The 922,746-nt window shown below is 38.1% G+C and carries 967 protein-coding genes, 23 tRNA genes, 3 rRNA genes, 3 other RNA genes, 13 pseudogenes, 7 riboswitches and 9 other annotated features (2 of these 1025 only partly in view); of the genes and pseudogenes, 167 read left to right on the top strand and 842 right to left on the bottom strand.

Annotated features, from left to right (window positions below; genetic code table 11):
* The 6 genes in view from ABC255_RS10005 to ABC255_RS09980 are tightly spaced (at most 10 nt apart) and all read right to left on the bottom strand, a layout consistent with a single transcriptional unit that may run on beyond the window.
* Window positions 1-98: the beginning of a CCA tRNA nucleotidyltransferase gene (locus ABC255_RS10005; RefSeq protein WP_412993172.1), read on the bottom strand. It extends 1,102 nt beyond the left edge of the window; the window shows 98 of its 1,200 coding nt (coding positions 1-98); the start codon lies at window positions 96-98; the stop codon falls past the left edge of the window.
* 1 nt (window position 99) lies between these two features.
* Window positions 100-1,236, bottom strand: a complete 1,137-nt coding sequence (gene bshA / locus ABC255_RS10000) for an N-acetyl-alpha-D-glucosaminyl L-malate synthase BshA (protein ID WP_412993170.1) — start codon at window positions 1,234-1,236, stop codon at window positions 100-102.
* A gap of 2 nt (window positions 1,237-1,238) precedes the next feature.
* Window positions 1,239-1,949: a bacillithiol biosynthesis deacetylase BshB1 gene (gene bshB1, locus ABC255_RS09995; protein ID WP_412993169.1), complete on the bottom strand. Its 711-nt coding sequence runs from the start codon at window positions 1,947-1,949 to the stop codon at window positions 1,239-1,241.
* Complete coding sequence (mgsA, locus tag ABC255_RS09990) at window positions 1,939-2,355, bottom strand: methylglyoxal synthase (protein WP_412993167.1); 417 nt, start codon at window positions 2,353-2,355, stop codon at window positions 1,939-1,941. Before mgsA ends, bshB1 begins: the two co-directional genes overlap by 11 nt.
* Before the next feature lie 10 nt (window positions 2,356-2,365).
* Window positions 2,366-3,169 (bottom strand): 4-hydroxy-tetrahydrodipicolinate reductase, encoded by an 804-nt coding sequence (dapB, locus tag ABC255_RS09985; protein ID WP_412993165.1) that lies wholly within the window; start codon window positions 3,167-3,169, stop codon window positions 2,366-2,368.
* Entirely contained in the window at window positions 3,170-3,526 is a 357-nt protein-coding gene (locus ABC255_RS09980; protein WP_412993164.1) for a nucleotide pyrophosphohydrolase, read from the bottom strand.
* A 175-nt stretch (window positions 3,527-3,701) separates the two neighbouring features.
* Between ABC255_RS09980 and ABC255_RS09975 the strand changes: the two genes are divergently transcribed.
* The gene (locus ABC255_RS09975; protein WP_412993162.1) at window positions 3,702-4,574 is read left to right on the top strand and encodes a YitT family protein; all 873 of its coding nucleotides are present in this window, start codon (window positions 3,702-3,704) and stop codon (window positions 4,572-4,574) included.
* A gap of 30 nt (window positions 4,575-4,604) precedes the next feature.
* On the opposite strand, the gene ABC255_RS09970 is transcribed toward ABC255_RS09975, so the two are convergent.
* The 29 genes from ABC255_RS09970 to ABC255_RS09830 form a co-directional block, all read right to left on the bottom strand.
* Entirely contained in the window at window positions 4,605-5,285 is a 681-nt protein-coding gene (locus ABC255_RS09970) for a zinc metallopeptidase (RefSeq protein ID WP_335528705.1), read from the bottom strand.
* 51 nt (window positions 5,286-5,336) lie between these two features.
* Window positions 5,337-6,131, bottom strand: a complete 795-nt coding sequence (gene ypjB / locus ABC255_RS09965) for a sporulation protein YpjB (RefSeq protein ID WP_412993160.1) — start codon at window positions 6,129-6,131, stop codon at window positions 5,337-5,339.
* A gap of 97 nt (window positions 6,132-6,228) precedes the next feature.
* Window positions 6,229-6,819, bottom strand: a complete 591-nt coding sequence (gene lhaT, locus ABC255_RS09960; RefSeq protein WP_412993159.1) for a lipoprotein heptaprenylglyceryl N-acetyltransferase LhaT — start codon at window positions 6,817-6,819, stop codon at window positions 6,229-6,231.
* Between the two features lie 70 nt (window positions 6,820-6,889).
* Window positions 6,890-7,663, bottom strand: a complete 774-nt coding sequence (locus ABC255_RS09955) for a menaquinol-cytochrome c reductase cytochrome b/c subunit (protein ID WP_412993157.1) — start codon at window positions 7,661-7,663, stop codon at window positions 6,890-6,892.
* Between the two features lie 64 nt (window positions 7,664-7,727).
* Entirely contained in the window at window positions 7,728-8,402 is a 675-nt protein-coding gene (qcrB, locus tag ABC255_RS09950) for a menaquinol-cytochrome c reductase cytochrome b subunit (protein WP_412993155.1), read from the bottom strand.
* A 3-nt stretch (window positions 8,403-8,405) separates the two neighbouring features.
* Window positions 8,406-8,921 carry a QcrA and Rieske domain-containing protein gene (locus tag ABC255_RS09945; protein ID WP_412998523.1) on the bottom strand — a complete coding sequence of 172 codons (516 nt, stop codon included), beginning with the start codon at window positions 8,919-8,921 and terminating at the stop codon, window positions 8,406-8,408.
* Between the two features lie 134 nt (window positions 8,922-9,055).
* Window positions 9,056-9,520 carry a YpiF family protein gene (locus ABC255_RS09940; protein ID WP_412993154.1) on the bottom strand — a complete coding sequence of 155 codons (465 nt, stop codon included), beginning with the start codon at window positions 9,518-9,520 and terminating at the stop codon, window positions 9,056-9,058.
* Between the two features lie 110 nt (window positions 9,521-9,630).
* Window positions 9,631-10,197, bottom strand: coding sequence for a ReoY family proteolytic degradation factor (locus ABC255_RS09935; RefSeq protein ID WP_412993152.1), 567 nt, complete (start codon window positions 10,195-10,197; stop codon window positions 9,631-9,633).
* A gap of 35 nt (window positions 10,198-10,232) precedes the next feature.
* Window positions 10,233-11,498, bottom strand: a complete 1,266-nt coding sequence (locus tag ABC255_RS09930; RefSeq protein ID WP_412993150.1) for a tetratricopeptide repeat protein — start codon at window positions 11,496-11,498, stop codon at window positions 10,233-10,235.
* A 31-nt stretch (window positions 11,499-11,529) separates the two neighbouring features.
* The gene (locus ABC255_RS09925) at window positions 11,530-12,429 is read right to left on the bottom strand and encodes a hypothetical protein (RefSeq protein WP_412993149.1); all 900 of its coding nucleotides are present in this window, start codon (window positions 12,427-12,429) and stop codon (window positions 11,530-11,532) included.
* A gap of 105 nt (window positions 12,430-12,534) precedes the next feature.
* A complete protein-coding gene (gene aroA / locus ABC255_RS09920; protein WP_412993147.1) occupies window positions 12,535-13,824 on the bottom strand; it encodes a 3-phosphoshikimate 1-carboxyvinyltransferase in 1,290 nt (429 codons plus the stop codon).
* Between the two features lie 24 nt (window positions 13,825-13,848).
* Window positions 13,849-14,958: a prephenate dehydrogenase gene (locus ABC255_RS09915; protein ID WP_412993145.1), complete on the bottom strand. Its 1,110-nt coding sequence runs from the start codon at window positions 14,956-14,958 to the stop codon at window positions 13,849-13,851.
* A gap of 11 nt (window positions 14,959-14,969) precedes the next feature.
* Window positions 14,970-16,082, bottom strand: a complete 1,113-nt coding sequence (gene hisC / locus ABC255_RS09910) for a histidinol-phosphate transaminase (RefSeq protein ID WP_412993143.1) — start codon at window positions 16,080-16,082, stop codon at window positions 14,970-14,972.
* A 41-nt stretch (window positions 16,083-16,123) separates the two neighbouring features.
* Complete coding sequence (gene aroH, locus ABC255_RS09905; protein ID WP_412993142.1) at window positions 16,124-16,498, bottom strand: chorismate mutase; 375 nt, start codon at window positions 16,496-16,498, stop codon at window positions 16,124-16,126.
* 19 nt (window positions 16,499-16,517) lie between these two features.
* A complete protein-coding gene (aroB, locus tag ABC255_RS09900) occupies window positions 16,518-17,588 on the bottom strand; it encodes a 3-dehydroquinate synthase (protein ID WP_412993141.1) in 1,071 nt (356 codons plus the stop codon).
* Window positions 17,588-18,760 carry a chorismate synthase gene (gene aroC, locus ABC255_RS09895; RefSeq protein ID WP_412998522.1) on the bottom strand — a complete coding sequence of 391 codons (1,173 nt, stop codon included), beginning with the start codon at window positions 18,758-18,760 and terminating at the stop codon, window positions 17,588-17,590. The genes aroB and aroC overlap by 1 nt, the downstream gene beginning before the upstream one ends.
* 242 nt (window positions 18,761-19,002) lie before the next feature.
* Complete coding sequence (ndk, locus tag ABC255_RS09890; RefSeq protein ID WP_412993139.1) at window positions 19,003-19,449, bottom strand: nucleoside-diphosphate kinase; 447 nt, start codon at window positions 19,447-19,449, stop codon at window positions 19,003-19,005.
* A gap of 157 nt (window positions 19,450-19,606) precedes the next feature.
* Window positions 19,607-20,569, bottom strand: a complete 963-nt coding sequence (hepT, locus tag ABC255_RS09885; protein ID WP_412993137.1) for a heptaprenyl diphosphate synthase component II — start codon at window positions 20,567-20,569, stop codon at window positions 19,607-19,609.
* A gap of 45 nt (window positions 20,570-20,614) precedes the next feature.
* Window positions 20,615-21,319, bottom strand: a complete 705-nt coding sequence (locus ABC255_RS09880) for a demethylmenaquinone methyltransferase (RefSeq protein ID WP_412993135.1) — start codon at window positions 21,317-21,319, stop codon at window positions 20,615-20,617.
* A 4-nt stretch (window positions 21,320-21,323) separates the two neighbouring features.
* The gene (locus ABC255_RS09875) at window positions 21,324-22,145 is read right to left on the bottom strand and encodes a heptaprenyl diphosphate synthase component 1 (protein WP_412993133.1); all 822 of its coding nucleotides are present in this window, start codon (window positions 22,143-22,145) and stop codon (window positions 21,324-21,326) included.
* Window positions 22,146-22,298: 153 nt separating this feature from the next.
* Entirely contained in the window at window positions 22,299-22,535 is a 237-nt protein-coding gene (mtrB, locus tag ABC255_RS09870; protein WP_335528653.1) for a trp RNA-binding attenuation protein MtrB, read from the bottom strand.
* A gap of 12 nt (window positions 22,536-22,547) precedes the next feature.
* Window positions 22,548-23,114: a GTP cyclohydrolase I FolE gene (gene folE / locus ABC255_RS09865; RefSeq protein WP_412993132.1), complete on the bottom strand. Its 567-nt coding sequence runs from the start codon at window positions 23,112-23,114 to the stop codon at window positions 22,548-22,550.
* Window positions 23,115-23,255: 141 nt separating this feature from the next.
* Window positions 23,256-23,528 (bottom strand): non-specific DNA-binding protein Hbs, encoded by a 273-nt coding sequence (hbs, locus tag ABC255_RS09860; RefSeq protein WP_034676225.1) that lies wholly within the window; start codon window positions 23,526-23,528, stop codon window positions 23,256-23,258.
* A gap of 363 nt (window positions 23,529-23,891) precedes the next feature.
* Window positions 23,892-25,370 (bottom strand): stage IV sporulation protein A, encoded by a 1,479-nt coding sequence (spoIVA, locus tag ABC255_RS09855; protein ID WP_179596418.1) that lies wholly within the window; start codon window positions 25,368-25,370, stop codon window positions 23,892-23,894.
* A 326-nt stretch (window positions 25,371-25,696) separates the two neighbouring features.
* Window positions 25,697-26,407 (bottom strand): hypothetical protein, encoded by a 711-nt coding sequence (locus ABC255_RS09850; RefSeq protein WP_412993130.1) that lies wholly within the window; start codon window positions 26,405-26,407, stop codon window positions 25,697-25,699.
* 34 nt (window positions 26,408-26,441) lie between these two features.
* On the bottom strand, window positions 26,442-26,627 hold the full coding sequence (locus tag ABC255_RS09845) for a DUF2768 domain-containing protein (RefSeq protein ID WP_307194636.1): 186 nt from the start codon (window positions 26,625-26,627) through the stop codon (window positions 26,442-26,444).
* A 539-nt stretch (window positions 26,628-27,166) separates the two neighbouring features.
* Window positions 27,167-28,222 (bottom strand): NAD(P)H-dependent glycerol-3-phosphate dehydrogenase, encoded by a 1,056-nt coding sequence (locus tag ABC255_RS09840; RefSeq protein ID WP_412993128.1) that lies wholly within the window; start codon window positions 28,220-28,222, stop codon window positions 27,167-27,169.
* Window positions 28,223-28,245: 23 nt separating this feature from the next.
* The gene (gene der, locus ABC255_RS09835) at window positions 28,246-29,556 is read right to left on the bottom strand and encodes a ribosome biogenesis GTPase Der (RefSeq protein WP_335528633.1); all 1,311 of its coding nucleotides are present in this window, start codon (window positions 29,554-29,556) and stop codon (window positions 28,246-28,248) included.
* A gap of 195 nt (window positions 29,557-29,751) precedes the next feature.
* Window positions 29,752-30,360, bottom strand: coding sequence for a YphA family membrane protein (locus ABC255_RS09830; protein WP_412993126.1), 609 nt, complete (start codon window positions 30,358-30,360; stop codon window positions 29,752-29,754).
* Between the two features lie 110 nt (window positions 30,361-30,470).
* Between ABC255_RS09830 and ABC255_RS09825 the strand changes: the two genes are divergently transcribed.
* Window positions 30,471-30,614 (top strand): YpzI family protein, encoded by a 144-nt coding sequence (locus ABC255_RS09825; protein ID WP_095247280.1) that lies wholly within the window; start codon window positions 30,471-30,473, stop codon window positions 30,612-30,614.
* A gap of 30 nt (window positions 30,615-30,644) precedes the next feature.
* Here the strand turns inward: ABC255_RS09825 and fni are convergent, their stop codons facing one another.
* From fni to ABC255_RS09755, 14 genes are all read right to left on the bottom strand, one after another.
* Window positions 30,645-31,703, bottom strand: coding sequence for a type 2 isopentenyl-diphosphate Delta-isomerase (fni, locus tag ABC255_RS09820; protein ID WP_412993125.1), 1,059 nt, complete (start codon window positions 31,701-31,703; stop codon window positions 30,645-30,647).
* A gap of 12 nt (window positions 31,704-31,715) precedes the next feature.
* Complete coding sequence (gene rpsA / locus ABC255_RS09815) at window positions 31,716-32,855, bottom strand: 30S ribosomal protein S1 (protein WP_412993123.1); 1,140 nt, start codon at window positions 32,853-32,855, stop codon at window positions 31,716-31,718.
* Window positions 32,856-32,983: 128 nt separating this feature from the next.
* Window positions 32,984-33,565: a lysophospholipid acyltransferase family protein gene (locus tag ABC255_RS09810; RefSeq protein WP_412993121.1), complete on the bottom strand. Its 582-nt coding sequence runs from the start codon at window positions 33,563-33,565 to the stop codon at window positions 32,984-32,986.
* Window positions 33,566-33,567: 2 nt separating this feature from the next.
* Window positions 33,568-34,242 (bottom strand): (d)CMP kinase, encoded by a 675-nt coding sequence (gene cmk / locus ABC255_RS09805; protein ID WP_412993119.1) that lies wholly within the window; start codon window positions 34,240-34,242, stop codon window positions 33,568-33,570.
* 154 nt (window positions 34,243-34,396) lie between these two features.
* Entirely contained in the window at window positions 34,397-34,573 is a 177-nt protein-coding gene (locus ABC255_RS09800; RefSeq protein ID WP_179596437.1) for a YpfB family protein, read from the bottom strand.
* Between the two features lie 69 nt (window positions 34,574-34,642).
* Window positions 34,643-35,995, bottom strand: a complete 1,353-nt coding sequence (gene ypeB, locus ABC255_RS09795) for a germination protein YpeB (protein WP_412993118.1) — start codon at window positions 35,993-35,995, stop codon at window positions 34,643-34,645.
* A gap of 12 nt (window positions 35,996-36,007) precedes the next feature.
* Window positions 36,008-36,901, bottom strand: a complete 894-nt coding sequence (sleB, locus tag ABC255_RS09790) for a spore cortex-lytic enzyme (protein ID WP_412993116.1) — start codon at window positions 36,899-36,901, stop codon at window positions 36,008-36,010.
* Window positions 36,902-37,012: 111 nt separating this feature from the next.
* The gene (gene prsW / locus ABC255_RS09785) at window positions 37,013-37,702 is read right to left on the bottom strand and encodes a glutamic-type intramembrane protease PrsW (protein ID WP_412993114.1); all 690 of its coding nucleotides are present in this window, start codon (window positions 37,700-37,702) and stop codon (window positions 37,013-37,015) included.
* Between the two features lie 95 nt (window positions 37,703-37,797).
* Window positions 37,798-38,754, bottom strand: coding sequence for an asparaginase (locus ABC255_RS09780; protein ID WP_335536494.1), 957 nt, complete (start codon window positions 38,752-38,754; stop codon window positions 37,798-37,800).
* 5 nt (window positions 38,755-38,759) lie between these two features.
* Entirely contained in the window at window positions 38,760-39,728 is a 969-nt protein-coding gene (locus ABC255_RS09775; RefSeq protein ID WP_412993112.1) for a YpdA family putative bacillithiol disulfide reductase, read from the bottom strand.
* Between the two features lie 460 nt (window positions 39,729-40,188).
* The gene (locus tag ABC255_RS09770) at window positions 40,189-42,345 is read right to left on the bottom strand and encodes a type IV secretory system conjugative DNA transfer family protein (RefSeq protein WP_412993110.1); all 2,157 of its coding nucleotides are present in this window, start codon (window positions 42,343-42,345) and stop codon (window positions 40,189-40,191) included.
* 236 nt (window positions 42,346-42,581) lie between these two features.
* Window positions 42,582-43,250 carry a M23 family metallopeptidase gene (locus ABC255_RS09765; protein WP_412993108.1) on the bottom strand — a complete coding sequence of 223 codons (669 nt, stop codon included), beginning with the start codon at window positions 43,248-43,250 and terminating at the stop codon, window positions 42,582-42,584.
* A 5-nt stretch (window positions 43,251-43,255) separates the two neighbouring features.
* On the bottom strand, window positions 43,256-43,657 hold the full coding sequence (locus ABC255_RS09760) for a hypothetical protein (RefSeq protein WP_412993107.1): 402 nt from the start codon (window positions 43,655-43,657) through the stop codon (window positions 43,256-43,258).
* 109 nt (window positions 43,658-43,766) lie between these two features.
* Window positions 43,767-44,003 carry a hypothetical protein gene (locus ABC255_RS09755; protein WP_412993105.1) on the bottom strand — a complete coding sequence of 79 codons (237 nt, stop codon included), beginning with the start codon at window positions 44,001-44,003 and terminating at the stop codon, window positions 43,767-43,769.
* Window positions 44,004-44,205: 202 nt separating this feature from the next.
* Here ABC255_RS09755 and ABC255_RS09750 point away from each other — a divergent pair, with 202 nt between their 5' ends.
* The gene (locus ABC255_RS09750; protein ID WP_412993103.1) at window positions 44,206-44,418 is read left to right on the top strand and encodes a helix-turn-helix transcriptional regulator; all 213 of its coding nucleotides are present in this window, start codon (window positions 44,206-44,208) and stop codon (window positions 44,416-44,418) included.
* On the top strand, window positions 44,384-44,605 hold the full coding sequence (locus ABC255_RS09745; RefSeq protein WP_412993101.1) for a hypothetical protein: 222 nt from the start codon (window positions 44,384-44,386) through the stop codon (window positions 44,603-44,605). The genes ABC255_RS09750 and ABC255_RS09745 overlap by 35 nt, the downstream gene beginning before the upstream one ends.
* 32 nt (window positions 44,606-44,637) lie before the next feature.
* Here the strand turns inward: ABC255_RS09745 and ABC255_RS09740 are convergent, their stop codons facing one another.
* From ABC255_RS09740 to ABC255_RS09465, 56 genes and pseudogenes are all read right to left on the bottom strand, one after another.
* Entirely contained in the window at window positions 44,638-45,057 is a 420-nt protein-coding gene (locus ABC255_RS09740) for a hypothetical protein (protein WP_412993099.1), read from the bottom strand.
* Between the two features lie 115 nt (window positions 45,058-45,172).
* Window positions 45,173-45,991, bottom strand: a complete 819-nt coding sequence (locus tag ABC255_RS09735) for an N-acetylmuramoyl-L-alanine amidase family protein (RefSeq protein WP_412993098.1) — start codon at window positions 45,989-45,991, stop codon at window positions 45,173-45,175.
* A complete protein-coding gene (locus tag ABC255_RS09730) occupies window positions 45,991-46,473 on the bottom strand; it encodes a phage holin family protein (protein WP_412993096.1) in 483 nt (160 codons plus the stop codon). Before ABC255_RS09730 ends, ABC255_RS09735 begins: the two co-directional genes overlap by 1 nt.
* 28 nt (window positions 46,474-46,501) lie before the next feature.
* Complete coding sequence (locus ABC255_RS09725; RefSeq protein WP_412993094.1) at window positions 46,502-46,636, bottom strand: XkdX family protein; 135 nt, start codon at window positions 46,634-46,636, stop codon at window positions 46,502-46,504.
* Window positions 46,636-46,926 (bottom strand): hypothetical protein, encoded by a 291-nt coding sequence (locus ABC255_RS09720; RefSeq protein ID WP_412993092.1) that lies wholly within the window; start codon window positions 46,924-46,926, stop codon window positions 46,636-46,638. Before ABC255_RS09720 ends, ABC255_RS09725 begins: the two co-directional genes overlap by 1 nt.
* An 8-nt stretch (window positions 46,927-46,934) precedes the next feature.
* Window positions 46,935-49,880 (bottom strand): phage tail spike protein, encoded by a 2,946-nt coding sequence (locus tag ABC255_RS09715; protein ID WP_412993091.1) that lies wholly within the window; start codon window positions 49,878-49,880, stop codon window positions 46,935-46,937.
* A 17-nt stretch (window positions 49,881-49,897) separates the two neighbouring features.
* The gene (locus ABC255_RS09710; protein WP_412993089.1) at window positions 49,898-50,623 is read right to left on the bottom strand and encodes a distal tail protein Dit; all 726 of its coding nucleotides are present in this window, start codon (window positions 50,621-50,623) and stop codon (window positions 49,898-49,900) included.
* A gap of 1 nt (window position 50,624) precedes the next feature.
* The gene (locus ABC255_RS09705; protein ID WP_412993087.1) at window positions 50,625-52,454 is read right to left on the bottom strand and encodes a phage tail protein; all 1,830 of its coding nucleotides are present in this window, start codon (window positions 52,452-52,454) and stop codon (window positions 50,625-50,627) included.
* Window positions 52,447-53,076, bottom strand: coding sequence for a Gp15 family bacteriophage protein (locus tag ABC255_RS09700; RefSeq protein ID WP_412993085.1), 630 nt, complete (start codon window positions 53,074-53,076; stop codon window positions 52,447-52,449). Before ABC255_RS09700 ends, ABC255_RS09705 begins: the two co-directional genes overlap by 8 nt.
* Window position 53,077: 1 nt before the next feature.
* Window positions 53,078-53,455, bottom strand: coding sequence for a hypothetical protein (locus tag ABC255_RS09695; protein WP_412993083.1), 378 nt, complete (start codon window positions 53,453-53,455; stop codon window positions 53,078-53,080).
* Window positions 53,456-53,533: 78 nt separating this feature from the next.
* A complete protein-coding gene (locus tag ABC255_RS09690; protein WP_412993082.1) occupies window positions 53,534-53,974 on the bottom strand; it encodes a hypothetical protein in 441 nt (146 codons plus the stop codon).
* Entirely contained in the window at window positions 53,974-54,648 is a 675-nt protein-coding gene (locus tag ABC255_RS09685) for a hypothetical protein (RefSeq protein WP_412993081.1), read from the bottom strand. The genes ABC255_RS09690 and ABC255_RS09685 overlap by 1 nt, the downstream gene beginning before the upstream one ends.
* Before the next feature lie 373 nt (window positions 54,649-55,021).
* Window positions 55,022-55,864, bottom strand: coding sequence for an SGNH/GDSL hydrolase family protein (locus ABC255_RS09680; protein ID WP_412993079.1), 843 nt, complete (start codon window positions 55,862-55,864; stop codon window positions 55,022-55,024).
* An 84-nt stretch (window positions 55,865-55,948) separates the two neighbouring features.
* Window positions 55,949-58,396: an SGNH/GDSL hydrolase family protein gene (locus ABC255_RS09675; protein WP_412993078.1), complete on the bottom strand. Its 2,448-nt coding sequence runs from the start codon at window positions 58,394-58,396 to the stop codon at window positions 55,949-55,951.
* An 83-nt stretch (window positions 58,397-58,479) separates the two neighbouring features.
* Window positions 58,480-58,911: a phage tail tube protein gene (locus tag ABC255_RS09670; protein WP_412993076.1), complete on the bottom strand. Its 432-nt coding sequence runs from the start codon at window positions 58,909-58,911 to the stop codon at window positions 58,480-58,482.
* Window positions 58,912-59,310 (bottom strand): minor capsid protein, encoded by a 399-nt coding sequence (locus tag ABC255_RS09665; RefSeq protein ID WP_412993075.1) that lies wholly within the window; start codon window positions 59,308-59,310, stop codon window positions 58,912-58,914.
* Between the two features lie 5 nt (window positions 59,311-59,315).
* Window positions 59,316-59,684 carry a minor capsid protein gene (locus ABC255_RS09660; RefSeq protein WP_412993074.1) on the bottom strand — a complete coding sequence of 123 codons (369 nt, stop codon included), beginning with the start codon at window positions 59,682-59,684 and terminating at the stop codon, window positions 59,316-59,318.
* A 1-nt stretch (window position 59,685) separates the two neighbouring features.
* Window positions 59,686-60,027 carry a putative minor capsid protein gene (locus ABC255_RS09655; protein WP_412993072.1) on the bottom strand — a complete coding sequence of 114 codons (342 nt, stop codon included), beginning with the start codon at window positions 60,025-60,027 and terminating at the stop codon, window positions 59,686-59,688.
* Entirely contained in the window at window positions 60,017-60,397 is a 381-nt protein-coding gene (locus tag ABC255_RS09650) for a head-tail connector protein (RefSeq protein WP_412993070.1), read from the bottom strand. The genes ABC255_RS09655 and ABC255_RS09650 overlap by 11 nt, the downstream gene beginning before the upstream one ends.
* Before the next feature lie 168 nt (window positions 60,398-60,565).
* A complete protein-coding gene (locus tag ABC255_RS09645) occupies window positions 60,566-61,348 on the bottom strand; it encodes a N4-gp56 family major capsid protein (protein ID WP_412993069.1) in 783 nt (260 codons plus the stop codon).
* 19 nt (window positions 61,349-61,367) lie between these two features.
* Entirely contained in the window at window positions 61,368-61,979 is a 612-nt protein-coding gene (locus ABC255_RS09640) for a phage scaffolding protein (protein WP_412993067.1), read from the bottom strand.
* 102 nt (window positions 61,980-62,081) lie between these two features.
* Window positions 62,082-62,231: a hypothetical protein gene (locus tag ABC255_RS09635; protein WP_412993066.1), complete on the bottom strand. Its 150-nt coding sequence runs from the start codon at window positions 62,229-62,231 to the stop codon at window positions 62,082-62,084.
* A complete protein-coding gene (locus ABC255_RS09630) occupies window positions 62,231-63,334 on the bottom strand; it encodes a phage minor capsid protein (protein WP_412993064.1) in 1,104 nt (367 codons plus the stop codon). The genes ABC255_RS09635 and ABC255_RS09630 overlap by 1 nt, the downstream gene beginning before the upstream one ends.
* A 214-nt stretch (window positions 63,335-63,548) precedes the next feature.
* Window positions 63,549-65,060 carry a phage portal protein gene (locus ABC255_RS09625; RefSeq protein ID WP_412993063.1) on the bottom strand — a complete coding sequence of 504 codons (1,512 nt, stop codon included), beginning with the start codon at window positions 65,058-65,060 and terminating at the stop codon, window positions 63,549-63,551.
* Window positions 65,061-65,072: 12 nt separating this feature from the next.
* Window positions 65,073-65,336 carry a hypothetical protein gene (locus ABC255_RS09620; RefSeq protein ID WP_412993062.1) on the bottom strand — a complete coding sequence of 88 codons (264 nt, stop codon included), beginning with the start codon at window positions 65,334-65,336 and terminating at the stop codon, window positions 65,073-65,075.
* An 11-nt stretch (window positions 65,337-65,347) separates the two neighbouring features.
* Window positions 65,348-66,619 carry a PBSX family phage terminase large subunit gene (locus tag ABC255_RS09615; RefSeq protein WP_412993060.1) on the bottom strand — a complete coding sequence of 424 codons (1,272 nt, stop codon included), beginning with the start codon at window positions 66,617-66,619 and terminating at the stop codon, window positions 65,348-65,350.
* The gene (locus ABC255_RS09610; protein ID WP_412993059.1) at window positions 66,616-67,410 is read right to left on the bottom strand and encodes a terminase small subunit; all 795 of its coding nucleotides are present in this window, start codon (window positions 67,408-67,410) and stop codon (window positions 66,616-66,618) included. The genes ABC255_RS09615 and ABC255_RS09610 overlap by 4 nt, the downstream gene beginning before the upstream one ends.
* Window positions 67,411-67,447: 37 nt before the next feature.
* Window positions 67,448-67,576 carry a hypothetical protein gene (locus ABC255_RS09605; protein WP_412993058.1) on the bottom strand — a complete coding sequence of 43 codons (129 nt, stop codon included), beginning with the start codon at window positions 67,574-67,576 and terminating at the stop codon, window positions 67,448-67,450.
* A 63-nt stretch (window positions 67,577-67,639) separates the two neighbouring features.
* Window positions 67,640-67,774: a hypothetical protein gene (locus tag ABC255_RS09600; RefSeq protein ID WP_412993056.1), complete on the bottom strand. Its 135-nt coding sequence runs from the start codon at window positions 67,772-67,774 to the stop codon at window positions 67,640-67,642.
* Between the two features lie 227 nt (window positions 67,775-68,001).
* Complete coding sequence (locus ABC255_RS09595; RefSeq protein WP_412993055.1) at window positions 68,002-68,409, bottom strand: hypothetical protein; 408 nt, start codon at window positions 68,407-68,409, stop codon at window positions 68,002-68,004.
* Window positions 68,394-68,573 carry a hypothetical protein gene (locus ABC255_RS09590; protein WP_412993053.1) on the bottom strand — a complete coding sequence of 60 codons (180 nt, stop codon included), beginning with the start codon at window positions 68,571-68,573 and terminating at the stop codon, window positions 68,394-68,396. The genes ABC255_RS09595 and ABC255_RS09590 overlap by 16 nt, the downstream gene beginning before the upstream one ends.
* A gap of 46 nt (window positions 68,574-68,619) precedes the next feature.
* Window positions 68,620-68,985 (bottom strand): hypothetical protein, encoded by a 366-nt coding sequence (locus tag ABC255_RS09585; protein ID WP_412993052.1) that lies wholly within the window; start codon window positions 68,983-68,985, stop codon window positions 68,620-68,622.
* 74 nt (window positions 68,986-69,059) lie between these two features.
* Complete coding sequence (locus tag ABC255_RS09580; protein WP_412993051.1) at window positions 69,060-69,305, bottom strand: hypothetical protein; 246 nt, start codon at window positions 69,303-69,305, stop codon at window positions 69,060-69,062.
* On the bottom strand, window positions 69,302-69,439 hold the full coding sequence (locus ABC255_RS09575) for a hypothetical protein (RefSeq protein ID WP_412993050.1): 138 nt from the start codon (window positions 69,437-69,439) through the stop codon (window positions 69,302-69,304). Before ABC255_RS09575 ends, ABC255_RS09580 begins: the two co-directional genes overlap by 4 nt.
* A gap of 96 nt (window positions 69,440-69,535) precedes the next feature.
* Window positions 69,536-69,775: a hypothetical protein gene (locus ABC255_RS09570; protein ID WP_412993048.1), complete on the bottom strand. Its 240-nt coding sequence runs from the start codon at window positions 69,773-69,775 to the stop codon at window positions 69,536-69,538.
* 25 nt (window positions 69,776-69,800) lie between these two features.
* Window positions 69,801-70,163: pseudogene (locus ABC255_RS09565) on the bottom strand (DUF1064 domain-containing protein); the annotation flags it as partial.
* On the bottom strand, window positions 70,160-70,306 hold the full coding sequence (locus ABC255_RS09560) for a DUF6011 domain-containing protein (RefSeq protein ID WP_412993046.1): 147 nt from the start codon (window positions 70,304-70,306) through the stop codon (window positions 70,160-70,162). The gene ABC255_RS09560 and the pseudogene ABC255_RS09565, both read right to left, overlap by 4 nt.
* Entirely contained in the window at window positions 70,303-70,707 is a 405-nt protein-coding gene (locus ABC255_RS09555) for a YopX family protein (RefSeq protein WP_412993044.1), read from the bottom strand. Before ABC255_RS09555 ends, ABC255_RS09560 begins: the two co-directional genes overlap by 4 nt.
* A gap of 60 nt (window positions 70,708-70,767) precedes the next feature.
* Window positions 70,768-70,983 (bottom strand): nucleoside triphosphate pyrophosphohydrolase family protein, encoded by a 216-nt coding sequence (locus tag ABC255_RS09550; RefSeq protein WP_412993042.1) that lies wholly within the window; start codon window positions 70,981-70,983, stop codon window positions 70,768-70,770.
* 13 nt (window positions 70,984-70,996) lie between these two features.
* On the bottom strand, window positions 70,997-71,212 hold the full coding sequence (locus ABC255_RS09545; protein WP_412993041.1) for a hypothetical protein: 216 nt from the start codon (window positions 71,210-71,212) through the stop codon (window positions 70,997-70,999).
* 134 nt (window positions 71,213-71,346) lie between these two features.
* Window positions 71,347-71,589 carry a hypothetical protein gene (locus ABC255_RS09540; protein ID WP_412993039.1) on the bottom strand — a complete coding sequence of 81 codons (243 nt, stop codon included), beginning with the start codon at window positions 71,587-71,589 and terminating at the stop codon, window positions 71,347-71,349.
* Between the two features lie 57 nt (window positions 71,590-71,646).
* Window positions 71,647-72,003: a RyR domain-containing protein gene (locus ABC255_RS09535; protein ID WP_412993037.1), complete on the bottom strand. Its 357-nt coding sequence runs from the start codon at window positions 72,001-72,003 to the stop codon at window positions 71,647-71,649.
* A gap of 253 nt (window positions 72,004-72,256) precedes the next feature.
* A complete protein-coding gene (locus ABC255_RS09530) occupies window positions 72,257-72,583 on the bottom strand; it encodes a hypothetical protein (RefSeq protein WP_412993036.1) in 327 nt (108 codons plus the stop codon).
* Window positions 72,584-72,958 carry a hypothetical protein gene (locus tag ABC255_RS09525; protein ID WP_412993034.1) on the bottom strand — a complete coding sequence of 125 codons (375 nt, stop codon included), beginning with the start codon at window positions 72,956-72,958 and terminating at the stop codon, window positions 72,584-72,586. It lies immediately after the preceding gene.
* Window positions 72,959-72,963: 5 nt separating this feature from the next.
* On the bottom strand, window positions 72,964-73,857 hold the full coding sequence (locus tag ABC255_RS09520; protein WP_412993033.1) for a replication protein: 894 nt from the start codon (window positions 73,855-73,857) through the stop codon (window positions 72,964-72,966).
* A gap of 97 nt (window positions 73,858-73,954) precedes the next feature.
* Window positions 73,955-74,224 (bottom strand): hypothetical protein, encoded by a 270-nt coding sequence (locus ABC255_RS09515; RefSeq protein WP_412993031.1) that lies wholly within the window; start codon window positions 74,222-74,224, stop codon window positions 73,955-73,957.
* 84 nt (window positions 74,225-74,308) lie between these two features.
* Window positions 74,309-74,983: a Rha family transcriptional regulator gene (locus tag ABC255_RS09510; RefSeq protein ID WP_412993029.1), complete on the bottom strand. Its 675-nt coding sequence runs from the start codon at window positions 74,981-74,983 to the stop codon at window positions 74,309-74,311.
* Window positions 74,984-75,014: 31 nt separating this feature from the next.
* Entirely contained in the window at window positions 75,015-75,179 is a 165-nt protein-coding gene (locus ABC255_RS09505) for a hypothetical protein (protein WP_412993027.1), read from the bottom strand.
* A 13-nt stretch (window positions 75,180-75,192) separates the two neighbouring features.
* The gene (locus tag ABC255_RS09500) at window positions 75,193-75,894 is read right to left on the bottom strand and encodes an MBL fold metallo-hydrolase (protein WP_412993025.1); all 702 of its coding nucleotides are present in this window, start codon (window positions 75,892-75,894) and stop codon (window positions 75,193-75,195) included.
* A complete protein-coding gene (locus ABC255_RS09495; RefSeq protein ID WP_412993023.1) occupies window positions 75,891-76,760 on the bottom strand; it encodes a recombinase RecT in 870 nt (289 codons plus the stop codon). Before ABC255_RS09495 ends, ABC255_RS09500 begins: the two co-directional genes overlap by 4 nt.
* On the bottom strand, window positions 76,760-78,742 hold the full coding sequence (locus ABC255_RS09490) for an AAA family ATPase (RefSeq protein WP_412993021.1): 1,983 nt from the start codon (window positions 78,740-78,742) through the stop codon (window positions 76,760-76,762). The genes ABC255_RS09495 and ABC255_RS09490 overlap by 1 nt, the downstream gene beginning before the upstream one ends.
* Window positions 78,739-79,074, bottom strand: a complete 336-nt coding sequence (locus ABC255_RS09485; protein ID WP_412993020.1) for a hypothetical protein — start codon at window positions 79,072-79,074, stop codon at window positions 78,739-78,741. Before ABC255_RS09485 ends, ABC255_RS09490 begins: the two co-directional genes overlap by 4 nt.
* 118 nt (window positions 79,075-79,192) lie before the next feature.
* Window positions 79,193-79,414: a hypothetical protein gene (locus ABC255_RS09480; RefSeq protein ID WP_412993018.1), complete on the bottom strand. Its 222-nt coding sequence runs from the start codon at window positions 79,412-79,414 to the stop codon at window positions 79,193-79,195.
* Entirely contained in the window at window positions 79,414-79,737 is a 324-nt protein-coding gene (locus ABC255_RS09475; protein ID WP_412993016.1) for a hypothetical protein, read from the bottom strand. Before ABC255_RS09475 ends, ABC255_RS09480 begins: the two co-directional genes overlap by 1 nt.
* A 13-nt stretch (window positions 79,738-79,750) precedes the next feature.
* Window positions 79,751-79,927: a helix-turn-helix domain-containing protein gene (locus ABC255_RS09470; protein ID WP_412993014.1), complete on the bottom strand. Its 177-nt coding sequence runs from the start codon at window positions 79,925-79,927 to the stop codon at window positions 79,751-79,753.
* On the bottom strand, window positions 79,902-80,150 hold the full coding sequence (locus ABC255_RS09465; protein ID WP_412993012.1) for a helix-turn-helix domain-containing protein: 249 nt from the start codon (window positions 80,148-80,150) through the stop codon (window positions 79,902-79,904). Before ABC255_RS09465 ends, ABC255_RS09470 begins: the two co-directional genes overlap by 26 nt.
* A 131-nt stretch (window positions 80,151-80,281) precedes the next feature.
* Here ABC255_RS09465 and ABC255_RS09460 point away from each other — a divergent pair, with 131 nt between their 5' ends.
* Together ABC255_RS09460 and ABC255_RS09455 are read left to right on the top strand one after the other, a co-directional pair.
* Entirely contained in the window at window positions 80,282-80,911 is a 630-nt protein-coding gene (locus ABC255_RS09460) for a LexA family protein (RefSeq protein ID WP_412993011.1), read from the top strand.
* Complete coding sequence (locus ABC255_RS09455; protein WP_412993010.1) at window positions 80,911-82,020, top strand: site-specific integrase; 1,110 nt, start codon at window positions 80,911-80,913, stop codon at window positions 82,018-82,020. The genes ABC255_RS09460 and ABC255_RS09455 overlap by 1 nt, the downstream gene beginning before the upstream one ends.
* A gap of 85 nt (window positions 82,021-82,105) precedes the next feature.
* Here the strand turns inward: ABC255_RS09455 and ABC255_RS09450 are convergent, their stop codons facing one another.
* The 6 genes from ABC255_RS09450 to ABC255_RS09425 all read right to left on the bottom strand — a co-directional run bounded on the left by ABC255_RS09450 (window position 82,106) and on the right by ABC255_RS09425 (window position 86,976).
* Window positions 82,106-83,383 carry a Glu/Leu/Phe/Val family dehydrogenase gene (locus ABC255_RS09450; RefSeq protein ID WP_335536492.1) on the bottom strand — a complete coding sequence of 426 codons (1,278 nt, stop codon included), beginning with the start codon at window positions 83,381-83,383 and terminating at the stop codon, window positions 82,106-82,108.
* 209 nt (window positions 83,384-83,592) lie between these two features.
* Window positions 83,593-84,174 (bottom strand): genetic competence negative regulator, encoded by a 582-nt coding sequence (locus ABC255_RS09445; protein WP_412993008.1) that lies wholly within the window; start codon window positions 84,172-84,174, stop codon window positions 83,593-83,595.
* A gap of 71 nt (window positions 84,175-84,245) precedes the next feature.
* Entirely contained in the window at window positions 84,246-85,157 is a 912-nt protein-coding gene (locus ABC255_RS09440) for a MerR family transcriptional regulator (protein WP_412993007.1), read from the bottom strand.
* A gap of 42 nt (window positions 85,158-85,199) precedes the next feature.
* Entirely contained in the window at window positions 85,200-85,970 is a 771-nt protein-coding gene (locus ABC255_RS09435; RefSeq protein ID WP_412993005.1) for a metallophosphoesterase, read from the bottom strand.
* Between the two features lie 73 nt (window positions 85,971-86,043).
* A complete protein-coding gene (locus tag ABC255_RS09430; protein WP_412993003.1) occupies window positions 86,044-86,286 on the bottom strand; it encodes a hypothetical protein in 243 nt (80 codons plus the stop codon).
* 54 nt (window positions 86,287-86,340) lie between these two features.
* Window positions 86,341-86,976, bottom strand: coding sequence for a CBS domain-containing protein (locus tag ABC255_RS09425; protein ID WP_412993001.1), 636 nt, complete (start codon window positions 86,974-86,976; stop codon window positions 86,341-86,343).
* Window positions 86,977-87,116: 140 nt separating this feature from the next.
* Here ABC255_RS09425 and ABC255_RS09420 point away from each other — a divergent pair, with 140 nt between their 5' ends.
* Genes ABC255_RS09420 through ABC255_RS09410 form a run of 3 tightly spaced genes read left to right on the top strand, consistent with a single transcriptional unit; the run spans window position 87,117 to window position 88,210 of the window.
* Complete coding sequence (locus ABC255_RS09420) at window positions 87,117-87,347, top strand: spore coat associated protein CotJA (RefSeq protein WP_412992999.1); 231 nt, start codon at window positions 87,117-87,119, stop codon at window positions 87,345-87,347.
* Window positions 87,344-87,604, top strand: a complete 261-nt coding sequence (locus ABC255_RS09415; RefSeq protein ID WP_412992997.1) for a spore coat protein CotJB — start codon at window positions 87,344-87,346, stop codon at window positions 87,602-87,604. The genes ABC255_RS09420 and ABC255_RS09415 overlap by 4 nt, the downstream gene beginning before the upstream one ends.
* A 36-nt stretch (window positions 87,605-87,640) precedes the next feature.
* On the top strand, window positions 87,641-88,210 hold the full coding sequence (locus tag ABC255_RS09410) for a manganese catalase family protein (protein WP_412992995.1): 570 nt from the start codon (window positions 87,641-87,643) through the stop codon (window positions 88,208-88,210).
* 29 nt (window positions 88,211-88,239) lie between these two features.
* Here ABC255_RS09410 and ABC255_RS09405 read toward each other — a convergent pair whose 3' ends face one another.
* From ABC255_RS09405 to ABC255_RS09385, 5 genes are all read right to left on the bottom strand, one after another.
* Window positions 88,240-88,695 carry a DUF2663 family protein gene (locus tag ABC255_RS09405; RefSeq protein WP_412992994.1) on the bottom strand — a complete coding sequence of 152 codons (456 nt, stop codon included), beginning with the start codon at window positions 88,693-88,695 and terminating at the stop codon, window positions 88,240-88,242.
* 88 nt (window positions 88,696-88,783) lie between these two features.
* A complete protein-coding gene (locus ABC255_RS29685) occupies window positions 88,784-89,431 on the bottom strand; it encodes a LysM peptidoglycan-binding domain-containing protein (protein WP_459564443.1) in 648 nt (215 codons plus the stop codon).
* The gene (locus tag ABC255_RS09395) at window positions 89,424-90,032 is read right to left on the bottom strand and encodes a CPBP family intramembrane glutamic endopeptidase (protein WP_412992992.1); all 609 of its coding nucleotides are present in this window, start codon (window positions 90,030-90,032) and stop codon (window positions 89,424-89,426) included. Before ABC255_RS09395 ends, ABC255_RS29685 begins: the two co-directional genes overlap by 8 nt.
* Window positions 90,029-91,537: a RecQ family ATP-dependent DNA helicase gene (locus tag ABC255_RS09390; RefSeq protein ID WP_412992991.1), complete on the bottom strand. Its 1,509-nt coding sequence runs from the start codon at window positions 91,535-91,537 to the stop codon at window positions 90,029-90,031. The genes ABC255_RS09395 and ABC255_RS09390 overlap by 4 nt, the downstream gene beginning before the upstream one ends.
* Window positions 91,528-92,574: a YpbB family protein gene (locus ABC255_RS09385; protein WP_412992989.1), complete on the bottom strand. Its 1,047-nt coding sequence runs from the start codon at window positions 92,572-92,574 to the stop codon at window positions 91,528-91,530. The genes ABC255_RS09390 and ABC255_RS09385 overlap by 10 nt, the downstream gene beginning before the upstream one ends.
* A 234-nt stretch (window positions 92,575-92,808) precedes the next feature.
* Here ABC255_RS09385 and ABC255_RS09380 point away from each other — a divergent pair, with 234 nt between their 5' ends.
* A complete protein-coding gene (locus ABC255_RS09380) occupies window positions 92,809-93,057 on the top strand; it encodes a ferredoxin (protein ID WP_066060880.1) in 249 nt (82 codons plus the stop codon).
* A 108-nt stretch (window positions 93,058-93,165) separates the two neighbouring features.
* On the opposite strand, the gene ABC255_RS09375 is transcribed toward ABC255_RS09380, so the two are convergent.
* The 18 genes from ABC255_RS09375 to ABC255_RS09290 form a co-directional block, all read right to left on the bottom strand.
* Window positions 93,166-93,735, bottom strand: a complete 570-nt coding sequence (locus tag ABC255_RS09375) for an ECF transporter S component (protein WP_335462641.1) — start codon at window positions 93,733-93,735, stop codon at window positions 93,166-93,168.
* A 168-nt stretch (window positions 93,736-93,903) separates the two neighbouring features.
* A riboswitch (FMN riboswitch) is annotated at window positions 93,904-94,038 on the bottom strand.
* A 93-nt stretch (window positions 94,039-94,131) separates the two neighbouring features.
* Complete coding sequence (locus ABC255_RS09370; RefSeq protein ID WP_412992987.1) at window positions 94,132-94,854, bottom strand: peptidoglycan DD-metalloendopeptidase family protein; 723 nt, start codon at window positions 94,852-94,854, stop codon at window positions 94,132-94,134.
* Window positions 94,855-95,034: 180 nt separating this feature from the next.
* A complete protein-coding gene (locus ABC255_RS09365; RefSeq protein WP_412992985.1) occupies window positions 95,035-96,204 on the bottom strand; it encodes a hypothetical protein in 1,170 nt (389 codons plus the stop codon).
* Window positions 96,179-96,730, bottom strand: a complete 552-nt coding sequence (sigX, locus tag ABC255_RS09360) for an RNA polymerase sigma factor SigX (RefSeq protein WP_412992983.1) — start codon at window positions 96,728-96,730, stop codon at window positions 96,179-96,181. The genes ABC255_RS09365 and sigX overlap by 26 nt, the downstream gene beginning before the upstream one ends.
* Before the next feature lie 204 nt (window positions 96,731-96,934).
* The gene (locus tag ABC255_RS09355; protein WP_412992981.1) at window positions 96,935-98,716 is read right to left on the bottom strand and encodes an ATP-binding protein; all 1,782 of its coding nucleotides are present in this window, start codon (window positions 98,714-98,716) and stop codon (window positions 96,935-96,937) included.
* Complete coding sequence (locus ABC255_RS09350; RefSeq protein ID WP_045517393.1) at window positions 98,713-99,429, bottom strand: response regulator transcription factor; 717 nt, start codon at window positions 99,427-99,429, stop codon at window positions 98,713-98,715. The genes ABC255_RS09355 and ABC255_RS09350 overlap by 4 nt, the downstream gene beginning before the upstream one ends.
* 175 nt (window positions 99,430-99,604) lie before the next feature.
* Complete coding sequence (gene ccsB / locus ABC255_RS09345; RefSeq protein ID WP_412992979.1) at window positions 99,605-100,789, bottom strand: c-type cytochrome biogenesis protein CcsB; 1,185 nt, start codon at window positions 100,787-100,789, stop codon at window positions 99,605-99,607.
* Window positions 100,790-102,421, bottom strand: a complete 1,632-nt coding sequence (gene resB / locus ABC255_RS09340) for a cytochrome c biogenesis protein ResB (RefSeq protein ID WP_412992977.1) — start codon at window positions 102,419-102,421, stop codon at window positions 100,790-100,792.
* A 23-nt stretch (window positions 102,422-102,444) separates the two neighbouring features.
* Window positions 102,445-102,969, bottom strand: a complete 525-nt coding sequence (gene resA, locus ABC255_RS09335) for a thiol-disulfide oxidoreductase ResA (protein ID WP_412992975.1) — start codon at window positions 102,967-102,969, stop codon at window positions 102,445-102,447.
* Between the two features lie 103 nt (window positions 102,970-103,072).
* Entirely contained in the window at window positions 103,073-103,810 is a 738-nt protein-coding gene (gene rluB / locus ABC255_RS09330; protein ID WP_335536751.1) for a 23S rRNA pseudouridine(2605) synthase RluB, read from the bottom strand.
* A gap of 210 nt (window positions 103,811-104,020) precedes the next feature.
* The gene (locus tag ABC255_RS09325; protein WP_335536750.1) at window positions 104,021-104,557 is read right to left on the bottom strand and encodes a spore maturation protein; all 537 of its coding nucleotides are present in this window, start codon (window positions 104,555-104,557) and stop codon (window positions 104,021-104,023) included.
* Window positions 104,558-104,562: 5 nt separating this feature from the next.
* Entirely contained in the window at window positions 104,563-105,150 is a 588-nt protein-coding gene (locus ABC255_RS09320) for a nucleoside recognition domain-containing protein (protein ID WP_335536749.1), read from the bottom strand.
* Window positions 105,143-106,288, bottom strand: a complete 1,146-nt coding sequence (locus ABC255_RS09315) for a D-alanyl-D-alanine carboxypeptidase family protein (protein ID WP_412992972.1) — start codon at window positions 106,286-106,288, stop codon at window positions 105,143-105,145. Before ABC255_RS09315 ends, ABC255_RS09320 begins: the two co-directional genes overlap by 8 nt.
* 146 nt (window positions 106,289-106,434) lie before the next feature.
* On the bottom strand, window positions 106,435-107,325 hold the full coding sequence (locus tag ABC255_RS09310) for a superoxide dismutase (protein WP_412992970.1): 891 nt from the start codon (window positions 107,323-107,325) through the stop codon (window positions 106,435-106,437).
* A 106-nt stretch (window positions 107,326-107,431) separates the two neighbouring features.
* Window positions 107,432-107,920, bottom strand: coding sequence for a YpuI family protein (locus ABC255_RS09305; protein ID WP_412992968.1), 489 nt, complete (start codon window positions 107,918-107,920; stop codon window positions 107,432-107,434).
* 32 nt (window positions 107,921-107,952) lie between these two features.
* Window positions 107,953-108,372 carry a hypothetical protein gene (locus tag ABC255_RS09300; RefSeq protein ID WP_412992967.1) on the bottom strand — a complete coding sequence of 140 codons (420 nt, stop codon included), beginning with the start codon at window positions 108,370-108,372 and terminating at the stop codon, window positions 107,953-107,955.
* Window positions 108,373-108,474: 102 nt separating this feature from the next.
* Window positions 108,475-109,062: an SMC-Scp complex subunit ScpB gene (scpB, locus tag ABC255_RS09295; RefSeq protein WP_412992966.1), complete on the bottom strand. Its 588-nt coding sequence runs from the start codon at window positions 109,060-109,062 to the stop codon at window positions 108,475-108,477.
* Window positions 109,049-109,822, bottom strand: coding sequence for a segregation/condensation protein A (locus tag ABC255_RS09290; RefSeq protein WP_412992964.1), 774 nt, complete (start codon window positions 109,820-109,822; stop codon window positions 109,049-109,051). Before ABC255_RS09290 ends, scpB begins: the two co-directional genes overlap by 14 nt.
* Before the next feature lie 197 nt (window positions 109,823-110,019).
* On the opposite strand from ABC255_RS09290, the gene ABC255_RS09285 reads away from it, so the two are divergent.
* Window positions 110,020-110,109 carry a YjcZ family sporulation protein gene (locus ABC255_RS09285; RefSeq protein WP_179596512.1) on the top strand — a complete coding sequence of 30 codons (90 nt, stop codon included), beginning with the start codon at window positions 110,020-110,022 and terminating at the stop codon, window positions 110,107-110,109.
* A 71-nt stretch (window positions 110,110-110,180) separates the two neighbouring features.
* Window positions 110,181-110,909, top strand: a complete 729-nt coding sequence (locus ABC255_RS09280) for a DUF309 domain-containing protein (RefSeq protein ID WP_412992961.1) — start codon at window positions 110,181-110,183, stop codon at window positions 110,907-110,909.
* Between the two features lie 30 nt (window positions 110,910-110,939).
* Here ABC255_RS09280 and ABC255_RS09275 read toward each other — a convergent pair whose 3' ends face one another.
* The 19 genes from ABC255_RS09275 to ABC255_RS09185 all read right to left on the bottom strand — a co-directional run bounded on the left by ABC255_RS09275 (window position 110,940) and on the right by ABC255_RS09185 (window position 127,199).
* Entirely contained in the window at window positions 110,940-111,290 is a 351-nt protein-coding gene (locus ABC255_RS09275) for a GNAT family N-acetyltransferase (protein ID WP_412992959.1), read from the bottom strand.
* Between the two features lie 366 nt (window positions 111,291-111,656).
* Window positions 111,657-112,961, bottom strand: a complete 1,305-nt coding sequence (gene lysA, locus ABC255_RS09270; RefSeq protein ID WP_412992958.1) for a diaminopimelate decarboxylase — start codon at window positions 112,959-112,961, stop codon at window positions 111,657-111,659.
* 165 nt (window positions 112,962-113,126) lie between these two features.
* The gene (locus tag ABC255_RS09265; protein WP_412992956.1) at window positions 113,127-114,611 is read right to left on the bottom strand and encodes a spore germination protein; all 1,485 of its coding nucleotides are present in this window, start codon (window positions 114,609-114,611) and stop codon (window positions 113,127-113,129) included.
* A complete protein-coding gene (gene spoVAEA / locus ABC255_RS09260; protein WP_412992955.1) occupies window positions 114,574-115,173 on the bottom strand; it encodes a stage V sporulation protein SpoVABEA in 600 nt (199 codons plus the stop codon). The genes ABC255_RS09265 and spoVAEA overlap by 38 nt, the downstream gene beginning before the upstream one ends.
* A gap of 23 nt (window positions 115,174-115,196) precedes the next feature.
* Window positions 115,197-115,619, bottom strand: a complete 423-nt coding sequence (locus ABC255_RS09255) for a stage V sporulation protein AB (RefSeq protein ID WP_412992953.1) — start codon at window positions 115,617-115,619, stop codon at window positions 115,197-115,199.
* The gene (locus ABC255_RS09250) at window positions 115,609-116,229 is read right to left on the bottom strand and encodes a stage V sporulation protein AA (protein ID WP_412992952.1); all 621 of its coding nucleotides are present in this window, start codon (window positions 116,227-116,229) and stop codon (window positions 115,609-115,611) included. Before ABC255_RS09250 ends, ABC255_RS09255 begins: the two co-directional genes overlap by 11 nt.
* Before the next feature lie 85 nt (window positions 116,230-116,314).
* Window positions 116,315-117,073 carry an RNA polymerase sporulation sigma factor SigF gene (sigF, locus tag ABC255_RS09245; protein ID WP_034677308.1) on the bottom strand — a complete coding sequence of 253 codons (759 nt, stop codon included), beginning with the start codon at window positions 117,071-117,073 and terminating at the stop codon, window positions 116,315-116,317.
* A 12-nt stretch (window positions 117,074-117,085) separates the two neighbouring features.
* Window positions 117,086-117,526, bottom strand: coding sequence for an anti-sigma F factor (gene spoIIAB / locus ABC255_RS09240; RefSeq protein ID WP_412992951.1), 441 nt, complete (start codon window positions 117,524-117,526; stop codon window positions 117,086-117,088).
* Between the two features lies 1 nt (window position 117,527).
* Window positions 117,528-117,878 carry an anti-sigma F factor antagonist gene (gene spoIIAA, locus ABC255_RS09235; RefSeq protein ID WP_412992949.1) on the bottom strand — a complete coding sequence of 117 codons (351 nt, stop codon included), beginning with the start codon at window positions 117,876-117,878 and terminating at the stop codon, window positions 117,528-117,530.
* A 124-nt stretch (window positions 117,879-118,002) separates the two neighbouring features.
* A complete protein-coding gene (locus ABC255_RS09230) occupies window positions 118,003-119,172 on the bottom strand; it encodes a D-alanyl-D-alanine carboxypeptidase family protein (RefSeq protein ID WP_412992947.1) in 1,170 nt (389 codons plus the stop codon).
* 124 nt (window positions 119,173-119,296) lie between these two features.
* On the bottom strand, window positions 119,297-120,601 hold the full coding sequence (locus ABC255_RS09225) for a pyrimidine-nucleoside phosphorylase (protein ID WP_335535566.1): 1,305 nt from the start codon (window positions 120,599-120,601) through the stop codon (window positions 119,297-119,299).
* A 22-nt stretch (window positions 120,602-120,623) separates the two neighbouring features.
* Window positions 120,624-121,445 (bottom strand): purine-nucleoside phosphorylase, encoded by an 822-nt coding sequence (locus ABC255_RS09220; protein ID WP_412992945.1) that lies wholly within the window; start codon window positions 121,443-121,445, stop codon window positions 120,624-120,626.
* 13 nt (window positions 121,446-121,458) lie between these two features.
* Entirely contained in the window at window positions 121,459-122,643 is a 1,185-nt protein-coding gene (gene deoB, locus ABC255_RS09215) for a phosphopentomutase (RefSeq protein ID WP_412992943.1), read from the bottom strand.
* Between the two features lie 218 nt (window positions 122,644-122,861).
* A complete protein-coding gene (gene xerD, locus ABC255_RS09210; protein WP_412992942.1) occupies window positions 122,862-123,755 on the bottom strand; it encodes a site-specific tyrosine recombinase XerD in 894 nt (297 codons plus the stop codon).
* A 5-nt stretch (window positions 123,756-123,760) separates the two neighbouring features.
* A complete protein-coding gene (locus tag ABC255_RS09205) occupies window positions 123,761-123,988 on the bottom strand; it encodes a YqzK family protein (protein WP_335535570.1) in 228 nt (75 codons plus the stop codon).
* 149 nt (window positions 123,989-124,137) lie between these two features.
* Entirely contained in the window at window positions 124,138-124,602 is a 465-nt protein-coding gene (gene fur / locus ABC255_RS09200; RefSeq protein ID WP_412992940.1) for a ferric iron uptake transcriptional regulator, read from the bottom strand.
* 110 nt (window positions 124,603-124,712) lie between these two features.
* Window positions 124,713-125,357 (bottom strand): stage II sporulation protein M, encoded by a 645-nt coding sequence (spoIIM, locus tag ABC255_RS09195; RefSeq protein ID WP_412992938.1) that lies wholly within the window; start codon window positions 125,355-125,357, stop codon window positions 124,713-124,715.
* 127 nt (window positions 125,358-125,484) lie between these two features.
* Window positions 125,485-126,648 carry an endonuclease Q family protein gene (locus ABC255_RS09190; RefSeq protein ID WP_412992936.1) on the bottom strand — a complete coding sequence of 388 codons (1,164 nt, stop codon included), beginning with the start codon at window positions 126,646-126,648 and terminating at the stop codon, window positions 125,485-125,487.
* On the bottom strand, window positions 126,645-127,199 hold the full coding sequence (locus ABC255_RS09185; RefSeq protein ID WP_412992934.1) for an NUDIX hydrolase: 555 nt from the start codon (window positions 127,197-127,199) through the stop codon (window positions 126,645-126,647). Before ABC255_RS09185 ends, ABC255_RS09190 begins: the two co-directional genes overlap by 4 nt.
* Before the next feature lie 72 nt (window positions 127,200-127,271).
* Between ABC255_RS09185 and mciZ the strand changes: the two genes are divergently transcribed.
* Complete coding sequence (gene mciZ / locus ABC255_RS09180; RefSeq protein ID WP_335530806.1) at window positions 127,272-127,403, top strand: Z-ring formation inhibitor MciZ; 132 nt, start codon at window positions 127,272-127,274, stop codon at window positions 127,401-127,403.
* Between the two features lie 191 nt (window positions 127,404-127,594).
* Window positions 127,595-128,506: an aldo/keto reductase gene (locus ABC255_RS09175; protein ID WP_412992932.1), complete on the top strand. Its 912-nt coding sequence runs from the start codon at window positions 127,595-127,597 to the stop codon at window positions 128,504-128,506.
* Window positions 128,507-128,528: 22 nt separating this feature from the next.
* On the opposite strand, the gene ABC255_RS09170 is transcribed toward ABC255_RS09175, so the two are convergent.
* The 4 genes from ABC255_RS09170 to ABC255_RS09155 form a co-directional block, all read right to left on the bottom strand.
* Window positions 128,529-128,780, bottom strand: a complete 252-nt coding sequence (locus tag ABC255_RS09170; RefSeq protein WP_412992930.1) for a YqkE family protein — start codon at window positions 128,778-128,780, stop codon at window positions 128,529-128,531.
* A gap of 349 nt (window positions 128,781-129,129) precedes the next feature.
* Complete coding sequence (locus tag ABC255_RS09165; protein ID WP_412992928.1) at window positions 129,130-129,786, bottom strand: 3-oxoacid CoA-transferase subunit B; 657 nt, start codon at window positions 129,784-129,786, stop codon at window positions 129,130-129,132.
* Window positions 129,787-129,809: 23 nt separating this feature from the next.
* On the bottom strand, window positions 129,810-130,499 hold the full coding sequence (locus tag ABC255_RS09160) for a CoA transferase subunit A (RefSeq protein ID WP_335530798.1): 690 nt from the start codon (window positions 130,497-130,499) through the stop codon (window positions 129,810-129,812).
* 27 nt (window positions 130,500-130,526) lie between these two features.
* The gene (locus tag ABC255_RS09155; RefSeq protein WP_335530796.1) at window positions 130,527-131,714 is read right to left on the bottom strand and encodes an acetyl-CoA C-acetyltransferase; all 1,188 of its coding nucleotides are present in this window, start codon (window positions 131,712-131,714) and stop codon (window positions 130,527-130,529) included.
* A 189-nt stretch (window positions 131,715-131,903) separates the two neighbouring features.
* Between ABC255_RS09155 and ABC255_RS09150 the strand changes: the two genes are divergently transcribed.
* The 3 genes from ABC255_RS09150 to ABC255_RS09140 all read left to right on the top strand — a co-directional run bounded on the left by ABC255_RS09150 (window position 131,904) and on the right by ABC255_RS09140 (window position 133,734).
* Complete coding sequence (locus tag ABC255_RS09150) at window positions 131,904-132,044, top strand: hypothetical protein (protein WP_335530795.1); 141 nt, start codon at window positions 131,904-131,906, stop codon at window positions 132,042-132,044.
* Window positions 132,045-132,194: 150 nt separating this feature from the next.
* A complete protein-coding gene (locus tag ABC255_RS09145; protein ID WP_412992925.1) occupies window positions 132,195-133,106 on the top strand; it encodes an alpha/beta hydrolase in 912 nt (303 codons plus the stop codon).
* 421 nt (window positions 133,107-133,527) lie between these two features.
* Window positions 133,528-133,734 carry a CDGSH iron-sulfur domain-containing protein gene (locus ABC255_RS09140; protein ID WP_412992923.1) on the top strand — a complete coding sequence of 69 codons (207 nt, stop codon included), beginning with the start codon at window positions 133,528-133,530 and terminating at the stop codon, window positions 133,732-133,734.
* Between the two features lie 62 nt (window positions 133,735-133,796).
* Here the strand turns inward: ABC255_RS09140 and ABC255_RS09135 are convergent, their stop codons facing one another.
* Window positions 133,797-134,291, bottom strand: coding sequence for a DinB family protein (locus tag ABC255_RS09135; RefSeq protein ID WP_412992921.1), 495 nt, complete (start codon window positions 134,289-134,291; stop codon window positions 133,797-133,799).
* A gap of 75 nt (window positions 134,292-134,366) precedes the next feature.
* The gene (locus ABC255_RS09130; RefSeq protein WP_412992919.1) at window positions 134,367-135,560 is read right to left on the bottom strand and encodes an FAD-dependent monooxygenase; all 1,194 of its coding nucleotides are present in this window, start codon (window positions 135,558-135,560) and stop codon (window positions 134,367-134,369) included.
* A 207-nt stretch (window positions 135,561-135,767) separates the two neighbouring features.
* On the opposite strand from ABC255_RS09130, the gene ABC255_RS09125 reads away from it, so the two are divergent.
* Together ABC255_RS09125 and ABC255_RS09120 are read left to right on the top strand one after the other, a co-directional pair.
* Window positions 135,768-136,718 (top strand): fumarylacetoacetate hydrolase family protein, encoded by a 951-nt coding sequence (locus ABC255_RS09125; RefSeq protein ID WP_412992917.1) that lies wholly within the window; start codon window positions 135,768-135,770, stop codon window positions 136,716-136,718.
* A gap of 80 nt (window positions 136,719-136,798) precedes the next feature.
* Complete coding sequence (locus tag ABC255_RS09120) at window positions 136,799-137,923, top strand: cupin domain-containing protein (protein WP_412992915.1); 1,125 nt, start codon at window positions 136,799-136,801, stop codon at window positions 137,921-137,923.
* An 81-nt stretch (window positions 137,924-138,004) separates the two neighbouring features.
* Here the strand turns inward: ABC255_RS09120 and ABC255_RS09115 are convergent, their stop codons facing one another.
* Complete coding sequence (locus ABC255_RS09115) at window positions 138,005-138,334, bottom strand: YolD-like family protein (RefSeq protein WP_335530788.1); 330 nt, start codon at window positions 138,332-138,334, stop codon at window positions 138,005-138,007.
* Between the two features lie 65 nt (window positions 138,335-138,399).
* Entirely contained in the window at window positions 138,400-139,659 is a 1,260-nt protein-coding gene (locus ABC255_RS09110) for a Y-family DNA polymerase (protein ID WP_412992912.1), read from the bottom strand.
* A gap of 292 nt (window positions 139,660-139,951) precedes the next feature.
* On the opposite strand from ABC255_RS09110, the gene ABC255_RS09105 reads away from it, so the two are divergent.
* Window positions 139,952-140,146 carry a YqzH family protein gene (locus ABC255_RS09105; RefSeq protein ID WP_412992910.1) on the top strand — a complete coding sequence of 65 codons (195 nt, stop codon included), beginning with the start codon at window positions 139,952-139,954 and terminating at the stop codon, window positions 140,144-140,146.
* A 25-nt stretch (window positions 140,147-140,171) separates the two neighbouring features.
* Here the strand turns inward: ABC255_RS09105 and ABC255_RS09100 are convergent, their stop codons facing one another.
* Entirely contained in the window at window positions 140,172-140,969 is a 798-nt protein-coding gene (locus ABC255_RS09100; RefSeq protein WP_412992908.1) for an SDR family NAD(P)-dependent oxidoreductase, read from the bottom strand.
* A 9-nt stretch (window positions 140,970-140,978) separates the two neighbouring features.
* Complete coding sequence (locus ABC255_RS09095) at window positions 140,979-141,941, bottom strand: MBL fold metallo-hydrolase (RefSeq protein WP_412992906.1); 963 nt, start codon at window positions 141,939-141,941, stop codon at window positions 140,979-140,981.
* A gap of 303 nt (window positions 141,942-142,244) precedes the next feature.
* On the opposite strand from ABC255_RS09095, the gene proC reads away from it, so the two are divergent.
* The 3 genes from proC to namA all read left to right on the top strand — a co-directional run bounded on the left by proC (window position 142,245) and on the right by namA (window position 145,408).
* Entirely contained in the window at window positions 142,245-143,090 is an 846-nt protein-coding gene (proC, locus tag ABC255_RS09090; protein WP_412992904.1) for a pyrroline-5-carboxylate reductase, read from the top strand.
* 51 nt (window positions 143,091-143,141) lie between these two features.
* The gene (locus ABC255_RS09085) at window positions 143,142-144,281 is read left to right on the top strand and encodes a glycosyltransferase (protein ID WP_335530780.1); all 1,140 of its coding nucleotides are present in this window, start codon (window positions 143,142-143,144) and stop codon (window positions 144,279-144,281) included.
* Between the two features lie 104 nt (window positions 144,282-144,385).
* The gene (gene namA / locus ABC255_RS09080) at window positions 144,386-145,408 is read left to right on the top strand and encodes an NADPH dehydrogenase NamA (RefSeq protein ID WP_412992902.1); all 1,023 of its coding nucleotides are present in this window, start codon (window positions 144,386-144,388) and stop codon (window positions 145,406-145,408) included.
* 30 nt (window positions 145,409-145,438) lie between these two features.
* Here the strand turns inward: namA and rnz are convergent, their stop codons facing one another.
* A complete protein-coding gene (gene rnz, locus ABC255_RS09075; protein ID WP_412992900.1) occupies window positions 145,439-146,362 on the bottom strand; it encodes a ribonuclease Z in 924 nt (307 codons plus the stop codon).
* A 195-nt stretch (window positions 146,363-146,557) separates the two neighbouring features.
* Here rnz and zwf point away from each other — a divergent pair, with 195 nt between their 5' ends.
* Window positions 146,558-148,027, top strand: a complete 1,470-nt coding sequence (gene zwf / locus ABC255_RS09070) for a glucose-6-phosphate dehydrogenase (RefSeq protein ID WP_412998520.1) — start codon at window positions 146,558-146,560, stop codon at window positions 148,025-148,027.
* Between the two features lie 45 nt (window positions 148,028-148,072).
* Here the strand turns inward: zwf and ABC255_RS09065 are convergent, their stop codons facing one another.
* The 14 genes from ABC255_RS09065 to mce all read right to left on the bottom strand — a co-directional run bounded on the left by ABC255_RS09065 (window position 148,073) and on the right by mce (window position 170,197).
* Window positions 148,073-149,350: a DNA polymerase IV gene (locus ABC255_RS09065; protein WP_412998519.1), complete on the bottom strand. Its 1,278-nt coding sequence runs from the start codon at window positions 149,348-149,350 to the stop codon at window positions 148,073-148,075.
* Window positions 149,351-149,511: 161 nt separating this feature from the next.
* A complete protein-coding gene (locus tag ABC255_RS09060; RefSeq protein WP_412992898.1) occupies window positions 149,512-150,855 on the bottom strand; it encodes a NosD domain-containing protein in 1,344 nt (447 codons plus the stop codon).
* A 151-nt stretch (window positions 150,856-151,006) separates the two neighbouring features.
* Window positions 151,007-156,412: a GH32 C-terminal domain-containing protein gene (locus ABC255_RS09055; RefSeq protein WP_412992897.1), complete on the bottom strand. Its 5,406-nt coding sequence runs from the start codon at window positions 156,410-156,412 to the stop codon at window positions 151,007-151,009.
* 60 nt (window positions 156,413-156,472) lie between these two features.
* Window positions 156,473-157,090 (bottom strand): YesL family protein, encoded by a 618-nt coding sequence (locus tag ABC255_RS09050; RefSeq protein WP_412992895.1) that lies wholly within the window; start codon window positions 157,088-157,090, stop codon window positions 156,473-156,475.
* Between the two features lie 31 nt (window positions 157,091-157,121).
* Window positions 157,122-158,609, bottom strand: coding sequence for a glycoside hydrolase family 32 protein (locus ABC255_RS09045; RefSeq protein WP_412992893.1), 1,488 nt, complete (start codon window positions 158,607-158,609; stop codon window positions 157,122-157,124).
* An 18-nt stretch (window positions 158,610-158,627) separates the two neighbouring features.
* The gene (locus ABC255_RS09040) at window positions 158,628-159,614 is read right to left on the bottom strand and encodes a PfkB family carbohydrate kinase (RefSeq protein WP_412992891.1); all 987 of its coding nucleotides are present in this window, start codon (window positions 159,612-159,614) and stop codon (window positions 158,628-158,630) included.
* Window positions 159,615-159,931: 317 nt separating this feature from the next.
* Window positions 159,932-161,569 carry an ABC transporter substrate-binding protein gene (locus ABC255_RS09035; protein ID WP_412992889.1) on the bottom strand — a complete coding sequence of 546 codons (1,638 nt, stop codon included), beginning with the start codon at window positions 161,567-161,569 and terminating at the stop codon, window positions 159,932-159,934.
* A gap of 33 nt (window positions 161,570-161,602) precedes the next feature.
* Window positions 161,603-162,517: a carbohydrate ABC transporter permease gene (locus tag ABC255_RS09030; RefSeq protein ID WP_412992887.1), complete on the bottom strand. Its 915-nt coding sequence runs from the start codon at window positions 162,515-162,517 to the stop codon at window positions 161,603-161,605.
* A 16-nt stretch (window positions 162,518-162,533) separates the two neighbouring features.
* Window positions 162,534-163,484, bottom strand: coding sequence for an ABC transporter permease (locus tag ABC255_RS09025; RefSeq protein WP_412998518.1), 951 nt, complete (start codon window positions 163,482-163,484; stop codon window positions 162,534-162,536).
* A 190-nt stretch (window positions 163,485-163,674) separates the two neighbouring features.
* A complete protein-coding gene (locus ABC255_RS09020) occupies window positions 163,675-164,649 on the bottom strand; it encodes a LacI family DNA-binding transcriptional regulator (RefSeq protein WP_412992885.1) in 975 nt (324 codons plus the stop codon).
* A 205-nt stretch (window positions 164,650-164,854) separates the two neighbouring features.
* Window positions 164,855-165,946, bottom strand: a complete 1,092-nt coding sequence (locus ABC255_RS09015) for a NosD domain-containing protein (protein WP_412992883.1) — start codon at window positions 165,944-165,946, stop codon at window positions 164,855-164,857.
* 1,093 nt (window positions 165,947-167,039) lie between these two features.
* Window positions 167,040-168,161, bottom strand: a complete 1,122-nt coding sequence (locus tag ABC255_RS09010) for a tripeptidase T (protein WP_412992881.1) — start codon at window positions 168,159-168,161, stop codon at window positions 167,040-167,042.
* A 72-nt stretch (window positions 168,162-168,233) separates the two neighbouring features.
* Entirely contained in the window at window positions 168,234-169,784 is a 1,551-nt protein-coding gene (locus ABC255_RS09005; protein ID WP_335530772.1) for an acyl-CoA carboxylase subunit beta, read from the bottom strand.
* A gap of 8 nt (window positions 169,785-169,792) precedes the next feature.
* Complete coding sequence (mce, locus tag ABC255_RS09000) at window positions 169,793-170,197, bottom strand: methylmalonyl-CoA epimerase (RefSeq protein ID WP_335530770.1); 405 nt, start codon at window positions 170,195-170,197, stop codon at window positions 169,793-169,795.
* Between the two features lie 162 nt (window positions 170,198-170,359).
* Here mce and prli42 point away from each other — a divergent pair, with 162 nt between their 5' ends.
* A complete protein-coding gene (gene prli42, locus ABC255_RS08995; RefSeq protein ID WP_179157034.1) occupies window positions 170,360-170,455 on the top strand; it encodes a stressosome-associated protein Prli42 in 96 nt (31 codons plus the stop codon).
* A 48-nt stretch (window positions 170,456-170,503) separates the two neighbouring features.
* Here the strand turns inward: prli42 and ABC255_RS08990 are convergent, their stop codons facing one another.
* The 17 genes from ABC255_RS08990 to ABC255_RS08910 form a co-directional block, all read right to left on the bottom strand.
* Window positions 170,504-171,016, bottom strand: a complete 513-nt coding sequence (locus ABC255_RS08990) for a L,D-transpeptidase (protein WP_412992879.1) — start codon at window positions 171,014-171,016, stop codon at window positions 170,504-170,506.
* Window positions 171,017-171,039: 23 nt separating this feature from the next.
* Complete coding sequence (locus ABC255_RS08985; RefSeq protein WP_412992877.1) at window positions 171,040-172,023, bottom strand: aromatic acid exporter family protein; 984 nt, start codon at window positions 172,021-172,023, stop codon at window positions 171,040-171,042.
* 65 nt (window positions 172,024-172,088) lie between these two features.
* Window positions 172,089-172,811 carry an amino acid ABC transporter ATP-binding protein gene (locus ABC255_RS08980; RefSeq protein WP_412992875.1) on the bottom strand — a complete coding sequence of 241 codons (723 nt, stop codon included), beginning with the start codon at window positions 172,809-172,811 and terminating at the stop codon, window positions 172,089-172,091.
* The gene (locus ABC255_RS08975) at window positions 172,804-173,463 is read right to left on the bottom strand and encodes an amino acid ABC transporter permease (RefSeq protein ID WP_335530765.1); all 660 of its coding nucleotides are present in this window, start codon (window positions 173,461-173,463) and stop codon (window positions 172,804-172,806) included. Before ABC255_RS08975 ends, ABC255_RS08980 begins: the two co-directional genes overlap by 8 nt.
* Before the next feature lie 72 nt (window positions 173,464-173,535).
* Window positions 173,536-174,315, bottom strand: coding sequence for a transporter substrate-binding domain-containing protein (locus ABC255_RS08970; RefSeq protein ID WP_412992873.1), 780 nt, complete (start codon window positions 174,313-174,315; stop codon window positions 173,536-173,538).
* 219 nt (window positions 174,316-174,534) lie between these two features.
* Entirely contained in the window at window positions 174,535-174,972 is a 438-nt protein-coding gene (locus ABC255_RS08965) for a BrxA/BrxB family bacilliredoxin (protein ID WP_335530763.1), read from the bottom strand.
* Window positions 174,973-175,094: 122 nt separating this feature from the next.
* Window positions 175,095-176,213: a methylmalonyl Co-A mutase-associated GTPase MeaB gene (gene meaB / locus ABC255_RS08960; protein ID WP_412992872.1), complete on the bottom strand. Its 1,119-nt coding sequence runs from the start codon at window positions 176,211-176,213 to the stop codon at window positions 175,095-175,097.
* A complete protein-coding gene (gene scpA, locus ABC255_RS08955; RefSeq protein WP_412992870.1) occupies window positions 176,214-178,412 on the bottom strand; it encodes a methylmalonyl-CoA mutase in 2,199 nt (732 codons plus the stop codon).
* Window positions 178,393-180,279: a methylmalonyl-CoA mutase subunit beta gene (locus ABC255_RS08950; protein WP_412992868.1), complete on the bottom strand. Its 1,887-nt coding sequence runs from the start codon at window positions 180,277-180,279 to the stop codon at window positions 178,393-178,395. The genes scpA and ABC255_RS08950 overlap by 20 nt, the downstream gene beginning before the upstream one ends.
* A gap of 120 nt (window positions 180,280-180,399) precedes the next feature.
* The gene (locus ABC255_RS08945) at window positions 180,400-181,713 is read right to left on the bottom strand and encodes a dihydrolipoamide acetyltransferase family protein (RefSeq protein WP_412992866.1); all 1,314 of its coding nucleotides are present in this window, start codon (window positions 181,711-181,713) and stop codon (window positions 180,400-180,402) included.
* A gap of 15 nt (window positions 181,714-181,728) precedes the next feature.
* Entirely contained in the window at window positions 181,729-182,712 is a 984-nt protein-coding gene (locus tag ABC255_RS08940; protein WP_412992864.1) for an alpha-ketoacid dehydrogenase subunit beta, read from the bottom strand.
* Window positions 182,713-182,724: 12 nt separating this feature from the next.
* Window positions 182,725-183,720 (bottom strand): thiamine pyrophosphate-dependent dehydrogenase E1 component subunit alpha, encoded by a 996-nt coding sequence (locus ABC255_RS08935; RefSeq protein WP_412992863.1) that lies wholly within the window; start codon window positions 183,718-183,720, stop codon window positions 182,725-182,727.
* 37 nt (window positions 183,721-183,757) lie between these two features.
* The gene (lpdA, locus tag ABC255_RS08930) at window positions 183,758-185,179 is read right to left on the bottom strand and encodes a dihydrolipoyl dehydrogenase (RefSeq protein ID WP_412992862.1); all 1,422 of its coding nucleotides are present in this window, start codon (window positions 185,177-185,179) and stop codon (window positions 183,758-183,760) included.
* A 20-nt stretch (window positions 185,180-185,199) separates the two neighbouring features.
* Window positions 185,200-186,318, bottom strand: coding sequence for a butyrate kinase (buk, locus tag ABC255_RS08925; protein WP_412992860.1), 1,119 nt, complete (start codon window positions 186,316-186,318; stop codon window positions 185,200-185,202).
* Window positions 186,319-186,389: 71 nt separating this feature from the next.
* Window positions 186,390-187,484, bottom strand: coding sequence for a branched-chain amino acid dehydrogenase (gene bcd / locus ABC255_RS08920; RefSeq protein WP_335530742.1), 1,095 nt, complete (start codon window positions 187,482-187,484; stop codon window positions 186,390-186,392).
* Between the two features lie 30 nt (window positions 187,485-187,514).
* Window positions 187,515-188,423 (bottom strand): phosphate butyryltransferase, encoded by a 909-nt coding sequence (yqiS, locus tag ABC255_RS08915; RefSeq protein ID WP_412998517.1) that lies wholly within the window; start codon window positions 188,421-188,423, stop codon window positions 187,515-187,517.
* A 132-nt stretch (window positions 188,424-188,555) separates the two neighbouring features.
* Entirely contained in the window at window positions 188,556-190,631 is a 2,076-nt protein-coding gene (locus tag ABC255_RS08910; protein ID WP_412992857.1) for a sigma 54-interacting transcriptional regulator, read from the bottom strand.
* A 187-nt stretch (window positions 190,632-190,818) separates the two neighbouring features.
* Here ABC255_RS08910 and ABC255_RS08905 point away from each other — a divergent pair, with 187 nt between their 5' ends.
* The gene (locus ABC255_RS08905; protein WP_179596660.1) at window positions 190,819-191,061 is read left to right on the top strand and encodes a DUF2627 domain-containing protein; all 243 of its coding nucleotides are present in this window, start codon (window positions 190,819-190,821) and stop codon (window positions 191,059-191,061) included.
* 11 nt (window positions 191,062-191,072) lie between these two features.
* Here ABC255_RS08905 and ABC255_RS08900 read toward each other — a convergent pair whose 3' ends face one another.
* Window positions 191,073-191,801: a glycerophosphodiester phosphodiesterase gene (locus ABC255_RS08900; protein WP_412992855.1), complete on the bottom strand. Its 729-nt coding sequence runs from the start codon at window positions 191,799-191,801 to the stop codon at window positions 191,073-191,075.
* Window positions 191,802-191,838: 37 nt separating this feature from the next.
* Here ABC255_RS08900 and ABC255_RS08895 point away from each other — a divergent pair, with 37 nt between their 5' ends.
* Window positions 191,839-191,976 (top strand): YycC family protein, encoded by a 138-nt coding sequence (locus ABC255_RS08895; protein WP_335530299.1) that lies wholly within the window; start codon window positions 191,839-191,841, stop codon window positions 191,974-191,976.
* 65 nt (window positions 191,977-192,041) lie between these two features.
* Here the strand turns inward: ABC255_RS08895 and ABC255_RS08890 are convergent.
* Window positions 192,042-192,134, bottom strand: a pseudogene (locus tag ABC255_RS08890) (sporulation transcription factor Spo0A); the annotation flags it as partial.
* A 197-nt stretch (window positions 192,135-192,331) separates the two neighbouring features.
* On the opposite strand from ABC255_RS08890, the gene ABC255_RS08885 reads away from it, so the two are divergent.
* On the top strand, window positions 192,332-193,273 hold the full coding sequence (locus tag ABC255_RS08885; protein ID WP_412992853.1) for a hypothetical protein: 942 nt from the start codon (window positions 192,332-192,334) through the stop codon (window positions 193,271-193,273).
* 58 nt (window positions 193,274-193,331) lie between these two features.
* Here the strand turns inward: ABC255_RS08885 and ABC255_RS08880 are convergent, their stop codons facing one another.
* The 9 genes from ABC255_RS08880 to ABC255_RS08840 form a co-directional block, all read right to left on the bottom strand.
* On the bottom strand, window positions 193,332-193,460 hold the full coding sequence (locus tag ABC255_RS08880) for a hypothetical protein (protein ID WP_412992851.1): 129 nt from the start codon (window positions 193,458-193,460) through the stop codon (window positions 193,332-193,334).
* Complete coding sequence (locus ABC255_RS08875) at window positions 193,457-193,606, bottom strand: hypothetical protein (RefSeq protein WP_412992849.1); 150 nt, start codon at window positions 193,604-193,606, stop codon at window positions 193,457-193,459. Before ABC255_RS08875 ends, ABC255_RS08880 begins: the two co-directional genes overlap by 4 nt.
* 131 nt (window positions 193,607-193,737) lie before the next feature.
* Window positions 193,738-193,917 (bottom strand): hypothetical protein, encoded by a 180-nt coding sequence (locus ABC255_RS08870; protein WP_412992847.1) that lies wholly within the window; start codon window positions 193,915-193,917, stop codon window positions 193,738-193,740.
* 5 nt (window positions 193,918-193,922) lie between these two features.
* Window positions 193,923-194,096, bottom strand: coding sequence for a helix-turn-helix domain-containing protein (locus ABC255_RS08865; protein ID WP_412992845.1), 174 nt, complete (start codon window positions 194,094-194,096; stop codon window positions 193,923-193,925).
* A gap of 165 nt (window positions 194,097-194,261) precedes the next feature.
* Window positions 194,262-194,543: a hypothetical protein gene (locus ABC255_RS08860; protein WP_412992844.1), complete on the bottom strand. Its 282-nt coding sequence runs from the start codon at window positions 194,541-194,543 to the stop codon at window positions 194,262-194,264.
* A gap of 95 nt (window positions 194,544-194,638) precedes the next feature.
* Window positions 194,639-195,454 (bottom strand): hypothetical protein, encoded by an 816-nt coding sequence (locus ABC255_RS08855; RefSeq protein WP_412992842.1) that lies wholly within the window; start codon window positions 195,452-195,454, stop codon window positions 194,639-194,641.
* Between the two features lie 120 nt (window positions 195,455-195,574).
* Window positions 195,575-196,138, bottom strand: coding sequence for a hypothetical protein (locus tag ABC255_RS08850; RefSeq protein ID WP_412992841.1), 564 nt, complete (start codon window positions 196,136-196,138; stop codon window positions 195,575-195,577).
* A gap of 4 nt (window positions 196,139-196,142) precedes the next feature.
* Entirely contained in the window at window positions 196,143-196,535 is a 393-nt protein-coding gene (locus tag ABC255_RS08845) for a hypothetical protein (RefSeq protein ID WP_412992840.1), read from the bottom strand.
* A gap of 71 nt (window positions 196,536-196,606) precedes the next feature.
* Window positions 196,607-196,831, bottom strand: a complete 225-nt coding sequence (locus tag ABC255_RS08840; protein WP_412992838.1) for a hypothetical protein — start codon at window positions 196,829-196,831, stop codon at window positions 196,607-196,609.
* Between the two features lie 172 nt (window positions 196,832-197,003).
* Here ABC255_RS08840 and ABC255_RS08835 point away from each other — a divergent pair, with 172 nt between their 5' ends.
* The 4 genes from ABC255_RS08835 to ABC255_RS08820 all read left to right on the top strand — a co-directional run bounded on the left by ABC255_RS08835 (window position 197,004) and on the right by ABC255_RS08820 (window position 198,976).
* Window positions 197,004-197,219: a helix-turn-helix domain-containing protein gene (locus ABC255_RS08835; protein WP_412992836.1), complete on the top strand. Its 216-nt coding sequence runs from the start codon at window positions 197,004-197,006 to the stop codon at window positions 197,217-197,219.
* Window positions 197,220-197,397: 178 nt separating this feature from the next.
* A complete protein-coding gene (locus tag ABC255_RS08830) occupies window positions 197,398-198,396 on the top strand; it encodes a Shedu anti-phage system protein SduA domain-containing protein (RefSeq protein WP_412992834.1) in 999 nt (332 codons plus the stop codon).
* Between the two features lie 27 nt (window positions 198,397-198,423).
* Complete coding sequence (locus tag ABC255_RS08825; RefSeq protein WP_412992833.1) at window positions 198,424-198,669, top strand: hypothetical protein; 246 nt, start codon at window positions 198,424-198,426, stop codon at window positions 198,667-198,669.
* A 106-nt stretch (window positions 198,670-198,775) separates the two neighbouring features.
* Window positions 198,776-198,976, top strand: a complete 201-nt coding sequence (locus ABC255_RS08820) for a hypothetical protein (protein ID WP_412992831.1) — start codon at window positions 198,776-198,778, stop codon at window positions 198,974-198,976.
* Between the two features lie 114 nt (window positions 198,977-199,090).
* On the opposite strand, the gene ABC255_RS08815 is transcribed toward ABC255_RS08820, so the two are convergent.
* Entirely contained in the window at window positions 199,091-199,246 is a 156-nt protein-coding gene (locus ABC255_RS08815) for a hypothetical protein (RefSeq protein ID WP_412992829.1), read from the bottom strand.
* Window positions 199,247-199,443: 197 nt separating this feature from the next.
* Here ABC255_RS08815 and ABC255_RS08810 point away from each other — a divergent pair, with 197 nt between their 5' ends.
* On the top strand, window positions 199,444-199,575 hold the full coding sequence (locus ABC255_RS08810) for an aspartyl-phosphate phosphatase Spo0E family protein (protein ID WP_412998516.1): 132 nt from the start codon (window positions 199,444-199,446) through the stop codon (window positions 199,573-199,575).
* Between the two features lie 33 nt (window positions 199,576-199,608).
* Here ABC255_RS08810 and ABC255_RS08805 read toward each other — a convergent pair whose 3' ends face one another.
* The 38 genes from ABC255_RS08805 to ABC255_RS08620 form a co-directional block, all read right to left on the bottom strand.
* Window positions 199,609-201,579, bottom strand: a complete 1,971-nt coding sequence (locus ABC255_RS08805; protein ID WP_412992827.1) for a phage tail tape measure protein — start codon at window positions 201,577-201,579, stop codon at window positions 199,609-199,611.
* Window positions 201,576-201,833 (bottom strand): hypothetical protein, encoded by a 258-nt coding sequence (locus ABC255_RS08800; protein WP_412992825.1) that lies wholly within the window; start codon window positions 201,831-201,833, stop codon window positions 201,576-201,578. Before ABC255_RS08800 ends, ABC255_RS08805 begins: the two co-directional genes overlap by 4 nt.
* 17 nt (window positions 201,834-201,850) lie before the next feature.
* Window positions 201,851-202,201: a hypothetical protein gene (locus tag ABC255_RS08795; RefSeq protein WP_412992823.1), complete on the bottom strand. Its 351-nt coding sequence runs from the start codon at window positions 202,199-202,201 to the stop codon at window positions 201,851-201,853.
* Window positions 202,202-202,263: 62 nt separating this feature from the next.
* Entirely contained in the window at window positions 202,264-203,067 is an 804-nt protein-coding gene (locus ABC255_RS08790) for an IPT/TIG domain-containing protein (protein ID WP_412992821.1), read from the bottom strand.
* Window positions 203,068-203,085: 18 nt separating this feature from the next.
* On the bottom strand, window positions 203,086-203,472 hold the full coding sequence (locus ABC255_RS08785) for a hypothetical protein (RefSeq protein WP_412992819.1): 387 nt from the start codon (window positions 203,470-203,472) through the stop codon (window positions 203,086-203,088).
* Window positions 203,465-203,872, bottom strand: a complete 408-nt coding sequence (locus ABC255_RS08780; RefSeq protein WP_412992818.1) for an HK97-gp10 family putative phage morphogenesis protein — start codon at window positions 203,870-203,872, stop codon at window positions 203,465-203,467. The genes ABC255_RS08785 and ABC255_RS08780 overlap by 8 nt, the downstream gene beginning before the upstream one ends.
* On the bottom strand, window positions 203,872-204,189 hold the full coding sequence (locus ABC255_RS08775) for a hypothetical protein (protein ID WP_412992816.1): 318 nt from the start codon (window positions 204,187-204,189) through the stop codon (window positions 203,872-203,874). The genes ABC255_RS08780 and ABC255_RS08775 overlap by 1 nt, the downstream gene beginning before the upstream one ends.
* The gene (locus ABC255_RS08770) at window positions 204,186-204,494 is read right to left on the bottom strand and encodes a phage head-tail connector protein (protein ID WP_412992815.1); all 309 of its coding nucleotides are present in this window, start codon (window positions 204,492-204,494) and stop codon (window positions 204,186-204,188) included. Before ABC255_RS08770 ends, ABC255_RS08775 begins: the two co-directional genes overlap by 4 nt.
* Window positions 204,495-204,496: 2 nt before the next feature.
* Window positions 204,497-204,661, bottom strand: coding sequence for a hypothetical protein (locus ABC255_RS08765; RefSeq protein WP_412992814.1), 165 nt, complete (start codon window positions 204,659-204,661; stop codon window positions 204,497-204,499).
* A gap of 71 nt (window positions 204,662-204,732) precedes the next feature.
* Entirely contained in the window at window positions 204,733-205,545 is an 813-nt protein-coding gene (locus ABC255_RS08760; protein WP_412992813.1) for a phage major capsid protein, read from the bottom strand.
* 77 nt (window positions 205,546-205,622) lie between these two features.
* Window positions 205,623-206,216, bottom strand: a complete 594-nt coding sequence (locus ABC255_RS08755; RefSeq protein ID WP_412992812.1) for a DUF4355 domain-containing protein — start codon at window positions 206,214-206,216, stop codon at window positions 205,623-205,625.
* 138 nt (window positions 206,217-206,354) lie between these two features.
* Window positions 206,355-207,185, bottom strand: a complete 831-nt coding sequence (locus ABC255_RS08750) for a minor capsid protein (RefSeq protein ID WP_412992810.1) — start codon at window positions 207,183-207,185, stop codon at window positions 206,355-206,357.
* A gap of 34 nt (window positions 207,186-207,219) precedes the next feature.
* The gene (locus ABC255_RS08745; RefSeq protein WP_412992809.1) at window positions 207,220-208,497 is read right to left on the bottom strand and encodes a phage portal protein; all 1,278 of its coding nucleotides are present in this window, start codon (window positions 208,495-208,497) and stop codon (window positions 207,220-207,222) included.
* A gap of 18 nt (window positions 208,498-208,515) precedes the next feature.
* On the bottom strand, window positions 208,516-210,243 hold the full coding sequence (locus tag ABC255_RS08740) for a hypothetical protein (RefSeq protein ID WP_412992807.1): 1,728 nt from the start codon (window positions 210,241-210,243) through the stop codon (window positions 208,516-208,518).
* A 36-nt stretch (window positions 210,244-210,279) separates the two neighbouring features.
* Window positions 210,280-210,729, bottom strand: coding sequence for a hypothetical protein (locus ABC255_RS08735; protein ID WP_412992806.1), 450 nt, complete (start codon window positions 210,727-210,729; stop codon window positions 210,280-210,282).
* Window positions 210,730-211,216: 487 nt separating this feature from the next.
* Window positions 211,217-211,633, bottom strand: a complete 417-nt coding sequence (locus ABC255_RS08730; RefSeq protein ID WP_412992804.1) for a phBC6A51 family helix-turn-helix protein — start codon at window positions 211,631-211,633, stop codon at window positions 211,217-211,219.
* A gap of 47 nt (window positions 211,634-211,680) precedes the next feature.
* Window positions 211,681-211,947, bottom strand: a complete 267-nt coding sequence (locus tag ABC255_RS08725; RefSeq protein WP_412992802.1) for a hypothetical protein — start codon at window positions 211,945-211,947, stop codon at window positions 211,681-211,683.
* 33 nt (window positions 211,948-211,980) lie between these two features.
* The gene (locus ABC255_RS08720; RefSeq protein ID WP_412992800.1) at window positions 211,981-212,247 is read right to left on the bottom strand and encodes a hypothetical protein; all 267 of its coding nucleotides are present in this window, start codon (window positions 212,245-212,247) and stop codon (window positions 211,981-211,983) included.
* A complete protein-coding gene (locus ABC255_RS08715; RefSeq protein ID WP_412992799.1) occupies window positions 212,237-212,602 on the bottom strand; it encodes a hypothetical protein in 366 nt (121 codons plus the stop codon). The genes ABC255_RS08720 and ABC255_RS08715 overlap by 11 nt, the downstream gene beginning before the upstream one ends.
* Window positions 212,603-212,607: 5 nt before the next feature.
* Window positions 212,608-212,754 carry a hypothetical protein gene (locus ABC255_RS08710; RefSeq protein ID WP_412992797.1) on the bottom strand — a complete coding sequence of 49 codons (147 nt, stop codon included), beginning with the start codon at window positions 212,752-212,754 and terminating at the stop codon, window positions 212,608-212,610.
* Between the two features lie 103 nt (window positions 212,755-212,857).
* The gene (locus ABC255_RS08705; protein ID WP_412992795.1) at window positions 212,858-213,085 is read right to left on the bottom strand and encodes a hypothetical protein; all 228 of its coding nucleotides are present in this window, start codon (window positions 213,083-213,085) and stop codon (window positions 212,858-212,860) included.
* Between the two features lie 142 nt (window positions 213,086-213,227).
* Window positions 213,228-213,614 carry a hypothetical protein gene (locus tag ABC255_RS08700; protein WP_412992794.1) on the bottom strand — a complete coding sequence of 129 codons (387 nt, stop codon included), beginning with the start codon at window positions 213,612-213,614 and terminating at the stop codon, window positions 213,228-213,230.
* Between the two features lie 6 nt (window positions 213,615-213,620).
* On the bottom strand, window positions 213,621-213,791 hold the full coding sequence (locus tag ABC255_RS08695; protein ID WP_412992792.1) for a hypothetical protein: 171 nt from the start codon (window positions 213,789-213,791) through the stop codon (window positions 213,621-213,623).
* 418 nt (window positions 213,792-214,209) lie between these two features.
* Entirely contained in the window at window positions 214,210-214,686 is a 477-nt protein-coding gene (locus ABC255_RS08690; RefSeq protein WP_412992791.1) for an HNH endonuclease family protein, read from the bottom strand.
* A complete protein-coding gene (locus tag ABC255_RS08685) occupies window positions 214,676-214,843 on the bottom strand; it encodes a hypothetical protein (protein WP_412992789.1) in 168 nt (55 codons plus the stop codon). Before ABC255_RS08685 ends, ABC255_RS08690 begins: the two co-directional genes overlap by 11 nt.
* 15 nt (window positions 214,844-214,858) lie before the next feature.
* Window positions 214,859-215,212 (bottom strand): DUF2493 domain-containing protein, encoded by a 354-nt coding sequence (locus ABC255_RS08680; RefSeq protein WP_412992787.1) that lies wholly within the window; start codon window positions 215,210-215,212, stop codon window positions 214,859-214,861.
* Complete coding sequence (locus tag ABC255_RS08675; protein WP_412992785.1) at window positions 215,205-215,486, bottom strand: hypothetical protein; 282 nt, start codon at window positions 215,484-215,486, stop codon at window positions 215,205-215,207. The genes ABC255_RS08680 and ABC255_RS08675 overlap by 8 nt, the downstream gene beginning before the upstream one ends.
* A gap of 128 nt (window positions 215,487-215,614) precedes the next feature.
* Window positions 215,615-215,827, bottom strand: a complete 213-nt coding sequence (locus ABC255_RS08670) for a hypothetical protein (protein WP_412992783.1) — start codon at window positions 215,825-215,827, stop codon at window positions 215,615-215,617.
* Between the two features lie 289 nt (window positions 215,828-216,116).
* Complete coding sequence (locus tag ABC255_RS08665) at window positions 216,117-216,296, bottom strand: helix-turn-helix transcriptional regulator (RefSeq protein WP_412992781.1); 180 nt, start codon at window positions 216,294-216,296, stop codon at window positions 216,117-216,119.
* A gap of 441 nt (window positions 216,297-216,737) precedes the next feature.
* Window positions 216,738-219,518 (bottom strand): RNA dependent RNA polymerase, encoded by a 2,781-nt coding sequence (locus ABC255_RS08660; protein WP_412992779.1) that lies wholly within the window; start codon window positions 219,516-219,518, stop codon window positions 216,738-216,740.
* Between the two features lie 358 nt (window positions 219,519-219,876).
* Window positions 219,877-220,929 (bottom strand): hypothetical protein, encoded by a 1,053-nt coding sequence (locus ABC255_RS08655; protein ID WP_412992778.1) that lies wholly within the window; start codon window positions 220,927-220,929, stop codon window positions 219,877-219,879.
* Between the two features lie 14 nt (window positions 220,930-220,943).
* Window positions 220,944-221,171, bottom strand: coding sequence for a hypothetical protein (locus ABC255_RS08650; RefSeq protein ID WP_412992776.1), 228 nt, complete (start codon window positions 221,169-221,171; stop codon window positions 220,944-220,946).
* A gap of 12 nt (window positions 221,172-221,183) precedes the next feature.
* Window positions 221,184-221,363 (bottom strand): helix-turn-helix domain-containing protein, encoded by a 180-nt coding sequence (locus ABC255_RS08645; RefSeq protein ID WP_412992774.1) that lies wholly within the window; start codon window positions 221,361-221,363, stop codon window positions 221,184-221,186.
* A 624-nt stretch (window positions 221,364-221,987) separates the two neighbouring features.
* The gene (locus ABC255_RS08640; protein WP_412992772.1) at window positions 221,988-222,185 is read right to left on the bottom strand and encodes a hypothetical protein; all 198 of its coding nucleotides are present in this window, start codon (window positions 222,183-222,185) and stop codon (window positions 221,988-221,990) included.
* Window position 222,186: 1 nt separating this feature from the next.
* On the bottom strand, window positions 222,187-222,447 hold the full coding sequence (locus ABC255_RS08635) for a hypothetical protein (RefSeq protein WP_412992770.1): 261 nt from the start codon (window positions 222,445-222,447) through the stop codon (window positions 222,187-222,189).
* 103 nt (window positions 222,448-222,550) lie between these two features.
* A complete protein-coding gene (locus ABC255_RS08630; RefSeq protein ID WP_412992768.1) occupies window positions 222,551-222,871 on the bottom strand; it encodes a hypothetical protein in 321 nt (106 codons plus the stop codon).
* 13 nt (window positions 222,872-222,884) lie between these two features.
* Window positions 222,885-223,154 (bottom strand): hypothetical protein, encoded by a 270-nt coding sequence (locus ABC255_RS08625; RefSeq protein ID WP_412992766.1) that lies wholly within the window; start codon window positions 223,152-223,154, stop codon window positions 222,885-222,887.
* 61 nt (window positions 223,155-223,215) lie between these two features.
* Entirely contained in the window at window positions 223,216-223,455 is a 240-nt protein-coding gene (locus ABC255_RS08620) for a hypothetical protein (RefSeq protein ID WP_412992765.1), read from the bottom strand.
* A gap of 156 nt (window positions 223,456-223,611) precedes the next feature.
* On the opposite strand from ABC255_RS08620, the gene ABC255_RS08615 reads away from it, so the two are divergent.
* A complete protein-coding gene (locus ABC255_RS08615) occupies window positions 223,612-223,902 on the top strand; it encodes a helix-turn-helix domain-containing protein (protein ID WP_412992763.1) in 291 nt (96 codons plus the stop codon).
* A gap of 13 nt (window positions 223,903-223,915) precedes the next feature.
* Here the strand turns inward: ABC255_RS08615 and ABC255_RS08610 are convergent, their stop codons facing one another.
* The 25 genes from ABC255_RS08610 to spoIIIAA all read right to left on the bottom strand — a co-directional run bounded on the left by ABC255_RS08610 (window position 223,916) and on the right by spoIIIAA (window position 245,959).
* Entirely contained in the window at window positions 223,916-224,677 is a 762-nt protein-coding gene (locus ABC255_RS08610; RefSeq protein WP_412992761.1) for a helix-turn-helix domain-containing protein, read from the bottom strand.
* Between the two features lie 209 nt (window positions 224,678-224,886).
* Entirely contained in the window at window positions 224,887-225,195 is a 309-nt protein-coding gene (locus tag ABC255_RS08605) for a hypothetical protein (RefSeq protein WP_412992760.1), read from the bottom strand.
* 20 nt (window positions 225,196-225,215) lie between these two features.
* On the bottom strand, window positions 225,216-226,205 hold the full coding sequence (locus ABC255_RS08600) for a tyrosine-type recombinase/integrase (protein ID WP_412992759.1): 990 nt from the start codon (window positions 226,203-226,205) through the stop codon (window positions 225,216-225,218).
* A 183-nt stretch (window positions 226,206-226,388) separates the two neighbouring features.
* Window positions 226,389-227,180: a sporulation transcription factor Spo0A gene (spo0A, locus tag ABC255_RS08595; protein WP_335530301.1), complete on the bottom strand. Its 792-nt coding sequence runs from the start codon at window positions 227,178-227,180 to the stop codon at window positions 226,389-226,391.
* Between the two features lie 433 nt (window positions 227,181-227,613).
* On the bottom strand, window positions 227,614-228,912 hold the full coding sequence (gene spoIVB, locus ABC255_RS08590) for a SpoIVB peptidase (RefSeq protein ID WP_412992757.1): 1,299 nt from the start codon (window positions 228,910-228,912) through the stop codon (window positions 227,614-227,616).
* A 100-nt stretch (window positions 228,913-229,012) separates the two neighbouring features.
* On the bottom strand, window positions 229,013-230,713 hold the full coding sequence (gene recN / locus ABC255_RS08585) for a DNA repair protein RecN (RefSeq protein ID WP_412992755.1): 1,701 nt from the start codon (window positions 230,711-230,713) through the stop codon (window positions 229,013-229,015).
* A 15-nt stretch (window positions 230,714-230,728) separates the two neighbouring features.
* Window positions 230,729-231,178 carry a transcriptional regulator AhrC/ArgR gene (gene ahrC, locus ABC255_RS08580; protein WP_335530307.1) on the bottom strand — a complete coding sequence of 150 codons (450 nt, stop codon included), beginning with the start codon at window positions 231,176-231,178 and terminating at the stop codon, window positions 230,729-230,731.
* A gap of 337 nt (window positions 231,179-231,515) precedes the next feature.
* Window positions 231,516-232,355, bottom strand: a complete 840-nt coding sequence (locus tag ABC255_RS08575; RefSeq protein ID WP_412992752.1) for a TlyA family RNA methyltransferase — start codon at window positions 232,353-232,355, stop codon at window positions 231,516-231,518.
* A gap of 2 nt (window positions 232,356-232,357) precedes the next feature.
* Window positions 232,358-234,250, bottom strand: a complete 1,893-nt coding sequence (dxs, locus tag ABC255_RS08570) for a 1-deoxy-D-xylulose-5-phosphate synthase (protein WP_412998515.1) — start codon at window positions 234,248-234,250, stop codon at window positions 232,358-232,360.
* Window positions 234,251-234,398: 148 nt separating this feature from the next.
* Complete coding sequence (locus ABC255_RS08565; protein WP_335530313.1) at window positions 234,399-235,292, bottom strand: polyprenyl synthetase family protein; 894 nt, start codon at window positions 235,290-235,292, stop codon at window positions 234,399-234,401.
* Between the two features lie 3 nt (window positions 235,293-235,295).
* Window positions 235,296-235,514 carry an exodeoxyribonuclease VII small subunit gene (locus tag ABC255_RS08560; RefSeq protein WP_412998514.1) on the bottom strand — a complete coding sequence of 73 codons (219 nt, stop codon included), beginning with the start codon at window positions 235,512-235,514 and terminating at the stop codon, window positions 235,296-235,298.
* A 4-nt stretch (window positions 235,515-235,518) separates the two neighbouring features.
* On the bottom strand, window positions 235,519-236,877 hold the full coding sequence (xseA, locus tag ABC255_RS08555) for an exodeoxyribonuclease VII large subunit (RefSeq protein ID WP_412992750.1): 1,359 nt from the start codon (window positions 236,875-236,877) through the stop codon (window positions 235,519-235,521).
* A 13-nt stretch (window positions 236,878-236,890) separates the two neighbouring features.
* Complete coding sequence (folD, locus tag ABC255_RS08550) at window positions 236,891-237,745, bottom strand: bifunctional methylenetetrahydrofolate dehydrogenase/methenyltetrahydrofolate cyclohydrolase FolD (RefSeq protein WP_412992748.1); 855 nt, start codon at window positions 237,743-237,745, stop codon at window positions 236,891-236,893.
* 35 nt (window positions 237,746-237,780) lie between these two features.
* Window positions 237,781-238,170 carry a transcription antitermination factor NusB gene (gene nusB, locus ABC255_RS08545; protein ID WP_335530321.1) on the bottom strand — a complete coding sequence of 130 codons (390 nt, stop codon included), beginning with the start codon at window positions 238,168-238,170 and terminating at the stop codon, window positions 237,781-237,783.
* 202 nt (window positions 238,171-238,372) lie between these two features.
* Window positions 238,373-238,780, bottom strand: a complete 408-nt coding sequence (locus ABC255_RS08540) for an Asp23/Gls24 family envelope stress response protein (protein WP_335530323.1) — start codon at window positions 238,778-238,780, stop codon at window positions 238,373-238,375.
* Between the two features lie 17 nt (window positions 238,781-238,797).
* A complete protein-coding gene (gene accC / locus ABC255_RS08535; protein ID WP_335530325.1) occupies window positions 238,798-240,153 on the bottom strand; it encodes an acetyl-CoA carboxylase biotin carboxylase subunit in 1,356 nt (451 codons plus the stop codon).
* 14 nt (window positions 240,154-240,167) lie between these two features.
* On the bottom strand, window positions 240,168-240,677 hold the full coding sequence (gene accB, locus ABC255_RS08530; RefSeq protein WP_335530327.1) for an acetyl-CoA carboxylase biotin carboxyl carrier protein: 510 nt from the start codon (window positions 240,675-240,677) through the stop codon (window positions 240,168-240,170).
* Window positions 240,678-240,810: 133 nt separating this feature from the next.
* Window positions 240,811-241,371, bottom strand: a complete 561-nt coding sequence (locus tag ABC255_RS08525) for a SpoIIIAH-like family protein (RefSeq protein WP_412992745.1) — start codon at window positions 241,369-241,371, stop codon at window positions 240,811-240,813.
* 16 nt (window positions 241,372-241,387) lie between these two features.
* Window positions 241,388-242,038: a stage III sporulation protein AG gene (gene spoIIIAG, locus ABC255_RS08520; RefSeq protein ID WP_412992743.1), complete on the bottom strand. Its 651-nt coding sequence runs from the start codon at window positions 242,036-242,038 to the stop codon at window positions 241,388-241,390.
* A gap of 1 nt (window position 242,039) precedes the next feature.
* A complete protein-coding gene (gene spoIIIAF, locus ABC255_RS08515; RefSeq protein ID WP_335530332.1) occupies window positions 242,040-242,660 on the bottom strand; it encodes a stage III sporulation protein AF in 621 nt (206 codons plus the stop codon).
* An 11-nt stretch (window positions 242,661-242,671) separates the two neighbouring features.
* Window positions 242,672-243,871: a stage III sporulation protein AE gene (spoIIIAE, locus tag ABC255_RS08510; RefSeq protein ID WP_412998513.1), complete on the bottom strand. Its 1,200-nt coding sequence runs from the start codon at window positions 243,869-243,871 to the stop codon at window positions 242,672-242,674.
* A gap of 27 nt (window positions 243,872-243,898) precedes the next feature.
* The gene (gene spoIIIAD / locus ABC255_RS08505; RefSeq protein WP_412998512.1) at window positions 243,899-244,288 is read right to left on the bottom strand and encodes a stage III sporulation protein AD; all 390 of its coding nucleotides are present in this window, start codon (window positions 244,286-244,288) and stop codon (window positions 243,899-243,901) included.
* 16 nt (window positions 244,289-244,304) lie between these two features.
* Window positions 244,305-244,508, bottom strand: coding sequence for a stage III sporulation protein AC (gene spoIIIAC, locus ABC255_RS08500; protein ID WP_007084610.1), 204 nt, complete (start codon window positions 244,506-244,508; stop codon window positions 244,305-244,307).
* Between the two features lie 11 nt (window positions 244,509-244,519).
* A complete protein-coding gene (gene spoIIIAB, locus ABC255_RS08495; protein WP_335530334.1) occupies window positions 244,520-245,035 on the bottom strand; it encodes a stage III sporulation protein SpoIIIAB in 516 nt (171 codons plus the stop codon).
* Complete coding sequence (gene spoIIIAA, locus ABC255_RS08490; RefSeq protein ID WP_412992741.1) at window positions 245,036-245,959, bottom strand: stage III sporulation protein AA; 924 nt, start codon at window positions 245,957-245,959, stop codon at window positions 245,036-245,038. It abuts the gene before it with no gap.
* 195 nt (window positions 245,960-246,154) lie between these two features.
* Between spoIIIAA and ABC255_RS08485 the strand changes: the two genes are divergently transcribed.
* Window positions 246,155-246,829 (top strand): SIMPL domain-containing protein, encoded by a 675-nt coding sequence (locus ABC255_RS08485; RefSeq protein WP_412992739.1) that lies wholly within the window; start codon window positions 246,155-246,157, stop codon window positions 246,827-246,829.
* Window positions 246,830-246,872: 43 nt separating this feature from the next.
* Here the strand turns inward: ABC255_RS08485 and ABC255_RS08480 are convergent, their stop codons facing one another.
* From ABC255_RS08480 to ABC255_RS08405, 16 genes are all read right to left on the bottom strand, one after another.
* A complete protein-coding gene (locus ABC255_RS08480) occupies window positions 246,873-247,379 on the bottom strand; it encodes a TlpA family protein disulfide reductase (RefSeq protein WP_412992737.1) in 507 nt (168 codons plus the stop codon).
* A 76-nt stretch (window positions 247,380-247,455) separates the two neighbouring features.
* On the bottom strand, window positions 247,456-247,581 hold the full coding sequence (locus ABC255_RS08475; RefSeq protein ID WP_082799345.1) for a CcmD family protein: 126 nt from the start codon (window positions 247,579-247,581) through the stop codon (window positions 247,456-247,458).
* Window positions 247,582-247,593: 12 nt separating this feature from the next.
* Window positions 247,594-248,355 (bottom strand): cytochrome c biogenesis protein, encoded by a 762-nt coding sequence (locus ABC255_RS08470; RefSeq protein WP_412992735.1) that lies wholly within the window; start codon window positions 248,353-248,355, stop codon window positions 247,594-247,596.
* Between the two features lie 3 nt (window positions 248,356-248,358).
* Window positions 248,359-249,033: a heme exporter protein CcmB gene (locus ABC255_RS08465; protein WP_412992733.1), complete on the bottom strand. Its 675-nt coding sequence runs from the start codon at window positions 249,031-249,033 to the stop codon at window positions 248,359-248,361.
* Window positions 249,033-249,737 (bottom strand): ABC transporter ATP-binding protein, encoded by a 705-nt coding sequence (locus tag ABC255_RS08460; RefSeq protein WP_412992731.1) that lies wholly within the window; start codon window positions 249,735-249,737, stop codon window positions 249,033-249,035. The genes ABC255_RS08465 and ABC255_RS08460 overlap by 1 nt, the downstream gene beginning before the upstream one ends.
* 24 nt (window positions 249,738-249,761) lie before the next feature.
* On the bottom strand, window positions 249,762-250,757 hold the full coding sequence (locus ABC255_RS08455; protein WP_412992729.1) for a hypothetical protein: 996 nt from the start codon (window positions 250,755-250,757) through the stop codon (window positions 249,762-249,764).
* Window positions 250,754-251,134, bottom strand: coding sequence for a hypothetical protein (locus tag ABC255_RS08450; protein WP_412992727.1), 381 nt, complete (start codon window positions 251,132-251,134; stop codon window positions 250,754-250,756). Before ABC255_RS08450 ends, ABC255_RS08455 begins: the two co-directional genes overlap by 4 nt.
* Window positions 251,135-251,143: 9 nt before the next feature.
* A complete protein-coding gene (locus ABC255_RS08445) occupies window positions 251,144-251,647 on the bottom strand; it encodes a cytochrome c-type biogenesis protein (protein ID WP_412992725.1) in 504 nt (167 codons plus the stop codon).
* A gap of 1 nt (window position 251,648) precedes the next feature.
* Window positions 251,649-253,631 carry a heme lyase CcmF/NrfE family subunit gene (locus tag ABC255_RS08440; RefSeq protein WP_412992723.1) on the bottom strand — a complete coding sequence of 661 codons (1,983 nt, stop codon included), beginning with the start codon at window positions 253,629-253,631 and terminating at the stop codon, window positions 251,649-251,651.
* A 15-nt stretch (window positions 253,632-253,646) separates the two neighbouring features.
* Complete coding sequence (locus tag ABC255_RS08435) at window positions 253,647-254,111, bottom strand: cytochrome c maturation protein CcmE (protein WP_412992721.1); 465 nt, start codon at window positions 254,109-254,111, stop codon at window positions 253,647-253,649.
* A gap of 13 nt (window positions 254,112-254,124) precedes the next feature.
* Window positions 254,125-255,180, bottom strand: a complete 1,056-nt coding sequence (locus ABC255_RS08430; protein WP_412992719.1) for a hypothetical protein — start codon at window positions 255,178-255,180, stop codon at window positions 254,125-254,127.
* 559 nt (window positions 255,181-255,739) lie between these two features.
* Window positions 255,740-256,423 carry a cytochrome c gene (locus tag ABC255_RS08425; protein ID WP_412992717.1) on the bottom strand — a complete coding sequence of 228 codons (684 nt, stop codon included), beginning with the start codon at window positions 256,421-256,423 and terminating at the stop codon, window positions 255,740-255,742.
* Window positions 256,424-256,433: 10 nt separating this feature from the next.
* On the bottom strand, window positions 256,434-256,883 hold the full coding sequence (locus tag ABC255_RS08420) for a PCYCGC motif-containing (lipo)protein (RefSeq protein WP_412992715.1): 450 nt from the start codon (window positions 256,881-256,883) through the stop codon (window positions 256,434-256,436).
* A gap of 186 nt (window positions 256,884-257,069) precedes the next feature.
* Window positions 257,070-257,630 (bottom strand): elongation factor P, encoded by a 561-nt coding sequence (efp, locus tag ABC255_RS08415; RefSeq protein WP_335536339.1) that lies wholly within the window; start codon window positions 257,628-257,630, stop codon window positions 257,070-257,072.
* 20 nt (window positions 257,631-257,650) lie between these two features.
* Complete coding sequence (locus tag ABC255_RS08410) at window positions 257,651-258,712, bottom strand: M24 family metallopeptidase (protein ID WP_412992713.1); 1,062 nt, start codon at window positions 258,710-258,712, stop codon at window positions 257,651-257,653.
* Window positions 258,713-258,815: 103 nt separating this feature from the next.
* Window positions 258,816-259,313: a YqhR family membrane protein gene (locus ABC255_RS08405; protein WP_412992711.1), complete on the bottom strand. Its 498-nt coding sequence runs from the start codon at window positions 259,311-259,313 to the stop codon at window positions 258,816-258,818.
* A 339-nt stretch (window positions 259,314-259,652) separates the two neighbouring features.
* Between ABC255_RS08405 and ABC255_RS08400 the strand changes: the two genes are divergently transcribed.
* On the top strand, window positions 259,653-260,042 hold the full coding sequence (locus ABC255_RS08400) for an SA1362 family protein (RefSeq protein ID WP_412992709.1): 390 nt from the start codon (window positions 259,653-259,655) through the stop codon (window positions 260,040-260,042).
* A 27-nt stretch (window positions 260,043-260,069) separates the two neighbouring features.
* On the opposite strand, the gene ABC255_RS08395 is transcribed toward ABC255_RS08400, so the two are convergent.
* Window positions 260,070-260,954 (bottom strand): patatin-like phospholipase family protein, encoded by an 885-nt coding sequence (locus ABC255_RS08395; protein WP_335535333.1) that lies wholly within the window; start codon window positions 260,952-260,954, stop codon window positions 260,070-260,072.
* Between the two features lie 86 nt (window positions 260,955-261,040).
* A complete protein-coding gene (gene splB, locus ABC255_RS08390; protein ID WP_412992707.1) occupies window positions 261,041-262,066 on the bottom strand; it encodes a spore photoproduct lyase in 1,026 nt (341 codons plus the stop codon).
* A 196-nt stretch (window positions 262,067-262,262) separates the two neighbouring features.
* On the opposite strand from splB, the gene ABC255_RS08385 reads away from it, so the two are divergent.
* Window positions 262,263-264,053 (top strand): urease accessory protein UreH domain-containing protein, encoded by a 1,791-nt coding sequence (locus ABC255_RS08385; protein ID WP_412992705.1) that lies wholly within the window; start codon window positions 262,263-262,265, stop codon window positions 264,051-264,053.
* 56 nt (window positions 264,054-264,109) lie between these two features.
* Here the strand turns inward: ABC255_RS08385 and ABC255_RS08380 are convergent, their stop codons facing one another.
* The 6 genes from ABC255_RS08380 to ABC255_RS08355 all read right to left on the bottom strand — a co-directional run bounded on the left by ABC255_RS08380 (window position 264,110) and on the right by ABC255_RS08355 (window position 270,876).
* Complete coding sequence (locus tag ABC255_RS08380) at window positions 264,110-265,480, bottom strand: HAMP domain-containing sensor histidine kinase (RefSeq protein ID WP_412992703.1); 1,371 nt, start codon at window positions 265,478-265,480, stop codon at window positions 264,110-264,112.
* Window positions 265,481-266,167, bottom strand: coding sequence for a response regulator transcription factor (locus tag ABC255_RS08375; RefSeq protein ID WP_412992701.1), 687 nt, complete (start codon window positions 266,165-266,167; stop codon window positions 265,481-265,483).
* 114 nt (window positions 266,168-266,281) lie between these two features.
* Window positions 266,282-268,690 carry a heavy metal translocating P-type ATPase gene (locus tag ABC255_RS08370; protein WP_412992699.1) on the bottom strand — a complete coding sequence of 803 codons (2,409 nt, stop codon included), beginning with the start codon at window positions 268,688-268,690 and terminating at the stop codon, window positions 266,282-266,284.
* Window positions 268,691-268,776: 86 nt separating this feature from the next.
* The gene (gene copZ, locus ABC255_RS08365) at window positions 268,777-268,983 is read right to left on the bottom strand and encodes a copper chaperone CopZ (protein WP_412992697.1); all 207 of its coding nucleotides are present in this window, start codon (window positions 268,981-268,983) and stop codon (window positions 268,777-268,779) included.
* 176 nt (window positions 268,984-269,159) lie between these two features.
* Window positions 269,160-269,894, bottom strand: coding sequence for an urease accessory protein UreH domain-containing protein (locus ABC255_RS08360; RefSeq protein ID WP_412992695.1), 735 nt, complete (start codon window positions 269,892-269,894; stop codon window positions 269,160-269,162).
* A gap of 163 nt (window positions 269,895-270,057) precedes the next feature.
* A complete protein-coding gene (locus ABC255_RS08355; protein WP_412992693.1) occupies window positions 270,058-270,876 on the bottom strand; it encodes a hypothetical protein in 819 nt (272 codons plus the stop codon).
* 280 nt (window positions 270,877-271,156) lie between these two features.
* Between ABC255_RS08355 and ABC255_RS08350 the strand changes: the two genes are divergently transcribed.
* Window positions 271,157-272,332, top strand: coding sequence for a chromate transporter (locus ABC255_RS08350; protein ID WP_412992692.1), 1,176 nt, complete (start codon window positions 271,157-271,159; stop codon window positions 272,330-272,332).
* Window positions 272,333-272,380: 48 nt separating this feature from the next.
* On the opposite strand, the pseudogene ABC255_RS08345 reads toward ABC255_RS08350, so the two are convergent.
* Both ABC255_RS08345 and ABC255_RS08340 read right to left on the bottom strand, forming a co-directional pair.
* A pseudogene (locus tag ABC255_RS08345) lies at window positions 272,381-272,974 on the bottom strand (hypothetical protein); the annotation flags it as partial.
* Window positions 272,975-273,267: 293 nt separating this feature from the next.
* Window positions 273,268-275,229: pseudogene (locus ABC255_RS08340) on the bottom strand (vitamin B12-dependent ribonucleotide reductase); the annotation flags it as partial.
* A gap of 381 nt (window positions 275,230-275,610) precedes the next feature.
* On the opposite strand from ABC255_RS08340, the gene ABC255_RS08335 reads away from it, so the two are divergent.
* Window positions 275,611-276,090 carry an SRPBCC family protein gene (locus ABC255_RS08335; RefSeq protein ID WP_412992690.1) on the top strand — a complete coding sequence of 160 codons (480 nt, stop codon included), beginning with the start codon at window positions 275,611-275,613 and terminating at the stop codon, window positions 276,088-276,090.
* Between the two features lie 41 nt (window positions 276,091-276,131).
* On the opposite strand, the gene ABC255_RS08330 is transcribed toward ABC255_RS08335, so the two are convergent.
* Window positions 276,132-276,968 carry a lipoate--protein ligase family protein gene (locus ABC255_RS08330; RefSeq protein WP_412992688.1) on the bottom strand — a complete coding sequence of 279 codons (837 nt, stop codon included), beginning with the start codon at window positions 276,966-276,968 and terminating at the stop codon, window positions 276,132-276,134.
* Window positions 276,969-277,149: 181 nt separating this feature from the next.
* On the opposite strand from ABC255_RS08330, the gene ABC255_RS08325 reads away from it, so the two are divergent.
* Entirely contained in the window at window positions 277,150-277,533 is a 384-nt protein-coding gene (locus ABC255_RS08325; RefSeq protein WP_412992686.1) for a rhodanese-like domain-containing protein, read from the top strand.
* A gap of 157 nt (window positions 277,534-277,690) precedes the next feature.
* On the opposite strand, the gene ABC255_RS08320 is transcribed toward ABC255_RS08325, so the two are convergent.
* The 4 genes from ABC255_RS08320 to gcvT are packed head-to-tail and all read right to left on the bottom strand — an operon-like array spanning window position 277,691 to window position 281,821.
* Window positions 277,691-277,855: a hypothetical protein gene (locus tag ABC255_RS08320; RefSeq protein ID WP_412992684.1), complete on the bottom strand. Its 165-nt coding sequence runs from the start codon at window positions 277,853-277,855 to the stop codon at window positions 277,691-277,693.
* 41 nt (window positions 277,856-277,896) lie between these two features.
* Complete coding sequence (gene gcvPB / locus ABC255_RS08315; RefSeq protein ID WP_412992682.1) at window positions 277,897-279,357, bottom strand: aminomethyl-transferring glycine dehydrogenase subunit GcvPB; 1,461 nt, start codon at window positions 279,355-279,357, stop codon at window positions 277,897-277,899.
* Window positions 279,350-280,696 (bottom strand): aminomethyl-transferring glycine dehydrogenase subunit GcvPA, encoded by a 1,347-nt coding sequence (gene gcvPA / locus ABC255_RS08310; RefSeq protein ID WP_335535681.1) that lies wholly within the window; start codon window positions 280,694-280,696, stop codon window positions 279,350-279,352. Before gcvPA ends, gcvPB begins: the two co-directional genes overlap by 8 nt.
* A 21-nt stretch (window positions 280,697-280,717) precedes the next feature.
* Window positions 280,718-281,821 (bottom strand): glycine cleavage system aminomethyltransferase GcvT, encoded by a 1,104-nt coding sequence (gene gcvT, locus ABC255_RS08305; RefSeq protein WP_412992680.1) that lies wholly within the window; start codon window positions 281,819-281,821, stop codon window positions 280,718-280,720.
* Window positions 281,822-282,011: 190 nt separating this feature from the next.
* Window positions 282,012-282,100, bottom strand: a riboswitch (glycine riboswitch).
* A 152-nt stretch (window positions 282,101-282,252) separates the two neighbouring features.
* Between gcvT and ABC255_RS08300 the strand changes: the two genes are divergently transcribed.
* Both ABC255_RS08300 and ABC255_RS08295 read left to right on the top strand, forming a co-directional pair.
* Window positions 282,253-283,941: a DEAD/DEAH box helicase gene (locus ABC255_RS08300; RefSeq protein ID WP_335535679.1), complete on the top strand. Its 1,689-nt coding sequence runs from the start codon at window positions 282,253-282,255 to the stop codon at window positions 283,939-283,941.
* The gene (locus ABC255_RS08295; protein WP_412992678.1) at window positions 283,919-284,710 is read left to right on the top strand and encodes a YqhG family protein; all 792 of its coding nucleotides are present in this window, start codon (window positions 283,919-283,921) and stop codon (window positions 284,708-284,710) included. The genes ABC255_RS08300 and ABC255_RS08295 overlap by 23 nt, the downstream gene beginning before the upstream one ends.
* A 33-nt stretch (window positions 284,711-284,743) precedes the next feature.
* On the opposite strand, the gene ABC255_RS08290 is transcribed toward ABC255_RS08295, so the two are convergent.
* From ABC255_RS08290 to comGA, 8 genes are all read right to left on the bottom strand, one after another.
* Window positions 284,744-284,932 carry a YqzE family protein gene (locus tag ABC255_RS08290; protein WP_063251304.1) on the bottom strand — a complete coding sequence of 63 codons (189 nt, stop codon included), beginning with the start codon at window positions 284,930-284,932 and terminating at the stop codon, window positions 284,744-284,746.
* A gap of 68 nt (window positions 284,933-285,000) precedes the next feature.
* Window positions 285,001-285,399: a competence type IV pilus minor pilin ComGG gene (gene comGG, locus ABC255_RS08285; RefSeq protein WP_412992676.1), complete on the bottom strand. Its 399-nt coding sequence runs from the start codon at window positions 285,397-285,399 to the stop codon at window positions 285,001-285,003.
* Window positions 285,381-285,854, bottom strand: a complete 474-nt coding sequence (gene comGF / locus ABC255_RS08280; protein ID WP_412998511.1) for a competence type IV pilus minor pilin ComGF — start codon at window positions 285,852-285,854, stop codon at window positions 285,381-285,383. Before comGF ends, comGG begins: the two co-directional genes overlap by 19 nt.
* Window positions 285,805-286,143 carry a competence type IV pilus minor pilin ComGE gene (comGE, locus tag ABC255_RS08275; protein WP_412992674.1) on the bottom strand — a complete coding sequence of 113 codons (339 nt, stop codon included), beginning with the start codon at window positions 286,141-286,143 and terminating at the stop codon, window positions 285,805-285,807. Before comGE ends, comGF begins: the two co-directional genes overlap by 50 nt.
* Window positions 286,127-286,561, bottom strand: a complete 435-nt coding sequence (gene comGD, locus ABC255_RS08270) for a competence type IV pilus minor pilin ComGD (protein ID WP_412992673.1) — start codon at window positions 286,559-286,561, stop codon at window positions 286,127-286,129. The genes comGE and comGD overlap by 17 nt, the downstream gene beginning before the upstream one ends.
* Complete coding sequence (gene comGC, locus ABC255_RS08265) at window positions 286,561-286,869, bottom strand: competence type IV pilus major pilin ComGC (protein ID WP_412998510.1); 309 nt, start codon at window positions 286,867-286,869, stop codon at window positions 286,561-286,563. The genes comGD and comGC overlap by 1 nt, the downstream gene beginning before the upstream one ends.
* Before the next feature lie 53 nt (window positions 286,870-286,922).
* Window positions 286,923-287,954 (bottom strand): competence type IV pilus assembly protein ComGB, encoded by a 1,032-nt coding sequence (comGB, locus tag ABC255_RS08260; protein WP_412992671.1) that lies wholly within the window; start codon window positions 287,952-287,954, stop codon window positions 286,923-286,925.
* Window positions 287,941-289,023, bottom strand: a complete 1,083-nt coding sequence (gene comGA, locus ABC255_RS08255) for a competence type IV pilus ATPase ComGA (RefSeq protein ID WP_412992669.1) — start codon at window positions 289,021-289,023, stop codon at window positions 287,941-287,943. The genes comGB and comGA overlap by 14 nt, the downstream gene beginning before the upstream one ends.
* A 293-nt stretch (window positions 289,024-289,316) precedes the next feature.
* On the opposite strand from comGA, the gene ABC255_RS08250 reads away from it, so the two are divergent.
* Entirely contained in the window at window positions 289,317-290,012 is a 696-nt protein-coding gene (locus ABC255_RS08250; protein WP_412992668.1) for a helix-turn-helix transcriptional regulator, read from the top strand.
* A gap of 80 nt (window positions 290,013-290,092) precedes the next feature.
* Entirely contained in the window at window positions 290,093-290,341 is a 249-nt protein-coding gene (locus ABC255_RS08245) for a DUF2626 domain-containing protein (protein WP_179596782.1), read from the top strand.
* Between the two features lie 47 nt (window positions 290,342-290,388).
* Here ABC255_RS08245 and ABC255_RS08240 read toward each other — a convergent pair whose 3' ends face one another.
* From ABC255_RS08240 to ABC255_RS08230, 3 genes are read right to left on the bottom strand one after another with little or no spacing between them, the layout of a single operon-like run.
* Window positions 290,389-290,604, bottom strand: a complete 216-nt coding sequence (locus tag ABC255_RS08240; protein ID WP_412992666.1) for a hypothetical protein — start codon at window positions 290,602-290,604, stop codon at window positions 290,389-290,391.
* Window positions 290,583-291,473, bottom strand: coding sequence for an SAM-dependent methyltransferase (locus ABC255_RS08235; RefSeq protein WP_412992665.1), 891 nt, complete (start codon window positions 291,471-291,473; stop codon window positions 290,583-290,585). Before ABC255_RS08235 ends, ABC255_RS08240 begins: the two co-directional genes overlap by 22 nt.
* A 44-nt stretch (window positions 291,474-291,517) precedes the next feature.
* Window positions 291,518-292,153, bottom strand: coding sequence for an MBL fold metallo-hydrolase (locus ABC255_RS08230; protein ID WP_412992664.1), 636 nt, complete (start codon window positions 292,151-292,153; stop codon window positions 291,518-291,520).
* A gap of 194 nt (window positions 292,154-292,347) precedes the next feature.
* On the opposite strand from ABC255_RS08230, the gene ABC255_RS08225 reads away from it, so the two are divergent.
* Window positions 292,348-292,524, top strand: a complete 177-nt coding sequence (locus ABC255_RS08225) for a DUF2759 domain-containing protein (RefSeq protein WP_374931374.1) — start codon at window positions 292,348-292,350, stop codon at window positions 292,522-292,524.
* A 38-nt stretch (window positions 292,525-292,562) separates the two neighbouring features.
* Here ABC255_RS08225 and ABC255_RS08220 read toward each other — a convergent pair whose 3' ends face one another.
* From ABC255_RS08220 to ABC255_RS08210, 3 genes are all read right to left on the bottom strand, one after another.
* Window positions 292,563-293,705, bottom strand: a complete 1,143-nt coding sequence (locus ABC255_RS08220) for a YqgU-like beta propeller domain-containing protein (protein ID WP_412992662.1) — start codon at window positions 293,703-293,705, stop codon at window positions 292,563-292,565.
* A 193-nt stretch (window positions 293,706-293,898) separates the two neighbouring features.
* A complete protein-coding gene (locus ABC255_RS08215) occupies window positions 293,899-295,086 on the bottom strand; it encodes a M14 family metallopeptidase (RefSeq protein ID WP_412992660.1) in 1,188 nt (395 codons plus the stop codon).
* 87 nt (window positions 295,087-295,173) lie between these two features.
* Entirely contained in the window at window positions 295,174-295,383 is a 210-nt protein-coding gene (locus ABC255_RS08210; protein WP_412998509.1) for a YqgQ family protein, read from the bottom strand.
* A gap of 445 nt (window positions 295,384-295,828) precedes the next feature.
* Here ABC255_RS08210 and ABC255_RS08205 point away from each other — a divergent pair, with 445 nt between their 5' ends.
* Window positions 295,829-296,659 carry a hypothetical protein gene (locus ABC255_RS08205; protein ID WP_412992658.1) on the top strand — a complete coding sequence of 277 codons (831 nt, stop codon included), beginning with the start codon at window positions 295,829-295,831 and terminating at the stop codon, window positions 296,657-296,659.
* On the opposite strand, the gene ABC255_RS08200 is transcribed toward ABC255_RS08205, so the two are convergent.
* The 16 genes from ABC255_RS08200 to ABC255_RS08125 all read right to left on the bottom strand — a co-directional run bounded on the left by ABC255_RS08200 (window position 296,622) and on the right by ABC255_RS08125 (window position 312,319).
* Window positions 296,622-298,190 carry a rhomboid family intramembrane serine protease gene (locus ABC255_RS08200; RefSeq protein ID WP_412992656.1) on the bottom strand — a complete coding sequence of 523 codons (1,569 nt, stop codon included), beginning with the start codon at window positions 298,188-298,190 and terminating at the stop codon, window positions 296,622-296,624. The two genes, ABC255_RS08205 and ABC255_RS08200, sit on opposite strands and share 38 nt — an antisense overlap.
* 132 nt (window positions 298,191-298,322) lie before the next feature.
* Window positions 298,323-298,529 (bottom strand): hypothetical protein, encoded by a 207-nt coding sequence (locus tag ABC255_RS08195; protein ID WP_412992654.1) that lies wholly within the window; start codon window positions 298,527-298,529, stop codon window positions 298,323-298,325.
* Between the two features lie 57 nt (window positions 298,530-298,586).
* Window positions 298,587-299,534, bottom strand: coding sequence for an L-lactate dehydrogenase (locus ABC255_RS08190; RefSeq protein ID WP_335532504.1), 948 nt, complete (start codon window positions 299,532-299,534; stop codon window positions 298,587-298,589).
* A 121-nt stretch (window positions 299,535-299,655) separates the two neighbouring features.
* Entirely contained in the window at window positions 299,656-300,447 is a 792-nt protein-coding gene (locus ABC255_RS08185) for a DUF92 domain-containing protein (RefSeq protein WP_412992652.1), read from the bottom strand.
* Window positions 300,444-301,010, bottom strand: a complete 567-nt coding sequence (locus ABC255_RS08180; protein ID WP_412992650.1) for a 5-formyltetrahydrofolate cyclo-ligase — start codon at window positions 301,008-301,010, stop codon at window positions 300,444-300,446. Before ABC255_RS08180 ends, ABC255_RS08185 begins: the two co-directional genes overlap by 4 nt.
* Before the next feature lie 58 nt (window positions 301,011-301,068).
* Window positions 301,069-301,218 carry a 50S ribosomal protein L33 gene (rpmG, locus tag ABC255_RS08175; protein WP_015594975.1) on the bottom strand — a complete coding sequence of 50 codons (150 nt, stop codon included), beginning with the start codon at window positions 301,216-301,218 and terminating at the stop codon, window positions 301,069-301,071.
* Window positions 301,219-301,361: 143 nt separating this feature from the next.
* The gene (locus tag ABC255_RS08170) at window positions 301,362-302,600 is read right to left on the bottom strand and encodes a glycosyltransferase family 4 protein (protein ID WP_412992647.1); all 1,239 of its coding nucleotides are present in this window, start codon (window positions 302,598-302,600) and stop codon (window positions 301,362-301,364) included.
* Complete coding sequence (locus ABC255_RS08165; RefSeq protein WP_412992645.1) at window positions 302,590-303,276, bottom strand: DUF4912 domain-containing protein; 687 nt, start codon at window positions 303,274-303,276, stop codon at window positions 302,590-302,592. The genes ABC255_RS08170 and ABC255_RS08165 overlap by 11 nt, the downstream gene beginning before the upstream one ends.
* 204 nt (window positions 303,277-303,480) lie before the next feature.
* Complete coding sequence (gene phoU, locus ABC255_RS08160) at window positions 303,481-304,140, bottom strand: phosphate signaling complex protein PhoU (protein ID WP_412992643.1); 660 nt, start codon at window positions 304,138-304,140, stop codon at window positions 303,481-303,483.
* A gap of 12 nt (window positions 304,141-304,152) precedes the next feature.
* Window positions 304,153-304,953, bottom strand: coding sequence for a phosphate ABC transporter ATP-binding protein PstB (pstB, locus tag ABC255_RS08155; protein ID WP_335532518.1), 801 nt, complete (start codon window positions 304,951-304,953; stop codon window positions 304,153-304,155).
* 26 nt (window positions 304,954-304,979) lie between these two features.
* On the bottom strand, window positions 304,980-305,858 hold the full coding sequence (gene pstA, locus ABC255_RS08150) for a phosphate ABC transporter permease PstA (RefSeq protein WP_412992641.1): 879 nt from the start codon (window positions 305,856-305,858) through the stop codon (window positions 304,980-304,982).
* Complete coding sequence (pstC, locus tag ABC255_RS08145; protein WP_412998508.1) at window positions 305,858-306,766, bottom strand: phosphate ABC transporter permease subunit PstC; 909 nt, start codon at window positions 306,764-306,766, stop codon at window positions 305,858-305,860. The genes pstA and pstC overlap by 1 nt, the downstream gene beginning before the upstream one ends.
* Window positions 306,767-306,884: 118 nt before the next feature.
* Window positions 306,885-307,847, bottom strand: coding sequence for a PstS family phosphate ABC transporter substrate-binding protein (locus tag ABC255_RS08140; RefSeq protein ID WP_412992639.1), 963 nt, complete (start codon window positions 307,845-307,847; stop codon window positions 306,885-306,887).
* A 227-nt stretch (window positions 307,848-308,074) separates the two neighbouring features.
* A complete protein-coding gene (locus ABC255_RS08135) occupies window positions 308,075-310,177 on the bottom strand; it encodes a peptidoglycan D,D-transpeptidase FtsI family protein (RefSeq protein ID WP_412998507.1) in 2,103 nt (700 codons plus the stop codon).
* A gap of 207 nt (window positions 310,178-310,384) precedes the next feature.
* Window positions 310,385-311,602: an MFS transporter gene (locus ABC255_RS08130; protein WP_412992638.1), complete on the bottom strand. Its 1,218-nt coding sequence runs from the start codon at window positions 311,600-311,602 to the stop codon at window positions 310,385-310,387.
* A 108-nt stretch (window positions 311,603-311,710) separates the two neighbouring features.
* On the bottom strand, window positions 311,711-312,319 hold the full coding sequence (locus ABC255_RS08125; RefSeq protein ID WP_335532528.1) for a superoxide dismutase: 609 nt from the start codon (window positions 312,317-312,319) through the stop codon (window positions 311,711-311,713).
* Between the two features lie 280 nt (window positions 312,320-312,599).
* Between ABC255_RS08125 and ABC255_RS08120 the strand changes: the two genes are divergently transcribed.
* Window positions 312,600-313,295 carry a Crp/Fnr family transcriptional regulator gene (locus ABC255_RS08120; RefSeq protein WP_412992636.1) on the top strand — a complete coding sequence of 232 codons (696 nt, stop codon included), beginning with the start codon at window positions 312,600-312,602 and terminating at the stop codon, window positions 313,293-313,295.
* A 39-nt stretch (window positions 313,296-313,334) separates the two neighbouring features.
* Here the strand turns inward: ABC255_RS08120 and ABC255_RS08115 are convergent, their stop codons facing one another.
* On the bottom strand, window positions 313,335-313,817 hold the full coding sequence (locus tag ABC255_RS08115) for a DUF456 domain-containing protein (RefSeq protein WP_412992634.1): 483 nt from the start codon (window positions 313,815-313,817) through the stop codon (window positions 313,335-313,337).
* A gap of 137 nt (window positions 313,818-313,954) precedes the next feature.
* Between ABC255_RS08115 and ABC255_RS08110 the strand changes: the two genes are divergently transcribed.
* The 3 genes and pseudogenes from ABC255_RS08110 (at window position 313,955) to ispG (ending at window position 316,561) form a co-directional block, all read left to right on the top strand.
* Window positions 313,955-314,746, top strand: coding sequence for a DUF1189 domain-containing protein (locus ABC255_RS08110; RefSeq protein WP_412992633.1), 792 nt, complete (start codon window positions 313,955-313,957; stop codon window positions 314,744-314,746).
* 266 nt (window positions 314,747-315,012) lie between these two features.
* Window positions 315,013-315,342: a hypothetical protein gene (locus ABC255_RS08105; RefSeq protein ID WP_412992631.1), complete on the top strand. Its 330-nt coding sequence runs from the start codon at window positions 315,013-315,015 to the stop codon at window positions 315,340-315,342.
* Window positions 315,343-315,458: 116 nt separating this feature from the next.
* Window positions 315,459-316,561, top strand: a pseudogene (gene ispG, locus ABC255_RS08100) (flavodoxin-dependent (E)-4-hydroxy-3-methylbut-2-enyl-diphosphate synthase).
* A 101-nt stretch (window positions 316,562-316,662) separates the two neighbouring features.
* Here the strand turns inward: ispG and ABC255_RS08095 are convergent.
* Window positions 316,663-317,046, bottom strand: coding sequence for a hypothetical protein (locus ABC255_RS08095; RefSeq protein ID WP_412992629.1), 384 nt, complete (start codon window positions 317,044-317,046; stop codon window positions 316,663-316,665).
* Window positions 317,047-317,155: 109 nt separating this feature from the next.
* Here ABC255_RS08095 and ABC255_RS08090 point away from each other — a divergent pair, with 109 nt between their 5' ends.
* Window positions 317,156-317,746: a hypothetical protein gene (locus ABC255_RS08090; protein ID WP_412992627.1), complete on the top strand. Its 591-nt coding sequence runs from the start codon at window positions 317,156-317,158 to the stop codon at window positions 317,744-317,746.
* 86 nt (window positions 317,747-317,832) lie between these two features.
* On the opposite strand, the gene zur is transcribed toward ABC255_RS08090, so the two are convergent.
* From zur to ABC255_RS08075, 3 genes are read right to left on the bottom strand one after another with little or no spacing between them, the layout of a single operon-like run.
* Window positions 317,833-318,243 (bottom strand): zinc uptake transcriptional repressor Zur, encoded by a 411-nt coding sequence (zur, locus tag ABC255_RS08085; RefSeq protein WP_335532540.1) that lies wholly within the window; start codon window positions 318,241-318,243, stop codon window positions 317,833-317,835.
* Complete coding sequence (locus ABC255_RS08080) at window positions 318,240-319,103, bottom strand: metal ABC transporter permease (RefSeq protein ID WP_335532541.1); 864 nt, start codon at window positions 319,101-319,103, stop codon at window positions 318,240-318,242. The genes zur and ABC255_RS08080 overlap by 4 nt, the downstream gene beginning before the upstream one ends.
* Window positions 319,100-319,879, bottom strand: coding sequence for a metal ABC transporter ATP-binding protein (locus ABC255_RS08075; protein ID WP_412992625.1), 780 nt, complete (start codon window positions 319,877-319,879; stop codon window positions 319,100-319,102). The genes ABC255_RS08080 and ABC255_RS08075 overlap by 4 nt, the downstream gene beginning before the upstream one ends.
* A 171-nt stretch (window positions 319,880-320,050) precedes the next feature.
* Here ABC255_RS08075 and ABC255_RS08070 point away from each other — a divergent pair, with 171 nt between their 5' ends.
* Entirely contained in the window at window positions 320,051-320,305 is a 255-nt protein-coding gene (locus ABC255_RS08070; RefSeq protein WP_335532544.1) for a DUF2624 domain-containing protein, read from the top strand.
* A 279-nt stretch (window positions 320,306-320,584) separates the two neighbouring features.
* Here the strand turns inward: ABC255_RS08070 and ABC255_RS08065 are convergent, their stop codons facing one another.
* Together ABC255_RS08065 and ABC255_RS08060 are read right to left on the bottom strand one after the other, a co-directional pair.
* Window positions 320,585-321,478 (bottom strand): deoxyribonuclease IV, encoded by an 894-nt coding sequence (locus tag ABC255_RS08065; RefSeq protein ID WP_335532547.1) that lies wholly within the window; start codon window positions 321,476-321,478, stop codon window positions 320,585-320,587.
* Window positions 321,479-321,501: 23 nt separating this feature from the next.
* The gene (locus ABC255_RS08060; RefSeq protein ID WP_412992623.1) at window positions 321,502-322,812 is read right to left on the bottom strand and encodes a DEAD/DEAH box helicase; all 1,311 of its coding nucleotides are present in this window, start codon (window positions 322,810-322,812) and stop codon (window positions 321,502-321,504) included.
* A 253-nt stretch (window positions 322,813-323,065) separates the two neighbouring features.
* On the opposite strand from ABC255_RS08060, the gene vrrA reads away from it, so the two are divergent.
* Both vrrA and ABC255_RS08050 read left to right on the top strand, forming a co-directional pair.
* On the top strand, window positions 323,066-323,719 hold the full coding sequence (vrrA, locus tag ABC255_RS08055; protein WP_412992622.1) for a VrrA/YqfQ family protein: 654 nt from the start codon (window positions 323,066-323,068) through the stop codon (window positions 323,717-323,719).
* Window positions 323,720-323,880: 161 nt separating this feature from the next.
* On the top strand, window positions 323,881-324,819 hold the full coding sequence (locus tag ABC255_RS08050; protein WP_412992620.1) for a 4-hydroxy-3-methylbut-2-enyl diphosphate reductase: 939 nt from the start codon (window positions 323,881-323,883) through the stop codon (window positions 324,817-324,819).
* Between the two features lie 23 nt (window positions 324,820-324,842).
* Here the strand turns inward: ABC255_RS08050 and ABC255_RS08045 are convergent, their stop codons facing one another.
* The 24 genes and pseudogenes from ABC255_RS08045 to rpsU form a co-directional block, all read right to left on the bottom strand.
* The gene (locus ABC255_RS08045; RefSeq protein WP_412992618.1) at window positions 324,843-325,958 is read right to left on the bottom strand and encodes a Nif3-like dinuclear metal center hexameric protein; all 1,116 of its coding nucleotides are present in this window, start codon (window positions 325,956-325,958) and stop codon (window positions 324,843-324,845) included.
* A complete protein-coding gene (locus ABC255_RS08040) occupies window positions 325,936-326,667 on the bottom strand; it encodes a tRNA (adenine(22)-N(1))-methyltransferase (RefSeq protein WP_412992617.1) in 732 nt (243 codons plus the stop codon). The genes ABC255_RS08045 and ABC255_RS08040 overlap by 23 nt, the downstream gene beginning before the upstream one ends.
* Window positions 326,668-326,747: 80 nt before the next feature.
* Window positions 326,748-327,107, bottom strand: a complete 360-nt coding sequence (cccA, locus tag ABC255_RS08035) for a cytochrome c550 (RefSeq protein WP_412992615.1) — start codon at window positions 327,105-327,107, stop codon at window positions 326,748-326,750.
* Window positions 327,108-327,563: 456 nt separating this feature from the next.
* On the bottom strand, window positions 327,564-328,691 hold the full coding sequence (gene rpoD / locus ABC255_RS08030; RefSeq protein ID WP_034675043.1) for an RNA polymerase sigma factor RpoD: 1,128 nt from the start codon (window positions 328,689-328,691) through the stop codon (window positions 327,564-327,566).
* A 43-nt stretch (window positions 328,692-328,734) separates the two neighbouring features.
* Window positions 328,735-330,546, bottom strand: a complete 1,812-nt coding sequence (gene dnaG, locus ABC255_RS08025; protein ID WP_412992613.1) for a DNA primase — start codon at window positions 330,544-330,546, stop codon at window positions 328,735-328,737.
* Between the two features lie 95 nt (window positions 330,547-330,641).
* Window positions 330,642-330,798: pseudogene (locus ABC255_RS08020) on the bottom strand (DUF188 domain-containing protein); the annotation flags it as partial.
* A gap of 340 nt (window positions 330,799-331,138) precedes the next feature.
* Entirely contained in the window at window positions 331,139-331,948 is an 810-nt protein-coding gene (locus ABC255_RS08015) for a pyruvate, water dikinase regulatory protein (RefSeq protein WP_335535674.1), read from the bottom strand.
* A gap of 69 nt (window positions 331,949-332,017) precedes the next feature.
* A complete protein-coding gene (gene ccpN / locus ABC255_RS08010; RefSeq protein ID WP_335535673.1) occupies window positions 332,018-332,653 on the bottom strand; it encodes a transcriptional regulator CcpN in 636 nt (211 codons plus the stop codon).
* Window positions 332,654-332,706: 53 nt separating this feature from the next.
* Window positions 332,707-334,089, bottom strand: coding sequence for a glycine--tRNA ligase (locus ABC255_RS08005; RefSeq protein WP_412992608.1), 1,383 nt, complete (start codon window positions 334,087-334,089; stop codon window positions 332,707-332,709).
* A gap of 56 nt (window positions 334,090-334,145) precedes the next feature.
* Window positions 334,146-334,332: a binding site (T-box leader), on the bottom strand.
* A gap of 52 nt (window positions 334,333-334,384) precedes the next feature.
* Window positions 334,385-335,137, bottom strand: coding sequence for a DNA repair protein RecO (gene recO, locus ABC255_RS08000; RefSeq protein WP_412992606.1), 753 nt, complete (start codon window positions 335,135-335,137; stop codon window positions 334,385-334,387).
* Between the two features lie 30 nt (window positions 335,138-335,167).
* Window positions 335,168-335,311, bottom strand: a complete 144-nt coding sequence (locus ABC255_RS07995) for a YqzL family protein (RefSeq protein WP_335535146.1) — start codon at window positions 335,309-335,311, stop codon at window positions 335,168-335,170.
* 159 nt (window positions 335,312-335,470) lie between these two features.
* The gene (era, locus tag ABC255_RS07990; protein WP_133367363.1) at window positions 335,471-336,391 is read right to left on the bottom strand and encodes a GTPase Era; all 921 of its coding nucleotides are present in this window, start codon (window positions 336,389-336,391) and stop codon (window positions 335,471-335,473) included.
* Window positions 336,381-336,782 carry a cytidine deaminase gene (locus ABC255_RS07985; protein ID WP_412992603.1) on the bottom strand — a complete coding sequence of 134 codons (402 nt, stop codon included), beginning with the start codon at window positions 336,780-336,782 and terminating at the stop codon, window positions 336,381-336,383. Before ABC255_RS07985 ends, era begins: the two co-directional genes overlap by 11 nt.
* 179 nt (window positions 336,783-336,961) lie before the next feature.
* Complete coding sequence (locus ABC255_RS07980) at window positions 336,962-337,339, bottom strand: diacylglycerol kinase family protein (RefSeq protein ID WP_412992601.1); 378 nt, start codon at window positions 337,337-337,339, stop codon at window positions 336,962-336,964.
* Entirely contained in the window at window positions 337,323-337,796 is a 474-nt protein-coding gene (gene ybeY, locus ABC255_RS07975; protein WP_412992599.1) for an rRNA maturation RNase YbeY, read from the bottom strand. Before ybeY ends, ABC255_RS07980 begins: the two co-directional genes overlap by 17 nt.
* Window positions 337,793-339,961 (bottom strand): HD family phosphohydrolase, encoded by a 2,169-nt coding sequence (locus ABC255_RS07970; RefSeq protein WP_412992597.1) that lies wholly within the window; start codon window positions 339,959-339,961, stop codon window positions 337,793-337,795. The genes ybeY and ABC255_RS07970 overlap by 4 nt, the downstream gene beginning before the upstream one ends.
* Window positions 339,962-340,148: 187 nt before the next feature.
* Window positions 340,149-341,117, bottom strand: a complete 969-nt coding sequence (locus ABC255_RS07965) for a PhoH family protein (protein WP_412992595.1) — start codon at window positions 341,115-341,117, stop codon at window positions 340,149-340,151.
* Complete coding sequence (gene yqfD / locus ABC255_RS07960; protein WP_412992593.1) at window positions 341,114-342,307, bottom strand: sporulation protein YqfD; 1,194 nt, start codon at window positions 342,305-342,307, stop codon at window positions 341,114-341,116. Before yqfD ends, ABC255_RS07965 begins: the two co-directional genes overlap by 4 nt.
* Window positions 342,304-342,606, bottom strand: a complete 303-nt coding sequence (gene yqfC, locus ABC255_RS07955) for a sporulation protein YqfC (protein WP_179596877.1) — start codon at window positions 342,604-342,606, stop codon at window positions 342,304-342,306. Before yqfC ends, yqfD begins: the two co-directional genes overlap by 4 nt.
* Before the next feature lie 96 nt (window positions 342,607-342,702).
* The gene (locus ABC255_RS07950; protein WP_412992591.1) at window positions 342,703-343,128 is read right to left on the bottom strand and encodes a hypothetical protein; all 426 of its coding nucleotides are present in this window, start codon (window positions 343,126-343,128) and stop codon (window positions 342,703-342,705) included.
* 36 nt (window positions 343,129-343,164) lie between these two features.
* Complete coding sequence (gene floA / locus ABC255_RS07945; RefSeq protein WP_412998506.1) at window positions 343,165-344,130, bottom strand: flotillin-like protein FloA; 966 nt, start codon at window positions 344,128-344,130, stop codon at window positions 343,165-343,167.
* Window positions 344,131-344,178: 48 nt separating this feature from the next.
* Window positions 344,179-344,814, bottom strand: a complete 636-nt coding sequence (locus ABC255_RS07940) for an NfeD family protein (protein ID WP_412992589.1) — start codon at window positions 344,812-344,814, stop codon at window positions 344,179-344,181.
* A gap of 118 nt (window positions 344,815-344,932) precedes the next feature.
* A complete protein-coding gene (locus ABC255_RS07935) occupies window positions 344,933-345,379 on the bottom strand; it encodes a GatB/YqeY domain-containing protein (RefSeq protein ID WP_335535125.1) in 447 nt (148 codons plus the stop codon).
* 15 nt (window positions 345,380-345,394) lie between these two features.
* Window positions 345,395-345,568 (bottom strand): 30S ribosomal protein S21, encoded by a 174-nt coding sequence (gene rpsU / locus ABC255_RS07930; RefSeq protein ID WP_075686208.1) that lies wholly within the window; start codon window positions 345,566-345,568, stop codon window positions 345,395-345,397.
* A 212-nt stretch (window positions 345,569-345,780) separates the two neighbouring features.
* On the opposite strand from rpsU, the gene ABC255_RS07925 reads away from it, so the two are divergent.
* Window positions 345,781-346,713: a Na/Pi symporter gene (locus ABC255_RS07925; RefSeq protein ID WP_335535124.1), complete on the top strand. Its 933-nt coding sequence runs from the start codon at window positions 345,781-345,783 to the stop codon at window positions 346,711-346,713.
* A gap of 26 nt (window positions 346,714-346,739) precedes the next feature.
* Here the strand turns inward: ABC255_RS07925 and deoC are convergent, their stop codons facing one another.
* The 13 genes from deoC to gpr form a co-directional block, all read right to left on the bottom strand.
* Window positions 346,740-347,414, bottom strand: a complete 675-nt coding sequence (gene deoC / locus ABC255_RS07920) for a deoxyribose-phosphate aldolase (protein ID WP_412992586.1) — start codon at window positions 347,412-347,414, stop codon at window positions 346,740-346,742.
* A 96-nt stretch (window positions 347,415-347,510) separates the two neighbouring features.
* On the bottom strand, window positions 347,511-348,866 hold the full coding sequence (gene mtaB, locus ABC255_RS07915) for a tRNA (N(6)-L-threonylcarbamoyladenosine(37)-C(2))-methylthiotransferase MtaB (protein ID WP_412992584.1): 1,356 nt from the start codon (window positions 348,864-348,866) through the stop codon (window positions 347,511-347,513).
* A 5-nt stretch (window positions 348,867-348,871) separates the two neighbouring features.
* Complete coding sequence (locus ABC255_RS07910; protein ID WP_412992582.1) at window positions 348,872-349,624, bottom strand: 16S rRNA (uracil(1498)-N(3))-methyltransferase; 753 nt, start codon at window positions 349,622-349,624, stop codon at window positions 348,872-348,874.
* A 104-nt stretch (window positions 349,625-349,728) separates the two neighbouring features.
* Window positions 349,729-350,670, bottom strand: coding sequence for a 50S ribosomal protein L11 methyltransferase (gene prmA, locus ABC255_RS07905; RefSeq protein WP_412992580.1), 942 nt, complete (start codon window positions 350,668-350,670; stop codon window positions 349,729-349,731).
* A gap of 17 nt (window positions 350,671-350,687) precedes the next feature.
* A complete protein-coding gene (gene dnaJ, locus ABC255_RS07900) occupies window positions 350,688-351,818 on the bottom strand; it encodes a molecular chaperone DnaJ (RefSeq protein WP_335535116.1) in 1,131 nt (376 codons plus the stop codon).
* 118 nt (window positions 351,819-351,936) lie between these two features.
* Entirely contained in the window at window positions 351,937-353,769 is a 1,833-nt protein-coding gene (gene dnaK, locus ABC255_RS07895) for a molecular chaperone DnaK (protein ID WP_412992577.1), read from the bottom strand.
* 33 nt (window positions 353,770-353,802) lie between these two features.
* Window positions 353,803-354,393: a nucleotide exchange factor GrpE gene (gene grpE, locus ABC255_RS07890; RefSeq protein ID WP_412992575.1), complete on the bottom strand. Its 591-nt coding sequence runs from the start codon at window positions 354,391-354,393 to the stop codon at window positions 353,803-353,805.
* 130 nt (window positions 354,394-354,523) lie between these two features.
* Window positions 354,524-355,555, bottom strand: a complete 1,032-nt coding sequence (gene hrcA / locus ABC255_RS07885; RefSeq protein WP_412992574.1) for a heat-inducible transcriptional repressor HrcA — start codon at window positions 355,553-355,555, stop codon at window positions 354,524-354,526.
* A 124-nt stretch (window positions 355,556-355,679) separates the two neighbouring features.
* A complete protein-coding gene (gene hemW, locus ABC255_RS07880) occupies window positions 355,680-356,822 on the bottom strand; it encodes a radical SAM family heme chaperone HemW (protein ID WP_412998505.1) in 1,143 nt (380 codons plus the stop codon).
* 209 nt (window positions 356,823-357,031) lie between these two features.
* Window positions 357,032-358,861, bottom strand: a complete 1,830-nt coding sequence (gene lepA / locus ABC255_RS07875) for a translation elongation factor 4 (RefSeq protein WP_412992572.1) — start codon at window positions 358,859-358,861, stop codon at window positions 357,032-357,034.
* Window positions 358,862-359,001: 140 nt separating this feature from the next.
* On the bottom strand, window positions 359,002-359,328 hold the full coding sequence (locus ABC255_RS07870) for a DUF3679 domain-containing protein (RefSeq protein WP_412992570.1): 327 nt from the start codon (window positions 359,326-359,328) through the stop codon (window positions 359,002-359,004).
* A gap of 19 nt (window positions 359,329-359,347) precedes the next feature.
* Window positions 359,348-360,538, bottom strand: a complete 1,191-nt coding sequence (spoIIP, locus tag ABC255_RS07865; RefSeq protein WP_412992568.1) for a stage II sporulation protein P — start codon at window positions 360,536-360,538, stop codon at window positions 359,348-359,350.
* Between the two features lie 94 nt (window positions 360,539-360,632).
* On the bottom strand, window positions 360,633-361,757 hold the full coding sequence (gene gpr, locus ABC255_RS07860; RefSeq protein ID WP_412998504.1) for a GPR endopeptidase: 1,125 nt from the start codon (window positions 361,755-361,757) through the stop codon (window positions 360,633-360,635).
* Between the two features lie 468 nt (window positions 361,758-362,225).
* Here gpr and rpsT point away from each other — a divergent pair, with 468 nt between their 5' ends.
* Window positions 362,226-362,486 (top strand): 30S ribosomal protein S20, encoded by a 261-nt coding sequence (rpsT, locus tag ABC255_RS07855; RefSeq protein ID WP_412992566.1) that lies wholly within the window; start codon window positions 362,226-362,228, stop codon window positions 362,484-362,486.
* Between the two features lie 47 nt (window positions 362,487-362,533).
* Here the strand turns inward: rpsT and holA are convergent, their stop codons facing one another.
* Window positions 362,534-363,550 carry a DNA polymerase III subunit delta gene (gene holA, locus ABC255_RS07850; RefSeq protein WP_412992565.1) on the bottom strand — a complete coding sequence of 339 codons (1,017 nt, stop codon included), beginning with the start codon at window positions 363,548-363,550 and terminating at the stop codon, window positions 362,534-362,536.
* A gap of 308 nt (window positions 363,551-363,858) precedes the next feature.
* Here holA and ABC255_RS07845 point away from each other — a divergent pair, with 308 nt between their 5' ends.
* Window positions 363,859-363,993, top strand: coding sequence for a YqzM family protein (locus tag ABC255_RS07845; protein ID WP_045517769.1), 135 nt, complete (start codon window positions 363,859-363,861; stop codon window positions 363,991-363,993).
* A 66-nt stretch (window positions 363,994-364,059) separates the two neighbouring features.
* Here the strand turns inward: ABC255_RS07845 and ABC255_RS07840 are convergent, their stop codons facing one another.
* The 3 genes and pseudogenes from ABC255_RS07840 to ABC255_RS07830 all read right to left on the bottom strand — a co-directional run bounded on the left by ABC255_RS07840 (window position 364,060) and on the right by ABC255_RS07830 (window position 367,628).
* Window positions 364,060-366,393, bottom strand: a complete 2,334-nt coding sequence (locus ABC255_RS07840) for a DNA internalization-related competence protein ComEC/Rec2 (protein ID WP_412992563.1) — start codon at window positions 366,391-366,393, stop codon at window positions 364,060-364,062.
* A gap of 76 nt (window positions 366,394-366,469) precedes the next feature.
* A pseudogene (locus ABC255_RS07835) lies at window positions 366,470-366,916 on the bottom strand (ComE operon protein 2); the annotation flags it as partial.
* Between the two features lie 79 nt (window positions 366,917-366,995).
* Window positions 366,996-367,628, bottom strand: a complete 633-nt coding sequence (locus ABC255_RS07830) for a helix-hairpin-helix domain-containing protein (protein WP_412992561.1) — start codon at window positions 367,626-367,628, stop codon at window positions 366,996-366,998.
* 87 nt (window positions 367,629-367,715) lie between these two features.
* Between ABC255_RS07830 and comER the strand changes: the two genes are divergently transcribed.
* Entirely contained in the window at window positions 367,716-368,540 is an 825-nt protein-coding gene (gene comER, locus ABC255_RS07825; protein WP_412992557.1) for a late competence protein ComER, read from the top strand.
* A 54-nt stretch (window positions 368,541-368,594) separates the two neighbouring features.
* Here the strand turns inward: comER and ABC255_RS07820 are convergent, their stop codons facing one another.
* Genes ABC255_RS07820 through ABC255_RS07785 form a run of 8 tightly spaced genes read right to left on the bottom strand, consistent with a single transcriptional unit; the run spans window position 368,595 to window position 373,627 of the window.
* Window positions 368,595-369,350 carry a class I SAM-dependent DNA methyltransferase gene (locus ABC255_RS07820; protein ID WP_412992555.1) on the bottom strand — a complete coding sequence of 252 codons (756 nt, stop codon included), beginning with the start codon at window positions 369,348-369,350 and terminating at the stop codon, window positions 368,595-368,597.
* Window positions 369,347-369,703, bottom strand: coding sequence for a ribosome silencing factor (gene rsfS / locus ABC255_RS07815; RefSeq protein WP_335535344.1), 357 nt, complete (start codon window positions 369,701-369,703; stop codon window positions 369,347-369,349). Before rsfS ends, ABC255_RS07820 begins: the two co-directional genes overlap by 4 nt.
* Window positions 369,704-369,706: 3 nt before the next feature.
* Window positions 369,707-370,273 carry a bis(5'-nucleosyl)-tetraphosphatase (symmetrical) YqeK gene (gene yqeK, locus ABC255_RS07810; RefSeq protein WP_412992553.1) on the bottom strand — a complete coding sequence of 189 codons (567 nt, stop codon included), beginning with the start codon at window positions 370,271-370,273 and terminating at the stop codon, window positions 369,707-369,709.
* The gene (locus tag ABC255_RS07805; protein ID WP_412992551.1) at window positions 370,263-370,832 is read right to left on the bottom strand and encodes a nicotinate-nucleotide adenylyltransferase; all 570 of its coding nucleotides are present in this window, start codon (window positions 370,830-370,832) and stop codon (window positions 370,263-370,265) included. The genes yqeK and ABC255_RS07805 overlap by 11 nt, the downstream gene beginning before the upstream one ends.
* Window positions 370,833-370,848: 16 nt before the next feature.
* Complete coding sequence (gene yhbY, locus ABC255_RS07800; protein WP_179596935.1) at window positions 370,849-371,139, bottom strand: ribosome assembly RNA-binding protein YhbY; 291 nt, start codon at window positions 371,137-371,139, stop codon at window positions 370,849-370,851.
* 1 nt (window position 371,140) lies between these two features.
* Window positions 371,141-371,971, bottom strand: a complete 831-nt coding sequence (gene aroE / locus ABC255_RS07795; RefSeq protein WP_412992548.1) for a shikimate dehydrogenase — start codon at window positions 371,969-371,971, stop codon at window positions 371,141-371,143.
* 27 nt (window positions 371,972-371,998) lie between these two features.
* Entirely contained in the window at window positions 371,999-373,081 is a 1,083-nt protein-coding gene (gene yqeH, locus ABC255_RS07790; RefSeq protein ID WP_412998503.1) for a ribosome biogenesis GTPase YqeH, read from the bottom strand.
* A gap of 30 nt (window positions 373,082-373,111) precedes the next feature.
* On the bottom strand, window positions 373,112-373,627 hold the full coding sequence (locus tag ABC255_RS07785; RefSeq protein WP_335535353.1) for a YqeG family HAD IIIA-type phosphatase: 516 nt from the start codon (window positions 373,625-373,627) through the stop codon (window positions 373,112-373,114).
* Window positions 373,628-374,051: 424 nt separating this feature from the next.
* Here ABC255_RS07785 and ABC255_RS07780 point away from each other — a divergent pair, with 424 nt between their 5' ends.
* The gene (locus ABC255_RS07780; protein WP_045517793.1) at window positions 374,052-374,192 is read left to right on the top strand and encodes a sporulation histidine kinase inhibitor Sda; all 141 of its coding nucleotides are present in this window, start codon (window positions 374,052-374,054) and stop codon (window positions 374,190-374,192) included.
* Window positions 374,193-374,248: 56 nt separating this feature from the next.
* On the opposite strand, the gene ABC255_RS07775 is transcribed toward ABC255_RS07780, so the two are convergent.
* Window positions 374,249-375,046: a phosphatidylserine decarboxylase gene (locus tag ABC255_RS07775; protein WP_412992545.1), complete on the bottom strand. Its 798-nt coding sequence runs from the start codon at window positions 375,044-375,046 to the stop codon at window positions 374,249-374,251.
* Window positions 375,047-375,175: 129 nt separating this feature from the next.
* On the opposite strand from ABC255_RS07775, the gene pssA reads away from it, so the two are divergent.
* Window positions 375,176-375,715, top strand: a complete 540-nt coding sequence (pssA, locus tag ABC255_RS07770; protein ID WP_412992543.1) for a CDP-diacylglycerol--serine O-phosphatidyltransferase — start codon at window positions 375,176-375,178, stop codon at window positions 375,713-375,715.
* Between the two features lie 39 nt (window positions 375,716-375,754).
* Here the strand turns inward: pssA and ABC255_RS07765 are convergent, their stop codons facing one another.
* The 11 genes from ABC255_RS07765 to ABC255_RS07715 form a co-directional block, all read right to left on the bottom strand.
* The gene (locus ABC255_RS07765; protein WP_412992541.1) at window positions 375,755-377,554 is read right to left on the bottom strand and encodes a M3 family oligoendopeptidase; all 1,800 of its coding nucleotides are present in this window, start codon (window positions 377,552-377,554) and stop codon (window positions 375,755-375,757) included.
* A gap of 116 nt (window positions 377,555-377,670) precedes the next feature.
* Window positions 377,671-377,832, bottom strand: coding sequence for a hypothetical protein (locus tag ABC255_RS07760; RefSeq protein WP_412992539.1), 162 nt, complete (start codon window positions 377,830-377,832; stop codon window positions 377,671-377,673).
* 112 nt (window positions 377,833-377,944) lie between these two features.
* The gene (sigK, locus tag ABC255_RS07755) at window positions 377,945-378,661 is read right to left on the bottom strand and encodes an RNA polymerase sporulation sigma factor SigK (protein ID WP_090758825.1); all 717 of its coding nucleotides are present in this window, start codon (window positions 378,659-378,661) and stop codon (window positions 377,945-377,947) included.
* Window positions 378,662-379,218: 557 nt separating this feature from the next.
* On the bottom strand, window positions 379,219-379,362 hold the full coding sequence (locus ABC255_RS07750; protein WP_412992536.1) for a YrzI family small protein: 144 nt from the start codon (window positions 379,360-379,362) through the stop codon (window positions 379,219-379,221).
* A gap of 26 nt (window positions 379,363-379,388) precedes the next feature.
* Entirely contained in the window at window positions 379,389-379,529 is a 141-nt protein-coding gene (locus ABC255_RS07745; RefSeq protein ID WP_335536921.1) for a YrzI family small protein, read from the bottom strand.
* Between the two features lie 30 nt (window positions 379,530-379,559).
* A complete protein-coding gene (locus ABC255_RS07740) occupies window positions 379,560-379,700 on the bottom strand; it encodes a YrzI family small protein (RefSeq protein WP_412992534.1) in 141 nt (46 codons plus the stop codon).
* Window positions 379,701-380,107: 407 nt separating this feature from the next.
* Window positions 380,108-380,356, bottom strand: coding sequence for a YrhC family protein (locus ABC255_RS07735; RefSeq protein ID WP_412992532.1), 249 nt, complete (start codon window positions 380,354-380,356; stop codon window positions 380,108-380,110).
* A gap of 127 nt (window positions 380,357-380,483) precedes the next feature.
* Window positions 380,484-381,617 carry a bifunctional cystathionine gamma-lyase/homocysteine desulfhydrase gene (locus ABC255_RS07730; protein WP_412992530.1) on the bottom strand — a complete coding sequence of 378 codons (1,134 nt, stop codon included), beginning with the start codon at window positions 381,615-381,617 and terminating at the stop codon, window positions 380,484-380,486.
* Window positions 381,618-382,541: a PLP-dependent cysteine synthase family protein gene (locus ABC255_RS07725; RefSeq protein WP_412992529.1), complete on the bottom strand. Its 924-nt coding sequence runs from the start codon at window positions 382,539-382,541 to the stop codon at window positions 381,618-381,620.
* A gap of 25 nt (window positions 382,542-382,566) precedes the next feature.
* Entirely contained in the window at window positions 382,567-383,262 is a 696-nt protein-coding gene (gene mtnN / locus ABC255_RS07720; protein ID WP_412992527.1) for a 5'-methylthioadenosine/S-adenosylhomocysteine nucleosidase, read from the bottom strand.
* 14 nt (window positions 383,263-383,276) lie between these two features.
* A complete protein-coding gene (locus ABC255_RS07715) occupies window positions 383,277-383,915 on the bottom strand; it encodes a class I SAM-dependent methyltransferase (protein WP_412992525.1) in 639 nt (212 codons plus the stop codon).
* A gap of 148 nt (window positions 383,916-384,063) precedes the next feature.
* Between ABC255_RS07715 and ABC255_RS07710 the strand changes: the two genes are divergently transcribed.
* Window positions 384,064-384,273 carry a DUF2536 family protein gene (locus tag ABC255_RS07710; RefSeq protein WP_412992523.1) on the top strand — a complete coding sequence of 70 codons (210 nt, stop codon included), beginning with the start codon at window positions 384,064-384,066 and terminating at the stop codon, window positions 384,271-384,273.
* 32 nt (window positions 384,274-384,305) lie between these two features.
* Here ABC255_RS07710 and ABC255_RS07705 read toward each other — a convergent pair whose 3' ends face one another.
* The 21 genes from ABC255_RS07705 to cymR all read right to left on the bottom strand — a co-directional run bounded on the left by ABC255_RS07705 (window position 384,306) and on the right by cymR (window position 404,739).
* Window positions 384,306-384,965, bottom strand: a complete 660-nt coding sequence (locus ABC255_RS07705) for a YrrS family protein (RefSeq protein WP_412992521.1) — start codon at window positions 384,963-384,965, stop codon at window positions 384,306-384,308.
* 106 nt (window positions 384,966-385,071) lie between these two features.
* A complete protein-coding gene (locus tag ABC255_RS07700) occupies window positions 385,072-386,838 on the bottom strand; it encodes a peptidoglycan D,D-transpeptidase FtsI family protein (protein WP_412992519.1) in 1,767 nt (588 codons plus the stop codon).
* Window positions 386,839-386,904: 66 nt separating this feature from the next.
* Window positions 386,905-387,381, bottom strand: coding sequence for a transcription elongation factor GreA (gene greA, locus ABC255_RS07695; protein ID WP_335527995.1), 477 nt, complete (start codon window positions 387,379-387,381; stop codon window positions 386,905-386,907).
* A gap of 161 nt (window positions 387,382-387,542) precedes the next feature.
* Complete coding sequence (gene udk, locus ABC255_RS07690) at window positions 387,543-388,178, bottom strand: uridine kinase (RefSeq protein ID WP_412992518.1); 636 nt, start codon at window positions 388,176-388,178, stop codon at window positions 387,543-387,545.
* 1 nt (window position 388,179) lies between these two features.
* Complete coding sequence (locus tag ABC255_RS07685; protein ID WP_412992517.1) at window positions 388,180-389,451, bottom strand: peptidase U32 family protein; 1,272 nt, start codon at window positions 389,449-389,451, stop codon at window positions 388,180-388,182.
* A 16-nt stretch (window positions 389,452-389,467) separates the two neighbouring features.
* Window positions 389,468-390,397 (bottom strand): peptidase U32 family protein, encoded by a 930-nt coding sequence (locus ABC255_RS07680; RefSeq protein WP_412992516.1) that lies wholly within the window; start codon window positions 390,395-390,397, stop codon window positions 389,468-389,470.
* Window positions 390,398-390,403: 6 nt separating this feature from the next.
* The gene (locus ABC255_RS07675) at window positions 390,404-391,099 is read right to left on the bottom strand and encodes an O-methyltransferase (RefSeq protein WP_412992514.1); all 696 of its coding nucleotides are present in this window, start codon (window positions 391,097-391,099) and stop codon (window positions 390,404-390,406) included.
* Between the two features lie 108 nt (window positions 391,100-391,207).
* Window positions 391,208-392,341, bottom strand: a complete 1,134-nt coding sequence (gene mltG / locus ABC255_RS07670) for an endolytic transglycosylase MltG (RefSeq protein ID WP_412992512.1) — start codon at window positions 392,339-392,341, stop codon at window positions 391,208-391,210.
* Window positions 392,342-392,522: 181 nt separating this feature from the next.
* A complete protein-coding gene (locus ABC255_RS07665; protein WP_045517819.1) occupies window positions 392,523-392,813 on the bottom strand; it encodes a DUF1292 domain-containing protein in 291 nt (96 codons plus the stop codon).
* A gap of 12 nt (window positions 392,814-392,825) precedes the next feature.
* Window positions 392,826-393,242, bottom strand: coding sequence for a Holliday junction resolvase RuvX (gene ruvX / locus ABC255_RS07660; protein ID WP_412992510.1), 417 nt, complete (start codon window positions 393,240-393,242; stop codon window positions 392,826-392,828).
* A 3-nt stretch (window positions 393,243-393,245) separates the two neighbouring features.
* Entirely contained in the window at window positions 393,246-393,512 is a 267-nt protein-coding gene (locus tag ABC255_RS07655) for an IreB family regulatory phosphoprotein (RefSeq protein ID WP_335528017.1), read from the bottom strand.
* Between the two features lie 88 nt (window positions 393,513-393,600).
* Entirely contained in the window at window positions 393,601-396,234 is a 2,634-nt protein-coding gene (gene alaS, locus ABC255_RS07650) for an alanine--tRNA ligase (protein WP_412992507.1), read from the bottom strand.
* A gap of 87 nt (window positions 396,235-396,321) precedes the next feature.
* Window positions 396,322-396,538: a binding site (T-box leader), on the bottom strand.
* A gap of 62 nt (window positions 396,539-396,600) precedes the next feature.
* On the bottom strand, window positions 396,601-397,680 hold the full coding sequence (locus tag ABC255_RS07645; RefSeq protein WP_412992505.1) for an AI-2E family transporter: 1,080 nt from the start codon (window positions 397,678-397,680) through the stop codon (window positions 396,601-396,603).
* A 94-nt stretch (window positions 397,681-397,774) separates the two neighbouring features.
* Window positions 397,775-397,909 (bottom strand): YrzQ family protein, encoded by a 135-nt coding sequence (locus ABC255_RS07640; RefSeq protein WP_082799354.1) that lies wholly within the window; start codon window positions 397,907-397,909, stop codon window positions 397,775-397,777.
* Window positions 397,910-397,986: 77 nt separating this feature from the next.
* Window positions 397,987-398,178 carry a hypothetical protein gene (locus ABC255_RS07635; RefSeq protein WP_412992502.1) on the bottom strand — a complete coding sequence of 64 codons (192 nt, stop codon included), beginning with the start codon at window positions 398,176-398,178 and terminating at the stop codon, window positions 397,987-397,989.
* Window positions 398,179-398,190: 12 nt separating this feature from the next.
* A complete protein-coding gene (locus tag ABC255_RS07630; RefSeq protein ID WP_412992500.1) occupies window positions 398,191-398,676 on the bottom strand; it encodes a PRC-barrel domain-containing protein in 486 nt (161 codons plus the stop codon).
* A gap of 21 nt (window positions 398,677-398,697) precedes the next feature.
* Window positions 398,698-401,106: an SF1B family DNA helicase RecD2 gene (recD2, locus tag ABC255_RS07625; protein ID WP_412992498.1), complete on the bottom strand. Its 2,409-nt coding sequence runs from the start codon at window positions 401,104-401,106 to the stop codon at window positions 398,698-398,700.
* A gap of 34 nt (window positions 401,107-401,140) precedes the next feature.
* Window positions 401,141-401,794 carry a tetratricopeptide repeat protein gene (locus ABC255_RS07620; RefSeq protein ID WP_412992496.1) on the bottom strand — a complete coding sequence of 218 codons (654 nt, stop codon included), beginning with the start codon at window positions 401,792-401,794 and terminating at the stop codon, window positions 401,141-401,143.
* 117 nt (window positions 401,795-401,911) lie between these two features.
* Window positions 401,912-403,030 (bottom strand): tRNA 2-thiouridine(34) synthase MnmA, encoded by a 1,119-nt coding sequence (gene mnmA / locus ABC255_RS07615; protein WP_412992495.1) that lies wholly within the window; start codon window positions 403,028-403,030, stop codon window positions 401,912-401,914.
* 38 nt (window positions 403,031-403,068) lie between these two features.
* Window positions 403,069-404,211 (bottom strand): cysteine desulfurase family protein, encoded by a 1,143-nt coding sequence (locus ABC255_RS07610; protein WP_412992494.1) that lies wholly within the window; start codon window positions 404,209-404,211, stop codon window positions 403,069-403,071.
* A 108-nt stretch (window positions 404,212-404,319) separates the two neighbouring features.
* A complete protein-coding gene (cymR, locus tag ABC255_RS07605; protein ID WP_412992493.1) occupies window positions 404,320-404,739 on the bottom strand; it encodes a cysteine metabolism transcriptional regulator CymR in 420 nt (139 codons plus the stop codon).
* A 148-nt stretch (window positions 404,740-404,887) separates the two neighbouring features.
* Between cymR and ABC255_RS07600 the strand changes: the two genes are divergently transcribed.
* Window positions 404,888-406,159: a replication-associated recombination protein A gene (locus tag ABC255_RS07600; RefSeq protein ID WP_412992491.1), complete on the top strand. Its 1,272-nt coding sequence runs from the start codon at window positions 404,888-404,890 to the stop codon at window positions 406,157-406,159.
* Window positions 406,160-406,189: 30 nt separating this feature from the next.
* Here the strand turns inward: ABC255_RS07600 and ABC255_RS07595 are convergent, their stop codons facing one another.
* From ABC255_RS07595 to ABC255_RS07565, 7 genes are all read right to left on the bottom strand, one after another.
* On the bottom strand, window positions 406,190-407,140 hold the full coding sequence (locus ABC255_RS07595) for an ABC transporter permease (RefSeq protein WP_412992489.1): 951 nt from the start codon (window positions 407,138-407,140) through the stop codon (window positions 406,190-406,192).
* Window positions 407,133-408,059, bottom strand: a complete 927-nt coding sequence (locus ABC255_RS07590; RefSeq protein ID WP_412992487.1) for an ABC transporter ATP-binding protein — start codon at window positions 408,057-408,059, stop codon at window positions 407,133-407,135. The genes ABC255_RS07595 and ABC255_RS07590 overlap by 8 nt, the downstream gene beginning before the upstream one ends.
* 100 nt (window positions 408,060-408,159) lie before the next feature.
* Window positions 408,160-408,927, bottom strand: coding sequence for a tRNA threonylcarbamoyladenosine dehydratase (locus ABC255_RS07585; RefSeq protein ID WP_412992485.1), 768 nt, complete (start codon window positions 408,925-408,927; stop codon window positions 408,160-408,162).
* Window positions 408,928-409,356: 429 nt separating this feature from the next.
* Window positions 409,357-409,551: non-coding RNA, 6S RNA (gene ssrS / locus ABC255_RS07580), on the bottom strand.
* A 61-nt stretch (window positions 409,552-409,612) separates the two neighbouring features.
* Window positions 409,613-411,391 carry an aspartate--tRNA ligase gene (gene aspS / locus ABC255_RS07575; RefSeq protein ID WP_412992483.1) on the bottom strand — a complete coding sequence of 593 codons (1,779 nt, stop codon included), beginning with the start codon at window positions 411,389-411,391 and terminating at the stop codon, window positions 409,613-409,615.
* Between the two features lie 15 nt (window positions 411,392-411,406).
* A complete protein-coding gene (hisS, locus tag ABC255_RS07570; protein ID WP_412992481.1) occupies window positions 411,407-412,678 on the bottom strand; it encodes a histidine--tRNA ligase in 1,272 nt (423 codons plus the stop codon).
* 80 nt (window positions 412,679-412,758) lie between these two features.
* Window positions 412,759-413,015: a binding site (T-box leader), on the bottom strand.
* A gap of 56 nt (window positions 413,016-413,071) precedes the next feature.
* On the bottom strand, window positions 413,072-413,248 hold the full coding sequence (locus ABC255_RS07565; RefSeq protein WP_165903056.1) for a hypothetical protein: 177 nt from the start codon (window positions 413,246-413,248) through the stop codon (window positions 413,072-413,074).
* Between the two features lie 163 nt (window positions 413,249-413,411).
* Between ABC255_RS07565 and ABC255_RS07560 the strand changes: the two genes are divergently transcribed.
* Window positions 413,412-415,154 carry an N-acetylmuramoyl-L-alanine amidase family protein gene (locus ABC255_RS07560; protein ID WP_412992479.1) on the top strand — a complete coding sequence of 581 codons (1,743 nt, stop codon included), beginning with the start codon at window positions 413,412-413,414 and terminating at the stop codon, window positions 415,152-415,154.
* A gap of 67 nt (window positions 415,155-415,221) precedes the next feature.
* Here ABC255_RS07560 and dtd read toward each other — a convergent pair whose 3' ends face one another.
* The 6 genes from dtd to ABC255_RS07530 all read right to left on the bottom strand — a co-directional run bounded on the left by dtd (window position 415,222) and on the right by ABC255_RS07530 (window position 424,003).
* Window positions 415,222-415,665 carry a D-aminoacyl-tRNA deacylase gene (gene dtd / locus ABC255_RS07555; protein ID WP_412992477.1) on the bottom strand — a complete coding sequence of 148 codons (444 nt, stop codon included), beginning with the start codon at window positions 415,663-415,665 and terminating at the stop codon, window positions 415,222-415,224.
* Window positions 415,666-415,679: 14 nt separating this feature from the next.
* Complete coding sequence (locus ABC255_RS07550) at window positions 415,680-417,875, bottom strand: RelA/SpoT family protein (protein ID WP_412992475.1); 2,196 nt, start codon at window positions 417,873-417,875, stop codon at window positions 415,680-415,682.
* Window positions 417,876-418,347: 472 nt separating this feature from the next.
* Complete coding sequence (locus ABC255_RS07545) at window positions 418,348-418,860, bottom strand: adenine phosphoribosyltransferase (RefSeq protein ID WP_335527917.1); 513 nt, start codon at window positions 418,858-418,860, stop codon at window positions 418,348-418,350.
* Window positions 418,860-421,214 carry a single-stranded-DNA-specific exonuclease RecJ gene (gene recJ / locus ABC255_RS07540; protein WP_412992473.1) on the bottom strand — a complete coding sequence of 785 codons (2,355 nt, stop codon included), beginning with the start codon at window positions 421,212-421,214 and terminating at the stop codon, window positions 418,860-418,862. The genes ABC255_RS07545 and recJ overlap by 1 nt, the downstream gene beginning before the upstream one ends.
* A 103-nt stretch (window positions 421,215-421,317) precedes the next feature.
* Entirely contained in the window at window positions 421,318-423,582 is a 2,265-nt protein-coding gene (gene secDF / locus ABC255_RS07535) for a protein translocase subunit SecDF (protein ID WP_412992472.1), read from the bottom strand.
* A gap of 124 nt (window positions 423,583-423,706) precedes the next feature.
* Window positions 423,707-424,003 carry a post-transcriptional regulator gene (locus ABC255_RS07530; RefSeq protein WP_412992470.1) on the bottom strand — a complete coding sequence of 99 codons (297 nt, stop codon included), beginning with the start codon at window positions 424,001-424,003 and terminating at the stop codon, window positions 423,707-423,709.
* Between the two features lie 128 nt (window positions 424,004-424,131).
* Here ABC255_RS07530 and spoVB point away from each other — a divergent pair, with 128 nt between their 5' ends.
* Window positions 424,132-425,682, top strand: coding sequence for a stage V sporulation protein B (gene spoVB, locus ABC255_RS07525; protein ID WP_412992468.1), 1,551 nt, complete (start codon window positions 424,132-424,134; stop codon window positions 425,680-425,682).
* Between the two features lie 40 nt (window positions 425,683-425,722).
* Here the strand turns inward: spoVB and ABC255_RS07520 are convergent, their stop codons facing one another.
* Window positions 425,723-426,385 carry a DUF421 domain-containing protein gene (locus tag ABC255_RS07520; RefSeq protein ID WP_412992466.1) on the bottom strand — a complete coding sequence of 221 codons (663 nt, stop codon included), beginning with the start codon at window positions 426,383-426,385 and terminating at the stop codon, window positions 425,723-425,725.
* A gap of 164 nt (window positions 426,386-426,549) precedes the next feature.
* On the opposite strand from ABC255_RS07520, the gene ABC255_RS07515 reads away from it, so the two are divergent.
* Window positions 426,550-426,963: a TIGR04086 family membrane protein gene (locus ABC255_RS07515; protein WP_412992464.1), complete on the top strand. Its 414-nt coding sequence runs from the start codon at window positions 426,550-426,552 to the stop codon at window positions 426,961-426,963.
* A gap of 36 nt (window positions 426,964-426,999) precedes the next feature.
* Here the strand turns inward: ABC255_RS07515 and yajC are convergent, their stop codons facing one another.
* The 13 genes from yajC to ABC255_RS07450 form a co-directional block, all read right to left on the bottom strand.
* The gene (gene yajC, locus ABC255_RS07510; RefSeq protein ID WP_412992462.1) at window positions 427,000-427,299 is read right to left on the bottom strand and encodes a preprotein translocase subunit YajC; all 300 of its coding nucleotides are present in this window, start codon (window positions 427,297-427,299) and stop codon (window positions 427,000-427,002) included.
* Window positions 427,300-427,327: 28 nt separating this feature from the next.
* Entirely contained in the window at window positions 427,328-428,467 is a 1,140-nt protein-coding gene (tgt, locus tag ABC255_RS07505) for a tRNA guanosine(34) transglycosylase Tgt (RefSeq protein WP_412992460.1), read from the bottom strand.
* Window positions 428,468-428,518: 51 nt separating this feature from the next.
* Window positions 428,519-429,547: a tRNA preQ1(34) S-adenosylmethionine ribosyltransferase-isomerase QueA gene (gene queA / locus ABC255_RS07500; RefSeq protein WP_412992459.1), complete on the bottom strand. Its 1,029-nt coding sequence runs from the start codon at window positions 429,545-429,547 to the stop codon at window positions 428,519-428,521.
* A 26-nt stretch (window positions 429,548-429,573) separates the two neighbouring features.
* A complete protein-coding gene (gene ruvB / locus ABC255_RS07495; RefSeq protein WP_412992457.1) occupies window positions 429,574-430,575 on the bottom strand; it encodes a Holliday junction branch migration DNA helicase RuvB in 1,002 nt (333 codons plus the stop codon).
* A gap of 11 nt (window positions 430,576-430,586) precedes the next feature.
* Entirely contained in the window at window positions 430,587-431,198 is a 612-nt protein-coding gene (ruvA, locus tag ABC255_RS07490) for a Holliday junction branch migration protein RuvA (RefSeq protein ID WP_412992456.1), read from the bottom strand.
* Between the two features lie 134 nt (window positions 431,199-431,332).
* Window positions 431,333-431,974 carry a response regulator gene (locus ABC255_RS07485; RefSeq protein WP_412992455.1) on the bottom strand — a complete coding sequence of 214 codons (642 nt, stop codon included), beginning with the start codon at window positions 431,972-431,974 and terminating at the stop codon, window positions 431,333-431,335.
* A 10-nt stretch (window positions 431,975-431,984) separates the two neighbouring features.
* Window positions 431,985-433,094 carry a GAF domain-containing sensor histidine kinase gene (locus ABC255_RS07480; RefSeq protein ID WP_412992454.1) on the bottom strand — a complete coding sequence of 370 codons (1,110 nt, stop codon included), beginning with the start codon at window positions 433,092-433,094 and terminating at the stop codon, window positions 431,985-431,987.
* 89 nt (window positions 433,095-433,183) lie between these two features.
* A complete protein-coding gene (locus ABC255_RS07475) occupies window positions 433,184-433,555 on the bottom strand; it encodes a VOC family protein (protein WP_412992453.1) in 372 nt (123 codons plus the stop codon).
* 12 nt (window positions 433,556-433,567) lie between these two features.
* Window positions 433,568-434,596: an S-adenosylmethionine:tRNA ribosyltransferase-isomerase gene (locus tag ABC255_RS07470; RefSeq protein WP_412992451.1), complete on the bottom strand. Its 1,029-nt coding sequence runs from the start codon at window positions 434,594-434,596 to the stop codon at window positions 433,568-433,570.
* Entirely contained in the window at window positions 434,596-435,315 is a 720-nt protein-coding gene (locus tag ABC255_RS07465) for an SDR family NAD(P)-dependent oxidoreductase (RefSeq protein WP_412992449.1), read from the bottom strand. The genes ABC255_RS07470 and ABC255_RS07465 overlap by 1 nt, the downstream gene beginning before the upstream one ends.
* A 156-nt stretch (window positions 435,316-435,471) precedes the next feature.
* Complete coding sequence (locus tag ABC255_RS07460) at window positions 435,472-436,023, bottom strand: BofC C-terminal domain-containing protein (protein WP_412992448.1); 552 nt, start codon at window positions 436,021-436,023, stop codon at window positions 435,472-435,474.
* 132 nt (window positions 436,024-436,155) lie between these two features.
* Window positions 436,156-436,863, bottom strand: a complete 708-nt coding sequence (locus ABC255_RS07455; RefSeq protein WP_412992446.1) for a YhcN/YlaJ family sporulation lipoprotein — start codon at window positions 436,861-436,863, stop codon at window positions 436,156-436,158.
* Between the two features lie 101 nt (window positions 436,864-436,964).
* Complete coding sequence (locus tag ABC255_RS07450) at window positions 436,965-437,939, bottom strand: phosphotransferase (protein ID WP_412992444.1); 975 nt, start codon at window positions 437,937-437,939, stop codon at window positions 436,965-436,967.
* A gap of 1,814 nt (window positions 437,940-439,753) precedes the next feature.
* On the opposite strand from ABC255_RS07450, the pseudogene ABC255_RS07445 reads away from it, so the two are divergent.
* A pseudogene (locus tag ABC255_RS07445) lies at window positions 439,754-439,948 on the top strand (pentapeptide repeat-containing protein); the annotation flags it as partial.
* Window positions 439,949-440,136: 188 nt separating this feature from the next.
* Here the strand turns inward: ABC255_RS07445 and safA are convergent.
* From safA to nadB, 4 genes and pseudogenes are all read right to left on the bottom strand, one after another.
* Window positions 440,137-440,292, bottom strand: a pseudogene (gene safA, locus ABC255_RS07440) (SafA/ExsA family spore coat assembly protein); the annotation flags it as partial.
* A 139-nt stretch (window positions 440,293-440,431) separates the two neighbouring features.
* Window positions 440,432-441,529 carry a quinolinate synthase NadA gene (gene nadA, locus ABC255_RS07435; RefSeq protein WP_412992442.1) on the bottom strand — a complete coding sequence of 366 codons (1,098 nt, stop codon included), beginning with the start codon at window positions 441,527-441,529 and terminating at the stop codon, window positions 440,432-440,434.
* A gap of 2 nt (window positions 441,530-441,531) precedes the next feature.
* Window positions 441,532-442,380: a carboxylating nicotinate-nucleotide diphosphorylase gene (nadC, locus tag ABC255_RS07430; protein WP_412992440.1), complete on the bottom strand. Its 849-nt coding sequence runs from the start codon at window positions 442,378-442,380 to the stop codon at window positions 441,532-441,534.
* Complete coding sequence (gene nadB, locus ABC255_RS07425; protein WP_412992438.1) at window positions 442,349-443,926, bottom strand: L-aspartate oxidase; 1,578 nt, start codon at window positions 443,924-443,926, stop codon at window positions 442,349-442,351. The genes nadC and nadB overlap by 32 nt, the downstream gene beginning before the upstream one ends.
* A gap of 109 nt (window positions 443,927-444,035) precedes the next feature.
* Here nadB and ABC255_RS07420 point away from each other — a divergent pair, with 109 nt between their 5' ends.
* Window positions 444,036-445,166, top strand: a complete 1,131-nt coding sequence (locus ABC255_RS07420; RefSeq protein ID WP_412992436.1) for an IscS subfamily cysteine desulfurase — start codon at window positions 444,036-444,038, stop codon at window positions 445,164-445,166.
* A 39-nt stretch (window positions 445,167-445,205) separates the two neighbouring features.
* Entirely contained in the window at window positions 445,206-445,745 is a 540-nt protein-coding gene (locus tag ABC255_RS07415; protein WP_412992435.1) for a transcription repressor NadR, read from the top strand.
* A 459-nt stretch (window positions 445,746-446,204) separates the two neighbouring features.
* Here ABC255_RS07415 and pheA read toward each other — a convergent pair whose 3' ends face one another.
* The 10 genes and pseudogenes from pheA to ABC255_RS07365 form a co-directional block, all read right to left on the bottom strand.
* Complete coding sequence (pheA, locus tag ABC255_RS07410) at window positions 446,205-447,053, bottom strand: prephenate dehydratase (protein WP_412992433.1); 849 nt, start codon at window positions 447,051-447,053, stop codon at window positions 446,205-446,207.
* A 48-nt stretch (window positions 447,054-447,101) separates the two neighbouring features.
* Window positions 447,102-447,557: an ACT domain-containing protein gene (locus ABC255_RS07405; protein WP_179602023.1), complete on the bottom strand. Its 456-nt coding sequence runs from the start codon at window positions 447,555-447,557 to the stop codon at window positions 447,102-447,104.
* Window positions 447,558-447,647: 90 nt separating this feature from the next.
* Entirely contained in the window at window positions 447,648-448,937 is a 1,290-nt protein-coding gene (gene obgE / locus ABC255_RS07400; RefSeq protein ID WP_335533711.1) for a GTPase ObgE, read from the bottom strand.
* Between the two features lie 43 nt (window positions 448,938-448,980).
* Window positions 448,981-449,511: a Spo0B C-terminal domain-containing protein gene (locus tag ABC255_RS07395; protein WP_412992431.1), complete on the bottom strand. Its 531-nt coding sequence runs from the start codon at window positions 449,509-449,511 to the stop codon at window positions 448,981-448,983.
* 215 nt (window positions 449,512-449,726) lie between these two features.
* Window positions 449,727-450,020 (bottom strand): 50S ribosomal protein L27, encoded by a 294-nt coding sequence (rpmA, locus tag ABC255_RS07390; protein WP_335533716.1) that lies wholly within the window; start codon window positions 450,018-450,020, stop codon window positions 449,727-449,729.
* Window positions 450,021-450,032: 12 nt separating this feature from the next.
* Window positions 450,033-450,362, bottom strand: a complete 330-nt coding sequence (locus ABC255_RS07385) for a ribosomal-processing cysteine protease Prp (RefSeq protein ID WP_412992429.1) — start codon at window positions 450,360-450,362, stop codon at window positions 450,033-450,035.
* A 15-nt stretch (window positions 450,363-450,377) separates the two neighbouring features.
* Window positions 450,378-450,686 carry a 50S ribosomal protein L21 gene (gene rplU, locus ABC255_RS07380; protein ID WP_412992428.1) on the bottom strand — a complete coding sequence of 103 codons (309 nt, stop codon included), beginning with the start codon at window positions 450,684-450,686 and terminating at the stop codon, window positions 450,378-450,380.
* Between the two features lie 12 nt (window positions 450,687-450,698).
* Window positions 450,699-450,780, bottom strand: a sequence feature (ribosomal protein L21 leader region).
* A 48-nt stretch (window positions 450,781-450,828) separates the two neighbouring features.
* Entirely contained in the window at window positions 450,829-452,289 is a 1,461-nt protein-coding gene (locus tag ABC255_RS07375; protein ID WP_412992426.1) for an Rne/Rng family ribonuclease, read from the bottom strand.
* Between the two features lie 44 nt (window positions 452,290-452,333).
* A pseudogene (locus ABC255_RS07370) lies at window positions 452,334-453,199 on the bottom strand (M50 family metallopeptidase).
* Entirely contained in the window at window positions 453,192-453,977 is a 786-nt protein-coding gene (locus ABC255_RS07365) for a peptidoglycan DD-metalloendopeptidase family protein (RefSeq protein ID WP_412992425.1), read from the bottom strand. The pseudogene ABC255_RS07370 and the gene ABC255_RS07365 overlap by 8 nt, the downstream one beginning before the upstream one ends.
* 315 nt (window positions 453,978-454,292) lie before the next feature.
* On the opposite strand from ABC255_RS07365, the gene ABC255_RS07360 reads away from it, so the two are divergent.
* The 3 genes from ABC255_RS07360 to ABC255_RS07350 all read left to right on the top strand — a co-directional run bounded on the left by ABC255_RS07360 (window position 454,293) and on the right by ABC255_RS07350 (window position 457,084).
* Complete coding sequence (locus ABC255_RS07360) at window positions 454,293-456,074, top strand: spermine/spermidine synthase domain-containing protein (RefSeq protein WP_412992423.1); 1,782 nt, start codon at window positions 454,293-454,295, stop codon at window positions 456,072-456,074.
* Between the two features lie 151 nt (window positions 456,075-456,225).
* A complete protein-coding gene (speD, locus tag ABC255_RS07355) occupies window positions 456,226-456,606 on the top strand; it encodes an adenosylmethionine decarboxylase (RefSeq protein WP_412992421.1) in 381 nt (126 codons plus the stop codon).
* Between the two features lie 31 nt (window positions 456,607-456,637).
* Window positions 456,638-457,084 carry a hypothetical protein gene (locus ABC255_RS07350; RefSeq protein ID WP_412992420.1) on the top strand — a complete coding sequence of 149 codons (447 nt, stop codon included), beginning with the start codon at window positions 456,638-456,640 and terminating at the stop codon, window positions 457,082-457,084.
* 55 nt (window positions 457,085-457,139) lie between these two features.
* On the opposite strand, the gene minD is transcribed toward ABC255_RS07350, so the two are convergent.
* The 24 genes from minD to ABC255_RS07230 all read right to left on the bottom strand — a co-directional run bounded on the left by minD (window position 457,140) and on the right by ABC255_RS07230 (window position 482,610).
* Window positions 457,140-457,943, bottom strand: a complete 804-nt coding sequence (minD, locus tag ABC255_RS07345; protein WP_335533734.1) for a septum site-determining protein MinD — start codon at window positions 457,941-457,943, stop codon at window positions 457,140-457,142.
* A gap of 1 nt (window position 457,944) precedes the next feature.
* A complete protein-coding gene (minC, locus tag ABC255_RS07340; RefSeq protein WP_335533737.1) occupies window positions 457,945-458,625 on the bottom strand; it encodes a septum site-determining protein MinC in 681 nt (226 codons plus the stop codon).
* Between the two features lie 126 nt (window positions 458,626-458,751).
* Window positions 458,752-459,270 (bottom strand): rod shape-determining protein MreD, encoded by a 519-nt coding sequence (gene mreD, locus ABC255_RS07335; protein ID WP_412992417.1) that lies wholly within the window; start codon window positions 459,268-459,270, stop codon window positions 458,752-458,754.
* Complete coding sequence (mreC, locus tag ABC255_RS07330) at window positions 459,267-460,154, bottom strand: rod shape-determining protein MreC (RefSeq protein ID WP_412992415.1); 888 nt, start codon at window positions 460,152-460,154, stop codon at window positions 459,267-459,269. The genes mreD and mreC overlap by 4 nt, the downstream gene beginning before the upstream one ends.
* A gap of 35 nt (window positions 460,155-460,189) precedes the next feature.
* On the bottom strand, window positions 460,190-461,212 hold the full coding sequence (locus tag ABC255_RS07325) for a rod shape-determining protein (protein WP_412992413.1): 1,023 nt from the start codon (window positions 461,210-461,212) through the stop codon (window positions 460,190-460,192).
* Window positions 461,213-461,368: 156 nt separating this feature from the next.
* A complete protein-coding gene (gene radC / locus ABC255_RS07320) occupies window positions 461,369-462,058 on the bottom strand; it encodes a RadC family protein (protein ID WP_412992411.1) in 690 nt (229 codons plus the stop codon).
* Between the two features lie 44 nt (window positions 462,059-462,102).
* On the bottom strand, window positions 462,103-462,672 hold the full coding sequence (locus tag ABC255_RS07315) for a Maf family protein (protein ID WP_412992409.1): 570 nt from the start codon (window positions 462,670-462,672) through the stop codon (window positions 462,103-462,105).
* 230 nt (window positions 462,673-462,902) lie between these two features.
* Window positions 462,903-463,985: a hypothetical protein gene (locus ABC255_RS07310; protein ID WP_412992407.1), complete on the bottom strand. Its 1,083-nt coding sequence runs from the start codon at window positions 463,983-463,985 to the stop codon at window positions 462,903-462,905.
* A 130-nt stretch (window positions 463,986-464,115) separates the two neighbouring features.
* Entirely contained in the window at window positions 464,116-464,868 is a 753-nt protein-coding gene (locus ABC255_RS07305) for a pilus assembly protein PilO (RefSeq protein WP_412992406.1), read from the bottom strand.
* Complete coding sequence (locus ABC255_RS07300; RefSeq protein ID WP_412992404.1) at window positions 464,865-465,635, bottom strand: PilN domain-containing protein; 771 nt, start codon at window positions 465,633-465,635, stop codon at window positions 464,865-464,867. The genes ABC255_RS07305 and ABC255_RS07300 overlap by 4 nt, the downstream gene beginning before the upstream one ends.
* A complete protein-coding gene (gene pilM, locus ABC255_RS07295) occupies window positions 465,635-466,624 on the bottom strand; it encodes a type IV pilus biogenesis protein PilM (protein ID WP_412992402.1) in 990 nt (329 codons plus the stop codon). The genes ABC255_RS07300 and pilM overlap by 1 nt, the downstream gene beginning before the upstream one ends.
* A gap of 17 nt (window positions 466,625-466,641) precedes the next feature.
* The gene (locus ABC255_RS07290) at window positions 466,642-467,397 is read right to left on the bottom strand and encodes a prepilin peptidase (RefSeq protein ID WP_412992400.1); all 756 of its coding nucleotides are present in this window, start codon (window positions 467,395-467,397) and stop codon (window positions 466,642-466,644) included.
* A gap of 1 nt (window position 467,398) precedes the next feature.
* Window positions 467,399-467,845, bottom strand: a complete 447-nt coding sequence (locus ABC255_RS07285; RefSeq protein ID WP_412992398.1) for a type II secretion system protein — start codon at window positions 467,843-467,845, stop codon at window positions 467,399-467,401.
* Window positions 467,846-467,987: 142 nt separating this feature from the next.
* Window positions 467,988-469,190, bottom strand: coding sequence for a type II secretion system F family protein (locus ABC255_RS07280; RefSeq protein ID WP_412992396.1), 1,203 nt, complete (start codon window positions 469,188-469,190; stop codon window positions 467,988-467,990).
* Window positions 469,183-470,232 (bottom strand): type IV pilus twitching motility protein PilT, encoded by a 1,050-nt coding sequence (locus ABC255_RS07275; protein ID WP_412992395.1) that lies wholly within the window; start codon window positions 470,230-470,232, stop codon window positions 469,183-469,185. Before ABC255_RS07275 ends, ABC255_RS07280 begins: the two co-directional genes overlap by 8 nt.
* Before the next feature lie 10 nt (window positions 470,233-470,242).
* The gene (locus ABC255_RS07270; protein WP_412992393.1) at window positions 470,243-471,904 is read right to left on the bottom strand and encodes a GspE/PulE family protein; all 1,662 of its coding nucleotides are present in this window, start codon (window positions 471,902-471,904) and stop codon (window positions 470,243-470,245) included.
* Between the two features lie 24 nt (window positions 471,905-471,928).
* On the bottom strand, window positions 471,929-473,236 hold the full coding sequence (locus ABC255_RS07265) for a G5 domain-containing protein (RefSeq protein ID WP_412992391.1): 1,308 nt from the start codon (window positions 473,234-473,236) through the stop codon (window positions 471,929-471,931).
* Between the two features lie 23 nt (window positions 473,237-473,259).
* A complete protein-coding gene (locus ABC255_RS07260; protein WP_412992389.1) occupies window positions 473,260-474,048 on the bottom strand; it encodes a hypothetical protein in 789 nt (262 codons plus the stop codon).
* Window positions 474,049-474,316: 268 nt separating this feature from the next.
* On the bottom strand, window positions 474,317-475,708 hold the full coding sequence (locus tag ABC255_RS07255; RefSeq protein ID WP_412992387.1) for a PilX N-terminal domain-containing pilus assembly protein: 1,392 nt from the start codon (window positions 475,706-475,708) through the stop codon (window positions 474,317-474,319).
* Between the two features lie 8 nt (window positions 475,709-475,716).
* On the bottom strand, window positions 475,717-476,211 hold the full coding sequence (locus tag ABC255_RS07250) for a PilW family protein (RefSeq protein ID WP_412992385.1): 495 nt from the start codon (window positions 476,209-476,211) through the stop codon (window positions 475,717-475,719).
* A complete protein-coding gene (locus ABC255_RS07245; RefSeq protein WP_412992383.1) occupies window positions 476,196-476,603 on the bottom strand; it encodes a prepilin-type N-terminal cleavage/methylation domain-containing protein in 408 nt (135 codons plus the stop codon). Before ABC255_RS07245 ends, ABC255_RS07250 begins: the two co-directional genes overlap by 16 nt.
* A gap of 180 nt (window positions 476,604-476,783) precedes the next feature.
* A complete protein-coding gene (locus ABC255_RS07240; RefSeq protein WP_412992381.1) occupies window positions 476,784-478,496 on the bottom strand; it encodes a sensor domain-containing diguanylate cyclase in 1,713 nt (570 codons plus the stop codon).
* 72 nt (window positions 478,497-478,568) lie between these two features.
* Window positions 478,569-479,891, bottom strand: coding sequence for a bifunctional folylpolyglutamate synthase/dihydrofolate synthase (locus ABC255_RS07235; protein WP_412992379.1), 1,323 nt, complete (start codon window positions 479,889-479,891; stop codon window positions 478,569-478,571).
* Window positions 479,892-479,964: 73 nt separating this feature from the next.
* Window positions 479,965-482,610: a valine--tRNA ligase gene (locus tag ABC255_RS07230; RefSeq protein ID WP_412992377.1), complete on the bottom strand. Its 2,646-nt coding sequence runs from the start codon at window positions 482,608-482,610 to the stop codon at window positions 479,965-479,967.
* A gap of 65 nt (window positions 482,611-482,675) precedes the next feature.
* Window positions 482,676-482,914 (bottom strand) — a binding site (T-box leader).
* Window positions 482,915-483,085: 171 nt separating this feature from the next.
* On the opposite strand from ABC255_RS07230, the gene ABC255_RS07225 reads away from it, so the two are divergent.
* Window positions 483,086-483,283: a hypothetical protein gene (locus ABC255_RS07225; protein ID WP_192650043.1), complete on the top strand. Its 198-nt coding sequence runs from the start codon at window positions 483,086-483,088 to the stop codon at window positions 483,281-483,283.
* Window positions 483,284-483,299: 16 nt separating this feature from the next.
* Here ABC255_RS07225 and ysxE read toward each other — a convergent pair whose 3' ends face one another.
* The 8 genes from ysxE to hemA form a co-directional block, all read right to left on the bottom strand.
* Complete coding sequence (gene ysxE, locus ABC255_RS07220) at window positions 483,300-484,337, bottom strand: spore coat protein YsxE (RefSeq protein ID WP_412992374.1); 1,038 nt, start codon at window positions 484,335-484,337, stop codon at window positions 483,300-483,302.
* A gap of 84 nt (window positions 484,338-484,421) precedes the next feature.
* Complete coding sequence (gene spoVID / locus ABC255_RS07215; protein WP_412992373.1) at window positions 484,422-485,507, bottom strand: stage VI sporulation protein D; 1,086 nt, start codon at window positions 485,505-485,507, stop codon at window positions 484,422-484,424.
* 463 nt (window positions 485,508-485,970) lie between these two features.
* The gene (gene hemL, locus ABC255_RS07210) at window positions 485,971-487,257 is read right to left on the bottom strand and encodes a glutamate-1-semialdehyde 2,1-aminomutase (protein ID WP_412992372.1); all 1,287 of its coding nucleotides are present in this window, start codon (window positions 487,255-487,257) and stop codon (window positions 485,971-485,973) included.
* Window positions 487,258-487,284: 27 nt separating this feature from the next.
* Window positions 487,285-488,265, bottom strand: a complete 981-nt coding sequence (gene hemB / locus ABC255_RS07205; RefSeq protein WP_412992370.1) for a porphobilinogen synthase — start codon at window positions 488,263-488,265, stop codon at window positions 487,285-487,287.
* Between the two features lie 228 nt (window positions 488,266-488,493).
* Window positions 488,494-489,270: a uroporphyrinogen-III synthase gene (locus ABC255_RS07200; RefSeq protein ID WP_412992368.1), complete on the bottom strand. Its 777-nt coding sequence runs from the start codon at window positions 489,268-489,270 to the stop codon at window positions 488,494-488,496.
* On the bottom strand, window positions 489,264-490,202 hold the full coding sequence (hemC, locus tag ABC255_RS07195; RefSeq protein ID WP_412992366.1) for a hydroxymethylbilane synthase: 939 nt from the start codon (window positions 490,200-490,202) through the stop codon (window positions 489,264-489,266). Before hemC ends, ABC255_RS07200 begins: the two co-directional genes overlap by 7 nt.
* A 9-nt stretch (window positions 490,203-490,211) precedes the next feature.
* Window positions 490,212-491,045: a cytochrome C assembly family protein gene (locus tag ABC255_RS07190; protein WP_335536245.1), complete on the bottom strand. Its 834-nt coding sequence runs from the start codon at window positions 491,043-491,045 to the stop codon at window positions 490,212-490,214.
* Between the two features lie 13 nt (window positions 491,046-491,058).
* Complete coding sequence (gene hemA, locus ABC255_RS07185) at window positions 491,059-492,399, bottom strand: glutamyl-tRNA reductase (protein WP_412992365.1); 1,341 nt, start codon at window positions 492,397-492,399, stop codon at window positions 491,059-491,061.
* Between the two features lie 297 nt (window positions 492,400-492,696).
* Between hemA and ABC255_RS07180 the strand changes: the two genes are divergently transcribed.
* Window positions 492,697-493,185, top strand: a complete 489-nt coding sequence (locus tag ABC255_RS07180; protein ID WP_335536243.1) for a LiaI-LiaF-like domain-containing protein — start codon at window positions 492,697-492,699, stop codon at window positions 493,183-493,185.
* A gap of 147 nt (window positions 493,186-493,332) precedes the next feature.
* On the opposite strand, the gene yihA is transcribed toward ABC255_RS07180, so the two are convergent.
* The 18 genes from yihA to ABC255_RS07090 all read right to left on the bottom strand — a co-directional run bounded on the left by yihA (window position 493,333) and on the right by ABC255_RS07090 (window position 511,881).
* Complete coding sequence (gene yihA, locus ABC255_RS07175) at window positions 493,333-493,914, bottom strand: ribosome biogenesis GTP-binding protein YihA/YsxC (protein ID WP_412992363.1); 582 nt, start codon at window positions 493,912-493,914, stop codon at window positions 493,333-493,335.
* On the bottom strand, window positions 493,914-496,238 hold the full coding sequence (lon, locus tag ABC255_RS07170) for an endopeptidase La (RefSeq protein WP_412992362.1): 2,325 nt from the start codon (window positions 496,236-496,238) through the stop codon (window positions 493,914-493,916). Before lon ends, yihA begins: the two co-directional genes overlap by 1 nt.
* 206 nt (window positions 496,239-496,444) lie before the next feature.
* Window positions 496,445-498,112 (bottom strand): ATP-dependent protease LonB, encoded by a 1,668-nt coding sequence (gene lonB / locus ABC255_RS07165; RefSeq protein ID WP_412992360.1) that lies wholly within the window; start codon window positions 498,110-498,112, stop codon window positions 496,445-496,447.
* Between the two features lie 162 nt (window positions 498,113-498,274).
* Window positions 498,275-499,534 (bottom strand): ATP-dependent protease ATP-binding subunit ClpX, encoded by a 1,260-nt coding sequence (gene clpX / locus ABC255_RS07160; RefSeq protein ID WP_335529332.1) that lies wholly within the window; start codon window positions 499,532-499,534, stop codon window positions 498,275-498,277.
* Window positions 499,535-499,926: 392 nt separating this feature from the next.
* The gene (tig, locus tag ABC255_RS07155; RefSeq protein ID WP_412992358.1) at window positions 499,927-501,204 is read right to left on the bottom strand and encodes a trigger factor; all 1,278 of its coding nucleotides are present in this window, start codon (window positions 501,202-501,204) and stop codon (window positions 499,927-499,929) included.
* Window positions 501,205-501,353: 149 nt separating this feature from the next.
* Window positions 501,354-502,379: a tetratricopeptide repeat protein gene (locus ABC255_RS07150; protein WP_412992356.1), complete on the bottom strand. Its 1,026-nt coding sequence runs from the start codon at window positions 502,377-502,379 to the stop codon at window positions 501,354-501,356.
* 336 nt (window positions 502,380-502,715) lie between these two features.
* A tRNA-Arg gene (locus ABC255_RS07145) sits at window positions 502,716-502,792 on the bottom strand.
* Between the two features lie 112 nt (window positions 502,793-502,904).
* Window positions 502,905-503,423 carry a metallophosphoesterase family protein gene (locus tag ABC255_RS07140; protein WP_412992354.1) on the bottom strand — a complete coding sequence of 173 codons (519 nt, stop codon included), beginning with the start codon at window positions 503,421-503,423 and terminating at the stop codon, window positions 502,905-502,907.
* A gap of 2 nt (window positions 503,424-503,425) precedes the next feature.
* On the bottom strand, window positions 503,426-504,034 hold the full coding sequence (locus ABC255_RS07135; RefSeq protein WP_412992352.1) for an XTP/dITP diphosphatase: 609 nt from the start codon (window positions 504,032-504,034) through the stop codon (window positions 503,426-503,428).
* A gap of 14 nt (window positions 504,035-504,048) precedes the next feature.
* Complete coding sequence (gene rph, locus ABC255_RS07130; protein WP_412992350.1) at window positions 504,049-504,801, bottom strand: ribonuclease PH; 753 nt, start codon at window positions 504,799-504,801, stop codon at window positions 504,049-504,051.
* Between the two features lie 132 nt (window positions 504,802-504,933).
* Window positions 504,934-505,980 (bottom strand): GerMN domain-containing protein, encoded by a 1,047-nt coding sequence (locus ABC255_RS07125; protein WP_412992348.1) that lies wholly within the window; start codon window positions 505,978-505,980, stop codon window positions 504,934-504,936.
* 134 nt (window positions 505,981-506,114) lie between these two features.
* Window positions 506,115-506,909: a glutamate racemase gene (gene racE / locus ABC255_RS07120; protein ID WP_412992346.1), complete on the bottom strand. Its 795-nt coding sequence runs from the start codon at window positions 506,907-506,909 to the stop codon at window positions 506,115-506,117.
* 17 nt (window positions 506,910-506,926) lie between these two features.
* Window positions 506,927-507,376 carry a MarR family winged helix-turn-helix transcriptional regulator gene (locus ABC255_RS07115; RefSeq protein WP_412992344.1) on the bottom strand — a complete coding sequence of 150 codons (450 nt, stop codon included), beginning with the start codon at window positions 507,374-507,376 and terminating at the stop codon, window positions 506,927-506,929.
* Window positions 507,377-507,571: 195 nt separating this feature from the next.
* A complete protein-coding gene (gene gerE, locus ABC255_RS07110; RefSeq protein WP_009796032.1) occupies window positions 507,572-507,796 on the bottom strand; it encodes a spore germination transcription factor GerE in 225 nt (74 codons plus the stop codon).
* Window positions 507,797-507,961: 165 nt separating this feature from the next.
* The gene (locus ABC255_RS07105) at window positions 507,962-508,552 is read right to left on the bottom strand and encodes a class D sortase (RefSeq protein WP_412992342.1); all 591 of its coding nucleotides are present in this window, start codon (window positions 508,550-508,552) and stop codon (window positions 507,962-507,964) included.
* 132 nt (window positions 508,553-508,684) lie between these two features.
* A complete protein-coding gene (sdhB, locus tag ABC255_RS07100) occupies window positions 508,685-509,446 on the bottom strand; it encodes a succinate dehydrogenase iron-sulfur subunit (protein WP_335529309.1) in 762 nt (253 codons plus the stop codon).
* A gap of 6 nt (window positions 509,447-509,452) precedes the next feature.
* Entirely contained in the window at window positions 509,453-511,210 is a 1,758-nt protein-coding gene (sdhA, locus tag ABC255_RS07095; RefSeq protein WP_412992339.1) for a succinate dehydrogenase flavoprotein subunit, read from the bottom strand.
* A gap of 62 nt (window positions 511,211-511,272) precedes the next feature.
* A complete protein-coding gene (locus ABC255_RS07090) occupies window positions 511,273-511,881 on the bottom strand; it encodes a succinate dehydrogenase cytochrome b558 subunit (protein ID WP_335529304.1) in 609 nt (202 codons plus the stop codon).
* A 449-nt stretch (window positions 511,882-512,330) separates the two neighbouring features.
* Here ABC255_RS07090 and ABC255_RS07085 point away from each other — a divergent pair, with 449 nt between their 5' ends.
* A complete protein-coding gene (locus ABC255_RS07085; RefSeq protein ID WP_412992337.1) occupies window positions 512,331-512,783 on the top strand; it encodes a YslB family protein in 453 nt (150 codons plus the stop codon).
* A gap of 48 nt (window positions 512,784-512,831) precedes the next feature.
* Here the strand turns inward: ABC255_RS07085 and ABC255_RS07080 are convergent, their stop codons facing one another.
* The 13 genes from ABC255_RS07080 to zapA all read right to left on the bottom strand — a co-directional run bounded on the left by ABC255_RS07080 (window position 512,832) and on the right by zapA (window position 527,928).
* Window positions 512,832-514,055 carry an aspartate kinase gene (locus ABC255_RS07080; RefSeq protein ID WP_412992335.1) on the bottom strand — a complete coding sequence of 408 codons (1,224 nt, stop codon included), beginning with the start codon at window positions 514,053-514,055 and terminating at the stop codon, window positions 512,832-512,834.
* A gap of 119 nt (window positions 514,056-514,174) precedes the next feature.
* Window positions 514,175-514,353, bottom strand: a riboswitch (Lysine riboswitch).
* 69 nt (window positions 514,354-514,422) lie between these two features.
* Window positions 514,423-516,195, bottom strand: coding sequence for an excinuclease ABC subunit UvrC (gene uvrC / locus ABC255_RS07075; RefSeq protein WP_412992333.1), 1,773 nt, complete (start codon window positions 516,193-516,195; stop codon window positions 514,423-514,425).
* Between the two features lie 128 nt (window positions 516,196-516,323).
* Window positions 516,324-516,638, bottom strand: a complete 315-nt coding sequence (trxA, locus tag ABC255_RS07070) for a thioredoxin (protein ID WP_179159982.1) — start codon at window positions 516,636-516,638, stop codon at window positions 516,324-516,326.
* Window positions 516,639-516,803: 165 nt separating this feature from the next.
* On the bottom strand, window positions 516,804-517,781 hold the full coding sequence (locus ABC255_RS07065) for an electron transfer flavoprotein subunit alpha/FixB family protein (RefSeq protein ID WP_412992331.1): 978 nt from the start codon (window positions 517,779-517,781) through the stop codon (window positions 516,804-516,806).
* A gap of 58 nt (window positions 517,782-517,839) precedes the next feature.
* The gene (locus ABC255_RS07060; RefSeq protein WP_412992329.1) at window positions 517,840-518,613 is read right to left on the bottom strand and encodes an electron transfer flavoprotein subunit beta/FixA family protein; all 774 of its coding nucleotides are present in this window, start codon (window positions 518,611-518,613) and stop codon (window positions 517,840-517,842) included.
* Between the two features lie 90 nt (window positions 518,614-518,703).
* Window positions 518,704-519,477 carry an enoyl-CoA hydratase gene (locus ABC255_RS07055; RefSeq protein ID WP_412992327.1) on the bottom strand — a complete coding sequence of 258 codons (774 nt, stop codon included), beginning with the start codon at window positions 519,475-519,477 and terminating at the stop codon, window positions 518,704-518,706.
* A gap of 30 nt (window positions 519,478-519,507) precedes the next feature.
* Window positions 519,508-520,092, bottom strand: coding sequence for a fatty acid metabolism transcriptional regulator FadR (fadR, locus tag ABC255_RS07050; protein WP_335529284.1), 585 nt, complete (start codon window positions 520,090-520,092; stop codon window positions 519,508-519,510).
* A 435-nt stretch (window positions 520,093-520,527) separates the two neighbouring features.
* The gene (locus ABC255_RS07045) at window positions 520,528-522,231 is read right to left on the bottom strand and encodes a long-chain-fatty-acid--CoA ligase (RefSeq protein ID WP_412992324.1); all 1,704 of its coding nucleotides are present in this window, start codon (window positions 522,229-522,231) and stop codon (window positions 520,528-520,530) included.
* A gap of 248 nt (window positions 522,232-522,479) precedes the next feature.
* On the bottom strand, window positions 522,480-522,887 hold the full coding sequence (locus ABC255_RS07040; protein ID WP_412992323.1) for a DUF350 domain-containing protein: 408 nt from the start codon (window positions 522,885-522,887) through the stop codon (window positions 522,480-522,482).
* A gap of 48 nt (window positions 522,888-522,935) precedes the next feature.
* Window positions 522,936-525,293 carry an endonuclease MutS2 gene (locus tag ABC255_RS07035; RefSeq protein WP_412992321.1) on the bottom strand — a complete coding sequence of 786 codons (2,358 nt, stop codon included), beginning with the start codon at window positions 525,291-525,293 and terminating at the stop codon, window positions 522,936-522,938.
* A gap of 11 nt (window positions 525,294-525,304) precedes the next feature.
* Window positions 525,305-527,026 (bottom strand): DNA polymerase/3'-5' exonuclease PolX, encoded by a 1,722-nt coding sequence (gene polX / locus ABC255_RS07030; protein ID WP_412992319.1) that lies wholly within the window; start codon window positions 527,024-527,026, stop codon window positions 525,305-525,307.
* Window positions 527,027-527,105: 79 nt separating this feature from the next.
* A complete protein-coding gene (locus ABC255_RS07025; RefSeq protein WP_412992318.1) occupies window positions 527,106-527,660 on the bottom strand; it encodes a CvpA family protein in 555 nt (184 codons plus the stop codon).
* Between the two features lie 7 nt (window positions 527,661-527,667).
* Window positions 527,668-527,928, bottom strand: coding sequence for a cell division protein ZapA (zapA, locus tag ABC255_RS07020; RefSeq protein WP_412992316.1), 261 nt, complete (start codon window positions 527,926-527,928; stop codon window positions 527,668-527,670).
* A 257-nt stretch (window positions 527,929-528,185) separates the two neighbouring features.
* Between zapA and rnhC the strand changes: the two genes are divergently transcribed.
* Window positions 528,186-529,118 (top strand): ribonuclease HIII, encoded by a 933-nt coding sequence (gene rnhC / locus ABC255_RS07015; RefSeq protein WP_412992314.1) that lies wholly within the window; start codon window positions 528,186-528,188, stop codon window positions 529,116-529,118.
* A 55-nt stretch (window positions 529,119-529,173) separates the two neighbouring features.
* Here the strand turns inward: rnhC and pheT are convergent, their stop codons facing one another.
* The 3 genes from pheT to ABC255_RS07000 all read right to left on the bottom strand — a co-directional run bounded on the left by pheT (window position 529,174) and on the right by ABC255_RS07000 (window position 533,955).
* Window positions 529,174-531,588, bottom strand: coding sequence for a phenylalanine--tRNA ligase subunit beta (gene pheT, locus ABC255_RS07010; RefSeq protein WP_412992312.1), 2,415 nt, complete (start codon window positions 531,586-531,588; stop codon window positions 529,174-529,176).
* A gap of 58 nt (window positions 531,589-531,646) precedes the next feature.
* Window positions 531,647-532,684: a phenylalanine--tRNA ligase subunit alpha gene (pheS, locus tag ABC255_RS07005; RefSeq protein ID WP_412992310.1), complete on the bottom strand. Its 1,038-nt coding sequence runs from the start codon at window positions 532,682-532,684 to the stop codon at window positions 531,647-531,649.
* Window positions 532,685-533,205: 521 nt separating this feature from the next.
* Window positions 533,206-533,955 (bottom strand): TrmH family RNA methyltransferase, encoded by a 750-nt coding sequence (locus ABC255_RS07000; protein ID WP_412992308.1) that lies wholly within the window; start codon window positions 533,953-533,955, stop codon window positions 533,206-533,208.
* A 111-nt stretch (window positions 533,956-534,066) separates the two neighbouring features.
* On the opposite strand from ABC255_RS07000, the gene sspI reads away from it, so the two are divergent.
* Entirely contained in the window at window positions 534,067-534,273 is a 207-nt protein-coding gene (sspI, locus tag ABC255_RS06995) for a small acid-soluble spore protein SspI (RefSeq protein WP_045523537.1), read from the top strand.
* A 186-nt stretch (window positions 534,274-534,459) separates the two neighbouring features.
* Here the strand turns inward: sspI and ABC255_RS06990 are convergent, their stop codons facing one another.
* Window positions 534,460-535,545, bottom strand: a complete 1,086-nt coding sequence (locus ABC255_RS06990; RefSeq protein ID WP_412992306.1) for a M42 family metallopeptidase — start codon at window positions 535,543-535,545, stop codon at window positions 534,460-534,462.
* A 63-nt stretch (window positions 535,546-535,608) separates the two neighbouring features.
* Window positions 535,609-536,100: a dUTP diphosphatase gene (locus ABC255_RS06985; protein WP_412992304.1), complete on the bottom strand. Its 492-nt coding sequence runs from the start codon at window positions 536,098-536,100 to the stop codon at window positions 535,609-535,611.
* A gap of 98 nt (window positions 536,101-536,198) precedes the next feature.
* Between ABC255_RS06985 and ABC255_RS06980 the strand changes: the two genes are divergently transcribed.
* A complete protein-coding gene (locus tag ABC255_RS06980) occupies window positions 536,199-536,579 on the top strand; it encodes a sigma-w pathway protein ysdB (protein ID WP_335529524.1) in 381 nt (126 codons plus the stop codon).
* Window positions 536,580-536,583: 4 nt separating this feature from the next.
* On the opposite strand, the gene ABC255_RS06975 is transcribed toward ABC255_RS06980, so the two are convergent.
* From ABC255_RS06975 to ABC255_RS06915, 13 genes are all read right to left on the bottom strand, one after another.
* Window positions 536,584-537,171: a TVP38/TMEM64 family protein gene (locus ABC255_RS06975; protein WP_412992301.1), complete on the bottom strand. Its 588-nt coding sequence runs from the start codon at window positions 537,169-537,171 to the stop codon at window positions 536,584-536,586.
* Window positions 537,172-537,238: 67 nt separating this feature from the next.
* A complete protein-coding gene (locus tag ABC255_RS06970; protein ID WP_412992299.1) occupies window positions 537,239-537,496 on the bottom strand; it encodes a DUF1294 domain-containing protein in 258 nt (85 codons plus the stop codon).
* Window positions 537,497-537,556: 60 nt separating this feature from the next.
* On the bottom strand, window positions 537,557-537,916 hold the full coding sequence (gene rplT / locus ABC255_RS06965) for a 50S ribosomal protein L20 (RefSeq protein ID WP_221825197.1): 360 nt from the start codon (window positions 537,914-537,916) through the stop codon (window positions 537,557-537,559).
* Between the two features lie 31 nt (window positions 537,917-537,947).
* Window positions 537,948-538,148 (bottom strand): 50S ribosomal protein L35, encoded by a 201-nt coding sequence (rpmI, locus tag ABC255_RS06960; protein WP_034676880.1) that lies wholly within the window; start codon window positions 538,146-538,148, stop codon window positions 537,948-537,950.
* Between the two features lie 17 nt (window positions 538,149-538,165).
* Window positions 538,166-538,669 (bottom strand): translation initiation factor IF-3, encoded by a 504-nt coding sequence (gene infC, locus ABC255_RS06955; protein WP_034676878.1) that lies wholly within the window; start codon window positions 538,667-538,669, stop codon window positions 538,166-538,168.
* A 115-nt stretch (window positions 538,670-538,784) separates the two neighbouring features.
* Window positions 538,785-538,917, bottom strand: a sequence feature (ribosomal protein L20 leader region).
* Window positions 538,918-539,242: 325 nt separating this feature from the next.
* Entirely contained in the window at window positions 539,243-541,180 is a 1,938-nt protein-coding gene (gene thrS, locus ABC255_RS06950; protein ID WP_412992295.1) for a threonine--tRNA ligase, read from the bottom strand.
* Window positions 541,181-541,590: 410 nt separating this feature from the next.
* On the bottom strand, window positions 541,591-542,463 hold the full coding sequence (gene ytxC / locus ABC255_RS06945) for a putative sporulation protein YtxC (protein ID WP_412992293.1): 873 nt from the start codon (window positions 542,461-542,463) through the stop codon (window positions 541,591-541,593).
* A 150-nt stretch (window positions 542,464-542,613) separates the two neighbouring features.
* Window positions 542,614-543,543 (bottom strand): primosomal protein DnaI, encoded by a 930-nt coding sequence (gene dnaI, locus ABC255_RS06940; protein ID WP_412992291.1) that lies wholly within the window; start codon window positions 543,541-543,543, stop codon window positions 542,614-542,616.
* A 13-nt stretch (window positions 543,544-543,556) separates the two neighbouring features.
* Window positions 543,557-544,945: a replication initiation and membrane attachment family protein gene (locus ABC255_RS06935; RefSeq protein WP_412992289.1), complete on the bottom strand. Its 1,389-nt coding sequence runs from the start codon at window positions 544,943-544,945 to the stop codon at window positions 543,557-543,559.
* Between the two features lie 52 nt (window positions 544,946-544,997).
* Window positions 544,998-545,459, bottom strand: a complete 462-nt coding sequence (gene nrdR, locus ABC255_RS06930; RefSeq protein ID WP_045523558.1) for a transcriptional regulator NrdR — start codon at window positions 545,457-545,459, stop codon at window positions 544,998-545,000.
* Window positions 545,460-545,544: 85 nt separating this feature from the next.
* Window positions 545,545-545,943: a hypothetical protein gene (locus ABC255_RS06925; RefSeq protein WP_412992287.1), complete on the bottom strand. Its 399-nt coding sequence runs from the start codon at window positions 545,941-545,943 to the stop codon at window positions 545,545-545,547.
* A 105-nt stretch (window positions 545,944-546,048) separates the two neighbouring features.
* Complete coding sequence (gene speD / locus ABC255_RS06920; RefSeq protein WP_412998502.1) at window positions 546,049-546,423, bottom strand: adenosylmethionine decarboxylase; 375 nt, start codon at window positions 546,421-546,423, stop codon at window positions 546,049-546,051.
* 321 nt (window positions 546,424-546,744) lie between these two features.
* On the bottom strand, window positions 546,745-547,776 hold the full coding sequence (locus tag ABC255_RS06915; RefSeq protein WP_412992285.1) for a glyceraldehyde-3-phosphate dehydrogenase: 1,032 nt from the start codon (window positions 547,774-547,776) through the stop codon (window positions 546,745-546,747).
* Window positions 547,777-547,982: 206 nt separating this feature from the next.
* On the opposite strand from ABC255_RS06915, the gene ABC255_RS06910 reads away from it, so the two are divergent.
* Window positions 547,983-548,879, top strand: coding sequence for a nuclease-related domain-containing protein (locus ABC255_RS06910; protein WP_412992283.1), 897 nt, complete (start codon window positions 547,983-547,985; stop codon window positions 548,877-548,879).
* A 526-nt stretch (window positions 548,880-549,405) separates the two neighbouring features.
* Here ABC255_RS06910 and coaE read toward each other — a convergent pair.
* The 11 genes from coaE to ABC255_RS06855 form a co-directional block, all read right to left on the bottom strand.
* On the bottom strand, window positions 549,406-550,014 hold the full coding sequence (gene coaE, locus ABC255_RS06905; protein WP_412998501.1) for a dephospho-CoA kinase: 609 nt from the start codon (window positions 550,012-550,014) through the stop codon (window positions 549,406-549,408).
* A gap of 24 nt (window positions 550,015-550,038) precedes the next feature.
* Window positions 550,039-550,677, bottom strand: coding sequence for a sporulation membrane protein YtaF (gene ytaF, locus ABC255_RS06900; RefSeq protein ID WP_412992281.1), 639 nt, complete (start codon window positions 550,675-550,677; stop codon window positions 550,039-550,041).
* A gap of 89 nt (window positions 550,678-550,766) precedes the next feature.
* A complete protein-coding gene (gene mutM / locus ABC255_RS06895) occupies window positions 550,767-551,594 on the bottom strand; it encodes a DNA-formamidopyrimidine glycosylase (RefSeq protein ID WP_412992279.1) in 828 nt (275 codons plus the stop codon).
* Between the two features lie 51 nt (window positions 551,595-551,645).
* Complete coding sequence (gene polA / locus ABC255_RS06890) at window positions 551,646-554,279, bottom strand: DNA polymerase I (protein ID WP_412992277.1); 2,634 nt, start codon at window positions 554,277-554,279, stop codon at window positions 551,646-551,648.
* Between the two features lie 19 nt (window positions 554,280-554,298).
* Window positions 554,299-556,062 carry a two-component system histidine kinase PnpS gene (gene pnpS, locus ABC255_RS06885; RefSeq protein WP_412992275.1) on the bottom strand — a complete coding sequence of 588 codons (1,764 nt, stop codon included), beginning with the start codon at window positions 556,060-556,062 and terminating at the stop codon, window positions 554,299-554,301.
* Window positions 556,059-556,775 (bottom strand): winged helix-turn-helix domain-containing protein, encoded by a 717-nt coding sequence (locus ABC255_RS06880; protein ID WP_412992273.1) that lies wholly within the window; start codon window positions 556,773-556,775, stop codon window positions 556,059-556,061. Before ABC255_RS06880 ends, pnpS begins: the two co-directional genes overlap by 4 nt.
* 122 nt (window positions 556,776-556,897) lie before the next feature.
* Window positions 556,898-557,374: a MaoC/PaaZ C-terminal domain-containing protein gene (locus ABC255_RS06875; RefSeq protein WP_412998500.1), complete on the bottom strand. Its 477-nt coding sequence runs from the start codon at window positions 557,372-557,374 to the stop codon at window positions 556,898-556,900.
* 80 nt (window positions 557,375-557,454) lie between these two features.
* Window positions 557,455-558,393, bottom strand: coding sequence for a malate dehydrogenase (mdh, locus tag ABC255_RS06870; RefSeq protein WP_335529472.1), 939 nt, complete (start codon window positions 558,391-558,393; stop codon window positions 557,455-557,457).
* A 112-nt stretch (window positions 558,394-558,505) separates the two neighbouring features.
* On the bottom strand, window positions 558,506-559,774 hold the full coding sequence (icd, locus tag ABC255_RS06865) for an NADP-dependent isocitrate dehydrogenase (protein WP_412992271.1): 1,269 nt from the start codon (window positions 559,772-559,774) through the stop codon (window positions 558,506-558,508).
* A 141-nt stretch (window positions 559,775-559,915) separates the two neighbouring features.
* Window positions 559,916-561,034 (bottom strand): citrate synthase, encoded by a 1,119-nt coding sequence (gene citZ, locus ABC255_RS06860; protein WP_412992269.1) that lies wholly within the window; start codon window positions 561,032-561,034, stop codon window positions 559,916-559,918.
* A 356-nt stretch (window positions 561,035-561,390) separates the two neighbouring features.
* Window positions 561,391-561,852 carry a DUF441 domain-containing protein gene (locus ABC255_RS06855; protein WP_335529458.1) on the bottom strand — a complete coding sequence of 154 codons (462 nt, stop codon included), beginning with the start codon at window positions 561,850-561,852 and terminating at the stop codon, window positions 561,391-561,393.
* A gap of 106 nt (window positions 561,853-561,958) precedes the next feature.
* Between ABC255_RS06855 and ytvI the strand changes: the two genes are divergently transcribed.
* Window positions 561,959-563,074, top strand: coding sequence for a sporulation integral membrane protein YtvI (gene ytvI / locus ABC255_RS06850; protein ID WP_412992268.1), 1,116 nt, complete (start codon window positions 561,959-561,961; stop codon window positions 563,072-563,074).
* 159 nt (window positions 563,075-563,233) lie between these two features.
* Here the strand turns inward: ytvI and ABC255_RS06845 are convergent, their stop codons facing one another.
* From ABC255_RS06845 to dnaE, 8 genes are all read right to left on the bottom strand, one after another.
* Window positions 563,234-563,620, bottom strand: a complete 387-nt coding sequence (locus tag ABC255_RS06845; protein WP_412992266.1) for an FxsA family protein — start codon at window positions 563,618-563,620, stop codon at window positions 563,234-563,236.
* Window positions 563,621-563,701: 81 nt separating this feature from the next.
* On the bottom strand, window positions 563,702-565,465 hold the full coding sequence (gene pyk, locus ABC255_RS06840; RefSeq protein ID WP_412992264.1) for a pyruvate kinase: 1,764 nt from the start codon (window positions 565,463-565,465) through the stop codon (window positions 563,702-563,704).
* 158 nt (window positions 565,466-565,623) lie between these two features.
* Window positions 565,624-566,583 (bottom strand): 6-phosphofructokinase, encoded by a 960-nt coding sequence (gene pfkA, locus ABC255_RS06835; RefSeq protein ID WP_335529447.1) that lies wholly within the window; start codon window positions 566,581-566,583, stop codon window positions 565,624-565,626.
* Window positions 566,584-566,880: 297 nt separating this feature from the next.
* Window positions 566,881-567,855, bottom strand: a complete 975-nt coding sequence (gene accA / locus ABC255_RS06830) for an acetyl-CoA carboxylase carboxyl transferase subunit alpha (RefSeq protein WP_412992261.1) — start codon at window positions 567,853-567,855, stop codon at window positions 566,881-566,883.
* The gene (accD, locus tag ABC255_RS06825; RefSeq protein WP_412992260.1) at window positions 567,849-568,724 is read right to left on the bottom strand and encodes an acetyl-CoA carboxylase, carboxyltransferase subunit beta; all 876 of its coding nucleotides are present in this window, start codon (window positions 568,722-568,724) and stop codon (window positions 567,849-567,851) included. Before accD ends, accA begins: the two co-directional genes overlap by 7 nt.
* Before the next feature lie 200 nt (window positions 568,725-568,924).
* Window positions 568,925-569,548 (bottom strand): FadR/GntR family transcriptional regulator, encoded by a 624-nt coding sequence (locus tag ABC255_RS06820; RefSeq protein WP_412992258.1) that lies wholly within the window; start codon window positions 569,546-569,548, stop codon window positions 568,925-568,927.
* 7 nt (window positions 569,549-569,555) lie between these two features.
* Window positions 569,556-570,794, bottom strand: coding sequence for an NADP-dependent malic enzyme (ystJ, locus tag ABC255_RS06815; RefSeq protein WP_335529677.1), 1,239 nt, complete (start codon window positions 570,792-570,794; stop codon window positions 569,556-569,558).
* 128 nt (window positions 570,795-570,922) lie between these two features.
* Window positions 570,923-574,285: a DNA polymerase III subunit alpha gene (dnaE, locus tag ABC255_RS06810; RefSeq protein ID WP_412992256.1), complete on the bottom strand. Its 3,363-nt coding sequence runs from the start codon at window positions 574,283-574,285 to the stop codon at window positions 570,923-570,925.
* 153 nt (window positions 574,286-574,438) lie between these two features.
* Between dnaE and ytrH the strand changes: the two genes are divergently transcribed.
* The gene (ytrH, locus tag ABC255_RS06805; protein ID WP_045524254.1) at window positions 574,439-574,774 is read left to right on the top strand and encodes a sporulation membrane protein YtrH; all 336 of its coding nucleotides are present in this window, start codon (window positions 574,439-574,441) and stop codon (window positions 574,772-574,774) included.
* Complete coding sequence (gene ytrI / locus ABC255_RS06800) at window positions 574,771-575,274, top strand: sporulation membrane protein YtrI (RefSeq protein WP_412992254.1); 504 nt, start codon at window positions 574,771-574,773, stop codon at window positions 575,272-575,274. The genes ytrH and ytrI overlap by 4 nt, the downstream gene beginning before the upstream one ends.
* Window positions 575,275-575,352: 78 nt before the next feature.
* On the opposite strand, the gene tnpB is transcribed toward ytrI, so the two are convergent.
* Both tnpB and ABC255_RS06790 read right to left on the bottom strand, forming a co-directional pair.
* A complete protein-coding gene (gene tnpB, locus ABC255_RS06795; protein ID WP_412992252.1) occupies window positions 575,353-576,528 on the bottom strand; it encodes an IS200/IS605 family element RNA-guided endonuclease TnpB in 1,176 nt (391 codons plus the stop codon).
* 169 nt (window positions 576,529-576,697) lie between these two features.
* A complete protein-coding gene (locus ABC255_RS06790) occupies window positions 576,698-577,636 on the bottom strand; it encodes a DHH family phosphoesterase (protein ID WP_412992251.1) in 939 nt (312 codons plus the stop codon).
* Window positions 577,637-577,731: 95 nt separating this feature from the next.
* On the opposite strand from ABC255_RS06790, the gene ABC255_RS06785 reads away from it, so the two are divergent.
* Window positions 577,732-578,031: a YtpI family protein gene (locus ABC255_RS06785; RefSeq protein WP_335529688.1), complete on the top strand. Its 300-nt coding sequence runs from the start codon at window positions 577,732-577,734 to the stop codon at window positions 578,029-578,031.
* Window positions 578,032-578,077: 46 nt separating this feature from the next.
* Here ABC255_RS06785 and ABC255_RS06780 read toward each other — a convergent pair whose 3' ends face one another.
* From ABC255_RS06780 to ABC255_RS06770, 3 genes are all read right to left on the bottom strand, one after another.
* Window positions 578,078-579,397, bottom strand: a complete 1,320-nt coding sequence (locus ABC255_RS06780; protein ID WP_335529689.1) for a DRTGG domain-containing protein — start codon at window positions 579,395-579,397, stop codon at window positions 578,078-578,080.
* Window positions 579,398-579,522: 125 nt separating this feature from the next.
* The gene (locus ABC255_RS06775; protein ID WP_412992248.1) at window positions 579,523-579,759 is read right to left on the bottom strand and encodes a hypothetical protein; all 237 of its coding nucleotides are present in this window, start codon (window positions 579,757-579,759) and stop codon (window positions 579,523-579,525) included.
* A 66-nt stretch (window positions 579,760-579,825) separates the two neighbouring features.
* Complete coding sequence (locus tag ABC255_RS06770; protein ID WP_412992247.1) at window positions 579,826-580,506, bottom strand: metal-dependent hydrolase; 681 nt, start codon at window positions 580,504-580,506, stop codon at window positions 579,826-579,828.
* A gap of 174 nt (window positions 580,507-580,680) precedes the next feature.
* On the opposite strand from ABC255_RS06770, the gene ABC255_RS06765 reads away from it, so the two are divergent.
* Entirely contained in the window at window positions 580,681-581,778 is a 1,098-nt protein-coding gene (locus ABC255_RS06765) for a M24 family metallopeptidase (protein ID WP_412992245.1), read from the top strand.
* Window positions 581,779-581,833: 55 nt separating this feature from the next.
* A non-coding RNA gene (gene ssrS, locus ABC255_RS06760) (6S RNA) lies at window positions 581,834-582,031 on the top strand.
* 379 nt (window positions 582,032-582,410) lie between these two features.
* Here the strand turns inward: ssrS (ABC255_RS06760) and ald are convergent.
* The 3 genes from ald to ABC255_RS06745 all read right to left on the bottom strand — a co-directional run bounded on the left by ald (window position 582,411) and on the right by ABC255_RS06745 (window position 584,320).
* On the bottom strand, window positions 582,411-583,532 hold the full coding sequence (gene ald / locus ABC255_RS06755) for an alanine dehydrogenase (protein WP_412992243.1): 1,122 nt from the start codon (window positions 583,530-583,532) through the stop codon (window positions 582,411-582,413).
* Window positions 583,533-583,742: 210 nt separating this feature from the next.
* Window positions 583,743-584,015, bottom strand: a complete 273-nt coding sequence (locus ABC255_RS06750) for a hypothetical protein (RefSeq protein ID WP_412992242.1) — start codon at window positions 584,013-584,015, stop codon at window positions 583,743-583,745.
* A gap of 143 nt (window positions 584,016-584,158) precedes the next feature.
* Window positions 584,159-584,320 carry a hypothetical protein gene (locus ABC255_RS06745; RefSeq protein ID WP_412992240.1) on the bottom strand — a complete coding sequence of 54 codons (162 nt, stop codon included), beginning with the start codon at window positions 584,318-584,320 and terminating at the stop codon, window positions 584,159-584,161.
* A gap of 103 nt (window positions 584,321-584,423) precedes the next feature.
* Between ABC255_RS06745 and ABC255_RS06740 the strand changes: the two genes are divergently transcribed.
* Both ABC255_RS06740 and ABC255_RS06735 read left to right on the top strand, forming a co-directional pair.
* Window positions 584,424-584,867, top strand: a complete 444-nt coding sequence (locus ABC255_RS06740; protein WP_335535993.1) for a universal stress protein — start codon at window positions 584,424-584,426, stop codon at window positions 584,865-584,867.
* A gap of 63 nt (window positions 584,868-584,930) precedes the next feature.
* Window positions 584,931-585,245: a hypothetical protein gene (locus ABC255_RS06735; RefSeq protein ID WP_412992238.1), complete on the top strand. Its 315-nt coding sequence runs from the start codon at window positions 584,931-584,933 to the stop codon at window positions 585,243-585,245.
* Window positions 585,246-585,279: 34 nt separating this feature from the next.
* Here ABC255_RS06735 and ABC255_RS06730 read toward each other — a convergent pair whose 3' ends face one another.
* The 9 genes from ABC255_RS06730 to sppA all read right to left on the bottom strand — a co-directional run bounded on the left by ABC255_RS06730 (window position 585,280) and on the right by sppA (window position 592,795).
* Window positions 585,280-585,792: a MogA/MoaB family molybdenum cofactor biosynthesis protein gene (locus ABC255_RS06730; RefSeq protein WP_412992236.1), complete on the bottom strand. Its 513-nt coding sequence runs from the start codon at window positions 585,790-585,792 to the stop codon at window positions 585,280-585,282.
* Window position 585,793: 1 nt separating this feature from the next.
* Window positions 585,794-586,630 carry an EcsC family protein gene (locus tag ABC255_RS06725; RefSeq protein ID WP_412992234.1) on the bottom strand — a complete coding sequence of 279 codons (837 nt, stop codon included), beginning with the start codon at window positions 586,628-586,630 and terminating at the stop codon, window positions 585,794-585,796.
* A gap of 237 nt (window positions 586,631-586,867) precedes the next feature.
* Window positions 586,868-588,055, bottom strand: a complete 1,188-nt coding sequence (locus ABC255_RS06720) for an acetate kinase (protein WP_412992232.1) — start codon at window positions 588,053-588,055, stop codon at window positions 586,868-586,870.
* A gap of 242 nt (window positions 588,056-588,297) precedes the next feature.
* Window positions 588,298-589,281, bottom strand: coding sequence for a class I SAM-dependent methyltransferase (locus ABC255_RS06715; protein ID WP_412992230.1), 984 nt, complete (start codon window positions 589,279-589,281; stop codon window positions 588,298-588,300).
* 64 nt (window positions 589,282-589,345) lie between these two features.
* The gene (tpx, locus tag ABC255_RS06710; RefSeq protein WP_412992228.1) at window positions 589,346-589,846 is read right to left on the bottom strand and encodes a thiol peroxidase; all 501 of its coding nucleotides are present in this window, start codon (window positions 589,844-589,846) and stop codon (window positions 589,346-589,348) included.
* Window positions 589,847-590,015: 169 nt separating this feature from the next.
* Window positions 590,016-590,501, bottom strand: a complete 486-nt coding sequence (gene ytfJ, locus ABC255_RS06705) for a GerW family sporulation protein (protein ID WP_412992227.1) — start codon at window positions 590,499-590,501, stop codon at window positions 590,016-590,018.
* A gap of 27 nt (window positions 590,502-590,528) precedes the next feature.
* The gene (locus ABC255_RS06700; protein WP_412992225.1) at window positions 590,529-591,212 is read right to left on the bottom strand and encodes a DUF2953 domain-containing protein; all 684 of its coding nucleotides are present in this window, start codon (window positions 591,210-591,212) and stop codon (window positions 590,529-590,531) included.
* 81 nt (window positions 591,213-591,293) lie between these two features.
* A complete protein-coding gene (locus tag ABC255_RS06695; RefSeq protein ID WP_412992224.1) occupies window positions 591,294-591,773 on the bottom strand; it encodes an RDD family protein in 480 nt (159 codons plus the stop codon).
* Between the two features lie 11 nt (window positions 591,774-591,784).
* Window positions 591,785-592,795, bottom strand: a complete 1,011-nt coding sequence (sppA, locus tag ABC255_RS06690) for a signal peptide peptidase SppA (protein WP_412992223.1) — start codon at window positions 592,793-592,795, stop codon at window positions 591,785-591,787.
* Window positions 592,796-592,955: 160 nt separating this feature from the next.
* Between sppA and ABC255_RS06685 the strand changes: the two genes are divergently transcribed.
* A complete protein-coding gene (locus tag ABC255_RS06685; protein ID WP_412992222.1) occupies window positions 592,956-593,774 on the top strand; it encodes an NAD kinase in 819 nt (272 codons plus the stop codon).
* A gap of 92 nt (window positions 593,775-593,866) precedes the next feature.
* Here ABC255_RS06685 and mbcS read toward each other — a convergent pair whose 3' ends face one another.
* The 6 genes from mbcS to refZ all read right to left on the bottom strand — a co-directional run bounded on the left by mbcS (window position 593,867) and on the right by refZ (window position 601,152).
* Entirely contained in the window at window positions 593,867-595,450 is a 1,584-nt protein-coding gene (gene mbcS, locus ABC255_RS06680) for an acyl-CoA synthetase MbcS (protein WP_412992220.1), read from the bottom strand.
* A 144-nt stretch (window positions 595,451-595,594) separates the two neighbouring features.
* The gene (locus tag ABC255_RS06675; protein WP_133367568.1) at window positions 595,595-595,801 is read right to left on the bottom strand and encodes an alpha/beta-type small acid-soluble spore protein; all 207 of its coding nucleotides are present in this window, start codon (window positions 595,799-595,801) and stop codon (window positions 595,595-595,597) included.
* A 263-nt stretch (window positions 595,802-596,064) separates the two neighbouring features.
* Complete coding sequence (gene thiI / locus ABC255_RS06670; protein WP_412992218.1) at window positions 596,065-597,273, bottom strand: tRNA uracil 4-sulfurtransferase ThiI; 1,209 nt, start codon at window positions 597,271-597,273, stop codon at window positions 596,065-596,067.
* A gap of 1 nt (window position 597,274) precedes the next feature.
* Window positions 597,275-598,417: a cysteine desulfurase family protein gene (locus ABC255_RS06665; protein ID WP_412992217.1), complete on the bottom strand. Its 1,143-nt coding sequence runs from the start codon at window positions 598,415-598,417 to the stop codon at window positions 597,275-597,277.
* Window positions 598,418-598,542: 125 nt separating this feature from the next.
* Window positions 598,543-600,231, bottom strand: a complete 1,689-nt coding sequence (gene ezrA / locus ABC255_RS06660) for a septation ring formation regulator EzrA (RefSeq protein ID WP_412992215.1) — start codon at window positions 600,229-600,231, stop codon at window positions 598,543-598,545.
* Between the two features lie 291 nt (window positions 600,232-600,522).
* Window positions 600,523-601,152, bottom strand: a complete 630-nt coding sequence (gene refZ, locus ABC255_RS06655) for a forespore capture DNA-binding protein RefZ (RefSeq protein WP_412992213.1) — start codon at window positions 601,150-601,152, stop codon at window positions 600,523-600,525.
* A gap of 153 nt (window positions 601,153-601,305) precedes the next feature.
* Here refZ and ABC255_RS06650 point away from each other — a divergent pair, with 153 nt between their 5' ends.
* Entirely contained in the window at window positions 601,306-601,788 is a 483-nt protein-coding gene (locus tag ABC255_RS06650) for a GAF domain-containing protein (protein WP_412992211.1), read from the top strand.
* A gap of 25 nt (window positions 601,789-601,813) precedes the next feature.
* On the opposite strand, the gene megL is transcribed toward ABC255_RS06650, so the two are convergent.
* Complete coding sequence (gene megL, locus ABC255_RS06645; protein ID WP_412992209.1) at window positions 601,814-603,001, bottom strand: methionine gamma-lyase; 1,188 nt, start codon at window positions 602,999-603,001, stop codon at window positions 601,814-601,816.
* 307 nt (window positions 603,002-603,308) lie between these two features.
* Between megL and rpsD the strand changes: the two genes are divergently transcribed.
* A complete protein-coding gene (gene rpsD, locus ABC255_RS06640) occupies window positions 603,309-603,911 on the top strand; it encodes a 30S ribosomal protein S4 (protein WP_179601776.1) in 603 nt (200 codons plus the stop codon).
* A 37-nt stretch (window positions 603,912-603,948) separates the two neighbouring features.
* Here rpsD and ABC255_RS06635 read toward each other — a convergent pair whose 3' ends face one another.
* Both ABC255_RS06635 and tyrS read right to left on the bottom strand, forming a co-directional pair.
* The gene (locus ABC255_RS06635) at window positions 603,949-604,137 is read right to left on the bottom strand and encodes a DUF6954 family protein (protein WP_412992207.1); all 189 of its coding nucleotides are present in this window, start codon (window positions 604,135-604,137) and stop codon (window positions 603,949-603,951) included.
* A gap of 113 nt (window positions 604,138-604,250) precedes the next feature.
* Window positions 604,251-605,507, bottom strand: coding sequence for a tyrosine--tRNA ligase (gene tyrS / locus ABC255_RS06630; protein ID WP_412992205.1), 1,257 nt, complete (start codon window positions 605,505-605,507; stop codon window positions 604,251-604,253).
* 53 nt (window positions 605,508-605,560) lie between these two features.
* Window positions 605,561-605,776, bottom strand: a binding site (T-box leader).
* 145 nt (window positions 605,777-605,921) lie between these two features.
* Between tyrS and ABC255_RS06625 the strand changes: the two genes are divergently transcribed.
* Window positions 605,922-608,672: a transglycosylase domain-containing protein gene (locus ABC255_RS06625; protein WP_412992203.1), complete on the top strand. Its 2,751-nt coding sequence runs from the start codon at window positions 605,922-605,924 to the stop codon at window positions 608,670-608,672.
* 38 nt (window positions 608,673-608,710) lie between these two features.
* Here the strand turns inward: ABC255_RS06625 and ABC255_RS06620 are convergent, their stop codons facing one another.
* Genes ABC255_RS06620 through ABC255_RS06610 form a run of 3 tightly spaced genes read right to left on the bottom strand, consistent with a single transcriptional unit; the run spans window position 608,711 to window position 611,193 of the window.
* Entirely contained in the window at window positions 608,711-609,886 is a 1,176-nt protein-coding gene (locus tag ABC255_RS06620; protein ID WP_412992202.1) for an acetoin utilization protein AcuC, read from the bottom strand.
* On the bottom strand, window positions 609,883-610,530 hold the full coding sequence (locus ABC255_RS06615; protein WP_412992200.1) for an acetoin utilization AcuB family protein: 648 nt from the start codon (window positions 610,528-610,530) through the stop codon (window positions 609,883-609,885). The genes ABC255_RS06620 and ABC255_RS06615 overlap by 4 nt, the downstream gene beginning before the upstream one ends.
* A gap of 30 nt (window positions 610,531-610,560) precedes the next feature.
* Complete coding sequence (locus ABC255_RS06610) at window positions 610,561-611,193, bottom strand: GNAT family N-acetyltransferase (protein ID WP_335534338.1); 633 nt, start codon at window positions 611,191-611,193, stop codon at window positions 610,561-610,563.
* 200 nt (window positions 611,194-611,393) lie between these two features.
* Between ABC255_RS06610 and acsA the strand changes: the two genes are divergently transcribed.
* Entirely contained in the window at window positions 611,394-613,112 is a 1,719-nt protein-coding gene (acsA, locus tag ABC255_RS06605; RefSeq protein ID WP_412992197.1) for an acetate--CoA ligase, read from the top strand.
* Between the two features lie 88 nt (window positions 613,113-613,200).
* On the opposite strand, the gene ccpA is transcribed toward acsA, so the two are convergent.
* From ccpA to ABC255_RS06580, 5 genes are all read right to left on the bottom strand, one after another.
* A complete protein-coding gene (gene ccpA / locus ABC255_RS06600; protein ID WP_412992195.1) occupies window positions 613,201-614,199 on the bottom strand; it encodes a catabolite control protein A in 999 nt (332 codons plus the stop codon).
* 219 nt (window positions 614,200-614,418) lie between these two features.
* Window positions 614,419-615,495, bottom strand: a complete 1,077-nt coding sequence (locus ABC255_RS06595; protein WP_335531573.1) for a bifunctional 3-deoxy-7-phosphoheptulonate synthase/chorismate mutase — start codon at window positions 615,493-615,495, stop codon at window positions 614,419-614,421.
* Window positions 615,496-615,727: 232 nt separating this feature from the next.
* The gene (gene ytxJ / locus ABC255_RS06590) at window positions 615,728-616,057 is read right to left on the bottom strand and encodes a bacillithiol system redox-active protein YtxJ (protein ID WP_412992193.1); all 330 of its coding nucleotides are present in this window, start codon (window positions 616,055-616,057) and stop codon (window positions 615,728-615,730) included.
* 279 nt (window positions 616,058-616,336) lie between these two features.
* The gene (locus ABC255_RS06585; RefSeq protein ID WP_412992191.1) at window positions 616,337-616,705 is read right to left on the bottom strand and encodes a YtxH domain-containing protein; all 369 of its coding nucleotides are present in this window, start codon (window positions 616,703-616,705) and stop codon (window positions 616,337-616,339) included.
* A 26-nt stretch (window positions 616,706-616,731) separates the two neighbouring features.
* Window positions 616,732-617,193 (bottom strand): DUF948 domain-containing protein, encoded by a 462-nt coding sequence (locus tag ABC255_RS06580; RefSeq protein WP_412992189.1) that lies wholly within the window; start codon window positions 617,191-617,193, stop codon window positions 616,732-616,734.
* A 213-nt stretch (window positions 617,194-617,406) separates the two neighbouring features.
* Between ABC255_RS06580 and ABC255_RS06575 the strand changes: the two genes are divergently transcribed.
* The gene (locus tag ABC255_RS06575) at window positions 617,407-618,522 is read left to right on the top strand and encodes an aminopeptidase (protein ID WP_412992187.1); all 1,116 of its coding nucleotides are present in this window, start codon (window positions 617,407-617,409) and stop codon (window positions 618,520-618,522) included.
* A 39-nt stretch (window positions 618,523-618,561) separates the two neighbouring features.
* Here the strand turns inward: ABC255_RS06575 and murC are convergent, their stop codons facing one another.
* The 7 genes from murC to ABC255_RS06540 all read right to left on the bottom strand — a co-directional run bounded on the left by murC (window position 618,562) and on the right by ABC255_RS06540 (window position 626,023).
* Window positions 618,562-619,863 (bottom strand): UDP-N-acetylmuramate--L-alanine ligase, encoded by a 1,302-nt coding sequence (gene murC, locus ABC255_RS06570; RefSeq protein WP_412992185.1) that lies wholly within the window; start codon window positions 619,861-619,863, stop codon window positions 618,562-618,564.
* A 175-nt stretch (window positions 619,864-620,038) separates the two neighbouring features.
* Entirely contained in the window at window positions 620,039-622,309 is a 2,271-nt protein-coding gene (locus ABC255_RS06565; protein WP_412998499.1) for a DNA translocase FtsK, read from the bottom strand.
* Between the two features lie 201 nt (window positions 622,310-622,510).
* Complete coding sequence (locus tag ABC255_RS06560) at window positions 622,511-623,329, bottom strand: DUF1444 domain-containing protein (protein ID WP_412992183.1); 819 nt, start codon at window positions 623,327-623,329, stop codon at window positions 622,511-622,513.
* A 79-nt stretch (window positions 623,330-623,408) separates the two neighbouring features.
* Complete coding sequence (locus ABC255_RS06555; protein WP_412998498.1) at window positions 623,409-623,723, bottom strand: thioredoxin family protein; 315 nt, start codon at window positions 623,721-623,723, stop codon at window positions 623,409-623,411.
* A 16-nt stretch (window positions 623,724-623,739) separates the two neighbouring features.
* Window positions 623,740-624,255, bottom strand: coding sequence for a hypothetical protein (locus ABC255_RS06550; protein ID WP_412992181.1), 516 nt, complete (start codon window positions 624,253-624,255; stop codon window positions 623,740-623,742).
* Between the two features lie 124 nt (window positions 624,256-624,379).
* Window positions 624,380-624,898, bottom strand: coding sequence for a DUF84 family protein (locus ABC255_RS06545; protein ID WP_412992179.1), 519 nt, complete (start codon window positions 624,896-624,898; stop codon window positions 624,380-624,382).
* Window positions 624,899-624,949: 51 nt separating this feature from the next.
* Window positions 624,950-626,023: a M42 family metallopeptidase gene (locus tag ABC255_RS06540; protein WP_412992177.1), complete on the bottom strand. Its 1,074-nt coding sequence runs from the start codon at window positions 626,021-626,023 to the stop codon at window positions 624,950-624,952.
* A 146-nt stretch (window positions 626,024-626,169) separates the two neighbouring features.
* On the opposite strand from ABC255_RS06540, the gene ABC255_RS06535 reads away from it, so the two are divergent.
* Complete coding sequence (locus ABC255_RS06535) at window positions 626,170-626,496, top strand: PepSY domain-containing protein (RefSeq protein ID WP_335531549.1); 327 nt, start codon at window positions 626,170-626,172, stop codon at window positions 626,494-626,496.
* 47 nt (window positions 626,497-626,543) lie between these two features.
* Here the strand turns inward: ABC255_RS06535 and ABC255_RS06530 are convergent, their stop codons facing one another.
* Both ABC255_RS06530 and trmB read right to left on the bottom strand, forming a co-directional pair.
* Window positions 626,544-627,383 carry a YtnP family quorum-quenching lactonase gene (locus tag ABC255_RS06530; RefSeq protein ID WP_412992175.1) on the bottom strand — a complete coding sequence of 280 codons (840 nt, stop codon included), beginning with the start codon at window positions 627,381-627,383 and terminating at the stop codon, window positions 626,544-626,546.
* A gap of 76 nt (window positions 627,384-627,459) precedes the next feature.
* Window positions 627,460-628,101: a tRNA (guanosine(46)-N7)-methyltransferase TrmB gene (gene trmB, locus ABC255_RS06525; RefSeq protein WP_412992173.1), complete on the bottom strand. Its 642-nt coding sequence runs from the start codon at window positions 628,099-628,101 to the stop codon at window positions 627,460-627,462.
* Between the two features lie 134 nt (window positions 628,102-628,235).
* On the opposite strand from trmB, the gene ABC255_RS06520 reads away from it, so the two are divergent.
* Complete coding sequence (locus tag ABC255_RS06520; RefSeq protein WP_335531543.1) at window positions 628,236-628,514, top strand: YtzH-like family protein; 279 nt, start codon at window positions 628,236-628,238, stop codon at window positions 628,512-628,514.
* On the opposite strand, the gene ABC255_RS06515 is transcribed toward ABC255_RS06520, so the two are convergent.
* The 5 genes from ABC255_RS06515 to dat all read right to left on the bottom strand — a co-directional run bounded on the left by ABC255_RS06515 (window position 628,515) and on the right by dat (window position 634,354).
* Entirely contained in the window at window positions 628,515-629,288 is a 774-nt protein-coding gene (locus ABC255_RS06515) for a phosphotransferase (RefSeq protein ID WP_412992171.1), read from the bottom strand.
* 178 nt (window positions 629,289-629,466) lie between these two features.
* Window positions 629,467-631,614 carry a type I pullulanase gene (pulA, locus tag ABC255_RS06510; RefSeq protein ID WP_412992169.1) on the bottom strand — a complete coding sequence of 716 codons (2,148 nt, stop codon included), beginning with the start codon at window positions 631,612-631,614 and terminating at the stop codon, window positions 629,467-629,469.
* Entirely contained in the window at window positions 631,601-632,584 is a 984-nt protein-coding gene (locus ABC255_RS06505) for a diacylglycerol/lipid kinase family protein (protein ID WP_412992167.1), read from the bottom strand. The genes pulA and ABC255_RS06505 overlap by 14 nt, the downstream gene beginning before the upstream one ends.
* A 30-nt stretch (window positions 632,585-632,614) precedes the next feature.
* On the bottom strand, window positions 632,615-633,181 hold the full coding sequence (thpR, locus tag ABC255_RS06500) for an RNA 2',3'-cyclic phosphodiesterase (RefSeq protein ID WP_412992166.1): 567 nt from the start codon (window positions 633,179-633,181) through the stop codon (window positions 632,615-632,617).
* Window positions 633,182-633,487: 306 nt separating this feature from the next.
* Window positions 633,488-634,354 carry a D-amino-acid transaminase gene (dat, locus tag ABC255_RS06495; protein ID WP_412992164.1) on the bottom strand — a complete coding sequence of 289 codons (867 nt, stop codon included), beginning with the start codon at window positions 634,352-634,354 and terminating at the stop codon, window positions 633,488-633,490.
* 424 nt (window positions 634,355-634,778) lie between these two features.
* Here dat and ABC255_RS06490 point away from each other — a divergent pair, with 424 nt between their 5' ends.
* On the top strand, window positions 634,779-635,000 hold the full coding sequence (locus ABC255_RS06490; protein WP_063252171.1) for a DeoR family transcriptional regulator: 222 nt from the start codon (window positions 634,779-634,781) through the stop codon (window positions 634,998-635,000).
* Window positions 635,001-635,175: 175 nt separating this feature from the next.
* Entirely contained in the window at window positions 635,176-636,510 is a 1,335-nt protein-coding gene (locus ABC255_RS06485) for an amino acid permease (RefSeq protein ID WP_412992162.1), read from the top strand.
* Window positions 636,511-636,647: 137 nt separating this feature from the next.
* On the opposite strand, the gene speD (ABC255_RS06480) is transcribed toward ABC255_RS06485, so the two are convergent.
* Window positions 636,648-637,457 (bottom strand): adenosylmethionine decarboxylase, encoded by an 810-nt coding sequence (gene speD, locus ABC255_RS06480; protein ID WP_412992160.1) that lies wholly within the window; start codon window positions 637,455-637,457, stop codon window positions 636,648-636,650.
* Between the two features lie 198 nt (window positions 637,458-637,655).
* On the opposite strand from speD (ABC255_RS06480), the gene ABC255_RS06475 reads away from it, so the two are divergent.
* A complete protein-coding gene (locus tag ABC255_RS06475; RefSeq protein WP_412992158.1) occupies window positions 637,656-638,102 on the top strand; it encodes a Dps family protein in 447 nt (148 codons plus the stop codon).
* Window positions 638,103-638,145: 43 nt separating this feature from the next.
* On the opposite strand, the gene ABC255_RS06470 is transcribed toward ABC255_RS06475, so the two are convergent.
* Window positions 638,146-638,865: a 16S rRNA pseudouridine(516) synthase gene (locus tag ABC255_RS06470; protein ID WP_412992156.1), complete on the bottom strand. Its 720-nt coding sequence runs from the start codon at window positions 638,863-638,865 to the stop codon at window positions 638,146-638,148.
* Between the two features lie 28 nt (window positions 638,866-638,893).
* Window positions 638,894-640,516: a putative polysaccharide biosynthesis protein gene (locus ABC255_RS06465; protein WP_412992155.1), complete on the bottom strand. Its 1,623-nt coding sequence runs from the start codon at window positions 640,514-640,516 to the stop codon at window positions 638,894-638,896.
* A gap of 197 nt (window positions 640,517-640,713) precedes the next feature.
* On the opposite strand from ABC255_RS06465, the gene ABC255_RS06460 reads away from it, so the two are divergent.
* On the top strand, window positions 640,714-641,994 hold the full coding sequence (locus ABC255_RS06460; RefSeq protein WP_412998497.1) for a BaiN/RdsA family NAD(P)/FAD-dependent oxidoreductase: 1,281 nt from the start codon (window positions 640,714-640,716) through the stop codon (window positions 641,992-641,994).
* A gap of 17 nt (window positions 641,995-642,011) precedes the next feature.
* Here the strand turns inward: ABC255_RS06460 and ABC255_RS06455 are convergent, their stop codons facing one another.
* From ABC255_RS06455 to ABC255_RS06445, 3 genes are read right to left on the bottom strand one after another with little or no spacing between them, the layout of a single operon-like run.
* The gene (locus tag ABC255_RS06455; RefSeq protein ID WP_412992153.1) at window positions 642,012-643,118 is read right to left on the bottom strand and encodes a GerAB/ArcD/ProY family transporter; all 1,107 of its coding nucleotides are present in this window, start codon (window positions 643,116-643,118) and stop codon (window positions 642,012-642,014) included.
* Window positions 643,119-644,330: a Ger(x)C family spore germination protein gene (locus tag ABC255_RS06450; RefSeq protein WP_412992151.1), complete on the bottom strand. Its 1,212-nt coding sequence runs from the start codon at window positions 644,328-644,330 to the stop codon at window positions 643,119-643,121.
* Window positions 644,331-644,359: 29 nt separating this feature from the next.
* Window positions 644,360-645,910 carry a spore germination protein gene (locus tag ABC255_RS06445; RefSeq protein WP_412992150.1) on the bottom strand — a complete coding sequence of 517 codons (1,551 nt, stop codon included), beginning with the start codon at window positions 645,908-645,910 and terminating at the stop codon, window positions 644,360-644,362.
* 144 nt (window positions 645,911-646,054) lie between these two features.
* On the opposite strand from ABC255_RS06445, the gene ABC255_RS06440 reads away from it, so the two are divergent.
* The gene (locus ABC255_RS06440; protein ID WP_412992148.1) at window positions 646,055-646,234 is read left to right on the top strand and encodes a hypothetical protein; all 180 of its coding nucleotides are present in this window, start codon (window positions 646,055-646,057) and stop codon (window positions 646,232-646,234) included.
* A gap of 18 nt (window positions 646,235-646,252) precedes the next feature.
* Here ABC255_RS06440 and ABC255_RS06435 read toward each other — a convergent pair whose 3' ends face one another.
* The 10 genes from ABC255_RS06435 to ABC255_RS06390 form a co-directional block, all read right to left on the bottom strand.
* Entirely contained in the window at window positions 646,253-646,438 is a 186-nt protein-coding gene (locus ABC255_RS06435; RefSeq protein WP_335531655.1) for a sporulation protein Cse60, read from the bottom strand.
* Window positions 646,439-646,536: 98 nt separating this feature from the next.
* Window positions 646,537-646,842, bottom strand: a complete 306-nt coding sequence (locus tag ABC255_RS06430; RefSeq protein ID WP_412992146.1) for a rhodanese-like domain-containing protein — start codon at window positions 646,840-646,842, stop codon at window positions 646,537-646,539.
* Window positions 646,843-646,893: 51 nt separating this feature from the next.
* Window positions 646,894-649,311: a leucine--tRNA ligase gene (gene leuS, locus ABC255_RS06425; RefSeq protein ID WP_412992144.1), complete on the bottom strand. Its 2,418-nt coding sequence runs from the start codon at window positions 649,309-649,311 to the stop codon at window positions 646,894-646,896.
* Between the two features lie 301 nt (window positions 649,312-649,612).
* Window positions 649,613-649,839 (bottom strand) — a binding site (T-box leader).
* Between the two features lie 136 nt (window positions 649,840-649,975).
* The gene (locus tag ABC255_RS06420) at window positions 649,976-651,163 is read right to left on the bottom strand and encodes an MDR family MFS transporter (protein WP_412992143.1); all 1,188 of its coding nucleotides are present in this window, start codon (window positions 651,161-651,163) and stop codon (window positions 649,976-649,978) included.
* 205 nt (window positions 651,164-651,368) lie between these two features.
* Window positions 651,369-651,593: a hypothetical protein gene (locus tag ABC255_RS06415; RefSeq protein WP_335531646.1), complete on the bottom strand. Its 225-nt coding sequence runs from the start codon at window positions 651,591-651,593 to the stop codon at window positions 651,369-651,371.
* A 135-nt stretch (window positions 651,594-651,728) separates the two neighbouring features.
* Entirely contained in the window at window positions 651,729-653,189 is a 1,461-nt protein-coding gene (locus ABC255_RS06410; RefSeq protein WP_412992141.1) for an ammonia-forming cytochrome c nitrite reductase subunit c552, read from the bottom strand.
* Between the two features lie 2 nt (window positions 653,190-653,191).
* Window positions 653,192-653,716: a NapC/NirT family cytochrome c gene (locus ABC255_RS06405; RefSeq protein ID WP_412992139.1), complete on the bottom strand. Its 525-nt coding sequence runs from the start codon at window positions 653,714-653,716 to the stop codon at window positions 653,192-653,194.
* A 96-nt stretch (window positions 653,717-653,812) separates the two neighbouring features.
* Complete coding sequence (locus tag ABC255_RS06400) at window positions 653,813-654,643, bottom strand: hypothetical protein (RefSeq protein ID WP_412992137.1); 831 nt, start codon at window positions 654,641-654,643, stop codon at window positions 653,813-653,815.
* Between the two features lie 252 nt (window positions 654,644-654,895).
* Complete coding sequence (locus tag ABC255_RS06395) at window positions 654,896-655,075, bottom strand: glycogen biosynthesis protein GlgD (protein WP_335531638.1); 180 nt, start codon at window positions 655,073-655,075, stop codon at window positions 654,896-654,898.
* Complete coding sequence (locus ABC255_RS06390) at window positions 655,072-655,359, bottom strand: YtzC family protein (protein WP_179601683.1); 288 nt, start codon at window positions 655,357-655,359, stop codon at window positions 655,072-655,074. The genes ABC255_RS06395 and ABC255_RS06390 overlap by 4 nt, the downstream gene beginning before the upstream one ends.
* A gap of 269 nt (window positions 655,360-655,628) precedes the next feature.
* Between ABC255_RS06390 and mnmL the strand changes: the two genes are divergently transcribed.
* Together mnmL and mnmM are read left to right on the top strand one after the other, a co-directional pair.
* Window positions 655,629-656,591 (top strand): tRNA modification radical SAM protein MnmL/YtqA, encoded by a 963-nt coding sequence (gene mnmL / locus ABC255_RS06385; protein WP_412992134.1) that lies wholly within the window; start codon window positions 655,629-655,631, stop codon window positions 656,589-656,591.
* 2 nt (window positions 656,592-656,593) lie between these two features.
* Complete coding sequence (gene mnmM, locus ABC255_RS06380) at window positions 656,594-657,166, top strand: tRNA 5-(aminomethyl)-2-thiouridylate-methyltransferase MnmM (protein WP_412992132.1); 573 nt, start codon at window positions 656,594-656,596, stop codon at window positions 657,164-657,166.
* 28 nt (window positions 657,167-657,194) lie between these two features.
* Here mnmM and ABC255_RS06375 read toward each other — a convergent pair whose 3' ends face one another.
* On the bottom strand, window positions 657,195-658,253 hold the full coding sequence (locus ABC255_RS06375) for a tetraprenyl-beta-curcumene synthase family protein (protein WP_412992130.1): 1,059 nt from the start codon (window positions 658,251-658,253) through the stop codon (window positions 657,195-657,197).
* Between the two features lie 37 nt (window positions 658,254-658,290).
* Window positions 658,291-659,094, bottom strand: a complete 804-nt coding sequence (locus ABC255_RS06370; protein ID WP_412992128.1) for an alpha/beta hydrolase — start codon at window positions 659,092-659,094, stop codon at window positions 658,291-658,293.
* A gap of 80 nt (window positions 659,095-659,174) precedes the next feature.
* Between ABC255_RS06370 and ABC255_RS06365 the strand changes: the two genes are divergently transcribed.
* Window positions 659,175-659,687 (top strand): gamma carbonic anhydrase, encoded by a 513-nt coding sequence (locus ABC255_RS06365; protein ID WP_412992126.1) that lies wholly within the window; start codon window positions 659,175-659,177, stop codon window positions 659,685-659,687.
* A 42-nt stretch (window positions 659,688-659,729) separates the two neighbouring features.
* On the opposite strand, the gene asnB is transcribed toward ABC255_RS06365, so the two are convergent.
* Window positions 659,730-661,622 (bottom strand): asparagine synthase (glutamine-hydrolyzing), encoded by a 1,893-nt coding sequence (gene asnB / locus ABC255_RS06360; protein WP_412998496.1) that lies wholly within the window; start codon window positions 661,620-661,622, stop codon window positions 659,730-659,732.
* A gap of 198 nt (window positions 661,623-661,820) precedes the next feature.
* Window positions 661,821-663,026: a methionine adenosyltransferase gene (gene metK, locus ABC255_RS06355; RefSeq protein ID WP_412992124.1), complete on the bottom strand. Its 1,206-nt coding sequence runs from the start codon at window positions 663,024-663,026 to the stop codon at window positions 661,821-661,823.
* A gap of 202 nt (window positions 663,027-663,228) precedes the next feature.
* Window positions 663,229-663,369: riboswitch (SAM riboswitch) on the bottom strand.
* A 217-nt stretch (window positions 663,370-663,586) separates the two neighbouring features.
* Here metK and pckA point away from each other — a divergent pair.
* Window positions 663,587-665,170: a phosphoenolpyruvate carboxykinase (ATP) gene (pckA, locus tag ABC255_RS06350; protein ID WP_412992122.1), complete on the top strand. Its 1,584-nt coding sequence runs from the start codon at window positions 663,587-663,589 to the stop codon at window positions 665,168-665,170.
* 171 nt (window positions 665,171-665,341) lie between these two features.
* On the opposite strand, the gene ABC255_RS06345 is transcribed toward pckA, so the two are convergent.
* Window positions 665,342-665,584: a DUF2584 domain-containing protein gene (locus ABC255_RS06345; protein ID WP_335531621.1), complete on the bottom strand. Its 243-nt coding sequence runs from the start codon at window positions 665,582-665,584 to the stop codon at window positions 665,342-665,344.
* Window positions 665,585-665,624: 40 nt separating this feature from the next.
* Entirely contained in the window at window positions 665,625-666,416 is a 792-nt protein-coding gene (locus ABC255_RS06340) for an alpha/beta hydrolase family protein (protein WP_412992120.1), read from the bottom strand.
* Between the two features lie 125 nt (window positions 666,417-666,541).
* On the opposite strand from ABC255_RS06340, the gene ABC255_RS06335 reads away from it, so the two are divergent.
* Genes ABC255_RS06335 through ABC255_RS06325 form a run of 3 tightly spaced genes read left to right on the top strand, consistent with a single transcriptional unit; the run spans window position 666,542 to window position 669,143 of the window.
* Window positions 666,542-667,558, top strand: coding sequence for an ABC transporter substrate-binding protein (locus tag ABC255_RS06335; RefSeq protein WP_335531617.1), 1,017 nt, complete (start codon window positions 666,542-666,544; stop codon window positions 667,556-667,558).
* A gap of 21 nt (window positions 667,559-667,579) precedes the next feature.
* A complete protein-coding gene (locus tag ABC255_RS06330) occupies window positions 667,580-668,356 on the top strand; it encodes an ABC transporter ATP-binding protein (RefSeq protein ID WP_412992118.1) in 777 nt (258 codons plus the stop codon).
* Entirely contained in the window at window positions 668,337-669,143 is an 807-nt protein-coding gene (locus ABC255_RS06325; RefSeq protein WP_412992117.1) for an ABC transporter permease, read from the top strand. The genes ABC255_RS06330 and ABC255_RS06325 overlap by 20 nt, the downstream gene beginning before the upstream one ends.
* 20 nt (window positions 669,144-669,163) lie before the next feature.
* On the opposite strand, the gene ytkD is transcribed toward ABC255_RS06325, so the two are convergent.
* Both ytkD and ABC255_RS06315 read right to left on the bottom strand, forming a co-directional pair.
* Window positions 669,164-669,643, bottom strand: a complete 480-nt coding sequence (gene ytkD / locus ABC255_RS06320; protein WP_412992115.1) for an RNA deprotection pyrophosphohydrolase — start codon at window positions 669,641-669,643, stop codon at window positions 669,164-669,166.
* A gap of 85 nt (window positions 669,644-669,728) precedes the next feature.
* The gene (locus ABC255_RS06315; protein ID WP_412992113.1) at window positions 669,729-670,052 is read right to left on the bottom strand and encodes a hydrolase; all 324 of its coding nucleotides are present in this window, start codon (window positions 670,050-670,052) and stop codon (window positions 669,729-669,731) included.
* A gap of 238 nt (window positions 670,053-670,290) precedes the next feature.
* On the opposite strand from ABC255_RS06315, the gene ABC255_RS06310 reads away from it, so the two are divergent.
* On the top strand, window positions 670,291-670,548 hold the full coding sequence (locus ABC255_RS06310) for a DUF6154 family protein (RefSeq protein WP_179160128.1): 258 nt from the start codon (window positions 670,291-670,293) through the stop codon (window positions 670,546-670,548).
* A gap of 109 nt (window positions 670,549-670,657) precedes the next feature.
* Window positions 670,658-670,813, top strand: a complete 156-nt coding sequence (gene ytzI / locus ABC255_RS06305; protein ID WP_412992110.1) for a YtzI protein — start codon at window positions 670,658-670,660, stop codon at window positions 670,811-670,813.
* Window positions 670,814-670,851: 38 nt separating this feature from the next.
* Here the strand turns inward: ytzI and ABC255_RS06300 are convergent, their stop codons facing one another.
* Window positions 670,852-671,325 (bottom strand): S-ribosylhomocysteine lyase, encoded by a 474-nt coding sequence (locus tag ABC255_RS06300; RefSeq protein WP_335531603.1) that lies wholly within the window; start codon window positions 671,323-671,325, stop codon window positions 670,852-670,854.
* A gap of 144 nt (window positions 671,326-671,469) precedes the next feature.
* On the opposite strand from ABC255_RS06300, the gene yidD reads away from it, so the two are divergent.
* Entirely contained in the window at window positions 671,470-671,697 is a 228-nt protein-coding gene (gene yidD, locus ABC255_RS06295) for a membrane protein insertion efficiency factor YidD (protein WP_412992108.1), read from the top strand.
* Here the strand turns inward: yidD and ABC255_RS06290 are convergent.
* Window positions 671,694-672,266, bottom strand: a complete 573-nt coding sequence (locus tag ABC255_RS06290) for a beta-class carbonic anhydrase (RefSeq protein ID WP_412992106.1) — start codon at window positions 672,264-672,266, stop codon at window positions 671,694-671,696. The genes yidD and ABC255_RS06290 overlap by 4 nt on opposite strands.
* A 212-nt stretch (window positions 672,267-672,478) precedes the next feature.
* Between ABC255_RS06290 and ABC255_RS06285 the strand changes: the two genes are divergently transcribed.
* Window positions 672,479-673,417, top strand: coding sequence for a metal ABC transporter solute-binding protein, Zn/Mn family (locus tag ABC255_RS06285; RefSeq protein WP_412992105.1), 939 nt, complete (start codon window positions 672,479-672,481; stop codon window positions 673,415-673,417).
* Between the two features lie 91 nt (window positions 673,418-673,508).
* Window positions 673,509-673,667: a DUF1540 domain-containing protein gene (locus ABC255_RS06280; RefSeq protein ID WP_412992104.1), complete on the top strand. Its 159-nt coding sequence runs from the start codon at window positions 673,509-673,511 to the stop codon at window positions 673,665-673,667.
* Window positions 673,668-673,695: 28 nt separating this feature from the next.
* Here ABC255_RS06280 and menC read toward each other — a convergent pair whose 3' ends face one another.
* The 6 genes from menC to ABC255_RS06250 form a co-directional block, all read right to left on the bottom strand.
* Complete coding sequence (gene menC, locus ABC255_RS06275; protein WP_412992103.1) at window positions 673,696-674,811, bottom strand: o-succinylbenzoate synthase; 1,116 nt, start codon at window positions 674,809-674,811, stop codon at window positions 673,696-673,698.
* On the bottom strand, window positions 674,808-676,292 hold the full coding sequence (locus tag ABC255_RS06270; protein ID WP_412992101.1) for an o-succinylbenzoate--CoA ligase: 1,485 nt from the start codon (window positions 676,290-676,292) through the stop codon (window positions 674,808-674,810). Before ABC255_RS06270 ends, menC begins: the two co-directional genes overlap by 4 nt.
* Before the next feature lie 116 nt (window positions 676,293-676,408).
* Window positions 676,409-677,227, bottom strand: a complete 819-nt coding sequence (menB, locus tag ABC255_RS06265; protein WP_335531592.1) for a 1,4-dihydroxy-2-naphthoyl-CoA synthase — start codon at window positions 677,225-677,227, stop codon at window positions 676,409-676,411.
* Window positions 677,228-677,247: 20 nt separating this feature from the next.
* Window positions 677,248-678,054, bottom strand: a complete 807-nt coding sequence (gene menH / locus ABC255_RS06260) for a 2-succinyl-6-hydroxy-2,4-cyclohexadiene-1-carboxylate synthase (protein ID WP_412992099.1) — start codon at window positions 678,052-678,054, stop codon at window positions 677,248-677,250.
* Complete coding sequence (gene menD, locus ABC255_RS06255; RefSeq protein ID WP_412992097.1) at window positions 678,055-679,803, bottom strand: 2-succinyl-5-enolpyruvyl-6-hydroxy-3-cyclohexene-1-carboxylic-acid synthase; 1,749 nt, start codon at window positions 679,801-679,803, stop codon at window positions 678,055-678,057. It lies immediately after the preceding gene.
* Window position 679,804: 1 nt separating this feature from the next.
* Entirely contained in the window at window positions 679,805-681,211 is a 1,407-nt protein-coding gene (locus ABC255_RS06250) for an isochorismate synthase (protein ID WP_412992095.1), read from the bottom strand.
* A gap of 364 nt (window positions 681,212-681,575) precedes the next feature.
* Between ABC255_RS06250 and ABC255_RS06245 the strand changes: the two genes are divergently transcribed.
* Window positions 681,576-682,514, top strand: coding sequence for a 1,4-dihydroxy-2-naphthoate polyprenyltransferase (locus ABC255_RS06245; RefSeq protein WP_412992093.1), 939 nt, complete (start codon window positions 681,576-681,578; stop codon window positions 682,512-682,514).
* Window positions 682,515-682,558: 44 nt separating this feature from the next.
* Here ABC255_RS06245 and ABC255_RS06240 read toward each other — a convergent pair whose 3' ends face one another.
* The 29 genes from ABC255_RS06240 to ABC255_RS06100 form a co-directional block, all read right to left on the bottom strand.
* Window positions 682,559-684,952, bottom strand: a complete 2,394-nt coding sequence (locus ABC255_RS06240; RefSeq protein ID WP_412992091.1) for a glycogen/starch/alpha-glucan phosphorylase — start codon at window positions 684,950-684,952, stop codon at window positions 682,559-682,561.
* Window positions 684,942-686,390 (bottom strand): glycogen synthase GlgA, encoded by a 1,449-nt coding sequence (glgA, locus tag ABC255_RS06235; RefSeq protein ID WP_412992089.1) that lies wholly within the window; start codon window positions 686,388-686,390, stop codon window positions 684,942-684,944. The genes ABC255_RS06240 and glgA overlap by 11 nt, the downstream gene beginning before the upstream one ends.
* Entirely contained in the window at window positions 686,387-687,418 is a 1,032-nt protein-coding gene (locus ABC255_RS06230) for a GlgC family sugar phosphate nucleotidyltransferase (RefSeq protein ID WP_412992087.1), read from the bottom strand. Before ABC255_RS06230 ends, glgA begins: the two co-directional genes overlap by 4 nt.
* Before the next feature lie 93 nt (window positions 687,419-687,511).
* A complete protein-coding gene (locus tag ABC255_RS06225) occupies window positions 687,512-688,657 on the bottom strand; it encodes a glucose-1-phosphate adenylyltransferase (protein WP_335531577.1) in 1,146 nt (381 codons plus the stop codon).
* Window positions 688,599-690,545: a 1,4-alpha-glucan branching protein GlgB gene (gene glgB, locus ABC255_RS06220; protein ID WP_412992085.1), complete on the bottom strand. Its 1,947-nt coding sequence runs from the start codon at window positions 690,543-690,545 to the stop codon at window positions 688,599-688,601. Before glgB ends, ABC255_RS06225 begins: the two co-directional genes overlap by 59 nt.
* 857 nt (window positions 690,546-691,402) lie before the next feature.
* A tRNA-Glu gene (locus tag ABC255_RS06215) sits at window positions 691,403-691,474 on the bottom strand.
* 10 nt (window positions 691,475-691,484) lie between these two features.
* A tRNA-Ser gene (locus tag ABC255_RS06210) sits at window positions 691,485-691,575 on the bottom strand.
* Between the two features lie 8 nt (window positions 691,576-691,583).
* A tRNA-Asn gene (locus ABC255_RS06205) sits at window positions 691,584-691,658 on the bottom strand.
* Between the two features lie 62 nt (window positions 691,659-691,720).
* Window positions 691,721-691,797, bottom strand: a tRNA-Ile gene (locus tag ABC255_RS06200).
* Window positions 691,798-691,803: 6 nt separating this feature from the next.
* Window positions 691,804-691,877 (bottom strand) — tRNA-Gly (locus ABC255_RS06195).
* An 18-nt stretch (window positions 691,878-691,895) separates the two neighbouring features.
* Window positions 691,896-691,971, bottom strand: a tRNA-His gene (locus ABC255_RS06190).
* 29 nt (window positions 691,972-692,000) lie between these two features.
* Window positions 692,001-692,076 (bottom strand) — tRNA-Phe (locus tag ABC255_RS06185).
* A gap of 28 nt (window positions 692,077-692,104) precedes the next feature.
* A tRNA-Asp gene (locus tag ABC255_RS06180) sits at window positions 692,105-692,181 on the bottom strand.
* A 3-nt stretch (window positions 692,182-692,184) separates the two neighbouring features.
* Window positions 692,185-692,258: transfer RNA gene (locus ABC255_RS06175), tRNA-Met, on the bottom strand.
* Window positions 692,259-692,294: 36 nt separating this feature from the next.
* Window positions 692,295-692,387 (bottom strand) — tRNA-Ser (locus tag ABC255_RS06170).
* A gap of 18 nt (window positions 692,388-692,405) precedes the next feature.
* Window positions 692,406-692,482, bottom strand: a tRNA-Ile gene (locus tag ABC255_RS06165).
* A 15-nt stretch (window positions 692,483-692,497) separates the two neighbouring features.
* Window positions 692,498-692,574 (bottom strand) — tRNA-Met (locus ABC255_RS06160).
* A 74-nt stretch (window positions 692,575-692,648) separates the two neighbouring features.
* Window positions 692,649-692,724, bottom strand: a tRNA-Ala gene (locus ABC255_RS06155).
* A gap of 18 nt (window positions 692,725-692,742) precedes the next feature.
* Window positions 692,743-692,819 (bottom strand) — tRNA-Pro (locus ABC255_RS06150).
* A 7-nt stretch (window positions 692,820-692,826) separates the two neighbouring features.
* Window positions 692,827-692,903 (bottom strand) — tRNA-Arg (locus ABC255_RS06145).
* A 65-nt stretch (window positions 692,904-692,968) separates the two neighbouring features.
* A tRNA-Leu gene (locus ABC255_RS06140) sits at window positions 692,969-693,057 on the bottom strand.
* Between the two features lie 5 nt (window positions 693,058-693,062).
* Window positions 693,063-693,137 (bottom strand) — tRNA-Gly (locus ABC255_RS06135).
* A 13-nt stretch (window positions 693,138-693,150) separates the two neighbouring features.
* Window positions 693,151-693,235, bottom strand: a tRNA-Leu gene (locus ABC255_RS06130).
* 13 nt (window positions 693,236-693,248) lie between these two features.
* Window positions 693,249-693,324 (bottom strand) — tRNA-Lys (locus ABC255_RS06125).
* Between the two features lie 67 nt (window positions 693,325-693,391).
* Window positions 693,392-693,467, bottom strand: a tRNA-Thr gene (locus tag ABC255_RS06120).
* A gap of 39 nt (window positions 693,468-693,506) precedes the next feature.
* Window positions 693,507-693,582 (bottom strand) — tRNA-Val (locus ABC255_RS06115).
* Between the two features lie 8 nt (window positions 693,583-693,590).
* A 5S ribosomal RNA gene (gene rrf, locus ABC255_RS06110) occupies window positions 693,591-693,706 on the bottom strand.
* Between the two features lie 131 nt (window positions 693,707-693,837).
* Window positions 693,838-696,774, bottom strand: a 23S ribosomal RNA gene (locus ABC255_RS06105).
* A 191-nt stretch (window positions 696,775-696,965) separates the two neighbouring features.
* Window positions 696,966-698,515, bottom strand: a 16S ribosomal RNA gene (locus tag ABC255_RS06100).
* The 16S, 23S and 5S rRNA genes sit together here with 21 tRNA genes alongside, the layout of an rRNA operon.
* A gap of 581 nt (window positions 698,516-699,096) precedes the next feature.
* Between ABC255_RS06100 and ABC255_RS06095 the strand changes: the two genes are divergently transcribed.
* From ABC255_RS06095 to ABC255_RS06080, 4 genes are all read left to right on the top strand, one after another.
* Window positions 699,097-699,795 (top strand): MgtC/SapB family protein, encoded by a 699-nt coding sequence (locus ABC255_RS06095; RefSeq protein WP_412992083.1) that lies wholly within the window; start codon window positions 699,097-699,099, stop codon window positions 699,793-699,795.
* Window positions 699,796-699,870: 75 nt separating this feature from the next.
* Window positions 699,871-699,943 (top strand) — tRNA-Ala (locus tag ABC255_RS06090).
* A 302-nt stretch (window positions 699,944-700,245) separates the two neighbouring features.
* Complete coding sequence (locus tag ABC255_RS06085) at window positions 700,246-700,575, top strand: DUF485 domain-containing protein (protein WP_335531858.1); 330 nt, start codon at window positions 700,246-700,248, stop codon at window positions 700,573-700,575.
* Window positions 700,572-702,104 carry a solute symporter family protein gene (locus ABC255_RS06080; RefSeq protein WP_412992081.1) on the top strand — a complete coding sequence of 511 codons (1,533 nt, stop codon included), beginning with the start codon at window positions 700,572-700,574 and terminating at the stop codon, window positions 702,102-702,104. The genes ABC255_RS06085 and ABC255_RS06080 overlap by 4 nt, the downstream gene beginning before the upstream one ends.
* 39 nt (window positions 702,105-702,143) lie before the next feature.
* Here the strand turns inward: ABC255_RS06080 and ABC255_RS06075 are convergent, their stop codons facing one another.
* Together ABC255_RS06075 and ABC255_RS06070 are read right to left on the bottom strand one after the other, a co-directional pair.
* Entirely contained in the window at window positions 702,144-703,499 is a 1,356-nt protein-coding gene (locus tag ABC255_RS06075; RefSeq protein ID WP_412992079.1) for a DEAD/DEAH box helicase, read from the bottom strand.
* Between the two features lie 120 nt (window positions 703,500-703,619).
* Complete coding sequence (locus ABC255_RS06070; RefSeq protein ID WP_412992077.1) at window positions 703,620-703,775, bottom strand: sulfurtransferase TusA family protein; 156 nt, start codon at window positions 703,773-703,775, stop codon at window positions 703,620-703,622.
* A 207-nt stretch (window positions 703,776-703,982) separates the two neighbouring features.
* Between ABC255_RS06070 and ABC255_RS06065 the strand changes: the two genes are divergently transcribed.
* Window positions 703,983-704,870, top strand: coding sequence for a selenium metabolism-associated LysR family transcriptional regulator (locus ABC255_RS06065; RefSeq protein WP_412992075.1), 888 nt, complete (start codon window positions 703,983-703,985; stop codon window positions 704,868-704,870).
* Between the two features lie 31 nt (window positions 704,871-704,901).
* Here the strand turns inward: ABC255_RS06065 and ABC255_RS06060 are convergent, their stop codons facing one another.
* Genes ABC255_RS06060 through ABC255_RS06050 form a run of 3 tightly spaced genes read right to left on the bottom strand, consistent with a single transcriptional unit; the run spans window position 704,902 to window position 706,605 of the window.
* The gene (locus ABC255_RS06060; RefSeq protein ID WP_412992073.1) at window positions 704,902-706,038 is read right to left on the bottom strand and encodes a zinc-dependent alcohol dehydrogenase; all 1,137 of its coding nucleotides are present in this window, start codon (window positions 706,036-706,038) and stop codon (window positions 704,902-704,904) included.
* 16 nt (window positions 706,039-706,054) lie between these two features.
* A complete protein-coding gene (locus ABC255_RS06055; protein ID WP_307194102.1) occupies window positions 706,055-706,414 on the bottom strand; it encodes a spore coat protein in 360 nt (119 codons plus the stop codon).
* 14 nt (window positions 706,415-706,428) lie between these two features.
* Complete coding sequence (locus tag ABC255_RS06050) at window positions 706,429-706,605, bottom strand: spore coat protein (RefSeq protein WP_412998495.1); 177 nt, start codon at window positions 706,603-706,605, stop codon at window positions 706,429-706,431.
* Window positions 706,606-706,765: 160 nt separating this feature from the next.
* On the opposite strand from ABC255_RS06050, the gene ABC255_RS06045 reads away from it, so the two are divergent.
* Both ABC255_RS06045 and ABC255_RS06040 read left to right on the top strand, forming a co-directional pair.
* On the top strand, window positions 706,766-706,972 hold the full coding sequence (locus tag ABC255_RS06045; RefSeq protein ID WP_412992070.1) for a hypothetical protein: 207 nt from the start codon (window positions 706,766-706,768) through the stop codon (window positions 706,970-706,972).
* Entirely contained in the window at window positions 706,969-707,268 is a 300-nt protein-coding gene (locus ABC255_RS06040) for a spore coat protein (protein WP_412992068.1), read from the top strand. The genes ABC255_RS06045 and ABC255_RS06040 overlap by 4 nt, the downstream gene beginning before the upstream one ends.
* Window positions 707,269-707,297: 29 nt before the next feature.
* Here the strand turns inward: ABC255_RS06040 and ABC255_RS06035 are convergent, their stop codons facing one another.
* The 12 genes from ABC255_RS06035 to ABC255_RS05980 form a co-directional block, all read right to left on the bottom strand.
* Complete coding sequence (locus ABC255_RS06035; RefSeq protein WP_412992066.1) at window positions 707,298-708,797, bottom strand: acyl-CoA synthetase; 1,500 nt, start codon at window positions 708,795-708,797, stop codon at window positions 707,298-707,300.
* A gap of 263 nt (window positions 708,798-709,060) precedes the next feature.
* Entirely contained in the window at window positions 709,061-709,801 is a 741-nt protein-coding gene (gene fabG, locus ABC255_RS06030) for a 3-oxoacyl-ACP reductase FabG (RefSeq protein WP_412992065.1), read from the bottom strand.
* Entirely contained in the window at window positions 709,801-710,700 is a 900-nt protein-coding gene (gene phaZ, locus ABC255_RS06025) for an intracellular short-chain-length polyhydroxyalkanoate depolymerase (protein ID WP_412992063.1), read from the bottom strand. Before phaZ ends, fabG begins: the two co-directional genes overlap by 1 nt.
* Window positions 710,701-711,714 (bottom strand): 3-oxoacyl-ACP synthase, encoded by a 1,014-nt coding sequence (locus tag ABC255_RS06020; protein WP_412992061.1) that lies wholly within the window; start codon window positions 711,712-711,714, stop codon window positions 710,701-710,703.
* A 17-nt stretch (window positions 711,715-711,731) separates the two neighbouring features.
* Entirely contained in the window at window positions 711,732-711,911 is a 180-nt protein-coding gene (locus ABC255_RS06015) for a hypothetical protein (RefSeq protein WP_412992059.1), read from the bottom strand.
* Between the two features lie 10 nt (window positions 711,912-711,921).
* Window positions 711,922-712,920, bottom strand: a complete 999-nt coding sequence (locus ABC255_RS06010; protein ID WP_412992058.1) for a branched-chain amino acid ABC transporter permease — start codon at window positions 712,918-712,920, stop codon at window positions 711,922-711,924.
* 4 nt (window positions 712,921-712,924) lie between these two features.
* On the bottom strand, window positions 712,925-713,785 hold the full coding sequence (locus ABC255_RS06005) for a branched-chain amino acid ABC transporter permease (protein WP_412992057.1): 861 nt from the start codon (window positions 713,783-713,785) through the stop codon (window positions 712,925-712,927).
* Between the two features lie 19 nt (window positions 713,786-713,804).
* Window positions 713,805-714,512, bottom strand: coding sequence for an ABC transporter ATP-binding protein (locus ABC255_RS06000; RefSeq protein WP_412992056.1), 708 nt, complete (start codon window positions 714,510-714,512; stop codon window positions 713,805-713,807).
* Window positions 714,509-715,264: an ABC transporter ATP-binding protein gene (locus ABC255_RS05995; protein WP_335531892.1), complete on the bottom strand. Its 756-nt coding sequence runs from the start codon at window positions 715,262-715,264 to the stop codon at window positions 714,509-714,511. The genes ABC255_RS06000 and ABC255_RS05995 overlap by 4 nt, the downstream gene beginning before the upstream one ends.
* Before the next feature lie 281 nt (window positions 715,265-715,545).
* Window positions 715,546-716,727, bottom strand: a complete 1,182-nt coding sequence (locus ABC255_RS05990; RefSeq protein WP_412998494.1) for a substrate-binding domain-containing protein — start codon at window positions 716,725-716,727, stop codon at window positions 715,546-715,548.
* Between the two features lie 187 nt (window positions 716,728-716,914).
* Window positions 716,915-720,163 carry a winged helix-turn-helix domain-containing protein gene (locus ABC255_RS05985; protein ID WP_412992054.1) on the bottom strand — a complete coding sequence of 1,083 codons (3,249 nt, stop codon included), beginning with the start codon at window positions 720,161-720,163 and terminating at the stop codon, window positions 716,915-716,917.
* A 95-nt stretch (window positions 720,164-720,258) separates the two neighbouring features.
* Window positions 720,259-721,008 carry a glucose 1-dehydrogenase gene (locus tag ABC255_RS05980; protein WP_412992052.1) on the bottom strand — a complete coding sequence of 250 codons (750 nt, stop codon included), beginning with the start codon at window positions 721,006-721,008 and terminating at the stop codon, window positions 720,259-720,261.
* 143 nt (window positions 721,009-721,151) lie between these two features.
* Between ABC255_RS05980 and ABC255_RS05975 the strand changes: the two genes are divergently transcribed.
* Complete coding sequence (locus tag ABC255_RS05975; RefSeq protein WP_412992051.1) at window positions 721,152-721,295, top strand: hypothetical protein; 144 nt, start codon at window positions 721,152-721,154, stop codon at window positions 721,293-721,295.
* Between the two features lie 43 nt (window positions 721,296-721,338).
* On the opposite strand, the gene thrB is transcribed toward ABC255_RS05975, so the two are convergent.
* Genes thrB through ABC255_RS05960 form a run of 3 tightly spaced genes read right to left on the bottom strand, consistent with a single transcriptional unit; the run spans window position 721,339 to window position 723,688 of the window.
* Window positions 721,339-722,262 (bottom strand): homoserine kinase, encoded by a 924-nt coding sequence (thrB, locus tag ABC255_RS05970; RefSeq protein WP_412992049.1) that lies wholly within the window; start codon window positions 722,260-722,262, stop codon window positions 721,339-721,341.
* On the bottom strand, window positions 722,262-722,396 hold the full coding sequence (locus ABC255_RS05965) for a hypothetical protein (RefSeq protein ID WP_412992048.1): 135 nt from the start codon (window positions 722,394-722,396) through the stop codon (window positions 722,262-722,264). Before ABC255_RS05965 ends, thrB begins: the two co-directional genes overlap by 1 nt.
* Window positions 722,393-723,688, bottom strand: a complete 1,296-nt coding sequence (locus ABC255_RS05960) for a homoserine dehydrogenase (RefSeq protein ID WP_412992046.1) — start codon at window positions 723,686-723,688, stop codon at window positions 722,393-722,395. The genes ABC255_RS05965 and ABC255_RS05960 overlap by 4 nt, the downstream gene beginning before the upstream one ends.
* Window positions 723,689-723,947: 259 nt before the next feature.
* Window positions 723,948-724,156: a binding site (T-box leader), on the top strand.
* Window positions 724,157-724,230: 74 nt separating this feature from the next.
* Between ABC255_RS05960 and serA the strand changes: the two genes are divergently transcribed.
* Window positions 724,231-725,865 carry a phosphoglycerate dehydrogenase gene (gene serA, locus ABC255_RS05955; RefSeq protein WP_412992045.1) on the top strand — a complete coding sequence of 545 codons (1,635 nt, stop codon included), beginning with the start codon at window positions 724,231-724,233 and terminating at the stop codon, window positions 725,863-725,865.
* Window positions 725,866-725,896: 31 nt separating this feature from the next.
* Here serA and ABC255_RS05950 read toward each other — a convergent pair whose 3' ends face one another.
* Window positions 725,897-727,036 carry an HAD family hydrolase gene (locus ABC255_RS05950; protein WP_412992043.1) on the bottom strand — a complete coding sequence of 380 codons (1,140 nt, stop codon included), beginning with the start codon at window positions 727,034-727,036 and terminating at the stop codon, window positions 725,897-725,899.
* A gap of 305 nt (window positions 727,037-727,341) precedes the next feature.
* Here ABC255_RS05950 and ABC255_RS05945 point away from each other — a divergent pair.
* Window positions 727,342-727,773, top strand: a pseudogene (locus ABC255_RS05945) (peroxiredoxin-like family protein); the annotation flags it as partial.
* 91 nt (window positions 727,774-727,864) lie between these two features.
* Here ABC255_RS05945 and ABC255_RS05940 read toward each other — a convergent pair.
* The 12 genes and pseudogenes from ABC255_RS05940 to ABC255_RS05885 form a co-directional block, all read right to left on the bottom strand.
* The gene (locus ABC255_RS05940; protein WP_412992042.1) at window positions 727,865-728,722 is read right to left on the bottom strand and encodes an MBL fold metallo-hydrolase; all 858 of its coding nucleotides are present in this window, start codon (window positions 728,720-728,722) and stop codon (window positions 727,865-727,867) included.
* A gap of 214 nt (window positions 728,723-728,936) precedes the next feature.
* Complete coding sequence (locus tag ABC255_RS05935; protein ID WP_412992040.1) at window positions 728,937-729,245, bottom strand: DUF3870 domain-containing protein; 309 nt, start codon at window positions 729,243-729,245, stop codon at window positions 728,937-728,939.
* 8 nt (window positions 729,246-729,253) lie between these two features.
* Window positions 729,254-729,436 (bottom strand): annotated as a pseudogene (locus tag ABC255_RS05930) (acyl-CoA dehydrogenase family protein); the annotation flags it as partial.
* A 6-nt stretch (window positions 729,437-729,442) separates the two neighbouring features.
* A complete protein-coding gene (locus ABC255_RS05925) occupies window positions 729,443-730,864 on the bottom strand; it encodes an NAD-dependent succinate-semialdehyde dehydrogenase (RefSeq protein WP_412998493.1) in 1,422 nt (473 codons plus the stop codon).
* 40 nt (window positions 730,865-730,904) lie between these two features.
* Window positions 730,905-732,272 (bottom strand): 4-aminobutyrate--2-oxoglutarate transaminase, encoded by a 1,368-nt coding sequence (gene gabT, locus ABC255_RS05920; RefSeq protein ID WP_412992038.1) that lies wholly within the window; start codon window positions 732,270-732,272, stop codon window positions 730,905-730,907.
* Window positions 732,273-732,304: 32 nt separating this feature from the next.
* Complete coding sequence (locus ABC255_RS05915; protein WP_412992037.1) at window positions 732,305-733,678, bottom strand: putrescine aminotransferase; 1,374 nt, start codon at window positions 733,676-733,678, stop codon at window positions 732,305-732,307.
* 21 nt (window positions 733,679-733,699) lie between these two features.
* On the bottom strand, window positions 733,700-735,172 hold the full coding sequence (locus ABC255_RS05910) for an aldehyde dehydrogenase family protein (protein WP_412998492.1): 1,473 nt from the start codon (window positions 735,170-735,172) through the stop codon (window positions 733,700-733,702).
* Window positions 735,173-735,376: 204 nt separating this feature from the next.
* Entirely contained in the window at window positions 735,377-737,512 is a 2,136-nt protein-coding gene (locus ABC255_RS05905; protein WP_412992035.1) for a sigma 54-interacting transcriptional regulator, read from the bottom strand.
* 103 nt (window positions 737,513-737,615) lie between these two features.
* On the bottom strand, window positions 737,616-737,864 hold the full coding sequence (locus tag ABC255_RS05900) for a biotin/lipoyl attachment domain-containing protein (RefSeq protein WP_412992033.1): 249 nt from the start codon (window positions 737,862-737,864) through the stop codon (window positions 737,616-737,618).
* Between the two features lie 20 nt (window positions 737,865-737,884).
* Window positions 737,885-738,175, bottom strand: coding sequence for an SAV0927 family protein (locus ABC255_RS05895; protein ID WP_412992031.1), 291 nt, complete (start codon window positions 738,173-738,175; stop codon window positions 737,885-737,887).
* Window positions 738,176-738,202: 27 nt separating this feature from the next.
* Window positions 738,203-739,492: a Glu/Leu/Phe/Val family dehydrogenase gene (locus tag ABC255_RS05890; protein ID WP_412992029.1), complete on the bottom strand. Its 1,290-nt coding sequence runs from the start codon at window positions 739,490-739,492 to the stop codon at window positions 738,203-738,205.
* Between the two features lie 205 nt (window positions 739,493-739,697).
* Window positions 739,698-741,044 carry an APC family permease gene (locus tag ABC255_RS05885; protein WP_412992027.1) on the bottom strand — a complete coding sequence of 449 codons (1,347 nt, stop codon included), beginning with the start codon at window positions 741,042-741,044 and terminating at the stop codon, window positions 739,698-739,700.
* Between the two features lie 341 nt (window positions 741,045-741,385).
* On the opposite strand from ABC255_RS05885, the gene speB reads away from it, so the two are divergent.
* A complete protein-coding gene (gene speB, locus ABC255_RS05880; RefSeq protein ID WP_412992025.1) occupies window positions 741,386-742,315 on the top strand; it encodes an agmatinase in 930 nt (309 codons plus the stop codon).
* 326 nt (window positions 742,316-742,641) lie between these two features.
* On the opposite strand, the gene ABC255_RS05875 is transcribed toward speB, so the two are convergent.
* Window positions 742,642-743,235, bottom strand: coding sequence for a cell wall hydrolase (locus tag ABC255_RS05875; protein WP_412992024.1), 594 nt, complete (start codon window positions 743,233-743,235; stop codon window positions 742,642-742,644).
* A 357-nt stretch (window positions 743,236-743,592) separates the two neighbouring features.
* Here ABC255_RS05875 and ABC255_RS05870 point away from each other — a divergent pair, with 357 nt between their 5' ends.
* Window positions 743,593-744,039 carry a Dps family protein gene (locus ABC255_RS05870; protein WP_412992023.1) on the top strand — a complete coding sequence of 149 codons (447 nt, stop codon included), beginning with the start codon at window positions 743,593-743,595 and terminating at the stop codon, window positions 744,037-744,039.
* A 41-nt stretch (window positions 744,040-744,080) separates the two neighbouring features.
* Here the strand turns inward: ABC255_RS05870 and ABC255_RS05865 are convergent, their stop codons facing one another.
* From ABC255_RS05865 to ABC255_RS05855, 3 genes are all read right to left on the bottom strand, one after another.
* Window positions 744,081-744,488: a disulfide oxidoreductase gene (locus ABC255_RS05865; protein WP_412992022.1), complete on the bottom strand. Its 408-nt coding sequence runs from the start codon at window positions 744,486-744,488 to the stop codon at window positions 744,081-744,083.
* Window positions 744,481-745,203 carry a DsbA family protein gene (locus ABC255_RS05860; RefSeq protein ID WP_412992020.1) on the bottom strand — a complete coding sequence of 241 codons (723 nt, stop codon included), beginning with the start codon at window positions 745,201-745,203 and terminating at the stop codon, window positions 744,481-744,483. Before ABC255_RS05860 ends, ABC255_RS05865 begins: the two co-directional genes overlap by 8 nt.
* A 253-nt stretch (window positions 745,204-745,456) precedes the next feature.
* A complete protein-coding gene (locus ABC255_RS05855; RefSeq protein ID WP_412992018.1) occupies window positions 745,457-745,585 on the bottom strand; it encodes an anti-repressor SinI family protein in 129 nt (42 codons plus the stop codon).
* Window positions 745,586-745,613: 28 nt separating this feature from the next.
* A riboswitch (cyclic di-GMP riboswitch) is annotated at window positions 745,614-745,697 on the bottom strand.
* 288 nt (window positions 745,698-745,985) lie between these two features.
* Here ABC255_RS05855 and ABC255_RS05850 point away from each other — a divergent pair.
* Window positions 745,986-747,044 (top strand): lactonase family protein, encoded by a 1,059-nt coding sequence (locus ABC255_RS05850; protein ID WP_412992016.1) that lies wholly within the window; start codon window positions 745,986-745,988, stop codon window positions 747,042-747,044.
* Between the two features lie 26 nt (window positions 747,045-747,070).
* Window positions 747,071-747,775 (top strand): DUF421 domain-containing protein, encoded by a 705-nt coding sequence (locus ABC255_RS05845; protein WP_412998491.1) that lies wholly within the window; start codon window positions 747,071-747,073, stop codon window positions 747,773-747,775.
* Window positions 747,776-747,791: 16 nt separating this feature from the next.
* Here the strand turns inward: ABC255_RS05845 and ABC255_RS05840 are convergent, their stop codons facing one another.
* From ABC255_RS05840 to ABC255_RS05770, 15 genes are all read right to left on the bottom strand, one after another.
* Window positions 747,792-748,892 (bottom strand): lipid II:glycine glycyltransferase FemX, encoded by a 1,101-nt coding sequence (locus tag ABC255_RS05840; RefSeq protein WP_412992014.1) that lies wholly within the window; start codon window positions 748,890-748,892, stop codon window positions 747,792-747,794.
* A 24-nt stretch (window positions 748,893-748,916) separates the two neighbouring features.
* Window positions 748,917-749,879, bottom strand: coding sequence for an ATP-grasp domain-containing protein (locus ABC255_RS05835; protein WP_412992012.1), 963 nt, complete (start codon window positions 749,877-749,879; stop codon window positions 748,917-748,919).
* Between the two features lie 21 nt (window positions 749,880-749,900).
* On the bottom strand, window positions 749,901-751,157 hold the full coding sequence (locus ABC255_RS05830) for a type III PLP-dependent enzyme domain-containing protein (RefSeq protein ID WP_412992010.1): 1,257 nt from the start codon (window positions 751,155-751,157) through the stop codon (window positions 749,901-749,903).
* Window positions 751,150-752,088 carry a beta-1,6-N-acetylglucosaminyltransferase gene (locus ABC255_RS05825; RefSeq protein ID WP_412992008.1) on the bottom strand — a complete coding sequence of 313 codons (939 nt, stop codon included), beginning with the start codon at window positions 752,086-752,088 and terminating at the stop codon, window positions 751,150-751,152. The genes ABC255_RS05830 and ABC255_RS05825 overlap by 8 nt, the downstream gene beginning before the upstream one ends.
* Window positions 752,089-752,179: 91 nt before the next feature.
* A complete protein-coding gene (locus ABC255_RS05820) occupies window positions 752,180-754,114 on the bottom strand; it encodes a right-handed parallel beta-helix repeat-containing protein (protein ID WP_412992006.1) in 1,935 nt (644 codons plus the stop codon).
* 20 nt (window positions 754,115-754,134) lie between these two features.
* Window positions 754,135-755,316 (bottom strand): glycosyltransferase family 4 protein, encoded by a 1,182-nt coding sequence (locus tag ABC255_RS05815; protein ID WP_412992005.1) that lies wholly within the window; start codon window positions 755,314-755,316, stop codon window positions 754,135-754,137.
* Window positions 755,316-756,854 carry a murein biosynthesis integral membrane protein MurJ gene (murJ, locus tag ABC255_RS05810; protein WP_412992004.1) on the bottom strand — a complete coding sequence of 513 codons (1,539 nt, stop codon included), beginning with the start codon at window positions 756,852-756,854 and terminating at the stop codon, window positions 755,316-755,318. The genes ABC255_RS05815 and murJ overlap by 1 nt, the downstream gene beginning before the upstream one ends.
* A 34-nt stretch (window positions 756,855-756,888) precedes the next feature.
* Window positions 756,889-757,968: a hypothetical protein gene (locus ABC255_RS05805; RefSeq protein ID WP_412992002.1), complete on the bottom strand. Its 1,080-nt coding sequence runs from the start codon at window positions 757,966-757,968 to the stop codon at window positions 756,889-756,891.
* Complete coding sequence (locus ABC255_RS05800; protein ID WP_412992001.1) at window positions 757,916-759,232, bottom strand: O-antigen ligase family protein; 1,317 nt, start codon at window positions 759,230-759,232, stop codon at window positions 757,916-757,918. The genes ABC255_RS05805 and ABC255_RS05800 overlap by 53 nt, the downstream gene beginning before the upstream one ends.
* A gap of 53 nt (window positions 759,233-759,285) precedes the next feature.
* Window positions 759,286-759,984, bottom strand: a complete 699-nt coding sequence (locus tag ABC255_RS05795; RefSeq protein WP_412991999.1) for a CpsD/CapB family tyrosine-protein kinase — start codon at window positions 759,982-759,984, stop codon at window positions 759,286-759,288.
* A complete protein-coding gene (locus ABC255_RS05790) occupies window positions 759,965-760,705 on the bottom strand; it encodes a YveK family protein (protein WP_412991997.1) in 741 nt (246 codons plus the stop codon). The genes ABC255_RS05795 and ABC255_RS05790 overlap by 20 nt, the downstream gene beginning before the upstream one ends.
* 17 nt (window positions 760,706-760,722) lie before the next feature.
* Window positions 760,723-761,064, bottom strand: a complete 342-nt coding sequence (locus tag ABC255_RS05785) for a helix-turn-helix domain-containing protein (protein WP_412991996.1) — start codon at window positions 761,062-761,064, stop codon at window positions 760,723-760,725.
* Between the two features lie 25 nt (window positions 761,065-761,089).
* Window positions 761,090-762,280, bottom strand: coding sequence for a DegT/DnrJ/EryC1/StrS family aminotransferase (locus ABC255_RS05780; protein WP_412991995.1), 1,191 nt, complete (start codon window positions 762,278-762,280; stop codon window positions 761,090-761,092).
* A 19-nt stretch (window positions 762,281-762,299) separates the two neighbouring features.
* Window positions 762,300-762,920 carry a sugar transferase gene (locus ABC255_RS05775; RefSeq protein ID WP_412991993.1) on the bottom strand — a complete coding sequence of 207 codons (621 nt, stop codon included), beginning with the start codon at window positions 762,918-762,920 and terminating at the stop codon, window positions 762,300-762,302.
* Window positions 762,921-762,947: 27 nt separating this feature from the next.
* Window positions 762,948-764,771, bottom strand: coding sequence for a polysaccharide biosynthesis protein (locus ABC255_RS05770; protein WP_412991992.1), 1,824 nt, complete (start codon window positions 764,769-764,771; stop codon window positions 762,948-762,950).
* A 437-nt stretch (window positions 764,772-765,208) separates the two neighbouring features.
* Window positions 765,209-765,323, top strand: a riboswitch (SAM riboswitch).
* A gap of 78 nt (window positions 765,324-765,401) precedes the next feature.
* Here ABC255_RS05770 and ABC255_RS05765 point away from each other — a divergent pair.
* From ABC255_RS05765 to ABC255_RS05735, 7 genes are all read left to right on the top strand, one after another.
* The gene (locus ABC255_RS05765) at window positions 765,402-766,514 is read left to right on the top strand and encodes a methionine biosynthesis PLP-dependent protein (protein ID WP_412991990.1); all 1,113 of its coding nucleotides are present in this window, start codon (window positions 765,402-765,404) and stop codon (window positions 766,512-766,514) included.
* Window positions 766,514-767,701 (top strand): cystathionine beta-lyase, encoded by a 1,188-nt coding sequence (gene metC, locus ABC255_RS05760; protein ID WP_412991988.1) that lies wholly within the window; start codon window positions 766,514-766,516, stop codon window positions 767,699-767,701. Before ABC255_RS05765 ends, metC begins: the two co-directional genes overlap by 1 nt.
* Before the next feature lie 2 nt (window positions 767,702-767,703).
* Entirely contained in the window at window positions 767,704-769,563 is a 1,860-nt protein-coding gene (locus tag ABC255_RS05755; RefSeq protein ID WP_412991986.1) for a bifunctional homocysteine S-methyltransferase/methylenetetrahydrofolate reductase, read from the top strand.
* On the top strand, window positions 769,544-772,993 hold the full coding sequence (metH, locus tag ABC255_RS05750) for a methionine synthase (RefSeq protein WP_412991985.1): 3,450 nt from the start codon (window positions 769,544-769,546) through the stop codon (window positions 772,991-772,993). The genes ABC255_RS05755 and metH overlap by 20 nt, the downstream gene beginning before the upstream one ends.
* Window positions 772,994-773,144: 151 nt before the next feature.
* Complete coding sequence (locus ABC255_RS05745; protein ID WP_412991983.1) at window positions 773,145-773,558, top strand: MarR family winged helix-turn-helix transcriptional regulator; 414 nt, start codon at window positions 773,145-773,147, stop codon at window positions 773,556-773,558.
* A gap of 13 nt (window positions 773,559-773,571) precedes the next feature.
* Window positions 773,572-774,774 carry an MFS transporter gene (locus ABC255_RS05740; RefSeq protein ID WP_335529031.1) on the top strand — a complete coding sequence of 401 codons (1,203 nt, stop codon included), beginning with the start codon at window positions 773,572-773,574 and terminating at the stop codon, window positions 774,772-774,774.
* 120 nt (window positions 774,775-774,894) lie between these two features.
* Window positions 774,895-775,458 (top strand): FAD-dependent oxidoreductase, encoded by a 564-nt coding sequence (locus ABC255_RS05735; protein ID WP_335529029.1) that lies wholly within the window; start codon window positions 774,895-774,897, stop codon window positions 775,456-775,458.
* Between the two features lie 40 nt (window positions 775,459-775,498).
* On the opposite strand, the gene ABC255_RS05730 is transcribed toward ABC255_RS05735, so the two are convergent.
* From ABC255_RS05730 to ABC255_RS05700, 7 genes are all read right to left on the bottom strand, one after another.
* Complete coding sequence (locus tag ABC255_RS05730; protein WP_412991980.1) at window positions 775,499-775,909, bottom strand: cytosolic protein; 411 nt, start codon at window positions 775,907-775,909, stop codon at window positions 775,499-775,501.
* Between the two features lie 121 nt (window positions 775,910-776,030).
* Complete coding sequence (locus ABC255_RS05725; RefSeq protein WP_412991978.1) at window positions 776,031-776,180, bottom strand: hypothetical protein; 150 nt, start codon at window positions 776,178-776,180, stop codon at window positions 776,031-776,033.
* Between the two features lie 11 nt (window positions 776,181-776,191).
* Window positions 776,192-777,412, bottom strand: coding sequence for a helix-turn-helix domain-containing protein (locus ABC255_RS05720; RefSeq protein ID WP_412991976.1), 1,221 nt, complete (start codon window positions 777,410-777,412; stop codon window positions 776,192-776,194).
* 147 nt (window positions 777,413-777,559) lie between these two features.
* A complete protein-coding gene (locus ABC255_RS05715; RefSeq protein WP_412991974.1) occupies window positions 777,560-778,825 on the bottom strand; it encodes a S8 family serine peptidase in 1,266 nt (421 codons plus the stop codon).
* A gap of 175 nt (window positions 778,826-779,000) precedes the next feature.
* Window positions 779,001-779,939: a magnesium transporter CorA family protein gene (locus ABC255_RS05710; RefSeq protein WP_412991972.1), complete on the bottom strand. Its 939-nt coding sequence runs from the start codon at window positions 779,937-779,939 to the stop codon at window positions 779,001-779,003.
* 207 nt (window positions 779,940-780,146) lie between these two features.
* On the bottom strand, window positions 780,147-781,031 hold the full coding sequence (locus tag ABC255_RS05705; RefSeq protein WP_412991970.1) for a cation diffusion facilitator family transporter: 885 nt from the start codon (window positions 781,029-781,031) through the stop codon (window positions 780,147-780,149).
* A gap of 25 nt (window positions 781,032-781,056) precedes the next feature.
* The gene (locus tag ABC255_RS05700; protein ID WP_179595354.1) at window positions 781,057-781,200 is read right to left on the bottom strand and encodes a hypothetical protein; all 144 of its coding nucleotides are present in this window, start codon (window positions 781,198-781,200) and stop codon (window positions 781,057-781,059) included.
* 89 nt (window positions 781,201-781,289) lie between these two features.
* Here ABC255_RS05700 and ABC255_RS05695 point away from each other — a divergent pair, with 89 nt between their 5' ends.
* The gene (locus ABC255_RS05695; protein WP_412991968.1) at window positions 781,290-781,508 is read left to right on the top strand and encodes a YozQ family protein; all 219 of its coding nucleotides are present in this window, start codon (window positions 781,290-781,292) and stop codon (window positions 781,506-781,508) included.
* Between the two features lie 41 nt (window positions 781,509-781,549).
* On the opposite strand, the gene ABC255_RS05690 is transcribed toward ABC255_RS05695, so the two are convergent.
* Window positions 781,550-782,305 (bottom strand): TraR/DksA C4-type zinc finger protein, encoded by a 756-nt coding sequence (locus tag ABC255_RS05690; protein WP_335528999.1) that lies wholly within the window; start codon window positions 782,303-782,305, stop codon window positions 781,550-781,552.
* Between the two features lie 227 nt (window positions 782,306-782,532).
* Here ABC255_RS05690 and ABC255_RS05685 point away from each other — a divergent pair, with 227 nt between their 5' ends.
* Window positions 782,533-782,706, top strand: coding sequence for a hypothetical protein (locus ABC255_RS05685; RefSeq protein ID WP_412991966.1), 174 nt, complete (start codon window positions 782,533-782,535; stop codon window positions 782,704-782,706).
* Window positions 782,690-784,051 (top strand): amino acid permease, encoded by a 1,362-nt coding sequence (locus ABC255_RS05680; RefSeq protein ID WP_412991964.1) that lies wholly within the window; start codon window positions 782,690-782,692, stop codon window positions 784,049-784,051. Before ABC255_RS05685 ends, ABC255_RS05680 begins: the two co-directional genes overlap by 17 nt.
* A 35-nt stretch (window positions 784,052-784,086) precedes the next feature.
* Here ABC255_RS05680 and ABC255_RS05675 read toward each other — a convergent pair whose 3' ends face one another.
* The 7 genes and pseudogenes from ABC255_RS05675 to ABC255_RS05645 all read right to left on the bottom strand — a co-directional run bounded on the left by ABC255_RS05675 (window position 784,087) and on the right by ABC255_RS05645 (window position 791,462).
* Complete coding sequence (locus ABC255_RS05675; RefSeq protein WP_412991962.1) at window positions 784,087-784,713, bottom strand: LysE family transporter; 627 nt, start codon at window positions 784,711-784,713, stop codon at window positions 784,087-784,089.
* A 137-nt stretch (window positions 784,714-784,850) separates the two neighbouring features.
* Window positions 784,851-785,887: pseudogene (locus ABC255_RS05670) on the bottom strand (glycosyltransferase family 2 protein).
* A 19-nt stretch (window positions 785,888-785,906) separates the two neighbouring features.
* Window positions 785,907-787,580 (bottom strand): DUF6044 family protein, encoded by a 1,674-nt coding sequence (locus ABC255_RS05665; protein WP_412991960.1) that lies wholly within the window; start codon window positions 787,578-787,580, stop codon window positions 785,907-785,909.
* A 148-nt stretch (window positions 787,581-787,728) separates the two neighbouring features.
* A complete protein-coding gene (locus tag ABC255_RS05660; RefSeq protein ID WP_412991958.1) occupies window positions 787,729-787,881 on the bottom strand; it encodes a Spo0E family sporulation regulatory protein-aspartic acid phosphatase in 153 nt (50 codons plus the stop codon).
* 151 nt (window positions 787,882-788,032) lie between these two features.
* Window positions 788,033-788,437 (bottom strand): YugN-like family protein, encoded by a 405-nt coding sequence (locus ABC255_RS05655; protein ID WP_412991956.1) that lies wholly within the window; start codon window positions 788,435-788,437, stop codon window positions 788,033-788,035.
* A gap of 90 nt (window positions 788,438-788,527) precedes the next feature.
* Window positions 788,528-789,874: a glucose-6-phosphate isomerase gene (locus ABC255_RS05650; protein ID WP_412991954.1), complete on the bottom strand. Its 1,347-nt coding sequence runs from the start codon at window positions 789,872-789,874 to the stop codon at window positions 788,528-788,530.
* A gap of 424 nt (window positions 789,875-790,298) precedes the next feature.
* The gene (locus tag ABC255_RS05645) at window positions 790,299-791,462 is read right to left on the bottom strand and encodes an iron-containing alcohol dehydrogenase (RefSeq protein WP_412991952.1); all 1,164 of its coding nucleotides are present in this window, start codon (window positions 791,460-791,462) and stop codon (window positions 790,299-790,301) included.
* Window positions 791,463-791,591: 129 nt separating this feature from the next.
* Here ABC255_RS05645 and ABC255_RS05640 point away from each other — a divergent pair, with 129 nt between their 5' ends.
* A complete protein-coding gene (locus tag ABC255_RS05640) occupies window positions 791,592-791,822 on the top strand; it encodes a DUF378 domain-containing protein (RefSeq protein WP_412991950.1) in 231 nt (76 codons plus the stop codon).
* 36 nt (window positions 791,823-791,858) lie between these two features.
* On the opposite strand, the gene ABC255_RS05635 is transcribed toward ABC255_RS05640, so the two are convergent.
* The 3 genes from ABC255_RS05635 to yugI form a co-directional block, all read right to left on the bottom strand.
* Complete coding sequence (locus ABC255_RS05635) at window positions 791,859-793,142, bottom strand: Glu/Leu/Phe/Val family dehydrogenase (protein WP_412991948.1); 1,284 nt, start codon at window positions 793,140-793,142, stop codon at window positions 791,859-791,861.
* Window positions 793,143-793,165: 23 nt separating this feature from the next.
* Window positions 793,166-794,365, bottom strand: a complete 1,200-nt coding sequence (locus ABC255_RS05630; RefSeq protein ID WP_412991946.1) for an ornithine--oxo-acid transaminase — start codon at window positions 794,363-794,365, stop codon at window positions 793,166-793,168.
* Between the two features lie 153 nt (window positions 794,366-794,518).
* Window positions 794,519-794,923 carry a S1 domain-containing post-transcriptional regulator GSP13 gene (gene yugI / locus ABC255_RS05625; protein WP_335528962.1) on the bottom strand — a complete coding sequence of 135 codons (405 nt, stop codon included), beginning with the start codon at window positions 794,921-794,923 and terminating at the stop codon, window positions 794,519-794,521.
* Between the two features lie 205 nt (window positions 794,924-795,128).
* Here yugI and ABC255_RS05620 point away from each other — a divergent pair, with 205 nt between their 5' ends.
* Together ABC255_RS05620 and ABC255_RS05615 are read left to right on the top strand one after the other, a co-directional pair.
* Window positions 795,129-795,344 (top strand): helix-turn-helix domain-containing protein, encoded by a 216-nt coding sequence (locus tag ABC255_RS05620; RefSeq protein WP_335528959.1) that lies wholly within the window; start codon window positions 795,129-795,131, stop codon window positions 795,342-795,344.
* A 203-nt stretch (window positions 795,345-795,547) separates the two neighbouring features.
* Window positions 795,548-796,372 carry an alpha/beta fold hydrolase gene (locus ABC255_RS05615; protein ID WP_412998490.1) on the top strand — a complete coding sequence of 275 codons (825 nt, stop codon included), beginning with the start codon at window positions 795,548-795,550 and terminating at the stop codon, window positions 796,370-796,372.
* Window positions 796,373-796,419: 47 nt separating this feature from the next.
* On the opposite strand, the gene ABC255_RS05610 is transcribed toward ABC255_RS05615, so the two are convergent.
* The 6 genes from ABC255_RS05610 to ABC255_RS05585 form a co-directional block, all read right to left on the bottom strand.
* Window positions 796,420-796,683: a DUF1871 family protein gene (locus ABC255_RS05610; protein ID WP_412991943.1), complete on the bottom strand. Its 264-nt coding sequence runs from the start codon at window positions 796,681-796,683 to the stop codon at window positions 796,420-796,422.
* Window positions 796,684-796,898: 215 nt separating this feature from the next.
* The gene (locus tag ABC255_RS05605) at window positions 796,899-797,276 is read right to left on the bottom strand and encodes a PH domain-containing protein (protein WP_335528951.1); all 378 of its coding nucleotides are present in this window, start codon (window positions 797,274-797,276) and stop codon (window positions 796,899-796,901) included.
* Window positions 797,277-797,379: 103 nt separating this feature from the next.
* On the bottom strand, window positions 797,380-798,567 hold the full coding sequence (locus ABC255_RS05600) for an alanyl-tRNA editing protein (RefSeq protein WP_412991941.1): 1,188 nt from the start codon (window positions 798,565-798,567) through the stop codon (window positions 797,380-797,382).
* A gap of 110 nt (window positions 798,568-798,677) precedes the next feature.
* Window positions 798,678-799,193: a superoxide dismutase family protein gene (locus tag ABC255_RS05595; protein WP_412991939.1), complete on the bottom strand. Its 516-nt coding sequence runs from the start codon at window positions 799,191-799,193 to the stop codon at window positions 798,678-798,680.
* Window positions 799,194-799,272: 79 nt separating this feature from the next.
* Complete coding sequence (locus ABC255_RS05590) at window positions 799,273-799,488, bottom strand: hypothetical protein (RefSeq protein WP_402619239.1); 216 nt, start codon at window positions 799,486-799,488, stop codon at window positions 799,273-799,275.
* Between the two features lie 88 nt (window positions 799,489-799,576).
* A complete protein-coding gene (locus ABC255_RS05585) occupies window positions 799,577-800,314 on the bottom strand; it encodes a peptidylprolyl isomerase (protein WP_412998489.1) in 738 nt (245 codons plus the stop codon).
* 105 nt (window positions 800,315-800,419) lie between these two features.
* Here ABC255_RS05585 and kapB point away from each other — a divergent pair, with 105 nt between their 5' ends.
* A complete protein-coding gene (kapB, locus tag ABC255_RS05580) occupies window positions 800,420-800,800 on the top strand; it encodes a kinase-associated lipoprotein KapB (RefSeq protein ID WP_335528945.1) in 381 nt (126 codons plus the stop codon).
* A gap of 38 nt (window positions 800,801-800,838) precedes the next feature.
* On the opposite strand, the gene kapD is transcribed toward kapB, so the two are convergent.
* The 9 genes from kapD to ABC255_RS05535 all read right to left on the bottom strand — a co-directional run bounded on the left by kapD (window position 800,839) and on the right by ABC255_RS05535 (window position 807,376).
* Window positions 800,839-801,459 carry a 3'-5' exonuclease KapD gene (kapD, locus tag ABC255_RS05575; RefSeq protein WP_412991937.1) on the bottom strand — a complete coding sequence of 207 codons (621 nt, stop codon included), beginning with the start codon at window positions 801,457-801,459 and terminating at the stop codon, window positions 800,839-800,841.
* Between the two features lie 176 nt (window positions 801,460-801,635).
* Window positions 801,636-802,019, bottom strand: coding sequence for a hotdog fold thioesterase (locus ABC255_RS05570; protein WP_412991935.1), 384 nt, complete (start codon window positions 802,017-802,019; stop codon window positions 801,636-801,638).
* Window positions 802,020-802,130: 111 nt separating this feature from the next.
* On the bottom strand, window positions 802,131-802,358 hold the full coding sequence (locus ABC255_RS05565) for a hypothetical protein (protein WP_335528942.1): 228 nt from the start codon (window positions 802,356-802,358) through the stop codon (window positions 802,131-802,133).
* 78 nt (window positions 802,359-802,436) lie between these two features.
* Window positions 802,437-803,945 carry a leucyl aminopeptidase gene (locus ABC255_RS05560; protein ID WP_412991932.1) on the bottom strand — a complete coding sequence of 503 codons (1,509 nt, stop codon included), beginning with the start codon at window positions 803,943-803,945 and terminating at the stop codon, window positions 802,437-802,439.
* Window positions 803,946-804,063: 118 nt separating this feature from the next.
* The gene (locus ABC255_RS05555) at window positions 804,064-804,681 is read right to left on the bottom strand and encodes a 3D domain-containing protein (protein WP_412991930.1); all 618 of its coding nucleotides are present in this window, start codon (window positions 804,679-804,681) and stop codon (window positions 804,064-804,066) included.
* A 132-nt stretch (window positions 804,682-804,813) separates the two neighbouring features.
* Window positions 804,814-805,137, bottom strand: coding sequence for a YuiB family protein (locus ABC255_RS05550; protein ID WP_412991928.1), 324 nt, complete (start codon window positions 805,135-805,137; stop codon window positions 804,814-804,816).
* A 168-nt stretch (window positions 805,138-805,305) separates the two neighbouring features.
* On the bottom strand, window positions 805,306-805,434 hold the full coding sequence (locus tag ABC255_RS05545; protein ID WP_412991926.1) for a YuiA family protein: 129 nt from the start codon (window positions 805,432-805,434) through the stop codon (window positions 805,306-805,308).
* A gap of 156 nt (window positions 805,435-805,590) precedes the next feature.
* Window positions 805,591-806,079 carry an NUDIX hydrolase gene (locus ABC255_RS05540; RefSeq protein WP_412991924.1) on the bottom strand — a complete coding sequence of 163 codons (489 nt, stop codon included), beginning with the start codon at window positions 806,077-806,079 and terminating at the stop codon, window positions 805,591-805,593.
* A 79-nt stretch (window positions 806,080-806,158) separates the two neighbouring features.
* Window positions 806,159-807,376: an NAD(P)/FAD-dependent oxidoreductase gene (locus ABC255_RS05535; protein WP_412991922.1), complete on the bottom strand. Its 1,218-nt coding sequence runs from the start codon at window positions 807,374-807,376 to the stop codon at window positions 806,159-806,161.
* A 346-nt stretch (window positions 807,377-807,722) separates the two neighbouring features.
* Between ABC255_RS05535 and ABC255_RS05530 the strand changes: the two genes are divergently transcribed.
* A complete protein-coding gene (locus ABC255_RS05530) occupies window positions 807,723-808,721 on the top strand; it encodes an NAD(P)/FAD-dependent oxidoreductase (protein ID WP_335528932.1) in 999 nt (332 codons plus the stop codon).
* Window positions 808,722-808,763: 42 nt separating this feature from the next.
* On the opposite strand, the gene ABC255_RS05525 is transcribed toward ABC255_RS05530, so the two are convergent.
* Together ABC255_RS05525 and ABC255_RS05520 are read right to left on the bottom strand one after the other, a co-directional pair.
* The gene (locus tag ABC255_RS05525) at window positions 808,764-809,129 is read right to left on the bottom strand and encodes a HesB/IscA family protein (RefSeq protein ID WP_412991920.1); all 366 of its coding nucleotides are present in this window, start codon (window positions 809,127-809,129) and stop codon (window positions 808,764-808,766) included.
* A 143-nt stretch (window positions 809,130-809,272) separates the two neighbouring features.
* Window positions 809,273-809,512, bottom strand: coding sequence for a YuzB family protein (locus ABC255_RS05520; protein WP_335528927.1), 240 nt, complete (start codon window positions 809,510-809,512; stop codon window positions 809,273-809,275).
* Window positions 809,513-809,757: 245 nt separating this feature from the next.
* Between ABC255_RS05520 and ABC255_RS05515 the strand changes: the two genes are divergently transcribed.
* Window positions 809,758-810,825 carry an NAD(P)/FAD-dependent oxidoreductase gene (locus ABC255_RS05515; protein ID WP_412991918.1) on the top strand — a complete coding sequence of 356 codons (1,068 nt, stop codon included), beginning with the start codon at window positions 809,758-809,760 and terminating at the stop codon, window positions 810,823-810,825.
* Window positions 810,826-810,864: 39 nt separating this feature from the next.
* Here ABC255_RS05515 and ABC255_RS05510 read toward each other — a convergent pair whose 3' ends face one another.
* Window positions 810,865-811,191, bottom strand: a complete 327-nt coding sequence (locus ABC255_RS05510; RefSeq protein WP_412991916.1) for a YuzD family protein — start codon at window positions 811,189-811,191, stop codon at window positions 810,865-810,867.
* Window positions 811,192-811,340: 149 nt separating this feature from the next.
* On the opposite strand from ABC255_RS05510, the gene ABC255_RS05505 reads away from it, so the two are divergent.
* Window positions 811,341-811,583 carry a NifU family protein gene (locus ABC255_RS05505; RefSeq protein ID WP_034674824.1) on the top strand — a complete coding sequence of 81 codons (243 nt, stop codon included), beginning with the start codon at window positions 811,341-811,343 and terminating at the stop codon, window positions 811,581-811,583.
* A gap of 237 nt (window positions 811,584-811,820) precedes the next feature.
* Here the strand turns inward: ABC255_RS05505 and yutH are convergent, their stop codons facing one another.
* Window positions 811,821-812,831: a spore coat putative kinase YutH gene (gene yutH / locus ABC255_RS05500; protein WP_412991913.1), complete on the bottom strand. Its 1,011-nt coding sequence runs from the start codon at window positions 812,829-812,831 to the stop codon at window positions 811,821-811,823.
* Window positions 812,832-813,039: 208 nt separating this feature from the next.
* On the opposite strand from yutH, the gene ABC255_RS05495 reads away from it, so the two are divergent.
* The gene (locus ABC255_RS05495; RefSeq protein WP_412991912.1) at window positions 813,040-813,540 is read left to right on the top strand and encodes a phosphatidylglycerophosphatase A family protein; all 501 of its coding nucleotides are present in this window, start codon (window positions 813,040-813,042) and stop codon (window positions 813,538-813,540) included.
* Between the two features lie 37 nt (window positions 813,541-813,577).
* Here the strand turns inward: ABC255_RS05495 and ABC255_RS05490 are convergent, their stop codons facing one another.
* From ABC255_RS05490 to ABC255_RS05480, 3 genes are all read right to left on the bottom strand, one after another.
* Window positions 813,578-814,342 (bottom strand): TIGR01457 family HAD-type hydrolase, encoded by a 765-nt coding sequence (locus tag ABC255_RS05490; RefSeq protein WP_412991911.1) that lies wholly within the window; start codon window positions 814,340-814,342, stop codon window positions 813,578-813,580.
* A 66-nt stretch (window positions 814,343-814,408) separates the two neighbouring features.
* Entirely contained in the window at window positions 814,409-814,843 is a 435-nt protein-coding gene (locus ABC255_RS05485) for a DUF86 domain-containing protein (protein ID WP_412998488.1), read from the bottom strand.
* A gap of 26 nt (window positions 814,844-814,869) precedes the next feature.
* Window positions 814,870-816,156, bottom strand: coding sequence for an EAL domain-containing protein (locus ABC255_RS05480; RefSeq protein ID WP_412991909.1), 1,287 nt, complete (start codon window positions 816,154-816,156; stop codon window positions 814,870-814,872).
* Between the two features lie 200 nt (window positions 816,157-816,356).
* On the opposite strand from ABC255_RS05480, the gene ABC255_RS05475 reads away from it, so the two are divergent.
* On the top strand, window positions 816,357-816,623 hold the full coding sequence (locus ABC255_RS05475) for a DUF3055 domain-containing protein (RefSeq protein WP_412991907.1): 267 nt from the start codon (window positions 816,357-816,359) through the stop codon (window positions 816,621-816,623).
* Window positions 816,624-816,669: 46 nt separating this feature from the next.
* Window positions 816,670-816,954, top strand: coding sequence for a cytosolic protein (locus tag ABC255_RS05470; protein WP_412991905.1), 285 nt, complete (start codon window positions 816,670-816,672; stop codon window positions 816,952-816,954).
* Window positions 816,955-816,981: 27 nt separating this feature from the next.
* Here the strand turns inward: ABC255_RS05470 and ABC255_RS05465 are convergent, their stop codons facing one another.
* Window positions 816,982-817,257, bottom strand: a complete 276-nt coding sequence (locus ABC255_RS05465; protein ID WP_283862024.1) for a YutD family protein — start codon at window positions 817,255-817,257, stop codon at window positions 816,982-816,984.
* A gap of 113 nt (window positions 817,258-817,370) precedes the next feature.
* On the opposite strand from ABC255_RS05465, the gene ABC255_RS05460 reads away from it, so the two are divergent.
* Entirely contained in the window at window positions 817,371-818,006 is a 636-nt protein-coding gene (locus tag ABC255_RS05460; RefSeq protein WP_412991903.1) for a YhcN/YlaJ family sporulation lipoprotein, read from the top strand.
* A gap of 46 nt (window positions 818,007-818,052) precedes the next feature.
* Here ABC255_RS05460 and lipA read toward each other — a convergent pair whose 3' ends face one another.
* A complete protein-coding gene (gene lipA, locus ABC255_RS05455; protein ID WP_412991901.1) occupies window positions 818,053-818,970 on the bottom strand; it encodes a lipoyl synthase in 918 nt (305 codons plus the stop codon).
* 204 nt (window positions 818,971-819,174) lie between these two features.
* Here lipA and ABC255_RS05450 point away from each other — a divergent pair, with 204 nt between their 5' ends.
* Window positions 819,175-820,125 carry a M23 family metallopeptidase gene (locus ABC255_RS05450; protein WP_412998487.1) on the top strand — a complete coding sequence of 317 codons (951 nt, stop codon included), beginning with the start codon at window positions 819,175-819,177 and terminating at the stop codon, window positions 820,123-820,125.
* A 21-nt stretch (window positions 820,126-820,146) separates the two neighbouring features.
* Here the strand turns inward: ABC255_RS05450 and yunB are convergent, their stop codons facing one another.
* The 24 genes from yunB to ABC255_RS05330 all read right to left on the bottom strand — a co-directional run bounded on the left by yunB (window position 820,147) and on the right by ABC255_RS05330 (window position 843,696).
* Window positions 820,147-820,902, bottom strand: coding sequence for a sporulation protein YunB (yunB, locus tag ABC255_RS05445; RefSeq protein ID WP_412991899.1), 756 nt, complete (start codon window positions 820,900-820,902; stop codon window positions 820,147-820,149).
* A 93-nt stretch (window positions 820,903-820,995) separates the two neighbouring features.
* The gene (locus tag ABC255_RS05440) at window positions 820,996-821,298 is read right to left on the bottom strand and encodes a YunC family protein (protein WP_034677214.1); all 303 of its coding nucleotides are present in this window, start codon (window positions 821,296-821,298) and stop codon (window positions 820,996-820,998) included.
* Window positions 821,299-821,365: 67 nt separating this feature from the next.
* Window positions 821,366-822,712 (bottom strand): bifunctional metallophosphatase/5'-nucleotidase, encoded by a 1,347-nt coding sequence (locus tag ABC255_RS05435; protein ID WP_412991897.1) that lies wholly within the window; start codon window positions 822,710-822,712, stop codon window positions 821,366-821,368.
* Window positions 822,713-822,728: 16 nt separating this feature from the next.
* The gene (locus tag ABC255_RS05430) at window positions 822,729-823,550 is read right to left on the bottom strand and encodes a sulfite exporter TauE/SafE family protein (RefSeq protein WP_412991895.1); all 822 of its coding nucleotides are present in this window, start codon (window positions 823,548-823,550) and stop codon (window positions 822,729-822,731) included.
* 16 nt (window positions 823,551-823,566) lie between these two features.
* Complete coding sequence (locus tag ABC255_RS05425; RefSeq protein WP_412991893.1) at window positions 823,567-824,412, bottom strand: DUF72 domain-containing protein; 846 nt, start codon at window positions 824,410-824,412, stop codon at window positions 823,567-823,569.
* A 208-nt stretch (window positions 824,413-824,620) separates the two neighbouring features.
* Window positions 824,621-825,613, bottom strand: a complete 993-nt coding sequence (locus ABC255_RS05420; RefSeq protein WP_412991891.1) for an N-acetylmuramoyl-L-alanine amidase — start codon at window positions 825,611-825,613, stop codon at window positions 824,621-824,623.
* A 122-nt stretch (window positions 825,614-825,735) separates the two neighbouring features.
* Window positions 825,736-827,133, bottom strand: a complete 1,398-nt coding sequence (sufB, locus tag ABC255_RS05415; protein ID WP_412991890.1) for a Fe-S cluster assembly protein SufB — start codon at window positions 827,131-827,133, stop codon at window positions 825,736-825,738.
* 50 nt (window positions 827,134-827,183) lie between these two features.
* Entirely contained in the window at window positions 827,184-827,621 is a 438-nt protein-coding gene (gene sufU, locus ABC255_RS05410; protein WP_412991888.1) for a Fe-S cluster assembly sulfur transfer protein SufU, read from the bottom strand.
* Window positions 827,611-828,840, bottom strand: coding sequence for a cysteine desulfurase (locus tag ABC255_RS05405; protein ID WP_412991886.1), 1,230 nt, complete (start codon window positions 828,838-828,840; stop codon window positions 827,611-827,613). Before ABC255_RS05405 ends, sufU begins: the two co-directional genes overlap by 11 nt.
* On the bottom strand, window positions 828,840-830,150 hold the full coding sequence (gene sufD / locus ABC255_RS05400; RefSeq protein WP_412991884.1) for a Fe-S cluster assembly protein SufD: 1,311 nt from the start codon (window positions 830,148-830,150) through the stop codon (window positions 828,840-828,842). Before sufD ends, ABC255_RS05405 begins: the two co-directional genes overlap by 1 nt.
* A 23-nt stretch (window positions 830,151-830,173) precedes the next feature.
* Window positions 830,174-830,959: a Fe-S cluster assembly ATPase SufC gene (gene sufC, locus ABC255_RS05395; protein ID WP_412991882.1), complete on the bottom strand. Its 786-nt coding sequence runs from the start codon at window positions 830,957-830,959 to the stop codon at window positions 830,174-830,176.
* A gap of 452 nt (window positions 830,960-831,411) precedes the next feature.
* Window positions 831,412-832,248 (bottom strand): MetQ/NlpA family ABC transporter substrate-binding protein, encoded by an 837-nt coding sequence (locus tag ABC255_RS05390; protein WP_412991880.1) that lies wholly within the window; start codon window positions 832,246-832,248, stop codon window positions 831,412-831,414.
* Window positions 832,249-832,264: 16 nt separating this feature from the next.
* A complete protein-coding gene (locus tag ABC255_RS05385; protein ID WP_412991878.1) occupies window positions 832,265-832,927 on the bottom strand; it encodes a methionine ABC transporter permease in 663 nt (220 codons plus the stop codon).
* Window positions 832,920-833,945, bottom strand: coding sequence for a methionine ABC transporter ATP-binding protein (locus ABC255_RS05380; RefSeq protein WP_412991877.1), 1,026 nt, complete (start codon window positions 833,943-833,945; stop codon window positions 832,920-832,922). Before ABC255_RS05380 ends, ABC255_RS05385 begins: the two co-directional genes overlap by 8 nt.
* 150 nt (window positions 833,946-834,095) lie before the next feature.
* Window positions 834,096-834,204: riboswitch (SAM riboswitch) on the bottom strand.
* A 124-nt stretch (window positions 834,205-834,328) separates the two neighbouring features.
* Window positions 834,329-835,645, bottom strand: coding sequence for an O-acetylhomoserine aminocarboxypropyltransferase/cysteine synthase family protein (locus ABC255_RS05375; protein ID WP_412991875.1), 1,317 nt, complete (start codon window positions 835,643-835,645; stop codon window positions 834,329-834,331).
* A gap of 18 nt (window positions 835,646-835,663) precedes the next feature.
* On the bottom strand, window positions 835,664-836,023 hold the full coding sequence (locus ABC255_RS05370; protein ID WP_412991873.1) for an SCP2 sterol-binding domain-containing protein: 360 nt from the start codon (window positions 836,021-836,023) through the stop codon (window positions 835,664-835,666).
* Window positions 836,024-836,148: 125 nt separating this feature from the next.
* The gene (locus ABC255_RS05365; RefSeq protein ID WP_412991871.1) at window positions 836,149-836,457 is read right to left on the bottom strand and encodes a thioredoxin family protein; all 309 of its coding nucleotides are present in this window, start codon (window positions 836,455-836,457) and stop codon (window positions 836,149-836,151) included.
* Between the two features lie 2 nt (window positions 836,458-836,459).
* On the bottom strand, window positions 836,460-836,816 hold the full coding sequence (locus tag ABC255_RS05360) for a toprim domain-containing protein (RefSeq protein ID WP_306076093.1): 357 nt from the start codon (window positions 836,814-836,816) through the stop codon (window positions 836,460-836,462).
* Between the two features lie 128 nt (window positions 836,817-836,944).
* On the bottom strand, window positions 836,945-837,184 hold the full coding sequence (locus ABC255_RS05355; RefSeq protein ID WP_335536164.1) for a YusG family protein: 240 nt from the start codon (window positions 837,182-837,184) through the stop codon (window positions 836,945-836,947).
* Between the two features lie 114 nt (window positions 837,185-837,298).
* Complete coding sequence (gene gcvH / locus ABC255_RS05350) at window positions 837,299-837,682, bottom strand: glycine cleavage system protein GcvH (RefSeq protein ID WP_412991869.1); 384 nt, start codon at window positions 837,680-837,682, stop codon at window positions 837,299-837,301.
* Window positions 837,683-837,755: 73 nt separating this feature from the next.
* Window positions 837,756-838,112 carry an arsenate reductase family protein gene (locus tag ABC255_RS05345; RefSeq protein ID WP_412991868.1) on the bottom strand — a complete coding sequence of 119 codons (357 nt, stop codon included), beginning with the start codon at window positions 838,110-838,112 and terminating at the stop codon, window positions 837,756-837,758.
* A gap of 176 nt (window positions 838,113-838,288) precedes the next feature.
* Entirely contained in the window at window positions 838,289-840,073 is a 1,785-nt protein-coding gene (locus ABC255_RS05340; RefSeq protein ID WP_412991867.1) for an acyl-CoA dehydrogenase family protein, read from the bottom strand.
* Window positions 840,074-840,096: 23 nt separating this feature from the next.
* Entirely contained in the window at window positions 840,097-841,272 is a 1,176-nt protein-coding gene (locus ABC255_RS05335; protein ID WP_412991865.1) for an acetyl-CoA C-acetyltransferase, read from the bottom strand.
* Window positions 841,273-841,308: 36 nt separating this feature from the next.
* Window positions 841,309-843,696 (bottom strand): 3-hydroxyacyl-CoA dehydrogenase/enoyl-CoA hydratase family protein, encoded by a 2,388-nt coding sequence (locus ABC255_RS05330; RefSeq protein WP_412991863.1) that lies wholly within the window; start codon window positions 843,694-843,696, stop codon window positions 841,309-841,311.
* Window positions 843,697-843,914: 218 nt separating this feature from the next.
* Here ABC255_RS05330 and ABC255_RS05325 point away from each other — a divergent pair, with 218 nt between their 5' ends.
* Entirely contained in the window at window positions 843,915-844,046 is a 132-nt protein-coding gene (locus tag ABC255_RS05325) for a YuzL family protein (RefSeq protein WP_335536174.1), read from the top strand.
* Between the two features lie 46 nt (window positions 844,047-844,092).
* Here the strand turns inward: ABC255_RS05325 and glnA are convergent, their stop codons facing one another.
* The 5 genes from glnA to ABC255_RS05300 all read right to left on the bottom strand — a co-directional run bounded on the left by glnA (window position 844,093) and on the right by ABC255_RS05300 (window position 849,574).
* A complete protein-coding gene (gene glnA / locus ABC255_RS05320; RefSeq protein WP_412991862.1) occupies window positions 844,093-845,457 on the bottom strand; it encodes a type I glutamate--ammonia ligase in 1,365 nt (454 codons plus the stop codon).
* A gap of 183 nt (window positions 845,458-845,640) precedes the next feature.
* Window positions 845,641-846,450 (bottom strand): IucA/IucC family C-terminal-domain containing protein, encoded by an 810-nt coding sequence (locus ABC255_RS05315; protein WP_412991860.1) that lies wholly within the window; start codon window positions 846,448-846,450, stop codon window positions 845,641-845,643.
* The gene (locus ABC255_RS05310; protein WP_412998486.1) at window positions 846,443-847,261 is read right to left on the bottom strand and encodes an ABC transporter ATP-binding protein; all 819 of its coding nucleotides are present in this window, start codon (window positions 847,259-847,261) and stop codon (window positions 846,443-846,445) included. The genes ABC255_RS05315 and ABC255_RS05310 overlap by 8 nt, the downstream gene beginning before the upstream one ends.
* A gap of 256 nt (window positions 847,262-847,517) precedes the next feature.
* Window positions 847,518-848,573: a FecCD family ABC transporter permease gene (locus tag ABC255_RS05305; protein ID WP_412991858.1), complete on the bottom strand. Its 1,056-nt coding sequence runs from the start codon at window positions 848,571-848,573 to the stop codon at window positions 847,518-847,520.
* Window positions 848,570-849,574, bottom strand: a complete 1,005-nt coding sequence (locus ABC255_RS05300; protein WP_412991856.1) for a FecCD family ABC transporter permease — start codon at window positions 849,572-849,574, stop codon at window positions 848,570-848,572. The genes ABC255_RS05305 and ABC255_RS05300 overlap by 4 nt, the downstream gene beginning before the upstream one ends.
* Before the next feature lie 209 nt (window positions 849,575-849,783).
* On the opposite strand from ABC255_RS05300, the gene ABC255_RS05295 reads away from it, so the two are divergent.
* Window positions 849,784-850,776, top strand: a complete 993-nt coding sequence (locus ABC255_RS05295; RefSeq protein ID WP_412991854.1) for an ABC transporter substrate-binding protein — start codon at window positions 849,784-849,786, stop codon at window positions 850,774-850,776.
* A 207-nt stretch (window positions 850,777-850,983) separates the two neighbouring features.
* Here ABC255_RS05295 and ABC255_RS05290 read toward each other — a convergent pair whose 3' ends face one another.
* The gene (locus ABC255_RS05290) at window positions 850,984-852,153 is read right to left on the bottom strand and encodes an FtsW/RodA/SpoVE family cell cycle protein (protein WP_412991853.1); all 1,170 of its coding nucleotides are present in this window, start codon (window positions 852,151-852,153) and stop codon (window positions 850,984-850,986) included.
* Window positions 852,154-852,289: 136 nt separating this feature from the next.
* Window positions 852,290-853,063 (bottom strand): DUF4931 domain-containing protein, encoded by a 774-nt coding sequence (locus tag ABC255_RS05285; protein ID WP_412991851.1) that lies wholly within the window; start codon window positions 853,061-853,063, stop codon window positions 852,290-852,292.
* 166 nt (window positions 853,064-853,229) lie between these two features.
* Here ABC255_RS05285 and ABC255_RS05280 point away from each other — a divergent pair, with 166 nt between their 5' ends.
* Window positions 853,230-854,012 carry an undecaprenyl-diphosphate phosphatase gene (locus ABC255_RS05280; protein ID WP_412991850.1) on the top strand — a complete coding sequence of 261 codons (783 nt, stop codon included), beginning with the start codon at window positions 853,230-853,232 and terminating at the stop codon, window positions 854,010-854,012.
* Window positions 854,013-854,334: 322 nt separating this feature from the next.
* Here ABC255_RS05280 and ABC255_RS05275 read toward each other — a convergent pair whose 3' ends face one another.
* On the bottom strand, window positions 854,335-854,997 hold the full coding sequence (locus tag ABC255_RS05275) for an FMN-dependent NADH-azoreductase (RefSeq protein WP_412991848.1): 663 nt from the start codon (window positions 854,995-854,997) through the stop codon (window positions 854,335-854,337).
* Window positions 854,998-855,239: 242 nt separating this feature from the next.
* On the opposite strand from ABC255_RS05275, the gene ABC255_RS05270 reads away from it, so the two are divergent.
* From ABC255_RS05270 to ABC255_RS05255, 4 genes are read left to right on the top strand one after another with little or no spacing between them, the layout of a single operon-like run.
* Window positions 855,240-856,178 carry a helix-turn-helix transcriptional regulator gene (locus ABC255_RS05270; RefSeq protein WP_412991846.1) on the top strand — a complete coding sequence of 313 codons (939 nt, stop codon included), beginning with the start codon at window positions 855,240-855,242 and terminating at the stop codon, window positions 856,176-856,178.
* Window positions 856,172-857,038, top strand: coding sequence for an ABC transporter substrate-binding protein (locus ABC255_RS05265; protein ID WP_412991844.1), 867 nt, complete (start codon window positions 856,172-856,174; stop codon window positions 857,036-857,038). Before ABC255_RS05270 ends, ABC255_RS05265 begins: the two co-directional genes overlap by 7 nt.
* A gap of 23 nt (window positions 857,039-857,061) precedes the next feature.
* A complete protein-coding gene (locus tag ABC255_RS05260) occupies window positions 857,062-857,760 on the top strand; it encodes an ABC transporter permease (protein WP_412991842.1) in 699 nt (232 codons plus the stop codon).
* The gene (locus ABC255_RS05255; protein ID WP_412991840.1) at window positions 857,757-858,530 is read left to right on the top strand and encodes an ABC transporter ATP-binding protein; all 774 of its coding nucleotides are present in this window, start codon (window positions 857,757-857,759) and stop codon (window positions 858,528-858,530) included. Before ABC255_RS05260 ends, ABC255_RS05255 begins: the two co-directional genes overlap by 4 nt.
* 45 nt (window positions 858,531-858,575) lie before the next feature.
* Here ABC255_RS05255 and ABC255_RS05250 read toward each other — a convergent pair whose 3' ends face one another.
* From ABC255_RS05250 to nadE, 10 genes are all read right to left on the bottom strand, one after another.
* Window positions 858,576-859,952, bottom strand: coding sequence for an ATP-binding protein (locus tag ABC255_RS05250; RefSeq protein ID WP_412991839.1), 1,377 nt, complete (start codon window positions 859,950-859,952; stop codon window positions 858,576-858,578).
* Window positions 859,930-860,640, bottom strand: a complete 711-nt coding sequence (locus tag ABC255_RS05245; protein ID WP_335533344.1) for a response regulator transcription factor — start codon at window positions 860,638-860,640, stop codon at window positions 859,930-859,932. The genes ABC255_RS05250 and ABC255_RS05245 overlap by 23 nt, the downstream gene beginning before the upstream one ends.
* Window positions 860,641-860,917: 277 nt before the next feature.
* A complete protein-coding gene (gene floT / locus ABC255_RS05240; protein WP_412991836.1) occupies window positions 860,918-862,429 on the bottom strand; it encodes a flotillin lipid rafts scaffold protein FloT in 1,512 nt (503 codons plus the stop codon).
* 13 nt (window positions 862,430-862,442) lie between these two features.
* Window positions 862,443-862,973, bottom strand: coding sequence for an NfeD family membrane protein (locus ABC255_RS05235; protein WP_412991835.1), 531 nt, complete (start codon window positions 862,971-862,973; stop codon window positions 862,443-862,445).
* Window positions 862,974-863,094: 121 nt separating this feature from the next.
* A complete protein-coding gene (locus tag ABC255_RS05230) occupies window positions 863,095-863,829 on the bottom strand; it encodes an amino acid ABC transporter ATP-binding protein (protein WP_412991833.1) in 735 nt (244 codons plus the stop codon).
* Between the two features lie 21 nt (window positions 863,830-863,850).
* Window positions 863,851-864,546 (bottom strand): amino acid ABC transporter permease, encoded by a 696-nt coding sequence (locus ABC255_RS05225; protein ID WP_335533337.1) that lies wholly within the window; start codon window positions 864,544-864,546, stop codon window positions 863,851-863,853.
* The gene (locus tag ABC255_RS05220) at window positions 864,533-865,366 is read right to left on the bottom strand and encodes an amino acid ABC transporter substrate-binding protein (RefSeq protein ID WP_412991831.1); all 834 of its coding nucleotides are present in this window, start codon (window positions 865,364-865,366) and stop codon (window positions 864,533-864,535) included. Before ABC255_RS05220 ends, ABC255_RS05225 begins: the two co-directional genes overlap by 14 nt.
* Before the next feature lie 174 nt (window positions 865,367-865,540).
* A complete protein-coding gene (locus ABC255_RS05215; RefSeq protein WP_412991829.1) occupies window positions 865,541-866,968 on the bottom strand; it encodes an amino acid permease in 1,428 nt (475 codons plus the stop codon).
* Between the two features lie 136 nt (window positions 866,969-867,104).
* Window positions 867,105-868,307, bottom strand: coding sequence for a membrane-associated sensor domain-containing protein (locus ABC255_RS05210; RefSeq protein ID WP_412991828.1), 1,203 nt, complete (start codon window positions 868,305-868,307; stop codon window positions 867,105-867,107).
* Window positions 868,308-868,917: 610 nt separating this feature from the next.
* A complete protein-coding gene (gene nadE / locus ABC255_RS05205; RefSeq protein WP_412991826.1) occupies window positions 868,918-869,733 on the bottom strand; it encodes an NAD(+) synthase in 816 nt (271 codons plus the stop codon).
* Window positions 869,734-869,885: 152 nt separating this feature from the next.
* Between nadE and ABC255_RS05200 the strand changes: the two genes are divergently transcribed.
* Window positions 869,886-870,398, top strand: a complete 513-nt coding sequence (locus ABC255_RS05200; RefSeq protein WP_412991824.1) for an acyl-CoA thioesterase — start codon at window positions 869,886-869,888, stop codon at window positions 870,396-870,398.
* Window positions 870,399-870,428: 30 nt separating this feature from the next.
* On the opposite strand, the gene ABC255_RS05195 is transcribed toward ABC255_RS05200, so the two are convergent.
* The 3 genes from ABC255_RS05195 to ABC255_RS05185 all read right to left on the bottom strand — a co-directional run bounded on the left by ABC255_RS05195 (window position 870,429) and on the right by ABC255_RS05185 (window position 872,781).
* On the bottom strand, window positions 870,429-871,400 hold the full coding sequence (locus ABC255_RS05195) for a cation diffusion facilitator family transporter (RefSeq protein ID WP_412991822.1): 972 nt from the start codon (window positions 871,398-871,400) through the stop codon (window positions 870,429-870,431).
* A 134-nt stretch (window positions 871,401-871,534) separates the two neighbouring features.
* Window positions 871,535-871,768: a hypothetical protein gene (locus ABC255_RS05190; RefSeq protein WP_412991820.1), complete on the bottom strand. Its 234-nt coding sequence runs from the start codon at window positions 871,766-871,768 to the stop codon at window positions 871,535-871,537.
* Between the two features lie 11 nt (window positions 871,769-871,779).
* Window positions 871,780-872,781, bottom strand: coding sequence for an AI-2E family transporter (locus ABC255_RS05185; protein WP_179595259.1), 1,002 nt, complete (start codon window positions 872,779-872,781; stop codon window positions 871,780-871,782).
* 245 nt (window positions 872,782-873,026) lie between these two features.
* On the opposite strand from ABC255_RS05185, the gene ABC255_RS05180 reads away from it, so the two are divergent.
* Together ABC255_RS05180 and ABC255_RS05175 are read left to right on the top strand one after the other, a co-directional pair.
* Window positions 873,027-873,245, top strand: coding sequence for a hypothetical protein (locus ABC255_RS05180; protein ID WP_412991818.1), 219 nt, complete (start codon window positions 873,027-873,029; stop codon window positions 873,243-873,245).
* Between the two features lie 59 nt (window positions 873,246-873,304).
* Window positions 873,305-873,946 (top strand): DUF2085 domain-containing protein, encoded by a 642-nt coding sequence (locus tag ABC255_RS05175; RefSeq protein ID WP_412991816.1) that lies wholly within the window; start codon window positions 873,305-873,307, stop codon window positions 873,944-873,946.
* Between the two features lie 35 nt (window positions 873,947-873,981).
* On the opposite strand, the gene ABC255_RS05170 is transcribed toward ABC255_RS05175, so the two are convergent.
* From ABC255_RS05170 to ABC255_RS05125, 10 genes are all read right to left on the bottom strand, one after another.
* Window positions 873,982-874,320 (bottom strand): helix-turn-helix domain-containing protein, encoded by a 339-nt coding sequence (locus ABC255_RS05170; protein WP_412991814.1) that lies wholly within the window; start codon window positions 874,318-874,320, stop codon window positions 873,982-873,984.
* Window positions 874,321-874,348: 28 nt separating this feature from the next.
* Window positions 874,349-875,281 carry a type II secretion system F family protein gene (locus tag ABC255_RS05165; RefSeq protein WP_412991812.1) on the bottom strand — a complete coding sequence of 311 codons (933 nt, stop codon included), beginning with the start codon at window positions 875,279-875,281 and terminating at the stop codon, window positions 874,349-874,351.
* Between the two features lies 1 nt (window position 875,282).
* Window positions 875,283-876,245: a type II secretion system F family protein gene (locus ABC255_RS05160; protein WP_412991810.1), complete on the bottom strand. Its 963-nt coding sequence runs from the start codon at window positions 876,243-876,245 to the stop codon at window positions 875,283-875,285.
* Window positions 876,246-876,247: 2 nt separating this feature from the next.
* Entirely contained in the window at window positions 876,248-877,591 is a 1,344-nt protein-coding gene (locus ABC255_RS05155) for a TadA family conjugal transfer-associated ATPase (protein ID WP_412991809.1), read from the bottom strand.
* A 10-nt stretch (window positions 877,592-877,601) separates the two neighbouring features.
* Window positions 877,602-878,786, bottom strand: coding sequence for a CpaE/TadZ family protein (locus ABC255_RS05150; protein ID WP_412991807.1), 1,185 nt, complete (start codon window positions 878,784-878,786; stop codon window positions 877,602-877,604).
* A complete protein-coding gene (gene cpaB / locus ABC255_RS05145; RefSeq protein ID WP_412991806.1) occupies window positions 878,786-879,406 on the bottom strand; it encodes a Flp pilus assembly protein CpaB in 621 nt (206 codons plus the stop codon). The genes ABC255_RS05150 and cpaB overlap by 1 nt, the downstream gene beginning before the upstream one ends.
* A gap of 29 nt (window positions 879,407-879,435) precedes the next feature.
* On the bottom strand, window positions 879,436-880,365 hold the full coding sequence (locus ABC255_RS05140; RefSeq protein ID WP_412991805.1) for a TadE/TadG family type IV pilus assembly protein: 930 nt from the start codon (window positions 880,363-880,365) through the stop codon (window positions 879,436-879,438).
* Window position 880,366: 1 nt separating this feature from the next.
* Window positions 880,367-880,732, bottom strand: coding sequence for a TadE/TadG family type IV pilus assembly protein (locus tag ABC255_RS05135; protein ID WP_412991804.1), 366 nt, complete (start codon window positions 880,730-880,732; stop codon window positions 880,367-880,369).
* A complete protein-coding gene (locus ABC255_RS05130; protein ID WP_412991803.1) occupies window positions 880,729-881,241 on the bottom strand; it encodes an A24 family peptidase in 513 nt (170 codons plus the stop codon). The genes ABC255_RS05135 and ABC255_RS05130 overlap by 4 nt, the downstream gene beginning before the upstream one ends.
* Window positions 881,242-881,316: 75 nt before the next feature.
* Window positions 881,317-881,490: a Flp family type IVb pilin gene (locus tag ABC255_RS05125; protein ID WP_412991801.1), complete on the bottom strand. Its 174-nt coding sequence runs from the start codon at window positions 881,488-881,490 to the stop codon at window positions 881,317-881,319.
* Window positions 881,491-881,730: 240 nt separating this feature from the next.
* Here ABC255_RS05125 and ABC255_RS05120 point away from each other — a divergent pair, with 240 nt between their 5' ends.
* The 6 genes from ABC255_RS05120 (at window position 881,731) to ABC255_RS05095 (ending at window position 886,155) form a co-directional block, all read left to right on the top strand.
* On the top strand, window positions 881,731-882,060 hold the full coding sequence (locus ABC255_RS05120) for a DUF192 domain-containing protein (RefSeq protein WP_412991799.1): 330 nt from the start codon (window positions 881,731-881,733) through the stop codon (window positions 882,058-882,060).
* A gap of 261 nt (window positions 882,061-882,321) precedes the next feature.
* The gene (locus ABC255_RS05115) at window positions 882,322-882,786 is read left to right on the top strand and encodes a hypothetical protein (RefSeq protein ID WP_412991797.1); all 465 of its coding nucleotides are present in this window, start codon (window positions 882,322-882,324) and stop codon (window positions 882,784-882,786) included.
* Window positions 882,770-882,919 carry a hypothetical protein gene (locus ABC255_RS05110; RefSeq protein ID WP_412991795.1) on the top strand — a complete coding sequence of 50 codons (150 nt, stop codon included), beginning with the start codon at window positions 882,770-882,772 and terminating at the stop codon, window positions 882,917-882,919. The genes ABC255_RS05115 and ABC255_RS05110 overlap by 17 nt, the downstream gene beginning before the upstream one ends.
* Window positions 882,906-883,031, top strand: coding sequence for a hypothetical protein (locus tag ABC255_RS05105; protein WP_412991793.1), 126 nt, complete (start codon window positions 882,906-882,908; stop codon window positions 883,029-883,031). Before ABC255_RS05110 ends, ABC255_RS05105 begins: the two co-directional genes overlap by 14 nt.
* Before the next feature lie 147 nt (window positions 883,032-883,178).
* Window positions 883,179-885,032: a vWA domain-containing protein gene (locus tag ABC255_RS05100; RefSeq protein WP_412991791.1), complete on the top strand. Its 1,854-nt coding sequence runs from the start codon at window positions 883,179-883,181 to the stop codon at window positions 885,030-885,032.
* 658 nt (window positions 885,033-885,690) lie between these two features.
* Window positions 885,691-886,155 (top strand): hypothetical protein, encoded by a 465-nt coding sequence (locus tag ABC255_RS05095; RefSeq protein WP_412991789.1) that lies wholly within the window; start codon window positions 885,691-885,693, stop codon window positions 886,153-886,155.
* A gap of 68 nt (window positions 886,156-886,223) precedes the next feature.
* Here ABC255_RS05095 and ABC255_RS05090 read toward each other — a convergent pair whose 3' ends face one another.
* Genes ABC255_RS05090 through ABC255_RS05080 form a run of 3 tightly spaced genes read right to left on the bottom strand, consistent with a single transcriptional unit; the run spans window position 886,224 to window position 888,020 of the window.
* Entirely contained in the window at window positions 886,224-886,583 is a 360-nt protein-coding gene (locus ABC255_RS05090) for a 2Fe-2S iron-sulfur cluster-binding protein (protein WP_412991787.1), read from the bottom strand.
* A complete protein-coding gene (locus ABC255_RS05085) occupies window positions 886,576-887,430 on the bottom strand; it encodes a family 1 encapsulin nanocompartment shell protein (RefSeq protein ID WP_412991785.1) in 855 nt (284 codons plus the stop codon). The genes ABC255_RS05090 and ABC255_RS05085 overlap by 8 nt, the downstream gene beginning before the upstream one ends.
* A gap of 20 nt (window positions 887,431-887,450) precedes the next feature.
* Window positions 887,451-888,020 (bottom strand): IMEF encapsulin system ferritin-like cargo protein, encoded by a 570-nt coding sequence (locus ABC255_RS05080; protein WP_412991783.1) that lies wholly within the window; start codon window positions 888,018-888,020, stop codon window positions 887,451-887,453.
* Between the two features lie 167 nt (window positions 888,021-888,187).
* Here ABC255_RS05080 and ABC255_RS05075 point away from each other — a divergent pair, with 167 nt between their 5' ends.
* On the top strand, window positions 888,188-888,871 hold the full coding sequence (locus ABC255_RS05075) for a spore coat protein (protein ID WP_412998485.1): 684 nt from the start codon (window positions 888,188-888,190) through the stop codon (window positions 888,869-888,871).
* A 76-nt stretch (window positions 888,872-888,947) separates the two neighbouring features.
* Here the strand turns inward: ABC255_RS05075 and yicI are convergent, their stop codons facing one another.
* The 9 genes from yicI to ABC255_RS05030 form a co-directional block, all read right to left on the bottom strand.
* On the bottom strand, window positions 888,948-891,272 hold the full coding sequence (yicI, locus tag ABC255_RS05070; protein ID WP_412991781.1) for an alpha-xylosidase: 2,325 nt from the start codon (window positions 891,270-891,272) through the stop codon (window positions 888,948-888,950).
* A gap of 121 nt (window positions 891,273-891,393) precedes the next feature.
* Window positions 891,394-893,055 carry an ABC transporter substrate-binding protein gene (locus ABC255_RS05065; RefSeq protein ID WP_412991779.1) on the bottom strand — a complete coding sequence of 554 codons (1,662 nt, stop codon included), beginning with the start codon at window positions 893,053-893,055 and terminating at the stop codon, window positions 891,394-891,396.
* A gap of 131 nt (window positions 893,056-893,186) precedes the next feature.
* Window positions 893,187-894,068: a carbohydrate ABC transporter permease gene (locus tag ABC255_RS05060; RefSeq protein ID WP_412998484.1), complete on the bottom strand. Its 882-nt coding sequence runs from the start codon at window positions 894,066-894,068 to the stop codon at window positions 893,187-893,189.
* 45 nt (window positions 894,069-894,113) lie between these two features.
* Window positions 894,114-895,079, bottom strand: a complete 966-nt coding sequence (locus ABC255_RS05055; protein ID WP_412991777.1) for an ABC transporter permease — start codon at window positions 895,077-895,079, stop codon at window positions 894,114-894,116.
* A gap of 153 nt (window positions 895,080-895,232) precedes the next feature.
* Window positions 895,233-896,780 (bottom strand): response regulator transcription factor, encoded by a 1,548-nt coding sequence (locus ABC255_RS05050; RefSeq protein ID WP_412991775.1) that lies wholly within the window; start codon window positions 896,778-896,780, stop codon window positions 895,233-895,235.
* The gene (locus tag ABC255_RS05045) at window positions 896,773-898,560 is read right to left on the bottom strand and encodes a cache domain-containing sensor histidine kinase (protein WP_412991773.1); all 1,788 of its coding nucleotides are present in this window, start codon (window positions 898,558-898,560) and stop codon (window positions 896,773-896,775) included. The genes ABC255_RS05050 and ABC255_RS05045 overlap by 8 nt, the downstream gene beginning before the upstream one ends.
* A gap of 174 nt (window positions 898,561-898,734) precedes the next feature.
* Window positions 898,735-900,765, bottom strand: a complete 2,031-nt coding sequence (locus ABC255_RS05040; protein WP_412991771.1) for a beta-galactosidase — start codon at window positions 900,763-900,765, stop codon at window positions 898,735-898,737.
* Window positions 900,766-900,805: 40 nt separating this feature from the next.
* Window positions 900,806-903,142, bottom strand: coding sequence for a glycoside hydrolase family 95 protein (locus ABC255_RS05035; RefSeq protein WP_412991769.1), 2,337 nt, complete (start codon window positions 903,140-903,142; stop codon window positions 900,806-900,808).
* Between the two features lie 80 nt (window positions 903,143-903,222).
* On the bottom strand, window positions 903,223-906,066 hold the full coding sequence (locus ABC255_RS05030; protein WP_412991767.1) for a glycoside hydrolase family 3 protein: 2,844 nt from the start codon (window positions 906,064-906,066) through the stop codon (window positions 903,223-903,225).
* Window positions 906,067-906,334: 268 nt separating this feature from the next.
* Between ABC255_RS05030 and ABC255_RS05025 the strand changes: the two genes are divergently transcribed.
* Window positions 906,335-907,012, top strand: coding sequence for a YesL family protein (locus tag ABC255_RS05025; protein WP_412991766.1), 678 nt, complete (start codon window positions 906,335-906,337; stop codon window positions 907,010-907,012).
* Window positions 907,013-907,312: 300 nt separating this feature from the next.
* A complete protein-coding gene (locus ABC255_RS05020; RefSeq protein WP_412991764.1) occupies window positions 907,313-910,846 on the top strand; it encodes a bifunctional 2',3'-cyclic-nucleotide 2'-phosphodiesterase/3'-nucleotidase in 3,534 nt (1,177 codons plus the stop codon).
* Window positions 910,847-911,271: 425 nt separating this feature from the next.
* Here ABC255_RS05020 and ssrA read toward each other — a convergent pair.
* From ssrA to ABC255_RS04965, 11 genes are all read right to left on the bottom strand, one after another.
* Window positions 911,272-911,608: a transfer-messenger RNA gene (gene ssrA / locus ABC255_RS05015) on the bottom strand.
* 154 nt (window positions 911,609-911,762) lie between these two features.
* Entirely contained in the window at window positions 911,763-912,230 is a 468-nt protein-coding gene (smpB, locus tag ABC255_RS05010; protein WP_335531990.1) for an SsrA-binding protein SmpB, read from the bottom strand.
* Between the two features lie 204 nt (window positions 912,231-912,434).
* Window positions 912,435-914,777, bottom strand: a complete 2,343-nt coding sequence (gene rnr, locus ABC255_RS05005; RefSeq protein ID WP_412991762.1) for a ribonuclease R — start codon at window positions 914,775-914,777, stop codon at window positions 912,435-912,437.
* A gap of 21 nt (window positions 914,778-914,798) precedes the next feature.
* Entirely contained in the window at window positions 914,799-915,545 is a 747-nt protein-coding gene (locus ABC255_RS05000) for an alpha/beta hydrolase (RefSeq protein WP_412991760.1), read from the bottom strand.
* Between the two features lie 137 nt (window positions 915,546-915,682).
* Window positions 915,683-915,916, bottom strand: a complete 234-nt coding sequence (gene secG, locus ABC255_RS04995) for a preprotein translocase subunit SecG (RefSeq protein ID WP_179595247.1) — start codon at window positions 915,914-915,916, stop codon at window positions 915,683-915,685.
* A gap of 167 nt (window positions 915,917-916,083) precedes the next feature.
* Entirely contained in the window at window positions 916,084-917,382 is a 1,299-nt protein-coding gene (gene eno, locus ABC255_RS04990; protein WP_412991759.1) for a phosphopyruvate hydratase, read from the bottom strand.
* Between the two features lie 27 nt (window positions 917,383-917,409).
* Window positions 917,410-918,942: a 2,3-bisphosphoglycerate-independent phosphoglycerate mutase gene (gene gpmI / locus ABC255_RS04985; protein ID WP_412991757.1), complete on the bottom strand. Its 1,533-nt coding sequence runs from the start codon at window positions 918,940-918,942 to the stop codon at window positions 917,410-917,412.
* Window positions 918,935-919,696, bottom strand: coding sequence for a triose-phosphate isomerase (gene tpiA, locus ABC255_RS04980; RefSeq protein WP_335532006.1), 762 nt, complete (start codon window positions 919,694-919,696; stop codon window positions 918,935-918,937). Before tpiA ends, gpmI begins: the two co-directional genes overlap by 8 nt.
* 17 nt (window positions 919,697-919,713) lie before the next feature.
* The gene (locus ABC255_RS04975; protein WP_412991756.1) at window positions 919,714-920,898 is read right to left on the bottom strand and encodes a phosphoglycerate kinase; all 1,185 of its coding nucleotides are present in this window, start codon (window positions 920,896-920,898) and stop codon (window positions 919,714-919,716) included.
* Between the two features lie 145 nt (window positions 920,899-921,043).
* Window positions 921,044-922,051, bottom strand: a complete 1,008-nt coding sequence (gene gap / locus ABC255_RS04970) for a type I glyceraldehyde-3-phosphate dehydrogenase (protein WP_335532009.1) — start codon at window positions 922,049-922,051, stop codon at window positions 921,044-921,046.
* A 48-nt stretch (window positions 922,052-922,099) separates the two neighbouring features.
* Window positions 922,100-922,746 carry the 3' portion of a sugar-binding transcriptional regulator gene (locus ABC255_RS04965; protein ID WP_412991754.1) on the bottom strand. The gene runs 376 nt beyond the window's last position, so the window shows 647 of its 1,023 coding nt (coding positions 377-1,023); the start codon falls outside the window, past its right edge; the stop codon is at window positions 922,100-922,102.

The raw sequence follows: 922,746 nt of genomic DNA, 5'->3' as shown, positions 1-922,746 counted from the left end.
AGGAAATCTCTAACAGACCCCCCGACAAAATAAGCTTCAAAGCCGGCAGATTCTAGCTTTTTTAAAACTGGTACAGCTGCTAAAAAAGGCTCTTTCATTCTAATCACCCTTGTTTAAGAGCTTTAAATATAATTGCTCATATTGTCCGACAATTTGTTCGGCTCTAAATTTGGTGTTCACAACATTAACTCCGTTAACAGCAAATTGCTGATGTAAATGTTGGTCACTTAATACCTTAATCGCCTTCGTAGAGATATCTTCAATATCTCCTAATTGACAGATGTATCCTGTTTCTCCATGCTGAATGACTTCAGGCATTCCGCCAACATTCGTTCCAATACAAGGTACACCGCAGGCCATTGCCTCAAGAGCCACCAGCCCAAAGCTTTCTTTCTCTGATAATAATAACTTTAGGTCACTGATTGAATACAATTCATCAAGGTTTTCCTGTTTTCCGAGCAAGTGGACTTTATCAGTCAACCCTAATTTCTTTACTAGTCTGCACACAGGTGTCATTTCGGGTCCATCTCCTACTAGCAATAATTTTGCTGGCATAGCTGATGAGATTCTTGCGAACGTTTTAACTACATCCTGTACTCGTTTAACAGGGCGAAAATTAGATACATGGATGACAACCTTCTCGTTATCCTTAATCCCGAATTCTTTCTTTAAATGGTTTGCGTCTCTTTTTTGATATATTCTCTCGTCAATAAAGTTATAGACTGTTTCAATTTGTTTGTCTGGCTGAATTAGTTCATGAGTTTGCTCAATTAATGAACGTGAAACAGCTGTTACAACATCTGATTTTTCAATTCCAAATTTGATTGCTTCAGTTAGTGACGGATCATAACCTAAAACGGTTATATCTGTACCGTGCAAAGTGGTGACAATTTTCACATCCACCTTGGACATTTGTTTAGCTAATATTGCACAAACAGCATGGGGAATCGCATAATGAACATGGAGAATATCGAGATTCTCACGATTAGCAACTTCTGCCATTTTACTAGCTAATGCAATATCATAGGGGGCATATTGAAAAACAGAGTATTGATTCACTTCGACCTGATGATAAAAAATATTATGATAAATTCTATTAAGTCTAAATGGCATACTGGAAGAGATAAAGTGAATTTCATGTCCCTTCTCTGCTAGCATCTTGCCTAATTCTGTCGCTACGACTCCTGAGCCACCCACTGTGGGATAACAGGTAATTCCAATTTTAAGTTTCTTCATGATTATTCTCCCATTAAGTCACGTTCCAAGAGGATTGGCACTTTAGTTTTAAAACCTTCAGCAAAATTAACTCCAACTTGTTGACCAAATAATCTTTCCCTTGCTTCAACGGATTCGATATAGCCATTAACAAGTGGTGTTTGTACACTATTTTCTGTTTGTTCAAATTGGCTTTTATAAGCATTCAAGGCTGCAATTTTATGCTCCATTGTATTTGAGATATCAATGGTGAAATCTGGCTTATGGAAGCCATTTATCATATAGAAATATACCCTTGATACCTTATGTGCCTCTTGGTAATTCTCTGTTTGATATTTTCTAATTCCCGCAGAAAAGACCGCCTCTTCTACAAGGCGGGCGCAGTTCCCATGATCAGGATGGCGGTCTTCAAAGTAGGGAGCAAAAACAATTTGCGGTTTGAATCTTCTTATGACCGAAGCAATCTCTCTTATAAATTCCTCCCTAAGAAGGAGTCCCCTGTCTGGTAATCCAAGAGACATTCTTTCAGTCACACCCAGTATTTCAGCCGCTTTCTTTGCTTCCTGTTTCCTTAATTCAATGGTACCGTTTGAAGATAAATCGGCGTCGGTTAAATCACAAATTCCTATCCTTTTTCCATTTGCTGCAAATTTCGCAATACTGCCTCCCATGCCAATTTCAACATCATCTGCATGGGCACCAAACGCAAGTATATGTAAGGGCTTATCGCTCATCACTTTCACCTTTATGAAGAATATTTCTCCACTCTAGGAACCCTTCATCTAAACCTCTTATTAAGAGTTCAGCAGTCCCCATATTTGTTGCGAGGGGAATAGAGTACACGTCGCATAGACGAACAAGCGCTGTTACATCGGGTTCATGTGGTTGAGCAGTTAGCGGATCACGAAAAAAGAAAATTGCATCCATTTTATTTTTTGCAATCATCGCACCTATTTCTTGATCTCCACCAAGTGGACCAGACTGGAATCTTGTAATGGGCAACCCTGTTGCTTCTTGGATTCTCATCCCAGTGGTTCCAGTCGCAAAAAGGGAATGCTTTGAAAAAATTGTTTGATATGCCGTTGCAAATTGTACAAGGTCATTCTTCTTATTATCGTGTGCTATTAAAGCTATATTCATGGTAATGCTCCTATTCTAGAATATTTTCAAGTCCATAAACAAAAACATCTTGCTTCATTACTGTCTCTACTGCTATCTTCACACCAGACATAAAGGATGCACGATTATAGGAATCATGACGAATCGATAATGTTTGACCATCTGAACCAAATAAAACCTGTTGATGAGCAACTAGTCCTGGGAGTCTCACAGAGTGAATATGCATTCCGTTAAACTCAGCACCCCTAGCGCCGCTTATTGTTTCTTTCTCATCTGGATGACCCTGCTCTTTAAATTGCCTTACAGACGCCATCATTTCAGCCGTTTTAACAGCAGTGCCGGATGGTGCATCCAATTTTTGGTCATGATGTAATTCAATTATTTCAATATCATTAAAATACTTTGCAGCCATTTGTGAGAACTTCATCATTAACACAGCGCCAAGCGCAAAATTTGGGGCAATAATACAACCAAGATTCTTTTCCTTACAAATATGTTCTAACTCTTCTAAATCAGCGCTTGTAAACCCAGTGGTACCTACAACCGGTCTTACATTATGCTGAAGTGCAGTCCTAGCATGGTGCATACCAAACTCAGGTGTTGTTAGGTCAATCAATACATCACATTCAACATTTTGCAGGCAGGATTCAATATTTGAATAAATTGGGACATTATGGATAGATTGAAATCCCTCTAAGTCACTCAACATATGCCCATCGTTCTTATGGTCAACTGCTGCGACTAATTCAAAATGTTCGGTATTGTTTACCATTTTGACGGCTTCACTCCCCATCCGTCCACGTGGTCCTGCAATAATTATTTTTACACTATTCATTCACTTACTCTCCTCATCCTTGTTTTCTATCCTCGTCCAACGGTCCTTGTCTCTCGTATTAAATTTATTCATGACATAATTGTGTGCCTCTTCCAAATCAATATTTAATGAATTTGCCAGACAAATAATGACAAAAAGAAGGTCTCCCAACTCCTCATCGATTGCTTTTTCGGATTCGCTGGATTTTTTAGGCTTCTCACCATAATAATGATTAACTTCTCTTGCAAGCTCACCTAGCTCTTCAGTCAGGCGAGCCACCATAGCCAGGGGACTAAAATACCCTTCTTTAAATTGACTTATGTATGTATCTACTTCCATCTGCAGATCTTTGATAGATTTCCCAGCGGGCACTCCCATTCACCTCTTTTAATAATTACAAAACATATATTAAATACATTAGCTAAAATAGGTGCATTTTACAAATATTTTTATATTAAGTATAAACTTTCCTGCACAAAATTGCTCTTCTATTATTAATTCGCTATAATAAAAGCCGCTGATTAGGGAATATTTTGGTAGAGGAGGAAAAATCGTGATATTTGGACTTAAACTTAAAAATGTTTTATTTATATTAATTGGAACAGCGATTATGTCCTTTGGACTGGTCAATTTTAATATGCAAAATAAACTCGCTGAAGGCGGTTTTACAGGTATAACCCTTCTTTTATATTTCATGTTTAAATGGGATCCATCTTATACAAACTTAATTTTAAATATCCCGCTCTTTTTCATTGGCTGGAAAATGCTAGGAAGAAACGCTTTTATCTATACCATTCTTGGGACAGTAGGACTTTCCGTCTTTTTATGGATTTTTCAACGATATTCTATCGACATGCCGCTAAAGGATGACCTATTACTGGCTGCACTATTTGCAGGTGTTTTTCTTGGAATTGGATTAGGCATTATCTTTCGCTATGGTGGTACTACAGGTGGAGTCGATATCATTGCACGACTTGTCCAGAAATATGCTGGCTGGAGCATGGGAAGGACTATGTTTATCTTTGATATTTGTGTGATTGGGGCGTCTGTTCTTACCTATCTGAATTATAAAGAAGCAATGTATACACTAGTCGCAGTATTTATCGGAGCGAGGGTTATTGATTTTATTCAAGAAGGAGCCTACACGGCCAGAGGTGCAATGATTGTCTCTGAAAGAAATGATGAAATTGCAAGCAAAATTATGGATGAAATGGATCGAGGTGTTACCGTACTTAAGGGCTATGGTTCTTTTACAAAAATAGAACGTGAAGTTTTATACTGTGTCGTTGCTAAAAATGAGATTGTACGTTTGAAAAATTTAATCACCTCCGTTGACCCGCATGCTTTTGTTTCAGTCACCGTTGTCCATGATGTACATGGAGAAGGTTTTACATTAGATGAAAATAAAAAACCGATTGAAATTTAGAAAAAGCAATGTCCGGCTTGGACATTGCTTTTATTCATTACTTCTATTCATTCCTGTGAAAATAAGGACCAGCCTTAATAACTCTAAAACAGCTACCGCAGCAGCTGCTACATATGTTAATGCCGCAGCATTTAAAACCTTTCTAGCATTCCGCTCTTCTTCATTGCGAATTAATCCTAAAGAAACCACTTGGTCCATTGCTCGATTGGAGGCATTAAATTCAACCGGTAACGTAATCACTTGAAAAAGTACGGCAGCAGCCATAAATACAATACCAGCTAACAACAGCCCGCTCATTTGAAATAAAATCCCAATTAGAACAAGAACCCAAGAAAAGTTAGATCCAATGTTAGCTACAGGAACTAAAGCATGACGGAATCGTAAAAATGCATAACGCTGTGCGTCCTGTATGGCATGTCCGCACTCATGGGCTGCAATTGCAGTAGAAGCTATCGAATGACCACGAAAATTTTCTGGGGACAACCTTACTGTTTTTGTTCTTGGATCATAGTGATCACTTAAAAATCCTCTTCCCTCTTCAACCCCAACATTAAAAAGACCGTTTGCATTCAGTACTTCCCTCGCCACCTCAGCACCTGTCCGATAGCTTGAATTAGTCACACGAGAATATTTGACAAAAGTACCCTTCACTCTAAATTGAGCCCATAGGGGTACCAACATAACGATAAGAAAATAAATTAAAAATCCCATTTTGAACCTCCAGTACTTCTAAAGGTGTAATCATCATTACGAAGTCCAAACTTAATCCTTATGAACTCTAGAACGGTTTTTCCGGCTATCCTTCTCACCCTGATATTTTCTCCAGCCTACATAAGAAAGAGTTAAAATGATTATGCTTCCTGTTGAAATAATTACCCACCAAAGTGATGGGTCTGCTTCATCCTCGTCCATATTTTCAAAAAGATTCTTTAAATCCATTTCTAGGCCTTCAAATTCCTGTTGGCTTTTGACGTTATTTACAACCTCAGAGCGATATTCATCAATAAACTTGATACGAGCGTCTATTCTTTGAATATTTTCTGCTGAAACATCAATTTTCATACTTGGATAAATAACGTTGTATAAGGCCATAAAATTATTGAAATTAGAGTGAAAATGTGCGGAATCGCCTGTACTTGCGGCTTCTTTCGCGTCCTGGAATGCCGTCAAAATTTGATTCTTCATTTCAGTCCATAATGGCTGATGACTAGTAGCTATAGCATCAACGACTAACCGAAACTTCGTAAGTCTTTGGACTCTTTCCTCGTAGTCCATACTTGGGCTTGCCGCCGCCTCCATTGCCTCGTCATGAGAAACGGTAATGATTCTTAATTCATCCATTGTAAATGGATGTTCTTTGTTGGAAATATCGGTAAATTGCTCTGAAAAATAACTCAAAAGTTTTTTGCCATCTTCGTACCTCTGGAATTTTATCATTTGAAGTGCTTCATCAGAGATATTATCTAGCTTGTCTATCGGCGTGTGCTCATGCGCACTAACCGTCATGGGAGTCAGCATAATGACAATTAAGAATATTAGTACCCATTTATACTTCAAACCTTGTCCCCCCTATCATTACTATTAAAATGTATGAGAGGGTGGACAAGGTTAGACCATCTTTTATCCTATCAAAAAACTATTTTAATTCTAATTTTTAAATAGTAAGTTTAAAGCGATTCGGGCGTATTACAAAATAGTAACCAATCCCTATCGATAAGATAGAAAGCCAAAAGGTAAAATAACCAATTTGAGGTGTGAATTCATTTAACATATGGTATCTCGGGAGCATGAAAAAAACATAGTCTATCACATCGTTATGAAGTGTCCAAATCGATGTCACTATGAGGTGCCACCATTTAAAACGATAAAAGGGAGAATACAATAATGCTTGAACTGCCATGGCAAAATGAGAAAAAATCAACATAACTCCTACCCAATCCAGCTCGCCTTGAACATTGAATACTAGGAGATTCATGACTACAGCCCAGATGCCATACTTAAATAAGGTAACAATCGCAAGTGCTTCAATTAACGGCAAGTTCTTTTTTAACAGGAATGCCACGATTACAAAAACAAAAAACAAACTAGCAGTAGGGCTGTCCGGAACAAAAATAAGGAAAATAGATGGAGTTTCTTTTAATTGCCACCCATACCACACATACCCATATACTGTTCCTGCAATATTAACGATAAGTAAAAGCCATAGAAATGACCTGTTAGCCAACAGAGGATATAACCATTTCACTACGATTCCTCTTTTCTCTTATGAATAATAAAAGCTGACGAAAATCCGTCAGCTTTTTACTAATCATTTATTATTTCCCTAAGTTAGCGATGTATTCAGAAAGCTTTTTAAGCTGATCGTCATCACCTTTAAAGACTCCTGCAGGCATCGCTCCTTTACCTTCTTTGGCAATTGTCGCAATTTCCTCAGCAGTAAGTCCTGTTTCAATTAATGTTGGGGCACCAGCTCCACCTTGGAAGCTGTCACCATGACAAGTGATACAGGTATTATCTGAAGCAATTTTGTATTCTTCTGATGTTTTATCAATTTCAACGTCAGCAACGATTTTACCATATTCCTTTGCTGCTTCCCAGTCATGGGTAGAAGCACTCTGCCATGTTAAAAATGTAATTGCAGCCAACGCTAACAACATAAAGCCTGTTGCTAATGGACGTTTGCTTGGACGACGTTCAGGTCCACGATCGATGAACGGTGCTAATAACAATGCTCCGAAGGCTAGTCCTGGGATAACCATTGCTCCAATTACTGTATAAGGTCCTGCTGCAAATTCATACTTTAGTAATTGGTATAAGAATAAGAAATACCAGTCTGGCATTGGTACATAACCTGTATCTGATGGATCCGCAATCCTTTCAAGTGGACTCGGATGTGCAACTGTTAAACATAAAAAGCCGACAAGAAATACTGCCCCTACCAACCATTCTTTCAAAAGGAAGTTAGGCCAAAACGCCTCTGTTTTACCAGGGTATTCTGAGTAATCTTTTGGAATATTTGTACTCGTACGGGCCTCAGGTGCCAATACACGTGAGTCACCTACGAATTTCATTCCTTTACCGCGATGCATCGAACAATCCCCCTCCTTTATTCGTAAATTAACATAGTAAATATTTCGGAATTAAATAAGAGTATTATAGTGGTCCAGAAATACCCTGTTTACGAATCATCATGAAATGAGCTGCCATTAATCCAAATAATGCAGCAGGTAAGAAGAACACGTGAATCGCAAAGAAACGAGATAAGGTTTGAGCTCCGACAATCGTTTCATGGCCCGAAAGCAATGTTTTTAAGTATACACCAATAAACGGTACTGCTTCGATAATTTGAAGCGTAACCTTCGTTGCGAACAACGCTTTCATATCCCAAGGTAATAAATAACCTGTTAATCCTAATGCCAGCATGACGAAGAAAATGAGTACTCCGACAACCCAGTTAAGTTCACGTGGTTTTTTGTATGCGCCTTGGAAGAAAACGCGTAATGTATGTAAGAACATCATTACAATAACTAAACTCGCACCCCAGTGGTGCATACCGCGTACGATTTGTCCGAAAGCTACTTCGTTTTGAAGGTAGAAAACAGATTCCCACGCGTTTTTGATATCTGGTACATAATACATGGTTAGGAACATACCAGAAAGAATTTGAATAACAGTAACAAAAAACGTTAGACCGCCAAAGCAATAAACGAACGCAGAAAAATGATGCGCTGGGTTAACATGCTCTGGAACTTCATGGTCAGCAATATCGCGCCACAAAGGCGTAATATCTAAACGTTCATCTACCCAATCGTAAATTTTGTTTAACAATGATTACGCCTCCTTCGTCCGTGGTTCAGCTTTTCCTAAGTAAAGTAAACCGTCTTTTTCTTGAATTGGATATACATCTAGTGGTGCAAGTGGTGGTGTACCCTTGACATTCGTTCCGTCCTTGGTATATCGGCCAAAATGACATGGACAGAAGAATTGATCTGGATGTGCTTCGTCTGACGCCCATCCTACAGTACAACCTAAGTGTTTACAGACAGGAGATAGGGCAACAATGTTATCCTGTTCATCCTTATAAACCCAGGCAGTATTTGTAACGTCTGAAGTATACCAAGCATCCTTTTGTTCAAACGTAAAATCGACTCGTTGTGGTTCTGCAGTGATGTCTTTGATTTTCAATGGAGTTGCAATAAAATCTCCACCTGCTTCGGCCTTTAATACAGGATCAATGGCAAAACGAACCATTGGCATTAACATACCTGCTGCCATAAATCCCCCTACACCAGTCAAAGTATAGCTTAAAAATTGTCTCCTTGATACGCGATGCTTACTCATGCTTATCCCCCCTCTATTCACAAGTTAAGTCCATCGGACATAAATTAAACACATATAAAACTAGGACATAACCATGATATATCAATCTTTATCCTAGGTCAATATCATACTATTTTAAAAACATGTTAATCAGCAAAGAATTACAAATTTTCATGCCATTTTTGCGTAAAAAGGGTCTGGAGCTGCTTTACCTGACTTTCAATCATTGAAATCTTTTGTGACTCATTTAAATGCTCGAGCGGCAGGGATGGAAGCCAAATTAATGAACCTTTAAGCTCGTCCTCATAGTTCTTCCAATCAATCTCAGAGGTTATGTAAAATATATGTTTAAACTCGTTTTTTTCGATATTGTCTTCCCATTTCTTCAATCCGTTTATTATATCCTCATACTGATCACTTTTTAAGTATGTATACGGAGGAACCAACATCAGTCTTCCAGTAAATTGTCTCTCTAAGTAATTGGTTAGTAACGTAATAAATTCTGCGTTCGATGCTGATTGTTTCATTTCATTCCCAAATGAGACAGAATACATTGGAATTACTGCCGTATCCACATATTCTTTTGCGGTTAAATAAGTTTCTATATCCTTTGATACCCACTTCATTTATACACCCCCCTTTTCTTCACCATTAGTTCTATCATATCATTTTTTTTTATAAAACATAAAAGGAAAAGAGAGAAAAAATTCAGTAAACATACAAAATGGAAGCTTGCTTATCGCAAGCTTCCATTCTGCTCTGCTTCTTTGAGTTGATTTAGCTTTTCTGTTAAGGCACGAAAGGCTGTCTTATCCTGCTTATCAAGGGCTTCATCAATTAATTGAAGCAGCTTCTCGCGATGAAACCGTTCAATGCTGTTTTGCAGAAATTGTTCTGCTATGATTCCGTCTTTTTCATTTACTTGAAGGTGTTTCGGAACAAATGGGTTTTCCTCTAATACAGCAGCGTATTGGTGTGCTTGATTGGATGCATGAAAGTTTAATTGAATAAAAATATCTTCGTCACGATTTAACCGAATATCATGGAAGGATTTTTCAGCATCAGTAGTCATAACATTCTCTTTATAAAAACGAAATGGTACTTTATCAACGCAGTGAGTTGACATAATCAAACCACGCGGACAATACTGTGCTTGCTCTACAAAATGAACCTTCTCCATTAATTGGTCGTGACTCATTAAATAATTAAGAATCCAAACACACTCTCTTCTTTTTAATTGATAATGATTTAAAAACCAACGAATAAAGTCCTTTTTCTCGTTGACAGAAACAGGGGTTGCCATATATAGTTTCCCTCCTCTGTATATTCAGCTTTTTATTAATTCTTTCTACTTAATAGACGATCAAGCAAATCAGCATACTCTCCATTTGTTGGATCACCTTTTTGTAACTGTTTAAAAATTTCGGCAGCAAGGTCGTTTTTTCCTTCTTCAATTAAAAAATAACCATAATCGTTCAAAAATGCTTCATTATTCTTAAAAAAAGTATATGCACTTTCATATTTGTCTAATGCATCGGAATATTCCTCTAACTTATTGTATGCTAGTGCCGCGTCCCATAAGAGCTGGGGTTCCTCATCTTCTATGAAGTCCAGCTGTGAAATCAAATCAATTACGGCTTCATACCTCTCTTGCTGAAAGAAGAGCTTATTTAAGGTTAGTGCAGCTTCAGTAAAGCCTGGATCTAATGCAAGTGCCTCACGGAAGTGTTGTTCTGCAAGCTCCGGTTGTGTGAGCTTAATGGCAATTTTACCGCCAAAGAAAAATAAATCCTTATTAAATTCATCCAGTTTAATACCTTCTTGTATTACGTTTAAGCTATTTTCAAGTTCTTCTTCCCGTTCATAGGCCTTTGCTAGATGTAGGTACAGGGAATGGTATTCTGGGTCCAGCCCTTTTAATTCCTCGAACTTTTCGATTGCAGTCCGGTTATAACCTGCTTGAAGTGCTGTAAATGCATAACCAAATAGTGTATTAATCTCTAATTTCTCTTCAATTGCTTTGTCATAATAGAATAAAGCTTCTTCAAATTCTCCAGAGGCACTTAAAAGCTCCGCCATTCGTTGGTGAATACTTACACCTGCAATCTCTTGGTGCTCTTTTAAAACAGCCTCATAAGATTTCAGTGCCTTCTTTACTTCACCTTGTTCACTATAGAGTTCACCAAGTGCAAAATCAATGATAACCTCATCTGGTAATATATCCTTTGCTTGCTGAAGTTTTCTTTCACATACCTCATATAAACCTTGAACTTGATATAAGTCCGCTAACAGCAAGAGAGATTGTCCAAAGCTGGGGTCATGTTCAGTGATTTTTTCTAATTCAAGAATTGCTTGTTCCTCATCGCCGGCATCCACTAATATTTCACCTAGTAAGACGAGCAGTTCACCTTCTTTAGGGTAAATGACTAATAGATTTTCAACCAATGCCTTTGATTCAGCCAAAAATCCAAATTGGAACATTTCTTCAGCAAGAAGGAATTTTTCATCGGGCTGACCTTTGGTTAATACAACATTATATTCATTTATGGCTTCATTATGTTGACCGTTTTCCAACATTGTAATAATTTTATTCACTCTGTCCATTATCTCTTTCCTCTCGGTTCCCTTTAATTAACTATAAAGCAAAATATGATGGGGTTCGCACCCTAACATATTCTCCATATCCAGGTTTAAATAAAACCTCTTCCCCTGCACGAACTACCTTTCCCTTATTAACAGTAACTAGAAGTCTATCACTATGATAATGAAATAATTCCACTTCATCAACATTGATGATTTCTCTAGCTTTAAGGTATAGATTATAGCTTACTTCTGCTCCATGCAATAAACTTGCCTTTTGTGGATATAAACCGATTTTATTTAAAACTGTAACGGGCAATGGCTGATCCGCTTTCATTTCCTCAAGGATGGCAGGAATCTTTTCATTTTCCATTATATCCTTCCATTTCGACAAAGCCCTCTTTACATCCTTCTTAAGATGGTTAGAAATTATTGGAACAAGCGGACAATTATACGGAAAAAGTGCCTCTCTAATCCATCCCCAAGGAATGCTAGTTAGTTCATCAAGGTCCTCTACATTGATAAAAATAGCCGGAATCCTTTCTTTCTTACATTTCCTGATAAATGTGGGAGTTAAAAGACGCAGTGAAATTTTCACACCAACGAGAAAATCGATAGGACTGCTAATGAGTGCGGTTTTTGTTTCTTTTATCTTTTCAGTTAATTCACTTTCGTATGTTATCGAACTGTAGGTAAGTAATGTGGTACATCCTTTCAAAAGAAAGTTCTCAACCATGTATTTTCGAAATTCCTGAAAGGAGGCATTAAGAGGTATTCTTGTGTCTAAAAGTACAAAAGACGGGGTCATGATATATGATTCTGCATTCATTTTTATATATTTATTATGATGTATACGCTCTTTCTTTGCAGCAATGTGGTCTCCCTCAATCAATAGTGATAATTTTGTAAGTTTTGTCTCCTTTAGAATATTTGCATTTTCAATTATATAACCCATTCTACCACCCTTTTCACTGCTTTCCTTCTTAAGACAAGCTATGAGTTAAGCTAATAAACTATGACAGAAAAATAATGACAGAAAAAAGCTGCGCAAAAGGCAGCTTTAGTTTTTCAGGCAATTAAGATGTTTGAAAAAGTTTGGGTAAGAGACTGAGATTGCTTCTGGGTCTTCAAGTTCAACTTGGTCCTCACATAGCAATGAGGCGATTGCAAGCATCATTCCAATTCTATGGTCACCATGACTGGATACTTTTCCACCTTTAAGGGTAGTTCCCCCATGAATAATCATTCCATCATCAGTTGCTTCTATCGAAGCACCCAGTTTTGTCAATTCTTGAACGACTGTATCAATTCGGTTTGTTTCTTTAACTTTTAACTCAGAAGCATCTTTAATAATGGTTTTTCCTTCAGCTTGTGTCGCAAGTAAGGCAATGATTGGGATCTCATCAATTAATCTTGGGATAACATCCCCCTCAACAACAGTACCTGTTAGCCTTGAAGTTTTAATTGTAATATCACCAGCTGGTTCAAAGGAATTTTCATCATTATTATGAATCTCTAAATTAGCTCCCATTTGATTCATAATCTCAATGATACCCGTTCTAGTCGGATTTAGACCCACATTCTTTAAGAGGATTTCACTACCCTCCACAATCGCACCTGCAACAAGGAAAAACGCAGCAGAGGAAATATCCCCAGGTACATGGATATCAGAAGCAATAAGCTTTTGACCTCCCTTTACCGTTATTTTACGATTATCCTTCCCAACTTCTCCGCCAAATTTACGAATCATTCTTTCTGTATGATCACGTGATTCAGCTTTTTCGATAATTGTCGTTTCTCCCTCAGCCTGAAGCCCAGCAAGAATTAAAGCTGATTTTACCTGAGCACTTGCTACTGACATGTTGTAGTTAATAGGATTTAAATGGCCACCGCGAATACTAAGTGGCGTAAATTCTCCATTTTTTCTGCCGTCAATCTTCGCCCCCATAGACCTTAATGGTTCCGTTACCCTAGTCATCGGTCTTTTTCCAATCGACTGGTCACCTATTAGTGATGAGAAGAATTGCCTACCCGCTAAAATACCTAATAATAGTCGAATGGTTGTACCAGAATTCCCAACATCCAATAACTCATTAGGTTCTTTTAAACCATCAAATCCATTCCCATAAATCGTTAGACCATCTTCATTTTCTTCAATGACGACTCCTAACTTTCGGAAACAAGAAATAGTACTTAAACAATCATCCCCTGGCAGGAAATTCGTTACCCTTGTTACACCTTGGGCAATTGAGCCAAACATAACAGAACGATGAGAAATCGATTTATCTCCAGGTATTTCAATACTGCCCTTTAAACCATTCCGAGTTGGCTGTAAAGCTATTAATTCCATTTCATCACCTATATCCAAATCAAATTATGTTCCAATCGAGGTAGCATAGCTTGAGCAGGCATGAATACACTTTTGCGCCCGCCCGCGGTCCTCTTCTGTTTGAAAACTAATAACTAATACTCCATAAATTTCGTCTTCTCTAGTTTCTAGGATGCGGATGTTCGTAATACTAATATTTTCTTTTGCTAAGTATCCTGTAACCTCAGAAATAACACCAGGATAATCTGGAACATCGACAAATAAATCGTAAAATGCAGGAATTGCTCCCTTTTCTCTTACAGGGAGACCATCACGGTATTGTTTTGCCTGCAGAAAATAGCGATATATACCCTCACTATCTTCTTGGTCCAGTAACACCTTAACCCAATCCATTTCTTCCTTCCATTTATCGATTAGCTCTATTAAAACCTCACGATTATGCAGTAATATATCCTTCCACATTCCTGGGCTGGAGGAAGCAATTCTAGTAATATCTCTAAACCCTCCAGCTGCTAAACGTGGAATCAGACTCTCACCTTCCGCTAACCTTTCTGTTTGGCGGACAATCGACGCAGCAATGATATGAGGGAAATGACTAACAATTCCCGTTAAATAATCATGGTTATCAGGACTAACAGTTAAAAATTTTGCATTTGTCCCTTTGAGCCATTCCTTTAATCTTTCCACCTTTGAGTTTTCAATATGGTCCTCTGGCGTAAATAGATAAAAAGCATTTTCAAATAGAATTTCTTTTGCAGCAGATACACCACTTTTATGGGAACCAGCCATCGGATGGCCCCCAATAAAGGTGTAACCTTTTTTCTTTAGGCATGCCGCATTAGCAACAATTTTACTTTTTGTACTACCAGTGTCCGTAATGATTACCTCTGGGTTTAACGATTGCTCTGATAATAATTGGATGATTGTTTCCGTCTCGATTACTGGTGCGGAAATAATAATTAAATCTGCGGTTTTAGCACCTTCTACGATATCATCAGCTACTTCATCAATAACACCTAGCATTTTTCCAAGTCTAGCTTGTTCTGGATGAATATCATAGCCCGTTATGATAGCATCTTTATGTTCTTTCTTAATACATAAAGCTAAAGAACCGCCAATTAACCCAAGCCCAATAACAAAAACTCGGCCTTTCATTGGTAGTCCCCCTAGTTTTTACTGAGCTTCTCTGTATTTTGTTTAGTCAAGAATTCTCCTAATGCATTTAGTACACCTTCATTTTGGTCAGAAGAGCCAACTGTGATCCTTAAAGAAGTAGGGAATCCTAAAGCTTTACCGGATCTAACGATATAGCCTTTTTCTAATAAATATTGAAATCCTTGATTGGCATCAGCATTGATATCTATTAAAACGAAATTTGTTTGAGAAGGATAAAACTCAAGATTGTGTCGTTCGCAGAAATCATAAAATTGAGTCAAACCTTGTCTGTTTTTCTCTTTACAAGCTTGGACAAACTCTTGGTCAGAAAGTGCAGCTTGTGCAGCCACCTGGCCAAATGAATTAACATTAAAAGGTTCTCTTGCAGGTTCCAAAGCTTGAATAATAGAACGATTTGCAACACCATAGCCAACCCTTAGAGAAGCAAGACCGTATATTTTCGAGAAAGTTCGTAACACAATTAAATTTGTATAAGTTCTTGTTAATTCAATTGAATCATAATAATCATCTGCAAAAACGTATTCATAATAAGCTTCATCCAACACTACTAAAACATGTGCTGGAACTTTATCTAAAAATGTAATTAGTTTATTTTTTGAGACATATGTACCTGTCGGATTATTAGGACTGCAAACCCAGACGACATTGGTATTATCATCAATCGCAGCATACATTTTTTCTAAATCATGTTGACCATCAAGTAATGGGATTTCCCTAATCTCTGCTCCCTCTATCACTGCATTATGTTTGTATTGAGAGAAGGATGGTGTTGCCATCACCGTATTTGCACCTGGGTGCAGCAGTGACCTTGATATGATTTGAATAATATTATCTGACCCATTACCAAATATCAGCTCATCTAGGTTTACTTTTAAAAAAGAAGCTACCGATTCCCTTAAGCTGGTCATATACCCATCTGGATAAATAGCAAAACCTGGCTGCAGACTTTGCAAGGCAGAAAGCACTTTAGTAGAACACCCAAATGGATTTTCATTTGATGCAAGTTTAACAATCTGATCTAATTTATATTGTTTTTTAACTGACTCGATTGATTTTCCTGGCTGATAAGGAGTCAGTGTTAATAACTGCTTTTTCCATCTCATTTATCTCCACTCCATCCTGATAATGATTTATTAATTTCTGTCTATTTAGCCAGGGTATTGCCTAAATCAGGTCGTAATACCTTTGCCCCTCCTAAATAAACATGAACAATTTCTTCCTGTGGTACTGCCGTATTTACATGCAGCATAACTCTTACGCACAATGGCAGAGAATTTGGCACAGCCAATTCTTTCATACACATAACTGGTACGTATGTCCAGCCAGGAAATTTCCGCAGTGCTCTTGCTGGGAAAGCAGCGTTTAGGTCATCAGTAGTTGAAATAAAAACAGAAGCAACCTGCTCTGGAAGAATGTTGTTTCCTTCGATCACCTGTTTTAAAAGCTCTTCTGTTGCTGACATGATTACTTCTTCGGAATTGCAATCAACGGTGATTGCCCCCCTCACCCCTCTAATCATGAAAAGCTCCCCCTTGTTTTTAGAAATTCTTGATCTTTTCTAATAAAAATTCATCCGAAATCTCTTGAAGTTTTGGTTTCCCAATTTGCTCTAATAAAACAAAATTTACGGTTCCACCGGCTGATTTCTTATCTTGCTTCATTTTTAGCAACAGCCGCTCAAGCGAAAGTTGCCCTGGTATCTCTGTTTGATACCCAAGTCCTTTAACCCATGAAATAAATTCATCTGTTTCAAAGGATAACCCTGAAACCTCATTACTAAGCTTTAAAGCGAAAATCATTCCAATCATTACTGCTTCACCGTGTGTGAAATTACCATATCCCATTTCTGATTCAATCGCATGTCCTAGTGTATGACCAAAATTTAAGAAAGCACGGATTCCCGTCTCTTTTTCATCCTTTGACACAAATTCATTTTTAATTTTAATCCCTTTTGTTAGTGATTCAAATAATTGTTCAGAGGTTAAGGCATTAAGATGATGAATTTCTGTCTTTAACCATTGATAAAAGTCACCATCATAAATAAGGGCATGTTTAATTACCTCTGCAAAACCAGAACGAATCTCTTGCTCAGGAAGCGTATTGAGTAGTTCAAGGTCATAAAAGACCGCCTCAGGCTGATGGAAAGCTCCAATCATATTTTTTCCTAAAGGATGATTAATGGCCACTTTTCCGCCAACTGCACTATCATGCGCGAGAATGGTTGTAGGAACTTGAAAAAATGGTATTCCCCTCATAAAAGACGCTGCAACAAAACCTGCTAAGTCCCCTACTGCACCACCGCCAAATGCAAGAATAACAGATTTTCGGTCCAGGCGGTTTTCTAATGCTACGGATAATGCTTCATAGTAAACCTCAAACGTTTTAGCTTTTTCACCACTAGGAGCAGTAAAAATAACTGGTTCCCATTCTGACAAGAGTGGTACTAGTTTATCAAGATGTAATTTCGCAACCGTTTCATCTGTAATAATTAATATTCTAGTCAGATTTGCAAAATGTTTATTTAAAAATTTACTGATTTCACTTCTTATTCCTTCGCCAACAAATACCTTATAGCTTTTGGAGCTCGTTTGAACTTGAATGGTCTCCATTAAAATTCCCTCGCGTATTCACGCTGGCGTTTAATTTCGGCTGCGAATGTTTCAAAGCGATCACTATTAAATTGTTCTATGAGCGAATTAGCAAGTTCCCATGCGACAACATTTTCTGCCACCACTGCTGCTGCAGGAACAGCACAGCTGTCTGAACGTTCAACACTTGCCGAAAACGGCTCCTTAGAATCGATATCAACGCTCATGAGAGGCTTATAGAGGGTTGGAATTGGCTTCATTACTCCGCGAACGACAATTGGCATCCCCGTAGTCATACCACCTTCAAAACCGCCTAGACGATTTGTCTTTCGAGTATAACCATTTTCTTGATCCCAAACGATCTCATCATGTACTTCGCTTCCTGGCTTTCTTGCTGCCTCAAAGCCGATGCCAAACTCTACTCCTTTAAATGCATTGATGCTCACAATCGCTGCTGCCAGCTTTGCATCTAATTTTCTATCATACTGAACATAGCTGCCCACACCAGCAGGCATACCCGCTGCAATTACTTCGACAACTCCGCCGATAGAATCACCATTCTTTTTAGCATTGTCTATCGCATTCATCATGTCCTGTTCTATTTCTGGGTCAGCACAGCGTACAGGTGAAAGCTCTGTCCTTTGCTTTAATTCTTCAATTGATAAATGAAAATCAGTATTTGCCTTTATACCGCCAATCTCAACCACATGAGAAACGAGTGTAACGCCAACTAAAGATAATAGCTGCTTTGCAACTGCACCTGCTGCTACTCTTACTGTTGTTTCCCGGGCAGATGAACGTTCTAGGACATTTCTCATATCCCGATGACCGTATTTTATCGCTCCATTTAAATCTGCATGTCCAGGTCTTGGCCGGGTTATTTTTCGTTTGACCTCATCCTCTTGTCCCTCTTCTAATGGGTCAGCTCCCATAATTTTTGTCCAATGCTTCCAATCATTGTTCTTTACTACTAAAGCAATCGGAGAGCCAAGTGTTTGTCCATGTCGAACTCCTGATAAAATTTCGACAGTATCTTTTTCTATCTGCATTCTTCTACCGCGTCCATACCCCTGCTGACGTCTTGCAAGTTCAGTATTTATATCTTCAGCTACTAATGGCATCCCTGCTGGAAGTCCCTCTAGTATTGTCGTTAATTGTGGACCGTGTGATTCTCCAGCTGTTAAATATCTCATTCCCATTACACTTTCCCCCTTCAACTCATTAAAGGATTTTTATAAATATACCATAAACAGACTAATAAACCTAGTATAATTATCTGAAAATAGCATAAATTGCTTTGATGATTATTTATCTAATGATAATAACAGATACTCTATTTGTACACTATTGTTTCTAAAATATTTTTATTTTTTCAATTGTATACGCATACAAAAAGGCACCTGTATATGCTATACAAGTGCCTCTTATATCTAACTTAGTAAATCCATTCGTTAACTAGTTTAGAGTATTCTACAACGCCGCCATCTTTAAAAAACAATCCAATTTCACGCTCTGCACTTGCGGGTGAATCCGAACCGTGAATAACATTCTTACCAACAGTTAAGCCAAAATCGCCGCGGATTGTTCCTGGGGCTGCATCTTTAGGATTAGTTGAGCCCATCATTTGACGTGCATTAGCAATAACATTTTCACCTTGCCAAACCATAGCAAAAACAGGACCAGATGTAATGAAATCTACTAATTCACCAAAGAATGGACGTTCTTTATGCTCACCATAGTGCTCCTCGGCAAGTTCAGTCGGGATGCTCATTAATTTAGCGCCAACTAATTGGAAGCCTTTTTTTTCAAAACGAGCAACGATTTCTCCGATTAGATTACGCTGAACACCATCAGGCTTCACCATTAAAAATGTTTTTTCCATAAATTCCACTCCTAATATAGTATGTATAATAATTGCCATTGCAGGACAATCCATCAAGATGTTAACATTTTTTTGAATATTTCGCAAGTCGAAAGCGCCTTCATACTGCCAAAAGGCAAAAAAAAAGAGAGAAAACGATTGTTTTACTCTCTTTCCTCTAATATTTACGACGCCCTATAAATTTTGCGATATCTCGCAGTGTCTTTTTGGCCTTATTAGCCGGAAGCCCTTCTAGCACCGCCAGCGCCTTATCCAAGTACATATCACTTAATGCGATTGACTTTTCAATTGCGTCGGACTCTTTAATAAGCCTGATAATCTTTTGAATTTGAGCTGGTTCCATATCCTGGTGGACCTTTTCAATCTCCAAGCGAATTGTTTCATTTTCCATTGCATAGAGAGCAGGAGCTGTAATATTCCCCTGAAGTAAATCACTGCCTGCAGGCTTTCCCAGTTCCTCCTCTGATGAGGTAAAATCCAAAATATCATCTATGATTTGAAAAGACATTCCAACATAATAACCAAATAGGTATAGTTTTTGATGTATAGACTCTTCTACATCAGCAGCAATAGCACCTAATTGGCAGCTTGCAGAAATTAGCAAAGCCGTCTTTCGTTTGATTCTTCTTAAATAATCCCGAAGATTTTGATTAAAACGATACTTGTCCTTTATCTGTTGAATTTCCCCAATGCTAACCTCAACAATAGTATTAGCTAATATTTTATGAGCTAAAGGCTTATTAATGTCAGTCATGAGTTCCAGTGATAGCGCAAAGATAAAATCACCCGTATACATGGCTGTTTTATTGTCCCATTTTGCCTTAACAGTTGGCTGACCTCTTCGCAAATCCGCATCGTCAATAACATCATCATGTACTAAGGAAGCCATGTGGATCAGCTCAAGAGCAACAGCAACATTCTTCATGACATTGATATCATATTGACCAAACTTTCCAGCCAATAAAACAAAAACAGGCCGAATTCTTTTACCCCCTGCCTGCAGGGTATGTAAAGAAGCCCGTTTCAAAAGAAGAGAATCCGCCTGAATGGTCTCCTCTAACGTTTTTTCGATTGTATTTATATCTGAATTCAAAAATGAATACATCATCTTTAATTTCATTTGTATTCACCAGCTTTTCGTCCTGTTTACATGTCTATTTACAACTTACTTTTTATAACCAATATGAACTGCAGCTGCTCCACCACTGTAAGGTTTATAATAAACATCTTTAAAGCCAGCAGTTTCAAACATTCTCGCTAATTCTTTCATACCAGGGAAATCTCGGGCAGATTCCTGAAGCCAGGAATATTCTTGATAACTTTTTGCAAATAATTTGCCGAACAAAGGCATGATAAATTTAAAATAAAAATAAAATAACTGTTTATACCCAATTAAGGTAGGCTGGGATGTTTCCAGGCATACTGCAATACCTCCTGGTTTTACAACCCGGTGCATTTCTTTTAATACTTGAAGGTAATCAGGTACATTCCTCAAACCAAACCCTATAGTCACATAGTCAAAGCTGTTATCAGGGAAAGGAAGCTCCATGGCATTACCATGTATTAACTTAACCTGTTTTAGTCCCAGATTCTTTACTTTTTCTATCCCTACATTTAGCATATTTTGACTAAAATCTAATCCATTAACCTCACCAGAAGGGCCAACAGCCTCAGCTAGGGCAATCGTCCAGTCACCTGTTCCACAACATACATCAAGCGTTTTCGAACCTGGCTTAACATCCATTCTTTTCATCGTATCTTTACGCCATTTGATGTGCTGCTGAAAACTAATTACTGAGTTCATTTTATCGTAGTTATCAGAAATTTTTTCAAAGACCTTATGAACTCGTTGTTCCTTAGATTGCTGCATACGCTTACCCTTCTTCCACTAAAGTATTCGCCAATGGTTGATGTTCATTTATGATCGAAATAATTCTTGCTTCAAGCATCTCATTTAAATATGGCAGCTGACTTAGTCCTTTTAATAGGAATTGTTTTGAAGAATCAAGGTATCGATCACAAATCACAAGCAAATCTCTCTGCTGCTTATCTGATAGATTTTTTATTGATAAATTTTTATTTGGAATTGTAAATTCTTTTAGGATTTCAAACACTAAGCTGTTTCCCGCCTGGATAAATAATTCCTTTTCTTGGAGCAAGCGCTTGAAAAAAAATAAGTTTCCAATAAACTCATTCCATAGGTCCACTTTAAAGCATTCAGAGAATTTCACAAGCAGTGAGCTTTCGATCCGCTTAATACTTGTCATTAAGCTATCAATACCATTAAGTTCTTTCTGATATACGGAAACTTTATGTTCATTAACCTGTTTTACCCCTTTGGATAGTTCCTTTATCATGTTAATATCTTCTGAATCTGCCAATAGTTTATAATACAATCCGCTATAATAATCACCAGCTAGGACCGTTAATTGTCTATTTATTTCATCCACATGAGCATTAGATATATGCTCATGGGTATCAAGGGCAATCTGAATAAGCATCGTTGTCATCGCATAATTTTTTATCTCATTGTAAGACAATTCGAGTCGATCCATAATGGATACAAGAATAAGCAGTTTATCTTCATCAATTACAGGCGTCTCAATATATTTTAGCAAGTACGGATGAAATACTTTTTGCTCAACTTGCTCCTTTATGTCTGTAAACTTTTGTCGAATGTCTGGCAATTTAATCACCCTTGCTTCCCCGAATTAATATATTTATTACATCCTTTTATGTTAACAAGGCAGTGACAATTATATCATAAAAGCGTATGTATGGGCAGAATTTCACAAAATAAATACATTTCTACCGTAAGGAAAGAAGAATGACTGAAAGAACATTTATCCCTATTTCTTCATTTCACTTTCCATTTCACCGAAATGCGTCATTATTTTTGCATTTCCCCTGATCTTAATGGCCGAGGTATGTTCGGTGAACTGGGCAATTAATACTTCCCCTTTATCAAGCTTTTCAGAATGATGAAATTTTGTATCTGTTCCTCTTGTCAATCCTATTACATTAACGCCATCATCAATTGCTTTTATTACAACAAATTCACTATTTTGTGGTTGTCTTTTTTCCATAGTATCACCCCATTAATTCTTAATTAACGATAGTATTTCAGATCGAGCAATGGGATCATTTGCAAGATTACCCCGAACTGCTGTTGTTACTGTCTTAGAACCAGGTTTTTTTACCCCGCGCATCGTCATACACATATGCTCTGCCTCAACAACCACCATTACTCCATGAGGGTCTAATTTTTCCATCATACTATCAGCAATGGTAGATGTAATTCTCTCTTGCAGCTGAGGTCTCTTAGCGACAGCTTCCACTGCCCTTGCTAATTTACTCAATCCTGTTACGCGCCCATTTTTAGGAATATATGCTACATGTGCTTTTCCAAAGAAAGGTACAAGATGATGCTCACACATGGAATAGAATGGGATATCCTTTACCAGAACTAATTCTTCATGGTCTTCACTGAATATGGTTTCGAAATGTTTTTTCGGATCTTCATTCAATCCACTAAAGACCTCTTCATACATTTTTGCTACTCGTTTCGGCGTATCAAGTAGACCTTCTCTGCTCGGGTCTTCACCTATCGCCATTAATATTAAACGCACCGCTTCCTCAATCTGGGTGCGATTTACTTCAGTCATGCCTATTCCCCCTACTATGTATCAAACAAGTATATATGACAAATACATATTAGCACAACCGTAGATATGTTCAAAGTTACATAGAAAAAAGGTCATGGAGTTTTACCATGACCTTTTTGCCGAAGCAATAAATTTATGTAATTATTTTACTGCATCTTTAAGCGCTTTACCTGGTTTGAAAGCAGGAACTTTGCTTGCACCAATTTCGATTTCCTCACCAGTTTGAGGATTACGACCTTTACGTGCTGCACGTTCGCGTACTTCAAAGTTACCAAAACCGATTAATTGGACCTTATCACCATTTTTTAAAGCATCTAGAATTGAATCAAAAACAGCATCAACTGCTTTTGTAGCGTCTTTTTTAGAAAGCTCGCTTGCTTCTGCAACTGCGTTAATTAGTTCTGTCTTGTTCATGCTATTCACCTCCTCCCAATAATGTAAGTTAAGAATCGTAAATAAGATTACTTATCTACATTTCTAAACAATTTTTCTTATTTCTATACGTCATAGCGCGGTTTTATTGGCAAAGTAATCAAAAATTACTGTTTTTGATATTTTAAACTACTTTTTTAATAAAAAACCTTATGATATAAAGGTTTTAAGCACTAGACGTGAGTCTGTTAAAAGATTATCACAATCATTTACGCTTATCAAGAATAATTCATGAAATAATGGTAATCTTTTCTTCATTTCTACAAATTTCTCCTTTTTTTGACTAACGGGGTTGTTGTTTTTTGTAAAAACAGAAAAAAGACTCCTAATTGGAGTCTCCGCAGACTAAAGAATTATTGCAATTAAACCGCCTGATCCTTCATTTATGATTCTCTCTAATGTTTCTTTTAGTTTATATCTCGCATTCTCTGGCATTAAGGATAGTTTTGCTTGAATACCTTCCCGAACGATGGAGCTTAAACTACGTCCAAAAATATCTGAATTCCAGATGGACAGTGGATCATCCTCGAAATCCTGCATTAAGTACCGAACTAGCTCTTCACTTTGCTTTTCTGTTCCGATAATTGGAGCAAACTCAGATTCAACATCAACCTTAATCATGTGAATCGACGGAGCTACTGCTCGCAGCCTTACTCCAAACCTCGCACCTTGACGGATAATTTCAGGCTCTTCAAGGCTCATATCTGAAAGTGATGGTGATGCAATACCGTAACCAGTCTGCTTCACCATTCTTAACGCATCAGAAATATGGTCATATTCCGCTTTGGCATGTGCAAAATCCTGCATAAGCTCAAGGAGATGGTCTTTACCCCTAATTTCTACTCCGACGATTTCTTTTAAGATATCATCGTAAAGTTCGTCTGGAGCAAATAAGTCGATTTCCGCAACTCCTTGACCCATTTCAATTCCGGCTAAACCCGCCCTCTCAATGTAGTCAAAGTCGCTAAATTGTTGCACGACGCGGTCAACATCTCTTAATCTCTTGATATCTTTGACCGTTTCTTTCACTGCTTCCTGGTAGCTTTCACGCAGCCAGTGATTCTCTCTCAGGACCATTACCCAGCTAGGGAGATTAACATTAACCTCAAGCACTGGAAATTCGTAAAGGGCCTCTCTGAGAACGTTAAGTACATCACTGTCACGCATGCTTTCAACACTCATTGCCAGCACAGGAATGTCATACTTTTCCGCCAGGCTGGATCTAAGTGTTTCTGTGCTTGGGTGATATGGCTGAGCGCTATTAACGACCATTATAAACGGTTTGCCAACTTCCTTAAGCTCGTTTATCACTCTTTCCTCAGCTTCGATATAATTACTTCTTGGTATTTCACCAATTGTGCCGTCAGTAGTCACCACTACACCAATCGTAGAATGCTCCTGAATGACTTTTCTAGTTCCAATTTCAGCAGCTTCATGGAATGGAATCGGCTCTTCATACCAAGGAGTCGTAATCATCCTTGGACCATTTTCATCCTCATACCCTTTAGCACCTGGAACCGTGTAACCGACACAATCAACCAGTCTAATATTAACATTAAGTCCTTCGTCAACATGGACACTAGCAGCTTGATTCGGAACGAACTTGGGCTCAGTTGTCATGATTGTTTTTCCTGCAGCACTTTGAGGAAGCTCATCCACGGTTCTAGATCTCTCTGCTTCGTTGTCTATATTGGGTAAAACCACAAGCTCCATAAATTTCTTAATAAATGTGGATTTTCCTGTTCTTACAGCACCTACTACTCCTAAATAAATATCACCGCCGGTTCTTTCGGCAATATCTTTGAAAATATCAACCTTTTCCAAGTGATCCCCTCCCGATCATAGAGTAAAGTGGGATAATATTATCCATCAAGATATTTTTGGACAATATATATTTATGACGTTGTCCTACATTCTTATGACAGTTTTTAAAAATATTTTTACCCCCTTAACTATTTATTCCTTGAATATGCTAGTATCTGTTGTGTCTGAACAGTTGATTGAATGAGGGTTTATGGTAAAGTAACACGGGAGAGACTCCTAAACCGTATGTCTTTAACCTGATTGGAATATGGCAATTGTTTGCCCAAAAAAAACCCTTCTCCTACAATATATTTCGAAGGAGAAGGGTTATGACTATTTGATATTACTTATTGCTTTAAAAAAACTGGTTCGTTAGTCTCAGGGTCCACTGTATACGGTAAAGAATACGCGGGAACAAACATTGAATCTTCCAAAAGAATATTGCGAATGTCCTCACCTGGTATTACCTTCTTATCCGTTTTTTTCAGTTCTTGAAATAAATCTTGTCGGTAATCGACGTAGACCTCTGCATCTGTCGTTACTACAAACGGGAGATTCTGATTAGAGTATGGACTAATGGCGTATGGCTCCTGCTTATACCCCAATTCGTTAAAATCAATTGTATATAGATTTTCAGCAAGTTTTTCTTTATATGGCGGGAAACCATTGGATTTTATTCTAATATTAATATCACGAATGGTATCAGCCATTCTCAAGTCTAATAGTTTTACCGTTGGGTTGGTTTCTACATCTACAAGAACATATTGAAATATCCCACCACTTTCAAAAGCGTTTCCTGGAGGCTCAGAGATATATTTGGGAGCAATTTTTTTAAATTCAATTGGATATTTTTGATAGATTGGAGTCACTGCATCTCTTGTTTTTATCGGCAAGATTCCGCCATTATCCTCCTTAAAAGAATTTACCGCTTGCTGAACGGCAGCGATTTGGTCTGTATATGGGATTTGATTCTCCGCTAACTTCTCAGAAGGATACATACATCCGGATAAAAACAAAGAAGTTAGAACGATCAATGTGAAAACAGCCTTCCAATTCATACAATCACCTATTTTTTCTTTTTTTCTGTCTGTATTATGTAAAAAGGACAATAACTAACGTGATTCCCGAAATGATTAGAAAAATGTAAGCAAGGACTGCAGTAAAAAACTTTAGGATTCCTGTTAACTTATAACGGCTCAAATAAATTGTAATAATAGCAAGGAACATAATTCCCATTCCAGCAATCGATATCCACATTTTCAACATACCTGGTGACATCAGGACACCCCCTTATTCCGAAAGCTATTATAACATAAGGATGGTTCTTTCATAAAAACTTTTGTTTTTTAAATAAAAGAAAGAAGGAATTCTTGTTTAGATAACGTGTTGATTTGTGCGGAAGGCACGAAGACTCCTGCAGGAGTACGGAGCAGGAGAGACCCCACAGGCGCTAGCGCCGAGGAGAAGGAAAAGCGGAAGCGCCTTGTCCAGCCCCGACTAGCGCTGGAGGGCCTGGCGTTGAAGTCGCTCTTTGACTTCATCGTCAGGACCGAAGCGACTCGAGGGGCTAGGCGCTGTAGCTAGACATGCTCACCGCAACGCCTGCGGAAAGCGAAGTGCTTGGAGCACAAATCAACACAGCCTACAACATAAAAAAACTGAGGTAAAGAGGGGCGAGTTCCTTACTTCAGTCTTAGTGACTAAATAACCCAAACATTTAGGTTCATACTACACGTGTGCTTCGCTTGCATTGTATGCAACTATGGGGGGAAACGCACTCAGGTGAATGCCTATTTTTATAGAAAAATGCACAATATTTAATCTTCGAGGTTTCTTTCTTCGAGAATATTTACTAAATCTTCCATTTCATGGGTTTTCCCACGTGCCATTAATACATCAACTGCATCTTTTGCATTTTTCCCATTAAATAAAACATCATATAGAGCAAAAGTAATCGGCATGCTGACATTATACTTTTTGGCAAGCTGATAAGCTGCTTTCGTTGTCCTTACTCCTTCAACAACCATTCCCATATTCTCGAGAACCTCATCAAGGTTTTTCCCTTTACCAAGTAGATTTCCCGCCCTCCAGTTCCTTGAATGGACGCTTGTACAAGTTACAATTAAATCCCCTATTCCCGCTAACCCGGAAAACGTCAAAGGGTTAGCTCCCATTTTTGTTCCAAGTCGCGCTATTTCAGCTAATCCTCGAGTTATTAAAGCAGCTTTCGCATTATCACCATATCCTAGCCCGTCCGTTATTCCGGCAGCCAAAGCAATGATATTCTTTAATGCTCCACCAATTTCAACCCCTATAACATCAGGATTGGTATAGACTCGAAAATTATGGTTAATAAACAAATCCTGTATTTCTTCAGCAGCATCCATATTTCCTGACGAAACCGTTACAGTTGTCGGGTGTCTCAAGCTAACTTCCTCGGCATGGCTTGGACCTGAGAGGACAACCACTGCTTTTAAAAGCTCACTTGGCATTTCTTCTTCTATCAGTTCCGATATTCTCAAAAGGGAATCAGGCTCAATCCCTTTACTAACATGTGCAATGGTCAATGGTGAGTTTTGAACTGTACGTATTTTCCCAAGTACTTCACGAATCGCTTTCGTTGGTACCGCTAATATCACCGTTTTGATTCCGGCTAATGCGTCACTTAATGATGCATAACCAACAATTAATTCAGGTAGACTGATTTCTGGCAAGTATTTCTTATTTGTATGGAACTGATTGATTTCATGAACTTGGGTTTCATTATGGCTCCACAACCTGACTTCATGTTCATTGTCTGCAAGGACCATCGCAAGTGCAGTTCCCCAGCTGCCGGCACCAATAACGGCTACAGCTTCTTTTTTTTCCTGCATTTTAAATCACTCCCACCGTAAAATTATTTTCTTTCTCTCGCATAAATTTTTATCGGGGTTCCCTCGAATCCAAATGCTTCCCGGATTCGATTTTCTAAGAAGCGCTCATAAGAGAAATGCATTAATTCTGGTTCGTTAACAAAAACAACAAAGGTTGGCGGTTTAACAGCTACTTGTGTGGTGTAATAAATTTTTAATCGACGACCTTTATCCGTTGGTGTTGGATTCATGGCTACCGCATCCATAATTATATCATTTAACACACTTGTTTCGACACGCATTGCATGGTTTTCACTAGCTGTATTAATCATTGGCAGTAGAGTATGAATACGTTTTTTCGTCTTTGCAGACAAGAAAACAATCGGAGCATAACTTAAGTAGAGAAAATGCTCTCTAATTTTTTGTTCAAGTTCCTTCATTGTTTTTTCATCTTTTTCAACAGCATCCCATTTGTTGACTACAATAACAATTGCCCTGCCAGCTTCATGAGCATATCCTGCAATTTTCTTATCCTGTTCAATGATTCCTTCTTCTGCATTAATGACAACTAAAACAACATCGGACCGTTCTATTGCCCTTAAGGCACGGAGTACACTATATTTTTCGGTACTCTCATAGACTTTTCCTTTTTTCCGCATTCCAGCCGTATCAATAATGACATACTTATCGCCATTATATGTATAAGGAGAATCGACAGCATCTCTTGTTGTACCTGCAATATCGCTTACAATGACACGATCTTCACCCAAAATTGCATTCACCAATGACGACTTCCCAACATTAGGTCGGCCTATTAAAGAAAATTTAATGACATCTGCACCATAGTCCTGTCCCTTATTCTTAGGGAAATGTTTAGCTGCTTCATCAAGAAGATCACCCAATCCAAGACCATGAGAGCCGGATACTGGTATAGGTTCACCGAATCCTAAAGCATAAAAATCATAGATTTGTTCGCGCATTTCAGGATTATCAATTTTATTAACAGCTAATACGATTGGTTTTTTTGACTTGTATAAAATCTTTGCTACTTCTTCGTCTGCAGCCGTTACCCCTTCTCTGCCATTTGTTAAAAAAATGATAACATCTGCCTCATCAATAGCTACTTCGGCCTGCTGACGGATTTGCTCGAGAAACGGTTCATCACCAATATCAATTCCACCCGTATCAATTACATTAAAATCATGAGTTAACCATTCTCCAGAGCTATAAATTCGATCACGCGTCACTCCTGGAATATCCTCAACGATGGAAATTCTCTCTCCAACAATTCTGTTGAAAATAGTTGATTTCCCTACATTTGGTCTTCCTACAATGGCTATAACAGGTTTTACCATTATAATCGCCATCCTTTCATTCATATGATTATCAATATTTTGTTATTATTATCGTTAAAGCAGAGAAACTCAATTTATATAATTAAGCAATTGCGTACTAATGATAAAGAAACCCTTCTTTGAAGAGAAGGGTCTAACCATATTATTTTAGCAATGTTAGTCCTTTACCGCAATCTAAAACATGGAAGAATTATTTTAGGAAGATTTTTGCTTGCCCTTCTCCAAAAAATGAAAATGGTTTTGAAAGAATGTTCCTGCATTTTCTAGTATGCTCCAACTTACCAATAATATTGTAATTAACGAAAAAGCATCAAGGTATGCCATGGTACCAATCGGATTAGAAAAATCAAATTTACGCAGATAAAAGGCATAAAGGATTTCTCCTTGCATTGTACCAATTACAATCATTAACAATCTGTCTTTTAGAGAAGTTTGTAAAAAGATTGCTAGGCAGCTAAAGCATATTCCCATCATCCATTCCTTTTGAAAAACAACCCAGACGGGATCAAAAATAACAAATAAGTTAAAAGTAACGAAGGCAATCGTTACAATGAATGAACAAATAAAGGCATACAGCAATGAACCCAGCTTTTTCTTACTAAGAATAATATAAGATAATAGCAGCATAAATAATCCACTAGCATGAAACTCGAAGCCCATAAACATAAAATCTAAATTTGAAAGGATAATCAAAACTAAAATGACGGTTGCTAATTTTGTACGATAAGGATTTTGCTTGGTCATAAAAAAGGTTATATATACCCAAAATAACCAAAATATCCAATAAAACATTGAACCTTCCATCAACGCACACCTCCTACTATCTCCATTATCGGTATTCTTTATGTAGTTTCATACTTCCTTGAATAATCTTTCCTCAAGAAAATCATGTTAATAGTAGGAGGTGTGGAGAAATGGGAAAGGATCGACAAGAAAAAAAGTTAAAAGCCAGTGGAAAGGTTGAATCAGATCGCGACCAGGCGTTACACTATCCTGGAGCAACGAAGCTTCAAAGCCCAGAAGAGGCACGTGGATTAAACGATAATAAGTATAGCTGACAAAAATAAGCTCCCGCTGGCTGCGGGAGCTTATTTTATAGTTCGCTGGCTGTATGTTTTTGTATCAATTCCCCTTTGAGTTAACCAATGGTGCATTTGACCAGATATCATCAATGGCGCTCTTTGCAGTTCTGGAATAGATTTTGCTCCTAAAGCTGTCATAATGATTGTTAACTCATCATGAAGTGCCGAGATTTCTTCATATAGAGCCTCTATGCCCTGTTCAACGAGGATTCTTAAGAAAGAGCCTGCAAAGCCAATCGCACTAGCTCCTAAAGCTATTCCTTTAGCAAGTTCATCACTAGAGGTAACACCGCCAGAACCAATGATTGAAATCGATTTAGAGGCATTTGAGGCTTCAGAAATAGAGATGGCTGTGGGAATTCCCCATTGATTAAAGAAAGCTTGAGATTTTTCATTGCGTTTGTTTTCTATTTCAGCGAAATTTGTTCCACCAAAACCGCCGATGTCCACAATTGAAACCCCTATAGATAAAAGAGACTCAACCGTTTCTTTACTCATACCAAAGCCTACTTCTTTCACTATAACAGGAACGTTTACCTCTTTTACAATTGCTTCTATTCTCTTTAGAGCGCCAAAAAATTCCCGGTCCCCTTCCGGCATCGTCAGTTCCTGGATTACATTTAAATGCACCTGCAGGGCATTGGCCTCAATCATATCTATAGCCTTTTTTGCTTGATCAGGAATTGCTTCACTCCCTAAATTAGCAATTAAAACTCCAGATGGGTTTTCTTTTCGTACTACTTCATAGGTATAAATCTCAGAATTATCTTTCAGTGCCGACATTTGTGACCCCACTGCCATAGCAAGCCCCGCTTCCTTTGCCACAATAGCCAGCTGCTTGTTAAGGTTATAGGTTTTCTCACCACCGCCACCTGTCATAGCATTGATAAAAATTGGCGAACTTAAAGAAAGTTCGCCAATTTTTTGCTGAAAGGTGACATCTGAAACATTCACGTTTGGTAAACTTTGATGAATAAATTGAACATCATCAAATGCTGTTGATCGCTTTTGCCCAGTTTCTAGAGCATAGCGAATATGATCCCATTTTCGTTCAGATCTAGACACTTCATATCACCATTATTTTCCCAGATTCTTTAATTTGTCGCCAATCATTTCACCAAGCTGGAATCCTTTTGATTCCTCTGGAAGTTCGTAATCAAAATTTTCTTCCACATCTTTTTCAAGAAGATCTTTGATACTTAGTGAAAGTCTCTGCTCCTGTTCGTTCGAGTCTAATACTTTCACCTGCACCTCTTGCCCTTCTTTCAATACCTCATGTGGTGTACCAATATGCTTATGAGCTATTTGTGAGATATGAACAAGGCCTTCAACGCCAGGGAAAACTTCTACAAACGCACCATAAGAAACCAATCTTTTGACTGTTCCTGTTACAGTGCTGCCCTTAGGTGCTTTGTCAGCTATATCAGACCATGGTCCTGGCTGTGTTTCTTTAATAGATAAAGAAATTCTTTCATTATCACGATCTACATTTAGAACCTTAACTTTTACTTTCTGACCTTCTTGCACTACATCTGATGGTTTTTCAATATGTTGATATGATAATTGAGAAATATGAACAAGGCCATCGATACCGCCAATATCAACGAATGCTCCAAAATCTGTAATTCTTTGAACTGTTCCATCAATTATTGATCCAGGAGTTATCGAGTTAAGGAGGTTTTTCTTATGTTTCCCCTTTTCTTCTTCCACCACTGCACGGTGTGAAAGGATAAGACGACTTTTCTCTTTATCAAGCTCAACAATCTTAAAAGTTAGATTTTTACCTTTATAATCTGAAAAATCTTCGACAAAATGAGATTCTACTAAAGATGCAGGTACAAAGCCTCGTACGCCAAGATCAACGACAAGACCTCCCTTTACTACATCCTTTACTTCCGTTTCAAAAACTTCTCCACTATTAAAAAGATTTTCTAGATTCACCCAGGCCTTTTCGGCGTCTACTTTTCTTTTTGATAATACAAGAGCATCTTCTTCAACCTTTAATACCTCAAGTTCTAATTCATCGCCTTCAGAAACAACGTCAGAGGCTTTTTCAACATGAATGCTAGAAAGCTCACTGATTGGGATAATACCATCATGTTTACTATCCTGAATATTTACAATAACCTGTTTTTCTTCTACCTTGGTAACTTGTCCAGTGACTTTATCACCAATGGTATAATTTTTCACTTCTACTTGGTTCATTTCTTCCGACATATGTATTCCTCCTTAATCCAATTACTGCTAAATAAATTATATAATATCAAAATGATAAACGAGTGAATATTCTAATAAAATCTCTTTTTATTAACTTCTTACAATTAGCGGATTTTGTCAAGCAGAACCTATCGGTGCTCTTTAATAAGTTTATGGATTTCTGACATTATTAATTCAGTCACCTGTTCCGCAGAGGCCCTGGTCGCCCTCATTTCCTCCATTGCAATCGGCTTTCCATAAACAACCTTTAATGTTCTCAAAGTTTTGTAGGGACCAATTATGGCGCATGGGACTACATCTGCTTCTGTTCTAAGGGCAAAAAAACCCGCTCCCGATAGACCTTTGCCGATTTCACCTGTTTTACTTCTTGTCCCTTCAGGAAAAAGCCCGAACACATTTCCGTCCTTCAATACCTTTAAACCAGCTCTCAGTGATTCCCTGTCCCCTTTCCCCCTTTTTACTGGGAAAGCATTGCACTTTCTAACGATATTACCCAATATAGGAACGTTGAATAGTTCCTCTTTTGCCATAAAATGGACAGGTCTAGGTGCCGTAATACCAACGACCAGGGGATCAAAATTATGAATATGATTCGTACAAAGCAGAACCCCGCGATCTTTAGGGAAATGCTCTAATCCAATAACTTCAATTCGATACCACGGTTTAAAAACACCAGCAACAACTGATCTTGCAAACGAATAAAACGTCACACTTACCCAACCCTTTCATGCACAAGAGACATTATTTTTTCTACTACTTCGGGGATCGACAAGGATGTGGTATCAATTACAATTGCGTCGTCAGCTTTCTTTAATGGTGCAAATTCACGTTCTGAATCTATTTTATCACGACGCGCAATTTCTTCCTTTAATTGTTCTAAATTGGAAGGATAGCCTTTTTGTAGATTTTCCGTATGTCGTCTTACCGCTCTTTCTTCCACACTTGCAAGTAGGAAAACCTTTACTTCCGCATTTGGAAGCACATGTGTCCCAATGTCCCTGCCATCCATCACAACCCCTCCGTTTACCGCAAAGGATTGCTGCATTCTCACCATTTCTTCACGAACCTTTTGATGCTTGGCTACAATTGAAACAGAATTTGTAACTGTTGCTGAACGAATTTCTTCTGTTACTTCTTGATTATCAAGAAACACCAATTGACCCTTTGGTGAAGGGAATAACTCTAATTTTGTTGCTAATAGAGTGTCTAATAGTGAATTTTCATCTTCTAAGTTAAGGTTGTTTACCAGTGCTTTATATGTTAGGGCACGATACATTGCACCGGTATCAATATATATGTAGGATAACTTTTCTGCCACAACTTTTGCTACTGTACTCTTTCCCGCTGCGGCAGGTCCGTCAATTGCAATTGATAGTTTTTTTTCCATAAATCCTCCTAGGTAACTCATGTTCGTCTGATACACTCTTATTTATTTTACCATAAGAAAGCTGAATGCCTCTTTTTTTTAGCATTATTATATTTGATTTTCTTTTTATACTGTTCCCATTTTGAGAATAAAAAAAAAGCAGGAATCCTGCTTTTTAATCACTAAAGGTTTGTAGAATCTCGGTAAATGTATTTTCATTTACACCCTCGTATTTTGTTAACTGTTCTAATTGCGGAAAAATATCTAGTTGATGTAAGAATAGCTGAGCGAAAAAAAGAAAGATAAATTGGATAATAATTACCTTTATTAAGATTCGTTCTACAATTTTCATACCATCACTCCAATTCCAATTACTTCTATTATTGGAGTGATGGCATAATTTTATTCCAACACCTTAACCTTAGATAACCTCATCGTAGACTTCTTCAGCATTTTTCATTTTTTCAACTTCTTCTTCGACACCGTCTACAGCATTGATAAAGATTCTATAGGTATCGTCTCCAATAGTTCCTAGGAATTCATAACAAAGTACTTCTTTGTTTAGATCGTTCACAATGACAGCTTGTCTCTCTTCCATTACTTTAAAGTTTGGGTTTACCTTTGCTCGAGCTTGTTCACTGGTTAGCACTGGTTTTTCAATTTCTCTAGAATCATTTAATGTTTTTAAATACTCTTCCGCTGAGAAACCGATTACGCTGCCATTATCGAGCGCCACTTCTACTTTGATTGCCTCAGGATAAATTCTAATATTATTTTCAGTGGTAACAAAATTAAATACACCTGTATTATCATATTGAGTACTCTCAAATAACTCTAGGTTTTTATAACCATTTTCCTTTAGAAACGCTGCAGCCTTAAGATTTGCATCATTTAAGCTAATCTTCTGCTGGTTTACTTCTCTGTGATTTATAAACCATATAGGATACCCGGCTTTCTTTGTAATATCCATGTTACCTTCTTCACCGGTTTTTTCATTTCTTATTGAAATACTATAAAAACCGTAATCTGACCCTTTACCATTCTCAGTTACTTTAACCTCAGCATTCCCATCAAATTTCATGTATTTTTTTGCGATGCTGATCGCTTCTTTTTCACTAATGGTTTTCCCTTTAATTTTCTTGAAATTATCATCTTTCTTTTGCAAGTTAGCGAAAGTTGGACCAAAATCACTTTCGTCATAGCCAGATACAGTTTTTTCAACGGTTTTAAATCCATCGATGATCGTATTGTCGGTTTGTTCTTTTCCTGATGCTAATGCAAGTTCAACGTCCATCCAGCGCAGGTTATTTACCAATACCATGTGCTGGACTTTACGCAACTCACTCTGAATATCACCAGATTGCTTGTATAAAACCTTTAAGGTTTCATACTCCTCTTCTGACAATGGTTCCTTTTCTAAATCTCTTACTGCAGTTTGATAGCTAAACTTCCCAATTTTAGCTAAAAATTCTTCCGTTTTATTGAATGGAAGCAATGTCAGCGGCAGCTGTCCTACATCACTATGTGCTTCAGAAGTTAGTCTCCAAACTTCAACGAGTGATGGGGATAAAGAATGCCTAGAATTCATTGCAAGAGTCGCTCCAATTTTATCGTGAAGTAAATCCATTCCATAGGTAAGATCATGAAAAGCACGTTGATAATTATTTTCAGCATTTATTAAAATCGCATTTTTCTCTCGATGTTCTTGATATCCCCAATAGGCTGTACCCGCCACGCCCACTGCTAGAACACCAATAATTATTCCTCTTATCATCCAATCACCCCTCTATTCACAAAAAATATGTTTCCCAATTCGTTTAATTTGTGGTCTTGACCAAATCCACTTGCTCGTAGCTGTTACAGGATTAAAATAATAAAGGGCATTCCCAGTAGGATCAATACCATTAATCGCATCTAAAACTGCTTTTTTAGCTGTTTCATTCGGAGTAAGCCAAATTTGTCCATCAGCAACGGCAGTAAAAGCACCGGGTTCGAAAATAACTCCTGATACTGTGTTAGGAAAGGATGCGCTATTTACCCTATTTAGGATAACGGCAGCTACTGCCACTTGACCTGTATATGGTTCACCCCTCGATTCTCCATAAACAGCATTAGCCATCAATTGTATATCATTACTTGAGAATCCACCTGGAGTATTAGCCGCAGTTGGTTTTGATGGTGCTGCTTTTGGATCAGGTGCAGCCGGTTTTGGACTAGCCGTTTTAGCTGGTGCTTTAACAGCAGGTGTTTTGACAGGAGTTTTAGCCGGTGCATTTGGCTGTGGTGCACTCTGCTTTTTCTGGTCTACTCCACCGTAATGTGTAAATTTATTGCCTTTATTGATTTGTTCCTTTACAAATTGTTTGTTATATTTACTTGCCTTGACCAATTTTGCCTTTGTTTCTGTACCTGCTAAACCATCGATTGGTAATCCAAACTCATACTGGAAATTCCTTAATGCCCAGTAGGTGCTCCAACCGAACACTCCATCAATTTTCTTATTGTAAAATCCCAAATACTGAAGTCTAGATTGAAGCTCGATAACATCATCTCCAACCGAACCTTGTTGGATAACCTGGTTAGAGAATGCAAATGCCCTGTTGTTCTCTAGAAATGTAAATGGCATTATACAAAGGGAGAATAGGAGTGGAATAATCAATTTCAAGATTTTTTTCTTCATGGTAAAGTAACCCCCAGTTGTAAATCTTTTTAGATGTAAGCCTATTTTTTGTCTTAATGGCAAATTTATTCAAAAAAAATCCCCTTCATTTAAAATGAAGAGAAATCTTCATTAAGAATGAAAGGAATTTTGAGTTGAATATTGTTTTTTCTTATGGTTAGTCGTTAATATTCTCGCAATCTTAACCTTCCTTAAACCAAACCACCAAAGGAAGATCATAAACGGTAAAATAATATATAGCCAGTTTTCTTGGGAAATTAAAATGTAATCATATAATCCATGAAGAATGAATGGCAAAAACAAGGAGATTATTACCCATTTTGCCTTTTTTCCTTCGGTAAATTTTGCTTTACCTATATAAAATCCCATAATGACGCCGAATAGAGCATGGCTGGATACAGGTAAAAGTGCTCTTGCCATGGCATGTTCGATTCCATTGGCAATCAAATAAAAAATATTTTCTACAGTTGCAAAACCAAGTGATACTGCCACCCCATATACAATACCATCGAATGGCTCATCTAACTCAACATGCTGGTAAATAGCATAGAAAAGGATAAACCATTTAAAAAATTCTTCGAGAAGGCTTGAGGAAAGGAATGCTTCAATGAATCCAGATTTAATTATATTCTCCGTATGAAGTACATGCTGAATAAACATTATGGGAAACACTAGCAGAGCACCAAACATAAATGTTCTCAAAACTATTGATATAGGCTCTGACTCATATTCATCTTTTAAATAAAAATAACTTAATAAGGCCAGTCCAGGGGCAATACCGGCTGATAATATTCCCAGCATGGTTAATCCTCATTTCAAATCAATTCGTTACTTTAATCCTAACACGATATTGTGTTTAATTAAATGAAAGATTATATCCATTTAGTAATTGCCGTTTAAAAATTTATTTTCTCAAGTCCGCTGGCTAGTGCTACTGCTAATTTTATTCTAGCTTTTTTAGAATCATTATCACTGCCAAGGATTACACCCTTATTATGAAGGTCATAGGCACTGCCTTTATAGTCATAAGTCGTATACACAGAACCTTCTTCTGCGCTTGTTGTGATTACTAAGACGATTCCTTCTGAAAGTGATTTTTCTATTTCCTCCATCATTTGAGGTGCTACTTGACCACGTCCAACACCTTCAAGAATGATTCCTCTTACCCCTGATTCTCTCGCTGCCTTAATAAATTTACCATCAGCACCTATATAACATTTAATAATATCTACTGGTGGAACCGGCGATTGAATAGCAAAATACTCCCGCTTGATTGGCTTTTGAAAAATATGAACCACATCATTATCGATAATTCCAAGATAGCCAAATCCAAATACGTTAAACCCCTGGATATTGGAGGCATGTTCTTTCTTTACATACCTTGCCGCAAATATTCGTTCATTGAATACAACAACAGCTCCCGCATGTAGTAAATCCTCTGAACAAGCCGAATAGATAGCATGTCTCAGGTTTATATAGACATCGCTTCCTAAGTCTTCTGGAGACCGTTGGGATCCTGTTATTACCACTGGACGGGGATCTTTGATGGTTAAATCAAGAAAATAGGCCGTTTCCTCAAGTGTATCTGTGCCATGCGTAACCACCACCCCAGAAACCTTATCATCCTCAAAATATTTTTCGATTTTATTTTTTAATACAACTAAATCTTCAAATGTAATATGTATGCTTGCCTTTTGAAATACTGATTCTATGATAACTTCAATATCATTAGGAAGATTACACATCGCAGCAAGCTCTTCCCCGGTAAGTTCTCCTGACGCTAATTTCCCAGAATCCTTATTAGTTTTACTGGCAATGGTTCCTCCAGTTGTTAACAAAACTACCTTTTTCATAAAAATTATTCACCCTTTTTTTCTTGGATTGATTGTGCAATAAGACCTCCATGGAACCTGCCATTTTCAATAAATATTTCGTTTGCATTATTACCGGCTGCGATTACACCAGCGATATATGCCCCCGCCACATTCGTTTCCATTGTCTCAGGGTTAAAAAATGGTCTACCGGTATCTTCATCAATTTGGATTCCCAATGTTCTTAGGAATGAGTGGTCTGGTCTATAACCTGTCATCGCAAAAACGAATTCGTTATAAATAGACTTTTCTTCTCCATCCTTTTTATACCGTACTTGATCTTCTGTTATCTCAATAACATGAGCATCGAATTCCATTTTTATTATATCATTTCGTACTAATGCCTCAAATTCTGGGAGAATCCACGGCTTTATACTCTGTGAATATTCTTTTCCACGGTATAAAACGGTCACTCTGGCACCCGCTTTTATCAGTTCAAGGGCTGCATCCACACTAGAGTTTTTTCCACCTATGACACATACATCCTTATCAAAATAGGGGTGCGCCTCTTTAAAATAATGAGACACCTTCGGCAAATCTTCCCCTGGGACATTCATGTAATTTGGATGGTCATAGTAACCTGTAGCAATTACAACATATGGCGCCTGATAGGTTTGTTTGTCTGTAATGATGTTAAAAACTTCTTCTTCCTTTAGAACTTTTATTACTCGTTCAAACGAGTTGATGCGCAGTTGTTTCCTCTTTACTACATCCCGATAGTAGACAAGTGCCTGATTTCTTTTTGGCTTATAACTTTCAGTAATGAATGGTACATCACCGATTTCTAGCTTTTCGCTAGTACTAAAAAATGTTTGATGGGTTGGGTAATGGTAGATAGCATTTACAATATTCCCTTTTTCAATAATAAGTGGGTTAAGCCCCATTTCTTTGAAGGCTATGGCTGCTGCTAAGCCGCATGGTCCACCACCGACAATAATAATATCTTCTAATTGCAAATTGATCACCTCAATTTATTATTCCATAAAAAAACTCCTATCGTCATATTATGGGATACTTTATTCAAATGGTCAAAAACATTGCAATTAATCCATTTAATTCTCACCCTCACCCAAATAATTTAATAGAAAAAAATAAAAAATATAATTATGTGGTAAATCACGTGGTAAAAATATAACCCCTCTATATGAGGGGTTTCATTGTTTTATCCACGTTTATTTTTAAGGATTGATTAATAACTTACGATTCTTCCATAGATACTCATATACATCGCAAATAATAATTTCTTTTGGTCGCAAAAAGCAAAATTCATTCTATGGTAGGTTATCGTTCCATCCAAATATTTCATCAGCGTGACGGTACCTCCATCTTTTTTGAAAGATGAAGTAATATTTCTCCCCGTCCCATTCCGAATATAGATTGAATTTATTGAGAAACACTTCAATGTTTGACTTTTTCTTAATCACCAACTGTAACGTCCTCCTTTTGTTTATCGTTGCAATTTCGTTCCCTTACCCTTTTTTCGACTTTTCCAGGCAATTTAGTTATGAACGTTGCATACCCATCTTTTGTCTTAATTCTGTTCAGTGAGTGATAAGAAGGCATGGTTTTTAATGAAGTTTCATACGTGAAGGGAGCTAAGTCGTTTTTAAGTTCTTTAAAGTTATCTTCATCACACCCAGCTATAAGCATATAAGAAGTATTGGCGCTTCTTAGTGCGCTTCTCAAATAAGTTAATTGATTAATATAGTGACAACTCACGATAGGTTTGCAGAGAAACTTAGCAATTTGGGAAAGTTTATCTTTTAGGATTTTCTCTGTATTTTCTACTTGATAGATTTCATCAATGACCAAATTCACTTTAAGTCTGTCATCTTCTGGAACAATCTCCTCTCTTACTTCAAGAGCCAACATAATCTTGGTAAGCCAATAAGTGGTGAGTACATCCTTTTCCATATTGGTCGGAAAGTGAGAACCTTTCATCCTGATACAGATCACTTGGTTTTTTTGGATTTCCTCGGCTAGGTTAATGTTTTTAGATGTGTCCTTTTTTAACATCAACTCAATATAAGGATTCAACTTCAATTCGTTCATCCTATCCAGTATCCCATCTACCCTATCCAGTTTAGTATCAATTAAATTTCCATCCCTATCGTATTTATCTAACTCACGTAACACTTTTATATAACCTTCCATATAATCGGATAAATCATGAGGCACTTTTTTAATCCATTCGTGCCTCTCCCACTCATCTTGCAGGCAATTAATTACATCTTTGAAAGCTCCATTATTTAAAAATACTACAAGAGCTGCAGCCTCTAGATACCTTTTCATTTTTGAAGATAAAGGAGCTAGCCCTTCAGCCTTCACAGCATTAATCAAAAGGACTAGATTAGTATTTTGAAGTTTGGCTGCCGCATATCTTTTGAACGGGTCCGTTGATAATGATTGGGCTTCATTGTACCCCATGCCTTGGATGGTTTCTAAATCTGTTGTTTCAATAACCAATACTTGATGGTCAGGAAAGCATTTTGCCACATCGGTGCTAAATTCATTCTTCTTGATAAAGTCGAATAAGATTACACACTCACCGTTATCTATGGCATCTATGGATAAGTGACTCAAAAAGTTTGTTTTCCCAGACCTAGTTGGCCCAATTAGGAGCAGGAGAAGGTTCTTAAATTCATGATGTTCAGTGAGGTAAGCATTTTGCTTGTGCCCTCTGAACGTATTAGTTCCAATACAGAAAACTCCTTTTTGTAAATCCTCTGGTATCTGAACCTCGTGAGTAGACACTTTTTCGATAAAGTTGTGTCTCTCCAATAACTCGCGACCTGGTATTGAGATAAAATTTTGGCATTCCCCGTCACTCATTTTATTAATTTCGGCGCCTATGTTATATTTCAGCAGGTCAAGTTTTCCGTTGAGCCTTTTGGGAATTAACTTATTATCGTCACTGATCACATCAAAACTGTTCGCCAAACTTCGACCGTTATTTATTTCCCTTAATTTGTCTTGACTTTCACTTAAAACGATTATTTGAGTAGGGATTATTTGATTTCTAATTTTTTCTTCAGTGCTTTCTCTCGGTTTTCTCCCAGCTCCTCCTTGTAAATAATCCACTAAGTTTGCTAACAAAGTATCGTTTTGCCTCTCTTTTTTGCCTGCCAGTACTTCGCTCACGTCATTAACCAGCCCGTCAATCAAACCGATTGCTAACTTAAAAACATAGGCAGCCCCCATCTTATTTCTTTCAATCGGCAATCCCTTTTTCACTTTCTCAAGCGTTGCTTTGTAACTGAATTTAAAACTCTCCTGGGAAGAAGGAAGGAAGTTATAAAGTATGCCCACCCTATCCTTTTCTTCTAATACATCTACAATATTTAGATTCGACTGCAATAAATAATTGTCTCTTTTATCGACCTTTAAGCTCATAGCATCTTCTTTTTCGTAGACCATTTGATACTTCGTCGCTTTGTCAGCAAAGCTTGGTAATTGCCCTACTTCATCAACGGTTATGTTATTCCATACATCGCTGATTTTCTCTTTTAAAATACTTAGATATTGCTTTGGAACAATGAAGTAAAATTCTATTTTTTTCTTTTCGATATACACAAAGTACCCGACTTTCCCCTGGACTTGGAAGCTAAATTTAGAACCTAACAGTAACTCTTTGCCTAACAACTTAATAAGCTTTTTCTCTTCAGCTTTTATCGATTGAAATACAGATTTATACATACTGGAAATGGTCCGTGCTACTAAATGAGTGGAAATATTGCGGATAGAATTGTTTGGTTTAAGTTTGAGGAAAACATATTGGGGTTTAACGATTTGAATCACATTACTAATTTTCATCCGATGTAACCTCCCAATAAAACTTTAATCAAGATCCGTGAAACAAAGATGATACTCACCCACCTATTTGCATTTTTTAATTTCCACGCACCCAGTATGATGAATATCCCTCCACCGAGCAGTGCAATGATATCTGCTAGTTCAATAACTACATCCCGAACAGCTCTTAAGAAATCATAAATCATCTCCTTAAATTCTTCTTTCATGTTTTCTTTTGCGCTTTCCATTGCTAGGTCCACTCTGCCCTCAATATCGTACCAGGGGACAGACTTATCAATGCCAATATCCCCAGTAATGCTATCTAATTTTGGAGCCAACACGCTAGGATCAACAAACTCCCCATCTTCTTTTACCCCGAAATGTAAATGGGGAGCTGTTGAATTACCTGTGTTCCCACTTTCGCCAAGGACATCACCGAAATGCACTTTATCCCCTACTTTCACATCTACATCGCTCATATGACCATAAATGTATTCTCTTTTGTCTTCACCTAGTATCTTTACACCTTCCCCAATATTTCCAGAGCCATCAAACACATTGGTTACTACTCCATCTATAATACTTCTTAGAGTTGTTCCTTCTGGTACTGCTAAATCGACACCGGTATGAGGACCGTTTCGAACTTCCTCCATTACACCATAGGAGCTGCTTAATCGAAATTTCATTTATTTCACGCTCCAAATCTATCAAATAAATCATCAATTTTATCGAATAGGTGTGGTAAAGCTAATAAAAAAGCGTAGGCAATCGAATAACCTATCACATTCTTTTTAGCGCCCTCAAAATCTTGTTTTAGAACAGCAGATATGATTTCCCATGCCCCTCTCCCTAGAATCAACCACCTTCCCATTCCAATAATCAATTCCTTATAAAGCGTTCTTCCCTCTTTATCGATTAATCCATCAGCCGCAAAAGCGATATCAAAACCTCCACTAACAGCAAAGACAAAAATTGATGTTCCAACTACCCTGTAAACAAATCCATACTTTTTAAAATGCCGTTCGACTTTAATTTGGAAAGGCTCTTTTTCCTGGTGCAAAAATGCCTTAATGGACATGGTCTCTTTCTTCATTTTGTCAACCTCCGTCAAACTTTATTTTGGTTCCTGACCTCGTGTACGTGCATTTTTCCTTTTTGGATTGCATAAGCTGACGTGTAAAGGCGCGCGTCGGCTTCCTAGCCTACTTCTGCCCTAAAACGAATCCAGTAAAGGCGTTTGTCCCTCCATGTATTACATGGGAGTGTGCAGGCGCTTTTTTTGTTGTTTTGACGGCATTTCCTCCTTCCATGTCTCTTTGGATAAGCCTCTTGATATAGCCACTGAAATTTGGGAATTGCTCCGCATGTTCTTTCATCTTTACCTGGTATGGATCAAGCACATTAAAACTCACAGTTTTATTTGTAATATTCTTCGCCATCCCTGACCACCTCTTAACTAGTTAGTGTTTAGGTAAGTTTTCCTAACAGGTTAATTGCTAGTTAGTAACCTACCTTTGTTTTAACATATGGGCAAATACCAGAAAAAATATCTTGTCCTTGAAATATTTTTTAAGAAAAAACCAAAAATATAGTTAGAGGAACTTGTAAAACAATGTAGAATTTATGTATAGAGGTGTATTTATGAAGTGCAGAATCGGAGAACTCATCGAGATAAAAGGAATGAAAAAGAAATATGTAGCAAAAGAAATTGGGATTACTCCAAATCAATTATCTAATTGGTTAGCGATGAAGAGCTTTCCTCCATTAGATAAGGCATACAAATTAGCAGATTTATTGAATTGTAAGGTGGATGATCTGTATGACCGTACTGATTCAGATTCATTACATAACTAGTGATAATAAAATATTAAGACGTGGTTCATTTCAACTGAAAGGAAGATCAAAAGAGGAAACCGCTCTAGATTTTTGGCGGTGGATTAAGAAGGAACATCCCTATGAATGTGAAATAGAAAAAATAATTTGTGAAGGCGAAGATATTACGGATAAAGTAAAGGAACTAGAAAAAGCCCATCTCGATTAGGAGAAGGGCTTTTATCATTATAGTTTGATGTTTTATTTACGAAAAAGCGTATCTATTTGCCGATAAGTAGCTTCATCACATCTAATGTGTAATGTAACTTCTTCACCGGTCTCCAAATCTTCTAAATAAACATATGCTTTTGAGTTGTCACGTTTTCGACCTCCTACAGCAGCTCCAGCGATACCACCAACTGTACCACCGACCATTTTACCTGCTAGGGCACCCATTGCTGCACTGCCTGCACTTCGAGTAGAAGACTCCTCCCATTCAATTCCGATTGGGCGATATACAGTTTTATGTTTGGCGCTTAATTCTAGAAATACTTCACCTGGTTTATTCCCACTAGCAATATTACAATAACGCGCATTTGTTGGGTGCCCCGCTATTATTTCTACGTTAATGCGTGTACGCAACATGTTTTCTTTAGAAAAGAACTCTTTAAAAAATCCCATTATCTTTCTCCCCCTCTTTACCTTATATATTTCTAATTCTATTCCCTTTTACGAATTACCTTCTAAAAAGTTCCAAAAAAATAAGCCCCTACTCAAATCGAGTAGGGGCTTATTTTTATCTCCATTTGCTCGCTTGCTCTTGGGTTAGCAGCTGCATGTGACCGTCAATCCTAGATACAGATACTCTACATTCTTGGAAGTTTGGTTTAGTATTGTCAAATGGGCCAATTAAGAAAACAATGGAACCATCTCCTCCTCGTTTTACATCGAATCCATGACCTGTTTCGAAAAGATAATCATGAATGGTTTGAAGCGCCGGTCCTGCGTAGCCTCCAGTTTGGATATAAAGTATTTCACTCTGTGTCACTGTCACTGTAGATTTTTGTATATCTTTTGTTCTATACGGATGTCCTATATGGGAACAAAAGGCTTTAACTGTAGCCTCGGCATAAGCTTCCCAATTATTTTTAAAGTGAGTGAAATCTGCTTCGTTATCAATAAAGCAATACTCAACAATATTGGTTTTTGTCTTACCAGTTCTACGGTGCATGTAGTAATAATCGCCACTTTTTCCTTGTTTGCAATATACCTTTACGTTCGTTTGTCCAGCAGATTCTAATTGATATTTAATAGCATTTGCTAACTTACCATCATCATAGATACTGTGGATGACCTCTGCCCGATCACCGCCGCCAGCATTAAGATGATTGCTGATACAATATTCCCCTTCCTGAGCTAATGCTACACGTTGGTCTTCTGTTAATGTCTCATCACTATCTCTAGTTAAACTCACACTGACACCCAGCTCTTTGAATCGATTGTACTGGTATAGAGAAATTTTTAATGTCCAATCTTCTTCATTTCCAAAACTTGAAATAGCTCCTGGATCTTTACCGCCATGACCTGGGTCAATCTTGAGTTTATACTTAGCCATTACTTATCCTCTCCTTTTCTTGTTTGAGCTCTTTTAACTTTGGCTTCAAGCTCACTAGCGATTAAATCTAGAGCCCATGTAGGAATCCATCTTTCCCATCCTGCACGTTTAAAGTTGGCTGTCATTGACACGAGGGTATGATATAAAAGCCCGATTGAAAGCATATAGAATATGAATCCTTGAGTGCTTAGGGCTGAATCGAGTAGTTTTCCGAACACAGGAAGAGCCAAAATAACCGCTGTCCTAATCACTCCAATAATTCCGTATTGAGATGAATAGCTTTTATCTTTTGTTGCAGCCGCAATCGCACCTAACCAATCTAGCACGATTCCAAGTGTGAGCGCGCCAATGATGTACAATCCAACTTCACCTCCATACAGTTTAGTTAAAAATGCACCAACACTAGCTCCAACGACCGAAATGAATCCTGTTTTGTAATTAATGAGATTATTAAAATTAAATATTTCTAGATATGCTTTCATCCCTTTACCTCCTCAATAATAAAGAGCCTTACAATGTGTAAGACTCTCCTGTGATTTCTTGATATTGTTCTTCTGTAATTTTTCCAAACTGAACATATTTTTGAATCCGAGAAGTATCGTGATAGATATCCCAATCATCGCTTGCTGTCTTGTACCAGTCCATTACAAATACCCCCTCAACATTAGTTCAAACGAAAGGTCAATGTGCTGTTTTTTTAAATCTGCTATTTCATCTGTTTTTATGAAGGTGTGTGCTGCCTTTTTGTCCAACACTTTTGCTTCCTCTAATGTTTCTGGAACAGCATCATCACTCTCCAATAAGATATGGTAATCATCTACCCCAGATATGTTGCCATTGTCGAATGATAGTTCACTTCCTATAAGTTTAGGATTAATCACATCTTCAAGAACGGTTGCTAGCATTCCACTTTTTTGATAAATTGCTATTCTCATTCATTCACCTACTTGTACCGGATTGTGATGGTTGGTTGTGTGCCAAGTGACATGTAATCGGTTTGACCCGTTGTATGCACCCCGATTGCTGTATCCGCTCCATTTGCAATATTGTTTTGAACCATAGAAGTAATATCAAAAGTTAATGTCTCACTAATCGCAATGGATCCTGTTGCAGCTACTGCCGACATGGCAGGAGCTCCTGTCCCTCTGTTTCCTTTAGTTGTTCTATGGGTACGGAAATGTATTGTTCTTGCTGCATTGTTTCCACTACCTGCAATACGATTCACTGTGATGGTAGCTGAAACAATGGTCTTCCCTTTTATAGCCGATAAATCCATATACCATAGGCCGTATCGATCTCCATGTCCCCAATTACCCTGTTTCACTTCGTTGTCAGTCCAGTAACCATTAGTACTGTAGTTATCACCCGTTGATGGAGTAACTGACAGTGTTTGCTCTGATTGCACTGGTGCTGGCGGTGTTGATGGTGGAGGTGTTGATGTTCCGGTGTCGATAATCCACGAAGAAGCCGGCCACACTTCACCAGCATTTACCGCAGTCAATGACCCGTCCCATCTTGAACCATAACCGGATACAACAGAACCATTTTCAGCTAATACTGCCACAGGCGCGCTACCTTTTCCATTCAATAAGACTCCGTGAGAATTCTTGTTAGCGTATAACCCTCGGTCTGTTACCTCGTAGACATGGCAACTGTTAAGAAAAAAGGTTGTTCCTTCCATCAAAAACGCGAAGGGTTTCACTGATTCTCCATAAGCCTTACAACCAACAATTTCAACTTGTTTACAATGATAACCATAAATCATCGCGTCGCCGGTTGCGCTTGTTCCCCAGGTTGTGACGTTTTGTAACATGACATAATCGCAAAAATCTACCCAAATTTGGTTCGTATTTAAGCTGTTGGATTCGTCCCATTCGATAATACGGAAGTATCCGTTTCTAAACCCGGTAACGAAGATTATCCCACCAAATGAGCCTTTGGCTCTGATTGAAATATTTGCCGCGTTTAAGTCTTTCGGGTAACTATTAATTAATGCCTGGATGTTTCTTTTTGGTGTTAAAGATGTTAACCCATCGTTGGCATCATTTCCATTGTCGCAGTCCACATAATAGGTGACATTGCCGGCACCGAGCCATTTGTTAACAACATTTCCTATAAAATTGTTAGACCTTATAGTCGGAGAATATATCCCACTTGGGTCAATACGACCTGTTATGTTCCCAGTACTGTCATAAACATGGATTTGCCCATCACCGTATAATTCGCCCAGTTTGATATATCCACCTTCAAGCTTGTCCATAGATAGATTACTAATCATAGCGTTTATGATTTCAACGTTAGCGATTTTAGCAAAATCAATGGCTGCATTTTCAGCTATTAGCTCATTTGTGATGACATAAGGGAGAATGTCCTCTGCCTTGATTTGGACCGTTGCAGCCGAAATTTGAGCCGATAAAGCTGATTGAGTACCGTGTGTATTTACTGCCCGAATCCTAAAATACCATGTCTCATTGATGTTTCCTTGATGGACATAACCTCCGGCTTTCCCTGACCATACTCGGTTGCTAATATCTGCCGTAAAATTATTGACCTTTGAGGCGTAAATTTCATAACTGGCAATATAAGAACTCGGGTTAAAATCCCATGAAAGCATGACTGTTTTAAACGCGCCCGAAGCCTTGAAGTTCGTCGGCACCGGTGGCACAGTATCTGGGAAATCCGTATCTGTTACTGGACCGCCGCCTTGCTCCCATATGCCTGAATTATCGTTAATCTTTGTTTCAATTTGCTCAAGCTTCTTGTTGTAATCGAAAATATCATCGATGAAATTCCCTAGTTTGATTTCTGTGCGTTCCGGTTCATTCAAATACCGCTTGATTTCGATAATTCGAGCCTCGATGAGGAGAGCAGGAGAAAAGAAACGGTCAATACTAAATACGGTATCACCTAAACGAGATTTTTCATGTTCAAAGCCTGGAATCTTTTCTAGGTCAATGACTTTCATTTCATAACGCATGATCGGCTTTGTTCTATTCTGTAGATCATTCCAGGTCTGATTTAGTAAATTTGCGGGGTCCTCTTCATCCGAGAAATCAACAAAATCAAAGCGATGACGTTTACTTCCATCTGGATTCTCTCGCCCGAATTGACTCAATGCAACTGGATCTCCTACCCACTCTTGTCCAGCAGGTTTGTCTGCAGGATTTCCATTCGCAGTGGACCATACAATATCGGCAAAAGTAATCTTCCGAGAATAACCTCCAGCTTCCGTTTCTAACCCTTTCCCTCGACCGTATAAAGCCGTTTTAGGATAGGATAGGATGGTTCTTTTTAGGCTCTGGATATCTTTCGTAATCTCGAACCGCTTCCCAGTATCCGCGCCTCTACGGGCTAAAATATCGATATAACGACCTGTGATTTTTCCATTAGAAACGGTGATTCTGTCTTTTACTTCACCGCCCCAGATTGTAAGTATTTTCGTTATTGCTGAAGTGACTTTCTCGTAATAAAAATTGGTGCTGTTTGTTCCCAAAGAAGCAACATTGCCGACCTTCCAGCGAGTATTTTGTAAGGCACTGGTTAATGCCTCAGCTGCGGTTTTATTTTGTGGACGAATATCTTGAAGTGGCTCTTCACCTAATTCATCTTTCCACGCTGCTTGGCAAAAAGCTTCTTTGTATAGGACATCATCATGGACTTCATCCAGCTCTTTAATGACAAATAACCGAATATCCCCATCTAAATCCTTAAAAGCAACCAAGTTTTCCTCTTTAACATACTGACTATCTGCATGATCAGCTGGTATCCAAAATGAAAATGTATTTTCTTTATTCAATTGCTCGATATGTGCAGCTTCTTTATACGGGCATGGTCCATCGGGTTTAAGGATGGTTAATAATTGCTCGTTTTTATCGAAAATATAGATCATTTCATTTTCACCCCATCCTACATCCACCTAGGTTTCCATAATACTTTTGTATTGGCAATACTGGTAGGAGTCACAGATAAAGAATTGGCACCTGGCTTTAATGGGAAGAACTCACTGTTTGACCAATCTAAAATCGACATTGCCACCGTACCATTTAAGGTGATTTTTCCTGTAGCGAAGTCTATTCCTAGTACTTCCCCGGCAACAAAAGTATCTATGACTCTAACGTATTTACCAGTCGCCACATGAGTTATCTTGTACTCCGTCGCACTAGCTGTGAACGTTACTTCGAGTTTAGGGAATGTTTTATTATTTCCAGATACATTCGGACTTCCTGTATTCACGAATGTAGTAGATGTCTCAGCCCCATACTTACACGGATCACAGCATAAAATATTGAATGAGCCTCTTCCTTTGTACCTCATTTCTTCCCAGTTTGGCTGTCCATCAAGTTGACCGTAATAGGTCTTGCCTGCTTCATCAGAAAACAGAATCGGTACATCGCTTTCCGTATTTAGAATAGCGTTTAATGAATCCACCTTTTGATGGATATCAGTTAGTGAAGCACCTGTTATATCAAAAGTAACCGGTATAGGTCTTTCGGGAATCTTTTTTCGCTGTGCATATGCTCCGTCTTTTCCCGGTACAGTTGTCCGAACCACACTTTGGGAAAGGGGACCTCTGCCGCCGATGGATTTCACCTTGATGAGATTGCTTAAATCTACTCCATTAAACGTAATCAAGTTAATCCCCCTTCCTCACACGCATTCTTTCAAGTTCTTCCGCAGTAAAACGGATGGTCCTCTTGACTAAATCTCGACCATCAAGTGGTATCGAAAGATGGAACTCATACACACCACCTGAACCATTACCTTCACCAGCTGGCATGGTATCGGCAATCTTTTGACCAATCATTCCGAGCACGCTTGGCGATAAAGGTAACGCCGCTTCCTGGTACCGCGTATTGTCACCCATACCGACTAATTGGGGCGTGTTGGCATTGAATAATCCACCTTGTGCATACCAATCCACATTCAATTTTGGAACCGATGGAGGGGCGAGGCTGAATTTACCTGACAAACTAAAGTGAGGCAGTTTGATATTCGGTAAGCTGATTTTCATACCGCTGAAAAACCCTTTTATTTTTTCAACTTGCTCTTTAATAAAATCTACAGCAGCTTTTATAGGTTTCATAATGGCTTCTTTTACTTTTCCAAAAGCCTCTGAAGTCGCACTTGCTATTCCGTTCCATTTTTCCTTTAACCAGCTCCACAATTCTCCTGCTTTTGCTTTGACAGTATCCCAATTTCGATAAAGCAGGACACCTATAGCAATAAGAGCTGCAATTAAAGCGACTATCCACGTTATTGGATTCAGTAATAAAGCTGTATTAAACCCATATGTTGCTAAAGTCGCAGCCAATGTTCCTGTTCTGTAAGCGACAAATAAGGCATTAATCATTCCATATATTTGTAAACCTTTTGAGATAGCAACAAATGATCCAACAGCGGTTGCTAAACCAATCACTGTTTCTCGGACTGCTGGCCAATTGTCTTGGATAGCAGCTACAAAATCTAACGCTTTATCTACGACATCATCAAAATATGGTGAGATTTCAGTAAGCTTTTCTGTTAACCATTGCAAAGCTTGTAATACCTCTGCACCTAATGGAGCCAGGGCAGTAACAAGATCCTTACCCACTTGGACGATATTCCCGATCACTTCCATCAAGACTGGACCATTTTCTTTTACATAGGTAATGAAGTTTTGAAAGGCAGGGTTTTCACTTAATGTAGTTGCCCAATTCTTGAATTTTTCGGTTAACTTTACTAAACCTTCTTCCATACTAGCGCCTAAAGGTGAGAAGGCTTGTAATAAACTAAAGAATCCACTCAATACATTTCCTGATATAGTCATGAAATTCCTTAATGATTCAGCACCATTTGTTTCCAACCAGTCAAAGAATCCCTGAAATCCTCCAGAATCAATTTTTTTGTTGAATTGTGTCATTAATTCCTCAACTACTTGTGCTGTAGCTCCTATTGTTGGACCTAAACCGATAAGTATTTTTTGGAGTGCCTCTAATCCTAGATTAAAAATTGCGAATGTTGTTGGTTCAAATATATTGACGAAGTCGCTCCAGAAGCTCTTAAATTCATTTAATTGCTTAATCGTTTCCTTTTGGTGTTCCGTCATGCCGGCAAGAGCTGCATTTAATTCTTTTTGTGCCGCTATTCTTTCTTTTGTTGAACTTGCTTCCGCAACCTTCTTTTCCAATTCAGCGACTTCAGTAGATTTATCAAAAAGCTCTGTTAAAGCTGATACTGCTACAACACCAAATGCACCCGCTGCTATACCCGCTGCCGCTAATGAGGCTGCTAATCCCATTACTGCTCCCGTGGCTACAGCTGCCGCCGGAATTAATGCAGAGCCGAGCGTAATTGCCGCACCTAATGCCGCTGTTGTGAGTAATGCTGTGTTTAATCCTTTTAACTTCGCTTTTATTTTGGTTATTCCTCTGGAAATTCCATCATCATCAATTTCAGAGTTTATTACTACTCGTCCATCAGCCATTATCCCTCACTCCTTTCGTTTGGGACTTAAAGGTGCTTGCTAAATCGTTAAACACGTTTGTTACATCCTTGGGTCCGTCATCCAATGAATAAATTCGCTTCATTTCACGAACATGCTTGATATAATCCTTTGAAGCCTCCTTCTCAGAAGGGACCTTCATGGTACGATAACCAATGACTTGTTTAAATGGCGAATTGTCATCTAAATGATTGAGCAATGCCTGAAACTTCTTCCAGTGCAATTTACCTTTCAACTCAAATAAATCCACTTTGTAGACTGCAAAAAAAGACGCGTAAATGAGCTCCGCATCTTTCTTAAAGTCATATATTTTCACATTGGTATTTCCATCATTATTTTTGTTGTCCAAATCAATGCCTAAGAACTCCAGCAGCACATATTCGAACAATTCATAGGCTTCTTTATACGATGATAAATGTAGGGTTTCATACTCATTAATGAGGAGATTAAGCGCAAAATGAACCTTTTCGTAACCTTCAAGCTCCTCATCATCGAACATCTCATAGAGTAGCAATATGTTATCAAAAGACATGTCTACCTGCAGCACTCTGTCTTTAAACTCAAAATAATCCTCGTCAAAGGCACTGGTTAAAGAAAAACCCATATTACTTCCCTTTTTTCTTGGTATATTTGCTGATTTTTTCTTGTCTTCGCTCCTGGACAATTTCTGCCACTTCAAAAACAATCGGAATCAATTCTTCTGTTTGTTCGTCAGCTGCTTTATAAAGTTCATCACCAGAACCTTCCCCAAACAGGACATCCAATGTTTCAAGTAATGTATCCTTGAAGTCTTCCTCAAGCTTTATGGCTGCTTCTACATTCAAACTGGTTTCATCTGTCACATTTACTTTCGTGACGATGTCATTAAATTTCAATATCTGTTTGCTGCATCGTTTGCGATCATTATCTTTCAAACTGACCTTGTAAACCTTGCCTGCAATTTCAATTTCTTCATAGGATTTCTTAAATTCAAATTTACGCATTCAAAATTCCCTCCTCAAAATAAAAAGAGCCCAGTGAGGACTCTATTGTACGTGATATCGTTTATGCGCTTGTTAGTTTTATTCCTGAGTCGATCCTTTTCTCTCTCCTGTTAAGAATCCAATAGTACCTGATGTACACCCTATTATTATTGGACCTATAACCACCCAAACGTCTTTTGAAATTTGAGGATTTTTAACAAAAATATAACACCCAAAAATTGTTAGTATTATGGCAATTATACCAATCATGCATATTACAATCGTTTTATTCCTGGAATCTCCTTTTACCCTACTTACTTCTGCCTCAACACGTTTCACCTCAGCTTCTGCTTTAATTTGACCTGCAGTAGGAGGCTTTTGCATTGACGCAATATATTTCATAATCGCTTCATATTCAGCAGAATGCAAGGTTGTTGATGTTAAAGATGATGTAGAAGATGATCCGATTGATGGTGCTACAGAACTAGAATCAACACTTGAGCTTGGATTAACCGTTGAACTGGATGACTCAAAACTCATTAGATCAACTCCGAAATACCAGAAATAGTAAAGCTATTCTGGTGTGAAGTAATAACTTTAAGAATTTCTTCAGTAGCTAAAGAAGTTGATACTGGTACATTATTCATATCTCTTTGGATAAAAACTCCTTGTTGAGAGGTTCTGCCGACTTCATTAATTGTCCCCTTGCTTATTTCAACTACATCATTAAGTGTAAGTTCATTGCTTTCAAATCGTTTGTTAAATCTAAAATTAAGTTCCTCTAAATCCCCTAGATCTTTTTTAAAGTACTTATTTTGTATCTTTCTTGATGGGTTGTTGTCTTTTAAAAAATATTTGCCTACGAATCCAAATCGCGTAAATTTTTTATATTTACTTACTGAATTTGAAAAAATTCGAATTTGTTTGATAAAATCATCTACATTTACAGAAACTGATTGACCTGAATTTCCGTAATTAACAATAAAATCAATTCTTGTTCTAGCAATATTACAAGTATATACACCATTTGAGCTTTGCATTATTACACTAGGAACCTCTGGGGGCGCATCTTGCGGTATAGGAAGTATTGTTGGCATTTGATCAAACACGCCATCTAAAGCATCATCAACCCTGGGAATCAATTTATCTGGTCTGTTTTCAATGGAATCAAAAAATAAAGCATACTGTAATTGAACAAGACTAATTTCTGACATATGTATACTCCTCTAAAAATTTTCTATTTTATAGAAGCAGTATACCTTAATTTGTAATTTATTTAAACGCCAACACCATTAGATAATAAAATAATATTAATACTATTGGAGGGATAAAGACTGAACACAAGAAATAAAATACTTGTTTTTTATTCAATACGAATCACTCCTTCTGGTCATTTTTATATTTATATTCATTAAAGCAAAAGAGCAACCAGAAAAAATCCGGCTGCTCTTTTTATTTCCTCTGTAAGTATAAAATTACACTAACTTTTCAAAATCAATTATGTTCATCTTTTTTTCCAAATGTGTCGTTAATTTCTAATTTACCTCATTAATAAAAGCACCGTGAAAAAGTCACAGTGCCTTAGCATTAGTTAGCTGATGTCTTGCTAACGTCATTCTTCAAGTTATTAAACCAAATTTCATATCCTTGGTCATTAGGATGAATTCCATCAGATAGTATGTCTTTATAATTTAAATTTTTCTCAGTGACAACACCCTTGAACTCTTCGTATGTGCTAATGAAATTCCAACCTTTACTTTGAACATAACTTTTAACACTCTCATTATAGTCATCATATGTTAGGCGAAGTCCATAATTCGGTTTATCATTTTCTATGGAATTTGCAGTTTGTAAAACAATTAATGAGTCAGGTAGACTTTCTTTCAACTTGGAAATAATTGTATCAATATCTTGATAAGTCTGATCTAGTGAAACACTTTGACTGTGATTATTTATTAGACACAGTTCAAATATAACAATATCAGGCTTACTCTTGATTACCTCATCAAGCTTATTATCCTTTAATAATCTACTTGTACTATATCCTGAATATCCATTGTTCACCAGTGAAACTCGATTAATTCCATCAATGCTCGATAAATAATTTGAAAGCATTTTAGCCCAACTATGACTCCGATCTTTCGTGCTTGAACCATCACCTGCTGTTACGCTGCTACCTAAAACAGACAGAGTAAGTGTTTCTTTTTGTGTAGATTCATATTTTAACCAATCCACCACACTCTTTGATTTACTAGCTTTTAACAATTGTATTACTTTTTCCTTCTGCTCATTTTCTAGTTTCTGGCTACGTAAAAAACTCTCTCTTGCTGCTTGTCCTTGGGCTTTTATCTTGTTTTTATAATGCAAATCCCCTAAAATCATCACAGCAAGACTTACACATATGAGAGCAGAAATAAAGACTTTTTTCATGTTGCAACTCCCTTATTTAGTAATATTTTCCTAGCAATTATAACAGAATTTAGGAGTTGTAAACAGTAATTTTAAACTACTTTATTAAGCTACAGGTTCAATTTCCTTTAGCTTTGAGATAACTAACCTGGCTATCTTTTTTCCACCTTCAGTATTCGGATGAAGAAATGCACCATCATCGGTTACAAACGTTGCGATATTAATATCACTCCATCCAGCATTACCGAAAACATCAACACAAGGAATCCCGTGTAACCTCGCTACCTCCATTATGACTTTTCCATAATCACCAGTTGTAAGTCCTAGATTGTTTTTTAATCCGTAAGGATCAGACCAACCAGCTCTATTCGGATATTTACCATATGGTGTAGTCATAAAAACGATTGATTTAGATGGGAATTTTGTAATTAACTTTTGTGCAACTGTCTTTACTGCACCATAAAACGTGCTAACATCTGTACTGCTTATATCACCTAATGGCACATTGTTTGCCCAGTCGTTTGTTCCTCCCATAAAACTTATGACATCAGAAATGATATCAATGGCATTAATCCGTTCATCTCTGCACATTGCTTGCGTATCTGATCCTGTAGAATCCGCCACCCTAGTTCCTGACACACCATAGTTTTTTGAGACTAGACTTAACGCAGAAATTACGTAAGGCTGCCATTTCCCTTGTGCAGTAATAGAGTCACCTAATTGTGACCAAACCTTATTTTTCCAATTAACCCCCGAAGTAGATGAAATAATCACTGGAACTCCATTTACTAAATTTGCAGGTATTAATCCATAACTTTCATAACCAGTTGGTGTTGTTCCCAGTTCAAATTGAAACTGGTCTACAGGACAATTTGCTCGCTGTGGAGATATCCTTACAAAGTAAGTGTTAGCACCTGTGGTAAAGGTGTTTGTATAATCACTTGGTGTTTTCCCAAGGATAAACGCTTTTCCACTTCCATATTCAGCCATGTAGCATGGTAAAGGTACTGCGTATGCGGTGTTTGATGTTACGGGTATATAATCACTTAAGTAATAACCAGTATTACTTAACGGATTTCCTGTAACATTATTCATCATATAATTATCCGTAATTGTAGCTTTATTGAATAAGTTCTTTGTATAGGTGTACCTTGATACTAAATCTTCTAATAAACCAAGAGTTATTCCTTTTGATGGTATGTTCTTAAGAATATCCGTATAGGAATTTAAAACATATTTGTAGTTTTCATATGATGTGATTGTACTCCCTACTTCAAGTTGAAAAGCCGCTTTTGCTGACAACGGTTGAACTGAAGTGCGAAGGTAATAACAATTTGCTGGTGTGGTAAACGATCCTGTAACAGTGTTGGCTTGCCCACTGATAAAGGTTTTATTCGCATCATAGAAAGCCATGTAACTATCTCTTGAGCGAATATAGATTGTGTTTGGTTTAACGGGTATAAAATCACTTGCGGAATAGCTTGCATTAGCACTTAAATTACCATTTGTATGGTTTACAAAGAAACCGTCCGTAGAAGTGTTTATGTTATATAAATTTTTACCTACTGCTATAAAGTTTGTTTTTCCAATTGCAATTGATTCATCTGCAATGCCTGCGCTTTGGTACGTTCCACCTGCAGCCCATGCTGTACCATTCCAGTAATACCATTTACCATCAGCAGTTACTAAATAAATCCCTGTTGTTCCGGTTGGATACGCAGTTTGTAAGGCAGTTAAGGTTGCATATGTTCCTTTTGGCGATCCACTTGCCACTGCTTGAACTTCTTCTTTGGTCGCCTTTTGTGCCACAGACGTCGATAATGTATTCAATCGATCGTTAAATTGCACAGCATTTACACCGTTTAATTCGGTCAATCTGGTCTCAGCATTGGTCGCCGCTTCATTCGCTGATTGAGCAGCAGTAGTTGCTTGTTCTGTAGCCGTAATAGCGTTGGTAGTTGCCGTATTCGCTGCTTGGGTTGCCTGTTCTGTTGCTGTTTTCGCTGTGTTTGCATTGTCAGCTGCAGTATTGGCATTTGTTGCCGCTGTATCGGCGCTTTCCTTTGCAGTATTCGCTCCTTCAATAGCACTAGTAGCTGTATTTAATGCTTCATTCGCACTGGTGACAGCGTTCTCTGAGTCTGTTATGAGTGCTTGTAAAGCGCTATACTCGTTAGAACTTTCCACCATTCCCGATGGAAACAAAGCAGAATCTACATGATACTTAAATCGTGGGGTAACTGCCGTTTGTTGCCCTTCGTTTACATATAGTTCACATAGAGCGATACCAGGAGAAGCCAATGAATTAGCAGATAACACAACTTCAATAATCCCTTTTTCCCCATCCGTAACTTCACAGTCCTGAAAGACCACGGTTTTATCGGATTTTTTTATGGCCATTCTTACCTTTGACTGAGTAAGGGATAGGATCGCACCTTTTTCTTTCAGCGAAATGACAAGCTTCGCCGTTGCAAAATCGTCGATATGAAAATATACCAGTGGTGGGGATTCATTTTTACGTATATCAATGGTTAACGCATATGATTTAAACATGTAATCCCTTCTTCCTTTTCAAGCATTAATCAAAAAAAATAGTCATCGATTTAGGCAGATAAATCCCTAAATCGATGACTTCACTATGTCCCAGGTGTGTAGGTCGGTTCCCCATTAAAATGGATTTCAAAAGAGATTTCCCCTTTTGATCCTGCTGCTCCACTAGGACCACTGATATTAGCAATGGTACATGCTCCTGTGAATTTGCCTCCATCCGGCTCCGTCCATTCAAAATTAGTTCGACGTTCTTCGCCAAGTTTAAGCATTAATCCCATGATAAAATCTTGTGCAGGATCTCCGTAATAACGATGTCCTGTAAAAGCTAACACAGTTTGGGCTCCGATGACATCTGTCTCCCCAAAGCCTCCACCATCCAGATATTTATCCTGTGACAATTCTTCGTTATTGCTTGGTTCTACATTCGTAATACCTTTTCCGATAACAGCCAATGTACCTGGGGTTGTTCCGGGCGCTGTGTTAATGCTAAAGGCATGTGCATTCATCAATTCAAACATCTAATTCCCTCCCAGTTCTATCTCTGCTGAAAAAATAGCAGTATAGATATGTTCATTTTGTTCAGTCGTTTCCACCCAGCTCGGCAAGGTGGTACATTCGCATTTGGTCATAACAAAACTGTCATTACTACTCGAGACCGAGTCAGCAGACAGCCCGTCTAGTTTTTGAAATATCGTATTGATGGTATCCCTCGCTTTGATAATGCTCGGGTCCTTGACGAGTAATTGAAATTGGAAATTCATCGTTTTATCGGTATTTATATATCGATTCGCAATGGAGGAAGGTGTCTCACGAATCGCCACTGATTGAGGAGCTTTACTTAACACCGGGGAAACGATAGGTGCATTCAGTGAAACGTTATTCGTAAGATAATCAGATATTTGTTTGATAATGTCCATAATAATCACCCTCTCCCATTGAAAATCTGGCTATACGGTACGCCTGCAACTTCTGCCCATTCCCTGGCATGAGCCGCCTTGGCAGCTTCAAACCATAAGCCTTGAGCATTTGGATTAACGTCTTTAGAAAAATTGTATTGTGGATTGTAATAAAGCCTACGTGCATACGGTGTTTTCCACTCGATATGACCATGCCCTATTCGACTGTGTAAAACCCCTGAGGCTTCCAAGTATGCCTCTTGTTTCGGAATAAAGAAATTACTGTCTTTTAAGACTTGTGTATCGAGTGCAAACTGGGCTTGTTCCCTAGCTGATGTTTGCCTTCGTCTTAGACTTTGCTCATCTATTTCTACCCTGGTCCGAAATCGAAACATCTTAGATCAACCCGATTTCGTAATGATGAAGTTGTATCGCTTCAACAGGATTCACCTTTTCCACGACCATAGTCTTATTATCGTGTGTGATTCTAGACTTTTCGGTAAAAGTAAAAACATCACTAGATGAAGAATTAACAACATCATAAAAGAGCGTAGCCTCATAGAGTAAATGCTCAGAATTGGCATTCTTGCGAATATTGGATAGAAATTGTACCCGCACATTCGAAAGTGTTACGGGTGCATTAAATCCGCTTTCTGTATTAATACCGTCGCCTTCCAGCCATTCTTCATAGATGACGGTATGTGTTAATACATGTTTAGGTATAGGTTTAACGACCATACGCGCTCACACCCCTGTATAGTAATCCAGTGGGTTTTAGATAGTTCATTGCTGCAGGAGATACAATCGGTTGCTCCTGATTGCTTGCTTGGTAACTGAAATTGCCGATATTAACAGAAGTAGGAGAACCGCCATGTATGGATAACTCTCCACCTTGTATGGCCATGTATTCCACTTGTGCAGCTGTCGCTTTTTTGACATTCGATTGAATCAGAGGTGCCAGTTCAGAAAAATCAGCTCCATGTAAACCATAGGATGTGACTTGATCTATTACATCAGAAGCCCGTTCAGATAACACAATAAATTGATCATGTGTAATGGCTGTTCCTTTGTAGTTATCGGAATAATAGGTATAATCAATGTAAGCCATGATTACTCATCCTTTTTAGGTGTCCGTTTTGGTTTTGGTTTAGTCTTAACCTCTTCTTTTTTCTCTTCTTTGGGTTCTGCTTTCTTATCATAATACCTACGTAACATCATATTTAAACGCTCCCTTACAAAACAAAAGAGGGCAAAAACGCCCCCCTTTTATTCGTCATTAGATAGAATCAACAATCTTAACAACACCATTAGCGTTGTAAAGGTTAGTTGTGTAGTAGTTGTTTCCAGCTAACACAAATGTACGTGCTAGAATATCGTGATCTTTTTCAATGTTAGGGCGTTTCTTGTAAACAATTTCGACTGCGCCTGCTTTTTGCACATAAGCAGTACCTTGAACAAGACGGTTTGTTTTCACGATCTCTTTAACTCCCACCAATTCAGCAATCTGTGCTTGGCTTAGGAAAGTATTACCGTCAATTAGAGACTTGGATAATCCTGTGTAATCTTTAGGGTTGATGAATAAAATATATGTTTCTTCATCTTCATCCCCGAATAAATTAATAGCATCAATAATCGCTGTTGCTGTTACAGGTGCAGCATCATGAGACAGTAAAGTTGCAGCCATTGATGCTAGGTAGTCAATGTCTAATTTGTCAGCCATCGCTTTTGTAATTTGATTAGCCGCTTCGTCCATTGTTCCTGCGACATTTGTGATGATTGCTTTTTCAGTCACTTCGATTGCTTTACCAGCTTCTTTAACGGTTACTTGAGTTGTAGTCATGCTTAATTTAGCAGGGTCCATAGGTACGCCTTCAGTTAAGTCTTCGGCAGCACCAACATATCCGTATACAGGACGTGTGATTGTGTCCCCAGCTACACCTTCCAAAGTAGTATCTACCTTCGCATAAGGCGCAAAGCGAATTGCTTTTGGAAGTTTTCCTGCTACGATGTCTGCTAATACCTCTGGATTCAGTAAATCTGCCGCTTTAGTTTGAGTCATTCTACATCATTCTCCTTTTTTATTGAGTTAATTGTTCGTATAACGCTTTATTTGTGTTGTAAAGCTCAATACGCTCGGTATAATTCATTGAGTTAAATTGTTCCTGTGTGATGCCGCCAGCCGTTTTTTGATGTTGACCTGTTGTGAATTTCGGCGATTGTTGCTGTTCGGAATCAAATAAATAAGCATCACTTTCTTTTAGGTTTTTCAGTTGCTCTTCAAGTCCCAGCAACTTGTCACCGTCCAGCTTGATTGCTTCTTTATTCAACAATGCTTCAACCGCCTTGGCATTTTTGGCTTTGGCACCTGTCAAAGCTTCTCTTAGAGCAAAGTCAAACGCCTGTTTATCCAATTTGTCTTGATATTCTTTGGCTGTCTGCTTATTTAGCTCCGTAAGGTCATTGATCTGTTTGGTAAGATCCTCATTGCCAGCTGCTTTTGTTTTTAAATCGGTCAATTGCTCATCACGATCTTTTAACTGCTTCTTGAGCTCTTTGTTGTCACCATTAACCTGATCAAACTTGTCTTTCGGAAACCAATTGCCATCGGAAACAATCGCAATTTTTGTGTCTCCCATTTTTTCTGCGACTTGCTTGTATAACTCTTCGCCTAACAACTGCATTAAATCCATCTATTTCAATCTCCTTTTTAATGTTTTTTAGCGTGTTACACCTCACGCGAAAGGGTACGCCTCTTTATGGTCTAGCCTTTAAAAAGACCAAAATAAAAAGCCTTAACTGAAATAGTTCGGCTCTTTCGGTTTCTTCAATTCATTGATTTCCTGCTGCAGTTGAACAAGATGATAGGACATATTGTTAATGATGTTGTCCTGCTCTTTGACCTTATTTTCAAGCTTTTCGAATTCCTTTTTAGAGATAAACATTAATAGATCTGCTCCCTCTGACGGTTTCTGGTCCGTCCAGTATCGTCGATAAATGCCCTCATATCCGCTTGTCTATCTCGAATTTTCTTCTTAGCTGCATTTATGCCTTCAGTGTCCCCTATCTCTTCCATCATGAGAAGCTCTCTTTTGGCTTTTCGAATTTGTCTCTCAAGCAATCTTTGTTGCTGAGACTCTTCATATACCGCACGGTTCTTTTTTTCGTCATACGGTTTATATGTCTTTCTAGAGACCCCTTCGATGTAGGGATAAAACAAATGACGGCAGTTAACGCCTTTTAAGCCAGCTGGTTCACCATATGAGGTGGTGGCCAGTGCCGGATACTTCGAATGTGTACCACTTCTCGAAAAGATTCTGCCCTGGAAAGGAGCACATCGAGGTCTTGCTCCTAAATGGCTGGACACTTCGACTAAATCTACCCCAAATTCATCCATCCGAGTATCTTGCATTTCATTGGCTACATTGTTCACCGTAGAACGCATAACTTGATTGAGATAAGCTTCTGTACTCCACTTTCGCCCTCTTCTATCTATTAGAGCAGGAACACCGGTATCAGCCCAACTCTCAACACTTTCTCTTAAGGCTTCCTGAGGTGTCATTGTGCCAGCTAATACTTTCCCTACCGTTTGATTGACGATGTCTAAATAGACCTGCTGAGACTGCTGTAACATTGTGGTATTAACCATATTAAAGGTTTCTATTGCTTGTTGTTGGAAGGTCGCTAATACATCCTGCAATGCTAAGCTTGCTTCGATATTTGGTGGAGCAATCAGATACCCCAAGGAGACCGCTTCCTGCAATTCCCCTTCATACTCTTGTAATGTGCTATAACCTGCTTGCTCTAGTGCTTTCGTGACCTCATTTACGGCCATTCCGGAATGCTTAGCAATGGCAATAATGTTCTGCTGGGTAAGGTTTCCGAGCATGGATAATTGCTCTGTTTGCCAAGAAACAATATTCTCCTCAGTAAGCAAAGATTTGTGTTTCTTTAACTGTTTAGCGATATTGATTAGGAGCTGCTCCTCGATGGAAAGAAAGACTTCTACTGTCGGCATGGCTAATTGTTGCTGTTTGAGTGGATCCATTAACAATGGCTCCTAGCAAACACCATTCTCGGTTTTCTAATATTAACCTGATTCCTTGCTATAATCTTTTGGGGAACGGACCATTTTGGTTTAGTCACCGAAATGGTCCGGTGCTCATTTATAATTTCATTAAATTCTTTGATTTTGTTCCACATATTTTTAACTGATTCAAAGAGTGCTTTAAATGCCGATGTGAGTCGTTCAAAAAACTCAATCACTTTTGTTCACCCTCTTTCTTTTTGACAGGTGTCTTACCACCCATACCAAACATATCAATGCTTTCAGTTAAAACGGTCGCTTGCTCTTCTTTGATTTTGACCAGCAGCTCCTCAGCTTCTTGTTCCGTCAGTCCATGAATTTTCATAATAGCTCTAACTTTGCTGTTCAATCCATTCGTGACTAACTGAATCTGTTTGGTAATCTCCGCGCTCTGATCCTCTGCAATCGAATCATCAAAAGCGACTGACACTTCATAGTCAGCCGGACGAGGAAACACGTTGAACGTATCTGCAATTTCTACAATTGCCTCGACTAATTCCTGTATAGCAGCTTCTACATTTGTTTCATGATCCTGTTTAGTTCGGAATGTTTCACTATTCTCAGAAACAACCTCCGTCGCTGTTTTTACTCCTACACCGTCAAACGTGAAAGTCCCAGCATTGAAGCCGACCTGCATAGCAAAAATATTTAAAAGAGCATTAATAGCCGCTACATGATCCGTAACGCGTAATTCCACTGAAATATCATGGATTTTTTCGGCATCCATGTCTCCAATGTTCATAGCTTCATACACTTCATCGTCTGAATCAAAGTATCGCTGCATGGTTCCTGATTGTGGGTCTACAACGGTTTTAATCGCTGATGTAGGAACGATGATTCTCTTTTTCCCTAGTGCGAATTCCCTTTGGAAACTGTCAAACGCAATATCAAGCGATTTAAGAGTATCCAGTGCATTTGCGAATATGGAAATACCCATCGGGCTGTTTGTGTCGAAATTATTGGCAATATTGGGCTTAAAATAAACGAATATCGTCTTCTCAATCTCATGAAATGTGATTTCTTCTGACAATTCTTTGAAATGAGTATCAAGAGAAACTTTCACACCCAACTCGTGGTCATGGGAGCTCTCATACAGCTCATTTCTAACGATGTAATTGCCTTCTTCCCATATATGCCATTCCAAGTGTGTATAACGCTTCTCGCCTTTTCTGAACGTGCTGACGAATACACCCTCTGTTATCCGGAAATTATCCCATGCTAAGGGAATAAAACAATCGGCAGTCGTGTACGACACTTTAATTTGGTTATTCTCAAAGTAAGCCTTCATCACCATGCCACCAAGAGCAAAACCATACTCTAGATACCTACGAAACTCGCGATTAAATTTATTAGTTTTTAAGATATCTTTTATCGTTTCTTCTAGTTTCGTATCGGAAATATTAATTTCACATTTCTCGTTAAAAATCAGCGTGGCCATCTTTTGTGCTGCTACTTTTCCCATCTTCATAGAAGCCCGTTTTCGCTGTTTCTTACCATTCACAGTCATGTAAGAGGTATCGTGCCAATCTTTGTAATAACCCGCATATACAGCTTTCCAGACATCGATGAGATTGTACATTTCATCATTCACTGGAATCTCCCGTTTATCGGTTAACTTTTGAATTCCCTTTACTATGCCCATTTTGTACATCACCTGCCTTATCTTGGCGAGTAAGCTTTTAAACATGTTGTCACCGCCTTAAATAAACTCAATTAGCCTATCGATGTTAGCCTCAACAATGGCCATGGTCACATCTGCTTGGAAATGACCTATCATATATTGCTTTTCTTGAACATCTAAGTTGCAGTATCCAGTCAAAATATCGTTGTCAATGTGTTCAGCTGCAACCATAATGTTTTTTAATTCCCCGTTTTTGGCCATTTCGAGAAAGTCCTCGATATGCTTAACAAGAGCTTCCCTATCCTGTTCTTGTTTATTAAAGAGTTTAATAACCTTTGCCAAATCGTCACCGCCTAAATTACATATCGTTTATAGAAATAGTTGTTGCTGTAACGGAATTCATCCATCGCATGGTTAAAGTCATCGATCGGCTTGCCGCTGTCATCTCGGGCATACATACCAACTTCTTTGATGAAATGGTAATGTCCGAACTTATCATTCTCCACCAAGAAAAATTGTTCATTGGTTATGGAGTTTTGGGCACGCTCAATACCTACTTCAATTCCTTTAGCTGTGCCTTTTACATCTTTCGCATTGTTATCAGCGCCTGTTGTGGGGATTCCTAGCAAATGCAATTCTTCTCTCAAGGATTTACATGCCGGATCCACAAATACCTCTGAGTACCGCATTTGAAAGGTATCTGTACACCAATTAAAAAACTCTTGAAGCTCTTTCGCATAGACAGACATTGCTTTTGCTTGCCCTGTTTCTTTACCGCTATGATAATAATGAGCCACACGGTAAAGACGAAACTTCCCATCAAGTCTGGTGATAATGTTACAGCTGCATGATGTTGCGTCGCTTTGCCCGCCATCGCCAGCAAAAAACATTTCAAAGGGTTTTCCTTCGATAGCAGGTTTAATATTCATATCCATATTGAACATGCCATAAATAACACCCTCTGGCATGACTCGCTTTCCTTCCCAGTCTCGAGCAAATAAGTAAGGGTTTTTTATTAAGGTGTCGTATATTTCCTTCTTACGTTCTTCTGTTAGGATAGGATTGTCATGGATAGTCCAATGTTTCCATTTGGTCTTTTGAACATCGAATACTTTTTCGATGACTGGATGATTGGGAGCTGGTGGGTTTAGATCCGCCAAGTGAAACCTCATTCGTGCAGCAAAAGTACGACGAAAACATTCCTGAATCATATCCATGTGCAATAAGTTGATTTCACAAAATACTACAGAGCCAAGCGACATACCGGTAATGGCTTTCACACTATCGACTTTACCGCCGCCTTTGTAATAAACCTTCTTAACGCCGCTCGGAGTATGGACCTCCAAATGATCACCGAGTTCATCATGCTTAATCTTGCATAAATCACCAAAGATGTGCAGCAAACCCGTGCCATCACCATCAATAAAAAGCCGATAAGCTTGCTCTTGGTTATAAGCCACAATCAAATGGTTTTGGTCAGGTGTTAACGTCAAATAAAGGGCATATCGTGAGTGTCCAGCAGTAGTTTTCCCACTTCTTGGTGTACCCTCATTGGCTTCCAATGTATACTCGAATGGAGCCGTAATGACCTCAAGCTGCTTTTCCGAAAAAGTTATTTGTTTCATGTGCCATTCCTCGCCTTAAACGCGCTAATGAGAGACTCAAGCAACCCAGTATCTTTCTGAGCACCTTTGAGAAGCTTCGTTCGTTCTTGTACAAATTCAGTATCAGCTTTAAGCTTTTCATCCTGTAATCTCTTTCTGTCGTTGTCAGAGAGTAAATCAGTATATTTGGATAAGAACTCTAGTGCTTTCATCTTATCAGCGAGTTTCACTGATACACCGTCTTTGCCCTGTTTGACCTCAGTAACAATCGTTCCATCAACATCCACCGATTCTTTAAACCTCACTCTATTTACTTCATAAGGATTTCCTAAATCATCAGTCACTTCTTCGCGACCAAACTCAACAAAGTCAGTTATGTCCGCAAAAGCAATATCAATGTATTTTTGTAGAATTGCTTTTGTATCCAAAAACAATCCTTGCTGCCTCTCAGCTCTTAGCCGTTCAATTTCTTGTTTTACCCGAGCATTTCCGAGCAACCGAGGACCATTAGTGTCTGCTGTTTGAAGAGTACACTGATATGCCTTTTTATAAGCCTTAGTAGCATTAAAATACTTGATATAATAAAGACAAAACATCTTCTGTTTATCATTCAAATCATCGTTTTCAATAACAGGTTCGAAGGTTGCAACCTTTTTGTTTTTTGATGCAACTTTTTTCGGTGAACCTCTCGACCATCCTTCACGGCTTTTTCTGCTTTTTAAGGTACCGATTTTAATATCATATTTTTCAGCAAGTGCTGCTAAAGTGACCTTTGATGTCTCGTATTCTTTTCTGACTTCATCCCAGTTCACTACAACTTCACCGCCTCCAAATAAAAAAAGGCAACCGCTAAGGCTGCTCTTCTTCTGATTCTTCTTTATTCACCGTAATCAATCGGCCATCGTTCCCTAATCGAATCCAAAGGACTTCCTCATCCTCAGTCGAACAGATATGTGTAATATTGGTTTTTATAATCAATACTTCCACTCCTTCCACTTATTAGCTTTTGCAAAAGGAGGAAATCTTTGCATAGTTTATTTCTTATTTATTTCTTATCGCACCATTACGCCTGGTGTAGGTTTGTTTGTCCATTCCCATTAAGTGCTTAATATCTCTTGTGCTAAGTTGTTCTTTCTTCTTAGGTGATTTCTCTTGCTGCTGTTTATCTTTTTTCATAAACATCACCCTTTGCCGTTATTTGCTCCAAACTGCCCCCTCTGCATTAGATTAAGAGCGTCCTCCAAACCTCTAACGACTTACACTGGGACAGTTTGCAACAAATAAAAAAGGCGAACACCGTAAAAGGGTGCCGCCTAGTGCAGGTTGGATGTTTGAACCAACGCCAGTATCATAAATTAAGCTTTGCATAATTTGACAACAATTGCAATATTAATCAATTGTTTTCACTCACACAGTTTATCCACAATATCATTACGAAGTTTATCCAACCATTGTGGGCTAACACCTATAATCTTGCTTACCTTCAACATACTTGTGCCGTCCAATAGATAATCTAATATTTCGATATCTCTTTTATCTGTCAGTTTATTACGATTTTTGTTAATCCATTTCACTTTATTTAGGTAATCAAACAATCTTTTATTCCGGTCATTACGTCTGATGACTTCCATTTCCAGCGCCTTCCCTACAACTCCTTGAGCCTTCGGCAGGGTGGCTTCAACACCATATTGCGCTGTGCCTCTAAACTCAACTTCGGTTTCTCCTACCTCACGAATAATCTTAAGCATTAACGGATAATCGGAAATAATCTTATATACATCGTGCTTATTGTAGGTTATGGTCTTTTCCATACCATCATACACCCCACTCCCCGCTCACAGGGTTTAATTTCACTCGCCCGCGTCCACCCTCTGACTTCGTGCTTAATGATAAGAGCCATTAACCGTTCTTCTGTTAGTGCATACACTTTCATTTTCAGTTCCTTCGTCCGGCCATACTTCCAATCTTCCCCCATGGTTTTCCTCCTTTTTTATCGTCTATTCTTCGTAAGATGAACATAATTAAATGTTAAAAGACACCGAATACTCACACTCAATTTCTTTGGGTTTTCTTATCAAAGGAACTTTCGACTTAATCAAAGACCTTTTTGCACTACGATATGAATGTGGATATTTCTCTTTATTTTCTGCCAACGAATACTCCCAAATCTTATATTCCTTTGCTTCATTTTCTGGCTCACTATCACAACCACTATCACACCAACGTTGATGTATCGCTTTCGAAACATCGTAATTATCATCTGCTACAATGTAATTTTCGTAATACTCGTTATAAACAAAATAAATTTTTTCGAAAGTGCGTTCTAGGTTATTTGACAATCTTTTAACTTCTCTTAAAGCGTCAAATACATTATCGAATATTTCCATTTTCTCAACTCCCTTATGTTCATCTTTTGGTTCAAGAATGCCTATCTAATTTATTAGAGATTCGACAAATTAATCTAATTCCCAAACCTACTTGCCACCAAAATTCGAATTTTATTAGCTGTTACCTCTCCAATACCAGGTAAACTTTCAAGGTCATTTAACAAATTTACGGCACTTTCAATATCTAGCTTCCGCTGATCTGCAGCTCCTTGGTTGTAACCATCAGCTTGTCCTTCGTTATATCCCAGTTCATAGGTGTATTTTAGATTTGGAGCTGGTTGAGCAGGAGAAGGACTTGCCTTCCCCTTGCTCTTCTTCAATTGTCGTAGGGACCCCACGAGTTTTCACCATCCTCATAGCCATCTGCATAGCCTCTACAATAGGCCTCATTTTCTTGATTTCTCATGCCGATAGCGCCTACGATACACCCTACGATAAACAATACGATACCCATGATCTCACCCTTTCAAAAAATCCTTTTATTCCCTGATATTTAAACTGCTTCCGGTCACTTTCTTTTTCATTCAATTGTTTTTGGGGTTGTTGCTTTCTATTTTTGATTTCCTTTCGACGCTTCTTTAACGCCTTTTTTAGCCTGCGTTTTCGCTTTACCTTGTTTACCATGACCCACACCTACTTTCGGTATCATATCGCCGCCCAGTCGCTTACAATCGACCCCAAAACGACTCGAGCATTTTTTATAAAGGGAACATCTTGTGAAGCAAATCATCTTGGTGTCTTCCTCCCTCATCCATGTAGGACGATCATCAGCAATAATGACTTTTTGCAAGACATTCCCTCACTTTCGTTTACTTAACTTCAATAAACCCTTTAGATTTGTCATATTTTAATATTGTTAAAGTATCTAAGTATTTCCGTTCAAATAGCTTTCTCTTTAAAGCGAATTCCTTGGTGATAGCACCCTTTATGTCAATGATCTGAGTTGTGCCATCCAAGTTATGAACCTCAAAATCTGCTACATATTCCGTTTTACGAAAAGTCTTGCCGTTTTTCTTAAATCCTTCTAGCAAAAGAAACCTTGGCTGTAATTTAAAATCCTTAATCTGCTTCGCCTGCTTCAACCATTTCAACTGACCGTAATACTTTGCCTCGGCTGCAGAATCGAAAGTAATATTGTCCACTACTGTTTTTTTGTTGCCGTACTTATTACGTGTCATTCCTTCACCTTCAGCTCCATTTTTAGCTGGTCTTCATCGGCTGTATCTTTCAATTTTTCCAGCTTCTTTTCGCAAACGGGACCAATACCCTTCGCCACACTTTTCTTGCTCTTTAACGGACGATTACAGACCGGACAAATCATTGTTTATCCTCCAAGAGTTCTGGATTTTCGTAGATGTTGCCAATGACTTCATTTACATTCAGCTCACTCCATAAAAGTTCAGCGTGATTAACGTTATTATCAATCCACCAGCAACCTTCATCCTGTTTTACTACTCCTATGAAACCACCTTCATCCAATGATCTAGTATCATAAAACTCCTGATAGACAATATCCCCTTCATAAATCTCCTTGCCGTTCTTGTCTTTTAATCCGGTGTATTGCAATAGAGTGAATTTACCTGGACGATACGGAGAGCGAACTGAAAACTGACCGACATTCAAATCTATTTCTAAATCTTGATTACACATCATTTCATCCATCATGCAGCCATCCAACATTTCTACTCCATCCCAAGCCCGAAACTTAATTTCCCTGCTCATTACGTTCCCTCTCTTCCTTCAACTGTTCAGCCATCGCAGAAGCGACAGCTGCCACATGAATTAACTCCTTATACAGATCGTCCGCGTCAGTAGGTTGGCACCGTCAGGAAAATGGATTCGGTTAATGGCTTGTCCTACCTCTCCAAATTCCTCCGTTAAGATTCCCAGCCATTTGCCCCAGTCATGACGTTGCAATCCCCATTTATCGTTCTGCCTGAGCCGTTCATAGAAAACGGCAATGTTTACTTCTGTCATTAATACCTCAATTTTGCTCATGCTGTTCCCCTTTCTATCTGAACCACCGATGTTCTGGATGCTCGATATCCACCTGGCGCATTTCTGCCAAAATACATTCCTGCCTCATTTCCTCATAATCCAGATCGTGTACAGATTTCCCATACGATGTTTCCGTAACGCCTAATTCAATTAATCTATCCAAGAAAAATTGACGATTCAATTCTTTTAAGTTTTTCCTAGTTTGTTTTTTAAGTTTCGTAGCATTCAAGAGTAAACCCAATATACCCACCTCAGCCTTTCATATTTGCCTGCTGTGATGTTTTTCTAGGTGATGGATACTTAACTATTAAAATAATTTGACTTGCTTTATTTCCACCGCTAAATGGTCGAATTATGACGTTGTTATGGTCTAGGTAAAACATCCACCTTGTAACAAGCCACCAATCTAACGCTGTTTAATTCATACTGCATAACATCAGGATTACTGCTTTTTAATACTCTCACCGAATAGACATAATCACCGACTGTTGTAGGGTCGAAATATCTATTGATGACCTCGACTATATCCCCTTTTTGTAAAGGAATAGCTGTTTGATTTATTACCCCAGCTAGTGACTTTTCATTATGAATATTGATAGTTATCATTAAATCCACCCTTTCTTTTTACGTCGTAATTTTCTTCACTTCTTCGAAGTGCGACGATTATTTAAATGAATCAACCACCGATTTAAACAGTGAATCTTTTGTTCTTTGGTATTTCGGTAATTCTTCATATCGCATAATGCAAGGGTGTGTTTTAGCTTCTGCATCCTTCACTTTTCCGTAAACCCAACCTTCTTCTAACTTCTGTTTTAACCAGTTTTCATGTGACATTTCAGGTGTTACATCGTTTTCTAAATGAAACCTAACCCCGTTAATTGCGCTTGATTTCTGCCATTCTGGTGCTTCTTCCCATGTTGGTTGTGAAAAATCATTTTGACTTTCACAATATGCTTTATTAACGTTGTGACAAATTTCTGCTACCTTTTCCAGTGTTACTCTGCTCATTACGATTTCCATACTAAATTCCACCTTTTCAATTTAATTTGTTTTAGTCATCCTTTGTTTCACAGATACCGCAAATTCCCTGAATAACATGTACTGCACTTACCCTCCACTGCAAATCCATTCGGCTGCTTACATTGGGGACAGATTTTCGAATCCGCCATCCACTTTTTATTGCAGTCTGGACATTCGATAAAGACGATTCCCCCTTTATGCTGAACGACATCCCCGTTGGTACCGCACCGAGGGCAGGTATGAATGGGATTGGTCATACCGGTAATACCCCTTTCAGCCGTGCCAATTCTGCAGCTAATTTAAGATTCTCCTCATACACTGTGTAAGTGGATTTTCTCTTACAATTCAGGAGTTTCTCTTGAAGGAGTTTGTTTTCTGCGTTCGCCTGGCTTAACATTCCCTCCATTTGCTCAATGTCATCGATGTAGCTTAATTCCCTGCATTGCGCTTCTTTTAATTCCTTTTGCTGGTGTTCGATAACTTGTATTAAATCAGCAATAGTTAGTAAGTAACTGCAATGGGTGTAATCTTTGCCTGTAACTTGATTAACCTTTGCTAATAACTCCTCTTTATTGAACATTTAATGAACCTCCTCGATTTTCTCCGAATCCTCAGGTCGTACATAATAAAGACCATTCAAATTGCAAGCGACCAGATAAACAGTTTCGAATGTAGTTTCAATGGAATGAAATTTACCATCAGGAGCCCATTCACCTAAATAAAAATCACCTTCCTGCCAATCTAGTAAGTTGGCAACGCTAATCCTTCTTTTGCCGACAACAATACCTTCTTTTAGATTTTCAAACTTCTTTATCACTCTTTTATGCACCCAAATGGGGTCGCCTTCTTCGAATTTCTGCCTTTGTTCTGGGGACATTAAATCAGGGTTATCAGGCAAATATTCATGTGACTTAACAAGAATTTTTGAAACTGCTACTTTGTCACCTAATTTCAAAGGAATCACCCTCCCCTAAATTGATTAAGCTTGTCCTTAATGGATTGCTTTTTGGCTTCTGTTTGGGCTGAATCAGCCTCTTTAGGAACATACTCCTGATTCATGTATTCAGGGATGACCTCTTGCCTAATTGGCGCCTTCCCGTAACCCTTGCGAGGAGTTCTTTTAGGAGTTGCTGCTTCCTCATCTTGGAGTTTCTCTAAATCTGAAACACTCTTAATCCCTTGTTTCTTCCAAGCTACTAATTTTTTATAGACATATTTCCAGGTCTTGCCGTTACCTCTGGCAGAATCTTTAATCGCTTCAACAATCATTTTCTCTGGATCCTCAAACCCAAACGTATCGATGATGTCCGATATATCATCCCGAAGGAATTCCGTAATGCCTTTTTCCCCGAGGATTTCACTTTTTTCTAAAATGTCTAAAATCCGTTTCAAGAGTGTCTCCTCCTCTGTATCTTTTTTCTTTATATTTTTCTTTAAATAATTTCTTTTTTGGTTGTCAGTTTCGCCCATGGTGGTGTTGTTGATTTCGCCCATGGTAGCATTGTCGGTTTCGCCCATGGTCAGTTTCGCCCCCGGTTCTATTTCACCCACCCATTCATCGTAATTTTTGTTGAATGACAATTTCCTGTAACTGCCATTTTTGATATTTTGATAAATGATTTTCTTATCCTCAAGTGACTTTAATTCTCTTCGGATATTCCTTTTGTCCAATCCTGTTGCCTCGCTGATATAAGACAATGACATATCGTGTTCTTTCTTCTGGAAACCATAGGTACATCGCCAAACAAGGAAAAGAATTCTATATTGAGTGGGGCTTAGCTTAATCCTTGCCATATGCTCCAAGATGTCATTTGCAATCCTGGTATATCCATGCTCTAGTTGAACATCTGCCAAGCCCATCACCCCCTAATATTTTTGGTATAAAACTTGTACATCGTGATATATTAGTAATGTAGTATTTCTTTTGAGCCTGACGTTGGCGCGTCAGGCTTTATTTTTTTGATAAAGCAAATCCCCAAATTTCATTCAATTTAGCTGTTTCCAGAAGGTATTCCGTTGCATTTTCTAACTTTTTAATGGACAAAACCGCTGACCCTTCACTAGTCCATGTACTCTTACTGATATTGCTGAATTTAACGTTATCAATGGTTGCTTTTGATTTAATCAAACCGTCATGTTCTTTGATTAAGACAAAGGCCACTTTACATGGGAATTTATAATGAGTGTTTAGTGTATTGATCATTTTTTCATCTTCACTCACCCTTCCCACTCCCTTCATTCATACCTTCGTACACCACAAAGATAATCAAAGCCGCCACCATCAACAAATACCATCCGGTAAAATTCATGACACCCTCCTTGGTACCCACGCTTCTATGTAGTCGAGCGCCGCTTGCATATCTTTTCGTTTAATATCTTTGTAACTGGTAACTCCAAAGCGATTTCGAATTTCACGATATAATTCCGCAAATAACGGTGGTCTAGATTCTTTATTCTTTTCTAATTCATAAATTCTTGAAGCAATTCCAATCTGGACCCTACGCTGTTCTCCGTGATCTAAGGTGATTTGATTTTCTACCATACTACGAACCTCTTTAACTTCACTTTTTACTTCAACGACTTCCGTTTTTACTTGAGTTAATTCCTCAGCAGATTCTAGGCTTAATTTCATAGCTGCCACCAGCTGCTCACGTTCGGATAATGGACGAGGTTTTTTCAATTCATCTTCCATTCGTTCAAACTCATCGATATATGCTTCTTTAAATTTCATTGCTTCCTTGCCGGTGTAACCCATGGCTAAGAGAGTGAATCCCTTTTTACTCATGAAGTACATTGGCATTTCTTTATTTTGAGAATTTACATAAGTGGACTCGGCGAAATTGCCGACTCGAAATTCCTCACTACAACCTAATTCACGAATGTCACGCATTACTCTTGCATGTTCTTTTCCAAATACCTCTGCAACTGTTAAAGAATCTGTTACTGCTTGCCCGTTTTCTACAAAAACCAACTTGTTCATTTCGACCTCTCCTTCAAACTTTTCTATATTTTCACAGCATTTTTAGATACAAAATTTTATAGTTTTCACTATTCTGATATTGAAAATCTGCAAACAACGTCAACACAGTGCCTTCGACGGTATTTTTCGCATGAACCGTCAAAAAAAATATCGTGATTTCACTTGTATCTACAGCATTTTTCGCACCTAACTCCAAAAAGTGGGAGCTTCTAGGGAACAAAGACCACCTTCCCAGTAAGCTCCTGGACCTCTCGTTTGAATAGATCCGCATTAGAATTTGTATCCGATAAATGAAGTAACCAGATTTCCTGAACTTTGGTTAAGTCGTTAGCATTTAAAAAGTCTTTCACGTTCTCTAGACTGAAATGAGACCGCATGAGCCGTTTTTTTCTGCCTTTATCGATATATCCATCAGCAACATTTTGATTAAGAATATCCATGCTGTAATTGCACTCAACCATGATGTGAGTAAGACCTTTGAACTTGTAACGAATGTAGTAGGTATCAGTAGCAAAGAGCAACTTCTCACCTTGATGATTAGCCAATAAAAAGCCAATTGGTTCTGATACATCATGTTCAACTTCGAAAGGAAGGATGGTCCATGTACCTATTTGAAATTGCTCACGGGCTTTTACGGGCTTCATTCGATGGTTGGTAATACTAAGAGTCTCAAAGGTACCTTTTGAAGCGTATACGTCGATTCCAGCCTTCATAACTTCTCGTATTGCTTTCACATGATCGTTATGTTCATGTGTAACTAAACATCCCGCGATTGATGACATTTGAAAGTTCAGTCCTCTCTGGATGTACTTATAACTGATACCACACTCCAAAAGGAGGGGAGTGCTGCCATCCGTAATGTGATAACAGTTCCCCTTGCTACTGGATGCTAGAGCTTTTATCTCAATCAAAATCCTGGTCCGCCTACTTCAACTTCTATTGGTGGTTCTTGTGGTAATTCTTGTTGGTCTGGCTTAATTTCAAAATCAACATCGATAATGTCACCATTAGCGTTATTTCTGATTTCCTCTTCAAGTTGCGCTTCTTCTGCCGCGTCTTCAGCTCGATTGATATGCTGCATAACCAAACTGCTATCATCAGAAGCATTCATAAATTTCTTACAAGCTCGGTTAATGACCGTTTTCTTTGCCATTTCTCCCTTAAATTCATCATGAGTAGATCCTGCCTTTTCAACCGTTTGGTCTTTCCCCCAAAATTGCGCTTTACTCCAAGCTTTACGAAGTTCCGCAATCGTCATTAATTCGTGGTAGACAGTACCATCAGGCATGACGATGGTTGCATAGGCACCAATGACTTTATCTTTGTCGATGTTTCCAAACTTCTGTTTATGGGTAAGATTAGTGATACGGCCGTTTACCATTTCGTAGTCAACCTCGTCACCTTCATAAATGACAGCTGCATCGATACTTTGTGCACCGGTAACACGTTTGGTAACGGCCATAGTTCCGAAGTAAGAACGTTGGAAAGTAAGTTGATTACCATAAACGATGAAATATCCTTGTTTCTTCGAAGGATTTAATCCTTGGACCACCATATCTAAAAGCGCATTGGCAACGCTGTCCTTTGTGCAACCTTCTAAAGCTGGCTTGCCATTTCTATCTTTCACCGTTTGAAGAATCAACCAAGCTGATTTCATTGCGTTTTCAGGACTATAACTAGCAGGGAAATGAAGCTCGTTTTTCTCTTGAAATTCTTTTACCTTTGCCGCGACTACATCCACCGTGTCTTTTTTTATTAGTGCTAATTGATTACTCATTAAACTGCCTCCCCTATAACGTTTTCTATTTGTTCAACCCGTAAAGCCTTATCCATTTCCGAAACTACCAGGCTGACTACCTGCGCTTTGGTATCAATCAATTTTGTGACCGCTTCGGCATTATCCACGAAAATTGGAGCAGAGAAACCATAGTGCTCTGAAAGAGTGTTGATAATATCCAAGCCTGAATTAATACGAGCTGCATTATTCAACCCTTTGTCATAAGGGACCCCATTATATAAAGTCTGACAAGTTTCGGTTAGTCCACCGTTAATCTGCTGGTCAAACAATTGGAATGTCACATATTTAAACTTACTGTTAATTCTCTCTTCCAGAAGATTTACTTTGGTTCGGATAAACTCTTCTGTCAGGTATAGCTCCCCTTCTAACTTTTCAAACTCAGCTGCTAGTTCCCTTTCTTGTGCCTTTAGTTCACCAATTCGTTTCTGTGATTGGTCCGCCACAACAAACTTTCCGAGCTCCCCTTGAAGCTGATCGCGTTTTGTTTTCAATTCGGAAACTTCGAATTGTATGGACTGGATGGATTGGTCTGCTGCTTCTCTTAATTCACGAATTTCAGTCTCTATCTTTTGTTTTTCAACTAACTTACCTGTATAAGAAGGATTTTCCATTATATCCACAATGGCGCTTTCTGCTGTGGATAACTGCCCTTTAAGGCTAGTTAGAAACTCTTTCTTGTCTTTTAACTGACTTTCAATTTTTTCGATTTCTTTATCAAATTCATCATTAGATTTCTTCAATTCTTCTAGTTTCCCAGCAACTTGTTTACCACTTTTCTGAATGGATTCTAATCGCTCTGATTTCGTTTTATTGAATTCCGCTAAGGCTTTATCTTTCGCCGATTGAACTTGCTCCTCTGGAAGTGATTGACCGCAAGTAGGACAACTGCAGTCCGATTCATGAGTAAAGACCCGATCGTTAACCTCATGCCATTCCTTAAGTAAGCACTCCCTGTTATCATTCAAATCTTTCAAGTTGTAAGAGTTCATCTGCTTTCGCTGATTAACAGAATCTATCTTCGATTGAAGGATGGTTGCATTCGAATTTTCTTCTTGAATACGTGCTTTCAATGAGTAAACCTTATCGTTTGAATTAGCCTGGTGCTCTTGCTTGATTTGAAGCATAGCCAATTCGATTTCTTGAATAGTTTTTTGTTTAGCTGAGATAGCACTGCCATTTCGAATGTTATTTATCAATGTCATTTTTTCATCGATATCACTGTTTAACTGCAATATTTCTGCTTCAAAAGATTGCTTTTCGATTCCATCCAGATGAGGCAAGGTGCGCTGAATTTCATCAATCCGAACCGGTATCTTTTCTAGTTCCTTGTTAATTTCTGTACAACGAGCTGCAATCACTTTTCGATGGTCCTCAATACTTCGACCGTTAAGTATTTCTTGAAGACGATGAAGTTCACTATTTGAGGAAATGACTTCATCCGTTGTTATGTCACCGCAGATATCTAGAAGCGTTTTTCGACGATCCTGCCATTTCACTTGTTCATTAAAGTAGGATGGGCTTGTAAGGAGTTTGAAAATATCCTCTTTGATGATGGAGTCTACCTTAGCCGCGTATTCGTTTTTCTTGGAAGGCACACCATCTATAAAATAATCGGTCGTATGTCCGCTAAACTCTGCAGTTGCAGATCCGCGCTTCTTGGTCCACTTTTCCGCATATACTTTTCGAAGAGTAAGGGGCTTCCCGTTAAAATCGAAAGTCGCCTCAACTTCGTGCTCTAAACCATGAAGCTCTTTGCCATCAACCAATGTTTTAATAGCGAAATCCTTTTTGTTTTGGCTATCTTTATCAAATAGCAACCAAATAAATGAATCGAACAAAGTGGTCTTTCCAGTAGCGTTATCACCGAATATCTGGACGTTTTGACCATTCATTTCAATTACGAAAGAACGAACACCCTTAAAGTTTGTAAGAGAAAGACGAGTGAGGGTTAAACGGTTCATGCTGTTACCTCCTCATCGTTTTCTAATTCCGCAAGTTGTTTCATCAACATTTCTTTCAATTGTTCTTTATGGGTAACTTTCAATTGTGGGAATTTACCTAAATCTTTTGTTTTTGCTAAGGCATATAGTTTAAGCCCTTCAATAACTATAGAAAGTTCAAATGGATATTCACTATCGCTACGATTAGATATCTGGATGTTATCTGCGTTCCCTATTTTTTCTAAAAGTCCAAGTCGAACGTGAGCGCTACCGATACCAATACTCAAAACATCTCTTTCTGCTCTAAATGCTTCGCTTACTTCAGCAAAAGTTTTTAATAATTCAACATTCATTTTCTATTCCTCCTAATTTTTGAATTTGCTAATATTGGAGGGCCTGATATACTATAAGTGATTGATTTTTTCTTAGGCCCTTTTTATGAAGACTTGCGCCGCTAACGCAGGTCTTTTTCTATTCACCTTTGCAGACTGCTCTATCAGCAATAAATTGGTAAGTGCAATCTACATCTTGGTGAATCATGATTTCTTCACCATCCACCATTAATTCCAGCCAGGCATCCAAATTAACGATATCTTCCTGACACCCTACACACTCCCCAATAACTTTCGGTTCCGGCTGTTCTAGGTGCGGCCAGTGACTATCCAAAACCATCGGATTTTCGATATTACCCATTAGTAGTTCACTCCTTTTATTTTTTTACCCAGTAATTCCAAGGTTTGAATAATCCCTTTACGAATTCCTGCATTATAGGAAAAAGCCGCTCCATTATAGGTTTCGAAAAGTTCCCGTACCTTTTCCTCTAGAGACTTTTCAAGCTCATACCCCACATATAAAGCACGAATGAGAATATCTAAAGACATTCCGTTAAGTGCCTCTCTTTTGCCATCCCATAAATTCTTAGCGTGCCATTCAACTACATCCGCCTTGCTACATCCTTGTAGATCCAACGCACTTTCCAATGCTTCCGCTTGCTCCTTTGTTAATACAGCTTTCAATTGGTTCACCCCCTTAAATTGCCGCTTTTTGATTATCCAACCATTTCATTAAATCATCATATTTAACTAACTTTCTTCTTCCTACGTGGATCACAGGAAAGTCTGTTTGATTCATAATGTTATAAACATGTGTTGTGGAAACTTGAAGCATTTCTGCGATATCTTTAACAGTCAATATTGGTTTCTGCATTTAACACATCACCCTTCATCTCACGTATCGTGTACTTAGTCGCAAAAAAAAGATGATTTGGAGATACTTTTAATATCTTCACAATTTTATCAACGACTTCACTGGAGGCTGTTTGTTCTCCTTGTTCGATCATTTGATACTTACTCGTTGATATACCAGCTTTTTCGGCAAGTTCTTTCATGCTATAACCTTTCTGTAATCGGTAGAACTTTAAGTAATTCATCTTTATTATCACCTCACGTTTCGTGCTTTCTTGTATTCATAATATTACACAAATAGTGCGATGTCAATACGTTTTGTGGAAATTAAATTCAAAATATATAAATTGTTGTACAATATGTGTGAGGTGAGAATATGGATAAGAAGGGAATTGGGAAAAAAATAAGAGAATTAAGGGAAAACAGAAATATGTTTGCAGAAGATCTAGCTGGGATATTAAAGGTGTCAAAATCCACTATTTACATGTGGGAAGGTGGAAATCGAACACCTGATATTTTTCAATTAATGGCCATAGCAGATTTCTTTAATGTAGATCTGGACACTCTCACAGGACGTGAAATGAAGAGTGATTTACAATACATGTTTCCTGATAGTGAGACAATGAGAGTCCCAATAATCGGAGAGGTGAAAGCAGGATATGACTTGTTAGCAGATCAGAACATCATCGGGTATGAGTTTGTTCCTAAATCCATGTTAAAGGGTGGAGAATATTTCTACCTAAAAGTGACCGGGGATTCAATGAAGGACGCTAATATAAGTGAAGGAGATTTAGTTCTCGTTCGAAGGCAACCAGCAGTAGATGAGGGTCAGGTGGCAGTCGTATTATTAGACAATAATGAGATAACCATCAAACGGGTCCATTACGAAAAGAATGAGCAGGTTATTCTTCATTCTGATAATACGAATTACCCGCCTAGATTGTTTAAATTTAACGAAATTAAGATTCAGGGGTTAGTGAAACAAATAATCAAGAAGGTGGTATAATGGCCTATTTTCGCAAGCTAAAGAACGGCAAATGGTCCTTTACTATGGACATAGGCAAAGACCCACTAACGGGGAAACGAAAGCAAATCACTAGAGGTGGATTTTCTTTAAAAAAGCATGCTCAAGAAGAAGTGGATAAAATAAAATTAGACATAAAAAAAGGACGGGTTAATACGACTGTTCTTCTCTTCAAGGATATGATCCCTATTTGGAAAGAAGAGAGAGAGTCGCAAATCCGCCCATCCACACTTAGTATGCATGAAGAATACCTAAATGCGCAAGTATTACCTATTTTCGGGAATAAAAAACTAAAAGATATTAAACCAGCTCACATCCACATGTTTGTTCAGAAGCTTCAAAAAGAAGGAAAGGCAGCTTCAACTATTGTTACGGTTAAAAGTATATTAAATTCTATTTTTGATACTGCAGCACGTTTGGAATATATTTCATCAAACCCAGTAGAAAATGTAAAAGCTCCTAAAATAAAGTCTACAGAAAAGAAATCCTGGACTGTAGAAGAAGCAACATATTTTCTAACTAAGGTGAAAGAACGGTATCATAATTGGATCATTTTTTACTTAGCATTATTTACCGGAATGAGGATTGGAGAAATTGCCGCTTTACGTTGGGAAGACATAGATCAGAACAACATACATGTAAAACGAACAGCCATAAAGGCAGATAACAAAGTGGAAGCTGGAGAGGAAACAAAGACAATAAACTCAATCCGCCTTATTCCTTTAAATGAGACATTAAAACAGGCTCTAATAGAATGCAAAGAGTTGAGTACAAGTGAATGGGTTGTTCCAGGACAAAAAACATTTTTACACCCTGACTCCATCAGACAAATATATCGTAAGCTTATCAAAGAATTTGATTTACCTTATATTCGTTTCCATGACATGAGAAGGACTCATGTCACCATGCTTATAGACGCAGGAGTTCCCGCTACAGTCGTTGCAAAGAGAGTTGGGCATAAAAATATAGCCGTTACTCTAAATACGTACACAGACGTCTATAAAGAGCGTTTGGTGGAATCAAGTGAAACAATTGAAAAAGTAATAAATGTGGTAAATGAACGTGGTAAAAATGAAATAAACACCCCATAAAGATAGAAAAATCAATGGTTAAGTCAGAAAAACTCCTATCGTCATATGATAGGAGTTTTTTCAATATGTTTCAATAGTAATGCTTTTAAATCCAACCTCTAAAGCGACTTGCTTCGGCCATTTTACGAACACCGACCATGTATGCAGCCAAGCGCATATCTACACGTCGAGTTTGTGCTGTTTCATAGATATTGTTAAATGATTTGACCATTACTTTTTCAAGTTTTTCTTCTACTTCTTCTTCAGACCAGTAATAACCTTGATTATTCTGAACCCATTCGAAGTAGGAAACCGTAACGCCGCCTGCAGATGCAAGTACATCCGGAACCAATAAAACACCGCGCTCTGTTAATATCTCTGTTGCCTCCAGTGTTGTTGGTCCATTAGCAGCCTCGACAACGATTCCCGCACGAATATTGTGTGCATTATCTGCTGTAATTTGATTTTCTATGGCAGCAGGTACAAGAATATCGCACTCGAGTTCCAGTAGTTCCTTATTTGAGATTGTGTTATTAAATAATTTTGTAACTGTACCAAAACTATCACGACGATCTAGAAGATAGTCAATATCAAGTCCATCCGGATCATATAAAGCACCATACGCATCGGAAATACCTACGACCTTCGCGCCTGCATCATGCATGAATTTTGATAAATAGCTTCCTGCATTACCAAAGCCTTGAATAACGACCCTTGCACCCTCAATTTGGATTCCTTTTCTTTTAGCTGCCTCACGGATACAAATGGTTACACCCTTAGCGGTAGCAGATTCACGCCCGTGAGAGCCTCCTAAAACAAGCGGCTTCCCAGTAATAAAACCAGGAGAGTTAAATTCATCTATGCGACTGTATTCATCCATCATCCAAGCCATAATTTGAGAATTTGTAAAAACATCCGGTGCTGGAATATCTTTTGTTGGACCCACGATTTGACTAATAGCTCGTACATACCCACGACTTAATCTTTCAAGTTCTCTAAATGACATATCACGTGGGTCACAAATAATACCACCTTTTCCACCGCCATATGGAAGGTCAACAATTCCACATTTTAAGCTCATCCAAATGGAAAGGGCCTTTACTTCTGTCTCAGATACATTGGGATGAAACCTAATCCCACCCTTTGTTGGACCGACTGCGTCATTGTGCTGTGCACGATAGCCCGTAAATATTTTTATTGATCCGTCATCCATTCTTATTGGAATTTTAACTGTCATCATACGTAACGGCTCTTTTAAGAGCTCATATACTTCTTCAGGATAACCTAACTTTTCAAGAGCTTTATGTATAACAGTCTGTGTTGAAGTTAATACATTATTTTCTTCCTCTTGATTAGTTTTTTCATTACCTTTTTCGGCTACCATCTGTAAACCTCCTAAAAATCACTTTAACAAATGTTGTCGCTTTCAGACACAAGTATACACGTTTAAATGATTTATGCAAGATGAAAAATTCATAATTCACTATTATTAAGTCATTTCTTGTAAACGCTATCATGCCTGTTGAACTGGGATTTTTACCAAAACAAATAGGAGCGGTGGACTCCTATTTAAGTTCCTCAAAGTATCAAAATCTATTTAAAATATTTTCGAATGGTTTCCACCGCACTATCTTCAATAATTTGTTTTCCATATTCTTTTAGAACATGTGTACTAAGAATGGATGGATTACCGTACTCGGATAAAAATGCTGCAATTTTTTCTACAACAGAAGTATCAATGTTATTCATATTTAAGTAATATCGATTGTTATAAGAATATAAACTTCCGCCTGTTACGTTTAAGACAAACAATCTGTGAGAGAGTGCAATAATATCTTCTATACTCTCGAATTGATACAGTAGGTTTTCACAGCCTTCAACTCTTACTTGCATCTCCACAAAGCCATCAAATAATATTTCTTCATCTTCAATATTTTCGTCGACTGTTATAATCATAATCATTCCTTGAGCCTGCAAGGAGAAAATTTCAACTCCAACAGAACCCTGTATCTCAACATCAAATTCTTCACTTGCCTCCTCCAGCATGTCATGGAAAAGTTGATGCCATTTTATAGAATCCTTCCATATATCATCCTTGGAAAGTCCCCTTTCCATTAAATCATCAGAGGTTAAAAAAATTTTTATCTTATTGACTGTTAAGCGTTCTAAGCGCATGCTCTTTTGCCCCCTGCCGTGACATAACTCTTAACCCTAGTGTATGTCAATGGCTTTGGTTGGTGCTTTGTCTAAAAGACCATCCTCTCCAATAGCCACATTTCCCATTCATTAATGGTTTGTCCAAAAATGAAGGATGAGTATTGATCTTTATTAGATTTTTTCATTGCATTTACAGCCTTACCTCCAAGCCCAATCGTAAGATCCCTATGTTTCTTTGTTAGGTGATTTACCACTAAAAGTGCATCTTTTAACTCTTCCTGAACTTCACAACTAATAATGACGAGATCTGGATGAATCATATCCAATATTTGGTCACTCTCATCTTCTGAACTAAATTTACCTATATTTATTACTTGTATACCACGTTTTCTTAAATAAAAAGTAAACATTAAGAGCTCAATGCTATCCCCATTAGTCGACCAGTTTATACATAAGGCTTTGTTCTGATGAACATTAATAGGGAAACTATGAATAATGGTCTCAACTCTGGCTTTTATAAGAGATAAGGAAAAATACCTCTGTGCAGATACAATTTTTCCAGCACTAAAAGAATCCTCTATCTTCTTTTGCATCTGACTAAAAATTTCAATAATAACTTTTTCCATCGTAAAGATACTAAACAATTTATTGATAATTTCGTTTATCCTATCATGCTCGAAGTGGATTAAGGCTTCGTACAGTGAGTCTGACAAACTGATTAGAGGATTATCCTGCTTCAGGTTTAAGGTTTCTGGATCCATTTGAGATTGATTGTGCCCCATTAAGGAGACGGCCTGACTGATGGTAAATCCCTGGTTAACCTTTTTTATTAACCACTTTAGTATTTTGATGTGCTCGTCTGTATATAATCGATGTCCTGCTTCATTTCTAACAGGAGCAACCATTTGATATCGTCTTTCCCATGCCCGCAGCGTTCCTGGCTGAATCCCCAGCATTAACGCAGCCGCTTTAATATTATATTTACCTTCCTGGGCCGCCATCCTAATTCCTCCGATAAGTAACAAACCATTTTCTAAAGAAAACTAACTGCCTTTCTTTATGGTAATGAAATGACACTGTGCTGGCGCCCCCAGCCTTAATGGGACCCCTGTTGTGCCGTAGCCATTACTAATTAGAATAGTCGTGTTATCTAATTTTTCCACTTTCCCTTTTTTAAATGGACTGTAACCTAGAATATGTATTTGTCCTCCGTGTGTATGACCACTTAATACAAGGCGAATTTTGTGTTCAGGCAATATTTTATCTATGATATCTGGGTAATGACTTGCCAATATTTTAAAGCTATTAGTCTGTGCATCTAACAATGCCAAGTCCAATCTGTCTCGCCCTTGACCTACTTCATCCACTCCAAGTAAGGATAATTTCTCTCCATTTTTAGATTCAAAGATAGCTGCAGTATTATCTAAGACTTTTATTCCATAATCCAAAAGTATGGCATCCAATTTACGAAAGTCAGTTTCATAATCATTATTGCCCCAAACAAAATATACTGGACCTGCCTGTTTTAATTTCTCAAGGTTTTTCTTAACCCTTTCAAAAGGAACCTTCTTCTCCGTTAAATCCCCTCCAATTATTACAATATCAGTTTTCCCTTTAACTTCATTGATAATGTTATCGGAAATAATGCGCTTATGTATATCAGAGATAAAAAATATTGATACAGATCCGAATGACTCTGGAAAATCTTCGAAGTTCATTTCATGAGGTACAACCTGATTTAGGAACGCTTCTTTTATCATATATAAGATTAAGGCTATTCCAAGGATTAAAAGTAAAACAAGAATAATAATCATCCATTTCCCCTTTTCCATTCTAAAATGTTCTAAAGAAAATCATACCATAAAGCAAACTAAAACTAAAAAAGGACTAAAGCTTACTCCGTTTTTTCTTTACGTCCTTCATTATGAATTTAAATATCTCTTGAAAAAGTTGTACAATGACGACTAATCCGAATAATAATGCTAATGAAGCAGCAAAAAATTCCAAAGGATAAATAATCGGTCCAACCAAAATATCAGAGAAATGAACTGGATAAGTAATGGGAAACCATTCAATAAATAAATATCCACACAGAATAATAAAAAATAACCGCCAGATTATTCTCAACACAAAAATCCCTCCCATACATTGTATGAGAGGGATTTCATAACTTTCCGTTTTGATTTACTTATCTTCCTGAATACTTAAAATGCGGAAACCTTGCTCTTCCAGCTTCTTTGTAAACCGGTCTATATTATCTTTCTTTTCAACTTTCATAACAATTCTTCGAACTAATTTATCAGTCTCATCAAACGTTACAAGCGAAATAATATGTTCATGGAAGTGATGGGCAATTTCAGAAAGACGAGCAATTCGACCTTCTGTTTCTACCGATGTAAAGGCAATCCTTACTCCTGGGCGGTTTACTCCGAAAGCGCTTTGAAAAGTGGAGAGGACATCAGAACGTGTTACAACTCCTAGGAATTTACGATTTTGATCAACGACAGCTAACAACGGAAAGTCTTTTAAATCAAGGAGTGTCTTTTCAAAAACTTCTTCACCCAATAGAAACTTGTCTTGATGGGTTGCAATATCTTTAACTGTGACGCTAGTTAAATAGTCATCCTTCTGTTTTCCGGACAAAAAGTAGTTCTCATAAATTTTGTAGCGTGTAACGACCCCTAAATACTCTTCCCCTTGTAAGACAGGCACACCATCAATCTGATTCTTCTCTAATTGTTCTAATGCAACACTCAATGTGGTATCTTCCTGTACCGTCACACAGGCATGATTTGGAATCATCATATTTTTCACAAACACTATCCATCACCTCTATGTAATTATCCTACCTAATTATACTTCAACAAAACAGAGGGAATATCCTTTTTATTTCCAATATAATGTAATGAATCTTGAGATTTTACATATTTATTAATGATATTAATTAAGGGAGGGCGACTATGTTTACACTATATAAAACTTGGCACCCTATTGCTAGTCCATTTGACCCCTGCAAACCAATTCTAGAAAAAACTTTTTCTACTCCACCGAATCTATATATCGGCTTTCAGCCGCCAAATCTTCCACAATTCACACCACTTGAAGCATTAAAAGCAGGGACTTTATGGAAACCATTTTATGACCCCTACTTTAACCCTTTTGAGAAAGCGAAAGGGGGTATACCCTGTTGAAACAAATTCCAGCCGAATATTATCAGATGTTAGAGCAGCTTCAAGCCGTAGACTTTGTATTAGTTGAATTACAATTATATTTGGATACACATCCGGATGACCTCGAAGCCATTAAACAATTCAATCATTATGCAAGAGAAAGGAAAACGTTAAAAAAGGCGTTTGAAAGTCAATTCGGTCCTCTTCAGCAGTTTGGTAACAGCTATTCTGGACACCCATGGAATTGGAACGATCCACCTTGGCCTTGGCAAGTTTAAATCTCATTTTAGAATCAGAGGGAGGGAATTGTTTATATGTGGATATATGAGAAAAAGCTTCAATATCCCGTTCGTGTTAGTACTTGTAACCCGACATTAGCCAAATATTTAGTTGAGCAATATGGCGGTGCAGATGGCGAGCTTTCAGCTGCTTTACGGTATTTAAACCAAAGATACTCCATTCCTGATAAAGTAATTGGATTATTAACAGATATAGGTACTGAGGAATTCGCACATCTGGAAATGATTGCCACTATGATCTATAAACTCACGAAAGATGCCACACCAGAAATGATGAAGGCAGCCGGATTAGGTGACCACTACGCCATACATGATAATGCTCTATATTACGAAAATTCATCTGGGGTGCCTTGGACTGCTGCTTATATACAAGCTAAAGGTGACCCAATTGCTGACCTTTACGAAGATATAGCAGCAGAAGAAAAAGCAAGGGCTACCTATCAATGGATAATTAATCTAAGCGACGACCCGGATTTAAATGATGGTCTAAGGTTCCTTCGCGAAAGAGAAATCATTCATTCACAACGGTTCCGTGAAGCGGTAGAAATATTGAAGGAGGAGCAAGGAAAGAAAATATTTTTTTAAAGTCCAAAGAAGCAGACCGAGGCTGCTTCTTATTTTTTTTCGTGATAAAGATTAATGTCATAGGTTTTTTTCATTACCTCAAAATCAAGATGGCGATTTTTCCAATGTTCTTCTTTTTTCCAAAGATCCTTACTGCGATTTACGATTTCGCACCTCAATTCCTGATATTCTTTTTCCTTCTTATCTTTTTGCTGCCTTAAGACATTCATCGCTCCATACAGAATTACTGTAATGGCAAATAAACTGATATTTATGGCGTCACTAACAGAGGCAGAAAACATGGCAAAGAAAGAATAAGAGTATTGCTTAGCAATTATAAAATAGAAATAAATAAAAAATACAAATGCAAAAATGAGCATCGAATAGATTGTTAAATAATGCCACCTTTTAGCTGTATCAAACTTAATTTTCCTTTTTCGTACGTTTTCCAGCATTTGCTTCGTTGCCTCATCAGTATGCTCAAGTGAATGGATTGGTTTATCCATAGTATCAACCACCTCAGTAACATACATATGAACTTGTCCGATAAATTATGAAAAAATATAAAAAAAAAACCGATCAATAATTGATCGGCTACTTACTTAATGGAATTTTTAAAACTTGACCTAAATAAATTTCATTACCTTTCAAGTTATTAGCTTTTCGAATGGTATCCTCTCCAGCTTTTGAATGATAATATTTCAAAGAAATTCGATAAAGATTTTCTCCCGATTTAACTGTATGATAAATAACTGATGGCGCGGGTTCAACATTTTTATCGGTGCCTTGCCCGCTAATAGGAATCGGTTCAGAAGCTGGACTCTCAATTGGAGTATCCTGGCTGATAGATTGTTGAACTTCGACAGCCTCTTGATCATCCTCCACAGGAGCATTTTCTTTTTCGTCTGCTTCGGTTTCAACGGTACTTTCAGTTTCAGATTTTTCAAAGTTAATGACTTCATATCCGGAAGAGTCACCGGTGACTTTCTCAGTCTTACTGCCTTTTCCCTCCTCAAGATACGAGTAAGCACTAAATATAACAATAGGTAGAAGAATAAAAAATAATACCAAAATACGAATTATTGGATACTTTATTTTCCATTTCGTTTTCTTTCTTTTTTCCCTATGAATTTGTTCTCTAGGAGGTAATTGGTCACGAACCTCCGTTGTTTCTTCATTAATTTTTTCAATTCGCCGTTTTAGCCGTTCCGCCTGGCTTCTAAAAGGTTCTTCTTTATTCATGAAGCATCCCCTCCTGTTCATCGACATCTATGGTGTGTTGATATTTAATATAAAGCCCTAATAAAAAATCAATTGTAAAATGCATGATCATCGTTACAGCTAAGTTGTTACTCCATGCATAAACGGAGCCAATAAAAAAACTAAGAATGACAATATTAGCAAATAAAAACCAATTAAAAAGGTATCGATAATGTATGATTGCAAAAATAAGGCTTGCAAGAATTAATCCAACCTTTGTTTGGATGACACCACGGAAAAGCAGCTCTTCACTGAATGCAACAAATGCAGCAATCCAAGCTATGTGAATTACACTTCTATTCTTAAAAATTCTTTCGTTCAACCCCCCATCGTCGTAAAAAGACTTTGGGAGTAATTTCATTAATATAATATCTACTATGACAATAGCTACACCTGCTGGAATGCCAATCAACAAAATCTTTCCATCAGAAAAGTCAATGGTATGCAAATATGAAAAATGATCAAACAAAAAAACTCCTAAAATAAAAGTTATGCCAAGCAGTAGGAATTGGGTCATATATAGATGAGAGAGTAGTTCTCTATCGGTTAAACCTTTGATTAGTTCATAATATTTATTTTTCATTTCCTCAACTCACCATTTAGTAGAATCTTTGCTAGATAATCCTTCCACTTTTCGTCCTTAACAGGATAGGTTTGTATACTACCAAGTGCGTGGTATTGATCAAACTGAATTCCACAAACATCGCAGCAATTCTGTTTTCTTCCCATAACTGGCTCTTCGTCAAAATAATCTAGAATTAATTCTCTTCTACACGATTTCGATTTAATCCACTTCTTTAAATAATGTATACTGCCCTTCTTAACCTTTAATCTATCATTAACAAATTCCTTTAATCTTTGTTTTAAATGTTCGAGAGTGTAAATTTCTTGAGGCTTTTTGATAAAATCCTGAATTATCCGCCACTGAACCTCTGAGAAACCCCCATCCTCTCTCAAATGTTGATTCATTTCAAGAAAATGGTCATTCAGTTTTTCTTCCTTTGGAAAATATGAAAATAGCCAGTCAATTTGCAGCTCCGACGGTAATTCACCTTCCGCCAGCTGTACAGGAAGCTGTTCATCTCCTGGAGAATATAGTAAAATCGCAATACTATCCTCACCGTCACGTCCAGCTCGACCAATCTCCTGCAGGTAGGATTCCATTTGCATTGGCATATGGTAATGAATAATAAATCGAATATTTTCCTTATTAACTCCCATCCCAAAAGCACTTGTTGCACAAATTACATCGAGTTGTCCATGAATAAATTGTTGTTGTATTAAAATTCTTTGTTCCTGGTCTAAGCCTCCATGGTAAGCCATGGCTCTTGATATACCCTTCTCCGCTAATAGAGAAGCCATTTGTTCAGCAATTTTCTTACTCGAAAAATAAATGATACCTGGTTTCTGAAGTTGACCCACTAATTCTAACAAACGTGATTGTTTATCATAAAAGTTAGGTACTTCTTCAATATAAAAAGCGATATTAGGTCTGTCGATCGTTGATTCAATCTTGGTAAAATTCTGTATCTCGAGAGATTGAATAATATCTTCTCTTACTTTTTTGGTCGCCGTTGCTGTTAGAGCGAGGGTTAGGGGATTCCCCAATTGTTTCCGGTATTCTCCTAACTTTGAATATTCTGGGCGAAAGTCGTAGCCCCACTGTGAAATACAATGTGCCTCATCTACTACAAATAAAGACACAGAAAGCTCCTGCAGCTTGGTCATAATAATAGGTAAGCTTAACATCTCTGGCGAGACGAAAATATATTTGTATTTTTTTAAATTACGTAATACGTAGCCTCTCTTCTTTGCTTCAAGAAAAGAGTTCAATGCAATGACCCTTTTCTCGCCAAATTTCATTAATTGTTCCACCTGATCCTGCATAAGAGATAACAGAGGAGAAATGATTATGATTTGACCATCCAGACAATACCCAGGGAGTTGGTAGCATAAGGACTTACCAGTGCCTGTTGGGAGCATTGCGATCGTGTGGTTTCCTCCGAGAAGAGAAGAAATCACTTCCTTTTGCCCCGTTTTAAAGGTTTTATATCCAAAATACTTCCACAGAAGTTTTTCTAATTCCAATGTCTATCACCATACTTTGCAAGAGCGAGTCTGATTTGAAAGTAGGAAGCTGTTTTTAATGTGTTCCTAATTACCTTTAGTTGCCTTGTAGATTCTCGCCTTGAAATTTCTAAAATTTTAAGCTGCATTTCTTCATCTACATACGAGTTAATGAAAAAATCTTCAACATTTAAAGCAAACTCTACTAGATGGTCTTCAATCGTACTTATTTTTAAATTCCGAATGCTTGCGATTTCCTCCGCGGTAAAGCCTTGATTTAGAAGTACCAGGGTTTTACGAGCCGAAAGTGTTAAAGAATCGTTTTGGTCTAAATTAGCAAGCAGTGATGATAATACTTTAAAGCGAGAAGGATCACTTTCAACAAAGTGAAGTAAACAATGAATTGTATTAATAAATTCAAGATGATAATGTATTGAATCTATATTTAATTTTTTGGCAATTTGAGACGAGGTCAATCCAATTTGCTTGTATCCCGTTAATCGAAATATCAAGATCTGTGCATTGACATCCTTGGCATGTTCAAGAATTTCAACTAATTCCGAAAAAATGAATTTTCCCAGCTCTTGCTTTGATACAGAAGTAAACCTTAGAAATTCCTTTAACCAGTTATGAACTTCCACATTTTTTTGAATTGGGATATATTTCGTTTCTTGGAATGTAAAATTTGAAGACACTTGTACTAACAGCGAGAGTCTTTCCCAAACTAATAAAGTAAATGCTTGATATCGCCATCCATTTATATAATATGGCTGTGCATTAGTTAATAAATAATCATCACCAGCGGAGGTGAGTAGAAATCTTTGTTCCCCGCATGGTTCAACCAGTTTATTTATAAGTAACTTGTTGAAAATCTCGTCAAAGGATTCACGCGTTAACGGTTCAAGAATCCCGAAGTACCTTTTAAGTGAAAATAAATGTGCGTCCTGAAGTGTTTGTGATGATTTTTTTCCATTTAACAGATGATAGATGGAATAGATTGTTCGTTCACCATTTAATTGTTTTAAACAAAATAACAAAATGTTTTCAATTTTAAACATTTATTTCCACCACTTTTTGCTCATAATCGACAAAATTACCTATTTTTCTATCCCTTATTCTATCATGAAACTGAGTATCGTGTTGCTAAAAATTGTGGAAGATTAGGGGAAACCATTTCCTATATAGCATTTTTCTATTGAAAAGTTACACACAGAGTTTTACAATAGGAATGAGTAATGCGTTTCCATTTAATATGGAATGAGTAAGTTATTTTATTGGGAGGTTTTTTTTTCATGGCAAAGTACACGATTGTTGACAAAGAAACTTGCATTGCATGCGGAGCATGTGGAGCAGCAGCACCAGACATTTACGATTATGATGATGAGGGCATTGCATTTGTAACTCTTGATGATAACGAGGGTATTGTTGAAATCCCTGATGTATTAATTGATGACATGATGGATGCTTTTGAAGGCTGTCCAACTGATTCAATTAAAGTTGCTGACGAGTCATTTGACGGCAATCCAACTAAATTCGAATAATATTTTGTCATTAAAATATTGTTAAGCTGCTACCCTCGTCACCTTTGACGGGGGTTATTTTTTCTTAGCAAAAAAAAGAAACCAAGCATGCACTTGGTTTCTTTGCTTTTAAGCACTTTTTACAATTGTTAATTTATTAATCCATGACTGCATTCTGATGAATAGCAGCATAAATATAGAAGACATGATTATGCCTTTAATGATATTAAATGGTAAAATCGCCGGTACCACTAAATTTCGCATGTCAGGAAACTTCAACAGCGAGGTATATGCCGGTAAAATAAATAAGTAGTTTAAAATGCTCATCATTACCGCCATAATAAGGGTCCCTGCAATCAGTGCGATTGTCATTCCTTTTCGGGTTCTCATCTTGTTGTATACATAGTAGGTTGGTAATACAAATAGAATACCCGCAAGGAAATTAGCAATATGGCCAACTGGAATTCCAGTTGCACTTCCAGTTGCAATATAATTCAGTGCGTTCTTGAAAAACTCAACTAATATTCCTGCCACAGGTCCAAAAATTAAAGCTGCGATTAATGCTGGGATATCGCTGAAATCAATAAATAAGAAATTTGGAAATGGCGGAAGCGGGAAGTTTATCAGCATTAAAAGATATGCGATACTGCTCAGCATTCCAATTGAAACAATTGCTTTGACACTCATTTTTTTCTTCATTCTTTTCCTCTCTCCTTTTTGATCCATCAAGTTAGGAAGAGAGGTTCGTGCTGCTTTTAAGGTGTCCCAGTAAAATAAAAAACCTCAAGAAAATAATCTTGAGGGAGTTTACAAAGGCACTCTTAATAAACGTTCAGTATAACAGCATTTTTTGAACGTCGCAAGAACCTCCATCTTCTCCCATCCAGACTATACTGTCGGCTTTGGAATCACACCAAATCCTGCCATAAAGGCTCGCGGGCTCAAGAGAGTTAATACTCTAATACCGCCGATCGGGAATTTCACCCTGCCCCGAAGATAGATCGATATTTAATTACTTTTTAATTATACTAATATTAATCAATTTTGAAAAGAAAAAAGCACTAACCAATTGTGACGGTTAGCGCAATTTATTTATTAGTTCTGGATTACTAAAACCTGTTCAGGCAAGATGAGGTCAGATTTTAACTGGTTGACTTCTTTAAGTTTTGCAACTGATAAATTGCTTTTCAAAGCAATGGATGATAAGGTGTCCCCTGCTTGTACAATATAATGTGCATTGTCACCTCTCACATTTGTACTGGCTGCTAGACTCTCAGCAGTACCTTCCATTCCACCTTTAACTGCCACACCTACCTCAGCCTTCCCAAGCAATCTTTCAGGGTCAATAGCATTTTTCTTATCATACGTCCATTCAATTTGATGACTCTCAAAATGGAGATGAACACCTGTAGATTCACCCGTTCTTCCCATGGTTCCAATTCTATGGCCCTGTTTAATCTCTTGTCCCTCATTTACAAGTCGATTATTTAAGTGAGCATATACGGTAACAAAATTATTTGGGTGTTTAATAAAGATAACATTCCCATACGTTTCTGAATAATAGGATTTACCTACTACGCCATCCTCTACAGCAACTATTGGTGAATTAAGGCTCCCAGCTATATCTATTCCTTTATGTGTTCCATGCCTTGTCCCATATGTATCAGATACGACACCATCCGTTGGCCATATCCATCCAGCTTTTATTTCTTGTGAATCCTGCATACTCGCTTCAGTCTGTTTACCTCCTAAAAATAATAAACTGACACAAAGCGCCATAATTGCGGCAATTAAAAGCCGCCTTATGTAGTCTCGCATTTAATTATTTTCCTCCTTAATCTTATCCTCTCCTCCACAAACCATATGTTAACCAATTCAAGTTTAGAACATATAGTTTGATGAGAGCGGTTGAACATACTTGTTATAATTTGGAGACAAATGGTTTTTTATACACAAAAAAAGATTAACCTTGTTATGGTCAATCTTTTTAACTCATTATTAATGGATTTGACGAAGATTCGGCGCTAGTGGGACTTTCATTTCTTGCGTTAAATCAAAGGGTCCTAAAAGCTGAATCGGAGCATTCAATATGGTTATCGTATCAATCCCAAAATCCTTAGCAGTTAATAAAATAGCTTCATAGGAGTACACGGTTTCCAGGTTATTCTCCATTGCTGCGTTTTCTTCCAAGGTGATGATTAATTTATTTTCTTTGGTTGTAACCTCCTTAATAGGGAAGGAAGGTACTAATGAGGCTGTTAGACCTAGCTCTTGATGATCGGTCTTCATTGCTTCGAAAGCAGCGTTTATGTCTTGATACGTATCAATCGAAGGGACTAGGTAGGTGGTGTCCATTCCGTCAGGTTTATAAAAGAAATAGGCGTGTTTTCCTTCTGGTTTTACTTCTATTTCTTCCAGTACCCCATAATTACCAAGTTCTATACCCGGCTGACCATCTGTTTTTAGCATGATTTTATTTACATTACTGTTTGAAGCTATATTATTCTTAAGCGTAGTTATAAAATTAATTTCTGCTGTAGAACCTTGCCCATATTGATGATTTTTAGGTACGTCAACAATGACAGCATTCTTAGTGTTGTCCAATTCGAACTTGGCATTTACAGGATAATAATCAGATAGTCCCCATTCCTCTTCATTTAATAATTCCATTGATTCTGTAAAATTAGTTAACCAATTCTTATTATCATCTGGAGTAATAACAATTGATATGGGTACCAGATTTTGTGCCTGAGAATCAGGAATCCAATAGGTGATTACAGTTCCATCCCCCACTTCATCATCAAGTAATGAAGTTTTATTCATTTCGGTTATCCGCATTTCAGGTTCAGAACCTGATATACTATCCTCTTTTTTCATTAAAAGCGATGAGTGATCATCAGATTTGCTTATCTTTGCTTCACTTGACGAATCTTCCTGTTTTGCACTATCAAAAGAATTTTGTGTTCCATTTAACATTTTAGGAACTAATAAGAAAAATAGGAGTAAGGCGGCCGCAGCTGCAAAACCCGGAATGAGCCATGATGGTCTTTTTCTCTTTTTTATAGGAAGATTTTGGTATATGTCACGAGGATTGCGATCGTCATGTATTTGGGGCATTTGCCTTAGTAATTCTTCGAGCTGCTTATCGCTCCACTCTGACTTTTTCACTTTCAGATCCCTCCTTTTCATTAAACATTTCCATATACTTCTTTAAAACCTTTAAAGCGCGGTGCTGTGTTGTTTTCACTTTACTCTCTGTCCACCCCAAGGTTGCGGCAGTTTCGGTAATAGATAAATCGTTTAAGAAACGTAAAATGACAACAGAACGTTGATCCACAGTACAATGCTCTAAACATTGATAAATCCATTTGACTTCCTCTTTATGAACCATAATTTCTTCTGGAATTGGATATTCATCTTTTACTTGGCTGGAAGACCAATCTAACTTTTCAAGCAGCCTCCCCTTCCATCCCTTTTGCTTTCGAAATGAATCAATTGCAACATTCCGTGCAATAGAAAAAAGCCACGTTTTTTCACTGCTCTTTCCTTCAAAACGATGATAGGATTTAAACACCCTTATATATACTTCTTGTACTAAATCCTCTGCCTGCTCTTTGTTTCTTACCATATAAAATAAAAATTGAAAAACGTCATGATGATATTTTTGATATAGTTCATCGAAAACGGAGTCCATCCATTCCCCTCCCCGTTCATAGAATTAGTCGATACTTATGTACAAAAAGTTACATATTTTAAATATAGACTTTTTAAGCCAAAAAGTGAAGGTTTGTTCAAAAAGTAAAAAAACAAAAAACTCACCAGTAAATCGATAAGTTTTTTGTTTCTTAATCCGCATTTAATTGTTTCCCGTGAATCAAGAGAAATCGCCATTTTTTTCTTATTTTCGTGGAAGTAAGAAGGTAAATGTCGTTCCTTGTCCAATTTTACTTTGGACGGAAATATGCCCTCGGTGAGCATCAATTATATTTTTTGCAATAGCTAGTCCCAATCCAGTACCAGCTCTTCCTCTAGTTCGTGCTTTATCTGCTTTATAAAAACGTTCAAAAACAAATGGTAAATCTTCTTCGGGTATACCTGAACCAGAATCCGACACTTCGACTTTTATGCCGAAATCATCAGTTTTTACAAGTAATCTAACTGATCCCCCTTGTGGAGTATGTCTAATAGCATTATCAATTAAATTGGTCAGCACTTGTTCAATCCGATCAGGGTCAAATAATATATTCGGTATATCATTTTCCAGGTCAGCACTTAGGTGAATTTCATTGTCTCTTGCCAGCCCTTGAAATTTATGGACGATTCTATTCATAAACGAATGGAGGTTTACCTCATCGAGTGTTAATTGAATATGCCCTGCTTCCATTCTAGCGAGGTCAAGAAGCTCATTAACAAGTCTCCCCATCCTTAATGATTCATCATAGATGACTTTAGCCATCTCTTTTTTCTCTTCCTGTGATTCAGCAATATCATCTACAATTGCTTCACTATAGCCCTGTAACATGGAAATCGGTGTTCGAAGCTCGTGAGAAACATTTGCAATAAAATCTTTTCTCATTTTTTCTAATACCCTTTCCTCTGTCATATCTCTAAGTACAGCCACTGCTCCCCGAATAAATCGGTTACTATATAGCGGGCTGACCAGAATGACCCAATGGCGGCCTTGAAGAGAAATTTCCCCTACCTGCTCTTTCTCCGTATCAACAGCTCGTTGAAAAAGTTCCATAGCTTCTGTTGGTATTTCCCCAGAAGTGTTACCAGGTCCCCCCTTTTCGTAGTACCAATATTGCAAGAAGCGATCTGCTGGAGGATTAGTTATTAAGATCGTTCCATCACGGTTAAATGTTATTACACCATCTGCCATACTACTTAGGATACTAGCAAGCTGCTCTTTTTCTTGGCTAAGGGCATTCATATTAAACTTTAATTGCCGGCCCATTTGGTTAAAAGCTGTAGCAAGTTCCCCAATTTCATCATGTGTTAGGATGGGTACTTTCGTATCAAATTTCCCTCTTGCTACTTCGAATGCTGCTTCTCTCATTTTCCTTAATGGAGCAGTAATCCTGGTAGACAAAAAGAAAGCAAAAATAGTTGTAAGGATAATTGCAACACCCGCAACAAGTAATATAAAATTAGTTGTTGAATGAGTAGTCTCTTCAACTACCTCCAATGATTGATAAATAAAAACAGCACCATTTTGTCCATCATTCATGTGCAGCGGAACACCGATGATTGAATGCTTTGCACTGTCTTGTTTTAATTCATTAGAAGAAAGCCTTGAGACTTTTTCAACTGTTCTGTTTTCCTCAAATACTTTCGACAATTCTACATCATTTCGGATGTCCGGAACCGATAACTTTACTGATTTCTCCGTGTTTGGAGAGATATAGACTTCCTGGTCATTTTTAATAATAACAACATTTGTAACTTCATCAATAATTTCCCAAGAGATTTCTAACCCTAAAGGAAATTGCTCATCTGGATGACTTTCTAATACTTTAGCTATTTTCTCAGCCTGATGAGTTAAATCATTTTTGGTTTCCATAATGGTGTTATTCTCAAAAAACTCAAGAAGCATTACAGTTAAGATGAAAAGGATAAAGGCCACCAAAAATATTATGGTAAACCAGAGTTTACCAACTACACTTCGTAAAAAGGTCATTCATTAACTACCTCAAATTTGTAACCAACTCCCCAAACTGTAACAATCATTCTTGCTGCCTGCTCAGAGACTTTATTTAACTTTTCGCGAAGACGTTTAACGTGTGTGTCAACGGTACGCAAATCTCCAAAAAATTCATAATGCCATACTTCTTTCAGTAATTGCTCACGATCAAACACCTTGTCCGGTGCTTTAGCAAGGAAATAAAGTAATTCATATTCTTTTGGAGTTAAACTTACTTCTTTACCATCAGCCAAAACTCTATGTGCGTCATTGTCGATTGTTAAATGCGGGAACACAATAACATCCTTCGTTGTTGTATCTGTCTGGAGATAACTAGTTTGAGATGACCTTCTTAATAGGGCCTTTACTCGCAGTACTACTTCTCTTGGGCTGAATGGTTTAACAATATAGTCGTCTGTTCCCACTTCAAAGCCCTGGACACGATTGACCTCTTCACCTTTTGCAGTTAACATGATAACAGGTGTGGCCTTCTTTTCCCTTAATTCCCGGCACACTTCTAAACCATCTTTTCCGGGCATCATTAAGTCTAAAAGGATTACATCATAATCATTTGCAATCGCTTTCGTTAAGGCTTCATTCCCATCCTCTGCTTCATCAATTGAATATTCCTCACGCTCTAAATACATTTTTAATAAACGGCGAATTCTTTCCTCGTCATCTACTACTAAAATTTTAACGTCTTTATCCATTAATAATCCCCCCATGCAGTTATTTTACAAAATGTGACTATTTTAATCTATAATTAATCGTAATTGTCTCTACAAAAAGTGTCGAATTTTTGACAAATGGACTAATTTTTATCTTTTTATTTGAAAAATAGCCTTTACTTGGAAAAAGTAAAGGCTATAGAATTTAATATTATTATTATCCAGCATAACTATGGAGACCTGCGATAACTAGGTTTACTGCCACCAAGTTAAACATGATAATGATAAAACCGATCACGGCAAGCCATGCTGATTTTTCCCCATGCCATCCTTTTGAAAGTCGGAGGTGTAAAAAAGCTGCGTAGAATAACCATGTGATTAACGCCCATACCTCTTTAGGATCCCAGCCCCAGAATCTGGTCCAGGCAATTTGCGCCCAGATCATAGCGAAAATTAATGCCCCTAAAGTAAATACAGGGAAACCAATTAGTACTGAACGATAGCTAATTTCATCAACAAAATCCAGGTTAATATTTTTTACTAAAGGTTGAAGTGCAGCAGAAATACGTTTTCTTAGTATTAATCTTATTAACCCATAGAGAATAAATCCTCCAATAAATGACCAAATAACAGAATTCATTTTTTTCGCATTTATTAATGCAGGCATTTCAACGAGTGGTTCAAATTTCCCTTTTGTTAGGAGTTCTCCTTCATGAGGACCCGTAATGGCTGGCATGGTAAATTCCATTGTCACCGCTTGGTCATTCTTATCAACCCAATTAAATTCTGCTTTGTAATCCAAACTAGAGAATAATGTGGAAACAAGAACAAACCCTAGTGTAGTTACTAACGCAAACATCACCGTTTCAAGCCAAAAAGTTCTCTTACTCGCTTTAGATTGATCGATTACCTTTACTAAATAAATCAATCCGGCCGCAAAGCTAATTGCTAAAATCGCTTCACCTAAGGCTGCGGTTGTAACATGGATATGAAGCCAGTCACTTTGCAATGCTGGTATTAATGGCGAAATATCTCTGGGAAACATGCTTGCATAAGCAATAACAAGAATCGCAACAGGCATAGTAAACAACCCAAGAAGCGGTGTCCGATAAATATAATAAATGACTATGAATGCACCAACGAGACACATTCCGAAAAAGGTTGTAAACTCAAATAGATTACTTACAGGTGCATGTCCAGCAGCAATCCATCTGGTAATAAAATATCCCACCTGAGAAATAAAGCCTATAATTGTTAAAAAAACAGCAATTTTTCCCCAGCGATTTGTACCTTTTTTTTCTTCTATATCTTTTTTAGCCTTGATGGCTCCACCAAAGAAGAGGGTCGCAACTAAATAAAGCACAAATGCAATATAAAGTAAATTACTACTTATTGTTACCAACTAGACTCCCTCCTTATCCAATTTCTCACTTTGAATCTGATCATTAGGTATATTAATTTTCGTTTCTGATAGTACACTATCTATTTCTCTTTTGAGACCATACCAATTTTTATTGGTATGAGCAGCAATCCAGATTTCGCCATTTTTGTTTTGTACCCAAATTCTGCGATGGTTCCAATAAGCGCCTTGGATGACACCAATCATAAAGAGAATACCGCCTAAAATAATAATCCAGATCGTTAAGTCTTTTCGAACTGTTAAGGCAGTGACATTTTTCGTTTCGATTCCTTTGAACGCCATTTTGTATTTATTATCACCTAAGGGTTCAATGGTTTGTTGAATCGCAACAAAGCTCGTTTCCCCATTTGGTACTTCCGGTGATGTCATTTTGAACACAAAGGCAGGATTATTAGGTATCCTTGATTTTGTTGTCGGCTCCCCGTTTTTTGCAAATTCAAAGTCTGGGAAAAAACTCAATACTTCAACATGATATCCATTTCCCAGATCGTATTTCGGCTTTGGATCGTAAAGATTTATTTTTATATCACCAAAGGTTTCCCCGCTAGTTTTGTTCGTTAAAGAGAAAGACATTGTATTAAGTTCATCGAGCTTGTAGTCTACTTGATATAAAGCAAATTTTTCAAATTTCAATGGCTGATTGACTCTGATTTTGTGTTCTTTAACTTTTTCTAACTCTGGCTTTTCCCCAGGAATAGCAGGTCCTACTCTTTTATAAAGGACTGCGTTTGTCTGATAATTTTTCACTACCATACCAGCTCGATCAATGGCTGCTTCAAAGGTTTTGTCCTTATCTTTATCATAATTTTCCAGAATAAACTTTTCATTCGCTACATAGTATTGTCCATCAGTTTCAGGAACAACCTTGGTCTCACCTTCACGAAGCCATAAGACTTTATCAATGTACATTCCAGGAACAAATCGCAGCATGCCACCGATTAAGAAAATAATTAATCCCACATGGTTCACATATGGACCCCAACGAGAAAAACGACCCTTTTCGGCTAGCAAGTCCCCATTTTCTTCTCTTACATAATAGCGTTTTGCCTTTAATCGTTGTTTAACAGCAGCGATGTCTTGTTCATCAACATTCTCACTTGTTCCAAATATACGCTGGCGCTTTAAAAAGCCCTCATGCCTTGTTACTCTTTGAGCTTTAAGTGCCTTATATAATGGCACCACCCTGTCTAAACTACAAATAACCAGAGAAATGCCTATCATTGCGATTAATACTAAATACCACCATGAGCTATACAAATTATTAAAGCCTAACTCATAGTATAATTTCCCAAACCAACCATACTGATCTTCATAATATTCTTCTGCAGGCATAGTAGGAGGTATGTACATTTCCTGTGGAAGAATCGTCCCTGCTGCAGAAGCAACTAAGGTGATGACAATAAGCCAGACACCTACCTTAACGGAAGAAAAAAAGTTCCATATTTTATCAACAATGGATTTATTATATGTTTGTGAACGGCGAGCACTGCCTTCATAACGCATATCCAGAAGCGATTTATCTTTTGATTCTTCATCAAAAACCTTTCCGCATGCCTCACACAATACGGTTCCATGTGGATTTACATGTCCGCATTCACATTTAACATCTTTCATTGCAAAAAACTCCCTACAAACCCTTAAGGTTTAATTTTCTCCATAAACTCCCTTACTGTTGACTCAGTTAATGTTCCTGTATGATATTTAACCACTTTCCCATCTTTGTCAATTAAAAACGTTGCAGGAAGAGGGTCAATTCCATATGCAGCCTGAACCTGAGAGTCTTTATCGATTACTATAGGAAAGTCTAGCTCCTTTCGTTCTGCAAATCGATTTACGGCTAATTCAGACTCACTGACATTAACTGCCAGCACTTGAACACCTTTGTCTTTATAATGATTATATTGATTATTAATATAAGGCATTTCCGCTTCACACGGCTTACACCATGTTCCCCAAAAATTCAAAAATACTCCCTGTCCTTTATAATCGGAAAGTTTATGTTTTTCACCTTCCATATCAACCAATACAAAATCAGGAGCTTGTTTACCAACTTCCACTTTCATTCTATTTTCCTTAGTTAAGTTGGCATACAGCGTGTAGGCAACGGCCGCAGCAAGAACAAAGAGGATTGTTGTCCTCATTATTAATCGCCGTTTTTTCATCTTTCTCCCCCCTGAAAGTTTCAATTTCTAAACACAATTGCCTAAATTATATCACTTTTCACTATATCTATAGTAAAAACATTCAAATGCAATTGTGACAGCTTTATGAATTTTTTTTAGTAGACTCCAATGATAGTCCTCTTAATAGCTTCACTTCATGATGTGTCAATTCTCTAGCATCCCCTGCAGATAATCCATGCAATGTTAAAAAACCATATTTTTCTCGTTTCAGTTTCAGAACTTCATGTCCAATAGCTTCAAACATTCTCCGAACCTGACGATTTCGCCCTTCATGTATGATGATTTCTATGATTGCTGTTTGTTTTTGTTTATCAACGGAAAGTATTTTGACCTTAGCAGGTGCAGTTTTACCATCCTCGAGTCGAATTCCTCTTTCCAATTTTCTTAGATTCTCTTTCGAAGGAATTCCCTTCGTCTTAGCCACATAAGTTTTTTCTATTTCATTACGAGGGTGCATAAGTAAATTTGCAAACTCCCCATCATTTGTTAGCAGCAATAATCCGGAAGTATCATAATCTAACCGTCCCACCGGGAAAATTCTCTCTTGTTGATAGGGAAAGAAATCAGTTACTACCTTTCTTCCTTTATCATCACTTACACTCGAAATGACACCGCGCGGTTTATATAGTAGAAAATAAACAGGCTCCTCCTTCTCAATTTGGATTCCATTCACTTCAACCCTGTCAGATGATGTAACTTTCACGCCTAGCTCAGTAACTATTTTTCCGTTGACTTTTACCTTACCTTCTTTAATTAACTCTTCTGATTTTCTTCTTGAAGCTACTCCAGCTCGTGCTATTACCTTTTGCAATCTTTCCATTATGATCCACCTCAGCTGTTTACCTTTTATTTTGAATACCATGTGCTGCAACACAGGTTTATTAGGAAAACAATTAGTTATTCTTTCCTAATGAATTATGACACAAAATTGCCTTTTTTCAAAGCACGGTTATCTTATTGTAGAAAAATAAAAAGCAGACCCCATTTGGTATATCTCTCCTAGGAATCTGCTTTTTCTTATCAGCTTATTTTATTGTGCTCCGAATACTAATAATACTACAACAATAGCTGCTATAATCCCCACTACATCCGCAAGTAATCCAACCTTTAAGGCGTCCCCCATTTTTTTGATTCCGACTGCCCCGAAATACACAGTCAACACGTAAAAGGTGGTATCTGTACTGCCCTGCAAAACAGATGCGAGCCTGCCAATAAAAGAATCAGGACCATAGACAGCAATTAAATCGCTTGTCATGCCAAGTGCCGCTGTCCCAGAAATGGGTCTAATTAAAATTAGTGGGACAATTTCCGCTGGGACACCGATTGCTTCCATCATGGGCCTTATCCAATTCATTAGCGCTTCTAAAGCACCTGAGGCCCGGAAGACAGTAATCGCTACTAACATGCCTACAAGAAATGGAATGATGGAAAAAGCAATTTTAATTCCTTCTTTTCCACCTTCAACAAAACTCTCATAGGTCGGAACTTGTTTAATCGTTCCATAAAGGAGGATAATTCCTATTAAAACTGGGATAAAACCTAGGGATATGAGAGAAAGAAATTCCATTCCAATCATCCTTTACGACTTCGTCGATTATAAAAATAACGATCTATCATAACTGCTCCGAGCATTGAAATGATGGTCGCAATTAACGTTGGTACAACTATTTCAGTTGGGGATGCAGAATTATAGTTCATTCGAATTGCAATGACTGTTGTAGGTATGATGGTAATGCTAGCTGTATTTATTGCCAAGAACGTAACCATTGAACGGCTGGCCGAATTCTTGCCGCCATTCAATAATTTCAATTCCTCCATTGCTTTAATTCCAAGCGGCGTGGCTGCATTACCCAGGCCAAACATATTGGCAATCATATTAGATAATATATATCCCATTGCTGGGTGATTCGTTGGTACATCAGGAAATAATCTCTTAACCAGCGGGCGAAACAACTTAGATAATAATTCAAGTAAGCCTGATTCCTGGGCAATTCGCATCATTCCCAGCCAAAAAACAAGAATGCTGATCAATCCAATACAGAGAGTCACTGCCTCCTTTGCCCCATCAAATATTGCTTTATTTACTTCTTCCATTGTTCCGTTAAACATTGCAAAAATGAAACCAACAATTGTCATGAAAACCCAAATATAATTAACCATATAATTTCACGCCTATAACAGAAAGAAATATATTTTTTAGTGAATCAAATAGTCCCTTTTTCTTCTCAGGACCTCCTTGATAATAAATAGGTGTTTCTCTAACCACTTTTCCATCCAGGAAAACCTGTGCTTTACCAACGGCTTCCCCATTATGATCTGAGTCCTCCCAATCTTCTCCGGGCTTATTCAGTTTATATTTTATAGAGAACAATTCCATTTCCTCATTAGTGGCAGGGTAAACAATAGTGTTATTTATATATAGATGTTTTTGATAAACCTTATTTGTTTTAATATCTACCTTTCCTTTTGACAACACTTCCGCCATATCAAAGGTTTTAAAACCATTTTCATACATGGCAATGTGATCATTCCAGTCATCCGAAGCATTCAATGTAACCGCAATTAAACTCATGTCCCCTTTGGTTGCTGTTGAAACAAGGGTTCTTTTTGCACGTTTTGTATACCCTGTTTTACCGCCAGTCGTATATTTGTATTTGGTAAGTAAGCGGTTTTTATTTTTCCACTCTCGATCCCAATTTTCAGTAGGATTTGGTGCTTTATAATTCTTGGTTCCAGCAATTTTTTGGTATGTCTCATTTTGCATAGCATACCGAGTTAATAGAGCCATATCATAAGCCGTTGAATAGTGGTCTTCATGGTCGTCTAAACCATGTGGATTAGAAAAATGAGTATTCAACATACCAATCTCTCTAGCCTTTTGGTTCATTAAATAGACGAACCCATCCAAACTTCCCCCAACATGTTCAGCAATTGCCACGGCCGTGTCATTGCCAGACCTAAGCATTAAACCATATACTAAATGCTCCAGCTTAATTTTTTCCCCAGGCTTTAAATACACAGACGACCCTTCCGCACGGGTAGCTTGTTCACTTACTTTCACTAATTCATTCATTTTTCCCGATTCGATCGCAAGAATTGCCGTCATGATCTTCGTAATACTAGCGATCCTTCGTTTTGTGTGGGCATCTTTCTCAAATAGGACACGCCCTGATTCTTGCTCCATTAGAACTGCACCACGTGCACTTACGGAAACGGAAGCATCCACCTTTTGAGGAATGTTTGCAATGAATAGTGAGACCATGAGGGCAAAAATGACTAGCTTCCAAATCATTCTCATAAGTTTACCTCGTCCCCTTCGTTAACATTTCTAGCAGCAATACTTACTGCCCTTGCTTTCTAAAATATTATGCAGGACAAGGCTTGATATGACTATTTGTCCTAAAAATTGAAAAGGCAATCGACTTTAGCCGATTGCCTAACCATTTAAAATGCTGGCCACTTAACCTCAGAGGCTTTATCAAACCTCATTTCGACATCATTCCAGTTTACGAGATTCCACCAATTGTCAACATAGCCAGCTCTATTATTCTTATACTGTAGATAATATGCGTGTTCCCAAACATCTAAAACTAATAGAGGTATAGTGTCCCATTGCGTTAACAGCATATGTCTTTCTGATTGTAATATTTCAAGGTGCCTGGCACGCGGAGACCACACGAGGATCGCCCACCCTACACCTTCGACCTGTTTTGCTGCTTCAGAGAATTGTTTTTTAAATTTATCAAAACTGCCAAAATAATTTTCTATTTCTTTTTTTAGAAGTCCTTGCGGGCTTCCCCCTCCTTTTGGGATCATATTTTTCCAAAAAATTGTATGCAAGTAATGCCCTGAACCATGAAAGGCTAACTCTCTTGACCAATGTTTTATGAGGGAGAAATCACCGTTATCTCTAGCCTTCTTTAAATTTACCTCCGCTTTGTTTAACCCCTCTACATAGGAGCGATGGTGCTTATCATGATGCAGCCTCATGATTTCCTCCGAGATATAGGGCTCTAAGGCATTATAGGCATATGGGAGCTCTGGGAGTGTGTGACCGCCAGGCGGGACAGTCTTTTTTTCACCCCAAATATTCCCCACTCCTTGTTTACGAGAAAAATAACTCTCCAGATTTTCATGAATTTCTTCTGCTTTTGATTGAAGACTTAACATGTCATGATCAGATAATGATTCACTGGTATTCTCGATCAATTCAGTGAAATGTTCGAGCTCCTCCCATAACTCTAAGTTATCTTTGACATCATCGGTATCAAGAAACTGCTTCATTTGCTCATTCCATTCAAATAACTCGTGGACATACTGACTAAATCGATTCATACTATCCCACCCTTTTATTTCGAATCTACCCCTAAAAGGTATGAAAAATATTATGGTTTATGAACAAAAAAACTGCCCTTAGTAAAGGACAGTTGATTTTAATTATTTATTTAGATTGAATCATTTTGGTCCGGTAATCTGTTTCATAGTATTCCAGTTCTTCTCTAACCCTTTGAAATTCTCCTTCAAGACCTTTCACTAAATTTTGGACACTTTCAGGTACAGTATTATAAAACTTTATTGAGTTTCGTCCTGTGTATGCAGAACGACTATCCTCAAACCAAGCGTCATTTTTAGGAGAGAAAAATTCCTCAATACACTGATGAAAAATACGATAAAGAGTTTTCTCAGCAGTGGGCTTTTGAAAAGGTTCACTTTGCAAGATTACTGAACAAGCATCAAGGCTTTCTTCACAATAAACAAGCAATTTTCTCAAATTGGATAGAACTAATTTATAATAACTTGAATCTCCTGTTAATTCTTGTTCCATCTGTGAAATGGTTGTTTCATTTAAATAATTTTCTAATGTTCCAATTGTTGAGGTCAAAAACCCTCCAACATCTTTTAGCTGCGTCTTAACTAGTGAATTTCCCATCCAAACACTCCTTTGTATTCTTTTATACCCAACTACCTCGGTTGTTTAATGTAGTCCAGTGGAGAACGGAGTTCAAATTTATGATTTTGCTTAACAGCAAGTACTATTTCAGGTAATTTTTCAAAATCAATATCTTGAAAATATGAAGCAAATTCCTGTTTAGAATTAATGTATAACCGTTTGCGATTACGCAAACCCGGATTCTTGATTAAACATACTAATGCCACAATATCCTTGAAGGTTACTTCAATATTGTCTTTTGTTAGAATTGGGTTTTGCTGAAAAGGAGTGAATTCTTGAAACAACTCATCAAAGTATCTAACATACAATACGTGCAATGTTTTTTCTTCAGAACCATCAATAAAAGTTACTTCACTTCTATTAAAGAAATCCTCTGAAGTGTTTGATTTTTCCTTTTCCAATTCATATCCGGTGCATTCTTTAATAAACAATTAAATCAATCCCCTTTAGCCATTAACGAATAAGTAGAAGTTTCGGAAATGCTTTGAAATCATACTTCTATTTTATCACAACTTAATGAAATTGTTTTACTTTTAAGAATTTATGCTTTCCTGAAACTTTTCAAAGAAGAGGTCGGCTTCTTCTTGTTCAAATTCTTCTTCGACTCTTTCTGGAAGCTTGGGCAATTCTTGAATGTTTTTTAAACCGAAGTAGTCAAGAAATTCTTTTGTGGTCCCATATAGGTATGCTCTTCCTGTACCTTCCGCCCGTCCAACTTCCTTTATAAGCGCCTTCGTCGTAAGAGTATGAAGTGGTCTTTCTGTTTTTACTCCACGGATCTCTTCTATTTCGGCACGTGTGATTGGCTGTTTATAAGCAATTATAGCCAATGTTTCTAAAGCGGCCTGAGACAAAGCAGAAGTATTTGGTGAGTCGACAAGTCTCTTAAGGTACGCAGCATTTTCCTTTTTTGTTGCAAGCTGATAGGTACCAGCGAGCTGAACAATCATGATTCCTCGATTTTTATCTTTTTCATATACTTGTCTTAATTCTTCTACAATCTCACTGGCCTTCAGTTCCTCTACCTCCAGGACCTCAGCCACATGTTTTAATGTAAGTCCCTCATCACCAGCTGCGAATAAAAGACTTTCTAAAATACTTTGCCAATTAACTATTTCCAAGCCCTTCTGCTCCTTCCTTTACTGCAAGAACAAAAATATCCCCAAAGTTTTCATGTTGTTCTACGTCTATTTCTTTTCTCTTGATTAGCTCCAAAACCGCCAAAAATGTCACGACGATATGTTCCTTTGCAGCAACAGGAAATAAATCGTTAAAGTTTCTCCTGCCTTTTTTGAGCTTTAATTCATTCATAATTTCTGTCATTCTTGCTTCAATTGATATTTCTTGTCTAGCAATCTTTGTTGCCATTGGCCGTTGCAGCTTTTTCCTGCGTAATAGCTTTTGAAAAGCGGCCAACATGTCGTATAGAGTTACATTTATTTCTGTTTTTTCCGGCTGCTTGTCTTTTGCAAAATCCGAAAGGTCACTCGGTGGTTTCGTATACATGAGTCCTCGTTCTTCCTCAAGTGACTTTAAATCATGCGCAGCCTCTTTGTATTTCCGATATTCAATCAGCCTTTCGACTAACTCGTCCCTTGGGTCTTCTTCGTAACTTATTTCGGAATCTAAATCATCCAATTCCTCTTCATGCTTTGGTAATAACATTTTACTTTTGATTGCTAATAAGGTTGCAGCCATCACGAGAAATTCGCTGGCTATATCCAATTTAAGTTCTGACATTGTTTTTATATAGATTAAATATTGTTCAGTAATTTGAGCAACAGGAATATCATATATATCAATTTCAAGTCGATTTATTAAATGGAGCAATAAATCCAATGGACCTTCAAATGCATCAATTTTTACATTATAGTGTATCATCTTTCACCAGAATCCTCGAAGTAATTTTCATATTTATGACTATTATTAGTATAGAGGAATCAAATACGTTATCCAATAGAAATTTATTGGCTTTCGTATTTATTGAAAAAGTGATGTTTGCCCATAACACTGGACAAGGACTGTACATATGATGAGAGGGAAAAGGATAACAAAACAACTATAGGAGGTTTTTACACATGGCTGATGGTTACGGTTTTGGTGGCGGTTTTGCATTAATCGTGGTTCTATTCATTCTGTTAATTATCGTTGGTGCTTCTTGGTTCTAAACTAGAAAAGCGGAAGCGCCTTGCCCAAGGAAGAAAGCAGTTCATTTTTTCCCTGGGGCGACAGGCATAAGATGAGCCGGCTAGAAGGTGGTCTTTACCTTCTTGACGGATTGGCTTATGACCCCGAGCCCCTAGGCGCTGGAGCTAGACAGCAATCTAAGTTCAAACAAGAGCAAGCGAGCCCGCCTTTCTTAGGCGGGCTTTTTCTCTATGTAAATTCTGAAGAAACATTCATTATATGCTACACTGTACATATCTTATCAATGAGGGGTGATTTTTTGTACCCAGAACAGTATATTGAATTTTTAGCCCATTTTAATGGAGACAGGGATTATTTTGAATGCCACGAGATCCTTGAAGAGTATTGGAAAAAATCTAGCGACAGAAGTAAAGATTCAATTTGGGTAGGCTTCATTCTTTTAGCGGTTTCGAGGTATCATCATCGTCGGAGGAACTATAATGGTGCTAAACGAACATTGGAAAAAGCGATAAAAATCTTTACCTTACATGATCATGAGCCAATCCTCATGGGTTTGAATGTGGATATTTTTTTTCCTATGCTTTCCAATCTTTTGATGCAGGCCGAGACAGAAGAAAGATACCAAAGCATTACCTTGCCGATATCTGATCCCACACTTTACGAAGCATGTATAAAGGAATGTCAACATAAGGGCTTTAACTGGGGAGAGGATAGTAATTTAAAGAATGAATCTATCATCCATAGACATAAGTTACGAGACCGTACAATCGTTATTGAAGAACGAATGGAAGCGTTAAAAAATAAAAAAGGCAACGAGTAATGATCACCTCGTCGCCTTTCTATTATAGGGTTAGCAAAAATCACATTTCTCAACAAACGGTGCAGTATTTTCATTCGCTGTTATATTCTTATCCGGATACATATCCTTCAAAGCTTTAACCATTCGTTTCCCCACCCCTTGATAACGGTGTGAAGGATTGACAGAAATATGTTGAATCATTAATGAAGAATCATTATCGTCCATTTGAACCCCAATAAGTCCGATAATATCTTCTTCTTTCCAAAGAAAAAGCTGTAAGTTTTCTTCAGTTTCATACTCCTTAATGGTAAATTGGAGTTTCTTCAAGTCCTTTTCGGTAGGCATAAAGGACAATAAGCCCATGGCTATTTTTTCAAATGTTTTCTTATAACGAATTAACATAATAGCTCCCTCATTATATTAAATAAACCCAGTTTAGCGGATAGTGTATTTTTTCAACGTTTTCTCTATAATATGTAGTCCGAATTGGTAAAGTGTTTCATTATTGTCAATCATACATAATAATTGTTTATCTATCAATCCCAATTATAATTATTATCTCGGTACAATAAAAACCCAATAAATAATTCCCCATATAAGTGCCAGTCCTACAAGGATACTAAAAACCATCCAATTACTTTTATTCATTTATTCAAAATCCTCCAAATACAATTTGAAGATAGCGTACATGTTGTCATTCTACACTATATCTAAAAAATAATCCATTTTCGATACAAACAAATAAACTGCCGCATGGCGGCAGCTTATTTATTTTAAGGGAAGGTCTAACCGAAGCAGATCTTCATACGTTTCTCTTTTAACAACAAGAGCCGCCTTGCCATTCTCTACAAATACCACTGCTGGGCGTGGTATACGATTGTAATTGTTCGCCATCGAATATCCATAGGCACCCGTACAGAATACTGCCAGAAGGTCATCCTCTTTAGTCTCTGGAAGTGGTAAATCCCAAATCAGCATATCACCGGATTCACAGCATTTACCAGCAATAGAAACTTTTTCCAAGGCTTCTGCTAAAGGTTTATTTGCTAAAACAGCTTCATACTTAGCCTGATAGAGTGCAGGTCTTATATTGTCACTCATTCCACCGTCAACAGCTAAATATTTTCTAACACCTGGAACTTCTTTTGAAGAACCAATTTGGTAAAGGGTTGTACCTGCATCACCTACAAGTGAGCGTCCAGGCTCTATCCAAATCTCTGGCATTTCCATGGAGTACTTCTGTATTAAAATCTTCACTTCATTAATAATTTCACTAACATATTGTGATGGTAACAGTGGTTCGTCTTCACTTGTATAGCGAATTCCAAAACCGCCGCCTAAATTTAATACCTTTGCTTCAAAATTTAAATTATTTTTCCATTGGTTCATTTTGCCAACAATTTTTTCAGCGGCAAGCAAGAAACCAGTTGTTTCAAAAATTTGTGAACCAATGTGACAATGCAGACCTAAAACATCAAATTGCTTAAACCGAAGCGCAGTCATTAACGCCTCTTCCGCTTGTCCATTTTGCAAATCAAATCCAAACTTAGAATCTTCCTGCCCTGTTAAGATGTAATCATGTGTATGTGCTTCAATTCCAGGAGTAACCCTAAGTAGAATGCTTATCGTTTCATTTTTTTCAAGACAAATGGCTTTTAATAGTTCTAATTCGTAAAAATTATCCACCACGATACAGCCAATTTTGTGTTCTAGTGCCATTTCTAGTTCTTCTCTACTTTTATTGTTTCCATGAAAGTGAATTCTCTGTGTTGGGAACCCAGCAGCAATGGCCGTATATAACTCTCCACCAGATACAACATCAAGAGATAAACCTTCTTCTTCCGCCAGTTGGAGCATAGCAATCGTTGAAAATGCCTTACTTGCGTAAGCAACCTGGGCCTTGACGTTTTGTTCTTCAAAAGTCTTTTTGAAGCCTCTAGCTCTTTCCCTCATTAATGAAACGTCATAAACATAGAGAGGAGTACCAAATTGCTCGGCCAACTCTACTGCATCTACTCCGCCTATTTCCAAATTACCCTTGCCGTTTACGCCTGTTGTCCCGTAAAAATACATTTCCTTCCCTCTCTTTCGTAAAGACTCTTTATTAGTGTATGGTACGTGCTTTAAAAAAGTAATAATAAATAGACAGAATCCTCAAAGGATACTGCCTATTTTAGCTTCTTATCCTTTTATACAATTAAAAATACTTTAGCATAACCGAATCTATTCCGCAATAAGTTATTGTTCCCCCGGCGGCTGACGGTATCGATTCCTAGGATGTACGATGCTAGGACGGAATATCGCCCCTGGTACGGCACGGCGAAAAATAATTTGCAAGAATCCCTTAGGTTCGAAAGGGAGAAATGGCCAGAAATAGGGCGTGTTAAGTGCTCGTGTTGTTACTAAATGAATAAACAGCAGGGTAGAACCAATCACAAAGCCCGGAGTATGGAAGATTGCTACAAGAATTACCAGAATCATTCTGGCTATTTTATTGGCTACACTTAATTCATAGCTTGGTGTCGTAAATGAACCAATACCAGCAACTGCAACATAAAGAATCACTTCTGGAACAAATAATCCAACATCAATGGCAATCTGACCGATTAACACTGCAGCAATTAACCCCATTGCTGTTGAAAGAGGTGTAGGAGTATGTATTGCTGCGATTTTTAAAAATTCCAGTCCGAAATCGGCTAATAAAATCTGTAATACGATTGGAATATTAGTATGCTCATTTGGCCCAATAAATGAAAGCCTTTCTGGCAGCAAGGATGGTTCTAACACAAATAACATCCATAGCGGAAGTAGAAATATTGATGTTAAAATACCTAGAAATCGAGACCAACGGACAAACGTCCCCATAACAGGTGCTTCACGGAACTCTTCAGCATGTTGGACATGATGAAAATAAGTGGTCGGTGCAATAATGACACTCGGAGAGGTATCAACATATATAACGACATGCCCTTCTAAAAGATGTGCCGCGGCGACATCAGCACGTTCTGTATACCTAACTAATGGATAAGGATTTAATCCTTGTTTTAAAAGAAACTCTTCAATGGTTTTATCTGCCATAGGGATTCCATCAATTTTTATGGCTTTAAGCTCTTTTCGAATAATATTTACCAGGTTCGGATCGGCAATGTCATTTATGTAGCCAATCGCTATATCTGTTTTTGAACGTTCACCAACCTTAAGAATTTCAAAGCGCAGCCGTTCATCACGTATTCGTCTTCTTGTTAATGCCGTATTCAGCACTATATTTTCAACAAAACCATCGCGGGAACCTCTAACTACTTTTTCTGTGTCCGGCTCTTGTGGGCTACGACCTGGATAACTTCTGACGTCAACAGCTAGTGCAGTATTAGCACCTTCGACAACAACAACGATTAAACCAGACAATACCTGGGTAACCATTTCATCCAGTGTTTTAATTTGCTGTACAGACTGATTCACTAACCTGTTTTCAACTATTTTAAAAAGGTCAGATGATAATTTTTCATGATCATTAATTTGAACCAGTTCTTCAACGGTTTCTATAATAAAACCAGTATCACATAAACCAGTTATCCAATAGAAGTGTACATCCTTTTTAAGAATTTTTAACTTCCGGACCCCAAAGTCAAAACTCACACCTAAACCGACACGCTGTTTCATATAATGTTCTATTTCTAGCAGTGACTCAGGAATCGGCCATGTTTGTTCGTTCTCTCTCGTCACGAAATCCACTCCTTTCGAGTATTAACTCTACCGCTTTTTTCGTAATAGGTGCCCCTCGTTCATAGTGGTCACGCCGTGCCATCTTCCCCACATCTCCGATTCCCACGATAATGGGAACATCTAGTTCATCAAGGCAGTAAACCGTATCGCCATTTAATCTTCCAATCTCTAGCTCTGGAATTCCGTGTTTATCAACACCATAAGGGGTTAATTCACCATCTCGATCGATACTTACATCGATTCTTGTCCACTCTGCTTGATGTGTTTTGGCAGCTACGGCAATAATCCCCAAAACTTCAATATCCTTATGGGTGGCGACAAATTTTAATGCCCGTTCGCCTGCACCTTCTCCAACAAGTCCACTATCATCAAACATTACTAATACTGGGTCATTAGCTGCTTTTTTTATTAACTTCACAAGTTCTTCCCCTGTTAAAACGGAGGGATTTCCATGTGACATAGTGATACATCGCCCGCCCACTTCGCGGGCGACATGCTCTACTGCCCTTTTTGCATACTCATCACCATCAGTAATTAATATAACCCGCCTTCGATCACTCATACTTCCGTCCTTTCCGGTCGAGATTAATGATGAACAAAATAGACCCATTGAAAAATTGAGCCCGCAATTTTCCCTAGAACAATCGCCATTATTAGAATGATAATTTTTCCATCTATCCCCATCCTTTTGGCAAGGACAGGGAATACATTTAATGCTTCTGTTAGCCCTGCAGCTAACATCCCAACAAAGACCCCTCCAGTCAATCCAAGAGGCACCATAAAATATGGAGAGATTCCTAAGACTGGGTCTCTTAAACTCCCTGCTATCCCTGTTAGTGCCCCCATAATAACAGCCCATTCGTAATGCCGAATCATTTTCATTGTCTTTGTTAACTGTGTAAGTCTTGGGATAACACCAAGTACTGTTAGAAAAGCTACAAAACCTGAACCCACTGCTAATCCACCTGCAAGCCCGATAAACATAACCGCAATTACTTTAATCGTCATTTGTTCGTTTCATACTTTCTTTATTTTCATGAATAATGACATAATTATCTAAGTCCATTTGATAATTAAACATCTCGACTTCCAGGGGACTTGGTTCTTCATTGATCCTTTTTTTAAATACATGGTTGAAGAATAAAATCATACCTAGACCTAACCCAATTGAATAGGGAATTTGAAATATCCATGGCTTGGAATCTTCCACACCTGTAATGATCTTGTATAACTTTTCCTGAACACTTCGCATACTGACATCATCATGAAAGTTCATAATTGCCATTGCTGAACCAAAAAATAATAAAAACCAAATCAATATAAAGAAAGGTAATGACATTTGCTTTTTCTTCAATATGACTTCTACAATTGTTTGCGCTGGACCAATGGTTTGGACATCTGCATTTTCGATTAAGCCTGAAATCAAGCTAATAACTTTCATCACATCAATGATGACAATGTTTTTGTCCTTAATGGATATTTGGTGGACTTTTAGTTTTTTCAATTTAGAGATTACTGTCTCCGGAGCAATGATCTGTGCTATATCCTCTAAATAGATACTTTCTTCCGGTTTAGCCAGAACACGATTCCGCATGCGGATGTAGATTGTTTTTTCCAAAACATTCACTCCCCACACAATGATTTCCTTGTATAACTAGTATGAGCAAAATTTCGTACTTTACTAAAAAAAAAGACCGTATGGATTAGAGATCCATTCGGTCTTTCATTTGCTGCAATATCTTTTTTTCAAGTCTTGAAACCTGCACCTGGGAAATACCCAGTCTCACTGCGACTTCTGATTGCGTTTGGTCTTTATAATACCGTAAATAAACGATCAGCCGCTCACGTTCATCCAATTCCCTTATTGCTTCTTTTAAGGCAATTTTATCAAACCATTTGCCTTCATTTCCATCATCGATCTGATCTAATAAAGTAATAGGGTCTCCATCGTTTTCATAAACGGTTTCATGAATAGACGATGGCGTCCGACTTGCCTCCTGGGCGAGAATAACATCCTCCGGGGACAGCTGAAGATGTTCTGAAATTTCGTTAACAGTTGGAATTCTTCCATACGTCTTCGATAATTCATCTTTCGCCTTTCGGATTCGATTTCCCATTTCCTTTAATGAACGGCTAACCTTTACCGTTCCATCATCACGTATAAACCTTTGGATTTCACCAATAATCATTGGAACCGCATAGGTAGAAAATTTCACATCATAGGAAAGATCAAACTTATCCACTGATTTCAGCAATCCGATACACCCAATTTGGAAAAGATCATCCGGATCATATCCCCTATTAAGAAACCGCTGGACAACGGACCAAACAAGACGCATATTTTTTTCAGCAATAAGGTCTCTTGCTGCTTGGTCTCCGTCTTGGCTTTTTTTAATCAATTCCTTCACTTCATGGTCCTTTAAATACGTTTGTGCTTTATCTTTTTTGACCTCCACATCCATTGGCAAGTCTCCTTAATTGCATAGCATTTTGCTTATGTGTAAATGCTTTTTTAGTCTTACTTCGGTTCCTTTACCTGGCTGTGTGAGAACCTCAACCTCATCCATGAAATTTTCCATGATAGTGAATCCCATACCAGACCGTTCTAAATCTGGCTTCGTTGTAAATAATGGCTGTCGAGCTTCTTCCACATCTACAATTCCTAATCCCACGTCTTTAATCGAAATATCCACTAAATTATCCTCAATCGTTACCTGGATATAAACAATTCCATCCGGGTCATTTTCGTAACCATGAATGATGGAGTTGGTTACTGCTTCAGATACAACTGTTTTGATTTCAGTGAGTTCATCCATCGTAGGGTCAAGCTGAGCAATAAAGGCTGCAACCGTGACACGTGCAAATGATTCATTTTGACTTAAAGCACTGAATTGAAGATTCATCTGATTCTTCATCTCAGGCCACCCCCAATCTTTGCAATGCAAACTCTTCTGACGGTTCTAGCTTAATGATCTTAAACATCCCCGACATATCGAATAAACGTTGTATTGCAGGGGAAATCGTACAAACCACCATCTCACCATGCACCTGCTTTATTTGCTTGTACCGCCCTAAAATGACTCCTAATCCAGAGCTATCCATAAAAGAAAGCTGTTCGAGATTTAAAACTATATGACGAATTTCATTCTTTTCTATTGCATGAGCTGCCTGTTCTCGTAATTCGTCGGCTGTATGATGATCTAGTTCACCACTTAAACGCAGCAATAAAACATCATGTTTTATTTCCATTTCAATGTTAAGACTCACTATTCCTAGCCTCCTTCATCTGGTATAGTGAGTCAATTCGTTACTTGTAACGCAATCTCCTTCTCTGAAGACAAAACTAGTTGATATTTGCTAAAAAAAGTAGTATTTCGACACTCTGCGAATGTTATTTTCCTGCTTTTGTGAACATACCGAATGAACGTTTATATAGTGTCCACCAGGTGGCTTCTTTTACGTCGTTTTTTGCCACTAATTCACTTTCGAGGACTACTTTTCCTTCCTTTACAAGCTGGATGGTTCCAACCTTATCTCCTTTTTTAATAGGGGCGTTAAGGTTTTTATCAAGTTTCACTTTACGTGTTACATCCTCAGTCTTTTCGCCTTTTTTAGTAAGTAAAGAAAGTGGTTCGCTTGTTACTGCTTGAACTTTTTTGTCTTTCCCTTTATTAACATGAGCATCACCAATCACTTGGTTTCTCTTAAACATCGGGTGTGTTTGATACTGGGCAAACGCATAATTTAGCATTTTTGTAACTTGAGCATTTCTCTCCTTCGAAGTCGGTGCCCCAAAGACTACAGCAATTACACGCATACCATCCTTTTGTGCCGTTGCAGTTAAGCAATACTTTGCTTCACCAGTAAAACCTGTTTTTAGACCGTCTACACCTGGATAAAAACGAACAAGTTTATTGGTATTAACAAGCCAAAACTTTTTATCTGTATTTTCACGAAGATAAGCTTCGTACATTCCAGTAAACTTTGTGATGTCCTCATATTTTAATAGTTCTTTGGCCATAATCGCCATATCATGCGCGGAACTATAATGACCACTACCTGGAAGACCTGTAGTATTTTTAAAAATTGTATTCTTTAAACCCAGTTCTTTTACTTTGTTATTCATCATGTCAACAAAAGCTTCTTCCGATCCGGCAATTTTTTCTGCCATTGCAACAGAAGCATCATTTCCCGAACCAATTGCAATGCCTTGAAGCATTTGTTTTACGGTCATTTCTTCACCTGGTTCAAGGAAAATTTGTGAGCCACCCATAGACGCAGCATATTCACTTGTTCGAACACTTTCATCCCATTTGAGTTTTCCTTCGTCAATTGCTTCCATAATAAGCAGCATGGTCATAATTTTCGTCATACTCGCAGGTGGAAGCTCCTCATTACTATTTTTTTCATAAAGAATCTGACCTGTATCACGCTCAATTAAAATCGCAGATCGAACATTTTCTGTGATATCAGTACTCGCTTTTTCTTCTGCAGATACGGATGGTATCCATAAACTTGTAAGTAACAAGAGTATTACCAGTAAAGAGATATATCGTTTCATTCGCATAACCCTCCATTCTTTATATAGATTCCATTTTTTCCAATTCCAACAACTTTATACAGTATTTTCCTGTTAATAAAATAAAAAAGTCCAGGATTTTTTCCTGAACTTTTACCTATATGTTTTATTCTGTTATTTCTTCATGAATAAGGATTGGTGCCTCTACTTTTTCTGAAGAAACGATGATATTTTCATAAAGCATTGCTTTTACTTCATTTACATCTTCAAAATTACTATAAATTGTTACTAACGATTCACCTTTTTTGACTTGATCACCGATTTTTTTTCTTAATACAAGTCCGACGGCTAAATCAATTACGGACTCTTTTGTCGCTCTTCCTGCTCCTAATTTCATTGCAGCCGTACCTACTTCATCTGCAACAATTTCAGAAACATAACCGTCTTCTTTCGCTTCTAGCTCAAATGTAAATTGAGCTTGCGGCATTTTTGAAGGATCATCCACAACCTGAGCATCTCCACCTTGTGAGCTCAAGAAAACCTTAAACTTTTCAAGTGCAGAGCCATCTTTAATGACATTTTCAAGCATAGTGCGTGCTTCGGCCAATGAACTTGCCTTTTCTGCTAAGTAAACCATGTGACTGCCAAGAGTTAAACAAAGTTCGGTCAAGTCCTCTGGACCTTCACCCTTTAAGGTATCAATGGCCTCCTTCACTTCAAGTGCATTTCCAATCGCAAACCCCAGCGGCTGACTCATGTCAGAAATAACTGCCATCGTTCTTCTTCCAACATTGTTTCCGATACTCACCATTGCCTTAGCAAGTTCTCTTGAGTCATCAATTGTCTTCATGAATGCGCCTGCACCCGTTTTTACATCTAAAACTATGGCATCAGCACCAGCAGCAATTTTTTTGCTCATGATTGAACCTGCAATTAGCGGGATACTATTAACAGTTGCTGTTACATCTCTTAACGCATATAACTTTTTATCAGCAGGTGTTAAGTTGCCACTTTGTCCAATGACAGCAATCTTGTTTTTGTTAACCAGTTCAATAAATTCCTCGTTTTCAATTTCAACATGGAATCCTTTAACAGCCTCTAATTTGTCAATGGTTCCGCCGGTATGACCTAACCCGCGCCCTGACATTTTTGCAACAGGAACACCCAATGCGGCAACAAGTGGTCCAAGCACTAACGTTGTTGTATCCCCAACCCCGCCGGTTGAATGCTTATCTACTTTAATTCCTTCAATTTGTGATAGATCAATTTGATCGCCTGATTCAACCATGGCCATGGTTAAATCCGCTCTTTCTTTTTCTGTCATCCCTTGAAAAAAGATTGCCATGGTTAATGCACTAACCTGATAATCTGGTATGGAACCATCTGTGTATCCATTTATAATAAACTTTATTTCTTCAGTAGTTAGTTCTTCTCCGTCTCTTTTTTTCTCAATTAAGTCAACCATTCTCATACTAATCACCACTTTTACAAGATTATTTAGCTATGCTTTTAACAATTTCTTTTATATATAATAGGAAATTAGCTTTTACTCTTTCTGTTGTCTCAATAACTTCCTCATGTGATAATGGCTGGTCGAGGATTCCTGCAGCCATATTCGTAATACAAGAAATACCAAGGACCTTCATTCCGCCATGGCGTGCCACGATGACTTCAGGTACTGTTGACATCCCAACAGCATCGCCTCCAAGTGTTCTAACCATTCTAATTTCTGCTGGGGTTTCATAGACTGGTCCCGAAAATCCGAAGTATACGCCTTCTTTTACATTCATATTTAAGCGGGCTGCAATCTCTTTTGCTGCATTCCGCAATTCTTTTGTATAAGCTTCTGACATATCTGGGAAACGTGGACCAAATTTCGAATCATTTGGACCTATTAAAGGATTCGTGCCTGTAAAATTAATATGGTCGCTAATAATCATTAAATCTCCTGCTTCAAAGCTTTCATTAACCCCGCCTGCTGCATTCGTTACGATTAACATGTCCACACCTAATTCCTTCATCACACGTACAGGAAAGGTTACTTTGTCCATACCGTACCCTTCATAAAAATGGAAACGACCTTGCATCGCAACCACTTCTACACCCTCTAAAATTCCAAAAACAAGCTGTCCAGCATGACCTTCCACAGTTGAAATCGGGAAATCCGGGATTTCATTGTATGGTATCTTAACAGGATTCTCGATCTCATCAGCGAGAACACCTAGACCAGAGCCTAAGATAAGTCCGATTTTTGGTGTATTTGCATATTTATCTTTTAAAAAGCCTGCTGCATTTTGAATTTTTTCGATATTCATATTCATACTCCCTTTATTTTAGTTCAGATAAAAAGCTTTTCCCAAAGTTAGGCATTTTCACTTTAAAGTTATCTGCAACAGTGGCACCAATGTCAGCAAATGTTTCTCTTATTGGAAGTTCTTTGCCTTCTGGCATCATTTTAGAGTAGACGATTAATGGAACATATTCACGTGTATGATCCGTTCCTGGTGCTGTTGGATCATTACCGTGGTCAGCTGTAATAACTAACAAATCATCCTCTTTTAATTTCGCAAACACTTCAGGCAAGCGTGCATCATATTCTTCTAGTGCTTTCCCGTAACCTTCTGGATCACGGCGATGTCCATATAGTGCATCAAAATCCACCAAATTCAAGAAGCTCATCCCTGTAAAATCCATATCCAATGTCTGTACAAGCTTATCCATACCATCCATATTGGAGATTGTCCTTAAAGACTGGGTAACTCCCTCTCCATCATAAATATCAGAGATTTTACCAATAGCAATGACATCTAACCCAGCATCTTTCATCTCACTCATTACGGTTCTATCAAACGGTTTTAATGCATAGTCATGACGATTAGCTGTCCGCTTAAAATTACCTGGTTCACCCAAGAATGGACGAGCAATCACACGGCCGACCATGTATTTTTCATCAAGCGTTAACTCACGAGCAATTTTACAAATCTTATATTGCTCTTCAATTGGAATGATTTCTTCATGTGCAGCAATTTGAAGTACTGAGTCTGCGGAAGTGTAAACAATCAACGCTCCTGTTTTCATATGTTCTTCCCCAAGCTCATCGAGAATTTCTGTTCCACTAGCAGGTTTATTGCCGATTATTTTTCTGCCCGTACGTTCTACTAATTCGGAAAGAAGTTCATCTGGGAATCCATCAGGGAAGACACGGAAAGGTGTCTGGATATTCAACCCCATAATTTCCCAATGTCCAGTCATGGTGTCTTTTCCATTCGAGGATTCCATCATTTTGGTATAATATGCTAATGGTTTTTCAGCTTTATCAATCCCTTTAATTTCACGGATATTACTTAAGCCTAACTTGCCCATGTTAGGCATGTTTAGACCGTTCATTCTTTCAGCAATATGCCCAAGGGTATCTGCCCCTTTATCTCCAAACTTCTCTGCGTCAGGTGATTCACCAATTCCAACAGAGTCCATTACGATTAAAAAAATACGCTTATATGTATTTCGAGTCATTCTAGTCTTCCTCCTTTTTCTAAACAAATGAAAACGCTTCTAATTAATAAAAATAGATTACCCTTATTAAAATAGGATTATTAACCAATTTTAAAAATATAACGTCAGAAGTCTGACCTCTATATTTTACTAAACAATAAAAAAATTACAAGAAAAAGCTGCCAATAATTTTGGGCAGCTTTTCGACACTTTTAAATATTTATGTATCTAGTATCCTATTAAGCTCTAGGATGGAATTTGCTATATACATCCATTAACCTTGTCTTCGTTACTTGAGTATAAATCTGGGTCGTAGAGATATCTGCGTGTCCTAGCATTTCCTGAACAGCTTTTAGGTCGGCACCATTTTCCAATAGATGCGTCGCAAACGAATGCCGCAATGTATTAGGTGTTAACTCACTCTCAATACCAGCCTCTTGAGCTAGCTTTTTTAGGATTTTCCAAAATCCTTGACGAGTTAATCTTTTTCCTTGATGGTTTAAAAATAATGCAGAGTCAGAGTGATTTGGATTTTTTGAAACAAAATTTCTTCTTCCTTTATCAATGTAACCCTTCAGTGCCTCAGCTGCTGCTTTCCCAATTGGTATGATTCGTTCTCTATTATTGCCGCTGACGGTGACAAACCCCATCGCTATATTCACATGATCTACGTCAATTTGAATAAGTTCACTGACACGAATACCGGTGGCATAAAGGAGCTCTAACATCGCCTTGTCCCTTAAACCAAAATGTCCTTGTCCGTTGGGGAAATCTAAGAGCTTTTCAACTTCTTTTAAGCTTAAAATCTTGGGAATTGACCGCTCAGACTTAGGAGGTTCAATAAGCACAGAAGGATCCTGATTCGATACCTGTTCCCGTAACAGGAATTGATGAAAAGCGCGGATTGAAGCAACATGTCTAGCCAATGTTTTCGTGGATTTTCCCTGTTCCTTTAAAAAGGAAAGGAAATGTAAAATATGAGCCCGCTGGACTCGATTTATTTCAATTGCTTCTACATTTTTTAAATAATGAAGATACGTTTTTAAATCTCGTTCATATGATAGCAGCGTATTTTTAGCCACTCTCTTTTCGACGAGTAAAAACTGCATAAAATCTTTTAGATGATCATCCATTGATACTACTCCCCATTTAAGTAAAACAAAATCAGCCGATCCAGCCAGATAGGATTCTCATCTTTATTTAATGTTGAAACCTTTAAAGCAGATCCTTCCGGTGAATCATAACGATGATAATTTTGGTACTCCTCATTTACCCACATAATACCATAGTAAAAGAGTATCGTACATCCAGTGAATATGATAAAAACCTTTAAGGTTTGTAGTACTACTTTAATAAAAGAAAGCATTTACCTTCCCCCCAAACAGTTTAGCCTAGTAAAAGATATGCCAATTTGTCCAACTTTTATACCTAGAGTTACTGTTTTGGAGGAAATAATTATATTATAGTTTGTTGGACAGAAAAAAAAGCCCTTTATTCTAAAAGGACTTTTGGCTATTATTCTGCAGTTTCTTCAGATTTAACCTTATCTTGACAGCGATAGCAGATGCCATGAAACGTAAGTCGATGGTCTTTTATTTTAAAATTCCATCTACGCTCAACTACTGCTTCGACATCTTCAAGAAGATCTTCTTGGATCTCATCCACCGCTCCGCATTCAATACATACAAGGTGATGATGAAAATGTGCGGCACCTTCTTGGCGAAGGTCATAACGCGAAACTCCATCACCAAAGTTAATTTTATCAACAATTTTTAATTCAGTTAGTAATTCAAGTGTACGATATACAGTTGCCAATCCGATTTCAGGCGACTTTTCCTTAACGAGGAGGTATACATCTTCTGCACTTAAATGATCCTCTTCATGCTCTAACAATACCCGAACGGTTGCTTCACGTTGAGGTGTTAGCTTATAGCTTGATGAATGCAAATGCTTTTTAATTCTATCAATCCTAGTTTCCATCCCGAAGTCCCTCCCTCGCCGCTGCTATTCTCATTATACCAGATGAGAAAGAGGTGTCAAAATAAAATTATTATAAACAAGAGATTATACTTAATATTATATGATAATAATTATAAATTTAATGATCCCATCATTGACTTCATCAGCCATGGTGAAACGTAAGCCTCTACACCAGAAGCCGCAGAAATAAGAATGACAGCTACAACAAAGGTTATGATGTAGTTTTTAAAAAATGGCAATATCGGCTGCCCATAGGTCTTAAAGAATTGTTTTTTTATCATTCTCAATGAGAATATAACGGATAAAGCAGCCATCAAAATGAAAACGGGAATGATAATCAAATTTTGTGGCAGAATGGACACAAATGCAAGTAAAAATCCTTTAAAGCCCAATTGACTAACTAAGAAACCAACCGTAAAGCCTACCACTAAACCTTTTATAAATAATAGAATAAGGATTACCGGAAGTCCGATGATTGAGATTCCTAAGATCCAAATTAACCCAATGAACTTGCTGTTATGAAGGAAGCTTTGTGCAAATAAATCATTATTTTCCGCTACTTTTCCATTTAGTATTTGACCAAAGAATTGTGATAAATAGTAAAATAAATCTTCTTTTTGGGTGATACTCATGCTATTCACGACTATCGCTCCAAAGATGACTCCCATTAAAAATAAAATGACAATAAATAAAAAAATTGAGGAATGCTCACGGAAATAACTGGCGGCATCGTTCTGGTACAATCGTTTCTTCATCTGCAGTCCCTCCTACTTCTCCTAATCAGTTATTACATTTTATGCCTCTCTAGTATTTCTATGACCATAATTTAATAGAATTACTATAAAAAGAAAAACCCGACTTTATAATTGTCGGGTTTGATCATTACTCTGAAATTTTTCCGTATTTTCCGCCGCCCCCGGCTGCCAAAGACACTTTTCCTTCTCTTGCTTTCATTATCAGATCAGCAATTTTTGGCGGAACGACTTCGTTCAATGCCTGAAAGGGAACTTCATGCAGAATTGCCATTTCTGAACCAAAATGATTGACGAGCTTTTCTAGTAGCCTTGGTCCCAATCCCGGTATATATTCTAGTGGAATTTGATGTACATAAGGAGGACGGCCAACAGGACTCTGATTTGCTGTCTTCAACTCAAGAATTCGGTCTGCTACGCCTTTTATAATCTTATTTTTTCCACAAAGAGTACAGATTTGATCATCCTCACCTGCTGGATGAGAACATTCCGCACAGACGGTTTTGTGATACTTACCTAGGAGCGGGTCTAATCCATAGTTGGCTATGATACTTCTTCCGTCAACATTCCGCAATGCCTTTCCCAATTCTTTAAAAGAGGGTTCCTTCATCGATACAACCTGATACTCACGGGCAATTTTTGCTAAGGAGTGTGCATCTGAATTGGTCACAAAAGTATAGTTATGTAATTCCTTAATCTGGTCCGCCATCATTGTATCAGAACTTAAACCAAGCTCAATTCCATCAATCAAAGCTGGGTCGAATACTTCAGTTAACGATTTATTGACCCCTTTACCATATAGACTTTTAAAGGGTGTAAATACATGGGCTGGAATAAATAAGCCGCCTAGTTCTTTTACTTTTCTTTGTAATTCAAGGCCTGATACATATATCCGCTGCGAACTCAACTGGACATTTTTCAAATGCCTGGACAGCCAATTAGAGAATTCCCTCATGATCGCGATTGTAGGAAAAAACACAAGCACATGTATCGGACCATTACATTGTTCATCATAGATTTCTAACTCCGAACCGGGAATTACCGTTAAATCACCGAATGCTAAGCCGCCATCACGATGTTCAATCATATCTCCACTTGAAACAAGGCTTTCCATTTCAAGGATTACTTCTGGTGAGTGGCTGTCTATAATACCAATCATATTCAGCCCTTTCTCATGCCGGGCATGCTCAATGATATTGGTAAACGTTAAAGATTTAGCACCTGTAATTTTTACAGGCTTGCCAGTCCAGGTTCTTCCGATATGAATATGTAAATCTACATAATAGCGTTTCATTTATTACCTAATGCCTCTTGAAGCTGCAGGTATTGAACGGCATAGGCGGTTTTAGCATCATAAATTTTTTGTTCCTTGATATACTGAATCGCTTCATCAAGTGTTATTTCCTCAATGTTCACAAACTCATCTTCATCAAGTGCTGCGGCATTTTCTTTCTTTGTTAAACCTTTGGCAACATATAGATGAACGATTTCATCAGCAAATCCAGGAGATGTATAGAATGAGATGAGGAGCTCCAAACTTTCACATTCATACCCTGTCTCTTCCTCTAACTCCCGTCGAGCACAGAGAGCTGGCTCTTCGTCCTTTTCTAACTTTCCTGCTGGTATCTCAACAATTGTCCGCTCAAGAGCTTTACGATATTGTTCAACCATAACAATTTTTTTATCATCGGTAATGGCCAAAATAGCGACTGCACCTGGGTGTTTAATAATTTCTCTTTTTGACTGGTTTCCATTCGGAAGCTCTACATCCTGAAGATGAAGGCTAATTATTTTTCCTGAAAATATTTCTTCGCTATGTATAGTTTTTTCATAAAGATTAGTCAATCAAATCACTCCTGTTCTAATTCGCTATATGCTGCTCATACATTTTACCATACATTATTTGGAGGGGTATGGATGAAGGTATACGTGCATGAGAAAGGAATTATTCTTGTAGGTAAGGGATGGGAGATTATCCAAAAACTTAAAGAATACAATAAGGATTATTCCACCGTTGCCGAATGGGTAGAAAAAATCGCTCCAAAATAACCTTTCCGTTTGTAGTCTTCCCCGGACTTTCGTAAAATTATAAGAAAAGCGTAAGGCGCCCGTCTATCGGCGACAAGCAGAAGACGAGCCGGCTGGAAGGTTGTTCTTTAACCTTTCGGACGGATTGGCTTCTGACCTCGAGCCGATGGCGCCTGGAGCTGGACAATATGAAAAGGACGGGGTGATATGTGTTGAAAAAAAGAAAACTGGGAAACTCTAGCTTATGGGTTACAGAATTAGGCTTAGGCTGTATGTCGATTGGCACAGAGGAAAAAAAAGGTCGGGAGATTATTGAGACCGCCTTGGATGAGGGAATCAATTATTTTGATACTGCAGATCTATATGATTTTGGTGAAAATGAAAAAATTGTCGGGGCTGCTTTAAAGGATGTACGCGAAAAAGTCATAATTGCTTCTAAGGTTGGAAACAGGTGGAATCCTGATAAAACAGGGTGGTCTTGGGATCCGTCCAAATTATACATAAAGGAAGCAGTCAAACAAAGTTTGAAACGACTTGGGACAGACTATATCGATTTATACCAGCTGCATGGCGGCACAATCGAAGATAATATTGATGAAACGATAGAAGCTTTTGAGGAATTAAAGTCAGAGGGCTATATCCGCTATTATGGAATTTCATCAATTCGCCCCAATGTTATCCGTGAGTATGTAAAGAACTCCGATATTGTTTCTGTGATGATGCAATATAGTATTTTAGACCGGCGCCCGGAAGAAGAAGCATTGCCGTATCTGCATGAGCATGGAATTAGTGTAGTAACCCGCGGTCCTTTAGCAAAAGGGCTGTTAAGTGATAAAATGCTAGAAAAGATATCTCCAAAAGGATATCCCGACTATCGTCAAGAAGAGCTGCTTGAAGTGTTACCTGCATTGAAGGACAAGTTGGCTGCACAACGCTCGTTTACAAAAATTGCTCTTCAATATAATTTGGCACACCCTGCCGTGGCCACGGTCGTTGCTGGAGCCAGCAGTGCGGAACAAGTAAGAAGCAATGCTATGGCGGTGAGAAGCCAACAGCTGACCGAAGAAGAAGTTACATTGATTAAAAAGATTTCAAAGGCTGGAAAATATAACGAACATCGTTAAGTAAGGAGAGCCGTTGGCTCTCCTATTTAAATTCCTTCCAGTTCATGCCGCTTTCGTTTAGCAGTTCCTCAAATGATTTATTTTTTTCCTTCAGGCGGCGTTCTTCGCGTTTCCGTTGCTCTTCTGCTTCTTTCTTACGCTCTTCTGCTGCCTTGAGCTGGTCCTGCTGTTCTTTTAACTGCTTGATTAATTCCGGATTAATCATATCTTTAAGCGTAACCGCTGCTTCTTCTTTTGGTTTAGATTGATTTTTTTGTTTCGCTTTCTTTTTCATCCTAAACACCCCCAAAAATCATTATTTCATATGTATTATAGCATCATTTTTGACAGAATGGCTGTGTTAAACTAGGCTGTTGATTTGCGCTCCGGGCGCTATGCTTTCCGCGGGCTCGCCCGTGAGCCTCCTTATAGCTTCGCTCCTGCGGGGTCTCACTCAGCTCGTTCATCCCGCAGGACTTTGAATTACTTCCTCGAATCTACCCACGCACGAAGAAAATGCGATAGCATTTTTGAGGAGTCAAGCGCCCTCCGCTCCAATCAACAGGTTCTAAAATCAACAGTATCCTTTAACACACAGCCAATAGAAAAAGCAGGCTGTTATGCTAATCAGCCTGCGATGTTCTTTAATAAGCATCTATAAGCACGTTTTCGTCGACTGCCAATGCAGCCTCTGTCGAGTTAACTACATCTTCGACAGTAAACCCTTTTGCTACTTCAACTAATTTTAAACCGGTGACGGTTACATCCATTACTGCACGTTCTGTAATAATTCGGTTAACGACACCTTTTCCGGTTAATGGAAGAGTGCATTCTTTTAAGATTTTTGATTCGCCACGCTTGTTCACATGCTCCATGATGACAATGATTTTTTGCGCTCCATGGACAAGATCCATGGCACCGCCCATTCCTTTTATCATTTTACCTGGTATCATCCAGTTCGCGAGGTCTCCTGATTCAGAAACCTCCATCCCGCCAAGGATGGCTATGTCGATATGACCGCCGCGAATCATGGCAAAGGATTCGGCACTATCAAAATAAGAAGCGCCACTAATTGCTGTAACCGTTTCTTTTCCTGCATTGATTAAATCTGGGTCTACTTCTTCCTCCGTTGGATATGGACCAATACCCAGCAACCCATTTTCCGATTGCAGAACAACCTGCTTATTACCTGATATATAATTCGCAACCAGCGTCGGCATCCCGATTCCTAAGTTCACATAAAAACCGTTTTCGATTTCTTTCTCTGCCCTTATTGCAATTCTCTCTCTAACAGAGACCATCGGCACTCTCCCCCTCCATCATTCTATTTTCTAACTGTTAATCTCTCAATTCTTTTTTCCTGCTTACCTTCTATAATCATTTGAACGTAAACACTCGGAGTATGGATAAAATTAGGATCGAGTTCTCCGATTTCACAGAGTGTCTCCACTTCGGCAATCGTTACTTTTCCTGCTGCTGCTATCATTGGGTTAAAGTTTCGAGCTGTTTTGTGGTAAACAAGATTTCCCATCTTGTCTCCCTTCCATGCCCTAACAAAACTAAAATCAGCAATCAGTGCTTCCTCTAACAGATACTCTCTGCCATTAAAGACTTTTGTTTCCTTGCCATCAGCAATCGGTGTTCCTACCCCTGCAGGAGTGTAAAAGGCCGGTATACCTGCTCCGCCTGCTCTTATCTTTTCAGCTAATGTACCTTGTGGTGTCAGCTCTACTTCAAGTTCCCCTGCTAAGACCTGTCTTTCAAACTCTTTATTCTCCCCCACATAGGAGCCTATCATTTTTTTAATTTGTTTATTTTTTAAAAGAGGGCCTAAGCCCCAATCATCGATTCCACAGTTATTAGAGATAACCGTTAAATCCTTTACGCCCTTATCAACCAGCGCTTGGATTAGATTTTCAGGTATTCCGCACAAACCGAAACCACCGACCATTAACGTCGCTCCATCTTGTATATCTGCGACTGCTTCCTGGAAGGATGTACTAATCTTCTTCATCGTGCTCATTCTCCCCTCATTGTAGGCTTAAGCTAGTTCAACGACTGTTGCTACCCCTTGGCCGCCGCCAATACAAAGTGTGGCAAGTCCCTTCTTTGCATTCCGTCTTTTCATTTCATGAATCAGTGTAACGAGAATTCTTGCACCGCTTGCACCGATTGGGTGACCGAGTGCAATGGCCCCGCCATTTACATTTAAAATTTCTTTATTAAAATGAAGCTCACGGTCAACTGCAAGGGACTGTGCCGCAAATGCCTCATTCGCTTCTATTAACTCTAGCTCTTCCATCGAAATAGACGTTTTTTCCAGAACCTTTCTTACTGCTGGAACCGGTCCGATTCCCATAATGCTAGGATCAACACCTGCACTGGCATTCCCTTTAATTGTTACTAAAGGCTTAATTCCCAATTCGTCTGCTTTTTTCCTGCTCATTACGACTACCGCTGCTGCACCATCATTAATACCTGATGCATTTCCAGCTGTTACACTGCCGTCTTTTTTAAATGCTGGACGTAATCCTCCAAGCTTTTCAGCTGTTGTTCCTTTTTTCGGGTATTCATCCGTATCAAAAACAATTGGATCCCCTTTACGCTGCTTCATTACGACAGGAACAATTTCATCTTTAAATTGACCTGTTTCTATTGCCTTTACCGCCTTTTCCTGACTCCAGGCTGAAAACTGGTCCTGTTCTTCTCTTGTAATGGAATATTTATCAGCTAAGTTTTCAGCTGTAACTCCCATGTGATATTGGTTAAAAACGCATGTCAGTCCGTCACTTGTCAAAGTATCTATTAATTTTTGGTCACCCATTTTAAATCCTTCACGGGCATTTTTTAATAGATATGGTGCTTGGCTCATATTCTCCATCCCACCAGCCACAACAATCTCAGCATCCCCCGCTAGAATTGCCTGTGTTGCCAGGTGAACCGCCTTTAAACCAGAACCGCAAACTTTATTGATCGTCATTGAGGAAACGCTTTCCGGAATGCCCGCACTAATTGCAGCCTGTCGAGCTGGATTCTGACCAAGTCCTGCTTGCAGAACGTTTCCTAAAATAACTTCGTCTACTTGCTCCGGCTTTACGCCAGCTTGTTCGAGCGCTCCTTTGATGACAGTTGCCCCTAATTCTGGTGCCGATACATTTTTTAAGCTTCCATTAAAATTACCTAGTGCTGTGCGAACTGCGCTTACAATTACTACTTCAGTTGAACTCATTTTTTTCCTCTCCTTTTAGCAATTTTCCTTTACTATTTCGAGTGTAAGCACAGAAAACCCTCTTATTTTGTCAAAATTTCTATTATTCTTGAATTACAATTTAGCACCTCTACAATAAAGGTATGAATAAACAGACTCCTATATAAGCACTTTATTAAATGAATCCACTTCGAAGGGAGTCTGACAATTATGAGCCAAAAACGTGATAAGGGATACAGTCAAAAGGGCAAGGATTATGCAGAATCTGCCGGCACTGGTAAACGAATGATTGCTGCTGAGGAAATAGAAAAAGCAGTTCATCCTACCAAGAGACAAAATGCCGAGCAATAAGAAATGCGGAAGCGCCTCTAGGCTGCTTGCGCTAGACATAAATAAATTTACTAAGCCGCTAAATGGAGTTAGCGGCTTTTCCTATGTTAGAATAAAAGCCAACATTAATTACCAAATAATGACTACTATTGAACCTTTGGAGGTGTACTTGTGAGAAAGGCGTTGCGAGCTCTTCTAATTTCATTCTTATTTACATTTTCTTTAGGTTTTTATTTTACAAATCGGCTTATATATATGAAAAAGAAGGATGAACAATTTATCGTACAGAGGGAAAAGGAAGCAGGCAGATTCATTCCCGAGCATTTCGAATCACTGCCTAAGCGCGAGGTAATTATTGATTCTCCTTTTGGCTATCCTATTAAAGCGCTGCTAGTAGAACCACACGAGACCAATCAATATGTCATTATTTCCCATGGAGTAACGGAAACAAAAATTAATTCGATAAAATATATGAATCTTTTCTTAGAGCGTGGATTTAATGCGATAATTTATGACCATCGCAGACACGGTGAATCAGGTGGAAAGACAACCAGCTTCGGTCATTATGAAAAATTCGATCTTAAGGCAATTATTGATTGGTTAAAAAAAGAGAAGGGACCGACACTTACGCTCGGTATACATGGGGAATCGATGGGGGCGGCTACAATGCTTCTATACGCAGGAATGCTTGAGGATGGTGCTGATTTTTATATAGCTGACTGTCCGTTCTCAGATCTGAAAGAGCAAGTATCGTATCAACTAAAAAAAGAATTAAAGAATGTCTCAACCATATTAATACCCATTGCTGATTTAATTTTGCGCCTTCGTGAAAAATATTCGATTCGTCACGTCTCGCCCGTATCGGTTATTGAAAATATCAAACATCCCATTTTATTTATTCACAGCGAAAACGATGATTTTATTCTTCCTGCCATGACAAAGGAGTTATATGAAAAAAAACAAGGTCCGAAAATGCTTTATCTTGCTGCAAATGGGCGTCATGCTCAGTCTTTCAATGAGAATCCTGAAGAATATCGCGGAGTCATAGACAAATTTTTGAATAAATACGTTGAGAAAGCTTAACCTCGGTGATTTATGGACTATATCTGCTTGCCTAAAAAACAGAACGCCCAAGTGATTCACGCATCTAGGTTCAATAGGGTCCGCACTTATCGGTAGGGGGATCAAGTTAAGTAGCCGAGCTGATAAATAGACGGAGAAATTCCGCTTAATAAGTAAATATTATCAAGAAAGGCTTAAATAGACGGAGAGCTTCCGCCTATTTACTCGAAAAATTCGAAAATGGGAGATTGTCCTTTGATTAAGCGGAAAACCTCCGCTTATTTACCCCGAAACGAGTTCCATTCTACATCTAACCGGAAAATCTTCGCTTATTTTAATAACGATGCCCATACTTTGCAACTGCTGAATCTCAGCTTACTTGCGTTTCCCTTCTATTCGATATACTCTGAAAATAATATATATTTTAAAAGGAGTGTTAAGAATGGCAAAAGTACAAATTAAAGTAAATGATAATGGTTCACTGCGGATTACTGGCGAGGTAGAATTGCTAGATGGTGCAGGAAATATAATGGAAACAAAGCCGGCCTTTTCTCTTTGCCGCTGCGGCCTTTCCAATAACAAACCTTTTTGTGATGGTTCTCATAAAGGGAAATTTGACTCTCAAGTGCGCGCTGCAAAAGAAGAGTAAGGGCTGCAGAAAAAGGACTCCGGTAGTGGAGTCCTTTTTCTGTCAATCAATCTACTTTTCAATTATTCGATTTTTTCTAAATGACGTACAAGTTGCCCATAATGCCCCGTTACGTGCTTAACGATTAAATGGTCGACTAAGAATGATAATGGTTTTCCGTCAAAGTTTTGATTATAGCTTGGTGCTGTTTTTGCTAAGTCTTCTTCTGTCACTTTTACAAGTGCTGCTTCAACTTTCGGGACTAAGTTTTGTAATGCTGTTAAAGCCTCCTCTTTTTTAATCCGAGAAACAACGTTTTCATCTACTGCGGCTAAACGACGCACGTGTTCATGATTACGTCCCCATTTTGCACCAGGAACCACTAGCAGCGCTTCCAAATCTTCAACCCAAAAATTCACAGCTTCTATAATATGAGAAATGATTTGCATTGCGGACCATTCTGTTTCAGACGGTTTAACATAAAGTGAACCCTCTTCCGTATTTTTCAATACCGCTGCAATATCATCTATACTCTTTTTAAATAATTCCAACTTTTCATTCAGTACTGCCGTTGCCATCGTTTACATCCTCCTTCAAATCTAATAAATATATTTTAAAAAATGCGTTAGAGCCAGCTCTAACGCGTTTTTAAATTAGCAATTTACACGTTCATAATTTTTCTTGAAATAGCCATATAGGAAATCAACAACATTGTAATCAGTTGGTTTATGATGTTCGAAAATAAAATTGCGAAGTGCAAGTGCAGTTGGATCCTCCGCATGAATAATTTCGCCCCATCTGCGTGCTGACCCTTGCACCATTGCAGAACGTGGGATTCGAATTTCTTGGTATGCTTTAAATGCTTCCTCGTAGGATGTATGTTCTTTTAATTTTTCACCTAATACAAACGCATCTTCGAGCGCTTGAACGCCGCCTTGTGCTAAATATTGAAGCATTGCATGACCAGAATCTCCTAATAGCGTAATGTTGCCATTTGTCCAATTGTCGATTGGTTCACGATCATACATTTGCCAACGGAATTGACGGTTAATGTAAGTTAAAGCGTTTTCAACTTTTGGGTGACAATTTTCAAAACGACGTGCCATTTCTTCTGGAGTTCCCCAGTCTTCTACAGTAGCATCATAAGATTTAAATACTACTACTTGGTTGTAAAGCTCTCCACGACGAACTGGATATTGTACCATGTGCAGATTTGGTCCAATCCACATGATTACATCATCTAAGTCTAAGTTTGTATTACTTGACACTTCTTCAATTGGTATTGTTCCACGGTAAGCTACATACGCAGAGTTTACCGGATTATCATCAACCAACTGCCTCCGCATGTTTGATTTTACCCCATCCGCACCAACAACAGCTCCTGCACTAAACGTTTCACCATTTTGGTTAACAATTGTAACAGTATCACCATTTTGTTCAGCAGTTTGAATACATTGGTTGGTAAAGAATTTAATATTACTGCTTTTTTGACATGCTTCATAAAGAACTCTGTGTAAATCAGATCGATGTAATACGATATATGGCTGGCCGAATTCTTTTTGGAACCCTTCCCCTAAATCAAGAGTGGCTAACTCTTTCGCTGTATAAACGTCTTTTAGAACCAGACGTTTTGGTACTACTGCATGCTTTAAAATTTCTTCCTTTACGCCTAAACGGTCTAAAACCTCTAACGCATTGGGTGCTAACTGAATTCCTGCACCTACTTCTCCAAATTCAGGTGCTTGCTCAAAAACTGCTACTGATTTACCTGTTTCTTGGATGGATAGTGCTGCTGCTAAACCACCAATTCCTCCGCCTACTATAATGATGTCGCTTACATTAGTCATTTACAATTCCCCTCCAACTAAGTTATCATCTTCCATAAATAGAGAACTTTGTTATCTCATAAGAAAACTTTAAATCATTTTTCATCCTTTAGTCAACAATTAATTTTTATTTTTCTGAAAACAAATAATATTGACAATCCTTTTGAAATCTTTTAATTTATAAATAGTGAACTAAATTCACAATTAGTGAAATCAAGGAGGCAAACTATGAAACTTATTAATTATACTGTCGCTGGACATACACGTGCAGGGGCAATCGTTGATAACAAAGTAATCGACTTAAACTATGCTTACCAGGCACAATTAAAAGCAGAAGGAAAATATCGATATGAAGCAATCGCAAAAGCATATGTACCCGATAATACTGACGAGTTATATCAAGGCGGGAAAGAATCTTTACAGAAGGCCCAAAATGCAATCGATTTCATTCTAGCTAATCCTGAAAGCTTTGATAAAAAGGTGATTTACAATCTTGAGGATGTTAAAGTTGAAGCACCTGTCGGGCGTCCAGGCAAAATTATTTGTGTAGGTCATAATTACCGCGAGCACATTTTAGAAATGGGTCGTGAACTCCCATCAAACCCAGTTATTTTTGCAAAATTTGCTAATACGATCTTAGGACCAGAGGACGACATTCCACATTATCCAATTTCTGATCAACTTGACTATGAAGCAGAGTTTACTTTTGTTGTAGGTAAACAGGCCCGCAATGTTTCTGAAGAAGAAGCATTAGACTATGTAGCCGGTTATACCATTACAAATGACGTAACCTATCGTGATATCCAACGACGCACGCTTCAATGGCTACAAGGAAAAACAGTTGATGGAAGTGCGCCAATGGGACCATATTTAGTAACCTCCGATGAATTACAAGATCCATCTGGTTTAGGTGTTGTCCTGAAAGTAAATGGTGAAGTACGTCAAAAAACGAATACTGCTAATCTAGTATTCTCTGTTCAAAAATTAGTAGCCTTCCTTTCCAATTTAATGACCTTAGAGCCTGGAGATGTTGTATTAACAGGTACTCCTGGAGGCGTTGGAGTTGCGATGAATCCTCCGCAATTCTTAAAAGATGGAGACGTAGTTCGAATTGAAATTGACCAAATCGGTGCACTCGAAAACAAAGTAAAGGCAACACAAGCGGTAGTCACTGTTTAATTAGAAATACAAGGGGTCAAGCAGTAATTACGCTGCTCCCCTTTTCTCTATAAAATTTGAAGGTTAAAGGAGAATGTGAAATGGCTGAAGTAAATCCAGAAGTTCAAGAGTTTATGAAAAGTCCGATTGTAACCGATTACACAAGAGATATTCAACAATACAACTTGGGACCTCTTTGGGAAGCAATTCCTACAATTATGCACAAAACACCAAAGCCTCAAGCTCAAGCTTATCTTTGGAGTGATGAATTAATCAAAAAGAAAATGGCGGAAGCGGCACAAATCTTCACACCAGAACGAGGTGGAGAACGTCGTGCGATTTATTTTCAAAATCCAGGCTTAACTTATCGGGAACCTTGGGGATGGGGATCTACTACTCAAACGATTTATGCAGCTGTACAAATGTTATTGCCTGGTGAAAAAGCACCATCTCACCGTCACTCACAAAGTGCATTGCGCTTTATTTCTGAAGGTTCAGGTGCATATACAATCGTTCAGGGTGAGCGTATTTTCATGGAAGAAGGCGACTTTTTAATTACTCCAAAGAATTTATGGCATGGGCATGCACATTTAGGGACAGAGCCTATGTATTGGATGGATGCCCTAGATATTCCTACTATTTACGCAATCGGCGGTACATTCTTTGAACCTTATGAGGATGGTTTACAGCAGCCAGATATTCCTGATAACTTTTCAGAAAGACGTTATCGCGGCGGCATGGTTCGTCCTGTTGGTGATGATAAATTCACCGTTGCCCCACTTGCTAATTATAAATGGGACCGCACAGTAGAAGGAATTAAAGGCTTGATGGAATTCGATCCTGATCCACATCATGGATATGCTGTCGAGTACATTAACCCATCAACAGGTAAATCCGCTAACCCGACGCTCGGCACTAGAATGCAGCATTTACCACATGGTTTCAAAACAAAAGCATTACGCCATACACACTCAACTGTTTACCAGGTTCACAAAGGTTCAGGTCACACAGTCATTAATGGCATTCGCTTCGATTGGAAAAAAGGTGACTACTTCGTTGTTCCAAACTGGGCTTGGTATGAACACTCTGCCTCAGAAGACTCTTACCTATTCTCGGTAAACGATTTACCAATTATGAACCGTTTCGATTTAGAACAAGAGCAATCGTTCGAAGAAAATAATGGTCACCAAAAAGTTACTGGTGAATTTAAAGCGGACTTCCGTTAAGGAAAATTCAAATGACAGACGCAGTTTTCAACAGAAGATTATCATATAAAAAAGCAGCCTCTGATTTTCGAGGCCGCTTTTCTATGTCAATCGGATATCTGCAATGGCTGTAATCGGGATGCGGTGTACTTCTTCAAAGTGATCAATAATATGAAGCCGCCCAGTCATTACATCCCAATGATGAATTTTTCCAACGACAATTTCATAATTTCGATTTCGATAATGCGTAATAGTAACGAATTGGTCGAATTCGATTGCTTCTGATAAAGTCATATTCATAAGTTCAAGCTGCTGCTCATCGATTTCTTTCCGCTCTTCATACTGATCTTCCTTCACCCAGTCTCTGAGCATTTTTATATGCTCAGGAAGCATCATTGAAACCCATTTGATTCTTCCGCGGTCGCGAATCATTCACATTCTCCTCCTTACTTCGTCGTTGTCCAGCGCAAGCAGCCAAGGCGCTTACGCTTTTCTGTTTATCTCTTATGTCCTCCAACTAGTGTAGCCCGGTGCTTTGCCGTTCCGGCAGCTGTATAGGAAACAGCCCGCAGCAGGGAACCTGAACCAAAGCGTCTGCGGATAGAATCCACTACGTAGCCAAGCTCCCGCCGCTTTACCGCACCCATGTCAAACAAGTCGAGCTGAAACTCATAATCATCGACGATATTTCCGACACTAATGGCAATCTGCCTTACCGTCTTTCCTGTATAATGTTCGTGGAATAATTCGAGACAGACTCGGTAAAGGTCCATCGTTACATTCGTTGGCTGCTTAATAGTTCTTGAGCGATGAAAGCCGCCTCCGAGTTCATCTTGGCTATAGCCAATGCTAAGGCTGATTGTCCTCCCAGCCTTACGGCGAGATCTCGCTCTTCGGGCTACTTCCTCACACATTTCTAAAATTACATGCTTTATCTCTTCTTCTTCTTTATAATCTCTTAAAAGAATTTGGCTTTTTCCAAAGCTGATTTGCCCCTCAACAAGGGGTGCTCCCAAATCTGAAAGGTCTACTCCCCAGGCATGATGATAAAGCTGATTGCCCATAATTCCAAATTTCTTTTCCAGTGCTTCTAAATCATAGCGAGCCAGCTGACCAACGGTAAATATGCCCATTCCATTTAGCGTTTTTTCAACACGCCTGCCGATTCCCCACATTTCTCTTAGCGGTGAAACCTTCCAAAGCTTGTTCTGGACGTCCTCATACTTCCATTCAGCAATGCCATGTTTCTTTGCTTCAAGATCGAGACAAAGCTTTGACAGTAACATATTAGGACCAATTCCGACTGCACAGGGAAGCTGAAATTCACGTTCAATATCATCCTTTATTTTTGCTGCAATCGTAAAGGCGTCCCCCCATAAATGAAGGGCCCCATCCACCTTGATAAAACTTTCATCAACGCTATACGTGTGTATTGCTTCCTTTGGTACATAACGATTAAACACACGGGTAATCTCAGTAGAAATACGCAAGTAAGTTGCCATTTTCGGCTCGACCACTTGAATGCGCGGGTCATCGGGAATTTCAAATAGCCTGGAACCTGTTTTAATTCCAAATTCTTTCTTTAAAAGCGGTGATGCGGCAAGCACAACACTTCCATTCCGTTCTTTGTTACCGGCCACAGCTAGATAGCAAGTCAAGGGATCAAGACCATGCATGACAGCGGAACAGCTTGCATAAAAGCTCTTCATGTCGACGCATAAAATATGATTGTGCGGTAACGTGCTGTAATCGACCATGACTTTTCCCTCCATATTCGAAAAGCGTAGGGCGCCCGCCTATCGGCGACAAGCATAAGACGAGCCGGCATGAAGGTTGCTCTTTAACCTTCTTGACGGATTGGCTTATGACCTCGAGCCGATGGTGCCCGGAGCTAGACATAATTAAATATCGAACGTTTGTTCCTTATATTATATACATATATTACGCGAATATACGTTCGCATTCAATGGAAATTTTTTGACATGTTTCATGGTTTTGGTTATTTTTCTGATGAAAAAAACGGTATAATTGTGAATGGGGTGCACATATATGGAGAAAAAGCTCATCATTAAGATGATAAAAAATTGTTTTAAACAATATTATTCCGAAGTGGATTCACTGCCAATGAGCAGTAATGATTTAGAAGCGCTTGCGGAGCGGATTATTCAAATAAAAGTAGAACAGCCTTCGGTAGATTTATACGAGGCTGTGAATGATACTGTATACGAATTTTTAACAGGATGAAAGCAAAAAAACCGCTGTCGCGGTTTTATTTTTTGTTAAATGCTTTTTTTCCAATACGTTCAAATAGTCTTGGAAAGAGAACATAGACAACGCTGCCCATGTTCATCCAGCGCGGCAGATTGATTTCTCTCGTTTTCGTGAGCATACTGTCAACGACTTTCCGAGCCACATATTCAGGCTGAAGCATAAACTTTTTAACATTTTTAACATATGTGCCTTTTTCATCGGCTATGTTAAAAAAGTTCGTTGCAATCGGTCCTGGATTCACAGATGTCACCAGAACATTATAATCACTAAGCTCCATCCTTAGTGAATTGGTATAGCCAAGAACAGCATGTTTGGTAGCCGAATAAACACTTGATTTTGGCGTAGCGATTTTGCCCGCCTGAGAGGCAATATTAATAATATGACCAAAACGGCGTTCGCGCATTTTCGGAAGTACCATACTTGTACAGGCCATCAGTCCGACAACATTAACTTCGAACATCCCCTTGATTTCATCCATTGTTGCTTCATGGGCTTCACGGAAAACACCGAAACCGGCATTATTAACCAGAATATCTACTTCGCCATTCTCCGCGAAAATAGTTGTAAAAACTTCCTTCACTTTTTCCGTATCAGAGACATCTAATTGATAGACCTCTACCTTTACTCGATGCTTTTGCTGCAATTCCATTTGCAGCTGCTTCAACTTTTCTATACTTCTTGCAATCAGAACAAGGTTGGCACCACTTGCCGCACAAAGTTTGGCGATTTCAGCACCAATCCCCCCAGATGCACCGGTAATGACAATATTTTTACCCTTAAGTTGTTCCCTAACCATACTCACACCTCATCTAGCTTGATAAAGGACTGGTTGATGATCCTCACTACTACTAATCTCGCCGATTGAGGCTAAATAGTCAAGCTGGCCCACGGTTTCAGATAATGTCAATATCAATTCACGCTTATACGCTGTAGGAAAAAGCCGTTTGCAAAGTTCAAATACAGTATGCTTCTCCTCTTTTAGCCAATTATTAACCTTCATGGCACGTTCATGTTGATGAATCAGTCTTTTTTCAATTAGCTCTTTTAATTGGAAAACTTCCTCGCCATGACCTGTGTAAACACATTGAATTGGATAAGATAACAGCTTTTTCATCGAATGATTATGCTGCAGCTGCGCCTTCGGTCTTTCTACTTCACCTGGTGCCGGCATCTCTAGGAATGGATTCGGAGAGATATGTGCAAGAATCAGATCCCCTCCTATAAGAATGCCATCACTTTCTCGAAATAGAGCGATTTGACTCTGGGCATGGCCAGGTGTCTCAATGACTTTCCATTCGCTTAACCCCGGCGGAATCATCCCTTCAACCAGTTCTCCCGTCAATGAGCGGTTACAGGAGTACCTGAATGTTTGTCTTAAATGTAGGAGAGACGAAAAATATTCTGAGGGAATTCCAAAGTCAACAAATTGTCTTCGAAAAAAATCCTCTTGTTCTTGAAAAAACGCATCTGTTGGTTTAATCCATCGTTCATTGAGCGGATGTCCGTAAACCTCTACCTCATCTGATAGGAAATCAAGCATTCCAACATGATCGGCATGATGATGAGTAATAATCACCTGTTCAATATCATCCGGGCTTAAATGTAATTGCGACAACTGTGTCTTGAAAGCAATCCATGAATCCTTGGTTTTCACACCACAATCGACAAGTGTCAGCACCTCTCCTTTAATTAAGTAAACATTAACGTCCCCGACTGCATAAGGAGTCGGCAAAATTATTTTCGCGATACCGTCTTTCCATTCTGCCATTCAAAAAACTCCTATCGTTATTTATAAATAAAATGTGAACATTTTTTGACAATTATTTATATAGCAAGTGTAACGAATTTACCTTTCGATTGTCATTATTTTTGCATAATAAATTTAAAATAAATAAAAAATTCAGATTTTATCACTTGACAGAAAGACCGATATCTTGCATAATCACTAATAAAATTTGATTCGTACATTCGCGACGATTAAGACCAGTAAATGAACGGAAGCTAGACCTTTCGTCCTTTTCGGATGAGGGGTCTTTTTGTTTTTTATAAAGATTATGAGGGGGCAAAATTAATGAAAAAAATAGCATTTATTGGTGCCGGTTCGATGGCTGAAGCATTTATTTCAGGCATTCTAGAAAATAGTTTGATTGAGAGAAAGAATGTATGGGTTACAAATAATTCAAATGCAGAGCGGTTGAAGAAGCTAAGTGATACGTATGGCGTCCGTACCACCTATGATTTAAACGAATTGTTTGCAGGAGCTGACATCGTCATTTTATCAATGAAGCCAAAGGATGCCGCAACGGCTATCCAATATATTCGTGAATATTTAACCGAAAGAATGCTAGTAGTTTCTGTATTAGCTGGTGTGTCCATGAGTACAATCGAAACATTGGCGAGATTACCGATAGCGGTTGTTAGAGCAATGCCTAATACATCAGCAGCCGTTGGAAAATCTGCCACTGCTGTTGCTGTAAATGAACGAGTTAGCCCTCAGCAAATTGAATTAATGAAAGATCTGTTTGGAACAGTCGGCTTGACTACTTTTGTAGAAGAAGAGCAGCTTGACGCTGTTACAGGACTCTCCGGCAGCGGCCCGGCGTATATTTATTACCTTATTGAAGCAATGGAAAGAAGTGCTGTTGAGGTTGGACTCGATAAGGATATGGCGAGTGAATTAATCGTGCAAACATTAATTGGAGCCGCTGAGATGGTGAAAAACTCCACAAAATCATCTGAACAGTTACGAAGAGATGTAACAAGCCCAGGTGGTACAACAGAGGCTGGGATTAAAGTGCTCGAAGAACACCAAGTCCAGCAAGCGTTCATTTCTTGTATTAAGGCTGCAACGGCCCAATCGAAAAAAATGGGAGCGGCATTACGTGAACAGCTGGAAGTTACCGAACAAACTTCCTAATTTATTTCTATTGATTTAAACTAGGGTAAAAAGGACTAGGAAGTGTACAAGATGCTAACGGTATTATTTTCATTGGGTATCCTGGTCTGGACTGTTTTTCTCATAGACGGGCTAATCGGTTTACAGAAAATCGATGCGTTAGATACTGAGGATTGCTTAGAAAACGGGCCTTTGTTATCCGTCATTGTAGCCGCACGCAATGAAGAATATCAAATAAGAGACAGTATCCTCAGTCAGTTGGCGCAAACTTATCGAAACGTTGAATGGATACTCGTTAATGATCGGTCGACGGATGCCACAGGGCTTTTGATGGACGATTTGCAAAAGGAAGATCAGCGAATCAAGGTTATTCATATAGAAGTATTGCCTGAAGGCTGGCTTGGAAAAAATAACGCCTTATACCAAGGCTTCCTTAAAGCGTCTGGAAAATGGCTTTTGTTCACCGATGCGGATGTAAAGTTTGAAAAAGAGGCTTTTGCAAAGGCACTTCATTATTTTGAGAAGCATAAGCTTGACCATTTAACAGCTGCACCAAACCTTAGCGCGAAAAAGTTTTGGTTAAAATCATTTATAGCCTTTTTTCTATTCGGGTTCTCTTATTTTAAAAGACCATGGGCGGCAAATAACCCCAAATCAAAAATTGGGACTGGAATTGGCGCGTTTAACATGGTTTTGAAAGAAGCATATAGCAACTTTGGAACACATGAAATGGTGAAAATGCGGCCCGATGATGACTTGCAACTTGGAATGCGAATGAAACAAGCAGGCTATGCTCAAAGGATTGCCACGGGGCTTACGCTGATTGAGGTTGAATGGTACGGAAGTTTGCAGGAAGCATTTATCGGACTCGAAAAAAATACATTTGCCGGATTACATTATCGGGTTAGTATGGTGTTTTTTGCAATATTGGGCGTTTTTATTACGAATGTCCTGCCCTTTATAACCATATTTTCTTCTGATAAAATAGTCGCCCTATTAAGCTTAGGAATTATTTTGTTAAGCGGGATTCATTACATGTTGGTAATAAAAAAAATGACTATATTCTCCCCCGCTATGTTTCTAGTATTGCCTGTGACAGCTCTGCTGTTTATCTATTCAATCATCCGTGCCAGCTATTTAACCTATAAACGCGGAGGTATTATGTGGAGAGGCACCTTATACAAATTAAGAGAATTAAGAGACAAAGAGTAAAGTTTTTTTTTAAAAGAGAGCCTTTTGCTATACTAGAATGGACTTTGGTGGTATAGTGACCGAAAAATTAATGATGTACATAAAACATCATCAGGAGGTTCATAATGTCTGCAAAATTATTTTCTCCTTATACGATTAAGGATGTTACACTAAAAAATCGAATTGTAATGGCGCCGATGTGCATGTATTCCAGTCATAACGAAGATGGTCATATACAGAACTGGCACCGCACTCATTATACAAGCCGGGCGGTTGGTCAAGTTGGTTTGATTATTGTTGAAGCAACTGCAGTCTCTCCACAGGGCAGGATTTCGCCTAGGGATTTAGGAATTTGGAGTGATGACCACATTGAAGGGTTCACAGAACTTGTCAACTTGATGAAGGAGCATGGGTCTAAAACGGGTATCCAGCTTGCTCATGCGGGTAGAAAGGCAGTCCTAGAAGGTGAAATCATCGCCCCTACGGCCATTTCTTTTAATGAGCAAATGAAGACTCCTAAAGAAATGACCAAAGAAGATATTGCCGAGACGGTTGAGGCGTTTAAAAAAGGTGCTGAGCGTGCAGCAAAAGCTGGATTTGATGTCATAGAAATACATGGTGCCCACGGCTATCTAATTAATGAGTTCCTCTCCCCATTATCGAATAAAAGAACAGATGAATACGGAGGGTCGGCTGAAAATCGTTACCGCTTCCTTCGTGAAGTCATTGAAGCCATTAAAACAGTATGGGATGGTGTCCTGTTTGTGCGTGTTTCAGCTCACGACTATCATGAAGAGGGGTTAACACCGCTGGATTATGTATTTTTCAGTCAATGGATGAAGGAACAAGGTGTTGATTTAATTGATGTCAGCTCAGGTGCAGTGGTACCAGCAAAGATTGCAGTTCATCCCGGCTATCAAGTTCCATTCTCAGAAACGATTAGAGATGGTGCCGAAATTGCTACAGGAGCAGTGGGTTTAATTACAACTGGTATCCAAGCGGAGGAAATCCTTCAAAACGACCGTGCAGATTTAGTATTTTTGGCTCGAGAATTATTACGTGATCCTTACTGGCCAAGAACAGCTGCCAAAGAATTAGGAATAAGTATTGAGAGCCCGAAACAATACGAACGTGGATGGATTTTTTAATAAAAATGAAAGACGGCATTAAACCGTCTATCATTTTGAAGCAATGTTTATTTCTTTAAAGTCTTCGGCAATTTGTGTATTCAGAAAGACTTCTTGGGCTTCGGCAACTAGTTCACTCCAAGCTTGTCGATCGTAGCGTGAGCTGATGTGGGTCAAACAGAGCTGCTTACTTCCGGATTGTTTCGCCACTTCTGCAGCTTGATGGGTGGTCGAGTGGAAATAATCAAAGGCAAGCTTCTCTTCCCCTTTTGAAAAGGTTGCTTCATGTATTAATAAATCTGCGTTCTGGGCTAGAAGAATGGCGTTGTCACAGTATCTTGTATCTCCAAGAATTGTAACAATCCGACCCTTTATATCCGGACCAAGAAAATCAGCTGGTACGATAATCGTGCCATCATCAAGTGTAACAGTTTCACCTTCTTTAATTTTCCGGAAAATCGGTCCAGGCTGAACTCCCGCCTCGACGAGTTTATCCGCTAAAAGAGTCCCTGGTTTATCCTTCTCGATAATCCGATACCCATATGAAGGAATACCGTGATCTAAAAGTCGAGTTTCAACAGTAAACTGTTCATCTTCAAAAATAACCCCTTCGTCGATTTCGACGATTTTTAGTGGGTATTTTAAATAGGTTTGGCTGACGGAAAGGCTTATTGTGATATAATCTTTCAGTCCTTTAGGTCCATAGACAATGACTTCTGATTCTCCGCCTTGAAAAGAACGGCTGGCTAATAAGCCAGGAAGACCATAGATGTGATCACCATGAAGGTGGGTAATGAAGATTTTCTCGATCCTGCGCGGCCTGATCGAAGTATGTAAAATTTGATGCTGGGTCGCTTCACCTGCGTCGAACAACCAGATGGCTCCACGTTCTTCGAGTAATTTTAATGCAATCGAAGTAACATTCCGAAGCTTTGCTGGAATTCCGGCGCCAGTGCCTAGAAATAAAATGTCCAATATAAAACCGCCTTTACCAATAATAATATAAATAATATAGCATATCGCTTGCACAATTACCCTTTGTGCGTATATTCTCTTTTAAAGGAATAGATTTGAATACATGGTTCAGTCAATTTTTGTGAAATCTAAATTGAATACATATAAAGAGAGGTATTTATCGTGGAACAATCTAAGAATATGACTTCATTAATTATGATATTTGGTGCAACGGGAGATTTAGCAGTTCGGAAGCTCTTTCCGTCCCTTTACCGATTGTTTCAGAAAGGAAAGTTAGACAAATTTGCAGTTATAGGCGTAGCAAGAAGACCCTTAACTACGGAAGAGTTTCAGAATTCTGTAAAGGATTCGGTAATAACTGCTCTCGGCAAAAAGGAAAAAATCGATGAGTTTATCTCTCATTTCTATTATCAGTCACATGATGTAGCCGATTCCAGCTCATACCAAACCCTTAAAAATCTAGCACAGCAAATTGATGATAAATATGAATTAGAAGGTAATCGTATTTTTTATCTTGCCATGGCTCCTGAGTTTTTTGGTCCCATCGCCCTCCATTTAAAATCGGATGGATTGACAGATGTAACAGGTTACAAACGACTTGTAATTGAAAAACCATTTGGACATGATTTAGAATCCGCAAAAGTGTTAAACCAACAAATTCGTCAGGCCTTTTCAGAAAGCGAAGTTTACAGGATTGATCACTACTTAGGTAAAGAAATGGTTCGAAATATTGAAGTTATTCGTTTTGCCAATGCCCTTTTTGAGCCATTATGGAATAATCGCTATATCTCCAATATACAAATTACCTCAAGTGAGACACTTGGTGTTGAAGAACGCGGTCGTTATTATGAAACAAGCGGAGCCCTAAGGGACATGGTGCAAAACCATATGATGCAAATGGTGGCACTTCTTGCGATGGAACCACCGATTAAATTAACGACAGACGAGGTTCGTTCTGAGAAAGTTAGAGTGTTTCGTTCATTAAGAATGATTAAAGGTGAAAAAATAAATAAATATTTTGTTCGAGGGCAATATGGGTCCGGTTTGGTTGAAGATCAACAGGTTCCTGAATACCGCTCAGAAACAATGGTGAACAAGGAGTCCAACACAGAAACTTTCGTAGCTGGAAAGATTTTGATTGATAATTTCCGTTGGGCAGGCGTTCCTTTTTATATCCGAACTGGAAAAAGAATGACGACAAAATCAACTAAAATTGTTGTGCAATTTAAAGACATCCCGATGAATCTTTATTATCAGCCAGAGAAACTGTTGAATCCAAATCTGCTTGTCATTCATATTCAGCCAGAGGAAGGAATAACACTTCATCTAAACGCTAAAAAAGCTGGTGGACATCTCAATGCCCAAGAGGTCAAACTAAGTTTTGCTAATACAGGAATTCATGCTATGAACACTCCTGAAGGGTATGAAAAGCTCCTATATGATTGCATGCGCGGTGATGCAACCAACTTTACTCACTGGGATGAAGTAGCCTATTCTTGGGCCTTTGTCGATAATATATCCGAAGTATGGGAAAAAACGAAAGCCGAAGACTATCCTAATTATGAATCTGGTTCAATGGGACCAAAAGCTGCTGATGAACTGTTAGAAAAAGACGGATTTTTCTGGTGGCCTGTAAATGCTCTAGACGTGGATATCTGTAAATAATACAAAAAAGCTCCGAATTTGTTAATAAAACAAAGACGGAGCTTTTTAATCGTCTTCCTGCTTTTTTTGCGAAAAAGTACGAAGAAAATCTTTATTAAAACTTGTTCCCGTTCCTACATTATGAGCTTTGTCTAATTTTCGGGCTCCGGCATTTTCAATGATATTCTTACCATATTTATCTCGTAGTGTTGAAAGAGTTTTAAGTAACGGCTCTTTTTTTGCATCTTTTTCAAATGAAAATATATCCAGCTGCTTAAAGGCAAGATCATGTTCCACTAAATCATGGCCTGTTATGCCTAACAAACGGACAGGGTTCCCGTTCCACTCCTTGATAAAAATCTGCTTCGCCATCGAAGCGATATCTTCTTTTTGCTGTATAGGATTGGAAAGTTTTTTACTGCGAGTAATGGTTTTTCTATCTTTAAAACGGATCGTAATGCCCAGTGTTGTTGCAAGAACATTTTTTCGTTTTAACCTTACTGAAACCGTTTCTGCCAATGATTCCAATACCCGGTACAATTCTTGTTGATTAGTTGTATCCTTTGGCAGAGTTGTTGAATTTCCAATACTTTTAAAATCAGACACCGCTTGGGGATCGACCTGTCGATTATCGATTCCATTTGCCCTTTCCTTTATGCGAATTCCATTAATGCCGAGCAGTGATTTAAGCTGTATCTCATTGCCAGCTGCTAAATCTCCAATGGTATTAATGCCAATTGTCGTTAACTTTTCAGCCGTCTTCTTACCCACACCATGCATCTCACTGGTGTTTAACGGCCACAAAACGGCAGGGATGTCACGTTTTCGCAGTATCGTAATTCCCATTGGTTTTTTCATATCAGAGGCTGTTTTTGCCAAAAACTTATTTGGAGCAATACCAATACTGCACGGCAAATCGAGCTGTTCGAGAACTCTTTTTTGGATACTTTGAGCAATTTCGACTGGGCTTCCAAGTTCAAAGGAATCGGTAATATCCATATACCCTTCATCAATCGATACAGGTTCCACAAGTTCTGTATAATTCCTAAGTATCTCAAACATGGCGATAGACGCAGTCCGGTAACGATCAAAAGTAGGTTTCCTAATAATTAACTGGGGGCAGAGCTTCTTTGCTTCCCACAGCGGCATGGTAGTCTTGACACCAAACTTTCTAGCTTCATAGCTGCAGGTAATAATAATCCCCCTGCGCTCCTCCACGTTTCCGGCAATTGCTACGGGCTTCCCCTTCAATTCTGGGTCATACGCCATCTCCACTGAGGCATAAAAGCTATTCATATCAACGTGCAGAATGACTCTTCCCTTTTTCGGATACATTTCCTTCAGCATGACACATCTCCTATAACAATAGTATATCTAGTATAACAAAAAGGAGAACCAGTTGGCTCCCCAACAAATAACACTCGTCCAACACTTACTTAAGTATGTGCTGTGAACGATAGAGACCTGGGGTTGTTCCGATATTTTTCTTGAATACTTGATTACTATCACTGGTCTGGCGTTGGAGTGGCTCTGAATGCATTTACAGTCTTGTTCATAACAACCTGTGCATCACCTCCCGAGTCCAGAATCGTATTTTGAAGCGATTCTTTTTCTACCAATACTGTTGTTACGGTAAGCGGCTCTGATGCTTCGGTAGTCAACAAAGCTTCTACTTGCGCAGAGAAACAAGAATCACTTATCTTGGCATGAACCACCGTGGCAACAACATGATTATTAGAAATATAATTTCCATTCCCCGAAACAATACGTATGATTACAGGTGTGGCACCTACCGGCTTGATGTTCTGAGTATTAATTACTTCAGAAAAGTGATTAGCAATTACAGAATTATTATTGCCACTGATATAGAGGAGACCATACAAATCATCTAAACCATTGTCTATTCCCAGAAAAGGAGTCCAAGGTTCATGGTCACGTAAAAAGTGATTTGAAGAAACCAAGTTTTCCGAACAATTTTCCCTGAATACAACCATTCCTGGATAAAATGAATGAAGTCTATTATTTGTGATACTAGAACGTGTCACACCATCAAAATAGATACTGCTCGCACCTCGTGGAAAAACATTATTCGCTGTAATCAAAAGTCCACCAAAATTTTGAGCGTAAATTGAATATCCTTTAAAGCCGGCTCCTATCAAGTTATCGGTTATTTTTGAAGCCTGCCCCCAACCTCGAAGTTCTATACAGTTACCACATTCAGCTATGAAATTATCATGTATAGTCAGTGCATCTGCATGATAAATAGTAATTCCATGCTCTAAATACACAAACCCCATGCCTGTAATCCGAAATGAGTCACAAGCACTTGCAACATAAATACCCGTTTTCCGGTTCGTGTATGTGTTTTCTGGAATTGTTTCTCCTAAACCATCTTCAATAAAATGCAAACCATCAATACAAAAGTCAGAAAACTCTACCGAACTTATTCGGGGATTTCCACTTCGTTCAACATAAAAAGCAGCTCCTTTATATTCCTCGTCATTTACTTCTAGGGGAATATCTACGAGTATGCGACTTCCTCCCGGCCACAATTCATGCAAATCCGCCCATTCATTCTCAGAAGTATTAAAACGAATACTCGAAGATGTAAACCCGTGTCCAGAACCCATAATTTTAAGATAACTAATGTCTATAACTACTTGACTGCCAAGATGATAATCTCCCGGTGGAATATAGATAACCGCACCCGGCTTTCCGCCTTTATTCACATCAGTGTCCGTTTGCCTACTTTTAATATCTGATATAATGCTATTGATTACCTGACCAATATCCTCATACGGATTACCGACAGGCCACTCTGTTACGTCGTAATAATTTTTACTAGCCATAAATAAATTCTCCTATCAATATGGTGTGTTTGTTCATAAACTACTTTTTCCTTGATATAGCTTTCCTGATGTTCACAATCGTTAAAAAGTTATCAAAAAGCCTCCAAATATAATTATTTGAAGGCTTTAATAAATATTAGGTCTTTCTTACTTAAGGCTTTTCTTCAATTTGAACTGGAACATTTACATCATCTAAATTAATGTGGCCCCAGCCGCCAGTATGCTTATCAACTACTTGAATATAAAGGTTTTTACCTTTATATTCTGATGCATCCCAAATGACACGCCGATAGGATTCACCATTATGGCCAGTGGCTTTCATTAGAACTTCATTTGTATCTGCATCAACAAGTGCAACATAGAGAAGCTGCTCATCTGCCCCTCCGGAGGTTAAGAAATCAATTTGACCATCCCCTCCAAGAGTAAAGTTTTCAGATTTCAATACACCAGTAGCAGAATCTCCACCATGATCAGGGTTAAAGCCCCATAGATGGTACCTATTTGGGTCTACCGATGTTGTTGCCTGCCCGAACGGACCACCCCAGCCCCAATCAATTTTATTTGTAACATGGTCATCAGTGAACGTATTTCCTTCCACAATGGTCCAGCCTGACAAATCACCAGTTTGAAAATCATGATTTGTTAATTCAGCATGAGGAATTTCTTCCTGTTCGGATTCATCCCCATAATATGCTGGGACGACGTTGTCACTATAAGCAGAGCCCATCTCATTTACTTTCATCGATATAATTTTAGCTGTTCCATTTTGACTCCACAGCTCGATTCCTAAAGCGTCCGCTCTCGTTGGATATGCTCTTGTGGTGATGCTTTTTTCGCCATTTGCATAGGCTTCAATCATGGATCTGTCCAGGAAGATATGAAGCTTTAAATTTTCCCCATCTAAAGAAAGGGTTCCGGCGCTGCTTGTTTTAGAGATGTCAGGATCTAAACTCATTTTAGAAGCATCTACACCAAATTGTTCGGATGATTCATCAAAATATAAGTTTACTTCTTCCGATGAATCGGAAGATTGACGTACTTTAATCCCATACTTTTCATCCGAATTTGCTTTAATCTCAAGTGTGATTTCTAACATATCACCTTTGATTTTCGCTAAATGCTTATTCGCTTTTGAAATCGTTGAGTTTCTAATATTTATTAGTTTTTTACCACGAAGTGTCTCTAGTTCCTTAATTGGTTCAACTCCAAGCTCACCATTATCTAATAAAGACAATTCTAACGGTAAACCCGCGTTATGGGCCCATCCAGCATCATAATGCTGCGCATCCGTTCTTCTGTCTTGCGCAATGCTATAAAGAATAGAACGTCCTTGTTCATCAATCATCCCGCTCGGTCCTGTAAAATGTTCACCGTAATCAAATAATTTGGGCTCTTCGTGATCCGGGATAAATTTATTGTTTACTTTGTCCCATGAACCAACCCAATGGAATACATATTTTACGTTATGTTCACTATAGCTTTTAAACCAAGGATTGATAAAGAAGGCATACTTTTGTTCACCATTTTCATCTTTTCCAATTGGAAGGAAGACCGGCAATTCCCACACATCACCTGTTTTCGGATATGCCTTGGAATCTCCAGTAAAGAATGGACCAACATACTCCCAATTTTCCAAATCCTTTGATTTATAAAGTAATGCTGACCCACCAACATTCTCGATACCGGAACCAACAATTTGATACCAGGTATCTCCGTCCTGCCAGACGAATGGATCACGGAATTGACCATACATCACTTTTCCTTCCTCTGCTGGTAAATCAGGCTGTTGGATTGTGACAGGTTTTTCGAGCATTTCCCATTTCTTGAGCATTGGATCAGTCACATCCACAGGCTTTGCTAAGCCTGTCATTTGATTCGGAGTCTTGCTATCATCTCCTGCCGTAAAAAATAATGCCGGGTCGCCATTTTTATCAAACGTTGCCGAACCTGACCATACACCGTCTGGTGAAACTCCTGAAGGTGCTAAAGCAACAGGTGCATCTTCCCAATGAACCATGTCATCACTTACGGCGTGACCCCAATGAATTTGGTGCCAATATGGACCCTGTGGATTGTGCTGATAAAAAATATGATATTTTCCATTGTAATAAAATGGAGCATGTGGCTCATTCATCCAGTGACCTGGTGAAAGAAAATGATACTGTGGTCGATAACGATCTCCATCATACACACTTCGATCAAACGATAAATCCGGACTAGGCAATTGACGATTTTCAAAGCTGTCAATTACTTGAGTATAATTCGTTTTAATTTCTTCATCAGATAATGCTTTATTATAGATTTTTAATTCATCGATTATGCCGTTAAACATATTAGTCGTGAACGCGCTTATTACGGCAGCTGTATTGTGTTTACCTATTAAAAGATCGTTTTCAGAAGCGGTGATCGTTGCATTTCGCGGAGTATCCACTTCTCCTGCTAGTTCACCATTTAAAAACAACTTCATCTTTTTCGTGTCTTGATCAAAAGTGGCAACAATATAAGACCATTGATCTTTTTCAAGCACTTTATCTTCTTTTGCCCACACTTCTTTCCATTCTCCGTTTAGACCTGCTTGAAAGGACCATTTACCATGTCGGCCCATTCCTAAAATAAAGCCTTCCCCGCGTGCTTTGTTATGCTGATTAACGATAGCAGAAAGCTGACCTAAATCTCCCCATTCATAGGAACGCGGTGCTACCCAAGCTTCGATTGTAATGGCATCACTAGGCTGGGCAGATTTTTTTACAGCCTGCTTCATATAGGTAGAATACCCATCAAATAAAAGCGCATTATTGACCACCCCTTTCCTCCAAAGAGGATCGGTAGAAGGCTTAAACTCTGCATCATTAAAGACATATTCAACCTTTAAATTCTCATTTTTGACTGTATCAAGAGCGGTATTCCCTTCATTTTCGTCAAATTTCAAATGACTTAGAATTCCACGGCTTTTCACTTGAAAATCATCAAGGTTTAAATGGCCAAATCCTCCAGGATGCTGGTCAACTACTTTAATAAAGACCTGTTCCCCTAAATAGTCTGCCGCATTCCAAGTAACACGATTGTAAGCCTCAGATTCCGGTCCTGTCGCCTTAAATAACTCCTTACCATCCGAAGCACGGACGAGCGCAACATACAAGTCGTATTTTGTTCCTGCATCCATTTCATCTCCTCCTCCTAAAAGGAACGAGATTTCTCCATTGCCCGATAAAGTAAAGGTGTTTGATGCCAGGCTTCCCGTTCTTCTATCCGCTTGTTCTGGGATGTCACCATGAAAGCCCCATAGATGATAATTTCCTTTATGCCCAAACGGAATTTGTGTGTCCCAATAGGTTGATTGATCAGTGACAGTTCCATCAAATGCATTTCCTTCCGCTGACCATCCTGTTAGATCTCCAGTTTCAAATCCTGGGTTTATTAGGTCATCTGGAATTCTCTCATCTACATTGTAGACATGAAAATCATCGACATTAATATGGCCAAATCCTCCGGAGTGATAGTCGACAACTTTGATATAAAGAGCTTCACCAATATACTCTGAGGCATCCCATGTTATTCTGCGATATTTTTCGGTATTTGCCCCCGTTGCCTTCATTAGTTCTTCGCCGGTGGCTGCATTGACGAGTGAAACATATAATGTATTAAGATTCTGTCCTCCACCAACTAAGAAGTCAATAACTCCATTCCCCTCAAGGACAAAGGTAGATGACTTCATCATTCCTGTTCGTAAATCAGACTTGTCATCAATTGTCGCTCCTCGGAACCCCCACGCATGATAGGTACCATGGTGCTCAAACGGACCACCCCAAAATTCAGTAATATTAGAGACTGGTGCTCTAAACGCGGAGCCTGTAACGGTCCATCCGGATAAATCACCCGTTTCGAAATCAGGATTTTCGATTGTATTAGATAGGTTACCGACATCTACATCTTCTACATACCTAGTAAAATTTGCTTCTTTCAACGGATAATAGGAGAGCGAATTTATCGTTACTTCTCCGTCTTTTGCATATAACTCTATATTTTTACTGGATTCGCTTGGGAAGATTTGATTGGTAAATACGGTTGTACCCTCTTCAGCAAATACCTCGACAGATGAGCGGTCAACGAGAAGTTTCATATTCAAGATCCCATCTTTTACGGACAAGTTCGTCTGCTGGATAGAAGGGAATCCTGGATGAAAATCTGTCTTACCTGACTGTGTTCTGTCTACAGATAATTTGCCTTCTGCGATATTATAGGAAATCGTCGTAGCCTCTGTTTCACCTTTACGCACATGAAATCCCAATTCGTTTGCTGTCGTTTCATTAAGATTGAATTCTGCTTCAATCTCAAACATATCAGCATGAATATCCTTTAATAGATTTTCAGTAGTAAATTTCTTGTTCACAATTTTTACTTCATCCGCTGTATCTCGTAAGCTCGTTAATTCTTCGATTGGCTGTTGTTTTAAAAAGATCCCTTCCTCTTTCTGGACTAACGATAACGCGCGGGGTATGGTGGCAGAACCACGCCAGGTTGAAGTTGGAATTTGTCCAGCATATTGAGCAGGATTATTCATCCACCCAAGCCATATCCGGCGACCATCTTCTGGTTGGTTAACGGTATTGTTCCATGTTACAGCCGCGTAAAAATCAGCTCCGAAGTCTGCCCACTTTAATTCTTCCGTGGTTTCACCAGGAGTAAATGTAGTTCCATCGAAATCTCCAACATAGTAATGCATACCGGTTCCACCAGTTGGTGTGGGATTGATACTTACCGTTAGAACCCATTTCGAGCCGGTTTGGTTCCCGTTAGCATCATATACTGGCAGCTCGAATAAATCCGGACATTCCCAAAGACCTTGTTCCGCTGTTTTTAGATCGGAAAATTCACTTACTTTTTTCCAATCTAATAGATTACTAGATGAATAGAAATCAATTCGTTTCCCGCTCGTTATGACAAAGATCCATTGGTTGCTTTGCTCGTGCCAAAAAACCTTTGGATCACGGAAAACACCTGAACCCCCACTGCTTGCCTTAAGATCATTAGGCATTGTTAGAACTGGATTTTGAGAAAGTGTTGTCCAATTTCTGCCATTATCCACACTATAGGTAGCGCTTACATGTTGGTTATCACCGCCAAGTTCACTTGTATAAAGTGCTACCATTGGTGGATTTTCTTTTGTCCCCAAACCAGATGTATTTTGATAATCCACTACAGCACTGCCTGACCAAGCAAAACCATTTTCATCTGGATAAATAGCAATTGGGTAATGCTCCCAGTTTACTAAATCTTTACTAATGGCATGGCCCCAATACATCGGTCCCCAAACTTTATCAGTGGGATTATGCTGATAAAATAAATGATATTCTCCGTTATAATATACCATTCCATTTGGATCATTCATCCAGTTTTTTATTGGTGAAAAATGATATCCTGGTCGATAGTTTTCGTTATTTTCCACCGGAAGTGCAGCAGCTTTAACACTTGTAAAATAAGGTATAAACGATTGAATCGTCAATATAACAATAATAAACACATGGAGAAGTTTGTTCCCCTTTATGATTTGATACATGCCATCACCTTTTTTAGGAAAATTTTCATTACGATTTTCTCTTTCCTGCTGTGCTGAGTATCACAAATCGCGGTTAGATTTCTTAAGGTCAAGGATCTGATTAAACCATATTTGGCATAGGTAATAAACCGCGTAGGCTGTGAAACTACCGATGAATAAAATCGTAACTGGATAAAAATAGATTAGCGTGAAACACACTCCCACAATGACCAATAAAAGAATCGTTAAGACTGGATTCATAAGTGAGAAGAAAAAGGCATTCCGAATAATGAGTTTCCAGTTTAGTTCAAAATGTACCATAATCGGAAAAAGATATATGGATAACGAACAGAACAACAAAATGCCAGTAACTAAGATGATATAAAGAATAAGTTGAATAATCGAGGATTCTGGCTGAATGAGACGATAATCAAATAACAAGAAAATGCCGATCACAATCCAAAGTACCGAAAGGATTGAACTTTGTTTAAAATTTTCCTTTAACATTGCAAAGAAATTTTTAAACATACCGTCCGTCTCGTTTTGTAATATTCGTTTTCGAACAACACCAAACAATGCTGCAGTAGCTGGGAAAAAGGTAATTAAGGGAAGCGAAGTAATGAACCATAAGAAATTTAATAGAAATAAATCTACTACTGTATTCAATATCTGAAATAATCTACTATTAAAAATTTTCATTCTAGTATCCCCCAATTACCATTTCTCTTTATTACCGCCAAATTGATTTTAAAATATATAACTCTAACGAATGTAACTTAACTTCACCATTTTTCACAAAGAGTTCCATTTGTTTATTTTCTTCGTTTGGAAAGATGAGGTCGGTGATTACGGACTCTCCGTCATTTCCAAATAATTCTATCGAAGACCGATCAACAAAAATATGAAATTTTATCATTTTTTGTGATATAAGATTGCTATCATGTTTTCCGGCGAAGGAATCGTGGAAAGATGCCTCACCTGATTTTGTTCGATCTACAAAGAAACTTTTATTTTTAACATCATACCCAATGATCGTTTCTTCCTTGCTGTTCTTACAAACCTTGAACCCAAATTCCGTTGCAGAGCCTATTTCAAACTCCGCAATGATTTCGAATGTATTACTATTAACGTTGGATAAAAGATTTCCACCAGGTTTTACTGCTTCGTTTCGTAATGATACATTTTCAACCCGAAGACCTTGTAATTCACGAATCGGGCTTTGTACAAGACGAATACCTTCTTCAGTGGTCTTTAGTTCAAGGACTCTAGGAATAGTCATTGCACTTCGCCATTCTTTTGTGGGGGTTACATTTGCATAGCGCCAGTTACTCATCCAGCCAATATAAATCCTTCTCCCGTCTTCGGCTGGAACATCAGACCAACTAACTCCCGCATAATTATCACGCCCATGGTCAATCCATAAAATCGTTTCCCGAGAGGAATCATTTACAAACGAATTACCATCAAAATTACCAATAAAATATTGCGTTCTAGAGCCTTCCTGTAAGCTAGGATCATCACCTATACTGACAAATAGCACCCACTTTTTCTGATTATCATCACCATCAACAGGTAGTTGAAATAGGTCGGGACACTCCCATACACCATCATGTGATCCATGTCCTTCACCAAACTCACTGGCAAACTCCCATGAAGTTAAATTTTTTGAAGTATAAATTCTAATGGTTTGGCCAGCTGCTAATACCATTACCCAACGATTGGTGTCACGGTGCCAGAACACCTTTGGATCACGAAAGTCTATTATACTTTCCTCTTGAAGAACAGGGTTTCCCACATATTTCGTCCATGTACGTCCATTATCTTTGCTAAATGCAATACTCTGACGTTGTCTTGGATGATTAGAATCTGGATAAGTATCTGCATGTGTGAAAATGGCTACTAAACCTAATTTCCCATCAAAAAAGCCACTAGAGTCGTTCCAATCCACGACGGCACTACCTGAAAAAATCATTCCATTCTCATCTGGTGCCAAACCGATTGGAAGGTGTTCCCAATGAACAAGATCTTTACTTACAGCATGTCCCCAATGCATTGGACCCCATGTAGTTCCATTTGGATGATATTGATAAAAAAGATGATATTCTCCATTATAGAACACCATCCCATTTGGATCATTCATCCAATTACTCGCTGGTGAGAAGTGATATTGTGGACGGTATTTTTCGAGATAATTCTGTTTTTCTATGACATTATTCATATAATTTCGTTCTTCCTTTCATTCATAGTCATTCCATGAATAACTATTATTCTCTTTCAAAAAATTAACCAGTTGTTCCCTTGATGGGATACTCGGGATTCCACCTTTCCCTTCTGTTGTAAGTGCTCCCATTGCATTTGCAAACGTAACTATTTCTTCAAAATCAGCATGATTTAATAAATCTAAAGATTTTTTCATAGTAAGTAGTTTATATAAGGCACCCCCAACGAAGGCATCGCCTGCTCCAGTTGTATCCACTACATTTGCTTTAAATCCCTCTTTGTTGCCATAAACATGCTTGTTTCTATAAAAGCAGCCATTCTGTCCTAAGGTAACAAAGATAACAGATGTACCATACAGTTCCTGTAAAATTTCTGTCCCTTTTATCACATCACGATAACCTGTCAAAAATTCGAGTTCTTCCTCAGACAGTTTCACGATGTCTGCATACTCAAATCCCTTTTTTATTTGCTGCTTAGCCTCATCAAGCGAGCGCCATAGAGGTATACGCAAATTAGGGTCATACGAAATCAATACTTTATGTTTTTTTGCAAATTCTAACGCAGTAATAGTTGCTGTCGCTGAAGGCTCATTTGTTAATGATAATGATCCAAAATGAAAAATCTGAGATTGTTTTATCGTCTCCTCATTGATTTCATTTTTATCCAGCAAAATATCCGCTCCAGGATTTCGGTAAAAACTAAAAGATCGGTCACCTTTCTCGTCTAAATGAACAAAGGCTAAGGTTGTATTTACCGTTTCAGAGAATAAGAGATTACTAGTATCAATGTTTAGGTCTTGCAGAACACCCTTCAAAATGTGACCAAATTGGTCATTGCCCACTTTCCCAATAAACGCCGTTTTCATATTTAATCGGGATAGTGCAACCAATACATTGCATGGTGCTCCTCCAGGATTTGTTTCAAATAAGATATTTCCATGATTAGAATGGCCTGTAGGTGTGAAATCAATTAATAACTCCCCTAAAGCGGTAACATCATACATATCTATCATCCTTTTTCTGCTTATTGAAAGGCTGTGTTAAATTTGTCTGTTGATTTGCGCTCCACTAAGGAAAGCTTCTTAGAATAATCATCGCAGTGACGGGCGTTCTTTGCCTGTCACGAGGCACTTCGCTTTCCGCAGGCGTTGCGGTGAGCCTCCTCGGCGCTAGCGCCTGCGGGGTCTCACCAGCTCCGTACTCCTGCAGGAGTCTTCGTGCCTTCCGCGCAAATCAACAGAGTGCAAATATCAACATTTAGCTTTTACACAGCCTATTGAAAAGAAAAGCCAGACGGGTAGGATGTCTGGCTTTATAAGAATTATTGTTTGTTATAACGATCCAAGCCTTTTTGGTAAACATCCATTAATTTTTCAAGTCCCATATCGTTTAATTGCTTAACATACGCACCCCATTCTTTCTCAATTCCACCCTCTACCAACCATTGAGCTTCTTTTTGCTTCACAAAAGTTTTGATTTCTGGCTCAATCGTGTTAATAATTTCTAGTTCTTCTGGGCTAAAGAAGATAGATGGATAGTTTTCTTGGACCATATGTGGCTTGTAATACTCATCAAGAATGGCTAATCTCTCTTTTGCTCTTGGCTCCATGTCTACCACACTGCCAAAGTGATCTTTCAAGACAACAAATGGACCACCTGGGGCAACCTTTTGACGTAATTCACCCATTGCAACACCGGCAGGAAGCTCTTTATTTACTAACATACCATTTGCATCTTCCTCATATATTTCACCGATTGGACCCCAGTTAACTTGGGCAGACATTTTTGGTTCATACAATTCATCCACCCAACGCATTGTTAACTCAGGGTTTTTGTTCGCTGACGTAACAACAAATGCATCTCTGCCATACTCAGAATAATTTGAACGGCCAATGACAATCTTGCCATCTTTACCCTTTAAAGGCGGTAAAACAACGTAATCCTTCACTCGATCGGTTCCGACAACTTCAGTATTTTCCCACCAGATGAAAGAGCCTAACGTCGGATCTTCTGTCTTCCCTTTTGCAAAAATTTGTTCCGTTTTTTGCGTTGCTACTTCAGGGTCAATTAAACCTTCTTTCACCCAGCCATTATAATAATTGATCGCTTCTTTAAATTCTGGCTGTACTGCTGCATAGATTACTTTTCCATCTCTCACGACGCGATGATCTGCTTCAAATGATGAATCTGGCAAGCCAAATAATCCAATTAGGTCTCCCTCGTTACCGCACCAGCCGTTATACCAGAAAGTTAAACCGATTTCGTCTTGCTTTCCGTTACCGTTCGGATCCTTTTCTTTAAATGCTTTTAACACATCATGGTATTCTTCCAATGTTGTTGGCATTGCAAGACCAAGTTTATCTAACCAAACTTTATTAATAAACATAATGTTAGGCATTCCAACTAAATCCATTTCTTCCGCACGTGGTAAGGAATAAATATGGCCATCTGGTGCGGTTACAACTTTTTTCAAATCCGGTCTTTGCTCAAATAGTTTCTTTAAATTAGGTGCATATTTGTCGATTAAATCTTCTAGTGGTATAATAGTACCATTCTGACCATACTGTATGAGGTCATGATCACTAAATCCTGACGCATAGAACGCATCTGGCAGGTCGCCACTTGCCAGCATTAAATTTTTCTTTTCTTGGTATCCATCACCAGGGATATTATTCCATTTAATCTTAACGTTCGTTGCTTCTTGAAGTCGGTCAAATATGACCATTTCTGAATAATCAGGTGCTAAGGCTGCCTTTGGTGAAACAATGTTTAACGTAACTTGTTTATCAACAATCGGTAAACCTGTTTCATTAAAGGCTACCTTTTCTGCTTTATCTGATCCTGCGGACTCATTGTTGGTACATCCAGTCAAAGCGAGCGATGCAGTTAATCCTAAAACCAAAGCCATTGATACTTTCTTCTTGTTCTTCACCATTCTTTTTTTCATTGATTTAAGCATTTTGTTTCCCCCTCAATTTTATAAGTTTTTTTATTAACCTTTAATTCCGCCAATCATAACACCTTTAACAAAATACTTTTGGACAAAAGGATATACGATTAATAGCGGAACAGAAGCAACAATAATTACACCATATTTAATCAATTCAGAAACTCTTTGTTTCGCTGCTAACGAATCTAGATCACTAATCATCATGGTTGATGCCTGATTTTGAATTAAGATATTTCGTAATATTAACTGCAGCGGATATAAGTTTTCATTATTCAAGTAGATTAGTGCATCAAAATAGGAATTCCAGTGGCCAACTGCATAGAATAACACCATTACGGCAACAATCGGTTTGGATAGTGGCAGGACAATCTTCGCAAAAAATTTCGCATCGGAACATCCATCCATTTTAGCCGCTTCTAAAAGTTCATTTGGAATACTAGTTTCAAAATAGGTTTTGGCTACAATCACATTCCAAACGGCTACTGCCTTTGGTAAGATTAGCGCCCACATTGTGTTAAGTAAGCCTAGATTTTTCACTACTAAATAAGTAGGAATTAACCCTCCTGAGAAAAACATCGTCATTAGAAATAAGAACATGAACACGTTTCTTCCATATAAATCTTTTCGGGATAAGGCGTAAGCTGCCATTAAAGTAAATCCTACATTTACGAACGTACCAACAACCGTATAGATGATAGAGTTCTTATAACCGAGCCAAATCTTACTGTCTCTGAATATCCGTTCGTATCCTTCGAAAGTGATTTCTTTCGGCAGCAACCATACCTTCCCTTCGTAAATCATATTTGGATCACTAAAGGAAGCAATGACGATAAAGTACAATGGATACACTACCAAAATTAGAATCATCGCAGTCAGAAAAACATTTATGATATCAAAGACACGATCTTCCTTAGATCTTCTTGTAATCTTCTTATTCTTCAATGCTAGTAAACTCATGATTGTTGCACCCCCCTTACCATAATCCTGTCCCTGATAATTTTTTCGAAAACTTATTAACAGCTATTAATAAAATTAAGTTAATCACTGCATTAAATAATCCTACTGCAGCAGCGAAACTATATTGTGCTTGTTGTAACCCCATTTTGTATACATAAGTTGGTATAATTTCTGCTGACGGCTGATTCATAGGCGTTTGTAAAAGGTAAGCCTTTTCAAAGCCGATATTCATAATGCCGCCTACGGACAGGATTAATAAGATAACGGCCGTTGGCATAATGGCTGGTATATCAACATGAAAGATACGCTGCCATTTATTTGCTCCATCCATTACTGCTGCTTCATGTAGTTCAGGGCTGACCCCTGCAAGTGCAGCCAGGTAAATAATCGCGGCCCATCCTGTTTCCTGCCAGACTCCGGATGCTATGTATAATGGTTTAAACCATTCTGGTTTTGCCATAAACGATATCGGATCTCCGCCAAATAACAGAATAATATTATTAATCAAACCGTTATTCGAAAAGAAAACAAAGATCATTCCTGCTAACACTACTACCGAGATAAAATGCGGCGCATATACTACGGTTTGAACAAAACGTTTGTATTTCTCGCTTCTAATTTGATTTAACATAAGTGCTAGGAATATCGGAAGAGGAAAACCAACGATTAATTGGACCACACTAAGTCCGAGTGTATTTTTAATCAGTGTCCAAAATTGAAAGGATTCAAAAAACCTTTCAAAATGTTTAAATCCTACCCACGGACTTCCCAAAATCCCTTTTGTGGCTACAAAATCTTTAAATGCAATTAGAATGCCATACATTGGGAGGTAATGAAAAACAATAAAATAAATTAATGCGGGTAATAGAAATAAGTAGAGCTGGTAATTACTAAAGATCTTTTTAAACTTTAATCCTCTTTTTACTTTGGCAGGTGAATCGATAACAGAATTTGCCTTCCTTGCCATTTCCATATCCTTGCCTCACTTTCACGTTTATTTTGTTATTTCTGCGCCTCTTATCATTTTTGAAACGTTTCCAAAGTGAAATAAAAAAATTTGGTCTATAATGTTATTCTCACATTTTATAAAAAGTACTCGCTCAATCTACAATACTGGCAAATTGAAACGTTTCCATTAAAGACCAAAAAATAAAACCCTACGTCGTTTCTCCTCTTCTAAACATGACAGGTATTCGATAAATCTCTTGCTCTAACAATTCTCCCTCAATCTTTCTTAAGAGTAGTTTTACAGACATCCTTGCCATTTCTTCGACTGGCTGTCGAATCGTAGATAAAATAGGACGAAACAGCTTATTATCTTGGATACCATCATATCCGATTACTTTAACATCCTCTGGAGTTCGTAACCCATATAGCTTAGCTTTATCAATATATTTAGCAGCAAGTATATCAGTATTAGCAAATATTCCATTTACGTTCTGGTGGTGAGGCAGATTAAAGAAATTTTCAAAGAATGAATTGTCTTCATATACTTCATCATGTTCCTCATAGGTACTGAATTCGATCCCTTGTATCTTTGCCTCATCAATAAAACCTGACTTCCTTAGTAAAACTTCACTATAAGCTGAACTTGTTACCCCTAAGTAAGCCACTTTTGTAGCCCCGGACTTCACTAGCTCCTGTAAAGCAATCCGACCGCCTGTATAGTTATCAGAAGTGACGCAAGTGATTTTTTTTCCCAAATGCCGGTCCAAACTAATAATCGGAATATCTGTACTGACACTATCTTCTATATCATTATAGGTAATGCCTATAATACCGGCTACTTTATTTTGATTGAGCATATCTAAATAATAAAGCTCCTTGTCAGGCCTGCCACCACTATTGCAAAGCATCAATTTATAGCCTTCCCGATCCAGCTCATCTTCAATATAATAGGCAAGTTCCGAGAAAAATGGATGCCATATACTCGGAAGCAATAATGCAACCATTGTTGATTTTTGCATTTTAAAGTTTCTTGCTACTTCGTTTGGAACATAATTTAATTGTTTGATGGCTGCATTTACTTTCTCACGTGTTTTGGACTTTACGGCTGGATGATTGTTTATGACTCGTGAAACAGTGCCAACTCCAACCCCCGCTAGTTCCGCAACATCTTTAATACTTGGCACTACCATACCTCCAGTAATAAAGTGATTTATTATTTTTGTTTTGGAAACGTTTCACTATTTCCATAAACCTATAATATCACCATATTGGAAGCGTTTCAACGTTTTTTTCAGAAAAATAAAATAAATTCCATTTTATGATAGGATTTATTCTTTTAACGCCTAAGCAACACCGTCCTTATTATTAGAAAGTTAGCAGAGCAGCAAGTTACCAAACGATTGATGTATTCGAATTAGCTTTATCTACATCAAGCGATGACGCAGAATGAACAATACGCGTATCCACGCATGAACCATTAACTACAACTTTTCGATTCGAAGCCCTACCATAAATCTTGGTATTAGTCACCCAGTTTCCATTACCACCCAGAATTAAGATACGAGTGTCATTTTCTGGTTGGTCAGAATTGATAGATGACGCAGTGATATGATTATCATTTCCATCAACATGAATCAGTCCATAAAGACCATCACGACCAATAGGGTCCGGTAACCAGTTACCCGAAGATCTGCGCGCCTGGACTTTTCCAGAAAACAAATTTCCATCTCCTTTAATAATAACAGCACCAGTATAGTAGCTTTGGATATTATTTCCTGTAAACGTACAATTTTTGGCTCCTTTAGCTTCTAAACATACATGTCCATCAGGATAGATGTTGTTACCTACTATATTTGCCCATTCAGGATTTTCTAAATATACACTTCTTCCTCCCGGTTGTGATCCAAAGTAGTTATTGGCTACTAATAATTGCTGAGAAGAACCGAGTGAATGAAGTCCATCATGAACTTCTGAAATCCAACAGCCTCTTACTGTGCATGCGTCAGCTCCTAATAATCGTAAACCCATACCCACGGCGATTATTGAAACACCAATAATACGAACTGCATCATTATCATGTTCGATATTAACAGCAATTTGACCTTTATCTGTGGCACGACCTTGAATCAAAAAGTTTTCCAGTTGAATCGAAGATACTCGTGGTGCTCCATCACGTTTTTCAGAAATGATACCTATTGTACATCCATCACCTAATACAAGTTTACTTCCCCCACCTGGATGATCTAGACCTGGTTGTTCTTCGACATCGACATGCGAACGTGTACCCGCATTAACGCCTCTGATTGTCACATAAGAGCGATTAATTTTAATTTTGTCATAAATCCACATTTCTCCTGCTGGTAATTCAATGACTCCTCCTGATGGAGGCATAGCATTAATAAGATCATTAATAATATCTGCGTTGCGACGAAAAGTGGGGTCATTTAACTTTGCTCCATAATCTACTGGGTTTAGTGTCATAGTTTGAGGAGTGAGAGCACTTACTTTTTTTACCTTAAAAGGAAAACCGCTTAAAAATGTTAATAACCAAATAAATAATCCTAATATAAAGTTCCGTCGTTCTATTAAATTTGATTTTTTAATAGACTTATTTGTTTCCATATTACCCCTCCTACGGAATTTACGTATTGTCAAAACTTTAATAAGAAATAGGCAATAAAATACCCGCTTGAGGGCTTTTCAAGCAAAAAAAATTGCCATCCCCTGAAATCTAAGGGTAATTTAGGTTACAGCGATTGCGTGGAATTACCCTCCTAAATAGTGGATAAATTCTTGATACTTATTTAGTTTTCATAGACTTTTGACCCTACCGAAATTTAATTGATAAAAACGATACTCCATAGCAAGACAAATATTGAGGGACGCAAGTGTTAACGCTTACAATTCCGTTACTGTATCACCTCCCTTAAGAAGTTCTATTGTGAGTCATTTTCCTAAGATGTGCGTGAATCATTTTGTTTAATCCTCTTGATAGGAACTTCATTTTGTTAGCGGTTTCAAATATGTGGTAAGTGTTTTTCGTGGTTTAATACTCTGTTAAATCTGATTAAATTTGCTTGAATTTGAATGTTCTTGATTGAATTTGATTATATTATGCTTCTCGATAACTGTCAATTTATTTAATGAATTGAGAAAATTATATTAATAATGTTAAAGGTTAACTTTTCTCCCTATTTACACCTAATTACCTTTTTAATTCCCTTTGCGTTTTTAAAATTTTTAAACTTTAATTCTGTCATTTTCAAAAAACATTTTATAAAAAACTTATTTTTGTGAAACTCGATGTAGAGGTAAAAATTTCCAAAAGATTGTTTTATAAGAATTCCAATGATAAGAGTCTTAAGTTTTATAATTAATAGATTCCATTTCATTAGCGAAATTGAAAAAACACCTCTGTTATTACAGAGATGCGAAATTTAATGTTTTTTGGACTAAAAGAAATTTCTTTAACTACATTAGTTCCATCTAAGAACCGTTTGGTGTCTATTTCCGACTTCTTTGTTCAATTTCCAACTTTTTTATCTAATTTCGACTTTTTTGTAAGTGAACATCCTTATTGATTTGTAACTTCTTCAATAATGGCAATTGTCATTTCTGCAAGCTTGTTTAATTCTTCAATCGGCATCCGTTCATTGGTAGTATGAATATCTTCATAACCGACAGCCAAGTTAACAGTTGGAATATTAAAGCCTGCAATAACGTTGGCGTCACTTCCGCCGCCGCTATGCTGTAATTCACAACTGCGACCAATTTTTGCTGCTGCCTTACGTGCAATCTCAACTACTTGATCGCCTTCGCCAAATTTAAACCCAGGATACATTACCACAACTTCAACTTCAGCTCTTCCGCCCATTTCAGCGGCTACTGTTTCAAAGGCTTCTTTCATTTTTGCCGCTTGAGCCTCCATTTTTTCAGCAATAAGGGAACGTGCTTCGGCAAGAATATCTACACGGTCACAAACGATATTCGTTTGTGTACCGCCTTCGAAGCGGCCGATATTTGCAGTTGTTTCTGAGTCAATTCTGCCTAATGGCATTCTCGCAATCGATTTTGCTGCAATCGTGATCGCTGAAACTCCTTTTTCAGGTGCAACACCAGCATGAGCAGTTTTTCCGTAAATGACCGCTTTAATCTTAGCTTGGGTAGGAGCGGCAACCACAATATTACCTACTAAACCATCACTGTCTAAGGCATAGCCATACTTGGCTTTCACCAAGGAAGGGTCAAGTGCTTTTGCCCCTACAAGGCCAGATTCTTCACCCACCGTGATAATAAATTGGATTTGTCCATGAGGAATATTTTGTTCTTTTAAGACACGGATGGTTTCAAGCATTACTGATAAACCAGTTTTATCATCAGCACCTAAGATAGTTGTTCCATCTGTGACGACATAGCCGTCTTTTATAGTTGGCTTAACACCTCTTGCTGGAACGACTGTATCCATATGGGAAGTGAAGTATATAGGATCAACACCATCTTTAGTGGCAGCAAGTGTACAAACTAAGTTACCTGCTCCATGTCCTGTTATAGCGGTTGTATCATCTTCGAAAACATCAAGACCTAAATCTATAAACTTTTGTTTTAACACTTTTGCAATTTCAGTTTCATATTTAGTTTCAGAATCGATTTGTACAAGCTCTAAAAATTCATTTAAAAGACGTTCATGATTAATCATCTGAATAACCCTCCGTTTTATGTACTCACTGTACAAGTATACTCCTTCGGATACTTGTCTTCAAATGATTGATTAAAGTGGTATATTCCCGTGTTTCTTGAACGGTCTAGATTCTTTTTTGTTTCGAAGCATTTCTAATGCTTGGATTATTTTTATCCTCGTTTCACGCGGGTCAATGACATCATCGACCATCCCTCTGCTAGCCGCCACATATGGATTGGCAAACTTTTCACGATATTCTTCAATTTTCTGTTGTCTAACCATTTCAGGATTATCACTATTTTGGATCTCTTTCGCAAAAATGATATTAGCAGCACCCTGTGGGCCCATTACGGCAATCTCAGCATTTGGCCAAGCAAAGACTAAGTCAGCTCCAATAGACTTGCTATTAAGGGCTACATATGCTCCTCCATACGCTTTTCTTAAAATAACAGTCAGCTTCGGAACAGTTGCTTCCGAATAAGCATACAGGATCTTTGCACCGTGGCGGATAATACCTCCATGCTCCTGTTTAACTCCTGGGAAAAATCCAGTTACATCTTCAAAGGTAATAATCGGGATATTAAACGAATCACACGTACGAATAAATCTTGCTGCTTTATCTGAGGAATTGATATCAAGCCCCCCCGCCATAACCTTAGGCTGGTTGCACACAAGACCGACACTTTCACCTTTAATCCGTGCAAAACCAACAACAATATTTTTCGCAAAGTTTTGTTGAATTTCCATAAATGAGTCCGCATCCGCAACTTGTTCAATTACTTTTCGAACGTCATAAGGACGAATAGCATCAAAGGGGATAACATCCGTCAAGTCTGGACGGTAATCATTTTCTTCGTGTACCGGAAGACGTGGAGGCTTTTCTTCATTATTTTGCGGAAGATAGCTGAGAAGCTTGCGAACATCTTCTAATACTTCCTGCTCGGAAGCAGCTTCAAAATGCGCATTTCCACTAATACTATTATGAACATGAGCACCCCCAAGGTCCTCAGCAGATATCTTCTCACCCGTTACGGTTTCAATTACTTTTGGACCTGTAATAAACATTTGGCTTGTTTTTTCAACCATAAATACAAAATCAGTAATGGCAGGTGAATAAACAGCACCACCGGCACAAGGTCCCATGATGACAGAAATTTGCGGAATTACCCCAGAATAAATGGCATTCCGATAAAAGATATGACCGTAGCCGTCTAGTGAAACAACACCTTCTTGAATTCGTGCTCCTCCAGAATCATTTAGGCCAACAAACGGTGTTCCGTTTTTAGCAGCTAAATCCATTACATTGGAGATTTTTTTTGCATGCATTTCCCCTAGTGCCCCGCCGAACACGGTAAAATCTTGCGAAAATAAGTAGATTGGCCGGCCATTTACTTTTCCATATCCGGTTACAACACCATCTCCAGGACCTTTCTGTTCATCTAGACCAAAATCATTCGTTCTGTGCTCAATGAATGGACTTAACTCAACGAATGATCCTTTATCTACTAATAGCTCAATTCGTTCTCTTGCTGTTAATTTCCCCTTCTCATGCTGTTTTTCAATTCTTTCGTCACCGCCTCCAAGCTCCACTTCCCGGCGTTTATCATATAATTCATTTATTTTCTCGTAGATGTCTATCATTTACCCCTTCACTCCTTCTTTTCGCATAGCTCGACCAATACTCCCGATGCTGACTTGGGATGCATGAAGGCAATATGTGCCCCTCCAGCACCAATCCTTGGCTCTTCATCAATCATGCGAATCCCGTTTTCTTTCATCTCTAGTATTCTTTCTTCTATAGAGTTAACACCCAAAGCAATATGGTGCATCCCCTCACCACGTTTTTTAATAAATTGGGCTATTGTACTTTCCTCTGATGTTGGTTCTAAAAGCTCCAGTTTCATTTCCCCTGCTTTCAGAAAGGCAACTCTAACCTTTTGACTTTCTACTTCTTCTATCCCCAATAAAGGAAGCTTGAGGACCTCTGTATAAAAAGGAAGTGTGGTCTCAATCGAACGTACAGCAATTCCAATATGGTCAACTTTTTTAATCATTAATACCCCTCTTTTTTTAATAATTTAAATAGTTTTGACATCTACCATATTCGCTAAAAAATTCATAATTCCTTCCCAAAATGAGAGCTTGTTCCATTGTTCAATTCTGCTTTTCCCTGTAAAATATAAGAAAAGCTAAATAATATAAAGGGGGAACCCACTTTGAATAAGAAGAGAACCAGAAAAATAGTTGTATATTTAATGCTAATCGCTATGTTAGCCTCAACTCTCTTAATTGGGATTGCTCAATTTATTTAATAAAAACATAGACAAGGGACTGTTCCAAAGAACAGTCCCTTTTACTATTTATTGTATAGCTCCATTTTCTTTCGCAAGCTGCTCAAATGATTTTTTCGTGGAAGTGACTAATATTTTTGTCCCTAATGGAATTAAGGGGTATAGGGAAGAAATCACTTCATTCTGTGTACGAATGCATCCCTGTGAAACATATCTTCCTATAGAGGCAGGCTGATTAGTACCATGAATTCCGTATATTCTTCCATCTGTCCCTTGCGCATCAAAACCTATCCATCTCGATCCAAGTGGGTTTTTGGGGTCACCTCCTGGAATATCCTTCCTGCGATAGTATGGGTCTTCTGCTTTTACCGTTATCGTAAATAGCCCTTCTGGAGTTAACTCCTTCGTTTTACCAGTACCAACACTCACAACGGTTTGAACCTTGTTTTCGTCAATCAATGCCATTTCATTTGTTGCTTTATTAACAATTACAAAAGGGTCACCAGGGAGAGGATTCGGTCCTAGCGGCCACAGAGGTGAAATAAAAAAAGCAAACAGGATTGGCGATAGTATCTTTATCATAAAATCCACCTGCCATTTTTTCCTTAGTTTGCTTCTATTTTTCTCAATTTATTCCATTTTGTTGTATTAAAGGTACTTTTAATGATCAGATACTCATTCATCTCTTTTACTAATTGAAGTAGTGCAGCACGCACCTCAAATTCTTCCCTTGTTTTAGGCAGCTCCATTTCTTCAAATTCTTTTTTCATCTCTTTCAATTTATCAAGATAAATATGCGCCGTATTTCCAGGTTGAATATTTTCGGATAATTCTTGAAGAAATTCAGCAATCATTTTTCCTTGTGGTAACGTCACAGTAAGCGAAGTTACAATCGGTAAAACACGTTCTAGTATTTCAAATTGCTTTTCTCTCATTCTAAAGTAATAATAATAGTCATTTTCTTCCCTTAATACATGATTTTCTATCTCTAGAAATGCCATTGATTTCGCTTCATCCAGTACCTGTGCTGTTTCGGTAATTTCCATACCAGACCAGTCACTGTCACCGGTTCTCAGATAGTTAACCATCTCACAAAATATCACTTTAAAATTGCCTTCAATTCTACTTTGAAAATGCCTTAATTTTTGATCTACGCTTGGCATATAGACATTTATCAACAGTGCAACACCAATACCAGTGATAATAACACCAAGTTCATTAATAAAAAGATCTATGGAAATCTTGTTTGCTAAATATATATGTAAGATAATAACACTACTGGTAACGACTCCATCCGTAGCTTTAAGCATAACCACTGTCGGAATAAAAAATAATAGCATGACTCCAATAACGATTGGATGATAAGCAATTCCTTCAAAAAAGAGTGCAGAAAATGGCATAACCAAAACACAGGCTAAAAAACGGTCCCAAGCTGTTCGTAATGATCTCCTTTTCGTTACTTGAATACAAAGAATCGTTAATATACCTGCAGATGCAAAGTTGTCTAGACCGAGCTGTTGGGCAATTAGAATGGAAATGGCCGTGCCTGCGGCTGTTTTTAATGTTCTGTAACCAATTCGAAATTTCATAGAATACTCCCTTATAATAATAAAAAAAAAGATGATCCAAATAGACCATCTTTAGCTTATCCTTTTTAGAGCATTTTTTGCAAGAAATCTTGTGCCCGCTTGCTCTTGGGGTTTGTGAAAAACTCTTGCGGCGCTGCATCTTCTACCAGCACTCCTCCATCAAGAAAAAGAACTCGGTCCGCTACCTCACGGGCAAAGCCCATTTCGTGCGTCACAATCGCCATTGTCATCCCTGTATGCGCGAGGGATTTCATAACCTCTAATACTTCCTTCACCATTTCTGGATCAAGCGCTGATGTTGGTTCATCAAAAAGCATAACGTCAGGCTCCATTGCTAATGCCCTTGCAATTGCAACCCGCTGCTTTTGTCCGCCAGATAATCTCGTGGGGTATTCATTTGCTTTTTCCGATAATCCAACTCGTTCTAACAAATCAAATGCAGTCTTTTCTGCTTCTGCTTTAGATAATCCTTTAACCTTTATTGGAGCATAGGTAAGGTTCTCTAATACCGTTTTATGCGGGAATAAATGAAAATGTTGAAAAACCATACCAACATTCTGCCGTACCTTCATGATATTAGTCTTTTTATCTGTGACATCTTGGTCCCCTACCAGAATTCTTCCACTTGTTGGGTTTTCAAGAAGGTTCATGCAGCGCAGGAAGGTTGACTTTCCTGAACCAGATGGTCCAATAATTGCCACAACTTCTCCTGCTTCGATGGTTGTGGAAATTCCCTTTAATACTTCAAGCTTACCGTAATTTTTATGCAAATTTTCTACCTTAATCACTGCGTCTCATTCTCCTTTCAACGGCTTTTCCTAGGAAGGTCAAAGTCACGACCATTAAGTAATAGATTAGACCAGCAATCAATAATGGTTCGAAGAATGAATAGTTTTCTGCTCCAACCTGATAAGAACGACGCATAATATCCATTACTCCGATTGTAGTAACAATCGCAGATTCTTTGGTTAATGAAATAAATTCATTCATTAATGCTGGAAGGATGTTTTTAAGAGCTTGCGGCAGAATGATATCCCACATCATTTTTCTGTAAGGCACACCTAGAGCCATTGCGGCTTCTTGCTGCCCCTTATCGATCGCCAGAATCCCGGCTCTGATAATTTCAGATATGTAAGCACCAGAATTAAGCGCAAACGAAAGAATCGCAGCTGTATATGGTTCAATTTGATAGCCAATTAACTGCGGCGAACCATAATAAATGAGCATTAATTGTAGTACTAATGGTGTACCTCGGAAAATTGAAGTATATGCATCCGCAAACCAGCCAAGATACTTAAACTTACTAATTTTAAATAACGAAAGAATAATCCCTAAAATAAATCCTAATATCCCTGCTAGAATGACAATTCTAAGTGTAACTAGTATTCCCTCTAAAATATATGGCATCGAAGGAATGAATTGCGTGAAATCTAAGTTCATTCAACAGCCGTCCTCTCTAAATAATAAAATGAGTAAGACGTTCAGAAGACTTCTGAACGTCTTGGATATAACTTAGTTTTCCCCACCGAACCATTTAACAATCAATTCTTGTAATTCACCGTTTTCTTTCATTTTTTGAAGCTCTTGGTTAAATTGCTCTGTTAGCTCGCTATCCTTTGGAAAAGCAATCGCAGATCCTGCTTCTTCTGGGTCATCGCTAAGGGTGAAGTTAGTTAAATCCGCTTCTTTATCAAGATATCCTTTAGCCACTGTGTCTTCAATAATGATAGCGTCAAAACGACCGGCTTTCAGTTCCTGAATAAGCTCTGGGATACGGTTACGATTTTCTACTTTAATAGCTACAGTTTCATTAATTTCTTCTGCTTTACCTTCTTGAATAGAACCTAACTGAACGCCAACTGTTTTATCTTTTAAATCTTCTACTGTTGCAATTCCACTTTCTTTTTTAGAAATAACCATGTGCTGTGCTGAATAGTAGATATCACTGAAATCTACATTTTTCTTTCTTTTTTCCGTTGGCGTCATTCCCGACAATACAAAGTCTGCTTGTCCAGATTTAAGTGCCTGAATCAAACCGCCAAAATCCATATCTTTTACTTCAACTTCATAGCCAAGCTTTCCAGCAATCGCATTACCTAAATCAACATCAAAGCCAATAATTTCGTCACTTTTATCTGATTCAATATATTCAAACGGCGCATAATCCGCTGACGTCGCCATCACTAGCGTCTTTTTATCACCTGAATTATCATCATCTTTCGTTTCACCACATGCTGCCAGTACGCCCACAGCTAAAATTAATGTTAAGAATAAACCTAATACTTTTTTCATATGTTTTCCTCCTATAATTTTCTGAAAATTAAAATTTAAAAATCAAAACAACCTTTACTAGCTTTATAGAGTTGAAAGTTTAATATTTATGCAACGTAATGAATTTTAACACGAGGCAGAATAATTATGCAAGTATATTTATTAAAATTTATAATTACTTTTTTAATATAAAAAAAGAGCTAACTCCCTATTATGGAAATCAGCCCTTTTAACTAATGATTATAGTTCTTCACAATTGTCTTCGAATTCTTTTTGCAGTCTAGCTACAACAGTTGCTGGATCGTAGCCTTCAATTTGGTGTCTTTCTACCATGGATACGATCTTTCCGTCTTTTAATAAAGCAAAAGATGGAGAGGATGGTGGATAACCTGTAAAATAACTGCGTGCTTTTTCTGTTGCTTCTTTATCCTGTCCTGCAAATACTGTAACTAGGTGGTCAGGACGCTTATCATAATGAAGGGCATGAGCTGCTGCTGGACGTGCAATGCCGCCTGCACAACCACATACAGAGTTAATCATCACTAAGGTTGTACCTTTTTGTTCAAGCGCTTCTTCAACCTCTTCAGGGGTTTTTAGTTCTTTATAGCCAGCTGCTGAGATCTCATTTCGTGCTTGAATCACAACATCATTCATGAAAAAATTGAAATCCATGCTCATACTTTTCACTCCTAAATTTGTGTCGATATAACTACATGATAACAGTAAAAATGGTTTTTTTTCAAATGAATAAGACTATTTTTCTAAAAAAGATGGCTGTCAACTACTCAACAGTCGATACATTATTTTGATAGGAATGCTTTAAATAGTATCTCCACTGCAGTGGCAGCAGTTATTTCCCCTGCCATTACTTCGTTTTCTAATTGAGGCAGTTTGAGCTTCACTTCTTGATGGTGGAAGAAGCTGTAATGAAGTTGATCAGAGATTAACGAATAAATCCAATCACGCTGCTGGCTTTTTCGTCTTTCCGTAAACACTCCAGAGGAGTTTCCTTTCGCTTCAAATTCCCTAATGACGTCCCAAATCTCTTTAATACCCTCCCCAGTTAGGGAGGAACAGGTATAAGCCTTTGATGACCACCCCTTTGTAGCAGGGTGTAGAAAGTGCAGGATACGGCTATATTCTTTTCTTGTCTGCTCCGCTTTCTCTTTATTCGACCCATCTGCTTTATGTACAAGTACAGCGTCGGCTAGCTCCATAATTCCTTTCTTCATCCCCTGTAACTCATCACCAGCACCAGTTAGGACGAGAAGCATAAAAAAGTCCACCATGTCTCTAACAATCACTTCGCTTTGGCCCACTCCGACAGTTTCAATCAAAATCACATCAAAGCCTGCGGCTTCGCAAATTAACATCGCTTCTCTAGTTTTTCGATGTACTCCACCCAGCTTTCCCGCCGTTGGTGATGGTCGGATAAAAGCCCTTGGATTTCGCGACAATTGCTCCATCCTCGTTTTATCACCAAGAATACTACCACCCGAGAGACTTGAACTCGGATCGATAGCTAGTACTGCCACTCGTAAACCCAGGTCACAAAGGTAGGTGCCGAACGCTTCGATAAATGTACTTTTTCCAGCACCAGGCACACCCGTTATCCCAATTCTAATCGCTTTTCCACTGTGAACCAAGAGCTTTTGGAGAAGCTCCTGTGCCTTATGAAAATGTTGTTCAGCATTACTTTCAACCAGTGTGATGGCGCGAGCGAGCTGGCCTCTGTTTCCTGAGAGAACTCCATCTACTAATGCTTCAATACTTGGTTCCATAGACTTGCGTTTCTGAAAGACGGTATTTCTTTCAATGGTGACTGGCTGACCTTCCTGCTCCTGTCCCCGTTTAATTACGCTGGAGAATTTATCCGGGTTATTCGGGTCGCTCCACTCCGGTTTCAGATCCTCAGACATCTATTTTTCCACTTCCTCATAGCCAAGCTGCTTATAAATTTCTTTTATCACCTTTTGGGCGGCAACTGGGATAATTGTTCCTGGTCCGAATATAGCTGATGCTCCATTGTCATATAAAAATTGATAGTCCTGTGCTGGGATAACACCGCCAATGACGATCAATATGTCTTCACGACCGAGCTTTCTTAACTCAAGAGCAAGCTGCGGCAATAAGGTCTTGTGACCTGCGGCCAATGAGCTCATTCCGATAACATGAACATCGTTTTCTACTGCCTGCATGGCCGTTTCTTCCGGAGTTTGGAATAATGGACCGATATCAACATCAAACCCCAGGTCAGCGAAGGCGGTAGCAATGACCTTGGCACCACGGTCATGTCCGTCCTGACCCATTTTTGCAATTAGAATTCTTGGTCTTCTGCCTTCGTTCTCAAGAAATTCATCGGTCATCTTTTTCACTTCGCTTATTTCCTCTTCATTTGAAAATGCTTTACTGTAGACCCCGCTAATAGAGCGAATCACAGCTTTATGTCTGCTGGAAACCTTCTCAATCGCATCAGAAATCTCACCTAAGGTGGCGCGAACTCTTGCAGCTTGAACCGCAAGTTCTAACAAGTTTCCTTCGCCAGTTTCAGCACCTTTTGTTAAAGCTGCCAACGCTTCTACTACCTTTACATCATCACGACCAGCCTTCAAGCTGGTTAATTTCTCAATTTGTTTTAATCGAACTGCTGTATTATCAATATCCAAAATATCAATGGCCTCTTCCTTTTCGAGACGAAACTTGTTAACGCCGATAATGGTTTCTTTTCCAGAATCGATTTGTGCTTGTCTCCTTGCTGCAGCCTCTTCGATTCTCATTTTTGGAAGGCCGGTCTCGATTGCCTTGGCCATACCGCCTAGATTTTCAATTTCCTCAATATGTGTCCAAGCTCTTTCTACCAATTCATGTGTTAGCTTTTCAACATAATAAGATCCAGCCCAAGGATCAATGACATTGGTGATACCCGTTTCTTCTTGTAAAAATAATTGTGTATTTCGGGCAATTCGCGCTGAGAAATCCGTTGGCAGGGCAATCGCTTCGTCCAAAGCATTGGTATGGAGGGATTGTGTATGTCCCATAGCCGCAGCATGTGCTTCAAGTAAGGTACGTATTACATTATTAAATGGGTCTTGCTCCGTTAAACTCCACCCTGATGTTTGAGAATGAGTTCTGAGGGCAAATGATTTCTCATTTTTCGGCTCGAATGATTTCAACATTTTTGCCCAGATTAAACGAGCAGCCCGCATTTTAGCAACTTCCATAAAATAATTCATACCGATTGCCCAGAAAAAGGACAATCGCGGTGCAAATTTATCAATGTCAATTCCAGCCTTCAGCCCTGTCCTTACATATTCCAATCCATCTGCAAGGGTGTATGCTAATTCTAGGTCAGCAGGCGCTCCAGCCTCCTGCATATGATAGCCAGAAATACTGATACTATTAAACTTTGGCATATATTTAGAGGTATACTCGAAAATATCTGCGATGATTTTCATCGACATCTCAGGTGGATAGATGTACGTATTACGAACCATATACTCTTTTAAAATATCATTTTGAATCGTTCCAGACAGCTTATCTTGTGTGACTCCCTGTTCCTCAGCTGTAACGATGAAAAAAGCAAGGATCGGTAAAACCGCACCATTCATCGTCATGGATACTGACATTTGATCCAAGGGAATCCCATCAAAAAGTGTTTTCATATCAAGTACAGAATCAATTGCCACCCCTGCCTTGCCGACATCCCCAACAACGCGCGGGTGGTCAGAATCATAGCCGCGATGTGTCGCTAAATCAAATGCCACCGACAAGCCTTTTTGACCCATCGCTAAATTACGGCGATAAAAGGCATTGCTCTCCTCAGCTGTCGAAAATCCAGCATATTGTCTAACAGTCCAAGGACGGTTTACATACATTGTTGGGTAAGGTCCGCGTGTATATGGTGGGATTCCAGGCAAATCATCCAAATGCTTTATTCCTTCTCGATCTTTAGATGTATAAAGCGGTTTTAGCTGAATTTGTTCATTGGTTTCAAACAGTAAATCATCAATGGAGGTTTCTATCTCATTGTTAACCTGTTCCTGCCATTGTTCTTTCGTTATAAAGTCTTGCTCATCAAACAAGGAAATATTTTGGAAGTCAGGCTTGTGTGCGGCCATCTAGTTCCACCTCCATTGCTGAAAGTATGGTTGAAAGAATTTCATGACAGTTACTTTTTAAATGAATAAACTGCGTTATCCCTTCATTTTTCCATTTTGAATGCACGTCTTTTTCTGGCAAACCAGCTAAGTAAAAAGTCTGTTCCGGAAATTCTCTATTTAATGTTGATAGAATTCCGTGCCCTAATGACTCATATTGTTCATTGCTCCCACACAAGCAAAAATAATTTGTATCTTGTTTTAAAATAAATTGTTTGGCAGATTCTAGCGAGGTAATAGAGCCACTATCGACCGCTTCAATTCCCCCAGCAGCTGCAAATCCTCTCATGAAATCTAACCTAGGTTTATAGGATTTTAACTCGCCTAGACAAATCATGCCGATTTTGGGTTTAGAACTAGATTTCCTTTCAATCTCTTCACTTATTTTACGCAGTTTTTCAAATGGTTCTGATAATCTTACATTATTAATTTTCCTAATGTTAATCGTATTAGTAAAATCAACACTTTTTGGATTATTAAATGTTTGTACTTTAGCGTAACCAGCGACTTCTGCAATATTAGCATACACGTTTGTTCCGACAATACTTTGTTTTCTATTAAAGACATCCTGCTCCCGTTTTGTATAAACGGTAGATATTTCGTCTTGTAACCAGCCCGATTTTAATACTTCCAGCATTCCGCCTTTTGCTTCTATCTGCTGAAAATATTGCCATGCTTTTTCTGCAAGCTCTGTTGTTAATGCTTCAACGTACCAAGAGCCTCCTGCAGGATCAACTATTGTTCGAAGGTAAGCTTCATCCTTCAGTATGTTTTGTGTGTTTCTAGCTATTCGTTCAGAAAGTGAAGAACTGCCTGTTATATCATCAAACGGAGTTATATGCAGGTACTGAACTCCTCCAACTACTGCTGCAAATCCTTCATTTCCAGAACGAAGAAGGTTAACATATGGGTCAAAAACTGTTTTTGTAAACAAAGAAGTTTCCGCTGCAATGTGCATTCCCCGGTCCTTAGAGTCAGCCCCATAAACTTGAGTAATTTTATTCCATAGAATACGTGCAGCACGTATTTTGGCTAACTCCATAAAGAAATTACTTCCAATCGAGAATTGAAAAATCATTTTCCCAGGAACATCCTCTATTTTCATACCGCTATCTAATAGCTTCTGAAGATAGACTGCACCCGTTGCTGCTGCAATTCCCAGCTCTTGTACAGCATTGGCACCGCCTTGATGGTAGGTTGAGGTATTTATTAATACTGTCCGTAATTTTGGAAGTTTTTCATTTGCAAGCTTAATATCATCTAACCAACACTTGAAATAGTCTTCTCCAATGAATCCTTCCTCGGCAAACAAAGAAATTGGGTCGCTTCCGACATATCCACTAGCTTGTTCAGAACTTCCCCATCGTTCTGCTACTGCTTCTAGCAATGCTGATTGCATGCCTCTCCCATTAACTGCAAACGGGAACTTAGCAGGTAAATCTCCCAGTATGTCATCTATAATACCTTTTGATTTAAATAGAACCTCCGAAACTTCAAATGAAATAGCCGTTTGTCCTTTTTCAACGCTCGCATGGAGCTTTTCCTTTAATTCATCTACAGAAAGATATGAAATTCGCTGCGCAACCTTCCAATCATTTGTTACGTAGCCTAAGGGATGAATACCTCTACGAAAATCTGAACCTCCTGGATAGTCCGGCGCTTTCTGATCATCTCGCCGTGAATAAAGCGGTTTCAAAATTATATTTTCATATGTACTACTCTTTAATGTTTCAATACTTTTACCCTTTAAGGATTCTTCAGCTTTTGTTTTCCAGTCATCTGTTGTCTTTAAAGGAAAAGATTGATTCCGCAGGTTTTCTAAACTCATAAACTCCCCCCTCAAAATACTTAATATTCTTTAAATTCCTCGTTACTATTTATTTTAGGACACTATTGCCTATCTAGCAATGAAAATAACCGCCGACCATTCTGGCAGCGGTTATTTTTATTAATAAATTGATGTTGTTGATTTTGATGTATTTTCCAGGATTTCCTTTACCCGTTGCATGAACCGACCGCAAACTAGTCCATCTAATACTCTGTGGTCGAGTGACATACATAGATTCACCATATCGCGAACGGCTATCATTCCATTGTTCATCACGACAGGGCGCTTGACAATTGATTCTACCTGAAGAATCGCTGCCTGCGGATAGTTGATAATCCCCGCAGATTGAACGGAGCCAAATGAGCCAGTATTATTTACAGTAAAGGTTCCACCCTGCATATCTTCAGAGCGAAGTTTACCATTTCTTACTTTACTAGCGAGCTCTGAAATTTCGCGTGCAATTCCCTTAATGGTTTTCTCATCCGCATGTTTAATAACCGGTACATACAAGGCGTCATCCGTTGCTACAGCAATCGATATATTGATGTCTTTCTTTTGGATAATTTTATCGCCAGCCCACATTGAATTAATTTGAGGATATTCCTTCAATGCTTGCGCCACAGCTTTAACAAAGAATGCAAAGAAAGTTAAATTAAAGCCTTCTTTTTTCTTAAACTCATCCTTCAAGGAATTGCGGTATTCTACCAGATTGGTTGCATCCACTTCTATCATCGTCCAGGCATGTGGTGCTTCATGCTTACTGCGCAGCATATTCGCAGCAATCGCTTTACGGATCCCAGTCACCGGTATTTCTATATCACCTGCTGCAACAGGGATACTCGGAACAGGTACTGGCTGCTTCGGAGCTGCAGCTGGATGAGTTAAAACAGATGGTACCCTTTCTTGTACTGTTGCAGGTTGAGCCTCCTCTGCCTGCTTAGGTGCTCCTGCCTTTACACCTGCAGTTGGGATATTACCAGATTCAATTAATTTCAATAAATCCTTTCGTGTAATACGGCCGCCTGCACCGGTGCCTGTCACCTGTGTTAAATCAATTCCATTTTCTTGAGAAATCTTTAGAACAGCAGGTGAATAACGGGCTTTGTTGCCTTGATCTTTTTGTTGGGTAACTGCAACGGTCTCAGACACAACCGCTTTTTGCTCAATTACGCTTACTTCTTCTGCATTGCTGCCCTCGATTTCAATCGTACAAATGATTTCACCGACAGCAAGTGTATCTCCATCTTCCGCGACTAGCTCTTTAATGGTACCTGTAAAGGAAGAAGGTACTTCCGCATTTACCTTATCTGTCATTACTTCAGCTAATGGATCGTATTTGTTTACTTTATCTCCGACAGAAACAAGCCACTTTGAGATCGTCCCTTCGGTTACGCTTTCCCCTAACTGAGGCATTTTAATTTGTTCAATAACCAAGTTTCCAACCTCCTATTAATACTCTGCAAGCTTACGCATTGCTTTTTCGACTTTTTCAGGGTTTACCATAAAGAACTTTTCCATTGTTGGTGCATACGGCATGGCTGGGACATCTGGTCCTGCAAGACGCATAATTGGTGCGTCTAACTCAAACAAACAATTTTCAGCAATGATGGCAGATACTTCACTAATAATACTGCCTTCTTTATTAGCCTCTGTAACGAGTAAGACTTTACCAGTCTTGGAAGCAGCTTCGATAATCGCTTCTTTATCTAAAGGATAGACCGTTCTTAAATCAAGGATATGTGCTGAGATACCATCCTTGGCTAATTTTTCAGCTGCCTGGAGGGCAAAATGAACACAAAGCCCATAAGTAATAACGGTAATGTCTTCACCTTCACGCTTCACATCTGCTTTTCCAATCGGCAAAGTATAATCATCCGCCGGTACTTCTCCTTTGATTAAACGGTATGCTCGCTTATGCTCAAAGAATAATACTGGATCATTGTCTCGAATAGCTGCTTTTAATAGCCCCTTTACATCATAAGGAGTGGACGGCATAACAATTTTCAAACCTGGTGTATTCGCAAATAATGCCTCAACAGATTGAGAATGATAAAGTGCACCGTGTACACCCCCGCCATATGGTGCACGAATAACCATCGGACAACTCCAGTCGTTATTTGAACGATAACGAATTTTTGCCGCTTCTGAAATAATTTGATTCACAGCAGGCATAATAAAATCAGCGAATTGCATTTCAGCGATGGGCCTCATTCCATACATCGCTGCTCCGATTCCTACCCCGGCAATCGCAGATTCAGCAAGCGGTGTATCAATCACACGCTCTTCACCAAATTGTTCATATAAGCCCTGAGTAGCTTTAAAAACCCCGCCTTTTACCCCTACGTCTTCACCAAGCACAAATACCTTTGGATCACGTTCCATTTCTTCACGAATGGCCATTGTGACCGCATCTATATAAGAAATTACTGCCATGTTACATCCCCCTTACTTATCACCATAAACGTATTTCAACGCGTGTTCAGGTGCTGCATACGGTGCATTCTCAGCATAATCAGTGGCTTCGTTCACTTGCTTCATCACACGATCGTTAATTTCTTTTTCCAACTCATCATTCATTATACCTGTTTCTTTTAGATAGGCACCAAAGGTGATAATTGGATCCTTCGTTTTCGCTTTTGCCACTTCATCAGGAGCGCGGTACGAACGGTCATCATCATCAGAAGAGTGCGGTGTCAGCCTATAAGAGACGGTTTCTATTAGTGAGGGACCCTCACCGCGGCGGCCGCGATCTGCTGCTTCCTTCACCACTTTATATACTTCTAAAGGGTCGTTTCCATCGACAGTAAATCCTGGCATACCGTAACCAATTGCACGATCAGATACCTTTTCACATCCCAATTGTTTCTCAATCGGAACAGATATCGCATATTTATTGTTTTCACACATGAAAATGACAGGCAGTTTATGAACTCCAGCGAAGTTAGCTCCTTCATGGAAATCTCCTTGGTTTGAAGACCCTTCACCAAAGGTTACGAAGGTCACGAGATCCTTCCTTTCCATTTTCCCTGCTAAGGCTACACCGACAGCATGCGGAACCTGAGTTGTTACAGGAGAAGATCCCGTAACGATGCGATTTCTCTTTTGCCCAAAGTGCCCAGGCATTTGCCGGCCGCCTGAATTTGGGTCCTCCGCTTTAGCAAAACCAGACAGCATTAGTTCTGTTGGTGTCATTCCAAATGTTAAGACTACCCCCATGTCGCGGTAATATGGCAGTACATAATCTTTTTTTGTATCAAGTGCAAATGCTGCACCTACTTGTGCTGCTTCTTGTCCTTGACATGAAATAACAAATGGTATTTTACCAGCACGATTTAGCAGCCACATCCGTTCATCAATCCGGCGGGCTAGTAGCATTGTTTCATACATTTCCAAAACCTTTTCATCACTTAAACCTAATGTATGATGACGATTTTCAGCCATTTATTTTTTACCTCCCGTTTGTCGCATTCAAAACTTCTTAAGAATGGATTGCTCTTCCATCAACTGCTAAAGCAGCCTCCCCAATGGCTTCTGAAAGCGTTGGATGAGGATGAATGGTATGAGCTATTTCCCATGGTGTTGCATCCAATACCATCGCCAATCCTGCCTCTGTAATCATGTCAGTTACATGAGGACCAATCATATGCACTCCTAGGATATCATTGGTCTCTTCATCAGCGACAATCTTGACAAAACCATCGGATTCTCCAAATACAAGAGCCTTCCCAATTGCACGGAATGAAAATTTGCCCACTTTTACTTTATGACCTTTTTCTTTTGCCTGTTCCTCGGTAATACCGACACTAGAAACCTCAGGATTGCTATATATACATCTAGAAACTAGATTGTAATTAAGCTCTGAAGGATCTTTTCTTGCAATATGTTCAACTGCAATAATACCCTCATGGGAGGCAACATGTGCCAGCTGCAGGCCGCCAATCACATCACCAATTGCGTAAATATGAGATTCCTTTGTTTGGTAGAATTCATTGGTAACGATAAAACCTTTTTCAACCTGAATTTCTGTATTTTCTAATCCAATTCCTTCAACATTTGCTTGTCGCCCTACAGATAAGAGAAGTTTTTCTGCCTTAAATTCTTTTATGCCAGCCTTCACTTCAGCAGAAATGGTTACACCCTCACCTTTTACGAGTGTTTCAGGAAGGACCTTTGCTCCTGTTACAAGTTTAATTCCCTTTTTCTTCATGAGGCGCTGCATTTCTTTTGAAATCTCATTATCCTCTGTTGGAATAATCCGATCTGCATACTCAATTACAGTTACCTCAACACCAAAATCTGAAAGCATTGAAGCCCACTCAATACCGATGACACCTCCACCGACAATAATGATGGAAGCAGGTAATGCCTCTAACTCCAGTGCTTCGTCAGAGGTAATGACTAATTCTCCATCAATTTCTAGTCCAGGAAGTGATCTAGGTCTCGAACCTGTTGCAATTACAACATTTTTCGGAATGAGCATTTCATTTTCTTCGCCATTATTCATTTCAACCGAAATCGTTCCAGGCATCGGAGAAAAAATCGATGGACCTAATATCCTGCCCAGCCCTTCATACACATCAATTTTCCCTTGCTTCATAAGGTGTTGAACACCTTTATGAAGCTGTTCAATGATTTTATTTTTTCTTTCCTGTACTTTTCCAAAATTATAGGAGACTTCACTTGTAATGACACCGAAATCTCGCGCTTTCTTAGCTGTTGCATAAACCTCAGCACTTCTTAGAAGAGCTTTACTTGGGATACAACCTTTGTGAAGGCATGTTCCTCCAAGATTTCCTTTTTCAACTATTGCTGTTTTTAAGCCAAGCTGAGAGGCACGAATGGCAGCCACATAACCGCCGGTTCCACCGCCAAGAATGACTAAATCGTATTCTTGTGACACTGTATTTCCTCCCCAAATCGTTAAATTTTTGCTGTTTTAAATGTACCAGGATACTCTTTTACTTTTTCCTCTCCACGCAAAACTCTTAGTGCACCTTCAGCTAATGCTTGAAGTTCATTTTCGCCTGGATGGACAATGGTATCAGCGATCCAATTAATCCTATCGGTGATGGCTTTCACAAATCCTTTACTATAAGCGAGACCACCAGTTAACACGATGGCATCCACTTTTCCTGCCAACACTGCGCTTGCCGCTCCTATTTCCTTTGCTACTTGGTAAGCCATTGCTTCATATATCAGAGACGCCCGTTCATCGCCGGCTTCAATTCGTTTTTCAACTTCAACCGCATCGTTGGTTCCAAGATAACCAACAAGCCCGCCTTGGCCGACAAGTTTCTTCATAATTTCATCACGGTAGTACTGACCCGAATAGCAAAGAGCTACTAAATCTCCTACCGGAACAGTTCCAGCTCGTTCTGGACTAAAAGGACCATCACCATGGAGTCCATTGTTTACATCAATAACTTTGCCTTCTTTATGTACACCAACGGTAATCCCGCCCCCCATATGGGTAACAATAAGGTTTAATTCGGTATATTTTTTTCCTAATTCTTTTGCGACTCTTCGTGCAACAGCTTTTTGATTAAGAGCATGAAAGATACTTACTCGCTCAATTAAGGAAAAACCAGAAATTCTAGCAATGGGTTCTAGTTCATCCACAACAACGGGATCGACAATAAAGGAAGGAATATTTAAACCAGACGCAATTTCGAAGGCAATAATACCACCTAGATTTGAAGCATGCTGCCCAGCAAAACCAGTCCGCAAATCCTCAAGCATAGTGTTATTAACTGCATAGGTACCACCCTCGATTGGACGAAGCAAACCGCCCCGGCCACATACAGCACTCATCTTTGATATATTAATCCCGGCATTGTCCAGTGTTTCCAGGATTGTATTTTTCCTAAATTCATATTGATCAATAATATGATCAAATGAATTTATCACTTCTGAATCATGACGGATTGTTTTCTCAAAAAAGGAAATTTCATTATCGAAGACCCCGATCTTAGTGGAAGTGGAACCTGGATTGATGACGAGTATTCGATATTTAGTATCAGGCAACGTATTGACCTCCATTTTTTTACATTTGACATCATTAAAGGGGAAAAGACGCTGAATTACTCTTCAGCGCTCTCGCTTTCTAGTTTTTAACGACGGCTTAAAATGTGATGACCATTTTGGAGGAATTGACTGCGGGAATTACGCATTCTTTCGATTCTTTCCTCTGCCATACGATCTGCTGCTAAATAGGTAGGAATACCATCACGTTTAGAAATTTCAATAACTTTTTCAATATTTGCATAGATTGTCTCGACTTTCTTCAAGGCACGATCACGGTTATAGCCATAAAGCTCATCAGCTACATTGATAACACCGCCGGCATTTATTACATAGTCAGGTGCATAAACAATGCCCAATTCATGAATTAAATCACCATGGCGAGTGTCCTTTAACTGGTTATTAGCTGCTCCAGCAATTACTTTTGCTTTTAACTGTGGAATGGTATCGTCATTTACTGTTGCACCAAGAGCGCACGGAGCATAAATATCACATTCCACACCATAGATTTCATTAGGGTCTACAGCACGTGCTCCAAATTCTTCAACTGCACGCTGGACAGCTTCTTTATTAATATCCGTTACGATTAATTGTGCACCTTCTTCGTGAAGATGACGGCAAAGATTATAAGCTACGTTTCCAACACCTTGAATGGCTATCACTTTTCCTTCAAGTGAATCAGAACCAAAGGCTGCTTTAGCAGCGGCTTTCATCCCACGATAAACCCCATAAGCAGTAACAGGTGAAGGATTGCCAGAAGAACCGAATGCTGGTGAAATACCAGTTACATAATCTGTTTCTTCATGAATTAAATCCATATCTGCAACCGTTGTTCCAACATCTTCGGCAGTAATATATCTTCCATTTAACCCTTGAACATAGCGGCCAAAAGCACGGAACAACTCTTCATTCTTATCCTTACGCGGGTCACCAATAATAACGGTTTTACCACCACCAAGATTTAACCCTGCTGCAGCATTTTTATACGTCATTCCTTTTGCTAAACGTAATGCATCAATGATGGCTGCTTCTTCTGATTCATATGTCCACATACGGGTACCGCCTAGAGCCGGACCTAATGTTGTATCATGTATAGCAATAATCGCTTTTAATCCAGATTGTTTATCCTGGCAAAATACTACTTGCTCGTAATCGTATTGTTCTAAGTACTTGAAAATTTCCATGTTAAAATTCCTCCCTTAAGTTTAAAAAATCTATTTGGTAACAGAGCAGATAGCGAGTGCCAGTGAATATAGCTTACTTTCCGCAGAATCAGCTCTAGAGGTTAATACAATGGGAGCCTTCGCTCCGGCAATGACAGCCCCTACTTTTGCTTTTGCAAAATAAATTAATGACTTATATAAGACGTTGCCAACCTCAATGGCAGGGACTAATAAAATATCAGCTCTTCCAGCTACTTCACTATGAATCCCTTTGTGTTCGGCAGCTAAAATAGAAACGGCATTATCTAATGCTAATGGACCATCAACAATACAGCCGGTAATTTGCCCTCTTTTATTCATAATGGTTAATGCAGCCGCATCAATAGTCGCTTGCATAGCTGGATTTACCACTTCAACGGCGGCTATAGGAGCAACTTTAGGATATTCTATTCCAACAGCCCTTGCAATGGCTGTAGCATTTCTTATCATTTGTGCTTTTTGCTCTAAATCGGGGGCAATATTCATCCCTGCATCCGTAACAATGGTGAACCGCTCATAATCTGGAATCTCAAAGACCGCCACGTGTGATAGAATATTTCCCGTTCTTAAACCGTATTCTTTATTTAAGACTGCTTTTAAAAGATTGCCCGTAGGGATATTCCCTTTCATTAAAACGTTTGCTTCCTTATTGGATACAGCCCTAACTGCCAGTTCTGCCGCCATTGTATTTGAATTTGCGTGGACAACAGTAAATTTTTTGTTACTTTTTTGAAGTTCTTTGTGCTTCAAATTTAATATCGTGGAAATTTTTTCATTATCACCAAATAATATAAAATTGGCAAGATTTCGATTTAGAGCCTCAATAACTGCTCCCATTACCTCTTCATCTTCTGCCACTGCAACAGCTACCGTGATGTCATCCAATTGGGTTGCTTTGTTTATCAGTGATTCAAGCAACAAGTTGTCATCAACCCTTTCTCTCTTCAACTCCAGCTCCATAAATGTAATATGCAAAATCCGTGCCAAGTTGAATCTTATGAAAACGCTTTTTAACCCGGAACAGATAGTGCAATTATTTTCATACTATGAAATTTATTGCATGCTATTATTTTCAAGTTTGTATTTTTCTAACTTATAATAAAGATTTCTAACGGACAAACCGAGGGCTTTAGCAGCGGCTGTCTTATTACCATTAAAACGTTGGAGCGTTTGTTTGATGATTTCTGATTCATAATCTTCAACCATTGCAGTTAAGGAACGATCCTGCAGGATTGATTCGCTATTGTCGGATACGCGTGGTTCAGTTCCCGGTTTTTTAGGCCTTAACTCGGGAAGGTGATGTATATTAATGAATGTTTCATTGTAATTCATAAAAATCATTGCCCGGCCAAGAATATTCTCTAGTTCCCGTACATTCCCCGGCCAATCATAATTCATTAATTTCAGGAGTGCCCTCTGGGCAACACCCTCCACATTTCTACCATAATCACGATTTATTTTTTGAATAAGCCTTTCACACAATACAGGAATCTCTTCTCTTCGATTCCGAAGCGGCGGAATATGTATTGGCATACGATTTAAACGATAGTATAAGTCTTCCCTAAAAGAACCTTTTGCAATTCCCTTTTCAAGATTGACATGGGTTGCTGCAATAATTCTAACATTTATCGGAACGGGTTTTGTGCCGCCTACTCGGATGATTTCATTTTCTTGTAATACTCTGAGTAATTTCGCCTGAGTATTAGCTGATAGTTCACCTATTTCATCAAGGAAAATACTTCCGTTATTTGCCTCTTCGAAGAAGCCCTTTTTTCCCCCTCTTTTTGCCCCAGAAAAGGCGCCCTCTTCATAACCAAACAATTCACTCTCTAGAAGGGATTCTGATATTGCCGCACAATTCACCCGGATAAATTTGTTGTACTTTCGGTCACTTGCATTATGTATGGCATGGGCAAACAATTCTTTCCCTGTACCGGATTCACCTCTTAAAAGGACGGTTGCAGGCGTTTTAGCCCCAAGCTTAGCCTGCTCAATCGCTAAGGTCATTTCCTCAGAACTGCCGATAATATCCTCAAAGGTATACTTCGCCTCGAGTGTGCGTATAATTTGTCTTGCCCGGTTCAATTCCCGGTTTAGAGACTTAATTTCTGACATATCATGTATAACTCCAACACTGCCTTTTAACTTCCCTTTAACAATAATCGGCGCTACATTCACAATGACTTCTCGTTTATTTCTACCTACTCGCATTGGGACGCCACGGACTGCTCTTCTTGTTTGAAGAACCTTCATATGCATACTTTCGCCCTCAGATATATCAGCTGTTGCAGGGTGTCCAATCACCTGTTCTTGTGTAAGCCCAGTTAGCCGAGTATACGCAGGATTAATAAGAAGACCTTTTCCGTTTTCATCCACTACGGAAATGGCATCATCACTAGAGTGGATGATAGCATGAAGCATTGTTTGAATTTCTTTTAAATCGGTAATTTCCTCAGCAAGATTCACTACTTCTGTGATATCTTTAAAAACGGCAAATGCACCAATTAAAGTTCCATTTTCTTCAATAATGGGAATACGGGTTGTGATAATTTTGCGCCCGTTCCCCAAAGTCATCTCTTGATTCTTCTCTATTCTTCTGGTTCCAAGAATTATTGGAAGTCTACTTTGAGGAATCACTTCAACAACGTTCTTCGCAACCGCTTGGTCACGTTTTACTCCGGTCATTTCTTCGGCGCGACGATTAAATAAAATCACAGTCCCCTTAGAATCTATTACCAACATCCCATCGTTGGTTGCATTAAAGATTAGTTCTTGTTGATAGGATGCATTCTGGTGCTTTACAATTAATTCTTCCTTTTCTTCAAGAAGCTTAGCTAGTAGAAATGCTACACTCCCCGGAATTAAAACGGTTTTCTTATCTTTTGTGCTCCTTAAATCTTGAAAAACACGTTCATTCCCTGTTACCTCAATGATAATATCAATTTGGTCACTTAAATATGGCTTCCAATCCGTCCCGGTTTTTATACCCTCGTTTTGTGCCAATGCAATTCCAGGTGCGTCAAAGTTTCTATCAATGACAACCTGAACATTCAGAACTTCTGTTTCGTTAAGTAATTTAAGGATCGCTGTACCACCTTTACCGGCACCAACAATCATAACATTTTGCATCCTTTTGCCCCTTTATTATATTTGAAAAAAAGAAAACTTTTTCACACCAACATAATCGAGAACATGCAATATTTTTCATTATCTATTTTATATTTTTTTACTTACCTTGACAAATTATATCCTTGTACTAATATTTCTTTTGAAGGTATAATTCTTATGACTTATCAAACATTGGAAGGGTTTAATTATGAGGCGGATTATTGCTCTACTTATATTAGTTATTCCAGGCTTCTTAGCTGGCTATGGCATTAAATTAATGCGTGATATGACATTTGGGATTCTGCAAAGCCCAATCCCTTTCTTATGGCTCCAATTTTTATTAGGTCTGATTCTATTCATTGGGGGATTAGGGTTTGTCGCAGGCTTCATTTTTCATCGTGACAGGAAGAGAAATAAAGTTCAAACAAGGTTTTCAAACACAAAAAAATAAAAGAGACTAGGTTACGGTCTCTTTTCATACTGTTTCTTCATTTCCAACGCCTTTACTGGATCGTCTGTGATAAGTGCTGTACAGTTAATGCTTAATAGCCTGTTGATGTCTGTTTCTTTATTAACAGTGTATGGTCTTACTGCTATGCCATTTTCCATTGCACCTTTGATAATTTCATCTGATACCGACACTAACTTCGGGTGAATTCCTTTTGCGCGGATGGACTCTGCATAAACCCATGGCATAAAAATTCGCTCATTAAATAGCGGTGCTGTTTCGATTTCAGGTGCTGTCCGATAACACAGGACGATACTGTAATGATTAAAAGAAGAAATAATAACACGATTACTCAAGTTATATTTCCGAACAAGCTGTAAGACCTTTTCTTCCATGCCTTCATATGGCAATAAATTATTCTTCAGCTCTATGTTACAAACTAATTGATTGAATTGCATCCATTCAAGAACCTCCGTTAGTGACGGGATTGGTTCTTTTTTCACACCTTTTTTATTAGCATTAAACTTGCGTATCTCATTAAAAGTAAAATTTTTAACAAAGCCAGAACCACTTGTTGTCCGATCAACTTTTTCATCATGAATGACCACTATTTCGCCGTCTTTTGTTAATTGGACATCCAGTTCTAAGCCATCTGCACCTGCTTTCTCTGCTGCAATAAATGCACTCATGGTATTTTCAGCAAAGACAGCAGAATAGCCTCGATGTGCAAAAATCTGTGTCATTTTTTCACTTCCCAACTATAAAAATGGAGGAAAAACAATGAAACCTTTACAATTATCGCCTGAAACAGCTGTTAAGCTTGCCGAAAAATTAAATGTTCCGTTAGAACAGCTTATGCACATGCCTCAGCATATACTTATTCAAAAATTAATGGAACTAGAAAAAGAAGATAAATAATAATTAATCTATGGAAAAAGCCTTCATTCTGAAAATGAAGGCTTTTCTTTCTATTATTGATCTCTTCAAGAGGCCTTATGCTCTAAACGTAATTTATCCGCAACCATAGCGATAAACTCTGAATTTGTCGGTTTAGCCTTGGACATGCTTACGGTGTATAACGTTGATATGATAAGGTTTTTGTTATGTACTGTAATATTTAAAATTCTTCAGTTTATTGGTTTGATATTGTACTATTTATTGGTCAATTGCGTAAGATGTTATGCTTATTGTAACCTCAATATACTAAATTTTTCAAGTGTTTTATTATATAATAGAAGAAACTTTCATTTGGTTAAAAAAGGAGATAAGAACTTTGAATATTACCTTTAACACAAAAAATCTAGTTCCTCAACAACAGGATTCCATCATTTCATTCTTAGAAGCCCAGCTACCAGCACTAAATCTTGAATTGTCTTCATTAAATGAAATTATAATTACTGAAAATTTCTTCGATGATATTCTCACATTCCAAATTAAACATAATAAACGCGAAAGAGGAGCAACAAAAAATTCAAACGGTGAGGCTATTGCAAAAGTCATTGATTATATAGATAAAAAAGGGGAATTCAGGCAGGTAGTTTTTTTATCTGACTGGATTGCAAATGGTCTATTTTTGGAAGAACCTGAACAAGTAAATTACTGTTTCCATTTTATTCACCATGAATTAGTACATGTTCACGATGAATTTCAAAAAAAGAGAATTTATTCTGAGCGACTAAGAAAGGGAACAAATGAGCATGTTTTGGATCATATGTTAAGAGTTCATGCAGATGTTACATGGAGTGAATACATTGCTGAAAGACTTTCATTTACATCAATAACTACTGATCATATAAGTACTCTTATCGATTATGTGGAACAATTAATGAACACAGTTCAAAAGAATATTAATGAAGAAATCTCACAATACAGGTTTCATGGAAATATTGATTCATTATACAAAATCTTACAAGAAGAAACTTCCCTTTTATTGAAAGTCTCCGCTAATTTAATTGGAGTTATTCAAGGTATAACATCAGTTACAAAGGGTTCACCAAATATAAAAAATAAAATTGATGAAATTTTTACTGATTCTTATTTTTTTCAGACATGGAATCTTTTGAACGAAGCGTTATATAATCTAATGAAATCTTATCCAAATTGGAATGATATTTACGGATTAGACCCTCTGGGTAAAGTAATATTAGAATGTTGGAACTCTCTCGGTATATTCCCAACAAAGTCAGGACACCAAATGTATATAGATGTTCCATGATTTAAAAGTCCTTGTTAGGGCTTTTTATATAGAAAAAGAGTGACTAATTAGCCACCCTTTAAATCTTCTTTTGCTTTAAACTTTCGTACAAATTTGCAATCGCTTTTGCCATTAACTCAAAGTTTGGTTCATTTAAACTAGTGACGGTACATGGTGGTCTTTCTTGCTGCTTGTTTATCCTATTCACCTCAATTCAATTACTATTTTTCCGTACTTGTTATTTACATATTCCACAAATAATTCACAAAGTAACTGTTGGGCAACAACTTTAAAAACATCCTCATCAATGTTGATTATTGTCTCTTCAGTAATGAAACTTTTCCTTTCCTTCATGTTGACCACCTTATTCTTATTTTGAATTTAATAATATTTGATATACTATTCTCATTATTTGTGCAGAATCTTCACCAGAGTTTTTATTTATAACATTTATTTTTACATTGGCGTATCTGTTTTCATTATTATTAATTTTCATGATTTATTCCTTCTAACGGATAAGCAGTTTTATCTAATGTTTTTAACATTAATTCATCGATAATTAAATTTACAGCTTTATTTATTAATTTTTTCACTTCTTCTTCTGAATATTGTTGTTTTGGTGGTTCAGTTGATAGTGAGATTTTATATTTTTTCCTCTTATTCATGTTAATCACCATCTTTTCTTGTTAGTTTTCTCCCCTTTTAACCAATTTTGAAAAATCTCTTCGTGAACCAATATTTTTCTTCCAATCATCTTAACAGGGAATTCCCCACTTCTCATCAACACATATGCCTTGTCCCTACCTATACCTGTCAATTTCATTATGTCTTTTACATCTAACATAACTTTTTGAAACTTAGTCACACCTGCTTGCACCTCCAAGTCCGAAATGATTATAACTTTTTAATATGTAAGTGTCAAAATATTCTGTTAAAGATAATTAACTTGATAATGAGCCAAATAAAAAGAACGACATTTTTTTGCCGTTCTCCAAATAAACAAGTTTAATTAGTACCTATAACTTCTCATGTGTTTTGTCTTCTGCATATACCCTTTTCTAACAATTTTATGGAGTTCATCTTTACCTAAAGTGGTAATGACATCAACAACTTTTTCATGACTTACTGGTAACTTTTTACACACCTCTACAATACTACTTGTTATTGCATATTCCTTTACAATTTCCTGTTCAATTGATTGAGGTTGATACGATTCAACTAGTCGGACGTAATATTGCAGATTCTCAATTTCCTTTTTTGCTCTGTCCAAAGTCATAATAGTAAAAGCCACATAGCACCTCCAAATGATAGATACAAAGTAAGCATAATCCATATTGAAAGTGTTTTATTGGTATATTTATGTAGAATGAGTGACAATAAATTCTTTTATTCCCAATATGCTGCATTTACAACAGCCATATTTCCTTGACTACTCTTATAAACCTTAGAAGGAATTTGAGCTGCAATCAATATATTTGAAACTTGTCCATTTAATAATCCGTCATATAATTTAGAATATGATGTTCGATTAAAATATAAATACCAAGAATCGGAATATCCACCATCTAAAGGAGTCACCTGACCACAAAAAAACTTACTTTCATTTGTAAATCCATAATTATAATAATCACATAATTCAATTGTGCCTTCTAGAAAAAATTTTTCATCTAAATTATTGGACATATTAAATTGAACTTCTTTTGCAGTTAAAGATACCCCAGCTTCCTTCATAAATTTATACTTTTTATCTTCCATAGCCACTACTTTTTTGGTTTCATTTTCTTTAACTACGGAATTGATAAAACTCACATCTAATTTATCTTCATTGAGATTCGATTTTCCAAATGTTTCTTCTAACTTTTTATAGTATTTATCATATTCCTTTCTAGCCTCTTTTTCATCTGCACCAGTTAATTGATATAGTTTGACTTCTAAAAAAGACATATTCAAATGTCTAATATTATTTGTAATTTCTTTTTCTTCTTTAGATAATTCCTTTTCATCTTGAGATAGAAATCCTAGAACAGCATCATTAAATCCTTCTGATGTTGTATCAATTCCATTAATAGTTTCATTGAGATAAATAGTATATTGAATCCCTTCATCCCATATTTCCTGACTTACGGTACTTGGTTTTTGATTACAACCTGAAATAAAACTAATAACTAATAATAAACCTAAAATACAAAATCTCCTTATCATTCTAAACATCCCTTCCATACCTTTATAGGTAAATTTTACTACAAATTATAATGGGATAATTTAGAAATTTTCGACAAATTCTTACAATTTAAAAAAGAGTAGCAATTTTAGCCACTCAAACTAACCTTCCAAATATTCAACAATATCTTTAATCACATTTTTTCGTCTACCCTTTGAATATTCTAATAGGAAATCTAAATATACTATCTCAATCAATTTCTCGACATCTATTCCATGCTTAGGAACAAAATAAGATAAATCTTGCAATAATACTTCAGCCCTTAATACATCATCCCTATCAATTTTTGTTAGAAGAGTAGCATTACTTTTTGATGGTATTAGAGGATTATCATTGACCATTGGTAATTGCTGCTTACGAACATTCAGCCTAGTGTAAATTGAGCCAACATTGCCATCATTGTTTCGTACTTCCTCAATAAAATCTAAGAAAACATGTTCAACTAATTCACTTTGCTTGTATGCTTTTTCCTCACTTCTTTTCTGGAAAATATCATCACATAAAATTTCGGCTCTTTGATACAGGTCATTTGGAACACTAATCTGAAAAGCAAGTCTTCTATCTTTCAACAAAAAATTTATGACTCGGTTCATGAATCCTTTATCCTCTAAAGCTAATATTTCCTTGTTGATTAAGTCATACCTACTATATTTAACTCCTTCCAATTGATCACCCCATTAACTCATTAATTAATATACGGTGTGCTGCTTGCCTAATACTCCTCAAACCCCATTCTACTTTTAAACTAGCAATCTTTTCATAAACATCCTTCTTTACCTTAGTAGATACATAATTTCTATTATCCTTATAATCTATTGGTCTAGAATATTGAATATACGGTCTTTCTAATGCATGAGAAAAAATATTTTCTAAATAGGAGTGAATTTCACCTTTGAAGCCGTTCTCTAAACTTAATCTGCCAATCTGTAATTTTTGTTCAGCATTGACCGGAATTTTTATTTGAAACTTTTTATTAGTTCTTATTTTCCGTTCAGATGATTTATTATGATCATCAAGTGTAAACAATTTTGTCTTTTTAAACATAGGTGATAGTGTTCCCATCTTATCCCCCCACTTCTTTTTTCCTGAAAAATAGTTGTTATCCTAGTGACAGAATTCCATAATTCCATTTTTTAACGGTGGAGAGGGGTGGTATTACCGACTACGATTTTTATACCTCCACCGTTATTCTTTTGAATAATCCTCAGTCCATCTTTTCTACGTCGCATAGCATCATAAAGTAGGTCTTTTACAAAAGGAGCAAAACTAATACCTTCTTCTTCAATCCAATCCATGATTTCCTTTTCACGCTCGTTTTTATCGTTGAATGATACTGATTTAGGTTTTTTACCACTCAATTTCTATCACTCCTTTTTGGTAGTTACTAAAATATATTACCGTCACTACCACTTTATACATTAAAAAGGTATGTCCACCTGAAATTTTGATGTATCCCTTTATTGATTTAATTTTGTTTAGATATGGTAAAATCAAAAAAAGGAATTTTAGATTAAAATGGAGAATTGATTTATGGGTGATAAAATGAATTATGTGTGTCATATAGAGGAATTAATAAAAAAAAGTGGACTGAGAAAGGATTTTATCTGTAAGAAGATAGGTACTACCACTAGACAACTGAGAAATTATGAAAAAATGGAACTATTCATACCAATGGAAAAGGGTTTATTATTGGCAGAGTTATTAAACTGTAAAGTGGATGATTTTTATGAACGAAAAGTGGATTAGGTTAATTCAAAATTTCTAGGAAAATGGATATGAACCTGAGGATATACAAATGATTGTACATTTCTATGATGTGATGATAGAAACGCATGAACAAATGAAAAATCTTTATTTGACTGAAGAGGATTAATCTTTATTTATTGGGGGATTTATGAACTACTTAGATACGAAAATAAAAGAAATGAATTACTATATTGATAATCCAACAGAAGAAAATATACAAAGGCTAAAAATTTTTTTAATGGAAAAAGAAGAAGATACATACTTAAAACAGGCAATTCCTCGTTACTGTGCTAGACTTTTTTTATCATTAGGAAAAGAAGGGATTCATATCCTTAAGGAACTGGTAAAGCAAACTCCAGGAAGGATTTATCCAGCAGCAATAATTGAGACACTTTTTGTTACATCACTAAGACAACAAAATGACTTACGATTTATTAATCCTGAACTTCCTTTAATAAAACAACCAGAAATAACTGATGTAATGGTAGAATCAGCAATAAAAGCTGTACACGAATTAGTAAACGAAAGCTTGGTTGATCCAGATTTATTTTATGATATAATACATGTCATTTATGTTCAAGAACAAATGAGTTATAGATCACCTAATGATCCATCTTCTTTTGCTAAATTTGTCTTTAACATTTTTGGAGAAAGCTCAATAAAAATAAATAAAAAAATTATTGAAAGATTTAATGAAATAATAATAAACCCAAATATTAAGGAAGAGGATTGTCAAGTTTTTTTAAAAGAAAATCCTGCTCTAATAGATCCCTTAGCCAAAGAAATTATTCCTAAACAAAAACTTGGTTTGGAATTTATTACAGATTTTGTTGTTAGAAAACTAAATGATGAGTATATTATGGTTGAAATTGAAAAACCATCAACTCCCATTTTTACTAAAACTAATGATTTTTCCTCCCACTTTACACACGCTTTAGGACAAGTTCTTGATTTTCAAGAGTGGGTTGAATCTAATATTGCATATGCTGATAAAATAATGCCTAGTATTACCTCTCCAATTGGACTATTAGTTATTGGTCATAATAATCAACTTAACGAATTTCAAAAGAAAAAATTACGTAGATTTAATATAAATAATCATGGAAAAGTAAAAGTAATTACATTTGATGAATTACTGGATAATTCTTATAAGCTATACAGTAATATGTTGAGTTAATGACTTTTTCCGAGGGACAAAATGAACGTGAACATTCAGATACACTACATAACATCAAGTAAAGCGTATCAAAAGGGAGATTTTCAACTAAGAGGACGTAAACCTGAGCAGGTAGCGCTGGATTTTTGGAAGCAAATTCAGAAGCATATGTCTTATAGAGCTGAATTGGAAAAAGTGATATGTAATGGTGAGGATATTACCGATAAAGTGAAGGAGTTAGAGGAATTTGAAATAAGAAAGATTGATGATAGTATGGATTATTTACCTTTTTAAGCCCCTCTCCAATATCAATTAAAAATATTTCTTATATTTTTTGAAACTTCTAGATATTTACTTTCGTACAAGATACTAGAAAAAATATATTGAAAGAGGTAATATCATGTCGATTGATTTAAGTTCTGCACTAACAGAGGTTTTTTTACAATCTATACCGTTAATGGGTAAAATATTTACTGCACCGTTTATTCTTTGCATTTCGTTACCTGCAATAATTGGAGGAAAATTATTTGGTAAAGAAGGTTCTGCTCTAGGAGGATTTTTAGGCTTAGTTTTAGCTAGTTCATTTGGTTTTATAGGATAGAATAAGCCCTCTCGATTGAGAAGGGCTTTTGTTGTGGGGTAATCGTAATACATGGTTTAAATATTATCACCTACGCTACAAAATTTATTCCTTGTTATTAAAAAATCCCTAGTATTATTTTGATGTTATCGTCATTGTCAATTCAGAATAATGTACAAGAATTATTTCCTCATTTAGTTTTCCCTCTTCCTTTATTTCACAGTATCCAGATTCATATTGATGAATAATAATATATTCTTTCCCTTCAAAGATAACGTATGTTTTCTCCATGCTAACACACCTCAAATTATTATTTTAATATTAAAAACTACTAATAATATCTATTCCAAAGAATAAAAAATATGAGGGAATTTTAAAATTGTTCATAATTTTGTCAAATTTACACTTATATGTATGCGTTTTCAGTTGATAAAATAATTCCATCTTTTGTAAAATAGGAGCGAAATAGAGTGAGTAATGAGGAGTTAATGAGGAAAATTGAAAATATAAGAAATAAAATGATTTCTGTAGGAATGTCCGAGGGGTTAACTTCACCAAATACAATTAAACTTAGCGAAATACTTGATAAACTAATCAACTTAAAATTGAGTAGCTATTAGAAAAGCCCTCCAATTAAGGAAGGCTTCTTGTTTTTATATAGATCTTATAGCGTTATCAAGTCCTTGGAATAATTCCATAGGGTTATTAGCACGTATTGTGACGTTGCTTAGGTTGTAATGTTTGCTATTATCAGTGGTACTGGATTGATTTTGAGTTGCATTGAATCTCATTTTTTCCTCAATCCGTCTATACACTGCATCTGCAAAAGGATCCATTCTTTTACCAACCAAAGGAACTGCCGCTTCTTGTCCAGCATCACCTAAAACAGCTAATTCAGGCTTATCAAAGAATCCACCATTTGCATACCATTTCACATCAAAGTCAGGATATGGGATTCCCCACTTATTCTCTTTCATGTCAACAGAAACATGAGGAAGTTTTAAATCAGGTAATTTCCACTTGAAATCAAAAGCACCTTTTATCCTATCGACTAACCCCATCACAGTATCTTTAGCATCTTCGATAGGATTGGTAATAGCTTTTTTAATCTTAGCAAATTTATCTTGTAAGATTAACCACAAATCAGAAGCCTTCTCTGTAATAGTGTCCCAGTTTTTCCAGAGTAAAACACCTACCCCAATTAATGCTCCAATCGCCAAAGCAATTAATCCAAGTGGGTTAGCGTTCAAAGCCACATTTAATAGCCATTGTGCAGTGGTTTGGGCTGTTGTAGCCACTCTCCAAGCATTATAAAATCCTGTTAAAGTATTAATAATCATTTGTGCACCAATTGCACCTGTAATACCTACAATGACAGGTAATAATATATTCATATTATCTTTGACAAATTTAACTGAATCTGTTAAACCATCATATGCCTTAGAAGCAGTGTCAATTGCATCTTGGATTCCCTCTTTTATTTCAGGCATATGATCGGTAATCCAATCAGAAAACTCAACCATTTTCGGTAAAACTTTATCCCCAATTGGAACAAGCAATTCTGTAGTAATATTTCGTCCAATTCCTGATAACGCTTCTCCAAATGAATCATATTTAACTTCATTAATTTGACCTAAGGCATCTTTTGATAATGAAGCGTTAGTTCCAATATTACCTAATGCTGCTATACCTTGTGCTTCTAGGTCTTCAAATTGAGTTCCAAATAGTTCAACACCAATTCGATTCTTTTCCACTGGATCAGTAATACTATTAAGTCCTGTCATAACTTGATTAAAAGCCTGTTGAGCAGTGTCCCCACCAGCAGCAAAACTTTGTGACATTTGTTCAGCATTTAGTCCTAGAGATTGAAACGCATCAACAGAAGTAGTAGACATGTCCTTTGAACGAATATTAAATTCCTTCATGGCATCCCCGACTTTATCAATTGAAAAAGCACCATTTTGAGCACCATCAATTAATACATTTGTAAATTCTTCTGCCGAAAATCCCATTGCTTGGAATTGAGGAGCATACTCATTAAGAGTATCAATCAAATCACCGTTTTTATTAGCACCATTTTGAGCACCTTGAGCGATTAAATTGAATGCTTCATCAGATGTTATCCCAAATTGTTTCATTAATGAATTAGCTGCATTAGTTGTCTCAGCAACATCCATTTCAAAAGTATCACGTAACATTAAGGCATTTTTAGTTGTCTTTTCTAATTCCTCACCTGTTAAACCAGTATTTTGTTTAACAAGAGCCATAGACTGAGCAATATCATCAAATGACTCTCCAAGATTAGCATTATAAATATTTTTAAGGGATTCTTCCATCCCTTTCATTTCTTCTTGAGTCGCACCAGTTGAAGCTTGTAGTCCATTTAATGACTTATCCAAATCATCAGCCATTTTAAATCCTGCAATTCCAACACCAGCCAATGCTATGCCTAACCCTGCTACCGCCCCGGCTGCTATTGTTCCTATGTTACTAGCCCAACCTTTAGTTTGGTTTTCAGCGTTATTCATTTGTGTTTCAGCATTTTCCATGCCTTGTTCAAATTGACTAGTATTTAAAACGATCTCAGCGCCATATGAACCTAAATCAAATGCACCTGTACTCATTTATTATCACCTGCCTTTTGATATCCACCTAATTTACTTAACTTGCCAATGTCAGGAGTAGTTACTTTTAACCGTTCAATCTGTCTCAAGTACTCTCGTCCTTCTTCTGTCTCTTTTAAGTCCATTATTTGATTTTCCCTTAACAATGATAGAAAAATAGGATAGTTCAATTTCATTATTTCTTTATATCCCATATGAGTTTTCCTAATTAAATAAGCAATGTTAGGCAATATCCTTAATTCTTCTTGACTCACATTCCCCTTCCCCTGACCTATTGCTGTTGGGAGGGAAGGGAATTGGAGTTTGGGTTTGAATTAATTTCAATCATTCGGTTTTGGTAATAATTCAAAAGTGCTGTTTTTTGTGTTACGTGTAATTTTCTAACAAATAACTCATCAATATCATTTAATTCTGAAAGTAACAGATAAACCATTTTATCCTGCAATTCAAAACCATTTTCTACATTATTTGTTTTCTTTACTTTTTCTGCCTCTTGTTGCAAATGATACATTTTTAGTACTGTTTCTGTATTATAAGAAGTAGGTACTTTGTAAATTTCTCCACCAATCTTAAAAGAAATGTCTTCAGAAACTAATATATCTAAATCGATAATTTCAGCCATATTTTCACCTCGTTTATTTTTTGCTTAAATAAAAAAAGGAAGGAGCAACCCTTCCCTATTAATTATGAAATTGTTAAATTTTGACCAACAGTTGTAACCTGTGATCCATTTTTAGCTTTGATCTGGTATGTAGCTGCAGTTAGACCTTTTACTTCAGCATATAGAACTGTTGGACTTGAATAGAAAGTATTTAATTCATGTTCACCGTCAAATTGCTCAGCAAATACAACACTACTTTCATTGAAGTTTGTACCAGTTACTTTAACCATTAGTGGTAATGAAGCTGTTGTCATAGTAGTAGGACTAATTGTAGATACAGTTGGTGAAGGTTGTGTGCCAACTTCTTCGATAATCTCAACTAAGTTACCATCGTATTTACCAGTTACTGCTAATGCTTTAAATTCAGCATCAATTACAGTTTCTTTTTCCTTATCAAAGGTAAGTTCAAACCCTGATTGAGCCTGTGCTTTAAACACATTAACCGTTAATTTCAATCCATCAGGCTTTGTATGTACAAATCGAAGATAGTTAACAGGAATGTTTTTCATTCCACCTACTCCAACTCGTCTAGTTCCAGTACCTTCTGAATAATAAGCCGCACTTAATTTTTCAATATTTTTTAAATCCCAAGTTAGAATACCTGATTTAAAAGTAACTGTTTCCTCAGTTTTAAAACTCGCAATTGTCCCACGGTTACCGGATTTCACCTCATAAAAACTTGGAGAATATGTTAATGCTGCACCTCCACTAATTGCACCTACATTCTCAAGTGCCGCATTAATTTCTTCCTCTGTAGCTGTTGGGGAAACTACACCAATATACAAATCCCCACTACCTAACAAAAACGTATCTTCTGCTACTGTCATTTATATACACCCTTTCTTTTAATTAGCTTTAATATTAAAAGTTAACGTTTGTTCGAAAACTTTGTAATCAGGATAAAAAACAATTCCACTACCACCTGCATGTCTAGATGTATAGATAGTTGTTTCATTGATTGTTACACCTGTTTTTTTCTTGTGAAATAAAAATAGAAGCCTATTCGAAATAGACTCCAACAATAAAACATTTTTTGTTGTTACTCGAATATCACACCGATATTGAGTAGTCCCTTCACTTGCAAGAAATGGAGATACCTCATAAACAATGTTAGGATAATCTTCATTATTGAAAGGTTCATAAGGGTTAATTCGTTTATTTTGATCAGTGTAACCAATCAAATCTAATATCTCTTGGTCTGATAGCAGATATTTAAGTATTGCTTTAATCACTTACACCAATCCCCCTTCTGATTCTTTCTTGAATTTCTCCTATATTTTCTTCAATTGCCGGACGAATAAATGGTTGTGGTTTTGTACCAGGATGATTCACTTCATCAACTGTTACCCATTTCCCATCAATTTTTAACTTTAATGGTTTACCATCATTCCGTATAATCGAATGAGGTTTACTTCCCTCTTCCACCGAAGGAGCGTATTCTAAATTAGTTCCTACCTTCGCTCGACTAATATCATCTGAATGCTGAGTAACATGTGTAATCCTTCTACGAAGATCACCAGTATCAACAGGAGCACGTTGTTTCGCTTCTGCCTCTACAAAAGTAGCAATCTCTTCTAATGTTTGTTTTCTTTTCCGTTTCATATCCTCAATGGCTTCATCAAAGCGACTCATTACTTCACCTTCTTTATCAAGACTTCATAATGATTGTCATATGCTGTGAATTCAGTTACTTCAAACTCTAAACCACTGTATTCAATGATTGATTTAATCCTAATTTTTTCATTAGGAAGACAAAAAACACGATTTGAAACATCTACAGTTACACCATATCTTTGTTCAGCTAACCTAGTGGAAAATGGTTCAACTTCCCCAAGGAATTGTGTTTTTGTTGGAATATCATCATAAATTGGTCTGTCAAACTCGTCTGTACCTGAAGGAGTATTACTTTGTACTTTTTCAACAATGTAAAGTGTTTTTGTTAATCTCATAGGAATTTCACCCTTGCATTAGACTGTAACCGATTCATAATGTTAAGTGGATATTCCTTGATAAATGATTGACTCAAACTACCCTTACCTTCAGACTGAGTATTTTCTACACCTCTTTGACGAAATTGAAACACAACCATTTCTTCAATGACAGAATTTAAACCTGTAGGAATTTCATCAATTTTACAGTAATCCCTTGTATAATCTTGTGCCCTAGCAATGAATAAATTTAATAATCCATTTTTGGAATCGTCAAATTCATCAATATCAAGCAAAATTTTTACATTTTCTAAAGAAGTCGACATTCTTATTCACCCTCTTTTTTAGGTGACTGTTTACCCTTTTTAGGTTGTTCCTTTTTAGGCTGTTCTTGTTTTACTTCTTCATAATTTTTATCATTCTGGCATCGTTTCACATGATCAGGATCAGTTACTTCCCATTCAACACCAGTTTGTAAATTTTTAAAAAACATAGTTTGTCACCTCACTAATAAAAAACGAGCAGAGAAATAAATCCCTACTCGCTTGATAATTATGTATTTAATTAAGCAATTGTAGCTGTTAATACTGCTACTGCTTCAGGACGAAGAACTTCAGCACCATAAACCATAAGTCCACGGATACCATCAGCAAAGTCACCTTCTAAACGGAGAGCTTCAGTTTCTTCAATCTGCTTTCCATGTCCGATTCCAGACTTATGAAGAGCCATGATTTTGTATTTTCCAGTAACATTTGCTACTTCTTCAGAAACTACAACTTGCATACCATTGATTACTTGACCTTCAACTACACCATTTTCAAGTACTACAGGATTACGAGTAAAACGGTCATCTTTAGAAAGTAAACCTAAGAATGCAGAGTTAATTACTACAAATCGATCAGCTTTAGGAACTTTCTTTTGACTTAATTTTGTACCTAAATCCACAACATAATCATATGCATTCAATTTATCGATTGCTTTAGGAGCCGCATCTGTACCGATAACGTTATCTGCATGAGCACCAGTATATAAACCTAATACATACTTATCTACATTTTCTTGAAGAGTTGCAGAAGCTTCAGCAGTGTGGGAATCAACTAATTCACCAGCCGCTTGTACCTTATCAACATCTTTCACTTTGAATGCGAAATATTTCTTTTGATCCATATCTAGTTCTGCTGCTGAAGTCGTTAACTCATCAAAAGAAACTGAACCAGCATAATCTTTTACTGCAACTGAACCAACACGATTGAAAATAATTTTGTTTCCTTTAATTTCTTCTGGAGGAGTTGTAATTACATTTGCGATTGACGCCTTATGAAAATTAGTTAATAGTTTTGCTTCCCATACCTGTGGAATAAATGTTGTTACTGCCATGTTTTATCACCTTTACCTTTTCGATTTTTAGTTTTAGTGCTTCTTTATACCGTCTAGCCCGAAAGACAAATATTTTTTTAGTTCTTTAACGCTTCATTTACAACTTTAGGGTCTAGTTTCATAATGTCCTCTGAAGACATCCCCTTTAATTGTTCTTTTGTAATTGTTACTGGTGGAGTATTACCACTTGGAGGATTAATCCCACCTGCTTTTAATTGATCTTGCACTCTCTCATTGATGTGAGTATCAAAAACTTCTTGCAAGGTTTTTAAGTTTGCAAGTGTTTGTTCTTCATCCTCACCTACGAAATAATCAACAAGTTTCACAGGTAACTTTTGTTCAGTTGCAACATTAAGTGCCTGTGCTTTTAAATCTTTTAGAAGTAATTGTCTTTCAAGTTCTTGAAGTTTTTGTTCCAAAGGATTAGATGGAGGATTCTGTTTCTTAACTTCCTCATCCACTAACTTTTTAAGATTATTACTCTTCCAAGTTTCTAGCCCTTTTGTAAAATATGAGTCTAGTCTAGGTTGAAGTATCTTCTTACCTTCTTCTGATTCAAGGAATGATGTAACTCCATCAGGTGTTACTTGTGAGAACCCCTGTAAGTAGTTTTTTACATCCTCATTATCTTTTTGTTCCTCAAAAAACTTTTTGATATCTTCTAAATTCATTTTCCTAACCTCCGATAACCCTTTATGTACGAGCCATAAAGTGTATAATTTTGTTCTAGTTGTTCTTTTACGTCTGCAAGCAGGAAAAAAGACAATATAAAAAGCCACTAACGATTGCTAATACCTTAATAACAAATATTAAATTCCTTTAGCCTTTGACCATTCTTCATAATTCTTATATTCAATAATTTTCTTAGATTCATTGTCTTTGCGTTGCTTAGGTTGATAGTTTGAAACTGCCGGAATCCAACAACTTCTACAATTAGGATGAGCAGGAATCTTTGGACGTTTAGGATCATCAATTTTCCACCGCTTACTATCACGACTTCGACAGATTTCAGAAGTTTTGTTATCAAGTGTAGCTGTATAGATTAATTCTTGAACAACTCCACTTCCCTCATATAGTTTTTCTTGTGCTGAAGAAATAACCCTAGCTGATTCTGTTCTCATTAGTCTTTGTGAATTATAGACGGATGTATTAAATGATTTCCTCATTCTACGTGCCATTCTATCAATACTTTCACCTTGAATTATTCCTTGTGTTAACTCAGTCCTTAATGCTTTCACTAAAGCATCATTATTACCCCAAATACGCTCTGAAAATGGAACTCCTGACCAATTAAAAACAATTGCTTCTTTCACAAATTCAGGTTTCAACAAAGCAAAATCAATGACTGCTTGAGTACCAGTTTCCAAAGTAAAAGCAGTTTGATAATAGGATTGTTTATAAATATCGGTAAGAATGGTATTAAAATGTTTAGTTTCAATGCCACCTAGATTCTTAATTTCTTCCCTAATTTGCTGTTCAATTGCTACTAATCGATTGTATTTATTTAGATTGGCCAACCTTAATTTTCCATCTACCGCATATTGCATATACAATTTCGCAATAATGGATTGAATACTTTCCAATGAACCTTTATAAGCCCTAATAATCTCTTTATGCTGCTCATCAGTTAAATTAAACATACTCTCAACTAGGTTAAGAAAATCGTCTTCAAATTTAGACATTTAAACCACTCATTAAGTCTGCATTTAAACCCATTGATTCTTGTTCTTCACCTAACTTCTTCATTGAAGCAGATGGATTAGTGATTCTCGGCAACCATGATAATAATTCCTCTTGTGGAACAATACCTTGTAAGTCACGTACCATTGCAACAATACTTGCTTCATCAACAGGAACGTTACGAGTAAAGGAAATATTAATATCCCTTGCATCGAATTCTTTACTTTTTGCTATTTTTAACCATTCACAAAAGAACTCTAAGCGATCCTTTAGCACTCTTTCAAAAATGGATTCTGCGATAGCGGATTGGTTTTCTAATTCCTGCAACTTTAAACGAATAGCAACACCAGAAGTATTACTTTGGAATGACTCATTTAGATTTACTTGAGAACTTTGAATATAGATTTCATTTTTAAGGTTATCTAATAAATCCTTGAAAAATTGACTATTCGGATTCTTCGTTAACCATTCCGCTTTCGCTTTCTCATTAGGGAGAATGATAATTCCATTTTCCTTCATCTTTTGAGCATCTTCTTGTGTAAGAGTACAGTTAGTTAGAACAAGATAAGCGTTTCTGAAGTCCATCATTTCTTGTACAGAAACACTATGAAGGGAATTATACATGTCTATAATTTTCATGATATCTGCAAATGTGGATTTCTCATTATCATTGTTCTTTAATTTACGAACCGGACAACGTGAGAATCTATGTGGTTTTTGTTCGAGTAATGTTAGATTACTTCCACTCTTTGAGTATCTGGAATAATTAACACTGTCCCAAACTTCCACATATTCCAATTCATCGAATTCTAATTTGTATTTCCTTACTGCAAGGGATACTTTTGAATCCACCGTTCCATCATGAAGGACTACCATTTCCAAAGGGGTAAAATAGGTACTCTGAAATTCCCCTTTTGTATTAATAAAAGACACTTCATAAGCAGCACCATGAATTGAACTCTTTAATTTGAGATTAATATTATGTTCCTTTTCCCAACCTGAAAAATAGTAATCAATTAAATCAATGAATTCTTTATTTCCACTTTTAGAAGAATAATTAACTGGCTTACCAAGAATATATCCAACGCTATTCTGTACCATCTTTCTACAATAGTTAAAATAAGCTCTCATATCTGATTTAGTGGGATCGGATTTCCCTTTTTCATGGAGAATATCATGATCACCATTGTAGTATCTTTCTAACTTAGAATAGGTTACCTTTCCTAAGTCGATTTTCTCAATCAGTTTTAAAATAATATCTTGTTGATTCACACTTTCACCTTCCTTGCATTAAAAAAGCCATTCTTTTGGAATGGATTTAATGTCTCTTGGTATATTTAATTCATCAATTAAACGGTCAAATTCTGCTGTAATATCAGGAGCATCATCATGTAAGGTAAACTTTTCACCTTCATATGATAAAATCTGATCAGTAAAATCTTTATCTTCTTCAGCAAATACAATAAAGCCGGAATCAATCTTTCCTGATATTGCACGAATTTTAGCTTCTTTGTTCTTGTTTTGACGTTCATTAACAATGGAAATCCTACGCATAGTTAAATTAATATCCTTATCTATTCGTTTCTGAATTTCACGAGCATCCGCACCATTGAATGTATTCTTTTCAATCCATATCGTTTTAATATCTTCATATTCCTTTAGTAATTCAATTACCTTATCCATGTAATCATCAAAGGTTAACCGCTTAATTAAACCCTTACGAACCCATCTAAAGTTATTAGTACTCTTAGAGCCTACTAATAAGGCTGTATAGTCATTATTTGATTTAACTTCTACCGCAGGATCACAACATAGAATTGTATTTGTGAATGTTTCCTTTTCAATTTCCTCCCTAGGAAGAGAAGTAATTTGATGAAAGGCTTTTTCACCAATTTTAGAAGCATCATTCTGCATTTCCTGTTTGAAGGCTTGAGGATTAGAATAGTAATCTAATGCTAAATCCAAGCAATCATATTTATCTTCCCATAGGACAGGATATTTCATTTCATCTTCATGCTGAAAATAAAACTCTCTTCCATGTTCCTGGGCTAATTCATCTTTAGGATTGAAATAGATTTTTTTAAACTCTTCCCATAAACCAGTATTAAATAATTGGTCTACATCATCCACTAAGATAGCCTTTTCCAAAATATGTACATACGAATGATCCTTTAACAATCGAGAAATGAAACAATCTCTATGTAAGATCGTACCTAACACAATAAATTTAGTTCCCATTTTTACTTTTTTACCTTTACGATAAACCGCTTTATCACCAGCATATACACTATCCTGTTGCCATGTATCGTACTTCTTATCCCTTGCTTCTTGAGTGATAACATCTGATTTAGATTGATAATCATCTGCAATAATCAAGGAAGGACGATTTCCATTAAACTTTTTACCACGCATGGAAGATGAAGAGGAAATAGCTTGAATTTTAGTTGTATTAGTTAACTCAAGTTCAAGTTTATTAACTGTATGTTTACGTGAATCAATCAATTGTCCAAAGGTATGTATTATGTATGGATTCTCTTCGAATGCTCGTCTAGTTTCACGGATGAATTCAATTGAATCCTGTTCTGTTTTACCAGCTACCAAAGTATAGATTGAAAACTTGTAACAATGAGCCCATACCGATAAAGCAAAGTCACATACTGTTGTTTTCGCTGCTCCCCTTGGCATGACAAGTTCTAATTTATCAAAGGAATCTGATACAAACATTTTCTCTAGATTGTTCCATATGTCATAATGGATAGAAGCGAGTTTCCTTGCTTGGTTATCCGGTTTAGGTACAAATGTATCCTGAAGGAAATAGACACAAAAAAACTCAATGGAACGTTTACCTAATGAGTAGGCTAATCCATTGAATTCGAATAGATTGTCTTTATGTTTAATCATTAATTCCTTTGCTTTGTTAGAACCGTAAAACTTGGATAAGTATTTATAAAGGATTTGTCTATTTTCTTTCGTATTGATTAGTTCAATTTGTTTGGTTGAAATAGTTTCCACCTCCAATCCATAGAAAAAAGAGTCTTTTGAAAGACTCTTTAACTAAACACTTTTGGATATAAATTTATAACCTTTTATTTCACCAGTTTCCTTATCATATATCCCACTTACTCGTCCTTCCATTAATAGTTCGCCCATAATTGATTCAAAAAAGTACTCATCATATTTCAATCCCTTTTTTATACCTTTAAGAGGAACCTCATTTTGTTGAACCCAATGCATGATTGCTTTGGTTGTAGGATAAAACAAGTAGTTGGTACAATTTTCAATTTTATTATTTTCTACAAATACCTCTCTAGTCCAACTTGAAGTTGATAAATCAAACTTTAAATTAGCTAATTGCAGGTACTCTAGAACTAATTCTTTAATTGCTTTCCTATTGGTAAATCGATAATACATTACATTATATATTATGAAACCTAGTGGGACAGCTACCGCTGCTGTTACAATTGCTCTTAATATCCAAGTTAATAATTCAAGAATCATATCCAATTTTACTCACCCCATAATGAAATATATGGTAAGTATATCATCTGATTTCAAAAATGACTTCTATTAATAGATAATTTCACTTTAGTTCCAAACTTGAAAAAATTTTATTAAAAATTGTATAGGTTACCCTACCCATTTTCCCATTTACAAAATAGAAAGGTGGGGGGTCTAACCAAATAAAATTATTTTTTTATTCAATTCTTATACAACTTTTTCCTGAAAATTATTCTATTATTTATACATTTTAATAGGGAAATAATTCTGATTTATTATCAAACATTCCCAATAAACCTTGTTGTTTCAACGATGTATAAATCAATGCATAAATAGCTGCTTAGTATATTTTTTACGTAATAAAATAACGTTGATACAACAAGGTTTGTTTCATTACAAATAAAACTTAATTGCACATAATCTATATTTTACGCAATTATCTATGGTTAATTATACAACCAAATACAATCAAACCATACCGATTAACGCATGATTATTCATCCTCACTACCCTGTTCAAACTCTTCAAACTCAGCTTCTAGTACATCCTCAGTTACCCTATTCTGATCACCTATATCAGCCTTTATTTCATGCTTAGATACTGGCTTACCTAAACCTCTATCTATGATATACTGCAATACCTGAGCCTTTACACGAGCATTCTCAGTAGTATCAGCTAAATCAAATAGGGAATCAACAGCATTTTCTAATTTGCTATCAATTATCTTTTCAACAAAGACTTTTCGCTGTTGTAATCGCCTGTCAAGTTCTGCCTTAAAAGTAGTGTCATCTAACCACTCATATATACTCTGACGTGAGATCCCACAACGTTTTGCTATCTCGGTCTTTGGTAACTCTCCCTCAGCTAACAACTGAATACATAAAGTCTTCCTATCATCTAATATAAGCATATTCTCACCGCCTTACGTTTTACATAAAAAAGGTGTAATTTTACACCCTAATATCCACCGATCCAATTATATCCGATACCACTTTCTTCGATGACAACACTGGTTACTAAGGCATCAACATAATCAGTCTCAAACCCCTGACCAGCTTTCAAAAACAACCTAACGCCATTGACCTTAATATGACAATCAGCACCATTATTAAACGAAAATTTGTAGTATCTCTTATTTTTACCTGCTAAGATATCCGTATTTACTGCTGTAGTTGTTGTCCATTCGCCTGAACCGTCATAACCTGTACCTAAACGTGTATCCATCTTTCCAACCTCCAATATTATTAATCTAATAAATTATTCCTTAATTTCTCTCCAATAAGCCGGAGCAATATCTTTTACATCTTCATAAAAACCAATTCCATCAACTGTAATACCAATCGAAATTGTATTATCAGTATTTTTAGGATAAATCTTAATGTAGCCCTTTGCTTCCAAATACTGATATTCTAAATTGTTTGCAGTTAAATCACTTTGCTGTACCTTTTTAACTGCACGAATATCCTTTTCACTTACCATAGTTTCGAAAACTTCCCTTAATAAATCTAATCTCTTATCTGCCATTTTCCATACCTCCAATAAATTTATAGTTTTTACTTACTACCCTTTTCATTTCATTTGTAACCTTTTCCAATTCTAACTTTGCAATCTCATACTCACTTAAATACTTCTCATATTGATCAGCTTCTTTCCTATACATATGCATATTCCATTCAGCCATAAATACCTTATCAGACCACTTATTAACCGCAGGATTATCCCATTTGGTTACATGAATATGTTTGCATACCGGACATTCAAAGTAATGTAGAATGACACTGTTACCCTTAAAATAGCCTATCTTAATTTTACTAATTACCTTTACTCTAAACCGTGTGGTACACCCTTCACGTTCACAAGTAAGAAGATGAATAGGCATTCCATTTACTTACTCTCCAATAATTTAGATAACTTTTCATCAATAGCCCTAAGAGTTAATATAACATCATCTTTCCACTGTTTTTCCTCTTGCTGCGATTCACGTAATACATTAAGATTTCTTTCTAAATCTGTATTTATAAAATTCAACATATTAACCTCTCCCATCTAATTTTCATTAATTTTGAGCAGAAATTTCCTGTTTTAGAGCATATAAAAAGACACTCTCAACTTGAGAATGTCTTAAACCAATTACTTAATATACAATTGGATCACTTTCATCATAATTTAATTCTGTTTGTTCGATTACCTCTACCGAAGAAACATGCATCCCATTAATAAAAACTTTTTCATCCAAATCTACGGAAACATAGGAAATGGCAAATGCTTCTTTCGGTAAGGATTCGTCTAAAAATTGTTCTACACTAGTAAATTTTTCACTGGTATACTCTTTTCCACTATCCATTATGATTTTCAGTTTCATAATATCACTCTCCCTTAGTACAAGCATACTACAAACGCATGTTCCTTGGAAGAATTATGTAATGGTAATGTTTAAGACATGAAAAAAGCACCCTTGAAAGGATGCGCTCTAATCTTTTTATTTATGGTTTAAACAGTTTTTATTATTTTTGAGGACTTTTTGAACTGTATGTTCTTCCGGTCAAATTTGATTCTCTAATTAATCTTATTATTTTCTTTTTTGGTATGTTTTCCTGATCGGACTTAGAGTAAATATCTAATAAATACACAGTATTTTCAGAAGTAACTAAGTATTCAATAATTCTAAATCCTCCAGACAAACCTTTTTTAGCACTTGTATTTTTCATACGTTTTTTAAAAACTTTATTTCCATCTTTTATAACTTTTGGAATATCTTCACCTAAATCGCCATAAATCTCTACTTCGTCCAGAAATCGTTCAAAATCATCATCAATTTTCGGGTATCTTTTTTTAAGTTTTTCATACTGTGCCTCAAAGGCAGGTGTAGTTAAAACATCAAACTTAGTCATTTTGAATTATTTTTTTCGTGACTGTGTCAAGAAATCTCTGGCAGATTTTTTAGGTAGTGTTCCAGTTTGAATCATTTCAACTTCTCGTAACGCTTTAGAAATGTTATCTTGTCTAGTCCTAGGGATATTTCTAACAACTGTTTCTGTTGCCATTTCAACGTCCTCCTTCTCACGCATACAATTCCCCCTCTTTAAATATGTTCTTACTAACATATTAGACGAAAATAGTATGTGTTTCTTTAAACAAATTATACTACATTTCGTTACACAGTGGAATATTATAAAGTAAAATGTCATATACTAGATCTTCTCTATTTAAAATACAACAAAAAGTATGTTAATCCTTTAAAATTATATAAAATTCATACGAATAATCCCGTTATTTTTTTAGAAGTATATAAAAGAATGAGATACTTTCCAATTTAATGTTTACTTAATTTATATACCCATCCACATAAAATTAAAACATTAAAAAAGTGGAGCATCCTTTCAGACACTCCCAATTCACATATTAGTTTAAAAGAGACATTCATTCTCCCTCTTTGGTGGATGTACTTGGATTTGAACCAAATTACACCCAAAATAAAAAAGCCACCTACACAGTCGCTTTGAGTATATCTTTACAATATTTACTTGCCGGATGTATTTTCCCTGTTCTTATTAAATGCCGTTGTACATTTTCAGTTTGACTAGTCCAATCCAAATTATCACTAAGATTATTAAATTTATCTCCATCTAAATGATCAATTACTTTTTCTGCACTCCACCCATCCAACATCCATAAACCTACTAGACGATGCATATAAACGGTTAAAGTTATGTTGTCATTGGTGACTAAGCCATAACGAAAATATGGACTATTCTTATTCCCAATTCTAGGCTTTATGTATTGATTACTTTTTGTATTAAAAACAGCAATATAACCATCACTAAAACTATGTACCTCATAAATGTCTCTAACATCCTCTAATGTAGGTAATGTATTTGCTAGTACTATGCAAGTAATTTCAAATTGACTTCTCATCTCATCACAGTAAAACAATGGATTTTTATAATTAATTTCATTTTTCATTATGGAAATCAACTTCAATTCTGCTTACATCCAAGCCAGCATTCTTAGTACTCATAAACTCAATTCCTTTCACAACCGTGTTGGAATCTGCAAAATAATAATTAACGTAATCCTGAACCATTTTACGAATATCGTCCCTTGTTAATTGAATTTTCATTTCACATCTCCCTCATTAATATCGAATTATCTTATAAGGCAATCCTTTTTTCTTTGCCATTCCCACAACATATCCAGTATCTTTACTAATTCCATCCCAAAAAATGAGACAACTATCAATAAAATCACATAAAATGTTATTTCTGATAACTGCTGCTTGTTTTCCGTGTTTCTGCCAATCAATCGGAAAACTACAAATATCTAAATCTCTCTCAACAGCATATTTTTCAGCTAATAACTCGACTCCATCAGCTTCACCGGACACAATAACTACATTAGGTAACTTATCCTTTAGATGATAATCTAATTTTTGTTTGATTAGAGTATAGTTATCACAGTTTTTTGATCCTGTTACATAAATCTTATTCATTGTCTAAATCCTGTAACTGGCGAAGTAAATAATCTTTATCCGCTTCACCATAGCAAACAAATTCCATTTCCCTGTTTCTTCTATCCATCACAACAAGTAACTTGTCTTCATCCTCGATTTTTATGAAACGAGTTATTGCAAACTCATAAGCATCTGCTCGATAAGTAAACTTACCCAAAAATTCAAGGTCTTCATCTGAACCGTCATAATCTAAATTGGACACTTCCCATTGTCCATCATCATTGAACTCAATTAGCATGTCTTTATAATCCAAATCAACTACTCCTTTCCCTTTTGAATGTATATATCAATATCCTTTGTTTCTTCTTTACAGCAATTTTTTACATTCTCTTTTAAACTAGATAAAGATAAGCACTTGCCACAATAATAGAATTTCATTTTTCAATCCTCTTTCTTTTTCCGGTCAAACTTATATAATTCGCAATCTGATAATGCAAATGTTTTTAATTGAGTGGTTCGAATAAAATTCACTGGATCATACGAAAGAATTATTTCAAGTAAAACAGAACGGTCATATTGTTTAATTTTAATCACTTTGCCTTTAACTCTATGGGAACGCACATAGACTATATCCCCAACATTAATTGAATCCATTTGTCTTACTTCCTTTCATATGTATTTAATTTTGGAGGAGGGCGCTTTTCTTTCAGAACGGAGCAACCCATTGGCGATTAGCATGAAGCACTAACCGATACCGTTCATTTCCACAACTTCTCTGCACGATACAACTCTAACTCTCCTTGGAGTAAAACCTTGTTAGCGATCATGCACCTACCGAGGAAATAAAATAAATGAACTACTAGATACTTGTCGTATTCCCATATATTTATTACGTCCGTGAGAATACTGTCAGCAATTAGCAAAACTGACACGGACAAGATTATTAATCTATAAATTTAATTGAAAACCCGAAAACTTCTTCAATTTTCTTACTTATTTCTGGTGTTATCGGTCTCTTCCCTCGTTCGAGATAGCTAAGGTAGGATTGACTTATTCCTAATCTCGAAGCTAGCGAACCTTGAGAAAGTTCAGCGAAAAAACGTAATTTCTTGATAGGTGACAATCCTACCTCAACTCCTTCCTGTTTGTTTAAATTTATGACATAAAAATAAATACAAAAAAACTTGATAAATATAGATGTTTTGTGTTATTGTTAAATTGGATATTTATATTCATTTTTATGAAATAAAAAAAAGAAAAGACAGCACCCATGACAGTACTGCCTTAGATATTTACATTCAATTAGACAACACCATCTAGTGATATTGTTATTTTTTACCGAATAAAACGTTATATCACTTTAACCGCAATTAAACTCACATCACATAATCACACATTAGTGTTCGAATTAGCCACCAACATGAAATTACATTTAGTTTGTTACAATTTGATTTAAATGATAAAGGAAAGAAGATACTAACCCTTGATCGTGTCATTAGTTTTCTCTTCTTCCCTATATAGTACATTATCCGAAAACCCTTCAAACCTTGGTATATCTACATTTCTAGCAAGCTACTAGGTTCTCATTTTCCTTTTGTTTCTTATCCCATTCCCTTTTACTCTCATTTTTCATCGTTTCCTTACATTCATCAGAGCAATATTTCTCTTTATATGTATTAGCCACAAATTCATTACCACAACATTGACAATCCTTTAAATTATGTAAGTTAAACTTTAAATTTGTTACAAGAACATCCCCGAAACTATCCCACAATGTTTTCTTGTTAGCTGCCTTTTTAACCTTGTACAGATACTCCACTAGCACATTAACAACATATCCCTCTGTAACTTTAGAATCAATTTCATGAACAGTTTCCATGATTTCATCCTTAATCACTTTCGCAATATAAATATACTTGTCATCCTTGTATTCAACCGACTCTTTGTCAATCATCCACTTTTTATTTTTGTTAATTTTATCGTATGTCTTTTTGATTGCTTCATCGACACTATCACCTTTAGATTTAATCTTATTAACACTCATCAACATTTTGTAATCCATCTTATCTGCAACTGTTCTAAAGTGAATCCTTGTGTCATTGATAATATCTTCAAGCATATTTACAACTGGAGTATGTTCATGGACTACTTTCTCAAATATTTCGCCATCCTCATTAACATACTTTTCGATTTCCTTTACTACCTTATCAGCCACCTTTTCCTTATCCTTAGCAAATTGGAAAAAGTAAGGTGTATCTCCTTTGGTGTGTTTTCTTATTTCTGCTTTAATATTTGTTGGTGGTTTTGGTAGAAAATTAGTCTTACTATAGTCAATCATGAAATTATTGTACATAGTAAGTAACTTTATGACTTGAAGCTTATCATCGGTAAACTCACCAGCAGAATTCCATATTTTAGTTATCGAATTACTTATCGAACCTATTTGACCACCAAAAGCCTTAATCAAACTATCATAGATAGAATTCTCATCAATTGGTTGAATTGGTGCTGCAGACATCTCATAGTATAAAGGATAAATATTCTTCATTGCTTCTGTACTTACTTCGATAAGATTTTTTTCAGTACATACATTAACTTGATCCCCGTCAAAATCACACTGGATTAATCGAGGAAGAAAGGAATGATTTGAAATATACAAACCACCAGTAACAAACCATTTCTTTAACTCATCATTCTTAATATTCTTCGCTATCCCGTGTTCCCTCGATAAAGCCGGAGAACGCATAATATCGACCATACCATAGCGTAAATTCTTAGCAAATACTTTACCATCCCCTAATAATCCTTTAGGCTTCTTATCCCCTTTGAAAAGGAATTCGCAATATCCGAAAAGGTCAGGAATGATAAACATCCTTTTGCCTTCTACCCTCAATTTTCCTGCCTTTGCATCATTAACCATTGATGTTTTTTTACCTTTAATCATTTCTTTAACATGAGGATCATTGAGTAAATTGTTATACATAAACAAAGCTTGTTGGAGGTGATTCTTTTTATCATTTTCAACCGTTGCTCCCAACGAACGTAACATGACATCTTTGTCATTGCCGATGGATTCTATATCACAATTAGTCATTTCAGCAATTTTGACTAATGAATCCTTTGACATGTTGGTTAAACTTTGGATGTACTGGTAATTGAGGTGAATATCTCTTGTCTCTACTTCCTCATTACATTTTCCAGCTTCACAATTGTAATCCTTGAAAAATGTTCTGTATTCGTCCATACTGCTGTAGTATTTCCAAGTTTTTAATTGACTAGCTGACAGGATAATTTGAACATCATCTTTTATAATATCGTGAGTAGTTCCCCACACATCGACTATCTTCGTATTCTTTGCTTCATTTATACTGAAATCCTTGAAATCGAATGGTACGAGTAAACCTTTCCCAAAATTTACCCTAAATTGGAATGCTTTATCACTTAATCCTGGAAGGATCATTCCCACTCCATCACTAACATTCATCTGCAATGACATTGTTTCAGGTTTATTGATGGTATATGTATCTCGGTCAATAAATTCGACCATTCCAGTAACATCCATTTCTAAGTCAGGACATATCACAACTTTATCAATATTAAAGCCTTCCCATTTGGTAGTTGCTGAGTTTTGGAGGCTAAGATATGCGAGATACTTATTGATATTAACTCCTGATTCCTCTTTGTCACCTTTCTTAAAAACAGTATTATTAATTCTATCCCAACTCAATCCACACATTAATGTATCTTCAACTGTATATGTATCACCTTTTTCATTTACACTTTCCTTTTCTAATGCTGATTTCTTGATGAATACACATTTTTTGTTTTTCATCTGGCCACTGCTACTGGAGAAAAACTTATACTCCTCATTCATGTAGGTGAATCCATTATCAATCAAATCTTTGAGTACACGATAATGATAAACTTTCACAATAACAATCTCATCATTTACTTCATTGATTTTTAGATTTAATGCCCTAGTCAAACTACTCTCAAATAGAGCTACAACTTGACTAGATTTATGTACTTCTTTCGTGCTAATTATAGTCCCACTCTTATCCTTAATATTTTTGTTGGTGAATATAGATTCCTTGTTCAATTCACGGACGATATTATTATTTTCTCCACTTTCAAACAAAGTTTTCAATTCACTATTTAACTTTTGTTCCATTTCGTTTAGCTGCTTAATCATAATTTCATTATCGAATTTACTTGAATTTTTTAATTCACCTTTTTCAAGTCTAATATCCATCAACCTTTTAGCAATTACACCTTCATTTTCATTAAAGAATGCATCTGTACTAACTGATAAAACTAATACTCTGTTTTGTAATTGAGTTGTCATTTATTATTTCCTCCTAAGATATGTAATTTAAATTTTGATTAAGATTTAATTCGACTTCGTGTGGGGAAGTCAAAGGTCAAGGTGGTTTTACTTGACCCTCCCCACGGTTGTTCTTTCCAATTAATTAGTGGTAGAATATTGTTAAGGCAACCATCACAAATTCCAAAAACCGTTGAATTTGTTCGGTTATTCGTCACAATAAATTGTTCCTCAATATAAATTTATGTATTTACTTTTCTATTAAAATTTGATAAACTGTGTATAAGTAAAATAGGTTAAGTATGTACATAAGAAAAATCGCTCATTTTCAAATACATGAATATGGTTTATATAATAGGTATCTGAAAATGAGCGTTTTTTATCCAAACAAATCTTCAAATATAAGATCATCTTCTTCTTTGGTACTTCTTAATTCATTTAGTATGCTTTTAGCTGACCTATCAATGAGTAAGGTTGCTAACTCCTTCATGTTTTCTATGTACTTACTATTATTACGTAATTCAGATTTTGACTTGTTCCCAGCAGTAAACCATTGTTCTTTTCTTAATTGTGAATTATTTATAAAATGATCAATTATGGTTGAGTTTAACTGATTTAGAGTTTCATCTTTAACTACTTGTTCAAGTAGTAAATCAGCTAGTTTGTTTCTTTCTTGTTCTATGTATTTCTCGTTCACAGTTATTTCATAAGCAGGAAAGTAGTGGTGAATTTCAGTTCGTTTATTTAATTTGTTTTGGACTTCTTTTTTAAACTCCATCCACTTATTCGACACTCTTATTTTTGATTTTTCCTCAAATCCAAGTTCCTCAAGCGTTTCTCTTTCACACTCCAAAATTTGATACACTTCCCATTTGGTTGCTTTCCTTGTGTTAAACCTACCCTGTTCCCGAACCTTAATTATATTGTTATACATGATAATACTTTTATCTTGTAAATTTTCCAATGCAGACTGAATAATGTTTGAAAAGTTGCTGTTATTAATGTTGTAAAATTCATAAATAAAACTTTTGTCAATATCGACTAACTTTTCCAATTTCTTAACCTGTTGACTACATTCTCCATAATTTACATTTGTCATGCCGATGCTTACCATTAGTTTATTTTTACTTATGGTTATATAACCATTGCTTTGAGCCAATATATCAGTAATTAATAACTGTGCGGCATTGCCATATATACTCCTACGACATCCTTCACTTTTACCTCTGCCATCCACTTTTTCTTTTGGGGTTTCATACACTTCTTTTACAGTGATTTTGTGTCCATCTTTGACATAACTACAATATCTTTCTAATTCCTTATATTGAGAATTCTTACTATTTGTATTGCTTTTTATTTCCATCTCTAATTCTGCACATAAAGCCTTATAATTTTTAAAGACTTGTCCAGCGTATAAGTTTTCTATTTTCACATTTTCCCTCCTAATTAATTGTAGATACGAAATGTCTCGTCAATGTACTCTTTAATCTTTGACCAAAAGAAATTGTAAACTTCCTCAAAATCTTCAGATTTATATATGGATAAATAATCTAATGCCATTTTATTAAGTAAATGATCTATATCCTGTGTAAAATCCTCTTGCGAATATGGGAATGCTAAAATTTCTCCGAGTTCATCATTGTATTTGTTAAGTATGTTTAAAAATTCATCCATTCCGTTTTCCTCCTATTTTTCTAAGATATATTTTTTGTACTTTTCAACATAATGTGATGCCATTTCCTTTGTATTTGTTTCAAAATACGAAACCCACGCTTGAGAAACACCAATATAATCTGCGATTTCGTACTGCCTAATCTTTTTCTTTTTACGCATTAACAAAAAGAAATCCTTTTCTGTTTCATTCATCTGTATCAGCCCCTTTCAAGTTATTTTTATAATTAAAAAATTAAATGAATACAATAATTCTTACTTATGGGATTAGATTATTTTTATAACTAAAAAATATAAAACTACTAATCTTCCCTTTCCCTATATAGAGCGTTATCTATAAACACGTTCAGCCTTACAACCCGTTGGGATAGAGGCTGTTTAGTTAGGTAAATTGGTTCCTCATTTTCCTTCGAATAAAATCAGTCTTTTAATTGAAGATAATCACCCCTTTCAAGTAAGTTAATTTATTTTCGATTTTGTATAAAAAAGACTTGCAATATAAGAATAATCGTTTATAATTTGTTATAAGAGTTGTAGATATATAGATTGTCAAAGAGCAACTAAAACTGTATAGTGCGTGTAAAAAGTAGACAAAACCTATAAAAGGATTGTCTTATTTGTGTTTATAGATATAGTTCACTCTTAAATATATCAAACTATGAAACTATCGTCAATAGGTTTTGTTAAAATAGTTGAAATATTTTTATTTTTGTTGTCTATGCTATATTTTAGCGAGAAAAAGTCGATTAGCAAATGTCTAATTTGGGAAAACTGAAAATTATTTTATAAAAAGGAAAAACCGCCACAAAATAGTAGCAGTTAGCGATACTTTAATGAAGCCCTATGCAACCAGTTATTGGCATATTCCCTCTCATCACTACCTCCTGAATTCTCACTCCGAGTTAGATCAGCGATAAAACAACCGAGTAAGAAGGCAATAGTCACTCCCTCATTTTCTGCTTTTTCTTTAAGAAGGACATATTCCTCTTCAGTAATGTCAACATTTAACCTTTTCATCCTACTTCCCCCTTTTCCAATCAACATGAATATTTCTGGTTACCCAAATATGTCCCTCAATACAATCTTTCAATGAAACAGGTTCATAGGAATCCCCATAATAAAACTTTTGCATTACGTTAATTGCTTTCCGATAAGTAGAACATTCGGAATATGATGGGCAATCTGACAACTTTTGGTATTCACCAGTTATCCATTCGTCATAAAGATAATCTATAGAAATTTCAAAGAACACGTTTACCGAATCAATTGCATGATCCATAATTAACCCTCCCTTTTTAGTGATTACCGGAAATAAATGCAAGTCCGTAACCGAAGAAGAAAAATACAACGCATAATATTGCTAAAAATTCAACCATATCTACTTACCCCCTTATTGTTGCTTGAATATCTGTATCATTATAAAAAGCAGTTATCAATTTATCCTTGATTTTGAATAGTGATCCACCTTTGATAATATCCAGCAATTCCTTCTGTGTTTTTTGAGCAAACATTCCTGATAAAATCTCAAATGCAAAAGTTTCAATAATGAAATCCGGCTGATACTCTGTCAATCTTGAAATAGCCTTAATTACTTCTTCTTTATTTTCACGAACACACTCATTTAAAAAGTTTTCAATGCCTAGAGTAATTGGTTTACTTTTACTCACCTTATAAGCAAACTGCAAGTCTACTAACTGATTCATTAAACATTCCCCTTTAACAAAATGACATAGGTTTTACTTTGATTAGGCTAGATATATTGGCTTCAATTTCGTCTAGGGTAATTCCATATTCACAGATTGTTTCTTTAATTTCTTGTTGAAAATCAAACCATTCTTTTTTATCTAAAAGGTTTTGTAAGTACTGAGCATATTCGTCTTCTAAAGACATATCCAAGATGAACTCACTCATCAAAATTAATTTTTTTGTATTAGTTAGCCCATCGTTGTAGTTTTGATGGCTGCTATCTGTCTTAGAATTAAACATTTTGCTTATCCTCCTAGAATATTAAGATGGGTCAGGGGAACAAAGTCCCCTTTTCCAAAAATTAAAGGTTAAATTCTGTTTCTGATAGAATTTCAATTCCATCTTCATCCTGTAAACTGATGTTATCCACTGTAATTTCACCGAAAACATCAACCTTAACTTCTTCTCCTGTTGGCTTAGTGAATACCATTTGACATTTTACATTGTTGATAATCATTGAAAGAATTTCCTGCTTTGACATTTCCGTAAATCCAAACAGATCAGCCGATAATTGCAAATTCATCATTTTTTCAGTTTTCATTATGTAATCCCCTCTCAAACTTTTATTAACTTACTAAGTATTACTTGTTAAGTTAAATATAAACCCATCAAATACCAAAGTCAACATATTTAACCAAAAAAGTTTTACTTATTAAGATAAATTTTTTATAATGTAGATGAGAGGAGAGATTACCAAATGACTACAACTAAGAAAAGAGATATAAAACCACTTATTGAATGTACCTTTGTAATAAACTTAGATAAAACTTTAAATGAACTAGGGATCACAAGAAATGCACTTGCTGTAGAATCAAAAACAAGACCCGTAACAATAAATGAATTAGTAAATGGTAAGGTAAAACAAATTAATTTCAGTACTCTAGAATCAATACTTGAAGCTTTAAACCGTATTGCAGCTGAACAAGGGAAAAATAAGACATATATTGTTTCAGATGTTTTTGAATACACTACAAAGGACGGTCAATAGAAACTGTCCTTTTTTACTGCTCTCCTTCTAACAACTCCAAATACTCCTGATCCAACAGGTTTTTAATAATTCCAAAGTAATAACCGAAAACATTCTTAATCTTTTTGCCTAATTTGATATTCCTTATCATCTGTTTAAAAGCTTCTAATCCAAGCGATACACGGTCATACTCTGAATAGTGGTAAAAGTATCTAGTTTGGATTGAAACCACTCTAAACAACTTCTCGATAGCCTGAGCGTCATTGTAAAAGTATTGAACATATTGAGTGAATTCTTTTGGGACTTTATTTGATACAAAATCTGCAGATAACGGTTCATTACTACGTTCTTTATTAATCTTTTGTTTTAGAGAAATAGAATTTGTCTTTTTGGGTGGACACTCTTCCTTAATTTCAGGGTTATCTTGTTGGACATCCTCAACAATTGGCATGATTATAATTGCATTTGAAGTCTGTCGCATATCGCTTTTTCGCTTCATTTCAAGCTGCTTAATGATTCCCAAGTCTTCTAATACCTTACATGCTCTTTGTACCGTCTTACGGCTTATTTCAAGACTCTCAGCTATATGGTTCTTAGTACGGAATGATACTCCGATATATTTAGCAGAATATCTATGCAATTGATCTAAAATTTTCTTTGCATTAGTTGATAATTGGTTAGCAAAGTTTTCTTTATATTGGCGAACAGTTTTATTTAATTCTTCAATATCATTAAAAGTAGATAAATTTTTATATGTTTCTTCACATGCAATTATGGTTATTGGTGTTTTAGCCATAAAAAAAACCCTCACTTTTGTATTTTTAGTGAAGGAGCATGACCATTTTTCCATAGTTAAATAAACCTGCATAGTTGATATTTTTTTGCAGATTAGTTATACTATTTTTAGATGATTATGGTGCATGTCCTTAGTGATATGCAAAACGGATCAGTTAGTTCGCAGCTAACTGGTCTATTTTTATTTTTGTTTACAATTTTGTTTACATATTACTTCTCAGTTAATTCAAAATCATAATCTAAAAATGTAATGTTTTTATCTTTAGTAAAAAAATCAAATAATGTAGTTGTCTTCAATTTTGATTCCATCTCTTTTAGGAATTCCAGTGTATTATTTTTTGATTTACCGAGTATAATGTTTGCTTTGTCAGACCAATAATAGTTATCTTCTTTTTTTACATCCACTGCCAGTAAAACACTAATATTAAATAAAAATAAGATATGTCTTCCATCAACCAGAATTCCCTTTGCTTCATCGTACCCATTTGCATAATCCAAACGAATAATAACTTCTTTCATTACTTAACCCTTCCTTTCCATTACAAATCCAAATTACTTAATGGAGAATGTTTTTGGTATTTCCTTCCCACTTCTTGATCTGTGAAATCTAAGTACGCTTTCATAGTTACATCTACAGAACTGTGTCCAAGGATACGACTGAGAGTAGCAAAGTCTCCCCCTCCATATCCGTTATTATCACCAAGCAAATAATACTTTGCGAAGTTATTCCTTAGTAAATGAGGATGTATATTAACTCCTACTTTATTTCCTGCCTGTTTTAATGACCTCTCAAAGTTTCGAACGTCTAATTTAGTCCCTCTAATTGTTGGGAAGAGATATGGACTATCTGAATATCTATCCCTATACTGCATCCATCTTTTTAAATCATTAGACATTTTAAATCCAAAGTACACGTATCTTTGTTGATTATTTTTAGGATTTTCAATCAAGATTGACTTATTTTTAAAATCAATTACTTCTGGACGTAAATCACAGCATTCACCAGCTCTGATGCCTGTGTCTAATATCAGTCTTGTTTGTAGCCACGTACGATAGGAATGGAAAATAGTTAAATCAAAAGTATCTAAAACCTTTTTTAACTCCTCAGGACTTAATAGTGCTTTTTTCTTCCTATTCGGCTTTATATTCTCAATGTTTTCAACTGGATTAATTTTAATTTCCCTCTCTGAATGAAGAAAATTAAAAAACACTTTGATATTTCGTAAATAATTAGCAATAGTTGTATCGGATAATTGCTTATTGAAGTCGTGTCTATGATCAGGATGATTAATTTGTTTTGATTTTTCCTTTACAACAACAGTATACTTCCCTCTTTCACGTAAATATTTGATGTAATGACGGATATGAGCAGTTTTTACTTTTGTAGGATCAGTTATTTTAAATTCGTCTTTTAGGTACATTGCAAATAATTTTAAAGTCTGCTCATAACTAGATAATGTTTTCTTCGATAAGTGCTTCGAATCACAGTACAACATAAACGAGTCCATTTGTATTTCGATTTCCGTCAAACAAAAAACACCCCCAATTCATCAGATTTTTTACAAATCCAATAAACTGAAAGTGTTCATTATTAATTGGTTTAATTTTAAATATTAGTACGTTGCTAAAACCTATTTATTGGTCACTTGTGTCAGCATTCCAATAATTAGTAATTAGGTTAAAACTCAGTCATATCAACGGTTCTAACGCTCTCAGCTAGCCTTATGCTCTAAACGTAATTTATCCGCAACCATAGCGATAAACTCTGAATTTGTCGGTTTAGCCTTGGACATGCTTACGGTGTACCCGAATAAAGAGGAAATGGAATCAATATTCCCACGGCTCCATGCAACCTCGATAGCATGACGGATAGCTCGTTCCACACGGCTGGCCGTTGTATTATATTTCTTTGCAATATCAGGGTATAATACCTTCGTAATAGATCCCAGTAATTCAATGTCATTGTATACCATCGAAATGGCCTCACGTAAGTATAAATATCCCTTAATATGCGCAGGAACACCAATTTCGTGAATAATGCTTGTAATGCTGGCATCAAGATTCCTTGGTTTGTGTTCAGTATGTGACCGGTAATTTCCAGTAGGAACCTTGCGGCTTACCTGGCTGCTTTTACCACTCACCTGACGGATGTGATTTCCTAAGTTCTCCATATCAAATGGCTTTAAAATAAAATAGGACGCTCCAAGCTCTACAGCCTTCTTAGTAACGTCTTCTTGACCAAATGCTGTCAACATAATAACGTTTGGAATAGCACCTTTTTTCAGCTCTCTTAAGCGCTCTAGAACGGCTAATCCATCAAGATGAGGCATAATAATATCTAAAACGAGGACATCCGTATCCGTTGATTCAAGTAGATCTAAACAATCCTGACCATTATGGGCAATACCTACAATCTCCATATCATCTTGAGACGAAATATAGTCCTCTAATAACCCCACTAATTCCCTATTGTCGTCAACGACACAAACTTTAATCTTTTTCACCTTTATTTCCTCCTCAAATCCAAATGGTCATATCTCTATTTATCATTTATCTTTTTATAGTCTTAATTCTATTCTAAATTAGAAATTCGACAATGCAACTAAAATTCCTCTAGTTTTTTTAATATTTCTTAAAATGGTGATAAAATCTTATCTTTTCTTTGTTTTTCTTTAAATTTCGACTAATTTCGCATATATTCCTTATTATTCCATTCTTTTGTCGAATAATCTTTATGTAAAACAAAATAGGCTAAATCGCCTATTTTTGTTTTTACTCTTATTATTGTCTAGCTGTAGCGCCTAGGGGCTCGGGGTCATAAGTCAATCCGGCGAAAAGGTTAAAGAACAACCTTCTCGCCAGCTCGCCTTATGCCTGTCGCCCCTAGGAAAAGATGAACTGCTTTTTTCCCTGGACAAGGCGCTTTCGCTTTTCTTTTTAACTTGCTTTTTCCTGTGGTTTCTCATATATGTTAATTCCTGCTTCATTTAACATCCATTCAATGTGTACTCCGTAACCAGAGGTTGGATCATTGACAAAGACATGTGTTACAGCACCAATGAGCTTACCATCCTGGATAATAGGACTTCCGCTCATACCTTGAACGATCCCTCCAGTTTTTTCTAGTAGCCTTGGGTCGGTAACTTTTAATACCATGCCTTTCGTTGCTGGAAATTTCTGCGGGATAGTGCTGACAATTTCAATTTCAAATTCTTCAACCTTGTCATCATTTACAACCGTTAAGATTTTTGCCGGACCCTCTTTTACTTGGTGAGAAAGGCCAATAGGCAATGGCTTATCCATAATTCCGTTCTTTAAATCTTTATTTAACACCCCAAATATTCCAAAGGGACTATTTTTTGTGATGTTTCCGACAATTTCACGATCCGAAGAGAAACGTGCAAGTTTTTCACCAGGATCACCATTACTTCCTTTTTCAATGGAGGTAACAGTTGAACGTACAATTTGACCATCTTCAACAACAATTGGTTTTTTTGTATCCATATCAGATATTACATGCCCTAAAGCACCATATTTTTTAGTTTGCGGATGAACAAAAGTCATTGTTCCAATACCTGCTGCTGAATCACGAATATATAATCCAAGCTTATAGGAGTTTTCTCCCTTATCTTTAAGCGGAGTAAGTTTCGTTGTGAACTTACCACTTTCCCTGCTAATTACCATATCTAACGCTTGCCCGCTTTGTCCTGCATTTTGTACAAATGGAGCTACGTCTGTCATTTTTTCAATTTTGTTTCCATTGATTTCAGTAATGATATCACCAATTTTTATTCCTGCAATTTCACCAGGCGATTTTTTTCCATCCTCGGTATTAACTAAATGGTGACCTACGACCAATACGCCAACCGTGTTTAATTTAACACCAATGGACTGTCCTCCTGGCTGAACTCTGAAATCCTTTAAGACATTTACATCGACCTTTTTTACCGGAATTCCTGCAAATTCAAGTAACATTTCATCTTTGCCGTCTACACTGGCTGTTAGGGAAACATTGTTTTGATCTTGTTCAAGTGTGATATTTGGATTGTGAGATACTAATGAGGCTGATACCGGTACAGCCTTTTGGAAAGTATAATCTTGTCCTTCAAAGACTGTAATGGTCTTTGGTATATCAAGGTATTGCTGAAATGGCTGAAAAAATAGAACGCTGATTAATGAAACAAGGAGAATTCCACCAATGATCTTTCTAATTATTTCTAACTTCAAAATCTTCACTCTCCTCGCTTCTGCTTCACAACTATATCGAAATGGCTACATATATAATTTTGCCTGCATCAGCGCCATTTATAACCTGATACAACATAAAAAAGCTCCCCTAATTGGGAAGCTTTTCAATTTTTTTATTTTCTGAAGCTAAAAACAACAATTCTTCGGCATGCTTTTTAGTTAAATCAGTAATTTCAACACCTGAAATCATGCGGCCAATTTCCTTTATTTTCTCTTCGATACTAAGTGGACTAACAGAAGTTTTGGTCCTTCCACCTTCAGTAACCTTAGAAATAAATAGATGAGTATCTGCCATTGCTGCTACTTGTGGTAAGTGTGAAATACATAAAACTTGCGAATCAACAGCTACATTATATATTTTTTCAGCAATCGACTGAGCCACTCTGCCGCTGACTCCTGTATCCACCTCGTCAAAAATAATCGAGGTAACACCTTGGTGTTTTGAAAAAATACTTTTAAGTGCCAGCATGATTCTTGATAGCTCCCCGCCGGAGGCAATCTTTGATAATGGCTTTAATGGTTCACCAGGATTGGTGGAAATATAAAACTCCACGTGATCGACTCCGTTTTTTGAAAAATGAGGTAATATCGATTCAAACCGAATTTCGAACACGGTTTTTGCCATGTAAAGCTCTTTTAACTCATTATGTATTAAGTTAGTCAGCTTTTCAGCCCAGTGTTTCCGGAGTTCGGTTAACTGCTCAGCCTCAAGAATTAAGTCCTTTTTAATGGATGTTAATTGCTTCTCTAATTGACCTATATGTGTCTCTTTATTTTGCAATGTTTCGATTTCTTCTTCTATTTTAGCGGCATATTCTAAAATTTCTTCAATGGTCTTTCCATACTTCCGCTTCAATTGATTAATTTCATTTAATCTTTCTTCAATCTCATTTAAACGCTGCGGGTCATATTCTAATCCGTCAAGTTCATTTCTTAATGCGCGGGAAGCATCTTCTAATTGATAAAAGCTGTTCATGACGGATTCATATATTTCTTTATAAGAGGAATCCAATGAAGCAGCGTCTTCAAGCTGCCCCATTACCATACTAATCCAATCTAGCCCCTTTTGTTCTCCCGTAAGAGCATTATAACTGGATTGAATCGCTTCGAATACACGCTCAAAATTCGCAAGTTTTCTTTTTTCTTCAAAAAGTTGTTCATCTTCATTAAGCTTTAATTTTGCATTTTGAATCTCATCAAACTGAAATTGTATTAGATCAAGCCGATGTGCTGTTTTTTGCTCATTTTCACTTAATGATTTAAGCTTCTGGGACGTTTGTTCATAGCGGTGAAAAACTTCTTGGTATTCAGCCTGTGAAGGAGAAATTTCTTCAAACCCAAATTGGTCGAGCAATAGTAAGTGCCTGCTCTCATCCATTAAATCTTGGTGTTCGTGCTGACTATGTATATCCACTAGAGTTGATCCTACTTCACGAAGAGTCGATATGGTAACTAGCTTTCCATTGATTCTACAGACACTTTTGCCTGAACGTGAGATGTCTCTTCTTAAAACAACCATTCCTTCTTCAATTTCGATTCCAAACTCAAAAGCCTTTGAATGACATGGATGGTGTTCATCAATTTGGAAAAGACCTTCAATTTCTGCTTTTTCCTCTCCATGTCTGACAAACTCAGCGGAACCTCTGCCGCCTACGAGCAGATGGATAGCGTCAATAATAATGGATTTTCCTGCACCTGTTTCTCCAGTTAAAACGGTCAGCCCTTTGTCAAAAGAAATGGTAAGGGCCTCTATGATAGCAAAGTTCTTAATCGATAATTCTGATAACAAGGTATATTCCCCCTTTTAAAGCATGTCAAGAAACCGGTTAGTAATTGTCTCTGTCTCTTCTGGAGTACGACAAATGATTAAAATCGTATCGTCACCACAGATGGTTCCTAGTACCTCTTCCCAATCTAGGTTATCTAATAGAGCACCAATTGCCATAGCATTACCTGGCAGACATTTCATTACCAATAAATGACCTGCGGAATCTATGCGGACAAAGGCATCCATTAATGACCTTTTTAATTTTTGCAATGGATTAAATCGCTGATCGGCAGGAAGGCTATATTTGTATCTCCCATCTGACAACGGAACTTTAACCAGATGCAGTTCTTTAATGTCTCGAGAAACTGTTGCTTGTGTCACATTAAACCCTGCACTTTTTAATTCATCAACAAGTTCATCTTGTGTTTCAATATCATTTGCAGTAATAATTTCTCTAATTTTTATATGACGTTGACCCTTATTCAATCCATTCACCCCGTAATTATTAAAACATTTACGTATCTTGTACAAAAATGTCGCTTATACCCATATGTTAGCCCATTTTGCTAAGGATGTACAATTAATATTTTGAGAAAGGCTGTGTTAATATTACCTGTTGATTTCCACTCCAGGCACTTCGCTTTCCGCGGGCGTGCCGGGGAGCCTCCTCGGCGCTTATGCGCCTGCGGGGTCTCCCCAGCCCCGTACTCCCGCAGGAGTCTTCGTGCCTTCCGTTCCAATCAACAGGGTGCAAAATCAACAATTTGCTTTAACACAACCTATGGAAAAAGGTCCAAATCAAAAAGGAAGGAAAAGCATAGGCTTATCCTTCCACATCTTGTTTAGATTTAAATTCCTGATGAGCGTCTTTTACAATTTGCGCGGGCTGTGCAGGCAATTGATTTTGACCGGCTTCCTGTTCCCCCATCCATTTAAGGTGAAGGAGAAACTCAATATTTCCATCTCCACCGGTAATCGGAGAAAAGGATAAATTAACCGCATTATATCCTTGTTCTAGTGCAAAATCTACAATTTTATTAACAACCTGCAAATGAACTTTTTCATCACGTACAATACCTTTTTTTCCAACCTGCTCACGACCAGCTTCAAATTGCGGCTTAACAAGTGCCACAATATCACTGCCAGGTACAAGCAGGGTTTTTAATACAGGTAATATTAATTTTAATGAGATAAAAGAAACATCTATTGTTGCAAAATTAGGCATTTCACCTGCTAAATCTGCAGGTGTTACATATCGAAAGTTGGTTCTTTCCATTACCACTACTCGTTCATCCTGACGCAGCTTCCAAGCAAGTTGATTATAGCCGACATCTAAGGCATAGGACATTTTTGCTCCATTCTGTAGGGCACAGTCGGTAAATCCACCCGTTGAGGCACCAATATCGAGCATAATCTTATCTTTAACTGTGACATCAAATATCTTTAATGCCTTTTCCAGTTTAAGACCACCCCGACTGACGTAAGGAAGAACATTTCCCTTTATCATAAGAGGGATATCTACTTTTACTTTCTCGCCAGGCTTATCTAACCGTTCTTCGTTCGTATAAACAAGTCCCGCCATGATAGATCGTTTTGCTTTTTCTCTGGTTTCTGCTAATCCTCTTTCAACTAATAAAACATCTAATCGTTCTTTATTCTTCATGGTTATGCCCTTTGTTGTTTTTTTCGTGCGAGTATGGTCATTCTTTTTACAACCTCTGAAGTAGTCATTCCAATCTCTTCTAGAAGTGATTCTACATCACCATGTTCGATAAATTGGTCAGGTATCCCCATTCGGTCAATTGCTTGTTGGTAATATCCTTTTTCATGCGCATACTCAAGAACAAAGCTTCCAAAGCCGCCCTGCAGCACCGCTTCCTCAATGGTTAGGATTGGGATATTATTTGAGAGTAACTCATTAAGCATCTTTTCATCTAAAGGTTTGATGAAACGCGCGTTTACTACTTTTACCGAGATCCCTTGTTTCTCAAGCGTTTCTGCCGCTTCTAGAGCCATCGGTATTGTTGTACCGAAAGTTAAGATTGCCGCATCCTCGCCATCCTTCAGAACCTCCCAAGTACCAATTGGAATGCTCTTTAATGTTTCATCCATTGGTACACCCAAACCATTACCTCTTGGAAATCTCATCGCAATAGGACCATCATCGTAAGTCATCGCAGTATAAACCATGTGCTGGCCTTCGTTTTCATCCTTAGGCATCATTAAAACAATATTAGGGACATGTCTTAAAAAAGCAATATCAAATACACCTTGATGAGTTTCACCATCTGCACCTACTAATCCGGCTCGATCGATTCCAATAAAAACATTTAAATTTTGACGGCATATATCATGAACAACCTGGTCATAAGCTCGTTGCAGAAAGGTTGAATATATCGCTAAAAAGGGTTTCATATTTTGAGTTGCCAATCCAGCAGCAACTGTTGCTGCATGCTGTTCTGCAATTCCAACATCATACATTCTCTCCGGAAACTCACTTGCAAAGCCCTCAAGCTTTGACCCAACTGGCATGGCAGGCGTTATCGCCACAATACGATCATCTTCACGAGCCAGCTTGCGAACTGTTTCACTTACTAGGCTGCTCCAGGCTGGCGGTGCCTTATCCGGTTTGACAAATGCACCTGTATCCATTTTATAAGGTCCTGTACCATGCCAAGTACCTTTTGTATCACTTTCAGCAGGATGAAAACCTTTCCCTTTCTTCGTGATAACATGAAGAAGGACAGGTCCTTCCGTTTTTTTAGCATATCTAAAATTTTCAAATAAAGCTTCATAATCATGTCCATCAACTGGACCTAAGTAAGTGAAACCCAATTCTTCAAAAAACATGCCAGATACAAATAAATATTTTAGACTGTCTTTTACACGTTCCGCAGTTGCTGCCAGTTTCCCTCCAACAGCCGGTACTTTTTTCAAGAACAATTCTAATTCATCTTTGACCCACTGATATTTACCAGCAGTGCGTAATTGACCAAGAATATTATGAAGAGCACCAACATTTGGTGCAATGGACATTTCATTGTCATTCAAAATCACAATCATGTTCTTTTTTTCATGGCCGATATGGTTTAAAGCTTCTAATGCCATTCCCCCTGTTAATGCCCCATCACCAATGATAGGTACAACAAAGGAATTCTCTTTTTTTAGGTCTCTAGCTATTACCATCCCCATTGCTGCTGAAAGGGATGTTGAGCTATGCCCTGTTTCCCAAACATCATGCTCGCTTTCAATTCTTTTTGGGAAGCCGCACAGTCCTTTAAATTGACGCAATGTATCAAATTCACAAGCTCTGCCTGTAAGAATTTTATGAACATAGGACTGATGTCCTACATCCCAAATAAATTTATCATTGGGGCTGTCGAAACATTTATGTAAGGCAATCGTTAATTCAACAACACCTAAGTTCGGTCCAATATGGCCTCCAGTAACAGACAGCTTTTCAATCAAAAATTGGCGTATCTCTTGACTTAATACCTCCAATTCTTGATTTGACATTCCTTTTAAAAAGGAAGGGTCTTTTATTGATAACAGATCCATGTTTGGACCACTCACTTTCATACTTTTTCTTTCCGTTCATCTAGTAAAAAATAGCCGCTAACACAAAAAAGTGGTAACGGCATTGACAACGTTCTTTACATTGACAACAATTATAACACAATTACGCTGTTGTTCAAATACCTGTTATTTAGTGGTCTCTTGTTGCTATAAGATCAGCGATTTCTTTGAGTAAATGTATGTTAAGTCCTGTCTTTTCTAAGTGTTGTTTAGAAAGGTCCAATTGCTGCCTTAAAGCTTTCTTCGCACCCTCCATGGACAATAACTGTGGATAAGTGCTTTTCTCGTTAGTGGAATCACTTCCAACAGGTTTACCTAGTATCTCTTGATTTCCTTCTAAGTCGAGAATGTCGTCTTGTATTTGAAAAGCAAGTCCTAGATGATGGGCAAATGCAGATAGGTTTTCTATTTGAGTTTGATTTGCTCCACCTAACAAAGCTCCTGCTATAACGCTGAATTTTAATAGCTTCCCTGTTTTATGGATGTGGATATACTCAAGCTCTTCAATGGTAAGAGTTTTTCCCTCTCCTTCCATATCCGCCACCTGACCACCCACCATTCCTTCACTCCCAGCAGCTTGGGCCATTTCCAATACCAATTGAAGTTTGGTTTCACTAGACGCAAATTCGTTAGGAGTTTGCCCAATTACCTGAAAGCTGTAGGTCAATAATGCATCTCCGGCTAAAATGGCGATGGCATCTCCAAATACTTTATGATTCGTGGGCTTCCCTCTTCTTAGATCATCATTGTCCATACTCGGCAAATCATCATGGATTAAGGAATAAGTATGAATCATTTCAATTGCGGCGGCTGCCATTAGACCGATTTTTGGATCTTTTTCAAAAGCAGCAAGCGTAGCAAATACCAGTAAGGGACGGATTCTTTTTCCACCTGCTTCAAGAGAATAATGCATCGCTTCTTTAATAATAGGAGGTGCATTCAGCTTTTCCACCAAGGTTCGAAGCTCTGATTCAAGCAGTTGTTTATGTTCTTGTGTAAAAGCATCTAGAACTTTAGTAGTCAAAGCCTAATCCTCCTCTTCAATCGTAAAGTTTTGTTTACGTCCGTCCTCCGTAATAATCTGTGTTAATTGTTCTTCAACATTTTTCAGCTTATCATGACAAAGCTTTGACAGCTCCATACCCTCTTTATAAAAGGCAATGGCCGCTTCGAGTGGGACATCCCCTTCTTCAAGCTTATCCACAATTTGTTCCAGCTTATTCATTGCTTCCTCAAAGGAAATCATTTGTTCATTCGTCACGGTTTTCGCTCTCCTTTATGTTCTGTACATTACAGAGAAGGCTGCCATCTGTTAATTGAATTTGAAGTGGTTCGTTCTCTTTTACTTGTTTAACACTCTTTATTAATACATTGTCTTCAGAATAGACGAGACTGAATCCTCGCTCCATTATTTTTAACGGGCTTAAGGCTTGAAGTGTTGCGAGGATTCTTTCGAATTCTGTTTGTTTCTTCAAAAAGATTTGTCCCATTGCACGTTGAATGTCTTTTTTTGAACGCTCAAATCTAACCTCTGCATCTCGTAATGCTACTTTGGGATGGTTACGAATGAGTCGGTTATGTATTGTTTCGTGCTTAGACTTTTTTAAATCAGTCAATCTAGCTGCACCACGTACAAGAGATTCTGTTAATTTATCTACCTGTTCAAGCTTTTGTTCATAAAGGCGCTGTGGGTAACGAAATGCATAGGACTTTTGTGCACGCTCTAACCGTTGTTTTTCATATCGATATCTGCCGTTCATGGATTGAAGCATCCTGGTTTTCCGTTGAAGCAGTCTTTCCATCAATTCATCAATATGAGGAACAGCCAGTTCGGCTGCAGCAGTTGGGGTAGGAGCACGCATGTCCGCAACAAAATCAGCAATCGTAAAATCTGTTTCATGTCCGACCGCAGAAATAATAGGGATAGCTGATTTATTAATGGCTCTAGCGACTATTTCCTCATTAAATGCCCATAACTCTTCGATCGAGCCGCCTCCGCGTCCAATAATAAGTACATCTATCTCACTCATCTTGTTTGCTTTATCAATAGCCCGTGTTATCGAAGCTGCTGCATTCTCACCTTGTACAAGTGCTGGTAAAACAAGGATATTCGCAATTGGATAACGCCTTTTAATAGTGGTGATAATATCCCTTATTGCCGCTCCTGTTGGTGATGTTATGACCCCTACCGTTTTTGGATAACTCGGAATGGGCTTTTTTTGTTCTAAAGAAAATAGACCTTCTGCCTCAAGTCTTTTTCTTAACTGCTCGTACGCTAAAAATAATTCCCCAATTCCATCTGGCTGCATTTCTTTAATATAGATTTGGTATTGACCACTTGGTTCATAGACAGAGACATCCCCTTTTACAACCACCTTCATTCCGTTTTCAGGTAAAAACTTCATCGTACGTGATTGGCTTGAGAACATCACTGCAAGAATACGTGCTTTTTCATCCTTTAAGGTAAAATACATATGTCCGCTTGAATGCTGTTTGAAGTTTGAGATTTCACCTCGTACCTGTACATCCTGCAAGTGAGGGTCAGCATCAAATTTTCTTTTTATGTATTTTGTTAATGCGAGGACAGATAAATACTTTTTTTCCTGCATAAGGAACTCCTTTTTAGAACCGCAGCGTATTTTTAGCTGATTTTAGAGTATTATACATGAGCATAGTAATGGTCATGGGACCTACTCCTTTTGGTACAGGGGTAATATAACCAGCTTTCTCACTCACTTCATCAAAAGCAACGTCTCCGCAAAGCTTACCAGCTTCATTCCGGTTGATCCCAACATCAATAACGACAGCACCTTCTTTTACATGCTCAGCTTTGATAAAGTTGGCTATACCAACAGCGGCAACAATAATATCAGCCTGGGAAGTATGATATTGCAAATCCTTTGTTCGTGAATGACAATAAGTGACGGTTGCATGCTGATTCAGGAATAACTGCCCTACTGGCTTTCCAACAATATTACTTCTGCCTACTACCACTACATGTTTACCTGCTACAGATATACCCATTTCTTCTAAAAGGACCATGATTCCATAAGGGGTACACGGTAAGAATGCATCTTGCCCCGTCATCATTCTTCCAATATTTATCGGATGAAATCCGTCAACATCCTTTAAAGGAGATATGGATTCAATGACTCTTGTTTCATCGATATGCTTTGGAAGCGGAAGTTGTACCAAAATGCCATGGATAGCGGGATCTCCATTTAGTTCCTCTATTTTTGTCAGTAATTCTTCCTGGGTAGCATTTTCTGGTAATTCAATCAACACTGAGTGCATACCTAGCTCTCGACAAGTTTTTTCTTTATTCGTAACATATGTTCTCGATGCATGATTATTGCCAACAAGGATAACTGCAAGTCCAGGTGTAACCCCTGATTCCTTTAGCTTTTGGACCTCAGATGCAATTTCTACTTTTTTCTTTGCTGCTATTTCTTTTCCATCAATAATAATTGCTGCCATGAGTATCTCTCCCTATTCAAATTAAGTCGTCTTAATTATAGTTTTTCTTTTACTTTCGATAGGACTCCATTAATAAAACGGCTTGATTGTTCATCCCCGTAAATCTTTGCTATTTCTATCGCTTCATCTAAAATAACATTTTCAGGAACTTCATTGCGGAAATATAACAACTCGTATATCGCAATCCTTAATAAATTTCTATCAACAGTTGCTAAACGATCCATCGTCCATTTTTCAAGATTTTCCTTAATGAAAGGATCAATTTCATTTTTTTGTTCAACTACTCCTAGCACTAGCTTTGTTAAGTAGTCATCTCCAGCTTCACCTTCCAAAACATGTTCAATTGCAGAAGATGGATCTGTGTTACTTACATCGATTTGAAAAAGAGCTTGTAATGCCTTTTCCCTTGCTGTTCTTCTCTTCATTATACATTTAACTCCTTTAGAGATAGTAATTAATTTTTGTCAAATTTGATACAACCATTGCATGATGTTGTTTTGTACATAAAAAGATAATAGCATAACTAAAACTGATTCGCACTGTAAGAACTTATTTTTACCTAGAACCAGTATACTAATAACCTAATAAAGAAAAAAAACCAAAGGATATCCTCCTTTGGTCAATGATTTAAATTTCTTCTTCAACTTCTGGTTCTGGTTTTTGGGTTTCGAATGAGATGCCGACTACGTGTATGTTTACTGCCTCTGCTTCTAATGCAGTCATGTTAAGCAATGCTTGACGAATGTTATCTTGTATTTTTCCTGCTACTGTAGGAATGGATACACCAAATTTCATTAAGCAGTATACATCTACCGTAATGCCTTCTTCCGATAGTTCCACTTTTACACCTTTACCGTGGTTTTTCTTTCCTAGCCGTTCTACTACACCAGTAGCAAAATTCCCACGCATTTGTGCTACTCCTTCGACCTCGGACGCGGCAATACCCGCAATGACTTCAATGACTTCAGGTGCAATTTCTACTTTTCCATGCCCGTTGTTTCCTTGACTCATTTCCAGTACATTATACTCGCTCATAAGTACACCTCCAGATTTTAGCTAGACTTCATCACATCATGTAACTCAAGAAACTTCGTATTGAATTGTCCCTCTACGAAACTTTCATGCTCAAGCAATTTTAAGTGGAATGGAATGGTGGTATGAATACCCTCAATCACAAATTCGCTTAATGCACGTTTCATACGTGAGATTGCTTCTTCCCTGCTATTACCATATGTGATGACTTTCGCAATCATGGAATCATAATAAGGTGGAATTGTATACCCTGGGTATGCCGCTGAATCAATTCGAACGCCAAAGCCGCCAGGAGGCAAATACATATTAATTTTCCCCGCTGAAGGCATGAAGTTCTTTTCCGGGTTTTCTGCATTGATTCGGCACTCAATCGCCCAGCCCGTGAACGTAACATCCTTTTGAGTTATTGTTAATCTTTCTCCAGAAGCCACTCGGATTTGCTCCTTAATTAGATCAATACCTGTGACCATTTCGGTAACCGGGTGCTCCACCTGTATTCTTGTGTTCATTTCCATAAAATAAAATTTACGATTGCGGTAGTCATATATAAATTCTACCGTTCCTGCACCTGAATAATCAACTGCTTTTGCGGCTTTTACTGCTGCATTTCCCATTTCAGCACGAATTTCTCCATCTAAGGCTGGTGAAGGTGTTTCTTCTAAGAGCTTTTGAAGTCTACGTTGAATAGAACAGTCTCTTTCTCCTAGGTGGATGGTGTTTCCATAGGAATCTGCAAGTACTTGTATTTCAACATGACGGAAATCCTCAATATACTTTTCTATGTATACTCCTGGATTACCAAAAGCAGTTAGTGCCTCCTGCTGGGTAATATTAATTCCCTTAACTAGTTCCTGCTCATTTTTTGCTACACGGATTCCTTTACCGCCACCGCCTGCAGTTGCTTTAATAATTACAGGATATTGTATCCTTGCAACAAGCTCAAGCGCCTCATCAATATCATTAATGATTCCAGTGGATCCAGGTACAATGGGTACCCCAGCTTCTTTCATCGTTTCTCTTGCAATATCCTTTGTGCCCATTTTAGTAATCGCTTCAGGACTTGGTCCTACGAAGGTGATATTACATTCACGGCAAAGCTCAGCGAAATCTGCATTTTCGGCTAGAAAGCCATACCCAGGGTGCACGGCATCACAGCCTGTTAGTTTTGCTACACTAATTATATTGGTTACATTTAGGTAACTCTCTTTTGATAATTTCGGTCCAATGCAATAGGCTTCGTCTGCAAGTTGTACGTGCAGCGCTTCACGGTCAGCTTCTGAGAAAACAGCAACTGATTCAATTCCCATTTCTCTACAAGCACGAATAATTCTGACCGCAATTTCTCCTCTGTTTGCAATTAACAGTTTCTTTATCATCCTGTTATCGCTCCTTATTCTGGCTTAACTAAAAATAATGGCTGTCCGTATTCTACTAATTGACCATTCTTCACAAGAACTTCTACGATTTCACCATTAACTTCTGCTTCAATTTCATTAAATAATTTCATTGCTTCTACAATACACACGATTGAATCCTTCGAAACAACAGAACCAGCTTTAACATAAACGTCTGCCTCTGGTGTTGGTGAGGCATAAAAAGTTCCAACCATTGGCGAAGTAATTTTGTGTAAATTCGATTTATCAGCCTGATTTGCAGTTACTGCTTCTTCCTGCTTTAATTCTTGTACTGGTGTTGTACTTGAAACTGCTGCTGGTGCTGCTGGCTGTACGACAGGAACTGCCTGTGCAGCTGCTTGTGGTACCTGTACCGTTGTCACAGTTGATGTACCAGTATGCTTTTTCATTTTAATTTTTGAACCTTCGTTCTCATATACAAATTCATCAATACTAGATTGGTCAACTAATTTAATTAATTCCCGAATTTCTTGTACTTTTAACAAACTGAACACTCCTTGTCCTGCAAAATTAAGACTAACTACTAATACTATACGCTAATACCTTATTAAAGTTCAATAATCTTGTTAACGAACAATAAAAAAAGGAAAGCCTGCGCTCTCCTTCCTTTAGGATAATTTATTTAGTTGGCTGGAATTCAACAGCAACAAAGTTAGTTTCGCCAATTTCTTTCTTAACCATTTGAATAATCGCATTTGCTTCTGATTTAGAAGACTCTTTCTTAGACTTTACGATAATTTTTACCGTGGCACCATCTGCTCTTACAAGAGCGTCTTCATAATCCATTGCTTTAATTAACGTTTCAAGCATTTCTTCCTTTTGGGCAATTTCATTTAATTTTTTCATTTGGTCCACTGCTTCGCTTCTTTCAGCCGCAGGAAGATCAGTCGTGGCAACTACAGCGTTTAATTGTTCCTTTAATTCGCTGCGATCATCTTGAAGCTTTAATCGAAGTGCTTCAAATTCTTCATCACCAGCAACTTGTGAAATAACAGTATCGCCTTCCTTGGCTTCAGTATCGGTTTTTGTTTCTTTTTCCTTTTGATCCGCTTTCTCTTCTTGCTTCACTGCAGCAAGTTCATTACCTTTTTGTTCAGGAGAAGTGATGTAATAAACAGATAATACAACCACCAAGCTTAACATTGTTAATAACCAAACTGTTTGTTTTTTCAATAACATTTTCATAATCCCCCTTTTATTTTTTAGGCATAACTGCAACGCGATGACTTGGTACGTCAAGTGATCTTGTTACTGCCTCGATAATCCACTTTTTAACTTGAATATTTTCTGCACCTTTCGCGACCACTAACACTCCACGAATGGCTGGTTTTTGATATTCAACCACAATTGGTACCTCTTTCTCTCCTTCACGGATGATGACTAATTGCTCGTCTGTGGAGGTATCTTGTACCTTTCGTTCCCCACCCTCGTTGTCTTTTTCTTCCGTTGTTTGAGATTTTGTCACCGTATTTTTCTCAAGCACCTTCTTGTCAGTTGAATCAATGTTCACTACCACCGTTACATCGTCGACACCCAGCATTTCTTCTAGTGCCTTCTTAAGCTGTTTCTCATACTCTTCCTCGTATCCAGCAATGCTTTTATTATTTGAGTCCTTCTTAAGGCTAAATGCCTCAACATCTGTGGCCCCTGCTTGAGTACTGGTTACCGCCTTACTATCAGTTGGTGCTGATTTATCGGAAAATAGTACATTTCCGACAATCATGAAAGCAGCACCAATGCATAGCACTAGTATCATATATTGATATTTCCCGGACTTTTTATCGGAAGTCTCACCCTTAGCCAATATGTTCTTCAACCATGAAAATGGTCCTTTATTATTTTCCATTTTACTTATTCATCCCCCCTTCAACCGAGACTTCAATTGCTTTTTCGGTTACATTCCATTGCTGCGAAAGAAATGCGGCGATTTTTTCGGATTCTTCTGTTGGATCCTTAGATGGAAGAGGTGTTTCGGTAGTAATACTCACTGGTTGTATAGCTTCGACTGTCGTAACGGATGTTTCTGGCTGCTTTAATAGTACGGTAACCATTTCTAGGTTTTCAGGGAATGATTCTTGACTATCATTCTTGGTTGTTAGTTCTATTTTTGCAATTTCCAATCCAAACTGTTCCATCAACTCCTCCTCTACTCCCTTTTCAAGCTGGACAGCCATTGTTTCTAAAATATATGCATGATTGGAGGCTTGTATTTCTTTTTTCTGCAATTCTATTAAATTTTCCATATTTTTTTCTCCAGAATCCTGAAAAGTTGGGATCTGAGCCATCACTGTTTCAAAGTCCTTGGAGATTAACTTAAAAATCGGTGTAAGGATGATCGCAATAAGCAGGAGCCCTGTAACCATTTTTGTATATTTTTGTAAACTCGTATTAGGCAGCAGCATGTCAATAACGGTTGCTAAAAGAATAAATAGGATGATATTCGTAACCCATTCTATTAAAAACTCCATAACGTTCTCCCCTATCTCATCATCATTGTTAAATTCCCGGCTGCGACAATTACTGTAATACTTAAAAAGAACATGAGAGAGACAATACCCAGTGCAGCAAAAACATATATAACACTTTTACTGATTATATCTAAGCATTTAATAACCGGACCGCCGCCAAGGGGCTGTAATATCGCAGCTGCAAATTTATAGATAAACGCGATCATCAAGATTTTAAAAGCAGGGAAAGCAACGATAATGAGGAGAATAGCTACTCCCGCAATACCAACTGAATTTTTCAATAATCCAGAAGCACTTACTACTGTATCAGCTGCGTCAGTGAAGATTCTGCCAATGACAGGGATAAAGTTACCTGTAACAAATTTCGCCGTACGAATTGCCACACCATCCGTTATGGCGGTAGAAGCACCCTGAACTGAAATAACTCCCAGAAAAACCGTTAAGAAAAGTCCCATTAAGCCAATGCTCCAGTTTCTTAAAAGCTGTGCCAGTTGAGTCACCTTATACTGATCTGACATTGTACTGACAATACTTAAAAGAGTGGCCAGAAAAAGAAGCGGGAGTATCACAAATTGCATGAACATTCCGCTGATATTCATTAAAAACAAGATAACCGGATGAAAGAAAGCAGCTGAAATTATTCCTCCAGAAGAAGCTATTAAGGCTAACAAAAGCGGAATCAGTGCCAGCACGAATGAAATCATGCTGCCTATTGCCTCATTGGTATATTCTATGACGATATGAAAGCTATTAAGGGCAATAATGACTAAGACCATATAGATTATGGAATATGCCACTTTACTGATCGTACTGCTCTCAAATGCATTTTGCATCGACTGTAGAAACATACTGAATATCGTAAGAAGGATTAATGAACCAAGCAGTTTTCCATTTACGATGAATTCGTGAAACAAAAATTTAATGATTCCATTTGTCCATTCCTTGAAGGAGAATTGCTTGTCCCCCTTTACAAAATCGTACAGACTCCCTTTTTGGCTCTCAGGGAGGAAACCTCCATATTTATTTTGTATATCCTCCCAATATTGTTTAAGTTCTGTTAAATCCATTGTTTCAAGCTGTGCATCCACTAATTGCTGTGGCGATAGAGGTGTGCTCTCAACATTTGCTTCTTCGTTAGCTTGTACACTTGTTGAAGTAAAAAATAAAAATAATAGAATAATAATGGGAATAATCTGCAGCCTTTGCTTCATCATTTTTCACCTCATGTTTTCAAAAGACTAGCTTGGAATCAGCTTGATTATTGTTTCAATCATGACAGTTAATATTGGTATTGCCATGGCAAGAATTAACACCTTTCCAGCGAGTTCTATTTTCGAAGCCACTGCCCCCTGGCCAGCGTCCTTGGTAATTTGAGATGCAAACTCAGCAATATAAGCGATTCCAATGATTTTTAGGATGGTCTCAACGTAAATCAGATTTACATTTGCATTCACAGCAAGCTTTTCGAGCATATGAATAATTTCATAGATTTTATCGACTAGAAACAGGAATATGCTGCAGCCAACAAATACAATTAAGAGGAAGGCGAAATTAGGTTTTTGCTCTTTTAATATTAATGCCAGGAAGGTTGCGACAAGAGCTACGCCAACTATTTTAATAATTTCAATGGCAAAGCCCTCCTTTCTATTGAAACAAAAAGACAGATTTTATTTTCTGGAAGAGATCATCAACAATTGAAGCGACTTGAAACAAAATGTAAATAAAGCCAAATAGTGTTACCCACTGGGCATATTCCTTTTTCCCAACCTGATCAAGAACGGTATGCAAAAACGCAACCACTATGCCCACTCCTGCTATTTTAAAAATAATATCCACTTCTAAGCCCATTGCTTTTCCCCCTAAATTAATAAAATAATCAATAATAATCCTGAAAAGAACCCTAAACTCTTAACCATTTTTTCGTACTTTGCTTGGCTTTGAATGGCGTCCGCTTCTTCTCTTTCAAGATGGGAAAGAGTTAGCATAATATGTTTTTGCTGGGAAAAGCGATCATGCCTACCGAGGGTTTCCCCGAATTGTTTCATGATTTCAAATTCACCTTGTTTAAAAGCTGTTTGCTTCCAAACCTCCTTCAAGCTGTCTTCCCAGGCTTCTTTTACCGTTGTTTCAGTATCAGTCAATTTCTTTGCAAAGCTTTCAAAGAAGGAAGACAATGGCTTAGATAGTTGTGCAGCCAATCTCCTTGCAGCTTCATGCAAGGGTGTATGACCATACATAATTTCTGCTTCTAGTGATTGTAGTGCAGATTTTAACTGCCTGAGCTGTCTCGGTCGCTCGCTTAAATGTTTGGCAGCTTCAAACCCTGTCCATGTGGTAGCAAGTATAATAAAAATGGCGCCAATTAATTTGACCATTTACATCACTCTCACTTTTTGGCTCAAGTTTTTTCCAGCTCCATCCAAAATATGTGTAACAGTTCCAGGACCTTGAGACCTGCTTAGGACAATAAATCGTTGAAAAATGTTTTGATCGAGAATGGATCTTAATGACGGCCTGTTTTTTACTTCCTCCAAGCTGGACCCATGTGTGGTCATAATTAGTTTTATTCCTGCGTGGACAGCTTCTTGTATAGCCTCTGCATCCTCTTTACGACCAATTTCATCCACCACTAATACCTCTGGACTCATGGAACGAATCATCATCATCATCCCCTCTGCTTTCGGGCAGGCATCTAACACATCTAGACGATGACCAAATGACATTTGAGGAATTCCATTTACACATCCAGCAATTTCGGAACGTTCATCCACAATCCCTACCTTATATGCGTGCATACCTTTTTCATGGTTTCCGGTTGAGATAATTCTGGCAATATCCCGTAAAAGCGTTGTTTTTCCTGTTTGAGGAGGACCAACAATCATTGTATGCATCCAGGAATCTTTAAATATAAAGGGCATAATCTTCTCTGCTATCCCTAACTTCTCCTTGGCAATCCGGATGTTAAAAGAAGCAATATCCCTTATCGCTTTTACCTGTCCTTCTTCAAGGATCACTTTTCCTGCAAGTCCAATTCGATGACCTCCTGAAACTGTTATATACCCTCGCTTTAGCTCTTCCTCAAGCGTATAGATGGAGAATTGGCTGATTTTATTCATTAAATGGAAAGCATCTTCTTGCTGAATGATGTACGAGAGAAACCTTGGAGCCCCTTTCATCGTAATTTCTATAGGGCGTCCGATGCGAATTCTGATTTCTTCCAATTCTTCTTTCTGATTAGGAGGGATTTTACTGATTAGATCGGCAATGTTTTTTGGCAAGAATTTTAGGATCGTTTCCACATTTCTTCCTCCTTGTATTGCTTGTCTCATTATTTAAAATGTATGCCCTTCGATAAGCATTATGACTTTGAAAATTTCAATTCTTTTAAAATACACTTATATTCTATTTTTCTGAGAGAGTTACTAGAACTAGGAATACTCCATTTAGATGAACGTATTTTATTTAATAAGAAAAATTAATAAGGAGGAAAGACGATGTATATTCAGAGCCACGGACAGAGTAATATCCTAAAACAAAGGAGCTACTTGATAAAAGTAAGGGGAGAAGGAGAAATTGCGGTTCAGCCAGACACAGCTTCTGTTAATCTGGGTGTAGTTACTGAAAGTAAGGAATTAATTGAGGGACAGAAGCAGAACTCAATGGCTGCGAACAAGGTAATTGATTCTCTCATCAGGTTAGGGATTGATAGGAATCAAATACAAACCTTTGATTATCGAATAGAATCGGACTATGACTATGATCAAGGGAAACAAATTTTTCGAGGATATAAAATCACACATATTTTGCAGGTGAAAATAGAAGATTTAAACATTATTGGTAAAGTAGTCGATACTGCTGTTGAAAATGGCGCCAACTATGTGGCTAATGTTCAATTCACAACGAGATACAAAGAATCCTATTACCAACAAGCACTCACCATGGCTTTAAACAATGCCAGCAACAAAGCGAAAACCATCGCCAATACCTTAAGAGTGACACTAAACCCCACTCCTATACTTGTGATAGAAGGGAGCAACACGATTCAGCCCTATGAAAGCCAGCAATTTGCATTGGCTAAAGTAGCCAGCACAACACAAATCCAACCTGGTCAGCTCATTATCCAAGCAAGTGTTGCAGCAGAATATAAATATCATCCAATTGGTGGATAAAAAAAGGGATTGAATCACCGAATAGTGATTCAATCCCTTTTAATTATTCGTATTTTTTAACCATTGAGTATAACTGTGCAGAAGTAACTGGACCATTGTAATGCTCCCTTATGACTCCTTTTCTATCAATGACAAAAGTTTCCGGCTGTCCCGTCACATTATATTTTTTTGCAATTTTAGAATTGTAGTCAAATACGTAAACAGCAGGTGTGTTATATTTTTTTAGAAACTTTTTAACTCGTTCCTTTGTTTCACCCTTGTTAATCATGATTAATCTGTATTGATCACCGTAATCATTTGCAAATGCCTCAAGTTCTGGAGCTTCATCTACACATGGTTTACACCATGAAGCAAAATAATTCAGGATGATGACTTCACCTTTGTAATCAGAAAGCTTCGTATTTGTCCCATCTAAATTTGGCAGTTCAAAATTATAGGCTTGATCCCCAACATCTGTATTGTCACCTTTGCTAGCTAAACTATAGCCAAAAAAGCCAAACATTCCAATTAACAGAAACAACACGAGTAAGTTAATGACTCGTCTGCTCATTCTACTACCTCCTAACAGCAATAAGTAGTTTTATAGAAAAGGCCTGTTGGTGTGTAAACAGGCCTTTTCATTTTTGCTATCTATCTAATTGTTTTAAAAACTCGATATCTTTTTTAAGACTGTTATGACGTTTTCCGATTAAAAGCATATAGCCAAAAATAATTACCCAAACGACTGAATAAGCTGCATACATGAATCCCATGACTATTTCCTCCTAGTTTTCCAATTTTTCACGTAATTTTTCTTTGTAGTGACCTACTTTAATTTTCATATTTTCGAATGATACTCCCTTATGAAGGGTGTATGCATATAGGAAAGTAAATGCGGCAATCGTTACCAACAATGCAACAAGCATACTAGGAGAAATTCCTCCGCCTTCTTGTGAAGGACCGTCTCCAAAAACGATTGGATGGAATTTTGATTGCCACCAACGAATCGCGAAGAATACAATTGGAACATCTGCAAACCCGATAATTCCAAATACCGCAGCAAGTCTTGCTTTTTTATCCCAAACTCCATCCATCTGACGGACCATAAGATAAGCCATAAAAAGGAAGAAAAGAATTAATGTTGTAGTTAAGCGTGGTTCCCATGCCCACCATGTATTCCAAGAAGATTTCGCCCAGATCGGACCTGTTGTTAGTACGATAGCAGTAAATACTACCCCTATTTCTGCCGATACATAGGCATATGTGTCATAAATTCTTTTACGTTTTATTAAGAATAAAATACTAAAGACAAATGTCACGAAGAATGCTAAAAATGCTACCCATGCTGATGGAACATGCATATAGAATATCTTTTGTACAACACCCATTGTCTTTTCAACCTCAGCATACATGAATATAAAGTAGAATGCCGCTAACATTGAAACTACCATACCACCATATAATATTTTGGTAAGCATAGAACTTTTCACCGTGGCCAAATCCACAATTGGCAGAGGTGCCTTTTCTCTTTCAAGATTCATACTCATCTCTTAAACCTCCAGAACATACTCAATTAGTAAAAAACAAAGAACGAAAAAAATTACATCATAGGCTGCGACCAATTGCATCCAGGAGAGAGCAGTCGGTAATTTCTCCATATTCGTTAGAATAATTTTTGTAGCTTGCGTAACACCAATCAAGACAGGGCTTGTCATTGGGAAAAGCAAAAGCGGTAATAACATTTCACTACTCTTTGAATTGGAAGCAAGTGCAGCTAAAAAAGTCCCAATCGCAATGAATCCAAAACTACCGACAAATAAAACTAAGAAGAAATAGAGAATGCTGCCGGTGATTTTAAAATCAAATAAGAGAAAGAGAAAAGGAATAGATACAATTTCTACTATTAATATCATTGAAAAGTTTGCCATGAATTTACCTAAATAAATGCTTGAAGCATCCATAGGTGCAACGAGTAAACCATGCATCGTATCATTTCGTTGCTCTGATACCAACGATCGATTTAGTCCTAATATTCCTGAAAAGACGATGATAATCCAGACAGCACCGGGAATAACAGCTTTTGTGGTATTGTTTGCTGGGTCAAAAGCAAAGCTTAGTACGAGGATGACTAATCCAGCAAAAATGATCATGGTCCCCAAAACTTGTTTTGTTCTTAATTCTGAATAAATATCTTTTTTTGCTATAGTGAGGGCTGCTCTTAACATCATGAACCCCCCTCTACTAAAACCTGATATTTTTCAGAAACTAAACTTAGTGATTGACTATTTATTTTAAAATCATCAGCAATCTTACCGTTTTTTACAATAATAATCCGGTCACATATTTCAGCAGCTTGTTTGAAATCATGTGTCACCATTAAGGTGGTACACCCTTTCTGTTTCATTGAAAGGACAACATTATTTAAAATGCTAATAGCGCCTTGATCTAAACCAGTATGTGGTTCGTCTAGCAGCATGATTTTCGGTTCGTGAATGATGGCTCTAGCAATCGCAATCCTTTGAACCATCCCACGTGAAAAATTTTTTACTGGTTCATTGATAAAGAAAGACAAGCCTACCTCATTTACAAGTTTTCTTGCTCTATCCTCAACATCTTTGACACCGTATAAGTTACCAAAGAAAACTAAGTTTTCTAGTGGCGTGTAATGATCGTATAACAAGCTGGAATGCGGCAAGTAACCGAACATTTTTTTTACTTCAATATGATCCTTCTTTAAATCCAATCCGTTAATCTTCACAAAGCCAGATGTAGACTTGATTAAAGTAGCAAGAACTTTAAGCAGTGTGCTTTTTCCAGCACCATTTGGGCCAAGTATAGCAACTGTTTCACCTTGAGTAATTGATAGGTCAATACCTCTTAGTATTAACTTATTGTCGGCTTGCTTTGTAAGCTTTTTTATTTCAATCATTACGTATCCCTCGCATTCCGACTGCTACTCTACAAACTGGCGTAAATTCATTTTTACTTGTACTAAATGCTGTTTATACGCAGCCAGTTTAGCTTGATAATCCTCTTCTGACATATTTCCATCACCGAAGTTTTCTTCTAATTCAAGGATTTTATCCATAATCGCTTTTTGCTTTGCCATTAGGTTTTTAAATGCTGATTCTTCCTTATCCGCTCCAAGTCTCTTTTCTTCCGCCCTTGCCTTCATTCTAAAATAGGAAAAATAGGAAATTGCAGCGATAATAATCGCGCCCATTACAATTAAGAAAACATGTGGATCCCAGCTGCGCAATGGTGATTGTGACCACATGCGAAGATGACCAGGATTATGGAAAGCAGGTGCAGTTTTTGTTACGTTTCCACTTGATTCACTTTCACCTTGTTCTGTAGAACCTTGAGCTTCACTTGCTGATGGCTGTTTATCTTTGTCATAAATCATACTAAAGACCTGTTTAGCTTGGATACCTTCAACGCTGTATCCCTGATAATTTTGATCATCCATCTTAAATAGCCCTTGATTTGTGGCGGTAATGTTCTTAAACTCAATACTACCCATTCCCTCTGGGACAAGAATTTGCATCATTTGAACAGGGTAATCAAAGCTCAGGCTAATTTCCTCGCCCTTTGCTATTCTGTAGCTGTATGGCAAAACTACTGTCTGGTTGGCTGGAATAGGATCGGTTGTAATAAAACCTGTATCAACCTGTTTTTGAGCCATTTTGTTATCTAAAAAGGTAAATCCTATAGCTCCTGTCGGGATAGTGACATTCAGAACTGCTTCACTCGTGCCGTCACCTTTATATTCCTCTGCTGTCGTATTTGTATAGTTCACCATATTCATCATATTGGTTGAACCATCTTCTGCAGGGCTAACGACGAGATAATGCATATCAACAGATATCGCTGAATCCGCAGCCGCCACTCTATTGATTGGAATGAGCAGCAGCAGCCCGAGGAGGAAAACGGTGATTTTCTTAATCACTTTTCTTCCCCCTTTTTATTTTGATAACTCTTCATTGAAGCCTCAATTTCTCTTTCTATTTCAGCCATTAAATCTTTGTCGACTGACTGAGATGTCATTTGCTCTTCTTCATCCTTCATAATGCTGACAACTTGTGCTTCATATTGTTTCTTTAGATTTTTGTAATCCGCGTGAGAGATTTTATCCATTTTGTATTCAAACTCTAGTTCGTTAAGAGTGGATAATAGTACTTCTTTATTTGTTGCGGAATCTTGACCTTTGTTTGCGAAACTTAAATATGAATTCAAAGAAAAGAAGGGTGCTAGAACAAGAAATAAACAAATGAGCACAAGAGCTGCTGTAAATATCATTGAAACCATCGAGATTTCTTGCATCATGTTCACATCCTAAAGGTACTTTTTGCGTTCTTCTTCAATCATAGATGAGAGGATTTCCTCTTCCACTTCATCTTTTTCATTTTCGTTATCTGGGGTTACTTCATCCGTTCCTTTTTTCTTCACCCATTTACGAATGATGAAGAATATCGCCACCCCTGCAATTCCTAATACCGCGAAAGGCGTTACCCATGCAACTAAACTAAACCCGCTTTTTTCCGGTGCTGTTAAAATTTCTTCACCGTAAATATTGACGTAGTATTCACGAATTTTATCCTTATCCCAGCCCTTGTTCATCATCTCAACGATGTCTTCTTTAAAGCCTGTTGTTAGATTACAAGTTTTAGGGTCACATTCAAAATGGTCCTGCCCACATCCGCAAGTACACATAAATTGAGATGCTGCTGCTTCAAATTCCTTAGATTTGTAGTCAAACTCTTTCGCTTGTACTTGGAAGACAGAAGCTTGAAAAATAAAAGCTATCAGAAGGAGTCCAATATAAATTTTACTTTTCATATTAAGACACCTCTTTGCGTACTCCTGTATACCTCGGAGTAATATTTTGATATTTTCCATTCCAAACTGCAAACAGTGATCCAATAACAATCATGAATGAACCAATCCAAAGCCAAGTCATCATTGGGTTTATCTTTACAATAAAGGTTGCTTTTCCATCATCTTCCCAATCACTCAAAACAACGTATAAGTCTTCTTTTAATGAAGAGATTAAACCAACCTCTGATGAAGGCTGATCCCAGTTTCCATAAAATACTTTCTCAGGCTGTATAGTTCCGATTCGTTTTCCATTTCTAAAAACGGTCATTTCCGCATAAACGATATCATTAATACCTTCTCTTTTTTGGTCCAAACGTTCGTAATTAATACGATAATCATTCACTTCAATGGAATCCCCTAAGTTGACAGTTTTCATCGTTTGAACATCATAGTTTTGTGATCCGATAATTCCCATTGCGATAAATGCAATTCCTATATGGACGATATAACCGCCATAACGACGACGGTTTTTTGTCATTAATCGATAAAGTGAAAGATTTATTTTTTCTTTTGTCATTTTTCTACGTGCTTTGACACCACGGTAAAACTCTAGGAAGTGAGTGATAAATAATAGAACAATAACACCAAAGCCGATTACTGCCCATGCCTTTTGAATACCTAGTACAATCATTAATGCCATTGCCACAATCGCGAGGATTGCTGGGATTAAAAAGTTCTTCTTTAAATTCTTTAATGATGACCTTTGCCAGGCAAGCAATGGACAAACAGCCATTAAAAACATCATAGAAAGTAGAATGGGCGCTTGAACGGTATTAAAGAATGGCATACCTACTGTAACTTTCGTACCCCTAACTGCTTCAGAAACTAGTGGGAAAACTGTTCCCCAGAAAACACCAAATGCGGCTCCTACCAATAAAAGATTATTAATTAAAAAGCTGCTTTCTTTTGAAATATAGGAATTGAACTCTCCTGCACTTCGTTTGAGCAAATTGTAACGGCTCATTAACACATATAGTGCACCTATAACCGCAACTCCCATAAAAATTAAAAAGTATAATCCTAGATTTGAATTTGCAAATGCGTGAACGGATGTTAGAACACCACTTCGGACAAGAAAAGTACCAAATAATGTTAAGGCATAAGAAGTGATGATTAAACCTATGTTCCAAATTTTCAACATGTTCTTCCGCTCTTGAATCATGACTGAATGTAAGAACGCAGTTGCAGTTAACCAAGGCATAAAGGACGCATTCTCGACTGGATCCCACGCCCAGTAACCACCCCAGCCAAGTTCAGTGTAAGCCCACTGCCCGCCAAATATATTTCCAAGGCTCAAAAACAACCAAGCTATTATTGTCCAGCGTCTAGTCATCTTTATCCAAAAATCATCGACGTTTTTCAAGATTAGTGCTGCCATTGCAAACGCAAATGGAATAGCAAGTCCTACGTAACCTAGGTAAAGTGTAACAGGATGAATAATCATACCTGGATTTTGCAGCATTGGATTTAAACCATGACCTTCAATCGGAACTTGATCCAAGAGGACGAAAGGTTTTGCAACAAAACCAAGAACTAAAAAGAAGAAAACGATATTTCCTAAAAGAATGGCGGAAATATACGGAACCATTGGATTTCCTTTCATCTTTCTTGAGAAGGCAATCATTACGGTATAAAGAACTAAGAAGAAAGTCCATAACAGCAAAGATCCCGAATTCCCAGCCCAAAGTGCTGTAAGTTTGTAAATAATCGGCAGCTCACTGCTCGTATAGTCTGAAACATATTCATATTGAAATTGAGAGGTTGCTAGTAAGTAGAATAGAGAAAGCATAGCCATTGATGCACAAACTAAAATAGCTATTACTCCACCTTTACCACTGTTAATTAATCTTTGATTCTTCGTGCTAATCCCCAATGTGATTATGAGGAGTGAATAGATAGCAAGCGCTAAACCTACGTATATTGTTGTGTTAGCAAATAAGTACATATCGTCACCTTCTTATTATTTTGCCTCTTCGGTTTCTGTTGGTGGCTGATCTAATAATTTTTTATGTGCTTCTGGATCATAGTTTTCAACGTCTTCACCCTCGTACTTGGAAGGACATCTTGTTTTAACGGTCTCAGCAACAAACGTATCTTTCTTAGTAGGTGCGCCTTGGAGGATAACAATGACACCTTCAGAGAAGTTATCTGGTCTGGTTCCATTATGAATAACATGCATTAAGTTACCGTCGTTATCTTTCAAATCAAACTTCAACTCAATTTTATCTGGGTTCCATTTAATAGATTCTTCGATTAATAGACCTTCAACCGTTACAAAATCTTCTTTATGCTTTTCCTGGTTTGCCAAGAGCTCCTTCATGGTTAATTCAATGCCGCTTGATCCTGGTGTTGCTGCCATAAGTAAGAAAACAATAGCCCCGGCGATAATAAATCCGCCAATCATAACAATGGTGTTCTTTTTCATCCCATTCACCCCATTAAATTAATTTTTTCATTTCTTCATCATAAGTTTCTTGATCAATTTTTCCATTTAGAAGTTTCTTCCGTAATTCCTTTTTATCGTCATCACTTATCGATTTAATCTCTTTTTTTACTGGTTGCTTTTTTGGGTGATGGTTTGTTGCTTTAGAACTTGAAGCCTTAGGTGTTGACTGTGATTTTCCTTTTAATCCCAAGTAAACAAACACACCAGCAATGATAATAGCGATTCCTATTACAATAGCACCACCCATTCCAATTAGAGGACGGTCACTACCGGATCCACTGGACCCACCGGAAATTTGATCTGTTGCAGTACCATTAACACTAGAGTGGTTTTCATCATTAGGCGGTTGTTTCTCATTGATAGCGTCTAGAGTTGATTTAAAATCATCTTTTTTATAGGAGAAAGTATATTTATAGCTTTCACCAGCTTTTACATCTTTGTATTGATAGTAAAATAGCTCTTCACCATATTCACTTTGTGTATTATTGGGCGCCTTTGGCTCTAGTGTGATCTCACTAGCCTCCATCGGGGCATAAAAGATTACGTCCAGTGTTCCAATCTCTGTGGAGTTGCTATATTCATATGTAAAGCTTCTTTTGTCCTTTACTTCTACTGCGCTGGTATAGTACTCCACTACAAATCTATACGTCTCATTATTCTTAATTGCTTTTGAAGGCTTCCATGAAATAATTCCCTTTTCCGTATCAATATCAAATGGCCGTTGCACTTCTGGCTGATCGTCTTCAGGAAACTCTGCAACTAGATATGCTTGGAAGCCTTTTTCACTAGCGGGAACGGCTAATTCCACCTTACCATCAAAATCCTGTCCACTCTTGTTTGTAAAAGTTCCATACTGCCCAACTAGTAAAGACGGAGTATCCTTTTCCCAGCCTTCAGGGTAATCGAACTCTGGCATAACTTGAATTTGCATTTCAGTATAAGGAAACTTTTCTGGCTGAAAGGTGTTTTCCGCATATGCGTTCGGAATAATAAAACTAGAGAAAAATGACGTAATTACAAATAAAGCCAACAACTTTTTTTTAAGCATGTTAATCCTCCTTGAGCTCCTATACAAAGCTATTTTTCACTATAGCCCTCTTTGAAATAAATATAATATTAATCATCTATGTATAGTTGATTCACATTTGAACATTTTGTAAAAGGAGAAAAAACGTTAAGTTTTTGTCAATAATTACCCACAGAATGTTCACATTTACCTATCTCTGATAATTAGCGACCTATTTTTCATTTCCTAACTAGTACTATAAACCTTATCCTATATACCTAGTTCGTTTGAAAATGAACGTTTTGTTAATTATTTTTATGTAGGGCTGTGTAAAACTTGGCTGTTGATTTGCACTCCACTTAGAAAAGCTGCTTTGAATAATCTTCGCAGGGACAGGCGCTCTTTGCCTGTCACGAGGCGCTACGCTTTCCGCGGGCTCGCCCGTGAGCCTCCTCGATCGTTCCGATCTGCGGGGTCTCACTCAGCTCGTTCATCCCGCAGGAGTCGAGCGCCTTCCGCTCCAATCAACAGGTTCCTAAAATCAACAGTTTTCATTAACACAGCCTTATATAAAAAAAACCTTGATTCCTAATAATTGGAATCAAGGTTCAAGGTAATCATTTTGTGGTTTTTGTTTTACTTTTATCGACCGAATGTAACTAACAATATCTGAGATTTCCTGTTTTTTTAATTGACGAACCCCATCGAGTCCCTTTAAAGATGGTCCCATTCGGGTATCCTCACGCCCATAGGCAGCGCCAATCCAAATTTGCTTGTCAGTGGTGTATTTCAGGTATTGAGGATTAGAAAGAGCTGTCCCCATTTTTAGTTTACCGCTACCCGCATCTCCATGGCAGTTAATGCAAGATATATTATAAAGTTTCTCACCGTTCAAAGGATCTCCAGCAATTGATTTAGGTACATCAAACTCTATTTCTTCCGTTTGCCAATTCCTTATAAAAGCAACAACATTGTTTACTTCATCCTCTGACAGTCTTGGACCATAACTCGGCATAGCTGTACCTTCTCTGCCAAATTTAACACTATTATAAATGTCTTTGTTACTCACAGCATTTAAATACCGTTGATTATTGATAGCTGTGCCAGCATTTTTACCTTCACCTTTGCCATTCTCTCCATGACAAATCAGACATTGCTTTTGATAAACTTTTTCACCTGAAGCAATTGCACCGGATTTTTCACTGTTGAAAATACCACTGTTTATGATACAGATAATTATCCCAATTATAATGACACCGTAAAGGCTATATAATATTTTTTTCATTGGTTATCCCTTACTTTGGTTCCGGCGTTGGAGTTGGTTCTCCAAAATCTTGATATTTTTTAGTGATTAAGTCATAAATTTTACTAGGGCTTTTACCGTCTAAATTCATTTCTACCGCCTCCCGGGCGATATCGATACAAACGTCTCAGGCTATGCCCATTGAATCCCAACCGGTCACTGCATTATCTTCTCCAAACTGATCAATAAAACAATCCAGATTGCTCTTGTGTCCATCTGAAGCAAAACATCCGCAATAGCATGGAACACCTGCTACAACCTCTGGATAGTTTGATACCATAGCATAAGTTTCCTGAACTAATTCTGAAGAGTTCAAAACATAATCTGGAAATGGCTCATGCTTCTTATCTAGATTCACATTTATATCTTTAGAACTGCCGCAAGCTGCCAAAAATAGGGCTATCGCAGCAATAAGAAACAATAGAGATAGAACTTTTTTCATTTTCTGTGTCACCCCTTTGTTTATATGATGTAATTCTATTATTATTTTAGCAAAAACTAATCACTTGAATTGAAAGTAAATATTACTATTTAGTGAAGTTTTCACAATAGAGAAAGTAATAAACTTTTTCAGTAAAAAAAAAACTAAGACCAGAATATATCGGCCTTAGTTACTTGGGCTAGCTAATTATGCACGAGAAACATAGGATGCTTCTGTAGTGTTAATGATTAATTTATCACCTTGATTGATGAAGAAAGGAACTTGAACAGTAAGTCCTGTTTCAAGAGTAGCAGACTTGGTTCCACCTGAAGAGGTATCTCCTTTAATTCCTGGCTCCGTTTCAGCAACTTCTAGTACAACTGTGTTTGGCAGTTCTACACCAAGCGTTTCATAATTGAACATCATGATGTGGACTTCCATGTTCTCTTTTAAAAACTTTAATTCGTATTCGATATTGTTTGCTGGAAGCTCAACTTGCTCGTATGATTCCATATCCATAAAAATATGCTGATCGCCACTCGCATATAGATACTGCATTTTACGATTATCAATTTGCGCTTTTTCAACTTTCTCACCAGCACGGAATGTTTTTTCTTGGATTGCACCATTACGAAGGTTACGAAGCTTAGAACGAACAAACGCTGCGCCTTTACCTGGTTTTACATGTTGGAAATCAAGAACGCGCCACAGGCCGCCATCCACTTCAATGGTTAGCCCGGTTTTAAAATCATTAACAGAAATACTCATGTTTTATCCTCCTATGTCTATTACAAAATAATAAGTTCTTTTGTAGAATGAGTAAAAGCTTCATTATTGTCCTTAGTAATGAGAGTATCATCTTCAATCCGAACTCCGCCAAGTCCCGGTATATAGATACCTGGTTCAACCGTTACAATCATGCCTGGTTCCAGAACAAGATCGGATCGGAAAGAAAGAGTCGGACCTTCATGGACCTCAAGTCCAATACCGTGACCCGTAGAATGCCCAAAATAATCTCCATAACCTTTTTCTGTTATGTAATCTCTGGTTAGTGCATCTGCCTCTTTTCCTGTCATTCCAGGCTTTATACCAGCCATTCCCTTCAATTGTGCTTCTAGAACGATGTCATATATTTCCTTCAGTTTTGCTTCGGGTTCACCTACTGCCACTGTCCTAGTAATATCGGAAACATAGCCATCATAATAAGCACCGAAGTCCAAGGTTACAAAATCTCCTTTTTCAATCACCTTATCGCTTGCAACTCCATGTGGGAGAGCAGAGCGATGCCCAGAGGCAACAATGATATCAAAGGAAGACGATGTTGCGCCTGCCTTTCTCATAAAGAACTCTAATTCATTGGATACTTCAAGCTCCGTTTTTCCTGGTTGAATAAAATCCAATATATGCTTAAACGCAGCATCGGCAATATCTGCAGCTACCTTTAATATCTTAATCTCTGCTTCTGTCTTAATCAAGCGTAATTTTTCTATAACACCTGAAATAGGAACAAGTTCTGATTCGAGTTCTTTTTCATAAGCTTTATAAGTGGAAAATGTTAAATGATCTTCTTCAAAACCAAGCTTTTTAATACCAAGGTTTTTTGCCTGCTTCGCTACTTCTTCCACAAAACTTCCTGTCATTTTGACAACTTCATACCCAACACATTGGTTTGAAGCTTGTTCCACATAACGGAAATCGGTAATAAATTGCGCCTTAGAAGCACTAATGAGAACTACCCCAGCCGAACCAGTAAAGTTTGTCATATATCGACGGTTAAATTGACTTGTAATTAAAAAACCATCAATTCCATGTGAAGAAAAACTCGATCTTAATTTCTCTATCTTTTCCATCGTCCCACTCTCCCGTATGTAATCCAGTTATACATTAAATCCCTATCGAAATAATATCAAAAATTATTTTATCACATCTCAGTCTATAAAGACTAATAAAGCGTTAAGAGGCAGTCTCATTTTCTTCCATATGATTGATTTCATACTCATAGTTAATCGAATAGCCAATAAACAATCCATATACCAGATATAAGCAAATAGTGGTAATAACTGTATTACGGCTTAAATCTAAAAATGGCTTTATTCCTGGAAAGATTGGATTTAATACCAAGTACACCAGCAAAAAGAGTATAATCCCATATCCTAAGCCTAACCAAATTCCATTAAATCTTTTTAATGCCAAGGAATAAACAAAAGCTGCACCAACAGAAAGGATCCCGAGTAAAATGATTGAAATAACCGTCCCAAGCCATTCATTTTTCCAGTTTCCCAATGCCCAAGGACCTAATATTACATTTGGACGGATTTCAGTGAAATTAAAATAGTATGCTAAAAAACCGATTGTCCCCCAAAATAGACCCCCAAATAATCCCGTCCAGAAAACTACGGCAGTAAAAGACATTGGTTTTGGATAATTTGATTTTTTCGACCTATTAGCCATAATAATCTACCCCCTCAAAAATCTGTTTTTTACTTAATAAATCTTAATCAAGCAGAATTCCACCATATTATGCCCTTTAATTGCCAACCACTTGCATAGAAAAACTTTTTAATTGGAAATATTATGTCTTCCTAGAGGTTTTTTCATGATTGAAGTAGAATAAAATTAAGTACATATTAATTTTTCTAAGTAAGATTAGAATTCTATATATCTCCGGTCTTAATCCTAAAGAACTAACGGAGAGTGATTAAATACTTTCTAAAAATGGAACAAATGTCTAAAACATTATTATTTATGTGTTTAAAAAATTAAGAAAATGCTTATGATGCTCTTAGGGAGGTGGCTTTCTTGAAAAATCGGATTTCCGTTCCTTTGGTTGGTAGTGTTATTGTTTTAGGGATAATTGGCATAATTGGAGCTTTTGCAGGTGATCCTATCGGTTTTCTTAAGAATATCGTAGTATTCGCATTGGTCGGTTTAGCCATTTATTTTGTTTTTAGACTAATTCGTAGATCAAATCCTAGGAATAAAGAGCAGCAGGCCTTTATCAAGGCAGCTAAGAAGTCCAAAAAACGATTGCATACTAAAGGTGGAGAACAGTCTACAAAAAGTACATCCTTTGGTCCACTTACTTCTTTAAAGAAAAGCAGGTCAAAAAAGAAGTCCCCTGTTCACTTAACAGTAATCGATGGCAAAAAGGGCAAAAAGAAAAATCGAGCGTCATTATAAACGCTCGATTTTTCTTTTTGTCTTCCATTAATAGCACCAGGACTTAAAGAACCTTTTAGCAGCTTCTCTGCCTAATTCAAACAATTCCTGTTTCTTTTCATCCGTCAGATTGAACTCTATTGATAATGCCCCCTCAGAAGGAACAAAAATGATGTTTCTAGCATGTTTTCTAGATACATAACGTGAATCATGTGCATCCTTCATCGTTTCAAACAAAGCACCAAATAATTGAATTGCATTTTTGATTTTATGTTTTTCGTGCTCGTATTCATCTCCGCTTAATTTAATTCCAATTACTGGCCGTAACTTTTGTATATTTTCGTGGTCAAATAGCCACATTGGGAAATTGCTTAATACTCCTCCATCAACGATTACATTTACTCCATCCATTGATTTTAATTTAACAGGCTCAAAAAAATACGGAATACTGCAGCTCATTCTTACAGCTTTTGCGATTGAAAATGACTCAGGAGGAATACCATATCTGACCAAATCATCCGGAAGGACCATCAGCCTGCCATTGGAGAGGTCAGAAGCGATTATCCTAAGGTTTTGCGGCGGCAAATCCGAAAATGTTCTTACACCCTTTGCTGCTAATTTCTCTTCAATCCACTTTTCAAGCTCATTCCCTTTATATAAACCCAATTTCCAATAAACAAAAAGCCATTTAGCCAGTGGAAAAGGAATAATCATCTTTCGTGCATCGAGGAACTTTGATAAATCCAGCTCATCAAGAACTTGTTCAATCTCATGACTTCCATACCCAGCTGCAATTAAAGCCGCAACAATCGACCCAGCACTCGTTCCAGCAACCCGCTCGAATTGAAAACCTTTTTTTTCAATTTCTTGAATTGCCCCAATTAGAGCAAATCCTTTAATTCCTCCTCCAGAAAAAACACCGTCTATTTTCATGGCAGCCACTCCTAAAGGTGTACTCATTGTTACATCTTTAAGCGGTTGGTCACCAAAATAGTACGGTGTACAAGCAAAAAATTTTTTTAAGTGAAATATTCAACCTTTGCTTTTGGAAAATATTCGTCTATGTAACCGCGAATGGTCGTTTCTAACTCATTCGCCTCTTCTGTTGGATAGACATATTTGCCGATTCCATAGCGGCCCCATTTATATTTTCGCTTTTCCTCGTCCATTTCAAGCTTGGTTTTAGGATACCTTTTTGCTATCACGTTTTTTGCTGGCTTGGTAAAACGGTGTTGGATAAGTTCAAATGTCAGATCCGGTATTTCCAAGCCTTCCAGCTCATTACTTAAACGTTCAAAAAGCTCACGATAGCCTTCCTTCCAATCCTCATGTAAATAAATGGGCGCAACAATAAATCCTAAAGGATAATTTGCCATTGCGACCTTTCTTGCAGCTGCCAGACGATCTTCAAAAGAAGAAGTACCTGGCTCAAAGTTCTTAATAACATAACGAGAATTAACACTAAAACGGAATCTTGTCCTCCCATTGTGTTTGGCATCCAACAGATGATCGACATGATGGAATTTTGTTACAAACCTCAACAATCCAAACTCCGATTGGCCGATAAATTCGATTGTCTTCTTCAATGAATGTGTTAAATGATCTAATCCAACGATGTCCGAGGTACAAGCAGCTTCAAATCGAGTCATTTCTGGCTTACGCTCATCCATGTATTTCTGTGCTTGTTCAAAGATATCCTCGAGGTTAACATAGGTTCGGATATAAGGTTTGCTACCGAGTGTCGTTTGCAGGTAGCAATAATGGCAATGTCCCATACAGCCAGTAGCCAAAGGGATGGCATATTCTGCGGAGGGCTTAGAAGTATCAAATTTTAATGTCTTTCTAATTCCTACTACAAGGGTTGATTTTGCATTTCGGTATTTTTGATTTTCATTATCACCAGGCAAATCCCGTATCTGGTTATGTGAAGTTGTCTCTCGAATTTCAAGATTCAATTTTTCAAACTTTTCTTTTAGCTCTCTTCCAAGAGGGTATTCCAATGCTCTAGGTTCAAAGTATACTAATTGAGGCATAAAAGGTTCCAAGTTATTTTCCTCTTTTCAATCTGTTTTTTATAGTATGAGCAATTTATAAATATTAACATGGTTCATAATTTGTTTATATTTTGTCTACAAATTGTTCACTTTAATACTCTCTTTCTTCATATCATCAACACAAAAATTCTCTATACTTTACCTATTGTTTAGTGTGTTTTATTTACAAGTAAAGGTAGGGAACTTTATGAGCATAAAAAGAGAAAGCATAAAGGTTTATGAAATGACCTGTACATCCTGCGAGAAGCGGGTTGAAAGAACTGTGAAAAAATTAGATGGGGTCCTTGATGTAAAAGCTAGTTTTAGCGGTCAATTTGCAGAAATTGAATTTGATGATCATTTTTGCGATTTAAAAAAAATAAAAAATGCTATTCAAAGTGTAGGATATAGCACTGAAAGCCCTAAAGACTTTAAGATTATTGGAATTATTATTGCAGTGGCAGCCGTTGTGTTACTAGGGATCAACACTGGGAATTACGATATGGATTCACACCTAAATAATGCCTCATATGCTGTATTATTTGTAGTTGGAGTGATTACTTCAATCCATTGTGTAGGTATGTGCGGTGGAATCATGCTTTCGCAAAGTATTGGAAAAGAAAGCATGAACAGATTTGAAGCAATAAAGCCAGCACTTTTATATAACGCAGGAAGAGTAATAGCCTATACCATCCTAGGCGGAGTTATTGGTGCCATTGGTTCAGTTTTTGCTTTATCGCTTACTGCTAAAGCAGCATTACAGCTATTTGCCGGTGTTTTTATGATTATAATGGGTTTTAATATGGCTGGTTTTAAGGTTTTTAGGAAATTCCAAATAAAATTACCAAATGTATCATGCAGGGCCATGAGTAAGCCGAGAGCACCATTTTTTGTAGGACTTCTTAACGGATTAATGCCCTGTGGTCCATTACAAACGATGCAAATTTTCGCTTTAGGAACAGGCAGTGCGGCAGCAGGTGCATTATCTATGTTTATGTTTTCTATCGGAACCGTCCCTCTCATGCTGACATTTGGAGCTTTGTCAGGATTATTAAGTAAAGGTTATACAAAGAAAATTCTCAAGTTTAGCGGTGTCCTCATTATCATGCTGGGTCTCATCATGAGCAATAGAGGGCTTGCTCTTGCCGGAATGAATTTGAGCCCTATGGCAATCATGTCCAGTGTTGGCGCATTCGGTGACGCCGAAGCTTCATCAGACTCATCTAATGCGATTAAAGCAACCATTAAAGATGGTGTTCAGGTATTGAATATGACTGCTAATGTTTATGGCTACACACCAAAAACCCTGTATGTCCAAAAAGGAATGCCGGTTAAATGGGTTGTAGAAGGGGAAGAGATTACTGGCTGTAATAACACGATTGTAATCCCAGACATGAACATTCAACAGAAGCTGCAAAGCGGTAATAATTTGATTGAATTTACACCTGGGGATGAGGATCTAAATTTTAGCTGTTGGATGGGAATGAAACGCGGTGTCATTAAGGTGGTAGATGATCTTGATGCAATCACGGCTTCAAGCAGTGACGGCGAAGGGGTTGATTCAGCTGTAACTGCACCCTCTGCTGAACCTGTAAAGCCTAGTATCTACGGGAATGATTTTAGTAAGGTAGCAACAGATCGATTAGTTAAATCAGCGGAAGTTACTGCTGACGGGCAAACACTTACAATTAAAGGAAATGGATATGAGTTTGAGCCATTAATCATGGTAGTGAATAAAGGATTAAAAACAACACTGGCTTTAGATTTAACCGACTTTGATAATGCTGAAGGCTACTTTATGATATTAAATTCGTCAACTAAGCAAATCGTAACTGATTTTACTGGTACCAAAGGGGTTAATAACATTGAATTCTCCGTTGAAACTAGTGGATCATATGGTATCTTCCTAAATGAACAAGAATTGCTTGGAATCATTGAAGTCGTTGATGATATAAATACTGTGGACGTTGAAGAGGTTAGAGCGAAATATATTCAGTAACGAACAGAAAAGAGCTTTGGTGGATTGGTCACCAAAGCTCTTTTTTAGTCACCGTTTTACTTTGATAAATCAAAAAAAACCTTCACGGTGGTTCCTGCTCCTGCTTTACTAACTACTTCTATCATTGCATTATGAAGGTCTAAGATATTTTTAACAATTGTTAATCCAATCCCGGTTCCTTCAATTTGGTTTCTGCTCTTATCTCCTCTATATAACCTTTCAAAAATGAAAGGTAAATCTTCCTGATAAATCCCAATACCATTATCTATCACTTCTAGAATGATGTTTTTATTATCCTTATATAGTTTAATAAGTATCTTTCCATTCATTTCAGTGAATTTAAGAGCATTAGAGAATAGGTTAATAAATACTTGTTTCATTTTATCCTTATCTGCAATTATGAGATAATTTCCACCATCGAGGATATCATACTCTATGGTAATATTTTTATTTTCAGCGGCCATATAAAAATCCTTACAAATCTCTGAAATTAGTTGATCGAGGAAAATGGTTTCATAGTTAAGTTTGGTACTTTCTGATTCGAATTCTTTTAATAAATTCAAGTCATTTATTAGTTTTCCGAAACGGATGACCTCCTCATTTAAGTAATTTAATCCCTCTTTAGTAACTGGAGAAACCTCATCAATCATGGCTTCAAGATTATTTTGCAGAACATTTAAAGGCGTTCTAATTTCATGCGTAATATCCGAAACTAACCTTTTTCTAAGTGTGTCCTGATACTTTAACTTACCTGCAAGGATGTTCACACTCTTTCTTAAATCCTCTAATTCCTCAATATTACTTTTAACATTAGATTTTGTATCGAAGTTGCCTTGAGATAAGCTTACAGACATCTTTGCTACTTCCCGAATCGGTGTTGAGAATTGTTTTGAAAAATAAAGACCCAAGCTAATGATGATGATTAGCGTGAGAGCACCACTGACAATAATACTTTTGTTTATCGAAGACTTAAAGGTTAAGTCTTCTTCTGATAAAAGCACAGACGAATATTGTCCAATATCGACAAACCCAACTATTGTACCATCCACTTTAATTTCGAATGTTTTAGTTATATAAACACCACTATCGTGTCCTGACATTTCTCCAATATGAATTTGAGTTTTTAAGTCATCAGGATCCATTCCCCAGACCGCTTGTTTGCTGGTATCTAAAAGGGTCAAACAATAATTCCCCATATTAGCCTCATGCATCAATTCTGCTCCAGTATCTGAGGACCATGTCCCTTCCCTTTTATAAGCCTCCTCGAGATAAGAAACAATTCTCCCATACCTCTTGTTTTGACTATCAATCATGTATTCGTTAAATTTATTTGATACCGTCAGATTGACAAAAACAGTAACTAGCAGGATAGCGGCAACCGCAGACAGCACCAATAACATACTCAATCTTCTATTGATTGTTTGCATTTACTTCTCACCGCCAAATTTATAGCCAGCTTTCATTACCGTAACAATATATTTAGGGTTCTTCGTGTCTTTTTCTATTTTTTTACGGATATTTTTTATATGGACATCAATTGTCCGATCATACCCGCTAAAATCAACGCCAAAGATTTTATCAATCAACTGTTCTCTTGATAATACATTTCCTTTTGCCGTGACAAGGGCACAAATAATATCAAACTCATTAGGTGTGAACGGAATCGCTTGTTCTAGTATGCGAACTGCTCTTTTATCACAATCAATTAATAAATAACCATCATCAAAAATAACCTTTGATGAAGGGAATTTAGAACCTATTCTCCTGAATAAAGCATTCACTCTAGCAGTTAGTTCTCTTGGGCTGAACGGCTTTATCAAGTATTCATCTGCACCAATATTTAAACCTTCTATTTTGTCATTCAAAGATCCTTTAGCTGTGAGCATAAAGATATGGACATCCGATGTTTGACGAATGATTTTACAAACTTCTTCGCCGCTAATATCAGGTAGCATTAGATCTAATATGATTAATTTAAATTCTGCGGCTTTAAAAACATCTAGTCCTTTTAATCCGTTTTGAACGCTAGAAACTTTATAACCTTCTTTTTCCAAATATCCTTTAATAACTGTTGCTACACTTTGCTCATCTTCTATCAGTAAAATATGATTCATCTGATTTCACCCAGCTTATAAAATTAGAATCCTTGTAAGTTAAGTATAATAGTTACAGATAGTGATAAATGTGAAAAAGGCTGACAATTATGTGTCAGCCTTTGGGTTAGATATTTATAATTTAACTTTTTGTAATCGTAAAGCATTCAGGACAACGGATACTGAACTAAATGCCATCGCAGCGCCTGCAAGCCACGGCGCTAAGAAACCAAGAGCCGCTATTGGAATCCCAAGCGAATTATAGGCAAGTGCCCAGAAAAGATTTTGCTTTATGTTCGTTATCGTCTTCTTACTCATGAAGATTGCGTCAGCAATACTACCTAAATCGCCACGGATAAGGGTTATATCGGCTGCTTCCATCGCTACATCGGTTCCCGTTCCTATAGCCATACCAATATCAGCAACTGCAAGAGCTGGAGCATCATTGATTCCATCTCCGACCATTGCTACTTTCTTGCCTTGTGCCTGAAGTTTCTTAATTTCAGCTGCCTTTCCTTCCGGAAGTACCTCAGCAATTACTTGATCAATACCAGCTTGCTTAGCAATCGCTAATGCAGTTTGTTGATTATCTCCCGTAATCATAAGACACTCGAGTCCCATGTTTTTAAGGCGGCTAATCGCCATTTTTGATGTTTCCTTAATCGTGTCTGCAACAGCAACAGTACCTGCATATTGACCATTAATAGCAGCAAGCATTGCCGTTTTACCTACCTTTTCCAATTCATCCATTTGTGCAAGTGCACCATCAACCTTGACGTTATACTTGTTCATTAATTTTCTTGTACCAATTAATAATTCTTTACCATCGACCATTGCTTTAATGCCAAAGCCAGGAATCGCTTCAAATTCACTAACATTTAAGAAAGGAATTCCTTTCTCATTTATTCCTTGAACGATTGCCTGAGCAAGTGGGTGCTCTGATTGCCTTTCAGCAGATCCAATCAATGATAAAAATTCATCTTCCGCTAAATCTGTTATTACATCGGTTAAAACAGGTTTACCATTCGTTACTGTACCCGTTTTATCCAAGACAACAGTCGTAATTCGGTGGGTCATTTCCAAATGCTCCCCGCCTTTAAACAGGATACCAAATTCTGCTGCCCTGCCTGACCCAGCCATGATAGAGGTTGGTGTTGCCAATCCTAATGCACATGGGCAGGCTATCACGAGGATGGCAATCATTTTTTCTAAGCTTTGCGCAAAATCTCCCGGTGCAGCCCATACATACCAAATGATAAATGCAATAACAGCAATCCCCACAACGATAGGAACAAATATTCCAGATATTTTATCTGCCAGGCGCTGGATAGGTGCCTTAGAACCTTGTGCCTCTTCGACCACTTTAATGATTTGAGCCAGCGCAGTGTCCCTTCCAACCTTCTTTGCCTCAACCTTTAGGAATCCATTTTTGTTAAGTGTTGCACCGATCACTTCATCACCGATACTCTTATCAACTGGAACGCTTTCTCCTGTAAGCATTGATTCATCAATTGCTGAATTTCCCTCGATGATTTTCCCGTCGACGGGAATTTTTTCACCAGGTTTGATATATAGGATATCACCCACGATCACTTCTTCAAGCGGGATTTCCTGTTCTATCCCATTTCTTTCAACCGTTGCTGTCTTCGCTTGAAGCCCCATTAATTTTTTTATGGCTTCTGACGAACGTCCTTTTGCTTTTGCTTCAAAAAGCTTACCCAAGATAATTAATGTAATAAGGACTGCACTCGTTTCATAATAAAGCTCAAGTGAATGTGTACCCATCGAAAGAGACATAATCGACAAATATAAACTGTAAAAATAGGCTGCTGATGTACCTAGAGCAACAAGGACATCCATATTAGCGCTTTTATTTTTCAAGGCCTTATAGGCTCCAATATAGAACTGGGCACCAATAATAAATTGAACGGGTGTTGCCAATGCAAGCTGAACCCATGGATTCATAAAGGCTTCAGGAACCCAGATAAAGGATGTAAATGAAAAGTGTCCAACCATCGCCCATAATAATGGGAGAGATAAGATTGCCGAAAAAATAAACTTTTTTGTTTGTTTAGTAATTTCCTTTTGACGATGGTCGCTTGTTTCTTTTGCGCCCTCCTTTACATGAGCTCCATAACCAAGATTTTCTACCTTTTTAATGATGTCAGTTGGCGATAGAACAGAACCGTTGTATTCAACTGTTGCTTTTTCAAGGGCTAGATTCACATTCGCCTTTACGACACCTTCCAATTTATTTAAGCCTTTTTCTATTCTAGTTGAGCAGGCAGCACAGGTCATTCCGGTAATATCAAACTCTGCCTTTTCGGTAACCACTTCATATCCTAAATCTCTAATCTTTTTCTCAATATCTTCAACCTTTAATTTTTCTGGGTCGTATTTAATAGCAGATTTTTCTAGGGCTAAATTTACATTTGCTGTTACTACGCCTTCTAATTTATTCAATCCCTTTTCAATTCTTGTTGCACAAGCTGCACAGGTCATTCCAGAAATTTGTAAATTGGTTTCTTTTAAAGCTTGAGACATAAAAGCCACCCCTTTATACCCTGTGTGGGTATATTTTATTTTAAAAAGAACGTGCTATTTCATTAGCACGTGTCTTTTCCAATTTTTTATTCTACGTCGTAACCTTGATCATCAATTGTTTCTTTGATTTTATCAAGTGATACCTCTTGGTTGTTATATTCAACATCAACTGTATTTGCTTTTAAATTTACTTTAACAGTGCTAACTCCGTTTAGTTCACTAACACTGCCTTCAACTGCTTTAACACAATGATCGCAAGACATTCCTTGTACGTTTAAAGTCACTTTTTCCATTTTATTTGCACCCTTTCATAAGTAACACTTTATTAACCTTGTAATAAAGGTAAGGTTCTTATTTATATTTAACCATACCCCCCTACCCTATGTAAAGTGTTTTATAAAAATTTATCTTATTATTTTTCAACTTTCACAGCTTGTTCATAAAGCGTTATTTTTATCCAGGAATTCTGTTACAAGGACCAATAAGTTAGAGAGTCAAATATGCCTAACAGTATGATCAATACTCCAGAAACTCTTTGAATTGAAGCACCTAGCTTTTTTCCCTTTTTCATTAATAGACCACCACCACCTAAGTACCAAATAATGAAAATAAATAGGATTAATGGCAGTGCCGTACCAATAGCAAATATCGATGGCAGGATAAAGCCGTAGGAACTGGACAATACAATCGGCATTAAGGTAACAAAAAACAAAATGAACATCGTTGGACAAAAAGCAAGCGAAAAACTGAATCCAAGCATAAACGAACCAAATGGTGTTTCCTGTTTATATTCTTTAGTTCCTTTAAATAAATTTATTGTGCCTCGAAGTTGTATCAACCCTACCATATACAAACCAACAACGATCAACAGCGGTCCCATAATTTTACGGATCCAAGGAAAATAAGAAATTAGGTTTTCTTGAATTTCTCTTCCAAGTATCCAAACTAATGCACCTAATAATGAGAATGCCGCTATTTTCCCTAATGTGAAAAAGATAACGTCCTTCCAAACAATTTTCTGTTGAAAGGAGCGGTTACCATACAGGGTTAATGCACTGATGTTTCCGGTTAGCTGACATGGTGCCAAAGCTCCCACTATCCCTAAAAGAAGGGTAAAAATGATAGGCCAAGACTCCAGGTTATTGGCGATGATAAAAAACGGTTTGCTGACAAATGAACTAAATTGACTCATGAGATTGTACATTGCATCACCTTATTTTTCTTGGTTGATAAAAAGACAGTTTACTAAGTTTATACTATAACAATAGTAGTCACATTTTATGAAGAACGTATGAAGAGTTTTTGACAATTATGGGACATTTTCAATCAGGTAAAAAGCATCGGAAAATACCGATGCTTTGCTTTCATTACTTAATTTCTACAACGTATGGATATACGAATACTTGGCCGTTAAACTTAAACTCTGCCCATATCTTATAAATCCCTGGCTCTGAGAATTTTGTAGCAAACACAGGCTCGTTCCCTTTCAGTGGATGAACGTGAATATAATTTTCGCCTTTTTGATCAAGAATTACGACATGTCCTAATGCTCCAAGATACTGCTCTGGGGTATCTTCTCCTAAATCAAATGTAAGTTGGATGTCCTCATTTACTTTTAATGAACTTGGAAGCATTTTAACTGTATGGCCTCCAGCTGCCTTTATTAATTCGGCGTCAACGGTTAGTGAATCTTCATCAAGTTCATTATAATTTTCTCCAACTATGAATGAAATAGGTGCTACCTCATAGTTCTTGCTTGTTGGTTTAATATCAACAAACGCTTTATACTCCCCTGCTGGTAATGCATGAGCTACTTTGAAGACTCCAGGCTTGTTTGTTTGAGGATGTAAATGCTGATACTCTTTCAAATCTTTGCTGACAACAATTAAATGCAGCAGTTTTTCGTGATTCACTTCTAAATCTGATACAGGATTTCCTTCCAAATCTTTTAAGGTAATAATCAATTCTCCATTTTCAACTTGAAGAGTAGGTTTGACCTCACTTTCACCATTGTGATTTTCACCGTTTTCTTTATGCTCCTGACCATGCGAAGATTCTTCCTCTTGTTCGTGTGGTGCCGATGTATCATTATGAAGATCTGCTTCATCTGTAAAAGAAGCATAGGCATAATATCCTCCCACCACAACCAACAGGTATACTAGTGCAGAAATAGCCCATTTTTTCATTAAACCTCACTCCTTCATACCTATATAGGGTATATTTTTTTGAAAAATAGAGCGTGCTATTACATAGCACGTTTCTAGACAATCCGTTATTTATTTTTTGGCAAACTAACATGGAAATGTTGTTAACTATCTGATGAAATGATTATATTATACCCCGGTACAGTATGTAAAGAGGGGATTTACATTTTTTTAACATTTTATTGATGCCTTTTTGAATGATTATTTCGAAGTATACAGATAAACTTATCATTAATACACCTGTATATTAAAAGGGGGATTTATGAAACAAAGCAAAGTTTCTTTACTACTTGAAATCCTAATGATTTCAGCAAAACTTGGATTCACTTCATTTGGCGGTCCCATTGCTCATTTAGGATATTTTCATGATGAGTATGTACGCAGAAGAAAATGGCTGGATGAACCAGCATACGCCAATCTTGTAGCCCTGTGCCAGTTTTTACCTGGGCCAGCCAGCAGTCAGGTTGGAATTGGGATTGGCGTAATGCGTGGCGGTTTGTTAGGAGGGATTTCAGCATTTGTTGGTTTTACCACACCTTCAGTCGTTCTGCTGATCCTTTTTGCACTAATTCTTAAAGGAGTGGATATTGGAAATGCAGGATGGATTCACGGGTTAAAGATTGTAGCAGTGGCTGTTGTTGCTCATGCCATATGGGGAATGGCACAAAAATTAACTCCTGATTTGACTCGGAAAGCAATTGCTTTACTTGCTTTAATGTGTACCTTATTATGGCAAACAGCATATACACAGGTATTTGTAATCCTAATTGCTGCTGTCGCAGGTTTTATTATCTATAAGGGGCAAAAGGAAGATTCCCCTACTACTATTCAGGTCCCACTTTCTCGAAGATTTGCATACATTTGCTTAGGATTATTTTTCGGATTATTGATCGTCCTTCCTATTTTAAGAGAATTGACTGGATCTAGCTTGGTGGCGATGTTTGATAGCTTTTATCGTTCTGGTTCTTTGGTTTTTGGCGGAGGGCATGTGGTTTTACCATTGTTGGAACGTGAATTTGTTCCCAGTGGCTGGCTCAGTAAAGAGGCGTTCCTAGCTGGATATGGAGCTGCACAGGCGGTACCTGGACCGTTGTTTACCTTTGGTGCCTATTTAGGTGCTGTTATGAATGGATGGGCAGGCGGTTTGCTGGCAACCTTCGCTATCTTTCTCCCTGCGTTTTTATTGGTTTTAGGTACTTTGCCATTTTGGGTAAGCATAAACCGTAATCCAAAAATAAAAGGAGCATTAATGGGTGTCAATGCTGCGGTTGTAGGTATATTAATATCTGCATTTTATGATCCAATTTGGACTAGTACGATTATAGCCCCAATAGATTTTGCCTTTGCTGCCCTATTATTTAGCATGCTTGCCTATTGGAAGCTGCCGCCTTGGGTAATTGTGGTTACTGGAATTATTGGAGGCCTTTTCCTTATTTGATAAGATGAAACACGAGGACACCCTAAGGGCATCCTCGTTTTTATCTTTTTATAAACCACACTTAAGCTGCGTGCCACAGTTAGAACATGTATTACAGCCGCCAATTTCCTTTACTTTACCTTTACGGCAAACAGGACATGTGTTTCCAACTTCAGAACCAATCGTAACATCTGTTGAACGAAGGTCACTAATGGTATCAACAAGTACTACGTGCTGTTTTGTTTTTTCTTTGAATGTTGGAATCTCATTTTCTTCCGCTTTAAGAGTAAGAACTTGTGAATCACGTGATCCATCTACGTACACAGTACCACCCTTAGCTCCGCCCTTGTATAGACGCTCATATACTTTTTCTACCTGTTCAACACTATACCCTTGTGGGGCATTAACAGTTTTACTAATAGAACTGTCAATCCAGCGTTGAATGATACATTGAACATCTGCATGTGCTTCAGGTGCCAGTTCCATCGCTGCAACAAACCAGTTTGGAAGATTATCAGCATCTGCTTCTGGGTGACTATCTAGGTATTCTTGAACAATATCAGCTTTCACTTCGATAAATTTACCCAGACGTCCGCTTCGGAAATAAGAAAATGAGAAATAAGGTTCTAATCCAGTCGATACGCCAACCATTGTTCCAGTACTCACTTTTGTTACTCTCTATAAATCTTTATAGAGGGCGGGATTATTAGTACCCACTCCATATTTCGCAATATGGGTCAGACTCTATCACCAACCATAATATTATGGTTGCTCAGCGTATAGTCGTTGAGGGGTCAGCCACGACTTCCCTGCGGATTGTCTGGTAGGCAATTAAGCCAACACTCTTACATTTTTACCTGATTACTTGTTGGCAAGACAAAGGTAGTAAGAGATACGCCAGGGTTTCCCGCATATAGCTAAGTTTACGCAGCGCTCTTACGAACACTGGGGGCAATTATTTTACCCGTTGGAGCAACAGTTAGCAAATGTGAATTTCTTATTCCATTTTCCAGTATAGATTGACGGACATCTTTAGGCATTTTTTTCATATATCCTGTATCGATGAATGCTTGTCGTAAACGGTTTGTTTCTTCGCGTGTTTCACCATTTAAGAATGGGAAGCTTCCCTTTTCCTGGGCTAATTCTACTGATGTTTTGTAAGCTGTTGTTGCAATTACTTCAAAAACTTGATCAACAAGTTTATTTCCTTGTTCTGAACCGTACACTGTTTCACAGTAAATAAGCATATCGTGTAAGCCCATTACGCCAAGACCTACGCGGCGCTCACCAAGAGCTTGCTTCTTATTTTCCTCAAGGAAGTATGGTGTAGCATTAATGACGTTATCTTGCATTCTTACGCCAACAGCTACTGTTTTCTTTAACTTTCCAAAATCAACTGTTTTTGTTTCCTTATCAACCATTTCAGCCAGATTAACAGCTGCAAGGTTACAAACAGAAAATGGTGCGAGAGGTTGCTCTCCACAAGGATTTGTTGCAACGACTTGCTGCCCATACGCTTTAGCGTTTGTCATGTCGTTTGCATTATCGATGAAGAATATTCCCGGTTCAGCTGAGTAAGTTGCGCAGATGTTTACAAGGTTCCAAAGCTCTTTCGCTTTAATCTTTTTATAAACTCGTACTTTATGACCAAGCTTTTCCCATTCACGAACGTCTCCAACTTTATGCCATTCTTCATTGTAAATCTTCATTTCCTCTTTACTATAATGTTCTACATATGGGAAACGAAGCTCGTAATCACTATCATTTTCAACAGCTTCCATGAATTCTTTTGTCAAACAGATAGAAATATTTGCTCCTGTTAGGAATTCTGGATTATGAACCGTATAGTTACCACCAGTTTGAAGCTTCTCTTCAGCCTCAGCAATGATGTCTTCACCAAAGCCACCAAAGCCTGGAATGTGTTTGTAATTAACAATTCCCTGATACATGGCTCTTTCTTGCGAAGTTAACGGTGTTAATTTTAGTTTATCCTGAGCATGTTTCTTGATTGTTTCATCGTTTGTATTTTCAATTAAGAACCGTAGAATTCTTGGGTTTTGCATTTTTGAGATAATAAATTCAATAACGTCTGGATGCCAATCAGCTAGCATAATCATCTGGGCGCCCCTACGAGACCCACCTTGTTCTACTAGATGTGTCAATTTCGCAATATCATCTAACCAAGAAACCGAACCAGATGATTTACCATTCACGCCTCTTGCCAAGGTGTTTCGAGGTCGTAATGTAGATCCATTGGTTCCTACTCCGCCGCCGCGGCTCATGATTTCCATTACCTGCTTACGGTGATCGGAAATTCCTTCACGTGAATCTGGAACAAAAGGCATTACATAACAGTTAAAGAACGTTACGTCTGTTTCTGCTCCTGCACCGTAAAGGACTCGACCCGCTGGAATGAAGTTCATCGAAACTAGCTCATTGTAGAACTTTTCAAACCATTCGATTCGCTTCTCTTCAGTTTCCTCAACTGAAGCAAGACCCGTTGCGTTTCTCTTAGCAATCTGCTCATAAAACAATTCTAGAGGCTTCTCAATTACATCTAACGAGCGCCAAATCAATCCTGTTGCTGATTCCTCAGGGGCATCTAGGACACCTCTAAATTCCTCTTCTACTAAAACCTTTGCTTTTTTACTCTCCCAATCAATCTCCATGATGTATCCAAGACCGCGTGCTGGGAATTTTGGATCTTCTTTTATAGTGAGAACAACGAAGTCGCCATTCGTTAGGGTGATTTTTGCAGTGTCTTTGAAGGTGTACCGGTCCAGCATGACCAATCGTGAAACACCCTTATGAGTTATTTTCATATCTGGCGTTACCGGGTGCACTTGGGGGAATAAGTGGATATCCTCATTCAACCTTTCAAAATCAATATTCATTTTTTGTCTAAAAACAACAGACATGAGAACAACTCCTTCAAATAATTCTATATCTTGTGTGAGATTCTATTAAGTTTTGCTATATCTAGCTGACTCGATATAAATAAGTTAACATAGGTAGATATAACAAATCAATATATAGTACCGAAAATATTTTCGACACCACTACATATTGTGTCAGAGGCAAAAAATAAAAACTTTGTCAAACTCAAAATAAACTAGAAACAAGAGAATAGATAAGATATCTATTAAATTTCGGCAAAATACAGGAAAATTTAACAAATTTCGCAGGTTGCGATTTTTAAATTCAGGAAAATTTAAAGTTATAAAGGAGATAAATTGATTATCAAGAATATTAAAAAAGGTATACTTAATAAATAAATCAACAAAAGGAGCAAAGAATTGATGATAGCACATATTGAAAAAATTGAAAACAGCTATACTGCCACATATGAACGCCATCTTAACCATTCAATTCAAGAGGTATGGTCTTATTTAACTGATAACGAGAAACTGCTAAAATGGTTCTCAGAGTTACGTGTGGACGAACTTCGTAAAGGCGGGGTTATTAAATTTGATATGGGGGATGGAACATTTGATGAGCTTTCTATCCTAGACTTAAAAGTAAATTCTGTTTTGGAATTCTCCTGGTGGTTAGATACCGTTCGATTCGAATTAACTGAAGGATCAAATGGATGTATACTGCGCCTAATCGAAAAAATAAATACCATTACGGACCATACCCCAAGAGACCTTGCTGGCTGGCATGTATGTTTAGATGTCATCGAATCATTACTGGATGGCAGGACAATTGATCGTAAAGAGGAATGGAAAATCTGGTATGAGAAATATGGTAAGGAAATCGAAAAAGTAACTAACAAATAATAAAAACAGGCGTACCCTGCAAAATGGGTGCGCCTGTTTATTTATCTTTTGAAGTTCCACTCATCACTTTCATAACGCTCTTTTGCAATTTTATTTACGTAAGATAATTCTTCTTCTGTTAAATCATAGGATTCAAGCTCGATATTAAGTCCCTCTGCAAAGCCTTTATAAAAGGCTTCTTTTGCTTCCTCTAATGTAATTTTTCTAGGACTGATTTCATTAATTGCCACTGCCTTACTTTTAAAAGAAGATTTCATCCTATCCTTTACTCTCTCACTAGGATATTTAAATAAGCTGAACAGCTTATCCTCGTCTAAATCTAATAAAATTGAACCATGCTGGAGGATTACTCCCTTTTGCCGCGTCTGAGCACTTCCGGCAACCTTACGACCTTCGACAACGAGTTCATACCAACTTGGTGCATCGAAACATACTGCTGAACGGGGATTCTTTAGTGCACTTCGCTCTTCATCTGTTCTTGGGACGGCAAAGTACGCCTCTAATCCCAGCTGATGAAATCCTTTTAGGATTCCTTCAGAAATAACACGATAAGCCTCTGTTACTGTTTTAGGCATTTCGGGGTGATCTTCAGACACAATGACACTGTATGTAAGCTCATGCTCATGGAGAACGCCTCTGCCGCCTGTCGGTCTTCTAACGAACCCTAATCCATGAGCTTTTACTGCCTCTAAGTCAATTTCCTTATCAACTTTCTGGAAATATCCAATTGATAGTGTCGCAGGATCCCAGCCATAAAAGCGAATAACGGGCGGTATTTTCCCTTGGCTATGCCAATCAAGTAATGCCTCATCCAACGCCATATTAAATGATGGAGAACAATTACCAGAATCTATAAAACGCCAAACTTCTTTATTCATTTGAAAACCTCATCTTTATCAAGTTTACTCTTGTTTTAGTCTACCAAAATCTGATATGAATTCAAAACCAGATGTTTGAGGTTTAATGAATTTGAAGTTTTTTGTCGTTTATTCTTTATCTTTCCGTGATTGACTTATATAATAAAACATAGTGTACCATGCTTGAAAGGAGCAATAGAAATTGAATTCACTTTATGTCCTACTTATCATCATCGTGGCAGTTGCAGCTTACTCCGTTTTTACCTATTTTTATCAAAAAAGGATTGTTAAAACGGTAACGGAAGAGGAGTTTCGTGCCGGTTATCGTAAGGCACAATTAATCGATGTTCGTGAACCGAACGAATTCGAAGCAGGTCATATTTTAGGCGCCCGAAATATTCCAGTGTCACAAATGAGAATGCGAATGAAGGAGCTTCGTCCAGATTTACCTGTTTATTTATATGACCAAAACGGATTGCGCAGCGCCCGTGCCGCACAATTTTTACACCGTAAAGGATACAAAGATCTTACACAGCTTCAAGGCGGGTTCAAAAAATGGTCTGGTAAAGTAAAAACAAAAAAATAACGCAATGAGGACTTCCAATATACGGAAGTCTTTTTTATTACCAAATCACATTATCGGATTGTTCCCCTAATTCCATACCGCGTGATTTACAGGCACAATAACTCCTATATTGTTCCCCTAATTCCGTACCACGTGATTTGCGGGCACAATAACTCCTTTATTGTTCCCCTAATTCCGTACCACGAGATTTACGGGCACAATAACCACTTGATTGTTCCCCTAATTCCGTACCACGTGATTTACCGGCACAATAACCCCTTGATTGTTCCCCTAATTCCGTACCACGTGATTTACCGGCACAATTCCCCTCCCCAAAAACCAAAAGGTCAGATTCAGCAACCTGAATCTGACCCTTTTTCTTACTTATGCCTTTTGATATTTTAAGATTGGTTTACGAGCTGCTGTTGCTTCGTCCATACGGCCTACTACAGTGGTATGTGGCGCTTCTTGAACGATTTCTGGATTTTCCTCTGCCTCTTTGGCAATTTGAATCATAATGTCAACGAATGAATCTAGCGTTTCTTTAGACTCTGTTTCAGTTGGCTCAATCATAATACATTCTTCTACATTTAATGGGAAGTAGATGGTTGGCGGATGATAGCCAAAATCAAGCAGGCGTTTTGCTATATCTAAAGTACGAACACCTAATTTTTTCTGTCTTCTTCCACTTAAAACAAATTCATGTTTGCAATGCTTATCAAATGGAAGATCATAATACTCAGCAAGTCTTCTCATCATATAATTTGCATTTAACACAGCATATTCTGTTACCGCTTTTAAGCCATCTGGTCCCATAGAACGAATGTAAGTATATGCACGAACATTGATACCAAAATTACCATAGTAAGGTTTCACGCGCCCGATTGATTGCGGACGGTCATAATCAAATACAAACTCTTCACCGCGTTTTGTAATCACAGGCTTTGGTAAAAACGGAATAAGGTCTGCTTTTACACCAACTGGACCTGAACCCGGCCCTCCTCCGCCATGTGGACCCGTAAAGGTTTTATGAAGGTTTAAGTGAACCACATCAAATCCCATATCCCCCGGTCTAGCTTTTGATAGTACCGCATTTAAGTTTGCACCATCGTAATAAAGCTTACCGCCGGCAGCATGAACAATTTCAGCCATTTCTATAATATTTTCCTCAAAAAGTCCAAGGGTATTTGGGTTGGTTAACATTAATGCCGCTGTATCTTCCCCAACTACTCTTCTTAAATCTTCAAGGTCAACAAGGCCATTCTCATTTGATATTACAGTGATGGTTTCTAGTCCTGCAACCGTTGCAGAAGCAGGGTTTGTTCCATGTGCAGAATCCGGAACGATAACCTTTGTACGCTTCAAATCTCCGTTTGCTTCATGGTAAGCACGGATCATCATTAACCCCGTCCATTCCCCATGAGCACCAGCAGCTGGCTGTAATGTTACTTCATCCATACCTGTAATCTCAATCAAATGCTCCTGCAAATCATACAAAAGTTCTAGTGCACCTTGTACAGAGCTTTCATCCTGAAGTGGATGAACATGAGCAAATCCGTTAAAACGGGCCACATTTTCATTGATTTTTGGATTGTATTTCATTGTACATGAACCTAACGGGTAGAAACCTGAATCCACCCCATGGTTTCTCCTAGATAGCGCAGTGTAATGACGCATAATATCAAGCTCTGAAACCTCAGGAAGCTCTGGCTCCTCGCTGCGTAGATATCCTTCAGGAAGAAGGCTGCTAAGGTCTAATTCAGGAACATCCATTTCAGGGAGGCTGTATCCAATTCTTCCTGGTGTACTAGATTCAAAAATGAGTGCCTGATCTTGGTTATGCATGCAAATCCCCCACTTCTTTCACAAGAGTATCGATTTCTTCCTTCGATCTTTGCTCTGTTACAGCAATCAGCATATGGTTAGCAAGTTCTGGATAGTCACGCCCTAAATCGTAACCACCAATGATTCCTTTTTGTAACAAGGCTTGATTAACTTCTTTTACTGGTTTGTTTAATTTAACAACAAATTCATTGAAGGAGTGTCCTTCGTAAACAACTTCAACGCCTGCTTCTTTAAAAGCATTTCTTGCGTAGTGTGCCTTCTGTAAGTTTGCCGCTGCCATTTCACGTACGCCTTTTTTACCGAGGGCTGTCATAGCTACAGACGCAGCCAATGCATTTAACGCTTGGTTTGAACAAATATTTGATGTCGCTTTATCACGGCGGATATGCTGTTCACGAGCTTGAAGTGTTAATACAAATCCACGTCTGCCCTGGTCGTCAGTGGTCTGGCCAACTAGACGTCCTGGTACCTTTCTCATTAGCTTAGTAGTTACCGCAAAATAACCGCAGTGCGGTCCGCCAAACGCAGTCGGAATTCCAAACGGCTGCGCGTCACCAATGACAATATCTGCACCAAACTTCCCAGGTGGTGTTAATACTCCAAGTGAAAGAGGATTGCTTGAAACAACAAATAACGACTTATTTGCATGGACAATTTCTTCTAGTTCTTTTAATGGTTCAATTCTTCCGAAGAAATTTGGGTATTGCACGATAACTGCGGCAATTTCTTCATTTGCCAATCCTTTTAATGCTTCAATATCTGTAATCCCATCGTTAACTGGTACTTCAATCACTTCAAGATACTGACCTTTTGCATACGTTTTGAGGACTTCTCTTGACTCAGGATGAACAGCACCAGAAACAATAATCTTTTTGCGTTTTGTATGACCTGCGCTCAACATCGCTGCTTCTGCCAATGCGGTTCCGCCATCATACATGGAGGAGTTTGCTACATCCATACCAGTTAACTCACAGATCATCGTCTGGAACTCAAAAATGGCTTGGAGCTCACCTTGAGAAATTTCAGGTTGATATGGTGTATAGGCTGTATAAAATTCAGAGCGAGAAATAACATGGTCAACAATTACAGGCATATAGTGGTCATAAACTCCTGCACCCAGAAAGGATACATTTGTTTTTAAATCTGCATTACGAGAAGCCATATGGAATAGTTCTTTCATCAATGAAGTCTCAGATTTTGCAGCTTTGATGTTGTATTCACCTTTAAATCTAACCTTTTCTGGTATATCGCTGAATAATTCATCGACGGAGTTAACGCCAATAGTTTCGAGCATTTCCTTTTTATCTGCTTCAGTCATAGGTAAATATCGATGTTTCATAAACCTAATCTCCCCTCGTGTTTACTTTTCTCGTTTATAAAAAGGTGTTGGGACTACTTTCGCCTTCAAGCGTTTTCCGCGAATTTCAACCTCAATTTCTGATTCAAGACCTGCGTATTCGTTTTTAATTAGCACAAGTCCAATATTCTTTTTCAAAGATGGTGATTGCGTTCCAGTTGTCACTTCACCAATCAGTTCCTCACCTTTATAGACAGGGTAGCCATGACGCGGTATTCCACGGTCAATCATTTCAATTCCAACTAATTTTCTTGCTGCACCCTGTTCCCTTTGCTGTTTAAGTACTTCTTTACCGATAAAATCTGCTTCTTTATTTAACTTAACTGCAAAGCCGATACCTGCTTCCAGCGGAGTGATTTCAGGAGACAATTCTTGACCATAAAGAGCAAGAGTTGCTTCAAATCTGAGAGTATCCCTGGCACCTAAACCACAAGGAACAACTCCTTCCTCTTTCCCAGCAGATAAAATCGCCTTCCAAAGTTCAACCGCGTCTGACGCATCGCAATATATTTCAAAGCCATCCTCACCTGTATAGCCAGTTCGTGAGACCAATGCATTTTTCCCATTAATGGTTACTTCCTGTTGGAACTTAAAGAATCCAATAGTACCGAGATCAGTATCACCTGCGAGCTTTTGAAGTACTTTTTCAGCAAGCGGTCCTTGCAGCGCCAATTGAGCCATTTTTTCAGATAGATTATCGATCGAAACATCTCCCTCTAAATGGTCCTCAAGCCATTTATAGTCCTTATCGATATTTGAAGCATTAACAACTAGTAAATAATGATTGTCTTTTAGTTTATAAACAAGCAGATCATCAACAGTGCCACCATTTTCATAGCACATTGCATTATATTGTGCTCCGCCATTATTAATTTTTGAGATGTCGTTAGTTAACATTTTCTGCAAGTAGGACAAGCTGTCCGGTCCGGTGACGATTACTTCCCCCATATGAGAAACATCAAATAAACCAGCTTTTGTACGCACTGCCTCATGTTCTTCCTTGATACTTGAGAATTGAACAGGCAGCTCCCAGCCTCCAAAATCAATCGTTTTGCCACCATATTCCTTATACACTTCAAATAGCGGTGTCCGTTTTAATTGAGTCATCGTTAATCCCCCTTCAACAACTAAAGATGTTTTTCATTTGTTGTTCCATAAATCCAGCGCAAAAAAAACAAAAAAGGACAGAGACCTCCCTTTAACAAAAAGAAGGTCTCTGTCCTTGCACCTGAAAGTTTACCTAAGCTCGGCTTTCCCCTTTGGTGGCTGCCCTAATAGTCAGCGCTCTCCAGAGTTGCGTCAAACAAGAGTTCTTTTGCCTGAGAGATTCACACATTGTGCTTGCTCCTTCGGCGCTACATTTGTAGTCTCTCCCCTTGTCATCATCCGCATTATAATATTTTCACATTAGGGTCATACTAAAATATACATCTAAAAAAATTATTTTATTGCAATAGTTAAAACATTCAAACCTATCACCATCCTACCATTAAAGCATAAGGTGAGCAATAAATTTTTGTGCATAAGGAGCTGAAAACATGAGTGTTGAAATACAATTTGATTCCTCCTGGCAGGATGAATTTTTACATAGAATTGAGAACGATGGACCATGGGGAAATTGGGACCTTTTCAAACTGGCAGTTGGCGTTGAAAAACACCTGATTATTCCTGAATTTGAAGGCTTACAAGCACCCAATCATTTGCCTAATCTGACCCCGCTTCCACACCAGCTCGAAACGGCAAAACAAGTAATAGAGAATATGAATGGAAAGGCCATTCTCGCCGATGAAGTTGGGCTTGGAAAAACGATAGAAGCTGGTCTTATTTTAAAAGAATACATGATTCGCGGGCTCGTAAAAAAAGTTCTCATCCTTGTTCCAGCTTCATTAGTAACCCAATGGGCTTATGAATTGAATAGTAAGTTTTTTATCCCTGCGGTTTCTCAAAAGAAAAGCTATGTTTGGGAACAATGCGATGTCGTTGTATCGTCTATTGATACGGCAAAACGGGATCCACACCGTGATATTATCTATAAGCAGGACTACGATTTAATTATTATTGATGAGGCTCACAAACTTAAGAACAACAAGACAAAAAACTATGAGTTTGTTCAAAATCTGAAGAAGAAGTTTTGTCTGCTTCTCACTGCTACCCCCATTCAAAATCGGATTGGGGAAATTTTTAACCTCGTATCCCTATTAAAACCAGGGCATTTAGGCAGTGAAACAGCATTCTTTGATAAATACAAACGGGATGCACGCTCATTAAATGATAATGAGCATTTAAAAGAGCTGGTTAATAAGGTAATGATTCGTAACCGGCGTGCCGATACAGGTATTGAATGGACCAAAAGACATGTTGAAACTATACCGATTGAATTTACACCTCAGGAAAAAGAATTGTACAAAGCTATCACTGATTTAAAGAGCGAAGGCGATTGGGTCCAAACAAGCGCATTCTCGGTGATGACTCTACAGAGAGAAGCCTGCAGCAGTAGAGAAGCAGTTTTTTATACGCTTAAAAACATGCTCCAGAAAAAAGAAAACCCTACCAAGGAATTTGAAGACCAGATTCAACATTTAATTTCAAAAGTGGAAGCAGTTTCAAGCAACTCTAAAGCGGAAAAGGCTTTAGAATTGATTCAAAAGATAGATGATAAGGTAATTATTTTTACTGAATACAGAGCAACCCAAATGTACCTGCAATGGTATTTAAAACAAAACGGGATATCATCAGTTCCGTTCCGCGGAGGCTTTAAAAGAGGTAAAAAAGACTGGATGCGCGAACTCTTTCAGAAGCATGCACAGGTACTCATCGCGACTGAAGCGGGTGGTGAAGGAATTAACCTTCAATTCTGTAATCATATTATTAATTTCGATTTACCGTGGAATCCTATGAGACTGGAGCAAAGAATCGGAAGGATCCATCGTCTTGGGCAGGAAAAGGACGTTATGATCTATAATTTTGCAATCCAGAACACAGTGGAGGAACATATATTAAAGCTACTATATGAAAAAATTGAACTATTTGAAAAAGTTATAGGTGATTTGGACGATATTTTAACGAAGTTAGACTTTGGCAGTATTGAAGATCATCTAATTGATATTTTTGGACAATCCTGTTCTGAAGGAGAAATGAGGATTAAGATGGAAAATCTTACATCAATGATTGATCTGGCTAAAGATATGCAGAAGGAGGATTCACATGCAGCAGCTGGAAATTCATAACTTTCTGATACGCTATTTTCAGGCTAATGAATGTGAAATAACAGAAAATGGTCCAGGATACTTAACAGTTCAATTAACAATCGAACTCGATAAGGAATTAATGAACCGACCTTTTTATTGGCATTACCTAGAAAAAACGGGCGGGATACCAAATCCGATGAAGCTTACGTTTATTACCAACCCACAGATAACACCTGAACATATTAAGGGAGAAACCGTTCATTTTGGTTCTCCCCGCCTGCACCAAATTTTTCAATCAACAAAAAAGCTGGCTAGCTATATCAGGCTTTATGAGAATCACCGTAATAGTCAACAACAAACTCCATTAATGCCTTGGCTTTGTATGAATGTTAAGATCTCGTATCAATGCGACCGTAAGCGGGATATTTATAAATCAATCGGTTTGCAGCTCATTAACGGACAAATGATTGAGGATTTTCATGATCGACTACAGAATGTCCAACTTACACCGAAAATACCGGATTATTCGTTTACACTTTCACCTCTTGTTAAGCCAAAAAGCGGAATGTCAAGAATCGAAAACTATCTAAAAGCTGTCATTAATGAAGATGATCATACTTGGGCAGAGGATGCCCGGAAACGTTGGGAGCAAGATTTACGTCTTCTTGATCATTTTTACGAGGATGCGGAAGAAGAAAATGAAAGTTACGAAACAGAAAAAAAAGCCTTGCAAGACCAATATGAACCAAAAATAAACATTTCATTTATAAATGGAGGATTGTTTTATTTAACCGATAATGCTGTGTAAAAGATTAAAGAAGCAGATTTTGAATCTGCTTCTTTACTCTTTTCTTCTTCTGTTTTTCACTTCAATATAAAATATATAGGGAAGTATCCCAAACCAACGATACCAAAAAGACGCTCTTGTTTGTTTTCGTTCTTCCCGGAGCCGTTTTCTTTCATCCTTTGGCTGGTCCGCATATTTAACAAGAGTTTGAGTCATATATTTTACATAATCATTCGTTTTCATGGACACACCTGCCTTCATTCTTCACTAAAAGTATGTCCATGTTTTAATTTTTCAAACAACTATTAACCTTAATAAATTTCAATCCACTTTATCATTCTTTTCGAAGAAATATCGAAAAAACCGCGTCCTACCACTGTTTCACCTGTTTGCATTCTAAGAGTAAAGTTGATTTTCTGTACGGTTCCAATCGGAATGTCACTTTGAAATCCCATGCTTCCCTTTAAATAGGTAAAGGTACCTTTGTCTGGAATAACACTACCCGATTGCATGATTTCTTCTACTTTTTTAACAGAAGAATGAAAATAATATTCCTCCTGAAGGATTAGGTTGGTTTCATGAGCCAATTTCCTTTCGGTTAACAGTTGTTCTACACGAAAGGAGAAGAGTAAAAGAAAAAGGATAAGCACTGCTAAAGTTAATGGGTATGTAAATCCTTGTTCGTTATTCCTCATACGACCGGAACCCATTGAATATAGGAATGCACTACCACATTGTACTCTTTCCCCCAAACATCTTTTACAATAATTTTTACGGAGTTATTAATCCTGGTAAAAGTGACGGAGGATACATTTTGCAGTAATATCTCATGCCCCGAAGAATTAACACGCCTTCTTAAGTTACTTCCATATTTTTCGTAGTTAATACTTTCACTATTATTCGTTAGTACCAGTCTCCCTGACACCACCTCCACTTTAGAGCTAATACGAATTTCTTTTTTTACCTGACTGCAAAAAACATCCCATTCCATTTCCTGAAGCCTTCCATTTGAATCTTTATTTTCTAAAACAATTTGAAGAACAGGAACCATGAAAAATACTATGGTCATAAAAATTGAAAAGGCAAAAAGCACTTCAAGGAGAGTAAAGGCTTTATCATTCGGGTACTTTACAAATCTCTGTTCTTGGGTGGAAGGCAGTTTCATCAACTTTTACACACACCTCCTTTTGTCCAATATCTGACGATTGATTCCAATAAATCTTATATTCTGTTCCATTATGAAAAATGGAGTAATTTGAGCTTGTTCTATCTTCTGTTAAATTTGCTTGGAGTTCTTCAAATAAAAACTGAGCAGCCTTTTTATCCCTCACAAGCTGTTGAGATTGATGGGATAATTCCATTAATAACGGCATAAAAAACATGCCTATCATAAACCATGCAGATAATGATAATAGGAGCTCTAGTAAAAAGAATCCATCATTCTTCCATAACATAAAACCGTCCCTTTCCAATCAAAAGAGTTAATCGGTAGTTTTTTTGTTGTGTCCGAATATATAATGTACCGAATCTGTCTACATTGCCATTCGAATTAAATTTAAATACTAATTGAATCGTTCCTTGTGTCACAGTAATCGTTGGAGAATGATGTCTTTCAACTAGCTGTTTATTGCCTGTACTGATGAGATACATGTGCTCATGATCATAAAAGATAACTTTTACTTCCATTTGATGAGCAATAGCATATTGCTGACCATAATATAAGTCCGCTTTTAATTGGGAAATAAACGCCTTATCAGTTGCTGAATAGTATTGTGGCTTTATGCTAAAGGCAGTTATCGAGGAGATGATTAGAAAGATGGAGAGAACAATCAACGATTCTATTAGTGTAAATCCCTTTTGATTGCGGAGCATTATGTTGTTGGTACTGCCGTTACTTTACCTTCTGAATCAATCTGTACATTTTTTGTTCCATTTGGACAACCAGTATCATTAATTAGATATCCATCCGTAATTAAATTTGCCATTGTTGGCACCTTATTATTTTCCATAATATAAGACTGCACCTGGGCTTGAACCATTTTCACAAAAGCCTCACAGCCTTTGTTGTTTATATTTGTATTATGCTTTGCGACATTTGGAATTGTAATAATTAATAAAACCGAAATAACCAGCATGACTATCATCATTTCAACAAGAGTAAAACCTTTTTCATTTTTCATCATCTTTACATCCTCCATGTATAATATTTATTCCTAATGCGCTTTTCGCTTTTTTATATTCCATCTAATAGCTGAAACATTGGTAATAATATGGCTAAGTACATAGATACAACCAGAAATCCTATAAAAAGATAGAGAACAGGCTGTATCTTTTTTAAACTCTTTTCGATTCTTTCTTCCATATTCACCATACAGTGCTCGCTGAGGAAGAGTAATTCTTGTTCCAATTTCCCATTCTCTTGACCATGTTTAATGATCATTGGGAATTCTTTTTCAAAGAATGGGAATGTTGCCAAGATAGACTCTAGATTTTCACCCGTTAACAGCTTTTGTTTAATCACCATTCCCAACTGGCTATAAAATGGCTGTCTATGATTCTTCTCAAATAAGTTTAATGCTTCAAGTATGGATATACCTCCCGCTAAAAGGAAACTGAGTTGTATAGAAAAATAATGAGTAAACAACAATTTGAGGATTCTTCCAACAATCGGGATTCTTACCAGAAGTGATCTTTGCTGGAGGATGGAGACTTTTCGAAATACAAAAAAATAATATATTGAACCTGATGCCAGGAGGAGCACTAAACCCGTCATAAATATAGGAAAATATTTATCAAAGGAATAAAGTACTTTCATAAAGAAATTCGCTTCAAGACTCATAGATTGGAAGAGGCTTGTAAATTTGGGCAGCAATAATTTTTGGACAAACACAAAAAGAAAACCTGTAATAAAGGTAAGTAAAGCTGGATATTGTAATAGTTTCAAAAGCTTCTTCCTATCATTCTCCTTAACCAAGGCTAAACTGCTTCCTTCTAGTAGTGCCTCCACGAAGCTGCCATGCTGTTCCGCAAAATAGACATAACCAGTTAAATCCTTGTGAAACCCCATATTATTTAAAACATCATGAAATGAAATTCCATTTCTCAAATCAGCCAAACATTTGTACATCTCCTCCTTTCGATTCTTTGGTAAATGCAAGGACAGGGATTCAATGGCTTCGGCAATTGGGTAACCTCGTGCCAATAATTCTCCAATCCTTTTTAAAAAATTGGCCTGCTCATTAATTGTCCAATTATGGCTCTTCATGGTCATACACCAAGCGATCATATTCAGACTCTTTGATATATCCAAGGACAATCCCCTTTTTTATTACTTCCTTTACTGTCGTGTAATGCGAAATAATGTCTTCTCCCCTTGCCTCTTTCATAGCTGCATTAAGGTTTCTCCCTGATAGCAGTTCAAAAACACTCGCCCTTTTCCATCTTCCATATGAATAACAGAAGGGTGAACAGTCCCCTTCGCAATACGGACAGGTTAGCTCTACTAATCGCTGAGCTGTAACCGCAATAAGAGTTTGTTCCACCTCTAACCAATTGACACCAAACTCATGAAGACGATATACCGCTCCCTTTGCATCCCTTGTATGCATAGTGCTGAGAACTAAATGTCCCGTTAAAGCAGCCCGTACTGCTATCTTTGCAGTTTCAGCGTCACGAATTTCCCCAACCATAATAATGTCGGGATCATGACGTAGAATTGCTTTTAAACCAGCTGCGTATGTCACACCTGCTTTTTCATTCACTTGTATTTGTAAAACAGAATCATAGTTCTTTTCGATGGGATCTTCAAGTGTAATAACGTTACGATGAAATAGATGGGCGGTTTCATTTAAAAGGGAGTAAAGAGTTGTGGTTTTGCCTGAGCCAGTTGGTCCTGTAAAGATAATTAATCCATGTGCATGTTTTAGGAGAGCGAGTAGCTTTCTGGTCATCCCAGGGAAAAGTGAGAGCTGATGAAAGGGTATTTGTTCTTGTTGAGGCAGCAGTCTGATAACAAGACTTTCTCGATTGTTAGATGGGAGTGTTGAAAGTCTAAGACCCATTAATTTTCCGTCCACTTCACAAAAAATCGAACCGCTTTGAGGGCGTCGTCGTTCACCGATATCCATATTTGCAGTAAATTTAAAATGTGAGATTAACCTGTCGCATTCATCTTTTGGAAGTGATAACCGGGGAATGAGTTTGTTCGTTAAGCGGATTTGAATCTGTGTGTCTTTTTTCCTAGGAACAATGTGAATATCTGTTGCTTGATTTCGAGCAGCATCTGTGATAATCCTATTTGCTAGTATTTCGATTGCACTTTCAATGAGTAACACCACCTTTTATTTTGTCTCGGTAGGAATTCGACACCATTCAAGCTTATCCTTCAAAATTCTTCTTTTTTTAAAATATTTCTTTGTATTTTTCCTCCTAAATCTACCGAAAAACAACTCTTGACATACACATTGTATACCTTTCGTATATATTTTGTATAAAGCAAGTCATCCAAGCCTTTGGTAATTGTGAACATTTTCTAAACATATAGTGTTAACATTGTTAACCTCATTCCAATGTTTATATAGCTATATTATAATTGGGGTAAATTATGGGGGTTCGAGGTGAACGAAAGATGGAACAAACATTAAAGATCACAAATGTTTTATCAGATCCAACCAGGTACTACATCTATCAATACATCACAAAACGTCATCAAGAAGTGACAGTACAAGAGGTTGCAGAAAATTTTAATATCCATCCGAACGTTGCAAGATTACATTTATCTAAGCTTGAAGATGTTAACATGTTAGCATCTGAAACAAAAAAGACTGGTAAAGGCGGCAGACCAAGCAGGTTATATCGTTTATCAGATGATGTCATTCAATTACATTTCCCTTTCCGGGATTACATGCTGCTTTCTAAAGTAGCTATCTCTACCATGCTTACACTAGGAGAAGCAGGTAAACAAGCTCTTTACTTAACTGGAAAGCGCTTTGGCACTGAAGTAATTGAACAAGAAATGGCGAAAAAATCCTTTGGTGAAGAAATAGATTTTGAACAAAAGTTAACAATATTAAAAAGCGCAGCCACATTAGCCGGGTTTTATCCAGAATTTGAAGCAAATGGAGATCATACAAAAATTTACTTCCAGATCTACAATTGTCCTTTCAAAGAGGTTGCAGAGGAACATGAAAGTGTTTGTGCTATGCATCATGAATTCCTAAAAGGAATGTTTGAAGCTTTATTTGAATCGGTAGAGTTAATTGAGAAGGAAAATATTATTTCAGGTTGTGAAACTTGCTCTTACCAGGCACTTGTAACAAACTAATTTGAATCTTTATTTACTTTTGAACTCCTTTTCTTTATAATATTGCATGATGGTACCGTAGGGGAAAAGGAGGGATACATATGGATCGCATGTTCAGAGTTTTGGGTTTCTGGACGGGTATTTTTACCGTAATGTTCTATCTAGGAGATATGAATAAAACTGCATTGCTATTCCTAGCCCAAACTGGATTCTTTGTTTTGTTAAGCTATCTTAAACTTTCCGAACGTATGTATATGTATGTTTTCGGAGCATATTTGACCGTATTCTTCGCAGGCTTTACTTATTGGACAACATTTATGATGCCACTTGGTGGAGTCGGAGGACATTAAGAAGTAAATCAACACAAAAGAACACCGGAGCTCTTCTCCGGTGTTTTTTATTCGTCAAAAGGATTAAAATCAACGATGCCTTTCTGCTGAATAAGCAGATGAAAAAAAGAACTTATTCCAGATGGCATAATTAAACTCCTGATTGCACGGTTTCGTTTAGCAACCTCTGAAAAAGGATTAGGATCGTAATGATTTTCTAATTCCTTTAGGATGCCTGCTTTTAATAAAAACTCATCCTGTCTTAGCTTTGAATAGAAAACCAACTTGACTTGCTCACCCTTCTGAATAAGCCAATCAAAATGGATGTGTGTCGTAATATCCATTTCCCGGGATACTTCAAAACATCATCAATCATTTGATGTTGATAATATCCTCTTAAGCTTCCCTTCATTCGTGAAGGATGCATCCAATCTTCTTTGGTATAACCATAGTCTGCTGTCACTACAAGCCCCTTCGTTAAGACCTTGGATATATCTTGTACCATCCCTTCCATTAACAAAGGCACTTCTATACGCTGTTTATCTTTTAGTTCCAGCATACTTTCCTCTAAAAAGAAGTGGATAGCTGGATTCGTTAATAAAACCTTTTCCTCATATAAGGTTTCATTTTTTATTCCTACCATAACCTCGTATAATTGGCCGTTCTCCTTCTCGATGACATGAGCTGGCAAAGCATCGAATAATTCATTTGAAAAAACCATCCCTTTGAAAGGCTCTAGTTCATCCAGCTTGTTTACTTGGATTAAATTATGGTGAGGGGGAATTAATTCATTTTGTAATTTTTGATGATAGGGACTGCTTTCTACTATGATGTAATTTATTGGTGCTTTGATGGAATGCTCCCATTCCTGTAAGAAGGCATGGGCGAAACGTCCATTGCCAGCACCAATTTCACAAAAATTAGGTTCAAGATTATACTTTTTACAAAAACTCGCAAACCATTTAGCAACAATTCGACCATAAATATCGGAAATATTACTTGTAGTGATAAAATCTCCTTGGCTGCCGATTTTCTGTTTGTTTTTCATATAGTAACCATATTCTGAATGGTAGAGAACTGCTTCGATGTATTCTGCATAGGAAATTAAGTTTGTTGGTGAGTTTGAAATTAAACTCTTCAAGTACGTAATCATAAAGACTCCTTCATAAAGGTTAACATCAGCTTCCTCTTTTGATATTAAAACCCGTTCAAAAACGGATTACTATCCATTTCTTCCCCTATTGTGGTGATTGGTCCATGTCCAGATAACACCGTTGTTTCTTCAGGTAAGAATAATAATTTTTCATGAATGCTCTTCATAAGAAGTTTATGGTTACCACCTGGCAGGTCTGTTCTTCCAATGCTGTTCTTAAATAACGCATCCCCTGATACAACAAAACCCTCGGTCTCAAAGTAATACGACACACTACCAGGAGAATGTCCTGGAGTTTCGAAGATTGAAAAAGTAAAATTACCAATCGTTAGCGTTTCCTCTTTTTTTAGAATGTAGTCGGCTCTTTTCATTTTCATTAACTCTTGCATTTGAAAAAACTTTGAACCATTTAATGCCGGATCTATCAGCCACTCTTCTTCCTCTTCATGAATATAAACCGGAATATTATAATAGTCTCTTACATCATCCACGGCGCCGATATGGTCGAAATGTGCATGTGTTAAGAAAATTGCAATTGGTTTGAGTTCCCTTTTTGATAACCACTTAATTAGCTTTTTCCCTTCGCTCCCTGGATCAAAAATCAAACAGGTTTTGTCAGGACTTTCAACGACGTAACAATTTGTTTGTAATACTCCTAACGGGATTTGAGACCATTTCATTTCTGACATACCTCCAACTAATTTTACATTACTATTATTTTACACTATGTAAGCTTCATTGCTAACCTTTTAGCCCTCGACAAATGATTAAAAAGAATATAAAATAAGAATCGAATGTATATAATATTCTTACATAACTCTTAGAAATGTGTTGGGCCAAGCCCAAGTATTATCTAATAAAGGGGGCTTTATTAATGGGAGTAGTTATTATTTTTGCTTTGGTAGCATTACTTGCTGCTTACGGTGCATTCACTGCCCTAAAAAATAAAAATTTGTTAGGAGCATTTTTTGCAGTAGGCACATTTGCTGTTTTTGGCTGGTTTGCCATCATGACCCTTATTGAAAGTGGTTTTCCTACTGGTACACACTAAACTTAAAAAAATTGAAAGACTGCCAATCGGCAGTCTTTTTATTTTGCTACAAGCTCCATTAATTCTTTTGTTTTGAAATTAATGAGTTTATCAAAACGATTACCAAATAGGGCAGCTTCTCCCGAAGGGGATAGCAGAATGGGTTCATTTTTCAGGTTCTTCATAATAACGTTACTGCTGCCGTTTTCAATATCATAGCTTACAAGCTCAAAACCTTCCCTGTAAGCATCAGCTTCTGCACTTTTCACTGGCTTAAGGGTAATAAATTCTCCTTTTTTTTCATTTAAGTCATTGTAAGGAACCAACCATCCAGAAAACATGGATAGATGAGGAATGGAGAACGAATTTAGTTCCTTTTTCTCCCTATTATAAAAAGTATAAGAAGCCTGTAAGTGTTCATCATCCTGAACGGTAACGGTCATTATAGTATCTTTGTAAGTTGCAAATTGTAGTACATCTTTAAATATTTCTTCCTCCGCCTCATTACTTAAATCTTGCTTCATGAGTGGTGCAAAAAGAGACGGGCTGTCTTCATTCCATTTGAGATAGGCAACTTCCTCATTTCCTATCCATTTAATAAATGGCTGAGGTAGTGTAAGTTCAGTTGTTTTCCTTTGTCCAATGTCTAAAAGCAGCATTTGAAATGTCCAATCTTCATTAAAAGATGAGATTAGAATCTCAGACTCATTAAATGGGTTCCATTCAAAAGCTAATTCATATGAGGGGATAGATTGTTTGAAGATTTCTGTGCCCTCAGGAGATAGTATGGTAACTTGTCCTTCATAGGTAGATGGAGATGATTGAATAAGTATATTCTTTTTTGATGGGCTGATCTGCAAAGTGACAATAGGCACCTCACTCTTATAAAGTAGTTGACTATTACCTGTTAGAAGATTATAAAGATAAACAGACGATGATTGTTCAAGATTTGTAATATAAAGTAATTGATGATCGGAATACCAGGATCCTACTTTGTAAAATTCTCCTTCTGGTATTTTGATTGGGAGTTTCCATGTATCTTTTGGTTGAGATGGCGGCACATTCTGCTTGTCATTATCTTCAGAAGGGCTGGGCTTGGCATCTTGTGGATGCGAACAAGCACTAACAATAGAGGCAAAAACGAGCAAAAATAAGAATTGAAAAATAAATTTTATGATGATATTACGTTTACTATGGCTCATTTTCCCCCTCCCTCCATTTTTCTTCACATTAATTAGACGTTTATTTTACAGAAATGTTTCAATAATTACAGAACATTCTATAAATAAGAAAAAAGTCGCATATTTACGACTTTTTTTCTTATTAACAAACACCAACACAACAATTTATTTTAATGTCAATGAAATCATTTTACAAGTCGTGTAGACAACAAATTTACAAATAAAGTGCCGCTATAAATATTCCCTCAACTTTTTGAAGGATCTCGTGAAATTGTGATAAAGGTAATGGATTTATGCCCCTTCCCAATTCAATGGTAAAACCAGGTCGTTTATATTCTTGGATATACCAGTCCTTAAACCCCGCATGACTATCGACATTCCGAACTGCCTTGTATCCACTCACTCGTTCAAATTCTGTTGCTAAGATTTCGGATTCAGGTGGTTCGAATCCTTCATACCCCCAATAAAACTCCTCTCCTTGAGTATGAAATGCAAGAACTCGATCGTATTGATTGTTCTTTATCAGTTCAGCCATTGCTTTTGCTTCTGGTTCTGATAAAGAAGACCTGCCCGGATAATCTCTAGGCGCAGGTGACTTGGGTATCTTCCTCTCCTGCTCAATCTCCCAATTTGCCGGGAATTGATTATTTAAGTCAACCCCTCTAATATTTGCCTTCCAATGAATGAATTCATCACTTCCATCATTGATCTCCTTGACCTCTTGACGACGATTTGTTGGCGGTCCATTTAATACGAGGTCTACCCCGTCCGGATTTACCATTGGAACAATGGATAATTCTGTTTCATTATATAAATCTATTGTATTTATACCTCTTAGCGGGCTTCGGTTCGTTAAGGAAATAAGGTATTGATTAACAAGGCTCATTACTGCCATGGTTGTAATCCATTCATTCGCATGAAAGGAAGCGTTCATATGAACTTTTTTTGAGCCCTTGCCAATCCTGATTTCTTGGATTTGATTACCTAAAACACTTGTACCGATAGTATCTACATTTATAAATGGGTATAACTTTTTTAGTGTCTTGATTTGCTTTGTTAAAATCCCAGAACCATAAGGCAGTTTCGAACTAACATGATATTGTGTAATACGTTCAGGTAAGTATAGGGCGTCCCCTGGTGCTAATTGATTGGGATTTTGCATTTGGTTTAATACCATTATTGCATCGAGGGATAAATCTTTTGCCTTTCCGATTTTCCATAATGTATCTTCTTCTTTTATGGTGTATGGAACGGAAACATAGCCTGGTATTAATAGCTTTGTACCAGTTTTCAAATTGGATGGATTTATGTTCTCGTTTGAATCGACAATGAGTTCAAGTGGAACCTTAAATAATCGACCATAATATGCGCAGGAGTCACCCTCCCGGACTCTAACCTCCATAATTCCTCCTCCTTCCATCATAGAAATCATATGACAAAAGGTGGTTGAAAATGAGCAAAACAAAAACCTGCATTTTAGTGCAGGTTTTTAGTATTTTTCTTCTTTTTCTCTTAAGAATCTTATTTCATGTCTTAAAATTAACAATGCAGTCGAGTATTCTCTGGGTTCTATTAGCTGAGCTTGATACAAATCTTTTAATTCTGATTCCATTAATTCAAGGTCAGCTATTCGATCACCGATATAAATAATCGTTCCAAATTGCTTTAATAATTGTTGAATTTCATAAATTGACTTCATTCCATTTAACCCTCTTACATAAAGATTAGGCTGTGTTAAACTAGGCTGTTGATTTGCACTCCAGGCGCTATGCTTTCCGCGGGCTCGCCCGTGAGCCTCCTCACAGCTTCGCTCCTGCGGGGTCTCACTCAGCTCGTTCATCCCGCAGGACTTTGATTTACATCCTCGAATCTGCCCACGCACGAAGAAAATGCGATAGCATTTTCGAGGAGTCAAGCGCCTGCCGCTCCAATCAACAGGTTCTTAAAATCAACAGTATTCATTAACACAGCCAATGAATAAGAAACATTACATGTAAAGTATACCTTATGCCCCGTCTCCTCTCAAGACGTTCTTACCAAGCTGCTATGTTCATACAAAAAATCTGACATGTCCAACTCGTTGTTCCCATAACATAATATAACTACTATTCTCCATTAATAGTAAAAAAGAGGGATGCGATCAGATGAAAAAAATCTATTTGGTGTTCGGAATATTAATTCTCCTCATTCTAGCTTTTGGAATCTATCAGTATACCAATCCGAAGGCACAGGAAAGTATTACGTACTTCCCTATTGACCCAAATGTAACCTTTAAAACAGCACAGACGACACTTACCTTAATGAATCAAGCCAATACTATCCTTTGGAAAGAACATTCTACGCTGGACCGTAAAGCCTACTTAAGACAGGATGCAGCTCTGTTATATGCCAATGGCCGACTACTAGAGACATTATGGAATTGGGAACAAAATACAGCTGTAATACAGCAAGAGAGAAGAATCAAGCTGGATATAAGTAAGCTTTTACAAGCGATTACTTTTCACCATGCGGAGCTTCATGAAAAAGAAGATCAAATTTTCAGCTCACAAGAAATGTCATCGGATCAAATTTACTTCATTACAGATACTGCAGATGAAGTAAATATTAAAAAACAACTGGACCAACAGACCGAAAGAATGCTGCAGCTAAGCTGGAACAAAGGATTGCGCCATTTTGCAATAAATTTGAAAAACTATCATGCATTGCCCCTCAGCCAATTCAATGAACTGGCAAAGGATGTTTTGCCTGGATTTACAAAATCAGAGACTGGTGCAATTGTAGGTAATCTTTGGGAAGGCTTATATAAAAACTATATTCTAGGTATAAAAAAAGCAGACGGTACTAGTGAAAATTCCAAAGGCAGTACCCTTCCGCTTATTTTAATTGCAAAAGATAAAACTCATCTATTGGTATTAACAGAAACTGCTTCTTTAGAGCCTATTCTCCTTCGTCAGATGATGGGAGCAGTCGATTAAGTTCTTCGGCCAATTCAGAGTATTCCTGCTGACTTGGTTTTATTTCTGCTGCCTTTTCAGCATTTTCCCTTGCATTCGATATGTCATTTTCCTCTAAATAAATTAATGCAAGATTGTAGTATGCTTCCGGTAAATCCGGATCCAGTTCTATCACTTTAAGGAGATGTGATTTCGCTTCCTTTAGTTCACCAAGTTTAATTTCAATAAAAGATAAAGCAAAATATACCTCTGAAGATGGTTTATTGGATTCTGTATAAGTCGTTAACACGTCATATGCCTGTTCATAATTCTCCTGTTTAATATATTCTTGAGCTAACATCATAGTGGAGCTTTCATTACCACCTGTCGCTGAATGTCGGAAGCCATAGAATAGTGAACCGTAAATAATAGCTACAGATACCAACAAAAACAGCAGCTGCAAGAATGGCTTTTTCTTTTTAGGGAAATGCAGTATTCCTGCTGCAAGAAAACCACCGGCTAATCCACCTAAATGTCCGGCATTGTCTACAATCGAGACGGTAAAACCAAATATTAAGTTAAAGACTAGAACAGTTATGACACTTGATCCCATTGTTCGGAAGAAAAGTTTCGGATAAATGAGGGCAAAATAAAGCAATGCTCCAAAACAGCCAAAGATTGCGCCGCTGGCTCCTGCAGAAATATTTGGGCTGAAAATAAAACTAGCAATAACTCCTGATATACCCGCAAATAAATAGATAAAGAAAAACCGAACACTTCCAAAAATTCTTTCTACAGCTGGACCTAAAAAATACAGTGCTAAGGTGTTCATGGCTAAATGTAAAAAGCCTATGTGCAGGAAAATGGGTGTAATGAATCTCCACCATTCTCCCTCAAATATATATGGATTAAATTTTGCCCCGAACTTAATTAGCGTGGAGGTATTTGTACTCCCCCCTTGAAGTTCTAACAAAATAAAAACGGCCACCTGGATAATCATAAATAAGTATGTAAAAAACGGCTTCCCGTTCGTAAATATTTCTTTTTCTTTTTTTTCCATCTGGATCGCAAAATCTAACGTTGCTTTCTTTTGTGCATTAACATCTTCTTCTGAATACTCTTCATGAATGGGGAAGGAAACTTCCCTTTCTAGCCTAGTTGATAATGATTTAAATCCCGACTCATATTGATCACTCGTTAATAGTACTGAGCTAACACTTGTTTTATTACCTTGCGGAAAAATAAACGGACGTTCCAACCGATATTCGTACTCATCCACAGGAGGAAATTGACTAATATAGATATTTAAAATTGAAAGCTCCCCATGACCAAGCTGTTTTCGAACCTTTTCACCATTTGAAGCTGTAAATTCTATATCTCTTTGCATGGAGTTGCTCCAGTCTAAATCCTGCCGTAATAACCGAACGATTGGAGCTTTTTTATTTTCGAGTCTTTCCAGCCATAATTCTTTTTGATTTTCAAATAATTGAATGATACGGTAGCCTTGCTCTGAAATGAAAAAATAGGCTAATCTCCAATAGATGTAATCTTCTTTTCTGTTCAATACCCCCACTACTTTCGACTATATTTTGTATCCATTTTTCACTAATTTATTTCATTATAAACGAAAAACAAGTTTAATAATGACTAAACACGATGATAAGATAGGCATTTTTTTAACAAAACAAAAGACCATCTGTGGCTTTCACCATTCAGATGGTCTTTCAGTTGGTCCTCCAAAAACAGTCTGCATCATTTTGTTTTTCATACCCGGAAAGCTCATGATTGAGCCTACCGCAATCCGGCGCATCCAGCCGGACCTTAGCATTACGTTAATGATTCGATACCTAAAGCGGAATGCAAAATAGCCAATTGACCCAATCATAAATATGGATGTCAACATACGAGACATTATCATCCCTCCTACCCATAGTTTGTGAGCAGAAGACTATTTTTATCCATCCCTTTTTTAGAACTTACTTAAAACAGGATCCATTGTTTCCTTTAATACTTTTACGGAGTTCGAGAATTTTTCCTTTTCTTTTTTATTCAGATCGAGTTCAACGACCTCTCTGATCCCACTGCGATTTACCACTGCTGGTACGCCAATATAGACATCATTATGACCGTACTCCCCATCTAAATAGGCAGATACAGTTAATACTGAATTTTCATCACGCAATATCGCTTTTGTTAATCGAACGAGCCCCATTGCAATTCCATAATAGGTAGCACCTTTTCGTTCAATAATATGATAAGCTGCATCTCGAACATTGATAAATATATTATCAAGGTCCTCTTGATTTGTTTCATGCTTACTTGTCCATTCGGATATTTTCATTCCGGCAATATCTGCATGGCTCCATACTGGAAGTTCCGTGTCTCCATGCTCTCCAATAATGTAGGCGTGTACGTTACGTGTATCCACATCATAATACTGTCCCAATAAAAAGCGGAATCGTGCAGTATCTAAAATCGTCCCCGAACCAATTACACGTTCCTTTGGAAGCCCGGAAAACTTCCATACTGCATATGTTAAAATATCAACAGGATTAGTGGCAACAATGAAAATACCATCAAAACCACTTGCCATTATTTGTTCAACTATCCCTTTAAAAATATTTGTGTTCTTCTCCACAAGGTCGAGACGTGTTTCACCAGGCTTTTGGTTCGCGCCAGCCGTAATCACGACTAAGTCAGCTTTATCACAATCTGCATAACTTCCATACCAAATTTTCGTTCGTGAAGGTGCAAATGGCAAACCATGATTTAAATCCATCGCGTCCCCTTCAGCTTTAGCTTCATTTAAGTCCACTAAGACTAGTTCTTCTGTTATTCCTTGATTTAATAGCGCAAAAGCATAACTTGAACCGACAAAACCTGTTCCAACAAGAACAACTCTATTTACTTTTACCATACTATTTCCTCCTTTGAGCATCGTGGTTATATTAATAAATTCAGTACGCTTATATTGTACATTAATTTACCACTATTTATCAGTTTTAACAGACATAGAAAACCTTGTCATCCTTAGAAAACTATCTTGTTACAAAATAGATAACAATCATTGCTAATAGTGCGGCGATTGAACCTGACAAAAAATTCACCATATCATTATCCACTAAGTGATACCCTTTTATTCTTTTGGCTGGTGTTTGGCAATGAACATTTTTCTCTGTTTCAATCCCACAAATATTGCAAATGTAAACTTGTTGATAATAGGCACCAAATAAAGTATCAATGATATTACCTAAAAAGCCGAACAATAAAATGACGAAAAAGTGGACTATTTGCAAATGAAAAAGCCAAACACCAGCAAATGCAATTAACATGGAACCAAAAATTGCAGCAGTAGTCCCTAATAAACTGACAGCTCCTGATGTTCCCTTTTCAATTGGCTTAAAGGTACGTATGTATACTGGTTTTCTTTTACTTAAGGTACCGATTTCTGATGCCCAGGTATCTGAATTCGAACTAGCAAGGCAAACAATAAACCCAATCAGCCAAACTAAGTCCTGCTGATAATAATATATAATGCTTATTAATGCAGCAAAACCACCATTTGCTACAACCTGTCGCCAATCTCTAGTTGCTCCCTTAGCTAATTTTTCTTCAATCTCTTTTTTTGCTGAGCTTTTATATTTCGACCATAGACTGGATGTTATAAAGAATAATCCAAGAAGGAGAAGCCCTTTTACACCAAAACCGAAGAAGACAGCTACTCCTACTAATACTGCAGCAATGGCACCATTACTACTTAATGACCGCTCCCGATAACCTGCCAAACCACCTAAAATTATAATTAAGATAATGATTATTGTTTGAATCATTTTATTTTTATTACCTCATCATTTGTAATAATCTTCGAGACTGGAATATCATGCTTCTCAATTGGAAATTGGTGAATAACTTGGAAGTGAAATGCAAGAGAGAGTGTTTTTCCATAATAACTAGTTAAATAGCGATCATAATACCCTCCGCCAAAACCAAGTCGATACCCCTCACTTGTATAAGCTAGACCTGGTACAAATAAAAGATCGATATCCCCAGGATATACTTCCATCGTCTGTTCTATTATCGGTTCAAGTAATCCATAAAAAACGGATTCGAGTTGCGAAAATTCAGTTATTTTTCGAAAAGTTAAAGTCTTGTCCTTTGGATTGCACCTCGGAACAACAACCTCTTTTCCTGCTTCCCACGCTTTCCGGATAATTTGATATGTATCGACTTCAGGTTCCTTCGAGATTGTAATCCCAATTACTTTGGCATTTAGCCAATCTTCATCATTATAAAGAGTGTTAGCAATTTTAGTGGAATAATGTTCATAATAAGGTTTAGTAAGCAGCGCTAGGCTTTCTTTCATTTCTTTACGAATACGCTTTTTTTCAGACATGTAGATTAGGATCTCCTTATTTTTTTACAACAAAAAAAGCAGCAGGAAGCCCTACTGCTTATTTTGTTTCACGGTGTGCTGTTGTACGCTTTTCTCTTGGGCAATATTTCTTAAGCTCAAGACGATCAGGGTTGTTACGTTTATTTTTTGTTGAAATATAGTTACGATCTCCACACTCAGTGCAAGCTAACGTAATATTTACACGCATGTCAATTTCCCTCCAAACGATTAAGCTAGTTCGTTCATACGACTTTTCTATAATATCATTTTTCAAAAGGAAATGCTAGTTGTTTTTTAAAAGGTAATTTTCCTACCCAAATTACGTTAAATTGGATTATTAAAATATGGAGACTATCTAGCCTTTTCGCTCATATTTGCCCTCTTATTTAGCAGAGTATCTTCCATTACATTAACTGTTTGAGAAGCGATTCGTTTCCATCCAAATAAACTCTTTACAATTTTCATTCCTTTAATACCAATTTCTTTTGCTGTTTGAGGATCCCTCATTAGGAAGTCGATATTTGTAAGAAGACTTTCCTGATCACCTGGGACCATTAGCAAGCCAGTTTGCCTATCCATTACAATACCTTTTAGCCCGCCAGTTTCTGAAACAATGGTTGGTTTAGCAAGGATCATTGCTTCTAGAGCCACAATACCAAAGGGCTCATACAAACTAGGAAACACAGCTATTTCACAATTCCCTAAAAGCGCATTTCTTTGCTCATCCGTAACATAGCCAATAAAAGCAATGTGATGATCTAATTGTTTTTCTGTTACCATCTGCCGATATCTTTCCAGCATAGGACCTTTTCCAGCGATAACAAAATAAATATCCTGTCCCTTATCCCTAGCTGCTTGTGCTGCCTCGATTAAAGTCTCAAACCCTTTTTCCTTTACGATTCGGCCGACTGAAAAAATATACTTTCTATTCTTAATGAATGGATAAACCTCATTTGGATTTACTTTAACATCACTTTGTTCGATACCGTTTGGAATAATACTCATTTTTTTGTCTGAGAGATGGAAGTTTGCTAAAAGTTCTTCTCTCATATAATTACTGCACACAATTATTTGATCTGATTCCGTGATTAACTGAAGTTCTCTTTCATGAATGAACCGCTGCATGTCTGTAAATATTCCATTATTTCTGCCATGTTCAGTTGCATGAATCGTAGATAATAATGGAATCGACAGGACTTCTTTCAACGTAATTGCCGCAGTTCCTACTAGCCAATCATGAGCATTAACGATATCAAACTTTATATCTTCTGCTAATATCTCACCTTTAAAACTCATAGCCAGATTCAGGCCAGCAATCCAAGAGAGAAAATCATCGTCATGATTGTTGAGTGGAGTCACTCGATGGACATGAACACCATCCATGATCTCAAAGCCCGGGAGACCGCCATTCCCAGCGGTCACCACATGGACCTCGTGACCTTGCTCGGCCAAATGAACGGAGAGACCATAAACATGTCTAGAGAGCCCGCCTACAACGTTAGGAGGGTATTCCCATGTTAGAATTAATATTTTTAATTGCCAGTCATAAGAATGTTTCTGGGACATTCCGGTAATTAATTTATCGTTCATTTTTCTGCTCCATATTATTTGATTCTCCATAATAACTATACGTACTAACATGATCAATCCACTTAGGGGAATACTGATCAATTTGTTGATTGCGTACTAAATTAATAAAAATTTCATCTCCATTAACATTTCCTAATGGCGGGGTTTGAACTGAATTTGAACGAAGGACTGGAAAAAAATCATTATCCTTAAATTTAACACCTAATTCGGCTACATAGCTCCGATTTGCGGTGAGTCCTTTGATAAACCAATGCCCCTTATTATAGGGTACCGCGATATCATAGTAATGATGTTCATTTTTTCCCGTGAAAATAATATCTGTAACATCATAAAGTCTCACGATATGGACCAATTCCTCAAATTTTCTGTTAAAAAATAAAGAAATGACTTTCTCGGGAATCTTCGATGCTTCCCAATAGACGATGACCTTACTTGGGGTAACGAGTTTGATTTGTAGTTCACCTTTAGTCGGAGCATAATCAATCGTTGGCTGTTCGAAAACATTGTCTTCCTTTTGGTATTCCTCTACAACAACAGATTCTTCTATTTGAGGTTCCTGACTAATAACATGCTTATTCCATCTATACTGTACTCTTCCAACCGTAGTATTTAGTTGCGAGGCGATTTTTCGGAACGATAAACCACCCTCTCTTAGTTTAATAATTTCTTCAATCATTGTTCTCCTCCATTTCCGCAACACATATATGCAAAAGTAATCAAAATATTCTTTCATAGATAATATTAATGGTATCATCGGTAAGCGAACTGTACAATAAACGTATTTTGTCGTATTTTGCTACTCCATAAAGTGACGATTTTATCGGCATAAAAAAAGATGAGACATCATGGATTAGTCTCATCTAAGGTGAATTATTTATTTTTACTCATTTAGGTTAAATGTTTTACCAGTTACAAGATAAATGACATTCTCAGCAATGTTTGTTGAATGATCTGCAATTCTTTCGATAAATCGACACACAAAAGAAAGCTGGATAATCTGATTTGTAGCATTGGGATTGTCCGGTACCATGCTGATTAGTTCATGAACAAGAATACCGAACATTTTATCCACTTCATCATCTTTTTCAGCACATCTTTGTGCTAGCATGACATCTTCGTCTATATACGCCTTAACGGACATAGATACCATTTCAAGGGCTAGATCCATCATTTTAGGAATATCCAAGATTTCCTTAAAATGTTTTTCATTACCGATATGCAAGGTAGCTTTTGCAATATTAACTGCCATATCAGCCATTCGTTCTACTTCCGATGAAACCTTTAGAGCCACATTTAGTGTTCTCAAATCTTTGGCGACAGGCGACTCTCTTGCAATCAAAAGCAAGGCTCTATCATGAATTTCATGTTCCAAGGCGTCTATTTTATCATCACCATCAATAACCGTATTAGCTTTTTCAATATCGTGATTTATTAGGGCACTTAGTGAATCACGAACGGCCGTCTCCGCTAAACTTTCCATTTCTAAAAGTTTTTCTTTTAAATCTGCTAATTTGCTATCAAATTTTGATCTAGTACTCATCCCATCACCTCATTATCCAAATCTTCCTGTAATATAGTCCTCGGTTCTCTTATCTTCTGGAGTAGAGAAAATTTTATTAGTTTCTGAAAACTCTATCACTTCTCCATTTAAAAAGAAAGCAGTTTTCTTCGATATACGTGCAGCCTGCTGCATATTATGAGTAACGATAATGATACTAAACTCTTTCTTCAGTTCCTGTACAAGCTCCTCTACTTTTAATGTAGAAATTGGATCGAGTGCAGAAGTTGGCTCATCCATTAAGATAACATCAGGTTCAATTGCGAGACAGCGTGCAATACAAAGACGCTGTTGCTGCCCACCAGATAGCCCGTAAGCATTTTGATTGAGACGGTCTTTTACTTCATCCCAAATTGCCGCTCCCCTTAGGCTCTTTTCGACAATTTGATCTAAGATTTTTTTATCACGAATACCATGTATTTTTGGACCATAAGCCACATTTTCATAGATTGATTTTGGGAATGGATTTGGCTTTTGGAATACCATTCCGACCTTAGTTCTTAATTCTTCCACTTGATAGGATTTATCGAGGATATTTCTTCCTCGATAAAGTATTTCGCCAGAGGTTCTTACACCTGGTACTAGTTCAATCATCCGATTTAATGTCTTAATATATGTTGATTTACCGCATCCTGAAGGTCCGATAATTGCCGTAACTTCATTTTCCATAATATCTAGATTTATCTTCTTTAGCGCTTGATTTTCACCATACCATAAATCCAAGTTACTGGTCTTATATACAATTTGCTTTTCCTGTGGATTGACAATTTTCGCAGTGGCTGTTGATGTCTCCATTATAGTTTGCCTCCCTATTTCTAGCATTAATATCTTTTCTGGAATTTATTTCGAATTAAGACAGCGATTGAATTCATGATAATTAACATCACAAGTAAAACGATAATACCTGCTGCAGCTAAGGCATGAAACTCAACTTGAGGACGACCTGTCCAATTGTAAATTTGTAAAGGTAAAACAGTAATCATATCAAAAAATGTTTTTGGCAAAAATGCTAGGAATAAAGGCATCCCCAGGACAACAAGTGGTGCTGTTTCTCCGATTGCTCGAGAAAGGGCCAAAATTCCTCCTGTGAGAATTCCTGGAATAGCAGCTGGAAGAACAATACGAACTATTGTCTGCCATTTAGTAGCTCCTAGCCCAAATGACGCCTCTCTTAATTGATTCGGTACTGCGCGAATCGATTCTTGTGAAGCCACAATAATGACAGGTAAAACAAGTAAACTCATGGTAAGACCTGCGGCTAGAACACTTGTCCCAAATGCTAAAGCACGAACGAATACTGTTAAACCTAGTAATCCAAAAACAATAGAAGGAACACCCGCTAGATTAGAGATATTAACTTTAATAAAATTAGTAATCGCATTCTCTTTTGCATATTCTTCGAGATAAATGGCAGTACCCACACCTAGCAGTAATGAAACAGGTGCAACAACAGCCATAAGCCAAATGGTTCCAATTAATGCAGCATAAACACCTGCGTTTTCAGGCTTCCTTGAAGGAAGACTCTGCAAAAATTGCAAATCTAAATAGCCAAGTCCTTGAGAGAATATCCGATATAATAATACTCCTAATATTAATAAAACAAACATGGTTAATGCAAAAAATATCCATTTTGAAATTGAGTTTTTAGATAGTCTTGGTTTCATCCGTTTTACAACAGATTCATGATTAATTAAATTCATTAATATTCCTCCCTAAAACGACGGGTGATATATTGTGCTAATAAATTCATCACCAATGTAAAAACAAATAACGTCATACCTACTGCATAAATACTATAGTAAATCGTCGTACCATAACCAGCATCACCTTGGCTGACTTGGACTATATATGCAGTCATCGTTTGAATGGAGCTTGTCAAATTCCATTCAAGATTAGGTGTTGAACCACCAGCAACTGCTACAATCATCGTTTCGCCGATTGCGCGGGAGATACCTAATACTATAGAGGCTATGATTCCTGAAATAGCAGCAGGCAAGACGACTTTAATAGCTACTTCAAATTTAGTCGATCCCAGCGCTAGTGCTCCTTCACGCATAGCATTAGGAACCGAAGTCATCGCGTCCTCTGAGAGGGAAGCTATCATTGGTGTAATCATAATTCCTATTACAATACCAGGACTTAGAGCATTAAATATTTCAAGGGATGGAATAATTTCACGTAAAATAGGAGTAACAAAGGTTAGTGCAAAAAATCCATAAACAATCGTTGGAATTCCAGCTAAAACTTCTAATATCGGTTTAATAATTCTGCGAGATCGATCTGATGCATACTCACTCAAATAAATGGCTGAAGCGAGTCCGATTGGAACCGCTACAATAGCAGCTATTACAGTTACCTTTAAAGTCCCCATTACTAACGGCAGTATACCGTATGAACCATTGGTATCAGAAAAAGGATACCACTTTTTTGCTGTGAAAAATTCCTTAATCGATACAGCATCGAAAAATAAGAATGTCTCAAATATGAGCGTAAGAATAATACCAATTGTTGTCAAAACAGAGACAGCCGCTGTGAGGAATAAAATATATGGCATTATTTTTTCTGTAATTCCGCCAGCACTTTTCTTTTTCTTCTTCTCTTGAATCATTTTCTGAACAGAGAATGAATTAGTGTTTTGAGAAGCCAAATTGAAAACCCCTTTCATTCCAATGACAAGATGAGAAGCACATTTTCCGTGCTTCTCACCTATAAAATTATTCTAGATTCTACTTAAGAGTCTCTAGTGTTTCTAGTTGCTTAGTGTACTCTTCTTCAGGTAATTTAACATATCCAACATCTTCAGATAATGTTGCAGCATTTTCTAAAAGGAACTTCACGAAATCATATACTTCTTCTTGGTCTTTAATAGCAGAGTTTTTCACATAAGTGAATAATGGACGTGAGAGTGGAGAATATTCACCAGATTCAATTGTTTCATTGGTTGGCTCAACAGGACCTTCTCCGCCATCAATTGGAACGATTTTTAATGTATCTTTGTTTTCTGCATAGTATGCATAACCAAAGTAACCAATAGCATTCTTGTCACCCTGAACACCTTGAACTAGTGTATTGTCATCTTCAGAAAGAGTTGCTTTTTCAACAATAGGTTTTCCATCAAGAATTACTTCATCGAAGTAATCAAAAGTTCCTGAATCTGTTCCCGGAGAGTATAATTTGATTTCTTCAGCTGGCCAATCAGGATTGATATCAGACCATTTTTTTGTTGTTCCATCTTCGATCCAAATTTTCTGTAAGTCTTCGATTGTTAAACTTTCTACCCAGTCATTATCTTTATTTACTACTACTGAAAGACCATCATATGCTAATTGTACTTCAGTATAATCAATACCTTTTTCTTTAAGTGCTGCGGCTTCTTCATCTTTAATTGGACGTGAGGCATTGCTGAGTTCAGTTTCACCAGCGATAAATGCTTCAAAACCGCCTCCAGTTCCAGAGGAACCAACAGAAACTTTAACCTCAGGCTGTGTCATGCCATATTCTTCAACCACAGCTTCCATGATTGGGAAAACTGTAGAGGAACCGTCTATTTTAATTTCACCTTGAAGTTGCTTTACATCTTCGCCAGCTTGTTCTTTATTTCCTTCAGTACCTTGTGCACCACAAGCTGCTGTAATAGCTAGCACACCAGTCATCATTGCTGTTAGTGCTAATTTCTTAAAGCTTTTCATTACTTAATTCCCCCTACGAAAATTGGTTTGTTTTATTCGTGTTCGTTTTCCTTACAAGATTAATAATAAACTCCTTCTGTAAAGCTTGTTTTAATGAATTGTAAAGGTTTTGTAAATGTGTGTATGACTTTTGTAAATCATAAATAAAAAAGTACTAATAGTAGCATGTTCTATTTTTAAAAAACTATAAAAAACCTGCCTCAGTTTTTGAGACAGGTTGTTAAAATCTATTGGTTGTTTTGTTGAGTATCTGTTGTTTCATTTGACCCTTCAGAATTTTGTGCAGCGTCTTGGTTTTCCGTCGCAGGAGTCTGCTTCTTTAGATTAAAATACATATCCATAACCCTTCTGCCAATCATATTGGCCGTCGCAGGACCACTGTTCCCTTGGTATGCCCATGGAACTAAAACAGCCATTGCCACCTCTGGATTATTAGACGGTGCATAACTTATAAGACTTAAATTCATTACTTCAGGAGGTATTTTCCCAAATTTCTTTCGCTCTGGACCATCATAGAACGCTTGAGCCGTACCGGTTTTACCTGCAGGACTGTAATCCACACCCTTAAAGGAACTAACACCGGTACCATCCCCTACTTGCATAACCATTCTAAAGCCTTCCTGTACTCGATCAATCCATTCATCCTTACCATCGATTCGATTTAGAATCGTAGGTTCAATTTCTTGAACAATTGGACCTAATTCGTTATTTTCCAGGACTGGTTCACGAATTTCCTTTACTATATGAGGCTGGACTCGATACCCGCCGTTCGCAATCGTTGAAACATATTGTGCTAATTGCATAACCGTATAGGTATCATACTGACCTATCGCCAAGTCAAGAAGCAAACCAGGCTGCTTCAACGGACCGGCATAACCAGTACTCTCATTTGGAAGGTCTATTCCGGTTTTTGTACCTAGACCAAATTGACTGAATGATTGACGCATCGTGTCAAAAGCAGTTACGTCTAGTGGAAGTGGCTTATTCGGTGCATATTGTCCACCTGCCATTTCAATCACTGTCTTCCACATATAAACGTTTGATGAAACCTGAAGGGCCCTGAGATCGTTAATATTTCCAAAGTTCTTCCAAGAAGATTTTGGAGGTGTATTTTTTATTAATAAAGGTGAGTCATATTGGGTTGATCCTGGCTGGATTGCACCAGTATTATAACCCGTCAATATCGTTGCCCCTTTAACAACGGAACCAACATTATAAGAAGTCGTGATGTTTCCAAGAGCAAAGTCACGCATTTCTTGTTTATTTGTCTCATCATTTCTAGCAATTTGCTTCCCGGCCATTGTTAGTATTTCTCCAGTATGTGGATTCATAAGTACAACAAAAGCACGGTCTAAAAGAGCCGAATTTGGATTTTGCTTTGCATTCCAAAGTTCTTCTTCAATAATCTTTTCTATTTCCAACTGAAGATTCATATCGACGGTCAAAACAAGATCTTTTCCGCGCTGTCCTTCAGAAACCACTTCGGTGGACAATATTTTTCCAGCCTTATCAGTGACATTTTTTACTTTTCCTTTTTGCCCATGTAAAACATCTTCATATTGCAGCTCAATATAGCTTTTACCAACTCGGTCGTTTCGGCTATAATCACGAGCAAGATATTCCTCTAGTTTATCTTCCGGTAAGCCTTCATCAGAAGATGTTACATTTCCAAGGACTGTTTTTAATGTATTTCCAAATGCATAGTATCGTTCCCAATCTGTGGTGGTATCAACACCAGGTAATTCTTCTAAGTTTTCACTGACTATAGCAAACTCTTCAGGCGTGACATTCTCATTTTTGACAATTTGTTGAGTTAGAGCATATCCACTATTAAATTCCCTAAATATAGCAAGCGTTTCTAGATCTTGCGGAGTTAAACTTGCTAAGTCCTTCTCTTTAATTCTTTTTAGCTGGAGATTATAGATGTCTTTATCATCTAATTCTTCTTGTTCGTATAAGTCCCATTCTTTCTTTGTAATTTTTCCTTTTGCTTTCTCAGGGTTCTTTAATATCCAAAAATCCTGTTTATCACGTTCACGAATTTTTGAAATATCTTTATCAATCAGCTGAGCCAATCGTTCAGCGGTTTTGAGCATATCTTCTTGGCTTGAATCCTGAAATTTTGTATATGTGATCGCATTTAACGGTGTATTATCTACAATAACTTTACCGTTCCGGTCAAACATTTTCCCTCGAGGCACCGGGTTGTTAACTGTAATATCTTCAGTTCTTTCGATTTCTCGTTTAAAATCCTCCCCATAAACAATTTGGACTAGACCTAAACGTAGAATAAGAACAGAAAACAGCACAAATATAACAAAGAAAAGCATGTTCAAGCGAAAAGTGACATGCGGCTTCTTTTTCTTTTTAATAACCAAGTTTTCACTTCCTTGTCAATTCGACATGATAAGCCTTATTTTAGCGGAAAACCGCCGTACTTTCTATGAAAAAGACTTTCCAATTGACAACATCCAACAAAACGCTCAAAAAATATTCAAATAAAAAAACACGATGAGTATAAAGAACCACTCACCGTGCTACGTTATGGGTAATTGGACTCTCCTTACAAACAAATAAATTAACGAGTGTCCGGCACCTAGAAATAATAGCAGAATTGGAATGCTTTGCTTCTCATTAAACCAAGTAACTGCTGCTAAGAAGGACAGGATTGATACAAATCTCCCCAGATTAATATAGATTTCGCGGACCACTATATACTCAATTCTCATTTCGGCCGCTTTCCAAGCAGATCCAATCACATCATATGTAGTAGACATATATGGAACAAGCAAGATAGGATAAGCAACGGCAATCATCGCTGCGTAAATTAAAAGTTTAACATAATTAACATCCCAGGCGATAATTAAAACAGCAATATAAAGGATAATACCACCAATAAGTATCGCCTTTTTTCGCTTGTTCTTTTTAATTAACCGAGATGCAAAATAATAGGCTATGAAGGAAATTCCGGAGTTAATCAGTCCAAAGGTACCTAGAGCCAGTTCACTTCCAGTGGAAACGTAGACCAGTACAGAGATAATAAATAAAAATGTTCCTTCTCTAAGCCCCTGGAAGAAATTAGCATTTGTGATAAGCCGCCAGTTTTCATTTTTCTTTCTTTCTTCTAATATCCTTCTAAAATCATACTTACCATTTGCAGGACGTGGCTTTAATGAAAAACTTAAGAATACTGCTATTGCGAAAAGAGATAGTGATATTCCAAATACAATCGAATACCCCGTGAATTTTTCAAAACGAGTAATAATAATTCCAGCGGCAATTGGTCCAATCATCCCGCCGGTAGAGGATAAAATGCCTAAAAAGCCGTTAAAAAAATCTCTTGTTTCAGGTTCAGTTATTTCAAATGTTAAAACATTATAGGCCAGCCAATAAAAACCATAACCAATACCAAGCAGGCTTCCTAACAGTAATAGATAGGTTGAAGCATTTTTCCCTGTTATTAAAACCATTAAATAAAATATCGCTAAAAAACTGACTCCGATTCGTAACACTTTAACCCGATCAATTTTCTTGGCCCATCTCCCTGCTAATATAAAAGTTAAAGGCTGTAAAATAACGATCGAAAGGTTATAAAGCGCAAGATCTGAATATTCTCCCGTTTGTTTCCATAAATAAATATTCACAAAAGTATTCGATAGGGCAACACTTAAAGAATATAAACCACCAATAATTAAAAGCAAGGATAAATCTTTTGTTAATTCTACGTCACCTAAAAACTTAAATTTTTTCGCCATAGTAACTCCCCTTTGTGATAAGGGTTATTCTTTAACAAGGAGGGAGCCTTTATACGAAAAATTAAAAGACAGCTGAAAAAATCAGCTGCCTTTTTAACGTAATTATTATTATTTTGCTGCAGTGTAACGTTTTGAAACTTCATCCCAGTTTACAACGTTCCAGAAAGAAGAGATGTAGTCAGGACGACGGTTTTGATAATTTAAGTAATAAGCATGCTCCCAAACATCAAGACCAAGGATAGGTGTTTTACCTTCCATTAAAGGTGAATCTTGGTTTGGTGTGCTTGAAACTTCTAATTCACCATTGCTAACAGAAAGCCAAGCCCAGCCTGAACCAAAACGAGTAGTTGCTGCTTTTGCAAACTCTTCTTTAAAGCTTTCTAAGCTGCCAAACTTATTGTTGATTGCATCAGCCAGCTCACCAGATGGTGCACCGCCACCATTTGGAGCAAGAATTTGCCAGAATAATGAGTGGTTAGCGTGACCGCCGCCATTGTTACGTACAGCTGTACGAGCCGCTTCTGGAACTGCATCTAGGTTAGCAATAACTTCTTCTACAGATTTAGCTAATAATTCATCATTGCCTTGTAGCGCGTTATTTAAGTTTGTTACATAAGTGTTGTGATGTTTTGTGTGGTGAATATTCATTGTTTCTTTGTCAATGTGTGGCTCAAGTGCGTCATAAGCGTAAGGTAATTGTGGTAATTCAAATGCCATGGTATTTCCTCCTATGTATACAAAAGTTTTTTAGCTTAAAGATATGTCTAAAATCAAAACAATTTTAGAATATTCCTAAAGCTTTGTAGCTTAAGATTATCAAAGAAAGTGTTTTCTTTCAAATAAAAAGCTCTGCTCCTAACAAATATACAATATCCCTCACTGAAAGCTTTTATACATCGTTTTTTTTTAAGTTTTCAATAAATTGTCATGTTTCAACCGGTGATAGGTTGTTAATACATGATTAAATCAAATTGAAGGGTATAAAGGAGATGGACATATGCTAAGAAGCAGTTTTTCTATATATAGTATATTAGAACAATTCTTTCAGAAAACAGAACAAATTCTAAAAGTAAAAGCAGGAAGTGTTCTTTTTCAGGAAAAGGATCCGGTTGAATATGTATACCTATTGCTCAGCGGAACAGTGGCACTAGGGAGGGTCCACATGAGCGGAAAGGATTTTATATTAAAAATATTAAATAGTAAAGAAATGATTGTTGAATATCAACTATTCAAACATAATCCTCATTATCATTTTTATGCAAAGACCCTGTCAGACAGCCAAATTCTTGCGATCAAAAAAGAGGAATTCGAGGAATTTATTATGAATGATCCCGATGCCATGAATGCTTTTGTATCCTGGTTAGGCACAAGCTACTTAAAAGCACAAATGAAATGCCAGGATCTTATCATGAATGGTAAAAAAGGCGGGCTATATTCGATCCTCATTCGTCTTTGTAATACCTATGGTGTAATGAGAGAGGATGGAATTCTTATTGATTTACCATTAACACATCAGGAACTTGCCAATTTAACCTTCGGAACTAGAGAGGTCATTCAACGAGCATTAAAAGAATTACGGGAAAAAGAGGTAATTTCCTATGATCAGCAAAAATTCACGATAAAAAATATCAGATACCTAAAAGAAGAAGTAGACTGCCAAAACTGCCCCTATGAGATTTGCGGCGTAAATTAAACAATCCTCCTCACGACCTGTGAGGAGGATTGTTTCCATTTAGAAAACAACAAACAAGAAGTAAACAATCATGAGGGTTTGAATGATTGCTTTTGTTATGACACTGCTAATAAAGCCCACAACAGATCCAAAACCAATTTTTAAACTGTTCTTGAAATCTCGCTTATTAACGAGAAGCTCTGCTCCTACTGCGCCAATAAACGGCCCAATGAGAATTCCCAGAAACGGAATAATGAATGGGCCGACTAAAAGTCCTATCGTACTCCCCCAAACTCCAGCCTTTGAGCCGCCATATTTTTGTACTCCAATCATATTGGCAATATAATCTGCGACAAACAAAAGAATAATAAAAAAACCTTGAATCAACCAAAAGAACCAGCCAAAGTGTTCAAATGAAAAAAAGACACCATATAGAATATATCCAGCTAATAGAAACAAAACACTTGGAATGATGGGATAAACCAGACCGACAAACCCAATGATAAATAGAATTGAAATGATTGACCAATAAACGATCTCCATGATTTCTCCATCCTTTTGAAATTTATTTCTTATCCTTATACGCACATCTCTCTAAATAGTTTCATAATTCAACATTCTTGTTTATATCAGCTCCTAAAGCTACAATAGAATGGTGAATCTTTATTAGGGTGGTAATTATGAATATTTTCAAGCAATTTTATAAAAGTATTTATTCTCCAAAGGATATTGCTTCTTTCCGTTTTCAGGGAATTGGAAAAACAATCTTATATGTATTTTTTCTCACCTTCTTATCTATTTTGCCATCGATTTATTACTTAAGTACAATGCTGAATGAGGGAATCGAAAGTACTAAATCAGTCATTACCGATGATATCCCCTCCTTTACCATACAAAATGGAAGCCTTTCTGCAGAAACAGATGTACCCATAACCATCGAAAAAGGAGATTTCTCCATTATTGTCGATCCCACTGGGGTTATTACAAACGAAGACGTGGAAGACAAAGGCAATGCCATTGCTCTACTGAGGGATGAATTTACCGTCGCAGCTGGCGGAAGAATTGATACCTATTCCTACTCAATGATGGAAGGCTTAACACTTACAAAAGCGGATTTTATTGATATTGTGGATAAAGTAGATGGGATGAAGGGTATTATTATTCCTGTCATATCCATCTTTATGTTCCTGGTATCCAGTGCGATAAACTTTATTGAAGTATCCATTCTTGCTTGGTTTGGTTTATTATTAAAAAATCTCGCTGGCAGAAGTATTAGTTATCGCCACTTATGGAGAATTGCGGCATACAGTGTCACGCTGCCAACTGTTTTCTTTACGATAATGAGCGCCCTTAATACACCTGTACCAAATAGCTTTTTCATTAATTGGTTTGTTGAAATAATCATCTTATTTTTAGCCTTAAAAGAAATACCAACTAAAAATATAAATAGTGAGAATGAAACGCACTCCTAGGGTGCGTTTTTTTTAAGGCTCTTTTCTTATACTCTGTTTCTTTTTGGAATAAAATTTAATGTACGCGCTAAAGTTTCTTCAGAAAATAAGCATATTATTATAAGAAAAGAGCCTGCAAACTAAATCCAAAAGCCCAAAATGACTATTTCCACGTTAAAATCGGCTTTAAGATTTTAACAACTATTTTTTGAAAACCAACCTTTTTGTTCTATAAGGAAGTGGACAAGCATAGGAATGTACAAACATTCCATTTGGAGGCATGTCTCATGAAAAGAATTTTCCTTTTTTTATTTGGACTTCTAACAATTTATGTAATATATATTGATTTGACCGCAGGTACCCTGCCGCAGGATGAAACCCAGAAAACAGAAGAAACAGTTGTGACAATGACCAACATTAAAAGTTCGGCGGATTCTTTTAAAGCTGAAGTGGAACCCGGTGAAACCCTGATATCAATTGTAGAAAATCATATAGAAAAGCCATTACCTGTATCAATTGACGAACTAATTGAGGATTTTCAAAACTTAAACCCAGGATTATCTCCAGAAAAGATTCAAATTGGATCAACGTATGAGTTTCCTGACTACTCTAAATAGGGAAACAAAAGCGTTAGTCTTGTCAAGATTAGCGATGGGCTGATAAAATAATAGGTGCATGTTTAAACTAACTATTATTCGAATCCAATTTGAAGGAGCGAATTTCCTTGAGTGAAATTACACATCGTACTAAAACTCGTCCCGTTAAGGTAGGTAACTTAACGATTGGCGGGAGTAACGAATTATTTATACAAAGCATGACCACTACTAAAACACATGATGTGGAAGCAACCGTAGCTGAAATTAAACGTCTTGAAGAAGCAGGCTGCCAGATTGTTCGTGTTGCTTGTCCAGACGAAAGAGCGGCAAATGCCATTCCTGAGATAAAAAAAGAATCAACATCCCCTTAGTAGTTGATATTCATTTTGATTACAAATTAGCGCTTAAAGCCATTGAGGGCGGCGCTGATAAGATTCGGATTAATCCGGGAAATATCGGAAAAAGAGAAAAAGTGGAAGCTGTCGTAAATGCAGCTAAGAAGCGTGGTATCCCAATCCGCATTGGTGTAAATGCCGGCTCACTAGAAAAAAGAATTCTCGAGAAATACGGTTATCCTACTGCCGATGGTATGGTCGAAAGTGCTCTCCATCATATCAAAATCCTAGAAGACCTGGATTTTCACGACATTATTGTTTCTATGAAAGCCTCAGATGTTAACCTAGCAATTGAAGCATATGAAAAAGCTTCTAAAGCATTTGATTATCCGTTGCATTTAGGTATTACTGAATCAGGAACTCTATTTGCAGGTACTGTTAAAAGTGCTGCAGGACTAGGTGCCATTATCAACAAAGGAATCGGTAATACGCTTCGTATTTCTTTAAGTGCTGACCCGGTTGAAGAAGTCAAAGTTGCCAGAGAACTTTTAAAGGTATTTGGTCTCTCATCCAATGCAGCAACATTAATCTCTTGCCCAACCTGCGGCCGAATCGAAATCGATTTAATCAGTATTGCAAATGAAGTTGAAGATTATATCTCGAAAATAAAGGCACCAATTAAAGTAGCTGTTTTAGGCTGTGCAGTAAACGGTCCTGGTGAAGCACGAGAAGCTGATATTGGAATTGCTGGTGCGCGTGGTGAGGGCTTGTTATTCCGTAAAGGTGAGATCGTTCGTAAAGTTCCAGAAGACCAGTTAGTCGATGAATTAAAAAAAGAAATCGATCAAATTGCTGAAGAATATTTTCAGAAAAAAGCATTAGAAGAGGCAGAATTAACCAAATAAAAACATAAGAAACCCGGCAAAGCTGCCGGGTTTCTTTTTTGTCAGCGTAAGCGGCTAGGCGCTTACGCTTTTCTTATTGCTCCTACAAATGCAAGCTGCTGTTAAAAGAACGGCAGGATAAAGATTCCGACGATAATCGAAATGGCACCTATCCCGATTGCCCATGCGCCAAGACTCTCTGCTCCTCGACGTCTTGCCACGAATCCTAACACAATACCCGCTGCACCAAAAAGAATCGGCATTACAAACAGTGATAAAATAGATAACGCTAACGCAGCCCAGCCCATTCCTGTACCAGCTTTTGTATCCGTGCCGGCCCCGGAACTTTCTTTAGATCTTTCCTGGAAAGTTGGTCGGGTAAAAGAAACAGGCGCTGCAATTTCAGCAGCTGTTTCTTCTTTATATTCTGAAGAGTTTGGACTATTTTGATTAGATTTTGGACTTGGGAGATACCCAGCCACTTTCGTGTCTTTTTTATCTTCCATCCGAATCCCTCACTTTCAGTAATAGGAGCATTAATTATTGTTTGTAACTTTCAGCTTTTTAGTATGGTAAAATAAAGTTAAAAAACTGGGCAGTTGAGGGTGACTACATATGAGGAAAAGATTTGGAATTGATATTGATGGTACTGTAACATCTCCATCCGCACTTATACCCTTTATTAATGAAGGATTTGGGCTTAACCTTACTTTAGACGACGTTATTGAATATGACCTAAATAAGGTTGTTAATGTTTCAGCGGAGGAATTTTCCAGATGGTTTATTGAAAAAGAACCACTTATGTATGAGCAATCTCCGATTGCAATGGGTGCTGAAAAAATCCTAAACAACTGGAAAAAAGAACATGAATTATTTTTCATAAGCGCACGTGGTCCAGAGCTTTTAGAAAATACAAAAACCTGGTTTAAAAAGAATGGGTTGTATTATCACCATATTGAATTAATTGGCTCTCATGACAAGGTGGCATCAGCTAAGTATCACAATGTAGATATTTTTCTTGAAGATAAGCATGATAATGCAGTCATGATTCATGAAGAGTGTAACATCCCTGTTATTTTGTTTAATACACCTTATAATCAAGACCCAATTCCAAAGGGTGTTATCCGAGTTAATAATTGGTACGAAGCTAATAATTGGGTGAAAAATTGGCTTGAGAAAAGTAAGAAAAGCATGGCTGCGTTATAAAGCCATGCTTTTCTTATTTAGTCTGTCTAGCTACAGTGCCTAGAGGCTCGGGGTCATAAGCCCCTGTGCAAGGCACTTCCGCTTTTCTAGTTACATTCAGGACACCGTCCATAAATTTCGAATTTGTGTCCAGAAATATCGTACCCTTTTAGATCCTCACTTAAGCTGTTCATTGGGCAAGTTTCAATTTCTTTGGTTTTACCGCAATCCATACAGATGAAATGATGATGATGCTGGTGGCGGGAACAGGAAAAGCGAAAATGCTTTTCACCAGATAGTTCCGTCATTTCAAGAATTCCCATTTTAACAAAAAGAGAAAGATTCCGATAAATGGTATCAAAGCTTAGACCTGGATAGTCTTCTTTCAAGTCATCTAAGACATCCTTAGCTGTTAAATATTTATCGCTATCCGCAAACAATTGAAGCATGTCTTCTCTTTTTCCCGTTTGTTTAAATCCATTTTCTTTTAAGAATTGAATGGCTTCATTTACATTCATCCTGCTGCACCCCCTTGTGAAACGTGATTTTTAATCATTAATTTTTTATAAACAATGGTAAATACTAAAATAGCCACTGCGATCATGACAATCGTTCCACCAGGAGCAAGGTCTAAATAATATGAGCTAAACAGTCCCCCAAGAACAGCTATTTCTCCAAAAACAATCGACAAAAAGATGGTTTGTTTAAATCCTTTGGCAATGCGGATACTTGCTGCCACTGGTAAAGTCATCAATGAAGAAACGAGCATGATACCTACAATTCGCATAGAAGCAGCAATCACAAGTGCCACCATAATAATGAATATAAAGTGAATGCTTTTTGCAGCTATCCCAGAAGCTTTAGCGTGTTCTTCATCAAATGATAACAAAAATAGCTCTTTATATAATAAAATGACCGTGATCACAACGGCGATACTGATTACAAAAATAACCCATAAATCTGTACGGCTTACAGCAGAAACACTTCCAAATAAATAACTATACAAATCAGTATTGAAACCATCTGCGAGTGAAATAAAGATGACGCCAAGCCCTATGCCGCCAGATAAAATAATCGGGATAGCGAGCTCTTGGTAATGTTTATAAACGCCCCTCAGCTTTTCAATGAACAGTGAGCCCCCTACTGAAAAGACCATTCCTAAGTAAAGGGGATTTAAGCCACTTAATGCAACAAAGTACTTTTCAAGTAATAGACTGGCTGCAATTCCCGCTAATGTTACATGACTTAGGGCATCTGCAATTAATGAAAGTCGCCTGACAACGATGAATACACCTAATAGGGGTGCAAGAAATCCAATCAAGATTCCTGTCAGGAAGGCATTTTGTAAAAATTCATATTGAAAAATCCCTTGAATCATTTATAAACGCCTCCGTGGTCATGGTGATGGGAAAGAAGATGGACATCCGTCCCATAAAATTCTGACATCCCTTCACTTCGATGCTTTTCAAATTCACTTGTTTCCCCATGAAAATGTAAATGCTTGTTTAGACAAGCTACATGGGTCACTTTATCTGATATTGTTCCGATGTCATGTGTAACTAAAAGAAGTGTAATCCCCCGCTGTTTATTTAAATCAGCGAGCATATGATAAAATGAGTTTACATTTTCAGCGTCCACTCCAACAGTTGGCTCGTCAAGAATTAATAGCTTTGGCTCACTCACAAGGGCACGGGCAATAAAGACTCTTTGCTGCTGTCCCCCAGACAACTCACCGATGTTTCGATTACTAAACTTCCTCATACCTACGGCTTCCAATGCCTCATAGACTTTTTGAGAATGTTCTTTCTTAAAAAAGCGGAACAACCCAAGCTTCTTTGTTAATCCACTAGAAACAACTTCAAATACTGTAGCAGGGAACCCTGTATTAAATGAATTGGCCTTTTGTGATACATAACCGATTTGCTGCCATTCTTTGAATTTACTTATGTCTTGTCCAAATAAGCGTATTTCTCCTTGTTGGGGTTTTAATAGTCCCAAAATCAATTTTAATAGCGTTGACTTCCCAGAACCATTTGGACCAACAATCGCCAGAAATGAACCATTTGGTACAGTTACATTTATGTTTTCTAGGACGGTATCCTTTTCATAGCGATAGGAAAGTTTATTTATTTCAATAATAGATTGTGATTTCATACACTCACACCTTAATTTTAAGAATCATTCCGATTTAACCTAAAGTAGTATACAATAGGAACTAATCAATGTAAAGTCTTTACCTTTACAGGATTCTAATTAATTGTCATCTTTCCCATTTTGTAACACTCTATTTTCTCTCTTCATACAGTAGATGAAGGGGTGATGAGTGTGAAGATTTTTGAGAGCGTCATAAATCATAAGATTAATACCATTACTGGTGATGAACTATTTAAGTATGCACAACAATTTAATATCAGAGTAAATAAGCAGCAAGCATATAAGGTTGCTCAGTACTTAAAAGGGAAAAATGTAAATATTTTTGATGACCGTGAAAGGTCGGCATTGATTAAAGAAATTGCAAAAATTGCAGGACCTGAAGTGGCAAGAGAAGTTAATAAGCTATTTGTTCAATTTACAAAGTAAGCCTGTGTTAAATTAGTCTGTTGATTTGCGCTCCACTAAGGAAAGCTTCTTTGAATAATCACCGCAGTGACAGGCGCTCTTTGCCTGTCACGAGGCACTTCGCTTTCCGCGGGCGGTTCGGGGAGCCTCCTCGACGCTTAAGCGTCTGCGGGGTCTCCCCTGTCCCGTCCTCCCGCAGGAGTCTTCGTGCCTTCCGCGCAAATCAACAGAGTGCAAAAATCAATAATTAGCTCAACACAGCCAAATTAAAAAGCTGTGCCCCTAAGCACAGCTTTTTTGTTACCCTTGTATGATCTTATCCAGTAGGTCTTCTTCAAACTTTTGTTGACGGAGCATTTCAATTTCAAATGCATAGGGCGGCTTTTTATTATCTTTATCTTCACCGACGAATGGTGTCTCAAGAATTTTTGGGATATCTGTCAGCTGCGGATGGTGAACGATATAATTAAGTGCTTTGAAGCCGATATGGCCAAAGCCGATATTTTCGTGACGGTCTTTCCGCATACCTACTGCATTTTTACTATCATTGATATGAAGTACTTTTAACTTATCTAAACCAACAATTTTATCAAATTCATTTAACACACCATCAAAATCTTCTACTATGTTGTAGCCTGCATCATGTGTATGACATGTATCGAAACATACTGAGAGCCGGTCACTATAGTTTACACCATCCATAATCATCGCCAATTCCTCAAACGACTTCCCACATTCTGAACCTTTGCCTGCCATTGTTTCTAAGGCTATTTGCAGTTGTTCTTTACCCGTTAATACTTCGTTTAAGCCTTCAATGATTTTCTTTATGCCTGCTTCCGTACCAGCACCTACATGCGCACCAGGATGCAGTACAATTTGCTTAGCACCGATGGCCTCTGTTCTATCTATTTCTGTGCGTAAGAATCTTACACCTAGTTCAAACGTGTCAGGATTTGTGGTATTCCCGATATTGATAATGTATGGAGCATGGACAACAATATCAGAAATACCATTCGCCTCCATATGCCTTCTACCTTCTTCAATATTCAAATCCTCAATTTTTTTCCTTCTAGTGTTTTGTGGAGCGCCAGTGTAAATCATAAAAGTATTTGCCCCATATGAAACAGCTTCCGCGCTCGCTGCCAATAACATCTTTTTACCGCTCATTGAAACATGTGAACCTATTTTCAACAAACCTCTTCTCTCCCTTCGGCGTGTTACTTCTTCTTTAATCTTCTTTCACGTTTTTTAATTTTGTCCATTTCCCACTGCATTTTCTTTTTGTAGCCTGGTTTAACTTTTTGAGGTTTTTTGACCATTGATTTAGCAGTCTTTCCTGCTTCATCCTCTTTCCTTACACGGGTTTTTCTTTTATTTCGATCCTCTAATTCAACAAATTCCTCTTTTTTAAGATCGACGTACTTAAATTGTATCCCCATTTTTTCAAGGCGGTTCAATGCATCCTCGTCAGATATGTCATATATTGTCAGGGCTACTCCCGTATTACCAGCTCTCGCAGTCCTTCCTACTCGGTGAACGTAAAAGTCTAAATCTGTAGGTAACTCATAGTTAATAATGTGACTGATTCCTTCAATATCGATTCCCCTTGAAGCCAGGTCAGTGGCAACAATATATTGGTACTCTAAATCCTGTATTTGCTTCATCATTTTTTTTCGTTCACGCGGGTTTAAATCTCCGTGAACGCGGGCAACCTTAAGGCCTTTATTAATCAAAAAGTTTGCCACTTCTTCAGCCATTTTTTTTGTATTAGTAAAAACGATTGCTAAATATGGGTTGTACTGAATAAGTGCATCATGAACTAGTTGCTTTTTATTTCGGTGTCTTGAAGGTAACAAATAATGAGTTAAATTTTCCGCCGTTTTTCTTTTCGCATCAATGTGAATGGTTTTTGGATTTTCCATGTACTTTTTCAGAAACGGTTTAAGTTTTTCTGGAATCGTTGCTGAAAATACAAGCATCTGCAATTTTTCAGGCATTTTCGCTGCTACCTGATCCAAATCCTCAATAAAGCCCATATCAAGCATCATATCCGCTTCATCCACGACCAGTACTTCTGAAGTATGAACAAAGAGTGCTTGTTCCACCATCAGGTCTTTTATTCTACCTGGAGTTCCTACTACAATATGTGGCTGAATCTTTAATTTATCTATTGTTCTTTGCTTGTCTGTTCCACCAATATAACATCTGGTCATAATCGCCTTATCAGGACTGCAATGCTCTGTCACCTTTAAAATTTGATGATAGATTTGCGAAGCAAGCTCTCTTGTGGGAGCTGTTATGACAGCTTGTACCTCTTGACGGTCTGGATTGATTCGTTCTAGAATCGGCAAGACAAATGCAAGTGTTTTCCCTGTTCCAGTTTGTGATTGACCAATCGCACTTTCATTTTTTAAAACTAATGGAATCATCCGTTCTTGAATTTCTGTTGGTTCATAAAAACCTTGTTCCTTAAGTGCTTCTATAATAAAAGGCTGTAAATTAAAACGTTCAAAACGATTTTGCTTCATGTTATTGCTCCTTATATATTAATTTCTACCGTTTATGGAGTAAGTTTCTTACCTTAGCAAGAGCTTCCACTTCTATGTCCATCATATCATTATAGTAAAGATTCATATAAATAACCAGTTATTATCATCTTTTACCTTTGTACAACTTTTAATCATGAAAATTTACTATTTATCCTTGTGTTTATTCCTAAACCAAATTAACTTAATTGCATACTTTAAATCATAAGGCTTAATTTTAGAGGAGGACAAACGTATGCAGCAGCCTAGAGCGAGATTTCCCATGCAAGGGCATATGGGTCCATATATGATGGGTCCTGGACATTATGGAGGTCAACAACAAATGATGAATCCCTTTGGCGGCAATGTACGAATGATGGGATTCCAGCCGAACTTTAACGGCGGCAGACCCATGATGGGACAAACGATGGGAAGAGGACAAGGAAGAAGAAATGGCGGCGGATTACTTTCGAAAATACTTGGAGGAAAAAAGCAGGGCAATCAATTTAGTGGTCCTAGAGGTATGCAGACTGCAAACGGGGCTGTTCAAAATGGTTCTAGAGGAGTCGGCTCCATACTTCAAACCCTGAGCAATCCTGACAGTCTCACAGGATTCATAAATAATACACAACAGGTTTTAAAGACAGCACAATCTATTGGTCCAATGATTCAGCAATACGGTCCAATCGTAAAGAATCTGCCAATGATGTGGAAACTATATAAGGGATTTAAAGATCTGCCAACAGAGGAAAAATCCAGTGATGAAGATAACCCAATAATGGATGAGCAAACTATCCAAGTAGAAGAAGAACCGAAGAAGAAACCAAAAAGGAAAAAGAATTTGGAAAATGAGCCAGTAGCAGCAAGAAAACAAAACAACGGTCCTTCGATTCCAAAACTATACATTTAATTTAGGGGTGCTGAAAAACAGCATCTTTTTATTTTCCCCTAATTTTACAGGAAGTTTTCACAAAAATTTCTAAGGAAAAATGTATCTTTGTATTATTTCTATTAGTTTTATATAATAATTACATAGATTCAAAGTCAATGTTCCTTAGGAGGACTTTTTATATGCAAATCATTAAGATTTCACCACGCGGATACTGTTATGGTGTTGTTGACGCCATGGTAGTTGCAAGAAATGCTGCATTAGATAAATCATTACCACGCCCCATCTACATTTTAGGGATGATTGTTCATAATAAACACGTAACCGATGCTTTTGCTGAAGAAGGTATTATTACTCTTGATGGTAAAAATCGCAAGGATATTCTAGAAAAAGTTGATAAAGGTACTGTAATATTTACTGCACATGGTATATCTCCTGAAGTTAGGGAACTTGCGAAAAAGAAAGGCCTTGTAACGATTGACGCTACCTGCCCGGATGTAACGAAGACACATGTTTTAATTGAAGAAAAAACAAAACAGGGTTATCAGGTTATTTACATCGGTAAAAAAGGGCACCCGGAGCCTGAAGGTGCTGTAGGTGTGGCAAAAGGTGCCGTCCATCTTGTTGAAACACCAAGTGATGTGGAGGCCTTAAATATTACTAGTGAAAAACTGATTGTTACAAATCAAACAACCATGAGCCAATGGGATGTTGCCGATACAATGAAAAAGGTACAGGAAAAATACCCTCATGCTGAAGCTCACAATGAAATTTGCATGGCCACGCAAGTTCGTCAAGAAGCTGTGGCTGGTCAAGCTCCTGAAGCGGATGTGACCATCGTAGTCGGCGATCCAATGAGTAATAACTCTAATAGACTGGCACAGGTATCTGAAGAAATTGCTGGTACAAAGGCATATCGTATTGCTGATATCTCCGAGTTAGAAATTGATTGGATAAAGGATGCGAAGAATGTAGCCGTAACCTCAGGCGCTTCTACACCTACACCAATCACCAAGGAAGTTATAACATTCTTAGAGCAATTTGATCCAACTAACGAAGCAACCTGGGAACGTCGCAAAAATGTGCCGCTAAATAAAATATTACCTAAAGTAAAAAAATAACCGGTCGCTTTTGACCGGTTTTTTTATATATACTGAAATGGATCTGTGTTCACTTCGGAAGGGAAGATTTCTACTTCATATCCAGATTCCTTGCACATTTTTGAAAGTATAGTGGTAAGTCCTTTTTTCATGATCTTTTCGACATTATGTCCGGGATCTATCATGTTTAATCCCTGCATCATCGCGTCGTGAGCTGTATGATAATAAATATCACCTGTAATGTAGACATCTGCGCCTTTAAACTTCGCACTCATGAAATACTTATTTCCATCTCCGCCCAATACAGCAACTTTTTTGACACGTGATGATAAATCACCAACCACTCTAACCTTATCAACTTCGAAAGCTTGCTTTACCCTCTCAGCAAATTCAGCGAGTGTCATTTCCTTAACCGTCCCGATTCGGCCAAGTCCAAGAACTTCACCTTTATTTTCAACAGGATAAACATCATATGCAACCTCTTCATATGGATGGGCCTTTATCATAGCGGTAATCGCCCTTTTTATCAAATGCTCAGGTACAATCGTTTCAATTCTTACTTCATCGACTGCTTCTAAACGACCTTGCTGCCCGATATGTGGATTGGTGTTATCCCCCGGTAAAAATCTTCCTGTTCCATCAGTCGAAAACGAGCAGTGGCTATAATTACCAATAAAACCCGCACCAATAGCTCCTAGGACCTTCCTAATCTCCTCAGCATGACTCACAGGTGTAAAAACAACTAATTTCTTAAGCTTCGTTTCATTTGTAGGTACCAGCACTTCAGGGTTTTCCAAACCAAGTACATCTGCTAGAAGATCATTCACACCGCCTGTAGCCACATCAAGGTTAGTATGGGCTGCATAGACAGCTATATCATGCTTTAACAATTTCTCAATCATTCTCCCCTGTACTGTGTCTGTTAGGACATTCTTAAGAGGACGAAAGATTGGCGGATGATGGGCAATAATTAGCTGTACATTTCTTTCAATGGCTTCATCTATCACTTCCTCAAGAACATCAAGAGCAATCATAATTTTATCTATTTTCTTATTCAGGCGCCCAATTTGTAAGCCTATCTTATCACCTTCCATCGCGAGAGCCTTGGGAGAAAACTGTTCAAAAAGTTGAATGATTTCATGACCATTCGCTTTCTTCATTATCCAATACCTCCTCTACAAGACTAATTTTTTTGACAACCTCTTGTTTTTTCTCTTCTGTTTCAACAGTGGGTGCGGCAATTTCAAGCTGTTCGTAAATTCTTTTCCAATTTTTCTTTTCTAAGACCCATTTCTTTTTAAAGGTCTTTTCTTTTCTTTGAAGAAGGAAAGGTCCGACTAAAAGACCTGTTTCGATTCGTACGTTACGATAGGGCTTTAAAGGGTCACCTTTTTCAGCTACTAATATTTCGTAAATTTTGTTATCCTCTTCAAGGATTTCCTCTGCAATCAATTCCCAATCATTATCAACTAGCCATTGCCGAATAGCGATTGCATTAATGTTTGGCTGCAACACCAGACGTTTTACAGAAGCCAGTTTTTCCTTTCCATTTTCCAGAATCGATGCAATTAAACTTCCGCCCATTCCCGCAATGGTAATACAATCTGCGTCCCCAGGCTGAATTACCTCCAAACCATCACCCATTCTTACCGAAATCACTTCAGTGAGCCCTTGGGCGATTACATTTTTTTCAGCAGACTGAAATGGCCCCTTTGCAACTTCTCCTGCAATCCCGTAAGATATACGTCCATTCTTAGCAAGGTAACTAGGCAGGTAAGCATGATCAGAACCAATATCCGCTATCCTTGAATCCAAGGGAACATATTTTGCTACCGTTTCTAACCGAACTGATAATTTATCTGTATTCAAATCATTCACCACTTTTTATATTTTACTTCAAGTATAAAAAAAGTCCTTTACAGAAGCAAAGGACCTTTTCATTAAAGAAATTATTTAATATTTGCTAACCAATCAGCCATTGCATCGGCTTCCTCTGGTTTAACCAAACCAGCTGGCATATTTCCTTTTCCATTCGTAATCGTCTCTTTAATTTCATCCTTGGATAACCTGTCACCAACACCTTTTAGAGCAGGACCCATTCCCCCTTGGTATGCATCACCATGACAGCCAACACAAGAACCTGTGTAAATCTCTTCAGGTGCTTTTGCTACCTGTTCTGTTTCAGTACCGCCCTCTTTTTCGTTGGCAAGCTCATCCATATCCCCGAGGCCTTTGAAAGACAATAAGAACATTAGTCCGATTCCAAAAACAAAAATCAGGATGTAAGGAATAACCGGATTTCGATTCATCATATAACCTCCCTTATGTACGTAAAACTTTAAATAAATAGTCTTCTACAAACAACTACTATTTTACTTTAAAAACTTCAGAAGGAAAAGCCCTAAACTTATTTTGTCACGATAATATTAATAAAAAATGCAATTAATGGCTGATATTTTTAAGAAGTCAGCCTTTTTATCCTTCCCCTTTATACCTATTCACAACCAATTAAGTTATTTTTGAATATGATTTTCTTGTTAGCAGTCTATACTGTTTAGGCGAAGTGTTAATGTTTAATCTTTATTAGAAAAGTGATTTGTGATATTAATAAAAAAGATTACTTTTATCTATTTGCAAAGTGTAAAACAATTCAGTAAAATAAATACAAATGCGCTTATAGAAAGTGCTTACATTTCCAAATCCAACCTAAAAAAATAGCTTACCTCTTCTACAAGAAGTAAACTATCATTTATATTTTTTAAGTTTTATTCTAAGAAGTCCTTAAGGCGTTTGCTTCGACTAGGGTGTCTTAATTTACGCAATGCCTTTGCTTCAATTTGTCGAATACGTTCACGGGTTACACCAAAAACTTTTCCAACCTCTTCAAGAGTACGTGTACGACCATCATCAAGCCCAAAGCGTAAGCGAAGGACGTTTTCTTCCCTGTCTGTAAGGGTATCAAGAACATCTTCAAGCTGCTCTTTTAATAACTCATATGCAGCATGCTCTGATGGTGATGTAGCGTCTTGGTCTTCTATGAAATCACCAAGGTGTGAATCATCTTCTTCACCGATAGGTGTTTCAAGAGAGACAGGCTCTTGCGCAATTTTCAAGATTTCCCTAACTTTATCCGGAGTTAGGTCCATATCTTCGCCAATCTCTTCTGGAGTTGGTTCGCGGCCAAGGTCCTGTAGTAATTGTCTCTGCACACGGATAAGTTTATTAATGGTTTCAACCATATGCACAGGAATACGGATCGTTCTGGCTTGGTCAGCAATCGCTCTGGTGATGGCTTGACGTATCCACCAAGTAGCATAAGTACTGAACTTAAATCCTTTGCGATAGTCGAATTTTTCAACTGCTTTGATTAGTCCCATATTCCCTTCTTGAATCAAGTCAAGAAAGAGCATACCGCGTCCAACGTAACGTTTTGCAATACTAACTACAAGACGGAGGTTAGCTTCAGCCAGGCGTCGTTTTGCTTCTTCGTCGCCTTCCTCTATACGGTTAGCCAATTTTATTTCTTCTTCAGCGGAAAGCAGGTCTACTCGGCCAATCTCTTTAAGGTACATACGAACAGGATCGTTTATCTTCACACCTGGAGGAACGCTAAGATCATTTAAATCAAACTCATCGTCATCCCCTTTTGCTAATTGCTTAGGGTTTGGATCTTCTTCGTCACTTTCTCCTACTAATTCGATTCCTTGATCACCTAGGAATTCATAAAATTCATCCATTTGATCGGATTCTAAATCAAAATTTGCCATTCTTTCAGCAATATCATCGTAGGCAAGGACTCCGGTTTTTTTACCCAGTACCGTTAACTGATCTTTTACTTGTTCGAAGGTCAATTCATTCTCGGCCTCTTTTGAACGCGCTGATTTTTCAGCCATATGTCCCCCTCCTTCTGAGAATCAAAGACACTAAAAATAGATTCTATAGCGATTTACGCAATTGACTGATTTCAGTTGCAATTGCAGCTGCTTTACTATAATCACTTTGTCGCTCTGCTTCTTTTAGTTCCACTTCTTTTTCTTTTATCTTTAACAATTTTTGATAATTCAACACCTGTTTGATATAATCAGTTAATTCTTGATTGCTTAATTCGTCATTAATTGACATCATTTCGATGTCAGCGACTATTCTTCTAAGATTTTCATCTTGAATATAGGTTAAAAATGCACCAGAATCAGGATTCATGTGATCTTCGTAAAAACCAATTAGATAAGTTATTATTGCCTGATGTTCATCAGTATTAAACATGTTCCCCTGCAATACATCCTGAATCTTATAGGCTATATCCCGATCTTTTAGCATATGGGCAATTAATCGCCTTTCAGCAGTATAGTGTGCAGGCTTTAATCTGTTCTCCAGTTTAACCATTACACGCGGCTTATTGACGGACAGCTGATTTTGACTGCTTGAATTCCTTTTTTCTGTAAAGAAAATCTGCTTTAGCTGTTGTTGTAACGCGTCTAACGAAATCGAAAATTCAGTTGCCAGCTGACGCAAATAATGATCTTTTTCAACAGCTTTTGTCAATTTACTTATTTCTTTAAGTATTGTTTCGATATAAGCAAGCCGTTCTCCTTCAATTTGAAGATTTTTTCCTCTTCGAAAGTAAAGAAATTTAAATGCCATCCATGTAAGACTTGCACCTATTACCTCGTTACGAAACTTTTCCGGACCATTTTTTTTTATATATTCATCTGGATCAAGTCCATCTGACATCATGGCCACTTTGATGGTGCAACCCGCACCGATAAGCATATTTCCCGCTCTATATGCGGCTTCAATTCCGGCTTTGTCCGAATCAAAACAAATCGTAATGGACTGGGTATTTTGCCGTATCAGTGTGATGTGCTCTTCTGTCAAGGAGGTACCCATTGTAGCGATACCATTTTCCACACCAGACTTGTCAGCAGCAATGACATCTGCAAATCCTTCAAAAAGAACTGCCTGCTGTAACTTACGTATACTTGGTTTGGCCAAATGAAAATTATATAAAATTTTGCTTTTATTAAAGATTGCTGTCTCAGGACTATTTAAATATTTGGGCTCCTCCGCCCCTAAAGATCTCCCTGAAAAAGCAATACTGTTTCCATTTCGGTCAATAATCGGAAACATAATTCGATCTCTGAATCGATCAAAATAGGTTCCATCTCTTTCTCGTTTGATAATCAACCCGGCTTTTTCCATTAATTCAGGCGAAAATTCCCTTTTGGTAAGGAATTTGTATACAAAATCCCATGAATTTAAAGAATAACCAATTTGAAATTTATCAATCGATTCTCGGGTAAATCCTCTCTTCAGCAAATACTCTAAAGCATGTTGACCATCTTTTGTATTTACCAATAAGTGATGGTAAAATTTAGTTAACAGCTCATGTGCGTCAAGCATTGTCTGAAGTTCCGGAGAAACACTCTTCCCCTTCCCATTTACTGGGAAGTTTACTTGTAAGTCAATATTAGCCTTTTCAGCTAATTTAATGGCTGCTTCTAGAAATGAGATTCCTTCCAGCTCCATTAAAAAAGAGAAAACATTTCCTCCCGCTCCACAGCCAAAGCAATGGTAAATTTGTTTATCGGATGAAACGGAAAATGATGGGGAGTTTTCTCCATGGAAAGGACATAATCCGAAGTAATTTCGCCCTTGTTTTTTCAGTTGAATATATTCGCTAATAATTTCAACTATATCAACAGCCTGGCGAATTTGATTGATTTTTTCTTCGGCAATCCGCTCTGCCATGAAAACATCTCCATTGTACATATTCTGCAAGAGCTATCTAAATCCCTGCATTATTCGACAAAATTTTTATCAAATTTTGTTCGATCATCGAAAATAGCCAGTCCAATATCCTGTGTAACAGTAATATCCCCCTTTGCAGTATGATTCATGATGAATAAGTCCGCTGCTTCTTTTCTGGAATCAACATATTTCCATGTTGTATTACCATATGTAGTCTTATTGTTCATAAGAAGCGATAAAAAGAACTTACACGGAAAATGTAGAAGCAATTTCGACAATTTCCTCTTTAACCGGGCATGAATCTGCATCTGAAGAATAGTTGGAATGCCTTTTGTATAAGTAATAATTCTACATCATTCCGCATATTCCTTCTTTAAGATGCTAACTTTTTGGAGCAGACCCAAAAAGACTTATGTCGAATTTTTTTCTGTAGGTTCCCTTGACATCTAACAATAAATAGTTTATTCGTATACATGCAAGTCTAAACCTAAAAGATTCATTTTTATCACAATTTTTTATTATAGTACATTCTTTTATACTTTTCCATAGTTTTTTTATTGTTAATGAAAAACACATAATCTAAGATTATGTGTTAAGCTCTTCTTTTATGAAAGTAATTTAGAATTACATTTGCTGTTTCTTCAACAGCCTTATTGGTTACATCAATAACTGGACAATTAATTCTATTTACAATCTTTTCAAAGAAGGTTAATTCATCACGAATTCTCTCAATATTTGCATAGCTGGCCTGATCATTTAGACCTAAAGAGATTAATCGTTCTCGCCTAATGTTATTTAGTTTTTGCGGGCTGATTTTAAGTCCAAAGCATTTCTCTGCAGGTACCTTATACAGTTCCTCAGGCGGGTCAACTTCGGGAACAAGCGGTACATTCGCAACTTTTAAACGCTTTAAAGCTAAATATTGTGACAACGGAGTTTTGGACGTTCTAGACACCCCAATTAAAACGATATCAGCTTTTAGTATTCCTCTAGGGTCGCGCCCATCATCATATTTAACAGCAAACTCAATGGCTTCGACTTTTTTAAAGTAATCCTCATCCAGTTTTCTTACGAGCCCTGGTTCGCACAGTGGAGTTTTCCCGCTGAAAATTTGAATTTGATCCATAATCGGACCTATTAAATCTATTGCATATATTCCTGCTTCGTCTGCCTTTTCCTTCATATACGCACGCATATCTGGTTTTACCAAAGTAAAAGCGATCATAGCGTGGTCCATCGTTACAAGTGAAACTACTTCATCAATATGTTCCTTATCCTCAACATAGGGGAATCTTTTCAATGTCATTCCTGACCCATTAAATTGGCTGATTGCTGCTTTTGTAACTAATTCAGCTGTTTCCCCCACTGAATCAGATACTACATATATGACAGGCGTAATCATTCTTCCTCAACAGCTCCTCTGGAAAATCCATTATTATTATCTACATTACATTCAGATATTGAGATGTTATTAACCATTCCCCAATGCCACGAATGCTTTTGTAATATTTGTCTTGGTAATTCTCCCAATTACTTCATATCCATTTTCTGATGGCTTAACTATAGGTAAAGCATCAATTTGTTTATCAATGAGTAGTTTTGCAACATCGATTAAATTGTCTTCCATTTCACACATCGTAATATTTGGCATCCTAGTCATAATGATGTTGATTGGTAGTGCTGTAAGCTCTTGTTTGCCAATACTCGCTCTAAGAAGATCCTTCCTTGATAACACACCAACCAGAAGAGAGTTTTGGTCTACAACAAATAATGTTCCCACATCCTCAAGGAACATTGTACAAATCGCATCGTATACCGAAACATTTTCCTTTACTAACACAGGGATTGAATTATAATCTCTCACAAGTATTTTCTGAAGATTTTCAGTCAAAAGTTGAGTTCCTGATTTTCCTGTATAAAAATACCCCACACGCGGTCTTGCATCTAAATATCCAGCCATTGTTAGGATGGATAAATCAGGTCTTAAGGTTGCTCTTGTTAGGTTTAGCTGTTCAGCAATATTCTCCCCTGTTATCGGTCCATTGTCCTTCACAATTTGAATGATCGTTTCTTGGCGTTTGGTCAGTTCTATTTTTCTCACCACCATTTTTAATACATTATGTAGAGGGGCGGTAAGGACCGCACCCTCAAAAAATCAGATTAAAACATAATTTTTTCTTGAATAAAGGTAACTAATTCCGCGATTGGTACGCGTGTTTGTTCCATAGTGTCTCGGTCTCTAATTGTTACCATATTGTCTTCTTTCGAGTCAAAATCATAGGTGATACAAAATGGTGTACCAATTTCGTCATGTCTTCGGTAACGTTTACCAATTGAACCTGCTTCATCATAGTCAACGGAGAAATGCTTAGCTAATGTTTGGAACACTTCCTTTGCTTCCTCAGAAAGTTTCTTAGACAACGGAAGAACTGCTGCCTTAAATGGTGCAAGTGCAGGGTGGAAGTGCATAACAGTTCTAGAGGTTCCATCTTCAAGCTGTTCTTCATCATAAGCATCAATTAAAAATGCTAAGGTTACCCTGTCCGCACCTAGAGATGGCTCAATGCAATAAGGAACATATCTTTCATTTGTCTCTGGATCAATATAGTTAAAATCTTCACCAGAGAATTGCATATGCTGCTTTAAATCATAATCCGTCCGTGAGGCTACACCCCAAAGTTCTCCCCAGCCAAATGGGAATTTATATTCAAAATCGGTAGTCGCATTACTATAATGTGATAGTTCATCTTCTGAATGATCACGAAGTCTTAAATTTTCCTTATCCAATCCTAAAGAATGAAGCCATTGTTCTGCAAAGTTCTTCCAATAATCAAACCATTTCAAGTCCTCACCAGGTTTACAGAAAAACTCAAGCTCCATTTGTTCAAACTCACGAGTACGGAAAGTAAAGTTACCAGGCGTGATTTCATTTCGGAAGCTTTTTCCGATTTGCGCAATCCCAAAAGGTAATTTCTTTCTCATCGTACGCTGAACATTTTTAAAATTAACGAAGATCCCTTGTGCTGTTTCTGGGCGAAGAAAAATTTCATTCGTGCTAGACTCTGTGACCCCCTGGAAGGTTTTAAACATTAAATTGAATTGGCGAATGCCGGTAAAATCATGGCTGCCGCAGTCTGGGCAGGCAATATTATGTTCTTTGACCAGATCCTCCATTTTATCAAACGGAAGTCCGTCAACAATCATTTCGATTCCCTTTTCATCAAGAGCATTTTCAATTAACTTATCTGCACGATGGCGTGCTTTACAGTTTTTACAATCTATCATTGGATCGTTAAAGTTGCCGATATGTCCGGAAGCTTCCCAAGTTCTTGGGTTCATTAGAATGCTTGCGTCCAAACCAACATTGTATGGTGATTCTTGAACAAATTTCTTCCACCATGCTTGTTTAATATTGTTTTTAAATTCTACTCCAAGTGGACCGTAATCCCATGTATTTGCCAGACCACCGTAGATTTCTGAACCTGGAAAAATAAAACCTCTATGTTTCGCGTGAGAAACAATTTGCTCCATTGATACTTTCATGTTCATTACTCCTCTTCAATAAAATAAAAAACTCTCGTCGCTATGCTTAAGATAAGCATAGGGACGAGAGTTACCCGCGGTTCCACCCTATTTGCTGCTAGTAAAAGCAGCCTCTTTTATGTGCGTTATATACACATGATATGCTCAAGAACGCCTTCCTTAGGTCCCTATTCCCTAGCTCACACCATCCTAGGTTCGCTTTTATAGAGATTGCTAAGTACTCTTTTCCATCATAGCAACTATTTATTATTAAGACACATAATATCGAAATCTAAAATAAATGTCAATAAGGCAGCTATATTTGATTTCGAAATTTTTCCATTGATTGAAGAAATTTCTTTGTTTTTAGATAGAGACCTGAATATTCTTCGTAGTACGCTGTTATAACCTGTTTTAACTCATCTTTGGTTTCTTGCTTTACGGAGATGTTCCCTAATCTTGCAAGATCAAAAAAATAAAATAGACGTAATAATTTTACAGATGATGGCGATAATTTATAATGGTATGGATCCTTCCCTATACATCGGTGGCATATAAACCCGCCCTCCCGAATGGAAAAAGAAAAAAGTCCGTCTGTGCTGCCGCAAACGGAACATTGATTTAGAATTGGATGTAATCCCAATACATTCAGCATTTTCATTTCATAGATATTCATCAGAATATCAGGATCATATCCTTCATTCAAATAATTAAGCGTTTGAAAAAGAAGTTCAAAATGAAATGGGTTTGGTTTTCTATCATCGGTACATTTATCAGTCAATTCAACAATATAACTAGCATATGCCGTTAGGAATATATCTTCACCAATACCGCGGAGGCTGGTAATCAGTTCTCCCTGCTGCAGGCTGCCTAAACCAGTTCCTCTTTGGACTAGAAAGTAGCCGTGGGTAAAAAGCTGGGTAATGGAGGAAAGCCGGCTATTGGGCTTTTTTGCTCCTCTAGCCATAACACCAATCTTTCCCCATTCCCTTGTATATAACGTAATAATTTTATTTGTTTCACCATAATCTGTAGTTCTAATGACAATGCCTTCACATTTTTGGAGCATATAGTCACCATCCCGATACATTAGACAAACTTATGAAACGGGAAAATCCATTTGCGCTAGATCTTCATTCTGATTTCCGGGTATTTCTTGGTTTTCCTTCTCCATCTCTTTATAGAGAAGATAAGTGTCAATATTACCTGTCTGTAGGAATACTTTCCACGTAAAATCCATCATCGAAAACCCCACCTTTCATGTTTAGACTAGCCTTTTAAGAATCCCAAACCTTACAATTATCATAGCCTGCCCAAGCAAAAATCATAAGACGAAAAATTTGTTAATGTTGTCCATGCATAATTTTATATAATCCCAAATATTCTAGTTAGGGTTTAGATATCAATATTCATCTTCATTGAAGCCATAATCGCGAAGCTGGGACATTTTATTGCGCCAATCTTTTTGAACTTTAACCCAAAGCTCTAAGAATACTTTTGAGCCTAAAAGATTTTCAATATCGACTCGGGCACGTTTACCTATTTCCTTAAGCATACTCCCTTGTTTCCCAATAATGATGCCCTTTTGAGAATCTCTCTCCACAATAACAGTAGCCATTACATGAATGATATCCTTACCTCCGTGTTGACGTTCCATCTTATCGAGAACAACAGCAAGGGAATGAGGAATTTCTTCACGTGTTAAGTGCAGCGCTTTCTCTCGGATTAATTCTGTAATAATAAATCTTTCTGGGTGATCGGTTACCTGATCTGCCGGATAATACTGCGGTCCTTCAGGTAAATAAACTTTAATTTGTTCTAGTAAACGTTCCACATTATTTCCTTCAAGTGCAGAAATAGGAACAATTTCTTTAAAAGGATACTTTTCTTTATATGATTCAATTAGTGGCAGTAATTCATCTGGGTGTATTTGATCGATTTTATTAATAACAAGGAAGATTGGTGTATTGACGGTTTCGAACTTTTCAAGGATAAATTCTTCACCACGGCCAAATCCTTCCTCAGCATTTACCATAAAAAGGATTAAATCAACTTCTTTTAATGTGTTTTGTGCAACTTTCATCATAAAGTCGCCTAGTTTATGCTTTGGCTTATGAATCCCTGGTGTGTCAATAAACACCATTTGGGTATCATCTAACGTCAATACACCCTGAATTTTATTACGAGTAGTTTGCGGTTTATCGCTCATAATGGCAATCTTCTGACCAATAACTCGGTTAAGAAATGTTGACTTTCCTACATTTGGACGTCCAATTATTGAAATAAAACCTGATTTATAACCTTTATTATCATTACTCAGCATGTAAATCCTCCGGAGAAAAGGCGCCTGGAAGTAATTCAGCTACAGTAATTTCTTGAATATCACCTTTTAAGTTTGTTAAAACGACCTTCATGTCTTGGGAACACAGCTCCGAAATTACCTGCCGGCATGCTCCACATGGTGAGCAGGGGCGGTCAGTATCAGCGACAACTGCAAGCATTTTAAAATTTCGATCACCTTGAGAATACGCACTAAACAATGCAGTACGTTCAGCGCAATTGCACATGCTATAAGCGGCATTTTCTATGTTACATCCATGATATACTTTTCCATCTGTTGTTAATAAAGCTGCTCCTACCCCAAATTTAGAATAAGGAACATATGCTTTTTCTCTTGCTTTCTTTGATTCTTCGATTAAATTCTCGATGTTCAAAGTTCATTCTTCCCTTCCAGCAATAATCTGCCGCTTTCTTTATTTTACCCTAAAAATGTCACAAAATCATCACTTGTAGCGAAAAAGTAATATAAAAATTTGAATTTTCATAAAAGTCAGCTAACTTCCCTTAATCGTACAAAGCTGATAAGTTATTGTACCGAATTCGCAATACCATTTCAAATTAACCATCTAAAAAAATACGGTAAAAAGATCATGGTTCCAATTAAAACGGCTGTAATAGCATAAATAAATACCGCTCCGGCCGCTAAGTCTTTCGCTTGTTTAGCAAGTTGGTGGTAATCCTCGGTAACTAAATCAACAACCCGCTCAATTGCTGTGTTCACCATTTCTAATGAGAAGATTCCACCTATTGCTACAATAACAAATAACCATTCCATTTTACTAATTGAAAAGAAAATGGAACAACCAATTGCGATTAAAGATACAAAAAAATGGATGCGCATATTTCTCTCAGACCAAAGGGCTGTCTTAATTCCGGCTATGGCAAAAGAAAAAGATTTCCATAAATGAACATGCTTATCTCGTGAGTCCATAAGCGTCTAAAATTTCCTTTTGTCGAGAGAACATTTTTTCTTCCTCTTCTTTTTCCATGTGGTCATAGCCAAGAAGATGAAGAAAACCATGGACAGATAAAAAGCCAAGTTCACGAATAAATGAATGCCCATATTCCCTGGCTTGCTCTTCAGCCTTTGGGATGGAGATGATAATATCTCCCAAGACACGAGGAAGCTCCTCCCCTATCAATTCAATTTCACCCTCACCGAGTTCTTCCATCGCGAATGAAATCACATCCGTAGGGGCGTCTTTGTCTCTATACTCACGGTTAATTTCGTGAATTCTTTCATTGGACACAAACGTAACCGAAACCTCGCTATTGTCCTCGACATGTTCCTTTTCAGCTGCAAAATTCAATAGTTTTTCAATGTCTTTCATTTGCTCGTCTAACAGTTGACCCGTTTCATCTACTAAATCAATCATCAACTTGTTCATACTTCAACCACCTTCTTTGTCATTTCTGGATATTCGATTCTAGAGTGAAAAATTCCCTTTAAGGTTTCACAAAAAGAGTGGGATACGGTTTCTAATTCTTTTAAGGTTAACTCACATTCATTTAATTGCCCATCCTGGAGCCGATCGGAAACAATTTTCTTAACAAGCGACTCGATTGTTTCTGGTGTAGGCTGGTTCAGAGATCTAACCGCTGCTTCTACACTATCAGCAATTCCGACAATAGCGGATTCTTTTGTCTGTGGTTTTGGTCCAGGATATCGGTAATCCTCTTCATTTACCTCTTCTCCGTCTTGAAGCGCCTTATGGTAAAAGAACTTCAAAAGTGTCGTACCGTGATGTTGTTCTGCAATGTGAATAATTTCTTTTGGCATGTTGTATTTTTTTAATATAGCTGACCCATCTGTAACATGTGAAATAATGATATTTGCACTTTTATCCGGTTGCAGACGATCATGTGGATTGTCATGGTGCATTTGGTTTTCTATGAAAAAGTTTGGCCGTTTTGTTTTACCGATATCATGGTAATAACAGCCTACTCTGGCCAATAAACCATTTGCTCCTATCGCTTCGCATGCTGCATCTGCTAGATTTGCCACCATCACACTATGGTGATAGGTTCCTGGTGCTTCCATTAATATTTTTCGTAAAAGTGGATGATTTGGATTAGAAAGCTCAATCAATTTCATGGTTGAGAGGATACCAAAGCTGGTTTCCAAGAGTGGTAATAACCCCATCGTCAGAACAGCTGAACCAATTCCAGAAAAAATGGCTGTTAAAATATAATACCCATATTCTAACCCGGAAAATTGTCCATTAGGCAAAAACATTAGTGCCCAAATGGTGAATAGATTCACAGCAGCGGCAAGTGATCCAGCTTGTAGAATTTTTGAGCGCTGATTTTGTCCGCTTAAAAAGAGCACACCTGCTAGAGCACTAAACAATATATAAATTCCAACTGAAAAATTTAGTGTTCCAGAGACCCCTTCATTAAATAAAATACTTCCGAAAATCGAAAAAATGATGGACGAGAGAATCGCTAACTTCTCATCTATTAATATCTTGATTAGCATCCCACCCATTGCAGCAGGGAACAAGTAACCTATACCCGAATAGTTAAAAATTTGCAGCATACTGATAAGTTTCAAAATGAAAAACGTCAAGATAAAAACAATCCCAAACAAGAGAAGATTTGTCTGTCTCTTTTCTGGATGCTCCTTCAATTGATAGAAATAAAAGTAAATTGAGGTCAGTATAATGGATAGAAGAATCATTAAACCAATAAACGGTTTGTATGATTGTTTATTATCTAATAGACCAACTAGTTCTAACTGACGGAATTCTTCCTGACGAATTAATTTACCCTCTTCAATAATAATTTGCCCTTGCAGGATTTTTACAGATTCAACTGATTCCGCTGCTTGTTTTCGCAGCTCTTCGGTTGCCTCCGGGTCATAAAACTCATTTTGAATGACAGCATATCTTCCTAATTCTATTGCTGCACTTTTTAAGTCGCCATTTAAGGTGGTGAATTTTAATTCTTCTTCTAAACTTTTTTTGGCATTCTCTACGTCATCCGCAGAGATTCTTTTGTTCATAACATTATTAATGGCTGTCACCGTTAAATCTTTTGCAATCGATAATTCATCATTGCTAGCTTGTACCAGTGCAGTAAAAACACGCTCTGAAAGATCCTTGATTACGCGATCAGTTAATTTCCCCTTTAACATGGTCACTTCTTCTTCAACTGTTGGTTCAACAATATCAATAAAGTCTTCATCAAGCACATTTTGTTTCTTCGTTTTATCCTCTATTTCATCATTTACCTCTGAAGCAGAGTCAAAAATCGATGTAATTAAATCTACCTGATTCGTGGAATATTCCTTTTTCACAGTATAGACGTCCTGAACTTGATCCAATGCCTCTTGACGTTTTTTTTCTGTACTGATTTTATCTTCTACTGTTGCTGGAGATCGAATGGTTTTATCCGCTACCGTTAAAAGACTTATATCAAGTTTCTCAGGCTTTACGTTTCCGTACATAGAGGTAAATAGGATTACTCCTAAAATAACAAAAAACAATACTCTGAAGAAGGTATAATCTAGAAGCTTTTTTATTTGAATTAAGTATTGCTGTATCTTTTTCAACGAACTCCCCCCAAAGCACCTAAATAACCCTAGTCAAGTATGTGATTACGCTTTATGTAAAATGATAACAGTTTTTCCCTTAAGTTTCATCCTCTAATAAAATATGAGCCATTTTCCCATGGCAATTGTTATGATTATATGGCAAAAGGGATAAACCCTAAATAGGTTTATCCCTCCATTCAACACTTTAACTTTGCAGTGGTTTCTTTTCATAAGCTTCAATAATTCTTCCTACTAGAGGATGACGAACCACGTCGCTTTGTTCTAAGAAAACAAATGAAATACCATTGACCCCCAACAAGATTTTCTCGGCAGCGATTAATCCAGACTTAGCCCCTTTTGGTAAATCTATTTGTGTTTGGTCACCAGTAATGACCATTTTTGAACCAAAACCAAGACGTGTTAAAAACATCTTCATTTGGGCATGGGTGGTATTTTGGGCTTCATCTAAAATGACAAAGGCATCATCTAATGTCCGCCCCCTCATATAGGCTAGTGGAGCAATTTCAATTGTTCCACGTTCAATTAATCTTTGTGTATGTTCAGCACCAAGAATGTCATTCAGCGCGTCATATAAGGGGCGTAAATAGGGATCAACCTTTTCTTTTAAGTCACCTGGTAAAAATCCAAGGCTTTCTCCCGCCTCCACTGCTGGCCTTGTTAAAATGATCTTATTGACTTGCCCATTCTTCAACGCATTGACCGCCATTACGACGGCTAAATATGTTTTCCCTGTTCCTGCAGGACCAATCCCAAATACAAGATCATTTTGCCTTATGGCCATTACATATTGTCTTTGTCCAAGCGTCTTGATTCGAATAACCTTTCCTTTTACATTCTTAGCAATTTCCTCGTCATAGAGATTATCAAAGTAATCCAGTGTACCTTTTTGCGCCATTTGGATTGCTGACAAGACATCTCTTTGGCTAATGGTTACACCCTTTCTAATAACAAAAATAAGCTTATCAAGAATTTGACTGGCAATTACTACTCTTTCCTCATCACCAGATAAGCTAACTGACTCGCCGCGTGTGACGATGGATACTTGTAGTTCTTCTTCAATTATTTTTAAATTTGAATCCGCGTTGCCTAAGAGAGCTATCGCTTCTGTTGGATTTTCAAGTTGTACTTTTATTGTTTTTAAGTTAACTGTCATTCAGTAGTCTCCTTAGGTATTGGTTGTCCAACCGCTATATTTTCGATTATCTTAAAATGGATATCTAGGATAACTTTACCATTTACGAACTCTTTGTGTAAAATTTTTTGGTCTTTAATGATAGCTTCTTCATCCAACACACTTTTTATTTTATCTTTTGCTAATTCAAGTGCATTTTTTTCAGCTTCTTTTTCTGTATAAATACGGGTTGTCTCTTCACGTGCTCTCAATGTTTCATTTCCAATGGAAATGGGCAACTCCCATTTTAGGAAATGGATTTTGCTCACATCCCTGTCCGATTCGTATTCCTGGAAATCTGGTTCGCCAAAACCCCAAATAGGGATTTCTAGCTTCCCTAAGATTAATGATAATTTTTCTTTCTCCTGACCATTGAATACAAAGAATTTGGTTTTTAACGGCAATTCAACATGGCTCCTGTACCACGTTTCCCCCCAAACCTCTCCAACAGCTGCAACTTGCTGTGTTTGCCCTTCTTTTCCAATTACTCCGGATACTAGCAATTGCCCAGCCTCTACATGATCATGTATATCGACCTTTTTTTGTCCTGTTTCAACATACATAGATTCAATAACAGCTTTCTTTTTTGCAACCAGATTACGTGGTGCAAGTTGTTCTGGCTTTTCAGGTTCTTTCTTCTCAACCACTTGAAGATGGTAGGTTGTCCCCTTTAATTCCACACCTACCCAAGTAAGGTTACCAACTTTATTAGTCAATTTCCTTTGAATCCCTTCCACGTTATCCACAAAAAATTGGACTTTTCCTATTTTCACGCCCATCTTGTCCAATTCTTTGCGAATCTGATACTCTGTCGCTGGCTTTGCTCCTTTTATTTCAATTCCCCAAATGACATTTGATAAAAACATAATTAATAACAAAAAGAGCAGAGCTCCGCCGGCAAAACCACTATTTTTCAATAATCGTTTAAATAAAAAAGGCATACCTGCCCTTTTTAAAAATGTAATTGAGCAATCTCTTTCTCTTGCATAACGCCGAATTTTTAATGCATCCTGAAGCCTCATTGTGAAGGTTATTGTTTCAGTCCCATGTCGTTTTACATTCCATACAATCAGACCGTTTCTGATTAAGACATTTATGAATCTTTCTATGCCTTTTCCTGATACTTTAACGGTTACTTTGCCAGATATGAATTCGATCCATTGGTTTTTCATTTTGTTCCTCCTGGATTTTCATTTATATATAGGACCTGATCAATTTTTCCTTCAAGCAAAATTTCTTCAGGTAAAATAGTTTTTATTACGAAAGACTTTCCTCTTATTTGTAATTGGCCCTGCTTTAACAACAGCCGTAATTCTTTATCAGTAAAGGTGATCAACCCTCTATGATTCTCGATGTAAATATGGATTTGCCCAATCATTGTGATTCGCGGTAAATCCATCATGACATCTTGAGGAAGATCCATTTTTTGTGCCATCCAGTTCCGGACACGCAGGCCCCATTTTTTTGCCATAAAAAAAGAACCCCCTTTCATCTCATATTATGAAATGAAAGGGGGTTCTAGCACTTCTTTTTCTTTTTATACCAGGGGGATTTTGAAATTATCCATTTAGCGGTTTCTCGAAATATATGGCTTTTTGGCCCGTGGTTCACCTAGAATTTCCGCCCAAATAATCCCATTAATAATCGTTTTTCCATCAGGTTTTTCAAGTGAAACATCCTCAGAATCAACTTTTAACAAAGTGGGTTCACCCGGCTGCTCCAGTTGTTTTATTGGAACAACTGGCTTTTGCTTTATTTCTAGATTTTTCCCCTCTATACTTTGCAAAATAGTATCTGCTCTTGCAGGCTGACCCACAGAGATTTGACCAGGTTTTCCCGGCTTATTCCTCATTTGTTGTTCAACTTGGGTGCGAATATCAGTAAACCCTTTTGCAGTAAAAGGCTTTGTTCGTCCAGGATTACTCTTACCCTTTGCCTTTCCGAAAATCGATGAGAGAATTCCTGCGATAATCAAAAATAATATTGTTTCCATGCCCCACCCTCCTTCTGATCAAAATCAATCGGCGGTTTAGCGGTCGTCTTTTTTATCACCTGTCATCTTGCCGATAGATCCGCGCATATCGGTATCAGCAGAAATATTTTTATAATTCATATATTCCATGACACTGATGTTACCCGATTTTAATGCTTCTGACATAGCAAGCGGCACTTCTGCCTCCGCCTCGACAACCTTTGCTCTCATTTCTTCTACTCTTGCCTTCATTTCCTGCTCTGTAGCTACAGCCATCGCCCTGCGCTCTTCTGCTTTTGCCTGGGCAATTTTCTTATCGGCTTCCGCCTGCTCTGTTTGCAGCTCAGCACCGATGTTTCTGCCTAAATCAACATCGGCAATATCAATCGATAGAATTTCAAAAGCTGTACCAGAATCTAATCCTTTAGCTAAGACTGTTTGTGAAATCAGTTCAGGGCTCTCTAGTACTTTACTATGGTCAAGTGAGGAACCAATCGTGGATATAACCCCTTCACCTACACGAGCTACTACAGTATCTTCACCCGCACCTCCGACAAGTCGGTCGATATTAGCCCGAACGGTAATTCTTGCTTTTGCTTTTACTTCAATTCCATTCATAGCAACACCTGCGATGAATGGGGTTTCGATTACTTTTGGATTTACACTCATTTGCACAGCTTCTAAGACGTCACGTCCTGCAAGGTCAATTGCTGCACAACGTTCGAATGATAACTCAATATTTGCACGATGTGCAGCGATTAAAGCATTTACCACTCTATCCACATTCCCGCCTGCTAGGTAGTGACTTTCGAGCTGATTGGTTGTAACATTTAGTCCCGCCTTATGTGCCTTAATAAGCGGATTTACAACCCGGCTCGGTGTAACCCGTCTAAGTCTCATCCCTACTAATGTAAATATACTGATTCGAACCCCTGCAGCAAGGGCAGATACCCAAAGCATAACCGGAACAAATGACAATAGTATCCCAAGAAAAATTAGCGCAACAATTATAATTCCAATCATAAATAAACTTCCACTCGTTAATTCCACCGCACTTACCTCCTCTAAAGACTAGTTTATTTTTCTAACTACGATACGTACACCTTCAACCTTTATTACAGTGATTTTAGCATTTTGATCAATGAAATCGCCTTCACTTACAACATCGATTCTCTCATTATTAAAAACTGCTGTTCCAGAAGGTCTTAAGACTGTCAATGCAATACCTTCTTTGCCTAATAAATCTGTACGATTTACGTTAGAGACATAGCCATCTTCTTTTTTAGCTGTATCAAACAGAATCATTCGATTAAATAAAACCACTTTTTTGCGCATGACCTTGATCATAAAAAATAGGACAGCAATCGAAATACAAATTGCAATGAAAATAGAGATTCCCATATTCAATGGATTTTCTCCGGCAAGAAACAGACTTGCAATTAAAGCAGCCAAACCAAGTGTGCCCGAAATAGCTCCTGGAAGAAAAAATTCTAAAAAAATCAGCATGATTCCAACCGCAAACAACATAATGGTTCCAAAACCGGCAAGACCTGCCTGGAAATGTCCGTAAAAGAAAAGAAGTAGTGCAAATAAACCTATGAATCCTGATATTCCAAACTTTGATGAAAACAACTCATAGACAATAGCGGTCCCTGCAATTGTTAATAGCAGTGTTACAACGATTGGGTTTGTTAGAAACTCAACCATAATTACCCTCCCTTCATGTCGACACTATGTATACGTTCTATTGCCAAATAAGTTTCAAATTATCCAAAACATTGAAAAACCGCAAGCTAAACGCTTGCGGCTTTGGTTGTCAGAATAATTATGAAAGGTGTTGTTGTACGTATTTATTTACAAGTGACCCGTCTGCTTTACCCTTTACTTTAGGCATAATGGCAGCCATCACTTTTCCCATATCCGCTTTTGATTTTGCACCGACTTCAGAGACTGTTTCTTTAACAATTTCTGACAACTCTTCTTCGGAAAGCTGCTTCGGTAAATACAGTTCGACGATAGCCAACTCTGCACGCAATTTATCAACAAGGTCTTGACGACCTGCTTTATCAAATTCATGGAGGGATTCTTTGCGTTGCTTCACTTCGCGAGAAAGGATAGTTAACTCTACTTCTTCAGAAAGCTCTTTTGTTCCAAGCTTAATCGCTTCATTTTGCAATGAAGCTTTTACCATCCGAATCGTTGTGAGTTTGTCTTTTTCCTTATTTTTCATCGCTTGTTTCATGTCACTATTTAAACGCTCGAGAAGACTCATAAATTACACCCTCTCTTAGAACTTACGTTTTCTTGCTGCTTCAGACTTTTTCTTACGCTTTACACTTGGCTTTTCGTAGAATTCGCGCTTTCTTGCCTCTTGCAAAGTACCAGTTTTTGATACTGTACGTTTGAAGCGACGAAGAGCATCTTCAAGCGATTCGTTTTTCTTAACGACGGTTTTAGACATTCTCTTTCCCTCCCTCCGAAACACAACACACTTACATTCAATCCATGTACCTTGCAATTATAATATATCCTAGAAACAAGGTCAACTGTATTTCTAGAGTTGAAACAAGCTTTTGATATTTTTATTCATATATCCACAATTTTTTGAACAACCCACCATAAACCTGACATGTCCCACTCCCTCAGGCATACAATTAAGAGAGGGGTGAAGACATGCTTTACATACTATTATTTATATTATTTATCTTATTATTTATCTTTGGCATGACCATAATAAGATTCGGATTATTTAATTTGTCAGGGAATAAATTAAAAGGATGGCTGACCAAACTTACAAGTACACCACTAAAAGGTATGGTGACAGGCACCTTTGTTACTGCATTATTACAGAGCAGTTCGGCAGTAATGGTTATCACAATTGGATTAATTTCAGCAAAGATCATGACTTTTCCTCAATCCATCGGAATTATCCTAGGAACAAATATCGGAACCACATTTAAAACGGAACTGATAACCTTCAATCTTGATAAAGTTTTAGTACCACTCGCTATTATTGGAGCATTACTTACCTTTTTTAAATCAATTAAAGTTAGAAGTATCGGAATGGTCACCTTTGGAATCGCCTCAGTATTTACAGCAATGAAAGGCTTTGAACTTTTAGCTAAGCCATTGACCGGACTCCCATTTATCAATAATTTTATCCTCTCTATTAATGACAATATTTTACTAAGTATTATAACTGGAGCATTTATTACGGCAATTATTCAATCAAGTACAGCTATGACAGGTATCACTATGGGTTTTTTAACTGCAGGTCTACTTCATCTTGATGCCGGGATTGCAATCGTATTTGGGGCCAATATTGGGACATGTATCACAGCACTAATCGCTTCGATTGGAGGTGGGAAAGAATCAAGATTGGCGGCATTTGCTCATGTTTGGCTGAATGTGGCCGGCGTTCTGATCTTTACTCCCTTTATTCCTTATTTGTCTGAAAATGCACATTTATTAGCAGATGAAAAGATGATTCAGTTAGCACACATTAGTGTAATTTTTAATGTGGTTTCATCGATAATGGTTTTGCCATTTGCAACTAAATTTGGTGAAATGATTTTAAAGATACACGGTGGAAAAACAAATATATAACTAAAAGACGGCCTTGGCCGTCTTTTTTAGTAGTCAGAAGTAGATGTTAATCCTTTTAGAATTGCTACTCCCGCGCTTGCACCAATTCTCGTAGCTCCAGCTTGAATCATTTTTTCCGTATCTTCGGTATTACGGACTCCCCCAGAGGCTTTTACTCCAATATTAGGTCCAACAGTTTCCCTCATCAGCTTAATATCTTCAACTGTAGCACCGCCAGTTGAGAATCCTGTTGAAGTTTTTACAAAGTCTGTACCAGCCTTTACAGCAAGCTCACAGGCGCGAATTTTTTCTTCCCTTGTAAGCAAGCTTGTTTCGATTATAACCTTTGTTAAAGCTCTGCCTTTTGCAACTTCAACAACTGCACGAATATCTTTTTCTACTAACTGATCATTTTCATCTTTCAAAGCACCGATGTTGATAACCATATCCACTTCATCTGCGCCATTTTCTATCGAATTATTTGTCTCAAAAGCTTTTGTTTCCGGAGTTGTAGCGCCTAATGGGAATCCAATAACCGTGCACACCTTAACGCCGCTTCCGTTAAGTAACTCTCTAGCTGTGCTTACCCAAGTTGGATTTACACAAACTGAAAAAAATTTATGTTCTATTGCCTCTTGGCATAGGGTTTCGATTTGCTGGCGGGTTGCATCCGCTTTTAACAATGTATGGTCAATCATTGCAGCAACATTGGTAGTAGCCATTTTCACTTGCCCCTTTTCTACTCTGTAGTTTATAAAATTTTGATACTAACATTAGAGTACCCAAATCAAAATAAAAAAAAGGACCAAACAAGGTCCTTACATTGCTGCTTCTTCTCTTGTAAATACTTCTGCTTTTATATCATCTTCAACAATTTTGACAAATTGTCCTTCATTATAAGGATAACCAGCTTTTGTAATTTTCACTTTAACGAGTTTACCAATCATTTCTTCTTTTGCAGGGAAAACTACTTTTAGATAATTATCTGTATACCCTACATATAACCCATCGCTGAATTCTTCTTCTGGAATTATTTCTAATACATCATCTTCAAATTTCGAAGAATATTCTTTCGCTAACTGATCAGAGAGAGTAATTAACTGGTGAACACGTTTATTTTTATCCTCTTCATCAACTTGGTCTTCCATTCGTGCTGCAGGTGTTCCAGTACGCTTTGAATAAGGGAAAACATGTAGTTCTGAAAACTTATGATCCTTAATAAAATTATATGTTTCCATAAATTCTTCTTCTGTTTCACCAGGAAAGCCAACAATAACGTCAGATGTAACAGCAAGACCCGGAAGTACTTCTTTCAGACGGTCTAATCTTTCACCAAAGAATTCCATTGTATATTTACGACGCATTCTTTTTAATACAGTATTTGATCCGGACTGAATTGGGATATGCAAATGACGAACGATAATATTTGAATGTTTGATTACCTCAATCACTTCATCAGTAATTTGACTTGCTTCAATAGATGAAATCCGAAGTCTTGCAAGTCCTTTAACTTGGGCTTCTAAATCACGGAGCAGCAAGGCTAAATTGTAATCCTTCATATCCTCACCGTAGCCGCCTGTGTGAATCCCGGTTAATACGATTTCTTTATACCCTGCATCCACAAGCTGCTGTGCTTGACGAATAACCTCCTTTGGGTCACGGGATCTCATTAACCCGCGTGCCCAAGGGATAATACAGAAGGTACAGAAGTTATTACAGCCCTCTTGGATTTTCAATGAAGCACGTGTACGATCCGTAAACGCAGGAACATCAAGCTCTTCGTAAACACGATTTTTCATAATATTGCCTACACCATTTATTGGCTGGCGTTCTGTTTTAAACTGTTCAATGTATTCAAGCATTTTCACCCGATCCTGGGTTCCTACTACAATATCAACACCAGGTATCGCCATAATCTCAGCAGGTGATGTTTGAGCATAACATCCTGTAACACAAATGACGGCATCAGGATTTTTACGGACAGCCCGTCTAATTACTTGGCGGCTTTTTTTATCGCCAGTATTTGTTACCGTACAAGTATTAATAATATAGACATCAGAAATTGATTCAAAATCAACTCGATCATAGCCTTCTTGCTTGAACAATTGCCAGATTGCTTCAGTCTCATAATGATTCACCTTACATCCAAGTGTATGAAAAGCGACTGTTGGCATTTTATTCATCTCCTCATTAATTCAAAATGGTAGGAAATCGCCGCTAGAGCATATAAGGGCGCCGTTTCCGTTCTTAAAATACGCGGACCTAAGCCGCATAGGGTAAAATCATTTTTCTGTAGAAGGTGGACCTCATCTTCTGCAAGCCCGCCCTCAGGACCAAAAACTAAGAGCAGTGATTCCCCTGGTTTCATTTTTTGTAATGTTGCTGAAAAAATAGAAGTTTCACCGCTTCTGCTTTCTTCCTCGAAAGCAACTAATTTATAATGAAAATTTTTGCTTTTTTCTATCAAAGCTTTAAAATTCATCGGGCTTATAATTTCAGGTACAATTCCACGATGGGATTGTTCCGCAGCTTCTTTGGCGATTTTTTGCCATCTCTCTACTTTTTTACCGGCTTTTTTATCATCCCATTTTACGACAGAACGACGTGCTGCAAAAGGAATAAACTCGTGGGCACCAAGTTCAGTACCTTTTTGAATAATCCATTCAAGTTTGTCCCCTTTTGGAAGTCCGCTTGCAATCGTAATTGAAATAGGAAGCTCCGACTTCTCATCTTTCCATTGTACAACGTCTGCAACGACTTGTTCATCGGTAATTTTTGCAATTTCACAAACTGCAGCATTTCCTTCTGGATCAACACAAATGATTTTGTCCCCAATTTCCATGCGCATTACCTTAATAATATGATGACGGTCATCACCATCAATCACAAAACGATTTTCAATTGCTCGTTGTTTAACAAAGTACCGTTGCACACGATGCACCCCTCTAAAACATTTTACTCTTTATTTTACTGCAATGAATGTAACATTAAAAGCAGAGAAATAGAAAAAAGGGGTATTATCCCCTTTTTACAGCATTATACCCTTTTAGCAATAATCGCAACCCAATCTTCCATTAAGATGGTTTCGATGATTTCAAAGCCGGACTGAATGAGTCCTTCCTTTACTTGATCTTTCTTCTGCTGAATAATTCCTGAGGCAATAAAAGTTCCTCCAGGTTTCACAACATGTGCTACATCATCTGTAAAACGTAAAATAACTTCAGCTAATATATTTGCCACAACCACGTCAGCTGAATTCTCTTCTACGCAATCTAAAAGGTTATTCTGCGAAGTGGTTACCTTTTCTCTTACTTTATTAAGCTTTATGTTGAGTCGCGCTGATGTTACAGCAACTTCATCTAGATCATAGGCACGAACATCTTCTGCACCGAGCATAGCTGCAGCAATACTTAGCACACCAGAACCCGTTCCAACATCAATTACCCTGTCACCAGGTTGAACTGTTCTTTCAAGAGCTTGAATACACATTACCGTGGTTGGGTGCGTTCCAGTTCCAAAGGCCATTCCTGGATCCAATTCAATAATCAATTCATCACTGCTGACTGGAGTATATATCTCCCAAGTAGGAACAATCGTAAACTTTTCTGAAATTTTAACAGGATGATAGTATTTCTTCCATGCTGTTGCCCATTCTTCCTCGTTCACTTCACTAATGGTCACTTTATTTATTCCAATATCAATATTATGAATAATAAGGTTATTAATCGATTCTTTAATCGCGTCTACCGTTTCGCCTAAGAAGCTGTTAACAGGCAGATACGCTTTAATGATAACTCCTTCTTCAGGGTAATCATCAGGATTGAGTTGGTAGATTTCCCCGAACTGATCTTGCCTCTCCTTTGTTAGTTCAAAAGGATCTTCAATAACTACACCGCTAGCACCGGCCTCATGTAAAATATGCGATATTGGTTCAATCGCTTCGTTTGTAGTGTGAATACTAAGTTCAGACCACTTCATTCTACCAACTCCAATCCTTACTCGCCTTTAAAGGCTCGTTTTACTTTTGAGAAGAAACCTTCTTCATGTTCACCAATTGGTGAATTTCCACTAAGCTCAGCAAATTCACGAAGAAGTTGCTTTTGTTTATCGGTTAACTTAGTCGGAGTAATAATGCGGACAATTATGTGCTGATCCCCGGTTCCATATCCACGTACATTTGGAATTCCCTTACCCTTGAGTCGGAATTTTGTTCCTGTCTGCGTACCAGATGGGACCTTTACTTTTACTTTGCCATGCAAGGTTGGGACTTCGATTTCATCACCAAGCGATGCTTGAACAAAGGTGATTGGCATTTCACAATAAACATCGTCGCCATCTCTCTCAAAAAACTCATGTTCTCTAACGTGGAAAACAATATATAAATCTCCTGAAGGGCCTCCGTTAATACCGGCCTCACCTTGTCCGGAGATTCTTAATTGTTGACCATCATCTATTCCTGCAGGGATCTTAACATGAATTTTTTTCCGTTTTTTCACTTTACCAGTTCCGCCACAGGTTGAACATTTATGTTTAATTTCTTTACCTGTGCCGTTACAATGGTGGCAAATACGGCGATTAACTACTCTGCCGAAAGGTGTGTTCTGTTCAACATTTAACTGTCCTGTTCCTTGACAATGTTGACATGTTTCAGGCTTTGTTCCCTTTTTTGCACCAGACCCACTGCATGTACCGCAGGTTTCTTCACGCGGTATTTCAATGTCTGTTTCTTTTCCGAAAGCAGCTTCTTCAAAAGAAATGGTCATGGTGTACTGTAGGTCTGCACCTTGTCTAGGGGCATTTGGATCGCGCCTGCGTGACCCGCCGCCGCCGCCAAAAAAGGTATTAAAAATATCTTCAAAGCCGCCGAAACCACCACCGAAATCAGCGCCGCCGCCAAAACCTTGATTTGGATCAGTATGACCAAATTGATCATAATGTGCCTTTTTCTGATCATCGCTTAAAACCTCATAAGCTTCAGCGAGTTCTTTAAATTTATCTGCAGCATCAGGCTCTTTGTTAATATCTGGATGATATTGTTTTGAGAGCTTCCGATATGCTTTTTTTATTTCATCCTTAGAAGCGCTTTTACTAACACCAAGCACCTCATAGTAATCTCGTTTACTCATGATTACCACTCCCGAATCTGTCACATAAAGATTATTCTAACACAATAAAAACATAAATTACAAAGAAAAAATCAAAGCCGATGCTGACTTTGACTTTTTCTTAGGTTTAAAAAAGATTTTATTTTTCTTCTTTGATTTCTTCAAATTCAGCATCCACTACGTTGTCATCTTTAGGGCCCGCGTTTCCGCCTTCTGCACCTTGTGCTCCTTGAGCAGCCTGGGCAGCTTGTTCATAAAGCTTAACAGTTAACGCTTGAACAATTTCTTGTAAAGCGTCTTTTTTAGCACGGATTTCAGCAAGATCATTTTGTTCAATCGCTGTTTTTAAAGCTTCTTTTGCTTCATTTGCTTTTGCAACTTCAGCAGCATCCACCTTATCTTCTAAGTCTTTTAATGTTTTTTCAGTAGTAAAGACTAATTGGTCAGCTTCATTGCGTAGTTCCACTTCTTCTTTACGCTGTTTGTCAGCCTCAGCGTTTTCCTCAGCTTCTCTAACCATTTTTTGAATTTCTTCATCAGAAAGACCAGTTGAAGATTTAATTGTAATTTGCTGCTCTTTATTTGTGCCAAGATCTTTAGCACGTACATTAACGATACCGTTCTTATCGATATCAAACGTTACTTCAACTTGTGGAATTCCACGTGGAGCTGGTGGAATATCGGATAATTGGAAGCGGCCCAATGTTTTATTTAGATTTGCCATTGGACGTTCACCTTGAAGAACATGGATATCAACAGCTGTTTGGTTATCTGCTGCAGTTGAGAATACTTGTGATTTTGATGTTGGAATCGTTGTATTACGGTCGATTAACTTTGTAAATACACCGCCCATTGTTTCGATACCAAGTGATAATGGTGTAACGTCAAGTAAAACTACATCCTTAACATCACCAGTGATAACGCCACCTTGGACCGCTGCACCCATCGCTACAACTTCATCCGGGTTAACACCGCGATGTGGTTCCTGTCCAGTAGCTTTTTTAATTGCTTCTTGAACAGCAGGTATACGAGTTGAGCCTCCAACAAGAATTACCTTATCAAGCTGTGATGGTGATATACCAGCATCACTTAATGCTTGACGAGTTGGTCCCATTGTACGTTCAACAAGGTGAGCAGATAGCTCATCAAACTTAGCTCTGGTCATTGTTACTTCAAGGTGAAGTGGACCAGCTTGGCCAGCAGTAATAAACGGTAAAGAAATTTGTGTTGAAGCTACTCCGGATAAATCCTTTTTCGCCTTTTCAGCAGCATCCTTTAAACGCTGTAATGCCATTTTATCTTGAGAAAGGTCAATACCATTTTCTTTTTTGAATTGCTCTACTAAGTAGTCAATAATAACTTGGTCAAAGTCATCTCCGCCAAGACGGTTATCACCTGCAGTTGATTTTACTTCAAATACGCCATCACCTAGTTCAAGGATAGAAACGTCGAATGTACCGCCGCCTAGATCGTAAACAAGAATGGTTTGGTCTTGATCTGTTTTATCTAAACCATATGCAAGTGCAGCAGCAGTTGGCTCATTAATGATACGCTCAACTTCTAAACCAGCAATTCTACCTGCATCTTTTGTAGCTTGGCGCTCTGCGTCATTAAAGTAAGCTGGTACAGTAATAACAGCTTTTGTTACAGGTTCACCAAGATAATCTTCAGCATAGGATTTTAAATATTGAAGGATGATTGCTGAAACCTCTTGTGGAGTATAATTCTTTCCCTCTACTTCTACTTTGTAGTCAGTACCCATATGACGTTTAATAGACATTAGGGTGTTAATGTTTGTAATCGCTTGACGTTTTGCAACTTCCCCTACTTGACGTTCGCCGTTTTTAAAAGCGACAACAGATGGGGTTGTGCGGTTTCCTTCCGGATTTGGAATAACCTTTGGTTCGCCGCCTTCAAGAACTGCAACACATGAGTTTGTTGTACCAAGGTCAATACCGATAATTTTACTCATTTCCCTTTTCCTCCTAGGTATTAATATGTAGGTTTATTGATTTACCTTAACCATTGATGGGCGGATTACTCGATCCTTTAACATGTATCCTTTTTGGAATTCAGCACTCACGATATTGGAGCCAAAATTCTCATCTTCTCCCTGCATTACTGCTTGGTGGAAATTTGGATCAAACTCTTTTCCAACTGCTTCAATTGGTTCAAGACCTTCCTTTTTCAAGGCGTCGATTAAACTGCGATAAACCATTTCCATTCCTTGAAGCAAGGAGCGGGTTTGCTCATTGTCTGCTTCTATTTGAAGTGCTCTTTCGAAATTGTCCAAAGTCGGAAGTAATTCCGTCACTAACTTTTGTGCTTTATATTTTTCACCAGCTTCGATATCTAATCGAGTGCGACGGCGAAAGTTATCAAAATCTGCTTGAAGACGCAGGTAACGATTATCAGCTTCTTCTAATTTACTGGTGAGGTTTTGAATTTCAGCAGCATAGTCTATATTTGTTGAATCTTCTTTGGAATCCTCTGCTTCAGCAAAAACTGTTTCAACTTCCTCGTTGGTAAGTTCTACTTGTTCAATTGTTTCAGATTCAACTTCCTCATTAAGTGTGTTGTTCTTTTCTTTTGTCAACTTACTCACCTCCTTAAAGGATTGTTAAACATTTATTGTAATGGTTAATTTCATGATTAAAGGGGGTGAAAACAAAGATTTCACCAAGTTGTAATACACAGTATTACACCCTTACTCAATATTTCCACTGCTAATATTTTTGATACAGTTTCGTTAACACTGAGGTTAAATCCTTGCTTAAAAACTGCAGTAAACTTATTACACGTGAGTACTCCATTCTAGTTGGTCCAAGAATGGCAATGGTTCCTAAACTTTCTGCTCCAACGGAATAGGTTGCAGTAATGAGGCTGCAATTTTCCATTGCACTGTTGTTGTTTTCTCTGCCAATTTTTATATTAATACCAGCAGATTCATTTTTGATTAAAGGGTAAATCCACTCTTCGTGATCAATCATTTGTAATAAATCACGAATTTTACTGATATCATGAAACTCTGGCTGACTTAACATATTTGTCTTTCCGCCAAAGAAGAGCTTTTCATTAACCGGCATTTTTAGCGAATCAGCAATGGTATGCATCATTAAATCATAATTACGGATATGCTGCCTTAGTAACATTGCCACTTCCTTGTAGATTTTATCATTTAAATCTTCAAGTGCTACCCCAGTCAAACGCTCATTTAGAATATTGACTGTCTTTTCCAAATCACTTGCATCCACGGATGGAGGCAAATAAAATGTTCGGTTTTCAACATGGCCCGAATCGGTTACAAAGATTGCTACTGCACTTTCCTTGTTAAGAGGAATGATTTGTATCCGTTTAAGTTTATTAAAGCTGGCCGCAGGACCTAAAACGATAGAAGTATAATTGGTTAACTCAGATAAGATTTTTGCCGATTTTTGAATAATTTTCTCAAACTCAAAAATCCTCTCAGCAAAGATTGATTGAATAATCGTTATATCCTGCTTGTTTAATACCTGAGGCGACAGCAAATGATCTACATAATACCGATAGCCTTTTTCAGAAGGAACACGACCAGAAGAAGTATGCGTTTTTTCAATATAGCCTAGTTCTTCAAGATCAGCCATTTCATTCCGAATAGTCGCCGAACTAAATGATATTTCATCCTTTTTCGACAAACTCCTTGAGCCGACAGGTTGTGCAGACCGAATAAAATCATCAACAATAACCTGAAGAATCAATAATTGACGATCTGTTAACACCTTTCATCACCTCTGTTAGCACTCATTGAAGTCGAGTGCTAATTCTATTAATAAATTATCAAAAATAGGGGGATGGTGTCAATCATTTGATACTAAGAAATTGCAAAGTCACGTGTCTTAAGCTTTAGTTTGTGACTCCTAAAAATGATTGAAAAACTTCATTTCCAAGCAACCGCCCTGTTTTTGTTAAATATATATTATCTTCTTTAACTTCTATCCATTTTTTTGCAATCAAATCAGAAATCTCATTTTCAAATAATTTTAGTGGGTCAATTTCAAATTTTTCAATGAAATGGGATATAGATACTCCATCTGTTTTTCGCAGGCCTAAAAACATTTCTTCTTCTATTTGTTCTGCTTTTGTAGTTTGGTGTTCCTGAAAGGTAGGGAGGTTCCCGTTATTAATTAGTTCCATATATTTTTTCAATGGTCCTGCATTTGAGCGTCTCCAGCCATTCACATAGCTGTGAGCACCTGCCCCAAATCCATAATAGGAATCGTTATTCCAGTATGTTAGGTTATGTTTGCTTTCATAACCAGGCTTTGAAAAATTACTAATTTCATACTGATTAAATCCGTGCTTTTCCATTTGCTCCATAAGCAGTTCATACATTGCTGCTTCCATGTCCTCTCCGGGTGTAGGGAGTTTGCCTTTTTGCATAAGATTGTAAAAAACTGTCTTTGGTTCAATAATTAACGAATAGGCCGAATAATGTTGAATGTCTAGTGTAAAGGCTTGAGTCAATGACTCTTTAAAGTCAGTAATGGTTTGGGTCGGAAGGCTGAAGATTAAGTCAATGCTTATATTTTTGAAGCCAACAGACTTTGCATTCTCTACTGTTTGGTAAACATCTTTTGCACGATGGACACGACCAATTTTCTTTAATAGTTCATCATTAAAGGTTTGAACACCAAGACTAAGCCGGTTCACACCTGCATCTTTTAATATTTGTAACTTTTCAATTGTTAAATCACCTGGATTTGCTTCGAAGGTAAATTCAAGATTACTGCCCATTGGTAAGTTCCTGGTAATTCCTCCGCAAAACGTTTCAAGCTGCTTTTCATTTAGGGAGGTCGGTGTCCCGCCACCCACAAAAATGGTCTCCAGCTGTTTCGCTGGGTATTTTTGTAATGTTAAAATCATTTCCTGCTCAAGTGCCTGTAGATATTCATCAACCGGCTGCCCCTTTAGAAAAACCTTATTAAAATCACAATAATGGCAAATATGCTCACAAAAGGGGATATGGAGATAAGCAGCTTTAATCATCATACTTTCATCCTCCTGGAAAAGCGGAAGCGCCTTGTCCAGGGGCGACAGGCATAAGACGGGCCGGCGGGAAGGTTGTTCTTTAACCTTTCTGGCGGATTGGCTTATGACCCCGAGCCCCTAGGCGCTGCAGCTAAACATCTTAAATAACAAAAAGAGGCTGGACTTCGCCTATATAATAGACAATCCCAAACCTCCCGTTTTCGTTTTTATTTTTTTGTATCATCCATTTTTAATACGGCCATGAAGGCTTCTTGTGGAACCTCTACAGAACCAACCTGTTTCATCCGTTTTTTACCTTCTTTTTGTTTCTCGAGCAGCTTTCGTTTACGGGAAATATCTCCCCCATAACATTTAGCCAATACGTTTTTACCCATGGACTTAATGGTTGAACGAGCAACAATTTTTTGACCAATAGCGGCTTGGACAGGAACTTCGAATTGCTGCCTTGGGATTAATTCCTTTAGCTTCTCAACAATGACTTTGCCGCGTTCATAGGCAAAATCTTTATGAACGATAAAGCTTAAGGCATCCACCTTTTCACCGTTTAACAATATATCCATTTTAACCAAGCTAGAAGGTTTGTAGCCAATTAATTCATAATCAAATGATGCATAGCCTCGCGTGCTGGATTTAAGTTGATCAAAGAAATCATAAACAATTTCTGCTAACGGAACTTCATAGATGATGCTTACACGATTTTCACCTTGGTATTCCATATTAATAAAAATACCACGCTTTTGCTGACACAGCTCCATAATCGCACCGACATATTCATTTGGAGCCATCATCGTTGCTTTTACATAAGGCTCTTCAACATGGTCAATTTTCTGTGGATCCGGAAGATTTGAAGGGTTATCCACTTTTATTTGATTGCCATCTGTCATGTGTACATTATAGATAACGCTCGGGGCGGTCGTAATCAAATCAATCTTGAATTCACGCTCAATGCGTTCTTGGATGATTTCCATATGAAGAAGTCCTAAGAATCCACATCGAAAACCAAAGCCAAGGGCTTGAGATGTTTCAGGCTCAAATTGAAGCGCAGAATCGTTTAACTGCAATTTCTCTAGTGCATCACGTAAATCATTGAATTTTGCTGTATCGATTGGGTACAAGCCACAATATACCATTGGATTTAACTTACGGTAACCTGGCAGTGGTTCGGTTGCACCGTTTTTAGCGTTAGTAATCGTATCACCGACACGAGTATCGCCAACATTTTTAATAGACGCCGAAAGGAACCCAACATCACCAACTGTTAACTCGTCTAGAAGCGTAGATTTTGGTGTAAATACTCCTACTTCATTTACTTCAAATTCTGCACCAGTTGCCATCATTTTAATTTTATCGCCCACTTTTACGCTTCCTTCAACAACTCGGATGTAGGCCACTACACCACGATAGGCATCATAAAGGGAATCAAAAATCAACGCCTTTAATGGGGCATCAGGATCACCCGTTGGAGCCGGAACAGATTTAACAACCTGTTCGAGGATATCTTCAATCCCAATACCAGCTTTAGCAGACGCTAACACTGCTTCGGAGGCATCAAGTCCAATAACTTCTTCAATTTCGTTACGAACTCTTTCTGGCTCAGCACTTGGTAAGTCAATTTTATTTATAACCGGTAAGATTTCAAGGTTATTGTCTAATGCAAGATAAACGTTTGCTAAAGTTTGTGCTTCAATCCCCTGTGCTGCGTCCACGACTAAAACAGCACCTTCACAAGCAGCAAGCGAACGTGATACCTCATAGGTAAAATCGACGTGTCCAGGTGTATCGATGAGATGGAAGGTATACTCTTCTCCATCTTTTGCTTTGTATTTTAATTGCACGGCATTTAACTTAATGGTAATACCGCGCTCTCTTTCTAAATCCATCGAATCCAAGAGCTGAGCCTTCATTTCACGGGAAGTTAAGGCATTCGTTTTTTCTAGAATACGGTCAGCTAATGTTGATTTCCCATGGTCAATATGGGCAATAATCGAGAAATTTCTAATCTTTGATTGTCTTTTGAGTTTTTCTTCTCTATTCATGTATTTCACTCCTACTATAACTCGCACAATTACACTATTTTTGATTATATCAGTACGGGAAATAAGATTCAATGAAAAGTAAAAGAGGGTGGTTTTACCATAAAAATAGCGGTATCCCATTTAGGAACCGCTGGCAATATCTATTGAGTAATAAGATTAATCAGTTTTTCCGAAGCTTGGGAAACACCTTCTGAGACCTTCTTTCCCATCGAAGAAAAAAGATTAAAGGCACTTATTTCCTCAAGCTTCTTTTTCTTTTCATCGATGTCGTGGCTCGAAATGTCATTTCCCAAGAATGTGGCCTTAACATGGTCACCATTGTCATTCAAGGCCACAGCATTTTGAAAATTCGGGTCATCATAGCCCTTCATTTTATGAATTCCGTCATTAGCTATTTGCATACCGGCTAACACTGAAATAAACATCAGCGCTACTATACAAAAAAATTTCAGCATGAACATTTTCATAGCACATGCTCCTTTACTACTATTGTTTATCCGTGGATTGTTCTACATCATAATTTACTTTCTCAGCCTGCCAGAAATATTCACTAAAGACATCTGCAAGCGCGTCAGCTGAACGGTTTAACTCTTCAAAGGTATTATCCACACCGCCAAATTCAATTAACAAAGCATTGTCAGAAAGATTTTGATTATAAACTCCATTTGATCCGGCGTCTTTTTTCATCAAGACTCCCCAACTAATCCCTTTATATTTTTCTTGTAATAGGTTATGAAGATCCGTTGCTAGTTTTAGATTTTTTTCATAATTAGGGTTTTTTCCACCGACTACAAAAACCAATTGTGCATAGGCCTGTCCATTAATAATTGGTGTTGTTTTATCTTTACGTCTGGCATCTCGATGGATATCAATTAAATAGTGAATATCACTGTTTGTAGCAAGTGTCTCCCGAACCAATTCACCAGATTTTGAATACGCACCAGCCATTTTTACAGACCCCATTATATCGGATTTATCAATGGATGTACCAATTCCTCTCGCCTCTAAACCAGCTTTTAATTGATCCCCAATTTTAGTGACATTTAACTGGGAATGATAAGCGAGGTCAGGATCTGTTACCCCCTGTAAATAGGGTAAGTAGGATTCACGATTATGTGTAAAGTAGAGATGTACTGCCTTTTTATCGCCTGTTGTGAGCAATGGCTTTGAAGGCGTTCCGTTTTCTGTCCCTTCATCAATTCCCTCTAAGTTTTGCAGGGAGGCCTCACGCTCCGCCTTCATTATTTCAATTGGCGGTGCAGACTCCATCGGCATATTCGTATAATTGGACCCTTCACCAGCCACTACGATTTTTCCATCAAACTGAAAAAATCCTGGAAGCTCTCTGCCTAAAAGGCTCCTTGGATCATTTAAATTAATATTGCTCGAAAGCTTGAAAATTAAGTTCGTTAATTTGGGACTTGCTGTTAAATCATCCTCAATTGATAAGAAATGATGATTCTCCCATGCCATGAGTTGATAGAGCATTTTCCCATTTACTTCATTCGTTGCCGTATTAACTGAATTAGACATAGGTCTAAACTGGGGCTTTAACGATGTTAATAGCCCACTAATAGAAAATACCAGTAGCATAAACAATAGGATAAAAGAGGTTACTTTTATTAGATTCGTCCCTTGCACCGTCAAAAACAATCCGGAATTCCTAGTAGATTTCATGGTTCCACCTCTCAATTTGATTCTAGTAAATACTTATGACATTACTAGAATTGCTAGAACCATAAATCGCAATTAAGAGGTGGCCGAGAGAATATTATCTTGTATAGTAACCTGCATTTTCTTGATCAACATTACTGTGGAGCGAAGCATTTAACCCGCTGGCAATCAGGTTAGCCATATCCTCAATAAATACATCCACTTCCTTAGGTGTAACCATTAGATTATGGCCTAGAGGTGAGAGGACCTCGTATATTAATTTTCGTTTTTCTTCCTCTTCTAAAGTTCCAATCATCCCCAGGAAGGTCTGACGGTGTTTTTCTTCAGGAAGATCCTCTTCGGTAAGTTTTTTTCGTTTCCCAAAATTCATACCTGCTGGTGCGAGTGCTCTCGAAGGACGATTTCCTTCCTTAAGCTCCTTTCCAAAATGCTTGAGGATATAATCAATCGTGTCACTCGTAATCGACACCGCATCAACAACGGTCGGAACACCAATAGCTATAACCGGAACTCCTAATGTTTCTTTGCTTAATTCTTTTCTTTTGTTTCCTACTCCTGACCCTGGGTGAATACCTGTATCAGAGACTTGGATGGTAGAATTAACTCTCTCAATGGATCTTGCCGCTAAAGCATCAATAGCTATGACAAAATCAGGCTTGGTTTTCTCGACTACTCCAAAGATAATATCGCTCGTCTCAATTCCCGTTAATCCCATAACTCCAGGAACTAAAGAACTAACTGGACGATATCCTTCCTCTACACTCTCTGGCTGCAATTGGAACAAGTGCCTGGTGATTAATAGGTTCTCACAAACCATCGGACCTAGTGCGTCAGGAGTGACATTCCAATTTCCCAGCCCCACCACAAGGCAAGAGGCATCCTTTTTGATACCAGTTCCTTCTAAGAAGTGAGCAAATTCTTTTGCAAAAATTTCCTCCACCTTTTGTTGTAACGGAGTGTCCTGTTGTCTAATCCCTTGTACCTCAACTGTTAAATAGCGTCCCGGCTTTTTACCAAGCTGTTTTCCTCCTGTTTCTGTGACCTCCACTAAAGATATTTTTATATCCTCTATATCCTTTTCTTTAATAATGACTCCTTCAATTTGGGAAATGTTCTCTCCCTGTTGAACTGATCCTTCCCTATCAGCAATTACCATTTCTCTTGCTTCAATCGCTAAATCCGTTCGAATCGAGTACTGACTTAAGTCGATATTCGTATTTATGTTCTCCTGCATCTTTTTCGCTCCCATCCTTAAATTCTCAATCTAGCTCCAGCGACTAGGGGCTCGCGTCATAAGCTTGTCTAGTTGCGGCTCCTTGGGACTCGAGTCATAAGCCACCCCCTGAAGAAGGCAAAAAGCGCCTTCTTGCAGGGGTCGTCTTATGCCTTCGTCCCAGGGCAGTCGCCTCCACATTTCAGACAATCCAGCAAGAAGGTTAAAGAACAACCTTCTCGCCGGCTCGTCTTATGCCTGTCGCCCCTAGGCGAGTCGCTTCCGCCTTATAAACTAGAAACTATTTCCTATTTTTGCCCTTTTTCAGCTAAAACATTCAGGTTTTTCTTATATGTAAATAAATCTAGTATTGCAATATAGGGTTTGGTTTGATAAAATATCACTTGTTCTGAATAATTGTGAATGAAGGTAAAGTCGAGTTCATATAGTCTCGATTCTTTGTAGGAGGTGAAAGTAATGCCTAACATTAAATCTGCTATTAAGCGTGTAAAAACAAGCGAAGCTCGTAATGCTCAAAATACAACTGCTAAATCTGCAATGCGTACTGCTGTTAAGAAAGTAGAAGCTGCTGTTACTCTTAACGACGCTCCTGCTGCTAAAGAAGCATTCTCAACTGCTGCTAGCAAACTAGACAGGGCTGCTGCAAAAGGTCTTATCCATAAAAATGCTGCTGCTCGTAAAAAATCACGTCTTGCTAAAAGAGCTAACTCTCTATAATTTGAGTGCATAAAAAAACGATTCCTCTATGGAATCGTTTTTTTGTATTAGCGTTTTATTTTAAACAATAACATTTCAATTAGTAATGATTTATTCATCCCGCCCGTTTTCATCTGGTGATCAGCATTTGCAAGCATTGCCATAAGATTCGTCAATTCTTCATCTGTAAACTGATTGGCTTGGCCTGCGGCAAGCTTTACTCGAAAGGGATGAGTTTTCAAAAACCCCGCAATTTGCTGCTGCCCATACCCTCTGCGCGAGAGCTCTTTTACTTGATATATTAACCTAAACTGCCCTGCCAGCAAGGCTAAGATTTTAATTGGCTCCTCATTTTGCTTTAATAAATCATAATAAATTCTAAGAGCAGCCTCTGGTTTTCGTTGTACAACCTTTTCAATTAAAGTAAAAATATTTTGTTCAAGCGACCTTGAAACTAACTCTTCTACTATTGCCGCATTAATTCGTTTTTCCTCTGCGGCGTATAAAGCTAATTTATCGACCTCGCTGCTAATCATAAACATATTGGTCCCAACCAATGTTATTAACAAATCTAGTGCGTCCGGGTCAAAGGCAATGCCATTAATCTTAGCTCTTTCTTTCACCCAATTTTTTAAATCATGTTCATTTAATTTTTTAGCTTCCACCGCAACGGCAGATCTCTTTAATTCTTTGGTCACTTTTTTTCGTTCATCCAGCTTCTCATAAGGTGCTGAGATAACCAAAACAGTGTAGGGTGCTGGATCTTTAAGATATGCTTCTAGCCGCGCAAGATTATGGTCAATTTTTTCTTTGGTCTTTTCAGCCGTTAAAAATTTAGGATTATGTAGGAAAATCACTTTCTTTTCACCTAAAAAAGGGAAGGTTTCTGCGTCTTCTAATGCCGCTTCAATAGGGGTTTCATTTAAATCATATGCAGTAAAATTAAAGTCCTTCTCCTCTTCATCTAAAACTTGATTAAGCAGCAATTGTTTTGTTTCATTGATTAAAAAGGCTTCTGTACCATATAATAAATAAATGGGAGCAATTTCCCGTTGTTTAATTTGTTTCCAAATATCTAGTACCATTATCCAAGCTCCCCTTCGATTCACATTCCATTATCTATCGTAATGAAGCTTGGACAATTTGACAAGTGTTAAAAGGGAAAAGACGCTTTTACGAAAAGCGCCAATTCCCGATCTATAATGAACGCCTGCAATCAAAGCCCTAGGAAATTTAATTGCCTGGCGGAGTTCCTTGTGTAAATTTAGTGTCACCTTTTTGGAATAAAGTATTTGTGTCAACTCTTGTCAATAAAGGAAGTAGATATTGAAAGGATACTGGATTTTTTAATAAAAAAAGCTTATACTATTATGTGAAATAGGAGGGGTATACTGTGAATGAATTTGAAAAGAATGTGCAAAGTAAACGCAATGACGCAATTGATTCTGGGGTAGGCTTTATCGTTTCTTTTGGTTTTTTTGCTACAATGTTTATTATTGCAACAGTTATTAAAATTATCGGATCCTAATGTAATCTACATAATGAATGTTTGGAGGCTGCATATCTTGCAGTCTCTTTTATGTTTGCTGTTGAGCTATTGCTTTATATTATGTAAAAAGGAAGAAAAGGTTCCACTCTCACCGTAAAACTTATACGTAATTGCACCATGCAGGTCAGTCCTATATATAGTTGTTTTTGCTAATCGTTCTAACACCTCGTTATGAGGATGACCATATCGGTTTCTTTCACCAACAGAAATCCAAGAAATAATTGGTGTGATGCTTTTGATAAATATATCACTGCTTGAGGTCTTACTTCCGTGATGACCAGCCTTTAAAACATCAATATTCAAAGTGGGGTATTTCTTTAAAATCCTTTCTTCCCCCTCTTGATCGAGATCACCCCCAAAAAACCACTTGAGCCCTCCAATGTTTGCGGTAAACGCGATGGACCCACTATTACGCTCACCCTGATAATTTTTTTCAGGACTTAATACATAAAATAAGCTTTTTTCATTTTTCCATTGGATTCCCTCAGAAACCATCACCACTTGTATACCTTTTTTATTCGCCTCCTGAATAATGGTTAATTCTGCTTGTGAAGGTTCAGCAACAGACGGCATAATAATCTGTTTTATTTCAATTTCCGTCAAAATAGCCATAGTGCCGCCAATATGATCACTATCACCATGTGTAAGAATTAATTTATCTAATTTCTTTATTCCCTTCCCCTTCAAAAAAGGGACCACCACATCTCTCCCAACTTCATATGGTTTTGCTGATTTTTTCCATTCTTCCTCTTCAAATTGAACACTACCTCCAGTATCAATTAAATAGGTACCCATACCAAATGGATAGTGGATTAATATACTATCACCCTGTCCAACATCAATCATGGTGACCTCCCCAAATGGATTTGCCCAATTCCATACGGTCTGAAAAGTAACTAAGATAATTGTCAAAATGATAATCGTTTGTTTCCGTCTTTGCTGCAAACCTGCTTCCCATATTAGAAAAATAATCAGGACAAGTAAAATATAAACGATAAAGTTTAACCAATTCGGTCTTCCAGTTATGAGCTGAGCAAAAGATAAGTCAGCAAGCTGTTCAATTAGACTATTTGCTAAATTTATGATTTTCATAAATAAATTTATTAGAATTGAAGGAGCATCTTTAAAGATAATCTGAATGAAAAACAAAAGATATAAACCTGGAAGAAAAACAAACGAAAAGAGTGGAATATAGAGTAGATTCGCTGCAATGCTTATAAAGGAAATTTCAAAAAAGTGGTACAGCAATATTGGCAGCGCTGCAAGTTGAGCAATGATTGATGTAACTACCATCGCTGAAATGGTTTGTTGATACCGAGGCAATATGCTTGAGGAAGACAAAATAATAGCAAAACTGACGGAAAAGGATAGCTGAAACCCTGCATCTAAAATAATCAGCGGAGTAAAGAATACATATATCATTAGCGTGAGACTTATAGCGTCAATCGGTGACAGTTTTAATTGTTTCTTCCATCGTAAAATAAACAAAACAAGAAAGATCACTAATACCGACCTTATAACAGAAGGAGAAGCACCAGTTAATATTGCATAAATCGGTAAAATTACGAGAAGAAAATTCATCATGAACTGTCTAGTTAACCCGATTCTAATGCCTAAATAAAAAACCATTCCAATTAATAATGAAACATGCAGCCCAGAAATGGCCAGTAAATGGACAATCCCCGTCTTTTGATAATTCATTAATATCTCTGGATCAAACATACTCCGATCCCCAAAAATTAATGCTGCTGAAAGTGCCGCAATTTCAGGTGGAAAGTTTTTTTCGAGGTAGACTATACCATTAAAACGTAATTCTTTTATCATGGTTAATGGAGAAGATTTTATGAGAGAGCATTGGCTTAGAGGGTGATTACTTAGTTCCACAATCTTATAAACTTGTTTATTGGATAAATATTTACGGTAGTTAAAAGCATTGTGATTTTTAGCAACGGGAGGATTTTTTAATTGTCCTGTTACTTGACAGAGACGACCATAAAAGTTGGTGTTTTTTAGTTCCTTTTTCTCTTCCTCAGATTTGATTTTATAGCGTATTAGAAGCTTTTCTTTATTCAATGTATCTAATGCCGTAACCTGAAGCAAATCACCATCGACTTTTGTATTCTCTGTAAATCGAAGATGAAAGGTAGAAGTACTGTCTGACAGTTTAGATTTATTATTTGCTAATGTATGTTCACAGGTGAGAAAAAAAAGAATGAACATGCCGATGACGAATAAAAGCTGGTGGCTGCGATACCTCTTATATTTGTACAGGAGAATAAGGTACATTACCGTTAAAAGCAGGAACGGAAGAAAAGGAAATAGTGAGGTTAATACACCTAATAATGCAGCAATCGCAAAATAAAAATATTTACCATTCATATTGTTCACCATTTTTCAGTACAGGATATAACGCCGGGGAGTCCCGGCGCTATTTTGAGGCTTATTGGTTTAATTGGCGTAAATCAATAACGGATTCTTTTAATTCTACCTTTTCAGTCTTTACTTTAGCCTGCTGAAATAACTCCACTGCGTGAGGGTGATTCTTATAATCTTCTGCATAATAAACTGTTTTAATCCCAGCTTGGATAATCGCTTTGCAGCACTGCAGACATGGAAAATGAGTCACATATATTTCAGCTTCAGCCGTGGGTACACCAAATTTGGCACATTGCAGGAGAGCATTCATTTCTGCATGAATCGTCCTAACACAATGATTATCTATAACATAACAGCCTTTATCGATACAATGGTCTCCACCCGCAATTGAACCGTTATAACCACCCGCAATAATTCGCTTATCTCTGACAATCGTCGCGCCCACTGTAAGTCTTGTGCAGGTACTTCTTAATGCCAGCAAATGGCTTTGTGCCATAAAATATTGATCCCAAGAAACGCGCTCCACTTCCCCAACTCCTCCAAAATTCGATTTATTTCTGCCTTAAGTGTAATAGTAGTGACTTTAAAAGGTCAATAAGATTTCCTTATTGAACCGAAATTAAATCTTTTAATTTATCAAATGTTTTGTCACCGATTCCGCTTATATTTTTCAAATCTTCAACACTTTTAAACGGGCCATTTGTTTCCCTGTATTCCATAATCGCAGCAGCCTTTGAAGGACCGATCCCAGGCAGGTTTTGCAATTCATTTTCATCTGCTTTATTTAGATTTATCTTTCCTTGTTTAGTCCCCCCTGTGTCAGAAGGATTACTAGTCAACCCCTGAGGGATATTCCCTTCCTCCCCCTTTGCGGGAATATAAATCACCATTGCATCCTGAACATGCTCAGCAAAATTCACCTTGCTTTCATCTGCATTTTCCGTTAGCCCTCCAGCACGCTGGACCACATCTATTACCCTTTCTTCCGGACTGGATGAATATACACCTGGCATTTTGACCTGCCCCTTTACATCTACAATGAAGCTTTCTGCTACCTTTGTTTGGTTTTGTGTTGGTTGGATGACCTCCTCCTCTTCAATTATTGCAGTAGGAACAATTTCTTCCACATTGATTTCTGAAGATGATTTTCTTTCCTCCAAAAAATAATAAAGTGCTGCAAAAGCTATGATGACAGCAATAATCAGATAAATTTTATGCTCATTCATCCAATCCTTCATAATGAATCCATCCTTTCAATTGGTATATTTCACTATCAATTTTCATATTGTTATTAGAGAATCTGCAGGCGAAGGAGGGTCAGAATAATGAAAATTGGTATCATAGGTACCGGTAATATGGGGACAATTTTGATTGAGGCTTTAATTGACGGAAAAGCAGTTTCCCCTTCTTCAATGGTTATTACAAATAGAACAAAAACTAAAGCGACGCTGCTTAAAGATAAATATAAGGATATAAGGGTTGGGGAAAATGCAGCTGCAGTCGCATCTCAATCCGATTTGGTGTTCATCTGTGTAAAACCTTTGGATGTTTATAAAATTCTTGCTGAGATTAATCCCCACTTGAATAATAGGAAATGTATCATTTCCATCACTAGCCCTATCGATACAGGTCAACTTGCTGCGAAAACAACGTGTTCAGTTATTAGGGTTATTCCGAGCATCACAAACCGTGCATTAGCAGGAGTTTCTCTTATTACGTTTGGTGAACAGTGCAGTGAAAGTTGGAAAACAAAAGTGGAGAGTCTATTTGCGAAGATTTCGGTACCAGTAGCAATCGATGAAAAAATAACGAGAGTGGCTTCAGACATTGTTAGCTGTGGTCCTGCATTTTTCAGTTACCTGCTGCAACGGTTTATACTGGCAGCTGTAAAGGAAACTGAGATTGATCAAGAAACGGCAACAGTGATGGCGAGTGAAATGATTGTTGGTCTCGGGGAGCTAATCAAACAAGGGCACTATACATTACCTTCCTTACAAGAAAAAGTTTGTGTTAAGGGTGGTATCACGGGTGAGGGCATCAAGGTAATGGAGGAAGAGCTTGGAGAGATCTTTGAACATGTTTTTCAGGCAACACATTCTAAATTTAATGATGACTTAGAAAAAGTTAATTTGCTGTTCTATAAACAATAATTCGCTAAGAGGTAACATAATCCTTTATTTTTCACAAAAAAAAGCCATCTTTTTTTACTTAGATGGCTTTTTTGTTGCAACAAAGAAAATTCTTTCTGATTGTTCCTGTGGTTCTCTATTTTCGAAATCTGCACTAATCTCCAACAATTCAAACCCTGCTTGCGCTAGCCATTCTGAATACTGACGAACTGGGTAGGTTCTTTGATAATGAAGTTCATCAAAGCGGTCATACTTGCCAGTTTGCTCATCTAAAACAAAAAAGCTTAATTCATGCTCTACACTATTAGGTAAATCTCCAGCAAAGCTATTCCAAATATAGGATAAGTGTTCCTCTGCTAATGTAAAGCTTTGGTTAATAAAAATTTGAGAAATTTTATAAATAGAATGGACATCAAAAAAGAATATGCCGCCATCCTTTAGGTGATTGTAGCTACTTGTAAACGTATGTATGACATCGTCATCAGATTGCAAGTAATTTAAGGAATCACAAAAAATACCAATAATATCAAATTCTTCGTGTCCTTCTAAACTTGCCATGTCCTGTTCAAAAAAAGGAATTTGCAAACCTTCTTCTTGTGCTTTTGCCTGTGCAACCGCGAGCATATCAGCAGATAAGTCTACACCCGTAACCGAAAAGCCCTCCTTTGCGAAACGAACGGAGAGCTCTCCCGTACCACAGGCCAGATCAAGTAGATTTTTACTACCTACTTGATACTGTTCTAATTTTTCTTTAACAAATCTCACCCATTCATCATATGGAGCGTCTTGCATGAGCTCGTCATATAGATAGGCAAACTGCTCATAGCTCATGTTGTAAGCTCACTGCGAATATCCTCTAAAGGTGCATCGCCCCATAAGCGTTCTAACTTATAGTAACTTCTCTCATCACGATGGAATACATGTGCAACCACATCACCAAGGTCGATTAGAATCCATGTAGCTTCATCAAAGCCTTCCATTCTTCGCACATTATAACCGTGTTCTTCGGCTTTTTCTTTAATTTCTCTTGCAATCGCCTGAACTTGTTTGTCCGAGTTTCCGTGACAAATAATAAAATAATCGGCAATTAAAGAGATACCCTGCATATTTAGTGCTAAAATATCTTCAGCTCTTTTATCATCTGCAGCTTTTACAGCAATTTTTAATAACTCTTGATTAGACATTAATCAATCCTCCTGACTCATTACGAGATCATTATATGTTTTAAAACTATCCGGATAAACCGGTTGATTCTTTTTCATTAAGAATAGTATGGTATTCTTAACGGCTTGTATTAATGCCGTATCCAAATTTTCTTTGGCTAAGCCTCTAACCTCATCAACTCCTGGAAAATGTCGACCTGGTTCAATATAATCGGCTAAATAAATTACTTTTTCCAGCAGAGTCATTCCTGGCCTTCCAGATGTATGGTAGCGGATCGCATCAAGTACTTCCTTATCCTTTATTCCCGCTTCGATTTCCACCAAGTAAGCTCCTGCAGGTGCATGCCATAATTCTGCATGATAGTGAAGTAAATCTTGAGGGAATTTTTGGTTCAGGATAATTTGCCTCATTTCATCCTTAGGACGAAATTTAGCATAGTCATGAAAGATTGCAGCTTTTTCTGCCTTTTTTTCATCAGCACCATACTGTTTTGCCAATGTAATGGCAGTTTCCATAACGCCTAAAGTATGCTGATATCTATGGTCAGTCAACTGTTCTTTTACAATTTTTAATGCTTTTTCACGTTCCATATAAATGATTCTCCCTAATAAAATCGATGACGGGGTCGGGTAATAAATAACGTACCGTCATCCCCTGCTGTACTCTCTCTCTTATCATGCTAGATGAAACATCGAATGCTGGCACATCGACGTAAATGATAGGATAATCGGTTTTAATGCTATACTCCGGCCTTTGAACACCAACAAATCTCACAAGCTTAATCAGTTCCTCAATTTTATGCCATTTAGGCAGGTATTCAATCATATCTGCTCCGATGATGAAGTAGAACTGATGATTTGGATATTGTTCGTTCAATATCTTCATGGTATCGACAGTAAACGATGGGCCCGATCTCTCCAACTCATTTTTTTCGATTCGGAAGGATGGATTCCCTTTGATAGAAAGCTCAAGCATTTGCAGCCTGTCTATATTCTCAACTGACTCCGATTTCTGCTTATGAGGAGGCTCTTGGTTTGGCATAAACCAAACTTCATCTAGATTAAGTTTGGAGAGTACCTCATTAGCAATTAACAAATGTCCGAAATGAGGCGGGTCAAATGTCCCTCCCAAAATCCCAACCTTTGTCATGATGAAACCTCCTGTACTATGGAAGTGAAATTTGTTTCTTTTCTACCGACTCTTTATAAAGTACGATCGTATTTCCAATGATTTGAACAATTTCAGCACCTGTTCCTTTAGCAAGCTGCTCTGCAACAACATCTTTATCTTCTTCACAATTTTGCAAAACACTTATTTTAAAAAGTTCTCTGGCCTCTAACGCATCCGCCACTTGCTTGATCATATTTTCATTTACTCCGCCCTTTCCTACTTGAAAAATCGGATCTAAATGATGAGCTTTTGACCTCAAAAATCTTTTCTGTTTACCTGTTAACATTTCACGCCTCCAACTGTCTTAATACATTTTCTCTCATTCTTTTTACATCTGGGAAAATTCCTGTCCATTTCTCAAAAGCCAGAGCACCTTGATAAACAAACATTTCAACTCCATTTTGGACTGTTGCACCCTTCTGCCTTGCGTCTTTTAGGAATTGTGTTTCTAGTGGGTTGTAAACAATATCACAAACCAAGGCATGGGTATTTAAATTTTTCAGACTAATGGGTGTTTCTGAAATATTAGGGTACATGCCTATCATTGTTGTTTGAATAACTACATCATATTCATTCAGTTGAACCTCTGCCTCATCTAAAGATAAGGCTTTAGAGTTTGATTCAAATGGGCATGCCTCGATTAACTCTTTCGCTTTTATGACCGTTCGATTGGTAATATCAAGTGCAAGAGGCTTCATTTTCGCCATCGTAAAATAAATGGCCCTTGCAGCCCCTCCTGCCCCTATAACTAAGACCTTCTTGTCAGAGAAGGATGAGATATAAGGTTCTAAACCTTTTATAAATCCATATCCATCCGTATTATAACCGATTAGTTTACCGTTATCATTAACCACCGTATTTACTGCACCAATACTCAATGCCAAATCATCAATACCATCTAAAAAAGGTATAATGGCGCTTTTATGCGGGATGGTTACATTAAAGCCTGATATTCCAATTGCCTTTAACCCTCTAAAGGCTGTTTCTAATTCCTCTGGACTTACTTTAAAGGGATGATAATGGGCGTCGATTTCATAATAGGATAAAACATCATTAAGCATAATTGGTGACATTGAGTGACCAATTGGATAACCCAAAACCGCAAAAAGTTTCTTCACCTGATTCCCCTCATTTCCCCGTCTAAATTAAATTAAGGATTTTCGTGTCAAGGTTTGCACACCCTTTGGCACATATGCCGCAACCTTTACTCCTGGCTCGTTAACGGTGACCCAGCCAAGTCCAGAAAACACAACATCTGTTTTTGCATCCTTAATCGTAAACTCTTGTCTCACTAGCTCAGGAAATGATTCCAATTCATCCTTTCGAGGTGGAGCTAGGAGTTCCCCGACATGGTTTCGGTATAATTCATCGGCATTCTCTGTTTTGGTACGATGAATATTAATTTCATTTGAAACATGGCAAACAAATGAATTTTTGTCACCACTAATAAAATCAAACCGAGCCAATCCTCCAAAAAACAAGGTTTGTCCTTCATTTAATTGAAATACCTTTGGTTTTATCTCTTTTTTAGGAGTAATAATTTTTAAATCGTTCTTATCAACAAAGTGTGCCATTTGATGGTGATTGATAATTCCTGGAGAATCAATCAGTGCTTTTCCATCCTCAAGTGGTATTTTAATGATATCTAAAGTGGTACCAGGAAAGTGTGATGTCGTAATAATATCACCTTCACCAGTAACCTCTTTGATAATTCTATTTATAAATGTAGATTTCCCTACATTTGTACATCCTACCACATAGACATCTTTTCCATTTCGCATTTCATCTATTGCTGCTGCTGTTTCTTTGATATACTTGCCTTTCTCAGCACTAACTAAATAGACTTCCTCGGGCCGTAGTCCTAACTCTTTTGATTCCTGTTTCATCCAATTAATCAATTTGTTATGTTTCACCGATTTAGGCATTAGGTCCACCTTATTACCAACTAAAACTATTTTGTTATTGCCGACAAATCGGTGTAACCCTGGCAGCCAGCTACCATTAAAGTCGAAAATATCAACAATCATAACAATTAATGCATCCGTTTGGCCAATGCCATTCAAAATTTTCAAGAAATCATCATCGGTTAAACTGACATCCTGAACCTCATTGTAATGTTTAAGACGAAAACAGCGCTGACAAATAATACTTTCCTTTTCGAGCGCTGATGTCGGTGCATATCCTAATTCCGCGGGGTTTTCAGTTTGGACCTTAACACCGCACCCCATACATAAATATTGCTCTTGTTCACTCACACTTTAATCCTCCCATTGAATCATGCCTTTTCTTCTGAACCAATTCAAAATTCTCCGTTCAGTAAAACGGTTAAATTTAGTAAAAAAACCATCCGTTTGTGCAACAGGGACCACAAGAATCGTATGAAATCCGCTTCTATTTCCACCTAATACATCCGTTAATAATTGATCCCCAATAACAACAGCCTCTTCCTTTTTGATTCCCATTTCGGAAAGTGCCTTATAAAATGCACGCACCATTGGTTTACGAGCTCGAAAAATAAATGGAATTTGTAATGGATCAGAGAATTCCTTTACACGCAATTCATTATTATTAGAAACAATTGTAACAAGTATATTGTGTTTTTTTATTTGTTCAAACCATTTGACAAGCTCAGGCGTGGCATTTGGACGATCCCATTCCACAAGCGTATTATCCAAATCCGTAATAATACCCTTAATCCCTCTTTTTTTCAAGTCTTCAGGATGAATATCTAATATGCTTTTTACATGCTCATCAGGTAAAAAATTCTTTAACACTAAGCTTACACCTCATTAGTTCATCTGTTTATCTGTACCATCATAACCAATTTTAACCGTAGTATCAAAATAAAACTATTATAGTTGTTTTGTTTTATTATTTGTCAAAGTTCGACATTATTACAAAGTTATGTCGCCTTTTTGCAATTAAAACGAAATATAAAAAAATATTTTTCGACAAAATCACAGCATTTCCACTTCTGTGGATAAAGTTATTAACATTTTCCCCATTGTTTCAAGCACTTTTTTATACTTTATAAACAAATTAGTCACAAGTTATCCACTGCAAATTGTGAATAATTGGAAAGGTTGTCCTATCGAATTTAATTTGGTAGATTTAGGGTACAACATTTGAACCTACCATTTTATGCTTCAATTATACATTTTAGTACCATTTATTTTTCTTATGGAGGTGCATTCTGGCTTGCGTAAACTGTCAGATGAATTACTCATTGAATCCTACTATAAAGCAAGAGAATTAAATCTTAGCCCCGAGTTTATACATCTAATAGAAACAGAAATTCATCGTCGATCTTTATTCAACAAAATGAAAATTTCTTCATAAAAAGATATTCCATATGCCCCTCGAGGGCTTTTTCTTTTTTACAAGTGCGGCACTAATTAAGCGCCGCCATTATCCTTTACTAAAACTCCAATTTTTTCACCAATTCGAATATCCTTTGGTGTATGGATAGAGGAATCTAATTTAAAAATTCCTTTTTCAAACAGCAAAACGACTGTGGATCCGAAACTAAAGTAAGCCATTTCCTCACCTTTTTGCAGATGCATTCCTTGATGAGTTTTTTCAATTGAGTTTACAAACATGGCTCCTACTTTCACAATCGCAATATGCCCGCATGCTGTATTCACTTCTGTAATCATTCGATAGTTTTTTGCTAACGTTCGGACACCATACTTTAAACCGATTTTATTAACAGGATAGGATTTCGAGCCAAGCGTCCACTGCTTTACGATTGCACCCTCTACAGGACTATGAATCCGATGGTAATGACTTGGACTTAAATAGAGCACCATATATGTACCATTTAAATATTTAGTTACTGTCTGATCGCTTCCAAGCATTTCTTGTATGGAATATGACTTACCCTTGACAAGAATTTCACTTGTTTCATTTATGGATCCGACATCCTCAATCACTGCATCCACTGGACTCACTACCGAATTTTCATCCTTATCAACCAATCTCGCTTCTTTTTTTAAAGTCCTGATAAATAAATCGTGTAGTGTGTGATATTCATGCATGGCCTTTTCCATTTCATCCTGATTTAATTTATAAATTTTTGCGAAGGAAGGAACAACAAATCTGCTTACCCTCGAGCGTGCAAATCGCCGTAAAATGACTGATGACCATCTCCCATTCGTTAGCTCTATCATTAAACGATATACATGCTTTAACATTACATGACCCCCAAAAAGTGTAAAAATACTCTTTACGAAATTGCTAAAAAAGCTTAATATTAAATAAATAGAGTTAGGAAAATAAATAAAGTTCTCTTCCTACTTGTTGAGAAGGAGTGGTGGAGCTAAATGTTTTTATTAGACGTTTTTGATTCGACAATTAAGAAACTGAAGTCCCAAACAGCGAATGTTATTACATTAACGAATTTATCTTTTGGTGGTTTTGCGATAATTTTTGCGATGGAAGGAAATTTACGACTTAGTTTGCTTCTAATCTTTATCGCAGCTTTAGCTGATCGTTTTGATGGAATGGCGGCAAGAAAATTTAATATCGAGTCAGAGCTAGGCAAACAATTAGATTCCATGAGTGATATTATATCATTTGGAGTCGCGCCAGCACTATTACTATATCAAGGAATTTTAAATGAATTTGGCGGACCCGGATCTTTCTTTACCGTCTTCTACATTGGTTGCGGTGCTTTTAGATTAGCTCGCTTCAATATAACTGAAAGCAACGGGTATTTTACAGGTTTACCAATTACAGCCGCAGGCTGTTTGGTCACCTTAAGCTTTTTAGCTATTCCGTACGTCCCAGCGCAAACCTTTTTATTCATTATCATCATTTTATCATTCCTAATGGTTAGTCCATTTAAACTTAGGAAAGTGTAAAGAATAGCAAAGCCCAGCAGAATCCGCTGGGCTTTGTCTTTATTTATTTGCTGTTAATTGAAGGAATTCCTCTATATCATCGATACAGATTTTGACTGCCTTTTCCCAGAAATCCTTTTGCACTAAATCAACTTGTAAATGCTTAGCCGCCAAATCCTCAACACTCATGGAAGCAGTATCTCTTAATAAAGAAATATACTTTTCTTCGTATCCTGTACCTTCCTCAGCCGCCTGTGCATAGATTCCAAGTGAGAACAAATAGCCAAATGTATATGGGAAGTTATAAAACGGTACTCCCGTGATAAAGAAATGCAGCTTGGATGCCCAGAATAGTGGATGATATTCTTCTAAAGCTTCACAATAAGCTTCCTTCTGAGCTTCTTCCATTAATTTGTTTAACGTTTCAGCAGAGACTGGACCTCGCTTTCTTTCCTCATAAAAACGAGTCTCAAATAAAAAGCGGGCATGGATGTTCATTAAAAGAGCAACCGTTCTCTGGATTTTATCATCTAGTAAAGCAAGCTTCTCTTCTTCGTCCTTCGCATTTTTTACAGCAGCATCCGCAACAATCATTTCTGCAAAGGTCGATGCCGTTTCAGCCACATTCATGGCATACCCGCGATTGAGATAATGTACACCCTTCATCGCATAGGAATGGAAACCATGGCCAAGCTCATGAGCCAATGTAGAAACATTGGAAGGAGTACCTGAATAAGTCATGAAAATACGTGATTCCTCACTTTCAGGGAACCCAGTACAGAAACCACCAGGCGCTTTCCCTGGACGATCCTCCGCTTCAATCCATTGATTTTCAAACGCCTTCTTAGCAAAAGCAGCCATTTTTTCACCGAACAGAGCGAAGTTTTGCTCAATAAACTCTGCACCCTCTTGGTAAGAAACCTTTGACTCAGTTTTTCCATATGGAGCATCTAAATCAAACCAGCTTAATTTTTCAAGTCCTAGGAGTTTAGCTTTGCGGTTTAAATATTCCACAAGTGGTTGTTTATTGTCAGAAATCACGGTCCACATTGTCTCTAATGTTTCTTTTTTCATACGATTAATACTCAATGGTTCTTTTAATACATCTTCCCAGCCACGTTTTTGATAAACATTTAATCGGAAACCTGATAAATGATTTAATGTTTTCGATAAATAATCTGCTTGATCATTCCAAGACATTTCCCAGCTTTTAAACACTTCTTTACGTACTTCCCGATTTGAACTGGAAAATCGATTGGCCGCCTGCCCAACTGAAAGTTGTTTCACCTCACCATTTTCCTCAACAGGAACCTTTACTTTACTAACAATGAGATCATACAATTGTCCCCAGCTATGATAGCCATCAACACCCAGAGCACTGATTAATGCTTCTTCCTCAATTGAAAGCTTTTCTTTTGCTCGCTCGCGTCTTTCTGTCAGCGAAAATGTCAAATCTGATAGGTATTCGTCTTCTAACACTTGTGACCATACCTCATCATTAATGGATGACAAAAGATTATCAAATGCACTAAGAGCGGATTGAAAAGTGGCGCTAAGTCCTGTTACAGTTGCTTCAAGAGCATATGCCTTTTTATCTTCTGTATTTTGAGCTTGCAGGCAGCCTACAAATGCCGCAGCTTGGCGAAGCTTTTTACCAGCTGTTTCAAAATCCGATAGAAGCTCCTTCAAATATACCTTATCCTTTGCTGTATTGAGCGGTTCCCAGTTATGTACTTTTGTTTTAAAGAGTTCAATTAATTCCTTTGTTACCTTTAAGTGGTCTGCAAGTTCAGCTGAATCACTTCCACCTTTAAAAAATACGTCAAGATTCCAAACATCTGAATATGTAGTGGATGTCATCGTCTTCCCCCCTCGTATATGTACCTTTTCATTATAATATATTTTATTAATAATTCTATTATTAGCGTTTTACATAAAAATAGCTTGTGCTCACGAGTGCACAAGCTTCATTACTCTTAACAGCAAGTTGTGTAGTACCACCAGCCACCGAAGATGAGCACCAATATCAGTAAAACAATAAAGAGTGCATACCATCCCCCTCCACCAGTTGTATAAGGTACTGGATAAACTGGATAAGGGGCTGGGCAACAACAAGAATTTGGATAACCATATGACACATGAATACCCCCTTTTCCTTTTATAATAGGTTATGTCCCGATTTTGTGACATGTATAGGCACCAGCCGTTTTAACAAGAAAAAAAGAGTCGGAATAATCTCCGGCTCTCATCTTAGTTCTTTTTCTTACGCTCTTTTTCAGCACGATAAAATTCATGGAACATCTTCATTAATGCTCTTTTTTCGATCCTCGAAACATAGCTTCTAGAAATCCCCAATTCTTTTGCAATTTCCCGTTGTGTCTTTTCTTTTTGAAGGTCAAGACCAAAACGGCCAACGATTACTTCCTTCTCTCTGTCATCAAGGACATCGATATATTTCCGGATTTTTTCTAGCTCCATGTTTAACTGGATGGTATCAATCACATCTTCTGATTCAGATTTTAGTACATCAATAAGTGAAATTTCATTACCTTCTTTATCCTGTCCAATCGGGTCATGCAAAGAAACATCCTTTTTTGTCTTCTTTAAAGCTCGCAAATGCATGAGGATTTCGTTTTCAATACATCGTGCTGCATAAGTAGCAAGCTTTGTTCCTTTGCCTTCTGAATAGCTCTCAATGGCTTTAATTAATCCAATGGTTCCTATTGAAATTAAATCCTCTGAATCTTCCCCAGTATTTTCAAACTTTTTGACAATATGAGCTACAAGACGTAAATTATGTTCAATCAACATATTACGAGCATGTGCGTCCCCTTCCGCCATTAACCGTAAATATTTCCTCTCATCTGCAGCAGATAGGGGCTGCGGAAAAGCATTGTTTTTTACATAAGAGACAAGAAATAAAAATTCCTTAATGAGATAACCAAGTGCTGTGAAAATGCCTGCCATGCACATACACCCCCGTGCTTTTTTGGGCTTTGCCTATAACTAATTCCTATGTTAGAAACAGTCCAATTGTGTCTGTCCAAGACATTTTATTTGAAAATAAAGCCTTTTATCACACAAATAAAAAAAGCATTGACCTCTTTAAAAGATCAATGCCTACTCGTTATTCTACACTAAGTTCTGCTGATATTACACAGCTAATCGCCCCAGTTATGACCAAAGCCATTACGACCATGAACATATTCCCACCCCTTTTGATAGACCCTTTTATCTACTTCGAATTTATCATATTTTCACAGTATCTAACTTCAGGGAATGTGAACATTTTGTTAACAAACATTTAGCTCTATTATCATACTTCATTCATTATGATTTCATTTTGGATTTTTTCTTTTTTGGATTTAAGAAAAGAAATAATAACAAGTTGTGTACTGGCATTTTCAGCTACCTCCTTAAATAAGCTAACTAGGTGGTATCTTTCATACTCCATAAGCTTGCTCCACGGTTTTGTAATAAATATATCATTGTAAAACCACCCTTCTTTTTATTATTGTTAAGCCTTAATACATAATGCGATGAACGGAAATTTGACGATCTTTTGTTGTTTCATATATTTTCCTGATTTGTTCTTGATGAGACGCTTCTTCGATACTCATCTCACGTTTTTTGATGGTAATCGATAAAAATAAGATATTTAAGGTCATGACTATCACCTCCCATAAAGGGTTTATTACATTAAATGATACGCTGTCACTTGACGGTCTTTGTGCTGATCATACAGCTTTTCAACTGTTTCATTTCGTATCGCTTCTTCCAGACTTTCTTTACGTTTCTTAACTGTAATCGAAAAAAATAAAATATTGAGAGTCATTTAAATACACTTCCTTTTTTTAGGGTTAATTTATAGTAAATGATAAACTGACAGTCGACGTGCTTTGTTTTGTTCATAAAGTTTTTCAATCATTTCATTTCGCTCTGCCTCTTGTAGACTTTCTTCGTGTTTTTTGAATGTAACTGAGATAAAAAATATATTTAGGGTCATCGCTTTCACCACCTTCCTTTTACAGCTAAATTTGTTAATAATATCCACTTTATAGGCACAAAAAGGCCGCAAGAAATTACTCCCTTGCGGCCAGTTTTTAGGCACAAAAATACCGCAGGGCGTCATTCTCCCTGCGGCATGGATATGTATAGTTAACTAAAATTAGTTAAGCAATCCATTCCCGTCGGTCGAATGCAAATTATTTACAGATGCAGTTGTAATCCAAGTAACATTGCCAGTGGCAGTAACCAGTAAGTTCATCATCATTTTCTTCGACCTCCTTCGGAATTTTTTACTAACTACGGTAATTATATCCACCAACATATCCTTTGTAAACCATTTTTTTGAATTTTTTTTAAAAATAGTTAAATTGCCTGCAAAAAAAATAAACGTCCATAAGGGAACGTTTATCGCTGGTTACCGTCTTCCATATCCATAAGTTTTATCTGGCACTGTTTCGATTGAATAAAAAGTAAGATCGAAACCGCTAAAAAGGACATCGAAGCGATCATCATTATATTTACATCCATCTCACTCTTTGTGTCGGACGGAATAATTATACCTAAAAAGAAAAATACACCGACAGCGAGTAATACGACAGCAAATTGTCTAAAATCAACCATTTTTTCATAAATATTCTTTGTCTGTTTGTCCACTGTAGGTCACCTGCTTTTCTTAAATTCTACTAAGCTACTTTAACACAAAAAATAGCTTAATTGTTGATGTAAATTTTAGAAAAACAGAATAAAAATAATCCGGCGTATAAGCCGGATAGGATTTATATTATTCTAGCGCCTGTTTTAGATCGTCTATCAAATCCTCTACATCTTCAAGACCTACTGATATTCTCACTAACCCTTCAGTTATCCCTAATTCTGCTCGTCGTTCTATAGGAATAGAAGCATGAGTCATTCTTGCTGGTACAGAAATAAGACTTTCTACAGCACCTAGACTTTCAGCCAAAGTAAAGTAATGAATTTTGCTTAAAAGTTTGTCTGCATTTTCTGCACTTCCCACGTCAAATGAAACCATTCCTCCAAAACCTCTTACCTGCTTTTTTGCAATGGAATGATTTGGGTGTCCTTTCAACCCAGGATAATATACTTTCTTCACTGCAGGATGTCCTTGTAGGAAATCGACTATAGCTGCCGTATTCTTTTCAGTTTCTTCCATCCGGATACCTAACGTCTTAATTCCCCGAATTAAAAGCCATGAGTCTTGTGGTCCTAATACGCCTCCAGTTGAGTTCTGAACAAAATGAAGGTCACAAGCAAGCTCCTTACTATTAACCACAGCTAACCCAGCTACAACATCGCTGTGTCCGCCTAAATATTTTGTAGCACTATGAAGAACAATATCAGCACCAAGCTCAATTGGATTTTGCCAATAAGGAGTTGAGAAGGTATTATCAACAATTGTTAATAGGCCATGTTCTTTCGCAAGTTTCGCCACTTGTTCAATATCGGTAATTTTTAAAAGTGGATTTGTTGGTGTCTCCAAATGAATCGCCCTGGTATTTGGTTTTATTGCACTTAAAATAGCCTCTAGATTACTGGTATCAACGAAAGTTGAATCAATTCCTAAACGGTTCAATACCTTTGTCATAACACGAAACGAGCCGCCATACACATCATCTGTTAGAATCACATGGTCTCCACTGTTAAAGAGCATCATGACAGCAGTCATTGCAGCCATTCCCGAACCAAAGGCAAAACCTGCTTCCCCACCTTCCAGATCCTTAATCAGCTCTTCAAGGGCAAAGCGAGTAGGATTACCTGTTCTTGAATACTCATAGCCTTTGTGGCCGCCAACGCCTTCTTGCTTATAGGTGCTTACTTGATAAATGGGGAAAGAGACTGCACCTGTTGCCGGGTCGGTACTAATACCGCCATGAATTAATTTTGTTTTTCTTTTCATCTAAATCCCCCCTTCATAGATTTTCTTACTTAAATACCGTTCACTTCCATCCGGAAAAATAACGACAATATTTTCCCCAGCTTTGGCACCTTCTGCTTCCAACATGGCGGCCTTAAATGCCGCTCCGGATGAACTTCCAACTAGTAGACCTTCTTTTGCCGCTAATTCTTTCACAAACCCAAATGAATCCTCATCAGGAATTGTATGAATGGCATCAAAATAATCTTGATCCAAAAACCCTGTTAGAAATTCCATACCAATCCCCTCTGTTTTATGGGGACCTGATTTGCCGCCATTTATAATCGAGCCTTCTGGTTCGACAATAACAGTCTTGATGGTATTGTTTTGGTCTTTTAAAAAACGCGCCGTGCCCATAAAGGTTCCGCCTGTGCCAGCTCCAGCCACAAATATACTTATGTTCCCACCCATTTGGTCCCACAGCTCAGGTCCAAGTGTTTTATAATACGTTTCAGGATTTGCTGGATTGCCAAATTGCTGTGGGCAATACGATCCGGGAATTTCCTTAAGGAGATCCTCCGCCTTCGCAATGGCACCTCTCATCCCTTTTTCAGTAGGAGTATGAACAATTTTTGCTCCTAGGGCTTTCATTAATTCTTGTTTTTCAATACTGAATTTCTCAGGTACACACAAAATAACCTGTACCCCTTTGTTCAATGCGGCAAGTGCTAATCCAATCCCCGTATTCCCCGCTGTGGGTTCAATCACGGTTCCTCCTGCTTTAAGCTTTCCATTCTCAAAAGCCGCTCTTAAAAGCTCTACACCGAGACGATCCTTAATACTGCCGCCAGGATTCATGAACTCCAGCTTAGCAAAAATGCGCACTCCTTTCGGCAGTGAAAACTGAGTAATTTCCACAATAGGTGTATGACCAATCAATTCATGTACATTTTTGTAAACTTTCACTAGCATGCCACCACTTTCTGGCTGACTATCTTAAAGCTGCAACGATTTTCATGACCAAAGTAGCTGAATGGGTTGCCGCTTGGTCAATGAATTGATCAAAAGAAATTTCAGATTCCTTTCCAGCGATATCAGATAATGCACGAATAATTACGAAAGGAACTCCGAAACGATGTGCAACTTGTGCAATCGCAGCCGCTTCCATTTCAACAGCCTGTAATTTATCAAACTTTGACCTTACAAACTTAACACGTTCTGGATCCTCCATGAAGGAATCTCCTGTTACGATTAACCCTTTAACAACTTGAAATTTATCTAGTTCTTTCGCTGCATTTACAGCAACTTCAACTAATTTATCATCAGCCAAAAAAGCTGCCGGAAGCTGTGGCACCTGCCCATATTCATAACCGAAGGCTGTTACATCCACATCATGATGACGAACCTCTGTTGATATTACTGCGTCACCTACATTTAAATCGGGATTGAATCCTCCAGCAGAGCCTGTGTTGATTATGCAATCAGGCTTATATTTTTCAAGTAAAATCGTTGTTGACATCGCCGCATTTACTTTTCCAATTCCTGAGCGCAGCAAAATCACTTCTGCTCCGTTCATTTGTCCAAAGGTAAACTCGCATCCAGCTACTGTTTCTTGTGTTTGCCCCTTAATATTATCTCTTAGTAATTTTACTTCTTCTTCCATTGCTCCGATGATGGCAATTTTCATAATTAAACCTCTCTCTATCGTTTTTCTCCTTCCATTAACCAGACAAAATGATTACAACGCTTAAAACTAACAGTAAAACCACTTTTTTCTAAAATACTTTTTAAAATTGGAATGGTGGTATAATATTCTGTTTCCAAATCTTTTGCCAGGTTATGAAAGCCTTGTTCTCTTGCTTTTACGATTGCATTATTATAATCTTCCACTGATTCAAACATCGTATCCGCAAACACTATTCTACCACCTTTTAAAAGCAGTTTTCCATATTTGGCAATTGCCTCATCTTTTTCCTTGTCTGTTAGATGATGGAATGCATATGTGGAGACAATCGTATCAATATTTATTATTTCAGGAAAATTCAGAAAGTCCCCATCAAGAATTCTCTCCTTTAATCCGAGTTTTGTTTTTGCAATTTTCCTCATGGGAACAGAAGGTTCAATGCCCGTTACATTCAAACTCTTGTCAAGCAATTTTTTTGTCAAATTACCTGTTCCAACACCGAACTCGACCACATGTCCCATTGAACATTCTGCAACAGCTTCTAATATTTGCTCGTATCCTGCAAAGACCTCTTTATATTCTCGATTATGTCCGTCAACACTGTCATCATATGATTCAGCCCATCGTTCAAAAACATCTAAAAATTCCAGACCCAAGCCATCCACCTTCAATCATTCTTATAATTCCTATTTGTATACTATGATTTAAACGCGAACTTGCTAACATATTTTACTGTCTCATTGAATTATTCATTGCCTACAAGGTTAGGAATTACTAAAATAAAGATAAAGAAGGGATGATATAATGCTAAATTTCAAACTTGATTTCATTGATGATAAAGTAGAATTTTTTGACGCAACAGACCTTAAAGTGTTGGAAAAGAAAATCGAGGCGAAAATTGAGGAAAACAAAGCGATTCTTTTAGGAGTACATTCAGTCTCCCATCAAATGTATGCTAACGAAAAGGGTCAGACCTACTTTACCGCAGTCGTTCACTTTAAACGGAAAAAATAGGATGGAGTCCCCATCCTATTTTTTTTACTATGCTATTGAATTGCCGAAAGTTCTTCGACTTTTGTAGGCTTCCAGCCTTCGCCATCCACCCATTCAAGGTATACATTGTATTTTTGAGTTTTGTCTTTGGATGCCACAGTGGTAAACGATCCGGTACCACCCGTTTTATCACGTCCAAACCAATAGACGGTCGTATTGGTTTCCTCTAAACCAGTAGCATAAGAAATTGCCTTTAACATTTCCTGCCAATCAGCAGATGTCTTGTCATAAACTGTAGTATGTTCACCCGTTTGTACTGTACCTACAGGCTTCCAAGCAGGGTTCTCGATGGTTTTAAGTACGTTAGAAGAACCATCGCCCTCAGTGATAACTGCCTGTGCATCATCTTCTTGTGCAGTGGCCTCTTCACTTTCTTCATCAGCGTTTTCCTCTGAATCACTGTCCTTCTCGGTTCCCTCTACAGCTGTTTTATCTTCAGTATTTTTAGCCTCTTTTTCTGAGGCTTCGTTTGCTGCAGTTTTTGTTTGTTCCTCTTTTTGGGACGCTTTATCGTCACCTGATAAAAAAATAGTGTAGGCTACAAAGAATATGAGAGCTAGCACAATTACGATAAGACTATTCAAAATCAGGTTGGTTTTCTTTCTTTTGGCCCGATAACCGGAACGTGAGCCGGATTGGAAATCGTTATTCATTACAAAAATCCCTCCAAATAGAAAAGCGGAAGCGCCGCTAAACAATTAATATGGCTGTGAACATTCTAACATGAATTGAAAATAACTTGAAGGATTTTCCCTAAAGTTAATCTTTTTGTCCTTCTTTGTCATGTTCATGTAACATTTTAACCATATCAGCAAAGAGTAAATTGACCCCGCCTTCTGTATCTAGAACATCCAAATTAACGGCAACGAGCGCGTATTTAGGATTTTGATAGGGAAAATAACCTGCAAACCATTTATTATGCAGTTGATTATCATCTTGATATTTTCCTGTCTCCGCTGTCCCCGATTTTCCAGCAACTTCATATGGAAGGTCTTTAAACCACTTTCCAGTCCCGTTCTGATTCACAACAACCTCCCTTAACAACTTCTGCAGTTTCATCGCTGTATAGGGAGAAATGGTGTCACCAGATAGCTCTTGGTTATCAAAATTAACCATCGTAGTACCATTTTTGTATTCGATTTTTGAAGCAGTTCGAACCATTTCTTTTTTACCGCCTCTTGCAATCGTGGCCATCATATTGGCTACGGCTAGTGGGGTGGCACGAACCTCATGCTGCCCTATCCCTGACATAGCAGCAAAATTGGGGTCTTTTTTAGCCTCTTCGGTTAAAAATACTCTTCCTTTATCCTCATCTACTAGCTGTTTAAAATTATTGGTATGATAGACTTCACCCTTCCAGCCTACAGTCCCTGTTAACGAAAGTTTTGCAGCATATTCTTCCAACAACTCTTTATCTTTCTTTTGAAGTTCCCTCGCCAGTTCACCAAAAGTCCGGTTACAGCTTCTAGCAAAACTATCAGAGAAAGAAAGCATACCAAAATTATATTTTAATTCAGGCTCCCCATTTATTTTTATACTGCAATTAAATAACCGAGTTGGGTCATCAAGGTTCTGGTCGATGGCCGCTGCCGCAACCACTGTTTTAAAAATAGAGCCCATAATTTCTTGTTTTATCATACGATTTGTAATCCCTGAGCCGCTATAAGGGTCTTTTGGATTGATGGCTGGCCTCGAAACAGACGCTAAGACACTATTACTTTCAATATCAAGTAGCACTAAACCACCCTTTTTAATTCCATGCTTGTCCACTAGCTCTTCAGACATTTGCTGCAAACTTTTATCCATGGTTGTTCTAACATTTACTGGATAAAAAGGATTAGCCGGATCAACATATTTCACATTAATTCCAAATAACGGCGCTCCGTCTCCATCAACATGATAGACAAGTTTTGCTTTTCCTTCAGGAAGCAAAAATTCATCAAAACTCTCTTCAAGACCCGAAACACCAATCAAGGTTTTCTCGGAGAGCTCTTTATTTGGGTAACGCTTTTTTAATTCTTTTATATTTTCTCCTGTTAATCCAATTAATTGCTCTGCAGGAATATCAGTACGTTCAAATTTCTTTTCAATCGCAAATACACCGGGAATCTCTAGTTTGTTGATTCTTTCCATTTGAGAAGAAGTTAGTTCCAAAGGCTGTGGTTCACCATAAGCAAATGGTTTTTTCGCGTCTTCTAAGGCCTTATTTAAATTTTCTTTTGATATTCCAGATATTGTTGATACAGCTTCAACATCCCAAGTCATATTTTTCAAGAAAGGAAAAAGAACTAGAACAGGTACTTTTTTATGTGTAAGTAAATCTCCATTTCGATCAAGAAAATTACCTCGACCATTATCGATCACTAATTCTTGTGTTCGTTGTTGGACGCTTTCTTCTAATAAATTCACATTGTGCTTTGAAAAGGTTTCTGTTTGGACTAGCTGAATTTGGATTAATCGAGCTATAAGAATCAGCAGCCCTGCAATGCATAAGATGAGTAAACCTTTAATCCGTTTACGTATCATAAAAAAACACCTCGTCAAAAGTTTTGACGAGGTGTCCCTATTTCAAACATATTCGTAAAAATTTGATTACTTGATAGAAGTAATTCTGACGCTCATTTCACCGCCTGGTGTTTGGACAGATACTTGATCGCCAACTTTTTTACCAATTAAGCTTCTTGCAATTGGAGAATCGTTAGAAATTTTCCCTTCAAACGGATCAGCTTCCGCACTACCAACGATTGTATACGTTTCCTCGTCACCATCAGGAAGTTCAACAAATGTAACGGATCTTCCTAATGTAACTGAATCACTAGCTGTATCGCCTTCTTCAATAATTTTAGCGTTACGAATCATGTTCTCTAAAGTTGTAATACGACCTTCTACAAATGCCTGTTCTTCCTTCGCAGAATCATACTCAGAGTTTTCAGATAAGTCCCCGAAACTTCTAGCAATTTTAATTCTTTCAACAACTTCCTTACGTTTAACAGATTTTAAATGTTCAAGCTCCTGAATCAGTTTGTCTTTACCTGCCTGTGTCATTGGAAATACTTTTTCTATTGCCAAAACGTCTCACTCCTTCTAGTCTTCACAATCCCCCATAGATTGTGTTTATTAATGATATGTAGGTATGACACAAATACATAGGAGCGCGTCCTCTTAAAAGGGCGCGCAACTTGTATTCATCCAATATGGATTCATTTTAAACTTATCTTTACGCTATTGTTTCATAAAAATGACTTTTGTTCAAGAATTGTTTGAATTTTTGTGACCATTAAATCAATCGCCACATGATTTTGCCCGCCTTCAGGTATAATCACATCGGCATATCTCTTAGTCGGCTCAATAAATTGGTTGTGCATAGGACGGACAACATTCGTATATTGTTCGATAACAGAGTCCAAGGTACGTCCACGCTCTTTAATATCGCGAGATAACCTTCTAATAATTCGAATATCTGCATCAGTATCAACATATAACTTGATGTCCATCAAATTTCTCAACCGCTCATCTTCAAGAATAAGTATTCCTTCTAAAATAATAACATCTTTAGGCTCAACTGCAATAATTTCTTTTGACCGAGTATGAATTGAATAATCATACACAGGTTTTTCAATCGGCTCGTATCGTAAAAGTTTTTCAATATGTTCAATGAGCAAATCATTGTCAAATGCCAGTGGATGATCATAATTCGTCTTTAATCGTTCCTCAAATGGTAAATCACTTTGGTCTTTATAATAATAATCTTGCTGAATCATCGTAATAGAGTGGCCTTTAAAGCTATCATAAATAGCTTTGGTGACACTCGTTTTTCCTGAGCCGGAACCTCCGGCAACTCCAATAACAACCGGTTTGCGCATCAACCTAGTTCTCCTTTCGCATCATGTTGTTAGGGTAAACCGGTTTGTCCAATTTGAATTGTACAATCTGAAGCGGATGTCTAGCAGCATCCAGTTCGTTACCTTTTTCATCCCAGATTTTATCAATCACATGTGTAAAGTTTTGAATTTCCGGACCGAAGAACTCAACTTCCTGACCCGGTTTAAAGTGGTTTCGTTGTTGAAGGGTAACCATTTGTGTTTCTTCGTTGTAATCCAACACAAGACCGACAAATTCAAACTTTGTCTTGTTGCTATGATTACCAAACATTTGCTCTTTATACCCCGGAATTCCTTCAAAAAATGCTGGTGCCGTTTCACGGTTCGCACATTTATCCAGCTCTTCTAACCACTCACGTTTAATGACAAAGTTATCAGGTTCTGCACAATAGGCGTCAATTACTTTTCGATATACACTTACAACGGTTGCAATATAGTGGATCGACTTCATACGGCCTTCAATTTTCAAGCTATCAATACCAAGCTCGATCATTTGAGGAATGGCTTGGATCAGATTAAGGTCTTTTGGACTCATTGCAAATGCTGCGTCATTTTCACCATAAAGCGGCACTTCTGTTGTGCTGCCCTCCAGCTGATATAAATCATAATCCCAACGGCATGACTGACAGCATCCGCCTCGGTTAGAATCCCTTGCAGTCATGTGATTACTTAATGTACAACGTCCAGAATAGGCGATACACATTGCCCCATGAATAAAGGTCTCAATTTCAACATCGACCTTTTCTTTCATTTCTCTAATTTCTTCTGCACTTGCCTCACGCGCTAATACAACACGTTCAGCACCGCTTTCCTTCCAAAACTGAGCTGTTTTCCAGTTTGTGATAGATTGCTGTGTACTGATATGAATCTCAATTTCTGGAGCAAGTCTGCGGCAAGTTTCAATAATCAATGGATCTGCAACGATAATCCCAGCAATACCCGTTTCTTTTAATCCTAGTATATAGTCTTCTAAACCATCAATATTCTCATTGTGTGCAAAGATATTGGTGGTAACATAGATTCTTGCCTCATATTTTTTTGCGAATTCTACGCCTTCTTTCATTTCTTCAAATGTAAAGTTATCAGCGTTTGAACGCAAACCATATTCCTGACCACCAATAAATACGGCATCTGCACCGTATTGAACGGCAATTTTTAGTTTTTCAAGATTTCCTGCTGGCGCAAGGAGTTCTGGCTTTTTCACAATCACGCGTTTTCCATCGATGATATCAGAAATTTTATTTGTAACTGTATTCACGATTGAACCCCTCCTTTTAGTAAACTGTTTCTTTGAAAAAGAATCCTGTATCTAATTTACGATTTGCTGGCTGTATTTCTTCAATAGCTTCTAAGAGCTCATCTTTTTTGTCTTCGTATAAATCAGGATCCTGGAAGTACAAGTCAAGGGCTTCACGATATGCCTTTGTTACCGCAATTAGGTAATCAGATGTCTTTAAGATCCCGTCAATTTTAAAACAATCTACTCCAGCTTCTAACATCTCTTGAAGCTCGTCTATGATACAAATATCATTTGGGCTCATAATATGAGTTCCATTCTCGTCTTCAAAGATTGGGTATTTATTTTCTCTTTCATTATCGTGAAGGAACATATTCTTTTCCATTTTACGATTTTCGATTTCCATTACTTTTCCTTGGTACTCATAATAGTTACCTAGCAAAGAGCGTTTTGATTGGAACATACAGCTCATCCCATGAACTTGTACTTCTATTTCGACGTCGGCATTTTCTTTGCTTTCCACGATAGCATCCATATTGATCTCTCGGGCAAGAACAGCTCTTTTCGCACCCTTTTTACCCCAATAGTTACATGAGAACCAATTTGTCCCAAGCGTTTCCGTACTCCAATGAAGCTTCATATTGGGTGCCACCTCACGGGCAGTCATTAGGACTGCAGGGTCACCAAAAATTATTGCATCCGCGTGATTCTCAGCAGCAAATTTAATATAATCACTTAGTTCATCTATCTTCTCATTATGGAAAATAGCATTGACCGCAACATAGACTTTTTTACCTTTTCCATGTGCTAAGTCAATAGCTTGTTTTACTTGTTCACGGTTAAATTCACCTGCTAAGCGCAATCCATATCTCTGTTCACCGACCACAAATGCATCCGCGCCAGCTTCAGCTAATGGTAAAATATCATCCACAGATAGTGGCGTTACTAATAATTCCGTTTTTTTCAACTTGATTCACCTCTTCTTTTTACTAATTGCGATTCCATCGCCAACAGGAAGAATAACAGTGTGATAATCGGGGTGACTCATCAGCCATTGGTTGAAACCATCAATTTTTTTAACGAGATTACGAATCCGTTTTGATTCGATTTCTTCTTCTGTTACGAGACCTTTAAATAAAACATTATCCGTTATGATTATTCCATCAACATTCAGGTATTTTGAATATATTTCAAAGAATTTTTTATATTGACCTTTTGCAGCGTCTACAAAAATGGTATCGTATGGTGCTTGTCCCTTTACAAGTTCCTCAACTTCAAGGGCATCACCTTTAATCAATAAAATCTGTTCGCCATGTTTCGAACGACTCATATATTCTTCAGCTGCCTGAATTCTTTCTAAATCTCTTTCTATCGTAACAATCGACGCATCTGGCAGTGCCTCCGCCATACGCAATGCCGAATATCCTATTGCAGTACCTACCTCCAGAATCTTTTTCGAATCCTGAATTCTTAAAAGCTGCAGCAATGCTTCAATTCCCACCAGCTCCATAATAGGTACTTTATTTTCTTTAGCGTATCCTTCCATTTCGATAAACAATGGTTCACGCGATGGAATTAGTTCCTCAATATAAGAATGCAGTTTATCATTCAACAAACTGCCATCACCTGCCTTTAAAGCATTGTTGCCATTATATAGTTCTTTAGACATGAAAAAATAGCGTTCAATAGAAACGCTATTATCTGCTCATAAAACACTTGAACTATTTTATCACAAACAAGGAGGAAAGAAAACTATTCCTCCTTGTTATTTCACTAATTATTGATTGGTAATATGCTCTGCTTTCGCAGCATTGTGCTCATCTAGAGTATTTGTAAAAATTACATCCCCTCCTGCTGTAGCAAGGAAATATAAATGTTTTGTGTCTGCTGGATTCACTGCTGCATCCAGAGAATCTTTACCTGCATTTGCAATGGGGCCAGGAGGAAGCCCTTTATGTTTATAAGTATTATAAGGTGAATCAACTTCTAAGTCCTCGTATAATACTCTTTCTTTGTGTTTTCCTTGTGCATAAAGTACAGTTGGATCTGTTTGTAAAGGCATTCCTTGCTCGATTCGATTATAAAATACACTTGAGATTTTTTTACGGTCAGCCTTTTTCGTTGCTTCTTCCTCAATCAATGAGGACATGGTTAGCAGCTGGTGTGCAGTAATCTCCTCATCACTGGAATCTGCAAGATATGGTGTTATCACTTTTCGAGTCTGATCCAGCATGGTTACAACCATTTCTTCTATTGTTGGATTCGTTTTGTAAAAAGGATAGGTTGCTGGGAACAAGTAACCCTCGAGTGGATATTTAATATTTGGATTTAAAATATCTGTTGTGAGTAAATCAGGATATTTCCCCATCAATGTTTGGATGAATGTTCGATCATTTAATTGATTAAACACTTCATCTTCCGGTTTATTGACTCCCTTAGCCATAATTTGGGCAATTTCTCTTAATTGTTTACCTTCTGGAATCGTTAACTGGAACGCTGCCTGTTGGAGTACTTTACCTGTTTTTAAGCGATTAATAATTTCTGGAATCTCCATTGAAGGACTCAATTCATACTCTCCAGCCATAAAACCTGCTTCATTTTTAAACTTGACATAATATTTAAAGACTTTAGCATTTTTAATAATTCCACTTGCTTCTAATTTTTGAGATATCCCCGTAACCGATGAACCAATCGGAATTTCTACCTTTTTTTGAACTTTACTGTCCTTATCAACTGGTTCAAGGGCAGACTTGATGTAGAGGTAACCCCCTCCGCCAATAAAAATTAATATTAAAAGGGTTACAATCGTAATGGTTAATACGATTCTGCGAACAATTCTTGCTTCGCTTTGGTGCTCAAGCATTTTTTTGCGAATGACCTCTTTTTTCGAGTGTGTCTCTTCTGATGACATTTTAGTGCCCCTCCCATTTGCCGGTTAAACATATATCTTTCAAACTCTTTTTTTCACTTTTTTAAAATAGCTTATCAGATATTATTTCAGCATATATAGCGAAAAATGTCAATTTTTCTGCGAAAGCGCATTCACAAAACAACAAAAAAAGCGACCCTTCGTCAGGATCACTCTTTCCATATTATTCTTCGTCTTCTTGTTCGTCAAAGAAGGTATTAAGCATTTCTTCTACCATATCCCATTCTTCTTCGGTTTCGATAGGAATTAATTCCCCTTCGCCGTCTTCATCATTAGGATTAAAGGCATATGCATGAATCTCAGGACCCTCTTCATCGTCCTCTACGCCGCCTACTTGTTGAAACAAAACATATGACTTGCCAAAATCCTCTGATTCAAATGTAAAAAGTACTTCACATAATTGTTCATTACCTTTTTCATCTACAATTGTAATTTGATTTTCTCCGTGTTCCATAACTTCACCTCATTAATTTTTGCTATCCAGATAGCCTTGTAGAATCATCGATGCTGCCATTTTATCAATAACTTTCTTTCGCTTTTTACGGCTGACATCCGCTTCAAGCAAGACTCGCTCTGCTGCCATTGTCGTTAATCGCTCGTCCCATAAAATCGTTGGAACTGCAAACTGGTTTTCAATTTCCTCTGCGTATCGCTTGCTCGCTTCACCTCGAGGTCCTATAGTCCCATTCATATTCTTTGGCAAACCGATGACAACTTGACTAATTCCATACTCTTTTATTAATTGACCAATTTCGTCAAAACCAAACTTACTTTTTTCTTCGTCAATTTTTAGGGTTTTGAGGCCCTGTGCAGTCCAGCCAAGTTCATCACTTATGGCAATACCGACTGTCTTAGAGCCCACATCTAATCCCATAATTCGCATTTCTTAACCCTCACGTCGTTGTTTTAAATAGAACTTAACCAATTCCTCAATAATTTCATCCCGCTCGAGTTTACGAATGATATTCCTTGCGTCACGATGACGGGGAATATAAGCAGGATCTCCGGAAAGTAAATATCCGACGATTTGATTAATTGGGTTATATCCTTTTTCTTGCAGGGCTTCATGAACTTGAAATAGAACATCATTTACGTCATGTTCAAAAGGCTCTTCAGGAAAATTAAATCTCATCGTTTTATCTAATGAGCTCATCATATGCACCTCGCATTTTTAGTAGAGGAGATAACTGCCTTGACTAGTTAGTTTAGTTACCACCATTTTACACTACTTTGTCCCATTATCAAATTGATTTTACCCATTCTTCAACGAATTGCAGTGCAGAGTCGAGTTTTTCAGGATCTTTACCACCAGCCTGAGCCATATCCGGACGGCCTCCGCCTCCTCCACCGCATCTCGTTGCGACTTCTTTGATTAATTTACCAGCATGGTATCCCTTGTCAATTAAATCCTTTGTCACCGCTGCGATTAAGTTAACTTTCCCTTCATTAACACTTCCTAGCAGGATAACAGCGGAACCGATTTTTTGTTTCAAATCATCGGCCATATTTCGTAAGTTATTCATATCAGAAGCTTGGACTTTTGCAGCTAATACAGTTACACCGTCAATTTGCTTTGCTTTTGATACGAGGTTACCAGCCTCAATATTCCCTAACTTAGCGGCAAGTGACTCGTTTTCCCGCTGAAGTTGTTTGATCTCAGCCATTAAGACTTCTATCCGGTTTACAACCTCTTTTGGATTGGTTTTTAACTTGTCAGCTGCATCTTTTAATAACGCAACTTGGTCATTCATCAATTGATATGCAGATTCACCCGTTACAGCTTCAATTCTTCTTGTACCGGCACCAATTCCGCCTTCAGAAACAATTTTAAACAACCCAATTACAGAAGTGTTTGGTACGTGACAGCCGCCGCATAGCTCTAAGCTATATTCCCCTACTTTAACGACACGAACAATATCGCCATATTTTTCACCGAAAAGCGCCATTGCACCCATTGATTTTGCCTCAGCGATTGGCTTTAAGCTAATATTTACTTCGATATTCTTCCAGATTTTTTCGTTAACGATCCTTTCAATTTCCTCTAATTCCTCGGGCTGTACCTGTCCAAAATGCGAGAAATCAAAACGAAGACGGTCTGGTTCTACAAGTGAACCTGCCTGGTTGACATGCGTTCCCAATACATCTTTTAACGCTTGGTGAAGCAAGTGAGTAGCAGTATGATTTTTTATAATCTGAACGCGATTCTCTTGATTAACAATTGCTGTCACTTTTGCATCCGTCTTTAGTATTCCTGACTCGACCACTGCTTTATGAAGATTTTGACCATTTGGTGCCTTTTGTACATCCAATACACTAACAGTAACACCTTCTGCTTGTATGATTCCACGGTCAGCAATTTGCCCGCCGCTCTCCGCATAAAAAGGCGTAACATCAAGAATTAGCTGTACTTCGTCTCCACTGAATGCTTCGTCAACTAATTCTCCATGTTTAACAATCGCCACAATTGTTGAGCTCGTTTCAAGCTGGTCATAACCGATAAATTTACTTTCAACTACAATGTCACCTAGTACACCGCCTTGAACCTGCATACTGCCAACATCCTGACGCGCAGAACGAGCTCGTTCCCGCTGTAATTCCATTTCCGTTTCAAAACCAGCGTGATCAATTTTCATGCCCTCTTCTTCTGCATATTCTTCAGTTAGCTCAACAGGGAAACCGTAGGTATCATAAAGACGGAAAACATCACTTCCAGAAATAGTATCGCTGCCTTTTTCCTTCTCTTTCTTAATCACATTGCCTAGTATGGATAAACCTTCGTGTAATGTTTCGTGGAAACGTTCTTCTTCATTTTTAATGACTTTCTGAATGAACTCTGTTTTGTCTTTTACCTCTGGGTAAAAATCATGCATGATTTCTCCTACTACAGGAACTAGTTCATACATAAATGGTCGGTTTATATTAATTTGTTTAGCATAACGAACCGCACGGCGCAGTAAACGGCGTAGTACATACCCACGACCTTCATTAGAAGGCAGCGCTCCATCACCAACAGCGAATGCTACCGTACGAATATGGTCAGCAATTACCTTAAATGCTGTATCCTTTTCTTTCCCCTCACCATATTTAACACCAGAAATTTCTTCTGTAGCTCTGATAATTGGGATAAACAAATCTGTATCAAAGTTAGTTGGTACGTTTTGAACGACGGAAGCCATTCTTTCTAGTCCCATACCTGTATCAATGTTCTTCTTTGGCAGTGGTGTATAGGTATTGTCTGGGTTATGATTAAACTGTGAAAATACAAGGTTCCAAACCTCTAGATAACGTTCATTTTCACCGCCTGGATATAATTCTGGATCTGTTGGGTCATCTCCATACTCTGGACCTCTGTCATAGAAGATTTCAGTATTTGGTCCACTTGGTCCTTCACCAATATCCCAGAAGTTCCCTTCTAGGCGAATAATTCGTTCCTCTGGAATACCGATCTTTTTATTCCAAAGCTCAAATGCTTCATGGTCCTCGGGGTGAACCGTAACGGAAAGCAGTTCAGGGTTCCAGCCAATCCATTTTTTATCCGTTAAAAATTCCCATGCCCACTCGATTGCTTCTTCTTTGAAATATTCACCAATGGAAAAGTTCCCTAGCATTTCAAAAAAAGTATGATGGCGTGCTGTTTTGCCAACATTTTCAATATCGTTGGTACGGATTGATTTTTGTGCATTCGTGATCCTTGGATTATCAGGAATTACACGTCCATCGAAGTATTTTTTTAATGTAGCAACACCACTATTAATCCACAACAAAGAAGGATCATCATGAGGAACAAGCGACGCACTTGGTTCAACAGCATGCCCTTTTTCCTGAAAAAAGTCTAAATACATTTTACGAATTTCCGAGCCAGTCAAGTATTTCATATTATTTTTACCCTCCTCTTAAGTTAAAAAAGAACACAAAAAAGCCCTCATCCCATGGTGAAGTTTCTTATTGCGGAACTTCACCGGAACAGGGACGAGAGCTAACTCGCGGTACCACCCTGATTATGAACACAAAAAACACGTGTTCACCTCTCAAATAATGCCTTAACGCGGCAATGACGGCAGTGGTTAGCTGCACTCCGGACTAGCTTTCTGTTATCCTTCATCTAGAGCTTCTCGCAGCCAAGGAAGCTCCTCTCTTAGAGATGGACTACAACATACTTGGGTCCTTCAACATGTTAATCCAAAATATTCTATAACCGGATTATAGCTACACAAAAAACGTTTGTCAATCCAATACCTGTTTTATGATGCAGGTTCCTTCACTTTTCCGCGTGCAAAATGATTTTTAGCGTGAAGAATGCTGACTTTAAGGACAACAAGAACGGGTACCGCAACTATCATTCCAATAATTCCTCCTATTTCCCCTCCTGAAGTTAACGCTACCATAATCATTAACGGGTGCATATGCAGACTCTTTCCAACAATATAAGGGGAAAGGATATTGCCTTCCAGAAATTGCAATCCAAAAACGATCGCGATTGTAATAATTACTAACTTAACCGAGCTTGTTGCAGCAATAAACACAGCTGGAACCGCCCCTATTATTGGACCAAAATAGGGAATGACATTTGTGACTCCAATAATCATTCCTAATAGTAAGGGATACTTTAAGTGAAATATCCAAAAGAAAACCGTCGAAAGACTTCCGATAATGAGACAGACAAGGAGCTGGCCCCTAATATAGCTCCCCAGCGATTCATCAATATCTTTAAGAAATCGAGTTCCTTTTCTCCGCCATTGTTTAGGTGTGATATACCAAACGGCTCTTTTTATGGTGGTGAAATCCTTTAACATATAAAAAGCAATAAAAGGGATAATCATCAACGCAAAGGCAAAATTCAAAATGTTTAATAAGGAATCCACGATTACAGTTAGGAGAGAATCTAACTTCTTTTCAAAACCTATGATACCTTCATTAATCCGCTCTTGAAGTCCGTCTGGCCACTCACGTGTATGTGATTGAAGTTCTTTAATCCAGCTTCGATATTGCTCTGCTAAGATTGGAGCACTTTCTGCCAGTTCCCGTACTTGAGAAATAAAGGCGGGTATTCCTTTATATATAGCTAGACCAATACCGCCAAAAAAAAGAAAATAAATGAAGAAAATGGCTAATCCCCGGTGCAGGCCCTTTTCATGCAGCTTTTCAACGATAGGATGGAGCAAATAAGTAATAAAACCACCTATAAAGAAAGGGAGGATAATAACAAAAACCACTCTAACGATAGGCAGCCAGAAAAAACGAATTTTTAAAAAAACATAAATAGCAATCAGTAAAAGAAGCAAAAAACCGATTCGATAAAACCATTTAACGCGAATTTCCACCGATGCATGCCCCCCTTATCTACTATATTTTTGCAGTCAGATACCGGATTTATACATACGGCAAAAATCCCCCTCATCATGAGGGGGATTAATATTAGAATAAAGCACGTTTTACTTTTCTTTGCATTCTTTTCATTTGACGGCCAGACATCATGTTGTTTCTTTGCGCAATATTATAGGCGGCCATTCCAACTCCAAATGCAACCACTGAAGTCATTACTTTATTCATACGTCTCACCTCTTCTGTAGTTTGACAGTGCTTCGACCTTGATAACTGTCTACCTTCAGTAACTAAGTGTTTCCACTTTAAACGGTGTAACGACGCTCTTCTTCTTCAAACAAGTCATCTAAGGAACTGAGTGTACCATCTTCTTCGACTTGATGGGTATTAATGATGCCTTTGGCGAGAGACAATTCGATAAAACAATTCCAGCAATAATATTGGTTTATTCCGATTTTGCCGATATCCTTGCTCTGACAATTGGGACACTTGAGCATGAAAAGAACACCTCACGTATGATTAACGTCTACGATGATGGCATCCTTTCCGATCGCAGGGGGCTTCTCGGATTGTATAATCTGTTTCCCTTCCGTTATATCCGAAAAGAAACCATCCGTAATTTCGTACCCTACGATTGTGCCCAATTCCTCATGAAAATATACATCCTCTAACAATCCGAGTGACTCTCCGCTTTTTGAAATAAGCATTTTTCCATTTAGAGAGTGTTGATGAAAAAGGGTATATTCTGGATTTGTTCTAAGTCTTTCTAGGGATTCATTCTCTTCAATCATGACCCCATCCCAGCCAAATGATAATACATCCTCAATGTCCAGGAAATAGGATTGTTTAAAGAAAACGCCTTTTTTAACCAAAAGGCCCTTAACTACCCCATCAGTTGAGATACATAAGTCTGTAACCTCGCCAATTTTCGAGCCAGTTTTGTATTCAAACACCGGCTGTCCTTTTAATAAAGCAAATGTTCGCAGAGTGCCCACCTCCTGTGAACATTTATAGTTTTAGTCAATTACCATGAAATCATAAGGTGAAACGTTTTCCATGCCAATCATTGGATTTACCTGCATTAATATTTCCTCTGCTGATAATGTTTCGTCATGATCTGGTTCTACATCAGGTTCTTTGACTATTATCATTTCATGGAGTTTTTGGGATAATGTGGTTTGTCTGCTTTGTTCATCTGCTCTTTCGACACCCATCCTTAGTGCTTCCTCTTCTCCACACAAGATTAGCGATTGCTTAGCCCTTGTGATGGCAGTATAAATGAGGTTTCTTCTTAACATTCGAAAATAGCTTCTTGTAATGGGGAGAATGACGATTGGGAATTCACTGCCTTGCGATTTATGTACCGAGCAGCAATAAGCATGTGTAATTTGATTTAGGTCCTGACGAGTATATTCGACTTCATTTCCTTCGAAAGAAATGTATACCATATCTTGTTTTTCTGTATTTTCCTTTGCATAGATAATCGAAATAATTTCTCCAATATCACCGTTAAAAACATTGCTTTCCGGCTGATTTACAAGCTGCAGCACTTTATCACCGATGCGATATTTTACATCCCCAAATGCAATTTCCTTACGGGTACCGCCTGGGTTAGGATTAAAAATTTCCTGCAGCAGTACGTTTAGGCGGTCAATACCTGCAGGACCTCTGTACATCGGTGCCAGCACTTGAATATCCTTTGCTGAATACCCTTTACTTTTGGCATTAAGCGCAACCTTTTCAATCACCTGAGGAATCTGAGGTGTTGAGCATTTGATGAATGAACGGTCAGGCTGCTTTAAGGTCACATTTGTAGGCAAATATCCTTTTTTAATGTCATGTGCCAGTTCAATAATCGAAGAACCTTCAGCCTGGCGATAAATATCTGTTAATCTTACAGTGGGAACAACCTCTGATTTCAATAAATCCTTTAGAACCTGACCAGGTCCAACAGAGGGCAGTTGATCTTCGTCACCAACGAGAATGACTTGAATATGATCCGGCAATGCTTTAAACAGTTGATTGGCTAACCAAATATCCAGCATCGATGTCTCATCGACGATGAGAATTTTCCCTTCTAAAGGACTACTGTCATCATGATCAAATGCTTCTGTACCATTTAAGCCAAGTAAGCGATGAATCGTTACAGCCGGCAGTCCGGTTGATTCACTCATCCTCTTTGCTGCTCTGCCTGTTGGGGCTGCAAGCAAAAAAGGAAAAGGCTCTCCCTTTGCATGATAATCCTTAGGCTCTAATGAACATCCATGCAATTCTGCATAAAGCTCAACTATCCCTTTAATAACAGTAGTTTTACCGGTTCCAGGGCCCCCGGTAAGGATTAACATTGGAGACATTAACGCTGTTTGTATCGCTTCCCTTTGTGTTGGGGCATATTGTACGTTTAGTCTTTCCTCAAGATTCCCTAACGCCAGCAAAAATTCAGATTCAGGAAATTGATCCTTATATTGAGTTTGTTCTAAGATTTTTTTTATATTTGTTACTAATCCTTTTTCAGCAAAGTACAAAGAAGGCAAATAGACACGCTTTTCCTCACCAACTAATTTTCCCTCTTCTTCAAGTTTCACAATCTCTGTTGAAATATCGGTAAATTCAATTTGATCACGTTTATTTTCTTCTAACAGGTTTTTAACCTGTATCAGCAAATCCTCTGCATGCACATATACATGCCCGGTCTGCATGCTTTCGTTTTCCATCGAATAAAGACAGGCTGCTTTTATCCTGTCAGGATGATTGCCTGATATTCCAAGTTGATAGCCCAGCTCGTCAGCCCGGCCAAACCCAATCCCCTCAATATCCTCAACGAGTTTATAGGGATTCTTTTGAATAATATCCAGGGTTTCATCCTTATAGGTTTGATACATTCTCATTGATAGCTGCGGTCCAAAACCATATTGATTTAATGCGACCATTACCTGCTCGAGACCCTGGTGCTCCATCAAGGTATCATAGAGCATTTTTGCTTTGTCAGGAGGAAGCTTTGGTACAGAATCAAGTAAAGAGGGCTGATTTAATATTTTTGAAATCGCATTTTCCCCTAATGTTTCAACAATATTTTCAGCTGTTTTCTTCCCAATCCCTTTAAACATCTCGCTAGATAAATAAGCTGCTACCCCTTGCTTTGTTTGAGGAATGTCTTTACGAAAATGTTTCGTTTGAAATTGCATGCCAAACTTCGGGTGGTCCTTAAAGTCACCAAAGAAAATATAGGTTTCATGCTCATGAATTTTAGGAAAATAGCCTGTGATCACCGCTTCCTTGTCTTCATATTCATGGTTTGTTTCTTCGACACGAATTCTTAATACCGTGTAAAGATTTTGCTCATTATGAAAAATCGTAACTAGGTGTTTTCCTTTAACGAACTTCCCTTGCTCAGCAAATAAATCAAGCGAGCTTTGCTTGTCCACGGGTGCTTCCTCCTTTCTATTTGTTGAAATGAGTTTATTTTGCTGATTCAATCAATTTTTTCGCGTGTCCTGCTAATAAATGATCCGGTTGAATCTCAAGTGCTTTATCAAACATGGCTAAAGCTTTATCTGCATTTTCTTTGAAGGCATAGGATACACCTAGATTATAAAGGGCGTCTGTATGCTCCCCATCTAATTCGATACATTTTTCAAATTGGACAATCGCCTCATCAATTAATTCAAGCTGTGCAAGACATAATCCATACTGAAAACGCGCTTCAGCATCTTCCTCATTAAGTTCGACACTTCTTTGTAAATAAGGCAGTGCAAATTTCCCTTGATCAAGCTGTACAAGGGTTAGACCGAGCATGAAATAGTTATCACTTGTGTGAAGACCTTTTTTCATTGCTTGTTCAAACATATTTTTAGCCTTATCAAATTGGTCGAAACTGAAATAAATCGTACCAGCACTATAATAAGCAGCTGCTGTATTTTCATCTAATTCGATTGCCTTTTGGTAAAATTTTAATGCTTTCTCATCATCTCCGACAGCAGAAAGCACATTACCAAAATTTATGTATGCAATGGGATCGTTCGGATTTTCTTCTATAATCTCATTAAAGATCTTCGCCGCCTCTTCCCATTTACCTTCTTGCATGTATTGAACACCTAATTGGTTTTTATCCATGTTAATATCACTCCGTTCTACTTGAGAGTATATCATATTAGGAAAATTTACGTGAATATAGGAGGTGGATTCCCTTTGAACAAAAAGCCCCGATTCCAGATGGAATCAGGGCTTTTTTTAGCCAACATATGTCAAACGTTGTCCATCTTTAAAAACTACATCGATGGTACCGCCGCCAAGGCATTCATCACCATTGTAAAATACAACTGCCTGTCCAGGAGTTACTGCACGAATCGGTTCATCAAAGATTACTCTAACTTTATTGTCGTCCATAATCTGTACTGTCACTTTATTGTCTTCCTGACGGTACCTGAATTTTGCCGTACATGTAAACTCAGAAGGCTTCTCCCGATCGGATACCCAGCTTACGTTATCAGCAATAATGGAGTCCGAATAGAGCAATTCATTATGAAAGCCTTGTCCGACATAAAGGATATTTCTCTTTAAATCCTTGCCAATTGCAAACCAAGGCTCACCTGAACCGCCAATTCCTAAACCATGACGCTGCCCGATGGTATGGTACATCAGGCCTTCATGCTTTCCTTTTACCTCTCCATCCATTGTTTCCATTTTTCCTGGCTGAGCTGGAAGGTATTGTCCAAGGAACTCTTTAAAGTTACGTTCACCGATAAAACATATTCCAGTGCTGTCTTTTTTCGTCGCAGTTGCTAGATTTGCTTCCTTGGCAATTTCACGCACTCTTGATTTCTCTAAATTACCGATTGGAAACATAACTTTACTCAACTGTTCCTGATTCAATTGATTTAAAAAATAAGTCTGGTCCTTATTTTCATCTTTACCGCGGAGCATTTTGTACTCGCCGTCCCGGTATTCTACTTGAGCATAATGACCTGTAGCAAGGTAATCTGCACCTAAGTTCACTGCATGCTCAAGAAAAGCTTTAAACTTAATTTCTTTGTTACACATGACATCTGGGTTTGGCGTCCTGCCTGCCTTGTATTCCTCAAGGAAATAGGTAAATACCTTGTCCCAATATTGTTTTTCAAAATTAACAGCGTAATATGGAATACCAATTTGATTACACACACGAATGACATCATTGTAATCCTCAGTTGCGGTACAAAATCCAGTATCATCCGTATCATCCCAGTTTTTCATGAAGATTCCGATGACATCATAGCCTTGCTGTTTTAATAACAACGCAGCGACAGATGAATCGACGCCTCCTGACATACCAACAACCACACGAATATCTTTTGGTTCTCTTTTTTCCATTGTTCTCACCTCTCTTTACTTTAAAAAATGTCGTGCATTTATTTTTTCAGACGAGAAACTATTCTTGCCGTCTCTTCAGCTGTTTTGATGATTTGGTCTTCTGTCGTGTTAAAACCAAAGCTGAAACGGATAGAATTGATCAACACATCTGATTCTTTACCAAACATTGCCACCAGGACATGTGAAGGTTCAATCGAACCTGCAGTGCATGCAGATCCACTTGAAACGGCTATACCAGCTAAATCAAGGTTAACCAGCATCGCTTCCACGTTTGTTCCAGGAAAGCTTAAGTTTAATACATGAGGCATTGATTTTTCAAGCAATCCGTTTATGGAAAACTCAATATTATGTGCAGCCAGTTTTTCAACAAATGTTTTCTTAAATCCTTGATACTTTTCCCGTCTTGCTAATCGTTCTTCAGAGGCGATTTTTACAGCTTCTTGAAATCCAACAATGGCAGCAACATTTTCCGTACCTGCTCGTCTTTTCCGTTCCTGCTCACCACCAAAAGCACGGGGGACCAATTTAACCTTGTCACGTACATAAAGGAAACCGGTCCCTTTAGGCCCGTTTATTTTATGTGCGGAAACAGATAATAGGTCAACATTCATTTCAATCACATTGACGTCTTCAATTCCATATGCCTGAACAGCATCAGTATGAAACAACGCCTGATGAGATTTAAGAATATCGCCAATTTCTTTTATAGGCTGAAGAGTTCCCACTTCATTATTCCCATTCATAACGGATACAAGAATGGTATCTTCCCTTAAGGCCGTACTAAGGTCATCAAGTGATATTTCTCCTGTTTCATCGACTGGTAGATAGGTTACCTCAAAGCCCATTTTTTCTAATTGTTGGCAGGCATGAAGCACCGCATGGTGTTCTACTTGAGTGGTGATAATGTGCTTACCTTTATGCTGGTTGCTTTCAGCAGCTCCAAATAATGCCATATTATCAGCTTCTGTACCACCGCTTGTAAAAATAATTTCATTTTCCTTAGCTCCAATACTCCGAGCCAACGTTTCTCGTGCCAAATCAATATAATGCCGTGCTTCCCGTCCAAACGAATGAATGCTAGATGGATTACCAAAATTTTTATTCATAACTTCCATCATTATTTCAATTACCCTTGGGTGCATGGGAGTTGTAGCAGCATGGTCAAGATAGATTCTTTCCATCGTTCCACCTTCAATCAAAATAATTCTCTATTCTACTGTTAACATTAAATATGGCTCTTTTCTTAACCAGTATTGCTTTTTGAAACAAAATTTATTAAGAAAACAGCCTTAAATGTAAAACATATAACCGTCTGTCTCTGTATCGTTGCTGTGACTAGCTAGATCGTCAAGAGTGGTATTATCGAGGACGGATTTAATAGCGTCGCGAATACGGATCCAAAGCTCCCGTTGTGCTGGCTCTTCATCCTCAATTCCTTCCACAAGTGTAATTGGTCCTTCGAGTACGCGAATGACATCTCCAGCGGTAATTTTAGTTGGAACATCAGCCAGAACATAACCTCCGTAAGCACCGCGGATACTTTTCACTAAGCCAGCATTTCTTAAAGGAGCGATCAGTTGTTCAAGATAATGCTCAGATAAGTTGTTTGCTTGGGCAATCGTTTTTAATGATGTTGGGCCTTCTCCTTGATTTTTAGCGAGTTCAATCATAATCGTTAATCCGTAGCGACCTTTTGTTGAAATTCTCATATTTTACACCTCTATTATTTTTATTTCATTAAATACACAGTAATTTGATAGGCATTAGCAATTATATCATATTGTACTTTAATATGCTTTTCGATGAGAAAATGGTAGAGTTAAATGGACCTTTATTTTTTAGTTGGAGAGATGAAGTATGCAGCAAAAGCCGCTGGCATTTCGAATGCGCCCTAGAACTATTGAAGAAATCGTCGGACAGCAGCACCTTGTTGCCGATGATAAAATTATTGCCCGTATGGTAAAAGCCAAACAGCTGACATCAATGATTTTATATGGACCACCAGGAATAGGCAAAACCTCGATTGCAAGTGCAATCGCTGGCAGCACCAAATATGCCTTCCGTACACTGAACGCGGTCACTAACAATAAAAAAGACATGGAAATCGTTGCTGCAGAGGCAAAAATGTCCGGAAAAGTAATTCTGCTACTCGATGAGGTCCATCGTCTTGATAAAGGAAAACAGGATTTCCTATTACCTTTTTTAGAAAATGGCATGATTACCCTTATTGGTGCCACAACGAGTAACCCATATCACGCGATTAATCCCGCTATCCGCAGCCGCTGTCAAATTTTCGAACTCAAACCTTTAACCCCTGATGAAATCAAACTTGCATTAATCCGTGCCATCGAGGACGACGAGCGTGGGTTCGGAAAGCAAAAGATTGAGATTACCGAGGAAGCATTAACTCATTTTGCAAGCGCCTCGAATGGAGATGTCCGCAGCTCGTTAAATGCACTAGAACTTGCCGTCCTTTCGACCGACAAGGATGAAGAGGAAGTCATCCAAATCGATATTAAAAGTGCTGAAGAATGCATGCAAAAGAAAAGCTATGGCTCCGACAAAGATGGTGATGGTCATTATGATGTGCTTTCTGCGTTTCAAAAATCCATTCGTGGAAGCGATGTGAATGCGGCCCTGCATTATTTAGGAAGATTAATTGAAGCGGGTGATCTTCAAAGTATTAGTAGAAGGCTACTCGTAATCGCCTATGAAGATGTTGGTTTAGCCAGTCCACAAGCGGGTGCTCGTACTCTAGCCGCTATAGAAACTTCAGAGAGAATAGGTTTTCCTGAAGCTCGAATTCCCTTAGCAAATGCCGTAATCGAGTTATGTTTGTCGCCGAAATCCAACTCAAGCGTAATAGCAATTAGTGAAGCCATTTCCGATATTCAAAAAGGAAATATTGGTGAAGTACCTGACCATTTGCGTGACGCTCATTATAAAGGAGCACAAGAGCTAGGCAGAGGAATCGGATACTTATATCCACATGATTATGAATCCGGCTGGGTGCCTCAGCAATATCTGCCTAACAAACTAAAGAACAAGCAATATTATCAACCTAAGAAAACAGGTAAGTTTGAACAGGCTCTAGCAGTAGTTTATGAAAAACTGAGCCGTAAAAAATAACCTCTGGTGCAACCGCCAGAGGTCTTTTTTTTATGCTGCGACATCTCTCTTTTTAAAAACATAGAAAGCCAAAAGTTGAAAAATCACGAAGTAAATAATAAGCATGATAATCGAGAATGACATCGTCATACCCTCAAGTAGCGGCGTTCCCTCGATATACTGCATTAAATTGGTGTTGGCAAATAAAATGTATTTTGCCCAATCAAACTTCATTGACAACAGTGCCGTGAACTGACTACCCGTGAACATTAAAAATAGTGATAGCCCGATCGCCAAAGAGCTGTTTCGGAAGACAGATGAAATCATGAAAGCCATCGTTGCCAGCATAATCATCTCAATCGATCCTAAACCATAGTAAATGATTAAATGAACAACGATATGCTGCTCGGATACTTTGCCATTAAAATAATTCAAATAAGGAAGTGCTTGCTCCGGGAACCCAAAAAGGATAGCGCCAAGCAGGGCTGAAAATGCAAATAAAATCCCAACCATTAGCAAAGCATACAACAAAACTGTTATATATTTTGACAATAATATTTTACCTCGATTGATCGGACGGATTAACAGCAGTTTAATCGTTCCCCAATTAAATTCACTAGCTACGATTCCTGCAGAAATCACAATCGTAAACAATCCTGCTAATAAGATAAGCTCTGAATTGTCTTTTACAAATGACCAGACATTATATTTTTCTCGAAAAGGAATATCATGCTCAATCCTATATTCATTGATAGCGATTTGTTTTTTATAGTATTGCTGCTCTGTTTTAATAGGACTAGATTCTAATTGCTTTTTCAATGCCTCATTTTCCTGTTGTAATACTGGTTTCCATTCTTCGGTCACATTCGGTTCCTCTTCGACCAGATTATATTTCATAAAGATTCCCGTGACTGAGATAATGACTAATAGAATACCAATCATTACATAGGTTCCTGGTCTTCTAAAAATTTTCATCCATTCATTGCGAATTAAATTAATCATGGTCTATAGCCCCCTTATCTGCGGTAACTTCAAGGAAGCGGTCTTCTAATGTTTTCGATACTTCTTTAATTCCAAACACTTGTATATCCTCTTCAATGAACCTTTTTACCATTGCAGGTACATTTTCTTTGGCAAGCTCCAGAGTTATGCCGTTTCGTGAAGAAGTAACAGGGATATCGGGAAAGTCCTTTTTCACAAGGGTTAATGCTTTATCACTCGGAATAATTTCAAACTCAAAACTGGCAGTGCTGCCGTGTACAAACTCTTGTACCAGTTGGACGTCAATAAGCTGCCCCTTCTGAATGATCCCGATCCGATCACACATCATTTCCATTTCAGAAAGGATATGGCTTGAAACAATGACAGCCATATTTTTTTCTCTTGCTAAAAGACGAATATAATCCCGAATTTCTCTTATTCCTGCAGGATCCAGTCCGTTTGTCGGTTCATCCAAAATCAATACTTTGGGATCATGTAAAAGGCACTGTGCCAATCCCAATCTTTGCCGCATCCCAAGGGAGTAAGTTTTTACTTTATCATGAATTCTGCCTGACAATCCAACTAGTTTAACTGTCTCATCAATCTTTTCCTTTGTAATTCCCTTTACCATTCGCGCATAGTGTATGAGGTTTTGATAGCCGCTTAGAAATTTGTACATTTCCGGATTCTCAACGATGGCTCCCACATGTCTCACGGCATCTTCAAAATTCGTTTTTATACTTTTCCCACCGATCATGATATCCCCTGATGTAATATCGATCAGACCAACAATCATACGAATAGTGGTTGTTTTACCGGCTCCATTTGGTCCTAGAAAACCAAATACTTCACCTTTATTAACCTCAAAGCTGATATTATCTATAATCGTTCTTCCTTTAATCACTTTGGTAACATCTTTTATGACTACAATTGATTCCAATAAACTTCCCCCTCTCTCCATCAAGTTTACCGTATAATAGATAAAATTTCCCATTTTTATATAAAAAATAAACCCCGACCTTTAGGTTCGGGGCTAAGTATTATTTTTCATCCGCTACACGTGTAATTTTGATATCTGCAAGCAATTGTCTAACGACATAGCTTGCCATGATTAATCCGCAAGCAGATGGGACGAAGGCGTTAGAGGATGGTGGCATTTGTGCTTTACGAATTGGCGCGTTCGCATTCCCAACCTCTTTCTTAATATCTTCACGAATGACAATCGGACTTTCATCAGAAAAAACCACTGGAATGCCCTTGTGGATTCGTTCTTTACGCAGCTTCGTGCGGATTACTTTTGCGATTGGATCTGTATGCGTTTTTGAAATATCAGCTATCTTAAAGCGAGTTGGGTCCATTTTATTGGCCGCACCCATGCTGGAGATAATCGGGATATTTCGGTTTAGACATTCTTTCATGAGATGAATTTTATAAATAATGGTATCAGAGGCGTCAACGACAAAATCCAAGCCATGACTGAAGAACTCTTCATACGTTTCTTCTGTATAAAACATCTTTAAGGCAATAACTTCACAATCGGGATTAATGTCTTTAATTCGTTCTTTCATAAGTTCAGCTTTTGGTTGTCCTACCGTTGAAAGGAGTGCGATAAGCTGACGATTAACATTTGTAATATCAACAGTATCTTTATCGACTAATATCAGCCGGCCAACTCCAGAGCGTGCAAGTGCTTCAGCAGCAAAAGAGCCGACACCGCCAATTCCTAATACAGCGACGGTACTGTTTTTCATAATATCTAAGCCTTCTTTGCCAATGGCAAGTTCATTACGAGAAAATTGATGCAGCATGTGGATCCTCCAGATATATAAATTCGACTTACTAATATCATTTACCCTAAAAAAATATAACATACTTCCCTATAAATTCAAGTATTTCTATAGGGATTAACAATATCTAAAGAGTTGTTAGAAGAGGATACTTCCCCTATTTATTTGGCTCACGATTTATGGGCACAATCATACCGGTATGGTTCCCCTATTTCTTCGACTCATCATTTACGGGCACAATCATGCTGGTATAGTTCCTCTATTTCTTCAACTCATCATTTACGGGCACAATCAACAGGGTATTGTTCCCCTATTTCTTCAACTCATCATTTATGGGCACAATCAACAGGGTATTGTTCCCCTATTTCTTCGACTCATCATTTATGGGCACAATCCCATTTTCCCCAAAAATAAAAATAGCCCCCTGCTTATGCAGGAGACTATTTTTATAAGGGTCCCAATGGTGCCGTCGCGCTTAGTTCCTTCTTTTGATCCCGCATATCAGCAGGTGGGTGTCTTATTCCAAGTTTATGTAAGTCCCTTTAACCGTATAGGTTGAGGCTTTTACGCAGCTTGAAAACGCAGACTCCCGAAGAAATAATGTTGGTCAAAAGTTAGGTAATACAACGTACATTTCAGGACACTTATTTGATTGATTTTATAATACCATAAAGTAATAGACCGTTCAAGGTTTCATGAAAACGTTTTACAGATTTTTATTATTAACATTTAGTGACAAATGAAGTTCTTTTAATTGGGCTTCGGAAACAGTACCTGGTGCGTCAGTCAACAGGTCGCTGGCACTAGCTGTTTTTGGAAAAGCAATGGTATCACGCAGGTTAGAACTGCCTGCAAGCAACATTACCAATCGGTCCAAACCAAGGGCAATTCCACCGTGCGGCGGTGTACCATATTCAAAAGCATTCAACAAGAACCCAAATTGCTCTTGCGATTCTTCAGGTGTGAATCCAAGGACGTTAAACATTTTTTCCTGAACTGAACGTTCAAAAATCCTTAAAGAACCACCTCCGAGCTCATAACCATTTAATACAAGGTCATAGGCTTGAGCCCTTACTCTAGCAGGATCTGTATCTAAGTATGGAAGGTCTTCTCTTACCGGCATAGTGAATGGATGGTGTGCCGCAAAATAACGACCTTCTTCCTCACCATATTCAAGCAATGGCCAATCGGTAATCCATAGGAAATTGAATTTACTTTGATCGATTAACCCTAATTCTTTACCCAGCTTTAAACGCAGCGCTCCCAAGGCGTCAGCAACAACATTTTTCTTGTCGGCTACAAATAGGAGAAGGTCTCCTTCGTTTGCATCTAAAACCGCTCTTAAAGCATTAGCATCTTCGTCTGCAAAGAATTTAGCAATCGGACCTTTTAATCCCTCTGCATCTACCTTCAGCCATGCAAGACCTTTTGCCCCATAAACTCCGACAAATTCTGTCAGCGCATCAATATCCTTACGAGAATACTTTTCAGCAGCACCCTTGACGTTAATTCCCTTTACTTGCCCGCCATTTGCAACTGCAGCTGAAAATACTTTAAAGCCTGACTCCTTAACGACTTCAGAAAGATCTATTAGCTCTAGTCCAAAACGAGTATCAGGTTTATCAGAGCCAAAACGACTCATTGCTTCATCATATGTCATTCGTGGAAACGGAGCAGAAATATCCAGCCCTTTAACTTCCTTCATCAAACCAGTCATCATTTTTTCCATTAAGCCCAAGATATCCTCTTGACCAAGGAAACTTGTTTCAATATCGATTTGTGTAAACTCTGGCTGACGGTCTGCGCGTAAATCTTCATCACGGAAACAGCGGGCAATTTGATAGTAACGCTCAATTCCGCCAAGCATTAGCAGCTGCTTGAACAACTGTGGTGATTGCGGAAGTGCATAAAACTCACCAGGATGAACACGGCTAGGTACGAGATAGTCGCGGGCTCCCTCTGGAGTGCTTTTTGTTAAGATTGGTGTTTCAATATCTAAGAATCCTTCAGTATCAAGGAAATCTCTAATGTGCTTCGTTACTTGATGACGCATTCTTAATGTTTCAAAAATCACCGGACGACGGAAGTCTAAATATCGATATTTCAAGCGCACGTCTTCAGATACGTCTGTTTTATCAGCAATGGTAAATGGCGGTGTTTTTGCTTCGTTAATGATGGTTACGATTTCAGCTTGAACTTCTATCTTCCCGGTTTTTAAATTAGGATTTATCGTTCCAGCCTCACGGCTAATGACCGTTCCTTGAATATCGAGCACATACTCGCTGCGAATCTTCTCAGCAGTTTCCAATGCTTCTTTCGATACATCAGGATTAAAAACAACTTGAACAATACCTGAACGGTCGCGCAAATCAATAAAAATTAATCCACCCAAGTCGCGGCGTTTTGAAACCCAGCCTTTAAGTGTTACTTTTTCACCAATGGCTGATTCTGGCACATCGCCACAAAAATACGTTCTCCCATACATGAAGATCCTCTCCTTTTATCTCTTTAATTCTTGAAAATATTCTACAAATTGTGTTAAATCTATTTCCTCTTGCTCACCCGTAGCCATATTTTTTAGATTAATTTTATTATTCGAAAGCTCTTCGTCACCTAGAACCGCAACATATTTTGCGTTTAGACGGTCAGCAGCTTTAAATTGTGCTTTAATTTTTCGATTCAAATAGTCTCGCTCACAAGAAACACCTGCAAGTCGAAGTTTCTGTAGGAGTCCTACTGTATAATCCTTCGCTTCTTCACCCAACGCAGCTAGATAACAATCAATGCCTTGATTGATTTCGAGCTCGATTCCTTCAGCTTTGAGTGCAGCAATGAAGCGTTCAATACTCATCGCAAAGCCGATTCCCGGAGTTTCTGGGCCGCCCATTTCTTCGGCTAAACCGTTATATCGTCCGCCGCCGCATAAAGTGGTGATGGCTCCGAAGCCCTCTGCATCGCTCATAATTTCAAAAGCTGTGTGATTATAATAATCCAATCCGCGTACTAAATTCGGATCCACAACAAACTCAATTTCTAGCTGTGTTAAATACTGCTTTAATTTTTCAAAATAAGCCTTAGAATCATCATTTAGATAATCGAGAATCGATGGCGCAGTTTTCATTAATTCATGATTGTGATCCTGCTTGCAATCGAGAATTCTCAACGGATTCTTTTCAAGGCGGTTTTGACAATCTTGACAAAACTCTCCTATCCTTGGCTGAAAATGATTGACTAACGCGTTGCGGTGTGCGGTTCTGCTCTCCTTATCTCCAAGACTATTGATGACAAGCTTTAGCTTTTTCAATCCCATTTCCTTGTATAAGTTCATTGCAAGTGAAATAACTTCTGCATCAATTGCCGGGTCGTTACTGCCTAATGCTTCGATACCAAATTGAACAAATTGGCGGAAACGTCCTGCTTGGGGACGTTCGTATCGGAACATCGGTCCCATATAATAAAGCTTAACCGGTTGATTTGGATAACCAAACATCTTCTTCTCAACAAACGACCTTACTACAGCGGCAGTACCTTCTGGTCTTAGTGTGAGGCTGCGGCCGCCACGATCATCAAATGTGTACATTTCTTTTTGAACAATATCAGTGGTATCACCAACACCACGAGCAAATAAATCCGTTTGTTCAAAGATTGGAGTCCGAATTTCTTGATATTGATATTTTTCACAAAGCTCTCTCGCTTTTGCTTCAATCTGCTGCCATTTTTCTACTTCTCCAGGCAGAATGTCCTGTGTGCCTCTTGGAATGCTAATAGACATAGCAGATTCCTCCTTACCGTTTCTAAATTATGTAAAACCTTTATAAAAACAAAAAACTCCCGTCCCTTGTATAAATAAATACAAGGGACGAGAGTTATAATCCCGCGGTGCCACCCTAGTTGAAGGCATAAACAATCTATGCACTTCCTCTTTTACAGTTAACGCCTGCATACGTTCTTCTCCTACTAAGGAATTTGTTCCGACTAAAGAAACCTTTTTCAGAGAGAAGCCTTCGGAGTGTTCATTCATTAAGAATCATGTAGAAATGCTTTCAGCCAAGGCATTTCCTCTCTTGTCATGTTTAACCTTAATTACTATGCTCCATCATTGGTTATCGCCATGTTTATTATTTATATAATAATACGGAGCATTGAATCCAATGTCAAGAAGGATTTAGGATCTCTCCAAATGTTTTTTCAACTTTCTAACATCACCAATCGTAAGTCCAAATTCGGAGGCAAGCTCAAACGTAGTATTATGCTGTTCACTTTGAATAAAATCATGAAAATCCACACCAAATAGCCTGCTGTCCATTGATTGGATGCTATTCCCTTTATCGCTCGATCTCATCACCCATCACCTCTCAAAAATCACTATAGTTTTTATTATTTCCAACCATCCTAAAAACTTACATTCAATAGAAAATTTCAAAATAGTAGATATTTAACAATTAAGGAATGATTTCCATGCACTTTTACGATAAAATGAAAGATATTGTGAAGGGAGAGAGAGAATGATAAAGAGATTTATACGTTTGTTAGTATGTTTCACAGTCATCTTCGGAGTTTTCCTTCCGCAAGATATAGGTGTGGCAGCAAACGGTACCGTCACTATAGCAGAGGATACGGTCAATGTCCGCAATGGCCCAGGCTTAAGCTACCAGCTTGTGAAACAAGCAAAACGGGGAGAAAAATTCACTATTATTAAAGAGCAGGGCGATTGGATTCAAATTCAGCTTTCCGGTGCGAAAACAGGCTGGGTAGCCAATTGGGTTGTATCCAAAACTTCAAACGGAACAACAACAACTAGTTCTAGCAACTCAAATAAATCTACTGCGGAAGCAAACACCAATCAATTACGTGTGCGTTCTGGACCAGGAACAAGTTTCCGTATCATCGGATATTTAGATAAAGGACAAGCTGTTAGTGTTATAGATGATAATGAAAACTGGGTAAAAATATCTGCAAGCTTTGGAGAAGGCTGGGTTGCACGAGAATATCTAGATTTCAACAATAAATCTTCTAGTACCTCCAAAGAAGAAAATATTAATGCATCCATTGGAACAGGTTTTGTCACAGATACATTGAATGTCCGAAATGAACCTTCTACAACAGGAAAAGTTATCGGAAAACTAACAAAAGGGACTACTATAACGATTTATTCAAAAGGAAATAATTGGATTGAAGTAAAGTATGGAAACCAAAGGGCATGGGTTAGTGCTGACTATGTTCAATTCGGAACAGAAATACAACCAACCAACCCTACTAATGGAACAATTGGTACAGTAACTGCAAGCAGTCTTAGTGTTCGCAGCAATTTTTCCTTGAATTCGGACATTATTGGTTCCATTACACAGGGGCAGAAATTTACCATTCTTGAAGAAAGAAATAATTGGTTTAAAATTGAATTTAAAACTGGAAAAATAGGCTGGGCAGCAGGCTGGTATTTCAGCAAGGATAAACCCAATACCACCCAACTCGCTAAAGACAGCAAAGTTACCATACTACATAATGGAACAAATATTAGGAAGGACCCTACCGTTCAATCAAATGTGCTTCTACGCGCCAATGAAGGAGAGTCCTTTCCAATAAGCAGTGTTGAAAATGATTGGTACGAAATTACATTACCAAACGGAACAAATGGATATATTGCTGGATGGCTCGTAACAACCAATGGAACTGGACCTGGAATTGATAAACAAGGGGCAGAGGCTTATTTAAGTTCCAAGACCATTGTGATTGACCCTGGGCATGGTGGGATCGATACTGGGGCTACTGGCGCAGGAGGAACACTTGAAAAAGAATTAACGCTGCGTACTGCGAAGCTACTATCGGATAAGCTAAAAGCAGCTGGAGCCAATGTTTTTCTTACAAGAAGCAACGATTCGTTTCTTCCACTGCCATCAAGAGTAAGAATGGCAAGTGTTCATCAGTCAGATGCGTTTATTAGCTTACATTATGATAGTAATCTAGATCGAAGCGTCCGGGGGACTACAGGCTATTACTATCATGATTATCAAAAAAAACTAACCGAATATGTTTATAATTCAACCAATGCACAGACCAGGTTAAAAAGCCGCGGTGTCCGTTCTGGTGACTACCATGTCATTCGTGAGAATACAAGGCAAGCAGTACTCATGGAATTGGGCTACCTAAGTAATTCGGCGGAGGAAATGACCCTAACATCAGGGCAATTCCAAGAAAATGCAGCAACAGGTCTATATAATGGACTTGCCCGATACTTTAAGGAACAATAATAAAAGCTAGGGGCTTCAGCTAAATAGTAAAAAAATGCTTGGCAGCTATAAAAGTGCCAAGCATTTTTTAACTTTTACTATCAACAATAAGTGTAACAGGACCATCATTAATTAATTCGACATCCATCATCGCCCCAAAGATACCTGTTTCAACCTTGATACCTTTTTCACGTAATAAACCATTAAATCTTTCATATAACTGGTTTGCCTGTTCTGGTCTAGCAGCCTCCATGAAATTGGGTCTTCTTCCTTTACGGCAATCACCATACAAGGTAAATTGAGAGACAGAAAGAATTTCACCGCCAACATCTAATAAAGATAAATTCATCTTTCCAGCATCATCTTCAAATATCCGTAGATTTGCAATTTTATCTGCTAAAAAAGCTGCATCTTCCTCTGTATCCTGATGTGTTACCCCGACAAGAAGGACAAGACCTTTAGAAATTTGACCCGTTATTTCTCCGTTAACAGTGACCTTTGCCTTTTTACTTCGCTGTACAACAACTCGCATTTTAAGTAAACTCCCTAATTCATAATCCGGCGAACCGAATAAATATCTGGTATCTGTTTAATCCGATCAACCACTTTTTGCAAATGGCTCACATTGTGGATAGCAATAGACATTATTATCGTCGCCATTTTATTTCGATCGGATCGACCAGAAACAGCAGAAATATTAGTTTTTGTTTCATTTACTGCCTGAAGAACCTCATTTAGTAAACCACGGCGGTCGTAACCACTAATCTCGATATCTACATTATATTCTTTCCGGTCATTTAAAGAGGATTCCCACTCAACAGGAATTAACCTGGTCTGCGCATCATTAGAGTCGATATTAGTACAATCCGCACGATGAACAGAAACACCGCGTCCTTTTGTAATAAAACCAACAATTTCATCACCTGGGACAGGGTTACAGCATCGTGATAAGCGGATTAATAAATTATCGATTCCAGCAACACGTACACCGGACTCTCGCTTTTTGGTAGAAGGGAATGCCTTCATATCAGAAATAGCATTTGTGATCGTAGCAGATTGCTCCTGATCCCGTTTTTTACGCCATTTCTCGGTTAAACGATTGGCTACCTGCAGTGCGGTTACACCATTATAGCCAACCGCTGCATACATATCGTCTTCATTGGCAAAATTAAACTTTTCAGCTACCTTTTTCAAATTATCAGCAGTTAGAATCTCTTTTAAATCAAATTCCATTGCGCGGATTTCTTTTTCTACGAGCTCTCTGCCTTTATCGACATTTTCATCACGGCGCTGTTTCTTAAAAAAGGCACGTATTTTGTTCTTGGCCTGTGAAGTTTGTGCTAGCTTTAACCAGTCTTGACTAGGACCATAGGAATGCTTAGATGTGAGAATTTCGATAATGTCACCCGTCTTGAGTCGATAATCCAGCGTGACCATTTTACCGTTCACTTTCGCCCCTATCGTTTTATTCCCGATTTCAGAGTGAATTCGATAAGCAAAATCAATGGGAACTGAGCCAGACGGTAATTCAATTACATCTCCTTTTGGTGTAAACACAAAAACCATATCAGAGAATAAATCGATTTTTAGTGATTCCATAAACTCTTCTGCGTTTGCAGTGTCATTCTGGAATTCAAGGATTTCTCTAAACCATGTTAATTTTTGTTCGTAAGAAGTTGTATCAGCAAGTGCTTTCCCCTCTTTATACGCCCAGTGTGCCGCAATACCAAATTCTGCAATCCGGTGCATTTCTGACGTCCGAATTTGAACCTCCAGCGGGTCACCCTTAGGACCAATGACTGTTGTATGAAGAGATTGATACATATTCGGCTTAGGCATCGCAATATAGTCCTTAAAACGCCCCGGCATAGGCTTCCAGCACGTATGAATAATTCCTAATACAGCGTAGCAATCCTTTATACTATTTACTACTATTCGAACAGCAAGTAAATCATAGATTTCACTAAACTGTTTATTTTGCTGAACCATTTTTCGGTAAATGCTATAAATATGTTTAGGTCTTCCATTAAGCTCCGCATTAATGGACACTTCTTTCATTCTGTCACGAACCTCGTCCATTACATCGACTAAGTATTGCTCCCGTTCTGCACGCTTTTTCTTCATCAAGTTAACAATCCGATAATATTGCTGTGGATTTAAGTATCTTAATGCAGTATCTTCCAGCTCCCACTTAATCTTAGAAATACCAAGACGATGGGCCAAAGGTGCAAAGATTTCAAGTGTTTCATTTGAAATCCGGCGCTGCTTCTCAACAGGAAGGTGCTTAAGCGTCCTCATATTATGCAAACGATCGGCAAGCTTAATCAAAATAACGCGGATATCCTGAGCCATAGCCACGAACATTTTTCTGTGGTTCTCTGCCTGCTGTTCCTCGTGTGATTTATATTTAATTTTTCCTAATTTCGTAACCCCGTCGACAAGCATGGCCACTTCGTCATTAAATTCCGTCTCGATGTCCTTTAAGGTAACATCCGTGTCTTCAACGACATCATGGAGAAAACCAGCGGCAACCGTTGCAGGATCCATCTCCAAATCCGCCAGAATTCCAGCAACTTGAATCGGATGAATAATGTAAGGCTCTCCTGATTTTCTATATTGTTCACGATGAGAATGTTTTGCGAATTCATAGGCTCTTTTTACAAATTCACAATGCTCTTCGTTTAAATAGGCCCTCGTCTTGTCGATGACTTGTTCGGCGGTTAACACTTGATCGTTCGCCATAAAAGATCACCTTATTTTTCGTCTCATTTTTTATTATTAGATGTATTTCTATTTAAACTAGTTACTAATGAATGTTACTATTATCGAAAAAAAAAGCTCAGATGTAAAGGGATAGATATTATTTTACTGTATTTTGCGAAAAAAGTGTCGAATTACAGATTATTAGTTCGCTGTATTAGATTAGTCTGTTGATTTCCGCTCCACTAAGGAAAGCTTCTTCGAATAATCACCGCAGGGACAGGCGGTCTCTGCCTGTCACGAGGCACTTCGCTTTCCGCAGGCGTTGCGGTGAGCCTCCTCGGCGCTAGCGCCTGTGGGGTCTCACCTGCTCCGTACTCCTGCAGGAGTCTTCGTGCCTTCCGCTCCAATCAAAAGTTTCTCCAATACTAGAATGCTTTTTTAGCCAAGTTTTAAAATAATTGCTCTTTTATTATAACAAGAGAGCACTCAATTACGAGTGCCCTCAATACTATTAATAATTCATCAATGTCATGATGTCGTAGCCTTCGAGTTTTTTACGTCCTTCAAGGTACGTTAATTCAACTAGAAAAGCAATTCCAGCAACCACACCGCCAAGCTGTTCAACTAATTGAATAGTTGCATCGATTGTTCCGCCAGTGGCTAGTAGGTCATCTGTAATCAGAACACGTTGTCCTGGTTGTATTGCATCCTTATGGATAGTGAGGACATCACTTCCATATTCTAGTCCATAGCTTACTTTAACCGTTTCACGCGGTAATTTTCCTTCCTTACGGACAGGAGCAAAGCCAATTCCAAGAGAATAGGCTACTGGGCATCCAATAATAAATCCTCTTGCCTCAGGACCAACAATTAAATCAATTTGTTTATCCTTCGCATAGTCAACAATTTGATCCGTTGCGTACTTATATGCTTCCCCATTATTCATTAATGGAGTGATATCCTTGAAGGTAATTCCTGGTTTTGGATAATCTGGCACGATTGCTATAAATTGCTTTAAGTCCATTACTTAATTGCCTCCTCAATATTAACTGATTCCTCGATAACCTGATCAAACCAGCTCTTTAATTGTTGAAAGGAAGAAAATAATAAATCTCTTTCAAGTGCATACTGAGCCTGTTTTGTTTGGTAGGTAATTGAGTCAGTTAGGTCACGCTTTTGTGATTGTTTATTCAATGTAATAAATCCATTGTTTATTGTAACAAAATCTAGTTCAGAAAACACCTTTGACATGAAAGTGATGGTTTCCGTTGACCAGCCACGGTGTTTGGCAATTTCATCCCCATGGCGCCCTAAATCAATCGGACCCTTTTTTAGTAAAAAAGCATAAAACCATTTAAAATGGTCCCTAGTTGGCAGAGTACTAAAGAAATCACTCGATTCTTTATGGAAATACGCATAGATACGAGCAGGCTGTTTTCCATTAAACAAGTGACAAAGTATTTCCTTTGACGGCGGCAGGTCAACGAGAACGACATTTGCCTGATGAGAATCGAAGCCTCTAGCCTCTACTTCATCTTTAATAAATATTACCTCACTCGTCAGAGCAGGGTCCATTTTTTCAAGCTGTTCTTCGTTAAAAATAATATAGTTTCGCTTTTCATTAGGAATAGTTTTAACCATTGAGTTTATCCGTTTTACCCCGCGATGATCAAATAATTGCCATGTTTCAACTGAAACATCCTGGATAAAAATTTGAGGTTTACGGATATTATTCCACTCATTGATAGCTAATTCACCAATTATCGAAATTTTTGATGCTGGTGAAATATGGTCAACTAATTGTCCTAGTCCAAAGCCAATTCCATCTAAATTCGTACCGTTATCATTAACCATCACTTTCAAGTGATTTTGTTCTGAACCAATTTTTCTCATCGTCGATATTTGGACATTACTGATTAACACCTTCGGCTTAGGGTTGTCCATTCCAAATGGAGCAAGGAGATTTAGTTCACCCAGCGAGGATAAATTGATTTCATCCACCATTATTTGATGATCCAGTGTGGTAATTGGGATAAAATCATCTTCTGATAACTGCTCATTCGCCAGATTTTTTAATCTTTGACGGAGGTCAGAAACATCTTCTAACTTTAATGTCATTCCAGCTGCCATAGGATGACCGCCAAAATGAGGAAGAATATCTCGGCATTCCGATAGATTTTTAAACAAATCAAAACCTGCAATACTTCGAGCAGAGCCCTTTGCTAAGCCCTTTTCCTTATCAAAGCTTAGAACAATTGTCGGCCGGTAAAACTTTTCCACTAATCTAGACGCAACGATGCCAACTACACCGGCATTCCAGCCTTCTCTACCAATGATAAGTACTGAATTCGAATCAATAGGAAAATTTCTCTCAACCTCTTCAATCGCTTCAAGGGTAATGGAATTGACAATAGATTGTCTCGTCTTGTTTAATTCATCCATTTCTTGTGCAAGAGCCTCCGCTTCGAATGGATCATCCGTAAGCAAAAGTTCCACAGCCATATCTGCATTTTCCAGTCTGCCGACAGCATTAATTCTTGGTGCCAGTGAAAAGCCTATTGTTTCCTCGTTAATGTTTTGCTGGTCTACACCTGCTACTTTTAATATCGCTTTTAGACCTTTATTCTTTGTAACTTTAAGTTTCTCCAAACCTTTTTTGGCGATGAGGCGATTTTCATCTTTTAACGAAACTAAATCCGCAATGGTGCCAATAACAGCAATTTCTAACAATTGCTCTGGAACTTCACCGTAAAGCGCATGGGCTAATTTAAAGGCCACACCTACTCCAGCGAGCTCACGAAAAGGGTAGACACTATCCGGGAGTTTTGGATGAATAATGGCCAGAGCCTCAGGTAAAACAGGACCTGGCTCATGGTGGTCTGTAATAATTAAATCAAGACCGAGTTCTTTCGCAATTGCTGCTTCGTTTGTTGCCGATATGCCTGTATCTACAGTAATAATTAACTTAATTCCATTTTCAGCTGCACGACGAAAGGCTGGTTCGTTCGGTCCGTAACCTTCCGTAAACCGATTCGGAATATAGAATTGGACATTTGCCCCTAAATCTCTAAGTGTGAGCATTAATACAGTTGTACTACTCACACCATCTGCATCATAATCACCAAATATTAATATAGGTTCTTGTCGTTCAATAGCTTCCCGTATTCTGTTTACAGCAATATCCATACCTTTTAACAAATAGGGGTCATGAAATTGCTCTTTTCCATATAAAAAATACCGTGCAGAATCAACGGTATTTAATCCGCGGTTGATAAGCAGCGACGCAACAAGTGGCGTAATTTTCAATTCGTTTTCGAGAGTTTTTACTAGTTGTTGATCAGATTTACGAACAACCCATCTAGTTTTCGACTTTAACATGCGTTCACCCCTCAGACTTATCTATTATACAGGAGTAAACAGGTCCTTTCAACGTAAATCTGGAATAGAAAAACCGCAGAGTGACTGCGGTTTTAGCATTTGTTTATACTTGAGGCTCATCAGAGTACTTTTTCTTTTCTTTTACTGTTTTAATCGTACCCTTCTTTTTCAATTCCCTTGCTTTTAGAACTACCCAAAGATTAGTAGCAATAAAGATAGAAGAGTATACGCCTGTTATTAATCCAACTAACAAAGCGATGTTGAAATTGAGGATTGATTCACTGCCAAATACAATCATCGCAACCACTGTTATTAAAACAGTGAAAACTGTATTAACAGAACGAGTTAAAGTTTGACGAACACTCACATTCACAACATCAGCAATATCTTCAAACGTTTTAAGTCTTTTCTTCTTTTGTAGGTTTTCACGCATTCTGTCGAAGGTAACAATTGTATCATTAATAGAATAACCGATAATCGTTAGAACAGCAGCGATAAAGGTTAAATCCACTTCTAACCGCGTAATGCTGAAAAAAGCAACCATAAAGAAAGCATCATGAAGCAATGAAGCAATCGCCGCAACTGCCATTGCAAATTCAAAACGAAGTGTTACATAGATAATAATTCCGATGGAAGCAATAACGAGGGCGATTACTCCATCTTTCGCCAATTCCTTACCAACTGTTGGAGAAACAGTACTTACACTTGGGTCAGAGCCAAACTCATCGTGAAATGCTGATTTCAACTCTGCTATTTCATCCTTCGATAGAACCCCTTTCATACGTGCAGAAGCCATTTCGTTGTTCTCACCTGAAAGAGTAATGTCATCAATTTCAATATCCTGTTTTTCAAAAGCAGCTTCAACCTGCTCCGTTGTTAATGATTTGTCAGATAATACTTCAATTCGAGTACCACTTGAGAAATCAATAGACAGATTTAGGCGGAATACAAGGATTAGAACTAAACCAAGCACAATAAGGGCTCCAGAGATGATGAAGAATAATTTTCTAACCTTAACAAAATCAAATCTGTCCCATCTCGTTGGCAGGTCGAGCGTATCATAATTTTCAGCAATATCTTTGATCGCAGATTTTTTCACACCGAACCAGCCGGTCTTTTTGTTTAAAAAGCCGCTATTCACCCATAAACCTAGTAATAGGCGGGAACCAAACACAGCTGTGATAAAGCTTAATAAAATACTCACCAATAGCATGGTGGCAAATCCTTTTATGGAGCTTGTCCCGAAGTAGAAAAGAACAGCAGCTGTTAAAATCGTCGTTAAGTTTGAATCAAGAATAGAGGTAAAAGAGCCTTTACTTCCAGCTTGGAAGGCGGATTTAATAGATTTACCTACCTTAATCTCTTCTCTAATTCGTTCGTACGTAATAATGTTGGCATCAACTGCCATACCAACCCCTAAAATAAGGGCGGCTATTCCTGGAAGGGTTAGAACCCCATTCATCCAATCAAATACTAATAAGACAAGATAAATATAAATAGATAAAGTAACCGTTGCGATAAAGCCCGGAAAACGATAATAGACTAGCATGAATAAATAGATGATAGCTATCCCGATAATACCTGCTAAAATGGTTTCATTTAATGCCTGTTCCCCAAATTTAGCGCCAACAGAAGTGGAATAAACTTCAGTCAACTTAACAGGAAGGGCTCCAGCGTTTAAAAGAGAAGCGAGCTCTTGTGCCTCCTCTGCTGTGAAGCTTCCTACAATTGAAACTGTATTTTGATTGAATATTTCTCTCACAGTAGGTGCAGATAAAAATTTAGGATCTTCTTTTGTAACTTCCGTTTTAAATGAATCCTTTCCTTCTTCGAAATCTAGCCAAATGACTAAATAATTATCTGGTGCCATTTTCACAATTTCTTCTGTAACATTTTTGAACTTGTCGGCACTTTTTAATTTCAATGAAACGCTCGGTGCTCCATTTTCATCAAAGGTCTGGCTCGCACCATTTTCCGCTAGATCAGCACCGTCCATCATAACGCGGTCATTGGCATCACGGAAAGTAAGGTTTGCTTGCGTTGAAAGAATTTCTCGTGCTTCATTTTGATCTGTTACCCCGGCAAGCTGAACACGAATCCGATTTTCACCCTCAATTTGAATAGTTGGTTCACTTACTCCTAAAACATTTATTCGTCTATCAAGGGCCTCGGCTGTACTTGCTAAGGTTTCTTTGTCAATTTTTTGACCTTTTTTGGCTGGTGTTACCTCATATAAAACTTCGAAACCGCCTTGAAGGTCCAAACCCAGTTTAATGTTTTTTAAAATGCCAGAAGTGGTAATTCCCATTGTGCTTCCTAATAATATTACTACTAGCAGGAAAGCGATAATTCTACTGCGCTTAACCATTATGTATTGTTCCTCCTTAGGGCTTAAGAAAAAGCACTGCAACGTAAAGCCTTATATAAAAAAAGCATTGCTTTTATTATGAAATAGTTTAGAAATACTGTCAATTTTATCTAAAAACACAAATTTATTTTAACAATTCCTTCCATTCATCTTCATCTTCTAGATTAAAATCATTATTTTTATATGTCTGAATCGTAGTAAAGCTTATATAATCACTGACCTTAACAGTAAGGATATCATCAATAATCTTGTAAAGTCTTATATCCTCTTTGACCTTCTTCCATTTCTTTCTTGTTAAGAATTCCCAAAGTCCACTTTCTGTTACTTCTTGATAACCAAGTAAGCGAAATTCCTCTAACTTGCTGATTAAAGCTGGTTTTACATTGGTAAAAAAATGATTGTACGCATGACTCTTCTCCACCTGAATAGCCTCCCTAAATCCCTCTTAATTATCTTTAAAATCAAAACACCTTGTCATGCTTTGTCCACCCTTATGCATATAGATTAATTGTATATGAATTCTTCTTTTTTGAGAAGGTGGGAAGTAGTATGTCGAAGTTTTTAAAAGGGACCTTTATCCTATTAATAGCAGGATTAATTACGAGGGTACTCGGATTTATTAACAGAATTGTCATAGCTAGAAGTATTGGTGAAGAAGGTGTCGGCCTCTATATGATGGCTTATCCCACCTTTATCCTTGTTGTGACTTTAACCCAAATGGGACTGCCAGTCGCCATTTCAAAAAATATTGCCGAGGCCCAAGCAAAAGGAAACCATCAGGAAGTTAAAAAAATTCTCGTTGTATCTCTTGCAATTACCATTTCGCTATCACTGATTTTTACTCCAGCTTTAATTTTGTTAGCGCCCATTTTATCTACCACTCTCTTTACCGATCCTAGAACGTATTATCCTTTAGTAGCAATTGCACCAGTGGTACCCATTATAGCAATTTCTTCTGTTTTGAGAGGCTATTTTCAGGGCAGACAAAACATGCGCCCTTCTGCTGTCTCACAAATCTTAGAACAGTTCGTGAGGATTACTTTAATTGCCGTCATGACGAAGGCTTTCCTGCCTTATGGTATTGAGTATGCTGCAGCTGCAGCCATGGTAGCAGCCATCATAGGTGAAATTGTTTCCTTACTTTACTTAATGACTACCTTTAAATTAAAGAAACGCTTTAGGGTAAGAAAGAATTTTTTCAAATCTGTTCATGCAGGTAAAAAAACGTTCAAAGAATTAATGGAAATTGCATTACCAACAATGGGCAGCAGAATGATAGGGTCTGTATCTTGGTTCTTCGAACCAATTGTTGTGGCTCATAGTTTAGCCCTTGCTGGTGTTGCAGCCGTCGCAGCTACGAAGCAATATGGTTCATTAACAGGCTTTGCAATGCCGTTATTATTGCTCCCTTCATTCATCACTTATTCTCTGGCAACGTCTCTTGTCCCTGCCATTAGTGAGGCAAACTCGAAAAATAACCATAAATTAATAGAACACCGATTGCAGCAGGCATTAAGATTTGCCTTTTTAACAGGAGGATTGTCTGTAATTGTCCTATATGTGTTGGCTGACCCGCTAATGGAACTTATGTATGGCTCAACAAAAGGTTCCTACTTTATTCGTCTGATGGCACCGTTTTTCTTATTTTATTATTATCAAGGACCGCTCCAAGCTGTTTTGCAGGCATTAAATCTGGCTAGAGCAGCTATGATTAACAGTTTAATCGGAGCAGTTGTAAAAACAGCTGTAATCTTCTTACTCGCTTCACAGCCTTCATTTGGTATTACAGGTGTTGCTTTAGGGATTATCGTTGGTTTTGTTTTAGTAACCATACTCCATTTTGCCACGGTGTTAAAGAAAATATCGTTTAGTTTTTATATACGGGATTACGTCAAAGGAGCCATCATCATGACAATCTCTGCTTATCTTGGCTATTGGCTGTATGAGCACATTCTTTTAGGTGAGCATTTAGTGGTGAGAGTTTTGTCCGCTGCCAGTTGTATGTCACTTGCTTATATTATTCTTCTAATAATCGGCGGTTTAATTAAAAAAGACGATCTCAAGAGGATTCCGATTATTCGTAATTTAATCCCGGTTTGACTCATAAAGAAGACACGCTTTATTTGCCCAGCGTGTCTTCCTATTGTTCATCCATTATGTCGACAAAAAACTTACCATTCTCATAACTGCAAAATGAAAGCTTACGTATATCCCGGTATCCTAATTTTTTTAATTCCTGACGAAGCCAAAAATTTGTTTTATTTATACGCAGCAGATTTTCTTCCTCAATCACTCCATCAATAATTAAGGGAATCGTAATATCCCCTTCCTTAGGTTCACCATTAGGATTATTTATTTTTTCAATCACGGATAGGCTTCCCGAAGATTCCAAAATGGCAAACTCAACATCAGCAATACTGCGGATATCCTTTTCTCTTAATTGCGTTAACAAATCATCAAAGTTGTAGCGCTGCTTTCTCATGGCTTGTTCATCAATTTTCCCTTTATTAATAATAATAGTTGGTTTCCCATCTACAAGGTCACGAAACCGTTTACTCTTTAATGAAAGCATGGCTAAGCCTATTTGTATTAGCACTAATAAGACCATCGGAATTATCGTTTCAATAAGTGGTCTTTTGGGATTATCGATTGAGACAATAGCCATCTCACCGATCATGACAAAGACAACAAGATCAAGAATACTTAACTCTCCTATTTCTCGTTTACCCATAACTCGAAAAAAGAGAAGGATGAGTACATAAAAAAATATTGTTCGAAACATGATCATTAAGTACTGTTCCATTGCTGTCCGCCCCTTTTTTTCACTCAATTATATTGTTAGCAATTTTGGCTTAATCATTTAAGGAATGTTAACCCAAAACAATTAAAATTTTTTATTCTACTTTTAAAAAACGAGGAATATGCTTGTACTAGGTAAGAATCTGTTTATCTTAGGGCTTTAAGATAATGCCACTGAAGGGGGAGAGTAAAATCGAATCAAAAAGCTTTGGTACAGCTATTTTGTACGGGTTAATTTTTATCTTCTTATTTGCAATTGTCAGCAGCCTGATCTTTGCAATAATTCTTAGATTTACTTCTGTTCGGGAAGTCTCACTTCAATACGTTATTACAGCAGTATCCTTTATTGGGCTGTTTGGAGGAGGATTTTTATCCGGTGGAAAGCGAAAACAAAAGGGCTGGCTGATTGGGGGATTAACTGGCTTAATTTATAGCCTGATTGTCTTTTTATCGCAATTTTTAGGCTACGATCGCCTTTTTGACGTTGAACAAGTCATTTACCATGTTTGCTATACATTAATTGCCATGATGGGTGGAATTTTAGGGGTAAATATAGCAACAAACAATTCAAGAACAGCATAGAAAAAGGAAGCCAGAGTATTTTGGCTTCCTTTTTTCTTACTTTTCTAATGAAACTTCTGCTGTTGTTGAAGTTTTTGCAGATTCCGTTACTTCACGAATTGCATTTCGGTCATATGTTAGACGGCTGCCGTCTCCACATTTAATCACGACTTTGTTTTCATCGATTGAATCGATAAAACCATGTAAACCGCCAATCGTGACAATCTTATCACCTTTTTTTAATTCGTTTTGCATTTGTGAAACTGCTTTAGTACGTTTTTGCTGCGGACGAATTAGTAGGAAATAAAATAACACAAACATTAATATTAATGGAATGATTGAACCTAGTCCTTGCATATTGTTCCCTCCTTTCAATAATCATCTATTAGAAATTTTTCGCGTTCGGTTTGTTAAAACCATAACGTTCAAAAAACTCTTCTCGGAAATCACCAAGCCTGTCCTCTCGGATAGCCTGTCTGACCTTCTCCATTAATCTTAACAGAAAATAGAGATTATGGTAACTAGTTAATCTTATTCCAAAAGTTTCATCACATTTAATTAAGTGACGAATGTATGCCCTGCTGTAATTTCGGCATGTGTAGCAATCACAATCTGGATCAAGTGGACCGAAATCTTTTGCAAATTGAGCATTTTTAACGACTAGGCGTCCAGTGCTGGTCATTAATGTACCATTCCTAGCAATACGAGTTGGCAAAACGCAGTCAAACATATCGATACCACGAATGGCTCCATCAATCAAGGAATCTGGTGACCCAACGCCCATCAAGTAACGTGGCTTGTTTGTCGGTAATAATGGCGTAGTAAATTCAAGCACGCGATTCATAATGTCCTTTGGCTCACCAACAGAAAGTCCACCAACAGCGTAGCCAGGGAAATCAAGCGAAACTAAGTCTTTAGCGCTCTGCTTCCGAAGCTCCTCAAACTCTCCACCTTGTACAATTCCAAAGAGTCCTTGGTCATTCGGTCTTTGATGAGCATTCAAACAGCGCTCTGCCCAACGAGAAGTTCTCTCTACGGATTTTTGCATGTATTCATATGTTGCTGGGAATGGCGGACATTCATCAAATGCCATCATAATATCCGAACCAAGGTCATTTTGAATTTCCATAGCCTTTTCAGGTGATAAAAATAATTTTTCACCGCTCATATGATTACGGAAATGAACGCCTTCTTCTTCAATTTTACGGAACTCACTCAAACTGAAAACCTGGAACCCGCCAGAGTCAGTTAAAATTGCACGGTCCCAGTTCATAAACTTATGAAGACCGCCAGCTTCCCTGATAATTTCATTTCCAGGACGAAGCCATAAGTGATAAGTATTACTTAAAATAATACCAGCACCCATCTCTTTCAAATCCTCAGGTGACATCGTTTTTACCGTAGCAAGTGTTCCTACCGGCATAAAGGCAGGCGTATCAAAGGAACCATGCGGTGTATGTACTCTTCCTAAACGCGCCCCCGTCTGCTTACATGTTTTAATAAATTCATATCGAATCGCAGTCAAATTCTCTTTCTCCTTCCTTAAAGGTTAATCAAAATGATTAACCTAGTTAACCTAGAGGATGAGCATCGCATCGCCAAAACTGAAAAAGCGATAACGCTCATTTACAGCTGTAGTATAGGCATGCAAGATATTTTCTCTTCCAGCTAACGCACTAACAAGCATAATTAAAGTGGATTTTGGCAGGTGGAAGTTCGTAATCATTCCATCGATTGCCTTAAACTCATAACCCGGATAAATGAAAATATTGGTCCAGCCGCTGCTTTCAATGAAGGTACCATTGTTTTGGGAAGCAATGGTTTCAAGTGTCCGAGTTGATGTGGTACCAACGGTAATAATTCTGCCACCATTACGGCGGACTTCATTTAGTAACCGGGCTGTTCCTTCTGTAATCATATAAAATTCAGCGTGCATATCATGCTCTAACACATCATCCACACTAACAGGTCTGAACGTCCCTAGCCCGACATGAAGGGTAATAAACGTCACGTGGACACCTTTCTCTCTAACTTCATTCAGCAGCTCTTCGGTAAAATGGAGCCCTGCGGTTGGGGCTGCAGCTGAACCTGGTTCCCGGGCATATACGGTTTGATACCTGTCTCTGTCATCAAGCTGCTCTTTAATATAAGGTGGTAAAGGCATTTCTCCTAATCGATCAAGCATCTCATAAAAAATACCCTCATAGTTGAATTCCAATACTCTTCCACCATGCAGAGAGGTTCCCGTACATACTGCTGTTAGAAGTCCATCACCAAAATCAAGTTCAGTTCCCTCTTTAACACGCTTGGCAGGCTTCACAAGTGTTTCCCACTTATCACCTTCCAGCTGTTTCAATAGTAAAACTTCAATTTTCGCACCTGTATCCTTTTTCACACCAAAAAGGCGTGCCGGAAGTACCTTTGTATCGTTTAAGACAAGGCAATCCCCTTCACGCAGGTATTCATTAATATTTTTAAAAATATCATGGTTCAATTCGCCTGTTTCCTTATTCACAACCATTAATCTGCTATCCGTCCGGTTTTGAAGCGGAACTTGAGCAATCAACTCTTCAGGCAAATGAAAATCAAATAAATCTACCTTCATAAATTTCATCCCTACTTATCAAAAAATTACTGTTTTGGCGGCTCCATGCCGAAATGGCGATAGACTAAATCTGTGACCACTCTTCCTCTTGGTGTTCTTTGTAAAAAGCCAATTTGCAGTAAATACGGTTCATAAACATCTTCAATTGTTTCTGATTCTTCCCCTATAGATGCCGCAATGGTATCAAGACCAACCGGTCCGCCACGGAATCTTTCAATAATTCCTTTTAGCAACTTATGGTCAATATGATCAAGCCCAAGTTTATCTACCTGCAGGAGCTCCAAAGACTCCCTTGCCAAAGCTATATCAATTTCGCCGTTTCCTTTTACCTGCGCAAAATCTCTTACCCTGCGCAGTAAACGATTGGCGATTCTTGGGGTTCCCCTAGCACGTCTGGCAATCTCAGCAGCAGATTGGTCGTCTATCTTTGTTTCAAATAAATCTGCTGTTCTTAGTACGATATTTTTCAATTGGTCTTCCTTATAATACTCGAGTCTACTCAAAACTCCAAATCTGTCACGAAGCGGAGCTGACAAAGAGCCTGCCCTCGTTGTAGCACCAACTAGAGTAAACGGAGGAAGATCCAGTCTTACTGAACGTGCACTCGGCCCCTTGCCGATAACAATGTCCAGACAAAAATCCTCCATAGCCGGGTAAAGCACTTCTTCAATTTGTCTAGGAAGCCGGTGGATTTCATCAATAAACAAAACGTCACCAGGTTCGAGAGCGGTAAGAATAGCTGCTAAATCACCAGGTCTTTCAATAGCGGGACCAGAGGTTGTCCGGATGTTTACACCCATTTCATTAGCAATAATAACAGCAAGTGTCGTCTTTCCTAAACCAGGAGGCCCGTAAAGTAAACAATGGTCCAATGTTTCCTTGCGAAGTCTTGCCGCTTCAATGAAGATCTCAAGACTTTTTTTCACTTGGTCCTGACCAATGTATTGTTTTAACGTTTGCGGTCTGAGGCTTTGCTCTAAGGAGATTTCGCTCTGGTCTGCTTCACTAGAAATAATTCTCTCATCCATGAATAATCACCTTATTTTAAAAGCCGCTGCAGGGCTTTTTTAATATATTGGTCAGTTGACAGCTGTTCTTTTCTTAACTCAGGGGAAATCTTTTTCACTTCTTTGTCTGAATAACCAAGTGCTTTCAATGCGAGGATTGCCTCTTCAAACGAATTATTGGTAGACTGTGCTGCAATTGGTAATGTGTCCGCGTTAAATAAATTTGGAAAATAATCCGGAACAATATCCTGTAATTTTCCTTTTAAATCGAGGATCATTTGTCTAGCCGTTTTTTTGCCGACTCCTGGGAACTTAATTAGGAAGCTCTCATCCTCATTTTCAATCGCTGAAACAACCTGCTGCACTTCACCAGACGCTAAAATCGCTAATGCACCTTTAGGTCCAATTCCTGAAACATTCAGCAATTTCGTAAACAGCTTTTTTTCTTCTCTTGTTTCGAAGCCATATAATGCCATTAAATCTTCTCGAACGTAATGATATGTATAGACGGTAACATTAGTATTCATTTTACTAGAATAAATAAACGGATTCGGTGTTGCAATTTGATAGCCAATCCCATTATTCTCAATCACAATATATTCAGGACCAACAAACTCAACCGTTCCTTTAAAAAATTCGTACAATTGCTTTCTCTCCCTCAGTCTTTCATGTATTCCATTCTAACATATAAATATAAAGGATTTGAAAGAGAAGGTTATGAAGATAAAGAATAAAAGTTTTCAGTTAAATTAAAATAGCTACCTTATTTGGTCGGCGGTTACTCCACAAGTTGATTCTTAACCGCAAAAAGAGCTGCTTGCGTACGGTCGGCTAATTCAAGTTTAGCCAGGAGATTCGATACATGCGTTTTCACCGTTTTTTCAGTAATGAAAAGTGTAGAAGCTATTTCCTTATTACTTTTTCCTTTGGCAATTTCCCTTAGGACATCTAGTTCTCTTTTTGTTAGCTGTTCTAATAAATTTCTCACATTACTTTTTTTATTTGATAAGTTAGCAAGCAGATGAGAGGTGGCTTTCGGATGGAGCTGATTTTCATCACTCATTATTTTTCTAATACAATTAATTAATTCATCAGGCTCGATGTCTTTTAACTGATAACCTGAAGCACCTGCTTCTAACGCTGGGATCACATGATCTTGATCAGAAAAACTCGTCAGCATCATGATTTTTATTTCAGGCATCTCCGTTTTTATCATTTTTGTGGCCTGTATTCCGTCCATTTCAGGCATTACTAGATCCATTAAAATAAGGTCAGGTTTCAACGTTCTTGCGAGTTCCACCGCTTCTCTGCCATTTCCCGCTTCTCCGATAATTTCAATATCTTTTTGTGTTTTTAGAAAAAAAGTCAGTCCACGTCTTACAACATGATGATCATCTGCGATTAATATACGAATCCCCATTGTTCTCCCCCTATATTGGAATTTGTATTTGAATCTCTGTACCTTTTCCTGGTTCGCTGTTTATGTGGAACGTCCCGTTTAAGCCTTCTGTTCGTGCTTTCATATTTTTCAATCCGAACGATGGCAGTTCAAAACTCTCATCATAATAGAAGCCACAGCCCCGATCCTGAATTTTCATTGTTACAGAATCACTACTTCTATTTAAAATTAACGACACATGTGTTGTTTGAGAATGCTTTTTACAATTGCCAAGCGCTTCCTGTCCAATTCTCCACAGTGCTTCCTCCACTTTTTCAGGAAAATTAGAGATTCCGGTTAATTTTACTTCTATCGTTAAACCCAACATCTCCGCATAGCTGCTTAATGCGCTAACGATTCCATTTTCAAGTCCTTGAGGTTTTAACTGCCAAATCAGTGCCCTCATCTCCCCGAGCGCGTCCTGTGCGAGGTCCTGAATATAGGAAAAGGTTTGTTTAACCTCTTCGTTTTCTGTCATTTCTCTGCCCGCTCTAGCAGTTAGGCTTAGCGAAAAAAGTAATTGATTAACGGAATCATGCAAATCTCTGGCAAGTCTATTCCGCTCAGAAATCAATGCTGTCTCTTGTTCCCTTTGGGTTAAGTTTATTCTTTTTAGTGCCGTACCGATTTGAAAGGCAACAGCCTCAAGTAAGGCGAGTTCATCTTTTTCAAAGTGAGTTTTATGAGGAGATCCGACATTTAATAATCCAAATCGCTCATTCCCAGCCCTTAAGGGGACGGTAGCATGATGAGTCAGACCGCATGTGTCACCTGCTTTTTCAAGAATTACATTTTCAATTCGCTGGCATTCAATAATGTTGACCGCCTTGTTCAATTTACCGCTATTATATCGCCCCACGCACCAGCAATCGCCCTGACACATTCTTTGGTGATGGTTTTGTGATAATGGTTCAGGTAATTCCTCTTTTGCAGCCAGCTGATGTGCTCCTTTTTCATCTATTAAAAAAATCCAGCCTGATTGCAGACCGGTTAGGTCTAGAAGTTTTCTTAATACACCAGCTAAAACGGTACTCGAATCTGTCCCTTCATTCAATAACTCAGCAATTTCCTTTAAGATACCGATCTCTTCGTTTCTGGACATCTAAACCTCTCCCAATTTTGTATCTATGATTAAATGATAGTCGTAGCTCAATCTTATAGGCAAGCAGGAAGTAACAAAAAAGCTGACGTTTATTTGTCAGCTTTTCCTCCAATCTGCATGAACTCGATTACCTCATTGTCAGGTCCCTGATAAAATAAAGTTTCCCAGCCATTTTCTAGTGTATAGGGGCCTTCAATAGCGAAAATGCCATTTTCATGAAAACGGTTGATCACCTCATTTATGCTTTCTACCTCAAAGCATAGGTGAATAGATGAAGGGTTATTGGATGATTGTTCTATGGTAGAAATCAGTTCCAGTCGAAAACCATCCGCTTTTAAAAAGATAATTTTCTCCCCATTAAAATGGAAATGTCTTTCTTCCTTAAGACCAAAATATTTTTGATAGAATGCTGCCGATATCTCCAAATCCTTAACTTCAATCGCAAGATGGTGAAAGCGCATATTAATTCCCCTTTATAAAATTAAATTCATATCCCCAAATTCATGCCACAAGTACCGCTCTCCAATTGCCTCTTGATAGGCATTCCATAACAAATTTTGTGGTACGAACGCAGTCAGCATATCTAAATGGCTCGCCTTTGGTTCATGGAGACCGGTAATAATGCCATCTACCATTTTCAATTTGAAACTTTGATTGATATAAAGATTGGTAATACCATGCAATGCGCCAGTAATCCCTGCGGTTTCAAGTGCTCTCACTACCGTAGTACCAACTGCAATTACCCGGCCACCGGACGCTTTTGTTCTACGAATTTTTTCAATTGTTTTTTCGGAAAGATGATATTCTTCGTAATTATCAGTTGGAGATGTCTCCATTTCATCATCCAACAAATAGCTAAGTCCCGTATGAAGCTGAATAAAATCCAGCTCAATCCCCTTCTTCTGAAGTTTGAATAGCAATTCCCAGCTGAAAGCTCTGCCAGCGGAAGGCATTTCTACAGAGCCTGGATGGCTGGCAAATACGGTTTGATAGTAGTCCAACTCCCATTTGTTATGAATATATTCATAGCGAACCGGTTCCCCGAGTGCGTATATACAATTAAATAGGTCAGTTCCTTTTTTGGAAAAAAGAATTGTTTTTAGTGGCGAGCCCTCTTTCATATCAATTATGACTGCAGAGAGGTCGGATGATAATTGCAGGATATCACCTAATCTAGCTTCCTCTGTCACAATTAAGGCATCCCAAGTCTCTTCATTGCGTCGTCTTGCAAGTCTGATTTCAACTTGTTGTTGGAGACATTTGGCTTGTCTATATAGACCTGCGTTTAATATTGCGGGTACCGTTCGGCTGTTGTTCATGACAACCAAGTCTCCAGGTTTTAGATAATCAGCAAGTCGAAAGAATTTATCATGGCTGACGGAACCTGTTTTTTTGTCTAAAACCATCATTCTAACATGGTCTCTTCTTATGCCCCTCCGTTCTGGTGGATGAGAAGCGTTTAACTCGGAAGGTAAATAGAAATCAAATGCAGTGGCAGCCATTACAATCCCTCCCCCGTAAACTCTTGGGCTTCAAATCGTTGACCTGTTATCCCGGCTGACTTATCGGAAGCTAAATATAAGAACACGTTAACAACATCATCTGGTTTTGCTAAAGGATAATCACAGTCTGGAACCGCTAATTGGTGCATTTCTGTATCCATTTCACCTGGGTCCACCATATTTACTCGTACATTCGTTGAGCTTAATTCATCTGCCCAGGTTTCTGTCAGACCCTCAACAGCAAATTTCGAAATACCGTATGCACCCCAGCCTGCATACCCCACATGCCCTGCTTCTGATGTTACATTAATGATCGAGCCCTGATTGCGCTGCAGCATTCCTGGAATCACTCTTCTTGTTACGAGGAATGGCGAAATGGAATTAACTCGTAAGACTTCAGCAAAGTCCTCTTCAGGGTAATCAAGCAACAGCGGCATTGGACTTGGACCGAGAATCGAAGCATTGTTTATGAGAATATCAATTTGACCAAATGCCTCTTCTGTCATTGCTACAAATCGTTCTACATCTCTAGTTAGTGAAATATCTGCTGTTACAGCGAGTACTTCTGCACCTAATGCCTCTGCTTCTTCCTTCACTTTGGACAACCCTTTCGGTGTTCTAGAACAAATCGCTAACACAGCTCCTTCTTTTGCAAATGCTAATGTTAATGCTCTACCTAAGCCTTTAGAGGCACCCGTAATCATAACCACTTTTGTCATTTTAATCGCTCCTTTAAGTGTTTAACTTGATGTCTTTAGCTTAAAGGATTCTGGAAATACTTCCCTCAGAAAAAAGCTTGAACTTTATCTACAACTTTAGGATGAGACTGTTTTGTTACACAAAAAAAGCCTCATGAAGTGTTCATGAGACTTACTTTATTCTTGCATCGAATAAGGTTTAAATGTTTCAAGTACCTCTACATAACGATCTCTTGTTTTGATGGGAATACCTTGAATCAGCTCATCTTGCTTTTTGCTTTCGAGCTTTTTCACATCTATCTGAAAAAAAGATTGGATGATTCGGGATGGATCAGGACGACCATTATATATGGTCAACACGCCATCATCAGTAATTCCAAAATAGCCATTCGCTTTTAGTAATGGTGAAATGTCATCCACTTGCTTTCTAAACACCATAGTGGATTCATCGATATCAACTAGCTGCCATTGATCATACTTGGCCCAAAAGTTTTCAATAGACCAGTAAGAATCAAGAACCACTTCCTCACTCATTTCTCCATCAAGATAGATTCTTTCCAAAATAATGGTCAATTGCTGAGGTTCCGACTTTTGTTGATCCTGATGGTTTTCCATTTGTTCGGCGAAACCAGTTACTACTATTCCTGGCACCATTCCGATAGACATGAAGAGAACAACCGTAACAAAGGCTAAACCAAGCCGATACTGAGCTACCCAATTGAACCTCATGCATAATCACCTCTTATTATTAGAGATCTAATTCATCTTCAGTACTAGTTTAGCCTTATTTTCCCTTTTTATCCTTTTTGAAAAAAATGAAAAGAGACAAAGCCCATTTTCAGCTTTGCCTCTTTAACATATTTATCTTTCAGGTTTACGGCTATTAGGTTCTAAACGTTGTGAATCATTGTTTCTGTTACCTTCACGTCCGAGTGCACCATCATCAATGATGACTTGAACAGATCTACCACCAGCTAATGGCTGAACGGCATCCTGGATAGCTCTTTTTGTTTCTTCAGTATTCTTACCGTTTTCTAATTTAACCGATACCATAACAGAATTCCCAAAAAGAACGGAGCGGACTTCACGGACGTTTTCAACGTCTGCCACTCTGCCTTTAATTCTTTCTGTAATACGATCTTGAGATTCAGGTTTTGTGGTCGTACCTGTGTTACCAAATCTTTGATTCATATGACCATGATAATTCGCATCACTGGTACTAAACTTATTGTCCCTTTGGAAAAAGTTATGGTCATGGTTTGCGAGCGGTTTTGTTGGGTTTGGTGGATTCCCATTCTTATCTCGATCATTAAACCTTTTTCTTCGCTCTTCATTATTGGATTGGTTTTCAACACCAAGATTGTGGTCCATATATTCTGTTACTGGACCATCATTGTCCCCCGGCATTCCATTAGCGCCGTTTTTATGATTTTCATCGGAATAGTAGCCCACCGGCTGACCCATGTTTTTGTTATCTTTGTCCACAGCAGCACGGTCATCATTTGCACAACCTGACAGCCCAACAGCTAGTAAGGCGGACAGAGGAATCATCCACTGTTTCAAGTTCAAGCGAAAAACCCCCTCTAGGATGCATGAACATAAATAAATATGTTCATGGTTAGGTTGTGAGCTCCTGAGGGGATTTATTCTGCCAGAATAGACCATGAAAATTAGTTCGTCATCAGTTTTAAACGATCAATGAATTTTTTCCGTGAATAATACTGACCAATTGTTAGGTCCATAACTTGATTATATTTTTTCTGATCTCTATACGAACCTTCACGAATAAGCCGGTTCCATTCGCGGAAAATATCTGCAGGGTATGCTAGTGCGTGTAGAAATGCCTTCTCATTCAAAAGATCTTCATATTGTGAAAACTGAGCCAGCCGGTCAAATGACCAGTCCAGACTTGGGAGAATTCGATTCGCATATTGTAAATAATCTAAAGATGCTGGACCAATACTAATTAAATCAAAATCGATTAGATTTAAAACTCCAGTACTATCACGTAAGAAATTATGATGTGCCACGTCTCCATGAAGAATGCAGTATGGTTCATGCAAAAAAATTGATCGATTTTTTTCCATTCCACTTAGAGACCATTGTGCCCACTTTAACATTTCCGCCAGTACTTTATCATTTATAAAGTACTTTAAAGTAGAGAGATTGGAGGAAAAAATTTTACCTCTGTCTCTCCATTTTTCAATAATTACCCCTTTTGGGATTAGTGTTCGATACCGTGATTCAAAGGATGACGTTACTTGATGGAACTGTTCTAAAAGTTCGAGCCCCTCCTGCCGATTTTTTTGTGATTGAAACGAAAAAGGTATTTTATTTGGGGAAATGTATTCCATACACCCAAAATAGGTCCCCTCAAAAAAGAGAGGTTCTTTCATTTGGGGATGGACAAAAAGGTAGGTTTTTGAGAAACCTTCTTTTCTAAGAGTAGCGGTAAATGCCTCCTGCAGGCGAAGTCGTTTATTCGTATGAAACCCTTTAAGCATATAAGAACTTTTATCCGTTTTTATCCAAATCACACTTTTCCGATAAGGCACCATTTCCACAATATTTTCTTTAAATTGCGAACGTAAATAAGAGAGGAGACGAATGAAATAATCATCGTCTCCTTTTTGATTAAAAGTCATACTCATTGCTTTCATCATCGTAACGCATCATTCCATCCATAGGTCCCATTCCATATGGGTTCATAAATGGAGGCTGCGCTACATTTTGTGGTCCTGTATATGGTGCGCTATAAATTGGAGGCGTTGGCGGCACGAAGTTATGCTGTGGTATAGCTTGTGGTTGTGGTCCACCACAGCCACAGTCACCACCTGCTCCTACTGGTACGCCTCCCTGTGCAGGGAATTGCTGTTGCATTGCTGGCATTTGACCGCCTGCAAAAGGCATTCCCATTTCTGGTGACTCAAAATCTTGCGCTCCCATTACTTGAGGTGAAGGACCCATTTGTGGGTATCCAAATGGCATTTGTCCATATGGGCCCCCCATTCCTGGTTGACCGAAGTCTGCTCCCATTGGGCCTCCCATTCCTGGTTGACCGAAGCCTGCTCCCATCGGACCTCCCATTCCTGGTTGACCGAAGTCTGCTCCCATTGGGCCTCCCATTCCTGGTTGACCGAAGTCTGCTCCCATCGGACCTCCCATTCCTGGTTGACCGAAGCCTGCTCCCATTTGGCCTCCCATTCCTGGTTGACCGAAGCCTGCTCCCATCGGGCCTCCCATTCCTGGTTGACCGAAGTCTGCTCCCATTTGGCCTCCCATTCCTGGTTGACCAAAGCCTGCTCCCATTTGGCCTCCCATTCCTGGTTGGCTGAAGCCTGCTCCCATCGGGCCTCCCATTCCTGGTTGACCGAAGCCTACTCCCATTGGGCCTCCCATTCCTGGTTGGCCGAAGCCTGCTCCCATTGGACCTCCCATTCCTGGTTGACCGAAGCCTGCTCCCATCGGACCTCCCATTCCTGGTTGACCGAAGCCTGCTCCCATCGGACCTCCCATTCCTGGTTGACCGAAGCCTGCTCCCATTGGGCCTCCCATTCCTGGTTGACCGAAGCCTGCTCCCATTGGACCTCCCATTCCTGGTTGACCGAAGCCTGGGTTCATCATTGGTGCTCCCATTCCTTGCATACCTTGATCGAACCAGCCTTGATTTGTGGCTGCAGGTGAGCCTACAGGCACGTCTGCTGGACTTTCATCGAAATAAGGCATTTGATCATCTGCTGGCATTTGGTCAAATCCTGCTGGCACTTGACCCATTCCTGACATTTGATCCATTCCTGGCATTTGGCCACCCATTGGCATTTGACCCATCCCTGGCATCTGACCGCCCATCGGCATTTGACCCATTCCCGGCATTTGACCCATTCCCGGCATCTGTCCGCCCATTGGCATCTGACCCATTCCCGGCATTTGACCGCCCATCGGCATCTGACCCATTCCCGGCATTTGTCCGCCCATTGGCATTTGACCATAGCCTCCTTGCATTGGGTTAGTCATCGGTAATTGCGGCATAAAGGATGAAGATTCATCATCAAATCCATGTGTCATAATGTCGGCACCCCCAACACCCGGCATTTGTCCAGGTTGATTCAGATACATATTAGGTACCTGTGGCATTGCCGCTCCTTGAATTTGTGGATAAGGCATAAATGACATCGGTGGACAAGGCGGCGGCGGACACCATTGTGGCGGTGGCGGGCAGAATCCTGATCCAGGCATGATCGGTGAAATAGGTACACAATAGTCCTGAGGCATCGGCTGTTGTACTGGTGCCTCAATTGGAAATTCTTGTATTGGCATAACTGGGTTTTCTTTTATCGGTTCTTTTACAGGTTCTTTTATTTCAGGAAGTATGTTCGCTGGTTTTGGCGGTAATTGTGGCTGTTTTACCTCCATATTGGTCATGTTGTTCAGGTAATAGTTATTAATATCAATTTCTGGGATGATTTGCAGGGGCATTTTTGGAGTATATGGTGTTTTTGGTGCTTCTTCAATTGGTGTTTTAACTGGTGCTTCCTTAATAGGTGCTTCTTTAATAGGTACTTCTTTAATTGGAATTTCTTTTACAGGTTTTTCTTTAACTGGTACTGGTACTGGTACTACTTTAATTGGAGCTTCCTTTATTGGAGCCTCTTTTATTGGTGCTTCCTTTATTGGAGCCTCCTTCTTTGGAGCTGGTTTAATTGGCATTTCTTTTGGTTTCTCTTTGGCAAACGGTTGCTCAGCAATCGGCATCTCTTTCTTTGCGCCTAAATTGATTGTGGCCCCCGGCTTTGTTCCCATAGGCGCTTCTTTTTTTATATTTCCACCTGTTGTTGGGACTTTTATTTTCATACCGGGCATAATCATATCAGGGTTGCTGAGCTGTGAATTCATCTTTTTCAGCTCTTCAAAATTCACGCCGTACTTCTTGGCGATTTTCCAAAGAGTATCCCCTTTCTGTACGATATGGATCTTCACTCTGATTTCCCTCCTATGCATAAGTCCATATATTCTATGTGATGATGGGCAAAGTGCTATCATTCTTCAGAAAAACTTATGCTTTTTCTCCGAAAAATATGAATCAACCCTTCAAATATAAAAATAGATGCAATTTTAAAAATTGCATCTACCCTTATCATTATGAATTTTTCAACATACGATCTAGCGACAATTTAGCATTTTTGGCAATATCTGAAGCCACTTTAATTGTATTCTTTGTTTCTTCTAGTGTATCCAAGCTCCACACTAAATGTGGCAGGTCAATTCGGTTCATCGTTAAACAAGGACACATTGCAGGATTTAGTGAAATGATTTTTTTATCAGGGTGATTCTTAATCAGGCGATTAACTAGATTCATTTCTGTTCCGATAGCCCATTCAGTGCCTGGCTCGGCATTTTCAATCGCATTTATTATATAACTTGTTGAACCAGCCATATCGGATAATTCTACGACTTCACGGCGGCACTCAGGATGAACAATGATTGTCATGTTAGGATATTGGCTTCGTGTATCATGGATATTCTGAACAGTAAAGTTCTCATGGACGGAGCAGTGACCTTTCCATAGGATGACTTTTATTTTTAAAGGGTCGGCTTCGTATTCAAGCTTATTCGTAATTGGATTCCAAACTGCCATTTCATCTAAACTAACACCTAAATCAGCAGCCGTGTTTCGTCCTAAATGCTGATCTGGTAAAAATAAGATTCGTTCCTTTTGGGTGAATGCCCACTTTACCATCGTTTCGGCATTGGAAGAGGTTACGCAAGCACCACCATGAGCCCCGACAAATGACTTAATCGCTGCAGTAGAATTCACATATGTTAATGGAAGAATGGTGTCACCAAAAATCCCCTGAAGGATTTCCCAAGCCTTTTCGGTTTGATCAATATCTGCCATGTCAGCCATGGAACAGCCTGCACGCATATCAGGGAGTATAACCTTTTGGTTATCGTTTGTAAGAATATCTGCAGTTTCCGCCATAAAATGAACGCCGCAGAAAACAATATATTCTGCTTCGGTATTTTCAGCAGATAATTGTGCAAGTTTTAAGGAATCACCTGTTGCATCGGCAAACTGAATGACTTCATCTTTTTGATAATGATGACCTGGGATAAAAAGTTTTGATCCTAGTCTGTTTTTCACTTCAATGACTCTAGCCTCTAACTCTTCATTCGACATTTGTTTGTATTTTTCAGGAATCATCATATTCTTTTGCATAGCTGCTAAAATACTCATGGTTACTTCTCCCCTTCCCTAAAGAGAACTTTTACACTTATATCAAGTGCTTTATATGAATGTGTTAAGAATCCTAGTGAAATATAGTCAACACCTGTATCACGATAACCAGCTAGATTGGACAATTGAATCCCGCCTGAAGCCTCCGTTATAAATCCTGAAGGAACTAGTTTGATCAGCTCTTTAATCTCGTCTGGAGTACGATTATCAAACATAATCACATCCGCACCGGCGCTGACGGCTTCTCTCACCTGAGCCTCTGTTTCAACTTCAACTTCTACCTTCACCATATGACCGGCTTTTTTACGAACACTTTCAACTGCGTTTGTAATCGAGCCCGCAAACGAAATATGATTATCTTTAATCATAATCCCGTCGTATAAACCGAAACGATGGTTGAAGCCCCCCCCAGTTGTAACGGCATATTTTTCAAGCATCCTTAAGCCAGGTGTTGTTTTACGCGTATCACAAATCTTGGTATGGCCACTGTCCAATGTCGAAACAGCTTTACGTGTAAGGGTCGCAATCCCGCTCATTCTCTGGACGAGGTTTAGAACAACTCTTTCCCCTTTTAATAAATCCGCTATTTTTCCAGAAGCCGTTGCGAGCTTCTGACCGAATTCAATGTTTTGACCATCCTTCACAAAGAGCTGCGTTTCAATGTCAGTATTCAGAAGTTTAAAACCCGTTTTAATAATTTCTTCTCCACAAAAAATTCCATTATCCTTTGAAAGAAAGACGATTTCGCCTTTTGTATCGTTTGCAAAAATCAAATCTGTTGTAATATCCTGTTCCCCAATATCTTCGATAAAAAATTGCTCAAGTAGCGAGCGCAGTTTCAATGTATTCATGGTTACCCTCCATTCCCCGGCTATTTTTATGAATAATAGTTTTGTTTAACCAATAATGGTCGTCTTCCACAGGATAATCACTCCTGAAATGACCACCACGGCTCTCCGTTCGTTTCAGAGCAGCTTCAGTAATTAAATTTGCGTTAATCAGCATAAAAATCTTTGTCATCTCTTCAATAGAATAATTATCAAGATGATTTATTTGGTGGGCATTAAAGGTATCTAACCATACTTTATGGTTTTGGAGATTTGCCTTATTGCGGACAATACCTACCCGCTCCATCATCGTATCTTTTATTTCATGCAAGTCTGGTAAAGTCACTTTTTCTTGCGGGATAAATGGACGAACGACTTCGGTTGAAAGGATGTCTTCATATACAGTCTCGTTTAGCATTGAAGATAACTTTTCTCCCATATATAAACCTTCTAATAAGGAATTACTTGCAAGACGGTTTGCCCCATGCAATCCTGTACAAGCGGCTTCTCCAATGGCAAATAGTCCCTTTAGTGAAGTCCGACCATATATATCTGTCTTAATTCCTCCCATTAAAAAATGACTGCCGGGAGCAACTGGAATTCTTCCCTCTGATAACTGAAGACCATTTTCCTCACAAATGGCTGTTATCGACGGGAATCTTTGCTTAAAGTTTTCAATTTTACTAATATCTAAATATACGTTGCAGCCTTTTTTAAGATATTCATAGATTTTCTGCGATACAATATGCCTTGGACCGAGGTCTTTGAGTGGATGAACACCTTCCATAATAGGAGTGCCATCATCCGTGACAAGAACGGCACCTTCGCCACGCACCGCTTCAGAAATCAACCCTTTTGTTTCACCATTTAGGTATAAAAGTGTAGGGTGGAACTGGATAAACTCCATATCAACAACTTCAGCACCTGCTAAATAGGCCATTGCGATCCCATCACCGCTCACTGTATCTGCGTTTGAAGTATAGGTGAACAATTGGCCGCAGCCGCCTGTTGCTAGGATTGTATTACTGCTGTAATAGTTCTTTATCATACCATCATGTCTTTTAGCTTTAACACCAATACAGCGTTTCTCAGAGTTTAGTAATAACTCATAAGCAAAAACATCTTCCTCGATGGTGACATTTTCTTTTAGCGTGCTAATAAGGAACTCGACTACATTTTTACCAGTCGCGTCTCCACCGCCATGAACAATTCGCTTTTCGCTGTGTGCCCCTTCCATTCCAAGCAACAATTCACCATCTTGGTTTTTATCAAAAACAGATCCTTGTTCAGAAATGAACTTAATCAGCCTAGGTGCAGATTTTATGATTTCCTCAACAACTTCTTGCTTATTGTGATATCTCCCTGCTTCAAATGTATCAGCGATATGTTTATTGGGATGGTCATACTCGCCAATAGCCGCGGCAATACCACCTTGAGCAAGGTAAGAATTGGCGGTTCTAATTTTGTCCTTTGTGAGTATCCTCACATTCAAATCCTTATTTAAAAACGAGGCTAACTGCAATGCAGCTATCCCACTTCCTAAAATTAAAATATCATCACTTATTGTCATCTCGAGCCCTCCTGGATTAACAGGTGTCTTGACATCTATATTTACATAGATTTAAACTAATATCAAGAATTTTTTCGTAATAAAAAATTGAGAGTATTGGAGAATACTAATGATATATTTTGATTTTGCAGCAACGACTCCATTAGATTCTGATGCAGCAGAGGTGTTTGTTCAGGCTTCAACTGAGTTCTATGGAAATGCTAGTTCCCTTCATGATGTTGGCGGGCAGTCACAGGATTTGTTAGAAAATTGCCGTGAAGAGCTGGCCAATCTTTTAGGAATAAATAAAAAAGGTTTATACTTTACTAGTGGTGGTTCGGAGGGGAATTTTTTAGCGATTGAGGCACTTTTGTCAGCTCCCAAAAAGGCTGGGAAGCACATCATAGCGGGGATGGCTGAGCATTCGTCCATCCATGGTGTTCTAAACCGGTTAGATGGGTACAGCATTACCTATTTACCCTTTAATTCTTCTGGTCTCATTGACGTAGAAGAATTGGGGCGAGCCATTACCCCGGAAACCGTTCTAGTGACAGTGCAGCATGTTAATTCTGAAATAGGTACGATTCAGCCAATTGGAGAGATAGCTCGTATTTGCAAAGAGCATGACATCCATTTCCACAGTGATTTTGTTCAATCTTTTGGAAAAATCGATTTTAAAAAAATCGCCCCGCTTTTCAGCAGCTTTTCCTTTTCTGGTCATAAAATTTATGGTCCCAAAGGGGTTGGCGGTGTTTATGTTGATTCGTCTATTTCTTGGAGAGCTTTTTTTCCAGGAGGATCACATGAGAGAGGCTTTAGACCAGGTACGGTGAACGTCCCTGCTATTGCTTCTATGACTGCAGCTGCTCAAAAGATACATGACCAACTTGTTCAAAGTCACGATCAATTTTTAGAGCTTCGTGCCATTTTGGTGAAGTCGCTTGATCCTATTAAGGAATTTGTCCATATCTTTGAAGCAGCTGCTGACTCGCAGTTACCTTCTATTATTGGATTGCGGATTTCTGGTATTGAGGGTCAATGGATGATGCTTGAATGCAATCGATACGGCTTCGCAATTTCTACCGGAAGTGCTTGTCAAATTGGTATGCAAGCTCCGGCAAAAGTGACACAAGCCTTAGGATTAAGCCCTCAAGTGGCCAAGGAATTTATCCGTATTTCTTTTGGAAAAACAACGCAGACGGAAGATGTAGTAAAGCTTGGGGAAACTATTGTAGAGATCGTAAATAATTATAAACGTTAGAACTATGGTAAAATAGTGTAGAAATACGAGGTGGTAAATATGGCTGAACAAAAAAAGATACTTGGCGATGAAAGGAGAGCTCTCATCCTACAGCTGTTAAAGGACAGCCCTGTACCGCTTACAGGAAGTGAGTTAGCGACACGAACAAATGTAAGCAGGCAGGTGATTGTCGGGGATATTACACTCCTTAAAGCAAAAGAGGAGCCGATCATCGCAACAAGTCAAGGCTATTTATATTTTAAGCAAAACACAGGCGCACCAACATTTGAACGGACGATTGCTTGCAGGCACTCACCCGATGACACAGTAAAGGAGCTGAATTTACTCGTCGACCATGGTGTGCTGGTAAAGGATGTTAAAATAGAACATGCGGTTTACGGAGATTTAACAGCCTCCATTATGGTTTCTAATCGCCAAGAGGTGAAACAATTCTTAGATAACATCTATGAGACGAAGGCTGCGTTATTATCAGAATTAACTGGCGGGATTCATTTGCATACAATTGCTGCTTCTTCTGTTCAAACCTTAGACAAAGCAGAGGCAGCTTTGAAGGATGCTGGCTTTTTGATTGAGGCATAAAGGATTTTCCCTCCTTTGGATTTAACGAATAATCACGGAAGGATTGTGCCCTTATTTCACCGACTTTGCATTTATGGGAATAATAACGAGGGTATTGTTCCCTTATTTTATCCACTCACCATTTACAGGAACAATAACCAGAGTATTGTTCCCGTATTTCATCCATACACCATTTAGAGGAACAATACCCAGAGTATTGTTCCCTTATTTCATCCATACACCATTTAGAGGAACAATACCCAGAGTATTGTTCCCTTATTTCATCCATACACCATTTAAGGGAACAATAACCAGAATATTGTTCCCTTATTTCATCCATACACCATTTAAGGGAACAATAACCAGAGTATTGTTCCCTTATTTCATCCTTACACCATTTAAGGGAACAATCACGGCTCCAATGTGCCCGTACAGTACAAAAAAGTACCGAGCACAGTATGTGCGCCGGTACTTTTCATTTTATTTAATCATTTTAGAAGGGTAACTTCCTAGTAATGTAACTCCGCAACCAAGTGCTTCGAGCTCGGCCATTGCGCCTGGAATTAAAACGTCATCGAGCTTCATTTCCAAATCAATAATAAAGAAATAATTGCCAATTCCTGTTTTCATTGGTCTTGATTCGATTTTTGACAGGTTTATTTTTCGCCAAGCAAAGGCGGATAGTACCATATGAAGCGTCCCAGCTTTATCCGTCGGAAGTGTGACCATTAGAGTTGTTTTATAATGGGAAGAACCGCTATACTCCTCAAAATTTATATCCTTTTCAGATAAAACAAAAAAGCGAGTATGGTTATGGTCAAAATCATGAATGTCACGTTGAACAATCGATAATCCATATTCTTCAGCGGCCAATTCATTAGCGATGGCGGCAATACGCTGTTCTGGGTGGTCCATCACCATCTTCGCTGCCGCAGCAGTTGAGCTGACACTTTCATAAGGTATCCCATGAAACTGAGTATGTAAGAACTTATGGCACTGCGCAATCGCATGGGAGTGACTGTACACCTTACTAACATCCTGCCATATTTCTTGATTATCCTGGTGAACCATCAAATGCTGTTTAATCGGAATGGTAATTTCACCGACAATCGGTAATTGAACCACATGGGTTAAGTAATCCAAGGTAATATTTACTGTACCTTCAAGGGTATTTTCAACTGGAACAACGGCAAGTTCCACTTTTCCACTGACAACCGCATCCATGGACTCAGGAATGGTCCGATATGGTTCAAGATCAAATCCAGGAAAAACCTTTTTCACCGCTAATTCGGTAAAGGTTGCCTTTGGTCCTAAAAAACCAACTTTCATGATTTCACACACTCCCTAACAAAAATCTCTCTGTTGTAAAAAAATCCATTATGCTCCTGTTCCAAGCACTTCAACTTTTTCTACGAATTCAAGCTTGCGTAATTCTAAAAGCAGTTCATCTATATCTGTAGAAATCTCGGTGGTATTCAACGAAAGTGTAACGTTAGCCCTTCCTTGTAATGGAATCGTTTGATGAATGGTCAACACATTGCAGCCAGAAGAAGCAACTACACTAAGAAGCTTAGACAAAGTGCCTGAACGATCTTCAAGATGAAAAAAGAGTGTAACTAATCGTTCCTTTACAATCGTGGAAAATGGAAATACCGTGTCCCTATATTTATAATAGGCACTTCTGCTTAAGTCTACTTGCTGCACCGCATCCCAAATAGACTCAGCCTTACCCCTTTCAAGCATTTCCTTCACATCGAGTGTTTTCTTCATCGCTTCAGGCAAGACGTCTTCTCTTATTAAGTAAAATTTTTTATCAAATTTTTCATTTTTCATCTCTCTACCCACCCGATTTGAAAAGCACAAGCGCCCGTGTCTACTATATCTGGGCGCTCTGGCTATAATTTCTCAAAGACATGTTCGTATCTAGTCAACAAATTCAAATTCGAAGTCTAATAATTTAACGGTATCCCCATCTTTTGCACCTTTTGCTCGTAAAGCCTCGTCTACCCCTAAACCACGAAGCTGTCTGGCAAAACGACGAACCGATTCTTCCGTTTGGAAATTGGTCATCTTGAATAATTTTTCAACCTTTTCCCCTTGAATAACGAATGAGCCGTCTGGTTCTCTTGTAATATAGAAGGCTTCAGGATCTGCCTCATGTTTATAAAGTACGCGATTAACTCCTGTTTCCTCTTCTTCATGATCAAGCGGAAATTCTGGAGTCTCCTCGATTTTGTCGGCAATCGCATATAATAGCTCTCTTAAGCCTTTTCTAGATAAAGCAGAAATCGGGAAAATCGGGAAATCTTCTTCTAGGCGTTCTTTAAATTTCTTTAAATTTTCTTCCGCTTCCGGCATGTCCATTTTATTAGCAACAATAATTTGCGGACGCTCGGTTAAGCGGAGATTATACTCTTCTAGCTCTTTATTGATGGTCAGATAATCCTCATAAGGATCGCGTCCTTCCATCGCAGCCATATCAATAACATGAACGATTACTCGTGTCCGTTCAATATGACGTAAAAATTGATGGCCAAGTCCGACACCTTCACTCGCACCTTCAATTAATCCTGGCAAGTCTGCCATTACAAAACTTCTGTTATCCTCGGTTTCAACCATTCCTAGGTTTGGAACAATCGTTGTAAAATGATACTCAGCAATTTTAGGTTTTGCTGAAGAAACCACCGATAATAGTGTTGATTTTCCAACGCTTGGGAAGCCAACAAGACCAACGTCTGCAAGCAACTTTAACTCAAGAATAACGTCGCGCTCTTGACCTGGTTCACCATTTTCGGCAAGCTCTGGCGCAGGATTTGAAGGGGTCGCAAAACGGGAATTCCCTCTTCCTCCACGTCCTCCCTTAGCAATGACTGCACGCTGGCCATTCTCAACAAGATCGGCAATCACTTCTTTTGTTTCTGCATCCATTACTACTGTACCTGGTGGTACCTTAACAATCATATCTTTGGCGTTTTTGCCGTGTTGATTTTTGGACATACCATGCTCACCACGGGGAGCTTTCCAATGGCGTTGATAACGGAAATCCATTAACGTACGCAAGCCTTCATTTACTTCGAAAACAACATTGGCACCTTTTCCACCGTCTCCGCCAGCAGGTCCACCCATTGGTACATATTTTTCACGACGGAAAGCGACCATTCCATTACCGCCGTCTCCGCCTTTTACGTAAATCTTCGTTTGATCGACAAACATGTGAATCCTCCTGATTTGACTGATAAACGAACGAAATAAAAGCCTACGTCACTGACATAAAGACTTCTAGCCCAAGTTCATTCTCTGAGAATTCCTTTACTGTAACTTTAATTTCAGTTGCAGTCAGAAATTGTTCAATCAGTTCTTTTTTTATTATTATTCCGCTAAAATCAAAAAAGAAACGAACTCCATCTGATTGCGGTTGAATTGTTATTGATAAATGATTTTCCTGAAAGGCCTCAATCGCCCGATCTAAGCAAATAAAGAAGGATTTTGTCCAATTCGACAGAATGTTATCATTTATTTCCACTGCCTCTACTTCGTTAAGAACCTCATATTCAAGTTGAAATAAATGACTCTCCCAATTTGATTTAAAAAGCAAGGAGGAAAATATCGGCAAATGTAAGTTCGACAGCTTCGACTCATGCTGTGCCTCGATTACAATTTCATTTATATATTCTTTTGCCCGATCAATTCTATTTAAATCCAAGTTCCCTTTGATTAACTGCAGCCTATTCAGCCAATCATGTCGTGAGTGCCGCAGCACTTCAACGATATCCCATTCTTTTTCCATAATCGCACTCCTAGCCTAAGTGTCGAAAAGACTATTTTCTGTTAGTATACCAAAAAAGTTAGATTGAGTAAGCAATTTCATGCGAATGTTTTCCAATTGAGGTATTATGAGGCTACTTTTGGGAGATCAAATTGGAGTTTTTATTGGATAATTTTTCCTTATTATTTTAAAAAAAGAAAACCCTAACCAATCAGGTTAGAGTTTTCACTGAAAGCTTACGCTTCTTGAGCTGTTGGATAAACGCTCACTTTTTTACGATCACGACCGAAACGTTCGAATTTCACAACGCCGTCGATTTTCGCAAAAAGAGTGTCGTCTCCTCCACGTCCTACGTTTTCACCTGGGTAAATCTTTGTACCGCGTTGACGGTAAAGGATTGAACCACCAGATACGAATTGACCATCTGCACGCTTAGCGCCAAGACGCTTTGCATGAGAGTCACGTCCGTTCTTTGTAGAACCTACTCCCTTTTTAGATGCAAACAACTGAAGATCTAATTTTAATAACATTTATTCCACCTCCTACTTTTTGAAGGTTATTTTTATGTGTTCTCCGTACTCTTCTTCAATCGTCTGCAATGAAACGATCATACCTTCTAGAAGAAGCTGTACTTTCTCATTTATGTCTTCCGGAAGTTTATCCGGAACAACACAGCGGAGAAAGCCATCCCCTTGCTCTATCTCTGGTGTAACACCGGTTAAGGCGTGCACAGCATTGATTGCCCCGACGGATACTGCGGATGCGCCTGCACAGACGATATCCTTTCCCCGATCAGCGAAGAATGCATGACCACTTATTTTAAATGATTGAATCGATTCGGATTCAGAACGATTAATTGTAATAGATATCATCTATTATCCAACACCTTACGCGTTGATCGCTTCGATCACAACTTTAGTGTATGGCTGACGATGACCTTGCTTTTTACGGTTGTTTTTCTTCGCTTTGTATTTGAAAACGATGATTTTCTTCGCACGGCCTTGTTTTTCAACTTTAGCTGTAACAGTAGCTCCATCAAGTAATGGGCTTCCTACTTTCACGTTTTCTCCACCAACGAAAAGAACCTTATCAAATGTAACTGTTTCGCCTGCTTCTGCGTTAAGCTTTTCAATGTAGATAGCTTGACCAGCTTCAACTTTGATTTGCTTACCACCTGTTTCGATAATTGCGTACATACTTGCACCTCCTTATAAACTCAGACTCGCCATAGACAGGCGCTTATGCAAAAGCATCAGACTTAATACCTGTTACGTGCGGTTGTAGCACGGGTGCTACAAACATAACATCGATAATTTTATCATTGTATGGGCATAAGTGTCAATAGGATTCTCCAGCTTTTTGCGCTATCTCGTCAAGATTCCCAAATTGTTTTAAAACATAGTGATGATGAGGGGATAGCTGGATTGAAAAAAACAATTTGAAGGGCAGCCATTCTGCTAACATATCTAAATGTGTTGCTAGTACCTTTTTTACCTCTTTAGTGGTTTCAATTAAGACCGCTTCTGCGTCTGAACTGCGATGTTCCAATAGTTCCCGTTCTAGCCGGAATGCTATTGTCTCTGCACTTAATATTTTTCCTGTTCCTTCGCAAACTGGACATTTTTCCTGAAGGGCTTCTGAAAGTGAAACCTTTGTCTTCTTCCTCGTTAGCTGCAGGATACCAAGAGAAGTAAAACCAATGATTTTGGTTCTGGTTTTATCCTTCTGGAATTCCTTCTCAATCGTTTCTTGTATGTAACGCTTGTCCTTTTCGTTTTTCATATCAATAAAATCAATTAAGACGATACCGCCTATATCACGCAGTTTCAGCTGACGGGCAGTCTCAATTGCAGCTAGTGTATTTGTTTTTACCACGGTATCCTGATAATCATTTTTACCGGAGAACTTTCCCGTATTAACATCAATGATTGTTAAAGCCTCTGTTTCATCAAAAATTAAATAGGCACCATTGTCGAGCCAGACAATACGCTTAAGTGCCTTATCAATTTCATGCTCAATCCGATGAAGGGTAAATATATTTTCTTTCCCATTATAATAGGTGATTTTTAGATTAGCGTTTTTCGATTGTAAATGTTGTTTTAGAGATAGATCATCAATAAACACTTCACCAGATGACATCTTCATGACTGACTCAAGTACCAATTCCGTAAAGGTATCTTTTTGATAGATCATCCCTGGCTTTTTAAAAGAAGCAGCTTTCTCCAGTAGTTCTTTATACTGGTTTCTTAGAATGCTTAGTTCATTCTCTATTTCCTCTTGTGTTGCTGAAGTACTCGATGTCCGAAAAATAAGACCTTCATCTTCCTTTTTCAGGCGTGAGCCCAAACCGCGGAGTTGCTCTTTTTCATCACCGATTTTCTTAGAAACTGCAACATAGCGACCTTTAGGCATATAAACAAGGTTGTCCCCCATTATCTCAATAATCCCTGTCACTCTAGCTCCTTTTGGACCTGTTGCGTCTTTATCTACTTGAACCAATAACTTTTCTCCCTGATGAACGAAGGACGAAACACTTTTCTTCTCTTTATCGATACTCCGTTCCGGTGATAAAACATAAGACGGCAGCACATCACGGTGGAGGTAGGCATTTTTCTCCCCGCCTATATCAATAAATGCCGCATTCATTCCAGGCAGCACCTTGGTTACGGTCCCATAATAAATATTACCGACCAGAGATCGCTGCTCTGGCCGGTCAAAAATAATTTCTTCAACTGTATTGTTCCGAACGAAAGCAAATCTCTTTTCCCTTGAAGCTGCATTCACAATTAACTTTTCCAAACTAACATCCTCACTTTTGTTCTAATTATTGTTATTATACCAATTTAATAAGAAAAAAGAAGGTCGCTGATTTTATCGGTTAATCGTTTTTCGGAAAAGTAAGCATGCAGCAGTTCATTCTCATCCAGCATCCCTTTTTCTTTGCCATCGCTCTCTACGATAATCGGGTGTTTACAGCCACGTTGGAATTTTTCTAAGACGTCAATCAGCAAGTCCTGCTCGTTCGCCTGGATTGGTTTTAGAGCATGGAGATCGCTTTTTTTACCATAATATCGCTCAAGTAAGAATCTCATAAAGATATAGCGGCGCTGCTTCCACTCATGATAAAGAGAAAATAATAAGAATCCTACGATAACCCAGACGTTTAGTTGCTGCGGAGCGGCTAGAAGCGTAACTACCGAAAAGATTCCAACGCTGAAAAAAGAAATGATTAATGTTAATCGGTGAGCGATGGGAAATGATTTTTTTAAGGAAAGAAACATGAATATCAACTTTCCACCATCAAGCGGCCAGACTGGAAATAGATTAAAGATAAAAATCATGATGTTGTAGTAAAAAAATAATTGAAACAAATCCTCAGACATCAAATCAAAGGAGAATAGCGCGAAAGCTATTGCCACCATCCAAATGTGCTGAGCAGGTCCTGCAAGAACAACAATGGCCTCTTCCTTTAACGGTCGATTCCCGTGCTCCTCCATTTCAGCTACCCCGCCAAAGGGGAGGAGGGTAATTTTTTTAATACGCCATGAAAAAAAGAAGCCGCAGCAGCATGCCCCATTTCATGGATGAAAATGATGCCGATTAAAAGGCATACCTCGAGGAAATGTGCTGTAGCAATCGATATTGCAATGACAAACCATAACAATGGATGGATATAGACCTGTTGTAATAAAGATATGGCTCTATTCAAAGCGGATCACCTGGATTGGATCGATGAAAGCATCGCCTTTTTTTATAGAAAAATAATACTTACCCTTCGTTTTGTCTTCTCCTGTTGATTCTGAAGCAGTACCTACGACCGTTTCTGTTTCAATAAATTCATATAAACTAACCTTAATTTCATCGAGATTACCGTAGGTCGATTGAGTCTGATCCGCGTGCTGGATAATGACGGTTTTACCCGTGTCTTCCTTAACACCAGCAAACATGACATTTCCCTCTTTCATCGCTTCAACAGTAGCTCCCTTTGTTGTTTCAATCATAATTCCCTGTCCATTTTTTTCAAAGTTTTCGAGGACCTTCCCTGAGAAAACAGGTATAGAAGGGTCTTTCTCGACTACATTTTGCTCTCCACCTTTTTCTTCGTCTTTAAACGGCAGAAGAGCTAGAGGCTTACCGAATTGGTCTTCATACCATTTGGATACTGTGGCAAATTTAAAATCCTGCTCCATAGTTTTCATTACAAAATCCTTTGCTGGAGCAAATGTTGCATTGTTTTCTCGGAACATAATAGCAATTAAAAGAAATAATAGAGCTGATGCCAAAATTTTGAAGATGAAAACTTCCTTTTTGAATAATGGATGGATGCCATCATCCTTACCTGCTTCATAGGAAGAGAAATGATTAGCACCGTATTTTTCATCATCCCCCGGCCAAGTAATTTCACGTTCCGGACCTTTTCCTGATGACCCTTGCTCTCTTTTCCGCTTTGCGATTCGTCGTCGTATTTCTTCTGGAGTAGACCGCATTATACCCACCAACCTTTAGTGACCTTTTTGTACAAGTCTATGAGGTTGTCCTTAAGAGTATGACTCAAGGAATTTTTATTTAGGGTTATAGAATGCTTCCTTCGTGGCTTTGAACATTATTCTTAGGGTTTTTAATATTTTTAGATGGTTTTGGACTTTTTTCATAGCGCTTTGGACATTTATACATATATTACCAATACTCAATTGAATCCAGTACTGGTTAACTGAAACTTTCATGGATTTGTGGATAAGCCACACATTTTTATTGCTTATCCATATAATGGCTGTAAGTTAAATAAATAGAGGTGAATAATTTTGTCTACCAGTGACAAACATGATTCTTTTCGTGGGGATGTTTACGATTTAATTGAGTTAGAGCAATTATTAAAGGGCCCTCACCAAGTAATTTTTAAGGGTAAGAGTCCATATCAGGACGTGCTCCTAATAGAAACGAAGAATATACGATTATACCGGAACGATCAACTAGTATGGAATTCAATGGATGAGCGAATTTATCATGAGGCTCTTGTCCATCCAGCTTTTGTTCTAACAGATCAGCATAAACGCGTTTTAATTATCGGGGATGAATGCGGATTGGCATTGCGGGAAATTCTCAAATATTCAAGTGTATGCCACGTCAGTCAAGTGTCCCTTTCCCCAGTAACCCTTATAGCTGCCCAGGAAACACCTGAAGTTTCCGAAATGAACGAAGGTTCTTTCTTCGATAACCGGGTTCAATTTTCCCAAAGCAACATTTATGATTTCCTTCTAACAAATCATCCGCAGTTTGATGTCATAATCGCTAATCTTCCAGATCCGGAAACCAAGGAAGTAAGCAAACTATACACAAAAGAATTCTTTAAAAAATTGTCCAACCTTCTAACCGATTGCGGAATATTGGTTGTCACGTCTACCTCACCTGAAGATAATCCGGTGGCATTCTGGAGTATTGAAAAAACACTTCAGAGTGCTTCCCTGCACTCCCTTAACTATCACGTTAACGTTCCTTGGTTTGGAGATTGCGGATTTCATCTTGCTGCGAAGAAACGGTTTGTATGGGGAGAAGAAAAAAAGATTAATATTCAAAATCGTACACTTCCTGAAGATTTAAATTCATGGTTTACTTTTTCGAACCGGGTGAGATCAGTCAGGAATCAAGCTAGAGTTAACTCAATCATATCCTTAAATCTCCACAACCTTTTTTCAGCAAATTCAATGGAAATCCAAGATCCAGACGAAACGAAAGAGCTTCGTCATCTGCTCTCCAATCCACACAGGTTGCTTTATGAAGGCGGTAAAAAAGGGGATTGTGTAAAAGTTTTGGAAACAAGCGATGTGCGTCTATATCTAGACAAGCAGCTACAATTTAGTTCTTTAGATGAACAAATCTATCATGAGGCACTTGTTCATCCGGCGCTTTCCATGGTTCAAAAACGGGAACGTATACTGATTGCCGGTGGTGGAGATGGATTTGCCATTCGTGAAGTTCTAAAATACCCAGATGTGAAGCATATTGACTTAGTTGACCTTGATCCATTAATGATTCACATGGCGAGTAATATACCAAAGGTAGCGAACCTAAACCAACAAGCACTCCAAGATAAGCGCGTATCCGTCCACCAAAAGGATATCCAGGTATTTCAAAAAGAACAAAAGGAACACTATGATGTCATCATTGTGGACTTGCCAGATCCGGGCGATGAAATATTGAGCCGATTATATACGGTGGAATTTTTTAAAAAATTATCCAATCTTCTTACGAAAGATGGCATTCTAGTCTGTCAATCTCATTCACCAGAATATGCTCCATTTGTATACTGGAGCATTGGGTTATCACTAAAAGGGACTGGAATGCATGTTAGGAGTTACCATACCGAAGTTCCTTCATTCGGGGATTGGGGATTCCACATTGCTTCTAAAAAGCCGTTTCATTTGCCGAAAAGAAAAGTAGCTGTCCCTTATCAAACACTTCCTGATGACCTATCGACTTTATTTGTCTTTCCGTCAAAATTCCGGTCAGTCCAGGAAAATTCACATATGAATACCTTGTCCAACCTAAAATTACATGAAATTTATAAACAAGAACTTCGAAGGTAACCTACCAAAAAAGACTCTACTCGAATTTAGCTGTTCAATGAGTAGAGCCCTTTTTTAGGTGGTATTTCGAGAAAATATGGACAACCGTACAATTTATTTTTGATAAATCCCATACGATAACTTACAAAGGAAAACGGAGGGGAAAGAGACTTTGAGCAAAGAAGGAAAGCATATTATCATTGACGCATTTGAGTGCGATTCTATTCATTTAAATGACATCAAATTTTTAGAAGAAATGTGTAAAAAAGCAGCACTTGATGCAAATATGGAAATTTTATACTCTTACTTCCACCCATTTGAGCCACAAGGTGTAACAGGGGTACTGGTTTTATCCACTTCTCATTTATCAATTCATACTTGGCCGGAGGAAAGGTATGTATCATTAGATTTTTATACGTGTGGGACTCTAGAGCTTGCACCCCAAGTAGAATTCCTTATTAAAGAATTGTCTTCCAAACAAGCAATGGTCTACTCCATTTCCCGAGGAGTTTCATATCCTCAACTGATTAAGTGTGAGGAATTAGGCGGTTGACCTTTGCCTATAAAACCCAAGGTGAAATCATATGAGAACCAAAAATGTAAAGCCATTTACTTATGGATCCTTATATAAAGAAGATCTTCCTGATGGTAAAATTATTCCTCTAACGGCTGGAAACCTAATAGATTTTACTATAGCAGGACCTTACCAAAATACTAGACCAGATATCGCGGCAAATAGTATTACAGTACACAAGTCAGGTGTTTATCAGATCACAGCGGATGTATCAGTAATATTAGAAGATGAGCAATCGGTGATGTTCAACATCAACCGGCGGCATGATGGATCTGACCCTCTAATAGGTTCCACTTTTGATGCAAACGGGATAAGTACCATCACAGGAATAAATGTTCAAGCGTACTTGTATGCTGGTGAGGCAATTGGGATTTTTATTGCTGACTTGTATGCTCCTAGAGGGAGACTACCACGATATAATAGAGCAGGACTCACAGTTTATTTACTTGAATATTAATAATTTAGGAACACACTAAAAAGCCTGTCCACGTTTAAATGGACAGGCATATTTATTATCTAACACCAAAAAATTGTTTAATTTTACCAAAAACACTTTTATTTTTGTCTTCTAACGGCTGTAATGGAATTGATTCACCGAGAATACGTCTAGCGATGTTACGGTATGCTATAGACGCTTTACTATTTGGATTTAAGGCAATTGGTTCACCGTGGTTAGATGCTTTAATTACTTCCTCATCATCTGCGACAATTCCAATTAGCTCAATGGATAAATGTGCAGTAACTTCATCCACATCTAACATATCCCCGCTTTTCATCATATGATTTCGAATACGGTTAATGACAAGCTTCGGTGACTCGACAGTCTTTGCTTTCTCAAGTAAACCAATGATTCTATCTGCGTCACGAACAGCCGAAACTTCAGGAGTTGTTACGACAATCGCACGGTCCGCCCCGGCAATCGCATTTTGAAAACCTTGCTCAATTCCAGCAGGGCAATCAATAATAATATAATCATAGTCTTGCTTAAGCTCATTAATTAGTTTGTGCATCTGTTCTGGCTTAACAGCTGACTTATCAACTGTTTGCGCTGCTGGAAGCAAATACAATAAATCTTCGAATCTCTTATCTTTTACGAGTGCCTGGTGAATTTTACATCTACCTTCCACCACGTCCACAAGATCATAAATAATTCGATTTTCCAGCCCCATAACGACATCTAAATTTCGAAGGCCAATATCCGTATCCACTAAGCATACTCTTTTGCCTTGAAGGGCCAACGCTGTACCTATATTAGCAGAAGTCGTGGTTTTTCCGACGCCGCCTTTACCGGATGTAATTACTATTGCCTCTCCCACATTAATGTCCCCCTTCGAATCTATTTAAATTAGGCCTTAAATTTATTAAAACTTGCAATCTATCTACGATGATTTGATGGTTATCGTCGATATAAGCACATTCCATTTCACGTTTTTCATTTTGTTGCGCTTTATCTGGTGCACGGTTTAGACAGTCACTAATCCTTAACTGTGATGGCTGCATACTGGAAGCGGCAATAACCGCCTGTTCATTGCCCAAAACTCCTGCATGAGCGATTCCCTTCAAAGACCCCATGATAAAAATATTGCCTCCTGCAATCACGGTTCCACCTGGATTAACATCGCCAATTAGTAACAAATCTCCTGGAACTTCTAATACTTGTCCAGACCGAATGATTCGTGCTACGGTAACAACTTCGTTCTCAGCTTTCAGTTTATCTACTTCTGTTTTTAGGACGACACTTGATTCAATTGTATCGACCACTAAATTCTTCTTTTGGCGGATCAAATCTTTTATTTCTTCACGCTGAGCGTCGTCCAAATACCGGTTGCCAACATCAACCTTAACAGGGGTCAATTGACGCTCAGCTGGAGTGGTTTGGTTTGCCGAGAGTTTTTCATCAAGCTCCTTTTTCAGCTCATCATAGGAACAGCTATCATCAAGATGAAGGACAATTCCATCCTTCGTACCTTTAATCGTAACATTTTGTCGCTTTTTCATGGAGAAAACTCACCTCAAATAATAAGAAACACATTCATGCGGCATCTGTTAAGCCATAGACACACTTTTATTATACAATTCGACACGCATTATGTATTCTCCTTTTTTTAAAAAGAAATACAAATCTTATTCATCTCGTAAGCTTTCTGCAAAACTTTCAAAATGACGCTTTAAAGGATATGCAGCAATCAAAAGGAAAGCGGCATTTAAAATAAGTGAAGGATAAAAACGCATCTTCAAAAAACTCATAAATTCAAGTGTGGTGATATGGATTAAAAAGTCCATTTCATAGACACCTAATTCCAGTAAGGCAATTCCTACTAGAGACATAAAAAACGCGACAATGATATTCGTTTGGAGCACATGCATGATTTTCGAAATAAGGTAGGTAATGAATGGAAATAGAAACAGGTAAATGCCAATAATTTCAATCCACACAATATCAAATAGCAGTCCAAAAATTGCTGCATAAATGATTCCGTATTTTCTGCCTGCATAGATGGCTAAGAACAAGATACCTCCAAACAGAAAATGAGGCGCCAAAATGTAGTTACGGCCAAAAACTTCAGGAGGGGCATATTGAGCAAACAAGCTCTCTAATAAGAAAAGGAATAGAAACAAAAGAGGAAGCAGGAATTTCTTCACAAATCCTCCTCCTCCTCTCCTTCGCCAGCCATATCTTTTCCACTAGGCTGGGCAATTGTTCTGGTGATCACAATGATATTTTCTAAATCATAAAAATCCGCACCTGGTTCAACTAATGCTGTTTGATTCAATCCGTATTGGTCTGGCTTAACCTCAATTACTTTACCAATTTGCAAGCCTTGAGGAAAGACGCCACCTAGACCAGAAGTAATGACATTTTGTCCTACTTTAATTTCCACTCCAGATGGAATGGCCTTCACTAATAAAGCTTTTTTCTCTTCATCATAGCCTTCTACAAGACCAAAGACATTTGTGTCACCTTGCACAATAGCAGAGATCCGATTCTTTGGATCCATCGCACTCAACAGTTGAACGGTTGAGCTAAATTGATTGACGGTTTTTACTTTGCCAATTAAGCCATGTGCAGTGACAACGGCCATATTTTTTTTAATTCCGTCTGTTTTCCCTTTATTGATAATAATCATTTCATGCCAACGATCAGGGTTTCTACCTATTACTGTTGCCTGTAAAGGTTCAAAATCTCTCAGGGTCTCTTCTTCACCGAGAATATCACGCAGTTCTTTATTGTCCTTTTCCAGCTCCTGTACCTGTGCTTCAAGGCTAACAAGTTTCTCCATCCGTGATTTTAATTCTTTATTCTCTTCATATGTATTTTGCAAGTCCTGAAGATTCTCAAAAAAACCTGCAACCAAATGAGCAGGCTTTGAGACCAGGGATTGAACCAAGCCGGCAGTATCCTTTAAAAACTGCTCCGGCCAGGATAGTTTACTTCTCTCCCTTAACGAAAACCCAATCAATGCCACGAGAACAATTATGCTAACCAGCAAAACGATCAATCGTTTATTCAAAAAGAACTGTGGCATGATTATACACCTCTAATTTTCTACGTAGTTACTCTTTATCTGGATTCTTTTGCTTTGTTTTTAAATAATTGAATATGGTCTAAGGCTTTTCCTGTGCCGATTGCTACACAATCAAGTGGGTTTTCAGCGATAAGTACAGGCATATTTGTTTCTTCACTGATTACCTTGTCCAGATTTCGAAGCAGGGCGCCACCGCCTGTTAAGACGATTCCTCGGTCCATAATATCAGCTGCAAGCTCTGGAGGTGTTTTTTCTAATGTGTTTTTTACAGCCTCTACAATCGCATAGACCGTATCTTTTAAAGCCACACCAATTTCCTTCGCAGTGATTTCAATGGTTTTTGGCAAACCAGTTAATAAATCACGTCCGCGAATTTCCATATTATCGATACCTTCAGCATCACCTGCAGAACCAACTTCCATTTTAATGGCTTCCGCCGTACGTTCACCAATCATAAGATTATAATTTTTACGGATATACGTAACGATTGAATCGTCCATTTCATCACCGGCAACACGAATGGAGATGCTGGTAACAATTCCGCCTAAAGAAATAATCGCTACTTCGGTTGTACCGCCGCCAATATCGACCACCATACTGCCGGTTGGCTCCCATACAGGAAGATTTGCACCGATGGCAGCCGCAAATGGCTCCTCAATTGTATAGGCGTCCTTGGCACCTGCCTGACGCGTTGCATCTATTACAGCTCTTTCCTCGACAGCCGTTATTCCAGATGGTACACAGACCATTACATACGGCTTACCGGAGAAAATGCTCTTACTTTTAATGGCCATACGAATATGGTGTTTCATCATGGCTGCTGTAATTTCAAAGTCCGCAATAACTCCATCCTTCATTGGTCTCATTGCAACTACATTTCCTGGTGTACGACCAATCATGTTCTTCGCGTCATTACCAACCGCCACAATAGATTTCGTGTCTGTCTGCATCGCCACAACAGATGGCTCTCTTAATACAATCCCTTTACCTTTTACATAAACAAGGGTATTTGCCGTCCCCAAGTCAATACCAAGGTCTCTTGTCCCAATTCCAAACATAGTTGTATCTCCCTTTCTGATACGAAAATAACATAAGGTAAGTGAATATACCTTCTATTCATGTAATTTTTCTAGTAAATTTATATGATAATCACGAAAGATGTCCTAAAAAATCATAAACATTATTATATCCCAACGATTCAAAAAATCATAGTATTATAAATATCCTTTTTCCTTGAGGGAGACAAATTTATTTTCACCGATGATGAGGTGATCAAGCACGTCGATGCCTATCATTTTCCCGCATTCCACAAGCCTCTTGGTAACCTCAATATCTTCGCGGCTTGGAGCGGGATCGCCTGAAGGATGATTATGGAGACAAATAATAGAAGCAGCTGATCGTTTCAATGCCTCGCGAAATACCTCCCTCGGGTGTACGATCGAGGCGTTTAAGCTTCCGATGAAGATGGTTTGTTTATGGAGTACTTGGTTTTTCGTGTTGAGATATAAACAAACAAAATGCTCTTGTGATAAAAAACGCATGTCATTCATCACATAATTAGCACCATCTTCAGGGGAACGAATCACATATCTGTCTGTATAGTTTAAGTTCGTTATCCTCCTGCCAATTTCGACAGCGGCGAGAATTTGAATGGCCTTGGCCTGACCAATCCCCTTTATTTCAGTCATTTCTTCCAAGGAAGCATCCTTTAAAAGCCGTAAGCCTTCAAAATTGGTAAGCAGCCTGTTGGATAATTGAAGAACACTTTCATCCTTCGTACCGGTTCTTAGTAAGATCGCAATTAATTCATGGTTCGATAAACTGGCTGGACCATTTTGAATAAATCGCTCTCTAGGTCTTTCGTCTTGAGGAAAATCACGGATCATTAATGAATTGGTTGACATTGTACTTCCTCCCTGTGATAGGGAGTTAAGGAACTACATAGCTGTCACGACAATTGGTAGCCTAGCCTCTTTAATTCGCGATATGTTCTTGCGACTGGCAGACCCATAACCGCAAAATAGTCTCCATTAATTTTTTTGACAAGCATGCTTCCCAGCTGCTGAATGCCATATCCACCTGCTTTATCAAGCGGTTCACCACTTTGTACATAGAAATTGATTTCCTCGTCCGTTAACTCCCAAAACCAAACTTCTGTTCGTTCAAAAAAACAAGATGTTCCATTTGGAGACAATATGGATACACCGGTGTAAACGTCATGCCTTTTTCCAGAAAGCTTTTTTAACATCTTTATTGCCTCTGCATTGTCGCTTGGCTTACCTAATACTTCACCATTAGCAACAACAATTGTGTCGGAACCAATGACATAGGCATTAGGATTTTCTTTAAAAATAACCTGTGCTTTTCGTTCGGCAAGATCCATAACTACATCCTCTGGAGAAAGCGTTGGATCAAAGCTTTCATCTACTTCACTGCTTGAGATTGTGAATGTTAATCGGAGGTTTTCTAGAAGTTCTTTTCGCCGTGGAGAAGAAGAGGCTAAAATGAGGTTTTGCATTTCATCACCTTACCTTTTGCATCATTTAGGGAGATACATGTTAATCGTATCAGAATTTGTAGAAGCAAACAATTTTTATATCATTAAAGTTCGAAGAAAATTGTCAAATTATGCAAAGTATCTCTTGGTTTTAAATTCAAAATATTCAGATACCAAAACAAAAAGCCTGTCCATAATAGACAGACTCGTTATTCGAAAATAATTTCCCGGAAAATATCAGCTTTTGTCGACTACAGTGAATAATAAATACTTAGATAATTTAATAAATGCTGTTGTGCTTTAACCAAACTATATTTACTCTTCTTTTCTTGAAATGTCTCTATACTCTCAAACGCACTAGATAATTCCTTGTTTAGACTTTTTACCTTCTCATTTTTCAGCTTGTCAGCTGATTGACTCAGTTGATCACCAAACCCTGCAACTTCTTTACTAGCTTCTGATGATATATTTCCAGAAACAATGGCGTTGGAAGTGACCTTTGATAGCTGTTGGTAAATAGTTGAAGCAGCCTCTAAAAAGCTTTTTTCGGTTTCATTTATATCTGAAACTGCCTTTTCAGAAATGGGTAATTGTTTGGAAAAGACATCCTCAAATCCATCTGCTTTATATTGTGCCCCTAATGCCTTAGCTGTTTCAATTGAATCAGCCACACCTAAAAACAAATATTCTTTTTCACTCATTGACAAAGTTTGTGCTGGAAGCCCTTTTCCTTTTGCTTGGTTGGCTGCACTAGATGCTGCATCTTTTGTCGTAAAAGCTCCACCTTGGACGATAAACGCAGTTTGGGCTCCGAGGACAACAGAACTACCTTTTCCACCGGTTGCTTCTTCGGAACCTTTATCAGATCCCTTATCTACGACGACAGGCTCAGTTACTGCTGGTTTACTGTTTTCACTAATGACTAACTTAAGCATTAGTACCCCAAAGCTCGTCCCAATCAAGATAGCAAAAACGGCTGTTACAATAATAGATTTTAACACGCCGCCATTATGCTTCATTGAAAAGGTTGTGAAAGAAGCAGTCTTCTTTTTCCCGCCTTTTTTCTGGTTTTGACTGCTGATAACTTTATATTCCTGAATGTCGTTTTCTGCAGATTCAGGAATAATCCAATCAAAACTTTCATCGATTGATTCCTTTGAAGCAGCAGTTTCGAGAAAAACATCGTGATCATTAAAATCGTCGTCGACGTTTATCACTTTAGTAAAAGAATCTTTACTAGATTCTTGTTCCACCTTAATGGGTTCTTCTGTGAAAGGTTGACTTTCTCCATTTAACTTGATTTTGATGGTATTGCCACGATTCGGCTTGTCCACTAACTTGCACTCCTCCCTCTACCAATAGCAATTTCTACCATCCTATCACAAAGACAAAAAAAAATAACAAGACTTTTGTCGTCTTGTTATCGAATGCTTTCGCCAAATTATTTGTAACTTCGCGATAGTATTAATTTACTTTTGTCGTATCTGAAAAACCAGTTAATGGGTTTTTCTTATTAGCTGGAGCCGGTGCATCAATCTTTGGCAGTTCAGCTAATAAATCCTCTAAAGTAGGCAGGTAATATGCCGAAACTGTAAGTGAATACGATAATGGTTCAACTTGTGCTTCAAGAGTAGTAATCTCTTCACCGCCAGTATAATTGATAGATTCAATAACAACTATCCGTTTTAAAGACTCAAGCGTCGAAACAAAAGTTTCCAAGTCTTCATAGTTTGGTGATTCGACACTTAGGCTGACCGTAAGCTTTTTTAAACCGGTAGCATTTGTATCTTGTACTTCAGTGACCTTCGTTGCCCCCTCTGAAGCAGGTGTTGCTCCTGTATCTCCATTTACCGCATTACCTTCTGTATTTTCTAATATAACATCTGCATCCTTTGAAAAGCCCATCGAGCTAATCTTACTATTAGAAACATTCTCTGCCTTCTCAAGGTCTAAAATAAATTGTTCTTGGAGTGGTGTGACTGGAACATTCTTTTGTAATTCCCTAGTATCTTCTGTCACTTTTTGAGTTACTGCAACTTTATCTTGTGTAATTGTATCTAATAACTGTTTTTCAGTCTTTAAACTTTGTTCTTTCATCTTAACATCCGCTTTTATCGGGGAAAGTAAAGCAAGTTGAGCAAAAACGATTAATAGTATAAGAAGGAGAATACCGAATAACAGAATTAGTTTGTCTTTTTTTGAAAAACTTAGTTTCATGATCCAGTCACTCCTTCCTCAGCACTACGGTCCTTTGTAATTAGCTCCTTTATCGTTTCTTTATTAAACTTAATATCATACTGACCAATGTATCTTGGTAAGTAATTATTAGGTTCCTTCGACTTATCATTCCCTTCAGTTGTGAAGGTTGGATTTACAGGAGTATAAGTGAAACTGTTCGGATTATTAGGGTCAATGGTTACTACAACGGGTTGACTCTCCTCTGAAGTAGTCGCAGTTTGAGTTGTTGTCTGGTTTGTTTCCGTTGCTGTTTCTGTAGTTTCTTCCTTCTCACTAATGTTTAAGGAATTAAGACTCGCTTCTTTGACCCATAACGAATCATTCAAATGCTCTAAAAAGTAAGCAGCTTCTCTAGTATTATCAAATTGAACAGTCAGTGAAACCGTCCCAGCCTCAGTATAACTAAAGGATTGGATAAATCCACGTTCGGGTAAAAGCGATGTTAAGTGCTGCATAACTGGGACTGTTTTAATAGGATAAATATTCGCCCATTCCACCGCATTTTGTAAAACAGTTACAGACATACTGCTTACATTGGCTTCAGCATTTTTATGTTCTGCTTCAGCAATCTTTTTGGTCATCTCAATCTGACTTTCTAAATTAGCAAGGTCAGTTTTCGCGGATTGCACCTGCCAAAAATAAAAGCCTCCAATTAGTAGAAATAGTACCAACATCACTGACAGACTAAAGATAAATCCTGTATTTCTCGGTTCCTTTTGGGGAAGCAAGTTAATTTCTACTAACATCATTTCACCTCTTTTAAAGCCAGACCTAATGATAATAATAGAGTAAACGGTACGTTTCCTTGTTTGTTGAAGGCTTCTGTATTTAGACTTAACATCTCGACAGAAGTTTCAAACCGGTCTCTCATTTCATCATAAATCGCTGGTAGCATTGGATGATCTCCATTTATAAGAAACTTGGAAACATCCTTTTTCTCATTTGTTAAGGTATAACGATAAAAATCTGAGAGCTTACTTATTTCATTCAGGATATCCTCAAACTGGATAACCAGTTCTTCCGTTTCACCCGTGTATTTTATTTCTGTAAAGCTGTCCTGTTTCAATTCCCAGTGATTAATATTGAAGGGTAGTGAAAATTGACGCATAACAAGTGGAACAGATTCTTCAAAAATACAAAGATTGACACTTGTTAAGTCAAATTGGACCGTAAACAACACTTCATTTTCCTTTGTACGACCAAGGTGATGATATAGCCGATACAAAGACAACGGTGAAATGTCAGCTGCAACTGGAGTTAACTTTAAACGAGAAAGTAAGTTGGCATATTCCATGACATTTTGTTCCGGGGCAGCAAATAAAAGTATATCTTTTGTCTTTCCGTTGTTCCCTAGCTGGTAAAAATCAAAGACAGGTTCCTCAAAGGGTAAATGAATACTCGAGCCAAGTTCCAGGTACAGGTACCCTTTCATTTCATCATCTAGAATATCTACTGGAACAGAGACTTTACGAATGATTACTAGTGGGTCGGGAACGAGGAAACGAACATGACGTCTCTGAAGCTTCCATTCGTCGATACATTCTTCAAGAATACTTGACAAAGAATCAAGATCGGTAATTTTCCCATCCGTAATAATCCCTGGAGGAAGGAATCGTTCGCACCATTTTTGTGCAGCAGGGGGATTCGCCTGTTTTAATTCAACAAAACGAATCGAATGGTCATTTAGTACCAAATTTATTATTCGATTTTTCGAAGAAAATAGTGAAAATGCCATATTTTATTACCCCTTATTTAAAATCCTTGATTTAATACCTGAAGATACCAAGTGACAATATCTGATCCCCAGTAATAAGCAGTCAAGGTCCCTGCTGCAATAAATGGACCGAACGGTATAGGCTGACGTCTTTTAACAACCTTAAACAGGATTGCTAAACCACCAATAACAGCCCCTAATAATGTTGATAGAAAGAATGATAAAAGGACTAGTTTAAAACCTAGCACAAAACCCAGCACTGCGTAGAGTTTAACGTCTCCCATTCCCATACCACCTTTACTGATGATGGAGATGGTCAAAAGGAGAAAAAAAACAGAAACAGCCCCAAGCAGGCTGTCCCACCAAGGTGTAAGTGGTACAAATATCCGTTCCAATAAAAAAATCCCTGCGAACCAGATTAGAATCTTATCAGGGATAATCATATAGTTTATATCTGATACGATGATAATCATAAACATGGAAATTAGTGTTAGTGCAACTACTAGCTCTCCAGACCAACCAATAACAAGTGGTGCCGTTGCAAATAATATTCCTGTAAGTAATTCAAATACCGGATAGATAGGAGAAATCCGCGACTGACAGCCGCGGCATTTCCCCCTTTGAATCATGAATGATAAAACTGGTATAAGTTCGAAAGCTTTTAACTGATGGCCGCAGGTTGTGCATGCTGAACGTGGTGCAACAACTGATTTTTTTAATGGTACTCTTAATCCTACTACATTATAAAAGGAGCCCAATAACAAACCAGTTATGATCAAATAACTAATAAACATTTTAGTTAGAATAATCTATGAGTTCTTGTTCAGTTAGAACACCGGTTGTTGCTCCGGTAACAACGCTATTAGCATCATGATTCTTAATTGTATAAACTTTGGTTGAAGTATTAAAGTTCACTTCGTAGTCTTCCGAAACATCTTTTACATTAGAAAGAGAGTTTCCTATTCCACCATAAGCTGGTGTAGCACTAGCCCCAGTTGTTGCTGCTGCTGCATCCTTTTTCCAATTAGTTATACCACTATTAGTAGCATGTTCTAATTTAGCAGCACTAATTATTTGAATAGCCTCTGCCACTTTAGCATCCTTTTTACTTTTATCAATGATGCCCATAATGCTTGGTACTGCAATTGCTGCAACAATTCCAAGAATAACGATAACAGCAAGTAATTCAATTAATGTTAAACCCTTTTGTTCTTTGAGCTTATTCTTAATAAATTGACCCATCTTTTTCTCTCCCTTTTGGTTCTATGAACCTAGTAATATTTTCTCTTGTATTATACATTAATTTACATTGCGAAGAAAAGAGGATATTTTTGTATTATGTCACTTTATATCATTTTATTAATAAACTTGTTGAATTTTATCGTTAAAATGCTTTGAACATCTCAAATTGAGGCAACATTATTGCTAATACAATGACACCTACTACTCCTGCCAAAAAAACAATCATCATCGGTTCAATTAGAGATTTTAATTGGTCAGTTGCAGTTTCTACTTCTTTTTCATAAAACTCCGCAATCTTACTCAACATTACATCGAGGGCACCGGTTCCCTCACCAATTGTAACCATTTGGGTGACAAGAGGTGGAAATGCCCAATGGTCCTTCATTGGCTCCGCCATTGAACGACCTTTTTCTAAGGAATCACGAGACTCCCTAATAACCTTAGCTATTACTTCATTTTCAACAACCTTTTCCACAATTGCCATGGCCTGTAGTATAGGAACTGAACTTGAGAACAATGAGCTTAGGGTTCTCATCATTCTGGCTAAAGCTGCCTTTTGCAACATTTTGCCGAATATAGGTATCTTCAATGATATATGGTCGAAATAATATTTTGTATTCTTGTTTTTTTTGAAATAGGAAAATAAAAACACCAATAAAAAAACTATTAATGCCAACAACCACCAGTATCCTTGAACAAACTCACTAGCTCCAAGTACAAATTTAGTAATTGCCGGAAGCTCTGCACCAAGGTCATCAAACATTGTTACAAAGGTTGGAACTACAGCAATAAGTAGGAAAATGACAACTCCAATCGCTATAATGCCAATAACAATCGGGTAAGTTAGGGCAGATTTTATTTTCTGTCTAGTATAATGCTGCTTTTCATAATGTTCAGCCATTTTCTCAAGGGTTTCATCCATATTCCCACTTACTTCCCCTGCTCTTACCATGTTAACGAACATAGAATCAAATACTTTTTTGTGCTTTGAAACAGCATCAGAATATGGATTTCCTTCACGTAAGTCTTGTTCAACAGCTAACAATGCCTTCTTTAATCCTTTGCTTTCTGTTTGAGCTGCTAATATTCCAGTAGCCTCAACAACAGTTACACCAGCCTTTAATAGAGTAGCAAATTGTCTTAAATATATTACAAAGTCCTGAAGTTTAACAGGATTACCAAAAGAAATGTCTTTATTCATAAAAGTTTCTGGAACTTCAGTCATTTCAATGACTCTTATTCCTTCTTCCTTCAACTTTACCATTGCTTCTCTTCTAGAATCTGCTGCAACTGTGCCCTGTCGTTTCCCGCGTCGATCTCTACCTGAATATTTAAACCTAGCCATCCAGCATCATCTTTTCTTGGAGATATTTGGTTGCTGCTTCTTTTTGTATTAAGTTACGATCTATTAACTCTCTTATACTCATTTCAAGAGTATGCATACCCTGGGCACGGGAAGTCTGCATAGTGCTTTGGATTTGGTGTATTTTTTCATTACGAATTAGGTTAGCAATGGCTGGGTTATTTACAAGAATCTCCGTTGCGGCTTTACGACCTTTCTTATCAATAGTGGGAAACAATCGTTGTGAAATTACCCCTACCAATACTGACGCCAACTGTACACGAATCTGTGGTTGCTGTGCTGGTGGAAATACATCGATAATCCTGTTGATGGTTGCTGGTGCACTTGAAGTATGAAGTGTCCCCAACACTAAGTGACCTGTTTCTGCTGCTGTTATGGCAATACCAATAGTTTCTAGGTCACGCATTTCCCCAACAAGAATTATGTCAGGATCCTGTCGAAGTGCACCTTTTAAGCCATTAGCATATGATTTTGTGTCAAAGCCCACTTCACGCTGGTCAATAATCGAATTTCCATGCTTGTGAAGGTACTCTATTGGGTCTTCGAGGGTAACAATATGCTTACGCTGGGTTCGATTGACATAATCAATCATTGAAGCAAGAGTAGTCGATTTACCACTACCTGTTGGTCCCGTCACAAGAATAAGCCCCTGTGGCTTTTCAACGAGTTTTGCCACGATATCAGGTAAATTTAAATCTTCAAGTGTTGGTGTTTTTGATGCCACTACCCTTAGCGCTAATGACACACTTTTTCGCTGGTGATAGGCATTTACACGAAAACGGGACAATCCAGGAACTCCATATGAATAGTCGAGTTCTCCTTTTTCTTTAAATAGCTCCCACATATCCTCTGGAATTGTTAATTTAGCAATCTCCTCTGTATCGTCAGGTAACAAAATATCCTTGCCATATCGTTTGATATCACCATTTATACGAAATACAGGGGGAACACCGACAGTTAGATGGATGTCGGAGGCCTTAAATTCAAGTGCTGCCCGCAGTATATTCTCAACCTTCTCTCTCATATACCTTCTCCTACTCCAGTATTGCGACGCGTAAAACTTCTTCTGTTGTCGTTAAACCTTGTTTTACTTTTAACAGTCCGTCATCAATTAAAAAGATTGTCTTACTTTTAATCGCATTTTCCTTTAGTTTTTGAAAGGAGTCATCGTTCATAATAATTCTTCGCATCTCATCGTTTAAGACCAGAACCTCATGAAGTGCAATTCGTCCTTTATACCCAGTCATGTTACAAGAGTTACATCCTTTGCCTCGGGTAATTTTTTCAATCTTCATCCCGCGTCTTGCGAATATGTCAATTTCACGTTTGGATGGTTCCTGAACCTCTGCACAATCACGGCAAACCTTTCGTACTAGTCGTTGGGCCACGATTCCGCTTAATGATGAGGCAATTAAAAACGGTTCTACCCCCATGTCAATGAGACGCGTAACTGTCCCTAAGGAATCATTCGTGTGCAGAGTACTTAGAACCAGGTGACCTGTTAATGAAGCACGTATGGCAATTTCAGCTGTCTCTTTATCACGAATTTCCCCGACCATGATAATATTCGGATCTTGACGAAGAATTGAACGAAGACCGGCAGCAAAGGTCATTCCTACATTTGCGTTTACCTGAATTTGATTAATTCCCTCCAATTGGTACTCAACAGGGTCCTCAATTGTAATAATATTAACTTGTTCACTGTTCAATTTATTGAGTGCCGCATATAGGGTTGAGGATTTTCCTGAACCTGTCGGTCCAGTGATTAACACAATTCCAGTTGGCTGCTCAATCATTTCGGAAAAACGCTTATAGTTAAGTGTGTTAAATCCTATTTTACTTATATCATTTAGAGTAGCACCCATATCCAGAATCCGCATAACAATTTTCTCACCATAAACCGTTGGTAAGGTTGAAATACGAAGGTCAATAGGATGAAAGTCAAGATTCATTTTAATCCGGCCATCTTGCGGAATTCGATGTTCAGTTATATCTAGATTGGACATAATTTTAATTCTAGCTGTTAGTACGCTTTGCATATGCTTTGGTAAAACACGTTCTACCTTTAGGACACCATCGATACGGTAGCGTACCACTACCTTAGTTTCCTGTGGGTCAATATGAATATCACTAGCCTTTTGTACGACTGCATTAGCCAGAATCTGGTTAACAAGACGAACGATAGGTGAGTCTAAATCAGTAACATCCTCGTCCCGACCCCGTTCACTTGATGACAAATCATCAAATAACTCTTCTAACCCTTCATCTACATTGTAATATTTATTAATCGATCGGATAATATCGTCTTTAGTCGCAATTGCTGTCTCAATTTGAAAGCCTGTTGACAAACGAAGGTCGTCAATAACAATAAAATCCATTGGGTCAACCATCGCCACAAACAGTTTGTTGCCTTCTTTTTTCAAGGGAATGATTAAATTCCTTCTTGCTGTTTCTTTCGAGATGAGCGAAAAAATATTCAGTTCAAAGGGATAGTGGAATAAGCTAATATGTGGAATCCCAAGCTGATATTCGAGTACTTCAGCTAACTGCTGATCAGTTATATAACCCCTATGAAGCAAGGCATCCCCTATTTTTTGATTTGCTGGCTTTCCCTCTAACGTTGTTTGGAGCTGCTCGGGCGTAATTAGCCCTTCCTCAATTAATAAGTCCCCCAGACGTTTTCGAGCCTGCTTCATATTTTTTCCCTGCTTAAAATATTATTATTTTGGTTGTTCATTCGGTTTCCCCCAAAGTTCATCATCAGAGTCTTGTATAGTATTGTCAGATGTTGACTGTGATTGACTTCCAGTTGAATTGGTAGAGTCGGTTGTACTGCCGATACTAACAGAAGAAACACCAGTGGTAATCTTTTGTGCACCTGTTAAGCCATGTACTTCAACACGGTAGACAGGAGGGTAATAATCCTCAGAAATCAACTGACGTTCCACCAATTGGCTTCCCTGAAATATATCACGATAGACAGTAACAAGTTTCCCATCTGCCCCTTCATTCTTCACTTCTATTTGCCTGGGAAGGATTAATGGACTATATTGAACAATCGTTTTTGGTTTTAATGGCTGTTCGTTCTCTTTAATGATTTTATAATCGTAGAGGAACGAATTTCCCTTTAAGGTTATTTTTAAATTTTTATTTACAAGTGAAAAACTTAGAGTATATACAGTTTTATTTGGATTCTTAAAGACTAAATCAGCACCCTTAGCAACATTCACATTCGCTTCAAGACCTAATACGGAATATTCTGGTAGTGAATTGCTGATATTTCGCTCCATAATCAAAATATTTGTAGGTAAAATCACTTGATATATACCTGTTGCAATAACATTTAAGGAAGAGGATGTCTCAATCTTTTCCTGCTTTGCATATTCAATAAGAGAAAAGGTAGCTTCCTCGGCAATACTTATTTCACTGTTACTATTTAGTACCGTTACTAAATCATTTGGATTCTCAGCTAATGAGATATACACTTCACTAATGACGCTCGATTGTTGTCCAGCATCTGATAGTAAGTAATCTTCATTTAATTTAAAGACAAATGAACCACTTTCAAAGTGTAGGACCGCATTTGTAATATCTGTTGTGAGTTTCGTAATGTCTATTAATTTGGTATCAATCTGTGGAAATAAAATTTGGATTTGTTCTTCCACCAGCTGCGTCTCTATTGTGATTGATGCAGGATTTTTTTGCCCGTCCTGAATATTTTTTAAAGTTTTTATGGCATCGAATTGAAATAAATTAACATCAATAGGAAATAACTTTTCACTATATTGCATTTCAATTTTAGTATTTTGTATCCATTCAACATATTTTTCTTCTAACACGGTAATAGATTCACTATTTGATCTACCTGAAAGATCAACAAACCCTACGGAAGTTCCTGAGGAAAATTTGCCATCAGCAGTGGTTAACGTTTCAAATGCTTTAGCACCATAATGAGAAAAACTAAAAATAAATGCCGTACAGAAAAATAAAACGCTGAAAAGTTTGATTACTTGTTTATATTTTCCCAAACAATTTGCCACCTTTCACCCTATCAATTTAATTTCTGTAATTCTAACTTTTTTATTGAAATCACTTCATTATGGTTATCTTCTTTTCCAACTGCTACTTCCTCGGCAAGTAAATACGACTCCAATTCCAAGTCTTCTAACAAGGAATCAGCATTTGACTTTTCACCTTTAATCTTTTCATTTGAAAACTCTGTCAGTTCATCCAACCAGCCCTCTTCCACAGTGTCTGTATGTTTTTCAAATTCCTTTTGAAGTAAAGATTCAATTTCTGATAAATAGCCACCGTCAATATTAAGCTCCTCTATTACCTCCACAACTTCTTCTTCCGCACCACGAACTTGTAAGAACGAAATATCTTCCTCATCAAACTCTGGAGCAATTTCTTTTCCCATATATGAAGGACTAGCTTGAGTTTTTAAATTTTCAGATTGACTTGGAGTTGGGGTTAATACTCCAAGTTCAATCAAATCTAAAGATTCTATATCTGAATTATCCTCAACTTTTATATTTGAAATAGGGAGACTATCCGTTTTAAAATTACCTTCTTCAAAATGGTAGTGATCTCCATTCTTGTAGAGTACTGTTGCGAAACGGTTTTCTGTAATAAAAGACGCAAAAAATGCAAGAGCCGCCATCATCAAAAACGTTAACCAAATTGGAAAGGATGCTGCGGCAGCGTTACCGACCAGCGCCAAAACAAAACCAGTTATCCCAACTATAACCTTACCTTTAAGTGTATAACTAAGCGGTATTACAGAGAAAATCAACAAAAATACAAGCATAGAACCAAATGCCCAAATAACCGTTTGCATTCTTTCACTCCCCTTTACTAATAGTTCTATCCTACTATGAATCTACATATTTAAACAAAACTTCATAATTATCACTTTATAAATATAATAAATCGACAAAATTCGTCTACTAAATATTGTATTATATTTTTCAATAGATTAAAAGAAGGTGGAAAATATTTATACACAATAATAATCCGATATAAAAACCCCATTCTTCAAACGGGATATCCAATAATTCCCAAAGAATGAGGCTTTTAAGATTAAATTTATTGAAATGCGCTTACTATTAGTTCCCTTCTCGAACTGGGTCTACCCTAAAGATGTCTTTCGTACTAAGTTCTATTGAACCATCGTCAATAAAAAAGGGAGAATTCTCATAGTCAATTCGGGCTGATTGTAATATAAATTGGTGGTTGTTACCACTAGATTTAAATTCGCTTCCAATTATAGTCCCAGCAAATGTCTGTCTTGCGTCAATCGCAGCATACGGAGCAAAGACTAATTTTGGCATAGTACTTGGCTGATTAAGTACCACTAAGCTTCCAAGAGTAATAACATGTCCTTGAATCCCATTGTCATTATTAATAGTAATATCGGCTTGTTTTGCAAAAATTGATCCAAAGATCCATCCTGAATTTAATGTAAGACCGGGTCCGTCTAAGAATAGATATAATTTGTTGATATGTTGCTGTATTTTATCCATGTTTTCTGGAAGATATTTTTTATCTGGGTCACTGAAAATATTAATTATATTTTGGTCATAATTAATTACACTACCTGTCTGAGTATTAAGTCTCTTCACGTATAATGAAAGCTTACCTGTGCCAGAAATCACAATCTTTCCATTCGTTCCAACCTCTAACATATCTAACACTATAATTCTATTTTTATTCTCAGTATTTATTGTTAATGTAGTATTAGCTGGAACTGAGATTTTATTAAAGGACTTATCTCGATCCAATGTAAGCGTATTACCTGTAAAAACTGGAGAGGATGGTGCTTCAAAAGCGGGAAACTCTGGGATATCCATTGGAATTCTAGCATTTTCATTGATTTGATCTTCACCAATAATTGTTTTACTACCAGTTATTTTAATTAAACCGTTGGAAACTACTTCTCCGTTTAGGGTAACCGGGGTGTTTTGAAATATTAATTCATTATCTGTAAATAATACAGAATCGGGAGGAAGAACAATATTACTTTTAGGCTTCCAAGTAAGATTAAAGATTGCTGAAACGGAACTCGATTTACCATTTATTACACCACTAGAAGTAATTTTATAATCTTTACTAAATGAGTTTGTAGTGTTTAGAGCCTGAATTTTTACAGTTGCAGATGGTTGATGTCCGAGGGATTTTTCAAAGGTCTCTACCCCATAGTTTTTTTCAACAAATAAATTTTCGACGCGTGAAAAGAAGTTTGGACCGCTGACTGCATTATTATATTCTGTTCTTATTAGACTGCTGAGTTCGTTTAATCGGGCATTTATACCTGATTCAGCAATATAATAAGAGGATTGGGTATCTCGTTCCCCGGTTGTCATTTTTGTATTAGATGCAGCTAGTCCCATTAGACTTACTCCCATAACAGATACTACAACTAAAACCATCATGACAGTAACCAAAGCCATTCCATGCTCATTGTTTTCAATTTTAATTTTATTTAACCGCCGAATCATACTCTCACCTATTTTCTAATGGATATTGTGGTTACTGGAAGATTAGCCACAGATATGGAAATCTGATTTACTTTTGGGAGATTTACTTTCAATTCAAAATTTTGCAGATTGGTAATGTATGGCTGACTATTTCTTTTTAAGGTATTGTTTTCATATACATATATAGTAGTAGTACCATTTTTACTGATGGTTAAACCAATGGGACTATTATTAATTTGTTCAGTGATATAACCTAGTCTATCCACACTATATTTCTTAGTACCATCATATATATCAAGCTCATCAGCACTTCTTATTTCTTTCGTAATTACTTTCATCGCTAATCTAGCATTTGTTTGATTAGCGATTTCATCCGATTGTTTTTTTGCCTGATTCTGAGCAAAAAAGTGAACCGAACTAGCCATGATCAAAATAAGTGAAAGTAAGGTAAATGCACCTAACACTTCTATTAATGTTAACCCGTTATTATTATTTAATTTAAATCTCATTATTCTTTTTTCCATGATACCAACATCTCCATTTGGGCTTCCTGTTTTGTATCTTTATTTACTTTGACTTTAAGATTCACAAGAGATGCATCAACTGTATAAGGGGTTAATTCTACTGTTACGGAATGGTTGGAGACGTTTTTTTGATAGACAACCTGGTTTGCAGTTTTAACAATTTCATTGTAAGTCGCAGGTTTAGATAGTTCATTAATAGATTTTGTAGCAGTAATAACACTATACATTTCTTCCATAGTCGTTTGCGCAATATAGGTAGCATTCATAATACTTTTCGATACATTAGTAGAACGTGAAGATTGAACAAAAAAGCTTAACAGAGAAATTATTATTATTGAAAGAATTACGATTGAAGCAAGTATCTCTATTAATGTTAACCCTTTTTCATTCATCTCTCATCACCCTATTTCTTTTTTATTATAGACTATTAAAATATATGTATTTTTTTGTATAATTTTAATAAAATATATCATTTTCAGTTTAGCATAAGATATTTACTTTTCAACAGCAAGAATTTAGTAAAAATAAAAGGGTTGAACACGGAAATACATCATGTTCAACCCTCTATATACTTATTTTACATATTCAGCAACTCGGTTTCTTCCTGCCCTCTTCGCCCCAACATATAGTGCCCTATCCGCATGTCGAACCAAAGCAAGTGGATCTTCTGCATCCTCAGGAGCAGTTGCCACTCCAATTGAAGCTGTAATTTTTACCTGATGTTGTGTAAGCTCTAAGGATTGCTGCAAGATAAATGGCCAGTTGGCAATAGATTGTCTAATCATTTCTGCAAGTTGATAGGCTTCTTCTTTATCAGACTCAGGAAGTAAAACAACAAATTCTTCCCCCCCGTATCGAGCTACGGTACCGCGTGAACCCACAATGTTACTCAACCTAGTCGCCAACTCACAAAGAATTTCATTTCCACTTTGGTGCCCATAGGTGTCATTAACATCTTTAAAATGATCAATATCTAAAATGATTAACGATAAGACCTTGCATTCAAACTGAAATAGTTTATCGAATTCGTCCGTTAATAATTTCTCAAAATAACGATAATTATATAATTTCGTTAACGCACACCTTTCGCTCTGCGTTTTTGTGAGTTCATAATGCTTTGCGTTATCAATTGCAACAGCAAAGTAGGAACAAAGAATATCCACGATCATCAACTGAGATTTTTCATATGCTCTTTTTCGCTTTGAAGCGAGTATCAATACCCCAATCACTATTTTATTTCTGACGATTGGAACGGCTAATAAACTTTCTGCATCGCCAGGGAGATAGCCCTTGGAATAGGGCTTCCATTCTTTTTTTGAATGGTATAGGCAACCTTTTCGCTTTTCCCAAACATAACCGCTTATGCCTTGATTTTTTTTGATCTTAGCAGTCTCCATAGTGATGCCAGTACCACACTGAATCCGGCGGACTAATTGAAGCTCGTCCCCACTATTAACATCAAAAATATAAGCATAGTCAACCGGCAGCATTTCACTTAACTTCTGGATAAATAGGTCAATGACTCCATCTACCTCAAGCCGTTCTGCCATTTGATGACCAATTTCTGCCGCTTTTTGTAAATATTCATTAATTTTTTCACTTGAATAATAAAGCTTAAAAATAATCGATAAACTCGCAAATGGAACAGCCACAATTAATAAAGCTAATAAGCCTTGTTGGTTATAAAACATATATAGGACAAAGCCAAGCGGCAAGGTAATAAATGTGGTGATGGTCTCAACGATGAAATCCTTCCCAAAGTAGGATTCCTTACTTTTATAAATGAAGTATAAATAAAAGGAAATAATAACTTGATTTAAAGAGTAATTTACTACTGCATATATCGCCGCAAGCCATATAGCATGTGGGTCATTTACTAAACTGGGACCAGTTTGTCCCCCAAGTGCGTAGTACACAACTCCGCTCACCAAAGATACAAGGAAAAACATAATTAAATTTAGCGGTATGCGGAAATATTGTTCCTTTTGAACGCGTAGCCTTAAGAGTAACAACACAACAGCGGCTTGGGCAAATATCATTTCTATGAACAAGCCGAAGCTTAAAAATGTTGCAAGTGAAACCCATTGGATTAGAAAGATGGGAGTATTATTAATGACCATCGGCATAAATGCCACAACGGATGTTAACGTCAAAAAAGCTAATAAATCCCACCATTGTCCTGAGAAGTGGGGAGGAAAAGCTTGATAGGTAAACCACATTCCTGCTGGTACCAACAATAACCAAACAAGAAAGATTGCTTTCTTCATTTTCAGTTGTACTGCCATTCTAATCCTCCTCCCCACTTACAATATTTTGAAATTGAGATATACTCATTTTATCAAAAATGCTTTAGCTTGTCATAGTGAAATGGTATTGTTTTTCAAAAATTCACTTAAATACGATTTAGCCTCTGAGATGAAATATAAAGAACCTGTGACAACTAGAACGGAATCTGGCTGCAGGTCTTGAACACATTTGGCAAGATGAGAATCCCAATCCTCCCCGATTCTTTTATTTTTCGAATGACTTAAAGAAAACAAATCGATGGCATCCGCTGCTCGAGGGAAATCAAACGATACAAATGAGATTTCATCAGCGACTTGATCCAATTGAGATATCATTTGGTCGAGCTTTTTATCCTTTAATGCTGCAAATACAATATGAATAGTGTTGTTAGAATAGCGATTAGAAAGTTCATGAACAAGTGCCGAAATACCTTCATCATTATGAGCGCCATCAATAATGACGAGTGGATTATTTGAGAGGATATCAAATCTTCCTGGCCAATACGCTCTCTTTAAACCTTTCCTTATTGCATTTTCTGAGATTGAAAATTCTTCGTGATGATTAATAGATTGAGCTGCCATAACGGCTAACGCTGCATTTTCTGTTTGGTGCTGGCCAATCATGCTAATTTCTAAATGTTCGAATTTAAGATTAGCACTATTTAAAGTAAACTCCTCACCAGTTTCTTGTGGACTGTGTGAAGTAATCGAGAAATCCTGATTCAATATATTTAGTGGAGCATGCTTTTTATCAGCCTGTTCTTTTATTACCTTTATGGCATCTTGATTTTTTACAGCAGTGAAAACAGGAATCTGATCTTTTATTATACCAGCTTTTTCGAATGCAATTTCTGCGTACGTGTGACCAAGGATGTTCGTATGATCAAGTCCAATGTTTGTAATAACAGAAGTTATTGGCTGAATGATATTGGTTGAATCAAATCTTCCCCCTAAGCCCACTTCATAAAGTACGATGTCAACTTGATTTATATTGGCAAAATAATAGAAAGACATCGCTGTAATCACTTCAAACTCGGTTGGACTGCCTAGTTCAGTTTGTTCTAATTCATCCGCTAAAGGACGAATCACATTGGTTAACTCAAGTATTTCTTCGTCACTGATTGGCTTCCCATTAACTGAGATACGCTCATTAAATTGTTCTATATATGGCGATGTAAATGTACCAACGGAATAACCTGCGGCTTCGAGGATATTGCGTAAGAAGGTTACTGTTGACCCTTTTCCATTTGTTCCGCCAATATGAACGGTTTTCATTTTCTTCTCTGGATGGCCAAGCTTGTCCATCATCCATTCCATTCGGGTCAGACCAGGTTTAATCCCGAGTCTTAATCGTCCATGTATCCATTCAAGGGCTTCACTATATGAGCTAAACATTTTAAGATACCCCTTTTCCTATTTCTAAAAGAAGACGAATCCCTATTGAAGGACTCGTCTCGATTTCTTTTTATTATAATCCTTTTAACTCATTTATACGAGCCTCTACTAACGCTCTTTTTTCGCGATAGTCTTGTTCCTTTGCTCGTTCTTCGGCAACAACACTCTCAGGTGCTTTTTTCATAAAGCCTTCGTTGTTTAGTTTCTTTTCTACTCTTTCTACTTCTTTTGTTAACTTATCGTATTCTTTTTCGAGTCGCGCAATTTCTTCATCAATGTTAATCAAACCTTCTAGTGGAAGATAGATTTCCAAGCCGGTAATTACAGCTGTCATTGCCTTCTCTGGGGTTTCAAGGTTTGTTCCCAATTGTAATTCTTCTGGATTACAGAATTTTTCAATATAGCCGCGGTTCTTTTCAATCGCCTTTAATACTGAATCATCCTTCGCCTTAACAAGCATTTTAATTTTCTTGCTCATTGGCGTGTTTACCTCAGCACGGATGTTACGAACGGAACGAATCATTTCCATTAACATTTTCATTTCCTGCGCAGCTTGTTCATCAGAGTAGGCTGGATTTACCTCAGGCCACTTAGCAGTTGTAATTGATTCACCACTATGTGGAAGGTTCTGCCAGATTTCCTCGGTAATGAATGGCATGAACGGATGTAACAAACGCATCGTCTGATCAAGAACATGTGCAAGAATCGAACGAGTTGTTTTCTTTGCTGATTCATCCTCACCATATAATGGAAGCTTTGCCATCTCAATGTACCAGTCACAGAAATCATCCCAGATGAAGTTGTATAATGCACGTCCTGCTTCTCCGAATTCATAACGCTTTGAAAGCTTTGTAACACTTTCAATGGTTTCATTTAATTGAGTGAGAATCCATTTATCTGCAACGGATTTTTCGCCGCTAAAATCGATTTCATCATATGTCATGCCATCCATGTTCATTAATGCAAAACGAGAGGCGTTCCAAATTTTATTTGCAAAGTTCCAAGTAGATTCGACCTTTTCAAAGCTAAAACGTAAATCCTGACCTGGAGAGCTTCCTGTTGAAAGGAAGTAACGTAAGGCATCTGCACCGTATTTGTCGATAACATCCATTGGATCAACACCATTGCCAAGGGATTTACTCATTTTTCGACCTTGTTCATCGCGAACTAGACCGTGGATGAGAACATCTTTAAATGGCCGTTCACCTGTAAATTCAAGGCTTTGGAAGATCATCCGAGAAACCCAGAAGAAGATAATATCATAACCGGTTACAAGTACATCTGTTGGGAAGAAACGCTTGAAGTCTTCTGCTTCAACATTTGGCCAACCCATTGTAGAAAACGGCCATAATGCAGAACTGAACCATGTATCCAATACGTCTTTATCCTGCTCCCAATTTTCACTATCTGCTGGCGCTTCGTGACCAACGAATATTTCACCTGTTTCTTTATGGTACCAAGCAGGAATTCGGTGACCCCACCAGAGCTGTCTTGAAATACACCAGTCGCGGATATTTTCCATCCAGTGCAGGTACGTTTTTTCAAAGCGTTCCGGAACAAAGTTAACTTTGTTTTCTTTATTTTGCAGAGCGATTGCCTCATCCGCAAGTGGCTGCATCTTAACGAACCATTGTGTTGAAAGGTAAGGCTCAACAACTGCACCGCTGCGCTCGGAATGACCAACAGAGTGTAAGTGCTCTTCAATTTTGAAAAGAACGCCTTGTTCCTGAAGGTCTTTAACAATTTGCTTACGGCATTCAAAACGGTCCATACCTTTGTACTTTCCAGCTCTGTCATTCATTGTGCCGTCTTCGTTCATTACTAAAACACGCTCAAGATTATGACGGTTGCCGATTTCAAAGTCATTTGGATCATGTGCTGGTGTAATCTTAACAGCACCAGAACCGAATTCCATATCTACATAATCATCGCCAACAATTTTGATCTTACGACCAACGATTGGAAGGATGACAGTTTTACCGATTAAATGTTTGTAACGCTCATCTTCTGGATGAACCGCAACTGCTGTATCACCCAACATTGTTTCTGGACGAGTGGTTGCTACTTCAATATGTCCTGAACCGTCTGCTAACGGATATTTCATGTGATAAAATGCACCTTGAACATCCTTGTAAATAACCTCGATATCAGATAATGCTGTCTTTGTAGATGGATCCCAGTTGATGATGTACTCGCCGCGGTAAATAAGACCTTTGTTATAAAGAGTAACAAAAACTTCACGTACCGCTGCGGATAGACCTTCATCTAGTGTGAAACGTTCACGGCTGTAATCTAATCCTAAACCTAACTTTGACCACTGCTGGCGGATATGAGAAGCGTATTCTTCCTTCCACTTCCATGTTTCCTCAACGAACTTTTCACGGCCTAAATCATAACGGCTTTTGCCTTCGCTGCGAAGTTTTTCTTCAACTTTTGCTTGCGTTGCGATACCAGCGTGGTCCATTCCTGGAAGCCAGAGAACATCATAGCCCTGCATCCGCTTCATGCGTGTAACGATATCTTGCAATGTTGTATCCCAAGCATGCCCTAAGTGCAGCTTTCCAGTAACGTTAGGCGGCGGGATTACGATTGTATAAGGCTGCTTGCCCTCATCATTCTGTGCTTCAAAAAACTTTCCTTTCAGCCACCAATCATATCTTCCTTGCTCAATCGACTGTGGATCATACTTAGTCGGCATGGTAATTTCCTTTGTCTCCATTTGACCATCTCCTTTATTTCTCTTTCTTTTAAGTAACTAGACAAACAAAAAACCCCATTCGTCAATAAAAGGACGAATGGAGTTTGTTTCGCGGTACCACCTTTTTTCCAATCCTACAGAAATGGATTGGCGCTTAAATAGATAACGGATTTGATCCGTCTTCAACTAATGGGATGTTAAATCTCCGTTCGCTGAAGAAGCTCAAGGGTGACCTTCCGAGTGTCTGCTTAGGAAACCTTCCAGCTAATAGCTTCCCTCTCTTAAAGCAGGTGTACATCGTACTCTTCCCTGTCTATGCTTGTGTGTTATTAATCATATTGTTTATACTACCCAAAAAGTGTTCTAGTCGTCAATAATGATAGCCAATTTTTTTATATTATATACCATTTTGTAAAAAACGTTAAGAATTTAGGGGAATTCACTATGTAAGAAGAATATACATAAAAGAAATGCCATTTTGGAGAGGAAGTATGAAATGAAGCGGAGGAAATTTATCACCAAATACTCCTACACTCCCTGGTATCGAACGACTAGGAGAGTATGCGAGCAGTTGATTCTGCCGTTTACGATTTTTCAATTAATCCGAACACTTTTTATTCCCACTGTGTTTGATGTACTTTTGCTAACTGTGTTTATTGCCATTGCGGTATCAATTTATTTTGAAATTGTTTAGAGCCCATTTAGCATGATTACTGCTGCTGGGCTCCTTCTTTTGCCTGCTTCTCTTGTTCATCAATTTCAGTCATTCTCATTACAACATATTCTGAATTCTTCAGATGCCAGTATTTCCGCTGCAGCATTCGGACAAACTTCAGCTCATTTTTTGGCTGTTCTTTTTTATAATACTTTTCGGCCACCTGAATGATTGGAATCGGATAAGCTAAATAACTAAAGAATAGCAATTTTTCATCTGCCTTAAAGGGAAAAAATTTATAGTAATGATAAACCCACTCCACCGCTTCGTCATTTCTTGTTGGCTGGGTATTAAAGGAACGGGATAAGTATGGCAATAAATCATGAATCGGTGAGCCATAGCGGGCATTTTCAAAGTTAATAAAATAGCCGTACCCTTTTTCGTCGTAAAGAAAATGCTCGGATGATATTTTTCCATGCGTTATCACCATTCGTGCTTTTTCTTCTTCCTTTGTTTTTTCATACCATTCTTCGAATTTAGTTTTAGAAAAGCGAAGTGCCTGACTTATTTCGTTATAGTATAGGCAAAACACCAATTCAAATGGGGACATATAGGTCTTTTTTTCACATTCATCGATAAAGCCATCCAGAAATTCCTGATTCTTATCGAGCACCTCAATCGTTTTTTCGTAATGCTCTGTCCGCTCCTCCTTATTCACCTTAATGTCCTTAGCAGAGAGTGTGTGCAGCCTTGCCAACTCACGAAAAAGCTGCTGGTGTTTCTGTGTCCGGTCTTCCTTTATTTCATTCGACATCCAAGGCATTAAGTAATATAAGGCTTTATCATGGAGAACAGCATACCTTCCGTCCATCGTCGGATAGATAGGGACAATTCGATTGTATCCTTTTTGGTATAGAAGATGAACATGGCGAATAAAATCTGTACCATTTGTCGGGTCAATTTTCTTCAATGCAAAGGTCCCTTTATCTGAATAGATTTTTTTAATATTGCCGTGTTCCTCAACAAAATAAGGCTTTATTTGGTAGTTATTTAATATCGGTATCAGCGAGTCTACCTGATTTGTGTCGCGCATAGACCATTCATCTGCCTTTCAGCCAGGGCAAAATCCTTAAAAAGATGGGAGCAGGTTAATAACCCGCTCACCATGTATTTATTATTATTTTTTTGCTAGTGCGACCGGTACATATAATACTTGACCCTCAAATACATCTTGATTGAGTTCAAGATTATTGTAACGCAGCAGATTGGGGACTGATACCGCATAACGGTCGGCAAGACTATCTAGCGTGTCGCCCTTTTGGACAATGCAAACTTTTAATCTAGCTTGATCTGAAGCTTCTTCTTTGCGGGCAAAGAACTCCGTTAATGTCATTGTTTTCTTCTTTGATGGTTTCTTTTTGGCTTGTTTAGGTGGTGCTTCTGGGGAAGAAGAGCTCTCCTCAAGGACTGGTTCTTTTGCTGGTGCTGGCTCTTCTACCTCCTGTGCCGGAGCTTCCTCGACGATTTCTTCTATCTCTTGAACGGGCTCACTTGCTTCACTTCTGGCATGTTCAAAAACAACAGGCTGTGTTGGCTGCTCGGGCTCTCCCTCATCTTCAGGCTCTTGATACGAGAATGTTGGGAATTTCGGAAAAGCTTCAACCTTTTCCTCTTCTGGCAGTTTCCTTGCTTCAGCCTCAAACAAGAAAGTATCCTCAAATTGATTCTCTTCTTGTTCCGCTTCTTCTTGTTCTTGTGCACTTGGAACTTCTACCTGATAACGATGGAGTACTTCATACTCCTCTTCTTGTTCCTCAGTTTCTTCTTGTTGTGTTGAATCATACAAGCCGCTGATGGTTAATTCTGCGGACAGTTTCAGACAACTGCGCTCCGGAATGGAATAATCAAATGACTCCACAATTACATCGATATCATAGATGCTTTGAATTCGATTGTTTGGAATGGTAATATCGACAGGAAAACGGTGTGAAAATTCACAAATGCCTTCTTCTTGTGGATCCACTCTTTCCACATACTTTTGGTTAGGTACATTTTCTTCCTCTTCCACTGCACTTTCATTGTCATTTCTATATTCGCCAGTTAACTCTAGCGAACCACGTATGGTTACGTATTGATCATTTTCCTGGATGGTAATATCAGGGTCTAGAGAAATCGACACAAGTTCAGCCACTTCCTGTCCTTTTCTAAACCACAATGACTCCTCCAAGGAAAATCGCAGGCACGATTGATTCTCCTGAGACAAAGCGACTCCTCCTTTCGTTTCCTTTTAAGCAAAATCACTATGTCACTTACACTCTATGAACCAATGTATTTAAATATGATAAAAAAGCCTTCTTTACAATAAAAAACACCCACCAATCGATTTTTGAGAAAATGTCTTTCCTTAATCGGGTAACCAGCAAAAGTAAATTAAGCGGAGATTTTCCGGTTAAATGCAGAATGGTGCTCGTATCGGGGTATATAGGCGGAGTTTTTCCGCTTATGCAAAGCAAAATCTCCCATTTTCAAATTTTTCGGGCCAATAGGCGGAATCTCTCCGTCTATATAAGCTGTTTTTAGTGATAATTAATAATTAAGCGGAATTACTCCGCCTATTTATTAGCTCGGATGCTTAACCTAATCCTCAACCGGTAAGTAAACAATACAGAAATAGACGTATGCCCATTGCATACGTCCAATCTTGTGTCTTTTTATAGAAAAAAGTATTATTTTAGTTTTGAAAAAGCAATTTCCACTGCTTTGATTGTCTTTTCGATATCTTCATCAGTATGAGCTGTCGACAAGAACAATCCTTCGAATTGAGATGGCGGCAGGAATACGCCTTGTTCTGCCATTTCACGATAGTAAGCAGCAAAATATTCTAGGTTAGAGGATTTTGCTGTTTCATAGTTGATGACAGGTTCATTGGTGAAGAAGAAACCAATCATAGAACCAGCACGGTTAAAGGTAACAGGAATATCATATTTTTTAGCCGCTGCGGTAATTCCTTTTTCAAGTAAATCTCCCAAGCGCTTGAACTCTTCGTAGTGCTCAGGCGTTAATTGAGTTAATGTTTCATAACCAGCCGTCATCGCTAGCGGGTTTCCTGAAAGTGTTCCTGCTTGATAAATTGGTCCTGCTGGAGCGATTTGACGCATGATTTCAGCTTTACCACCGTAAGCGCCAACTGGCAGACCACCGCCAATTACTTTTCCAAGACAAGTGATATCAGGCGTGATATTAAAATGGCCTTGGGCACAATTGTAGCCGACACGGAAGCCAGTCATAACTTCATCAAAAATCAACAATGCTTCTTTTTCAGTAGTAATCTCACGAAGACCTTCTAAGAATCCTGGAAGCGGCGGCACAAGCCCCATATTACCAGCAACAGGTTCAACGATAATACAAGCAATATCATCACCGAACTGCTCAAACGCATATTTAACGCCCTCAAGGTCATTGTATGCAACAGTAATCGTGTTCTTAGCTACTCCTTCAGGTACACCTGGGCTGTCTGGTAATCCGAGTGTAGCAACCCCAGAACCGGCTTTAATCAAGAGTGAATCACCATGTCCATGGTAACAGCCTTCAAATTTTAATATCTTGTTACGGCCTGTGTAGCCGCGCGCTAAGCGGAGTGCACTCATCGTCGCTTCTGTTCCGGATGAAACCATCCTCACCACTTCAATCGATGGCACACGTTCAATGACAAGCTTCGCTAGTTCATTCTCCATTAACGTCGGTGCACCATAGCTTGTACCAAGCTCTGCCACCTTTTTAATTCCTTCAACCACTCTGTCATTTGTATGGCCTAGGATTAGCGGTCCCCAAGATAATACGTAATCGATATATTCATTGCCATCGATATCATAGATTTTTGAACCTTTTCCTCTTTCCATGAAAATCGGATCCATATTTACAGATTTAAACGCACGTACCGGGCTGTTAACGCCGCCTGGCATCAAGTTTTGAGCTTCTTTAAATGCTTCTACTGACTTTGTATATGAGCGCATTTTTGAGTTCCTCTTTTCGAGTTGTAATTATTGGTCTTCTTTTAACCAGCGGCATGCATCTTTAGCTGCATATGTAATAATAAGGTCTGCACCTGCACGTTTGAATGCAATTAACATTTCCATTACGGTCTGTTTCTCGTCAACCCAGCCGTTTGCAGCAGCAGCTTTGATCATCGAATATTCACCGCTGACGTTATAAGCAACAACAGGAAGATTAAAGTTATTTTTAACATCACGAACGATATCAAGGTAAGGCATTCCCGGTTTCACAATTAGGAAATCTGCACCTTCTGCTACATCGGATTCTGCTTCCCTAAATGCTTCCATTCGGTTGGCAGGGTCCATTTGATAAGTTTTACGATCCCCGAACTGTGGTGCGCCTTCAGCTGCTTCACGGAAAGGTCCGTAAAATGCAGAAGCATATTTAACAGCATAAGACATAATTGGAATATCTTTAAATCCAGCTTCATCCAAACCAGCACGAATCGCTGTCACAAAACCATCCATCATATTTGATGGAGCAATGATATCGGCACCTGCTTCAGCTTGAGCGATAGCTGTTTTTACAAGTAATTCAAGAGATTCGTCGTTTAAGATTTTATCGCCTTCAACCATTCCACAGTGCCCGTGGCTTGTATATTCGCACAAGCACGTATCGGCAACAATAATTATTTCTGGATAATGTTCTTTAATCCATCTGGTTGCAACTTGGATAATGCCATGGTCGTGGAATGCTTGTGTACCGCACTCGTCTTTTGTAGTCGGAATTCCAAATAATAGAACGGACTTAATGCCGTGTGCAACGATATCATCCATTTCAGCTTTTAGGTTATCCATTGATACTTGGAATACACCAGGCATGGAAGATACTTCTCTGCGAATGTTTTCACCTTCATAGATGAATAACGGATAGATGAAGTCGTCTGGTGTTAGGTGGTTTTCTCTAACGAGTGCACGCATATTAGCACTTGTACGTAATCGGCGATGACGTGAAAATTGAAGTTCCATTTATATATACCCCCAAAATGTTTATTATTAGGCTGTGAAAAGAAGTCTGTTGATTTCCACTCCAGGCACTTCGCTTTCCGCGGGCGGTACGGGGAGCCTCCTCGGCGCTTAAGCGCCTGTGGGGTCTCCCCTGCCCCGTCCTCCCGCAGGAGTCTTCGTGCCTTCCGTTCCAATCAACAGACGTGCCAAAATAATTATTTGCTTACACAGCCTCAACCTAAAAAGATTTTAATTTTTTAGTATAAAATCTATGGTGCCTTTAATCATATCTTTAACCGTATACTCCTCTGGAGAAACGTGAACGGGCAGTCCATAGGCGAGTATTCTCTTCTCTGTAACTGGACCGATACAGCTAATTACACATCTTTTAATATGACTCTCGAGGTTATACTCCTTCACAACACTTATAAAGTGATTAACTGTCGAAGGACTCGTGAACATTAAGATATCAAGTTCATCATTAGAAAGCATTTTAGCGAGTTTCTCACGACTCTCATTCGGCATGTAAGTCTCGTATATAACGATTTCATCTACATGTACACCATGGTTACTAAGAGAAGTAGAGATATATTCCCTGGCTAGATTACCCTTTGGAATTAGTAGTTTCGAACCACTTGGCACTATAGGCAAGAACTCATCCGTAAACACCTCGGTCACATAGGCAGATGGTACAAACTCTGCTTTATATCCTCTTTCCTGCAATACCTCTTCCGTTTTCCTGCCGATCACAGCAATCTTTGGAAATGAGTTATGGTTGTTATTTTTATAAAAAGAAAAGAACGTTTCCACAGTAACATTGCTAGTAAAAACAATCCAGTCATATGTATTAATCTCATTCATAGCAGTTTGCAGCTGCGTTGTGAGTTTAATTGGCCGAAATGCAATAAGAGGGATTTCGATTGAAATCCCTCCATACTTTTCGACAAGTTGTGAAAAGGATTTTGCCTGACCTGCGCCACGTGGCACCAGGACCTTTTTGTCTTTCAAACCTAATGGTTTTAGCATTGACCTTCGAGCTCCCGTTTAACCTTCTCAATCAGGTCTTTAGCTCCTCTTTCAATTAATAGGTCTGCAGCTTGATTACCAAGCTCTTCTGGGTTAGTGCCCCTTAGTTCCTCTTTGAAGATTTCTTGACCTTCAGGAGAAGCTACTAAAACAGTAAGGACGATTTCATCATTTTCAGCTATATAGGCAAAACCAGCAATCGGCACCTGGCAGCCGCCTTCCATTTTTTGAAGGAAAGCACGTTCTGCTCGAACTGCACGTTCTGTTTTCTTACATGTGAATTTTTCAAAAAGTTCAAGAAGTTCTTTATCATCCTCACGGCACTCGATGGATAATGCACCTTGACCAACAGCTGGAACACAAATATCTGCATCGATAAATTCTGTTACCGTTTCAGAAGTCCAACCAAGACGGGAAAGTCCTGCTGCAGCTAGGATAATAGCGTCATATTCTTCGTCTTGCAGCTTTTGTAATCGTGTATCAACATTTCCACGGATCCATTTAATTTCTAAATCTGGGCGCTGTGCTAAAATCTGAGCGCTGCGGCGAAGACTGCTCGTGCCAATAATCGCCCCTGGCTTCAAGTCTTTTAGCTTAATATGATCTCTTGAAATCAATGCATCACGGTGGTCCTCACGGAAAGGTATGCAGCCGATTGTTAGACCTTCAGGTAGAACAGCTGGCATGTCCTTCATACTATGAACAGCCATATCAATCTCTTTATCCATCATGGCTTGTTCGATTTCCTTAACAAATAATCCTTTTCCGCCTACTTTTGAAAGCGTAACATCAAGGATTTTGTCCCCTTTTGTAACAATTTCTTTTACTTCAAATTCAAAGTTGCCGCCAAGCTTCTTAAGCTGTTCAATTACCCAATTTGTTTGTGTTAGAGCCAATTTGCTGCGTCTAGAACCTACGATAATTTTTCTCATGACTGCCTCCTATGAGTACCAAAAGTGAAATGATGATAATTGACCAAATAGAAAAAAGTTAATTAATACAATTAAAAATGAACCGACGTTCCAAAAGGCTAGTTGCCTGCCTGACATATTTTTAACGATACGAAGGTACAAATAGATACTGTATCCGGTTAATAGAATAAATGAACCAATAATTTTCATATCGTACCATGGCATACCCGGAACCTTTAAAAAAGCCCATTGTAATCCCAGAATTAGACTTAATAACAGCATGGGAACCCCAATTACTACTAATATATAAGAGGAACGTTCCAGCTTACTTAAATCTGCAAGTCTCAAAAGCCTTGTACCCCACTTCTTCCTTTTCAATAAATCATATTGAATCAGATAGAGAAGTGAAAGCACAAAAGACAAGGAGAAGGCTCCATAAGATAGAATGGCCATTGTGATATGTATAAGCAAAAGTTCAGACATTAGCTGATTACTTATGACATGTGATTCATGATTAATCGGAGCAAACGTATGAATCGCGATGACAATAAAACCAAGTATATTTGTAAAAAAAACGATGAAATCGACCTTTAGAAGACGGTTGATTCCAAGTGATAAAGTTACCAATACCCAGGCATAAAAATAAAGTCCCTCAAAGATTGTTAGTGCAGGAAATCGTCCTGTTTTTATCATATAGGAAGTTAAAAAAGCTGTTTGTAAAACCCATACAAACGCAAGTAACCAGAAGGCGATACGGTTTGCCTTCCGGTTATGATGTAGAAAATCAAAAAAATATAACAACACACTGAAGGCATATAGGACTACAGTCAATTCGTGCAGCCGCGTCATATGGAAGTCAAACATATTTGCGTACCTCTTATGACTGAAAGGAAGCCTGCGGTACTTGAACCACTGCATTATTCATTTCGGCTGCTTTCGTTTGTTTTTCTACAAGCTCTTCAATGTTAAATATTTTCATAAATAAATCCAATGCCTCTTCAGCGTCTGGACGAGCAGCCAATTCTTTTGCTTGTAAGATAGGGTCTTTTAATAGCTGGTTGATAATGCTCTTTGTATGTTTATTTAAAACCTTTCTATCTCTGTCCGATAAATGCGGCAGCTTGCGCTCAATGCTGACCATCGTTTCTGCTTGAATGGCCACTGCCTTATCTCTAAGAGCCGAAATAACCGGAACTACTCCTAGCAATCCGAGCCATTGCTTGAAATCAACAATTTCCTTTTCAATCATCAACATGATAACTTGAGCTGCTTTCTTACGCTCCTGAAGGTTCGCCTCAACAATTCCTTCTAAATCATCAATATCATATAAAAATACACTTTCTAACTCTGCAATTCTTGGATCTAAGTCACGTGGAACAGCAATATCGACCATAAATAATGGTTTGCCTTTACGCTTTTTCTCAACTTTTACCATCATTGATTTTGTAATGACAAAATCCTTTGCTCCTGTTGAGCTAATCAGGATGTCTGCATCAATCAAAGAATTTTGGAGTTCATCAAGTGTTTTGGCCTCACCGGAGAAACGGTTAGCCAGATCTTTAGCCTTTTCAAACGTACGATTAATTACCGTAACTTTTCTAACTCCATTGCCATGCAGATTTTGCGCCGCAAGCTCACCCATTTTTCCAGCACCGAAAATCAGAACATGCTTATTCTCAAGTGAACCGAAAATTTTCTTCGCTAGTTCAACGGCAGCATAACTGACTGAGACGGCATTGGCACCAATATCTGTTTCAGCATGTCCGCGCTTAGCAAGTGTAATTGCCTGCTTAAATAGCTGGTTAAAGACGGTACCTGTCGTTCCAAGTTCTTGAGCTAACATAAAGCTTGTACGAACCTGCCCTAATATTTGTGTTTCCCCTAACACCATGGAATGAAGGCCGCAAGCCACCTTGAATAAATGCTCAATGGCCCCGTCTTCTTCATAAACAAATAGAAAAGGTGAAAACTCAGATTGTTCAATTCCGAACCATTCAGATAAAAATTCTTTAATATAATAGCGTCCAGTATGCAGCTGATCGACAACCGCATAGATTTCTGTACGATTACATGTAGATACAATGATATTTTCAAGGATGCTTTTTTTGGTATTTAATTTTTTTATCGCATCCCCAAGCTCGGCTTCATTAAATGTCAACCGCTCACGGATTTCCACAGGGGCAGTTTTATAGTTTAGACCGATCACTACAATATGCATTTTTTAGAACACCCCCAATAAGTAATACAAAAACTACTAGTACATTATTAACTAGTCTGATTATAACACGGGTTTTTTTAACTTTTACCCGTTAAATGTGAACAGAATACGAAAGAATATGGTAATATAAAAAGCGGAAATGCCTTGCTCAGGAGCTTATGACCCGAGCCCCTAGGCGTTGGAGCTGAATTAATAATTAGGAAAAAAAGTTAAGTAATTAATAAATATATCATCCTTATGTACAGTACCAAAAAAATAGACTAGATTCAAGTAAACCTTTCTGGAAGTGGTGTTAAAATGAAGAATCAGCGTGTTTTCCCTGGAATTATTCTCATAGGCTTTGGAGCCTTTCTATTCTTACAGCAATCTGGATTTACCGCTCTACAGACATTGTATTCGTGGCCGACACTTCTTATTATTATCGGTATCGCTTTTTTAGGACAGGGATACTCTGCAAAGGATCATGAAGCCATCTTACCAGGTGTCATCATTGCTGGTTTTGGCCTTCATTACCATATGGCCGGCAAAGTCTTAATATGGCCAAACAACACTATCGGCATGCTTGTATTGTTTATTTCCATCGGCTACTTTCTCCGTTTTCAAAAAACGAATAATGGATTGTTTCAAGCGTTTCTCTTTTTAGTATTGGCATTATTGCTATTATTTTACGATAAAGTTGCAGAATATTTTGGGTTACTTCAAAATGGTCTCAGTATTGTTTGGAAGTTTTGGCCTGCGATAATAATTCTTGTCGGAATCTACTTTCTTTTTAAAAGAAAAAAATAAACGTCAGGCGAAAGCGCCTGACGTTTTCTTTACATTAGACTGTTTTCCTAATGATAGGTGTTAAAATCCTAAAGCCGATTTTAACGCGGAAAAAACTATTTTGTGCTCGAAATTAAGTTTGCAGGCTCTTTTCTTAAGGAAAAGAGCTTACATATAACTTTTCAATATAGACCACGCTTTATCTTTTCCTTCACCTGTTTCGGATGAGAAAAGGACGATATGATCATTTTCATCTAAATCCAGTGTTTCCTTTGTTACTTTTAAATGTTTCTGCCATTTCCCTCTTGGAATTTTATCCGCCTTTGTCGCGATGATAACACAGGGAATTCCATAATGCTTTAAGAAATCATACATCATGACATCATCCTGTGTTGGCGGGTGTCGTAAGTCAACAATCAAAACTGCTGCTTTTAATTGTTCACGGGAGGTAAAATACGTTTCAATCATTCTTCCCCACGCAGCCCGCTCGGACTTCGAAACTTTCGCATATCCATAACCAGGAACATCGACAAAGTGAAGGATTTCATTGATCAGATAAAAGTTTAACGTTTGTGTTTTACCAGGCTTTGACGAAATTCTTGCAAGCCCTTTTCGGTTTAGCATCTTATTGATAAAAGATGACTTACCAACATTCGAGCGACCTGCTAATGCAAATTCAGGCAGATCTGTCTCGGGGTACTGCTCTGGCCTAACGGCACTGATGACGATATCGGAACTAACTACTTTCATTACAATCCACCCTCTACTAGTGCATGCCGAAGAACTTCATCGACATGTGAAACAAGCACAAACTCTATTTCATTTCTTACACTTTCTGGAATATCATCGATATCCATTTCATTATCCTTAGGGAGAATAACTTTGGTTAATCCTGCACGATGAGCACTAAGTGTTTTTTCCTTTAATCCGCCAATCGGAAGCACCCGCCCTCTTAACGTAATCTCACCTGTCATTCCTACTTCACGGCGAATGGCTCTACCCGTTAGCGCAGACACAAGTGCAGTCGCCATTGTAATTCCTGCAGATGGACCATCTTTTGGAACAGCACCTTCAGGAACATGAATGTGAACATCAAATTTTTCATGAAAATCTTCTTCAATTCCAAGCTCACCGGCTTTAGAACGAATATAGCTAAACGCCGCCTGTGCGGATTCTTTCATGACGTCTCCTAGTTTTCCTGTTAACACGAGTCTTCCTTTACCTGGCGATAGAGACACTTCGATTTGCAATGTATCTCCGCCAACAGTCGTGTAAGCTAGACCAGTCGCGACTCCGACTTGATCCTCTGTTTCGGCTTGACCATAACGGAATTTAGGCTTTCCAAGGAACTCCTCAACATTCTTTTCCGTTACAACGACACGTTTTTTCTCACCTGAAACAACGATTTTTGCGGTCTTGCGGCAGATGGTAGCCATTTGTCGTTCGAGGCTCCGCACTCCTGCTTCACGGGTATAATATCTAACTACCTTAAGAATCGCGTCATCACGCACTTGGAGAATACCTTTTGTAAGTCCATTTTCCTTAATCTGTTTTGGAAGCAGATGATCTCTTGTGATATGGACTTTTTCAATTTCTGTATAACCCGCAATCGTAATTATTTCCATTCTATCTAGAAGTGGACCTGGAATCGTTGACAAGTTATTGGCGGTCGCAATGAACATGACTTTTGAAAGGTCATAAGTTTCTTCGATATAATGATCGCTAAAATTATGGTTTTGTTCCGGATCCAGCACCTCAAGCATAGCAGATGAAGGATCTCCGCGGAAGTCACTAGACATTTTATCAATTTCATCTAATAAAAAGACTGGATTGATCGTACCTGCTTTTTTCATTCCCTGGATAATTCGGCCTGGCATTGCTCCAACATAGGTTCTTCGATGACCACGAATTTCAGATTCATCGCGAACACCACCGAGGGATACACGGACAAAGTTACGATTTAACGAATTTGCAATCGAGCGTGCTAAGCTTGTTTTTCCTACTCCTGGAGGCCCAGCAAGACATAAAATTGGCCCTTTTAAGGAATTGGTCAGTTTCTGAACAGATAAAAACTCCAACACACGTTCTTTTACTTTTTCAAGACCGAAATGATCCTGATTAAGGATTTTTTCAGCACGATGAATATCAATATCATCGTTGGTTTTCTTCGACCATGGAATCGTAATCAGCCATTCAATATAGTTTCGAATAACTGCACTTTCTGCTGAGCTTGAAGGCACTTTTTCATAGCGGTCAAGTTCTTTTAATGCAGTTTGCTGAACATTCTCAGGCATACCAGCGTTTTTAATTTTTTCAGTTAGTTCAGCGATTTCACCGGTTTTGCCTTCTTTATCGCCCAATTCCTTCTGAATCGCCTTCATTTGTTCTCGCAGGTAATATTCCTTTTGCGTTCTTTCCATGGAGCGCTTCACACGCTGCCCAATCTTCTTCTCAAGATTAAGCACTTCTTTTTCATTTTGAATGGTATCAATAACCATATTCATTCGTTGCTTTACATCAATCGTTTCAAGTATTTCTTGTTTTTCTTTCAGCTTGATTGGCAGATGAGAAGCAATAATATCTGCCATTCTTCCTGGTTCTTCGATATCTACCACAGAAGCATAGGTTTCTGCGGAGATTTTTTTCGATAACTTTATGTATTGCTCAAAATACTCAAGCATTGTTCTCATTAATGCCTGGTCTTCTACATCCTTTGTTGTGGATTCTTCATATGTCACAATGCTGACAGCATAATATTCGTCCTCATCATGAAATGATTGTATTTTTGCTCTGTTTAGTCCCTCAACCAATACTCTAATGGTCCCATTTGGAAGCTTAAGCATTTGTTTAACCTTCGTTAATGTACCAATTTCGTATAAATCCTCTTCTGAAGGATCGTCTATTGCAATATCCTTTTGTGTCGTTAAAAAAATTAAATGGTCATCTACCATCGCTTTTTCAAGGGCTTCAACCGATCTTTCACGTCCAACATCTAAATGAAGGACCATAGTCGGATATACAAGCAACCCTCGAAGCGGCAGGAGGGGGACGATCAATTCTCTCTCTTTCGCCATTAAATTGCACCTCCACATGCATCAATCAATATTTCTTGCTAATAAAAGCAGAAATCGTCTTTGTACAATTCTATCTCATTTGCAAATATGTGTCTAATAATACGAAAGGCTCAATATCTGCTTGTCAATATATATTTTAATTTCCCCAAACTAGCACCATTTCTTTCATAAAAAACACTTCGGTCAGACAACCGAAGTGAAGAAAGTTAAATGGATTCTTTTTTAGAAAGCTCGATAGAAGCCGGAATGGCTTGATTTTGGGCGAGCTTATTGACGAGTGCAACGTCAAAAACTTCACTCAAATGGGTAACCGGAACAATCCGGATTCCCTTGATTTCATTTAATATCGATTGCATATTTTCTTCAGGGATGATAACGGTTGTCGCACCCGCTTTTTGAGCTGCCTTTACCTTAGGGTATACGCCGCCGATTGGCTTCACGTTTCCATGAATGCTTATTTCTCCCGTCATCGCCACCTTGTTATCTATCGGAACCTTGTAAATGGCTGAATAAATACCTGTTGCCATTGCAATTCCTGCGGACGGACCATCAATCGGAACCCCGCCTGGGAAATTCACATGAATATCAAAATCACCAGCTGGAACACCCATTGACCGTAGAACGGTAATAACATTTTCTATCGAACCCCGCGCCATACTTTTTCTGCGGATGGATTTCCCTTGTCCGCCAATGCTTTCTTCATCAACAATCCCAGTAATGTTAATCGTTCCCTTATCTTTGGCAGGGATGACCGTTACTTCGATTTCTAGCAGGGCACCGGTATTTGGACCATAAACGGCTAGTCCATTTACAAGACCAACCCGGGAATCGTCATTAATCTTTCTTTCCATTCTTGGTGACAGTTGACTAGAATGAGCGACCCATTCTAAATCTTCGTCTTTAATATATTCGCGCTCATCGGTAATAGCCAGTCCTGCAGAAATTTGGATCATATTAACGGCTTCGCGCCCATTTCTCGCATATGTAGATAAAATATCCAATCCGGCTTCACTAATGTCTAGTTTTACCTTTTCAGCAGCTTTTTGCCCGACTTTAATAATTTCTTCTTGCGTTAAATCTCTGAAAAAAACTTCCATACAGCGTGACCGAATGGCAGGTGGTATTTCACTTGGCGTTCTTGTTGTTGCACCAATTAAGCGAAAATCTGCCGGCAGTCCATTCTTAAAAATATCATGGATATGTGTAGGAATCTGATTATTTTCTTCATGATAATAGGCACTTTCAAGAAATACTTTTCGGTCTTCGAGAACCTTTAAAAGCTTGTTCATTTGTATCGGATGCAGTTCGCCAATCTCATCAATAAATAGAACACCGCCGTGTGCATTGGTAACTGCACCTTGCTTCGGCTGGGGAATCCCCGCTTGTCCCATTGCTCCTGCACCTTGATAAATCGGATCGTGAACAGAACCAATTAGTGGATCAGCAATGCCTCTTTCATCAAACCGAGCAGTCGTTGCATCTAGTTCAATGAAGACAGAGTTTTGTTTAAATGGAGATTTTTGATTTTTTTTCGCTTCTTCTAAAACTAATCGGGCAGCAGCTGTTTTCCCTACCCCAGGCGGTCCATAAATAATGACATGCTGAGGATTTGGTCCGCATAGTGCTGCTTTTAATGACTTTATACCATCTTCTTGTCCAACAATATCTTGAAAGCTAGTCGGACGTACTTTTTCAGCTAATGGCTCTGTTAATGATATCGATCTCATCTTTCGAAGCTGTTCCATTTCCTTACGGGATTCCCGATCAATGGAAACCTTTTGTGTTCGTTGGTTTCTTAGCAAATTCCAAAAATACAGCCCAATGATAATTCCAAAAAACAGCTGTACAAATAAGGCAATCCCCGTCCAACTCATAATTTTCCCTCCTGCTACAGTAAACTTAAGTAGTTATTTATAAGTATTTCCTGCATAGAGAGGGAATAAACCACAAATTGTAAGAAACTCTTTTTGTTGGCATGCATAATCCGCAGAAAAAAGAACCCAGCAGTTCAACTGGGTCCCCTTAGTTTAATATGATTAAGCAGATTTTTCTTCTGCTACAACGGTTCCATCTTCTAAGACAAGCTTAGGAACACTATTCTCGATAACCGTTTCTTTCGTAATGATACACTTTTGAATATCATCACGAGAAGGAAGATCAAACATGACATCAAGCATGATTCCTTCAATAATAGAACGTAATCCACGTGCGCCTGTTTTTCGTTCAATCGCCTTTTTCGCGATTTCACTAAGTGCACCTTCTTCAAATTCCAATTCTACTTCATCGATTTCAAGCATTTTTTGATATTGCTTTACTAAGGCATTCTTTGGCTTCGTAAGAATTTCAATCAATGCTGCCTCATCCAACTGCTCAAGACTTGCAATAACAGGAAGACGACCGATAAATTCAGGAATTAAACCGAAGCGGAGTAAGTCCTCAGGTAATACTTTAGAAAGAAGCTCTTTCTGCGTAATTTCCTGCTGCTTAACATCGGAACCGAATCCAATAACTTTTTGACCTAAGCGGCGCTTAATGATTGGTTCGATACCATCAAACGCACCACCGCAAATAAATAAAATATTTGTAGTATCGATTTGAATGAATTCTTGGTGTGGATGTTTACGTCCGCCTTGAGGTGGAACGCTCGCAACCGTACCTTCTAGAATTTTTAATAATGCTTGCTGTACGCCTTCACCAGATACATCTCTTGTAATTGAAGGATTTTCTGATTTACGGGCAATCTTATCGATCTCATCAATATAAATAATACCCTTTTCAGCTTTTTCTACGTCATAATCTGCAGCTTGGATTAATTTTAGAAGAATATTTTCTACGTCTTCCCCAACATAACCAGCTTCAGTAAGCGATGTTGCATCAGCGATTGCAAACGGAACATTTAATATGCGTGCTAATGTTTGCGCTAATAAAGTTTTACCGCTTCCTGTTGGTCCAATCATAGCAATATTACTTTTTGATAACTCAACGTCATCAATCTTACTGTTAGAATTGATACGCTTGTAATGATTGTACACTGCAACCGACAGCGATTTTTTAGCTTGGTCCTGACCAATAACGTACTCATCAAGAATCTCACAAATCTCTTTTGGTTTAGGAACGTCTTTAAATTCTACTTCCTCTTCTGTTCCAAGCTCTTCTTCAACGATTTCTGTGCAAAGCTCGATACACTCGTCACATATATATACACCTGGTCCGGCAACCAATTTACGTACTTGGTCTTGTGTCTTTCCACAGAAGGAACACTTTAGTTGGCCTTTTTCATCATTAAATTTAAACAATTCTTTCACCCCTTGAAAACGTGTTATAACACTATTTAAAGTTGCGTAACACAAACAAAAATCCGTTTCTTTTTCGATACGATTCAGTGGTATGTATTGCATTGTAACACATGGACCCAGCGGACTGGTAATAAAAAGCCTTCTTCAACTATGTTTTTTGCGCATCGGATTTTTGCTTGGAGCACCCTTAAATGATTCCTATGTACCCATTAAGCATAACCACTTTTCATCAAATTAAATCTTCGATAAAGCGTGTTTTACTTAATTCGCTATGTAATTCTGTTTTTCCTGCTGCTTGTTAAAAAGGTTTCCCTGTACTTATTATAATATGTAATTGAAAAAATGTATAAAAACAGGCACGATAAAATCGTGCCATGTTTTAACAATAATTATTATTTTTTATTTTCGATTAAGAATTCAACCGCTTTTTGCTTTTGAAGATCGCCTTTGATACCTTCAAGACCACCAAGTGCCGCCTTAATGTTATCAACAGTCATGTTGTACATGCCAGCCATTTTTTCAAGCTCAGCATTAACATCTTCGTCAGTTGCTTCAATGTTTTCAGCTTTTGCAATTGCTTCAAGTGTTAAAGCAACGCGAACGCGGTTTACAGCTTCTTCTTTCATTTGCTCACGTAGAGCATTCTCATCTTGACCTGAGAATTGGAAGTAAAGCTCAAGGTTCATTCCTTGCATTTGTAAACGTTGTTCGAATTCTTGAAGCATACGGTTCACTTCGCTTGTAACCATAACTTCTGGAATTTCAACTTGTGCATTTTCAGCAGCTTTTTCAACTAAAGAATCACGTAAGTGGTGCTCAGCTTCGTGCTTCTTGCTATCTTCTAAACGAGTTCTAATTTTCTCTTTTAATGCGTCTAATGTTTCAACTTCATCATCCACATCTTTCGCAAACTCATCATCTAATGCAGGAAGTTCTTTTCCTTTGATTTCATGAAGAGTTACTTTAAATACTGCTGGCTTACCTGCAAGTTCAGCTGCATGGTACTCTTCAGGGAAAGATACTTCTACGTCTTTAGATTCGCCAGTAGCTAATCCTACTAATTGCTCTTCAAATCCTGGAATGAATGAGCCAGAACCTAATTCAAGTGAATGATTTTCGGCTTTTCCGCCTTCGAACGCTTCACCATCTACGAATCCTTCAAAGTCAAGAACAACAGTATCGCCAAGTTCAGCAGTACCTTCTTCTTTTACTACAAGCTCAGCTTGACGGTTTTGAAGAGTTTCTAATTCTTTTGCTACATCTTCATCAGTTACAGTTGTTTCGAACTCTTCTACTTCTAAACCTTTGTACTCGCCTAATGTTACTTCAGGCTTCACTTGTACAGTTGCTTTGAAGATAAGTTCTTTACCTTTTTCCATTTGCTCGATATCGATATCAGGGCGATCGATTGGATCGATTCCTGCTTCGTCAATCGCATTTCCGTATGCTTCTGGAAGAAGAATATCTAATGCATCTTGATAAAGAGATTCTACACCAAAACGCTTTTCGAACATTGGACGTGGCATTTTCCCTTTACGGAAGCCAGGTACATTTACTGTCTTAACAACTTTATTAAAAGCTGCAGTTAAGCCTTCATTTACTTTTTCTGCACTTACTTCAACAGTAAGGACACCGGTGTTTCCTTCTAGCTTTTCCCATTTTACTGACATACTATTTCCCTCCAACAATCTATTATCATTTCATTCGTAACGAATTTGTCAGGATAATGAATTACCCTCTTTTTTTATGTAAAAGATAGTTTTTACACAATGCAACCCTTACATTATAACACAGGATTTTTTTCTTTCAACAGAGTTACCTATATATTGGGATAAGAAATTTCTTCTAATTCTCTAATTTTTGCTAGTGCCTGCTCTATCTTTTCAGTAGAAATCTCGTATTCATCTGAAATATCATCGACATCCGGTTCTCCGCCTAGATAATCAAGAACTAATAAGTGAAAAGCCGCAGCCCAGGCTGAAACAGCTTCAGGCTTGAGCTCAAAAGGATAACTTATAAAGAAAATCCTTTCTACCATCCCTTTCATATTTTCAAATAAAACAGGGTCACTATTTTCTAATTTTGCTTCTAGTATATTTTCTATTACCTTCATTCTTGGCTGTGTTTGAATGTCTGGAAGTTCTGTGGGGACAACGCTTAAGTCTTCACTAAACTTTTTCACCACTATTTTCTTATCATATTCCTGCTCTTTTAATAGGGTCAGGAGCATAGTTTTTAAGAAAGGGTGGCCAGGATCTGAATTGAGATATTCTTTTATTTCATCCATATAAGGACGAATATTTTTCTCCGCCAAACTAGAAATCGCAAGCATTTGCTCATTTAAATTTTTTAGTGAAGATAGTTTAAGCTCTTTCAGATGGGTCTCTTCTTTTACTTCTTCCATCGGTTCCTGCTGACTATTGTCAGCCATCCGTTTACTAAATTGCAGGATCGTGAGGAAGTGATCATGCCTGTCCGGCGGGATCTCTTTTTCGTCAAACAGTGCTTCAATCGTTGAAACGATTTCCTGATATTCATGCAGCTGTATTAAGATGGTCAGATACAGGTCGACCATATGAAAATACTCACCGATGCCCTTTAATAGCATTTCATTCGCTAAGTCTTTCGCTTTTATATAGGCTCCTGCTTCAAAGTAAGCGAGCACGAGTCCTATTAATATGTCACTATTTTCCGGGTCATGAACCATTGCTTCTTCAAGCAGGGTTATGGCTTCTTTGTATCTCTTGTTTTGAAGGCTCTCTAGGCCCTTATCCGTCAATCTCTTTTCGAGTCCGGGAAGGAATATTATATTATCTTTCCGTTTCGCACGCTCCCGTTTTTTCATACTTTGTACCGTCCTCTGCATCTATATGGAAAATAGTGTAGCATGAAATGTGTGAAAAACAAAAAAACTCACCTTCTAAATGGCGATATACCTTGGTATTGTTACCGTAATTTTGCCGTTTCCAATTTATCGGCTCAATCCACACCGGATTGTTACCGTAATTTTGCCGTTTCCAATTTATCGGCTCAATCCACACCGGATTGTTACCGTAATTTTGCCGTTTCCGATTTATCGGCACAATCCACTCTGAGACGTCAAAAAAATCCTTTCTAATTAGAAAAAACAAAAAAACTCACCTTCTAGAAGGTGAGTAATATTTATTGGTATGTAGTTAAATGGCGTCCCAGGAGAGATTCGAACTCCCGACCGTACGCTTAGAAGGCGTATGCTCTATCCGGCTGAGCTACTGGGACGTAATAAGTTTTTCAAAGACAAGATTTATTATATATTGCATATATGTTAAAGTCAACACTATTTCAAAAATTTTTTCAAAAAATAAAAATGGGGGGAAGAAGTACTCTTCCCTCATTTTTTCGGCAAGGCAAATTCAAAGGTTAAATCCTTTAGTTCCCGTCCACTAATGTCATAAACAGACACTTTAATTGTTTCATCAAATAAATCTAGAATCACATAGGTTTTTTCGGAGCGTTCCCTTGGCATACGTATGCTGCCAGGGTTCAAGAACAACGTATCCCCAATCACTTCTGCTCCCAATACATGGGAATGTCCGAAACAGACAATATCTGCCCCAACCTCTGCTGCCTTGTATTTTAATTTCATTAATGACGACTTCACTGAATACCTGTGACCATGAGTTACAAAAAACTTACGTCCAGCAATCTCGGTTATAGTTTCTAATGGATAGCTGCCGAAATCGCAATTTCCCTTCACAGTCAAATAACCATTCATCACTTTATCGTCGAGGCTAATTTCAGAATCACCACAATGAATCATTAACTCTACATCGTTCAAATGCCGTGCTCTTAATACCTCAAGCTCGTTCGTTAAACCATGGCTATCACTAACAACAAGAACTTTGCACATGATTATTCCGCTCTTTCCACAATAGAATCTAACATACTTTCAAGCTTTTTCAAAGCATTCGCTCGATGACTTATTTTATTCTTTTCATCAGAAGATAGTTCTGCCATCGTGCGGTCTTTTTCCGGCACATAAAACACAGGGTCATAACCAAAACCATTTGTTCCCCTTTGCTCCTCGAGAATTCGACCTTCACATGTTCCAGCTACGGTGATGGTTTCTTTTCCTGGCACAGATACAGCCAGTGCACAATAAAACCGAGCGGTACGATCTTCTTCAGGAACGCCTTTCAATTCAAGCAATACTTTTTCAAGATTTTTCTGATCGTCTTTAGGCTCCTCACCAGCATAACGTGCTGAATAAATACCTGGTCTGCCTTCTAAAGCGTCAACTATTAAACCCGAATCATCGCCAATCACCATTTTATTTAATTGCTGTGAAACAGCTTCTGCTTTTAACGTGGCGTTTTCTTCAAAAGATGTCCCGGTCTCTTCTACATCCTCGATTTCAGGATAATCCAGCAGTGTCCTGACTGCTATCCCTCTCGGTGCAAAAATATGTTCAAATTCTCTTGCCTTACCTGGATTTTTGGTTGCAATTATAACTTCCTTCATAACTCCATATCCCCTTATTTCTTTCGTCTTGCTTCAATTTTCGAGGTGATCTCTTCCCCTAACGCAGATTTTTGATGTTCAAATAGCTCCATCAGCCCTTCCTGAGCTGCACCTAAAAGGTCCTGAAGCTGTTGGTAAGAGAAAGTAGATTCTTCGCCCGTTCCTTGTAATTCTACAAACTCACCATTTCCCGTCATTACGATATTCATATCGACTAGTGCTTTAGAATCTTCAGCGTAATTTAAATCTAGCACCGTTTCGTTATTTTTTAAAATTCCAACACTGGTTGCCGCTAAGTAATCAGTAATCGGGAACTTAAAACCCTTTTTTTCACCAAGTCGATTTAGGGCAATCGCCATTGCAGCAAATGCTCCAGTAATCGAAGCAGTCCTTGTTCCGCCATCAGCTTGAATAACATCACAATCAATCCATACTGTTCTTTCTCCTAGTGAAGATAAGTCAACAACGGCTCTTAATGCTCGTCCAATTAAACGCTGGATTTCCATCGTTCTTCCGGTGACCTTCCCTTTTGAAGATTCACGAATGTTTCTTGTTTCCGTTGCACGAGGCAGCATGGAATATTCGGCGGTAATCCAGCCTTTTCCTTCTCCACGCATAAAATGCGGGACTCTTTCCTCAATACTTGCGGTACAAATTACCTTTGTATTCCCTACGGAAATAAGGACTGATCCTTCCGGGTGCATTAAATAACCTGTTTCAATATGTATGGGCCTTAATTGCAGTCGTTCTCTTCCATCAACACGCAAAAATGTTTCCTCCTTGTGGCTGGGATTACCTCTCCCACCGTTTTTGATGCCATTTCTAAAATCAAATAAAGAAGAGGAAGCCAAAAGGCAACCTCCCTGATTGTCACTATATAGTATATCAAAAATATATTTTTAGAAACTACCTGTGTTGACTTTTTCTGGACGAGTGACTGGTTCCGATAATTTTTTCCCCTCATCGGTCTCTAACTCTGCCTTGCCATCTACCGTAACCGCAACACTTTCAATTCCCTTTTGTTCAGTCAAAGAAAGTACCAGTGCGTTTAATAAATGTTCAGAAACAATTTTTTCTTCAAAGCTACCATAGATGGATTTATTAAAGTTTAACGTAACCTTTCCATCTTCGATTTTCGGAGCTTCTAGAAGTTCTACGTCAGGCATAAACTCTGAAACCAAATTAGATTTTACATTTGGTCCTTTTACCAGCTCATTGACAACTGCGACGACATTATTCTTTTCGCTCGTGCTAACCCGTTTTGTAACAGGTACATAATAATAAGATCCTTCTTCACCGCCGATGTAATATACGGTCACTGGCTTTGTGTTTGTAATATCTGTAACTCCGGCAGTATCATGATTGATACCTGTAGCTCTGGATAGATTTTCACTGATCGGTGTTCCATTTACAGGCATTTCTGTTAAATCATGACCGTTCATCTGTAGTTTTACCTTTTTCACAGAATCAAATTGTGTGAGTGTCCAGGTTACCGCCTCAAGGATCTTTCTTTCATCTTCAGGCTGATAGTTCTTAAACTCTTTCGAGAAGTCAACCACTGCTAAGCCATCTTTAATGTTAACAGAAACTTGAGTTTCTTCTGGCAGCACAGCCCGGAAATCATTTGGCAGCATATCGGTAACTGGTCCGTTTGCAACTAAGTATTCTAAGGCTTGCTTCGCTACAGAAGTTGTTTTTGGCAGTGTTAGTGTTTGTGGCACCACTAATCCATCTTTGTTAATCAAGTATAACTCTGTTTGTACTGTTCCTTCGACCTCTTCACTCTTACCGGTGGTTTCCTTAGTCGGGTTTGTATCGGTTACTGTAACCTGCTTTGGTGGATCCACCTTTTTCTGCTCTTCACTACCGAACAAACCACACCCCGATAATAGAAGTGTTGAAGCAAAAACGGCTGTAACAAGGGGTTTTACTTTATTTTTAGACATGTTTTTTCCCTCCTAAGACAGTTTGTACTACTATGTATACGAGCCTTTGAAACTAATTAGACCGCCTTTAGAAAGAAAAATAGGACATTCTTTCATTTTAAAAAAAAAAATAAGCTCCCTTAATAGGAACTTAATTATAATTTAATCTTTTTAACATTATTGATGGGTACTCCGAGCCACTGAGAAGCAATTTTTGAAAAAATATACCTAGACCCCGTCGTATAAAAGTCATGCTCTGGTTCATTTTCATCAGCTTCGAGTATATTGTTATACTGAAGAATCGCACTAATTTCCCTTGCTGTTTCATCACCTGAGGAGATAACATTCACAGTTTCACCCATGACTTTTTGAATGAGTGGTTCAAGCAAAGGGTAATGCGTGCAGCCAAGGATTAGTGTATCTAAATTTTGATTTTGCAAGGGTTTTAATGCTTCGATAACAATTCTTTCTGCAATCTCCCCATTATACTCACCACTCTCAACGAGAGGTACGAATTTTGGACATGCTTGTCCAGTAACAAATAACCGGCTGTTTAGTGCTTTTAACGCTTTTTCATAGGCCCCGCTTTTAATTGTACCTTCTGTCCCAATAATCCCTACCCGGTAGTTCTTTGTCCGCTTGATAGCAGTTCGTGCTCCAGGGTAGATAACCCCAATCACAGGGATGCTTAGCTCATTTCTGATTTCGTCCAAGACAGCTGCCGTTGCTGTATTACAGGCAATGACAAGCATCTTTATATTTTTTTCTAATAAAAATCTAGTTAGTTCCCAGGTGAATTTTTTTACTTCCTTTAGAGGTCTAGGTCCGTATGGGCACCTGGCCGTATCCCCTACGTAAATGATTTTTTCATTTGGAAGCTGCCTCATAATCTCTTTTGCAACCGTTAATCCACCAACTCCGGAATCTATAACACCAATTGGTTGTTTCAAAATTTTCGCCTCATTCATTAACGCATATCTTGATGCAGTTTCATCAAATTGGTTTGAAGTTGTTGAATTTCTTCTACTGAGAAATTGGTTAAAACTTCCTCTAAGTACACTTGACGTTTCTTTATTACTTCATCTATGATTCTTTCGCCTTCTTCAAGTAAGTGAATTCTGACAACACGGCGGTCCTTAGGATCCTTCACCCTTACAACCAGTTGGTTTTTTTCCATCCGGTCTACAAGGTCGGTTGTTGTACTAAAGGCTAAATACATTTTAGTAGACAGCTCTCCAATGGTCATATCCCCATCTTCAAAAAGCCACTGCAGTGCCACAAACTGTGGCGGGGTAATTTTGTAATTACTGAGCATTTCTCTGCCTTTTTGCTTAATAATCCCTGAAATATAACGCATATCTTTTTCTATCCTTGCGACAATATCAGAGCTAACCTTTTGTGAGTTTTCGACAGTCATTTCTATAACACTCCTATATAAGGCTCCCTTTGCCTTGTTTTCGTAGACCTTAGCCGTTCTTTCATCTTGCTCTATTTTCTACTTTTTTCGATAAAATTTCAAGTTGAAACATATCCCACTGCAAATTCATATGTATATATCTATATTTTCCCGTATAAAAACATGAACCGGCCTCCCGTAGGATGCCGGTCATGATTAAAGTTCTAGCTCTCCCATACGAAGGAGCTCTACAACTGCTTGTGAACGCCCCTTAACACCAAGCTTTTGCATAGCATTGGAAATATGATTTCGAACCGTCTTCTCGCTTATAAATAATTCACCAGCGATTTCCTTAGTAGTTTTATCCTGTACTAAGAGTTCGAATACTTCTCTTTCACGTTTGGTGAGTAACGGCTTGTGAGTATATTCATTCTCCTTCAAGTATTGTGACCCTCCTTGCCTTCGCCAGTTATGAACCGTGGGGTGGGTATATATTTAGTCACGATATCTTATGTAACTGACACATCTGGAGTGACTAGAAATACTTTAAGGAGAATAATTTTTGAAAAAAAATCAATAAAAAAAAGTCCTTCTGTTAAAAGGACTTTAAATTGGCTTCGCATAGATGATATAGCGTTGAGGTGCGTTACCTACATAACGGAACGGATAACACGTAATCACAATCAATTCTTCCTGTGAATTTTGCAGGGTTATTATCGTTCTATCCTCCGCGTCAACTATTTTTGTATGGGTTAATTCGTACTTAAACTTCCCATTTGCCAATTCCACCTCAAAGATGTCACCAGGCTTTAACTCCCCTAGGCGTCTGAAAACCGTATCACGATGTCCTGATAACACAATCTGACCATTCTCCCCTGGAAAATAAGAACCTTTGTAATGCCCTACTCCTTTTTTCAAGTCATTTGGGTCAGTACCTTCTACAATTGCCAGCTCTGATTTAATTTTTGGTATCGTCAATAATCCAATTGTGTCACCAAATTTTGGAGGGTCGATTTTTTTAAGGTTTTTAATCGGTTCTTCTTGTTCATATTTAGACTCAGCCTGTGCGACTATTCTTTTAGCTTCTTTAAGGGATGCATCAGTCATAAAATTCGTCTCAACAATTTGCCAAACACCGATTCCAATTACAACTAATCCTGCCAAAATGATAAATAACGGAAGCTTTTTCACCCTCATGTACCATCCTTTTTCTAACTTCAAGAAAATTGTTACTACTAGTATACCAAAAGGTGACCAAAAGTCCTATATTCTAAGATAGAAAAACCTTCTTTTCCTAATAGAAAAGAAGGTTTTAAGTATTACTACATATTATGCCTGATCGCTTCCGAAGAAGTTTCTAAACGCTTGGAATGTTGTATCACGGTTTAATGCTGCAATTGAAGTCGTTAATGGGATTCCTTTAGGACATGATTGGACACAGTTCTGTGAGTTACCACAGTTAGCTAGTCCACCATCACCCATGATTGCCTCTAAGCGCTCTGCGCGATTCATTTCACCAGTAGGATGTGCATTGAACAAACGTACCTGTGAAAGTGGCTGAGGACCAATAAAGCTTGAATTGCTGTTTACATTTGGACAAGCCTCAAGGCAGACACCACATGTCATACATTTTGAAAGTTCGTAAGCCCATTGACGCTTTTTCTCTGGCATACGTGGACCAGGTCCTAAATCGTACGTTCCATCGATTGGAATCCAAGCTTTTACTTTCTTTAACGCATCAAACATTCTGCTGCGGTCTACCTGAAGGTCACGTACAACAGGGAATGTTCTCATTGGTTCTAAACGGATTGGCTGCTCAAGCTGATCAACTAATGCAGAACAAGACTGGCGCGGTTTACCGTTAATCACCATTGAACATGCTCCACAAACCTCTTCAAGACAGTTACTATCCCAAGTAATCGGTGTAGTAGCTTGTCCTTTTGTATTGACCGGGTTTCTACGAATTTCCATTAAAGCAGAAATAACGTTCATATTCGGACGATAGGCTAGTTCAAACTCCTCTTCATAAGGAGCAGAATCAGGGCTATCTTGACGGGTAACAATAAATTTTACTGTTTTATTTTCAGACATGTGTTCCTACTCCCCTTTCTTTTTTGCATAGTTGCGTTCACGAGGCTTGATTAAGGAAACGTCAATCTCCTCGTAATGGAAAGCTGGTGCAGATGAGCCATCAACAAATTTTGCCATTGTTGTTTTTAAGAAGTTTTCATCATCACGGTTCGGGAATTCAGGCTTATAATGCGCGCCGCGGCTTTCATTACGATTGTAAGCACCGATTGTGATTACGCGTGCCAATTGAAGCATGTTTTGTAATTGACGCGTAAAGGTTGCTCCTTGATTGCTCCATTTACTTGTATCTTGAATGTTAATATTTTTATAACGTTCTAATAACTCTTGAATCTTATCATCTGTCTTTAATAGTCTGTCGTTGTGGCGAACAACTGTCACATTATCAGTCATCCATTCGCCAAGCTCTTTATGAAGAACGTAAGCATTTTCAGTACCATTTAATGACATGATAGAAGCCCACTTATCCTCTTGTTCCTTTACATGACGATCAAATACAGTTGATGATACAGCGTCTGAGCTCTTCTCTAGACCATTAATGTATCTAACCGCATTTGGTCCAACGACCATACCGCCATAAATAGCAGAAAGTAATGAATTCGCACCTAAACGATTCGCACCGTGCTGTGAATAATCACATTCACCGGCAGCAAACAGTCCAGGAATATTTGTCATTTGGTCATAATCAACCCATAGTCCACCCATTGAATAGTGCACGGCAGGGAAAATTTTCATTGGAACTTTACGTGGATCATCACCCATGAATTTTTCATAGATTTCAATGATTCCACCAAGTTTAATGTCTAATTCTTTAGGATCCTTATGTGAAAGATCTAGGTATACCATGTTTTCGCCGTTAATACCCAACTTCTGATCCACACAGACAGAGAAAATTTCACGTGTTGCAATATCACGTGGTACCAGGTTTCCGTAAGCAGGATATTTTTCCTCTAGGAAGTACCATGGTTTTCCGTCTTTATATGTCCAAACACGTCCGCCTTCACCACGTGCAGATTCACTCATTAAGCGAAGTTTATCATCACCAGGAATAGCAGTTGGATGAATCTGAATCATCTCACCATTTGCATAATATGCACCTTGTTGATATACGATAGATGCAGCGGAACCTGTATTAATAACAGAGTTAGTTGTTTTTCCGAAGATGATTCCAGGGCCGCCGGTTGCCATAATAACAGCATCGCCAGCAAAGGATTTAATCTCCATTGTTGTAAGGTTCTGAGCAACAATCCCACGGCAAACTCCATCGTCATCGACTACTGCGCCTAAGAATTCCCAGCCTTCGTACTTTGTTACTAATCCTGCAACTTCATGACGACGTACCTGCTCGTCCAATGCGTAAAGCAGCTGCTGACCTGTGGTTGCACCAGCAAATGCTGTTCGTGAATGCTGTGTACCTCCGAAACGGCGGAAGTCCAAAAGTCCTTCAGGAGTTCTGTTGAACATAACACCCATCCGGTCCATTAAGTGAATAATTCCAGGTGCCGCCTCACACATCGCCTTAACTGGCGGCTGGTTAGCCAAGAAGTCTCCACCATAGACAGTGTCATCAAAGTGAATCCATGGAGAATCGCCTTCTCCTTTTGTATTTACTGCTCCATTCATACCGCCTTGGGCACAAACAGAGTGGGAACGTTTAACTGGAACAAGTGAAAATAATTCTACTGGTGTTCCTTGTTCTGCAACTTTGATGGTTGCCATTAAGCCAGCTAAGCCGCCGCCAACTATGATCACCTTACCCTTACTCATTATGACTCACTCCCTTAATCCAAAAATCCGATATTTTCAATACAGAGTATGAAGTAATTTTTTTAAACAAATGCTAATATTGCTCTAACTCCTACAATTGTAAGGACTACGAAAACCCCAATTGTAAAATATGTAGAAATTACTTGAGAACGAGGGGAAACTGTAATACCCCAGCTTACCAAGAATGACCACAAACCGTTCGCAAAGTGGAAGATTGTTGAAATGACACCAATCAAATAGAAAACAAGCATGAATGGTGAAGATAGGATATCTGCCATCATGTCATAGTTAACATGCGCACCAAAAGCTGCTGCAACGCGAGTTTGCCACACGTGCCATGTGATAAAGATTAAAGTAATGACACCTGATACACGCTGTAATAAGAACATCCAGTTTCTGAAATAACTATATTTCCCTGCATTGTTCTTTGCGGTAAAAGCAATATAAAGCCCATAGATCGCATGGAAAAGAATTGGTAAATAAATAATTACAGTTTCTAGGACAATTTTAAAGGGAAGGTTCCCCATAAAATCTGAAGCTTTGTTAAAGGACTCAGCTCCTCCTGTAGCAAAATGATTGACTACTAGATGCTGCATAAGGAATAAACCTATTGGAATTACTCCTAGTAATGAATGTAATCTTCGATTCAAAAACTCTCGATTCCCCGCCATAATTAACCCCCCTTGAATTTTTAAAATGATGTTAAGCATTTTGTCTCTATTGTTTTTAAATAGAATTCACTAACTTAGCACCAGTGTGACAATAATGTGACAAGTCCATTTTACTCCCATCGGGTATTAGCGTCAAGAAAACGGATACACAAAAATTCCATAAAAATAAAATTTTTAAAATATATTGATATTATAATAAATTATAAGTTTTATGTCTTACAAATGGAATTTCCTTGCATTAAATCCAGTAGAATTACAATAAATAATTATTTTTTTTCAATAGCCCCTTCTCATAAATGGGAAACATAATTATGATGAAAGACAGGCTATCGTATTGCAAAATAACAATCCTTTACCACTCTAACGCTTTACACTATATTTCATAAAAAGTGTTCTTAACTTAAAGCCGTAATTGTATATAATAGAATGGTAGAAAGAGGGGAAGCAAAATGAATGAAAGTACTGCCGTCGAACTTACTTTAGAATCGAATGAACCAAGAAATATTTCATTGTTTGGTTATGAATTGATTCGAGAATTCATACTGCCAGATATTTTAGGAAAGGACACACCTGAAATCCTTTACTGGGCAGGAAAACGGTTAGCTCGCAACCACCCTTTAAACAGCCTTGATGAAATCATCGATTTTTTCTCAAAAGCTTCGTGGGGACAGCTCGAATTAAAAAAAGAGCGTAAAGATGAGATTGAATTTGAACTTGTCAGCCCGCTGATCGTTTCGCGAGTCAAATCAAAAGCCGAACATTACTTCCAAATTGAAGCTGGCTTTCTAGCTCAACAAATCGAACTCCAAAAACAAGTCATCGCCGAAACCTTCGAACACCCAGTAAAAAAAGCCAACAAAGTCCTATTCACCGTCAAATGGGATCGTAAGGACACGATTTAGTATGTAGAAAAGCTTTCATCAGGAGATCCCGATGAAAGCTTTTTCTAATTATTGGCTGTCTGCAGAAAGGCCAAATGCTTGATGCAGTAATTCTACTGCTTTGAGCATGTGTTTTTCTTCGACTACTGCTGAAACTTTAATTTCTGAGGTGCTGACCATTTTAATTTGAATCTCGTTTTCCGCTAATACTTCAAACATCTTCGCTGCAACTCCAGGGTTTGAGATCATCCCTGATCCAACGATTGATACCTTTGCCAGTTTGTTTTCAGCGTCAAGCTGTTCGTAGTTCAGAACATCTTTGCTATTTTCAAGGACATTTAATGTCTCCATAAGGTCCTGCGTTTTAATGGAGAATGCAAGATTTGCTGTTTCTGCCTCTGTTGTGCTTTGAACAATAATATCCACGTTCAAATGGTTCTCAGCTAAGGTTGTAAAAATGGTTGATAAACTGGTTAAAGAATTGGCAAGACCTAACACACTTACCTTTGTGATTTCATCTTCAAATGCCACTCCACGGACTACAAGGTTTTGTTCCATTGATGCTTCCTCCTCAATTACTGTTCCTTCTACTCTCTCCATACTTGAGCGAACCTCAAGTTTAACTTGATAGTTTTTCGCAAATTCTACTGCTCTTGGATGCAGTACTCCTGCACCTAAATTAGCCAGCTCGAGCATTTCATCATAAGAAACGGACTGTAATTTACGTGCACTCTTCACATATCTTGGGTCAGTGGTGAAAACACCTGTTACATCTGTATAAATATCACACTTATCGGCGTTTAGTGCTGCAGCTAGTGCTACCGCTGTCGTATCGGAGCCGCCTCTACCAAGAGTCGTAATCTCCCCAGTTTCTGTAATCCCTTGGAAACCTGCGACAATTACCACTTTACCGTCAGCAAGCTGATTCTTTACAGATTCTGTATTTATCGTAGTAATACGAGCATTACCATGAACTGGCTCTGTAACAATTCCTGCCTGCCAGCCAGTAAACGATACAGCAGGAAGATTTTGCTCATTTAAAGCCATGGACAATAACGAAATTGTTACCTGTTCTCCCGTGCTTAAAAGCATATCCATATCCCGTTTATTGGGCTGTCCAGAAATTTCCTTCGCAAGATTTACCAGTTGATCCGTTGATTTCCCCATTGCGGAGACAACCACAACAACCTGATTCCCCTGATCAGTTTCAGATTTAACGCGCGCTGCAACGTTTAAAATTCTCTCTACACTTCCAACCGAAGTACCACCAAATTTTTGTACAATTAAACCCATCTTTTCCCCTGCTTTCAGTTATAGGTTTAGCTATCATTATAGTTTTCCCCGCAAAAAAAATAAAAAGCAATGAGAAGGCATCTCATTGCTTGAATACACAAAAAAATTCTGCGTCTACAATGTAAGATAGCTCTCCAAGACAATTGTCTTGACAATCCGGCATTTATTAAATGCTCAGACCAGCAAAGAAAGAAATGAGTCTTTCTTCACTTCGGCGACCATCCCCTTTCATGATTCATCGCGGAAGCTCATACTTCTCCGAATCACTACTATTGAAGCTCGCACCTCTACCTTCACTTTAGTATTAAAAAGTGATAGTAATATAATTTCCACTCATTATAGCATAGTGGCATTTTTCTGACAATCACTATAATTGAAGTTTTTTAATTAATTCCTCCGCCACAGGAGCTGGAATTCCGATGGCTCTAAACTCTTCAAATGTGGCTTCCTTCATTTTCTTAACGGAACCAAATTCCTTTAAAAGCTGCTTTTTACGTTTTTCACCGACACCTGGAATATCGTCCAACAGCGATTGAAACGCACTTTTCCCACGGGTTTGACGATGAAAGGTAATCGCAAACCGGTGAACCTCATCCTGAATTCTTTGTAATAAATAAAACTCTTGGCTGTTTCTTCCAAGCGGGATAATTTGAAGGGGATTGCCATATAAAAGCTGCGAAGTCTTGTGCTTATCATCCTTCACCAAACCAGCCAATGGAATATCCAAGCCAAGCTCGTTTTCGAGGACATCTCTAACAGACTCCACATGTCCTTTTCCACCATCAATAATAATAAGGTCCGGCAGCGGCAGTTCCTCTTTTAACGCCCTAGAATACCTTCTTCTTGTTACTTCTCGCATCGATTCATAATCATCAGGACCCTTAACCGATTTAATCTTATACTTACGGTATTCACGCTTATTTGGCTTCCCGTCGATGAAGACTACCATCGCAGATACAGGATCTGTCCCTTGAATATTAGAATTATCGAAAGACTCAATTCGATGCGGGGTATAAATACCCATAAGCTCACCGAGATTTTCAACAGCCTTAATGGTCCTTACCTCGTCCTTTTCGATTAGTGAAAATTTCTCATTTAATGCTATTTTTGCATTTTTGATCGCCATTTTAATAAGATCCTTTTTCTGACCGCGCTGCGGCTTGAGAACTTTAACTTGAAGAAGCTGTTCCGCGATATTTAAATCAATTTCATCCTGTATTAGAATTTCCTTCGGCTTAAAATGATTCGATTTTTCGTAGAATTGACCCAGGAAGGTGAGAATTTCTTCTTCTGGCTCATTGTAGATGGGGAACATGGAAACGTCACGTTCAATTAGTTTTCCTTGGCGCACAAAGAAGACTTGAACACACATCCACCCTTTATCTACCGCATAGCCAAACACATCACGATCCGTAAAATCTGTCATTGTGATTTTTTGCTTTTCCATAATGGTTTCAATATGAATAATCTTATCGCGGAATTCCTTTGCACGCTCGAAATCTAATTCCTCAGAAGCACTTGTCATTTTCTCCGTTAGATCTTTCTTAATCTCTTTAAATCCGCCATTAAGGAAGCGGGTAATTTCATCGGTCATTTGCTTGTATTGCTCTTCATGTACTTCATTCACACATGGTGCCAGGCACTGGCCTAAATGGTAGTACAAACACACCCGGTCTGGAAGGGTTGAGCATTTTCGCAATGGGTAGATTCGGTCTAGCAGCTTTTTCGTTTCATTCGCTGCCATGACGTTAGGATAAGGACCAAAGTACTTACCTTTATCCTTTTTGACTTTTCTTGTAATGATGAGTTTCGGATGTCTCTCCGCTGTCAATTTAATAAACGGATAGGTTTTATCATCTTTCAGCATTACATTATATTTAGGATCGTATTTTTTTATTAAATTTAATTCAAGAAGCAGTGCTTCAATATTTGAAGAGGTAACAATGTATTCAAAGTCTTCAATCTCATTTACGAGTCGGAAGGTTTTTCCGTCATGCGACCCGGTAAAATAAGATCGAACTCGATTTTTCAGTATTTTTGCTTTTCCAACATAAATGATCGTTCCCTGACGGTCCTTCATCAAGTAGCAGCCAGGCTGATCAGGCAGCAGTGTTAGTTTTTGTTTGATGTTTTCATTCATTCCAGCTGCTCCTCTCCGTCTTTATCTATCCTAAAATTTTAAATCAAACTTAGGATAAAGAAAAGCCTAATTCTTTTTCCAAAAATAAAAAACCTTAGCCAGAATTATCTAGCTAAGGTTATCTATGCTTATGCGTGCTTTTCTAATACACCTGCTAAAGCGTCTTTTGGCTGGAAGCCGACTACTTTGTCAACTACTTCGCCGTTTTTGAAAACGAGTAATGTAGGGATACTCATAACGCCGTATTTAGCCGCTGTTTCTTGGTTATCGTCTACATCTAATTTAACGATTTTAACTTTGTCGCCCATTTCTGAATCAAGTTCCTCAAGAACTGGAGCGATCATTTTACAAGGTCCACACCATGGAGCCCAGAAATCTGCAAGAACAAGACCAGAGCCTGTTTCAGCAGAGAAATTTGCATCGGTTACGTTTGAAATAGCCATTTGTTTTGCCTCCTAAAAAAATACTAATTTCTATCGAAAGTATAGCATTGTTTAAACCATCATGCTAATAATCTGTCTCGGAAGTAATTTTCCCTAAAATACGTTTCATATTCTGGCTTATTATATGTAATAAGGCGAACAGTTTGCCACTGCTCGCCCTATATATTATGAGTGAACTTTAAGTTTTTTAAACTCTTCGGTCAAAAGTGGTACTACTTCAAATAGATCCCCAACTATTCCGTAATCTGCTACTTTAAAAATATTTGCTTCTGGATCTTTATTGATCGCCACGATTACTTTAGAGTTCGACATCCCTGCTAAGTGCTGGATTGCTCCAGAAATTCCGCAAGCAATGTAAAGGTCAGGTGTTACAACTTTACCTGTTTGACCAATTTGTAAAGAGTAATCACAATAGTCCGCGTCACATGCACCACGGGATGCGCCAACCGCGCCGCCTAATACATTTGCTAATTCTTTAAGTGGTTCAAAGCCTTCTGCACTCTTGACACCACGTCCGCCGGAGATTACGACTTTGGCTTCACTTAAATCTACACCTTCACTCGCTTTTCTAACCACTTCTTTGATAATCGCACGAAGATCTTTAATTTCAACCGTTAAGGAGGCAACATCACCTGTTCTGCTTTCATCCTTGGCAAGAGGTGCAATATTATTGGGTCTCACAGTTGCAAAAATTAACCCGTCTGTTACGATTTTCTTTTCAAACGCTTTACCAGAGTATATAGGTCTCGTAAAGACAACATTTCCACCAGCAACTTCAACCGCAGTTGCATCTGAAATTAAGCCGGATGAAAGCTTAGCAGCAATTCTTGGGGAAAGATCCTTTCCTAGTGAAGTATGTCCGAAAACTAAACCTTCTGGGCTTTCCTTTTCAAGTACAGCAAGTAATGCTTGCGCAAAACCGTCAGAGGTATATTGTTTTAATTTTTCATCTTCAACCACTACAACACGGTCTGCACCGTATTGCACTAACTCTGCGCCTAAAGCGCTAACATTTTCTCCGATTAAAACACCAACTACTTCTCCGCCTTCAGCTACAGTTTTCGCAGCAGCAATTGCTTCGAAAGAAACATTACGTAATGAACCGTCACGCGTTTCCCCTAATACTAATACTTTTCTAGTCATCCCTTTACCCTCCTGCAAATCATTATTGGCTATTCTGAGTGATTTCGTGCATTTACAATTAAACTACTTTTGCTTCTGTATGAAGAAGGTGTACAAGTTCTTTTACCTGATCATTTATATCTCCAGATAACACTTTTCCAGCTTCTTTTTTAGCCGGTAAGTAAATTTCAATTGTTTTTGTTTTCGCTTCAACATCATCTTCTTCAAGATCTAAATCATCTAATTCCAGTTCATCAAGCGGCTTTTTCTTTGCTTTCATAATACCTGGCAGTGACGGATAACGAGGCTCGTTCAGCCCTTGTTGAGCAGTTACCAATAATGGCAGGCTTGTTTCGATAATTTCAGAATCACCCTCAACGTCACGGGTAACAGTTACATTTGTTCCATCGATTTCAAGCTTAGTAATGGTCGTAACATAAGGAATGTTTAACAATTCAGCAACACGCGGACCTACTTGACCAGACCCGCCATCAATCGCTACATTTCCACCGATAATAAGGTCTGCTTCTTTATCCTTTAGATATTCAGCAATGATTTTTGATGTTGTGAATTGATCGCCGTTTTCGCTTGTCTCTTCTGTATTAATTAATACCGCTTTGTCTGCTCCCATTGCGAGTGCTGTACGTAATTGCTTTTCAGCCTCTTCCGTGCCAACTGAAATCACCGTTACTTCACCGCCATTTGCATCGCGGACTTGGATAGCTTCTTCAACTGCGTATTCATCGTAAGGATTGATAATAAACTCTGCACCATCCTCATTGATTTTTCCGCCGGAAATAGTAATCTTTTCTTCCGTATCAAACGTTCTTTTCAATAGTACATAAATGTTCATGATTTCCCTCCTATTAATGCAAAGATTTTTTCTGTTTCAAAGATTAAGAAAATTTAACCTAAAAAAATATCATTAACTTCTAAGTAGAAGTTATTCACCTTTAAAATTTGGCTCCCTTTTTTCAATAAAGGCCTGTATGCCTTCTTTTGCATCAGGAGAAACAAATATTTCTCCGAACAACTCTGCTTCCTTTTTAGAGCCTTCGTAAAACTCTTCGTTTTTTGCATAATTTAATAATTGGATTGTGGCTTTTAATGAACCTGTGCTCTTCTTAGTAATCTTCCCAGCTAATTTTAGTGCTTGTTCTAATACCTCATTTTCTGGATATGCATGGTTCGCCAGACCAAATTGAACCGCTTCCATTCCTGTGATTGGCTCAGACGTGAAAAGCATTTCTGCTGCCCGTGCAACGCCAACATATTTCGGAAGACGCTGTGTTCCAGCAAATCCAGGGATTAATCCAAGCTGCAGTTCTGGAAGACCAAGCTTGGTATTTTCTCCTACTAATCGGATATGACAGGCCATTGCCAGCTCCAAGCCGCCGCCAAGTGCCGCGCCATGAATTGCAGCAATGATAGGTTTAGGAAACTTCTCCATTCGATCAAATAAATCTTGACCATACTTTCCAAGATTGGCAAATCCTTCGGAAGATGCTACGGTCGTGAATTCCTTAATATCAGCCCCCGCGGAGAAGAATCGCCCTTCCCCGTGAATAACAATCACCTTAATGTCACGATTAGGTTCAATTTCGTCTAAAACAGCCGACAGTTCTCTTAATAGTCCTTGTGAGAGGGCATTTGCCGGTGGACGTCCGATGGTGATTGTCACAATTGAATCTTGATTAGACCATTTTAAGTATTCCAATAGAATCCCTCCTCCTCTTGCACCTGAGTATTACTGCCTGCCGCAGGCCTTAACCAGCAGCTGATGAACAGGCTTAGCAAGTGCAACTAGATCGTATTTCTCCTCATTTAAAACCCAGGTTGTCACGGTTTCATCCATCGTGCCAAAAATCATTTGTCTGGCAAGGCGGACATCGAGGTCGCTTGAAAACTCTCCCGTTTCTTTTCCTTCAATGATGATTTTATCTATCACTCGTAAATAGCCTTTTAGAACATTGTTTATCCGTAAACGCAATTCCTTATTGGATTGTCGTAATTCAAGCTGGGTTACGATTGCCATGTGATGATCATCAGAAAGGTTTTTAAAATGAGCTTCTATCATCATTAATAACTTCTCCGCCGCAGTCTGTTTTCCTGCAATCATTTCATCTATTTTTTCAATAAAGCTTCCCATTTTTTCTTCGAAGAGTGAGATGAGAATGTCTTCTTTGTTTTTAAAATACAGATAAATTGTGCCATCAGCAACACCAGCTTGCTTTGCAATTTTAGAAACCTGTGCTTGATGATATCCTACCTCTGCGATAGCAATAACTGCTGCATCTATAATCTGCATGTATTTTGGCTTATTTTTTTTCATAATAATTCTCCCTCCTCCCGAAGAAAGTATAATAGTAATTGGCTGTTGACGTGTCTGTTGATTTGCGCTCCACTAAGGAAAGCTTCTTTGAATAAGCACCGCAGGGACAGGCGGTCTTTGCCTGTCACGAGGCACTTCGCTTTCCGCGGGCGGTCTGGGGAGCCTCCTCAGCGCCAAAGCGCCTGCGGGGTCTCCCCTGCCCCGTCCTCCCGCAGGAGTCTTCGTGCCTTCCGCACAAATCAACAGAGTGCAAAATAGAATTTATTCATTATCACACTCTGATAGTAAAAAAAGAAAAATATGAATGAATAATCATTCATATTTTTATAATAGATATTAGTTGTATTTCTGTCAAGAAATACAAGGACACTTTTTATATTACTTTATTGTCACCAGAGGGACAAGTTATATTTCGCAAAAAAAAGAAGTGCTGAATTAGGCATGTTTTTTGTTTTCTTCCTCTATTTTTCTCATTTCCTCTTCTACAAGAGCTCTTCTAAGGATTTTCCCTACTGCAGTTTTTGGTAATTCTTCTCTAAACTCATATAAACGTGGAGCTTTATAAGCAGCTAGATATTTTCTGGCATATTGATTCAATTCATCTGAGGTAACTTTTGAGCCTTCCTTTAACACTACATAGGCTTTAACGGTTTCTCCACGATATGGATCCGGTATTCCGGCAGCAACTGCTTCCAATACATCGGGATGTTCATACAATACTTCTTCAATTTCTCTTGGGTATATGTTATACCCTCCGGCAATAATCATATCCTTCTTTCTATCTACTACATAAAAATATCCTTTATCATCCATATAGCCAAGGTCACCAGTATACAGCCAGCCATCTTTAATGGTTTCCTCCGTAGCCTCTGGACGATTCCAATAGCCTTTCATAACTTGAGGACCTTTAATGATAATCTCACCTATTTCTCCGACCGGCATGTCTATGCCATCATCCATTGAAACGATTCTTACTTCTGTATTTGGCCAAGGAACACCAATACTGCCTTTTATCCGTTCACGGTCCCATAAGAAATTGGCATGTGTGACAGGAGAAGATTCTGTTAATCCGTATCCTTCAACGAGTTTCCCGCCTGTAACTGCCTCAAACTCCTCTTGGACTTCTATAGGAAGTGGAGCAGAACCGCTCAAACAGGAATCAATTGACGATAAATCGTATTTTTTCAAATCAGGATGATTTAATAATCCGATATATATCGTTGGTGCTCCCGGAAACAGGGTAGGACGTTGTTTTTGAATCGTTTTTAATGTGGTTAGCGCGTCAAACTTCGGTAAAATAATCATCTTATACGCCTGCATGACCGATAAAATCATCACTATCGTCATTCCATAGACATGGAAAAATGGAACAATCCCTAAGACTGATTCGTCACCTGGTTTTGCTTTATATAGCCAGGCCGTACACATGGAGGAGTTCGCTACTAAATTCTTATGTGTCAGCATAACCCCTTTCGGAGAACCGGTTGTACCGCCAGTATATTGAAGCAGCGCAACATCTTCTTCAAAATCAAAGTCATATTCAACGAGTTTATTAGGCTTTATTTTTATGATTTCTTTAAATAAATGGGTATTGCCTTCATGTTTAACATTAACGACAATTCCATATTGCTTTTTCTGGATAAAAGGATAAACTAAATTTTTTGGAAATGGCAGGTAGTCTTTGATAGCGGTTACAATAATATGCTGCAAATTAGTTTGCGGCATCACCTTAGAAGCGCGTGGATAGAGGATGTCGAGTGTGATGATCGCTTTCGCTCCGGAGTCCTTCATTTGGTATTCAAGTTCACGTTCAGTATATAACGGGTTCGTTTGAACGACAATTCCTCCAGCGATTAATATACCAAAATAACTTATGACCGATTGTGGTGTATTTGCCAGCATAATTGCAACTCGGTCACCTTTTGAAATGCCTATCTGCTGGAGATAGCTGGCAAAGGATAGTGCTTCATCGTAAAGCTCTTTATATGTCATTTCCTTGCCCATAAAATGAATTGCCGTTTTTTCTGGAAAGCTTTTTGCTGCATCTACTAAATACTGCTGAACAGGTTCTTTTCGAAATTCCAGTTCTGCAGGAATTTCCTCAGGGTAAGATGTGAGCCATGGCTTTGAATCATACATTAATAACCCTCCTTTTTAGTCTATTGTAAAATTTTCCACTTCCCCTTCATTATAATATAGTCAGACTCTTTAAACAATTACAATAGCAATATATGTTCACTGTAGCACGAAAATTTCAAAAAAATTCACCGCTGAAATTTTCAGCGATGATGTCAACTTTAAAATAACATATACCCCAAACCAATTAGCAAAAACAAGGCGCATAAACCAAGAAGTACTTTAGCTAATGTCTCCAATTTATTCTCCCCTTACGAAATCCCTGCACCTATGACAAAGGATAACCCTATAGATAAAATCATTGCAATGAATCCTACAGCTCGGTTATCATTTTGAATTTCACGATCAATGTTAAATTTAGGTGTTAAAAATTCAAAGATAAAATATCCAACCAATAAAAGGACAAAGCCAAATACTCCCCAGCCAACCATAGTTACTAAGGAATCATTCTGTTCAATGGAGTAACGAAAGATATTAGCAATCCCGAATATTTTTCCTCCAGTTGCCATTGCCACCGCGATATTTCCCTTTTGGATTTCTTCCCAATTTTTATATTTCGTCACCAACTCAAAAATGGCTAAAAAGACAATCACACATAAAATAACCACACTATAATTGGCAGCACTTTGAATATACACGTTATCCCAAAACTGGTTCATTCCTATTCTCCCCGGATATTATTTAAGGCACTTTACTTAAAAACAGCCCTATTTAAATTCGACTACGGTAACTCCAGAACCGCCTTCACCAGCTTCTCCAAAACGTATTTTCTTAACTGAACGGTGATTTCGTAAATACTCCTGGACTCCCTGTCTTAATGCTCCCGTGCCTTTTCCGTGAATAATTGAAACACGAGGATAGTTTGATAATAACGCATCATCTATATATTTTTCCACTCTCATGAGTGCAGCCTCATATCTTTCTCCGCGTAAATCCAACTCTAACTTTACATCAGCGTCTCTGCCTTGGACAATCGCCATTGGTCTTGTTTCTACTGGTTTCGGCGTGCTGATATACTCCAAATCTTTTTCTTTTACCTTCATTTTCAGGATGCCGATTTGTACCTGCCATTCGTTATTTGTGACTTTTTCTAGAAGTGTACCCTTTTGACCAAATGTTAGAACTTTCACTTCGTCTCCAGGCGTAAAGGTATGCTTCTTCGTTTTCTTATTCATTTGAGCGGCAGATTTCTTTATTTCAGGAGTCGCATCTTCCAGACGGCGCTTTGCATCAATTAATTCGTGCTCCTTAATATCAGCATGCTTTTCGATCCTCATTTTACGAAGGTCTCGAATAACCTTTTCTGCCTCACTCTTTGCTTCTTCAAGAATTTCACCAGCTTGTTCAGCCGCTTTTTCAAGCATCGAGTCCTTGTTCTCATAAAACTCAATCATTTGCTTTTGCATATCCTGATGGAGCTTTTCTGCCTGTCTTAAATAATCGCGTGCTTCTTCATGTTCGATCTCAGCTTGACGCTTACTCGCCTCAAGAGACGCAATCATTTTATCAATTTGATTAGTATCTTCACTAACATGAGATCTTGCTGCCTCAATAACGTGTTCATTTAACCCTAATCGTTTTGAGATTTCAAATGCATTGCTTCGTCCTGGTACTCCAAGAAGAAGCTTATAGGTTGGACTTAACGTTTCAACATCAAATTCAACACTGGCATTTAACACACCTTCGCGATTATATCCATAGGCCTTTAATTCTGGATAATGAGTAGTGGCAATCACTCTCGCCCCTCGATTATGGACCTCATCTAAAATAGAAATTGCCAGCGCTGCACCTTCCTGAGGGTCAGTGCCTGCACCAAGCTCATCAAATAGGACAAGGGAATTAAAGTCGACCTTTTTCAAAATATCCACGATATTTACCATGTGGGAAGAAAAGGTACTTAAGCTCTGCTCGATCGATTGCTCATCGCCGATATCAGCATAGATGGCATCAAAAACAGCTAGTTCTGAGCCATCATAAGCAGGAACCTGTAAACCTGCCTGTGCCATTAATGAACATAAACCGAGCGTTTTTAAGGTAACTGTTTTACCACCAGTGTTTGGTCCGGTAATGACAATCGTCGTATAGTCCTTCCCCAGTAAAATATCATTCGCTACCACTTCATCGATTGGAATTAACGGGTGTCTAGCTTTGTATAAGGCAATTCGTCCTTCATTATTCATGTGAGGCATACTTGCTTTCATCTTCCGGCCATATCTTGCTTTTGCAAAAATAAAATCAAGATTCGCTAGAATCTCAACAATCACGTGCAGCTCCGACTCAAATTCAGCGGTCTTTGCAGAAAGCTCCGTCAATATTCTTTCAATTTCAAGCTGTTCTTTTACTCTTATATCCTGTAATTGATTGTTTAATTGGACGATTACTTGTGGTTCTATAAACAAAGTCTGCCCCGATGAGCTCTGGTCATGGATAATTCCGCCGTAATGACCGCGATACTCTTGTTTAACAGGAATAACAAAGCGATCGTTACGGATCGTGACAATGGAATCTGACAGCATTTTTGCTGCATTGGATGAACGAATCATACTCTCTAATTTTTCACGCACACGTGCTTCATTCGAGCGCAGTTGGTTCCTTAATGTACGCAGCAGATCACTCGCACTATCAAGGACCTCTCCACTCTCCTCAATTGCATATCTAATCGATTCCTCCAAATTTACTAACGGAATAATCCGGTCGACCTGCTCCAATAAAATGGGAATTTCCGTTCTTTCTTCGGCAATATCCTCAATAAATCGCTTCATTTGCCGGCTTGCATGAATGGTGCTTGCAACCTGAATCAACTCATGCGAGCTAAGTACTCCCCCAATGACCGAGCGTTTAATATGTGCTCGAATATCGTGAATTCCTGATAATGGGACATTTCCTTTTATCCGTAACACGGTCGTTGCCTCATCTGTTTCTGCCTGAAGTTTAACGACCTCTTCATAATCTGTTGATGGTACTAATCGTTTTACCTTATCTATTCCAAGAGACGAAGCTGCATGCTCAATCAGCTGGTCTCTCACTTTTGTAAATTCCAATACCTTTAACGTTCTTTCTTGCATGGGAGAACCCCCTATTTTCGATTATGCAAAAATTCTAGTAAGTCATTCGGTTCAAGTGCGTTGATCACCGAAGATTTTTTTATCCAGCCCTTTTTCGCTGTGGAAACCCCTACACCCATATGTGACAGTGTTTCTTTTTTATGGGCGTCGGTATTAATAAATAGTTTAACTCCCGCGTCCTGTGCTTTTCGTAAATATTCAGCTTTCAGATCCAATCGATTAGGATTCGCATTAAGCTCTAAAGCGGTATTTGTTTCTTTTGCTAATTCTATCAGCATATCGATATCGACATCATAACCCTCACGTCGACCAATTTTCCGGCCAGTAGGATGGGCAATTATATCAACATGCGCGTTTTCTAATGCCGTGCGTAACCGCTCCATGATTTTTTCTCTTGGCTGTGAAAAAGCTGAGTGAATGGACGCGATTACGAAATCCATTTCAGCCAGCAGATCATCCTCATAATCCAACGTGCCATCCGGCAGGATATCCATTTCAACGCCTGATAAAATTAGGATATCATCGTATTTTTCATTTAATTTTTTAATTTCTTCTTTTTGCTGCAATAGTCGCTCACGTGTCAGTCCATTTGCCACTTTTAAGTATTGGGAGTGGTCCGTTATGGCCATGTACTTATATCCCTTTGCACGGCAAGCTTCCACCATTTCCTCAATCTTGTGAGCACCATCGCTCCAAGTGGAATGCATATGAAGGTCGCCCTTTATATCACTTAGTTCAATTAACTCACCTTCGTACACAGGAAAATCCTCTACTTCTTTTCCATCTTCTCTTACTTCTGGTGGAATGAATGGAAGATCAAAATGCTTGAAAAACTCTTCCTCTGATGAAAAAGTAATAATTTCGCCAGTCTCAACATTTTCGACACCATACTCACTTATTTTTTCTCCACGTTCTTTAGCCAGCTGTCTCATCCGGACATTATGGTCCTTTGAACCAGTAAAATGGTGAAGAGTTGTGATGAATTCCTCTGGATTAACGAGACGAAAGTCTACAGAAACATCATAATCATATCCAAAAACAAGTGATACTTTTGTATCTCCAGCTCCAATAATTTCTTTTATATTAGGTAATTCCAGCAGAAATTGTTTTACTTTTTCTCGCTGTTCACTTGAAATGATAAAATCAAGGTCTTTTACGGTTTCCCGTACTCTTCGCAAGCTTCCTGCCCGGGAATATTGATGAATCTCAGGAAGTTCAGCAAGTTTTGCCTCTATTTGATCGGCAATTGGCAGCATATAAGCAAGAGGCAGGCGATCTGGTCTTGAGCCTGCATTGGCAATCGCGCTTAAAATTTTCTCTTCTGTCTTTTTTCCAAACCCAGCTAATGCTTGGACTTTGCCTGCTTTACAAGCTTCTTCCAAGGTTGTGGCATCTTCAATTCTCAGCTCTTTGTGTAGCTTTGCAATTTTCTTGCCGCCAAGCCCTGGCAATTGTAGTAACGGAATTAACCCTTTCGGAACCTCTTCCTTAAGTTCCTTTAATACGGTTGAAGTGCCTTCATTTATGTATTCTTCAATAACAGCCGCGGTCCCTTTGCCGATTCCGGATAACTTGGTAAAATCCTCGATATCAGATAAGCTGCGATCATCAAATTCAAGTGCTGATGCAGCTTTTCGAAAGGCAGATACCTTGAAAGGATTTTCACCCTTCAACTCCATGTAAACCGCGATTGTTTCTAATAATCGAATTAAGTCTTTCTTATTTACCTCCATGAATTTCACCCACCTTGCTATTATTTTAACCTTTTAAAAGAAAAACTTCTCTCTTAGAGAGAAGTAGGGTATTCTCTCCTCAGAGAGAAGTCAACGCAGCAGTATATTCTATCCACATATTCTTAATTTGTTCTGATAGAAATGGCGTATGATTAACAATCAGATTTCCCATAATGGAATCATCTAAAGGCTTTTGCAAAAATTCCATTGGAACTAGCGCAGCAATATATAATAAAATGAAGAGAACCAAATAGACTTCCGCGAAACCAAGTATACCGCCTGCCCATACATTTAATTGCTTAAGAATAGGCAAATGAGCAATAAAGTCAAGCATTGATCCAATTATTTGTAGTAAGATCTTTACCGCGAAGAAAATAATCACAAAGGCAATCGCACGGTAAAAAGCTTCCTCCATATTCCCGTTCTCACTTAATAGTTTTAGAGGAGAAGTAGTACCAAGATTCGGATACGGAACCCATAGCGTTAATCTGGGCGCCAAATCATCATAGTATAAATTTGCCACTATGTATGCAATAATAAAACCTGTTAAATGGACTAATTGCAAAATGAAACCTCTTTTTAATCCAATAAAAAAACCAAAAACTAATAATAAAATAATTGCTAAATCCAACATGACTTATTCAGTCCTTTTCCTTTTGTAGTTCAGATTGCAGCTTCTCTAATTGTTCCTTCATTTTAATATAATCATTGACTGCATTCACTGCAGTTAATACAGCGAGTTTATTTACATCAAGTAATGGATTCCTGGAACCAATTTCGCGCATTTTTTTGTCAACTAAGGAAGCGACATGTCTAACATGACTTTGGTCTTCGGTTCCTAAAATAACGTATTGAGTTCCGTATATATCAACGGTTGTTCTAGTTTTTTCTGTATTTGACAAATTACTGCCTCCATTCGATTCGAAGAAATCCCTAATTTATAATATAACACGAACGGATGTGTGTCGAAAAGAGAAAAGCAAAAGCGCCTTTTTCAGCCCCGACAGCTGCTTGCGGGCCAGCAGGTGAAGTCGCGCTCTTTGACTTCACCAGTTGGACCGAAGCGACTCGAGGGGCTAGGCGCTGGAGCTAGACAGAGAAACAGTTTTAACTGGAGTTTTTTTACTTTTTTTAGAATAATGTCAAGGAGTGTTTTGGTTTGGGAAATGTCGTACTAAATCTAAGTATGTCTGAAATTAATAAAATGAAAAGCTACTATGAAGGTAAATTGCTAGATAAAACTCCTCTTGGAAGTGTGTTTGCTGCTAAGACTTCTGGCTCGATGATTACAGCATATAAGTCTGGGAAAGTCTTATTTCAGGGAAGTGGGAGTGAAGCTGAGGCGAGCAGATGGGGCGAGGCAGCTGCAAAAGCTCCTGTGAAATCAAGTGCTCCTAAAGGTAATCTTCCACAAGGGTTTAGCAACTGGTCCGTTATTGGCTCCGATGAAGTCGGTACTGGAGATTTTTTTGGTCCAATCACCGTTGTCGCTGCTTATGTGAAGAAGGAAGATATTCCTTTATTAAAAGAATTAGGGGTCAGAGATTCAAAGGATCTCAATGATGATAAAATCATTGCCATTGCAAAGGTAATTAAAGATATTGTTCCATTTAGTCTAATGACGTTAAAAAATGAAAAGTATAATCAGCTGCAAAAGTCTGGCATGTCCCAGGGCAAAATGAAGGCCATTCTACATAACCAAGCCATCCTAAAAGTACTTGAGAAGATTTCACCAGTTAAACCTGAAGCGATTCTTATTGACCAGTTTGTTCAAGAAAGTACTTATTATCAGCATGTTAAAAATCAAAAAGAGGTTGCGAAGGAAAATGTTTATTTTAGCACGAAGGCTGAGGGTATCCACCTTGCCGTAGCAGCAGCGTCGATTCTCGCACGTTATGCCTTTGTTCAGTATTTTGATAAGCTTAGTGAATCAGCAGGATTTAAAATCCCAAAAGGAGCAGGATCCCAGGTCGATGAAGCCGCAGCAAAGCTGATTTTGAAAAAAGGGCGAGAGGTGTTGCCTCAATTTGTAAAGCTTCATTTTGCTAATACCGAAAAAGCAATGAAACTTGTGAATAAAAAGAAGGGCTAATGCAACATAAAAAAAATGACCTAGTTGATTTTTCACTAGGTCATTTTTTCTATTATTATCCTCTCAATACTGCTCCAGCCTGAGTCTTCAAGGCTTCAAGTACTTGGTTATGAACTTTTGTTACTTCTTCGTCTGTTAATGTACGTTCTGGGTCCATGTATTTCAGTGAGTAGGCAATGGATTTTTTACCTTCTTCCATACGTTCACCTTCATATAGATCAAAAACGCTAACTTCTTTAAGAAGTTTTCCGCCTGCTTGTTGAATAACGTCCTTCAACAGCCCTGATACTGTTTCTTTATCAACGACAAGAGCGATGTCTCTTGTGATCGATGGGAAGCGTGGAATAGCTTCGTATCTTAGTGCTGCTGTTGCTTCATCAAGTACTGCCTTTAAAGAAAGCTCGAAAACATAGGTATCTTTTAAATCTAATTCTTTTTGCATAGTTGGGTGGACTTGACCGATAAAGCCGATTCTCTCACTATTTAAGTGAATTTCAGCCGTTCTTCCTGGGTGCATATTATCCACTTTGGCCTGAACATATGTCACACTTTCAGAAAGACCAAGCTTGGCAAATAATCCCTCTAAAATGCCTTTTAACACATAGAAGTCCACAGCCTTTTTCTCACCCTGCCATGAATGGCTGTGCCATAGGCCAGTAATTGCTCCTGCTAAATGTTCTTGTTCTTCAGGTAAAACTTCGTTACCATTCGCTAAAAATACTGCACCGGTCTCATAAACAGCGAGGCTGTCGTTTTGACGAGCACTGTTGTATTTTACAACTTCGAGCAGCTGCGGCATAATGCTTAAGCGCAGGATACTGCGGTCTTCACTCATCGGCATAGCGAGACGAATGAAGTCACGTTTCTCAAGAGCAAATTGTGCAGCTTTTTCCTCACTAGTTAAGGAATAGGTTACCGCTTGGAAAAGACCAGCACCTTCTAAATATTGACGGACAATCCGGCGCTTTTCCTGATAATCCGATAATTTACCTGGTGTAGCGGAACCGATTGGCAATGTTTTCGGAATGTTATCATAACCATATAGACGCGCTACTTCTTCAATTAAGTCTTCTTCGATTTTGATGTCACCACGGCGTGTTGGAGCTGTAACTGTAATTACATTCTCCTCTACATTGACAGCAAATTGAAGACGTTCGAAGATAGCTTCAACATCCTGAACTGTCAGGTTGGTGCCGATAACACTATTTATTTTTTCTAAAGTGATCGAAACCACTGCTGGTTCAACGGTTAGTGTATCAACTTCAGAAGCACCTTCTAATACTTCGCCGCCAGCGTATTTTGCCATCAAGTAAGCAGCACGTTCACCTGCAGCACGTACGCGGTTAGGATCGACACCCTTTTCGAATCGAGCGCTAGCTTCACTGCGTAATCCATGATCTTTAGAAGCCTTTCTTACAGTTCCTCCTGTAAAATAAGCTGCCTCCAGCAATACTGTTATTGTATCTGAAGTTACCTCAGAATTTGCACCGCCCATTACACCCGCTAATGCAACTGGCTCTGTTCCGTTTGTAATCACTAAGTGGTGAGATGTTAATGTGCGTTCTACATCATCTAATGTTGTGAATTTCTCACCATCGTTAGCACGACGAACCAAGATTTCTTTTGAACCTAAGCGATCATAGTCAAAAGCATGCAGCGGCTGACCATATTCTAATAAAATGTAGTTGGTGATATCGACTACGTTATTATGTGGACGAATTCCTGCAGACATTAGTCTTGTTTGCATCCAAAGTGGTGCAGGACCAATTTTGACATTTTTAATGACTTTTGCCGCATATAAAGGATTATCCTCATTTGCTTCTACCTTAACGGTAATATAATCTGTAGCTTTTTCAGTTACTGGCTGAACATCGATTTCTGGAAGTTTTACTTCTTTTCCTAGAATCGCAGCGACTTCATAAGCCACACCCAGCATGCTTAAGCAATCTGAGCGGTTTGGTGTTAAGCCAAGCTCAAGGACTTCATCGTCACGGTTTAATAACGCGATAGCGTCAGTACCAACCTCTGCGTCTTGAGGGAAAACAAAGATTCCTTCTGAATATTCCTTTGGTACAATCTTAGCTTCCATACCAAGTTCTGTTAGTGAGCAGATCATTCCATTTGATTCTTCGCCGCGTAGTTTCGCACGCTTAATTTTAAAATTACCCGGTAGTACCGCACCAACTGTTGCCACAGCTACCTTTTGACCTTGTGCGACATTGGGTGCGCCGCAAATAATTTGAACAGGTTCACCTTGACCAATATCCACTTGGCATTTGCTTAGTTTATCGGCATTTGGGTGCTGAACACGCTCAACAACGTGACCAACTACTACTCCTGTAATTCCTTCGTTAAGGACATCTACACCCTCAACCTCAATCCCGCTTTTCGTAATTTTTTCAGCTAATTCAGAAGCCGATACTCCGGATAAGTTTACATAATCCTGGAGCCATTTATATGAAACGAACATTTTATGCTCCTCCTTTTTTATATCTAGCTGCAGCGCCTAGGGGCTTCCGCTTTTAATTTTACTCATGTTTAGAAAATTGTTTTAAGAACCGTACATCGTTTGTGTAAAAATGACGGATGTCATCGACGCCGTATTTCAACATTGCAATCCGCTCTGGCCCCATACCGAATGCAAATCCAGTATATTTTTTAGAATCATATCCAGCCATTTCAAGAACGTTTGGATGTACCATTCCTGCTCCAAGAATTTCAATCCAGCCTGTTTTCTTACAAACATTACAGCCATGTCCGCCGCAAATCATACAAGAAATGTCCATTTCAACAGATGGCTCAGTGAACGGGAAGAAACTTGGACGTAATCTTATTTCACGGTCCTCACCAAACATTTTTTTCGCAAAAATCTCTAATGTTCCATGAAGGTCGCTCATACGGATATTTTCGCCAACGACAAGTCCTTCAATCTGCATGAACTGATGTGAGTGTGTCGCATCATCATTATCACGGCGGTACACTTTACCTGGACAGATAATTTTGATAGGACCTTTCCCTTGGTTCTTTTCCATTGTTCGCGCCTGTACTGGAGAAGTGTGTGTGCGTAGTAAAATTTCATCTGTAATATAGAAGGAATCCTGCATATCGCGAGCAGGGTGACCCTTCGGTAAATTTAGAGCCTCAAAGTTATAATAATCCTGCTCTACTTCAGGACCTTCCGCCACCTGATAACCCATTCCAATAAATAAGTCTTCAATTTCTTCAATGATCCTTGTTAATGGATGGTGGTTACCAACTTTAACAGGTCTTCCAGGAAGTGTAACATCAATTGATTCGGAAGCTAGTTTTTCTAAAACGGCAGCCTCTTCTAACCCTTTTTGTTTCGCTTCTAAAACGGTAGCAATGGCTTCACGGACCTCATTTGCAAGTGCACCCATAATTGGGCGTTCTTCTGCTGAAAGCTTACCCATACCACGGAGGACTTCCGTAATGGGTCCCTTTTTACCTAAATATGCCACGCGGATGTCATTCAATTCTTTTAAGCTTGAAGACTGTTCAATTTTTTGAATAGCTTCCTGCTGCAATTCCTTTAAACGTTCTTGCATCGTGTTTCCTCCTTTTTTAATGTGCAAATTTCGGGCAGCTTCTTCCACAAAAACAAAAAAAACCCATCCCTGGAAAGGGACGAGGTTTATAATTCGCGGTACCACCCTTGTAAACACGGTATGTATTAAACACATGTGTTCGCTTCATTGGGATAACGGCATAGGCCGGTGCACCTTTACACAGAAAAGCGGAAGCGCCTTGTTCAGCCCCGACAAGTGCTGGAGGGCCATCCGGTGAAGTCGTTTTTTGACTTCATCGGGTGGACCGAAGCAACCTCGAGGGGCTAGGCGCTGGAGCTAGACATCAGTCTATTCTCAAAGCGCTCGCTTTTATTTTTGTGGTCCCGGTGCCAACTCAGGAGGTGAACTTCTCCTATCATGCCCATAAAAGTGCTTCCAGTCACGGCACTTTCTCCCTAAATGGTCTTTGATAAGTTACTTTTCTCCGTCAACGTCTTTGTTATTTTTCAATAATGTAAATTATTATATAATACTTTCCTTGTTGATTCAAACTAGTATAGTCATTTTTTCAAAAAATATAACAGGATTCCCGTTGCCACTGCAACATTTAAAGATTCACTCTTGCCATAAATGGGAATATAAAGATTGGCATCTGTTTTAGCTAGGAGCTCTTTACTAACCCCATTTCCCTCATTTCCAACTAGTAACGCATAGGCCGCGCCTGTTGAAATATCAGTATATGCAGAAGCGCCTTCAAGTGCTGTTCCGTAAACAGAAATATTTTTTCCATGCAGCTTTTCTATCCACTCATCAAGATCCCCTCTTATGATTGGCAGATGAAAATGACTTCCCTGCGCGGACCTAAGTACCTTTGAGTTGTAAACATCTACGCTTCCCTTTCCTACCACCACAGCGTCAATGCCAGCAGCGTCCGCTGTACGAATCATTGTCCCTAGATTTCCAGGATCCTGGACGGCGTCGATAAGCAGATACGTCTTCGCGTCTGGTACTTCTATTTGAATCTGCCGGCAAACTGCATAAATTCCTTGCGGTGCCTCGGTGTCAGATAATGAATTTGAAATTTCCTCGGTTACGATGGTGACTGGTGTTTCTCCTGAATCCCAGCGCGGCGGAAGACCTGTCTTATCAGAGACTATGATCTCCATAACACTATCGCTTTGTTTTAATGCTTCTTCTACTAAATGAAAGCCTTCTACTAAAAATGTCCCGGATTTATCTCGTTCCTTTTTCGTTAACAGCTTTTTCCATTGTTTTACTTTTGGATTTTGAATGGATTCAATATGCTTCAAGTTTGTACTCCTTCAGTGTTTTTTCTCATTATATCCCAAAAAAAATACATAATAAAACTAAAATTAGAAAACATATTAGAGTAATACATGATAAAAAAGGAGTGAATTCATATGAACCTAAATTTACGAAATGCCATAATTCACAATGTTGCTGGTAACTCTCAAGATGAATTAGAAGATACGATTGTTGATGCCATTCAAAATGGTGAAGAAAAAATGCTCCCCGGGTTAGGTGTATTATTTGAAGTCATTTGGAAAAATTCCTCTGAGGAAGAAAAGAAAGAAATGCTTACAACACTTGAAAGTGGATTAAAATAATAAACTTGAGAGCTGCCGAATGGATTTCGGCAGCTTTTTAATAGTAGCCCATGGGGACCGAAAAACTATAAATGGAAATTTTAGGTCGAGTGGAGAGGTCCCACTTTACCCAAATCGCAAAAATGAATTCATTCGATAACATGGTTAAAAAAACCCTCGACTTTTTTTGTCGAGGGTTTTAAAACATTATTCAAAGGTAATTTTATCAACCATCTCACGGTCTAAACGCTTGATGACTTCAACAATTAGCTTAACTGCATTTTCGTAATCATCACGGTGCAGCATAGCAGCGTGTGTATGAATATAACGTGTTGCTATTGTAATTGGTATTGAAGGAACACCATTGTGCGTTGTATGAATAGGACCAGCGTCTGTTCCGCCGCCAGGAATCACATCGAATTGATAAGGGATATTTAACTCTTCAGCCACATTGATAATAAAATCACGCAAGCCTTTATGTGCCACAAGGGTAGCATCGTAAAGGATAATTTGCGGCCCTTTCCCCATTTTGCTCATTGCTTCTTTTTCGGAAATTCCAGGAGTATCCCCAGCAATCCCTACATCTACAGCAAAACCAATATCGGGATTAATTTTTTCCGCAGAAGTACGTGCACCTCGAGAGCCAATTTCTTCCTGGACTGTTCCAAGACCGTAAACTTCATTCGGATGTTCCGTACCCTTTAATTGCTTCATTACATCAATGGCAATCGCACAGCCAATTCGGTTATCCCATGCTTTTGCTAAAAGCAATTTTTTATTATTCATGACCGTAAATTCAAAATATGGAACGACCATATCACCAGGCAGCACGCCCCATTCCATAGCCTCTTCACGGCTTGAGGCACCGATATCAATAAACATATCTTTTATTTCTACTGGTTTCTTACGAGCTTCCGCCGGTAAAATGTGTGGTGGCTTCGACCCGATGACACCAATGATATCACCTTTTTTGGTAACAATGGTAACGCGCTGTGCAAGCATGACTTGTGACCACCAGCCGCCTACTGTTTGAAAACGCAGGAAACCCTTATCATCAATCTGAGTTACCATAAAGCCAACTTCGTCTAAATGGCCTGCCACGATAATTCTCGGGCCGCCTTCTTTTCCGACCTTCTTGGCAATTAAACTGCCAAGTCCATCAGTTGTGACTTCATCCGCATATGGTGCTATGTACTTTTTCATTACTTCGCGAACTTCCCGCTCGTTGCCGGGAATCCCATTAGCATCTGTTAGATCCTTAAACATGGTCAAGGTTTCATCCATTTTAGTCATTGCTTCGCCCCCTTTTATGTATGCTCGAAATTCATTATACAAAAAAATCATGCATATCTACAGCTAATAGTTATTCTGCTGTCTTTGATAATTTACTTCATTTTTTGTAAAATATGCTTTTTCCATTTCTTCATAGGAAATGCCAAGCAGGGTACCAAGCTGCAGATAGGAATTAAGCAATGTTTTGAAATCAAGTTCATTTTTGCTGTCCTTAAATTTATTTACTTTTTCATAAATCAAAAGAAATTGCTCTGTAGTGCTCACTGATGCTGGTTCCAAATCAAATTTATATTCGAGGTTTTGAAAATCACATTCAATTCCTAACGATAATATGAAATGAATTCCATCAACATACTCCTCTAAAACAACACTTTTTTCCGATGATGGCTTGATACTCCAAAACTTGAAACAGCGCGTTTCATTTGCTAATTCTCCGAGCTCAACCAGCAAAGCCAGAACCTTTCTATCGAATAAATCTTCGTTCTGTAATCCATGCTTTTCTTCAATATGCAGATCCAATCCACGTTGCATTCTAAATAATTTTTCTAGTTGCATTTTATCACTCCTCTGCAAAAATTATATCAAACTGTGGGGAGAATGAAACTTTTCTCATTACAATCCGTATAGTAGGAAAAAGGTCAGGAGGGAATACCATGGTTTGGCTGCTGCGCATACTGTTAGTTTTCTTGTTCATCTTCTTGATTTTTGGGACGATTAAATTCCTCCTCAAACCAACCCGTAAATTAGAAGCAGCCCGAAAACACAAACGCTTTTTACTGTTAGATAATGATGAGGTAATTAAGAATTTTCAACTTACCTACAACGGTGCCGTATTTATGGGAGAAAAATACTTAGGTGCTACGAAAAACAGTATAGATGTTGTTTCTATTTCGCTTACACCGGTTCATTCCACTTCCATTCAAGGAATGGCTAAGGAAGATTTTTATTTTATCGAAAAAAAGATACACGAAAAATATCCAGTTGCACAAATCAACTGGAAAAGTCCGATACATGAATTTTTACATCAAAAATAGCCGCCTATCCAGCGGCTTTTTCTGTTTTTCTTTTAAAGAAGTCCTTCCATTTAATCACATTTTGCTTCTCTCTCAACAGATAAACAAGACAAGTTAATCCGATAAGAATCATTACAATAACAGAAGGGGTAAAAGTGCTGATATACTCTCCAAAGATAGTAAAGAAAAAAGCGATGGGGATATTCGTTATTAATGATGCCTTCATGTAATCTTTAAATTTAGGTTTTCTTTGTTTTAAACAAAAGCTTAATAGATGATAATGTACAAATGGAATAAGTCTTAAAATAGCAATTTGACCAACGGTAAGATTCCGAAATTCACCGAACCAACGATTTTTTATTTTTATAATACGCTCCTGGGTCTTTGGCATTCTATCAATAAAAACATAGAAAAAGACGCTAACCCCCATTAAACCGATAACCGAATAAATAGTTCCCCATAAAGTTCCAAACAGAACACCACCTGCTACGACAACAACTGATACAGGAATAAATAAGAATGATCGAAGCAAATGAAATACAACGAAAGCAAGTGGAGCAATAATGCCGCCAGCTTCCACCATGACTAACAGCAAAGACAAGTCCTCATTCATGTAACATGCCCCCTAGGTGTTATCTTGCTTGTTAATTAAGCATATAGATAGGGTCATGCTGTTATGTCTACACCGTGAAAAAATAGCCCAAAAGAATGACCTCCGCTACAGCTAGTAAAGGAAAGCCAATTTTAAAGTTTAAATGCTTTGTTTTATGACGATAAAGCTGCATTCCCGCTGTAGTACCAACGGCTCCCCCACATATAGCAATTAGCCACAAAGTGTTTTCACTGATTCGATATTGATGTTTTTTCGCTCGGTCTTTATCTACTTTCATTACGATTAAACCAATTAGGTTCATCATGATATAGGCACCTAAAATCATTTCCCCGTCTCCCTTATAGAAAAAGCCATCCTCGTTATGAGAATGGCTTTTATCGTAAAATTATTTCGCTTGTTGTTGTTTTGCAACGTTTGCTAATTCAGCAAATGCGTTTGCATCACTTACTGCTAATTCAGCAAGCATTTTGCGGTTTACTTCGATACCAGCAAGCTTTAAGCCATGCATTAAACGGCTGTAAGAAAGACCGTTCATACGAGCTGCTGCGTTGATACGAGTAATCCAAAGTTTGCGGAAGTCGCGCTTCTTTTGACGACGATCGCGGAATGCATACATTAAAGATTTCATAACCTGTTGGTTAGCTACTTTATATAATGTATGTTTTGAACCATAATAACCTTTTGCTAATTTAATAACTTTTTTACGACGCTTGCGCGTAACTGTACCGCCTTTTACACGTGGCATGAATTTTTCCTCCTATATCAATCGTTAACGATTATTTAAGATTTGTTAATAAGAAACGGATGCGTTTGAAATCGCCTTTAGAAACAAGTGAAGCTTTGCGAAGCTTACGCTTAGCTTTTGTAGATTTGTTTGCAAATAAGTGGCTAGTATAAGCGTGTGAACGCTTCAGTTTACCAGAACCAGTTTTCTTGAAACGCTTTGCAGCGCCACGGTGAGTTTTCATTTTTGGCATTGGGATAGTCCTCCTTATTACTTTTCAGTTTTAGGTGCTAGAACGAGGAACATGCTTCGTCCATCCATTTTTGGATGAGACTCGATTGTTGCAACTTCTTTGCACTCAGTAGCAAAACGGTCTAATACACGTTGACCAATTTCTTTATGGGTAATCGCCCGGCCCTTGAAGCGGATTGAAGCTTTTACCTTGTCGCCTTTTTCCAAAAACTTAATCGCATTGCGAAGTTTTGTATTAAAGTCATGCTCATCAATTGTTGGGCTGAGACGAACTTCTTTTGTAACAATAATCTTTTGATTCTTTCGAGCTTCTTTTTCTTTCTTTTGATTCTCGAATTTAAATTTGCCATAGTCCATAATTCGGGCTACCGGAGGCTTCGCATTTGGTGCAACTAGTACCAAATCAAGATTCACTCGTCCGGCAATCTCCAGCGCTTCAAATTTGGTTTTAATCCCTAATTGCTCGCCGTTTTGATCGATTAGGCGAACTTCGCGAGCGCGAATACCCTCATTTAACAACATGTCTTTGCTAATAATTAGCCACCTCCAAGGTTTTCACGAATACAACATCCGGGTCAAGAACATCTGACTTTTGCTGCATCGGCAAGTACTGAACAACTTTAGATTCTTTGTTTAAGCAAATAAAAAAGTGCGGATGTAATACACCCACACTTTACGAAACAAAAGTAATAAACTAAAAAGTTCACGTAAAACCTGCCAACTGCCAATTGCGTCAATCAGGTGAGAAGCGGGTGCTTCTTCTTTTCCCAAAACTAGTATTCAATTTTCCTTAGTTACTATAACATAAGCAAAGACGTGATGTCAAACATGCATTTCGTATGACAACGAAATTTATTCTATCAAGAAACGAAGAATTATTCAATAGAAATTTTTTCTTTTTTTGCTTTGCTAAATGGGGCTGTTGATTTCCGCTCCAGGCACTTCGCTTTCCGCAGGCGGTTCGGGAAGCCTCCTCGACGCTAAAGCGTCTGCGGGGTCTCCCCTGTCCCGTCCTCCTGCAGGAGTCTTCGTGCCTTCCGCGTAAATCAACAGTGCTAATATCAATATTACGCTTTAACACAGCTTTTTAGAATGTTAACCCCTTTTCACTTCAGCCTTTAGTGATTCAAGGAATTGTGCAAATGGCTCTGTTGCTGATTTTTGCTCGCCATATTTGCGGACGTTTACGGCATTTTCTTCTACTTCCTTGTCACCGACAACGAGCATATATGGAATTTTTTGCATTTGTGCTTCACGGATTTTGTAGCCGATTTTTTCATTACGGGCATCTAATTCAACACGGAAGCCTTGGTTTTGTAGTTGTTCCTGTACCTGCTTTGCAAAGTCAAAATGCACATCAGGTGAAACAGGGATGACTTGTACTTGTACGGGTGCAAGCCAAGTTGGGAATGCTCCTTTGTATTCTTCAATTAAGAAGGCTACAAAGCGTTCCATTGTTGACACGACTCCACGGTGGATAACCACTGGGCGGTGCTGCTTGCCGTCTTCCCCAACATAATTTAAATCAAAACGTTCAGGAAGCAAGAAGTCTAATTGTACAGTAGAAAGTGTTTCTTCTTTTCCTAATGCTGTTTTAACTTGCACATCAAGTTTAGGACCGTAGAAAGCTGCTTCTCCTTCTGCTTCATAATAATCAAGGCCTAAGTCATCCATTGCTTCCTTCAGCATACTTTGCGCTTTTTCCCACATCGCGTCATCATCGAAATACTTTTCAGTATCTTGTGGATCACGGTAGGATAGACGGAAGGAATAGTCATTAATGTTGAAATCCTTGTAAACTTCTAACACAAGATTAACAACCCGCTTAAACTCATCTTTGATTTGGTCTGGTCGGACAAATATATGAGCATCATTTAAAGTCATTCCGCGTACACGCTGTAAACCTGATAAAGCTCCAGACATTTCATAACGGTGCATAGTTCCAAGCTCAGCAATCCGGATTGGGAGTTCACGATAACTGTGAATCGCATTTTTGTACACCATCATATGGTGTGGGCAGTTCATTGGACGAAGAACCAATTGCTCGTTATCCATATCCATTATCGGGAACATATCCTCTTGGTAATGATCCCAGTGGCCTGAAGTTTTGTATAAATCCACGCTTCCCATAATTGGAGTGTAAACATGGTCGTATCCTAGACGTTGCTCTTTATCAACAATATATCTTTCAACAACTCGACGGATTGTTGCACCTTTTGGAAGCCATAACGGCAACCCTTGACCAACTAATTGTGAGCTAGTAAACAGGTTTAACTCTTTACCAATCTTTCTATGGTCACGTTCTTTCGCTTCTTCTAATAAGCGAAGGTGCTCTTTTAAATCCTCTTTCTTGAAGAAAGCTGTACCGTAAATACGCTGAAGCATTTTGTTTTTGCTGTCTCCGCGCCAGTATGCTCCGGCAATGCTTAACAATTTAAATTCTTTAATTTTTCCAGTTGAAGGTACATGGACACCACGGCAAAGATCAGCGAAATCACCTTGCTCATAAATTGTCACTGTCTCATCATCAGGAATTGCTTCAATTAGTTCAAGCTTATAGGGGTCACCGGCTGCTTTGAAGAACTGTACAGCTTCGGCACGGCTTACTTCTTTACGCACGATTTCGATATTTTCGTTAACGATTTTCGCCATTTCTTTTTCGATTTTCGGAAGGTCCTCTGGAGAAAGGGATTCCTCAAGGTCGATGTCATAATAGAATCCACCTTCTATCACTGGTCCTACGCCAAGGTTTACTTCTTTGCCATACAGCCTTTTAATTGCTTGAGCCATTAAGTGAGCTGTACTATGACGCAAAATTTCTAAAGCTTCTTTTGATTCTGGTACAACGATTTCTATTGAACCGTCTTCTACGATTGGACGGCGAAGATCAAATAATTGACCATTCCATTTCCCAGCGATTGCTTTTTTCTTCAGTCCCGGGCTGATGGAAGCGGCAATATCTTCCGTTGTTGTTCCACGAGGGAACTCCTTTACTGCTCCATCTGGAAACGAAATCTTAACAACGTTTGACATGGTTTTTCCTCCTTTGTTTTGAGCGCACGGGACTTTTTACATCCAAATAGCGCTTATAAAAATAAAAAAACCCGTCCCTGGAAAAGGGACGAGTTTAATAAACACGTGGTTCCACCCATTTTTTCATTTTTAAAAAATACACTTAAAAATGACTTTAGGACAGGGTAACGGGCTGTTTCCCGTCAGACGATTACTCACTTCAAAGAAGCGTTCACCGCTGAAGTTTAAAGGTGGTAAGCATTCAATCCGTGCTAGGAGGCTTTCAGCCGAGTCCTCCCTCTCTGGTAACCGTGAATAAATACTGTTATCCTTATCATTACTTTTGCTTGATATATTAACTATGTATTGTATTATAATGATTCTAATTTCAAAAATCAATACACCAAGCATACAATTTTTTCAATATTTTTTCAAGCACCGTTTTCTTTTGCGGAGTTTTTCTGCTGAATCCATTCTTTTGTATGCCGCAAACCTTTGTATGACTTTATTATCACTCGTTCTTCAAAGATGTTTTTTATTGTCCTTACAAGCGGTTCCTCTGGACTTTTTGTATAAAGGTGAATGTTCTTTGGTGCGATTGATAATAAAGGTGCAATTGAAGCAGAATCGACATAAACTGGGTGGTTAAACAAAAGCTTCCGGTCAATCATTTTCATCAACTCCCCCCTTTTTATCTCTTCAAACTGCTCATCAAAAAAGGTGATTTCCTCATCAAATAAAAGGTGCAGCGTGTCCATTTTAGGATCGCGGCTGGCTAAAAAATCCCTTAATGTTTGAATAAACATTTGATATTCTTGCTCCATTTTATATTCGTCAATTGAAATTTCTACATAACTCTCTAGCAATTTCAAATAAGGTCGCAATCGAAATTTAAAAAAGGAGTCAAATGAAAAGGAGTCATGGTCCTGAAAGATTTCCTCCACTGCTTCTCTAATTTTGGGTTCTTCCGCATTTTCCTTAATGAAAACGGCCAAGTCCTCCCGCTGACCTTCAAGAACAGAATAAATAATCTCGATAATATGTTCCTGCTCCTCTGGATCCTCGAAAAAATACTGCTCTTGTAGAATAGCTCTAAACCAGTCATCTCGTTTAATTTTTATAATAAATTCATAGAATGCTTCTTTGACCTCTCCAAACCTTACAATACTTTCCGAAATTTTCACTATATGTCGATCTTCTAAAAGAAGAATATCTTCATTATTTGGATGATACCGTAAGCACTTCAGCAAGTGATCATAACATCTCTTCGCATCCATCTTGCTTCGGAAGATGATTTCTGCCAACCAAATCCCCCCTTTGTCCCATACTCTGTTTTACATTTATATGGGGGGATTGACCAAATTAGAAGTTCATACATCATGAATGGACCAATATTGTGAAAAAAAAATAAGGATTACCGAAAATGTATCGGTAATCCTCTTTGCATTTATCATTTAATCACGGCGATTGGGTCCATCAACAAGAACAGGGTCACTTAAACTCCGAATTCTTTCCATGATTCTCCGTGCTTTCATCTTTTCCTCTTCACCACGTTGACTGTAGGTTAAATGGTGCTCAAGCCCTTGGAAGTCAAAATTAGAAGTAAAGAAGGTTGGAAGCTTTTCAAGCATCCTAAACTGCAGAATCGGACCTAATACTTCATCCCTTGTCCAGCTGGAGACTGCTTCTGCACCAATATCATCGAGCATCAAAATGGGTTCCTTTTTCAATGCTTCAATTTTTTCATTTAATGTAGAATCACCAATCGCACTTTTCATTTCACGCAACAGCTCAGGAACATAAACAATCATCGTGGGAATTTGCTTTTTAGCCAGCTCGTTGGCTATAGCTCCTAACAAATAGGATTTTCCCACTCCAAATTTGCCATATAGGTATAACCCCTTAGGCTTTAAACCTGCCTCATAATTCATTAAAAATGTAGCGGCACGGTCCCCAGCGTCAAGACGGCCCAAGTCACCTTCAAACTCCTCAAAGGTAGCTTCCAATATATCTCGAGGTACATGTAAACTCTTAATAAGCTTTTGATTTTTCTTTTGCTCATCGGCCATCACTTTTCTTGGGCATCGCTTATAAACCACATCAATAGAGTTTCGTACAAGTACTAAATCAGGGTGATACCCTTTCATGAAATTTATACATCCATCCAGACTCTCGCAGCGATTACACTCTTTACTTTGCTGCGTGTATTCATAAAGCTTGCTCATGCTTTTTTCGATCGTATTCTGATCGAGTTCATTTTGGTGTGCTGTTAAAAATGCATGAATATCCGGATGGTCTAGTACTTGCCTCCGCTGCTCTTCATAACGCTTTTGAAAATTTTCATTGGAGGCTAATCGCTTAATTGTTCGATTTATCCTTTCCAATTCCCTTCACCACCTATTTACGAAATGCCTTTAGCTTTTCTTCAATCGCACGCTTTTTCGCTTCAAGCTCTGTGTTTTGCTCTTTTGTATCTGCTTTAACACTTGCTTTTTTGCTATCATCAAACCAATCAGGTAATACTTCTGTCCGAATTGGTTTTTGTTTCGTGGATCTACCAGTCTTTTTGCTTTCTTGAAAGCCGCGCTCTTCTTTCCTAGCTGCTTCCATTGCTTCTTTAACAGTCTTTATTTTAAGCCGGGCCCAATGGCTTGCAATCGAATCAACAAATCCCTTTGTAAATTTCATATCTGTTTTTCTAAGAACAACCTCGATTAACACATTTACAACACCAGGGGGAAGTTTATATTTAATCATGACTTCCTCTAATATTTTTAAATTGGCAGCAGAAGGCTCCACTCCGCCTGAGAGTTCTTTAAAAATAACGATTGGGGGTGTGGTTTCATAATAACGAATTAATTTCTCCTCCTGTGTTTTCGGTTCCGTTACTTGGACCTGGTGGACGGCAGGCTGGGTTCTATTGATAAGACTCGGAAGTTGGTCATAATTTTCAAATTGATACCAATCACGCGCACCTTTTCTGAGGTCCTCGATATCAATTTCATCTTTTTCATTGATTGCCCCTAAGATAAAGTTTTTCATTTCAATTGGGCTGATTCCATAAAGAAATGAAAGGTTACTGATAACCTCTTTTACCTTTTTGGTTAGTGCTTTAGGAGGGACTAGTGATTCATTTAGCCCTACCATTAACAGTTCAAAATCAAAGGTATTGGTATCAATTTGAATTGGTTTTTGGTCCTGGCGGCCAATAAATTCTTGATTCTGTCCCGCCCCCAAGTCTTCTGCATGCTCTTGCATATACTGAAGACTGCCTGGAGTTGCCGACGCAAACACATCCTGAAAAGCTCTGGTTACTTCTAAATAATCTTCATCCAAAGGCTTTTTAGCTATGCTAAAAAAACGTTTTAATCGCGCAAAGTGATTTTTCCCGATTTTACGATATAAATAAATATTTAACATTCCATCTAAAAAGAATTGCTCTGGATTTAATGGTGGATAAAGTTCATAAATAAATGAGCGTCCACTTTCATCACTTTTTACATATGTTTTTAACAGACCAATTCCCTCTAAACTCAACCTAGCCTCGTATATATCCTTCAAATTCACACTTAACAAATTCATTAACAAATGATGAGTGGAGGATTCAGACCATAGTTTATTTTCTTCAAGCTCAGCCCAAAGAGTCATATATAAACTTAAACAAGCGGAGCCGATTAAGGGCTGATACAAAAAGGTCAGCACTTTGCGGTCGTATTCATGCAGCAATCCATTTGACGTAACAAGATAACGGTCAATCGGAATCAATTCCTGCCAATGCTGCGTCATATCATTCACCCTTTAAAAAAGTAATAAAGAGCCAAAGACTTTCTTTAGCTCCCTAGGATTTCTCCTTGTTTATCAGTTCCTTTAATTCTTGAATAAAAACATTTATATCCTTAAATTGACGGTAAACAGAAGCAAAGCGCACATAAGCTACTTCATCAACATGTGCAAGCCTGTCCATCACCATTTCACCAATCAATTCACTTTTTATTTCTGAAATACCTTGACTGCGCAGTTCCTTTTCTACCCCTTGGGTTATATCCTCTAATTCTTTTAAGGCGACAGGGCGCTTTTCACATGCTTTAATCAAGCCTCGAAGGATTTTATCCCGGCTGAATTCTTCCCTCGTACCTTCCTTTTTTACGACAATAAGTGGAATTTCTTCAATCTTCTCGAATGTAGTAAAACGATATCCACATTCTTCACACTCACGTCTTCTTCGAGTTGCACGACCCTCATCTACCGGCCGGGAATCAAGCACACGTGTACCATAATTTTGACATGAAGGGCACTTCATTTGATCAACTCCCAAATCAATCCATTCATAAATATAACTATCCATTCTTTATCTTATTAGAAAGAAAACGGTAACACAAGAAGTATTATGAGCTTTTTCCGACTCTAACAAGAGTATGTAATTTGTCGATTTTTTCGTAATAGGAAACTAGCCTTTTTCTTAAAACCGGGTACAATCCGATAGGAGAAAATTTATCGGAAGAAATACTAAAGTCTACTGCTGTTTCCATTCCTCTTACAGAAACTACTGTAACAATTAGAAAACAAGGAATCGGTTTGTTAATCTCAACGGCTATCTCACCATGGTCTTTTGAAACCGTAACGATTCGGCAATCTGCATCCTGGCGAAATAAATCTTCGACGGATTGAAAAAGCTGGTTGAAAGTTGCTTTATAATAACGGGTAGCTAAGGAACTATCTTTTTGATGATCTGATGTTTCGACTTGCTTTCTAAAACGAATAAATAAATTACCAAGTATAGACATATGCGCCTCCAATAAAAGTCTTTTATCTAATTTTACAATACTTTACGAAAAAAATAAAAAGGGGTGTACTATAAATACACCCCTCATCGCTTTTTTATTTAAAAATTATAGAGCTTTTGCCTGTTTTATTTGAACAGGACCCATACCACGTGGAATTTCAATATTCTCGCGTGTTTGCGCATTTAAGCTTTGAGCAATATAATCAGCTGCTACATTTGGATTTAAATCGCCACAAGTATATACATCAATGCTAGCATATCCATGTTCAGGGAAGCTGTGAATCGTTAAGTGGGATTCAGAAATAATGACCACACCGCTTACGCCTTGTGGTGCAAACTTATGAAATGCTACTTCGCGGACTTCTGCACCTGATTTAAGAGCTGCGTCGACAAAAGTTTGTTCAATAAAATTTATATCATTCAATTTTTCAAAGTCACATCCCCATAATTCAGAGATCACGTGTCGCCCCATTGTTTCCATATTCATTTTTCCCCCTTTAAACATTTTTGTTTCATTCTTGAAATCGTTTACTAACAGTATCGTGTAATTACCACGGGGGAAAGTTAGTCCAGAGAGGTCCTAACCCTTTAAGTAATTAATCGCTACCAATTTCAAGAAGTTCACGATGACTAGTATACTAAGTTTATATTTCTTTTGCAACCTACTATTCTAAAATTTTACAGTGTCTGTGTTTAAAGGGCTTATCTCCTCAAATCAAAAAACATATTACAAACTAATTTATGCACAAATGTTTGAAAGCTACAAAAAAATACTGTCAGTCGACAGTATTTTTTAGAGAATTTATCCAACTTTTACTTGATTTGAATTCGCCATTAGATGTGCGACATATAAGGTAAGATCGACGACGCGGGAGGAATAGCCCCATTCGTTATCATACCAAGCAAGCACTTTCACTTTTCTGTTCCCCATGACCATGGTTGATAATCCATCAATGATGGCTGAGTACGGATTTGTATTAAAATCAACGGATACAAGCGGTTCCATCGTAAAGTCAATGATGCCCTTTAATAGACCATTTTTTGCTTCTAAAAAGGCCTGATTGATATCATCCACTGTGACATCTTGTTTCAAATCAACTACTAAATCCACTAATGAAACATTTGGTGTAGGTACACGAAGTGACATTCCATGCAGCTTACCCTTTAACTGGGGTAGTACCAGCGCTAACGCTTTAGCCGCCCCAGTTGTGGTTGGGATGATAGATTGTCCACATGCTCTGGCTCTCCGCAAATCTTTATGTGGGTTGTCAATGTTTCGTTGGTCATTTGTGTACGAGTGAATCGTTGTCATTAATCCATTCTCAATTCCAAACTTTTCATCCAATACTTTTGCCACAGGTGCCAAACAGTTTGTGGTACAAGACGCATTCGAAATAACATCATGTTGAGTGATGTCTAGTTTGTCTTCATTTACACCCATAACAATGGTGATATCCTCGTTCTTGCCCGGTGCAGTAATAATTACCTTTTTTGCTCCTGCATCTAAGTGCAGACTTGCTTTGTCTCGTGAGTTAAATTTACCAGTCGCTTCAATCACGACATCAATATTTAACTCTTTCCATGGAAGCTGCTCAGGGTTCCGATTATTTAATAATTTCACTCGTTTACCGTTTACAATTAGCTCTTCATCCAGCGCGATAATATCCCCTTGAAACTGTCCATGAACCGTATCATATTTTATTAAATGTGCTAATGTTTCTGCAGGGTAACTTGCATTGATAGCAATAATATCAAGCGTATTTTCAAGGATCGCTTTTCTAAAAACCATCCTTCCAATTCTCCCAAAACCGTTTATTGCAATTCTCGCCTTCATTTCACGGCCCCTTCCTTAATACGTTATACTTTTTAACTTATTTCGATGTAATTAGTATAACATATTTAGTTGAATATGTTATATATAAAGTGCGGAATTTTAAAAATGTTTTACAATTCAGGTAACTTATTAACATATTTAACAAAACATCCATGTTATTTGGTTAAAAAGTTAGATAGAATCAGAGTTAAGAAAGGAAGTGGAACATGTTTAAAAGAGAACGACCTATACCTGCAGAATTGGTTATCTTGAGAATTTTGAATTACAGAACGAAATTATCGGAGAAAGAAAAGCTGCAACTTTCTAACAAAGAGAAGGGTTATGAAGGGGAATTGAAGTTTGACTGTTTAATACGTGACTTAGATACTTTGGTTATTAATGATTTGTTACTCGAATTTGGTGAAACAGTTTTCCAAATTGACACTTTGATTATCTTCTATGGACGAATTTATCTTATTGATATCAAATATTATGAAGGAGAATATTGTTATGTAGATGGCCTGTTTAAAACAACAGCTGGAAGTGAAAAGAAGGATCCTATTCTACAGTTAAGTAGATGTCATTCAGAATTCCGGCAATTACTTCAAAAATATGGATATAATTATCCCACTGATGCTTTTCTCGTATTCAATAACCCCGAATTTACCTTATTTCAACCATCACCAAATCCACAGATTATCCTACCAACACAAGTTAATTCTTTTATTAAAAAGCTATATAAAATGCCCTCTAAATTAAGCGATAAGCACCATAAACTTGCAGACCTGTTAGTTTCTTTACATAAAACCGAAAACCCGTATGCGCGATTACCAAAATATCATTATTACACAGTGGAAAAAGGGATTACCTGTGGGTCCTGCCACTCGTTTGATGTTTCTGTCTCTAGAACGATACTAACCTGTAAATGCGGGTTTAAAGAGCGAGTGGAACCAGCAATAATGCGCAGTGTAAATGAATTGCAAATTCTGTTTCCGGAGATTAAGCTAACAACCAATCTTGTTTATGAATGGTCTCAAGCGATTGTTTCCAAAAAAACAATTAGGCGAATTCTTAATCAAAATTTCAAAGCAATAGGGAATACAAAAGAAATTTATTATGAGTAATGAGCTAAACTAGAATTCTCTATCGATACCTATTGGGTCACATCATCGATAAACACTAGGGCATAATCCATGGCGGATTGTTATCGTAATCTGGGGTGCTTTAATTTATCGGCACTATCCCGCCATTATTGTTACCGTAATCTGCGGTGCCTTAATTTATCGGCATTATCCCATCCAGATTGTTCCCGTAATCTGCGGTGCCTTAATTTATCGGCACTATCCCGCCATTATTGTTACCGTAATCTGCGGTGCTTTAATTTATCGGCACTATCCCGCCATTATTGTTCCCGTAATCTGCGGTGCCTTAATTTATCGGCACTATCCCATCCAGATTGTTCCCGTAATCTGCGGTGCCTTAATTTATCGGCACTATCCCGCCATTATTGTTCCCGTAATCTGCGGTGCTTTAATTTATCGGCACTATCCCGCCATCGTTGTTACCGTAATTAGCAAATACTTGGTTTATGGGAACAATCTCACTGGTTTTTAGATTTAGAGAGCATAAAAAAGAAGGGATGGCCCCTTCTTAAATAAGTCTTGTTATTCCCCAGCCGTTTAAAACCTCAATTACCTGTTTTTTTGTTTCGGTGATAGCGCCATTATTATTAATGACGGCGTCGGCAATGGCTACTTTTTCTGAAAGAGGCATTTGTGATTTTATTCTTGCCTCTGCATCCTTTAGTGATAATTCATTTCTTTCCATCAGTCTTTTTAACTGGATGTCTCTATCAACATAAACAAGGATGGTTTTTTCAACCATATGCGTTAGTTTACTTTCAAACAGCAGTGGAATATCGAGGATAATCACTTGTTCCTCGCGTTCCCTGGCTGCTTCGACTTGATTATTCATCCTTTTTCTTACCTCAGGATGAACAATGCTATTTAAGAGCTGTCGTTTATCAGCGTTATGAAAAATGATGGAACCGAGTTTTACCCTATCAATTTCCTCGTTAGTTAGTAAAATATCATTACCGAATTCAGTAACAATTTTTTGATAGGCGGGTTCTCCTTTTTCAACAGCTAAGCGGGCTTCTACGTCTGCATCAATAACAGTGATGTTCATTTCTTTTAACATATTGGAAACTGTACTTTTTCCACTGGCTATTCCGCCTGTTAGTCCGATTACTAGTGACATACTCTGTTCCTTTCCCATAAAAATTCATAATTTCATTATTCCAATGATTATTAATAAAATCCCTGGTATAAAGGTAAGCTTTTGGACCAAGTTAAATTTATGAAAAAAAGCACCGCTTTTTATTCCTAAAACAAGAAATAATGAACTCATAACTGCAACGCTGGCGGCTAGATAAAGAGGAGAAAATCCAAGCATCGCCGCACCAATCCCAGCACCAAACGCATCGATGGATAAGGCAAAGCCGAGCATGAATGCCTCAATTCCGGTGATGGTGCCCGAACGGTCAAAGTCAGCTGACATTGGTTTTCTTAGAATATTGATAGCAATCCCTAATGAGCGGATTTCAAAATTAATAATCAGCTTTTCATGTTCGAGCAGTTCAGCGTCCTTTTCTTTCTCTGGCCTGAAAAATTGATATAAAACCCAGGCACCGAGACCGATTAAAATAATACCCCCAAGGCTTGCCGTTATATCCGGAGATAAAATTTTTTCAAGGCCATGGCCGATTGACACAGCAATCATTAAAGAAATCGCTGAACAGGTTGCAATGATGAGAACTGATTTAAGCGGCAGTACCATTTTTCTAAGTCCATACGTAAACCCTACGCTAAAGCTATCAAGACTGAGAGCAAAAGCCAGCAGGAGAAGTGAGAACTGAAACATGATGTCTAGAGCTCCTTCCGTCAATCACTACGATAGTATATGGGAGGAGCCTATCCTTTGTTATTAAATTGTCATCTCACTTCTAAAGATTAAAGTTTTTGGCATTTAGGACAAAAATGAGTACCTCGTCCTCCTACTTTCATCTTTTCCAATGATGTTCCACACCTTTTGCATTCTTCCCCATTACGGCCATAGGCAAATAATTCGAGCTGAAACATTCCAATTTCCCCTTGTGAGTTTACGTAGGAGCGAATCGTGCTTCCGCCTTTTTTAACTGCTTCATCTAATGTCTTAACAATTTCTTGATGAAGCAATGTTAATTCTTTTTCACTCAAAGAGTTTGCAATCCGTTCTGGATGTATTCCAGAACGGAACAGGGCCTCATCCACATAAATATTTCCAAGCCCAACAAATACTTTTTGATCAAGGAGTGCAGGCTTTATCTTTCTGTTCGTCTTTATCAGCTTATCCGATAAATATTCCTTCGTGAAATCCTCTGAAAAAGGCTCTGGTCCAAGGTCAATAAGTGGAGGTTTTTGAAATTCCTCCCCCTTTTTGTATAAGTGCATGGTTCCAAATTTCCGAACATCTCGATATCTCAATTCACTACCATCGGTAAAATGAAAGATAACATGAGTATGTTTATCATAGGGTTCTTCTTTTGGATAAAGCCCATATTTCCCTTCCATCCTTAAATGGGAAACGAGGGCAAATGTAGTCGTATAAATGATTAAAAACTTTCCTCTTCTGCCGACGTCCTCAATTGTTTCTCCTTTAAGAGCGTCAATAAATTGTTCCACCTCCACTGGATTTTTAATGATTTTCGGCCAGTGGACGGTTATATTTTCAATTTGTTTATTTGAAACAAGCATTTTTAACGTTTTTCTGACGGTTTCTACTTCAGGTAATTCTGGCATAAAAATCCCCCTACTGCTGTCTAGCTGCAGCGCCAAGGCGCTTCCGCTTTTCTACTTTGCATCAAACCATGTTGGGCCATAGGAATAGTCTACTTTTAATGGCACTTTTAATTCGAGGGCATTTTCCATGACATCTGGAACTAGTTTCTTGAGTGTTTCGATTTCTTCTTCTGGTGCTTCGAAAATAAGTTCATCGTGCACTTGAAGCAATAGTCTTGTTTTTAACCCATAATCCTTTAACGCTTCTGCCATATCAATCATGGCTTTTTTTATAATATCGGCAGCACTTCCCTGGATTGGGGTGTTCATGGCTGTTCTTTCAGCAAAACTTCTGATGTTAAAATTACGATGTGTAATCTCTGGGATATATCTTCTTCTTTGCAGAAGGGTAGATACATAACCCTTTTGTTTAGCTGAATGAATGATGTCATCCATATAATCCTTAACCCCAGGGTAGCTTGCAAGATAGCGGTCAATAAACAGACCAGCTTCCTTACGCGTAATTCCTAAGCTCTGTGAAAGACCATAGTCACTTATGCCATAGACAATCCCGAAGTTAACTGCCTTGGCTTGCCTTCTCATATTGGATGTTACCTCATCCGCATTTACGTGGAATACATCCATCGCCGTTTTTGTGTGAATATCAAGGTCATCCTTAAAGGCTTGAATAAGTTTTTCATCACCAGCAATGTCTGCAAGAACTCTAAGCTCGATTTGCGAATAATCGGCTGCAAAAATGATCCATCCTGGTTCCGATGGTACAAATGCTTGGCGGATTTTCCTACCCTCTTCTAATCGAATCGGAATGTTCTGCAGATTTGGGTCTATGGAGCTTAATCTGCCTGTTGCGGTTAATGTCTGTTGATATCGTGTATGAACTTTACCTGTTTTAGGATTAATAACCTTGAGTAAACCTTCAATATAAGTGGACTGGAGCTTGCCTAACTGTCTGTAAGTAAGAATATGCTCAATGATTTCATGGTCATTTGCTAATTTCTCTAAAACATCTGCTGATGTTGAATAGCCTGTTTTTGTTTTCTTAAAGGATGGCAGGTTTAATTTTTCAAATAAAACGACACCCAATTGTTTGGTTGAATTAATATTGAACTTTTCACCAGCCAACTCATAGATAATACCTTCAATTTCGATCAACTTATCATGAATTTCGCCGCCCATTCTTTGTAGACGATCCCTATCTACCTTGATCCCGCAGGATTCCATATCAGCTAAAATGAGTGACAGTGGCATTTCAAGATCAGTAAATAATTCATATTGTTCATTTGTTTTTAATTCGTCTTCCAATTTTTGTTTTAAATCAAACATCGCAAGACTTTTACGAACAAGGTGCTCAGCTGTAAGCGTTGCTTCAGGTATTTTCCGCTTAGCCCCTTTTCCATAAAACGACTCATCTGATTGGATATTTACCCCATATTTTTTTGCAATCGTTGAAATATCATCAATGGTTTCAGAAGGATTAATAATATAAGACGCCATTAACGTATCAAAATTTACCCCTTTTAGATGGATATCGTACCTTCTTAAAGCTACCTCGGAACGCTTCGCATCATAGACTGTTTTCTTTTTAGTTTCATCTTCAGCCCACTTTTTAAAACTATCGGATTTTATGGCTAATTCAGTTGGAAAATAATAATATCCCTTTTCATTTACAAGCGAAAAACCAATGATATCGGCGTAATGATAATTATCATCTAGCATTTCAACATAGAAATAATTATCATCCGCAAACAAATCATCACTAATCACATCAGGGGTTATATACTCTATCTCTTCAAGTTCAAGCTGTTCAGTGCTTGCAGTGTCTCCACCTAATTTTTCTAATAAGGAATGAAAGCCAAGCTCTTTATACAGTGCAACCACTTTTTCTCTTTCAAAACCCTCATAAGCAACATTTTCTACAGATACTTCGACTGGTGCATGTCTTTCTATCGTGGCAAGCTGCTTACTCATTACTGCTTGATCCTTAAATTCTTCAAGCTTTTCTTTTAACTTATTTCCTGTTACTTGATCAATTGATTCTAGTAAATTCTCTAAAGTTGAAAATTCCTTCAACAGTTTGATCGCTGTTTTCTCACCGACACCTGGTACACCAGGAATATTATCTGAAGGGTCACCCATTAGCCCCTTCATATCAATAATTTGCTCCGGAGTTAAACCATACTTCTCCATAACATGTGTTGGAGTATATTCTTCAATATCGGTAATCCCTTTACGAGTGATTCCTACAGTGGTATGATCCGAGGAAAGCTGCGTTAAGTCTTTATCTCCTGATATAACCTTTATTTCATAACCTTCTTGTTCAGCAGATAAGACAAGCGTTCCAATAATATCATCAGCCTCATAATTCTCAAGCTCATATCGCTGGATACCATATGCGTCAAGAAGATCACGAATAAACGGGAATTGTTCCGATAATTCAGGAGGTGTTTTCTGCCTACCGCCCTTATACTCACCAAAGGTAGCATGACGAAATGTTGTCTTGCCCGCATCAAATGCAACTAGTATATGAGTTGGCTTTTCGTCTTCCATAATCTTATTCAACATCATGGTAAAACCGTAAACTGCGTTTGTATGTACGCCTTTATCGTTATTAAGCAGGGGCAGTGCAAAGAATGCACGGTAAGCGATACTATTCCCGTCTATTAATACTAATTTCTTCTTTTCCATCCAATTACCCCTTTTCCGGTTAATTCATATATTTATGCAGTTCGATGATAAATTCACTGCCCTCACCAAGGGTACTTCTCACCGAGATGTTTCCGTGATGTGCTTCAACTAAATGTTTTACAATTGCTAATCCAAGACCTGTCCCGCCAGAGTCCCGGCTTCTTGCACGGTCAACACGATAAAATCGTTCAAAAATACGTGGAATTTCTTCTTGTTTTATTCCTACGCCTGAATCTTTCACATGGATTTTCACTGTTTTCTCGTGATCGAACAGCGAAACCTTTACATATCCTTTTGGAGGGGTATACAAGATTGCATTACTTATCAAATTTATAAATACCTGTTTTAAGCGGTCATGGTCTCCTTGTATATATAATTCTTCCCTCTGGAACTCAAGTTCTAGACCAATATCTTTTGATTTTGCTTTTTTATTAAGCATGGTGATTACTTCATTGATTAATTTAAACAGGTCAAAGTTCTGGATGTTCAATTTAAATTCCTGCTGCTCAATTTTAGAAAAATCGAGCAAATCTTGAATAAGCGACTGCATTCGGTCACTTTCTTTATTAATAATCGATAAAAATGCTTCTAGCGTATCTTGATTATTCATTGCACCATCTAATAGCGTTTCTGAAAAACCTTTTATAGAGGTAACTGGTGTCTTCAATTCATGTGACACATTTGCCACAAAATCTTTTCTCATTACTTCTAGTTTTTTAATTTCAGTAATATCATGGAAAACGAGTAAAACCCCTTTCCACACATTATTTATTCCTATAATCGGTATACCGTAAACATCAAAGTATCTTCTCTCAATCTCCAATGGGAGAAGGAGATGTTTTCTAATTTTTTGTTCTGTCCTGAAAACATCCGCTATGATATTGCAAATTTCCTCATGCTCAATAACCTCATAATACAATTTATCTAAGTAGTTAGAAGAGTTTACATGAAAAATCTCGATGTACCCCTTATTAATTAGATTGATGTAGCCACGGCTATCCATTAATAGAAGTCCTGCACCCATATTTTCAATTAATGCACTTAAACGATCTTGCTGTATTTCTTGAGCTTTACTCATTTCTTGAAGGTTTTGGGCCAAAACATTGATTGAAGTACTCAACATACTCGTTTCATTTAATTTATTACTTTCTATTCTGGCCCGGTAATTTCCTTTTGCCAGCTCAATTGCCACATTCGTAGCAGCTTCTATTGGCTTTGTATACCTTCCAGTTATTCTGTATCCAAGATATATAAAGACAATAAAAACCATTAGAAGGCTAATAGAAAGAATCCACCAAATTTGCCCGTATGCTTGTTTAAGTTCACTCGTTTTAGTAAAAATGAACAAATAACCTTCATTTTCATTTGATTGTTTTATTGGTTTCCAGGAATAGTGTAAGTCGTATTCCTCACGCTCAACAAGCTTCGTTTTATTTTTTTGCTTTTCCTTTAAAACCTCATTAATAATTTCTTTTATCCCATTTATATTAGAAGGACTCATTTCTTCGCTGTCAAATAGTATTGTCCCTTTTGTATCTGTGATGGCAAGCCTCACATTTAGAATATTGCTTACTTCCATTATTTTTTGTTGATTAAATGAATTCACGCCACCGTTATTTTCAATATGCAAGCTTAAAAGATTACTTTCTTTATCTAAACGTTCATTATATGTATTAAGGTAGTAGCCTTTAAAAAGTTGTCCAAGTAATATTTCAAGTCCGACTAACCCGATTATAAGTAAAGAAATTAGTGCAAGAAGAAGCTTTGTTCGGAATTTTGTCATTCACCTTTCGGCTCCTCAAGCTTATAGCCTAGTCCACGGACAGTTTTGATATAAGCAGGTTTTTTCGTATCCTCTTCAATTTTTTCCCTTAAATGTGAAATGTGAACATCTACAATACGAGTATCGCCAGCAAATTCATAATTCCAAACCGCACTCAATAATTGGTCACGTGTTAACACGCGATTTTTATTCTGTGCCAAATAATGAAGTAATTCGTATTCCTTTAGGGTCAGTTCCAATTGTTGATTTTTAAAATAGGCTTCATATTTCTCCGGGATAATTTGAAGGTTTCCAATAACAATATCAGAACTATCCTGTTGTTCCTCCTCATTACTGTTGGTTTGTATTTGAATTCTTCTTAAAATAGCCTTTACCCGTGCCACCACTTCTCTTGGGCTAAATGGCTTAATCATATAATCATCCGCACCAAGCTCTAGCCCCAAAATCTTATCAAACTCATCATCTTTCGCTGTTAACATTAAGATTGGAGTCATAATTTTCTGCTGCCGAAGCTGCTTACATACTTCGATTCCATCCATTTTCGGAAGCATAAGATCTAAAACAATGATATCAGGTGCTATACTTTCAGCTAATTGTTTTCCCGTTAAGCCATCCATTGCCGTTACTACTTCAAAACCGGCTTGTTCCAAATTATATTGAAGCAAAGTTACAATTGATTGTTCATCGTCTACAACTAGTACCTTATTTTTCATAAAAACCTCCGAATGTTTTGTCTATTTTGCCACCTTCCACCATTATAATATAGATAAAAAAGAATACCCACTATCGACCCTTGAAACAAAAAAAAGGAATGTGAGCTACATTCCTTAAGTAATTAAAAATTATCTAACACATTTGCATCCATTCCGCCTAAGCGATGAGGAGGACAAACTTTCAGGTTCCCATTAATCACTACTTCGTCTTTTTCGTTTGTTCCAACCACCGTCATCATCACTGTGTGATCATCATGATTTACTTCGACAACCTCTAGCAGCAACTGAACCGTTGCATAATGATAAACAGGCTTAGGAAATTGGATGTCTTGACTTAAAACATGGCTTCCAGGTCCGGGTAAATACTTTGAAATGGCGGAAGTAATCATGCCCGTCAGCATTATACTTGGAACAATCGGTTTTTTATAAGGTGTTTGGGTTGCGTAATCATGCTGAATAAAGAGTGGATTCGCATCATCGGTTAACCCTAAATACAGAAGAATATCCTTATCTTCCACTTTTTCGGTTAACGCCAGTTTTTCTCCTACTGACATTTCTTTAATTTCTCTGCCTAACTTTCTCTTTTTTCCTAAAAGCATTTCGTTACGCTCCTTTGTAAACGGTTTCATTTATGTAGTAGAAAAAATTCGAGGAAGCTTTTCCCCGAATTTTTAATCATTTACACTAAAACTTTCATTACACTTTGAACGGACTCAACGGATTTGTCTAAAGCCGCTTTTTCTTCAAGAGTTAGTTCAAGCTCAATAACCTTCTCAATTCCTTTTGCACCTAGGATTGTTGGAACTCCAAGATAAATACCCTCGTATCCAAATTCTCCTTCAAGGTAAGCGATGGAAGGAAGAACACGGCGCTGGTCTTTTAAAATTGCTTCACACATTTCAACCAATGACGCTGCTGGAGCATAATAAGCACTGCCGTTTCCTAGAAGGTTGACGATTTCACCGCCACCTTTTCTAGTGCGCTCAACAATGGCTTCTAAACGCTCTTTAGGAATTAATGTTTCTAATGGAATACCGCCAGCATAAGAATAACGAACAAGTGGAACCATATCATCTCCGTGTCCGCCTAAAACAAAGCCGGTAATATCTTTTACAGAAAGATTTAATTCCTGCGCAACGAAAGTACGGAAACGAGCTGTATCTAGTACACCAGATTGGCCAATGACACGGTTCTTAGGGAATCCTGATTCTTTAAATACAGTATACGTCATTGCATCAACTGGATTTGTTAATACAAGTATTATACAGTTTGGAGAATACTTTACGATTTCCTGAGTAACACTTTTCATCACCTTTTGGTTTGTTTGAACTAAATCATCACGGCTCATTCCAGGTTTACGCGCAATACCAGCAGTAATTACGACGATGTCAGAATCACGAGTATCTTCGTAATTGGATGTACCTGTAATGTTTGAATCAAATCCTTGAACTGGACTTGCTTCAAGCATATCTAATGCTTTTCCTTTAGTGGGATTTTCCATTTGAGGGATATCAACGAGAACGACATCGCCTAATTCTTTTTGTGCAAGTAAGAATGCAGTTGTAGCACCAGTGAAACCGCCGCCAATTACGGAAACCTTTTTACGCTTTAATGACATTTTAAACTCTCCCCTTTGAAAGTATTATTGTCGTTATTCGAAAAAAGGGCTGTTCGAAAACAGCCCTGATTTTCCTTGTCAAGTTTCATCGTCTAGGTGCACTAGCTTTCAATTACTCCATGTTCTTAATTAATTCATCACCAAATTCAGATGTTTTAACTTCTGTTGCTCCATCCATTAAACGAGCAAAGTCATATGTTACTACTTTAGAAGCAATCGTTTTTTCAACTGATTTAATGACCATTTTAGCTGCTTCATTCCATCCTAAGTGCTCAAGTAGTAATACACCTGATAGGATTACGGATGAAGGATTTACTTTATCAAGGCCTGCATATTTAGGTGCAGTACCGTGTGTTGCTTCGAAAATCGCATGTCCTGTTTCATAGTTGATGTTCGCTCCAGGAGCAATACCAATTCCGCCAACTTGCGCAGCAAGAGCATCAGAAATGAAGTCTCCGTTTAAGTTCATTGTTGCTACAACATCAAATTCACGTGGACGTGTAAGGATTTGTTGTAAGAAGATATCGGCAATCGCGTCTTTTACGATGATCTTTCCTGCTGCTTCTGCATCAGCTTGTGCTTTGTTTGCTGCTTCAGAACCTTGCTCATCCTTAATGCGGTCATATTGAGCCCATGTAAAGACTTTATCACCAAATTCCTTTTCAGCAAGCTCATAACCCCAGTTTTTGAACGCGCCTTCTGTGAATTTCATGATATTCCCTTTGTGAACAAGTGTAACAGATTTACGACCTTCTTTAATTGCATAATTAATAGCCGCACGTACTAGACGAGTTGTACCTTCTTCAGAAACTGGTTTAATACCAATACCAGATGTTTCTGGGAATCTGATTTTCTTTACACCCATTTCGTTTTGTAGGAAGTCGATTACTTTTTTAACTGCTTCTGAGCCTTTTTCGTATTCGATTCCTGCATAAATATCTTCAGTGTTTTCACGGAAAATAACCATATCAGTATCTTGTGGACGCTTAACAGGAGAAGGAACACCTTCAAACCATCTAACCGGACGCAAGCATACAAATAGATCTAACTCTTGACGAAGTGCAACGTTCAATGAACGAATACCGCCGCCAACAGGAGTTGTTAATGGCCCTTTGATGGCAATCAAATATTCATTGATTACATCAAGAGTTTCTTTTGGAAGCCATTCACCAGTTTGGTTAAAAGCTTTTTCTCCAGCTAGTACTTCTTTCCACACTAATTTACGCTCGCCTTTATAAGCTTTTTCTACTGCTGCATTTAACACTCTCTCGGAAGCTGCCCAGATATCTGGTCCGATACCGTCACCTTCGATAAATGGGATAATTGGATTGTTTGGTACATTTAATACTCCGTTTGTTACTGTGATTTTTTCGCCTTGCATAGTTGTTCTCCCTCCTAGGTATGTATCAATCATTTGTCCCTTTTCGTATTAAAGAGATTGAGTCCAAGGTTAAAGATTTGACTCTTTAACCTTTTCCCACAATCCTATTAGAACAATTTTTTTGAAAAAAGTAAATATTTATTAACCTCTTTGATTAATTGGTACATATGTCTGCATGCCAGGACCTGTATATTCAGCACGCGGACGAATTAATCGGTTGTTATCATATTGTTCTAGAATGTGAGCAAGCCATCCTGAAACCCTGCTTACTGCAAAGATTGGTGTAAATAGATCATGGTCAATGCCTAAGCTATGGTACATGGACGCTGAGTAGAAATCAACGTTTGGCGGTAATTTCTTTTCACCGGTAACAATGCTTTCAATTTTTTCAGACATTTCATACCAATGCGGTTCACCTGTCAACTCCGTTAATTTTTTGGACATAGCTCTCAAATGTTTAGCACGAGGATCGCCTGAACGATAAACGCGGTGACCAAAGCCCATGATTTTTTCTTTCTTCTCAAGTTTTCCACGAACATATGGCTCAACGTTTTCAATTGTACCAATTTCTTTAAGCATTTTCATTACTGCTTCATTTGCACCACCGTGCAATGGTCCTTTAAGCGCTCCGATTGCTGCAGTTACACCAGAATATACATCTGATAAAGTAGCTACACAAACTCTAGCTGTAAAGGTTGAGGCATTAAGTTCATGATCAGCATGTAATACAAGGGCTTTGTCCATTGCATTAACCGCGATTTCATCAGGTTCATTCCCAGTCAACATGTAAAGGAAGTTAGCAGCAAAGCTTAAATCAGTTCTAGGCGCAATTGGTTCAAGACCTTTTCTAACACGTGCAAAAGTTGTGACAATGGCAGGCATTTTTGCTTGAAGGCGAATTGCCTTCTGATAGTTTGACTCTGGATCCATAGTGTCAGCTTCTTCGTCATAAAGACCCAGTAAGGAAACAGCGGAACGTAGTGCAGCCATTGGATGAACCTTTTCAATAGGGTACATCTTAAAGTGCTCAATCACTTGTTGTGGAAGTGCTGCATTTTCTGATAGCTGTTTTTTTAATTCTGCTAATTCAGGCTCAGTTGGTAATTTGCGGTGCCACAATAAATAAATTACTTCTTCAAAGCTCGCATTCTCAGCCAAATCATCGATGTCATAACCAACATAGGTTAACGTATCATCAATGATTGAGCTGATGGAAGAAGTTGTTGCCACTACCCCTTCAAGGCCTCGAGTTACTGTCATAGAAAATCTCTCCTTTTCATTCTAATTTCCCCATTACCCGCCATTTGTTAAAAGAAGTATTTTTATCAGCTGAAACTGTTAATTGGTCACAGCTATGTTGAAAGAAAATCTTCATTTCAAATATGAATGACTAGCGCTCTTTTTAAACAATAACTAGATTGAGCGCTTGCTCGGAAAAAAACCAACAAGCGGAATAACTTTTATTTAATAAAAAGTTACTTTACAAGTAATCTAGCATATATATGTGACTTATGTAAAAAAGGATGCGCTTTCAAGTCCTATTATAAACAATTATCAGATTTTTGTGAATGAAAAGGGGCTGAAAAGTTCAAAAAAAATATTATTTTACAAAAAAGCTAACTAAAAAAATCAATTAATTTCATTGCTGTATAGGCTATTCCTGCGCCAATAAGAGGACCAACAGCCACACCTTTGAAAATGGAAACGGATAGAATAGTCCCTAGAACAAGCGCTGTTGTAATATGCGGATCATTTTGTAAGAGAGATACTCCACCCTTTGCTAGTAAGGCAACAGCCATACCTGAAATAAGAGCTACCCAAGCCAGCGGTGATCTAAAGGCACTAGTCAAATCTTTAAAACCAATTTCCCCAGATGCAATTGGAGCTAAAACTGCTATCGTGATGACCGTAACTCCCCAGTTAATCCCTTTACTCTGTATATAGGCAAAGGACTTTGTTTCAAGCCCGCCTAATTTTAATATAAGTAAAACGACAATCGCAATCAACAATGAGTTATTTTTTGCGATAAGTCCAATGACTAAAAGCAGTAATAAGAACAATAATGGCTGATTAAACATATATTTCCATCCTTCCTTTTCTTCTTACAATATGGAAAATCATGCAGCTTTGTACAAAAAATGTTAAACTAGAGCTAGCTATATGACTGGTTAAGGAGGCAAGTTATTGGATAAAAAGTACCTGTATCGATCCTTTAGATTCTTTTTAGTGATTAGCATTGTGTTTCTCGCACTTTTATCATTTTATTATTTGTCAAAAGTGACCTATCCATTTCTTATCGCCTTAGTAATTGCCTTTTTTATTAACCCAATTGTTAACATTTTTGAAAAAAAACTTCGAATGCCCCGTGGATTAGCTGTTTTTGTGGCATTAATTATCATTTTTGCCTTCGTTGCAGGTTTAGTTACACTTTTAGTAGCTGAATTGGTTTCTGGTGCAAATTATCTTGCTCGGGTTGTTCCTGAGCATTTGGATACCTTAATCGGCTATATTGAGGAGTATATAACTGCTCAAATTATCCCTCTTTATAATCAATTAACAAGCATGTTTAACCAATTAGAGGATGGGCAGCAAAACACAATCATATCTAATATTAAAAACGTTGGCTCTACCATTGGAACAACTGCTGGAAACTTTATTCAAAACCTTTTTGGCAACATACCAGTCATCTTATCATGGTTCCCAAATGCTGCAACTGTATTAATTTTCTCCTTCTTAGCAACCTTTTTTATTAGTAAGGATTGGTACAGACTTTCACGTATTAGCAGTTCCATTTTACCTGAGAGGGCTAAAACAAGTGGTAAAACTGTGTTTGCGGATTTGCAGAAGGCTTTATTTGGTTTTTTAAAGGCTCAACTTACCCTTATCTCTATTACAACTGTTATTATTCTAATTGGGCTGCTTGTACTACGCGTTGATTACGCGATTACCATTGCTTTGATAACAGGTATCGTGGACATTATTCCATACCTTGGTACAGGAGCGGTTTTTGTACCATGGATTATTTATGAGGTCATTGCAGGTGATATCAGTCTTGCAATAGGTTTAGGAGTCCTGTATTTACTGGTAATCGTTCAAAGACAGATTATGGAGCCAAAAATACTATCGTCTAATATCGGTCTTGATCCACTAGCCACACTAATCGCCTTGTTCGTCGGATTTAAATTAGTTGGCTTTCTAGGACTAATTTTAGGTCCTGTGGCTCTCGTCATTATTAACACACTCTACCGTGCTAAAGTTTTCCACGATATCTGGACCTTTATTAAGGGAAAAGAAGTATAATAAGAAAAGCGGAAGCGCCTCGCACAGGGGCGACAGGCATAAGACGAGCCGGCGGGAAGGTTGTTCTTTAACCTTTCTGACGGATTGGCTTATGACCCCGAGCCCCTAGGCGCTGAAGCTAGACAAAAAAACGTCAACCTCCTCAGGAAGTTGACGTTTTTATTTGATAATTTTTATATTTCCATTTTGAATTCTCTTCCGTAAGGTGTTAATCATTAACAATTTAAAAGGTTTTCTAGACGGAGGGAATAACAATAAAAATCCAAATAAATCGGTAATAAATCCAGGTGTTAATAAAAGGGTTCCGCCAATTAGAATACAAATGCCATCTAGGACGGATTCACCTGGAATTTGACCATAGGCTAGCTGTTCCTGCGCTCTTTTTATCGTCTGCAATCCTTCCCTCTTAGCCAAGTACGCACCGACTACGCCTGTAAGAATAATGAAAGTAATGGTTGGCAGAAATCCTATAGTTCTACCTGATAATAGCAGGAATCCGATATCTATTGCGGGTATGACAATAATCAATAAAGCTAAATAACGCATTTTTCTAACTCCTTCAAACAGGCTTTTATCTATTATATACCGAATAAAGAAAAAAAGAAGGGAAATCCCTTCTTTCTCATACTATAATACACTTGCGTGCCCGTTATAAATGACACCTCTTGTGGCATCTACAGTGATTTCTTGACCATCTTTAAATAATTCAAATGCATTTTCCACACCAACAATTACCGGAATACCTAGGTTTAGACCAACTACCGCTGCATGGCTGGTTAACCCACCCTCTTGAGTGATGAGAGCAGCGCATTTTTCAATCGCTGGCATCATATCACGGTCAGAACCAAGCGTAACTAAAATGGAACCTGGCTTTACCTTCTCGATTGCTTCCCCCGCATTATGGGCAATAACCACTTTTCCGAAAGCAGATTTGCGACCGATTCCTTGAGCTCTCGCAATAATATCCCCAACAACATGAATTTTCATTAAGTTCGTTGTACCAGCTTCGCCGACTGGTACACCAGCAGTGATGACAACTAAATCACCATGTTTAACATGACCGCTGTTTACACTTTCCTCAACAGCACTGTCCAGCATTTCATCAGTAGAGCTGCAGATTCTTCCAAGCTTAGGATACACACCCCATACAAGCGCTAAACGGCGGCAAATTTGCTCATTGTACGTAACTGCCACGATTGGTGCCTTTGTACGGTATTTTGATATCATCCTAGCAGTATGACCGCTTTCAGTTGGTGTAACAATTGCATTTACATCAAGATTTAGTGCTGTATGTGCAACAGACTGACCAATGGCGTCTGTAAGATTGTGTTCAGTATTTTTACTGCGTGCTGATAAAATTTCTTTATGATCTAACGCTTGTTCTGCTCTAGAAGCAATATTATGCATGGTTTGTACAGCTTCAACAGGATAAATTCCAGCTGCTGTTTCACCAGATAACATGATAGCGTCTGTACCATCAAAAATTGCATTCGCAACATCACTAGCCTCGGCACGTGTTGGGCGCGGATTACGTTGCATAGAATCAAGCATTTGTGTAGCTGTAATAACTGGCTTACCATGTGTATTACACTTCTTGATTAACATTTTTTGCACGAGTGGTACTTCTTCAGCAGGTATTTCTACACCTAGATCTCCACGGGCGACCATTAAACCGTCAGATATTTCAAGGATTTCATCAATGTTATCGACGCCTTCTTGGTTTTCAATCTTAGGAATAATATGGATGTGTGTAGCTTGCTTTTCCTCTAATAACTGACGGATTTCCATTACGTCGCTTGCGCGGCGTACAAAGGAAGCAGCAATAAAATCAACACCTTGGTCAATACCAAAAATGATATCATTTGTGTCTTTTTCTGTAATACCCGGAAGTTTGACCGATACTCCTGGTACATTGACACCTTTTTTGTTCTTCAATGTCCCACTGTTAAGGATTTTTGTTAGAATTTCATTTTGTGCCTTATCAATATTAAGAACTTCTAGGCCGATTAAACCATCATCTAATAATATTTTAGAGCCCACATGAACATCATCGATTAATCCTGGGTATGTAATTGAAAACTTTTCAGTTGTACCTTCGACTTCAGTCATCGAAACAATAATATTTTCCCCTGATTTAAGTTCAATTGCACCATTTACCATATTATTCGTTCGGATCTCAGGACCTTTTGTATCAAGTAGAATTGCCACAGTCTTCCCTGTTAGTTTAGAAGCCTCACGGATATTTTGGATTCGCTGTCCATGCTCTTCAAAGTCACCATGGGAAAAATTCAAGCGTGCCACATTCATACCGGATTCAATTAATTGGGTAAGTTTTTCTATACTCTCACTTGCCGGGCCAATCGTACAGACGATTTTCGTTTTACGTAACATTCTTTGTTTCCTCCTAAATTAAAAAGCGTAGGGCGCCTGTTTATCGGCGACAAGCGTAAGACAAGCCGGCATGAAGGTTGCTCTTTAACCTTCTTGACGGATTGGCTTATGACTCGAGCCGATGGCGACCGGAGCTAGATTATTATTATAAATACAGATTAGATGGATAATTCTTTTGAAAGTTTAACAAGTTCCAGGTCTAGCACGTGCTTTCTTTCTAATGCTTCAACGATATCATAATCTACCACACGATTACTTTCCATCCCTACAGCACGTCCGCCATTACCTTCGATTAATAATTCAACTGCTCTTGCACCTAAACGGCTCGCGAGTACCCTGTCGGCTGCAGTTGGCGAACCACCGCGTTGAATATGCCCAAGTACAGATACTCTAGTGTCAAAGTTAGTAGCTTCTTGTAACTGCTTGGCAAATTCATTGCCGCCGCAAACTCCTTCAGCAACAATGATGATACTATGCTTCTTACCGCGTTCTTGACCTTTCCTGAGCCTTTCTGCAATTTCAGCCATATCGTAGCCTTCTTCAGGAATAAGGATGGTTTCTGCACCGCCTGCAAGACCAGCATACAAAGCGATATCACCAGCGTCCCTGCCCATTACTTCAATCACAAAGGTTCTTTCATGTGATGTAGCCGTATCTCGAATTTTATCCAAGGCGTCAATAACAGTATTTAATGCTGTATCAAATCCAATTGTTAGTTCGGTACCAGGAATATCATTATCGATTGTACCAGGTACACCTACACATGGATATCCTTGCTGAGTCAAAGCTCTTGCACCACGATAAGAACCATCGCCGCCTATAACAACAAGTCCTTCAATACCATGTGCTTTTAACTGTTCAATTCCCTTTTGCTGTCCCTCTGGTGTTTTAAATTCTGGACAGCGTGCAGTTTGCAGCATGGTCCCTCCGCGATGAATAATATCACCTACAGAGCCAAGTTCAAGTTTTTTTATTTTTCCAGAGATCAGTCCGGTGTATCCACCATATATTCCATACACCTCAACGTTGTGATATATTGCCTTTCGAACTACAGCCCGAATCGCTGGATTCATTCCTGGTGAGTCTCCACCGCTTGTTAATACACCAATTTTTTTCATTTCTACCACCTCATGTGATTTACTAAAATATGTATATCTAAATAGAAGTTATCTTTATACGTGTACTTCATTTATTATGAACTAAAAAGCCGGTAATATTTATAAAATACCACTAAAGAGACCCCTATAACAACTCAATCATATTAGTAAATTTAATAGACGGAATAGTTTGCAAACTGAAACCGCTTAACTAAGAAATGGAAACGCAAACATTTACACTTATTGGATAATTTTTGACATAAATGTGAAAAAAGAAATAAGTGCTCAAAATACAAAAACGTGCTCTTAGAGCACGTTTTAAATATTAATATAATCCTTTAAAAATGAGTATTCGCCAATCGTTCTGAATCGATTATAGCGATCGGCAACAAGCTCCTCTTCGGAGAGTTCTAAAAGTTCCTTTAAGGATTTCTTCAAGAAGTTGTCAATTGCTTCTGCTTGACCTTTAACGTCTTTATGTGCTCCGCCCTTAATTTCTGGGATAATATCATCGATGATGCCCAGTTCCTTCAGGTCTGGTGCTGTTATTTTCATGGACTCCGCCGCCTTCTTTGCAAGTGCAGAATCCTTCCATAATATTGCAGCTGCACCTTCTGGTGAAATAACAGAGTAAGTGGAATTCTCGAGCATGTACATGCGGTTGCCCACTCCTAATGCGAGCGCACCACCACTTCCTCCCTCACCAATAACGATGCAAATAACAGGGACCTTAAGACCGGCCATTTCAAATAGGTTACGGGCAATGGCTTCACTTTGTCCCCGCTCTTCTGCAGCTTTTCCTGGGTAGGCACCTTTTGTATCAATAAAACAAATGATAGGACGATTAAATTTATCGGCCTGCTTCATTAAACGAAGTGCTTTTCTATAGCCTTCAGGATGTGGCATTCCAAAGTTCCTGCGGATATTTTCTTTTGTGTCTTTTCCTCTTTGATGACCAATGACGGTCACTGGAAGCCCTCGAAACCTAGCAACACCGCCGACAATAGCTTCATCGTCACCAAATGTTCTGTCTCCATGACATTCAAAGAAGCCAGCAAATAGATTGGAGATATAATCTAAGGTAGTTGGTCTATTTGGATGTCTGGCAATTTGAACACGGTCCCATGGCTTTATATTGTTATAAATATCTTTTTCAAGTTTTTCAAGTCGTAATTCTAATTTTTCAATTTCAGATGATAAGTCCACATCTGCAGTTTTGGTAAACTCTTTAAGTTCGGCAATTTTGTTTCTTAATTGCACGATTGGGCGTTCAAATTCTAATTCCCCTACCATTCGAGCTCACCTCCAGGTTGATGAATTTCGAGTAAGTTTGTAATTTTATCAATTAACTCAGGACGAGAAATGATTGCGTCCAGCTGGCCATGCTTTAATAGAAACTCCGCTGTTTGAAAGTCTTCAGGCAGTTCCTCACGAATGGATTGTTCGATGACTCTACGCCCCGCAAAACCGATTAATGCGCCTGGTTCTGCAAAGTTATAGTCACCCAATGACGCGAAGCTTGCAGAAACACCGCCAGTTGTCGGGTGGGTCATAATTGAAATAATAAGTCCGCCATTTTCACTAAATCTCTTTAACGCTACACTCGTTTTGGCCATTTGCATTAAGCTAAGAACACCTTCTTGCATTCTAGCGCCGCCAGAAGCAGTAAAAATAATAAATGGTACCGACATTTCATCCGCTTTTTCAATTGCACGGGTTATTTTTTCACCTACAACAGAGCCCATACTTCCCATTCTAAAAGTAGAATCCATAATCGCTAATACAACTTTATTTCCGTTAACACTACCGCAGCCTGTTACCACGGCCTCATTAATCTTCGTTTTTTGACGGTCTTTTTCTACTTTTTCCAGGTAATCTGGGAAGTTTAATGGGTTCTCTGAAACCATGTTCTCATCTATTTCAATGAAGCTTTCTTCATCTAAAAAGCTGATGATGCGCTCTTTTGCGTTCATGGCAAAGTGATATCCACAATGTAGACATACCTTCAAATTTTTATTTAGTTCTTTCGTATACATTATCGTCTTACATGATGGACATTTAGTCATGATTCCTTCAGGTACATCACTTTTCGCAGCCTCAGTAGGAATCGTTGCGTATTTTTTCTTTTTTACCGTATTTTTTGTAAAAAGGTCTTTAAGCAATTTGTCCAAACCTCCCTTGTTCGAAAAATCTGCCAAACGGCAAGTTTTTATCATTCTTTATTTGAAGTCTTGCCTTAAATAAAGACAATTCAAACCTAACCTCGATAATTGGTCAGACCACCCAAAAACTAAAAATGCCCACATCCAATTGGGCTTGATTGCTTGTCTATCACTATAAAGGAAAAATACTTCAAAATCTGTTAGTATTTGTCGGTTAAAATAGACAAATTTCTTAATTGGCGATAAGTAGCTAATGTTTTTTCCTGATCTTTTTCAACCAAGGCTTCGATTAACATTAAATAGCTATCACGATTGTATCCTTCGTTTTTTAAACTCAATGAATGGTGATAGTCCTTTAATATTAACCATATTCTTGAGAACAGATAATTGTCTGCTAGTTCAATAAGTTGATAAAAAAATTGATCATCATTTAATTGATTGGTTTCAACCAAGCTTTTTAGCTTTACTAACTGCCTTTCATCAGCTCGATTTAGAACTAACCGAAGAAGATCCATTTCTATTAGGTTCTTTGTTTCAATAACGTCTAACTTTGCCTTTTCATCCTGAAGAATAAAGGTCCCAAGCAGCTGTACAAGCTGATTTCCCCGAAAATCGCGGATAAAGGTGCCTTCACCGCGTCTCGTTTCGATTAGGCCTAACAGTTCTAATGCTCTTAACGCTTCCCGAACGGAAGAGCGCCCGACATTCAGGCGCTCTGATAATTCCCGTTCAGATGGGATTTTATCTCCAGATTTCAAATTATCTGCAGCTATCATCTCTCTTAGCTGTTTCACAATCTCAAGATATACTTTAGTATTCGTCACTTAACAATCACTCACTTTTACCTATGATAGCGAGCCTAATTGTTTTTTCTTTTACATCTTCAGGGTCAACCTTAATACGTGCAACACCTGTTTCCATGGCTGCTTTTGCTACCGCAGCAGCAACAGCCGGAGCAACACGAGGATCAAATGGTGCAGGGATGACATAATCCTCATTTAGTTCAGATTCATTTATTAAACTGGCTATCGCCTCAACAGCTGCCACTTTCATTGCCTCGTTTATGTGGGTCGCACGGACATCTAGGGCGCCACGGAAAATTCCAGGAAAGGCTAGGACATTATTTACCTGGTTTGGAAAATCAGATCTACCAGTTCCCACCACTCTTGCTCCCGCCTCTTTTGCTACCAGTGGCATAATTTCTGGATTAGGGTTTGCCATAGCAAAAATGATTGCATCTTTGTTCATTGAAGCAACCATTTCTTTTGTTAGAGCACCTTCAACCGATACGCCAATAAATACATCAGCGCCTTTTATTACATCTGCAAGGCTTCCAGTTAGATTATCACGATTTGTGAATTTTGCAACCTCTGCCTTGATGTCATTCATACCTTGCGGGCGACCTTCGTAGATTGCCCCCTTCGTGTCACACATAACAATATCTCGAACCCCATAGCTGTGTAATAATTTTATAATGGCAATTCCAGCTGCTCCAGCACCATTTGCCACCACTTTGATTTCAGTGATCTTTTTGTCAATCAGCTTAAGAGCGTTAACAAGACCAGCTGCTGTAACAATAGCAGTACCATGTTGATCGTCATGGAAAACAGGAATATTCGCTTCTTTTTTCAATCGTTCCTCAATGACAAAGCAATTTGGTGCAGCGATATCTTCAAGATTCACGCCACCAAATGTTGGCTCGAGCAACTTAACGGTTTCAATAATTTTTTCGACATCAGTTGTGTTCAAACAAATTGGGAAGGCATCGACGCCGGCAAAGCTCTTGAATAAGACTGCTTTCCCTTCCATTACTGGAAGTGCAGCTTCCGGTCCAATATTTCCAAGACCCAAGACTGCTGTACCATCTGTTACTACAGCAACCATATTGCCCTTCATTGTGTAATCATAAACAGTTTCTGGCTTCTCATAAATATCTTTACACGGTTCAGCTACACCTGGAGAATACGCTAAACTTAAATCCTTGGCATTTCTTACTGCTACTTTTGATTTTGTCTCAAGCTTTCCCTTATTAATTCGATGCATATGTAGTGCTTCTTCCCGTAATGTCAAGATATGTCACCCCTTCAATTAGTACAAAAAGATATCGTTAAATACAATGAATCCTTGTCTGTTTTTTAGTGGTCAGACCACGGCATCTTCATTTACCACTATAACACATCTGCAAGAGTTGTAAAGAATTATTCTTTTAAAACTACATTGTCGGTTCCCAGAAAATCACGTAATAATTTCATAAGATTACCGCTAGGTTGAATCATAAACTCACTTCCCAGTCTGATCGTTTTCCTGCTGGTTTCATAGTGTAAAACTACTTTTGTTTTACCAGAATTTTTCTTAAATAATTGTTTTAAATGATTTAAGGAGTGCTCGTCTTGTTTTTCATTGGCTATTTTTAGATATAATATCGAGTCCTGCTTCGTTTTTGTACTCAACCACGTATCGATTTCAGCCGCTTGTTGAACAATAAATTGAAGCTTCCCTTCACGTTCTTCCACTTTCCCTTCTATCACAGCAAACTTCCCCTGTTCTAGTAAGCGATAATATTTATTGTACACGACTGGAAAAACAACAGCTTCCATTTCTCCGCTGGAATCACTTATATTCAGGAAGGCCATAGATTCCCCTTTTTTTGTGCGAATTTTCCGTAATGATGTTATATAAACACCAGCTGCCGCTCGTTTATGGTCAGCCGATAATTGAAACAAAACATTTGCTCCAGCTTGTTTAAGTCTTTTTTCAAAAATGGCGACCGGGTGATCTGAAAGGTAAAAGCCAAGAGCCTCTTTTTCAAAAGCAAGCTTATCCTCTAATCTAATAGAATCAACAAGGACGTATTTTGGCTTAAGTTGAAATTCCTCAAGAAATAGCTCCACTTGGCTTGAATCGTCTACCTTAAATAATTGTGCATGCTCTAAAGCGACATCTAAACTTGCAAGCATAACAGCACGGTCTTCGTTAAATTCATCAAAGCTTCCAGAATGAACGAGAACCTCCAGTATTTTTCGATTGATCGCTTTTGAAGATACCCTTGTGCAAAAATCGAATAAATCCTCAAACTTTTTACTTTTCCTTGCTTGGAAAATTTCTCTTAATGCTGCTGCACCGACGCTTTTAATCGCTGCAAGGCTGTATCTGATACCATTCTTCTCTACTTGAAAGGAAAACCCGCTGTAATTGATGGAAGGTGGCAAGATTTCAATATCCTTTTGTTTTGTTTCCAAAATATATTGGGCTATTTTGGTTTCATTCCCAATCGCGGATGTTAACAATCCAGCCATAAAATAAAGGGGATAATTTGCTTTTAAATACGCAAGCTGGTATGCAATCATACTGTATGCGACCGCATGGCTTCGATTAAAACCATAATTCGCAAAGCGAACAATTAAATCATATATATCATTTGCCAGTGCGACATTATAACCTTTCTTTAAAGCACCTTGAACAAAATGGTTTCGTTCCCTGTCCAAAACGTCCTTTTGTTTTTTTCCTACCGCCCGCCGCAGCAAATCTGCTTCACCGAGGGAAAAACCGGCCATTTTAGAGGCAATTTGCATGATTTGCTCCTGGTATACAATGACTCCATATGTGTTTTCCAGGATCGGTTTCAAATCCTCGTGTGGGTACTCTACTGCTTCGGTCCCATGTTTTCGGTCAATAAAAAGCGGAATATTCTCCATTGGTCCTGGACGATATAAAGCATTAACAGCTACGATATCTTCAAAGCGCGAAGGTTGTAAGCGTGATAATACCTTCCTCATTCCGTCTGATTCCAGCTGAAAAATGCCTGTTGTCTCTCCTCTTGCCAATAGTTCGAATGTTTTTTCATCATTTAATGGTATCGTTTTAATATCCACTTTTCTTCCGGTTTTCTTTTGAATAGAAGATAAGATTGATTCGATTAATGATAAATTTCTCAACCCAAGAAAATCCATTTTTAGTAAACCTATTTCCTCAAGATGCTCCATCGAGTACTGAGTTAAATAAACATGATTATGTCCCTGTTGAATGGGAATTAACTCAATGAGCTGCTTTTCACTAATAACGACACCTGCAGCATGTGTAGAAGTATGACGAGGTAGTCCCTCTAATTTTAATGCTGTTTCATAGAGTTTTCGATTCATTGGGCTTTCATCAATAAATGCTCTAAGTGGCTGCGATTCTTTATAGGCGTCTTTAAGGTTAATTCCCAGACGCGCGGGAATGCGTCTTGACAGTTGTTCTAATTCCTTTGTATTGAGTCCAAAAGCCCTGCCAACATCTCTTAGCGCACCCTTAGCAGCCATGGTTCCAAACGTTACAATTTGTGCAACATGTAATTCGCCGTATTTTTTTGCAACATATTCTATTACTTCATCCCGACGATGATCAGGAAAATCTATATCTATATCCGGCATCGATATCCGCTCCGGATTTAAAAAGCGTTCAAATAATAACTGATGTGAAAGCGGGTCGACATCGGTAATATACAAAACATATGCAACTAATGATCCTGCCGCCGACCCCCTGCCTGGACCAGTCAAAATACCATGTTCTCTAGCATACCTCATAAAATCCCAAACAATTAAAAAGTAGTTACTAAATTTCATGGATTTAATGACTGATAATTCATAAGACAATCGTTCATAGTATTCTTGAGAAGGGGAAGTAAAGCGCTCCATTAACCCTTTTTTACAGAGCATTTCCAAGTAATCTTCCGCTGACTGCTTATTTTCTGTCGGATATTCAGGTAAATAGGTTTTGTTCAATTCGATATTTACCATACACCTTCTAGCGATTGTAATACTGTTCTCTAATGCCTCGGGTAATTCAGGAAATGACTCTACCATTTCTTTTGCACTTTTTAAATAAAATTGATCGTTTTCAAGTCTTTCACGGTGCTCATCCTGAAGTTTTTCTCCATTTTTTATTGCTAATAGACATTCATGAGCAAACATATCTTCTTGGTCTATGTAATGAACTCTATTTGTAGCCACCAATGGAATACTTAGTTCTTTTGCAATACTTTGCATCCTCTGTGTTACAATTTCTTCCTCTTCCAATTGATGGTTTTGCACAGCTAGAAAAAATGACTCTTTACCAAATATAAATTGAAGTTTTTTTATGATTGCTATCGCTTCTTCTTGTTGATTGCTTACTAGAGTTTGTTCAATCTCTCCTTCAATCCCTGGAGAAATGGCAATAAGTCCTTCTGCATAATGTTTTAACCATTTAAAAGGAATTCCGGCTGCCGCTTTCGTTTGAACGGCACTAGAAATTTTTAAAAGGTTTTTAAACCCCTTTTCATTCTCAGCAAGCAGGACTAATGGAAATGATTCTCCCTCCCTGTGTTCACTTTCTACATCAACGGTTAACCCCATAATCGGTTGAATATTGTTTTTTAGACATAATTTATAAAATTCAATACTTCCATACATCACATTTCTATCGGTTAATGCAATCGCCTTAAATCCTTTTTCCTTTGCATTATGAACCAATTCTTGAACCGAAGCTGTGCTTGTTAACAAGCTGTAAGCACTATAAACATGAAGGTGAATAAAAGACATTTTTGTCACCCCTTCCAATAAAAACTCTTACTTACATTATAGAGCCAAACTTAAAAAAAGGAAAATATGTTCTTATTTTTAAATTCATAATCAAGGTTGTTTGTCCATATAAATGTATAAGGGTATTGATATTCCGTGAGGGCGGTTGAGGTTATGAAAGAAATTGGTTTTTTTCCTACATTTATTGAAAGCTATTTTATTGCATTGGGCGTTATTCTAGGCGGATCCTTAATTGGTGGAATCGCTGCCTTTCTAACTGGACAACCACCGCTTACAGCTGTTTACAGGCTGTCGACAGACTTAAGAATATGGGCAATTGTCGCTGCTATCGGCGGAACATTTGATGCGGTTTACACATTTGAGAGAGGTTTATTTAATGCAGAAACAAGGGACATTTTTAAACAGCTCCTCATTATCCTCTCAGCCTTAGGTGGTGCCCAGACCGGTGCACTGATTATTAATTGGTTAACACAGGAGTATATATCGTGAGAATTCCTCCCTATTATCGAAGACCATCATGGCAGCGTTTTTTTGCAGGGATGGTCATTGGCGGTGCGATCAGCTGGTGTATTTTCATTTATATTTTTGGTGTTTGGCAGGAGAAGCATACTGCATTAATTGATAAACAAAGTGAAGAAATCATAGACTTAAAAGAAGAAAAAAAAATATGGCAGGAAGAGTACAAAGAGATAAATAAACGGACGATTGAGCAGCTAACCATTCAGAAAATCAATATTAAAATAACAAATTGGGAAAAATACAAGTTAGACTTACTAAGTGTTTCAGAAATTGAAGATTCGGTAAAAGATGACATAAGTATGATGATCGCAAAGGACATCGATACCGTATATAAAAGCAAAGAATTAATCAAAAAAATCATTCAAAATAAACCCGTTAAATTAAACGACAAACGCTACAAACTAAATGTGAGGGAAATGGTTATCTTCACCACCCTCTCCATTCAATTAGAAATAGAATTCGAACATTGAACTACCCACCACTTGATTATAAACGAAAATTGGAAGTGAGGGATTCCTAAGAACACCAACCTATAGGTTAATTATGGATTAGGCGAACCCCGCAGTTCCTGCGGTTAGAAGTCTTATAGCTTCTTTTTTAAGATTTAACGCTGCGTTAATATCCCTTTGATGATGGGTTTGGCACTGCGGACAATCCCACTCACGCAATCCGAGATTTTTAACGTTTATATTTTTATAGCCACAGGAAGAACAAATCTGACTGGAAGGAAAGTTTTTAGCAACTGTAACTACTTTTTTTCCATACCAATACGCTTTATATTCGATCATAGATTTGAATTTTGACCATGATACTTCACTAATAGCTTTAGAAAGATGCCCATTTTTCAGCAAATTCGATACTGACAAATCCTCCATCCCAATAATGTCGTGGTTTTTGACAATATCGGTTGAAATTTTGTCCAAGTAATTTTTTCGGGCATTGGCTATCTTTTCGTGGATTCGTGCCACTTTGATTTTTGATTTATACCAATTCGAGCCACCTTGTGTCCGTCTACTCATTATTTGTTGCGCTTTTGCTAGCTTTGCTTCTAAGGTACGGAAAAACTTTGGATTGGAGTAACTTTTTCCATTTGATAGAGTAACAAGATCCTTTAACCCTACATCTAATCCTACTACCGATTGGGTTTTAGGTAATTCTGTTACCTCTGTTTCGGTAGCTAAAGAAACAAAATATTTACCAGAAGGATTGCGTCTAATTGTTGCACTTACAATTCGCCCTTTGACTTCACGACTTCTTGCAAAGCGAACAAGACCCAGCTTTGGTAACTTAATTTTGTTATCCATGACCATTATGTTTCCATTCGTGTGCTTAGTCGTATAAGCTTGTACAGGATTCTTTTTAGACTTAAACCGAGGGTGTTTGTTTTGCTTTTTGTAGTAGCGATCGAAGGCGTCAGCTAATATCTCAACGGATTTTTGCAAAGCTATACTATCTACCTCTTTCAAAAAAGAGTATTGCTTTTTAAGTTCAGGAAGCGCTTTAATGGTTTCAAATTTTTTTAAACATTGCCCCTTCCATTTATTCACTGAAAGTTGACCCTTTTGAACCATTTCTTCTACGATATACCAATAGGACTCTTTTTCTTTTTGTTTACCTAGAAAAAAATTGAAGACAAATCTTGAACAGCCTATGGTTTTATTAATTTGTTCGGTCTGTTTCTTGTTGGGGTAAAGACGAAATTTATAAGCTTTATTTGCAAGCACGAGTTTCACCACACTTACAGGAACATTTGTTCTAATTATACCATATTAAGAACTTTTTTGCCAACGCCAATTGAAATTCATCTCCCTCCTACTCATTGGGCTCCACCCTTTCTATTTCTTTCGGAAAATGATAAAAAGAATCGGTCCAGTAGATTGGACCGATTCTCTTTTAGAAGTTGTCACATACTTCGCTAAGTTCTTTTATTACATGTTCAACTTCATCCCATGAGTGGATAGATGCCCCGGAGGCAAGAGGATGTCCCCCGCCTTTAAACTTTCTTGCAACTCCATTAATGATTGGACCCTTTGAACGTAATCGTACTCTGATTTGATCTTCCTCTTCAATAAAAAAGACCCACGCTTTAATACCTTTCACATCGCCTAAAGTTCCAACAAGTAAGGAAGCCTCTGATGGCTCTGCGTTGTATTCATCCAATAGCTTCTTTGTTAGCATGACGGAAGCTACACCATTATTCTGCATTTCAAAGTTTTGAAGAATGTAGCCGTTTAATTTAATGATATTGGTATCACGCTCATACATTTTATCGAAGAGTTCCGTACGAGAAAAATCATAATGAATGAGTTCCCCTGCATAAGCAAAGGTTTTGTCTGTCGTGCTTGGAAATAGGAATCTTCCTGTATCACCAACAATACCACCAAATAAAAGCCTTGCAGCAGCATCATTTAATTTTAACCCTAGTTCCTTACCAAATAAATAAAATTCATAAATCATCTCACTGCATGAACTTGCTGTTGTATCCACCCACAATAAATCACCGTATGGATCTTCGTTAGGATGATGGTCTATTTTAATGAGTTTATCGCCTAATGAATATCTTCTATCACAAATCCGTTCCTCATTAGCGGTGTCACAAACAATAACCAATGCTCCGTTATACACCTCATCCGGAATAGAATCCAGACGGCGCATAAAATGGAGCGACCTTTCTTCCTTACCAACTGCAAACACCTTTTTATTTGGATATGAAGCCTTTAGTATCTCAACTAATCCGCATTGTGAACCGTATGCATCCGGATCTGGACGGACATGGCGATGTACGATTATGGTCTCATATTGTTCGATCATTTCTAAAATTTTTTCATTCAATGTGATCACCTCTCTATTGTTTTGAAGCAAGGGTAGTATTTTTTTTAAATAATATGTACAATTAACAAGAGAATTTTTGACTTGGAGGAAATGTAATGTCAGTTCTAGTTTTTTTCATCGTCATACTATTTGCTTTTTATTTATTTTATAAAACCAAATACTTTCGAAGCAGCAGGCCAGTGGAAAAGAAATGGCTTAGTGCTAAATCAAATATAGCACTTGGTCTATTTGTCTTCTTATTTGGCATTAATCATTTATTCTTTATATCACAAACGACGGTTACACTGATTGTATCCATCATTTTTATTGTGTATGGCGGTATCTTTACTTGGGTTGGATTTAAAAAGTATAAACATTATCTCCCATATGCCGCTGAAGAAGCGGAAAAGCTATAATGCACAATAAAGAATGAGCCGCTTACCCTTTGGTAGCGGCCTTTTTTTAATTTCGATCAATCAGCTGACACATCATCATCGCCTTACCAACTAAGATCCCATCATTAAATACCTCGACATCGACCTTTCCAAACTTACGGCCCACCTCAAGGACTCTCGGATAAATTTCTAAAATACTTTCCATCTGAACAGGCTTTAAAAAGTAAATGGTCATATTCTCAACAACCAAATCTCCTTTTTTATAGCTCCGTAAAATCCTGTTCGCAGCATCCGAAACAACCGTGGTAAAAACGCCATAAGAAATAGTTCCCAGATGGTTTGTCATTTGCGGAGTAACTTCACAGGTATACACTTCTTCCCCTTTAGCTCTTCCACGCATTAAGACCATTTGGTTTGTGACGATATCATCCAGCGTCTCTCCTACTTGTGGCTGACGCTGGTTCATCTGCAAGGCTTTTAAGACATCCTGCCTGCTAATAATCCCTTCAAGACGATTGGTATCATCTGCAACCGGAAGAACTTCAATCCCTTCCCAGACCATCATATGCGCAGTAGAAGCAACACTTGTTTTACCGGAAACCGTCATCGGCTGTTTTGTCATAATCTTTTCGATGGTCGTTTCAAACTCCTGCCCCATGATATCTTTAGCGGTTACCATTCCCTGAATCTTCATATTCTGATCCACAACAGGATAACGGCTATGGGTGGTTTCAAGATTGAGAGTATGCCACCTGGAAACCTTATCAGAGGTTTTAAGATAATAGGTCTCCGTAATCGGTGTTAGGATATCCTCAACCAGAATAATTTCTTTCTTTATTAACTGGTCATAGATGGCCCGGTTTATCATGGTAGCCACTGTAAATGTATCGTAACTTGTTGAGATAATTGGCATTTCTAGACTATCAGCCAGCTTCTTGATATGGTCCTCGGTATCGAATCCTCCGGTTATCAAGACAGCAGCACCCGCTTTCAATGCAAGCTCCTGAGCCTGTGTACGGTTTCCGACGATTAACAGGTTGTCAGGACCGGTATAGCGCATCATTGCTTCAAGTTTCATGGCACCGATAACAAATTTATTCAGCGTTTTGTGCAAGCCAGTCTTTCCGCCTAAAACCTGACCCTCCACAATATTAACAACTTCTGCAAAGGTAAGCTTTTCAATATTCTCTTTTTTCTTTCGTTCAATTCTAATCGTACCTACACGTTCGATTGTACTTACATACCCTTTATTTTCAGCTTCCTTGATTGCTCTATAAGCTGTTCCTTCACTAACAGTCATCGCCTTGGCGATTTGCCGTACTGATATTTTTTCCCCAACAGGAAGTTCATCAATATATTGCAAAATCTGTTCATGTTTTGTAGCCAAGACCTTCACCCATTTCTAACCCTTAAATTAATAATAATAATTGATATATTATTTATACCATTAATTTGAATAATAAACCAACACAAAGGGAGCCGTTTTTACAGGCTCCCTTTGTAGTATGGTTATCAATAATAAGAGCGAGATTTTTTGTTAACACGGAGCTGCTGCCGTCTTTTAGCTGCCTTTTTTGGGCTATATAACATGGCTGTGAGATTTCCCGCAATAACAATTAACGCAAACGCAAGCCACGAAATGGAAAAGATCCCCTCAAGACCTTCTGCTTGTATAGATAGTCTTGGAACAGCAAAATAAAGCATGAATCCACAAAGTAAAAGGCAAAGTAAATATCTGTTTTTTTTCAATTCTATTCGTCTCCCCTCAAAACTTACTGCTTGTATCACTTTATGCAGCGAAGGGATAAAAAAGTATTATAATTCGATAAAATCGCCAGGCTCTAGAACTTTCCCATTCTTATTCTCAAGCATTTCAATAAATTGCTTTGGATCCTGCTTAATTGGCGGGAACGTATTGTAATGGATTGGGACAATTGTTTTGGCTCCTAACAATTTTGCAGCATAAGCTGCATCCTCCGGTCCCATTGTAAAATTATCTCCAATTGGCAAGAAAGCTAAATCAATCGGGTGTCTTTCGCCAATAAGCTTCATATCAGAAAATAATGCTGTATCACCAGCATGATAGATCGTTTTTCCCTCTGCCATAAATAGAATACCAGCAGGCATACCACAATAGATAATTTCATTATTTTCTGTGGTATAGCTTGATCCATGAAAGGCTTGTGTTAATTTAATTTTCCCAAAATCAAATTCATGGGCACCGCCAATATGCATAGCATGGGTATTTACACCCTGCCAGCTTAGAAATGTAGAAATCTCATGATTTGCGATAACTAGTGCATTGTTTCTTTTGGCTAACTCAACGGTATCACCAACGTGATCATTGTGACCATGAGTTAAGATAATGACATCTAGGTTTAGATTTTCCACTTTTAAATCAGTTAATTGATTACCATTTATAAATGGATCAATGATTATCCTTTTTCCACCCAGTTCAATTTGAACAACCGAATGTCCATGATAAGATACTTTCATCAGCCATCTCCTCCTAAAACCTTTATAGTATGTACTTCCATAAAAATTTCTAAAATCCTTCCTCATTTATATCCATAAGTAGGGTATTTTAGCACATGCTAAAGTAAGATTGTTTACACATGGATATAAAATTGATACCCTCAAATAGGAATGTATAGTTTAGGAGGAGAAAAAATGAACCAACGTTTGCACAAACTTCAAGCGTGGATGAAGGAAAATGGGATTGAAGTCAGCTTTATCACCTCTTCTGAAAATGTATTTTATTTAAGCGGATTTTTCTCAAATCCACATGAACGTTTACTTGCTCTCGCCGTTTTTCAAGAAGAAGAGCCCTTCCTCGTATGTCCAGGAATGGAGGTTCATGATGTCAAAAGCTCAGGCTGGAACCAAGAAATCATCGGCTATAGCGATATCGATAACCCATGGGAATTAGTACATAGCTCAATCAATAAAAGAATCCGCACTGTTCGAACAGTCGCAATTGAAAAAGAACATATGAACGTAGAACGTTATGAGCAGTTGAAAACTTTATTTCCGAATGCTGCTTTTACTTCCGCTGAGGAAAAAATGCGGAAACTGCGGATGATTAAAGATGCGAAGGAATTAAAAATTATTGAAGAAGCGTGTGAATTGGCTGATTATGCTATCGAAGTTGGCTGCAGTGAAATTAAAGAAGGTCGGACAGAATTAGATGTTCTAAACGCAGTTGAATATGCGCTGAAGAAAAAAGGCGTAACGGAAATGTCATTTTCAACCATGGTCTTGACAGGAGCAAACGCTGCGTCCCCTCACGGTAATCCAGGGAACACGAAGATCCAAAAGGGTGATTTAGTCTTATTCGATTTAGGCGTAGTAGTTGACCGGTATTGTTCAGATATTACAAGAACCGTTGCGTTTGGTGATATCAATGAAAAACAAAAAGAAATATATGATACTGTCTTAAAAGGACAACTTGCGGCTATAGAGGCAAGTAAACCAGGGGCAACTGCTGCTGAGGTTGACTTAACTGCACGAAGAATCATTGCAGATGCAGGCTATGGAGAATACTTCCCGCACCGCCTTGGGCATGGATTAGGTATAAGTGTACATGAATATCCTTCGATGACAGAAACAAACCAGTTGGTCATTGAAGAAGGAATGGTGTATACGATTGAACCAGGCATTTATGTACCTGGTGTAGCAGGAGTACGTATTGAGGACGATGTTTTCATTACCGGTGATGGAGCTAAAGTATTGACCAAATTCCCTAAGGAATTACAAATCATTAGGTAGATAAATTAGTTACTTTTACCATTGCACTATTGAAGGAATTGCAGTATTATACTAATACAAGCTGCGTTGCTCGTAGTGATAATAAAGTTTTAACCTTTAAGCTGTAAAAGGGAGTTTTAATATCGGAGCCATAATGACAAGCCTCTGTCTATACGACATGGAGGACAAGCAGGAAGGTTTTGCGCGAACACCCACTTTGAGGAGTGGTGGTTTAAAACTTTCTTATATGAGGTACGGCAAATGCGGCTATATAATTTATGAAATTCAACTGCCAGCTTCGATTTGAAGCTGGCTTTATTTTTTACATGGCTCTGTAATTATTCTTTGTTGATTTTCGTGTAGAGTTGAGATTTAATAGGCGGAGAATTTCCGGCTATTGTATATAGAGGAAGCTTAAGAAGCAGATATAAGCGGAGATATTCCGGTTAACTGCTTTAAATAAGACAAAATCCAAGGATTTGGATACAATAAGCGGAAACACTCCGCTTATTTAAAAGGAAATATGGGAAATTCCCAATATAAACGGAAATTCTCCGCTTATTTTCCAAACACAGTGAAATCAACATTCAGTTTTAAAAGTGCCTATTACATATGAAAAGGAAGAGAATAAATCTCCTCCTTTTCTCTCTATATTACATCTGACCAAGTAATGTTTTTGTATCCGAGTAATGCAGACCGTGTGCTTCTGCGACTGCTTCATAGGTTACGAAGCCCCCAAGTGTATTAATCCCCTTAAGTAATGCGTCATTCTCCAGGCAGGCCAGTCTGAAACCTTTATTAGCTATTTGGAGGGCATAAGGTACTGTTACGTTTGTTAAAGCGATGGTGGAAGTTCTCGGTACCGCTCCAGGCATATTCGCAACTGCATAATGAACAACCCCATGTTTAATGTATGTTGGGTTATCATGAGTAGTAATCCGATCAGTTGTTTCAAAAATTCCGCCTTGGTCGATGGCGATATCCACCACTACACTTCCTGGATTCATCGATTGAATCATTTCTTCAGTTACTAGTTTCGGAGCTTTTGCACCCGGAATTAGCACTGCACCAATAACAACATCAGAACCTTTCACAGCTTCAGCAATATTATACGGGTTGGATATCAGGGTTGTAACATCAGATCCAAAAATATCATCTAACTGACGGAGGCGCTCTGGATTTAAGTCAATTATCGTAACTTTCGCCCCAAGACCGATTGCCATTTTCGCAGCATTTGTTCCTGCTACGCCGCCACCGATTATCGTTACGCTCCCTCTTTGCACACCAGGTACCCCAGAAAGTAAAATTCCTTTTCCACCATGAACTTTTTCTAGAAATTGTGCTCCAATTTGTGCGGCCATTCTTCCAGCTACTTCACTCATTGGCGTTAATAAAGGTAACGATCTATTTGACAGCTGCACCGTTTCATATGCAATACCAACTACTTTATTATCAATTAAAGCCTTTGTTAATTCAGGCTCTGGAGCTAAATGTAAGTATGTAAATAAGATTAATCCATCACGGAAATATTGGTACTCACTTGGCAGAGGCTCTTTAACCTTCATCACCATTTCCAATGACCATGCTTCAGACGCAGTTTCTACGATTTTTGCACCTGCAGAAACGTAATCATCATCTGTGAAACCAGAACCTTGTCCTGCTCCTTTTTCAATATAAACCTCGTGTCCAAATTTCAGCAGGTTGAAAACTCCTGCTGGTGTCATCGCAACACGATTTTCATTATTTTTTATCTCTTTCGGAACGCCAATCCGCATGTACTAACCCCCATAAAATAAGTATTCATATACAACATTGTAGTTATTAATATATCTCATATCTTTAAGTAAAACTAAATCTTTTAATAATGAAAGCACTTTCATTTTACCAAAAAATTGTAGAAATCCCAAACCTTTTATAAATTTCATATCCTCGCGAAATCATTATTAAGAGCTCTGCGATAGCAAAGCTCTTTTCATTAGTTATTCTTAATACCAAGGGTAGTACGGATATCCGTAATATGGATATGGATATGGATATGGGTACGGATAATAGTATGGCCCTGGACTTAGGGCTGCACCTAGTGCTAATCCTCCTAAGAATGGTAATCCAAATCCAAAACCAAATCCAAACCGGCGACGACCAAAGCCGCCAAAACCAAATCCTGGTCTGCCGAATCCAAATCCTGGTCTTCCAAACCCATGGCCAAATCTTTGATCGTTTGCATCAATTGTCCCCATATAATTAGAAACTTCTTGCATTTTTGTTCCTCCTCATTTTTATTTCTTACACATTAAAAGAATATGCAGCCTTAAAATGAGATTCTTGGGTAAATGCCCCGCCAAAAGAAATTTAATAGACGTATACATAGGAAAACTCGCCTGTTGGCGAGTCCTATAAATTTCTATTCCGCTGTAATCTGAGCTGCATCCACGTTATTAGTCACTTCAAAATTCTGACCAACATAGCCACTATTATAGGAATCCATAATTTGCTCACTTACCTCATTCGTCCCTTGTTCATCAAACTCAAATGAAAATGTTTTATTCGGATCTAGGTTAGACATAAGTCCAATCCCCCTTCTATGGTTATTTACCCCTTTATTTTTCGAAAAATTGAAACATTTATCCCTAGAAAATAATGTATAATTTAGGTTAGGAGGGATTCCCATGGAAGGAAGATATGACCATATTTTAGTCGCCATTGACGGTTCAAAAGAATCGGAATGGGCACTAGAAAAATCGATTGAAATTGCTAAAAGAAACAATGCTAAATTGTTATTAGCACATGTTATCGACACAAGGTCCTTTCTATTAATTGATTCATATGACCCAGATATTGTCGAACGAGCAAACAAGCTTGCGATTGATATGCTGGAAAAATATCAAACTCAAGCTATAAATGCAGGAGTTTCACATGTTCACTATGAAATCGAATATGGCTCACCAAAGGTAAAAATCCCAAAGGAAATTGCAAAAAAGCATACTATTGATTTAATTGTTTGCGGTGCCACTGGTATGAATGCAGTTGAAAGATTCTTGATTGGAAGTGTGTCAGAGCATATTACACGCTACTCCTCATGTGATGTCCTTATCGTACGTACAAAAAAATAAACCCGTGAATGCTTTCGGGATGTAGTGTAAAATAATAGAATATCTCGTCTTGGAGGCTATCTGATGAAAGAACATTTTTCCTACGATCAACGGCTTGGCATTTCGATCCCAAATCTAGAATTGGAATGGGCAAAATATAGCGAGGAAACACAACAAGCAATTCTGTTTCATTGGGAAAAAATTCGAGGTTCCATTCCTGATCGAATTGCAGACCTTGAAAAGATCATTAACCAAAAGCAGGCACAACTCTCTTTAGAAAGTAACTTTAAAATCTCATGTGAACTAAATAGTGAAATAGCAGAACTGGCTTCCATTATCAATGATTTATGGTTGTGGTATCGAGCAAACCAAACGGTATCAGAAAAAATGCATAATTGAGTAGGAGCTCCCTGTAAATGGGAGCTCCTTTAGGCTATAAATCTTTTTTTATCTCTCTAACTACATGACCAATCTCCGGAAGGATCAACTTATTCATAGCAAGCTTTACTGCTCCTGTAGAGCCTGGGGTAGAAAAGACAGCTTTATTCTTTACTACACCGGCAATAGCCCGTGAAAGTATAGCTGCCGAGCCAATATCCTCTTGATAGCTTAACATCCTGAATAATTCTCCAAATCCAACTATTTCTTTATCTAATATACTTTGAATAGTTTCAATCGTGACATCACGCTTGGCTATTCCTGTCCCTCCATTTGTCAGGATGACATCAATATCTTCACGCTCACAACCTTGTAAAATGGCCTCTTTTATAGGAGCTGCTTCATCTTTGACAATACAATAGTCAACTATGGCATGCCCGGCTTGTTCTAGCAGATCCATCATCAGCTTACCACTTTTATCAGTATCCTTGTTTCTTGTATCACTCACGGTAATGACTTTACAATTAACAATCTTCGGAGCTCCTTGCTTATGTTCCGTTGTACTCATTTTAGATTTCCTCTTTCTGATTAAGATAGCGCAATTGGTAATAGTTATGGGCGAATTCCGTAACTTTTCTTGTTAACTGATAATTAGTCCCTGCACCAATGGCCATACTAACCAGCGGAACACCTTGAATGAGCCTTTTTCGGAATACCGTAATGACCATTGCTTTGAGTAATTGTTGAATGGGCTGTTCGAGCCAGGTTACATCTGTAATCTCTTCATTTCCTTCATAAAAGTAATCATCACGGCTTGTTTTCATTTCGTCCATCAACACCGACCACCCATGTTTTTGTAGACGGGGAGGTAACGTAGCGGTATGAAAGACCTTTAATGAACTCATCATCTCATTAGGTGTATTGACCTCAAAACCATATGTCATGGCAATTAATTGTACCGCCCTCAAATTAATAACGGCCATCGCTGGTATGTCTGTGCCTAAAAGGAGCGGTCCACCTGTCCCTGCTAAGCCCCCTTGTGCAAACGAGTATAATCGGTGCCTTGCAATTTGCTGCATGGCTATGTACTGTAACTGATCTATATCCAATTTTGTTAAATCTTCAATTTGGTGCAAATCCTTATGAAACACACGACCTGAAGATAGGATTCTTTCCTTTGCATCCATCTGTATTTGAGAGCCCTGAATCATACCGTGCAAATGGAACAACCAGGTATCAACAACTGAAAAAAATTGACTTTGAACTTTTTCAGGTAATAAAGAAAAAGAACGCTCTAAATATTTTTCATACGTAAGCTGCAGGTCATTTGCCTCGTAGCTTAATAATTGCTTCTCCCACTCCCTGATTTCATTCAATACCTCTGTTTCCCGGTCAGTTAACGGCATAGGCAATACCCTCCTAACTTAATGTCTAGCTGCAGCGTCTAGGGGCTCGGGGTCATAAGCCAATCCGTCAAGAAGGTTAAAGAACAACCTTCTCGCCGGCTCGTCTTATGCCTGTCGCCCCTGGGCAAGACGCTTCCGCTTTTCTGACTCTTTTTCCCTCAGTATATCACAAAGAAATATACTTAAAAAATGTAAAAAGGCAAACCGTCTCTTCGACAGTCTGCCTTTATTCAAGAATTATTGTGCTAAACGGACAACATCACGTGCAATCATTACTTCTTCATTTGTAGGAATAACGATTACTTTTACAGGTGAATGAGGATAGTTTATAAATCTTTCCTCACCTCTGATTTTATTTAAAGCAGGATCCCAATAAACGCCCATAAATTCTAGACCCTTTAAGACCTTTTCACGTACAACATCACTGTTTTCACCAATACCAGCTGTAAAGATGATGGCATCTACACCATACATACGTGAAGCATATGAACCAATATATTTATGGATACGATTAGCAAAAACGTCTAATGCCAACTGTGCCCGTTCATTTCCATTACGGGATTCGATTTCAATATCTCTTAAGTCACTAGAGAAACCAGATACACCTAACATTCCACTCTTTTTATTTAAGACATCGAGAACCTCTTCTGCCGTCTTATTCGTTTTTTCCATTATAAAAGGAATGAGCGCTGGGTCAATGTTACCTGAACGTGTTCCCATAGTTACGCCAGCCAATGGTGTAAAGCCCATTGAAGTATCGATTGATTTTCCGCCTTCAATCGCAGCAATACTGGCACCATTTCCTAAATGACAAGATAGGAGTCTAAGTTGTTCAACTGGACGTCCTAGTAATTCAGCAGCACGCTGGGAAACATATTTATGGCTTGTCCCATGGAAACCATATTTACGAATACCATATTTCTCATAGTACTCATATGGAAGGCTGTATAGGTAAGAACTTTCTGGCATGGTTTGATGGAAAGCCGTATCGAAAACAGCAACTGCTGGAACATTAGGAAGTACTCCTTGAAACGCTTTAATTCCTGTAACGTTTGCAGGATTATGCAATGGAGCTAACTCTGATAAATCTTCAATTTTCTTAAGAACCTCTTCAGTTATTAAAGCTGAATCATTAAACTCTTCTCCGCCATGCACAACCCGGTGACCAATTCCTTCAATCTCATTTAATGATTGAATAATCCCTAGTGTAGTAAGTTTATCAAGAAGCATTTTTACCCCAACTTCATGGTCAGGAATATCAGTGGTTTCTGTAATTTTTTCACCGTTAACAGAAATAGTAAAGATTGAATCATTTAATCCGATTCTCTCAATGATTCCTTTTGTAATAACATCTTCACTTGGCATTTCAAATAATTGAAATTTCAATGAAGAACTTCCTGCATTAATCGCAATAATTTTAGACATTTCGTTTACCGCTCCTTTTATATAAAACAACATCGGTTCGGGGAAGGATACTCCGTACAAGGTTATTTTGCGCGAAACCGACATCGTTTATTGCTTTCTACACCTCATTTAATCACTGTATATATTACATTTCAAGGAGGAAATTGGATGGAAACGGTTACCTCCGAAATGAAAATTTATTCACATTATTCTAATTGTTCTAAACCAATAAAAAAGCGATAAAACCGAAACTAACCTCGGTTTTATCGCTTATTATCTTGAAACCATTTATCGATTTTTTTCAAGATATTGTCCATCTCAACTGCACTCGATAAGTTTGGCAGATTTGCGAGCAAGGCTTGTTTCGGTGCCACTACTCCTTCGCCCTTCTTTTGCAGAATTAAGATACTTTTCGCTGCCATTTTATTCTTAAACATACTTATTGGAAGTTGGAGCACCCCCTGAATAATGATCTCATCTTTAAAGAAATCACGGAGCTGATGTGCTTGGTCACTTTCAAAAAGACCATTTGGAATGATAAAAAATAAATATCCTCCCCGTTTGGTGTGGCGGACACTTTGCTCCATAAATAAGTGGTGAGCATAGGAATGACCTTTTTCCGCCTTTAATTTGTAATCTAAAGCGCGAACATCATTTGGATAATACCCAACAGGTAAATCAGCTATCACCGCGTCGACGGGGTCAATAAATAATGGTTCGAGACTATCCTGATTAAAAAGCTCAATCGGATGTTCCTGTAAATTTGCATTCACATAGGCAAGTTTAATTAACAAGTCATCAATTTCAATACCAATTAATTGTACATTTTTTTGCAATTGATTTAGTACCGTTGTTACTAAATTACCTGTTCCGATGGCAGGATCTAATAATCGGAAGGAAGATTGTGCGATAAATTTATCCACTAGATAACTAAGCAACATTCCTACACTATCAGGTGTCATCTGATGGTTAGGCTGCACGTTTTCTTTCATACCCTTTAAGATTACCAGTTGATAAGCTTTACGAATTTCTTCTTTTGTAAAATTGTCTAAATTGATTTCTTGGTATTGTTTATTAAGTCTTTTTTCCGTTATTTCACTTACTTCATCCTGAAGGATAGAGCCGTGAAATAAATTTTCGCCTGTTTCGGCTAATGCCTCTAAATATGTACATGATAGTTCTTCCTGTAAAACAAGAGCAGTTTCATTAAATAGTGTGAAAAGTTGTTCCACTGGAGCGATTTTCATGCTAACACCTCCAAATAAAGAAAAGACCTCATCCAATAGACGAGGCCGTAATCGCCATTAAAAATTACTTTGCGTTTCTAGCTGCTTCTAATGCTGCTTCATAGTTCGGGTGATTGGTTGCCTCACTTACATATTCCACATAAGTAACAGTATCTGTAGAATCTACAACAAAGACAGCACGAGCTAATAATCTTAACTCTTGAATCGCTACACCGTATGCTTTTCCAAAAGAAAGATCGCGGTGGTCTGACAATGTTTGAACATTTTCAATGCCGTTTGCTCCGCACCAGCGTTTTTGTGCAAATGGCAAGTCCACGCTGACAGTTAGGATTTTTACATCCCCTAAGCTATTTGCTTCTTCATTAAAACGGCGAGTTTCTGCATCACACACGCCAGTATCTAAAGAAGGAACTGCACTAATTAGACGTACCTGACCTTTTGTATTTTCTAAGGTTACAGGTGATAAATCATTCGCCAATACGCTGAAATTAGGAGCTTTGTCTCCCACCTTTACTTCGTTGCCTAGCAATGTTACTGGGTTCCCCTTAAAAGTTACGTTTGCCATTTTAACATCCTCCTTTTTCGTACGAACAAAAGCAAATCCATTTCGCCTTCATTTCAATTATGTACAGTGTAAATATATCTTTTCAGAATTCTTTTTGCAATGATTTAAGCTTTCACTTTCATGAAAAAAGTTAACCTCCCCCTTTATATGTGGAAGTTAACTTTTTTTCCTATATATCAAATTCTTGCTTAGGAGATTCGTTTTGCTTGGATTGCTGCTGTGACTGTTGCTGAGAGCCCTGCTGCTCATTTTTTTTCGAGAACATTTGCTGAATCTTATCAACTGCTTGCGGTGCCATTTCTAAAATCTTCTCATAAAGATGAGTACTTTCGTCAAGATGAAGCATTTTTACTCCGTGAGAATTAACAATCAAGAACGCTATAGGTGTGATGGAAACTCCGCCACCACTACCGCCGCCAAACGGAAGTTTTGGAGAACCTTTACCTTCTTCTTGTCCTTTAGATTGTGATTGTGACCCATCTAGTTTAAACTCACTTCCACCTGCAGCAAATCCAAAGCCCACCTTGGAGACGGTTAGAATAACACTTCCGTCGGGGGTTTCAACTGGATCACCTATAATGGTATTAACGTCAATCATTTCTTTTAAACTTTCCATCGCAGTCGTCATTAAACCTTGAATTGGATGTTCAGACATAGCTGTTTCCTCCTCTTTTACATGGTTTTAGTTTTTTCCTTCGAATAGGGCAGTATCCATTTTTAGATTTGGGCGTCCGCCCTTCCAGAATTTAATTAGTTTTAATCCTGCTAAAATAGCATACCCGATACGAAACTGAAAAATACATGTAATATGGGTTTGGAGAATCGCCATTTGAAAATGGGGTGTAACTGATAAAATTGGCATTTCTTTGAGTCTCAAAAAGTTACTAAGCATGCCCACAACACTTCCTTTTAACGTCCAAAGTGCACCAGTTATGATCCCTGTATGTGCAGCATCGCCTACCCCCACTAATGAATGCCATTCAAAATGTTTTATTACTATTCTTTTTATAAATTTGCTTACGATAACATTCATATTGGATACATGATGAATAATCTCCTTGGCATTTGTAAATTTTCCCATGAGACCCTCTTTTGTAATTTGTCCTTCTTTTGTTGGAGATTCTTTTTCACCTGAATCCCCCATTTGTGTACTCCCCTTCACAACAATGCTAGGGGAGTTATCATCAATTTTGACAAGCGGTACATTGATTGTGTATCGAATTAAGCCAAACCAGATTCTAAACTGTATTTTCAATTCATCGTTATCATTATGATGGAAATAATTAAGGAGAATCGTTAATTTCGAAAAAATGATTAGTAGAATAAATAAAATGATAATAATGAGTGCTATAACCAGCCAATTCATTTTTTCACACCCTTTCAGCCTATTAGTATCACCTTAAGAGAAAAAAATAAACCCGCCAACAATCGTTAGCGGGTCCAAAATTTATCGTTCTACATGGATAACGGAAGTGTCTGTAAATAGGTCGTGAAGACCTTGTTTCTTTGGTAAAAAAGCAACGACAATATAGCCTACAACGATTGTTGCCGAGATAAATCGACCAATCCATTCACGAAAAAGTATTGTTCCCCAGGATAATTTTTCACTCTGCAAATCAACTACTCTTAATCCAAATACCATTTTTCCAAGAGTTTGATTAAAGTACTTTGTCATTAAAACAAAATATAAATAAAATATGATTGCTGAAGCGATTGTAATAGGAGCAAACATATTAAATTCTACTAAAGGAATCTCTAAGATTCGAAATAGAGGATTAATGATTAATCTTTCTATGCTCCCGATAACAATCAAATCGAGCAGGTATGCCCAAAACCGCATCCAAAAACCAGCAAAACGAATAGAGACAGGATCGGGTTCCTGAATTGTCACTGAATCGGCAAATTCCTCTTGATTTTCAATTTCCATCTAGCTTCCCCCTACTCTGCATATAAGTACATTAGACGTGGAGAATTTGGCCTTGATAACATTTCCATAAGTCCAGTCATCTCATTTTCGGTACCGATTAAGTTCTGAACCTTTAAATTCAATAGTGAACCGAAACCCAATGCCTCAGTATAACGAACAACTTTAGCATCCTTAAGCTTTTCGTCTTTCTTCATTTGTTGTATTACATCATCTAGAAACCCAAAGCCATCTATCAAATTTAACTCTTTTGCTTGTCTTCCATCGTAAATTCTTCCATCGGCAATCGCTTTTACTTGGTCTGTTGTCATCTTTCTTCCCTCTGCAATTACCTTCACGAATCCTTCGTAGGAATTATCAATCATACGTTGGAGAATTTGCCGTTCATCCTCAGTCATTTGCCGGGTTGGGCTCATGATGTCTTTATATTGGCCGCTTTTGATGGTTACAAAATCTACACCATACTTATCAGCCAATCCTTCATAATTTATTCCTTGCATAATGACTCCAAGAGAACCTGTAAGTGTTTCTTCACTTGCAAAGATCTTTTTGGCACCAGTTGAAATATAATAACCTCCAGAAGCAGCCATTGAGCCCATTGAAACATAGACCGGCTTCTTTGTCTCCTTCTGAATTTCAACTAATTTATCATGGATTTCAGCACTTTCCACTACACCACCACCGGGAGAGTTAACCTTAAGAATAATCCCCTTTACGGTATCATCTTCTTTTATGTAATCTAATTTTTTCATAAATCCTTGGTGATTGTACCCTGCTGCTTGAAAAAAAGATTCCGCATCATTTGTATCTTGAATGACACCATCAACGTCGAGTACGGCGATCTTTTTCATTTCATTTCCTTCCTGCACAATTTCCTCCGTAAAAGGCAGCTCAGTTGCAGCTAACAGCTCACTTAAATCCGTTTCAACCCCTTTAAAAGCAAAGGCAGATAAAAAGTTTATCACGACTGATACAAAAAATAATGCCGCAGCAATTCCAAGGGCGGCCCATCGTTTCCCGTTCATGTGTTAGATTCCTCCTTTAATTCTTATTAATTTTCCCTTACATAATTTAATATTGTTTCAAAATAATGCTAAAATTAATGCAGACTACCTAAGTTTATCAAAAATAAAAAGTTTCATGGGAATTTTTCTCAAAATTAATAATCTAAATTTGGAGGGCAATATGGGACAAAGACGTAATATCTACTTTTATCATCATTTGGATAAGGAAATGCTGAAAAAGGTAGGAAATTTAGATGATTCCGCAAAGCAATATGGTTTAACAATTGTAAATGATCACCGTGATGCCAATATTATTGCAAGCATCGGTGATGATGGTACTTTCCTTCAAGCGGTAAGGAAAACAGGTTTTCGTGATGATGTCCTTTATTGTGGGATCACAACTAAAGATAGTTTAAGTATGTATTGTGATTTCAAAATTAATGATTCCTCTAAAATGGTTGAAGCCGTTTCTAAGGTTGAGGCTGTTACGAATGAAGATTTAAAGGTACGGCGTTATCCGATTATTGAAGTCATGGTCGATGGACAAGGGGTATTTCCTTGCCTCAATGAGTTTAGTATTCGCTCTTCCATCATTAGAACTCTTGAATTAGATGTTTTTATTGATGAATTACATTTTGAAACCTTCCGTGGAGATGGATTGATTGTTGCTACACCAACAGGAAGTACGGCTTACAATAAATCTGTTAATGGTGCGGTCGTTGACCCGTTAATTCCCTGCATGCAGGTGAGCGAGGTTGCATCCATTAATAACAACAAGTATCGTACATTAGGTGCTCCCTTTGTGATAGGCGGAAATCGCTTGTTAACTCTTAAAATTATTTCGGAAGGCAATGAGCACCCTACAATGGGCTTAGACAATGAGGCTATAAGCATTCGTCATGTGGATAAAATCCAAATTAGACTCAGTGATAAGAAAATTAAAACCTTGAAGCTAAAAGATAATTCCTTTTGGGAAAAGGTTAAGAGAACTTTTTTATAATGTTAGGCTGTGTTATCGTGGCCTGTTGATTTAGCTTTAACACAGCTAATAACGAAAAGGCTGTCTAAATTGGACAGCCTTTCTTTTGCATACTATTGTTTTAATGATTGTAATTCTTGCTGGCGAAGTTCTATTCGTCGAATTTTCCCTGAGGTGGTTTTTGGCAATTCAGATAAATATTCGATTTTCCTTGGATATTTATAAGGAGCTGTAAGCGTTTTAACATGTTCTTGAAGATTCTTTGTTAATTCTGGGTCATTTGCATCGACATCGTCTTTTAACACAACAAAAGCCTTTACAATAAAGCCTCGAATTTCATCAGGGCTTGCCACTACTGCACATTCTTTAACAAATGGATGTTTGACAAGTGCATCCTCTACTTCGAAAGGTCCAATTGTATAGCCTGAACTGATAATGATATCATCACCGCGTCCTTCAAACCAAAAGTATCCATCATCATCCCTTTTTGCTTTATCCCCTGTTATATAATAATCCCCACGGAATTGCATGGAGGTTCTTTCTGGGTCCTTATAATAATTTTTAAACAGCGCTGGTGTTTCAACATGTACGGCAATGTCCCCAACTTCACCGACTGGACAGACTTCACCTTCCTCATTAATAATTTCTACTCGGTTGCCTGGAGTTGGTTTGCCCATTGAACCAGATTTCAACTCCATCCCTTTTGTTACGCCAACCAACAAAGTATTTTCAGTTTGTCCATAGCCGTCGCGGACATCAACATTAAAATGTCTTTTGAAAGTATCGATAACCTCTCGATTAAGCGGCTCCCCAGCGGAAACAGCACTATGAAGGCTAGGTAATTTGAAATCATCAAGGTTTTCTACCTTCGCCATTAAACGATATTCAGTTGGTGTACAACAAAGGACATTTACAGAGTATTTTTCTAAAAGACTTAAATACTTTTGGGGCTCAAACTTGCCATTATACACTAACCCCGTTCCGCCTGAACCAAGGACAGATAAAAATGGACTCCAAATCCACTTTTGCCAGCCAGGTGCCGCAGTTGCCCATACTGTATCACCATCTTCTATACAAAGCCACTTTGGTGCCGCAGTTTTTAAATGAGCAAATGCCCATCCATGTGTATGTACAACCCCTTTCGGATTGCCGGTTGTTCCTGATGTATAGGATAAAAACGCCATATCTTCACGAAGGGTTTCAGCAAATTCAAAATCTTGTGATGCTGCTTTCATTTCTTCTTCTAAAAATATCCAGCCTTCTTGCCTTTCGCCGACTGAAAACTTTAATAGTGACTGTGGACTAGTAACATCTTCAAATTGGTCCACATACGGATAATAGCTTACTATAGCTTTAACATCCCCATGTGAAATTCGATATTGAAGATCCTTCTCTCGCAGCATTTCTGAACTTGGAATAACAACCAGACCGGCTTTTAATGCAGCCAAATATACAACATAGGCTTCTATGAGTCTTGGTATTATTACTAAGACTACATCGCCTTTTTTTAAACCATTTTGTATGAAAACATTTCCCGCTTGATTAACTTTTTTTATTAATTCTTCATATGTAACCTGTTTTGTTTCCCCAGCTTCATTTTCCCATTTTAATGCTAATCTTTTTGGATCTTGTGCAAATCGTTCTACTTCCGATACGAGATTATACTTTTCTGGTGCAATTAATTCTGCGCGGTTCATGTTTCTCCCCCTCATTCATAATTTAATCATCATCACAAATCTAATTATACAAAATTATTTAAAAATTTAAAATTATTATACTGAAAAAAGTAATTAAAAAGAGAGTGGGAAAAATCCCACTCTCTGTAGCCATCTTATTCATTTTTATCGTGAAAATCCGCCGCCTAATTGAGACTCAGCCATTGCGACTAAACGCTTAGTGATTTCACCACCAACAGAACCGTTAGCGCGTGAAGTAGTATCCCCACCAAGTTGTACACCAAATTCAGAAGCAATTTCGTATTTCATTTGAGAAAGAGCTTGCTCTACACCAGGTACAAGTAATTGATTTGAGTTGTTGTTACTAGCCATGTGATATCACCTCCTTGTGAGTATAGAATGTGTAGAATCACATGGCTATATACTTTTTTGTAATTGGTAATTGTTCACAAATATTTCACAAATTTCATAATAACAGTTGCTGTTCATAAGAATGTTGATTGGAACTCCAGGCACTTCGCTTTCCGCGGGCGACCGCCGAGCCTGTCTCGCTTCTCCCGCAGGAGTCTGCGTGCCTTCCGTTCCAATCAACATTTTGACAATATTTATTTTCACTTATCACAATCACAGTTGAGTTAGAATAAATCCTCAAATTCGGTTGGTTGTTCTTTGCTATCCGGTCTTATTGTCAGCATTTCTGTGTTTTCTACTGCTTCTTGGATTAGTGTTTCGAAGTCGAAGAAGCTTTCGTAGTGCTGGACTTTTTCTTTTTTCGGTTTGGTTTTTGGTGAAGATGGTACAAATATTGTACAGCAGTCCTCAAAAGGTCTAATCGAAATATCGTAGGTATCAATGTCTTTGGCGATTTTTATAATATCATTTTTATCCATAGTGAGCAAAGGCCTCAGTATTGGAGTATTGGTAACATCATTAATCGCATACATACTTTCTAATGTTTGACTTGCCACCTGACCGAGATTATCTCCCGTAATAATCGCAAGTCCTTCCTGTTTTTTTCTAATCTCATCAGTTATTCGAAGCATAAATCTTCTTGTCGTTGTCATAGAGTAATTTTCTGGAATTTGTTCTTTTATCGATTGTTGAATAGCCGTAAATGGAACGATATGAAGTTTCATTGAACCAAATATTTCAGCTAGTTTCTTTGCTAAGTCAATTACTTTTTCCTTTGATCTTTCACTTGTATACGGTGGACTGAAAAAATGTACAGCCTCAATTTCTACTCCGCGTTTCATCGTCAGATATCCGGCCACTGGACTATCTATTCCTCCGGACAGCATCAACATCGCCTTACCACTTGAGCCAACCGGCAATCCCCCAGCACCTAAGATGTTCTCGCAAGACATGTAGATAGCCTCACTTAGAACCTCAATTTTTAAGTTGATATCAGGATTTTTCACATCAACCTTTATGCCTGGTATATTTTCAAGAATATGCCCGCCAAATGTATGATTGATACCTGCTGTATCCAACTCAAATGATTTATCAGACCGTTTAGGAGAAATTTTAAAGGTTTGTCCCCCTTTATACAGACTTCTAACTAATGAAAGTGCAGCCTCTTTCATTTGCTCAAGGTCTCTTTCCACTCTTATTGCTGGACTAAGGGATTGGATACCAAAAATATTTTTCAATGACTTGATAATTTCTTGAACGTTTTCACCGTTTACGAGAACGTACATCCTGTCGCGCTCAGCCCGGATTTTTATCATTGGAAAGGGAGCCAATGCAATTCGAACACTCTTTCTTAACTTGTCTACAAATTTCTTTCTATTTCTGCCTTTGGTAGAGATTTCGCCATAGCGAATCAATATTCGATCATAATTCATATTATTTCATAACCTTTCTTAATTGGTTTGCACCCTCTTCGATTGCTACTATTACTTTTTCTGCCTCATCCTCGGTATTACCATACGATAGGCTTATTCTAAAGGCACTGTCAGCCAAGTCACCTGGAACCCCCATTGCTAAAAGTGTCTGACTTGGTAATTGTTTCTTAGAAGAACAGGCACTTGTTGTCGACAGATAGATCCCTTTTTGCTCTAGCGTGTGGATTAAAACCTCTGCCTTAACACCCTTTATAGAAAAATTTAGTATATGTGGAGCAGAATTTTCTGGCGGCGTATTGATGGTAAGGTCATCTATCCTGCTTAACCCTTCCCTCAAAAGGGATTTAACCCGTTTCATTTTCTCAATTCCCAATTCACTTTTCAACATCGTCATCCTTAGAGCCTTCGCCATGGCGACAGCTCCTGCTACATTTTCCGTCCCACTTCTGATTTTCCATTCTTGATTTCCGCCTGAAAGCAGCGGGTTCAATCTAGCACCTTCTCTTATAAAGAGTGCACCAGTCCCCTTTAAACCATGAAACTTATGTGCAGAAAATGAACATAAATCCACGCCATTTTCGATTAAATTTAATGGAACCTTTCCGACAGCTTGTACCGCATCAACATGAAAGAGAGTGGTTGGATATAGTTTCAAGAGCTTGCCAATTTCTGCAATTGGCTGAATCGTTCCTACCTCATTATTTACATGCATAACTGAAACAAGAATTGTTTCTTTTTTTATAGAAGCTTTGACATCATCTACCAATACTCTCCCATTTTGATCAGCTGGCAAATAGGTAATGTCAAATCCTAACCTTTGTAACTGTTCCATTGCTTCACGGACAGATGGGTGCTCAACGCTAGAAAGAATTAAATGCTTCCCTTTGTTTTTATGTAACATCGCTGTCCCTTTAATCGCTAAATTATTGCTTTCTGTACCCCCAGAAGTAAAATAAATTTCTGTTGGTTTTACAGCCAAGAGATTAGCTACTTGTGTACGCGCCTGTGTGAGAAGTTTTTCAGCTTGCATCCCTAAGCCATGAAGGGATGAGGGATTGCCAAAAAATTCACTTGAGACCTTCACAAAAGAGTCTAATACCTCGTTATATGGTCTTGTCGTTGCACTATTATCAAAATAAATCAACTTTTTAACACCTCACCTTTGCAGGACTAAATCTTACCACAAACTTAATCAATTGAAAAAGAATTGGATATATACAAATAAAAACCGATTCTCCATTTTTGGCAGAATCGGTTTAACATTATTTCTTATTGCTTTACTTCTGTCGCCTTGATTTTCTTCAAGGCTCCTGGGTCAATGGATTCAAGAGAAGCAGCTGCCTGCTCTAAAGCTTCCTGATACTCAAAATGTCTAAAGGCATTTTCTGCATCACTGAGTCCCTTTGCCACAGAAGGATACTGACTTCTATATCTGTTTCCATATTGAATCGCCTTCTCAGCAAGCATAACATTTTCAATCAGTTCAACTGTTGTATTTGATAATTTTTCAACTGTTAAAACTGCAATCTCTAAATATTGACTGAGTGCTGATACATTAAGTGGCTTTTCTTGAAGCTGAAGCTTTACATTCTGTATGCTTTCATTTGTGTCTTCCAGTAAATATTTGTAGTCTTCTGGTAATCCCGGAATATTACTCTTCGATACTAAACGAATCGTTTCGCCCACCTTTTTGGTTAAATCCCTTAGCGTTTCACGCGCTTCAAACTCATCTTTTCTTAGAGCTTGTAACTTGAGACCGAAATTTTCCTGCTCTTCCTGAATCATTTCTATATGCATTTTTATTTCTTTCAGTTCTTCACAAATAATCGTTAAGGCCGTTTCATTGATATTGATTTTTTCCATCAAGATATCATAGTGCTTTGTAACAGTGGCAAGCTGTTTATCTAAGTGCCGCTGGATTTCAAAGTCACTTTCTGTAAGATGATAGCTTTCTTGCACATGCTTTACTTCATTAGAAAGATGATCATGTTCTTCAAGGACCAAGGTTAAAAGTCCACTCATCCCTTTTTCATTTTGAATGATAAAATGTTTGGCATTCACTTCTTTTTCCAATAAATCAAACAGAATATCAATTCGCTCTTTTACTTCACCTATTCCTTCAATTGCCTCTTCGATCTTCGTCTCTTCAATCAGTCCTAAATACTCAACCAATTTTGCTTGGAGACTTTCAATTTCATTTTCTAATTGAATATGGCTTAAGTAATACCCCTGCTCGGTCATTTCACGATATCCTTCGAGAATATCTGACAATTGTGCTGGAATAAGAGATTGAAACTCTATTAACAGCTGAGGAATATTATCCATATTGTTTTTAACCTTCAATAGTTGATTGTGAATTCCTATTACAAGCTCGCGTGCTTCAAGATAGTTACCATGATCTGTCTTCTCGTCAAATTCATGGAACTTTTTCGTAACGTCGTCAAGTTGAGCTTCTAAGTATTTTTCTGACTTACCAAAACTATGTCGATGAGCAAGCAGCGTTTTTTTCGTTTCCCGATACAATTCTTTTAACTGCTCAATTTCAGTCCTGTTCTTTTCTTCGCTTCCAACAAGTTCATGTAGTTCTTCAACAATTTTATTAATCTCATTTTCAGTTGAATGTAATTTATCGTTAATATCTTGTTGAACAGCTTTTGCTTTATTAAAACGGTATTTATCGATAAATTCTTCAGCGTCAAATAACATCTCTTCAAGATCTGGCAATTTAACCGTTATGATATCGTCCCATTGATTTCGCCAGCCCTCGAATAACTCCTCGGTTTGTCCGGTCATATTTAATTGTTTTACCTTTGACATTTCATCCAAAATCGGCCGGTTAAACAAATCGATTTTCCAGGCTTCTAACCTATCCATCTCTTTAAAATACTTTTTCTTTATAAAATACCCCAATACGAATAAGGCTAGTAGCAGGATAATAAATCCAATAAAATATGTCACGTTCAAGCCCCCTGTTTCAAACACTTCAAATAAATCTTTCAAGCGCTAGATCCTAATCTATTAAAAACCATTAAATACGGTAAAGTTCAATGCCTCTATGATACCATGTAAACGACATTTTTTGACTAGTATTTTCAATTTTTTTGTAAAAGAAATTTTAATTTACTATTTTATGACAAAAATCTTGTGAAAGATAATGCATCGTTAAATTGCAAATTAAAAAGCACTTGCTGAAGGTAATTAGGTTTCCAGCTAGTGCTTACCATATAAATAGTTAAATTGTGGTTTCAATTACAGGATAGCCTCTTTCTTTTCTATCATCTTTGTTCCTAGCGTGTTTTCAATCCAACTATTAATTTCCTTTAGATACTTCTGTTCAAAGAACCTTTCATTTGGAAAAATATATAATACCTCTCTTAAATAATGTGCATTAATAAACGGCATCATAAGTAAGCCTTTGTATTGAATAATTAAATATGCAATAGAATGTGGACGGAATTCCTTCCGTTCAAACCCTTTTTCAAAGATCTTTTGAAAATAATATTTCTCCTTTAATGCATAGGTAGACATAATTTCTCTGACTACCTGAGAATCCATTGACATTTCTCGGTATACGAAGCTTGTAAGTTCAATATTTTCACATTGATAGTGAAGCAAGTCAGCTGTAATTCTTTTTAAACAATCCTTAACACCTGTATCCATTAAAGAAAACTTTTCTTCAATAATGCTGAGATATTGCTCAAAAAAGTAAGTAAAGCAATATTCTAATAAACCAAGCTTATTCTCAAAATGGTAAGCGATGGTTGCAGAGTTTACTTTTGCCACGGTTGCAATATCCCGTATCGATGTTCCAGCATAGCCATTTGAATTAAAAAGCGATATCGCTGCTTTCACTATTTCTTCTTTAGAATCCTTTTTCATCGTACACCTCCGTATACACGAGTTTTATATCTTTCTATAATAATTCTTGCTTTGACGATGGATTCCTTCATGAATTTATCGTCAAAGTATGCTACTTTTCATGTAAGTTTGATAAAATAAATAAGAAATTCATTAAGGGATGGGTGAAAAAACATGTTTAATGTCGAAATGTATAAAGGAAGCCGCCAAGAAAATTATAAATTGGTTAAGAAACAATTAGATGCCCTTCTCCATGGCGAGAAAAACCAAATCGCTAATCTTAGCAATACGTCAGCATTATTAAATCAGTTTCTTGATCGTATAAATTGGGTTGGCTTCTATCTAATAGATGAGAACAATGAATTAGTATTGGGTCCTTTCCAAGGACTTCCGGCATGTGTTCGCATCCCGCTAGGAAAAGGTGTATGTGGAACATCTGCAAAAAACATGGAAACACTCCGAATAGAAGACGTTCATCAATTTCCTGGACACATTGCCTGTGATGCTGCCTCCAATTCCGAAATCGTTATACCGCTAATCAAAGATGGTAAATTACTCGGGGTCTTAGACATTGACTCACCTGAGAAAAATCGCTTTGATGAGCTGGACCAAGAGCATTTAGAAGAAATTACTACTATTCTTGTTAATCATTTGTAAAAAAACTCGCCGCGCGGCGAGTTTTTTATATTTTTTCAAGTGCCTGTTCTAAGTCTTCTTGTATATCCTCCCATGCTTCAAGACCCACTGACAGGCGGAGTAATGTATCGTCTATTCCCATTTTTCTTCGTTCTTCTTTTGGAATGACAGCATGCGTCATGGTTGCGGGGTGCTGGATTAACGTTTCTGCATCCCCTAAACTAACAGCAATTTTTACCAATCGTAATTGATTCATAAAATATTGAGCTGTTTCTTTCGTTCCTTTTACAGAAAACGAAATTACCCCGCCTGGTTTTTTCATTTGTTTATGCATAATCTTATTATCTTCTATATAATCACTATTGCCAGGAAAATAGAGTTTCTCTACTTTTGGATGATTCCGTAAAAATTCGACAAGTATATTGGCATTCTCACAATGACGATCCATCCTTACGGGCAGCGTTTTTAACCCCCTTAATAAAAGCCAGGCATCAAACGGTGAGATTGTACTCCCAATATCTTTTTGTGTGGTTCTTGATACCTGTTTGATAAAATCACGTTTACCAACAACGATTCCTGCAATCACATCACCGTGACCACAAATATATTTTGTTGCGCTATGAATAACAATATCACAGCCTAGGCTAATGGGAGTTTGTAAATACGGAGAGCAAAATGTATTGTCCACTACAACAGGAATACCATGTTGTTTGGCGGCGTTAGCGACTAATTCTAAGTCAACTAGTTTCATGGTAGGATTAATCGGGGTTTCTATATAGATACATGCCGTATTTGGGCGAATCTCATCTTCTAGAATTTCTTTTGAAGCCATTGACGAGAAATCATGTGTGATGTTGTATTTATCTTTTAACAATTGCAGTAATCCAAACGTACAACCATATACACCTTGTGAACAGAGGATATGGTCGCCTGTTTTTGTTAAAGCCATTAACACAGCAGAAACTGCTGCCATTCCTGATGAAAATGCCAATGCTGCTTCTCCTTGTTCCAGCGTTGCCATACGGTCTTCGAGAATTTTTACTGTGGGATTTCCCAGACGGGAGTATATAAATCCCTCCTCATGACCTGCAAATCTTCTTTCCCCTTGTTCTGCATTTGAAAAAGTAAATGTGGAAGTTTGATACAGGGGAGGAACTAAACTTCCTTGGTGTTCATCTGAAGAATACCCCGAGTGAACGGCTTCCGTTTCAAAGCGAAAATTTTCCTTGGCCAAGCTGACTCCTCCTAATTGAAAACGCTATCATAATTTTGTTTGTTTCTTCATCCTATTCATTTCCTGAAATTAACTTGACACATTGATGAATAAAATTATATAATATCCTTTGTGTAAAATAACTGCAGCCTATGTGAACACGTGAATGGATTCATTTTGTTCCTCATGAGTGATTGAACTCATTTGATGGTGTATCTTGTAACCCTCTGCTGCTAGGGCGAAGGTGCATGAAAACAAAATGGCTATCATTGATGTTTCATAACGGTTTTTATTTTACCAAAATAAAAACACTAAGGAGGAGTCATTCATGGCTCGTTATACTGGCTCAAGCTGGAAAATTTCTCGTCGTCTTGGTATCTCACTAAGCGGCACAGGTAAAGAATTAGAAAAGCGTCCTTACGCTCCTGGACAACATGGTCCTAACCAACGTAAGAAGCTTTCAGAATACGGATTGCAATTACAAGAAAAGCAAAAACTTCGTCACATGTACGGAGTAACTGAGCGCCAATTCCGTAACTTATTTGATAAAGCTGGCAAATTAGGTGGGGTTCACGGTGAAAACTTCATGATCCTACTTGAATCACGTCTTGATAACGTAGTTTACCGTTTAGGTTTAGCTCGTACTCGTCGTGCAGCTCGTCAATTAGTTAACCACGGACACATCTTGGTTGATGGATCTCGCGTAGATATCCCATCATACCGTTTAGCTGCTGGTCAAACTATCTCTCTTCGTGAAAAATCACGTAATCTTGTTGCTGTTAAAGAAGCAGTAGAAGTAAATAACTTCGTACCTGACTACTTAACATTTGATGCAGACAAGCTTGAAGGTACATTCACTCGCTTACCAGAGCGTTCTGAATTACCAGCTGAAATTAACGAAACTCTTATCGTCGAGTTCTACTCACGTTAATTTTTCAAAAACCGTGCCAGCAATGGCACGGTTTTTTTTATTTCTTTTTTATCCACTTAATCGTTCTTGAATATGTGAACACAAGTATTGCGTATAGTACGATAACCACTGCCGCAGTCCAAATCCTCTCTTGGACTATCCCATCCGCGTACAGTACTGGTCCTAACCCGAAGAAAGTCACAAGTAATATGAGAATGATAAAAAAAGCATGAACTAGAAATTTCATAAAAAATCACCGCCAATTGGTCTTCTTATATATAAGACGTTGGACGGTGGTTCAGTGTTACACATCAAGAAAACCCGGTCTCAAGTACCGAAAGAGACCGGGTTTTCTAATCTTTAGTATTTAATCAATGAGTATTTCTTTTTCCCTCTTCTAATAATCGTAAACTGACCTTCGATTCGATCAGTGTCTTGTAAAACATACGATGTATCGGTAATGCGTTCGCCGTTCACTGTAATCGCACCATTTGTGATGTCTTCTCGTGCCTGGCGCTTGGATGGAGAGATTTTCGCAGCTACTAACAGATCAACCAAGTTAGCATCAGCTTCAGTTGCATTAAAGGATGGAACGTCTTTGAAACCCTGCTCGATTTCTGAAGCTGACAGACTGCGAACATCCCCGCTGAATAATGCTTCCGTAATTTTAATTGCTTGCTTTAAAGAGTCTTCACCATGAATCAGACGCGTCATTTCCTCTGCCAAAGCCTTTTGTGCCTTGCGTAAATGTGGTTCTTCCTTAACAGAATTTTCTAACGCTTCAATTTCTTCGTGGGACAAGAAGGTAAAGTACTTCAAGTACTTAACTACATCTGCATCCGCTGCGTTAATCCAGAATTGGTAGAACTCATAAGGGGTCGTTTTCTTGGCATCAAGCCAAACGGCTCCACCTTCTGTCTTCCCGAATTTTGTTCCGTCTGCTTTTGTAACAAGTGGAATCGTTACTCCATATGCCTTCGAACCTTCTGGCTGCATTTTACGAATTAGTTCAAGTCCGGAAGTGATATTCCCCCATTGGTCACTGCCGCCAACTTGTAATTTACAATTAAAGTTCTCGTACAAATGATTGAAGTCCATAGCTTGAAGAATCGTATACGTGAATTCTGTAAAAGAAATCCCCGAATCAAGTCGTGAAGCAATAGTATCCTTTGCCAGCATGTAATTGACGCCAATGTGCTTACCAATGTCACGTAAGAACGTAACAATATCCATCGACCCAGCCCAATCATAGTTATTCACTAAGACAGCACCATTTTCACCATCAAAGTTAAAAATAGCCGCTAACTGCTTTTGAATCCCTTCAACATTTTTCTGCACAGTCTCCAAGGTTTGCAGGTTACGTTCTTCACTTTTACCACTCGGGTCTCCAATAAGCCCTGTTGCACCGCCAACTAAAACAACAGGACGGTGTCCATGCTGCTGAAATCTTCTAAGTGTTAGAAACGGCACCATATGTCCGATATGCATGCTGTCTGCTGTTGGGTCTACTCCACAATATAGAGAGATTTTCTCCTTACTAATTAAATCCTTTAGGCTTTCTTCATCTGTTTGCTGGTAGATGAGGCCGCGCCATGCTAAATCTTGTAATAAATCCATTTCATAGTCCTCCATATTCTTTTAAAATAACACAAAAAGCGCCCCTGCAAAAATGCAGGGACGCATATACGCGCGGTACCACCCGGCTTGAGGAATAAATCCTCCAACTCGTAAAATTAACGGTTTAGACCGTTCCCCGCTACTTCTATATTCACGGTGAAAGCTCTGGGACGTAATTCACTCTTCTATATGTGTCAGCTTTCACCAGCCGCTGACTCTCTAAATACAGGGATAGAAGACCTACAGTAGATTCCCTTCGTAGCTTAATTATTAAATTTATAACTTATAGAATTTTTACCATAAATTATTCCCAATGTCAAACAAGAATTGGTAATATCAGAAAAATGTAGAAGTTTGTCATTTTTACAATCTTCATTATGCTATAATATATGTGATTTTAAAAGAGGTGATTCTATGAATGATAAATTTCAAGCGTGGATAGAGAAAGTAAAGTCCCTTACCAACTTGTTTACCCAAAAAAAAACTGTAAAAAGTGCACGAATAACGTACCAGGTCTTTTGGAACCTTTTGCTGCTGGTATTAACAGTTGTCATCCTTGTGGGAGCATTTGCAGGTGGTGTGGGCGCGGGATATTTCGCCTCGCTTGTTAAGGACGAACCTGTCCGTTCTTATGACAGCATGAAAAAGGATATTTATAATTATACGGAAACATCGGACTTATACTTTTCTGACAATGTTTATCTTGGCAAGCTCCGTACAGATCTTGAACGTGAAGAAGTAAAAATTGATCAAGTATCGGATTACCTGGTCAAAGCAGTAATTGCAACAGAAGATGAGTATTTTTATAAACACAAAGGAGTTGTCCCAAAAGCAGTTTTTCGGGCACTTTTCCAAGAAGTAACAAACTCTGCCACTCAATCAGGCGGAAGTACATTGACACAGCAATTAATTAAAAACCAAATCTTAACGAATGAGGTATCATTCGAAAGAAAAGCAAATGAAATCTTGCTGGCACTGCGTCTAGAGAAGTTTTTTAGCAAAAAAGAAATCCTAGAAGCTTACCTAAACGTTTCAACATTCGGAAGAAATTCATCTGGTAAAAATATCGGCGGTGTTCAAGCCGCAGCAAAAGGAATATTCGGGAAAAATGCGAGTGAATTGACCCTCCCACAAGCAGCCTTTATTGCAGGTTTGCCACAAAGTCCCTTTGGCTACACACCTTTTACAAGAGAAGGTACAGTGAAAAACAATTTAGAACCTGGACTCACTCGAATGAAAACGGTTTTAAAAAGAATGTATGACGGCGGACATATAACCGAAACGCAGTATGCAGAAGCCGCAGCCTACGATATTACAAAGGATTTTACTCCTGCAGGGGACAACCCGCTTGAAAAATATCCATACTTATCATTTGAAATTGAAGAGCGGGCAATTGAAGTGCTGACCAATGTATTGGCGAAGAACGAAGGGTATGAAGAAAAAGATTTAAAGGAAGATGAAAATCTTTATTATAAATACCGAACATTAGCTAAGCAAAACTTACGACAAAATGGATACGAGATTCACACAACGATTAACAAAGATATATATGATGCCTTCCAAGTTGTAAAGAATAACTACCCTAACTACGGACCTGATAAGGCAGAACAGAAACAGGACCCAGAAACTGGGGAAACAATTACTGTCATGGAGCCGGTTGAAGTCGGTGCTATGCTTATCGAAAATAAAACTGGAAGAATCATCAGTTTTGTTGGTGGACGAGACCATGATAAACAGGAACTTAACCATGCGACTAGTGCTGTGAGACAAAATGGTTCTACGATGAAGCCTTTACTTGTTTATGCACCAGCAATTGAATTAGGGAAAGCATCACCAGGAACCCCTTTACCGGATGTAGCCTTAAAGCTTGACCCTTCTAGTTCGAAACCATGGCCAAACAACTATGACAAGCGATACAGCGGTATCACATCCGCTAGATATGCACTAAAAAAATCTTATAACGTACCTGCTGTTAAACTGTATAAAGATATCATTGACCAGCAGCCTGCAAAGTATCTTGAAAAAATGGGCTTTACTTCCTTAAGAAGCGAAGATTATACCAATCTCTCAACCGCTATTGGATCAATGAAAAATGGTGTAACAGTAGAAGAAAACACCAACGCATTTGGAACCTTTGCGAATGAAGGTAAATTTATTGATGCGTACATGATTGAAAAGATAGTCGATAAAAACGGCAAGACAATTTACCAGCATGATGTGAAGCCTGTTGACGTATTTAAACCGCAAACAGCGTTTTTAACATTAGACATGATGCGGGATGTCATCAAAAGCGGTACAGCAGCTGGTATTAACAGTAAATTGAAGTTTAGGGCAGACTGGGCAGGTAAAACAGGAACTGGTCATGATTATCATGACGCATGGTTCGTGGCTACCAATCCAAGCGTAACTTTTGGAATCTGGACTGGCTATGATACACCAAAATCATTGAAAACCGGCGGAATGTCCTACTCACAGAGAACGAATAATCTATGGGCAGAATTAATTAATGCCGCTTATGATATTAAACCTGAGTTAATTAATCCTTCTGAATCATTTCCTTTACCAGAGGGGATTGTAAAGCGTTCGTTCTGTGCGGTGTCAGGCTTGTTGCCTTCGGATGCCTGCTCTAGAGCGGGATTAGTTGAAAGTGATTACTTTAACGCAGAAAATGTTCCAACAAAACAAGATGACAGCTTGATTGCAGGAAACTATGTGCAAATTGGTGATAAAAAGTATCTAGCTTTAGATTCTACACCTAAAGAATTTGCCCAACAAGGGGTTATCCTTAATCCAGACTTCATCACACAAATGGTTGGAAGTAATTTTAGTAATACAAGCCAGCTAATTCCTAAAATGGAGCGCTGGGGTAAAATTCTAGTTCCGAATAATAAAATGGTCGATAACGGAAAACGGCCAGACGGGGTAACCCTTTCATTATCCGGTAACAATCTCATTTGGTCACCACCGGCAGATAATGATATTGTTGGCTACCGAGTCTATCATAACGGATCAAAAGTCGGGAGTATCATCAGTGGCTCTAGTCTCTCCTTTTCAGCATCTAACGGTTCATATTATGTAACAGCCGTAGACATTGCAGGGAATGAATCTGGACCATCTAACAATGTGGACGTTGGTGTTACTGTTACACCTGCACCTGCACCTTAATAAATGACCATAAAGGAGCTTGGAAAATCCAAGCCCCTTTATTTTTTAGATTCACTTTTTTGATTATTTCTGATTGGATACAGTGCCTTTTCGAGAGTGAGTAAGTTTTTTTCCGTTATTTCGGCTTTTCTAGGAATTGGCTTATACATATCATCTGGATCCTCCCAATTCATTGGAAGGCTGACTGGTGCCTTACCCTGCCAATATTCAATCCAATCCTGCGGTAAACTTCCATAACAGTTTGAGTTTTCAGTCATTTCCATCCAAATAAGCGCCCAAGCTCTGGGAACCACACGCCATATGTCATAACCTCCGCCGCCAACTGCAATCCATTTACCTCCACAATATTGATGGGCAATCTCATGAGCTAACTTTGGGATTTCACGATAGATTTTCATTGAAGCGGACAAGTGAGTTAAAGGATCAAAATAATGAGAGTCTGCTCCATTTTGAGTCAGAATAACATCCGGTTTAAAAAACTCTGCTACTTCCTTTATTGATTGAGTATAGACATGCAGCCATGATTCATCCTCCGTGAATGCATCTACTGGAATATTAAAAGAATACCCGTACCCCTTTCCTTGTCCTCTTTCATTCACATTACCTGTACCAGGAAAAAGATATCTTCCCGTTTCATGTATGCTGAGGGTGCAGACATTGGGATCATCGTAAAAGGACCACTGAACTCCATCGCCATGATGGGCGTCTGTATCTACATAAAGAACCCTTGCATTATATTTATCTTGCAGATATTTAATAGCTACTGAACTATCATTATAAATGCAGAAACCTGAAGCTTTTCCGCGAAAACCATGGTGCAATCCCCCTCCTAAGTGAAGGGCATGGACTGCCTGCCCTGTCATTACTTGATCGACTGCCGTTAATGCCCCCCCAACAAGCAGAGCGCTAGCTTCATGCATATTAGGAAAGATTGGTGTATCTTCTGTTCCTAACCCATAGTTTTCAGCCACTTGCAGTGGAAGTTGTCCATACCCTGCCATTTTTACAGCATCGATATAGCTTGGATCATGAACTAGGCTAAGTTCTTCGTCTGTGGCAATTCTTGGAGGAACCACCTGCTTATTATCTAAAGCATTTAATCTATGTAACAAATCGACAGTAAGTTTAAGTCGAAACTGATTAAAAGGATGGTTATTGCTAAATTTATAGTTTAACAATTCTTCTGAAAATACAAATGAACAGGAATCAGTCATAGGGACACACCTGGCAGATTTGGCCATAGAACGTCATAGCCAGCTTGTTTTAGATCCTGAATGAGTCCAGTAGGATTCATAGTTTGCAATCTTATCACGAGAATTTTAAATTGATCATCCTTTTTGTCTGGATAAACAAGTACACTCAATATATTAGCTTTCCGATTTTTTATTATACTAGTAATATCACTAAGCTTTCCAGCAAGATTAGGTACCCTTATTTCAATTTGAGACCCAGGTTGATGGGCACCAGTCAACTCAACGAGCGTTCGGAGTAAATCCGTTTCTGTAACAATCCCAACTAGCTTTTGATTGTTTGTAATCGGAAGGCAGCCTATTTTATGCTCATAGAACACAGCTGCTATTTCCTCCACAAAATCTAGAGGATGGCCAGTAATAACGTCCTTCTTCATAATAGAGTCAACGGGTTTTTCAAGATCCTCCAAATGGTCGTTTGCACGAAAAATAGAAGGAGCAGCATCTCGTATATCAGATAAGGTTACTATACCAACAAGCTGTTGATCGTCATCGATAACGGGTATATGCCGGATTTTTTTTGAATCCATTAATCTCATTGTGTCAGCAATTGAAACTGTTGGAGTAACGGTAATAATCTTCGTTTTCATTATTTCTTCTACTATCATCCGAATGGCCTCCTCAATTGAAATTTTGGATCAATACATAAATCGATTCATAAAGCGAAGTCGATCAAACCTTTGGATTGTCTCTACATCCACCCTTTTCCCAATTCTCGCCATCAAACAGTTAGCAGGGTGTGAACAAATCTCAGGATCATCCGTTGCATACCACTCAAGACCGCCTGCATTCATCATTTTCTCCATAATTTTGCGATACTCCCAAACATTTAACCCTGTTCCCTTTAAATCCCAATGCCAATAATATTCTGTCGTAATGATTAAGTAATCCTCCATAGCTTCATCCATCATAGAAACGGTGAGGAGATTTTTTCCGACAGCACAGCCTCTAAATTTAGGAATTACCTCTATAGCACCTAATTCAATTAAATTATCCATTTTGTCTTCAGACCATCTTTCTAGAGGATCCGGAAACAGGTACGTCACATAGCCAACAATGGTATGGTGATGCCTTGCGATAATAATTCTTCCCTCCTCGAGTTGTGCAATCCCAACTAGTGCTTGATGCTGCTGTTCAGGAGGACGAAAAGCGGTAAGATGTTCGTGAAATTCATATCCAGCAAGTTTATCTGAGGAAATTGGACCTTCAATAATTAAGTTTCCATGGGGAGTTTTGAGTTCTTTGGCATTATAAGTTTTTTTGTGTTCCATCCCTACACCACCTGAAAAATCATTCGCATATCACTTCTATTATACATAATTTCTATCATTTTTTTGTATTTTTACATAATTTTCTGTTTAATTAGGAATCCATGTGACAATTTCACGAAATCAATTAAATTATTTTAAAAATTGAGAATAGTTTCTATTTGTACTATAATTATCTCATACTAGGATAAGGGGGAAATGGAATGAAAGTGGAAAAGCTGCCGGTTATGCAAGGGGAGCATAACTTATTAAATTATGATGAAAAGTATAGGACCTTCAGTTGGGAGGAGACTGAAAAGGAATTCTCCTGGCATGAAACCGGACTTGTTAATATGGCTTATGAGGCCATTGACCGCCATGCAGAAACATTTCGAAAGAATAAAGTAGCGCTTTATTATCGTGATAACACTAGAAATGAAAAGTTTACATTCAAAGAAATGAAAGAGCTTTCAAATAAAGCCGGTAATGTATTAAAAACATACGGTGACGTTGAAAAAGGAGACCGCGTGTTTATTTTTATGCCACGGTCACCAGAACTATATTTTACTGTATTAGGTGCGATTAAGCTTGGTGCGATTGTCGGCCCATTATTTGAAGCATTTATGGAGGGTGCCGTTCGCGATCGTTTGCTAGATAGTGAAGCCAAAGTCTTGGTAACAACTCCTGAATTATTAGATCGTGTACCTGTAGATGAGCTGCCAGCATTAAAACATATTTTCCTTGTTGGTAAAAATATTGAAGAAAATGGACCGTACATTAACTTTTTAGAAAAATTCGAGACTGCTAGCAGCCAGATGCGAATTGAATGGGTTGACCGTACTGACGGGCTCATTCTTCACTATACTTCAGGTTCTACAGGCAAGCCAAAAGGTGTATTGCATGTACATAATGCAATGATTCAACATTATCAAACAGCTAAATGGGTATTAGATTTAAAAGAAGAGGATGTGTATTGGTGTACAGCAGACCCAGGATGGGTTACAGGGACATCTTACGGTATTTTCGGACCATGGCTAACGGGAACTTCCAACGTAATTGTTGGCGGCCGTTTCAGCCCTGATACCTGGTACAAAATGATTGAAGACTTTGGTGTAACCGTTTGGTATAGTGCTCCTACCGCTTTCCGTATGTTAATGGGGGCTGGAGATGAAATTGTTAAGAAATACAATTTAAGCAGCCTTCGTCATGTTTTGAGTGTTGGGGAACCGTTAAACCCTGAGGTAGTAAAATGGGGCGTAAAAGTCTTTAACAAAAGAATTCATGATAACTGGTGGATGACGGAAACTGGTGCACAGCTTATTAGTAACTACCCTTGTATGGAAATCAAACCTGGATCAATGGGTAAACCGATTCCTGGTGTCGTTGCTGCAATTGTTGACGACCAAGGCAATGAACTTCCACCTTACCGAATGGGGAATCTGGCTATTAAGAAGGGCTGGCCTTCCATGATGTATAAGATTTGGAATAACCCTGAGAAATATGATTCCTATTTTATGCCAAGCGGCTGGTATTTCTCCGGTGATTCCGCTTATATGGATGAGGATGGGTACTTCTGGTTCCAGGGACGAGTCGATGATGTGATCATGACTTCTGGAGAACGTGTTGGACCGTTTGAGGTAGAAAGCAAGCTTGTCGAACACCCTGCAATAGCAGAAGCTGGGGTAATTGGAAAACCTGACCCTGTGCGCGGCGAGATTATTAAAGCTTTTATTGCACTTAGAGACGGATATGTAGCATCAGATGAACTAAAAGAAGAAATTAGACTGTTTGTAAAACAGGGGCTTGCAGCACACGCTGCTCCTAGAGAAATTGATTTCCGTGATAAGCTTCCAAAAACAAGAAGCGGTAAGATTATGAGACGTGTCTTAAAAGCATGGGAACTTAATTTACCAACAGGTGACCTCTCTACGATGGAGGATTAAAAAAGAAGGAAGCGCATAAACAATATGCGCTTCCTTTCTTTATTTTGTCTAGCTCCAGCGCCTAGTACAGGGGCTTCTGCTTTTCTTATTATTTAGTTGATTGACGGTGCTCGATGCGGTGTGGAAGAACAACAGTTTGTTCTTCTACCTCTTCTTTGTTCATTAATTTGGTGAGTAAACGCATAGCCACTGCTCCAATATCGTATAAAGGCTGAACGATTGTGGTCAGCTGCGGGCGAACCATTAAAGAAAGTCTTGTGTTATCTGATGTGATAACTTCGAAGTCTTCAGGAATTTTATAACCTTTATCCTCAGCACCATGAACGACACCAAGTGCCATTTCATCAGAGCCAACTAGTATTGCTGTCGGTCTATTAGGAGCTTCTAATAATTTATCAAACGCTTCTAAGCCAGAGTCATAGGTGTAATCGCCTTCGACAATTAGTGACTCATTAAAATCTATACCTGCATCTGCAATAGCCCGCTGATATCCTTTTAGCTTTTTATGGATATTTCTTGGCTCCTGTAATGGTCCAACTACAAATGCAATATGCTTATGACCTTTTTCAATAAATTCTTTCACTGAATCATAAACAGCTTGTTCATAATCGATGTTAACGGAAGGAATCTGTTCAGATTCTTCAATAGATCCAGCTAAAACAATTGGAACGGGTGACTTGCCAAATTCCACTACATGCTCTTCAGTAATATTTCCACTCATAAATACAATACCATCCACTTGTTTTCCTAGCATGGTATTTAATAAGTGTAATTCTTTCTCTTTGTTTTGATCGGAATTGCTTAAGATAATATTGTACTTATACATAGTTGCGATATCCTCGATACCACGTGCCAGTTCTGCGAAAAATATATTCGAGATATCTGGAATTACGACCCCAACGGTCGTTGTTTTTTTGCTGGCTAATCCTCTTGCAACTGCATTAGGACGGTAACCCAGTCTATCGATGACTTCTAATACCTTTTTTCGAGTAACAGGCTTCACATTTGGATTTCCATTGACAACACGTGAAACAGTTGCCATCGAAACATTTGCTTCACGGGCAACATCATAAATTGTAATATTCACGTTTTAACACTCTCCTTAAACACTATACGTATTTTTCTTTATTTTACAGCATTTTTCGATAATCTAGTCATTGTGAGATAATATACAAACTTTTTTATGTATTTAATCATACGATAAGTACCAACAAGTCGCAATGATATTTGTTCTCATTTTCACTATATTTTCATTATTTAATAAAAAAAACCTCCGCAAGGACTGCAGAGGGTCTCTTTCACTTAATTAAATTCTAACTAAATTGGAAGCAAGCAGTTCATTATAGAAAGTATTAAACTGGTCAAGGTTCATTTGCTGCTGAGCGTCTGAAAGAGCTACCGCTGGGTCTGGATGCACCTCAGCCATAACGCCATCTGCACCAATCGCAAGTGCTGCTTTTGCGCAAGGAAGAAGTAAATCTCTGCGGCCAGTTGAGTGAGTCACATCGACCATTACTGGTAAGTGTGTTTCTTGCTTAAGAATCGGTACTGCAGAAATATCAAGCGTATTTCTAGTAGCACGTTCGTATGTTCTAATACCACGTTCACAAAGAATAATTTGCCCATTTCCTTGTGCCATAATATATTCAGCTGCATTAATAAATTCTTCAATCGTAGCAGCAATACCACGCTTTAAAAGAACTGGTTTATTCACTGCACCCGCAGCTTTTAACAATTCAAAGTTTTGCATATTCCGTGCCCCGATTTGGATCACATCAATATAATCAATAGCCATCTCAATATCAGCTGGGTTTACAATCTCACTAATGACAGCCATATCATACTCATCTGCCACTCGTTTCAAAATTTTTAACCCTTCAACCCCAAGGCCTTGGAAATCATATGGAGATGTTCTAGGCTTATAGGCACCTCCACGCAGCAGCTTTAAACCTTTTTCTTTCATTGCTTTTGCAACAGTTGCCACTTGTTCGTATGATTCGACAGCACATGGACCAAAAACAAAATGCTGTTTTCCGTCTCCGATCGTTTCACCTTTTAAGTTGACAATCGTATTTTCCGGTTTCTTCTTTCTAGAAACAAGAAGTGCTTTTTGATGGTCATCTTTTTGCAAATCTAAGCCAGCCTTAAAGATTTCCTTAAATAAATGGTCAATCGTCGCATTATCAAATGGTCCATCATTATGTTCTTTAATCACATCAAGCATTTTTCTTTCACGAACTGGATCGTATTTGTAAACTCCTTGACTTTCTTTAGCCTTCCCAATCTCTTGGACAAGTTGAGCTCTTTCATTAATTAGTTTCAATAATTCTAAGTTTAAATCATCGACACGTGTCCTTAACTGTTCCAAATCACTTTTGCTCATTTATTGTCCCCGTCCTTTCAATAGCTTGACAGAATGATTGCAGAATGGCTAAATACTGTCAGCTAGCTCCCATAGAAATAAATTTTTTTATTATTCAATAATTAGGCTTTATTATAGCTGATAAGAGTTTTTTTGTCACGCTTTTTTCTTTAATGATTAAACGCTTTTAAGCACTAAAGTAAAATCATTTTATAATATGTCATTTTATGCTTGAGATTTAAAAAAGGTTCAATTAATTTTCATTTGTTACAGTGGTTAAAGATTTGTTTGTAATCTTCCAATGAGAAGCATTCCAAACAGCCTCTCCATTTTTAATCAACAGTGCTTGAGGGGATTCGTGTTTAATTTCAAACCTCTCAGAAACTTGATTTGATAATGGGCGTGCCTCTTGAACAGCTAAATAATAGGTCGGTAAACTTTGATCCCCGCCTGCGTATTTCTCATACTCCTGGTAAGCGGCATGACTAATAGGACAAGTTAAACTATGTTTTAATAGAAAAAACTTGTCCTCTTGCTTTATTAGATCTTCAAATTGGTCTAAAGTATCAATTTTTTTCAACATATTCTTTTTTCCTCCAAATAATAAGGCTGTTTTTGTAATTATTGTTGTTAAAATCTTAAAGCCGATTTTAACGTGGAACAAACTATTTTTTGCTTAAAATTAAGTTTGCATGCTCTTTTCTTATAATTGAAGGCTATTTTTACCAAATCAACCTCATTCAAACATTTTTCAACTCCCAAATTTTAAAGCTTAAGAAAAGAGACAATAATAAACGGTGAAGTCATTCTATCACTTCACCGTTTTTGATACAAATAATTCGACTATTTTTCGAATCTTCTCTTAATGTGTTACTTTATGTTCTTCCTCTTCAAAAGCTTTTTTTGCTTCTTCTAATTTTTCTCTTATTGATTGCTCGTCAACAGCTTCTCCATTAGTTGCTTTTGGCGTACCACCGATCGGTATATAATTGTCTTCCTCTACTTCAACGGGTGTCTTGGTTTTATTGATAAGTTGGACAGTTTTTTCCTTTAATGTACCTGCTTGGTTGTTAAGTGTACTCCGAAGGTCTCTGCCTGATTTAGGGGCTAAGAAAATGGCTGCTGCAGCACCTACTAGTCCTCCAATCAGTGCACCTAACAAAAAACTGCTGGATGTGTCTTCACTTTTATTTTGGTTTGTTGCTCGCAATTCATTATCCTTACTACTCATTCTGGATTCCTCCCTTAAATAAAAAATTAACGTGACCTAACCCTCTTGATCTCCTCAACATGATTTGCACTTTTTTCTTGCTTCTTTGCATTCCATTTATCTTTTAGTTCAAGGAAAACGTTACTCCATTGCACAATTTGGGAGATTTTTTCTTTATTTTCTTCCACTTGTATATCAAAAGATTCTGTTAATGTTTTTAAGGTGCCATTAAATTTGTTTACTGTTGTTCCAATATTTTTTACAGCAGAGACAACACTATTTAAATTCTGTGATTTCTCCTGTATATCATTCGCTAGAGCATTCGTTTTGTGTAAGAGTTCAGTCGTTTCTTTTGTAACTCCATCCAATTGTTTTTCCAATCCTGTTAACGTGGTAGAAACGCTAGTAAGAGTCTCTTGGAGAGAATTAAGGGTTTTGGCTAAGTAGATAACCAGTACTAAGAATGCAATCGCAATTAAAGCGACACTTAAATATAAAATAATTTCCATTTGTTTTTTACCTCCGCTTTTATATCCTTATGTATTACCTATCTAATGCAGTGTTAAACGTAAATAGGTATCATAATACTACTTCAATATGATTGTCTCATTTTCCTGCAAAGGATTACAATACGTTTTAGTATTAAGTTCATAATTTCTCACTTTTGGAAGGAATCGGTTACAATAGAGGTGTATTTACATTTTTTTGTTGGAGGGTTATACATGAAGGATCCACGTATTGAAAAACTAGCAAAAAATCTCATCAACTACTCGGTAGAACTGAAAAAAGGTGAGAAGGTATTGATTGAAAACTTTGGTCTGCAGCGCGAGCTTGTTACAGCACTTGTAAAGGAAGCTTATTTAGCTGGCGGCTATCCGTTTGTACTTTTAAAGGACCAACAAGTAGACCGTGCGTTATTACTTGGCGCAGAGGAAGAACAATTCAACATGATGGCTGATTATGAAGCAAATGTAATGAGCAAAATGGATGCATACATAGGTCTTCGTTCTGGAGATAACATCAATGAGCAGGCGGATGTACCAGACGAAAAGGTAAAGATTCACGGAAATACAATTGGTAAAAAGGTTCATCGCGACATTCGCGTTCCGAAAACAAAATGGGTTGTTTTGCGTTACCCTACAGCAAACATGGCCCAGTTAGCCAAAATGAGCACAGAGGCATTTGAGGACTTCTATTTTGATGTTTGTAATTTGGATTATGGAAAGATGGATAAAGCCATGGACAGCCTTGCAGAATTGATGAACCGTACAGACAAAGTCCGTCTCACAGGACCTGGAACCGACCTTACCTTCTCTATAAAAGATATTCCTGCGATAAAGTGTGCAGGTCACGCGAATATCCCTGATGGAGAGGTATATAGTGCACCCGTACGTGATTCAGTAAATGGAGTGATTACCTACAATACCCCATCTCCTTATCAAGGGTTTACATTTGAAAATGTAAAGTTAACTTTTAAAGATGGTAAAATCGTAGAGGCCAATTCCAACGATACTGAGCGTATCAATAAAATATTTGATACAGATGCAGGGGCACGCTATGTAGGAGAATTTGCTATCGGCGTTAACCCATACATCTTAAACCCAATGCAGGATATTTTATTTGATGAAAAAATCGCAGGCAGCTTCCACTTTACACCAGGTCAATGCTACGATGAGGCCTTTAACGGAAACCATTCTAATATTCACTGGGATATGGTTAACATCCAGCGTCCAGAATATGGCGGTGGCGAAATCTATTTTGACGATGTTTTAATTCGTAAAGATGGTCTTTTCGTTATTCCAGAACTGGAAGGACTTAACCCGGAGAATTTGAAATAATAAAGAAAGGATGTCAGCTGGACTGACATCCTTTCTTTTTTATATTGTTAACTGCTTTTCATAGGATTCTTGGAATTTTTGGATATCTCCTGCACCCATAAAGATAATGACGCTATTTTTATGTTTCTCAAGCAGGGAGGTATTTTCTTCCGATAAAATTTCTGCCCCTTCAATTCTAGTTTGAAGATCATTTATCGTCAGCTTACCATGATTTTCTCTAGCTGAGCCAAAAATTTCACACAAATACGTTTTATCTGCAAGTCTCAAGCTTTTTGCAAAATCCTCTAGAAAAGCCTGGGTTCTCGAGAACGTATGAGGCTGAAACACGGCTACAATTTCACGATCCGGGTATTTTTGATTAGCAGCATCGATGGTAGCTTTAATTTCTGTTGGGTGATGGGCATAATCGTCAATTAAAATTTGTGACCCAATACTTTTTTCAGAAAATCTTCTTTTTACACCCTGGAAGGTGTCCAATTGTTCTTTTACAATTGAAACATCAATTTCTTCATAGTGGCATACACCAATAACAGCAAGCGCATTTAATACACTATGCTCACCGAAAGTAGGAATGGTAAACGTATCATAAAATGTATTGCGAATAAATACGTCAAATGTTGTCCCACTTGTACTTTTTACAAGATTTTTGGCCTGGTAGTCATTTTCCTCACCAAATCCATAAAACAATACAGGAACTTTTGCCTGAATTTTTTGAAGTTGCTCATCGTCCCCGTGTGCGAATATCCCCTTCTTGACTTGAACTGCCATTTCTTGAAATGCTGAAAAAACATCATCAATATTGGCAAAATAATCGGGATGATCAAAATCTATATTTGTCATGATCGCATAATCAGGAAAATAGGACAAAAAGTGTCTTCTGTATTCGCATGCTTCAAAAACAAAATATTTCGAGCCTTCTTCCCCTTTACCTGTCCCATCGCCAATTAAGAATGAAGTCGGCTTGGCACCCTTGATAACATGTGCCAGCAGACCCGTTGTCGACGTTTTACCGTGTGCACCAGTTACAGCCACGCTGGTGAAATTTTGCATAAAATCACCTAAAAAGCGGTGGTAACGAATAATCGGCAGCCCGAGCTTCATAGCCTCTTGAATTTCCTCATGAGTATCAGGAAATGCATTTCCAGCAATAATAGTCATCCCCGGTTTGATGTTTTCCTTTTGAAAGGGGAGAATCTTTATTCCTGATTTTTCAAGGGCCAGTTGAGTAAAAAAGCGCTTTTCGACATCGGAGCCTTGTACATCGAAATTCATATCATGGAGAACTTGTGCTAATGCACTCATTCCTGACCCCTTTATACCTACAAAATGGTAAATAGTCATATAAAGAACCTCCAACCAACGTCTATCTGTAAAACAGTATATGACATCTATATAGAATTGCTAATTAAGATAAAGAACATAGCATTACGAATCACATTTAAGTATTATATCATTGTTCATCAATAAAAACTATTTGATACCACAACTCGTTATATTATTTGTTGATTTTTTTAAATTAATTAATTGTACCAGCATCTTGCATGGACTCCAAGTCTGCTAATGTAATTAAGACTTCTCTCGGCTTACTTCCGTTAGCACTGGTAATAAAACCATTAGATTCCAGCATATCCATTAATCTTGCTGCACGGTTATAGCCGATTTTAAATCTTCTTTGTAAACTTGAGGTTGAAGCCAACCCTTGTTCGATAATAAATTCACATGCTTCATAAAAGAGTTCATCTTCTTCTTCAGTTACCTGTGCCTTTTTTAACAGTTCTTCTTGTTCAAACAAGTAATCAGGCTCACGCTGTTCTCTCACGTGCCCGACCACAAGATCAATCTCTTCATCTGAAACAAAGGTTCCTTGCAGACGCACAGGCTTTGACGAACCATTCTCTAAGAATAGCATATCCCCGCGACCGAGTAATTTTTCAGCTCCACTTATATCAATAATGGTACGAGAATCCACCTGTGAAGATACGGAAAAGGCGATTCGTGTTGGAATGTTTGCTTTTATTAATCCAGTAATAACATCAACAGACGGTCTTTGCGTAGCAACAATTAAGTGAATTCCACATGCTCTTGCTTTTTGAGCAATCCTGCAAATCGCCTCTTCTACATCTGCAGGCGACATCATCATTAAATCTGCTAACTCATCAATAATAATCACAATAAACGGCAGTTTATCCGAGTATTGTTTATGCTTGATGGCAAGCTCATTAAACCGGTTTATGTCGCGAACTCCTGAATGCGCAAATAACTCATAGCGCCTCTCCATTTCCTCTACTGCCCATTTCAAGGAAGCTGTGGCCGCCTTTACATCCGTAATGACTGGGCTAACTAAATGTGGTATTCGATTATAGGGAGCAAGCTCTACCATTTTCGGGTCAATTAACAAGAGCTTTAAATCTTCCGGACTTGCTTTAAATAATAAACTTACTAGGATCGTATTAATACACACACTCTTACCAGAACCTGTCGCACCAGCTATTAACCCGTGAGGCATTTTCTTTAAATCTGTAACAATTGGTTTTCCGGAAATATCGAGACCTAGTACCGCTGTTAATGGCGAAGCTGATTCACGAAATACTGGACTCTGAATAATTTCATTGATGAACACAGGACGTGATTTTTGGTTTGGTACTTCAATACCTATCGTATGTTTACCAGGAATCGGTGCTTCAATTCGGATATCTCTTGCCGCAAGACTAAGTTTAATATCATCACTTAAATTTGTAATTTTGTTTACCTTTACCCCTGGCTCGGGTTGGACTTCAAAACGAGTAACAGCTGGTCCTTGTGTTACATTTACAACACTCGCACCAACATTGAAATTCTGCAAGGTTTGATTTAATAGTTCTTCTTGGTACAGTAACCATTCCGTGTCGTCTTCTACAATAACAGGCGGGTTTAACAAGTTCATCTGAGGAAACTCATATGAACTTGAATCTGATTCCACTATGGATTCCTCTTTTACAATATTGCTTGCAGGTACGGTTTCAACTTTGATCTCAGGTTGAATCGATACCGGTTTATTAGCGAAAACTTCAACACCTGAGGGTTCTACTTGAGTTTCCTCTTTTGATTCCAGATTGTCTTGCCCCATCTTTACTTTAGTTGTTTCTTCCTTACCCATCTCTTTTTGCTCAGGCAAAGTTCTTCTGTTTTTTCTTTCTTCCCATTTTAACTTATCCTGTTTTAACATCATCACATTGAATGGAAGAGGGGACCTTTTTCGGGTGTGTACCTCCCTAGAATCCTGCGCTAGATCCAAGCTGTTCGTAGCTGCTTGCTCTTCAACCTTTGGCTGATCTATAGGAAGCTCTTCCATTACCTCAATTTCAGATATCGCAACAGCTGTCTCAGAGGCAGCTATTTCCACTTCGTGCATGGGCTCTTTCTCTGTGTCCATAATTGAAACCAGTAGTTTATCAGAACCATCATCTAGAAAATGGCTTAACTCATGCTCGACAATGTTTTCTGAAGGTTTAGCAGGCCTCGTAAAGCCGTAAACAGGTGAAGGAACTTCTGTCAACTGGAACGGTTTTTTCTTAATTGGAGGTGTACTGTTGTTAATTACCTCCCTGGACTTTGTATCTGTGCTTCTAATGTCAGAACTTCTTCTTATTTCTGGACTATGCACTTCAGAATGCAGCTCTACTCTCTTTTGACGATTCGTTTTTTCTGATTTTACAGTGTGATCCTCTGGCTGCACATACATATGTCTCTTACCTTTAGGATACTGATAGGAAATTTTTGTATCAAGATGATACCTGCCTTCAATCATTTTATGAGGCAGTGACCTTTCCAGTTGCTTGGTATGTATGTCATATTCAGCATATTCATCCTGATTGTCCTTTATAAACTTTTGAAAAAAGTTTTGGATCCAGCTCAAAACTATCACTCTTTCCACTATTTCTATCACTCTATTTTAACAGGTATTATTAATTTTTCGACAAAAAATCTAAGAATAAGCAAAAAAGACCACTTACCGTGATCCTTTTCGGTCTTCATTTCGTGTCTTTCCTAAGATAAAAATTGGTTCTAATTCTCCATCCTCGTACAAAAATGACAACGCCGTTATCGGTACACGCCCATTAGCAAAGAAGCTCATGGCCATTTGTGCTAAAACATCATACCCTGTATTATTTTGAACATCGGCAATGATTAAGACATCCTGATGTGGTACAGCAAGGACCATTGTCCCTGTGATTTTTTTCTGCATATCATTTAAGAAGCCTTTATTCAATATCCTGCTTGCGTCATAACCATCGTTTGAATTAAGAAAATAAAAGCTATTACCTGCAACTTGATCTTCCTTCAATGATGTCTTTAGGGACCTGACATTAAATAAGGCGATTTCTTTTATGCGGCTTGCCTGCCATCCCTCTTTTCCCATGATTCGCGAATCAATTAATCGGTAAGTTGTCCCCATGTCATAGGCATAATAGATTCTTGTTTCGGCTGTGTGCTCCTCCGTTAAAAAAGCAACACCTTCTTCTGATTCGATAGGAAATGACGTCGAGCGAATCACCGGAAAAATCTTTTTCTCATGGTCTGTTAACTGGACTGTGTCCGACATCGCCCTTAGTCCCTCTTCCACATAATAAACCACTTCATCAATGGCCTTTTCCTTCTCAGAATGCCACTTTGCAACAATACCGCCTAGAGTGATAGTGATTCCTTTTCCAAGGGTTTTATTTTCGATACGTAATTGATCCTTCTCTCGATCATACGTAATTAACCGATCGTCCGCGCTTAAGCGTGACTCCAATTCTCTTTTCATTTTAATGCTATCCATCTTCATCTTTTATCCCTCCAACCTACCCACCAATTGTACATTAAAAAATCCTCCATCTCAAAAAAGATGGAGGATTATGACTGTATTATTTTAGACCGTTAATAAAAGCTTCTATTTCCTCTTGTGTTTTCCTGTCCTTACTTACAAAGCGACCAAGTTCTTTCCCTTTTTCAAATGCAATAAAACTTGGTATGCCGTATACGTCTAACTGTTGGCATAACTCAATAAATTGATCCCTATCAATATGAAAGAAAGTAAATTCACTAAACTTTTCTTCTATTTCTGGAAGTATAGGTTCGATAACGCGACAATCTGGACACCAGTTCGCTGAGAACATAAATATTGTTTTTCCTCCATCACGGAGTTGTTCAAATTGCTCCATAGAAACTAAATTTTTCAAAAGTATCGCTCCTTTTTTATTTTTCAACATTTACAACTGATTTTACCATTTGTGTCATCACCGCAGCTTCATTTTTCATACTGCTGGTTTTTATCAATGTTGTAATCTTAGTTCCACCAATTCCAATCGTCATTTCATTCATATCGTCGTCTAGTTTCCTAATAATTAGGTAGCCAAACTGGTCACTTTTCTTAAATTGTTCATTAATATCTAAGTTCTTATTTTGTGCAACCGTTGATTTATAAACTACATTGCTCACTTTATTTTCTTGCGGATTATTAAAAAGAATATATTGTTTAGACCCATTTTTTAAAATTATATTATTAGCTGATTCATCTTCAATTTCATATCCAAATGGCAAATAAAAGTTAATATCTCCACTTTTTTTGTTTGGTTTTTTTGCCTTTTCATTAAGCGCTTCTTTCACTGCACCGATGGTTTCTTTACTTTCGGCTTTAAAATTTGATTTGCCACAGGCACTAAGTATAAGCATAGATAAGATTACGATCAAAATGGCATTAAAGAATTTCATCTTTCTTCGCCTCCTAATACGACTATTGTCCTATCTATATCATACCTCCCATAATATTCATAAGACAAGTCTTTTGTCGATATTTGTTGTCGAAAAAGAAAGAATTTCTTAACAGCCGCTAATTTTACTTCCTAGCATCTTTTTTATAGTGATATTGACCGACTAGGAGGTTCATTATATGTGAAAACATCTCTGAACGGTTGATTAATCCATTGGTAAAAATACCAACTGCTCCTTCATTTTTTCGAACATTTTCTTTTTTAGCAAAGTTGTCCATGATTGGTCCAAGTTCTTCTCCAGCTCTTAATCGGTCTGCAATCTCAGTAGGAAGTAAAAACCTAGCGCCTCCAGCAATAATTGGTTCCGAATTTTTCGAGGCTAAGGCTCCCCAATTACACAGTAGTAAACCATGAGAAGTCTCTTGGACACCGCCTTCTAGCCCTATTCCAATATCTCCGTTTCCGTGTTCCAAAGCACCAACAGCACGGTTGATGGCTCCCTTAATGGTCTCTTCGTCTGAGAATGGTTGTTCGCTGACACCTGAGGGGATATCTAATGAAAGGAACTCCGTTTGTTGATAATGAAAGGCATTTTTTACTGCGGCCACTTTGGCGGGATTATTTGATCCAATTATTATCTTCATTTATTTCCTCTCCTTCTCCACCAGAAAAAGAAGGCATATAATGCCTTCTCATTAGCTGTTAGCTTTGATTGTGTCTACTGTTGTTTGGTCACAAGCCTTAACTAGTTTTACGATTAGTTCTTTAGCCGCTGCGTAGTCATCAATATGGATGATGGAGGCATGTGTATGAATATAGCGGGAACAAATACCGATCACCCCGCTTGGTACACCTTCCTTGGATTGATGAACACGCCCAGCGTCAGTACCACCCTGTGAAACAAAATACTGATAGGGAATTTTATTCGTTTCTGCGGTATCAAGAATAAACTCTCTCATTCCGCGATGCGTCACCATGGATCTATCAAGAATTCGGAGTAGCGCTCCCTTTCCTAATTGACCAAATTCAGATTTACTTCCTGACATATCATTAGCCGGGCTCGCATCTAAGGCAAAAAAGATATCCGGATTAATCATATTAGCAGCTGTTTGTGCTCCGCGCAGACCTACTTCCTCTTGGACAGTAGCACCAGAATAAAGAACATTTGGTAATGTTTCATCTTTTACTTCCTGGAGCAATTCAATTGCAAGACCACACCCATAACGATTATCCCAAGCCTTTGCCAATATTTTCTTTTCATTCGCCATTGGTGTAAATGGACAAATAGGCAGGATTGTCTGGCCTGGCCTAATTCCGATCGCTTCCGCATCCTCACGGTCATCGGCACCAATATCAATTAGCATATTTTTCATTTCCATAGGTTTATTCTTCTTTGCTTCATCCAAAAGATGAGGAGGAATCGAGCCTACCACACCAATAACTGGTCCATTGTTCGTCATTACCTGCACACGCTGCGCTAATAAGACCTGACTCCACCAGCCTCCAAGAGGTTGAAACCTTAGCATCCCATTATCGGTAATCGCCGTTACCATAAAGCCAACTTCGTCCATATGACCAGCAACCATAATTCTTGGTCCATTTTGGTTACCTTTTTTGACTCCGAAAATACTCCCTAATTTGTCCTGGATTATTTCATCTGAATACTGAGATAATTGCTCTTTCATGAAATTTCTAACTAAATGCTCATTTCCAGGTGCTCCTGGGAGCTCTGTTAAAGTTTTAAATAAATTTAATGTCTGCTCATTCAAAGTATTTTCCCCCTTAATTGTTTTTAATTAATATGTATATTTTTATATTACTGAAATTTATGTTCCCTTAACAAGGATTTATTATGTTCTTGCTAAAAAATGAGATATACTGGAAACAACAGAAATTTGAATTTTGGAGGTGCCTTATGAACTGGAAATCATTTATCCTTGGCGCAGCAGTGGGAGTAATTAGCGGTTATGCAGTTAAGGAAATCATTTCACAAAAAACATATGTTTCACCTGAAAAAGTTTTGGAAAACGTAAAAAAACAATTTAACCAAAACGGACCGATCAGCGGCTCTTGGATACATATGGTTACAGAGCCTTTTGAAAAGCACCAAATCAACTATCAAGTTTATAAGGGCGGAATTTCTAAAAGTCAAAATGGAGTAAATGAACAATTCGAATTCATTGCTGACGCATCGACCGGAACCCTTTTAGACGTAAAGTCCACCACAGAGCCTGCCCTATAAAAGACAGAAGCCGTATCCATAGAGGTACGGCTTTTTATATCGTCACCTTATTTAACTCTCTTTATACTGTTTAGAATTTGACCATCCGTTCCCCATTTTACAGCACGGTAAAAGGCATCATGGTAAAAAGTATACCAGATATCTTTATCATGACAAAAGGAACCCCATTTCTCTTTTGCAGCAATTGAGTCCATTGGATAATCGTCATAAGCCATGACCCATAAGGGATTTTTATGAGCATGCGTAGGCATTAAGTCTGCCATATGGATAGCCATCTCGCCTTCATCCTCAATAAGAAGGATAGAATGTCCATTGCTGTGACCGCCAGTATGGAACATGCTGATAGCCCCTAAACTCCACTTTTCATCAAAAGGGATTACTTGCGATTGGATTGGCTCCCAATTTTCTTTCCAGTATGTGCTCTTTGAGCGGATATTTGGATTCCGCATTTCATCCCACTCTATAGTTGAGGTAATAACCTTGGCTCTAGGAAAAGTTGATTTATATATTCCATCTTCCAACTTTGTCAATCCGCCCACGTGATCATTGTGCATATGAGTCATTAATACATAATCAATATCCTCTGGAGTTAACCCTAACTGCTGTAAGGATCCCTCTACGTCGGATTCTGCTGTTACACCAAAATTCCGAAGTTGTTTTTCCGATAATTTTCCCTTTCCAAGTCCAGCTTCTACTAAAATATTCTTGCACTCCATTTGAATTAAGATTGGATCTGTAGGAAGTTCAATCAGGTTTTTGTCATTAGGTGGATACCTTTTCGACCATAGTGCCTTAGGAACAACACCAAACATCGCTCCGCCATCTAGGTTTGTAACACCACCTGATAACCACGTTAGCTTTACTTTGCCAATTTTTAAAGTCTCCATATCCTGCCCCCTTTGCTTATATTCATATTTTACCATATACAAAAAGGACAGTCTTTTGAATAGACTGTCCGATGGATTAGTTTTGATATTTTACTTCACAACGGTAAATTCGATTTCCCGCCTCAGAGAACTTTTGTTCATATTCTGTCATGATATTTCCTTCATATTCACTTTTATGAAGGTCTAGGCTTAAAAAGGTTAATAATAATCCATATTCAGAAAAACTCTTCAATGAGTATTCAAACAAGCCTTGATTATCTGTTTTAAAATGGATTTCACCTTGATCAGCCAATATATTCTCGTAAAGCTTCAAGAAGTCCTTATAGGTTAACCTTCTTTTTTCATGGCGGGTCTTTGGCCATGGGTCTGAAAAATTTAGATACACTCTGTCTACATCATTTTTTGCAAAATATTTATCTAATTCGCTGGCATTGACATTGAGCAATCTTAAATTTGGTAAATCTGCTTCAATTAATCGATCCAAAGCAGCAACAATAACGGAATCGTAAAGTTCTATTCCTATATAATTAATATCAGGATGTGCCTTTGCCATTTCTGTCACAAAGCGACCTTTACCAGTCCCTACTTCAATATGAAGAAGCTGTTCGTTATTAAAAACCTCTTGCCATTTTCCTTTATAATTTTCGGGATTCCCGACAATATATTGTGGATGGTTCTCAATCATTTCTTTTGCCCAAGGTTTATGCCTAAGTCTCATTATGCCACTCCTATAAAAGATATTATTTTTATTATTGGTAATAATGGGGGTTCCCATTAATGTATAAACAAAAAAAAGAATCCACAACCTAACTGTGAATTCTTTTTTATTTTCACTTGAAAGGGTGTACCAACATGCCATTAAGTCATCAGGACCAAGTTTCATTACTAAAAGATATATTAAATAATCATCAAACCGATTGCTGTGGGTCTGTTTCAGAATGTGAACAATTGGAACGATTAGTGAAATCTCTAATGGTGAACTCACAGATTGATCAAAATGTTAAAAGCATTTTGCAGGAGGTATATAATTACAGTCAGTATGGCGCCCAAACTGCTGACCTAGATGAGCATATTCTTTCTAATCAAGGTAACTTATCTCAATGGGTGTCTAATATAGACAGTTATTCCTGATTACAAAAGCTCATCTAAAAAAGCAATCCATTTATCCATTTCCTGAATACCGTCTTTGTTTTTGTAAAATTGAATTGAAGAAAGTGTCTGAAGTGCCACATACCATTTCATTCTAAGTTTTAAGTTATCTGTTAACGGTTTTCCATACATGTTTAACCAGCTGTTCCAATTATCTTCCGGAATGTACCAATAAAGCAGCATACCAAGATCAATCGCTGGGTCTGCAATCATCGCACCATCCCAGTCAATTAAATACAACTGGTTGTCCTCCGTTAGCAGCCAGTTGTTATGGTTAACGTCACCATGACAAACGACTTTCTCATTACTGATGACATTTGCTACTTCGTTTAAGAGGAAATTCAACGTTTTTTTCACAACAGGTAAAGATAACACTTCTTCATCCAAATCAACGACAACAGATTGAAAAATTGCATCTGGCTGTAACGGCTGCTTTTCAAGCCTGCTTAACATCCCCACCATTGGTTCAGAGCGGTGAATCTTACTTAACATCCTAGCAACACGTTCATGATTCATGTCATGGTGCTTTAACTCCCGTCCAGGCAGCCATTGCTGTGCTGTAATCACATCTCCGTTTTCCAATCGCTTTGTCCAAACAAGCTTTGGGACGATTCCTTCTGCAGATAAAACTGCTAGAAAAGGAGAGGAATTGCGTTTTAGAAAAAGCCTTTGGTCTTCGTAGCTAGCATAAAAGGCTTCTCCCGTTGCGCCCCCCGCAGGGACAATCTCCCATTCTTGTCCTAATATATGTTCCAAAATTGTTCACCTTCAATTTATGCCGTTCTCAAATGGGTCAGTCAGTAACACCATTTAGTAGTTTAATTATGAAAAAAATTTTAGAAAATAAAAAAAGCTATTGGACAATAACACACAATAGCCATCTTACTAAATTTTATCTCCAATTAGCTTTAGTCGTCAAGTAAATCTGAACAAACTATTTTTTTGCTAAAATGGTTAAGCATACTGGTTCTAGTACTATTTCTTTTTCTTGAACCTTCTTATTGGAATAAATTCCCGCTATTTTATCATTAGCGATTACTGTCCAGCTGCCATCTGGAATTTGGATTAATTGCGTCGTCCTTAGAGGGTTGATAAGTAAAAGCACCTGACTGACATCGTTACTATGATTCTGCAGGGAAATTCCAATCAGGGGCGCCGGCAGTGGTAAAATATGAGTATTAGCTCGTATTTCATCAGCGCTTTTCATTCGGAAACAAGGTAACTCTTTTCGGATTTGAATCAATCCTTTAATATACTTAACATTTTCCTTATAAAGGTGCTTTCGATCCCAATCGAGCTGGTTAATATGATCTGGTGATTTATAACTATTCCCATCGCCTCGTTTTGTTCGGAAGAATTCCTGACCACTGTGCAGAAAAGGAATTCCCTGAGATATTAGTACAAGACCTGTTGCCAGCCGGTGATATTTCATATGAAGAGCATGATCTGAATCTGGAAGACAAGAAACAAGTTTATCCCACATGGTATGATTATCATGGCATTCGACGTAATTCACTGATTGAAAAGGTTCAGTTAAGAGACCGCCAGTTTCTTGATTTATACCAATGCTGCCAGTAATGACATCGATTGCGCCTCCATAATAATGCTCATTACCCAGTACGTATCCTTTATCATATAAATAAAAAGTATTTCCCTTTACCGTATCACGAAATTTATCATTAAATTGACCGATGTCAGGAAGCTTGGATTGATTGCGAATGATTGCTTTTTTATCAATGGGAAGCGGGGTATTGAGGTTCCAGCCTTCGCCAATAATCAGGGTTCCCTCTTGAATACTATCACAAGTCTTCCTAACTTCTTTCATGGTTTCAACATCCAAAATTCCCATTAAGTCAAAACGAAAACCATCAATATGGTATTCCTCCATCCAAAAACGGATGGAATCAACGATAAATTTTCTTACCATTTTCCTCTCAGAGGCAATATCATTTCCAACTCCTGTTCCATTCGAAGGAAAACCAAGCTCATTATGGCGAAAGTAATAACCCGGAACTACTTTCTCAAAAGAAGAAGTTTCCCGAATGTAGACATGATTATAAACTACATCCATAATGACTCTTATTCCTTGCACATGAATCGCATCAATTAATTGCTTCAATTCAATGATTCTTGCATAAGGACCGGATGGATTTGTGGAATATGACCCTTCCGGAACATTAAAGTGTATCGGGTTATATCCCCAGTTATAATCTTTATGTGGTTCTGCTTCATCTACTCCTGCGAAATCATTGAATGGCAGAAATTCAATATGAGTAATTCCTAAATCTTTTATATAGGAGAGCCCAGTCGGCTCACTGTCTTTTCCTTTTGTATCTAGCTCACTTGCTCCTAAATAAAGTCCTTTATGTTTCACACCGCTATTTGGATGGATGGTGAAATCCCTGATATGCGTTTCATAAATAATCGCATCCACTGGACTTTCAAAGGGAGGTAATATGTGCTTTTCCCTCCGCGTTTTCTCTAGCTTTACAATAACCCCAAGTTCCCCATTCGCTGTGACACTAACAGCATAAGGATCTACTGATTCTCTCCACTCCTGGTTTACAAGGATTAGGAAGGTATATTTATAAAGTTCTAAATCAACGTTCACGGAAATTGACCAAACACCTTTATCTTCACGTTTCATCTTGACAATTTCGGAAAAAGAACTGTTTGGATTTCGTAATTTTAATTTTACTTGTGTCGCTGTGGGTGCCCAAAGTTTAAAGTGCGTTTGAGTAGCACTGATTTTTACACCAAGGTCGTTTCCATCATAGAAAAAGCGTTCATCAAAAGCAGGTGTTCGAATCACTGCACCTATTTGAAGATCTGTTCTTCCACCATGCTCATCCATAATCCAGTGGAGATGACCAAAAGAAATTTCCTCAGCCAGCCGACAAATATATTTATTATGATTTTCAATTTGCTGCTTCTTGATAATTTGCAAAGGTCTAACATGCTGTGATTCATCAGTGATCGAGAAAGTGGAAGACAAACCTTGATGATAGGAAAGTGGAAGAAGAATCGTAATGATATCCATCTCATCTAAATAAGCTTGGAAAATACGTTCATTGGAGTTCATTCGAGTCCCTCTCTTTCAGAACAGTTTCTCGCATACTTCCCACCCTCGTTAATACTTTTAGTGTTTTTGTTTGAACATGGATATTTAAGGGAGTGTATCCTATATCCTCGCCATCAGCATGGACATATAAGGAAGATGAGGATTGAATGGAAACCATTCGTCCCCTAAAGGTTTTTACCTCTTTAAATTGAACGTGCTTACCCCAAAATACGCTAATAAAAACCAATAATAGCTTCAACTTTGATAAACTATGGACTACAGTAATATCTAAGAGACCATCATCTGGGACTGCATCAGGTGCAATCATCATTCCTCCCCCGTAAAAGGGTTGATTGGAAACAGTTACAAACCATGTTTGTTCAAGTATATGCCTACTTCCGTCAATTGATAAATCAATTGTTGTGCATTTATAAGAAAATAGTTTTTTTAGTAAAAAATACACGTATACCAACCGGCCTAAAGATAGTTTATTTAGCCAAGCTTTGACTTTAGAATGGTTTACCTCATAGGAAATTAATGCATCGAACCCCGCACCCATATTATTAATAAAATAGGCTTCCGATTCATCCTTCATCGTGACCTTACCAATATCAATGATAGCTGCTTCCTTTTTTATCAGCCGAAGAATAACCGATAATGCTTCTTCTGGATCTGCGGGGATTTGAAAGCCCCTAGAAAAGTCATTTCCAGAGCCTCCGGGCACGAAACCAAGAGTAATATTGTTATATTCTACAATTCCATTCACGACTTCGCTTATTGTTCCGTCCCCGCCAACGGCAATAATGACTTTTTGCTCATGATTGCTTGCAGCAATTTGTGAAGCTAGTTTGATTGCATGACCATGGTATTCTGTAAAGAAAGCCAAGTAAGGGATTTTATCTTCGATTAGTTTTGTTTCAACTTTTTTCCAAACATTTAAACAGTAGCCATTTCTCGCCTTTGGATTGATAATAAAATAGATTTGTTTCATACAACCAACCTTTTACGTTAAATTTATCCCTTATTCCAATTTGTATATGGTTTTTTCCTCGTATTTCGGTGTCTTATCAAGATGTGTTTGGTATAAAACTACCTCATTCACGTTAAATAAAAGCGGTTCTGGCTGAAGCTCAGCCCATACATTAAGGAGATTTTGCTGAAAAGGTTTGTCCCCTATCCATTTACGTGCAAGGGTGATGTGGGGTTTAAAGGGTCTTGTTTCAAGTTGAAAACCAGCATCTAAGCATGCCGTAAATACTTTTTTCCTAACCACCTGTAATTCATTACTTTCCTTTGTATCTGCCCAAAAAATACGCGGAGAATCTAGTTTTCCAAAGATTCCAAGCTTGTTTATTTCCAACATAAATCCTTCTGACCCGCTTAATGTTGCTTGAACATTCTCCATTGCGCTAGTAAGTTTTTCGGTAGGGGCATTTCCTAGAAAAGCTAATGTAATATGCAAATCTTCATGGTGAACCCAGCGGCTGAACGGGAGAATTTCTTTTAACTTTTCAGTATTCTTTTGCATGATCAGCTTTGTTTCTAATGGCATTTTTATCGCAAAGAAAAAATGTGTTTGCTTGTTCATAATTATCATTCCTTTTCTTATTTTAGACTATTTTTTCCAACCTGTATGTATTTTAATGATTATTACAAAGGCTGTGTTAAATTTGGCTGTTGATTTGCGCTCCGAGCGCTATGCTTTCCGCGGGCTCGCCCGTGAGCCTCCTTACAGCTTCGCACCTGCGGGGTCTCACTCAGCTCGTTCATCCCGCAGGAGTCAAGCGCCCTCCGCTCCAATCAACAGGTTCTAAAATCAACAGTCTCCGTTAACACAGCCATTACAAAAAGAAACGTGCACCAGATTTTTTATCTGCTGCACGCTCTTATGCTATTAGACGTTATCAACAAGTACTCCACATTGTTTTTCGATTTCTAATTTGAATAAATCCTGCAATTTCCCTGTGAGAGGTCCAGGAATTCCGGTTTTAATTTTCTTACCGTCAATTTCAATTACTGGCATTACTTCGGCTGTTGTACTTGATAAAAATACCTCTTCTGCGTCCTCGAGTTCAGCTAGTGAAAATGTCCGTTCCTGGACAGGTATATTATTTTCAGCACAGAGATTTAAAATAACATCTCGTGTGATTCCTTTTAATATTAAGTGGTTCGACTCATGGGTTATGACTGCCCCATTTTTGACGATAAATATATTAGAGGAACTGCCTTCTGTTACATCCTGCCCGCGGTGCTGAATAGCTTCAAAACAGCCTAGCTCGCTGGCTTTTTGTTTAGCTAATAGATTACCAAGTAAATTCAAACTTTTTATATCACAGCGAAGCCAGCGAATATCTTCTGTTAAGATTGCTTTTACTCCTGATTTCAGACTGTCCAGCGGTCTAACTCCCTTTATTGTATATGCTACAAGTGTTGGCACTACATTCCCAGTTGGAAATAGATGATTTCGAGGTGCAGTTCCCCTCGTTATCTGCATATAGATATTTCCTGTTTCAAGATTGTTTTTAATAAGGAGTTCCTCTAACATTTCTGTTAACTGCAGCTTCGTAAATGGTATAGAAATCCCTATACTTTCAGCACTTTTAAAGAATCTATTTAGATGTTGGGCTGCCGTAAACATTTTTCCATTATAGATACGAATTACTTCGTACACACCATCACCAAACTGATAACCACGATCCTCTACATCCACCTTGGCTTTTGAACGCTCAATAATGGAGGCATTTAATAAAGCGAATTCCATGCATTTATTCCCCTTTTTAATTTCATGTTATCATTTGTTATTTATATCCATGCAGATATTTTATCAATATTCACCAAAAAAACGAAATAATTTCTCAATATGAAAGTCAATTAATTTACTAAAAATTCAATTAATTTGTCATAATCTTAACATTTACACCCATAGACTATAGTAAGAATCAAGTAAGGGAGGAGAAAAACCGAACAATTATTATTACGAAGTTATGTTTTTTATGTAAATATTTCGCTAATGGTGGAAATTTTCAGAAATTGTGGGTACAATAAATGTAAGTCATCGGGGTATCCACTGCAACTATCTATTAATAAAAGGAGTTGTCTGCGGGAAGAAAATTACATACTAATCAAAGAGGCTGTCGGTAGAGGGATTAAGCCATAGGTTTGAAAAAAGGATAGGGAGTGGTTTTTTGAAACCTTCGACTAACCGGATGTTAAACCGCATCAAATGCATCTACATGTTTATACGTAATAAAGGCACAGTCACGACGCAAGAACTTGTAGAGGAATTTGGTATCACTCCTCGCACCATACAACGAGATTTAAATGTTTTAGCCTATAATGACTTGGTAATAAGCCCAAGCCGCGGTAAATGGACGACAACACAAAAAAAAGTAAAAATGTCTTCGTAATATATGAATCAACAATAAAAGCAAGCAAGCACGCGATTGTCTCGCGTGCTTGCTTGCTTTTATTCATAAAATAAGGTTGAATATCTATTATACTATGATATATTAGTATAATGCTTTAATGCTTAAAAGCGTTTAAGTAAGATAGTGATAACTATATAAATAAAGGTAGGACAACATGGAAAATAATAAGCATGAACTGAAAAAAGGATTACTGCCAAGGCATGTTCAGTTTATTGCCTTAGCTGGCATGATTGGTACAGGAATTTTTAAAGGTAGTTCCGATACGTTAAATATAGCGGGACCTAGTGTTATCTTTACATATCTTATTGGCGGGCTATTATTATTTATCGTCATGGCTGCTTTAGGTGAGATGGCAATTGCTTTCCCCAATCACAATGTACAGCTGCTTCTTTATCGAGCATTTGGTTTTAAGCTGTCGTTTATTACAGGCTGGTTATATTGGATTAACTGGACCATTGTGATCACCGTTGAATTATTAGCTGCAGGAAGTTTTCTGCAATTTTGGTATCCTTCTACGCCGTTATGGCTTCTTAGTTTGTTATGTGCAGCCGTAATTATTGCAATCAATTTATTCCCTGTAAAATATTATGGAGAGCTAGAGTTTTGGTTTGCAGGAATAAAAATAATCGCATTAGTGGCTTTTATTTTTTTAGGCGCGCTCATCATTTTCGGAGTTTTTCCAAGTGATATTGGTGATCCTCTTGCAAACTATACTGCACATGGCGGATTCTTCCCACATGGTGTCAGTGGTATGCTAAGTGCTTTTTTGGTGGTTATGTTTTCGTATGGCGGTGCTGAGTTAATTGGGGTTGCTGTAACTGAAACGAAGGATGCGCAGCGTGTTATGCCAAGTATCATTAAGGGTGCAGTATGGCGTGTTATTATTTTTTACATTTTCCCAATCTTAATTATTTGTGGGATTATGCCTTGGAATCAGGTTTCAAGTCAAGACAGTCCTTTCGTTCAAGTTTTTACTATTACAGGACTGCCTGGTGCAGCACATGTAATGAATTTCATTCTATTAACTGCCGTTCTTTCAGCAGCAAATTCAGGAATATATGCAACATCAAGAACGCTCTTTTCAATGGCTAAAAGTGGAGTGGCACCTAACGGATTAATGAAAACCTCTAGAAATGGAATTCCTGTTATTGGGCTCATGATTACCACTCTTTTTCTACTAGTTGGTGTATTCCTAGCTTATATCAGTCCTAGTAATATCATTAGTTACCTTATGACCATCCCTGGCTTTACTATTATGATGGTATGGATTGGAATTTGTTCCGCCCATTTAAAGCTAAGACCGCAGTATAAGGTTAAGCCATCTTTTCAGGTTAAATGGTTTCCATTAACGACGATTATTGCTATCGTGGCATTAAGTTTAATATTTATTGGGTTTGTTTTTAGTCCAAGCAATTTAATCGGCTCTTCCGTCTCCCTCATAATAGTGGGAATGCTGGTAGTTCTATCCTTTATAGTAAAAAAGAAGTGATACCCATTCATTTGGATATCACTTTTTTTATATTCATAAACCATCCTCGCAAAAAAGCAGCCTTACTTTTTAGTAAAGCTGCGCACTTTCTTTTTGGCTACCATACGACATATATAAGCAATTAGTAAAATGGTCATTTATTGCACAATGTTCTTGCCATAAAAAATTTCATCCATCTCAACCTTTATTCTCTCGGTAATTTCGATTAACTCTTCTGGTTGTAATGTTTCTTTTTTATAGCCAAACAAATAATTATTTAAATCAAATTCCCGAAGTTTACACTTTGTATGGAAAATATTTTCTTGATACACATTTACATCAATCATGTCGAAAAGGTCGCCAACATCTTCAGGAATGTAATTCTGAATCGAGCTGATTTCATGATCAATAAATAATTTATATCCCTCCTTATCTCTAGTAAAACCACGGACACGATAATCTATTGTCATGACGTCTGTCTCGAATGAACGAATGAGATAATGCAGCGCTTTGAGGGGTGATATTTCCCCGCAGGTTGATACGTCGATATCTGCCCTGAAGGTACTGATTCCTTCATCTGGATGATATTCAGGGTATGTATGAACCGTGATATGGCTCTTATCTAACTGCATTACCACCGATTCTGGCAGCGGTCCAGGTGACTCCTCAAAATGCTCTGACGGAGCATTCTCGACCGGTCCTTCTGATACAAGAAGCGTTACACTCGCACCAGCTGGTTCAAAATCCTGGCTCGCTACATTTAATACATGTGCTCCAATAATATCAGATACGTGCTTTAGGATTTTCTGTAATCTTTCTGCACTATATTGTTCATCAATATACTTTAAATATGCCTCACGCTCTTCTCTCGATCTTGTATAACAAATATCGTACATATTAAAGCTTAATGATTTGGTCAAGTTATTAAAGCCATGTAATTCAATGGTCTCTTTGGGTGTAAGTTTCATGCAGCTTCCCCCTTTTTTGATTGTCAAACGCGGGACAGTGTAGTAAATATTTTTAGATTACCCATTTTCATAAATTGTTACTTAATTTTTAAGAAGGGATTGTTCAAGTTTCTTATTTATAATAATTATAATTTAATATTTACTTTTAATTGATATGTGTTATAATTTTTTCAGATAAGAAATAAGGAGGAATGTAAAATGAAACAAACATTGACACTAGAACAAGTGATGAATCAACAACTCGCAAACTGGAATGTATTATACACAAAGCTACATCGTTTCCACTGGTATGTAAAAGGACCACACTTTTTCACTTTACATGCTAAATTCGAAGAATTATATGAAGAGGCAGCAGGAACCATCGATGAATTAGCTGAACGGTTGTTAATTGCAGGTGGAAAGCCGATTTCAACATTAAAAGAATACATCCAATATGCCTCAATTGAAGAAACTTCTGAGAACCTGACGGCAGAAGAAATGGTCCAAAATGTTGTTAGTGATTTCTCCCAGCTTATCTCTGAATTAAAGGTAGGTAAAGAGGTTGCCGGACACGAGAATGATGAAGTAACAAGTGACATGTTTACAGAATTAATTGAAAAACTAAGCAAACATAATTGGATGTTAACATCCTTTCTTCAAGCTTAAAAAGGACAAGGCATGTGCCTTGTCCTCTTTCCTTGTGTTCACTTTATTTCACCTGGTAATCCCTCAGTAAACCTACCTCGTCATCCGTTAGTTCTCTGTACTCTCCTAATTCAAGTGTTTCATCTAGTGGTAATGGTCCCATAGAAATTCGCTTCAAATATACTACTTTTTTTCCAACAGCTTCGAACATTCTTTTTACTTGATGAAATTTTCCCTCGGTAATCGTCAGTTCGATATCCGATCGAATACCAGACTTTAAAATTTTGAGCTCACCTGGTTTTGTTTCGTACCCATCATCAAGGGTAACTCCCTCTGCAAATGCCTTTATGTCTTCAAGTGTTACTTCCTGGTCAATCACCGCAAAATAGGTTTTCGGAACATGTTTTTTGGGAGATAACAGCCTGTGTGCTAATTGGCCATCATTTGTTATCAGTAATAAGCCTTCTGTATCCTTATCCAATCGTCCAACTGGAAACGGCTCATACACTTGGTCCTCTAGTTCCAATAAATCGATAACTGTTTCCTGAGAACTGTCCTCTGTTGCTGACAGTACTCCTTGGGGCTTGTTCATCATTAAATAGATAAATTCTTTATATTCAATTACTTCACCATTTAAGGTAACACTTTGTTTATTTGTATCTACATGCTGTTTTGGATCTTTCACAACCACATCGTCAACCTTAACAGCTCCGCTTTTTAAAAGCTGCTTTACTTCTTTTCGACTGCCAAAACCTAAATTGGCAAGCATTTTATCGATTCTCAAAGCGTAATCCTCCTTCATTTTTTAGGAGTTAAATGGACAATCTTAATTTCCTCTTTATTTGGTCAACTCTGTCACCAAATAGTCTGTTTACAAGTCCGGACTTTAATCCCAGGTAAAAATAAATAACAGCTCCTACACCTGCAGAAGCAATGATTATTACAAGTGATTGAAACTTTGATTCTGGAGTTAGAACTAACAATAGCAGCTGATAAACGATTTCAGTCCCAGCCCACATAATTCCAGCAAAAATAACAATTAACAAACTCCTTCTCCAAACAAACAAGAATGGATACTTTGCATAATTTTTTATAACAAGTAATTGAATCAATATCGCTCCGATATATCCCAGGGCCGTTGCGTATACCGCGCCTGTTGTTTCAAACATAGTAATTAGCGAAATATTTAGCGACAATTTAATAAGTAATCCTACTAACAAACTTAAAACTGTCCATCGTTGTTCATTGATTCCCTGTAGAATGGAACTCGTTACTAAAAATAAAGAAAATAGAATTCCAACTGGGGCATAAGCTCTTAGTACTTCGAATCCGAGCTCCTTGTGCTCATAAAATACTGTGTAGATAGGCTCAGCTAAAAGAGAAAGCCCGATTGCAGCTGGAAGTGTTAAGAACAATAAAACTTGAAAGGTTTGATTTAACTGCTGTTTTAACCCTTTCCGATCATTTTCTACAAACGCCTTCGTTATACTAGGTACAAGAGCCAATGAGAACCCTGTCGCAAGAGAAACAGGGATGATTACGATTTTATGTGACTCAAAATTCAGGATGGAAAATGCTGCTTCGGCCGCCTTATAACTGTGACCAATTCCTTCCATTGCTCTTGTAAATGTAACTTGATCGATTGCTTGAAATAATGGGTTAGCAATTCCAACAAATACAAAGGGAGCTGCATATATAATGATTTCTTTATAAATTTCCTTTAACGATACCTGTTCATTTCCTCTATCTTGTTCAAGAAGCTGGTCTAAATATGGTTTTCGTTTATACCAATACCAAAATAAAACAACAAGACTCCCAATTGCCCCAACAAACGCTGCAAAGGTCGCCACACTAACTGCTGTTACAATACTTCCATTTAAAAAGTTTAGTACTATATAGGCACCGGCAAGTGTAAAGGCAATCCGGACAATCTGTTCCACCACTTGGGAAACTGCAGATGGTCCCATCGATTGATGTCCTTGAAAGAATCCTCTAATTAAACTCATAAACGGGATAACAATCAGAGCAAAGCTTACAGCGCGGATAACCGTTATGATATCCTTTGATCTTGAACCGACATCCTCTTTTTTGGTAATTATCATTTCGGCAATAAGAGGTGCTGACAAATATAAAATTAAAAATGCAGCTATACCGGTCAATAGCATTATGACTAGTCCAGATTTAAACAATTTACGACCAATCGAATATTCTTCGAGTGCATTATACTTTGAAATAAATTTTGAAACAGCAAGCGGTACCCCAGCTGTGGCAATACTAATAAAGATGGTGTAGGGTATGTAAGAATATTGGTACAAAGCTGTTCCTTCTGAACCTACAATTTGATAAAAGGGGATAACATAAAGTAAGCCAAGAACCTTAGATATAATAGTACCTAATGTTAATATAAACGTTCCTCTTATAAGCTTAGATGACATAAAATTAGAATCCCTTCCCAGTGAAGAAAAAGTTTGTGCGCGTATGAGCAAACTTTTGGTAAACACATTTCTGCACACTATTAGTAGTTTACATCTCTTTTTGCTTCGATGCCACTAACAGCCGTGCTAAATTTCGTAAAATGTGTTTATAATGGAAGAATGTGCAAGAAATGAATTTACATAAAGTTGGTGGATGTATGCAATACGATGTTGTTGTAATCGGCGGGGGACCCTCAGGCTTAATGGCTGCAATTGCGGCTGGAGAAAAGGGGTTAAATGTCCTATTAATTGATAAAGGAGACAAGCTTGGAAGGAAGCTGGCCATTTCCGGCGGTGGCCGCTGTAATGTCACCAATCGTCTCCCTGTTGAGGAAATTATTAAACATTTACCTGGTAACGGGAAATTTTTATACAGTGCTTTTTCAATTTTTAGTAACGAGGATATTATTAAGTTCTTTGAAAAATTAGGTATTGCGTTAAAGGAAGAGGACCATGGCAGGATGTTCCCGGTTTCGAATAAAGCACAATCGGTGGTCGATGCCCTTTTGACCCAATTAGAAAAGCTTAAGGTGAAGATTTACACAAATAGCCCAGTTGCAGATATTATTTATAAAGAAGGTCATGTTTCTTCTGTCAAATTAAAGAACGGTACCGCAATCGAAGCAAAATCCGTTGTCATAGCAGTCGGCGGTAAATCAGTTCCTCATACCGGCTCTACTGGAGACGGCTATGCCTGGGCTGAAAAAGCCGGACATACGATTACAGAGCTGTTCCCTACTGAGGTGCCTGTCACCTCAAATGAACCATTTATTAAAAATAAATCTCTCCAGGGTTTGTCATTACGGGATATTGAGTTAAGTGTACTGAATCCAAAAGGAAAAGCGATTATTACTCACAGGATGGATATGATTTTTACCCATTTTGGGCTTAGTGGTCCAGCAGTCCTCCGCTGTAGTCAATTTGTGGTGAAAGCGATGAAAAAATGGAAGTTAAACGAGGCTACCATGAGTCTAGATGTAATACCAGATAAAAAAGAAGAAGAGTTTTTTCAAGAAATTGTGAAACTCGTAAAAAGTGAGCCAAAGAAAAGCATTAAAAACACATTAAAAGGGTTAGTCCCTGAACGATATCTTTTGTTTCTGCTGGAGCAGAATGAAATCGACCCTTTAGAACAGGGGGCGACGATTTCAAATGAAAAATTTCGAACCTTTGTGAAAAGCTGTAAACAATTTTCAATTAAAGTAAATGGTACCTTACCGTTGGAGAAAGCATTCGTTACCGGCGGCGGCGTATCCGTCAAAGAAATCGAACCTCAGACAATGGCTTCAAAAGTGATGGGAGGCCTCTACTTTTGCGGTGAGATTCTTGATGTCCATGGCTATACCGGCGGCTATAACATTACTTCAGCCTTAGTAACAGGCAGACTTGCGGGGACAAACGCGGCCTTGTCTGCAAAAAAAGGATATATAAAACCCTAGTCCAGATGACTAGGGTTTTATATTTGAGCAGTCGAACCTTTGAGTTTCTTTTTAAATAGGAGTCCTAATATAAAATACAGTAATGGTAACCCAACAGCAATCGACATCGCAATGGCAACCCAGTAAGTTTCAATATAATGGATGGCACGGTGATGGTCGAGAACTACCCAATATCCCCAAGAACTTAGTACAAGGGAGACGGGAATAATGATAGGCTTGTACTCTTTCAAACCAAGTACCTTTTGGACAGAGATGGTAGCACAAAAAAAGGTCATCATTACCTGTGTGAGAGCTGATAGTGAGAAGAAAGCAATCATAATCATTTCATAACGATGAATAAACAATCCAATTTCAGCACTCCTCGCCATTTGCATGCAAGATATAATATATTGCCCGGTAACTTCTGCAGTTAACACTCCCGCCTCTAGTATCGGCCATAGAACAATAAAAAGCCCGCCTAACAGAATTCCTGAGGTCCCTGAACGCATCCAGGTATTATTATCTTTTACTACTGGAAGAATTACCATAGCCATCATCGTTGCCATAGCCCAATCGGTATTATTATGTCTGCTTGCCCAAATATCTGACACAAGACCAAACCTGAATACAGGCATAAGCTCTCTAATGTCAAATTGATTTAAAGATCCCAAAATAATTAAGATATTTAACATTAATATTGAAAATACCCCAATTAATGCCATTCTCCCAATTACTTCAATCCCATGATATAAAGCGAAAACACCAATAATTAGGACTGCAGCAACAAAAAGTAAGGTAGGGGCTTCTGGTAAAAAATAATCCTTTAAATGATAGATTAGTGTAGTAAAGACAGCACCAGTAGCACCAACAAAAAACAAAAATACAATTAATCCTACTAACTTTGCAAACCACTTTCCTAGTAGCAATTCTCCATGTTCAAAAATGTTAAACTCCGGAGAGCGGCGCATGATAAATATCGTAAAAACCATCATTAAACACCCTTGGATGGAAGCGAAAAGAGTGGAAATCCACAAATCTGAGCCTACTTCACGGGCCATTGAACCCTGGGTTAGCCCGATTGCCTTCGCATATACCATATTAATAATTAAGGCCATAAACATTCCATTGGAAATTCTTACTTTCATTTACTTCAACACGCTTCCCGATTCTTTTGTAGGTTTTTTTAACAAAACAGTGTCTACAATTTCTGACTTGATATGTATATTAATAGCAACACTAGGGAAAGTATCCTCCCAATTCGGACCAATTGTTCTCCATTCAAATGGATAATGATTCATAAAAACCTTTCCTAGCTCAATAAAGTCAGATTTATACTCATTTTGCGATTTATCAAGCACTTTGTTTAATTCTTTTTTAATGGTTGTATTCATTTGTTTTTCCAGTTTTTCCACATTCTTTCTTTCCTCTAATGAAAATGGACAAGCTGCTTCAACCACACTTGCATCTGTTTTATAATAAATATCAAATACAGGTTTTTTATCTTTTAGAGATGGTTTTACATTGAACTTCTGATTTTTAAGTTCGACTGTCATTTTTTTATCTTTGTCGTCAGGACATTTTAAAATTAACACTCCTGTATCAAGCGGTTCAATAAAAGGGAGTATCCGCCTCACTTCAACTGGTTTTAAAATTCCTACTAATTTATCACCCTTGAAAACTCCTGCTCCAGCTAGTTCAATTTGATCAACTGAGCCTGCCTGACCAGGCTTTTTATTTGAAATACCTCGATTGATTAACAAAGCTCTAGCTAAGATAGGTTCCGAACTTTCACTGAGATAGGCTGCCTGTAAATCAATCATTTGGGTACGTGGAGCTTGTGTTGAGATGGGAGTGTATCTAAATAATTTATCAAATGCCTCCCCTGGTACCGTTTCTAATCCCGTCATAGTTGACACTACCGTACTAGCTTTTTCAGGAGTAACGACGACCCATGTCCTCATTCGTAGTTCTGGGTTCCGTGTAAAGAAGTCAATAATATCCTTTATTCCTTCTCTTGCTAAGTCTTCATTAATAACAATAATAAAGTTGTGCGCCCAAAATATTCTTCTTGAGGAAAACGTGGATAGGTTACGTATGGCATGAAAAATAGTTTCTCCTTCTGCAGATGCAGACCAGATAGGGTCACCGGTTTGTCCTGAAGGAGCTCCGGTTTGTCCTCGTGCGTCCGCAGGTCTAACAACTTGAATCGTCACCTTTTTCATCCCTTCTTTATTACCCTTATCTATCCCTACAGCCATTACCAGAGCTAAATCCCCCAATTCTCTTTTTCCTACATCACAAGCGCTTAACATCAAGACGGTGCAAATCGATAAAAATACAATAAATTTGGGAGACAATAGGATTCCTCCTTACTAGCTGTTAAATATCAATGATTATTCTTTTGGGGAGGTTGTGGTTTTTGATTTCTATTAGTTCTTTCTTCTTCTTTTCCTTTAGCTAAATTAGGCAGCCGGTTCATTTTCCACCAAGGCACACGAATAATGGTGTCCTTTTGATCAGATGGCTGGAAAGGTGAAGCAGGAGCCAAATAGGATTCTCCAAAAGACCGTAAGGATAGCGCGTGGATGGCAAGCAATGTAAATACCACCGAGAAGCCTAACAATCCCAATGTGCCAGAAGCAATTAATAAAGGAAATCGAACTAATCTAATTGCAAATGACGCTGTATAATTAGGAATAGCAAAAGAAGCAATCCCCGTTGTAGCGACAACAATCACCATAAAAGGGGAAACAAGACCTGCTTGGACAGCAGACTGACCAATAACTAATGAGCCAACAATACTAACAGCCTGCCCCACTGGTTTAGGCATCCGTAACCCCGCTTCTCTCATCAATTCAAAGCTAATTTCCATTAGTAATGCTTCTAGTAAAACAGGAAATGGGATAACATCTCTGCCTGAGGCTATTGTTAATGCAAGTGAGGTAGGTATCATTTCTTGGTGAAAACTAACCAACATCACATATATGGATGTAAAAACAAGACTAATGATAAAGGCTAAATACCGAATTATTCTAAAAAATGAACCAACCATATATCTAGTGTAATAATCGTCACTAGCTTGTAAAAACTGCCAAAAATAGGTAGGTACGATAATGACAAAAGGTGAATTATCAACAAAAATAGCGGCCCTGCCCTCCAAAATTGCCGCAGCCACCTTATCAGGTCTCTCGGTAGTCTGGACTGTGGTAAACGGAGATAATGGCGCATCCTCAATTAATTCTCCTATGTAACCCGAATCTATAATTGCATCAATTTTAATTTTATCCAATCTTTCCATTACTTCTTCTACTAAACCCTCTTTAACCTTGCCACGATGATAAGCAATATTAATGGTTGTCTTGGAACTTTTTCCAACAGTCGTAGACTTAAACGAAAGGAGAGGGTCTCTTATTCTTCTCCTAACAAGAGCAGTATTGGTCCTAATATTCTCAGTGAAGCCATCGCGCGGTCCAATAACTACCTGCTCTGTTTGGGGCTCGGACACCGACCTTTCTGACCAGCCTCTTGTAGAAACAAGGATGGTTTCCTTACATTTATCAATAATGAATAGTGTATCGCCTGAAAGTATTGCCTCTATAGCTTCCTCGACTTTGGTTAGTAATTTAAGGGCATGGGAATGCAGGATATGCTTAGTGATTCTATCAGGCAAATTATTGTATAAGGTAGTTACGTCCAGATCTCTTAAAAGCTTCGGAGCTTGATAGATGAACGAATCAATAACCGTATCAATTTTTGTATCATTAACCAATCCATCAATAAAAAAGCAAACAATTTTTATGTCCTTCTGCTCGTGAAAATAAAATTCTCTAATATTTAAATCAGTATTATCTATGAGAATGTCTTGTATCAATTGTTTATTATCCTGGTAACTTGTTGTGAAATTTCTTGAAAGTAGTTCTTCTATAGATTTTCCCATGACTATTGACTCCAATTTTCGACATTTTAGTCTTGTTACACTTTATAACCAAACCAATGTTCATCTATTCAAATTTTAGGTATTAAAATAAACTCAACTGCCGAGAATGGTTGAATACAAGGTTTTAAATGGAGTTGTGGAAAAATGGATTTTTATCATAACTGGCTCTACGAATATGTATTAAATACGAAGTGGTTTTTATGGATAGTAGTTGGAGCGATTTTTAGCATTAACATTGTTGGACCATTGTTTATTTGGAGGATTACTAGCAGCAAAACAAAAAAAGATACTACAGACGTTCTGGACACAAAGGATAACACCTAACGGGCTAACAGCCAGCTGTCAGGCCCGATAGATAATCATTGCTGAAAAACAATAGATTTGATCTTCCTCTTCATCCTCTGGTAATGCAGCTACGTTATATTTAATATCCAGCAATTTCTTATCATCAAGTCCCCTTAAAAAGCGGTTCATTTCCTTTTCTAAATCCTTTTCATGCTCGCGATCAAACAATTTAACCTGAATCATTGGAATCCCTCCATTGGTTTTTACTTTCAGTCTTTCCATTTATATTGAAAATTAAAAATCGGATGTATAAAAAAAAACGACTCCACTAATGGAATCGTTTATTTTACTTCTCCTTGCCATGCAAGCATTCCGCCTGTCATATTACGGACTTTATAGCCCTGTTCTTGCAAGTAGTAGCAGACATTTCCACTACGTGCACTGGAACGGCAAATAAAGATATATTCTTTCTCTTTATCAAAATAATCAAGATTAGCAGGAATATCGCCCATGCGGAGATGCTTCGCACCAGGTATCATGCCATGCGCCACCTCTTCTTCCTCTCTAACATCGACAAGCTCGAGTTTCTCCCCTTGTTCGAGCTTTTTCTTTAATTCTTCTGGCGTAATAATCTGAATTTCTTCCATAATTCCACCCCTATTTAAGGGTTTCCCCCTGCTGAACAGGGGGATTCCCAATTAATTAGCTACGATATTAACAAGTTTACCAGGAACGGTGATAACTTTACGAATAGTTTTCCCTTCGATTTGTTCCTTAACTCTTTCATCGTCCATCGCAATTCCTTCTAATGCTTCTTTGCTGGCATCTGTCGGAACTAGTAATTTAGTCTTTACCTTCCCGTTCACTTGGATGACAATTTCAACTTCATCATCCACTAATTTAGCTTCATCATATGCAGGCCAAGTTTCATATGAAATCGTACCGCCAGACCCAAGTTTTTCCCAAAGTTCTTCAGCTACATGCGGGGCTACTGGGGCAAGCATTTTCACGAAGCCTTCCATAAAGTGCTTTGGAAGAACAGTTGCTTTATATGCTTCGTTAATAAATACCATCATTTGTGAAATCGCGGTATTAAATCTCAAGCCCTCATAATCCTCGGTTACCTTTTTCACTGTTTGGTGGTACACCTTTTCTAAATTAGAGGCTTCTTCATTCTCTTGAATTTTTGGATTTAATTCTCCATTTTCCTCTATCATCAAACGCCAAATTCGATCAAGGAAACGTCGGGATCCATCAAGACCATTTGTAGACCACGCAATCGAAGCGTCAAGTGGTCCCATGAACATTTCGTATAATCGAAGTGTATCAGCACCATGACTGTCAACGATATCATCAGGGTTTACAACATTTCCTTTTGACTTACTCATTTTCTCATTGTTTTCACCTAGAATCATTCCTTGGTTGAAAAGCTTTTGGAATGGTTCTTTTGTTGATACAACCCCGATATCATAAAGGACTTTGTGCCAGAAACGAGCGTATAATAAGTGAAGAACAGCATGTTCTGCGCCGCCAATGTAAACATCGACAGGTAGCCAGTGTTCTAATTTTTCTTTTGAAGCAAGTGCTTGATCATTTTTCGGATCAATGTAGCGTAAATAATACCAGCAGCTGCCTGCCCATTGTGGCATTGTATTTGTTTCACGACGACCCTTCTTGCCTGTCTCTGGATCCACTACATTTACCCAATCCTCAATCACAGCAAGTGGAGATTCTCCAGTTCCAGAAGGTTTGATGTTGGTTGTTTTCGGTAACGTTAACGGCAGCTGATCTTCAGGAACCGCAGTCATCGTACCATCTTCCCAATGGATAATCGGAATCGGCTCACCCCAATAACGTTGACGGCTGAACAGCCAATCGCGTAAACGGAACGTTACCTTTTTCGTACCAATCCCCTTTTCTTCCAACCAGGAAATCATATTCACAATAGCCTCTTCTTTATTTAAACCATTTAAGAATTCGGAGTTAATATGCTCACCATCACCTGTATAGGCTTCCGTTTCGATACTACCCCCTGCGACAACTGCTTTAATCGGAAGGTCAAATTGTTTAGCGAATTCGTAGTCACGTTCATCATGTGCAGGTACCGCCATAATAGCTCCTGTACCATAGCTTACTAATACATAGTCGGCAATCCAGATTGGCATTTTTTCGCCATTAGCAGGATTGATTGCATACGCACCAGTAAAAACACCTGTTTTTTCTTTCGCTAAATCGGTTCGTTCAAGGTCACTCTTCGTCTTTACTTTATCCAAATATGCATCAACTGCTGACCGTTGTTCCGCTGTTGTAATCTTATCAACAAAGGAATGTTCCGGTGCAAGTACCGCATATGTTGCACCAAACAGTGTATCAGGACGAGTCGTAAACACAGTGAAGGTTTCATCATGTCCATCAATCGCAAAGGTTACTTCAGCACCTTCCGAACGGCCAATCCAGTTGCGTTGCATTTCTTTAAGGCTCTCTGGCCAGTCAAGCTCTTCTAAGTCCTCAAGTAAACGATCACCGTAAGCAGTAATTTTTAACATCCACTGTTTCATTGGTCTTCGTTCAACCGGGTGACCACCGCGCTCACTCTTACCGTCAATGACTTCTTCATTAGCCAACACGGTACCAAGTGCTGGGCACCAGTTAACAGCTACTTCGTCAATATACGCAAGACCTTTTTCCCATAGCTTTAAGAAAATCCATTGCGTCCATTTATAGTATTCAGGATCTGTTGTATTTACTTCTCGATCCCAATCGTATGAGAAACCTAATGATTTAATTTGTCTTCGAAACGTATTAATATTCTTCTCAGTGAACTCTGCAGGGTCGTTTCCGGTATCTAAAGCATATTGCTCTGCAGGTAAACCGAATGCATCCCAGCCCATTGGATGTAAAACATTATATCCTTGCATTCTCTTTAAGCGTGCAAGAATATCTGTAGCGGTGTAGCCTTCAGGGTGTCCAACATGTAGTCCTGCTCCTGATGGGTATGGAAACATATCTAAAGCATAGAATTTTGGTTTATCAAATTCTTCACTTGTTTTAAAAGTTTTTTCTGTTTCCCATTTATTTTGCCATTTTTTCTCGATATGCTGATGATCGAAACTCATTGTCAGTTCCTTCCTTCTCTTAAAAAATTCACTGTGTTTTAATTGACCTGTTGATTTGCGCTCCACTAAGGAATGCTTCTTGGAATAATCACCGCAGGGACAGGCGGTCTTTTGCCTGTCCCGAGGCACTTCGCTTTCCGCGGGCGGTCCAGGGAGCCTCCTCGGCGCTTTAGCGCCTGTGGGGTCTCCCCTGCCCCGTCCTCCCGCAGGAGTCTTCGTGCCTTCCGCGCAAATCAACAGGGTGCAAATAACAAAATTTAACTTTTAACACAGCCTAAAAACAAAAAAACCCCTCATCCCAAAAAGGGACGAGAGGATTGTCTATGTATCTTCCCGCGGTACCACCCACATTAGTGTTGTAAAACACTCGCTTCATTCATCCTTAACGCGGAATACGGCAAACATTACTATCCAGGTTCATGTTTGCAACTCATAGGCGAGTTCATGATGTACCCGATTGACTTTCACCAGCCGTCAACTCTCTAAGAACGGGTATAATTCACTACTACTCCTAATCACTGTCATTCATTATAAAAAGTATTACGGTAATTGTAATAAATTTCTTCACAGTATGCAAGTAACATTCTCCTAAAACAGTTTGACCAAAATAATTATTTTTAAACATAAAAAAAACGGCCTCAAAGTAGAAGCCGGAAATTTTAAATTAGGAAAGTTTTACGTTTAATTTCTTTCCCGTTTTCAAGATACGGTCATAAGCTAGAGTTGTTACTACTGCTATGATGAATAATCCAATTAAAACGTAGAATAATGCAGACATACTGTATAGGTCCACCAGCAGTCCGCCTAATAATGGACCAATCATTCTTCCTCCAGTAGCCGTACTATTAACAATTCCTTGATAAAATCCTTCGCGTCCCTTTGGAGCCAAATCAAAGGCGATTGTTGGAACAGCAGGCCAAATAAACATTTCACCTATGGTTAGAATGATCATAGCGACGAGGAATCCAGAAAATGCACTTGCGTTTCCTGCTATTAGGAAAGAAACAATAAAAATAGCAATCCCGATGAGGATTTGTATCTTTAGTGTGGTAGCAAGTCGCTTAAGCATGCCATTTAGTAATGGCTGACCAAGAACAATTAATGCACCGTTTATCGTCCATAATAGGCTGTACTGCGATAATGATATATTAATTTCCTGAGTATAAGAAGCGATCGTTGTCATCCATTGTACATAGCCAACCCAGCATAGCAAATACCCAAAACATAAAATTAATAAAGCGTAGAGATTTTTTCGCCCTTTAACAATCGCTGCATCCTGAAGGCTATTCGCTTGTTTTGCAATACCAGTTGAAATCCCTTTATAGCCAAAAACAGCTATTAATAAAAAGATAATATACATAACGGTGTTAGCAAGGAAAATTAATTCAAATGAGTAATCGGCAAGAATGCCTCCAAGTGAGGCTCCGACCGCTACCCCAAGGTTTTGCGCAATATAAACGGCATTAAAGGCTTTACGTCCGCCTTCCTTCCAAACCATTCCCGCCATCGCATACATGGCTGGGAATGTGACTCCACTACCAAATCCAATAATGGTAAGGAAAATAATATACTCCGGCCAGCCATGCCAGAACGTTAACCCAATTAGTGCTGAAAGGGAGATACATATTCCTAGAAGAATAGATTTGTAACCGCCGATTTTATCAAAAAGACTGCCGCCATAAAGATTTCCAATGACACTCGCTGCAGAGTTCAACATTAAAACAACGCCGGCCATCGATAACGACTTACCTAAATGATCGTGAATATAGATTGTATTTAACGGCCATAAAAAGGAATTTCCTGTTACATTCACTGCCATCCCAATAATTAATAGCCATAACGCACGTGGCATGAAAAACGCTCCTTTACAATAACAATAACAAGTTCCAAAAATATATTTTAGACCCATTCAAGATTCCTGACAATCTTTTTCTTTAAGCTGTTAAAGATTAATTTTTTTATTAAACCATATTACATAAAGCGGAAATATAACTTTTTTAAAATAGCAATGCTATCACAAAAAGGAAAAAGCCCTTAAATAAAAAGGGCTTTGGAAATTATCTTTTTTTCTTTTTTGCTAGGTCGGCAGCTGAAGGTTTATTTTTAACTGCTACTTTTTCTACTGTAATCTGCACATGGACATGCTTGTCATCAACCTGATTAACACCAGTGACTTTACCTTTACGGCCTTTAATGGTAATCGGTTCATCAAGAGCTGGAACACTTCCAAGAAGCTGATTTAATATCTCTACTTTGTTTTCGAAAAAGTGGACAACATACATGAGCCTCACCTATTTCATAAGGATTTTCCTTATAAAATATTTAATTTCCCGCCATTTTAGACCAATACCATATAAGTTTTATTTATTTCTCATAATCCTTCTTAGCGGGACGATTAGGAAAATGGTTGAAAGGGTCTATTTTTTTACTGCTGGCACTACTGGCTGCTGAGCAGGGAAGTAGCTGTTTACGGCATGATCCTTTTTCTTCTCGTTAACGGTTTCCGCTTGGACAGCTGTTTTCACTTTTTCAATTTCAGAATTGAGTTCTTCAATGCTGACACCTTTTTTCACTAACTCTTCTGTTGCAAGGCGAATGGCATTGTTTGATTGCACAACTGATTCTCTTAATGAATCCATAGAACCTTGTGGATTGTGGAAACCTGAAGAGTTTTCAGCCGCAATAATATCCCAGAACCATTGACCTTTACGGACAAATTCTTGAGCCTGCTTAATCTTGTCCTGACCAACTCCAGAAGTAATCATCTTATTAATATAATAGTGAGCAGTGGTTGAGATGTCCTGTGCCTCATGTAGTGCACTTACGTTAGCTTCTTGAATTTCGAGAACACGGTCTTTTAATTTGTCTAAATCACGATCACCATGACACTGTCCACATGATGTATCCATCGTTTTGAGTGGTGAAGTCCAGTAGTGTGAAGTGATTTTTCTTTTTCCATCTACACGCTCATATGGCATATGACAGTCAGCACAGGATACATTTGCCTTACCGTGGGTTCCGGAAGTATGAGTTTCATATTCAGGATGCTGCGATTTTAACATTGGTGCTCCAGAGATATTGTGAACCCAATCTTTCTCAAACCCTTCATCTTTTGCAATCGTATTATAGTATTCATACATGTCTTCTGGCTTAAAGCCCTCTGACCATGGGAAGGTAACTTCACTGTTGTCAGCTGCAAAATAATACTCTACATGACACTGACCGCAAACATAGCTTCGCATATCATTTTTAGTCGGATTAGAAGTATCTACTCCTTGAGCCTCTAATGCTTTGTAGAAGCTTGGGCGTGTTACGCGTAAGTCCATTGTTTCGGGATCATGGCAGTCAGAACATCCAATTGGTGAGTGTCCCATTGCTTCCCCTTTTGGCCAAATTTCTTGATTAAAATTGGCTCCCCAATAATCGTCGCCCATTTCTTCAATCATTTGTGGGACTGCGGTTGATTTACATGTATAACAAGAACCAACAGATTTATCGGTTATCCGCTTTACGTCGCGAATATCTTCAAGAGCATAAACATGACCACGTTCTTCATTATACTCTGTTGCGAACCCATAACCATTGAAAAGAACCGGAAGTAATGGCTCCTTATCTGGATCATACTTACTACGTTTCACTGAACCTCCGTATGTAGTATCTTCCATCTTCTCATTCTTCATATAACTATTATATTGAAGTGGAAACATCTCTTTAAACGCTTCATTACTTATTTCATCCTTAGAAAGGCCTGTTTTCCCCGTCGCTTCCTTAGCACTTGCCGTTTTTTCACCTGCATTCTCACTGGAATTGCTGCAGCCAGTAATGATGAGAACAAATACTAATAGAAGGAGGTATGCCCCATAACGGAACCTATTCATTCTTAAAATCCTCCCTTATTTTTTAATAGTTCACCGGACTTAGGCGGCTGATCATAACTATCATCTTTAAAGTCGCTTCCATGTGGTACAGTCTGGTGACATGACATACAGTTTTCCTTTGCGTCGTGTGAGACATTATCAACCGTGCTTTTATGACACTCTGCACAGTTGTTATTAATAACTCTCAATGTCCGTGTGGTCGCATAAATTCTATCTGGTATATCTTCAGTACCCAAGGTGTTATAAAAAATATGTGTCATCCCAGCGCGGCCCTTAAAAAATAATTTTCCGACCTCACTCTCATGTGGTAAATGACAGTCGTTACACTGCAATTCTGCATGAGTGGAATCCACAAATGACGTATAAACCGATTTCATGGTATGACAGTTTTGACAAAAACCAGGTGAATCTAGGTAAGCCATTGTTTTAACAGTCCCAAAGGAAAAGAGTACTCCGGCTAAAAGAGCACCTAAAAGTAACACTCTTTTATCAATTGCCAGTAATTTTTTAAACGATTTTTTTAACATCCTTTCACCTCCCATAATATAGATCTCTTTTTCTCTCTAAATTTATTGAATAAAGTACTTTTGTACTTTATTGCCAAAAGGAATGGTCTTGCAAAGTTAATTGTTCCTGCGTTTTCTTTTAAACAAATAAGTAAACGCACCAGCTGCTAGTAAACCTACTCCACTGACAGCTGCGATTGAAAGCGTAGCAGGATTTTTTTTATTTTTCACAGGATCAATTGGTTGTTGTTCTTGTTTGTCCATCAACTCGATACTAGGCTTCGTTTCATTTCGTTCATACGTAAATGAGAAACGGTTCTCCTCTCCAGCTTTTACACCTTGAAAGAAATAGGAGTAAACACCTTCCTCATCAGCGTGAGTCTTTTTCTCTTCAGGTGCCGGAGTAAGAACTACCTTTTTTGCCTTAAGGGGTTGTATAAATGAAATATTGAGTAAACCAATGTCCGCAAAGCTTTTAAACTGGTATGAAAGTGTTTTCTTTTCTTTGTCGGCCATTATTGTATCTGTATAAAATTCAACAACAAATTTATAAACATCATTTGGTTGAATATCTTCGCTTGTTGTCCAAGAAATGGTCCCTTTTTCTTGGTCGATTATGTACTCAATTTCAAACACCTTCGATAAATCACTGGAATAATCAGCTACATAGCCAATCCGAAAATTCTTATCTTCCATAGGCAGAGGCAGTTCAATTTGCCCTTTTTGCGGCTGTTCTGACAGATTACGCATCGTTCCTTGATAGCCAATTAATAAGGGGGGATGTTCTTTGTTTACATCATTGGGATGGTAAGCAAATTCTGGCATTACCTTTATTGAAAGTTCCTCCATAGTCAAAATGTTTTGACTTTCTTCCCCAGCGGTAACAGACGGGTTTAATAACAGTAAAAAGCACAGGAGTATATGGATGGAGAGCAGTAATTTTTTCATCGTACTAACTTCCTTTCAAATTGTGAATTTTTTGTGAATACATTCACAAGACTAATCATTTTTAATCACAAGAAGTCGAATTCATATCTTATTTATCCCATGAAGCTAAGACTCATTCTGTGACCAAAATCACAAATTGAAATTGAGTTATTTCTAATTTGTGAACGGCGATTTTACCTTATTTTCACTGTGTTTTTAGGGGTTTTATCATAAAAAGACCCTCAACAAAAGTTGAAGGTCAAAAGCGAATAATTAAGATGATTGGTTCTTTTCTTGATGAAACTTTGACTTTACCGGCTGGCCGCCTGATTTTTCATATTTCTTTTTAGATTGTTTAACAAGATCAACATCCTGACCAAGCTCAAGATCCTGATTGTTATTTCCATTTCGAGTTTTTTGTTCAGGGTTTTGTTGTTTAGATCGCTTTTTCAAGAAAGATCTCCTCCTCTAAATGCTTGACCCTCTAAAATCATATTATTTTGAAGCTGTTGTATTTGGAGTCTCATCCGATGGAGTTGATCCCGCTGCTGCCCATTCGCACTATGAGCCATTTTGGCAATATCTTGATAGGTTTGTTCAAGCTGTTGTAGGGCGTTCGTATAATCATCATTGTTGTAATGCTCTTGAAGGCTGCTTTCTTTTAATTGATCCTGTGCATAGCGAATAACATCCTCACATTGCTGTATTAAAGCATCCATTGAAGCACGAGTAGCCATCTAAGGACCCCCTTCTTTTTGGCAAAGGCTATTTCTTAAAGATTTTAATGTAGAAATAGTCATTTTGCACTTTGTATTTAGTCGGCAGGCTCTTTAAAGAGCCTTGGTAAAACACTTCCCTCAATGAGTCAAAGTGCTTCATATCTTATTTTGTTCTCTCTCCCTGTTCCTATAACGTGATAATACTGGTAAACAATTCAGTTGGATAAGCGCATATTTTCATGATAAAATTGACTTTATGCTTAAAAAATTAAAAGGAGGTTTCTGAATTGACTCAGACCAACCCTTTTCCATATGCTACTGACGATAAACGTTACCATACATGGAATTATCACTTACGCCAGCAATTTGGCCATAAAGTTTTTAAGGTTGCTTTAGATGGCGGCTTTGATTGCCCAAATCGTGATGGTACGGTTGCACACGGCGGCTGTACTTTTTGCAGTGCCGCGGGTTCAGGCGATTTTGCAGGTGACCGAACAGATGATTTAGAGACACAATTCCTTGAAATTAAGGAAAAAATGCATACGAAATGGAAAGATGGCAAATATATGGCCTACTTCCAAGCCTATACAAATACGCATGCACCTGTTGAGGTTCTCCGCGAAAAATTTGAAAAAGTTCTCAACCAAGAGGGAGTAGTTGGTTTATCGATTGCAACTCGTCCTGATTGCCTTCCTGATGATGTTGTTGAATATTTAGCCGAACTAAACCAAAGAACATATCTTTGGGTTGAGCTTGGTTTGCAAACGGTACATGAACGTACTGCATTATTAATCAATCGTGCACATGATTTTCAATGTTATGTGGAAGGTGTAAATAAACTTAGAAAACATGGGATCCGAATTTGTTCCCACATTATCAATGGATTGCCGCTTGAATCTTATGAAATGATGATGGAAACAGCAAGAGAAGTGGCAAAGCTTGATGTCCAAGGAATAAAGATTCACTTGCTTCACTTACTAAAAGGCACACCAATGGTTAAACAGTATGAAAAAGGCATGCTCAAATTCCTCGCTCAAGAGGATTATGTAAATTTAGTATGTGACCAATTAGAAATTTTACCGCCTGAAATGATTGTTCATCGGATTACTGGGGACGGACCGATTGATTTAATGGTAGGACCTATGTGGAGTGTAAACAAGTGGGAAGTATTAAATGCCATCGACGCTGAGTTAAAAAGAAGAGATAGCTATCAGGGGAAATATTATCAAAAGAGTATAGTGAGGAATTAATCGTGAAGCTAGACCGGATACTCCCTTATGCAAAGAAATTACTCGAAAAGACTATTTCTAGTGGTGATGTTGTAGTTGATGCAACGCTAGGAAATGGTCATGATACAGTTTTTATGGCTAATCTCATAGGTGAAAATGGCACCGTCTATGGATTTGATGTGCAAGAGGATGCCATTCAAACCAGTATAGAAAGATTGAAACAACATGAGTTGGCTGACCGCGTCATCATTTTCCATAACGGACATGAACAGCTTGCCAATTTAATACCCGCGGAACATCATGGTAAGGTAAAAGCTGCGATTTTTAACTTAGGCTATTTACCTGGCAGTGATAAATCAGTTGTAACCAGACCTGAGACTACCATTTCTGCAATCCAGCAATTGCTTGAAATTATGGTACCAGAAGGAATAATTATCCTTGTGATTTACCATGGTCATACTGAGGGAGCAATTGAGCGGGACGCTTTATTGACGTATTGTCAGGATATCGATCAGAAGAAGGCGCATGTCCTTCAGTATCGCTTTATGAATCAACAAAATAATCCCCCCTTTATTGTTGCAATTGAAAAAAGATAAACCAGGCTTCATGCCTGGTTTTCTTTTTTTACGAGGGTTTTGTAAATAATGAGGGAATCAATTTCTGAAAGGAACGATAGGCTAGTCCATTGATATAGAAAAAATAGCTAACAATTCCGCCAGTCTTAATAATCCCCTTTGCTAATTTCCTTATATTTTTCTGTTTACGAACCTTCCCATCCGATAAATAAAATCCCAATAAGCCTCTATTAATAAGCTGGTGGAATTTCTTATGTGGCAGAAATTCCGTATGTTTGTCTGCTTCTGTAACAAAGTGCTTTAGTCGTTTGAAAAGTGTTTCTGGATTTTCATAATAGAAACAAAAATTCAAGTCCCCGCCTTCGCGATCTTCTTCTTGGTCGATGAAATAATCTAATAAGATATGAAGACCTTGTATGTATGGAAAATACCCTTTACGAATATTATCTGCATCTTTAGCATGAAAATCTTCTCTCATTGCATATGAAATAAGACAAAATATCCCCAAGGTCGAACCCGAACAAGCTGAAAATTCGTACCACTCCATGTCTGGAAGCTCGTTTTGATGGACCTCAAACCATTTTTCCAATCTCGGTACACGTTCTTCATGAATAACATGCTTGTGGATTTGCAAGGCACAATAATATTCACAAAGCTCTAACAGATAGTCTTTGATTATGTGATAATGCTTCAATTCATTTAATACTGATCTGCATGTTTCCGCAAGATCATTTAAATAACCGCCATCGTTCTGATCCTCACGAAAGCGGTAATAATTTTTTGGTTTGCTTCCTAGTATAAGTGCATCTTGCATAGATTCATGAAGGGCTTCAAAGTCCTTTGGATCAAGCGATGTACTCCGGTCACAAAGATTATCTAAGTAATCACTAATGGTTTGATAAGCGACAATAAATTTAACTGCTTTTTTATACTCATCATTCGCGCAAAGAGCAAGTATCCCACCGCCTTCACAGTGAAAGGTTTTATGTTCAATACTTGCCAAAGCCTGTGTTCTAAGCTCCTCATTAGGTATACTTTCTGCCTGGGACCTCCAAAACCTTAGTTCCTGATGAACAGCTGGAATAATTCGGCGATATACATTTGACATAAGTCTGATGGGCATCATGGAGAATATCTTCCCTTTCTTAAACAATGTAACCTATTGCTTTTAATTGGCTGATAACAAAATCCTTCGCGTACTCAAATATATCATCCCGTTCTGGTTCATTAAAAATTTCATGATAAAGCTTTGGCCATTCTTTAAACCTTTTTTCTGATAGTGGTGCATGGTTAAACCAATCCTTAACAGGAATCTTATTAACAATTTTATCATCACTAGCTTGCATAACAAGCATCGGAACATCTTTTGTGCCTTCGATTGACAGAAACGCCTCTTTCATAGCCTCGACTAACTCTCGGTACCACCTAACAGAGACTTTTGTGATATAGAGGGTATCATCTTTATCTGCCTCAATTACATCTTGATTTCTGGTAGCCATATCAACGGTTATGCCTGAATTCATTTTTAATGAAGGAAAAACTACATTTATTCCGTATGACAGTAAATCTAAAATTTTCGGAGGGGTATGAACTAAACCTAAGCAAGGTGATGAGAGAATGACCCCTGCCAAGTCAAATCTTTCTTCCTGCAGCAAACGAATTGCAATTAACCCGCCCATACTATGGCCGAATAAAAACACAGGTATTTCATAACGGAAGGCTGCTTTTATCCATTCCTTTACTTCACTTATGTACTCTTCAAATGAATCTATATGTCCTCTGCGGGATCTAGTTGTCATGCCTTGCCCAGGAAGATCACCCATAATGACATGAAAACCAGACTCGCGCCACATTTCAATGAGCCAGCCATATCGTCTGTGATGTTCCATTGCACCATGAACCATCACGATTACGGCCTTCGCTTCCCCTTCTGCTTCCCACTTCCACATAGTTTTTCCCCCTAGAAAAATATTCTATTTAGTATAATATTAAAGTGAATATGTATTTCAGTCAAAAAGGAGCGACCCAAATGATTTATCCATACAAAGATAAAAACCCAAAAATTGCTGAATCTGTATTCATCGCAGATTTCACCACCATTACAGGTGAGGTTGAAATAGGTGAAGAATCCAGCGTCTGGTTTAATTCTGTCATTAGAGGAGATGTCGCGCCTACAGTCATCGGTTGTAGAGTAAATATTCAGGACAACTGCGTTCTGCATCAAAGCCCCAATAATCCATTAATTTTAGAGGATGAAGTAACTGTTGGTCATCAGGTGATACTCCACAGCTGTATTATTGGAAAAAAGGCATTGATCGGCATGGGCTCCATTATTCTTGATCAAGCAGAAATTGGTGAAGGTGCTTTTATCGGTGCAGGCAGTCTTGTACCCCAAGGCAAAAAAATCCCTCCTAATACATTAGCATTTGGCAGACCAGCTAAAGTTATTAGAGAATTAAATGAACATGACAAAAAAGAAATGCACAGGATTTATACAGAATATGCAGAGAAAGCTCAGTATTATAAGTCACTTCAGAAATAATTAAAAATACAAAGCACCCATAATTTTATGGGTGCTTTGTAATTAATTTTTCATAGTCTGAAGTTCTTTTTGTCCTGAAAAGGAGTATTTACCCTCCACATAAACCTGGTGCCATATCATAAAGATAAGCACGGTCCATATTTTACGGCTGTTATCAGCCTTCCCTTGACAGTGGTCTTCAAGAAGTCTTAACACGTAAGATTTATTAAATAAATGATCCGTGTTACTTTCTCTAATAATCGTTTTTGCCCACTCATTCATTTCATTCTTCAGCCAGTGGCGAATTGGTACTGGGAACCCAAGTTTCTTACGATTCAATACATGCTCAGGAACAATTCCTTCTGCTGCTTTTCGTAAAATATACTTCGTTGTACCGTTAGCTGTCTTCAAGCTAGTTGGAATTTTCGATGCTGCTTCAAAAACCACTTTATCCAAGAATGGAACTCGGAGCTCTAATGAATGAGCCATCGTCATTTTATCAGCTTTTAATAAAATATCACCGCGCATCCATGTATGAATATCAATAAATTGCATACGATCAACTGGATCATAGCCTTTTGATTCAGCATAAAGTGGTTTTGTGATATCCGTGTAATCTAAACCTTCACGGTAAACAGAAAGCAAGTCTCTTTTTTCTTCCTCCGTGAACATTTTAGCATTACCAATATATCGTTCTTCCATAGGAGTTACGCCACGCTCTATAAAGCTCTTCCCTTTCATTCCTTCAGGCATCATGTTTGCAATCCCTTTTAACAGTACTTTTCCTACTCTTGGGATTTTATTAAACACTTCTAAATCCTGTGGCTCACGATAAATATTGTAGCCGCCAAACAATTCATCAGCACCTTCACCAGAAAGAACAACGGTAACATGCTTTCTTGCTTCACGAGCGACAAAGTACAACGGAATCGCTGCAGGGTCTGCAAGTGGATCATCCATATGCCAAATGATTTTCGGCAATTCATTCATGTATTCCTGCGGTGTAATCACATAACTGATATTTTCTACCCCAAGCTTATCAGCCGTTTCCTTTGCAACATCTATTTCACTAAAACCATTTTGCTCGAAACCTACTGAAAACGTCTTAATGGCTGGATGAAATTGTTTTGCAATCGAAGCAATAATAGAAGAGTCGATTCCGCCGGAAAGGAAAGACCCAACAGGTACATCACTTCTCATATGCATTTTAACTGAATCGATTAACACATCTTGTATTTCTTTGGTAAACTCTGATTCCGATTTTTGAACCGGGTTAAAATGTGCTTTCCAATATCTTTTAATTTCCATCGGAGAGCCGATTCTTTTTGTAAAATAATGTCCTGGCTCTAGCTTATGAATCCCTTTTGACATCGTGTTTGGTTCTGGGACAAACTGATACGTTAAATAGTGTTGCAGGGAATCATAATCTAATACATCGTGCTCTAGCGCTAGAAGGATGCTCTTCTTCTCAGAAGCAAAAAATGTTCTTTCCCCATCCTCAAAATAGAAGTATGGTTTAATTCCGAAAGGATCCCTTGCACCGAATACCGTTTGTTCTTGTTTATCCCAAATCGTGAAGGCAAACATCCCACGCAGTTTTTCAACAGCCTTCTCTTTCAAATGGCTATATAAAGCGATAATAACCTCTGTATCAGAGTTTGTTGCAAACTGTAAGCCTTCTTTGAGCAATTCTTCACGAAGTTCCAGGTAGTTATAAACCTCTCCATTAAAAATAATCCAATAGCGCTCATCTTCATACGTTAATGGCTGGTGCCCGCATTCAATATCAATAATACTTAAGCGGCGAAAACCGAATTGAATATGGTCATCATAATAAAAACCTTCATCATCAGGTCCACGATGGGTTATAATATCGTTCATATTTTTGAATTGTTGTTTTTGCTCATCACGAAAATGTTGTTCCTTGTCGTGTACACAACCAATAAAACCACACATTATGTACTTCACCTACTCCAATCTAAATATCCAAACTTAAAAAACATACTCTCTTATCCTACCACTATTCATATAAAAATGTCAGTGTGAAAGGTAGGAAAATTCAGGTACAAATAGTTTTAACCTAAACACATTGCCCTAAACTTAGACGACTAAATGCAAAAGAGAGTTACACTAAATGCAACTCCCCTAATTTGTCTATTTAATATTTGCTTGTTGACGTAATGCGTCCACTTTATCTGTACGCTCCCAAGGAAGATCAACATCTGTACGGCCAAAATGACCATATGCCGCTGTTTGCTTGTAAATTGGGCGGCGTAAATTTAACATGTTGATAATTCCAGCAGGACGAAGATCAAAATTTGCACCTACAAGATCAACTAATACATCTTCACTCACTTTGCCAGTACCAAAAGTATCAATAGAAATGGAAACCGGCTTTGCTACCCCAATTGCGTATGCAAGCTGAACTTCAACTTTATCAGCAAGTCCTGCTGCTACAATATTCTTTGCAACATAACGAGCGGCATAGGCTGCAGAACGGTCAACTTTTGTAGGATCTTTACCAGAGAAAGCTCCACCGCCGTGACGTGCATAACCACCATACGTATCTACAATAATTTTACGTCCTGTTAAACCTGCATCTCCTTGAGGTCCACCGATAACAAAACGACCTGTTGGATTAATGAAATACTTTGTATTTTCATCAATTAGTTCTTTCGGCACAACTGGATTAATCACATACTCTTTTACGTTACGTTGGATTTGCTCTAACGTAATTTCGGGATGGTGCTGTGTAGAAATAACAATCGTATCGATACGGACAGGTTTGTCATTCTCATCATATTCTACCGTTACTTGTGTCTTTCCATCTGGACGCAGGTAAGGAAGAATTTCCTCTTTACGAACCTCTGTTAAACGACGTGCAAGCTTGTGTGCCAAGGAAATGGGAAGAGGCATTAATTCTTTGGTTTCATTACATGCAAAACCAAACATTAAACCTTGGTCTCCTGCACCAATAGCTTCGATTTCTTCATCAGACATTTGCCCTTCACGTGCTTCTAGAGCCTGATCGACCCCCATCGCAATGTCAGGAGATTGCTCACCAATAGAAGTGATAACACCACATGTCTCGGAGTCAAAGCCATATTTTGCACGATTATAGCCAATACCCTTAATTGTTTCACGAACGATTTTTGGAATATCAACGTAAGTAGATGTAGTGATTTCACCTGCAACTAAGACTAATCCAGTTGTGACGGATGTTTCAGCAGCAACCCGGGCATTTGCATCCTTTGCTAAAATGGCATCTAAAATCGAATCAGATATTTGGTCACAGATTTTATCTGGATGACCTTCGGTAACTGATTCAGAAGTGAACAAACGACGACGTTTTGTTGACATCTGATTTCCTCCTATATTATGAGATAAATCAAGGTCCATTTGAAGGTTACAGGAATACTTCTAGAACCACTGAAATTGATACGGTACTCATTCCCTTAGTATGAAATAAACAAAGGATTTTTATTAGTAACTCTATTGATAAAAGGTCTATACAAAACAAAAAACCTTACCATTGTGAGGAAAGGTTGTTCCGGTCCTTTCACTCTTATCGTTCAAGGTCAAAGCCTTGCGTCAGATTAGCACCTTCGCACTTGAGAATAGGACCAATAAATAGGATGGTCTTCTCATAAAGCAGGTTGCTGGGTTTCATAGGGCCTGTCCCTCCACCAGCTCAGGATAAGAGAGTATCCGTTCAAATTAGTATCATACTTGAACCTGTCGAGCGTTGTCAACGAATTTGCTAGCAAATTAAGGATAAATATATGAAATTTTTCCATTTAAATTTAATACTTAATAATACAACCCAAATTTACCAATTAGTATAGACTATTAAATTAAATGTGTTATACTTTTTATGAATATATTGACAATTAAAAACTTGAAAAGGAAGGTTCGTTCTGATGAATTCAGTACATGTCCCAAATGAATTAAGCCAATTGCTGGAAGAAAGCCATGTGCACATTCAAATGTCTGTTCCTCAATTAGTGGAAAAAATTCTATCTAGGAATGAGGGAAAACTAACCTCAACTGGTGCGATAAGTGTATCAACAGGTAAATATACTGGAAGATCTCCTCAAGACAAATTTATTGTCATGGAAGAATCCATTAAGGATAAAATTGATTGGGGCAATTTAAATCAGCCAATTTCAGAAGAAATATTTAATAACCTCTATCAAAAAGTTTTAGACTACTTAAAAGAAAAAAATGAAATATTCGTCTTTAAAGGGTTTGCAGGTGCTGATAAAAAGACCCAATTGCCGATTCAAATTGTGAATGAATATGCTTGGCATAATTTATTCGCCCATCAATTGTTTATTCGGCCTAGTGAAGAGGAATTGCTGACACATAAACCCGGATTCACTGTCATTTCGGCTCCTAACTTTAAAGCAAATCCGGTTATAGACGGAACAAAGTCTGAAACCTTTATTATTATCTCTTTCGAAAAACGGACGATCTTAATCGGCGGAACGGAATATGCTGGTGAAATGAAAAAATCAATCTTCTCAATAATGAACTACCTGCTGCCTGAGAATAATATTTTCTCTATGCACTGCTCTGCTAATATTGGTGTTGAAGGTGATGTTGCTTTGTTCTTCGGTCTTTCTGGGACAGGAAAAACCACTTTATCTGCAGACCCAAAACGCCGCTTAATTGGTGATGATGAGCACGGCTGGTCATCGAATGGCGTGTTTAATATTGAAGGCGGCTGCTATGCAAAAACCATTAATCTTTCCAGAGAAAAAGAGCCGCAAATTTTTGATGCCATCCATTTTGGTTCCGTATTAGAAAATGTTGTTCTTAATCCTGATACAAGAATTGCAGACTATGACGATTCAACTCTTACTGAAAATACAAGGGCTGCTTATCCGATGCACGCCATTGAAAATATAGTTCAGCCAAGCATTGCAGGCCACCCGAATACCATTGTCTTTTTAACCGCAGACGCATTTGGGGTATTGCCTCCAATCTCAAAATTAACGAAAGAGCAGGCAATGTATCATTTCTTGAGTGGTTATACATCCAAGCTAGCAGGAACTGAGCGTGGGGTAACTTCTCCAGAGGCCACCTTCTCCACTTGCTTTGGTGCACCATTCCTGCCTTTACCTGCAACACGTTATGCAAAAATGCTTGGTGAAAAGATTCTTGAGCATAATGCAAATGTTTTTCTTGTAAATACAGGCTGGACAGGCGGAGAATACGGAGTGGGGAACCGCATGAAGTTATCCTATACAAGAGCGATGATTCAGGCTGCACTTGAAGGGGAACTAAACAATGTTGAAACCGTACAAGATGATATTTTCGGACTAAATATTCCACTCCACATTGCTGGTGTGCCGGATGAGGTTCTTCAACCCAGCAAAACTTGGGCAGACCCACTAGTATATGAAAAGAAAGCAATAGAATTAGCGAATAAATTCCGCGAAAACTTTAAAAAATTCACCAAAGTGGATTCAGAAATTGAAGAAAAAGGTGGACCAAAATAGAAAAGCGGATGCGCCTTGTCCAGGGGCGGCAGGCATAAGACGAGCCGGCGGGAAGGTTGTTCTTTAACCTTTCTGACGGATTGGCTTATGACCCGAGCCCCTAGGCGCTGAAGCTAGACAGCTATCAAAGCCATAGAGCAGACCCTTATCGTTGTCGATAAGGGCCTTTTACTAATTTGTAGAATTTAGTGAAATTAATTGGTAAGTTAACCACGTGCGGCTTTCTTGCCATTCTACTTTTTTAATGACGGCTGTTCCGCTCGTATCGCTTTCAATGGTTTTTCTCAACTCAATGGGAATATCAATCGGATAAAGTCGATAGCCTTCCTTTTCTAATACGAAAAGATTTTCTTCGATTCTTTTTTCCCTGCCTTTTGTTACAATCATCGTATTTAACTCAAGGGGCATACCCATATGTACCCGCTCCTCTGTAATTGGACTTACTTCTATTTTATCATCTTTTGATTTGACATTTCATCCACTTCGTTAAATCCTCCACGATTTTTTTGTTTACTACAGGAGGAAAGTAGTGAGTAAAATCATCAAAATACCAGCATTCCACAGGCTTATTTAACATCTTAAGTCTTCTTTCGAGTCTGTAGGCATGCTCCACCGAAACATTCTGATCATTTACTCCATGAATGATTAATACAGGTGCTAAAAGCTTTTCGAGCTCATAAAGAGGTGTTCGCTCTTCATATCTTTCGGGATATTTTCCAGGTGTACCACCAATCACCCTTTTCATCATTTTTCGCAAATCTTTTCTTTCTTCATAGGTTAACGTCATATCACTAACCCCGCCCCAAGTAACAATCGAGGCAGCCTCTGGATACTCGAGTGCTGTCATCAATGCCATGACACCACCTCGCGAAAAGCCAAAGACATGGATATACTCTACATTAGGAAATGACTTTAAAAGCTCATAGCCCGCAAAAGCGTCCTCCCTGTCCTCTCCAGCAAAATCCTCATTCCCCTCTCCCCCTTGATTCCCTCGATAATAAGGAGCGAATACGATGAATCCTTCAGAGGCAAACTGAGCAATTCTTGCAGGTCTGACCTTTCCGACGTTCTTGATGCCGCCGCGCAAATATAAAAAGCCATCATAATTTCCTTTTATTTTTGGCTCAGCCAGCAGACCTTTAACCCTCAATCCATCAGAAAGATAGGTAATCTCCCTTAATTCCACATTAGGATTGGGTGAAGGAAAACGATAGACTTCGATGATTTTTCCATTTTGTTTGTTCACTAGATTTCACCTTTCCATTCAACCGTAAAAATTTATGTAAGTAAGCATTCACACATTTATTTCTGTTTCATACGATATGTTAGGTCAACAGCCCAGATTTTTATTGTAATAAGGAGGGTTTTGGTATGAAAAAATGGTTAAAAATTGGCTTTTCTTCAGTTCTTATTTTAATTCTGATGTTCTCACTAGCTGCTTGTAACAGTACTGATAAAACCGATTCAGAGAAAATTGAAAAGGTACGATTGGTTGAAGTTACTCGTTCTATCTTCTATGCCCCTGAATATGTCGCCATCGCAAAAGGATTTTTCGAAGAAGAGGGCCTGGAAGTGGAATTGTCTACAGCCTTTGGCGGCGATAAAACCATGACAACACTGTTATCCAATGGTGCTGATGTTGCGTTGGTAGGCTCTGAGACTTCGATTTATGTTTACGCTCAAGGATCCAATGATCCGGTTATTAACTTTGCACAACTCACACAGACTGATGGCACCTTCCTGGTCTCAAGAGAAAAAATTGATAATTTCTCATGGGATCTTCTTAAGGGTTCAACATTCTTAGGGCAACGTACTGGCGGTATGCCGCAAATGGTTGGGGAGTTCGTTCTCAAAAAGCATGGCATCGACCCTCACCAAGATTTAAATCTCATCCAAAACATTGATTTTGCAAATATAGCTAGTGCATTTGCCTCTGGAACAGGTGATTTTGTTCAATTATTTGAACCACAGGCGAGCATTTTTGAACAAGAAGGAAAAGGACATATTATTGCTTCCTTTGGAACAGAATCCGGCCATGTTCCATATACAACCTTCATGGCAAAAGACAGTTACATGAAAGAAAACAAGGATATTGTAGAAAAATTTACCAGAGCCGTTTACAAGGCACAGCAATGGGTTGAAACACATAGCTCAGACGAAATCGCTGAGGCAATTCAATCCTATTTCCCTGATACAGACGTCAAACTCATTAGCACAGTAGTAGACCGTTATAAAGAGCAAGGCTCATTTGCAACTGATCCGATCCTTGATGTGGAAGAGTGGAACAATCTACAGAACATCATGGACGAAGCAGGTGAGCTTCCAAAAGAGGTTGATCACTCTACACTTGTAAATACAGAAATAGCTGAAAAAGTAAAAGAAGAATAAAAAATATGGGAGGCCGTCAAAATGAGTTTCTTAGCCATTAAAGATATCCATCACACTTATTTCACAAAAGCCTCTGAAACAACGGCCCTCTCGGAAATAAGTTTGATTGTAGAGGAAGGTGAATTTGTTTCCTTCCTCGGCCCTAGCGGCTGTGGAAAGACAACTTTACTTTCCATTATTGCTGGGCTTATAAAACCAACACAAGGAACCATTTTGCTTGAAAATAAACCAATCACGGGGCTAAAGAACCAAATCGGCTATATGCTCCAACAGGACTATCTATTTCCATGGAAAACAATTGAAGAAAATATCCTTATTGGTCTAAAATTATCCAAACAATTGAACGAGCAAACAAAAAGTGCCGCATTAAACCTTTTAAATCAAATGGGTTTAAAGGGTATCGAGAAACAGCTCCCTAAGCAGCTTTCAGGTGGTATGAGGCAGCGTGCTGCGCTTGTAAGAACGCTTGCCACGGAACCCAAGCTTCTTATGCTTGATGAACCATTTTCAGCATTGGATTATCAAACTAAGTTAAAGCTGGAAGAATTAGTATCAAACACGCTCGACTCCTTTGGAAAAACAGCCATTCTAGTCACACATGATATTGGTGAAGCCATAGCAATGAGTGATCGGGTTGTGCTCTTTTCACCAAGTCCGGGCAGAATTCATAAAATTTTTGAAATGCCAGAAGAACTAAGAAACGTATCCCCTTTTAACGCTAGAAACCATGAGGCATTTTCAAGTATCTTTCAGAAAATATGGAAGGAGCTGGATTCACTTGAAACAAGGAAAAACTAACGTGAGCCTCCTCCATAAAAATTATTTACATTCCCTGACGATTGAAAAAAGATGGGTACGTTTTTACCAAATCGTCATTTTCCTGCTCTTTTTTTCTAGTTGGGAAATTTCGAGTCAAAAACGTTGGATAGATCCTTTACTCTTCAGTTCTCCATCAAAAATTTGGGATTTATTTCTCGAAAAATTACAAGATGGTTCTTTGATGTCCAATCTTGGTGTTACCTTAACCGAAACTATTTTTGGTTTCGTATTAGGTACACTACTGGGAACCGTACTAGCAGCACTGCTTTGGTGGTCACCGATGCTGTCAAAAATTATTGACCCCTATCTCGTCATTCTAAACGCAATGCCGAAGGTCGCCTTAGGTCCCATATTAATTGTCGCCCTTGGGCCTGGATATCCTTCCATTATTGCAATGGGAGCCATCATCTCGGTTATCATTACAACGATTGTTGTTTATACTTCTTTTAAAGAAGTAGACCCTAACTATTTAAAAGTACTGCAAACATTCGGGGCTACACGACTTCAATGCTTTAAGGAAGCCATTCTTCCTGCTAGTTTTCCAACCATAATTTCAACCTTAAAGGTCAATGTTGGTTTATCCTGGGTTGGTGTCATCGTGGGTGAGTTTTTAGTTTCATCCAGAGGATTGGGTTACTTTATCATTTATGGCTTCCAAGTCTTTAATTTTACCCTGGTTTTTTTATCTTTATTGGTAATCGCTATCGTTGCCACCATCATGTATCAGCTTGTAGAGCTATTGGAAAAAAAACTTATCAAGGAATAGCGGCTTATCTAAATTTGTCGCTATTCTTTTTCGTGTTGCAGATTATAGATATACTTCACACATTCTGCCACCACATCATCCTTCATAATAAAGCTGTACTCTTTACCAAAACGCAAATCTAACAAATCACCTTTTACTAAAACTGGCCCTTTTGTCTCAAAATAGCTATTCATTTTATGTACTGATTTTATTTTCCCCCAAAATACAGCCTTTACAAAAGTATTTTTTTCGTCAGCAACTCTATATTCAGCAATTTGTGAAAGGTCTTCTAAAGTGGCTCCGGTCTCCTCATAAACCTCCCGAATAGCCGCTTCTTTGAGGGACTCTCCAGGTTCGACTTTACCTCCCGGAAATTCCAGTCCTCGAACACTATGATTAGTTAATAACCAATCATCCAAATATTTACAAATCACAAATACATGCTCCGCTTCCTGCTCAAAGGCATTGCTTGAGAATGAAAGCTCTACCTTGTTCCCTAATTGATCTATAAAATTTTTCATCTACCCTCACCCCTAGGTACCTCTTGATTATTTATTATAATCGAAAAAAACGGAAAATCCTTGTATAGAGGATTTTCCGCTTTTATTACCCTTGTTTTGGTAAGATATTCATCGATTCAATATGACTTTTAGCTCCATTATCACCTAGTTTGTAAATCATCCCATAAACTTGTTCAATCGTATTGTCATAAGCGTCGTTTTCACGGTCGTAATGATATTGAACATATGGAACATGGGCTCTAAAGAAGTTTTGCCATTCTGTTGAATAATTTTGGTCAAAAAGCTCTCGAAGCTGGGTAATTTCTTCATCATTCGCTTGAATTTTAAAGCTCCATGTAGAAGCTGTTGCACTTTGGGATATTTGTCCATGCCCAACGTCTATATAATAGGTCTTTTTTTGCTGATCCATTTTGTCATCCCCTTATTAATATTATTTAGAATTTCCCACAATCAAATAAAATTTATTCTTTTTCAAATTTCGACTCATTTTTTAGAACTGAATGATGTATAATTGTCATAATATTAAGAAAATGGATTTTCACCATTTTTACAAACTTTCGCTTCAGCCATAGAGGATATTTTTCATCATTAAGGGAATTGAATAAGTAAGGAAAAAAATTTTAAAAAATTCTTTGGAGGTGAACGGAATGAGGTTAGTCGATGAATTATTTCAGATGTATCGAGACAAGCTTACAGGTGATGAAGAGGATATTGATATGTTAGCATTCGCCTTCTTAGAAGAAATGTCACATGAGGATCTTCTACACTTAATTAAAGAGATGGATAAACAAGAATTATACGATTTAATGGGGCTTTATTTAATTGAGAGCCTAAAAGGTAAATTCGCCCAGGAAGAATACGGCCAGCAGCGCACCCATACTTATTATCCAAGAAATATCCACTAATCCTTACATACCCACTCAAATCAAGGAACTGCAGATAGCAGTTCCTTTTTTTTGTTAAAAAAGAGTCAAACCATGCTAAAATATAAGAGAAGAAAAGGGAGGAGAAAACTTGTATACGATATTTGTTGTAAGTATTGTTATCATTATTGTGGTATTATTGCTTGCTGTAATTACTACGTCAAAAGCATATAAATTTAAACATACAGTAGACCCACTCGACGATAATCCTTATTTAAAGAATGAAAATAACGAAAAAAAGCAGTAAAAAAATTCCTATTCACTAAGAATAGGAATTTTTTATTTTTATGCAAAAACTTGTTTTAAGTCTTCTTTACTTTGTTCAAGCCAAAAACGCATTAGACGTTTTGCTCCCTCTAAATCGTGAAGTTTTGCTTGACCACATTGTCTTTCATTTGCTGCCGGGATCTCAGTTATTTCAACTGCAGTCTTCATCGTATCTTCAAGAAGGTCAATGATCTCTTCAACAGTAGGCTCACCGCTCACAACCAAATAGTAGCCTGTTTGGCAGCCCATAGGTGAAATATCAATAATATCAAAGTGATCATATTTCTCTACGTGTGCACGGAGATTAAATGCAAGCAAATGTTCTAATGTATGGATAACATCAGGCTTCATCGCCTGTTTATTTGGCTGGCAAAAACGAATATCGTATTTATTAACAATACCGTCGCTTCCTACCTTATGGACACCACAATGTCTAACGTAAGGTGCTTTAACAGCATTATGATCTAAATCAAAGCTTTCAACTGAAGGCATTATTTCCCCACTCCTTTTATACGTCTAAGTAGTATGATACTATAAATTCCGAGTTTTTTCATCAACTTAATTATAATTAACAATTTAGACGTTTTTTTCTAATTGTGATATCTTTTAAGTAATTTGTTGAAGGGAGTTTCCCCTATGTTTAAAAAGATTTTAATTTCTGTTATTCGATTTTATCAAGTTGCCATATCACCTATAAAGCCGCCAAGTTGTCGTTTTTATCCCACGTGTTCGCATTATGGGTTAGAGGCTGTTCAACGGTTTGGAGCTTTAAAAGGCGGCTGGCTTACTTTAAAGAGAATTCTTAAATGTCATCCTTTTCATCCGGGCGGAATAGATCCGGTGCCAGAGAAAAAGGAGAATTAACCTTGGTAACCATCGACAACAAGGTCCAGTTTTCCTGTCTTAGGGTCAATGACCAACCCATGTACCGGAACACCTTCTGGCATTAATGGATGGTTTTTTATAACTCCAACACTATGCTCCACGCTTTCTGTGACATTATCAAATCCATGCAGCCAATTTTTAATATCAATACCTGAATAAGTTAGAGTATCAAACGTTACTTCTGTTACTCCACGGCTCATCATACTTTCTATAACTGGTTCAGCCTTTAATCCGCTCATCCCACAATCGTGATGGGCAATGACTAGCACTTCCTCTGCTTGCAGCTGATATACAGCGATAAGAATACTTCTCATAATACTCCCAAATGGATGTGAAACCAATGCCCCGGCATTTTTAATCGTCTTTATATCACCGTTGCTTAAGTTCATTGCCTTTGGCAATAATTCCAATAATCGCGTGTCCATACATGTTAGTATGACCGCTCGTTTATTTGGAAATTTTGTTGTCTCATATTTCTCATATTCGCGGCTTTCAACAAATTTTTGGTTATAATCCAAGATTTCATTTAATAATGTAGTGTTATTCATAATTATCCCACCTTAACTTTGTTTATATTAAGCATACATAAATACTAACGCATGCTAAAATTTTATGCTTGCATTTAACTCATTTTTTTTGTAATATACATAAGGAAATCGGAATCGTTCCGTATTATACATTTTTTTATAATCTAAATTCTAAAAATTTTTCGAATATAAATCGTAATAACTCCGGTTTATAAACTTTTAAAGGAGCACATATGAAAAAAAATATTCTTTTACCATTTATTTTACTAATTAGCCTGGTAATCACTGCTTGCAGTGCTGAAAATGAACAAACAGATAACAAGAAAGAGCAACTAACCATTTATTCCACAGTATTCCCTCTTCAATATTTTACGGAACGTATCGGTGGAAAATACGTTACAGTCAATACCATCTATCCACCAGGAGCAGATGAACATACATTTGAACCATCCCAAAAAGATATGATCAAACTGGCGGATTCAGATTTATTTTTCTACATCGGCTTGGGATTAGAAGGATTTGTAGAGAGTGCTAAAGAATCATTAAAAAATGAAAACGTCTCGTTGATTCCAACTGCTGAAGATCTTATTTTAGATCCTGCAGAAGAACATGAAGCACACGATGACCATGAGGATGACGGTCATGGAGATTTTAATCCTCATGTATGGCTTGACCCGGTATATTCGAAAGAAATGGCTGCTGTCATTAGGGATTCTTTAATTGAAAAAATGCCTCAAAATAAGGAGACGTTTAATCAGAATTATCAGAAGCTTGCGGATGAATTAGATCAATTAAATTCGGAATTTGAAAGCACTATTCAAACTGCAAAACATAAAGAAATTCTTGTTACTCATGCTGCCTTTAGCTACTGGGAGCAAAGGTACGGGCTTGAGGAAATCAGTATTTCTGGCCTTTCCACCACGAATGAGCCAACCCAGCGTGAACTAGAGAATATTATCTCACTTGCCGATAAACAAGGACTGCATTACATTCTTTTTGAACAAAATGTCCAATCAAAATTAGCGGAGATTGTTCAAAAGGAAATTGATGCTAAGGCTTTACCAGTTCATAATTTAGGTATCTTAACAAAAGAAAATATCAAGGATAATGAAACATACTTTACACTCATGGAGCAGAACTTAGAATCGCTAAAAACGGCTTTAAACGATTAGTTGGTTACTTCCCTTTAACTTACAGGGATGAGAAGATGTAAAAAATCAAAAGCTATTTTTGTATTACGAATGACCATAAGGAGTGATACAAATGGCACAAGATGTATTATGTGAAGTAAACAATTGTTCTTTTTGGGCAAAAGGAAATAAATGCAATGCAGATAGTATATATGTTGTCAGCCACAAAGGAAAAACAGCTGATAACAGTCAAGAAACAGATTGTAAAACATTTGAACCTTCAGATTTATAAATAAAATAAACCAGACATTTCGTCTGGTTTATTTATTTTCGAATTTAAATACCTTTTCTATTCTTGTTGTTTCCTTAAGCCTCTTTTCATTAATGCCAAACCCTATGCCTGGTGTATCCGGAACGCTTACAGATCCATTTTTAACACTTACCTCAGGACTAATGATATCTTCATCCCAAAATCGATTAGAAGCAGAAATATCACCGGGGATTGTAAAGCCAGGAAGTGAAGCAAGCGCTATGTTATGGGCACGGGATATTCCAAATTCGATCATTCCCCCGCACCAAACCTCGATACCCCTATCGAGGCAAAAATCATGAATTCTTATTGCTTCGTACAGACCTCCCACTCTTCCTGCTTTAATATTAATAATCTTACAGCTCCCAAGTTCAATAGCATTTTTTGCATCATTAAAGCTGACAATACTTTCGTCTAAACAGATCGGTGTATTTATCTCATTTTGAAGTAGTGAGTGTTCAATGATATCGTCACTAGCCAGCGGCTGTTCGATCATCAAAAGATTAAAGTCATCTAGTGCTTTCAATCTGTCGATATCGTTTAAGGTGTAAGCAGAATTAGCATCAGCCATTAACGGAAGTTCTGGATAATAGCGACGTATTTCTTCTAGAACAGAATAATCCTGACTAGGATTAATCTTAATCTTAAATCTCTGGTATCCCTCTCCCAAATATTTTTCAATTTGATTGAGAGAACTATTAAGCGAATCAGCAGCGACCACCACACCAGCAGCAATTTCACTTCTAGTTCCCCCAATGACTTTAGAGAGCGACATTGAATTCCTTTTTGCATATAAATCCCAAAGGGCCATTTCTAATCCCGCCTTGGCCATATGGTTTCTCCTAACTGACTGGAAAAGAATAGCTGCGTCCTCAGGATGTTTAATTGGCCACTTCTTGAGCAACGGGATTAATACATCACTCACAATATGTAAACTTGTCGCGACAGTCTCTTCTGTGTACCACGGTGTGGAAAATGCGACACCCTCTCCATATCCAGAAATGCCATCTGAATCGATTACCTCTACAATGATCCCCTCACGCTCTGTTACCGTACCTAAGTGGGTGTGAAAGGGGGACTTCAATGGCATACTTATCACTCTAAGTTTAATTTGAGCAATTCTCATTTAACATTCCTGCTCTCTTGAACCAAATCAAGTAGCTTTCTGCGAAGAAGCTTTTTAGCAGCATTCCTCGGAAGTTTTTCCGTAAAATAGAACGATTTTGGTACTTTGTATTTCGCCAAGTTTTCTAAACAAAACAATTTAAGTTCTTCCTCGGTCACATGTGCATTTTTTTTGCGAACAATAAAAGCCGCTGGAACTTGTCCCCATGTTTCATTATCGATACCAGTAACACCAGCATCAGCGACATCTGGATGAGCTAATAAAACAGATTCTATTTCGGCAGGATAAATGTTTTCCCCTCCAGAGATAATGAGATCAGAACGCCGGTCAAGCACGTATAAAAAGCCTTCTTCATCCAAATAGCCAATGTCTCCTGTATGAAACCAACCTTGATTAAACTTTTCCTTTATGACATCAGGACGATTTAAGTACCCCTTTGTCACATTCGGACCTTTTACAATAATTTCACCTGCTTGTTTTGTTGGTGCAATTTTTCCATCCTCCAAAATAATTTCAAGTTGTGATGGGAATAGTGGCTTACCAGCCGAACCTAGTTTTGTGATGCTGTACTCTGGAGCTAGTGTAACGATTTGTGAAGCCGTCTCCGTCATCCCATAGGATTGAAAAACGGGAACTTCTTTTGCCTTACATGCCTCTAATAGTGGCAACGGTGCAGGACCGCCTCCTAATAGTGCACAGCGGAAATGATTTGGCAGCTTAGAATCTTTAAGGGCTTCAACAATCCTATAAAGCATTGTTCCTACCACTGACATAATCGTAACATGATTGTTTTTAATATCATTTATCGCTCTGTCAGCGTCAAAACTTTCATGTAGGATAATAGGCATTCCATAAATAACACTTTTCATTAAGATGGAATAACCACTTATATGAAAAAGTGGAACGCTGCAAAGCCAGCGGTCACTCTCGGTATATCCTAAATTTAATGCCGAACCCACAGCACTCCACCAATGGTTGCCATATGTATGAAGGACGCCTTTCGGATTTCCTGTTGTACCTGATGTATACATGACCGTACAGACATCATTTAAGTTAATTTCTTCCTGGATTTCAGGAACTTCTATTACTGCTGCAAACAACTCTTCTTTTGTAATAACTGGCACTTCTAAGTCCTGCTTTATATCGTAAAAATCATTTTCGAGAATTAACGCGACTGCCCTGGAGTCATTTAGCTGCCACATTAATTCTTTTTTCGATAATCGATTATTTAAGATAACTGCCTTGACTCCAATGAGCTGAAGGGCAAATAATATTACAATGGTATCAAGATGATTTTTAAGTAATACACCAATATATTGATCTTTTTTTACTCCTAAACCTTGAAGCTGTCCAGCAATCTGATAGGAGCTTTGATATAATTCTTTAAAAGATAGTGTCTGTTCATTGAAATAAACCGCCGTTCTCTCAGGTGTGAGAAATGCTCTTTTTTTTAGAAAGTTAGGCATGGTTTCATATTGCATTAATTTTCACCTACTTCTAGTTAGTTGTCCTATTTGTCTAGCTTTAGTGCCGAGTAGCTTCCGCTTTTCTATATAAAAACAGCCTGATGGAGTCCATCAAGCTGCAACATTTTGAATCAAGGGAAACGTGGGAATTGACCAAAGTCTGGCTTTCGTTTTTCTTTAAATGCGTCACGACCTTCTTTAGCCTCTTCGGTTGTATAGTAAAGAAGAGTTGCATCGCCAGCAAATTGCTGAAGACCCGCTAAGCCATCAGTATCTGCATTCATTGCTGCTTTTATGAAGCGAAGTGCAGTTGGACTTTTCTCAAGAATTTCATTACACCACTGAATGGTTTCCTCCTCCACTCTTTCAAGTGGAACAACTGTATTTACTAGGCCCATATCAAGAGCTTCCTGTGCATTATACTGACGGCATAAGAACCAAATTTCGCGGGCCTTTTTATGACCGATAATTCTTGCTAGATAGCCTGAACCATAACCAGCATCGAAACTTCCTACATTTGGACCAGTCTGTCCAAAAACTGCATTGTCAGCTGCAATCGTTAAATCACAAACAATGTGTAAAACGTGCCCGCCGCCAATCGCATATCCCTTAACCATGGCAATAACCGGTTTTGGTATTACACGAATTAAGCGCTGTAGGTCTAGTACATTTAATCGTGGGATTTGATCTTCACCAACATAGCCGCCATGACCGCGTACCTTTTGGTCACCGCCTGAACAAAACGCTTTGTCTCCGGCACCTGTAAGTACGATAACTCCTACACTAGAATCATCACGAGCATAGGCAAAAGCATCAATTAACTCCATCACAGTTCTCGGTGTGAATGCATTATGTACATGTGGGCGATTAATGGTAATTTTTGCGATTCCGTTATATGTTTCATATAGAATTTCTTCATATTTACGTCCTGCAATCCATTCTACTGTCAAAACGATCTTCCTCCTTAGTTTTATTTTGACAAAAAGTCACTTACTATTGTACCAAATTTTTCTTTTTGTTCCACATGAATTGCATGACCACAATCATTAATTACAATCCAGGAAGCTTTTCTCATATCTTTTAACATTTTTTCGGCTAACTTACAGAACTTTTCATCCTTTTCTCCTGTTAACAATAACACTTCACAACTAACAAGGTCCAATTTACTCCACCATGAGGCTTGTGAACCTGTACCCATTCCTAATAAGCTATTCGCAAGACCCTTAGCATTATTGGACAGCCGCTGCTCCCTAATCGATTCTTTAATGGAATTAGGGAGAATGTTCATAGTAGAAAAGAGAGGGATTGCCTCCCAATAGTCAACAAAGGACTCGATCCCTTGGTCATTAATAAAGTTTGCCAGTTCCTCGTCTTTCATACGGCGAAGTACTCTTTCTTCATTTGTTTTCAGTCCAGGTGAAGCACTCTCTAAAATTAACTTTCTAACTCTCTCGGGGTATAAAATAGCGAGAGTTAGCGCTAATCTCCCACCCATTGAATAACCGAGGAGATCTATTTTTTCAATACCTAGCTGATCTAATAGAAAAATTAGGTCTTGAGCAGCCGATTCCATTTGATAATAATTTATATCTCCTGGCGAGTCTGTTTCACCATGGCCGATAATATCTGGGATAATCAATTTTGAATGGGTGCCCCAAACCGGACAAAAAGGTGTCCAGGTAGATGAATCCCCAGTAAAACCGTGTAATAAAAGTAATGGAAATCCTTCCCCGCACACTTCGACATGATAATTAAGGCCTTTAATTTTTATCAGCATTTAATGAAGACCTTTGACAAAATTTGATATTTCCTCGGAAACAATCCGCCAAAACTCGCGATGTTCTGCCAAATTACTCTCACGGTTTGTTACTACTTCATATACATTTAATCCCTTTTCTTCGGTTGAATGGTTCATAAGTTGCTCTAAATGTTCCCAATCCCTTACCCTGGCAAAATTACCATTAAACATCCGCACAGCATGCTCAAACTCTAAGTTTAACGGTGTCCCAAATAAAAGTTCAAAATGCTTAGGATGCTCTGATTGTGGTAAGAAGGAGAAAATTCCGCCGCCATTATTGTTAACAACAATAATCTTAACATCAATACCATATAGCTTCGTGGCAACCAACCCATTTAAATCATGGAAAAAAGTTAAATCTCCTAAGACGAGATATAAAGGTTGTGAGTAAAGGCCTGCACCTATTGCCGTAGATACGGTACCATCAATACCGTTTGCACCTCTATTAGCAATCACTTTTATTGATTTATTGTTATTGTGAAAGAAACTATCTAAGTCTCTGATAGGCATGCTATTTCCAACAAATAGTGTGGCACCCCGAGGAAGCATATCCGCTAATTGATAGAACAATCGACCTTCACTTAATTGCTGGCTATCCTTAATTAGTGCCATATTTGCTTTTGTAATATGATTAACGGCCAGCCATTTTTCTAAAAATCCGCTAGAATTCCTTGTCTCACTAACAGCCAACATCTGCTCACAAAAAATGGTTTCATTACAGTAAATCATTTCCGTAGATAATGATGATGGATCACGCCAGCCTCCGGCTCCATCGATGACAAATTGTTCAGCTTGATGGTTTTCCTTCAAGAAAATGGTTAGTGCTTTTGATAAAGGCATTGCTCCGAAGCGCAGGATTACTTCAGGTTTCAAATAGACTTTAGCGTCTTCATTTCTTAAAAATGTATCATATGTTTCCACGATATTTTCCAAGTGATGTTGCCCACTTCTAAGTTGTGATAATGGATCTGCTAAGATTGGAAACTTTAACATGTCGGATAAGTCTGTGACAGCCTGAGCAAAACGGTCGTCAGCAATATTGCCGCAAACAATGATTCCATTTTTATAACCATTCAGTTTTAAAGAAATTTCCTTTAATTCATCCTCACGAATCGTTAATTCTCCATTTCGCACTTTTACATAACCCATTGGTCGTTCTTCCAATTGAAAGATATCTTCATCCAATTTAGGTATGAGCGGTTCCCTGAATGGGAAGTTCAAATGAACTGGACCTGCTGGTGCCTGGCTAGCGATGGCTACCGCCCGTGCCCCGATAGTACGTGCATAGCGGATGATTTCAGTACTACTTTCTGGCAACGCCATATCAGCAAACCATTTTACGTGTTGACCATATAAATGAATTTGGTCAATCGCCTGTGGTGCACCTACTTCTCTCAGCTCATGAGGCCGGTCAGCGGTTAAGACAAGTAACGGTACACGTGAATAGCGTGCTTCAATAATTGCCGGAAAATAGTTTGCCGCTGCAGTTCCGGAAGTACATAAAATCGCCACTGGCTTATTCGTAACCTTTGCAATTCCCAAAGCAAAGAAGGCAGCAGAACGTTCATCCACATGAATATGGACATTTATCTCTGGATGTTCGGCCATTACCATTGCCATCGGGGTCGATCTTGACCCCGGACTGACGACGACATCCTTTAATCCTGTCTGTACCAACTCAGCTACAAATGCTGCTAAATAAGCAGTTAATGATATCTGATGATTCATATTATTTTCCTCCAAGAGCACGAAGCATTGGTGTAAATTTTAGGCTCGTTTCTAGATATTCACTTTCTGAGTCAGAATTTGCTACTACACCACATCCTGCAAATAACGAAGCCTCTTTACCCTGAATAAGACCAGAACGGATAGAAACCGAGAATTCGCCATTTCCTCGATAATCGGCCCAGCCAAGCGGTCCAGCATAGAAACCACGATCCAGTTCCTCTACCTGTCTAATTTTTTCAACAGCTTCTTTTTTAGGAAGACCTCCCAGGGCTGGAGTTGGGTGAAGTCTTTCGACTAATAAAAGCAGCGAAGCATCCTTTTGACATTTACCAATAACCGGCGTATAAAGATGTTGAATATCGCGGATTTTCATTAATTGAGGCTTATCTGGAAGGATAATTTCCTCACATGATTCTTCTAATGCTTCTTTAATCATTTCAACCACAAATCCATGCTCATTAATGTTCTTTTGATCATTTAATAATGTTTGCCCTAAAATAATGTCTTCTTCTTCATTTTTACCACGTCTAATCGAGCCTGCCAGGCATGTTGAGAATACATTTTCTCCTTGTTTCTTCACAAGCCTTTCAGGTGTCGCACCGATAAAACAATCCCCATTGGATTCAAAAACAAAGATAAAGCTATCTCGCTGTTGATTGTATAAATTCTCAAGAATAACATCTGCTTTCACTTGATCATCAAACAATAATCTTAATTCGCGTGCCAGCACAACCTTTTTCAATGAACCAGTTTTTAGCTCCTCTACCACATCATCCACAGTCTGTTTCCATTGCTGAGGTGAAATTTCTTTCATCTCGAGGAGTTTAGCTGATTTTACGTTAGTGTCCTGTTTTGCAGATGTTAGCAACAACAACTGGGTTCGTTCATTCATTACTTTTTCAAGAAGAGTATAATCATCGTTTGGGGTACAAACAATATTCGTCGTTAAATACGTTTGTCCCTTAACAATTGTTAACATAAATTTGGGAACATGGAATAGAGAATCAGCGTATTTAGACCACAAGGGTGTTTTTGCTTTAAGTGGATCAAAGGAAAACCCGCCAAACATAACAGGTCCTAAGCCATTTTCATTGAATGGATTAAAGATTAGACCATCCTTTAAAAAATTTCTCCACTCTTCTTCAACATGAAAAAAGCGGTCAGTAGCCTGATCCGACTGAATTTGTTTTGATATGCCAATGCCAATAAGCACAACTTCTTCTGATGGGTCTTTCCAATAGAAACGTTCCCCAAGATAGCGCTCTCTCCCACTATTGAAAAAGGATAAGGGATCGATACTGTCCATTTGATGAACTTCGCTAATTAAAATAGGCCGCCCTAGTTTTTGAGCAGTGGTGACTGCTAAGATACCTTTATCCTTTAATTCTGTTTCCTGAATGGTAACCAACAAAATCCCTCCAAAACAGTCAAGTGACTGTTATCCATTCATTTTTATGCCTAATTTAAAGATACTACTATATTGTAAAGAAGTCAGTAATACTTGTCACTAAGTATACTCATTCACTACCTTATTATAGCTTAATTCATTCCGAGCAGGGTTGTATTTGATTTACATTCGTTTACTTTCATTTTCCCTCCAAATACTCGTTACTAATCAAGAAGGAATTATCTACTAATTTCACTAATAAAAAATAATTGACTGTCGTGGCAGAATTCCATAAACTAAGGTTTGGACAGTCTGTAGACAGTAGTACAAATTAACGATTTTACTATAGATAATAGAAAAAGTTTCATAAAAGGGAGAGAAGATAATGCAGCCAAATTTACAGCCAACGTCAAAGCCTGCTGTTGAATCGAATCGCGGTTTTCAGGTTTGGTGGCAAATGACCCGTCCCCATACCCTAACTGCTTCATTTGTTCCAGTTTTGCTTGGTACGGCGCTTTCACTAGCAGATGGTAAAATACATTTTGGTCTTTTCTTTGCCATGTTAATTGCAAGCTTATTAATCCAGGCAGCCACTAATATGTTTAATGAGTATTATGATTATAAGCGTGGACTTGACAATGAGAATTCAATCGGAATTGGCGGTACCATTGTCCGTGATGGCATTAAGCCAAAAACAGTAATGCAGCTCGCCCTCGGACTCTATGGAGTTGCTTTATTGATTGGTGTATATATTTGTATGAGTACTAGCTGGTGGCTTGCCGCTCTCGGGCTTGTTTGTATGGCAGTGGGTTATTTGTATACTGGAGGACCTTTTCCAATTGCGTATACACCGTTCGGAGAGATATTCGCAGGGTTCTTTATGGGCATGTTAATCATTTTAATTTCATTTTTTATCCAAACAGGAACCGTAACAACATATAGCATCCTCATTTCAGTTCCTATTTTAGTTCTGGTTGGTGCCATTAATTTTTCAAATAATATTAGGGATTTAGATGGCGATAAGGAAAATGGCCGAAAAACACTAGCGATTCTGTTAGGAAAGAATAAGGCCGTTACGTTAATGGGTTATATGTTCATTTTTTCATTTATTTGGATATTAGGTCTAATCATCACTGGTGTTGCTCCAATTTGGACAGTAATCGTCCTGTTTAGTATACCGAAAGCATTAAAAGCCATTAAAGGCTTTAAAGCAGGTGTTACACCAATCCAAATGGCTCCTGCCATGAAAGCAACCGCACAAACCAATACGATTTTTGGTTTTTTACTTGCTATAGGAATTTTCATTGGACACTTTGTTTCATAAATAAACAAAAGGCATCTGCTATTTTTTTAGCAGATGCCTTTTTGTTATTGAGGCTTAATCCCCCAAATATGGTCAGCATACTCTTTGATTGTCCGATCACTTGAAAAATAACCGGCATGGGCGATGTTAACCAGACACTTCTTTTGCCAGACTTGCTGGTCCCTAAAGGTTTCACCAATTGTCTTTTGCGTGTCCGCATAGGAAGCAAAATCCTTTAATACAAAGTATTGGTCATTTTCCTCTAATAATGAATCAAAGATCGGTTCAAATTCGTTATAAACACCTGGGAAGAACCCATTTACGAGCTGATCAACAGCCTGGCGGATACGGCTGTCATGGTGATAATATTCAATCGATTGATAGCCTCCATGCTGGTAATAATGAAGTACCTCATCGGCAGAAAGTCCGAATGTAAAGATGTTCTCATCTCCGACCAATTCATGAATCTCAATATTGGCCCCATCCATTGTTCCTACTGTTAGTGCTCCATTAATCATAAACTTCATGTTACCAGTACCAGATGCTTCTTTACTGGCGGTAGAAATTTGTTCACTTAAGTCAGCTGCCGGAAAAACTTTTTCCGCGAGCGAAACGCGATAATTTTCAAGAAAAACCACTTTCATTTTATCGCCAATAAATGGGTCGTTGTTAACCTTATCTGCTACCGTATTAATGAGCTTAATGATCTTCTTCGCATAATAATAACCTGGGGACGCCTTTGCCCCAAAAATAAATACTCTAGGCACCATTGAAAAACTAGAATCCTCTTTTATCCGATTATAAAGATACATGATATGTAATACCTTTAGAAGCTGTCTCTTATAGGCATGCAGGCGCTTTACCTGTACGTCAAAGATAGCAGAGGAATCCACAACAATCCCATTCTTACTCTGGATTACATCAGCAAGCCGTTCCTTATTATCTCTTTTAATTTTCAAGAGCTGTTCCATGAAGGATGAATCGTGTTGATAGTTTAGTAATTGGATTAAATCTGCAGGTGATTGAGTCCATGAAGAACCAATGGAATCCGTAATTAAGTTTGAAAGATCTGGATTTCCTTTTAGCAGCCAGCGGCGATGGGCGATTCCATTCGTTTTATTATTGAATTTCTCTGGAAACAATTGATAAAATTGATTCATTTCACGAGTCTTTAGAATTTCTGTATGGAGCTTAGCAACTCCGTTCACACTAAAACTCCCGACAATCGCTAAATGAGCCATTTTCACAAAACCATCAGCAATGATTGCTAGCTTTGCAATCCTATCCCAATCCCCAGTGTATTTATCCCACAATTCTCCGCAGAACCGTTCATTTATTTCTTCTACAATCATATAAATTCGAGGTAATAACGGCTGAAAAATCCGAATTGGCCATTTTTCCAATGCTTCCGATAAGGTCGTATGATTTGTATAGGAAATTGTATTCTTTGTAATATACCATGCCAGTTCCCACTCAAATCGTTCCTCATCAATTAAGATTCTCATGAGTTCAGGAATAGCCAAAACTGGATGGGTATCATTAATATGAATACAAACGTGTTGGTGAAGTTCCTTCAAGTTTCCGTGTTGTTTTCGATACGTTTTAATAATAGATTGAATACTTGCGGATACTAAAAAATATTGCTGCTTTAGACGCAGTATTTTCCCTTCATCATGGGTATCGTCTGGATAGAGGAATTCTGATACAGATTCCGTTTCTCGTTTGTACTTTAAAATATCCTCATGAATAGGGAATTGAGACGGCTCTGCATTCCATAATCTTAACGTATTAACTGTTTCTGAATTATAGCCAATCACCGGCATATCATGCGGAACAGCTGTCACCGTTTCTGCATTAAGATGTTGGAACACGAGTCGACCGTTCTCGGTACGTCCTTCTACCTTTCCCCAAAAGGGAATTTTAACAGCTAAGTCTGCTTTACGAACCTCCCATACATTACCACTTCTGAGCCATTGCTCTGGTAGTTCTACCTGATATCCATCCACGATCTTCTGTTCAAATAAACCGTGCTTATAACGAATACCATGACCGTGCCCTGGAAGATTAAGAGAAGCTAGGGAATCAAGAAAACAAGCGGCTAATCTACCTAAGCCGCCATTTCCCAATCCTGCATCACTTTCTAATTCCTCTAGGTTACTTAAATCGATACCAAGTTCGCTAAGTCCAACTTGTACTGTTTCTTCGATTCCCAAGTTTATTAAATTTTGCCGCAGCAGTTTACCTAATAAATATTCAATAGATAAATAATATACCTGCTTCTCTTTTGCAGCAAGGTATCGTTCATTTGTTTTGATCCAATCATGACTGACAAATTCACGAATCATAATACCTAGTGTTTGGTAATGATCCCGCTCAGAGCTTTCTGAAAAGCTCTTACCGCATACCATATTCAACCTCTTTAAGAAAGTGTTCTTAAACTCTGTTGTATTAGAAAACATGGGTTTCACTCCTCGAGATCAGCTCTGCATAAAGCTGATTGTACTTAAATGCAGACTGGGCCCAGCTATTATCCTTTTCCATCGCTTTTTGAACAATTGTTTCCCAAGCGGGGTCATGATAAAAGTGTAGTGCCCTTCTAATCGTATATAGCATGTCATGGGCATTAAAATTCTTGAAAGAAAACCCATTTCCCTCATTGGTTATCTCATTCCAAGATTGTACCGTATCATTTAGCCCACCTGTTTCACGTACAATTGGCACCGCGCCGTATTTCATTGCGATTAATTGACCAAGACCGCATGGCTCAAATAAGGAAGGCATGAGAAACAGGTCTGCCGCAGCATATAGCTTGTGGGCAAGTCCCTCACTAAAACCAATATGAACCTTTAATTTATTTGGATAGGAGCTTGCTGCATGACGCAGATACTCCTCATAAGCATAGTCACCTGTACCCAGAACCACCATTTGGATATCTTCATGGAGAATATCTCTTAGTACGCACTTAACGAGATCTAATCCCTTTTGTTTTGTCATCCGAGTAATCATCACCATTAACGGTGTATTTGGTTTTTGTGGCAGCCCAAAGAATTTTTGGACTTCACTTTTATTAATGGCTTTATTTTCAAGGTTATTAACTGTGTAGGTTTTATAGATGAGTGAATCATCGGCAGGATTATAGAATTTATCATCAATACCATTTAAAATTCCAACAAGATCTTCTTCTCTTGTTTTTAAAAGACCGTCCAATTTTTCACCATATACAGGCGTTTGGATTTCTTGTTTATAAGTTGGGCTCACTGTTGTAATCTCGTCAGCTGCTACAAGAGCACCCTTCATAAAATTAATACAGCCGAAAAATTCTAAATTTTCAGGGTGGAATGCTTCCCAATCCAATCCAAGCAAGTCAGAAAGTGCCTCTCTTGGAAAAATACCCTGAAATTGGAGATTATGAATCGTGAATACAGTACGAATAAGACCATATCCCTTTCGCTTGTAATATTCCATTCTTAATAAAAATGGAATCATCGCTGTATGCCAGTCATGGCAATGCAGGACATCAGGATAAAAGTCAAGATGTTCCAAAGCTTCCAACACAGCCCGATTAAAATAAGCGAATCTTTCGCCATCATCGTAATAACCATAAAACCCTTCGCGTTTAAAATAATATTCATTATCAACGAAGTAATAGGTTACTCCTTCATAGGAAAGCTCTTCAATCCCACAATATTGATTTCTCCAGCCAACAGGTACTGTAAATTCTTTAATTTTTTTCATATCCGCTTTAAAGTCATCGGCAATAGTGCCATACTTAGGCAGGATAACCCTCACGTCTGTTCCAAGACTTTTCAGCTCTTTAGGCAGGGAGCCTGCAACATCCGCAAGCCCTCCTGATTTTGCAAATGGACCACATTCTGAAACTGCAAATAATACTTTCACGAATTCATCAGCGCTCCTTGTTTCGTACCTTTTCGCACAACAAAAGGGTCCCTGGCTGTACCAGTTAAGATTGTACCAGCCTCAACCTTTACATCTTTATCTAAAATAACAGAGTCAAGGTAACAATTATCTTCGATCACGCATTTTTGCATGATAATCGAATTCTTAATAACAGCACCTTTTCCAATTTTAACGCCCCTTGATATGATACTATTTTCAACCGTACCATTAATTAAGCAACCATTGGCTATCATGGCATTTTGCACAACTGAACCTTTTAAATAGCGTGTTGGCGGCTCATCTTTGACCTTTGTCAGGATAGGCTGTTCTTTAACAAATAATTGCTTCCAGACATCCGAATTTAATAAATTTAGACTAGTAGAAAAGTAGTTTTGGATAGAATCGATCATGACCGCATACCCGGAATATACATAGCTGCAAACGGAGTACTGATGTTCAGTGTCTAGGACCACATCCCTCATGCATGTATATCCTGTTTCATTTCTTGTTTCAATTAACTTAATAAGTAACGATGTTTTTACTAAATACATTTCCATTGGGGTGCCGTCCTCATGGTGAATTTCAGTAATATCGCACCCTGAATGGATATGCCAATCTAGCAATGGTTTAAAATCCATATTGAAGACTGTATAACAATTTGTAATCAAGGAATACTCTTGAGAACTACGGTAAAAGAAATCTAAATTTGCAGCAAAGTTTTCAAATGTTCCTATTTTATTTATATCAGAATCAACAACGGGAGTTGGAAAAAAGAAAAGCCCATCACGCTTGCGATTTAAATCCCAATTCTTCCCTGAACCTAGGTGGTCCATTAACGAACGGTAGGTCATTTTAGGAAAGATTGCTACACTGCTAATTCCTGAGTTCACCATATTGGAAAGTACAAAATCAATAATACGATAACGTCCCGCAAATGGCAGGGCTGCAAGTGACCGATGTGTTAAAAGGTCCTCTAGATCTTCATGGTACGTTGTTGCGTCAATAACACCTAATAGCTTTCTCTTCAATACTAGTCCCTCCCGAAATTAATGCGTAGGGCGCCTGCTCATTGGCTGTAGACCATAGAGCCGGGTGGCGCCCGCAGCTAGATAGCACATTTTTTAAAAAGCAGGATATAACCCACTTAACATTTCTTCAGTAACAAGAATAATTTCATCATCAAATGAACGAATTACAGTTCCATCAGGAATAATTACATCACTTGGAACAATTGCTTTTTCAATCTTAACGTTTTCACCAATCACTGCATCTGGCATGATTACAGATTCCTTTATAATGGAACCTTTACCAACTGTAACCCCTTGGAATAAAACCGAATTATCAATTTCTCCTTCAATCGTGCAGCCCTCATTAATTAGAGATTCCTTAACAATCGCTTCAGGAGAGATATATTGTGGAGGCTGGTTAGGATTGACAGAATAAATTCTCCAATCATGATCAAATAGATCTAAATCACATTCGTCATTTAATAGATCCATATTTGCTTCCCAAAGACTCTTAACGGTCCCTACATCCTTCCAATAGCCTTTAAAAGGATAGGCATATAACTTCTTATTCTCTTCAAGCAGAGTTGGTATGATGTCTTTACCAAAATCGTGGGAGGATTTAGTATTTCTAGCGTCCATCTCCAGATATTCTTTCAGTATATTCCAGCTAAAAATATAAATGCCCATCGAAGCTAAATTATTTTTTGGCTCTGCTGGCTTTTCCTCAAACTCTGTTATTCTTAATTCATCGTTTGTGTTCATAATGCCAAAACGGCTTGCTTCCGCCCAAGGAACCTCAATTAAGGAGATGGTTACGTCTGCTCTTTTCTCGATATGATATTCAAGCATACTCTCATAATTCATTTTATAAATGTGATCACCTGAAAGGATGAGTACATATTCCGGCTGGTATTGCTTTAAATAATTCAGGTTTTGATAAATTGCACTCGCGGTTCCGGTATACCACTTTACTTCAGAGGTCTCAGCATATGGAGGTAATACGGTTACGCCTCCATCTTTTCGGTCTAGGTCCCATGCGCTTCCTATACCTATATAAGAATTTAATAGCAATGGTTGATATTGTGTTAAGACCCCCACAGTATCAATACCTGAATTAGCACAATTACTTAATGGAAAATCAATGATTCTATACTTACCTCCAAATGGAACAGCAGGCTTTGCCAAATCCTTTGTAAGCGAATTAAGTCTGCTTCCTTTCCCTCCTGCCAATAGCATTGCCACGCACTTTTTCTTTCCCATTACCTTTTCTCTCCTTTCGTTTTTTCACCGGTCGAATGATCTGAAAGCCAAAAGGCGGTATCGTCACATTTACGGAATATGGTCTTCCATGAAATGGCTCATCTAAAGCCATAAATGTTTTCTTATTAATAAAGCCAGCGCCGCCAAATTCCGTATCGTCACTATTAAAAATTTCACGAAACTCAACTTGAGCAGGTACGCCAATTTTATATTCTGGATAATGCACACCTGTAAAATTACAAATGATGATTAAATAATCATTTTCTGTCTTACCATTCCGAATGAAAGAAAAGACTGATTGGCTATAATTATTGCAGTCAATCCATTCAAAACCATCATGCATGTGGTCAAGTTCATACAAAGCCTTAGAACGTTTATAAAGCTTTGTTAATTGTTTAACATATTGATTTACGTTTTGGTGCATTTCATAATCTAATAAATTCCAATCTAACTGTTCCTTGTCTTTCCATTCTGCAAATTGACCAATCTCAAATCCCATAAATAATAGATTCTTACCGGGATGTGCAAACATATACCCTAGAAGCAAGCGGAGTTGGGCAAATTTCTCCCAGTAATCCCCTGGCATTTTGTCTAAAAGCGACTTTTTGCCATGTACCACTTCATCATGTGAAAACGGGAGCATAAAGTTTTCTGTAAAGGCATAAAGAAGTGAAAAAGTTACTTTAGTATGAACACTAGCACGTGCATATGGCGGAGTTTCCATATATTTTAAAATGTCATTCATCCAGCCCATGTTCCATTTATAATCGAAGCCTAAACCACCATAATGGACAGGAGCAGTAACATTAGGGAAATCTGTTGAATCCTCTCCAATCATGACAAAGGTTGGATCATATTCATGAACTTGTATATTTAACTTTTTTAAAAAATCAATTCCAAATGGATTTTCTTGATTCTCGTCTGAATTCGGCCAATAGATGATATTTGCAACAGCATCCATTCTAAAGCCATCAATATGGAAATAATCAATCCAATAAAATGCATTTGAGATGAGGAAACTTTGCACTTCGCCTTTTCCAAGATCAAAGTTTGCTGTTCCCCATACTTTATTTTCCCTGTCACTCTCTGTTTCGTAGGAATAAATATGTGAACCATCAAAACGATACAAACCATGTGAATCCTTACAAAAGTGACCAGGAACCCAATCAAGAATGACGCCAATTCCATTCTGATGACACTGATCTACAAAGTACATAAAGTCCTTTGGTGTGCCGTAGCGAGAGGTTGCCGAAAAGTATCCAGTACCCTGATATCCCCAAGATCCGTCAAAGGGGTGCTCGATAAGCGGTAATAATTCAATATGTGTAAATCCATGTTCAAGCACATAAGGTATGAGTTCTTCTGCCATTTCCTTATATGTTAAAAAATCACCATTTTCATGTTTTTTCCATGAACCAAAATGCACCTCATAGATGATCTGTGGTTCAGATAAGAAGTTTCTTTTTTGCTTTCGGTGCATCCAATGATTATCCTGCCAATCGTAATTTCTCAAAGAATATACGATTGAGGCCGTATTTGGTCTCAGTTCAGAATAAAATGCATATGGATCTGATTTTAAAAGTCTTTCATTTTGTGCTGTGATTATTTCATATTTATAGAGGCAGCCATTCAGGTCTTGATTAATGACAATAATCCATACACCTTCATTGTTTACCCTATGTAAATCGTAACCTTCTCCATTCCAGTTATTGAAATTTCCAACCAGCCTTACTTGGTTAGCATTCGGAGCCCACACACAAAATCGCGTATATACTTTGTCAGTTTCTTTAAAAACGTGTGCCCCAAACAGCTGGTGACTTTGAAAAAGGTTCCCCTCATGAAATAAATGCAACTGATAGCCTGTTGGATATAAAGTGTTCACTGCCATTATTAACCTCATCCTTGTGAAAATGTATTTCAAGGGTTAATTATAAGTGCAAATTACAAATATCTCTTGTAAAACTTTTTTATCTTTTCTGACAATAAAGTATACAGACCGTCATATTCTGGTTTTTTTCAACACGTTTCGACAAAAACGAACAAGAAATCCTTCAACAACCGACAAAAAAACATAAAGTTTTTTTGAAATTTTGGGTAAAAAATATTATTTAAATTATAAGAAACTTTAACATGTAAACGTGCTAAATATGCAGTATATGTAAGCGTTGCCAGCGTTTTTCTCAGTGGTACGGGAAAGCATATTATTATATAGGAATAGTTTTTAACTAAAAAAAATGCACGCTTAAGTCTTGGACAAGCTATAGGCACTTCAAAGGATTGGAGTGTTTGTTTTTCTTATAAAACAACAAATTTTTGGGGATTATATGGGATGATGATTTTATCGGAGATAGAGGGAAAATAAGAATGATTGACACAAATTTTAAGGGATTATGCAGCATGGTATTTTATAGTGGCTGTAGTGCCCCTAATGGGCTCAAAGATAGCCGGAATAACTCATCTGAGATATTAACCAGGCGTACTGCTACTCTAACCCGACTAGAGCGACTCAATTTAATTTAGATGAAGGTATTAAGCCACTGGAGCACTTTGAATGATTTGGCTTTAATTAGCATTTAAATTAATTAGGGTCTTTTATAGTTACCCAAATTCCGTTTGCTTCGACGTTTCGGTCACTATAAACTTAGAATTGATGGAGTTATACATAATCAATTGTAGTATTGTCATTTTTACTGGCAAAAATTAGCACAAAAAAACTGATGATAAAATATCATCAGCCTTTTTGTATGACCCCTACGGGATTCGAACCCGTGTTACCTCCGTGAAAGGGAGGTGTCTTAACCACTTGACCAAGGGGCCTTAATTTTTATGGCGGAGAAGGAGGGATTTGAACCCTCGCGCCGGTTACCCGACCTACACCCTTAGCAGGGGCGCCTCTTCAGCCTCTTGAGTACTTCCCCATAAAAATTGGCTCCGCAGGTAGGACTCGAACCTACGACCGATCGGTTAACAGCCGATAGCTCTACCACTGAGCTACTGCGGAACAATGGAAAATCATTTTGCTGTCGCAAAAAGTTCTAACTATTTTGCTGTCGCAAAAAGTTCTGGTGGGCCTAAATGGACTCGAACCATCGACCTCACGCTTATCAGGCGTGCGCTCTAACCAGCTGAGCTATAGGCCCATAAATTGGAGCGGGTGATGAGAATCGAACTCACAACATCAGCTTGGAAGGCTGAGGTTTTACCACTAAACTACACCCGCGAAAAGTAAAATAATAGATGGGGCGACTGATGGGAATCGAACCCACGAATGCCTGAACCACAATCAGGTGCGTTAACCACTTCGCCACAATCGCCATCATAATAGTTTCCATCTAAAAATAAATGGTGGCTCAGGACGGAATCGAACCGCCGACACAAGGATTTTCAGTCCTTTGCTCTACCGACTGAGCTACTGAGCCACTATATTTTTTGCCATTTTAATAAAAATGGCGGTCTGGACGGGACTCGAACCCGCGACCTCCTGCGTGACAGGCAGGCATTCTAACCAACTGAACTACCAGACCATATTGCGGGGACAGGATTTGAACCTGCGACCTTCGGGTTATGAGCCCGACGAGCTACCAGACTGCTCCACCCCGCGACAATAAAAATATTTCATTTTGCTGAATTAATAAAATGGAGGAGGAAGAGGGATTCGAACCCCCGCGCGGTTTGACCCGCCTGTCGGTTTTCAAGACCGATCCCTTCAGCCGAACTTGGGTATTCCTCCAAAAAAACATAAAATTACTGGTGGACCTTGTAGGACTCGAACCTACGACCGGACGGTTATGAGCCGTCTGCTCTAACCAGCTGAGCTAAAGGTCCAAATTAAGGTTTATTTGGTAGCGGCGGAGGGGATCGAACCCCCGACCTTACGGGTATGAACCGTACGCTCTAGCCAGCTGAGCTACACCGCCAAATATATAATTAAGTTATAAGTTATTTTCACTAGCGTGAAAAAGCATTGATTATTTTGCTTCGCAAAAAATCTTGGTGGAGCCTAGCGGGATCGAACCGCTGACCTCCTGCGTGCAAAGCAGGCGCTCTCCCAGCTGAGCTAAGGCCCCATTTTGTTATTAAAAGCATGGTCGGGAAGACAGGATTCGAACCTGCGACCCCTTGGTCCCAAACCAAGTGCTCTACCAAGCTGAGCTACTTCCCGTATTATATGGCGCGCCCGAAAGGAGTCGAACCCATAACCTTCTGATCCGTAGTCAGACACTCTATCCAATTGAGCTACGGGCGCAATATATTGAAAGTTTTTTTCGCTATCGCGAAAAAACTCTGGTTATTTTTCTCCGAAAAATAACTTGGTGCCGAGGACCGGAATCGAACCGGTACGGTAGTCACCTACCGCAGGATTTTAAGTCCTGTGCGTCTGCCAGTTCCGCCACCCCGGCAACTATGGAGCGGAAGACGGGATTCGAACCCGCGACCCCCACCTTGGCAAGGTGGTGTTCTACCACTGAACTACTTCCGCATATTAAATTAAATGGTGCGGGTGAAGGGAGTCGAACCCCCACGCCTTGCGGCGCCAGATCCTAAGTCTGGTGCGTCTGCCAATTCCGCCACACCCGCATATACATTTAAATGGTGAGCCATGAAGGACTCGAACCTTCGACCCTCTGATTAAAAGTCAGATGCTCTACCAACTGAGCTAATGGCTCATATAATTGGCACTTATATGATAACTGTGTTTACGCTGCCGCTGATATGAACCAACGAAGTAAAGCATGGTGCCGGCTAGAGGACTTGAACCCCCAACCTACTGATTACAAGTCAGTTGCTCTACCAATTGAGCTAAACCGGCATATATGGGAAAGTTATTTTCGCTATCGCGAAAAAACTTTGGTGGAGGATGACGGGATCGAACCGCCGACCCTCTGCTTGTAAGGCAGATGCTCTCCCAGCTGAGCTAATCCTCCATATATAAGCCTGGCAACGTCCTACTCTCACAGGGACAAAGTCCCAACTACCATCGGCGCTGAGAAGCTTAACTTCCGTGTTCGGTATGGGAACGGGTGTGACCTTCTCGCCATTATTGCCAGACTACTTTCTCAAAGACAAAATCTATTATATTGTCTTTTTCGATATTTTTCAAGAGGTTTTTGAAAAAAATTTCATTCCCTCAAAACTAGATAATTTCAGAAGAAGTTGTAAAACGAGTTCACCTTTAAAAATTGGTTAAGTCCTCGAACGATTAGTATCAGTCAGCTCCACATGTTACCACGCTTCCACCTCTGACCTATCAACCTGATCATCTTTCAGGGTTCTTACTAGCTTGACGCTATGGGAAATCTCATCTTGAGGGGGGCTTCATGCTTAGATGCTTTCAGCACTTATCCCGTCCGCACATAGCTACCCAGCGATGCCTTTGGCAAGACAACTGGTACACCAGCGGTGCGTCCATCCCGGTCCTCTCGTACTAAGGACAGCTCCTCTCAAATTTCCTGCGCCCACGACGGATAGGGACCGAACTGTCTCACGACGTTCTGAACCCAGCTCGCGTACCGCTTTAATGGGCGAACAGCCCAACCCTTGGGACCGACTACAGCCCCAGGATGCGATGAGCCGACATCGAGGTGCCAAACCTCCCCGTCGATGTGGACTCTTGGGGGAGATAAGCCTGTTATCCCCGGGGTAGCTTTTATCCGTTGAGCGATGGCCCTTCCATGCGGAACCACCGGATCACTAAGCCCGACTTTCGTCCCTGCTCGACTTGTAGGTCTCGCAGTCAAGCTCCCTTGTGCCTTTACACTCTGCGAATGATTTCCAACCATTCTGAGGGAACCTTTGGGCGCCTCCGTTACTCTTTAGGAGGCGACCGCCCCAGTCAAACTGCCCACCTGACACTGTCTCCCACCCCGATAAGGGGTGCGGGTTAGAATTTCAATACAGCCAGGGTAGTATCCCACCGACGCCTCCACCGAAGCTAGCGCTCCGGTTTCTCAGGCTCCTACCTATCCTGTACAAGCTGTACCAAAATTCAATATCAGGCTACAGTAAAGCTCCACGGGGTCTTTCCGTCCTGTCGCGGGTAACCTGCATCTTCACAGGTACTATAATTTCACCGAGTCTCTCGTTGAGACAGTGCCCAGATCGTTACGCCTTTCGTGCGGGTCGGAACTTACCCGACAAGGAATTTCGCTACCTTAGGACCGTTATAGTTACGGCCGCCGTTTACTGGGGCTTCGATTCAGAGCTTCGCTTGCGCTAACCCCTCCTCTTAACCTTCCAGCACCGGGCAGGCGTCAGCCCCTATACTTCGCCTTGCGGCTTCGCAGAGACCTGTGTTTTTGCTAAACAGTCGCCTGGGCCTATTCACTGCGGCTCTTCGAGGCTATTCACCTCAAAAAGCACCCCTTCTCCCGAAGTTACGGGGTCATTTTGCCGAGTTCCTTAACGAGAGTTCTCTCGCACACCTTAGGATTCTCTCCTCGCCTACCTGTGTCGGTTTGCGGTACGGGCACCTTTTATCTCGCTAGAGGCTTTTCTTGGCAGTGTGGAATCAGGAACTTCGGTACTATATTTCCCTCGCCATCACAGCTCAGCCTTCACGGTAAGCGGATTTTCCTACTTACCAGCCTAACTGCTTGTACGCGCATATCCAACAGCGCGCTTACCCTATCCTCCTGCGTCCCCCCATCACTCAAACGATAAAGAGGTGGTACAGGAATATCAACCTGTTGTCCATCGCCTACGCCTTTCGGCCTCGGCTTAGGTCCCGACTAACCCTGAGAGGACGAGCCTTCCTCAGGAAACCTTAGGCATACGGTGGACGGGATTCTCACCCGTCTTTCGCTACTCATACCGGCATTCTCACTTCTAAGCGCTCCACCAGTCCTTACGGTCTAGCTTCGACGCCCTTAGAACGCTCTCCTACCACTGACACCTAATGGTGTCAATCCACAGCTTCGGTGTTACGTTTAGCCCCGGTACATTTTCGGCGCAGAGTCACTCGACCAGTGAGCTATTACGCACTCTTTAAATGGTGGCTGCTTCTAAGCCAACATCCTGGTTGTCTAAGCAACTCCACATCCTTTTCCACTTAACGTAAACTTTGGGACCTTAGCTGGTGGTCTGGGCTGTTTCCCTTTTGACTACGGATCTTATCACTCGCAGTCTGACTCCCACGGATAAGTCTTTGGCATTCGGAGTTTGTCTGAATTCGGTAACCCGATGAGGGCCCCTAGTCCAAACAGTGCTCTACCTCCAAGACTCTTACAACGTGAGGCTAGCCCTAAAGCTATTTCGGAGAGAACCAGCTATCTCCAAGTTCGATTGGAATTTCTCCGCTACCCACACCTCATCCCCGCACTTTTCAACGTGCGTGGGTTCGGGCCTCCAGTAAGTGTTACCTCACCTTCACCCTGGACATGGGTAGATCACCTGGTTTCGGGTCTACGACCACATACTCATACGCCCTATTCAGACTCGCTTTCGCTGCGGCTCCGTCTCTTCAACTTAACCTTGCATGTAATCGTAACTCGCCGGTTCATTCTACAAAAGGCACGCTATCACCCATTAACGGGCTCTAACTACTTGTAGGCACACGGTTTCAGGATCTATTTCACTCCCCTTCCGGGGTGCTTTTCACCTTTCCCTCACGGTACTGGTTCACTATCGGTCACTAGGGAGTATTTAGCCTTGGGAGATGGTCCTCCCAGCTTCCGACCGGATTTCTCGTGTCCGGCCGTACTCAGGATCCACTCAGGAGGGAACGAAGTTTCAACTACAGGGTTTTTACCTTCTATGACGGACCTTTCCAGATCGCTTCATCTACCCCGTTCCTTTGTAACTCCATGTTGAGTGTCCTACAACCCCAAGAGGCAAGCCTCTTGGTTTGGGCTATGTCCCGTTTCGCTCGCCGCTACTCAGGGAATCGCGTTTGCTTTCTCTTCCTCCGGGTACTTAGATGTTTCAGTTCCCCGGGTCTGCCTTCAATACCCTATGTATTCAGGTAAAGATACTGCTCCATTACGAGCAGTGGGTTCCCCCATTCGGAAATCTCCGGATCAAAGCTTACTTACAGCTCCCCGAAGCATATCGGTGTTAGTCCCGTCCTTCATCGGCTCCTAGTGCCAAGGCATCCACCGTGCGCCCTTTCTAACTTAACCTAAAAGGTTATTTTCTTCTTATTAATAAGAGAGAAAAACTAATGTGGCGATTCTCGGTTTTACTTGACTTCTTCTTACGATTATCTAGTTTTCAAGGAACAAATGTTTCGAGAGAGAATTGCACTCTCAAAACTAAACAAACAAGTAACCATCAACAGTTTATCAGTCCACAAGGACTGCATATTCCTTAGAAAGGAGGTGATCCAGCCGCACCTTCCGATACGGCTACCTTGTTACGACTTCACCCCAATCATCTGTCCCACCTTAGGCGGCTGGCTCCTTACGGTTACCCCACCGACTTCGGGTGTTACAAACTCTCGTGGTGTGACGGGCGGTGTGTACAAGGCCCGGGAACGTATTCACCGCGGCATGCTGATCCGCGATTACTAGCGATTCCGGCTTCATGTAGGCGAGTTGCAGCCTACAATCCGAACTGAGAATGGTTTTATGGGATTGGCTTAACCTCGCGGTTTTGCAGCCCTTTGTACCATCCATTGTAGCACGTGTGTAGCCCAGGTCATAAGGGGCATGATGATTTGACGTCATCCCCACCTTCCTCCGGTTTGTCACCGGCAGTCACCTTAGAGTGCCCAACTGAATGCTGGCAACTAAGATCAAGGGTTGCGCTCGTTGCGGGACTTAACCCAACATCTCACGACACGAGCTGACGACAACCATGCACCACCTGTCACTCTGTCCCCCGAAGGGGAAAATCCTATCTCTAGGAGTGTCAGAGGATGTCAAGACCTGGTAAGGTTCTTCGCGTTGCTTCGAATTAAACCACATGCTCCACCGCTTGTGCGGGCCCCCGTCAATTCCTTTGAGTTTCAGCCTTGCGGCCGTACTCCCCAGGCGGAGTGCTTAATGCGTTAGCTGCAGCACTAAAGGGCGGAAACCCTCTAACACTTAGCACTCATCGTTTACGGCGTGGACTACCAGGGTATCTAATCCTGTTTGCTCCCCACGCTTTCGCGCCTCAGCGTCAGTTACAGACCAGAAAGCCGCCTTCGCCACTGGTGTTCCTCCACATCTCTACGCATTTCACCGCTACACGTGGAATTCCGCTTTCCTCTTCTGTACTCAAGTCCCCCAGTTTCCAATGACCCTCCACGGTTGAGCCGTGGGCTTTCACATCAGACTTAAAGGACCGCCTGCGCGCGCTTTACGCCCAATAATTCCGGACAACGCTTGCCACCTACGTATTACCGCGGCTGCTGGCACGTAGTTAGCCGTGGCTTTCTGGTTAGGTACCGTCAAGGTACCGGCAGTTACTCCGATACTTGTTCTTCCCTAACAACAGAGCTTTACGACCCGAAGGCCTTCATCGCTCACGCGGCGTTGCTCCGTCAGACTTTCGTCCATTGCGGAAGATTCCCTACTGCTGCCTCCCGTAGGAGTCTGGGCCGTGTCTCAGTCCCAGTGTGGCCGATCACCCTCTCAGGTCGGCTACGCATCGTCGCCTTGGTGAGCCGTTACCTCACCAACTAGCTAATGCGCCGCGGGCCCATCTGTAAGTGTCAGCGTAAACCGACTTTTAGCTTTTCCACATGAGAGGAAAAGGATTATCCGGTATTAGCTCCGGTTTCCCGAAGTTATCCCAGTCTTACAGGCAGGTTGCCCACGTGTTACTCACCCGTCCGCCGCTAACCAAAAGGTGCAAGCACCTTAAGATTCGCTCGACTTGCATGTATTAGGCACGCCGCCAGCGTTCGTCCTGAGCCAGGATCAAACTCTCCAAGAAAGTTGATTAGCTCATTTGTTACGTTGGCTAGTTTCTATAGAAGAAACTATTATTTTTTTGTTGACGTTCTTGTTTGTTTAGTTTTCAAAGAACAATTGCAGTCATCAGTGAGTTTGTACTTCTTAACACCTCAAAAGCGACCTCATTAATTTACCACATCCATTATCGTGAAGTCAACAACTTTTTTAAATTTTATTTTTGTTGTGTGACTCTCTCGTAGAGGACGAGATTTAATATAACATGTTATTAAAATGATTGCAATATAATTTTAAAAGTTTTTTTGATCACTCCTCTTTTTCAAATCGATCCCTATACTATCAAGGGAATAAAGAATCTTCTACTGTCAAAGGATAATCAAGGATGAGCATAGACTCATATTATCTACCTTTGCTGTATATTTAATTAAAGTAGTTTATCATTAATTAACTAAGCAGAGCGAAAAAACTTATTAAATAACCATAATCTCTGTATTATATTTAGAAATAAGGAAAATTCTTTTTTAATATAGAAGGGATTTCATATGATAAAAGTGAATGTTTATTTAAGAATTACTATACTTACTATTATTGGACGTGAGGCCCATGGAGAACATTGATTACGATATATTAATAAAACTCGGTATTTCAGCTGTTTTGGGACTTATCATTGGACTAGAACGCGAATTAAAGCGAAAACCTGTAGGACTTAAAACAAGTCTTGTTATATCTGTAGTAAGTTGCCTGCTTACCATTGTCTCAATAGAATCAGCTTATATGTTTCCAGATTCTGACCATGTAAGAATTACGATGGATCCTCTTCGTCTTGCGGCACAAATTGTTTCTGGAATCGGTTTTCTAGGGGCAGGTGTAATCCTTAGACGGGGAAATGATAGTATCTCTGGATTAACAACAGCCGCGATGATATGGGGAGCAGCCGGAATAGGAATTGCTGTTGGAGCAGGTTTTTTTATTGAAGCGTTTGTTGGTGTTGCATTACTCATTATTAGTGTTGAATTAGTACCTTACGTTATGAAATTTATTGGACCAAAACAATTGAGAGAAAAAGAAATTAGTCTTCAATTATTTATCAGTGATAAAATCCAAATTGAAAATGCCATTTCATTCTTAATGGGGAGAAAATATATTATCCGTCGGATACGTATAAAGGATTTAGACAATGGTGACCATCTCGTTCAGATATTAGTTGCAGTAGATTACCGTGAAAAAACAACAGATGTGTATGATTCTGTTTCAAATCTAGACGGGGTGCAAAAGGTTGAAATAGAAAGTATGGGTCAATAATTTTTTAACTAAAAAATGAAAAATACTATTGCAAGAATGGTATGAGAAAGATATAATTTTTCTTGTACCACACACGGGGGCTTAGCTCAGCTGGGAGAGCGCTTGCATGGCATGCAAGAGGTCGTCGGTTCGATCCCGATAGTCTCCATCTTCAAAAAACCTTTGCGCTGCAAAGGTTTTTTCTTTTTATCTTCACATACTTCACGCCTAAAGTTAACCTCAAATGGTTTTTACTATCTATATAGTAATAATACTTTTTCCAAAAAAATGAAATTTTTCCTATTGCTAAATGTATTACTCTGCTCCTATAATAATAAACGTAACAAAAAAATAAATATTTAGAAAAATCTGTTATCAAAAGGAGGAAGATAGCAAGCACAACAGTCATGTACTTATTTTTATCCACAATAGTAATTTGTACATTTTCTACATTGAGAGGGGGAGCTTCCAATGGAGGCACGGAAAATTACAGCTAATTCCGAAAGCGATTACAGTGCTATTGTTCAATCATCTTCTTTCCAAAGATTACTCTCCGAAAAGAAAAAATTCATCATTCCTATCACGATCTTCTTCTTTTGTTTCTATTTTGCATTACCCATTTTAACTTCATACTCAACGGTATTGAATAACAAATTTATTGGCAGTATTTCCTGGGCATGGGTATTTGCTTTTCTTCAGTTCGTTATGACATGGGGTTTATGCATGCTTTACTCCAAAAAGGCAGCCAAATTTGATGATTTAGCTGAAAAAGTTGTCAGAGAAGGAGGTAAAAATCAATGAATACTGCTGCTTTTACCATGTTTCTTGGTATCGTCTTCGTAACGTTAGTTATTACATATTACGCTTCGAAACGTACAAAGAACGCAAGTGAGTTTTACACTGCTGGAGGAGGCCTTACTGGCTGGCAAAATGGATTGGCTATCGCAGGTGATTATATGTCTGCTGCCTCCTTTCTTGGTATTGCTGGTGCAGTTGCACTTACAGGATTTGATGGATTCTTTTACAGTATCGGTTTCTTAGTGGCATATCTAGTTGTTCTGTATTTGGTGGCGGAACCACTGCGTAATCTAGGAAAATATACATTTGCTGATATGATTGCAGCGCGCTTTGACGCCAAAAAGGTTCGTGGTTTTGCTGCTATGAACACCATAACCATTTCTATCTTTTATATGATCGCTCAGCTTGTTGGAGCTGGTGCACTTATTAAATTATTATTAGGATTGGAATATACTACATCTGTTTTAATTGTTGGGGTATTAATGACGGTTTACGTTATTTTTGGCGGTATGCATGCAACAAGCTGGGTCCAAATTATTAAAGCTGTACTACTAATGGGTGGTACCTTTTTAATATCGATTGTTGTTTTTGCTAAATTTAACTTTAGTATTACTGATATGTTTGATCAAATGAAAACAGCAACTCCGTTAAAGGAAGCGTTCTTAAATCCAGGGGTAAAATACAAGGATGGTATCGACACTCTTTCATTAAATTTGGGACTAGTATTAGGTACCGCTGGGTTGCCTCATATTCTTGTACGTTTCTTTACGGTTAAAGATGCAAAAACTGCTCGAAGTTCAGTCGTATATGCAACGTGGATCATTGGGATATTTTATGTAATGACAATATTCCTTGGCTTTGGTGCTGCGGCATTTGTTGGTACAACTGATATAGTTGCTGCAAATGCAGCTGGAAACATGGCAGCTCCCCTTTTAGCAAAGGCTCTTGGTGGAAATATGCTGTTCGCGTTTATTTCTGCAGTAGCATTTGCTACCATTCTTGCAGTGGTTGCAGGGCTTGTTCTAACTGCTGCGTCAGCTTTTGCGCATGATTTCTACAACGAGATCCTTAAAAAAGGAAAAGCCACAGAAAAACAACAGGTTAGTATGGCTCGTTGGGCAGCAATTGGTGTTTCTGTCCTCTCCATTGTTTTAGCTTTAGGGGCTCAATCCCTTAACGTAGCTTTCCTTGTATCACTGGCATTTGCTGTAGCCGCCAGTGCAAATTTACCGGTTATTATTTATACAATTTACTGGAAACGTTTTAATACTACCGGAGCAATTTGGGCCATGGTGGTTGGACTTATCTCCGCTATTGGACTTGTAATCATTAGCCCGAATGTTTTCAGCCCTGAAGTAGGAAAGGCTATCTTCGTAGGGAATCCACTTTTCCCATATACGACACCAGGAATTGTGTCTATACCATTAGGATTTATTGCAGGGTACCTAGGAACGAAACTCTCCAGCCAGAAGGCTGACTTGAAAAAATATGATGAAGTGTTAGTTAAATCGAACCTTGGAATCGGACAATAATACAGAAACAAGGGACTGAAGGTAAATTCAGTCCCTTGTTTATTTGCTCCGCCTGCTCTTCGCTACTCCAGTAGTGGTGCTTTTCCTATCCCTTCTGGCGCCTGCATGAGTGGAGGTAGATGGCTTGCTCCTATCCGATTTTGACTTCCCGCTATTTCTAGACGAAGCATGAGGTTTATTATCCCGCCTATTACCACCAGTGGTTCTCTGTTTTTCATCCTTTTTACCTTGGTAATTCTTTTGCTTAGGTGGTTTTTGGTCATTTTTTTGGTCACTTCCGGTGTTACCGATGTTTTGTTTTTGAATAGTAATATTTAGTTCTTTTTCAATCATATCTAGAGTTTGGCGATCATCTGATGAGTATAAAGTAATGGCCATGCCCTTTGTACCAGCTCTTCCTGTTCTTCCAATTCGATGGATAAAGCTTTCAGCATCCTGTGGAATGTCATAGTTAAAAACATGTGTTACGCCTTCAACATCCAACCCTCTTGCAGCCACATCTGTTGCTATCAATAATTGAATTTCCCCATCTCTGAAACGTTTCATCACCTGTTCTCTCTTTGCTTGTGATAAATCACCATGTAGTTCATCACACAAGAATTTATGTGATTTTAACACCTCGTATAGCTTTGAGACTCTTCGTTTTGTTCGACAAAAAATAACAGCTAAATATGGTCGATGTGTTTCAACCAACTGAATAAGAGTCCCTTGCTTCGCTCTATCAATCGTATGAATGGCAATGAGTTTAACATTTTCAGCGGGGCCCTGCGTTTTTTCAACTTGGATATAATGTGGATTACGCATATGCTTGTTAGCTAACGTTCTTATTTCTTCTGGCATAGTAGCAGAAAACAGCATGGTCTGACGTGTTTTTGGTGTTTCACTGATAATATCCACCACTTCATTCAAAAAACCAATGTGGAGCATTTGATCTGCTTCATCAAGAACTAGAAAGGATACTTCCGATAATTGAACCGTTCCTCTCCCGATATGATCTAACAGCCTTCCTGGGGTACCAACCACAATCTGAACGTTCCTCTTTAGCTTTTTTAATTGTTTATCAACATCCTGTCCTCCATAGACAGCAAGTACATCGACTCCTGGAATATCTTCCGTCAACTTTTGAAATTCATCCGTAATTTGTAGAGCCAATTCCCTAGTCGGTGTAACAATTAGAGCTTGTACATGTGAGGTGTTCGGATTTATTTTTTCTAGAATTGGCAGTATGAACGCATATGTCTTTCCTGTTCCTGTTTGGGCTTGTGCAATCACATCTTTACCATCCATTACAATTGGTATTGATTTTTCTTGGATCGGTGTTGGTTGGGCTACACCGTAGCTCCTTAATTTATTTACAATTGACTCAGAAATACCTAATGATTTAAAATCAGGCAACAAAATCCCTACTTTCTCTATCCCTAACAATATTTTGTCTTATTAATATTGAGTGTTTAACAACGAAAAGGCAAATATTCTTTTATAAAAGAAAAAAAGACCAAATCATAAGAAAGGTCTTTAGCGCTTTTCTATATAGTAATAACTACTTTCACCAAAATCTTTTCGATCAAGTAATAGATGTGTTTCTAGTCTGCACCAGGAAGGCAGTTTTTCTTTCAAACCTGGTTCAGTCGATATGATTTCGAGTATATGTCCCTTGTTCAATTTTTTCATAGTGAAGGAAAGGTTACTTACGAGCTCTTCTTATCTGGTTTTGCCTGCGTCATAGATAAGATCCGGTACATATTGGAGTGACATCCATTCAGCTCCCATCACAGTATTACTTTCATTATAAAAAAATGATATGATGAGATAAATTCATTTTATCTATTCTATCAATGATTATAAATCGATTTTGTAAATAGTAAAGGAGCAGAACCAATGGATCTACATCAATTGCATGTATTTACGAAAGTAGTTGAACATAAGAGCTTTTCTAAAGCCGCTGAAGATATATTTTTAAGTCAATCAACAGTTAGTTCACATATTCAAGCATTAGAAAGAACTCTAAATGTAAATCTCTTTGATCGAGTTGGCAGAGAAATTATTCTCACACCATCAGGTGAACGTTTGTATCAGTGGGCTTTAAAGCTATTATTACTGAAAGACCAAGCGATGCTAGACTTAAAAGAGGGAGCAACAGAGCTTAGAGGAATGATTCGAATCGGTGCCAGTTCCGTACCTGGGCAATTTATGATTCCAAAAATGGTTAAGCAATTTAGACAGCAATATCCAAAAGCAACATTCCATATAAACCAATCATCATCCAAAAACATAGCTGATAAGGTCCTAAATGGTTCAGTTGATTTCGGTATATTAGGCGAAAAATACGATAACGAAAAGTTATGCTATATCCCTTTATTGAAGGAACACCTGGTGCTGATCACATCAAAGCAATCTAACATTGTCGGACCTGTCAATATTCAAGACCTTTTAAGTTACCCATTCATTATGAGAAACTCTGACTCAGGAACAAACTCTCTGATTGAAAAATTTCTGAAAAAAAATCAGATATCAAAGGATCAAATGAATATTGTAGCCTATACTGAAAACGGGCAAAGTCTAATTGAGTTTGTATTCCAGGAAATCGGTATTGCCATTATTTCTAAGATGGCAGCTAGCGAATATCTCGAAAGAAATTTATTAACGATTCATGAAATCAATGAATTCCATGATGAACGATATTTCTATCTTGTTTATAACAAAAACAAGACGCAGTCTATGTTATCTAAGTTATTTATTGAAGGAGCTAGGGAATGGATCAAGTAGGAAGGCTGGATATCCTCCAGCCCATTTTTGTTTACGGTTTAAGAATAACCTTAATACAATCTTCAGTTTTTGTATCAAACACTTCATATCCATGCTTGGCCTGATCAAGTGGCAATACATGAGTAATGATGTCACTTATATCAATCTTTCGCTGGTTAATCATATCATACAGAAAAGACATATAAGGAATGACTGGCGCCTGTCCCGTTTTGATATCAACGTTGCGCTGGAAGATGTCACCTAGTGGAAACGCATTGTATCTTCCCCCATAAACTCCTGTTAGTTGGATGGTTCCACCTTTTCTGACTGCCTGACTGGCAATGACAATAGCTCCCATTGCACCACCGTGAAGCTTCATTCCAGATGCTAAAAACTCCATCGGGGTCATTTTTCCATCCATTCCGACTGCATCGATGACAATGTCTGCTCCACCCTGAGTAATTTCAAGCAAATAGTCCCCGACATTTTCATGGTCCTCAAAATTAACAATTTCGACCTTGTTTGTCCGTTTTGCGTGCTGAAGTCGATAGTTGATATAATCAACCGCTATCACTCTTTTCGCACCTTTTAACCAGGCAAACTTTTGTGCAAGTAATCCTACAGGACCGCACCCTAATACGATAACCGTATCATCAGGCTTTACCCCTGCATGGTCAACACTCCAATAAGCCGTAGGTGCCGCATCAGCAAGCAGGACAAGTTTCTCGTCTTCCACTTCACAATTTTCCGGAATTTTAAATGGAGTGAAATTCCCAAAAGGGACCCTCATATATTCAGCTTGTCCGCCAGCATAGCCGCCAGTTGTTTCCGAATAACCGAAAAAACCACTTCCTTGACCATGAGGATTTCCATTGTCACATTGACTGGTTAGGTCGTGAGTACAATACCAGCAGTGACCACAGCTAACGTTAAACGGAATGATGACTCGATCCCCTTTTTTTAATTTCGTGACCTCTGGCCCCACTTCCTCGACAATACCCATAGGCTCGTGACCGATTACAAAGTCTGTTGGCAAATTTGGAATCATCGCATGAATCAAATGTAAATCTGATCCACAAATGGCTGAGGAGGTAATTTTAACAATAATATCATCTGAATTTTTGATACTTGGGTTTTTGACTTCTCTCACTTCTACATTCTTAATTCCTTGATATGTAACAGCCTTCATCTTAAATCCCCTCCTTTTACTGGTTTGGCGTTGCAAACATCCCTTGACGATCAGTATCGTTAGGGTAAAGGTTTAGTTTAGCAATCTGGACGGCTGTCTCCGCAGCCTTCATATCAACCGGATACTGCTCTTTAAAGTTATGTGGGTGCAGCCAGCCTTTCTTAATCATTAAATCTGCTATTTCTGTATGCAAATCGATGGCTGCCTCCATTTGCTTGTGAAAGATTCTTCTAAGTTCTGGATTTGCAGTCTCTGTGATTGCAAATCCATAATTGCGTATGCCATTTTTAACCGATAATAAAAAATCCATCGCGAAAGCCGAATCAGCCAAACTTGGCATACCCTCAGCGTTCCTTGGGTCTAAATAATCTTCCATACTTTCCACCTCACTTATTGTAGCAATTGGCTTTGTTTATAAAAGCTTACGAGTTCATTAATATCTTTAATAGATTGTTGAACATCCTTTTCCATAAGTACTTTTAACTCATTATCGAAGCAGATTCCCTGCATTAGTTTTGAACGAAGTAAACAAACTGTTTTAAAATTAAGAATCTCATGAGTTTCCATTGTTTCATGTAAGGCTAAGGTTTCGTTGACCAACACACTCACCTCCAAGTATTAGTTGTATTTTCTCCAATTTACTTTTCCTTTTATGCAAAATGAATAATCGACATTGGACTTAGAAAATATAAAAAGGAATAAGATTGTACGTTTTGGAGGGAAAACAATGACAAAATATCTTGGTCTTCACGAGACGCTTGACCTTCATGAATTACTAACCTTTAAAAATCTTTGTTTAACAAAAGCCACTACAATGAGTGTCTTGGCTCAAGATCCAGAATTGAAGGCCATTCTTTCAGAAGATGCTGCCACCGGGACACAGCATATACAACAGCTCCAGAAGTTTTTAACAGATAGGAGTGAAAATGCATGAATCAACTTATTCAAAATTTAATGGGGATGGGTGGTATGACCGACCAAGTCATTGCAACTGACTTTCTCATTTCAGCTAAAGCAGGGGTAAGAAATTATGCTGTCGCGATTACTGAGGCAGGTACACCAGAGTTAAAGGCTGCTCTGAGGGAACAATTAAATACCGCCATTGCTACCCACGAAAAAATAACGAATTATATGATTGCAAGAGGCTTTTATCACCCCCATGACTTGAGTGAACAGCTTCAAGTTGATTTGAATATTTCCAATACAGCCCTAAAACTTGCCCAAAAATAACGAAAAGGAGAACCACGGCGGTTCTCCTTTTATATTTGCTTACTAAATTCCTTTAATTTCTTTTTATCAATTTTTCCAACATGTGTTTTTGGAAGTTCTTCTAGTTGAATGAACTTCTTTGGAATTTTGTATCTTCCTAGCTTTTTTTCGCAATAAACGATAAGTTCTTCTTCCTCAATGACATGAGAATGTTTAGGGACAATAAAAGCGGTAACAAGTTCCCCCCATTTTTCATCTGGCAGTCCAATCACTGCCACCTCATCAACACCCGGGTGTGCAGCTATCCAATGTTCAATCTCTAGAGGATAGACATTTTCACCTCCTGTGATGATCATATCTTTTTTTCTACCGACAATATAATGGAATCCTTCCTCATCCTTCTTGGCTAAGTCTCCGGTGTGAACCCAGCCTCCATTTTTCGTTTCTTGTGTGGCGAGTTCGTTATTCCAATAATGTGAAAACGAATGTTTTCCTTTGATTAAAAGTTCTCCAACTTCGTTGACTTTTGCTTCCTGACCATTTTCCTTAACAAGTTTTATGGCATTAAATAACATTGGCTTTCCTACTGAACCCCGTTTCACTTCTGCGTCGGCATGATGTATATAGAAATTATTCGGTCCTGCCTCAGTTAAACCATACCCCTCTTTAAAAGCCAATCCTTTTTTCTGAAAGGTTTCGTAAACTTGTAATGGACAAGGTGCCGCTCCTGACAAGAAAATTTTCATCGAGGGAAATTCACTTTTCTGGAACTCCTCTGTTTGAATGAGTAGATGGTACATGGTCGGTACAAGGAGAATGATGGTACAGTTGTATTTTTGGATGGAATGAACCACTTTTTGTCCTGTATATTGGTCTCCCATAACGACCGTTCCGCCAATCATTAATATAGGGATCGATAACGCATTTAGTCCGCCTGTATGAAACATCGGCATGTAGTTGATTGTTACATCCTCTTCAGATAAGTTCCAACTGAGAATAGTATTAATTGCATTCCATTGAATGGATTGGTGGCTTAATACAACTCCTTTTGGTTTGCCCGTCGTTCCTCCTGTATAGATCATTGCTAATGGATCCAGTTCGGATATATTATCAAAAAACCTATGATCATAACTTTGGTTAACTATCTCGTCGTACTTAGCCTCCCCAACATAAAAAGATTGGGGTACAGCTGTTTCCAGTGGCGTAAACATATTCTCAAACTTTTGATGAACTCCAAGCAATACGGGTGTACAATCCAACATAAGTTCATGTAATTCATGTACGGACAGACGCCAATTGAGCGGAACAAAAATTGCCCCAATTTTCCCGCAGGCAAAGAGCAAATCAAAATAACTAATATCATTCGGCGACAATAGTGCTATTCGATCGCCTTTTTTCACACCTTGATTTTTTAACCAGCCAGCCACCGAGGATGAACGATTATTTAATTCTCTATAAGTCCATTTCATATTATTATCTTCAAGAATGACTGCATTCTTATTTGGCGATAACCTTGCTCTATTTTCCAGCCAATCAAGTTCCCACCTCACCGAACAATCGCTCCTTCACAACTAGATGACACCATTCTATTTAATTTCAGTTACTGGATAGTTACAAATCAACCTATTTTGGTACTGTTCATGTGTCGGGGAACATATATCTACACACTTTTAATGTATTTCTACACGAAATCAATCTATATCTACACATTTTCGGAATATATCTACACACTTTTGAAATATATCTACACACTTCCAGTGAATATCTACAAAATTTTAATAAAAGAGAAAAACGGCCCCAAAAGGCCGCTTCGCTACATCATTATTCCCCCATCTACATGAAGGACGGTTCCATTTACATAATTCGATTCATCAGATGCTAAAAACAGGTACGCGTTTGCGATCTCTTCTGGCTTCCCAAGCCGTGCTAATGGTACCATCTGTCTCATTTGGTCTAATATTTTTTCCGGAACTTTCGCGGTCATTCCAGTTTCGATAAAACCAGGTGCCACGGCATTCACATTTATTCCTTTACGCCCAAGTTCTTTTGCCCATGTTTTTGTCATCCCAACCACACCAGCTTTCGTGGCGGCATAATTCGTTTGACCGACATTCCCATACACACCTGATACAGAAGAAGTATTAATAATCTTACCTTTTCCAATTTCAAGCATCGACGGTAAAACTGCTTGTGTACAGTGAAATACCCCTGTAAGATTAACATCCACAACTGCTTGAAAATCCTCAGCCTTTAATTTCGAAAGCATGGCATCTTTTGTGATTCCTGCATTATTGATCAGGATACTAATATTTCCGTAGGTTTCGCGGACTTTTCCAACCATTTCATCCACACTTGAACGCTGTGCAACATTTACTTGGAAAAAGGTCACTTCATAGCCTTTTCTTCTTAATTCCTCTGCACTTTTTTCACCTTGTTCTACATTAAAGTCTGCCATAGCAACCTTTGCACCTTCTTTAGCAAAGGTTTCAGCTGCAGTGAATCCAATACCATTAGCTGCTCCCGTAATGATGGCCACTTTATCTTTTAATCTCATTAAAGCACCTCCGTATTTAGGAAATTTGTAACCTCATGTAATAATAGCGGTAAGTCGTCAACAAGTGGTGAATGACCACAGTCCTTCAACTCAACAAATTTGGCTTTTGGTCCTAAATCCTCTACCAGCTCTTTTGTCATCTCTGCTGTTACCACAAAATCACGTTCTCCTCTTAATACTAGAACAGGTACATTAATTTTATCCACTAGCCCATTTCCTTCTACAAGTCCATTATGATGATGACTGATATTAAAGGTATTGTTTGAATGGTGTACCTCCGCTAAGTTTCGCTGTGTTCTCATATCCTGAACATACTCATCATAAAGCTCTGGAGCCGGCTGATTGTGTGTATAGATGACAGCGTTCCAAATCAGTTTCAATAATTCAACATTATTTGTGTCGTAGGCTGCTTGCACAGGTATGGTCCGAATTAAATCACGTTTAATCTCTTCATAGGATGAAAATCTTCTAGGCGTCTCGGTCTCACTTAGCTTTCCATCAAATGGATACCCCCTAGTAGATTCCGAAGCTAGTAGTATCAGCTTATTGCAATACCCTGGGTAATCGGCAGCAAATTGCATGGCGACAGCACCGCCAGTTGACCAGCCAACAATCGCAAAATCCTTCAAGCCAAGCTCATCCACGAAGAGCTTAACATCATCTGAAAAATCTTTAATGGATGTGATAAGTTTATTGTAGCTTGATAATCCAAACCCGCGTAAATCCAAAGCATATAACTTATATTCCTCAGACATATTATCTAGAACAAGGTCCCAATGTTTAGAAGAAGTCATATTTCCATGTATGAGTAATACCCCTTTTTCCCCGCCTTGCCGCTCTCGATAGGCAATGGTTTCTCCATTTGGTAACTGTACTTCTTTTATCGTTACTTTAGCCATTTAACTCACCTTCCCCCATTTTATTGCAGTTGCTCCCCATGCATAACCGATCCCAGCACTAACAAAAACGACTAGGTCACCATCTGATATCTTCCCTTCTTTTAATGCAAGCTCTAGTGATAAAATTTGATCAATTTGACCGATATGTCCGTACTCCTCAAGATAGATTGATTGTTCCGGCGTTAATCCTAATTCTTTTAATACATATTCATGAGCAGACCGTTTCATGTGGAGCATGGACAGATAAGAAATATCTTCTTCTTTATAACCACTTTTTCTAATGGATTCCCTAATCACCTTAATAAAATTGACCATTGATTTTTGTTCCAATCGCTGTTTCATTCCATCAGGATCAAGGACATCGAGTTTATTTAGACGATGTTCAATAGCCTCTTTTGTTATTGGATGTTTTGTACCTCCAGAAACAACCACAACATCCTCGGAAAAAGAACCATCAGTGATTAGCTCCGTTTCTAACAAGACGTTTTCGTAATGGTCTTTTTTCAATAGAATGGCTCCACCGCCTGCACCTAAGTTAAACATAAAGCGCGTCCGCGGGTTCTGGTAGTCTATGAAATCAACATTTCGGTATCCGCCTGCCAGCAGTACAGTTTTTATCGTTGGATCTGCCATCATCATGCTTTTTGCGACTTTAAGCGCCATCACAGTTGTTCCACATCGTAAAGCAACATCAAATGCCCATGCATTTAGTGCTCCAACAGCTTCCTGGAGTTTGATTCCAGCCGTCCAAAGTGGATATTCTTTATGTTCTTCGCCAATATAAATGACAACATCAATTTCCAAAGGATCTATACCTGCTCTTTCTATTGCCTGCTTTGCCGCAAGAATCCCCATCTCACATGTATGATCATTATCGCCTGGTACATGTTTCTTCTTAATCCCCATCTTTTCTTCAACAATATGTGAGGGGATACCAGCGATTTCTGCTATCTCGTCACCAGTCATGTATTCATCTGGAAGGTAAAGACCCATACTAACAATTCCTATTCCCAAAACTCTCACCTCCTAAACTAAGAGTCTTCTACCATTGACTTCATAAATGCAGTTGCTTCTTCGATGGTCTCAAATAATGTTTCTCGTTCTTCTTGCACATGGGTTACTTTAATTCTCCATTGTTTTTTACCTGTTTCTTTATCAACAGCGGCAAGTTGAAAACGAACGACGAAGGATGCAATTTGTAATGATTCCATCAGCCTCCCCCTATCCAGCTAGGTTTTCTTTTTTCTTAGCAGTTTCCTGTTTACTTCGTTTCCAAGTGAAATTCCTTAGTGTTCCCACAATACCTAATGGGAAGAAAATGACAACTAGTATATAAATAATGCCAAAGAAAATAATCCAACGCTCAAATATCCAATGTTCTTTTGCCAGTTCTGTTAACCCATCATGGGCAAATTCAATTAATCCTGCACCAATAATGGCACCAACTAAGGTACCCACACCACCGATTATCGTCATTAATAAAGCATCTAAGGTAATATCCATCGTAAATACGCTCGTATTCACATAGCGTAGGGACATTGCATAAAAGATACCCGCTATTCCCGCTAACACACCAGAAACGACACTAGCTGCAATCTTATAATGTAATACTTGATAGCCTAAGGACTCTGTTCGTTGTTCATTTTCTCGAATCGCCTGCAAAACTCTCCCAAGCGGGGAATTCGTGAAGCGTTTTAGAATTATAAATACAGCTATCATGGAGACTAAACATATGATGTAAAAATTGGTCCGATCAATGAAAATTTCCGGTACCCGAAACGTAAATCCATCATTTCCGAACGTCAATGTCCGCCACTTTTCCGCTAATACTAAAAATAAACCCGCCAATGCCATTGTTAACATTGCATAAAAATGACTTTTCAACCTTAGTGTAAGCAAACCAACAATAAAACTAACGATCGCAGTAATCAAAATGGTGGCCAGTACGGCATAAATAAAATGAAGCATAGTAGGCTCAAAACGCTTCATGAATATCCCAATCGAGTAGGCCCCGATACCAAAAAACATCGCATGCCCAAAGGAAACAATTCCGGTAAAGCCCAGTAGTAAATCATAGCTCATCGCAAGGATTGCAAATACAAAAATTTGTGTTAAGAGGATCAGCATATTCCTTGATTCATAGACGAAGGGAAGAAGAAGTAGAAAAGCAGCAATGATAAGATAAATAGCATTCATTCGATTATTGACAATCCACCTCATACGCTCACCCCTTCCCTCCAAAAAGTCCTTGTGGCTTAACGATTAACACTACTGCCATTAAAAGCATATTTACTGCTAAGGATAATTCAGGCACATAATACGCCATGAACGAACCTGACAAACCCACCAAAATCGCTGCCATAACAGACCCAGTGAAATTTCCCATCCCGCCAATAACAACCACAATAAAAGCTAGTATCGCAAATTCCATACCCATGCCAGCGTGAATAACTCCTGAGTAAGGTCCAAAAAGTACTCCGCCTAGTGCAGCCATTCCAGAACCAATCATAAATACAAACATAAATACCTTCTTAATATTAATTCCCAACGCCTGAACCATTTCCTTATTCATAACTCCAGCCCGGACAACCAGACCTATTTTCGTATTTTTGAGCAAGAATTGTACGCCTGCAAAAACGAGCAGCCCGACAATGATGATGAATACTCGATATTTAATGATAATCATGTCGCCAATTTCCCAGCTGCCTCTCAAATATTCTGGAGGGTTAGCTGTTAATTGATTTGGTCCCCATATGACTTTTAACATTTCTGATAAAACCAACATTAAGCCAAGTGTGATTAAAATTTGCTGAACATGATTGCCGTAAACAGGCTTGATAATCCACTTTTCAGTGATAATCCCCAGTAAGAAACCAGTCAGAATGGCTCCAATGATACCAAAAAGAAAGCTCCCAGTAGTACTATAAATCCATATCCCGCTATAAGCGCCCCAGGCAAATAATCCGCCATGGGCAAAGTTAAGTACATCCATTAGTCCAAAAATCAGCGTCAATCCTGCTGCTAATAAGAAAATCAGCATTCCTGTTGCAAGTCCATTTAATGTCAAATTAAACAATAGCTCCATCCAACCCGTTCCTCCTTCCCTACGCAATCCCCAAGTACTTTCGTTTCATTTCCTCATCTTCTTTTAACTGTTTCATTGGGCCGGTACTTACCGTTCTTCCATCATCGATAATATAAAAGCAATCACCGATGGTACTGGCCATCATGAAGTTTTGTTCCACTAAGACGATTGTGGTTTGGTCCTTCATTTGCAGGATGGATTCCATCACCTTCTCGACAACAATAGGGGCCAACCCCTTACTTGGCTCATCAATTAATAACAATTCGTTATCATTTACATAGGCTCTGGCGATCGAAAGCATTTGTTTTTGACCACCGCTCAATAACCCGCCTGGTTTTTTCCAAAACTTTTTTAAGTCAGGGACCAAATTTAAGATATATTCAAGCCGCTTATTTGTTTCTTCGTTTTCTTTTTGAATGGCTACTTTCATATTCTCTTCGACTGTCAATCCAGCAAAAATACCTTGGTCTTCCGGAACATATCCTATTCCCTTTTGGGCGATGGTATACGTCGGCAAGGACTGGATTTCTTCTCCTTTATAAACAATACTTCCTTTTGAAGCTGGATTTAGACCCATGATGGTCCGTAATGTTGTCGTTTTTCCGGCGCCATTCCTTCCGAGCAGTACTGTTACCTCACCTTTTTTCACTTCAAGAGAAACACCCTGCAAAATATGATATTGTCCAATATATGTCTCGATATTATTAAGCTTCAGCAGCTCGCTCACACGCTGACACCTCCTAAATAAGCAGATTGGACCGTTTCATTTTTCATAATCTCTTCAGGTGTTCCGTCCGCAAGCAACCTGCCATTAAATAACACCATGACAGAATCTGATAAGTCTAATATCATATCCATCTTGTGCTCAATTAAAATGATTGTTCGATTTCCCTGTTCCTTAATTCTTTTGATGACTTCTAATATTGCAGGCACGTCTTCTAATGACATACCAGCAGTCGGTTCATCTAATAAAAGGACCTCGGTTTCAAGCGCAAGGAGCATAGCCATTTCGAGCTTTCTCTTTTCTCCATGTGCCAAATTGATGGCAAATGAGTCAACTTTATCGTCTAATAGCACAAGCCTTAGCCACTCTAGGGCCTTCGCTTCAAATTCACGATATTTTTTATAATGAAATAACATCTGATAGCGAACTCCGGCTCTAGATTGAACGGCAAGTCTTACATTTTCAAGGACAGTTAAATTAGGAAATACATTGGTAATTTGAAAAGAACGTCCAATCCCTTCTCTTGTTCGCTTCGTTGAAGAAAGTTTTGTGATATCCTTTCCCCGAAAATAAATTTTTCCATTCGTAGGGTTCAATTGACCGCTTAAAAGATTAAAGAATGTTGTTTTTCCTGCGCCATTTGGACCAATGATGGATTTAAAGTGTTTTTCTGGAACTGAAATGCTGACTGAATCAACTGCTGTATGTCCCCCAAAGGTTATGGATAAATCGTTTGTTTCAATTAAAGTTGTCATACTTTCACCACCGATCTTGTAGATAGAAATAAGGAAGAGGGTGACCGATAATAACAGGTCGAACCCTCATATGATTTGGATGTGTTATCGTTGTCTGTTGATTTCCCCTCCAGGCACTTCGCTTTCCGCGGGCGGTCCGGTGAGCCTCCTCGACGCTAAAGCGCCTGTGGGGTCTCACCTGACCCGTCCTCCCGCAGGAGTCTTCGTGCCTTCCGCTCCAATTAACAGAGTGCCAAAATTAGCATTTAGCTTCGATACAGTGATTATTGACGAACACCTTCTTACTTACGGACAGGAGGTGCGGTTTCTTCTGGTGTTAGTTCTCGCATTAGCACTGGGACTGGGTAAGGTACGCCGTCTTTCTTTTCTAGTTTAATGGCGTATAGTGCTTGAAGGGCCTGGTGATCTTCTGCGCGATAGGTCATTTTTCCTTTTGGTGTCTCGAAGCTCATGCCTTCCATTGTTTCAATTAGTTTATCGGCGTCGGCGTCGCCTTTGGTTTTCTTCAATGCTTCAACAATCGAAATCGCTGCACTCATGCCACCTGGTGTAAATAAATCAGGAACATCTCCGTTGAATCGCTTCTTATGTTCAGTAACGAGCCAATCATTAATTTCATTTTTAGGAAGATCATGATAATAAACAGTGAAGCCTTCCATGCCAACTAGCGGTTCCATAGTAGCCAAAGCTGCAATATCCGGAGCACCAGTTGAAATTTTGATTCCCTTGTCTTGAACCTTCATATCAGAAATTTGCTTCCAAGGAGAGTTTGCACCCGCCCAAACAACAAATAAATAATCTGGTTTTGCATCAATAATCTTTTGAATGTTTGAGGTAAAATCAGTTGCAGCAGGGTCTGCATACTCTTCTAATACAATATCTGCACCTAGCTTTTCAGCCGCTTCTTTAAAGGCTGCAACCCCGTCACGTCCGAACGAATAATCTGGAGCAAGGGTAGCAATTTTTACACCTTTATCCGCAATTGCAGCTGCGCCCGCAACGGCATCCTGTGAAGAATTTCGCGCTGAACGGAAAATGTACTTATTAAATTCTGACCCTGTAATACTATCTGCAGCAGCTGGTTCAACAATCATAATCTTTTGATATTCTTCAGCAAGCGGCAGGACTGCTAATGTATCTGCAGAGCTGGATGATCCAACTAAGAAGTCCACTTCATCTTCTTCTAAAAGCTTGGTTGCTTTTTGGACAGCAACTTCTGGCTTTGTTTCTGTATCCTCAACCACAAACTCAATTTTTCTTCCTGCAACTTCCATTTTTCCTTCCGTTGCATAATCAAGTCCAAGCTCAAAACCTCTTAACGTTTGTTTACCATAAGATTCTAAGGCACCAGTTGTTGAGGCAAGAACACCAATTTTAATTGGCTCTTTATTCTCGGCCTTTTCTCCATTACTACTTGTCTCTCCCTTAGTCTTGTCAGAACTGCATGCTGTAGCAAATATCATGATAAAAATTAGAAATCCTAACAAAATCCCTTTTCCACGAAAAGCCTTCACTTCTTTTCCCCCTTATTATTTAAATCAAAACTTGCAAAGCTTTGAGTTAATAATAGAAAAGTAGAGTTACAGAGAAGTTACAAGGCAAGGTATGCGCCCTCGGGAAGTCAGACAAAGACAAAAAAACAGCCCTGCATTAAGGCTGCTCGATTCGATCAATATACTTTTCTGATTCGAGTATCATGTCGTGCATTTGTTTCGTTGGTTCTAGAGGAGATACTCCGAGCTCTTCTTCCAATACCACCTTGCATTTTTGATACCATTTCATTGCCTGTGGACGATTGTTTTTACGATAAAAACAATACATTAACAATCGATAGGCTTCTTCCCAAGTGCGGTCGCGTTTAAGTATTTTTTCACACCAAAAGATAGCATGATCATATTTCTCTTGTCGAACCATAATTTGAGCGATTCTTTCAGCAGCTCGTAAGAAGTAAACCAGCATACTCTCTCGTTTACTTATACACCAATCATCATATCTTCGTTCTGGCAAGTATTCCCCTTGATAAAGTTTTAAGCCTTTTTCCAAAAGAGGTATCACTTTCTCTTGGGACGTTTCATTTAGCCCATTTTGAATTAATGTTTGAAATTGCGTTGTATCTAGTTCAACTTTCGCATGTGGATTTAATCCATAAAACATTCCTTCTCTGATAATAAAAAAGGGGGCTGCCCTCGCCTTCCGCATTGGCTCTAGAACATGATGGAGACTATTTAATGCAACTTTAAAATCACGGTCAGCATTTTTAGTATCTTGATTAGGCCAAAGAATTTGGAATATCTCTTCTTTGGAAATCAGTTCGTTAACGGTAATAAAGAGCTGAAACAATTCCTTGCCTTTTTCACGCTGCCAATCTTTTTCAGCAACTTCCTTTTCCCCAAGCCAAATTTTAAATTGACCCAGTGTTTGAACTCTGATCGAATAGCCAGGATGTGAATCCAATCCAGTAATCCCAATATCCTGAAGGATTTTTACCGCATATGACCTATGAATATTCCCTTTTGTACATTCTATTAATAACGGAACGACCATTTGTAAATCCCTCGGGCTAAATAATGACACATTATGGAAGAAGAACTCAAATTCATAGGTTTGAATCATATATAAAAACTTATCGATTGTCTGCCTAAACATATCTTCTTCTTTTTCTAGAAAGTAAATATAAGAGATCCAGAAACTGGATAACATTTGTCCAAAAGAATCCTCACATTGATAAAATAATTCTCTTGTTTTTTCTAAGTAATTTAGTCCCTTATTTACTCTTTCGTTATAAATACAAGTAATCCCCATACACAGACTGATAAGAGCGGAAAGCCAGATATCCTGCACTTTTTCCGTCTCTAGCAATGCTTTTTTTCCGGCATCTAGGGCACGCTCATATTCTCCTCTAGTTCCATACAGGATACAAAGACCCATTAACGGTTCGGCTTTTCCCCTTTCTACATTAAGAGTATCCATAATATCCAAAGCCGTATTGTAGCACTGTTCGGCTAAATCTGAGTCATATTTATTAAGAATTTGGACTGCATGCCCCATCCGAATCCAGCCGCATGCCTCCACAAAAGGTGCTTTTAAACTGATACCTTGTTGTATGCCTGCTTGTGCTAAATCCTTGGCATTTAATCCTTCCCCCATAAAGGCTTCTATTAACGACAATAGCAAATCTGTTTCTCTATGTGACTTCGGAAGAGCAGTACCATTTTCAGCTGACAATTCTACTTTTTGGTTGTATAAGGCCTTTTTTGCTTTCTCAAACCGGCCAGTTCTTAAATACAATCTTGCTTCTATATTTCCATCTACTATCGCCGGGCTGGAGTCTTTTGCTTTTTGCAGCCATTTTTCCGCGTTGGTTGATTTTCCAGCATTCAGAAGATTTTCAGAAAGCAAATAATATAGCCTCGCCTTTTCCGATTCTGGACTAGTACTTTTTTCTCTGGCTTCAATCGCTTCATACAATAATCTTTCGGCTTGATGAGGCTGGATGGTATCTAAATAAATCTTCGCTTTTCCTTCTAACGCCTTGCTCATCCCGAGATAATCATTCCTCTTCCCGGCCTCTAAGTAGGTTTTATCATAACATTTCTCTGCCTCTTGATATTGGGAACGATACCTGAGGACCTCTGCTTTTAGAAACCAGAGAAGATAATACGTGTCCAACTCATGGACAGGTATCAACATTAAATGATCAGACAGGCTTTTTAGTTTTCCGCCCTCAAGCATGTTAACGCCCTGATCCTGTAAGATGGATGCGATTGCTTTATAATGATTGATCTTTTTATAGTGATAGAGAGCCTCTTCCCACAGCGATTTTTTTTCATAGAATCTTGCACATTTCTCATGGAGTGCCGAATAGGCGGAGGGGTTATTTTTCGAGAAAGCGTTTTCTAGAAATTCCTTAAAAAGCGCATGGTAGCGATAATGCTTTAATCCAATCTTTTGGATGAACAAATTTCGTTCCTTTAATTGCTCGAGCATATTAGAAGCACCATGAATTCCAATTACTTCATCGCAAAGCTCTTCTTCCATTACATCTAAAATGGATGTTTGTTCCAAAAATTGCTGAATGATGGGCGGCTGTTTTGAAAAGACTTCCATTACTAAGTAGTCGAATAAGTCCTGAAGTGAATAAGTAGAGTGTTCAAAGAGTGCGGAGATATCTCCAGTAAGTGGAATTTGCTGTGCAATCATACATAATGCGATAATCCAGCCTTCTGTTAATTGATAGATACTTTGTAAGTGTGTGGGTTCTATTTCCAATCCATAAAGGTCGGTTAATAATAATTCCATTTCGTCTATAGTAAGAACTAAATCTTCCCGGGTAATTTCTAGTAACTGCCCGTTAACCTTCATTTTCGTTAAATGCTTCCAGTTAGGTCGGCTTCGACTTGAAATCACTAAATGTAAATTAGCCGGAATATGCTGTAGTAATTTTTCAATCCAGCTGTTAATCGTATAGGAATGCTCAATTTGATGATAGTCATCCAATATCAACGTAATATCAGAATCAACTTCAAAGATTTCATTTATAAACAAGGTGCATAAATAACTCAAATCTTCTTCCCGTATGTAACGGTCCATGGTTTCGATATGTTTTGCAATTTCCTGGCCAAAATCAGGAACCAAACCTCTAATCGAATGAATGATATAGGAAAGGAATGGAAGGATGTCGTCATCCATTGAAGAAATGGAGTACCAGCAGCCTGGGATTTTTTCATCCCTCATAAACAAAGCCAGTGCCGTACTTTTTCCAAAACCAGCTCCCGAATGAATAATGGTCAAGGGGTACTCAGGTATTTTCTTCATTTTTCTAGTAAGTTTAGCACGCCTAATAAATTCATCTTTAATAACGGGGATTCGCAGTTTTGTTTGTATAATAGGCAGCTTCATTTATAATCCTCCTTCCTATTTTTTAAATTTTTAGTTTATTTTATCATATATTTTGCTTAAATGGCAGAAATAGGTTTTTCAAAAGTTGCCATTTCTCATTCTTCATAAATCATTTTTTTCGTCATACCACCATCAACTACTAGGTTAATCCCCGTTACAAAATTATTCTCTCTTGCTGTTAAATACAAACACGCCCTTGCAATATCATCGGGCTTACCAACGCGTCTAGAAAAATGCTGATTATGATCAATGTCTGTTAATTGTGAGAAGTCGCCTGTGTGAATCCAGCCGGGTGAAATGGCATTTACGGTAATCTGTTCATTGCTAAGAGATGACGCTAGAGCATGCGTAATCGCAACAATTCCTCCCTTTGTTGCCGCATATCCCTCAGAATTCGGTTCAGACATGAGCGCTCGAGTCGAAGCGATGTTAACAATGGCTCCTCCCTCTTGATTCTCACGCATATACTTTGCTGCCTCACGTGAACATAAGAAAACACTTCTCAAATTGGTTTGGATAATATCATCCCATTCTTCCAAAGTTACTTCAAACAGTGATTTAAATAACCCTTTGCCAGCATTATTAATTAACACATCTATCCTGCCGTAAGTCTTTTTTGCTGTTTCCATAAGGTAAATAATATCATCTTCTTTTTTTACATCTGTTTTCACAAAGAGGATATTTGCCCCCAGTGGTTTTAGGTCGGCTTCTGTCTGTTTACCTGCAGTTTCATCGATATCAGCAATCACAACTTTTGCTCCATTTTCGGCATAAGCAGCTGCGACACCACGGCCAATTCCTTTTGCTGCCCCGGTAACAATGACTACCTTATTAATAAAATCCATGCTAATCCACCTCTTCAATCTGGTTTACATGTAGTTTAACTTATAAAGTGAATTATTTGGAAATAAAGTGGCGATTTTTTCTATGCAACAAAAATCAATTTCATGAAAAACTAAGGAAACCTCTAGGAAAAGGAGAAAGAAATATGCCGGAAAAGTGTTTTTATTGTGTCAATGAAATTGAGGAAAAACAACATCACTATGTTACTTTTTTAAATTCAAATAGTGAAAGAGATGAGATCCTTTGTGATGAATGTTATCAGGAGTGGCTGCATGGAGTGAAAGGGTAGTTATATATTCACAAATAATTAAAGGACCGAGTCTATCTCGGCCCTAATTTGCTGTGCAATTATTAATTGTGAATATGCTGCTTCCTGTATAGTCTATGCTAAGCAGTTTAGCTGCCATTTCAGGAAAAGTTGATTGAATGGATTGTTCAAGTAATCGGCCTTTTCCTTTTTCACAAAAACATAAAACAGTTGGCCCAGCACCACTTAAAGCGACACCGAACGCACCTTCAGTCTTGGCGAAGTTTTCTACATCACCGTAAAAAGGAATTAATGGTTTCCGATAGGGCTGATGAAAAAGGTCTTTTTCCATCATTTTACCAGCTAACTCCCAGTTTTGACTAAGAAGTGCTGCCACTAAAACATTAGAAGTAGACGATGCTTGAATCGCATTTGAATAAGAAAATTCTGTTGGCAAGACACCACGAGAATCCTTCGTTAATAAGCTTTCTTTTGGGATTACAGCAACCATTTCAAAAGAAATGTCTGTAATAGGGATTATATCCACCTCACCTTGCTGATAACTGCCGATGACAAGGCCCCCATATAAAGATGCCCCAACGTTATCTGGATGACCCTCTATCTCTGTAGAGAGTAATAGCTTATCTTGTTTTGTTAATCCTAACTCACCGATGTGATCAGCAAGCTCAATCCCGGCAATAATAGCTGAAGCACTTGAACCTAGACCGCGTGCCAATGGAATGTCACTCTCAAGCTTTATTTTACAAGGGTGCAATTCCTTGCCATACTTTGCTGCAGTTTGCAAAGCAATCAGACAGATAAAATGCTGTTCATCTGATGGAAGATCCTTTAATTCCTCTGATGTGGAATAGCATTCCCATTTCTCACTTTTCTCTACTTCTAAGGTTAAATATAGATTAAGTGCAACACCGATGGAGTCAAAGCCAGGACCAAGATTAGCAGAGCTCGCTGGAACTTTAATTACAAACTTCGCATCATTTAGAGTCATCAGTCAACAACTCCCTTAATATGCTGCATAACTCCAAGCTCATTATTTGGCAATTTTTTCACATCTACCAAGTTGCTTTGAGTACTTACTGGTAAAAATTCTTTATATGCTTCAATCAATCCTTGCCATCTCATAATGATTTTCTCACCACTCTGTATGCACTTTTAACTTCTTTAACCGCTGGTAAATCATTTAATTCATAAAGAATTGCATCATAATTTGTGAGTGATGCTTTATGTGTCACTAAGACAATTTCAGATGTTTCATTTTTCTTTACTGGAAGCTGTAGTATTTTTTCAAAGCTGACACCATACTTCGCAAAAATGGAGGTAAGTTCTGCAAATACACCGACCTCATCCTGTACATGAATTCGTAAGAAGTATTTAGAGTACTTTTCATTATCATCCTTTAAGCGCTTAGGATACTGTGGTGTTACCGCACTGCGTCCGTTTACTCCAAGTCGCAGATTTTTCATTACTCCGACTAAATCTGAAACCACTGCCGTTGCGGTTGGCAGGCTTCCTGCACCAGGTCCATAAAACATGGTTTCACCAACAGCTTCGCCGTACACATAAACAGCGTTATACTCGTTTTGAACGGAAGCCAATGGATGGTTGTCAGATAAGAATGTAGGCTGTACACTTACTTCTACTTTTTCCCCTTCACGGTGAGCGTATCCTAACAGCTTCATTGTATAGCCTAACTGTTTACCATAGCGTAAATCTTCTTCTGTGATGTTGGAAATTCCTTTAACCTGTACATCATCAAGCTCTATATTCATTGAAAATCCTAATGTCGCTAAAATAGTCATTTTACGAGCGGCGTCTAACCCCTCAACGTCTGATGTTGGGTCTGCTTCTGCAAATCCCAGCTCTTGTGCTTCCTTCAAAACATCTTCATAATTTAACCCATCTTGACTCATTTTTGTTAAAATAAAATTAGTAGTACCATTTACAATACCCATCATTTGCGTAATCCGATCAGAGGCGAGACCATCAACTAGCCCTCTTAATATAGGAATACCTCCAGCTACACTAGCTTCATAAAATAAATCACAGCCATTTTCGGAAGCAACAGTTAACAATTCTGATCCATGAAGGGCCATTAAATCTTTGTTTGCCGTTACAACATGCTTTCCTTGACGGAGGGCACCAAGCAAATATTCCTTTGTTTCTTTGACCCCGCCCATTACTTCAATCACAACATCTATCTCAGGATCATGCAGAATATCTGATGGGGTAGATGTTAATAACGCTGGATCGACTTCAGACGGTCTTGTTTTATGTATATTTTGGACCAGGATTTTCTTGATGACAACAGGACAACCGACCTGGTGCATTAATTTATCTTGGTGATTTTTAATAATTTTTACAACCCCTGATCCAACTGTTCCTAAACCGAGTAACCCAATTTGGATTGCTTTCATAATAAAACCCTCCCGCTTTGTCTCCTACATACGTACAATTGTCTATATATAGTAGACATTATATTATTCTCTCAATATATTTACAATAGACTAATTTTTTTAAAAATTCAATGTAATCGCTTACTGCTATACCAGTATTGGCCTCACTTTATAATAAAAATTTTTAAATTCGAATACTCAAAAAATTATTTTTTTTAACTCTTTACAATATTAAAGGTATCCATGTAGAATATTCTTTAAATTCAGGTAAATACTCAAATTAAAAGTGATGATGAAGACGGCATTAAGAGAATGCTTCAGAGAGCCGGTGGCTGCTGTGAACCGGTGCAATTTCTTAACTTTGCCCAGCCCTTCTGAACTGGCAAACTGAAATTTCAGTAGGAATGCCCGGGATACCCGTTAACCGATTGAGGCTGCATATCTATTTGCAGCAAAAGAGGGTGGCACCACGTAGATCACGTCCCTCATAACAAGACAAATCTGTCCTGTTATGGGGGACTTTTTTTTTATAAAAAACTTAGGAATGAAAGGATGAGTTAATAATGTTTAAGGTACTTGTTACCGATGGTATTAGTGATACTGGTTTGAAAAGCTTGTTTGACCACCCTAATTTTATTGTAGAGCGCCAGCCTACATTAAAGTTCGAAGAGCTAAAGAATATAATAGGAGATTACGAGGCTTTAATTGTACGCAGCCAGACGAAAGTAAGTGCAGAACTGCTTCAATATGCTGACAAGCTTAAGGTAATTGCTAGAGCTGGTGTAGGGGTAGATAATATCGATGTAAATGCTGCAACAGGTAAAGGAATCATCGTTATAAATGCTCCTGGTGCCAACACGATTGCTGCTACAGAACATACATTAGCGATGATGCTCTCTATGGCTAGAATGATTCCCCAAGCTCACAAAAAAACTGTTGGCGGAGAATGGGATCGAAATTCTTTCAAGGGAGTAGAATTATACAAAAAAACGCTTGGTGTCATTGGTATGGGTAAAATCGGAACGGAAGTAGCGAAGCGTGCTAAGAGCTTTGGGATGAATATTTTAGGTTATGATCCTTATTTAACTGAGGAAAGAGCCGAGAAACTTGGAATGAAAAAAGCTAGTCTTGATCTAATTGCACGTGAGTCTGATTTCATTACCATTCATACACCACTTACAAATGATACAAAAGGTTTAGTTAACGACGAATACTTAAGCAAGACAAAAAAGGGCGTACGATTTATTAACGTCGCACGAGGCGGAATTATCGATGAAAAAGCGCTGGTAAGGGCGATTCAAGCAGGCCACGTTGCAGGTGCAGCACTCGATGTTTTTGAAAAGGAACCAGTTGCCGACCCAGCCCTGTTGGATAACCCAAATATTATTGTTACTCCGCATTTGGGGGCTTCTACAGTAGAAGCACAGGAAAAAGTTGCACAAGAGGTTAGTGAAGAAATTATTGAAATCCTTGAAACGCAGTCCATCCGCAATGCGGTGAATATGCCGCAAATGTCAGGTGAAACGCAGCAAAAAATGCAGCCATATTTACTGCTTGGAGAACAAGTGGGGCAGCTGGTGGTTCAACTTTTAAAACATGCTCCTTCTAAAATCGAAATTAATTATTATGGAGATTTAATCGAAGAAGATACAGAACTATTAACTCGAACCATGATTAAAGGGGTCTTATCTCACCATTTAAGTGACTCTGTTAATTTAATTAATGCTCTTCATCTTTTAAAGGAGCAAGGTGTTTCCTATAATGTGCAAAAAAATGCCTCTAATAAAGGTTTCGCCAATTATATGGAGCTTTCCATTACAAAAGGCTCGGAAACAGCTAAAATTGGCGCGACAGTCTTAAACGGCTATGGTGCCAGAATCGTGAAAATCAACGATTATCGTATTGATGTAAGACCTGAAAGCCACCTTTTACTTGTAAAACATCAGGACGTGCCTGGTATGATTGGTAAAGTTGGATCTCTTCTTGGAGATTATCAGATTAATATTGGAACAATGCAAGTAGGTAGAACCACTGTTGGCGGAGAAGCTATCATGGTGTTGACACTTGATAAGCAGCTTACTCCAGAGGTTATCACCGCCCTTACACAAATTAATGGTTTAAATGAAGCTCAATCTTTAGAGTTAGAAAATGTTGATTCATTTTATCCAGGAAGACTTGAGTTAGAGAAAGTTAAATAGAAAAAACAGAGGGATTGCGCTGCAATCCCTCTTATTTTCGTACTATAAGATTCTTTATATCGAGGACATTATCAAAAATATAGTCTGCCTCGTACTTTTCAAAGTCACTTCTCGCATCTTTTCCTGATAGCCCAGTTAAAACGGCTGCAAACTGACATCCCAATTTCCGTGCTGCCAGCAGATCTGCTAAAGAGTCACCCACTACTAAAACCTCTTCGCCGTTTGCAATTGGCAAGGACGTACTCAAACAATCCCCAACTGAAGTTTCTCTTCCTTTAAGACCCATAATGTATGTAAATGGATCTGGTTTTGACAGTGACCTTCTATCACTTAGTCCCTTTTCTGCTTTTAGCACATCATCCGCAGTGACAATATGATTGATGTCAAAGTGTTTTAGCCAGTTCAAATGGTGAAATGGCTGTATGGTTTCAAGCTCAGGTCTCCCCGTTCCAATGCCTATCTTTACTCCAGATTCCTTAAGAAATGAAAAGAGTGCTTCAATTTCTGCTTGACCTGCTAATGTGGTTTCGTTTGCTAAGAAGCCTTTCTTTCCCAACTGCACAGAGGGTCTGCCAGTGGATTTTTCCACATTCTCATCTCCAACATACCATTCCTGACAAACATGCTCACATACCGACCAAAGTGCCCCGATTCCGCTAAAAATCTCCGTTGTAATCCCAAGCTGCACTGAAGCTAATTGATTGAGATAGTTAAACAATTCTTGCTTTGTTTCCGTTGAATGTTCAAAATCAGAGACAAATAAATTGAAATCCAGATTAACTGAATATGTTTGTAATACTCTTCCTATTTCAAGCAGCACTTCTCTAGTAATGGGTTCCTGCAGCCAACTGTTGATTTTGTTATACTCGTTTTCCTTTATCTGGGATAAGAGATGGATCAATTGGTGACCAAAGGATAAATAAATCATATCCCAATTCGCATTAAGCCCCCTTGACTTCATGAGCTTTAGGACTTCATCATTCGTTCCAAATACAGTGTCCCGAATCTTCTTAATTTCTGCTTCACTATAATCTGTTTTGAATTTTTCTGGTGCCAATGCCAAATAATTATTACTGTGTAACAATTCCCATACGGTTAAAGCAGAGGCGTCGAAATAATGCTCTTCACTTAACAGCACCCCATCAACGTCAAACAAAATGGTTTTAATCATTTAACCCACCCTTTTCCACATTCCACTTTTATACGTTATCGTAACACAGTGAAGGTCTAAATATAAAGTAATATTGATAGGAAAGACATCTAATTTACACAAGATAATCATCGATGCTCAATAAAAAAGTGTACAATTTAATGATTGAAAGCTTTCAAAATGTGATAGACATAAATTTGAGGTGAAATTAAATGAATTTTATTTTACAAAGACCCTTTCATGAAGACCAAACATTTAAAGAGGTCATCGAGAATAGGAAAAGCTTAGTAGTATTTGTACGCCATCCTGGCTGACCTGTTTGCCGGGAAATGCTTACGCAGTTGCGTGAGAGATATGAAGAGATAACCACAAAGGGAACCCAAATTGTCATTATCACCCCATCTACTGGGGCATACTTAGAACAATTTGTTGAAGCTTTCGGCCCTTATCCATACTCAGTGTTTGGTGATCCTACACGTGAACTTTATAGCAGTATGGGTCATCAAACAATGCAGAAATGGAAGCTGCTTGCAAAGGCAGGAAAAGGCTTATTAAAGGGCGGCACGAAGGCATTCATACCAGAAGACCCCGAGCAGAAAAGGCTCGTTCAAAAAGCAATGAAAACCCATGATATCTATATCCAGGGTGGTACTTGGTTATTTGACGAAAAAGGAAACATCCTTTGGAATCATATTGATACAATGCCTGAAGATCATGCTTCAATTGATACGATCCTCTTAGAAATGAAAAAACACTGAAACTAACGACAGCTTAACGAAAATAAAAGCCGATTATCTCATTCGAATAATCGGCTAACTTTAGATATTCAGTAATAAGAAAGGAAGATTACTAATGTCTATTTTTGTTTACATATTTACCGTAGTCTGGAATGGCAATTTGCTCAAACTCACTTACTAACTTATTAAGGCCATTTGCCAGCATTTCACCAGAAAGCGGCTTTCCATGACCTGTTACAGCAACAGTTGGTTTTAAGGCCTCCAATGTTTTAACGGATTCCCAAGCAGCTTGCCAATCTGTTGTAAGGTATCTGGGCGGTCCATTTATTTCCATTTCTTGTGTAAGAACCTTATAAAGCGAATCCTGTTTAACTGTAATAAAAGCATCTCCCGCTATCAGAGAACGATCTTGATCTCTAAATAGTGACACATGTCCTGGAGTATGCCCAGGAGTATGTATCCAGCGGCAGCCTGACAAGTGCGGCACACTTCCATCAGAAGGAAGAGTTTGAATATGATCACCTAAATTAATTGGTTCATTAGGAAACATCGGTGACATTTTAGCAACCAAACCACCTTCTACAGTAGGGTCTGGCTCTGGATAGCTCAGCTTTCCAGTCAAAAAGGGTAACTCTAACTCATGTGCATATACAGGAACATTCCAATGGTTGATTAATTCAATAATCGCTCCTACATGGTCAAAATGACCATGAGTTAAAATAATTGCTTGGGGCCGGCTGTTAGCACCGAAACGTTCCTCCGTTACAGAAATAATCTCGTTAGCAGAGTCTGGCATTCCAGCGTCAACTAAAACAAAATTTTTCGTTTCTGGATTTCCGACTAAACAAATATTTACAATTTGGATGGTATGGCAATATAAATCAGGCAAGACTTCTATGCCAATACCACTGGCTATTGAAGTTGCAGGAATAAATTTATAATCACTGCCATAAGAAATCTCTTTATCCATTCATAAACCTCCTTCTTTATATTAGTAATTTGTCTCACAAAGCTATTTTGCGCTTATACTTCCTATCCTATGATGAAGGTTTTTTTAACATGGATGGTTTGAATATATACAAAGCAATTATGTTAAATAAAATGAAAAAAGTGAAAACGAAGGTGCCGATTTCACTTTTTTCATTTATAGAAGCGAGTTATGTCCCTGCCTCGTTTTTTTAAATTTATTCGCTATATTGACTGTATAAATCTTTCACCGCTGCTATAAGAGCATTTACTGCTTTTCCCCGATATCCCTCTCTTATCATCTCAACGATCTCATCAATCCCATCCTGTAAGCTGTAACCCTTTAAAATTTGTTGTATATATTCTCTCCCATGGTCAGTGGCTAGGGTGCAGGAGGACTGGATAATGACCCCATACTTTTTATCAATTTCAACAGTAATTGTTAAAGAGTCAAATACACTTTGGGCTGCCATCCCCTGCGGCAGGCGGGCATGACCAGCGAGGAAATAGGTTCTTATTCCGGACATACTATCACCTATCCTTTTATTAAAGTCTCTTCAAATGGCCAGGCAGGCAGCATTTTTCGCAGTGGTTTATCTTCTCGGTAACCAAGCGCATATTCCCCCTGCATAATCGTATGAATTTCTCTTGTTCCTTCATAAATAACGTGTGCCTTTGCATTCCTTAAATAGCGCTCAACCGAAAATTCATTAGAGAAGCGAGACTATATGTCTAACCCTATTGAAATATATTTTACTTCTAAAAACTCTTCAATTCCGAAGTGACCGCCTTCACGGCCCAGGCCGCTCTCTTTATATCCGCCAAATGGAACTTGAACAGCTGATGGCAGGGCATCATTAAGACCAATGATTCCGTATTCGAGCTGTTCTGTGATTCTAAAGGAACGGCTTAGATTTTCTGTATAAACATAAGCCGCTAAGCCGAAGCGGGAGTTATTTGCCCGCTCAATCACTTCTTCTTCGGTTTTGAAGGTCGAAATCGGTGCCAGCGGACCAAAGATTTCATCTTTCATACATTCCATATCGTCGTGAATAGCGGTTAAAATTGTCGGAGCATAGAAATAGCCATTTTCTTCAGCAGGTTTTAGCCCGCTGTAAGTGACTTTTCCTCCCTTACTAACTGCGTCATTCACAAGAGCTTCTACTTTTTTATAAGCTGCATGATCAATTAATGGTCCGATGTCGGTCCCTTCTTCGAGTCCATTCCCAACCTTAAGCTTTTCTAATTCAGCTTGGAAAAGCTTGAGGAAATTATCAGCTATTCCTTCTTGCACATATACACGATTGGTACATATACAAGTCTGACCTGCATTACGAAATTTTGATTGTACCAATCCCCCAGCAGCCTTCGCAAGATTCGCATCATCCATGACGATAAATGGAGCGTTTCCGCCAAGCTCCAGCGATACCTTTTTAACATTTTCAGCGGCACCGCGCATCAAGGTTTTCCCTACTTCAGTTGATCCTGTAAAGGTTATCTTAGTTACACGGGGATCTTTCAACCACGTTTCACCGATTTCTGCTGCCTTGCCAGTAATTACATTGATTACCCCATTAGGGATTCCTGCTTCATGAGCAAGCTCCACCATTTTTAATGCAGTAAGCGGTGTCTGATTGGCTGGTTTTACCACGCAAGTACACCCTGCTGCGAGTGCTGGTGCCACTTTTCTCGTAATCATGGCTGCAGGGAAGTTCCAAGGTGTAATCGCTGCAACCACTCCAACCGGTTCTTTTCTAACTAGAATTCGTTTATTTGGGTGGGATGCTGGAATCGTTTCTCCATAGATTCGTTTCCCTTCCTCCGCATACCATGAGATAAAACCATTTGCATATTGGACCTCACCTAATGCTTCTTTTAAAGGTTTACCTTGCTCCATCGTCATAATCCTGGCAATTTCATGTTTGTTCTCATCAATCAATTGATACCATTTCATCAAAAGCTGATAGCGTTCGTCAGCTGTTTTTTTTGACCAAGTTTTAAAGGCGTTATGTGCGGCAACAACTGCCTGCTCTGCTTCAAAAGCACCTCCATTTGGCACTGCCCCTAAAACTTCCTTTGTTGCTGGGTTAATAATCTCGGTAAAAAACTCATAATCATTACCAATCCATTTTCCATCTAAATACATTGGATAGATTTGATATTTCTGCTCTACAATGTCCATTACATTACCTCCCAGCCGACACAGCAGGACTATTCAAGTATACTGCTCCAAAGGCTTCCTCCAGAATTTGCAATCCTTCCTCCAACTGCTCATCTGTAATAGTTAATGGCATTAGAAGGCGGATCACGTTTCCATATAACCCTGCACTTAGTAGCATAAGCCCCCGCTCACCTGCGGCCTTCACTATTTTTCCAACTGCCTCTTTATCAGGAGTTTTATTGTGACGGTCTTTAACGATTTCCATTGCACACATTGCCCCGAGACCTCGGACATCTCCAATACTATCGAAACGTTCAGCAAGCTCTCTCATTTTTTCCGTCGCTCTCTTACCTATTTTCTGGGCCCTATCATTAAGGTTTTCACTCTCAATAATATCAAGGACGGTAAGTGCTGCCCTGCAGCCAAGTGGACTACCAGAATAGGTTCCGCCTATCTCGCCAACATCTGCTGCATCCATTATTTCGGCTCGGCCAATGACTCCGCTAATGGGTACTCCAGCTCCCATTGATTTTGAAATGGTGATTAAATCTGGCTCAACCCCAAAATGTTCGATCGCAAAATATTTACCGGTACGGGCGAATCCCGTTTGAATCTCATCTGCTACAAACAAAATTCCATACTGTGTACAAATTTCTCTAACTCTTTGAACAAACGCTTGATTTGGAACGATAAAGCCTCCCTCTCCTTGAACGGGTTCCATTACAACCGCAGCAATCGTTTCAGGAGCCACTTCCGCCAGTAAAAACGTTTCAAATTGCTCAATAATCATTTCATTATATTGTTGTTCACTCAACCCTTCAGGGCGGCGGTATACATATGGATATGGGGCCTTATAAACTTCCGGGGCAAATGGTCCAAAGCCGAACTTGTATGGTTTGACTTTACTTGTCATCGTCATTGTCATTAAAGTTCTGCCATGGAATCCCCGTGTAAAGGAGATAATTCCTTGGCGTTTTGTATATTTTCTAGCTATTTTAACGGCATTTTCAACAGCTTCTGCACCACTGTTAAAGAAAGCTGCCTGCTTCTTAAAATCTCCCGGTGCAAGCTGACACAGTCTCTCTGCAAGTGTTATATATGATTCATACATCATGACATTAAAGCCCGTATGGATAAATTGACTTGCCTGTTCCTGCAAGGCTCTGACTACTCTTGGGTGGGAATGACCGACATTTACTGTTCCAATCGCTCCAGCAAAATCTATAAAAATATTGCCGTCCACATCCTCAACCAGAGAACCATGTGCCTTTTTCACAAAGGAATGGCAATTATTGCTGATTCCCTTGGGGACATATTTTTTTCTCAACTCTAGTATTTCTTTTGAATTTGGACCGGGTATTTCTGTTAAAAGCTTTACATATTTTCTTTGCATTTCCGTGCTCCTCCATTTTAAAAGTAATACCTTTATGCTTTTACCAGATTTAATACTTCCTTAAAGGTGCTGATTACTTTATCGACTTCTTCATAGCTAATTGTTAATGCCGGTTCAATTCGGATGGTCTTCGAGTTAATTAAAGTTCCTGCCACAAGGATACCTCGATCAAACATTCCTTTTGAAACTTCATAGCCGATTTCATCCTTATGGAATTCGATTCCGATCATTAATCCTTGGCCGCGAATTTCAAGGACCTTATCTTCATGTTCTTCGGCTGCTTCTTTTAGCTCCTTGAGGAAATACTCCCCAACTACTCCGGCTCTTTCTGGTAAATTTTCTTCGATTAAAACACCAATGGTAGCAATTGCGGCTGCACATGCTAATGGATTGCCGCCAAAAGTAGTTGTATGCATAAATGGATTTGGGAACCAGCTTTTGAACACTTCTTCTCTTGCTACGATTGCTCCTGCTGGCATAACACCGCCGCCAAACGCTTTTGCTAGACAGATAATATCCGGAACTACATCGTATAATTCAGCTGCAAACATTTTCCCAGTCCGTCCCATACCCGTTTGTACTTCATCAAAAATTAACAGAGAACCATATTGGTCACATAGCTCACGAACCTGTTTTAAGTAATTCTCTGGTGGCAGGATAATTCCGCCTTCGCCCTGAATTGGTTCTAAGATAACGGCAGCAACATCTTCTCCTACTGATGCACAGACTTCGAATGTTTTTCTGATCATGTCGATATCACCAAATGGAACATGTCGGAAGCCCGGTATTAAAGGAAGGAATGGTTTACGGAACATTCCTTTAGCAGTTCCAGATAATGATCCAAGACTTTTACCATGGAAAGCACGCGTCGTTGAAATAAAGGTGGTTCGCTCACTATACATTTTTGCGAGCTTTAATGCCGCTTCAACGCTTTCCGTTCCACTGTTGGTAAAAAAGGCATATTTCAAATCACCAGGAGTAATATCTGCTAAAATTTTCGCCAGCATTGCACGTAATGGATCAAGCAGGTCTTGGCTGTGAAGTGCTTGACGCTTCAGTTGATCTGTTACTGCCTTGACGACCTTGGGATTACGGTGGCCAACATTATAGATACCGAAGCCACCGAGACAATCAATATATTCTTTGCCATTTACATCCTTAAAGCAGGCACCATTGTCTGACCATTCTACTGCTGCAAATTGACCATCCTTTGTCACCGATTTACGGTACATTAAAAATCCTGGATTTACGTGCTCACGAAAGCCATCGACCGTTTCCTTTGTGATCCAGGCTGCTTCTTCCTTATTAACCTCTTCCTTTTCTATTAAACTTAAAACCTTATTAATGTATTCGCTTACTTGTTGATTCTGCTCAGTCTTTGTCTCTCGTTTTATATCGATACTCATATGATCGCTCCTCATCATCTATTAGTTGGAAAACCAGCCAATTGGCTCTACTTGTAAATTAATATTGATTTGTTTAATTTCTTGGAATTCCTCAAGCCCGAATGTTCCAAGGCTTCTTCCAATTCCACTTTGCTTATAACCGCCCCATGGTGCTTCATTATAGGTTGGGTGATAGGAATTTACCCAGGTAATACCGGATCTTAACTTTTTAATGACTCGTAAGCCTTTTGCTCCATCTTTAGTGAAAACACCTCCAGCAAGTCCATAAACGGTACCATTCGCAAGCTTTACTGCATCTTCTTCATCCTTAAACTTCTGAATAACTACGACTGGTCCGAAAATTTCTTCCTGCACGATTCTCATTTCCTGCTTCACATCAACGAACACCGTAGGCTCAACAAAGTAGCCGCTATCTAGTTCATTGCTTACGATTCGGTTCCCGCCGCAGGCAACGGTCGCACCTTCCTGTTTTCCTACCTCAATATAATGAAGGACTTTTTCCAAATGTTCCTTGCTTACAAGCGGACCCATCTCTGTTGAAGGGTCATTCCCCGGTCCTACTTTAATTTGCTTCGCTCTTTCTACAAAGCGGGCGACAAATTGATCGTAAATCTTCTCTTCTACTAAAATTCTTGACCCAGCCGAACATACCTGGCCGGCACCAGCGTAAATGCCAAACAGAGCATAGTCAACAGCGGTTTCAAAATCGGCATCAGCAAAAATGATGTTTGGCGATTTACCTCCTAATTCCAATGACACCTTTTTCATTGTGTCTGCTGCCGTTTTCATAATATGTTTGCCTGTTTTTGTACCGCCGGTAAACGAAATCATATCTACTTCAGGATGGGCTGCAATTTCATGACCAACAACTGGGCCGGATCCCATTACCATATTGGCTACTCCTTTTGGCAGTCCTACTTCATCAAATATTTCAAAAAGCTTCTTCGGTGTAACAGGTGTTACTTCTGACGGTTTAAAAACAATTGAATTCCCAGCGGCTAAAGCCGGAGCGATTTTCCAAACACTCATTAAAAGTGGATAATTCCATGGGACTATCAAGCCGCAGACACCAACAGGCTCGCGGACAACCATCGCCTGCATCGGATCAGCTACATGATAGGTATAGCCATCCGGCTTTGTAATCAGTCCTGCATAATAGCGGAAGCATGCTGCCGCATCACCGACATCAAATCCAGCTTCTCTTAATGTTTTTCCATTATCCATCGTTTCAAGCTGTGTTAATTCATCTGCATATTCCTCAATTTTGTCTGCGATTTTAAATAAATAGGAGGCTCTCTCCTGTGCTGATACTCCTGACCATACTCCTTCTTCGAAAGACCTCCGAGCTGCAAAGATGGCTGCTCGTGCATCAGCAGCTGTTCCTTCAGGTGCATATGAAATCACTTCTCCATTTGCTGGATTAATGACTGGACGTGTTTCCAAAGTTTCAGAATCTTTCCATTCACCATCAATAAACATCTTAAGTTTAGCCACGCGGTTTTTTATCTCGACCATTATACAATCCTCCTTTATTCTCCTTACTTTCTATTGTTGCAAGAACTGTGCCAAAGTAGAAAAGTGGTCATTATCGTGTGTTTTCCAAAAAAGCGATTTAAAGTTATTCAAAATTGCATAACTGTATTTATCCCTGCATAAATAAAAAAGCTGCTTCAGAATCTAATCTGAAACAGCTTTTATTTAAATGGATGATAAGTTTTCAATTTTAATATTTTTCTCATTTAGTATTTTTTGATATTTCCTACTAACCGAGGATTGACTGATTCCTAATGCTTTTGCAGCCTTGGTGGTTGTTTTGTATTGATTCATAGCAAGTACAATTAGCTGTTCCTCCACATGTTCAATTGCCTCTTGTAAAGGAATAACTCTTGTAATCATCGGCTTTATCTTTTTATTATCAAAGCCCAGCGATAAAAACTGACTGACAAACTCAGCATCAATGGCAGGATGATCAGCGGTAACCACTAATCTTTCAATAATATTTTGCAATTCACGGACATTTCCTGGCCATGAATAAAATTCAAGCACATTAATCGCATCTGGTGTTAAATGATAATTTCGTTCATACTTTTCATTCAACTGCTGTAAAAAATGAAAGGCAAGTAACGAGATATCCTCAGTCCGTTCCCTGAGCGGCGGAATCTGAATCGGAATAACATTTAAACGGTAAAATAAGTCTTCCCGGAAAGTCCCGTCTTCCACCATTTTTTCAAGCCTTTTATTGGTGGCTGCAATGATCTGGACATTCACCTTAATCGGTACGGTACTGCCAACAGGAATAACCTCTTGCTCTTGAAGAACACGCAAAAGCTTTACTTGGAGATGGAGCGGCATTTCCCCGATTTCATCAAGAAACAATATTCCGCCATCCGCTTGTTTAAAATAACCATCTTTTCCATTTTTATCGGCACCAGTAAACGAACCCTTTGCGTATCCATACAATTCACTTTCTAAAAGATTTTCTGGAATTGCCCCACAATTCAGTTTAAGGAATGGCTTTCCAGAGCGTTTCCCTAATTGGTGGATTGCTTGAGCAATCACCTCTTTACCTACACCAGATTCACCGTTTAGGAGGACGGTCGATGAAAAGTCGGCAATTTTCTTAACCTGATTCATAATCTTTTCCATTTTAGGACTGCAATAGATTAGTTTTTTTAAAAAGCGATCTTTACTTTTAAAATCATCTAATTCTTTTTTATATTGTTCCGTTATTTTTCGTATTTCCTGAAGTTCACTTTTTAATCGCGTTGTTTCCGTAATATCCCGTGAAGCAATGATAATCCGGTCCAACTCATTTTCTTTATTAAAGACTGGATTTCCAACGGCAAGAATTTTTCTGCCTGATTTTGTTTCCTGGACAACCGATACCTTTTTTCTTTTTTCGATTACTAATCTTGTCACTGATGGGGTAAAAAGCCCCTGATCTTCTAGCTGGAGAATATTTTTTCCAATCAGTTCTTTAAGATCTACCTTCCAGAAATCTTGAATGATATTGTCACTGTACCTGATCAATTCCCCAACCGCATTAACCACAAGAATCTCATCATAAATACTCGATAATATTGCATTTAAGTCTCGATTCAAATCCTTAACATATTCAATTTCGTTGGCCATATCCTCGACCATCGGCAGATCCTGAACAACAATGATCATCCCTTCAACTTCACCATCATCAGTTAAAATAGGACAATAATCAACGAGAACTCCCGTGTCATTCGTTATTTCAAGATGATTTAAAATCGTTTTTCCTGTAGTAAACACGTTGTTAATCTCATGAGCACTAAAAATATTTCCCCCTGGATAATTAAGCACCTGATCAGTAGTTGATTTAATCATTTTTAAGCCTGATTCATTGCAATTAATAATTTGTTTTTCCTTATCTAGTACAAAAATCCCCATAGGTATTGAGGTAAGAAGGATTTTCAATACATCTACACTTTTATTTTCTTGTTTAAAAAGCTCTGCCAAAACATCTTCTCTTCGTATGTATCCTAATGGTTCGCCATCCTCACCAATTATGATTGCGAACGGTTCACCAATGATCTGGAACAATGAGGGGAAAGAAATATTCTTGCTTAGGAAACAAATACTTTTGATTGATTTGGCCTGTTCTACGAAAGCCTCTATGGAATAATCTTTGCTTTCAAGCAGTCCAAGTAATGGATTATTGATTGTTGCATAGGCAAATAATTGACCTTGTTGTTTTAAGAATATAAAGGGTTCTTTGCATTGGTCTAAAGTCGATTTCAATACAATTTCTTCTTCTATAGTGATAGATATTATTGGCTTAATCTTATCCTTTGCGACGGAAAACATCACTTCATCCCCCTTATCCTTATCACACTAATATTATCACTTTATTTAGAATTTTTTAAATAGAAAAAAGAAGATGTGGCTTCCATCTTCTTTTTTCTAGCATCTAGTCACTGCCAGTTACAAATAAATCTTCTTTAATAAACGCAAGAACCATGCCAGGAATAACATAGTCCCCTTCCTGAACCTCAAGTGATTCTACCTCACCGCTTATACCTGTTTGAATCATTTGAACCTTGCCTTCAGCCGTTTTAATTTGAAATAATGGTTCCCATTCATATATTCGTGTTTCACTTTGGATTGAAACTCTTTCAACAACCCCATGGCATGGACTAAGTACCACTCCAAAATACATCGTATCACTCCTCTATTTTGCTAGTATTGTTCCTGAAAGGGCGCTGATTGTAATACCAGGCCAAAAAAATCTTGAAATTCTGCAATATCCTCTTTTTCGATTCCTAGACGATCAGCCCAATAATGAGGAGCATAGGTGTCCTCTTGGCAAAGTAAAACCATATTTCCTGTTTGCATAGAAGTGACCATTGCTTTGCCATAAAAATGATTCGAATAACCAATGGCCAAATCGTATCGGTGATTATTTGAAATGAGACAAAAGTAATGCAGGAGCTGTTGATCTTTTTGTTCAGACAGAATATCAAGCTTCATTCCCTCTTCTCCTTTACATTGTGAATTTTAATATTTCAACCAGCCTCTTAGCCTTGAAGTTTCCGCCAGTTTTTTAATTCCCTCCATATAAGCAGCAATTTTCATATTCACTCCATACTTTTCAGCAGTGTTATATACATTCTTAAAGCTGTCTGCAATTTTCTCCTTCAATCGAGTATCCACCGTTTCCTCTGTCCAATAATAGCCTTGGTTGTTTTGGCACCACTCGAAATAGGAGACAATTACACCACCTGAATTTGCTAGAATATCAGGCACAACCAGAGTTTCGCGCTCATCCAAAATTTTTAGAGCCTCTTTGGTTGTAGGTCCATTAGCTGCTTCAATCACAATATTGCAATTAAGCCTGCTGGCATTTTGTTTGTTGATTACACCTGAAATGGCGGCAGGAATCAAGATATCACATTCTTTTTCCAGCAGTTCTTGATTAGTGATACTGTTATTAGGACGATTGGTTATGATACCGAAAGAGTCTCTATTTTCTAGGAGATGGGGGATATCCAAGCCATTTTCATCATATAAACCACCAAGTGCGTCCCCAATCCCAATTACCTTAACCCCTAGATCATATAAATACTGAGCCAAGTAACTTCCTACATTTCCAAAGCCTTGAATTATGACCCGCATATCCGTTAAAGGCATGCTTTTCAATTCACATATCATTTGAAGCGTGTATAGTACACCTTTCGAAGTGGCTGTTTCCCTACCTTTGGATCCCCCTAAAGCGATCGGTTTCCCAGTAATAAAACCTGGTGAATCAAATTCACGAATATGGTCATACTCATCGAGCATCCACGCCATTATTTGAGAATTGGTATACATATCAGGTGCAGGTATATCTTTCGTTGGTCCGACAATTTGGCTGACTGCTCTTACATACCCCCTGCTTAATCGTTCCAGTTCATCTAAACTCATATTCCGGGGGTCACAGACAATCCCGCCTTTTGCCCCTCCATACGGGAGGTCCGTGATGCCGCATTTTAAACTCATCCAACCAGCAAGCGCTTTTACCTCCTCTGGTGTAACATCTGGATGGAAACGGATACCGCCCTTAGTCGGTCCTGCAGCATCATTATGCTGTGCCCGGTAGCCTTGGAAAATTTCTGTTTGCCCATTATCCATACGAATAGGAATACTCACTTCCAAAAATCTCATTGGCTTCTTCAAGAATTCGAAGACTTGTGGAGGATAGTTCAGTATGTCAACAGCCTCCCTGAGAATTTCCTGAAACTCAATTAGTGAATTATCCTTTTCCTTTACACCCTCACTTTTTTTCAAAACTAAAGATTCGATCGCCATCATAACACCTCATTTTTTATTGTTACTAACATAATTAGCAAGTTCCGTGCCAATGAAGAAACACCATCATTCCAAAGCTTTATTCCTGTTTATCGAGCGCAATCAAGCAGATATTATGAAAAAATGACTGTTTTATTCAAATCTGCATAAATATGAAAGTAAAAAAATACGCATTCCACGGTGGGATGCGTATTTTTCCATTTCTTTATACTTCAGCTTCTTCAGCTTTATATTGAGGAGGTGCTACCTTGAAGGCTTTTGTTAAAAATACAAGATAGGCAAGTCCGATGAGGAACCAACTAGCCCCCATAATTAAAGAACTAAGCTCCAGATTGATCCAAAGGACACCAACTAATCCGGCTCCTATTAGCGGCATGATCACATAATCAAAAAATCCCTTTGGAGTACGGTGCATTTTTTCACGAACAGCAAAATGACTAATTACCGAAAGATTAACAAACGTAAAGGCCATTAATGCCCCGAAATTAATTAGGGAAGTGGCTGTCACTAAATCAAAGAACCAGGCAGATAATGAAATCACTCCGACGATTAAAACATTTATCGCAGGTGTTCTCCATTTTGGATGTAAGTACCCAAACCATTTTTCCGGGAATACCTTATCGCGCCCCATTACATACAAGAGACGAGAAACACTTGCGTGAGAGGCAAGTCCTGATGCAAGTGTATTCACAAAGGTTGTACATAAGAAAATCGACTGAAACAGCTTCCCACCAACATATAAGGCAATTTCAGGTAAAGCTGCCTCCGAATCAATGAATCTCGAATTATCAGGAAAAAATGACTGGATAAAAAATGAAGTAGTAATAAAGATTACTCCTCCCCATAAAGCTGTTAGGAGAATTGCTTTTGGGATTGTTTTTTCTGGATTTGGCGTTTCTTCCGATAAAGTCGTAACTGCATCAAAACCAAGGAATGAAAAGCAGAGTATCGTTGCTCCTGTTATCAGAATTGGCAGGTTCATACCCTCAACGAAAAACGGCTGCATGCTAAAAACAGTTCCAGTTCCTTCTCCTGTATTAAGCCCCTTAATAACCAGGATGATGAAGACAACCATGATTACTATTTGTACAAGAACAAAAAGTGTATTGAAATTTGCTAGGACATTGACGCTTCGTAAATTAAGGAAGGTTACAATTCCTACAAATACTAATACCCAAATTAAATCCGGAACGGACGGAAACAATGCATTTAAGTAAAGTTTGGTTAACAAGGCATTTACCATTGGCAAAAATAAATAATCAAGCAAAGATGACCAGCCTACAAGAAAACCGAGATGCCGGTTCATCGCTTTTTGGGTATAGGTATAGGCTGATCCAGCCTGAGGAAAAACCCTAACTAGCTTGCCGTAACTAACCGCAGTGAATAGCATACCAATTAAGGCAATCACATAAGCGGTAGGTACATGCCCGTTTGTTTCACCAGAAACAATTCCAAATGTATCAAATACTACCATGGGTGTCATATAGGCTAAACCCATAATGACAACCTGCCATAACTTTAACGATCTTTTCAACTTTACGCCATTTTCCACATATCATTCCCCCTCTAAATTAAAGCGTTTTCATTCTGATGTTACCCCTTTTTCTACAATAAATTTTTTATTCCCCCTTCACCTATTCCTAAATTCACTATGTATCAGTGCAATTCTTATGCCAAAGTTTATACTCATTAAATCATCGCTGTGTATACTAATATTTAAATTTAAAACATTACCTTATTGAAGGTTTTGAATTTTTAGATTTATTCATTCCTGCATACATTATTCCATATTAAATAACGACTGTCACGAGGGATTGGGCCAATAAGGAACTTAATCTTGGCACAAAAATTGCAACATATCCTAGTACAAATAAAAGACTGGAGGAATGTAAAATGCATTATCCTTTAACACCGGATGTTAAACCCGAGTTTTGTACTACAGGAACCTTTATGAGGTTGCCCTCAAGCAGGGAAAATTCTAAATTAGCCATTGTGGGACTCCCGTTTGATACAGCTGCCTCCTTCCGAGTAGGGGCCCGCTTTGCACCACAAGCAATTCGTCAGGCCTCTATGACGTTATTTCCCTACCATCCTATTCATAAGGTGTATCCATTTGATGCATGTAACGCCATAGATATCGGAGATGTATCGGTTATTCCTCATAATATTCACCGAAGCTATGAGCTAATGGAAAAAGCAGTGATGGAATTAATGGAGAAGGGAATCACCCCGATTGGACTAGGTGGCGACCACTCTGTTACACTAGCAAATCTTAGAGCAGCAGCCAAAATCCACGGTCCTGTAGCATTAATTCATTTTGATTCGCATACAGATACATGGGACACTTACTATGAAGAAAAATATTGGCATGGCTCACCATTCATTCGTGCATATGAGGAAAATTTATTAATTCCCGATAAGGTTTTTCAGGTTGGTATTCGCGGAACCCTTAATCATCCTGGAGATATCGAATCAAGTAGTGATTTAGGGTATCATGTGATTACCACTCCTGAATTAAAGGAACTTGGCTTTGATAATGTCGTGAGGGAAATGAAAGAGAAAATTGGGGATACACCATGTTTTCTTAGTTTTGATATTGATTTTGTTGACCCATCCTGTGCTCCCGGAACAGGGACTCTTGAGGTTGGAGGGTTAAACAGCTTTGAAACGTTACAAATCATTCGTTCCCTAACAGATTTTAATTTTATTGGCTTTGACCTTGTTGAGGTTTTACCGCCATACGACCCAACCCAGATCACATCCTTACTTGCTGCAACTATTATCCATGATTTTGCCAGCCTCGTTGCTCTTAAAATTAAATAAAATTAAAAAAAGCAGTGTACTCTATACTACGAGTCCACTGCTTTTTTGGTAGGAGATATTTTTTTGTAATACTATTTTCAAAACGTGTAGTTACCTAATAACCTTCACACAGTGAATAAAGAAATTTAGTCATTCTTTAATCCGCACCAAAAATTCCTCCAAATATTGTCAATCCTTGGAATCATCTTTTCATCACCATAATATAAAGAGGGGTTTTCTTAATAGTCAAATAATTCTAATCATAAATTACTCCTTTTAGCTGGATTATTTATAGCAAACTTAGAATAAGAAAAAACGCCTGGAAAAGTATCCAAGCGTCCCTTAAATTACCGAGCGAAACGATGATTTCCGATTGTTACTGTTACTTCACGTGAGAAGATCCAATCGCTTACTGCTGTTTTTGGATTGTAGAAAAATAAAGAGCCATTACCTTTACCCATCAAAGCGATTGCTTCATTAACCGCTCTTTTGGACGCTGCGTCTGCTGGCTGATTGATTTGGCCATTTGCAACAGGGGTAAATGCATAGTGTCCATTTGCAATTTGATAAATGACTCCACGAACAGTGTTAGGGAAGTCTGGACTTTTCACTCGATTAAGAATAACAGTTGCAACTGCTACCTTTCCAGCATATGGCTCGCCAACTGCTTCTGCACGAACTAATCGCGCCATTAATTCTTCATCTGCCGCTGATATTGGAGAGTCTGGTAGAATCATATTTTGACCTGCAATAAGCGATTTACTATTGTTTGCACTCATTAAGCTATTAACAGGGATACCAAATCCTTTGGCTATTTTCCAGTATGTCTCACCATATTGAATCTTGTGTGTTGTAGCTGCCTCCGACTTAGTAACGCCTGTAAATGCTGACATTGAAAAAATTAATCCCGCTGCAATAACAAGTTTTTTTAGTTTGTTCATGTTTTATAGCCTCCTAGTATTCTCGTTGTTTTCTCTACTAATAAGGCTATCAGTTGTAACATAGTTATTCATTAACCAAAAAAAACCAGTGTGAAAATAGGATAAGTAGCTCCTGCTATGAAAGCATTTATCTATTAAATGGAATGATCAACCAACCGACTTTCCTCCCCACAATAATCCCATAAATGTAATCTTAAGGAAATATTATTACAGTCTGTTTCATGCTTATTTCATGAAATATCATTGTAACAAAGAAATCCTTCACGAAATTGACAAAATATCCCTCAATTTAGCACAGGTTTCTCCTTAAATTTTTGGTAATAATATAATAGAGGACAAAATGATGGAGGGTTCATAATGGAAAATCAATTAGTCAGCATACTTAATAAACAAATTGCAAACTGGTCAGTATTGTATATCAAGTTACATAACTACCATTGGTATGTAAAGGGCGGGCAGTTTTTTACCTTGCACGCTAAATTTGAGGAATTTTATAACGAGGCTGGATTGCATGTAGATGAATTAGCAGAACGATTACTTGCAATCGGAGGAAATCCTGTTGCTACTATGAGAGAATGTCTAGAACTTTCATCTATTCAAGAAGCACAAGGCAGCGAAACTGCTGAAGAAATGGTTCAAACCATTATTAATGATTTTTCAATTATTATTGGAGAATTAAAAGAAGGTATGAGCATTGCCGGTGAAAAGGACGATGAAACAACAGGCGATATGCTCCTTGCAATTCATTCTGGTTTAGAAAAACATGTATGGATGCTAACAGCATTCCTTGGCAAATCAATCTAAATTACGGTAATAAAAATAAGACTCAAGCATTTGCTTGAGCCTTATTTATTTTGGTTTCGTGCAATGATAACTAAGCAAATGGTAATAATCGTGAACGCGGTAAACGCCAGGATTGGAATGGTGATAAATCCAAGCCAGTTAATATAATCTTTTGAGCAAGGTACACCACTTTTACACATTTCAAATTGCTGCAGATAGGGAATCTTTTGAAGAGCCGTATGGTAGCCTGAAATGAGCATTCCAATGATCGATAACGGTAAGGTGTATTTCACAATATCGTTATCATTTCGGTAAAAGGCAATTCCTAGAATGATTGCTAATGGATACATAAAGATTCGCTGATACCAGCAAAGCGTACATGGAATGTAGTGGAGAACTTCACTGAAATACAAACTCCCAATGGTTGCAATAAGTGCTGCAACCCATGCAAGCAGTAAAGGTTTATTCATTCCCTTTCTCCTTTGCCGCTTCCTCTACTAATTTGTTTAAATCGTCCATTGTTTGTCCATCAAATCGCTTCCCATTAACAAAAATGGTAGGTGTTCCACTAACTCCTAATTTTCCTCCAAGGGCTTCATCACTTTTCCAAGCCTCTTCCGGAGCTTTTGTATCAAAATAAGCAACTACTTTATTAACCTCTTCCTCAGTAGCCATTTCTTGCAATGTTTTGGTTAAAAATTCCTCTGTAAAAACATCAATTGTTTCATATCGGGTATCTTCCGGCTGCTTATCGAAAATAAGTTCATGAAACTCCCAAAATTTTTCGTTGCCTAACTCATGATAAACCGCCTCTGAAAATTTAGCTGTTCGATCTGAATCAACATTAATAAATGGATAATGGAAATAATAAAATTTTGCTTTGCCTGTATCAACAAATTCTTTTACTACTTGTGGTACAACATTTTCCGCAAAGTTTTTACAATTCGGGCACTTATAATCGCCAAATTCTACAATTGAAACAGGTGCTGATTCTTCACCTAAAAAAGGCTGATTGGAATAATCAATCGCTTCTTTAGCACTATCATCAGATTTCTGGTTGTTAGCTAGAAAGATAAATCCAATAATAGCTATTGCAATCAATCCAATAATCCAAAAAACAAATTTTGATGATGAGGATTGTGGTTTCGTCGTTCCTTTTTTAGTACTTTTTTTTCCTTGCGCCATAATCAAACTCCTTATTTATGTGATAGTTTTAACTCCATACAGTAATGTTAGATTAAATTTTACTAAACTTATACTGTAATGAAAATAAAAATGCCTATTAATCAGAACGTATATTATTAGATTGTCCTTTAAACGAAAAAAGGCCCATTTTAATGGACATTTTTTTTAGAGCAATTTCTTTTTTCATAATCCTTTTTTTGTAAGCTACAATTGGCAGCTTTACTAAGTAGGTAAATATCAAAGGAGGACATGTTTATGTATTCGAAGGGTCTTTTAGGAAATCCTTAATTTCATCAACAGTAATCCCTAAATATCGAGCTTCTAAGATGAGTTCTAGCCATTCCTTATCTACTTCTTTTTCATCTAATAGAGTGGGTAACATGTAAGGGTGTCCTCCTAAAATATTTGTCCTAGGCTACTCAGCCGTCATCGTTTAGCACTTTAGACCTGAAGCTTTGCGCCCTAATCTTTCGAAAGATTTGCCTATATCTAATTAAAGTTATAAAGTTCATAAGAAAATAGTACCACACATATTCTTTATATCGAACATAATTAATTCTAAAAATTATGACAAATTTATACACTTAGATAATAAAAGTACAGAGAAGGTCGGAGATAGATAAATGATTTGAGGTCGAAAATAGACTAATGATACTTATTACTTGTATATTTTTGTCTTTTAATGTATTCATAAAACATACACTCACTAGAACATGTTTTAATAATTCTTTGGGTAGTTTGATAAAATAAAATGATGATATTTCATTAAAGGAGTTTAAATGATGACTGAAAAAAAACAGTACACAGGTTTTATCGGAACATATACCAAAGGTGATAGCGAAGGTATTTATTCTTTCACGCTAGACACAGATAAGAGGACTATAGTAGACGTTAAAGTTGCAGCTAAGTTAGAAAACCCTACATATCTAACAATTAGCTCAAATAATCGTTATCTTTATTCCGTTGTAAAAGAAGGTGACACTGGAGGATTAGCAGCTTTTTCTATTAACGATAACGGTGAGTTAACAGCAATAAACAGCCAATTCTCAGAAGGTGCATCACCTTGTCATGTTAGTGTGGACACTAAAAACAACTATGTTTTTAGCGCTAATTATCATAAAGGAACAGTAGAATCCTCTTTGCTAAATCACGAAGATGGCTCCGTGCAGCCTGCTATGTCAATTTTTAAACATGAGGGTTCAGGTCCTGACCCAAGACAGGAAAAAGCGCATACCCATTACGCAGGAGTCACACCGGATGAAAAATATTTAGCTGTTGTTGAACTGGGAACTGATGCCCTAATTACCTATAAAGTAAATGACAATGGCACAATTGAAAAAGTAAGTCTTCTTCCAATAAAGGCTGGCAGCGGCCCGAGACACATTGCTTTCCATCCTAATGGAAAATATGCTTATATCATGACCGAGTTTAGCTCCGAGGTTATAGCATTAAATTATCATCCAGAAAACGGCCATTTTACTGAAATACAATATATTTCTACTCTGCCGGAAGATTTTACAGAAAATAACCAAGGAAGTGCCATACATATTTCTGCGGACGGTCGTTTTGTTTATGCTGGTAACCGTGGTCATAACAGCATTGCCCTGTTCCAAATCAATCAAGAGTCCGGTGAACTAAGCTTTGTAGAACACACCTCAACAGAAGGAGATTGGCCAAGGGATTTTGAGATTGACCCTTCTGAAAAATTCATTGTTGCTTCTAATCAAGAATCGAGCAATATCGTTTTATATTCAAGAGATGAAAACACTGGTAAATTGACTCTCTTACAATCAGATATTAAGGTGCCTTACCCGGTTTGTGTTAAGTTTATAAGAAATTAGAACCTAACCCTAAGGATGTGGTAACGCTGGATTTCTTTCATAGTCAGGAAACACTAACGACATTTGAGTGGATCCTTCGCGCAGTGGTAGCCTATTTCTTTTTGATTCTTGTAGCCAAGGCAATGGGCCAGCGTTCCATTGCGCAACTAAGATTGATTGATTTCGCTATCGCTCTTATAATTGGGAACATCATTGCCCACCCATTGTCAGATGAACATCTTGGATTAAAGGGTTCTCTGACGACTACTGTGGTTTTGGTGGTATTATATATTGGCAGTGTTTATACGATATTAAAATTTCCGAGGATAAGAAATCTAATTACTCCTGCACCCATTACACTTGTTAAAGACGGGGAAATTATCAATAAAGGTTTGAATAAAGCCAGAATATCCATCGATATTTTATTAGAAGAATTACGGGAAGAAAAAGTAGAGGATGTTAAAAAAGTTGCATTAGCATTGTGGGAAGCTGATGGGAAATTGTCCGTTTTTTTGGATCCAAAATACGAGGCAATTACCCCATCAACCTATAACTTGGTGACAGAGCCCTTTGACCTTCCTAAGACCATCATAAAGGAAGGCAAAATTGAACTAAATGAACTCCAACAACTAAATAAGGATGAAGGGTGGCTCATAAACACACTAAGGAGCCAGCATCAGACTGAAGTCAGTAATGTCCTTTTAGCAACAATTGACCGTAAGAATAACCTTAACCTATTTTTATACCAATGATAAAGGTTATCTATTTCTACTCTATAATTGCAGGTACCTTATTTGCAAGGGAACGGTATGCCGGGAAGAAATAATTATTTGAGGGTTTTAAATAATATTCTTCCCACTTCCCTATTAGGGTTTTATATATTTCTGGATTATGAACTTTCTTTCCAATGTAAAAATCCAGTGTTCCTTTAATATTAAAACGGTGCTTAAATTGAAATAAAGAATCCCTGCCAATGTGACCACCACCCAAATGAAAGGATTGCAATCCGTTCTCTTTTCCCCAAAGTGCAATATTGTGCAGCAAAAATATGGAGGTCCCTAAATTTAAAAACTTCTGTTTTGAACAACCTAGATGGTAATGGAGTGTACCGCCATCATACAAACACAGTGCCGCAGCCACCATTTTATCTTTATAAAAAACAGCACCCATAATTGAATGGTCTTCAAAACCACTAACTAGATTCTGTAAATAATCACTAGAAAAATAGGAATAATCTGAAGCATTCAATTTATCCATCGTTTCACTATACATTTCGTAAAATGTTTTTAGTTGCTCTTCAATTTGACTTCCTTTAAAAACTCTAAATTCCAAGTTGTTTTTTATTGCCTTTGTTACATTTCTTTTGTGATTTTTATGATAGTCTGAAATTAATTCATCTTGGCTTTTTGTTAAATCAACATAGACCGTTTCTCTATCATATGAAACTTCTAGAAAATTTTCCATATATCTTTGGTTTTGGAGTAGTGGATGGAAACGAATAAATTCTGTAATGATATTTTCCTCTTTACAATAGTCTTCAAATTCTCTCCTAAATTGTTGGATTAATGGATAATCTGCATGATCATATAATGGTCCACCATAACCATAAGAGGGGGTTATGATGTCATATAATGCAGCACCCTCTAAATCTTCAGATAAATATGGCAATTTATTTAGTTTTCTCTTTAAAAACGAATAGCATAATTTTTGACCTTGTTCATTTTCAAAAAAGAATAAATAAGGATCACCATCTCCTATTTCTTGATATAACTTTGAGTAGCAAAGACGATAAAACACATCCTTTTTGGATAGCTCATTCATCTTTTTCTCCCATTTTGGAACGTCTTCAAATGAAATGACTTCATACATACTTATCCCTCAATTCTTGGTTACCTAATTCAGTAACATAACATCATCAAACTTTATCATGATTGATTCCTCTTGATAGTCTCCAATTTGAGATTGATTCGAAATCCCCTTTAAATTATTTACTATACACTTCACGAAATTTTGACCTGCTTCGTGAGAGTGAGGATATCCTCCGCCAAATCGAGGATTTATTTCGGAAATTACATAACCTGATTCTGTTTTAAAACAATCAATATCGATAGGACCTATCAGCTTTAGTTTATTTAGCAGATCCTCAATAATCTCTACCAAATTCTGATTTTTTACCGCTACGGATTTATCTGTTTCTCCCGCTCTCATCTTTATTTTACGTTTACAAAAAAGATGGGTTGGTTTATTGCTAATCAAATCAACATAGCAATCGATTCCATATTCTTCTCCTGCCATGAATGGCTGTACGATTAAATCTTCAGAAGTATCTAACATATTTTCAAGTTCTTCGACCGATTTGGCTACACGAACTCCTATGCTTGCACTGCCTGTTCTTGGTTTAACGATTAAAGGAAAAGTAAGATGTTTATTCTCTAATTCATTTAATACTTCATTTAAGCTTAAAAAAGCTGGTACAGCAGGAATATTATTACTTTTTAGAATTCTATAGGTTAAATATTTATCAAAACACATATCTACTATCTTTTTGTCTGATACAATTACCTGTATATTGTCTTCCAAAAACTCATCTGTTTTGTCAGCTAAGATTGACAATTCGGGGTCGATGAGACTTAATACTGCGTTTATTTGGTACTTTTTGCAGAGACTTTTAATATTTTGAATATACATTGGATCGTTAATTGGAGAAACAGTTTCCATAATGTCTGCAAAATGTAATGCTGGTGCGGTTGAATCACAATCAACAGCTATGACTTTTCCTCCAATTTTATTCAATTCTTCTTTAAAATATTTAATTAACTTTACCCTTCTACCAGCACTACATATCAATATATTCATGAGCACACCTCTTATTGGTAATTAAAAAGCATATATATTTTCATTAAAGAATTCCTTAAGTGTTTCCTTTTTCCTAACGACAAACATCTCATCCCCGTCTTTTGCTACAATACTTGGCCTCTCTTTAATAAATGGAGGGTTAAAAACGATGGTATAAGCTCCTACATTTTCAAAGCTTACAAAATCACCCTGGTTTGGTATTTCCCCCTGTACTTCATGTGCTAAGTAATCCTTTTCCATACATGTATACCCAACAATATTATAGATCCCGTACTTCCTATCCTCGTTACTGGCGACAATCTTCATTGGAAGATTTTTTCTATGCATGGTTGGTTTAATATTATGAACACTTCCATCGACTAACACAAAATTTTGGTCACGAATCACCTTTGTTTCTATCACCTTTGCAAAAAAAGTAAACGTGTTTGCCACCATAGAAATTCCAGGTTCGATAATCAATGTAGGCTTTTTAGAAAAATTGCCCCATTCATCATTCATAATTTTACATATAACATCAGCATAATCATCAAATGTTGGTGCGTTGGTTTGAAATGATTTGGGTAATTCTCCATACATACCACCACCAACATCAATATATTCTATGCTATCTGGGAAATGTTCCTTTGCTAGGAAGCAGAGAGTTTCAGTGATTTTTCGATAATTTTCTACACTTCTATTTCTTGTAGAAAAATGACCATGTAATCCTACTATCTTGACATTCTGTTTATCCTTCAACTCACTAATAATATTTTCCATGTTTCCGTTCTCAACACAAATACCAAATCTACTTAACTCATATCCTTCTTGAAGGGCACTAACCCCATTTTCGGAAATATCAAAGTTCAATCTTAACCCAACTTTTATTTGATTATTTTGATTATTCAACGCATACTCTTTTACAAACTCAACCTCATAAATAGAATCAAGATTTACAATACTTTCATTTTTTAGCGCTAGAAAAATATCATCTCTACTTTTTAAGGGACCATTAAAAATAATTTTTTTAGGATCTTCGCCTAATTTAATGGCTAAGTCATACTCTAATCTTGAAACAACTTCAGCATAGGCACCTAGCTTTGACAATTCCTTACATAAATAAGGGAGATAGTTAGTTTTATAGGAATAACCAATAATAAAATTTCGATATCTGCTTTTAAATGCGCTATTTATTTGTTTGTAATTTTCCCTTAGCTTATTAGTATTTAATAAGTAAAAAGAAGAACCCCACTTCTTCTCAAGGTAATTAATTGTTTGATAATCGGAAAGTATATTATGCATGACTCATTACTTCTTTCTTTTTAGGTTTTATATTACCGCCAAACCTAGCATGATTTTTATAATATTCAATCACTGGCTTATCGATGTTCTCATCAAATTTCCTAGCAAAAAAGTTATCAGATTTCTCAATTACATGAATATCTGCCATGGTTAAACACTGAGGGGAATTTCTTTCGCTAAACTTTTCCCCCCATTTTAAAAACAAGAGGTTGTTATTTGCTACATTGGATTTAAAGTGTGAATTCATAATCAATGTGTGAAAAAACCATTCGTCCGGAGTAAAGGTATTTTTAAAAAAATTATAATACCATTCATTATCATCTAGAAAATCTATGATGTACTTTGCAACTTCAAACGGTATCGTAAACCATTGGGATCCCTTATAAAATGAGTATTCTTTTGGCCAAAAATTTTTATTCGGGAATAGATTAATTCCAATGCTATATAAATCTTGAAGAACTCTCCTAAAAATTCTAATAGGGTGCGCAGAAGTATATCGGCTACGGGCTTTTTTGGGCCATTTTATTTCCATTGCACACATATTTTTCTTGGTAACACTTTTGAAGTCCATAAATACTTTATTTTTGTTTTCCAATAAAAATTCTTTAAAACCATCTTTTACCAACAGATCCTGCCCACTCCGTAAACAAACAAAATCATAATGATTATTTGAAGCTACTACTTTTCTTAACAACATAATTGTTGTATCTACCTGACTAATATCGCCCCACTCACATATAATGCTTTTTTCTAGAACTTTCACATGTTTATTTTTTACTAACTTTCCAGACAATTGTTCATATTTCCTCTTATCAATATGAATAAATACATCGGCCAGACCTTCAGATATAAGCTGATTAATAAACATGTTCACTTGGTCAGGATTTTTGTGAATTTGCAAAATATAAGCCGTACGAGGAGTGGATTTCATATTTTTATCTCCTTTTTCATAATGATATTTCCCTTAAAGAAAAAAACATTCTTTAAAAAGAACGAAATGAATAAAAAAATTTGTACAGCATTTAATGAGCGATATTGTTTTTCACTACATTTAGTATAGAATCAGGAACTGTGATGACATTTCGTTTGTTATTGGTTAATACATTTTCACTTATAGTTACATTTTTGGGTGCTGCATTTCTATCTAGTTCAATCGCAGAGTCCGTTGTAAAAGAAATTCGATTACCTTTGATAGCTAAACCATTCAAAATGCCACTTCCGTATTCGTCTAACGTGATTCCGTTTTCACCACCTGAGATGTCATTGTTAAGAATTTTGATATTAGACATTGGGCGTCCTTCGTGTACGTATACATATGCACCAGATGAATGGGTTACATCATTGCTATCGATAAGGACATTTTCAACGGAACCCATGATATGCAGAGCATATTCACTTAGATTTTCAAAGTTATTTTTTTTTATCGTTACACCATTTATTAAGGATTTTACTTTTGGATAATATCCAAAATATACTCCTTTTTCATAATTGCTGAATGAATTGTCGGAGACGGTTATATCCTGAATGTTTTCTGAGGCGAATAGGTTAACTCCTGAATCTTTCCCTGAACCTGAAAAAGTATTATTATGGATGTTTGTTTTATCTGCACCATCCTCAATTAATACCCCATCTTTAAATGAATCGATGATATTATCGTAAATCTTTGTCCCTTTTGAAACTAGCTTACCCTCCCAACCTCCTTCAATGTGAATGCCCATTTCTCCTTTTAGCATGTTATTGTATATACTTACATTTTCATTTTTCCTCCACACTTTTACACTCTCAACATCCAATGTATTATCATATACTTTTGCTCCTGATGTATCCTCTATCAGAAACACACCAGTTGGGGAATTCACAGTATTTTGATAAAACTCAATTCCATAATATAAATATCCCTCACCACCGATACCGGAAAGTTCAGAATCACCACCTCTGAGTAGTACCGAATATTCATCTGAGTTCGTTGTAATGGTATTTCCCGTTATTTTTGCATCATAATATTGAATCTCTTCCCACGGCTCAAAGTGAATACCAGGTCGGCCAGTCACGGAGCTAATAGCATTATTAATAATTTTCAAATGATTAACTTGCTCGATAACAATCTGAGATCGTTGATTTTCTTCCACAATATTGTTCGAAATGATGACATAATCGCTAGCCTTTGTAGTTCCAGAAATTGATATTCCATCTCCAACTGCATTCTTCAATCTATTGTTATCGATTAAAAGATGGTCGGAATCAAAAGCAAATATACAATGCATATGTTCAGTTCCATTTGGATGTTTCTTGTAATTACCATCACAAGTAATATTTTGGACCTTTGTATAATTGTCCATGTTAATTAACCGATTATATCCATCAGGTACATCATCTGCCAATTTTAATGTGACAGTATCACGGTTTTCTCCCACTAGATTGACCTTAGGTTTTAAAAAAATAGGATGTAAAACATAGGTACCCGTTGGGACAAATACGTCCCCCCCACCTTGTGAAGCAAGGTCATTTATAGCATCTTGAAATGCAGTTGTTTCATTTGCCACACCGTCACCAACAGCTCCATAATCTTTTACATTCACTTGAGGAAGCTTAGTTATAACCGAAACTTCTATGTTTTTTGTATAACCTTCATAACTAATTGTAATGGTAGCAAATCCGGAACTTCTTGCCGTAATTATTCCAGATGAGTCTACGGTGGCAACATTTTGATCTGAGGAAGAAAATTTACTCTTTTCCGTCACATTTACTTTAGAACCGTCCTTATTGTTCTTAATCATAAAAGTATGGTAAGACTCTTTTATCCCTAGGGTAATACTAGTTGAATTTAAAGTGAACGATTGAAATTGTTCTCCCGCTTGATTAACCTTTTGTAAATAGATTAAACCTCCCACTAAGAAAACAATTAAAGTAACAAACAATGTAATTTTTCCTGGTTTCCATTTAATAATTCTTAACATCCCCCTCCCATATTACTAATTCATTGATTATGGACCATACTCCTATTATGATTTGGACCTTCTTCCCTCAATCTCACATTACTAAACAATGAGTATATTTCTTTCATTTCACATAATACATTTTCTACTGAGTATTCTTTAATATAATCCTGGCTTTTATTAATAAAATTGCCTCTTAATTCTTTTGATTTATAAAGCTTCTCAATTGCATTTGCACAAATCTGACTATCATTTAAATCGACAACTATTCCATTTTCACCACTACTTACTAAATCTCGATTTCCTCTACAGTCAGTAACAACTAATGGAAGTCCTGTAGCCATTGCCTCCATAACATTCACAGGAAGACCTTCTTGCCTAGATGTAGAGATGGCAATATCAGAAATTAACATTAGGTCTGGAATATCCTGGCGGAAACCCAAAAATTCAACTTTTTTTTCTATTCCCAAACGTTTTACCAACTCTTTGTATACACTTAACATTTCCCCGTCTCCTACTAGTAGGAGTTTAATTGCAGGGATTCTATCTTTTAATATATAAAGAGACTTTATTAATAAATCTTGGTGTTTTCTATAACACAGTTCCCCAACATTTATTAAAATAAAATCTTGAGAGTTAAATCCATACTCTTTTCGTAACTTATTTTTTTCTTGAATAGTTTGGGGAGAAAATTTCTTTAAATCAAGCCCTACACCATGTACTTTAAAAGTCGTGCCACTATTTCTTAATTTTAGTTTTTTAGCAGATTTATAGTCCTCTTCATTCATAGTAATTAACGCATCGGTCCACCTTGCTGCAATTTTCTCCAGACTATGGTACAAAATCCAATTTTTCCTTGGTGCTCCCTTAAAAAAGTGAAATCCGTGAGCAGTATAGACCATTTTTATATCAGGAATATTTCTACAGGCGAATCGAGTAACAAATGAAGCTACCGGGGTATGAACATGAACTAATTTATATCCTTCTTCTATAACAATCCTTTTTATTTTTTTATAGGCAATATGATTTGCCTTCTTAAATGGACTTCTTTGAAATTCTACATGATGAACTTTACAACCTAATTCAATTAATTCAGGACTTATTTCTTGAACTGTATTAAACCCTAGCCCTACTTGATTCCCTTGTTCAATCAACAATTTTATGTGTGGAATTAAAAATGCATTAATTGTATTTGATATTGTAGTAACATATAAAATTTTCATCAGTGTGCACCCCAGTTTCTTACTTTATTCTTTATTAGTCCCTTTATTTCGAGAACAAAGTTATTTATTTCTTTAATCTTTAAAAAGTAAATCAAAATAAAATATACACCCCCTCCTAGTAATGCTGATAGGAATAAGGAAATAGTCATCCCAGTTATATTGATTAAGAAATTATATGCAAGCTTACTAAATCCCCCCATAACAACAGAAGCGATCACTATTTTCATAAAAGAAAATGATAATGTTTTTAAGCCAAGGGATCCTATCTTTTTCCTGAGACTAATTAGTAAGAGTAATGTGCAGATTATCGATGATATACTTGTGGCAAGTGCCAGACCGCCGATTCCTAGAAACTTTGATAATATGAGGTTCAAAATAATATTTAATGACATGGCAATAGCTGCATTAACCATTGGTGTTTTGGTATCTTGAAGAGAATAAAAAGTATTGGTTAAAATTTCTCTATGACTTAGACCAATAATTCCAATTGAATAGAAGAATAATGCATTAGCGGTCATTAATAAAGCTTGAGTATCGAACTCGCCTCTACCATACAATAACTTTACTATGGGTTCAGCAAAGATCATTAATCCGACAATTGCAGGCATCACCAAGACGTTAACTGCACTAATTGCCCCAGAAAGAACTAATTTTAATTCGTCCATTTTATCTTCGGCACATATCTTTGATATCTTTGGATATAAAACGGTACTAATGGATAGGACAAATATTCCAATAATAACTACACTTAATGTACTCGAATAGTTTAATGCAGTAATTCCCCCAACAGCAATCTTCGATGCCAACGTCTGGTCTATTAATATATTTATTTGTGCCACGGAAGTTCCTAGTATTGCTGGTAATGCTAATATCATCATTTTTCGAATGTTATTATCGTTAATATCTAATTTAAGCTGATACTTGTAGCTACTTTTATATACATAGATAATCAAGAGCAAAAATTGAGAAAAAATAGCTATTAATGCACCAATAGACATTATATAAATAGTTGTAAGAGAACTTAAGAAGATAGACGCGATAAAAATCAAATTAGCTGGGAGTCCCATAAGTGTTGGAATAATAAATATTCCTTTTATTTGGAGAAAAGCGACATAGACATAATTCACTCCAATAAAATATACAGCCGCTAACGTTATTCTTGTAAAAGCGATGGTCAACTTTAAAGTTTCTCCTTCAAAACCGACTGCAATTACATTCACAACAGATTCTGTGAAAAACATACCAAGTATAAAAATTACAGTACAAATAAATAAAACGAGATTAACAACATTATTGGTAAAATGGTTGGCTTTTTCAGTTCCTTCCTTACTCTCAATACGTGTATATAAGGGGATAAAACCAGCAGATATCCCTTTCCCAATCACGGCAAATAGAATGGTTGGAATTGTGAGGGAAACTAAATAAATATCACTTATATTTGAGGCTCCATAGAAATACGATAAAATTATATCCCTTCCAAAGCCCAAAAACTTTGAAATGATCGTTATTAACATCAATATAATTACTGTTTTTTTCATCCTATCGCCTACTAATCTGATTATCTACTAGATATTAGCTTATTTTAGTTAAGAACCTTTTGTATTGATTTATGTAGTCATTTTTATCAATGGTGTTTAATTCGGATAATCTTTCTATGAAAAAGTTCAAAAAGAAAATATTGAAGTAATCAATTCTATACTTGGCATTAAACGTTATATTAAATAATGAAAATATCCTTTTTAAATAAAAATCATATTCTCCTTTGGTATATTTCTCTAGATACAAACCATTATTATTAACATAAAACTCCAGCCAAATCATATTAAAAATGTCATAGAAAAAAATTAATTCATTAGTGTATTCCCAATCAATATATTTAACCTGGCGGGTATTTGTTTTTGTTAATAAAGTATTGGATGTCCATAAATCCCCATGAAGTTTTATATATGGAATTTTCATTTGTAATATTTCCGGAGTAATTTGGTTCTTAATAAAATTTATCTCACTGTGCTTTTTTAGCGAGTTTAATAAATCTAATGGGGTATTAAAAGAATGGTTCTCCTTCTTGATACACTCTTTATAATAGATAAAGTAGCGATCAAATATATCATTCATGACAAACAAATAGTCTTCTTGCGTCCATGTATTCCTTGGTTGAAATAAAACTAGTTCTTCCATTATTAATAATCTTTCATTATTTTTCCATAAAATAGCAGGCAAAGGGAAATGCACTTTAAAATATTCATAGTTTTCTATCACTGATTGGTAAGCATGTTCATCTGAAAAAATAGATAAGACCTTGTTTTGGGATAAATCAAAAATTTTACTATCACTATACCCATTAGAGCTTCTAACTGGTCTATATACCGTACCGGAAAACTCTTCAATGTGTAGGTCGTGGTCTGGGATAGTAATATTCTTTCTAAACAAAGTTTTTCTTAATACAAGAATGAAAGCTTTTATTGAAAATGGATAATAATCTGAACGTAACATTTTATATGCTCTTTTTTTCGTGTAAAAATCATTTCTAGTAAAGTATTTTAGGGAATCATCTAAAATATATTCTCCCGAACACATATATTTTGTATTTTCATTAAAATTAGTAATAATCTCCTTTTTCCTCTTTATGTAATTGTGAAGTTTGCCAATCATCATTTACCTCCTTTTTTCCTGGTATTTTTCTTCTAATTAATGAAAATGTTAAGGCCCCTAAAGTTAACCAAAGAATTCGAGCGTTATTTAATGAAATTGCCATTGAACCAATTAAAAGTATAATGATAATATCCCTTAAAATAAGGTTGAATCCTGATTTATTAGGTATTCGAGAAAATGTTGCTTTTCCCAGCAGTAAAAAGATATAAGAAAATAACATTGCCGCCAATGGGATTCCCCACTCAGCAGATAACTGTAAAAATGTGTTATGAGAGATATCATTTGAATGAAACATCTGATTAGCCACCGTAGAATAAGTTCCGATTCCAATTCCAATAACAGGTGAAAGCGATATCACTTGAAGAGCTACTCTCCAAGTGATGTTTCTTCCAGATCCATTTTCCGAAATTGCACTGCTAAAATCAGAAAAAAGAACCTGAACTCTGTCAAATGAAGGTATACTGGATCCTAAAAAATTAACAATACTAAGAAAAACAGTTGAAATTAATGGAACTACTATAAGGACTAGGACAATTAAAAATAACTGCAATATCACTGCATTTGCTTTTTTATTTTGAATAAATAAGTATTCTACTATTCTTAAACCTAAATAACTAAAGAGCGTAATAATTCCAGTTTTTGATCCAGAAGTTAATACTGACATTATTATGATTAAGTACGCCAAATACTTGTAACCTATCTTACTAGTATGTACCCTGCTTATATAAACAAGTGCAGCAACTTGTAGGACAGAAAAGTAATTAGGATCAATCATTAGTCCTCTATACCTTGTGTCAGCATAAAACAAGATATCAGATAAAGCATGAATATTAAAAACAGTGAAGACTATTCCCACTCCTCCTATAAAAATCCCAAAATTGGAAAACCACTTCACTGTTTTTTCGATAAGATTAATACGCGACAAGTTATAACCAATAATAAAATACGTAAATATTGCTAATAATTTTGCATATTCACTAAAAAGTGCTAGGAAATTGGGATTATACATAAATTTAGCAGGAACAAAAAAAACAGAAGAAAGGATTACTACAATAGAAACAACAATAAAAAAACAAAAAGCTGTAATAGGAATCTCTACCTGATTACTGAATACTAATACCATTAAAATAAAACAGCAAAATATATCGGCCAGTGAAAGGTTAACACCAAAAATAACTTGAGACTGGTGCAATAATATAGCCATTAAACCAATAGCAACTGTAAATAGGAAATTTGTGTTTTTTTGATTATAGTTAACTGCCAATGAATAACTCACCAGTCTATCCCCACCCTCCTTTAAAATACCATTCCACATTGTTATTTATATTCGTAATAATACTGGTCCTTATTAGCAATTACTCCATTCACTACGACACCGAGCAGTTGAGTTTTTGTTTTTTCTAGCAACACTTTCGCTTTATAGGCCTGTTCTCTATGTGTTTTTCCACTCGCAACAACCATAACAATACCATCACACTTTTTGGCGATAATTTGTGAATCCGTAACAGCAAGTACAGGAGGCGTGTCAAATATGACATACTCAAACATATCCCTTAGTTCCTCAATTATCTTTTCCATCGTCTTTGAAATTAATAGTTCGGAAGGATTGGGAGGTATTGGCCCACTTGTTAATATTTCTAAGTTTGGGATATCCGTTTTTGTAATAGCGTCATGTAATAAGATTTTCTTTGTTAAAACACTTGTCATTCCATTTAAATTGTTATGATTAAACGTGAAATGAACGGTAGGTTTTCTCAAATCGGTATCTACCAGTAATACCGGTTTTCCTTGCTGTGCAAGAACAATAGCAAGATTAGCAGCTATGGTTGATTTGCCATCTGAAGGTTCTGGTGATGTTACTAAAATGGTTTTAACTTCTTTATCAACTGAGGAAAACTGGATATTTGTCCTAATTTGTCGATATTGTTCAGAAATGGGCAGTTTTGGATTACTATGGGTGATTAGATTGACCGTTCGATTAATTTTCTGTTTTAGTTTAGGACTCAAGAGTTTCACCACCCAATTTAGTTATTGAATTATATTTTTTTACCTTTTTAAATTTTTTTCCAGAAGTACTTTCAATCGATCCTATAACAGGTAACCCCAAATAGGTCTCAACATCATATCCGTCTTTCAATGTTTTATCCAAGGTTTCTAAAACAATCGCCAAACCGATTCCTGTTAATACTCCTACTACCACTGCAATAGCAATGTTCAGCATATGATTAGGTTTAATGGGGATAGGATTTTCCTTTAGTTCTGCTTTGGCGAGGATACTAACATTATCAACACTCATTATTTCTTTTATATCCCTTTCAAAGGTTTCAGAAATAGAATTAGCGATTTTAACTGCCCTTGCATGATCGCTATCCTCCACAATCAAATAAAAGACTTGAGAATTCTCTTGACTCTCAATAGAGATTTGTTTATTGAGTTGTTCTACTGATTGTGTGAGCTCTAGATTTTCAATAACCTTATCTAAAATTGCAGGACTTTTTATAATCATGCTATACGTACTAATTAAATCAACATTGCCCTGCATTAAACTTAGATCAAGTTCATTCGCTGTATTTTTCTGATTGACCAGAATTTGTGTTGAAGTCTGGTATACAGGGGTTAATACAAAAAAAGAAATACAGACGCTAATTAATACCACAGCAACGGTGATGGTCGCAATTGATTTCCAACGTTTCTTAATAGCATTAAAAAAATCAACTAAAGTGATTGAAGTCTCCATTTTGTCCTCCAATTGTATTATTCGCTTCTTTCATTTTGCCATTTAATAAATTCAATCAATAGTTTGTATTGCTTTAATTGGTCTTTTTCCATCCCTACTTCTTTTAATTCACTAACAAAGTCCACCCATTCCTGTTCGATAGAAAATTCTGTATTTTGAACACTTCCTGGATTTAATAAAGCAGCGAGTTCAACATTTAAAACTTCAGCAATTCTTATCATGATTTCAAGGGAGGGATTCTTATGCAGATTGCGTTCGATATTACTAAGATATGACTTTGAAATCTTAGCCAAGTCTGCTAGCTCAGATAAGGTATATCCTCTTTTTTTTCGGATTTCAGCTATTCTTTTTCCTATCATATGTTTACCCTCTTTTTTCCATATTTTAGGTTACCACTTCATTCCTCCGCTGATTAATGTTTCTATTAAACTTACTTCTAATGCAATGAATGATTCTCATTTGGTCTTCATGTTTCATATTGGAACCTGATGGTAAACATATGCCTGTTTTAAATAGCTTCTCTGAAACACTCTCATTCTCACTATGTGAATAGTAGCTATAGTTTTCAAAAAGCGGCTGAAGGTGAAGAGGCTTCCATACTGGTCTTGCTTCAATATTCTCTGACTCTAATGAAGCAAGAATTTCATTTACAGCTACACCTGATTTTTCCTGGTTTATGGTTAAAGTAGTTAACCATCGATTGGAGAATGTCTCATTCAATTCCGGCATAAAAGTAATACCAGGAAGGTCTTTTAATTCTAGTTGATAAGTCTTGAAAATCATTCTTCTAGAATTAACTCTTTCTTCTAATACCTCTAGTTGACCTCTTCCAATTCCTGCTACTATATTGCTCATTCGGTAGTTATAACCTAGCTGGCTATGCTGATAATATGGGGCTGGGTCCTTTGCCTGCGTTGCTAAAAAATGAGCTTTACTCAGTGCCCTCACATTATTAGAAACAAGCATTCCCCCACCCGATGCAGTAATTATTTTATTGCCATTAAATGAATAGATACCGAAGTCCCCTATAGTTCCACTTGCCGTACCTTTATAACTTGACCCTAATGATTCTGCAGCATCTTCAATAATAGGAACTTGATACCTTCTACAAATAGTGGAGAGTTCATCCATTTTGGCTGATTGCCCATATAGATTCACAATAATTACTGCTTTTGGTATTTTATCTTCCTCCAACGCATGCTTGAATGCCATCTCTAGTGCAGTTGGGGACATATTCCACGTATCGGGTTCAGAGTCGATAAAAACAGGGTCTGCACCTTGATACAAAATTGGATTGGCAGAAGCAACAAAGGTTAGGCTTGAACAAAAGACAGTATCGCCTTTTTGAACATTTAATACTGACAGGGCCAAGTGAATGGCTGCGGTTCCTGAACTCACAGCAACAGCTCCATTAACTCCGAACCTTCTAGCTATTTCTTTTTCAAATGCTTCTACATTTGGACCTAAAGGAGCAATCCAGTTGGATTCAAATGCTTCATTTATATACTTTAATTCAGTTCCACCCATATGGGGAGGAGAAAGAAAAACCCTATTTCTAGAGGGTATAGACACCAAATCAAACACCTCCAACTTTTTAATAGTTCGTTTTTTTTTCACTTCTATTTAACTCTGCACCTTTAAATAATTCCACTGTTACATGGCCGTCTTGACTAATGTTTTTTGGGCGAAGTAGCTTCAGAATCGTTAACCATATTATTTTCATATCCAGTAAAAGTGATTGATGTTTGACGTACCAAACATCTAGTTTAAATTTCTCTTCCCAGGTAATCGCATTTCGACCATTAATTTGTGCCCAACCTGTAATCCCTGGCTTAACTAAATGTCTTAGTGCTTGTTCCTCAGTATATAATGGTAAATACTCCATTAATAATGGCCTCGGTCCAACTAAACTTAGTTCGCCTTTTAACACGTTAATAAATTGTGGAAGTTCATCAATACTAAATTTTCTTAGAAAGTATCCGAATGAGGTCATACGTTGTTCATCAGATAAAAGTGAGCCATTTTTATCCTTCCACTCCGTCATACTTCGGAATTTATACAAATAAAAAGGCCTCCCATTTAATCCAGGACGCTGCTGTTTAAAAATGATAGGAGAACCCAGTTTCCATTTGACCAAAATTCCAATTAGTACAATAACAGGTGAGAAAATAATTAAAGTCATCAAAGAAATTACTACATCTATTACTCTCTTCATGAATTCACTCCCATTTCTTTATCATACTTATATTAAGATTGGGAATTGGGATACAGTAGTTCCTTTCTTGTTTGCAAGATCTACTATCCTCTTTCTTACTTCATCTTGATTCAAATTCGCATAGATTGATAATAGTTCTTCTATCTCCTGACTAAAAATAGTTGATGATTTCCCAATATAAATATTTGGATATATTTGTTCTTCTGTAAGCTCGTCATCTTTTAGTAATTCTTCGAAAATCTTTTCCCCTGGTCTGATCCCAGTGTATTCAATCCCGATTTCTTCAATAGAGTTACCAGATAGATTTATTAAATTTTTAGCCAAATCAACAATTTTCACTGGATCCCCCATATCCAAAATAAAAATTTCTCCCCCTCTTGCTAAAGCCCCTGCTTGAAGAACAAGCCTGGTTGCCTCTGGAATCGTCATAAAATAACGCACCATATCAGGGTGAGTGACAGTAATAGGACCTCCCTTTTTGATTTGATTTTTAAATAATGGGATTACACTTCCCCTGCTTCCAAGTACATTACCAAAACGAACAGTAACAAATCTTGTTAGGCTTTCCTTATCCATCTGTTGAATAATCATTTCGGCAAGTCTTTTTGTAGCTCCCATTACACTTGTAGGATTCACAGCTTTATCGGAAGAAATCATTACAAAGGTTTTAACTCCATTATAGCTAGCTGCTTGTGCGGTATTCATGGTCCCAATCACGTTATTTTTTATGGCCTCTTCTGGGTTAGATTCCATTAATGGAACATGCTTATGTGCAGCTGCATGATAGACCACATCTGGAAGATAAGTAGCCATTACATCCCTCATTTTTCTGCTATCCTGTATATCAGCAATAACTGGAATATATTCGATGTTTGTATTTTTAAAAGAATCCCTTAACTCCATATTTATGGAGAAAATGCTATTTTCTCCGTGCCCTAGTAAAATTAATTTAGCAGGTTCAAAAAGAGAAATTTGGCGGCAGATTTCTGAGCCAATCGAGCCCCCTGCACCTGTAACCAATACCACTTTATCTTTGATATATCCTGAAATACTCTGAATATCTAATTCAACTTGTTCCCTTCCTAACAAGTCTTCAACTTGAACATCACGAAAATGATTAACAGATACTTTTCCAACCATAAGGTCTTCGAGCATTGGAAGGACTTGGGTTTTAGCTCTTGTCTTAGCACATTCCATAAATATTTTATTTAATTCCTTTTTACTTAGGGATGGAATCGCAATCACAATGTTTTCAATTTTGTTTCTACTAACCATTTCTTCTAGGTTTGCAGTTCCACCAATCACTGGAATACCTAAAATATCAAGATTCCGCTTTTTTAAGTCATCATCGATAAACCCAACTGGCAATAGATCTGCTTTATTATTCTTTCTTATTTGCCTTGCCACCATCATCCCAGCAGATCCTGCACCTACAATGAGTGTTCGTCTTTTATTTTTTTCATTAATCAGAAAATTCTCCTGAAATAATCTCCAACTGAATCGAGTACCACCAATAAAAATTAAGTTCATCAACCATGTAACGGTAAAAAATCGATAGTTTGATAGATGAAAAAACACTTGTTGTACCAATGCTGCAATAATAATTGATATACTCACAACCTTAAAAATGCTTAATAATTCCCCTATACTCGCATATTCCCATGCTTTTTTGTACAATTTGCTTCTATATGTTAAGGCATAATGAGTGAGCAAAAGCACCAACGTGAAATTGGCAGTAGGGCTACTTAGTGTAACGTCTCCTTCTACCAAATAATGACTAAGGATAATCGATGAAAATAAAATACATGTATCAAATAATATAAACAAAGAAATTCTCAGTCGAAAAGTCATGTTCCCACCCCTTTCTTTTTCTTGAAAAATTTTAATTATATACTCCTTTTAAAAGCACATAATGAAAATTTTTATAAAATGGGCATTTAACCCGTCCTCACATCATACTCTTGACGACTAGCGTCTAAGGTTCACTGACCCACAGTATGACCGAGTGCCTCCTGGGATAATGGAAAGGAGACATCACCATTAAAAACATATAAAGTGCGATTTTGTACTTAATAAAGAATATAATCATAAAAAAATTTGGTTTTATTTCCCTATATAGTTTATTTTAGTTCTTTATACAGAACGTGTCAATCTGAAAATCACTTATATCGAACTTAGAAAATACATCATTTTATACCTTTCAAACATTATTATGTCATTATTAATAGAAAAATGTTGACTAGGCTTTCTATTTGTAGTAAATTTTATAAATAATCTAAATACTTATGTTCTTATCAAGAGAGGTAGAGGGAATGGCCCTATGACGCCTCAGCAACCATCAATGGTTATTTCATTGAAAAGGTGCTAAGTCCAACAAGTTATTGGTAACTTGGAAGATAAGAAGAATGACAATGCTTACAGCATCCAAAGTCTTCTTCTTAAAGAAGACTTTTTTTATTATTCATATAGGAGTGGTTGACCATGTATAAGATTGATACGAAGCTAGCTCAAATTGGAAATCGCAGCGAAACTGCGACAGGGACGGTTAATCCTCCCGTTTATTTTTCAACTGCCTACCGTCATGAGGGTATTGGGCAGTCAACAGGGTTTGATTACACACGGACAGGTAATCCGACTCGACAGCTGCTTGAAAAGGCGATTGCCGATTTAGAAGGTGCAGATCAAGGATTTGCCTGTAGTTCGGGTATGGCAGCTATTTTTACAATTCTTTCTCTTTTCGAGTCTGGGGACGAATGGATTGTGAGCGAGGATTTATATGGTGGTACTTATAGATTACTAGAACAAGGCTTCAAAAAATGGGGATTACAAACAAATTATGTAAATACCTGTAATATTGAATTGATTGAAAGTAACATAACTCCGCAGACAAAAGCAATTTTCCTAGAAACACCAACAAATCCGCTTATGCAGGAATCAGATATTGCGGCTGTTTCAGAAATCGCAAAAAAACACGGAATCTTGCTGATTGTCGACAATACCTTCTACACACCACTAATTCAGCAACCAATCCTGCTAGGTGCAGATATTGTCATCCATAGTGCAACCAAATACTTAGGCGGTCATAATGATGTTCTTGCTGGTCTTGTTGTTGCCAAGGGGAAAGAACTTTGCGAGGCTCTTGCCTTCCACCATAACGGAGCAGGCGGTGTCTTAAGTCCTTTTGATTCCTGGTTAGTAATGCGTGGAATGAAAACATTGTCACTAAGAATGGAAAGACATGAACGCAATGCAAAAGCGATTGTTGAATACCTGTCTAACCATGATGGTATTACAGATGTACTGTACCCAGGAAAAGGTGGAATGGTATCCTTCCGCTTACAAGATGAAGCATGGGTCAATCCATTCCTTCAAAGTCTTTCACTGATCTGCTTTGCTGAAAGTCTTGGTGGAACTGAAAGCTTTATCACCTATCCTGCAACACAGACACATGCCGATATTCCAGAAGAGATTCGAATTCAGTCAGGTGTTTGTAATCGACTATTAAGATTCTCTGTAGGACTTGAAGACCCAACAGACATCATTGAAGACCTTGAACATGCACTAGCTAAATTAAAAGAAGGAGTGATTGGATAATGAGTTCAGAAAATTATAGTTTTGAAACCAAGCTCCTTCATAATCAGCATAAAGTCGATCCGGCCACGGGAGCAGTAAGCGTGCCGATTCAACATGCTTCTACTTTCCATCAATTTGATATAGAAAGTTACGGAAAATACGATTACGCTAGAAGTGGAAATCCTACGAGAGAAGCGTTAGAGGATGTTATCGCAGAACTTGAGGGTGGAACGAGAGGCTTTGCTTTTTCGTCAGGAATGGCTGCTATTTCAACAGCCTTCCTTCTTCTTTCATCTGGTGACCATATAGTAATTACCGACGATGTGTATGGTGGTACATATCGAATGGTCACTCAGGTACTGACTCGTTTTGGAATTGAACATACCTTTGTAGATATGACAGATCTTGATCAAGTAAAAGAGGCAATTCAGCCTAACACCAAAGCATTTTATGTTGAAACACCGTCAAATCCTTTATTAAAGGTGACGGATATCCAAGCCATTACAACTTTGGCAAAAGAGATCAACGCAATCACTTATGTAGATAACACTTTTTTAACCCCTGAGTACCAACGACCTTTAGAGCTTGGTGCGGATGTTGTACTCCACAGTGCAACTAAGTTTTTATCAGGACATAGTGATGTCGTTGCAGGTCTTGCGGTTGTTAAGGATGAAGAATTAGGTAAAAGGCTGTATTCCTTACAAAATTCTTTTGGCGCAGTACTTGGGCCACAGGATGCATGGCTCGTGCTTAGAGGAATAAAAACCCTGCATGTCAGACTCGAACAGTCACAAAAATCCGCTATTAAAATAGCAGAATTCTTAGAGACTCATCCATTAATTGAGAAGGTTTATTATCCTGGACTTGAAAATCATCCACAGCACGAGCTTCAAAAAAGTCAGAGTAAAGGACCTGGTGCAGTTTTATCGTTTGAATTCCAGGATGAACAAGCACTTGAAGTCTTTCTATCTAATGTAAAAATCCCTGTTTTTGCCGTTAGTCTTGGTGCAGTCGAATCCATTCTATCCTATCCGGCAAAAATGTCACATGCTGCTATGTCCCAAGTAGAAAGGGAAAAACGAGGAATTAAAAACAGCCTCATCCGCTTATCCGTTGGCTTAGAGAACCCGGATGATCTTATTCATGACTTTTCTCAGGCTTTACATCAAGTGAAAGAAAAACTACTGGTCTTGCAGCAAGGAGAATAATCATGACCTTTTTAGAAAAATTAAAAAACCAAATTTTAATAGGGGATGGTGCCATGGGCACCCTTCTTTATTCATTCGGTAAAGATAGCTGCTTGGAAGAGTTAAACCTTTCTAATCCGGAAAAAATTCAAGAGATTCATCATGCCTATATTAAAGCTGGTGCTGATGTTATTCAAACCAACACATATGCAGCAAATTATCTAAAACTGCAGAGATATGGTCTCGAGGACTCCGTTAAAGCGATTAATAGTGCCGCTGTCCAGAATGCAAAATTAGCAGCACAAGACAATACTTATGTGCTGGGAACAATCGGCGGTAACCGCGGGATTAAACCTAGTACTATATCAATAGAAGAATTAAAGCGCAGTTTCCGTGAACAGCTATACTGTTTATTATTAGAAGGTGTGGACGGCATTTTATTAGAAACCTTTTATGATTTTGAGGAACTGGAAACGGTCCTTACGATCGCTCGAAAGGAAACTAAGCTGCCCATCATTGCTCAAGTCTCACTTCATGAGCCAGGTATTTTACAAGACCAGACACCGATTAATGAGGCCTTTTCCACTCTTGAAAACCTCGGTGCTGATGTCATTGGCTTGAACTGCCGGCTTGGACCTCATCATATGTTAAAATCACTAGAGCAGATTGAACTGCCTAAACATGCTTACCTTTCGGCCTACCCTAATGCGAGTCTGCCAGCTTATACAGATGGTAAATTCCATTTTGAGGGAGATGCAGATTATTTTAAGAAATCAGCCCAAAGCTTCCGTCAGGAGGGTGTACATTTGCTTGGTGGATGCTGCGGAACGACCCCGGCCCATATCCAGGCATTTGCGGCAGAACTAAAAAATACCGTACCTGTCACTGAGAAAGTAGTTAAATTAAAAACAAAGAAAATCATCATTGAACATCGTGCAGCAAAAAGGGACTTACAGCCACTTGAGGAAATTGTTAAGGAACGACCATCGGTTATCGTAGAATTAGATACACCTAGAAAGCTTGATACAAGCAAATTTTTTGAAGGCGCAAAGGCGTTGAAAGAAGCAGGAATTGATGCGATAACAATGGCAGATAACTCGTTAGCTCAGGTGAGGATTTCTAATGAATCTTTAGGTTATCTTGTTAAACAAGAATTAGGGATGCGACCGCTGATCCATATTGCCTGCAGAGACCGCAATATTATTGGTTTGCAATCACACCTAATGGGGCTCCATACTCTTGGAATGCATGATGTACTCGCTATCACCGGAGACCCTGCCCGAGTCGGAGACTTTCCAGGTGCCTCCTCTGTTTATGATGTATCATCATTTGAGTTAATTCAAATGATAAAACAGTTAAATGAAGGCTTGTCTTTCTCTGGGAAAGACCTTGGTCAAAAAACAGCGTTTAGTATTGCTGGTGCCTTTAATCCAAATGTCCGCTCAGTAGAAAAAGCCGTAAAACGGCTTGAGAAGAAAATTGAATTTGGTGCTGATTATTTTATTTCACAACCTGTCTTTTCTGAGGAAAAATTAATCGAAGTCTATGAACAGACCAAACACCTAAATGCACCTATTTATATTGGGTTAATGCCTTTAACAGGCAGCAGGAATGCCGAATTTCTTCATAATGAGGTACCAGGAATAAAAATCGCACAATCAATTCGAGATAGAATGGCAGCGTTGCATGATCAGCCATTACAAGCTGCACGTGAAGGAATTGAAATAACAAAATCTTTAATTGACACAGCACTGGATTTATTCAATGGAATCTATCTAATCACACCATTTTTACGCTACGAACTAACAACAGAATTAGCCATATATGCCAAACAGCGTGCTAGTCAAATTAGGGGGAACAGCTATGTCGAAAGCACCATTTAATGAACAACTACACAAACGAATCCTTGTAATGGATGGTGCGATGGGTACCATGCTGCAGCAGGAAAATTTAACAGCAGATGACTTTGGCGGCGAGCAATATGATGGCTGTAACGAGTATCTGAACATTACTGCCCCGAATGTTATCGCAAAAATTCACCGCGAATACTTGGAGGCTGGTGCGGACATTATTGAAACCAATACCTTTGGTTCCACAAGCATCGTTCTTGATGAATACAATCTTGGCTTTAGAGCCTATGAATTAAATAAAATTGCCGCTCAAATTGCCAAAAAAGAGGCAGATAAAATCTCTACTGCAGAATGGCCACGGTATGTGGCAGGGTCAATGGGACCGACCACTAAGACGTTAAGCGTTACGGGCGGGACTACTTTTGAAGCCCTCGCTGTTTCCTATGAAGAACAAGCAATCGGGCTGATTGACGGTGGTGTCGACCTTCTCCTTCTTGAAACAAGTCAGGATATGCTGAATGTAAAAGCAGGATTTATTGGAATAAAAAATGCATTTAGTAAAACTGGAAAGATTCTTCCATTAATTGTATCAGGAACAATTGAACCGATGGGCACAACCCTTGCTGGACAGTCCATTGAATCTTTTTATATTTCATTAGAGCATATGAATCCTGTTGCGGTCGGGTTAAATTGTGCGACCGGTCCAGAATTTATGCAGGACCATATTCGCTCACTGTCTAATTTATCTTCAACAGCGATTATCTGTTATCCAAATGCAGGTCTTCCCGATGAAGAAGGACATTATCATGAAACACCCGAAACATTAGCAAAGAAGCTAGCTGATTTTGCTGCTCACGGCTGGTTGAATATTGTCGGTGGCTGCTGTGGTACAACACCAAATCACATTCGTGCGATTTCAGAAGAAATGAAGAAGTTCTCTCCACGCGAGGCACAGTCTTCTGATTTCCATATGGTATCTGGGATTGAACCATTTGTTTACGATGATCCGACACTGCGTCCGATTATGGTCGGAGAACGAACAAACGTCATTGGCTCTCGTAAATTCAAACGCCTCATTAATGAAGGGAAGATTGAAGAAGCGGCAGAGATTGCACGTGCCCAGGTTAAAGGCGGTGCACATGTCATTGATATTTGTCTTGCAGACCCTGACCGTGAAGAGCTTAGCGACATGGAGAATTTCATTCCAGAAGTGGTTAAAAAAATAAAGGTCCCTCTTGTTATTGATTCAACAGATGAAAAAGTAATTGAAAAAGCACTCAAGTATTCTCAGGGAAAGGCGATTATTAATTCGATAAACCTTGAAGATGGCGAAGAAAGATTTGAGGCTGTTGTTCCACTAATCCATAAATACGGTGCGGCTGTCGTCGTTGGTACGATTGATGAAAAAGGTATGGGAGTTACAGCTGAGAAGAAATTGGAAATCGCAAAACGATCACATGACATTCTAGTCAATAAATATGGTTTAAAGTCACAGGATCTCATTTTTGACCCTCTTGTTTTCCCTGTAGGAACTGGAGATGAGCAATATATTGGTTCTGCAAAAGCAACGGTGGAAGGAATTAAGTTAATTAAAGAACATCTTCCAAAGACCCAAACCATTCTTGGTATCAGCAATGTCTCTTTCGGTCTTCCGCCTGTCGGCAGAGAAATATTAAATTCTGTGTTTTTATATCACTGTACCTTAGCTGGTCTTGATTATGCGATTGTTAACACTGAAAAACTAGAACGGTTTGCTTCCATTTCGAAGGAAGAAGTACAATTAGCAGAGGATCTTCTTTTTAACACAACTGATGAAACGTTGGCCACTTTCACTGAATTTTATCGAGGTAAAAAGAAAGAGTCAAAAAGTACAATGCCAAACATGAGTTTAGAAGAACGCCTCTCTTACTATGTGATTGAGGGTACAAAGGAAGGTTTATTGCCAGATTTGGCTTTAGCACTTGAAAATTATCCTGCTCCACTTGATATTATCAATGGACCATTAATGGAAGGCATGAAAGAAGTAGGCCGACTATTTAATGACAATCAGCTAATTGTGGCGGAAGTTCTCCAGAGTGCTGAAGTAATGAAAGCTGCTGTCTCCTATCTAGAACCGTATATGGAAAAAGGAGATGTCTCTTCCTCGAAAGGGAAAGTCATTTTAGCAACCGTAAAAGGCGATGTGCATGATATTGGGAAAAACCTCGTTGACATTATTCTTAGCAATAACGGCTATGATGTCAAAGATTTGGGAATCAAAGTATCACCAACTGAATTGGTTCAAGCGATTCAAAAAGAAAAACCGGACATTGTTGGATTATCAGGCTTGTTGGTGAAATCTGCACAGCAAATGGTGTTAACTGCACAGGATATGAGAGAAGCGGGAATTTCAACACCTATCATGGTGGGAGGAGCTGCTCTTTCCAGAAAGTTCACCGATACAAAAATTGCCAAAGAATATGATGGACTCGTTCTTTATGCAAAGGATGCTATGACAGGATTATCACTAGCAAATCAGCTTCAATCTCCAGAAGAGCATGAAAAATTGATTGCTGAAAAAAATGAAAAGCTAGCTGCTTTAGAACTGCCGCGGGAGCTCCCAATTCGTTCAGCAGTCTCAACAGCAGTAAAAACCAGACCATCTGTTTCAACCGAAGTACCAGTTTTTACACCGATGGATACAAAGAAACATATTTTAAAAACCTACTCTCTATCCCATATTGAGCCATATATCAATATGCAAATGTTAATTGGTCATCATCTCGGTGTAAAAGGAAAAATAGCAAATCTGATTGCTGCAAAGGATGAGAAAGCGTTAAAAGTTAAAGAAGTGGTAGATGGACTATTAGCAGATGCTAAGAAAGAAAATTGGATTTTACCTGCTGCTGTTTATCAATTCTTCCCTGCTCAGTCAGAAGGAAATAAAATCTTCATCTACGATCCAGAAGAGTCTAATACAATCATTGAAACGTTTGATTTCCCAAGACAAGAATCGGCACCTCATTTATGCTTGGCTGATTTCGTTAAGTCAGTCGACAGTGGTGAAAAAGATTATGTTGGTTTCTTTACGGTAACAGCTGGTAGAGGGATTCGTGAACAAGCTGACAAGTTAAAGGCAGAAGGTCGTTTTCTTGAGAGCCATGCCCTTCAAGCCATGGCACTTGAAACGGCAGAAGGTTTTGCAGAATTAATCCATCGACAAATGCGCGACCGTTGGGGATTCCCAGATCCTTTAACATTTACGATGCAGGATCGATTTACAGCTAAGTATCAAGGGCAACGCTTCTCCTTTGGATATCCAGCATGTCCAGATTTAGAGGATCAGAAGAAACTATTTGCTTTGATTCACCCTGAGGAAATTGGGATTGAATTAACTGATGGTTGTATGATGGAGCCTGAAGCTTCCGTATCAGCCATGGTATTTGCCCATCCTGAGGCAAGATACTTTAATGTTCATAGATAAATGTGTCAATGGGGACGGTTCTCTTGGTTTTTTTAGACCAAGAGAACCGTCCCCATTGCTTCCTGGTCAACATTCCTTGACATTCCCCTCCAAAACCGATATAGTTACCTAGGTAACTATTTTATATATATTAATTTTGGAGTGAACATATTTGACCAACCACGCATTATTTCATACACTACATCAACTTTCCAGACAGACAACCAACAGCCTTAATGAAGCTCTAAAACCATATGGATTGTATAGTGCCCAATGGTCTGTCCTCTTTGTTTTACATACAAAAGGCTCACTAACTCAAAAAGAACTCTCTGATTATTTATTCGTTGAAGCTCCTCCGATGACCCGTACGATTCAGCGGCTTGTTAAACAAGGGTATGTAAGACAAATTCCAGGCAAGGACAAACGGGAGAAGTACATTCAATTAACGGAGGAAGCATTGAAAGAGTTCCCTAAATGGGAACATGCTGTTTCAGAGTGCAATCACGAATTATTAAAAAAATTCTCAGAAGACTCACAACAAGAATTAGTAAAACTGCAAAGTGATTGGTTAAAACAGCTTTTATAAAGGAGTGAAAAACATGAACAAACCAAAATTATGGACGAAGGACTTTATTAATATTTCCTTAAGTAACTTTTTTCTATTTTTGACATTTTATATCCTACTCGTAACTCTGCCTATATATGCATTACAGGAATTTGACAGTAATGCCTCTCAAGCGGGGTTAATGACAACTGTTTTCTTGCTATCTGCCATCATATCTCGTCCACTTGCTGGGCAATGGCTAGAACGAGGAAGCAATAAAAAAGTTCTATTAACGGCACTGATTATTTTCGCTGCTGCTTCCCTTTTATACTTTTTTCCTAAAACAGTAACAGGATTCCTAATCATTCGATTGTTGCACGGAGTGGGTTTTGGAATGGCCACTACCGCTGTAGGAGCGATTGTCGCAGACCTCATTCCAAGCTCCAGGAGAGGGGAGGGAATGGGCTACTTTGTGATGTCGACAAACATGGCAATGGTTTTAGGACCGTTTGTCGGGTTAACAGCCATTCAACAGTGGGGAGCAAAAACAATGTTTATCCTATCGGTCGTTGTAGCCGTAGGTGCACTTATCACTGGCCTCACAGTTAAGTTATCCAAGCCTGAGGAAGCTAAAAAGCAGGTTATTGTTCCCGCTTTCTCATTAAAAAACTTTATTGAACCTTCAGCAGTATCCATTGCCATTGTCGGCAGTTTTTTAGCAATTGTATATTCAGCACTGCTTTCTTTCGTATCGGTTTATGCAAGTGAAATTCATGTTTCTGAAGTTTCAAGTCTTTTCTTTGTGGTGTACGCGATTATATTATTAATGTCCAGACCATTTACAGGAAAATGGCTGGATCAATATGGTCCTAATGTGATTGTGTTCCCTTCGATTATCTTGTTTGCAATTGGGATGTTTGTCTTAAGTCAAAGCGGAGGAGCAGTTACTTTTCTTGTTTCAGCAGGGATGATTGGATTAGGCTGGGGTACTCTTTTTCCCACCTTTCAAACGATTGCCATTCAAAATGCAGCACCTAGAAAACGCGGCTTAGCAACGGCTACATTTCTATCAATCTATGATATTGGTATTGCATTAGGCTCATTTTTGGTAGGATTAATCGCTGCAAAAATGGACTTCAGTTCCTTATACTTCCTATGTTCGTTCTATATTCTCATTGGAGCCGTTCTTTACTACTTCATGCAAGTTCGAAAACCAGGATTGAAACGCCAGCGATATTTAAATGTAAAAGAGCAATAATGGACTAGAACCATCATTAACTTGATGGTTCTTTTATACGTTCTGAGCAGTGATTTTTACTTTTCTGATTCTTTAGGTTACACTTTTTTTGTATATTTATTTTTGAATGGAGGTTTTTACATGTTGGATGTTGTTGTGATTGGTGCAGGGCCTGCGGGTGCGAGTGCAGCCTTATTGACTGCTAAAGCAGGAAAGAAAACATTGGTGCTAGATAATGATAAGACAGTTACAAAACGTGCTTGGGTTGAGAACCATTACGGCGTGTTAGAAATCTCTGGTCCTGACCTCGTTGAAATTGGTAAGCAGCAGGTAACTAAATTTGGCGGCGAAATTATCCAAGCTACTGTTACCAACATCACTAAGGTCGAAGGCGGTTTTAAAGTAGAAACTGATAACGGAGAGCATGAAACAAAGCATGTTATCGTTGCTACTGGTTTCCTTGTAGACCTAGCTGAAAAAGCAGGTATTACTACCAAGCCTGGAACTGAGCCAAGAGTAAAAACGATCCTTGATGTAGATGCACAAGGCAAAACAAATATCGATGGCATTTGGGCCGCTGGAACCGTGGCTGGCGTGAGCGTACATACCATTGTTACTGCTGGTGACGGAGCAAGAGTCGCAATCAACGTGGTAAGCGAATTGAATGGTGAGCGCTATGTTGACCATGATGTATTAAAGGCTTAAGTAATTTATAAGAAGGGTGTCCCAATTTGGGACACCCTCTTTACGCCTCTAAATCCTTTCCTTCTTCAACAATATGGAATAGAAGATGTGCTAGATGGTGAATCGGTCCATATTCTTCTTCCTCTTCACTTACTTCTTCATTGAATTCAAGATCATTTAGATAAAGGGCTGTAAATTCATAAAAATCCTTCAACTGGAAAGAGTAGCAGCCCACTGGGTCTTCACTTCCATCCTCCCCAGTTGGATCCTCATATTGAAGCACCATGTATGACACATCACCATCGGCATCCTCTGCGTCAAAAAAGACAAAAAAGCCAATGTTAGTGTCTAAGTCAAATAGATGCCTTGTGCCACCTTCAGTTGCTTTTTCAAAATCCTCCTGGCTTAGCTTTTGAATTTGCATAGAGTCTACATTATCTTCCTGGTGAAAACCTACAACAAATGATTTCATTTTCCATCCTCCTAGTTATCCACATATAAACTACTTTACCCCTTATTTACAGTTTTAATTAATTTTGTCGGTAAAAATAAAAAAATCCCGACAGCAGTAACTGTCGAGATGGAGTGTATGATTATCCTATTGGTGGATAAATAGGATCTGCTTGCGCTTCATTTATTTGAACCTTTGCCACATCAACCGATGTGCTTTGACTGTTATCATTTACGGGTGTTCCAAAAACAAGTAATGAGAATGAGAATAATAATATGATAGCCTTTTTCATTTTCTTCCTCCTCAAGTAATTTTCATTAGATAATTTACTGCTTCCAGATAATTCCCCTGCTGATGATAATGCTCAGATAGCAGCTTGTAATACCGGATCATTTCTTCCTTATGTTCTTTTGATCCCTCTAAGTAGGGAATTACCTTCAATTCTAAATATTTCATTGCTTTATCAGGAGAATCCATATGAATCAAATAAAATTCAGCTAAAAGACCTTGTTTTTTTGTCCCAATATCTTTTGATAGAGATTTGACTTGAAGAAAACATTCTTTAGCATTCTCAATTAAATTTAAATTGTAATTAATTTCACCAATTCCATACAAAGTTACTACATAGTGTTGGTTTTTTACTGGTTGTAGAGATAAGCTTTTTTCATAATAGAGTAATGCCTCTTTCACATTATTCATTTTATCTTGCAAGTAACCCATATTATGATAGATTTGCGGAAGCATTCTTTCTTCCTTTAACAATTCTGCATTTCGAATTAAGTGATTAAAACAAACCTGCGCTTCCTTATAAATGTTAGAATTCGTATAGTTAATGCCAAGGAGCATTAAAGTATGGAGAATCCGATAAAAGTTATGCTGATTCATAAAGATTTGCAGTGCTAACCTGCCAAAGTGTATGGCATGTCCCGGCTGATCGAGCGAACTCTTTACAAAAGCCCAGTGGTAAAGGAATTCCCCATTCGTTGTTTCAGTGTTATTTTCTAAAAATAATTCGTCGAAAATCTCATCAGCTTTTTTATAATGACCTTTATACATTAAGGATACAGCATTATAATAGCGAAATAAATACTTCTCATGTTGGGAAAAATTTTTCTTTTGCTTGGATAATGTATCGCGTTGAGCTTCTGCTTCTGCCAGTAATCCCTTGAATAAGAGATACCGATATTTATATAATTCATATGAATACATATGAGCAGAAAACGGGATAACATGTTCTATTTCTTTTAACCTATTAAAGATTATTTCTATTTCCTCACGTAAATAAAAGTTAATTTTCTCACCAAAATCTTTTAGGAGGCTTTTTATTAACTCCTCTTTTTCTTCCATTTCTTCAAAGCTCACTTCAAGTCTTTCTAACAGTAGGGAAATAGTCTCTTCATTCGCATCTTTTGAATTATTCTCGATCTTACTTAAATGTGGGATAGAGCAAATTCCAACAGCTAGTTCCTTTTGTGTTATCCCTTTTTGGGTTCTGTAGAATTTTATTAATGGTCCGAATTCCATAGCATCACCACCTTTAGGCGCTATCCTTTTTCCTATCATTTTATAACAATAATGCAACCTCTTCCATCTATTTGTTCAGATAATTTAAAAAATTGTTAAATAGAGTAAAAAGCCATCTGTTCGCAATAAACAGATGGCTTTTATCTATTATCTTACTCTAGGGAAACCAAATCCCGAAGCATAATCATCGCCTGAAGCAGCTCCTGTTCCACCCAAGATATCATTAGATTTTGCACGGTTTTGAAGCTCCGCACGTAGTTGCGTGTGACTCATTGCAGGATTTTCAGCCCAAATTTTTGCAGCTAATCCTGATACATGCGGTGTAGCCATTGACGTTCCACTAATTATATTATAGGAACCGTCATTCCATGTAGACTCAATTGCTCTACCAGGGGCAGACACCTCTACATCACGTTCTTGAATGATATAGTCACCGTCTGTATTTGGATTTCCTCGTGAAGAGAAATCAGCAACACGATATGTACCGTTCTGCTGAACATTTTCTAAAGCAGCCACCGCTACAGCATTAACTAAAGCTCCTGGATACCCGATCGTATTGCTTGATGGTCCATCATTTCCAGCTGCAGCAACCACTAAAACTCCTTTACCATAGGCGTAATCAACAGCACTAGAAATTAGTGAGTCTTTTGCACTTGAACCTAGTGACATCGAGATAATTACTTTCGAGGCAGTTCTAGTCGCCTCATCAGCAGCCATCCGAATAGCAGAAGCAATATCATCTGAATAGCCTGAGCCGCGGTTATTTAGTACTTTATATGCCCAAAGATCGGCTTCCGGTGCTACACCATAAATACCTTGTCCCGTGCTGCCACCATCAGCGAGTACTGTACCCGCTACATGCGTTCCATGTCCATTCCCATCTGAGCAGCTTCCATCAATAAGCGGGGATTTAGTTTGTGTAAAATCCTTACATTGCTCGACTTGATTTGTTAAATCGGCGTGACTTGTATTTGCCCCCGTATCAAGGACAGCCACTTTGATTCCATTACCTCCAGAGGTTGCTTGAATCGCAGCATCATTATATATCGCTTGAATTCCCCAAGGAGTTCGATCACTTGGACCAGAATTTGTAGAACCACCTGGCTTAGCCGCAGCTTCAGTGTTAGGTGCAAGCTGAACTTCTTCTACTTTTTCAATGGTTAAATTTTTGTTTTTTAATAGTGCCTGGTATTGCTTGCTGTTAACTGTTGTAGTGAACCCATCTGCTCCAAAATCCCAGCGAACCCCCACATTCTTCTTTGCTTGTGACTTATCAGCGGTTGGCCCTTGAATGATGACCCGAAAAGATTCATCCTGGCTATTTGGCTGCTGACCAAAGGCACCTGTTGCAAACATGGATACCCCCATAACAAGGCTAAGTACTGATGCTCCTACTACTCTTCTCTTTTTCATCACTATTCTCCCCTACTCTTTTTAACTCCAGGCTTGTACCTGTTCTTTTATTATATTTAGAATTTTCAGAATAAGAATACGAGAATCTACCTAGAAAAGTTGGGAAATTTTTACCGATTCCATTAAAAAAGACCTAAAAAATCCGTCAGGCTCCTGCGTGACGGATTTTTTTATGTTAAAAGTATTTCTTTTTCCAAAAAATTAACGCAGTTAATGTAGACAAAATACTAGCTACACCAATTGATATCCAAAAAGCATGGGGACTATTTTGCAATGGTAAATCGACATTCATGCCGTAAAAACTGAAAACAATCGTTGGAAACGAAAGAATAATTGTGAATGATGTTAAAAACTTCATGACAATATTTACGTTATTGGAAATAATTGATGCAAATGCATCCATCATGCCGCTAAGTATCGAGCTGTATGTCTCAGCCATCTCAATTGCCTGGATTTTCTCAATCATCACATCTTCAAGTAAATCCTTGTCTTCCTCGTACATCTTGATATAACTAAAACGTAGAATTTTATCTAAGACCACTTTGTTCGACTTTAAGGAAGTCGTGAAATAAACCAGACTCTTTTCTAATGCCAGAAATGCATACAATTCTTTATTTTTCATCGATTGGTGAAGTTCCCGCTCAATCTCATTTGTTCTTTTATTAATTTGTTTTAAATATCGCAGATAATAGGACGTAATAATAGCCAGAATTTGCAATGCAAATCGGTTCTTTTTAAAGGTATAAAATTCTTTTATTTTATTATTCTTAAAAACTTCTAAGATTGGAGTATCCTTTAACGATACAGTCAGAATACAATCATCCGTTAAAACAATCCCAACTGGGATGGTCTCATAGATAGGGAATCCTGCATCATCATGCGTAATATAGGGGTAATCGACAATGATATAAACCTGCCCATCTTCACGCTCAATTCTCGGACGTTCTTCATCATCAAGGGCGTCTCTAATAAAGTCAACATAGATGTTAGCTTCATGTGCAACTCTGTTAATTTCTTCTTCGGTTGGGGCATACATATTGACCCAACAGCCCTTTGAAATTTTATCTACTTGATCAAGTACTTTTGTTTCGGTGCTTTTATAAATCTCCAACATGATAAAACCTCCTCACTTACTTTGTTCGAGGAAGCCAAACTACCTTCTTAAGAGCTGATATTCCTGAAGAATCCAATTCAAAGATAACGCTGACTTCCCCCCTACTACCAGGGTCTGGGTCTATTGCATAACTCAAAAATATCAACTCCTTACAATTTAATTACTTCATTATCATAAACCCAAAATCAAAAAAGCACAAACAAGATTTTATTCTGGAAAATAGGGATTTAAGTGAATTAATACCTCGTGAATGTTGTCGTACCTCTCCATCAATCTCCCTTTGATTAACTTAGCAAGGTCATGACCTTCCTTAATGGTTTTAAAATGGTCAATTGATATTCTAAGATCAACTAAAATATAATGACCATGTTCCCTTGCTCTAATTCGATCAATCCTCTTTACCTCTTGGAATTCATTCACTACATTAATGTATTCCTGTAGAGTCTCAGCGTCAATGTTCCTTTCGAGTAGGATATCAAAAGCTTCCATTAACATTTCTTTCGAGATTTTAAAGATTAGGTATGCCACAAATATACTTGCCGCTTTATCTCCATATTGCAAGAATAAAATATCAAAGCGTTCTCCAATGATTGAAAGGAGGACCCCAATTGCTGCAGCAATCGAAGCTACAATATCTGCTTTATGATCAAACGCAATGGCTTCAATTGCCTTACTATTATGCTCGTTAGCCACCTTTAATGATGAGCGGTACAAAATTACTTTTGTAATGTAAGAAATGATCGCTACCCACATGGCTAAGAAGCTTGGTGTTTCCACTTCATGGAAGAAGCCGATAATTCCCTCATATACGACATATATAGAAACGAGAAAAAGTAAAATTCCTACAATTCCTGATACTATGACCTCTGCTTTTCCATGACCGTAAGGGTGCTCTTTATCAGCTGGTTTGTTGGCAATTTTAATCACCAAGAGGACGATAACAGAGGCAAAAACATCTGCAGCAGAATGAATTCCATCCGCAAAAACAGCGTCACTATTTCCAAACCACCCGATGAAAAGTTTTCCTAATGTTAAGAGGATATTACTAATCACACTAATCCAGGCAATTTTCTTAGCTAAGGATTCCCTCATCTTTCAAGTCCACCTCAAAAAAATTCTATTTCTCCATCTGATTATTCCCATTTGCCTCCATCTTCATTTCTTCCTCTTCTTCTTCCACTGTAATCCTATTAATGGCATCATGGAGAAAATGAAAGGCCTCGTCTAATTCTTCCCTTGATGGATATTTATCTTTGTTCATATAAATCAGCTCCTGATATTTTAATGAGTAATCCTCGAATAATAAGTAGAAAATACGGTTGTATCTAATTTTTTAGAAGGAGTTGTAACATGGATAAAAAAAATTCTAACAACAACAGTACAGATTTGGCTGGACGTATTTACGAAACAAGTGATTATCAAAAGAACGATATCATTGCTACTGGCCTTTCGACCACTCATGAACAAGCAAGTGACAGCTATATGGAGGGGGAAATAGATCCATCCACTGATGACGACCTAAACGCGAAGGATCTCCCAATTGCCCAAAAACCATATAGAAACCAATAAATTAGAGAAAACAGCTTTCCAACCGAAAGCTGTTTTCTTATTTACTTATCGTCGTCTACATAAGGATCATGTTCATATGCCGGGAGGTCTCCAAAGCTCGTCATAATCCCTTCTTCATCAAGTGACTGTTCATAGCGTTCGTGTTGTGAGTTTGGATAAACAGTGATATTGTTTCCATACATATCATTTCCAACAAAGTTTTCAAAGTCCTCAACATACCCATCATTTTCATCCGGTTCATTATTAACATCGTTATAATGTTCTTGAGGAAAAGCTAGGTCTGAAGGTGTATCAGATGTTCCCCATTGTGAAACAATCTGCCAAGAGTCCTCTGCATCAAAAGCAACATTCTCATCTTTGGAATCCATGTCAAACTTTCCAAATGGCGGCATTAAAACGCCTTCCTCAATCGGTCGATCATGGGAAACTACTTGATCTGGACTGTGTTCCTTACAATAGGTGGTATTCGGCAGGGCCTCTAATCGTTCAAAAGAAATTTCTTTCCCACATACCTCACATTTTCCATATGTTCCATTTTCCATTGCTTGTAGTGCTTTATTAATATTTCTTAGTTGCAAATCAGTGTGCTCATTTAACGCTATATCCTTTTCCCGTTCGTACAACTCTGAACCCTCATCGGCAGGATGATTATCATAACTAGATAACTCCCCCATTGATTCATGGAAATGACCTCGTTCTAAACCATAATGATCATTTTGTTCCAAACGTTCTTCAATTTCCTCTTTTTCCTTTAATAATTGCAAACGAAAACCAGCAAGTTGCTCTGTCGTTAACATATAATTAACCCCTTTCAAGGTTTATAGCTTTTCTTTTTCGCCGATTTTATATATTTCAACTTTATCTAGTACCTCTTTATTTTCATTGATTTAGGCGGCGATTATGTAATGAATTTCAGTATTCCAACAAAATCCTAAATTGCTGTTATGAACTCACTGAATAAGTTTTTTGTGAGCGTGTATCTTAACATATAGAAAGATATTAGAAAGGAAATGAGGAGACATACATGGTAAATGAAAATTTTAATAAATTCAGAAAAGAACAGCAAGAACATCAAAGTCTATATTTAGGCGGTGCCAATCGGCAACGTGGGAAGAATGACCCTGACTATAATAATCAGGAAATCACAGATAAAACGGTAGGAGCAACTGGGAGAAGCACTGATGGGAAAGTCGAGTAGTGGTGCAAAAGAAAAAGGTACTATGAAGTGGTGGCAGCTTTCGTTATTTGGGGTGGGGTGTACAATCGGTACAGGATTTTTTCTTGGGTCAAGCATCGCCATAAAAATGACTGGACCGGCTATTTTAATCGCCTTCATCCTTGCAGCTGCTGGAACCTATCTTGTCTTTGATGCCCTTGCAAAAATGACAGCTCAAGAACCTTTAAAGGGCGGTTTTCGTTCCTATGCGAAAAAAGCTTTTGGCAGATGGGCTGGATTTAGCAGCGGATGGGTCTATTGGATGTCAGAGGTATTAATTATGGGGAGTCAAATGACTGCACTATCGATTTTCTCCCGTTTCTGGTTCCCCAAAATCCCACTTTGGGTTTTTGCTGGTATTTATGCACTGCTAGGACTTGTTGTTGTCCTAATCGGAGTCAGTATCCTAAACAAACTAGAGAATGTACTGGCCATTTTAAAAATAGCAGCGATATTAATGTTCGTGATTATTGCTTTACTGGCGATATTCGGAGTAATCGATGGAGATAGACCGATTCAATACCCTGATAGCCAAAAGGATTTAATCCCACACGGTGTTTTAGGATTATGGTCTGGTGTAATTTTTGCCTTTTATGCATTTGGCGGTATTGAAATATTAGGGTTAATGGCTACACAGTTAAAGGATCCGAAGGAAGCTCCAAAGGCTGGAAAGGTAATGTTATTGACCCTTATGATTATCTACATGCTCTCAATTGGTCTCGCTGTCTTAATGGTGCCTTGGAATCAATTTAATGGCGAGAAAAGTCCCTTTGTTAATGCATTAGCTAATTATGATTTAACTTTTATTCCCCATCTTTTTAATGGAGCATTAATTATTGCCGGTTTTTCAACCATGGTTGCCTCCCTTTTTGCCGTTACCAGCATACTTGTTACACTGTCTGAAGAAGGGGACGCACCTGGATTATTTTGCAAACAGGGAAAATTAAAGGTTCCAATACCTACTTTGCTCATTACAGTACTAGGAATATCAGGATCGATTATCAGCGCATTATTAATGCCAGGCCATGTATATGAGTACATTACTACAGCTGCAGGACTTATGCTTCTCTACAATTGGATTTTTATTTTAGCTTCATCATGGAAACTATTAGAGGTCACCACTAAGGATAAAATCAAATACTCATTGGGTATTCTGTTCATATTAATAGCTGTTAGTGGTACCCTATTTCATGGCACCAGCAGACCCGGCTTCTTCATCAGCCTAGCATTCGTGGGTATTATTGGCTGCATAACCTTGATCATGAATCTTAAATGGAAAAAGAAAAAGAAAAAAGGAAAGGTTTTTAGCCCTTGGCCAACCGCTTAAAAAACTGCCAGCGTTTACTATGCTGGCTTTTTTTGTTATCCAAATAATACATTGAATGCTTGATATCCAAAGTAAATACCAAATCCAATTAATGATATTCCTGATAAAAGTGAAATCCCTACAAGCAGCCGGGAAGTTAAATATTTACGGAAATTACTCGCAATACCCGCCATTGTGATATCCCATAATAGTAATCCAATAAAGATGGCACTGCTATAAAGGATTAACTGACTCGTTTCATAGGTCGCAGCCGTCTTGGCAAGAACAGAGCCGTAAATCCCTAGCCAAAATAAAATCGTCAACGGATTGGATATGGACATAAAGAAACCAGATAAAAAGGATTTTGCTAATGGTTCATCCTTCCTTTTTTCTCCAATTTTCAGCTTATTTGCTGATAGCATGGTTTCAATTCCCGTATACATTAATACAAAGCAGCCAAATAACCACAAAAAGGTTTTCATAAAAGGAGTCTCAAGAAAGTGAACAACCCCAAAATAAACAACCATCATATAAACGCCATCAGCTGCGACCGCCCCTACCCCAATAAGCCATGAATGCATAAAACCATGCCTTATTCCCTTATCAATTTGAGCTGCATTTATTGGACCAATCGGAGCAGCTAATGACAATCCTAGTAAAATATAACTCAAAAATACATTCATTGTAATCTCTCCCTGAATCTTAATAGAAGCCTGTCTATCAATTTTTATTCAGGAAAGAGGGTTTGTACCACTTTTATTTCAAAAAAAAGAGTCTTCTTTGGTAAGAAAACTCTTTGCTTAGACTTTACATATAGGAGCTAGTTTGTCTCAGATAATTTTCTATGCTCAATTGTATATAACTCCTCTTCATCTTTGTCTCTAATTAAATGATGACGGAGGGGAGGCATTGAGAAGGTATCAATATCAATAATAAATTTGGGACGGTGCTTAGATTCTTTATAAATTTCCCTACATACTCTCCAATTAACCCGATGGCAATAAGCTGTAAGCCTCCAATTAACCAGATAGAAGTAATTAGTGACGTCCACCCTGTCGAAGTCTCCCCTATTGCTTTTAATAGTAAGAAATATACGCCAAATAATATGCTTAGAAAAAAGGAAACAAACCCTATAAACAATACAAACCGAATCGGCGAAACAGAAAAGGATGTTATACCATCAAAAGCAAACGCTAGCATTTTTTTCAATGGATACTTTGTTTCGCCGGCTTGTCTTTCTTTGCGGTCATAGTACACGATATCTGATCTAAATCCAAGGAGTGGAACAATTCCGCGTAAAAAAAGATTTACCTCTTTAAATCCCTCTAATTCCACTACTGCCCGTTTACTCATTAAACGAAAATCCGCATGGTTATAAACAAGATCAACACCCATTTTTTTCATGATTTTATAAAAACCTTGAGCAGTGCTTCGCTTAAAGAGCGTATCACTATCCCTGCGTTTTCGAACGCCGTAAACAATCTCATTTCCTTCATTAAATTTATGGATAAATTCACGTATCACCTCAATGTCATCTTGTAGGTCAGCGTCTATCGAGACAACACAATCTGAAGAGTCCTTAGCAGCGAACAATCCTGCTAATAACGCGTTCTGATGCCCCACATTTCTTGATAATTTTAAACCGCGGACATGCTCATTTCTTAATCCTGCTTTATAAATCATTTCCCAAGTTCGGTCCTTACTTCCATCATCCACAAACAAGATCTTCGTTGTGTTAGAAACGAGCTGTTCGCTTATTAACTGTTTTACAAGCTGGTCGAGCTGATTAATGGTTTCAGGTAATACTTCTTCTTCATTATAACAAGGCACAACAATCGTCAGGACAGGCTCAATCATTCGTTATAACCCCCGATGTTTACAAAGTCTTGTATAAATAAATCTTCCATGCAGAGTTTTTCGATTCAAATACCTTATCCAGTTTTAGTTGAATCCTCTCTGAGTTAGCGATAGGCAGTGCAGATAGTATGTATTTACCACCCATTTCTTTAAATACAGTCGTATTTAATTGCAGGTTCTTTAATTTCCGTTTGGAGTCTTTTTTAATCATATATTTTTTTCCAAGCTGTCCAGTATAGATGTAACAGCGGCCACCCCACTGATCAAAATATTTGCGGATTGTTTTATTTTTTGCCAACTCCGCATCAATTATTTTCCTAAATTGGTGTTTGTATGATAATGGGTAAAAGTTATTATAGGTATCCAATGTATAGAAGCCATTATACTGGGATATCGCAGGATGAATGCCAATACTGGCCACCCGGTAATTTTTTTGTTCATCACCGATATGTTCTTTTATTTCGGTAAATAATTCCTCGGCATAAAATTCTCCTACTGTTGGTTTTTTGTGATAGAAAATCTCATCATTAAATAAACAAAGCAAGAGAATTTGCGCGATGGCAAACCATTTGGCCGTATTTGCCCAGCTGCGCCCTTGAAGTGAAAGAATTTTTAAGGATAGAGCAAACCCGGCATAAATGACCATTGGTCTTAAAAAGTGATAGCGGGCAAAATTGAAGGTGTCCATAAAATGAAATCTCTTCGTTAAAGGTAACCAGCCTTTATAAAACCAAAATGCATACCATAGTGATAACAAAAAGTTTAATCCAAATAAAAAGACAAAAAGCTTTTCCTGTTTCCAAAGTTTTTTGGAGTAAACAAAATAAAGTGCTATAAACATCACAGGCAGAATAAAGAGTCCGTGTACTGTCATAACATGCGTATGTCCTAAAACATAATTTTTAAAGGTCAGCCTGACTACTCTCCATATGGGTAAAGTAGCATGAAAATATTCATCACGGCTATTTGGTTCTGTCGAAAATAAAAAGGAATTAACCAATCGATATTCAACCAGCATAAAAATACAAGTCATGTAGGCAATAGATAAAAAGAAACGAAGATTCCATCCCTTTCCTCTAATAACATCAGTGAGCCAAAAGATTCCCATTGCGCTTAGGAAAAAGAAAAAACCTAAGACGATGCTAGCGTATAAAGGAATTAACGTAAGGACCACGTAATCTTTTTTGGACCCTTCTCCATTTCGGATATTAAGGAAAGCCCACAGTGCCAGCGGCATTCCCAACGTGCTAAGCATGCCTGATGGCCAAAAGGGGGTTAAGGCAAATGCCAGTGATACGCCCACTTGCAGGAAGCCCCATCTTTCACCAGGAAGAAAATGTTTCTTTAATAATAAATACATCCCGATAAAGGCCACTACCCTGGTTAAAGCTTGACTGAGACCATAAGCAATCATGGTTGGAAACAACGCATAGAGCCAGACAATGATACTGTATTCCGTTCCAAATGCATTTCTTGGCACTCCGTTAATAATTTGGGGGATTACAGCATCAACATCTCCAAACATTTGACCGCTCTTTGCAAGAACTTTGTACCATGCTAAATTCGAATCCAAATTATCATGAACTCGTATATGAGCATTTTCTTGGAGAATAAAAAGTGGGGAAAGATATAGTGTTAGAATTAGCAAAGCAAAAAGGATCCATCTTAGCTCTTTTTTCTTATCAGTGAACACTCATTACACCTCGTAAGCCTTCTTTCTCTTGTTTAATAAAGTTTGCATATAGGATGGAAATTATTCCTTTTACTCATTAGTTTTCCTAAACGATCAATAGATAAAAAAATACCTTCCAGGTTAATGGAAGGCATTTTTATTTTTCGATTTAGTGTTTTATCTGTTTATTTTCGAAAACATTTAAAAGAAAATCGAGCTTTTGGCTGCATTGAACAACATTTGGGTTTGAATATCCATATTGTCGTGCTAATTCAATCATTTCATTTCTGGTTTTTTCAATATCAGATAACAAATAGTTCATGCTCGTCTCCACGGCTCGGACCTCTTTTCATGTTTATAACATATTTATATTATTAACCTTAATTTAAGAAATTTTTCACTTTAAAACAAGTAGTCTACATAAAAATAATTGTAACTTATGTGAACATTATACTAGTACAATATTCATAATCCTACGAAAGTTGGTCAGAACTCAAAATCGATTCAAGTTCCTTGACAAGAACTTTTCCTGTTTCAATATACTGTTCGGGAAAACTGGCATCCTTATCAACGGGCTCAGAGAACTGATTCAAGGTGCCTGCTGAGACTTGGTCATCAAGACCGATTTGATACTTATGAGACAATAGGAATGGCCTTCCAAGCTCAACTGTGCAGTTGTGTGCGTCTAACTGACCATCTATGGCAGAAAACGGCAGCCTTAAAAACTGATAGCCTACTTCATCATTTATTTTGTAATCAAAGGCACCGTGATCATAATCCCAGTTACCGCCGATTGAATATCCGATTGGTTTTAGCATTTGTTCGAGCTTGTACAAATCAAACTGTTTACCTTCTACACTTGATGGTATTTCAATCATAATACAGCCCCCTTTTCATCATTATTTATTAGTTTTCCCAAAAAGGATAAAAAATAGAGTACTGAATTTCTCAGTACTCTACTTTTTTTATTACAATCTCTTTTCTAGTTCAGCCTTTTTCTCTTCAAATCCTGGCTTTCCTAGTAAGGCGAACATGTTTACTTTGTACGCCTCAACTCCTGGCTGGTCGAATGGATTTACGCCTAGTAAGTATCCACTCATTGCACATGCTTTTTCGAAGAAATAGACTAGGTAACCAAATGTGTATTCATCCATTTCAGGAATGGATACGATTAAATTTGGTACGCCTCCATCTGTATGTGCAAGCATGGTACCTTGGAATGCTTTATTGTTTACAAAGTCTACAGATTGTCCTGCAAGATAATTTAAGCCATCTAAATCACTTTCTGCTTCTTCAATCGTCAATTCATGGCGTGGTTTTTCTACCTTAATGACGGTTTCGAACAAATCACGGCGACCTTCTTGTACATATTGTCCTAAAGAATGTAGATCGGTTGAGAAGTTAGCGGAAGAAGGGTAGATACCTTTTTGGTCTTTTCCTTCACTTTCTCCAAATAACTGCTTCCACCATTCAGAAAAGTACTGAAGTCCTGGCTCGTAATTGATTAGCATTTCAATTGTTTTCCCTTTATTATAAAGAGCATTTCTTACAGCCGCATATTGGTATGCTTGGTTTTCTTCAAGCTCAGAAGTGCTGTACTCTTCTTGTGCTTTTGCAGCCCCCTGCATCATTTTATCAATGTCAGCACCACTCACAGCAATTGGCAATAATCCTACCGCTGTTAGCACAGAGTAACGTCCGCCAATATCATCTGCAATCACAAATGATTCATAACCTTCTTCTGTGGCTAAAGTTTTCAATGCACCTCTTGCCTTGTCCGTTGTAGCATATATTCTCTTACGTGCTTCTTCGACACCATATTTCTCCTCAAGAAGCTTACGGAATATTCTAAAGGCAATCGCAGGTTCTGTTGTTGTGCCTGACTTTGAAATAACATTTACTGAAAAGTCTTTTCCATCAAGCAAGTCCATAACATCTCTCATATATGAAGAACTAATGTTATTACCTACAAATATAATTTGCGGTGTTTTACGCTTTTCTTTTGGAAGGGCATTATAGAAGCTGTGCTGCAGCATTTCAATTGCAGCTCGTGCTCCTAAATAGGAACCGCCAATTCCGATTACTAAAAGAACATCTGAATCGGATTTAATTTTATCCGCCGCTTTTTTAATGCGTGAGAACTCTTCTTTATCGTAGTTTGTAGGAAGGTCAATCCAGCCTAAAAAGTCACTTCCAGCACCTGTCTGCTCATGAAGGGAATGATGTGCAACCTTTACGGCATCACGTAAGTATGTAATTTCATGCTCTGCGAAGAAGGTTAACGCTTTTGAATAATCAAAACGTATGTGTGTCATGTATGTAATCCTCCAATAAATTTATTTTCAATTCTCACTTTAACGAAAGCTGGACAGATTATCAAGAAGGGGCTCCTCTTGTAAGCGTACCCATTTTCGCCATTTTTTTTACATTCTTCAGATTTTGTCGAAAAAAAGAAACGAACACCCATAAGTGCCCGTTTTTTTTGTTTGCTGTATTAAATTGGCCTGTTGATTTCCGCTCCACTAAGGAAAGCTTCATTGTATAATCACCGCAGGGACAGGCGCTCTTTGCCTGTCACGAGGCACTTCGCTTTCCGCGGGCGTGCCGAGGAGCCTCCTCGGCGCTTAAGCGCCTGTGGGGTCTCCTCAGCCCCGTACTCCCGCAGGAGTCTTCGTGCCTTCCGCGAAAATCAACAGGGTGCAAAAATCACTTATTAGTTTTTTAAGCACAGCCTTATAATTAAAGTGACTCACGATAAATGGTTAATACGTCTTCTCTGTTTAGTTTTGTAAAGTTTCCGAATTCACCATAGACCATTGCTCTGTCTGCCATTATTTCTAGTTTGCTGTCATCGATGTTATAGTCTGCTAGGCGGGCGGGAGCACCGATACTGTTCCAGTATTCACGTAATTTTTGTATACCTTCAAGGCCTGCTTCTTCAGCAGATTTACCTTCTGGGTCTACCCCAAAGACTCTTACAGCAAGCTGTTTAAAACGCTCTGGTTTTACCTTAAGGTTATGTTTCATCCAGTGAGGAAATAAAATTGCCAGACCTCCGCCATGCGGGATATCATAAACCGCTGATACAGCATGTTCAAGATTATGTGTAGCCCAATCACCACGATAGCCCATATTTAAGATACCGTTTAAAGCCATTGTCCCGCTATAAAGAATGGTAGCACGATGTTCATAACTTTCGAGATCCTGAAGCAATTTAGGTGCTGTTTCCATAACGGTAATGAGCAATGATTCGCACATTCTATCTTGGAATAATGTATTTTCTTCCAAATGAAAATAATGCTCTAATACATGAGACATCATATCAACAATTCCATAAATGGTTTGATCCCGTGGAACGGAAAAAGTATGTACAGGATCCAAAATTGAGAATTTCGGAAACGTAAACGGACTTCCCCACCCATATTTTTCATTTGTCTCCCAATTGGTAATAACGGAGCCAGAATTCATCTCTGAACCAGTAGCCGCTAACGTGAGGACTGTTCCAAATGGCAATGCTTCATTTACCGCTGCTTTTCTTGTAACCAGGTCCCATGCGTCACCGTCATACTTTGCACCTGCTGCAATTAACTTCGTACAGTCAATAACACTGCCGCCGCCAACAGCTAAGAGTACATCTATACCTTCGTTTTTACAGATTTCTACACCTTTACGGGCTGTTGTAATCCGCGGATTCGGTTCAACTCCAGGCAATTCAAACACTTGTGCGTCGATTTCATTCAACAAGTTAATCACTTTGTCATAAAGACCGCTGCGCTTTATGCTGCCTCCGCCGTAAACCACAAGCACTTTCTTTCCATAACGAGGGATTTCGGATTTTAATTGTTCAAGCTGTCCTTTACCAAAAATTAATTTGGTTGGATTCCAAAACGTAAAATTTTGCATGATATGCACATCCTTTCCACAACCCATTATTATTGAAAAAAAAAATTTTTGCAAAGGTTAAACAGATGAATATTTCTTCTCAATTTCAGCAAGCTATTATTGAAAGTATATTGATAGGAGGAATTTACCTTGAGTACAATTCAAAGAATTGCTCTAATCCTTACAATCATTGGTGCTATTAACTGGGGATTAATTGGTTTTTTTGGATTTAATTTAGTTGAAGCCATTTTTGGCGATAATTCAGCTCTTTCCAGAATTATATATGGCTTAGTAGGAATAGCTGGACTTATTAACCTAGGACTACTATTCAAGCCAAATGAGCAGCATGTTAGAGAGCCACAAACAAATACTAATAGTTAAGAAAAAAATCCTTGCATTGCTTTTGCAAGGATTTTTTCATATCCATCCCCTAAACTCTGAGGCTTCTACCATTTTTCTCACACCGACCATATATGCCGCTGTACGCAGATTTACATGGCTGCGGTTTGAGATTTCAGATATTTGGTGAAACGCACTGATCATTTTTTCACGTAATTTAGCTGATACTTCCTCGTTATCCCAATAATAACCCTGCTTGTTTTGAACCCATTCGAAATAAGATACAGTAACTCCTCCAGCTCCCGCAAGGACATCGGGAACAAGTAGTACTCCTCGCTCTGAAAGAATTCTTGTCGCTTCAATGGTCGTAGGACCATTAGCAGCCTCAACTATTATCTTTGCTCTAATATTTTGAGCATTCTTTGCTGTTATTTGATTGGAAATTGCCGCTGGTACGAGAATATCACATTCCTGTTCAAGCAATTCTTCGTTGGTCATGGTCCCATCAAATAGGGAAGTAACGGTTCCAAAACTGTCACGACGACTAAGCAAATATTCAATATTTAAGCCATCTGGGTCATAAAGGGCGCCATATACATCAGAAATCCCAACGATAATCGCTCCTGATTTATGCATGAATTTTGCAATGTAACTGCCTGCATTACCGAAGCCTTGAACAATGATACGTGCCCCCTTAATTGAAAGTCCCCGTAACTTTACAGCTTCTTCAATACAAATGGCTGCACCTAGTGCCCCAGCTTCTTCCCTAACTTCTGAACCCCCAAGGACTAGGGGCTTCCCAGTTATAAAACCAGGAGAATCAAATTTCCTCAGACGACTGTATTCATCCATCATCCAGGCCATGATCTGTGAATTTGTATACATATCGGGTGCCGGGATATCTTTGGTTGGACCAACAATTTGACTGATCGAGCGGACATATCCGCGGCTTAGGCGCTCTAATTCACCAAATGAAAGAGTACGAGGATTACAAATAATACCTCCCTTTCCACCTCCAAATGGTAAATCAGCAATTCCGCATTTCATGCTCATCCACATCGATAATGCCTTGATATCATCATCTTTTATCTTGGGATGGAAAAGAACGCCACCAATCGTTGGTCCAACAGAATCATTATGTTGTGCCCTATAGCCGCTAAAAATTTTAACTGAGCCATCATCCATCCGAACCGGAATCCTTACATGAAGCATTCGTAAAGGTTCCCTCAACAACTCGAATGCAGCTTCTGGAAGTCCTAATCTTTGCAATGCGTCATGAATAACAATCTGTGTGGATGTAAGTAAATTTAATGTCTCTTTATCGTTGTCATCTACACGATTTGTTACATCCTTTTTCCCCATTTTGGCACCTCGAGTTTTTTCATTTAACTAAGTACTTTATTAATGCGTTCAATAGCCCAATCTAATTCATCTCTACTTATAATCAGCGGAGGGGCGAAACGAATCACTGTATGATGTGTTTCCTTACATAACAGCCCTTGCTCTTTTAATTTTTCACAATATTTTCGTGCTGGCTCATTTAATTCTACACCGATAAACAATCCACGACCTCTAACATCTTTAATTCGCGGATTCTGTATTTCTTTTAATTTACTTACAAAATATTGTCCTAACTCCAGTGATTTATCGGAGAGTTTCTCGTCAATCAGTACATCTAAAGCAGCAATTGATACTGCACATGCCAGTGGATTTCCTCCGAAGGTAGAACCGTGAGATCCTGGATTAAATACGCCTAAAATATCTTGGTTTGCGACTACACAGGAAATAGGAAATACACCGCCGCCAAGCGCCTTACCAAGAATATACATATCTGGCTGTATTCCTTCCCACTCACAGGCAAACATTTTACCCGTACGGGCCAATCCAGCCTGGATTTCATCCGCGATAAAAAGAACATTATTTTGTTTACATAAATCAAAGGCATCCTTCATAAAGCCTTCAGGAGGAATAACAATACCTGCCTCACCTTGAATAGGTTCAATTAAAAAGGCTGCAGTATTGACTGTAATGGCTGATTTTAAAGCGTCTAAATCACCATAAGGTATTAGTTTGATACCGGGAAGCATTGGTCCAAAACCACGCTTATATTCGGCTTCAGAAGACAAGGAAACCGCAGTCATCGTTCTGCCATGGAAGTTTCCTGTGCAGGCGATAATTTCTGCTTGGTCTTCTGCAACGCCTTTTACATCATAAGACCATCGGCGTGCGGCTTTAACTGCTGTTTCTACTGCCTCAGCACCTGTATTCATAGGAAGCGCCATTTCTTTTTTTGTTAATTTGCAAATCTTTTCATACCACAGACCTAATTGGTCATTATGAAAAGCGCGAGAAGTTAACGTTACTTTATCTGCTTGATCTTTTAGCGCTTGAATAATTTTTGGGTGCCGATGACCTTGGTTTACTGCGGAATAAGCACTTAACATATCCATATATTTATTTCCTTCAGGGTCTTCTACCCAAATTCCTTCAGCGCGTGAAATTACAATTGGAAGTGGATGATAGTTATTTGCCCCGTATTTCTCGGTTTGTTCAATTAATTCCTCTGTTTTCATTTCTGCAGCCATTAACCTTTCCTCCTCCGTTTCACCGGTGAATTATGTACATACCTATTGTAGCCGAGCATGTAAAAAGAATGAACCATTATGAAAAAATCTTTTCAAAAAAAAACCTAGTTCCCGCTAATTAATAGCAAGGTACTAGGCTTTTTAATCATCTTATTATTTCTTAATTAGATCTTCACGCTGTGATTGGTCAATCCACTCTTGAAGCTTGTCTTTTAATGTGTTAAAACCTTGTTGGCCTTCAACTTCTGGTACAATTGCAGCAGCCTGACGCTTACGAGGCTTTTTTGGTTTAGCAACAGCCTGTTGTACAGGGGCTTCTTCCGTTGCACGAATAGATAAACCAATTTTGCCAGCATTTTCATCAATTGATAATACTTTTACATTAACTTCATCTCCAACTTTCAGATGATCGTTAATATCTTTCACATAACCATGTGTGATTTCAGAAATATGCACAAGACCTTGTGTATTTTCATCTAATGCTATGAACGCTCCATAAGGTTGAATTCCTGTTACTTTACCTGTTAATACACTTCCAGTTTCGATCTTTTCTGTCATGAAAACACTCCTAAGAAATAATTATTTTTATCTTTTATATACGCAATAAGAAATTATAGCACATTGTAAACATTTAATCAAAAAAGGTTTTCCTCAGAGCAAAAGTGGAAACGCTAACAAAATATTCGAATGTGATTTTTTTAGATAAAAGAATTTTATGATAGAATAAAAATGGGATAATGTCTTAATTGGAGAGGTGATCATTTTGAACACAATTGGCAATACGATCAAAAATTATCGGGAGCATTTGAAAATGACGAAAGAGGAATTAGCTCAAAAAATAAGAGTAGGGATCCAAACCATTGAAAAATATGAATCTGGCGAACAAATTCCTAGTACTCAAACCCTTCTTAAATTGTCTACTGTTCTTGATATTCCTGCTTCTGAACTATTATTAGACCAACTAGATCAACATATTTAAAATTTCAAAAACACTGTATAGAATATTTAAAAATAGGAAATCAATATTATATAAGCTTTCTAGTATTCCCCCCTTTTTTGAAGTGGACAACCACATATGGTTTGTCCTCTTTTTTTTGAAAAAATGTATTTGTAAGTGTTAAATATGAGACTACTGGAGAAATTATTATCACTGACATATTAGCAGAAGGTGGGTTGAATAACGTGGAAGAGAAGGTTTTTTACCGTAATCAGCTAGTCAATGATATAAATATTTATTATGAATTCTATCCAAATCCTGATTCCAAAAAGACACTTGTACTACTTCACGGATTTCTTTCTTCCACTTTTAGCTATCGACGGTTAATCCCTTTTTTAAACAAAGAATTTCAAGTGGTTTCCGTTGATCTTCCTCCCTTTGGAAAAAGTGAGAAAAGCAGCAATTTTGTTTATTCCTATCGTAATCTTGCACAAACCGTTATTCAGCTTATTTCTGCACTTGATTTAAAAGATATTACGCTTATTGGTCATTCAATGGGCGGACAAATTGTCCTTAATATCCTGCATCAACAGCCCGATATTGCCGAAAATGCAGTTCTCCTTTGCAGTTCATCTTATTCCAAACGTTCTAAACTTCCTTTGATTATTGGAAGTTACTTTCCCTATTTTCATCTATATGTAAAGTTTTTTCTTGCACGTTCAGGTATCATGCAAAATCTTCAAAATGTAGTTCATGATCATTCCTTAATTAGTGATGAAATGCTGTTTGGCTACCTGCAGCCTTTTTTAAAGGATGAAATATTCCTTGCCTTAACAAGAATGATTCGCGACCATGAAGGTGACCTCTCAACTGTAGTTCTCAAACAAATTGCACATCCATGTTTATTAATTTGGGGTGAGTATGACAAAGTTGTTCCATTATCTGTCGGGAAGCGCTTGAAAAATGATTTAAGGGAATCTGAGCTTGTTATTTTGGGGGAAACGGGTCATTTAGTTCCTGAAGAACGTCCTGAGGATGTTTTTCAGCATATTAAACAATTCTTAGCATGAAAAAACGACAGCAAGCTTAAAGATATCTTTAAGCGTATGCTGTCGTTTTATATCGTACAAGAGTCGTTATCCTTTATCAATAGCAGTTCTTTAGCAATTTTAATACATTGTTCAATAGGGATGATTTCTTCAAAGGAAAATTCATATATACTTTGTATTCTTGCTGATAATGCCTCTGCGTTATCTAACTCATGAATGGCTTGGATGGTGTCAGCTATCTCCGTGTCATAATTACCTTTCTTTAATTTGAAAGGATCCCATTCATTTAATACGTCCACAAATTGCAGATTTGTTTTCATTTCACTTTCCATTTCGTTCTCTCCTGCTTCTTTTCTATTTGGCTGTGTTAACCTTGTCGTTGATTTCCACTCCAGGCACTTCGCGCACCTTAGGGCGGTCCGGGGAGCCTCCTCGGCGCTTAAGCGCCTGTGGGGTCTCCCCAGACCCGTCCTCCCGCAGGAGTCTTCGTGCCTTCCGTTCCAATCAACTAAGTGCCATTATCAAAAACTAACTATCATACAGCCCACTATTTTAGAACATATTCCGCTAGTACTGTTTGAAGTTCATAAATATTTAGGTTTTTGTTAAATTGTTTTTGAAGAGGGAGTGCGTTACCTGAGATCCAGATTTTTAATTCTGCGTCCAAGTCAAAGCTTCCTGCGGTCTCGATACTGAAATGGGTAATACTTTTATAGGGGATGGAATGATATTCAACCTTCTTGCCTGTTAACCCCTGCTTATCCACTAAAATCAGCCGTTTATTCGTGAATATAAATAAATCTCTAATTAGTTTATAGGCTTTTTCAATTCTTTCATCTCGCGCAAGAATTCTAGCAAATTCCCTCTGTGCTTCTTCAGGGTTTACCTCAGAGGCATTTCCCATCATACCATCAAAAAATCCCATCAAACCCACACCTTTCCTAGCCATTTACATTTATTATACTCATTTATTCTTGTAATAAAAAGATAGGTGTGACATTGACGCCGGAGCTCAAATTTTCCACACTCTATTGGATTAAATCTAATAAATGCTTGAGCATTTGTTCACTTGGAATCAGTGCTTCTCCTCCACCTTGTGCAAATGAATCACTACCTCCACCCTTGCCATTAATGAATGGCAGTGCTTCACCCATAACCTTTTTCATACTTACCTTTTCTTCGTTACCCCTTGCACAAACAAGCTGTAACCTATCTTCATTGTGAGAAACAAATAATACGATTGCTTCCTCATCTTTTGCTATGATGATTCGGGCTAATTTTTGCAGATCCTGAATGTTTCTGTTTTGAAAAACATTACTGACAATTTTTTTCTCCATTTTGTCTAATAAACTTGTTGCTTCATAGTGCAGTATAGTTTCTAATGTTTGTTCTAACTCTTTTTCAGCAGTTTTTCCATTCTCTATTAGTCGACTAACTGCATGCTGCATATCTTTTTCAGGAGCATTAAGTAGTTTCGTTAACTCCATTAGTACTTTATGTTTTTGGCTTAGCTGTTTAATTACACGATTCCCGCAAACAAATTGTACTCGTGTTTTTTTCTTTTGCCTCTCCCAGTCCAATATTTTTATCGCCTGCACTTCACAAGTTGCTTTCGGATGAGTTCCGCCGCAGCCATTGTAATCAAAGTCCGGAATAATAACAAGTCGTATATCCTCTTTTACTTTGGTTTCTTTTCGAAGATTATAATTCACTAACTCCTCTTCAGTTACCCACTTCGTTTCAATTGGCCAATTCTCGATAATGATTTGGTTGGAGAGTTCCTCTACTCGTAAAGCTTCTGATTCCAAAAGATTCTCCGTTTCCAAATCAATGGTTAGCGTTTCGTTTCCTAAGTGAAAGCCTACTGTCTTGTATTCAAAAAGTTGTTCAAACGCGGCAGAGAGAATATGCTGACCTGCATGCTGCTGCATATGATCGAATCGTCTCTCCCAATCGATAACACCATGCACAACTGCGTTTCCATCAACTAATTCCGTTTCGAGGTAGTGACGAACTTCTCCCTCAACTTCCTCCACATTTAGGACTTTAATGTTTTCAATTGTTCCAACATCATGCGGTTGTCCTCCGCCTGTCGGATAAAATGCGGTTTGATCCAACACTATATAGTAATTTCCATGTTCATCTATTCTTTGTGTTACAACTTTTGCTGAAAATGTTTTTATGTAAGGGTCTTGATAAAATAATTTATTTTCCATAATTGCATTCTCCTAATTTTTATAATAAGAAAGCCTGTCTCTCAATTATGAGGAAACAGGCTTAAAACGTCTAATTTTTCGTGCTTGTCTCAAAAGAGAACATATCACGGTTATTCTTCCTTAGAGATTTCACCGCATGCAATAATACCACCAGAATCTCCTTCTGGCTGGGTCATGCCATCATCTTTTTCTTCATGTATGACAATGGTGGTTCCATCTTTCCTAATCAGCGTCGCCTTACCCTCTTTTAATGTTACACTCGGAGCCATTAATTCTGCTTTTACTGTTCCGTCATCCTCTACAATTAAATTAGGAAGGTCTCCAGGGTGCGCGCCTTTCGGGTGCAAAAGACCATGCTCTTTATCATCGGGATTTAAATCCTTTCCAGATGATTTGAAGTCTGGAGTCTTACATACACCCTTATCATGAATGTGAACGGCGTGTTCTCCGGAAGGAAGTCCTTTTAAATCAAACGTTAATTTTACTCCGCTAGATACCTCATGGATTTTAACTGTCCCGACAGAATCTCCCTTGTCATTTAGTATTTTTACATCCAGTTTTGTAATATCCTTTTCCAAACAACCCGTTAGTAGAATAAGTGGGATGATGACTAAAGCTCGTTTCATAAATATCCCCCCAGATAGACATTTTGTCATAGTATTCACTTTGAGTGGAAAATTTATGTAAAAAAAAAGAAACAGCGGCTTAATGTTCACTGTTTCCTTGACTATGTTGTTGAGAAAGTAATTTTTCCTCGAGTTCTTTTGCTTTCATCGCTTCCCGCTTAGAGACCTTGATAATGAACCGCATGGTTAATAGGGCCCCAATCATAAAAATCAAAAATGTAATTGCCGCTGGGCCGTATTCCGATTTATCTTCTGGAAAGTATAGAAATAACGATAATACAAATGACTGGATCATCTTTTTCTCCCTTTCTTTAAAGGAATGTTACTAAAGATTTATTATAGCAACAAAAAGTGTATCCTGCCATTATTTGAAGCCCAAAGGGTTACTTTATTACCTTAATACCTTTAATAATTACATCTTCTTCTGGTTTATCCTTAGCGTCTACCGGAGTTTCTGAGATCTTATCAACGATATCCATTCCCGCCACGACTTGTCCGAAAACTGTATGGCGATGGTCCAGCCAAGGTGTGCCCCCTCTTTCTTCATAAGCCTCAATAATTTCTTTTGGGTATTCTGCTTTTTCCATTTCGGTTTTCATTGAAGGGTCTACTGATTTTTTCGTTACAATAAAAAATTGACTCCCATTTGTATTAGATCCTGAATTAGCCATGGATAAAGCCCCGCGTAAATTAAAAAGATTAGTTGAGAACTCATCCTCGAACGGCGCTCCGTAAATACTATCTCCACCAGTTCCGTCTCCATTCGGATCGCCGCCCTGAATCATGAAGTCATTGATAACCCTGTGAAAAATTAGTCCATCATAATACCCTTCTTCACCATGTGTTACAAAATTTTCTACAGCTTTTGGGGCATATTCAGGGAACAACTTAATTTTAACGGTACCCAGTGTCGTTTCTATTTCAACCAGTTTTTCATTCTCAGAAACCTCATTTGAAAGTTGAGGATAAACTGCATTTTCCACTTGATTGCTCCCTTCTTTTTCCTCTGTTTTTGAAGCATTACTCTTAGGAGCTGCTTCCTCTGTCTCTTTGCTTGTCCCACATCCAGCCAGGATAAGCATACCAATCACTAACACTAACCAATATTGCATTTTCTTCATCACTATCATCCCTCCATTTTATTAATTTAACCGATATTTTTGTTTTTTGCACTTCGTTTTTTATATAATAAGCTAAAGGTTAAAAACAATAGAGGAGGGGTTTTTTTGTCAGAATTGCAGATTGGAGAAATTGTTACTGGAATTTATAAAACGGGAAAATATATTGGGGAAATAACCGAAGTTCGTCCGCAGCATTATTTAGTCAGAGTTTTAGCTGTTGTCAAACATCCTATGCAAGGAGATTTACATAATCCAAAAGAAGCGGATGTACTGATTTTTCATGAAAGAAAGGCTTTATCATATAGGGAACAGACTAATATTCCAAAGCAAATGGTCAAGATTTTCACAGAGGAAGTACCTGACTATCTTGAGTCATTAAGACAGAGTGTTGAAAAAATGAAAAATGAATTAACAGAAAAGGCGTCGGACTGGGCAGAAATGAGTCTAAAAAGTATTGCTTCCCTAGAAAAGGATTATTTTAAATAAATAATTTAAGGCCAAATCAGATTGAATGATTTGGCCTTTTATGCGAATTCATTTAATAGTTTTGAAAAATCAACGCGGTCCCCAATCGTAGTTGGTTTCGGCCTTTCTAAATAACGTTTATCCTTTTCAACAAGACGGAATATATTGTAGGTAGTCAACGCGTCATCAAGCGCTCGATGATGCCTTCCTGTTCCTTCTTTACCATACTCCTGTACAGCTTTCCATAATCCTGTCTGGTTTTGGTCCCCAAAGAACCGTTTATACTCCATGGATAAATCTAATTCCGTTGCTTTAAATGGAAATGCCACACCTGCCTCTAAGCAATTATGCCTTAATACCTTCATATCCATATTTCCCCAAGTGACAATGGTAGTTTCATACTGATTATTGAATTCTCCTAATTTCCGGACGAGTTCATAAAATGAAATTCCCTGGTCAACCTGCTGCTGTGAAATATGTAAAAATGATTTACAGCGTTCAGATAAAATCGGGAATTTTAGTGGTGTTACATAGGATGAGAATTGCTCTGTAATTTGATCATCAACAACTGCTACGAGTCCAACTTCAATAATCTCGGCAAAAAAGTCTTTCATACGAACATTTCGTTCAGGCATTGTAAATTCAAAATCAATAAAGATAGTTTGTCTCTTTTCCTTCATTTTTTCACCACCCTTTTTGACCTTTTTCTTACTACCATTATATAAAGAAACCTGTACAAAGTATTGTACTAATTCTCTATATTTCTTCCATTATATCACGAAATTAACATAAATTTTTTAAATATTTTATCAATTGAACCAAAAAAGAGATGGAAAAAGTCCCATCTCTTTTAACATCACTTTTTAAATTTAATAACTGCAATTGTACATCTCGAAATACAAATGAGCCGATCCTTTTCATCGGTAATTTTGATATCCCAAACCATCGTTGTTTTGCCCTGGTGCAGGATAGTCCCTGTAGCTGTTACGGTTCCTTCCGTAATTGGCCGAACATGGTTGGCGTTAATTTCTAAACCGGCTGCTCCTTCTGTTTCTTTATCAACCAATTCAAATGCACCAATACTCGCGACTGTTTCGGCTAGTGCAACTGAAGCACCACCATGCAATAAACCAAATGGCTGGCGCGTTCTTTCATCTACTGGCATGGTGGCAATCACTTTTCCCGGTTCTATATGGATTATTTCAATACCTAATGTTTCAATTAATGTGTTTTTGATCATTTCTATCTCCTTCCAAATTTATTCAACTATATATTCTCTTTTTTAGTTAAGTTCCCTTTATATATGTATCAAAAAAGAAAAACAGCCTCGAAAGCTGTTTTTTTAAACATATTAATAAAAACCAGGGCCCCAGACTCCAGGGTAACCATAAAATTTATTGCCATAGAATTGGTTCCCATAAAATTGGTTTCCATAGAATGGGGGGGGATAACCATAAAATGGTCTAGGATAAAATAATGCACTACCTAACAACCCTCCAACCAACCCACCTAAAAATGGAAGTCCAAAGCCAATAAATCTTTGGTTGTGTTTAGGATATGAGCTTCTATAATAATACATGCAGCCAAACCTCCCTTTCGCAATACTTGCCTACACTATTTCATATGCGAAATGAGAGATATTGGGTTGGGCAATTGATTATTTTTCGATTGGGTCAAAGCGTTCTACGAATAAGGCTAGTGTACGAGTCATAACACCAGTTGCTCCTGCAGGACCAAGATCGTGTTCCTTAGATGTCGTAGCAGTCCCTGCAATATCCAAATGAACCCAAGGAGTCCCCTCGGTAAATTCCCCTATAAAGGCACCCGCTACAATGGCATGACCTTCACTGCCGGGAGAATTGTTTAAATCTGCCACTTTACTGTTTCTTACTCGTTCTTTATCCTTCTCAAACAACGGTAGTTGCCACATCGGCTCTCCTGCCTCCATTGAGGCTTCTAATACTTGTTCATACAGTGTTTCGTGATTTGTCATTGCACCGGTTGTATGTAATCCAAGTGCCGTAATAACACCACCCGTTAAGGTTGCCACATCGACCAAATATTCCGCGCCATGGTGCTTCGCATAGGTTACAGCATCTGCTAACACTAGCCGGCCTTCTGCATCAGTATTTAGCACTTCAATGGTCTTTCCGCTCATGGAGGTAATCACATCATCCGGCTTAAAGGCATTACCCGAAATCATATTATCCGTTGAAGGAATAACAGCTACAACGTTTTGTTCAGGCTTTATTTCCCCGATGATTTCCATGGCACCTAGAACGGCAGCGGCTCCGCCCATATCCGATTTCATACCCACAATGCCAGCTTTTGTTTTGATAGAGTAACCGCCTGTATCAAAAGTGATTCCTTTTCCAACCAGTCCAATAACATCCTGCCATTGTTCTTTCCCTTGATACTTGAGAACGATCATCTTAGGAGGCTCTGTTGAACCTTGGTTAACAGCTAGAAAAGCCCCCATACCTAATTTTTCAATTTCTTCTTTATCCAGTATTTCAACTTCAAAGTCATATTTAGCAGCAAGCTCTCGGGCATATTCCGCCATGTCCTTTGCTGTAAGCAGATTGCCTGGAATATTTACTAGTGTACGAGCAGAGTTGGTGCCTTTTCCAAAAGCAAGACCTACTGTTAGCGAAGCAGAAATATCTTCCTTATCGTTACCTTCACTATAGACTGTAATCTTCTCGATTCTCTTTTCTGGCTCATTCGATTTTTGCTTGTAGCCATGGAATTGGTAGGTGGCTAGCGCAAATGCTTCACTAACAGCATGTGCTGCTTCTAGTTCATTTACTGATCCAGTTGTAAAGGAATCCAAAAGAACGCCACATTCTTGGAGCTTGCTTGCTTTTAAAGCTTTAAACACCTTCCCTAAAGCCTCACTCAGCCTCTCAAAGTTTAAATCCTTTTCTTTTCCAAGACCAACAAACCAAATTCTTTTTGCTCCAATTTTCCCGAAGCTATGTACTTTGCTAATATTTTTAAACTTTGCTGAAATATCACCTGCTCTAACAAGCTCTCTTAATTGACCTTCAAATTGTTCATCCAGCTTCTCTAAGGTACCCGTAAACTTTTCGGGTTTATCAAAAAGTCCAATAACTAATCCTTCGTGACCTTCTGAAAGGTCAATTTCATTTTTAACATCAAACATGGTTTTTCCCACCTCCGTGTAAATTACCTGTTCATTATATCGAATAAATGATTATATTTCGACTTTCTAAGTATTTTAAAAGGTTGCAACAATAAAAATAGCAGGCTCTATGCCTGCACTATTTTCTCTCGGTACCAATATACTGCTGACGAAAAACCTGCATAGACTTGTCTTCATTTAAAGCTTGTAACTGAGCTTCTGTAAGGTTTCCATTTCCTTGCTCAATAATATAGACATCGATTTCCTTTTTACCCCAATTGTTATAAACATCTTCAACTGTTTCATAATAAAGATCGACTTTATTTCCTTTAATAGCCCCGCCTTTATCCGCTACCACCCCTAACCCATACCCGGGAATGAACAGAATCGTACCAATCGGAAAAACCGATAAGTCTGCGGCTACAGTTGAATATAAATCTCGTTTTACCTTGACTCCTGAATAGGTGATTCCATACTCGGGATGGCTTTCATTTTTACCTGTGGATTCATAGCCTGCTGTATATCCTGTTGCGATTACTGTCTTTTTCGGATATTTCGACCAATCAAAAGCATCCTCCAGCGCTCTTGGTGTCTCTGAAGTTGTGGTGTTTGAAGCTGCATGTGCTTCAAGTTCTACCATTTGTTTAATGAACCATTTAAGATCAATACCTGTAATAGATTGAACAGTCACTAAAATGGCCATCAAGAAAAGAACGGTCATCGCAAAACGCTTTGTCCAATTTTTGATTTTACTCATTAAAATTTTCACTCCTCCCAAAATATTCATTTCCCAACAGGCATGGAAATATTCAAAAAGAAGTAAAAACCTATTCATAAAAAAAGCCTTTTACCTAAATTACTCCGAATGGGAGTAACCCAGGCAAAAAGCCTAAAACATTTGATATCCATTTTTCCGTAATAATTTGATTGTAACACCGGCAGTAATTGCACCGGCTAACCCACTAAGTAATATTAGGACATCTGCAGTTGCCAATGAAACTAATTTTTGACCAAGTTCTTGAAACGCTATTTTACTATCTGTAATATATTCAACAAACTTTACCTTATCAACGATAAATATGGCGATAATTGGATATATTATTGCCATAATCCAAGACATTCTTAAAAGCATATTTAGAATAAAACCAATACCAAAAAACAAAACAAAGAATAATAAAATTGAAATAATTAAAACAACAATACTCATCTGCATGGAAATACCTCCTTTACACATCCATTTATAAGTTTACTGAATGTCCAAAAAGGAGTCAATCCTTACATATCATATTATCGTTAGCTATACGAGGAAAAAATTTCAAAAAAATAGCTTCCCGAAATTTCTCGTGGAAGCAGCCCTAGTAGATCTTAGAAGCTCGGATTACTATTTTTCCTGTTTCTTGCCAGTGCCCTCGCAGCAGGTACATGTTTCAGAACCCCCAAGCAGTAATTGAAAATATCCCGCACCTGAACAATAATCACAATTTTTAGTATCTAAACTAGTCGTTTGCATTCTAATCAGCTCCTTGAAATATTATTTAAATTTTCTGATAATATACCAAGAATCCCACAGAAAGGAAAGGACGAAATTCAATCATATTCGAACGAGAAAACGGATACATCACAAGTTTTCTTGTAATTCCTAAGCGTGACTTAAATTATCTAAAAATTAGAAAAATAATTTATAGGCACTATACTTAAATTGATCTCCAGGGTTTAGCCCATCGTAACCAGGCTTGGTAAAAGTAAGACTTTGTTTGATAAGATAATGCAGCATAATCGAAGCCTCTTTATCTTGAAGGAGGTCCTCTGGCGCAATAAATTTTGCTTCATACAGTTCATTTTCCTGGTGTTGGATTTTCCCTTCATCTAACGGTTCAAGAAAAAACACGAGCAAATTATCACTAATTTCCTCTGAAATGACACCTGTTCTTAGCCCTATCAATCCCTTGACAACGCATTCTATACCGGTTTCTTCCTTTACTTCCCTAACTACTGCTTCATCAGCCGTTTCACCTTCGTCTACAAATCCTGCAGGAAGTGACCACTTTCCCTTTAATCCGCCGTAACGCTTTTTAACAACCAGCCAATGCCCCTGCGAAGATTTAACTATCCCACCTACCGCTAACCAAACCTTTCCACGCTTCGCTTTATTCATAATAGCCCCCCTAAGCGTCCTATTATGTATATAGTATCAAAAAAAGGACAGATTTCTCTGTCCTTTTTCAAATTACTATTTAGAAAACATTAAACTTACCCTTTTTTAATACAAGCCCAGCGCCGCCAATCATGTATAGAGAACGATTATCAACTACCTTTTTCATAAAGGAAGCCTTCGCACCGGTTACTTTTTTGCCAAACACAACTCCGATGGCATCGTCATGTCCAAGTGAACAAACTGTTCCTTTATTATCAAACGTAAAGGTTTCAAGATCCTGTTTATTTCTTACCAATGCAGCTATGTTACGAGCAACTACTTCTCCCTGCTGCATAGCAATTTGTGCAGTTGGAGGGTAAGGACGGTTAATCTCTTCATTGATCACAAGTGAGCTGTCACCGATAATAAACACATCATCAAATCCTGGAACACGAAGGTCAGGTTGAACTTTTACACGACCTCTCATTGCTTCAAAACCTGATTTTTCAATGATTGAATTCCCACGTACACCAGCAGCCCAAACTACAGTTTCTGCTTTAATTTCACGTGGTTCTTCTTCACCTTTTGCTACAATAATTCCATTTGGAGTACATTCTTTAATCGCTGTTCCAATTAGGAATTCTACCCCTTTACGCTCCAATTGTGATACCGCGTAATTAACTAGTTCAGGATCAAACCCTGGCAGAACGGTTGGTGCTGCCTCTACACAAAGAATTTTTACTTTGTGAAAATCCACATCATATTCTTGACAAAGCTCAGGTACTCGGTTGGTTAATTCACCTAAGAATTCAATACCGGTAAAGCCTGCTCCGCCAACAATGATGACCAAACGATTGTCATTCTTTTCTTCTTCCATATTATAGGTGGCAAATTGATACTCAATATGCTCACGTAATTGGCGTGAAGAATTTACATTGGTTATTCCAAAAGCGTATTCCTTTAATCCCTTAATTCCAAAGGTTTCTGGTTCTCCGCCAAGAGCAATAACTAGGTAGTCATACTCTACTTCGCCTTTTTCTAAAATTACCTTTTTCTCTTCTTTATTGATTTCTACAACTGTGTCCTGTACAAAATCAACCTTACTTCTATCAATAACATCACGTATATCATAACGTACACGGTCATGATGAAGTGTGCCTGCAGAAGCCTCATGCAGCCATGTAGTTTCATAATGGTAATCATTTTTATTAATTAACACGATATCCGCTTCATTTACACCAACAAGCTTTTGCAACCTTACAGTTGTCATAAGCCCGCCATATCCCGCACCAACAATAACAATTTTTGGCTTTTTCAAAGTGATCACTTCCACCTTTTTTATTTAGAGTAATATACTTGTTCTTATCTTCCTCAGCTTGCTACATTTTTATTTTGTTTGGAGGAAAAAAGTTTGTGATATAATTCACGTATAGCGACACAAAAGATTCCTGTTTTTGTCACAAAAAATTAACATCTATCCTCAATTCATATTATGCTAAACTCTTCACATTATCAAGTGGTTTATATGATTATTTTTAAAAAAAGTGATTGAATTTTCCCCTGATTAACTACTCTGAATATTCCCCAAAAGTTGTGAGGATTTTAGGTTTTTGTGATATTATAAGGAATGGAGTCTGTTACTACATACGTTAGGGGGATACAGCGTGCAAGAAGATCAAAAAGTATATGATATTACCATTATCGGTGGCGGTCCTACCGGTCTATTTACAGCCTTTTACGGTGGAATGAGACAAGCTTCTGTAAAAATTATTGAAAGTTTGCCACAATTAGGCGGTCAATTATCGGCACTATACCCTGAAAAATATATCTACGATGTTGCGGGGTTTCCAAAGGTCCGTGCACAAGAACTTATTAATAATCTAAAGGAGCAAATGGCGAAGTTTGAACCAGCTGTTGCTTTAGAGCAATCCGTCGAGAAATTGGAAAAACAAGAGGATGGTACTTTCAAATTAACAACCAATTCGGAAGTTCACTATTCAAAAACAGTCATCATTACAGCAGGTAACGGAGCATTCCAGCCTCGCCGTTTAGAGCTTGAAAGTGCTGCACAATATGAGCGAAAAAATCTTCACTACTTTATTGACGACCTTAACAAATTTGCAGGTCAAAAAGTTGTCGTCTTTGGCGGCGGCGATTCAGCTGTGGACTGGGCATTGATGTTAGAACCGATTGCGAAGGAAGTAACCATTGTACATCGTAGAGATAAATTCAGAGCTCACGAGCATAGTGTTGAGAACTTGCATAACTCAAAGGTAATTGTTAAAACTCCTTTTGTCCCAGCCGAATTAATTGGCGATGACAGTGGCATCAAGCAAGTTGTCCTTACTGGGGTAAATGGAGATGGCAAGGAAGCGATTGATGTCGATGCGGTTATTTGTAACTATGGTTTCGTTTCTTCACTAGGTCCTATAAAAGAGTGGGGTTTAGCAATCGAAAAGAATTCTATTGTCGTGAATTCTAAAATGGAAACAACTGTACCAGGAATCTATGCTGCTGGCGATATTTGTACCTATGAAGGAAAAGTAAAATTGATTGCCTGCGGATTTGGCGAAGCACCTACCGCAGTAAACAATGCAAAAGCATTTATCGATCCAAAAGCTAAAATTCAGCCTCTTCACAGTTCATCAATGTTTGGAAAGTAATAGCAGAAAGGCGCCAATATGGCGCCTTTTCTTATTTATCATCTAACATTCCTCTGGAGTACCTGTTGCTGTTGCCGTTCTAAATGATGAACCACAGCCACAAGACGCAATCGCGTTTGGATTATCGATGGTAAATCCGCCGCCCATCATCGATTGCTTATAATCAATCTTTGTGCCATTTAATATAGGGGCATCCTCTTTAGCGACAAGTATTTGAATCCCATGCTGAGCAAAATGAAGATCCTCTTCCTTTACTTCATGGTCAAATCCCATACCGTAGGATAAACCACTACAGCCTCCGCCCTTAACACTAACACGTAAAAGAGCACCTTCTTCTTCATTGTGTTTCATCATTTCTTGTATTTGAAGAGCCGCAGCTTCCGTTAAAATAATTACATCGTTACTCATTTATTCTTTCCTCCTTTTGAGGGTCTTTCTTATAGTATATACACTGTATCTTCATGACTCAACTATTACGTTCTTAAGAGTATTATATGATTAAAGTAAAGGAAGGCAGCGGTTTACGCTCCCCTCTGCTGTATTGAAATATATTAAAACATTGGATTATCGTCTAAGTATTGGTAGATATTATCAACCAGTTCATCCGGTGTTTTGCCTGTAACAACTTCTCCATTTACAAGTGCAAAAAGAGTGGAAGCACATTTCCCGCAATACCCAAGACATCCATATTCAATGATATCAAGGTTTGGGTCTTTTTCTAACCTTTCCAGGGCTTTTTGAGCGCCACTGGCGAGATTACTCATACAAAATTCAATAATTGGCATAAACATGGGTATCACCTCTCCATAACATATTATCCTACTATCTTTCATCCGTTACGTCAAATACCATGTTAGGGGTACAATTGTCAATTAAATTTCCATATGTGTTGTTATTTTGTCACAATTCAGCTATACTTTTTAATGGATTAAAGACTATATTACTATATTTTTATTATCTTAAACCTAGCTTGCTAGGTCTTAAATTCTGTTCCAATAAGAGACATGATTACTGGTTTACAAAGGGGAAATAAAAAATGAAAAACCTTGTAATTCTCGGTGGAGGTTACGGCGGAATGAAGATTTTGAGCGAGCTTCTTCCAAACCATTTACCTGAGGATGTAAGAATTACACTTGTTGACCGCGTACCATACCATTGCTTGAAAACTGAATATTATGCCTTGGCTGCAGGAACTGTTTCGGATAAGGAGCTGCGCGTTTCTTTTCCAGAGCATTCTCAATTAGAAATTAAATATGGCGAAGTTACAGGAATAGAGAAAGAAAATAAAAAGGTCCTGCTAAAAGACTCCGAGCCGATTTCCTATGATGACCTAATTATTGGTCTTGGTTGTGAAGATAAGTATCACGGCGTCCCAGGCGCTGATCAATACACCTACAGCATTCAAAGCATCGAAAAATCCCGCCGTGCGTACTCAGTACTAAACAATTTAGGACCTGGGTCAGTAGTTGGCATCGTAGGGGCAGGTCTTAGTGGCGTAGAGCTTGCCAGTGAACTAAGTGAAAGCCGTGGAGACCTAAAGATTAAACTATTTGATCGTGGTAAACACATTCTTCCGGCATTTCCTAATCGTTTAAGTAAATATGTTGAAAATTGGTTTCAAAAAAATAATGTTGAAATTATCAACAATTCAAATATCACCAAAGTTGAAGAAAATTTACTCTATAATCATGACGAACCCATCCCGTGTGATGTGATTGTTTGGACCGCTGGTATCCAGGCTAATAGGGTTGTTCGTGAATTAGGGGAAGAAATGGACCGTTCAGGAAGGCTCATCATTACGCCACGTCATCATTTACCGAATGATGAGCACGTTTTTGTATTAGGTGATTGTGCTAGTCTTCCACATGCCCCAAGTGCTCAATTAGCAGAGGGACAGGCGGAGCAAATCGTCGAAGTGCTGAAAAAGCGCTGGAATGGCGAGGAGCCGCCAGTTGAATTCCCAACTATTAAGTTAAAAGGTGTTCTAGGTTCTCTTGGTAAAAAACATGGTTTCGGGATGATGGCCGACCGAGCGATTACTGGTCGGGTTGCCAGACTGTTAAAATCAGGAGTTCTTTGGCTCTACAAGTATCATAATGGGTAATATAAAAACATTCCAGCTCTATAAAAGCTGGAATGCTTTTCATATTGATTTATATCCATATTTCTCCAATTCGCTAAATATCGTTTTTAATCGCGGGTTTCCTTCCCCGACAATTTTATTCTTAATCACAACAACTGGATAAAACAGATCTTCTTCAATAACTCTTTTCGCAAAAGCTTCTTTTTCACTTTCACTATGAGGTTGATAAATATCTACATAGGTCATCTTGAATGGTTGATTAGGAAACTTCCTTGAAATTGCCGCCTCAAGCCATTCGAATGTTTCCTTTGAGGAAGGTAAATTTACACAGCTTGGACATAATTGCTCTGCACCATAGAGGATAATTTCAACTGTTGTATTTGTCATTCCATCAATCCTGCCTTTTTCTTTTATTTTACATCATTTAAACTATTAAACATAAAAATATGGTTGTAAATGTGCTAATTCCCATTTCATGAGAATGGATTTTTCCCTTCAATGACATTATAATATAAGGTAGGAAGGAGACGATAAATATGGCAGAACAAGTACAAGAAATGTTTGAGCAGGTTCAGGAAGTATTAGATAAATTGCGTCCATTTCTTCTTCGTGATGGGGGAGATTGTGAATTAGTTGATGTTGAGGATGGTATTGTAAAACTTCGTTTACTAGGTGCATGCGGCAGCTGCCCAAGCTCAACAATTACCCTAAAAGCCGGAATCGAAAGAGCACTCTTAGAAGAAGTTCCTGGCGTTGTTGAAGTAGAACAAGTATTTTAATAAAGTTAAAAAGCGATTGCTACAATGAGCAATCGCTTTTTTTATTACTTGACTGTGGTAAAGAAGTAAATTTTGATTTGCACCTCTGTTGATTGGCGCGGAAGGCACGAAGACTCCTGCGGGAGGACGGGTCAGTGGAGACCCTACAGGCGCTTAAGCGCCGAGGAGGCTCCACTGACCGCCCGCGGAAAGCGAAGTGCCTGGAGCGCCAATCAACAGACTAAATTAAAAAAGCGATTACCTTATCAACAGCCAGTCTAGTTGAGGGATATTTAATGGTTTTAATGGGGCACCTACAGTATGATAAAAATGGCCCAAAAAGCGTTCGTACTCTGTTGATTGTTTTAACATCTTACTTAAATTTTCCTCCAAAAGCTTCTTTTCCTGCTCAGACCGAGTGATATAGTAATTCTCAATACACTCAAAGTAATGAAGCGGAAACAATAACCGGGAAAATAATAACCGCCATGAAAAAGAGGATAAAGGAGCTATACTTTGATAATCGATGAAAAACTGTCTCACATCATTCTCGTAGGTTTGTGTGTTTCGGAAGTATCGTTCTCTCGTCCATTCTGCTAAGTCACGGCTGCGATGATCGAACACCCAAGCGAATGGGTCCTTAATAAAATAATTAGCTCCCCAAGAATCATTTGAAAAACGCTCATGACACACCGTTCCGCTATCCGATTCTTTCGGCTCATCGTCTAGCTCTGTGTCCACTAAGTATTGAATCGCATTTTCAGTTAAACCAATATAGTACGGAAATGAATCTATAAACATCCTTTCAAAATCATCATCAGGTTTTTGGAACATGAGATCGCTCCACACCTTTTCAATTTGATCAAGACGCTTCTCCCATAATTGCTTCCATTGTCCAATTCTGCTTGACCTTTCAATTTTAAATGGGATTGTTTTCCCTCGTTCATGGAATTTAGCTAACTTTCTCCCTATTTTTACTTTCGCATGTTTATCTGTTTGCCGATTTGCCAGGACACAATATTGGTGATCTTCCCAGGATGTAATAAATCCACCCTCATTAGATTGTAGAAATGCTGGCACGTGGGAATCCCCAGTATTCCTTAAATGTTCAGCAATTTTCTCTAGTTCATTAATATCCTCAGCGTCCCTTCCATCAGATTTTGCCACCAAATAAAGCCAGCCATTTCCCCTAAGCGCATCGTAAGAGTCTAATTTTACGTATTCATCGACTTGTATACCATATTTATTTTCAAGTAATTTTTGAAGCACCCTTCCACCTCTTCTCTTTTCTGCTCATATGTCATATATATGTAGTAGCCCAAAAAACTTGTTGTCTTCTTACGTAATAAAAGTATAAGAAAATCGTTATAGGAGAAATCTGTAAGAAGGGTGTTGGTTCTTTCGTTCCTTTTCAAAATACAGCGCATATTGTAAAAAAAAGAAAAGTAAAAAATTCCAAGGAAAAGGTGATAAATGGATGGCAGAAGATAAAAAAGTGGATTTAACAGAAGAAACTGCAAGAAGATGGATAAAAGAAAGAGGCGTTGAAATTCAGGATATTGCAGATTTAGTCTTTTTTTTACAGGAAAAATACCATGAAAATTTAAAAATGGAAGACTGTATTGCAAATGTTGAACGCGTCATATCAAAGCGTGAGGTCCAAAATGCCATCATAACAGGAATTCAACTAGATATGCTAGCCGAGAAAAACATGCTGGAAGAACCTATCCAATCCATTATTAAAACAGATGAAAGTCTCTATGGTGTCGATGAGATTCTAGCACTATCTATCGTGAATGTGTACGGTTCCATCGGCTTTACGAATTATGGCTATATCGATAAGCAAAAGCCTGGAATATTAGCCCGTTTAAATGATAAATCAACAGGGGAATGCCATACATTTTTGGATGACATTATCGGTGCTATCGCTGCCGCAGCCTCAAGTAGACTTGCGCACCGGGCGGCACATGTGGAATAAAAGAAGCAAGAAAAGGATGGAGAGCTCCATCCTTTTCTTACGGCTCCCATTGATCTAATGAATCAATGGCATATGTAGGTTTTCTGTCATAGCCTGCAAGTAATTCCTTCGTGGTGACACCTGTGTGGACTAACAGTGTATCAAGCCCTGCATTCATCCCCGCTAAAATATCGGTATCATAATAATCGCCCACCATAAGTGTTTCTTCTTTAGATGTGCCCAATACCTTTAACGCCTGCTCCATGATGACTGATTCAGGCTTTCCAATAAACGTCGGCTTGGTTTGTGTTGAAACCGCGATTACAGAAGTTAACGATCCATTTCCAGGGACTAAGCCTCTTTCGGTTGGTATCGCTATGTCTCCGTTTGTAGAGATAAACGAAGCGCCATTTCGGACAGCCAGGCAGGCTACTGCTAATTTTTCATAGCTAATCTCGCGGTCAATACCGATGACCACATATTCTGCATCCTCTGCGGCAAATAAGAATTTCTTTTCCTCCATAGCGGTACGAAGACCTTCCTCGCCTATTACATAAACGGACGCATCCTGTTTTTGGCCATAGATATAATTCGCTGTCGCTTGACTGGTTGTAAATACAAGGTCCTCTTCAGCAGGAATATCAAAATCCCTTAATTTTTGAGCAACTTGAGCGGGAGTCCGGGATGAATTATTGGTAACGAATAAATATGGAATCCCCTTTGCCCTTAATTTTTTCACAAAGTCTCCTGCTGCTTCAATTTTTTCCGAACCTTTGTACATCGTTCCATCAAGATCAATTAAATATCCTTTATACTTTTTCATGTTAGTCACCCCTATATGTATCATATCCGATAATTAAAAAGGACCGCAAACGCGGTCAGTGATATATTAAATAAATGCCGATACAGGACCGAGTTCATTCTCAAGATAGTCCCGGACGTTCTTTGGAAATAAAGCCAAATCTTCAATTAGGCTAGAGAACTGATTAAGAAGTTCTCTATGGTCAATCTCCGTATACAGTTGGACGAGTACCTTACGATATTGGACAAGGGTTTTTAAGCTGGTACCTGTTTCGTTGCTAACAACCTTTTCATCAATTAATATCTCAATGATATCTTCATAACTGCCAGGGTCTCTCATAATAAACCCATCTATCACCGCATTACCTACATCTAAAACAGATTCAATTATAAGATGTGTAATCCGTTCTAATGCAGCTTTTTCTATCGGTGTTGACCACTCTACCTGACTAGAAAATAGGCTGATTTGTTTTTCTAGAAACACCAATGTGTTCTCCAACTTTTCGCGGTCTACAAAATACATTTCATCCACTTCCTTATTATTATCACTCATGTTGCAATTTCATCAAAAAACATTGCTGGACGGGCATAAAAATTACCCTGTGCTAAGTCAACATTATTTCTTGTTAATACGGACGCTTCTTCTTGGTTTTCAATACCTTCAGCCACCACTAAAGATCCTGCCTCCTTTGCAACAAGAAGCAATCCCTTTAACATGGACTCCTTTACCGAGTTTTTATCTATATTTTCTATAACGGAACGATCAATCTTTATAATGTCGGGCATAAGTTCACTAATGGTACTTAAGCTTGCATAACCCGCTCCTGTATCATCAACTGCAATCCTAAATCCCATTAAGCGCAATACATTAATATTAAACGCAAAATTCTTCAATCCTTCAATTGAATCTTGTTCTGTGACCTCAAAAGTAATTTGTTTCGGGGATATTCCCCTATATTTCTGAAGCAGCTTTTTCAAATCACTGGTAAATCTAATATTCCCTAAAGTTAAAGGGGTGCAATTAACAAATATATCTTGATGACAACGGGACGCTTTTACTTGCTGCAGCATTTTTTCCATTACAATCATTTCTAATTCGTACAATCGTCCTGTTTGTCTAGCGACAGAAAAAAGCTGTAGTGGCGCTTCTAATGCAGTCCCTTTTGGCCCTCGGGTAAGCAGTTCCCAGGCACGTATCTCACTTGTGGCAACATCGATAATAGGCTGCGCAAATAAGGTAATATTTTTTTTTGTAATAATTTTATTAATAGCCAGCAGCATTTCATTAATCTCTAGCTTCTCTCGCTTTTCTGCTATACCAATGGCTTGTCTATGTGCCCTAAAAATAGAATCTTGGATAGAGTAATCATATTTATCGACAAACATATACCCAACTTCAAAAGTTGGATACAAAGAAGAATACTGTTTCATGTAGCTTTGCGATACTTGATCTGTTATGTTTTTAAGCAGGATATCAATATCTGAAATAGAATGTCTATCGTGATCCACTGTAATTAATAGCGTGACGCCTTCGCCATAATAATCATGAAGGGCAATCAACACTTTTGGGTCAACGGTTTGTTCCACGACTGTTTGAAATAGTTTCTTTATAACTTTGAGTAATTTAGAATGCTGTTGAGAGTCGGCAGGTTCTATTAAATTATGCAGGTTACTTAATTTAAAAACAATTACCGCTACCTCATGCCCTGCCTTAAATGCGTTTGTTACCCCTTCCATTAAAGGATTACGCAAGGTAAATGAAGGCGGGTAATAACGTATGGACGAAAGAGGTAAAATAATCTTTCCCCATTGCATTACACTCTTAACTTTTTTCATGTAACGACAGTCCACGGAATCCATCCCTCTCAAAACCAACATACGACAATAATAAGTATATTGTAACACAATTTGACAGTATCCGTTTTTCTTTCAGTAAATTTTTAGCAATATTCTATTAACGCGAAATATTGCCCCTCTTTCCAGCTTAATTTGGTAATATAAAGAGGAAGTAGAAATCAACTAAAGGAGCACATTACATGAAAGAACGATTTTTCTTATATGATGATACAGAAGATACAAAAACACGATTTGTTAGCTTTGTTGGTGACAACCAACGCTTTGATTTGGCGATTGTTAAAAGTGATCGTCATTTTGGAAAGCATCTTGTACTCGATTTACAAGGTAGTCGCTTTGCGATTATTGGTGAGGATGACTTGAAAGAGGAAGGGTATTTAGAATACGCTTTCCAATTAAATGAAGAGGACGCTGAAGAATTACGTTCCTTTTTATTAGAACTACTATAATTTTTTATCACTCCTTACAACATAATAAAACAAAAGGAGTGATAGTATGGCGGAAAAAGAATCAAGAAGCTATTTTGACCTTTCTAATGTTGAGAAACAAAAGAACTTTCTGACATCAGAGGAATTTCCAGATGGCCCTTTTGGATCTCCCATTCGTAAAGATGAGCCTGTTCAAAATAAAAGCACCCCTTGGCAAGAAGGTCAGCGATATTATAGCAACTTTAACTATGAAAATAAAACCTTTCATCAGGATATCCCTCGTCAAATGGAAGGGGCACACCCGCCCCATGACGACCCTGACAAAGAGGAACAGCAACCTTATACACATTAGAGAAGCCCGCCAAAATGGCGAGCTTCTTTACTTCTTAACTTTCTTTAAAACAAAATAGGCACAGCCAAAATTACAGTATTCATATAAATATTCACTTAACGTACTGATTTTGGTGTCAAATGTTGCTTTTTGATTCTGATCCTCAAAAAAGCCTTTAAGCCGGAGTTGTCCATATCCCCAATCCCCGACAATATAATCATATCTGGATAATATATCACTGTATCTTGCCTTTAGAGCCTCCTCATTAAAGGCATCTCTATGCTCCTGCACAATTTCATACGTAGCACCGTTTATATTGATCATGTTATCACCTCAAATTTACCAGTAAATCTTTCTTTCATTATAACCGATTCACCATCAATTACTAAGAAAAAAAATGAGTTATTTGGCTATTCTATAAAAAGGAGGTGCTTAAAGTGAAAAAATGGTCGATGATGATTGTTTTTTGTTTATTCCTAACAGCAGCAGGCTGCTCAAGGGATATGGCCAATCGTGATGTTTATAAAGAAAGCGGAGATACCACAAATGTCAATAACAAACGTGAAGAGCTTTATAATGAAGGCGGCAGTCAGGGTGTTCGAAATGTAAGTGATGATTATGGCTTTGTCCGTCATCAAAAAAGCCCGATCCAGGGGGACAGAGGTGGAACTGCACACTACGCAGCTATAGACCGTGAACAAGTGGCTAATATTATTAGTCAGTTAAGCACTGATATACCGAATGTAGATGATGTTGCCACTCTTGTAACCGATCAGGAAGTTCTCGTTTCCTATGATACAGATTCTAAAGACCGTAATCAGACAGCCGACCAAGTAAAGAGAACAGCTATGTCTGTTGTCCCTAGATACTATCATGTATATGTATCAGACAATACAAAATTAATGCGTGATGTGGAAAATCTGGCAAATTTGGATTCAACTAGTCACAATGCCAGAAATTTAGTGAATGATTTAATTACCCAAATGAAGAAGTCGCCACAAGGCAATCGGATGAGCGATAGTGAAGACGAAAACGGTGCTACCGCTGATGATAATATGAATACAACCCGCTAACAAAAAGAGTTCAGCCCAAGTGGACTGAACTCTTTTACTTTTTTGTTTAAGCCTCTTTCGCTTCTGTTTCACCAAGCAATTGTTTGTGTTTTGCAGCAGCATTTACTTGTTCATCTGCATGGTAGGATGAACGGACCAAGGGACCTGCTTCACAATGACTAAAGCCTTTTGTAAGTGCTATTTCACGTAATTCAGCGAATTCCTCTGGGCGGTAATATTTTTCAACCTTTAGATGGCTCTTAGATGGCTGTAAATATTGTCCAATCGTCATGATATCAACATTATTCGCTCTTAAGTCATCCATGACTTCAATTATTTCTTCTTTTGTTTCGCCAAGTCCAACCATTAAACTTGATTTTGTTGGGATCGTAGGCTGCATTTCTTTCGCTCTGCGTAAAAATTCTAATGAACGGTCATACTTTGCACGCGCTCTAACTCTTGGCGTAAGTCGTCTTACCGTTTCAATATTATGATTTAGAATGTCGGGTTTTGCATCCATTAACAAAGCTAAATTTTCTTCTTTTCCACCCATATCGGAAGGAAGCACTTCAATGCTGGTAAAAGGATTTTTTCTTCTAATCGCTCTAACCGTTTCTGCAAAAACAGTTGCACCGCCATCTTTTAAATCATCCCGGGCTACCGCAGTAACGACAACATGCTTTAAGTTCATTAATTGAACAGAGTCAGCCACTCGTTCTGGTTCGGCAAGATCCAATTCTGTCGGCAATCCTGTTTTGACGGCACAGAAACGACAGGCACGAGTACATGTATCACCGAGGATCATAAAAGTAGCCGTTCTTCTCTCAGCCCAACATTCGTGAATATTAGGACAGCGTGCTTCTTCACAGACTGTATGCAGGTTTTTTTCACGCATCATTTTTTTTAAGCCAGTATAATGTTCATTCGTATTTAATTTTATTTTCAACCATTCCGGTTTTCTTAAGTATTCACTATTCCTGCTCACTTTTTCCACCCCTATAAATGAGTTTGCACCTTGTCACTTTACCATACTTTTTGTCACAACAACAAGCAGACCAACTCTGGAAATACTATTTCCAATTATTGTTCATAATGAAATCTCCTAGAAATCATAAACTAAAAGCGTACAATAATCGGAAGGAGGATTCCTGTGCGGGCATTTCTGATAATTGGAACAATCCTCTTATTTATGAGCTTTTCTCTCAGGGATGCTCATGCTAAAGGTCCTGATGAGTATCAGGAAAGAATGAAGCTATACAAAAAGGTTGAAACCGTTACACTCATTCCTTGGTATTACTTAGCAGCCATAGATCAGTACGAAAGGAATATTCGACAGGTTCGAAAAGATTTACCTAAAGCGGAAAGTGTAATTGGCATTTATTTCACTCCAGAGAAATGGGCTGGACCGACAAATCCAAATCCAGAAGAAGAAAACCCAGCAATTATCCAATTTTTCAATGGTATGGGCGTCGATGGGGATGGAGATGGAAAAGCTAGTTTAAAGAGTGATGAAGATGTCTTATATACATTCGCCAATTATCTTCTCTCATATGGAATAGACGATGATAATATTAAAATTGGGTTATGGAATTATTATCACCGTGACAAAACAGTTGGCATTATCGTTGGAAAGGCAAAAATGTACAATCATTTTGGCAGGTTAGATTTAGATTCCCATGTATTCCCGCTTCCCTTACGCAGCAATCACAGTTATCGCAGTACGTGGGGCGATGCACGGGGCTGGGGTGGCAGAAGAATACATGAGGGGACCGATATTTTTGCAGGTTACGGTGTTCCTGTCCGTTCTACAAACTATGGCATAGTGGAAATGAAGGGCTGGAATAAGTTCGGCGGCTGGAGAGTTGGAATTCGTGATATTAATAATACGTATCATTATTTTGCTCATCTTAGCGGTTTTGCTAAAGATTTAAAAGTAGGGCAAATCGTTGAACCTGGGACCTTGATTGGCGGTGTCGGCAGTTCCGGATATGGTCCTCCAGGGACATCTGGAAAATTCCCGCCGCACTTGCACTATGGTATGTACAAAGATAACGGTTATACCGAATGGTCTTTTGACCCAACTCCACATTTAAGATTGTGGAAACAGCAAGAAAGACAGGCATTAAAATCGAAAAAATAGGACTGTCCTGTGACAGTCCTGTTAATTTTGAGGAGGAGGTATTTCTATGGATGGGGTAACACCATTACCCCCATTATTATAAAATTGTGGTACATCGCCCTGAATCAATCTCCCGCCTACAGGGATTTTTTGCTCAAGTTTAGTTATTTCCGTTGCGAACGGAGTTATGATTTGTACGGACACCTCTAAATGAATAGCCACGTCTATCCATGTATTATTGATGCCCATCGGTTTTGGCTCGATGTTTACATCTGGACGTACTTCACCGATTGCATGAAACCTAACGGGTATTTTAGGACCTAAATTTCCTAACAATGCCATGTTGGTTGCCTGCCCCAATGGAACATTCCAAACAATCCCATCCTGTCTTTCTTCATTAACCTCAATATCAACATCTGTTAATTGCTCTAACGAAGCGAGATCCCCTTTCTCTGCTGCATTTAAGTTTTTCTGTATCTCATTGGTGATTTCAGATAACTTTTGGTTTATCACTTCTGTATTTAAACTAGCGCTCGGCTGTGCACCATTTTCTCCCGGCTCTACTGCAATGACGTCCCCTACCTCTACGGTTTTTTTATTAATCGCTTTATTTATTACCTGCGATGCGATTTGGTTCGTTTTTGATTCCGCATATCTCATTAGGGAAGGCTCAATACCTTTGTTAACCATCCATATTCCAAATGCAGTTGACAAAAGAAAGAAAACAAATGATAAGAGCATGACATATCTGAAAGGTAACGGTCCTCGTTTCCGGGCACGTATACGAAACTTTGCCAAAAAAAATCCCCCCTTACATGCTATATGTATGCTTAAGTAAGGAGAACTAGCCTTAAAAATTAAGAAAAGCCTGCACATCATGTGCAAGCTTTTTTACACCATTTTTAACAAGGCGTCTTTTCCGAGCATTCCTTTTGTAATACCAATTGCCTCTGCCTCGACTGTAACTGACTCCATTGGTGCATTAAGGAGTTGTTCAATCGTTCTTACCCCCACTGCTCTAGCGGCAATGATTTTGCGATCCTTTAACTTTTCATTTAATAACCCAACATCTAAAGCACCGCACATGATATATCCCTTATCATTGCTTATGGAGAGCAGTGTAGTTTTTGGTAGTAAGACGGTAACAGCCAAGAACGTGTGACCATTAATCTCTACCGGTGATAACTCAATCAATTTACACACTCCCTTCCTCACTATCAATTTATGAAAGAGAGAGAAGAAGCGTGTATACATCCTAGGACTACTTTTCTAATTTCCATTTCAGTAAGTCCCGTAAAAATTCAGGAAGAAAATATTCCTTTTTCTTTTGTGGAAAAACTTCTTTGAAAAAATGTCCGAAGGTAAACATATCTGGTACCGCAAGTGTATAGGTTTGGTTTACGTCTAATTGTTTCCCATTGATATAAATGTCGTTGTTTTCATTAAAGGTAATCCTGTCATATATACTCGCACCCATGACTGTTCCCCTAAAACCAAGCCCGACTACTTGCTGGTCTGCCCAGTCTTCATCCCTTGTTTCAAGCAATACCTTCTTTAATTCACTGCCTGTGAGTTCAATTTTACAAGGATTAATTGGGTGTGGACAAATAGAGAGCACATCATATAATGTCACTTTACTTGGTAAGGGGCCTAATATAAGACCTCCATTAATAAATGCACAATCTGCTTTGCACCATTCTCTTAGTGCTTGGCAAAGGAGCTGTGCAAGCTCAGCCTCTTGAAATGGTTCATGTGGGTGTTCCGTTGGAAGCTTAGTGATTTTTTGATTTAACAATTTCTTTCCTTTTCGGTAGAGTTCTTTAGAAATTACCTTCTCATCTGGTACTGAAGGAAGCTCCATCACATTATATAAACGTGCTTGTTTGCCAATGGGTTTTCTCTCATCAACTTGAATGGAAACATGCCCGACATATCTTCCATGCTTACCTGCCCCGGCAAGCAATGTCTGTCCCTCCAACTTTCCTTCAGGAAGTGTATGGTGAGTATGACCTCCCAGAATGATATCAATCTCTGGAAATTCTCTTGCGATTTGTTCATCATGGTTAAGTCCGAGATGAGAAAGCAGGACAATGATATCTGATTGATCCCTTAGCGTCTGAATCCAGTTTTTCAACTCTTCAATAGGTTCTGTAAGATGCCAGCCTAATAGCTCGTAAAGAAGCGAAAAATAGGCTGTCAATCCAATCACACCAATTCGCGTACCCTTTTCGGTTTGATAAATTTTGTATGGTTTTAGCCACTCTGGATATTGCTTGTTACTGTTATAGAGGTTAGCCAGGACAACATCAAATTTCCTGTTGTCGTATAAATGATTCAGGCTTTCATAAGGGAAGTTAACTCCCTCATTGTTACCAATCGTAACTGCGGTATAGCCGCTTTCATTTAACAACTCAATATTCCCTTTCCCCTGGGTTCCTTCAGAAAGCGGGTGCCACCGGTCAATAAAATCACCTATGTCAAAAAGTAAAAATTCTTCCCCTGCTGCTTCGTGATATTTTCTACGGCTAGTTAAGAAATGCTGAATTCGCGGCCATCGTTTTAAATGGCTATGAAGATCATTTGTATGATATATGTGAATGTATTCCATGCATGGTTCGCATCCTTTAACCAATAATACCTTGATAGATTAATCGTATGCCGACAATTATTAATATGGTTCGTAGTAATAAAACAATTGTTTTGCTTTTTAGCCTTGTGTTTAAATAGACTCCTACCCTTGCACCAATCCATGCCCCAGGAACTAATGCCAATGCAAGCAGCCAATCAACATTTCCTAGAGTAATATGGGTAATGGAGCTAAGTATGGATGTTGGCAAGATCATAAACATCGATGTAGCTGTTGCTACATGGGGAGGAAAGAAAAAGAACAGGATCATGGTCGGCACCATTAGCGATCCACCGCCAACACCTAGAATCCCGGATAGAAAGCCGACAATAAGTGAAATAATAACTCCCATTACAGGGTTAAATCCATATTCAAAGATTTTTCCTGAGTTGTCAGTAAAGCTTCGAACAATTCCTTTATCCTTACGATAAGGAATCGGCTTTAGTTTATCTTTTAATAACAGCACAAATGAAATAAATATGATAAAAATACCGAAAAATAAATTGAATGATTTTAAATCTAATACCTCTGTTACCCACGCTCCTAAGATACTCCCAGGACCACTTCCAATCAAAAAAATCAAGCCACTTTTATAATCCACCGTTTTATGCTTCATATAAGCTAACGTGGAAGAAAGTCCGGTAAAAATCATCGTAAATAGGGAGGTACCCACTGCTGTTTGAGGTGAAATATAACCAAATGTAGACAGAGAGCCTAAAAAGAGCAAGGAAGGAACAATCACGATCCCTCCGCCCAATCCAATCAAACTGCCTAAGGAACTGCCCGCTATCCCTATCAATACTAAAACAATCCACTCCATAATCTTTCTCCTTTTTTTAAAATAAATCCAGTTGTCTAGGAGCAAGGTCCTCATATTTTATATTTAAAAGGTCAATCATCTCTTTCGCGTTATCGGCTGCATCGCCGCCGGAATTGTTGTTAAAAAGAACATAGACATTAGCAGATTCCTTGGCTAATTGCCTAATAATATTTGCCCATTCTTTTAGTTCTTGTTGATTATAACGATAAAGATAGCGAACCTCACGCCAATTTTCAGCCTGACGTTTTTGCCAGCCATGCACGTTTCGTCCATGGAATCTAATCAGAAGTTTTTCAGAATCAATTGCCTCTAATATGGCTGGAATGGAACCCTCGCCTGATTGGGGTTCATCACAAATACTATGTATCCATTTTTCCTCTTTCATAAAATCCAGTGTATGCCGGCGATATCGGGGTGTAAACCAGGATTGGTGCCTGAACTCAAGTGCACAGGGTAGGTCGCCCATTGCATTTTTACACCAACGTAAATATTCAACGTTTTCCCGCTTACAATCGAACCAAGGCGGAAACTGAAATAGGACCATTGCTAATTTGTTTGCTTCTATGTATGGTTCTAGAGATTCTTTGAAAGCCTGAAACATTTCTTGTTTGGTGGCGAATGGAGTTTCACCACGTTGATGACCTGTCATACCCTGGTACGCTTTGACTATGAACTGGAATGAGTCTGTGGTGTCGTTAACCCACTTAACTGCATTTCTTCTTGGTTGAATTGCATAAAAAGCGGTGTCCACCTCAACTGTAGGAAAATGTCCTGCATATTCTTTTAGCTTTTCTCGAGGTAAGGTATGGTCCGGATACAGGCTATCATGATCCCCCCAACCTGTTACACCAATGTAAATCATCCTAAATCACCTCCACCTAATAATAATAGCATAACCTGATTTTCAAGCGTATTTCTGGCGACTAGTTTTATATTTCCTGATCGACCTCATGAGTGACCGTTTTCCTTTATTGAACAGGTTCTATGGGTTCTCATTACTAAAAATCCGCCTGCCATAACGGCAAGCGGATCAATATTATTCGATTGAATTTTCTGGGATGTCTTTCTCATTATCCTAATTTTATCTCAACCGCTTCGATCCGTAACGCTTGCCCTGTGGTACCTGCGACTTCTCCATTTCTCTTCCAATCCGTCCAGCCAATATTTTGCACGTGCACTCTGTATAAAACAGTAAGTTGGTCACTATCTATTCTTATAGCCTCTAACCGTAATCCTTCCCCTATCGTTCCAAAAATTTCACCGTTTGTTCTAACAGTTGTCCAGCCTTTATTTTCAACGTGACCTTCCATTACTAACTGCGCATCCGTATTTTCTAATCTTACAGTTAATGCCTCAAGTCTTAATGACTGTCCTGTAGTCCCAGCTGTTTCTCCGTTTCTCCTAGGTCCTTGCCATCCAATGTTTTCAAGATGCGCTTCATACACAACAGAGGGTTCAGGCGGTCCTGCTAGTGCTGTTACTGGTGTTGGTGTCTGTGCTGGTGCTGCTTTCTTAGTCAAACCGTAAAATTGAACCAATCCATTGACGATACCTTGGGCACATCTTCTTCGGTATTCATCAGATTTAAGCAATGCTAAATCCTCATTATTGGTCATAAACCCACATTCAATTAATAGTGCGTCCATGTTGCTTTCACGTAAGATAGCAAAATCAGCACGCTTTACCCCGCGATTGTTCATACCTGTAATGGTAATTGTATGATCGTGTATCATTCTTGCGAGGTTATCGGTACTTGTAGGTGTATTTAAGTAAATATACGTTTCGATTCCTCTTGCAGAGGCAGCACCCGCATTTGCATGAATACTTACTAGACAATTAACTTGTAGTCGATTTGCTAATGCCGCACGTGAATCGAGACTTGTATCAATGCCATCGTTCAACTCGTGAGAGTAGTATACCTCTACTCCATTATATTGAGAAAGAATGTCTACCACATGTAGAGCTGTTGCCTTATTAAATTCAAATTCGCGCATACTTCCATCTGGAGCGCGTTTTCCAGGCGTGTTAATGTCGTGGCCAGGATCTAACATAATTTTAACCATTACTATCATCTCCCTTACTATAGTAAATGAACTAATATTCACTTTTGTATAGGTCAAAAGGGCAAAAAGTTTCTTGGAAAAGCAGGAAGGAGACAAACTAATTAGTTTGTCTCCTGTAGTGGTTAACCGATTGAACCTTCCATCTCGAACTTGATTAGGCGGTTCATTTCGACTGCGTATTCCATTGGTAATTCTTTCGTAAATGGTTCAATGAAGCCCATTACGATCATTTCTGTTGCTTCTTGTTCTGAAATACCACGGCTCATTAAGTAGAAGAGCTGTTCTTCAGATACTTTTGAAACTTTTGCTTCGTGCTCAAGTGAAATATTATCGTTTAGGATTTCATTGTATGGAATGGTATCAGAAGTAGACTGATTATCCATAATCAATGTATCACATTCAATATTCGCACGAGCGCCATCTGCTTTACGTCCAAAGTGAACAACACCACGATAGGTTACTTTACCGCCATGCTTAGAAATCGATTTTGAAACAATGGTTGAAGATGTGTTAGGAGCTAAGTGAATCATCTTTGCTCCAGCATCCTGGTGCTGACCTTTACCAGCGATGGCAATCGATAATGTCATTCCACGTGCACCTTCGCCTTTAAGAATAACAGCAGGATATTTCATCGTTAATTTAGAACCAATGTTACCATCAATCCATTCCATTGTCGCATTCGCATCACAAACAGCACGCTTTGTAACAAGATTGAAGACATTGTTTGCCCAGTTTTGAATTGTTGTATAGCGGCAATAAGCATCTTTTTTAATAACAATCTCAACAACTGCACTATGAAGTGAGTTTGTAGTATAAACAGGTGCTGTACAGCCTTCTACATAATGGACATGCGCGCCTTCATCCACAATGATTAACGTACGCTCAAATTGTCCCATATTTTCAGAGTTAATTCGGAAATACGCCTGTAATGGAGTATCTACTTTAACTCCCTTTGGAACATATATAAAGGATCCACCTGACCATACCGCAGAGTTTAGTGCTGCAAACTTGTTATCTGTTGGTGGAATCGTTTTTCCAAAGTGTTCACGGAAGATGTCTTCATTCTCTCTTAAAGCAGAATCAGTATCTTTAAAAACGATACCCAAATCTTCAAGTTCTACCTTCATGTTATGGTATACTACCTCAGATTCGTACTGAGCCGATACACCTGCAAGATACTTTTGTTCTGCTTCTGGAATTCCTAGCTTATCAAATGTTGCTTTAATCTCTTCAGGAACTTCATCCCAAGATTTTTCTGATTTCTCAGATGGTTTTACATAATAAGTGATTTCGTCAAAGTTTAAAGAGCCTAAATCTCCGCCCCATTGAGGCATCGGCATTTTATAGAAATGCTCGAGTGATTTCAAACGGAAGTCAAGCATCCACTGTGGTTCGTTTTTTAACTTTGAAATTTCTTCTACAATTTCACTTGTCAAACCACGCTTTGATCGAAATATGGAAACATCCTTATCGGCAAAACCGTATTTATAATCACCGATTTCCGGCATTTTTTTCGCCATCGACCTGTTCCTCCATTCATAAACAAAAAGGGAAAACTCCCTTGTTTGTTCTATTGTTGTTCCTCTTCAGTTAACCCTTTTTCCATTGCCTTCCACGCAAGCGTAGCACATTTGATTCTGGCTGGAAATTTGGAGACCCCTTGAAGTGCTTCAATATCACCAAGGTCAAGATCTTCGTCATAATCCTTGCCTTGAATCATATCGGAGAAAATCTTTGAAAGCTGGATAGCTTCCTCTACTTTTTTTCCTTTTATGGCTTGTGTCATCATTGAAGCAGATGACATAGAAATGGAGCAGCCTTCCCCTTCAAATCGTACATCCTTAACGATTCCATCCTCAACTTTAAATGTTAATTGAATCCGGTCTCCACAAGTAGGGTTGTTCATATTGATAGTATGACTGCCATCCTCTAATAGACCGCGGTTACGCGGTTTTTTATAGTGATCCATAATAACTTGACGGTAAAGTGCATCTAAATTAGAAGACATCGCTGAAATACTCCTTTGTTTTAACAAGTCCTTCAACCAGCTTATCAATATCGTCTTCCGTGTTGTATAAATAAAAGCTTGCACGAGCAGTAGCTGACGCCTTCAGCCATTTCATCAACGGCTGTGCACAGTGATGTCCTGCACGGACAGCAATACCCTCTGCATCAAGAACAGTAGCCACATCATGCGGATGTACATCGCTGATATTAAAAGTCACGAGACCTGCACGTTTTGCTGAGTCCAACGGTCCATAAATGGTCATTCCAGGTACAGAAGACATTTTCTCTAATGCGTATGCAGCAAGTTTATGCTCGTGTTCTGCAATATTATCTAAGCCAATTTCATTTAAAAAGTCGATTGCAGCTCCAAGACCAATGGCGCCGGCAATAATCGGTGTTCCTGCTTCAAACTTCCACGGCAGCTCTTTCCATGTTGATTCTTGTAAGTGAACAAAATCAATCATTTCTCCGCCGAACTCGATTGGTTCCATTTTTTCTAACAAATGCTTCTTCCCATAAAGAACTCCAATACCAGTAGGAGCACACATCTTATGTCCGGAAAAAGCTAAGAAGTCACAGTCTAAATCTTGAACATCAATTTTCATATGAGGCGCACTTTGGGCCCCATCGACTACCATAATCGCTCCATTTTCATGGGCAATTTTCGCAATTTCTTTAACAGGATTAATGACACCAAGTACATTCGATACCTGCATGACAGAAACTACTCGGGTATTAGCTGTAACAGTTGCTTTAACATCTTCAAGTGATATCGTTCCATCTTCTTGAAGCGGGATGTACTTTAATACTGCTCCCGTACGTTTTGCAACCTGCTGCCAAGGAATAATATTACTGTGGTGCTCCATATACGTAATAACAATCTCGTCACCAGCGTTTAAGTTCGCAGCTGCATAGCTGGCTGCAACTGTATTTAAAGAAGTCGTTGTCCCTCTGGTGAAAATAACCTCTTGGGTGGACTTTGCATTAATAAACTTTCGAACCTTTTCCCTTGCTCCCTCGTAGGCGTCTGTTGCACGTGTTCCGAGTGTATGAACACCACGGTGAACATTGGAATTGATTTCTTTATAATATTTTTCAACCGTCTCGATAACTTGAATTGGTTTCTGAGATGTCGCTGAACTATCAAGATAAACAAGTGGTTTTCCATTTACTTCCTGATCTAAAATAGGGAATTGACGACGAATATCATGGATATTCATTATCGTACTTTCCTTTCAATTACCGCAGTTAACTGCTTTTTAACTCCTTCGATTGGAAGCTGGTTTACTACAGGTGCAAGGAACCCATGAATGACCAGGCGTTCTGCTTCTTTTTTCGGAATTCCACGGCTCATTAGATAGTAAAGCTGCACTGGATCAACGCGTCCAACGGAAGCTGCGTGTCCGGCTGTTACATCATCTTCATCGATAAGAAGAATTGGGTTTGCATCTCCACGTGCTTTTTCGCTAAGCATTAGCACACGAGATTCCTGTTCTGCATTCGATTTTGATGCACCATGTAAGATATGACCAATTCCATTAAAAATGGAAGAAGCACTATCCTTCATAACTCCATGCTTTAAAATATAACCTTCAGTGTTTTTACCATAATGAACAACCTTTGTTGTAAAGTTTTGTGTTTGTTCGCCACGTCCTACAACAACTGTTTTGGTATCACCATAAGCACCATCACCAACAAGGTTGGTTGTATTTTCTGAGATGGTATTTCCTTCATTCATTAAACCAAGGGCCCATTCAATTCGAGCGTCTCTGCCCGCAGATCCACGACGATTCACGTAGGTTGTAATGCCCTTCGCAAGAGTATCAACTGCACCATACTGAACTTTGGCACCCGCTTTTGCGATGACTTCTGTCACGATATTAAACACACCATTTGCAGATTCAAGTGTTGACAGATAGTTTTCTACATATGTTACGGAACTATTATCATCTGCAACGACAATTACATGATTGAAAAGGTTTGTATCAGCATGATCATGTAAGTAAATAGAATGGATAGGTTCTTTAATTTCAACATTTTTAGGAATGTATAAGAATGCTCCACCATTAACAAGCGCTGCATGTAAAGCAATCAGACGATGTTCGTCAATCTTAACTGCCTCTGTTAAAAAGTATTTTTGTACTAGTTCGCTATGTTCACGAATGGCTGTAAAGATATCTGTAAAAATAACCCCTTGCCCTTTTAGTTCCTCTGTTAAGGAAATATAGGCAGGTGTCATATTCCGCTGAATATATAAGTTTTTAGCTGCAGCCTCATCACCTATTAACGCTTTTACTTCTTCAGGAAGTTCAGAAAGTGATGTGAAGCTGCTACTTTTTACGGTATGAGTATCAAATTGAGTAAAATTCCACTTATCAATTTTTGTTTTATCCGGTCTTGGCATTGGTAGAGTTTCGCTCAATTCAAACGCTTTTAGACGAAATTCCTCCATCCACGCAGGCTCGTTCATTTCTGTTGAAAACGAACGAACAAAATCTTTATCAAATGATAAATTCGTTTCTGTTGTCATGATTATCCTCCTAACGCTAACTTCTACGCTTCTTGCCCAACTGTTTCATCTTCGATTCCGAGCTCTTGCTTGATCCAGTCATATCCTTCTGCTTCTAAGCGTTGTGCTAGTTCAGGTCCGCCTGATTTTACAACACGGCCCTGCATCATAACGTGCACATAGTCAGGAGTGATATAATTTAAAAGTCGTTGATAGTGAGTAATGACTAAGCAGCCAAAATCTTCTCCACGCATTTGGTTAATACCTTTTGAAACTACCTTTAGGGCATCAATATCTAATCCAGAGTCAATTTCATCTAAAATTGCGATTTTTGGCTCAAGCATCATTAATTGCAGGATTTCATTACGCTTTTTCTCTCCACCAGAAAATCCTTCATTCAGGTACCGTTGTGCCATATCAAGGTCCATCTCAAGGAATTCCATTTGCTTATCCATTTTACGGATAAATTTCATTAAAGAAATTTCATTGCCTTCACCAAGACGGCTATTTACTGCCGAACGTAAGAAGTCAGCATTCGTTACACCATTAATTTCACTTGGATATTGCATAGCTAAAAATAGACCAGCACGTGCGCGTTCATCTACTTCCATTTCAAGGACGTTTTGATCATCTAACATAATCGAACCGCTTGTTACTTCATATTTTGGATGACCCATGATAGCAGATGATAAAGTAGATTTACCTGTACCGTTTGGTCCCATGATTGCGTGAATTTCTCCACCTTTTATTTCAAGGTTTACACCTTTTAAAATTTCTTTTCCATCAATTTCTACATGTAAATCTTTGATCGTTAATGTTGACCCTGCCATATATATACCTCCGCAAAGATAATTTTGTATCTTGTAGCCTAAAACACTTGGCCGCAAAATTCTATTCTCACTTTATTCTCATTACAATATTATAACAAATAGAATCTGTTAGCAACTCATAAACAGTATTAACAATGAAGAACCGCGAAAGAATTTTTATTTTCACTGAACACAAACCAAATGAGAATGAATAGGTGGACAAGATGTGTTTGTACTATAATAAATTCGGAAAATTAAAACTTGTGAACGCTTTATGTATTCACATACGAATAAAATCATAACGTATTTATCTCTATTTTGCCAAGATATGAGCATTATTATTTCCTGCCTATTTTTACCTATCCAATCGGATTCATGTATATATAAAAAAGGAAAACCAGTGAATCTTCCTCACCGGTTTCCTCTTTCTTCCTATTTAATAATATTTTTTAAACTAATTATCCATTTCGAGGTTATTCCCCTGGTATAACAGCACCTTGGTACTTTTCTTGAAGGAATTTATTAATTTCCTCTGATTGTAGAACCTCTACAAGTGTTTTAATTTCTTCGCGATCTTTGTCCTCGGAGCGAACGACAACAAGGTTTGCCGGTACAACATCTTCGCCTTCAAACGCAATTCCATACTTTCCAATGTCAATACCGCCTTCTAATGCGTAGTTCGTATTAATGACGACCGCATCACCTTCACCGCTATCGAAAGAAGAGGCTAATAATTTTGCTTCAATTAGAGTTGAGAAATCAAGGTCCTTTGGATTTTCGATGATATCCTCTACTCTTGCATTCGCTCCAACGCCTTCTTTAAGCTTAATTAATCCTTCTTTTTCAAAAATAGGTAAAATACGTCCATGGTCACTTAGTGAATCACTCATAATAATTTTTGCACCCTTTGGAAGATCATTTAAGCTTTTGTATTTTTTAGAATAAATTCCGATTGGTTCCTTATGAACTCCACCAACACTTACAAAATCAAAATCCTTGTTTTCTTCCATTTGTAGTTCTAAATACCCTGGTGTTTGAAAATAGTTTGCGTCAAGTTCTTTATCCCTTAACGCTACGTTTGGCAGGATATAATCTTGAAAAACTTGCACTTCTAGATCAATGCCTTTTTCCTTTAATAGAGGTTTTGCCGCCTCCAACACTTCCGCATGCGGTACAGCAGATGCTCCAACAACTAACTTTTTGTTTCCTTCTTCTCCTGCGTTATCTGCAGTATCGTTCTTAGAACCACCGCAAGCTGATAGGGCAAGTGCTACTAACGCAATGATAATTAAACTAAATGCTCTTTTCATAATCTAACTCCTCCTGTTATCGTTTATCTGTTTTCTTTGTAAAATAATCTCCAATAAATTGGATGATAAAAACCAAAATTAAAATGGCAATCGTTGCAACTAACGTAACAATTGGTCTATTGCGTTGAAAACCTTCAAGGTAGGCAAAATGACCAAGTCCCCCTGCTCCAATTACCCCAGCCATTGCTGTAAAACTTACTAATGAAATAGCTGTAACCGTAAGCCCTGAAATTAATGCTGGCAAAGATTCCGGTATTAATACTTTAAAAATAATATGACCATGTGTTGCTCCCATTGATTGTGATGCCTCAATAACACCTTTATCAATTTCCCTAAGAGCAATCTCCACCATTCTTGCGTAAAAGGGAGCTGCGCCAATAATTAAGGCAGGCAACGCTGCATTTGCACCAAGCATGGTTCCAACCAATAATTTTGTAAAAGGAATTAATAAAACAATTAAGATAATAAAAGGGATTGATCTAAAAATATTTACGAAGGCGGCAATAATAACATTTACCGTTCTATTTTCCCACAAATTACCTTTTCCCGTTAGAAATAACATCAGACCGAGGACTAATCCTAGGATAAATGTAGTAAACACTGAAATGGAAGTCATATAAAGGGTTTCCAGTGTTGCTTCCCATAACTGATCCCACTTTACCATTTCTATACTAGCCATTACTGATCACCTCCACACCGACTTGTTGTGAGTGAATATAATCAATGGCTCTCTGAATTTCGTCTGCCTGCCCATCTAAGTGAATAAATAATGTACCGTAAGATCCGTTTTGGGTGTGTGAGATTTTTCCTTGTAGAATGTTTACGACAACATCGAAATCCCTGATAAGAGTTGTGATTAACGGCTGTTCTGCTGCCTCTCCGACAAATGAGAGTTGAACCACTTTTCCATACGGATAACGTTCGAGTAAATGTTCGATCGTTTCTTTGGTTTCTTCCGGCTCAGTAACCTGTTGAACAAAACGCTTCGTAATCGGCTGTTGTGGGTTTTTAAACACATCTAACACCTGTCCAAGCTCCACAATTCTTCCACTTTCCATAACCGCTACCCGGTGACAAATTTTACGAATGACATGCATTTCATGTGTGATCAATACAATCGTTAATCCTAGCCTTTTATTGATATCAACTAACAAGTCCAAAATAGAATCGGTAGTTTGTGGGTCTAGGGCTGAAGTTGCTTCATCACAAAGAAGTACTTTTGGATTGTTGGCCAGTGCTCGTGCAATTCCCACACGCTGTTTTTGACCGCCGCTAAGTTGGGAAGGGTAAGCATTTTCTCGACCTTCAAGACCAACTAATTTAATTAATTCATTTACTCTTTTTTGTCTTTCTGCTCCACCTACGCCAGCTATCTCCAAAGGAAATGAGATATTCTCGCTAACCGTTCTTGACCAAAGCAAATTAAAATGCTGAAATATCATACTTATTTCCTGGCGAGCTTTTCGAAGCTCACTGCCTCTAATTTTTGAAATAACACGACCAGCAACGGTAACCGATCCTTCAGTCGGGAGCTCTAGTCCATTAAGCATTCGAATTAGGGTGCTTTTCCCCGCACCACTATATCCGATTACCCCAAAAATTTCCCCTTCTTGTATTTCTAAATTAACATCATCCACTGCCTTCAGCTGCCCCTGCTTAGAAGGGAAAACCTTGCGGACATCTTTTATAGAAATCATTTCATCACCTTCTTTTATCCAATAAAATACGTGTCTTAAATTCGACTGCTCAAATATAGGGTTTGACTGTTTTTAGTAAAACATTCTTATATTAGAAAAATTAAAAAGCCTTTCTGCATAGGCAGAAAGGCATCATAAATAAAGACCTTTCTCCCATCTTCCAAAGCATCCGCTTTGTGTGAATTGGCACCATTTCAATATTACTATTGACGGTTGCCGGGCTTCATCGGGCACATCCCTCCACCACTCTTGATAAGAGTTACAGCAAACTATATTCTATTAACATTCATTAATTTAAAAAATTATTTTAGTACGAAAGTTATCTTAACATGGATAAAAAGTGGTGTCAACGAAATTATCTACAAATTTCGAATAAACTCTTATTAGGCTTTTACTTTTAAAGAAGTAACACCTGTGGCGGTCTCAATCGCTGTTTCCAGGTCTTCTATTAAATCCTCTACATTTTCAATACCAATGGAGAGTCGTATTAAATCCTCAGAAACCCCAGCTGCCTTTAGTCCTTCTGCATCAAGCTGCTGATGAGTAGTGCTGGCAGGATGGATAATTAAGCTTTTTGCATCTCCAACATTCGCTACATGGGCGAAAAGTGTAATCGAATCAATTAATTTTGCTCCAGCTTCTCTCCCGCCTTTGATTCCAAAAACAATCATCGACCCGGCACCTTTAGACAAATACTTGCTGGCAAGTTCATAATCAGGATGAGAAGAGTGACCAGGATAGGATACCCACTCAACGGCAGGATGTTTTACTAAATACTCAACTACTTCCTTCGTATTGGCAATGTGCTCCTTCATCCGAACATGAAGTGTTTCAAGTCCGAGTGTAAATTGAAAAGCGTTTTGTGGACTTAAAGCAGGTCCTAGATCACGTAAAAGTTGTACCCGTGCTTTAATAATATAGGCAACCGCGCCTAAGCTTTTAGCATAAACGAGGTCATGATAGCTTGGATCAGGAGTTGTAAAACCTGGGAATTTAGATGAATTCCAGTCGAACTTACCACCGTCTACAATAATCCCGCCAGTGGTTGTCCCATTCCCTAAAAGCCATTTCGTTGCTGAATGTATAACAATATCTGCCCCATATTCTATTGGTCTGCATAGATAAGGTGTGGCAAAGGTATTATCAATTATTAATGGAACTCCTGCTTCATGTGCAATTTCTGCTACTTTTTCAATATCTAGAACTCTTAATGATGGATTACCAATCGTTTCAGCAAATACAGCTTTTGTTTTTTCATTGATTGCTGAGCGGAAATTTTCTGGATCTTCGGGATCAACAAATTTAACCTTGATTCCATATTTCGGAAGTGTAATGGCAAATAAATTGTATGTTCCCCCATATAAAGTGGAAGCGGAAACAATTTCATCTCCGGCTTCGGCAATATTTAAGATTGCTAGGGTAATCGCTGCCATTCCGCTTGCTACCGCTAGGGCTCCAACTCCCCCTTCCAGCAATGCAACTCTTTCTTCGAAAACAGTTGTTGTCGGGTTGTGAATTCGAGTATATATGTACCCTGTCTCTTTCAAGGCAAATAGATTTGCAGCATGTTCGGTATTTTTAAATTGATAGGCATTGTTTTGGTAAATTGGCACAGCTCGTGCACCTGTTACTGGATCCGGAGCTAATCCACCATGAACACTCAACGTTTCGAAACGATAATTCTTTTGATTTTCACCCATACCTAACACTCCTTCATTTTATGAAATAAACTCTTTAAACCGTTCCTCTGGTTTGGTTAAATAAAAGATTGACTCGATAAGTAAAATCGTACGGATTGGAGCTTTAACTTTTAGCTGTCCGTTTTTCATAAGAATTCTTAACTTTTCTTTCCCTTCTAGCAGACTATAAATGGAATCCTGCTGACCACTAATATCGTAAGTGGCAGCGATGTCATTATCGTCAGCCAGTAAAGAAACCTCTCCACGGTGAAAAACGAGGAAGTTCTCTTGACCTTCGTAAACTAGCCTTATTTTTAGACCATCCAATTTTTCAATCAACTTGAGAACGTGACTGCGCTGCTTAATAGCAGAAAGGAAAATCTGTATTAATTCTTTCATTCTCCATCACTCCGATTTCACTCCATTCTGTTATATATTCAAGTCAATTGATTGTAATACCTTTAAAATCCCATCGACAAATTTCTACTTTTGCTCACAAAAAAACAGACGTATCAGCGTCTGTTTTAAATTAACAATTGTTTAATTTTTTCATATAAGAAAGGAACAGAGTTGAATGCATAAATCATCTCAACTATTTCTCCATCCTTTATGAAAAGCAAGCAGGGAACACTCTCAATTTGAAATTTTTCTGCAAGCTCAGGGTAAAAATTCAGATTCATTTTCCCTATTTTCACATCAACCATATTTTCAATGATCTGGAGCATCCTTGATGCTACCTGACAAGTACCGCATAAAGGTGTATAGAAGTAAATGAGTCCGGATGAATGACTATTTAAGAATGATGATACCTCATCTAGGTTCCATTCGTTCATTTTTAACCCATTTCTAAAAATTCAGAATGAACATCAATATTTGCGCCTAATAGGACAGTGGCTAGATGGTACACTGGTGCAGTGGCTACTTCTCGGTACATCCGGTCTATATAAATATGTTCCGCTTGAGGAAATTCCCTTTTCAATTGTTTGCGAAGTTTCTCACCTGCATCATCTGCATCAACAAGGATATAGACCTCTTTATCTTCGAGGGTATCAATTAATTCATCCAATTTCGCCATGCTGATTGTTCCATTTGTACAGACAATCTCCATTGGTTCCTTCAGGATACTTTTAACCTTTTTCTTATCTGATTTTCCTTCCACAATCAGAACTTTATCACCATACGTGTCATTCATCATTCATCACCTATACGAAAGAGAGTTATTTGTTTGATGTTAACATATTCAACAAATTTAATAACGTGTGAATATGTTAACTATACCACGATTGTCTTTTTGATAATAGGCGTTTGCTTATGATTGCCCTAACACCAGCCACCATCATCACAATCTGTATATTTTGCGTCAGGCTGTTCCGTAACTGTTACATTTTGAAAAATCTTTCTCTGTTCTACTTCAAATCGTTGATCTAATTGAAATGTCATGTCCCCTGGTAACTGTATTTTACCAATGGAGGTGTTATCAAGAAATAATTCAATTTCACCATTTTTCATTTTCCCAATTACTCGATCTGTCACATCAACCTTTTGCTGCTTCAATGTCATACCAGGAGCTCCTTTTAAATAAAGTTTATTCTAGTATCCCCTGGATTTAGAATATACAAGGTGCGAATTTTTCCCATATAAAAAACACCCTGCATAACAAGGTGTTTACTAAAATTAGTCCTCTTTAATCATTTCTTCATATTGTTCTGCAGTCATTAGGTTGTCCATTTCACTGCTATTAGTAGGCTCGATGACAATCATCCATGCTTTTTCATATGGAGATTCATTTACGAATTCAGGGCTGTCACTTAAATCTTCGTTAACAGCAACAACCTTACCGCTTAATGGCGCATATAATTCTGAAACAGTTTTCACGGATTCAACGCTGCCAAATGGCTCATCAGCAGTCACTTCGTCACCAACCTCAGGAAGTTCAACGAAAACGATATCACCTAGCTCAGATTGAGCAAAGTGAGTGATACCTACGCGAACTGTTTCTCCTTCAACCTTTACCCACTCATGTTCTTCAGAATAACGCAATTCCTTTGGTGTAGTCATTAAAAAATCCCTCCATTATTTTCTAATATCATTTATCGATATTGATCGGTACTACCCTAATAACTTTTTGTGCTTACAGCCACATTTTCTCATACTCTTCTTCTTTAAAGCCAACAGTCACTTTTTCTCCATCCGTTACTAATGGTCTTTTGATTAACATCCCATCTGAGGCTAACAGATCTAGCAGCTCATCTTCAGAAGCAGTGGATATTTTATCCTTAATACCCAGTTCACGATACTTTTGCCCGCTTGTATTAAAGAACTTCTTTAACTCAAGGTTGCTCTTTTCGTAGATATCCTGAAGTTCAGCGCGAGTTGGTGGAGTTTCAACAATATGTATTGCATTGTAGGAAAGATGATGTTCATCCAGCCATTTCTTTGCATTTCGGCATGTCCCGCATTTGGGATACCAGTAAAAAGTAAGTGACATCTGTCCACCCTCCTCTAAAACATTCATGTTATTGCACGTCACTTTGATAGTAACATAACAGGAATAAAAGTAAAAACGCATCACTTTAAAATTTCGACTAATTCTGCAAAAATCCTGCTAAACATATAGAAAAACTTCAGGCTCCGCAAAATCCTAGGGAGCCTGAAGTTGATAAATTAAACGATATAGCGTTCAGCTTCAATCAGAACGTCAGCCGCTTCACGTTTCTTACCAATTACATTGATTGGTGTATGGCGAGTTAATTTACGAAGTGCTGATACGAGCATACGGAGAGTATCTCCTTGTTCGGTTGCAACTAGTGTTTCTTTCGCATGCTGTTCAATTTCATTGAAAGCTTCTTGGCAGAATATTTGTGTATAAAGAAGCTTTTGTTTGTTTTTCTCAAGACCTGTCTTGGCGATTGCTTTTTCTGTTCGTAACAGTGCAGATTCCATTGCGTAGGCATTTGAAACAATATCTGCAATATTTGATAAGATTTCTTGTTCTTTATCAAGTGCCTTACCAAATTTTTGAGCGGCTAACCCAGCAGCAAGCAAGCCAATTTTCTTCGCATTGCTTACCAGATGTTTTTCTGCCGCAAGCGGCTCATCACCTGGCTCTTCAGGCATTAACATCATGATTTCTTCTTGGAGCTTAATGGCTTTTTGGAACAATGGAAGTTCTCCTTTAAACGCCTTCTTAATATAGGTGCCTGGCACTAGGAGACGGTTAATTTCATTGGTACCTTCGAAAATACGATTAATACGAGAATCACGGTATGCTCTTTCGATGGTATACTCTTGCATGAAGCCGTATCCACCATGAATTTGAACACCTTCATCTACCACGTAATCTAAAACTTCACTACAGAAAAATTTATTAACAGAGCATTCAATTGCGTATTCAGCAATAGAATTTGCTACTAATTTAATATCCTTTTGCTCTTCTGCTGTTAGTTTGCCTTGATTTTCTTCATACATTCCAATCGTACGATAGACAGAGCTTTCTGCTGCGTAGATTTTGGAAGCCATTGTACCGAATTTTTCTTTTGTTAAATTGAATCGAGAGATTGGTGTGTTAAATTGCTTACGGCCATTTGCATATTTAACGGCCAGCTCAAATGCATTTTTAGATCCGCCTACACCACCAACTGCTAACTTATATCGTCCAATGTTTAAGATATTAAACGCAATGACGTGCCCTTTGCCATATTCCCCTAATAGGTTTTCAACAGGAACAAGTACATCTTCTAAGATAAGAGTACGTGTTGAAGAGCTCTTAATCCCCATTTTCTTCTCTTCGGCACCTGTAGAAACTCCAGGGAAATCTCTTTCCACAATGAATGCCGTAAAGTGTTCGCCATCAATTTTTGTATAGACAACAAATACATCGGCAAAACCAGCATTAGTTATCCACTGTTTTTCACCGTTAAGAATATAGTGGGTACCTGCTGCATTTAATTTGGCTGTTGTTCTTGCACCAAGAGCGTCAGATCCTGAACCTGGCTCCGTTAAAGCGTAGGCCGCAATTTTTTCACCAGAAGCAAGTGCAGGTAAATACTTTTTCTTTTGCTCTTCGTTTCCGAATAAAACGATTGGCAGTGAACCGATACCAACATGTGCGCCATAGGATAATGAGAAACCGCCAGCCTTTGACATTTTTTCTGTTACAAGCGAGGAGGTTACTTTGTCTAAACCTAAACCTTCGTATTCTTCAGGAACATCTGCTGCCAAAAGACCAAGATCACCTGCTTTTTTTAATAATTTTACAGTTCGATCAAATTCATGGTTTTCAAGATGTTCCAGTTGTGGAAGGACTTCTTTTTCAATGAAGTCTTCTGCTGTTTTAGCAATCATTAGTTGCTCTTCGTTAAAGTCCTCGGGTGTTAAAATTCTGTCATAGGAAATATCATCGATTAAAAAGCTTCCGCCTTTGATAATTTTTTCAGTTTGTTGTGCCATTATTGTTTCCCCCTAATTATTTATTAAAGAAGCTCAAATACTCCGGCAGCTCCCATTCCGCCGCCTATACACATGGTTACGACGCCAAATTGCTGCTGACGGCGTTTTAGTTCATGGATAAGGGTTAAGGTGAGTTTTGCACCTGTACATCCTAGTGGATGACCTAGTGCGATGGCACCGCCATTTACATTTACTTTTTCTTCATCTAGATTGAGCTCGCGAATAACTTGAAGTGATTGCGATGCAAATGCTTCGTTTAATTCAAATAGATTGATATCAGATAACTCTAAGCCAGCTAACCTAATAGCTTTCGGAACAGCTACTACTGGACCAACTCCCATAATTTCAGGTGGCACGCCTCCGACTGCAAATGATCTGAATTTAGCCAATGGCTTTAATCCAAGTGATTCTGCCTTTTCACGATCCATAATCATTAAGGCTGCAGCCCCATCACTTGTTTGCGATGCGTTACCTGCTGTAACAGAACCCGTTACCGAAAATGCCGGTCGAAGTTTTGAAAGGGATTGTACGCTTGTATCTGGGCGTACACCTTCATCTTGAGAAAACTGTATAGTTCTCTCGACAAGTTTGTTGTCTTTTCCCACTGAACGGGAGGTAACATTAACGGGAACGATTTCGTCTACAAATTTCCCTTCCTGAATGGCTTTAGCCGCTTTCCGATGACTGCGAACGGCAAATGCGTCCTGGTCTTCACGAGTAATACCATATTTCTTTGCTACTTCTTCTGCGGTATGCCCCATACCCATATAATATTCGGGAGCTGTTTCAGCTAATTTTATATTTGGACGAACAACATGGCCCATCATAGGAATCAGACTCATTGACTCCGCTCCACCAGCAATAGCGGTGTCGGTATGTCCAAGCATAATTCCCTGTGCTGCATAAGCAATCGCCTGCAGTCCGGATGAACAAAAACGATTAATGGTGATGGCAGGTACTGTATGCGGCAGACCAGCTAAGGCACCAATATTACGTGCCATGTTATTCCCCTGCTCCGCTTCTGGCATTGCACAGCCAAAAACTAAATCATCAATATTTCCTTCATAATTTCCGGCACGCTTTAATGTTTCTTTTACGACCAATGCTCCCAAATCATCAGGGCGAACATGTGCAAGCGTTCCTTTTTTCGCTTTACCTACCGGGGTCCGTGCTCCGGCTACGATTACCGCTTCTCTCATTTCGTTCCCTCGCTTTCCTTATATAATAGCAATCTATTAATTTCTCAACGGCTTCCCTTTTACAAGCATGTGCTGCATACGCTGTTGTGTTTTTCCTTCTCTAATTAAGCTTAAGAATGCTTCTCTTTCTAAATCCAATAAGTATTGCTCATCTACTTCCGTACCAAATGGCACTTTTCCACCAGCAATGACGTAAGCTACTTTTTTGGCGATTTTCAAATCATGCTCTGAAATATATCCAGATAAGAACATGGATTGCGCCCCAAGTAAAAGTGTAGCGTAACCTGTTTCACCCACTACCGGCACCTTTTTACGGGCTTTTTGCACATAACCCTGCTCATGTAATGCTAGAACTGCCTGCTTTGCATCATATAATTGGTGGTCTCCGTTAATACTAATTCCATCCACCAATCCTAAGAAATTATTCTCACGTGCTTCCGCACCAGAGGTTGATACTTTTGCCATAGCGATTGTTTCAAAGACTTTATTAGCAACAGCTTGAAGGTCAAATGGAACACCATTTGGCATACCTTCTAAATGTTTAATATACAGTTCTTTGTTTCCGCCGCCGCCTGGAAGCAGTCCGACACCAACTTCAACAAGTCCCATATAGGTTTCAGCAGACGCTTGAATGTGCGCTGCAGGTAAACAAACCTCAGCACCACCGCCAAGTGTCATTGCAAATGGTGCTGCCACCACTGGTTTTGCGCTGTATTTTACTTTCATCATCGCATTTTGGAACTGACGGACTACCATTTCAAGCTCATAGATATTATCATCCTGTGCTTCCATTAGCATCATAGCTAAGTTGGCACCAACACAGAAGTTCTTACCTTGGTTTCCGATTACTAAGCCTTTGTAATTTTTCTCTACCTCGTCAATTGAAAAATTAAGCATCTGAATAATATCAAGACCAATGGCATTATTCGGAGAATGGAATTCTAAGAGTGCAACCCCATCACCTAAATCAATTAAACTGGCACCGCCATTCTTTTTGATAACACCTTTTTGTTTTTTTATTTTTTTCAGGTCAATGGATTTTGGATTACTTTCCACTAAACGATATTCCCCATTATTGAAGAAAAATCGTTCGCCATTTTCCTCTATATAAAAAGATGTATGCCCCTTAGCAAGCATATCTGTTACCCAGGCAGGAATTTCTAGCCCATCTTCCTTCATCTTCTCGACTGACTTTTCTAATCCAATTGCATCCCAGGTTTCAAATGGACCCATTTCCCAGCCAAAGCCCCATTTCATGGCCCGGTCAATGTCGACCACTGTGTCAGCTATCTCACCTAAAAGCTGTGCAGAGTATGCGAGAACAGGACTAAAGATGTTCCACAATAACTCACCTGCACGATCATTCACATATACAAGCGCTTTCAATTTATTCGCTGTACCTTTTTCTTGCTTGCTTATTTCTGTTGCTGCAGTTGAAAGCTTTTTCCGAGGAATATATTCTAAGGTAGCTGGGTCAAGTTCAAGAATTTCTTTCCCTTTTTTTAAGAAGAAGCCTTGACCAGATTTGCTTCCGAGCCAGCCTTTTTCAAGCATGGTTTTCATAAATGAAGGGACTTCGAATACTCCCTTTTCTTTTCCGGTTACTTTTTCATGCACATTGCCTGCTACATGTGCGAAAGTATCTAACCCAACTACATCCAAAGTACGGAAGGTTGCGCTTGAAGGACGGCCGACTAATGGACCAGTAACAGAATCAACTTCTCCAACACTATATCCGCCTTTAAGCATTTCCTGTACAGTGATTAGGAGACCATAGGTTCCAATCCGGTTGGCAATAAAGTTTGGTGTATCTTTTGCAAGAACAACACCTTTTCCTAATACATCTTCACCAAACGTTTTCATGAATGAAATGACTTCTTCACTAGTATATTGTGTAGGAATGACTTCAAGTAATTTTAAGTATCGCGGTGGGTTAAAGAAGTGGGTACCAAGGAAGTGCTTCTGAAAATCCTCTGACCTTCCTTCTGTCATCGCTTCAACGGAAATACCCGATGTATTTGAGCTGATAATGCTTCCAGGTTTTCTGTGTTGGTCCACTTTTTCAAATACTTGTTTCTTCACATTTAAATTCTCAACAACAACCTCGATTACCCAGTCGACATCTTTTAATTTCACTAAGTCATCGTCTAAATTTCCTGCTTCAATTAGCGCCAAGTTCTTTTTGACGGCTAAAGGAGCCGGTTTTTGCTTTAATAATTTTTGGATTGATTGGCTGCTAATGCGATTTCGGACCTGCTTATCTTCCAACGTCAGTCCTTTTGCTTTTTCGTCGTCGGTTAACTCCCGAGGCACAATATCTAATAATAATGTTGGTATCCCGATGTTCGCTAGATGGGCCGCAATCCCAGAGCCCATGACTCCTGATCCTAGAACAGCTGCTTTTTTAATAAGTTGGTTCAACATTGTCTCCCCCTTTACACACTTTGAATGAATACTCATTCATTTTTATGCCAAAAAAAATTCACAAATGAATGAGTTCTGCTAATTATTACTATAGAATATTTTAAAAATTTGCGCAATAAATAAAAGCGGAAAATAATAAATTTTTTTAAAATGGTTTTTTCCTAATCTCTTTACATAAAAAAGGCGAATTGGGCATCCTAGTAACGAGGTGATGATGCATGGGTAAAATGAAGAAAAACCCATCTAAAAGAGGCGTAAGCGCCGCTAGCGTTCAAGGAAACGCCGGTCCTGGCGGGGAACAGTCACACAAAGACAAAGTGAACAGTCAAAATAATCAATTTAAAAGATAATACAACAAACAAAGCAGGCTGAGAATTTCAGCCTGCTTACCTATTTTTAGAATTTAGCTTGATAATTTTCAATTTCCCAAGCATGAACAGCTGTACGATAACTATCCCATTCTGCTTTTTTCGCAGCTACAAACTCATTATATACATGGTTCCCTAATGTTCTACGTCCAATCTCTCCATCTTCTAGTTCCTTTACTGCAGCAGCTAGACTGCCAGGAAGGCTTTCAATACCTAGTTCACCGCGGCGCTCTTCGGTCATATGAAAAATATCTTCATTGATTGGAAACGGCACTTGTAATTCTTGTTCAATGCCATCTAAACCAGCAGCTGCAATCACTGCAAAGGTTAAGTAAGGATTTGCTGACGGATCAGGACAGCGCAATTCAACACGAGTGGCCATCCCTTTTTTGGCTGGGATTCGAATCAATGCAGAACGGTTTGATGCGCTCCATGCGATATAACAAGGTGCCTCATATCCAGGTACTAATCTCTTATAAGAATTAATTAGCGGATTAGTCAAAGCTGTGAAGCTCTTAACGTTTTCTATTAGCCCCGCAATAAAATGATATGCTTTATCAGAAAGTTGTAACTCATCAGCCGGATCAAAAAAGGCATTTTCATTGTCTTTGAAGAAAGACATGTTTACGTGCATTCCAGAACCATTTATCCCAAAAACCGGTTTAGGCATGAATGTAGCATGCAGTCCATATTTCTTTGCAATAGTCTTTACAACCCACTTATATGTAGTAGAAAGATCTGCTGCACCTAAAGCATCAGCATACTTAAAGTTAATTTCGTGCTGCCCCTGGGCAACTTCATGGTGAGATGCTTCAATAATGAAACCCATTGCCTTTAACGCTCGGTAAATCTCTAATCGAACACGCTCTCCAAGGTCTTTAGGTGATGGTTCAAAATAACCAGCTTTATCACTAAGTTCCTGTGTTGGATATCCGTTTTCGTCTGTTTTAAACAGGAAAAATTCAAGCTCAGGACCTACAGAAATTGTATATCCTTTATCCGCAGCTCGTTCCACTGTTTTCTTTAATACATTTCTAGTATCACCTTCAAACCAAGATCCATCAGGATTTTTAACAGAACATAGAAAACGTGCTTCAGAATATCCTTCTTCTACTGTCCATGGTAAAACCGCGAATGTTGATAAATCTGGTTGTAAGTATAAATCAGATTTATTTATCGGTGAAAATCCTTTAATAGAGGAGCCATCAAACATTATTTTTCCTTCGACTACATCTTCCAATTGCTCACTTGTAACGGTTACGTGTTTCAAAATTCCTTCTATATCTACAAACTGTATGTGAAGAAGTTCAACATTCTTCTTATTTATTTCTTCTTTAATTTTTTCGATAATTGCAATTTCGTCTTTTACATTTGAAAGTATAGCCTCAGTCATGTTATTTCTCCTCCTATTTTCATGTTACGTTTCCTAACATTGAAATTATTATAGGATGAAAAGTTATTTTTGACAACCACTTTATTAAAATTTTTCGAATATTTATGTATATTTTTTATGAAAACGTTTTCTATAAATCAAGCAATGGAAAAGGTCACCTCTTTAGAAGGCGACCTTTTTTGATTATAAATATTCATTTTGTTGTATATCATTTATATTGTCTCTGCTCGCTGCTCCGCAAAAACTTTCTCCAGCATAGCACACTCCATCCCCTGCATTGTGAGTACATGGGCATGTCTTACAGCGTTTCGTCCCAAGTTGATAGGTAAAACAACATGTTTTTCTCATCCTTATCTCATCCTGAGAAGCTTTTTCCGAATAGTATTTATGGATAGGATTAAGATTGTATTTACCAAACAAACTCCCCTCTGCTTCCTTGATTAAGAAATTGAAGTCATTGGGTACGTTTGGATTTTCGTTATCTGATAGTTCTGTCTCATATAGCCAGAATAGATAGACCGCGATATTTTCCCACAGGATGAGCTTTGAAACCTTAAACGTCTTTTCAAAATGCTCAATAATTGGGTAGATATTGTTAGCAAATAGGTCCCGGTAAACACCCTTCCGCCATTCATCACGGTCTTGACCATTCCATTGTTCGATGGATGGGTTCTTTAACGAAATCATTGGCAGCCAGTCTACCCCTCGCTCAGCTTCTTCCATTTCAATATTGTCCAAGGATAAATTCATTTTCTTATTCCCCGTCGTCATTGCAAAAAGCGAAATAACCGCAATAAATGCATAACGCTTAATAAAAATCGAGGCAGCAGTCCTCTCTGAAGGCGCAGCAATTGAAAAAGCTAGATTCCTCATGAAGTCAATGGCAAAAGCCTTATCCATTAAATTTGCAACATTAAACGATTTGCCTGTCACCGATTTAAGCCGATATTTTTCAAAAGCACTCAGGTCATTTTCTCTAAGGATATTACCCATTGGACACGGCCGCCTTTTGCAGGATACACCTTCCTTTTCCATACGGTATACAAAGCGGTGTTCCGAATAAAGGATCCATTGTAACCTCACAATCCATACCAAAAACATTTTTGACCAGGCTGCAGTTGATTACATACTCAGGCTTTCCTTGGGCATAAACCTTTTGATCCTTTAGCGCAACAATATTGTGAGCATAACGGCACGCAAGATTTAAATCATGAAGAACCATGACAACGGTTCTCTTTTTCTTTTCATTTAGTTCAAAAAGAAGGTCTAGTATTTCAATTTGATGTGTCATATCTAAGTAGGTTGTCGGTTCATCTAAAAGAATAACATCCGTATCCTGTGCCAATGTCATGGCAATCCACGCACGTTGCCTCTGACCTCCAGAAAGGGAATCAACCGTCCGTTCTTTTAAATCCTCTAACCGGGTAGCTTTTAGGGCATCATTAACCTTTTTCTCATCTTCTTCTGACCATTGTTTTAACCAGGATTGATGAGGATAACGCCCCTGTTTTACAAGTTGAAGCACAGTCAGTCCTTCAGGAGCGGCCGGTGATTGTGGAAGTATCGCCATTTTTTTCGCAACTTCCTTCGTCGAGAGCTTAGCAATGGCTTCCCCCTCCAAAATAACGGCACCGGATTTTGGTTTAAGAAGACGAGCGATTGAACGAAGGAGAGTTGATTTTCCGCAGCCATTCGCTCCAATAAAAACGGAAATTTCACCTTTAGGAATTTTTAAATTTAATTCATCAATGATGAGTGTATCCCCATATGAAAGTGATAAGTTTTTCGTTTCAACCGCATTCATCATCTGCCATCTCCTTTTGAAGTCAATCATGTTTATTTTTATAGGCTTGTTTATAGTATATGATTTAGACCCTAAAGCGGGTTGTATTTACGTCTTATATAGTATTAATATTCTCTACAGTACTAAGTTTATAATTAATTGATAATGATTGTCAATGAGTATGAAAATCATTTTCATTTGTATTTACTACTGTGTCACAAAGTGTATTTGCGTTAAAAAAGAGAAGCCAATGAAAATGGCCTCTCTTTTATGAAAACTAAGTATTTCTCGTCTTAAATAATAGATAGATAAAGTATGGAGCCCCAATACTTGCCGTAAAAACCCCTGCAGGAATTTCTAATGGTGAAAATAATGTTCGCCCTACTAAATCCGCAAGCATTACTAAAATACCTCCGAGGAGTGCTGATACAGGGAGCAATGCTCCAAATGCAGAACCCACCAATCTCCTGGCCATATGAGGTGCCATTAAGCCTACAAAACCGATCCCTCCTGCGAAAGCTACTGAGCCGCCAACTAACCCTGTACTCAAAAGCATTAATACCAAGCGTTGTCTTTGCACCCGTCCACCAAGACCTGTTGCTACTTCATCACCAAGTTCCTGAATGTTTACATTCCTGGCATAGATAAATGCAATAATAATCAGTATGATGATCCATGGAACTAGGGCACCTACATTTTTCCAAGTGGAACCATAGACGGTACCCGTAATCCATATGTTTGCCTGACTTGCTTGATAAATAGGACCCAAAACCATCATAAAGGTGGTCAAAGCTTTGGTTAAGCTCATCAAACCTATTCCAATTAAAATTAATCTAATGGGAGAAACCCCATTTTTCCATGCCAAAATATAAACAAGAAATGCCACAACTGCTGCACCGATAAAGGCGGCTAAGGGCAGCCAGTGAATACTTACCGTTAATACATGATTTTTATCACTAAAAATTGCCAGAAAACCTACAACCGCTACCGATGCACCGCCAGTAATCCCTAAGATATCAGGGGATGCAAGCGGGTTGCGTATCATTCCTTGCAAAATCCCCCCTGCCACTGCCAGTCCCATCCCGGCCATTAAAGCAACAATGATTCTGGGTAATCGGAACGATTGAATGACAAGGGCCTCCATTTCAGACCCTCCGCCGAAAAATACCTTCAATACATTTAAAGGGCTTATCTTCATTTCTCCCAACCCTGTACTTATAATAAAAACAGCAGCGGTTCCAAGTAACAATCCGATAAACACAAATAATGCTTTTTTATCAATTAAATAAGAGATTTTCCCTTGTTTGATTCTAAAGATTTTGTATTTACTCATCGCCCATTGAACCCCTTTCTAGCAATATAAATGAAAAATGGGGTTCCAATAATCGCCGTCATTACGCCAACTGGGACTTCCTGAGGCATTAAAATATATCTGGAGGCGATATCTGCTGCCAATAAAAGCACTCCTCCTAGAAGACCGGAAAATGGGATTACCCAGCGATGGTCTATTCCCACTATAGAACGGGTAAGATGTGGAACGACAATACCAATAAATCCAATTGGGCCTGCAACAGCAACTGCCCCACCTGAAAGGAGGATCACTACGATTCCTATCGTAATTTTTAATAGAGCTGTGTTCAATCCAAGACCTTTGGCCACATCCTCTCCCATAGATAGGACATTCATTTTTGTTGCTATGATCAAAGAAATGATCCAGCCTCCAATTAAATAAGGGAGTACAGCTATTAAATTATCAAGGCTTCTTCCTGCCACTGATCCCGCAAGCCAAAATAATACTTGCTCCAAGGCTGCTTCATTTAATACAAGTATCCCTTGTGTAAAAGAGGCAAATAACGCTGTCATTGCAGCACCTGCTAGAGTCAGTTTCATCGGGGTCAACCCTTCTCTTCCGACTGACCCAATTGCATAGACACTTATTGCAGCTACAGCTGCACCAAAAAAGGATAACCAAGTAAACAGTTGAAGACTTCCAATACTAAAGACCGTTACGGCTATAACAACAGCAACTCCAGCTCCGGCATTTACACCAAAAATATCAGGGGATGCTAGAGGATTTTTCGTTACTGTCTGCATTAAGACACCTGAAATCGCTAAGCTTGCACCCACTGCTGCAGCAATAAAAGCACGTGGGATTCTAACAGATTGTATAATAATATGTTCATTAGAACCATCGAAATTCGTTAAAGCATCTATAGCCATTTTCCATGTGGTATCAGTATACCCGTAGACAATACTTGCTGCCATTAAGAGAAGCAATACAATAATAGCAATAAAAAGTCCAACCCACCTTTGCCCTGTTTGTTTTAACAGCATAACGTTAATCCCTTCTAATCTATTTATTATCTAAAATGCTTATGTATCCGTATTTTCATGTATCAGTCTATTTGAATAGCGGAAAACTGTCAATGAGTTGATAATCATTTTCAATTTGGTGATTGACAGGCTAGTGAAAACGTTCTATGATAATTTTGTAAATGAAAATGATTATCATTAACAATAAGATTATTTGGGGGTTACATAGGATGAAAGGTTTTAAACATTTATTTGCTGTCATTTCATTAATGGCTATTTTCCTTCTTGCTGCCTGTGGTAACACGGAAGAAAAACCGGCCACACAAAATGAAGATGACACAAAAACAGAAGACACTAGCTATACGGTAGAACATGCAATGGGGTCAACGACATTGGAAAAAACACCCAAAAAGGTCGTTATATTAACAAATGAAGGAACAGAAGCCTTACTTGCACTAGGAGTAAAACCTGTTGGTGCCGTTCAATCTTGGCTTGGCGATCCGTGGTATGATCACATCACAAAGGATATGGACGGTGTCGAGGTTGTTGGCGTTGAGAGTGAAGTAAATTTGGAGAAAATCGCTACACTTAAACCTGATTTAATTATTGGAAACAAGCTTCGTCAAGAAGCTGTTTACAGTCAATTAAGCGCAATTGCTCCTACTGTTTTTTCCGAAACCCTTAGAGGTGATTGGAAAGAAAACTTTAAACTATATGCAAAAGCGTTAAACCTAGAAGAAAAAGGGAACGAAGTTCTTAGTGATTTTGATAAACATGTTGCAGACGTAAAAGAGAAACTTGGTGATAAAGTAAATCAAGAAGTATCTGTCGTTCGTTTTATGGCTGGAAAGTCTCGAATTTATTATACTGATTCTTTCTCTGGTATAATATTTGATCAAGTTGGTCTAAAACGCGCTCCACAACAGGCAGAGCTGTTTACTCCTGAAAACAAGCTAGGGAACCTTGCTATCGAAGTTGGAAAAGAAGTGATTCCGAAAATGGACGGTGACATTCTTTTCTACTTCACTTATGCTCCTAAGGGTGATCAAGCAGCCTTAGATACGGCGAAAGAATGGACAAATGATCCACTTTGGAAAAATCTAAATGCCGTGAAAAATGGAAAAGCCTACGAGGTTAGTGATGCTACTTGGAATACTGCGGGCGGCGTGCTTGCAGCAAACATCATGCTGGATGATCTTGAAAAAATCATGCTAGAAAAATAAAAGAATACTTCTCCAATAAAATAGAATGAAAAAAGAACGAGGCTGCCATGACCTCGTTCTTTTTTTATCCTTATGCTGTTGTAGAGAACAAGTACTTTATATATTATAGCGAAGGTGAAAATCAAACCGTTGCTACAATGCAGCAAATTACGATTCATTTTCAACATGAAGTCCAGCTTGATTGAAAACGGTGCTCTACCATCTTTGTTAATCAGATGTTGAAAACATGTATTTTTTATAATGGTAGCGGATTGAGAAGATTAATCCCAGCCCAAGCATGTTCCCCATTAAAGAACTTCCTCCATAGCTGATAAACGGCAATGGAATACCGGTAATCGGAAGCACTCCAATCGTCATCCCGATATTTTGGAATACATGGAAGGTAATCATGCTAATGACTCCCACGCAAATATACGTATAAAAGTTGTTCTTCGTTTCCATCCCAACCTTGGTAATATGATAAATCAGCAAGAAAAATAAACTAACGAGCACACTCGCACCAATAAAACCATACTCTTCGCCGACCACACTAAAGATAAAATCGGTATGGCTTTCAGGCAAATATACTTCTCTATTTCCGTACCCCTTACCACCCGTTTGTCCTGAGCCAATGGCTAAGAGTGACCGTGTCAACTGGTAACCTGCTGAGCTTTGGAAATTATAAGGATCCAGCCAGGAATAGATACGGCTAAATTGATACTGCTTCACACCTAAATATTTTTCAAGAATTTCTGGCTTTAACAATACAAAATAAAAAATGACCGAAATAAATGCTGTTCCAATTGAGAATATTGGTACAAGTAATTTCCATGTGATGCCCGAAATAAAAATCATCCCTAAAAGAATGGATATAAATACGAGCGAAGTCCCTAAGTCTTGCTTAATAATAAGTATTAGAGGGACCATCGTGACGACTCCCAGCTTTATTAAAAGCCAAAAGTCAGAGGAAATGGTTTTAACTGGGTTCTTTTGGTGATGATCTTCAATTACTTTTGCTAGGGCTACGATAATAAAAATTTTGACAAACTCCGACGGCTGAAGTGAACCGATTCCAGGGACCTTAAACCAGTTTTTTGCCCCATTGATTACAGGTGCAATGCTTTCTGGCGCTATGATTAAAAAAACAAGTAGCAAAATTCCCGCTCCGTAAGCATACCAAGCCAACTTTTTTAACTGGTCGGAGTCGAGCCTGATGACGGCAGCAATAATTCCACAGCCAATTCCATAAAAGATAATTTGCTTTATAAGGAAGTTACTGTCATATTGACCGCTTGCCTGCGCACTATAAATCGATAAACAGCTGGCCAAAAATAATAAAAGTAAAATAAAAACAAGACTATAATCAAGTTTTGAAGTTGTATTTTTAGATGATGTCATCATTCACACTCCTTTATGTCAAGGCTTCAAAAAGGAACTTGTACATTATCTCATTATATTTTTTTAATCGACAAAGCACAACGTTTAAAGTGTGAATGGGTGAAATTACTACAAAAGGAAAAGGAAGCTCCTAGATTTAGTTGCTTCCTTTTGTAAAATATTTACTTTTAATATCATCCGCCATCCAATGTAAATTATTCGGCACCTGGGGAATCCCGTAACCTATATAAAGTGGAGTGGTTACGAATCGGGGAACAATTTTTACATATATTCTACTATTATAATGGTGAAAGAAAAGATTATAGCTGCTTGCTTTAAACGGGAAGCTATGAAGAATGTAATGTACCGCTTTTTGAAGATAAATTCCAAAGGTTTCATTATAACTAGAGTCATCCATATCAATATTAAATTCATAAAAGCCTACCTTCGGCTTTGTCGACAAAGTAAATTTGACCCCATCTTTTTCTTCTATAATAATACCCTTAAACACTTCTTCAGTTATGTTTTCCTTATAGTTAATATCATGTAAGCCAATGATCTGCATATGAGGATGCGCAATGGTCCCTCCAGACAACGGACCATGATTTTTGAAAAAAATGACCGATTCATAATTTCCGGTTTTATCTAAATCAAGCCAATTCCTTATCGCAAACTTTAAGAGTCTATGGAGAAAGGGAAGCGGATAGGCAGATAATTCACCATGACAATCATCCGTTTCAATCAATACAGTTTGGTAGGCATTCTCTAGAACAGGAAATTTATTTTTCAAAAGTATGATTGGTCCATCCACTTCAATGAGATCGATCAACTCTTCCCTTGCACAAAAAGGGCACGGTTGCAGTTTATTTCTGATACTTTCCGGTTTCTTCACTCCGATGGATGTATTGAAATGTAGATGGTGATTTTTCAAAAGTGCAGCTCCTCTCCAAAATACTTACTTCTATTTTATGGGAGATTCCACCCCTTTTGCACTATTTTTGCCTTACTAATATATAAAAATTTATTGCTTATTTAGTGAGGAACGTGCATATCTTTACTATGTACAGGCTTATATGGTGCAGAAAGAGAGGTTGAATATGTTAAGCAAATTAGAAGCACTCATATTAGGGATTATCCAAGGATTAACTGAATTTTTACCCATTAGCTCTACAGGACATTTATATTTAGGAAGGAATTTATTTGGTTTGCAGGAAGCAGGTTTATTACTTGATACCATGCTTCATGTCGGTACCCTGCTCGCCGTTTTTGTCTTCTATAAGGACGAGTTTGTTAAGATTATTAAAAACCCCTTTAGCAAGCTCACCTTCCTATTGATCGTCGGAACAATTCCAGCCGTCGTGATAGGTTTGCTTTTTAAAGACTACTTTGAGGAGATATCGAAAACAGGAGTTACGATTGGTTGGGAGTTTTTAGTTACCGGTTTGTTCCTTTGGATTGCAGATTCAGCAAAAAATGGCTATAAAAAAATGGATGATATTAGTTATACCGATGCATTGATCATTGGATCCTTTCAGGCAGCAGCAATTTTCCCTGCGATTTCTCGTTCAGGGTTCACGATTGTAGCCGCCTTATGGAGAAAACTAGACCGTGAAACAGCTGCCTATTTCTCCTTTCTCTTATCAACTCCAGCTATAGCCGGTGCAGTTGTACTCCAATCCTTAGATTTAGTGGGAGGTGCAGGTGAACAAATTTCCCTTTCTGCCCTGCTGGTTGGAATTGCCTCCTCTGCTCTTTTCGGTTATTTCGCTGTGAAGTGGATGATTGGATTTTTAAAGAAACGGTCATTAAAACCCTTTGCTATTTATGTATGGGTGCTAGGCTTTGCGGTGTTATTTTTTCAGTTTACGGGGAAGTTTTAAGTTGATTAATTTATAGTGACCAGATCAGCTGTAATTTTTGGATTTCGGTCACTATAGAACCCTTATAGTGACTAAGACTACTACTCTTTTTGATTTACGGTCACTATGAGCCTCTTATAGCGACCGAGACTACTACTCTTTTTGATTTACGGTCACTATGAACCTCTTATAGCGACCGAGACTACTACTCTTTTTGATTTACGGTCACTATGAACCTCTTATAGCGACCGAGACTACTACTCTTTTTGATTTACGGTCACTATAAACAGTCTCATCCTAATAAAAAATGCGGCTCGATACTCGAGTCGCATTTTTTAATCTATTAAACTGTAACTGTTTCTTTTGCCATTTCTCTTGCGGCTTCGATGACTTGCTCTTTTGCCTTTGCCATAATTTCTGGTACTTGCTTTGGAAAGTGATCCATCCCTTCAGCGAACACAGTTGGCATGACTTCCATTCCTAAGAAGCCGAGTACTTTTGTTAAGAAACGATCGCCGAATTCAAATTCAACCATTGGTCCGGTTGAGTAAATACCGCCGCGCGTTTGGATATGAAGGGCTTTACGGCTTGTAAGAAGCCCTTTTGCTCCTTCATGTGTATTTACAAATGTCTTGTTCACAATAAATAAATTATCAAGGAAAGCTTTTAAAATAGCCGGTGATCCAAAATTCCAAATTGGTGTAACAAACACATAATAATCCGCTGCAATAAAGCGGTCAGCCAGTGCATGCATAGCAGTGATTTGTTTTTGCTCACCTTCTGTTAATTCATCAAAGGTCTTGCCCATGAAAGATAATTTAGCACGAGCATATAACAAATCCATATCAATTTGCGGGATATCCATATCGTATAAATGCATATGTTCAATTTCTACTTCAGGCTTTTGTAGTTTAAACTCTTCTAAAAAAGCCTCACCTAGCTGCATACCTTTAGAAAGCTTTATATCATTTTTTGGGTTAACGGTAATATATAGAAGTTTTGCCATCTGATCCCCATCCCTTTTATATAAAATTTCATCTATCAATATAGTACAACAAACTTGATTGTTCACTAATGAACAAAAAGTGAAGTTTATGAACATAGTGTGAACACTTATTATCTCAAGTGAACAAAACGTGTCAATTCTAAATAAAACTCAACGAAACTAAACGGAACTTAACAAAAGTCACGTGAATCATAGTATATTTGTATTATATTAAATTTAGCTGATAGAGAGGTGGCATACGGATGGATGAAAAGGTTTACACACCCGATGAGGTTGCTCAACTATTTCAAATCTCAAAACACACAGTATACGAACTGATTAAGCGAGGTGAATTAAACGCCTTTAAAGTTGGCAACAAAATGAGAATTGAACATGAAGAGATTGAAAGATATAAGGAAAGTACAAAAGCCCCTGCGAAAAAAATACAGGTCGAGCAGACGGACACATATTCTTCATTACCTATACGACTATCCGGAAGTCATGACTTTCTAGTAGAGCATTTTGTTAAACAAACATCAAAAGACCTGCAGCTGCAAATTCAGCCAACTTACATAGGCAGCCTTGAAGGATTAATGATGCTGTACCGAGGTCAATCGGATATTGCAGCAATCCATCTCTTAGACCCAACGTCACAAGAATACAATTTACCTTTTATTCATCAGCTCTTTGTACATGAGTCTATATCGGTTGTTCGATTTGTCTCAAGGGAACAAGGCTTTATAGTAGCAAAGGGAAATCCTAAAGGAATCTATGGCTTTAACAACCTAGTACAAAAAAATGTTCAGTTTGTTAATCGTCAAAAAGGCGCTGGGACAAGATTTCTTTTTGACTCCATGCTTTCAAAGAATGGTATTGCCCCGGCAGAAATAAATGGTTATTTAAATGAAGAATGGAACCACTTGTCAACAGCTTCTTATATTAGCAGAGGAATGGCCGATGTAGCCTTCGGAATTCAATCTGCCGCCAGCCATTTAGGACTCGATTTCATACCTGTCGCGAAGGAACAGTTTGACCTTGTGTTCCGTTTTACAAATGAAAACAAGCAGAAACTTACAGACCTAATCCATTATCTTCAGTCCACAGGATTTAAAAGCAGCTTAACTGATTTAGAAGGATATGATATTCAAGAGTTAGGTACTATCATCTATCAGACTAATAAACCGGAGGAAACAACATGTTAAAAAATCGTGTATTTGCTACACTATTGGTATTCATGCTCTTTATCCTATCAGCTTGTGGCAACACCAACACTGACCAAGCTGACGCAAAAGAGAAAAGGTCAGAACCGAAAGCCGAACCTACTGAATTAATCCTAGCGACAACCACAAGTACACAGGACAGCGGCTTATTAGATGTATTACTGCCAATTTTTGAAGAAGAAAACAATGTAAAAGTAAAAACCATTGCGGTTGGTACAGGACAAGCATTGAAAATGGGTACTAAAGGTGAAGCAGATGTCCTTCTAGTACACGCACCTAAATCAGAGGAAGAACTAGTAACAAGCGGTGATGCTATTAATCGCAAACGCGTGATGTACAATGATTTTATTTTAGCGGGGCCAAAAGATAATCCAGAAGGTGTAAGCGGAGATGACATTAACGCAGCATTCAAAACAATCTCAGAGACAAAGGCCAATTTTGTTACCCGTGGCGACGACTCTGGTACACATAAAAAAGAACTAGGAATCTGGACAGCGGTGAATATCCAGCCTGCTGGTGATACCTATATCTCAACTGGCCAAGGAATGGGTGCTTCTTTACAAATTGCCAACGAAAAAAATGGGTATATATTAACGGATCGTGCTACATGGTTAGCTCAAGAGAAAAACTTAACGAACCTCGAAATTGTTGTAGAGGGCGGTAAAGATTTAATGAATATCTACCATGTCATGCAGGTTAATCCAGAGAAGCATAGCATGGTAAACAGTAAAGATGCGGAAAAGTTTGTAGAGTTTATGGTTAGCAGTGAGACACAAGATGTAATTGAAAGTTTTGGTAAGGAAGATTACGGACAATCATTATTCATTAAATACACAGAATAGGTCAAACGGAAGGGTGAAACGCGATGGAACTAATTATTGATGGGCTTAGGAAAGCGATAGAGATGATTCTCACTGGCGACCGAGAGATCCTCGAAATCACTTGGCTGACTCTAAGAGTCTGTTTTACTGCCATCCTCATTAGTTCCCTTATTGGTTTGCCTCTTGGGATGTTACTTGGTCTAACCAGATTTAAAGGCAGAAAAATAATCCTTACAATCATCAATATTGGTATGGGACTGCCCCCAGTGGTGGCAGGTTTATGGATTTCCATGCTTTTATGGAGATCTGGTCCTCTTGGTCATTTACACTTGCTGTATTCCCCAACTGCAATCGTAATGGCACAGGTACTGGTCTCATTACCAATCGTCACAGGTCTAACGAGCTCCGCCTTTCAACAAATCAATGAAAAAATGCTTTTACAAATAAAAGCTTTGGGTGCAACAAAGATACAAACCATCCTGATCCTTATAAAACAAACCAAAATCGCCATCGTCGCTGCGATTATGGCAGGCTTTGGACGGGTAATTGCTGAGGTTGGTGCTGCAATGATGGTAGGCGGAAATATACAAGGTGATACGCGAATTTTAACGACCTCGATTGTAATGGAAGTTTCAAAAGGTAATTTCGATGTAGCCCTTGCAATTTCCTTCATATTATTGACTGTTGCTTTATTGATAACAGCAGCCTTAACAATGCTACAGCAAAGGAAGCGAGTATCATGAGACCATTAATTGAGCTTAAAAACATTACCTATCAAGCACATGGTGAAAACATCCTCACAATCCCCGAATTCCAGATTTCAGATGGTGAATTTCTTGGAATCATGGGGCCTAATGGTGCAGGTAAAAGTACATTGCTAAAAGTAATGGCTTTGCTTGACAGCCCTACTAGTGGTGAAATTCTCTACCGCGGGCAGGTAATAGCTAATGGAATTCCCTCCCTTGACTTGCGGAGAAAATTCTCAGTAGCTCTGCAGCAATCACTACTTTTAGAAGGTACTGTTTTTCAAAATATTGCGATTGGCTTAAAGCTAAGAAAAGTACCAAAATCATTGATCAAAGAGAGGGTAAATGGATGGATGGAGCAGTTTCAAATCAGCCATCTTGCGAAAAACAATGCCCATTTTCTTTCAGGCGGCGAGGCACAACGGGTAAACCTTGCAAGAGCCATGATCGTCGAGCCAGAAATTCTATTCCTAGATGAACCCTTTTCTGCATTGGATTTTCCAACAAAAATTAAATTAATGGATGACTTTAAAACGATTATTAAAAATTCGGGGACCACAACCGTTTTCGTTAGTCACGACTTAATGGAAATCAACTATCTAACCAATCATCTAGCTGTTATTGTGAATGGAGAAGTAATGGAGTCTGGACCGACCCAAAGTGTCTTAGAACAACCTAATTCGGGTACTTCTCCATTTCTAAATGAATGGAAGAAATTTTACCCAATGAGCTTCAAACATGAAAAGCCGCTATCCCTAATGAGATAGCGGCCGTTTTGTCTAGCTTCATCGCCTATGCGCTTTTAGCTTTTCTTATTCGTCCTCTTCCGGAAACCATAAAATGATACATGTACCCTTATTTATTCGGCTTTTTACATTAATCAATCCATTATGAGCCTCCATTAAGGCTTTCACAATCGAAAGTCCAATTCCAGCTCCGCCTGTTTTTCGGTCGCGTGATTTATCACCACGGTAAAATCGTTCGAATATATGTGGAATATCATCCTCGGCCATACCAGAACCTTCATCCTCAATCTTAAAACCAACATATCCTTCTTTTTCAGTTAATATAGATATGGTTACATTCTTTCCTTCTGGCGTATACTTTAGGGCATTGTTTAGAACATTAGAGAGAATTTGCATTAAGCGATCCTTGTCGGCTGGGAAAATGAGTTCCTTATCAGGCTCTTCAATATGAAGGAATACTCCCTTTTGCTTAAACAACGGTACAAACATTTCCCATAATGCAGCTAGAACACTGCCAGCCTCTACCGCTACTTTCTCCAATCTAATTTGTGGGTTTTCGGCGGCAAGCAGCTTTTCAAGCTCATTCACTAGCCTTACTAGTCGCATCAGTTCTTCATGACTAGATTGTAATCGCTGAGGTGTTGGCTCCCATATTCCATCCTGGTAGGCTTCAATTTGACTTCTTAATGTAGCCAGTGGTGTACGAAGTTCATGGGCTAAATCTCCAGTAAATTGTTTTCTTAGCATTTCACCCTTTGCCAATGATTCTGCTAGATTATTAAAGGAAATTGCGAGCTGCTTAACCTCTATAGGCAACCCAGTCAGCGGAATACGGATTGATAGATTATGCTGCTGCAGCTCACTTGCCGCAAAGGAAACTTTATTTAAGCTAGAGATTAATTTTTTTGAGAATAACATACTAAATATAATTGATAACAAGATGGTTAAACAAACGGCTGCATAAATGTATAACTGAATGGTTTGTAAAAAATTATACTCATCATCGATTAAACCTATTGGATAAATTGCCACTAGTTTGCCAATCACTTTATTGTCTGCTCTCAGCGTATAGGAAGCTGTATGCCACTCCTCATCATTGGGTTCCGGTTCGGTCAACCCGAGGCTGTTTAAATACCCCACAATATTAGAGGTCCCCATTTGCAATTGACCACGGTTATCATACAAATCGAAGTAAAGCTGGTCAGTCATCGCATGCTCATGGAGGAAGCCAAAAACTGGATCTCTCGTAAAATGGCCATTTTTCTGATAGCCCTTTTCAATTTCTGTAATAATTCTATCAATCTTTTTTTCTCGGTTACGATCTAGATATTTCGTAAAGCTCTCTTCAAATCCCCACTGCATAAAAAAGCTAACAAAGAGGATTCCAATCATCGAGCTGAGTAATAAATAAAAGAGGATTCTAGACCGCAGTGTTTGAAACATCTAGTACCCCTCCAAATTTATAACCCATTCCAAATACAGTTAGGATAAACGTTGGCTGTCTAGAATCTAACTCAATTTTTTTCCTGAGATTCTTAATATGTGTATCGACGCTGCGCTCGTATCCTTCGTAATACATTCCTTCATCTTGAATCTTTTCGAGTAAGTCCATTCGACTATACACTCTTCCCGGATTTAGTGCCATATTGGTAAGCAGCTTATATTCAATCGGTGTCAGAATAACATCCTGCCCTTTAACCGTTACTTCTTTTTTGCTCAGGTCAATCGCCAATTGTTTATGATTAAACTCAATTCGTTCTACTTTTTCTGTTTTCTTCACTCGTCTTAGGATTGCTTGTACCCGTACAACTACTTCCCTCGGGCTAAATGGCTTGGTTAAATAATCGTCTGCGCCCATAACAATCCCGTTAATGCGATCATCTTCCGCAGACTTTGCTGTCAGCATCAGAATCGGAACGTCCGATTCTTTTCTTACTAACCGGCATACCTCTTCGCCAGAAATATCCGGAAGCATTAAATCTAAAATAATTAAATCGGGATTTATGGTTTTTGCTTTTTTCAACGCATCAATTCCGTTATCGGCACAATGAATCTCATAGCCCTCTCTCTCGAGGTAGGCTTCGAGAACTTCTAGGATTCTCTTTTCATCATCAACTAGTAATATTTTCACCGTTCTCACTCCCTTAACTATAATATAGCATGTTGGGGAATGGCTGTTTTCATCTTCACAAATTCATCACAAGTTCTTCATAACATCTACAATATTTCTCGATAAGATGTACCTGTAGCAATGGAAGAGGTACTTCCTCTCTAAGGTTTATACATGGTATTAACCATCTTGCTCTCCCAAATTTAATCTCTCTTTTTTACATACGGATGCCCTAGGGTATCCTATTTTTTTGATAAAAAATATCCCTATCAAATTTTGATAAGGATTTTTATTGCTATTATTCCGCTTTTTTCATTGTGTCTGTGAGTTCTTCAATACTTCGCTTTACATTCCCTTTTCCTGAGTAGTTCTCGATTAATTCTTTAACGTCAATGCCACTTGAAGCCTTTAACGACTCCTGAAGGGTTGCCATGAGATTTGTTGCATATCCAGTAATTTTATTGGCTCCGCCTTTCTCACCTGAACCACCAGTATCTACTACGGTAATTTTATCAATATTGGCAAGAGGGCTTGCTACCTGCTTCGCATATTCAGGAAGCATTTTGATGATCATATCCAAGATTGCCGCTTGACCAAATTGCTCGAACGCTTCTGCTATCTTTTCCTTCGCCTCCGCTTCTGCTAAACCTTTCAGACGAATAATTTCTGCCTCGGCCGTACCTTGTGCCTTTTGGGCTTCAGCTTTTGATAAACCATCTAAGCGAATACGTTCTGCTTCCGCTTTTGCCATTGCTTCAATACGATATTTATTCGCTTCAGCCTCCGCAATTTGTTTTGCCTTATTTGCTTCTGCAGACTGCTCCACTGAGTATCGATCCGCATCGGCTTTTTTCTTCACTTCAGAATCATATTGCCGTTCACGACGCAAGATTTCTTTTTCTTCTAATTCGATTTGTTTCTGTCTTTCAATAATTTTAATTTGCATTTCCTGTTCCATTACTTCCTGCTTCGACCTGGCACTTTCCAATTCATATGCCATGTCAGCACGGGCTTTCGCACTATCTTGTTCACGGCGGAACTCTGCAACTTTTAACTGATTAATTTTTTCAGCTTCAGCGATTTCAGTTGAACGCTCTAACTCAGAACGCTTTGCTTCCTTTGCAGCTTCTGCTCTTTTAATCCTAGTTTCTTTATCTGCTTCGGCCGTTGCAATATCAGCGTCACGCTTCACTTGTGCAATTCTTGGTTTACCAAGGGAATCAAGGTATCCATTTTTATCGCGCACATCTTTAATCGTAAATGAAACAATGACTAATCCCATTTTCGCGAGATCCTGTGAGGCGACTCTTTGGACCTCTTGCGAGAATTTATCGCGGTTTTTATAAATCTCCTCCACTGTCATGGAACCGAGGATGGAGCGTAAATGACCTTCCAGAACTTCCTTTGCTTCATTCTCTCGGTCTTCCTTAGCCTTACCAAGGAATTGTTCCGCAGCCGTGGCAATTTCACTAATCGACCCGCCAATTTTTATGATTGCAACACCATCTGCCATAACGGGTACGCCTTGCTCTGTGTATACTTCTGGTGTTGTTACCTCAAGCTTGCTTGAAAGCAGGCTAAGCGGCTTTGCCTGTTGAAACACCGGTAAGATGAAGCTTCCTCCGCCGCGAATGATTTTGATTTTATTACCTGACTCATCCACATGTACACTTCCGTTTCCAAGGAAACTTCCCGTAACAATTAGCGCCTCATCCGGCCCAGCTGTCCGATACTTTGTGATAAAAACACCGATTAGAGCGATTAAAATAAATGCAACGATACCTATAACAATCCAAAAACTTAATTCCATCTAGCCTACCTCCCTATAAATATTTCTCTATTTCTTGATGAGAGCTAACTTGGAGCACCCCATCTTTTATATCAACCACAAGCACATTCGTTCCATTATCAATCTGGACACGATCAAAGCTTGTGGCTGGTTTTGCAATTCTGCCGCTAATACTTTCAATCATCACTTCCCCATACCCATCCGCTGGAATCCCTGTGATGACGGTTCCAATTCTACCTCTTAAATCACTCTCTTTGTACACGAGGGATTCTTCGGCATTAGACAATGGAATTAGAACAAATACATTTAAAATAGTAACAAGGATAAAGGCTATAATTGCTGATATTCCTACGATTGCCAAGTAATGAATCGCAGAAAGCCTCTCAAATAAATACGAGCTTGCTGAGAAAAGGGTTACAAAAGCCAAGATAATTACCGGATTAAGAAAATCCGGTCCGTCAAAATGGACGACATCTGCAAAGAATACATACAAAATGGTCAAAATACCTGAACCAATTAATCCATATAAATAAATTGTTTCTAATGGCAGGTTGAATACTTCCATCGGCACCACTCCCTTCCTTATGTATGTAACTTTAATACGGTTAAAAATTGGAAAAGATTCACTTTTCTAACTAAATTTTACCTAAATAACAAAAAAAGTGCTATGACTTTTGCCATAGCACTTACTGAATCATATTTAAAAACTTTTTTGTTCGGTCTTCTTTTGGATTGGTAAAGATAATTTCTGGTTTGTCCCTTTCCACCACGACACCTTGATCCATAAAAATAACCTCATCTGCAGCCTCTCTTGCGAAGCGCATTTCGTGTGTAACGACAATCATCGTCATCCCTTCGGTTGCGAGGTCCTTCATCACTTTTAAAACCTCACCCACTAACTCAGGATCGAGAGCTGACGTCGGTTCATCAAACAGCATTACCTTTGGCTCCATTGCTAATGCCCTGGCTATGCCAACCCTTTGCTGCTGCCCGCCTGAGAGCTGTGCAGGGTAATAATCGATTTTATCCCCCAGACCAACCTTCTCTAATAAGGCTTGTGCCTTTTTTCGAGCGTGATCCTTATTCTCATTTTTTACTATTACCGGTCCCTCCATCACATTTTCTAGAGCTGTTTTATGAGGGAATAAGTTATAGCTTTGAAAAACCATACCTGTTAAGCGGCGAAAGGTTGCAATGTTTTTTTTCGGTACAGTGCCTGAGAAATCAAGGGTGTTTCCCTCAATGGAAATGATCCCTTTAGTTGGCGTTTCTAATACATTTAAGCACCGAAGCATGGTGGTTTTCCCAGAGCCAGAAGGCCCAATAATCACTACTACATTCCCTTTTTCCACCTCTAGGTCTATCCCTTTTAGAACCTCTAAATTGCCGAATTGCTTATATAATCCATGAATGGAAATCATCGTAGATTAGCCTCCCTTCTATTACACGTACCGATCAAGTTTCTTTTCAAAGTATTGCTGGATAACGGAAAGGATAAAGCAAATTACCCAATAGATTAGGGCCGCTTCAGAATAGACTAATAAAAATTCATAATTGCTGGCAGCAATTTCCTGGGCTTTGCGAAACATCTCTGAAACAAGCACTAGGGAGGCAAGGGAAGTGTCCTTCACGAGACTAATAAATGAATTTGAAAGTGGAGGAATCGATACTCGTGCCGCCTGAGGCAGGATAATTCGCCTTAACACTTGGGAATAACTCATTCCAATGGAATACCCTGCCTCCCACTGCCCTTTAGGGGTTGAAAGAATCGCAGCACGGATAACTTCAGAAGTATACGCCCCTACACTGAGAGAAAAACCAATTACAGCCGCTATATAGGAATCGATAATAATTCCGATATTCGGAAGACCATAAAATATAATAAAAAGCTGTACTAATAATGGTGTTCCACGAATGGCTGAAACATAGACTCTTGCAATCATTTGAAAGACCTTCACATGAGAGATTCGAGCCAGCGCCGTTAAAATGGCTAATATCAAACCAACAATAAACGTAATGATGGTTAACGGGATTGTATAAAAAATAGCCCCTTTCAGAAGGGGCAGAAAGGAACTTTGAGCTATATCCATCAATCGTGCGGTTCGCTCCGGGTCAGTAAAAATACTATTTAAGTACATCTTCACCAAACCATTTCTCTGAGATTTTTTTGTATGTGCCGTCTTCAACCATTTCCGTTAAAGCTTTATTGACCTCATCTACGAGCTTATCGCTACCTTTTCTAAACATAAGTCCGCTGGCTGACGCGTCTTCACTTGTCGCGGCAATTTTTATTGGGGCATCTGGTCTTTGCTTTGTATAATCTAAAAACGAAATACGATCATTAATTGTTACGTCAACACGTTTAGAAGTAAGTAGTTCAACAGACTGGGTAAAGCCTTCCACACTAACTAAATTAGCTCCATTTTTCTTTGCCAATTCTCCATAGTTACTTGTCAGCGACTGAGCAGCATTTAAACCCTTTATGTCCTCAAAAGTCTTTACTTCATTATTATCTTTATGCACAATCAACACAGCAGCAGATGTAATATAGGGATCAGAAAAATCGTATTTTTCCTGACGGTCTGGGCGGATTCCAACTTGGTTCGCAATCATATCAAATCGCTTTGCATCAAGCCCAGCAAAGATGGCATCCCACTGCGTCTCTTTAAACTCAGGTTCTACCCCTAAGCGTTTTGCAACTTCTGTCGCAATCTCCACATCAAATCCGGTAAGATTACCACTCTCATCATGAAAGGTAAATGGAGCATATGTACCTTCTGTTCCTATTAGCAGCTTTCCATCATCTTTAACTTTGGCTAATAAATCTTGGTCCTCAGTTTTTTCTGCAGTTTTATTGTCTTCTGTTTTATCTTCCTTTGCCTTATCATCTTTTCCACATGCTGACAAAATCAACATAAAGCTGACTAAAAGTGCAAAAACAATAGTTAATTTCTTCATACTTAACTTATCCTCCTAATTCTGATTGTTTTTCTCGGATTTGTCCATCTTAATATAATCATTTCTAGATGTAAAGGAAAATAACAAATGTACACAATTTTATCATATCCTATTTTCTCAACTATAATGTAAAACACCTGCTAGGATTCCCAGCAGGTGTTTTACATTATTATATTATGCTGATAGTAGTTCTTTTTCCAGCTCATTTTTAGCCCGTTTTTTCTTAAGCGGACCATAAAAGAAAATTCCGCTGGATAAAAGCACAATTCCTAGTATAAAGGTCTTAAGGTCCGAAGTCCCTGATATAATAACCCAAACTGAGTAAATGGTAGCAACGGCAGCAATGCTTCCGTCTATCATTCTTGATTTTAAATTGTTGTAAGATTCGCCTTTAATAACTAACTTAAATTGATAAACAGAGGCAATAAAATAAGGTACTAAATAAGCTAAGGTTGCTATGGTAATAATAAAATCAAAGGCGCCTGAAATCGACTTTGATACAGTTGAAAAAATAAAAATCTGAGCTATTCCGTTTGTTAAAACAAGTGAAAAGATTGGGAGACCTTTTTTGTTTTCTTTTAAGAAAGCAGGAAGGAATAATCCTTGCTTTGCAGCTTGATAAGGTACTTCAGCACTTAACATAACCCAGCCAATAGTGGAACCAAATAAGCTGACTAAACCAATAGCCGCTAATACTTTTCCACCAATTGGTCCCATTACAGCTTGGATCGCATCAATTAATGGTTTTTCAGAATGGATAAGGGTATTTTGATCTAACATCCCCATCACGAGTGTGCTGATCCCAATGTAGATTCCTAGCGCGATAAATAGCCCGACAATCGTCGCCCGTTTTACATCGACTTTCCTCTTAGCACGTGATGCAAACACAACAGCAGATTCTACTCCAAGAAATGCCCAAAGCGTCACCAAAGCTGCATTGTTAACTTGTGACATTAAACCAAATGTTTGACCGGTATCACTAATTCTCGTGTCAACCATTGGCATGATATTTGTTTTATCAAAGGTAAAGAGTCCAACAATGATAAAGAGTAAAAACCCTGTGACCTTTGCAGCTGTCGCAGCTAAGTTTAATTTCCCAGCACTTTCTAAGCCGCGTAAAATAATTAAATGTGTACCCCATAATAGAACGGTACAAACAATAAATGTTAAACCATTACCAACTTTTAATGTATAACCGCCAATTGTAATCCAATCAGCCTGACTAGTTAAGATAGGAAAAAAGGTTGATAAGTATCCGGCAAACGTTGTAATAATCGCTACATTACCAGCTACGTTCCCAATCCAGTAACCCCATGATGCCATAAAGCCAGAAAGGATTGAGACCCCCGATTCTGGTTTAAAAAGCTCCTTCGCATAAATTTGCGGACCGCCTGTTAAATTCGGTTTCCGTATAGTCAAGTTACCAAAAACAAGTGCAATCATTAGTACACCAATTCCGGTAAGAAGCCAAGCTAAAATAACTCCACCTGGGCTTGCTGCCTCGGATAATGAGCGTGGCAACATAAAAATACCTGATCCGACCATATTTCCAACGACAAGTGCCGTTAATACCCAAAAACCTAATTTATTTGAATTCCCCAAGATGTAACCTCCTAAGGCGAATAATTATTATATTAACGTAATAATAATACGAGCCGCAATCAACACAGTCAATGAAAAAATTATCACGCAATAGTATTAAACATAAAAAAAATAGCAAGATAATCCTTTCCGTTGATTACATTACTATCTTGAAGTTTTTATTTTCTTTTTGTCTGTTTTGCTTTTGATTGATTCTGCGCGGGAAAACTCCCGTCATGTCCATTGCCGTTCCTAGTATAACATCCTGACCAAATTCGTCAACAGAAGGTTTTATGGAAATTAACAGAACTTTTTCCTGATAAACCACTTCAAAGGTAAGACCATCTTGAAGTTTCTTCGTTAGATGGCAATAGTCATCCATAGAGACATCGGACGAAGAAAGAACTTCGGATATTGCTCTTCCAATGATATCTTCTAGGTCATATCTAATTCTTTGAAGCAATCCACCATCTATTGCTATACAAATAAACTGGCTGCCTTTCTTCTTTAACCGAAAGAATAATCCTGGATACTCTGACATAGAGGTATTCTTTGCCTCTTGAATACTATCGTAATGAAGTTCAGTGAAGTAAAATCCCTTTAAAATAAAGTAAAAACCAAAAACTTTATAAATGTGCCCTAGGAAATTATCTAGATCAAAAACACTCTGATAGATGGTAAAAATTAATTCTGTTAATAGTAAAAAGACAAATGCCAAGGCAAAGTATAATTTATCCTCCTTCTTATCCAGATAATATTGATATAGGGAGACCATCAACGAAATAAATAAAACAAAGCTTACACCATATTCCATACCATTCTTTAATAAAGTGGTGCCTTTTCCTTCAATAACCAGCAGAGGGAGATTTTTTTCAAATACAATGATAATAAATCCGACAATACTAGCTAGAATTAATCCTAAAATCAATGTAAAGATTCGATAGTCCCTCTGTAATTTTCTATCTGGAAGGAGTATGAGAGATAGCATTAAGAGCGACTGAATGACCCTTGCTATAATCCAAAACCAAGTTGCCTTTTGGACTGAACTAGCTGTGATAAAAAAAGGCATCCCTTTGAATGAAAGGGTGTGGAATAAATCAATCATTCCTACTACCAAAAAGGTAAATGCTAAAAGCAACAAAGTGATTGATCTCGTTGTGCCAAACTTTTTTATACCATAAAGAAAAATGGTAACTGAAATGGCGATACAAACAATCTCTAAAAGGGTGTGTATCCCTACATAATTTTTGGGGTCATAGATGTTATATATTTGTGACAGGAAAATACGGACCATCATCAATAGAAAAATGGCACTAACAGTATAGGCAAGAAATTTCGTTTCCGTCATTTTTGCTTTCATATTCTCCACATCCTTTTGACATTTGGTTTATCTTTAATTATAAAACCGGCTTGTCAAAATAATTGGATCAATTATATCAATTTTATGAATCTTTCAATAAGGAAAGAAGGATACGATTACCCTTCTCAGGCTGTCAAGTAAGTTTCGACGGCCATTATTTTTCAATGCAGAAGTGCTGGAGTGACCGATGCCTGTCACTGAAAAGAAATTTGGGTCAATGCAGAGGGGCTGGAGTGACCGTAGCCTGACATGAAAAGAGATTTGGGTCATTGCACGAGGGCTGGAGTGACCGTAGCCTAGCATGAAAAGAGATTTGGGTCATTGCACGAGGGCTGGTGTGACCGTAGCCTGGCATGAAAAGAGATTTGGGTCATTACAGAACGGCTGGTGTGACCGTAGCCTGACATGAAAAGAAATTTGGGTCAATGCAGAGGGGCTGGTGTGACCGTAGCCTGACATGAAAAGAAATTTGGGTCAATGCAGAGGGGCTGGTGTGACCGTAGCCTGACATCAAAAGAAATTTGGGTCAATGCAGAGGGGCAGGAAATATAAAAATGCCGAGAAAATACCTTTCTCGGCAATCTGAGAAGGGTACGATTACCCTTCTTTTTTACTTCCACCACTGGTCAAACATAGTTGCAGGCAGCTGACGTTTATGTTCTGTAGCCTGATAACGCTGTTCAATTTTTTCTGCAATTTCTTTTGATACAGGTTTTCCTTCCAGGTAATCATCAATGTCATCGTATGTAATCCCTAATTCTGTCTCATCCGCTTGCCCTGGCTTCTTATCGAGTAAGTCAGCAGTGGGTACTTTTAAGTAAAGCTCTTCCTCTGCCCCAAGCTCTTTTAGCAATGCTTTGCCCTGACGTTTTGATAGTCCGCTTAGCGGCAGGACATCTGCTCCGCCATCGCCATATTTTGTATAAAATCCTGTTACGGCTTCAGCCGCATGATCGGTACCGATGACAAGTAATCCTTCCATACCGCCGAAGGCATATTGCGCAATCATTCTCATTCTTGCCTTCACGTTTCCTTTATGGTAATCACGTAATGGCTCTTCATTCGTAACCGTATTATATTCAGTTTGAACTGCGTCCACCGCACCTTGTATATTAAATATATACTCACGGTCTGCGCCGATAAAGTTCATAGCACGGACTGCGTCTGCTTCATCCTGCTGAACCCCGTAAGGTAAACGAACAGCAATAAATAATGCTTCATTTCCTTCTTGACGCAATTCTTCAACCGCCAATTGGACTAGTCTTCCAGCAAGTGTCGAATCCTGCCCTCCGCTAATTCCCAGAACATAACCTTTCGCCTTTGTTTTTAACAAATAGTTTTTTAAGAAGTCAATTCTATTTCTTATCTCTTCCTTAGGATTAATCTCAGATTTCACATTTAATGTCTGCATAATTTCCCTTTGCATATGTTGAACCTCCATTCGTGTATACATAATTGTAATTTATCATAATTGCTTATTGTTTGCCTAAATTCTGAACTCTATTCTTTTCCATTTATGTGATTATGTACTATAATTCTAGTTTAAAATAAATTTATCCTAGGTCATGGAGGAAGAAAATGGACGCAAAAACATGTAATGAATCAAGAGTGGTTAGAACGGGCAGAATTTTCCCGAATGATGTAAACAATCATAATACCTTATTTGGGGGCAAGTTAATGAGTGACATGGACATGATTGCCTCCATTTCGGCTGTACGACATGCAAGAAAAGAAGTCGTTACCGCCTCAACAGACTCTGTTGATTTTTTAAGTCCGATTACTCAACAGGACTCTATATGTATTGAATCTTTCGTTACCTATACCGGAACGAGTTCAATGGAGGTTTTCGTAAAAGTAATTGCAGAGAATCTAATAACAGGTAATCGAAAAATTGCTGCTACCGCTTTTTTAACCTTTGTTGCGTTGGATGAGGATGGAAAACCAACAAAGGTTCCTGGAATTGTACCAGAAACCGAAGAAGAAAAAAAGCTGTTTGAGACAGGGAAGAATCGAGCGGAAAAACGGAAGGAACATCGAAAAAGCAGTAAGGAACTTGCGAGTTACTTTACAACTGAAAAACCTTGGGAATGAAGATAGGCTGCTATTTTAGCTAGCCTATCTTTATTTTTTTACCGTAGAATCATTGTTCCACGTCATTACTCCATCTTCTTCATCAAACTCAATCGTGACATCAACGACACCTTTTTCTGCCATGATTTTTTCCTGTAAACGGTCTTTAATATCATCTGCAGCTGCTATCGTTAGACTCGGGTCAATCTCAATTTCCAATTCCACATGCAAATCTTCCCCTTCTTTAATTACTGCAAGGTCTTGGATATCTTTAACATCAGGGTCAGACATCACTAATTGACCAATCTTCTCTTCCATTTCCTCATCTGCCCTGCCAAGGACACCAGCAGCGTTATCCAAAAAGACTCGACCGACAACGAAGAACATCATTAAACCAATGAGAATCGAAGCAGCCCCTTCAATCCAGTGGATATGTGTAAAATGGGAAATCACGACTGCGATAATAGCGAGTAGGCCCCCGCTTGTCGCGACTAAGTCTTCCATAAACACTAGTTTTGTTGCTGGCTTAGCCCTGTTGAGATGGGCAAAACTCTTAAAAAACACACTTGGACCACTTGCTGGTTCACCAACTTCATGCATAACTTCCTTCATTGCCTTATAAAGAACATATATTTCGAGTATGAGGGCAAATGTAAGCACGCCTACATTAATTAGGAACCCTTCGGATTCACTTGGATGTAGAATATGATGATATCCTTCTTGGATTGTCTCAAACGCCATAATTCCTACGATTAATACTGCTCCTAATAAGACTAAGTTTACCAATCGACCAAATCCATTTGGGAAGCGATTCGTTGGCGACTTCTTGCTTAATGCAGAACCAATAAATACGAAAAACTGGTTTGCGGCATCCCCTAGGCTATGCATCGTTTCCGCAAACATCGCGACGTTTCCAGTAAACATATACGCAACACCTTTAGCAATTGAAATGATCGTGTTAACGATTGCTGCGATCAAAGCGGACTTGTTACCTTTTCTTAATAGTCTAAATAATTCTCCCATTATATCCCTTCTTTCTCCTACATTTTTAGTTATCTTTACTATTTTCAAAAAAGGCAAGTTTCATGACATAGTCACTTTCCTATAAAGTGAGAATTTCCCAAAACAAAAACCCCCATTGCTGGAGGATTGAGATGTTAAACGTTTTTCAACACCATAAATAATCGGTTATTTCTCTCATTTCTGTCTTCTACTGAAGCTAGGTCATATTTTTTCAACAGATGAAACACTTCATTTAAAAGGTCTTGTGTATGTTCTTTGGAGAAGAATTGTTCAAATAATGGCTTCATCTCATCTGGAAGAATTGCTTCTTGTGACTCATACTTATTTCTTACATCTTCCTGTGAGTGATTAAGTTTACATTCGCTCATTACATCACCTTCTACACTTTTTTGTGATCTGTTACTTCTAAAACATCCAATATGAAAACAAAGACCGGAATACCAATGATTAAACCCCAAACGCCGAAGAAATGTTCAGAAAAGATTAATACAAGGAAAGTATAGAAAACCGGTAAATTTGTTTTAGACGACATTAAATTCGGATTCAAAATATATGCTTCAATTGCATGGATAATCATTATGGCGATAAAAACATATAGAACAGTCATAATTCCACCAATACTATACCCGATAATAACAAGTGGAATGAGGGAAATGATAACCCCTGCCACAGGAATCAAGCCAAGGAATAGAATCATGATAGACAGTCCCCCTAATTGCGGGAACCCAAAAATCCATAATGCAATGGTTGTCAGAATACAGTTAACGACAGCAATGATTAATTGTGCTTCGATTACCTTTCCAAAGGTACCGACAAATTTTAGTGAAAAGAATTCTATTTCTGCATAAATAGATGCTATTTTACTCGTTTTAAATTTTTTCGTAAATTCAATTAAACGAGGTTTTTCTAATAAGTAGAATAAGCTCATTAAAAGAGCAATAAGGATTTGTAAGCCAAATGTACTAATATCCGTAAAGTAGGCAATTAAAAAGGTAAAGCCTCTCTCCAAATAATTTGAAATTTGAATTTCCTCAAGACGGCTAACCAAATAATTTAATATGATATTGTCATGCTTTTGTGTATAGAATGCTGTAATTTGCTTAATTAATGCTGTTATTTCACCAACAATCATTGGTAAGTATTTCACAAGACCGTAAGAGAGAAGACCAACAATCGTGGTATAAGAAGCAACAACCAGGATTTTTCGATTAAGTGGTATTTTTCTGTTCAGAAAAATAACTAACCGGTCCATTAAAAAGGTGAAAATAAACGTAAATAAAATCAAATTAATCATATCTTTTAGTCCATAAAGAACTAATGCAAGTAAGACAAAAATTGAAATTCTTTTAAAACCGCTGCTTTGAATTAGTTTATTTATCATATAATTTTACCAAACCCCATTTTTATGTCCTGAAGAACTATGTATTAACTTTATTATAACAAATATGTACATGATTGTTACTTTTAAGACTGAATCTTTTTAAAAAAGAATTCAGTCTTTAGTCATAGGAACCTATAAGGAAATTTCATATATAGACAGGCAATATCTTCTTCTGCTTATCATACATATTCAAAGAACATGGAATTGAATGATTAGTGGCATTTTTTTAAATGGAGGGGATAGACTTGTCGGGAGGTCAAAGAGCACTTTTATACATTTTGTCCTTTATTATACCTGTTGTGGGCATTATCCTAGGAATTGTTTGGATGAATGATCAAGATTTAGACAAGAAAGCCATCGGAAAAACCTGTTTAATTGTTGGTATTGTTTCCATTGTACTGAGTTGTATTTGCTGGTTTGCTGCTTCTGCCTTGTCTATCGTCCCGGCATTTATGACGTATTAACCAGAAAGAACCCAATTCATCTTTTTGAATTGGGTTCCTATTAAATTGGAGTGATTTGTTTGCTGCATGAATTATTTCATTTTTTCGGGAGAGCTATTTGTCATCAATTGGAGGAACGATCGCTCCTTGTTTCCGGAGAGGCACTTGCTGTGTGTGCTAGGGATACTGGCATTTATATTGGTGTTTTTTCTACATTCATTTATTTGCATTTTACAAAACGAAAACAGAGTGTAACAATACCTTCTATTAAAATGAGCTTCATCCTCCTGCTATTTCTTGTTCCATTAATGATAGACGGTCTAGGGTCGTACATTAACTTATTTGATTCGAATAATCCGCGGAGGTTAATGACTGGAATTGCCTTTGGGTTCGTATTGCCTTATTTTATTTATCCACTGCTCTCGAAAAAATCTCTTGAACATGAGAGCAGACCTGTACTATATACGAGCAAGGATTTAGTAATTCCACTAGTTATGAGTATTTTTTTAGGTGTACTATTTTATACTGGACAACCATCACATATCGTACTCGATAGCTTAATTATGGTTTCTGTCATAGGTTGGTTCAGTCTGTTAGCTTCCTTTCTTTTTCCATTTATACTTAGAGTATCATTAAAAATAACTTTTTCAGTGCTTGTCAGTTTATTATTCCTTTCCATCCTTTCTTTGTTACATGTATGGGTATTAACTTTAACCATATGAAAAAAATTCCGCATTCCTAAACGGAGAGCGGAATTTTAATCGGAGTGAAAAACCTTAATTATTTCTCTTATTTGGTTTAACCTCTCAGGCGTTAATTGGTCCCCAGATAATTCAATCTCTAATTTTAGTTTACTATTACCGGATGGCATCCATTTGCAGAACATTTCCTTTTCCGCTTCTTCCGTTCGGACTAAATCTTCTATATCAATTTCCAGCGTTCGTGCTAATTTACCAAGGATGTCTATACTAGGGTTCTTTTGAATATTGCGTTCGATTAAACTTAAATATGACTTTGAGATCCCTGTTAATTCACTTAGCTTACTTAATGAAATTCCTTTTTCTTTCCTCATTACTTTGAGTCTATTTCCGTCCATCGAATCCCTCCTAGAGGTTATGGTCCAACTAACCGCTAAGACCCTTTGTAATTAATGTAATGGCCAATGGGCCTAAAATAACAATGAATATAGATGGGAAGATAAAGAATACCATTGGGAATAGCATTTTAACAGGCGCCTTCATTGCCTGTTCCCGTGCAGCCTCTCGTCGTTGTTCCCTAATCCTTACTGTAAGATTCCCTAATACTTTTGCCATCCCAATACCAAGCTGATCTGCCTGAATTAATGAGGTAATGATGCTTTGGAAGGAATCAGAAGGCACTCGTTTCCGAAGGGCATAAAATGCTTCTCTTCTTGATTTACCTAACTTCATATCTTCTAATGTTTGCAGAAACTCATCTGCCAGCGGTCCCTTAATCTTTTTAGATACTTCAAGCAATGCTAAATCTAACCCCATTCCTGCCTCTAGTAATAGATTTACCGTATCGAAGAAATCTGGCATTGAGACATTAATGGCTTTGATTCTTGCTGTCTTTTTCTTGCCGAGGTAGAAGATTGGAAATCTAAATCCTAACATTACTAGTGTTAACATCATTACCCAGATTAACAGTTTGTTATCTGAACTAGGAAGCACTAAAAAGAAAATCGGTAAACTTAAGCCTAAACTAAGGACAATTTGGAACAATCTAAAATCAATCGCAGATTTAAAAGGATAGCCCGCGTTCCTAAGAAGCATATCTAATTTTTTTCTCTCAGTTGCTGAAACCCTTTTATTTAATAGTTCTGTTCCTTTATTCCAATAAGTCTCCATAGCTATTTTTATACTTTTATTATTTTTGTCCTCTAGGAAATCTTCTGACTGCTTTTTTTGTGGTTCTGTAAAATATTTGTTCACCCGTTCATTAAAGGCAATTTGCTTTTTAAAAATGGTTAGCAAAATAGCTGCTGTGAGTGAAGTTGCAAACCCAGCCAGTAAAAATAATAGAATAATATCTAACATATTACACCTCGATTCGGATAATTTTCTGAATGACCGCCCAGCCAATGATAATAGAAACGGAGGCTAGGAATAACATCATCCAACCCAATGGGTGTTCAAGCATCGGTGAAAAATATTCACGGTTTACCAATGCTAGGTACATACCTAGACCAACTGGGAGTAACGTTATAATCCAAGAGGACATCCTTCCCTGTGCAGTTAAGGTATTAAGTTCCTCCAGAATACGGACCCTGCCTCTAATCGTTTCTTCCATTGTCTCGAGCAATTCAGCTAAATTTCCACCGCTTCTTCTTTGAGCAAGAATAGCCCGGATAACTACTTCTAGTTCCTTATTTGGCAGGCGTTGTTCCATTTCTTCGAACACATCCTCCAAGGGAACCCCTAGCCCCGCCTGGCGGATTACCCGCTCAAATTCAGGACCCAGAGGATCGGGAATCTCTTTTCCAACCAACTGCATGGCCTGCATAAAGCTAAAACCTGCCCGCATAGAATTTGCCGTCATTCCTAAAACTTCAATCAATTGATAGTTTACAAATGCTAAGCGTTTTTTTCTTTTACGTTTAATAACAATTTTAGGTATTGCAAAGCCAATGAATACTAAAACGATATTAAAATACCACGGTATTCCTAAAATTAATCCTAATAAACCAGTGCCTGCAGCAGTGAGAAGCCTAAGCGCAAAAAAATCTTCTGGTTTCAATTTACTTCCTGCTTCGAGCAACAGCTTTTCTGTACTTTCATTAAATTGAACATTTTTGAAAATAGCGGCCATTTTATTAACTAACTGATTACTGACAGATGACTTCTTCTCACGTTCATTTGGAACTTTTATTTGCTCTCGAGAAGGCAAAAACTCGTTTATTCGTTGCTTTATTCTTCTCTTTTCTGCATAACTTACTATTAGGAGAAAAATAGTACCACTAGCTGCAATAAATAGAAGGAGAATCGTTATTACTGATTTCATTACTACCACTCCCCAATAAACCATGATGACGGTAACTTAAAACCATTTATTTCTAACTGTTCTGTGAACTTTGGACGAATACCAGTACTCATGAATTTCCCCTCGATTCGACCATCAATAGAATGGTGCATTTCTTTAAACACAAAAAGGTCTTGAAGAACAATCGTTTCCCCTTCCAACCCGAGTACTTCTGTTATATGGGTAATTTTCCTTGTTCCATCCTTCAGCCTTGATTGGTGGACGATTAAGTTAATGGCATTGGCAATCTGCTCACGGATTGCTTTTACAGGAAGTTCATATCCTGCCATTAATACCATTGTTTCCAATCGAGAAAGAATATCTCTTGGAGAATTGGCGTGCCCGGTGCTCAAGCTGCCATCATGACCCGTGTTCATTGCCTGAAGCATATCCAAAGCCTCTGCTCCCCGCACCTCACCGACTACAATACGGTCAGGACGCATCCGCAGCGCATTACGAACTAAATCACGGATTGTAATTTGCCCCTTCCCCTCAATGTTCGGCGGACGCGATTCAAGCGCAACAATATGCTCCTGTTCGAGTTTAAGCTCCGCTGCATCCTCGATCGTTACAATCCGCTCATCATTGGGAATAAAGGATGATAATACGTTTAATGTCGAGGTTTTTCCTGATCCTGTTCCGCCGCTAATAAAGATATTAAGTTTTGATTTAACACAAATCTCGAGAAATTCCGCCATCTTTTCATCCAGGGTATTAAAACTAGTTAAATCTTTAATAGTAAATGGATTTTCAGAAAATTTTCTGATCGTTAAACTTGGTCCCTTGAGTGCTAATGGAGGAATAATCGCATTCACACGCGAGCCATCTGGCAGACGAGCGTCAACCATTGGTGAGCTTTCGTCCACACGGCGGCCAATAGGGGAAACAATCCGTTCAATTACTCGCATAACATGCTGATTATCGATAAAGTTTACACTACTTCGGAAAACCTTACCATTTTTCTCATAATAAACCTCATTATAGCTATTAACCATGACCTCACTGACTAAAGGGTTTTCCAACAATGGGGTTATAGGTCCATAAGCAAGCAATTCGTCCTTCACATAATGCAAAAGATCTTTCTTCTCTTCAAAGGTCAGTCTTGTACCTTCTTGTTCAAAAAACTCCTCAGCTAAATTCTCTAATTTTTCATTTTCTTGTTGTTTATTCTGTCCAGGGTATTTTTTTAGTTCCTCCAATAAGTAATTGTGAAGGTCAGCTTCTATTTCCCAGAATTCTGGTGACTTCTCCACAATGGGAATTTCATGGGATGTTTTGGTAGTAGTTTTTGTGGTATTTTCTTCTATAAATCGTTTAAATAATGACATATCCTTCCCCTCACTTCCGCAGTAGATACCACCGTTTATCCTTTTTAACTTCTATTATTTCATTATTATTCTCTGCATACAGGGTCTCAGATAGCTTTAGGACCGACCTACTAATATGGCTGCGGGAATTCGATAAGATAAATGGATATCCAGCATTAATCGCAGCCAATACAACATTGGATTGCTCCGGCAAAGTGTGGTAAACATCCATCCCAAAGATTTCTTCGATTTTTTTCACCTCAAGGCTCTGTCCCTTTTGAAACCGATTCAAAATAAGCTTAACCTTATCTTTAATATTAATAGTCTCTAAAGTTTCAAGATAAAGCTGTGTTAGTCTCATAACGGAAAGTTCATTCGTAGTAATTAACAAAATTTCGTCTGCTAAATCAAGGAAACGTAAGTGAATATCAGATAAATATGTTGCCATATCAATTAAAACGATATCAAATTCCTTCTTCAGTTCTTCGATGGCATTCTTGATATGCTGCTCTGAAATTCCTTCAAAAAATTCAGGTCTCTGTGGTGCAGCAAGAATTGAAACATCGTACTCACAGTTTGTAATATAGTGGCTGATGGGATAATTATCTCGACCATAGCTTTCTTTAACCCACTCATAAATTGTCCTTTTCGGTTTTAAATTACAGTACATCGCAACATCACCAAATTGAAGGTTCCCATCAATAATCGCAACCTTTTTCCCCATCTTGGAAAACGAGACAGCGAGATTTATGGTTAAAGAAGTTTTTCCAACACCACCCTTTGGGCTGGAAATAGCAAATACTCTACCTGCTGCTTTTGGTAGTTTAATATAATTTTGATCCATTTTTGCCCGTTGCAACATGAATTTCTTTGCATGGTGAATTACTTCAATTAGATCATTTTCTTCGTAGGTAGATCGTAGAGTATCAGATGCCCCCATTTGCATGGCCATTTTAAGATTCTCCGTATTCTCGGGGACGATTAGAATAATATAGGTATACGGGTAAAGTGCAGAAATTTCTTGAGAAAGATCATAAACGTTATAAAGGGAACCAGCTTTTAAAAATAGAACAGATTGATTACGTTCCCTAAGGAGACTATGGAGCCTTTCCAGTTGATAAGTTGTAATTAGTTCAAAATCGTCCTTTTCTAAAATCGTTTTAACATCACCAGGAGAGTTTTTCGTATCAGAAAAATAAACCCAATTTATGTTCATTACTCAGCACCCTCCTCTTTAATTACTTCCCTTGTTTGCTTAAGCCCTGCTTTTCCTGTTTCGGCGTCTTCTGTATTTCTTAACATTAAATAAAAACCATCCTTGTCTTTGGAAGCTAAACTAAGTACGATTCCTTCCTCAACCGTAACCTCCAATGTTACAGTTTCATAGTTAAGAGCATTTTCCTTAGGGTCCGACGATTTACCAGAAGTTAGAACCTTTACATTTTCAAGTACTAAAACAGCAGATTTAAACTCTTTTTTAGTTGCATCGTCCTTTGTTGTTTCATAGGCGATTACGTCGACCATCGAATTTGGTGCTATGTACCCAGATAGGCCCTGCTCTAAATCAACTCGTATCGAAATTGCTCTTTTTCCTGTACTAACATCAACAATTGGATTAACGAACTCTCTTAAAAGGTTTTTTTCCTTTTCAGCCTGTTTCTCTTTTTCAATCTCTTCTTCAGACTTAACATTATCTTTCGTATCATTCTGATTCTGACTAACTGATCCACTAGCAGGAGCAGTAGTATTTTCTTTTGTAAATATTGAAATATAAACAATACCTGCCACCATTAATCCTAAGATTAAAGAAATCATCCATATTTTTTTTGTATTCATCTTGTCCTCCTAAATCCAATAGCAATTTATCACTCAACAAGCTTTACGCCGAATAGGGCATAATCCCCAATTCCTGTTCCGGTACCAATTTCTCCCGGTGCAATCATTTTAATAAATTTCCCATAAAGCTTTTTGTCTTCATATCTATCGATCCAATACGATGCAAATCCAGCAACCTTTAATTCGCTTTTCCCTGTAACATTTTTTCCGTCTACATCGACCCAATCATCTATAACTACTACAGTTATAACCCTTGCGCATGTATTATCTGCAATATCAGGACTTTGACAATGAGGTTTTGTTGCATCCTTTGCTATGATTCCTTCTACTCCATCTATGGCTTGCTCGACCTGACCAACACTACCCCCTGGGTCTGTAAAAACGGTTTTTCCAACTTCATAGGTTGCTCCATTTAATAGCGCATCTCGAAGATTACCTTCGGTTGATTTTAGATATCCACAATTCCCCTGTAAGTCACCTGGATTTGTTGATCCACAGTTTAAAATAGTAGCATCTGGAATATTGTCCTTTTCGATTACAATTGGAGCAATACCACTTGCTTTAGTTAGAGGAGCAACTTTTGCTATTGCTGTTGCACTAATTGTTGTGTCATTTATTCCAATTACTTTAGCAAAAGTCATAGGAACGATAACTTGTTTAGTCGCTTTTATAGAGTTGCTTGGAAAGGTAATTTCACTATCTATTACTTTAAAACTATTTTTTTCAGATATATCTTTTGCAATCTCTCTTGCACTAGTTTCGCTTGTACGTAATCCTTGCGCTCCTGCAAGAACTGCAGCGTCTAAAGCTTTTTGAAGCTTACTTTTCTCTGTGTACAATCTTCCACCATCAATAACAATCGCAGTAATTCCCAGTAATACCACCATAAATATAGCAACGAATGCTAATACTCCACCGCTTTCATCACGTAGTTTCTCAAAAGATAATAGTTTTCTCATATTATTCAACCCTCATAACTGTGGTATCTGTTAAAGTTAATGGACCTACAACACTTCCAATAATTGGTGTAAGGAAAGTTATCGGATACGTTATGGTTATAGTCGCCTCTGTTCCAGATGACCCTGTAGTCACAATTACTTGCCCCGTTGTTAAGCCTATGCTTGATCCTTGACTCACTGCTTTACTTTTAATTGTGGCTTCATCTTTGCCAATACTCGCTGTCCTAGCAGCTTCTCTTCCAGCATGATCGATAGTTAAATAAGCATGGAGAACCCGCCCAAAATCAATTATTCCAATTAGAAGGAATATAAGTACCGGAACAATAAGTGCAAACTCAACTAAGGATTGCCCTCTTTCCGATTTCATATAAAACTCCCCCAAACGAACATACATAATGTTCCTAAAACAATTGCTACTCCATAGGGAAATGAAATACTTGAACTTTTGTCTTTACTAAATATAAGTAATCCTAAATTACCACTGAAGTAAAAAACTTGAAAATAGAAAGATTTCAAGGTATTTTTTATTCCATTCTTTTTTAAAATTAAGATAACAGAAATTAGTCCCCCAATTAGAGCTATATAAACAAATGAATACAAGACAAAACTCGTTCCCATTAATGCCCCGATCGCTGCCATAAGCTTAACATCACCAGCCCCCATTCCACCTAATAAATATGGAATCAGTAATAGTGATAATCCAAGCAAAAATCCCTTCCCACTAAAAAGAAATCCTTCCAATCCTTGGAAAGTAGTATAATAAATGAATCCTATTATGGTAGCCGGTAATGTTACTATATTTAATATCTTTCTATCTTTAATATCTGTTATTAATGAAATTATTAATGCAGTAATGAGTACAAGTTTAAGAACCATATTTTTACCTCTCTGATTTTAATAGAAGGAAAGCCCTACCTTAAAAGTAGGGCTCTAAATTTTAAATTAACTTAATTAAAGAGCTGCATCTAATTTGTTTTTTATTTCAGTAAATAAGCCAGTAATTCCACCAGATAATGTTGCAACAGCGAGAGCAACAACTGCGACGACTCCAGCTAGAACTAATCCATACTCCGATAATCCCTGACCTTCTTCTTGCACTACTAAATTCTTAATCTTGTTTAACATTTTGTTTCCTCCTACTATTTTTTAGTTATTTGTTTGTTCTATATTTAGAACGTAATTTAAATATATAACGAACTTACGGATTTGAAAACTTTCGTTTTCGTTCGTTTTAGAGGATATTTTCTTTTTATTCTATCTCTTTCTCTAAATTTCTTCATTTCTCTCACTTTCTTGTTCTTTAAAAAGAATTTTTTATTTAATATAATGAACACATAGTATTAAATAAATGGAAGGAGTTTTTATATGGAAGGAAAGATTATCAATATTCCCTATCAAATTAAAGTAGCTAATTCTTTTTCCAAAAGGTTGAAGGGATTAATGTTTCGAAAGGATCCAATTAAGGATGAAGGACTTTGGATTGTACCGTGTAATGCAGTTCATATGTTCTTTATGAAGTTCCCACTCGATATAGTTCTTTTAAACGAACAAAATGAGGTTGTTGAGCTACACCATTGTTTGCAGCCTTGGAAAATGACAAAACCTGTAAAGAAAGCACATTCAACCTTAGAACTGCCAGCAGGATCTGCCGAAAAATTGGGAATACGTATTGGAAGTATCCTTCAAATGAAATAGTAAAAATAACACTAAATTTAGGGAGTGTCGGAGAAATTGAAAAAGAGTTTAAAAGTTCTATTATTGTTAATCTTATCTTTATTCACGTTTATTAAACGGAGTCTCTGCAGCAAAACCGGCTGCCAGCAACACCCCGAGCTTAAAGGTCACCTCCTCTAGCAGCTATAATAGTATAAATTTGACCTACCAACTGGTTAATTCAAAAAGGATTCCTGATAAATACATCATTTATAGAGGAACTTTAAAAGTTTATGAGGAACAATGACTAGTTATTATGATTCTTGTTTACGTTCAAGTACCGGCTATAGCTATACTGTGGAGGCTTTGTCTAATGTAAAGGTACTAGCTAGTGCTTCACTTACAGCGTCAACTCTAGCCATATTAGTTATCCCAATCGAAATAACATCGTCTCTTCAACCAGATAAGTCTGTCACCATAACTTGGTCCAATCAGAATTCTGGACTGGCTCCTAACCTGTACAAAATTTTTGTAGACGGGACTCTTAACACTACACTAACACCTTCGACTTCTTCAACTCAGACCACAACTATTCTTGACCTTAAGCCTGGGAACCATCTGATAAAAATAGAAGGATGGTATCAAGATGAAATCGTCAGCCAAGGCAGCGGACTGGTTTCTATTCCTGAACCTGTGGCTGCACCGTATACAATTGAAATAAACTGGGATACTCTGGATTTCGACTCTAGAAATGCAGATTTATTTTAGTTATGATGATAATCTACAGCCTGCAGATCGAATGGTGATTACTCGTAAAAAAGTGACTCTTATAAATAGAGTACCAACAGAGGTTGAAAACGCAGAGGTGGTTTATGTTGGAGAACCTATTGCCATATACTGAAACTCAATTTGGACTGGATGTAGTTAGATACAATTATGATGTGGTGAATTATCAAGCTGGCAGGATTGTTGGATCTGGAACGGCATCTGTCCCTAATTTTTTTGATTATTGATGTTGTACCAAAAGAGCTGATTTTCCAGAAAGATCAGCTCTTTCACTTTTTAGGTACATTCGTCTATACAAAACGTTCGTTTTGATGTTAAAATTGTTTTATATAAAGAACGATATTAATATTTTTTTACTATGGAGGTGTTACCCGGTGTTAAAAAAAACAATTGTCTGCTTTGTCATGTTCATTTATTTATTCACACTGACGAATGTACAGGCAGAGGATTCATTTGTCACCTCTTCACGGATTGAAGGGGTTCTAGTTATAGATGTGAGTAAATCTATGCTGACAAGTGACCCTAATAAAATCAGCAACGAAGCGATGAAAATGTTTATTGATATGTCGTCTCTAAAAGGGGATAAAATCGGTTTTATTGCTTATGCAGGTGACGTGGTTGCTAAAATGGATCTTGTGAAACTGCAGACGGAGCAAGACAAAATCGGCCTTAAAGCCTTTATTGACTCACTTAGCCAATACCCAAATACCGACATATCCGTTGGATTGAAAGAAGCTATTAAAGCTCTAGAGGCTAGCCATGAACAAAACTATCGCCCACTGATTGTATTACTTGCTGATGGAAACAATGATGTAAATGAGAAAAAAGGGGTTACACTCCAACAAGCCACTGATGGTCTAAATGCTGCAGTTGCTGAGGCAAAAACGAAGGGCTATCCCGTCTATGTTATCGGTCTAAATGAAGATGGAACATTGAATAAAGATATTCTGCAGAACATAGCCACTACAACGAACGGAAAGTTTTTTGAAACAAGTTCAGCTGACGATTTGCCAAGAATCCTAAGTGAGATTTTTGCCAACCATTTAAAATTAAAGGTTGTACCAGTTGATGAGCTTGTTGGTAAAGGTGATTTTGAGGATGTTACCATTACGATTCCAAATACAAATGTATTAGAAGCAAACCTTTCACTGGTCTCCAGTCAACCTGTAGAAATTAAATTGTTCGATCCGTCCGGGACTGAACAGATCCTGCCGTCCGATAAGATATCTATTACAAAATCAAAGTCCTACTCTATGGTTAAGATGATAAGTCCGGTTCCAGGTGATTGGACACTAAAGGTAAAAGGTGTTGCTTCGGATAAAATTGATATTAATTTCGTATTTAATTATGATTTACAGCTTTCACTCGCCCCGCTTGAGAGTAAGAACTATAAAGCAGGCGATACAATTAAGGTTGAGGCATTCTTTGAAGATAATGGGCAACAAGTCTCAAACAATGACCTCTATAGTACACTGAAAGCTACTCTCCTATTAACGGATTTAGATACCAATCAAACAGAGGAAATCCCTTTAGCAGCTGATCAGCAGGGATATTCAGGAGAATTTATTCTTGGAAATTCAGAAAGCTATGAAATTTTGGTAAAAGCAGAAGGAAATAGTTTTTCCCGTGAAACACTGGTTCAACAGATTTCTGTTCAAAAGGCAGCTACACCTACGGCACCTAAAGTAAATCCAGAAAAAGAAGCTCAGCCGTTCCCCTGGACATATGCTAGTGTCATTGGATTAGCAGCTATTTTAATGGTTACACTCATGTTATCCTACTTCAAAAAAAGGAAAAAAGTAAAGAAAGGAAAAACTAAGCACTCAGCTGTCCCTGCTTACACCTTTTCTCCTACTAGAAAGAGAAAAGTCGGCTTTTTTGGGCACATTATGATTGAGATAAAAGATGAGGAAACGGGAGAACTCTTTGAATCAAAATATGAAAAATTAAAAGGCTTTAAGGGAGAATTCAACCTGACACAGTTATTTAAGCTGACACAAGAGTTTAAAGAGACCGATAAAATTAACTTCATCCCACTCACAGATTTTGCATTACTAGTCTTTAATAAATCAGACTGTGTTATTGAAATGAACGGAGTGGCAGTTGAGGAGGAATATCTTCGGCTTAGACCCAATGATACGGTGCGTATTGTCTTAAAGGACACAAATAAATCGATATTTGTTTCAATTATTGGATTGGAAAAGAAGAAGAATCTTAAGCATGCTTAAGAACAGGCGGTGAATTTTTCGCCTGTTCTATATTTTTGGCTCTTTTTTGTTTGTTGCTTTTTATACTAATCAGTTTACAATGAGATTACTAAGAAGAGTACAAAGGCAACGATGTGTGCGTGCGATATGCCGTCAGTGCCCTTGATTAGAGACAGATCTTCCTTTCCACTCTTTCGATTAGTCCTCAAGAACCTTGATTAAAGACATATCTTTCTTCCCACTCACATGATTTGTCCTCAAGACCCTTGATTAAAGACATATCTTTCTCTCCACTCACGTGATTTGTCCTTAAGACCCTTGATTAAAGACAAATCTTTCTTTCCACTCTCGCGATTTGTCCTCAAGACCCTTGATTAAAGACAAATCATGCTACCCACTCTCATGGTTTGTCCTCAAGACCCTGGATTAAAGACAAATCTTTCTTTCCACTCACCTGATTTGTCCTCTAGTGCCTTGATTAAAGACAAATCTTTCTTTCCGCTCACATGATTTGTCCTTAAGACCCACGATTAAAGATATATCTTGCTTTTATATAATGATTTTCCATAATTTACTTTCAATGAACCGACATAATTGATCTATAAACTCCATTGACAATGATTCTCATTATCTATAAAATTAGCACTATAAACATCTTCGGAAATGGGGGATCAGCATTATGTTTAACATGCTATTTGGGTTAAAGGATATTCATACGGTTATTGCAAATCAACGCAAAATCGGTGGTGCTGCAGAAGCAGATTCTATCCGTCTTTCTTCCGGTGAAACCTATCTAAACCCAGTGTTTACGAATGTTGATTTCTCTAAAGGACAATATGTTTCTGTTGGTTTTATCGATGAAGAGGGACAAAATATCATTGCCCACGTGGACCAAATTGCTGTCATTAAAGGCTTAGAGCATAAATTAATCTGCCAGTTGAATAACACTTTTATTAAGCAAATGCTTGTCCGTGATACGTTACAATACCTACAAAAGTTATGTGAAGTTAACGCTGGATTCGTTACAAAGACCTTTAAAAAAGAAGCATTGAGACTTGTTCAAGATATCAGTGTAAATGAATTAAACAAACACAATATCTCACTTCCATTCCCTGTTGAAGACAAAATAATAAAATTAGCATAAAAAAACGAGGTCCTGTTATAATATGGACCTCGTTTTTTTGAGAGCGAATAATTCTGCAAAACCTGCTTTTAACGAAATGTTTCAAGTATTTCAGCCTGACAAGCCAAGCGATACCCGTTTGTTATTTCATTCTTTAGCTTCTTCTTCTCCCGCTCGTTTGGAGCAGATAATCCTTGAGCTTTAAATACTTTGACCGTACAATGTCCGCATGTTCCTTTGCGGCATTTATATTGAATCGGCTTTCCTTGATTCAAGGCAGCATCCAATAACTTTCCTTTAACAGGGTAAATTTCCATCCTATTGCCGTTTTGCTCAACAATAATTCCCTCTGTCTTGATTATTGTTCTCTCGGTCTGTTCTGGTGCTGGATGTTTTACAATCAACCTGCCTGGAATTAGGGATCCGACTGTGAATACGCGATTATTCATTAATCCCCATGGATTCCAACGTGCAAATTGCAGAAGGGCGTTTAATTCGCAATACAACCGTTTCATAAACACGGAATGGATGGTTCATCCCTTCTACACCCAAGTATGCTGTATCAAAGTCCTCTGAAATAGCCAAATCGAGATTATTTCTTCCTGTATTTAGTAACACACCCGATCTTCCTTTTAAAACAGGTGATTGGAACACCCCGTCCGTAACCAATTCCCGAATATGTTCAATCTCTAATACATTTGTATCACGGTGAACACGATGAATAAGAGAATAAAGCTGCGGAGATAGTACAAGGGCAAATGGTCCATTGTGGTTCATTTCTAACAGTTTATTCCTTGCGTCTACGATATCCTGAAAAGCATTTCCGGATTCATACCATTCACCGATCAAATGTGTTAGACGCCCAGGTACATTCATTAAACCCGGAATATCAAATTCCCTAGTTCCATGAAATATCATCTGATCTTCTAGGATCGCTACATCTCGGGCTGCATTAGCTGCCGCTGAAAAATCTATCGGGATGTCTAATACCTTTGCTTGATCTAAATCACGCCAATACAAAACGAAGTCTTTATAAAGCAATGGAATGGTATAGTTTACCCTTTTACTTGCTTCAATATCTGTATCGAAGGATCCCTGAAAATCCATTTTCGCTTCTAGGTTTTCTGAAAAAATGTCATTAAAGATGCTTTGTACGCCGCGCCCCAATGGTCCATATAATTCAATAAAACGGCGACCCACGAGCTGTCTTCGAGCAGCATCAATCACTGTTTGATCCAGTTGCGTAAACTCTTGGCTGGATAACGGTGAATCTGGGTATAATTGTAATTTGTTCATTGGTCTTTCCTCTCTTTTCATTAGATTAAGCTTCCCACCGTAAATCCTCTTCTCTGTTTAGTCTGAGGAGCATGGGTAGCAACTGACACTGGTTGTGACCGTTCTAAATGATCATGGTGATCATCATGATGGGCATGTGGGTCCACAAAGTTGGTGTCAAATCGACTGTTAATATCGAGTAGCATTTGTTTAATTTGCTGATAATCCTTATATGATACTTCCCTTAAACCGTTTAATAAACTGCTTCTCTCTGCATCGGTGAAGCGAAATAGAGCCAAATCAAGGTGTTCAACGAAATTATGTAAACCAAACTTTTCGAGGTTAAGTTCCTGTAAAAGTCGATTGAATTCATTGTTGGCTGGAGAAAACTCTTTTTCATCTTTGACTTGTTGGAATTTCTGAATAAGTGGAATAAGTACGACCAAACGGGATAAACGCTGCTCCTCTTCTTCATAAATATGGTGATAGTACAGTCTTTCATGTTCATCTGCCGCATTTTGAATGACTGGGTCAAGCATGTTCATAAATTTTTCAATCGCGTCTTTGGTTGTTGAAAATATCTGATAAAAAATCTTTAATTCTTCTTGCACTTCTCACGCACCTCCTATACTCACTAGTTGTCATTATTGACGTTGTTTGTTTTTTCTAAAACCTTTACGTTACAATCTTTTTTACAAATAGTTAATGTGAATAACTCTGGTCGATTGAAACATAATAATTATGGCTGTTAACAATCAATTAGGAGGAGAAAAATATGATGCAAAACCAACAAGGTCAACAAGGACAAATGCACCAAAACATGCATACGGGAAATGTACCTCCACAACTTAATCATGGGGGTCATGAGGTAATTGACATAAATGAGGTTTTAGGCGCAGCCATTGGGGCAATGAATTCGTACATGTTATTACGACAACATGTACAGGATCCAGAATTGCTGGATATTCTTGATCGCCAATATAAATTTATGCAGGATGAATACAATATCACGGTGGAATGTTTTAAAACCGGACAAAACCCTTCCCATCCTACTTCAAAATATATGATGAACCAAGGGAACGACTTCATTTATGGGATGAAGCCCACACAGCCAAAGAAACCTTGGCAATCGGTATCAGAAATTAATGATGAATACATTTCAAGCTGTATGCTCGCTTCTTGCAAATCAAGTGCTTCCATGAAAACGATGGCAGCTCTAGAAACAACCAATCCAGTGGTTCGCCGTGTTCTAGCTGATTCGATCCCAAATTGTATTGAAATGGGTTATGAACTCTCTATTTATCAAAATAAACACCATTACTATCAAGTGCCTCAGTTAGCAGAGACAGATATGAATACCTACAGAAATTCATTTGCTCCTGCACAAGGACAAGCGATGGGGCAACAAATGGGGCAAATGCCAACTAACAATATGAATATGAATAACAATATGCCGCATTAACGCAAAAAAGCTATCACTTCATTAAAAATGAAGGATAGCTTTTTCTGAGTTATAGGATTGTCATAAACCTTATTGGTTACAAACCTACTGTAAAACTTTGAGTATCTTGTTCTGGTATAAGTTTCATACCTAGCTCAGTTGCTTCCACTATTACATTATCCACCTTACTTATTTCTGAAATGCCTCTTACTAACAGACACCAAGGTTTTCCTGTTGTTTCAGTAACATTTACAACAAGCTCACTACCAAAACGAGTGGCTGTAACGGCTAATTCTACTTCTGATTTTGGGTTACGTACAGTAACACTTGTCGTTTTACCATCTTCTAACTGGAATAGGTGAAGTTCTACATTTTGCGCATAATCATAATCAGCACTATATTCATCCGTACCTATCGCTATGATAGAGTTTGGACGTGCATATAAAGGAAGACTTAAATAATTATGATTCTCATGGAACCATGTTCCGCCATCCACAATTTCATTTGTTAATAGATGGGTCCATTTTCCTTTTGGGAGATAAAAGGAGGCATCTCCTTCTTCATTTAGGATTGGCGCAACAAGCAGAGAATCCCCGAACATATATTGCCTATCAAGTGTTTCAGCAGCTAAATCATCTTGGAATTCAAGAAGCATTGCTCTCATCATTGGAAGTCCCAGGGTTGAAGATTCATTCGCTGAATTAAAAATATACGGCATTAACTTTGCCTTTAATTTTGTAAAGAATTTTGTTACCTCTACTGCTTCTTCATCATATGCCCATGGTACACGGTAGGACTTACTTCCGTGTAATCGGCTATGACTAGATAATAAACCAAATGCTACCCAGCGCTTAAATAAATCAGCAGGTGCCGTGCTTTCAAATCCGCCAATATCATGACTCCAGAATCCAAAGCCTGTCAATCCAAGCGACAATCCTCCTCTTATACTTTCAGCCATAGATTCATAGGTAGCATCGCAATCACCGCCCCAATGGACTGGGAATTGTTGACCACCCGCAGTGGCTGACCTGGCAAATAAGGTTACCTCTCCATCTCCGAGCTTATCTTTTAATACATCAAATACTACTTTGTTATATAAAAATGTGTAATAATTGTGCATTTTATCTGGGTCTGAACCATCATAGTAAACAACATCCACAGGTATTCTTTCACCAAAATCAGTCTTAAAGGAATCCACACCCATATCTACTAATCTTCTTAAATGGCCCGCATACCATTCACAAGCAGCTGGATTTGTAAAATCAACAATTCCCATCCCTGGCTGCCATCGATCCCACTGCCACACATCTCCATTTGGCCTTTTAATAAGATAGCCGTTAGCAGCGGCTTCATCAAATAGTTTGGATTCTTGCGCAATATACGGATTAATCCAAATACAAATTTTTAGATTTTTCTCTTTCATCCGCTTTAACATTCCATCTGGATCAGGGAACATTTTCTGATCCCATTCAAAGTCGGTCCAGTTTAATGCCTCCATCCAGAAACAATCATAATGGAAAACAGATAATGGGATATCTCTTTCCCTCATTCCTTCTACAAAACTATTAACGGTTTCTTCATCATAGTTTGTTGTAAAAGAGGTAGATAACCATAGACCAAATGACCAGGCAGGCGGCAATGCAGGTTTCCCTGTTAAGGATGTGTAATTGGCTATTACACTTTTCAATGTTTCCCCGCCAAAAATAACGTATTCTAATGATTCACCTTTCACGCTGAATTGAACTTTTGATACTTTTTCTGAAGCGATTTCTAAGGAAACATTTTCTGGATGGTTAATAAATACTCCATATCCTTTATTGGATAGATAAAAGGGGATATTTTTATAGGATTGCTGTGATGCCGTACCGCCATCCTGATTCCATAATTCAACCACTTGACCATTCTTTACAAAAGATGTAAATCGTTCTCCTAGACCGTAAATATTTTCCCCAACACCTAAATTCAATTCTTCTCTTACATATGTTGTTTTATCAGCAATTTCGGTAATATGTGTCATTGCCTTGTAACCGCTGCTAGTCATTTTTTTGCCATTATAAAAGTATTGGACTTCCCATGGTCCTTTTTTATTGATAACTGCACTCGTTTTTCCGCTCGTAAAACGAATTTGGTCTTCATTTTCCTCTATTGAAACAGGAACTGGCTTTTCAAATAAATTGAATTCTGGTCCACGCTTTACTTTTCCTTTATGGTGGATTATCTTTACCCGAATTGTATCTTCGATTGGAGCTGAGAATTCAACTGTCAATAATGCTGTATCTAACTGGAACGCACGGTCGGAGAGATCCTTTGGCGCAACTAGCACTTTTAATGTGTTTCCGGTTTGAGTTGCTTTAAAAAACTGCACCCCAGAAATCAGCTCGAGTCCTTCTCGAATTAACCAATAACCATCTGTAAATTTCATAATTTCACCTCGTAATTTATTCAATCCATTCAAGCTACTAAAAATGAATAGTATTTTATTTAAAAGAGACCCAGATATAACTTGGGTCTCTTATTTTGTTTCTTATTCACCTAGTCCATTTTTAGTTATTCCAAAGCTCTACTCTTTCCTTAATTAGTTCTGTACGCATTGATTCTGCTTCTTTTGCACCAGCCTTATCAATTTCTTTTAAGAAGCTGTCATAAATTTTATCAAAGTCAGCAGGCTTTGCTAGAATGGCCTCAGGAATACGTTTCTTCACGATATCTAGTACTTTTTGTTCGATTAGTGCTAGATCTGAATCACTTGGAACCTGGATATTATAAGCTACCCCCCAAGGTTTTACAGGGAATTCATCTTTTTGCGGATATAGCTCTTTCCACATTTCAACGCCAAGGTTAGAAAGCACCTCTTTTTCTACATCTGTATAAGAATCTTTTACTTGCTCTGGAGATGCGATGGTATAGGTCTGTCCATTTGAGTCTAGAACACCATCGCCATATGACGGTGCAAACCCTTTTAGAACACCAATTCCAGTTTCTTTTACATAGTTAGCATTGTTATTTCTTTTATCCATTTCTTCATCAGAAATGACTCGTTTACCATCTTCGATTGTGTAATGTTCCCCTTCAATACCCCAGTTTTGAAGCATTTGACCTTCTTCTGAAGCAAGATAATCAAGGAACTTAATCGCTGCTACTGGATCCTTACAATCAACAGTAATACCAATACCCCATCCTGCCAGGTAGCCAGCATCTTGGAAGTTAGCATGTTTCATACCCTCCGTTAACGTTGCAGGGTATAATCCATACATTTTGTCATGTAAACCCTGTTCACGTAATGAACGCTGTGCCTCAGCAAATTGCCAATCATCATCAATTATCCCTAATACACGACCGGAAGATAATTTTGCTAAGTATTGATCGTATTTTTGAACAAAGCTTTCTGGGTCTAATAATCCTTCAGCATTCATATGGTTTAACCAGCGGAAATACTCTTTTTCTTCTGGACGTTTGTAATGGAAGATGGCTTCATATGTTTTAGGATCAACATAGAATTCACCATCATCTGATACTCCTGTTGTCCAGAAAGCTGGATTTGTGGTAGAAATCATAATACGCCAATCATCTGCGAGTAATGATAATCCAATCGTAGGCTGCCCATTCACTTCTGGGTACTTTTCTTTATATTGTTTAATCGCGTTTTCATAATCCTTTAGCGTTTTGATTTCAGGAAATCCTAGTTCCTTTACTACTGAGTGCTGTAGTCCAACACCATGTCCTGGACTAAAATATTCTGTATCTACGGCAGTTGTTGGCAAAATATAGATAGATTCATCTTTACTGCTCCATTTTAAACGGTTCATGTAATCGCCATAGATTTTTTTCAAGTTTGGAGCATGCTCTTCTATAAGGTCAGTAAGATCGATAAGTGCGCCGGCTTCAACTAAGGTACCTGCTCCGCCTTTTGGTGTGATTAAATCTGGGTATTCACCGCTTGCAACCATTAGGGCAATCTTTTGGTCCCCGCCATTTACGTCAAATTCTGGTTTTAATGTTACTCCTGTTTTTTCTTTTACTATTTTACTTACAGGGCTGCTCATATCATCCCACTGGGAATGTGGATCAGCACTGAATAATGTGAACTCTGTCAGGCCTTCTTTATTTTTCTCACCATCACTATTAGACTTACTTGTACAGCCAGAAACGATTAGTACAAAGCAAGCAGCTAATAACAAAGTGATTTTGCTCATACGCTTTTTCATGATATATCCCCCTATAGTCTCTTATTGGTATTTTACATCGACGAATCGTTATATCACCTATACTCTTACCTTCCTTTCTCCAATCACCCCCTGCAGCTAAGTTTTAGTAACAAGTTATCCTGTATGTCACCCTAACTTTTTACTGCGCCAATCGTCATTCCTTGAACAAAATACTTTTGAACAAAAGGATAGATGACTAAGATCGGAACAATAGTAACAATGGAAATGGCCATTTTTATTGATTCAGGAGAAACAAATGTTTTTAATTGATCTGCCGTCATCCCTTTCATCGAATTAGGATCCGTACTTCCCATTGACGTATTTTGTAAGATTTTCATTAATTCATATTGCAAGGTAGTTAGATTTTCATTCATGCTATTGTATAAATAAGTATCAAACCAGGAGTTCCAATGCCCAACAGCAACGAATAATGCAACCGTAGCTAAAACAGGCTTACACAATGGCATGATAATTTTCCAGAAGATTGTAAAGTCATTTGCCCCATCAATCTTTGCTGATTCCTGCAAAGCATAGGGAAGTCCATCAATAAAGGAACGAACGATGATAATATTAAATGCATTTACAATACCAGGGATAATGTAAACCCAATAACTATTAATTAATCCTAAATCTCTAATTAACATGTAACCCGGAATCAGCCCGCCTGAGAAATACATCGTCAGAACAATGATAGTTGAGAACCATTTCCTCCCTTGAAAGTCTGCACGGCTTAGTGTGTATGCAACCATAGCAGAAGAAAGCACTCCAAGGATTGTGCCAATAATAGTACGAGAAGCTGAGTTTATAAATCCTGTAATCAAGTTATCGTATTGGAATATTTCTTTATAATTGTCTAATGTAAACGATCTTGGCCATATATGAATCCCGCCTCGAACAGTATCTAGTGACTCATTCAGAGAAATGGCTAATACGTTTAAAAAAGGATATAGAGTTATTACCGAAATAAAGAGCAAATAGATATATATAAAACTATCAAACAAACGATCTTTCATTACTGTTTTGCTAAGTGTATTATGTCTTCTCAATTTTGTTCCTCCTTACATTACACTGGAGTTTGAGTATTTCTTGAAAATTCCATTAGCCACAAATAATAGAATAATACTGATTACAGAGTTAAATATTCCAATCGCAGTCCCATATGAGAATCGACCTAACCCGATTCCATAATTCAATGCATACAAATCTAGTACTTCTGCATAATCAACGACTAAGTTATTCCCTAACAGCATTTGTTTCTCAAACCCAATACTTGTCAAATGGCCGATATTAAGAATTAATAAAACGAGTATCGTTGGCCTAATACCTGGAAGCGTTACGTGCCATATTTGTCTCAATCGGCCTGCACCGTCTACCTTTGCTGACTCATATAGCTGAGAGTCAATTCCTGAGATTGCAGCAAGGAAAATAATTGCATTCCATCCCATCTCTTTCCAAATATCAGAAGCTACAACAATTTCCCAAAAATACGTACCTTCTGCCATAAATTGGACAGGTTTATCAAGAATACCTAGGCTTACTAACATTTCATTAATTACTCCGCCATCCGTAGAGAGCATTTTGGTTACGATGCCCGCAACAACCACCCAAGATACGAAGTGAGGCAAATAAGTAATGGTCTGGACTGTTCGTTTAAATACGGACAACCGGACTTCATTTAACAGGACCGCAAAGATAATCGGCATTACAAAACCTACCGTTAATCCAAGAAGGCTCATACCAAGTGTATTTCTAAGTGCCCGATAAAACCGTTCGTCTGAAAACAGTTCTATAAAATGTTCGAACCCAACCCATTCTTGCTGGAAAAGAGATAGAGCTGGCTTATAATTTTGAAATGCCATTGACCAGCCCCACAAAGGAAAATAATTAAAAACAATAACTAAAAGGACAAAAGGGACAGACATTAAATATAAATATTTTTGCTGTACAAATGTTTTCCAGAAGCTCTTTTTCTTCGGTTTTTGAATAATAGTCATTGATTTCTCTTTGCTAGTAACCGCTTTCACCCATTAGACCTCCTTCTTACTTATATACCAATGATAACGCATTCATAATGGTCATAATACCTAACAAATTGAAACAAAAATCATATAAAATTTTGATATAAGGCGGCCAAGGAATTCATAAAAAAAGAACGTACACCGATAGAAACGTGTACGTTACAGCTTTTCCTTTCTAAAGTTACTCGGGGACATTCCAATATATTTTTTAAATTTATTATGGAAATAATCTACATTAGAGTACCCTACCTTTTCAGCTACTTGATATACCTTCATACCACCCGATAATAATTTCTTTGCATTTTCCATTCTAACCATATCTAGATACGTATTAAAATATTCCCCGGTATGGTTTTTAAAAATCTTACCCAAGTATGCACTATTGTAATCGAATACCCTAGCTAGACTTTCAAGCTTTAGATTTTCTTGATAGTTACGATGGATGAAATCCACCAGTTTTTTTAGTTGGTCTTCATGATTCCCAACATTTAGACTAGTAATTACTTTATTTAATAAACTATAAATAAACTCTAGTAGTGACTGGATAGTAGTTTTACTATTTATTTTGTGCAGTTCTGCATTTACATCGGATAATGTCTCGCCAAGCTCTGGCTTATTTACGGAACATTTACTAAAAACTAGAGATAATAAGCGTATATAATTAATTTTTATTTTCACTTCTGTATGATTGTTACTAATCATCATTTGAGCAGCATTGATTATTTCATCTTTCATTGCTTTTCCATTTAACGCATCAAGGGCAAAATATAACTTTTCCGCATAGGAATGCACTGGAAACTCATTTAACGGCATACCCTGCAGGTATTCCTCTTTAGGTTGAAAAACAAGGTCTGAGTCACTTCTAAGAAATTTTGTCTCTTTATAAAAGAATTGATTATCAAGTATAGTCTTTGTACTACTATACTCTGAACCTAAAGAGCTAATCTCATCAAAGACTTCGCTTAAGCACATAACAATTGACGAGTTTTTAAGATAGCTTTTGACTTTATCATACAGCTCATTATAAGATTTTAGGCTTGGTCTTATGTTTTTTAGTAAGATACACAGATTACGATCTTTAATAAATAAATAACCCCAATTCCCTTCTAGATCTTGAGCTAATTGCTGTCTAAAATCCTCAAGTTCTAAGTTAGTATTATGAAACAGCTGTATCATAGCCAATTGATAAAACCTTCCATCCAATCCAAGTTCCGAAATATCCCCATATATTTCTTCGATAGACACCTTTTCATTCCGATCAATAAGCGTTTGTAATACAGTGTGTCTGACTTCCTGTAAACTGACAGTCCTTACCTGATTAACTGATTGTTCCTTGTCTAAATTCACCTTAATCTTTTGAATAAAACCCATTAAATCCTCTTCTTCAACAGGTTTTAATAAATAACCAGCTACATTTTCTCTGATAGCCTTCTGGGCATATTCAAAATCGGCATACCCGCTCAAAATAATAAACTGTACTTTATTATCCTCTTTTCTGATTGTTTGGATCAGTTCAATACCGCTCATCCGTGGCATCCGTATATCGGCTATAATTAAGTGTATTTCATTTGCCCTATATTTCTCTAAAGCCTCTTTACCATCTTTTGCTGTATCGATTACTTGGAAACCAAACTCTTCCCATGGTATAAGTGTTTTCATACCTTCTCGGATCATCGGCTCGTCATCAACTATTAACACGTTATACATGATTATTCCCCCTTACTGGTATGACAAATGATACCTTTGTCCCACTATTAGGATTGCTCTTAATGGAAAGACCGCTTCGGTCACCAAATGTAAGTGTAAGCCTTTGATGCACATTTACTAATCCAATTCTATTTCCTCTATTATCTTCTGTTTTTTCTAGTACCTTGTTGATGGATACCAATTTATCTTCACTGATACCTTTGCCATTATCTGAAACAATTACATGTAATTCCTCACCCATCATCTTTGTTGTGATTTCTACGTTTCCCCCATGTGATTGGTCTTCTAAACCGTGAAGCACTGCATTCTCTACGAGAGGCTGTATGATAAGCGGATGTATTAAATTATTTTCTGATAAGGGATCAATATTTAATGAATAGGATAAACGATCATCATAACGGAATTTTTGAATGTCAAGGTAACACTTGACTAATTCTATTTCACTTTGCAGCGTTATCAGTTCTCCTGTAACAGAAATACTTTTTCTCATTAATTTTCCGAGCAGCTTGACCACACCTGCTATTTCCTTTTCACCCTTCATATGAGCTTTCATTCTAATCGATTCTAGGGCATTGAAAAGGAAGTGAGGGTTTATTTGACTTGCCATCATTTTTAGTTTAATTTCCTGTTGACGCTTCTCTAATATGTTGTTTTTGATATGTGCTTTCTCCACTTGGTCTATTAGCTCTTTTATATTTAGAACCATATGATTTACTTGATTTGATAATAACCCTATCTCATCTTCCCCATCCACATGGATATCAACGGTCAAATTCCCTTCTGAAATCGTATCGATTTGTTCACCAAGTTTTAGGAATCTGTTTGCTAGAAGCTTTGAGAAGAAGTAGATTAACATAATAGCAATAATTAAACTGAATGCGATTACAACAAAACCCAACAGTAGAAAGCGGTTCGCATCCGCCATAATAATCTTCTTAGGTATGACGGAAACGAACCTTACCTTATTAGAACTAATCTCTGGTAATAAAATATCTACGAGTACCTCAGATTTTTCTCCATCAACCTTTCCAGTAAATGTACCTGACCATTCACTAGGAGGGATATCAATCTTAACAACTTCATCAATCTTCTTTCCGATAAATTTTGTCCGATTCGATACTACAATATAATCATTGTCATCTAGAATCATAACTGGCGTTCGTTCTTGGCTGAGCATATCTGACAGATGTTTATTGTTAACATCTATCACAAGAACAGCATTTGTTTTATCATCATGGTAATTAATATTACGAACTAAACTTAAAAATTTTCGATTCTTTTTTGTCTCATCTGGGATATAATACCACCCTATCAATCCATGAGCTTCTTTAGCTGAACGATACCAAAAATCATTATGAATGGTGTTTTCGGGCATAAACCTCCAGTTATTTAACATCGTTTCATTTTTTGTATAAACACGTATATTGGAAATTTCTTGATAGGTTTTTAGATATTCGTCAAATTTATGATAATTATTATAAGCTGAAACAACCTCATGAATGGTACGATAATGTGTATTAACCAATTCCTTTAGTTCAGTATCTAAGGTTAAATTATTTGATACATAAATCGCCTTTTCTAATGTCTCCGCCGTTCGCTTTTTGACTCTTTCTAAATCTGATGATACTTGTTCTTTTGTCTCAGAAAGAGCATTCGATCTTAATTCATGTGTTAAAAAGGAACCAACCGTGAGCAAAGGAATGAAAACGGCTATGATAAAAGAAAATACTAACTTAGATTGGAGCTTCATATTATTAAAATAGTTTTTAATTTTCCTCATAAAATTGCACCACCAAAACAATAACGCGTAAGCGCTTTAATTAGTAACCTTTCATGGATATTTCTTATTCTATAGTAGTTTATAAGATTAGCAATTTATTTATGGTGATTTTTAGAAAATTCTATTAACAAAGAGGCTATTAATAATTATATAGCCCCTCCGATTTTTAAGCGTTTACTCTTGCTCAATAATAGCTGCATCAAATGAACCTAGTTCAATAGATTCTACTACATTCCTTTTAGTTAATAGATTAACACCACTTATACCATGCAGCTCAACACGTACTGAATCATGATTATGATTTAATACAAAAATAAAGACTTTATCTCCCTTTGCTCGTTTTGTTATTTCTATTCCATGTTTATTTGCTGTAATTTCGTTTTTAATTCCCTTTTCTTCAGCAATTCCATTCATTAAATCTGCCAAAAATGATGAATCAGGGCTTGATGCAATATACCATGCTTGCCCTTTGCCAAACTTATTCATTGTTACCACTGGTCTTCCCTGGTAGAAATCTTCCCCATACGTTGCTATTACCTCCGCACCTTCAGAATGAATAAGGTCAAATAACAGATTACAAGTATAAGTCCCCTTTAGATTGCCATATTCCTTCTCCGTCACAATCTTATTACTATGTTCTGGAGGAAGTGCATCAATTTCTTCTGACCATATTCCTAATACCTTACGCAGTTCACCAGGGTAACCTCCAAGTGTAACAAGATCATTTTCATCTACAATTCCACTAAAGAAGGTTGTTAAAAAAGTCCCGCCATTTTCAACAAATTCCTCTATCTTTTTCGCATATCCTGGCTTTACCATATACAAAACAGGTGCGATGACAACTTCGTATTGAGTTAAATCTGCTTCTACACTTACCATATCAACTTGAATATTCTGATCAAACAATGCTTTGTAGTATTTATGGACTTCATCTACATATTTCAATGCTATGGACGGACCACTTGAATATTCAACACTCCACCAATTATCCCAGTCAAATACAATCGCTGCTTTAGCGGTAACTCTCGAATCTAGTAACCTATCATTTAACTGAATAAGTTCTTCACCAAGTTCTGCAACTTCACGGAAAACTCTCGTGTTTTCATGACCAACATGTTCAATCACAGCACCATGAAATTTTTCACATGCCCCTCTGGAACGTCTCATTTGGAAAAATAATACGGAATCAGACCCATGAGCAACTGCCTGATAGCTCCATAGGCGCATCACACCAGGACGCTTTAAAGAGTTGTATGGCTGCCAATTTTGCTGACTTGGTGTTTGTTCCATTAACATAAACGGTTCGCCATTCTTCAACCCTCGCATTAAATCATGCATCATAGCTGTATAACTTACGGGTGTATTCATAGACGGATAATTATCCCAAGCAATTACATCCATATAAGGGGCCCATTTCTGATAATCTAAAGGTTTATATGCGCCCATAATATTGGTCGTAACAATTGTTTCCGGTATGGATTTTTTAATCAATTCATACTCCATTTTATGGCATTCTAGCATACTATCAGAATTAAACCGGGCATAATCTAACGATATCCCTTGAAACATCGTTTGCCTTTCTCCGAAGTGCTCACTTAAAAGATTGGGTGTTACAATTTCGTCCCATTCGTAAAACGTATGGCCCCAAAAACTAGTATTCCACGCTCTATTCACGTTATCTAATGATTGGTATCTCTTTTTTAGCCAAACTCGAAATTCCTTCTCACAATTTTCGCAATAGCAGGCGCCGCCCCATTCGTTAGATATATTCCAAAGCAGTACTGCCGGATGATCTTGATAGTGTGCAACTAGTTTTCCAACAAATAGAGATGCATATTTTCGGTAGGTAAGACTGTTTGGACATGAATTATGTCTGCCGCCAAACTTTCTTTTCTTCCCATCAAATTCAGTCCTAAGGATATCAGGATACTTCTTTGCCATCCAGGCGGGATGGGCTGCCGTTCCTGTTCCAATTCCAACTTGGATCCCATTGTCATATAAAGTGTCAATCACTTCATCTAACCAGGTAAAGTCATAGGTAACCTCGTCCTTTTGAGAAGTTGCCCACGCAAATATATTTACTCGAACAAAATCAATGTTAGCCTTTTTAAACATCGTAATATCTTCATTCATTGTGTCACGGTCATACTGTTCTGGGTTGTAGTCTCCGCCATAAATCATTTTTGGGATTTTTGTACTTATCATACCTTTCACTCCTCATGTGCAGTTTTTATAAAACCTGTGATTACTCCAGTGCCATAACTTTAATGGTTTCATTTTTCTCTACTGTCAGCTCATTAGCTGATACGAATGTACCATCTTCTTTTTCCATTCTTATTGTTTTGCCCTTATATGAAACTTTTAGCTGGTTTTGACTACTTGATGTTATTTCTGCTATTTTTAGTTTGCCTTCAGCCCACTCCATCTTTACCTCAAAACCACCTCTTGTTCTTAAGCCGCTAACTTTACCACTACTCCACGCATCGGGTAATGCGGGTAAAAGCTCAATTTCCCCCAAATGGCTTTGGACGAGCATCTCTGCGATTCCTGCAGTCCCGCCGAAGTTACCGTCAATCTGGAAGGGAGGATGATCATCGAAAAGGTTCGGATGTGTGGAACGTGCTAATAATGTTTGTATATATAGATGTGCATTTCTGTCATCGTGAAGACGTGCAAATAGATTTATTAGCCAAGCACAACTCCAGCCGGTATGCCCGCCGCCGTTCTCTATGCGGCAGGCTAAGGATTTTTGTGCAGCCTCAACTAAATGCGGGGTCTCAATATGGTTAATTTGGTTACCTGGGTATAGCCCATATAAATGTGATACATGTCTATGACCAGGTTCATGCTCAGGAAAATCCTCCACCCATTCCTGCAAGCATCCATTAGAATTAATCTTGAATGGCACCAGCTTTTCTAACGCATGGGAGAGTTCGTTTGTGGAATCATCTTGAATGCTTAATGCTTGAGAGGCATTTAGACAATTTAGAAATAACTCTCTGATCAACGTTACATCCATAGTTGAAGCATAGGAAACAGCAGTTGGCTTACCCTTATGGGAAAGAAATTTATTTTCCGGTGATGTTGACGGATTTGTAACTAAGTACCCGTTTGGTCCCTCTATTAACCAATCTAAGCAAAACTGTGCAGCGCTTTTCATTAATGGGTAGGCTTTTTCCTTAAGGAACTTCTCATCACTAGTGAATAAAAAATGTTCCCATAAATGACTTGTCAGCCAAGCCCCTGCCATTGGCCAAAAGGCCCATGAGGCTTGGCCAGATGTCGGAGTAGACATCCGCCATAAATCAACATTGTGGTGAACAGCAAAGCCCCTTGCTCCATATAATTCTTTTGCTGTTTTTTCTCCTGTTAGACATAAATCATCGATCATAGTAAAAAGAGGCTCATGACATTCAGTTAAATTACAAACTTCTGCGGGCCAATAGTTCATTTCCGTATTTATATTGGTCGTATAGTCACTATTCCACGGTGGTTGAATATACGGATTCCATATTCCTTGCAGATTTGCTGCCTGAGTACCAGGTCTAGAACATGCAATCAACAAATATCGTCCGTACTGGAAATACAATGCCTCCAGTGAAGAATCATTCCGGTTGCTTTTATAACGTTCCAGTCTTTCGTTTGTGGGCAGTTTTTCATGTTGTTCCTCACCGCCGAGAAATAGGGAAACACGATTAAATAAAGACTGATGATCGTCAGTATGACGATGCTTTAATTCATCAAAACCTCTTTCTGAAGCTGTGGTTAAAATCTTCTGGCATTGGCTTTCAACTATGCTTAAATCCGGGTTGGGCATTTCATTAAAGGCTGTAAAATTTGTTTTAGCAGTTAGCAGCAAAACAACTTCATTCTCACCGGTAATATCCATTTTTCCATTTGTCAATGATATGTTCCCTTTAGCTGCGAGCAAATGGATTTGGAAGCTTAAACCACGATGCTCATCGTATAAAATCTCACCAGGATTTTTCAGGGAAATAGGGCTCTTTCCTTTCAGAATGAGCTTGTTATGGGTTTCTGTAATTCCATACGGGTGTAAAGAGTCTAGCTGAACTCTCAGGTGTATTGCAGGAGTGCTGGGACCTTCAGCTCTTAACCTTATAGCAAGAACCTGATCAGGGTAACTTACAAACGTTTCTCTACGATACGTACAACCCTTAATTTGATATTCGGTCATGGCCACAGCACTCTGTATGTCTAATTCACGCCGAAACCTTGTTACAGCTCCTTCACAAATATGTTCAATAGTCAAATCACCTAGAGGCTGGTACGCTTCACAATCTTCTCCAACCATATTCTTTTCTATTAACTGTTCAGCCTCAAAATACTCACCTTTAAAAATAAGCTCTCTTGCCATCTCTAATGTATGAAGGGCATTTTTATTTATCTTTGCTCCTGGTTCCCCCGACCACAGTGTATCTTCATTCATTTGAATTCTTTCGTACTTTGCACCTCCGAAGACCATGGCTCCTAATCGTCCATTTCCAATAGGCACTGCTTCTTCCCACTTCGAGGCATGAGATGTATACCATAACTTCAAATCATTACTTTTGGCAGTTTCCACTATTTCACCTCTAATTTGAAAAGGCCAGTAGGCATGACTGCCTGCCTGACCTTCTCACCTTTATAGTCCTAGGCTCTAAATTAAGCAATAAAACGGAAATAACTGATCAATATCTCACCATTACATACAAAATAAATGTTGAAATTTACCGCATTTTCAGGTAATGCAACTGATCCTGTTACGGTATGCCAGCTTTGACTGCTTCCTGTGTTATGGACCACTAGCTGGCCAATCTTTTCTCCTCCAGGAGATCCTAGATAAATATCTATCTCGGTTTTTTCTGATTTGTTGGCAGCTCGAACTTCAATCGATTGTAAGCCTTTGCTAGTATCTACATCGGAAAACATAATCCAAGATCCTGGTTTCATCTGGACGGAATGACCGCCTTCTTTACACTCATTGATGACAGTCCTATTATAATCATCATAGTTTTCTGCTCTGGTATTCACGTAGAGATTTCGTAAAGGTATGGTTTCACCATTTACCTTTAATCGTTCCTGCAGTTGTATATCAGAGGATGATTTACCAACCAATAACTCATATAGTCCTGATTCCACACAATATTTATCCCTTGTAACATCCCAAACACTTAGTTCACTAGCATTTATGGTAAATTGTACTTGTTGTGATTCTCCAGCTTTAATTGAAACTCTTTTAAAACCAATTAGCTGCTTAAGCGGCCTTTGGAATCGGGAATCTAGTGAACGGATGTATAATTGTACGACCTCATCACCATCAAGGATACCCTGATTTTTCACGTTAACTCTGATGGTTATTCCTTCGTGCTCTTTTATTTCGCTAGCATTTAGTCTAAGATTACTATATTCAAAATTTGAATATGATTTTCCGTGGCCAAATGGGTAGAGTACATCTCCATCGAAGTACTGATACGTGCGCTTCCCCTTAATAATGTCGTAGTCTAAAATATTGGGTAATTGACTGACAGAGCGGTACCATGTCATATTTAATCGCCCCGCTGGATTATAATCACCAAATAATACATCGCTTATGGCATTCCCTAATTCTTGACCGCCATGTGAGGTGTAAAGGATGGCTGGGATATTATCATCCACCCAATTAATGGCAAACGGATAGCTTCCAACCACAACAACAATTGTATTAGGGTTCACTTTATATACTTCTTTAATTAAGCGTTCTTGTGCTTGGGCTAAGGTAATATCCGGCCGGTCAATTTCTTCCTTGCCATTAACAACAGGATTATTCCCAACAAATACAATCGCCACATCAGATTCTTTGGCTGCTTTAACCGCTTCTTCCAGCCCACTTTCAATGATTTCTTTTTCAAGTAAAATAGAATGGCTGCTATCAACATCCTCAGAAACTTGCAATCTGCCGCTTTCACCTAAAACGACAGCATGATTATTCCAAGTTGACAGCGTAAGCTTGCTTTCATTTTCAGGAATAAAATGAAGAACCTCTTTTACAAACCATCCATAGATTTCATCAGCAGAGGCCGCAATATTTTTATCGTCAGCACTGGTTACGTACTTACCATTATCCAATGAACGGGCTGTATAGCTTCCCCATCCCCAATCCGAAAGCTCAAACACTGCTGCTTCATGTTTTTCTTGCTTAGTAATGATTAGCGGACTGTTTTCTTCTGCTCCTAAAGCAACAAAATCATTTCCTTGTTTTAACATGATCTTATCATTTCCGCTATGGAATGTTACTTGTTTTCCTTCCAACTTGTTTTTTATTCCTTCGTAAGGGGTAGTGGAATAAGGAAAATCTCCTGAATACCAATCTCGAAAAACGATATCTCCTAACGGGCCGATAACCGATACCTTATTAAGAGCATTCTTATTTAAAGGTAAAGTACTATTTTCATTTTTTAAAAGAACAACCGATTCTTTTGCAGCACGATTCGATATTTCAGCGTGTTTCGGATCACAAATAATGGATTCAGTAATCGTTGAATATGGATTATTTTCAGCTGGGTCAAATTCTCCCAGACGAAAACGGACCCGGAATGTATTTCTCAATGCACAATCTAAGTCATTTTCATTGATTAAATTTCTTTCCACTGCTTCAAATATTGCCTTTGTGGTTTCCTCAAAATCATCTGTCATACTATCAATTCCATTTTTAATCGCATCAGCAACCGATTGGGCATGATTAGCATAATACCCATGCTCTCTTACCACACCTAATAGATCTGCTGCATCACTGACTATGAAACCGTTCATTCCCCATTTTTCTTTTACGATTTCTTTGACATAAGGGTGAAGAATGGCCGGTGTCCCATTAATGGAGTTATATGCCGTCATCATGGAGTAGGCACCGCCTTCTTTAAAAGGCATTTCAAAAGCTTTCAGATAATATTCGTGCATATTTCTAGGATCAATACTTGCTGAACAGCTGCCACGGTGAATCTCATTGTTGTTAGCTAGAAAATGTTTTAGCGTCGCAACAGCTTTGAAGAAAAATGGATGATCTCCCTGAATTCCTTTTACCAAGGAGGCTGTTAGTTTTCCTGTTAAATATGGATCCTCACCATATGCCTCTTCTGTTCTTCCCCACCTTGGATCTCTTTCCATATCAACAGTTGGAGCCCATAATGTTAATCCATTGACTTCTGGATTTTTCTTATGAAAAGCCCTAGCCTCACTACTTATGACATCCCCAACTTCCTTCAGTAATTCTTGGTTCCACGTACAAGCTAATCCTATGGTCTGTGGAAAAGTGGTCGCCTTCCCTAACCAGGCCATACCGTGGGCTGCTTCCGTTCCTTGTTTATGTGCCTTTATTCCAAGTCGGTCAATTGCGGGCTGGTATTGACACATTAAATTAACCTTTTCTACAAATGTTAATCTTGAAAGAAGATCATTTAGTCTAGCTTCCAATGGTAAATCGGGATTATGAAAGGGAAATTCGTTTATCTTTTTGTCTGCTAATTTTTCCATCTATTTCTCATCCTCTCTATATAAGTGTTATTTAGTGTCATAAAGGAAACGGTTACAAAGAAAAAAACATAAATGTAATCGCTATCCTAACTCTAGCATCTTTCCCCGACCCTAAAACACCCCAAATATTATAGAAATTATCCATGGTAATTTAGAGATAATAGTTGATAAGGATATTTGACCATTAAGACAATTAAAATAATAGATTTACAAAGTTATATTTATATGTTTTATTGAAAAAAGATGAATGGAAGAGGAGTGGAAGTCGTTGAATAATGTATTCGGGAGAATGCAGCCCGTCTTTGAATGGATTACGAATTTGGCTGCATTGAACATAACATGGTTAGTATTTAACTTACCCATAACTTATTTAAGCTTGCTTCTTGTCCTTGTTGAACACACAAGTCAGATTCTTATGATCATACTAACGATTGTAGTCTTTTCACCATTCTTGTTATTTCCTGCCACTACGGCTATGTTTGGAGTTGTTAGAAAGTGGTTCATGAAAGAGGAAATTAAAATTGTTCAATCCTTCTGGAAGTTCTATAAAGAGAACTATAAACGGAGTCTCTTCGGCGGATTTATCCTATCCTTCCTATGGTTAGTGGGGATAGTAGATTTCTTATACATCAAATCGGATGTATCTTTTGTAAATTTCATTGTTTTATTTATTTTAGCCTTCTTATTTCTTTATACTTTGTACTTTTTTTCAGATACAGTACATACAGAATCAAAACTTACACAGAGCTTAAAAAACGTTCTAATTATTACCATCGCAAATCCGGTATTCTCTTTCGGGATTGTAGTAATTTGCATCATTGTTCTCTATGTTAGTATTAGCTATCTTCCCTTTCTGATCATTCTCTTTACTGGCCCCATTATTGCCATACTTGGTTTTTATGGCTATCATAAAGTGTTTACTACTATTTTAAATGTGCAGACATAATATATTCTATCTTTTAGACATTTAATGAAAAAATGAGAAAGAACCGTAGAAGGTTTCACTACAGTTCTTTCTCTTTTTTTCAATCTCATTGACCTTAACTAGATTCTACTCTTAGTAATAGCAAAAATATTTTCATGCATTTTTTTAAACAACTGCCTACTAAGAAATTGGCCCTACCCCCCTCTCTTAGACCTACGACTTAATCCCCTTACCTAATACAAGTAATTTTCTTATTATTAGGAAGGAATGTCCCAAAATATTTTTTGAGTAAAATAATACTAGATTACTAGGAAGGTGTACATGTTGAAAAAGAGACAATTACGTAGTTCAAAGAAAATTATTTCATCATCTCTAGCTGTAACGCTTCTTGCATCTCCATTCTTTTCAGCAACACAAGTAAACGCAGCACCGAAAGCAGACAAAAATCCTATCTTAGAGCTTCGGCTTATGGAAACAACAGATATACATACAAATCTATTAAACTATGACTATTACAAAAATGCAGAATACCTGAAAGTTGGCTTAGCTAGTACAGCAGCTCTTATAGAAACTGCTCGTGCGGAAACAGCAAACAGTGTATTAGTTGATAATGGCGACTTAATTCAAGGGACTCCATTAGGAACGTATAAGGCAAAAATTGATCCGCTTAAAGACGGAGAAGTTCACCCAGTATTTAAAGCGATGAACCAAATGAACTATGATATTGCTACATTAGGTAACCACGAGTTTAACTATGGTCTAGATTATCTAGAAGAAGCATATGATGATGCCAATTTCCCTTACGTCAATGCAAACGTTTACGTAGATGACCATGATATGAATCCAGATAATGACCAGAATAAATTTACACCCTACAAAATCGTTAACAAAAAAGTAGTGGACCAACAAGGAAAAAAACATGTTATTAAAGTTGGCTTTATCGGCTTCGTTCCTCCTCAGATTAACGAGTGGGACAAGGCAAATCTTGACGGTAAAGTAATTACCAAAGACATTGTTGAAACGGCAAAGAAATTTATTCCGCAAATGAGAGAAGAGGGTGCTGATGTTATTGTTGCCATGACTCACTCTGGATTTAGCGGTAATAAAAACAGTTCAGAGGATGTCATTTATGCATTAAGTGAAGTAAAAGGTATTGACGCGATTACCTTCTCGCATACTCACAAATTATTCCCTGCAAAAGACATTAAATCACTTGACGGTTTATTCAAGGGTGTTGATGGTCATCCTCTTCTAGGTGTAGACAATGAGAAAGGGACGATTAACGGAGTTCCAGCAGTTCAAGCTGGTTACGGCGGCGGTTCTTTAGGAATTATTGACCTTTCTTTAAAAAAGGAAAAAGGGAAATGGTCTGTAGTAAACTCACAATCTGAAACACGTGATATTTCTTCCGTTAAACCAGTTCAATCTATCGTTGACGCCGTTAAGGCTGATCATGAAGCAACTGTGGAGTATGTAAATACTCCTATCGGAAAGACAACTGACGACATACACAGCTATTTCTCACTGGTACAAGATGATCCTTCGATCCAAGTAGTGACAAATGCACAAAAATGGTATGTAGAAAAATACATTGCCCAAAGTAAGCCTGAATATCAGGATCTGCCAATCCTTTCTGTAGGGGCACCTTTTAAAGCAGGCCGTAACGGAGTGGCAGAATACACTGAAATCCAAGCAGGTGATTTAACCATCCGCAGTGCCGGGGACTTATACCTGTATGACAACACATTGAAGGCTATTAAGGTAAAGGGCTCTGTAGTGAAAGAGTGGATTGAAATGACCGCTGGGAAATTCAATACCATTGACCCTACTAAAACTGAGGAACAAGAGTTATTAAATCCAAAGTTCCAAGTTTATAACTTTGATGTGATTGACGGAGTTCAATATCAAATCGATGTTACAACTCCTGCTAAGTATGACCCTGCTGGAAATATTATTAACCCAGATTCTAGCCGTGTCGTTGACTTGACTTATAACGGCCAGCCTGTAGATCCTAATCAGGACTTTATCGTTGTTACCAATAACTATCGTGCTGGCGGCGGCGGTAACTTCCCTGGTGTAAAAGGCAGCGAATTGGTTGTTGATTCTGCTGATGAGAACCGTCAAATTTTGATGGATTATATCACGGAGATGAAAGAAATCACTCCAACAGCTGATAACAACTGGTCCATTGCACCAATCCCAGGAGATGTGAACGTTACATTTACAACATCACCAGCGGCTGAAAAGTATCTTAAAGAAGGAAGTAACATTTCCTATACTGGGAAAACAGATCCTTCTGGATTTGGAATTTTTAAATTAGACATTGGTTTTACTCCTGTTAATATTCAGCTTCTTGGCTTAAACGATTTACACGGCCAGCTGGATACGGATACAAAAGTAAAAAGAGATGGACAAGATGTATTGACTGGCAGTATGGAATATACAGCTGCAGCCATCAAGCAACGTGAAGCTACAAACGAGAACACATTAGTAGTTCATGCTGGTGACATGATTGGCGGCAGCCCGCTAGTGTCAGCATTATTCCAAGATGAGCCGACGGTTGAAGTCATGGAAGCAATCGGCATGGATGTCGGTACACTTGGAAATCATGAATTTGACGAAGGGATTACTGAATTGCGCCGCATGATCAATGGTGGTGAACATCCACTTAAAAAGGGCACTGCGGGCTATGACGGAATGAACTTCCCCGTTATTGCTGCGAACGCTTTCGACAAATCAACTGGTGAATTAATTACAGGTGTACCATACGTAGTTAAGGAAGTTGCTGGTCAAAAAATCGGATTTATCGGTGTCGTTACACAAGAGACTCCTGATATGATCGTGACTAAAGGAAATGAAAATCTTCAAATTACGGACGAAGCTGAAGCAATTAACAAGTATACAGCAGAGTTAAAAAATCAAGGTATTGAAGCAATTGTAGTTTTAGCGCATAACCCTACTAGTCAAGAAGGTTACACTGATGGATTTGACGCTTCCAAAATTGCTGAAAACGTAGATGATGAAGTGGATGTTATTTTTGCTGCTCATAACCATGTTTTCAATGATAAAGTAGTAGATAACAAGTTAATTGTTCAAGCCTATTCTTATGGTTCAGCATTCTCAGACGTCGACCTAGTTATTAATCCTAAAACAGGAGATATTGTAAAAAAAGAAGCTGAAGTAGTAATTGTATACCAATCAGATTACACTCCTGATCCTGAAGTTTCAGCGATTATGAAAAAATACGAAGATTTTGTAGCGCCAATGAAGGCTGAAGTAGTAGGTAACTCCGCAACTCCATTAGCTAAAGGATATCCCTCAACAGCTGGAGAGTTTGCTGATAATGGCCTTGGCAACTTAATTGCTGATGGTATGAAAGCAGCTATGAGCACTGATTTTGCCCTAATGAACGGCGGCGGTGTTCGTTCTCCACTTGATGCTGGTGAAGTAACTTTCGGGGATTTATTCTCTATTCAACCATTTGGAAATGTATTAAATAAAGTTAACCTTAGTGGTGCGGATTTAAAAGAAGTATTAAACAAGCAAATTACACCAAAAGGTCTTGATTACCATATTGCTGGCTTCAAATACACCTATACTTGGGATGATACAGCAAAAACAGGTCAGGTTGTTGACATCTTCTTACCTGATGGAAGCAAAATTGATCCAGCCCAAGAATATTCGGTTGTAGTAAACAATTACATGTATGGTAATGCCAGCTATGGTATTGGTGCCTTAGCAACTGGATTAGAAGTTGGTCCTGAGGACTTAGAAGCAACGGTTGCATACGTAAAAACACTTCCATCACCATTTGAATACAAAGCAGATGGACGTATTCAAAAAGTAACACCTTAATAAGGTATTAACAGCAGCCAAACAGAGTGAAGATGTCACTTTGTTTGGCTGTTTTTTATTTCACCTACTACTTTTTTTAAATATAAAAAAAGACCAGTATCTCTACTGATCTTGTTATCCACCTTATGTATGGTGGAGACGGCGGGACGTGCGTTTCCATGCTTTCGTCATGGCACTGACTATATCTTGAACCTGCATCTACAGGTCCTTCGGCGTATTATGCGAAATATAATTTTACCTTCAGCAGGCAGGATTTCGCATCCTAGTACTACCATGTTTTAAATGGCAGCCTATAAGTCGATACACGGCTGTTGAATTACTCCACATACCGCTCGGCATTGCCTTATCGCTTTTAAAGCGACGTAGGTTTCACCGATAAAGCCGAATTTTCACTTATGTGTTACCACATAAGGCGACTAAGTTACTAATCGAACCCGCGTCCAAAGATATCGGCACTTAAGCTTCTACGAGTGTAGTCGACATATTGGCGCTTCGCTGATCCTTTTGCCTATCGACAGGCGTCCGGTCAGCTAGTCTGGTTGTTCTCTTCCTTCGCCCTCAGACGGTGGACTCCGGCGTAGCCTACTAAGAGTGAGTCCGCTACCCTACCACATAGGCGATGGAGGGGCGAACAGCTAAGCAGTTATTAAGCTGCGAAAGCTAGGTTGTTGTTAGTTTTGCCAGTTATAGGCGTTGACGTTTTAACGAGGCCGATCCCCTCGACTCGCAACCCAAGCTCGAACTACCCCTGTCGAATCCGTAGCGCCCCCATTATAAAATGTGCTGAAATCTAGTTAAAGATTTTAGCAAGCGTTAGGATGCTCAACAATAGTTTGAGCAAAAGTTTCTCATCGCTTCTCAGCGACAAACTTATTATAACACACTGAGCGAATTTTTCAATTGTAAGTATTTGTAATTATATTTTTTGACGGTCACGGAATGCTCGCTCGATGTCACGCTTAGCCTCTTTTTGCTTGAGAACTTCACGTTTATCATAATTCTTTTTACCCTTTGCCAACCCTAATAAAACCTTGGCAAATCCATTTTTTAAGTAAATCTTTAATGGGATCAATGCATATCCTGCTTCTCTTGTTTCTCCAAAAAGCTTATTAATTTCCCGCTTATGAAGCAAAAGCTTTCTCTGTCTCAAAGGATCATGATTATAGCGATTCCCTTGTTCATATGGGCTTACATGCATATTTAATAAATGCATTTCACCATCATGGATTCTTGCATAGGAATCCTTTAAATTCACTTTGCCGGCACGTATAGATTTAATTTCCGTACCTTGAAGAACGATACCAGCCTCATATGTTTCTTCAATAAAGTAATCATGGTATGCTTTTTTATTTTGCGCAACAACTTTTCCTTCACCTTTTGGCATGTCTCTCACCTCGTTATGGGTTCATTTTATCAGAAAACTTTATTCATAACAATTGAAAGTGAGTTAACTGTAACTATGAGGCTTCTCCATAGTTACCCAAATTTCAATCAACGAAGAGTTTCGGTCACTATAAAGCCTCTATAGTGACCGAAATCTCATCCATACAAAGATTTCGGGCATTATAAAGGCTAGTACTTCGATTAATTATCTTTTCTTGTTTTTCCGCTTGGTGCTTTTATTCTTAGGTACATTATCATAAAACTTCTTTTTCTTTCTCGTACCTGAGCCTTGGCCAGATCCTTCAGATCTTTGACCACTACGACCTTCTTGTTTGTTACGGCGCGGTTTTTTCGTATCGCTGCCTGTTTTAAACACTCTCGGTGTCTCTGAACGCTCGCGGCGAGTACCTTTCATTCCAACGACTTCAAAATCAATTGATCGTTCGTCTTTATTGACTTTCACAACTCTTACGGTGATCTCATCACCAATTCGGAATACCTTACCTGTCCGCTCGCCAATCATGGCAAAATGGCGCTCGTCAAATCGATAGTAATCATCAGTCAAATAGCTTACATGAACGAGACCTTCAATCGTATTTGAAAGTTCGACAAACATCCCAAAATTGGTTACTGAGCTAATAATACCATCATACTCTTCCCCAATTTTATCTTCCATATATTCAGCTTTTTTAAGCTCATCCGTTTCACGTTCTGCATCAACAGCCCGTCGCTCCATTTTTGATGAATGCTGAGCAATTTCAGGCAATCTTGCATTCCATTTTTCTCTCGTCGTCTCATCCAGCTTTCCTTCAATTAAATACGTCCGGATTAGTCGATGTACGATGGTATCTGGATACCGTCGAATTGGCGATGTGAAATGAGTATAAAACTCTGTCGATAACCCAAAGTGACCTAGGCTTTCAGGATCGTATTTTGCCTGTTGCATAGAACGAAGCATAACGGTCGATATGACCATTTCTTCCGGTTTTCCTTGAACCTCTTCGATAATTTCCTGCAATGCCCTCGGATGCACATCATTCGCTGTTCCCTTAACAATGTAGCCAAAGTTGGTGATAAACTCAAAAAATCTTCTAAGCTTATCTTCTTTTGGATCTTCATGGATTCGATAAATAAACGGCACTTCCATCCAGTGAAAATGCTCTGCAACTGTTTCATTGGCTGCAAGCATAAATTCTTCAATTAATCTTTCCGCTACCGACCGTTCACGAAGAACAACATCTGTGGGTTTACTATCTTCATCTACCAACACTTTCGATTCTTTAAAATCGAAATCAATCGCGCCGCGCTTCATTCTCTTCTCGCGTAAGATTTGAGCGAGCTCCTCCATTTGTTCAAACATCGGTACAAGCGATTCATAGCGAGAACGTGTTTCCTCATCTTTATCAACCAAAATCTTATTTACATCAAAATAAGTCATTCTCTCCGTAGTCTTGATGACACTTTGAAAAATCTCATGATTAACCACTTGACCCTCTGGATTAATTTCCATATCACATGATAACACCAGACGGTCTACTCTTGGATTAAGTGAGCAGATTCCATTGGATAAACGATGTGGAATCATTGGAATAACTCTATCCACTAAATAAACACTTGTAGCACGTTCCTCTGCCTCTAGATCAATTGGCGTTCCTTCTTTAACATAATAGCTTACATCTGCAATATGTACGCCAAGCTTATAGTTGCCATTTTCAAGCTTCGTTACAGTAACGGCGTCATCAAGGTCCTTTGCATCGGCACCGTCTATGGTAACAATCGTTTCATTCCGAAGATCGCGGCGGTTTGCTAATTCACTTTCATCTATCGTATCTGGTGTCTCATTTGCCTGCTTTAAAACCTCATCCGGGAAAGCCATTGGCAGTCCATGCTTATGAATAACAGAAAGAATATCCACACCTGGGTCATTTTTATGTCCAAGTACAGTTATAACCTCTCCTTCAGCACTTTTACGTCCTTCTGGATAGGTAGTAAGCTTGACCACAACTTTATGTCCTTCTACCGCACCTTTAGAGGCTGACTTAGGGATGAAAACATCACTTGCGAACTTTTTATCATCTGGGATCACAAAGCCAAAGCTTTTGCTTTCCACATAGGTACCGACAATTTGCTGTACGCCTCTTTCTAAAATACGAATGATACTTCCTTCTCTTCGTTGACCGGAAGTCTCAGATGCAATTCTAGCAAGTACTGTATCACCATGCATGGCATTATTCAGCTCATTTGGCGGTATAAAAATATCATCCATACCTGGTTCATCTGGAATCACAAACGCAAAACCTTTTGCATGCCCTGTTAACTTACCGCGAATGAGATTCATTTTTTGCGGCAATCCATAACGGTTGCTGCGCGTACGGACAACAAGTCCTTTTTCTTCCATTTGAACGAGTGCTTTTACAAATTCCTTAAAATCGCTTGAATCAGCTATTCCAAAAGCTTCTTCTAGCTCTTGTACGGTCAAAGGTTTGTAAGCCTCATCTTTCATATATTGTAATAATTTATCAACGTGCAGTTGAATATTATCTTCCAAATAAAATCCCTCCTCAAGAGATTAGTTCTGCCAATCTAATTTTTCTAAAAAGGCGTATATATCTTCATGAAGCTGATCACGTTCTTTATCTAACGTAATTACATGTCCCGATTCTTCATACCATTTAATTTCTTTCTTTACGGACTCAACTTCATTGTAAATTATGTTTGCACTATCTGTGTTAATCATTTTGTCGTGGCGGGCTTGGACCACAAAGGTTGGAGCATAAATCATATCCACATGGTTGCGGACATCAGAAATTAATGACTGCAATGCCTTTAATGTATTCATGGGCGTTTTCGCGAACTCATTCATTTCCAATTCGACTTGCTCTTCCGTTTTCCCTTCCCGTACTTTATATTCACGGGCATACTCAAGAATTCCTTGATACATCACTTCTTCACTTTTTATATACATAGGTGCACACATCGGTATAATACCCTTTATAGGTACAGTGTAACCCAATTTCAAGGAAAATACGCCACCAAGTGATAGTCCCCCAACAGCAATTTCTTCATGTCCTAAATTTTTTAAATAATTATAGCCATTTATAACGTCTTTCCACCAATCTTCTGGGCCAGTATGTACAAGCTCCTCCGGCGGAACGCCGTGCCCTTTATAGTGAGGCGCATGACAGGTATATCCTCGTTTTTCTAAAAAACGTCCCAACATCCGAACATCAGCCGAATTACCTGTAAATCCGTGAAGCAATAAAACGGCTCGTTTCCCTCCTATAAAAGTAAAGGGCTTAGGTGTTGCAATTTTCATCTTAAAAACTCCTTCAACTCATAAAATCCATTACCTTAGTTTAAGCAAACAAGTGGGTAACATTCCAGAAAAAAGCCTTCGTTTTTTCATGCATAAAAAAAACCCGACTGATGAGCCAGGTTTTTGAGCATTCTTTATTAAACTTCGAAGTATGCAACTAAGACAGCAAGAATAATAAAAAGAACTGCTAATACAACAGTTATACGATGTAAAATCAAGTCCAGTCCTCGTGCTTTTTGCTTACCAAATAATTGTTCAGCACCACCTGAAATGGCACCAGATAATCCAGCACTTTTACCTGATTGCAATAAAACAACAAGAATAAGTCCAATACTAACGATTACTAATAATGTAACAACCAATGCATGCATGAAAGACACCTCCTGTAGTACGTACATTTCACAGTATTTTTAATGTACCATATTATCGCCTTTTTAACAATACCAGTGTTTATTTCAGCTTTTAGGAGATATATTCTAATCATTTACGCCAAATCTAGAAAGGCACTCATTCGTCAATGAGTGCCTTAGCTTAGTTATTATTTTTTTAGGTTATAGAAAGATTTTAAGCCGTTGTATTGTGCTGTTTCACCTAATTGGTCTTCAATGCGAAGCAATTGGTTGTATTTCGCTACACGGTCAGTACGTGAAGGTGCACCTGTTTTGATTTGACCTGCATTTGTTGCAACAGCGATGTCAGCGATTGTGTTATCTTCTGTTTCACCAGAACGGTGAGAGATAACTGCAGTATAGCCAGCACGCTTCGCCATTTCAATTGCGTCAAATGTCTCAGTTAGTGTACCAATTTGGTTAACTTTAATAAGGATTGAGTTGCCAATTCCTTTTTCAATACCTTCAGCAAGCTTCTTCGTATTTGTAACAAATAGGTCATCCCCAACTAATTGAACTTTTTTACCAAGACGTTCAGTTAGAAGCTTGTGTCCTTCCCAGTCGTTTTCATCTAAACCGTCTTCGATAGAGATGATTGGATATTTAGTAGCCATATCCTCGTACCAATCAACCATTTCTGCAGAAGTCTTAACGACGCCTTCACCTGCAAGATGGTATTTTCCATCTTCTTTATTGTAAAACTCTGAAGATGCAGCATCCATTGCAAGCATTACCTCTTCACCAGGCTTGTAACCAGCTTTTTCAATTGCTGAAACGATGGTTTGAAGTGCTTCTTCATTAGATCCTAGGTTTGGAGCAAATCCACCTTCATCACCAACAGCTGTGTTAAGTCCTTTTTCCTTAAGAACAGACTTTAAGCTGTGGAAAATTTCAGCACCCATACGAAGGGCTTCTCTGAAGTTAGGAGCTCCTACAGGCATAACCATGAATTCTTGAATATCAACGTTGTTATCAGCATGCTCTCCGCCGTTAACAATGTTCATCATTGGTACTGGAAGCTGCTTAGAGTTGAATCCGCCAAGGTATTGATATAAAGGAATATCTAAGTAGTTAGCAGCAGCATGAGCTACAGCCATAGAAACACCTAGAATCGCATTTGCACCTAATTTACCTTTGTTTTCAGTTCCATCAAGCTCGATTAAAGCTTTGTCAATAGAAACTTGATCTAATACACTGAATTCTTCTCCAACAAGATGTGGAGCAATGATTTCATTAACGTTATCTACAGCTTTTAAAACACCTTTACCAAGGTAACGTTCTTTGTCTCCATCACGAAGTTCTACTGCTTCGTATTCACCAGTAGACGCACCACTTGGAACTAAAGCACGGCCAAAAGCACCGGATTCAGTAAAAACTTCTACTTCAACTGTTGGGTTACCGCGGGAATCTAATACTTCGCGTGCGTATACATCTGCAATAAATGGCATTTAATTTCTCTCCTTTTAATATAAAAATTATTTAATTAACGATTTTCCTGTCATTTCCTTAGGTTGCTTCACATCAAGAAGCTTTAACATCGTCGGAGCTAAATCCCCTAGGATACCGCCTTCTCGCAGTTCCACATCATTTTTTGTGATAATGACTGGGACTGGATTCGTCGTATGAGCTGTCATTGGCTCACCTACACTGTTGATAACCTCGTCTGCATTACCATGGTCAGCAGTGATAATTGCCGATCCACCTTTTTCAAGAATTAAGTCAACAATTTTACCTAAGCATTCATCAACCGTTTCGATTGCCTTAACAGTTGGTTCAAGCATCCCTGAATGTCCAACCATATCAGGGTTAGCAAAGTTTAAGATAATAGCGTCAAATTTATCGTCTTGAATTTCTTTTAGTAGAGCGTCTGTAACCTCATAAGCACTCATTTCCGGCTGCAGGTCATAGGTTGCAACTTTAGGTGAGTTGATTAGAATACGCTCTTCTCCAGGGAACTTGTCCTCACGACCGCCGCTCATAAAGAACGTAACATGAGGATATTTTTCGGTTTCCGCAATTCTTAATTGCTTCAATCCATTTTGCGCTAGTACCTCTCCTAATGTGTTATCTAAATTAGAAGGCTTAAACGCAACGTATCCATTAACTGATTCACTGAAATGTGTTAAACATACGAAGAATAAATCTCTTGGATGTTTTTCTCCACGATCAAATGAACGGAAATCTTCGTTTGTGAATACGTTAGAAATTTGGATTGCACGGTCTGGACGGAAATTATAGAAAATGACTGCGTCATTGTCTTTGATTGTCGCAACAGGCTGACCATCTTCCTTTGTGATTACGGATGGAATCACGAATTCATCAAAAATTCCATGTTGGTAGGAATCCTCTACTACTTCTAAAGGATTGGTGTAGGCAGGTCCATCACCATAAACCATGGAGCAGTAAGACTTTTCAACACGCTCCCAACGCTTGTCACGGTCCATTGAATAATAACGTCCAGAGATGGTTGCAAATTCACCAATGCCATACTCATTCATTTTATCCAATGTCTGCTGAATATATGTTGCCGCTGTTTTCTGACCAACATCACGTCCATCAAGGAAGCCGTGAATATAAACCTTCTCTACGCCTTCCTCTTTCGCCATCTTCAAAAGAGCAAACATATGATTAATATGGCTGTGGACGCCGCCATCTGACAATAATCCGAACAGATGTAAGTTTGTACCATTCTTCTTTACATGATCCATTGCACTGCAAATGGTTTCATTTTTTACAAATTCACCTTCACGGATAGCGATATTTACACGTGTTAAACTTTGGTAGACAACCCGACCAGCACCGATATTTAAATGCCCCACTTCCGAGTTACCCATTTGTCCCTCAGGAAGACCGACTGCCTCACCAGAAGCTGTTAAATGTGAGTGTGGAAACGTATTCCAATAACGATCAAAATTAGGTTTTTTCGCATGATAGACTGCATTCCCTTTTTGTTCATCCCTGCATCCAAATCCATCTAGAATGATGAGGGCAACGGGAGACTTACTCATAGCTTCCTGCCTCCAATAGCTGCAGGAATGAATTTGGCTCAAGGCTTGCTCCACCAACTAGAGCACCGTCAATATCTGGCTGCGCCATATATTCCTTGATATTTTCAGGTTTCACACTGCCGCCATACTGAATTCTCACAGCATTTGCAACTTCTTCATTGAATTGCTGTGATACCACTTGACGAATATGAGCACATACTTCATTTGCATCTTGTGCAGTCGAAGATTTGCCCGTTCCAATCGCCCAGATTGGTTCGTAAGCAATAACTGTTTGCTTTACTTGCTCATCAGTTAGACCAGCTAACGCTTTTTGAATTTGTGTACCAACTAGTTCATTGGTTTCACCATTTTCACGCTGTTCTAATGTTTCACCGCAGCAAACGATTGGAGTTAAGTTATATTTGAAAGCTGCAAGGGTCTTTTTATTAACACTTTCATCTGTTTCATTAAACATTTCACGACGTTCAGAATGTCCAAGAATAACATATTGAACCCCAATTTCAGCAAGAGGTTTCGGGCTTATTTCCCCTGTAAACGCTCCGCTTTCTTCGAAATGCATGTTTTGGGCGCCTATTTTCACAACGCTGCCTTCGGTTTGCTCCACAAGGCTTTGTAAGAATAAAGCTGGTGCACAAATAACAGAATCCATTTTTTCATGATGTGGAACAAGACCTTTTACTTCCTCTGTAAAGCTCTTAGCCTCAGCAAGTGTCTTATTCATTTTCCAGTTACCTGCAATTATCGGTTTACGCATGAAAGTTACATCCTTTCCTACTTATCATTTAAAGCTACAACGCCTGGAAGTACTTTGCCTTCCATAAATTCAAGTGAAGCGCCGCCGCCTGTTGAAATATGGCTCATTTTTTCGGCTAAATTAAATTTCTCTACCGCTGCTGCAGAGTCTCCGCCGCCAATTACTGAATATGTACCTTCTGCTTCTGCAAGTGCTTGTGCAACAGCCTTCGTACCACCAGCAAATTTATCAATTTCGAACACACCCATTGGTCCGTTCCAAATCACTAATTTTGATTTTTGAATGACGTCTCGATAAATTTCAGCTGTTTTTGGTCCGATATCAAGAGCTTCCCAATCGGCTGGAATCTCATTAATAGCTACTTCCTTGCTATTTGCATCTGCAGAAAAATCATCCGCAACAATTGCATCAACCGGCATATAGAAATTGACACCTTTTTCTTTTGCTTTTTCAATAAAAGAATTCGCTAAGTCAATCTTATCGGCCTCAAGAAGAGATTTACCAATTTCATGACCTTGTGCCTTAATAAAAGTATAAGCAAGACCGCCACCAATAATTAAGTTATCAACCTTTTCTAATAGGTTTTCGATAACACCAATTTTGTCCTTTACCTTCGCTCCGCCAATAATCGCTGTAAAAGGACGTTCAGGATTTGATAGAGCTTTTCCTAGTACATCAAGCTCTTTTTCCATTAAAAGACCAGATACTGCAGGAAGATGGTGAGCAATACCTTCTGTTGAAGCATGTGCTCTGTGCGCTGCACCAAATGCATCGTTTACATAAACATCAGCAAGTTCTGCAAAGGATTTCGCTAATTCTGAATCATTCTTTTCTTCACCTGGGTAAAAACGAACGTTTTCAAGAAGAAGAACATCGCCTTCATTCATTGTTTCAATGATAGATTTAACAGAATCACCATATGCTTCATCTGCTTTTTGCACGTTTTTGCCAAGAAGTTCGGAAAGACGTATGCCCACTGGAGTTAAACGCATTTCCTCTACTACTTTACCCTTTGGACGTCCAAAATGGCTCGCCAAGATTACTTTAGCACCTTGATCAATTAAATATTGAATAGTAGGTAAAGCTGCGCGAATTCTTGTTTCATCCGTAATTTTCCCTTCCTGCATAGGAACGTTAAAATCAACTCGGCAGAAAACGCGTTTTCCTTTTACATCTACATCTTTTAATGTTTTCTTGTTCATGCGAAGCCTCCTAATTTATAAAAAGCTAGTAATAAGACCCTAATTTACATGAAAAAGGGAAGGGGGAATGTTCCCCGCTCCCCTTTGATACCATAAATCATTATAGCTTTTAGAAGAAAATATTTCCAACCTTAGCCTTTTAGGATTATAGTCCTTTTTGAGCGATGTAATCAATAAGGTCAACAACACGGCTAGAGTAACCAACTTCGTTATCGTACCAAGATAATACTTTTACCATATTACCATCAAGAACCATTGTTGATAATGAATCAATTGAAGATGAAGCTGGGCTGCCATTGTAATCAGTAGATACTAATGGAAGTTCGCTGTAGTGTAAGATTCCTTTTAATGGACCTTCAGCAGCTGCTTTTAATGCTGAATTTACTTCATCAGCTGTTACTTCTCTGTCTAATTCGGCAACTAAATCCACGATTGATACGTTTGGAGTTGGTACACGAACAGCCATACCATTTAATTTACCTTTAAGTTCTGGAAGAACTAAAGAAACTGCTTTCGCTGCACCAGTTGAAGTAGGAATCATGTTCTCTGCTGCTGCACGAGCACGACGGTAGTCCTTGTGTGGTAAATCAAGGATTTGTTGGTCATTAGTATAAGAGTGGATAGTAGTCATCATTCCACGCTTAATTCCGAATTCATCATTTAAAACCTTCGCAAAAGGAGCTAGACAGTTTGTTGTACATGAAGCGTTTGATAATACGTGGTGGTTTGCCGGATCGTATTTATCTTGGTTAACACCCATTACGATAGTGATATCTTCGTTATCTGCTGGAGCAGAAATGATAACTTTCTTCGCGCCTGCTTCAAGGTGTTTCGCTGCATCTTCACGCTTTGTGAAACGTCCAGTAGATTCAACTACTACTTCAACACCAAGTTCTCCCCAACCTAATTGAGCTGGATCGCGTTCTGCAAGTACTTTTACCTTTTGATTGCCAACAACTAGGTATTGACCGTCAACAGTAACATCTTGTTGAAGAGTTCCATGAACAGTATCGTATTTTAAAAGATGCGCAAGCATGTTTGCATCTGTTAAATCGTTAATTGCTACGATTTCCATATCTGCATTATTTAATGCCGCACGGAATACGTTACGGCCGATACGACCAAATCCATTAATACCAACTTTTACTGTCATTTTCATTTCCTCCTTGTATTGAAAAAAGGTTTTTTATTTAAAAAGGGATTAACCTTTTAATAACTTTCTTGCTGCACCCTCATCGGTAATTAAAATCGTCGAGGCAGGTGCTTTTTTCATATATGCCTTAATTGCCTTCACCTTGGATGCGCCGCCTGCAACAGCAATCACATTGGGAATCTGTGCAAGGTCTTCTAGTTGAAGTCCAATCGTTAAAACCTTGTGGACAATTTCACCTTTTTCATTAAAATAATAGCCGAAAGCTTCCCCGACTGCCGCATTGGTTTCTAGCTTCTCCATAATCTCAGGTTTTGAACTTCTTCGCTCAGCCATTGTGATAGCATCTCCGATTCCATGAAGAACCATGCTTGCGGATTTTATCAAATTCAAAACTTCATGAATTTCAGGTTCTTTAATCAGGGATTGATAAATTTCATTACTAACCTGATCAGGTACATAAAATACACGGTGCTTCGATTTTGTATTTTTCGACATAATCGAGCTTATCGTATTTGCCTGGTTCTGAACGTCCTCACCAATTCCGCCACGTGCTGGTACAAACAGCAATTCCTTTTTGCCAATCTCGGGCGTAAGTACATTTGCGACAGCAGCCATGGTTGAGCCGCCAGTTACAGCGATTATATTTTTCCCAGTCAGATATTTTTTCATACAAAAGGCACAAGCCTTTCCTAAGT

This window comes from Neobacillus canaveralius, assembly GCF_047237705.1.
GTDB lineage: Bacteria > Bacillota > Bacilli > Bacillales > Cytobacillaceae > Neobacillus > Neobacillus niacini_K.
The sequence above is the reverse complement of the archived record's forward strand: the minus strand, read 5'-3'. Positions and strand labels throughout refer to the sequence as shown.

Excerpts from the sequence above, each read along its gene's own strand:
- bshA (WP_412993170.1), bottom strand. The coding sequence starts at position 1,236 with ATGAAGAAACTTAAAATTGGAATTACCTGTTATCCCACAGTGGGTGGC.
- bshB1 (WP_412993169.1), bottom strand. The coding sequence starts at position 1,949 with ATGAGCGATAAGCCCTTACATATACTTGCGTTTGGTGCCCATGCAGAT.
- mgsA (WP_412993167.1), bottom strand. The coding sequence starts at position 2,355 with ATGAATATAGCTTTAATAGCACACGATAATAAGAAGAATGACCTTGTA.
- dapB (WP_412993165.1), bottom strand. The coding sequence starts at position 3,169 with ATGAATAGTGTAAAAATAATTATTGCAGGACCACGTGGACGGATGGGG.
- ABC255_RS09980 (WP_412993164.1), bottom strand. The coding sequence starts at position 3,526 with ATGGGAGTGCCCGCTGGGAAATCTATCAAAGATCTGCAGATGGAAGTA.
- ABC255_RS09970 (WP_335528705.1), bottom strand. The coding sequence starts at position 5,285 with ATGGGATTTTTAATTTATTTTCTTATCGTTATGTTGGTACCCCTATGG.
- ABC255_RS09955 (WP_412993157.1), bottom strand. The coding sequence starts at position 7,663 with ATGCATCGCGGTAAAGGAATGAAATTCGTAGGTGACTCACGTGTATTG.
- ABC255_RS09940 (WP_412993154.1), bottom strand. The coding sequence starts at position 9,520 with ATGAAGTGGGTATCAAAGGATATAGAAACTTATTTAACCGCAAAAGAA.
- ABC255_RS09935 (WP_412993152.1), bottom strand. The coding sequence starts at position 10,197 with ATGGCAACCCCTGTTTCTGTCAACGAGAAAAAGGACTTTATTCGTTGG.
- ABC255_RS09930 (WP_412993150.1), bottom strand. The coding sequence starts at position 11,498 with ATGGACAGAGTGAATAAAATTATTACAATGTTGGAAAACGGTCAACAT.
- ABC255_RS09925 (WP_412993149.1), bottom strand. The coding sequence starts at position 12,429 with ATGGGTTATATAATTGAAAATGCAAATATTCTAAAGGAGACAAAACTT.
- aroA (WP_412993147.1), bottom strand. The coding sequence starts at position 13,824 with ATGGAATTAATAGCTTTACAGCCAACTCGGAATGGTTTAAAGGGCAGT.
- ABC255_RS09915 (WP_412993145.1), bottom strand. The coding sequence starts at position 14,958 with ATGAAAGGCCGAGTTTTTGTTATTGGGCTTGGGTTAATTGGCGGTTCT.
- hisC (WP_412993143.1), bottom strand. The coding sequence starts at position 16,082 with ATGAGATGGAAAAAGCAGTTATTAACACTGACTCCTTATCAGCCAGGA.
- aroH (WP_412993142.1), bottom strand. The coding sequence starts at position 16,498 with ATGATTAGAGGGGTGAGGGGGGCAATCACCGTTGATTGCAATTCCGAA.
- aroB (WP_412993141.1), bottom strand. The coding sequence starts at position 17,588 with ATGGAGACCATTCAAGTTCAAACGAGCTCCAAAAGCTATAAGGTATTT.
- aroC (WP_412998522.1), bottom strand. The coding sequence starts at position 18,760 with ATGAGATATTTAACAGCTGGAGAATCACACGGTCCACAATTAACGACA.
- ndk (WP_412993139.1), bottom strand. The coding sequence starts at position 19,449 with ATGGAAAAAACATTTTTAATGGTGAAGCCTGATGGTGTTCAGCGTAAT.
- hepT (WP_412993137.1), bottom strand. The coding sequence starts at position 20,569 with ATGAAATTAAAGATGATGTATTCATTTTTGAATTCAGATATAAATACA.
- ABC255_RS09880 (WP_412993135.1), bottom strand. The coding sequence starts at position 21,319 with ATGCAGCAATCTAAGGAACAACGAGTTCATAAGGTCTTTGAAAAAATT.
- mtrB (WP_335528653.1), bottom strand. The coding sequence starts at position 22,535 with ATGGAAAAAAGACAACCACAAAATAGTGAATTTGTTGTAATAAAAGCA.
- folE (WP_412993132.1), bottom strand. The coding sequence starts at position 23,114 with ATGACTGAAGTAAATCGCACCCAGATTGAGGAAGCGGTGCGTTTAATA.
- hbs (WP_034676225.1), bottom strand. The coding sequence starts at position 23,528 with ATGAACAAGACAGAACTAATTAACGCAGTTGCAGAAGCAAGCGAGCTT.
- ABC255_RS09850 (WP_412993130.1), bottom strand. The coding sequence starts at position 26,407 with ATGAATTGGAAGGCTGTTTTCACATTGATCGTTCTAACTTCTTTGTTT.
- ABC255_RS09845 (WP_307194636.1), bottom strand. The coding sequence starts at position 26,627 with ATGTCACCAGGTATGTTGAAAATGTGGATATCGATTGCTGGAATGGGA.
- ABC255_RS09840 (WP_412993128.1), bottom strand. The coding sequence starts at position 28,222 with ATGCAGGAAAAAAAAGAAGCTGTAGCCGTTATTGGTGCCGGCAGCTGG.
- der (WP_335528633.1), bottom strand. The coding sequence starts at position 29,556 with ATGGTAAAACCTGTTATAGCCATTGTAGGAAGACCAAATGTAGGGAAA.
- ABC255_RS09830 (WP_412993126.1), bottom strand. The coding sequence starts at position 30,360 with ATGGAAGGTTCAATGTTTTATTGGATATTTTGGTTATTTTGGGTATAT.
- ABC255_RS09825 (WP_095247280.1), top strand. The coding sequence starts at position 30,471 with ATGGGAAAGGATCGACAAGAAAAAAAGTTAAAAGCCAGTGGAAAGGTT.
- rpsA (WP_412993123.1), bottom strand. The coding sequence starts at position 32,855 with ATGTCGGAAGAAATGAACCAAGTAGAAGTGAAAAATTATACCATTGGT.
- cmk (WP_412993119.1), bottom strand. The coding sequence starts at position 34,242 with ATGGAAAAAAAACTATCAATTGCAATTGACGGACCTGCCGCAGCGGGA.
- ABC255_RS09800 (WP_179596437.1), bottom strand. The coding sequence starts at position 34,573 with ATGAAAATTGTAGAACGAATCTTAATAAAGGTAATTATTATCCAATTT.
- ypeB (WP_412993118.1), bottom strand. The coding sequence starts at position 35,995 with ATGATAAGAGGAATAATTATTGGTGTTCTAGCAGTGGGCGTGGCGGGT.
- sleB (WP_412993116.1), bottom strand. The coding sequence starts at position 36,901 with ATGAAGAAAAAAATCTTGAAATTGATTATTCCACTCCTATTCTCCCTT.
- prsW (WP_412993114.1), bottom strand. The coding sequence starts at position 37,702 with ATGCTGGGAATATTATCAGCCGGTATTGCCCCTGGACTGGCCTTATTA.
- ABC255_RS09780 (WP_335536494.1), bottom strand. The coding sequence starts at position 38,754 with ATGAAAAAGGTAGTTTTGTTAACAACTGGAGGAACCATTGCCAGTAAA.
- ABC255_RS09765 (WP_412993108.1), bottom strand. The coding sequence starts at position 43,250 with ATGAAATTTCGATTAAGCAGCTCCTATGGTGTAATGGAGGAAGTTCGA.
- ABC255_RS09760 (WP_412993107.1), bottom strand. The coding sequence starts at position 43,657 with ATGAAGAAAGAGACCATGTCCATTAAGGCATTTTTGCACCAGGAAAAA.
- ABC255_RS09755 (WP_412993105.1), bottom strand. The coding sequence starts at position 44,003 with ATGGCGAAGAATATTACAAATAAAACTGTGAGTTTTAATGTGCTTGAT.
- ABC255_RS09750 (WP_412993103.1), top strand. The coding sequence starts at position 44,206 with ATGAAGTGCAGAATCGGAGAACTCATCGAGATAAAAGGAATGAAAAAG.
- ABC255_RS09745 (WP_412993101.1), top strand. The coding sequence starts at position 44,384 with ATGACCGTACTGATTCAGATTCATTACATAACTAGTGATAATAAAATA.
- ABC255_RS09740 (WP_412993099.1), bottom strand. The coding sequence starts at position 45,057 with ATGGGATTTTTTAAAGAGTTCTTTTCTAAAGAAAACATGTTGCGTACA.
- ABC255_RS09735 (WP_412993098.1), bottom strand. The coding sequence starts at position 45,991 with ATGGCTAAGTATAAACTCAAGATTGACCCAGGTCATGGCGGTAAAGAT.
- ABC255_RS09730 (WP_412993096.1), bottom strand. The coding sequence starts at position 46,473 with ATGAAAGCATATCTAGAAATATTTAATTTTAATAATCTCATTAATTAC.
- ABC255_RS09725 (WP_412993094.1), bottom strand. The coding sequence starts at position 46,636 with ATGGACTGGTACAAGACAGCAAGCGATGATTGGGATATCTATCACGAT.
- ABC255_RS09720 (WP_412993092.1), bottom strand. The coding sequence starts at position 46,926 with ATGAGAATAGCAATTTATCAAAAAAGTGGAATGCTAGCAACCGTTCTT.
- ABC255_RS09715 (WP_412993091.1), bottom strand. The coding sequence starts at position 49,880 with ATGATCTATATTTTCGATAAAAACGAGCAATTATTAACCATCCTTAAA.
- ABC255_RS09705 (WP_412993087.1), bottom strand. The coding sequence starts at position 52,454 with ATGGCTGATGGACGAGTAGTAATAAACTCTGAAATTGATGATGATGGA.
- ABC255_RS09700 (WP_412993085.1), bottom strand. The coding sequence starts at position 53,076 with ATGGGTTTTTCTTTAACCAGTGCCTTTGACGAGGATTATTTTGAGTTT.
- ABC255_RS09695 (WP_412993083.1), bottom strand. The coding sequence starts at position 53,455 with ATGCGTAAATTTGAATTTAAGAAATCCTATGAAGAAATTGAAATTGCA.
- ABC255_RS09690 (WP_412993082.1), bottom strand. The coding sequence starts at position 53,974 with ATGAGTTTTGAGTCATCCAGTTCAACGGTTAATCCAAGCTCAAGTGTT.
- ABC255_RS09685 (WP_412993081.1), bottom strand. The coding sequence starts at position 54,648 with ATGTCAGAAATTAGTCTTGTTCAATTACAGTATGCTTTATTTTTTGAT.
- ABC255_RS09680 (WP_412993079.1), bottom strand. The coding sequence starts at position 55,864 with ATGAAAAAAGTCTTTATTTCTGCTCTCATATGTGTAAGTCTTGCTGTG.
- ABC255_RS09675 (WP_412993078.1), bottom strand. The coding sequence starts at position 58,396 with ATGTTTAAATCATATGCGTTAACCATTGATATACGTAAAAATGAATCC.
- ABC255_RS09670 (WP_412993076.1), bottom strand. The coding sequence starts at position 58,911 with ATGTTTGAATTGATGAATGCACATGCCTTTAGCATTAACACAGCGCCC.
- ABC255_RS09665 (WP_412993075.1), bottom strand. The coding sequence starts at position 59,310 with ATGGACATTATCAAACAAATATCTGATTATCTTACGAATAACGTTTCA.
- ABC255_RS09660 (WP_412993074.1), bottom strand. The coding sequence starts at position 59,684 with ATGTTTCGATTTCGGACCAGGGTAGAAATAGATGAGCAAAGTCTAAGA.
- ABC255_RS09655 (WP_412993072.1), bottom strand. The coding sequence starts at position 60,027 with ATGGTCGTTAAACCTATACCTAAACATGTATTAACACATACCGTCATC.
- ABC255_RS09650 (WP_412993070.1), bottom strand. The coding sequence starts at position 60,397 with ATGGCTTACATTGATTATACCTATTATTCCGATAACTACAAAGGAACA.
- ABC255_RS09645 (WP_412993069.1), bottom strand. The coding sequence starts at position 61,348 with ATGACTCAAACTAAAGCGGCAGATTTACTGAATCCAGAGGTATTAGCA.
- ABC255_RS09640 (WP_412993067.1), bottom strand. The coding sequence starts at position 61,979 with ATGGATTTAATGCAGTTGTTAGGCGAAGAGTTATACAAGCAAGTCGCA.
- ABC255_RS09635 (WP_412993066.1), bottom strand. The coding sequence starts at position 62,231 with ATGTTTATCTCTAAAAAGGAATTCGAAAAGCTTGAAAATAAGGTCAAA.
- ABC255_RS09630 (WP_412993064.1), bottom strand. The coding sequence starts at position 63,334 with ATGGATCCACTCAAACAGCAACAATTAGCCATGCCGACAGTAGAAGTC.
- ABC255_RS09625 (WP_412993063.1), bottom strand. The coding sequence starts at position 65,060 with ATGTTTAAAAGCTTACTCGCCAAGATAAGGCAGGTGATGTACAAAATG.
- ABC255_RS09615 (WP_412993060.1), bottom strand. The coding sequence starts at position 66,619 with ATGAAACAAATAACTTTTTCGGAAAAGCAGCTTGAGGTCATTACGGCT.
- ABC255_RS09600 (WP_412993056.1), bottom strand. The coding sequence starts at position 67,774 with ATGAAAAAAGATAAACAGCAGCAAGAGAAATCACCTAAGAAGAAAGAA.
- ABC255_RS09595 (WP_412993055.1), bottom strand. The coding sequence starts at position 68,409 with ATGGAAAAGACCATAACCTACAATAAGCACGATGTATATAAGATTATT.
- ABC255_RS09590 (WP_412993053.1), bottom strand. The coding sequence starts at position 68,573 with ATGGGGGAAGATTGGAAGTATGGCCGGACGAAGGAACTGAAAATGAAA.
- ABC255_RS09585 (WP_412993052.1), bottom strand. The coding sequence starts at position 68,985 with ATGGAAATATTCGATAATGTATTTGACGCTTTAAGAGAAGTTAAAAGA.
- ABC255_RS09575 (WP_412993050.1), bottom strand. The coding sequence starts at position 69,439 with ATGGGTATCGTATTGTTTATCGTAGGGTGTATCGTAGGCGCTATCGGC.
- ABC255_RS09560 (WP_412993046.1), bottom strand. The coding sequence starts at position 70,306 with ATGATTTGTCCGGTCTGTAATCGTCCGTTAAAGAGCAAGAAAAGTGTG.
- ABC255_RS09555 (WP_412993044.1), bottom strand. The coding sequence starts at position 70,707 with ATGAGCAGGGAAATTAAGTTTCGGGCTTGGGATGGAGTAGAAATGTTG.
- ABC255_RS09550 (WP_412993042.1), bottom strand. The coding sequence starts at position 70,983 with ATGAGCAAAATTGAGGTATTAATGACAGAAGTAAACATTGCCGTTTTC.
- ABC255_RS09540 (WP_412993039.1), bottom strand. The coding sequence starts at position 71,589 with ATGATAACTATCAATATTCATAATGAAAAGTCACTAGCTGGGGTAATA.
- ABC255_RS09535 (WP_412993037.1), bottom strand. The coding sequence starts at position 72,003 with ATGGAAATCGTAATGAGCAGAGTAACACTGGAAAAGGTAGCAGAAATT.
- ABC255_RS09530 (WP_412993036.1), bottom strand. The coding sequence starts at position 72,583 with ATGTTCAATAAAGAGGAGTTATTAGCAAAGGTTAATCAAGTTACAGGC.
- ABC255_RS09510 (WP_412993029.1), bottom strand. The coding sequence starts at position 74,983 with ATGAACAAGTTGGTTTTTGTAGAAAACGGGCAAGCAGTAACAGATTCT.
- ABC255_RS09495 (WP_412993023.1), bottom strand. The coding sequence starts at position 76,760 with ATGAGTAATCAATTAGCACTAATAAAAAAAGACACGGTGGATGTAGTC.
- ABC255_RS09490 (WP_412993021.1), bottom strand. The coding sequence starts at position 78,742 with ATGAACCGTTTAACCCTCACTCGTCTTTCTCTTACAAACTTTAAGGGT.
- ABC255_RS09485 (WP_412993020.1), bottom strand. The coding sequence starts at position 79,074 with ATGAATGTTGAATTATTAAAAACTTTTGCTGAAGTAAGCGAAGCATTT.
- ABC255_RS09480 (WP_412993018.1), bottom strand. The coding sequence starts at position 79,414 with ATGGGTAATATCGAAAATCCGATGGTTTTGGATAGTCACTGGCCGCAC.
- ABC255_RS09470 (WP_412993014.1), bottom strand. The coding sequence starts at position 79,927 with ATGCAGAAACCAATATTGACTGTTAAAGATATCGCAGAAATGCTTCAA.
- ABC255_RS09465 (WP_412993012.1), bottom strand. The coding sequence starts at position 80,150 with ATGAATTACTTAAAGTTCTACCGATTACAGAAAGGTTATAGCATGAAA.
- ABC255_RS09460 (WP_412993011.1), top strand. The coding sequence starts at position 80,282 with ATGGATAAGAAGGGAATTGGGAAAAAAATAAGAGAATTAAGGGAAAAC.
- ABC255_RS09455 (WP_412993010.1), top strand. The coding sequence starts at position 80,911 with ATGGCCTATTTTCGCAAGCTAAAGAACGGCAAATGGTCCTTTACTATG.
- ABC255_RS09450 (WP_335536492.1), bottom strand. The coding sequence starts at position 83,383 with ATGGTAGCCGAAAAAGGTAATGAAAAAACTAATCAAGAGGAAGAAAAT.
- ABC255_RS09445 (WP_412993008.1), bottom strand. The coding sequence starts at position 84,174 with ATGCGCTTAGAACGCTTAACAGTCAATAAGATAAAAATTTTTTTAACC.
- ABC255_RS09440 (WP_412993007.1), bottom strand. The coding sequence starts at position 85,157 with ATGGCGGCCCAGGAAGGTAAATATAATATTAAAGCGGCTGCGTTAATG.
- ABC255_RS09435 (WP_412993005.1), bottom strand. The coding sequence starts at position 85,970 with ATGATTATTATTCTTGTTTTACTTTTAATCCTTGGAATAGCCTTAATC.
- ABC255_RS09420 (WP_412992999.1), top strand. The coding sequence starts at position 87,117 with ATGTTTACACTATATAAAACTTGGCACCCTATTGCTAGTCCATTTGAC.
- ABC255_RS09410 (WP_412992995.1), top strand. The coding sequence starts at position 87,641 with ATGTGGATATATGAGAAAAAGCTTCAATATCCCGTTCGTGTTAGTACT.
- ABC255_RS09405 (WP_412992994.1), bottom strand. The coding sequence starts at position 88,695 with ATGGATAAACCAATCCATTCACTTGAGCATACTGATGAGGCAACGAAG.
- ABC255_RS29685 (WP_459564443.1), bottom strand. The coding sequence starts at position 89,431 with ATGAATAAAGAAGAACCTTTTAGAAGCCAGGCGGAACGGCTAAAACGG.
- ABC255_RS09395 (WP_412992992.1), bottom strand. The coding sequence starts at position 90,032 with ATGAAAAATAAATATTATGAACTAATCAAAGGTTTAACCGATAGAGAA.
- ABC255_RS09385 (WP_412992989.1), bottom strand. The coding sequence starts at position 92,574 with ATGTTTAAAATTGAAAACATTTTGTTATTTTGTTTAAAACAATTAAAT.
- ABC255_RS09380 (WP_066060880.1), top strand. The coding sequence starts at position 92,809 with ATGGCAAAGTACACGATTGTTGACAAAGAAACTTGCATTGCATGCGGA.
- ABC255_RS09375 (WP_335462641.1), bottom strand. The coding sequence starts at position 93,735 with ATGAAGAAAAAAATGAGTGTCAAAGCAATTGTTTCAATTGGAATGCTG.
- ABC255_RS09370 (WP_412992987.1), bottom strand. The coding sequence starts at position 94,854 with ATGCGAGACTACATAAGGCGGCTTTTAATTGCCGCAATTATGGCGCTT.
- sigX (WP_412992983.1), bottom strand. The coding sequence starts at position 96,730 with ATGGACTCCGTTTTCGATGAACTATATCAAAAATATCATCATGACGTT.
- ABC255_RS09355 (WP_412992981.1), bottom strand. The coding sequence starts at position 98,716 with ATGACCTTTTTACGAAGTGTAGTTGGTAAACTCTGGTTTACCATAATA.
- ABC255_RS09350 (WP_045517393.1), bottom strand. The coding sequence starts at position 99,429 with ATGGATAAAGACGTTAAAATTTTAGTAGTAGATGACGAGGAAAGAATT.
- resB (WP_412992977.1), bottom strand. The coding sequence starts at position 102,421 with ATGAAAGATGTTAAATGTGAATGCGGACATGTAAATCCACATGGAACC.
- resA (WP_412992975.1), bottom strand. The coding sequence starts at position 102,969 with ATGAAAAAACGGCGATTAATAATGAGGACAACAATCCTCTTTGTTCTT.
- rluB (WP_335536751.1), bottom strand. The coding sequence starts at position 103,810 with ATGGAAAGATTGCAAAAGGTAATAGCACGAGCTGGAGTAGCTTCAAGA.
- ABC255_RS09325 (WP_335536750.1), bottom strand. The coding sequence starts at position 104,557 with ATGGAATTTCTTTCTCTCATATCCCTAGGTTTTATCCCAGTTTTAATA.
- ABC255_RS09320 (WP_335536749.1), bottom strand. The coding sequence starts at position 105,150 with ATGGTTAATTATATTTGGGTTTTCATGACAATTGTTGGTTTCATTTTT.
- ABC255_RS09315 (WP_412992972.1), bottom strand. The coding sequence starts at position 106,288 with ATGAGAATGATTTGGAAGCTAGTCATTTTTGCCCTCATGGTCTCACTA.
- ABC255_RS09310 (WP_412992970.1), bottom strand. The coding sequence starts at position 107,325 with ATGAATCGATTTAGTCAGTATGTCCACGAGTTATTTGAATGGAATGAG.
- ABC255_RS09305 (WP_412992968.1), bottom strand. The coding sequence starts at position 107,920 with ATGGGAAATTCACTAGTTAAGACGCAGCTAAAAGATGTTGGAGGGTTT.
- ABC255_RS09290 (WP_412992964.1), bottom strand. The coding sequence starts at position 109,822 with ATGATACACTATAATGTAAAAATTGATGCATTTGAAGGTCCATTGGAT.
- ABC255_RS09285 (WP_179596512.1), top strand. The coding sequence starts at position 110,020 with ATGGCTGATGGTTACGGTTTTGGTGGCGGTTTTGCATTAATCGTGGTT.
- ABC255_RS09280 (WP_412992961.1), top strand. The coding sequence starts at position 110,181 with ATGAGCCGGCTAGAAGGTGGTCTTTACCTTCTTGACGGATTGGCTTAT.
- ABC255_RS09275 (WP_412992959.1), bottom strand. The coding sequence starts at position 111,290 with ATGTTAATTCGTTATAAGAAAACATTTGAAAAAATAGCCATGGGCTTA.
- lysA (WP_412992958.1), bottom strand. The coding sequence starts at position 112,961 with ATGTATTTTTACGGGACAACAGGCGTAAACGGCAAGGGTAATTTGGAA.
- spoVAEA (WP_412992955.1), bottom strand. The coding sequence starts at position 115,173 with ATGAGTGATCGAAGGCGGGTTATATTAATTACTGATGGTGATGAGTAT.
- ABC255_RS09255 (WP_412992953.1), bottom strand. The coding sequence starts at position 115,619 with ATGACGATTAAAGTAATTGCGGTTATGTTTATCGGGCTTGCAGGTGGA.
- sigF (WP_034677308.1), bottom strand. The coding sequence starts at position 117,073 with ATGGATGTGGAGGTCAAAAAAGATAAAGCACAAACGTATTTAAAGGAC.
- spoIIAB (WP_412992951.1), bottom strand. The coding sequence starts at position 117,526 with ATGAAGAATCAGATGAATCTTCAATTCAGTGCTTTAAGTCAAAATGAA.
- ABC255_RS09230 (WP_412992947.1), bottom strand. The coding sequence starts at position 119,172 with ATGAAACGATATATCTCTTTACTGGTAATACTCTTGTTACTTACAAGT.
- ABC255_RS09225 (WP_335535566.1), bottom strand. The coding sequence starts at position 120,601 with ATGAGAATGGTTGACTTAATTGAGAAAAAAAGAGACGGAGAAGAACTA.
- ABC255_RS09220 (WP_412992945.1), bottom strand. The coding sequence starts at position 121,445 with ATGAATATCGAAAAAATTCAAAATGCAGCAGGCTTTTTAAAAGATAAA.
- deoB (WP_412992943.1), bottom strand. The coding sequence starts at position 122,643 with ATGACTCGAAATACATATAAGCGTATTTTTTTAATCGTAATGGACTCT.
- xerD (WP_412992942.1), bottom strand. The coding sequence starts at position 123,755 with ATGGATGATCATCTAAAAGATTTTATGCAGTTTTTACTCGTCGAAAAG.
- ABC255_RS09205 (WP_335535570.1), bottom strand. The coding sequence starts at position 123,988 with ATGCTTTCTTTTATTAAAGTAGTACTACAAACCTTAAAGGTTTTTATC.
- fur (WP_412992940.1), bottom strand. The coding sequence starts at position 124,602 with ATGGAAACTAGGATTGATAGAATTAAAAAGCATTTGCATTCATCAAGC.
- spoIIM (WP_412992938.1), bottom strand. The coding sequence starts at position 125,357 with ATGAAGAAACGATTGTACCAGAACGATGCCGCCAGTTATTTCCGTGAG.
- ABC255_RS09190 (WP_412992936.1), bottom strand. The coding sequence starts at position 126,648 with ATGAAACGCTATTATGTAGATTTACATATTCATATCGGAAGAACCTGG.
- mciZ (WP_335530806.1), top strand. The coding sequence starts at position 127,272 with ATGAAGGTATACGTGCATGAGAAAGGAATTATTCTTGTAGGTAAGGGA.
- ABC255_RS09170 (WP_412992930.1), bottom strand. The coding sequence starts at position 128,780 with ATGAAAAAGAAAGCGAAACAAAAAAATCAATCTAAACCAAAAGAAGAA.
- ABC255_RS09165 (WP_412992928.1), bottom strand. The coding sequence starts at position 129,786 with ATGGTCTCTGTTAGAGAGAGAATTGCAATAAGGGCAGAGAAAGAAATC.
- ABC255_RS09160 (WP_335530798.1), bottom strand. The coding sequence starts at position 130,499 with ATGAAGAAGATTAGTACATCCTTCCAGGAAGCAGTCGCAGATATACAA.
- ABC255_RS09155 (WP_335530796.1), bottom strand. The coding sequence starts at position 131,714 with ATGAGTTCAACTGAAGTAGTAATTGTAAGCGCAGTTCGCACAGCACTA.
- ABC255_RS09150 (WP_335530795.1), top strand. The coding sequence starts at position 131,904 with ATGAGCCAAAAACGTGATAAGGGATACAGTCAAAAGGGCAAGGATTAT.
- ABC255_RS09140 (WP_412992923.1), top strand. The coding sequence starts at position 133,528 with ATGGCAAAAGTACAAATTAAAGTAAATGATAATGGTTCACTGCGGATT.
- ABC255_RS09135 (WP_412992921.1), bottom strand. The coding sequence starts at position 134,291 with ATGGCAACGGCAGTACTGAATGAAAAGTTGGAATTATTTAAAAAGAGT.
- ABC255_RS09130 (WP_412992919.1), bottom strand. The coding sequence starts at position 135,560 with ATGACTAATGTAAGCGACATCATTATAGTAGGCGGAGGAATTGGTGGT.
- ABC255_RS09125 (WP_412992917.1), top strand. The coding sequence starts at position 135,768 with ATGAAACTTATTAATTATACTGTCGCTGGACATACACGTGCAGGGGCA.
- ABC255_RS09120 (WP_412992915.1), top strand. The coding sequence starts at position 136,799 with ATGGCTGAAGTAAATCCAGAAGTTCAAGAGTTTATGAAAAGTCCGATT.
- ABC255_RS09115 (WP_335530788.1), bottom strand. The coding sequence starts at position 138,334 with ATGATTCGCGACCGCGGAAGAATCAAATGGGTTTCAATGATGCTTCCT.
- ABC255_RS09110 (WP_412992912.1), bottom strand. The coding sequence starts at position 139,659 with ATGGTCGATTACAGCACGTTACCGCACAATCATATTTTATGCGTCGAC.
- ABC255_RS09105 (WP_412992910.1), top strand. The coding sequence starts at position 139,952 with ATGGAGAAAAAGCTCATCATTAAGATGATAAAAAATTGTTTTAAACAA.
- ABC255_RS09100 (WP_412992908.1), bottom strand. The coding sequence starts at position 140,969 with ATGGTTAGGGAACAACTTAAGGGTAAAAATATTGTCATTACCGGTGCA.
- ABC255_RS09095 (WP_412992906.1), bottom strand. The coding sequence starts at position 141,941 with ATGGCAGAATGGAAAGACGGTATCGCGAAAATAATTTTGCCGACTCCT.
- proC (WP_412992904.1), top strand. The coding sequence starts at position 142,245 with ATGAAAAAAATAGCATTTATTGGTGCCGGTTCGATGGCTGAAGCATTT.
- ABC255_RS09085 (WP_335530780.1), top strand. The coding sequence starts at position 143,142 with ATGCTAACGGTATTATTTTCATTGGGTATCCTGGTCTGGACTGTTTTT.
- namA (WP_412992902.1), top strand. The coding sequence starts at position 144,386 with ATGTCTGCAAAATTATTTTCTCCTTATACGATTAAGGATGTTACACTA.
- zwf (WP_412998520.1), top strand. The coding sequence starts at position 146,558 with ATGATATTTGGTGCAACGGGAGATTTAGCAGTTCGGAAGCTCTTTCCG.
- ABC255_RS09060 (WP_412992898.1), bottom strand. The coding sequence starts at position 150,855 with ATGGCTAGTAAAAATTATTACGACGTAACAGAGTGGCCTGTCGGTAAT.
- ABC255_RS09055 (WP_412992897.1), bottom strand. The coding sequence starts at position 156,412 with ATGTATCAAATCATAAAGGGGAACAAACTTCTCCATGTGTTTATTATT.
- ABC255_RS09050 (WP_412992895.1), bottom strand. The coding sequence starts at position 157,090 with ATGAAAATTTTTAATAGTAGATTATTTCAGATATTGAATACAGTAGTA.
- ABC255_RS09045 (WP_412992893.1), bottom strand. The coding sequence starts at position 158,609 with ATGAATAATGTCATAGAAAAACAGAATTATCTCGAAAAATACCGTCCA.
- ABC255_RS09040 (WP_412992891.1), bottom strand. The coding sequence starts at position 159,614 with ATGTATGATGTTACCGCTTTAGGGGAGTTATTAATTGATTTCACACCT.
- ABC255_RS09035 (WP_412992889.1), bottom strand. The coding sequence starts at position 161,569 with ATGCTTAAATCAATGAAAAAAAGAATGGTGAAGAACAAGAAGAAAGTA.
- ABC255_RS09030 (WP_412992887.1), bottom strand. The coding sequence starts at position 162,517 with ATGAGTTTACTAGCATTGAAGAATAAGAAGATTACAAGAAGATCTAAG.
- ABC255_RS09025 (WP_412998518.1), bottom strand. The coding sequence starts at position 163,484 with ATGGCAAGGAAGGCAAATTCTGTTATCGATTCACCTGCCAAAGTAAAA.
- ABC255_RS09015 (WP_412992883.1), bottom strand. The coding sequence starts at position 165,946 with ATGACACTAAACCCAGTAGATTATGGAGCAAAGTTAAATGACCCCACT.
- ABC255_RS09010 (WP_412992881.1), bottom strand. The coding sequence starts at position 168,161 with ATGATTAATCATGAACGTCTTTTAAATGAATTTTTAGAGCTTGTACAA.
- ABC255_RS09005 (WP_335530772.1), bottom strand. The coding sequence starts at position 169,784 with ATGATAGACATCTACGAGAAAATAAATGAATTATATGATAAACGCCGG.
- mce (WP_335530770.1), bottom strand. The coding sequence starts at position 170,197 with ATGATTAAAAAAGTTGACCATATTGGAATTGCTGTACGTTCGATTGAG.
- ABC255_RS08990 (WP_412992879.1), bottom strand. The coding sequence starts at position 171,016 with ATGATAAAGATACTATCGCCAATCCTGTTTGCTTTTTTTATTTCACCT.
- ABC255_RS08985 (WP_412992877.1), bottom strand. The coding sequence starts at position 172,023 with ATGAAATTTCGAATTGGTTACAGAACATTAAAAACAGCCGCAGGCACG.
- ABC255_RS08975 (WP_335530765.1), bottom strand. The coding sequence starts at position 173,463 with ATGAACTTAGATTTCACGCAATTCATTCCTTCGATGCCATATATTTTA.
- ABC255_RS08970 (WP_412992873.1), bottom strand. The coding sequence starts at position 174,315 with ATGAAAAAAGTATTAGGTTTATTCTTAACATTAATTTTAGCTGTGGGC.
- ABC255_RS08965 (WP_335530763.1), bottom strand. The coding sequence starts at position 174,972 with ATGAGCATGGATTTCAATTTTTTCATGAATGATGTTGTGATTCAAGCA.
- meaB (WP_412992872.1), bottom strand. The coding sequence starts at position 176,213 with ATGTCTGAGGATCTGAAACCGGAGTGGAGCGACCCGAATAACCCGGAT.
- scpA (WP_412992870.1), bottom strand. The coding sequence starts at position 178,412 with ATGGCCGCACACAAGCCTGACTTCCAAAATATTTCCTTGTTTGATGAG.
- ABC255_RS08950 (WP_412992868.1), bottom strand. The coding sequence starts at position 180,279 with ATGAGTTTAGAAAACCTGCGGAATCAATCTTTTCCTTTAAAGACAACA.
- ABC255_RS08940 (WP_412992864.1), bottom strand. The coding sequence starts at position 182,712 with ATGGCAGTAATTTCTTATATAGATGCGGTCACAATGGCCATTCGTGAA.
- ABC255_RS08935 (WP_412992863.1), bottom strand. The coding sequence starts at position 183,720 with ATGGCTGAAAATCGTCATCATACATTAGGTTTAAGTGATGAAAAGGTT.
- buk (WP_412992860.1), bottom strand. The coding sequence starts at position 186,318 with ATGGAGGTCAATACGTTGCCTGATACTAAATATCGAATACTCGTCATC.
- bcd (WP_335530742.1), bottom strand. The coding sequence starts at position 187,484 with ATGGAAATTTTCAAGTACTTAGAACAATACGATTACGAGCAAGTAGTA.
- ABC255_RS08910 (WP_412992857.1), bottom strand. The coding sequence starts at position 190,631 with ATGCAAAATGTTATGATTGTTGGTGCCGGTAAAGGTGGTACAGCGATC.
- ABC255_RS08905 (WP_179596660.1), top strand. The coding sequence starts at position 190,819 with ATGAGGCGGATTATTGCTCTACTTATATTAGTTATTCCAGGCTTCTTA.
- ABC255_RS08900 (WP_412992855.1), bottom strand. The coding sequence starts at position 191,801 with ATGACACAGATTTTTGCACATCGAGGCTATTCTGCTGTCTTTGCTGAA.
- ABC255_RS08895 (WP_335530299.1), top strand. The coding sequence starts at position 191,839 with ATGAAACCTTTACAATTATCGCCTGAAACAGCTGTTAAGCTTGCCGAA.
- ABC255_RS08875 (WP_412992849.1), bottom strand. The coding sequence starts at position 193,606 with ATGAAGGAAAGGAAAAGTTTCATTACTGAAGAGACAATAATCAACATT.
- ABC255_RS08870 (WP_412992847.1), bottom strand. The coding sequence starts at position 193,917 with ATGAATAAGAGGAAAAAATATAAAATCTCACTATCAACTGAACCACCA.
- ABC255_RS08865 (WP_412992845.1), bottom strand. The coding sequence starts at position 194,096 with ATGTTAGATGTAAAAGACATAATGAAATTGACAGGTATAGGTAGGGAC.
- ABC255_RS08855 (WP_412992842.1), bottom strand. The coding sequence starts at position 195,454 with ATGATAAGGAGATTTTGTATTTTAGGTTTATTATTAGTTATTAGTTTT.
- ABC255_RS08845 (WP_412992840.1), bottom strand. The coding sequence starts at position 196,535 with ATGGGAACACTATCACCTATGTTTAAAAAGACAAAATTGTTTACACTT.
- ABC255_RS08835 (WP_412992836.1), top strand. The coding sequence starts at position 197,004 with ATGGGTGATAAAATGAATTATGTGTGTCATATAGAGGAATTAATAAAA.
- ABC255_RS08830 (WP_412992834.1), top strand. The coding sequence starts at position 197,398 with ATGAATTACTATATTGATAATCCAACAGAAGAAAATATACAAAGGCTA.
- ABC255_RS08820 (WP_412992831.1), top strand. The coding sequence starts at position 198,776 with ATGTCGATTGATTTAAGTTCTGCACTAACAGAGGTTTTTTTACAATCT.
- ABC255_RS08815 (WP_412992829.1), bottom strand. The coding sequence starts at position 199,246 with ATGGAGAAAACATACGTTATCTTTGAAGGGAAAGAATATATTATTATT.
- ABC255_RS08810 (WP_412998516.1), top strand. The coding sequence starts at position 199,444 with ATGAGGAAAATTGAAAATATAAGAAATAAAATGATTTCTGTAGGAATG.
- ABC255_RS08805 (WP_412992827.1), bottom strand. The coding sequence starts at position 201,579 with ATGAGTACAGGTGCATTTGATTTAGGTTCATATGGCGCTGAGATCGTT.
- ABC255_RS08795 (WP_412992823.1), bottom strand. The coding sequence starts at position 202,201 with ATGGCTGAAATTATCGATTTAGATATATTAGTTTCTGAAGACATTTCT.
- ABC255_RS08790 (WP_412992821.1), bottom strand. The coding sequence starts at position 203,067 with ATGACAGTAGCAGAAGATACGTTTTTGTTAGGTAGTGGGGATTTGTAT.
- ABC255_RS08780 (WP_412992818.1), bottom strand. The coding sequence starts at position 203,872 with ATGAGTCGCTTTGATGAAGCCATTGAGGATATGAAACGGAAAAGAAAA.
- ABC255_RS08775 (WP_412992816.1), bottom strand. The coding sequence starts at position 204,189 with ATGAGATTAACAAAAACACTTTACATTGTTGAAAAAGTACAAAGTAAT.
- ABC255_RS08770 (WP_412992815.1), bottom strand. The coding sequence starts at position 204,494 with ATGTCGACTTCTTTAGAAAATGTAAAAATTTTGCTTGATATTGATGAA.
- ABC255_RS08765 (WP_412992814.1), bottom strand. The coding sequence starts at position 204,661 with ATGTTTTTTAAAAATTTACAAACTGGTGTTGAATGGGAAGTAACTGAT.
- ABC255_RS08760 (WP_412992813.1), bottom strand. The coding sequence starts at position 205,545 with ATGGCAGTAACAACATTTATTCCACAGGTATGGGAAGCAAAACTATTA.
- ABC255_RS08755 (WP_412992812.1), bottom strand. The coding sequence starts at position 206,216 with ATGAATTTAGAAGATATCAAAAAGTTTTTTGAGGAACAAAAAGATAAT.
- ABC255_RS08750 (WP_412992810.1), bottom strand. The coding sequence starts at position 207,185 with ATGTTTAATTTAACTGATGAGCAGCATAAAGAGATTATTAGGGCTTAT.
- ABC255_RS08730 (WP_412992804.1), bottom strand. The coding sequence starts at position 211,633 with ATGCTTATATTAGATGATAGGAAGACTTTATGTATTCAGTTGTTAGCT.
- ABC255_RS08725 (WP_412992802.1), bottom strand. The coding sequence starts at position 211,947 with ATGGATACACGTTTAGGTACAGGTTATGACGGTTCAGGCGAATGGACA.
- ABC255_RS08720 (WP_412992800.1), bottom strand. The coding sequence starts at position 212,247 with ATGGCAGATAAGAGATTAGATTTATTAAGGGAAGTTTTCGAAACTATG.
- ABC255_RS08715 (WP_412992799.1), bottom strand. The coding sequence starts at position 212,602 with ATGCCTATTCATCTTCTTACTTGTGAACGTGAAGGGTGTACCACACGG.
- ABC255_RS08710 (WP_412992797.1), bottom strand. The coding sequence starts at position 212,754 with ATGTTGAATTTTATAAATACAGATTTAGAAAGAAATCTTAATGTATTA.
- ABC255_RS08705 (WP_412992795.1), bottom strand. The coding sequence starts at position 213,085 with ATGAAACTGAAAATCATAATGGATAGTGGAAAAGAGTATACCAGTGAA.
- ABC255_RS08700 (WP_412992794.1), bottom strand. The coding sequence starts at position 213,614 with ATGACTAAGTTTGATGTTTTAACTACACCTGCCTTTGAGGCACAGTAT.
- ABC255_RS08695 (WP_412992792.1), bottom strand. The coding sequence starts at position 213,791 with ATGCGTGAGAAGGAGGACGTTGAAATGGCAACAGAAACAGTTGTTAGA.
- ABC255_RS08690 (WP_412992791.1), bottom strand. The coding sequence starts at position 214,686 with ATGAAAAATGAAATTAATTATAAAAATCCATTGTTTTACTGTGATGAG.
- ABC255_RS08685 (WP_412992789.1), bottom strand. The coding sequence starts at position 214,843 with ATGAAAATTCAATTAACAAGGGACGATATTCGTAAAATGGTTCAGGAT.
- ABC255_RS08680 (WP_412992787.1), bottom strand. The coding sequence starts at position 215,212 with ATGAATAAGATTTATGTAACAGGATCAAAAAACTGTGATAACTATACT.
- ABC255_RS08670 (WP_412992783.1), bottom strand. The coding sequence starts at position 215,827 with ATGGATTCAATTAATGTTGGGGATATAGTCTATGTGCGTTCCCATAGA.
- ABC255_RS08660 (WP_412992779.1), bottom strand. The coding sequence starts at position 219,518 with ATGACAACTCAATTACAAAACAGAGTATTAGTTTTATCAGTTAGTACA.
- ABC255_RS08650 (WP_412992776.1), bottom strand. The coding sequence starts at position 221,171 with ATGGATGAATTTTTAAACATACTTAACAAATACAATGATGAACTCGGA.
- ABC255_RS08645 (WP_412992774.1), bottom strand. The coding sequence starts at position 221,363 with ATGAATGAAACAGAAAAGGATTTCTTTTTGTTAATGCGTAAAAAGAAA.
- ABC255_RS08640 (WP_412992772.1), bottom strand. The coding sequence starts at position 222,185 with ATGAAAAGGTTAAATGTTGACATTACTGAAGAGGAATATGTCCTTCTT.
- ABC255_RS08635 (WP_412992770.1), bottom strand. The coding sequence starts at position 222,447 with ATGGATCATGCAATTGATTCGGTAAACGTGTTCTTTGAAATTTCTATA.
- ABC255_RS08630 (WP_412992768.1), bottom strand. The coding sequence starts at position 222,871 with ATGAATCAGTTAGTAGACTTGCAGTTTGCTTATAAGGTGAGTAAAAGT.
- ABC255_RS08625 (WP_412992766.1), bottom strand. The coding sequence starts at position 223,154 with ATGTTTAATTCTAAGACAGATAGCAGCCATCAAAACTACAACGATGGG.
- ABC255_RS08620 (WP_412992765.1), bottom strand. The coding sequence starts at position 223,455 with ATGAAAACTGAAAAAATGATGAATTTGCAATTATCGGCTGATCTGTTT.
- ABC255_RS08615 (WP_412992763.1), top strand. The coding sequence starts at position 223,612 with ATGACTACAACTAAGAAAAGAGATATAAAACCACTTATTGAATGTACC.
- ABC255_RS08610 (WP_412992761.1), bottom strand. The coding sequence starts at position 224,677 with ATGGCTAAAACACCAATAACCATAATTGCATGTGAAGAAACATATAAA.
- ABC255_RS08605 (WP_412992760.1), bottom strand. The coding sequence starts at position 225,195 with ATGAAAGAAGTTATTATTCGTTTGGATTATGCAAATGGGTACGATGAA.
- ABC255_RS08575 (WP_412992752.1), bottom strand. The coding sequence starts at position 232,355 with ATGAAGAATAAAGAACGATTAGATGTTTTATTAGTTGAAAGAGGATTA.
- dxs (WP_412998515.1), bottom strand. The coding sequence starts at position 234,250 with ATGGATCTGTTATCAATAAAAGACCCTTCCTTTTTAAAAGGAATGTCA.
- ABC255_RS08560 (WP_412998514.1), bottom strand. The coding sequence starts at position 235,514 with ATGATTTCCTTTGAGGAAGCAATGAATAAGCTGGAACAAATTGTGGAT.
- xseA (WP_412992750.1), bottom strand. The coding sequence starts at position 236,877 with ATGCAGGAAAAAAAGTATTTATCTGTCCTCGCATTAACAAAATACATA.
- folD (WP_412992748.1), bottom strand. The coding sequence starts at position 237,745 with ATGGCAGCAATTATTATTGATGGAAAAGAAATAGCAGCAAAGAAAAAA.
- nusB (WP_335530321.1), bottom strand. The coding sequence starts at position 238,170 with ATGAAGAGAAGAACAGCAAGGGAAAAGGCATTACAAGCTCTTTTTCAA.
- ABC255_RS08540 (WP_335530323.1), bottom strand. The coding sequence starts at position 238,780 with ATGAGCGAGTATAATGTACTGGAAATGAGTCAAGGAAACAACGGGCAT.
- accC (WP_335530325.1), bottom strand. The coding sequence starts at position 240,153 with ATGATAAAGAAACTGTTAATTGCAAACAGAGGAGAAATTGCGGTCAGA.
- ABC255_RS08525 (WP_412992745.1), bottom strand. The coding sequence starts at position 241,371 with ATGTTATTGAAAAAACAAACAGTTTGGTTATTAACAATGTTAAGCTTG.
- spoIIIAG (WP_412992743.1), bottom strand. The coding sequence starts at position 242,038 with ATGGAAAATAATAAAGGACCATTTTCATGGTTGAAGAACATATTGGCT.
- spoIIIAF (WP_335530332.1), bottom strand. The coding sequence starts at position 242,660 with ATGGAGTTTTTAATAGAATGGGTTACGAATATCATCCTATTTATTCTT.
- spoIIIAE (WP_412998513.1), bottom strand. The coding sequence starts at position 243,871 with ATGAAGCAAAGGCTGCAGATTATTCCCATTATTATTCTATTATTTTTA.
- spoIIIAC (WP_007084610.1), bottom strand. The coding sequence starts at position 244,508 with ATGGGCTTAGAAGTGGATATTATTTTTAAAATAGCAGGAGTGGGCATA.
- spoIIIAB (WP_335530334.1), bottom strand. The coding sequence starts at position 245,035 with ATGGTCAAATTAATTGGCGCCATTTTTATTATACTTGCTACCACATGG.
- ABC255_RS08485 (WP_412992739.1), top strand. The coding sequence starts at position 246,155 with ATGTATATTCAGAGCCACGGACAGAGTAATATCCTAAAACAAAGGAGC.
- ABC255_RS08480 (WP_412992737.1), bottom strand. The coding sequence starts at position 247,379 with ATGAGCAGACGAGTCATTAACTTACTCGTGTTGTTTCTGTTAATTGGA.
- ABC255_RS08475 (WP_082799345.1), bottom strand. The coding sequence starts at position 247,581 with ATGGGATTCATGTATGCAGCTTATTCAGTCGTTTGGGTAATTATTTTT.
- ABC255_RS08470 (WP_412992735.1), bottom strand. The coding sequence starts at position 248,355 with ATGAGTATGAATCTTGAAAGAGAAAAGGCACCTCTGCCAATTGTGGAT.
- ABC255_RS08465 (WP_412992733.1), bottom strand. The coding sequence starts at position 249,033 with ATGTTAAGAGCAGCCCTCACTATAGCAAAAAAAGATATTTATTCAGAA.
- ABC255_RS08460 (WP_412992731.1), bottom strand. The coding sequence starts at position 249,737 with ATGATTGAAATAAAAAAGCTTACAAAGCAAGCCGACAATAAGTTAATA.
- ABC255_RS08450 (WP_412992727.1), bottom strand. The coding sequence starts at position 251,134 with ATGATGCAAGAAATCTCGATGGTTTCAATGATATTTACAGCAGCTCTT.
- ABC255_RS08445 (WP_412992725.1), bottom strand. The coding sequence starts at position 251,647 with ATGAAAAGTAAAATTTATATTGGACTCCTTCTGATAGCTTTTATTTTT.
- ABC255_RS08440 (WP_412992723.1), bottom strand. The coding sequence starts at position 253,631 with ATGTACTTATTTGCTAACACAACAATATACGTAGGTTTAGCGCTTGCT.
- ABC255_RS08435 (WP_412992721.1), bottom strand. The coding sequence starts at position 254,111 with ATGAAAAAGAACACCATTGTTATGATTGGCGGATTTATTATCGCCGGG.
- ABC255_RS08430 (WP_412992719.1), bottom strand. The coding sequence starts at position 255,180 with ATGCTTAAAAAAAAGTTGTTGGCTTTATTTGTAATTACGTCATTTTTC.
- ABC255_RS08425 (WP_412992717.1), bottom strand. The coding sequence starts at position 256,423 with ATGAAAAAAATATTATATAGCCTTTACGGTGTCATTATAATTGGGATA.
- efp (WP_335536339.1), bottom strand. The coding sequence starts at position 257,630 with ATGAGTATTTCTGTTAATGATTTTAAAACCGGGCTAACCATTGAAGTG.
- ABC255_RS08410 (WP_412992713.1), bottom strand. The coding sequence starts at position 258,712 with ATGGAAAAGATAGAGAAATTAAGATCGAGTTTTTCTTCACATGGAATT.
- ABC255_RS08405 (WP_412992711.1), bottom strand. The coding sequence starts at position 259,313 with ATGGCTAATAGGTCGAAAAAATCAAATTATCCAAAACCAATGTCTTTT.
- ABC255_RS08395 (WP_335535333.1), bottom strand. The coding sequence starts at position 260,954 with ATGAAAATAGACGGTGTTTTTTCTGGAGGAGGAATTAAAGGATTTGCT.
- ABC255_RS08385 (WP_412992705.1), top strand. The coding sequence starts at position 262,263 with ATGAGCATAAAAAGAGAAAGCATAAAGGTTTATGAAATGACCTGTACA.
- ABC255_RS08380 (WP_412992703.1), bottom strand. The coding sequence starts at position 265,480 with ATGCAAACAATCAATAGAAGATTGAGTATGTTATTGGTGCTGTCTGCG.
- ABC255_RS08375 (WP_412992701.1), bottom strand. The coding sequence starts at position 266,167 with ATGAATCATATTTTACTGATAGAAGATGAGCAAAGTGTAGCAACAGTT.
- ABC255_RS08370 (WP_412992699.1), bottom strand. The coding sequence starts at position 268,690 with ATGTCTCAAGCTTTAAAAGAAACCAATTTACAAATTTCTGGAATGACC.
- copZ (WP_412992697.1), bottom strand. The coding sequence starts at position 268,983 with ATGGAAAAAGTGACTTTAAACGTACAAGGAATGTCTTGCGATCATTGT.
- ABC255_RS08360 (WP_412992695.1), bottom strand. The coding sequence starts at position 269,894 with ATGTACAATCTCATGAGTCAATTTAGTTCATTTGTCAGCAAACCGTTT.
- ABC255_RS08355 (WP_412992693.1), bottom strand. The coding sequence starts at position 270,876 with ATGAAAAAATGGGCTATTTCTGCACTAGTATACCTGTTGGTTGTGGTG.
- ABC255_RS08350 (WP_412992692.1), top strand. The coding sequence starts at position 271,157 with ATGAAACAAAGCAAAGTTTCTTTACTACTTGAAATCCTAATGATTTCA.
- ABC255_RS08335 (WP_412992690.1), top strand. The coding sequence starts at position 275,611 with ATGATAGCACATATTGAAAAAATTGAAAACAGCTATACTGCCACATAT.
- ABC255_RS08330 (WP_412992688.1), bottom strand. The coding sequence starts at position 276,968 with ATGAATAAAGAAGTTTGGCGTTTTATAGATTCTGGTAATTGTTCTCCA.
- gcvPB (WP_412992682.1), bottom strand. The coding sequence starts at position 279,357 with ATGCATAACCAAGATCAGGCACTCATTTTTGAATCTAGTACACCAGGA.
- gcvPA (WP_335535681.1), bottom strand. The coding sequence starts at position 280,696 with ATGAAACATCGATATTTACCTATGACTGAAGCAGATAAAAAGGAAATG.
- gcvT (WP_412992680.1), bottom strand. The coding sequence starts at position 281,821 with ATGACTCAATTAAAACGGACACCGCTATTTGAAGTGTATAAGGAATAT.
- ABC255_RS08300 (WP_335535679.1), top strand. The coding sequence starts at position 282,253 with ATGAGTGTTGAAATACAATTTGATTCCTCCTGGCAGGATGAATTTTTA.
- ABC255_RS08295 (WP_412992678.1), top strand. The coding sequence starts at position 283,919 with ATGCAGCAGCTGGAAATTCATAACTTTCTGATACGCTATTTTCAGGCT.
- ABC255_RS08290 (WP_063251304.1), bottom strand. The coding sequence starts at position 284,932 with ATGAAAACGAATGATTATGTAAAATATATGACTCAAACTCTTGTTAAA.
- comGG (WP_412992676.1), bottom strand. The coding sequence starts at position 285,399 with ATGGGTTCCGGTCGTATGAGGAATAACGAACAAGGATTTACATACCCA.
- comGF (WP_412998511.1), bottom strand. The coding sequence starts at position 285,854 with ATGAAACTGCCTTCCACCCAAGAACAGAGATTTGTAAAGTACCCGAAT.
- comGE (WP_412992674.1), bottom strand. The coding sequence starts at position 286,143 with ATGTTATGGAAGAATGATGGATTCTTTTTACTAGAGCTCCTATTATCA.
- comGD (WP_412992673.1), bottom strand. The coding sequence starts at position 286,561 with ATGCTCCGCAATCAAAAGGGATTTACACTAATAGAATCGTTGATTGTT.
- comGC (WP_412998510.1), bottom strand. The coding sequence starts at position 286,869 with ATGAAAAATGAAAAAGGTTTTACTCTTGTTGAAATGATGATAGTCATG.
- comGB (WP_412992671.1), bottom strand. The coding sequence starts at position 287,954 with ATGAAGAGCCATAATTGGACAATTAATGAGCAGGCCAATTTTTTAAAA.
- ABC255_RS08250 (WP_412992668.1), top strand. The coding sequence starts at position 289,317 with ATGGAACAAACATTAAAGATCACAAATGTTTTATCAGATCCAACCAGG.
- ABC255_RS08245 (WP_179596782.1), top strand. The coding sequence starts at position 290,093 with ATGGATCGCATGTTCAGAGTTTTGGGTTTCTGGACGGGTATTTTTACC.
- ABC255_RS08235 (WP_412992665.1), bottom strand. The coding sequence starts at position 291,473 with ATGATTACGTACTTGAAGAGTTTAATTTCAAACTCACCAACAAACTTA.
- ABC255_RS08230 (WP_412992664.1), bottom strand. The coding sequence starts at position 292,153 with ATGAAATGGTCTCAAATCCCGTTAGGAGTATTACAAACAAATTGTTAC.
- ABC255_RS08225 (WP_374931374.1), top strand. The coding sequence starts at position 292,348 with ATGGGAGTAGTTATTATTTTTGCTTTGGTAGCATTACTTGCTGCTTAC.
- ABC255_RS08220 (WP_412992662.1), bottom strand. The coding sequence starts at position 293,705 with ATGAGCCATAGTAAACGTAATATCATCATAAAATTTATTTTTCAATTC.
- ABC255_RS08215 (WP_412992660.1), bottom strand. The coding sequence starts at position 295,086 with ATGGAGGTTAGAGTCCGGGAGGGTGACTCCTGCGCATATTATGGTCGA.
- ABC255_RS08210 (WP_412998509.1), bottom strand. The coding sequence starts at position 295,383 with ATGAAGTCAATTTATGAAATTCAACAATTATTAAAGCAATTTGGAACG.
- ABC255_RS08205 (WP_412992658.1), top strand. The coding sequence starts at position 295,829 with ATGAAAAAAATCTATTTGGTGTTCGGAATATTAATTCTCCTCATTCTA.
- ABC255_RS08195 (WP_412992654.1), bottom strand. The coding sequence starts at position 298,529 with ATGTCTCGTATGTTGACATCCATATTTATGATTGGGTCAATTGGCTAT.
- ABC255_RS08190 (WP_335532504.1), bottom strand. The coding sequence starts at position 299,534 with ATGGTAAAAGTAAATAGAGTTGTTCTTGTTGGAACAGGTTTTGTCGGT.
- ABC255_RS08185 (WP_412992652.1), bottom strand. The coding sequence starts at position 300,447 with ATGATTCAAACAATAATCATTATCTTAATTATAATTTTAGGTGGTTTG.
- ABC255_RS08180 (WP_412992650.1), bottom strand. The coding sequence starts at position 301,010 with ATGTCTGAAAAAAAGCGTATTCGTAAAGAAATGAAAGAAAGCCTAGCG.
- rpmG (WP_015594975.1), bottom strand. The coding sequence starts at position 301,218 with ATGCGTGTAAATATTACGTTAGCTTGCACTGAGTGTGGAGATCGTAAC.
- ABC255_RS08170 (WP_412992647.1), bottom strand. The coding sequence starts at position 302,600 with ATGAACGATAAATTAATTACCGGAATGTCCCAGAAACATTCTTATGAC.
- ABC255_RS08165 (WP_412992645.1), bottom strand. The coding sequence starts at position 303,276 with ATGATTGAAGAAATTATTAAACTAAGAGAGGGTGGTTTATCGTTCCGA.
- phoU (WP_412992643.1), bottom strand. The coding sequence starts at position 304,140 with ATGAGTACTAGATCAAAATTTGATAGCAAATTAGCAGATTTAAAAGAA.
- pstB (WP_335532518.1), bottom strand. The coding sequence starts at position 304,953 with ATGGAGACATCAACAGCCACTGCGAAAATTGTCAATCCACAGGAAAAG.
- pstA (WP_412992641.1), bottom strand. The coding sequence starts at position 305,858 with ATGAATTTAATTAATCATGAATCTGTTGTAAAACGGATGAAACCAAGA.
- pstC (WP_412998508.1), bottom strand. The coding sequence starts at position 306,766 with ATGATTCAAGAGAAGAAGAAAAAGAAAAGTGCTGGCGGAATTACAGAA.
- ABC255_RS08140 (WP_412992639.1), bottom strand. The coding sequence starts at position 307,847 with ATGAAAAGCTTTAAGAAATTAGCACTAACAGCAATGATGACTGGTGTG.
- ABC255_RS08135 (WP_412998507.1), bottom strand. The coding sequence starts at position 310,177 with ATGCTTTTCTTTGTTATATTTGTGCTGTTTTCTGTTCTTATTCTACGT.
- ABC255_RS08130 (WP_412992638.1), bottom strand. The coding sequence starts at position 311,602 with ATGGCGAAAAAATTTAAGTTTTTAGGTGACGTAGAATTAACAAAAGAT.
- ABC255_RS08125 (WP_335532528.1), bottom strand. The coding sequence starts at position 312,319 with ATGGCATTTGAATTACCACAATTACCTTACGCTTATGACGCACTTGAG.
- ABC255_RS08120 (WP_412992636.1), top strand. The coding sequence starts at position 312,600 with ATGCTAAGAAGCAGTTTTTCTATATATAGTATATTAGAACAATTCTTT.
- ABC255_RS08115 (WP_412992634.1), bottom strand. The coding sequence starts at position 313,817 with ATGGAGATCGTTTATTGGTCAATCATTTCAATTCTATTTATCATTGGG.
- ABC255_RS08110 (WP_412992633.1), top strand. The coding sequence starts at position 313,955 with ATGAATATTTTCAAGCAATTTTATAAAAGTATTTATTCTCCAAAGGAT.
- ABC255_RS08105 (WP_412992631.1), top strand. The coding sequence starts at position 315,013 with ATGAAAAGAATTTTCCTTTTTTTATTTGGACTTCTAACAATTTATGTA.
- ABC255_RS08095 (WP_412992629.1), bottom strand. The coding sequence starts at position 317,046 with ATGGAAGATAAAAAAGACACGAAAGTGGCTGGGTATCTCCCAAGTCCA.
- ABC255_RS08090 (WP_412992627.1), top strand. The coding sequence starts at position 317,156 with ATGAGGAAAAGATTTGGAATTGATATTGATGGTACTGTAACATCTCCA.
- zur (WP_335532540.1), bottom strand. The coding sequence starts at position 318,243 with ATGAATGTAAATGAAGCCATTCAATTCTTAAAAGAAAATGGATTTAAA.
- ABC255_RS08080 (WP_335532541.1), bottom strand. The coding sequence starts at position 319,103 with ATGATTCAAGGGATTTTTCAATATGAATTTTTACAAAATGCCTTCCTG.
- ABC255_RS08075 (WP_412992625.1), bottom strand. The coding sequence starts at position 319,879 with ATGAAATCACAATCTATTATTGAAATAAATAAACTTTCCTATCGCTAT.
- ABC255_RS08060 (WP_412992623.1), bottom strand. The coding sequence starts at position 322,812 with ATGAAGCAAAATCGTTTTGAACGTTTTAATTTACAGCCTTTTATTATA.
- vrrA (WP_412992622.1), top strand. The coding sequence starts at position 323,066 with ATGCAGCAGCCTAGAGCGAGATTTCCCATGCAAGGGCATATGGGTCCA.
- ABC255_RS08050 (WP_412992620.1), top strand. The coding sequence starts at position 323,881 with ATGCAAATCATTAAGATTTCACCACGCGGATACTGTTATGGTGTTGTT.
- ABC255_RS08045 (WP_412992618.1), bottom strand. The coding sequence starts at position 325,958 with ATGAAGAAAGCGAATGGTCATGAAATCATTCAACTTTTTGAACAGTTT.
- cccA (WP_412992615.1), bottom strand. The coding sequence starts at position 327,107 with ATGAATCGAAATCCGGTTATTCCTTACATCCTGATTTTTGTTTTTGGA.
- rpoD (WP_034675043.1), bottom strand. The coding sequence starts at position 328,691 with ATGGCTGAAAAATCAGCGCGTTCAAAAGAGGCCGAGAATGAATTGACC.
- dnaG (WP_412992613.1), bottom strand. The coding sequence starts at position 330,546 with ATGGCAGAGCGGATTGCCGAAGAAAAAATCAATCAAATTCGCCAGGCT.
- ABC255_RS08015 (WP_335535674.1), bottom strand. The coding sequence starts at position 331,948 with ATGATTACGCCTGTCATATATGTAGTATCTGATTCAGTGGGGGAAACA.
- ccpN (WP_335535673.1), bottom strand. The coding sequence starts at position 332,653 with ATGGTGGTGAGAAAAATAGAACTGACCAAACGCCAAGAAACGATCATT.
- ABC255_RS08005 (WP_412992608.1), bottom strand. The coding sequence starts at position 334,089 with ATGAAAGTATCAATGGAGCAAATTGTTTCTCACGCGAAACATAGAGGT.
- recO (WP_412992606.1), bottom strand. The coding sequence starts at position 335,137 with ATGCTCCAAAAATGTGAAGGCATTGTCATTAGAACTACAGATTATGGT.
- ABC255_RS07995 (WP_335535146.1), bottom strand. The coding sequence starts at position 335,311 with ATGATGGATTTTACGTGGAAAGTATTCCTACAGACAGGTAATATTGAC.
- era (WP_133367363.1), bottom strand. The coding sequence starts at position 336,391 with ATGCTGAGTAATGATAATAAAGGTTATAAATCAGGTTTTATTTCAATA.
- ABC255_RS07980 (WP_412992601.1), bottom strand. The coding sequence starts at position 337,339 with ATGGACTCACGAGATAAGCATGTTCATTTATGGAAATCTTTTTCTTTT.
- ybeY (WP_412992599.1), bottom strand. The coding sequence starts at position 337,796 with ATGAACAAGTTGATGATTGATTTAGTAGATGAAACGGGTCAACTGTTA.
- ABC255_RS07965 (WP_412992595.1), bottom strand. The coding sequence starts at position 341,117 with ATGACAGTTAACTTAAAAACAATAAAAGTACAACTTGAAAATCCAACA.
- yqfD (WP_412992593.1), bottom strand. The coding sequence starts at position 342,307 with ATGAAAAACCAATGGATCGAATTCATATCTGGCAAAGTAACCGTTAAA.
- yqfC (WP_179596877.1), bottom strand. The coding sequence starts at position 342,606 with ATGGCAAAAAAATGGGGCCTGCGTGTCCGGAACTGGATGGCACAAAAA.
- ABC255_RS07950 (WP_412992591.1), bottom strand. The coding sequence starts at position 343,128 with ATGGAAACAATATTATTTTTGATTATCGCAGGAATTCTCTCATCGATT.
- floA (WP_412998506.1), bottom strand. The coding sequence starts at position 344,130 with ATGATTGGAATTATAATTGTTGCGCTAATTTTTCTTGGGATACTATTG.
- ABC255_RS07940 (WP_412992589.1), bottom strand. The coding sequence starts at position 344,814 with ATGGTTGAGTTTCTAACAAACCCAATCGTTGTAACACTGCTATTAACA.
- ABC255_RS07935 (WP_335535125.1), bottom strand. The coding sequence starts at position 345,379 with ATGAGTCTTCTCGAGCGTTTAAATAGTGACATGAAACAAGCGATGAAA.
- rpsU (WP_075686208.1), bottom strand. The coding sequence starts at position 345,568 with ATGTCTAAAACCGTCGTTAAGAAAAACGAATCGCTTGAAGATGCTCTT.
- ABC255_RS07925 (WP_335535124.1), top strand. The coding sequence starts at position 345,781 with ATGCTTTACATACTATTATTTATATTATTTATCTTATTATTTATCTTT.
- deoC (WP_412992586.1), bottom strand. The coding sequence starts at position 347,414 with ATGGCTACTACCAATGTTGCTGCAATGATTGACCATACATTGTTAAAA.
- mtaB (WP_412992584.1), bottom strand. The coding sequence starts at position 348,866 with ATGCCAACAGTCGCTTTTCATACACTTGGATGTAAGGTGAATCATTAT.
- prmA (WP_412992580.1), bottom strand. The coding sequence starts at position 350,670 with ATGAAGTGGTCTGAACTTAGTATTCACACTACAAACGAAGCGATTGAA.
- dnaJ (WP_335535116.1), bottom strand. The coding sequence starts at position 351,818 with ATGAGTAAACGAGATTACTATGAGGTGCTTGGTGTTAGTAAAAGCGCT.
- dnaK (WP_412992577.1), bottom strand. The coding sequence starts at position 353,769 with ATGAGTAAAATTATCGGTATTGACCTTGGTACAACAAACTCATGTGTT.
- hemW (WP_412998505.1), bottom strand. The coding sequence starts at position 356,822 with ATGATTAAAGCTGCTTATCTCCATATCCCCTTTTGTGAGCATATTTGC.
- lepA (WP_412992572.1), bottom strand. The coding sequence starts at position 358,861 with ATGAATAGAGAAGAAAAACTCAAAAGACAATCAAAGATTAGAAATTTC.
- ABC255_RS07870 (WP_412992570.1), bottom strand. The coding sequence starts at position 359,328 with ATGAAAATGTTCATGCTGAAATTTTTTTGTATAGTAGCGCTGATGTTT.
- spoIIP (WP_412992568.1), bottom strand. The coding sequence starts at position 360,538 with ATGAAATCTACTAGGAATTCCGGATTGTTTTTGACGGTGCAAGGGACG.
- rpsT (WP_412992566.1), top strand. The coding sequence starts at position 362,226 with ATGCCTAACATTAAATCTGCTATTAAGCGTGTAAAAACAAGCGAAGCT.
- holA (WP_412992565.1), bottom strand. The coding sequence starts at position 363,550 with ATGGTACTAGATATTTGGAAACAAATTAAACAACGGGAAATTGCTCCC.
- ABC255_RS07840 (WP_412992563.1), bottom strand. The coding sequence starts at position 366,393 with ATGAATGGTAAATATTTTTATTTTGCGATTGCTGCATTATTAGGTGTA.
- ABC255_RS07830 (WP_412992561.1), bottom strand. The coding sequence starts at position 367,628 with ATGAAGGATTGGATGAATGAGCATAAAATTTATCTGATTATTGCTGTC.
- comER (WP_412992557.1), top strand. The coding sequence starts at position 367,716 with ATGAAAATTGGTATCATAGGTACCGGTAATATGGGGACAATTTTGATT.
- ABC255_RS07820 (WP_412992555.1), bottom strand. The coding sequence starts at position 369,350 with ATGAGCTATGAGCAGTTTGCCTATCTATATGACGAGCTCATGCAAGAC.
- rsfS (WP_335535344.1), bottom strand. The coding sequence starts at position 369,703 with ATGTCTAATCAAGAGTTATTAAAAATTGCTGTAAAAGCTGCAGATGAT.
- yqeK (WP_412992553.1), bottom strand. The coding sequence starts at position 370,273 with ATGGAACGTGAAAAAGCATTAAAAATTGTAAAAGAACAGTTGACTGAC.
- ABC255_RS07805 (WP_412992551.1), bottom strand. The coding sequence starts at position 370,832 with ATGACAAAGGTTGGGATTTTGGGAGGGACATTTGACCCGCCTCATTTC.
- yhbY (WP_179596935.1), bottom strand. The coding sequence starts at position 371,139 with ATGTTAACAGGTAAACAGAAAAGATTTTTGAGGTCAAAAGCTCATCAT.
- yqeH (WP_412998503.1), bottom strand. The coding sequence starts at position 373,081 with ATGGGGTGCGGTGTTAAGGTCCAAACTGAAAACCCCGCGGAATTAGGA.
- ABC255_RS07775 (WP_412992545.1), bottom strand. The coding sequence starts at position 375,046 with ATGTTAAAGCATGTATATCGTTTAATGATAGAGCTAACGAATGGGAGA.
- pssA (WP_412992543.1), top strand. The coding sequence starts at position 375,176 with ATGTTTTTATTAGACGTTTTTGATTCGACAATTAAGAAACTGAAGTCC.
- ABC255_RS07765 (WP_412992541.1), bottom strand. The coding sequence starts at position 377,554 with ATGACATCCACTACATATTCAGATGTTTGGAATCTTGACGTATTTTTT.
- sigK (WP_090758825.1), bottom strand. The coding sequence starts at position 378,661 with ATGGCAGGCATTTTCACAGCACTTGGTTATCTCATTAAGGAATTTTTA.
- ABC255_RS07750 (WP_412992536.1), bottom strand. The coding sequence starts at position 379,362 with ATGACCTTAAATATCTTATTTTTATCGATTACCATCAAAAAACGTGAG.
- ABC255_RS07745 (WP_335536921.1), bottom strand. The coding sequence starts at position 379,529 with ATGACTCTCAATATTTTATTTTTTTCGATTACAGTTAAGAAACGTAAA.
- ABC255_RS07740 (WP_412992534.1), bottom strand. The coding sequence starts at position 379,700 with ATGACCCTAAATATATTTTTTATCTCAGTTACATTCAAAAAACACGAA.
- ABC255_RS07730 (WP_412992530.1), bottom strand. The coding sequence starts at position 381,617 with ATGAAAAGAAAAACAAAATTAATTCATGGCGGTATTAGTACCGACCCG.
- mtnN (WP_412992527.1), bottom strand. The coding sequence starts at position 383,262 with ATGAAAATTGCCATCATCGGAGCAATGGAAGAAGAAGTAAAATTACTA.
- ABC255_RS07710 (WP_412992523.1), top strand. The coding sequence starts at position 384,064 with ATGCTAAATTTCAAACTTGATTTCATTGATGATAAAGTAGAATTTTTT.
- ABC255_RS07705 (WP_412992521.1), bottom strand. The coding sequence starts at position 384,965 with ATGAATAACGATTTCCAATCCGGCTCACGTTCCGGTTATCGGGCCAAA.
- ABC255_RS07700 (WP_412992519.1), bottom strand. The coding sequence starts at position 386,838 with ATGATACGTAAACGGATTAAAGGTTTACTCATCTTATGCATTGCAGGG.
- ABC255_RS07675 (WP_412992514.1), bottom strand. The coding sequence starts at position 391,099 with ATGTCTAAAGAACTATATAATGGCAACAATGCTTTAAAGGCAGGTGAT.
- mltG (WP_412992512.1), bottom strand. The coding sequence starts at position 392,341 with ATGTCATCAGAAGAGACACACTCGAAAAAAGAGGTCATTCGCAAAAAA.
- ABC255_RS07665 (WP_045517819.1), bottom strand. The coding sequence starts at position 392,813 with ATGGAACACGGAGAAAATCAAATTACAATTGTAGATGAAAAAGGTAAT.
- ruvX (WP_412992510.1), bottom strand. The coding sequence starts at position 393,242 with ATGCGAATTATGGGATTAGATGTGGGCTCTAAGACAGTCGGTATTGCC.
- ABC255_RS07655 (WP_335528017.1), bottom strand. The coding sequence starts at position 393,512 with ATGAGCTCATTAGATAAAACGATGAGATTTAATTTTCCTGAAGAGCCT.
- alaS (WP_412992507.1), bottom strand. The coding sequence starts at position 396,234 with ATGAAATACTTGACTGGCTCGGAAATTCGTAAAATGTATTTAGACTTT.
- ABC255_RS07640 (WP_082799354.1), bottom strand. The coding sequence starts at position 397,909 with ATGAATAAAGTAATGACTTCAGTGGTTGCATTTGGAGTTGGAATGGCC.
- ABC255_RS07635 (WP_412992502.1), bottom strand. The coding sequence starts at position 398,178 with ATGCTCAAGTGTCCCAATTGTCAGAGCAAGGATATCGGCAAAATCGGA.
- ABC255_RS07620 (WP_412992496.1), bottom strand. The coding sequence starts at position 401,794 with ATGGATAAAAACCAATTAGGTGTTCAATACATGCAAGAAGGTAAATGG.
- mnmA (WP_412992495.1), bottom strand. The coding sequence starts at position 403,030 with ATGGAAAAAAGAGAACCAAAAGATATTCGTGTGGTTGTTGGTATGTCA.
- ABC255_RS07610 (WP_412992494.1), bottom strand. The coding sequence starts at position 404,211 with ATGGAAAGAATCTATCTTGACCATGCTGCTACAACTCCCATGCACCCA.
- cymR (WP_412992493.1), bottom strand. The coding sequence starts at position 404,739 with ATGAGAATTTCAACAAAAGGTCGCTACGGATTAACGATTATGATTGAA.
- ABC255_RS07600 (WP_412992491.1), top strand. The coding sequence starts at position 404,888 with ATGCAGCAAAAGCCGCTGGCATTTCGAATGCGCCCTAGAACTATTGAA.
- ABC255_RS07595 (WP_412992489.1), bottom strand. The coding sequence starts at position 407,140 with ATGATTAATTTAATTCGCAATGAATGGATGAAAATTTTTAGAAGACCA.
- ABC255_RS07585 (WP_412992485.1), bottom strand. The coding sequence starts at position 408,927 with ATGCTGCATCAATTTTCTCGTAATGAACTTGCCATTGGCAAAGAAGGC.
- aspS (WP_412992483.1), bottom strand. The coding sequence starts at position 411,391 with ATGTATGGGAGAACGTATTTTTGTGGCGATGTGCCAGAATCAGCCATT.
- hisS (WP_412992481.1), bottom strand. The coding sequence starts at position 412,678 with ATGTCTATTAGCATTCCAAGAGGCACACAGGACATTCTGCCTGGAGAA.
- ABC255_RS07565 (WP_165903056.1), bottom strand. The coding sequence starts at position 413,248 with ATGAGATCGAGCGATAAAGGGAATAGCATCCAATCAATGGACAGCAGG.
- ABC255_RS07560 (WP_412992479.1), top strand. The coding sequence starts at position 413,412 with ATGATAAAGAGATTTATACGTTTGTTAGTATGTTTCACAGTCATCTTC.
- dtd (WP_412992477.1), bottom strand. The coding sequence starts at position 415,665 with ATGCGAGTTGTTGTACAGCGAAGTAAAAAGGCAAAGGTCACTGTTAAC.
- ABC255_RS07550 (WP_412992475.1), bottom strand. The coding sequence starts at position 417,875 with ATGGCGAACGATCAAGTGTTAACCGCCGAACAAGTCATCGACAAGACG.
- ABC255_RS07545 (WP_335527917.1), bottom strand. The coding sequence starts at position 418,860 with ATGGACTTAAAGCAATTTATAGCAATCGTGCCAGATTATCCAAAACCA.
- recJ (WP_412992473.1), bottom strand. The coding sequence starts at position 421,214 with ATGTTAAAGTCGAAAACTAGATGGGTTGTTCGTAAATCTGATCAACAA.
- secDF (WP_412992472.1), bottom strand. The coding sequence starts at position 423,582 with ATGGTTAAGCGCAGTAGAATTATCGCTTTCCTGCTAGTAGTAATATTA.
- spoVB (WP_412992468.1), top strand. The coding sequence starts at position 424,132 with ATGTCGAAGTTTTTAAAAGGGACCTTTATCCTATTAATAGCAGGATTA.
- ABC255_RS07520 (WP_412992466.1), bottom strand. The coding sequence starts at position 426,385 with ATGGAACAGTACTTAATGATCATGTTTCGAACAATATTTTTTTATGTA.
- ABC255_RS07515 (WP_412992464.1), top strand. The coding sequence starts at position 426,550 with ATGCCACTGAAGGGGGAGAGTAAAATCGAATCAAAAAGCTTTGGTACA.
- yajC (WP_412992462.1), bottom strand. The coding sequence starts at position 427,299 with ATGCAAGGACTAGGTTCAATCATTCCATTAATATTAATGTTTGTGTTA.
- queA (WP_412992459.1), bottom strand. The coding sequence starts at position 429,547 with ATGAAGGTAGATTTATTTGATTTTCATTTGCCTGAAGAGTTGATTGCT.
- ruvB (WP_412992457.1), bottom strand. The coding sequence starts at position 430,575 with ATGGATGAGAGAATTATTTCTAGTGAAGCAGACCAGAGCGAAATCTCC.
- ABC255_RS07485 (WP_412992455.1), bottom strand. The coding sequence starts at position 431,974 with ATGGGGATTCGTATATTAATCGCAGATGATCATCATGTTGTAAGACGT.
- ABC255_RS07480 (WP_412992454.1), bottom strand. The coding sequence starts at position 433,094 with ATGTCCAGAAACGAAGAGATCGGTATCTTAAAGGAAATTGCTGAGTTA.
- ABC255_RS07475 (WP_412992453.1), bottom strand. The coding sequence starts at position 433,555 with ATGCGCTTTCACCATCTTGCGATTGAAGTTAAGGATTTGGAGATATCG.
- ABC255_RS07470 (WP_412992451.1), bottom strand. The coding sequence starts at position 434,596 with ATGGCTGCCACTGCATTTGATTTCTATTTACCTTCCGAGTTAAACGCT.
- ABC255_RS07465 (WP_412992449.1), bottom strand. The coding sequence starts at position 435,315 with ATGACAAAAGTGGTTATGATTACGGGTGCCTCTAAAGGCTTAGGTAGA.
- ABC255_RS07460 (WP_412992448.1), bottom strand. The coding sequence starts at position 436,023 with ATGAGGTTCAATTGGGTAGCTCAGTATCGGCTTGGTTTAGCCTTTGTT.
- ABC255_RS07450 (WP_412992444.1), bottom strand. The coding sequence starts at position 437,939 with ATGACTTTTAATCAAAAAGGAGACGATGATTATTTCATTCGTCTCCTC.
- nadA (WP_412992442.1), bottom strand. The coding sequence starts at position 441,529 with ATGAGTATTTTAGCAGCTATGCAAAAGAATATGATGATTCCTGAAAAA.
- nadC (WP_412992440.1), bottom strand. The coding sequence starts at position 442,380 with ATGAATACATTGAAACTGCGCTCGCTACTTGAGCAATTTTTTATCGAA.
- nadB (WP_412992438.1), bottom strand. The coding sequence starts at position 443,926 with ATGACAATAAGTGATGATATTTTAATTTTAGGAAGTGGGATAGCTGCA.
- ABC255_RS07420 (WP_412992436.1), top strand. The coding sequence starts at position 444,036 with ATGATATATTTTGATTTTGCAGCAACGACTCCATTAGATTCTGATGCA.
- ABC255_RS07415 (WP_412992435.1), top strand. The coding sequence starts at position 445,206 with ATGGCTGAACAAAAAAAGATACTTGGCGATGAAAGGAGAGCTCTCATC.
- pheA (WP_412992433.1), bottom strand. The coding sequence starts at position 447,053 with ATGAAAGTTGGTTTTTTAGGACCAAAGGCAACCTTTACCGAATTAGCG.
- ABC255_RS07405 (WP_179602023.1), bottom strand. The coding sequence starts at position 447,557 with ATGAAAAATGAAAAATTTGATAAAAAATTTTACTTAATAAGAGAAGAC.
- obgE (WP_335533711.1), bottom strand. The coding sequence starts at position 448,937 with ATGTTTGTCGATCAAACGAAGATTTACGTAAAAGGCGGAGACGGCGGT.
- ABC255_RS07395 (WP_412992431.1), bottom strand. The coding sequence starts at position 449,511 with ATGGAAAAAGAATGGGATATCGTTGAAGTGCTGCGGCACTCACGACAT.
- rpmA (WP_335533716.1), bottom strand. The coding sequence starts at position 450,020 with ATGTTATTAAAATTAGATCTTCAGTTGTTTGCATCTAAAAAGGGAGTA.
- ABC255_RS07385 (WP_412992429.1), bottom strand. The coding sequence starts at position 450,362 with ATGATATCTATTACAATTAATCGTTCTGAATCCGAATCGATTCAATCA.
- rplU (WP_412992428.1), bottom strand. The coding sequence starts at position 450,686 with ATGTACGCAATTATCGAAACAGGTGGTAAGCAAATCAAAGTTGAAGCT.
- ABC255_RS07365 (WP_412992425.1), bottom strand. The coding sequence starts at position 453,977 with ATGCGGTCTACTCCAGAAGAAATACGACGACGAATCGCAAAGCGGAAA.
- ABC255_RS07350 (WP_412992420.1), top strand. The coding sequence starts at position 456,638 with ATGAGAACCAAAAATGTAAAGCCATTTACTTATGGATCCTTATATAAA.
- minC (WP_335533737.1), bottom strand. The coding sequence starts at position 458,625 with ATGAAAAAGCGACAAAATGTTACGATTAAAGGTACGAAGGATGGAATT.
- mreC (WP_412992415.1), bottom strand. The coding sequence starts at position 460,154 with ATGCCACAGTTCTTTTTGAATAAACGATTGATCGTTTTGCTGGTTAGC.
- ABC255_RS07325 (WP_412992413.1), bottom strand. The coding sequence starts at position 461,212 with ATGTTTGGAATTGGGACAAGAGACCTTGGTATTGACTTGGGGACGGCA.
- radC (WP_412992411.1), bottom strand. The coding sequence starts at position 462,058 with ATGTCAACCAATTCATTAATGATCCGTGATTTTCCTCAAGACGAAAGA.
- ABC255_RS07315 (WP_412992409.1), bottom strand. The coding sequence starts at position 462,672 with ATGCAAAACCTCATTTTAGCCTCTTCTTCTCCACGGCGAAAAGAACTT.
- ABC255_RS07305 (WP_412992406.1), bottom strand. The coding sequence starts at position 464,868 with ATGAAACTAAGTTTTTCAAAAAAAGACAAACTAATTCTGTTATTCGGT.
- ABC255_RS07300 (WP_412992404.1), bottom strand. The coding sequence starts at position 465,635 with ATGTTAGTAGAAATTAACTTGCTTCCCCAAAAGGAACCGAGAAATACA.
- pilM (WP_412992402.1), bottom strand. The coding sequence starts at position 466,624 with ATGGCATTTTCACTATTTTCTTCGAAAAATCGAATAATAAATTTGGTA.
- ABC255_RS07290 (WP_412992400.1), bottom strand. The coding sequence starts at position 467,397 with ATGTTTATTAGTTATTTGATCATAACTGGTTTGTTATTGGGCTCCTTT.
- ABC255_RS07285 (WP_412992398.1), bottom strand. The coding sequence starts at position 467,845 with ATGGGTCAATTTATTAAGAATAAGCTCAAAGAACAAAAGGGTTTAACA.
- ABC255_RS07280 (WP_412992396.1), bottom strand. The coding sequence starts at position 469,190 with ATGGCTAGGTTTAAATATTCAGGTAGAGATCGACGCGGGAAACGACAG.
- ABC255_RS07275 (WP_412992395.1), bottom strand. The coding sequence starts at position 470,232 with ATGAGAGAGAAGGTTGAGAATATACTGCGGGCAGCACTTGAATTTAAG.
- ABC255_RS07270 (WP_412992393.1), bottom strand. The coding sequence starts at position 471,904 with ATGAAGCAGGCTCGAAAACGTCTGGGGGACTTATTAATTGAGGAAGGG.
- ABC255_RS07260 (WP_412992389.1), bottom strand. The coding sequence starts at position 474,048 with ATGCAAACGGTTATTTGGGCATTTGGTTCTATGCTTGTATTTTTGTTG.
- ABC255_RS07255 (WP_412992387.1), bottom strand. The coding sequence starts at position 475,708 with ATGATTCGGCGGTTAAATAAAATTAAAATTGAAAACAATGAGCATGGA.
- ABC255_RS07250 (WP_412992385.1), bottom strand. The coding sequence starts at position 476,211 with ATGGAAAAAAGAATAATGAGATTTAAATTAAATAATAATAACGGGTTA.
- ABC255_RS07245 (WP_412992383.1), bottom strand. The coding sequence starts at position 476,603 with ATGAATGAAAAAGGGTTAACATTAATAGAGATACTTGCTTCAATCGTA.
- ABC255_RS07240 (WP_412992381.1), bottom strand. The coding sequence starts at position 478,496 with ATGGCAGTACAACTGAAAATGAAGAAAGCAATCTTTCTTGTTTGGTTA.
- ABC255_RS07235 (WP_412992379.1), bottom strand. The coding sequence starts at position 479,891 with ATGTTTAGCTCATATAGTGAAGCCCTTGAATGGATACATGGACGATTA.
- ABC255_RS07230 (WP_412992377.1), bottom strand. The coding sequence starts at position 482,610 with ATGGAGACAAAGGAAATTACCATGCCGACTAAGTATGATCCACAGTCG.
- ABC255_RS07225 (WP_192650043.1), top strand. The coding sequence starts at position 483,086 with ATGAAGCGGAGGAAATTTATCACCAAATACTCCTACACTCCCTGGTAT.
- ysxE (WP_412992374.1), bottom strand. The coding sequence starts at position 484,337 with ATGCGCGACACAAATCAGGTAGACTCGCTGATACCGATATTAAATAAC.
- hemL (WP_412992372.1), bottom strand. The coding sequence starts at position 487,257 with ATGCGCTCATATACAAAGTCAGTAGAAGCATTTAAAGAAGCTCAAAAC.
- hemB (WP_412992370.1), bottom strand. The coding sequence starts at position 488,265 with ATGGAACTTCAATTTTCACGTCATCGCCGATTACGTACAAGTGCTAAT.
- ABC255_RS07200 (WP_412992368.1), bottom strand. The coding sequence starts at position 489,270 with ATGCTAAAACCATTAGGTTTGAAAGACAAAAAGGTCCTGGTGCCACGT.
- hemC (WP_412992366.1), bottom strand. The coding sequence starts at position 490,202 with ATGAGAAAAATTATCGTAGGTTCTAGACGCAGCAAATTGGCTCTAACA.
- ABC255_RS07190 (WP_335536245.1), bottom strand. The coding sequence starts at position 491,045 with ATGTTTGACTTCCATATGACGCGGCTGCACGAATTGACTGTAGTCCTA.
- hemA (WP_412992365.1), bottom strand. The coding sequence starts at position 492,399 with ATGCATATTGTAGTGATCGGTCTAAACTATAAAACTGCCCCTGTGGAA.
- ABC255_RS07180 (WP_335536243.1), top strand. The coding sequence starts at position 492,697 with ATGAAGAATCAGCGTGTTTTCCCTGGAATTATTCTCATAGGCTTTGGA.
- yihA (WP_412992363.1), bottom strand. The coding sequence starts at position 493,914 with ATGAAAGTAGTTAGTTCCGATATCGTCATCAGTGCCGTTAGGCCAGAG.
- lon (WP_412992362.1), bottom strand. The coding sequence starts at position 496,238 with ATGGCGAAAGAGAGAGAATTGATCGTCCCCCTCCTGCCGCTTCGAGGG.
- lonB (WP_412992360.1), bottom strand. The coding sequence starts at position 498,112 with ATGAGTTGGACGGGGATTGCCTTATTTGTACAGCTGTTTTTTGGAATT.
- tig (WP_412992358.1), bottom strand. The coding sequence starts at position 501,204 with ATGTCAGTAAAATGGGAAAAGCTAGAAGGAAACACCGGTGTCCTTACT.
- ABC255_RS07150 (WP_412992356.1), bottom strand. The coding sequence starts at position 502,379 with ATGAAAAAACGGGAGCGTGCGAAACGGAAAGATAATATAATATTCCTT.
- ABC255_RS07140 (WP_412992354.1), bottom strand. The coding sequence starts at position 503,423 with ATGTGCAAAGTTCTTGTTGTTAGTGATAGCCATGGTTTAACGAACGAG.
- ABC255_RS07135 (WP_412992352.1), bottom strand. The coding sequence starts at position 504,034 with ATGAAGGAAGTTATAATTGCAACCAAAAATCCAGGTAAGGCAAGAGAA.
- ABC255_RS07125 (WP_412992348.1), bottom strand. The coding sequence starts at position 505,980 with ATGTCTAAAAATAAAGTAAAACCCCTTGTTACAGCCGTTTTTGCTTCA.
- ABC255_RS07115 (WP_412992344.1), bottom strand. The coding sequence starts at position 507,376 with ATGACTGTCGAAAACTCACAAAAGGTTAGCTCTGATATTGTCGCAAGG.
- ABC255_RS07105 (WP_412992342.1), bottom strand. The coding sequence starts at position 508,552 with ATGAGGGTGAAAAAGCTTCCGTTATTTATCATTTTGGCAGGATTAGTT.
- sdhB (WP_335529309.1), bottom strand. The coding sequence starts at position 509,446 with ATGTCTGAAAATAAAACAGTAAAATTTATTGTTACCCGTCAAGATAGC.
- sdhA (WP_412992339.1), bottom strand. The coding sequence starts at position 511,210 with ATGAGTAAGGGTAAGGTGATCATAGTTGGCGGCGGCTTAGCTGGCTTA.
- ABC255_RS07090 (WP_335529304.1), bottom strand. The coding sequence starts at position 511,881 with ATGGCGGGGAATCGAGAGTTTTTGAATCGAAGATTACATTCATTACTA.
- ABC255_RS07085 (WP_412992337.1), top strand. The coding sequence starts at position 512,331 with ATGAATGAAAGTACTGCCGTCGAACTTACTTTAGAATCGAATGAACCA.
- ABC255_RS07080 (WP_412992335.1), bottom strand. The coding sequence starts at position 514,055 with ATGGGTTTAATTGTACAAAAATTTGGTGGTACTTCGGTTGGAAGTGTA.
- uvrC (WP_412992333.1), bottom strand. The coding sequence starts at position 516,195 with ATGAATGAAAACATCAAACAAAAACTAACACTGCTGCCTGATCAGCCT.
- trxA (WP_179159982.1), bottom strand. The coding sequence starts at position 516,638 with ATGGCTATTTCAAACGTAACCGATGCAAATTTCTCTGCTGAAACAGGC.
- ABC255_RS07065 (WP_412992331.1), bottom strand. The coding sequence starts at position 517,781 with ATGACTAGAAAAGTATTAGTATTAGGGGAAACGCGTGACGGTTCATTA.
- ABC255_RS07060 (WP_412992329.1), bottom strand. The coding sequence starts at position 518,613 with ATGAACATTTATGTACTATTGAAAAGAACGTTTGATACGGAAGAAAAG.
- fadR (WP_335529284.1), bottom strand. The coding sequence starts at position 520,092 with ATGAAAAAAAATAAGCCAAAATACATGCAGATTATAGATGCAGCAGTT.
- ABC255_RS07045 (WP_412992324.1), bottom strand. The coding sequence starts at position 522,231 with ATGTATGATTCAAAGCCATGGCTCACATCTTACCCTGAGGAAATTCCT.
- ABC255_RS07040 (WP_412992323.1), bottom strand. The coding sequence starts at position 522,887 with ATGAACCAGTTTTGGGATAACGTGTATATTCAAAGTGCTGCCAATTAT.
- ABC255_RS07035 (WP_412992321.1), bottom strand. The coding sequence starts at position 525,293 with ATGCAAGAAAGAACGTTAAAGGTATTGGAATTTACAAAAGTGAGAGAC.
- polX (WP_412992319.1), bottom strand. The coding sequence starts at position 527,026 with ATGGAGGTAAATAAGAAAGACTTAATTCGATTATTAGAAACAATCGCG.
- ABC255_RS07025 (WP_412992318.1), bottom strand. The coding sequence starts at position 527,660 with ATGTTGGATTTAGCAATTATTTTATTATTAGTTTTTGGTTTTTTTATT.
- pheT (WP_412992312.1), bottom strand. The coding sequence starts at position 531,588 with ATGTTCGTTTCATATAAATGGCTCCAGGATTATGTAAACTTATCCGGA.
- pheS (WP_412992310.1), bottom strand. The coding sequence starts at position 532,684 with ATGCAAGAACGTTTAAAGGAATTGCAGCAGGAAGCTATTCAAAAAATT.
- sspI (WP_045523537.1), top strand. The coding sequence starts at position 534,067 with ATGAACCTAAATTTACGAAATGCCATAATTCACAATGTTGCTGGTAAC.
- ABC255_RS06990 (WP_412992306.1), bottom strand. The coding sequence starts at position 535,545 with ATGACTAAAATGGATGAAACCTTGACCATGTTTAAGGATCTAACAGAT.
- ABC255_RS06985 (WP_412992304.1), bottom strand. The coding sequence starts at position 536,100 with ATGCAACTAGAAAAATTATTTAGAATGCAACGTGGATTGGATCTGCAT.
- ABC255_RS06980 (WP_335529524.1), top strand. The coding sequence starts at position 536,199 with ATGGTTTGGCTGCTGCGCATACTGTTAGTTTTCTTGTTCATCTTCTTG.
- ABC255_RS06975 (WP_412992301.1), bottom strand. The coding sequence starts at position 537,171 with ATGAATGAGGACTTGTCTTTGCTGTTAGTCATGGTGGAAGCTGGCGGC.
- ABC255_RS06970 (WP_412992299.1), bottom strand. The coding sequence starts at position 537,496 with ATGATTTTAGGTGCCTATATCATGATGAACCTAATTGGTTTAATCGTA.
- rplT (WP_221825197.1), bottom strand. The coding sequence starts at position 537,916 with ATGCCACGTGTAAAAGGCGGTACAGTTACGCGCAAGCGTCGTAAAAAA.
- rpmI (WP_034676880.1), bottom strand. The coding sequence starts at position 538,148 with ATGCCAAAAATGAAAACTCACCGTGGCGCTGCAAAGCGTTTCAAGAAA.
- infC (WP_034676878.1), bottom strand. The coding sequence starts at position 538,669 with ATGTTGTTAAATGAGGGTATTCGCGCTCGCGAAGTTCGCCTAATCGAT.
- thrS (WP_412992295.1), bottom strand. The coding sequence starts at position 541,180 with ATGTCAAACGTTGTTAAGATTTCGTTTCCAGATGGAGCAGTAAAGGAG.
- ABC255_RS06935 (WP_412992289.1), bottom strand. The coding sequence starts at position 544,945 with ATGACGCAGCATTGGCAGGAATTGATTCCGATTGACCGTTATCTTGTT.
- nrdR (WP_045523558.1), bottom strand. The coding sequence starts at position 545,459 with ATGAAGTGCCCTTCATGTCAAAATTATGGTACACGTGTGCTTGATTCC.
- ABC255_RS06925 (WP_412992287.1), bottom strand. The coding sequence starts at position 545,943 with ATGTCTATACTTGGTAATTTATTTATTCGTTTTAGAAAGCAAGTCGAA.
- speD (WP_412998502.1), bottom strand. The coding sequence starts at position 546,423 with ATGGAAACAATGGGGCGACACGTGATCTCTGAATTATGGGGATGTGAC.
- ABC255_RS06915 (WP_412992285.1), bottom strand. The coding sequence starts at position 547,776 with ATGAAGGCGAGAATTGCAATAAACGGTTTTGGGAGAATTGGAAGGATG.
- ABC255_RS06910 (WP_412992283.1), top strand. The coding sequence starts at position 547,983 with ATGTTTAAAAGAGAACGACCTATACCTGCAGAATTGGTTATCTTGAGA.
- coaE (WP_412998501.1), bottom strand. The coding sequence starts at position 550,014 with ATGTCACTAGTAATCGGACTAACAGGCGGAATAGCCAGTGGAAAAAGT.
- ytaF (WP_412992281.1), bottom strand. The coding sequence starts at position 550,677 with ATGTTTCAGTTCTCACTTCTCCTGCTGGCTTTTGCTCTCAGTCTTGAT.
- mutM (WP_412992279.1), bottom strand. The coding sequence starts at position 551,594 with ATGCCAGAATTACCTGAAGTAGAAACCGTCAGAAAAACGTTAAAAATG.
- polA (WP_412992277.1), bottom strand. The coding sequence starts at position 554,279 with ATGGAAAAGAAGAAATTAGTATTAATAGACGGGAATAGTATCGCTTAC.
- pnpS (WP_412992275.1), bottom strand. The coding sequence starts at position 556,062 with ATGACAAAATTCCGAACAAAGCTTCTTCTTGCACTAATTTCTTTACTT.
- ABC255_RS06880 (WP_412992273.1), bottom strand. The coding sequence starts at position 556,775 with ATGAAAAATAAGGTACTAGTTGTAGACGATGAACAATCAATTGTAACT.
- ABC255_RS06875 (WP_412998500.1), bottom strand. The coding sequence starts at position 557,374 with ATGCTTTTAGGAAAAAAGAGAAAGTTAGGCAGAGAAATTAAAGAAATG.
- mdh (WP_335529472.1), bottom strand. The coding sequence starts at position 558,393 with ATGTCATTAAAGCGTAAAAAGGTTTCCGTAATTGGCGGCGGTTTCACT.
- icd (WP_412992271.1), bottom strand. The coding sequence starts at position 559,774 with ATGCAAGGCGAAAAAATCACAGTAACAAACGGAGTATTAAATGTACCA.
- citZ (WP_412992269.1), bottom strand. The coding sequence starts at position 561,034 with ATGACAGTAACTCGAGGCCTTGAAGGGGTAGTGGCAACAACTTCTTCC.
- ABC255_RS06855 (WP_335529458.1), bottom strand. The coding sequence starts at position 561,852 with ATGTTTAATCAGCCATTATTGTTCTTATTACTGCTTTTAGTCATTGGA.
- ABC255_RS06845 (WP_412992266.1), bottom strand. The coding sequence starts at position 563,620 with ATGCGTTATTTAGCTTTATTGATTATTGTCATACCCGCAATAGATATC.
- pyk (WP_412992264.1), bottom strand. The coding sequence starts at position 565,465 with ATGTTACGTAAAACGAAAATCGTCTGTACGATTGGCCCGGCAAGTGAG.
- pfkA (WP_335529447.1), bottom strand. The coding sequence starts at position 566,583 with ATGAAAAAAATTGGTGTATTAACAAGCGGTGGAGACTCACCAGGAATG.
- accA (WP_412992261.1), bottom strand. The coding sequence starts at position 567,855 with ATGGTAGGGGAATTAGAATTTGAACGCCCAATCGTGCAATTAAGAAAC.
- dnaE (WP_412992256.1), bottom strand. The coding sequence starts at position 574,285 with ATGTCTTTTATTCACCTTCATGTTTATAGTGCTTACAGCTTGTTAACA.
- ytrH (WP_045524254.1), top strand. The coding sequence starts at position 574,439 with ATGAAAGAAATTGGTTTTTTTCCTACATTTATTGAAAGCTATTTTATT.
- ABC255_RS06785 (WP_335529688.1), top strand. The coding sequence starts at position 577,732 with ATGTCAGTTCTAGTTTTTTTCATCGTCATACTATTTGCTTTTTATTTA.
- ABC255_RS06770 (WP_412992247.1), bottom strand. The coding sequence starts at position 580,506 with ATGAAAGTATCTTATCATGGACATTCGGTTGTTCAAATTGAACTGGGT.
- ABC255_RS06765 (WP_412992245.1), top strand. The coding sequence starts at position 580,681 with ATGAACCAACGTTTGCACAAACTTCAAGCGTGGATGAAGGAAAATGGG.
- ald (WP_412992243.1), bottom strand. The coding sequence starts at position 583,532 with ATGCGGATTGGCGTTCCGAAAGAGATAAAAAATAATGAAAATCGTGTT.
- ABC255_RS06750 (WP_412992242.1), bottom strand. The coding sequence starts at position 584,015 with ATGCAAGAAGTTTCTAATTATATGGGGACAATTGATGCAAACGATCAA.
- ABC255_RS06745 (WP_412992240.1), bottom strand. The coding sequence starts at position 584,320 with ATGTCTAACCTAGATCCGAATAAAACATTTTCATTTGAGTTTGATGAA.
- ABC255_RS06740 (WP_335535993.1), top strand. The coding sequence starts at position 584,424 with ATGGAAGGAAGATATGACCATATTTTAGTCGCCATTGACGGTTCAAAA.
- ABC255_RS06735 (WP_412992238.1), top strand. The coding sequence starts at position 584,931 with ATGAAAGAACATTTTTCCTACGATCAACGGCTTGGCATTTCGATCCCA.
- ABC255_RS06730 (WP_412992236.1), bottom strand. The coding sequence starts at position 585,792 with ATGAGTACAACGGAACATAAGCAAGGAGCTCCGAAGATTGTTAATTGT.
- ABC255_RS06725 (WP_412992234.1), bottom strand. The coding sequence starts at position 586,630 with ATGCCGTTAACTGACCGGGAAACAGAGGTATTGAATGAAATCAGGGAG.
- ABC255_RS06720 (WP_412992232.1), bottom strand. The coding sequence starts at position 588,055 with ATGTCTAAAATTATTGCGATTAATGCAGGAAGTTCTTCATTGAAATTT.
- ABC255_RS06715 (WP_412992230.1), bottom strand. The coding sequence starts at position 589,281 with ATGAAAATCGCTCCAGTGGAACAACTTTTCACACTATTTAATGAAACT.
- tpx (WP_412992228.1), bottom strand. The coding sequence starts at position 589,846 with ATGGCAAACGTAACTTTTAAGGGGAACCCAGTAACATTGCTAGGCAAC.
- ytfJ (WP_412992227.1), bottom strand. The coding sequence starts at position 590,501 with ATGTCTGAACATCCAATTCAAGGTTTAATGACGACTGCGATGGAAAGT.
- ABC255_RS06700 (WP_412992225.1), bottom strand. The coding sequence starts at position 591,212 with ATGAATTGGCTGGTTATAGCACTCATTATTATCATTTTATTTATTCTA.
- ABC255_RS06695 (WP_412992224.1), bottom strand. The coding sequence starts at position 591,773 with ATGGAAATTGAAAATCAAGAGGAATTTGCCGATTCAGTGACAATTCAG.
- sppA (WP_412992223.1), bottom strand. The coding sequence starts at position 592,795 with ATGAACGGGAAACGATGGGCCGCCCTTGGAATTGCTGCGGCATTATTT.
- ABC255_RS06685 (WP_412992222.1), top strand. The coding sequence starts at position 592,956 with ATGGGACAAAGACGTAATATCTACTTTTATCATCATTTGGATAAGGAA.
- mbcS (WP_412992220.1), bottom strand. The coding sequence starts at position 595,450 with ATGAACCGCGCAGAATTAATTGCACCAGAAAAGTATAATCTCGTATCG.
- ABC255_RS06675 (WP_133367568.1), bottom strand. The coding sequence starts at position 595,801 with ATGGCTAGTAACAACAACTCAAATCAATTACTTGTACCTGGTGTAGAG.
- thiI (WP_412992218.1), bottom strand. The coding sequence starts at position 597,273 with ATGAATTATGATCGAATATTGATTCGCTATGGCGAAATCTCTACCAAA.
- refZ (WP_412992213.1), bottom strand. The coding sequence starts at position 601,152 with ATGAAAAAGGATTCTAAAGAAGAAATAGTGAAAGCAGCGATATCGCTT.
- ABC255_RS06650 (WP_412992211.1), top strand. The coding sequence starts at position 601,306 with ATGTTTAATGTCGAAATGTATAAAGGAAGCCGCCAAGAAAATTATAAA.
- rpsD (WP_179601776.1), top strand. The coding sequence starts at position 603,309 with ATGGCTCGTTATACTGGCTCAAGCTGGAAAATTTCTCGTCGTCTTGGT.
- ABC255_RS06635 (WP_412992207.1), bottom strand. The coding sequence starts at position 604,137 with ATGAAATTTCTAGTTCATGCTTTTTTTATCATTCTCATATTACTTGTG.
- tyrS (WP_412992205.1), bottom strand. The coding sequence starts at position 605,507 with ATGGATTTATTACAAGATTTAGCATGGCGCGGCCTCATCTACCAGCAA.
- ABC255_RS06625 (WP_412992203.1), top strand. The coding sequence starts at position 605,922 with ATGAATGATAAATTTCAAGCGTGGATAGAGAAAGTAAAGTCCCTTACC.
- ABC255_RS06620 (WP_412992202.1), bottom strand. The coding sequence starts at position 609,886 with ATGACTGATTCCTGTTCATTTGTATTTTCAGAAGAATTGTTAAACTAT.
- ABC255_RS06615 (WP_412992200.1), bottom strand. The coding sequence starts at position 610,530 with ATGATAGTAGAAGAAATAATGAAAACGAAGATTATTACCGTTACTCCA.
- ABC255_RS06610 (WP_335534338.1), bottom strand. The coding sequence starts at position 611,193 with ATGGAACACAAAAAAACTTATAATGCCAAAGAACTCAAAACTCCCCAT.
- acsA (WP_412992197.1), top strand. The coding sequence starts at position 611,394 with ATGAAAGTGGAAAAGCTGCCGGTTATGCAAGGGGAGCATAACTTATTA.
- ABC255_RS06595 (WP_335531573.1), bottom strand. The coding sequence starts at position 615,495 with ATGAGCAAAAGTGATTTGGAACAGTTAAGGACACGTGTCGATGATTTA.
- ytxJ (WP_412992193.1), bottom strand. The coding sequence starts at position 616,057 with ATGTTGAAAAAAATTGATACTTTAGACCAATTTGAAGATCTAATAAAG.
- ABC255_RS06585 (WP_412992191.1), bottom strand. The coding sequence starts at position 616,705 with ATGAGTAGTAAGGATAATGAATTGCGAGCAACAAACCAAAATAAAAGT.
- ABC255_RS06580 (WP_412992189.1), bottom strand. The coding sequence starts at position 617,193 with ATGGAAATTATTTTATATTTAAGTGTCGCTTTAATTGCGATTGCATTC.
- ABC255_RS06575 (WP_412992187.1), top strand. The coding sequence starts at position 617,407 with ATGAAGGATCCACGTATTGAAAAACTAGCAAAAAATCTCATCAACTAC.
- murC (WP_412992185.1), bottom strand. The coding sequence starts at position 619,863 with ATGACTATTTACCATTTTGTAGGTATAAAGGGGTCAGGAATGAGTGCA.
- ABC255_RS06565 (WP_412998499.1), bottom strand. The coding sequence starts at position 622,309 with ATGATTGAAGGCAGGTATCATCTTGATACAAAAATTTCCTATCAGTAT.
- ABC255_RS06560 (WP_412992183.1), bottom strand. The coding sequence starts at position 623,329 with ATGAAGATGGATAGCATTAAAATGAAAAGAGAATTGGAGTCACGCTTA.
- ABC255_RS06550 (WP_412992181.1), bottom strand. The coding sequence starts at position 624,255 with ATGAAATTCTTTAATGCCATTTTGATCGTAATCTTATCTATGCTTATA.
- ABC255_RS06545 (WP_412992179.1), bottom strand. The coding sequence starts at position 624,898 with ATGAAGATAATAATTGGATCAAATAATCCCGCCAAAGTGGCCGCAGTA.
- ABC255_RS06535 (WP_335531549.1), top strand. The coding sequence starts at position 626,170 with ATGAACTGGAAATCATTTATCCTTGGCGCAGCAGTGGGAGTAATTAGC.
- ABC255_RS06530 (WP_412992175.1), bottom strand. The coding sequence starts at position 627,383 with ATGGAGACTTTAAAAATTGGCAAAGTAAAGCTAACGTGGTTATCAGGT.
- trmB (WP_412992173.1), bottom strand. The coding sequence starts at position 628,101 with ATGAGACTTAGGCATAAACCTTGGGCAAAAGAAATGATTGAGAACCAT.
- ABC255_RS06520 (WP_335531543.1), top strand. The coding sequence starts at position 628,236 with ATGCCATTAAGTCATCAGGACCAAGTTTCATTACTAAAAGATATATTA.
- pulA (WP_412992169.1), bottom strand. The coding sequence starts at position 631,614 with ATGAACTCCAATGAACGTATTTTCCAAGCTTATTTAGATGAGATGGAT.
- ABC255_RS06505 (WP_412992167.1), bottom strand. The coding sequence starts at position 632,584 with ATGAAACAAATCTATTTTATTATCAATCCAAAGGCGAGAAATGGCTAC.
- thpR (WP_412992166.1), bottom strand. The coding sequence starts at position 633,181 with ATGAACAAGCAAACACATTTTTTCTTTGCGATAAAAATGCCATTAGAA.
- dat (WP_412992164.1), bottom strand. The coding sequence starts at position 634,354 with ATGGAATTCGCTTTATTAAATGCCTCCATTATTGAGCGTTCAAAAGCC.
- ABC255_RS06485 (WP_412992162.1), top strand. The coding sequence starts at position 635,176 with ATGGAAAATAATAAGCATGAACTGAAAAAAGGATTACTGCCAAGGCAT.
- speD (WP_412992160.1), bottom strand. The coding sequence starts at position 637,457 with ATGAAACTTACACCCAAAGAGACCATTGAATTACATGGCTTTAATAAC.
- ABC255_RS06475 (WP_412992158.1), top strand. The coding sequence starts at position 637,656 with ATGAAACAAACATTGACACTAGAACAAGTGATGAATCAACAACTCGCA.
- ABC255_RS06465 (WP_412992155.1), bottom strand. The coding sequence starts at position 640,516 with ATGTCATCTAAGCTTATAAGAGGAACGTTTATATTAACATTAGGTACT.
- ABC255_RS06460 (WP_412998497.1), top strand. The coding sequence starts at position 640,714 with ATGCAATACGATGTTGTTGTAATCGGCGGGGGACCCTCAGGCTTAATG.
- ABC255_RS06455 (WP_412992153.1), bottom strand. The coding sequence starts at position 643,118 with ATGAAAGTAAGAATTTCCAATGGAATGTTTATGGCCTTAATTATTAAT.
- ABC255_RS06445 (WP_412992150.1), bottom strand. The coding sequence starts at position 645,910 with ATGGGAAAATCTATAGAAGAACTACTTTCAAGAAATTTCACAACAAGT.
- ABC255_RS06440 (WP_412992148.1), top strand. The coding sequence starts at position 646,055 with ATGGATTTTTATCATAACTGGCTCTACGAATATGTATTAAATACGAAG.
- ABC255_RS06435 (WP_335531655.1), bottom strand. The coding sequence starts at position 646,438 with ATGATTCAGGTTAAATTGTTTGATCGCGAGCATGAAAAGGATTTAGAA.
- ABC255_RS06430 (WP_412992146.1), bottom strand. The coding sequence starts at position 646,842 with ATGGAAGAAATTCAGATTATTACGCCAGAAGAATTAAAGAAAAAGCTC.
- leuS (WP_412992144.1), bottom strand. The coding sequence starts at position 649,311 with ATGAGTTTCGATCATCAGCATATCGAGAAAAAATGGCAAAATAAATGG.
- ABC255_RS06420 (WP_412992143.1), bottom strand. The coding sequence starts at position 651,163 with ATGCCACGTGCGTTATGGCTATTAATTATTGGGATGGCAGTGAATGTA.
- ABC255_RS06415 (WP_335531646.1), bottom strand. The coding sequence starts at position 651,593 with ATGTATGTTGTCCACTTTTTCGAAAACAAAGTAGAGATATTAAATCAG.
- ABC255_RS06410 (WP_412992141.1), bottom strand. The coding sequence starts at position 653,189 with ATGAATAGGTTCCGTTATGGGGCATACCTCCTTCTATTAGTATTTGTT.
- ABC255_RS06405 (WP_412992139.1), bottom strand. The coding sequence starts at position 653,716 with ATGTTAAAAAAATCGTTTAAAAAATTACTGGCAATTGATAAAAGAGTG.
- ABC255_RS06400 (WP_412992137.1), bottom strand. The coding sequence starts at position 654,643 with ATGAAAAAATTACTGCTCTCCATCCATATACTCCTGTGCTTTTTACTG.
- ABC255_RS06390 (WP_179601683.1), bottom strand. The coding sequence starts at position 655,359 with ATGGCTACTCGTGCTTCAATGGATGCTTTAATACAGCAATGTGAGGAT.
- ABC255_RS06375 (WP_412992130.1), bottom strand. The coding sequence starts at position 658,253 with ATGTCAAATGTATATCGCCGAATTATTCCAGCTGTTCATCAGGAACTA.
- ABC255_RS06370 (WP_412992128.1), bottom strand. The coding sequence starts at position 659,094 with ATGTGGAAGTGGGAAGCAGAAGGGGAAGCGAAGGCCGTAATCGTGATG.
- ABC255_RS06365 (WP_412992126.1), top strand. The coding sequence starts at position 659,175 with ATGATTTATCCATACAAAGATAAAAACCCAAAAATTGCTGAATCTGTA.
- asnB (WP_412998496.1), bottom strand. The coding sequence starts at position 661,622 with ATGTGTGGTTTTATTGGTTGTGTACACGACAAGGAACAACATTTTCGT.
- metK (WP_412992124.1), bottom strand. The coding sequence starts at position 663,026 with ATGTCAACAAAACGTCGTCGTTTGTTCACTTCTGAATCAGTTACCGAA.
- pckA (WP_412992122.1), top strand. The coding sequence starts at position 663,587 with ATGAATTCAGTACATGTCCCAAATGAATTAAGCCAATTGCTGGAAGAA.
- ABC255_RS06345 (WP_335531621.1), bottom strand. The coding sequence starts at position 665,584 with ATGGGTATGCCCCTTGAGTTAAATACGATGATTGTAACAAAAGGCAGG.
- ABC255_RS06335 (WP_335531617.1), top strand. The coding sequence starts at position 666,542 with ATGAAAAAATGGTTAAAAATTGGCTTTTCTTCAGTTCTTATTTTAATT.
- ABC255_RS06330 (WP_412992118.1), top strand. The coding sequence starts at position 667,580 with ATGAGTTTCTTAGCCATTAAAGATATCCATCACACTTATTTCACAAAA.
- ytkD (WP_412992115.1), bottom strand. The coding sequence starts at position 669,643 with ATGAAAAATTTTATAGATCAATTAGGGAACAAGGTAGAGCTTTCATTC.
- ABC255_RS06315 (WP_412992113.1), bottom strand. The coding sequence starts at position 670,052 with ATGGATCAGCAAAAAAAGACCTATTATATAGACGTTGGGCATGGACAA.
- ABC255_RS06310 (WP_179160128.1), top strand. The coding sequence starts at position 670,291 with ATGAGGTTAGTCGATGAATTATTTCAGATGTATCGAGACAAGCTTACA.
- ABC255_RS06300 (WP_335531603.1), bottom strand. The coding sequence starts at position 671,325 with ATGCCTTCAGTTGAAAGCTTTGATTTAGATCATAATGCTGTTAAAGCA.
- yidD (WP_412992108.1), top strand. The coding sequence starts at position 671,470 with ATGTTTAAAAAGATTTTAATTTCTGTTATTCGATTTTATCAAGTTGCC.
- ABC255_RS06290 (WP_412992106.1), bottom strand. The coding sequence starts at position 672,266 with ATGAATAACACTACATTATTAAATGAAATCTTGGATTATAACCAAAAA.
- ABC255_RS06285 (WP_412992105.1), top strand. The coding sequence starts at position 672,479 with ATGAAAAAAAATATTCTTTTACCATTTATTTTACTAATTAGCCTGGTA.
- ABC255_RS06280 (WP_412992104.1), top strand. The coding sequence starts at position 673,509 with ATGGCACAAGATGTATTATGTGAAGTAAACAATTGTTCTTTTTGGGCA.
- menC (WP_412992103.1), bottom strand. The coding sequence starts at position 674,811 with ATGAGAATTGCTCAAATTAAACTTAGAGTGATAAGTATGCCATTGAAG.
- ABC255_RS06270 (WP_412992101.1), bottom strand. The coding sequence starts at position 676,292 with ATGCAATATGAAACCATGCCTAACTTTCTAAAAAAAAGAGCATTTCTC.
- menH (WP_412992099.1), bottom strand. The coding sequence starts at position 678,054 with ATGCTGATAAAAATTAAAGGCCTTAATTATCATGTCGAAGTGTGCGGG.
- menD (WP_412992097.1), bottom strand. The coding sequence starts at position 679,803 with ATGAATCATCAGATATCATTAACTGCTTATTTAGCAGCATTTGTAGCT.
- ABC255_RS06245 (WP_412992093.1), top strand. The coding sequence starts at position 681,576 with ATGCAGCCAAATTTACAGCCAACGTCAAAGCCTGCTGTTGAATCGAAT.
- ABC255_RS06240 (WP_412992091.1), bottom strand. The coding sequence starts at position 684,952 with ATGTTTTCTAATACAACAGAGTTTAAGAACACTTTCTTAAAGAGGTTG.
- ABC255_RS06225 (WP_335531577.1), bottom strand. The coding sequence starts at position 688,657 with ATGGGAAAGAAAAAGTGCGTGGCAATGCTATTGGCAGGAGGGAAAGGA.
- glgB (WP_412992085.1), bottom strand. The coding sequence starts at position 690,545 with ATGGCAGTGAACACTTTATATCCAACAGGCTATCAGTTGCATTTATTT.
- ABC255_RS06095 (WP_412992083.1), top strand. The coding sequence starts at position 699,097 with ATGGAGAACATTGATTACGATATATTAATAAAACTCGGTATTTCAGCT.
- ABC255_RS06085 (WP_335531858.1), top strand. The coding sequence starts at position 700,246 with ATGGAGGCACGGAAAATTACAGCTAATTCCGAAAGCGATTACAGTGCT.
- ABC255_RS06080 (WP_412992081.1), top strand. The coding sequence starts at position 700,572 with ATGAATACTGCTGCTTTTACCATGTTTCTTGGTATCGTCTTCGTAACG.
- ABC255_RS06070 (WP_412992077.1), bottom strand. The coding sequence starts at position 703,775 with ATGAAAAAATTGAACAAGGGACATATACTCGAAATCATATCGACTGAA.
- ABC255_RS06065 (WP_412992075.1), top strand. The coding sequence starts at position 703,983 with ATGGATCTACATCAATTGCATGTATTTACGAAAGTAGTTGAACATAAG.
- ABC255_RS06060 (WP_412992073.1), bottom strand. The coding sequence starts at position 706,038 with ATGAAGGCTGTTACATATCAAGGAATTAAGAATGTAGAAGTGAGAGAA.
- ABC255_RS06055 (WP_307194102.1), bottom strand. The coding sequence starts at position 706,414 with ATGGAAGATTATTTAGACCCAAGGAACGCTGAGGGTATGCCAAGTTTG.
- ABC255_RS06050 (WP_412998495.1), bottom strand. The coding sequence starts at position 706,605 with ATGGAAACTCATGAGATTCTTAATTTTAAAACAGTTTGTTTACTTCGT.
- ABC255_RS06045 (WP_412992070.1), top strand. The coding sequence starts at position 706,766 with ATGACAAAATATCTTGGTCTTCACGAGACGCTTGACCTTCATGAATTA.
- ABC255_RS06040 (WP_412992068.1), top strand. The coding sequence starts at position 706,969 with ATGAATCAACTTATTCAAAATTTAATGGGGATGGGTGGTATGACCGAC.
- fabG (WP_412992065.1), bottom strand. The coding sequence starts at position 709,801 with ATGAGATTAAAAGATAAAGTGGCCATCATTACGGGAGCAGCTAATGGT.
- phaZ (WP_412992063.1), bottom strand. The coding sequence starts at position 710,700 with ATGGCTAAAGTAACGATAAAAGAAGTACAGTTACCAAATGGAGAAACC.
- ABC255_RS06015 (WP_412992059.1), bottom strand. The coding sequence starts at position 711,911 with ATGGAATCATTACAAATTGCATCCTTCGTCGTTCGTTTTCAACTTGCC.
- ABC255_RS06010 (WP_412992058.1), bottom strand. The coding sequence starts at position 712,920 with ATGAGGTGGATTGTCAATAATCGAATGAATGCTATTTATCTTATCATT.
- ABC255_RS06005 (WP_412992057.1), bottom strand. The coding sequence starts at position 713,785 with ATGGAGCTATTGTTTAATTTGACATTAAATGGACTTGCAACAGGAATG.
- ABC255_RS05995 (WP_335531892.1), bottom strand. The coding sequence starts at position 715,264 with ATGACAACTTTAATTGAAACAAACGATTTATCCATAACCTTTGGGGGA.
- ABC255_RS05990 (WP_412998494.1), bottom strand. The coding sequence starts at position 716,727 with ATGATATTTGCTACAGCATGCAGTTCTGACAAGACTAAGGGAGAGACA.
- ABC255_RS05985 (WP_412992054.1), bottom strand. The coding sequence starts at position 720,163 with ATGAAGCTGCCTATTATACAAACAAAACTGCGAATCCCCGTTATTAAA.
- ABC255_RS05980 (WP_412992052.1), bottom strand. The coding sequence starts at position 721,008 with ATGGATTTTATTAATAAGGTAGTCATTGTTACCGGGGCAGCAAAAGGA.
- ABC255_RS05975 (WP_412992051.1), top strand. The coding sequence starts at position 721,152 with ATGCCGGAAAAGTGTTTTTATTGTGTCAATGAAATTGAGGAAAAACAA.
- thrB (WP_412992049.1), bottom strand. The coding sequence starts at position 722,262 with ATGACTCTAAATGATGCGAAGTTTGTAATTAAAGTTCCAGCGAGCTCT.
- ABC255_RS05965 (WP_412992048.1), bottom strand. The coding sequence starts at position 722,396 with ATGAGATGGCAAGGATTGATTGAAGCATATAAAGAATTTTTACCAGTA.
- ABC255_RS05960 (WP_412992046.1), bottom strand. The coding sequence starts at position 723,688 with ATGAAAGCAATCCAAATTGGGTTACTCGGTTTAGGAACAGTTGGATCA.
- serA (WP_412992045.1), top strand. The coding sequence starts at position 724,231 with ATGTTTAAGGTACTTGTTACCGATGGTATTAGTGATACTGGTTTGAAA.
- ABC255_RS05950 (WP_412992043.1), bottom strand. The coding sequence starts at position 727,036 with ATGATTAAAACCATTTTGTTTGACGTTGATGGGGTGCTGTTAAGTGAA.
- ABC255_RS05940 (WP_412992042.1), bottom strand. The coding sequence starts at position 728,722 with ATGGATAAAGAGATTTCTTATGGCAGTGATTATAAATTTATTCCTGCA.
- ABC255_RS05935 (WP_412992040.1), bottom strand. The coding sequence starts at position 729,245 with ATGTCCGGAATAAGAACCTATTTCCTCGCTGGTCATGCCCGCCTGCCG.
- ABC255_RS05925 (WP_412998493.1), bottom strand. The coding sequence starts at position 730,864 with ATGTATTTAGATGGAAAATGGATTGGTAATGATTATGAGTTTTTTACC.
- gabT (WP_412992038.1), bottom strand. The coding sequence starts at position 732,272 with ATGCAAAGAAAATATGTAAAGCTTTTAACAGAAATACCCGGTCCAAAT.
- ABC255_RS05915 (WP_412992037.1), bottom strand. The coding sequence starts at position 733,678 with ATGAGTATCGATATAAAACGAGAGACAAAGACTGAGCAGAATCAACAA.
- ABC255_RS05905 (WP_412992035.1), bottom strand. The coding sequence starts at position 737,512 with ATGTTTTCCGTCGCAAAGGATAAGATTAAGCCAATAATATCTATCACT.
- ABC255_RS05900 (WP_412992033.1), bottom strand. The coding sequence starts at position 737,864 with ATGTATTTTGGAGTGGTACTTAGTCCATGCCATGGGGTTGTTGAAAGA.
- ABC255_RS05895 (WP_412992031.1), bottom strand. The coding sequence starts at position 738,175 with ATGAAGCTTGATATTCTGTCTGAACAAAAAGATCAACAGCTCCTGCAT.
- ABC255_RS05890 (WP_412992029.1), bottom strand. The coding sequence starts at position 739,492 with ATGGCGATCGAATCTTTAGTTTTGAAAAAAAGTGAGGGTGTAAAGGAA.
- speB (WP_412992025.1), top strand. The coding sequence starts at position 741,386 with ATGCATTATCCTTTAACACCGGATGTTAAACCCGAGTTTTGTACTACA.
- ABC255_RS05875 (WP_412992024.1), bottom strand. The coding sequence starts at position 743,235 with ATGAACAAACTAAAAAAACTTGTTATTGCAGCGGGATTAATTTTTTCA.
- ABC255_RS05870 (WP_412992023.1), top strand. The coding sequence starts at position 743,593 with ATGGAAAATCAATTAGTCAGCATACTTAATAAACAAATTGCAAACTGG.
- ABC255_RS05865 (WP_412992022.1), bottom strand. The coding sequence starts at position 744,488 with ATGAATAAACCTTTACTGCTTGCATGGGTTGCAGCACTTATTGCAACC.
- ABC255_RS05860 (WP_412992020.1), bottom strand. The coding sequence starts at position 745,203 with ATGGCGCAAGGAAAAAAAAGTACTAAAAAAGGAACGACGAAACCACAA.
- ABC255_RS05855 (WP_412992018.1), bottom strand. The coding sequence starts at position 745,585 with ATGTTACCCACTCTATTAGATGAAAAAGAAGTAGATAAGGAATGGCTA.
- ABC255_RS05850 (WP_412992016.1), top strand. The coding sequence starts at position 745,986 with ATGACTGAAAAAAAACAGTACACAGGTTTTATCGGAACATATACCAAA.
- ABC255_RS05840 (WP_412992014.1), bottom strand. The coding sequence starts at position 748,892 with ATGTATGAAGTCATTTCATTTGAAGACGTTCCAAAATGGGAGAAAAAG.
- ABC255_RS05835 (WP_412992012.1), bottom strand. The coding sequence starts at position 749,879 with ATGAATATATTGATATGTAGTGCTGGTAGAAGGGTAAAGTTAATTAAA.
- ABC255_RS05830 (WP_412992010.1), bottom strand. The coding sequence starts at position 751,157 with ATGCATAATATACTTTCCGATTATCAAACAATTAATTACCTTGAGAAG.
- ABC255_RS05825 (WP_412992008.1), bottom strand. The coding sequence starts at position 752,088 with ATGAAATCCACTCCTCGTACGGCTTATATTTTGCAAATTCACAAAAAT.
- ABC255_RS05820 (WP_412992006.1), bottom strand. The coding sequence starts at position 754,114 with ATGTTAAGAATTATTAAATGGAAACCAGGAAAAATTACATTGTTTGTT.
- ABC255_RS05815 (WP_412992005.1), bottom strand. The coding sequence starts at position 755,316 with ATGAAAATTTTATATGTTACTACAATATCAAATACAATTAATGCATTT.
- murJ (WP_412992004.1), bottom strand. The coding sequence starts at position 756,854 with ATGAAAAAAACAGTAATTATATTGATGTTAATAACGATCATTTCAAAG.
- ABC255_RS05805 (WP_412992002.1), bottom strand. The coding sequence starts at position 757,968 with ATGATTGGCAAACTTCACAATTACATAAAGAGGAAAAAGGAGATTATT.
- ABC255_RS05790 (WP_412991997.1), bottom strand. The coding sequence starts at position 760,705 with ATGGAGACTTCAATCACTTTAGTTGATTTTTTTAATGCTATTAAGAAA.
- ABC255_RS05785 (WP_412991996.1), bottom strand. The coding sequence starts at position 761,064 with ATGATAGGAAAAAGAATAGCTGAAATCCGAAAAAAAAGAGGATATACC.
- ABC255_RS05775 (WP_412991993.1), bottom strand. The coding sequence starts at position 762,920 with ATGAAGAGAGTAATAGATGTAGTAATTTCTTTGATGACTTTAATTATT.
- ABC255_RS05770 (WP_412991992.1), bottom strand. The coding sequence starts at position 764,771 with ATGACTTTTCGACTGAGAATTTCTTTGTTTATATTATTTGATACATGT.
- ABC255_RS05765 (WP_412991990.1), top strand. The coding sequence starts at position 765,402 with ATGTATAAGATTGATACGAAGCTAGCTCAAATTGGAAATCGCAGCGAA.
- metC (WP_412991988.1), top strand. The coding sequence starts at position 766,514 with ATGAGTTCAGAAAATTATAGTTTTGAAACCAAGCTCCTTCATAATCAG.
- ABC255_RS05755 (WP_412991986.1), top strand. The coding sequence starts at position 767,704 with ATGACCTTTTTAGAAAAATTAAAAAACCAAATTTTAATAGGGGATGGT.
- metH (WP_412991985.1), top strand. The coding sequence starts at position 769,544 with ATGTCGAAAGCACCATTTAATGAACAACTACACAAACGAATCCTTGTA.
- ABC255_RS05740 (WP_335529031.1), top strand. The coding sequence starts at position 773,572 with ATGAACAAACCAAAATTATGGACGAAGGACTTTATTAATATTTCCTTA.
- ABC255_RS05735 (WP_335529029.1), top strand. The coding sequence starts at position 774,895 with ATGTTGGATGTTGTTGTGATTGGTGCAGGGCCTGCGGGTGCGAGTGCA.
- ABC255_RS05730 (WP_412991980.1), bottom strand. The coding sequence starts at position 775,909 with ATGAAATCATTTGTTGTAGGTTTTCACCAGGAAGATAATGTAGACTCT.
- ABC255_RS05725 (WP_412991978.1), bottom strand. The coding sequence starts at position 776,180 with ATGAAAAAGGCTATCATATTATTATTCTCATTCTCATTACTTGTTTTT.
- ABC255_RS05720 (WP_412991976.1), bottom strand. The coding sequence starts at position 777,412 with ATGGAATTCGGACCATTAATAAAATTCTACAGAACCCAAAAAGGGATA.
- ABC255_RS05715 (WP_412991974.1), bottom strand. The coding sequence starts at position 778,825 with ATGAAAAAGAGAAGAGTAGTAGGAGCATCAGTACTTAGCCTTGTTATG.
- ABC255_RS05710 (WP_412991972.1), bottom strand. The coding sequence starts at position 779,939 with ATGTTGGAGATTTATAAAAGCACCGAAACAAAAGTACTTGATCAAGTA.
- ABC255_RS05705 (WP_412991970.1), bottom strand. The coding sequence starts at position 781,031 with ATGAGGGAATCCTTAGCTAAGAAAATTGCCTGGATTAGTGTGATTAGT.
- ABC255_RS05700 (WP_179595354.1), bottom strand. The coding sequence starts at position 781,200 with ATGAACAAAGATAAATATCCATCAAGGGAAGAATTAGACGAGGCCTTT.
- ABC255_RS05695 (WP_412991968.1), top strand. The coding sequence starts at position 781,290 with ATGGATAAAAAAAATTCTAACAACAACAGTACAGATTTGGCTGGACGT.
- ABC255_RS05690 (WP_335528999.1), bottom strand. The coding sequence starts at position 782,305 with ATGTTAACGACAGAGCAACTTGCTGGTTTTCGTTTGCAATTATTAAAG.
- ABC255_RS05685 (WP_412991966.1), top strand. The coding sequence starts at position 782,533 with ATGGTAAATGAAAATTTTAATAAATTCAGAAAAGAACAGCAAGAACAT.
- ABC255_RS05680 (WP_412991964.1), top strand. The coding sequence starts at position 782,690 with ATGGGAAAGTCGAGTAGTGGTGCAAAAGAAAAAGGTACTATGAAGTGG.
- ABC255_RS05675 (WP_412991962.1), bottom strand. The coding sequence starts at position 784,713 with ATGAATGTATTTTTGAGTTATATTTTACTAGGATTGTCATTAGCTGCT.
- ABC255_RS05660 (WP_412991958.1), bottom strand. The coding sequence starts at position 787,881 with ATGAACTATTTGTTATCTGATATTGAAAAAACCAGAAATGAAATGATT.
- ABC255_RS05655 (WP_412991956.1), bottom strand. The coding sequence starts at position 788,437 with ATGATTGAAATACCATCAAGTGTAGAAGGTAAACAGTTTGATTTGTAC.
- ABC255_RS05650 (WP_412991954.1), bottom strand. The coding sequence starts at position 789,874 with ATGACACACATACGTTTTGATTATTCAAAAGCGTTAACCTTCTTCGCA.
- ABC255_RS05645 (WP_412991952.1), bottom strand. The coding sequence starts at position 791,462 with ATGCAAAATTTTACGTTTTGGAATCCAACCAAATTAATTTTTGGTAAA.
- ABC255_RS05635 (WP_412991948.1), bottom strand. The coding sequence starts at position 793,142 with ATGGGGAAAAAGGATGTAACAAATCGTGTAGATGACAACGATAAAGAG.
- ABC255_RS05630 (WP_412991946.1), bottom strand. The coding sequence starts at position 794,365 with ATGGCTGCAGAAATGAAAACAGAGGAATTAATTGAACAAACCGAGAAA.
- yugI (WP_335528962.1), bottom strand. The coding sequence starts at position 794,923 with ATGACAGAAAAGATCGAAACTGGAAGTGTATTAACAGGTAAAGTAACA.
- ABC255_RS05610 (WP_412991943.1), bottom strand. The coding sequence starts at position 796,683 with ATGGAAAGTGAAATGAAAACAAATCTGCAATTTGTGGACGTATTAAAT.
- ABC255_RS05605 (WP_335528951.1), bottom strand. The coding sequence starts at position 797,276 with ATGGGATTTTTTGATGGTATGATGGGAAATGCCTCTGAGGTAAACCCT.
- ABC255_RS05600 (WP_412991941.1), bottom strand. The coding sequence starts at position 798,567 with ATGGAAAATAAATTATTTTATCAAGACCCTTACATAAAAACATTTTCA.
- ABC255_RS05595 (WP_412991939.1), bottom strand. The coding sequence starts at position 799,193 with ATGAAACGAGCTTTAGTCATCATCCCACTTATTCTACTAACGGGTTGT.
- ABC255_RS05590 (WP_402619239.1), bottom strand. The coding sequence starts at position 799,488 with ATGATCCAGTCATTTGTATTATCGTTATTTCTATACTTTCCAGAAGAT.
- ABC255_RS05585 (WP_412998489.1), bottom strand. The coding sequence starts at position 800,314 with ATGAAGAAAATGCAATATTGGTTAGTGTTAGTGATTGGTATGCTTATC.
- kapD (WP_412991937.1), bottom strand. The coding sequence starts at position 801,459 with ATGAAGGAAAAGAGACAAACTATCTTTATTGATTTTGAATTTACAATG.
- ABC255_RS05570 (WP_412991935.1), bottom strand. The coding sequence starts at position 802,019 with ATGATCAAAAACACATTAATTGAAACATTAGGTATTGAAATAATCCAT.
- ABC255_RS05565 (WP_335528942.1), bottom strand. The coding sequence starts at position 802,358 with ATGTATTATTATAGAAGCTCATATCCTAAACACAACCAAAGATTTATT.
- ABC255_RS05560 (WP_412991932.1), bottom strand. The coding sequence starts at position 803,945 with ATGTTTGATGTTAAAAATGAAATTGACCTTTCAGAAGGTCACGAAGGA.
- ABC255_RS05555 (WP_412991930.1), bottom strand. The coding sequence starts at position 804,681 with ATGAGTAAAATCAAAAATTGGACAAAGCGTTTTGCGATGACCGTTCTT.
- ABC255_RS05550 (WP_412991928.1), bottom strand. The coding sequence starts at position 805,137 with ATGCAGATGAGTATTGTTGTTTTAATTATTTCAATTTTATTATTCTTT.
- ABC255_RS05545 (WP_412991926.1), bottom strand. The coding sequence starts at position 805,434 with ATGCAAACGACTAGTTTAGATACTAAAAATTGTGATTATTGTTCAGGT.
- ABC255_RS05540 (WP_412991924.1), bottom strand. The coding sequence starts at position 806,079 with ATGAATAAAGCGAAGCGTGGAAAGGTTTGGTTAGCGGTAGGTGGGATA.
- ABC255_RS05525 (WP_412991920.1), bottom strand. The coding sequence starts at position 809,129 with ATGAGTAACGATGTAATTATTTTAACGGAAGCTGCGGCTCTTCAAATA.
- ABC255_RS05520 (WP_335528927.1), bottom strand. The coding sequence starts at position 809,512 with ATGTTTATGCCAATTATTGAATTTTGTATGAGTAATCTCGCCAGTGGC.
- ABC255_RS05515 (WP_412991918.1), top strand. The coding sequence starts at position 809,758 with ATGAAAAACCTTGTAATTCTCGGTGGAGGTTACGGCGGAATGAAGATT.
- ABC255_RS05510 (WP_412991916.1), bottom strand. The coding sequence starts at position 811,191 with ATGACAAATACAACAGTTGAAATTATCCTCTATGGTGCAGAGCAATTA.
- ABC255_RS05505 (WP_034674824.1), top strand. The coding sequence starts at position 811,341 with ATGGCAGAACAAGTACAAGAAATGTTTGAGCAGGTTCAGGAAGTATTA.
- ABC255_RS05495 (WP_412991912.1), top strand. The coding sequence starts at position 813,040 with ATGGCAGAAGATAAAAAAGTGGATTTAACAGAAGAAACTGCAAGAAGA.
- ABC255_RS05490 (WP_412991911.1), bottom strand. The coding sequence starts at position 814,342 with ATGAAAAAGTATAAAGGATATTTAATTGATCTTGATGGAACGATGTAC.
- ABC255_RS05485 (WP_412998488.1), bottom strand. The coding sequence starts at position 814,843 with ATGTATTTTGTAGACCGCGAAAAGTTGGAGAACACATTGGTGTTTCTA.
- ABC255_RS05480 (WP_412991909.1), bottom strand. The coding sequence starts at position 816,156 with ATGAAAAAAGTTAAGAGTGTAATGCAATGGGGAAAGATTATTTTACCT.
- ABC255_RS05475 (WP_412991907.1), top strand. The coding sequence starts at position 816,357 with ATGAAAGAACGATTTTTCTTATATGATGATACAGAAGATACAAAAACA.
- ABC255_RS05470 (WP_412991905.1), top strand. The coding sequence starts at position 816,670 with ATGGCGGAAAAAGAATCAAGAAGCTATTTTGACCTTTCTAATGTTGAG.
- ABC255_RS05465 (WP_283862024.1), bottom strand. The coding sequence starts at position 817,257 with ATGATCAATATAAACGGTGCTACGTATGAAATTGTGCAGGAGCATAGA.
- ABC255_RS05450 (WP_412998487.1), top strand. The coding sequence starts at position 819,175 with ATGAGCTTTTCTCTCAGGGATGCTCATGCTAAAGGTCCTGATGAGTAT.
- ABC255_RS05435 (WP_412991897.1), bottom strand. The coding sequence starts at position 822,712 with ATGGAATACATTCACATATATCATACAAATGATCTTCATAGCCATTTA.
- ABC255_RS05430 (WP_412991895.1), bottom strand. The coding sequence starts at position 823,550 with ATGGAGTGGATTGTTTTAGTATTGATAGGGATAGCGGGCAGTTCCTTA.
- ABC255_RS05425 (WP_412991893.1), bottom strand. The coding sequence starts at position 824,412 with ATGATTTACATTGGTGTAACAGGTTGGGGGGATCATGATAGCCTGTAT.
- ABC255_RS05420 (WP_412991891.1), bottom strand. The coding sequence starts at position 825,613 with ATGGTTAAAATTATGTTAGATCCTGGCCACGACATTAACACGCCTGGA.
- sufB (WP_412991890.1), bottom strand. The coding sequence starts at position 827,133 with ATGGCGAAAAAAATGCCGGAAATCGGTGATTATAAATACGGTTTTGCC.
- sufU (WP_412991888.1), bottom strand. The coding sequence starts at position 827,621 with ATGTCTTCTAATTTAGATGCACTTTACCGTCAAGTTATTATGGATCAC.
- ABC255_RS05405 (WP_412991886.1), bottom strand. The coding sequence starts at position 828,840 with ATGAATATCCATGATATTCGTCGTCAATTCCCTATTTTAGATCAGGAA.
- sufD (WP_412991884.1), bottom strand. The coding sequence starts at position 830,150 with ATGACAACAGAAACGAATTTATCATTTGATAAAGATTTTGTTCGTTCG.
- sufC (WP_412991882.1), bottom strand. The coding sequence starts at position 830,959 with ATGGCAGGGTCAACATTAACGATCAAAGATTTACATGTAGAAATTGAT.
- ABC255_RS05390 (WP_412991880.1), bottom strand. The coding sequence starts at position 832,248 with ATGAAAAGAGCATTTAGTTTAATTATCATTGCGTTAGTAGCACTTGCC.
- ABC255_RS05385 (WP_412991878.1), bottom strand. The coding sequence starts at position 832,927 with ATGGCTAGTATAGAAATGGTAAAGTGGGATCAGTTATGGGAAGCAACA.
- ABC255_RS05380 (WP_412991877.1), bottom strand. The coding sequence starts at position 833,945 with ATGATTTCTATAAAAGATGTCCGCAAGGTTTTCCCTTCTAAGCAGGGG.
- ABC255_RS05375 (WP_412991875.1), bottom strand. The coding sequence starts at position 835,645 with ATGGGTGAAAATCAAAAGAATTATCGTTTCGAAACGTTGAGTGTTCAT.
- ABC255_RS05370 (WP_412991873.1), bottom strand. The coding sequence starts at position 836,023 with ATGAAAGAATTAATACAGATTTTCCTTTCTGCTATTAAGCAGCGCAGT.
- ABC255_RS05365 (WP_412991871.1), bottom strand. The coding sequence starts at position 836,457 with ATGAACGAATGGAACCTAGATGAGGTATCATCATTCTTAAATAGTCAT.
- ABC255_RS05360 (WP_306076093.1), bottom strand. The coding sequence starts at position 836,816 with ATGAATGACACGTATGGTGATAAAGTTCTGATTGTGGAAGGAAAATCA.
- ABC255_RS05355 (WP_335536164.1), bottom strand. The coding sequence starts at position 837,184 with ATGACATTGAAGCAGCAAAAGGTTGATGTGACAGATCGAGTAATTGGG.
- gcvH (WP_412991869.1), bottom strand. The coding sequence starts at position 837,682 with ATGACTACACCAAAGGAATTGCGTTATTCTGAAGAACATGAGTGGGTA.
- ABC255_RS05345 (WP_412991868.1), bottom strand. The coding sequence starts at position 838,112 with ATGTCACTTACTTTTTACTGGTATCCCAAATGCGGGACATGCCGAAAT.
- ABC255_RS05340 (WP_412991867.1), bottom strand. The coding sequence starts at position 840,073 with ATGGCACAACAAACTGAAAAAATTATCAAAGGCGGAAGCTTTTTAATC.
- ABC255_RS05335 (WP_412991865.1), bottom strand. The coding sequence starts at position 841,272 with ATGAGAGAAGCGGTAATCGTAGCCGGAGCACGGACCCCGGTAGGTAAA.
- ABC255_RS05330 (WP_412991863.1), bottom strand. The coding sequence starts at position 843,696 with ATGTTGAACCAACTTATTAAAAAAGCAGCTGTTCTAGGATCAGGAGTC.
- ABC255_RS05325 (WP_335536174.1), top strand. The coding sequence starts at position 843,915 with ATGGGTAAAATGAAGAAAAACCCATCTAAAAGAGGCGTAAGCGCCGCT.
- glnA (WP_412991862.1), bottom strand. The coding sequence starts at position 845,457 with ATGACTGAGGCTATACTTTCAAATGTAAAAGACGAAATTGCAATTATC.
- ABC255_RS05315 (WP_412991860.1), bottom strand. The coding sequence starts at position 846,450 with ATGGGTAATATCCTTAGAGAAAATGACCTGAGTGCTTTTGAAAAATAT.
- ABC255_RS05310 (WP_412998486.1), bottom strand. The coding sequence starts at position 847,261 with ATGAATGCGGTTGAAACGAAAAACTTATCACTTTCATATGGGGATACA.
- ABC255_RS05305 (WP_412991858.1), bottom strand. The coding sequence starts at position 848,573 with ATGAGTAAATACAAAATCTTTAGAATCAAACAAGGGAAAATCTCTTAT.
- ABC255_RS05300 (WP_412991856.1), bottom strand. The coding sequence starts at position 849,574 with ATGCTGTTAAAACAAACAGGGCAAAGGTGGGTTGGACTTTTTATTGCT.
- ABC255_RS05295 (WP_412991854.1), top strand. The coding sequence starts at position 849,784 with ATGAAAGGTTTTAAACATTTATTTGCTGTCATTTCATTAATGGCTATT.
- ABC255_RS05290 (WP_412991853.1), bottom strand. The coding sequence starts at position 852,153 with ATGACATCATCTAAAAATACAACTTCAAAACTTGATTATAGTCTTGTT.
- ABC255_RS05280 (WP_412991850.1), top strand. The coding sequence starts at position 853,230 with ATGTTAAGCAAATTAGAAGCACTCATATTAGGGATTATCCAAGGATTA.
- ABC255_RS05275 (WP_412991848.1), bottom strand. The coding sequence starts at position 854,997 with ATGGCAAAACTTCTATATATTACCGTTAACCCAAAAAATGATATAAAG.
- ABC255_RS05270 (WP_412991846.1), top strand. The coding sequence starts at position 855,240 with ATGGATGAAAAGGTTTACACACCCGATGAGGTTGCTCAACTATTTCAA.
- ABC255_RS05265 (WP_412991844.1), top strand. The coding sequence starts at position 856,172 with ATGTTAAAAAATCGTGTATTTGCTACACTATTGGTATTCATGCTCTTT.
- ABC255_RS05260 (WP_412991842.1), top strand. The coding sequence starts at position 857,062 with ATGGAACTAATTATTGATGGGCTTAGGAAAGCGATAGAGATGATTCTC.
- ABC255_RS05255 (WP_412991840.1), top strand. The coding sequence starts at position 857,757 with ATGAGACCATTAATTGAGCTTAAAAACATTACCTATCAAGCACATGGT.
- ABC255_RS05250 (WP_412991839.1), bottom strand. The coding sequence starts at position 859,952 with ATGTTTCAAACACTGCGGTCTAGAATCCTCTTTTATTTATTACTCAGC.
- floT (WP_412991836.1), bottom strand. The coding sequence starts at position 862,429 with ATGGAATTAAGTTTTTGGATTGTTATAGGTATCGTTGCATTTATTTTA.
- ABC255_RS05235 (WP_412991835.1), bottom strand. The coding sequence starts at position 862,973 with ATGGAAGTATTCAACCTGCCATTAGAAACAATTTATTTATATGGATTA.
- ABC255_RS05230 (WP_412991833.1), bottom strand. The coding sequence starts at position 863,829 with ATGATTTCCATTCATGGATTATATAAGCAATTCGGCAATTTAGAGGTT.
- ABC255_RS05225 (WP_335533337.1), bottom strand. The coding sequence starts at position 864,546 with ATGTACTTAAATAGTATTTTTACTGACCCGGAGCGAACCGCACGATTG.
- ABC255_RS05220 (WP_412991831.1), bottom strand. The coding sequence starts at position 865,366 with ATGAAGAAATTAACTATTGTTTTTGCACTTTTAGTCAGCTTTATGTTG.
- ABC255_RS05210 (WP_412991828.1), bottom strand. The coding sequence starts at position 868,307 with ATGAAAGCAAAAATGACGGAAACGAAATTTCTTGCCTATACTGTTAGT.
- nadE (WP_412991826.1), bottom strand. The coding sequence starts at position 869,733 with ATGCAAAGGGAAATTATGCAGACATTAAATGTGAAATCTGAGATTAAT.
- ABC255_RS05200 (WP_412991824.1), top strand. The coding sequence starts at position 869,886 with ATGGACGCAAAAACATGTAATGAATCAAGAGTGGTTAGAACGGGCAGA.
- ABC255_RS05195 (WP_412991822.1), bottom strand. The coding sequence starts at position 871,400 with ATGGGAGAATTATTTAGACTATTAAGAAAAGGTAACAAGTCCGCTTTG.
- ABC255_RS05190 (WP_412991820.1), bottom strand. The coding sequence starts at position 871,768 with ATGAGCGAATGTAAACTTAATCACTCACAGGAAGATGTAAGAAATAAG.
- ABC255_RS05185 (WP_179595259.1), bottom strand. The coding sequence starts at position 872,781 with ATGATAAATAAACTAATTCAAAGCAGCGGTTTTAAAAGAATTTCAATT.
- ABC255_RS05170 (WP_412991814.1), bottom strand. The coding sequence starts at position 874,320 with ATGGACGGAAATAGACTCAAAGTAATGAGGAAAGAAAAAGGAATTTCA.
- ABC255_RS05165 (WP_412991812.1), bottom strand. The coding sequence starts at position 875,281 with ATGTTAGATATTATTCTATTATTTTTACTGGCTGGGTTTGCAACTTCA.
- ABC255_RS05160 (WP_412991810.1), bottom strand. The coding sequence starts at position 876,245 with ATGAAATCAGTAATAACGATTCTCCTTCTATTTATTGCAGCTAGTGGT.
- ABC255_RS05155 (WP_412991809.1), bottom strand. The coding sequence starts at position 877,591 with ATGTCATTATTTAAACGATTTATAGAAGAAAATACCACAAAAACTACT.
- ABC255_RS05150 (WP_412991807.1), bottom strand. The coding sequence starts at position 878,786 with ATGAACATAAATTGGGTTTATTTTTCTGATACGAAAAACTCTCCTGGT.
- cpaB (WP_412991806.1), bottom strand. The coding sequence starts at position 879,406 with ATGAATACAAAAAAAATATGGATGATTTCTTTAATCTTAGGATTAATG.
- ABC255_RS05140 (WP_412991805.1), bottom strand. The coding sequence starts at position 880,365 with ATGAGAAAACTATTATCTTTTGAGAAACTACGTGATGAAAGCGGTGGA.
- ABC255_RS05135 (WP_412991804.1), bottom strand. The coding sequence starts at position 880,732 with ATGAAATCGGAAAGAGGGCAATCCTTAGTTGAGTTTGCACTTATTGTT.
- ABC255_RS05130 (WP_412991803.1), bottom strand. The coding sequence starts at position 881,241 with ATGGTTCTTAAACTTGTACTCATTACTGCATTAATAATTTCATTAATA.
- ABC255_RS05125 (WP_412991801.1), bottom strand. The coding sequence starts at position 881,490 with ATGTTAAACAAGATTAAGAATTTAGTAGTGCAAGAAGAAGGTCAGGGA.
- ABC255_RS05120 (WP_412991799.1), top strand. The coding sequence starts at position 881,731 with ATGGAAGGAAAGATTATCAATATTCCCTATCAAATTAAAGTAGCTAAT.
- ABC255_RS05115 (WP_412991797.1), top strand. The coding sequence starts at position 882,322 with ATGACTAGTTATTATGATTCTTGTTTACGTTCAAGTACCGGCTATAGC.
- ABC255_RS05110 (WP_412991795.1), top strand. The coding sequence starts at position 882,770 with ATGCAGATTTATTTTAGTTATGATGATAATCTACAGCCTGCAGATCGA.
- ABC255_RS05095 (WP_412991789.1), top strand. The coding sequence starts at position 885,691 with ATGTTTAACATGCTATTTGGGTTAAAGGATATTCATACGGTTATTGCA.
- ABC255_RS05090 (WP_412991787.1), bottom strand. The coding sequence starts at position 886,583 with ATGAATAATCGCGTATTCACAGTCGGATCCCTAATTCCAGGCAGGTTG.
- ABC255_RS05085 (WP_412991785.1), bottom strand. The coding sequence starts at position 887,430 with ATGAACAAATTACAATTATACCCAGATTCACCGTTATCCAGCCAAGAG.
- ABC255_RS05075 (WP_412998485.1), top strand. The coding sequence starts at position 888,188 with ATGCAAAACCAACAAGGTCAACAAGGACAAATGCACCAAAACATGCAT.
- yicI (WP_412991781.1), bottom strand. The coding sequence starts at position 891,272 with ATGAAATTTACAGATGGTTATTGGTTAATTCGAGAAGGACTCGAGCTG.
- ABC255_RS05065 (WP_412991779.1), bottom strand. The coding sequence starts at position 893,055 with ATGAAAAAGCGTATGAGCAAAATCACTTTGTTATTAGCTGCTTGCTTT.
- ABC255_RS05060 (WP_412998484.1), bottom strand. The coding sequence starts at position 894,068 with ATGAAAGATCGTTTGTTTGATAGTTTTATATATATCTATTTGCTCTTT.
- ABC255_RS05050 (WP_412991775.1), bottom strand. The coding sequence starts at position 896,780 with ATGTATAACGTGTTAATAGTTGATGACGAGCCGATGATCCGAGAAGGT.
- ABC255_RS05045 (WP_412991773.1), bottom strand. The coding sequence starts at position 898,560 with ATGAGGAAAATTAAAAACTATTTTAATAATATGAAGCTCCAATCTAAG.
- ABC255_RS05040 (WP_412991771.1), bottom strand. The coding sequence starts at position 900,765 with ATGATAAGTACAAAAATCCCAAAAATGATTTATGGCGGAGACTACAAC.
- ABC255_RS05030 (WP_412991767.1), bottom strand. The coding sequence starts at position 906,066 with ATGGAAAAATTAGCAGACAAAAAGATAAACGAATTTCCCTTTCATAAT.
- ABC255_RS05020 (WP_412991764.1), top strand. The coding sequence starts at position 907,313 with ATGTTGAAAAAGAGACAATTACGTAGTTCAAAGAAAATTATTTCATCA.
- smpB (WP_335531990.1), bottom strand. The coding sequence starts at position 912,230 with ATGCCAAAAGGTGAAGGAAAAGTTGTTGCGCAAAATAAAAAAGCATAC.
- ABC255_RS05000 (WP_412991760.1), bottom strand. The coding sequence starts at position 915,545 with ATGAAAATTGCAACACCTAAGCCCTTTACTTTTATAGGAGGGAAACGA.
- secG (WP_179595247.1), bottom strand. The coding sequence starts at position 915,916 with ATGCATGCATTGGTTGTTACATTATTAGTAATCGTTAGTATTGGACTT.
- eno (WP_412991759.1), bottom strand. The coding sequence starts at position 917,382 with ATGCCATTTATTGCAGATGTATACGCACGCGAAGTATTAGATTCCCGC.
- gpmI (WP_412991757.1), bottom strand. The coding sequence starts at position 918,942 with ATGAGTAAGTCTCCCGTTGCCCTCATCATTCTAGATGGATTTGGATGC.
- tpiA (WP_335532006.1), bottom strand. The coding sequence starts at position 919,696 with ATGCGTAAACCGATAATTGCAGGTAACTGGAAAATGAATAAGACACTT.
- ABC255_RS04975 (WP_412991756.1), bottom strand. The coding sequence starts at position 920,898 with ATGAACAAGAAAACATTAAAAGATGTAGATGTAAAAGGAAAACGCGTT.
- gap (WP_335532009.1), bottom strand. The coding sequence starts at position 922,051 with ATGACAGTAAAAGTTGGTATTAATGGATTTGGTCGTATCGGCCGTAAC.